This window comes from Leclercia sp. Colony189, assembly GCF_009740165.1.
GTDB lineage: Bacteria > Pseudomonadota > Gammaproteobacteria > Enterobacterales > Enterobacteriaceae > Enterobacter.
This window is the reverse complement of record NZ_CP046557.1, coordinates 3955347-4850895: the sequence shown is the minus strand read 5'-3', so window position 1 is coordinate 4850895 and position 895549 is coordinate 3955347. Positions and strand designations below refer to the sequence as shown.

Genomic DNA, 895549 nt, shown 5'->3' with positions numbered 1-895549 from the left:
GAAGCGACCCCGCGATTTAGGCCGCATATTGGAAAAATTAATGAGTAGCGACAAATTTTTGCTTAAATGATCTAACGAAGATCCTGGACGATCCTTGCGATTTGCCCGGGAGCCCGTATAATTCCCCACCCGGCGCGTGGGACTCGATTTCCTGCGTCTGACGCTGCTCAATTTGCACGCTAAAAACGTGCGGAAAGACGCGGGAAATAAGGAAAGAGAATTGACTCCGGAGTGTACAATTATTACAATCCGGCCTCTTTAATCACCCATGGCTTCGGCGTCCATCGTTCGTTATTCGTTCGGACTCCACAAAAAGTCATTGAATTTATTCAAGTTTAGGTAGAAATCGCCATGAAACGCACTTTTCAACCGTCTGTACTGAAGCGCAACCGTTCTCACGGCTTCCGTGCTCGTATGGCTACTAAAAATGGTCGTCAGGTTCTGGCACGTCGTCGTGCTAAAGGCCGTTCACGTCTGACCGTTTCCAAGTAATTAAGCTAACCCCTGAGTGGTTAAGCTAGCATTTCCCAGGGAGTTACGTTTGTTAACTCCCACTCATTTCACTTTCGTCTTCCAGCAGCCACAACGGGCTGGCACGCCGCAAATCACCATTCTCGGCCGCCAAAATTCGCTGGGGCATCCCCGTATCGGTCTCACTGTCGCCAAGAAAAACGTTAAGCGTGCGCATGAACGCAATCGGATTAAACGTCTGACGCGTGAAAGCTTCCGTTTACGTCAACATGAACTGCCTTCTATGGATTTCGTGGTGGTGGCTAAAAAAGGGGTTGCCGACCTCGATAACCGTGCTCTCTCGGAAGCGTTGGAAAAATTATGGCGCCGCCACTGTCGCCTGGCTCACGGGTCCTGATCGGCCTTATCCGGGTCTATCAACGCCTGATTAGTCCGCTACTCGGGCCACACTGCCGTTTCAGACCGACCTGTTCGCAATACGGAATTGAGGCATTGCGCAGGTTTGGAGTGATAAAAGGCAGTTGGTTGACGGTGAAACGCGTATTAAAATGCCACCCTTTACACCCAGGTGGAGACGACCCCGTCCCTCCAGGACCTTTTGATACCAGAGAACACTAACGATGGATTCGCAACGCAATCTTCTTATCATCGCTTTGTTGTTCGTGTCTTTCATGATCTTCCAGGCTTGGGAGCAGGACAAAAATCCTCAACCTCAGCAGCAGGTCACGCAGACAACGACCACCGCAGCGGGTAGCGCCGCCGACCAGGGCGTACCGGCCAGTGGCCAGGGGAAACAGATTACGGTTAAGACCGATGTGCTTGAGCTGACTATCAACACCCGTGGTGGTGATATTGAGCAGGCGCTGCTGTTGACCTACCCGAAAGAGCTGAAGTCTTCCGAACCTTTCCAGCTGCTGGAAACCACGCCTGAGTTTATCTATCAGGCACAGAGCGGCCTGACCGGTCGTGATGGCCCGGATAACCCGGCTAACGGTGCGCGTCCGCTGTATAACGTAGACAGCGATACCTTTGTGCTGGCCGATGGTCAGAACGAAATCACCATTCCGCTGACCTACACCGACGCCGCGGGTAACACCTTCACCAAAACCTTCACCCTGAAACGCGGTGAGTTTGCGGTAAACGTGGGCTATAACGTACAGAACGCCGGAGCGAAGCCGCTGGAAGTGTCGACCTTTGGTCAGCTGAAGCAGTCCATCAATCTGCCGTCGCACCGCGACACCGGAAGCAGCAACTTCGCGCTGCACACCTTCCGCGGCGCAGCGTACTCTACGCCAGACGCGAAATACGAGAAATACAAGTTCGACACCATCGCCGATAACGAAAACCTGAACGTCAGCTCCAAAGGCGGCTGGGTTGCGATGCTGCAGCAGTATTTCGCTACCGCGTGGATCCCGAATAACGACGGTACCAACAACTTCTATACCGCGAACCTGGGTAACGGTGTTGCCGCTATCGGCTATAAGTCTCAGCCGGTTCTGGTTCAGCCGGGTCAAACCGGTACGCTGGCCAGCACCCTGTGGGTCGGCCCGGAAATCCAGGACAAAATGGCTGCCGTGGCGCCGCACCTGGACCTGACCGTAGACTACGGTTGGTTGTGGTTCATCTCTCAGCCGCTGTTCAAGCTGCTGAAGTGGATCCACAGCTTCCTGGGTAACTGGGGCTTCTCCATCATCGTTATCACCTTTATCGTTCGTGGCATCATGTACCCGCTGACCAAAGCGCAGTACACCTCCATGGCGAAGATGCGTATGCTACAGCCGAAGATTCAGGCGATGCGTGAGCGTCTGGGCGATGACAAGCAGCGTCAGAGCCAGGAGATGATGGCCCTGTACAAAGCCGAGAAAGTGAACCCGCTGGGTGGCTGCTTCCCGCTGCTGATCCAGATGCCTATCTTCCTTGCGCTCTACTACATGCTGATGGGCTCCGTTGAGCTGCGCCACGCGCCGTTCGCGCTGTGGATCCATGACCTCTCCGCACAGGACCCGTACTACATCCTGCCGATCCTGATGGGCGTGACGATGTTCTTCATCCAGAAGATGTCGCCGACCACCGTGACCGACCCGATGCAGCAGAAGATCATGACCTTTATGCCGGTCATCTTCACCGTGTTCTTCCTGTGGTTCCCGTCAGGTCTGGTGCTGTACTATATCGTCAGCAACCTGGTAACCATCCTTCAGCAACAGCTGATCTACCGTGGTCTGGAAAAACGTGGCCTGCATAGCCGCGAAAAGAAAAGCTCCTGATCCCAAGTAGGCTGTAGCTAAAATAAAGGCGGTCATCAGACCGCCTTTTTTATTGCGTTAAGAAGAGACAAACCATGAGCCATAACGACACTATCGTCGCCCAGGCAACCCCACCGGGACGCGGTGGTGTGGGCATTCTGCGTATCTCCGGCCTGAAGGCGCGCGAGGTAGCAGAAGCGGTGCTGGGTAAACTGCCAAAGCCACGCTATGCCGATTATCTGCCCTTTAAAGATAGCGACGGAACGGCGCTGGATCAGGGCATCGCACTCTGGTTCCCGGGCCCGAACTCCTTTACCGGCGAAGATGTGCTCGAGCTGCAGGGCCACGGCGGGCCGGTGATCCTCGACCTGCTGCTGAAACGCATTCTGACCCTGCCGGGCGTACGCATCGCTAAACCGGGCGAGTTCTCCGAGCGGGCGTTTCTGAACGACAAGCTGGATCTGGCCCAGGCAGAAGCGATTGCCGACCTGATCGACGCCAGCTCCGAGCAGGCCGCGCGCTCGGCGCTGAACTCGCTGCAGGGCGCCTTTTCCGCGCGCGTTAACCATCTGGTGGAAGCACTTACTCACCTGCGCATCTACGTGGAAGCAGCCATTGATTTCCCGGATGAGGAGATCGACTTCCTCTCCGATGGCAAAATCGAAGCCCAGCTTAACGCGGTGATGAACGATCTCGACGCGGTACGTGCCGAGGCGCGTCAGGGCAGCCTGCTGCGCGAAGGGATGAAGGTGGTGATTGCTGGTCGCCCTAATGCCGGGAAATCGAGCCTGCTGAATGCCCTGGCGGGGCGCGAAGCGGCAATTGTTACCGACATTGCTGGTACCACCCGCGACGTGCTGCGGGAACATATTCATATCGATGGTATGCCGCTGCATATCATCGACACCGCGGGCTTACGCGATGCCAGTGACGAAGTGGAGCGTATCGGTATCGAGCGCGCCTGGCAGGAGATCGAGCAGGCCGACCGGGTGCTGTTTATGGTCGACGGGACTACCACCGCCGCCGTTGACCCGGCCGAGATCTGGCCAGACTTTATCGCCCGCCTGCCGGCAAAACTGCCGATCACCGTGGTGCGTAACAAAGCGGACGTCACCGGCGAAACGCTGGGTATCAGCGATGTGAATGGTCACTCACTTATCCGTCTGTCGGCGCGCACCGGCGAGGGTGTGGATGAGCTGCGCAACCATCTGAAGCAGAGCATGGGCTTTGATACCAGCATGGAGGGCGGCTTCCTCGCCCGTCGTCGCCATTTGCAGGCACTGGAAGAGGCGGCACAGCATCTGGATCAGGGTAAAGCGCAGCTGCTCGGCGCCTGGGCCGGAGAGTTGCTGGCAGAAGAGCTGCGTCTGGCGCAGCAGGCGTTAAGCGAGATCACCGGGGAGTTTACCTCGGACGATCTGCTGGGTCGCATCTTCTCCAGCTTCTGCATCGGGAAATAAACCCGTTGCAGTTAACTGCAAAAAAGCCGCAATAGCATCGCTGTTATTGCGGCTTTTTCTTTTCTCATATTACCTGAATAAATACCAAATACGCCTGTTATATTCTCTGTGATTACAATCACAATTAATATCACCGCGCATAGACAAATATTCTCATTCGAATAGTGTAGTAGCGTGTCTAATGAGGATAAATCAATGATGATTATCTTAAATACATATATCACTTCTAAGTGGTTCAATATTGACAATAAAATTGTCAATCACCATCCTTAATCTCCCTTCGCTTCTCATTCTCTATGCAACCTGAATAGATTAACACTCTATTTATCCGGTATGCCTGAAATCATTGCGCCCATAAGGCTGCAATTGTGCCTCTGCACGTCTCTGTCGGTGAAATATATTCTCCCGGTTGCGTAGCGGTATGGCAGGCCCAGGCATGCCTGTATTAATGGTTATTAAAATAGCCACCAGCACCGCTGCAATAAAAACAGGAATGATATAATGGAAAACTTCAAACATTTACCAGAGCCATTTCGCATCAGAGTTATTGAGCCAGTTAAACGCACCACAAGGGAGCATCGCGAAAACGCTATTATTAAATCCGGGATGAACCCTTTCCTGCTGGATAGCGAAGACGTGTTTATTGATTTACTGACCGACAGCGGCACTGGCGCTGTCACACAAAATATGCAGGCCGCCATGCTGCGCGGTGACGAAGCCTATAGCGGAAGCCGGAGTTACTATGCGCTGTCCGACGCGGTGAAAGAAATTTTCGGCTATCAATATACTATCCCGACCCATCAGGGGCGCGGCGCCGAGCAGATTTATATTCCTGTGTTAATCAAAAAACGCGAGCAGGAGAAGGGATTAGATCGCTCGAAAATGGTCGCCTTCTCGAACTACTTCTTTGATACCACACAGGGTCATAGCCAGATAAATGGCTGCACCGTCCGCAACGTCTATATTAAGGAAGCATTCGATACCGGCGTCCGTTACGATTTTAAAGGCAATTTTGACCTGCAGGGCCTGGAAAACGGCATCGAAGAGGTGGGGCCGAGTAACGTGCCTTATATTGTCGCAACCATCACCAGCAACTCCGCCGGTGGGCAACCAGTGTCGCTGGCGAACCTGAAGGCGATGTATGCGATTGCCAGAAAATACGATATCCCGGTCGTCATGGATTCGGCGCGCTTCGCAGAAAACGCCTGGTTTATTCAGAAACGCGAAGCGGAATATAAAGACTGGACTATCGCGGAAATAACCCGGGAAACCTATAAGTACGCGGATATGCTGGCGATGTCCGCCAAGAAAGATGCCATGGTGCCCATGGGCGGGTTGCTGTGCATCAAGAACGATGACTACTTCGACGTCTACACCGAGTGCAGAACGTTGTGCGTCGTTCAGGAAGGGTTCCCGACTTACGGTGGCCTTGAAGGTGGCGCGATGGAGCGTCTGGCTGTCGGCCTGCATGATGGCATGGGCCAGGACTGGCTGGCCTACCGGATTAATCAGGTGCAGTACCTGGTTGACGGCCTGGAAGCCATCGGGGTGGTTTGCCAGCAGGCGGGGGGCCATGCTGCCTTCGTGGATGCGGGTAAGTTATTGCCGCACATTCCAGCAGAACAGTTCCCGGCGCAGGCGCTGGCCTGTGAGCTCTATAAAGTAGCAGGTATCCGCGCAGTTGAGATCGGTTCGTTCTTATTAGGCCGCGATCCGAAAACAGGTAAACAATTACCTTGCCCGGCAGAGCTGCTGCGTTTAACGATTCCGCGGGCCACGTATACGCAATCGCATATGGATTTCATCGTCGAAGCCTTTAAACACGTTAAAGAAAATGCGAAGAATATAAAAGGGTTAACCTTCACCTACGAACCTAAAGTATTACGCCACTTCACTGCAAAACTCAAAGAAGTTTAACCTTCTGTCCCCGGGTGGCTAAATAATGTTAGCCACCCACAAAGTAAATATATCAATAACATCAGGCTTACCATAATTGATGGGGGCACCATGGATAACGCTTTAGAATTAGAGACTAAACACTCTTCGGTTTGGGGTGTCATGGTTATAGCAGGTACCGTTATTGGCGGGGGAATGTTTGCTTTACCCGTGGATTTGGCAGGGGCATGGTTTTTTTGGGGTGCCTTTATTTTAATTATTGCCTGGTTTTCAATGCTTCACTCCGGGTTATTATTGCTGGAAGCAAATTTGAACTATCCTGTCGGCTCAAGTTTTAATACGGTCACCAAAGATCTGCTTGGCAATAAATGGAATATCGTAAGTGGTTTCACGGTCGCCTTTGTGCTTTATATCCTGACCTATGCCTATATCTCGGCCAATGGCGCAATCATAAGTGAAACCATCGCCATGAATCAGGGCACGCATGTGAACCCGCGCATTGTGGGTGTCAGTACGGCGCTCTTTGTCGCGGCGGTGTTGTGGTTCAGCTCATTAGCCGCCAGCAGGATTACCTCGCTGTTTTTAGGCATTAAGATCATCGCCTTTATCGTTGTTTTTGGGTCATTTTTCTTTCAGGTTGATTACTCGATATTAAGAGACAGCAACGTTATCTCTGCCAGCAATACCAGCTACTTCCCCTATATCTTTATGGCCCTGCCCGTCTGCCTGGCGTCGTTTGGTTTTCATGGCAATATTCCCAGCCTGATCATCTGCTATGGGAAGCGGAAAGATAAACTGATAAAAAGCCTTGTGTTTGGCTCGCTGCTGGCGCTTTTTATCTATCTGTTCTGGTTGTATTGCACGATGGGGAATATCACCCGCGACAGCTTCAACGAGATCATCTCATCCGGGGGCAACGTCGATTCGCTGGTGAAATCTTTCCTTGGCACCCGCCAGCACGGGGTCATCGAATTTTGCTTACTGGTGTTCTCCAATTTAGCCGTCGCCAGCTCCTTCTTTGGCGTCACGCTAGGCTTGTTCGATTACCTTGCCGACCTCTTTAAACTGGATAATTCCCCCTCCGGTCGTCTGAAGACAATCATGCTGACCTTCCTGCCGCCCACTTTGCTCTACCTTATCTTCCCGAACGGCTTTATCTACGGAATTGGCGGTGCCGGGCTGTGTGCAACCCTATGGGCGGTCATTGTCCCGGCCCTGCTGGCGTTGAAAGCGAGACAGAAATTCCCGGATAAGATCTTCACCGTCTGGGGAGGGATGGCGATCCCTTCTCTGGTGATCCTCTTCGGTATCGTGGTCATTTTTTGCTGGTTCGGTAATACCTTTAATTTCCTGCCGCGCTTCGGTTGATCCTGCCTGCGTTCCTGTAAGCCACCTCACGCTGAGGTGGCTTTCCTGCCAGGAAATCACCTTTGTCCAAATGGCAACTCGCTAAACCTTCCTTCTCCCCCTATGCTTCATGCCTGCATTTATGGGGGATTTATGGCTCGTTTTCTGTTTTGTAGTTTTGCGCTGGTGCTGCTTTATCCATCGGGCATTGATATGTATCTGGTGGGGCTGCCGCACATCGCCCGCGATCTGGGCGCCAGCGAAGCGCAGCTGCATATCGCGTTTTCAGCCTACCTCGCGGGGATGGCGTCATCGATGGTGTTTGCCGGAAAGATTGCCGATAAAGCCGGACGGCAGCCCGTCGCCATTACCGGGGCGGTAATTTTTGCCCTGGCATCGGTGCTCTGCTCTCTGGCGCAGGAGAGTACGCTGTTTCTGGCCGGGCGCTTTATCCAGGGCATCGGCGCGGGCGGCTGCTACGTGGTGGCGTTTGCGATTTTGCGTGACACCTTAAGCACCCAGCGACGCGCCAAGGTGCTCTCCATGATAAACGGTATCACCTGTATTATTCCGGTGCTGGCACCGGTGGTGGGCTACCTGATCATGCTGCAATTCCCGTGGCAGAGCCTCTTCTGGGCCATGGCGGCGATGGGAATGCTGGTTTTTATCCTCTCTATCGCGGTGCTGAAAGAGACCCATCCGGGAGCGCAAAACCCTGGTCACACGGCGTCGGTTCCGCCGAAGGAGACGCTGCTTAACCGCTTCTTCATTAGCCGGCTGCTGATCACCACCCTGAGCGTGGCGGTGATCCTGACCTATGTAAACGCTTCCCCGGTGTTATTAATGGAAATCATGGGTTTCGATCGCGGCGAGTATTCCACAGTGATGGCGTTAACCGCGCTGGTCAGCATGGTCGTCTCCTTTTCGGCGCCGTTTGCGCTGAATATCTTCAGTCAGCGCACGCTGATACTGACCTCGCAGGTACTGTTCCTGGCGGCGGGCGTGGTGCTGGCGACAGCCAGCTCTCCTGCCCTGATGCTGGCCGGTATTACCCTGGTTTGCGCCGGGTTCTCGATGGGGTTTGGCGTGGCGATGAGCCAGGCATTAGGGCCGTTTGCGCTGCGAGCGGGAGTGGCAAGCTCGGTGCTGGGTATTACTCAGGTCTGCGGCTCGTCGCTGTGGATTTGGCTGGCGGCGATAATCGGGCTGAATGCACTGAATATGCTGATCGGGGTTCTGATTGGCTGTAGCATGCTCAGCATCACCCTACTTATGGTCATCCGGCCCGCAGCACATCATGAAGAAGCCCCTCAGCAGTCTCGATCTTAACCTGTTGTTGTGCCTGCAGCTTTTGCTGCAGGAACGCAGCGTCACCAAAGCCGCGAAACGGATGAACGTTACCCCGTCCGCGGTGAGTAAATCACTGGCGAAGCTGCGCGACTGGTTCGACGATCCGCTGTTTGTAAAGACCCCTCTGGGGCTGCTGCCTACTCCGCTGACGATGAGCCTGGAACAGGATCTGGCCGACTGGATGCAGATTGGCAACCAGATCCTCGATAAATTCCACCATGACTCTCCCGGCGGCCTGACCTTTGAGCTGGCGGCGGAAACGCCGCTGATGCTGATCCGCTTTAACGCGCTACTGGAACAGGTGAATCAACGTTACCCACAGGCGACCGTGAAGATGCGCCACTGGGATTACGATTCGCTGGACGCCATTACCCGCGGGGAGGTCGATCTCGGTTTTACCGGACGTGAAACGCACCCGCGCTCACGGGAGTTACTGAAGCTGATGCCGTGGTTTATCGACTACGAAATTCTCTTCAGCGACCGCCCTTGCGTCTATCTGCGCGAGGACCATCCCGCTCTCCAGGAGACGTGGGATCTGGAGACCTTCCTGCGCTATCCGCATATCAGCATCTTCTGGGAGCGGAGCGACACCTGGGCGCTGGATGAGGTGCTGAGAGAGATGGGACGTACGCGTAATATCGCCATGAGCCTGCCTGGATTCGAGCAGTCGATGTTTATGGCGGCGCAGCCGGGCCATAATTATATTGCCACCGCGCCGCACTACTGCCATCACTATAATCAGCTCCACCAGCGGAAGCTGGTTACCCTGCCAATCCCCATCGATGAAGCGCAGGCGCAAAAGCTCACCGTTCCCTTCACCCTGATCTGGCATAAGCGTAACAGCCACAACCCTAAAATCCTCTGGCTGAGAGAAACCATTAAGGCGCTGTATGGTTCTCCATTGCGCTAATGGTCCGGTTTTTGGCTAAGAAAGTGTAAAGTTCCGCTGCAAAACTTCCCTTACCCCCATTTAGCCATTAAAACAGTAGATCAGTTAAGCGATAATGATGTAAACGTTTAACCCGTCTATTGACCATTATCATGGAGCGAAAAATGGCAACGCATTTTGCAAGAGGGACGCTGACCGAGGGGCGGCTGGTTTCGACCAGACTCTCTCCATCCTGTCATATCGAAGCGCGGAAGCTTCCGGAACATCGTCGGGCGCGATTTTTGGCTTCCCGATCGCTGCTTGCTGAACTGATGTTTATGCTTTACGGCACCAGCGAGCTGCCGGACGTAATTACCGAACCTGAGGGTCGCCCGGTTTTTGCCGATCCTGCGCTTCCCCGTTTTTCTATTGCCTACGCCGGCAATATCGTGGGTCTGGCGCTGACCACGGAAGGCGACTGCGGCCTGGATATGGAGCTGCAGCGGACCATTCGCAGCATGGATGGTACCCACGCTCACGACACCTACCCCTTGTCCAGCAACGAGAACTTATGGGTGCGTAATCAGAACGACCCCAACGAAGCCAGAGCACAGCTCATTACCCTGCGCCAGAGCATTCGTAAACTGTCAGGCGACGCCAGCGACTGCGCCAGCCTGCTACAACTGTTACCGGGCTCAGGTCGTCTACGGGCATCCAGAGCCGCGCAGGTGGAAGCCTTAAGCGATGCCGAAGATGTGCTGATCTGGTCTGTTGCCGTCACCCCGGTTATTGAACGGTTAAAAATCTGGGCATTCGATAGCCGCCTTGGATGGAACGGTCTGCCGGATGTTCCTGCCCGCGCCAACGAGCCGGCAGCACGCCTGATGCGACTCACCAGTTTACCGGCGGAGAAAGCGATTACCCTTACCTGACCCTTCAGCAGGGCCATCATGATGAAGAAGGAGTAGTGATGTCTGATACGTTGAATGTTGTTACGTTACTGGGAAGCCTGCGCAAAGGTTCATTTAACGGCATGGTTGCCCGCACTCTGCCGAAGCTGGCGCCTGAGGGGATGGCAATTAGCGCCCTGCCGTCGATCGGCGATATCCCGCTGTACGACGCCGATATACAGCAGGAAGAGGGATTCCCTGCTGCCGTAGAAGCGCTGGCAGAACAGATCCGCCAGGCAGACGGCGTGGTGATCGTGACTCCGGAATATAACTACTCCGTGCCGGGTGGCTTAAAGAACGCTATCGACTGGCTTTCTCGTCTGCCGGAGCAGCCGCTGGCAGGCAAGCCGGTGCTGATCCAGACCAGCTCAATGGGGGCGATTGGCGGTGCGCGCTGCCAGTATCATCTGCGCCAGATCCTGGTCTTCCTCGACGCGATGGTAATGAACAAACCGGAATTTATGGGTGGCGTGATTCAGAACAAGGTCGATCCGCAGACGGGTGAAGTGATTGACCAGAGCACGCTGGATCACCTGAGCGGACAGCTGAGCGCGTTCGGGAAGTATATCCAGCGGGTAAAAGCGTAAAAGAAGGGACAAAAATTAAAGCCCTTTTCTGAGAAAAGGGCTTTTTTTATTACGCGTCGATAAACGCAATCTTCAGAATGAACAGCAGCGCAACAACCATCACGCACGGGCTGATTTCACGCCAGCGCCCGGTTCCCGCCTTCATAACACAGTAAGAGATAAAGCCCAGCGCAATGCCTTCGGTGATGGAGAAACTGAACGGCATCATCACCGCAGTGATAAACGCCGGCACCGCTTCGGTCAGGTCATCCCACTTCACGCGCGCCAGGCTGGAGGTCATCAGCACACCCACGTAAATCAGCGCGCCTGCGGCAGCGTAGGGCGGCACCATACCGGCCAGCGGAGAGAGGAAGATCACCAGCAGGAACAGCAGGCCGACGACGACAGCGGTCAGGCCGGTACGGCCACCCACGGAGACCCCGGAAGAGGATTCGATGTAGGCGGTCACAGAGGAGGTACCGATAAAGGAGCCGGTGACGGAGGAGATGCTGTCCACAAACAGCGCCTGCTTCATGCGCGGGAATTTGCCCTTCTCATCCGCCAGACCGGCCTTGTCGGTCACGCCAATCAGCGTCCCGGAGGAGTCAAACAGGTTCACCAGCATGAAGGAGAAGATCACCCCGGCCAGACCCAGGTTCAGCGAGCCCGCCAGATCGACGTGGCCAATCACCGTGGAGACGCTCGGCGGCGCGGAGACGATACCGTTGTAATGTACGTCGCCCAGCATCCAGCCCAGCAGGGTAGTGACAATAATCGACACCAGCACCGCCGCATGGATATTGCGTGAGGCCAGAATCGCGATGATGAAGAAGCCCAGCACACCCAGCAGCACGCTGTGGGAGGTGAGTTTACCGATACTGACCAGGGTCTCCGGGTTCGCCACGATCACGCCGGCGTTTTTCAGCCCCATCATGCCAATAAACAGGCCGATACCGCTGGTGATACCTACGCGCAGACTGACCGGGATATTAGCAATCATCCAGTAACGCACGCGGAAAATGGTCAGCAGCAGCAGACCGACCGCGCCCCAGAAGATGGCGCCCATGCCCACCTGCCACGGCAGGCCCATCGCCTGAACCACGACGAAGGCGAAGAAAGCGTTGAGGCCCATCGCCGGTGCCAGGGCAACCGGCAGGTTAGCGAACAGCCCCATCAGGATGCTGCCGAAGGCGGCGATAAGACAGGTCGTAACGAAGACGGCGCTGGTGTCCATGCCAGCAACGCCCAGAATTTGTGGGTTCACGAAAACGATATAGACCATCGTCAGGAAGGTGGTGAAACCGGCGATCACTTCGGTGCGTGCCGTCGTGCCGTGCTCGCGCAGTTTAAACACGCGCTCAAGCAAACCCGCGCCAGAAGACTGGGTAGTGTGTTGTTGACTCATTATCTATTTCCGAACAGGGAGGGAAAATCCGTCGCTATCCTATACCAAAATGCGACAATAAGGGCGGTTGTGAGGTACTTTTTTTCATTGCATCTGCTTATACGGCAACGATTGCGTCACACCGTTATGCATTACGTAAACGTTAAACTTGTTAAGAAAGGGAAAGGCATGTCTCAGATTGATGCGGTATTTTTCGACTGCGACGGTACGCTGGTCGACAGTGAGGTCATCTGTTCCCGGGCGTATGTCACCATGTTCCAGGAATTTGGTATCACGCTCGATCTCGAAGAGACCTTCAAACGCTTTAAGGGCGTAAAGCTCTACGAGATCATCGACATCATTAATGCCGAACACGGCGTCAGCCTCGCGAAAGCGGATCTGGAGCCTGTTTACCGCGCCGAGGTCGCACGCCTTTTCGACTCGGAACTGGAAGCGATCGCCGGGGCCAGCGCCCTGCTGGATGCCATGGCGGTGCCGATGTGCGTAGTCTCTAACGGCCCGGTGAGCAAAATGCAGCACTCCCTTGGCAAGTTGCAGATGCTGCACCATTTCCCGGAAAAACTGTTCAGCGGCTACGATATTCAGCGCTGGAAGCCCGATCCGGCCATGATGTTCCATGCGGCGAAAGCGATGAACGTCAACGTGGAGAACTGCATCCTGGTGGATGACTCCAGCGCAGGCGCGCAGGCGGGGATCGCCGCGGGCATGGAGGTGTTCTACTTCTGCGCCGATCCGCATAACCCGCCGCTCGACCATCCGAAAGTCACGACCTTTACCGATCTGGCGCAGCTGCCGGCACTCTGGAAGGCACGCGGCTGGAATATTACCCGCTAAGCAAATGCCCTCCCCGAACGGGGAGGGCTGATATTTTTACTTAAAGAGTTTTTGTACAAATTCCGCATAGGCCGGACGCCAGACGTCCATTTCGTGATTCAGTCCGGGATACAGCTTGTAGTCAAATTTGATGCCCTGCTTTTCCAGCTCCGCTTTCAGCCCGGCGATATCTTTTCCGGTAACCGAATCATGCTCTCCTACCACTACCGTAAAATTATGCAGCTGTCCGTTGATAACATCGGGCTGCTTAAATCTTGCGGCTACGCCCGCGTCAGGTACGGTAGTTGTGGTAACGCCGCTGAAGGTTCCCAGCCAGCCAAAGCTGTCCAGGTGATTCATTCCGGACACCAGCGCCTGATATCCCCCCTGCGACAGACCCGCCAGCGCGCGGCCCTCCGCCTCTTTACGCACGTTGAAGCGGGTATCAATCAGCGGAACTATCTCGCTCATCAGCTCTTGATCTGCCGCTTTAGCGTTGAGGTGATAAAAGGTTTTGCGTCTTTCGGCAGGCGGGAAGTTTTCAGGAATCGCCTCCGGAATGTCGGTCTCCGTGTCGGGCACGACCACCAGCATAGGTTTGATTTTACCCTCGGCCATCAGGTTATCCATGATTTGCGGCAGGCGGCCCTGATCGATGGCTGAAAGGCCGGTATCCCCAAACCCATGATAGAAATAGAGAACCGGTAACGGTTCGCCTTTACCGTTATATCCCGGCGGGGTCCAGACATAGACGCGGCGTTCAGCGTTGAGCGCCCGTGAATGCCAGGTCAGGGTGGTCAGATCGCCATGGGGAACCGGACGATCGTCCAGAATGCTGCCGGGGACCAGAATCAGGCTGGTATTGACCTGGCGCTGGGGTTTTGGATAGCGGCTGCCCGTGTCGCTGGAGCGAAAACCGTCAATATCGTAGAAATATTCATACAGGTTCGGTGCCATAGGCTCGCTTTTCCATGACCAGACGCCATTTTTATCTTTCGTCATATCATGGGAAACCCAGGTTTCCGGCATCGATCCCGTCACCACGGAGACCCGCTTCGCAGCAGGCGCAAACAGGCGAAAGGTAATACTTTTATCCGTATTAACCTGCGTGACATAGTGGCTAACCGGCATCGCCGGATCGGGTGTGGCAGGAAAGGGGGCGGCGTTAACCGGCATTCCAGTACTTATTCCAATACTGATTGCCATAGCCAGGCATGCTAATGATTTTTTCATGTTCCATCCTTTGCTGTTTTTCGTCCCACGTTAGCGCGTTTCGGTCGTCAGGCAACGGATGAAGGCAAATAATGTGATTGCACCAGAAATAATCACGCCAGTAAGTACTGGCGTGATGAAAGGAGGTTATTACTCTTTCGGATCTTTACCCGCCAGCATCTTGTCCAGCTCGTCTCCACCCACATGGCGGAAATCCTGGCCCTTCACGAAGTAGAAGATGTATTCGCAAATGTTCTGGCAACGGTCACCGATACGCTCGATAGAACGGGCGCAGAACAGCGCGGTCAGTACGCTTGGAATGGTTCGCGTATCTTCCATCATGTAGGTCATCAGCTGGCGCACGATGCCTTCGTACTCCTGGTCGACTTTCTTATCTTCCCGATAAATACGTACCGCTTCATCCAGATCCATACGCGCAAAGGCATCCAGCACATCATGCAGCATCTGCACGGTGTGACGCCCCAGCGACTCCAGGCTCACCAGCAGCGGCTGGTGTTGCTGGGAGAATTTCTCCAGCGCGGTGCGGCAGATTTTGTCCGCCACGTCGCCAATACGTTCCAGCTCGGCGATAGTTTTGATGATCGCCATCACCAGACGCAGGTCGCTCGCTGTCGGCTGACGCTTGGCGATAATGCGCACGCAGGCTTCATCGATCGCCACTTCCATCATGTTGACGTGTTTGTCGCCTTCCACCACGCGCTTCGCCAGCTCGCTGTCCTGGTTATGCATTGCGGTGATCGCGTCAGAAAGCTGCTGCTCTACCATACCGCCCATGGTCATCACCTGGGTGCGGATACTCTCCAGCTCTGCGTTAAACTGGCCGGAAATATGTTTATTAAGATTGAGATTATCCATTGCGCACTCCTGAATCAGCCGTAGCGTCCGGTGATGTAGTCTTCTGTTTGTTTCTTCGCAGGCTTGGTGAACAGGTCGTCCGTTTTACTGAACTCAATCAACTCGCCCAGGTACATAAATGCTGTGTGGTCGGAACAACGGGCAGCCTGCTGCATGTTGTGGGTCACGATCACCACGGTGTAATCCGCCTTCAGCTCGGTGATCAGCTCTTCAATACGCCCGGTGGAGATCGGGTCCAGCGCTGAGCACGGCTCATCCAGCAGCAACACTTCCGGGCGAATGGCGATACCGCGCGCAATGCACAGACGCTGCTGCTGACCACCGGAGAGAGAGTACCCGCTCTGGTGAAGTTTATCTTTGGTTTCGTTCCACAATGCGGCCTTGGTCAAAGCCCACTGCACGCGTTCATCCATATCGGCGCGGGAGAGCTTCTCGAACAGGCGCACGCCAAAGGCGATGTTGTCATAAATCGACATCGGGAATGGCGTAGGCTTCTGGAACACCATACCCACTTTCGCGCGCAGCAGAGCGATATCCTGGGTATTGGTCAGAATGTTGTCGCCATCCAGCAGGATCTCGCCTTCGGCGCGCTGCTCCGGATAAAGCGAATACATTTTGTTAAAGGTACGCAGCAGCGTGGACTTACCGCAGCCAGACGGACCGATGAACGCGGTAACCTGGTTTTTAGCAATATCCAGGTTGATGTTCTTCAGGGCATGGAACTTACCGTAGTAGAAGTTCAGGTCACGAACCGAAAGTTTACCCGGAGCAGTATTCACCATACTCATTGACTCATTTCCTCATCCGGCGCCGCAGCGTGCCACGCCGTCAATAATTAACCGTGTTTCTTCTTCGCGAAAATAACGCGCGCCAGAATGTTCAGTAACAGTACGCACAGGGTAATAATCAGTACCCCGGCCCAGGCCAGTGACTGCCATTCGGCAAACGGGCTCATCGCAAATTTAAAGATCGTCACCGGCAGGTTGGCGATCGGCTGCATCATGTCCGTGCTCCAGAACTGGTTTGAGAGCGCGGTAAAGAGCAGCGGTGCCGTTTCACCGGCGATACGGGCAACGGCCAGCAGCACACCTGTCAGGATCCCGGAGATGGAGGCTTTCAGGGTGATGGCAGAAATCATCTTCCACTTTGGCGTACCCAGTGCGTAGGCCGCTTCACGCAGGCTGTCCGGCACCAGTTTCAGCATGTTCTCGGTGGTACGAATAACGATAGGCACCTGCAGCAGCGCCAGCGCAATCACACCCGCCCAGCCGGAGAAGTGTTCCATCTGCGCCACCACGATGGTGTAGACGAACAGGCCGACCACAATCGATGGGGCAGAGAGCAGGATGTCGTTAATGAAGCGAATCACTTCAGCAATCCAGGATTTACGGCCATACTCCGCCAGGTAAATGCCCGCCATGATGCCAAGTGGCGTGCCGAAGACGGTCGCCCAGAGGATCAGCAGGCCGCTGCCCGCCAGGGCGTTCGCCAGACCACCACCTGCCGTATTTGGCGGCGGTGTCATTTCGGTAAACAACGCCCACGACATGCCGTCGATACCACGCGCCACCGTGGAGAACAGGATCCAGATCAGCCAGAACAGACCAAACGCCATGGTCGCCATGGAGAGCGTCAGGGCGAGGCGGTTTTTCATGCGGCGTTTCGCCTGCATTTTGCGGCGGGATTCCGCCAGCTCCGCGGTATTTTGCATTTCGAGCGTAGCCATTAGCGTGCCCCCTCATTTTTCGCCAGGCGCATGATCATCAGTTTGGAGATCGCCAGAACAATGAAGGTGATAACAAACAGAATTAAGCCCAGTTCCATCAGCGCGGCTACGTGCAGGCCCGACTCCGCTTCAGCGAATTCGTTTGCCAGCGCCGAGGTAATGCTGTTACCCGGCATATAGAGCGAGGCGCTGTCGAGCTGGTAGGTGTTACCGATGATAAAGGTCACTGCCATGGTTTCACCCAGCGCACGACCCAGACCCAGCATAATGCCGCCGATTACCCCATTTTTGGTGAACGGCAGGACGATACGCCAGATAACTTCCCAGGTGGTGCAGCCGATACCGTAGGCCGACTCTTTCATCATCACCGGGGTCTGTTCGAAGACATCGCGCATGACCGCCGCAATGTACGGAATAATCATGATGGCGAGGATCACGCCTGCCGCCAGGATGCCGATACCGAAAGCCGGACCGGAGAATAGCGCGCCCACAAACGGGATGGCGGAAAGGACGTTACCTACCGGCTCCTGAAAATAGGTCGCGAACAGCGGAGCGAAGATAAACAGACCCCACATGCCGTAAACGATACTTGGAATGGCCGCCAGTAGTTCAATGGCAATACCCAGCGGGCGTCGCAGCCAGTTTGGCGCCAGTTCGGTCAGGAACAGGGCGATACCGAAGCTCACCGGCACCGCAATCAGCAGCGCGATAAACGAGGTCACCAGCGTGCCGTAGATAGGCACCAGCGCACCGTAGATATCGTTCGGCGCATCCCACTCTTTGGTCCACAGGAAGGAGAAACCAAATTTCTGGATGCTCGGCCAGGAGGAGAAAATCAGGGACACGATAATGCCGCCCAGCAGCAATAGCACAATCAGCGCAGCCAGTTTTACCAGCGCGCTGAAAATCATGTCACCTTTTTTACCCGGAGGGTTAAATGCAGGCTTGGTTGCAGCCATAAATTACTCTTCTGTTTGAGACGTCTTACGAATATGCCCGGTGACGCTTACGCTTGCCGGGCCTACAGTCGGAACCGTAGAGCGGGTTAGCGCTAGCGCCACCCGCCATCTTCGTCAAAAATATCCTGTTAGTACAGCGCTTTACCGCTGCTGTCTTTCACGTTGGTTTTCCATGCAGCACGAATCTGCTCAACCACGCTGTCCGGCAGGCTGGCGTAATCCAGGTCGTTAGCCTGTTTGCCGCCATTTTTGTATGCCCAGTCGAAGAACTTCAGCACTTCAGCACCCTGCTCTGGCTTCTTCTGATCCTTGTGGACCAGGATGAAGGTGGTAGAGGTGATTGGCCATGCATTGTCGCCTTTCTGGTTGGTCAGATCCTGAGCGAAGGATTTGCTCCAGTCAGCGCCTTTAGCCGCGTTAGCAAAGTTCTCTTCAGTTGGGCTGACCGGTTTGCCGTCGGCAGAAACCAGTTTGGTGTACGCCAGGTTGTTCTGCTTGGCGTAAGCGTATTCTACGTAGCCGATTGAGCCTGGCAGACGCTGTACGAACGCGGCGATACCGTCGTTACCTTTACCGCCCAGGCCGGTAGGCCAGTTAACGGTAGAGCCGGAACCGACTTTGGATTTCCACTCTTCGTTCACTTTCGCCAGGTAGCTGGTGAAGACGAAGGAGGTACCGGAGCCGTCAGCACGACGAACCACAGCGATGTTCTGCGAAGGCAGTTTCACGCCCGGGTTCAGTTTAGTGATGGCTTCGTCATCCCATTTTTTGATTTTGCCGAGGTAGATATCACCCAGGGTTTTACCATCCAGCACCAGCTCGCCGGACTTCAGGCCAGGGATATTTACCGCCAGCACAACACCACCGATAACGGTCGGGAACTGGAACAGGCCTTCCTGCGTCAGTTTTTCATCAGACAGCGGAGCGTCGGATGCGCCGAAATCAACGGTATTTGCGGTAATTTGTTTAACGCCACCGGAGGAGCCGATACCCTGGTAGTTCACCTTGTTACCAGTCTCTTTCTGGTAAGTATCAGCCCATTTGGCATACACCGGCGCAGGGAAGGTTGCACCAGCGCCAGTCAGGCTTGCCTCTGCAAATACAGAGAACGCGCTCATCGATAAGGTCGCGGCGACAACAGTTGCGACAGTGGTACGCATAACTTTCATAATGTCTCCTGCAAGATTTTCGTAAATCGTTGTTTAGTGGCTACGATGAGCAAAATAGGACAAAGAGGTGACAGATAAATGTACGAATTATGACAGTTTTATGACAACGAAAATTGCGCAGAAAATTAAGCAAATTAAAGCATCTTTATCAATAAGTTAAAGTGAAATATGACGCATTGATTTCAGAAAAATTTTCTTTCTGTGACACTAAAAAAAATAGCCGAAGATGACAGATTGTCATAGAACGCAGGGCAAAAAAGCAGGCGAAAAAACGGGCAGGAAGGATAAAAAAAGCTCCACCCGAAGGTGGAGCCTGAGAGGATTACTCTACGGTAACGGACTTCGCCAGGTTACGCGGCTGGTCGACGTCGGTGCCTTTGATCAGGGCGACGTGGTAAGCCAGCAGCTGCAGCGGAACGGTATAGAAGATAGGAGCAATGACCTCTTCCACATGCGGCATCTCGATGATGTGCATGTTGTCGCTGCTGGTAAAGCCGGCATCCTGATCCGCGAAGACATAGAGCACGCCGCCACGGGCGCGGACTTCTTCGATGTTGGACTTCAGTTTTTCCAGCAGTTCGTTGTTCGGTGCCACCACGATAACCGGCATATCCGCATCGATCAGCGCCAGTGGGCCGTGTTTCAGCTCACCTGCCGCGTAGGCTTCAGCGTGGATATAGGAGATCTCTTTGAGCTTCAGGGCGCCTTCCAGAGCAATCGGATACTGATCGCCACGACCCAGGAACAGGGCGTGATGCTTGTCGGAGAAATCTTCCGCCAGCGCTTCAATGCGCTTGTCCTGGGAGAGCATCTGCTCAATACGGCTCGGCAGCGCCTGCAGACCGTGCACAATATCGTGCTCAATCGCCGCATCCTGACCTTTCAGACGGGCCAGTTTCGCCACCAGCATCAGCAGGACCGTCAGCTGAGTGGTGAACGCTTTGGTGGAGGCCACGCCGATTTCGGTACCGGCTTTGGTCATCAGCGCCAGGTCAGACTCACGCACCAGCGAGGAGCCCGGTACGTTGCAGATGGCCAGCGAGCCCAGATAGCCCAGCTCTTTGGAGAGACGCAGCGCCGCCAGGGTATCAGCGGTTTCGCCGGACTGAGACAGGGTGATCATCAGGCTGTTACGACGCACGGCTGATTTGCGATAGCGGAACTCGGAGGCGATCTCCACGTCGCACGGCACGCCTGCCAGCGCTTCAAACCAGTAGCGGGAAACCATACCGGAGTTGTAAGAGGTGCCGCAGGCCACGATCTGAATGTGCTCAACTTTTGCCAGCATTTCGTTGGCGTTAGCCCCCAGTTCGCTCAAATCCACTTCGCCGTGGCTGATACGCCCGGTCAGGGTGTTTTTGATGGCATTCGGCTGCTCGTAGATCTCTTTCTGCATGTAGTGACGGTAAGCGCCTTTATCACCCGCGTCGTACTGCAGGTTGGATTCGATATCCTGACGTTTTACCGGCTCGCCAGATTTATCAAAGATTTTGACGTCACGGCGGGTCACTTCTGCAATATCGCCCTCTTCCATGAAGATAAAGCGACGGGTCACCGGCAGCAGCGCCAGCTGATCGGAGGCGATAAAGTTCTCCCCCATCCCCAGGCCAATCACCATCGGGCTGCCAGAGCGGGCTGCCAGCAGGGTAGACGGGTCGCGGCTGTCCATGATCACGGTGCCGTAGGCGCCGCGCAGCTGTGGGATCGCACGCAGTACGGCCTCACGCAGCGTACCGCCCTGCTCCAGCTCCCAGTGAACCAGGTGGGCAATCACTTCGGTGTCGGTTTCAGAGACGAAGGTGTAACCACGCGCGATAAGCTCTTCACGCAGCGGTTCATGGTTTTCGATGATGCCGTTATGCACCACCACAATGTGTTCAGAGACGTGCGGGTGCGCGTTGCCTTCCGAAGGTTCACCGTGGGTCGCCCAGCGGGTATGGGCAATACCTGTGCCACCGTGCAGCGGGTTCTCTTCCGCGGCCTGTGCCAGCATGTTTACTTTACCGAGGCGACGCAGACGGGTCATATTCCCTTCTGCATCCACCACTGCCAGACCGGCAGAGTCATAACCACGGTATTCCAGACGACGTAAACCTTCGAGAAGGATTTCAGCAATATCACGCTGCGCGACTGCGCCAACAATTCCACACATAGTTTTAGATTCCGAATAGAGGCTTTCGCCTGCGTTGTCGCTGACCTGTTTTGCCCTTTCCGGGCGCCCCGAGCCTTGTAGAGAGTGGGGTTATATTTATGGGTACTGCTGATGGGCGGGGGATTATGTTATCCCCTCATCCCGAACCCTCTCCCGGAGGGGGAGAGGAAATAATCCACTTACTTTTTCTTCACCGGGCGTTTCCAGCCCTGCTTATGCACCTGCGGCACACGGCTTAACACCAGCTCGTTCTCCGCCACATTGCGGGTAACGGTCGTGCCCGCCGCAATGGTTACGCCTTTACCAATCGTCACTGGCGCCACCAGCTGTGAATCCGATCCCACAAACACGTCGTCACCAATAATGGTTTTAAACTTGTTCGCACCGTCATAGTTACAGGTGATAGTCCCGGCGCCGATATTCACGTTATCGCCAATCTCCGCATCGCCCAGATAGGTCAGATGGCCAGCTTTCGAGCCTTTGCCCAGACGCGCCTTTTTCATTTCGACGAAGTTGCCGACATGTGCGCCTTCCAGCAGCTCAGCGCCCGGACGCAGACGGGCGAACGGCCCGATAGTGCAGGCGGCGGAGAGATGAGCATCTTCAACCACGCTATAAGGGCTGATTTCGCAGTCGTCGCCAATGACGCTGTTTTTAATCACACAACCGGCGCCAATTTTGACGCGGTTACCCAGCGTTACGTTGCCTTCCAGAATAACGTTAGTATCGATTTCGACGTCGCGCCCGTGGCTCAGCACCCCACGCAGATCGAAACGCGCTGGATCGCGCAGCATCACGCCCGCCAGCAGCAGCTTTTCAGCCTGCTCGGACTGATATACGCGCTCCAGACGGGACAGCTGAAGACGGTTGTTCACCCCTTCCACTTCGCTTAAGCGATCCGGATGAACGGCAGCGATCTCGCGGCCTTCCTGATACGCCATCGCGATGATATCCGTAATGTAGAATTCGCCCTGGGCGTTATTGTTGTTCAGCTGTGACAGCCAGCGCTTCATGTCCGCGCCGTTGGCGATCAGAATGCCGGTGTTAATTTCCTGAATTTCACGCTGTGCCTCGGTGGCATCTTTGTGCTCAACGATGCCCGTCACCTTGCCGTTATCACGGGTGATACGGCCATAACCGGTTGGATCGTCCAGCTTAACGGTCAGCAGACCGATCCCGCCCTGCGGTTTTGCAGCACGCAGGCGGGTCAGCGTCTCAACGGAGATCAACGGCACGTCGCCGTAGAGCATCAGGATGTCTTCGTCGTCAGAGAAGAACGGGGAGGCCTGCTGCATGGCGTGGCCGGTGCCCAGCTGTTCTGCCTGCAGAACCCAGTTGAGTTTGTCATCGCGTAGCGTCTGCTTCAGCAGATCGCCGCCGTGACCGTAGACCAGATGCACCTGGCTGGCGCCAAGATCGTTAGCGGCGTCAATGACATGCTGCACCATCGCTTTCCCTGCAAGGGTGTGCAGCACTTTAGGAAGATCGGAATACATGCGGGTGCCTTTGCCTGCGGCAAGGATGACCACGCTCATTGCTGTGTTCAACATACACGTCCTGACTGTAATTTGAGTGAAAAGTAAAACCCTTTGGCGTTGAAAATTCTACATATTTTGCGCCAAAAAATGGAGTGGCGGTAAAACGCACAACGTTGCCTGTTTCGGGCAAATTAAAGGTCCTTTTTACCGCAGATTAAAGGGCTTTGCCTGTGAAATATAGCGCCCTTTAGCGAACTCTCCAGCCCTCCCAACATGTTAGCTATTTTTTCGCTCTATTAATAAAGCCTGTTATAAGCAAAACACTGTTTTAATTATCTGAATGTGTGACACACAAAAAAGAAACACTGTTTTATTCTGATGATAATAGCGCTCAATTATTACTCAGGAGAATAAGATGAAGTCTAAAATACCTCTGGCCCTGATGATGTTTAGCGCCTTTTCCGCTATGGCAACAGAACAACCTCATGTCTGGAAAGCCATTGCCTTTGGGCAATCAACGGATCTGAATTTTTCCTCCAACGTGCTGCCCGAGAAAATCGGCGTCAATGATGTGACCATCGACGGGAAAAAGCTCTCGCCCCAGGAGAGCGCTGACCTGGCAAAAGCCATCACCCTGGAAAGCCGGGGCGGCAAAATCGCCAACTCTCACGACGGCTTAACGTTTTTCTATACCGAGCTGCCAACGGGAGAAAATTTCGTTTTGCAGGCCACTGTCCGGGTCGATCAGTTTGGGCCGGAGAATGGCGCGAAACCTGCCGCGCAGGAGGGCGCCGGACTGCTGGTGCGTGATGTCCTCGGCAACCCGCGCCAGCAACCGCTAAAAATGGGTTATGAAGAGTTTCCGGCGGCATCGAATCAGGTGATGAACGCCATCATGACCCAGGATAAAAAAGACCATCAGCGGGTAAAAATGCAGGCTATCACCCGGGAGGGGATCAGCCATCCGTGGGGTGATGCCGGAGCCGCCATTAAAAAACAGAGTTACAAGGAAGAGGTGGATCTGAGCCAGACGCCGGAATTTCGCCTGAAACTCCAGCGCACCGACGACGGCTTTATTACCGCCTGGGCCCCGCTGGACAGCGACACCTGGGTGAGCAAGCGCGTGCCGCGCGCTGACCTGATTTCGGTACAGAACAAGGACCACTATTACGTCGGCTTTTTTGCCTCCCGCAATGCCAAAATTACGGTCACTAACGCCTCGCTCATCACCACCAGCGCCCATACCGTGCCTTCGGAGCCCTGGCAGGCAGAGCCACTGCCGGTCGTGGTGCAGCTGGCGTCCGGTACGGTCAGCGCTTCGCCAGATTACCTGCTGCAGGCGCGCGCTAATGAGGACGGGGTATTTAGCGTAAGACAAAACGAAGTGGTGATCGGTAATGAGAAAGCGGTGAAAGCAGGCGAGATGTACACCCTGCCAGCCCGCCTGGAGCAGACCAGCACCTTCACGGTGACCTTTACGCCTGCTCATGGCACGCCAGTGAACCAGCAGCTCACCGTCGAACGCATTGCAGACAGAGATACGACGCACCTGTATGCCGCTCCGGACGGAAAAGCGGATGCACAAGGCACTGCCGATGCGCCACTGGATCTCGCCACCGCCATCGCCCTGCTGGCGCCCGGCGGCAAGCTGGTGCTGAAAAGCGGCGATTACCCGCAGAGTGAGATCCCCGTCGCTGCCAGCGGCAGCAGCGATAAACTCAAAACCCTGCAGGCAGACGGGAAAGTGGTGATCCACGGCCTGTTGCTTGATGCCAGCTACTGGCATATCAACGGTATCGACGTGACCGGCAAAAGTCTGCGCGTTCAGGGTAGCCATAACCTGATCGAGCGCGTCACGGCCTACCGCAATGACGATACCGGGATCCAGATCTCCTCCCCGGATAAGATTGGCCGGCCATTATGGGCAAGCTATAACCGGGTTGTGGATTCTGAATCTTACGCCAATGAAGATCCCGGCAAGATTAACGCCGATGGCTTCGCGGTGAAAATGCGGGTAGGGGAAGGTAACCGGCTGGAGCGTTGCTATTCCCACGACAATATCGACGACGGTTTTGACCTGTTCAACAAGATTGAAGATGGCGCAAACGGCGTGGTCGTGATCGAGAACTCGGTTGCCAGCAACAATACCAGTAACGGCTTTAAGCTCGGCGGAGAAGGGCAGCCTGTGGCGCATCAGATCCGCAACAGCAAAGCCACGGGCAATCACCTGGACGGCTTCACCGATAACTTTAACCCCGGCAGGCTGGTGGTGGAGAACAATATCGCGGTGGATAACCAGCGCTTTAACTACATCTTCCGTCCAAGCCCATACGGCGATGTGACAACCCAGGGAACCTTTACCGGCAACGTATCGATCCGTAATCAGCCAGGCGAGTACGACGATGCGGTGACAGGAAACGTTGATAACACGAACTACTTTATCGCGAAGGGTAAAAGCGTGAACAGTGAAGGGAAGGAACTGGATAAAACGCAGGTAAAAATGTAGGTACCAGAGAGGCGCTTCGCTTATCACACTACGGTAAGCGTGGCGCCACCCGGCATATCAGCACTTAGTGGTTGAACGTACCGAAAGAGACGTTCATGTTGCTGAAAAGGGCGATGATTTTGTTGATCGTTTTCATGATGGCATCCTGATATTTTTGGAGTTCAGTTATGTGACATTCATCACAAAACGAAGTCTACTCCTGACAATTCTGCCGATCAATCTTTTTGTGAGCTAAATCACAAAATAATAAAACATCGTTTTAGTTTCAGATTTAATGAAACAGATCCATAAAAAAAGCCAGTCTGGAGACCAGACTGGCTTTCGTGCTTTCAAGCCGGTGTTACATCGCTTTTTTGGTCAACTCGATAACGCGCAGTTTCGCGATCGCTTTGGCCAGCTCTGCAGACGCCTGAGCGTAATCCACGTCGCCATGAGAGCTCTTAATGTGCTCTTCTGCTTTACGCTTCGATTCCAGAGCTCGCGCTTCGTCGAGATCCTGGCCACGAATTGCGGTATCAGCCAGTACGGTCACGCTACCAGGCTGCACTTCAATAATGCCGCCAGACAGATAGATAAACTCTTCATGACCGAACTGTTTAACGATGCGGATCATACCAGGCTTAATGGCGGTGAGCAGCGGGGCGTGACCCGGGAAAATACCCAGTTCACCTTCGCTACCCGTTACCTGGATTTTCTCGACCAGACCAGAGAACATTTGTTGCTCTGCGCTGACGACGTCCAGGTGGTAAGTCATTGCCATATCACCCTCCGATTAAGGCGTTAAAGTTTTTTGGCTTTTTCTACGGCTTCGTCGATGGAACCCACCATATAGAACGCCTGCTCCGGCAGGTGATCGTATTCGCCTTCCATGATGCCTTTAAAGCCACGGATGGTGTCTTTCAGCGCAACGTATTTGCCCGGAGAACCGGTAAATACTTCTGCTACGAAGAACGGCTGGGACAGGAAGCGCTGGATCTTACGCGCACGTGCTACCACCAGTTTGTCTTCTTCAGACAGTTCATCCATACCCAGGATGGCGATGATGTCTTTCAGTTCCTGATAACGCTGCAGCAGGGACTGTACGCCACGCGCGGTGTCGTAGTGTTCCTGACCTACTACCAGTGGATCCAGCTGACGGCTGGTGGAGTCCAGCGGGTCAACGGCCGGGTAGATACCCAGAGACGCGATCTGACGGCTCAGTACCACGGTTGCGTCTAAGTGCGCAAAGGTGGTTGCTGGGGATGGGTCAGTCAAGTCATCCGCAGGTACGTATACCGCCTGAACGGAGGTAATAGAACCGGTTTTGGTTGAGGTGATACGTTCCTGCAGAACACCCATCTCTTCCGCCAGGGTCGGCTGGTAGCCTACCGCTGATGGCATACGACCCAGCAGTGCGGATACTTCCGTACCGGCCAGGGTGTAACGGTAGATGTTGTCGACGAACAGCAGTACGTCACGACCTTCGTCACGGAATTTCTCAGCCATGGTCAGACCGGTCAGCGCAACGCGCAGACGGTTTCCAGGTGGCTCGTTCATCTGACCGTAAACCAGGGATACTTTATCCAGAACGTTAGAGTCGGTCATTTCGTGGTAGAAGTCGTTACCCTCACGAGTACGCTCACCTACGCCCGCAAACACGGAGTAACCGGAGTGCTCGATCGCGATGTTACGGATCAGCTCCATCATGTTTACGGTTTTACCTACACCCGCACCACCGAACAGACCAACTTTACCGCCCTTCGCAAACGGACACATCAGGTCGATAACTTTGATGCCGGTTTCCAGCAGTTCCTGAGAGCTGGACAGCTCTTCATAGGAAGGTGCTGAACGGTGGATAGCCCAACGCTCTTCTTCGCCGATATCGCCTTTCATGTCGATCGGCTGACCCAGGACGTTCATGATACGACCCAGGGTTGCTTTACCTACTGGTACTTCAATTGGGTGCTCAAGGTCTTTTACTTCCAGACCACGACGCAGACCGTCGGAAGAACCCATGGCGATGGTACGCACGATACCGCCACCGAGCTGCTGCTGAACTTCCAGCACCAGATTTTCGTTACCATTCTGAACCTCAAGAGCATCGTACACGCGCGGTACGGCATCCTGAGGGAATTCGACGTCAACTACGGCGCCGATTACCTGGACAATCTTTCCAGTAGCCATCTTGAATCCTCTACGTAATTCGTAAACCTGGTTAAACCGCGGCGGCCCCCGAGACGATCTCGGTGAGTTCCTGAGTAATGCTGGCCTGACGAGCTTTGTTGTATACCAACTGCAGCTCTTTGATCAGGCTGCCACCATTATCGGTAGCGGCTTTCATCGCCACCATACGTGCGGCCTGCTCGCTAGCCAGGTTTTCTACCACGCCCTGATAAACCTGAGATTCAACATAACGACGCAGCAAGGTATCCAGCAGCGGTTTTGGATCCGGTTCATACAGGTAATCCCAGGCTTTATGCTGTAACTCTTCATCTTCTGATGCCGGTAACGGCAGCAGCTGAGTGAGGGTCGGAACCTGTGACATGGTGTTAATAAATTTGTTGTTTACAACGTACAGCCTGTCCAGACGGCCTTCATCATAGGCCTGCAACATCACTTTAACCGGACCGATCAGTTCGGACAGGGACGGGTTATCACCCATACCGGTCACCTGGGCGACGATATTGCCGCCTACGGAATTAAAGAAAGAGACGCCCTTAGAGCCGATCATCGCGATATCGCTTTGAACGCCTTTATCGGACCATGCTTTCATATCCGCCAGCAGTTTTTTGAACAGGTTAATGTTCAAGCCGCCGCACAAACCACGGTCGGTAGACACCACCAGGTAGCCCACGCGCTTAACGTCGCGTTCTTCCAGGTAAGGGTGCTTATATTCCAGATTACCGCTCGCAAGGTGACCAATCACTTTGCGCATGGTATCTGCATAAGGACGGCTGGCCGCCATACGTTCCTGCGATTTACGCATTTTGGAAGCGGCGACCATCTCCATCGCTTTAGTGATCTTTTGCGTGTTCTGGACGCTTGCGATCTTACTACGTATCTCTTTTGCGCCGGCCATGAGCTTCTCCTCAATGCCTTGCGGTCTGTCCTAAGACAGACCGCCAGACGTTACCAGGACTGGGTTGCTTTGAAGGAATCGAGCAGGCTCTTCAGCTTGCCTTCGATTTCGTCGTTATAGCCACCGGACTGGTTGATCTCTTGCATCAGTGGAGCATGGTCACGGTCAGCGTAAGCCAGCAGTGCGGCTTCAAAGCTACCGATTTTCGCCAGTTCTACATCCCCCAGATAACCACGTTCTGCTGCGAACAGTACCAGGCCCTGCTGTGCGACTGACATAGGGGCATACTGTTTCTGTTTCAGCAGCTCGGTCACTTTCTGACCGTGGTCAAGCTGTTTACGGGTTGCATCGTCAAGATCGGATGCAAACTGGGAGAACGCTGCCAGTTCACGATACTGTGCCAGTGCGGTACGGATACCACCGGACAGTTTCTTGATGATCTTGGTCTGCGCTGCACCACCCACACGGGATACGGAGATACCCGGGTTAACCGCCGGACGAATACCGGAGTTAAACAGGTTGGTTTCCAGGAAGATCTGACCATCGGTAATGGAGATTACGTTGGTCGGAACGAACGCAGAAACGTCACCCGCCTGGGTTTCAATGATCGGCAGAGCGGTCAGAGAGCCCGTTTTACCCTTCACTTCACCTTTGGTGAAGTTCTCAACGTATTCCGCGTTAACGCGGGATGCACGCTCCAGCAGACGGGAGTGCAGATAGAATACGTCGCCCGGGAATGCTTCACGTCCAGGTGGACGACGGAGCAGCAGGGAAACCTGACGGTAAGCAACAGCCTGTTTAGACAGGTCATCGTATACGATCAGTGCATCTTCACCGCGGTCACGGAAGTATTCGCCCATTGCACAACCGGCATACGGTGCCAGGTATTGCAGTGCAGCAGATTCAGAAGCGGTCGCCACAACAACGATGGTATTGGACAGCGCGCCGTGCTCTTCCAGTTTACGCACCACGTTAGAGATGGTGGACGCTTTCTGGCCGATAGCTACGTACACACATTTGATGCCGGAATCGCGCTGGTTGATGATCGCATCGATTGCCATCGCGGTTTTACCGGTCTGACGGTCACCGATGATCAGCTCACGCTGGCCACGGCCGATTGGGATCATGGCGTCAACGGATTTATAACCGGTCTGCACCGGCTGGTCGACGGACTGACGATCGATTACGCCCGGTGCGATAACTTCGATTGGGGAGAAGCCATCGTGCTCAACCGGACCTTTACCGTCGATTGGCGCACCCAGGGTGTTCACCACGCGACCCAGCAGGCCGCGGCCAACTGGAACTTCAAGAATACGGCCAGTACACTTAACCTTCATGCCTTCGGCGAGGTCAGCGTAAGGACCCATCACAACTGCACCTACGGAGTCGCGCTCCAGGTTCAGTGCGATAGCGTAACGGTTACCCGGCAGGGAGATCATTTCACCCTGCATACAATCGGCCAGGCCGTGGATGCGGATAACACCGTCGCTTACAGAAACAATAGTACCTTCGTTGTGAGCTTCACTCACAACACTGAACTGAGCAATGCGCTGCTTGATCAGTTCGCTGATTTCGGTGGAATTCAGTTGCATGCTCCAGTCCCCTTAAGACTGCAAGACGTCTGCAAGGCGCTCAAGACGGCCGCGTACGCTGCCATCAATGACCATATCACCCGCACGGATGATTACGCCTGCCATTACAGACTTATCGATATTGCAATTCAGCTTCACTTTGCGTGACAGACGTTTTTCCATCGCGGCGGTGATTTTCGCAAGCTGTTCGTTACTCAGTTCAGTCGCAGAAGTTACGTGAACTTCAACAGTGGCTTCACTGAGGGCACGCAAGTGCTCAAACTGCTCGAGAACATCCGGGAGCGCTTTCAGACGACCATTTTCTGCCATTACCCGAATCAGGTTCTGGCCGTTGGCGTCCAGCTGCTCACCGCAAATGGCGATGAACGAATCGGCGAGGGTTTCAGGCGCCAGGGCGCCAGAAAGCATCTCAGCCATATGTTCGTTTTTCGTTACCTCAGCGGCAAACGCCAGCATGTTCTGCCAGCGATCGACATTTTGGTGTTCGATAGCAAAGTCAAAAGCTGCTTTGGCGTAGGGGCGAGCTACCGTAACAAATTCAGACATCAGCCCCTCCCTCCTTACAGTTCAGCGACAAGTTTGTCCACGATGTCGCTGTTAGCAGCTTCATCCACGGAACGTTCGATGATCTTCTCGGCGCCAGCAACAGCCAGAATCGCGACCTGCTTACGCAGCTCTTCGCGAGCACGTTTACGCTCGGCATCAATTTCTGCCTGCGCTTGTGTCACGATTTTAGTACGTTCCTGTTCTGCTTCAGCTTTCGCTTCGTCCAGGATCTGAGAACGACGTTTGTTCGCCTGCTCGATGATTACCTGGGCTTCCGCTTTCGCTTTTTTCAGCTGGTCGGTCGCGTTGGCCTGTGCAAGGTCCAAATCTTTCTTAGCGCGTTCTGCAGAAGCCAGGCCGTCAGAAATTTCTTTCTGACGTTTTTCGATGGCAGCCATTAAAGGCGGCCATACATACTTCATGCAGAACCAGACAAAGATAACAAACGCGATGGCCTGGCCGAGGATTGTTGCGTTCATGTTCACAGCACAATACCTCTTTAAATTTACAACTGTGGCTTAGGGTTTAAACGACTTACTACGCGACAGCAAACATCACGTACAGACCCAGACCTACAGCGATCATCGGGATAGCATCCACCAGACCCATAACGATAAAGAACTGAGTACGCAGCAGAGGAATCAGATCTGGCTGACGCGCTGCGCCTTCCAGGAATTTACCCCCGAGGATGCCGATACCGATCGCAGCACCGATAGCCGCCAGACCCATCATCACAGCGGCAGCCATGTACAGCAGATCCATATTCAGGTTTTCCATGACAGTCTCCAGTTTGTTTCAGTTAAAACGTAGTAGTGTTGGTAAAGAATCAGTGCTCTTCAGACGCCATCGACAGATAGACGATCGTCAGAACCATGAAGATAAAGGCTTGCAGCGTAATGATCAGGATGTGGAAAATGGCCCACGGCACATTCAGAACCCACTGTGACCACCACGGCAGAAGACCCGCGATCAGAATGAAAATCAGCTCACCCGCATACATGTTGCCGAACAGTCGCAGACCGAGGGAAATCGGTTTGGACAGCAGGCTAACGCCTTCCAGAATCAGGTTGATCGGAATAAACGCCCAGTGGTTGAACGGCTGCAGGGTAAGCTCTTTCACGAAGCCGCCTACACCTTTCATTTTGATGCTGTAGAAAAGAATCAGGATGAATACGCCCAGCGCCATAGACAGGGTGATGTTCACGTCAGCAGACGGCACCACACGCAGCGCAGGCAGACCGAAGATATGCTCGCCGATAAACGGCAGCAGGTCGATCGGCAGCAGGTCCATCAGGTTCATCAGGAAGACCCAGACAAAGACGGTCAGCGCCAGCGGTGCAATTACCTTGCTCTTACCGTGGTACATGTCTTTGACGCTACCGTGGACAAAGCCAATGATCATTTCGATAAACGTCTGGAATTTCCCTGGAACGCCGCTGGTCGCACGTTTCGCAACGCCGCGGAAAATGGCCAGGAACAACAGACCCAGTACCACCGAGAAGAACATGGAGTCGATATTAATCGTCCAGAAGGTGGCTGGGGGGTTATGCGGATCCACCAGCGAGAATGTACGTAAGTCCAACTGAAGGTTGTTCAGATGGTGACCTATGTAATCCTGCGGCGTCATATTTTCTGAAGCCATGATGCCTTTTACCCTTTGTTATTGATTACAGCTGGCGCCAGAATTTGTACCACCAGCACCAAAACCCACGTCACTATCAGCGGCAAAAATACCACTTTAAAAACCGCCAGCGCCACCACCAGGAGGGCAAAGGTCAGCAACACCTTACACACTTCGCCGAGGGCGAAGGACCAGGCCATGCGGCCTTTGGCAGGTGTATGCGCCTGATGACGCCAGGCAAAAATCATAAACAACATGTTTGGCACAACCACTGCCAAACCTCCGCTTACCGCAGAGATGCCCCAGAAGGGGTCCTTGAGGCAGAACAGCAATCCACTTGCCATCACCGCCAGAAACTGAATGAACAGAAGCTTACGAGCAACGTTTCGACTCAAGAGCGACACTGATATCACGTTTTTACTCCTGCTCACTTCGAGGTATGTCGCGTGTCGTATAAAACGTTCTTTAAGGCTCAGAGTCAAGCAGCAAAAAGCGGACAAATTATACGGTGCGTCCCCGTGATTTCAAACAATAAGTAGCGAAAAGGTGAATAAATGTTTAAATATTTTTCCCCGGCGCTATTTCTTAACTTTTCGTCAAACTATGAATGGCGCGTCAAAACTGCAAACAACGCGGAAACGTTGACGATAAAGCGTGCACGAGATCACAAAATACACATTTACGATAAGGTCGAATAAATTAAAGCGGTAAAACGTTATATTTCATCTTTATGATATTAAAGATTAATTTCAGCAACTATTCTCAAAACAGCCCTGTATACAACAAAAACCTTTTATTGACATTTTTAATAAATATTTAACATTACAATCTGATTACTCTTCCCTACTTTTAGCAAGCTGATATTTTCGGTGTTTATTATCTTTTGGGTTAACTACATGTCCAGGTTAACCCAAAGAAAATCCCCAGTAAAAAAGTGGTTAAATTAACCTTGTCTATTTCTTAGCCTGTCGCGTAATTTTTAACATCCTAAGAACAGCACAAATTCCACATTTTTTATTATATTTTTAAAAATATTTTGGCTTAACGATCACCAGATGACGCTCGCCTTCCAGCTGGGGAACATGCAATTTAATCGCCTCTTCCACCTCAAAACCTTCAGGCATCTGCGCGATTTCGTCTTCCGGCAGCACCCCTTTCAGGGCATAGAAGCGGCCATTTTCCGCAGGCAGATGCTTACACCAGTCGATCATGTCATTGAGCGAGGCAAAGGCCCGGCTGATCACACCATCAAATGGCGGCTCGGCGGGGAACGCCTCTACCCTACTCTGCACCGGATAAATGTTTTCCAGCTTCAGTTCATGCTGAACCTGACGCAGGAAGCGTACGCGCTTGCCCAGGCTGTCCAGCAGCGTGAAATGGCTCTCGGGACGAACGATAGAGAGTGGAATACCTGGCAGACCCGGCCCCGTTCCCACGTCGATAAAACGCTCTCCTTTGAGATGCGGCGCCACCACGATGCTGTCGAGGATGTGACGAATCAGCATCTCGTTCGGATCGCGAACCGAGGTGAGATTATAGGCCTTGTTCCATTTGTTCAGCATGTCGACATACCCCACCAGCTGATTTTTCTGGTGATCGGTGAGCGAAATACCGGCTTGTTCCAGCAGACGAGTGAGTTTGTTGAGCACGGCGAATACCTGTTGAGATAGGTGTGGGCGGGTGGCGCTACGCGAGCCCGCCCTACGGAATTCTGTAGGCCCGGTAAGCGCAGCGCCACCGGGCAGTTCTTACAATTAAGCGCTGCGGCGCAGCATACCCTGTTTTTTCAGCCACACCAGCAGAATGGAGATGGCCGCAGGCGTGACGCCTGAAATACGCGATGCCTGGCCGATAGACGACGGTTTATGGTCATTCAGCTTGGCGATCACCTCGTTGGAGAGGCCGTTAACCAGACGGTAATCCAGCGTGGCAGGCAGGATCGTACTCTCGTTACGCTGCTGTTTCTCGATCTCATCCTGCTGACGGGCGATATAGCCTTCGTATTTCACCTGGATTTCGACCTGTTCAGCAGCCTGGACATCCTCCAGACCCGGCGCAAACGGCGTCATCTGGATTAGCTGGTCGTAGGTCATCTCCGGACGACGGAGCAGATCTTCCCCGCTGGCTTCACGGGAGAGCGGCGCAGACAGGTGAGCATTCACTTCGTCTACAGACTCGGCTGTTGGGTTGACCCAGGTCGATTTGAGGCGCTGACGTTCACGCTCGATGTTCTCCAGCTTCTCGTTGAAGCGCGCCCAGCGTGCATCATCCACCAGCCCCAGCTCACGACCGATTTCGGTCAGGCGCAGGTCGGCGTTGTCTTCACGCAGCATCAGACGGTATTCCGCGCGGGAGGTAAACATGCGGTACGGCTCTTTGGTGCCGAGGGTGCAGAGGTCGTCCACCAGTACGCCCAGATAAGCCTGAGAACGACCCGGCGCCCAGCCCTCTTTTTCGGCCGAGAAGCGCGCGGCGTTCAGACCAGCCAGCAGCCCCTGAGCGGCAGCCTCTTCGTAACCGGTTGTGCCGTTGATCTGACCGGCGAAGAAGAGCCCCTGGATAAATTTGCTCTCCAGGGTTGGCTTCAGGTCACGTGGATCGAAGAAGTCATACTCAATGGCATAGCCCGGACGGACGATCTTCGCATTCTCCATCCCCTGCATGGAACGGACGATCTGCATCTGCACGTCGAAAGGCAGGCTGGTGGAGATACCGTTCGGGTAGATCTCGTTGGAGGTCAGCCCTTCAGGCTCCAAGAAGATCTGGTGCTGGTTACGATCGGCGAAGCGCATTACCTTGTCTTCGATCGACGGGCAGTAGCGTGGGCCGATCCCTTCGATCACACCGGCATACATCGGGCTGCGATCGAGGTTACTGCGGATCACGTCATGTGTTTTCTCGTTAGTGTGCGTGACATAGCACGGCACTTGGCGCGGATGTTGATCCACGCTACCCATGAACGAGAAGACCGGCATCGGGTTATCGCCGTGCTGTTGGGCCAGCACGCTGAAATCAATGGTGCGGGCGTCGATACGCGGTGGCGTACCGGTTTTCAGGCGGCTGACGCGCAGCGGCAGCTCGCGCAGACGGCGTGAAAGGGGAATGGACGGCGGATCGCCAGCACGGCCACCGCTGTAGTTGTCCAGTCCGATATGAATTTTGCCGTCAAGGAAGGTCCCGACGGTCAGCACGACGGCTTTGGCACGGAACTTCAGACCCATCTGGGTCACGGCGCCAACGACACGATCGTTTTCCACAATCAGATCCTCAACCGCCTGCTGGAAGATCATCAGGTTCGGCTGATTCTCCAGCGCGGTACGCACGGCCTGGCGGTAGAGCACGCGGTCCGCTTGAGCACGGGTCGCTCGAACGGCGGGACCTTTGCTCGCGTTTAGTATCCTAAACTGGATACCCGCATGATCGATCGCGGTTGCCATCAGGCCGCCAAGTGCATCCACTTCTTTTACCAGGTGTCCTTTCCCAATGCCGCCAATCGCCGGATTACAGGACATCTGTCCTAGCGTGTCGATATTGTGTGTCAAAAGCAGGGTCTGCTGACCCATTCGCGCCGCGGCCATTGCGGCCTCGGTGCCTGCATGACCCCCGCCAATGATAATGACGTCAAAAGGATCCTGATAAAACATGGTGGTCTGCCTCGCGTAAAGCGGTAAGAAAATGGATTGAAGCCCGGGCCGTGGATTCTACTCAACTTTAGTCGTTCGAGAAAGCACTGGGATCCTGGCTATTAAAAAGAAGATCTTTTTATTTAGAGATCTGTTTTATTGTGATCTCTTATTAGGATCGCGGGTTTCTGTGGATAAGCCGGATCTCCCAAAGAAGATCATGTGCTTAGAGAGGATCGTTTGCTGTGAATGATCGGTGATCCTGCGACGTATAAGCTGGGATCAGATCGTGATGTTATACACAGCACAAAAAGTCATCACGGGTTGTTCTTGGGATAACTACCGGTTGATCCAAGCTTTTAACCAGAGTTATCCACATCTGATCGCACGATCTTTAATCTGTTTTGAGTAAATTTTTCCATTCCGCCAGCCAAAGTTCAGCTGGATCTTCCGGAATATCATGATCGAGGATGTTGATCTTCAGCGTTTCACCGATCTGTTGTGCCCCGCAGGACTTCAGTTCGGTCTCGACCTTCTCAACGGCGCCGCAGAAGGTGTCGTACTCCCGGCTGCCAATACCAATGGCACCAAACCGGACGTTCGTCAGGTCGGGCTGCTGCTCTTTTAACTCTTCATATAAAGGAAGAAGGTTATCCGGAAGATCCCCCGCACCGTGGGTGGAGGTGATCAACAGCCAGATCCCGTCGAGCTGGAGATCCTCTAATAACGGTCCATGCAGCGTTTCAGTAGAAAAGCCCGCGTCTTCCAGCTTTTCGGCCAGGTGTTCCGCGACATATTCAGCGCCGCCAAGGGTGCTGCCGCTAATAAGAGTAATGTCCGCCATTGATCGCTCGCTCAGATAAACAGGAGGACATTGTACGCTGTGAACGAGCTGGGATCTACCTGTGGAAAATGTGGTAATTATTTTGCCCGGCTACGGGCGGATGGTACGCATGATCGGGTTCTGCAGGGAGATCAACGTCTCGGTGGACTGAATTTCATCGATTGTTTGGATCTTGTTGATAAGTACCTGTTGCAAAGCGTCGATCGATCGGCACATCACCTTAATAAAGATGCTGTAGTGGCCGGTGGTGTAGTAGGCCTCGGTCACTTCATCCAGCGCATTCAGTTTTGCCAGCGCTGAAGGGTAGTCTTTAGCGCTCTTAAGGATGATGCCGATAAAACAGCAGACGTCATACCCCAGCTGTTTCGGACTGACGTCAATATGGGCGCCGGTAATGATCCCCGCCTGTTTCATCTTCTCTACGCGCACGTGAATGGTCCCCGGGCTGACGCCAAACTGTTTTGCCAGTTCTGCGTAGGCGGTACGTGCGTTAGCCATCAGCGCCTCGAGAATGCCGCGGTCCAGATTGTCGATCTGATAATTTTCCATAGCTTTTTCTTATGAAGATTAATGAATCACTCTATTTTAGCGGGTAATTTTAGCGATTTAAAAGTGAGTCGGGAGTTTTATTGTTGGATTATTGAAAGAGGCTCTTTTTTGTTGCTTAATCAATGCCAACAGGACGCAGGAGTATAAATAATGAAAACCGCTTACATCGCACAACAACGCCAGATCAGTTTCGTTAAATCCCACTTTTCCCGCCAGCTGGAAGAGAAGCTGGGCCTGGTTGAAGTCCAGGCACCTATCTTAAGCCGCGTGGGCGACGGGACGCAGGACAACCTGTCTGGTTGCGAAAAAGCGGTTCAGGTGAAAGTGAAAACACTGCCAGACGCCCAGTTCGAGGTGGTCCATTCCCTTGCGAAGTGGAAGCGTCAAACCCTGGGACAACACGACTTCAGCGCGGGCGAAGGGCTTTACACGCACATGAAAGCCCTTCGCCCCGATGAAGACCGTCTTACCGCGATTCACTCTGTTTACGTTGACCAGTGGGACTGGGAACGCGTTATGGGTGATGGCGAACGTCATACCGGTACGCTGAAAGCGACGGTAGAAGCCATTTATGCCGGGATCAAAGCCACCGAGGCGGCGGTCAGCAAAGAGTTTGGCCTGACCCCCTTCCTGCCGGAGACGATCCACTTTGTCCACAGCCAGGAGCTGCTGAGCCGCTTCCCGGATCTGGATGCCAAAGGGCGTGAGCGTGCGATCGCCAAAGAGTTAGGGGCCGTATTCCTGATCGGGATCGGCGGCAAGCTGTCTCATGGTCAGCGTCACGATGTACGTGCGCCGGATTATGATGACTGGAGCAGCGAAGGCGAGAGCGGCCTGGCGGGCCTGAACGGCGATATTCTGGTCTGGAACCCGGTGCTGGAAGATGCGTTTGAACTCTCTTCCATGGGGATCCGCGTGGATGCCGAGGCGCTGAAGCGCCAGCTGGCTATTACCGGTGATGAAGATCGCCTTAAGCTGGAGTGGCACCAGGCGCTGCTGCGTGGCGAGATGCCGCAGACCATCGGCGGCGGTATCGGCCAGTCTCGTCTGACCATGTTACTGCTGCAACTCTCCCATATCGGCCAGGTTCAGTGTGGCGTATGGCCGCAGCAGGTTCGTGACAGCGTCGACGCCCTGCTGTAATTAGCGTTTCCAGCGCCGCAGCAGGCGGCTACGCAACCCGGTATCAAAGCGCCAGATATGATCGAAGATGCGCATGATGCCGGGTTTTCCATGTGTGGACATCGCCACGGCATGAAAACGATGCTGGTGGACCTGCTGCAGTACCTTCACCTTACTCACCACCTCTTCCGGCAGCCGCTGGGCAATAAAGTCTGAAATCACCACCGCGTCGGCGTCATACCACTCGCCGCCCTGCATCCGCTCAATAATGGCGCGAAAACAGCTGGCGAGATCGGTACCGCCGCGAAAGCGCTGGCTTAAGAAACGGATCGCCTGCTCCAGACCGTGCTGGCCCGAGAGTTCGTAGCCCACCACCTCGCTGGAAAACAGCATGATAAAGCAACGTCGTCTGTCGGCGAGCGCCACGCGCATCAGAGCCAGACAGAAGGCTTTGGCGCACTGCTCGTTGAATCCTCCCATCGAACCGGACGTATCCACGCAGACGATAAACGGCCCGCGGGGTTGTTCGTCGAAATCCTGATGCACTGCCGGGCGCTGGCTCACCTTCTCCCGCCAGGCATCGCCTTGCAGACGGTAAGTGAGGAGCTGCTTCTCCACCAGCCGACGGTAAAATTCGTACTCAAGTTCTGTGATGCCGAGGGTCGCCAGCTCTGGCGGCAGCAGGCGCAGAATGTCATCGCTCTGCTGCAGTCCGTCCACCTGCTCCGGCACCGTCGCCGGTTCGCGCACCAGGGTGCGGAAGGTTTCCAGCGGGGCATCCTTTTTTGGCACCGACTTCGCCTCCCGCGAACGGCCCAGCTGTTCCGCCAGTTGCATCAGCTCCGGCTGCTGTGCCAGAAAATCGCCGTAGCGAACGATAAGCTGATGATCCCCCCGCTTGAGCTGACCGGCGCTCATATCCCAGAGGCGACCGGCGGAATTTTCATTCTCCACCAGTACCGGCTCCAGCGCCCCGGCCAGGGTCATCCGCTCCTGTACTTCGCTGAGCAGCTGTTCGCGCTCCTCTTCCAGTAACTGCTGATTCAGGGAGGTGGCCTGCACCACCAGGCTCAGCCGCCAGCGCTGTAAAAAGAGGGTATGCAGGGCGGGGGTAAAGGTGGCGTTATCCACCACCAGCTGCCGCGCCTGGCCGGCAAAGGGGGAGTGAACCTTGTCCAGCAGGGTTAAAATCTGCGGCAGCTGGACGATAAGCTGGGGGGGAGAGAGTAACTGGCTCTGCTGATAACACATCACCTCTTCGGTGAGTTCCGGCGGGACGCGGGTATCTTTCAGCCTTTTACGGAGATTTTCCCGCCAACGAGGAAGATCGTCGGTAATGGCGGTTTTAAGGCGCGGGAATTTTTCGAAAAAGATCGCCAGCTGCGGCGAGGCCAGCAGAGTGAGGATGATCTCTTCGATCATGCCCTCCTCGCCGACGGCAAGCATGACGTTGAGGGTATCCAGCGTCAGCATTGACGCGCCTGTTTGATCTGCGCGCTCACATCCTGCAGGCTGGCTTCAATCCGCCCCAGCCAGTCGCTGTGGATGAACAGACATTTTTGCTGCTCGCTGAAGCGCGTGTGCTGGAGGTGCCACTGATTATCCAGCGCTTCCAGCTGCTGTTTGATCTCTTCCGGCACGCTTTCCGACGCGGTTCCGGGCAGCGCAAGACGCGATCCCTGCAAACTGACGTCGCGGATCACCAGATGCAGGCTGCCGTCCACTTCCATGTTGAGCGGCTGGGCGAAACCAATGCCGTTGAGTTTGCCGCGGATCTCGCCGCCTTTGGTCAGCCACTGCGCCAGCGTTTCCCGCTCGAGGGTGATGTGAATTACCTGCATATCGTGGAGCTTGAGCGGCTGCTGGAGGAGCAGCGTCAGGGTGGTATCACTCAGTTCTGCCGGTAATTCATAGTGTGGGCGACGGGCGAACATGCCGCTCTGACGGATAACGCGCAGGGCGGTTTTGTCGCTCTGCTGCTGCTGAAGCTGAAGGCGGCGCTGGGTAATGGCCCCGAGCTGGTTCAACATCTCCTGCTGTCCCCACGCGTGTCCGGTCATCAATATTTCCAGCTGCTGCTGCATCAGATTCATGCCGCTGGCGTCGTGCCAGAGGCAATCCTTCAGCAGGATCAGATCGATTGGCGCCACCGCATCGCGACCGCTGAACAGCGCGCTGGCCTGCAGCAGGCGGATGGCTTTCTTCCAGCGGCGATCGGAGACGTAAGGCGCCCCCGGCAGGGCATCAAGCTGCTGGCGCAGCATAAAGACCAAGTCGAACACCGCATCAGGCAGGGTGATTTTGCCAATGTCCTGCTGCCACTGCTGATACTCCTCGTCCGTCACCTGCAATGCGGCAGGCACCGGGTTATCGTTTTCATCCTGCTGGCTGGTCAGCAGCGAGCGGAAGTTCGCTTTGTCCTGCACCTTATCGAGCCACAGGCGGATCAGCATACGGTCATACAGGGCTTCGAGGCTGCTGTCGGCTTCGGGCAGTTCGTTGGATGCTGCCACCAGCAGGCGCATCGGAATTTTCTCCTCATGCGCGCCGTTGCGAAACCGGCGTTCGTTAATGGCGGTAAGCAGGGTATTCAGGATCGCCGGGCCGGCTTTCCAGATCTCATCGAGAAAGACAATTTCCGCTTCCGGCAGATAGCCGGTGGTTAACCGTTCGTACCGCCCTTCATCTTTTAACGCCTGAATGGAGAGCGGACCAAAGACCTCTTCCGGCGTGGAAAAGCGGGTCATCAGGTATTCAAACGCCCTGGCGTGCTGAAAAGCGAACTTCAGCCTGCGGGCAATCAGGCTTTTTGCGATGCCGGGCGGCCCCAGCAGAAATACGCTTTCGCCGCTCAACGCCGCCAGTAAACAGAGGCGAATGGCGTGGCTACGTTCATAGAGCCCTTTCTCCAGTGCACCGCTGAGACGGGAAATTCTTTCTGCTAATAAATGAGTGTGAGCCATAATTGTTTTTGCATCCTTTCGCCGTACCCCCGGCTAATTGAAGCGAGTATAGACGTTTCGTTCCGGGCTGGTAATAGACTGAACCACGGTGCTATTTTCTTTGCGCTACGTTAATGAGGTGGCATTTAGGGGTACGATTCTAAGATTAATCGTGCATACTGTGCGCTTTTTGTGGGCCAAGGGACTAAGCACACATTTGTTATTTAAACGAAAAGACTAGTCTATGAGCACTGATAATAAGCAATCATTACCCGCAATTACGCTCGCGGCGATCGGCGTTGTCTACGGTGATATCGGCACCAGCCCGCTTTATACGCTGCGCGAATGTTTGTCCGGTCAGTTTGGATTTGGCGTTGAACGCGACGCTGTGTTTGGTTTTCTGTCCCTGATCTTCTGGCTGCTGATCCTGGTGGTTTCTGTTAAATATCTCTCCTTCGTGATGCGTGCAGATAACGCCGGTGAAGGTGGGATCCTGACCCTGATGTCGCTTGCCGGACGCAATACGTCCGCCAGAATGACCTCGTTCCTGGTCATCATTGGCCTGGTGGGTGGCAGCTTCTTCTATGGTGAAGTGGTGATCACCCCTGCTATCTCGGTGCTGTCGGCGATAGAGGGGCTTGAGATTATCGCGCCGCATCTTGATGAGTGGGTTGTCCCGCTGGCCATACTTGTTTTGACCCTGCTGTTTGTTATTCAGAAACACGGTACCGGGCTGGTGGGCAAACTCTTCGCGCCGATTATGCTCTCCTGGTTCCTGATCCTGGCGGCGCTGGGGTTACGCAGCATCATTGCTAACCCGGAAGTGCTGCATGCCCTGAATCCGATGTGGGCAGTGCATTTCTTCCTCGAATACAAAACCGTGTCGTTTATCGCGCTGGGCGCGGTGGTGCTCTCTATTACCGGTGTTGAAGCGCTCTATGCCGATATGGGCCACTTCGGTAAGCTGCCTATTCGCGTGGCCTGGTTTTTAGTGGTGCTGCCGTCGCTGGTGCTGAACTACTTCGGCCAGGGGGCGCTGCTGCTCAAACATCCGGAAGCGATTAAAAACCCGTTCTTCCTGCTGGCACCTGACTGGGCGCTGGTGCCGATGCTGATCCTGGCGACGCTGGCGACGGTGATTGCTTCTCAGGCGGTGATTTCCGGCGTCTTCTCCCTGACCCGCCAGGCGGTACGTCTGGGCTATCTTTCGCCAATGCGTATCATCCATACCTCCGAGATGGAGTCGGGCCAGATCTACATTCCTTTCGTTAACTGGCTGCTTTATGTCGCGGTGGTAATTGTTATCGTCAGCTTCGAGCACTCCAGTAACCTGGCGGCGGCCTACGGTATTGCCGTTACCGGTACGATGGTGCTGACCTCGATCCTCTCTACCACGGTGGCGTACCGGAACTGGCACTGGAATAAATTCCTTGTGGGGATGATTCTGGTCGGCTTCCTCTGTATTGACGTGCCGCTGTTCTCCGCGAACCTCGACAAGATTGTCTCCGGCGGCTGGCTGCCGCTGACGCTGGGTCTGGTGATGTTCATTGTGATGACCACCTGGAAGAGCGAGCGTTTCCGCCTGCTGCGCCGGATGCATGAACACGGTAATTCTCTGGAGGCGATGATTGCCTCGCTGGAGAAATCTCCGCCGGTGCGCGTACCCGGCACTGCGGTCTATATGTCGCGCGCGCTGAACGTGATCCCGTTTGCCCTGATGCACAACCTCAAGCACAACAAAGTGCTGCACGAGCGGGTGATCCTGTTGACCCTGCGTACCGAGGATGCGCCCTATGTGCATAACGTCCGCCGGGTGCAGATAGAGCAGCTGTCGCCCACCTTCTGGCGGGTGGTGGCCAGCTACGGCTGGCGTGAAACCCCGAACGTGGAAGAGGTGTTCCACCGCTGCGGTCTGGAGGGTTTAAGCTGCCGGATGATGGAGACCTCGTTCTTTATGTCCCACGAGTCGCTGATCATCGGCAAACGCCCGTGGTATCTGCGCCTGCGTGGGAAGCTCTATCTTATTCTCCAGCGTAACGCCCTGCGCGCGCCTGACCAGTTCGAGATCCCGCCTAACCGCGTGATTGAGCTGGGGACGCAAGTCGAGATTTAATCCCTCCTGAAAATGCCGGGTGGCGCTTCGCTTACCCGGCCTACAAAACCCCTGCCTGACCGCCATATTTATCTCCCCATTTCACTTAGCGAAACGTTTCGACAACGATCACAAATCTGTTACGTCATGGTGGTTTTCTGCGCATCGGTAAGATAAAACTGATGTCAGCGAAACGTTTCGCTAGTGGAGCAAGAAAATGAAGAAAGGCACGGTACTCAACTCTGAAGTCTCATCGGTCATCTCCCGTCTCGGGCATACCGATACGCTGGTAGTTTGTGATGCGGGTTTACCCATTCCCCACAGCACAACGCGTATTGATCTGGCATTAACGCAGGGCGTGCCCACGTTTATGCAGGTGCTGGATGTGGTGACAACCGAGATGCAGGTTGAGGAAGCCATTCTCGCAACGGAAATCAAACAACATAATCCGCAGCTCCACGAAACGTTGCTTGGCCATATCAAGCAACTGCAACAACACCAGGGAAACACCATAAAAATAAGTTACATAACGCACGAGCAGTTCAAGAAAAATACCGCTGACAGCCAGGCGGTGATTCGCAGCGGGGAGTGTTCCCCGTATGCGAATATCATTCTCTGTGCTGGCGTCACCTTCTGAGGCCATCATGGACGCACTACTGCAACTGAAAGGGATCGATAAATCGTTCCCGGGCGTCAAAGCCCTCTCCGGGGCCGCGCTGAATGTTTACGCCGGGCGCGTGATGGCGCTGGTGGGCGAAAACGGCGCTGGCAAATCCACCATGATGAAAGTGCTGACCGGGATCTATCAACGCGATGCCGGTTCGCTGCTGTGGCTGGGAAAAGAGACCACCTTCAACGGCCCGAAATCCTCCCAGGAAGCCGGGATAGGCATCATCCACCAGGAGCTGAACCTCATCCCGCAGCTCTCCATCGCGGAGAACATCTTCCTGGGGCGTGAGTTTGTTAACCGCTTTGGCAAAATCGACTGGAAACAGATGTATGCCGAAGCCGACAAACTGCTGGCGAAGCTGAATCTGCGCTTTAAGAGCGATCGTCTGGTGGGCGAACTCTCTATCGGCGATCAGCAGATGGTCGAAATCGCCAAGGTCCTGAGTTTCGAATCCCGGGTTATCGTGATGGATGAACCGACCGACGCCCTCACCGATACCGAAACCGACTCCCTGTTCCGCGTGATCCGCGAGCTGAAAGCGCAGGGGCGCGGCATTGTCTATATCTCCCACCGTATGAAAGAGATCTTCGAGATTTGCGATGACGTCACCGTCTTCCGCGACGGGCAGTTTATTGCCGAGCGTGAAGTGGTGACCCTCACCGAAGATACGCTGATTGAGATGATGGTGGGACGTAAGCTGGAAGACCAGTATCCACGTATCGATAAAGCGCCGGGCGAGATCCGCCTGAAGGTCGACAATTTGTCTGGCCCTGGGGTGCATGATGTCAGCTTTACCCTGCGTCAGGGGGAGATCCTCGGCGTGGCCGGGCTGATGGGCGCCGGGCGTACCGAGCTGATGAAGGTGCTGTATGGCGCCAACCCGCGCACCAGCGGCTATGTCACCCTTGATGGTCATGAAGTTGTCACCCGTTCTCCGCAGGATGGCCTGGCGAACGGTATCGTCTATATCTCCGAAGACCGTAAGCGCGATGGCCTGGTACTGGGCATGTCGGTGAAAGAGAACATGTCCTTAACCGCGCTACGCTACTTCAGCCGCAGCGGCGGTGGTCTGAAGCATAAAGACGAGCAGCAGGCAGTCAGCGATTTTATCCGCCTCTTTAATGTTAAAACCCCGTCGATGGAACAGGCTATCGGGCTGCTCTCCGGCGGGAATCAGCAGAAAGTGGCGATTGCCCGCGGTCTGATGACCCGTCCGAAGGTGCTGATTCTTGATGAACCGACGCGCGGCGTGGACGTTGGCGCCAAAAAAGAGATTTACCAGCTCATTAACCAGTTTAAGGCTGACGGGCTAAGCATCATTCTGGTCTCTTCCGAGATGCCAGAGGTATTAGGCATGAGCGATCGCATTATCGTCATGCATGAAGGGCATCTCGGCGGTGAATTCAGTCGCGAGCAGGCCACCCAGGAAATTCTGATGGCTGCCGCTGTGGGCAAGCTTAATCGCGTGGATCAGGAGTAAGAAGATGACTACCCAGGCTGTTTCTGGACGCCGTTATTTCACGAAGGCATGGTTGATGGAACAAAAATCGCTGATTGCCCTGCTGGTGCTGATCGCGATTGTCTCTACCATGAGCCCGAACTTTTTTACCGTTAATAACCTGTTCAACATTCTCCAGCAGACGTCCGTGAACGCCATTATGGCGGTGGGCATGACGCTGGTGATTCTGACCTCGGGTATCGATCTGTCCGTCGGTTCCCTACTGGCGCTCACCGGCGCGGTTGCTGCTTCAATTGTAGGGATTGAAGTCAACGCGCTGGTGGCCGTTGCAGCGGCGCTGGCGCTGGGTGCGGCTATTGGGGCTGTTACCGGTGTTATTGTGGCGAAAGGTCGTGTTCAGGCGTTTATTGCTACCCTGGTGATGATGCTGTTGCTGCGCGGTGTGACCATGGTTTACACCAACGGCAGCCCGGTTAACACCGGCTTTACCGACAACGCCGATCTGTTTGGCTGGTTCGGTATTGGCCGCCCGCTGGGTATCCCGACGCCGGTCTGGATCATGGGGTTAGTCTTCCTCGCGGCGTGGTACATGTTGCATCACACCCGCCTGGGCCGCTATATCTATGCCCTGGGGGGGAACGAAGCGGCGACGCGTCTGTCCGGTATCAGCGTCAATAAAGTCAAAGTTATCGTCTACTCCCTGAGCGGCCTGCTGGCTTCGCTGGCGGGGATTATCGAAGTGGCGCGTCTCTCGTCTGCGCAACCGACCGCCGGTACGGGCTATGAGCTGGATGCCATCGCCGCGGTCGTGCTGGGCGGCACCAGCCTGGCCGGGGGGAAAGGCCGCATCGTCGGTACGCTGATCGGTGCGCTGATCCTCGGCTTCCTGAATAATGGATTGAATTTGTTAGGTGTTTCTTCCTATTACCAGATGATCGTCAAAGCGGTAGTGATTTTGCTGGCGGTACTGGTAGACAACAAAAAACAGTAACTGACGACACTACAGGACATCTTTGATATGAACATGAAAAAACTGGCTACCCTGGTTTCTGCTGTCGCGCTGAGCGCAACCGTGAGTGCAAACGCCATGGCGAAAGATACCATCGCGCTGGTGGTTTCTACCCTGAACAACCCGTTCTTCGTCTCCCTGAAGGATGGCGCGCAGAAAGAGGCCGACAAACTGGGCTACAACCTGGTGATCCTCGACTCCCAGAACAACCCGGCAAAAGAGCTGGCTAACGTGCAGGACTTAACCGTTCGCGGCACCAAAATTCTGCTGATCAACCCGACCGATTCCGATGCGGTAGGTAACGCCGTGAAGATGGCAAACCAGGCTAACATCCCGGTGATCACCCTGGACCGTCAGGCATCTAAAGGCGAAGTGGTCAGCCACATTGCCTCTGATAACGTGCTGGGCGGCAAAATCGCCGGTGACTACATCGCCAAAAAAGCAGGCGAGGGCGCCAAGGTTATCGAACTGCAGGGTATCGCCGGGACTTCCGCAGCGCGTGAGCGTGGCGAAGGCTTCCAGCAGGCGGTTGCTGCCCACAAATTCAACGTACTGGCCAGCCAGCCGGCAGACTTCGACCGTACTAAGGGCCTGAACGTCATGCAGAACCTGCTGACCGCGCACCCGGACGTTAAAGCGGTATTCGCACAGAACGATGAAATGGCGCTGGGCGCGCTGCGTGCGCTGCAGACTGCGGGTAAATCTGATGTGATGGTGGTTGGATTTGACGGCACGCCTGATGGTGAAAAAGCGGTAAACGATGGCAAACTGGCTGCGACCATCGCTCAGCTGCCAGAGCAGATCGGCGCCACTGGCGTGCAGACTGCTGACAAAGTGCTGAAGGGCGAGAAAGTTCAGGCCAAATACCCTGTTGACCTGAAACTGGTCATCAAGCAGTAATATGCGATTCAGGCAGTCGCAGGCTGCCTGAGGGACAACATATAAAGAAAAGAGTGGCATACGCCACCGGGGCATCCCGGTGGCACTCTCTGATGGACACTTCAACTATGAAAACCGCAGGTAAGCTCGTCGTCCTTGGCAGTATTAATGCCGATCACATTCTTAACCTTGACGCTTTCCCGACACCGGGCGAAACCGTAACGGGTCATCGCTACCAGGTCGCCTTTGGCGGCAAGGGCGCGAACCAGGCGGTCGCTGCCGGACGTAGCGGGGCGAACATCGCCTTTATCGCCTGTACCGGCGATGACGATACCGGGGATCGCGTTCGCCAGCAGCTGGAAAGCGACAACATCGATATTGCGCCAGTGAGCGTGGTGGACGGTGAATCAACCGGCGTGGCGCTGATTTTTGTCAACGGAGAAGGTGAGAATGTCATCGGTATTCATGCGGGGGCAAACGCGGCGCTGATACCTGAGCGAGTGGCGGCGCAACATGCGCTTATCGCCTGTGCCGACGCCCTGCTGATGCAGCTGGAATCCCCGGTAGAAAGCGTGCTGGCGGCAGCGAAAATTGCTCATGAAAATCATACCACTGTCGTACTAAATCCCGCGCCAGCCCGTGTATTATCAGACGAGCTTCTGGCGCTGGTGGACATTATTACCCCGAATGAAACCGAGGCCGAAAAGCTGACGGGCATTCGCGTTGAAAACGATGAGGATGCGGCGCGCGCGGCGAAAGCCCTGCACGACAAAGGCATCCACACGGTCATCATTACTCTTGGCAGCCGCGGCGTATGGGCCAGCGTTGAGGGAGAAGGGCGTCGCATTCCTGGCTTTAAGGTGAAAGCTGTCGATACCATCGCTGCGGGCGACACCTTTAATGGTGCGCTGGTGACGGCGCTGCTGGAAGGCGAACACCTGGATGACGCAATCCGCTTTGCCCATGCGGCGGCGGCCATTGCGGTGACCCGTCCAGGTGCACAGCCTTCTGTACCATGGCGTAATGAGATCGATGAATTTTTAAGTCAGCAGAGGTAACGCTTGGCCACAATGAAAGATGTCGCCCGCATGGCGGGCGTCTCTACTTCGACGGTCTCCCACGTCATCAATAACGATCGCTTCGTCAGCGACGCGATTCGGGAGAAGGTCGAGGCTGCCGTTAAATCCCTCAATTATGCGCCTTCCGCCCTGGCGCGCAGTCTGAAACTCAACCAGACGCGTACCATTGGCATGCTCATTACGGCCAGTACCAACCCCTTTTATTCTGAACTGGTGCGCGGCGTTGAGCGCAGCTGTTTTGAGCGTGGCTACAGCCTGGTGTTATGCAATACCGAAGGCGACGAACAGCGGATGAACCGCAATCTGGAGACGCTGATGCAAAAGCGCGTCGACGGATTGCTATTGCTGTGCACCGAAACGCACCAACCCTCCCCCGAGATTATGCAGCGCTACCCCTCCGTTCCCACGGTGATGATGGACTGGGCGCCGTTCGACGGTACCAGCGATCTCATCCAGGATAACTCGTTGCTGGGCGGGGACATGGCGACACAGCATCTGATTGATAAAGGCCACACCCGCATCGCCTGTATTACCGGTCCGCTGGATAAAACCCCTGCCCGCCTGCGGCTGGAAGGGTTCCTGGTGGCGATGGCGCGTGCCGGTTTGCCGGTGCCTGAGAGCTATCAAATCACCGGTGACTTTGAATTTAGCGGCGGGTTTGAGGCGATGCAGGCTCTACTGGCCCAGAAGGAGCGCCCGCAGGCGGTCTTTATTGGTAATGATGCGATGGCGGTAGGGGCTTACAAGGCGCTTTATCAGGCGGGACTGCGTATCCCGGACGATATCGCCGTGGTGGGGTATGACGATATCGAACTGGCGCAGTATATGACGCCGCCGCTCACCACCATTCATCAGCCAAAAGATGAACTGGGCGAGCTGGCGGTTGATGTCCTGATCCACCGTATCGCCCAGCCCGCTCTGCAACAACAGCGGCTGCAGCTTACTCCTGTTCTGATGGAACGGGGGTCTGTTTAGGTTTGTGCCGATCTTTAATAAGATTACGACCATCCTTCGGTTTTAGCAGCATAAAGACCAGCGCCGAGATCACCGTCAGCACGCCCATGGTGATAAAGGTGAAGTGAAACTGTTCGACAGTATTTGTGCTGTCGAATCCTTCATAAAAACGCAGTACTGCCGCACTTACCGCCACCCCCAGACTGATCGACAGCTGTTGCGTCACCGCCAGCACGCTGTTACCGCCGCTGGCATTCTCGTCGTTGAGATCGGCAAGGGTAATGGTGTTCATCGACGTGAACTGGATGGACATCGCCATCCCCAGCACAAACAGCGGCAGGATCAGCAGCCATACCGGCAACGCCGCCGACTGCAGTGAGAACTGTGCAATCATCACACCGATAAATATCGTCACGCCAACCAGCGTCCTGCGGTAGCCCAGCCGGCGCAGCAATTGCGTCACGCCGGATTTGGCGAGGATCGAGCCCACCGCCGTAGGCGCCATCATGCAGCCCGCAATCAGTGCCGGGTAACCAAACCCGACCTGTAGCATCAGCGGCATAAGGAAAGGAACACAACCGGTACCCAACCGTAAGGCAATGTTGCCGGCAATACCCACCGAGAAAGTTCGAGTATTAAACAGCGACAGCGAAATAAGCGGCGTCGGATGACGGCGCGCGTGACGGATATAAAGAAGGAAGAGAACGATGCCGCTGAAAATGATGGAGATAGCCAGCCAGGTCGCCACCACTTTCTCACCGAACAGCTCCATACCGCTTGAAAACAGCACCAGGCTCAGGCCAAACAGGAAAAACCCGCCCATATCAAATTTACGCCGTGGGGTGGTGAAGTTCGGCATAAATTTGCGGGCATAGAAAAGCCCGGCGATCCCAATCGGAATATTAATGAGGAATATCCAGTGCCAGCTGGCCCAGGTGACCAGCACGCCACCCAGTACCGGTCCGAGGATCGGCCCGACCAGGCCCGGCATGGTGACAAAGTTAAGCACCGGCAACAGCTCGCTGCGCGGGTAGGCCCGTAACAGGGCCAGGCGCGCAACCGGCATCATCATCGCGCCGCCTATCCCCTGGATTACCCGGAAGACAACCAGCTCTCCCAGAGAACTGGAGAGTGCGCAAGCCAGCGAGCCCAGCGTAAACAACGTTACCGCCAGCATAAAGACACGGCGGGTGCCGAAGCGATCGGCCAGCCAGCCGCTCACCGGGATCAGCATCGCAACGGTCAGGGTATAACTGATGATGGCCGACTGCATGGCCAGCGGAGAACGGTTCAGGCTTTGGGCTATTGCGGGAAGGGCAGTATTAAGGATGGTCGCATCCAGGGCCTGCATAAAGAAGGCCATTGCCGCTATCCACGGCAGGCCCGCCATACTGCGTGCTTTTTTTACTGTCATTCGAGTTCCTGTTGTTATGGCTACCGTGCTGGTGGGGCAAGCAGCGCCTGGCTGGCTGCCATGGCGCGTGGCCCGTCACTGTCCTGAATGGCATCGACAATGGCCTGATGTAAATCCAGCTTAACCACTTCATCCTGGGTAATAGAGGTAAAGTAGGTGTGATAGACAGAGTGAAAGAGCGAGGCAAAAGAGGTCAGGAACGGATTACCGCTCATCTCATAGATATGCTCGTGCCAGGCCATATCCACATCTATCCAGCGTTCCCGGTTAAAGTTTTTCTTCAGATGAACCATCTCATCCATCAGGGTGTTTAGCCGGGCCTTTTGCTCTGCCGTTCCGATCGTTGCGGCCAGCAGGCAGGCCTGCGGCTCCAGGCTACTGCGCATAACAAGGAAGTGATCAATAACCTGCTGGAAGTTATCTTCCGTCATCCACCAGGAGAGCAGCTCCTGATCGAGGAAGTTCCAGTTGCCCTGAGGCATCACGCGCGTACCGATGCGCGGACGGGGCAGCACCATCCCTTTCGCGGTTAACGTTTTCACAGCTTCACGAACGGCCGTTCGGCTCACGCCAAACTGTTCCCCCAGTTCCAGTTCGCCCGGCAGGATGCTGCCAGGCATGTAAACACCTGCCAGGATCCGCTGTGCCAGTTTTTCTGCCAGCACATAGGAAAGGTTTTTTTGTGCCGCCAGCTGTTGCGCGCTTAAAGGCATAAAGCATATTCCTTAAATCTTGATGCCAGTAAGTATGCCACCTGCAGGCGGGTTGTGGTGACGAAAACAGCAATTAGCACCGTTTCTGGCTAAAAGATGAGGCTTTTGGCGAAAAAAAACACGGTTGGTAGTTTTTTTTAATTTTACGCTTGTCAGCGCCGGAGAACTCCCTATAATGCGCCTCCACTGACACGGAACAACGGCACGCAAGCCGCCGGGTCAGCGGGGTTCAGCGATGAATGCCCGGCAGAGAAAAACGCGAAATAATCGCTTGACTCTGAATGAGGAAAACGTAATATACGGGACCTCGCAACGGTGAGCGAAAGCCGCGTTGCACTGCTCTTTAACAATTTATCAGACAATCTGTGTGGGCACTCAAAGTGACATGGATTCTTAATGTCTTCGGACAATAAATGAATACCAAGTCTCTGAGTGAACACGTAATTCATTACGAAGTTTAATTCACGAGCATCAAACTTAAATTGAAGAGTTTGATCATGGCTCAGATTGAACGCTGGCGGCAGGCCTAACACATGCAAGTCGAACGGTAGCACAGAGAGCTTGCTCTCGGGTGACGAGTGGCGGACGGGTGAGTAATGTCTGGGAAACTGCCTGATGGAGGGGGATAACTACTGGAAACGGTAGCTAATACCGCATAATGTCGCAAGACCAAAGAGGGGGACCTTCGGGCCTCTTGCCATCGGATGTGCCCAGATGGGATTAGCTAGTAGGTGGGGTAATGGCTCACCTAGGCGACGATCCCTAGCTGGTCTGAGAGGATGACCAGCCACACTGGAACTGAGACACGGTCCAGACTCCTACGGGAGGCAGCAGTGGGGAATATTGCACAATGGGCGCAAGCCTGATGCAGCCATGCCGCGTGTATGAAGAAGGCCTTCGGGTTGTAAAGTACTTTCAGCGAGGAGGAAGGCATTGTGGTTAATAACCGCAGTGATTGACGTTACTCGCAGAAGAAGCACCGGCTAACTCCGTGCCAGCAGCCGCGGTAATACGGAGGGTGCAAGCGTTAATCGGAATTACTGGGCGTAAAGCGCACGCAGGCGGTCTGTTAAGTCAGATGTGAAATCCCCGGCTCAACCTGGGAACTGCATTTGAAACTGGCAGGCTTGAGTCTTGTAGAGGGGGTGAATTCCAGGTGTAGCGGTGAAATGCGTAGAGATCTGGAGGAATACGTGGCGAAGGCGGCCCCCTGGACAAAGACTGACGCTCAGGTGCGAAAGCGTGGGAGCAAACAGGATTAGATACCCTGGTAGTCCACGCCGTAAACGATGTCGACTTGGAGGTTGTGCCCTTGAGGCGTGGCTTCCGGAGCTAACGCGTTAAGTCGACCGCCTGGGAGTACGGCCGCAAGGTTAAAACTCAAATGAATTGACGGGGGCCCGCACAAGCGGTGGAGCATGTGGTTTAATTCGATGCAACGCGAAGAACCTTACCTACTCTTGACATCCAGAGAACTTGCCAGAGATGGCTTAGTGCCTTCGGGAACTCTGAGACAGGTGCTGCATGGCTGTCGTCAGCTCGTGTTGTGAAATGTTGGGTTAAGTCCCGCAACGAGCGCAACCCTTATCCTTTGTTGCCAGCGGTTAGGCCGGGAACTCAAAGGAGACTGCCAGTGATAAACTGGAGGAAGGTGGGGATGACGTCAATCATCATGGCCCTTACGAGTAGGGCTACACACGTGCTACAATGGCGCATACAAAGAGAAGCGACCTCGCGAGAGCAAGCGGACCTCATAAAGTGCGTCGTAGTCCGGATTGGAGTCTGCAACTCGACTCCATGAAGTCGGAATCGCTAGTAATCGTAGATCAGAATGCTACGGTGAATACGTTCCCGGGCCTTGTACACACCGCCCGTCACACCATGGGAGTGGGTTGCAAAAGAAGTAGGTAGCTTAACCTTCGGGAGGGCGCTTACCACTTTGTGATTCATGACTGGGGTGAAGTCGTAACAAGGTAACCGTAGGGGAACCTGCGGTTGGATCACCTCCTTACCTTAAAGAACCTGCCTTTGCAGTGCTCACACAGATTGTCTGATGAAAATTAGCAGTAAAAAATCTCTGCAGGCTTGTAGCTCAGGTGGTTAGAGCGCACCCCTGATAAGGGTGAGGTCGGTGGTTCAAGTCCACTCAGGCCTACCAAATTTTTACTGATGCTGCGTTGCGGCGACACTCACATACTTCAGTATGCTTCGTGTCACCACGCCTTGCCTCAGAAAAAATTGGCGGTACAGAGATACCACGATGGGGCTATAGCTCAGCTGGGAGAGCGCCTGCCTTGCACGCAGGAGGTCTGCGGTTCGATCCCGCATAGCTCCACCATCTTTACTGCGAAAACCTGAAAACTTCAGAGTGTACCTGCGAAGGTGCGCTGCGAAGTTTTGCTCTTTAAAAATCTGGATCAAGCTGAAAATTGAAACGACACACTGTGTCTGTTCTCCGTAATAACAGATGAAGGTGTGTTCGAGTCTCTCAAATTTTCACAACACGAAGTGAAACAGCTTCGGGTTGTGAGGTTAAGCGACTAAGCGTACACGGTGGATGCCCTGGCAGTCAGAGGCGATGAAGGACGTGCTAATCTGCGAAAAGCGCCGGCGAGGTGATATGAACCCTTGACCCGGCGATGTCCGAATGGGGAAACCCAGTGTGATTCGTCACACTATCGTTAGCTGAATACATAGGTTAACGAGGCGAACCGGGGGAACTGAAACATCTAAGTACCCCGAGGAAAAGAAATCAACCGAGATTCCCCCAGTAGCGGCGAGCGAACGGGGAGCAGCCCGGAGTCTGAATCAGCTTGTGTGTTAGTGGAAGCGTCTGGAAAGTCGCAGGGTACAGGGTGATACTCCCGTACACGAAAGCACACATGCTGTGAACTCGAAGAGTAGGGCGGGACACGTGGTATCCTGTCTGAATATGGGGGGACCATCCTCCAAGGCTAAATACTCCTGACTGACCGATAGTGAACCAGTACCGTGAGGGAAAGGCGAAAAGAACCCCGGCGAGGGGAGTGAAAAAGAACCTGAAACCGTGTACGTACAAGCAGTGGGAGCACCTTCGGGTGTGACTGCGTACCTTTTGTATAATGGGTCAGCGACTTATATTCTGTAGCAAGGTTAACCGTATAGGGGAGCCGAAGGGAAACCGAGTCTTAACTGGGCGTTAAGTTGCAGGGTATAGACCCGAAACCCGGTGATCTAGCCATGGGCAGGTTGAAGGTTGGGTAACACTAACTGGAGGACCGAACCGACTAATGTTGAAAAATTAGCGGATGACCTGTGGCTGGGGGTGAAAGGCCAATCAAACCGGGAGATAGCTGGTTCTCCCCGAAAGCTATTTAGGTAGCGCCTCGTGAACTCATCCTCGGGGGTAGAGCACTGTTTCGGCTAGGGGGCCATCCCGGCTTACCAACCCGATGCAAACTGCGAATACCGGGGAATGTTATCACGGGAGACACACGGCGGGTGCTAACGTCCGTCGTGAAGAGGGAAACAACCCAGACCGCCAGCTAAGGTCCCAAAGTCATGGTTAAGTGGGAAACGATGTGGGAAGGCACAGACAGCCAGGATGTTGGCTTAGAAGCAGCCATCATTTAAAGAAAGCGTAATAGCTCACTGGTCGAGTCGGCCTGCGCGGAAGATGTAACGGGGCTAAACCATGCACCGAAGCTGCGGCAGCGACACTATGTGTTGTTGGGTAGGGGAGCGTTCTGTAAGCCTGCGAAGGTGTGCTGTGAGGCATGCTGGAGGTATCAGAAGTGCGAATGCTGACATAAGTAACGATAAAGCGGGTGAAAAGCCCGCTCGCCGGAAGACCAAGGGTTCCTGTCCAACGTTAATCGGGGCAGGGTGAGTCGACCCCTAAGGCGAGGCCGAAAGGCGTAGTCGATGGGAAACAGGTTAATATTCCTGTACTTGGTGTTACTGCGAAGGGGGGACGGAGAAGGCTATGTTGGCCGGGCGACGGTTGTCCCGGTTTAAGCATGTAGGCGGAGGTTCCAGGTAAATCCGGTACCTTGTTAACGCTGAGGTGTGATGACGAGGCACTACGGTGCTGAAGCAACAAATGCCCTGCTTCCAGGAAAAGCCTCTAAGCATCAGGTAACATCAAATCGTACCCCAAACCGACACAGGTGGTCAGGTAGAGAATACCAAGGCGCTTGAGAGAACTCGGGTGAAGGAACTAGGCAAAATGGTGCCGTAACTTCGGGAGAAGGCACGCTGATATGTAGGTGAAGCCCCTGCGGGTGGAGCTGAAATCAGTCGAAGATACCAGCTGGCTGCAACTGTTTATTAAAAACACAGCACTGTGCAAACACGAAAGTGGACGTATACGGTGTGACGCCTGCCCGGTGCCGGAAGGTTAATTGATGGGGTTAGCGGCAACGCGAAGCTCTTGATCGAAGCCCCGGTAAACGGCGGCCGTAACTATAACGGTCCTAAGGTAGCGAAATTCCTTGTCGGGTAAGTTCCGACCTGCACGAATGGCGTAATGATGGCCAGGCTGTCTCCACCCGAGACTCAGTGAAATTGAAATCGCTGTGAAGATGCAGTGTACCCGCGGCAAGACGGAAAGACCCCGTGAACCTTTACTATAGCTTGACACTGAACACTGGTCCTTGATGTGTAGGATAGGTGGGAGGCTTTGAAGCGTGGACGCCAGTCTGCGTGGAGCCGTCCTTGAAATACCACCCTTTAATGGCTGGTGTTCTAACGTAGACCCGTAATCCGGGTTGCGGACAGTGTCTGGTGGGTAGTTTGACTGGGGCGGTCTCCTCCTAAAGAGTAACGGAGGAGCACGAAGGTCAGCTAATCCTGGTCGGACATCAGGAGGTTAGTGCAATGGCATAAGCTGGCTTGACTGCGAGAGTGACGGCTCGAGCAGGTGCGAAAGCAGGTCATAGTGATCCGGTGGTTCTGTATGGAAGGGCCATCGCTCAACGGATAAAAGGTACTCCGGGGATAACAGGCTGATACCGCCCAAGAGTTCATATCGACGGCGGTGTTTGGCACCTCGATGTCGGCTCATCACATCCTGGGGCTGAAGTAGGTCCCAAGGGTATGGCTGTTCGCCATTTAAAGTGGTACGCGAGCTGGGTTTAGAACGTCGTGAGACAGTTCGGTCCCTATCTGCCGTGGGCGCTGGAGAATTGAGGGGGGCTGCTCCTAGTACGAGAGGACCGGAGTGGACGCATCACTGGTGTTCGGGTTGTCATGCCAATGGCACTGCCCGGTAGCTAAATGCGGAAGAGATAAGTGCTGAAAGCATCTAAGCACGAAACTTGCCCCAAGATGAGTTCTCCCTGACCCTTTGAGGGTCCTGAAGGAACGTTGAAGACGACGACGTTGATAGGCCGGGTGTGTAAGCGCAGCGATGCGTTGAGCTAACCGGTACTAATGAACCGTGAGGCTTAACCTTACAACGCCGAAGCTGTTTCGGTGGGTTTGAGAGATTTTCAGCATTGATTCAGAGTTAAGTACACAATAGTTTGCGCAGCAGCAAGGCGGCAAGCGAAGGAAAGGAAGGAGCATACTGAAGTATGTGACTGACTTTACGAGCGCGGCCAACGCGGCTGATGCGATAAAGTATTGCGTACAGAGCACCAAGAATTTGCCTGGCGGCTGTAGCGCGGTGGTCCCACCTGACCCCATGCCGAACTCAGAAGTGAAACGCCGTAGCGCCGATGGTAGTGTGGGGTCTCCCCATGCGAGAGTAGGGAACTGCCAGGCATCAATTAAAGCCGAAAGCCCATCCTCACGGATGGGCTTTTTGCGTTGGGCGTTAAAAAAGCCGGGTGGCGGCTTCGCCTTACCCGGCCTACTTTGACCTCATCCATTGTTGAATGAACCCGACGATCTCCTCCGCATTATTGATATCCAGGACCGGTACCTGAAGCGACAGTGAAATATCACTAGCCACCGCGATAACATGCTCATCAAGCGTTAACTCATTAACCTCATGTCCGGTATCGCTGCGAAACAGCAGGATCTTTGCCACCGGTTCATGCTTAAAACCCTCTACCAGGACCAGATCCAGCGTCGAATGATCCATCCGGCTGATAAGGTAAGGCAGATCAAGGTCGTTTGCGTCCGGTGTCTCGGTCATTAAGGCCCAACGTTTACTGCTGGCAACAATGGTTTGTGCCGCGCCAGCTCTGCGCAGTTCATAGCTGTCCTTACCAGGAATATCGACATCCATATTGTGATGAGTGTGTTTGATAAGCCCGGGGCGTACACCTCTGGCGCAGAGCGCCGGGATAATGGCTTTTAACAGGGTGGTTTTCCCCGTACCGCTCCAGGCGGCGATCGCTAAAACAGGTATCATTTGTGCCTCTGCATAGTGTCTATCTGTTCGAGAGTATTGATGTTAATAAACGCCTGTTTCATATCGCTAAAATCGACAGAATGTCCGCCAGCTTGTCGCATAAAGACCATCACCCGACGCTCTCCCGCCGCCAGGTAGTTCTTTAATTCCGGCATCAGCTGACGGTGCATTAGCGCAATGGTTGGATGATCGCGTTCGCCGTCATGCGCCCAGACAACCGCTGACGTTTCCCTGTGTTTAACAAAGCGCTCAGCCAGACAATAGGGGATAAACGGTGTATCGCAGGGGCAAAACAGAAACCACTCGGCATCGCACTGCTGCATAACAGAAAGCATCCCCGCCAGCGGCCCCGGGTAATCAGCCAGCGAGTCGGGATAGACGGGGTGTCCACTTTCCCGATAAACGGCGAGGTTTTTGTTAGCACTGATGGCTAGCGTACTCACTTGTTTACTCAGCGTGTGTGCCACGTGCTGCCATAACGGTGTGCCGTTCAACGTCTGCAGGCCCTTATCGACTCCCCCCATGCGGGATGCCTTGCCGCCGGCTAACACCACACCCGTGATCGTGCTTATCTGGCTCAACAATATCGCCTCTTTTATTGTGGGATTGACCCTGCTAACGTGTCACTCTCAATGAAAGGAGTATTACCATGAAATGTAAACGTCTGAATGAAGTTATTGAACTTCTCCAGCCAGCCTGGCAAAAAGAGCCAGAGCTTAACCTCGTGCAATTCTTACAGAAACTGGCGCAGGAGTCAGGTTATGAAGGCGAACTGGCCGACCTTTCCGATGACATCCTGATCTATCACCTGAAAATGCGCGATTCTGGTAAAGATGCTGTCATTCCCGGTATTCAGAAAGATTACGAAGAGGATTTCAAAACAGCCCTGCTGCGCGCACGTGGCGTAATTAAAGAGTAAAAGCTTGTAAGAGGCGCCACCGTAATCGCCGTTAAATGATATCCTCAATCATTCGTATAATTTCCGGATAATCGGATGAACGACCAGGCCTTTACTTTCCAGACCTTACACCCGGATACCATTATGGATGCTCTGTTTGAGCAGGGCATCCGGGTGGACTCAGGTCTGACCCCATTAAACAGCTATGAAAACCGCGTCTACCAGTTTCAGGATGAGGATCGTCAGCGCTTCGTCGTGAAATTTTATCGCCCGCAGCGCTGGTCAGTCGATCAGATCCAGGAAGAGCATCAGTTCGCCCTAGACCTGGTAGCCGATGACGTTCCCGTTGCCGCACCTCTTCAGTTCAATGGTCAGACGCTACTGTCGCACCAGGGTTTTTATTTTGCCGTTTTCCCAAGCCTCGGTGGCCGGCAATTTGAAGCCGATAATATCGATCAGATGGAATGGGTTGCCCGTTATTTAGGGCGCATACATCAGACGGGTAAGAAAAGCGCCTTTACTTCGCGTCCCACAATCGGCATTGCGGAATATCTGCTCGAACCGCGTCAGGTATTTGAAACCTCCACGCTCATCCCCTCAGGGCTGAAAGCTGAATTTCTGGCCGCAACGGATAATTTAATTAACGCCGTCACAGCGCGCTGGGATAACAACGTCAAAACGCTGCGCCTGCACGGTGATTGCCATGCCGGAAATATCCTCTGGCGTGACGGACCATTATTTGTCGACCTCGATGATGCGAGAATGGGACCGGCGATTCAGGATCTCTGGATGCTGCTGAATGGCGATAAGGCTGAGCAGCGGATGCAGCTTGAGACGATTATCGAAGCCTATGAGGAGTTCACCCCTTTTAATTCAGACGAAATTGCATTAATCGAACCTTTACGCGCCATGCGTTTTGTTTATTATCTTGCATGGTTAATCAGGCGTTGGGACGACCCCGCGTTTCCCAGAAACTTCCCGTGGCTTACCGGAGAAGATTACTGGCGTAACCAGATATCCACATTTATTGAACAGGTAAAGGTTCTGCAGGAACCCCCTTTGCAATTAACGCCAATGTATTAATCGAACACATCCAGGAGAGAGTTGATCATGAAAAAAATATGGCTGGCGCTGGCAGGTATGATTCTGGCATTTAGCGCTTCGGCTGCACAGTTCACCGATGGTAAACAGTATATTACCCTCGACAAACCTGTAGCTGGAGAACCTCAGGTACTGGAGTTCTTCTCATTCTATTGCCCGCACTGCTATGAGTTCGAGCAGGTTCTGCATGTTTCCGAGAACGTGAAGAAGAAGCTGCCTGAAGGCACCAAAATGACCAAGTATCACGTTGAGTTCCTTGGCCCGCTGGGCAAAGACTTAACGCAGGCGTGGGCAGTCGCTATGGCCCTGGGCGTGGAAGACAAAATCACTGCACCGATGTTTGAAGCCGTGCAGAAAACCCAGTCTGTACAGACCACTGCTGATATCCGTAAGGTATTCGTTGATGCAGGCGTTAAGGGTGAAGAATACGATGCAGCCTGGAACAGCTTTGTCGTGAAATCTCTCGTGGCACAGCAGGAAAAAGCGGCCGCCGATCTGCAACTGCGTGGTGTTCCAGCCATGTATGTTAACGGTAAGTACCAGCTGAATATGCAGGGGATGGATACCAGCAGCATGGACATCTTCGTGCAGCAGTATGCCGACACCGTGAAGTATCTGGTTGAGAAGAAGTAATAAAGAAAACGCCGGTCAATGACCGGCGTTGTTGTATTGGGCTTTAATCCTGTCGATTAGCGCGTCTTTTTCCGTCCACAACGTATTCAGCCAGAGTTGGAAACGTCGCTTAAAGTTCTTATCGTTAACATAGTCCCCATGTAGCTCTTCTGCCACAGGCACCAGATCAATACGCACCACAATCCGGGTTAACTTGCCGCTGAGCATATCGTAAAACGGCGTCCTGTCGTTCTCCGGATAACAGAGCGTCACGTCCAGTAATTTGTCGAACTGTTGGCCCAGTACGTTAAGCGCCATGGCGATCCCCGCCGCTTTTGGCGGCAGCAGGTTGCTGTACGGTGAGCGGGTTTGCTGCTTTTTCTCTTCGGTAAAGCGAGAGCCTTCCACAAAATTGACGATGGTGGTGGGGTGCGCGCGAAACTTCTCGCAGGAGCGGCGTGTCGTTTCAACATCTTTGCCGCGGCGTTCAGGATGGCGGATCAGATAGCTACGGGAATAGCGCTTCATAAACGGCATATCCAGCGCCCAACAGGCCAGCCCAATAAAGGGTACCCAGGCGAGCTGCTGTTTAAGGAAGTACTTATTCATGGGAATGTGTTTGCGGAACAGTACGCATAACACCACGATATCGGCCCAGCTATGGTGGTTGCAGATAAGCAAATACCAGTTTTTCTTGTTAAGTCCTTCCAGACCCTGAACATCCCATTTCAGATGTGGATTAAGACGCAGAAGCACCGCCAGGCCTTCACACCAGCAGTACATCATAACGTTACAGAATGCAGATACGGCACGCCAGACAACGGGGATCGGTAATAGCAGTTTAATTATTCCGGCGATGATGATCGGCACAGAACAGGCGATGGTGACCAGAATAGTTAATGCGATACTTAAGAAGAGGGTGATCGCAGCCAGGAGTCTAGACATGATGAATGTTTTCAGGTAGTTAGCTATGGATGGCGCCTGATAAACAGGCACCGGGCGCTGATTTTACCAGAAAACGGTTAAAGGATGGCGCTTTAACTTGGCGGGCAAGCTGATTTGTATGCGCTGTGGAGAAAAATCCTGTTATGCCGATCCTGCGTGGCTTATATCCACATGGAGTAAATTGTCATCAACCGAAAATATGAGATCGTGATCAAATCACAAGTTATTGATTAGTAAGTTTAATAATTATCTCATCGATCCTCATTAAGCACATTTAATCCAGGTTACAGAAAATATTCACAAACTTATCCACAGTTTTAATTTGCGAGCGATCCTCAGGATCACAAAATCTTTGGCTGTATTGGCCGTGAAAAACTGATGTTTTCATCCTTCTGTGGCATCCTTTATTCATAAATTACTTAAAGGCACGGACATTATGGTTCAGATCCCCGAAAATCCGCTTATTCTCGTCGACGGCTCGTCTTACCTCTATCGGGCATATCACGCATTTCCTCCGCTGACCAACAGCGCAGGAGAGCCTACGGGCGCAATGTATGGTGTGCTGAACATGCTGCGTAGCCTGATCATGCAGTATCAGCCAAGCCATGCCGCCGTGGTCTTCGATGCGAAAGGCAAAACTTTCCGGGATGAGCTGTTCGAGCATTACAAATCTCATCGTCCGCCGATGCCGGACGATCTGCGCGCGCAAATTGAGCCTCTGCATAAGATGGTAAAAGCGATGGGGCTGCCTTTGATGGCCGTCTCGGGCGTTGAAGCGGACGATGTTATCGGTACGCTGGCGCGTGAAGCAGAGAAAATGGGCCGCCCGGTCCTGATCAGCACCGGCGATAAAGACATGGCTCAGCTGGTCACGCCGGGGATCACCCTGATTAACACCATGACCAATACCATTCTTGGGCCGGAAGAGGTCGTCGCTAAGTATGGCGTGCCGCCGGAACTGATCATCGACTTCCTCGCGCTGATGGGTGACTCCTCCGATAACATTCCTGGCGTACCGGGCGTGGGCGAAAAGACGGCCCAGGCGCTGCTGCAAGGTCTGGGCGGGCTGGATACGCTGTATAGCGAGCAGGATAAAATCGCCGGGCTGACCTTCCGCGGTGCCAAAACCATGGCCGCTAAGCTTGAGCAGAACAAAGAGGTGGCCTACCTCTCTTATCAGCTGGCAACCATCAAAACAGACGTCGAGCTGGATCTGACCTGTGAACAGCTTGAAGTGGAGCAACCTGCCGTTGAAGAGCTGCTAGGCCTGTTTAAGCAGTACGAGTTCAAACGCTGGATAACCGATGTCGAAGCGGGGAAATGGCTGCAGGCGAAAGGGGCTAAACCAGCAGCTAAGCCAAAAGAGACCCTGGTGATCGATGCAGAAGAGGAGCCGGAAGAAGAAGCCAGCGTGCTCTCTTCTGAGCATTACGAAACCATTCTGGATGAAGCGCAGCTGCAACGCTGGATTGAAAAGTTACACCAGGCACCGGTATTCGCTTTCGATACCGAAACCGACAGCCTCGATAATGTCTCCGCCAATATGGTGGGGCTGTCATTTGCCACAGAGCCGGGCGTTGCCGCCTATGTGCCGGTTGCCCACGACTATCTGGACGCGCCAGAGCAGCTTACCCGTGAGCGCGTGCTCGAACTCCTTAAGCCGATCCTTGAAGATGAAAAAGCGCTGAAGGTAGGGCAAAACCTGAAGTTCGATCGCGGTATCCTGCAAAACTACGGTATCGAACTGCGCGGCATTGCGTTCGATACCATGCTGGAGTCCTATATCCTCGACAGCGTCGCCGGTCGTCACGATATGGATTCGCTCTCCGACCGCTGGCTGAAGCATAAAACCGTCACCTTTGAGCAGATCGCCGGTAAGGGCAAGAATCAGCTGACCTTTAACCAGATCGCCCTGGAAGAGGCGGGGCACTATGCGGCAGAAGACGCTGACGTCACGCTGCAACTGCATTTAAAGATGTGGCCGAAGCTGCAAAAACACGCCGGGCCACTGAACGTGTTCCAGAATATCGAGATGCCGCTGGTGCCGGTTCTGTCCCGCATCGAGCGCAATGGCGTGAAAATCGATCCGGCTGTGTTGCACAAGCACTCAGAAGAGATCGCCCTGCGTCTGCACGAGCTGGAACAAAAAGCGCATGAGATCGCCGGCGAGCCGTTTAATCTGTCGTCCACTAAACAGCTGCAGACCATCCTGTTTGAAAAGCAGGGTATCAAGCCGCTGAAGAAAACGCCGGGCGGGGCGCCGTCCACCTCTGAAGAGGTGCTTGAGGAGCTGGCGCTGGACTATCCTCTGCCAAAAGTGATCCTTCAGTATCGTGGGCTGGCAAAGCTAAAATCGACCTACACCGATAAGCTGCCGTTGATGATCAACCCAAAAACGGGCCGTGTACACACCTCTTACCATCAGGCGGTAGCGGCTACCGGGCGACTCTCCTCAACCGATCCTAACCTGCAAAACATTCCGGTGCGTAATGAAGAAGGGCGCCGTATCCGTCAGGCGTTTATTGCGCCAGAGGATTACGTCATCGTCTCTGCTGACTATTCACAGATTGAGCTGCGCATCATGGCGCACCTCTCCCGGGATAAAGGGCTGTTGACCGCCTTTGCTGAAGGGCAGGATATTCACCGGGCCACGGCAGCCGAAGTGTTTGGTATGCCACTGGAGAGCGTCACCGGGGAACAGCGCCGCAGCGCGAAGGCGATCAACTTTGGCCTTATCTACGGCATGAGCGCCTTTGGCCTCTCCCGCCAGCTCAATATTCCGCGCAAAGAGTCGCAGAAGTATATGGATCTCTATTTCGAGCGCTACCCGGGCGTGCTGCAATATATGGAGAACACGCGCGCCCAGGCAAAAGAAAAAGGCTATGTCGAAACCCTGGAAGGGCGTCGCCTCTATCTGCCGGACATCAAATCCAGTAATGCGGCCCGCCGTGCCGGTGCCGAACGTGCGGCAATCAACGCCCCGATGCAGGGGACGGCGGCAGATATCATCAAACGTGCAATGATCGCCGTTGACGCCTGGCTGGAGAAAGAGCAGCCGCGAGTGCGGATGATCATGCAGGTACACGATGAACTGGTGTTTGAGGTGCATAAAGACGATCTGGAACCGGTCTCGAAAAAGATCCATGAACTGATGGAGAACAGCGTCAAACTGGATGTGCCGTTGCTGGTGGAAGTCGGCCGGGGAGAAAACTGGGATCAGGCTCACTAACGCTTTCTGGGATATGAACACTTTCTGTAAGTAAGCAACATATCCATGAACGTTTTGTGACGATCATTAGAATTCCCTATGTAAAGAATGAAAAAAAACTACAAAAAGTGCTTTGTCTGTAGTTCAAAAAAGGGTAGAGTTATCCACGTAGGGTACAGAGGTAAGATGTTCTATCTTTCAGACCTTTTACTTCACGTAATCGGATTTGGCTGAATATTTTAGCCGCCCCAGTCAGTAATGACTGGGGCGTTTTTTATTGCGGCAAAGATAAGGTCAGCGCAAAAAAAAGCGCGGACATCGCCGCGCTCATCTTTACTCATCCGCTTCTGACGCGGGTTCCAGCTCGCTGTACCAGATATCCAGTTTCTCACGCAGTTTGTCCACGCCTTGCTTCTTCAGCGAAGAAAACGCCTCTACCTGGATATCGCCGTTAAACGCCAGCACGGCTTCACGCACCATATTCACCTGCGCTTTACGCGCGCCGCTGGCCAGCTTGTCGGCTTTAGTGAGCAGTACCAGCACCTGGATCCCGCTCTCTACGGCCCAGTGGATCATCTGCTGATCGAGATCTTTAAGCGGATGACGAATATCCATCAGGACGACCAGGCCCTTCAGACACAGACGTTTTTCAAGATATTCCCCCAGCGCGCGCTGCCACTTGAGTTTCATCTCTTCCGGAACTTCTGCATAGCCGTAGCCTGGTAAATCCACCAGGCGCTTGCCCGGTGCGACTTCAAACAGGTTAATCAGCTGGGTGCGGCCAGGCGTTTTAGAGGTACGCGCCAGGCTTTTCTGATTGGTCAGGGTATTCAGAGCGCTGGATTTCCCCGCGTTGGACCGGCCAGCAAATGCCACTTCAAGACCCGTATCGGCGGGTAAATGGCGAATATCAGGCGCACTGAGGAGAAAATGCGTCTGGTGATAATTCAGGTTGGTCACGTGGTTGTCTCCAGAAATTCGTAACGTTGGGGGGATTATACCTGAACAGAGAGAAAAGGCTTTTCCCATCGGCAACCCGGCTGTAAGTAAAAACCCTGAGCTTTGTGAGAGATCTGCCATTTTTACTATGGGATATTTAAGAAAAATCGCAGCGCATTAAAAAATCAAAACGATTAAAATCAACCTATTAACTTTTAGTCTTAGTCTGAAATACTCGGTAAAAGTGCGTTTGTGGCTTGTGCGTTTAGCCGGAAACGGTAAAGTAGCGTTCAACGGCGAGGATGCCGACAGGAGCCAGACTTAAGGATTAGGGTCAGGAGCGCCAGGAGGCGAAGACACAGGAAAGTCAGGAAGACGTACGCCTTGGAGGCGTTACAAAGGGAAATGGAACCTATCACGGACGGTACCTGCTAATGGATAGACAGGGTGAGTCGTAAGCAAACAGGGATTGTCAGACCCGTAATGGGTTGTGAGTCAGGAAAAAAGGCGACAGATTGCTCTGTCGCCTTTTTTCTTTGCTTGCTTTCTGCTAGATTTCGCCGCAATTCTATACTCAAGAAAACGACTTTAAGACAAAACACATGAAAAAACCGACCTCCGCTGCAGGCGCTAAACGTCCTGCTAAAGCACGCCGCAAAACGCGCGAAGAACTGAATCAGGAAGCGCGCGATCGCAAACGCGAGAAAAAACATCGTGGTCATGCTGCGGGTAGCCGCGCGAGTGGCGGTACTTCGGGCGCGTCTGCGAATAACAAGCAGCAGAAAGACCCGCGTATCGGCAGTAAAAAACCGGTTCCATTAGGCGTGACCGATGCCCCGGTCACCAGGCAGCACAAACCGAAGAGCGAGAAACCTATGCTTTCACCGCAGGCTGAGCTGGATTTGCTGGAGAATGATGAGCGCCTGGACGCGCTGCTGGAACGTCTTGAAGAGGGCGAAACCCTGAATGCCGAAGAGCAGTCATGGGTAGATGCCAAACTGGATCGCATCGATGAACTGATGCAGAAGCTTGGCCTCTCTTACGACGATGAAGACGAAGAGGAAGAAGAAGAGAAACAGGAAGACATGATGCGCCTGTTGAAAGGTGGAAACTAACATTTGCACCCGGCAGGTTCTATTGTCCTGCTAATAACCCTTCCGGTTATATGTTATCTGGTGTGGTTATTCGTTAAACTACGGCGGTTGTCGCGGCGACAGAAGTGGCTGCGCACCCGATTCATGGCCCGCACAGGGGGCAGAACGGGCCGCCGTATACGAACGCGACACCAACGGAAGGAGTGAGCATGTCTGTAGCAACCATCGACTGGGATCTGGCCCTGATCCAGAAATATAACTATTCCGGGCCGCGTTATACCTCGTATCCCACTGCGCTGGAGTTTTCCGACGCGTTCGGTCAAACCCAGTTTCAGCAGGCGGTAGCGCGTTATCCTGACCGCCCGCTCTCTCTGTATGTTCATATCCCGTTCTGCCACAAGCTCTGCTATTTCTGTGGCTGCAACAAAATTGTGACCCGCCAGCAGCACAAGGCGGATCACTATCTGGATGCGCTTGAGCAGGAGATCCTGCACCGCGCGCCGCAGTTCGCCGGTCGTCACGTCAGCCAGCTCCACTGGGGCGGCGGTACGCCGACCTACCTGAATAAAGCGCAGATCAGCCGTCTGATGACCCTGCTGCGGAATAACTTCCGCTTCAATGGCGATGCTGAAATCTCTATCGAAGTAGACCCGCGGGAAATCGAGCTGGATGTGCTCGATCATCTGCGTGCCGAAGGGTTTAACCGCCTGAGTATGGGCGTGCAGGACTTTAATAAAGAGGTCCAGCGGCTGGTCAACCGTGAGCAGGATGAAGAGTTCATCTTTGCTCTGTTAAATCATGCCCGGGAGATTGGCTTCACCTCCACCAATATCGATCTGATTTATGGCCTGCCGAAGCAGACGCCAGAAAGTTTCGCCTACACGTTGAAGCGCGTGGCGGAACTCAACCCGGACCGCCTGAGCGTCTTCAACTATGCGCATCTGCCGACGCTGTTTGCTGCCCAACGCAAAATCAAAGATGCCGATCTGCCATCCGCGCAGCAAAAACTGGATATCCTGCAGGAAACCATCACATCGTTAACCCAGACCGGCTACCAGTTCATCGGCATGGATCACTTTGCCCGACCGGATGACGAGCTGGCGATTGCCCAGCGAGAAGGCGTTCTGCATCGTAACTTCCAGGGTTACACCACCCAGGGCGATACGGACCTGCTGGGGATGGGCGTGTCGGCCATCAGCATGATTGGCGACTGTTATGCGCAAAACCAGAAAGAGCTGAAGCTCTACTATCAGCAGGTGGATGAGACCGGCAACGCACTGTGGCGCGGCATCGCGTTAACCCGCGACGACTGTATTCGCCGGGACGTGATCAAGGCGCTAATCTGTAACTTCCGTCTCGACTTCCGCACGGTGGAAGCGCAGTGGGATCTCGTTTTTAAAGATTACTTTGCGGAAGATATAAAGCTGCTGGCGCCGCTGGCGAAAGATGGGCTGGTGGAGGTGACGGAGAGTGCGATTGAAGTTACGCCGAAAGGGCGTTTGTTGATTCGTAATATCTGTATGTGCTTCGATGCCTATCTGCGGCAGAAAGCCCGTATGCAGCAGTTCTCGCGGGTGATTTAAGCCGCATTACCGGGTGGCGGCTTCGCCTTACCCGGCCTACATTTCGCGCTTTCGTAGGCCGGGTAAGCGAAGTGCTAGCTAAACAACCCCACCAGCGCCGCACACAGCACAGCTGCAATGGCCGTTTGTGGTGTATGTCCCGCTGCTGCGCTGGCTTCAAGGCCGCCAGACAACAAATTCACGATCGATTCCAGCATGATGACCCCCCCATTTTCCGGGCAAGATCATACTCAACTCATCAGTACAGTAAAGCGCAAAATAGCATCACTTTGCGCTTAATTAACTCTCTTTACACAGGGGGGAGGCGATCACTCCATCCCCAGTTCTTTTAACTTACGCGTCAGGGTATTGCGCCCCCAGCCGAGCAGGCGTGCCGCCTCCTGCTTGTGGCCCTGGGTATGGCGCAGCGCGGTGGTCAGCAGCGTGCGCTCCATTTCGGGCTGCGCCTCGGAGAGCAGGTCCTGATGACCGGAGCGCAACGCGCGATCGGCCCATTGCGCCAGCAGTGTCGCCCAGCTGTCGGGCAGGCTCTGGCCGGTGCTGCTTTCCGGAACGTGGGTTTCGAAAAGCTCGGGCGGCAGATCCTGAATCAACACCTCCTGGCCGGCAGCCATCACCGTCAGCCAGCGGCAGGTATTTTCCAGCTGACGCACGTTACCCGGCCAGGCCAGACGCGTCAGCGCCGCTTCGGTTTCCGGGTGCAGCAGCTTGGCTTCCACGCCCAGTTCCCGGGCGGCATCCTGCAGGAAATGACGCGCCAGGCGCGGGATATCTTCCCGGCGCTCACGCAGCGGCGGCAGGTGTACGCGAATGACGTTCAGGCGGTGGAACAGGTCTTCACGGAATTTGCCCTCCTGGACGCGCAGCTCCAGGTTCTGGTGGGTGGCGGCGATAATACGCACATCCACTTTGACCGGGGCGTAGCCGCCCACGCGGTAAAACTGGCCGTCCGCCAGCACGCGCAGCAGACGTGTCTGAACGTCGAGAGGCATATCACCGATCTCATCCAGGAACAGCGTCCCGCCGTCGGCCTGCTCAAAGCGACCCTGACGGATGGTGTTAGCGCCGGTAAAGGCCCCTTTTTCATGGCCGAACAGCTCGGACTCAATCAAATCCTTGGGGATCGCCGCCATATTCAGGGCGATAAACGGGGCTTTGACGCGCGGGCTGTGGCGATGCAGGGCATGCGCGACCAGCTCTTTCCCTGTGCCTGACTCGCCGTTAATCAGCACGCTGATGGAGGAGCGTGACAGGCGACCAATGATGCGAAACACATCCTGCATCGCCGGCGCTTCACCAATGATATCGGTGGTAGGCCCGAAAACCGGGGCATTACGCGGCTGCTGCTGTTCCTGATAGTGGCTAATGGCGCGTTCAACCAGCGCCACCGCTTCGTCAATATCGAACGGTTTTGGCAGATAATCGAACGCCCCCTGCTGGTAGGCGCTGACGGCAGCATCCAGATCGGAGTGGGCGGTCATTATGATGACCGGAAGCATCGGATGACGCTGCTTGATCTGTTTTAACAGCGCGAGCCCATCCATTCCCGGCATACGGATATCGGACAGCAGCACATCCGGGGTTTTGGTGGTGAGTGCATCAAGCACATCGGCACCGCTCTCAAAAGCGGTGCAGCTTAAACCTGCTCCGGTAAGCGCCCGTTCAAGCACCCAGCGGATGGAGCTATCGTCATCAACTACCCAGACTATCCCTCGTTGCATAACCTAACCCTCTATTTCCTGATTGGCAGGTAAACCGAAAACTCGGTATGACCCGGCCAACTGGTAAATTCAATTTTGCCGGAATGCTGATCTATCAAATTACGGGCAATCGATAAGCCAAGCCCGGTCCCGCCTTCACGGCCGCTGACCATCGGGTAAAACAGCGTGTCCTGTAAATGGGAAGGAATGCCCGGACCGTTATCTTCCACATCAATGCGGGCCGCCAGACGGTAGCGTGTGCCGTGCAGGGTGAGCTGAAAGGCGGTGCGGGTACGCAGAATAATCTCTCCGCCTTCCGCCCCCAGCGCCTGCAGGGCGTTGCGCACGATATTCAGTAAAACCTGTTCAATCTGGTCGGGATCGTGCGGCAGTTCCGGCAGGCTGGGATCGTAATCCCGAATTAACCTGACGTTATCTGGCAGTTCCATCGACACCAGCTTGACGACGCGCTCCGCCACTTTGTGAATGCTTTCGGTAACATGCATCCCGGGTTGCTGCGGTCCCAGCAGGCGATCCACCAGGTTCCGCAGGCGGTCGGCCTGTTCAATGATGACGTTGGTGTATTCCGCCAGCGCCGGGTCGGGCAGGGCTTTGGTGAGCAGCTGCGCTGCGCCGCGCAGGCCGCCGAGCGGATTTTTGATCTCATGGGCGAGGCCGCGCACCAGATCGCGGGCGGCAATCTGCTGAGCATGCTGGAGCTGCTCCTGACTCAGGCGACGCTGGTTATCCATCGGCGCCATCTCCAGCAGAATGAGCCCTTCCGGCAGCCGCTGCGCGGTCAGCGACAGAATATGCGAGCGTCCGTCGATCACCAGCGTCACTTCGTTATCGGTAAAACCTTGCCCCGCCTGCAGACTCTCCTGCATCAGGCCGATATTCAGGGAAAAATAACTCAACAGCTCGGGCAGCGGCGCGCCAAACAGTTTGCGTGAACTTTGCGCCAGTAACTGCTGGGCCGCGGGATTGGCGTAATGCACCGCCAGATCGTCATCGACCAGTAAAATGCTGTTGATAAGAGAATTGAGGATCTGCCCAGCATCGGGCAGCGTGCCAGTTGCCATTCAGCAGTCTCCTGGAGTTGTTTGCACTATTTTAGTGCAGTATAGCGTTTTTACGGCGAAAAACGCGTCAGATCAGCTTGTTGGCGGTGAAAAAAGCCCATCCGAAGATGGGCTGAAAAGTTTCCACGGCAACAAAAAAAACGGCTATCAATCTCGCGCGGAAAAGGCCGCGCGACAGGGATTGAAGATTAGACGCTGTAGTACAGTTCGAACTCAACCGGGTGCGGCGTCATGCGAACGCGGTCGTTCTCTTCCATACGCAGTGCGATGTAAGCATCGATCGCTTCGTCAGTGAACACGCCGCCCGCAGTCAGGAACTCGCGGTCTGCGTCCAGCGCCAACAGGGCTTCTTCCAGAGAACCGGCAACCTGTGGGATCTCTTTCGCTTCTTCTGGCGGCAGGTCGTACAGGTTTTTGTCCATCGCTTCGCCCGGGTGGATCTTGTTCTTGATACCGTCCAGACCCGCCATCAGCAGTGCTGCGAAGCACAGGTATGGGTTAGCAGCTGGGTCCGGGAAGCGCACTTCGATACGACGTGCTTTCGGAGAAGCTACCACCGGAATACGGATAGAAGCAGAACGGTTACGGGCAGAGTAGGCCAGCATTACTGGCGCTTCGTAGCCTGGGACCAGACGCTTGTAGGAGTTAGTAGTTGGGTTCGCCAGGGCGTTGATCGCTTTAGCGTGTTTGATAACACCACCGATGTAGTGCAGTGCCTGCTCGGACAGACCCGCATACTTGTCGCCAGCGAACAGGTTAGTCCCGTTCTTGGACAGGGACATGTGGCAGTGCATACCGGAACCGTTGTCGCCAAACATTGGTTTTGGCATGAAGGTCGCGGTTTTACCGAAGCGGTGCGCAACGTTGTGAACAACGTATTTGTAGATCTGAATTTCGTCCGCTTTCTTGGTCATGGTGTTGAAACGGGTGGCGATTTCGTTCTGGCCAGCAGTTGCAACTTCATGGTGATGGGCTTCAACAACCAGACCCATCTCTTCCATAATCAGACACATGGTAGAACGGATGTCCTGGGAAGAGTCAACCGGTGGAACCGGGAAGTAACCGCCTTTAACGGCTGGACGGTGACCTTTGTTACCGCCTTCGTATTTGGTGGAGGAGTTCCATGCGCCTTCGATATCATCGATAGCAACGTGGGAACCGGAAGTGGTCGCACCAAAACGGATGTCGTCGAACAGGAAGAACTCTGGCTCTGGCCCGAACAGAACGGTGTCTGCGATGCCGGTGGAGCGCAGATACTCTTCAGCGCGTTTAGCGATAGAGCGTGGGTCGCGGTCGTAACCCTGCAGGGTGCCTGGCTCAAGAATATCGCAACGGATGATCAGGGTAGACTCTTCGAAGAACGGGTCAATGAGGGCAGTAGATGCGTCAGGCATCAGAACCATGTCGGATTCGTTGATACCTTTCCAGCCACCAATGGAGGAGCCGTCAAACATTTTGCCTTCTTCAAAGAATTCGGCATTCACCTGATGAGCAGGAATAGTGACGTGCTGTTCTTTACCTTTGGTATCGGTGAAGCGCAGATCAACAAACTTCACTTCATGTTCGTTCAGCATCGTCAAAACGTGTTCAGCGGACATACTTAACTCTCCAGATTGGTCATTGTCGTCGTGGTAACGAGGTCTTCAAATTCTGTATAAGGCAGGCGGTGGTGCCTTTTGTTGCCGTATTTTTTATAAAGCGAAATCTGTGCCAACTTTTAAAACACCCCAAAAAGGCGCTATCATGCGCACCGTAGTGCAAAAGGGCTGCACCACGGTGGTTTTGTTGCACCATTATAGTGCTTCAATGTGAACATTGAGCACCATATTGGTGCAATTTACGTTAAAGTGCCCTTTTACCGCTCCGTGAAAGCGATCACAAAGCATCTCTGCGATACTTGTTTGCGGGGGATGTTTGTGATCCTGTTTTGTAGTGCGATTAATCCGTGTACAATAACGCGCTATTTCTAATGCCTGAGGCAAAGTTGTGATCGAAAATCTGCGTAATATCGCCATCATCGCGCACGTTGACCATGGTAAAACTACCCTGGTTGATAAGCTGCTGCAGCAATCCGGTACGTTCGATGCGCGTGCCGAAACTCAAGAACGCGTGATGGACTCCAACGATTTGGAGAAAGAGCGTGGGATTACCATCCTCGCTAAAAACACCGCGATCAAATGGAATGACTACCGTATCAACATCGTTGATACCCCAGGGCACGCCGACTTCGGTGGTGAAGTTGAGCGCGTGATGTCCATGGTGGATTCCGTGCTGCTGGTGGTTGACGCATTTGACGGCCCAATGCCGCAGACGCGCTTCGTAACCAAAAAAGCATTCGCCCATGGCCTGAAGCCAATCGTGGTAATCAACAAAGTTGACCGTCCTGGCGCGCGTCCTGACTGGGTTGTTGATCAGGTCTTCGACCTGTTCGTTAACCTGGATGCGACCGACGAACAGCTGGACTTCCCGATCGTTTATGCGTCTGCGCTGAACGGTATCGCTGGTCTGGACCACGAAGACATGGCTGAAGACATGACCCCGCTGTACCAGGCGATTGTTGACCATGTTCCGGCACCAAACGTCGATCTCGACGGTACCCTGCAGATGCAGATCTCTCAGCTGGACTACAACAACTACGTTGGTGTAATCGGCATTGGTCGTATCAAGCGCGGTAAAGTGAAGCCAAACCAGCAGGTCACTATCATCGATAGCGAAGGTAAAACCCGTAACGGTAAAGTCGGTAAAGTGCTGACTCACCTGGGCCTTGAGCGTATCGAGAGCGACATTGCGGAAGCTGGCGACATCATCGCTATCACCGGTCTGGGCGAGCTGAACATCTCTGACACCATCTGCGACCCGCAGAATGTGGAAGCGCTGCCAGCGCTGTCTGTTGATGAGCCGACCGTAACCATGTTCTTCAACGTCAACACCTCTCCGTTCTGTGGTAAAGAAGGTAAGTTCGTTACCTCTCGTCAGATCCTTGACCGCCTGAACAAAGAGCTGGTGCACAACGTTGCGCTGCGCGTTGAAGAAACCGAAGACGCTGATGCATTCCGCGTTTCTGGTCGTGGTGAGCTGCACCTGTCTGTTCTGATCGAAAACATGCGTCGTGAAGGTTTCGAAATGGCGGTTTCCCGTCCGAAAGTTATCTTCCGTGAAATCGATGGCCGTAAACAAGAGCCATTCGAGAACGTGACGCTGGACGTTGAAGAGCAGCATCAGGGTTCTGTAATGCAGGCTCTGGGTGAGCGTAAAGGCGACCTGAAAAACATGAATCCAGATGGCAAAGGCCGCGTACGTCTCGACTACGTGATCCCAAGCCGTGGCCTGATCGGCTTCCGTTCTGAGTTCATGACCATGACTTCCGGTACCGGTCTGCTGTACTCCACCTTCAGCCACTACGACGACGTCCGTCCGGGCGAAGTGGGCCAGCGTAACAACGGCGTTCTGATCTCCAACGGTCAGGGTAAAGCGGTTGCGTTCGCCCTGTTCAGCCTGCAGGATCGCGGTAAGCTGTTCCTGGGTCACGGTGCAGAAGTTTACGAAGGCCAGATCATCGGTATTCACAGCCGTTCTAACGACCTGACGGTAAACTGCCTGACCGGTAAGAAACTGACCAACATGCGTGCGTCCGGTACTGACGAAGCAACGGTTCTGGTTCCACCGGTTAAGATGACGCTGGAGCAGGCTCTGGAATTCATCGATGACGACGAACTGGTAGAAGTAACACCACAGTCTATCCGTATCCGTAAACGTCACCTGACTGAAAACGATCGTAAACGTGCAATGCGCGGTTCAAAAGAAGATTAATACAGTCAGTCTGTAGGCCGGGTAAGCGCATGCGCCTCCCGGCAGGTAAAAAGCCGCTGAGCGATCAGCGGCTTTTTTATTAGAACGCGTACCGCACGCCCAGACGGATTCGGTACTGCTCGCGGTTGTAATCATTCCATCTGTCCAGCCACTGGAGTTCGAGGTACGGCAGCCAGTTTCTGTCGATTTTATAGCTGAACTTGTTCGTTATTTCCCAGTGGTGATCTTTGCCATTCTTACTGTGGTAATCATTTACCCGCTGGAAAAAGTGCGGCTCAAAGGTGTAGAAAAACGCATCCGCCACTTTAAAATTCCAGTAGTTAGCAAACTCGTGCGTGTCGTTCTTATCCATCTGCCCGTTATAGTCCGGCGTATCGTAATTGTTGTGGTTATAGCGATAGCGGAACGTCAGATTGAACCCATCCGTAAATTTGTAGTTGGTATCTAAATAAACAGCGCCGCCCGACCCTGCGCTGCTGTCGTTAATTAAACCGCCCGGCTGGAAAGTGAGTTTGTCGGTGGGTTTAAAGAGCGGATACCACCCCTCTATTTCGTTATAGCTGTGCTTAAGCTCATCCCATTTCCCCACGTTATAAGCGTTGGTGAACATCAGCCCCGCGCCCATATCGAAGTTATAGCCGGCTCGCAGGATCACCTCATGTAGCTCGGAGGCCGTATTGTATGCTTCTCGTGTTTCGACATACGCCCCGGCAAATACCGGGCAGGAGACAGACGACACGATCAGTACAGTAATGATTTTTTTCATAACTTATCCATGTAACAGATAAAGAAAGGCCACCCCTCCCATAGAGAGGGAAGGGATTAATGGCCGGATTTATTGTTATAAAGTGACTGCTGACGCTTTATCGTTGGTGGTTATCTCAGGGGTATTCGCTGATGGTTTTTTTCGGTTTGCAATCTCCTCAATAATAAAGGCGAAGCGCGCTTCGTTGAGTTTATAAAAGAGTCCCATCGTGATGGCGGCGATAATCGCCAGGCCGCAGGGCCAGAGAAAAATAAGCTGGCGCAGCCCCAGCAGCGTGCCTGCGCTCTGCACCGCATGGGGCACGTAACCGATCTGGGTCAGCATAATGCCAGGCAAGAAACCGGCGAGGGCCGCGGAGATTTTGCGCGAGAAGGTATAGCCGGTATAAACCGACCCTTCGGCGCGAATGCCGGTTTTCCACTCGCCATAATCAACGGTATCCGGCACCAGGGCCCAGTTCAGACTGTTGACGAAAGCGGTGCCGAAAAAGGCCATACAGGAAAAGAGCACAAACAGCAGGGAGTTGCTCCCCCAGAAGAAGTTCAGCACGTCGCCCACCGCCCATAGCGTCAGCCCGCCCAGGTAAACCGGTTTTTTGCCGAAACGCTTAACCGCGCCGGGCACCAGAAACACGCCGACCAGAATACAGCCCATGCTGAAAAAGCCCATCCACGACAGCAGGTGCAGATCGTTCAGCACGTACTGGGTGTAATAGACCTGAATCGCCAGCTTGATGTTAAAGGCGGCAAGGGTACAGAGGTTGGCGATGCATAAGACCAGCAGCGGCGGGTTGCGGAAAATCGCGCAGAACGATTTCAGAATGCCGGGTTTATGGTGATCGGGTGTGATCTCCACATAGCGCTCTTTCACGCCGCTATAGCACCACCACATGCAGAACAGCCCGCCTGTGACAAACACCAGAGCGGCAACCAGATAGCCGAGGGAGGGCTGGCTGACGAACAGCGCCTGAATGGGCATAAAGCCGACGGTGCAGAGCAACAACCCCACCGTTGCGCCGCCCTGACGCCACGCCGCCAGCTGCGCGCGCTCGTTCGGGTTTTTGGTGATGGCCGGGACCATCGCACCGTAGGCGCAGTTCATCAGGCTATAGCAGAGGCCGAACATCATAAAGAGCACGGTGGCGATAGCCGTTTTCACCGTCAGGCTAAAGTCGTTAGCCATAAACTGCGCCGCGGCAACCAGCGCAACGGGTACCGAAGCATAGAGAATAAAGGGCCGGAATTTTCCCCGTGCGCCGATATTTCGCCGGGAGTCCACCAGCACGCCGGTCAGCATGTCGGTAAAGGCGGTAAAGAACTTCGCCACCAAAAAAATAATGCCACCATAGAACGCGGGCATGCCCAGTTCGTCGGTGTAAAACTTCAGCAGATAGAGCGTGCCGATACAGAGCATCAGATTCGAGCCAAAATCGCCCATCCCGTAGGCGCACTTCTCTCGCAGGCTCAATTTCAGGGTTAACGGATCAGTGTTATGTGTCATGGTCGATCCTCAGAGCGCCCATAGGGCGCTCCATCTCGTCATTTATGCGGTACGTTTACGCAGTTCGATCTCTTCCACGATGCGCACATACATCTTTTCGTTGAGGTTGTAGAAACAGCCCATCGCCACGATGGTGATGACTGCCAGCAGGCTGGGGTAGATAAATATCAGCTGCCGCAGCCCTTCAACGGTCCCGGCGGATTGCACCACGTTGGGCACATAGCCGATCTGCGTAAGCATCATCCCCGGGAAGAAGCCCGCCAGTGCCTGGGATACCTTCCTGAAGAAGGTAAAGCCGGTGTAAACCGTCCCCTCAGAGCGCACGCCGGTGCGCCACTCGCCATATTCCACGGTATCGGACACCAGCGCCCAGTTCAGGCTGTTCACAAATGCGGAGCCAAAGAAGGCCAGACAGGAGAACGCCACAAAGCTCACCGAGCCACTGCCGAAGAAGTAGTTGAGCAGATCGCCCGCCACCCAAATCATCAGCCCGCTGATATAGACCTTTTTCTTGCCGAAGCGCCGCACCGCGCCGGGCATCATAAAGACGCCGATAAAAATACAGCCCATGCTGAAGAAGCCCATGTATGACAGCAGGATCGGGTCGTTCAGCACGTACTGCGTGTAGTAAACCTGAATGGCGAGCTTGACGTTAAAGGCACCCAGCGTGCAGAGGTTGGCGATGCAGAGAATAAACAGCGGACGGTTCCCGGCGATGGCGCGAAACGACTGCAACAGTCCCGGTTTTTGCGCCGGATTAGCAGGCTGCGTTTCGACGTAACGCTCGGTCACGCCCTTATAGCACCACCACATAAAGAACAGCCCGAACAGCGAGAAAAGGGTGGCGGCAAAGATATAGCCAAGCTGGTCATTGCCCTCAATCAGGTTCATTACCGGGACAAAACCGACGGTACAGAGCAGCAGGCCAAGCGTGGCACCGCCCTGACGCCAGGCGGCCAGCGAGGCGCGCTCGTCCGGGTTTTTGGTAATGGCGGGCACCATCGCGCCGTAAGAGCAGTTCATCATGCTGAAGAACAGGCCGTACAGCATGAAGAGCACCGTCGCCATCACCGTTTTACCGGTGATTTCAAACGGCGTGCCGACGAAGTTGGCAATCGCCAGCAGCGTCACCGGGAAGGCGGCATACAGTACGAACGGGCGGAATTTTCCTTTCGGGCCGATCTTGCGCCGGGCGTCGAGCATGATCCCGGTGCCCATATCGGTGAAGGCGGTAAAGAACTTGGCAATCAGGAAGATGATCCCGCCGTAGGTCCCCGGCAGGCCCAGCACATCGGTGTAGAACTTCAGCAGATAGAGCGTGCCGATATCCAGCAGGATGTTAGAGCCGAGATCGCCCATCCCGTAGGCGAGTTTTTCTTTAAACGGCAGGCGTAGGGTTGCCGGATCAGAAGTATGTTGACTCATTATTGTTCTCCGTCTGCCCGCAGGTCTCCCCGCGGGCGAGCCTTATCAGATATGACGTAAGGTGCTAAACAGATCTGCCCATTCGCTTTGCTGGCGATAGAAGACCGGCGGTTTGCCGAGTGGGGCCTCAACGGTTATGTCACCGCCCTGGCAGGTTTCACCCGTCCACGCATTCACCCAGCTGTCCTGCGGCAGATAGAGCGACCAGTCATGGCGGCCCTCTTCATACACGGGCGCCACCAGCAGATCGCGGCCAAACAGATACTGGTATTTCAGCGTGTAGGCGCGCGCGTCCTCTTCATAGTGCAGGAACAGCGGGCGCATCACCGGCAGGCCGCTTTTCGCGTTCTGCGCGACGGCAGCTTTGATATACGGTTTCAGGGTGGTGAAGACGGTGGTCATACGCGCAAAGTGAGCGATGGTTTCGGCGTCGCCATCGAACTGCCAGTTGTCGCCAGGACGGTTGCCTTCGTGGGTACGCATCATCGGCGTAAAGGCGCTGAAATCGCACCAGCGCAGCAGCAGCTCTTTGGTGCGTTTCATCTCGAACAGGGTGGTATAGCCGCCGATGTCGCTGTGGTGCAGCCCGTGACCGGTCATCGCCAGAGACAGCGCAGCAGGTACGACGGACGCCAGACCGTCGTCCAGGCTCCAGTCGACGTTCTGATCTCCCGCCCACATCATCACCGAGTGCTTCTGGCTGCCGGTATAACCCGCGCGCATGAAGAACAGGATCTCGCCGAGCTTGCCGGTCTCTTCCAGCGCCTCGTAGTTACATTTCGCCCACAGGGCAGGCCAGGCGTTATGCATGATCTCCGCGCTGACGCCGTTGTGCAGGAAGGTATCGGTTGGCAGATATTCGCCAAAATCGGCCATCCAGCCGCCGCAGCCCAGCTCGATCAGGTTCTTTTTGATCACCTCTTTGTACCAACCGTAGGCTTCCGGGTTGGTCAGGTCGATTACGCCCGCGTAGAACTCGCCGAACTCGACGTGGTACTCCTTGCCGTCGGCATTTTTGGTCAGATAGCCGCGTTTTGCCGCCTCTTCGCAGAGATCTTTGTCGCTGGCGACGTAGGGGTTGATATAGGAGAGGAACTGTACCCCTTCCTGTTTCCACTGCGCAATACGCTCATCAAGCTGCGGATAGAGCTCGCTGTTCCACTTCCAGTTCCACATCACGCGTTTGCCGAAGGAGGTCATGCGGATGCCGGACCAGTCCTGCGCCCAGATGGCGTTCACCTTCACGCCGCCTTCGCGCATGAGGTCGAGCTTCTGCTGGCACACGTCGGTGCCGCCCTGAATACCCAGCGTCACCCCGTCGTAAACCCAGTCCGGCAGCTCCGGCTGACGCCCCAGCAGGCCGGTGAGTTTTTCCAGCAGATCGACATAGGTTTCTGCGCAGTCGAAGCGCAGCGTGGCGTTATCTTCCCAGAACGCCAGCTCGTGGAAGTCTGGCGCACTGAAGTCGAAGTTCATGTAGCAGCTGTTATCCACGTGGCAGTAGTACTTCTGGGTGCTCACAAAGGTGGGTTGCGGGAAGAAGGTCCAGTAGTAATCCCCGCCCGCGTTCTCTTTGCAGTCGGCCTGCCAGGTCACGTAAGTCTGCTTATTGCGGCCCACCCCCTGTTCGCTGGTCCACAGCGGGAACGGCTTGCCGCGCAGGTCGAAGTAGGAGAACTGCTCCCCGCAGCCGTAGATATGATCTTCAGGCTGGGCCGCCAGCCGCAGCCAGATGCGGTTATGGCGGGTGGCATCGTTTTTGAGCTTTAACGTCAGGCGGCCTTCCGTATCAAGATCTACCAGCAGCGTGGCGCTTACCGCATCGCCACGGGTGAAGCGGATCGCCCAGCCTGCGCTTTGCTGTGTAACGGTCGCGTCCGTCAGGGCGATTTTTTCGTTGAGCTTGTCTTTGATGCTGAAGTTGCCGCGAAACATTTCGATATCGGCAACGCCCGCGCCGATCCACAGGCAAGGTTCATCGGTGGAGTGGGATAAAATCAGACGGTCCTGCCAGCGCAGGGTGAAGCCATGTTCGTTATTTTTCAGATCAATATTGTGTAGGGTACGCATAGAAAACTCCGTCTTTATTATTTGGCCTGGCTATCCAGTAATCCGGCGGCTACGGCAGGGGCTAAGCCCGGGGCCAGCGGCAGGCGGGGGATCACCAGGCAGTGCAGCAGGTGGTAAATATCCTGCTTGCCGTCCCAGACTTTGGTGGTCACTTCGTTGTTGGTGTCCAGCTCCTGCCACCAGGAGCCGTTCTCGTAATCCATCAGGTATTTGATGCAGTAATCCCACCATTTCTGATACCAGGCTTCGTACTGCGCCTCGCCGGTCACGGTATAGAGGGCATAGGCCGTGCCCATCGCTTCGACGATCGGCCAGCGCACGCGTTCGCGCACAATAGGCTTACCATCCCAGCCGACGGAGTAGACGAAGCCGTCGGCCCCGTCCGGCGCCCAGGCATCGCGGATGGTGGCGTGGAACAGTCCTTTTGCGTCTTCCAGCAGCCACGCTGGCGGGGTTTCAAAGCGGGCTTCCAGTGCGGCGCGCAGATGCAACATCAGACGGCCCCACTCAATCCAGTGTCCCGGCGTACCGCCGTAGGCGCGGAAACGGTGGGCAGGGTTATCGATGTTGTAGTCGCGGATCGGGTTCCAGTTGGTGTCAAAATGCTCGTTAACGCGATACTCACCCTTGCGCGCCACGTCGTGAATAATCACCGAGGCGATGCGCAGGGCGCGGTCGAGCCATTTGCGATCGTGGGTGACGTCATAGACGATGAGGAAGGCTTCCACAGCGTGCATATTGGCATTGCCGCCACGGTAATCTTCCGTTTTGCTGAAGGCTTCGTCCCAGGATTCCAGGCACATTTGCTCCTGTTCGCTCCAGAAGTAGCGCTCAATCACCTCGATGGCGTCGTCCAGCAGCTTGCGCGCCTGCGGATGTCCGGTGGTAACGGCGCTCGCCGCGCCGAGCAGCACGAAGAAGTGCTGATAGCCCTGCTTGGAGGCATCCATCACCCCTTCATCGTTAACGCAGGCGTACCAGCCGCCATGCTGTTTGTCGCGCAGCGGGCCGTTCAGGGCATTGATGCCGTGCTCAACCAGGGCGTATGCACCCGGGCGCCCCATATTGGCGGCCACCGCGTAGACGTGCAGCATACGGGCGGTGATCCACAGATGCGTGCCCATATCGCTGCGAACCTGGCCGTTATTGCCCAGCCAGCCAAAGCCGGTGGGAACGGCGGCGTTTTTGCCGAAGTCGAGAATGCGGTCGGTCTCTTGTTCGAGCCAGCGGTTATGGCTCAGGGTGTTAAACCATTTCATATTCGGGTCCTCTCTTAACGGCGGGCCATCATTTCGTCGACGATCTCGCCCAGACGCTGTAGTTTTGGTACAGAAATATCGCGGAGCATCAGCCCGGTGTCCGGCAGGCCAATCACTGATGACCAGACGGCGCGACCAGCTAAAAAGCCTGACGCGCCCGCCTGCATCGCCACGCTTACGGCGCGCGGGAAGAGCTTGTCGTCCACGCCGGAGGAGAGGATGACCCAGGGCATGTTGATCTGTTCGTTGAGCTTCTGCGAGGCCGCCAGCAGCGCCTGCTGCGTGCCTTTGCCAAACAGCGGCATCTCCACTTTGTAGAGATCGGCACCGCTGTCTCCCAGCTCTTTGGCCGCGTCGATAATCGCCTGCTCGCGGTTAAACGCGGCACCGCGGCGCGGCGGACGCACCACCGGCTCGATAATGCTCAACAGACCGTTGTCGTGACACAGCGTGTTGAACGCCTTCACCATCTCCAGACGCTGCTGCGGATCTTCGTCGCTGCGCCACAGCACCAGCAGCTTCAGCGCCTTGCCGCCATCGCGTTTGACCGCCTGCGCGTCGACATTCTTGTCGATCACCACGCTGTCGACAGGAATACCGTTCCCCGGAATAAACTCGTCAGCGGCCACAATCATCGCGCAGCTTTTCGCAACCGCGTGCTGCTCCACGATCTGGCGATAGCAGAACTGCTGGTCGACGAGGATCGCGGAGGCGTATGGCGACAGAATTTTCGCCGCGTTGACCTTAAAATCCGTCAGATGCTGGTCCGTGACCGGCACCGGCGCGCCTGCCGCAGCAAACATCAGGCGCATCGCTTCGCGCTGATCGACGGCCAGCATGGCAAAACCGCCGGAAGGTCGGGTGATATCTTTCAGGGTGTACATCGTCATTCCTCAGTCCTTTCGTATCAGTGTGATTTTTTCAGCCCGGCGGATGCGCGAACCTGTTCGAGAATGGCTGTCCAGTCTTCGCGCCCACGCCCGGCGGCGCGGGCCTGGTTGTAAACTTCGCGGGAGGCGGCGCCCAGCGGCATCGGAACGTGGAGCTGGTTGGCCACGTCCAGAGCGATCCCCAGATCTTTATGTGCAAGGTCGATCATAAAGGCGGGAGAAAGATCCCCTTTCAGCACCTTGTTCGGCCAGGAGGTGGTGAAGTGGCCTTTGCCCGCAGGGGTGCCGCTCATCACCTTCAGCGCCACCTCGAAAGAGAGGCCGAGGGCTTCACACAGCACGGCCGCCTCGGCAGAGAGGGCGTTCAGGGCGATACTCATGTAGTTATTGATGAGCTTCACGCGGATGCCCATGCCCGGCCCGCCGGAGTTAATCAGCTCATTGCCCATCGCCATTAAGACGGGGGTAGCGCGCTCAACCTGCTGCGCCGTACCGCCTGCCAGCAGGAGCAGCGTGCCGGCGATGGCGTGGTCAGAGGTGCGCCCGACGGGCACATCCATCAGGCTGAAGCCGCGTTCAGCCATGTCGCGGATCAGGGCGTCGGTTTGCAGGGGATGAATGGTGGACATATCGATCACCAGCGCATTGCGGGATAACCCTTCGCACACGCCGTGCTCGCCGAACAGTACGCTGCGCACCAGATCACCGTTGGGCAGCATGGTGATAACGAATTCGGCGTCCATTGCAGCCTGCGCGGGCGTAGTTGCTGCCTGGGCACCGCTTGCAACCAGCGTCTGAACCGCCTGGGGGTTCACATCAAAGACATGAAGCTGGTGGCCTTGCTTCAACAGATTCTTCGCCATTGGCGCGCCCATCTGCCCTAAACCGATAAATGCGATTGCTGACATGCCTCTCTCCTGTCATATCGTGTCAATTTTTGCGCGTTTATGTTGTCTGTTTTTGATCGTATTTGTAATTTATAGTCAAAAAATAGACATGGGTCACTTTTTAAACATTTGGTGAAATTAAAATGAGCGCAACAGAAAACGCAGAAGGAATCACCATGACTCGCATCGTTTGTGTTGGCATCACCGTGCTGGATCGCATCTGGTATCTCGATGATTTACCAAAGGAAGGTGGGAAATATGTCGCAAAAAATTATACGGAAGTGGGCGGCGGCCCGGCAGCAACCGCGGCGGTGGCGGCGGCAAAGCTGGGCGCGAAGGTGGATTTTATTGGCCGGGTGGGGGACGACGATACCGGGACAAGATTGCTCACGGAGCTGGAATCCCTGGGGGTGAATACCCGCTATACGCGCGTCGTGAAAGGTGCCCGCTCGTCCCAGTCCGCCGTGCTGGTGGATGCAGGCGGGGAACGCATTATTGCCAACTATCCCAGCCCGGATCTCCCTGCTTCGGCAGACTGGCTGCATGAAATCGACTTCTCTCAGTGGGACGTCGTATTAGCAGACGTGCGCTGGCATGAAGGGGCCAGAGAGGCGTTTACCCTTGCCCGCCAGCAGGGCGTGCCGACCCTGCTTGATGCGGATGTCACCCCGCAGGATATCGCGGAGCTGATTACCTTAAGCGATCACGCAGCCTTCTCTGCGCCGGGACTGCGGCGTTTAACGCAACGGGAGGAAGTCGAAGAGGCGCTGAAAAAAGCACAAACGCTCACAAATGGACATGTGTATGTCACCCAGGGGCGAGACGGTTGCTTCTGGCTGGAGAACGGCGCGCTATGTCATCAGCCGGGCTTTGAGGTAGAGGTGGTTGATACCACCGGGGCGGGGGATGTTTTCCACGGTGCGCTGGCGGTTGGCCTGGGGCAAAAGCAATCTCCGTTGGAAGCGGTACGCTTCGCCAGCGCTGTTGCAGCACTGAAATGCACGAAGCCTGGCGGACGGGCTGGTATACCTGACTGTGATCAAACCCGCTCTTTTTTGTCACTTTTTGTATAAAATGCGGGGCGTGATGGTTTTCAGAGGACAGCCCATGAGCCTTACCGAACTGACCGGCAACCCGCGTCACGATCAGCTGCTAACGCTGATTGCCGACCGTGGCTATATGAACATTGATGAACTGGCGCAACTGCTGGATGTCTCCACGCAAACGGTGCGCCGGGATATTCGCAAGCTGAGTCAGCAGGGGCTGATTACGCGTCATCATGGCGGCGCGGGCAGGGCATCCAGCGTAGTTAACACCGCCTTCGAGCAGCGCGAAGTCTCCATGACCGAAGAGAAGCGGGCGATAGCCGAAGCCATTGCCGACTACATTCCCGATGGCTCGACCATTTTTATTACCATTGGCACGACGGTAGAGCATGTTGCCCGGGCGCTGCTTAACCATAATCATCTGCGCATCATCACCAACAGCCTGCGGGTGGCGCACATTCTTTATAAGAATCCACGTTTTGAGGTGATGGTCCCCGGCGGCACGCTGCGCCCGCACAATGGAGGCATTATCGGGCCTGCCGCCACGGCGTTCATCTCTGGCTTTCGCGCAGATTATCTGGTGACCAGCGTCGGCGCGATCGAGCAAGACGGCGCGATGATGGAGTTCGATGTCAATGAAGCCAGCGTGGTGAAAACCATGATGGCCCACGCCCGGCATATCTTACTGGCGGCCGATCATACGAAATATCACGCCTCTGCTGCGGTTGAAATTGGTAACGTGGCGCAGGCGACGGCGCTCTTTACTGACGAGCTACCCGGCTCCGCGCTGCAAACGCACCTTAAATCGAGCAAAGTTGAAGTCATTGAAGTCAATTCAAACGACGAACAGCAGGCGGGTTAACCCTCTTCCGGTCCGACGGTGAGCGTCGGGCCGTTCCTTTCTTTAAGCTGAAGCTGGCGCATAGCCAAACATCTCCTTTCCCGCTACAGTTACTTTTCACGGCAAACAAGGAGAGAGAAATGCTCTATATCTTTGATTTAGGAAACGTAATTGTCGATATCGACTTCAATCGCGTGCTGGGCGCCTGGAGTAATTTCAGTCGCGTGCCGCTGGCGACGCTTAAACAAAGTTTTACGATGGGCGAGGCTTTTCATCAGCATGAGCGCGGTGAGATTTCGGATGAAGTTTTTGCCGAAAAGCTCTGCCATGAGATGGCCCTCCCCCTCAGTTACGAGCAATTTTCCCATGGATGGCAGGCGGTCTTTGTCGGTATCCGCCCTGAAGTGATTGCCATCATGCACAAACTGCGCGAGCAGGGGCATCGGGTGGTGATACTTTCCAACACCAATCGTCTGCACACCACCTTCTGGCCAGAAGAGTATCCCGAAGTGAAAGCGGCTGCGGACAAGATCTATCTCTCTCAGGAGATGGGAATGCGTAAGCCGGAGGCGCGTATCTATCAGGCCGTCCTGCAGGCGGAAGGATTCTCTGCCGCCGATGCCGTCTTTTTTGACGATAACGTCGATAATATAGAGGGAGCTAACCAGGCAGGTATCACGTCAATTCTGGTGACCGGAAAAGAGACGATACCGAACTACTTTGCGAAGCAGTTATGCTAAAAAACGTTCATCAAAAAGCCAGCCACCACACCAGGCCGCTGCGTGCGTGGCTAAAACTCCTCTGGCACCGCATTGATGAGGACAACATGACCACGCTGGCAGGCAACCTTGCCTACGTGTCGTTGCTCTCTCTGGTGCCGCTGGTGGCGGTCATCTTTGCGCTTTTCGCCGCCTTTCCGATGTTTTCGGACGTTAGCCTGCAGCTGCGGCATTTTGTCTTTGCCAACTTTATGCCGGCAACCGGGGATGTCATCCAGAACTACATTGAGCAGTTTGTTGCTAACTCCAGCAAGATGACGGCGGTCGGGGCGGTGGGCCTTATTGTCACCGCGCTGTTGCTGATGTACGCCATTGATAGTGCCCTGAACACTATCTGGCGCAGCACCCGCGCACGGCCTAAAGTTTACTCGTTTGCGGTCTACTGGATGATCCTGACCCTGGGGCCATTACTGGCTGGAGCCAGTCTGGCGATCAGTTCCTATCTGCTCTCTTTGCGTTGGGCCAGCGATCTCAACAGCGTGATTGACGATGTGCTGCGGATCTTTCCGCTGTTCCTCTCCTGGCTCGCTTTCTGGCTGCTATACAGTATTGTGCCTACGACGCGCGTGCCTAACCGGGATGCGATGGTGGGCGCGCTGGTTGCCGCTCTGCTGTTTGAACTGGGCAAGAAAGGATTCGCGCTTTACATCACCATGTTCCCCTCCTATCAACTGATTTATGGCGTGCTAGCAGTGATCCCCATTTTGTTCCTCTGGGTTTACTGGACGTGGTGTATCGTCTTGCTTGGCGCGGAAATTACTGTCACTCTCGGGGTATACCGCGAGCTAAAAAAAGCAGCAGAAGCCGAAAAACAACGAGAAGCAGACCAACCATGATTGCATTGATTCAGCGCGTAACCCGTGCCAGCGTCACCGTGGAGGGGGAAGTGACGGGTGAAATTGGCCCGGGACTTTTAGTCCTGTTAGGTGTCGAAAGGGATGACGACGAGCAAAAAGCCAACCGCTTATGCGAACGCGTGTTGGGTTACCGCATCTTCAGCGATGCGGATGGCAAGATGAACCTTAACGTCCAGCAGGCGGGTGGCAGCGTGCTGGTGGTTTCACAGTTTACGCTGGCGGCTGATACCGAGCGCGGCATGCGCCCCAGCTTTTCTAAAGGGGCGGCGCCGGATCGGGCAGAAGCGCTCTATGAATACTTTGTTGAGCGTTGCCGCCAGCAAGAGATGCATACACAGACCGGACGATTCGCTGCGGATATGCAGGTTTCGCTGGTAAATGATGGCCCTGTCACTTTCTGGCTCCAGATATGAGTGAGCTGACGGTATGGCCGCGGGTAACCAGAGAGAGTACAGCTATGTATCACCTTCGAGTACCGCAAACGGAAGAAGAGTTAGCGCTTTACTACCAGTTCCGCTGGGAGATGTTACGTAAGCCATTACATCAGCCGAAAGGGTCGGAACGCGACGCCTGGGACGCGATGGCGCATCACCAGATGGTGATGGATGAAGAGGGCAATCTTGTCGCGGTTGGGCGGCTCTATATCAATGCTGATAATGAAGCCTCTATCCGCTTTATGGCGGTGCACCCTTCCGTACAGGATAAAGGTCTGGGCACATTAATGGCGATGACGCTGGAGTCCGTAGCCCGCCAGGAGGGTGTTAAGCGCGTCACCTGTAGCGCGCGCGAAGACGCGGTAGAGTTTTTTGCCAAGCTGGGTTTCATAAACCAGGGCGAAATCACCACCCCGCAAACCACCCCGATTCGTCATTTTTTGATGATCAAACCCATCGCCTCGCTGGATGATATTCTGCACCGCGCCGACTGGTGTGGACAGCTACAGCAGGCCTGGTATCAGCACATCCCCCTGAGCGAAAAGATGGGGGTGCGCATTCAGCAGTACACCGGGCAAAAATTTATCACCACCATGCCGGAGATCGGCAACCAGAACCCGCACCACACCCTGTTTGCCGGCAGCCTCTTCTCGCTGGCGACGCTCACCGGTTGGGGGCTTATCTGGCTCATGCTGCGCGAGCGCCATCTTGGTGGCACCATCATTCTGGCCGACGCCCATATTCGCTACAGCGCGCCAATCAGCGGCAAGCCGAGCGCAGTCGCCGACCTGGGTGCCCTGGGTGGCGATCTCGACCGCCTGGCGCGAGGCCGCAAGGCACGTGTGCAGATGCAGGTCGAACTGTTCGGCGATGAAACACCGGGCGCGGTGTTTGAAGGGACCTATATCGTTCTTCCTGCGAAGCCGTATGGCGCGTATGAAGAGGGCGGGAACGAGGAGGAGTAGTGTCCGGGTTCGAGAGTTACCGGTGGTAAAAGAGGTAACTCTCATTTTCATATCGTCAGGCTAATGACTTAAAAACGATAGCCCATGCCCACGTTAAAACCATTAATTGAATAGTCGCGATCCATACTGGCTTTTGTGCCTTCATAGCCGAGATTAATGGAGAGATTATCGACCGGGTTCATCACCATTCCCACTCCCCAGGCGAAAGACGCTGATCGCTCGGAAATACCGTCATGGTGCACTTCATTATGACCATAATTCACCCAGCGGGTATTCCCGGACGCTTTTACCCATGCGGTACCGCCGAGGGCATAGAGTGAAACATAGTCATTAATGCGGTACGCCGGTCCTGCCAGCAAAGAGTAGTAATTTACGTCTATATCATTGTGAACAATGTCGCGGGTTGCTAAATAATCCTGCTTTGTGTTGGCTTTCATCCAAGAGAAAGATCCCAGAAGGCTGACAGGTGAATTGAATTCATACCGATACTGGACGTTAACGCCGTTCAGATTGTCAAAATCGGTTGCCTCGCTGTGCGCAAAGCCAACAGAAAATGTGTGATTATTTGCAACGGCCAGACTGCTGGTCAGAGAGGCTGTCAGTAAAACCGCCAGAGAAAATTTATTCATTGATATAATCCATTAATCAAAGAAATGTAATATTTAATAATGATGGTACGAAGTGAATGTGATAATTATTTATTCTTTATCACATTGTTTTGGCGATTAATTTTGGTGTTCAGATTTTGAGGCTGCAAACCATAATTGCTTTATTGTTAGTATCGGTTTTCTTAATTCGTTTTCTTTGTCTGCTCACCATGCAGAGATCCTGCTGCGGTACTCGCTCGGCAGGCTATATCCTGAATAACATCCCGGGCAGCCTGGCTAATCCCACCCAGTTGAAAGAAGCCGTGAATCACGCCAGACCAGCGTTGACAGGTAGAGTTCACCCCTTGATCGATCAGGTGATGATGCAAGGCTTCGCCTTCGTCGCACAATGGGTCATATTCGGCGGTAATGATATGAGTTTTCGGCAGGCCATAAAAATCGTCCCGCCACAATGGGCTGGCTTCGGGGTGCTTGCGCTCGGTATGAAGAAGATACATGTCGTAACCGCTGAGTAGCGTGTCGCGGGTAATCACGTAGTCCGAACCATTGCGGGTGTAGCTTTCAAAACAGGCCGTTGCGTCGAGCATAGGATAGATAAGAATCAGCTGTGCAGGCTGCCACAAACCCGTGGTTTTGAGCCGCAGCGCAGTGACCAGGGCCAGGTGTCCGCCCGCGCTGTCTCCGCAAAGGGTGATACGGTTTTTATCCACCCCCAACCGTTCGGCGTTTTGCCAGAGCACGTTTGCCCCTTTCTCAGCGTCATCGTGAGCAGCCGGAAAGGTGTGCTCTGGTGCGAGCCGGTATTGCACCGCAATGACCCGGCAGTTGCCGTAATAAGCCAGCTGACGCAGCTGGTTATCATGCGTATCGAAGCCGCCACTAACAAAACAACCCCCATGATAATAGATAACGGCAGGCAGCGTTGCGGGTGCATTGAGCGGTGAGAATATGCGAAAAATAATTCCGTCGAGTTCAAGCTTTGTCACCTGTACACGGGTTTCTTTCTCTCCGGCAAGCACTGTACTGGCAACGTAACCCGCTCTCCGGTCATCAATATTCTGGCGACGAGAAGAAGGTCGCCCTGCGGTGATAAATTCCTGAACCAGTTTATTAATACCCTTTTCCAGTGCCATAGATGCCTCCCTTTTCCTGTATGGATACACAGCGTTATAGCCTGGTTTTATGCAGATGAAAACAGAGGATGGTGATGAGGATTAGAATCTGGAAAGCGGCTCGCAAATGCGAATACAACGGTTTGAATGCGCTTCAATGTATGAGGCGTAAGCGGCGTCTTTTTCATACTGTCTGCTAGCCCGGAGGGTGGTCGATAACTTCCGCCTCGTCGAGCCTGCGCTGCTCGCGCACCCAATCGCGGTCACAACGGTTTCACAGGATACAGGTGGGTTCCCACTGCACGCTTCCCTGATTTGCTCCTGCTGCTCTTTTGTCCATGAATCAACGGTTCCCGGCTTGTTGGCCTCTATAGCCGCCAGGACATGCGCCAGCGAATTATTCTCAACCACCGTCTTCCCGCTCTGCGCCCCGGCCACTGCCGCAGCCGTACCGTCACCCGCCAGGCCGCCCGCAATACCCGCCGCGATGGTTGCCAGGCTGCTGATGGTCTGCTTCTGGCTTTCACTCAGCTCAGCCACCTCCTTCCCGTACATCTCCTTCGCAATCGAGCCTGCCAGCTCCCCGGCCACGGCACCTGCTGCGCCCGCCAGGGCGCTCTGCCCCTGCATGGCGGCGAGGGCGGCATTCGCCACCGCGTGGGCCGCGGCTTTTTCCATGCCGTCCTCCAGCCCGGAACGGTGCCCGATGACCTCCGCCACGTACGCGTATCCTTACTTTTCTTCATTAAGTTATTCTCAACAACAAAGTCATTAAGTTAGATATAGTTATCGACAAAAAACCATATTAATTCTTTTGGAAAAAATAAAATAAGGCATCCATATAACCACACCAAGTATTCCACTTACTAATAATCTTATGTCATCTGAATTCAGCTGCACGTTAAAAAGAATAGCAGGTAATACAGTAAAGTAGAGAGCAATAATTAATCCTGTTGCATAATAAGTGATCATTATTTTTCGAGTTCCTTTTTTGTGTCTAAAAAACAACCATGCTGCATAAAGAGAAATAATGAATCCATATATCAGAAACGAAAATGCTCCCATAGCGTAATAAGATAAAAAACCAATTTCATTAAAATGATTGAATGCAGTCATGGTGAAGCTGTAAAGTCCAATAGCACTACCAATAACACCCAAGATGAGCCCCAAAGCAGGAAGATACAGTAGTCCATTAATTTTGCTTAATTCCTCTTTCTCACAAGCATCACACAATCCAGACGTTTTGTTTGCTTCTATGATTTTACATTTTATACATTCCATTTTTATTCCCTCGTTCATTCATGGTGTGGCGATAATGTTTGGTTTTGTACCCCCATCACATGGATGGGGATTGCTATGTCATCTTTTTTTACTTTTCCTGTAGCGTTGGTAATAAATCCACCAACAGCCAGACCCTGAAAGAACCCCACAAAATACGCCAGTTTTTATTGCTTTTATAAAGTTAATATTTAGAAAGCTAAAATTAACTGAGTAATACAATGAATAAAAGAACTCTGTCCCAATCTGGACGAGCATAAACCATAGGGAAAAAACTAGCACAAGAGCTAAGTTGAGATACAAGAAAGTAAATAACCAATTAATTTTTTTACTTTTCATTTCTGCGCCTCCGAATGAACATTAATCCATTTTCCGGCCTGATCATTTGAAAATTCAGTTGTCCCGGAACCGAATATATTTCCTGCAACTCCTGGCAACGGATCTAACGGCAAAGGTTTGGATATACCCATGCCAACATCAACCCATCCCCAGTTTTTCCAGTTTGGGTTAATAAACTTATCGAGTTGCCCCTGAAGCACCTTACCGGCACCATAACCCAGCCCGGAAGCCATACCGCTCATTGCTCCACCAATTAACGGATCATCTTCTTTCAGGTAACTGGACGTCGCTCCGCTGCCTGCATTTACTGCCATAGTGCCCCACAAGCCTGTTCCGGCTGTCAATGCACCAGTCCAGTAACCCAGAATGACGTCATTCGGATTTATTTCATGATTAATCAGCATGCCCACTCCTGCATTGGCACCGGCCCCAATCAGGCTGGTCGTAGCTGCGGCTCCCGGCAATAGCGGCCACGCCATTGCACTTCCCATTGCAGCTACCGCTGTTTCACACGACACCGGTGTTCCACCACTGCACGCTTCCCTGATTTGCTCCTGCTGCTCTTTTGTCCATGAATCAACGGTTCCCGGCTTGTTGGCCTCTATAGCCGCCAGGACATGCGCCAGCGAATTATTCTCAACCACCGTCTTCCCGCCCTGCCCCCCGGCCACCGCCGCAGCCGTACCGTCACCCGCCAGGCCGCCCGCAATACCCGCCGCGATGGTTGCCAGGCTGCTGATGGTCTGCTTCTGGCTTTCACTCAGCTCAGCCACCTCCTTCCCGTACATCTCCTTCGCAATCGAGCCTGCCAGCTCCCCGGCCACGGCACCTGCTGCTCCCGCCAGGGCGCTCTGCCCCTGCATGGCGGCGAGGGCAGCATTCGCCACCGCATGGGCCGCGGCTTTTTCCATGCCGTCCTCCAGCCCGGAACGGTGCCCGATAACCTCCGCCACGTACGGCGCAGCTGCCCCGGCCAGCGCGGCGCTGAGGTCGCCTCCGGCCGCACCCTTCACGGCGGCGGTGGCGGCCTGGATGGCCCGCTGGATATCGCTGCCGGTGCCGTACTCCGCCATCGCCGTCCGGCCCGCCTGTTCCGCAATCTCCTGCGGCGTCGGGCTGGCGTTGCCTCCGGCCCTGAGCTGCTCTTCGGCGGCACGCAGGGCGGCGGGGTCCTTCATGGCTTTTTGCTGCGCAATCTGGCCTTCGGTGCGGGCAATGTCCGACATCTGACCGCCGATATCGCTGATAAGCTGCGCTTCGTCGAGCCTGCGCTGCTCGCGCGCTTTGTCGAAGATAACGCCGACGGTATCGTTGGCATTCGCCGTGTCGCGGGAGAGGCGGGCGGTATCCTGCGTCTGGCTGGCCGGGTCGCGGATGATGATATCGCCCTGCGCGACGGCGGAGCGGGTGGTGCTTTCGGCGCTGTCATGGTTGTTAATGCCGGCCAGCAGGTTGCTGGCCATATTGCCGGTGAACTGGCCGTCGATGCTGGCCCCGCCCGAACTGAAGCCCGCGCTCTGATGCTCAACCGAATACTCCGCGTGGTTGCGGATATCCCGCCAGCCCAGGGTCCCGGTGTCGAGGCGGTTGTTTTCAGCTGCCGCGGTGGAGGCAATAACGGCGCCATCCAGCTGGGTGTGGCCGCCCGTGCGGATATCAAAGCCGCCGTCACCCGCGAAGAGCCCGGTCTGCTCCTGCACTGATTTGTAATCGCTGTCCATTTTATCGCGACTGGCGCTGATGCCACCCGAGCCGGTCATCGTCCCGAGGCTGAAGTTGCCGCCTGCGTTGATGCCCTTCTGAGTGCTGTTATAGCTGTCGGTGTCCTGCTGGCTTTGCAGGGTAAGATTGCGGCCAACGTCCGCCACTATGTGTTCCCCGCTGGCTTGTGCGCCTCTCAGGGTGGTGTCGCGCCCGCTCACAATCACGAGATTATTCCCGGTGTTCAGCGTGGTTTCGGTGTAAGTGGTGGAATTGCCTTTCTCCTTACCTTTACCGGCATTGAGGCCAGCAGAGAAATTAATGCCCGCACCGCCGGAGCCATAGCCAATACCGACCCCCGCGCTGCCGCCGTGGCTCTCATTTTTACCGTCGAGCCGGGAGGTATTTTGTGCGGAGATAAGGTTTACGTCGCGGCTAGCCTGAATCAGCATATCGTTCTCTGCCGCAAGGCTGCTGCCCTGTACCAGCACATCGCCATCAGTGGCTACCACGGTGAGGTTGTTCCCGGCGGTCAGGCTGCTTCCGCTGGCGTGTGTCTGCTCACGGGTCTGAGTCGTTTTTGACGACTGAGAGCCGTAAGAAAGGCTGATGCCCACAGTGTTATCGTTGCCTTTCTGGTCGCCGGTGGCCTGGTCCAGGCGTAACGCCTGTGACGTCTGCACGCCATAAAGCCCCGCTTTCACCGCCTGAAGGGCCGCCAGACGACCGCTGTCGGCTTCACTGGCGCGTGTCGTTGTACGTACGGCGCTGTCGAGCGCGCTGCCCGCACTGCCAGACAGGGCCAGCGTCAGGCCTGAGGATTTCTGCTCGACCGTATGGGTCTGGCTGCTGCTCTCCGTGGCAGCGACGATGCGCACGTCTTTACCTGCCAGCGTCATGTCGTGACCGGCCACCAGATCGGAGCCGTTCACCTGAAGCGCATTACCGGCAGTCAGCGTGACGTCGCCATTAACCGAGCCGATTGTGCTGCCCCGGTGAGATACATTCTGCGCATCATCCGTCACCTTCAGAGTGTTGCTGCCGTAGCTAAAGCCGATGCCGCCCGTGCCGGAGAAGCCGGACCTTTTCTCCTGCCGCTTATGGCTTTCCTGGCTGCGCTCTTCCGCCGTGGTGATGGTCAGGTTGTTCTGCGCCGAGAGGCGGAGATCGTTATCACCGACAACATCGCTGCCCTGAACGAGCAGGTCACGTCCTGCCTGCATGGTTACGCTGTCGCCGCTGAAGAGGGAGCCCTGCGCTGTCTCGCTGTTCACCACATCGTGGGTAGTAATGGTTTTTTTAGAGAATGCGCTGCTACTGCGGGTGGATTTATGGTGCGACTCGAATTCGCTGCGATCGGTGGCGGCCACGATAGAAATGTCGCGACCTGCGCTGACGCCGAGGCTTTTGCCCGCCTCGACGGAGGCTGCTTCGGCGTTAACGTCGCGTCCGGCCATCATCAGGAGCGAGCTTTCGCCCGCCACCTCGCTGCCCGCCTGCTGCAGGGTGGCCTGCTTCAGCCAGTTATCTTTATCCCACGTCAGGTTATCGCTGGCTGAGGTGGTCACGGTAGCAAGGTTCAGATCGCGTCCGGCGTTAAGTATCGTCTGGCCGTCGCTGCCGCTGTTAACGACCTGCGCGGCGGTCAGGTTGAGATCCTGCCCCGCGTTTAGCACCAGCTTGCCGTCATCCCCCTGCACGTAGATACCCGCCACGCGCTCAATAGTGGTGCGCTCAAAGCTGTTTTTACCGGTCGTGCTTTCTGCGCTGCGGGTGGTGGTAGTGAGGTTGATATCACGTCCGGCAGTCGCCAGCACTGAATTGTGGCCGGAAATCGTACCGCCGATATTGTTGATATCCGTGCGGGCCAGCAGGCTGACGTCCGCTCCCTGAATCGTGCCGGCGCGGTTGGTAAGCATGTCTGCGCTAAGCTGTACCACCTCCCGGCCATGAAGCGTACCGCTGTTCACCAGATCGCGGTTCAGGTTCATCACTACGTTCTGGCCGCCCATCAGCGCGCCAGAACCGTTAACGTCGCCCGGCTGTACGCGAACATACACCTGCGGCACCATTACCGTCTGCCAGCTTCCATCTGCAAGCTGCACGCGGGTATTGACCAGCCACACCATATCTTCTGTCAGCAGGCTCATCTGTTCGGCAGTGAGCGCCACGCCAGGTATGAGCTGATGCGCCTTGCCGAAGGCAATGCCTGCATCCATCAGCGCTCTGAATTGTGTTTCGTCGTCACGGTGATCGCCCAGGTAACGGCCGCCTGTCAGGGCAATGATCTGCTCACGAACCAGCCGCTGTTCGTAGTAACCGTCACCCAGACGTTTGTGCATGTTGTCATGGTTCAGCGCGAATGCGTCCTGCATGTAGTCGCTACCCAGCCACATTTTATTGTTTGTAAATCGCGGATCGGTTTCAATCAGATAATGGGCCTCCGGCGCCGGTAGGGTGTTGAACAGGCTGGTATCCGGCAGACGTGTATCGGGAGCGATCGCGCGGATCACGCCATTCTCCGCGCCGCTGGCAGGCGTTTCGATCCATTTTCCTGACGTATCGCTGGCAGGTGATTCCGGCGAGGCCACATCCACACCGACGGACAGGTCACCGGTTCCATTGAGCACGGCATCTGTCCCGCGTGCGGTGGCGGGGGAGAGGGTCATGCCGCTACCTTCGGCCTGGCTGTTGCCGTCCATCCTGCCGGGTGAGAGGGTAATCGACTGGATCACCGTGGGTGGCACATAGTCTGAGGTGCTTTTGCCCTGCGAGTCGCCGCCTTTTTTGGACTTACGGCTGTAGTGGGTCACGGAACCTTCATCGCTGATCCACCGGCTGCCTTCTGGCATCACGTTATCTACCGTATCGGCGAAGATACCGAGCGTTCCTCCCGCCACAATCTGGCTTTTGTCGTTCAGAACGTGGTTCGCGCTGATGACCATCTGGCCGCCCGAGAGGATCTTGCCCGGGTCGCTCTCTACAATCACCTCCTCTTCAATGGTGCGGGTATAGTTGTACTCGTAAAAGTTGTCATTATTGGCCCCGGTATCATCCGGCGTGTTGAGGTTCAACAGCTTGTCAGCAGAGTTGCGGTCGACAAACACGCCTTCAGTGCTGGCGTCCCAGCGGTCAGGCGATCCCTTATGCTGGTACTCGTGCATCTGCTCGGTGGAGATCCACTGCATTTCGGTGCTGAAATGATCGTTGATGTTATTGAGCTGGCTGACAGAAAGGATCATATCGCCAGCAGATTCAATGGTCGCGCTGTGGTTGTTCAACGTGCGTGCCTGGCCGGTGGCAAAGCCGTTTTCGTTCACCTGACCGCCGATAGCCAGCGCGCCATTGCTGTAGATAAGCGCGTGGTCGCGGTTGTTGATTGTGTCCGCACCGATGTCTACGCGTTGACGACCGGCGATGGTTGCCGCTTTTTCACCTTGCGCGAGGTTGTTTAGCGTGGCCGCCTGGAGTGAAAGATGATCGCCATAGATGCGACCCGTTCCGGCGTTGGTCAGCGTGCCTGCTTTAAGCCACGTCTGGCTACCGTCGATAAGGCCGTAATTGTTGAGATCAGCGGTGACCGTAAGCCACGTCGCGCCAGCGGCAATCTCACCAGTCGTGGTATTCAGCAGGCTGGCGGCGCTGAAGTTAAGCTTCTCACCTGCCAGTAGGTTGCCGCTGTTGGTCACGCTGCCCAGCGTGGTAAAGGTGAGATTATCATTGGCGATGACATCCCCCTGGTTGTCAAAGGCCTGACGCGTGTTGATGGTCATCTCCCCGAGCGAAAGCAATCGCCCATCTCCCGTCAGCTCCTCCGCGTCAATAGTGGCCTTCTCACCGGCTAACGTCACGCCGCCAGTGTTGACAAGGCGCAGAGCCGCACCGCTCAGCGACAGTTCCCCTGCGGCAGACAGTTCGCCCTGGGTATTATCAAGGGTTCCGGCGTTAGCAATATCCAGCGTATCGCCGGAAAGCACCGTTCCTTGGGTGTTATCGAGCTGCTGGCTGACGATTTTTATCTCCAGCCCCTCTATACCTTTCTCCGCCGCCTGGGTGTTGCGGTTAACCAGGGAAGCGGCGTGAAGCGTCACCGTAGCGCCGCTGCGCATCAGCCCCAGGGTGTTGTCGATAAGCCCGGATACGGCGTTAACCATCAGGTTGCCGAGAGACTGTATCTCACCCTGCTGGTTATCCACACGCTCAAGATCCAACGTGATCGCCTGTTCGCTTACCACGCGCCCACCGGTACGGTTGTCCAGCGAAGTTGCCTTCAGCGTAACGTCGCCCTTCGCCCCGAGTGTGCCGTTCTGGTTGTTCAGCTCACCCGTTGCCAGCTGCATCGCCGCCAGGCTATAGAGCGTGCCCTGCTGGTTATTCAGCAGATGGCCGTGCGTATCAAGGGAGATGCCTGCGCCCTGAATAATCCCCTCGCGGTTATCCGTATCGCTTTGTGTTGCGAGCTTCAGCGCCTCCAGTGCGACCAGCTTGCCAGCGATATTGCTGAAGCGGGCGGCGTTCACCGTCGCCCCTTTTCCTGCCAGCACGACCCCGGTATTGTTTTGCAGGTCGTTTGTGGTGATCGACATATTTCCCTGACTGACGATCCCGCCCGCGTCCCCGCTGTCGCGGTTGCTGATATGTTCACTGTTTAGCGTGAGATCGCCACCGCTCTGCACCAGCCCGCCGCTGTCGTTATCCAGCCGTTGCGCCGTAAGGCTGAGATCGCGTTGAGCAACCAGAGTCCCTTGCTGATTGACGATCCCGGCCGTTTCCAGACGCGCGTTATCGCCAGAGACCAGCACTCCCTGCGTGTTGTCCAGCGTTTCGGTACTGGCGTTCAGTGCTCCCCCTGCGTGGATGGCGCCGAGCTGGTTATCGATGGCGCTGGCGTGAATATTCAGCTCACCAACACTGACGATGCCCCCCGTGGCGAGGGTATATTTGTTTGAAAGGCGGCTACCGTGAGTATTGATGGCCATTCCTGCGCCGGACTGGATAAGCCCTTCGTCGTTATTCAGTGCGCCGCTGTCGAGGGCCAGGGTGCTGCGGGCAGCGATTTGCCCGCCGACGTTCGTTACCTGGTTTTTACTGGTGAGTGCGATGTGGCCGTTTTCAGCACTGATAAGCCCGTCGTCATTGCGCAATGTGTCTGTCGTCACGCTGACGTTTTGCGCGGCAGCCAGCACGCCCTCGTGGTTATCCACTCCGCCGGTTGTCTGCAATGAAAGACTGCCCGTCTCAGCCGCCAGAATGTGGCCTTTACGGTTATCCAGCGAGGCGGTATTCACAGTTATCGCGGCATTGGCGGCAATCATGCCGTCGCGGTTATCGATTCCGCCCTGTTGGTTGAGTGCCAGCGCCTCTGTCCCGCTCTGGCTGATCTGACCTTTCTGGTTCAGTAACGCTTTCGCCGTAAGCGTGAGTTTCCCGGCAGCCAGCAGGCCGCTGCGGTTATCGTGGGTGCCGGACGTTATGGCGCTAAGCGTGTCATCCGCCACAATCTGTGCGCTGGCGGTACTTAGATCGCCTTGTCCGGCGTTGAGGGTAATGTTTTTCGCCTGCGTCAGGCTGCCGGAAGCGTCCAGCCCCCGGCCGGAGGCGTTCAGGTTACCACCGGCCAGATTCCGTCCGTGCAGTTCTAGCTTACCGCTGGCGCTGAGCATCAGATCTCCACCGCTGCCCATTGTGCCGTCTGGCTGAACGCCTGCGGCCAGGGTACCGGTGTTGGTAATCGTTTTGCCTGTGAGGCTGACATTATGCTGAGCGGCGATAGATCCGCTGTTCTGCACCTCGGCGGTGCCAGAGATGGCAATATCTTCTGAAGACCAGACGGCGCCGCTGTTCTGGATTTGTCCATCGGCGGAGAGGGTGACCATTCCGGCTTCTGCGCCGATGTTGCCCGCATTACGTACGCCGACGCCTTTTTCCGTCCCGCGAAGGCGAATTTTCCCCGCGTACATGCCGCCCACTTGCGAGACATCCAGCGCCAGGCTGGGTTTTGCCGTGCCGTTATCCGCGAGCGCGTCGATCTGTTCATGAGCAGCATCGACGCGGTTACGCCCGGTTGTCACACGTAAATCCTGAGCATGAATGGCGGCGTTTACCTTCACCGCACGACCAATAATATCGGTGTGGTTCTGGCCGGTTGAATCCAGCCCGTTGCCGTTAATGTGAATTTCACCTTTCTCAACCTGATAGCCGGTTATCTTTCCGTTCTGCATCTGCGCGGTACCGGTGGTGAGCGTGGCGCGTCCGGCATTGATAAATCCACAGCCATTACAGGTAATGCCCGACGGGCTGGCGATGACCACGTCCGCTTTTTGGCCTGCCACTTCGATAAAGCCGTTAAGCTGGCTTGGATTGCGAGCGTTAACCTCGTTGAGGATAATTTTCGCCTCGCCTTTGGCCAGCCATGGGTTGGCAGCGACCATTCCGCCAAGCTGAGTAGCGGTATTTTTATGAGAGTTGTTAAGGATGACCCCGTTCTGGCCAACGTCGAACTGGCTATAAGTATTCCTGGAGACGCCTCCTGGAGATGGCGTCTGGATATTCACCTGCGGTGTACCATTGGCGGTGCTGATGATGGTCGCCTGCTGTTTATTCGGCGCTGATTGATCCGCCACAATCCCGGCCGCCTGTACCGCTATCGCACCGCTTGCCAGCCACAGACCGAGGCTAATCGCACCTATACGGCAGATAAGGCGCTGGTGGTTATGCGAAATCCCGGAAGAGGGCGCGCTGCCGGAACAGCCACGGGCAAGCTCCGATACCACCATCAGCATGCCGCGCGCTTTGTTGAAGACGATACGGTAAAGAAGTTTGTTCATGTGAAAATCCTTTTATTTTTTATCCGTGCAGCGGATGCGTCTTTTTCCAGTCCAGCAGCGTGTCGCGCGTCACCCGTTTGCCATAAAAGGTTCTGATACGACGCCCCTTTTCACCGCCGCGATGCCATAGCGAGCGGCCAATCTGATGCGGGAAAATCTCCTCGCGCAACAGGCGGAACAGGGCTTCCGTATGGCCAAAGGGGGCGATAAAGTCGCGAAACCACAACCGATCCCCGTTGCACCAGTCGGCTTCCGGCAGGACAACCGTCGCGTCGTTGAGATAGCGATGTTCAGCCTCTTCGTTCATCCATGCCCAGCTCAGAAAAAAGATCGGGCGGCCTTCCTTTTCCACCAGCACGTACTGCTGACGTTTGATAACCGGTAGAAGGACAACGGGCAGCACGTGCAGCGGAGCATCCCGGTGGTTGAAAGAGTGCATCCAAAGCCAGACCGATGCGCCAAAGGCTTCCGCTTCATTAAGGGTATTGCCCAGCACCAGCGGGCAGTGGACCGTAAAATCGCCATAGCGCATCGTCATAGCGCCATATTCAGGTTAAAGCCGAAGGTGGCGGGGCTGGTTTTAAAGCCTTCTGGACGAGAGAACGGCACGCCAGCAAACATGTCAAAGCCCACTTTCCACAGTGTGCCGCGCAGCCCGGCGGCTCCCCCTGCGAGGTGGTTTCCGGTCAGGTATTCCGTTCCTTTGCCTGCCACTTCGCCGTAATCGGCAGCCAGATAGAATTCGGTGTCCGGAAGAGGGAGCTGCCATGAGAGATCGTTACGCACCAGCCAGCCGCGATCGGCATTTAGCGTGCGTTCCCCATCGAAACCGCGGACTGTCCAGCGACCGCCGATAGAGAACTGATCCTGCGTGGTGAGCGGCGTATTACTGGTCTGACGCTGCCATGCAATGTCGTAACGGAAACGCTGGTTGACCAGCGCAAACGGCAGACTCAGACGTGCATCGGTACGTAGAATGCGGCTTAGCGCCGTGGCTTCATCGAACATCTCTTCTGGCGCTGGCTGAGCGCCAAACCAGCGAGTACCGCGTTGATAGCTTATTCCGGCATCCAGCGTTGCCGGGCCAAGGTAGTGACGATGCTGGAGCCCGGCTTTCCACGAGGAGACGTGTCGGCGCTGAACTTCAATTTCTGTGTCACTGATGTAGTTACGCGTCGTACGACTCTCGACGTCCCAGGTGAATGAGGTTTTTTGCGCGCTGCTGCGGTGCAGAACCCGGCTGAGTTGCGCCACCAGACTCTGGCTCTTACCGCTATAACGGTAATCGTCGCTCAGCCCGGCCACCGTCTGGTGATAGTGATAATCGCTGCCGGTAAGAGAAAAGGCCCACCAGCCCACCGGAACAGACCAGTGGGCGCTAAGGTTCTGGTTGCCTTTTTCCGGCCCGGTTTGCAGATCGTGGTTAACGGAAAACCAGAACAGATCGCTCAACGCCAGCGGGTTATCCAGTGAGAGGGTGAGTCCCCCCTGATAGCGCCCGGTTGACGTCGAACCTGCGTCATCCAACGACAGACCAAGCCGCCAGAATTTGCTCTGCTGGCGGGAGATAATGATATCGCTCTCGCCAGGTTGCTCGGCGGGAACAATCTCCATCTCCACCTGCACGGTGGGCAGGCGCTGCAGATTTTCCAGCCCTTGCTCAATGTCCCGCAGATCCAGCAAATTTCCGTCATGTGCCGGGAAGGCGCTATAGAGCCAAAGCCAGCGGCTGCTGTCATCGGTAAAGGTGACGTGCCGAATGGTTCCCGGAATGACGGCCAGCTTCAAATGACCACTTTTAATATCCTGTCCGGGGGCCAGCACACGTGCGGTCGTCCAGCCGTGAGATATCAGCCGGTTCTGAAGCGAACTCATCAGCTGATTAATGCCTTGTGCGCCCAGGCATCTGCCGACCGCACGATCGGCGAGGCGCTGCAATGGCAACCAGGGCGGTAGGGCTTCCTGACCGGTAAGCGTGATATCATGGATAACGAAACAGGGAGATTCGTCAGGAAACGCTGCGCTTGCGCCGTCTTCCACGGTAGTGGCAAGCCGGACATCCGGCACAGGTGGGTTCAGTTGCGCTTCCAGAGCCTGCTGGCGTTGCTGCTGAAGGATAAACTGCCCATCCCCTGGCGCAGCGTTAGTAGCCGTCGTAAGGCAGAATAAAGCGCTGTTGAGGAAAATCGGTATGCACGTCGCCAGGCGTCGAAGTTCCATTTCGATACCATCCCTTACAAAATGTAATATTTTAGGGGGCAATAGTGAAGAAGGAGAGGCGGATTATCTATACAGAGAAGGTAAACAGAATCCTAAAATGCAGCGTGCACGTACTGTAGGCCGGGCAAGCTTGCGCCGCCCGGCACTCTCACAGGAGATTACTCCCCTTCACCCGGGAACAGGAACGGGTTAATAGAGCTGCGGGCAAAGCCCTCCTGCTCCATTTTTGCGTCCAGGATCAGCGTTGCGAGATCGTCAGCGACGGCTTCCACTTTCGGGTCTTTTTCCTGATACAAAATCTTCAGGTAGGTGCCGCAATCGCCGCAGCTCTCGGCTTTCACCGCGGACTGTTCATTTTCCAGCGACCAGTAGTGCAGATCGCGGGTCTGTTCACAGTTGCTGCACTTCACGCGCACCACGTGCCACTCGGTTTCACACAGGTTGCAGTGCAGGTAGCGCAACCCCTGAGTGGTTCCAATTTGCACCATGCTGGAGACCGGCATTGAACCGCACACCGGGCAGAACTGGCGGGCTTCACCATATTCAGCGCGGGCTTTACCCGGGATGAGGCTCGCCATTTGCGCCCAGTAGAGCGACAGGGCAGCCCAGATGAACGGGGCTTTATCACTGCTGACCGAGGCAAAATCAGAGGCAAACAGCGCGCTCGCCATCTGCTCCAGCTCCTGCTCGGAGGCTTTCTCAAGATTCTCGATCACCGCCAGCGCCGGGCCGCTCATCTCAGGCTTCAGCTCGGCAATCAGGGAGTGCAGCAGCTTATGCCAGTGCTTGTCGCGCGGCAGAACGTGGATATCCAGCGGCGGTTTGCCCTGCTCGTTCGCCTCTTTAATGCGCGCGGTCAGATCCATCTGCAGCGGATGGTCGTACAGCACCACTTCCTGGGCGTGGGCGATCAGCGCCGCAAAGCGCAGATAGTCGCCAAGCGGGTTGCTCTCAGCCAGCTCACGCAGGCGTTCCGCGCGGCGGTTGTAGAGGTTTTTTAGTCTGGGGAACAGTAACGGCGGAATCACTTCCGCCGTGCGTTTCTCGCTCGAACCCAGCTCATCTTGCGGGATTATGCGAATACTCATTCAGTTTTCTTTTCCGTTGTCTTTCGGACTTCGCGGTACCAGCGCGGGTGATGTTTCTTCGCCCACGTTTTGGTAACCCAGCCCTCCACCATCGCGGTAATGGTGCCTTTCACCCAGAGGGCGGCGTAGATATGCACCATGATAACCACAATTAACGCCACTGCGGCAAATGAATGCAGCATTAACGCAAATCGGATTACCGGGATTGAGAAAGCAGGCGCAAAGTACGGACGCCAGATGATCACGCCGCTCACCAGCAACAGGACCAGGAAGATAATCGCCGCCCAGAATACGCACTTCTGGCCGAAGTTATAACGCCCGGTGTCACCCACTTCCTCGTTGACGACGATCTTACGAATATTCTTCGCCCAAAAGATATCATCCCGATTGATTAGGTTATGGTGCCAGTAACGGAAAAACATGATGATGAACGAGGCAAACATCACCACACCCACGAACGGGTGCAGGATGCGCGCCAGCTGCGGCGTACCCAGGATCTGCATCAGCCAGTTGAAGGAGGGGAAGAAGAACCCCAGCCCGCTTATCGCCGCCAGCATGAAGCAGAAGGCGGTGACCCAGTGGTTGATACGTTCCGGTGCCGTGTAGCGCACGATGGTGTCACGTCTTTTCATTTGCGCACCTCGTCTTTCTCTTCATCCAGGTTGTCCTCTTCCTCTTCCGCACGGTTCGGACCGACACCCACGTAGTGGAAGATGCTCGCGGCGAAGGTGGCAGCAAAGCCCACCGCTGCCAGCGGCTTCCAGATACCTTTCCAGAACTTCACGGTGGCGCTGATCTCCGGGTTCTCCGGCAGGCCATGGTACAGATTCGGCTTGTCGGCGTGGTGCAGCACGTACATGACGTGCGTGCCGCCAACACCGGCCGGATCGTACAGGCCCGCGTTGTCGTAGCCGCGGGTTTTCAGCTCGGCTACGCGCTCACCCGCCAGGGTTTTCATATCCTCTTTGGAGCCAAAGTGGATAGCGCCGGTCGGGCAGGTCTTCACGCACGCCGGCTCCTGGCCGACGTTCACGCGGTCAACGCACAGCGTGCATTTGTAGACGCGGTTGTCTTCCGGGTTCATGCGCGGCACGTCGAACGGGCAGCCGGCGATGCAGTAGCCGCAGCCGATGCACTGCTCGGACTGGAAGTCGACGATGCCGTTGGCATACTGAATGATCGCTCCTTCCGACGGACACGCCTTAAGGCAGCCCGGATCCGCACAGTGCATACAGCCATCTTTGCGGATCAGCCACTCCAGTTTGTCGTTCTGCTCCACTTCCGAGAAGCGCATTACCGTCCAGGACTTGGCGGTCAGGTCGGCGGGGTTATCATAAACCCCGACGTTGTGACCCACTTCGTCACGGATGTCGTTCCACTCTGAACAGGCCACCTGACAGGCTTTACAGCCGATACAGGTGGTTACGTCGATAAGCTTCGCCACTTCCTGCTGGTGGTCCCGCGCCTGGGGCGCGGGGGTGAACCCGTTAGTCGCGGAACGACGAATGATGTCTTGCGATTGATAAGCCATAAGTCGTCTCCGTTACACCTTTTCCACGTTCACGAGGAAGGCCTTAAACTCCGGCGTCTGCGTGTTCGCATCGCCGACGAACGGCGTCAGGGTGTTGGCAATAAACCCTTTCTTCGCCACGCCCTCATAACCCCAGTGAATCGGAATACCGATGGTATCCACATCCTGACCGTGAACGTTCAGCGTGCGAATACGCTTGGTCACCACTGCCTTGGCCTTGATGTAGCCGCGGTTAGAGGAGACCTTCACGGTGTCGCCATGGGCGATGCCGAGCTTGTTCGCCAGCTTCTCGCCGATCTCCACAAACTGCTCCGGCTGCGCGATGGCGTTCAGCAGCGCGTGCTTGGTCCAGTAGTGGAAGTGCTCGGTCAGACGGTAAGTGGTGCCCACATACGGGAACTTGTCTTTTTTGCCCAACGCCTCGAAATCGCTCTTAAAGATACGGGCGGCCGGGTTAGAGACCACGTTCGGGTGCAGCGGGTTAGTGCCCAGCGGCGTCTCAAACGGCTCGTAGTGTTCCGGGAATGGCCCTTCCGCCATCTTATCGATAGCAAACAGGCGTCCCATCCCTTCAGGCTGCATGATAAACGGCCCGACATCGCTGCCCGGAGGCGCGGTGCTGTAGTCCGGAATATCCACGCCGCCCCACTTCGCGCCGTCCCACTTCAGCAGCTGACGCTTCGGATCCCACGGGTTGCCCTGCGGGTCAGCAGAGGCACGGTTATAGAGAATGCGGCGGTTCAGCGGCCACGACCATGCCCAGCCCAGCGTATTGCCGAGGCCCGACGGGTCGGCGTTATCGCGGTTAGCCATCTGGTTGCCTTTCGGCGTCCAGCTACCGGCAAAGATCCAGCAGCCGCTGGAGGTGGTGCCGTCGTCGCGCAGATGGGCAAAGGTACTCAGCTGATCGCCTTTCTTCGCCAGCACCGCCCCGGTGGCCGGGTCGATAACGTCTGCCAGCGCCTTACCGTTGCTCTCCATCGCCACCTCTTCCGGGGATGGATTCTCCGGCGTCGAGTAGTTCCAGGTCATGTTCAGCACCGGTTCCGGGTTCGCGCCGCCTTCAGCCGCGTACATCTTACGCAGACGTAAGAAGATACCGGCCAGGATCTCGCCGTCGTTCATGGCGATGCCCGGGGCGTCTGCACCCTTCCAGTGCCACTGCAGCCAGCGACCGGAGTTAACGATAGAGCCGTTCTCTTCCGCGAAGCAGGTGGATGGCAGACGGAACACTTCGGTCTGAATCGTCGACGGATCGACGTCGTTCGATTCGCCGTGGTTCTGCCAGAAGGTCGAGGTCTCGGTATTGAGCGGGTCAATGGTGACCAGGAACTTCAGTTTCGACAGGGATGCCACAACCTTGTTCTTGTTCGGGAACGAGGCCACCGGGTTAAAGCCCTGGCAGATATAGCCGTTGACCTGACCCTGGTGCATCATCTCGAAGTACTGCAGAACGTCGTAGCCTTTGTCCCACTTCGGCAGCCAGTCAAAGCCCCAGCTGTTTTCCGCCGTCGCCTTGTCACCGAAGAAGGCTTTCATCATCGAGACGAAGAACTTCGGATAGTTGCTCCAGTAGTTCACCTGACCTTCAAGCAGCGGTTTCGGGGTGCTGGCCGTCAGGTAGGTTTGCAGGTCGGTCTGTTTCTCACTTGGCAGGCTCATGTAACCGGTCAGGCTCTGCGACAGCAGACCGAGGTCGGTCAGACCCTGAATGTTGGAGTGGCCGCGCAGGGCGTTCACGCCGCCGCCTGCCATCCCCATGTTGCCGAGCAGCAGCTGAACCATCGCCATGGTACGGATGTTCTGCGCGCCGATGGAGTGTTGCGTCCAGCCGAGGGCATACAGGAACGAGGCGGTTTTATCGTGAACGCTGGTTTCAGCGATCATCTCGCACACCTTCAGGAAGTCCGCTTTCGGCGTCCCGCAGATGTTTTCCACCACTTCCGGCGTATAGCGGGAAACGTGCTCTTTCAGCAGGTTCCACACGCAGCGCGGGTGTTGCAGCGTGGTGTCGCGCTTCGCAAAGCCATTCTCGTCCAGCTCGTAGTTCCAGCTGGTCTTGTCGTACTTGCGTTTTTCGGCGTCATAACCGCTGAACAGGCCATCTTCGAAGTGGTAATCCTCACGCACGATCAGGCTGGCGTTGGTGTAGGCTTCGGTGTATTCGCGGTTATATTTTTCGTTAGTCATCAGGTACAGCAGTACGCCTGACAGGAAAGTGATGTCAGTACCTGAACGAATAGGGGTGTAGAAATCCGCCACCGACGCTGTACGCGTAAAGCGGGGATCGATCACAATCAGTTTCGCACCGTTGTGGATTTTTGCTTCCATCGCCCAGCGGAACCCAACAGGGTGCGCTTCAGCGGCGTTACCGCCCATCACCACAATAAGGTTGGCATTTTTGATGTCGACCCAGTGGTTGGTCATCGCACCGCGACCAAATGTTGGAGCAAGACTTGCTACCGTTGGTCCGTGTCAGACACGCGCCTGGTTGTCGACCGCGAGCATACCGAGTGCGCGCGTAAATTTCTGGGTTAAATAGCCGGTTTCGTTGCTGGAGGCCGAGGCGCACAGCATGCCGGTGGAGAGCCAGCGGTTTACCGTTACGCCATCTGCATTCTGGGCAATAAAGTTGGCATCGCGATCTTTTTTAATCAGTGTGGCGATGCGGTCAAATGCCTCTTCCCAGCTGATTTGCTGCCATTTATCTGAACCTGGCGCACGATACTCAGGATATTTCAGGCGGCTTTCGGAGTGAATAAAGTCCACCAGACCGGCCCCTTTCGGGCAGAGCGCGCCGCGGTTAACCGGATGATCCGGGTCCCCTTCAATATGGAAAATAGATGCTTTGGCGTTTTTCGCGCCGTCGCCGAGGCTATACATTAACAGCCCACAGCCGACGGAGCAGTATGTACAGGTATTACGGGTTTCGCGGGTGCGTAGCAGTTTATACTGCCGCGTTTCCGCCAGCGCGACGCCGGGCGCAAAGCCCAGTGCTGCTGCCGTGGTGCCTGCCATACCGCCAGCGCAGATCTTAAAGAACTGCCTTCTGCTGACCTGCATGGTCACTCCTTGTTTCGACATTGCTACCCTTCACTCTTCACGCCTGCGCGAATTATTTGGGGTCATTATTGTTTTACTTTACGGTTGATTTTTTGACCGCAAAGTTGAAAATTTGCGTTAAACCCTCATTTCCACGAGGGGTATGCCAGAATACCACAATGTCGGTACGCTTGTTCCAACGGCGTTAAAACAAAGTGAACGTATTATCACGGTGATGATTATAAAATGTGATATTGATCACATGATGCCCCCGAACTGTTACAAACCTGTTCATGCGTCGGGTTTGTCCCTCAGGTAAAGTTGCGCGGACAGAGCGGTAAAAATTGATCCATACTATGCGCCAGGCCGGAAAAGTATGGTGCAATAGCAGGCCTCCCCACGTGGTTGCTCAGGAAATGCGTTGTGTTGAAACAAAATGGTGATACCCACCTTACGTCACTGCCTGCCGGTGTGGCAGAACGCCGGGTACACAGACCCCCTCAGATTAGCCTCCCGACTCCCGATTTTCTGGCGGAAGAGGTGCCCGTCGCGCTGGTTTATAATGGTATCTCCCATGTGGTAATGATGGCCTCCCCCAAAGATTTGGCGCTGTTTGCCATCGGCTTTTCGCTGTCTGAAGGCATCATTGAGCACCCGCGTGAGATCTACGGCATGGAGGTGATATCCGTTTGCAATGGTCTCGAAGTGCAGATTGAACTCTCCAGCCGTCGTTTTATGGCCCTCAAAGAGCGCCGCCGCGCGCTGGCCGGACGCACCGGCTGCGGCGTCTGTGGCGTGGAGCAGCTTAACGATATTGGCAAGCCCGTGGTGCCGCTGCCGTTCACCCAGCGCTTTAACCTGGCCCACCTCGATCGGGCGCTGGCGCATCTCAACGACGTGCAGCCCATCGGGCAGCTAAGCGGATGTACCCATGCCGCCGCCTGGGTATTACCGAACGGCGAGATTGCGGGCGGGCATGAGGACGTCGGGCGACATGTGGCGCTGGATAAACTGTTGGGCCGTCGGGCCGGGGAAAGCGACGTCTGGCAGCAGGGCGCTGCGCTTGTCTCCAGCCGCGCCAGCTATGAGATGGTGCAGAAGGCCGCTATGTGCGGCGTTGAGATCCTGTTTGCCGTCTCGGCCGCCACCACCCTGGCGGTGGAGGTGGCAGAGCGCTGTAACCTGACGCTGGTGGGCTTCTGCAAGCCGGGAAGGGCCACGGTGTATACCCATCCGGGGCGTCTGATAATTGATCAATAATTTTGAATGTTGAGAGCAAATCCTTCCGCTATCAGTTGTCGGTGATGAGGCCTATTATTTATCACATCAAGGCACGGCGCCTTACACCAACAACTTATTGAAAGGGTCACTATCATGAAAAGCATCAAAACTTTTGTCGCTATTATCGCTCTGGCTACTTCTTTCGGTTCTTTCGCTGCCCAGTCCGTCACCGCATCCGCCAGCACCATTGATGGCGCGGAAGCGAAAATTGCCGCTCAGGCTGAGCAGGCAGGCGCTTCCTCTTACACCATTACCCAGGCCTTCTCCGGTAACCGTGTACACATGACCGCTGAACTGAACAAATAAGCACACAGCATCTGTCGAAAGAGCGCCCCCGGGGCGCTTTTTTAGTTTATGCCCGCCAGACGTAATAGCGCCGTAACCACCGCCGCCGCGACAATCACGAAAATCAACGGCACCTTGCGCCAGGCGAGGAACACCGCAAAGGCCACACCCAACACCCGCGCCATCCCGGCGAAATGTTCTCCTTCATAGAAGGTGGTCGCCAGCGCCACCGAAAAGAGCAACACCGTTGCCGCATCCGAGAGCAGCGCCTGGGAGCGTTCAGACAGCGCTAACCGGCTGCCCAGTTTCGCCCCGCCGAGACGCATCAGGTAGGTGCCTGCGGAAAGCAGGGCGATGCCGAGAATAAAGACGGTTATATTTTCCATTATTTCTTCCTCGCCGCGAGGCCAAGCAGGGAGAGCAGCACCGGCAGCCCCACCGGCGCAAACGGCACCGCGGCCAGGGACAACGCCGCCCCGCTACAGGCGCGAATCAGCGTGGTGCGGTTTTTAAAGGCGGGCACGACTAAGGCCAGCAAAATGGCCGGGAAGACCGCATCCAGCCCGATGGTCTCCGGCTCCGGCAGCAGTTTGCCGACCATCGCTCCCAGCAGGGTGCCCAGCGGCCAGATGATGGCCACCCCCAGGCCGCAGAGCCAGTAGGCGGCTTTACGCTGTTCCGGCGTTTTTTGCGACAGGCCAAAGACCACGCTTTCGTCATTCATAATGTGACAGCCCAGCAAGCTGGCGCCGCGTTTGCCCACCAGCTCACGCACCGTTACGCCAAATGGTACGTGGCGGGCATTGACCAGCAGCCCGGCGGCGGCCGCGGCAAGGGGATTACCGCCGCTGGCGACAATGCCGATAAACATAAATTCCGAGGCGCCCGCCAGCACCGAAATGGAGAGAACAAACGGCACCCACAGCGGAAAACCGTACGCCATCGCCAGCGAGCCGTAGGACATCCCCACGACGCCCACCGCCAGACAGACCAGGATGATGGCTTTGACCGTGTCGCCATTGAGACAAGAGAATGTGTGCTTCATACAAATTTAGCCATATCGAACGAGTATCCATTATAATGAACGCAATAAGATCGTTTATCAAGATGAACGATTCGTTCGTTTTAACAGTGTGTGAGATCGTTTTATGACGCAGCCAATTAGCGTGATCGCCAAAAGTCTGGTGCGAGAGCGCACGCGGACCGGGCTTTCACTGGCGGAGATCGCCCGCCGTGCCGGGATCGCCAAATCCACGCTCTCCCAGCTGGAGTCCGGTAACGGCAACCCCAGCCTCGAAACGTTATGGTCGCTCTGTGTGGCGCTGGATATTCCGTTTGCCCGCCTGCTTGAACCGCAGCAGCCTGCCACCCAGGTGATCCGCCTGGGTGAAGGCACAAAAGTGGTGGCGGAACAGGCAAACTATGAGGCCATTTTACTGGCGGCATGCCCGCCGGGCGCCCGACGCGATATCTATATTTTGATGGCCCAGCCCGGCGCGGATCGTATCTCCCATCCGCACCCGCCGGGTTCGGTTGAGCATATTATTGTGATGAAGGGGCGGGCGCTGATTGGCCTGACCGAATCGCCCGAGGAGCTGGGGCCAGGGGACTATATTTGCTATCCTGCCGACCAGCCGCATCTCTTCAAAGCCCTTGAGCCCGATACGTATGCGCTCATGGTGGCGGAACAAAACTAACCCAAAGACACGGATAATCATGTCGCTTAAAGCCATTGCTAAAGAACTGGGACTGTCGGTAACGACGGTAAGCCGCGCCCTCAACGGCTATTATGACGTTTCCAGCGAGACGCGGGCCCGCGTGGAGGCTGAAGCGCAGCGGCGCGGCTATCGCCCGAATACCTTTGCCCGGCGTCTGAAGATGGGCAAGATCGACGCCGTGGGGCTGGTCTTTCCGGTTCATCCTGTTCCGCTCAATAACAGCGTCTTTATGGACATGGTCGGCGAAATTAGCCACCAATTAGCGCGTCATGAGATCGACTTACTGCTCATTGCCGACGACGATCTGGCTGATAAACACAGCTATATGCGGATGGTGCAGAGCCGTCGTGTGGATGCGCTGATTGTGGCTCATACGCTGGATAACGATCCGCGTCTGGAGCAGTTGCAGGCCGCCGGGTTCCCCTTCCTGGCGCTCGGGCGCAGCCATCTGCCAAAGCCCTATGCCTGGTTCGACTTTGATAACTATGCGGGCACGCATACTGCCACCCAGCACCTGATTGCGCGCGGGCATCAACGCATCGCGTACCTGGGCGAAAGCCACAATCAGGCTTTTATCACTCAGCGCCGTCAGGGCTATCTCGATGCCCTGAAAGAGGCCAAACTCTCCAGCGAATGGCTGCGCACCATGCCGCCTTCACGCCGCGCAGGCTATACCACTACCCAACAACTGCTGGCGCTGTATGCGCCCCCGACAGCGATCGTCACCGATTGCAACACTCACGGTGACGGTGCGGCGATGGCGCTGGCGCAGATGGGACGCTTAACCGGCGAGCATGCCGTGTCGCTGGTGGTGTATGACGGCCTGCCGCAGGACAGCATTGTCGATATCGACGTGGCGGCGGTGATCCAGTCCACCCGTCAGGGCGTGGGTAAGCAGATCGCCGATATGGTGCTGCAACTGATTAATGGCAGCGAAATAAGCCAGCTTCAGGTGTTATGGCAACCGGCATTCTCTCCGGGCCAGACGGCATAATTCTCCCTAATTTCTAAACCCGATCACAAATCCGAAACGTTTTGGTTTGTATCCGAAACGTTTCGGATCAACACTCAGGATATCCCGATGACAGGAGATGTCCGATGCAAGAGGCTATTTTACGACTCGCGAGCGAAACGGTGGATGTGGTGATCAAAACTCATCCGTTCGCCGAAATTCTTTACTGGGGGCCACACCTTCGCCACTTTTCGCCGCAAGATGCGGCCACGCTTTCCCGCCCGATTGCTAACGGTCGGCTTGACGTTGACTCGCCGGTGACGCTGATGGCGGAGCTTGCCCACGGCCTGTTTGGCGCGCCGGGCATTGAAGGCCACCGTCAGGGTCTGGATGGTTCGCCACGGTTTCGGACCGTGGCCGTCGCGCAGCAGGGGCAAAGTCTGACTCTCACCGCCGAAGATGAGATCGCTGGCCTGCGTCTGACCAGCGAGATAGCCCTTGATGACAGCGGCGTGCTGGCGGTTCGTCACGGCCTGACAAACCTCAAAAGCCAGCCGTGGCAGGTGGAGCGTCTGGCCGTCACCCTGCCGCTGGCGGAGCGTGCCCGCGAAGTGATGGCCTTTCATGGCCGCTGGATCCGCGAATTTCAGCCGCATCGCCTGCTGCTGGAGCACGACAGCTTTGTGATTGAGAACCGCCGGGGCCGCAGCTCCCACGAGCACTTCCCGGCGCTGATCGGCGGCACGCCGGGCTTTAGCGAAATGCAGGGTGATGTCTGGGGCGTGCATCTGGGCTGGAGCGGCAACCACCGCCTGCGCGTGGAGGCCAAAACCGATGGCCGCCGTTATCTGCAGGCCGAAGCGCTCTACCTGCCGGGGGAAATGGCGGTGGAGGAGGGGGAAACCCTGTGGACGCCACGCCTTTATGCCAGCTACTCCGCGCACGGGCTGAACGGCATGAGCCAGCAGTTCCACCGCTATCTGCGCGCCAACATCATCCGCTTTCCGGAGAACAAACCGCGCCCGGTGCATCTCAACACCTGGGAGGGGATCTACTTTAACCACGACCCGGAATACATCATGCGGATGGCGGATGAAGCGGCCTCGCTGGGGGTGGAGCGCTTTATCATCGACGACGGCTGGTTCAAAGGCCGCAACGACGACCATGCCGCGCTGGGGGACTGGTATCTCGACGAGCAGAAATACCCCAACGGCCTGACGCCGGTGATCAACCACGTCAAAGATCTCGGGATGGAGTTTGGCATCTGGGTTGAGCCGGAGATGATTAACCCGAACTCCGATCTCTGTCGCGCCCACCCGGACTGGGTGCTGGCCCTGCCGGGGTATGAACAGGCCACCGGCCGCCACCAGTGGGTGCTGAACCTCAACATTCCTGCCGCTTTCGACTACCTGCTGGAGCGCATGAGCTGGCTGCTGGGTGAGCATCAGGTTGACTATGTGAAGTGGGACATGAACCGCGAGCTGGTGCAGCCGGGCCATAACGGTAAGGCCGCGGCCGATGCCCAGACCCGCCGGTTCTACCGCCTGCTGGATATCCTGGGCGAGCGCTTCCCGCACGTGGAGTTTGAATCCTGCTCCTCCGGCGGCGGGCGTATTGACTATGAAGTGCTGACCCGCTGCCATCGCTTCTGGGCCTCGGATAACAACGACGCGCTGGAACGTAATACTATCCAGCGTGGCATGAGCTACTTCTTCCCGCCGGAGGTGATGGGCGCGCACATCGGTCATCATAAATGTCACGCCACTTTCCGCCAGCACAGCATCGCCTTCCGGGGCCTGACGGCGCTGTTCGGCCATATGGGGCTGGAGCTGGATCCCCTCGCCGTGGATGAGCAGGAGCGCGAAGGCTACCGGCACTACGCGGCCCTGCATAAGCAGTGGCGCGAGGTGATCCACCACGGCACCCAGTGGCGGGTGGATATGCCGGACAGCACCACCCTGGCGCAGGGAATTGTGAGCGCGGATCAGCGTCAGGGGCTGTTTGTTGTCAGCCAGATGGCGATGCCGGACTACACCCTGATGATGCCGCTGCGTATGCCGGGGCTGGCGGCCAACGCCCGGTACCGCATCACGCTGCTCGATCATCCCAATATCCGCCTGACCGGGGAGGGAGGGCACACCATGCGCAAGCTGCCGGCCTGGATGGAGGCGCCGCAAACGGTGAGCGGCGAATGGTTGATGCAGGCGGGGCTGGCCCTGCCGGTTCTGGATCCGGAAACCGCCATTCTGATTGGCGTTGAACGCGTATAAGGGTAACGGGCCGGGCAACCGGCCCTGAGTTGAGGATAAAAATAATGAACACGACTGCCTGTACCCATAAAGACAATCCGAACTTCTGGATCTTCGGGTCGTTCTTCTTTCTCTACTTCTTCATCATGGCCACCTGCTTTCCGTTCCTGCCGATCTGGCTGTCGGATATCATTGGTCTGAATAAAACCCATACCGGGATCGTCTTCTCCTGCATCTCGCTGTTTGCCATCTCATTCCAGCCGGTGCTGGGGGTGGTGTCGGACAAGCTGGGGCTGAAAAAACATCTGCTGTGGATCATCGCGGTCCTGCTGTTTCTCTTCGCGCCCTTTTTCCTCTACGTCTTCGCCCCGCTGCTGAAGACCAACATCTGGCTCGGGGCGCTGAGCGGTGGGGTCTATATCGGCTTTGTCTTCTCGGCGGGATCGGGCGCCATTGAGGCCTATATTGAGCGCGTAAGCCGCAACAGCTTCTTTGAGTACGGCAAGGCGCGCATGTTTGGCTGCCTCGGCTGGGGGCTGTGCGCCTCGACGGGCGGCATCCTGTTTGGCATCGATCCGTCGTATGTCTTCTGGATGGGCTCCGCCGCGGCGCTGGTCCTGATGCTGCTGCTGGTGGTGGCTAAACCGAAGCCGAACCAGACCGCGCAGGTGATGAATGCCCTTGGCGCGAACCAGCCGCAGATCACCGTCAAAACCGTCATCAACCTGTTCCGCCAGCGCAAAATGTGGATGTTTATTCTGTACGTGATTGGCGTGGCCTGCGTCTATGACGTCTTCGATCAGCAGTTCGCCACCTTCTTTAAAACCTTCTTCGCCACGCCGGAGGAGGGCACGCGGGCGTTCGGTTTTGCGACCACTGCCGGAGAGATTTGCAACGCCATCATCATGTTCTGCTCGCCGTGGATCATAAACCGCATTGGCGCGAAAAATACGCTGCTGATTGCCGGGGTGATCATGGCGACGCGTATTATCGGTTCGTCATTTGCCACCACCGCCGTCGAAGTGGTGGCCCTGAAGATGCTCCACGCGCTGGAAGTCCCGTTCCTGCTGGTGGGGGCGTTCAAGTACATCACGGGGGTGTTCGATACCCGGCTGTCCGCAACCATCTACCTGATTGGCTTCAACTTCGCCAAACAGCTGGCGGCGATTTTTCTCTCCGCCTTTGCCGGGAATATGTATGACCGGATCGGCTTCCAGGATACCTACCTGATGCTGGGCTGTTTTGTGCTGGCGGTGACGGTATTGTCGGCGTTTACGTTGAGCAGTAAGCGGGAGATCGCTGCCGCGAACGCGGCAGCGTTAACACATCAGGCCAGGTAAAACACCTCTTTCAGCCCGGTGCTCACCGGGCTGTTGTCCGGGTTAGCGGGCATCACCTCCCCCATATATTTCCACCAGCGCTGGCAGACATCGGTGTTCGCCACCGCATTCCAGCGCTCTTCCGATTCGATCTCCACCGTGGCAAACAGCAGGTGACGTTCTTTATCGAGATAAATGGCGTAGTGGTGGGCGCCATGGTCTTTCAGCACCGCTTCCAGCTCGGGCCAGATGGGGTTGTGGCGACGTTCATACTCCTCGTGTGCGTCAGGGTTCACCTGCATCACAAAGGCTTTGCGGATCATAATGCCTCCAGATAGAGTTCGCGCACCTCGTCGCGGCTGGCGCTGCGTGGGTTGCAGGGGGCGCAGGGGTCGGCGAGGGCTTTGTCGAGCCAGCCTTCGATGTCGGCTTTGGTGACGCCCAGCTTGCTGAAGCCGGATGGAATACCGACGCGACTGCTCAGGGTGCGGATGGCGTTGATCGCCGCCATGCTGGCCGCTTCGTCGCTCATCTCGCGGGTATCCACGCCCATCGCCTGGGCCACGCGGGCAAAGCGTTCCACGGCGTTCGGGCGGTTAAAGTTTTCGATGATCGGCAGCAGGATGGCGTTGCACACGCCGTGCGGCAGGTTGTGCGTGGCGCCCGGCTGGTGGGCCAGGGCATGCACCAGCCCCAGCCCGGCGCTGTTAAAGGCCATACCTGCCAGATACTGGCCGTAGGCCATCTGCTCGCGCGCCTCCAGGTTATGTCCGTTGTCGACCGCCTCCGGTAGCCAGTGGGCGATCAGGCGAATCGCCTCCAGCGCGTTGGCATCGGTGAGGGGGTGAGCGCCGACGGAGACATAGGCTTCGATGGCGTGGGTCAGGGCGTCCATCCCGGTGGCGGCGGTGACGGAGGCCGGAATATCGAGCATCACGCTGGCGTCATCCACGGCGATATCCGGGATGATGTTCGGGTCGATAATCACCTCTTTGACCTGACGCGCCGAGTCGATGATCACCGCATTGCTGGTCATCTCTGCCGCCGTACCTGCGGTGGTGTTGATGGCCACCAGCGGCACGCCGGGGTTGAGCACTTTGCCGACGCCGGAATAAGCGGTAGACGGGCCAGGATTGGCGGTGAGAATTTTAATCGCTTTGGCGGTGTCGATCGGGCTGCCGCCCCCGAAGGCAATGATGTAATCGCACTGCGCATCCTGGAAAGCGGCAAAGCCCTGCTGCACCAGTTCTTCCGTCGGATTCGGGAAGACCGCGTCAAACAGATGATACGACATCTGCTCTGCGTCGAGGGCGGTAAACAGGCTGTCGAGCAGGCCCATTTTTACCAGCTGACCGTCGGTGACAATCAGCGCGGTGCCCCACTGTTTGTTTGCCACCAGCTTAACCATATCGCCGATTGCGCCTGCGCCGTGCAGGCTGATTTTCGGCAGCGCCAACATAAAGCTCATGATAATTCTCCTTAATTACGGTGATTTTTATGCCCGGCGGCGCTGCGCTTGTACACAGCGCCACCCGGCACTAGATCCGTCTTCGCTGCATTACGCGGCGGGTGATGATCGGCAGGGAGATCACCACAATCAGCATTGCACCGATAATTACCGACATCACGATGCCCGGCACGTTGAGCAGGCTCAGGCCGAAGGTGACCAGCCCCATCAGGAAGGCGGCGATAATCACGCCTACCATGCTGCCGGAACCGCCGAGAATATTGACCCCGCCAAGCACCGCCATGGTCACCACCGCCAGCTCCCAGCCCATCGCAATCGTCGGGCGGGTACTGCCCAGACGCGAGGTGAGCAGCACCGAGGCCAGCCCGGCCATCAGCCCCACCAGGGCGAAGAGGATCAGATTGTGACGCTTGACGTTGATGCCGGAATACCATGCCCCGGTGGGGTTATTGCCGATGGCGTAGGTACGACGCCCGAAGTTGGTTTTGTGCAGCACGAAGGCAAACACCACCGCCAGCACCATAAACAGCGCGAACTCAAACGACAGCGCGCCCCAGACGTATCCCTGGCCGAACCAGGCGAAGCTCTCCGGCCAGGTATTAAGCGCCTGATCACCCAGCAGAATGTAGGTGATGCCGCGGTAGAGGCTCATGGTGCCGATGGTGATCACAATCGACGACAGGTTAAAGCGGGTCACCAGCAGGCCGTTGAACAGCCCGCACAGCAGGCCAACCCCTAACCCCACGCAGACCAGCCACGGTGTATCCAGCCCCGCCGCCGCGCAGAAGCCCATCACCGTGGAGCTCAGGGCGATAGTGGAGGCCACCGACAGGTCAATCTCCCGGGCGATAATCAGCATCGCCATCGGCAGCACGATGATCGCCTTTTCGGTGAAGTTGAAGGTCGCATCCGACAGGTTCCAGATATTCAGGAAGTACGGGGAGGCCAGGGCATTGCCCACGAACACCGCCAGGGTGACCGCCAGCAGAAAACCCTCCCAGCACAGCAGGCGCTGGAAAATGCCCGCCGGAGCCGGGGTATTTTTCATCTCTTCAGAGGTCATCACTTTACTCATGATCTTACCGCCTGTTTCTGACGTGCCAGCGCCGCATCGCGCAGGATCAGCCGTCCTTTGCGCTTGTTGCCGCGTTCATTGAGCAGCACCGCAATCACAATCACCGTCCCGGAAATCGCCATCTGCCAGAACGGCGATACGCCGATCACCGGCAGGGCATTGTTGATGACGCCGAGGAAGAGCGCCCCGCACAGGCAACCTAACACCCGGCCAGTGCCGCCCATGGTGCTGATGCCGCCGATCACGCAGGCCGCCACCACCTGAAGCTCAAAGCCGTTCGCCACGTCGACATAGGCCACCGCGAAGCGCGAGATCCACAGATAGCCGCAGAACCCGGCCAGCGCCCCGGAGAGGCAGAAGCTGACAAACTGCATTTTGCCGGCGTTGATCCCGGTGTAGTACGCCGCCGTGGCGTTACCGCCTGCGGTGTAGAGCGCCCGCCCGGTGCGGCTGTAGCGCAGGAAATAGCCCACCAGCAGCAGGGCGGCGATGGCGCACCAGCTCAGCACCGGTAAACCCAGCACCGACGCACGCGGCAGGCCGAGGAAATCCGCCCCCATCTGGTTAGAGTTGACCCAGCCGCCGCCGGAGAGCAGAAAGATAATCCCGCGGTAGATGCTCATGGTGCCAAGCGTCACCACAATCGCCGGGATGCCCATCTTCCACACCAGCAAACCGTTGATAACGCCCATCAGCAGGCCCAGGGCCGTCGCCAGGATCAGCAGCACCCAGACCGGCACCTCGGGATAATTAAAGTTAATCAGGGCGACAATCATCCCGGTCAGCGCCAGGTTCGCCGCCATCGACAGGTCGATGCCTTTGGTGAGCAGCACCATCATCTGGCCGAGGGCGAGGATGATCAGAATCGAGGTGTCGTTAAACATCTCCACCAGGTTACCCGGCGCGATAAACGACGGGACGCGGGTGCCGATGGCGATCACCATCAGCACGATCACCGCCGCCAGCAGCGCCTCGCGGTGTTTAAGCAGTTGTTGCACCATTATGCGGCCTCCTGTCTGGCACCGCTGGCGGCGCTGACGATGGTTTCCGCCGTCGCGCCCCCCGCCTGATACTCCGCCACCATTAACCCTTCATGCATGACGATGATCCTGTCGGCCATGCCCATCACTTCCGGTAGTTCAGAGGAGACCATGATCACCGCCAGCCCCTGACCGACCAGCTCGGACATAAACTGATGCACCGCCGCTTTGGAGCCGATATCGATCCCTTTGGTCGGTTCATCCAGAATGATGACGTCAGGATGGGTCGCCAGCCATTTGCCAATCACCACTTTCTGCTGGTTGCCGCCAGAGAGGGTTTCCACCGCCTGTTTCCAGCTAAAGGCTTTCACCTGGAGCCGCTTTGCATATTCATCCGCCAGCTGCCACTCGCGCGCGTCGTTCAGCACGCCGCTGGCGTTGAGTTTGCCAAGCTGCGGCAGGCTGATGTTCTGGGCAATCGACAGCTCGATAATCGCCCCCTGCTTCTGGCGCTCTTCCGGCACGCAGACGATCCCGGCTCTGATGGCGTCCGCCGGCTGGCGGAAATGCTGCGCTTTGCCGTTCAGCACAATGCTGCCGGAGGAGGGGCGCGAGACGCCGGAGAGCGCCTGCATCAGCTCGGTACGCCCGGCGCCTACCAGGCCATAGAAGCCGAGGATTTCGCCTTTGCGCAGGGTAAAGGAAATATTGGCGAACTCGGTGGGGTGGCAGAGATCCTGCACCTCCAGGACGATGTCGCCTTTTTCGCATTCCACCTTCGGGAAGGTCTGGGTAATGGCGCGCCCCACCATCATCGCCACCATCCGCTCTTCGGTGATGTCGTTGATGGCCCCGGCGCCGACAAATACGCCGTCGCGCAGGATGGTGTAGTGATCCGCCAGCTCAAAAATCTCGTCGAACTTGTGGGAGATAAAGAGGATGGCTTTTCCCTCCTGCTTTAAGCGTTCGACAATCTGATAGAACTCGAGAATTTCATGCTGCGACAGGGCAGCGGTGGGTTCATCGAGGATCACCACCTGGGCATCAAACGACAGCGCACGGGCAATCGCCACCATATGCCGCTGGGCGATGCTCAGGGTTTTCAGCGTCGCACGCGGGTCAATCTGCACCTCCAGACGGGTGAGGATCGCCTGCGCCCGGCGGTGCATCTCCGGCCAGTCGAGCTTTTTGAAAAAGCCTTTATAGAGATACTGACCGACAAAAATATTTTCGGTGACCGACAGCTCATCGAACAGCACGGTCTCCTGGTGGATGGCGGTAATACCCACCTTGTGCGCCGCGTCAGGGGTCGGCAGCTGGATGGGGATCGCTTTATAGAGGATTTCGCCCTCGTCGGGCTGGTAGATGCCGGTCATCACTTTCACCAGCGTCGATTTGCCCGCGCCGTTTTCACCGATCAGGGCGGTGACTTTGCCGGGCCAGAGTTCAAGCTGCACGTTTTCAAGGGCACGCACGCCAGGGAAAACTTTGGTGATGCCGTTGAGTGCCAGTAATGGGGTCATGATAGTTCTCCACCATAGGGGATTTTGTAGGCCGGATGGCGCTACGCTTATCCGGCCTACAAAACGCATCAGAAGATTTTTGAGAACTTATCAATGTTGCTGGCATCGTAAACGAACGGCTCCGCCATCGCGCCGTTGCCGTCGGCATCCAGCTTCACTTTGCCCAGTTTGCCCATGCTGGCTTCGTCTTTGGTCGCCGTGCCTTTCACCAGATCATCCGCTAAGTAAGTCGCGGCATAACCGAGGTCAATCGGGTTCCAGATGGCGAAGCTCTTGCTGGCGCCGGATTTCACCGCGCCCGCCATTTCAGACGGCAACCCTAAGCCGGTGACGTACACTTTGCCGATCTTGCCCTGATCTTTCACCGCCTGCGCCGCCGCCACGATACCGACTGACGACGGGGAGACGATCACTTTCAGATCCGGGTAGGTTTTAAGCAGGCCAACCGCTTCGCGGTAGCTCTTGTCAGAGAGATCGTCGCCATAGGCCACGGTCACCAGATTGACGGACGGGTACTGCGGCAGCACCTTTTTCATCTCGGCAATCCAGGTGTTCTGGTTAGTAGAGGTAGGGGTAGCGCTCAGCACCGCCACGTCGCCTTTCTCCACATTCAGCGCTTTCAGCGCGTCGGCCGCCAGCTTGACGTTGGTCTCGCCAATCAGCGCGTTATTAGAAGGGTTGAGGTGGATCTGGCGCCCGGCTTTCGCCACGCCGGAATCCCAGGAGACCACTTTGATCCCGCGCTGCATCGCTTTTTTCAGCACCGGCACCACGGCGTCAGGATCGTTGGCGGAGATAGCGATCGCATCGACACCCTGAGCGATCAACCCGTTGAGGACTTCGATCTGGGCTTCGGCGGTGGTGGTGGTCGGCCCGGTATAGATGACTTTGACATCCCCCAACTCTTTAGCTGCCTCCTGGGCACCCATGTTTGCCGCTTCAAAGAAGCCGTTACCTAAGGATTTCGCCACCAGGGCGATTTTCACTTCAGCTAAAGCAGAACCGGACAACGCCAGGGCGGCAACGGTGAGGATCAAGCTTGTCTTTATTTTCATTGCTTTTACTCCACTTAATTGAGTTTTGTAGGGTTTGCAGGTGTAGATTCGCCCCGTCTCAATGAGCGGGGCGCGATGTTCTTATTTGTAGAGATCTAACGCTGACTGCACAGGATTAACGCCAAAGCGTTTACCCAGCGCAATCAGTTCTTCCCGGGTGATGGTCTGCTTCATGCCACCCATTGAATAAACTTTTACCAGCACTTCCGCCGATTTCTCGGCGGTATCGATCAGGCCAAAGGTTTCGTCCAGCGTCGGGCCGCTGCCGAACACGCCGTGGAACGGCCACAGCACCAGCGAATGTTTTTGCATCTCCACCGCCGTGGCGCTGCCGATTTCGTCGGTACCCGGCACCATCCACGGCAGAATGCCCACGCCATCCGGGAACACCACCAGACACTCGGTGCTGCCTTCCCACAGCTGGCGGGTGATGACGTCTGAGTTGTTCTCCAGCACAAAAGTCAGGGCGATCAGGTTGGTGGCGTGGCAGTGCATGATCACGCGGTCTTTTCCCCCCGTGGCTTTGATGCGCTCGCAGTGGGAGAGGAAGTGGGCCGGCAGTTCAGATGTTGGCACCGCTTCGTCAGTCAGCCCCCAAAGAATGTGGTAGCCCGCGCCGTCGCTGTCCACTTTTACCACCCCTAAATTGGCGGTGGGATCGAGCTGTACGTTGCGGAAGAATTTGCCGGAACCGGTGACGATAAACGGCGTGTTGGCGAGCAGCGGCATCGGCTGGCTCAGGGCGATATAGCGCGGTTTGGCGTGGAAATCCGCTTCAAACGGGGCGATATCCGCGTCATCCAGGCGCAGCGTCAGGTTGCCGCCGTTGCGCTCGTCCCAGCCTTTCAGCTAGGCGTCGGAGGTGGCTTTGATCATGCCCTGGACGAACCAGGATTGGGTGATGGTCTGCATTTTTTGATTCCTTTGAAAACGCCCGGCGGCGCTTCGCTTGCCGGGCCTACAGCTAAACGTAGGCCGGGTAAGCGAAGCGCCACCCGGCAATGTTATTTACGTGCGACTGGCTAATACGTCCTGCTCATACGCCCGGACGTTATCCAGCCACTGGCTGCCCGCCGGGGCGTCGTTGCGCTGGCAGTACATCTCCCATACCGCCTGCCACGGCAGTGATTTTTGCTCTTCCAGCAGGGCCAGACGCGCGGTGTAATCCCCCGCGGCTTCCAGCGCGCGCAGCTCGGCGGTGGGCTCCAGCAGAGCGCGCAGCAGGGCTTTCTTCATGTTGCGGGTGCCGATCACCCACGCCGCGATGCGGTTGATGGAGGCATCAAAGAAGTCGAGGCCGATATGTACCCGGTCAAACAGGTCATGGCGGATAATTTCGCTGGCGATGGCCTGGGTTTCGTCATCCAGCAGCACCACGTGGTCGCTGTCCCAGCGCACCGGACGGCTGACGTGCAGCAGCAGGTGCGGCACATAGAGCATCGCGGCGGAGATCTTGTCGGAGATGACTTCAGTCGGATGGAAGTGACCCGCGTCCAGACACAGCGCGGTCTGGCGGCTGGTGGCGTAACCCATGTAGAACTCGTTGGAGCCCACGGTGTAGCTCTCGGCGCCAATGCCGAACAGCTTGCTTTCCACGGCATCGATGTGGTGCGCCGGGTTCAGCTTTTCACTGATGGCTTCATCCAGCGCCGCCAGCAGGCGCTGACGTGGGGCGAGGCGGTCAACGGTGATGTCTTTCATCCCGTCCGGGATCCAGATATTCATCACCGATGGGGTGCCAAGCTGCTCGCCAAAGTACGCCGACACGCGGCGGCTGGCCTTCACGTGGTCGATCCAGAACTGGCGGATCTCGTCGTTGGCGTGGGCGAGGGTAAAGCCGTCGGCGCTCAGCGGATGCGAGAAGCAGGAGGGGTTAAAATCCAGCCCCAGCTTGTTAGCTTTCGCCCACTCGACCCAGTTTTTAAAATGTTCTGGTTTAATAGCGTTACGCTCGACGGGCTCGTCGGATTCCAGATAGATGGCGTGCAGGTTCAGGCGCTTAGGACCCGGGATCAGGCTCAGGGCCAGCTCCAGATCCGCCCGCAGTTCGGCGGCGTTACGCGCCTTGCCCGGATAGTTACCGGTGGCCTGAATACCGCCGGTCAGCGCCCCGCCCGGGTTCTCAAAACCGGCGACGTCATCACCCTGCCAGCAGTGCATAGAGACCGGCAGACGGTCGAGCTGACGCAGAGCCTCCTCGACATCCACGCCCACGGCGGCGAAACGCTGTTTAGCCAGTTCCCAGGCTTGTTCAAGTTGAGTGGTCATGCGCAAAGCTCCTTTGTCGGTCGTTGTTGCTGAAACTGCGCCCGGTAGCGGGCAATCTCATGATCGGGATGAGGGGTAAAGGTGGTCAGGCCATAGTTGCCGGTCACCACCTGGCGGAACTGGTCGACGTTGTTCAGTTCGTCGAGGGTCATCAGCTGAATGCCAATATTGCCGAGGGTGGAGGCCTCGACCGGCCCGGCTAACACCGTGATGCCGCAGGCGTTGGCGCACAGCTGGTTGAGCAGCTGGTTCTGGCAGCCGCCGCCCACGATGTGCAGCTGGCTGAACGGCATCCCGCGCAGGGTGGCCAGCTCGTGCAGCACCTCGGCATAGAGCAGGGCGAGGCTGTCGAAGATGCAGCGCGCCAGCTCGGCGGCGCTCTCCGGCACCGGCTGCGCGCTTTCGCGGCAGGCGGCCTGGATCTCGGCGCTCATATTGGCCGGATTGATAAAGCGGTCGTCATTGGGGTTGATCAGGAAGCGGCACGACGGCAGGATTTCCGTCTCAGCGATCAGGGCAGCCAGGTCGCTGATACCTTTTTCCTTCAGCACCCGCTGTAGCAGCCACAGCCCCATAATGTTTTTCAGCACCCGGTAGCGGCCCTCTGCGCCGCCCTCGTTGGTGATGTTGGCCGCCAGCGCGCTATCGCTGGTGTAGGGGGTTTTGCTCTCAAAGCCCATCAGCGACCAGGTGCCGGAGGAGAGATACGCTGCATCCTTTGAGGCCAGCGGGGCGGCGATCACCGCGCTGGCGGTGTCATGGCTGGCGACGGCCACCACCGGGATGGCATTCTCCCGGGGGCAAATCCAGTGACCGATTACATTGCCCGGATGGGTCGGCGTGCCAAACCAGTCGCGCGGCGCGCCGGTCCAGTTGAGCAGGTTCTCGTCCCAGGTATCGGAATTGATGTTCACCAGCTGGGTGGTGGTGGCGTTGGTATATTCCCAGTTCATCTGGCCGGTAAGGCGGTAGCTGAAGTAGTCCGGGATCAGCAGGGCGTGGGCGACCTTCGCCACCAGCTCCGGCTGCTGTTCAACCAGGGCACGCAGCTGATAGAGGGTATTAAACGGCAGGAACTGGATGCCGCTGCGGCCATAGATCTCCGCTTTGCCCAGCTGCGCCAGCGCGTGCGCCATTACCCCGTCGGTGCGGCTGTCGCGGTAGGAGACCGGCAGGCCCACACGCTGGCCGTTGCTGTCCAGCAGCACATAATCCACGCCCCAGGTATCAATCCCGATGCTGTCGATGCGAATGCCTTCTTCACAAACCTTATTCAGCCCGGTGCGGATCTCCGCTTCCAGGGTGTCGATATCCCAGCAGTCAAAGCCGTCCCGCTTTTGCAGACAGTTAACGAAACGGTGGATTTCGCGAAGCTGAAGCGTGCGCGCCTCGCGGTGGTAGCTTGCCAGCATCACCCGGCCGCTGGATGCGCCTAAATCGACAGCCACACAATGGCGAAAAGTCATGGTCCGGTCCTTCCTGAAGTCATTGCCGGACAGTGTAAAAAAGGGAAGGGAAGGCGACCTTCTTGCTACTGACAGCGCATTTCAGGCGCTGGCAAGAAAGCAAAGATGAACGTGAGAGAGTTCACATTTTCCGTTTTTAACGGCACTTGCAGGCGATGTGACGGTGACCGCATTTCCAGATCTTTCCCGCCGCTTCTTGAAAAAGCGACAGGGTTTGCGCCATTTGCTGTCGAAAATTTAAGGTGAGGCGGGGAACCCTAAATTACTATTTTGAGAACTCTTATCATCTGGTGACCCGTTATGACCGTACTGCACAGCGTGGATTTTTTTCCTTCAGGCCACTCGCCTGTGGCGATTGAGCCGCGGCTGCCCCAGGCTGCCTTTCCGGAACATCATCATGATTTTCATGAGATTGTGATCGTGGAGCACGGTACGGGTATCCACGTCTTCAACGGCCAGCCGTACACCATCAGCGGCGGAACGGTCTGCTTCGTGCGCGATCATGACCGGCACATGTATGAACATACCGATAACCTGTGCCTGACCAACGTGCTCTATCGCTCCCCGGAGGCGTTCCAGTTTTTGTCGGGGTTGAACCAGCTCCTGCCCCAGGAGCTGGACGGGCACTATCCGTCGCACTGGCGGGTGAACCAGGCCACGCTGCAACAGGTGCGCCAGCTGGTGAGCCAGATGGAGCAGGCTGAAGAGGGGCAGGAGACCCACGCCCTCGCCAGCCGTGAAATCCTCTTTATGCAACTGCTGGTGCTGCTGCGCCGCGGCAGCCTGGTCGAAGGGGCGGCGGATAATGACGCCCGCCTCAACCAGCTGATGGCCTGGCTGGAAGATCACTACGCGGAGGATGTCTGCTGGGAGACGCTGGCGGATAACTTTTCTCTCTCGCTGCGCACCCTGCATCGCCAGCTCAAACAGCACACCGGGCAGACGCCGCAGCGCTACCTGAACCGTCTGCGGCTGATTAAAGCGCGGCATCTGCTGCGCCATACCGATGATAGCGTCACGGATATCGCCTATCGCTGCGGTTTCGGCGACAGTAACCACTTTTCGACCCTGTTTCGCCGGGAATTTAGCTGGTCGCCGCGCGATATTCGCCAGGGCCGGGATGCTTCACTTCAGTAACGCGAGGAAAATCACCGTTTTATTGCCGCAAAGCGGGTAATAATGTCAGGTTATTCCCCGGTGAGGTTGTGACGTGGCAGGACAGTTGATTCTTCGCAGAGCCGATTTTTTTGCATCCGCTGCTCAGGCCGTCGCGGTGGCGGACCGCTATCCGCAGAATGTCTTTGCCGAACATACCCACGACTTCTGCGAGCTGGTGCTGGTGTGGCGCGGCAACGGCCTGCATATCCTCAACGATCGCCCCTACCGTATTACCCGCGGTGACCTGTTTTACATCCGCGCGGAAGACAAACACGCCTACGCCTCGGTGAACGATCTGGTGCTGCAGAACATCATCTACTGCCCCGACCGGCTGAAGCTCAACGTGGACTGGGGAGCCAATATCCCCGGCTTTATGAACGCCCGCGGAGCACCACACTGGCGGCTTGGCAGCAACGGTATGACTCAGGTGCGCCAGATCATTGCCCAACTGGAGCAGGAGAGCCTGAAGGACGATCCCCACGGCTATGACCTGGCGGAGCTGCTGTTTGCCCAGCTAGTGATCATGCTCAAACGCTACCGCTACGCCCCGGACAACCCGACCGCCAGCGAGCCGGAAGCGCTGCTGGATAAGCTCATCACCGCGCTGTCTGGCAGCCTGAACCGCAGCTTTGTGCTGGAGAAGTTTTGCGAGCAGGAGCAGTGCAGCGAGCGCGCCCTGCGCCAGCAGTTCCGAACCCAGACCGGCATGACGGTGAACCACTATCTGCGTCAGCTGCGGATCTGCCATGCGCAGTATCTGCTGCAGCATACCGAGCTGATGGTCAGCGAAGTGGCGATGCAGTGCGGCTTTGAGGACAGCAACTACTTCTCGGTGGTGTTTAACCGCGAAGTGGGGATGACCCCGGTTCAGTGGCGCCACCGCAGCCATAACGCCGCGTAATAGAATCCCGGCTCTACCCCTGACTTCTCCGCAGCCCCCGCCAGATCAGTGACATAACGAAAAGTTATAACCTTATTAAAACTACGGCATTGATAAACATTTTCAATATCATTTAATTAACTATAATGAACCAACTGCTTACGCGGCATTAACACGTTTGCCGCCCGACAATAATGGAGATGATTATGAGCTATACCCTGCCATCCCTGCCGTACGCTTACGACGCCCTGGAGCCGCATTTCGACAAGCAGACGATGGAAATCCATCACACCAAACACCACCAGACTTACGTTAACAACGCCAACGCGGCGCTGGAAAGCCTGCCAGAATTCGCGAGCCTGCCGGTTGAAGAGCTGATCACCAAACTGGATCAACTGCCAGCCGACAAGAAAACCGTACTGCGCAACAACGCGGGCGGCCATGCTAACCACAGCCTGTTCTGGAAAGGCCTGAAAACCGGTACTACTCTGCAGGGCGACCTGAAATCCGCTATTGAGCGCGACTTCGGCTCCGTTGAGAACTTCAAAGCTGAGTTTGAAAAAGCGGCTGCTACCCGTTTCGGCTCCGGCTGGGCGTGGCTGGTTCTGAAAGGCGACAAACTGGCGGTAGTCTCTACGGCTAACCAGGACTCCCCGCTGATGGGCGAAGCGATCTCTGGCGCATCCGGTTTCCCAATCCTGGGTCTGGACGTGTGGGAACACGCTTACTACCTGAAATTCCAGAACCGTCGTCCGGACTACATCAAAGCCTTCTGGGACGTCGTCAACTGGGACGAAGCTGCGGCACGTTTCGCTGCTAAAAAATAAGGTTGCAAAGCCTTCTGTGAGAAGCGAGTCTGATGACTCGCTTTTTTTGTATCTGAAGGAGTAGAGATGCATTACCCGGTGAATGTGTTTACAGGCAAGGTAAGGGACTACGACGGCAGCCGCCCGAGCGCAATTGCTAAAGTGCAGGTCGACGGTGAGCTGACCTTAACCGACCCTGGACTGGCAGGTGACGAGCAGGCGGAAAAGAAGATCCACGGCGGGCCCGACCGCGCGCTGTGCCACTATCCGCGGGAGCACTATCAGCACTGGGCAAGGGAATTTCCCGCTCAGGCCGATCTGTTTGTCGCCCCGGCGTTTGGCGAAAACCTCTCAACCGAGGGGCTGACGGAGGAGAACGTCTTTATCGGCGACATCTTTCGCTGGGGGGATGCCCTGATCCAGGTGACCCAGCCGCGCTCGCCGTGCTTCAAACTCAACTTCCATTTCGGCATCAGCGATATGGCTACGCAGATGCAGAACGCGGCGAAAACCGGCTGGCTCTATCGGGTGGTGCTGGCAGGGCAGGTATCGGCGGATGCGCCCCTGAAGCTGGTGTCACGCCTGAGCGACGTATCGGTACATGACGCCTGCGCTATCGCCTGGCATATGCCGTTTGACGACGAACAGTATCAGCGTCTGCTGGCGGCGGCGGGCCTGTCAACAAGCTGGACCAGAACCATGCAGAAACGGCGTTTAAGCGGGAAGATCGAGAATAATTCCCGCAGATTGTGGGGAAACCAGGCCGGGTAAGGCGAAGCCGCCACCCGGCATAACAGGCGACAACTACGAACGTTTATACAACGGCAGCCAGAGGGTTAAACGCAATCCACCCAGCGGGCTGTCGTCCGCTTTCACCCAGCCGCGATGCTGCTGAATGGCGGTTTCGACAATCGCCAGACCCAGTCCGGTGCCGCCAGATTCACGGTCGCGGGCTTCGTCAGTACGGTAGAACGGACGGAAAATCTGCTCGCGATCTTCCGGGCTGACGCCAGGACCATCGTCATCCACGTTAATAGTGATGCCGTCTTTATCCACCGAGAACGCCACCTCGATTTTGGTATGCGAGTAGCGCAGGGCGTTACGGACGATATTCTCCAGCGCGCTTTCCAGCGCATTCGGGTTACCGTACAGCGGCCACGGGCCCGGCGGGAAATTAACGGTGAACGATTTACCCATCTGCTCCGCTTCGAAGGCGGCGTTATCTAGCACTTCGCCCCAGAGGTGGTTAGCCTTCATCGTTTCGCTGACCAGCGCGTTTTTCTGCTGATTGCGTGACATCACCAGCAGGTCGTTGATCATGCTGTCCAGACGGTGGGCTTCTGTTTCGATACGCTCCAGCTCCTTGCTCTCACCACTGCGGCGGCGCAGCAGGGCGGTGCCCAGCTGCAGGCGCGTCAGCGGGGTACGCAGCTCGTGCGAGATATCAGAGAGCAGACGCTGCTGGGTCGTCATCATCCGCTCCAGCGCCGTCACCATCTGGTTGAAGCTGGCCCCTGCCGCCAGGAACTCCTGCGGCCCGGCTTCCAGTTCCGGGTGCTGTCGCAGGTTGCCCTGCGCCACTTCATCCGCGGCGTTTTTCAGTTTGCGCGCCGGCTTCGCCAGGCTCCATGCGAGCCACAACAACAGCGGTGAACTCACCAGCATGGTGACAATCAGCAGTAGCAGCGGGCGGTCAAACAGCAGGTTGATAAAGTCGGACTGGGAGCTGCTCGCCGGGCGGATCAGGTAGAGCTGGTAATTATCCTCCCCGTCATTGACGGAGAACGGCCCCACCATCTCCACCCGACCATATTTTTTCTTTTGCGGGTGATCGGCGTTATCCGCCTGGCCAATGAAGTTACGGATGATCTGCATTTCATTGCGGTCCGCACCAATCACGCGACCTTCGCTGGTCACCAGCAGCAGGCGTTGTCCGGGAGGCGCCCATTTTTCGATAGCGCGAAACAGCCTGCGCCACCACATCAAATCATTGGGCGGATCGGTGGCCAGCTCTGCTTCTACGTGTTGCTCGATCATCACACCCTGACGTTGCTCGCTGTCGAGGAGCTCCGTCATCTGGCGTGAGTCGAGTTTTGGCAACATCAATACCAGCATTAAAACCAGTGCCAGCGTCAGCCAGAAAATGGCGAAGATGCGGGCGGTTAAGCTACCTATCATGAAGCGGAAACCATCAGATAGCCGCGTCCACGCAGGGTTTTAAACCACGGGTGACCATCTTTGCGCTCCGGCAGCTTACGGCGCAGGTTCGAGATGTGCATATCGATGGCGCGGTCGAACGGCGTCAGGCGTTTACCCAACACTTCCTGGCTCAGATGTTCACGCGACACCACCTGGCCCAGATGCTGCGCCAGCAGATAAAGCAGGGTGAATTCGGTGCCGGTCAGCTCCAGCGCCTGGCCGTCAAAGCTCGCTTCCTGGCGGCCTGGATTGAGGCTCAGGGAGTCGACTTCCAGCGTCGGTGAACCGTTGTCGGTGTTTTGCTGCTGCTCGCTCCAGTGGGAACGGCGCAGGATCGCCCGAATACGCGCCACCAGCTCGCGGTCGTTAAACGGTTTTGGCAGATAGTCATCAGCGCCCAGCTCAAGGCCGAGTACGCGGTCAAGTTCGCTGCCGCGCGCGGTCAGCATAATAACGGGGGTCTGGTGTGTCTGGCGCAGCTCTTTAAGGGTGTCGATACCGTTTTTCTTCGGCATCATGACGTCGAGCAAAAGCAAGTCGATGCTATCGTCGAGTAGACTCAGCGCCTGCTCCCCATCATGGGCAACCGACACGTCAAAGCCTTCCATGTCGAGCAACTCCTTTAAAAGGGATGTCAGCTCTCGGTCATCATCAACTAACAGGATTTTATTCATTGTTTAAATACCTCCGAGGCAGAAATTACGTCATCAAGGCTATCTAATCCATGACTTTACGTTGTTTTACACCCCCTGACGCATGTTTGCAGCCTGAATCGTAGACTGTCTCTCGTTGAATCGCGACACGAAAGATTTTGGGAGTAAGTGATGCGCATAGTTACCGCTGCCGTCATGGCCTCAACGCTGGCGTTTAGTGCATTTAGCCAGGCTGCTGGAGCTATCACCGGCGATAACCGTTCCTCAGCAGAGGGCATTGCGCAGCAAAACGGCCAGGGCCACATGTTTGACGGCATAAGTTTAACCGAACATCAGCGTCAACAGATGCGAGATCTGATGCAGCGGGCTCGTCATGACCAGCCCCCTGTTAATGTTAGCGAAATGGAGACAATGCACCGCCTTGTCACCGCAGAAAATTTTGACGAAAGCGCTGTGCGCGCTCAGGCAAACAAAATGGCGCAGGAACAGGTTGCCCGCCAGGTCGAAATGGCCCGGGTCCGCAACCAGATGTTTCACCTGCTAACGCCAGAGCAGCAAGCGGTTTTGAACCAGAAACACCAGCAACGTATGGACCAGTTGCGCGAGGTTGCCCGGATGCAGAAGAACGCTGAATCGACGCTTTTTAGTAGCAACACCCGTAGTAACCAGTAAACCCTGTTTTCCTTGCCATAGACACCATCCCTGTCTTCCCCCACATGATGTGGGGGTTTTTTTTGCCCATCATTAAAATGCGTTAACCGTTTATTCATCTTATTGACTCCTCCGCATCCATTATACTAGCGGCATAGCGTAACAGGAGTGTTTATGAATCAATCCTATGGACGGCTGGTGAGCCGGGCGGCAATCGCCGCGACGGTCATGGCGTCGTGCCTGTTAGTCATTAAAATCTTCGCGTGGTGGTATACCGGTTCGGTCAGTATTCTGGCGGCGCTGGTGGACTCCCTTGTGGATATTGCCGCCTCGGTGACGAACCTGTGGGTGGTGCGTTACTCGTTACAGCCGGCGGACGAAGAGCATACCTTTGGTCATGGCAAAGCGGAGTCGCTGGCGGCGCTGGCGCAAAGCATGTTTATTTCCGGTTCGGCGCTGTTCCTCTTTTTGACTGGCATTCAGCACCTGTATACCCCGTCGCCGATGAAAGATCCCGGCGTCGGCGTGGTCGTTACCGTTATTGCACTTATAAGCACATTAATTCTGGTAACGTTCCAGCGCTGGGTGGTGCGTAAAACGCAGAGCCAGGCGGTACGGGCGGATATGCTTCATTATCAGTCTGATGTTATGATGAACGGTGCGATTCTTATTGCGCTCGGTCTGGCCTGGTATGGCTGGCACCGGGCCGATGCGTTATTTGCGTTAGGGATTGGATTCTATATTTTATACAGTGCGTTGCGTATGGGGTACGATGCAGTGCAATCCCTGCTCGACCGCGCACTGCCAGACGCAGAACGGCATGAAATCTTTGAAATTGTGACCTCCTGGCCCGGTGTCAGCGGCGCTCACGATCTTCGCACGCGGCAGTCAGGGCCGACCCGCTTTATTCAGATTCATTTAGAAATGGAAGATAACCTGCCGCTCGTTCAGGCCCATCTGGTGGCGGAACAGGTTGAGCAGGCGATTTTGCAGCGTTTCCCGGGGTCAGATGTCATTATTCACCAGGATCCCTGCTCAGTCGTACCTAAGCCAGGTAATGGACATTTTGAGCTTTCGTAATTCGTTGTAAAAAAGTGAACCGGGGCAGCATTTTGTGGAAAAATAACCGCCATTTGGTCTGACCTGAATCAATTCAGCGGGAAGTGATTGATATACTATTTGCACTATTCGTTGGTCGATAGGACGTCTTCCGGCAACAGATTTCATTTTTGCATTCCTAAGTTCAGAGGTAGTCATGATTAAGAAAATCGGTGTGTTGACAAGCGGCGGTGATGCGCCCGGCATGAACGCAGCAATTCGTGGTGTAGTGCGCGCAGCGTTGACGGAAGGTCTGGAAGTTTTTGGTATCTATGACGGTTATCTGGGCCTGTATGAAGATCGCATGGTGCAGCTCGACCGCTACAGCGTGTCCGACATGATTAACCGTGGCGGTACCTTCCTGGGCTCCGCGCGTTTCCCGGAATTCCGCGATGAGCGCATCCGTGAAGTGGCTATCGAGAACATGAAAAAACGCGGCCTGGACGCGCTGGTTGTTATCGGCGGTGACGGTTCCTACATGGGGGCAAAACGCCTGACCGAAATGGGCTTCCCATGCATCGGTCTGCCAGGCACCATCGACAACGACATCAAAGGTACCGACTACACCATCGGTTACTTCACTGCGCTGGGCACCGTGGTAGAGGCGATTGACCGTCTGCGCGACACCTCTTCTTCTCACCAGCGTATCTCCATCGTCGAAGTGATGGGCCGCTACTGTGGCGACCTGACCCTGGCGGCGGCGATTGCCGGCGGCTGTGAGTTTATCGTGGTGCCGGAAGTGGAATTCAGCCGTGAAGATCTGGTGGCAGAAATCAAAGCCGGTATCGCTAAAGGTAAAAAACACGCCATCGTAGCCATCACCGAGCACATCTGTGACGTTGACGAGCTGGCGAAGTACATTGAAGCCGAAACCAAACGCGAAACCCGCGCGACCGTTCTCGGTCACATCCAGCGTGGCGGCTCTCCGGGTCCTTACGACCGTATCCTGGCATCCCGTATGGGCGCTTACGCGATTGAACTGCTGCAGCAGGGCTTTGGCGGTCGTTGCGTCGGTATTCAGAACGAAAAACTGGTTCACCATGACATCATCGACGCTATTGAAAATATGAAGCGTCCGTTCAAAGGTGACTGGCTGGAGTGCGCGAAAAAGCTGTACTGATCGGCGGCTGTTGCCCGGTGGCGCTGTGCTGACCGGGCCTACAAAAGCATGGTTAGTGGGCCGGGTAAGGCGTAGCTGCCACCCGGCTTTTTTGTGCGCTCACACCCTCTTTTTATTCCCCTGTGTTATAGCCAATCTTTTTTTATTCTTTAATCATTGGTTCGCTTTCTGGCACCCTGCACTCATCAAACACAACATTAAGAGAGTTGGGCGATGAATAAATGGGGCGTGGGTTTAACGTTATTGCTGGCATCGACCAGCGTTCTGGCAAAGGATATTCAGCTACTGAACGTGTCTTACGATCCGACGCGTGAACTGTACGAGCAGTACAACAAAGCGTTCGCCGCACACTGGAAACAGGAAACCGGCGATAACGTCGTGATCCGCCAGTCCCACGGTGGCTCCGGCAAGCAGGCGACCTCGGTGATTAACGGCATTGAAGCCGACGTCGTGACCCTGGCGCTGGCGTATGACGTGGACGCTATCGCGGAACGCGGCCGTATCGAGAAAAACTGGATCAAACGCCTGCCGGATAACTCCGCGCCGTATACCTCCACCATCGTTTTCCTGGTTCGCAAAGGTAACCCGAAACAGATCCATGACTGGAACGATTTGGTTAAGCCGGGCGTATCGGTCATCACTCCAAACCCAAAAAGCTCTGGCGGCGCACGCTGGAACTACCTGGCAGCCTGGGGTTACGCCCTGCACCAGAACAATGGCGATCAGGCTAAAGCGCAGGATTTCGTGAAAGCGCTGTTTAAAAACGTCGAAGTGCTGGATTCCGGCGCACGCGGCGCAACCAACACCTTCGTTGAACGCGGCATTGGTGACGTGCTGATTGCCTGGGAAAACGAAGCGCTGCTGGCGGCGAACGAGCTGGGTAAAGATAAATTTGAAATTGTCACCCCAAGCGAATCCATTCTGGCTGAGCCAACCGTCTCTGTGGTCGATAAAGTGGCGGATAAGAAAGGTACCCAGGCCGTGGCGGAAGCCTACCTGAAATACCTTTACTCCCCGGAAGGCCAGGAGATTGCCGCGAAGAATTTCTACCGGCCACGTGATGAGGCGGTGGCGAAAAAATATGAGAACACATTCCCGAAACTGAAGCTCTTCACTATCGATGAGGTCTTCGGCGGCTGGACGAAAGCGCAGAAAGATCACTTCTCGAATGGCGGCACCTTCGATCAGATCAGCAAGCGTTAAGCATTTTTTGAAGAACGACACGGGACCCGGTGTGAGAAATCCACCGGGTTTTTTATTTGGTCACTTTTATGCGTTACTCTTTGGCGTCAGGTGGATACAGGGAATGCGCTGTGAAAAAAATAATCGTGCTGATACTGGTTGTGATTGCGCTCGCGGCAGGCGGCGGGTTCTGGCTGAAAGCGGGTAACCCAAACGCGCTGCGGCATATCGTTCTCGACCAGTGTGTGCCTGGTCAGATGCAGAACCGTAACCCGGCGCCCTGTGCGCTGGTAAAAACGGATGCGGGATATGTGGTGTTTAAAGATCGCAACGGGCCGCTGCAATATCTGCTGATGCCCACGTACCGCATCAACGGTACCGAAAGCCCGCTCCTGACCGAGGCTCATACGCCCAATTTCTTCTGGCTGGCGTGGCAGTCGCGCCACTTTATGAGCATGAAGCGGGGGAGCAACGTGCCCGACAGTGCAGTTTCACTGACCATAAACTCCCCGACCGGCCGCACGCAAAACCATTTTCATATCCATATCTCCTGCCTGCGCCCGGACGTGCGCGAGAAGCTCAATGTTAGTCAGGGGCAAATCAGCACCCAGTGGCTGCCGTTCCCCGGTGGGCTGGAGGGGCATGAATACCTGGCGCGTCGGGTGACGGAAGCGGAGCTGGTGAAACGCAGCCCGTTTATGATGCTGGCAGAAGAGCTGCCGGAAGCGCGCGACCATATGGGGCGTTTTGCGCTGGCGATGGCGCAGCAGGCGGACGGATCGTTTGTATTACTGGCAACGGCGCGCAATTTGCTGGCGCTTAACCGCGCTTCTGCTGAGGAATTGCAGGATCATCAATGCACTATCCTGAATGAACCCCACCATAAATAGCGTTTACTCGCCCTGCCTGTCGCCGTAGACTTGCTGAAAAATTCTACAGGAGACAGGCATGTCGCTCTGGTTCACTCACCCGCTGTTTCTGCCCTCGCTGATTATCGTCGTCACCATCATCCTGTGGGCCACCTCGCTGTTGCCGGAATTCCTCACTGCGCTGCTGTTCTTTACCGCGGCGATGATCGCGCGTATCGCCCCGCCGGAGGTGATTTTTGGCGGTTTTGCCTCGTCAGCGTTCTGGCTGGTGTTCAGCGGATTTGTGCTGGGGGTGGCGATCCGCAAAACCGGGCTGGCGGACAGGGCGGCGCGGGCGCTGTCGGCCAGGCTGACCGACTCCTGGCCGCTGATGGTGGCAAGCGTAGTGCTGCTCACCTATGCGCTGGCGTTTGTGATGCCCTCCAATATGGGGCGTATTGCGCTGCTGATGCCCATCGTGGCGGCGATGGCGAAGCGGGCGGGCATTGCCGACGGCTCCCGGGCGTGGTTCGGCCTGGCGCTGGCGGTGGGGTTTGGCACCTTCCAGCTTTCGGCCACCATCCTTCCGGCCAACGTTCCTAACCTGGTGATGAGCGGGGCGGCGGAAGGCTCTTACGGCATCCATCTTAACTATGTTCCGTACCTGCTGCTGCATACTCCGGTGCTGGGTATTCTCAAGGGTCTGGTCCTGATCGGCCTGATCTGCTGGCTGTTCCCCGGCGCGCCAAAACCGGTGAAGGATTTGACCCCGCCAGAGCCGATGGGCCGCGACGAAAAGCGCCTCGCCTGGCTGCTGGCGGTGGTGCTGGTGATGTGGGTGACGGAGAGCTGGCACGGCATTGGACCGGCATGGACCGGGCTTACGGCGTCGATTGTGGTGATGCTGCCGCGGGTTGGCTTTATCACCGGGGATGAATTCTCGGCGGGGGTGAATATGCGCACCTGTATTTATGTGGCGGGTATTCTCGGGCTGGCGATCACCGTGACGCAAACCGGTATTGGCAGTGCCGTGGGCGAGGCACTGATGCGGGTAATGCCCCTGGATGCCGATGCGCCGTTCACCAGTTTCCTGGCCCTGACCGGCATCACCACCGCCCTGAATTTCATTATGACCGCCAACGGCGTACCGGCGCTGTATACCACCCTGGCGCAAAGCTTCTCGGACGCCACCGGCTTTCCGCTGCTGTCGGTGATTATGATTCAGGTGCTGGGGTATTCCACGCCGCTGCTGCCGTATCAGGCGTCGCCGATTGTGGTGGCGATGGGGCTGGGAAGAGTGCCTGCGCGGGCGGGGATGCTGCTCTGTCTGGCGCTGGCGGTGGCAACCTATCTGGTGCTATTGCCGCTGGATTATCTGTGGTTTAGCCTGCTGGGACGGCTGTAAAAAAGCCCGGTAGCGCTGGCGCTTACCGGGCCTGGAGTATCGTAGGGCGGGTCAGCGAAGCGCCACCCGCCGCAGATGCTCTTACGCCTGTTTCGCTGCTTCTGCTGCTTTAACGATCACCGCGAAAGCGTCTGCTTTCAGGGATGCGCCGCCAACCAGCGCGCCGTCGATGTCCGGCTGGGTGAACAGCTCTGCTGCGTTAGATGCGTTTACGGAACCGCCGTACTGGATGATCACTTGCTCAGCAACTTTCGCGTCTGCTTTCGCAATGTGGTCACGGATGAATTTGTGAACGGCCTGAGCCTGTGCTGGGGTGGCAGATTTGCCGGTACCGATCGCCCATACTGGCTCGTAAGCAATGACCGCACCTTCGAACGCGCTCGCGCCCTGAGTGGTCAGGACTGCGTCGATCTGACGTGCACAGACTTCTTCAGTTTTGCCCGCTTCGTTTTCTGCTTCGGTTTCACCGATGCACAGAACCGGGATCAGACCCTGCTCTTTCAGCACAGCGAATTTCTTCGCGATGAATTCGTCGGACTCTTTGTGGTAGGTACGACGCTCAGAGTGGCCGATGATGATGTATTTTGCGCCGATATCTTTCAGCATTTCAGCGGAGGTTTCACCGGTGAACGCGCCAGACAGGTTAACGTCAACGTTCTGGGCACCCAGAACGATGTGGCTGCCGTCAGCCGCTTTCTTAGCCATATCCAGGTACATATCCGGCGGAGCGATAGCAACAGCACAGCCAGTCACACCAGCCAGCTCTTTACGCAGGTTAGCTACCAGCTCGTTTACCATGTGGCGGCTGCCGTTCAGTTTCCAGTTACCCATCACTAAAGGATGTCGCATTTCAATTCTCCACGCTCAAGAGCGAATTAAGGAATATGGCCGCCCGACAGGGCAGCATGGTCTGTGAATCAGTATAGAGATTTTCCCTCGAAAGGCTTTGCTTTTTGTCATTAATTCGACCCGCCGAGTGCCTCAGATAGCGCCAGCTTAATCGGTTCAACAGCGAAGGTCAGCCCCTTTTCGCCGTTATCTGCCACGACATAGCGAACCGCGCCTTCCGTTTCGGCGTAATAGCGCTTGTTTTTACCAGCTGTGAGGAGCTTTTGCAGCTTTTGCTGGCTTTGCGCTTTGGTCAGGGCAGGGGTAAAGGCGCGTAAAATGGCGCTCATATACTCCAGCGCTTTAGCTTTGGCGGCTTTCTGCTCCGGCCCCTGAATCGGCAGCCAGGTAATCTGCATACTCTTGATTTTGAGGGTTCCACGCTCAAGCGCCGTCGAGGCGTACAAATTCTCATTAATTTTGCTGGCAGCCCGGGTCAGGTTCGGGGTGTCGCGGGTGCCATCAATGGAGCGGAACTCATTGAGCGGCAGCTTTGGATTATCCTGATTGAAGGCTTCACGGAACAGGCTGATAGACTGATCAAAGGTCGGCGCGCCCGGCATCACATAGGGTGCGGTAGCCGATACGGAAGTCTCAGCAGCATGCAGAGGTGCGCTTGCACCCAACAGTGTTAAACCCAGCCAAATAAGGTGAAACCACATCTTCATCAATAAAGTCTCTGAATGTTACTGCCCACGATTAAAACGGGATCCGGCTGGCTTGTCAAAAGGAGGCGACTCCAGGGTAAACTACGCGCCGCGATGACTTTTAGGAACCTGACATGACCATACAGCAGTGGTTGTTTTCATTCAAAGGGCGTATTGGACGCCGTGATTTCTGGATCTGGATTGGCGTATGGATTGTCGCCATGCTGGCTCTGTTTATTTCTGCCAATAACGCCTGGCTGAGCACCCAGACGGCGGCCTTCGCGCTGGTGTCGCTGCTGTGGCCGACCGCGGCGGTGTTAGTGAAACGGCTGCACGATCGTGGGCGTTCGGGGTTGTGGGCGCTGCTGGTGATACTGGCGTGGATGCTGCTGGCCGGCAACTGGTCGATGCTGCCCTCCATGCTGCCGTGGGTGGTGGGCAGACTGATCCCTACCATTATTTTTGTGATGATCATTGTCGACCTGGGCGCGTTTGTGGGCACCCAGGGCGAGAATAAATATGGTAAAGATACGATCGACGTAAAGTACCGCTAATTACCAGTAATGTTCTGCGGTCATATGGCCCGGCCGACGGCGTAAATGCTTGGTCATTTGCCGGGTCTCTTTCAGGAGCTGTTGGGTATCACGCACCATTTGCGGGTTGCCACACAGCATCACGTGGCTGGTGTCGGCCTCCATCTTCAGACCCACGGCGGCTTCCAGCTCGCCATTTTCAATCAGGGCCGGTACGCGCCCGTGGAGTGACCCCGGCACCGTTTCACGGCTCACCACCGTCTGGATTTTCACTTTCCCTTCATAACGCTTCTGCAGTTCCTGCATCAGCGGCAGGTAGCTCAGGTCTGCGGCGTAGCGCGCGGCATGCACGAGAACGATATTTTTAAAGCGATCCAGGTCCTGCCCATATTGCAGGATCGACAGGTAAGGGCCGATGGCGGTACCGGTTGCCAGCATCCACAGCGTCTCGCAGTCTGGCACTTCATCCAGCACGAAGAAGCCTGCGGCTTCGCTGACAATCTGGATCTCATCGTCGGGTTTCAGTGCCGCCAGGCGCGGGCTGAGTTTGCCATCGGGAACGGTGACAAGGTAGAACTCGAGATCCGGGTTATCCGGCGCGTTGACATAGGAGTAGGCGCGCTGCACGCGTTCGCCGTCGATCTCCAGCCCCAGCTTGGCAAATTGCCCGGCCGTGAAAGGCTGGATGGGCGCATGTACGGTGAGGCTAAATAGCGCATCGGTCCAGAACTCTACCTTTTTGACTTTACCTGTTACCCAGTCTGCCATGATGTTCTCCTGTACTGATCTCGGGTTCTATCTTCCTTACCTGAGAGGGAGATTTCCAGCCCAGGCGGGCCGGAAAGCTCTATTGATCAAACGGTTTTACAGAATGTGGGTCTGCACGTCCGGATCTTTACGGTCGAGATAGTGAATCGACTGGATGCGGCGAATGGTGCGTGATTTACCGCGGATCAGCAGCGTTTCGGTGGTCGCCATATTGCCTTTGCGGCTGATGCCGTCCAGCAGATCGCCTTTGGTGATGCCGGTCGCCGAGAAGATGACGTTATCGCTGCGCGCCATATCATCCAGACGCAGCACGGTATTGGCCTGAATGCCCATTGCGGCACAGCGGGCCAGCTCCTGCTCACCGATGCGGCGGTTCTCTTCGCTGTCGCCTTTTACGTCATGACGGGCCAGCAAACGGCCATGCATATCGCCGTCGAGGGCACGGATCACCGCGGCAGAAACCACCCCCTCCGGTGCGCCGCCGATACCGTACAGCACGTCGACTTCGCTATCCGGCATGCAGGTGAGGATGGAGGCCGCCACGTCGCCATCGGGGATAGCAAAGACGCGCACGCCTAACTGCTGCATCTGGGCGATGACCGCATCGTGACGCGGTTTCGCCAGAATGGTGACCGTCAGTTCGCCAAGGGGCTTATTAAGCGCGGCGGCGATATTACGCAGGTTTTCCGCCAGCGGCAGATTGAGGTCGATGACCCCTTTTGCGCCAGGGCCGACAATCAGCTTCTCCATATACATATCGGGCGCGTTGAGGAAGGTGCCTTTATCGCCCACCGCCAGTACCGCCAGGGCGTTAGCCTGGCCCATAGCCGTCATGCGGGTGCCTTCAATGGGGTCTACCGCGATATCCACCGCATCGCCGTTACCGGTACCGACTTTTTCACCGATGAACAGCATGGGGGCTTCGTCGATCTCACCTTCACCAATCACGATGGTGCCATCGATGTTGACCTGGTTAAGCATGATGCGCATGGCATGGACGGCTGCGCCGTCAGCAGTATTTTTATCACCACGGCCAAGCCACTTGTAGCCTGCCAGAGCGGCGGCCTCGGTTACGCGGGAAAACTCGATAGCAAGTTCACGTTTCATCAGATACCTGTGCAATCAAAAGGAATTGCACGAAGTTTATCACAGAGTGGGAGAGGCGGTTTGGACCCCTCACCCCGACGGGGTGAGGGGGAGGTATTATGACTCGTCGTGCTCTTCCCAGGCCAGCGCGCGTTTCACGGCTTTTTTCCAGCCGCTATAGCGGTAGTTACGCTCGGTGGTTTCGATACCCGGACGGAATTCGCGCTCGATGACCGCTTTCTCCTGCAGTTCGTCCAGGTTCTGCCAGAAGCCAACCGCCAGGCCGGCAAGATAGGCCGCACCCAGCGCCGTCACTTCACGCACTTCCGGGCGTTCCACGCGGGTACCCAGAATGTCGGACTGGAACTGCATCAGGAAGTTGTTTGCCACTGCGCCGCCATCCACGCGCAGGGCGTGCAGACGAATGCCGGAGTCAGCCTGCATCGCTTCCAGCACGTCACGGGTCTGATAGGCAATCGACTCCAGCGTGGCGCGGATGATGTGGTTAGAGTTTACCCCACGCGTCAGGCCGAAAATCGCCCCGCGGGCATAGGGATCCCAGTAGGGCGCGCCCAGCCCGGTAAAGGCCGGCACGACGTACACGCCGTTGGTGTCTTTCACCTTGGTGGCGAAATACTCCGAGTCGAAGGCGTCGCTGATAAGCTTCATCTCATCGCGCAGCCACTGGATAGAGGCTCCGGCCATAAACACTGCGCCTTCCAGGGCGTAATTCACCTCGCCGCGCGGGCCGCAGGCGATAGTCGTCAGCAGGCCATGCTCCGATTTCACTGCCTTCTCGCCGGTGTTCATCAGCATAAAGCAGCCGGTGCCGTAGGTATTTTTCGCCATCCCTTCTTTCACGCACAGCTGGCCAAACAGCGCCGCCTGCTGGTCACCGGCGATCCCGGCGATTGGAATACGGGTGCCGCCTTTACCGCCGATGTTGGTCTGACCGTACACTTCAGACGACTTACGTACCTGCGGCAGCATGGCGCGCGGGATGTCCAGCGCGTCCAGCATTTTGTCATCCCAGTCCAGATCGTGGATGTTGAACAGCATGGTGCGCGAGGCGTTGGTGTAGTCGGTGACGTGGACGCGCCCCTGGGTCATCTTCCAGATAAGCCAGGTGTCCACGGTGCCGAACAGCAGTTCACCGCGTTTGGCACGCTCACGAGAGCCTTCGACGTGGTCGAGGATCCATTTTACCTTGGTGCCGGAGAAGTAGGGGTCCACCACCAGGCCAGTGGCGCTACGCACGTACTCTTCCATGCCGTCGCGCTTGAGCTTCTCGCAGATGTCCGCTGTGCGGCGGCACTGCCAGACGATGGCGTTGTAAATCGGTTTACCGGTTTCGCGTTCCCAGACGATGGCCGTTTCACGCTGGTTGGTGATGCCAATTGCCGCAATCTGATCGGAACTGATATCGGCTTTCGCCAGCACTTCAACCAGCGTCGAGCTTTGCGACGCCCAGATCTCCATCGGGTCGTGTTCAACCCAGCCTGGACGAGGATAGATTTGCTCGAATTCGCGCTGCGACACGCTGACGATGTTCGCGTCATGATCCATAACGACAGCGCGGGAGCTGGTCGTGCCCTGGTCGAGCGCAACGATATATTTTTTGTCGGTCATAGTTGTGGTCCCGTAGTCAGATTACAGCGAAGCGTTTTGGTGTGCGCCAGAGGTGGTTTCCTTCTCTTCGGCCTCTTCGACGACACAGGTGTCACACGGCAGGTGGCGGCCAATCAGCTTACGATAGCCAAATGCTCCCAGCGCAGCACCTACAATAGGGCCGAACAGCGGCACCAGGAAGTAAGGAATATCCTTGCCGCCGGTGAAGGCAACGTCGCCCCAGCCGGCAATAAAGGCGAAAGCTTTCGGTCCGATGTCGCGGGCCGGGTTCATGGCGAAGCCCGTCAGCGGTCCCATCGATGCGCCGATCACCGCAATCAGCAGGCCAATCAACAGCGGCGCCAGCGGACCGCGCGGAATGCCGTTGCCGTCATCGGTCAGCGCCAGGATGGTACCCATCAGGATGGCGGTGATCACCATCTCCACCGCGAAGGCCTGCACAAAGTTAATGTGCGGGTTAGGATAGGTGGAGAAGATCCCCGCCAGCTCAAGGCTTTCGGTACTGCCACGCACCATATGGTGCGTCTGCTCGAAGTCGATAAACAGATTGTAATAGAGCCCGTAAACTAACGCCGCTGCACAAAACGCACCAGCAAACTGCGCCACAATAAAAGGCACAACCTTGCGTTTGTCGAAGCAGGCAAACAGACACAGCGCGATGGTGACCGCAGGGTTGAGGTGCGCACCCGAAACACCCGCCGTCAGGTAGATAGCCATCGCCACGCCCAGACCCCAGATCACACTGATTTCCCACTGACCGAAACTGGCACCCGCCACTTTCAGTGCAGCCACACATCCTACGCCAAAGAAAATCAACAACCCAGTACCCAGGAACTCTGCGATGCATTGGCCTTTTAAGGTTGATGTTTCACTCATAATCGGATCCTGAAAAATGATTAATGGTTATTGTTGGCGCGACGGTCGCCATGACCGGCACGATGTCCTGTAGACATAGTGTTAATTTATCGTTAACGAACAAAAACGAGAAATATCGAACTTAAAATGTGTGTGCCGCGTCAACAAAATGAGCGATAACGCGCCATGAAGCGGGCGAGAACTGCTGTAAGCGAAAGGGGGAGTAAGCTTTCTATTAACTAAAGTGTTAACAATTTAGGGGTATATGGCGCGAATGCACCAGGAGGAGACTGAAAAGTGTTGCAAACCGCAATCTGCGCGGTCTGCCGCTGGACAGGGAGGGCGGGGCTCCATACAATCGACACCAGGTGTTGTGCGCGTTTACGTCAAGCGTCGCCTTGCAAATTCAGGAGAGGTAGCATTATGTCGTTAGAAGTGTTTGAGAAACTGGAATCGAAAGTACAGCAGGCGATTGATACCATCACCCTGCTGCAGATGGAAATCGAAGAGCTGAAAGAAAAAAACAACGCGCTGTCGCAGGAAATTCAGACTGCTCAGCATGGTCGTGAAGAGCTGGAGCGTGAAAACCACCAGCTGCGCGAACAGCAGAACGGCTGGCAGGATCGTCTGCATGCTCTGCTCGGGCGCATGGAAGAGGTCTGATTCCGAATTCCTGAAAAAGGCATCCACAATGGATGCCTTTTTTATTTTGCAGGAATAAGATCGCTCAACATGTTACTCATAAGGAATGCGAGATGACAAAGCGAAGCGATATTATTGATAATTCTGACCGATATATTACCCGTAATACTCCCTCTGGCCTCATTTATACAGAAAATCTGGGATGGATAGACTTAGGGCACGCAAATCCCTTCGGTGCTGAACGATTATGGCAACAAATGATAATGCCTGGCGCAGGAGGCGCTGACTGGTTTGAAATCCATTATCATCAAAGCATGTCCAGGAACATCGCAGGATTAAATACGACAACCGGGATATACAGACGTTTTTTAGTGCGGAGAGGCTTAAGCGAAGAGGTCTTAAGAGGAGTCGCCTTATCCATTTTTATGAGTACTTCTCACAGCTTTGAATCCTTGCAGGGTTTTTGGCCCTATATTCTGATTACGGATAGCGGTTACAGCGCAGAAGATTTAGTTTCTAATCTTTTTGGTTTCTGCCAGGCCGTTAACTATGCAGATTACACACCTTTCCTGGACATTTGTTCCAAAGAGAAAGCTTATCGCATCTGGGACTACTATGGCCCCGTTGGGCAATTTAAAAATAAAAGTGTCCTTCCCTTACTGTTTCCAGACCCTAAGGATAAGCGCCTAAAACACCAACCATTCCCGGGCCATTTGCCTGCATTTATGGATTCTATTGTGCCAGTATCTGATCCTTCCGTCGTCAGGGAGGTTCGTATATGAAATGTAGGCATGTCATCATTTTTCTATTCGTTCTGGTGGCCGTGCTCTATTGCGTAATAATGACCAGAATCTTTTCTGATGAATATTATAAACAAGGCAATCTAATTCAATATTACTTATTAACGCCCAAACCACTCAAGGATGCACCAAGGATCACAGAAAACTGGTATTTCACGAAGCAAACCGTTGAAGGGAGTGGTTTGCAGATCAGTACACTCACTTTCACCGGTATCCAAAAGAGTGATCTTCAGAGGATGCACGAAAAGCTTGAAACCTGGATTGATAACTATCCGGATCGTCATGCAACAATGAGCATAGCGGTAGAGGAAAAGAAGGGGGTGTTTGAACTCCGCATTACTCATTACGATACGAATAAAGATAATTAAAAAAAGGCCATCTACATAACAGATGGCCTTTTTTTCTACTCAATATCCAGCGGATCTTCAGAGAGGATAATGCCGGTGTTATCGGCATAGAGATGGTCGCCGGAGAAGAAGGTCACCCCGCCGAAATTGACGCGCACGTCGCTTTCGCCAATGCCATCACCTGCTGCGCCAACCGGAATGGCCGCAATCGCCTGAATGCCGATATCCAGCTCTTCGAGGTCATCCACCTGACGCACCGCGCCATAGACCACAATGCCTTCCCACTCGTTCTGGGTGGCGAGACGGGCAAGTTCTGCATCGATTAACGCGCGACGCACGGAGCCGCCGCCATCAACCAGCAGAATGCGTCCACGGCCGTTCTGTTCGAGCAGATCGTACAGCAACCCGTTGTCCTCAAAACATTTCACCGTAATGATTTGTCCGCCAAACGACGACCGTCCTCCAAAGTTGGAAAACAGCGGTTCTACGACGTTGACATCTTCCTGGTAGATGTCACAAAGCTCGGAGGTATCGTATTTCATAGGCTTAAGTTCAGTTGCTGCGAGTGTTTTCAGTATATCGCGCGAATTGCATTGTTGGCAAAATCATCAATTGTTAATTGATATTTGTCAGCTAATTTAGCGTCTGACTAAGAATAATCCCTATCACGAACAACAGGTTAGTCAGCAGTGCGCCTTTTACCGTGCGTTCCAGCATTGGCGGCATGGCCGAGGCGCTCTGCTCGCGCATCACGTAGCGCGCCTGTTTAACCAGCAGCGGCGTGGCGAGTACAAACAGCCAGCCCCACAGGCTGTGCAGGGAAAGCAGGTTAAACAGTGCCAGACAGAGCAGGGCACCCATCAGCAGGCAGGCATGGTAACGGCGCGCATTCACCGCGCCTAACCGCACCGCCAGGGTGTTTTTACCGTTCTGACGATCGCTGTCGATATCGCGCAGGTTGTTGATATTCAGCACCGCTGTCGCCAGCATGCCGCAGGCGGTGGCTGGCAGGAACAGGGCAGGAATTAACGAGTGCGCCTGCAGATACCAGCTGCCCATCACGCTCAGCCAGCCGAAGAAGACCAGCACGGAGATATCCCCCAGCCCGATGTAACCGTAAGGGCGGGTGCCGACGGTATAGGTGATGGCCGCGACAATCGCCAGCAGACCGAGCACGAGGAAGCCGACCGCATCCGCCGGGGTTTTACAGGCCACCAGCACCAGCGCAATCCCGGAAAGACAGATCAGCGCGACGGTGATAATCAGCGCCCGTTTCATCTCCTCCTGGGTGATCACCCCTTTCTGCATTCCACGCAATGGCCCGATGCGGTCGGGCTTATCGCTGCCCTTGACGGCATCCCCGTAATCGTTAGCGAGGTTAGAGAGGATTTGCAGAAGCCCGGCGGTCAGCAGCGCCAGGGCAGCCACCAGCGGGTCGAAATGCCCCTGCCACCACGCGAGGGTAGTGCCAACAATAATGGCGGCGAAAGCGAGAGGGAGCGTTTTAGGACGCAGGCTTTCCAGCCAGGCCTGCGTACGGCTGATTTCAGTCATAGTAATTATGTGCCAATAAAAATGGGGCCTTTCAGCCCCATCATTTGTGATGAAAATGCAATTGCCGCGATTATAGGATAAAACGGCTCAGATCTTCATCTGCTACTAAAGCATCAAGGTGCTTACTCACATAGTCGGCATCAATTTTAATGCTTTGACCATTCAGGTCGCTCGCATCATAAGAGATATCTTCCATCAGGCGTTCCAGCACGGTATGCAGACGACGCGCACCGATGTTTTCGGTGGTCTCGTTAACCTGCCATGCGGCCTGGGCGATACGCTTGATCCCATCTTCGGTGAACTCAATGTTCACCCCTTCGGTCGCCATCAGCGCTTTGTACTGCACGGTGATGGAGGCGTTTGGTTCGGTCAGGATGCGCTCGAAGTCTTCGGTGGTCAGCGCCTGCAGCTCAACGCGGATCGGCAGACGGCCCTGCAGTTCCGGGATCAGATCCGACGGCTTGGCAACCTGGAACGCGCCAGAGGCGATAAACAGAATGTGATCGGTTTTCACCATGCCGTGCTTGGTGGAGACGGTGCAGCCTTCAACCAGCGGCAGCAGGTCGCGCTGTACGCCTTCACGGGAAACGTCCGGGCCGGAGGATTCGCCGCGCTTACAGATTTTATCGATCTCATCGATAAACACGATACCGTGCTGTTCAACCGCGTCGATAGCGTCCTGCTTCAGCTCTTCCGGGTTCACCAGCTTCGCCGCTTCTTCTTCAATCAGCAGCTTCATCGCGTCTTTGATTTTCAGCTTACGCGGCTTTTGCTTCTGCCCGCCCAGGTTCTGGAACATAGACTGCAGCTGGCTGGTCATCTCTTCCATACCTGGCGGAGACATAATTTCCACGCCCATTGGCGCGGCGGCGAGCTCGATCTCAATCTCTTTGTCATCCAGCTGGCCTTCACGCAGTTTTTTGCGGAACGCCTGGCGCGCAGCGGATGGCTCAGCAGGCTGTTCTGCCTGGCCCCAGTTGTTTTTCGCCGGTGGGATCAGCACATCCAGCACACGCTCTTCCGCCATCTCTTCAGCGCGATAGCGGTTTTTTTCGATGGACTGGACGCGGACCATCTTAATGGCAGAGTCGGTCAGATCGCGGATGATAGAGTCCACTTCTTTACCGACATAGCCCACTTCGGTGAACTTGGTCGCTTCGACTTTGATGAATGGTGCGTTGGCCAGTTTAGCCAGACGACGGGCGATTTCGGTTTTACCAACACCGGTTGGGCCAATCATCAGAATGTTTTTTGGCGTCACTTCATGGCGCAGCACTTCATCCAACTGCATACGACGCCAGCGGTTACGCAGGGCAATTGCCACAGAACGCTTGGCGTTATCCTGGCCGATGATGTGTTTGTTCAGTTCGCTGACAATTTCGCGTGGGGTCATTTCAGACATGAGAAATCCTTACGCCTTAGACGGCAATTCTTCGATGGTGTGGAAGTGGTTGGTATAGATGCAGATATCACCTGCAATATCCAACGCCTTCACAGCGATATCGCGTGCGCCCAGATCGGAGTTTTCCAACAGCGCGCGGGCGGCGGCCTGGGCGTACGGGCCACCGGAACCGATAGCAATCAGGTCATTTTCTGGCTGCACCACGTCACCGTTACCGGTGATGATCAGCGAGGCATTTTCATCGGCCACCGCCAGCAGTGCTTCCAGCTTGCGCAGCATACGGTCGGTACGCCAGTCTTTCGCCAGCTCAACGGCAGCTTTCACCAGATGGCCCTGATGCATTTCCAGTTTACGTTCAAACAGCTCAAACAGCGTGAAGGCGTCCGCAGTACCGCCCGCAAAACCGGCGATCACTTTGTCGTTATACAGACGACGCACTTTTTTCACGTTGCCTTTCATGACGGTATTACCCAGCGTGGCCTGGCCATCACCGGCAATCACCACCTGGCCGTTACGGCGTACACTTACTATTGTTGTCACGAGCAGACCCCCTGGTTACACATTCGGAAAATAGAGGCCCTGAGCCAGTGCTCAGGGCTGAATAGAATGATAGATGGGGGGGATTTTGGGGGTTTCAACCCCCGGAAGCGAGTCGAATGCAGTTTGTGTGACCTGCCATCTTCAGACGGCTGATGGTGCCATCGGCATTGTCTTTGCCTTTAACCGGGCCGATCACTACGCGATTCCAGCCGTTATTGGTGGTAATGCGTGAGTCAAAGCCTTCAAAGGCCAGTTGAGCACGTACGGTTTCCGCCTGCTCTGCGCCTTTAAAGGAACCGCACTGCACCATCCAGCGACGTTCATCTTTCTTCTCAGCCGTTTGCTTCGGCGCCTCGGTCTCTTTGGTGACCGGCGCGGCTTTCGGCTGCTGCGCGGTGGTATGCGCAGGGGTTTGCAGCAGATCCTGATACGGCTGCGTGTTGCTATTTTGCTTCGCAGGCTGCGTCTTCGGCTGTTGCGCCGGTTGCGCCGGTTGCGTCTGTGCCACCTTAGGCTGCTGGTACGGTTGTTCCGTCACCCGCTGCTGCGCTTTCGGCTGCTGTACCGTCTGGGACTGCGCCCACTGCTGCTGCTGTTGCTGCTGAATTTGTTGCTGCGCCTGGCGCTGGCGCTGCAGCGTTTGCTGACGCTGTGCTGGCGTCTGCTCATTCCACGGCACTTCGTTGAGCTGGGTAGGCTGCTGGCGCATATCGGCCTGCATCTGTGCCAGCAGCTGACGTTGTTCGTTGGTTAACTGGTTAGGATCCACCACTTCGCCACCCGCAGAGGGTTCGGTAGGCGCACGCACGCCCGGCTGGCGGCTCTCAAGCTCTTTAATATAGCGCCAGCGCTCTTCCGGTTTAGGGGGCAAGCCATTGCCGACCACTTTATTGCCCTGCAGCGCTTCTGCTTCTTCTTTTTTATGGTGCGTAATGAACCAGAGGCCGCCGATAAATGCCACCAGGACCGCCGCCGCGATCGCCACCATAGCCGGTGAGACTGCGGGCAGGCTGCTGCGTTGCGGTTTCCGTGAGCTACTCTTTTTGCGTCGCGAAGGTGCCGGCTGGCCGCGACGTACATAATCTCGTTGTGCCACTATCGTTTCGCTGTATTTTTTCGTTTGTCAGCCCGTCATGTTACTTAAGCGACGGGCCTTTGACCAGATGAGGACGTCTGAAAGGCGTTTACTTTAAGTCAGGGCCTGGGTTGAACCTCTGACGATCAATTCACAGTCCAGTAAACGGGAGCCGCTGCTAACTGTTTGTCCGTTCAGCTGATCCAGTAACAGCAGCATCGCTTCCCGGCCAATATCATAGCGGGGTTGCGCCACCGTCGAGAGCGGAGGATCGCAAAATTCAGACAGAGAAATATTATCGAAGCCGATGATTGAGAGGTCTTTCGGCACTTTCAGACCGCGCCGTTTGGCATAGGAGAGCGCGCCCAGCGCCATCACGTCGCTGTGACAGAACACCGCGGTCGGCGGCTGCGGCAACGACAGCAGTTTTTCCAGCGCCAGGCCGCCTGCGGCATAGGTAAAATCGCCCCGGGCGATATAGTGCGGATCCACCGTCGCGCCGGTGCGGCGCAGCGCCTGAACATAGCCCTGCAGGCGATAGTGGCACAGCGGCATCTCTTCCGGTCCGGCGATACAGCCGATACGTTTGTGGCCCAGCTCCTGGAGATAATTCACGGCGTTAAAGGCGGCGGTGAGGTTATCAATATGGACGGTAGGCAGTTCCAGCTCAGGGGCAAACTCGTTGGCCATCACCATCGGCGGCAGATTGCGTTGCTCTTCAATGCTGGCATCAAAGGGCAGGCGCGAACCGAGCAGCAGCATACCGTCGATCTGCTTGGTGATAATCAGGTCAATGAAGGTCTTTTCCTGCTGATTCTGATGCGCGCAGTCGCCAATCAGCACCAGGTAGCCCTGCGCGGCGGCGGTCACTTCGATACCGCGGATAATTTCGCTGAAAAAGGGATCGCAGATGTCGGGCACAATGACCAGAATGGTGCGGGATTCGTTCCGTTTGACGTTACGGCCCATAGCCTGGGGCAGATAACCCACCTCCAGCGCAGCCTGCTCAACACGGTTACGCGTGCTCTGAGAGACTTTGTCGGGATTCATTAATGCTCGGGATACCGTTGCCGTTGAGACTTTTGCTTTCAGGGCAACATCTTTCATGGTCGCCGAGGCAACCTCTTTCCTGGACTTCAACTTCTTCTCCTCGCAGGCGTATCACCGCACTTCTGACTGTGTCAGTTTTATCAGATTGCGAATGGAAGCGGTTACAGAATTTTCATAAAAAGTGTGAGTCGTGTTTAATTTTTCGATCCGCCTCCCACCCTTTTTTAGCTTTCGATAGGATCAACGTCCAGGACCCACTTCACTTTACGCGCTTCCGGCAGGGTATTAATCAACGCCAGCGTGCCGCTGACGATATGCTGTAGCCGCACCCGGGAAGGGTGTTGCAGCAGGATTTGCCAGCGATAGCGTCCGCCGCGCTTGGGGGCCAGGGCCGGAACCGGACCTAAAATCCACAGCTGATTATCCACCAGCGGGCTGGCCTGCAGCAGGTTGCGCAGCTGCTGGAGGAACAGTGGCGCCTGCTGGTTGTTGTGATCCTCGGCGCGGATAATCACATGGCTTGTCCACGGTGGGAGTTGCAGGGTCTGACGCTCCGCCAGCGCCTGTTCGGCGAAGGCGTCGTAGCCTTTATGCAGCAGGGTTTGCAGCAGCGGATGCTCGGGGTGGTGGGTTTGTAGCACCACCTCGCCCTGTTTACCGGCGCGCCCGGCACGGCCTGCCACCTGGGTATAGAGCTGGGCAAAGCGCTCCGCGGAGCGGAAATCAGCCGAGAAGAGCGCCCCGTCGACATCCAGCAGCGCCACCAGGGTCACGTCCGGGAAGTGGTGTCCTTTGGCCAGCATCTGGGTACCGATCAGAATACGCGCCCCGCCGCGATGCACTTCCGCCAGCTGTTGCTCAAGGGCACCTTTGCGGCTGGTGGTGTCGCGATCGATACGTGAGATAGCCACGCCCGGGAAGAAGGGGGCCAGCGCCTGCTCCAGCTGCTCGGTGCCCAGACCGACCGGCACCATATGGGTCGAGCCGCAGGAAGGACACTGGCGCGGCACCGGTCGCTGGCTGTCGCAGTGGTGACAGCGCAAATGGTGCTGGGCCTGATGCAGGGTATAGTAGTGATCGCAGCGCGGGCATTCAGCGATCCAGCCGCAGTCGTGGCACAGCAGCGCCGGGGCAAAGCCGCGACGGTTGAGAAACAGAATCACCTGGTTGTCGGCCTGCAAATGCTGGCGCATGCGGGCGATCAGCGCCGGGGCTAGCCCGGCCTGCACCGGCTGACCTTTCAGATCCAGTACGTGCTGCATGGCAGGACGGGCATTACCCGCCCGCCGCGTCAGGCGTAATAGATTGTATTTTCGCTGGCGCACATTGTGCAGCGTCTCCAGCGCAGGGGTCGCGGAGCCGAGAATGATTGGGATCTGTTCGCTGTGGGCGCGATAGACCGCCAGGTCGCGGGCGTGATAGCGCCAGCCTTCCTGCTGTTTATAAGAGCTGTCGTGCTCTTCGTCGATGACGATCACCCCGAGATTTTTAAAGGGTGTAAACAGGGATGAGCGGGTGCCAATCACGATTGCTGCTTCGCCATTTTTCGCTTTCAGCCAGGCGCTCAGGCGCTCGCTGTCATTTAAGCCGGAGTGCAGCACCTCGACCGGGGCGTTGAAGCGCTCGCGAAAACGGGCGATGGTCTGCGGGGTCAGACCGATTTCCGGCACCATCACCAGCGCCTGCTTGCCCTGAGCCAGCACATTTTCCAGTACGCTCAGATAGACTTCAGTTTTACCGGAACCGGTCACGCCCGCCAGCAGCCAGGCTGAAAAGCGATCGGACGCGCTGTGGATCGCCCCAACGGCGGTCGCCTGTTCGGTATTGAGCCGCAGACGGTCGCCCGCGACGCTAAAGCCGTCGCGCCAGTCGATAAGCGCTGGGGCTTCGCAGGCCAGTTCGCTCAGCCCTTTTTTACGTAAGCTCTGCAACGCCGCGTCGTTAAAGTCGAGGCTCTCAACCTGATGCCGCCAGATCCTGCCCTGGCGTAACGCCGCCAGCGCCTGCTGCTGTTTCGGGGAACGTTTCAGGCTATTAATATCTACCGCCTGGCCCTGCTCGGTGGCAAACCAGTACCACATCGGCGCATGGCTGGCGCTTTTGCCCTGTCGCAGCAGAATGGGTAAGGCGTGAAACAGCACATCGCCAATGGGATGATGATAATAGTCGGCCGCCCACAGCAGCAGTCGCCAGACGCTGGCGGAAAAGACCGGCTCGCTGTCCAGCACCTCGACCACGCTTTTGAGTTCACTGAGAGGCAACTCGCTGTGCTGGCTTACGGAGACGACAATACCCACCCGCTGCTGTTTGCCAAACGGCACATTCACGCGACAGCCCGCCTCAGCCTGCATGTTGTCTGGCAGCAGGTAGTCAAAGGTACGGGGAAGCGGAACGGGCAGGGCAACGTGAGCAACGGGCATCGAATCTTCCTGACTTGAAAAGTGGCGCGTTAGTATACACATTAGTGAAAGGCGGCGTGCGGATCAGTTTGCATACCCTGGTTAAATTCTGTATGATTCGCCGCCTTTGGTGCACTTTGCATCAAAGAACTTACATTCAACATCGCGTGGTGTCTGGCGTTAGGGCTGGAAGAGCGACGCGGCCTTAACTGAGGTTCTCCCATGAAAAAAGATATCCATCCTAAATACGAAATGATTACTGCAAACTGCTCTTGCGGTAACTCTATCCAGATCCGCTCCACCGTGGGTCACGATCTGAACCTGGACGTGTGCGGCCAGTGCCACCCGTTCTACACTGGTAAGCAGCGTGACGTTGCAACCGGTGGCCGTGTTGACCGCTTCAACAAGCGTTTCAGCATCCCGGGTTCCAAGTAAGTTTCCCGAAAAAAAAGCGCCGCAAGGCGCTTTTTTTGTATCTGTAAATCAGTATTCCCACGTCTCCGGGTCGATACCCAGCTCACGCATGATCACCTTTGCCTCTTCCGGAATTTCATCGCTACGCTCTTTGCGCAGGTCTTCATCGTTCGGCAACGGTTGACCGGTAAACGCGTGCAGGAACGCTTCGCACAGCAGTTCGCTGTTGGTAGCGTGACGCAGGTTATTCACCTGACGACGCGTGCGTTCATCGGTGAGGATCTTTAACACCTTCAGAGGAATGGAAACCGTAATTTTTTTTACTTGTTCACTCTTCTTACCGTGCTCAGCGTATGGGCTGATATATTCGCCGCTCCATTCAGCCATGAGATACCTTTAATCCTCTCTGTCATTAATATGAGGCTGACACCGCAGCGATACGCCGGGGTTCTAGCCATAATCGCGCGTAGTTTACCGTAGAGATGCCGTTGTGACACGGATATTGCCTCTGCGGTATGCGCTAAAGCATATAATTTTAACGGCTATTTGCGCATTGCTCAATCTATACGCAAAGAAGTTTAGATGTCCAGATGTATTGACGTCCATATAATCAATGTTTACTCTGGTGCCTGACTTTTCATCCATTAAGCCAGGAAGCCTTCACCATGACGCGTAAACAGGCCACCATCGCAGTGCGTAGCGGATTGAATGATGACGAACAGTACGGCTGCGTTGTCCCGCCGATTCACCTCTCCAGTACCTATAACTTCACCGGATTTAATGAACCACGCGCCCATGACTACTCGCGCCGTGGTAACCCTACGCGTGATGTCACCCAGCGCGCGCTGGCGGAGCTGGAAGGTGGCGCAGGTGCGGTGATGACCAATACCGGCATGTCGGCTATTCACCTGGTGACCACGGTGTTCCTGAAACCTGGCGATCTGCTGGTGGCCCCACACGACTGTTACGGCGGCAGCTACCGCCTGTTTGACAGCCTGGCGAAGCGTGGCTGCTATCGCGTGCTGTTTGTCGATCAGGGTGATGAGCAGGCGCTGAAACAGGCGCTGGCAGAAAAACCGAAGCTGGTATTAATCGAAAGTCCGAGCAATCCATTGCTGCGCGTCGTGGACATTGCAAAAATTTGTCAGCTTGCAAGGGATGCGGGAGCGATAAGTGTAGTGGATAATACGTTCCTCAGTCCGGCGCTACAGAACCCGCTGGCACTGGGAGCAGACCTGGTATTGCATTCATGCACCAAATATTTGAACGGCCACTCGGACGTGGTTGCCGGGGTGGTGATTGCGAAAGATCCAGAGGTTGTCACTGAACTGGCATGGTGGGCGAATAACATCGGCGTCACCGGCAGCGCGTTCGACAGCTATCTGCTGCTGCGTGGTCTGCGTACCCTGTCGCCGCGTATGGATGTGGCGCAGCGTAATGCCCAGGCGATTGTCGATTTCCTGAAGACCCAGCCGCTGGTGAAAAAGCTCTATCACCCGTCGCTGCCGGAGAATCAGGGACACGAGATTGCTGCGCGTCAACAAAAGGGTTTTGGCGCGATGTTAAGTTTTGAGCTGGATGGCGATGAGCAGACGCTACGTCGCTTCCTGAGCGGGCTGTCACTGTTTACGCTGGCGGAATCTTTAGGTGGGGTTGAAAGTTTGATCTCCCACGCCGCCACCATGACGCACGCGGGCATGGCGCCAGAAGCGCGTGCCGCCGCCGGGATCTCCGAGACGCTGTTGCGTATCTCAACCGGTATTGAAGATTGTGAAGATTTAATTGCCGATCTGGAAAATGGCTTCCGGATCGCAGCCAAGGGGTAATCATGAGTGTGATAGCGCAGGCAGGGGCGAAGGGTCGCCAGCTGCACAAGTTTGGTGGTAGTAGTCTTGCTGATGTGAAATGTTACCTGCGGGTCGCGGGGATCATGGCAGAGTATTCGATGCCGGGGGACATGATGGTTGTCTCTGCGGCGGGCAGCACCACCAACCAGTTGATTAGCTGGCTGAAGTTAAGCCAGACCGATCGTCTCTCTGCGCATCAGGTTCAACAAGCGTTACGCCGTTATCAGAGTGAATTGATCGCCGGGTTACTGCCTGCCGACGTGGCCGATGGCCTGATCAGCCACTTTATCCAGGATCTGGAGCGGCTGGCCGCGTTACTCGACAGCGGCGTGACCGATGCCGTTTACGCCGAGGTGGTGGGCCACGGTGAAGTGTGGTCTGCCCGTCTGATGGCGGCGGTTCTGCAACAGCAGGGGCTGGAGGCCGCATGGCTGGACGCGCGGGACTTCCTGCGTGCCGAACGTGGCGCTCAGCCACAGGTTGATGAAGGCCTCTCTTATCCGCTGCTCCAGCAGCTGCTGGTGCAGCATCCGAATAAACGTATTGTCGTGACCGGCTTTATCAGCCGCAGCAATGCGGGTGAAACCGTGCTGCTGGGGCGTAACGGCTCCGACTACTCCGCAACGCAGATTGGTGCGCTGGCGGGCGTGTCGCGCGTCACGATCTGGAGCGACGTGGCGGGCGTCTATAGCGCCGATCCGCGTAAGGTTAAAGATGCCTGCCTGCTGCCGCTGCTGCGTCTCGATGAAGCCAGCGAGCTGGCCCGTCTGGCGGCCCCGGTTCTCCACGCCCGTACCCTGCAGCCGGTTTCCGGCAGCGATATCGATCTGCAGCTGCGCTGTAGCTATACGCCGGATCAGGGTTCCACCCGCATTGAGCGCGTGCTGGCTTCCGGCACGGGGGCGCGTATTGTCACCAGCCATGACGATATCTGCCTGATTGAGTTCCTCGTTCCCGCCGGCCACGATTTCAAACTGGCGCATAAAGAGATCGACCTGATCCTCAAGCGTGCCCAGGTGCGCCCGCTGGCCGTGGGTGTGCATACCGATCGTCACCTGCTGCAGTTCTGCTACACCGCCGAAGTGGCCGACAGCGCGCTGAAGATTCTGGATGAAGCGGGCCTGCCGGGCGAGCTTCGCCTGCGTCAGGGGCTGGCGCTGATTGCGATGGTGGGCGCGGGCGTCACCCGTAACCCACTGCACTGCCACCGTTTCTGGCAGCAGCTGAAGGGGCAGCCGGTTGAATTTACCTGGCAGTCCGAGGAGGGCATCAGCCTGGTGGCGGTCATGCGCACCGGGCCAACGGAGAGTCTGATCCAGGGCCTGCACCAGTCGCTGTTCCGCGCCGAAAAACGCATCGGTTTGATGCTGTTTGGGAAAGGGAATATCGGTTCCCGCTGGCTGGAGCTGTTTGCCCGCGAGCAAACCACGCTGTCAGCGCGTACCGGTTTTGAATTTGTACTGGCGGGCGTGGTGGACAGCCGCCGCAGCCTGCTCAGTTATGAAGGGCTGGACGCCAGCCGTGCGCTGGCCTTCTTCAACGATGAAGCCATCGAACAGGATGAAGAGTCGCTCTTCCTGTGGATGCGCGCCCACCCCTATGATGATCTGGTGGTGCTGGATGTCACCGCCAGCGAGCAGCTGGCCGATCAATATCTTGATTTCGCCAGCCACGGCTTCCACGTCATCAGCGCTAACAAGCTGGCGGGCGCCAGCAATACCCGTAACTATCGTCAAATCCATGACGCCTTTGAAAAAACGGGCCGTCACTGGCTCTACAATGCCACCGTTGGTGCCGGTCTGCCGGTGAATCACACCGTGCGCGATCTGATCGATAGCGGCGACAGCATTCTGGCGATCAGCGGTATCTTCTCCGGGACGCTCTCCTGGCTGTTCCTGCAGTTTGATGGCACCGTGCCGTTCACCGACCTGGTGGATCAGGCGTGGCAGCAGGGGCTGACCGAGCCTGACCCCCGCGTTGACCTCTCAGGGAAAGATGTGATGCGTAAGCTGGTAATCCTGGCGCGTGAAGCGGGCTACGACATCGAGCCGGGTCAGGTTCGCGTGGAGTCGCTGGTGCCGGCGGGTTGCGAAGAGGGGTCTGTGGATCACTTCTTCGAGAACGGTGAAGCGTTGAACGAGCAGATGCTACAGCGGCTGGAAGCGGCGCGCGAAATGGGTCTGGTGCTGCGCTACGTGGCGCGTTTTGATGCCAACGGCAAGGCGCGCGTTGGGGTTGAGGCTGTCCGCCCGGAACATCCGCTGGCGGCGCTGCTGCCGTGCGATAATGTCTTCGCCATTGAAAGCCGCTGGTATCGCGATAACCCGCTGGTGATCCGTGGTCCAGGTGCGGGCCGCGACGTGACCGCCGGGGCGATCCAGTCCGATATCAACCGTCTGGCGCAGCTGCTGTAAAGCCCTATGCCCGGTGGCGCAACGCTTACCGGGCCTTCTTTTTTCCCATCCTGAACTTTTTTCAACTTCCCTGAGCATTCCTCACCGTCAATGGTGATATTTTCAGTTGACGCCAGTCCGCTTTTCCGTCATTTTTACATCTGGACGTCTAAACGTATAGAAGTTCGAAGCATAACAAACAACGACACGCGATTGATGAGGTAAGGTATGAGCTTTTTTCACGCCAACCAGCGGGAAGCCCTGAATCAGAGCCTGGCTGAAGTAAACGGCCAGATTAACGTCTCTTTTGAATTTTTCCCGCCGCGCACCAGTGAAATGGAGCAGACCCTGTGGGCCTCTATCGATCGCCTGAGCAGCCTGAAACCCAAATTTGTCTCCGTGACCTACGGCGCCAACTCCGGCGAGCGCGACCGCACGCACAGTATCATCAAGGGCATTAAGGATCGTACCGGTCTGGAGGCTGCCCCGCATCTGACCTGTATCGATGCCACCCGCGACGAGCTGCGCACCATCGCCCAGGATTACTGGAATAACGGTATCCGCCACATCGTGGCCCTGCGTGGCGACCTGCCGCCGGGCAGCGGTAAGCCGGATATGTACGCGACCGATCTGGTAGCGCTGCTGAAAGAGGTGGGCGATTTCGACATCTCCGTTGCGGCTTACCCGGAAGTACACCCGGAAGCGAAAAGCGCCCAGGCGGACCTGCTCAACCTGAAACGCAAAGTGGATGCGGGTGCCAATCGCGCCATCACCCAGTTTTTCTTTGATGTTGAAAGCTATCTGCGTTTCCGTGACCGCTGCGTCTCTGCCGGCATCGACGTGGAAATTATCCCTGGCATCCTGCCGGTTTCTAACTTTAAGCAGGCCAAGAAATTTGCCGACATGACCAACGTGCGCATTCCGCACTGGATGGCGAAGATGTATGAAGGCCTGGACGATGACGCCGAAACCCGCAAGCTGGTGGGTGCCAGTATCGCCATGGATATGGTGAAGATTTTAAGCCGCGAAGGGGTGAAGGATTTCCATTTCTATACCCTCAACCGCGCCGAAATGAGCTACGCGATCTGCCACACGTTAGGGGTTCGCCCGGGTCTGTAAAAACCAGGCCCTCAGTAAGATGAGGGCTTTTTTATTTCAGCCGGATAACAACGGTATTAACTATCAAATCTGTGGATTGTTTCAATTATCTCTTATTCCCGGTGGTGTATATCCTAACGATAAAACCATAGAGGGAGCAGAGCGATGAGTACGTCCGACGAGAACCAGAATTCAGGTAAGTGCCCTTTCCATCAGGGCAGTTATGACAAGAGTGCAGGTGCCGGCACCAACAGCCGGGACTGGTGGCCTAAACAACTTCGTATTGATCTTCTCAACCAGCATTCCGAACGTTCCAACCCGCTAGGCAAAGATTTCAATTACCGCAAAGAATTCAGCAAGCTGGATTACTCCGCTCTGAAAGGCGATCTGAAAGCGCTCCTGACCGATTCCCAACCGTGGTGGCCTGCAGACTGGGGAAGCTATGCCGGTCTGTTCATTCGCATGGCGTGGCACGGTGCGGGCACCTATCGCTCTGTCGACGGGCGCGGCGGCGCAGGCCGCGGTCAACAGCGTTTCTCTCCGCTTAACTCCTGGCCGGACAACGTCAGCCTCGATAAGGCGCGTCGTCTGCTGTGGCCGATCAAACAAAAATATGGCCAGAAAATCTCCTGGGCCGATCTGTTTATTCTTGCGGGCAACGTGGCGCTGGAGAACTCCGGCTTCAGAACCTTCGGCTTTGGTGCCGGACGCGAAGATGTCTGGGAACCAGATCTGGACGTTAACTGGGGCGATGAGAAAGCCTGGCTGGAGCATCGCCATCCGGAAAGCCTGGCGAAAAGCGCCATTGGCGCCACCGAGATGGGGCTTATTTACGTTAACCCTGAAGGGCCCAACGCCAGCGGTGAACCGCTGTCGGCGGCAGCGGCTATCCGCGCCACCTTTGGCAACATGGGGATGAACGATGAAGAGACCGTCGCGCTGATCGCAGGCGGCCATACGCTGGGTAAAACCCACGGGGCAGGGGAAGCCAGCCATGTGGGTGTCGATCCGGAAGGCGGCCCGCTTGAGGCTCAGGGCCTGGGCTGGGCCAGCACCCACGGTACCGGTATCGGGGCGGACGCCATTACCTCCGGCCTGGAGGTGATCTGGTCCCAGACGCCGACCCAGTGGAGCAACTACTTCTTCGAAAATCTCTACAAATACGACTGGGTGCAAACCCGCAGTCCGGCTGGTGCTATCCAGTTCGAAGCGTCAAATGCGCCGGAAATTATGCCGGATCCCTTCGACCCGTCGAAAAAACGTAAACCGACCATGCTGGTGACCGACCTGACGCTGCGTTTCGATCCGGAATTCGACAAAATTTCCCGTCGTTTCCTCAACGATCCGCAGGCCTTTAACGAAGCCTTCGCCCGGGCATGGTTCAAACTGACCCACCGTGATATGGGGCCGATTTCCCGTTATATCGGGCCGGAAGTACCGAAAGAAGAGCTGATTTGGCAGGATCCGCTGCCGCAGCCGTTCTTCCACCCGACCGCTGAAGATATCGAAAGCCTGAAGGCGGACATTGCGGCTTCTGGCCTGTCGGTCAGCGAGCTGGTGTCGGTGGCATGGGCGTCGGCTTCCACCTTCCGCGGTGGCGATAAGCGTGGCGGGGCCAACGGCGCACGTCTGGCGCTGGCACCGCAGCGTAGCTGGGATGTCAACGCCGTGGCTGCGCGCGTACTGCCGGTGCTGGAAGGGATCTATAAATCGGCGCATAAAGCATCGCTGGCGGACATCATCGTGCTGGCCGGTGTGGTGGGCGTTGAGCAGGCGGCGAAAGCGGCGGGCTTCAACATCACCGTACCGTTTACGCCAGGCCGCGTTGATGCGCGTCAGGATCAGACCGATATCGGCATGTTTACGCTGCTGCAGCCGGTTGCCGATGGTTTCCGTAACTACCGGGCGGCGATTGACGTCTCCACCACCGAATCGCTGCTGATTGATAAAGCGCAGCAATTGACGCTGACCGCGCCAGAGATGACGGTGTTGCTGGGTGGGCTGCGCGTGTTGGGCGCTAACTTTGATGGCGGTAAGAGCGGCGTCTTTACCGATCGCGTGGGCGTACTCAGCACCGACTTCTTCGTCAATCTGCTGGATATGGGCACACAGTGGAAAGCCACCGATGAATCCAGCGAGCTGTTCGAAGGGCGTGATCGTGTGAGCGGGGAAGTCAAATATCTGGCGAGTCGTGCCGACCTGGTGTTCGGTTCTAACTCCGTGCTGCGTGCCCTGGCGGAGGTTTACGCCAGCAGCGATGCCCACGAGAAGTTCGTGAACGACTTTGTCGCGGCATGGGTGAAAGTGATGAACCTCGACCGGTTCGATCTGCTGTAAACAGGAAAATCCCCGCTCCGGCGGGGATTTTTTTGCCCGGCGGCGCTACGCTTGCACGGGCCTACGGGTTTTGTAGGCCGGGTAAGGCGCAGCCGCCACCCGGCAATAAGGGCTACTCCCACTCCTGCATAAAACGCTGACCGTACTGGTCGGCCACCAGCAAGGCGGCATACACCTGATCCGCCGTTGCCCCGCCCGGCATGTTATGGATGGTTTCATCTTTCGCACAGGCTGCTGTCGCCACCAGGCGCATTTTAGCGGGGATATCTTCGGTAATATCCAGCTGCGCCAGCGTGATGGGCAACCCTACGCTGTGGCAGAGTGCCGCGACGGTTTCAATCTCTTCAACCGGGGCATTCTCCAGCACCAGCTGGGTCAGCGTGCCAAACGCCACTTTCTCGCCGTGATAGTAATGATGGGCGTCCGGAATGGCGGTCAGGCCGTTATGAATGGCGTGGGCCGCTGCCAGGCCACCGCTTTCAAAACCGACGCCGCTCAGATAGGTGTTGGCTTCAATGACCCGCTCAAGGGCAGGAGTCACCACATGCTGCTCTGCCGCCAGCATCGCTTTTTCACCCTCTTCAATCAGGGTGTTGTAGCACAGTTCGGCCAGCGCCAGCGCGGCCTGGGTGCATTTGCCTCCCGCCATGGTAGTAGCGCCGCTGCGTGAGCAGGCCCGGGCTTCAAACCAGGTTGCCAGCGCGTCGCCGATGCCGGCTGCCAGCAGACGTGCAGGCGCCCCTGCCACCACTTTGGTATCCACAATCACGATGTTCGGGTTATGCGGCAGCATCAGGTAGCGATCAAACTCCCCGCTGTCGGTGTAGATAACAGAAAGCGCGCTGCAGGGTGCATCGGTAGAGGCAATGGTCGGGGCGATGGCGACCGGGACATCCATGAAATGCGCCAGTGCTTTAGCGGTATCCAGTGTTTTACCGCCGCCGATGCCGAGGATTGCCTGGCAATCTGCACTTTTCGCCAGCTTGCGCAGCCGGTCGATCTCGTTCTGTGAACATTCGCCGCCAAATGGCGCGATTTCTACGTACAGTTCCGCCTGTTTAAAGCTCTGGCGCAGCGTCTCTTCCGCAAAGCCCAGCACAAATTTATCGCCCACCACCAGCCAGCGCGCCGCCAGCGGTTTCAGGTAGTCGCCGAGGCGTGAGAGCACATCTGCACCCTGAATGTATTTGCCAGGTGATTGAATAATACGATCCATCCTATGTCTCCTTTACAGGTTGAGGCTACCAAACGCGTTTTTCCAGTCCTGCTCAAACTTGTCTATGGCTGACTCTACCGCTGGCGTATTGAGCATTTGTTGCGCTACATCAGTCGGCAGGGTGATCGCTTCACAACCGGCGAGCAGGCAGTCCAGCGCCTGACGTGGCGTTTTGAAGCTGGCGGCCAGCACGCTGCTCTCTGGTGCATGCATTTCCAGCAGGCTTTGCAGCTCCTGTACCGTGCGGATCCCGTCGCCCCCCTGGGCATCCACGCGATTGACGTAGGGCGCGATGTATTTCGCCCCGGCTAACGCCGCCAGCAAACCTTGTGAGGCGCTGTAAACTGCGGTGCCGAGCGTAGTAATCTCCTCTTTTTTAAGGGCTTTAATTGCAACCAGCCCTTCAGCGGTAACCGGAATTTTGACCACGATAGTAGGGATCGCTTTACGCAGGCGTCTGGCTTCGGCAACCATCCCTTCGGCGTCGCGGCTCATTGTCTGGGCAAACAGGATGCCCTGCGGGCCGATGACGTTCTGCAGGCGCGGCAGGACTTCCCAGAGCGGCTCACCGCTGGCGGCAATAATGCTCGGATTGGTGGTGACGCCAGCAATGGGGAAGATGCGGGCGAGGCGTTCAACGTCCGCCACGTTGGCGGTATCCAGATACAGTTCCATGACTCTTCCTCGTTTTACAGTTCTAATTCATGTTGCAGCAGGGTGGCAATAGCCTCTTCGGAGCTGGCATTGACCAGCGCGTTGCGGAAATCGGCATGCATAATCCGGCGCGCCAGGCGCGAGAAGATGCGCATGTGCTGGTCACCAGCGGCATGTTTATTGAGCGTGAGCATAATAATGAACTGGGCCTCCTCCTCGCCCCATGGCACCGGGGTTTTTAATCGGGCGACGCTAATGGTCGACTGTTCAATATGTTCAGATTTGCTATGTGGGATGGCGAAGCTAAAGCCGAGGCCCGTAGAGAACACGGCTTCACGCGCCCAGAGATCGGCCTCCAGCTTGCGCGGATAGCGGCAGCGCCCGGCGAGGAGCAGATTATCCGTCATGCCTTTCAGCACCTCTTCTTTGCTGCGCCAGTCGTTATCCAGCGAAATGCAGACCGGGGTCACCAGCGGCGTGTCCTGTTGATTCATACGGAACTGCGCCAGCAGATGTTCAACTTCCAGCGAGGTGCGGCAATTCATTGCCTGATTAAGCAACTGACGGCAGGCGCGGCTGTCCAACTGCGCAAGGCGCGCTTTGGTTGCCGGGATCGCGGGTGAACCCATGCTGATTTCATCCAGCCCCAGGCCGACCAGCAGCGGCAAGACTGAGCCTTTGGCGCCCAACTCGCCGCACAGGCCAATCCATTTTCCCTGGCGGTGGACTGCCTGCACGGCATAATCCAGCGCGCGCAGAAACGCCGGGTTCAGGCTGTTGTAGTGACGGGTGACTTTGGCGTTATCGCGGTCCACCGCCAGCAGATATTGCGTCAGGTCGTTGCTGCCGATACTAAAGAAATCAATCTCTTCGCAGCACTGATCGATGATGAACATCACGGACGGCACCTCCAGCATGATGCCGAGCGGGATTTTTTCATCAAAGGGGATCTGTTCGCTGCGCAGCTGCTGTTTTGCTTCAGCGAGCTTCTCTTTGACCCACAGGATCTCTTCCATTGAGGAGATCATCGGGATCATGATCTTCAGCCTGCCGTGGGCTGATGCGCGGAGGATCGCCCGCAGTTGAGTCGTGAAGAGCGCGGCGTACTCTTCGTAAATACGTACCGCGCGATAGCCCAGGAATGGGTTGTTCTCCGCCGGGATGTTCAGGTACTCCACTGGTTTATCGCCACCGATATCCATCGTGCGCACGATGATGCTGCGCCCACCTGCGCTCTCCAGCGACTGGCAAAAAATGTTGTAAAGCTCGTTTTCACTCGGCGCGCTGGCGCGGTCCATATAGAGCATTTCAGTGCGGAACAGACCGACCGCTTCTGCGCCGTTGCCAAAGGCTGTCTGGGCTTCCAGCGCATGCGCGATGTTGGCAGCCACCTCAATACGCAGGCCATCCGCGCTTCGCGCCTCCTGGTTCAGCCAGACGCTCTGCTGCTGACGCAGGGCTTGCTGAACATACGCTTCCTGCTGGTAATAACGCGCCACAGCTTCGCTGGCGTTCACCACCACCGCGCCGGCATTGCCGTCAATAAATACCGGCTGTTTGCGCCACTGGAGCAGGCTTTCGCTATCAACCCCCACCAGCGTCGGAATATTAAAGGAACGTGCAAGAATAACGGTGTGCGACGTGGTGCCGCCGCTTTTTAACAGCAACCCTTTCAGCAGCGTTTTATCAAGCTCGAGAAACTGGCCGGGAGTAAGATCGTCAGCCAGGCAAATACTCGGTTGCGTCAGCTGGCCCGGCACCGGGAAGCGCTGCTCGCCGTAGATGTGCTGCAACAGCTGATAGCAAACATCGCGTACATCCAGCACGCGCTCCTGAAGATAACTGCTGCTGGAGCGGGCAAACTCTGCGCAAAAATGGCTGGCGGTCTTAACCACGGCCTGCGCGCAGCTTAACCCTTCATTAATGCCTGCCAGAAGCTGCTGGCGCAGCGAGGCGTCCGTGGCCAGCGAGCGATGCGCCTCCAGAATGGCGCTGGCCGTACTGTCGTTATCCAGCATGCGCAGCTCAATGTTTTTAACCAGCAGCTTCAGGCCATTATCCAGCGCCGACTGTTCCTCTTCCTGGGTTCCGGCAGTGGGTAAATCGGTTAACGCATTGAGATCAAGGGAGGTCAGGAGCGTTAAGACCCCCTGGGCGCTACCGCTGCAAACCGCCAGCGCGCGAAACAACGTGGGATTAAGGCGTGTTAAGGATTCAGGCAGCGGGGAAAGTTCGGTATTGATGGCTGCAGCCAGCGGAGCATCGCAGTGAGGAAACTCTTCTTTAAACCACCTTTCAAGTTGCTGATGCGCATCCTGTTCATCCGCGCCAGTAATAAGCAGACGGCAAGCATCCCCTGCCAGCGTGTCGGTGCCAATCAGCGCCAGCGCGCTTTTCGCACTGCCTTTCCGGCCGCTACGCAGATTGTGCCACACAATCTGTGACGTAAATGAATTACACAGCGTTTCAACATGACTTGCCGGCCGCGCATGAACGCCATTAGGCAAATCACAGGTAAATTCCACCACCAGAGCCATAACCACTCCTGAAATCACGAGTCATACATGGCAATCAGCATACGAGTGTGGCGAGGATGCGCGCTATGTGACATTTCTGCCAAAAACTGGACAAATGTAATGTCTCGCTGGAAGTGAGACTTTGTTCACAACACGCCTTTTATCTGGCGCGAGTCAGAAGGAGAAGAAATTAAGAGGCGGATCGCATTTTTCTTTCTATATTACAAAAATCCAGTAAATGGCGTTTTTATCCACTGTCTGTACCCCGCCGGATTGCCTATTGTTTGCCACAACATCGTTATGGATTTGGGCCAAACATAGCCCGGGAGCGACCTATGAAAGAACTGGTGCAGATTCTTAAAAACACGCGACAGCATCTGATGACAGGGGTATCGCATATGATCCCCTTTGTCGTGGCGGGCGGTATCTTGCTGGCGATATCCGTAATGCTCTACGGCAAGGGCGCGGTGCCGGATGCCGCGACCGATCCCAATCTGAAAAAACTGTTTGATATTGGTGTTGCCGGACTCACGCTGATGGTGCCATTCCTGGCCGCCTACATCGGTTATTCCATTGCTGAGCGCGCGGCGTTGGCGCCCTGCGCCATTGCGGCCTGGGTTGGCAACAGCTTCGGCGCCGGGTTCTTCGGGGCGATTATTGCCGGGGTACTGGGCGGTATCGTCGTCTATTACCTGAAAAAGCTGCCCGTAGCGAAAGTTCTGCGCTCCGTCATGCCCATCTTCATCATCCCCATCATCGGCACCTTTATTACTGCAGGCATCATGATGTGGGGGTTGGGTGAACCTGTTGGCGCGCTCACAACTGGCTTAACCCAGTGGCTGCAAGGTATGCAGCAGGGAAGCATCGTCGTACTGGCCGTGATCATGGGGCTGATGCTGGCCTTCGATATGGGTGGGCCCATCAACAAAGTTGCCTATGCCTTTATGCTGATTTGTGTGGCTCAGGGGGTTTATACCGTCGTGGCGATTGCCGCGGTTGGCATCTGTGTGCCGCCGCTGGGGCTGGGCCTGGCAACGCTGATTAACCGTAAAAATTTCAGCGGCGAAGAGCGTGAAGCCGGGAAAGCGGCTCTGGTGATGGGCTGTGTTGGCGTCACCGAAGGGGCGATTCCTTTTGCCGCCGCCGATCCCCTGCGGGTTATCCCCTCGATCATGCTGGGCTCCGTCTGTGGCGCCGTGACCGCGGCAATGCTTGGAGCGCAGTGTTACGCCGGATGGGGCGGCCTGATTGTGCTGCCCGTCGTGGAAGGCAAGCTGGGCTATATCGCTGCGATTGTGGTCGGTGCGGTGGTAACGGCAGTGAGCGTCAATGTGCTGAAGAGTCTGGCGCGTAAGAACACGACTCAGGTTGCGCAAAAAGATGACGACCTGGATCTGGATTTTGAAATTAACTGAGTGAGGAAGAGAGCATGACCCGAATTGTTGCAGTAACCGCATGTCCATCTGGCGTAGCGCATACCTACATGGCTGCGGAAGCGCTTGAAAGCGCGGCGAAAGCGAAAGGCTGGGAAGTCAAAGTCGAAACGCAGGGCTCGATTGGTCTGGAGAATGAGCTTACAGCCGAAGAGATCGCCGCGGCGGATATGGTCATTCTGACCAAAGACATCGGCATCAAATTTGAAGAGCGCTTCACTGGAAAAACCATCGTGCGCGTCAACATCAGCGACGCGGTAAAACGCGCCGAAGCGATCATGAACAAAATTGATGCGCATCTGGCGCAAACTGCCTGATCTCCACCCGCCCTGAGGGGCGGGAGTGTTTTCCTCTACCGGAGTGTCCTCATGACGAACCGTATCCAACGCCTGAAAGACGCGCTATTTGCTCACCCACGAGAGATTTCGCTCGAACGCGCAGTGCTTTACACCGCCAGTCATCAACAAACGGAAGGTGAACCGGTAATGATACGCCGGGCGAAAGCGACGGCGTATATTCTTGACCACGTAGAAATTGCGATTCGTGATGAGGAGTTGATTGCCGGTAACCGCACGGTGAAACCGCGCGCCGGGATTATGTCTCCGGAAATGGATCCCTACTGGCTGCTGAAAGAGCTGGATCAATTCCCCACCCGCCCTCAGGACCGTTTTGAAATCAGCGAGCAGGATAAGCAAACCTATCGCGAACAACTTTATCCCTACTGGGAAAAACGTTCGATGAAAGACTTCATCAACAGCCAGATGACGGATGAGGTAAAAGCCGCCGTTGGCACCCAAATATTCAGTATTAACCAGACGGATAAAGGCCAGGGCCACATTATCATCGACTATCCGCGCTTGTTGAATAACGGGTTGGGCGCCTTAGTGGCCCAGATGCGCGCGCACTGCGCGCAAGATCCACAAAACATCTTCTACCAGGCCGCTCTGCTGCTGCTTGAAGCCTCCCAACGCCACATTTTGCGTTATGCGTTGCTGGCGGATAAGATGGCGGCAAACTGCCCGGATGCCGCGCGTCGTCAGGAGCTACTGACCATCGCTGAGATCTCGCGGCATAACGCGCAGCATAAGCCGCAGACCTTCTGGCAGGCGTGTCAGCTGTTCTGGTATATGAACATTATTTTGCAGTATGAATCGAACGCCAGTTCGCTCTCCATTGGTCGCTTCGACCAATATATGCTGCCGTTCTACCAGGCTTCGCTCACCCAGGGCGAAGACGCCGCGTTCCTCAAAGAGCTGCTGGAATCGCTCTGGGTAAAATGTAATGACGTGGTGCTGCTACGCTCCACCAGTAGCGCCCGCTATTTCGCCGGGTTTCCGACCGGTTATACCGCGCTGTTAGGCGGCCTGACCGAAAATGGCCGCAGCGCGGTGAACGTATTGTCATTCCTCTGTCTGGACGCCTACCAGAGCGTTCAGCTACCGCAACCCAATCTTGGCGTACGTGTCAACGAGCTGATCGACAGGCCCTTCCTGCTGAAAACGGCAGAGACTATCCGCCTCGGTACCGGCATCCCACAGATTTTTAACGATGAAGTGGTGGTGCCCGCATTCCTTAATCGTGGCGTGTCGCTGGAAGATGCCAGGGATTACGCCGTTGTTGGCTGCGTTGAGCTTTCTATACCGGGCAAAACTTACGGTTTACACGATATCGCCATGTTTAACCTGCTGAAAGTCATGGAAATCGCCATGCAGGAGAACGAAGGTAATGCCGGGTTGACCTATGAAGAATTGCTCGACGATATTCGCCACAAAATAAACCATTACATTGCCCTGATGGTTGAAGGGAGCAATATATGCGATATCGGGCATCGGGACTGGGCGCCAGTGCCGCTGCTCTCCTCCTTTATCAGCGATTGCCTGGACAACGGAAAAGAGATCACCGACGGCGGCGCCCGCTATAACTTCTCCGGTGTGCAGGGCATTGGGATCGCCAACCTGAGCGACTCGCTACATGCATTAAAAGGGATGGTGTTTGAGCAGCAGCGCTTAAGTTTTGATGAGCTACTGGCACTATTGAAAGCCAATTTTGCCACTCCGGAAGGAGAAAAAATCCGGGCGCGTCTGATCAACCGCTTCGATAAATATGGCAATGATATCGACGAAGTTGACAATATTAGTGCGGAACTGCTGCGCCATTATTGCAAAGAGGTCGAAAAATATCGCAATCCAAGAGGTGGGCAATTCACGCCGGGCTCTTATACGGTGTCGGCGCACGTCCCGCTAGGTGCCGTAGTGGGAGCTACGCCAGATGGTCGGCTGGCAGGGGAGCAGCTCGCGGATGGCGGTCTCTCACCGATGCTCGGTCAGGATATGCAGGGGCCTACGGCGGTGCTGAAATCCGTCAGTAAACTGGATAATTATCTGCTCTCCAATGGCACTTTGCTCAACGTGAAATTTACTCCGGCGACGCTTGAGGGCGATGCCGGGCTGCAAAAGCTGGCCGATTTCCTGCGCGCGTTTACCCAGCTCAAACTACAGCACGTTCAGTTCAACGTGGTGAATGGAGATACGCTGCGTGAAGCCCAGCTGCGCCCGCAGGATTTTGCCGGGTTGGTGGTCAGGGTTGCCGGATACAGCGCCTTCTTTGTCGAGTTGTCGAAGGAGATCCAGGATGACATTATCCGCCGCACCGCGCATCAGCTGTGAGGTCATTGAGACACGCGCGCCTGTGGCGCGCATCTTCAATATCCAGCGTTACTCCCTGAATGACGGGCGCGGCATACGTACCGTGGTCTTCTTTAAAGGGTGCCCGCATACCTGTCCGTGGTGCGCCAACCCTGAATCGATGTCGCCAAAAATCGAAACCGTACGCCGGGAGAGCAAATGCCTGCATTGCGCGCCCTGTTTACGCGATGCCGATGAGTGCCCTTCGGGGGCGTTTGAGCGGATCGGCCGGGATGTGACGCTCGACGAGCTGGAACAGGAGGTGATGAAAGACGATGTTTTCTTTCGCGCTTCTGGCGGCGGCGTCACGCTGTCAGGCGGAGAAGTACTGATGCAGGCGCCTTTCGCCACACAATTTTTGCAACGTTTGCGCCGTTATGGCGTGCATACCGCAATCGAGACGGCGGGTGATGCGCCGTTGTCGCGTTTGCTGCCGCTGGCGCAGCAGTGCGATGAAGTGCTGTTCGACCTGAAGATCATGGAACCAGAGCAGGCGCGGGCTATCGTGAATATGAATTTGCCCCGCGTGTTACAGAACTTGCGCAGCCTGGCGGCAGAGGGGGTTAACGTCATCCCCCGGATTCCGCTTATCCCGGGCTACACACTGGACTCGGCCAACATCACGCGCGTGCTGGAATTTCTGATACCCTCAGGGATACGGCAGCTGCATTTACTGCCTTTTCATCAATATGGCGAACCAAAATACCGTCTGCTAGGGCAAACATGGTTAATGCGTGATGTGGCCGCGCCGGATGCGAATGAGATTGCCGCCATACGCCTGCTGGCAGAACGTGCAGGTTTTCAGGTAACCGTGGGAGGTTAACAATGTCAGTCATGACGGGAAGACAACTGGTGGCGGTAACAGCCTGCGTGAGCGGCGTGGCGCACACCTACATGGCCGCCGAGCGTCTGGAAAAACTTTGTCAGCAAGAGAACTGGGCTGTCCGTATCGAAACCCAGGGGGCGTTAGGGATTGAAAACGAGCTGACAGAAGAGGATATCCATCGTGCCGATCTGGCACTGTTAATCACCGATATTGAACTGGCGGGTAGCGAACGCTTTGAATATTGTCGTTATGTGAAATGTGGTATCAACGCCTTTCTGCGCGAGCCGCACAAGGTAATGAGCGCCGTGCGGAAGTTGTTAACCGCCCCTCAGCACACGCAGGTTAATCTGACTTAACGGCCTTACCGGTCAACTGGCTATGATACTGGCGACGATACTCTGACGGGGAACGTTCCGTGTTCTTACGAAACAGCCGACAAAAATAGTTGCTGTCGACAAATCCGCAGGCGTGCGCCACCTCTTTCACTTTCAGATCATAGCCCTTAAGTAACTGACGCGCGTGTTCAAGACGGATATGCGTCAGGTATTCATTAAAGCCCACCGCACCGGTTTTTTGAAAAAGATGCGACAGGTAGTTGGGTGAGATATAAAACGCCTGGGCTACAGATTCCCGGGTAAGCGGCGAAGCGTAATTATCATCGATGTGGCTGCGAATAGCGTCGAACAGCGCCTGGCTGCGCGATGCCGTCTGGATCTGGCTGCCAAGCAGGTCGTTGCAATGACTCAGCAGACTGGCGACGACCAGGCGCGCGGTCTGCTGCTCCTGCGGCTGCATCTGCATTTCGTGCAGCGTTTGTAGCAGAAAAGAACCAATGCGCGGCCCGCGCCGGGCAACATGTTGTTTAGCCAGATTGCGGTGCATGACGCCATCCCATTGCAGGACGCTAAAACCGAGCTGCTGTTTGCCGAAGAGGATACTCAAGGTTGTCGCAGGCTGTCGCCAGTGAGGGAAATTCCATCCGCCCGCGGGTATATACAGGATGTCGTACTGCTGTAACGCCGGTGCGGCGCTCTCCTCAACGACGCCCTCCAGGATAATTTCAAGGCGTGGGAAATCAACCTGTAATGCAAGGGCAGGGGCCGGAGAAGGTGAGCTGGCAAAATGAACATGACCCAGCCGCACAGGGCTACCAATTAATTCTGCCAGTATGTGACTGATATCTGGCTGCATAATTTACCTTCTCCCGTTGCAACAAAGCCAAAACCTTACCTGTAAGCATAAAAAAAGGCCACACATAGTGTGGCCTGATTACATCAGGTTTACGCTTAGCCGGTGTTACGCATCCCCGCCGCAACGCCCGCGATGGTGACCATCAGCGCTTGTTCCACGCGCGGATCTGGCTCCTGGCCCTCTTCTTCCGCTTTACGTGAACGGTACAGCAGCTCTGCCTGCAGAACGTTCAGCGGGTCGGTGTAGATGTTACGCAGCTGGATAGACTCCGCAATCCACGGCAGATCGGCCATCAGGTGGGAATCGTTGGCGATAGCCAGCACCACTTTGATGTCGCCTTCCAGTAGCTCGCGCAGCTCTTTACCCAGCTTCCACAGCTCGGGTTTCACCAGGCGCTGGTCGTAGTATTCCGCCAGCCACAGGTCGACTTTGGAGAAGACCATCTCCAGCATGCCCAGACGGGTAGAGAAGAACGGCCAGTCGCGGCACATGGTTTCCAGTTCGCTCTGCTTGCCATCGTCCACCACCTTTTGCAGCGCGGCACCGGCACCCAGCCAGGCCGGGAGCATCAGGCGGTTTTGCGTCCACGCGAAGATCCAGGGAATGGCACGCAGGGACTCTACGCCACCGGTCGGGCGACGCTTGGCCGGACGGGAGCCGAGCGGCAGTTTTCCCAGCTCCTGCTCCGGTGTAGCCGAGCGGAAGTAAGGGACGAAATCTTTGTTTTCACGCACGTAGCCGCGGTACAGATCGCAGGAGATATCTGACAGCTCGTCCATAATATGGCACCAGGCTTCTTTCGGCTCCGGCGGCGGCAGCAGGTTGGCTTCCAGAATGGCGCTGGTGTAGAGCGACAGGCTGCTGATGGTCACTTCCGGCAGGCCGTACTTGAAGCGGATCATCTCGCCCTGTTCGGTCACACGCAGACCGCCTTTCAGGCTGCCCGGCGGCTGGGAAAGCAGCGCCGCATGCGCTGGCGCACCGCCACGACCGATAGAGCCGCCGCGACCGTGGAACAGGGTCAGTTCAATACCGGCTTTCTCGCAGGTCTTGATCAGTGCGTCCTGCGCCTGATACTGCGCCCAGGATGCTGCCATTACGCCCGCGTCTTTTGCGGAGTCGGAATAGCCAATCATCACCATCTGTTTGCCCTGAATAAAGCCGCGATACCAGTCGATATTCAGCAGCTGGGTCATCACGTCGTTAGCGTTGTTCAGGTCATCAAGGGTTTCGAACAGCGGTGCCACCGGCAGCGCATAGTCGATGCCCGCCTCTTTCAGCAGCAGATGAACACCCAGCACGTCGGATGGGGTCTTCGCCATGGAGATCACATAGGCGGCCACCGATCCTTTCGGCGCATCAACGATCGCTTTGCAGGTGTTGAGCACTTCGCGGGTTTCGTTGCTTGGCTCCCAGTTGCGCGGCAGCAGCGGACGCTTGGAGTTCAGCTCGCGGATCAGGAAGGCCTGTTTGTCAGCTTCTGACCAGCTTTCATAGTCGCCAATGCCAAGATAGCGGGTCAGCTCGCCCAGCGCTTCGGTGTGACGGGTGCTCTCCTGACGCACGTCGATACGTACCAGCGGCACGCCAAAACACTTCACGCGGCGCAGGGTGTCGAGCAGTTCGCCGTTGGCGATGATGCCCATACCGCAGGCCTGCAGCGATTTATAGCAGGCATACAGCGGATCCCAGAGCTGCTCGTTCTGGCTCAGCAGTCCTTCCGGCTTCGGCAGACGCTGGCCTTTCAGGCGGGCTTCCAGCCAGGCCTGCGTCGCCAGCAACTGGCCGCGCAGTTTTTTCATCAGATAACGATACGGCTCGCTGGCACCCTCTTCGCCGGCCAGCTCGCGCAGTTCCGGCGTGGCTTCAACCATCGACAGCTCAGAGATGAGCACCTGAATATCTTTCAGGAACAGGTCGGTGGCTTTCCAGCGGCTCAGCAGCAGTACGTGGCGGGTGATGTCGGCAGTCACATTCGGGTTGCCGTCGCGGTCGCCGCCCATCCAGGAGGTGAAGCGTACCGGCACAAAATCCACCGGCAGGCGGTAGCCGAGGTTCTCTTCCAGTTGCTCGTTCAGCTCGCGCAGGTAGTTTGGCACCCCTTCCCACAGGCTGTTTTCCACCACCGCAAAGCCCCATTTGGCTTCGTCAACCGGGCTTGGACGGTGCTTACGAATTTCATCGGTATGCCAGGACTGGGCAATCAGCTGGCGCAGACGGCGCATCAGCTGGTTACGTTCGTAATCAGCGATCTCTTTGTTATCCAGCTGCTTCAGGCAGTTATTCACTTCCACCATTTTGTGGATCAGGGTACGACGGGTGATCTCGGTCGGGTGGGCGGTGAGCACCAGCTCCAGCGACAGGGACTCGACGGCCTTTTTGATGGTGGCTTCGTTAAGATCGGGTTGGTCCTTGAGTTTTCTGAGCGTGCGGGCAATCACTTCCGGGTTGCTGGCCCCTTCGCCATTCGGCGAAATGCTGTGGTACTGCTCGGCGGTGTTTGCCAGGTTCAGGAACTGGCTGAAGGCTCGGGCAACAGGGAGCAGTTCGTCGTTGGAGAGGTTCTGCAGCGTGGTGAGCAGCTCCTGACGATTGGCTTCGTTACCCGCGCGGGAAGATTTGGACAGCTTACGGATTGTTTCAACGCGATCGAGAATGTTCTCGCCCAACGCATCCTTGATGGTATCTCCCAGCACCTTGCCGAGCATACTGACATTACTACGCAACGCGGAATATTGTTCGTTCATAAAAACCCAGTCACCCCATCATTTTTGTTTATGCCCGTAAAGCCATCTCGCGGACATTATTTTGTCATCTCCCTTTATAAAGCCACGTAAAACCCCCGTCGTCAATTGCTGCGAAAACGGTTCAGCAAACGAATAAATAGGGGCAATTTACGAAATTTAATTCGCTTTGCGTCAGATAAGAGATGCTTATGAGAATGTGACGAAGATCATGAGATTTTTCCCCTCTCGCGAAAGAGGGGAACAGTCATTAATGCCAGCAGAAGTGATGCACAACCTGAGCGATCAGTTCGCGGGTTGGCTTGATAAAGCGGGTTTCCAGGTACTCATCCGGCTGGTGGGCCTGGTTAATAGAGCCTGGGCCAAGCACCAGGGTCGGGCAGAGGGTCTGAATAAACGGCGCTTCGGTGCAGTAGTTCACCACGTCGGTTTTCTCGCCGAGCAGTTTTTCCACCACTTCCACCAGCTGATGGTCCGGCGGGCACTCGTAACCCGGGATTGGCGGATGCAGCTCAGAGACCGTCAGGCGACCCGGCCAGCGCTCGCTCACCGGGGCCAACGCTTCGTTCAGCAAGCCGTCGAGGTCGCTCAGGGTCATGCCCGGCAGCGGGCGAATATCCATATGCAGTTCACAGCAGGCGCAGATACGGTTAGAGGCATCACCACCGTGCAGGCTGCCGAGGTTCAGCGTCGGGTAAGGGACCGTGAAGGCATCGTAGTGATACCGCTCCTTCAGGTCGTCGCGCAGCGTCATGATGCGGCCAATGGCGTCGTGCATCAGTTCAATAGCGTTAACGCCGCGCGCCGGATCGCTGGAGTGGCCGGACTGGCCCAGCACGCGCACTGCCGTAGAGATATGGCCTTTATGCGCGCGAATCGGTTGCAGGGATGTCGGCTCGCCGATGATGGCGCAATCCGGGCGAATCGCCGTGGTTTCCGAGAAGTAGCGTGCCCCGGCCATGCTGGTCTCTTCGTCGGCGGTAGCCAGAATATAGAGCGGCTTTTTCAGTTTTGTCACGTCGACGTCACGCAGCGCGTCGAGGATAAAGGCGAAGAAGCCTTTCATGTCAGCAGTGCCCAGCCCGTAGAGCTTGTTGTCGTGCTCGGTCAGGGTGAAGGGATCGCGCGTCCAGCGTCCGTCATCAAACGGCACGGTGTCGGTATGCCCTGCCAGCAGCAGGCCGCCCGCACCCTGGCCAGTACTGGCGAGCAGGTTAAATTTGTTACGGGTTCCCGGCACCGGCTGAACCTCCACCTTAAACCCGAGATCGCTGAACCAGCCTGCCAGCAGATTGATTAAAGTCTCATTACTCTGATCCAGCGCTTCTTCCGTTGCGCTGATGGACGGCGTGGCAATCAGGGCGCGGTAGATCTCGATAAATGGCGGTAAATTCATTTTCATTGTTGACACACCTTAGGTCGTGATAGTATCAATATTCATGCAATAAATGTGAATAAAAATACATTAACGTTGAGCATAAAGGAACCCGATGTTGAATACGCTGATTGTAGGCGCTAGCGGTTATGCGGGCGCAGAGCTTGTAAGCTACGTGAATCGCCATCCTCATATGACCATAACCGCTTTGACTGTCTCAGCGCAAAGCAATGATGCAGGAAAGTTAATTTCCGATTTACATCCGCAGCTTAAAGGGATTGTCGATCTGCCATTGCAGCCAATGTCGGATATCAGCGAATTTACCGACGGCGTGGATGTGGTGTTTTTAGCCACCGCTCACGAAGTCAGCCACGATCTGGCGCCGCAGTTCCTGGCGGCCGGTTGCGTGGTGTTCGATCTCTCCGGTGCGTTCCGCGTGAACGACGCCGCGTTCTATGAAAAATACTACGGTTTCACCCATCAGCACCCGGACCTGCTTGAACAGGCAGTCTACGGTCTGGCGGAGTGGAGCGCAGATAAACTGAAAGAAGCGAATCTGATTGCCGTACCGGGTTGCTACCCGACGGCGGCGCAGCTCTCCCTGAAGCCGTTGATCGACGCGGGTCTGCTGGATCTGAACCAGTGGCCAGTGATCAACGCCACCAGCGGCGTGAGCGGGGCAGGACGCAAAGCGGCTATCTCCAACAGCTTCTGTGAAGTGAGCCTGCAACCATATGGTGTGTTTAACCACCGCCACCACCCGGAAATTACTACCCATCTGGGCGCGGAGGTGATTTTCACGCCGCACCTGGGCAGTTTCCCGCGTGGGATCCTCGAAACTATCACCTGCCGCCTGAAGCCTGGCGTGACCAAAGAGCAGGTGAGCGAGGCTTTTACCCAGGCGTATGCGGATAAACCGCTGGTGCGTCTCTATGACAAAGGCGTGCCCGCGCTGAAAAATGTGGTCGGCCTGCCGTTCTGCGACATCGGTTTTGCCGTGCAGGGCGAGCACCTGATTGTGGTGGCCGCAGAAGATAACTTACTGAAAGGCGCTGCCGCCCAGGCAATGCAGTGCGCAAATATTCGTTTTGGCTATGCTGAAACGCAGTCTCTTATTTAAGGTGTGATGATGAACCCATTAATTATCAAGCTTGGTGGTGTACTGCTGGACAGCGAAGAGGCGCTGGAGCGTCTGTTTACCGCGCTGGTCAACTATCGCGAATCACATCAACGCCCGCTGGTGATTGTTCACGGCGGCGGCTGTGTGGTCGATGAGTTAATGAAAGGCCTGAACCTGCCGGTGAAAAAGAAAAACGGCCTGCGCGTGACGCCTGCCGATCAGATCGACATCATTACCGGTGCGCTGGCGGGTACGGCAAACAAAACCCTGCTGGCTTGGGCGAAGAAACACCATATCGCCTCTGTCGGGCTCTACCTGGGCGATGGCGACAGCGTTAAGGTGACCCAGCTCGATGAAGAGCTTGGCCACGTTGGCCTGGCCCAGCCGGGTTCGCCAAAACTGATCAATACGCTGCTGGAAGGCGGTTTCCTGCCGGTGGTGAGCTCTATCGGGGTGACCGAAGAGGGGCAACTGATGAACGTCAACGCTGACCAGGCGGCAACCGCCCTGGCGGCAACGCTGGGCGCAGACCTGATCCTGCTCTCCGACGTGAGCGGCATTCTGGACGGCAAAGGCCAGCGCATTGCGGAGATGACCGCGGCAAAAGCCGAGCAGCTGATTGATCAGGGCATTATTACTGACGGCATGATTGTCAAAGTGAACGCCGCGCTGGATGCGGCGCGCACGTTGGGCCGTCCGGTGGATATCGCCTCCTGGCGTCACGCGGAGCAGCTTCCGGCGCTGTTTAACGGCACGCCGATTGGCACGCGTATTCTAGCGTAAGTTTTTAATGAATGACCGTAGGCCGGGTAAGCGCAGCGCCACCCGGCAGAACTAACGAATAAAGGAACGATGTTATGGCACTTTGGGGTGGGCGTTTTACACAGGCAGCGGATCAACGGTTCAAACAGTTCAACGACTCTTTGCGCTTCGACTACCGCCTGGCCGAACAGGATATCGTCGGCTCTGTGGCCTGGTCCAAAGCGCTGGTCACCGTTGGCGTGCTGACCGCAGACGAACAGTTGCAGCTGGAAGAGGCGCTGAACAATCTGCTGGAAGAGGTGCGTCTTAACCCGCAGCAAATCCTTGAAAGCGATGCCGAAGATATTCACAGCTGGGTGGAAGGCAAACTGATCGACAAAGTCGGCCAACTGGGTAAAAAGCTGCACACTGGCCGTAGCCGTAACGACCAGGTCGCAACCGATCTGAAGCTGTGGTGTAAAGAGACCGTGGCGGAACTGCTGGCGGCTAACCGTCAGTTGCAGAGCGCGCTGGTGGAGACCGCGCAGAATAACCAGGATGCGGTGATGCCGGGGTATACCCACCTGCAGCGTGCGCAGCCTGTCACCTTTGCTCATTGGTCGTTGGCCTATGTCGAGATGCTGGCGCGCGATGAAAGCCGTCTGCAGGACACCTTAAAGCGTCTGGACGTGAGCCCGCTGGGCAGCGGCGCGCTGGCCGGCACCGCCTATGAAATCGACCGCGAACAGCTGGCGGGCTGGCTGGGCTTTGCCTCTGCGACCCGTAACAGCCTGGACAGTGTATCCGACCGTGACCACGTGCTGGAGCTGCTCTCCAACGCCTCTATCGGCATGGTCCATCTGTCGCGCTTCGCCGAAGATCTGATCTTCTTCAACTCCGGTGAAGCCGGATTTGTTGAGCTGTCTGATCGCGTGACCTCCGGCTCTTCCCTCATGCCGCAGAAGAAAAACCCGGATGCGCTGGAGCTGATCCGCGGTAAGTGTGGCCGTGTGCAGGGTGCACTGACCGGGATGATGATGACCCTGAAAGGTCTGCCGCTGGCCTACAACAAAGATATGCAGGAAGACAAAGAAGGGCTGTTCGACGCGCTCGACACCTGGCTGGACTGTCTGCATATGGCGGCCCTGGTGCTGGACGGCATTCAGGTGAAACGCCCGCGCTGCCAGGAAGCGGCCCAGCAGGGCTATGCCAACTCCACCGAGCTGGCGGACTATCTTGTGGCGAAAGGCGTTCCGTTCCGTGAAGCGCACCATATTGTCGGTGAAGCGGTCGTGGAAGCGATTCGTCAGGGCAAAGCGCTGGAAGATCTCCCGCTTGCCGATCTGCAAAAATTCAGTAACGTGATTGGCGACGATGTCTACCCGATCCTGGCGTTGCAGTCTTGTCTGGATAAGCGTGCCGCAAAAGGCGGCGTGTCGCCGAAGCAGGTGGCACAGGCCATTGCGGATGCGAAAACCCGTCTGGTGTAATGCCTGATATGTCGGATGGCGGCTTCGCCTTATCCGACCTACAAACCAAAGCCCAACCCTGTGTTGGGCTTTTTTACGCAAAAAAAAAGCGGACCACGGGGTCCGCAAAAGTTCACGTTGGCTTTAGTTGTGCGAGTTTTGAGAGAAACTCGTAAGACGGGACAGGACTTCAAGGGTAATCGGTGCCGCCTCGTCTCTGTGATGCATTATTCAACAGAATGCTTGATAGGGATAATCGTTCGTTGCTATGCTATCTATCGCCATGAACTATCGTGGCGACGGAGGATGAATAATGAATATTCGTGATCTTGAATACCTGGTGGCGTTAGCCGAACACCGCCATTTTCGCCGCGCGGCAGACTCCTGCCACGTCAGCCAGCCTACCCTTAGCGGTCAGATTCGTAAGCTGGAAGACGAGCTTGGCGTGATGCTGCTGGAGCGCACCAGTCGTAAAGTGCTGTTCACCCAGGCAGGCCTTCTGCTGGTGGATCAGGCGCGCACCGTGTTGCGCGAGGTCAAAGTGCTCAAGGAAATGGCAAGCCAGCAGGGGGAGACAATGTCCGGCCCGCTGCATATTGGCCTGATCCCAACCGTTGGCCCATACCTGCTGCCGCATATTATTCCTATGCTGCATCAGACGTTCCCTAAACTCGAAATGTACCTGCATGAAGCGCAAACCCATCAGCTGCTGGCGCAGTTAGATAGCGGTAAGCTCGACTGCGCCATTCTGGCGCTGGTCAAAGAGAGCGAAGCCTTTATCGAAGTGCCGCTGTTTGATGAGCCGATGATGCTGGCGATCTATGAAGATCATCCATGGGCGAGCCGCGATCGCGTGCCGATGGCCGATCTGGCCGGTGAAAAGCTGCTGATGCTGGAAGATGGTCACTGTCTGCGCGATCAGGCGATGGGCTTCTGTTTTGAAGCCGGTGCCGATGAAGATACCCACTTCCGCGCAACCAGCCTGGAAACGCTGCGTAACATGGTGGCGGCAGGAAGCGGTATTACGCTGCTGCCTGCGCTGGCCGTGCCGCGCGAACATAAGCGTGATGGCGTGGTCTATCTGCCATGTATCAAGCCGGAGCCGCGGCGTACCATTGGCCTGGTTTATCGTCCGGGTTCACCGCTGCGCAGCCGCTATGAGCAGCTGGCGGAGGCCATCCGTGGTGCAATGGATGGCCATTTCGACAGCACCTTAAAACAGGCGGTTTAAGCCGTTCAGCGCCGCTACCCGATAGGCTTCCGCCATGGTCGGGTAGTTAAAGGTGGTATTAACAAAGTATTCGATGGTGTTACCGCCACCTTTTTGCTCCATGATCGCCTGGCCGATATGGATGATTTCCGCCGCACGTTCACCGAAGCAGTGAATGCCGAGGATCTCTTTCGTCTCGCGATGGAACAAAATCTTCAGCGTACCGACGCTCATTCCCACGATTTGCGCCCGCGCCAGATGTTTAAACTGGGCACGACCCACTTCGTAAGGCACCTTCATGGCCGTCAGCTGCTGCTCGGTTTTCCCTACAGAACTGATCTCCGGAATGGTGTAAATGCCCGTCGGGATATCTTCGATCAGGTGTGCTGTCGCTTCGCCTTTCACCAGCGCCTGAGCCGCAATGCGCCCCTGGTCATACGCCGCTGACGCCAGGCTTGGATAACCAATCACATCCCCGACGGCATAGATATGTGGCAGGGCGGTCTGGTACATGCTGTTCACCTTGATCTGCCCGCGGCTGTCGGTGGTCAGACCGATGTTTTCCAGCGCCAGCGAATCGGTGTTACCTGTACGGCCATTGGCATACAGCAGGCAGTCGGCTTTCAGCTTTTTACCCGATTTCAGGTGCATGATGACGCCATCATCACAGCCTTCAATCTTCTCGTACTCTTCGTTGTGACGAATCACCACGCCGCTGTTCCAGAAGTGATACGAGAGCGAGTCAGACATCTCCTGATCGAGGAAGGCCAGCAGACGATCGCGGGTGTTAATCAGGTCGACCTTCACGTTCATACCGCGGAAGATAGAGGCATATTCACAGCCGATCACCCCGGCGCCGTAGATGAGTACGTGGCGCGGCTCATGGTGCAGGCTCAGAATGGAGTCGCTGTCGTACACGCGCGGGTGAGAGAAATCGACATCAGCCGGGCGATACGGGCGTGAGCCGCAGGCGATCACAAATTTCTCTGCGGTGATGGTTTCAACAGAACCGTCATGGCACTCCAGCGCCAGCGTATGTTCATCCACAAAATGCGCGCTGCCCTGCAGAATTTCGCAGTGGTTGCGCTCATAAAAACCCTGGCGCATGCGCGTCTGCTGATTAATCACGTTATCCGCGTGATTCAGAATATCGGCAAAGGAGGAACGAAGAAGACGGGAGTGATCGCTGTAAAGAGGGTTCTGGTTAAATTCAATAATGCGGCTGACGGCGTGGCGGAGGGCTTTGGAAGGGATAGTGCCCCAGTGGGTACAGCCGCCGCCAACGTTATGGTAGCGCTCAATAACCGCTACTCTGGCTCCCTGTTTAACCAGTCCCATAGCAGCGCCTTCGCCGCCGGGGCCGGAACCAATAACAATTGCGTCGTAATCGTAGGAATGTGACATGGTAAGGCTTACCTGTTCTTATACATAAAAGCAACAGAATAGTAACATCATTGACAGGATAACCCAATTATCGTTGTGCTCTTTTCGCGCGGTGGAGCACAAACAACATGTAAACCTTCATTCTGTAAGCCAGGTAATCCGATTAATTTTATTCTCTGGTATAGTGCCTGCGGGCCTTTGGAAGGATTCAACTATCGTGATGGGCGTAAGAGCACAACAAAAAGAGAAAACCCGGCGTTCGCTGGTAGAGGCTGCATTCAGTCAACTGAGTGCTGAGCGAAGTTTTGCCAGTCTGAGCCTGCGCGAGGTCGCACGCGAAGCCGGGATTGCGCCTACCTCTTTCTATCGTCATTTCCGTGACGTGGATGAACTGGGTCTGACCATGGTGGATGAGAGCGGGCTGATGCTGCGCCAGCTAATGCGCCAGGCGCGTCAGCGTATCGCCAAAGGGGGGAGCGTGATCCGCACCTCTGTTTCCACTTTTATGGAGTTTATCGGCAATAATCCCAACGCGTTTCGTTTATTGTTACGGGAACGCTCAGGCACCTCGGCCGCGTTTCGTGCCGCCGTGGCCCGCGAGATTCAGCATTTTATTGCGGAACTTGCCGACTATCTTGAACTCGAAAACCATATGCCGCGCGCCTTCACTGAGGCGCAGGCCGAGGCGATGGTAACAATAGTCTTCAGTGCGGGCGCCGAAGCACTGGATGTGAGCGTTGAACAACGCAAGCAACTCGAAGAGCGACTGGTATTGCAACTGCGGATGATCTCTAAAGGGGCTTATTACTGGTATCGCCGTGAACAAGAAAAACTGGCGCATCAATCCGATGAGTGAAAGGTGAGTAATGAAACAGACAGGACAGGATAAAGGAACATTATTGCTGGCATTGATCGCTGGCTTATCCATTAACGGTACGTTCGCAGCGCTTTTTAGCTCTATTGTACCGTTCTCGGTTTTCCCGATGATCTCTCTGGTGCTGACGGTGTACTGTCTGCATCAGCGTTATCAGAATCGCACCATGCCGGTGGGGTTACCGGCATTGTCGGCGGCGTTCTTTGTGCTGGGCGTCCTGCTGTATAGCACCGTGGTGCGCGCAGAGTATCCGGACATTGGCTCTAACTTCCTGCCGGCTGTGCTGTCAGTGGCGCTGGTGTTCTGGATTGGCATTAAAATGCGTAACCGTAAGCAGCAGCTGCCAGAGTAATCATCTTGCTGTTCTGTAGGGCAGGTAAGCGCAGCGCCACCTGCCAAAAAGCGCCGGATGGCGCTTCGTTTATCCGGCCTATGCGTTTTTAGCCGTCAGTAGCACCCCGCACTCCATATGGTGCGTGTACGGGAACTGATCGAACAGAGCCAGACGTTCAACCTTGTGCGTCTGGCTTAATGTTTCCAGGTTCTGGCACAAGGTCTCCGGATTACAGGAGATATACAAAATACGCGGGTACGCCTGCACCATCTTCTCCGTTTCGCTGTCCAGCCCACTACGTGGCGGGTCGACGAAAATGGTCTCACACTGGTAGCTCTTCAGATCGATCCCCTGCAGACGATTAAAGTCCCTTACGCCCTTCATCGCCTGAGTAAACTCTTCCGCCGACATGCGAATGATCTGCACATTATCAATATGGTTCGCTGCAATGTTGTATTGCGCGGCGGCGACCGACGGCTTGGCGATTTCGGTGGCCAGTACGCGGTCGAAGTTACGCGCCAGCGCCAGCGAGAAGTTGCCGTTACCGCAGTACAGCTCCAGCAGATCCCCGGTTGCGCCCTCGGTGGCGTTCAGCGCCCACTCCAGCATCTGCACGTTCATGGCAGCGTTCGGCTGCGTAAAGCTGTTCTCCACCTGGCGGTAGATCATCTCTTTCCCCGCCACCTGCAGGCGCTCGTCTATATAGTCCTGATCCAGCGCGATTTTGGTTTTGGTCGCGCGGCCAATCAGATGCACATTGATGTTCTGCGCGCGCAGCGCATCACGCAGGGCTTCTGCGGCCTGGCGCCACTCGTCGTTCAACGCCTTATGGTACAGCAGCGAGACGATGGCCTGATTGCTTTGGGTGGTCAGGTAGTCAATCTGGAAGAGCTTATGGCGCAGCAGCGGATTATTGCGCACGCCATCCATCATCAGCGTCATCAACTGGTTAATCAGCTCGCTGGCCGCCGGGAAACTGTCCACGCGGATCCGGCTTTTGGTCTGCTGATCGAAAATGATGTGGTACAGGTCGTCGCCGTCGTGCCAGATGCGGAATTCGGCACGCATACGATAGTGGCTAACCGGGGAGCGGAACACCTCAGGCGCAGGCGCAGCAAAAGGCGTCATCATACTTTGCAGACGGACGACTTTCTCTGCCAGTTGCGCGTCGTACTGTTCTGTCGGGAGGTGTTCTGGAGTCATGATGCTTCCTGTTGATGATGAATTACGCGGGGATTGTAGGGATTGTACAGGGGATGTCCAGCCTTAATGGTCAACGGCAGTCTGGACATCTATACGTGTCTAAATGTAGCATTATGTTTCCGGTCTCTTATGAGTGAAAAGGGAATCCAGTGCAAATCTGGAGCTGACGCGCAGCGGTAAAGACTGGCGGGATGAGTTAACAGACACTGTGAAAATGGGAAGTCTACATCCACTAAACGCCACCTAGCCCGAAGACCTGCCGGGATCACGTCGCATTTGGTTTCATCATCGCGTGCTATCGATGAGGCCTGCGGCATCCTTCTTATATTGTGGATGCTTTTACAATGATTAAAAAAGTATCGCTGTTGACGGCGCTTTCCGTCACGGCATTTTCGGGCTGGGCGCAGGATGGCGCAGACTCGTTGGTGGTGACGGCAAACCGTGTTGCACAACCTGCAAATACCGTTCTGGCTCCGAGTTCTGTCGTTACCCGGGAAGATATCGAGCGTTGGCAGGCTAAAAGCGTCGTTGAAGTGATGTCGCGCTTACCGGGCGTTGATATCGCCCAAAGCGGTGGAATAGGTGCCACCTCTTCTACCTTTATTCGCGGCACGGAATCCCGCCATGTGCTGGTGCTGATTGATGGCATTCCACTGAATAACGCCGGGATCAGTAATTCACCGGATCTCAGCCAAATCCCCGTTTCGCTTATTCAGCGTGTTGAATACATCCGTGGCCCGCGTTCGGCCCTGTATGGTTCAGATGCGATTGGCGGCGTGATTAACATCATTACGGGTCGGGACACGCCAGGGGCGGAAATCACCGCCAGCGTCGGCTCGAAAGGCTATCAATCCTATGATGGTTCCTTCCAGCAGGTGCTGGATAAAACCAAAATTACCCTGGGCGGTAACTATACCTATACCCGCGGCTTTGATATTGATGCGGCGGATGCGCCACGCCAGCCCGACCGTGACGGTTTTATGAGTAAGTCGCTGTTTGGCTCGGTTGAGCAGCAATTCACTGACAGCCTGAGCGGTTTCGTGCGTGGCCTCGGCTACGACAACCGCACCGCGTATGACGGCTATGAGCATTATGACAACAACTTTATGGTCGATGGCCTGCCTGATACCCGTCAGCTTTACAGCCAGAACTGGGACACCGGCCTGCGCTATAACCAGGGGATCTACCAGACACAACTGGTGACCGGTTACGGTCGCAGTAAAGACCAGAACTACGATCCGAGCAAAGGCCGCTATGCTTCCTCTGCTACCATGGATGACGTTAAGCAGTACACGGCCCAGTGGATGAACACCGTCACGGTGGGCCACGGCAATATCGGCGCCGGTCTGGACTGGCAGAAGCAAAAAACCCAGGCGGGAACGGGTTATCTGGATAAAGGCTATGAGCAGCGCAACACTGGGGTATTCCTGTCCGCCCTGCAGCAGTTCGATAGCGTGACCCTGGAAGCGGCCGCGCGTAATGATGACAACTCTAACTTTGGTAACCATAACACCTGGCAGACCAGCGCCGGATGGGAGTTCATTGACGGTTATCGCATCATCGCGTCCTACGGCACCGCCTATAAAGCACCGACCATGAGCCAAATCCACAGTGCGAGCTACGGCAACCCGGATCTGAAACCGGAAGAGAGCAAGCAGTGGGAAGGCGGTTTCGAGGGGCTGACCGGCCCGGTGACCTGGCGTGTATCGGGTTATCGTAACGATATCGACAACCTGATCAGCAGCGACCCGCGTACGTTCCGCTACTACAACGTTGATAAAGCACGTATCAAAGGTATTGAAGCCACGGCGCAGTTTGATACTGGCCCGGTAGGCCATCAGATTTCTTATGACTACGTGGATCCGCGCAATGCCAAAACGAACGAAGTGCTTGCCCGCCGTTCGAAGCAGCAGGTGAAGTATCAGCTGGATACGCAGGTGTGGGATCTCGACTGGAATCTGGCCTACCGCTACCTGGGTACCCGTTATGATGTAGCGTACGATCCTGATACGTTCACCTCAGAGCGAGTGAAAATGGGTGGGGTAAGTTTGTGGGATCTCGCTGTTTCATATCCTGTCACCTCTCACCTTACAGTTCGTGGTAAAATAGCCAACCTGTTCGATAAAGACTACGAGACAGTTTATGGCTACGAAACTGCAGGACGGGAATACACCTTGTCTGGCAGCTACACCTTCTGACCCACGTCCCACCGTACTGGTGTTTGACTCCGGTGTCGGTGGGCTTTCAGTCTATGATGAGATTCGGCAACTTCTGCCGGATCTTCATTACATCTATGCCTTCGATAACGTGGCTTTCCCCTACGGGGAAAAGAGCGAAGCGTTTATTGTTGAACGCGTCGTTGAGATCGTTACCGCTGTGCAACAGCAGTATCCCCTCGCACTGGCGGTGATTGCCTGCAACACCGCCAGTACGGTCTCCCTCCCGGCACTACGCGAAAAGTTCCCGTTCCCGGTTGTGGGCGTGGTGCCGGCGATCAAACCTGCTGCGCGCCTGACGGCAAATGGCGTGGTGGGGCTTCTGGCAACGCGCGGTACGGTTAAGCGGCCTTATACCCGCGAACTGATCGAACGCTTCGCAAATGAATGCCAGATTGCGATGTTAGGTTCTGCCGAGCTGGTTGAGATGGCGGAAGCTAAACTGCACGGCAAAGCGGTCTCGCTGGAAGAGCTGCGCCGTATTCTGCGTCCATGGCTGCGGATGGCGGAGCCGCCGGATACGGTGGTGCTGGGTTGCACGCATTTCCCTTTGCTACAGGAAGAGCTGCTGGCCGTACTTCCGGAAGGCACCCGGCTGGTGGATTCAGGGGCAGCGATTGCCCGTCGCACAGCGTGGCTACTTGAACATGAAGCGCCAGACGCAAAATCTGCCGACGCAAATATCGCTTATTGCATGGCATTGACCGCTGAGACTGAGCAGCTTTTACCCGTTTTACATCGTTATGGCTTCGAAACGCTCGAAAAACTAGCGGTGTAGCACGTTTTTGCGCAAAAAAAAGACAGTTGAAAAGTTTTTTTAAATTAGCTCTTGTCAGCGCCGGAGAACTCCCTATAATGCGCCTCCACTGACACGGAACAACGGCACGCAAGCCGCCGGGTCAGCGGGGTTCAGCGATGAATACCCGGCAGAGAAAAGCGCGAAATAATCGCTTGACTCTGAATGAGGAAAACGTAATATACGGGACCTCGCAACGGTGAGCGAAAGCCGCGTTGCACTGCTCTTTAACAATTTATCAGACAATCTGTGTGGGCACTCAAAGTGACATGGATTCTTAACGTCCTCGGACGAAAAATGAATACCAAGTCTCTGAGTGAACACGTAATTCATTACGAAGTTTAATTCACGAGCATCAAACTTAAATTGAAGAGTTTGATCATGGCTCAGATTGAACGCTGGCGGCAGGCCTAACACATGCAAGTCGAACGGTAGCACAGAGAGCTTGCTCTCGGGTGACGAGTGGCGGACGGGTGAGTAATGTCTGGGAAACTGCCTGATGGAGGGGGATAACTACTGGAAACGGTAGCTAATACCGCATAATGTCGCAAGACCAAAGAGGGGGACCTTCGGGCCTCTTGCCATCGGATGTGCCCAGATGGGATTAGCTAGTAGGTGGGGTAATGGCTCACCTAGGCGACGATCCCTAGCTGGTCTGAGAGGATGACCAGCCACACTGGAACTGAGACACGGTCCAGACTCCTACGGGAGGCAGCAGTGGGGAATATTGCACAATGGGCGCAAGCCTGATGCAGCCATGCCGCGTGTATGAAGAAGGCCTTCGGGTTGTAAAGTACTTTCAGCGAGGAGGAAGGCATTGTGGTTAATAACCACAGTGATTGACGTTACTCGCAGAAGAAGCACCGGCTAACTCCGTGCCAGCAGCCGCGGTAATACGGAGGGTGCAAGCGTTAATCGGAATTACTGGGCGTAAAGCGCACGCAGGCGGTCTGTTAAGTCAGATGTGAAATCCCCGGGCTCAACCTGGGAACTGCATTTGAAACTGGCAGGCTTGAGTCTTGTAGAGGGGGGTAGAATTCCAGGTGTAGCGGTGAAATGCGTAGAGATCTGGAGGAATACCGGTGGCGAAGGCGGCCCCCTGGACAAAGACTGACGCTCAGGTGCGAAAGCGTGGGGAGCAAACAGGATTAGATACCCTGGTAGTCCACGCCGTAAACGATGTCGACTTGGAGGTTGTGCCCTTGAGGCGTGGCTTCCGGAGCTAACGCGTTAAGTCGACCGCCTGGGGAGTACGGCCGCAAGGTTAAAACTCAAATGAATTGACGGGGGCCCGCACAAGCGGTGGAGCATGTGGTTTAATTCGATGCAACGCGAAGAACCTTACCTACTCTTGACATCCAGAGAACTTGCCAGAGATGGCTTGGTGCCTTCGGGAACTCTGAGACAGGTGCTGCATGGCTGTCGTCAGCTCGTGTTGTGAAATGTTGGGTTAAGTCCCGCAACGAGCGCAACCCTTATCCTTTGTTGCCAGCGGTCCGGCCGGGAACTCAAAGGAGACTGCCAGTGATAAACTGGAGGAAGGTGGGGATGACGTCAAGTCATCATGGCCCTTACGAGTAGGGCTACACACGTGCTACAATGGCGCATACAAAGAGAAGCGACCTCGCGAGAGCAAGCGGACCTCATAAAGTGCGTCGTAGTCCGGATTGGAGTCTGCAACTCGACTCCATGAAGTCGGAATCGCTAGTAATCGTAGATCAGAATGCTACGGTGAATACGTTCCCGGGCCTTGTACACACCGCCCGTCACACCATGGGAGTGGGTTGCAAAAGAAGTAGGTAGCTTAACCTTCGGGAGGGCGCTTACCACTTTGTGATTCATGACTGGGGTGAAGTCGTAACAAGGTAACCGTAGGGGAACCTGCGGTTGGATCACCTCCTTACCTTAAAGAACCTGCCTTTGCAGTGCTCACACAGATTGTCTGATAGAAAGTAGAAAGCAAGACGGCTGCGAAGTCGTGACACCTCGTGTCCCCTTCGTCTAGCGGTTAGGACTCCGCCCTTTCACGGCGGCAACAGGGGTTCGAATCCCCTAGGGGACGCCACTTGCTGGGTGTGAGTGAAAGGCACAACCAATCAGTATCTCAAAACATGACTTCAGAGTCATGTTTGAGATATTTGCTCTTTAAAAATCTGGATCAAGCTGAAAATTGAAACGACACACTGTGTCTGTTCTCCGTAATAAGAACAGAAATGCGGTGTGTTCGAGTCTCTCAAATTTTCACAACACGAAGTGAAACAGCTTCGGGTTGTGAGGTTAAGCGACTAAGCGTACACGGTGGATGCCCTGGCAGTCAGAGGCGATGAAGGACGTGCTAATCTGCGAAAAGCGCCGGCGAGGTGATATGAACCCTTGACCCGGCGATGTCCGAATGGGGAAACCCAGTGCAATTCGTTGCACTATCGTTAGCTGAATACATAGGTTAACGAGGCGAACCGGGGGAACTGAAACATCTAAGTACCCCGAGGAAAAGAAATCAACCGAGATTCCCCCAGTAGCGGCGAGCGAACGGGGAGCAGCCCGGAGTCTGAATCAGCTTGTGTGTTAGTGGAAGCGTCTGGAAAGTCGCAGGGTACAGGGTGATACTCCCGTACACGAAAGCACACAGGCTGTGAACTCGAAGAGTAGGGCGGGACACGTGGTATCCTGTCTGAATATGGGGGGACCATCCTCCAAGGCTAAATACTCCTGACTGACCGATAGTGAACCAGTACCGTGAGGGAAAGGCGAAAAGAACCCCGGCGAGGGGAGTGAAAAAGAACCTGAAACCGTGTACGTACAAGCAGTGGGAGCACCTTCGGGTGTGACTGCGTACCTTTTGTATAATGGGTCAGCGACTTATATTCTGTAGCAAGGTTAACCGTATAGGGGAGCCGAAGGGAAACCGAGTCTTAACTGGGCGTTAAGTTGCAGGGTATAGACCCGAAACCCGGTGATCTAGCCATGGGCAGGTTGAAGGTTGGGTAACACTAACTGGAGGACCGAACCGACTAATGTTGAAAAATTAGCGGATGACCTGTGGCTGGGGGTGAAAGGCCAATCAAACCGGGAGATAGCTGGTTCTCCCCGAAAGCTATTTAGGTAGCGCCTCGTGAATTCATCTCCGGGGGTAGAGCACTGTTTCGGCTAGGGGGCCATCCCGGCTTACCAACCCGATGCAAACTGCGAATACCGGAGAATGTTATCACGGGAGACACACGGCGGGTGCTAACGTCCGTCGTGAAGAGGGAAACAACCCAGACCGCCAGCTAAGGTCCCAAAGTCATGGTTAAGTGGGAAACGATGTGGGAAGGCACAGACAGCCAGGATGTTGGCTTAGAAGCAGCCATCATTTAAAGAAAGCGTAATAGCTCACTGGTCGAGTCGGCCTGCGCGGAAGATGTAACGGGGCTAAACCATGCACCGAAGCTGCGGCAGCGACACTTATGTGTTGTTGGGTAGGGGAGCGTTCTGTAAGCCTGCGAAGGTGTGCTGTGAGGCATGCTGGAGGTATCAGAAGTGCGAATGCTGACATAAGTAACGATAAAGCGGGTGAAAAGCCCGCTCGCCGGAAGACCAAGGGTTCCTGTCCAACGTTAATCGGGGCAGGGTGAGTCGACCCCTAAGGCGAGGCCGAAAGGCGTAGTCGATGGGAAACAGGTTAATATTCCTGTACTCGGTGTTACTGCGAAGGGGGGACGGAGAAGGCTATGTTGGCCGGGCGACGGTTGTCCCGGTTTAAGCATGTAGGCGGAGGTTCCAGGTAAATCCGGTACCTTGTTAACGCTGAGGTGTGATGACGAGGCACTACGGTGCTGAAGTAACAAATGCCCTGCTTCCAGGAAAAGCCTCTAAGCATCAGGTAACATCAAATCGTACCCCAAACCGACACAGGTGGTCAGGTAGAGAATACCAAGGCGCTTGAGAGAACTCGGGTGAAGGAACTAGGCAAAATGGTGCCGTAACTTCGGGAGAAGGCACGCTGATATGTAGGTGAAGCCCCTGCGGGTGGAGCTGAAATCAGTCGAAGATACCAGCTGGCTGCAACTGTTTATTAAAAACACAGCACTGTGCAAACACGAAAGTGGACGTATACGGTGTGACGCCTGCCCGGTGCCGGAAGGTTAATTGATGGGGTCAGCGGCAACGCGAAGCTCTTGATCGAAGCCCCGGTAAACGGCGGCCGTAACTATAACGGTCCTAAGGTAGCGAAATTCCTTGTCGGGTAAGTTCCGACCTGCACGAATGGCGTAATGATGGCCAGGCTGTCTCCACCCGAGACTCAGTGAAATTGAAATCGCTGTGAAGATGCAGTGTACCCGCGGCAAGACGGAAAGACCCCGTGAACCTTTACTATAGCTTGACACTGAACACTGGTCCTTGATGTGTAGGATAGGTGGGAGGCTTTGAAGCGTGGACGCCAGTCTGCGTGGAGCCGTCCTTGAAATACCACCCTTTAATGGCTGGTGTTCTAACGTAGACCCGTTACCCGGGTTGCGGACAGTGTCTGGTGGGTAGTTTGACTGGGGCGGTCTCCTCCTAAAGAGTAACGGAGGAGCACGAAGGTCAGCTAATCCTGGTCGGACATCAGGAGGTTAGTGCAATGGCATAAGCTGGCTTGACTGCGAGAGTGACGGCTCGAGCAGGTGCGAAAGCAGGTCATAGTGATCCGGTGGTTCTGTATGGAAGGGCCATCGCTCAACGGATAAAAGGTACTCCGGGGATAACAGGCTGATACCGCCCAAGAGTTCATATCGACGGCGGTGTTTGGCACCTCGATGTCGGCTCATCACATCCTGGGGCTGAAGTAGGTCCCAAGGGTATGGCTGTTCGCCATTTAAAGTGGTACGCGAGCTGGGTTTAGAACGTCGTGAGACAGTTCGGTCCCTATCTGCCGTGGGCGCTGGAGAATTGAGGGGGGCTGCTCCTAGTACGAGAGGACCGGAGTGGACGCATCACTGGTGTTCGGGTTGTCATGCCAATGGCACTGCCCGGTAGCTAAATGCGGAAGAGATAAGTGCTGAAAGCATCTAAGCACGAAACTTGCCCCGAGATGAGTTCTCCCTGACCCTTTGAGGGTCCTGAAGGAACGTTGAAGACGACGACGTTGATAGGCCGGGTGTGTAAGCGCAGCGATGCGTTGAGCTAACCGGTACTAATGAACCGTGAGGCTTAACCTTACAACGCCGAAGCTGTTTCGGTGGATTTGAGAAGATTTTCAGCTGATACAGATTACAGAATTTGCCTGGCGGCTGTAGCGCGGTGGTCCCACCTGACCCCATGCCGAACTCAGAAGTGAAACGCCGTAGCGCCGATGGTAGTGTGGGGTCTCCCCATGCGAGAGTAGGGAACTGCCAGGCATCAAATTACGTAGTAAACCGGGGCAATAAACCGGTAGTTGTAGAAGTATTCGGTGGAGCGGTAGTTCAGTCGGTTAGAATACCTGCCTGTCACGCAGGGGGTCGCGGGTTCGAGTCCCGTCCGTTCCGCCACTTATTTAAACTAAGTCTGCTACATTAGCAGGCTTAGTAGTAAGAAATTTAGGGGCGTAGCTCAGTTGGTAGAGCACCGGTCTCCAAAACCGGGTGTCGCGAGTTCGAGTCTCTCCGCCCCTGCCATATAAAGAATCCTTTGCTTCGGCGAAGGATTTTTTTTTGCCTGTAATATTTCAACTTTCCCCTCTTTAAGCCTTTAATTGCGTCCCTGCAACAGGCTGATTCACTCCATCACGCTGATTTTAAGTAGATCTTTGATCTGCCCCTGTTTGTCACTGTTCTGAAGCCAGATAGCGTATAGCGGCCTCTGGAGCAGGGCTGAATCGGTGACCGCATACAGGCCTGGTTTATTACTGGCCCAGCGTTGTGGCAGCCAGGTACAACCTTTAAGCGCTGCGAGTTGTTGGCAGGCTATTTCAGCAGAACTGGTTGTCAGGACTGGAACATCGTCCGCTGCAATCAACCCCGCCTCATGCGGCTGGAAATCGGGGCCCCATTCAAGGCGCAGATAATTCAGGTCGCTTTTCAGAGCGGAAGGTTCCGCCGCATAGAGTCCCAGACTGAACTGGCCGAGAACCTGGCTGCTAAATTCATCCATTTTTGGTGCTTCGGTAGTGATCAGAAGATCCAGTTGTCTTTCATGCAGTTGCTTAACCAGCGACTGCCGTTGCGCAATACGCGCCTCAAACTGCAGATGCCCGTGAGAGCGATATAGCCGACTCAGCCACGGGCTAAGCATGCACTCCCATAGCGAGGCGCTGGCACCGATAGAGAACTCATTATGCTTTGAGGTATGAGCAACCTCTTTACGTGCCGCCTGCCAGGTGTTCATGAGCGTTTCGGCATACGGCAGAAGTTTCTCTCCCGCTGGCGTTAAGCGGATGTTGTTGCGATGGCGGGTGAAAAGGTTTACACCGAGCTGATTTTCAAGCTGTCGAATACGAAAGCTCACTGCCGACTGCGTCAGATAAAGCGCTTCTGCGGCGCGCCCAAAGTGGCGAGTTCTGCTCACTTCGAGAAAAGTTTTTAGCAATTCCGTATCCACGGTATTCTCCGCAAAATTATTTGTCGTTATGATTTAAATGTTTTGTTTGACGCTCTGTCAAGCGTAACTAATACTCCGCGCCATAAATAGCTCGGCCAAAGATATAGGAGCGTGTAGGATGGCGGAAAGCTTTACGACGACTAATCGTTTTTTCGACAACAAAAATTATCCACGCGGATTTTCTCGCCATGGTGATTTCACCATCAAAGAGGCACAACTGCTTGAGCGCCATGGTTATGCCTTCAATGAACTGGATTTGGGAAAACGTGAACCCTCCACTGAAGACGAAAAATCATTTGTTGCCGTCTGCCGTGGCGAGCGCGAGCCAGTAACGGAAGCGGAGCGCGTATGGATCAAATATATGGCGCGTATCAAGCGTCCAAAGCGTTTCCATACTCTGTCTGGTGGTAAACCACAGATGGAAGGTGCGGAAGACTACACCGATTCAGACGATTAATAAAAAGGGGCTAAGGCCCCTTTTTTTATGCCAGCATCTTTTGCAGGTGTAGCAGCAGGCGGTCAATAGCGCGATAGCTCAGCGCTTCCTGTAGATGCCTGCGTTCAATATTTTCACACTCCTCCAGATCGGCAATAGTACGGGCAACTTTTAACAACCGCTGCCACGCACGTACTGACAGACCAAAATGGGTAAGTGTCTCCTCCAGCCACAGCGCGTCATCTGCCGCTAGCCGGCAAAAAGTGCGGATCTCAGCGTTATCCAGATGCGCGTTACGTTTCTTCTGCCTTGCCAGCTGCCTCTCCTGTGCGGCAATCACTCGGTTTCGCACGGTGAGGCTTGATTCCCCCGTTTTATGCGCCTGGCTTAGTAAGCCTGGCGGCGGGAGTGGGATCTCGAGCGATAGATCGAAGCGGTCGAGGAATGGCCCGGACAAGCGACCCAGATAGCGGAGCGTCTGCTCGGGCGAGCAGCGATTATGATTGCCTTGATAGTGCCCCGTTGGGCTGGGGTTCATGGCGGCGATAAGCTGGAAGCGTGCCGGATAACTGATCTTTGCGCGCGTGCGGTAGATATTAATTTGCCCGGATTCAATGGGCTCGCGTAAGGCGTCCAGCACGCGACGCTCAAACTCGGGCAATTCGTCCAGAAACAGAATGCCATTATGTGCCAGTGAGATCTCTCCCGGCGCGGGGATTGCACCTCCACCCACCATGGCTACCAGCGAGGCACTATGATGCGGGGCCCGGAAAGGGCGCTGACGCCATTGTTTATACATTGATGTGGCGCTGACCAGGCTTACGATAGCCGCGCTTTCCAGCGCCTCATGGTTACTGAGTGGCGGCAGCAGAGTGTTGAGCCGGCTCGCGAGCATGGTTTTGCCGGTGCCGGGTGGGCCAATGAGCAGCAGGTTATGCGCACCAGCTGCGGTGATCTCCAGCGCCCTCTTACCCTGTTCCTGGCCGATGATATCGCTGATGTCACACTCGTTATGTTCGGCAACAAACGGCTCCCCAACGGGCGCGGCCAGCTCATGACATCCCTCAAGAAAAGCGCATACTTCCTGGAGGTGTTCAGCAACCAGGCAGCCTTTTTCTTCAATAAGGCTGACTTCAGCAGCATTATCTCTGGCGACGATAATCTCTCTCCCGGCGCGTATAGCCGCCAGAGCGCCAGATATCGCGCCAGGAACCCCTCTTAACGCGCCTGTAAGCGCCAGCTCACCCACAAACTCATATGCGCTTATCCTGGAGGAGGAGAGCTGCTCAGAGGCGACGAGAAGCGCGATGGCGATAGGTAAATCGTATCGTCCCCCTTCCTTAGGGAGATCGGCTGGGGCCAGATTGATGGTGATCTTTTTGGCCGGGAAGGTATAACCACTATTGATGATCGCGCTGCGTACCCGGTCTCTGGCCTCCTTAACGGTAGTTTCGGGCAAGCCGACCAGCGTCAGGCCAGGCAGGCCATTACTGAGATGAACTTCTACGCAAATAAGCGGTGCTTCAACGCCTAATGCAGCGCGGGTATAGACAACCGACAATGACATAAATGGCCTCCTTGTCGTGCCACTATGTCATCTGTCCGACGCGATTTTTACCGTCAGTTCGCGTTTTTACGTGGCCTGTTCATGAATATTTTCCCTTAATTGTAATGTTTTCATCACCATGGAGGCCTGCTCGCAAAAGGGTAATAAGCTTGTCTTCTCACCCTCATTGCCCAGGAAAAAATGAAAATAATTCATTTTCTATTTTTGTCATAAAAAACAATGATTTTTATCTAAACTATTAGCGTAATAAGCAAATGAATTATAAAAAAATGTTGTGTTTGATTCGATATCTGTGATAACTCTTTAGGTATTCCTTCGAACAAGATGCAAAAAGAACAGCAAATGACAGCCCTTCTACGAGTGATTAGCCTGGTCGTGATTAGCGTGGTGGTGATTATTATCCCACCGTGCGGGGCTGCACTTGGACGAGGAAAGGCTTAATAATCAAGCCTTAACGAACTAAGACCCCCGCACCGAAAGGTCCGGGGGTTTTTTTATGACCTTAAAACATAAGCGAGGAGCAGAGGATGAGTAACAGCATAAAATTCTGTTTCTCCCGATTTACGACGGGGAAGTAACTATGAATGGCGCACAATGGGTAGTACATGCGTTGCGAGCGCAGGGAGTCGAGACAGTATTCGGTTACCCGGGTGGTGCAATTATGCCGATTTACGATGCTCTGTATGACGGCGGCGTGGAACATCTGTTGTGCCGACACGAGCAGGGCGCAGCAATGGCGGCCATCGGTTATGCGCGTGCTACGGGGAAAACTGGCGTCTGTATGGCGACCTCTGGCCCGGGCGCGACCAACCTCATCACCGGTCTGGCTGACGCACTGCTCGATTCCGTTCCCGTTGTGGCCATCACCGGTCAGGTTGCCTCTCCCTTCATCGGCACCGATGCTTTCCAGGAAGTGGACGTTCTCGGTTTGTCACTGGCGTGTACGAAACACAGCTTCCTCGTCCAGTCACTCGAAGAGCTGCCTCGCGTCATGGCGGAGGCATTTGAGGTGGCAAACTCAGGCCGTCCTGGTCCGGTTCTGGTTGATATTCCTAAAGATATCCAGGTTGCGCTGGGCGAGCTGGAGCCTCACTTCTCTACCGTTGAGAACGCCGATGATTTCCCGCATACCGAAGCAGATGAAGCGAGCCAGATGCTGACCCACGCGCAAAAACCGATCCTCTACGTAGGCGGCGGCGTTGGGATGGCGCAGGCCGTTCCAGCCCTGCGTGAATTTATCGCGGTTACCCAAATGCCCGCGACCTGCACACTGAAAGGGCTGGGCGCGGTGGATGCCGACTACCCGTACTATCTGGGTATGTTGGGGATGCACGGCACGAAAGCGGCCAACCTTGCGGTGCAGGAGTGCGACCTGTTGATCGCTGTGGGCGCGCGCTTTGACGATCGTGTCACCGGCAAGCTGAATACCTTCGCGCCGAATGCAAAAGTTATTCATATGGATATCGATCCGGCAGAGATGAATAAGCTCCGTCAGGCGCATGTGGCTTTGCAAGGGGATCTCAACGCGCTGTTGCCTGCGTTGCAACAGCCATTAGCGATTGACGCCTGGCGTCAGCATGCGGCAGCGATGCGCCGCGAACATGCCTGGCGCTATGACCATCCGGGTGACGCTATCTATGCGCCGCTGCTGCTGAAACAGCTGTCGGATCGTAAGCCAGCCGACAGCGTAGTCACCACCGACGTGGGCCAGCACCAGATGTGGTCAGCCCAGCACATGACCTACACGCGCCCGGAAAATTTCATCACGTCCAGCGGCTTAGGCACGATGGGCTTTGGTCTGCCTGCCGCCGTTGGGGCGCAGGTAGCGCGCCCGGACGATACGGTCATCTGCATCTCCGGTGACGGCTCCTTCATGATGAACGTACAGGAGCTCGGCACCATCAAGCGTAAGCAGTTGCCGGTGAAGATCGTGCTGCTGGATAACCAACGTTTGGGCATGGTTCGCCAGTGGCAGCAGCTCTTTTTCCAGGAGCGTTACAGCGAAACCACCCTGACCGATAACCCCGATTTCCTCGTTCTGGCCAGCGCCTTCGGCATCCCTGGCCAGCACATCACCCGTAAAGACCAGGTTGAAGCGGCACTTGATGAAATGTTGTCCAGCAAGGGGCCTTACCTGCTTCATGTCTCAATCGACGAGCTTGAGAATGTCTGGCCGTTGGTGCCGCCCGGCGCCAGTAACTCACAAATGCTGGAGAAATTATCATGATGCAACATCAGGTCGCCGTTCAGGCTCGCTTCAACCCGGAAACGTTAGAACGTGTATTGCGCGTGGTGCGCCATCGTGGGTTCCAGATCTGTTCGATGAACATGGAAACCGCCACCGACGCGCAGAACATAAATATTGAATTGACCGTTGCCAGTCAGCGCCCCGTCGAATTACTGTTTAGCCAGTTGAGCAAACTTGTCGACGTCGCCCGGGTTGATATCCAGCAGCGTGCCGCTTCATCACAAACACAACAAATTCGCGCCTGAGCGCAAAGGAAGAAAAATGACGACGAAAAAAGCTGATTTCATTTGGTCCAATGGTGAGATGGTTCGCTGGGAGGACGCTAAAGTCCACGTGATGTCCCATGCGCTTCACTACGGTACTTCTGTATTTGAAGGTATCCGTTGCTACGACTCACACAAAGGCCCGGTGGTGTTCCGTCATCGTGAACACATGCAACGTCTGCGTGATTCAGCCAAAATTTATCGCTTCCCTGTTTCTCAGAGCGTCGACGAGCTGATGGAAGCTTGCCGCGCGGTGCTGCGTAAAAACAACCTGACCAGCGCCTATATTCGTCCGCTGGTTTTCGTGGGTGATGTGGGTATGGGCGTCAACCCGCCAGCCGGTTACACCACCGATGTGATCATCGCCGCGTTCCCGTGGGGAGCATACCTGGGCGCCGAAGCGCTGGAACAGGGGATCGATGCGATGGTCTCCTCCTGGAACCGTGTGGCGCCAAACACTATCCCGACCGCAGCCAAAGCGGGCGGTAACTATCTCTCCTCCCTGCTGGTAGGCAGCGAAGCGCGCCGTCACGGTTATCAGGAAGGTATCGCCCTGGATGTGAACGGCTATATCTCTGAAGGTGCGGGTGAGAACCTGTTTGAAGTGAAAGATGGCGTCCTCTTCACCCCGCCATTCACCTCTTCCGCCCTGCCGGGGATCACCCGCGACGCCATTATCAAACTGGCGCAGGATCTGGGCATTGAAGTGCGCGAGCAGGTGCTGTCCCGTGAATCACTGTATCTGGCCGATGAAGTGTTCATGTCCGGTACCGCAGCAGAGATCACCCCGGTACGCAGCGTCGACGGCATCCAGGTCGGTGAAGGCCGCCGTGGTCCGGTCACTAAACGTATCCAGGAAGCCTTCTTCGGCCTCTTCACCGGCGAAACCGAAGATAAATGGGGTTGGTTGGACCAGGTTAATCCATAAGCATAAATATGGGACGGCACGCACCGTCCCATTTACCAGATAGACGGGAGTAAACAACGCATGCCTAAGTACCGTTCCGCCACCACCACTCACGGCCGCAATATGGCGGGTGCCCGCGCGCTGTGGCGCGCTACCGGAATGACCGATGCCGACTTCGGGAAACCGATTATCGCCGTGGTCAACTCTTTTACTCAGTTTGTGCCGGGCCACGTGCACCTGCGCGACCTCGGGAAGCTGGTTGCCGAGCAGATTGAAGCCTCCGGCGGCGTGGCAAAAGAGTTCAACACCATCGCCGTGGATGACGGGATCGCAATGGGGCACGGGGGCATGCTCTATTCACTGCCGTCGCGCGAGCTGATTGCCGACTCGGTGGAGTACATGGTGAACGCCCACTGTGCCGATGCCATGGTCTGTATCTCTAACTGCGACAAAATCACCCCGGGGATGCTGATGGCCTCCCTGCGCCTGAACATTCCGGTGATCTTCGTCTCCGGCGGCCCAATGGAAGCGGGTAAAACCAAGCTCTCCGATAAGATCATCAAGCTCGACCTGGTTGACGCGATGATTCAGGGCGCGGACCCGAAAGTCTCCGACGAGCAGAGCGAACAGGTTGAACGTTCAGCATGCCCGACCTGCGGCTCCTGCTCCGGGATGTTCACCGCCAACTCGATGAACTGTCTGACCGAAGCGCTGGGCTTATCTCAGCCGGGTAACGGCTCGCTGCTGGCGACCCACGCCGATCGTAAGGAGCTGTTTATCAATGCCGGTAAACGCATCGTTGAGCTGACCAAACGCTACTACGAGCAGGACGATGCCAGCGCGCTGCCCCGCAATATCGCCAGCAAAGCGGCATTTGAAAACGCCATGACGCTGGATATCGCTATGGGCGGTTCCACTAACACCGTTCTGCACCTGCTGGCCGCCGCGCAGGAAGCGGAGATCGATTTCACCATGAGTGATATCGACAAGCTCTCCCGCAAAGTGCCGCAGCTGTGTAAGGTTGCGCCAAGCACGCAGAAATATCACATGGAAGATGTTCACCGTGCCGGTGGCGTGCTGGGGATCCTCGGTGAGCTGGATCGCGCCGGGTTGATGAACCGCGATGTGAAAAACGTGCTGGGCCTGACGCTGCCGCAGGCGCTGGATCAGTATGACGTGATGCTGACCAAAGATGAGTCAGTGAAAAAAATGTTCCGCGCCGGTCCGGCCGGTATCCGTACCACCCAGGCGTTCTCGCAGGATTGTCGCTGGGACAGCCTGGATGACGATCGCGCAGAGGGTTGTATCCGCTCGCTGGAACATGCCTACAGCAAAGATGGTGGCCTGGCGGTTCTGTACGGCAACTTTGCGGAAAACGGCTGTATCGTTAAAACCGCAGGCGTTGATGACAGCATTCTGAAATTTACCGGTCCGGCAAAAGTCTACGAGAGCCAGGATGAGGCGGTAGAAGCGATCCTCGGCGGCAAAGTGGTTGAAGGCGATGTCGTGGTGATCCGCTACGAAGGGCCGAAAGGCGGGCCTGGAATGCAGGAGATGCTCTACCCGACCACCTTCCTGAAATCGATGGGCCTCGGTAAAGCCTGTGCGCTGATCACCGACGGTCGCTTCTCCGGCGGCACCTCCGGTCTCTCTATTGGCCATGTTTCGCCGGAAGCGGCCAGCGGCGGCAACATCGCGATCATCGAAGATGGCGACCTGATTGAAATCGATATTCCGAATCGCGGTATTCAGCTGAAACTGAGCGACCAGGAAATTGCAGCCCGCCGCGAAGCACAGGAAGCGCGTGGGGATAAAGCCTGGACGCCGAAAGATCGCCAGCGTGAAGTCTCCTTCGCCCTGCGCGCATATGCGACCCTCGCGACCAGTGCAGATAAAGGCGCAGTGCGCGATAAATCTAAACTTGGGGGCTAATGATGGCCGAATCCCAACCCTTATCCGCCGCCCCCGAGGGGGCGGAATATCTCAGGGCGGTACTACGCGCGCCGGTTTATGAAGCGGTGCAGGTCACGCCGCTGCAAAAAATGGACAAGCTCTCGGCGCGCCTCGATAACGTCATTCTGGTAAAACGTGAAGACCGTCAGCCGGTACACAGCTTTAAGCTGCGCGGCGCTTACGCGATGATGGCCGGGCTGAACGATGAGCAAAAAGCGCGTGGGGTGATCACGGCGTCTGCGGGCAACCATGCCCAGGGCGTGGCGTTCTCGTCTGCGCGTCTGGGGTTAAAAGCGCTGATCGTAATGCCGGTTGCCACGGCGGATATCAAAGTCGATGCGGTGCGGGGATTTGGCGGTGAAGTGCTGCTCCACGGCGCCAATTTTGACGAAGCGAAAGCCAAAGCCATTGAGCTGGCGCAGCAGCAGGGCTTCACCTGGGTGCCGCCGTTCGATCACCCGATGGTGATTGCCGGGCAGGGTACCCTGGCGCTGGAACTGCTGCAGCAGGATGCCCATCTTGACCGGGTGTTTGTTCCGGTCGGCGGCGGTGGCCTGGCGGCGGGCGTGGCGGTACTCATCAAACAGCTGATGCCGCAGATCAAAGTGATTGCCGTGGAAGCGGAAGATTCTGCCTGCCTGAAGGCGGCGCTGGATGCCGGGCATCCGGTCGATCTCCCGCGCGTTGGGTTGTTTGCCGAGGGTGTGGCGGTGAAACGCATCGGGGATGAGACCTTCCGCGTCTGCCGGGAGTATCTCGACGACATCATCACTGTCGACAGCGATGCGATTTGCGCAGCGATGAAAGATCTCTTCGAGGATGTGCGCGCGGTGGCAGAGCCGTCCGGCGCGCTGGCGCTGGCGGGGATGAAAAAATATATCGCCCAGCACAATATTCGCGGCGAGCGTCTGGCCCATGTCCTTTCCGGCGCTAACGTCAACTTCCACGGCCTGCGCTACGTTTCCGAGCGCTGCGAGCTGGGTGAACAGCGTGAAGCGCTGCTGGCAGTGACCATCCCGGAAGAGAAGGGCAGCTTCCTCAAGTTCTGCCAGCTGCTGGGCGGCCGTTCGGTAACCGAGTTCAACTACCGTTTTGCCGATGCTAAAGATGCCTGCATTTTTGTTGGGGTGCGTTTAAGCCGCGGTCTGGAAGAGCGCAAAGAGATCCTCAGCCTGCTGCATGACGGTGGCTACAGCGTGGTGGATCTCTCTGATGATGAAATGGCGAAGCTGCACGTGCGCTACATGGTGGGCGGGCGTCCGTCTAAACCGTTACGGGAGCGTCTGTTCAGCTTTGAGTTTCCGGAGTCGCCGGGTGCGCTGCTGAAGTTCCTGCATACCCTGGGCACGCACTGGAACATCTCCCTGTTCCACTACCGCAGCCACGGCACCGACTACGGTAGGGTACTGGCGGCGTTTGAACTGGGCGAGCACGAGCCGGATTTCGAAACGCGGCTGAACGAACTGGGCTACGAGTGTCATGACGAAACCGACAACCCGGCGTTCCGTTTCTTCCTGGCGGGCTAGTGGTTGGGCAATATCTTCCAGAACGCATCAATAAGCGGCTCATGCAGCCGCTTTTTTTGTGCGCAGACGCCAAGCTCAAACGGCGTTTTCTCGTCGCTGCGCTCCAGAATCATCACGCGATTGCGCACCGGCTCCGGACTGTTCTCCAGCACCACTTCCGGCAGCAGCGCCACGCCGCAGCCGAGCGCCACCATTGAGACCATCGCCTCATGGCCGCCCACTGTCGCATAGATGGAAGGGTTGCTGATTTTCTGACGACGGAACCACAGCTCAATGCGACGACGCACCGGCCCCTGATCGGCCATGATAAAGGGCACCGTTGACCAGTCGGGCTTCTCCACCGACACCTGGTTGCGCACCGGGCAGGGCAGCGCCGGAGCGATCAGCACTACGGCCAGATTTTCCAGCATTGAGAAGGCCACCGCCCCCGGCAGGGTTTCCGGTTTGCCGGCAATGGCCAGATCCGCTTCACCCGTCACCACCTTTTCCATCGCATCGGCGGCATCGCCGGTGGTGAGTTTAATTTCAACCGAGGGATGCTCCGCGCGGAAGCGGTCAAGAATGGGGGGAAGATGGCTATAGGCGGCCGTGACGGAACAGAAAATATGCAGTTCACCGGAGAGCGACGGCCCCTGCTGGTCGATGGTGTGGCGCAGCTGCTGATACTGCAATAACGTCTGTTGGGCAAACGTACGCAACTCTTCCCCCGCTTCGGTGAGCGTCACCGTGCGGTTATCACGCACAAACAGCGGCTGGCCGAGATCCTCTTCCAGACGCTGGATCTGGCGGGAAAGCGTGGAGGGGCTGACATGCATCGCCCGCGCGCTGCGGCCAAAATGGCGGCTTTCCGCCAGATGCAAAAACATTTTTAGATCGCGTAAATCCACCGATTCCACTCCCCCTTTTTACATTGCAAATATTGCAACGTGACGTTGTGAATATATCAATTTCCGCAATAAATTTCCTGTTGTAATGTGGGTACATTCTCGCTGAACAGCGAACCTAACAATAAGACACACAACATCACGAGGTATCACCATGGCTAACTACTTCAACACACTGAACCTGCGCCAGCAGCTGGCGCAGCTGGGCAAATGCCGCTTTATGGCGCGCGATGAATTTGCCGATGGCGCAAGCTACCTTCAGGGTAAGAAAGTGGTCATCGTCGGCTGTGGCGCACAGGGTCTGAACCAGGGCCTGAACATGCGCGACTCCGGCCTGGATATCTCTTACGCCCTGCGTAAAGAAGCGATTGCTGAGAAGCGTGCTTCCTGGCGCAAAGCGACCGAAAACGGCTTCAAAGTGGGTACCTACGAAGAGCTGATCCCACAGGCAGATCTGGTTGTTAACCTGACGCCAGACAAACAGCACTCTGACGTTGTGCGTTCCGTACAGCCTATGATGAAAGATGGCGCGGCGCTGGGTTATTCCCACGGCTTCAACATCGTTGAAGTGGGCGAGCAGATCCGTAAAGACATCACCGTCGTGATGGTGGCGCCAAAATGCCCGGGTACCGAAGTGCGTGAAGAGTACAAGCGTGGTTTCGGTGTGCCGACCCTGATCGCGGTTCACCCGGAAAACGATCCGAAAGGCGAAGGGATGGCGATCGCCAAAGCATGGGCAGCAGCTACCGGCGGCCACCGTGCGGGCGTGCTGGAATCCTCCTTCGTGGCCGAAGTGAAGTCTGACCTGATGGGCGAGCAGACTATCCTGTGCGGCATGCTGCAGGCCGGTTCTCTGCTCTGCTTCGATAAGCTGGTGGAAGAGGGTACTGACCCGGCATACGCGGAAAAACTGATTCAGTTCGGCTGGGAAACCATCACCGAAGCGCTGAAGCAGGGCGGCATCACCCTGATGATGGATCGCCTGTCTAACCCGGCGAAACTGCGTGCCTTCGCCCTGTCCGAGCAGCTGAAAACCATCATGGCACCGCTGTTCCAGAAACATATGGACGACATCATCTCCGGCGAGTTCTCTTCCGGCATGATGGCTGACTGGGCCAACGACGATAAGAAACTGCTGACCTGGCGCGAAGAGACCGGTAAGACCGCGTTTGAGACCGCTGAGCAGTATGAAGGCAAAATCGGCGAGCAGGAGTACTTCGATAAAGGCGTTCTGATGATTGCGATGGTGAAAGCGGGCGTTGAGCTGGCGTTCGAAACCATGGTGGATTCCGGCATCATCGAAGAGTCTGCTTACTATGAATCCCTGCACGAGCTGCCGCTGATTGCGAACACCATCGCCCGTAAGCGTCTGTATGAGATGAACGTGGTTATCTCCGATACCGCTGAATACGGTAACTACCTGTTCTCTTATGCCTGCGTACCGCTGCTGAAAGAGTTCATGACCACCCTGCAGCCAGGCGATCTGGGCAAAGCGATTGCCGAAGGTGCGGTAGATAATGCCCAACTGCGTGACGTGAACGAAGCGATTCGCAGCCACGAGATCGAGAAAGTAGGTCACAAACTGCGTGGCTATATGACCGATATGAAACGTATCGCAGTAGCAGGCTAAAACCTCATGTCGGGTGGCGCTGTGCTTACCCGACCTACAAAGCTGTATCAAGTAGGCCGGGTAAGGCGAAGCCGCCACCCGGCTTTTTATCTGCGGTACAGCACTTTAATAACGTGGTAACCGAACTGAGTGTGCAGCGGGCCGGTTGGCTCCAGCACCGGGCAGGAGAAGACCACTTTATCGAACGCCGGAACCATCTGACCCTGGCGGAATTCACCCAGATCGCCGCCGCGTTTGCCTGACGGGCAAATAGAGTGCTTCTTCGCCAGCTTGCCGAAGTCGGCGCCGTTTTTAATCTGCTCCAGAAGATCCAGAGCCAGTTTCTCTTCTTTAACAAGAATATGCAGTGCTGCTGCTGTTTTTGCCATGATCGTGCCTTGAAGGGTTGAGTTAAATCGGGGCGCAATATACCACGCGTTAGCGGCGATACAGCACCTTAATGATATGGTAGCCATACTTCGTTTTGACCGGGCCGCAGGGTTTTAGCAGCGGGCAGCTAAAAACCGCCTCATCGAAAGGGCCCACCATCACACCCTGCTTAAATTCCCCTAAATCGCCGCCGTTGCGCCCGGAGGGACATTTAGAGTAGCGCTTCGCCAGATGATCGAAGCTGATGCCGCGTTCCAGTTTGGCAAGGATCTCCTGCGCCAGCTTCTCTTCTTTTACCAGAATGTGCAGGGCCGCTGCGCTCTTTTTCATGGTTCTGCTCTCGGGGTTAATCGCGTTTTGTTCACTTTATCATTAGCCGGTAAATCTGCGCCCGGCTTTCTGCTACAATCCCCACCCCGTTCGAAGATTGAGCAATATTCCCATGCGTTTAAACCCTGGACAACAACAAGCGGTCGAATTCGTTACTGGACCATGCCTGGTGCTGGCAGGGGCGGGTTCCGGTAAAACCCGCGTCATCACCAACAAAATCGCCCACCTGATCCGCGGCTGCGGCTATCAGGCACGCCACATCGCCGCGGTGACCTTTACCAACAAAGCGGCGCGCGAGATGAAAGAGCGTGTCGGGCAGACGTTAGGGCGCAAAGAGGCCCGCGGCCTGATGATCTCCACCTTCCATACCCTGGGGCTGGATATCATAAAGCGCGAATATGCGGCGTTGGGGATGAAAGCCAACTTCTCGCTGTTTGACGATACCGATCAGGTGGCATTGCTCAAGGAGCTGACCGAAGGGCTGATCGAAGATGACAAAGTGGTGCTGCAGCAGTTGATCTCCACGATCTCAAACTGGAAAAACGATCTGATGAGCCCTGCCCAGGCCGCCGCAAGCGCCAAAGGGGAGCGGGATCGGATCTTCGCCCACTGCTACAGCCTGTATAACGATCATCTCAAAGCCTGCAACGTGCTCGACTTTGACGACCTGATCCTGCTGCCCACGCTGCTGCTGCAAAGCAATGAAGAGGTGCGTGAGCGCTGGCAGAACAAGATCCGCTACCTGCTGGTGGATGAATATCAGGACACCAACACCAGCCAGTACGAGCTGGTGAAACTGCTGGTGGGTCAGCGGGCGCGTTTCACCGTGGTGGGTGACGATGACCAGTCGATCTACTCCTGGCGCGGCGCTCGTCCACAGAACCTGGTCCTGCTCAGTAAGGACTTCCCGGCGCTGCAGGTGATCAAGCTGGAGCAGAACTACCGCTCATCCGGGCGTATTCTGAAGGCGGCCAACATCCTGATCGCCAATAACCCACATGTGTTTGAAAAACGCCTCTTTTCCGAACTGGGATACGGCACGGAGCTGAAGGTGCTCAGCGCCAACAATGAAGATCACGAAGCCGAGCGCGTGGCGGGCGAACTGATTGCCCATCACTTCGTGAACAAAACCAACTACAAAGATTACGCCATTCTCTATCGCGGAAATCACCAGTCGCGCGTCTTTGAAAAGATGCTGATGCAGAACCGCATCCCGTACAAAATTTCCGGCGGAACCTCGTTCTTCTCGCGCCCGGAAATCAAGGATCTGCTCGCCTACCTGCGGGTACTGACCAACCCGGACGATGACAGTGCTTTCCTGCGGATCGTCAATACGCCGAAGCGCGAGATTGGCCCGGCGACACTGCAAAAACTGGGCGAGTGGGCGATGACCCGCAACAAGAGCCTGTTAACGGCCAGTTTCGATATGGGTCTGAGCCAGACCTTAACCGGGCGTGGCTATGAATCGCTGACCCGCTTTACCCACTGGCTGCGCGAGATCCAGCAGCTCAGCGAGCGGGAGCCGATTAATGCGGTGCGGGATCTGATCCGCGGCATCGACTATGAATCCTGGCTGTATGAAACTTCCGCCAGCCCGAAAGCGGCCGAGATGCGGATGAAGAACGTCAACCAGCTTTTCACCTGGATGACTGAGATGCTGGAAGGGACGGAGATCGATGAACCGATGACCCTGACCCAGGTGGTTACCCGCTTTACCCTGCGCGATATGATGGAGCGTGGTGAAAGCGAAGAGGAGGCGGATCAGGTGCAGCTGATGACCCTGCATGCCTCGAAAGGGCTGGAGTTCCCGTATGTCTATCTGGTGGGTATGGAAGAGGGCTTACTGCCGCACCAGAGCAGCATTGATGAAGACAACGTCGATGAAGAGCGTCGTCTGGCCTATGTGGGCATCACGCGGGCGCAAAAAGAGCTGACATTTACGCTGTGTAAGGAGCGGCGCCAGTATGGAGAGCTGGTACGCCCGGAGCCGAGCCGTTTCCTGCTGGAGTTACCTCAGGATGATGTGCGCTGGGAGCAGGAACGTAAGGTCATCACCGCCGAAGAGCGGATGCACAAAGGGCAGGCCAGCATCGCCAATATTCGCGCCATGATGGAAAAAGCGAAAAACCGCTAGGCTGAAGGCCCGGTATGCGTAGCGCTACCGGGCATATCGTCGTAATTAATGAACCTCAAGCGCCCAGTGCACGTAGCTCTGCCACTGGGACTCCTGTACCAGCATTTCGGCGCCCAGCGGATGCGTATCGAGCCAGTTTTCCGGTAAGGCTAGCGTCAGTTTCTCTCCTTCCGCCTTCAGCGTGATGGCCGGCAACAGATCGTCCCGGCGACGGCTGGCAAAGAGGATCGCCAGACGCAGCAGGCGGCACAGATGTTCCGCCACGCGCGGCGGAACCGCGTTTTGCTGGTGGAGCGAAGAGAGATCGACAGGGTTGGTCTGGTTTAACAGCAGCGTCGCCAGGAGTTTCTTTTGCGCCGGGGTAAAGCCGGGCAAATCGAGATTGCGTACCAGATACGCCGCGTGCAGCGGCGCTTGTTTGAAATCGACGCTCAGGCCAATTTCATGTAGCTGACAGGCGCTCAGGAGTAGTTCGCGACAGATAGGCTCAATATGCCACTCATTTTCGACGTGATCGAGGAATTTTGTCGCAAGCCTGGCGACCCGGTGCGCCTGCTCAATATCGACCATAAACCGGCGCTGGATGTTGCGCAGGGTGTGGTCGCGAATATCCTGATCGACCGCCAGATGTAGCATGCCGTAGACCAGCCCTTCCCGCAGCGCGCCACCCGCAAGGGTCATGCACTGAATATTCAGTTCGGTGAAAATGGCAATCAGGATCGCCAGCCCGCTCGGGAAGACCAGCGCGCGTTCAAGGGTGAGTCCTTCAATTTCCAGCTCTTCCAGGCGGCCACAGAGGATCGCGCGCTGTTTTAACTGCTGAAGTTTCGCCAGCGTGATGCGCTCATCCATCCCCTGCGCCATCATGATTTCCTGCAGCGCCTGGACGGTGCCGGACGCGCCAACGCAGACTTTCCAGCCGTGATAACGCAGTTCATCGGCCACCGGACGCAGCACTTCGCGCGCGGCTTTTTCCGCGTCATCAAAGTTTTCTTGCGCCAGATTTCGATCGGTGAAGTAGCGTTCAAGCCAGGTGACACAGCCCATCGATAAGCTGTTGAGGGATGTCGCCTGAGCGCCATTACCGGTGACCAGCTCAGTGCTTGCACCACCGATATCCACCACCAGACGACGCTCGTCACCGCCCGTGGTATGCGCTACCCCCTGATAAATCAGGCGGGCTTCTTCTTCACCGCTGATCACCTGTATCGGGCAGCCCAGGATCTGCTGGGCAGTGGCAATAAATTCACCGGCATTCACCGCCAGACGCAGGGTGGCGGTAGCAACAACACGGATTTGCTGGGTAGGGATATCCTGCAGACGCTCGGCAAAAAGACGCAGACATTGCCAGCCGCGCTCCATGGCTTCTGGAGAGAGCTGATTATCAGCACTCAGGCCCGCCGCGAGGCGGACCTTACGCTTAATACGCGCCAGCGTTTGAACACTGCCCGCCACCTCGCGCACAACCAGCATATGAAAACTATTCGAACCTAAATCAATAGCTGCATAGAGCGAGGTAGACCGGAGCATATTTTTAGCCTGAACGACGACGATTACGCGGTGCGCTGTTACGGCGCGGACCATTGCCAGAACGCGCGCGGGTCAGGCGCTTCGGCGGCGGAAGCTCGCTTAACAGCGCTTCCGGGTTATATTTACTGACCGGAATTGAGTGGCCGATATAGGTCTCAATGGCGGGCAGATTCAGCGCGTACTCTTCACAGGCCAGGCTGATGGAGTGCCCGCTGGCGCCCGCACGACCGGTACGCCCGATACGGTGAACGTAATCTTCGCAGTCATCCGGCAGGTCATAGTTGAAGACGTGCGTGACCGCCGGGATGTGCAGGCCGCGCGCGGCGACATCCGTTGCAACCAGAATATCCAGATCGCCACGGGTAAACTCTTCAAGAATGCGCAGACGTTTTTTCTGTGCGACATCGCCCGTTAACAGACCAACACGGTGTCCATCCGCAGCCAGGTGGCCCCAGATATCTTCACAGCGGTGTTTAGTGTTGGCGAAAACGATCGCGCGATCCGGCCACTCTTCTTCAATGAGCGACTGCAGCAGACGCATTTTCTCTTCGTTAGAAGGGTAGAAGAGCTCTTCTTTAATACGGTGGCCGGTTTTCTGTTCCGGTTCCACTTCGACGTATTCGGCGTTGTTCATCTGTTCGAACGCCAGTTCACGGACGCGATAAGAGAGCGTGGCCGAGAACAGCATATTCAGACGCTGGTTAGCGGCAGGCATGCGACGGAACAGCCAACGGATATCTTTAATAAAGCCGAGATCGTACATGCGATCGGCTTCGTCCAGCACCACAACCTGGATAGCGCCGAGGTTAATGTGGTTCTGCTTCGCGTAATCGATAAGACGGCCGGTGGTGCCGATCAGAATATCGACGCCGCTTTCCAGCACTTTCAGCTGTTTGTCATAACCGTCACCGCCGTAGGCCAGGCCGAGTTTCAGGCCGGTAGCTTGCGCCAGGGGTTCTGCATCAGCGTGGATCTGGACCGCCAGTTCTCGCGTCGGTGCCATAATCAGCGCGCGCGGTTGGTTAACTTTACGGTCAGCAATTGCCGGATGAGAGAGTAAATAATGAAACGTTGACGTTAAAAACGCCATCGTTTTGCCGGTACCGGTTTGCGCCTGCCCTGCAACGTCGCGACCCGCCAGCGTCAGCGGAAGGGCGAGAGCCTGAATGGGCGTGCAGTTATGAAACCCTTTTGTTTCAAGGGCTTCGATCACTTTTGGGTGCAGGGCGAAGTCGGAAAACTTCTGTTCTGTTAAATGTGTTTTGCTCATAGTGTGGTAGAATATCAGCTTACTATTGCTTTACGAAAGCGTATCCGGTGAAATAAAGTCAACCTTTAGTTGGTTAATGCGACATCAACAGGTCGTTGATGGATGCAAGATCAACGCGCCAGGCTTATTCCTGTGGAGTTATATATGAGCGATAAAATTATTCACCTGACTGACGACAGTTTTGACACGGACGTACTTAAAGCTGACGGGCTGATCCTCGTCGATTTCTGGGCTGAATGGTGTGGTCCTTGCAAAATGATCGCCCCGATTCTGGATGAGATCGCCGACGAATATCAGGGCAAACTGACCGTGGCTAAACTGAACATCGACCAGAACCCGGGCACCGCGCCAAAATATGGCATCCGCGGCATCCCGACTCTGCTGCTGTTTAAAAACGGTGAAGTAGCAGCGACCAAAGTGGGCGCCCTGTCCAAAGGTCAGCTGAAAGAGTTCCTGGACGCCAATCTGGCGTAAGGCTTCTCGTCTGTGCGTCCAGGGTTTCTAAATTGTTTGGATCTCTGGACGCCCGGCTTGAGTCGTGCTAAGTTACCTATGACTTCGTTTTAAACATACCTTGTTGTTTGAATCTTGTTTTACCCGATACTTCCCGTTGTTGACATAAACAGTGCGAGAAGTGGATAGATTCCGGGCTTGTCACTCAATCCGTCTTGTCGTTTCAGTTCTGTGCTTTCCCTGTGAGCAGACAGCGAACAGACATGAGTTGATAGCCGTTAACAGGCATGGATGACCCTGCCATACCATTCACAAATTAAGTTCGAGTATTACCCCGAGTTTAAGAACCCACACCATTATGAATCTTACCGAATTAAAGAATACGCCGGTTTCTGAGCTGATCACTCTCGGCGAAAATATGGGGCTGGAAAACCAGGCTCGTATGCGCAAGCAGGACATCATTTTTGCCATCCTGAAGCAGCACGCAAAGAGTGGCGAAGATATCTTTGGCGACGGTGTGCTGGAGATATTGCAGGACGGATTTGGTTTCCTCCGCTCTGCAGACAGCTCCTACCTCGCCGGTCCTGATGATATCTACGTTTCTCCCAGCCAAATCCGCCGTTTCAACCTCCGCACTGGTGACACCATTTCAGGTAAGATTCGTCCTCCTAAAGAGGGTGAACGCTACTTTGCGCTGCTGAAAGTTAACGAAGTTAACTACGATAAGCCGGAAAACTCGCGCAATAAGATCCTGTTCGAAAACTTAACGCCGCTGCACGCGAACTCACGCCTGCGCATGGAGCGTGGTAACGGTTCTACTGAAGACTTAACCGCTCGCGTTCTGGATCTGGCTTCGCCGATTGGTCGCGGTCAGCGTGGTCTGATTGTCGCGCCGCCAAAAGCGGGTAAAACCATGCTGCTGCAGAATATCGCGCAGAGCATCGCTTACAACCACCCAGACTGCGTACTGATGGTACTGCTGATTGACGAACGTCCGGAAGAAGTGACCGAGATGCAGCGTCTGGTGAAAGGTGAAGTTGTGGCGTCGACCTTTGACGAACCTGCCTCCCGCCACGTTCAGGTTGCTGAAATGGTTATCGAGAAGGCGAAGCGTCTGGTTGAGCATAAGAAAGACGTTATCATCCTGCTTGACTCCATCACCCGTCTGGCGCGTGCCTACAACACCGTGGTGCCAGCGTCCGGTAAAGTCTTGACCGGTGGTGTGGATGCCAACGCCCTGCATCGTCCGAAGCGTTTCTTCGGTGCTGCGCGTAACGTGGAAGAGGGCGGTAGCCTGACCATCATCGCAACCGCGCTGATCGATACCGGTTCGAAGATGGATGAAGTAATTTACGAAGAGTTTAAAGGTACAGGCAACATGGAACTGCACCTGTCGCGTAAAATCGCTGAAAAACGCGTCTTCCCGGCTATCGATTACAACCGTTCCGGTACCCGTAAAGAAGAGCTGCTCACCACTCAGGAAGAGCTGCAGAAAATGTGGATCCTGCGCAAAATTATCCATCCAATGGGTGAAATCGACGCGATGGAGTTCCTCATTAACAAGCTGGCGATGACGAAAACTAACGATGATTTCTTCGATATGATGAAACGCTCGTAATATAAATAAAGCGCCGAAACGCCACGTTTTTACGTGGCGTTTTTCTTTTATGGCTTATACGCTGTAACAGTAAGCTGTCAAATTATACTGCCGGGGACGAAAATCGGAATGTTCGTCAAAGCAGAAAAGTAATTGTCTGAAAAATAAACAAAGGGACTTGGGCGAGGCCTGCTTTTTCCTTCTTGAGCCGAGCCTTCAAGGTTATACTTTCGGGATTAACATTTGTTGAGAGCATCCATTGTGAATCTACTCACTGCGGTGACTGAGCTAATCAGTATTTTTCTTTTTACCACCTGTTTTTTATTCCTCGCCCGTAAGGTCGCGAAGAGAGTCGGACTGGTGGATAAGCCCAATTATCGTAAACGCCATCAAGGCTTGATTCCGCTGGTTGGTGGGATCTCGGTTTACGCGGGTATCTGCTTCACCTTCGCCATTGCGGATTATTATATCCCTCATGCGGCACTCTATCTGGCCTGTGCCGGCGTGCTGGTGCTGGTTGGCGCGCTGGATGACCGATACGATATCAGCGTCAAATTCCGCGCCGCGGTTCAGGCGGCTATCGGCGTCATCATGATGGTGGTAGGGAAACTCTATCTCAGCAGCCTGGGCTACATCTTTGGCACCTGGGAGATGGTACTGGGGCCATTCGGCTACTTCCTGACGTTGTTTGCCGTATGGGCGGCGATTAACGCCTTTAACATGGTAGACGGCATTGACGGTCTGCTTGGTGGGCTCTCCAGCGTCTCCTTCGCGGCTATCGGCATCATCCTCTGGTTTGATGGCCAGTACAGCCTGTCGATGTGGTGCTTCGCGATGATCGCCGCCATTCTGCCTTATATCTGCCTTAACCTCGGTGTCCTGGGACGTCGCTACAAGGTCTTTATGGGGGATGCCGGCAGTACGCTGATTGGCTTTACCATCATCTGGATCCTGCTGGAAACTACTCAGGGTAACACCCATCCAATCAGTCCGGTGACGGCACTGTGGATCATCGCCATTCCATTGATGGATATGGTGGCAATAATGTACCGCCGTCTGCGTAAAGGCATGAGTCCCTTCTCCCCAGACCGCCAGCATATTCATCATCTTATTATGCGTGCCGGCTTCACCTCACGACAGGCATTTGTCTTGATTACGCTGGCCGCTGCGCTGTTAGCCGGGATTGGCGTTGCCGCAGAATATGCACATTTCATTCCTGAATGGGTAATGTTGGTATTATTCTTGCTTGCATTTTTCCTGTACGGCTACTGTATTAAACGCGCATGGAAAGTAGCGCGCTTTATTAAACGCGTAAAACGCCGTATGCGTAGAAATAATGGCAATAACCCAACTTTAACTAAGTAAATCGGGACTGTAATGACTCAACCGTTGGCGGGAGCAAAATCAGTGGTAACTGAGAATGAGCTGGATGTTCGTGGCTTGTTCCGCGTGTTATGGGCGGGCAAGTTTTGGATTGCAGGTATTGCGCTGGGCTTTGCACTTATCGCTCTGGCCTATACCTTTTTCGCCAGACAAGAGTGGAGTGCGACGGCGATTACCGACCGTCCTACGGTGAATATGCTTGGAGGTTTCTACTCTCAGCAACAGTTTCTGCAGAATCTGGATGTAAAAGCGAATCCTGCGACCGCCGACCAGACTTCGGTAATGGACGAGTCCTACAAAGAGTTTGTTATGCAGCTCGCCTCCTGGGATACGCGCCGTGATTTCTGGAACCAGACCGACTATTTCAAACAGAGAATGGTCGGCAACAGCAAAGCCGATGCAGCCCTGCTGGATGAGCTGATCAACAACATTCAGTTTATGGCGGGCGATCCGCTGCGCAACATCAACGACAGCGTCAAGCTGATCGCTGAAACCGCGCCGGACGCGAATAACCTGCTGCGTCAGTATGTCGCTTTCGCCAGCCAGCGCGCAGCAAGCCACCTTAATGATGAGCTGAAAGGCGCCTGGGCGGCGCGTACCGTGCAGATGAAAGCGCAGGTCAAACGTCAGGAAGAGGTCGCCAAAGCCATCTTTAACCGCCGGGTACATAACCTCGATCAGGCGCTGAAGATTGCTGAAAAGAGCAATATCTCGCGCAGTGAAACCGATGTGCCTGCCGATGAACTGCCCGATTCTGAAATGTTCCTGCTGGGGCGTCCTATGCTCCAGGCGCGCCTGGAAAATCTGCAGGCCGTTGGGCCAGATTTTGACCTCGATTACGACCAGAACCGCGCCATGCTCAACACCCTCAACGTCGGTCCGACACTGGACCCGCGTTTTCAGACCTATCGTTATTTGCGAACACCTGAAGAACCTGTAAAACGCGATAGTCCACGTCGCGCATTCCTGATGATTATGTGGGGGATTGTGGGTGCTTTAATTGGCGCAGGCGTGGCATTAACCCGTCGTCGCAAAATTTAAGAACGCCGTCTACGATGAAGGCTGCTGGCCTTCATCGCTTAATCGAAGAGAATCGATGTGAAAGTACTCACTGTCTTTGGTACAAGGCCGGAAGCCATCAAGATGGCGCCTCTGGTCCATGCGCTGGCAAGCGACCCTTATTTTGAGGCGAAAGTTTGCGTTACCGCGCAGCATCGGGAGATGCTGGATCAGGTCCTAAAACTCTTTTCCATTGTTCCCGACTACGACCTCAATATTATGAAGCCGGGGCAAGGGCTAACCGAAATTACCTGCCGTATTCTGGAAGGTTTAAAACCTATTCTGGAGTCGTTCAGGCCGGATGTCGTGCTGGTGCACGGCGATACCACCACCACCATCGCCACCAGTCTGGCGGCATTCTATCAACGTATTCCGGTTGGACATGTCGAAGCCGGTTTACGCACGGGCGATCTCTCCTCCCCGTGGCCAGAAGAGGCGAACCGGACCCTGACCGGGCATCTGGCAATGTATCACTTTGCGCCAACCGAGAACTCCCGTCAGAACCTGCTGCGCGAAAACGTTAACGACCAGCACATTTTTGTCACCGGCAACACGGTGATCGACGCGCTGATCTGGGTGCGCGACCGGGTGCTGGCGAACGACAGCCTGCGTGGGCAACTGGCCGAACAGTATCCGTTCCTCGCTAACGGTAAAAAGATGATTCTGGTCACCGGACACCGGCGGGAAAGTTTTGGCCAGGGCTTCGAGCAAATTTGCCATGCGCTGGCTGAAATCGCCGCGCGTAACGAAGATGTCCAGATCGTCTATCCGGTGCATCTGAACCCTAATGTCAGCGAGCCGGTCAACCGCATCCTGGGGCATGTCAAAAACGTCATACTTATTGAGCCGCAGGACTATCTGCCATTCGTCTGGCTGATGAACCATGCCTGGCTGATCCTGACGGACTCAGGCGGAATTCAGGAAGAAGCGCCTTCACTGGGGAAACCGGTGCTGGTGATGCGTGAAACCACCGAGCGTCCTGAAGCGGTTAAAGCGGGGACGGTAAGGCTGGTGGGGACCGATTCACGAGCCATCGTGGAAGAGGTGACGCGCCTGCTACATAACAACGAAGAGTATCAGGCCATGAGCCGGGCCCATAACCCGTATGGTGATGGCCAGGCCTGTGACCGCATTTTGTACGCACTTAAACACAATCGGGTATCGCTATGAGTTTTACTACCATTTCTGTCATTGGTCTTGGCTACATTGGGCTGCCCACGGCGGCGGCATTTGCCTCCCGTCAAAAACAGGTAGTGGGTGTTGATATCAACCAGCATGCGGTTGAGACGATCAACAAGGGTGAAATTCATATCGTTGAGCCAGATCTCGACAAGGTGGTAAAAACCGCCGTTGAAGGGGGATACCTCAGGGCCAGTACCACACCAGTGGTTGCCGATGCCTACCTGATTGCTGTGCCGACGCCATTCAAAGGCGAGCATGAGCCGGATATGGCCTATGTCGAAGCGGCAGCGAAATCCATCGCCCCGGTACTGAAAAAAGGCGCGCTGGTGATCCTCGAATCCACCTCACCGGTGGGTGCCACTGAGCAAATGGCCCAGTGGCTGGCTGAGGCGCGCCCGGATCTGACTTTCCCGCAGCAGGCGGGCGAGCAGGCCGATATCAACGTCGCCTACTGCCCGGAGCGCGTGCTGCCGGGGCAGGTGATGGTCGAACTGATTAAAAACGATCGGGTTATTGGCGGCATGACTCCGGTCTGTTCCGCCCGCGCCAGCGAGCTGTATAACATCTTCCTCGAAGGCGAGTGCGTGGTGACCAACTCCCGTACCGCTGAGATGTGCAAACTCACCGAAAACAGCTTCCGCGACGTGAACATTGCGTTTGCTAATGAGCTGTCGCTGATTTGCGCCGATCAGGGGATTAACGTCTGGGAACTGATTCGTCTGGCGAACCGCCATCCGCGCGTGAATATCCTGCAACCCGGGCCGGGCGTAGGCGGGCACTGCATCGCGGTCGACCCGTGGTTTATCGTGTCGCAGAACCCCCAGCAGGCGCGTCTTATCCGTACCGCCCGCGAAGTTAACGACAGCAAGCCGCACTGGGTACTGAACCAGGTGAAAGCCACCCTGGCAGATTACCTGACCCAAAGCGGCAAGCGCGCGAACGAGGTGACCATCGCCTGTTTTGGTCTCGCCTTTAAGCCGAACATTGACGATCTGCGTGAAAGCCCGGCGATGGAAATTGCTGAGATGATTGCCGACTGGCACAGCGGTGAAACGCAGGTGGTGGAGCCCAATATTCATGAACTGCCGAAAAAACTGGCTGGACACTGCGCCCTGACCAGCGTTGAAGAGGCGCTGGCAACCGCCGATGTGCTGGTGCTGCTGGTGGACCATAACGAGTTTAAAGCGATCCAGGGCGAGGCCGTCCGTCAGGAATTTATCGTTGATACCAAAGGGGTCTGGCGTTGAGTCAGCTCCACGGTGCGTTACAGCCGCTGGAGTGGGAAAGCGAGTTTTTTGCCCTTCCCACGGCGCTTGTGCGCCTCTCTGATGATGCTCCGCTGCTGACGGCTTCCGGGCTGGACGCCTGGCAGCGGGTGCAGGCTAAAATTCCGGCCACCCGCGCCGACTGGCTGGACGCGTTACAGGCGCAGGGCTTCAGGCTGGTGGAAGGCGAAGTCGATCTCGCCATTACCGTGACGCACCACGCTTGCCCTGGCGCGGAACCTGCGATGGAGCAGGATATCCCGGCGCTGCGCCAGCTGGCTGCTCAGGCCTTTGCGCAGAGCCGCTTTCGCGCCCCCTGGTACGCACCTGACGACAGCGGTCGCTTCTATGCCCAGTGGATCGAGAATGCGGTAAAAGGCACCTTCGACCATCTTTGCCTGGTGTTCCGCGCGCCGAATGGCGCCATCCAGGGCTTTGTCTCCCTGCGCAAGCTCAGCGACAACGAGGCGCGTATCGGTCTGCTGGCCGGGCGCGGTATGGGCGAGAAGTTAATGCAGGCGGCGCTGCACTGGGCGCAGCAACAGCAGATTTCTACTTTGCGGGTGGCGACCCAGATGGGCAACACCGCCGCGCTTAAACGTTATATCGCAAGCGGCGGCAACATCGAAACGACCGCTTACTGGCTATACAGGTGACAAGATGATCCCATTTAATGCGCCTCCTGTGGTGGGCACCGAACTCGATTACATGCAGTCTGCGATGGGCAGCGGCAAACTTTGCGGCGATGGCGGCTATACGCGCCGTTGCCAGCAGTGGATGGAGCAGCGCTTTCAGAGCGCGAAAGTCCTCCTGACCCCCTCCTGCACCGCCTCGCTGGAGATGGCGGCCCTGTTGCTGGACATCGGTCCTGGCGATGAAGTGATCATGCCGAGCTACACCTTTGTCTCCACCGCCAACGCTTTCGTGCTGCGCGGGGCGAAAATCGTCTTTGTCGATATCCGTCCGGATACCATGAACATTGACGAGACGCTGATTGAAGCGGCGATCACCGACAAGACCCGCGCCATCGTGCCGGTACACTATGCCGGGGTGGCGTGCGAGATGGACACCATCATGGCGATTGCCAAAAAGCATAACCTGTACGTGGTGGAAGATGCCGCACAGGGAGTTATGTCCACCTACAAGGGCCGCGCGTTGGGCACCATCGGGCACATCGGCTGCTTCAGCTTCCACGAAACCAAAAACTACACCGCAGGCGGAGAAGGCGGCGCGACGTTGATTAACGATCGCGCCCTGGTGGAGCGTGCGGAGATCATCCGCGAGAAAGGGACCAACCGCAGCCAGTTCTTCCGTGGGCAGGTGGATAAGTACACCTGGCGCGATATCGGCTCCAGCTATCTGATGGCGGATCTGCAGGCGGCGTACCTGTGGGCACAGCTGGAGGCGGCAGACCGTATCAACCAGCAGCGTCTGGCGCTGTGGCAGACCTATCACGATGCGCTGGCTCCCCTGGCGCGCAAGGGCCGTATCGAACTGCCGACCATTCCGGCGGATTGCGTCCATAACGCCCATATGTTCTATATCAAGCTGCGGGATAACGACGATCGCAGCGCGCTTATTGCATATCTGAAAGAGGCCGAAATTCTGGCGGTGTTCCACTATATTCCGCTGCACTCCAGCCCGGCGGGGGAAGCCTTTGGTCAGTTCGTGGGTGAAGATCGCTTTACCACCAAAGAAAGTGAGCGGTTACTCCGCTTACCGCTGTTCTACAACCTCGCGGCGGTCAACCAGCGCACGGTGATCAATACCCTTCTGAGTTATTTCGGCTGATATGTCTCTGGCGAAAGCATCGGTGTGGACCGCCGCGTCCACACTCGTCAAGATCGGCGCGGGATTGCTGGTGGTAAAACTGCTGGCCGTCTCCTTTGGCCCGGCGGGTGTCGGGCAGGCGGGGAACTTTCGCCAGCTGGTCACCGTCCTCGGTGTACTGGCCGGGGCGGGGATCTTTAACGGCGTGACCAAGTACGTGGCGCAATATCATGACGATAAGGCGCAATTACGCACGGTGGTGGGTACCTCATCAGCGATGGTGCTGGGCTTTTCCACCCTGCTGGCGGTCATCTTTTTACTGGCGGCAGCACCCATCAGCCAGGGGCTGTTCGGTCACACGGGCTATCAGGGTCTGGTAAGGCTGGTGGCGCTGGTGCAGATGGGCATCGCCTGGGCGAACCTGCTGCTGGCGCTGATGAAAGGCTTTCGCGATGCTGCCGGCAATGCGCTGGCGCTCATCGTCGGTAGCGTCATCGGGGTGGTTGCCTATTACGTCTGCTACCGGCTGGGCGGCTATGAAGGCGCACTGCTGGGGCTGGCGCTGGTGCCCGCGCTGGTGGTCGTTCCGGCGGCGTTTATGCTGATGCGCAGGGGCACAATTCCGCTACACTATCTGAAGCCCGGATGGGATCGGCTTCTGGCGGGGCAGCTGGGCAAATTTACCCTGATGGCGCTTATCACCTCCGTCACCTTGCCGGTGGCCTACGTGATGATGCGAAACCTGCTGGCGGCGCACTACAGCTGGGATGAGGTGGGGATCTGGCAGGGGGTCAGCAGCATCTCCGATGCCTATCTGCAGTTTATTACCGCCTCCTTTAGCGTCTACCTGCTGCCCACGCTCTCACGGCTCACCGCCCGGCAGGAGATCACCCGCGAGATCCTCCGTTCGCTGCGCTTCGTCTTACCGGCGGTGGCGGTTGCCAGCTTTACCCTCTGGCTGCTGCGCGATGTCGCCATCTGGCTGCTGTTTTCCGCCAAATTTACCGCGATGCGCGACCTGTTCGCCTGGCAGTTGGTGGGGGACGTACTGAAAGTAGGCGCTTACGTCTTTGGCTATCTGGTGATTGCTAAAGCGTCGCTGCGGCTCTACATTCTGGCGGAAATCAGCCAGTTTGCGTTGCTGACGGCATTCTCTCACTGGTTGATCCCCGCGCATGGCGCGCTGGGAGCGGCTCAGGCCTATATGGCCACCTATATTGTCTATTTTGCTGCCTGTTGCGGCGTCTTTTTACTTTGGCATAAACGCGCATGACTGCACTGATTCACGTCCTGGGATCGGATATCCCACACCATAACCAGACCGTACTGCGGTTCTTTAATGATGAACTGGCTCCCGGCAGCGCGCTGGCGCGCGAATTTATGGTGGTGGGTAAGGACACCGGCCTTAGCGCCGCCTTCCCGGCACTGCAGCTGACCTTCTGGCCGGACAAAGCTACGCTTGCGAAAGCGGTGATCGCCAAAGCCAAAGCCAACCGCCAGCAGCGGTTCTTTTTTCACGGGCAGTTTAATACCGGCCTGTGGCTGGCCTTGTTGAGTGGTGGGATCAGGCCCGCGCAGTTTAACTGGCATATCTGGGGCGCCGACCTGTATGAAGTCTCCCGGGGCTGGAAGTTCCGTCTCTTCTACCCGCTGCGGCGTATGGCGCAGGGGCGGGTGGGCTGCATCTTTGCCACCCGCGGCGATTTAAACTATTTCGCAAAACAGCACCCGAACGTGCGCGGTGAGCTGCTCTATTTCCCGACCCGCATGGACCCGTCGCTGAACGGGTTAGCCCGGGAGGTGAAACGGGAGGGTAAACTGACGATTCTGGTGGGTAATTCCGGGGATCGCAGTAACGAACATATTGCGGCCCTGAAGGCGGTTCATCAGCAGTTTGGCGATACGGTCAACGTGATCGTGCCGATGGGCTATCCTGCTAATAACGCGGCATACATCGATGAAGTCCGTCAGAGTGGACAGGCATTATTCAGCCCGGACAATTTGCAGATCCTCAGCGATAAGCTGGCCTTTGATGACTACCTGGCATTGCTGCGTCAGTGCGATCTGGGCTATTTCATTTTCGCGCGCCAGCAGGGGATCGGCACGCTCTGTCTGCTGATCCAGGCGGGCATTCCCTGTGTGCTTAATCGCGACAACCCGTTCTGGCAGGACATGACCGAACAGCACATTCCGGTGCTGTTTACCACCGATGACCTGAACGAAGAGGTGGTGCGTGAAGCCCAGCGACAGCTTGCGCAGGTGGATAAAAACGCCATCGACTTCTTCAGCCCGAACTACCTTACGCCATGGCACCAGGCGCTGCGGATCGCCTCAGGAGAGAATGCATGAGCCAGTTGCAATTTAGCGGCCTGCTGGTCATCTGGCTTCTGAGCGCCTTGTTTATCGCCACGCTGACGTGGTTTGAATTCCGCCGGGTGCGCTTTAACTTCAACGTCTTCTTCTCGCTGCTGTTTCTGCTGACCTTTTACTTCGGCTTCCCGCTGACCAGCGTGCTGGTGTTCCGCTTCGATGTGGCCGTCGTACCGCCGGAGATCCTGATGCAGGCGCTGCTGTCGGCGACCTGCTTCTATGGGGTCTATTACGTCGCCTATAAGACGCGGCTGAAACCGGCCAGCAGCGACGCATCGCGACGGCCTTTGTTCACCATGAACCGGGTTGAGACGCATCTGACCTGGATGATGCTGATGGGCATTGCCCTTGTCACTGTCGGTATCTTCTTCATGCACAACGGCTTTTTGCTGTTCAAGCTTCACTCCTACAGCCAGATCTTCTCCAGCGAAGTCTCCGGGGTGGCGCTTAAGCGCTTCTTCTATTTCTTCATTCCGGCGATGCTGGTGATCTATTTCCTGCGTCAGGATGCCCGGGCGTGGCTCTTCTTCCTGGTCAGTACCGTGGCGTTTGGCCTGCTGACCTATATGATTGTCGGCGGCACGCGCGCAAACATCATTATCGCCTTCGCGATCTTCCTGTTTATTGGCATTATTCGCGGCTGGATCTCGCTGTGGATGCTGGCTGCGGCGGGCGTGCTGGGGATTGTAGGGATGTTCTGGCTGGCGCTGAAGCGCTACGGCATGGATGTCAGCGGCGACGAAGCGTTTTACACCTTCCTGTACCTCACCCGCGACACCTTCTCGCCGTGGGAAAACTTAGCCCTGCTGCTGCAGAACTACGACAAAATCGATTTTCAGGGGCTGGCGCCCATTGTTCGCGATTTTTATGTCTTTATCCCCACCTGGCTGTGGCCGGACAGACCGGGCGTGGTGCTGAATACGGCAAACTACTTTACCTGGGAAGTGCTGAACAACCACTCCGGGCTGGCAATCTCACCGACGCTGATCGGTTCGTTGGTGGTGATGGGCGGCGGCTGGTTTATCCTGCCTGGGGCGATTGCCGTTGGGCTGATTATAAAATGGTTCGACTGGCTCTATACGCTGGGCAATCAGGAGACCAACCGCTATAAGGCAGCGATTTTGCATAGTTTCTGTTTCGGTGCCATTTTCAATATGATCGTACTGGCGCGAGAAGGGCTGGATTCGTTCGTCTCCCGCGTGGTCTTTTTCATGGTGGTTTTTGGCGCCTGTCTGCTGATGGCGAAGCTGCTGTACTGGCTGTTCGACAGCGCCGGGTTAGTGCATAAGCGCGAACCGGTAAACGGCAGGGCGCTTTCGCGAGTCTGAGTAAGGATAATAATGACTGATAATACCTCAGCACCGCAGTATGACTTGCGGGGCCTGAAGCTGATTGGCTGGCGTGATATGCAGCATGCGCTGGACTTTCTCTGTGCCGGGGACGGGATCAAAACCGGCACGCTGGTGGCCATCAATGCAGAAAAAATGCTTACCCTTGAGGATAACGCCCAGGTGCGCGACCTCATCGAGGCGGCCGAATTTAAATATGCGGACGGGATAAGCGTGGTGCGCTCCGTGCGTAAGAAGTACCCGGGGGCGAACATCTCTCGCGTCGCGGGGGCCGATCTCTGGGAAGCGCTGATGGCGCGGGCGGGGGCAGACGGTACGCCAGTCTTCCTCGTCGGCGGCAAACCTGGGGTGCTGGCGCAAACCGAGCAGAAATTGCGTGACCAGTGGCAGGTGAATATCGTCGGCAGCCAGGACGGCTATTTCAGCCCTGACGAGCAGCAGGCGCTATTTGCCCGTATTCGAGACAGCGGGGCGAAGATCATCTCCGTCGCGATGGGTTCACCGCGCCAGGAGATCCTGATGCGCGACTGCCGTCAGGTCTATCCGGATGCGCTCTATATGGGCGTGGGCGGCACTTACGATGTCTTTACCGGCCACGTAAAGCGCGCGCCAAAAGTGTGGCAGAACCTGGGGCTGGAGTGGCTCTATCGCCTGTTATCCCAGCCGAGCCGGATCACCCGCCAGCTCCGTCTGCTGCGTTATCTCGGCTGGCACTACTCCGGACGCCTGTAATATCTGAATCGCAGCGCGATATACTGCTCGCGCTGCAATACGCCCGTAAATCTGCTGCTTTTCTCAACAATACATTCATTTTTTTAACGCATCGTTTGCCATTTCACAAAATTTAAGAAACCATTCCCCTCCGTCACTACCGTACCAGGCTGTTTTTGCATCACCCGTAAACATAAACGGTCCATTACGCACAGCCTGTGATAGCGCATCTGTACCTATAACAATAACCGGCGCAGGCCGGGAGAGCCGCAAGCACAACCGAGGATTTATGTCAGAGAAAAAACCGGAGCTTCAGCGTGGGCTGGAAGCTCGTCATATCGAACTTATCGCCCTTGGCGGGACGATTGGCGTGGGCCTGTTTATGGGCTCCGCCAGCACCCTGAAATGGGCCGGGCCGTCGGTCCTGCTGGCGTATATCATCGCCGGGCTGTTCGTCTTCTTTATCATGCGTTCCATGGGGGAGATGCTGTTCCTCGAGCCGGTCGCCGGTTCGTTCGCCGTTTATGCGCATCGCTACATAAGCCCGTTTTTTGGCTATCTCACGGCGTGGTCGTACTGGTTTATGTGGATGGCGGTGGGCATATCGGAGATCACCGCCATTGGGGTCTACGTGCAGTTCTGGTTCCCGGAGATGGCACAGTGGATACCTGCGCTTATCGCCGTGGGGCTGGTGGCGCTGGCGAACCTCGCCGCCGTGCGTCTGTACGGTGAGATCGAATTCTGGTTTGCGATGATTAAAGTAACCACCATTATCGTGATGATTGTCATCGGCGTGGGGGTGATCTTCTTCGGCCTGGGTAACGGGGGCCAGGCGATTGGCTTTGGCAACCTGACGGAACACGGCGGCTTCTTTGCTGGCGGCTGGAAGGGCTTCCTGACGGCGCTCTGCATTGTGGTGGCGTCCTATCAGGGGGTTGAGCTTATCGGGATCACTGCCGGGGAGGCGAAAAACCCGCAGGTGACCCTGCGCAGCGCGGTCGGCAAGGTGCTGTGGCGTATCCTCATCTTCTATGTCGGCGCGATTTTTGTCATCGTCACTATCTTCCCGTGGAATGAGATTGGCAGTAACGGCAGCCCGTTCGTGCTCACCTTTGCCAAAATCGGCATTACCGCAGCGGCGGCGATTATCAACTTTGTGGTGCTGACGGCGGCGCTCTCCGGCTGTAACAGCGGCATGTACAGTTGCGGGCGTATGCTCTACGCGCTGGCGAAAAACCGTCAGCTGCCGGCGGCGGTGGGAAAAGTCTCCGGCGCCGGAGTGCCGGTGGTGGGCGTTGCCATCTCGATTATTATTCTGCTGGTGGGGTCATGCCTGAACTACATCATCCCGAACCCGCAGCGTGTCTTCGTTTATGTCTACAGCGCCAGCGTTCTGCCAGGTATGGTGCCGTGGTTTGTGATCCTGATTAGCCAGCTGCGTTTTCGTCAGGCGCATAAAAACGCGATTGCCAGCCATCCGTTCCGCTCCATTCTCTTCCCATGGGCTAACTATTTAACGATGGCGTTCCTGATCTGCGTGCTGATCGGCATGTACTTCAACGAAGACACCCGCATGTCGCTGTATGTCGGGGCGATATTCCTGGCGGCCGTTAGCGCGGGATACAGGCTTTTTGGCCTGGGGCGACACGTGGAAAGGGTCAAAACGCAGTAATATGCGGCAAAGTGCGCAAAGTCTAAGCAAACGCGCATTTATTTTAAAAAAGCACTAGACAGCAGACCGAGACCTCCGTAATATCCAGCCCCGCAACGGCGCTAAGCGCCCGTAGCTCAGCTGGATAGAGCGCTGCCCTCCGGAGGCAGAGGTCTCAGGTTCGAATCCTGTCGGGCGCACCATTCACCCGGTGCTGGAGCTGCGGTGGTCTGTTAAGTAGGCAGAACCGCGTGAAAGAGTAAAGAATCAAGTAGTGGTGGCTATAGCTCAGTTGGTAGAGCCCTGGATTGTGATTCCAGTTGTCGTGGGTTCGAATCCCATTAGCCACCCCATTATTTAAAGAGTTGTGAATTGCGAAGGTGGCGGAATTGGTAGACGCGCTAGCTTCAGGTGTTAGTGTCCTTAGGATGTGGGGGTTCGAGTCCCCCCCCTCGCACCACGACTTTTAATGAATTGAACTAAAAATTCAAAAAAGCAGTATATCGGCGAGTAGCGCAGCTTGGTAGCGCAACTGGTTTGGGACCAGTGGGTCGGAGGTTCGAATCCTCTCTCGCCGACCAATTTTGAACCCCGCTTCGGCGGGGTTTTTTGTTTTCTGCTTTTCCTGCCCCTGTTGTTTATTGCCGACAGCGATATCCTGGCCTGTCGTGAATAAGTGACATATAACCTATTGAAATGAATAAATATATCGCTTTACCCGTCAGCCTGTCTCTTCCTGGAGACACTTTGGGCTGATTATTGGCCCATTCTGCCGCCCGTTTCCTGACTGACAGGGATAATTTCCTTTTATCTTAAAAAGTTGAGATACATACAACTTCGTAATGCAACATTGGCACATTGCATGCAATAATATGCGTGTAGATGCTCATTCCACCTCTTATGTTCGCCTTAGTGCCTCATAAACTCCGGAATGACGCAGAGCCATTTACGGTGCTTATCGTCCACTGACAGATGTCGCTTCGGCCTCATCAAACACCCTGGACACAACGTTGAGTGAAGCACCACAAGTTGTCAAACAGACCTGTTTAACGCCTGCTTTTTAGCAGGCGTTTTTTTATGCCTTATCTGCAGTAGCGCGTCAGGATCCCCACCACCATGAGCAGGGCACAGCCCGAAACGCCATACAGCGCCTGTAGCGGCCCCAGCACGTCAGCAACCAGTGCCGTGAGGCCGGTAAAGAGCGATGCGCTGGCGGTTTGCCATCGCCAGGCCCTGCCGCTGGCCGAGGAGATCAGGTCAGCCTGAAAGCTGCTTAACAGGCTAAAAGTGCTCACCGCAAAAACGACGTTCGAAGCGAGATGGGCGACAAAAACGACCCCCAGCGTTTGCATCCCCGATAGCAGCGGGATCGTCCCGTAGGCGAGTAAAAAGAGGCCGAGGCAGGTCAGCAGGAGGCGGTTTTGCCCGGCGTAGCGGGGCAGGCTCTCTCTTTTCAATAGCAGCGGGCCGCACAGCTGTCCCATGCTGCGGGCAAAAAGCAGAGGCAGGGCCAGCCCGGCAGCATCATTCGGCTCGATCTGCTGCGCCAGTGCAGGCAGCAGCGCCATAGCGGGTGAACCCACGGCGGCGAGGGCAGGAAGCAGCAACAGGCTGCGTTTTTGCTGCGCTCCCAGTGCCTGCCAGCGCATCGCCACCGGTCTTTCGGTTTCTGCTGCCTGCTCAGGCGCCAGAGAAGGCAACGCGCTGCCAGTGAGGCGCAGCATCAGCAAGGAGCCAGCAAAGGTGAGCGCGTCAATCCCCAGCAGTGCCAGCGCGGGCAGATGATGAAACAGCACCATACCCAGCCCGGTGCCCAGTAGCACCTGCGAAGCAAAAATCATCGTCTCCAGGCAGGTCGCCGCAGGCAGCTCGGCTTCGGACAATCCTCGCCGGAACAGCAGGGCCAGCGCGGGCCAGCTCATGCCCGTCAGAAAGGCCTCGGTGGACTGCACCGCCAGCAGCGCTACCATGCTGTGAAACTGAATGCCCAGCAGGGGAAACAGCAGGGCGAGCAGACCCAGCCACTCTGTCAGGAGCAGCAGGCCGATGGGTGAAAAACGCATACAGAACTTCTCCCCGACGAGGCTGCCCAGAAATCCCGGTAGCAGGGCAAACAGATATGCCAGGGTCAGTAAAGAGGCGGGAGCCTGCCACTCCAGCAGCAGACCAAAGACCATCACCTGGGTTAAGCCATTTCCCACAGAGGTAAACAGAAAAGCGCAGGCCAGCAGGCGCAGCCAGCGATGACAGCGCAGCGCGTGAAAAAGCGCATACAAAAGCGTGTTCATGAAACGATCCTTTCAAAAACAATTTAATCCACGCCGTAAAAGGCGTGTACAGAAAAAATGTTCAATGAAAGGAGATCGTTACATTGGCGGAGTGGGTCTCTGAAGAAGATGCTAAGAATGTAGCAAATAAAAAAGGAGGCCGTCAGGCCTCCTGTGCAATTATTGCTGCGGGGGATTGTTCTGTAATGTCAGCAGCAGACCGTCGCGGCGCATTTCGGCAGCCTCTTCCGGCAGATGCAGTTTATCCAGCGTATCCGCCAGCCAGGCATAATCGAACGCATCCGGGCGCTGTTTTAACGCGGCGCGGAAGGCGAGGCTGGCCTCTTTCCATTCGCCATGTCTGGCCAGTGACTGACCCAGAGTGCTCCACAGCAGAGGGCGATCGCCCACGGTTTTGATCTGCTGGCGCAGCATTTTCTCGATCTGCTCCGGATTATTGGTTTTCAGGCGTGGGATCACCATCACCAGACGATCGTCGTACTGGCGTTTCAGGCCATCAAGGATGATGCTCTGGGCGGTATCGTGATCGTCACACTCAATCAGGTGTTCCGCCATCGCCACCTGCAGGGTCACCTGCTGGCGCGTTTTGCGGCTCTGATTTTTCCACCAGGCCTTCAGGCCATCGCTACCCTGATCGGCTCGCGCCTGGTCCATCAGCCCGATCCATGCCTGACGTTGCAGGCTGTCGCGCTGCTCTTCATCGCCGACGTCGGCTTTCGCCATCGACGGGATGATGTCCAGCAGCGAGCCCCACGCGCCGGTGCGGATATAGGCCTGCTCAGCCAGACGCAGCACCTCCGGATGACGCGGCGCGATCTCCAGCAGGCGATCGACGCCGTGACGGGCGGCATGGTTTTCGTTACGCGCCAGCTGCAGGCGCACACGGGTGATCTCAACCGGGATCGGATCGTTTTCAGCCAGCTCGGCGGCACGCTCCAGATGCTGATTGGCGCGTGCTTCGTCGCCGCGCTGCTGTGCGGCTTCCGCCGCCAGCAGATAGTTGACCACCGGCTGTTCAGCATGATCGGCATTCTTCGACATCAGCTTCTCAACCTGCTGATAGTCCCCTTCAGCCAGTTTCAGCAGGGCCTGTTCGGTCTGCTTACGGGCACGGCGGCGCTTGCGGCCGACAAACCAGCTGCGGGTATGGGCCCCGGTACGGAAGATGCGGCGCAGGATCCACTCGATCGCCAGAAACGCCACCATCACCAGGATCAAAATGATCACCAGCCCGGTGACGCTGGTTTCGATATTGTAGTTATCGGTCTGGATCAGCACGTAGCCCTGATGACCCGCCAGCATAGGACCCAGCACGATCCCGGCGAGCAGCAGTGCGAAGAGTAATAAAACTTTTAACATAATTACTCTCCTTGCGGTGCGCTGTCAGGGGCGGGAGCTGGAGCTGGGGCAGGAGACTGCTCCGCCGCTTCGCCCGGCTGTGCCAGCAGGTTACGCACGCGCGTCTGCATCAGCTTCTCCAGAATCGGCTGGCTCTCCAGCTTATCCGGAACGTTCATGGTGATGTTCTGTTGGCTCAGCTTGTCCACCTCTTCGAGGAAAGCGGTAGTGGTGGCATCGTCGGTATCGTAGTAAGCGCGTACCCAGGTGGAGACATTATCCAGCGCCTGCTTGTAGGTCTCTTCCTGATGGCGAGGCACAGCCTGCGCGGCCACCAGCAGACGTGAACGCAGGTTCTCGCGCAGGTAGACGTCCTGATTCGGCGCGAGCAGCGGCACGGCGGTCTCATCGCGGCGGCGAACGGTGATAAAGCTGTCCATAAAGTTCTGCCAGCTTTTTTGCAGGTTGATGCGCCACTCGCTCAATGAGCTGGAGAGTTCGCTGCTGTCGGAATCCATCGGGGAGTCGTCGTCGTTATTATCTGCCAGACGCAGGTTATCGATCTGGTTCGACAGCTGATTCACTTTCAGGATGATGCCGTCATAATCCACCTGCGATACGGTCGACAGGCTGGCGATATCCGCAGTGAGTGCCCGGCGGGCAGTGATCAGGCTTGGGTCGTTCATGTCGCCCAGGCTGGCATCGGCGCTTTTCAGCAGCGCGGCAGCGGTGGTGACATCCTGATCGCTCCACAGCTTGCGCCCGGCCAGTTTGACCAGGAAATCAGCCTGCGCCAGCAGCCAGGTTTTGGCATCGGTACCGGAAATAGCCGCCACTTTTTGCTGCATTTCATCCAGCTGTTTGGTCAGCTCGTCCTGCTTACGGGTGGCAGCGGCCAGCTGATCGGCCTGCTGTTTGATCACCCCATCCAGCTCGGCTTTTTGCGACTGCTGCGCCTGTTGCAGGGCGGTGATTTGCGTCACCAGTTCGTCGTTCGTGGCAACCTGATTGGTCGCTTGTTTTTTCACCAGTCCATACAGACCGACGCCAGCGGCCAGCGCAATGGCGATGGCAATCGCGCTTAACGCCAGACTGGTTTTATTGCTGCCATGCTTTTTCTCTGTCGTTTCTGGCTGTGGCGTGGTGTCCACAGTCTCCCTGGTCTCTTCAACCACGGCGGAGGATTTTTCTTGTTCCGTCATTATGGCTTCCCATTATGAGAGTTATTGTAATGCGCGCAGCAGCGCATCGTTGTCGGCGTTATCAGCGATCCGAATATCTTGCCAGCCCAGTTCCCGGGCGAGGTTCGCCAGACGCTCACTGACGACCAGAAGCCGACAGCGGAGTAACCAGTTTTCACGATACCATTGTGGGATCAGCGACCAGAGGTGTTGCAACATTTCGCCGCTGGTCACCACAAGGGTAGTGACGCCGCGCGACTGCCAGCGCATCGCCTCTTCTGCACCGTCATAGTATTTATTACAACGTTGATAACATTCGCAAAATGTCACTTCTGCTCCGCGCTCGCGCAGCGTGTCGCCCAGCAGTTCCCGCCCACCGTTGCCGCGTAAAATCAGAATGCGCTTTCCCACAACGGTTTGTAATTCAGGTAATTGTAGCAACACTTCGCTGGTTTCCCGATCCAGCGGATAGCGAATCTCTTTGCCACTTTCGGTATGCAGCGCCAGGGCGGTGGTTCTGCCGATAGCGAAATAGCGTGGCGCATCCGGCCAGCGCTGGCCCTCCTGCTGCAGCCGGGCGTGGGCAAATGCCACGGCATGTTGCGACAGGGCAAACAGCATGTCATCGGCCCGCAGCGCGGCAAGATGGCCCGCGAGCAGGGGAAGTTCCCGGCCCGGGGAAAACTCAATCAGCGGAAAGCTCCACGCCACCTGCCCCAGTGCGCGCAGACGGCTCACTAACTGATCTCCTGCGGGAGAAGGGCGGGTGACGAGAATACTCATGCCGGGGGTTCTCCATTATAGACATCCGCGAGAATTTCACGGGCGCCGTTATCCAGTAGCTCTTCCGCCAGCGAAATACCCAGCTGTTCGGCGTCCTGCGGTTTGCCGCGACGTTCGCCGCGTACCATCTGCGAACCGTCCGGCGCGCCAACCAGCGCGCGCAGCCACAGTTCGCCATCTGTTAATTCAGCATAGCTGCCAATCGGCACCTGACATCCCCCTTCCAGGCGGGTATTCATGGCGCGCTCCGCCTGCACGCGGATTGCGGTCTCGTCGTGATTGAGCGGTGCCAGCAGCGCATGGGTACGGGTATCGTCGAGCCGGCACTCAATGCCCACCGCGCCCTGGCCCACGGCCGGCAGCGACTGTTCCGGGGAGAGCGCCGCCTTGATACGCGACTCCAAGCCCAGGCGTTTCAGGCCAGCTACCGCCAGAATAATGGCGTCATATTCACCATTATCCAGCTTGCTCAGGCGGGTGCCGACGTTACCGCGCAGGGAGCGGATGATGAGATCCGGGCGATACTCGGCCAGCTGGCACTGGCGGCGTAAACTTGACGTGCCAACGATGCTCCCTTGTGGCAGAGCATCCAGGGAGTCGTAGTGATTCGAGACAAAGGCATCGCGTGGATCTTCCCGCTCGCAAATGGTGACCAGACCCAGCCCCTCAGGGAAATCAACCGGGACGTCCTTCATGGAGTGAACCGCGATATCGGCGCGACCTTCAAGCAGTGCCAGTTCAAGCTCTTTTACGAACAGACCCTTCCCGCCCACTTTCGCCAGCGGTGTATCAAGGATGACATCGCCGCGCGTCACCATCGGCACCAGTTCTACACGCAAACCTGCATGGCAGGCCTCAAGGCGCTGCTTAACATAATGTGCCTGCCAGAGCGCAAGGGGGCTTTGGCGTGTGGCAATTCTTAAAACATTGTCTAACATGCTTGTTACCGTCTTAATCGTCTGCTGACCATCCTAACATTGTTGTCTCAGGACTGTCAGGTTTACGGACGTAGAAGGGGTTCAGGACAGGGCAGCGATTCAGGTTGCCTGCTGCCGTATTCAGGAATTTACACGTTCAGAACGGTGCTACACTTGTATGTAGCGCATCTTTCTTTACGGTCAAACGGCAAGGTGTTAAATTGATCACGTTTTAGACCATTTTTTCGTCTCCATGACCATAAAGATAAGGGCGAAAAAGGGTGACGGCTACTTTCGAAATACTGTGAACGCGTAATCCTCGGTCTTGCTGAAGGTGAGCGCTTTCTGAACATCAGGCGATACGTCTTGTACCTCTATATTGAGACTCTGAAACAGCGACTGGATGCCATCAATCAACTGCGCGTCGATCGCGCGCTTGCTGCAATGGGACCTGCTTTCCAGCAGGTTTACAGTCTGCTGCCGACATTGTTGCATTATCACCATCCGCTGATGCCAGGTTACCTCGATGGTAACGTTCCCAAAGGCATCTGCCTTTTCACGCCTGATGAAACCCAACAGCACTATCTGAAAGAGCTGGAACTCTATCGCGGTATGCCGGCGCAGGAGTCGCCAAAAGGCGAACTGCCTATCACCGGCGTCTACACCATGGGCAGCACCTCTTCGGTGGGGCAAAGCTGCTCGTCGGATCTCGATATCTGGGTCTGCCATCAATCCTGGCTTGATAATGAAGAACGTCAACTGCTGCAGCGTAAATGCAGCCTGCTGGAGAGCTGGGCGGCATCGCTCGGCGTGGAAGTCAGCTTCTTCCTGATTGATGAAAACCGTTTCCGCCATAATGAAAGCGGCAGTCTGGGGGGCGAAGACTGCGGCTCGACCCAGCACATCCTGTTGCTGGATGAATTTTACCGTACCGCCGTGCGCCTGGCCGGGAAGCGTATCCTGTGGAGTATGGTGCCGTGCGACGAAGAGGAGCATTACGACGATTACGTCATGAAGCTCTATGCCCAGGGTGTCCTGACGCCAAACGAGTGGCTGGACCTGGGGGGCTTAAGCTCGCTCTCTGCGGAAGAGTACTTTGGCGCCAGCCTGTGGCAGCTCTATAAAAGTATCGATTCCCCGTACAAAGCGGTGCTGAAAACGCTGCTGCTCGAAGCCTATTCCTGGGAATATCCGACCCCGCGCCTGCTGGCAAAAGACATTAAACAGCGTCTGCATGATGGCGAGATCGTCTCTTTCGGTCTTGATGCCTACTGCATGATGCTTGAGCGCGTCACCGAATACCTGAAAGCCATCGACGATCCGACCCGTCTCGATCTGGTCCGTCGATGTTTCTATCTTAAAGTTTGTGAGAAGCTCAGCCGCGAACGCGCCTGCGTCGGCTGGCGTCGTGAAGTGGTCAGTCAGTTAGTTAAAGAGTGGGGATGGGACGAAGAGCGCCTGTCGATGCTGGATAACCGCGCCAACTGGAAGATCGATCAGGTGCGTGAAGCGCACAACGAACTGCTCGATGCGATGATGCAGAGCTACCGTAACCTGATCCGCTTTGCCCGTCGTAACAACCTCAGCGTTTCCGCCAGCCCGCAGGACATCGGGGTGCTGACCCGTAAGCTGTACGCGGCGTTTGAAGCGCTGCCGGGTAAAGTGACGCTGGTGAACCCACAGATTTCGCCGGACCTGTCTGAACCGAACCTGACCTTTATCTATGTTCCACCGGGTCGTGCGAACCGTACCGGCTGGTATCTGTATAACCGCGCGCCGAGCATGGATTCGATCATCAGCCATCAGCCGCTGGAATATAACCGTTACCTGAACAAGCTGGTGGCGTGGGCCTGGTTCAACGGCCTGTTGACCTCCCGCACGCGTCTGTTTATTAAAGGTAACGAGATTGTCGATTTAGCCAAGCTGCAGGAAATGGTCGCCGATGTGTCGCACCACTTCCCGCTGCGTCTGCCTGCGCCTACGCCGAAAGCGCTCTACAGTCCGTGCGAAATTCGCCATCTGGCGATTATCGTCAACCTGGAATATGACCCGACGGCGGCGTTCCGCAATCAGGTGGTCCATTTTGATTTCCGCAAGCTGGACGTCTTCAGCTTTGGCGAGCAGCAAAACTGCCTGGTGGGCAGCGTCGATCTGCTCTACCGCAACTCGTGGAACGAAGTGCGTACCCTGCACTTCAACGGCGAGCAGGCGATGATCGAAGCGCTGAAAACGATTCTCGGTAAAATGCACCAGGATGCCGCGCCGCCGGACAGCGTCGAGGTCTTCTGTTACAGCCAGCATCTGCGCGGCCTGATCCGTACCCGCGTACAGCAGCTGGTCTCTGAATGTATCGATCTGCGCCTCTCCAGTACCCGTCAGGAAACCGGGCGCTTTAAAGCGCTGCGCGTCTCCGGCCAGACCTGGGGCCTCTTCTTTGAACGTCTGAACGTCTCGGTGCAGAAGCTGGAAAACGCCATTGAGTTTTACGGCGCCATTTCGCACAACAAACTGCACGGTCTGTCGGTACAGGTTGAGACCAACCACGTTAAACTGCCGCAGGTGGTGGACGGCTTCGCCAGTGAAGGGATTATTCAGTTCTTCTTTGAGGAGACGGGGGAGGATGCCGGGTTCAATATCTACATCCTCGACGAAACCAACCGCGCCGAAGTGTATCACCACTGTGAAGGCAGCAAAGAGGAGCTGGTGCGCGACGTCAGCCGCTTCTACTCCTCTTCCCATGACCGCTTCACCTACGGCTCAAGTTTTATCAACTTCAACCTGCCGCAGTTCTATCAGATTGTGAAGGTGGATGGCCGTGCGCAGGTGATCCCGTTCCGCACCCAGGCGATTACCCCGGTCGTCCCTGACAGACAGGACGCCAGTACCCCGCTGTTGCAGCAGTATTTCTCCTGACGGCCATTGCCCGGTGGCGCTACGCTTACCGGGCCTACAAAGGCACGAACCCGTAGGCCGGATAAGCGAAGCGCCATCCGGCAAAACAGCCTTAGCGGAAGCTCACCTCTTCACCCGACTGCTGCGTCGCAGCCTGCTCAAGCAGATCCCAGAAGGTCTCACCGCTGCGATCGCAAATCCACTCGTCGCCTTTCAGGTCGAAGTGGTAGCCGCCCTGTTTGGTGGCGAGCCAGACCTGGTGAAGCGGCTCCTGGCGGTTAATAATGATTTTGCTGCCGTTTTCAAAGCTGATGGTCAGCACGCCGCCGTTGATTTCACAATCGATGTCGCTGTCGCCATCCCAGTCATCCAGGCGTTCTTCGATGGTTTGCCACAGGTTATCGGCGAGGCGATGGAATTCACTGTCATTCATGGTTCTGTTCCTGTTTTTCGTGATGGCGGCAGTATAACGCTAAATAATTCCGGTTGCAGGTTAGCGGCAAACTCTTGCTTTTGTGCCTTCTCCTGCGATGATAGAAAACAGATTTGAACTTACAGGCAACATGATAATGAAAAACGTTTTTCGAACGCTTGCCGTTCTCCTTACGCTGTTTAGCCTGACCGGATGTGGTCTGAAAGGGCCGCTCTATTTCCCGCCAGCAGATGAAACCGCACCACCGCCGACCAAAAAAGTGGAAAGCCCAGTGCAAACCACGATGCCGGATCGTAACGATCGTGGCGACAACAACGGTCCAAGCCAGGTCAATTACTGACAAGCGCTCCTGTCCGCGCAATGGAGTAAATAATGCAGTTTTCTAAGATGCATGGCCTTGGCAATGACTTTATGGTCGTCGACGCGGTAACGCAGAATGTCTTCTTTTCCCCGGAGCTGATCCGCCGTCTGGCCGATCGGCACCTGGGGGTGGGGTTTGATCAGCTGCTGGTGGTTGAGCCGCCCTACGATCCGGATCTCGATTTTCACTATCGCATCTTTAATGCCGACGGCAGCGAAGTCTCCCAGTGCGGCAACGGCGCGCGCTGTTTTGCCCGTTTTGTCCGTCTGAAGGGGCTCACCAACAAGCGCGATATTCGCGTCAGCACCGCCAACGGACGGATGGTACTGAGCGTGACCGACGACGAGCTGGTGCGGGTGAATATGGGCGAGCCGAACTTCGAACCCTCGCAGGTGCCGTTCCGCGCCAACAAAGCGGAAAAGACCTATATCATGCGCGCGGCGGAACAGACAGTCTTGTGCGGCGTGGTCTCCATGGGGAACCCGCACTGCGTGATTCAGGTTGATGACGTGGCGACGGCGCCCGTCGAAACCCTCGGCCCGGTGCTGGAGAGCCATGAGCGTTTTCCGGAACGCGCCAACATTGGATTTATGCAGGTTCTCACCCGCGAACACATCCGTCTGCGCGTTTTTGAACGTGGCGCAGGCGAGACGCAGGCGTGCGGCAGCGGTGCCTGTGCGGCCGTTGCGGTGGGGATTACGCAGGGTTTACTGGCACCAGAGATTCGCGTGGATTTACCAGGCGGGCGTCTTGATATCGCCTGGAAAGGCCCGGGCCAGCCGCTCTATATGACCGGCCCGGCGACACAAGTTTATGACGGGTTTATCCATCTATGAAACAACCAGGAGAAGAACTGCAGGAGACGCTGACGGCAATGGACGACCGGGCGGTTGTTGATTACCTGTTGCGCCATCCTGATTTCTTTATTCGCAATGCGCGTGTCGTTGAAGAGATGCGCGTCCCGCACCCGATCCGCGGCACGGTCTCGCTGGTTGAGTGGCATATGGCGCGCGCGCGCAACCATATAAACCATCTTGAAGAGAACATCTCCCTGCTGATGGAGCAGGCGAGCAGTAATGAAGGGCTGTTCTATCGCCTCCTGCACCTGCAATCCCGGCTGGCGTCGGCCAGCAGCCTGGACGAATTTCTTCTCCGTTTGCATCGCTGGGCGCGGGATCTGGGGCTGGCGGGTGCCACGATACGCCTCTTCCCGGACCGCTGGCGCATTGGCGCACCCTCACGTTTTACCCATCTGGCCCTGTCGCGTCAGGCGTTTGAGCCGCTGCGCATTCAGCGTATGGGACAAGCGGACCACTATCTTGGACAGCTGAATGGTCCTGAACTCCTGGTGGTGCTGCCAGAGGCCAAAGCCATCGGGTCGGTAGCCATGTCGCTGATGGGGCGCGACGGCGAGCTTGGTGTAATGCTGTTTACCAGCCGCGATCCGCATCATTACCAGCAGGGACAAGGCACACAGCTGCTGCAGGAGATTGCGCAGATGCTGCCCGAGCTGCTGGAGCGCTGGATTGAACGCGTATGACGGACGCTCAGCTGGCACCTGCCGTTACCCGTTTTCTGCGCTATCTGGGCGTTGAGCGCCAGCTCAGCCCGATCACCCTGTTGAACTATCAGCGTCAGCTTGATGCCATCATGCAGTTAGCCGATGAAATCGGCCTGACGAGCTGGCAACAATGTGATGCCGCCACGGTACGCACGTTTGCCGTGCGCAGCCGCCGTAAAGGGCTAGGCCCGGCCAGCCTTGCGCTTCGGCTCTCGGCACTGCGCAGCTTCTTTGACTGGCTGGTCAGCCAGGGCGAACTCAGCGCCAATCCGGCCAAAGGGATCGCCGCCCCGAAAGCGCCGCGCCATCTGCCCAAAAATATCGACGTGGATGACGTTAATCGCCTGCTGGATATCGATCTCAACGATCCGCTGGCGGTGCGTGACCGCGCCATGCTGGAGGTGATGTACGGCGCCGGCCTGCGTCTTTCCGAGCTGGTTAACCTGGATATCAAACATCTCGATCTGGATACCGGGGAAGTGTGGGTGATGGGCAAAGGCAGCAAAGAGCGGCGCTTGCCCATTGGCCGCAATGCCGTGGTGTGGATTGAGCACTGGCTCGATCTGCGCGGCTTGTTTGGTACCGAAGAGGAGGCGCTCTTCCTCTCGAAGCTCGGCAAGCGCATCTCGGCGCGTAACGTGCAAAAACGGTTTGCCGAGTGGGGGATTAAGCAGGGGCTGAACAGCCATGTCCATCCCCATAAACTGCGCCATTCGTTCGCCACCCACATGCTGGAGTCCAGCGGTGACCTGCGTGGCGTCCAGGAGCTGCTGGGCCACGCCAACTTGTCCACCACCCAAATCTATACCCATCTCGATTTTCAACACCTTGCCTCGGTGTACGACGCGGCGCATCCACGCGCCAAACGGGGGAAATAATGCGTTTTTATCGTCCATTAGGCCAAATCTCTGCCCTGACGTTTGACCTTGATGACACCCTTTACGACAACCGTCAGGTGATCCTGCGAACCGAGCAGGAAGCACTGGCCTTTGTACAAAACTATCATCCGGCGTTAAAAGCGCTGGAAAACAAAGAGTTTCACCGTCTTCGCCAGGCGTTACGGCAGACCGAGCCGGAAATCTATCACGATGTGACGGAATGGCGCCGTCGGGCCGTTGAGCTGGCTATGCTCAACGCGGGTCTGACCGCTGCCGAGGCCGCGCTTGGCGCAGAAGCCTCGATGGCGCACTTCGCGACATGGCGCAGCCGTATCGACGTCCCGCAGGAGACGCACGACACGCTGGCTGCGCTTGCCGAAAAGTGGCCGCTGGTGGCTATCACCAACGGCAATGCCCAGCCGGAACTGTTCGGCCTTGGCGACTACTTCCAGTTTGTGCTGCGCGCAGGCCCGCATGGGCGCTCGAAGCCCTTTAACGATATGTACCATCTGGCGGCGGAGAAGCTCGACCTGCCGCTGGGGAATATTCTTCACGTGGGCGATGACCTGACCACCGATGTTGCTGGGGCGATCCGCTGCGGCATGCAGGCCTGCTGGATCAAGCCTGAAAATGCCGATCTGATGACTACGCTGGACAGCCGTCTGCTGCCGCACCTGGAAATTTCACGGTTGGCATCCCTCACCACGCTGATATAATCACCAGTAATATTGTATAAATTACCAGGGTTTTGCGGTCGAAGGCCCGGTAAGCGAAGCGCCAGCGGGCGTTTTGCAGTGTTCCTGATTACTACGTGACGGTGCCAATGGACGTTTCTTACCTGCTCGACAGCCTCAATGACAAACAGCGTGACGCGGTTGCCGCGACGCGCACCAACATGCTGGTACTGGCTGGGGCGGGCAGTGGTAAGACACGCGTGCTGGTGCACCGTATTGCCTGGCTGCAGAGCGTGGAGAACTGTTCGCCATACTCCATTATGGCGGTGACCTTCACCAACAAAGCGGCGGCGGAGATGCGCCACCGTATCGCCCAGCTGATGGGCACCAGCCAGGGCAGCATGTGGGTGGGTACCTTCCACGGGCTGGCGCACCGCCTGCTGCGTGCGCACCACCTGGACGCTAACCTGCCGCAGGACTTTCAGATCCTCGACAGCGAAGACCAACTGCGTCTCCTGAAGCGCCTGATCAAGGCGATGAACCTCGACGAGAAGCAGTGGCCGCCGCGTCAGGCAATGTGGTACATCAACAGCCAGAAAGACGAAGGGCTGCGTCCGCACCATATCCAGAGCTTTGGTAATCCGATAGAGCAGACCTGGCAGAAGGTCTACCAGGCCTACCAGGAAGCCTGCGATCGCGCAGGACTGGTGGATTTTGCCGAGCTGCTGTTGCGCGCTCATGAACTGTGGCTCAACAAACCGCATATTCTGCAGCACTATCGCGAACGCTTTACCAACATCCTGGTCGATGAATTCCAGGATACCAACAACATTCAGTATGCCTGGATCCGCCTGCTGGCGGGCGACTCCAGCAAAGTGATGATCGTCGGCGACGACGACCAGTCGATCTACGGCTGGCGCGGCGCGCAGGTTGAGAACATCCAGCGCTTCCTGAAGGATTTCCCGGGCGCAGAGACCATTCGCCTGGAACAGAACTACCGCTCCACCAACAACATTCTGAGCGCCGCCAACGCCCTGATTGAAAATAACAACGGGCGCCTGGGCAAAAAGCTCTGGACCGAGGGCATCGACGGCGAGCCGATCTCCCTCTACTGCGCCTTTAACGAGCTGGATGAAGCCCGCTTTGTGGTCAACCGGATCAAAACCTGGCAGGACAACGGCGGGGCGCTGGAGCAATGCGCCATCCTCTATCGCAGTAACGCCCAGTCGCGTGTGCTGGAAGAGGCGCTGCTACAGGCCAGCATGCCCTACCGCATCTACGGCGGCATGCGCTTCTTCGAACGTCAGGAGATCAAAGACGCGCTCTCCTATCTGCGTCTGATCGCCAATCGCAACGACGACGCAGCCTTCGAGCGCGTGGTCAACACGCCAACCCGCGGCATCGGCGATCGCACCCTGGATGTGGTGCGTCAGACCTCCCGGGATCGCCAGCTGACGCTGTGGCAGGCGTGTCGCGAGCTGCTGCAGGAGCGGGCGCTTGCCGGACGCGCAGCCAGCGCGCTGCAGCGCTTCCTGGAGCTTATCGAAGCTCTGGCCCAGGAAACCGCCGACATGCCGTTGCACGTTCAGACCGACCGGGTGATCAAAGACTCCGGCCTGCGCATGATGTATGAGCAGGAGAAAGGCGAGAAGGGCCAGACCCGTATCGAGAACTTAGAGGAGCTGGTGACCGCCACGCGTCAGTTCAGCTACAACGAAGAAGATGAAGACCTGATGCCGCTACAGGCGTTCCTGTCCCATGCCGCGCTGGAGGCGGGCGAAGGGCAGGCCGACACCTGGCAGGACGCGGTGCAGCTGATGACCCTCCACTCGGCCAAAGGTCTGGAGTTCCCGCAGGTATTTATCGTCGGCATGGAAGAGGGGATGTTCCCGAGCCAGATGTCGCTGGATGAGGGCGGACGTCTGGAGGAGGAGCGTCGTCTGGCCTATGTGGGCGTGACCCGCGCGATGCAAAAGCTGACCCTGACCTATGCCGAAACCCGCCGTCTGTACGGCAAAGAGGTCTATCACCGCCCGTCACGCTTTGTCGGCGAGCTGCCGGAGGAGTGTGTGGAAGAGGTACGCCTGCGCGCAAGCATCAGCCGCCCGGTGAGCCATCAGCGTCTGGGGACGCCGGTCTCGGAAAGCGACAGCGGCTTTAAGCTGGGCCAGCGCGTTCGCCATGCCAAATTTGGCGAAGGCACCATCGTCAATCTGGAAGGCAGTGGCGAGCACAGCCGTCTGCAGGTGGCGTTCCAGGGGCAGGGCATCAAATGGCTTGTGGCCGCTTACGCCAGGCTGGAAATCGTGTAACTTTCAGAAAAATATCACTATTTTGTAACTATCTGCTAGCCTTATATGTATAAGGCTATTTATTACCCTTCAGCGTTCCGTTGCGAGTTGACGCCGCCGTGACTGCTGGCGTAACATGCGCGCACGATTACGCTAAGAGGACATTCGCCTTGGACACACCCAGTAGATACTGGCTCAATTCCCTGTCATCCAGGAACAACTCCTAAGGCTATCTCCTCACGCTGATGGCCTTAGTGGTTGTCAGCGACACTTCTTCCCGTCGCGCTGAGTCAGGCTGTTTAATGGTCTGAAACCCAAATTGTTTCTGTGTGCCCACCGAACTGTCCGATATTTTTTGCATTGGGAGTCCCGGTCATGCTGAGCGCATTTCAACTGGAAAAAAACCGACTGATTCGGCTTGAAGCTGAAGAGTCACAACCCCTCATTGATGCCGTTTGGGTGGATCTGGTCGAACCGGATGACGACGAACGCCTGCGCGTACAATCTGAGCTCGGACAAAGCCTGGCCACCCGCCCGGAACTGGAAGACATCGAAGCATCGGCCCGTTTCTTTGAAGACGAAGATGGCCTGCATATTCACTCCTTTTTCTTCTTTGAAGATGCCGAAGATCACGCCGGTAACTCCACCGTCGCATTTACCATCCGCGATGGCCGCCTGTTTACCCTGCGCGAGCGTGAACTGCCTGCGTTCCGCCTCTACCGTATGCGTGCCCGTAACCAGGCGATGGTGGACGGCAACGCCTATGAGCTGCTGCTTGACCTGTTTGAAACCAAAATCGAACAGCTGGCGGATGAGATTGAGAACATCTACAGCGATCTGGAAGAGCTGAGCCGGGTGATCATGGAAGGGCATCAGGGCGATGAGTACGATGAAGCGCTGTCAACGCTGGCAGAGCTGGAAGATATCGGCTGGAAAGTCCGTCTGTGTCTGATGGATACCCAGCGCGCGCTGAACTTCCTGGTGCGCAAGGCACGTCTGCCGGGTGGGCAGCTGGAGCAGGCGCGTGAGATCCTCCGCGATATCGAATCCCTGCTGCCGCACAACGAATCCCTGTTCCAGAAGGTGAACTTCCTGATGCAGGCGGCGATGGGCTTTATCAACATCGAGCAGAACCGCATCATCAAGATCTTCTCGGTGGTGTCGGTGGTCTTCCTGCCGCCTACCTTAGTGGCGTCCAGCTACGGGATGAACTTCGAGTTTATGCCGGAGCTGAAGTGGAGCTTTGGCTACCCGGGGGCGATTGTCTTTATGGTGCTTGCCGGGCTGGCGCCGTATCTCTACTTCAAGCGCCGTAACTGGTTGTGAGTGTTGCGCCCGGTGGCGCTACGCTTACCGGGCCTGGAAAAGCACGAACCCGTAGGCCGGATAAGCGAAGCGCCATCCGGCAAAAAAGCACTACAGCCCTCTGCGCGTCCTGCGCTGGGTATAAATCGCATCCGCCACAAACACCGCCAGCGCCACCCAGATAAACGCGAAAGTCACCATCTTATCCGCACCCGGCACTTCGCCGTAGAACAGCACCGCCAGCAGGAACATCAGCGTCGGGCCGATATACTGGAAGAAGCCCAGCGTTGACAGGCGCAAGCGCGTTGCCGCACCGGTAAAGCAGAGCAGCGGGATGGTCGTGACCACACCGGCGGCCATCAGCATCACGTTCAGCGTCCACGGGTTGCTGCCCATATGGCTGGTGCTGCTGTCGGCGATAGCAAACAGATAAATGGCGGCCACTGGCAGCAGCCACAGGGTTTCAAACAGCATCCCGGTTTGCGCTTCGACGGCGATTTTTTTACGTACCAGACCATAAAAGGCGAAGCTGAACGCCAGCCCCAGAGCGATGATCGGCAGCGAGCCAAAGGTCCACAGCTGAACCAGCACGCCACAAAAGGCGAGAAGCACCGCCAGCCACTGCATCCGACGGAAGCGCTCGCCGAGGAACAACATCCCCAGCACGATATTCACCAGCGGGTTAATGAAATAGCCGAGGCTCGCCTCCAGCATATGCTGGTTGTTCACCGCCCAGATGAACAGCAACCAGTTGCCGCCAATCAATACGGCGGAGAGCGCCAGCAGGAAAATTTTCTTAGGCGTTTGCAGAAGCGTTTTCACCCCTGACCACTGACGGCTTACGCTCATCAGGGCCACCATAAAGAAAAACGACCAGATCACGCGGTGAGTGAGAATTTCATCGGCAGGAACGTAGTGAATCAGCTTGAAGTAGGCGGGCGCGATACCCCAGATAAAATAAGCGGCAAGCGCGAGTAAAACGCCCTGCCGCGTCTGTTTAGCATCCATCAGGAAAATCCGTTACAAATATGTCACGCAATTTTACCTGATTTTACCGTCTCAACCCACCATATAAGTGGCAGTTGCGCTGGCGATATAGAGCTGCTCTTCGTTATGCAGTTCCACGCGGGCGACGGCGACTTTATTGCCTGCACGCAGCAGGCTGCTGCTGGCGGTGAAGCGATTGCCGCGACCCGGACGCAGATAATCGACGCGTAGGTCGATGGTTCCCATTCGCGACAGGCGCTGGCGCAGCTCATCTTCGTTAATGGTGTCGTGGCGGGTCAGGGTGCTGCCAACGCAGACCAGACCTGCTGCAACGTCGAGGGCGGAGGCAATAACGCCGCCATGCAGAATGCTTTGAGCCCAGTTACCGACCATCATTGGCTGATTGTTAAAGCTCAGTTGGGCGAAATCTTTTTCGTAGCGCTCAAGCTCCAGCCCCAGAGCACGGTTGAACGGCATGTGGTAGACGAAAATCTCGCCGACAAGCTTCAGCGCTTCTTCGGCAGTAAGCGTGGCAGACATAACACGTCACATCCTTATTGTTAAAAGAATGTTGATTTTATGCCCCATCAAATTGAATTGCCAGATTCGGAGCACAGGTGAAGCCACTCATCATTAAATATGCTAAAAGGGATCAAAATATTTCTCATTAAAACGCTTTGCAGGAGAGCAACACCGATGCGGACATATCAGGCCGTACTCATGGCGGCGGCTGCGCTGCCTCTTTCGGCATTTGCGCAGGACGCGACAACTCAGGAGGTGCCTGCCGTGCGGGGCAGCATCATCGCTAACCTGTTGGAGGAGCACGATAATCCTTTTACGCTCTATCCTTACGACAGCAATTACCTGATCTATACCGTGACCAGCGACCTCAATAAAGAGGCGATCAAAACCTATGACTGGGCCGACGATTCGCAGAAAGATGAGGTGAAATTCCAGCTGAGTCTCGCCTTCCCGCTGTGGCGCGGGATTCTGGGGCAGAATTCCATTCTGGGCGCCTCCTATACGCAGAAGTCATGGTGGCAGTTATCTAACAGCGATGAATCGTCGCCGTTCCGTGAGACCAACTACGAGCCGCAGCTGTTCCTTGGCTTCGCCACCGACTACTCGCTGGCGGGCTGGACGCTGCGGGACGTGGAATTTGGCTACAACCATCAATCCAACGGTCGCTCCGATCCCACCTCGCGCAGCTGGAACCGTATCTATAGCCGCCTGATGGCGCAGAACGGCAACTGGCTGGTGGAGGTGAAGCCCTGGTATGTAGTGGGTAACATCGACGATAACCCGGATATCACCAAATACATGGGCTACTACCAGCTGCGGGTGGGCTATCAGCTGGGCGAAGCGGTGCTGAGTGTGAAAGGGCAGTACAACTGGAACACCGGCTATGGCGGCGCAGAGATGGGCGTCAGCTACCCGCTGACCAAACATGTTCGTCTGTATACCCAGGTCTACAGCGGCTATGGCGAATCCCTCATCGACTACAACTTCAACCAGACCCGCGTGGGTGTGGGCGTGATGCTGAACGATCTTTTCTAGCCTCCTCGAATGTTTTTCTCTTAAACGTTGAAGTTTCTCTCGCAGGCGCTGAAAATAGCGCCTGTTTTAATTTCGGGCAAATGGGGTTGATGTGGTGCAGGCGGAAGTCGTTAATCAGGAGTCGCTGGCTAAACAGGTTTTGCATGAAACCTTTGGCTATCACCAGTTCCGCCCGGGCCAGGAAACCATCATCAACACGGCCCTTGAGGGGCGTGACTGTCTGGTGGTCATGCCGACAGGCGGCGGTAAATCGCTGTGCTATCAGGTTCCCGCGCTGGTACTGAATGGCCTGACGGTGGTGGTTTCACCGCTGATCTCGCTGATGAAAGACCAGGTCGACCAGCTGCTGGCGAACGGCGTGGCGGCGGCCTGCCTCAACTCTACCCAGACCCGCGAGCAGCAGCAGGAGGTGATGGCCGGGTGCCGCACCGGGCAGGTTCGTCTGCTCTATATCGCTCCGGAGCGTCTGATGCTGGATAACTTCCTTGAGCATCTGGCGCACTGGAACCCGGTACTGCTGGCGGTAGACGAAGCGCACTGTATCTCCCAGTGGGGGCATGATTTCCGCCCGGAGTATGCCGCCCTCGGTCAGCTGCGTCAGCGCTTCCCGTCGGTGCCGTTTATGGCCCTTACCGCTACCGCCGACGACACCACCCGGCAGGATATTGTCCGTCTGCTGGGGCTCAACGATCCGCTGATCCAGGTCAGCAGCTTCGACCGCCCGAATATCCGCTATATGCTGATGGAGAAATTTAAGCCCCTCGATCAGCTCCTGCGCTACGTCCAGGAGCAGCGCGGTAAATCCGGCATTATCTATTGCAACAGCCGGGCGAAGGTTGAAGACACCGCCGCCCGTCTGCAAAGCCGCGGCTTCAGCGCCGCGGCCTATCATGCGGGGCTGGAAAACCACATCCGTGCCGACGTGCAGGAGAAATTCCAGCGCGACGATCTGCAAATTGTGGTGGCGACCGTCGCCTTCGGTATGGGTATCAACAAGCCGAACGTGCGCTTTGTGGTGCATTTCGACATTCCGCGCAATATCGAATCCTACTACCAGGAGACAGGCCGTGCCGGGCGTGACGGCCTGCCCGCCGAGGCGATGCTCTTCTACGATCCGGCGGATATGGCCTGGCTACGTCGCTGTCTGGAAGAGAAACCGCAGGGGCAGTTGCAGGATATCGAGCGTCACAAGCTCAACGCGATGGGCGCCTTTGCCGAAGCGCAAACCTGTCGCCGTCTGGTGCTGCTGAACTATTTTGGCGAGGGGCGCCAGGAGTCGTGCGGCAACTGCGATATCTGCCTCGACCCGCCGAAGCAGTACGACGGGCTGATGGACGCCCGCAAGGCGCTCTCCACCATTGGCCGCGTCAATCAGCGCTTCGGGATGGGCTACGTGGTGGAAGTGCTGCGCGGCGCCAACAATCAGCGCATCCGCGAGATGGGGCATGACAAGCTGCCGGTGTATGGCATTGGCCGCGATCAGAGCCATGAGCACTGGGTCAGCGTGATCCGCCAGCTTATCCACCTGGGCTTTGCCACCCAGAACATTGCCCAGCACTCCGCGCTGCAGCTCACCGAAGCCGCCCGTCCGGTGCTGCGCGGCGAAGTCGAATTGCAGCTAGCCGTGCCGCGCGTGGTGGCGCTGAAACCGCGTGTGATGCAGAAATCCTACGGCGGCAACTATGATCGTAAGCTGTTTGCCAAGCTGCGTAAGCTGCGCAAAGCCATCGCCGACGAAGAGAATATCCCACCTTATGTGGTGTTCAACGATGCCACGCTGATTGAGATGGCCGAGCAGATGCCGCTCAGCGCCAGCGAAATGCTCAGCGTCAACGGCGTGGGCACCCGCAAACTGGAGCGCTTCGGCAAAGAGTTTATGGCGCTTATTCGTTCTCATACCGATGGTGATGATGAGGAGTAGTCAGCCCGGCAAAAAAGTGCCAGGATGATTGCTCCCTGAACTATTTCCCCGCGAGTTAATTATGTTAACCCTGTTTCTGACCGTGGCGCTGGTGCATATTGTGGCGCTGATGAGCCCTGGCCCCGACTTTTTCTTCGTGTCCCAAACGGCGGTGAGCCGTTCGCGCAAAGAGGCGATGATGGGCGTGCTGGGCATTACCCTTGGCGTTATGGTCTGGGCTGCCCTGGCCCTGCTGGGCCTGAACCTGATCCTCGCTAAGATGGCCTGGCTGCATAACATCATTATGGTCGGCGGCGGTCTCTATCTGTGCTGGATGGGCTATCAGATGCTGCGCGGGGCGTTCAAAAAAGAGGATAACGAAGCGTCTGAGCCTAAAATGGAGCTGGCGGCCAGCGGACGCAGCTTTGTGAAAGGGCTGCTGACGAACCTCGCTAATCCAAAAGCCATTATCTATTTCGGCTCGGTATTTTCACTGTTCGTGGGTGAGGATGTCGGTGCTGGAGCGCGCTGGGGAATCTTCCTGCTGATCGTCCTGGAGACGTTTGCCTGGTTCACCGTGGTGGCGAGCCTGTTTGCGTTACCCTCCATGCGACGCGGCTACCAACGTCTGGCGAAGTGGATTGACGGCGTTGCCGGCGCGTTATTCGCCGGCTTCGGTATTCACCTGATCCTGTCGCGTTAAGCGTGCCTTGCTGATGCCAGCAGCGCACCCACCAGCATAAACAGCGAACCGAACACTTTATTCAGGGCCTTCATCTGACGAGGCCCTTTAATCCATGCCGCAATCCGCGTAGCCAGCGTCGCATAGCCAATCATCACAATGATATCGACCACAACAGTGGTCAAGCCGAGCACCACGTACTGCATGATCTGGGGCTGATGCGGCACGATGAACTGCGGAAACAGGGCGGCAAGAAAGACGATGCTCTTCGGGTTGGTCAGGTTCACAAATACCGCCCGCTTAAACAGTTTTCCCCTGCTTTGCGTCTGGGCGAGCGTGTTGAGGTCAAGGGACCCTGCGGCGCGCCACTGCTGAATACCCAGCCAGATCAGATAGGCTGCCCCGGCCCATTTCAGCACTTCGAAGGCCAGCACCGAACGGGAGAAGAGCGTGCCGAGCCCCACGCCGACCAGCACAATGTGAATAGCCAGCCCGGTTTGCAAGCCGGCAATGGACGCCGCTGCGCCGCGATAGCCGTGGTTCATGGCGGTGGTCATGGTATTGATCGCCCCTGAGCCCGGTGAAAGGCTGAGGATAATGGATGTCAGCAGGTAGGCGAACCACCACTCAAAGGTCATTTGAAACTCCCGAATCGTCTATTTTTATGCCACAATACGCTAATGTTGCGTCATTTTACGGCCTGTCACAAAAAAACGATATTCCTTGGCTTACAGGGGCGTAAACCCGATGTTTCAGCTGAATAAGGACTGGGAAACGCGAGAAAAGGCATTTGCTGCTTTCTCCATGGGACCGTTGACCGATTTCTGGCGCCAGCGCGAGGAAGATGAGTTTACGGGCGTTGGGGATATCCCGGTACGCTTCGTTCGTTTCCGTGATGAAAAAAATGACCGGGTGATTGTCGTCTGCCCCGGACGTATCGAAAGCTACATCAAATATGCCGAGCTGGCGTACGATCTGTTCCATCTGGGTTTTGATGTGTTAATTATCGACCATCGCGGGCAGGGACTTTCCGGTCGGATGTTGCCGGATACCCATCGTGGCCACGTGGAAAACTTCAGCGATTACGTCGACGATCTGGCCGCATTCTGGCAGCAGGAAGTGCAGCCCGGCCCGTGGCGCAAGCGCTATATTCTTGCGCACTCCATGGGCGGCGCCATCTCTACGCTCTTTTTGCAGCGCTACGATCACCAGTGCGATGCCATTGCGCTTACCGCGCCGATGTATGGCATTGTGATACGTTTTCCGGACTGGATGGTGCGCCATCTTCTCGACTGGGCTGAGGGCCATCAGCGCATTCGTGAAGGCTACGCCATCGGAACAGGACGCTGGCGGGCTTTGCCGTTTGCCATCAACGTCTTAACCCACAGCCAGCAGCGTTATCGCCGCAACCTGCGTTTCTATGCCGATGAGCCGCGCTTGCGCGTTGGCGGCCCCACCTGGCATTGGGTACGCGAAGGTATTCTGGCGGGTGAAGAGGTGTTGGCGGGTGCCGGTCAGGACGATACGCCCACGCTCATCCTTCAGGCTGAAGAGGAGCGGGTGGTGGATAACCGCATGCACGACCGCTTCTGTGAACGCCGGGCCGCAGCCGGTCACCCTTGCGAAGGGGGTAAACCGCTGGTCATAAACGGCGCGTACCATGAGATCCTTTTCGAAAAGGACGCCATGCGATCGGTCGCACTCCACGCCATCGTCGACTTTTTCGACAGGCATAACTGATATTCACCAGAGGTTAAATTTTTCTATGTACCAGGTTGTCGCGTCTGATTTAGATGGCACGCTGCTCTCCCCCGATCACACTTTATCGCCCTACGCGAAAGAGACCCTGAAACTCCTGACCGCCCGAGGCGTGAATTTTGTCTTCGCCACAGGTCGCCACCACGTTGATGTGGGGCAGATCCGCGATAATCTGGAGATCAAATCCTATATGATCACCTCCAACGGCGCCCGCGTGCACGATCTGGACGGTAATCTGATCTTCACCCATAACCTCGATCGCGACATCGCCACCGATCTGTTCGGGATCATGCACAACAACCCCGACATCATCACCAACGTCTATCGCGACGACGAGTGGTTTATGAACCGTCACCGCCCGGACGAGATGCGTTTCTTTAAAGAGGCGGTATTCAACTATTCGCTGTATGAGCCGGGTCTGCTGGAGCCGGAAGGCATTAGCAAGGTGTTCTTCACCACCGACAGCCACGAAGCGCTGCTGCCGCTGGAGCAGGCGATTAACGCCCGCTGGGGCGATCGGGTTAACGTTAGCTTCTCCACGCTGACCTGCCTGGAAGTGATGGCGGGCGGCGTCTCCAAGGGGCATGCCCTTGAAGCGGTAGCCAAACGCCTGGGCTTTGATCTTAAGGACTGCATCGCCTTTGGCGACGGCATGAACGACGCCGAAATGCTCTCCATGGCGGGCAAGGGCTGCATCATGGAAAACGCCCACCAGCGCCTGAAAGATCTGCACCCGGAGCTGGAAGTGATCGGCACTAACGGCGATAACGCGGTGCCAAAATATCTGCGTAAGCTGTTTATTGAATAATCTTCATTTGGTTGTTTAACGTTCAGTTGTCAACCGCGGAGTTCGCTACAATGCCTGTCCATCTTTTCAAGAGACAAGCATTGTGGCGCTACTCATTATCACCACTATTCTGTGGGCCTTCTCCTTTAGCCTTATCGGTGAATATCTCGCCGGATATGTCGACAGCTATTTCTCGGTGCTGATGCGCGTAGGGCTGGCGGCGCTGGTGTTCCTGCCGTTCCTGCGTACGCGCGGACAAACGCTGAAAACCCTTCTGCTGTACATGCTGGTAGGCGCGATGCAGCTCGGCATCATGTACCTGTTCAGCTTCCGCGCTTACGTCTACCTGTCGGTATCGGAATTCCTGCTGTTTACCGTGCTCACGCCGCTCTATATCACGCTGATTTACGATCTGCTGAGCAAACGCCGTTTGCGCTGGGGCTACCTGCTGAGCGCGGCGCTGGCGGTGGTGGGTGCGGCGATCATTCGCTACGACAAAGTGAGCGACCACTTCTGGACCGGGCTGATGTTTGTCCAGCTCGCCAACATCAGCTTTGCCATCGGCATGGTGGGGTATAAGCGTTTGATGGAAACCCGTCCGATGCCGCAGCACAACGCCTTTGCCTGGTTTTATATGGGGGCGGCGATTGTGGCGGTCGCGGCGTGGTTTATGCTGGGGAACCCACAAAAACTGCCGACCACGACGGTGCAGTGGAGCGTGCTGGTCTGGCTGGGGGTGGTGGCATCCGGGCTGGGTTACTTCATGTGGAACTATGGCGCCACGCAGGTTGACGCCGGAACGCTTGGGATCATGAACAACGTTCACGTCCCGGCAGGCCTGCTGGTGAACCTCGCCATCTGGCAGGAACAACCGCACTGGCCGAGCTTCATTATTGGGGGGACGGTGATCCTGGCTTCACTGTGGGTGCATCGCCGTTGGGTCGCTCCGCGCTCCGGACAAACGGCAGATGATCGCAAGCGTGATTCCGCGCTGAGCGAATAAAGGCCTCGGTAACCGGTTGACGCTGCTCGCCATCGCGCACGGCGGCGTACAACCGGCTCCATAATCCCTCGCCCAGGGTTCTGGTCACCACCAGGCCCTGGCGTTCAAAGCTCTCCACCACCCAGTGTGGTAACGCGGCAATACCCATGCGGGCCGCCACCATCTGAATTAACAGCAGAGTATTGTCCACGCTTTTCAGCTGCGGGCTGATACCCGCCGGCTGCAGGAAGTGACGCCAGATATCCAGACGACTGCGCTGGACCGGGTAGATCAGCAGCGTTTCGGTCGCCAGATCTTCCGGCGTAATGCGCGTTCTGGCAGCCAGCGGATGATCCGGGGCCAGCACCAGGCGAACTTCAAAATCAAACATCGGAGAATAGTGCAGGCCACTGCGCGGCAGAATATCCGAGGTCATGACCAGATCCAGCTCGCCCTGCTGGAGTGACGGTTGCGGGTCAAAGGTCACGCCGGATTTAAAGTCCATCTCCACCTGCGGCCATCTCTGGCGGAAGTTCTCAAGCGCGGGTGTCAGCCACTGGATACAGCTGTGGCACTCAATGGCGATGCGCAGCCGGGTTTGCTGGGGCTCATGGCAGGCCTGCAACGCGCTGGCGATCTGCGGCAACACCTGATTCGCCAGCTGCAGCAGGATCTCACCCTGCGGCGTGAAGCGTAGCGGCTGACTCTTACGCACAAACAGACGAAAGCCAAGGCGCTGTTCCAGATCGCTGAACTGGTGGGAAAGGGCGGATTGCGTCTGGTGCAGCGCCGCCGCCGCCGCCGCAAGAGAGCCGCAGTTCCGCAACGCCTGGAGCGTTTTCAGGTGTTTTATCTCGATCATGAATGTCCTTCACTTCGCCATGAACAATTTGCGCTTGAGGAATATACAGTACCTACACATTATGGAAGTGTAAACATCTGGACGGCTAAATACTGAAAATTCCATAAGGAGCACATCATGACAATTCGCAACCATACCCTCGGTTTCCCGCGCGTCGGCCTGCGCCGCGAGCTGAAAAAAGCGCTCGAAAGCTACTGGGCGGGTAACGCCACCCGTGATGAACTGCTGGCGGTGGGACGCGAACTCCGTGCCCGCCACTGGGATCAGCAGAAGCAGGCGGGCATTGACCTGCTGCCGGTGGGCGATTTCGCCTGGTACGACCATGTTCTGACGACCAGCCTGCTGCTGGGCAACGTGCCGGCTCGTCATCAGAACAACGATGGCTCGGTAGATATCGACACCCTGTTCCGCATTGGCCGTGGCCGTGCGCCAACGGGTGAACCCGCGGCGGCGGCAGAGATGACCAAATGGTTCAACACCAACTACCACTACATGGTGCCGGAGTTCGTGAAGGGCCAGCAGTTCAGACTGACCTGGACCCAGTTGCTGGATGAGGTGGACGAAGCCCTGGCCCTCGGCCATCAGGTGAAACCTGTTCTGCTGGGGCCGGTAACGTACCTGTGGCTCGGTAAAGTGAAGGGCGAACAGTTTGATCGCCTGAGCCTGTTGCATGAGATCCTGCCGGTGTACCAGCAGGTGCTGGGCGAACTGGCGAAACGCGGCGTTGAGTGGGTACAGATCGACGAACCGGCGCTGGTGCTGGAGCTGCCGCAGGCATGGCTGGATGCCTTCAAACCGGCATACGACGCCCTCGCGGGCCAGGTGAAGCTGCTGCTCACCACCTATTTCGAAGGCGTGACGCCAAATCTCGATACCATCACTGCGCTGCCGGTGCAGGGACTGCATGTTGATCTGGTGCACGGTAAAGATGACGTGGCAGAACTCCATTCCCGTCTGCCGTCCGACTGGCTGCTCTCTGCCGGGCTGGTGAACGGTCGCAACGTCTGGCGCGCCGATCTGACAGAAAAATATGGTCAGATTAAAGAGATCGTTGGCAAACGCGATCTGTGGATCGCCTCATCCTGCTCCCTGCTGCACAGCCCGATCGACCTCAGCGTCGAAACCCGTCTGGATGCCGAAGTGAAGAGCTGGTTTGCCTTTGCCCTGCAAAAATGCGAAGAGCTGGCCCTGCTGCGCGATGCGCTGAACAGCGGCGATACGGCGGCGATTACCGCATGGAGCGCGCCAATTCAGGCCCGCCGCCACTCTACCCGCGTGCACAACCCGGCGGTTGAGAAACGTCTGGCCGCCATCACCACGAAGGAGAGCCAGCGTCAGAGTCCTTATGAGGTGCGTGCTGAAGCCCAGCGTGCCCGCTTTAAACTCCCGGCCTGGCCAACCACCACTATCGGCTCCTTCCCGCAGACCACCGAGATCCGTGGCCTGCGTCTGGACTTCAAAAAGGGCAATCTGGATGCAGGCAACTACCGCACCGGCATCGCCGAACATATCAAGCAGGCGATTGTGGAGCAGGAGCGCCTGGGGCTGGATGTGCTGGTCCACGGCGAAGCCGAGCGTAACGACATGGTGGAGTACTTCGGTGAGCATCTGGACGGTTTCGTCTTTACCCAGAATGGCTGGGTGCAGAGCTACGGCTCCCGCTGCGTGAAGCCGCCGGTGGTGATCGGGGACGTCAGCCGCCCGGAAGCGATCACCGTCGAGTGGGCGAAGTATGCCCAGTCCCTGACCGACAAACCGGTAAAAGGCATGTTGACCGGGCCGGTGACTATTCTCTGCTGGTCCTTCCCGCGTGAGGATGTGACGCGTGAGACCATCGCGAAGCAGATCGCGCTGGCGCTGCGTGACGAAGTGGCGGATCTGGAAGCCGCCGGTATCGGCATCATTCAGATTGACGAACCGGCACTGCGCGAAGGGCTGCCGCTGCGTCGCAGCGACTGGGATGCCTATCTGAAGTGGGGGGTGGAAGCCTTCCGCATCAACGCTGCGGTGGCGAAGGATGAGACCCAGATCCACACCCACATGTGTTACTGCGAGTTCAACGACATCATGGACTCCATCGCCGCGCTGGATGCCGACGTGATCACCATCGAAACCTCACGCTCGGATATGGAGCTGCTGGAGTCGTTTGAAGAGTTCGACTACCCGAACGAGATCGGCCCGGGCGTCTATGACATTCACTCCCCGAACGTCCCGAGCGTAGAGTGGATTGAAGCCCTGCTGCAAAAAGCGGCTCAGCGCATTCCGGCAGAGCGCCTGTGGGTGAACCCGGACTGCGGCCTGAAAACCCGCGGCTGGCCTGAAACGCGCGCCGCACTGGCGAATATGGTGAAAGCGGCGCAGAATTTGCGGCAGGGTTAACCCTGGCACACGTTTGCCGGGCGGCGTGTGGCTGCCCGGCCTACGTACGACCTTCCTGAATAATTAAAACTCTCTTGCTATTACCATATAACCATTAAACCTGACTGAGCATTCATCGTCATTTATAAGGCCAGAAGCAATGAATATATCTTCCTTTTGTTTCTTGTTGATATAAGTGTATTTTACAGTGAGGGATTGAGTGTTGTTTTCATAATAACTGTCCAGGTAAGCACCCTCGGGTATTGTCGCTTTTCCCTGTGCCACAGCCATTTCATAATCGATTTTTGCTAATGATTGCGCGTACAGTTTTGATACAGGAGAAAGGTCAATAATTTTAATGGTTGTTTTGTTTCGCTGAATAGTCGACGTATCAATTTGTAAGTCTCGCGAAATGGCATTGAATAAAGCGGTCTCCATTGACGCACCGACAATAGCACATCCATTATTATTTGCGTGCGTAAGAAAAGGATAAATAATTAATAGGTAGAGAGATTTTTTATTAAGCATTAATCCTCCACAACGAGTATTTTATCACTGCTTGCAGCAATGATTTTACGACTGGATAAAGTTAGGATGATACATCCGTCGGATGCCTCTCCCGGATGCAATGAACTTTCCCCATGTATCATGAAGCCATCCCGACCGCACATATCGTTCCCGGCGTAGGGAGTTAATCTCATTGTCCATGCTTTGGTTTTAGAATGATAAAAAGCGGGTCCTATTGTATACGTTCCTCTTGGTAGCGGGCCTTTGTTTTTTACACATTCATTTGCTGAGTCGTTTTTAAACCCAGGCCTACCTGCATACTGACCATCAAACTGATAAGTGCCATCCAGATAAAATGAGTGCGAACTTACTTTATAAACCCACGTCATACCGTAGCCTCCTCCTCAGCATCCCATCTGTCTGTATGAATAATATTTCCATCCAGATAGTGCCATGTGATTATTTCATAAGCTAAATAAAAGGCTTCAAGGTGATTGTGCCTTTCAAAGGTGGTATTTTTAATGTCGAACATTAACGGTTCTATTCCATTAACCCTGACATTTTCCATCATTATACGGAAATATTCCTCTTCCTGACCATTATAATTGATACGGAAAAACTTAAGCTCTGCTTGCTTAAATTTTTGACCAGTAGATACGCCTTTATAAAGGTAAGGCGATGAGCTATCAATTTCTTTGATTAAAGCAAAGTCACCATGGATACGTTTGCCAGTAATTTTACCTGTAAGGTTGTCCGTGGGAAGATCGACAGAATGCATAAACTCTATAATCTCAATGCTTCCTTCTCTTCCTTGTATATCAACTGAACCTTTAACCTGATTTCCTGTATGGTCTGTTAACCAAAGATATACCGGTATAGCCATCCTGTAACCTCCTGTTTGGCAAGTAATATGAATGCCAGCGTACGCCCCACATACAGGAGAGAAAAGCATAACTGTATGGTTAATTTCCTAAAGCGTTTGTAATTTATGATGGCTCACAAAATCAGGGAGGCGATTGTTATTTAAATAGTGATCCTCTCTGTAGAATATATAAATAGATGTTTATATTGCTGGAATTAATAACCATGGATTGTACGCCCGGCAGACGTGCCGGGCGTAAGGGTATTATTTTTTAATGCCATACTGCGCAAACCACGCCAGCATCCGCTGCCAGCCATCCTTCGCTGACTCTTCGTGATAGCTCGGACGGTAATCGGCATTAAACGCGTGACCCGCTCCCGGATAGACCACAATCTCCGCCGTTGCGTTCGCCGCGCGCAGGGCATGACGCATCGTCTCGACGGTATCCAGTGGAATGCCGGTGTCTTCGGCGCCATAGAGCCCCAGCACGGGGGCGTTTAAATCGGTAGCCACATCCACCGGATGCTTTGGTGAGTTCAGGGTTTTCTCGCCGACCAGTTTGCCATACCACGCCACGGCTGCTTTCAGCTGCGGGTTATGGGCGGCATAGAGCCAGCTGATCCGTCCGCCCCAGCAGAAACCGGTCGCCAGCAGACGATGAGGATCGCCACCGTTGCGCGCTGCCCAGTTGGCGACATGATCGAGATCCGCCAGCACCTGCGCGTCCGGCACTTTACTGACCAGATTGCTGAACAGGGTAGGGATGTCGCTGTACTCGTTCGGATCGCCCTGACGGAAGTAGAGCTCCGGCGCGACCGCCAGATAGCCTTCCAGCGCCAGGCGGCGACAGATATCGCGAATATGCTCATGTACGCCGAAAATTTCCTGAATCACGATGACGATCGGCAATGCCCCTTGCGCATTTTTGGGCCGGGCATGGTAAGCAGGCATATTATCGCCCTGGGTCGGAATCGAGGTCTCCCCGGCGGTAATCGCCTCGTCGGGGGTAGTGACAACGGTTGAGGCTTGCAGATCAGCAGCAGGGGCAAATCCAGATGTTCCAGTCATGGCATTCTCCGTACCAATTAGCGCAAAAGTAAATATAGTCCGCAGGTTAACAATCCACAGTGCCCGAAACAGGCTATCTTTTGTGCAACAGATAACGATATAAGTCGTTAATGTGATGTTAATCACTATTTCATGGTAATTAAATGCAATCAATTTCATTCGCGGTGATATCTGTCACGAAATTAAGCTATATGCTCCGGTAAAGTACCGCTTTGCTTCTGCTGACAAACTGACCCACAGAGGAGTTTTCTATGTCTAAGTCTGATGTTTTTCATCTCGGCCTCACTAAAAATGATTTACAAGGGGCTACGCTCGCTATCGTCCCTGGCGATCCTGAGCGTGTGGAAAAGATCGCCGCGCTGATGGATAAGCCGGTTAAGCTGGCAGCCCATCGCGAATTCACGACCTGGCGGGCAGAGCTGGATGGCAAAGCGGTGATCGTCTGCTCAACCGGTATCGGTGGCCCGTCTACCTCTATTGCCGTTGAAGAGCTGGCACAGCTGGGCATCCGTACTTTCCTGCGTATCGGTACGACCGGTGCGATCCAGCCGCACATCAACGTTGGCGACGTACTGGTCACCACCGCGTCCGTGCGTCTGGACGGCGCGAGCCTGCACTTTGCCCCGATGGAGTTCCCGGCAGTGGCCGATTTCGAGTGCACCACCGCGCTGGTGGAAGCCGCGAAATCCGTCGGCGCAACCACTCACGTTGGCGTGACCGCCTCCTCAGACACCTTCTACCCGGGCCAGGAGCGCTACGATACCTTCTCCGGTCGCGTGGTCAGCCGTTTCAAAGGCTCGATGGAAGAGTGGCAGTCTATGGGCGTTATGAACTATGAAATGGAATCCGCTACGCTGCTGACCATGTGTGCAAGCCAGGGTCTGCGTGCCGGTATGGTTGCGGGTGTCATTGTGAACCGTACCCAGCAAGAGATCCCGAACGCCGAGACCATGAAGCAGACCGAAAGCCACGCGGTGAAAATCGTGGTGGAAGCGGCCCGCCGCCTGCTGTAATTACTCCTTTTCTTTGCCAAAGGCCGACCCGTTCGGCCTTTTTCTTTGCGTAGCCCCTCGCAGAAAACCCTTTTCAAACTGGACGTTTATACAGCACAATTCTATTTTGTGCGGGTCATACCTTGATGCAGGGGGCGTCGTGGATATTTCCATCCTTTTTTATGTCGTTATCGCGCTGGTCAGCGTCGGCGTGGGCTGGTTGTTCGCCAGCTATCAGCATGCTCAGCAAAAAGCCGATCAGCTGGCCGAACGTGAGGAGATGGTGGCTGCCTTAAGCGCGCTGAAACAACAGGCGGCGCAAAGCGGACACTGGCGCGACGAGTGCGAGCTACTCAATAACGAACTGCGTAATCTGCGGGATATCAACACCTCGCTGGAAGCCGACCTGCGCGAAGTCACCACCCGCCTGGAATCCACCCAACTGCATGCGGAAGATAAAATCCGCCAGATGATCAACAGCGAACAGCGCCTGAGCGAGCAGTTCGAAAACCTGGCGAACCGCATCTTTGAGCAGAGCAACCGCCGTGTTGACGAGCAAAACCGTCAGAGCCTGAACGGTCTGCTGACTCCCCTGCGCGAACAGCTGGACGGTTTTCGTCGCCAGGTGCAGGACAGCTTTGGCCAGGAGGCGCGGGAGCGACACACGCTGGCCCATGAAATTCGCAATCTCCAGCAGCTAAATGCCCAGATGGCCCAGGAAGCGATCAACCTGACCCGGGCGCTGAAAGGCGACAATAAAACCCAGGGCAACTGGGGCGAAGTGGTGTTGACCCGCGTACTGGAAGCTTCCGGCCTGCGTGAAGGGCATGAATATCAGACCCAGGTCAGTATCGAAACAGAATCTCGCGCGCGGATGCAGCCGGATGTCATTGTCCGCCTGCCGCAGGAGAAGGATGTGGTCATCGATGCCAAAATGACGTTGGTGGCCTATGAGCGTTACTTTAATGCCGAGGACGACTACACCCGCGAGACGGCGTTGCAGGAGCATATCGCCTCGGTGCGGAACCACATTCGCCTGCTGGGGCGTAAAGATTATCAGCAGTTACCCGGCCTGCGTTCGCTTGACTATGTGCTTATGTTTATCCCGGTTGAACCCGCCTTCTTACTGGCGCTGGACCGCCAGCCGGAGCTGATCTCCGAAGCGTTAAAAAACAATATTATGCTGGTCAGCCCGACCACGCTGCTGGTGGCGCTGCGTACCATTGCTAATCTTTGGCGCTACGAGCATCAGAGCCGCAATGCCCAGCAGATTGCCGATCGCGCCAGCCGGTTGTACGACAAAATGCGCCTGTTCGTCGATGACATGTCGTCCGTTGGGCAGAGTCTGGATCGCGCCCAGGATAACTATCGTCAGGCGATGAAAAAGCTGGCCTCCGGTCGCGGCAACCTGCTGGCTCAGGCCGAATCGTTCCGCAGCCTTGGCGTGGAGGTTAAACGCGAGATTAATCCGGATTTAGTCGAGCAGGCCACCGCGCAGGATGAAGAGTACCGGTTGCGTGGCGAGGGCGATGTTCAAAAGACAAACAATACGTTAGCAGAGGCACACGCGTCGGCAGACCTGTAGGGCGTTATTCCTGGGGTGGTTGAATCGTAGGGCAAATTCGCCCAATCTGTTACACTTCTCGTACATTTGATTGATAAGCAGGCTCTGAGATGGTTGAAGATTCACAAGACACAACGCACTTTGGCTTTCAGACTGTCGCTAAAGCGCAGAAAGCTGACATGGTGGCCCACGTATTCCATTCCGTGGCGGCGAAGTACGATGTAATGAATGACCTGATGTCATTCGGCATTCATCGCTTGTGGAAGCGCTTCACTATTGATTGTAGCGGCGTGCGTCGTGGGCAAACCGTGCTTGATCTGGCGGGCGGGACCGGCGACCTTACCGCGAAATTCTCGCGTCTGGTAGGGGAAACAGGCCGCGTTGTGCTGGCTGATATCAACGACTCCATGCTGAAAATGGGGCGTGAGAAACTGCGCAATCTCGGTGTGGTCGGCAACGTTGAGTACGTCCAGGCGAACGCCGAGGCGCTGCCTTTCCCGGATAACACTTTTGACTGCATCACCATCTCGTTCGGTCTGCGTAACGTCACCGATAAAGAGAAAGCGCTGCGTTCCATGTACCGCGTGCTGAAACCGGGTGGACGCCTGCTGGTGCTGGAGTTCTCTAAACCGATTATTGAGCCCCTGAGCAAAGCGTACGACGCTTACTCTTTCCACATTCTGCCGCGCATTGGTGAAGTGGTTGCTAACGATGCCGACAGCTATCGCTACCTGGCCGAGTCCATCCGTATGCACCCTAACCAGGACACGTTAAAGGCTATGATGCAGGATGCGGGCTTTGACAATGTTGATTACTTCAACATGACCGCGGGCGTTGTCGCCCTGCATCGCGGGTACAAGTTCTGAGTGGAGGTGGCAGATGCCGTTTAAACCCTTGATCACAGCCGGTGTTGAAAACGTACTCAATACCTTTCTGTATCGCTCGCCCGCGCTCAAAACGGCACGCCAGCGACTGAACGGTAAAGTGCTGCGCGTGGTGGTAAAAGAGTTTTCGACCCCGCTGGTGCTGGTATTTAGCGAGCGTCAGCTCGACGTGCTGGGCGAGTGGGAGGGCGAGGCTGACTGCTCTGTTATCACCCATATGAGTACGCTGCCTAAACTGCGCGATCGCCAGCAGCTCACCGCCCTCATCCGTAGCGGTGAGCTGGAAGTCGACGGCGATATCCAGGTGGTACAAAACTTCGTTTCGCTGGCTGACCTGGCGGAATTTGATCCGGCTGAACTGCTGGCTCCCTGGACGGGCGATATTGCCGCAGAGGGGATCAGTAAAGTGCTGCGCGGCGGTGCCTCATTGCTGAAAAAAGGTTTTCAGCGTCAGCAGCGCTATGCTGCGGAGGTGCTTACCGAAGAGTGGCGCATGGCTCCCGGGCCGCTGGAAGCAGCATGGTTTGCAGAAGAAACCGCAGCGGTTGAACGTTCGGTTGATGCACTGACTAAAAGGCTTGAAAAGCTGGAGGGCAAATGACGCCAGGTGAAATTCGGCGCCTCTATTTTATCATCCGCACCTTTTTGAGCTACGGGCTCGATGAGTTGATCCCTCGAATGCGTATTACCTTGCCGCTGCGCCTCTGGCGGCAAACGCTATTCTGGATGCCAAATCGCCATAAAGACAAGCTGCTCGGTGAGCGGCTGCGGCTGGCGTTGCAGGAGCTGGGTCCGGTATGGATCAAGTTCGGCCAGATGCTCTCGACCCGCCGCGATCTCTTCCCTCCCCAGATTGCCGATCAGCTGGCTCTGCTGCAGGATAAAGTCGCCCCGTTCGATGGCCGGCTGGCAAAGCGGCAGATCGAAAAGGCGATGGGTGATATCCCGGTAGAAAGCTGGTTCGATGACTTCGACATCCAACCGCTGGCTTCGGCCTCTATCGCCCAGGTTCACACCGCGCGGCTGAAAGAGAACGGCAAAGAGGTGGTCATCAAGGTGATCCGCCCGGATATTCTGCCGATCATCAGAGCCGACATGAGACTCATCTACCGTCTGGCTCGCTGGGTGCCGCGTCTGTTGCCTGATGGCCGTCGCCTGCGTCCGATGGAAGTGGTGCGTGAATATGAAAAGACGCTGATTGATGAGCTGAATCTGCTGCGTGAATCGGCGAACGCGATTCAGCTGCGCCGCAACTTTGAAAACAGCCCGATGCTGTATGTGCCGGAGGTCTACTCCGACTATTGCAGCCAGGACATGATGGTGATGGAGCGCATCTACGGCATCCCGGTATCGGACGTCGCGACCCTCGAAAAGCAGGGCACCAACATGAAGCTGCTGGCCGAGCGTGGCGTACAGGTCTTCTTTACCCAGGTGTTCCGCGACAGCTTCTTCCATGCCGACATGCACCCCGGCAATATCTTCGTGAGTTACGAGCACCCGGAAGATCCGCAATACATCGGCATTGACTGCGGTATCGTCGGCTCGCTGAACAAAGAAGATAAGCGCTATCTGGCCGAGAACTTTATCGCCTTCTTCAATCGCGATTACCGTAAAGTGGCTGAACTGCACGTCGACTCCGGTTGGGTTCCTCCGGACACCAACGTCGAAGAGTTTGAGTTCGCTATTCGGACGGTTTGTGAGCCTATTTTCGAGAAACCGCTGGCGGAGATCTCGTTTGGCCATGTGCTGCTGAACCTGTTCAATACCGCCCGACGCTTCAATATGGAAGTGCAGCCGCAATTAGTTTTACTTCAGAAAACATTACTTTACGTTGAAGGGGTGGGGCGGCAACTCTATCCTCAGTTAGACTTATGGAAAACGGCAAAACCGTTCCTTGAGTCCTGGATCAAAGACCAGGTTGGGCTGCCTGCCCTGGTCCGCTCCCTGAAAGAGAAAGCACCTTTCTGGATCGAAAAAATGCCCGAACTGCCGGAACTGGTGTACGACAGTTTGCGTCAGAGCAAAAACTTGCAACATAGCGTAGATAAAATCGCTCGTGAGCTGCAAACCAATCATGTGCGTCAGGGCCAGTCACGGTATCTGTTTGGCATAGGCGCCACGCTGTTGTTAAGCGGCACGCTATTGCTAATCAACCGTCCTGACTGGGAGTTGATGCCCGCCTGGCTGATGGCCGGTGGAGTGGTGGTCTGGCTGGCAGGATGGCGTAAAACACGCTGAATTGCATCGCTATCGCAGGGCCGCATAACGTATAATGCGGCCTGATTAATTTATCATCTACAACTGAGGAAGAAGTATGGGTGGTATCAGTATCTGGCAATTGGTGATTATTGCCGTCATCGTCGTGCTGCTTTTCGGTACCAAAAAACTGGGTTCTATCGGTTCCGATCTTGGCGCCTCCATCAAAGGCTTCAAGAAAGCGATCAAAGATGATGACGAGAAGCAGGACAAATCCAGCCAGGACGCGGATTTCACTGCTAAATCTATCGCCGATAAACCAGACGACGTCAAAAAGGAAAATGCTAAACGCCACGATAACGAGCAGGTGTAATCCGTGTTTGATATTGGTTTTAGCGAACTGCTGCTGGTATTCGTGATTGGCCTCATTGTACTGGGGCCACAGCGTTTGCCGGTGGCAGTAAAAACAATTGCAGGCTGGGTGCGGGCGCTACGTTCGCTTGCGACAACGGTTCAAAACGAGCTGGCGCAGGAGCTTAAGCTGCAGGAGTTTCAGGACAGCCTGAAAAAAGTGGAGAAGGCGAGCATGGATAACCTGACGCCGGAACTCAAAGCCTCCATGGATGAACTGCGCGAAGCGGCGGAATCCATGAAGCGCTCCTACAGCGTTAACGACCCGGAAAAAGCGAGTGATGAAGCCAACACCATTCGCAATCCGCTGGTCAAAGATAACGAAGCGCAGCACGAAGGCGTGACGCCTGCTACCGCAGAACACCAGGCCAGTGCGCCCGAACAGACGCCTTCAGAGCCGGTGATCAAAAATTCAGAACCGACGCCAGCGTCCGCAGAGAAGAAGCCTGCCCCCGTCGCTGATGCGTCCCCCTCGTCGAGTGATAAAGCGTAAATATGGCAGTAGATGAAACTCAACCGCTGATTACGCACCTGATCGAGCTGCGTAAGCGCCTGCTGAACTGCATTATTGCGGTCTTCCTCATTTTTATAGGCCTGGTCTATTTCGCCAACGACATCTATCAGGTGGTCTCTGCGCCGCTGATTAAACAGATGCCGCTGGGTGCAACCATGATTGCGACCGATGTCGCGTCGCCCTTCTTCACGCCGATTAAGCTGACCTTCTGGGTGTCGCTGATTGCTTCTGCCCCGGTGATCCTTTACCAGGTCTGGGCCTTTATTGCCCCTGCGCTGTATAAGCATGAACGCCGTCTGGTGATCCCGCTGCTGGTCTCCAGCTCGCTGCTATTTTATATCGGCATGGCCTTCGCCTACTTCGTGGTTTTCCCCCTGGCCTTTGGCTTCCTGGCAAACACCGCGCCGGTAGGGGTCCAGGTCTCGACGGATATTGCCAGTTATCTGAGCTTCGTTATGGCGCTGTTTATGGCCTTCGGCGTGGCGTTTGAGGTGCCGGTTGCCATCGTGCTGCTCTGCTGGGTGGGGATCACCACGCCGGAAGACTTGCGTAAAAAGCGTCCGTACATTCTGGTGGGTGCCTTCGTCATTGGCATGATGCTAACGCCGCCGGATGTCTTCTCGCAAACCCTGCTGGCAATCCCGATGTATTGCCTGTTTGAGGTCGGCGTCTTCTTCTCGCGCTTCTATATTGGAAAGCGACGTGAAGATCACGAGGAAGAGTCAGAAGAATAAAACCAACCGCCCGCCAGGGCGGTTGTCATATGGGAGCGAGTATGTTTGATATCGGTCTGAACCTGACCAGTCCCCAGTTTGCCCAGGATCGCGATGAGGTCGTTGCCAGGGCCTTCGCTGCCGGGGTAAAGGGCTTACTGCTGACGGGCACCAACCTGCATGAAAGTGAGCAGGCGCAGCAGCTGGCTCAACGTTACGATCGCTGCTGGTCAACGGCAGGCGTTCATCCTCACGACAGCAGCCAGTGGACGACAGAGAGCGCAGATACGCTGCGGGCGTTAGCCGCCTCGCCTGAGGTCGTGGCAATCGGAGAGTGTGGCCTCGACTTTAATCGCAACTTCTCCACCCCCACCGAGCAGGAGCATGCCTTTAGCGCCCAGCTTGCACTGGCCGCGGAGCTGGGTATGCCAGTATTTATGCACTGCCGTGACGCTCACGAACGCTTTCTGGCGTTGCTGGAACCCTGGCTGGATAAACTGCCCGGCGCGGTGCTGCACTGTTTTACCGGCACGCGTGAGGAGGCGATAGCTTGTCTGGATCGTGGCTTATATCTGGGGATCACCGGCTGGGTCTGCGATGAACGGCGCGGGCTGGCGCTGCGTGAACTGTTACCGGTTATTCCTGCCGAACGCCTGCTGATTGAGACCGATGCGCCGTACCTGCTGCCGCGCGATCTCAGCCCTAAACCGGCCTCACGGCGTAATGAGCCAGCCTGGCTGGGCCATATACTTGAGCGGGTGGCCCACTGGCGCGGCGAAGAGACGCAGTGGCTGGCTGCGCAGACGGATGACAACGTGCGTCGTCTGTTTGGCGTCGACTTTTAAACTTTGCGGAAACTGGTGTTTTTCACGCTCTGCTTCACTTCTTTATTCAGCAAGTTCAGCAGCAGCATGGAGCGGGCTTCCCCATCCGGCTCAGCGAAAATCGCTACCAGCCCTTCGAACGCCCCTTCGGTGATCACCACATCATCGCCGGAGAAGGGCGTATCAGGATCGGTCATGCCTTCTGGCTGTTTATAAACCGAGAGCTGGTGGATGACGGAAGAGGGCACCGTGGCCGGATGAACGCCAAAGCGCACGAAGTGGCTGACGCCGCGCGTCGCATTGATGGTGGTGGTGTGGATCACTTCAGGGTCGAATTCAACAAACAGATAGTTAGGAAACAGCGGCTCGCTGACGGTTGTACGTTTACCGCGAACCATTTTTTCCAGCGTGATCACAGGCGTCAGACAGTTCACTGCCTGGCGTTCCAGATGTTCCTGAGCACGCTGAAGTTGCCCACGCTTGCAATACAGTAAATACCAGGCCCGCATAATGACTCTTTTCCGCTTGTTATGCCGGCAAGCATATCAAAACCCTGGCGGGATCGCTAAGCTGATTATAATGGCAGTACGCAGAAGAAGCCGTGAATCTTCACGCTAATTTAACAAAAATACAGCATCACGCAGTCTTACGCCGTATAATGAACCGCATACAGAGAGAGCTTGACTAACTGCATGAAATACAACGATCTACGCGACTTCCTGGAACTGCTGGAAAAGCAGGGCGAACTCAAACGTATTACCCTGCCTGTCGATCCTTATCTGGAGATGACAGAGATTGCCGACCGCACCCTGCGTGCCGGTGGGCCCGCGCTGCTGTTTGAAAATCCGAAAGGCTACACCATGCCGGTGCTCTGTAACCTGTTTGGCACACCCAGGCGTGTGGCGATGGGGATGGGGCAGGAGGATGTCAGCGCGTTGCGTGAAGTAGGTAAGCTGCTGGCTTTTCTGAAAGAGCCTGAGCCACCAAAAGGTTTTCGCGATCTCTTTGATAAGCTGCCGCAGTTTAAGCAGGTGTTGAACATGCCGACCAAACGGCTGCGTGGTGCCCCCTGCCAGCAGAAAATCGTGGAAGGCGATGCGGTCGATCTGACCCGAATTCCCATCATGCAGTGCTGGCCAGAAGACGCCGCCCCGCTGATCACCTGGGGCCTGACCGTAACGCGCGGGCCGCACAAAGAGCGCCAGAATCTTGGGATCTACCGTCAGCAGCTGATCGGTAAAAACAAACTCATTATGCGCTGGCTGTCGCACCGCGGCGGCGCGCTTGATTTCCAGGAGTGGTGTGCTGCGCATCCGGGCGAACGCTTCCCGGTCTCCGTGGCGCTGGGTGCCGATCCGGCCACTATACTCGGCGCAGTGACGCCGGTGCCCGACACGCTGTCGGAATATGCCTTTGCCGGGTTACTGCGTGGCACCAAAACCGAAGTGGTGAAGTGCGTTTCTAACGATCTGGAAGTGCCCGCCAGCGCTGAAATCGTCCTCGAAGGCTACATCGAAGCTGGAGAGATGGCCCCGGAAGGGCCGTATGGCGACCACACCGGCTATTACAATGAAATAGACAACTTCCCGGTATTTACCGTAACGCACATTACCCAGCGGGAAGATGCGATTTACCACTCCACCTATACCGGCCGTCCACCAGATGAACCTGCCGTACTGGGCGTGGCGCTCAACGAAGTGTTTGTGCCTATTCTGCAAAAACAGTTCCCGGAGATCGTTGATTTCTATCTGCCGCCGGAAGGGTGCTCTTATCGCCTGGCGGTAGTAACCATTAAGAAGCAGTATGCGGGTCACGCTAAACGGGTGATGATGGGCGTATGGTCTTTCCTGCGCCAGTTTATGTATACCAAGTTTGTGATCGTTTGCGATGATGACGTCAACGCCCGAGACTGGAATGACGTAATCTGGGCCATTACCACCCGTATGGATCCGGCACGCGATACCGTGTTAGTCGAAAACACGCCAATTGATTACCTGGATTTTGCCTCGCCGGTTTCCGGTCTTGGCTCAAAAATGGGACTGGATGCCACCAATAAATGGCCCGGCGAAACCCAACGTGAATGGGGTCGACCGATCAAAAAGGATCCTGAGGTGACTGCGCGAATTGACGCGATCTGGGATGAACTGGCCATAATGAATAACGGTAAAGACGCCTGAATGCGCCCGTTATGCCCTATAGACTTCCCGACAGAGAGAGCGAATGACAACCTTAAGCTGTAAAGTGACCTCGGTAGACGCTATCACCGACACTGTATATCGCGTCCGTTTAGTACCTGAATCGGCGTTCTCCTTCCGCGCTGGCCAGTATTTGATGGTGGTGATGGATGAACGGGATAAGCGCCCTTTCTCAATGGCCTCCACGCCGGATGAGCAAGAGTTTATCGAGCTACACATTGGGGCGTCGGAGCTCAACCTGTATGCGATGGCGGTGATGGATCGCATTCTGAAAGAGAACGTGATTGAAGTTGATATGCCTCACGGGGAAGCCTGGCTGCGCGATGACGAAGAGCGTCCGCTCATCCTGATTGCCGGCGGCACCGGTTTCTCCTACGCGCGCTCTATCCTGCTGACGGCGCTGGCGCGTAATCCGGACCGGGATATCACCATCTACTGGGGTGGCCGCGAGTCGAAGCACCTTTACGATCTGTCCGAGCTGGAAGCGCTGAGCGTGACCCATCCAAACCTGCGCGTTGAGCCGGTGGTGGAGCAGCCGGAAGAGGGATGGCGCGGCCGCAGCGGCACCGTGTTAACGGCGGTACTGCAGGATCATGGCACCCTGGTAAATCACGATATCTATATTGCCGGTCGTTTCGAAATGGCGAAAATTGCCCGTGACCTGTTCTGCAACGAGCGTGGCGCGCGTGAAGATCGTCTGTTTGGCGACGCATTTGCCTTTATTTGAGACGAAAAAAACCCGCCCCTGACAGGCGGGAAAACGGCAACTAAAACTTTCCCCGTCATCATTCACGCTGCCTCTTTGTTGGCTGCCTTTGCTCACCCCGGTCACATAGTTAACTATGCTCCCGGGGATTCGCGCAGTTGCCGCCGCGATGCAACGCGAATGATTTAGGGGAATATTCTTCGATTACACCCTCTCAAACACCGTCGCGATCCCCTGACCCAGGCCGATACACATAGTCGCCAGACCAAACTGAGCATCTTTACGTTCCATCAGGTTAATCAGCGTGGTGCTGATACGCGCCCCGGAACAGCCCAGCGGGTGACCCAGCGCAATGGCGCCGCCGTTGAGGTTAATCTTCTCGTCGATCTGATCCATCAGGCCCAGATCCTTAATGCACGGCAGGATCTGCGCGGCGAAGGCTTCGTTCATCTCGAACACGTCGATATCGCTGGTGGAAAGCCCGGCTTTTTTCAGCGCCAGCTTTGAGGCCGGTACCGGGCCGTAACCCATAATCGATGGATCGCAGCCCACGACCGCCATCGAGCGGATACGGGCGCGCGGCGTCAGACCCAGCTCGCGGGCGCGGCTTTCGCTCATGACCAGCATGGCGGCAGCACCATCGGAGAGGGCGGAAGAGCTGCCCGCCGTCACGGTGCCGGTCACCGGATCAAAGGCCGGTTTCAGCGCGGAGAGCGCTTCAACGGTGGTTTCCGGACGGATCACTTCGTCGAAGTAGAACTGTTTCAGCACGCCATCGGCATCGTGGCCGCCCGTCGGCAGGATCTCATTTTTGAAGGCGCCGGACTGCGTCGCGGCCCAGGCACGGGCGTGCGAGCGGGCGGCAAAGCTGTCCTGCATTTCACGGCTGATGCCGTGCAGACGGGAGAGCATCTCTGCCGTTAGCCCCATCATGCCCGCGGCTTTCGCCACGGTACGGCTCATGCCGGGATGAAAATCGACGCCGTGGCTCATCGGCACGTGGCCCATGTGTTCCACACCGCCAATCATGCACACCTGCGCGTCGCCGGTCATGATCATGCGTGCCGCATCGTGCAGGGCCTGCATCGACGAACCGCACAGGCGGTTGACGGTGACAGCCGGTACTGAGTGCGGGATTTCCGCCAGCAGCGCGGCGTTACGGGCAATGTTAAAACCCTGCTCCAGGGTCTGCTGTACGCAGCCCCAGTAGATATCGTCCAGCGCGGTGGCTTCCAGCGCCGGGTTGCGCGCCAGCAGGCTACGCATTAAATGTGCGGAGAGATCTTCCGCGCGCACGTTACGAAATGCGCCGCCCTTCGAACGGCCCATCGGGGTGCGAATTGCATCGACAATGACAACCTGTTCCATTGTGACTCCTTAAGCCGTTTTGATTGCGCCAACCGGACGGGCAGGCTCAACCGGAGGATAGTACGCTTCGTTGTGACGCGCTTTGGCACGCAGACCTTCCGGGGCGTGATACAGCGGGCCGAGATGCTCGTACTGTTGCGTCATATCCAGATAGCGGGCGCTGCCGAGCGTATCCAGCCAGCGGAACGCGCCGCCGTGGAACGGAGGGAAGCCCAGGCCGTACACCAGCGCCATATCGGCTTCCGCCGGGCTGGCGATAATGCCCTCTTCGAGACAGCGCACCACTTCATTGACCATCGGGATCATCATGCGGGCAATGATCTCTTCGTCGCTGAAATCACGCTTCGCCTGGCTGACCTCTGCCAGCAGGCTGTCCACGGTGGCATCTTCCTCTTTCTTCGGTTTGCCCTTGCTGTCTTCTTTATAACGCCAGAAGCCGAGGCCGTTTTTCTGACCGTAGCGATTCGATTCAAAGAGTGCGTCGATGGCATCGCGGTAATCTTTCTGCATCCGCGCCGGGAAACCAGCCGCCATTACTGCCTGGGCGTGATGGGCGGTATCAATGCCGACAACATCCAGCAGATAGGCCGGGCCCATTGGCCAGCCAAACTGTTTTTCCATCACTTTGTCGATCTTGCGGAAATCCGCCCCGTCGCGCAGCAGCTGGCTGAAACCGGCAAAGTAGGGGAACAGCACGCGGTTGACGAAGAAGCCCGGGCAGTCATTCACCACAATCGGGGTTTTGCCCATCTTGCTGGCCCACGCCACCACTTTGGCGATCGTTTCATCGGAGGTTTTTTCTCCGCGAATCACTTCAACCAGCGGCATACGGTGCACCGGGTTAAAGAAGTGCATACCGCAGAAGTTTTCCGGGCGCTTCAGCACGCTGGCCAGTTCGCTGATTGGTATGGTAGAGGTGTTGGATGCCAGCACAGTCTCCGGGCGAACCTTCTCTTCTGTTTCCGCCAGCACCGCTTTTTTCACTTTCGGGTTTTCAACTACCGCTTCGACGACCACATCCACGCGATCGAAACCGCTGTATTCCAGCGTCGGATGAATAGTAGAGATCACCCCGGAGAGCTTCAGACCGTCGATCTTGCCGCGCTCCAGCTGTTTGTTCAGCAGCTTGGCCGCTTCCGTCATGCCCAGCGTCAGGGATTTGTCGTTGATATCTTTCATGACAACCGGCACGCCTTTCCATGCCGACTGATACGCAATACCGCCGCCCATAATGCCCGCACCCAGCACCGCAGCCTGTTTTGGCGTCTCGACATGTTTGGTCAGCTGCTTCGCTTTGCCCTTCACGAACTGATCGTTGAGGAAAATACCCACCAGGGCACGCGCTTCGTTGGTGTGAGCCAGCGGAACGAAACTTTGGTTTTCTAATTTCAGTGCTTCGTCACGGCCCAGACGTGCGGCGGCTTCGATGGTTTTCACCGCGGTGATGGGCGCCGGATAGTGTTTACCCGCCGTCTGCATCACCATGCCTTTAGCGATGGTGAAGCTCATGGTGGCTTCAATTTTACTTAAGTGCAGCGGCTCCAGTTTCGGCTGGCGTTTTGCTTTCCAGTCGAGATCGCCGTTAATCGCCTGGCGCAGTATCGCCAGTGCCCCTTCATGAAGTTTTTCCGGCTTAACGACGCCATCCACCAGACCGAGTTTTAATGCCTGATCGGCACTGACATCTTTACCCGCGGCAATAATTTCCAGGGCGCTATCGGCACCCAGCAGGCGCGGCAGACGTACCGAGCCGCCAAAGCCCGGCATGATGCCCAGCTTCGTTTCAGGCAGACCAATGCGCAGATCCGGCGTCGCCAGACGATAATCGGTCGCCAGCACGCATTCACAGCCGCCACCCAGCGCATAGCCATTAACCGCAGAAAGGGTCGGGACCGGCAGATCTTCCAGACGGTTAAAGACGCTGTTGGCGAAATGGAGCCACTGGCTCAGCTGCTCCTGTGGTACCAGGAACAGCGAGAGGAATTCGGTGATGTCTGCGCCGACAATAAATGCCGCTTTTTCGGAACGCAGCAGCAGACCTTTTAAATCGGTTTGTTTTTCAAGAACGTCCAGCGCCTGGCCAAGGCTGGCCACGGTTGCGGTATCAAGCTTGTTCACTGAGCCGGGGGCGTCGAACACCAGTTCGGCAATGCCACCTTCCAGCCAGTCTACGTACAGGGTGTCGCCTTTGTAGAGCATGTCAGTCTCCTGAATCCAGCAATTGGATCTGGTCATACCAGATGAAACGGAGTGTGGGTTTTGTGTTAATGAAATGCAAATTAGTCATTAAATAATTGTAGGTCTGATCACGCTCGGCGAAGATCACGCAGCTTTTCTGAGGTGTGCTAAGATGCGGGGACTTGAGGTCAAAACGAAAGGAATAATGATGGACTCACTGGCCGCGCTCTACAAAAATCATATTGTTACGTTACAGGAACGTACACGCGACGTACTGGCTCGCTTTAAGCTGGATGCGTTGCTCATCCACTCCGGCGAACTGTTTAATGTCTTCCTTGACGATCATGCTTATCCCTTCAAGGTGAATCCGCAATTTAAAGCCTGGGTGCCGGTAACGCAGGTTCCCAATTGCTGGTTGCTGGTGGATGGTGTGAACAAGCCGAAACTCTGGTTCTATCTGCCAGTGGATTACTGGCACAACGTGGAGCCGCTGCCGACCTCATTCTGGACGGACGAGATAGAGGTGATTGCCCTGCCGAAAGCGGACGGTATTAGCAGCCAGTTACCCGCGGCTCGCGGTAACATTGCCTATATTGGCCCGGTGCCTGAACGGGCACTTGCCATGGAGATCACAGCGGAAAACGTCAACCCGAAAGGGGTGATCGACTATCTGCACTATTACCGCTCATATAAGACCGACTATGAACTGGCGTGTATGCGTGAAGCGCAAAAAACCGCGGTTAACGGCCATCGTGCGGCACATGAAGCGTTCCTGTCCGGCATGAGCGAGTTCGATATTAACCAGGCTTACCTGACGGCGACCGGCCATCGTGATACCGATGTGCCTTACAGCAACATCGTGGCGCTGAACGAACATGCGGCGGTGCTGCATTACACCAAACTCGATCACCGCGCGCCGTCCGAAATGCGCAGCTTCCTGCTGGATGCCGGGGCGGAATATAACGGTTATGCCGCTGACCTGACCCGTACCTGGGCCGGAAACAGCGACACCGAGTTCGCTGCGCTTATCAAAGACGTGAATGATGAACAGCTTGCCCTGATCGCCACCATGAAGGCGGGCGTGAGCTACGTGGAGTACCACATCCAGTTCCATCAGCGCATTGCGAAACTGCTGCGTAAGTACCAGATCGTCAGCGATATGAGCGAAGAGGCGATGGTGGAAAACGACCTGACCGGGCCCTTTATGCCGCACGGTATCGGCCATCCGCTGGGTCTGCAGGTCCACGATACGGCGGGCTTTATGCAGGATGATACCGGTACGCACCTGGCGGCGCCGTCTAAATATCCCTACCTGCGCTGCACCCGTATTCTGCAACCGCGCATGGTGCTGACCATCGAGCCGGGCATCTACTTTATAGAGTCGCTGCTGGCGCCGTGGCGTGAAGGGCAGTTCAGCAAACACTTCAACTGGCAGAAAATCGAAGCGCTGAAGCCGTTTGGTGGGATCCGTATCGAAGATAACGTGGTGATCCACGAGAACGGTACTGAAAACATGACGCGAGATCTGAAGCTGGCGTAATGGAAAGCTGGCTCATACCGGCAGCGCCGGTCACCTTTACGGAAGAGATCAAGAAAAGCCGTTTCATCACGCTGTTGGCGCATACCGACGGCGTGGAGGCGGCGAAGGCGTTTGTAGAGTCAGTAAGAGCGGAGCATCCCGACGCCCGCCACCACTGCGTGGCGTGGGTGGCCGGGCCGCCTGACGACTCGCAAAAGCTCGGGTTCTCGGATGATGGTGAACCGGCGGGCACGGCGGGCAAACCCATGCTCTCGCAGCTCATGGGCAGCGGCGTTGGCGAAATCACCGCCGTCGTGGTGCGATACTACGGCGGCGTATTACTGGGAACGGGCGGGCTGGTCAAGGCCTATGGCGGCGGCGTCCAGCAGGCGCTTAATCAGCTGACGACTATCCGCAAAACGCCACTTACCGAATATACTTTATTGTGCGATTACGCCCAGTTATCCGGCATCGAGGCCTTGCTGAAGCAGTATCAGGGCCTGATCGTACTCAGTGACTACCAGGCGATGGTGCACTTGCGGGTGGCATTACCCCAGGCGGCGCTTCCGGCATTCTCAGCAAAACTGGCTGATTTTAGTCGTGGTTCGTTGCAATTGCGGCCGATTGAAGAATAATCCCCACCCTACTTATTGAATACCAAAGGAAGCGGCAGAGATGCATTTTCGTGCCATAACCCGAATTGTTGGATTGCTGGTCATACTTTTCTCCGGGACGATGATCCTCCCGGGACTGGTAGCGCTTATTTATCGGGATGGTGCGGGCCGCGCCTTTACGCAGACCTTTTTCGTCGCGCTGATGATTGGCTCCCTGCTGTGGTGGCCTAACCGCCGTCAGAAAGGGGAACTGAAATCCCGGGAAGGCTTCCTGATCGTGGTGCTGTTCTGGACCGTGCTGGGCAGCGTGGGGGCATTACCCTTCATCTTCTCGGAACAACCCAACCTGACGATCACCGATGCCTTCTTCGAATCCTTTTCCGGGCTGACCACCACCGGAGCCACCACGTTGGTGGGGCTGGACTCATTACCTCATGCCATCCTTTTTTACCGGCAGATGCTGCAATGGTTCGGCGGTATGGGGATCATCGTATTAGCCGTAGCTATCCTGCCAATATTGGGCGTCGGGGGGATGCAGCTCTACCGTGCCGAAATGCCGGGGCCGCTGAAAGATAATAAAATGCGCCCGCGTATTGCCGAGACGGCCAAAACGTTATGGCTGATCTATGTTCTGCTGACGGTCGCCTGTGCGCTGGCGCTGTGGTTCGCCGGGATGCCAGCCTTTGATGCCATTGGCCATAGTTTTGCGACCATCGCCATTGGTGGGTTCTCAACCCATGATGCCAGCGTCGGCTATTTTGACAGCCCTACAATCAATACCATCATTGCTATCTTCCTGCTTATCTCCGGCTGTAACTACGGCCTGCACTTCTCGCTGTTAAGCGGCCGTAACCTGAAGGTGTACTGGCGCGACCCGGAGTTCCGCATGTTCATTGGCGTGCAGCTGACGCTGGTGGCTATCTGTACCCTGGTGCTGTGGCTACACGATGTCTATGACTCGGCGGTCACCACCCTTAATCAGGCTTTCTTCCAGGTGGTATCGATGGCGACCACCGCAGGGTTCACCACCGACAGTATCGCGCGCTGGCCGCTCTTCCTGCCTGTGCTGCTGCTCTGTTCGGCCTTTATCGGCGGCTGTGCCGGTTCGACGGGCGGTGGCCTGAAGGTGATCCGCATTCTGCTGCTCTTTAAACAGGGGAACCGCGAGCTTAAGCGTCTGGTACACCCGAATGCGGTTTACAGCATCAAACTGGGCAACCGCGCACTGCCGGAGCGTATTCTGGAGGCGGTGTGGGGCTTCTTCTCTGCCTACGCGCTGGTCTTTATCGTCAGCATGCTGGCGATCATCGCGACGGGCGTGGATGACTTTTCGGCGTTTGCCTCCGTGGTCGCCACACTGAACAACCTGGGGCCGGGCCTTGGCGTGGTCGCAGACAACTTTGCCAGTATGAACCCAACCGCGAAGTGGATCCTGATTGCCAATATGCTGTTCGGGCGTCTTGAGGTCTTTACGCTGTTGGTTCTCCTGACACCAACATTCTGGCGCGAATAAGGGAGCCGTTTGTGAAAACATTAATTCTATTTTCAACGCGCGACGGGCAGACGCGGGAGATTGCCGCTTTTCTGGCTTCTGAGTTAAAAGAGCAGGGTATCTATGCGGATGTCGTCAATCTGAACCGCACAGAAGAGATTGCGTGGCAGGAGTATGACCGCGTGGTGATTGGCGCCTCGATTCGTTACGGTCATTTCCATCCTGCGGTGGATCGCTTCGTGAAAAAGCATACGGCAATGCTGAATAGCCTGCCTGGCGCTTTCTACTCTGTGAATCTGGTGGCGCGTAAAGCGGAAAAGCGCACGCCGCAAACCAACAGCTACACGCGCAAGTTTTTACTGAACTCACCCTGGAAGCCAACTGCCTGTGCCGTCTTTGCGGGTGCGCTGCGTTATCCGCGCTACCGCTGGTACGATCGCTTTATGATCCGCCTTATTATGAAGATGACAGGCGGCGAAACGGATACCCGTAAAGAGGTGGTCTATACCGACTGGTCCCAGGTCTCCAGTTTCGCCCGGGAAATTGCGCAATTAACCCGCAATTCGCGGCATTAATAGTCGCAAAGGTCGAAAAGTAAGCGAACGGAAAACTTTTTAAGATTTCTGCTTGTCACCGTCAGATAACTCCCTATAATGCGCCACCACTGACACGGAACAACGGCAAACACGCCGCCGGGTCAGCGGGGTTCGGTAAGAACCTCACGGAGAAAAGCGAAAATAATCGCTTGACTCTGAGGCGGGGAAGCGTAATATGCACACCCCGCGTCGCAGCGAAAAAGCGAAGCGGCACTGCTCTTTAACAATTTATCAGACAATCTGTGTGGGCACTCAAAGTGACATGGATTCTTAACGTCCTCGGACGAAAAATGAATACCAAGTCTCTGAGTGAACACGTAATTCATTACGAAGTTTAATTCACGAGCATCAAACTTAAATTGAAGAGTTTGATCATGGCTCAGATTGAACGCTGGCGGCAGGCCTAACACATGCAAGTCGAACGGTAGCACAGAGAGCTTGCTCTCGGGTGACGAGTGGCGGACGGGTGAGTAATGTCTGGGAAACTGCCTGATGGAGGGGGATAACTACTGGAAACGGTAGCTAATACCGCATAACGTCGCAAGACCAAAGAGGGGGACCTTCGGGCCTCTTGCCATCGGATGTGCCCAGATGGGATTAGCTAGTAGGTGGGGTAATGGCTCACCTAGGCGACGATCCCTAGCTGGTCTGAGAGGATGACCAGCCACACTGGAACTGAGACACGGTCCAGACTCCTACGGGAGGCAGCAGTGGGGAATATTGCACAATGGGCGCAAGCCTGATGCAGCCATGCCGCGTGTATGAAGAAGGCCTTCGGGTTGTAAAGTACTTTCAGCGAGGAGGAAGGCATTGTGGTTAATAACCACAGTGATTGACGTTACTCGCAGAAGAAGCACCGGCTAACTCCGTGCCAGCAGCCGCGGTAATACGGAGGGTGCAAGCGTTAATCGGAATTACTGGGCGTAAAGCGCACGCAGGCGGTCTGTTAAGTCAGATGTGAAATCCCCGGGCTCAACCTGGGAACTGCATTTGAAACTGGCAGGCTTGAGTCTTGTAGAGGGGGGTAGAATTCCAGGTGTAGCGGTGAAATGCGTAGAGATCTGGAGGAATACCGGTGGCGAAGGCGGCCCCCTGGACAAAGACTGACGCTCAGGTGCGAAAGCGTGGGGAGCAAACAGGATTAGATACCCTGGTAGTCCACGCCGTAAACGATGTCGACTTGGAGGTTGTGCCCTTGAGGCGTGGCTTCCGGAGCTAACGCGTTAAGTCGACCGCCTGGGGAGTACGGCCGCAAGGTTAAAACTCAAATGAATTGACGGGGGCCCGCACAAGCGGTGGAGCATGTGGTTTAATTCGATGCAACGCGAAGAACCTTACCTACTCTTGACATCCAGAGAACTTGCCAGAGATGGCTTGGTGCCTTCGGGAACTCTGAGACAGGTGCTGCATGGCTGTCGTCAGCTCGTGTTGTGAAATGTTGGGTTAAGTCCCGCAACGAGCGCAACCCTTATCCTTTGTTGCCAGCGGTTAGGCCGGGAACTCAAAGGAGACTGCCAGTGATAAACTGGAGGAAGGTGGGGATGACGTCAAGTCATCATGGCCCTTACGAGTAGGGCTACACACGTGCTACAATGGCGCATACAAAGAGAAGCGACCTCGCGAGAGCAAGCGGACCTCATAAAGTGCGTCGTAGTCCGGATTGGAGTCTGCAACTCGACTCCATGAAGTCGGAATCGCTAGTAATCGTAGATCAGAATGCTACGGTGAATACGTTCCCGGGCCTTGTACACACCGCCCGTCACACCATGGGAGTGGGTTGCAAAAGAAGTAGGTAGCTTAACCTTCGGGAGGGCGCTTACCACTTTGTGATTCATGACTGGGGTGAAGTCGTAACAAGGTAACCGTAGGGGAACCTGCGGTTGGATCACCTCCTTACCTTAAAGAACCTGCCTTTGCAGTGCTCACACAGATTGTCTGATAGAAAGTGAATAGCAAGGCGTCTTGCGATTGAGACTTCAGTGTCCCCTTCGTCTAGAGGCCCAGGACACCGCCCTTTCACGGCGGTAACAGGGGTTCGAATCCCCTAGGGGACGCCACTTGCTGGTTTGTGAGTGAAAGTCACCTGCCTTTATATCTCAAAACTAACTCATCGAGTTACGTTTGAGATATTTGCTCTTTAAAAATCTGGATCAAGCTGAAAATTGAAACGACACACGTTAAGTGTGTTCGAGTCTCTCAAATTTTCACAACACGAAGTGAAACAGCTTCGGGTTGTGAGGTTAAGCGACTAAGCGTACACGGTGGATGCCCTGGCAGTCAGAGGCGATGAAGGACGTGCTAATCTGCGAAAAGCGCCGGCGAGGTGATATGAACCCTTGACCCGGCGATGTCCGAATGGGGAAACCCAGTGCAATTCGTTGCACTATCGTTAGCTGAATACATAGGTTAACGAGGCGAACCGGGGGAACTGAAACATCTAAGTACCCCGAGGAAAAGAAATCAACCGAGATTCCCCCAGTAGCGGCGAGCGAACGGGGAGCAGCCCGGAGTCTGAATCAGCTTGTGTGTTAGTGGAAGCGTCTGGAAAGTCGCAGGGTACAGGGTGATACTCCCGTACACGAAAGCACACATGCTGTGAACTCGAAGAGTAGGGCGGGACACGTGGTATCCTGTCTGAATATGGGGGGACCATCCTCCAAGGCTAAATACTCCTGACTGACCGATAGTGAACCAGTACCGTGAGGGAAAGGCGAAAAGAACCCCGGCGAGGGGAGTGAAAAAGAACCTGAAACCGTGTACGTACAAGCAGTGGGAGCATCCTTCGGGGTGTGACTGCGTACCTTTTGTATAATGGGTCAGCGACTTATATTCTGTAGCAAGGTTAACCGTATAGGGGAGCCGAAGGGAAACCGAGTCTTAACTGGGCGTTAAGTTGCAGGGTATAGACCCGAAACCCGGTGATCTAGCCATGGGCAGGTTGAAGGTTGGGTAACACTAACTGGAGGACCGAACCGACTAATGTTGAAAAATTAGCGGATGACCTGTGGCTGGGGGTGAAAGGCCAATCAAACCGGGAGATAGCTGGTTCTCCCCGAAAGCTATTTAGGTAGCGCCTCGTGAACTCATCCTCGGGGGTAGAGCACTGTTTCGGCTAGGGGGCCATCCCGGCTTACCAACCCGATGCAAACTGCGAATACCGGGAATGTTATCACGGGAGACACACGGCGGGTGCTAACGTCCGTCGTGAAGAGGGAAACAACCCAGACCGCCAGCTAAGGTCCCAAAGTCATGGTTAAGTGGGAAACGATGTGGGAAGGCACAGACAGCCAGGATGTTGGCTTAGAAGCAGCCATCATTTAAAGAAAGCGTAATAGCTCACTGGTCGAGTCGGCCTGCGCGGAAGATGTAACGGGGCTAAACCATGCACCGAAGCTGCGGCAGCGACACTTATGTGTTGTTGGGTAGGGGAGCGTTCTGTAAGCCTGCGAAGGTGTGCTGTGAGGCATGCTGGAGGTATCAGAAGTGCGAATGCTGACATAAGTAACGATAAAGCGGGTGAAAAGCCCGCTCGCCGGAAGACCAAGGGTTCCTGTCCAACGTTAATCGGGGCAGGGTGAGTCGACCCCTAAGGCGAGGCCGAAAGGCGTAGTCGATGGGAAACAGGTTAATATTCCTGTACTCGGTGTTACTGCGAAGGGGGGACGGAGAAGGCTATGTTGGCCGGGCGACGGTTGTCCCGGTTTAAGCATGTAGGCGGAGGTTCCAGGTAAATCCGGTACCTTGTTAACGCTGAGGTGTGATGACGAGGCACTACGGTGCTGAAGTAACAAATGCCCTGCTTCCAGGAAAAGCCTCTAAGCATCAGGTAACACCAAATCGTACCCCAAACCGACACAGGTGGTCAGGTAGAGAATACCAAGGCGCTTGAGAGAACTCGGGTGAAGGAACTAGGCAAAATGGTGCCGTAACTTCGGGAGAAGGCACGCTGATATGTAGGTGAAGCCCCTGCGGGTGGAGCTGAAATCAGTCGAAGATACCAGCTGGCTGCAACTGTTTATTAAAAACACAGCACTGTGCAAACACGAAAGTGGACGTATACGGTGTGACGCCTGCCCGGTGCCGGAAGGTTAATTGATGGGGTCAGCGGCAACGCGAAGCTCTTGATCGAAGCCCCGGTAAACGGCGGCCGTAACTATAACGGTCCTAAGGTAGCGAAATTCCTTGTCGGGTAAGTTCCGACCTGCACGAATGGCGTAATGATGGCCAGGCTGTCTCCACCCGAGACTCAGTGAAATTGAAATCGCTGTGAAGATGCAGTGTACCCGCGGCAAGACGGAAAGACCCCGTGAACCTTTACTATAGCTTGACACTGAACACTGGTCCTTGATGTGTAGGATAGGTGGGAGGCTTTGAAGCGTGGACGCCAGTCTGCGTGGAGCCGTCCTTGAAATACCACCCTTTAATGGCTGGTGTTCTAACGTAGACCCGTTACCCGGGTTGCGGACAGTGTCTGGTGGGTAGTTTGACTGGGGCGGTCTCCTCCTAAAGAGTAACGGAGGAGCACGAAGGTCAGCTAATCCTGGTCGGACATCAGGAGGTTAGTGCAATGGCATAAGCTGGCTTGACTGCGAGAGTGACGGCTCGAGCAGGTGCGAAAGCAGGTCATAGTGATCCGGTGGTTCTGATGGAAGGGCCATCGCTCAACGGATAAAAGGTACTCCGGGGATAACAGGCTGATACCGCCCAAGAGTTCATATCGACGGCGGTGTTTGGCACCTCGATGTCGGCTCATCACATCCTGGGGCTGAAGTAGGTCCCAAGGGTATGGCTGTTCGCCATTTAAAGTGGTACGCGAGCTGGGTTTAGAACGTCGTGAGACAGTTCGGTCCCTATCTGCCGTGGGCGCTGGAGAATTGAGGGGGGCTGCTCCTAGTACGAGAGGACCGGAGTGGACGCATCACTGGTGTTCGGGTTGTCATGCCAATGGCACTGCCCGGTAGCTAAATGCGGAAGAGATAAGTGCTGAAAGCATCTAAGCACGAAACTTGCCCCGAGATGAGTTCTCCCTGACCCTTTGAGGGTCCTGAAGGAACGTTGAAGACGACGACGTTGATAGGCCGGGTGTGTAAGCGCAGCGATGCGTTGAGCTAACCGGTACTAATGAACCGTGAGGCTTAACCTTACAACGCCGAAGCTGTTTCGGTGGATTTGAGAGATTTTCAGCATTGATTCAGAGTTAAGTACACAATAGTTTGCGCAGCAGCAAGGCGGCAAGCGAAGGAAAGGAAGGAGCATACTGAAGTATGTGACTGACTTTACGAGCGCGGCCAACGCGGCTGATGCGATAAAGTATTGCGTACAGAGCACCAAGAATTTGCCTGGCGGCTGTAGCGCGGTGGTCCCACCTGACCCCATGCCGAACTCAGAAGTGAAACGCCGTAGCGCCGATGGTAGTGTGGGGTCTCCCCATGCGAGAGTAGGGAACTGCCAGGCATCAATTAAAGCCGAAAGCCCATCCTCACGGATGGGCTTTTTGCGTTTCTGCGTATTCTATCCCGTCTTTAAAGTTATCCCCCTAACCGATTCCATATACGGTAAACTATCCCGGTTTTTGCATCTGGATAGCGTCTATGAATCACTCCCTTAAGCCCTGGAACACCTTCGGTATTGACCGAAATGCCCGACAGATCGTGCGGGCCGACGATGCGCAGCAACTGCTGGCCGCATGGAATCACGCCACGCAACACCACCTCCCTGTTCTTATTCTGGGCGAAGGCAGTAACGTTCTCTTTCTGGAAGACTTTTCTGGTACGGTGATCGTTAACCGCATCAGCGGGATTAAAGTTGAAGAGGCGCAGGATTGCTGGCGTTTGCACGTGGGAGCCGGGGAGAACTGGCATCGCCTGGTGCAGTTTACCCTTGAAAATAATATGCCGGGTCTGGAAAACCTGGCGCTAATCCCTGGCTGTGCGGGTTCATCTCCTATTCAGAATATCGGTGCCTATGGCATCGAACTCAAACATGTTTGTGATTATGTCGACTGTATCGAGCTGGCAACGGGTAATCCGCTGCGTTTAAGTGCGGAACAGTGCCGCTTTGGCTATCGCGACAGCATTTTCAAACATGAGTATCAGGATAAATATGTCATCGTTGCGGTTGGTCTGCGCCTGACCAAAAACTGGCAGCCTGTCCTGACCTACGGCGATCTCACTCGTCTGGATCCTGCCACGGTCACTGCAAAAGAGATTTTCGACGCGGTTTGCCATATGCGAATGAGTAAATTGCCCGATCCGAAAGTGAACGGTAACGCCGGAAGCTTCTTCAAAAATCCGGTTATCTCCGGTGAAAAAGCCGAAACCTTACTCGCCCAGTGGCCGCAGGCGCCACACTATCCGCAGGCAGATGGCAGCGTTAAGCTGGCTGCGGGCTGGCTGATCGATCAGTGTCAGCTTAAAGGCACAACCTGTGGCGGCGCAGCGGTACATCGTCAGCAGGCCCTGGTGCTTATCAACGAAAACAATGCGACCAGCCGTGATGTCGTGCAGCTGGCCCATCAGGTGCGCCAGCATGTGGGTGAGAAATTTGATGTCTGGCTGGAGCCGGAGGTGCGCTTTATCGGCCATCACGGTGAAGTTAATGCGGTGGAGGCCATTGCATGAAGGATCATACCGTTCCCCTGAAGCTTATCTCTGTTCTGGCTGATGGCGATTTCCATTCCGGTGAACAGCTGGGCGAACAGCTGGGAATGAGCCGCGCCGCCATCAATAAACATATTCAGACCCTGCGTGACTGGGGAGTGGATGTCTTTACCGTGCCGGGCAAAGGCTACAGTCTGCCGGAGCCGGTTCAGCTCCTGGACGAAGCCTTTATCAGCGGTCAGATCACCGACAGCAGCGTTGCCGTTCTGCCGGTAATTGACTCTACTAACCAGTATCTGCTCGACCGGCTTGACACGCTACAGTCCGGCGACTGCTGCGTGGCAGAATACCAACAGGCGGGTCGTGGCCGCCGGGGACGTAAATGGTTTTCGCCTTTTGGCGCCAATCTTTATCTCTCCATGTACTGGCGTCTGGAACAAGGTCCCGCCGCCGCCATCGGCCTCAGTCTGGTGATTGGCATTGTGCTGGCAGAAGTGTTGCAGTCGCTGGGCGCCGACAAAGTGCGCGTGAAGTGGCCAAACGATCTCTATCTGAACGATCGCAAACTGGCTGGTATTCTGGTAGAACTGACCGGGAAAACCGGTGATGCCGCGCAGATCGTAATGGGTGCGGGGATAAATCTGGTGATGCGCAATGTACAGGCCGAAGATATTAATCAGGGCTGGATCAACCTGCAGGAAGCAGGGATCGCCATCGATCGCAATGTCCTTGCCGTGCAGGTGATTAACGAGCTACGCCATTCGCTGAAAATCTTCGAACAGGAAGGTTTAGCCCCGTTCCTGCCCCGCTGGGAAAAGCTGGATAACTTTGCTCACCGTGCGGTGAAGCTGATCATCGGCGACAAAGAGGTCTACGGCACGTCGCGCGGTATCAACGAGCAGGGCGCGCTGTTGCTGGAGCAGGATGGCGTGATTAAACCATGGGTCGGCGGCGAGATTTCACTGCGCAGCGCCGAATAAATTGCGGGGAGCCGCGGGCTCCCCGGTTCTTCAGCTATACCGCCGCCATCCCCCGTGCGAAGCGGCAACCAGAATAATCCCTAAACGCCTGGTTACACTCTCTTAAACAGTTCCCGATAAGGTATACTCTGAAAGCAGCAGGGTAACAGTTGATTAACCTGCCTTTCGCGTTTCTGGAGATCCATTTTGCGTGTCAGCCGCTCTTTAACTATCAAACAAATGGCGATGGTCACTGCCGTCACTATGGTGTTTGTTTTCGTCTTTTGCGTTATTTTGCTGTTTCATGCCATTCAGCAAAATCGCTACAACACGGCTACGCAACTCGAGAGCATCGCCCGCTCAATCCGTGAGCCTCTCTCTGCCGCTATTCTGAAGGGTGATATTCCTCAGGCGGAGTCCATTATCAAAAGCATCAAGCCGGCAGGGGTCGTCAGCCAGGCGGATGTTGTGCTGCCGAATCAGTTTCAGGCGCTACGCATGAACTTTATCCCGGAGCATCCGGTACCGGTGATGATGAAGCGGCTGTTTGAAATGCCGGTGCAGATCTCCCTTCCGGTCTATTCGTTGCAGCGTCCGGCGAACCCGCAGCCGCTGGCCTATCTGGTGCTACAGTCTGACTCCTGGCGGATGTACAAATTTGTCATCAGTTGGATCTCGACGTTGGTAACCACTTACTTATTGTTGACGCTGATGCTTACCGTGGCGCTGACCTGGTGCATAAACCGTCTCATCGTCCATCCGCTGCGTCGCATTGCCCGGGAGCTGGATACCCTCTCGCCGCAGCAACAGATGGGGCACCAGCTTGCCCTGCCGCGCCTGCATCACGACGACGAAATTGGCATGCTGGTCCGCAGCTACAACCTCAACCAGCAGCGTATGCTGCGCCAGCATGATGAGCTCAACCACAATGCCACCCGTTTCCCGGTGTCGGAACTGCCCAACAAGGCGTTTCTGATGGTGATGCTGGAGCAGGCGGTGAAGCGGCAGCAGACCATGGCGCTGATAGTGGTGGCCTGTGAAACATTGCAGGATACCGCCGGCGTGCTGAAAGAGAGCCAGCGAGAGATGGTCTTGCTGACGCTGGTTGAAAAGCTGAAATCCGTGCTTGCGCCGCGGATGGTACTGACGCAGGTAAGCGGCTACGACTTCGTGATTATCGCTAATGGCGTCAAGGAGCCGTGGCATGCCATCACATTAGGTCAGCAAGTGCTTACTGTTATCAATGAGCGGTTGCCGGTTCAGGGGATCCAGCTGCGCCCGAGCGCCAGTATTGGTATCGCCATGTTTTACGGCAACCTGACCGCAGAGCAACTTTACCGCCGGGCCTTTTCCGCCGCGTTTACCGCCCGGCAGAAGGGTAAGAATCAGATTCAGTTCTTTGAGCCCGAGCAGATGGAGAAAGCGCAGCAGCGGCTCTCAGAAGAGAACGATATTCTGACCGCGCTGGACAGCAACAATTTTGCCATCTGGCTACAGCCGCAGGTCGATCTGCGTACCGGTGAGGTCCATAGCGCCGAAGCGCTGTTGCGGATGCGTCAGCCCGATGGCAGTTGGGCGCTTCCGGAAGGGCTGATCGACCGTATTGAAAATTGCGGCCTGATTGTGACGGTGGGTCACTGGGTACTGGAAGAGTCCTGTCGTCTGCTGTCAGCCTGGCAGTCGCGTGGGGTGATGATGCCGCTATCGGTTAACCTGTCGGCGCTCCAGCTAATGCACCCCAACATGGTTCCGGACCTGCTGGCGATGATTCTCCGCTATCGGATTAAGCCGGATACCCTCATTCTGGAAGTGACCGAGAGCCGCCGAATTGACGATCCTAACGAAGCGGTAGCGATACTCCGCCCGCTGCGGAATGCCGGGGTGCGCATCGCGCTGGACGATTTTGGCATGGGATACGCTGGTCTGCGCCAGCTGCAACATATGAAAACCCTGCCGGTAGATGTACTGAAGATTGATAAGGCGTTTGTGGAGGGGCTGCCGGAAGACAGCAGCATGGTCGAGGCGATTATCCAGCTGGCGCGTAGCCTGAAGCTGAGCATTATTGCCGAAGGGATCGAAACCGAAGCCCAGCGTCATTGGCTGGCCGATGCCGGGGTAGAGTGCGGGCAAGGATATCTGTTCGATAAAGCCGTTCCTGGCGATATTTTTGAGAGTCGCTATCTTAAACACAATGCCAATAGCGCTGATGACTGAAATGTTGCTGGATTGTGCGAGTCAGCTCAAATTTCTTAACATTTGCGTTTCAATTTCAGCCTGAACTTCTATCTGTCCTGATTTATGGGTGGTATTTTAAGGCCGCAGGTAACGGGTAACCCTACATTTCCTGCGGCTTTTCTTCCCAAGGACATCTTATGAAAACCTCTCTCTTCAAAAGTCTTTACTTTCAGGTATTAACCGCCATTGCCATTGGTATTCTGCTTGGTCATTACTACCCTGAATTAGGCGCCCAGATGAAACCGCTTGGCGATGCTTTCGTTAAGCTGATTAAGATGGTGATCGCGCCGGTTATTTTCTGCACCGTCGTGACCGGTATCGCAGGCATGGAAAGCATGAAAGCCGTTGGCCGTACGGGTGCAGTGGCGCTGCTCTATTTCGAAGTCGTCAGTACCCTCGCGCTGATCATTGGTCTGGTGATTGTTAACGTCGTGCAGCCCGGCGCGGGCATGAACGTTGACCCCTCGACGCTGGATGCAAAAGCGGTGGCGGTCTATGCCGAGCAGGCGAAAGATCAGGGTGTGGTCGCCTTCCTGCTGGATGTGATCCCCGGCAGCGTGATTGGCGCCTTCGCCAGCGGGAATATCCTGCAGGTGCTGCTGTTCGCCGTGATGTTTGGTTTTGCCCTGCATCGCCTCGGCAGCAAAGGTCAGCTGATTTTTAACGTTATTGAAAGCTTCTCGCAGGTGATTTTCGGCATCATCAACATGATTATGCGTCTGGCACCCATTGGCGCCTTCGGGGCAATGGCCTTCACCATCGGTAAATATGGTGTCGGTACCCTCGTGCAGCTGGGCCAGCTGATCGTCTGCTTCTATATCACCTGTATTCTGTTTGTGGTGGTGGTGCTGGGCAGCATCGCCCGCGCGACCGGCTTCAGCATCTTCAAGTTCATTCGCTACATCCGTGAAGAGCTGCTGATTGTGCTGGGCACCTCCTCATCCGAATCGGCGCTGCCGCGCATGCTCGATAAGATGGAGAAGCTGGGCTGCCGTAAATCGGTCGTCGGGCTGGTGATCCCCACCGGCTACTCCTTTAACCTGGATGGGACATCGATCTACCTGACGATGGCGGCGGTGTTTATCGCCCAGGCCACTAACAGCCATATGGATATCTTCCATCAAATTACGCTGCTGGTTGTGCTGCTGCTCTCCTCAAAAGGGGCGGCTGGGGTCACGGGGAGCGGATTTATCGTCCTGGCGGCAACCATTTCCGCGGTGGGACATCTGCCGGTGGCCGGCCTGGCGTTGATCCTCGGTATCGACCGCTTTATGTCTGAAGCCCGTGCGCTGACCAACCTGGTCGGTAACGGCGTGGCAACAGTAGTCGTGGCGAAGTGGGTAAAAGAGCTGGACCACAAAAAGCTCGACGATACGCTGAATAATCGTGCGCCAGACGGCAAAACACACGGTTTGTCCTCCTAAAATCTTCCCTCAGGCCCGCATTCCCTTGTCGGGGTGCGGGCTCCTGCGCATAATGGCCCAGCATACTTGTCATAATTCGATAAGATTTATTTCGGGTAAATTTCACTTCATGCCGTGACGTTTCGTTTCATGCGCGGTCTAATCGGAGTGTTTTGTACATCATATTTAGAGTGCGACAGGGCGTGTGGCACTCTTTGTTACCAGGAATGTTGATCAGGGGTTCACATGCAGGGCACAAAAATTCGACTCTTAACCGGCGGTTTGCTCATGATGGCAGCAGCCAGTTACGTGCAGGCTGACGCGCTCCAGCCGGACCCGGCCTGGCAACAGGGAACGCTGTCTAACGGTTTTCAGTGGCAAGTTTTAGCCACCCCACAGCGCCCCAGCGACCGCATTGAAATCCGCCTTTCCGTCAATACCGGCTCCCTGACCGAGAGTACGCAACAGAGCGGTTTCAGTCATTTCCTGCCCCGACTGGCTCTGACCCAAAGCGGTAGCCTTCAGGCTGTACAGGCCCGTTCACTGTGGCAACAGGGTATCGATCCGAAACGCCCGCTGCCGCCTGCTGTCGTCTCCTACGACTACACCATGTTTAACCTCAGCCTGCCAAACAACCGCAACGATCTGCTTAAAGAGGCGCTGACCTGGCTGTCAGATACCGCCGGTAACGTGTCCATTACCCCTGAGACGGTGAATTACGCCCTGAGCAACAGCGACATGGTGGCGACCTGGCCTGCGGATACCAAAGAGGGCTGGTGGCGCTATCGTCTGAAAGGTTCGGCGCTGCTGGGCCACGATCCGGCAGAGCCGCTAAAGCAACCGGTTGATATTGAACAGGTGAAGTCGTTCTACCAGACCTGGTATACCCCGGATGCCATGACCCTGATTGTGGTCGGTAACATTGATAGCCGCGCGGTGATTGAGCAGATTGGCAAAACCTTCGGCGAGCTGAAAGGCAAACGTAACACGCCAGCGCCGGTGCCAACGCTTTCACCTCTGCGCGCAGAGCCGGTGAGCATCATGACCGATGCCGTGCGCCAGGATCGTCTCTCCATCATGTGGGACAGCCCGTGGCAGCCGATTCGTGAGTCTGCCGCGCTGCTGCGCTACTGGCGCGCCGATTTAGCCCGTGAAGCGCTGTTCTGGCATGTTCAGCAAACCCTGAGTAAGAACAACGCCAAAGATATTGGTCTGGGCTTTGATTGCCGGGTGCTGTTCCAGCGCGCCCAGTGCGCCATTAATGTTGAGTCGCCGGGCGACAAGCTGAACGCCAATATGGCGATAGTGGCAAAAGAGTTGGCGAAAGTACATGATAATGGCCTGAGCGAAGAGGAGTTCAACGCGCTGGTGGCGCAGAAAAATATTGAGCTGCAAAAACTGTTCGCCACCTATGCCCGTACCGATACCGATATCCTGATCAGCCAGCGTATTCGCTCCCTGCAAAATCAGGTGGTGGATATCGCGCCGGAACAGTATCAGAAGCTGCGCCAGGATTTCCTTAACAGCCTGACCGCGGATATGTTGAGCCAGGATCTGCGTCAGCAGCTTTCTCAGGATATGTCGCTAATTTTAATGCAGCCGAAAGGTGAACCTGAATATGATATGAAGGAGCTGCAGGCGACGTGGAACGACATTATGGCACGCGCGCAGTAAAAGGAAAAAGGCAACGTAAGTTGCCTTTTTTAATGGATACAGCCCTTAAGCAGGCATCGCTTCGCGTGGAATGATGGCGCCGCGATACTGGATCACCGTGCTGGCGGTCAGGTGGCCGCGCTGCGCTGCCGCTTCCGGCGTACCGCCCGTCAGACGCACCGCCAGATAGCCGGCGCTGAAGGAGTCACCCGCCGCGGTCGTATCAATCACTTTCTCTTTCGCCAGCTTCACCGCAGGTACTTCGATAACCGCTTCTCCGGCGATCGCCACCAGGCAGGAATCTGCCCCGCGCTTAATTACCACTTCGCTGACACCGGCGGCCTGCGTACGCGCAATCACCTTATCAACCGGCTTCTCGCCCCACAGCGCATCTTCGTCGTCGAGGGTTAAGAAAGCGATATCGGTGCATTCCAGCATCTGGCTATAGACCTGCTGCGTCTCTTCGCGGCTGGCCCACAGGCGTGGACGGTAGTTGTTGTCGAAAATCACCTTCCCGCCGTTGGCGCGGCATTCGCGCAGCAAGGAGAGCAGTTTTTCACGGCTGCTCTGGCTGAGGATCGCAAGGCTGATGCCGCTCAGATAGAGGTAGTCGAAATGGGCCAGCGTTTCGCAGATCTGCGCCGCGCTGTCGCTCTCCAGCCAGAATTTGGCGGCAGCTTCGTTACGCCAGTAATAGAAGGTGCGCTCGCCGGTGCTGTCGGTCTCGATGTAATAGAGGCCCGGCAGGCGGTTTTCCATCCGCTGGGTCAGGGAAGTATCGACATTTTCACTCTGCCATGCGTCCAGCATCTGCTGGCTGAAATTGTCGGTGCCCAGCGCCGTAACATAGTTTACCGCCAGCGCGTCAGCATCGACCTGACGAGCAATATATACGGAGGTATTTAAGGTGTCGCCACCAAAGCCGCGGCTGACTTCCGCGCCTTTCTGGGAGAGTTCGATCATACATTCGCCGATCACGGCAATTTTTTTGGACATAGTCGTGAACCTGGATAATTAAACTGCGGTTAGTTTGCGCTGGAGGCCGGAAGCGGTCAACTGTATTAAAACGACGTTCCATTATTTTTTTGAACTCGGACAAGTTCCTGACGGGTTTGATATCTCAGATTTTCATTTTCGTCCGCAACCGGACATAAAGTTCTCTTACCAGGAGCCGATAATCCTTTGACCAGTCCCGACAGGCTCTTTCCCATTCAACAGGACATCTGAAATGAAGTTAAGGCAGGACATCCAGCTGCTGAGCATCCCTGAAGCGAGTATTGAGAACTTACAGGAACACCGCTACTGGCTGCAATGTGAGCGCGCTTATACTTATCAGCCGATCTACCGTACCGACGGTAAGCTGATGGCGATTGAGATCCTGACCGTCGTGACCCATCCTTCAAACCCGGCACAGCGGATTGCACCGGATCGCTACTTCGCGGAAGTCCCCGTGCGTCATCGTCTGGATATCCTGGAGGAGCAGCTCGCCATGCTGGCGGTGAGACAAAACTTTTTCGCCGACAACAACATTCTGGCTTCGGTTAACGTCGATGGCCCAACTCTGCTGGCGGTGCGGCAGGATGAGAGCCTGCAGAAGCTGATCCAGCGGCTGCCGTGGCTGCGCTTTGAGCTGGTGGAGCACGTTCGTCTGCCGCAGGACTCCTCGTTTGCCACCATGTGTGAGTTTGGCCCGCTGTGGCTGGACGACTTTGGCACCGGTATGGCGAACTTCTCCGCCCTGAGCGAAGTGCGTTACGATTACATCAAAGTGGCGCGCGATCTGTTCATTATGCTGCGCCAGACGCCGGAAGGGCGCAATCTGTTCACGCTTCTGCTGCAACTGATGAACCGCTACTGCCAGGGGGTTATCGTCGAAGGCGTCGAGACGCTGGAAGAGTGGCGCGATGTACAGAACTCACCCGCCGCTGCCGCCCAGGGCTATTTCCTCTCCCGCCCGGTGTCGATGGAGACGCTCGACAACGTAATCATCACCCTGTAAAACCCAGCAGCTTCCCGTAATAGCGCGTGGTTAACGCGTTATTACGGGACGCTGCCGCCCCCTTTCCGCATGCCTGGACTATATTCATGAAAGGCAAGTGATTACTGAAAGGGAGTATGGGATGACAAAAACAGCGAAGATTATCACCTGGACAGGGGGAGTCTTCTTGTTGCTGATTGTGGTGCTGATTGTCGTGATCGCGACATTTGACTGGAACCGCCTCAAACCGACCATCAACCAGAAAGTCTCGACCGAACTTAACCGTCCTTTCGCTATTCGCGGGGACTTGGGCGTGGTATGGGAGCGGCAGAAGGGCGAAACGGGCTGGCGCAGCTGGATACCCTGGCCGCACGTTCACGCTAACGACGTTATTCTCGGCAACCCGCCGGACATTCCTGAAATCACCATGGTGCATCTCCCGCGCGTGGAGGCCACCCTTGCGCCGCTGGCACTGCTTACCAAAACGGTCTATCTGCCGTGGATCAAACTGCAACAGCCAGATGCCCGGCTGATCCGCCTGTCGGAGAAGACCAATAACTGGACCTTCGATCTGGCAGGCGATGATAAAGAAAAAGATCCTGATGCCCAGCCTTCGTCCTGGTCTTTCCGCCTCGATAATATTCTGTTCGATCGTGGGCGGATCGACGTGAACGACGCGGTCAGCAAAGCACAGATGGAGATCTTCGTCGATCCGCTGGGCAAGCCGGTACCCTTCAGCGAAGTGACTGGCGATAAAGGCAAAAAGGATAAGGTCGGCGATTACGTCTTTGGCCTGAAGGCGGAAGGGCGCTACAACGATCAGCCGCTGCGCGGCACCGGTAAAATTGGCGGTATGCTGGCGTTGCGCAGCGAAGGCACCCCCTTCCCGGTGCAGGCTGACTTCCGCTCCGGCAATACCCGGGTGGCTTTTGTCGGTACGGTGAACGACCCAATGAAGATGGGCGGCGTCGATCTGAAGCTGAAATTTGCCGGGGATTCGCTGGGCGAACTTTATGAGCTGACCGGCGTACTGCTGCCTGATACGCCGCCGTTTGAAACCGATGGTCGGCTGGTGGCGAAGATCAATTCGGAAGAGGCCTCGGTCTACGATTACCGCAACTTTAATGGCCGGATCGGTGACAGCGATATCCACGGTTCGCTGACCTACACCACCGGCAAACCGCGGCCGAAGCTGGAAGGGGATGTGGAGTCGCGTCAGCTGCGGCTGGCGGACCTCGGGCCGCTGATTGGCGTCGACTCCGGTAAAGGCACCAAAGCGGAGGAGGTACGCAAGCAGGCACCGCCGTCCGGCAAAGTGCTGCCGAACGACCGCTTCGAAACCGATAAGTGGGACGTAATGGATGCGGACGTGCGCTTCAAAGGGCGGCGGATCGAGCATGGCAGCAGCCTGCCTATCAGTAATCTTTCTACCCATATCCTCCTGAAAAACGCCGACCTGCGTCTGGAGCCGCTGAAGTTTGGTCTGGCTGGCGGCACCATCTCCTCAAATATCCATCTTGAAGGCGATAAAAATCCGATGCGGGGCCAGGCCGATATTCAGGCGCGACGGCTGAAGCTGAAGGAGCTGATGCCGGATGTGGAGCTGATGCAGAAAACCCTGGGGGAGATGAATGGCGATGCCAAAATTCGCGGTACCGGCAACTCTGTTGCGGCCCTGCTGGGGAACGGTAACGGCAATCTGAAGCTGCTGATGAACGACGGGCTGGTGAGCCGTAACCTGATGGAAATTCTGGGTCTGAACGTCGGGAACTTCATCGTCGGCCAGATCTTTGGCGACGACGAGGTGCGGGTAAACTGCGCAGCGGCCAATATTGACCTGGTCAACGGCGTCGCACGGCCGCAGATTTTCGCCTTCGATACTGAAAACGCGGTGATCAACGTCACCGGCACCGCCAGTATGGCCTCGGAACAGCTGGATCTCACCATCAACCCGGAAAGTAAAGGCATTCGCATCGTGACGCTGCGCTCGCCGCTGTACGTGCGTGGTAGCTTTAAAGATCCGGATGCGGGGGTGAAGGCGGGGCCGTTAATTGCTCGTGGTGCGGTGGCCGCTGCGCTGGCGACCCTGGTTACCCCTGCTGCAGCGCTGCTGGCGCTCATCTCGCCGTCTGAGGGGCAGGCCAATCAGTGTCAAACCATTCTGTCGCAGATGAAGAAATAGTGGGAGGCTTTGCCCGGCCTACAGGAGAATGTAGGCCGGGTAAGCGCAGCGCCACCCGGCATTAAGGATCACAATGACTGATGGCGAGTCTCGTGAGTCAGCAGCAGCGCAATCAGCGTCAGTGCCGCCATCGCCGCCAGGTAGATCCCTACGTATTGCAGACCGTAATTCGCCTGTAACCAGGTAGCGATATACGGCGCCACGGACGCACCCAGAATCGAAGAGACGTTATAGGAGAAGGAGGCGCCCGTGTAACGCACTTCGGTCGGGAACAGCTCTGGCAGCAGCGCGCCCATCGGACCGAATGTCAGCCCCATCAGGCTCAGGCCAATCAGCAGATACGCCATCACCAGCGCCGGATTACCGGAACCGAGCAGCGGCGGGAAGACGAACAGCGCAAACAGAATAATCAGCGAAGTGATCACAATCATGCTCGGGCGACGGCCAAAACGGTCGGCCAGCAGGCCCGCAATCGGCACCATCACGCCAAAACCGATAACCGCCATCATCAGCATCCACAGCACTTCGTTACGCGGCAGGCCCAGGCCCACCGGCGCAGGCGTGGTGCTGAAGGTCATGGAATAGACGGTCATGATATAGAACAGCGTGTAGGTCGCCAGCATGATGAAGGTGCCGAGCACGGTCACGCGAACGTGTTTGGTCAGCAGCGTGCCCAGCGGGATTTTTACCTGTTTTTTCGCGGCGGCCACTTTGGCAAACACCGGGGTCTCGTGCAGGGAGACGCGCACATAGAGGCCAATCAGCACCAGCACCGCCGAGAAGATAAACGGAATACGCCAGCCCCAGGTCATGAACTGCTCGTCAGTCAGCAGCCAGGAGAGCAGCAGGAAGGTGCCGTTGGCAAAGAAGAAGCCAATCGGCGCGCCCAACTGTGGGAAGGATCCATACAGCGCACGTTTGCGTGGCGGGGCATTTTCGGTGGCCAGCAGCGCCGCGCCGCCCCATTCCCCGCCCAGTCCCAGACCCTGGCCAAAACGGGCCAGCGCCAGAAGCAGCGGGGCCAGAATCCCGATGGTTTCATAGGTCGGCAGCAGGCCGATGGCAACGGTAGAGATACCCATGGTCAGCAGCGAAGCAACCAGGGTTACCTTACGCCCGACGCGATCGCCGAAGTGACCGAACAGGGCTGAGCCGATAGGGCGCGCAACAAAGGCGATGGCGAAGGTTGCCAGCGACTGTAGCGTGGCCGCCGTCGGGTCGCCCTGCGGGAAGAAGATATGCGGGAAAACGATAACCGCAGCGGTGGCGTAAATATAGAAGTCGAAGAATTCAATGGCGGTGCCAATCAGTGACGCGACGACGACTTTATTGCGCGAGTTAACCGGGGCGTTTTCCTGCTCTGAATTAAGTGTTGTGGCTGTGGCTTGCATAAACTTTTCTTATTTTTGGCGAACGAAAGGCCATATTACGCACAGCAAAAGCGATATTTCAATCTGTAACAAACGCAGCGGCCGGTGAAAAAGCGAGCAAAAAGCGGATAATTTTCGGACCAGAAGAATCACATCTATGAAATGCTTCACAGAAATAAAAAGTTGGAATATATAACTGGTTTTCGGTTAAATAAAAGTTACAGGCTGGATTTATATGCTGAAATGATGAATCGGGCTGATATATTTCATTCTTATTCAGCCCGATAGGGGAATTAACGGTGGCTTTTACCGGGCATTCGCCGGTCATCCGGGTACTCGGCGGTGGCGATCCATGCCGCGCAGAAGAGGGTCAGTCTGGCGAAGAAATAGAAGAAGGCCAGCAACCCCAGCACGGAGCCGAATGCCGCCCCGGACGGGGAGGTCACCAGTGACGGCAGGGTGTAGGTCATCACGATTTTAATGACCTCAAAGCCGATAGCGGCAATGAACGTGCCGCGGATCAGCGCCTTACGGCGAGGGCGATGGCGCGGCAGGCGCCAGAAAATCCAGAAGAAGAGCAGGTAGTTCGCCAGCATCGAGATCCCTAACCCCACCAGATGCCAGACTGGCTTCAGCCACTCGATGGTGTCGAGATAGAGCGCGGAGATGATCATCTGCTGCGCCGAGCCTGCCGCGGAAGTGATGGAGAGGGTGATAACCAGCGCCACCAGCAGCCCGATCAGCGAGACGAAGTCGCGGAAATACTTAATCCAGATTTTCTCCTGGTCCTGCGGCTTACGCTCCCAGACGTCGCGCGACTGGGCGCGGATCGCTTCACGCAGGTTGCCCATCCAGTTGATGCCGGAGTAGAGCGCCACAAACAAACCGACAATCCCGACAGTAGTACGTTGCTGGACGGCGGTGTTGATGGTGCTTTTCAGGGTCGAGGCCAGCGTCGGATCGCTGACGTTTTGCAGGATTTTGCTGAAGATGTCCTGCAACAGCGTCGGGTGCGACACCAGCACAAACCCAGCTGCCGCAAAGGAGAGCATCAGGATGGGGATCATCGACAGGAAGGAGAAGTAGGTGATTGCGGCGCCAAACTGGTTGCCCAACCGATCGTTAAAACGCTCGGCGGCGCGCAGCAGGTGAGCAATCATCGGCCGCTGTTGGATCAGCTGGATGAGATCTTTCGCCTTGTCGAGCAGGCTGCCCCTTTTACGCACGGCGGTAATTTTGGGTTCATCTGGCGCCGGGGGCGGGCTATTTTCCAGTTTCTTAATCGGCTCGTAGTCCAGATCCTGGGTGGGACGTTGCTGGCTGCTATCCGGCATCAGTCACGTTTTCCTTATCGTTAGCGAGAGTTCATTGCAATTATAGCCTGCGCTCAGTCAACGTAGGTTTTCATGATTTCCGTGAGCCAGGCCATAAACAGATGCACCCGGCGGGAGAGGTTGCGGCGGTGGGGATAAATGAGCGACACCGGCATGGGCCTGGCGCGGTACTGCGGGAGGATCTCCAGCAGCTTTTTGGCCCGCAGGGCGTCACGCACGCCTACCCGCGGCACCTGAATAATTCCCAGCCCGGCGAGGGCGGAGGCATGGTAAGTCTCGGTGCTGTTGACCGTCAGGACACCGCCGGTCTTAACCCAGTGGGTCGCTTCACCATCGTAATATTCGAACCCCTGGGGCCGGGTGCCGAGATGCGTTGCGTAATGCACCACCGCATGGGAGGTTAAATCATCCAGCCCGTCGGGATAGCCAAAACGCGACAGATAATCGGGGCTGGCGCAGTTGATCACCGACAGCCTGCCGAGCGGGCGGGCAATTAAGCCGGAATCTTTCAGGGTGCCGACGCGCACCACGCAATCAAATCCTTCCCGAATCACATCCACCAGCCGGTCGCTGCTGCTCAGCTCCAGTTCAATGCCGGGGTACTGTTGCAGGAAGAGCGGCAGTTTGGGGATGACTAAATTTCGCGCAACGTTGGCCGGCATATCGACGCGTATTCTTCCACTGACGCTGGCAGGATCGTGCAAAAAAAGACCATCCAGTTCTTCCATATTGGTCAGCAGATCTTTGGCCCGCTCGTAGTAGACCATACCGTCCTGCGTCAGGCTGACCCGACGCGTGGTGCGGTGCAGCAGCTGGGTGCCAAGCCCGTGCTCCAGCGCCTGAATCTGGCGCGATACGCTACCTTTAGGCAGGCCCATTGAATCTGCGGCGCGGGAAAAACTCTCCAGTTCAGCGACGCGAATAAATAACTGCATTGCGTGAATTTTATCCATAGGGAGCGCTCATTGTTGTTTATTTTGAAACAGTGAAGCGTTGCGTAGCGTATTTATTGATTTTCTATCACCTAATAAGCTCTTTCTCAATCATCACAACAGCCGAAACGAGGTTTCTTATGACTGAACGTATAGCAATAGTGACCGGCGGCAGCCGCGGGCTCGGTAAAAACGCGGCGCTGAAGCTGGCAGCAAAGGGTGTCGGGATCCTGCTGACCTACAACCGGAGCGAGCAGGAAGCGCTCGAAGTTGTACGTGAAATTGAACAAAAAGGGGTAAAAGCAGCAGCATTGCAGCTGAACGTCGGGGATATTGCCAGCTTTGAACAGTTCGCCACTAAGGTGAGTGAAAAACTGCATTCAGTCTGGAAGCGCAACACCTTCGATTATTTGTTGAACAACGCAGGTGTGGGTTTATATGCCCCCTATATGGAAACCACTGAAGCGCAGTTTGATGAAGTGATGAACATCCATTTCAAAGGCCCGTTCTTTCTGACCCAGGGGCTATTGCCGCTGATGGAAAACGGCGGGCGGATCCTCAACGTCTCATCTGGCCTGGCTCGTTTTGCGCTACCGGGCTCCAGCACCTATGCGGCGATGAAAGGGGCTATGGAAGTGCTCACCCGCTACCAGGCTAAGGAGCTGGGGGCGCGCGGGATCACCGCCAACATTATCGCCCCGGGGGCTATCGAAACCGATTTTGGCGGCGGTCGCGTACGCGATAACAAAGCAATCAATCAGCAGATCGCCTCCCAGACAGCGTTGGGCCGCGTTGGGTTACCGGACGATATCGGCGATGCGATTGCGGCGCTGCTCAGCGACGAACTCGGCTGGATGAATGCGCAGCGCGTTGAGGTCTCCGGAGGGATGTTCCTGTAATCAGGTGCCGGGGAGGGAGCCCCGCGGCACGCTTAGCAGTACTCTTTTCTTAACAGCCCAAACAGCCAGTCGTTTTGCCACTCACCTGCCAGCCAGTAGCTTTCGCGCAGTTCACCTTCCAGCACAAAGCCCACTTTTTCCAGCAGACGTTTAGAGGCGACATTGCCCGCCGTCACCGTAGCGGTCAAACGGCGGATATCTCCCTGCATAAAGGCGTAATCGCACACCGCCTGTAAGGATTCAAAGCCGTAACCTTTGCCCTGCGCCTGCGGGGCGAAAAGGAACCCCACTTCGGCACAATCATCATCGCGATGAATATAGCCCGTGACCCCAAGCGGGGTCTGATTGTGATCGCGCACCACCAGGCACAGCCAGTGATCACTGCCTGGAGACCACGCGGGCAGGCGAGAGGTAAACGTTTCGCGAATGGCCTCTTCCGGACGGGCTTCGGCCACGTAGCGCATCACATCGGGGTGTTGCTGTAGGGAGAGAAAAAAGGGCCAGTCCTCTTCCTGCAGTGGGGAACAGGTTAAACGCGGGGTGTGCAGCACAGGCATGCCAGATCTCCGGGAGCTTTTGTAAATGATATTAACATTATCACTGAAATAGTGCCGGTTATCGGGTATGTTTAATCTGGTATAACCACTTAAAAAAACAACCGCTCTCCGTTCGCTGCGCCTGAATCTTTGCGCGGCAGTTAAGGATAATGATGACCCTCAGTAAATCGCACGTGATCCGCGAGCAGTTTGAACGCTGTCTGGGAATTATTCGTCAGGCCTCTGTGGAGATCCTGCTCCTGTTAAAGGTGCATGTTGCCGAAGGCAAAGATCCCCGTTGGTTCCTTGAGCAGCTGGATTCCGCCAGGCTGGCGCTGGGGGGCTGGGCGAGCGTGGCAAAACGCCTGAACCTCAACGATGCGGAGCTCTCACAATTCACCCTGCAATTGCGGCTTTTGCAGCAGCGGGTGCCGCAGTATGAGAGCGGGCAGGATGTGAGCGACAACCAGCTGATTGCCGCGACGCGCTTTGTGACGGCCCTGGAACACCTGCGTTTGCAGCAGCCGCTGCTGACCTACAGTACCGAAATGAGCCCGGGCGATGAGCTTCAGCAACAGCAAGCCCGGAAACAGGTACGTGCGCTGGAATTGATGATTAAAGGGCTGATTATGCAGGCCTGGCCAGATCCAACGCGCCTGAACAATCACCTCAAAACGCTCTTCGGTGCCGATCGGGTTCGCCGCTGGCTGCAGCAGGGCGAGCGCAACGATGCCCTCGGCGGCATGATGTTTAGCGAGCTGGCGCTGATGCTGGTGGACAAGAAAGAGTACTCCCGCTCTTATTCGGCGCTGTTCAGCGATCCCGCTCTGCTGACGCTGATGGTGGAACCGCGTAAGACGCTCCACTCCTTTCTTGATGATATCCGCCTGATCCGCAACAACATCATTGCCCGGCAGCCGCTGACCTCTGCGCAAATCCTGCTGCTGGACAACTACTACGCCCAGATTGCCGGCCCCGTTCAGCGTGCCTTTAACGAAGGCCGTACCGCCGTAAACCCGACGGGGTTGATGGCAGAGAATAACCACGAGCTGGAGCTCTTCTGGGAAAATGCGCGAGAAAAAAGCCGGGCCACCGGCGATGACATTTTTGAGGTGCGCGACGCTATCGATAAACCGAACCGTCGGCCCGCGCGCACCCCGGAGCAACGCGATCATCTGATCTCGGTGGGACTGTGGGGGGCGGTGGGGGTGATGGTGATGGGAATGCTGGCGGCGGGTACCTGGCTATTAATGGAAAGCAGCACGCCGACCCAGGCGGCCAGTACCACCTCGCCTCCTGTGCAAACGGCGGCGGAAGAGATGCGTGAGTCGCCCTCCTCCCGCGAAACGCTGACGCGCATGGGCGTCACCTGGGATGAGAATAACTTCCGCGCAGCGATTGACAGGAACGATACCCGCGTGGCGCTGCTGTTTCTGAAGGCGGGAATGGAGTGGAAGCTCTCCTGGACAGAGCACGCCCTGTCGGTGGGACATCGGGAGGTGCTGGATATCCTGATGCGCTATCGTCTGCAGATGGGGCAGGCGAAGCCCTGCCGACAGTTTATCAACACCCTCGCACACGCGATGTCAGCGGGCGAACCGCTGACGGATCTGCGTAAAGAGTATCTGCAGGCATTTTGTACCGTTCCGGCGGTGGTAGAACGCCAGCGACGCGAGATGGATCAGGCGAAGCGGCGGGCACAGGCCCAGCCGGACGCCAGTACCAAAAAATGGCAGACGATTCATACAGCCATTTATGAGGTGATCCGCTGACAACGCGGGGAGCTACGGCTCCCCGTACAGGCCAATGAGTCTGCGCACCACGCCGTTAGTCCAGCCAAAACCGTCCTGCAGGGGATACTCACCCCCGCCCCCTTCCCGGGGCTGGCTGCTGGCGATGTGGTACTTCTCGATGAGCTTGTGATTCATTTTGTAGAAATGGTTTACCGTGTGCAGCCAGCTCCACGCGATCTCATCCCCCAGAGAATCATTGCCGTATTGTTTGAATCCCTGGATCGCCATCCACTGTAATGGCGCCCAGCCGTTAGGTTTATCCCACTGCTCCCCGGTTTCATACTCGGTGGCAAGGATACCGCCCGGCGTCAGGAGACGCGCTTTTACCGCGTCGGATAACCGTTCGGCCTGCTCATGGGTACACATACCGACATACAGCGGCACGATGCTGGCCGCGGAAAAGAGCGCCAGCTGCTCCCGGCGCCAGTCATAATCGCGATAGCAGCCGTTCTCCTCATCCCACAGATAGCGGTTAACCGCCGCGCGGCGATCGCTCGCTTTCTGGCTGAAGCGATCCGCAGTCTCTTTATCCCCTTTTGAGGCTGAAATATTGGCGATGGCGCTCTCCAGCTTGAACAGGAACGCGTTGAGATCGATAGGGATAAACTGCGTGGTGCGGATACTCGCCAGCCGGCTCGGATCCCGCAGCCAGCGGGAGGAGTAGTCCCAACCGGAGGCAGCCCCGGCGCGCAGATCGCGATAGACCTCGTTAGGTGGACGCCCGGAGTGACGGGCGGTTTCAACGTCCTCTATCCAGGATTCATCCCTTGGAGTGTCACGGTCATCCCAGTAACGGTTGAGCAGAGAGCCGTCCGGCATACGTACCGCACTGCGGTAAGCCTGGTTGAGCAGCAGCGACTCTGCGCCGTCCATCCAGAAGGCGTACTCCATCTTCAGATGGTCCAGATAGCGTTTGGCACCGCGCACGCCATCCTCTTCAAACAGCTCCACCATCAGGGCAAACACCGGCGGTTGCGAGCGGCTCAGATAGTAGGTGCGGTTGCCGTTAGGAATATGACCGTACTTTTCAATCATCCACGCAAAGTTATCCGCCATGCACTTGAGCATGTCGTGGCGACCGCTTTCGGCCAGCCCCAGCATGGTAAAATAGGAGTCCCAGTAGTAGGTCTCGCTGAATCGCCCGCCGGGGACGATGTAGGCCTGCGGCAGCGCCAGCAGTGACGACCACGGGATATGATCTTGCGGCTCCCGGGTCAGTACCGGCCACAGGTTGTCGATATGGTCTTTGAGCGAGAAAGAGGGATCCGATACATATTCGCTCGACAGCACTTCTGGCAGCCAGAAGTGGTTTTCCACAAACTGGCGCAGGTCAAAGTCGCGGTGTCGTCTCACCTTGCGATAGCGGATAAGGATATCCAGCGGATCCATTTTCGGCGCACAGTCGGGAAAGGTTTTGCTGTCTTCAAACAGTCGCGACGACTGAACATGCTCGAAGAGTTCAAGGTAGCGATCGGCAGGGGTGAGCGCATCGGATGCGGGCAGCCCTTCAATCATTTCAGGTTCCGGTTCCGCCTCGAGCATTTCATCCAGTTTTAACTCGCAGGGATCGATTTCGTAGAGAAGTTCTTGTTCTATGTCGAACTCTACGGTCTCTACAGTGCGTATTTTCTGGTTGAACATGGTGGTCAGGACCTCCGGTTTGCGTAGTCTCAGGTCTGGTTTTATCCGGTTGCTTACTAATCTTAGACATTCGCTTCGGTCTGTGAAGAGGTATATGTGCGGTAGATCACATTTTACTGGCGGGGCAAAACGGGCACTACTGGAGGCATGTTGATGTTATTGCAGGCAATAAACGGGCAATCCAGCAGTGCGCAGGCGATCTAAAATTCGGATCATTCGCTTTGCAACAGAGTATGAATCAGAGGGCTTCTTCTGTCTCCTCGTTGAAGCGCCAGGCTTTCGCGCGGTCAAAAATCTCTTCAGAGGAGAGACGGGCGCGGAAACCCCGGCCTTCAGGCTGAATTACGATCTGTAGGGATGCTGATAGCGCGACAGGTTGCTCATTACTGTCGGTCCCGATGTTGGCATTTGGGGCGAAGTGGGCAATAGCCTCAGCAAACGCCTCCTGCATCTCTTCATGCGTTTTATAATGCGCATCTTCGATATTAAGGGCGCTATGGAGAAGAGCGCAGTCAAGCATCGTGCCCTGCAACCAGTAGCATGAAGAGGAATAGGCGGCGCACCAGGTCAGTTTGCTACCTTCCAGAAACGCCTCCAGTAAATGGGGGTCGCTGCCCGCAAAACATGAGCCCAGCATCAAACCTTTGATGTTGAACTTCCGGGATTTATCATTAATGGCGTCAAGGATGTCGGTGAGAGAAACATCGCCGATACGGGTTTTACTGCCATGCGCCGCAATATAGACGAGGGTATTATCAAATTTCTGACGGCACAGGCAATCCAGCGCAATCTCGAAGCTCTTTTTATTATAAAAATTCAGAGAGTAGACCTCAGTGTCGCCATGCATTTTGGCAATTCCGTGCACGAACGGCAGCACGGATGAGCGGTTGGCATCATAATCATCGAGTTTCCACGGTGATTCAAACACCAGAATAGCGTTCTTACTTTTGCTGATTGGCATTAAATATCCCCTTAAGGTAAATTATTTTTGTAGTTGTTTAATAACGCTGTGTATTCGACTTTTCTTTTATTGGCCAACTCTGCAAATAAGTGTCCAAAATCGCCATTGTTTCGCTACGCGCAAATAAGTAATTAAGGCCTTTCACCTCGTCGTCATCGTCTCTGATGACGCGCTCAAACAGGAAATCCTTATGAACCTTAACGCGAAGCGTCAGGGCGCTATGCCTTTTTCTTTTGCAAAGCCGAGCGGCTATCAATCCACTATAACAGAACTGCAGGGGCTGCTGGAAAGCCACCATTTAGCATGCTGGATATTTTTGAAGGAGAGAACAACGCCATTATTTTCCGCTGTAATCTGAAGCAGAGTGTGTTCCGCAATATACAGTTCAGCAGTTTATTAATTAACCGCTGTTATATCGACGAGCTCTGTTTTGAAAATTGCGATATGCGCAATGTCTTTTTATCAAATAGCGTGGTTACGCAGCCGATCCGCTTACGCTATTGCCAGGTGGCGGGAATGCGCCTGTTAAATATGCCACGCAGAATGTTTATTTTTGAGGAGTGTACCGGCGTCGGGCAGATCCTGTTTGCCTGACACCGGTGAGGCACGATCAGTGCGCCTGACGTGGATCGCCTGCTATTTCATCAGTCTTTTGCCGGGTCTCTTCGCTTTGATTCAGGGCATTGCTGGCCGCTTTTTCCGCATGGGCCGCGCTATAGGCCGCCAGATGCGAAACCACAATGGCGTAAATACTCATCAGAGAGACCCAAAGAATACTGTTTTTCCACCACAGAAGGGTGGGTATGGTTAACATCGCCCATACCAGGGCAAGAATCAGATGGAATTTAGCCAGCCTTTTTGCGTTGATCTTCACTTGCATACTCTTTTCTCTAATCTTAATTAATCGATCCAGGTAGGCGCTTAATACTTTTTAAGCGTAGCCAGGCCTGCCGTCATTACCGGTGAATTTTGTTACCGTATGTACATCTGCGCCAGCAGCGGCGTGGCGGTGGGGGAGGGTGCATAAAAAAACCGGCCACTGAGGGCCGGTCTTTAAACGTGCATACTCGCTGACAAGGCGAACTAACGCATGGTCACGAACTCTTCTGCCGCCGTTGGGTGAATAGCTACGGTATTATCGAAGTCTTTCTTGGTCGCACCCATTTTCAGCGCGACCGCAAAGCCCTGCAGGATCTCATCCATACCAAAGCCGATACCGTGAATGCCGACAATCTTCTCATCCGGGCCGACGCACACTAACTTCATGCGGCACGGCTGACGGTGAGACGTGACCGCGGTATACATGGCGGTGAAGGCGGATTTATACACTTTCACCTGGTCGTCGCCATAGTGCGCTCGCGCCTGAGGCTCGGTTAAACCGACGGTACCGATTGGCGGGTGGCTGAAGACCACGGTCGGGATGTTGTTGTAATCCAGGTGCTCTTCCGGTTTGTTGTTAAACAGACGCTCGGAAAGACGACGACCCGCGGCGACAGCAACAGGGGTCAGTTCAACGGCGCCGGTATTATCGCCCACGGCGTAGATGCCCGGTACGCTGGTGTTCTGGAACTTATCGACAACGATATAGCCTTTCTCATTGGTTTTGACACCCGTGACGGCCAGGTTGAAGTTGTCGTTTGCGGGTTCACGGCCAATGGCCCAGATCAGGCAATCAACGGTCTGGCTGCGGCCATCTTCCAGCTCAAGGGTCAGGCTGCCGTCAGCGTTTTTCACAACCGCTTTCGGAATGGCTTCGGTATGCAGATGTGGGCCTTCGGCATTCATCACCTCCACCAGGGTATCGACGATCAGCGGATCGAAGTTGCGCAGCGGGGCGTGTTTACGCACAAACAGGTGCGCTTCGGCGCCGAGGCCGTTAATCACGCCCGCCAGCTCCACGGCGATGTAACCCGCGCCAACGATGGCAACGCGTTTCGGCAGGGCAGGCAGCTCAAAGAAACCGTCGGAGTCGATACCGTATTCCGCACCCGGAATAGCTGGATGACTCGGGCGGCCACCGGTAGCGATCAGGATATGATCGGCGGTGATCGTTTCACCGTTGACTTCGATCGTCTTCGCATCGACAAAGCGGGCAAAACCGCGGATCACATCGACATTATTCTTGCCCAGCACGTTATCGTAGGAGGTGTGAATACGATCGATGTAGGCGGTACGGCTGGCGATCAGGCGATCCCAGTCGAAGTTATTAATGGTGGTATCAAAACCATAATCCGGGCCATAGAGATGGATGGCCTCGCGGATCTGCGCCGCATGCCACATCACCTTTTTCGGTACACAACCGACGTTAACGCAGGTGCCGCCGAGATCTTTTGCTTCAATCAGCGCGCACTTCTGGCCGTACATGGCCGCACGGTTAATCGAGGCGATACCGCCGCTGCCGCCGCCGATAGCGATGTAATCGTAATGCTTGGTCATGGTCTTATCCTTAATCGTTAATTGCCGCGATTGTATACCTGAAATCAATAGTTTCCATCGATGACTGCGATTACTCTGGCACGATCCAGCTAACGGTAGTATGGCCGGTACCGGCCGGGACCAGCTTTTTGTGCAGCCACGGCAGGACGTTATTCATCTGCGCTTCGAGCTTCCAGGGCGGGTTAATCACAATCATGCCGGACGCGGTCATGCCGCGCTGATCGCTGTCCGGGCGAACGGCCAGCTCAATTTGCAGGATCTTACGGATGCCGGTCGCTTCCAGATCCTTGATCATGCGTTTGATCTGTGAACGCAGCACCACCGGATACCACAGCGCATAGGTGCCGGTGGCAAAGCGTTTGTAGCCCTCGTTGATACCCGCAACCACCGCCTGGTAGTCGCTTTTGATTTCGTATGGCGGGTCGATCAGCACCAGACCGCGACGGGAAACCGGCGGCAACTTCGCTTTCAGCTGCTGGTAGCCGTCCGATTTCTCCACGCGCGCGCGGCTGTCTTTCTGGAATTCAGAGCGCAGCAGCGGGTAGTCGCTTGGATGCAGTTCAGTCAGCTGAATGCTGTCCTGCTCGCGCAGCAGCTGGCGCGCGATAAGCGGCGAACCCGGGTAGTAGCGTAACTGGCCGCTGCGGTTAAAATGGTTGATCACGCCGATATAGGGTTCCAGCTCCGCCGGCAGGTCATCCTGCTGCCAGATGCGGGCGATGCCTTCGAGGTACTCTCCGGTGCGCTCGGCATGCTCGCCGCTCAGCTGATAGCGGCCCGCGCCGGCATGGGTGTCCAGATAGAGAAAAGGCTTATCTTTCTCTTTCAGCGCCTCGATGATCAGACTCTGTACGGTGTGTTTAAGAACGTCGGCGTGGTTGCCCGCGTGAAAGCTGTGGCGATAACTGAGCATGGGTAGATATGTTCCGATAATGTCGATTGAGCACAGTTTACAGCAGAACGGCACAGATTACCCGCAGGCCCGGCACGCACCGTCGCGGCGGCTGTTTTTCTGTCACCTCAGCCATTGAAATTCACTACACTTAACCCCATCCTGGAAACAATATGCTCGCGCAGGATGCGCGCTTCATTCACTCATTTAACAGGACAGTGCTTATGACCAATCCATTACTGACGCCTTTTTCGTTGCCACCGTTTTCCTCCATTTTGCCTGAACATGTTGTTCCCGCTGTCACCAAAGCACTGGACGATTGCCGTGCCGCCGTTGAGAGCGTGGTAGCGCATGGCGCCCCTTATACCTGGGAAAACCTGTGTCAGCCGCTGGCGGAAGTGGATGATGTGCTCGGCCGCATCTTCTCCCCGGTCAGCCACCTGAACTCGGTGAAAAACAGCCCGGAACTGCGTGAGGCCTACGAACAAACCCTGCCCCTGCTGTCGGAGTACAGCACCTGGGTCGGGCAGCACGAAGGGCTCTACAAAGCGTACCGCGACCTGCGCGAGGGCGATCACTATGCGACGCTGAATATCGCGCAGAAAAAGGCTGTCGATAACGCGCTGCGCGATTTTGAACTGTCGGGCATTGGTCTGGCAAAAGAGAAGCAGCAGCGCTACGGCGAAATCGCGACGCGCCTGTCTGAGCTGGGCAACCAGTACAGCAATAACGTGCTGGATGCCACCATGGGCTGGACGAAGCTGATTACCGACGAAGCGGAGCTGGCTGGCATGCCGGAAAGCGCCCTGGCGGCAGCAAAAGCGCAAGCCGAAGCGAAAGAGCAGGACGGTTATCTGTTGACGCTGGATATCCCGAGCTATCTGCCGGTAATGACCTACTGCGATAACCAGGCCCTGCGTGAAGAGATGTATCGCGCCTACAGCACCCGCGCGTCCGATCAAGGCCCGAACGCCGGGAAGTGGGATAACACCCCGGTGATGGCGGAAATTCTTGCCTTGCGTCACGAGCTGGCGCAGCTGCTGGGCTTTGACAGCTACGCAGATAAATCTCTTGCTACCAAAATGGCCGAAAACCCGCAGCAGGTACTCGATTTCTTAACCGATCTGGCCAAACGCGCTCGTCCTCAGGGCGAGAAAGAGCTGGCCCAGCTGCGCGCCTTTGCCAAAGCGGAATTCGGCGTCGATGAGCTGCAGCCGTGGGATATCGCGTATTACAGCGAGAAACAGAAGCAGCATCTCTACAGCATCAGCGATGAGCAGCTGCGTCCGTACTTCCCGGAAAACAAAGCCGTTAACGGCCTGTTCGAAGTGGTGAAACGCATTTACGGCATCACCGCCAAAGAGCGCAACGATGTGGAAGTGTGGCACGACGACGTGCGTTTCTTCGAACTGTACGACGACCAGAACGAACTGCGCGGCAGCTTCTATCTCGACCTCTACGCCCGCGAAAATAAACGCGGCGGCGCCTGGATGGATGACTGCGTAGGGCAGATGCGTAAAGCGGATGGCTCGCTGCAAAAGCCGGTTGCTTATCTGACCTGTAACTTCAACCGTCCGGTTAACGGCAAACCTGCGCTGTTCACCCATGACGAAGTGATCACTCTGTTCCACGAATTCGGCCACGGTCTGCACCACATGCTGACCCGCATTGAAGCGGCAGGCGTTGCCGGTATCAGCGGTGTACCGTGGGATGCCGTGGAGCTGCCGAGCCAGTTTATGGAAAACTGGTGCTGGGAGCCGGACGCGCTGGCGTTTATCTCCGGCCACTATGAGACCGGCGAGCCGCTGCCAAAAGCGCTGCTGGATAAGATGCTGGAAGCGAAAAACTACCAGGCGGCAATGTTTATCCTGCGCCAACTGGAGTTCGGCCTGTTCGATTTCCGTCTGCATGCGGAGTTCAGCCCGGAGCAGGGGGCGAAGGTCCTCGAAACCCTGGCGGAGATCAAAAAGCAGGTCGCCCTTATTCCAGGCCCGGCCTGGGGACGCTTCCCGCACGCGTTCAGCCATATCTTTGCGGGCGGCTATGCGGCGGGCTACTACAGCTACCTGTGGGCAGACGTGCTGGCGGCAGACGCCTACTCCCGCTTCGAGGAAGAGGGGATTTTCAACCGCGAAACCGGTCAGTCATTCCTGGATAACATCCTGACCCGCGGCGGTTCTGAAGAGCCAATGGAGCTGTTCAAACGCTTCCGTGGCCGCGAACCGCAGCTGGATGCGATGCTGGAGCATTACGGGATCAAGGGTTAGTTGATTCGTGAAGATTCACTTAGTTGATGAAACAGGCGCCGGAGACGGCGCCTTATCTGTTCTTGCCGCCCGCTGGGGGCTGGAGCACGATGAAGAAAACCTGATGGCGCTAGTGATGACCCCGGACCATCTGGAGCTGCGCAAGCGCGACGAGCCCAAACTCGGCGGCATTTTCGTCGATTTTGTTGGTGGGGCGATGGCGCACCGGCGCAAGTTTGGCGGCGGACGCGGCGAAGCGGTGGCCAAAGCGGTCGGGATTAAGGGCAGCTACCTGCCGGACGTGGTGGATGCCACGGCGGGACTCGGGCGCGACGCTTTTGTGCTGGCCTCGGTAGGCTGTCGTGTGCGGATGCTGGAGCGCAATCCGGTGGTGGCCGCGCTGCTGGATGACGGCCTGACCCGTGGCTATGCCGATCCGGAAATCGGCGGCTGGTTGCAGGAGAGGTTACAGCTGATCCACGCCTCAAGCCTGACGGCGCTGACCGATATCACCCCACGCCCGCAGGTGGTCTATCTCGACCCGATGTTCCCGCATAAGCAGAAAAGCGCGCTGGTGAAGAAAGAGATGCGGGTGTTTCAGTCGCTGGTGGGGCCGGATCTCGATGCGGATGGCCTGCTGGCGCCTGCGCGTCTGCTGGCTACGAAGCGCGTGGTGGTGAAGCGCCCGGATTACGCGCCGCCACTGGCGGAGGTTGCGACGACCAATGCGGTGGTGACCAAAGGGCACCGGTTTGATATCTATTCCGGTACCCCGGAATAAAAAAAGCCGGGTGGCGGCTTCGCCTTACCCGGCCTACATTCAGGCAATCCCGCCTTACTCGTCGTCTTCGTCGCGCAGCGGCACAATCAGCATATCAACGTGTACGGTGTTAATCAGCTGACGGGCGGATGACATCAGCTTGCTCCAGAAGTCCTGGTGATGGCCGCAGACCACCAGATCCATATCGTATTTCTTAATCGCATCGACCAGCACCTGGCCCAGGTCGCCGCTGCCGCTCAGGGTTTCGGTGATCGGATAGCCCGCATTGGTGGAAAGCTCGGTCAGTGCATGGTGGGTCTCTTCGGAGATACGCTTCTGCATATCCCCCAGATTCACATCGATCAGGCCGGTATAGAGATCGGAGTAGTTTACGTCCACATGAATTAAGGAAACTTTCGCATTGTACGGACGCGCCATGGATACCGCTTTATCAACCAGCACTTTGCTCTCCGGGGAGAGGTCAACAGCGATCAGAATATGTTTATAAGCCATAGTGTTACTCCTTCCTTAAGTTATCGATGACCAATGCCTGTAGCAGTCGTCTACCTGCTTTCATTACGGCCCAGTTAAACAAAATTTTCAAGCATTGGTGTTGATAACGATTAACCTTGTGGCAAAAAAATTAACGGATCTCCTACACTATTGAATAAGCCGTTCGGATAATAAAATGTGAAGCCGATCGGTTTTTACGTCTCTCTATCACTGAACCGTCTGTCAGGGCATTGGGGTGCGGTAGTCCCGAAGCGTTGCTTCGAGGGCGGACGCCGGGGAGGAAGTATGATTAGCACCGTCGCATTGTTTTGGGCGTTATGTGTGGTTTGCATTGTAAATATGGCGCGTTATTTCTCATCCTTGCGCGCGCTATTGGTGGTACTTCGTGGCTGCGATCCGTTGCTTTATCAATATGTGGATGGCGGGGGCTTCTTTACCTCGCACGGGCAGCCCAGCAAACAGATGCGCCTGGTGTGGTATATCTACGCCCAGCGTTATCGCGATCATCATGATGATGAGTTTATCCGTCGCTGTGAGCGCCTGCGTCGTCAGTTCATCCTGACCAGCGCACTGTGCGGCCTGGTGGTGGTGAGCATGATTGCTCTCCTCATCTGGCATTGAGCGCAAAAAAAAGCGGGCCAGTTACCTGACCCGCTCTTCGCGTAACCTGCCTGCGATTACAGGAATTGCAGGGAGATCCAGTACAGACAGCCGGACAGCAGAATCGATGCCGGCAGGGTAAATACCCAGGCCATCAGAATGCTGGTCACGGTTTTGCGTTGCAGACCGCCGCCATCAACCAGCATGGTACCCGCCACGGACGAAGAGAGAACGTGGGTAGTGGATACCGGCATACCGGTGTAGCTGGCCAGACCGATAGAGACTGCCGCCGTCATCTGAGCGGACATCCCCTGGGCATAGGTCATGCCTTTCTTACCGATCTTCTCGCCGATGGTTGTCGCCACGCGACGCCAGCCGATCATCGTACCGAGACCCAGCGCCAGCGCGACCGCCATGATGATCCAGATCGGTGCGTACTCAATGGTGTTCAGCATGTCGACTTTCAGCTTCTTCAGCAGACGTTTGTCGTCGGCAGAGACTTCAGGCAGCTTAGAAACTTTGTCGGTGACGTCGGAGATGCACAGCATGATGCGGCGCATCTGGCCACGCTGCTCTACGGAGAGCTTGTCGTAGCTTTCAACGTCCGTCAGCATGCCTTTTGCGCGCTCCAGGGCGCTGATCGCATTAGCCGGATGGCAATGGAACTCCGCCGGTTGGGTCGCGCCCGCTTCCGGAGAAGGGATCAGCTGGTCAACGCCGGTCGCTTTTTTCAGCAGGTCAGGACGCTGCTGGAAATAGGTCTCGACGTTGTTGATGGCGTCACGGGTACGGGTAATTTCGTAACCGGACGCATTCATATTCACCACGAAGCCCGCCGGGGCCACGCCGATCAGCACCAGCATCACCAGACCAATGCCTTTCTGACCATCGTTAGCGCCGTGCGAGAAAGCCACGCCGATAGCAGAGATGATCAGGGCGATACGCGTCCAGAATGGCGGCTTCTTCTTACCGTCTTTCTTTTCACGCTCGGCCGGCGTCAGGTGGATACGGGCACGTTTTTTCGTACCGCTCCAGTAACGACGCAGCAGGAAGATCAAGCCACCCGCCACAACCAGACCGACAATCGGGGAGATAATCAGTGAACCGAAAATACCCAGAACTTTAGGGATGTTCAGGGCGTCCACCACAGACGTACCGGTCATCAGCGCATTGGTTAAACCAATACCGATGATAGCGCCGATCAGCGTGTGGGAACTGGATGCTGGCAGGCCGAAATACCAGGTACCGAGGTTCCAGATAATTGCAGCAAACAGCAGGGAGAAGACCATGGCGAGACCATGACCAGAGCTGACATTCAACAGCAGATCCGTTGGCAGCATATGCACAATGGCGTAGGCTACGCTCAGACCTCCAAGAAGAACGCCAAAGAAGTTAAACACTGCAGCCATCACCACCGCAACTTGCGATCGTAATGCCCGGGTGTAGATAACCGTTGCCACTGCGTTTGCAGTATCGTGGAAGCCGTTAATCGCTTCGTAGAACAATACAAAGGCCAGAGCAAGCAAAAGTAAAAGCCCGGTATGGAAATCCAGGCCAGCAAACAAATGTAGCATAGGACGTTACGCCATTTTGAGGACATGAACGCGGCGCATTATCCAGGACAAATGCGCAACGGGCAAAGTGAAATATAGCCTTTTTTTGATTTGCTTACTGACATAAGCGTAGCAGCAAAAGAATTACTTTTTAAATTTCAAAGAAATGCATGAAATTACAGATTTTTACGCTGGTGCGTTTCTTGAGGAAACTTTACAATTCGCGCCCTGAAAACCAGGAGGATCGAGACGTGGAAAAGTACGATGCCATCATTATTGGCGCAGGTGCGGCGGGTTTATTCTGTGCGGCGATGGCCGGACAGGCAGGACGCCGGGTTCTGCTGCTCGATAACGGCAAAAAGCCAGGTCGTAAAATCCTGATGTCTGGTGGGGGCCGCTGCAACTTTACTAATCTTTATATCGAACCTACGGCCTATCTGAGCCAGAACCGTCATTTTTGCAAATCTGCGTTAGCGCGCTACACCCAGTGGGACTTCATCGACCTCGTCGGTAAACATGGGATCGCCTGGCATGAGAAAACGCTGGGGCAATTATTTTGCGACGATTCCGCGCAACAAATCGTCGATATGCTGGTGGCGGAGTGTGAAAAAGGTCAGGTTACCCTGCGACTTCGCAGCGAAGTGCTGGATGTGGCGCGTGATGAGGCAGGTTACACGCTGCAGCTTAATGGCGAAACCGTGTGCGCAGATAAGCTGGTGATCGCCAGCGGCGGGCTCTCCATGCCGGGGCTGGGTGCCACGCCGTTTGGCTATAAAATTGCCGAGCAGTTTGGGCTGAAGGTACTCCCGACCCGTGCCGGACTAGTGCCATTCACCCTGCATAAGCCGCTGCTGGAACAGCTGCAGACCCTCTCCGGCGTGTCGGTGCCGTCGGTGATTACCGCCGAAGACGGTACGGTGTTTCGGGAGAATCTGCTGTTCACCCATCGTGGCCTCTCCGGCCCGGCGGTGCTGCAAATCTCCAGCTACTGGCAGCCGGGTGAGTTTGTCACCATCAATTTAGTGCCGGATTGCGATCTGGAGAGCTTCCTCAATGAGCAGCGTGCGGCGCACCCTAACCAGAGCCTGAAAAACACCCTGGCGATACAGCTGCCGAAACGGCTGGTGGAGTGCCTGCAGCAGCTGGGGCAAATTCCTGATGTGTCACTCAAGCAGCTCAACAGCCGCGATCAGCAGGCGCTGGTCGAAACCTTAAGCGCCTGGCGCGTACAACCCAACGGCACCGAAGGTTATCGCACCGCGGAAGTGACGCTGGGGGGTGTGGACACTAACGAACTCTCTTCGCGCACCATGGAGGCCCGCAACGTGCCTGGACTCTATTTTATCGGCGAAGTCATGGACGTTACCGGCTGGCTGGGTGGCTATAACTTCCAGTGGGCGTGGGCCAGCGCCTGGGCCTGTGCAGAGGCGCTGGCCGAAAGGTAGTATTCCGGCGCAACTATTGCACCCTGTACTTCGCCCCCATCCGCTACACTGCATCTCAAACGTTCCGCTATTTTACGCCCTGTTCAGCTGAGCAGGGCGTATTGCGTTACTTTTCAGAGAGTGTGATATGCAGCTTGTGAGCATTATTATTTTGATCAACCTGACGGTGATCATTCATTCCACATGGATGTTTTTTATCCTGAAATTCATCAACCTGAATGTGGAATCGGTGATGCGCGTGGTGTTCCGCAATATCGTTATCATCATGACTGCCCTGTTTGCCCATCTGCTTGAAGCCAGCCTGTTTGCCGTTTTTTATCGCTATGTCGGCGCGTTTAATGACTGGAACACCAGCTTCTATTTCTCGCTGGTCAGCTACGCTACAGTGGGATATGGCGACGTCACGTTGCCGGAACACTGGCGACTGACTGGCGGAGTGGAAGGGCTGGTTGGCGCGCTGATGGTTGGCTGGTCGGTGGCGGTGCTGGTGGCCGTCCTGCAGCGGCTGCGCGGCATGAGCCAGTAAAGCGCCGATGGCAGAACCTCCGCATTGTGAGGTAAAGTACACTCCCTCACGCAGGGTTATGCGTTTTAAGGGGAGAAGCCGGTAAACGGTCCCTCTTTTTTCTTTACTGGCCTCGCCAGTCTGCATGGTGTGTATTTTGTTTTCAAAAAGGGTTGTCTATGTCCTCTGCTCATCTCGGTTTCCCGACGGAAACCGTTGTTGTTTTTGTGGTTATGGCTGTCGGGGCGATGTTTATCGACCTCTTCATGCATCGCCATGACAAACCGATCTCACTAAAAAGCGCCTCACTCTGGTCTCTCTTCTGGGTGATGATGGCGATGGCGTTCGCCGGGTTCCTTTACGTGCATCACGGCGCCGAAGTGGCGAGCCTGTTCCTCACCGGTTACGCCCTGGAAGAGGTGCTCTCCGTTGATAACCTCTTCGTGATGATGGCGATCTTCGCCTGGTTTGGCGTGCCGGATCAGTATCGTCACCGGGTGCTCTACTGGGGGGTGATTGGCGCGATTGTCTTCCGCGGGATCTTCGTCGCCATCGGCACCAGCCTGCTGAGCCTGGGGCCATACGTTGAAGTGGTCTTTGCCCTGATTGTGGCCTGGACGGCGGTGATGATGCTTAAACGCGGCGAAGAGCAGGACGAGATTGAGGATTACTCCCAGCATCTGGCCTACCGCGCGGTAAAACGCTTCTATCCGATCTGGCCAAAAATCACCGGTAACGCGTTTCTTCTCAGCCAGAAAGAGGTGGATGCCGAGCTGGCCAAGCCTGAAAACCAGGATGTGATGGTGGGACGGGTGAAGAAGGCGAAGCGCTATGCCACGCCGCTGCTGCTCTGTGTGGCGGTGGTGGAGCTGTCAGACGTGATGTTCGCCTTTGACTCGGTGCCGGCGATCATCGCCGTCAGCCGCGAGCCGCTGATTATCTACAGCGCCATGATGTTCGCCATCCTCGGCCTGCGTACCCTCTACTTCGTGCTGGAGGCGCTGAAGCAGTATCTGGTGCATCTGGAGAAAGCGGTGATCGCGCTGCTCTTCTTCGTCGCCTTTAAGCTCGGTCTGAACGCGACGGATCACTTCTGGCACCACGGCTACGGTATCGGCGCTACGGCGAGTCTGTTGGTGGTGTTGGGCGTACTGGCAGCGGGGATTCTGGCGAGCCTGCTCTTCCCGGGGAAACGGGAAGCCTGACGGATTTTGCCCGGCGGCGCTACGCTTGCCGGGCCTACAACACCCGGCATCTTTTACGGCTTGATCGGTGAATTGCGGCGCGCGCGCGGCGGATGGAAATGGCGCCAGTGCGGATCCTGCGCCGCCGCCAGCAGCTCGTGGTCGCCCCGGGTGTCGCCCCAGGCGCGCACGTGGTAATTGGTCAGGCTGCCGTACACGCTCTCCAGCCGGGCCACCTTCTGCGCACAGCGGCAGTTATGGCCGGTGATCCGCCCGGTCAGCTTGCCCTCTTTCACCTCCAGTTGGGTACCGATAAGCTTAATGCCGAGCTTGTCGGCCCATGGCTGCAACACCAGCGCCGGCGAGGCAGAGCAGATGGTCACTTCCGCGCCGGAGTTGACTTCCGCCGCCACCGCCAGCACCCCCTGGGGGCGCATCAGTTTATCCCAGTACTTTTCGCAGAACCGCTCTGCCTGCTCACGCAGCCAGTGCTCATCCACGCCGGTCAGGAAGGTTTTGATCAGCACCTCTTTCAGTTCATCACGGGTCAGCTTGCGGCGTACGCAGTGAATGGTGGGCAAGGCCATCCGCACCAGGCGACCGGCAAAGTAGCGCTTACCGAACGCAAAGCGTAAGAAGGGGATAAAGCTGTCGTGATGGGTCAGCGTGCCATCAAAGTCGAACACGGAGAGGACGCTGGATTTTGCCATCGCCTCATCGGCAATCATATTGGTCATAACAGAGTCTTAGCGTAAATTCACATTCTGTCCTCAGTTTACCTGCTTTAGCGTCAGATGCCACCCGCCAGCGGACGGGTAGCCATCGGCAGCGCTAGATAATATCGTCCACCACGCCGCCATCCACGCGCAGCGCCGCGCCGGAGGTGGCGGATGCCTGCTGGGAACAGACGTAAACCACCATGTTCGCCACTTCGTCTACCGTGGCGGCTCGCTGGATCACCGAGCTTGGGCGATTGGCCATCACGAACTCTTTTGCCAGCGTCTCCAGGGACTTGCCGGTTTTCTCTATTTCGTCTTTCATCATCTCAGCAAAGCCGTCCGACATCGTCGGGCCAGGCAGGACGCTGTTCACGGTGACGCCACTCCCGGCGACAAACTTTGCCAGACCGCGCGCCAGAGAGAGCTGGGCGGTTTTGGTGACCCCATAGTGGATCATGTCCGCCGGAATATTGCAGGCCGACTCGGAGGAGATAAAGACCACCCGGCCCCAGCCTTTTTGCACCATGCCGGGCAGCAGGGCGCGCGATAGCCGTACACCGGACATCACGTTGGTTTGCCAGTAGTGATTCCAGGTCTCGTCGTCGGTAGCGTAAAAATCCTGAGGGCCGTAGATCCCGGCATTGTTGACGAGGATATCGACGCCCGAAGCGACCCGGAGCAGAGCATCCACCCCTTCCTGCGAACTGAGGTCGGCAATGGCAGCCCGCACCTGAACGCCCGGTATCTGCTGCTGCAGCTGCTGGATGCCCCGGTTGACCGAGTCGACGCTGCGTCCGTTGACAATCACCTCTGCACCGCTCTCCGCCAGCCCTCTGGCAATGGCGAAGCCAATGCCGCCTGTGGAGGCGGTCACTAACGCCACTTTTCCCGTAAGATCGATTTTCACGGTCTGCTCCTTGTCATATTTGAAGTTCAGACCATTAAGCGTAGCAGTTCACCTTTGCGACGGCTGGCTGAAGAGGTGCAGTAAGGTTTCCACCTGTTCGTCGAGCGGGGCGAGCGTGCGTTTTACAATCAGATGCAGCGGTGTAGCACGGCGCGTGCCGTGGCTCAGGGGCACCGTTTTTAGCACACCGGTTTCCAGCTGTTGCTGAATTCGCTCTTCCGGCAGCCAGCCATACCCCACCTGATACATCACCGCATCGATAGCGGCGTCGATGGTGGAGAAGGTCCAGGCTTCGCCGCCGGGAGGCGCGGCGTAGTTCTGCCCGGCGATCTGGATGAGTGGCCAGGAGCGTAGCATTTCATCAGTGAGCGGCGTGTCGTGTTCAAACAGCGGATGTTCCCGATGCGCCACGGCGACAAAGTCGATATTCATCAACCACTCGCCGCGCCCGGTCACATCCTGGCGGCGGGTTAGCACCATCACGTCGGCTTCGCTCTGGGCCAGCGCCTCGCCGGTGTTCTCAAGTATTTCGGTCAGATGCACCTCGGTTTGCGGATAGCGCTGTTGAAACTGGCGCAGAATGGCAAACAGATGACGGCGAGGGAAAATGCTGTCCACCACCACATCCAGTCGGGTACGCATCCCGTTGCGTAGCGTCGTGGCGCGCGTCTCCAGCAGGGTAAAGGCGTTTAGCAGCGGTTTGACCTGATTTAACAGCAGCTCTCCTTCCGGGGTCAGCACCGCCTTACGCCCCACCTGGACCAGAAGCGCCACGCCCAGCCGCTCCTGCAACAATGCCAGGTTATAACTGACGGAAGATTGGCTGCGATGCGTCTCCTCTGCGGCGCGGGCAAAGCTGCCCAACTCAACGACGCGTTCCAGCAGCGACCACTGCTCAAGGGTAGTTTTGTGCATAACTAATCTAATTTTTGGATGAATTTGATTAAATCATAGCGTTATTCATCCAATTTTTGCAGGCGTAAGATGGGCTCATTGAAACAGAGGAGAAAGATTATGAGCCAGTTTGATAAACATGATTTGAGCGGTTTCGTCGGCAAACATTTGGTATATACCTACGATAACGGCTGGAACTACGAAATTTATGTCAAAAACGAGCAGACGCTCGACTACCGTATTCATAGCGGGATCGTGGCAAACCGTTGGGTAAAAGATCAGCAGGCTTATATCGTTCGTGTGGGCGAGAGTATTTATAAAATTTCGTGGACTGAACCGACCGGTACCGATGTGAGCCTGATTGTGAACCTCGGCGACAAGCTGTTCCACGGCACGATCTTCTTCCCGCGTTGGGTGATGAATAACCCGGAAAAAACCGTCTGCTTCCAGAACGATCATATTCCGCTGATGGTCTCTTATCGCGAGGCGGGCCCGGCCTACCCAACCGAGGTCATTGATGAGTTCGCCACCATTACCTTTGTGCGCGACTGCGGTGCCAATAACGATGCTGTCATTGACTGTGCTGCCAGCGAGCTGCCGGCAGACTTTCCGAATAATTTGAAATAAGCGGGTTACAGAAGCTGAAGTGCGCCGTTATGGAGGGTGAAGGGCGTTGGCGTACAGACCGCAAGGCTGAGTTCGCCGCGCTGAAAGTGGCTGACGCAGAGCGCCGATCTTAAGGTGCTGTCGATACTGACAATCTGCCAGGCGCTGCCGCCGCGCTGTTTGACGATCGCCTCTTTACGCGTCCAGATGCGCCAGAAGGCCGACAGTTTTGCCTCAGGTGCCTCCCGCTCCAGCTCATCATGTTCGGCGAGGCTAAAGACGGCGTTAGCCAGCGCCTGCCAGTTATCCCGCGGACGGATCACTTCGATATCGCAGCCCACTTCGCCTTCGTCGCTTAACAGCAGGGCGATATCGTCCCCGCTGTGGCTCAGGTTAAACCAATAGGGTCTGGCATCGACGAAGGCCGGTTTGCCCTGTTCACCGAAGACAATTTCCGGTACCGGGGCGGGCGATAAGGCCCGGGCGAGCAGCGCCCGGCCAGCCAGCCAGGGGAGTCGGCGCGCGCCCTGCGGCGCCTGCTCAGAAAGCGCTGACGCCAGAGAGTCAGCGCTGAGGGTAGAAATCTTTCCCAGAAGAAACTGGTACATAGTCACGCCCAGCGTTTAATGATTATGGAAGTATTAATGCCGCCGAACGCGAAGTTATTACTTTGAATATATTCGCAGTCAATGTGACGGGCTTCACCCATAATATAATCTAACGTGCCGCATTGCTCGTCCGGTTCTCTTAAATTGATGGTCGGGGCGAACCAGCCCTCACGCATCATCTGCAGGCTCATCCACGCCTCCAGCGCGCCACAGGCCCCCAGGGTATGGCCGAAATAGCTCTTTAACGATGAAATTGGCACACTGTCGCCGAACACCGCGGCGGTGGCCAGACTTTCGGCGATATCGCCCCGGTCGGTGGCGGTGCCGTGCGCCGAAATATAGCCCATATCCTGCGGGCTCAGCCCGGCAATCTTCAGCGACTTCTCCATGCAGATCTGCATAGTTTCCCGCTGCGGCTGGGTGATATGCGACGCGTCGCAGTTGGTGGCGAAACCGACAATTTCGCCGTAGATGGTGGCGCCGCGCGCCTTCGCATGCTCCAGCTCTTCCAGAATCAGGGTACCTGCCCCTTCACCAATCACCAGCCCGTCGCGTTGCACATCAAAGGGTGAGGGGGTGGCATCCGGCGCGTCGTTGCGCTGGCTGGTGGCGAAAAGGGTATCGAACACCGCCGCTTCCGACGGGCAAAGCTCTTCGGCACCGCCTGCCACCATCACCGTCTGATAACCGTGGCGGATGGCTTCCCAGGCATAGCCAATCGCCTGGCTGCCGGAGGTACAGGCGCTGGAGGTGGGGATCACCCGCCCGCGCAGGCCGAAGAACAGGCCGGTGTTCACCGCCGTGGTGTGGGGCATCATCTGCACGTAGGTGGTGCCGGTGATGTTGTTGGTGTGCTTCTCGGTGAGCATGGTGGCGAATTCGCTGACCGGGCCGGTGCTGCCGGTGGACGAGCCATAGGCAATGCCGGTTTCACCCTGGGTAAGAATCGGATCGTCAAGCAGCCCCGCCTGCGCCAGGGCCAGTTCGGTGGCGCGGGTCGACAGCAGCGACACGCGACCCATGGCGCGGATGCGCTTGCGGGTGTAGTGATCCGGCAGGGTAAAATCATCGATCGGCGCGGCCAGCAGGGTGTGCAGGCCGTCATAGACCGTCCACTCCGGCATCCTGCGCACCGCGTTTTTGTATTCACGTAAGCGGGCAGCAACCGATGCCCACGTTTCCCCAAAGGCGGTGACGCCGCCCATGCCTGTGATCACCACCCGACGCGTCATAACATTCCCCCGTTAATGGAGATAACCTGGCGGGTCACATAGCCCGCGATATCCGACATCAGGTAGCTGGCAAGCCCGGCCACCTCGTCCGCCTGACCCATCCGTTTCATCGGGATCGCGGCCATCGCCTCTTTCAGCGCGGCCTCTTCCATCTCGATCATTCCGGTATCAATCAGCCCAGGCGCGATGCAGTTGACGGTGATTTTGCGCTTCGCCAGCTCCACCGCCAGGGCTTTGGTGGCGCCGATGATGCCGGCTTTGGCCGCGCTGTAGTTCACCTGGCCGCGGTTGCCCATCACCCCGGAAACCGACGACAGCGTAATAATCCGTCCACCCTGACGGGCAGCGATCATGGGCATCATGCAGGGATGAATGACGTTGTAAAAGCTGTCGAGGTTAGTGTGGATCACGCTGTCCCAGTCCTCGTCGCTGAGCGCCGGAAACGCGCCATCCCGGGCGATGCCGGCGTTACTTACCAGGCCATACCAGGGGCCATGCGTCGCCATATCCTCCTCCAGCACCTCACGGCACTGCGCCCGGTCGCCCACGTCAAACGCCAGCAGACGCCCGTTTCCGCCGGCCTGTTCGATCGCCTCCAGGGTGGCCCCGGCACCTGCGGCGTCGCGGTGGTAATGCACGCCGACGGTAAACCCGTCCGCGGCCAGTTTAAGGGCGATAGCCCGGCCAATGCCTTTGCTGGCGCCGGTGACCAGAACAGAACGACTCATGGATTCACTCCTGGTTTAAACAGTGATGCCAGCTCCTGCTGGCTGGGCTGGAAGGTATTGACGCGCCCGGTCGCCAGCGTGTCGCCATGGGCGGTGATGAGGCACTCGAAGCTGCTGAAGCGCTCATCTTCCATCAGCAGCGTGGCGGTGATGGTTAACACGCTACGGGCCGGAAAGCGCCCCGCGGCACAGACCAGCTCCCGCGCGCCCAGTATCATGCCGAGCGAACTGCTCTCCTGGCCCTTCTGTTCACGGTGCCAGCCAGACCAGATGCCAACGGTCTGGGCCATCAGCTCAAGGGCGTACCAGCCCGGTAGATCGCCTTCGGTATTCAAAAATGGCGCCAGCACCCCCTCGGGCGTGACGCTGACCCGACAGACGGCGGTGTCGGCGCTGACGCTCTCGACCGATTCCAGCAGCAGCATGGGGGCATCGTGGGGCAGGTAGTCTGCCGGTAATAAATAGCTCATGACACTCTCCCGAGCAGAATACTGGCGTTATTGCCGCCAAAGGCGAACGAATTAGACAAAATCACCGGTTTTTGCAGCGTCCCTGGCTGATGCAGCACGCCGCAGGGTGCAAGGGTCAGGTCCGGCGCATAGCGGCTGAAATCCTGGGCGGGCAGGGGCAGGCCGCGGGTTAAAATCAGCCAGCTCAGCGCCGCCTCGGTGATCCCCGCCGCGCCCAGCGTATGCCCGGTCAGGTGCTTGGTTGAACTGCAGGGCACCGCCTCGCCAAACAGGTCGTGGATCACCCGGGATTCGATCTGGTCATTGAGCGGCGTCGCCGTGCCGTGCAGATTGATGTAGCCCACGTCATCCGGCGTCATTCCGGCGTCGTGTAGCGCCTGGTTAATGGCGTTAATGGCCCCTTCGCCCTGCGGATGGGGGGCAGAAATATGGTACGCATCGCTCGACTCGCCGCTGCCCAGCAGCGCCACCGGCTGCGGCTCCCGGGTGAGCAGCATCAGCGCCGCCGCTTCGCCAATGGTGATCCCCCGGCGGTCGCGGCCAAAGGGCTCGCACAAGGTGGTGGAAAGGGATTCGAGGCTGTTAAAACCGTTTACCGGCATCCGGCTCAGCGTATCGGCGCCGCCGACAAGCGCGACATCCACCAGCCCGGAATCAATCAGCCGACGTCCGCTTATCATCGCCCGCGCGCTGGAGGAGCAGGCGGTCGAGAGCGTCCAGGCCGGGCCGTCAAGATCCAGCCAGTTCGCCAGAAAGCGCGACGGATCGCCCAGCTCCTGCTGCGCGTAGCGCCAGTGGGGACTCGCTTCGCCGGCCATCGACAGGCGCACATGCGTGTCGCCCTCATCGAGCCCGGAGGTGCTGGTGCCGAGCACCACCGCCACCCGGTCGCGACCGTAGCGGGCAATGGCCTCGTCCACCGCAGGCTGGATCTGCGCCAGCGCCGCCAGCAGAAGCTGATTATTACGCGAGCGGTGGCGGGCAAAGCGGTCCGGGATCGCGGGCAGTTCGGCATCGACACCCCCCAGCACCGCCTCCTGACCCGGTAACCAGCCGCTGCGCAGCCGCATGCCGGGCGCCACGCCGCGCGTCAGGTTGGCGGCAATCTCATCAGGTGCGTTGCCCAGGGCGTTGAGCAGGCCAACGGCAGAAATGTAGATCATCTCAGTCATCCAGATATTGAATGGTGATGTGGTAGTGGAACACGTGCTGTTCGATGCTAATCGGCATGCGCTTGCCTTTGCGCTGCAGGTAGATAATCTCCGTCACCAGCTTGCCGTCACCATTGCGCAGCTCACGCCGGTCGCCTTTATCCTTCAACGTCCAGCCTTTAGGCAACTGCGGCAGCCAGGCGTCGAGTGGCCAGTGGCTAAGCATTACGTCCGCCAGCACCTGGCTGGCCGGAGGAAGCGCTGGCGCAACAATCGACTGTTCAGTATGGATGCCCGTTTCATTATAGGTGGCGAGGAACAAACGGATCCCCACCGACGAGAGTCCCGCGAGGGTCACTTTCTGCCCATCGGCGTTCAGCATCACCAGCAGCGACTGGGTATTGCCGTTCACGCTGGCGGTCAACAGCTGCTGGGAACTGAGCGCCGGGGTAATGCCCGGCGGCGGCAGCGTCACCCGGGTACCCGGCTGGAGCCACGCCTGTGGGCGGGTATCGTCACGCTTCTGGGCTGTATGGCTGCAACCGGCCAGCAGCAGCGCGCCGATCAGAAGGGCGGCGCGATAAAAAGGGGTCATCATCATGGTCTCTCATTTTTGTCCGGCATCGCCAGCGGAGCCAGCAGAAAGGCGGTGAAAATGCCGCTGACCAGCACAATCCCGAAGCTGCCGATGGCCTGGGTGGTGCTGAAGACCAGCATGCCGAGGGTCAGCAGGGTGGTCATCATCGCCAGGGTGATGGCGAGCAGGGAGGTTAACGGCGTGCCGCGCGGGTTGTTGAAGAATAGCGTGTAGTTGATCCCGATGCCGAGGACCAGCACCAGCGCCAGGAGTGAAAACAGGTTAACCGGATGGCCCGTAGCCGCCAGCGCGGCCAGGCCACAGCCCAGCGACAGCAGGGAGGGCACCAGGGTGATCAATCCCTTGCGCCAGCCGAGGCGTAGCATCGCGCCACAGGCGATTGTTGCCAGCGCCACCGCCAGCAGGCCGGTCAGCAGGGTGCGGTAGAGGGCAAACAGGCTGTCAAAACGGGCCTTGCGATCGACCCATACCACGCCGGGATATTGCTCCGCCAGTTTGCCCAGCGCCGGGCTGTTTTTCACCCCATCCACCGGCACCAGCACGCCGCTCTCGCCGCCGGGCAGCGTGAGCCACAGCAGACGCCACCCTTCACTGGCCGGACTGGCAAGCCAGGCATCAACCCCCACCGGCATTGGACGCAGATCCGGCGACATGGTGGTCAGCCCTGCGCTTTGCAGCACCCCGGTCACCGCCGGCGCCGCCTTGTGCAGCAGGGCCAGATCGCGCGCCTGTTGCGCCAGCGAGTTCAGCGGCAGGCTACGCCAGGCGGTCAGCTCGCCCGCCTGCTGCGCCTGACCCAGCGCCGGGGTAAACGCCTCCAGCCGCTCCAGGGTCTGCTGGGCCGAGTCGCCATGGACCACGAACCATTTTTGATCGACCCGCTGGCCGGTCAGGGCGGTAATGGCTTTCTCCTGGGCGAGAATCGCCTGCGGCAGGGCCTGAAGCTGGGCGATATCATCGTCCACCCGCAGCGTCGCGATCCCCGCAAGGGCGATAACCGCCAGCGCCACCGGCAGGCCCACCGACAGGCGTTTATCGCGCCAGGCCGCCAGCCAGCGCAGCATCAGGGTTTTCATCGGCACCGGGCGCACCGGTAAGCCGCGACACAGCCACGGATGCCAGAAGATCACCGTCAGACAGGCACCGCTCAGGCCCGCGGCGGCAAAGACCGCCATCTGGCGGATACCCGGGAAGGGTGCCAGCATCATGATGAAATAGGCCGCCACGGTGGTGAACAACGCCAGCAGCAGGGCATTGCGCACTTTTGCCAGGCTTTGCCACGGCGACTGTTCCCTGCCGTGCACCATTCGCTCGGTCAGGTAATAAAGCGTGTAATCCGCCGAGATGCCGATGATGCCCATACTCATCACCAGGGTCATCAGATGCAGTTCGCCAAACAGCAGCAGGGTCGCCACCGTGCCCGCCAGTGCGCCGATAGCGATAGAGAGCAGGCACAGCAGGAGCGGGCGCAGGGAGCGGAACACCGCCACAATCAGCCCTATCACGCCCAGGAGGGTAGCAACGCCCAGCGTGGAGACGTCCCGTTTCGCCTGCTGGCTGGCGTAGTCACTGTAAAACACCGTCCCGCGCGACAGCAGCTGCGCCCGGGGATAACGCGTTTTCAACTGGCCTTCGAGATCGTGAAGCGTGGTCACCAGCCGGTGGGTCTGCTGCATATCGAACGACGAACCGGCCAGCTCGCCGTGCAGCAGATACCAGTAATTGCCCGCCTCATCTTTCGTTACCAGCCAGCCGTCCATCAGCCGCAGTTTCTGGCTGTTTTGGGCAAGGGAAAGCTGCGAGCCGCGCATCAGCATCAGCGGGTCGTTTTGCAGCTCTTTGCCGCTGACGCCAGAGAAAGCGGAGTAAAGCTGGGACAAAATCCACTGGGCCTGCGCCTCGCCGCCGTTTTGCAGCCGCGCACGGGTGGCAGGGTCGATCAGGCCGTTACGATTCTGCCAGAAGAAGTCGCCCCAGGCTTTTTGCCCGGCGGCGTCCATCGGCCCTTTTACCGCGTGCAGGGAACCGGATGTCTGCAACAGGCTCAGCCACTGCTGCGCCACCTGCGGATCGGGCGCGTTACCGGGGCTGACCAGCCACACCAGCTGGCGGTCAAGTCGCTGGATAAAACCGTCGTTCAGGGCGGGGGGAATGGCGCCCAGGCTCTGTTTGGGCAGCATCGCCAGCACGCTGCTGTTCAGCCGCGCCCCGGGTAACAGCGTCAGCAGTACCGCCAGCAGTGCCAGGCAGATTATTCCCCATATCAGCGCCGGGCGGCGGCCATTACGGGGCGGCAAAGCGTTGGCGTTCGTCATCGGTCAGGCTGGCGGGCGTGAGCTGGTGGCGGGAAAGGGTAATATCGGTGCGGTCGCCCTGCCTGTCGTTCAGCACAATGGACTCCAGATAGGTCTCACCGCCCAGATCGAGTGAGGTGAAAATCTTGTCCAGCGGCGTAGTGATCGGGGTCAACACCAGCGACCAGCGGCCATTGCCGAGATCCTTAAAGTCGATACGGAAGTTCTCCTCCAGCACCTTGCGATCCGCCTGGAACAGGGCGCGCAGCAGGTGGTTGAACTGGAACATCTGCGGGTTATTATCGGCGGTGATGATCTGCGGCGGCTGGCCGTTAATGGTCTGTACCATCCGGTTGTCGTCCAGCAGCAGGGTCATCGGGAAGGGCGCTTTTTGCTCCCACAGCAGGCCGTTATCCCGGGCGATCAGCATTTCGCCGTTCGAACGCAGGGGCTGGGACAGATCTTTAATGGTGCGGAGCTGCTCAAAGTGGGCACGCACCACCGGCTGTTCGGTAAAGCGCTGCTGTAATTCATCCAGCGTCACGGCGCTGACCCAGGGGCTGACCAGCAGGGCAAGCAGGGGTAACCACTTCATGGCGTCACTCCCATGCGCTCAAACAGCACTGGCGGGCTAACAAAACAGAGCTCGCGGCTCTGCTCCTCCACCGCCACCTGAATGGTGTAGCCGGTGGTGGTCCGCTTGCCGCTGGTGGCGTCAAAAATCTGGTAGGCGATGCGCAGGCGGTTCTCGAACTCTTCGATATGGGCCCGGACGCGGATGCGCTGCTCAAAGGTGAGGACATCGCGGTACTTCACCCGGGTATCCACCACCGGCCAGAGATAGCCAGAGGCTTTCATCTGGCGATAGCCATAATCGAACTGGTTGAGCAGCGCCTCGCGGGCTATCTCAAAGTAGCGAAAATAGTTGCCGTGCCAGACCACGCCCATCATATCGACGTCGTGAAACGGTACGGTCAGCTCTACTTCAGTGGTAAAGCGCGGATCGGTCAGCACCCTTTACTCCTTCTCGTGGGCATCCGGCAGACGCCAGAAATCGAAAAAATTAAACCAGTCGAGCGGAGCCTGCAGCGCAAAGTGCTCCAGCCGTTGGGCATAACGGTCGACGGTCTGCTGTAACGCCTGCTGGCGCTCGCTGCGCGGTAACAGCAGCGGATCGGCAAAGTCTTCGCAGTGGATATGCAGCTTCTGCTGCTGGCGCAGGGCGAAGATCAGCACCACCGGGCAGCGCATCAGCGAGGCGAGGACAAAGGGCCCCTCGGGGAACGGCGCGGGCTGGCCCATAAAATCGCTCCATACCACGCGCCAGTTTCCGCCGCGCTGCGGATCGACGGCGATCCGATCTCCAACGATCGCCACCCATTCCCCGCGATCAATCTTCTCTTTCAGCAGGATGGCCGTTTCCGGGCCAATATCGGTCACCGGTATCAGGTTCAGCCCGGCCTGGGGCGCCATCTCCTGCATAATCTGTTTGAAACGCTGGGCGTTATCGCTGAACACCAGCGCGTTGATGGTTTTGCCCCCTTTAAGCTGGGCCAGGGCGCGGCACGCTTCAACGTCACCCAGATGGGAGGCCAGTAGCAGTTTGCCCTGCGGCGACGTCAGATCGAGTTTTTCCCGTGCGCCGGGCGCAAATAGCACGTCCCGGTCCAGTTTGAGTTCGCCCTGCCAGCTGGCGACCTTATCCAGCATGGCGTTGCCGAAGCGCAGGAAGTGGAAAACGCTGTTCAGGCGTGCAGGTTTTGGCTGCTGGCGTCTCGCCAGCGTCTCGCTGACCCGGGCGATCCACTGCCGGGAGGCCTGCCGCGCCGGACGGGCGGTCAGCCAGTAGACGCTAATCACCGGCCAGAGCAGGAGGGTAAACGCCCGGCGGCCAAGCAGCTGCCAGACCCGCAGCATCAGGCGCATGCCGTAGAGACCTTTGACCTCCTGCTGCTGCGCCCAGTGCTGGCGGCGAGGGCGTAACAGCAGGGAAGGGATACGCGGTAGCATGCCGAGGAACAGCCGGGTATGCATCCAGGAGATGCGCAGGTTATCGTTCAGGGCATCGAAATGGGAGAGGCCATTCTCAGGGTAGGTCACCCGGGTGGGCAGAAAATAGCTGGTATTGCCCTGCCAGTAGAGGCGCACCATCACTTCGGTGTCAAAATCCATTCGCTTACCGAGGGAGACGCGGTTTGCCAGCTGGAGCGTGGCCTCCACCGGGTAGACCCGAAAGCCGCACATGCTGTCTTTGAGCTGCAATGAGAGCGTTTCGATCCAGACCCAGACGTGAGTGACCCAGCGGCCATACAGCCGCGAGCGGGGGATCGAATCATCAAAGAGCGGCTGGCCGGAGATAAGCGCTGTCGGGTGGCGTTCGGCCAGCGCCAGCAGCCGGGGAATGTCCTCCAGCGCGTGCTGGCCGTCGGCGTCCACCTGTACCGCATGGCTAAAACCGGCTCCGGCGCAGACCTTCAGCCCGCGGATCACCGCCGCGCCCTTGCCGCTGTTGTGGGTCAGCCGCACCAGCGTTACCTGCGCATTGTCGGCGGCCAGGCGATCCAGTGCCTGACGGGTGCTGGCGTCGCTGCCGTCGTCCACCACAATCACCGGCAGCTGAAACGGCGCCAGGCGGGCCAGCACGCTTGCCATCATCGCCCCGTGGTTATAGCAGGGGATGAGGATGCAGGGGCGGAAGGTTAACGGCATAAGCGAATCTTCCCGCTGCTGGCGGTGTGGCGCAGCTCGCCGTCATGCCGCAGATAGCTAAAGGTGAGCATCTGGCGCGCCGCGTTCCAGTCGAGAACCAGCGTCACGGTGGCCTCCGGCAGCAGCGGCGCCTGAAACTTCACGTGCTGAATAGTGTGAAAACGGTATTCCGGCGCCAGCAGCGTGGTGGCGTAGTGCATCACCCAGTCCACCTGGGCAACTCCCGGCAGCAGCGGCTGCACGGCAAAATGGCCCTGGAACCAGAACAGCGCCGGATCGAGATGCAGGACGATCTCAAGGTGCTGAGGCTGTGCCTGGTGGCGCCCGATCTCAGGGATGTTCATCAAATAACTCCTGTAGCTGCGCATAGACACGCTTGTTCATACTGTTCACCGGCATTTCATCAAGAATGCGCCAGTAGCGGGGTACCGCGACCGGTTCGAGCCAGGGGCGCAGGGCGCGTCGCCAGGCGAGGATCTGCGCTTTACTGCCGCGCTGGTGCAGCTGCTGACGCGCGGTGTCGCTCAAAACCAGCAGGACGCCAATCCCCTGCCGCCCACCGCGGGTGACAGGCAGCGCCGCCGCTTCGCAGATGCCCTCCAGCGCCAGCAGACGCTGTTCGATCTCATTGAGCGAAATGCGCTTCTCTTCGATTTTCACCACCCGGCCCCGGCGGCCGACGAGGCTGAACTGACCGTTATCCGCGAAGTGCAGAATATCGTCGAGCAGCACGCCGTCCGCATCCGTAAGCGGCGAGGTGACGCGCAGGGCCTCATTATCGCGGTGAAAGGTGACGCCAGGGAAGGGCTGCCAGAGGTTTGCCTCTGCCTGACGATAGCGCCAGGCGAGAACCCCGGTTTCGCTGCTGCCGTAAATTTCATCCGGCCAGCATCCCAGCCAGCGGTGGGTATCGCAGACCGACGGCCACGCCAGTACACCCCCGGCCGAAACTAACACCGCGACGGGCGGCGGGGTGAGGGCAGGATCGAGCCGCTTCAGAAATGCCGGGCTGCTAATAAACAGGTAGCGCTGTGTGGGATCGAGCGCCGCCAGCTGCTCGGCATGAGTGAGCATCGCCGTGTGCAGCGCCAGCCCCAGCGCCATCGGCAGCACGATGCGAAACGTCAGGCCGTAGAGATGCTGCGGCACCACCGAGGAGACGACAGCGCAACCGTGCAGCCGCGCACCAAACCGGGCTGCCAGCAGGCGGGCTTCGCCATCGAGCTGGGCGATGGTCTTGATAATACGCTCAGGCTTTCCGGTCGAGCCGGAGGTGAACAGCTCGATAGCTCGGGTATTCCCGATGTCCGGCAGCGGCGTAAAGGCGGCGGCACGGCGGCGGGCAGAGCCGATCACCTGCAGCGGGCCGCGGACGTTCAGCGTCCTGTCGCTCAGCACGCCGCTGAACAGCGCCTGTTGCTCTTCCAGCAGCGATTCCCGGCTGTGTCCGGGCAGCACCGGCGTTTTGCCCGCATGCAGCGTTGCCAGCAGGGCGACGATAAACAGATAGCAGTCCTCGAAGCAGAGCGCCCAGCGCTCACCTTCCTGCTGTTGTAAAGAGGCCGTCAGGGTGATGACGTCGTGGCGTAACTCCCCGAGCGTCCAGCGATAATCGCCGGACCAGGCGACAGGGGTGTCGTCCGGACGGGGAGCGTTCAGCCACTGGCTCAGCGGCAGGGGGTTATGCATCTTTCATCATCCGCTGACGTACCAGCCACTCGCTTGCCATTAACGTTCCCATCAGGATGTAGGCGATCATGCCGTTCCACAGCGTCCAGAGCCGCATATCCCCATGCAACACGGTGAACAGCGCCACGCTGCCGTTAAAAATGAAAAAGCCGCACCATACCCGCGTCACGACGCGGGTGTAGCGCACACCAGCAGGGGGAAGATGGGGGTCGCGCAGGCGCGCCAGCCGCTCCACTATTGGCATCGTCGTCCAGAGCGAGCCGCCAAACACCGCCAGCATGGCCAGGTTCACCACCACCGGATAGAGCAGCAGCCAGTGGTGCGCGTTCAGCAGATAGCTTGCCGCACAGAGGAGGATGCCCACCAGGGCCACGCTCTGGATCACATAGCGCAGCGGCCCGGCGTTGCGCCGCGCCTGGTTAAAACGGCACAGCAGCAGGACGGCCATCAGCGGCAGCAGCCAGTGCAGCCTGTTGTGCGCCAGCCCAAAGCCCACCAGGAAGGGCCAGCCGAGCAGCATTAATCCCGTCAGCAGCGGGATGACCGGAAATGACTTTCCGCCACGCATGATGCGTTACGCTTCGCCCAGCAGTTTTTCTACCGCATCCACCACGTCCTGCACGGTACGCACCGACTTGAAGGTGTCCGGCTTGATACGGGCGCCGGTTCGCTTCTGCAGGTGAACCACCATGTCGACGGCGTCGATGCTGTCCAGCTCCAGATCCTCATACAGTCGCGCCTGCGGCGTTATATCCTCGGGGGCGACTTCAAACAGGGTGATCAGAAGGGAAGTCACTTCCTGGTAAACGGATTTGTGTTCAGTCGTCATTTCAGTTCAGTCTCAGGCGCGTTGGGCAGTGATGAAAGAGGCCAGCGTGGCAACGGAGTAGAAGTGCTGGCGCATCTCTTCGCTTTCCGCAGACAGCACCACGCCGTACTGGTTTTTTACCGCCAGGCCCAGCTCAAGGGCATCGATTGAGTCAAGGCCCAACCCATCGCCAAACAGCGCGGCATCCGTATCGATATCCTCTGCGGTCAATTCGTCCAGATTGAGGGTGGTAATAATTAGATTTTTAATTTCAAGGTAGAGCGCTTGCATCATTCATTCCTGACAAAGATTTGAGACCGGATGTTAAGCGATGCTGCAGGTGCCGGTTGAGCTGTCGGGCCGCCAGCGCGGGCTCGTGGACTGCCGCATCGTAAAAATCATCAATATTCACCCGCTCACGGACATCAACCGTAAAAAAGGGCTTGTCTGGCGGTATGTCATACCACTGGCTCTGTTTATCGAGCAGATGCTCACTGCAGTGGATAAGTACCACCCGCAGATCGCTGGCGCACCGCACGGCAATATTCGCCGCCCCGCGCTGCAACGTCATGGCTTTTCCCACCTGCGTACGCGTCCCTTCCGGGAAAATCAGCAGGGTGTCGCCCTGGCCCAGCCGCTGCTGACAGGCGCTTAAGAGCGTATCGGCTTCGCTGTTGATCAGGTAATCCGCAGCCCGGATCGCACCGCTGAGAAAGGGGTTCCGCAGCAGAGCGCCTTTCACCAGACAGTCGGTTTCCGGCATCACCGAGGCGATAAGCACGTAGTCGATAAGCGTCGGATGATTCGCCACCACCAGGCAGCCGCGCTCCTGGCGCAGGACCTCAAGGTTATCGAAACGGTAATCGAGCACGCCCAGGGCGCGCGCCACGGTTAAAAAGGTGCGGAAGCTGGCGGCGATGCTGCGGCGGGCGAGGCGACGGCGACGGGCGCGATCGCGCTGCACCAGGTTCAACAGATTGAACCACACCAGCGACAGCAGCAGTCCGCCCACGCCAAACAGCACGAAGCACAGGCCGGTCATCACCAATCGCCAGCCGCGGCCACACGCCGCCTTAATCGCTCTCATGCCCGCGTCCACTGCCACAGCAGGCGCTCGCCGGGCACGTCAAACTGCGCATCGTCGCGCAGGTAGTGGCGCAGGAACAGCAGGCTCTGCGGCAGCGGGAGTTCGTCCGGATAACGGGCGGCGCGGGTTTCACAGCGCAGGCTGTTGCCGGCTTCAATGACCAGCGCCAGAGCATAGGGCCAGCCTGGCATCTGTTCCGGCAGCGCGGGGCGGTAAAAATCGGGCAGGGTGCCGTCGAAATCGACCATTAACAGCCGCTTATACCCGGCATGCAGCAGGCTCAGCACCTCAATGAGACCCTGCTGGAAGGTATCCATTCCGGCGGAGAGGGACGACGAAACGATCGGCAGACGCGCGGCGATGGTGAGATTCCCCACCGCGGAGTTATGCACCGACATGGCGAAATCGGTGGGGGAGAGATCCTGTCCGGTCGCCAGCGCATGCAGAAGGCGGTAGTTTCGCTCCAGCTCACCGTGACGGCTGGTGTAGACCACGGCGTCAATGGCGTGCTTGCGCACCATCGCCATTCCGCACTCCACCGCCAGCTTGCTGCCAGAGCTGAGGCGGCGGGCGGTCATCATCGGCAGTTCGGACAGTTTTGCCTGCGGCGCGGCAGGATCGATGGCGTGCGAGCCCTGTGACCATGCCTGCCACTGACTGGCATCGCAAAGGCCTGGCGCTCTGGCTTGCCAGTCGAGAATGTTAAGTGCAAATTTCATCTGCGCGCGTCCGCGATAAACCCGTCATCCGGTCACGCCCCTGTCATTCAGGCGGCGTTACTGTTCATATTTCTGGCAAATCAATAAGGTGTGGCCCACCCCGAGATTGTCATGCCGCTCTTCTACCCGGAATCCTGCTTTTTCCAGATAGTGATAAAATTTTTCTGCGCTGTAAAAACGGCTGTTGCCGTTCGCCATACAGGTGAAATAGAGCGAGGTGGCGTTCAGGCTGAAGGCGGCCGCTTCGAATCGTTGCGCATCCCAGAACAGTTCCAGAATGCACAGGCGGGCACCCGGCTTCATCACCTTCGCCACGTTGCTTAGCAGGGTCACAATCTGATCGGGAGAGAAGCAGTCCAGAAACTGGCTCATCCACCAGACATCCGCGTCATCCGGCAGTTCAGCGTCGCTAAGCATATCGACAGGATGGAACCCAATACGATGAGATAATCCTGCTTTTGCGATATTTTCCTGGGCCAGTGCAATTTGCTGCGGCAAATCGAGCAGCGTAACGGCGACATTTTCATCGTATCTACAGCAGCGTAGCGCCCATTTACCCGTATTGCCGCCGACATCGTACAATTTTGTCGGCCTGCTTGCGAATATAAGGGGCAGGGCGGCGTCGAATGCGCCGTCGGAATAGAAGTGATCGAAAGCAAACCAGCTCCGCTGTGCCTGCTCGGGCAGGGCAGAGAGGGCCGGATAGATGGTTGGCCAGTCGCCAAAGACCGTCAGTCCCGCCGGCTTTTCCCCTTGCAGAGAATCGGCAAGGTGAAACAGTCCCTGGTAGCATACGTCCTGGGTGAAATCCATGTTGACCCGGGTCATGCTGTCATGCAGCAGGTAGTGGCCGATTTTAGCCAGATAATAACGTCCGTCGCTGCGGGTCACGATCCGTCCGCTTAATCCCATATCCAGCAGCACGCCCGCGCCATACTCACTGAGCGTGCAGTTAGCGACGATCTCGTCAAGCGTCGCGCCGTGCTGGCCCTGTTTGTCCAGCAAGGCGAGCACCCCGAAATGACGCAGACAGCGCGCGGTCTGAAACAGCATGGGGGCAAACGCGATGCGTTGCGCTTCGGTGATGGCCTCAAGCGCGCTGAGCGTGTCCTTCTCGTACATGAATTACGTCACCTTTCGCCGGTTAGAACAGAGAACGTCGGGCCATTGCTGACCCGACGTATAAGTTTACCGCACCGCGCGCGCTAAAAGGGGAGACGCTATCCCGGCAGCCTGCTTTTTGGTCTGCCTGGCCCAAGCAGGATCGCCAGTTTGCTGCCGCCCCGGGTGGTCTCCATCCAGATCTTACAGACGCTGGTGAGCGGCACGGAAAGTAACATCCCCACCGGGCCGAGCAACCAGCCCCAGATCAATAACGACAGGAAGACCACCAGAGTGGACATTCCCAGCCGGTGGCCCATCATTCGCGGCTCAACGATATTGCCCAGCACCATGTGGACGATAAGGAATAGCGCCCCCACCATCATGCATTCGTAAAAACCGTTGAACAGGAACGCCTGGATCATCGGCGGTACGGCGGAGATCACCGCGCCGATATTAGGCACATAGTTCAGCAGGAAGGCCAGCACGCCCCACATCAGGGCAAACTGCACCCCCAGCAGCGTCAGCCCCAGCCAGACAATGGCCCCGGTCCACAAACTCAGCAGCGTTTTCAGCGCCAGGTAGTGCGACACGCCCTTCAGGGCGCGGTGTAAACCGGCGATATGGATCTGCGGATTATTGAGGGCAAAACGCATCTTGTACGGCACGTGGCGCACTTCAAACAGCATAAAGACCACGGTCATCACCAGCAGCAAAATGCTGGCCATCGCCCCGGAAAGCTGGGTCATCAGCGCGGTGGCAAAGGTCATCACCTTTTCCGAGTCCATCCGTCTCAGCATCCGCTCCGGGGAGATGTGCAGGTTGAGGAACGGGAACATTTGCTGCAGATCGACAATCTTGCGCGTCAGCTCTTTGTTGTATTTCGGCAGCATGGCGGCAAATTCATTGAGCGAGGCCGCCAGCACCCCAAACAGCGCCGTCAGTCCAATCAGCATTACCACCACGACAATGGTGATGGCAACAGGGCGGCTTACCCCCCGGCGCAAAAACCAGGTGACGAGGGGGTTAAGGACGATGGCGAAAAAGAGCGCCAGCAATAGCTGAACGAGAATATCTGCTGCGGCGTGAATGCCTGCCAGGATCACCACCAGACAGGCCAGCTTCATTAAAATATGGAGACCCGCTTTATCAGCGGGTGGAAGACCCGTTTTATCGGGCGGCGTGATTATCATGATTATTCCTCTTATAAGATGCTCCTAAGTGTAGTGCGCCCGCAGCGCTTCGGCTGACGCCGTTAATCTTAAAGTCGCTGCTGCATTTCTCTCCCTGGCGTGGTAATAGTGAAACACTGTTGTAAAAATTCTGGTGAACCTGATGCCCGAACCTGCCGCCGAACCGGCACTGAGTGGATTGCGCCTCAACCTGCGTATTGTTTCCGTCGTGATTTTCAACTTTGCCAGCTATCTGACCATCGGCCTGCCGCTGGCCGTCCTGCCGGGCTATGTGCATGACATCATGGGATTTAGCGCCTTCTGGGCGGGTCTGGTCATCAGCCTGCAATACTTCGCCACCCTGTTAAGCCGCCCCTATGCCGGGCGCTATGCCGATCTGTTCGGGCCCAAGAGCATTGTGGTGCTGGGGCTGTGCGGCTGCTTCCTGAGCGGGGTGAGCTATTTCCTGGCCGGGTTGACCAGCGCCTGGCCGGTGGTCAGCCTGGCGTTACTCTGTTTTGGCCGGGTGATCTTAGGCATCGGACAAAGCCTTGCCGGAACGGGCTCAACGCTGTGGGGCGTGGGGGTAGTGGGAGCTTCGCACATCGGGCGGGTGATCTCCTGGAACGGCATCGTCACCTATGGCGCAATGGCGATGGGCGCGCCCCTTGGCGTGCTCTGCTATCGCTACACCGGCCTGAGCGGGCTGGCGTTGACCATTATGGGGGTGGCGCTGCTGGCGATCCTCTTCGCCCTGCCACGTCCGAAAGTGAAGGCCAGCAAAGGCAAGCCGATGCCGTTTCGCACGGTGCTGGGGCGCGTCTGGCCCTACGGCATGGCGCTGGCGCTCGGTTCGGCAGGTTTTGGGGTTATCGCCACTTTCATTACGCTGTTTTACGCCGATAAAGGCTGGGACGGCGCGGCCTTCGCGCTGACGCTCTTTAGCTGCGCCTTCGTCGGCACCCGCCTGCTGTTCCCCAACGGCATCAACCGGCTGGGCGGACTGAACGTGGCGATGATCTGCTTTAGCGTTGAGATCCTCGGCCTGCTGCTGACCGGCATCGCTGAGGCGCCGTGGATGGCGCGGATCGGGGTGTTCCTTGCGGGGGCAGGCTTCTCGCTGGTCTTCCCGGCGCTGGGGGTGGTGGCGGTCAAAGCGGTACCGCAGCAGAACCAGGGGGCGGCGCTGGCGACCTATACGGTGTTTATGGATATGTCGCTGGGGGTGACCGGGCCGCTGGCCGGGCTGGTGATGGCGTGGGCCGGGGTACCGGTTATCTATCTGGCGGCGGCGGGGCTGGTGGCGGTGGCGTTACTGCTGACGTGGCGGCTAAAAAAATGGCCTCCGAAGGAGGCCATTTCATCGTGATGACTTACTGAATCACCAGGGTATTGATGATGTTCTCTGCGGCAGTTTGCGCTTTCTGCTGGTCGTCAGCAGGCAGCGTGATCTGCAGGGTCAGCAGCTTGTTGTCCACTTTGCCCAGCACCACGGAGGAGTAAGCGGTCTGGCCTTTGGCAGAGATGATGCTGTCCAGCTGTTGCAGGGTGTGGCCTTTCAGATCGATGGCTTTGTTGGTGACCACCTGCAGCTGCGGGTCGCGGCTGCGCTGCTGATCTTCCAGACGTTTCGCCAGCACGCCCAGGTCTTCACTGGTGTCGTCGCCGACGATCACAATCACTGCTTTCTGCCCGGTGGCATCGGAATAGACGTGCATATTGTTCGCCTGCGTACCCAGCTTGCCGCTCTGATCGGTCATATCCGCGGGCAGTGAGAAACTGAGTTTGCCATCCATCAGGCTGACCGGCTGACCCGTGGCGTTGCTTTCCGCAGACGCAGCCTGAGCAGGTGCTTTCGTGTCGCTGTTATCACAAGCGGCAAGCCCCATCACCAGCAGGCCAATCCCGACATATTTAACCAGATTGCGCATTACATTCTTCCTTTCGATAAACGGCCATAACGGCGCATCAATCCATCTTATCACAACTGTTCAGGGGAACCTTTAACCTGCCCGTAATGCTGAAATTTCAGATTTATCCTCGAATCTTTTCAGCAACATATTCAGCAGTACGCCGTACATCGGCAGGAAGAAGACCAGGCTGATAAGCACCTTGAAGGCGTAATCCACGAGGGCAATTTCCATCCAGTGTTCGGCCATAAACGCATCCGGGCTGCGCCAGAAGGCGATAAAGAAAAAGGCCAGCGTATCGCTGACGTTGCCAAACAGCGTGGAGGCGGTCGGCGCCATCCACCAGAGATGGTTCTGGCGCAGGCGGTTAAAGACATGCACGTCGAGGATCTGCCCCAGCGCATAGGCCATAAAGCTGGCGGCGGCGATACGGGCGACAAAAAGGTTAAAGTGCGTCAGCGCCTCAAAGCCCTGCCAGCTTCCCATATAGAACAGCGAGGAGATCCCGTATGACACAAATAGCGCCGGAAGCATGACGGCAAAAATAATGCGTCGGGCGAGCGGTGCGCCAAAGATACGGACGGTAAGATCGGTCGCAAGGAAGATAAACGGGAAACTGAACGCGCCCCAGGTGGTATGAAAACCAAAAATGGAGATCGGCAGCTGTACCAGGTAGTTACTGGAGGTAATCACCAGCAGATGGAAAAGCGAAAGCCAGAACAACGCTTTTACGCGCTGCGATTGAGAGAACTGCGTCATATTGTGACCTTTTTAAGAGTTGGGGTGAGGGAACCCAATAAACCGGCCGCATCATACTGCTTTCATTGTGCTTTGCAACGGCTAATTTTTACGCAATCGTTAACCTGGTTTGCTTTGCCCGGCCTGGGGCGTAAACTACTGCCGTTTTTTATCTGAACGAGACGACGATGACCGATCTGTTTTCCAGCCCAGACCATACTCTTGACGCCCAGGGCCTGCGCTGCCCGGAACCGGTGATGATGGTGCGCAAAACCGTGCGCACGATGCAAACCGGCGAGACGCTGTTAATTATTGCCGACGATCCGGCCACCACCCGCGATATTCCCGGCTTTTGTACCTTTATGGAACATGAGCTGCTGGCACAGGAAACCGCCTCGCTGCCCTATCGCTATCTGATCCGCAAAGGCTAATGCCATTTTGCCCGGCGGCGCTGCGCTTGCACGGGCCTACGCGTAGGCCGGGTAAGGCGTAGCCGCCCTCCGGCACGCCCTCCTGCACGGGCCTGAAAGGCCATTCGTTTGAACTCCATCACCAATTTGAACCATTGTTTCAAATTTTAGCGCTTTTTGTGAGGCGCTTCACCCTCGTTTTCCAGGCCTTAGGCTAGTTTTGAAGCTGAAAACTAAAACGCCGTTCCAACGCTTACCTCATACCCTGGAGTTGACTCAATGAAAACGACCATCAAGCCGTTGCTGGCCGCTCTGTGTCTGTCTGCTTTTGCTGCCTCTGTCTCTGCTCAAACCATTAAAGCTGCTGATGTGCATCCTGAAGGCTACCCGAACGTGGTGGCGGTGGAGCATATGGGTGAAAAACTTAAACAACAAACCGACGGCAAGCTGGAGATCAAAGTCTTCCCTGGCGGCGTACTGGGTGATGAAAAGCAGATGATTGAGCAGGCGCAGATGGGCGCCATCGATATGATCCGCGTCTCCATGGCGCCGGTTGCGGCCATCCTGCCGGATATCGAAGTCTTTACCCTGCCGTATGTATTCCGCGATGAAGACCATATGCACAAAGTGATCGACGGCGACATCGGTAAGCAGATCGGCGAAAAACTGACGGCGAACCCGAAATCGAAGCTGGTCTTCCTCGGCTGGATGGACTCCGGCACCCGTAACCTGATCACCAAAGATCCGATTGTTAAACCGGAAGATTTGAAAGGTAAGAAAATCCGCGTTCAGGGCAGCCCGGTGGCGCTGGCGACGTTGAAAGATATGGGCGCCAACTCGGTGGCGATGGGGGTAAGTGAAGTCTACAGCGGCATGCAGACCGGCGTTATCGACGGCGCTGAGAATAACCCACCGACCTATATCGCCCACAACTACATGCCGGTGGCCAAAAACTACACCCTGAGCGGCCACTTTATCACTCCGGAAATGCTGCTCTACTCCAAAGTGAAGTGGGACAAGCTGAGCGCCGACGAGCAGGAAAAAATTAAGACCCTGGCCCGTGAAGCGCAGATGGAGCAGCGTAAGCTGTGGCAGGCCTACAACGACGAAGCGCTGGCGAAGATGAAGGCGGGCGGCGTGCAGTTCCACGACATCGACAAGGCGGTGTTCGTTAAAGCGACCGAGCCGGTGCGCGCCCAGTATGGTGAAAAACATCAGGATCTGATGAAAGCCATCGCTGACGTTAAGTAAGCCGGAGTATTTATGTCCGAACTCTATCTGAAATGGATGGACCGTCTCTACCTGCTGGCGATGGCCATTGCCGGGCTGTCGCTGCTGGTGATGACCATCGTTATCCCGATTGGCATCTTTTCGCGCTACGTACTCAACCGCGGTGAGTCGTGGCCGGAGCCGATTGCCATTATCTGCATGGTGACGTTCACCTTTATCGGCGCGGCGGTGAGCTACCGCGCCGGCTCACATATTGCGGTGAACATGCTCACAGACAGATTGCCAGACTCACTGAAAACGGTCTGCGCACGGGTGGTGGATCTGCTGATGCTGGTCATCTCCGGCATCATGTTCTGGTACAGCTACCTGCTGTGCATTGAACTCTGGGACCAGCCGGTCGCGGAGTTTCCGATCCTGACCTCCGGCGAAAGTTATCTGCCGCTGCCGGTGGGGTCGGCGATTTTGATCCTGTTTGTGCTTGAGCGCCTGCTGTTTGGCTCTCAGGAAAGTCGCCCGGTCGTGCTGATCGGCAACCACAGTTAAGGGGTGAACAATGGATGCCTTTGTTTTGTTATTCACCCTCGCCATTCTGCTGGCGCTGGGGATGCCGGTGGCCTTTGCCGTCGGCTTAAGCGCCGTGGCTGGCGCGCTGTGGATTGATCTGCCGCTTGAAGCATTAATGATCCAAATCACCAGCGGGGTGAACAAATTTACCCTGCTGGCGATCCCGTTCTTTATCCTCGCGGGGGCGATCATGGCGGAAGGGGGCATTGCCCGGCGGCTGGTTAACTTCGCCTATATCTTTGTCGGCTTTATTCGCGGCGGGCTGTCGCTGGTGAATATCGTCGCTTCGACCTTTTTCGGCGCTATTTCCGGCTCCTCGGTGGCGGATACCGCCTCCATCGGGACCGTGATGATCCCGGAGATGGAGAAGAAGGGCTATCCGCGCGAATATGCGGCGGCGGTCACCGCCAGCGGCTCTGTGCAGGCGATTCTGATCCCGCCGAGCCACAACTCGGTGATCTACTCCCTGGCGGCAGGCGGCACGGTCTCTATCGCCACGCTGTTTATCGCGGGCGTACTGCCGGGTCTGCTGCTGGGCATGGGGCTGATGGCGCTCTGTTTATGCTTCGCGCGCAAGCGCGGCTACCCGAAAGGGGAGCGCATTCCGTTCAAGCAGGCGTTAAAAACCATGCTGGATGCGCTGTGGGGCCTGATGACGGTGGTGATTATTCTCGGCGGGATCCTGTCGGGTATCTTTACCGCAACGGAGTCTGCGGCGGTCGCCTGCCTGTGGGCCTTCTTCGTCACCATGTTTATCTATCGCGACTATAAGTGGAACGAGCTGCCGAAGCTGATGTGCCGCACGGTCAAAACGGTCACCATCGTGATGATCCTGATTGGCTTTGCCGCGGCCTTTGGCGCGGTGATGACCTACATGCAGCTGCCGATGCGCATCACCGCATTCTTTACGTCGCTGTCGGATAACAAGTACGTCATTCTGATGTACCTCAACATCATGCTGCTGCTGATTGGCACCCTGATGGACATGGCGCCGATCATCCTGATCCTGACGCCGGTCCTGCTGCCGGTGACCAACGCCCTGGGTATCGATCCGGTGCACTTCGGCATGATCATGATGGTTAACCTCGGGATCGGCCTGATTACCCCGCCGGTAGGCTCGGTGCTGTTTGTCGCCAGCGCGGTGAGCAAGCAGAAGATCGAAGCCGTAGTGAAGGAGATGCTGCCGTTCTATGCCATGCTGCTGATAGTGTTAGGGATGGTGACCTACATTCCGGCAATATCGCTGTGGTTGCCGCACACGTTGGGAATGCAGTAACGATGGGGCCGGGCGGCGCTGCGCTTGCCCGGCCTGGAAAATCGTAGGCCCGGTAAGGCGCAGCCGCCACCGGGCTTTTTCTTACCTCTGGCGCAATAACCGCAGCGCGTTGGCCGTCACCAGCACCGTCGCCCCGGTATCCGCCAGCACCGCCAGCCATAATCCCGTCATGCCCAGCAGGGTGGTCAGCAGGAAAATTCCCTTCAACCCCAGCGCGATAGTAATATTCTGCCGGATATTGGCGCGGGTGGCGCGCGCGAGGCTGATCATCTGCGCCAGCCCGCTCAGGCGGTTGTGGGTGAGGGCCGCGTCGGCGGTCTCCAGCGCCACATCGGTGCCACTGCCCATTGCAATGCCAAGGGTTGCCGCCTTCATTGCCGGGGCGTCGTTAATACCGTCTCCTACCATCGCCAGCGGCGCGGTGTCATTCAGCGCCGTCACCGCCTGCACTTTATCGGCGGGCAGCAGCCCCGCCCGGAAATCCAGCCCCAGTTCGCCGGCAATGGCCGCGGCGGCGCGCGGGTTATCCCCGGTGAGAATCACACCTTTGATCCCCAGCTGATGCAGGGCCTGCACGGCCTCTTTCGCATCATCCCGTAGGGTGTCGCGCAGCGTAATAAGTCCCTTGGCCACGCCCTCCTGAACCACCATCACCACCGTCTGTCCGGCCTGCTCCAGGGTAGTGGTTTGCACCGCCAGGTGCGGGGCAGGGAATTTATCCGCGGCGCAAATCAGCACTTTACTGCCCGCGACCTCGGCTTCAATCCCGGAGCCCATTAGCGCCCGCTGCGCGGTCGCCGCCGCAATCGTCAGCCCGCGGGCTTTTGCTTCACGCACAATCGCCTGCGCCAGCGGGTGGGTGGAACCCTGCTCTACCGCCGCCGCCAGCGCCAGCAGGGCGTTTTCGCCGCTGTCGAGCGGATAAATGCCCGTCACCTGAGGTTTGCCGACCGTCAGGGTACCGGTTTTATCGAAGGCCACCCGCTGCACCTGCGCCAGCTGCTCCAGCGCCGCGCCGCCCTTAATCAACGCGCCACGTCGCGCTGCGGCTGCCAGCCCGGAGGTGATCGCCGCTGGCGTCGAGATCACCAGCGCACATGGACAGCCAATCAGCAGCAGGGTCAGCCCCTTGTAGATCCAGCCCTCCCAGGGCGCGCTGAACAGCAGCGGTGGCACTACAGCAACCAGCAGGGCGATGAGCATAATCACCGGGGTATAGAGGCGGCTGAAGCGGTCGATAAAGCGCTCCACCGGGGCGCGGCGCGCTTCCGCCTCTTCAATCAGCTTCAGGATGCGGTCGATGGCGCTCTCGCCCGGCTCCGACAAGACCGTCAGCTCGACCAGACGATCGACGCTGGTGGCTCCCGCTAGCACCTTTTCGCCCGCGGTGCGATCGACCGGGATGGACTCGCCGGTGAGGGCGCTTTCATCAAAGCTGGCGGCGGCGGTAAGCAGCGTCCCGTCGGCGGGCAGGCGTCCACCAGCGGCGACTTCGATCACATCCCCCGGGCGCAGCCCGGCAATGGGCACCGTTTTGCGCTCGCCGTTGATTATCTGCGTGGCGGTTTCCGGTTTCAGCGCCATCAGCGCGCTCACCCCTTTGCGCGCCCGGCTCGCCGCCCAGCCCTCCAGCCGTTCGCCGGTTAAAAACAGCAGCAGCACCATCGCCGCTTCCGCCGTGGCACCGATAAACAGCGCCCCGATGGCGGCGACGCTCATCAGCGTCTCAATGGCGAACCAACTGCCGCTCTTCATCAGACGCAGCGCCTGACGGGCCACCGGCCAGAGCCCGACCAGCGTGGTGGCGATAAAGGCGATATTGCCGAGGGGAGGGTTAACCTGCGCCAGACCCCAGCTCAGGGCCATCAACACTATCAGCGTGAGGAGCGGGAGGTTATCGCGCAGCATGGAGGATTTTTCGACCGGCGCGTTTTCATTGCGCAGCGTGTAGCCTGCCTTCACTACCGCGGCCTCGACCTGGCCGCTGACGTTGCTTGCGGCATCAACCAGCAGCTTTTGCGTGGCAAACAGCACCTGGACATGGTTCACCCCCGCCACCTGGCGAACGGCGTTTTCCACTTTGCGCGCGCAGGCGGCGCAGTCCATGCCATTGACCACCCAGCTGTAACGCTCGCCCTCGGCAGGCAGCACGGTTTCGGCCTGCGGTGGAGTGTGATCCACGCTACAACAGGCCTCTTTAGCAGGAAGGGGGGCGAGTTTAAGCGCCGCGAACTGCGGCACTTTTTTCGGTGTTTCTGGAATCGACATGGCACTCTCCGGCAATGATAATTTTCTCATTAACCGCAGCATACACTCTGGAGTCGACTCCAGAGTCAAGCGTTAAATATAGAGCGAACGCACGATCAGGAAGTGCCCGGCAAAATAGCAGGCGGCGGCAATGGCATTATCGGCGCGGAAACGGCGACGGTAATGACTGCCCAGCCAGACAATATTGCTCAGCAGCAGGAGCGTGGCCCCCACGAAAGCCGACAGCGCCGGGGCCGTCGGACGGAAGAACCACAGCTCACCTGCCAGCCACACCATCACCAGCGTCATGGCGATAAACGTACAGATTGGCCAGCGCATCTCCTCCAGACGCGTCCAGACCACCGCTATCAGCACCGCGCCAACGACCAGCAGCGCCAGCGGCAGCGGCCAGAAGAAGGAGAGCGTCATCTGGCTGGCGAAATAGATGGTGTAGAGCAGATGCGATAAGAAAAACGCCCCCACGGCATAGAGCAGGCGCTGGCGCGGCAGCAGGGTCAGGGCATCGCCCACCAGCGATGCGCAGAGCCCTGCGAGCACCAGGTAGCTGATGGCGTTGAACATCGGCGCCTGCCAGGCCAGCAGCAGTAGCAGCAGGAGGGTGACGGGTTTAAACAGCCAGCGCTGCCAGGCAGGGCCGCGGTAGGACGCATCGACATACAGCCATGCGGAGAAACAGACAGCGATAAATGACCAAAGCATATTAAGTCCCTGTATCTGTTATTGTTGAATAAACAGTTTCACTTCAGTGTAGTGGTGCAGACGGGCCAATAGCAATGCACAGCGTGGCACGCTATCCTGATTTCAGCCTGGTCTTAAGGATTGTCTAATGAGCAAGATGCCGCTCTTTTTTATTATCGTTCTGGCAATTATCGTCGTTGCCGCGTCATTTCGCTTTGTGCAGCAGCGTCGGGAAAAGGCCGATAACGACGCCGCGCCGCTGCTGCAAAAGCGGGTGGTGGTGAGCAATAAACGGGAAAAAGCGCTAAACGATCGTCGATCGCGTCAGCAGCAGGTTACGCCTGCCGGCACCAGCATGCGCTATGAAGCGAGCTTTAAGCCGGAAAGCGGCGGTCTGGAGATGACCTTTCGCCTCGACGAGAAGCAGTACCATCAGCTGACGGTGGGGGATAAAGGAACGTTGCGTTACAAGGGGTCACGGTTTGAGGGGTTTGATCCGGCGCCGTAGTCAGCCAGCCCGCACGAAACGTAGGCCCGGTAAGCGCAGCGCCACCGGGCAGAAGGCCGCAGGTTACTTCTTCGCCTGCGCTTTAAATTTCTTCATCCACACCAGCAGCTCAAACACGCCGAAGATAAAGACGCGGGCCTGCTGCCAGCCGGTCATCTGCGGACCGTCTTTCGGTATGCCGTTTTTTAGCATCACCATCTGCAGGGCATGCATAAACGAGGTAAAAATCAGCGCCACGTTAACAAAAATGTTCATCGGGCGTGGGAACGGGTGGACGAGGTTGAGGAGCAAAAATGCCCAGACCCCCAGCATCAGCAAACGACCCAGATTAATCAGTACCGGCATCAGTCTCTCCTTGTGATTGACGGTGATAAAGACGATAGGCGACCTGTCCGGCTACTTTCTCCCGGTGCAGATCCCAGTGGGCGGGCACCGGCGGTAAACCGTTTTCTACCTCGCTCTCGACGTAGATTAGCGCATCATCCGCCAGCCAGCCGTTGTTTTCCAGCAGCGACAGCGTCTCTTCCAGCAGCCCTTTGCGAAACGGCGGATCGACAAATACTACATCGTGCGGGGTGCCTGCCTGGGCCAGAAACGCGAGGGTGTTGGTGTTAACGACGCGGGCGTGCGCCGCTTTCAGCGTCACCAGGTTTTGCTGCAACTGCTGGGCGACGCTGCGATCCATCTCCAGCAGCGTGGCGCTGGCGGCGTAGCGTGAAAGGGCTTCAAGGCCGAGCGCGCCGCTTCCGGCGAAGCAGTCCAGGCAACGGGCATCTACCATTGAAGGTGCCAGCCAGTTAAACAGCGTCTCACGGACGCGGTCGGTGGTCGGGCGCAGGCCGGGGCTGTCCGGGACGGGAAGTTTACGGCCACGCCACTGACCACCGATAATGCGAATTTGGCCCGCGGCAGCACGGTTGGGTTTCTTCATATTGTTGCTCAGGTCACTCGTACGGCCTGCGTTTGCAGGCGGTGATGTGCGTTAAGTTAAGTGATAAACTATTTCATCATTTTTTTAGCTTCCATGTATATAGCGCCAGTAATTAACCGCGAGGGGTGTAGTCGCAGATGGCAAAAGAGAAAAAACGTGGCTTCTTTTCCTGGCTGGGATTTGGTCAAAAAGAGCAGGAAACCGAGCAGCAGAACGAAGAACAACAGAGCGCAGAACAGCCCGCAGCGGTTGAACAGCCGCAGCCTGAAACCCCTGTTGAAACCGTCGCTGACGTAGAAGCAGAAGCGCGCACCCACAGCCCGCAAGAGACTGAAGCCTTTGCTGAAGAGGTGGTTGAGGTCACAGAGCAGGTTCAGGAGCGTGAAAAACCGCAGCCGGTTGAACCGGAGCCTGTCGCCGTTGAGCCAGAACCTGTCGCGGTCGAGGAGATTGTCGAGCCGGTCGCGGAGGCGGTCCCGCCGCAGGCTGTCGAGCATGAAGAATTACCGCTGCCGGAAGAGATCGCTGAAGAGAGTAAAGAGGCGATCCCGGAAGAGTATTTGCCAGAAACCGAAGAAGAGACGATCAGCGACGAAGAGCTCGAAGCGCAGGCGCTGGCGGCTGAGGCGGCAGAAGAGGCGGTGATGGTTGTCCCGGTCGCCGACGAGAACGAGCCGGTTGAAGAGATTGTTCAGGAGCAGGAAAAGCCGACCAAAGAAGGTTTCTTTGCGCGCCTGAAACGCAGCCTGATCAAAACCAAAGAGAACCTCGGTTCCGGATTTATCAGTCTGTTCCGCGGCAAGAAAATCGATGATGATCTCTTTGAAGAGCTGGAAGAACAGCTCCTGATTGCCGATGTTGGCGTGGAAACCACCCGCAAAATCATCAGCAGCCTGACGGAGAGCGCCAGCCGTAAACAGCTGCGCGATGCCGAAGCGCTCTACGGCCTGCTGAAAGAAGAGATGGGTGAAATCCTCGCAAAAGTTGACGAACCGCTTAATATTGAAGGCAAAATGCCTTTTGTTATTCTGATGGTGGGCGTTAACGGCGTGGGTAAAACCACCACTATCGGCAAGCTGGCGCGTCAGTTTGAACAGCAAGGTAAATCGGTGATGCTGGCCGCGGGGGATACCTTCCGTGCCGCCGCCGTTGAGCAGCTGCAGGTGTGGGGCCAGCGCAACAATATTCCGGTGATTGCCCAGCACACCGGCGCAGACTCCGCATCGGTAATTTTCGATGCGATTCAGGCGGCGAAAGCGCGCAATGTTGATGTCCTGATTGCCGATACCGCAGGGCGTCTGCAGAATAAATCGCACCTGATGGAAGAGCTGAAGAAGATCGTCCGCGTGATGAAAAAGCTGGACGAAGATGCACCGCATGAAATTATGCTGACTATTGATGCCAGCACCGGACAGAACGCCATCAGCCAGGCGAAGCTGTTCCATGAAGCGGTAGGGCTGACCGGGATCACGCTGACCAAGCTGGATGGCACCGCGAAAGGCGGGGTGATCTTCTCGGTAGCGGATCAGTTTGGTATTCCTATCCGCTACATCGGTGTTGGCGAACGTATCGAAGATTTACGTCCGTTTAAATCGGGCGACTTTATTGAGGCACTTTTTGCCCGAGAGGATTAACAATGATTCGCTTTGAACACGTCAGCAAGGCCTATCTTGGTGGGAGACAAGCGCTGCAGGGAGTGACATTCCACCTGCAGCCGGGCGAGATGGCATTTCTGACCGGCCACTCCGGCGCGGGGAAAAGTACCCTGCTCAAGCTTATCTGTGGGATCGAACGGCCAAGCGCCGGGAAAATCTGGTTCAGCGGCCACGACATCAGCCGCCTGAAAAACCGCGAAGTGCCGTTTCTGCGTCGGCAGATCGGCATGATTTTCCAGGATCACCATCTGCTGATGGACCGCACGGTCTTCGACAACGTGGCGATCCCGCTGATTATCGCGGGCGCCAGCGGGGATGATATTCGTCGTCGCGTATCGGCGGCGCTGGATAAGGTCGGGCTGCTGGACAAAGCGAAGAACTTCCCTATCCAGCTTTCCGGCGGTGAACAGCAGCGCGTGGGCATTGCCCGCGCGGTGGTGAATAAACCGGCGGTGCTGCTGGCGGATGAACCGACCGGTAACCTGGACGACGCCCTTTCCGAAGGGATCCTGCGTCTGTTTGAGGAGTTTAACCGCGTGGGGGTGACAGTACTGATGGCGACGCACGACATGGGGCTGATTGCTCGTCGTTCGTACCGCATGCTGACGCTCAGCGACGGTCATTTGCACGGAGGCCTCGGTGAATAAGCGTGACGCAATGAACCAGATGCGGCAGTTTGGCAGCAAACTTGACCGTTTTCGTAAATCGGCAGGCGGCCCGGGAGAGGGCAACCGCAATGCGCCGAAGCGCAGCAAATCCGCGCCAAGACCCAACTCGCGCAAAACCAACGTGTTTAACGAGCAGGTGCGTTACGCCTTCCAGGGCGCACTGCAGGATCTGAAAAGCAAACCGTTCGCCACCTTCCTGACGGTCATGGTGATCGCCATCTCCCTGACCCTGCCCAGCGTCTGCTACATGGTCTATAAAAACGTTAATCAGGCGGCGTCGCAGTACTATCCTTCTCCGCAGATCACCGTTTATCTCGATAAATCCCTCGACGATAACGCCGCTGCCCAGGTTGTGGGTCAGCTACAGGCCGAGCAGGGGGTTGAGAAGGTGAACTACCTGTCGCGGGAAGACGCGCTGGGCGAGTTCCGTAACTGGTCCGGGTTTGGCGGCGCGCTGGATATGCTGGAAGAGAACCCTCTGCCTGCGGTGGCGGTGGTGATCCCAAAACTCGATTTCCAGGGCACCGAGTCGCTAAACACCCTGCGCGATCGCGTCTCCCGTATTCACGGCATTGATGAGGTGCGGATGGACGACAGCTGGTTCGCCCGTCTGACGGCGCTGACGGGCCTTGTGGGGCGCGTTGCGGCGATGATCGGCGTGCTGATGGTAGCGGCGGTGTTCCTCGTTATCGGCAACAGCGTGCGCCTGAGCATCTTTGCCCGTCGCGACACCATTAACGTACAGAAGCTGATCGGCGCCACCGATGGCTTCATCCTGCGTCCGTTCCTGTATGGCGGCGCGCTGCTCGGTTTTGCCGGTGCATTTCTTTCACTGATTTTGTCAGAAATTTTGGTGATGCGACTTTCCGCCGCGGTAACCGAAGTGGCGCAGGTTTTTGGAACTAAGTTTAATATCAGCGGTTTATCCTTTGACGAGTGCCTCTTATTGCTGCTGGTTTGCTCGATGATCGGCTGGATAGCGGCCTGGTTAGCAACCGTGCAACATTTACGTCACTTTACCCCTGACTAAAAAATCTCTGGTATAATCTTTCCCTGCATTGAGAATCACCGTGCAGGGAAAGAGCCTTTCGTTGACTCTGACCCGCATCATCATCTTCACGTCACATTTTGTGCGTAATTTATTCACAGTTTCACTCGGAACTTGTGGATAAAATCACTGTCTGATAAAAGAGTGAGTGATATTCTCGTTGCTCATTAATTCTGGCATGTTCGTTGCCTGATGGGGACTAACCGCCGCCAGAAAAATTGATTGAGAGGAATGAATGACCAAAGAAATGCAAACTTTAGCTTTAGCCCCTGTTGGTAACCTGGAATCTTACATCCGGGCCGCTAACACCTGGCCGATGTTGACGGCCGAGGAAGAAAAGGAGCTTGCTGAAAAGCTGCATTACCAGGGCGATCTGGAAGCAGCTAAGACGCTGATCCTGTCTCACCTGCGCTTTGTTGTTCACGTTGCTCGTAATTACGCGGGCTACGGCCTGCCGCAGGCAGACCTGATCCAGGAAGGTAACATTGGCCTGATGAAGGCGGTGCGTCGCTTCAACCCGGAAGTGGGTGTGCGTCTGGTTTCCTTTGCTGTGCACTGGATCAAAGCGGAAATCCACGAATACGTGCTGCGTAACTGGCGTATCGTGAAGGTCGCCACCACCAAAGCACAGCGTAAACTGTTCTTTAACCTGCGTAAAACCAAGCAGCGTCTGGGCTGGTTCAACCAGGACGAAGTGGAAATGGTTGCCCGCGAGCTGGGCGTCTCCAGCAAAGACGTGCGTGAGATGGAATCGCGGATGGCCGCGCAGGACATGACCTTTGATATGTCCTCTGACGACGATGCCTCCGACAGCCAGCCGATGGCCCCGGTCCTCTATCTGCAGGATAAGTCATCTAACTTTGCCGACGGCATTGAAGATGATAACTGGGAGGAGCAGGCCGCCAACAAGCTGACCTATGCAATGGAAGGCCTTGACGAGCGTAGCCAGGATATCATCCGTGCCCGCTGGCTGGACGAAGACAACAAGTCCACCCTGCAGGAACTGGCCGACCGCTATGGTGTCTCCGCTGAACGTGTGCGTCAGCTGGAAAAGAACGCCATGAAAAAACTTCGCGCCGCTATCGAAGCGTAATCCTCGCGAAGTTCCCCGATAACCCTCGAATGCAAATTCGGGGGTTTTGTTTTTTTAGCGCCCGTACTGGCAAATACTCCCCTCCTGGCAAACAGTTACCTGATGCCGTGTGCTGACTCGTTAAAGCCTCGCTTACCTTATATACATTACAAAATAGCTATTCCAATTCGATAAAAATGGGGTATGTTTTAGCAGAGTATGCTGAAAAGGCGCGCACGGCAGACGCATAATTGAAATAAAGCGCCAAAAAACAACATCACAACAAACACAATAACCATCACAATGGGGATTCTCAGGATGAATATGAAGGGTAAAGCCTTACTGGCAGGATGTATCGCGTTGGCTTTCGGCACCGCTCAGGCTGATATCAAAGTGGCCGTTGTCGGCGCAATGTCCGGTCCGGTAGCCCAGTACGGCGACCAGGAATTCACTGGTGCAGAGCAGGCAGTTGCCGACATTAATGCCAAGGGCGGCATCAAAGGCGAAAAACTGCAGATCGTAAAATATGATGATGCCTGCGACCCGAAACAAGCGGTTGCGGTTGCCAACAAAGTGGTGAATGACGGCATCAAATACGTTATCGGCCACCTCTGCTCCTCTTCCACGCAGCCCGCGTCTGACATCTACGAAGACGAAGGCATTCTGATGATCACCCCAGCGGCTACCGCGCCGGAGCTGACCTCCCGTGGCTATAAGATGGTCATGCGTACCACCGGGCTGGACTCTGACCAGGGCCCAACCGCAGCGAAATATATCGTTGAGAAAGTGAAGCCGAAGCGTATCGCCATTGTCCATGACAAGCAGCAGTACGGTGAAGGCCTGGCGCGTTCCGTGCAGGACAACCTGAAAAAAGCGAACGCTAACGTGGTCTTCTTCGACGGTATCACTGCCGGTGAGAAAGATTTCTCTACTCTGGTGGCGCGCCTGAAGAAAGAGAACATCGATTTCGTTTACTACGGGGGTTATCACCCGGAGATGGGCCAGATCCTGCGTCAGTCTCGCGCTGCCGGTCTGAAAACGCAGTTCATGGGTCCGGAAGGGGTGGCGAACGTCTCCCTGTCTAACATCGCCGGTGAATCTGCTGAAGGCCTGCTGGTGACCAAGCCGAAGAACTACGACCAGGTTCCTGCCAACAAACCGATCGTAGACGCCATCAAGGCGAAGAAACAGGATCCAAGCGGTGCCTTCGTCTGGACCACCTACGCTGCGCTGCAAACCCTGCAGGCGGGCCTGAATCAGTCCGCTGAACCGGCTGACATCGCTACCTGGCTGAAAGCGAACTCCGTTGAAACCGTAATGGGGCCGCTCTCCTGGGATGAGAAAGGCGACCTGAAAGGCTTTGAATTCGGCGTGTTTGACTGGCATGCCAACGGTACGGCGACCGACGCCAAATAATCCTCAGGGCGAGCGATGAAACGCTCGCCCTTTTCTTATCTTCTCGAATTCTCTCCTCTGGCATCATCCCCGCCGCTTAGCGCTCGCTGCTATTCCCTCTTTCTAATCTCATAAAATGTGATCATATACCTTATTTTTTAAAACTATATAGTTTTAATATGTCGCTATTGCAGGCTGATGGATAACGTTTTATATATGGATAACTTTAAAAATTTATTTTGATATATACAGCTCGTTAATACAATGGGATGTATATAACTTGCAGCGCGACGGCAATGATTCCGACGACCGCTACGGCGTGCAACTGCGCTTTAAATATTTTTCTGTTAAAGCCTTATATTTGCCGCTTATTACGACAATAAATAATTGCTGAGGATAATAGACAATATCGCTTTGCCGATAGCGTTTGGCCCGCCTGCGCCCAAATGGCATTTATCCGCGAATAACTTATTGCCGCTCTGCACAAAAACAGGGGTTTTGCATAAAGGGAGAATACCTATGCCAGAAAATTACGAAGGAATGATTACGGGGCTGATTACCCATGCCGGCAGCTGCAACAGCCTGGCTTTCGCTGCGCTTCAGGGGGCGAAACGACAGGATCATGATCAGGTGCAGCGTCTGTTAGCCGGGGCGAAAAAGGTCCACCAGAACAGAGCGGAAGGCAGATCATGACGGTTTTAGATACGATAGCCGGTTTTTCGCAAAAACTGGCTGGCCAGGTGCATCTGCGCAGCCTGCGCGACAGCTTTATTATCGCTATCCCGTTTTTAGTGTTGGCCGGGCTTTTTATTATGGTCAACTACGTCTTTCTCGATACCAACGGCTTTATGCGCCACGTGCTCTCTGCCGACACCATGGTGCAGTGGCGGGGGATCGGCGAGCGGGCGCTGAACGGCACCATGAACATTTTGTCCATTATGCTGGCGGTGCTGGTGGCCTATTCGCTGGCCAGCAAGCGTAAGTTCGAAAGCCCGATCATTGCCGCGATGGTTTCGCTGGCCTGCTTTTTTGTGCTGATGCCGGTCACCGCCTCCGTTACCGCTGCCACCGGCGAGACGGTGAGTGTGACGGGCGTGGTGCCCTACGCGCAGACCAACGCGGGTGGAGTATTTCTGGCGATTCTGTGCGCCTTTCTCTCTACCAGCATTTTTCTGAAGATCTCCGGCTCTCCGGCGCTGCGGATCTCGCTGGGAGAGGAGGTGCCTCCTATGGTGCAGCAGTCGTTTAACGCCCTGTCTGCCATCATGATCACCGTGGCTTTCTTCTCCGTCGCCACCTTTGCCATTACCAGCCTGACGCATACCGAGCTGTTTGCGCTGATCCAGACCCTGGTGCAAAAGCCGCTGGTCCATCTGACCACCAGCCTGCCGGGCTTTATTACCTTAACCACCCTGACGAACTTGCTGTTTTCGCTGGGTATTCATCCCTCAGGTATTATCAACCCGGTACTGGAGCCGCCGCTGCTGGTCGCCATGCAGGAGAACATGGCCGCCTTCGCCGCTGGCCTGCCGCCGCCGCACATTATTGTGCTGCCGTTTCGCGACCTGTATGGTCACATGGGCGGAACGGGTTCAACGCTGGCGCTGTTGCTGGCGATCCTGCTGCGCAGCCGCATGAGCAGCCATAAAAAGTTCGCCAGAACGGTGATTGCTCCTGGGGTGTTTAATATCAACGAGCCGGTGATTTTTGGCCTGCCGGTGATCCTCAACCCGCTGATGATGATCCCGTTTATTTTCTACCCGCAGATAAACTTTATCATCGCCTATTACGCCACCGCCTGGGGCTGGGTATCGCATATTGTCGCCTACGTGCCCTGGTCGGTACCGCCTTTGCTCTCCGGCTGGCTGGGATCGGGGGGCGATCTGCGCAACGTGGTGCTGCAAATTATCCTGATTGGGGTTGGGGTCGTGATTTACCTTCCCTTCCTGCTGGCCTATGAGCGCTCAATCAGCGCGAAAAAAGCGCAGCAGGTCATCGAGACCATCGCCACGACGCCGCCAACAGATCCTCAGACAGAACCGGCAATCGCGCAGCCGCTGCGCGAGGGCGAGGCCCACCCGCTGGACAATAAAACCATCGTGCTGGTGTGTAACGAGGGCATGTCCACTTCGCTGGTGGCAAAAAAGATGCGGCAATATGCAGAGAGCATCCACTGTACCGCGTCGATTAGCGCCACCCATATCGGCAACCTCGAAGAAACCGTGCAAAAAGCTGACCTGATACTCCTCTCGCCGCAGCTTACCTATATGGAAAGCAACGTTCGGGAAACGGCAGGAGATCGCTGCCGCGTGGCGCGGGTTAACCCGCAGCATTTTTCAAATATGAATGGTCAGGCGCTCATTGAGCATGCCGTCACGTTGTTAAAATAAGGAAGTTATATGATTAATTGCGCATTTATTGGCTTTGGTAAAAGTGCTACCCGCTACCATTTGCCCTACGTCCTGATCCGCAACGATAAATATCGTGTGAAAACGATTTACGATATTGTCGCTAAGCCGGAGATTGAGTCCCGGCCGCAATACTGCGGAATTACTTTTACCCGTGACGTTAACGAGATCCTTACGGATGACACCATCCGCCTGGTGGTTATCTGCACCCACCCGGACAGCCACTATTCCTGGGCAAAGGCCTGTATCGAGCACGGCAAAAACGTCATGGTCGAGAAGCCGTTCACCACCACGCTGGACGAGGCGAAGACGCTGCTGGCGCTGGCGAAGCAGCACGGCGTCACCGTCACGCCGTTTCAGAACCGCCGCTTCGACTCCTGTTTCCTGACCGTGCAGCAGGTAATTAAGAGCGGCCTGCTCGGGGATATCGTGGAAATTGAGAGCCACTTCGACTATTTCCGCCCCGAGGCGCAGCCGCAGGTTAACCACCCCTTCAACGGCGCATTTTATGGCCTTGGGATCCACACCCTTGACCAGATGCTGGCGCTGTTTGGCGGCCGCGCCAGGTAGCCTATGACATCCCTAGCCTGCGGCTGAAGCAAAATCCCGACGATACCTTTGAAGCCCAGCTCTATTACGACGACCTGAAGGCGATCATTAAAACCAGCCATCTGGTGATGACGCCCTATCCGCGATTTATCGTTCACGGCACCCGCGGCTCCTTTATTCAGATGCAGATCGACCAGCAGGAGAGTTACCTGAAAGAGAATATCATGCCGGACCACCCGACATTTTGTGCCAATAACCAGCCGGGCATTATTGAATATCTGAATGAGGAGCAGCAGACGGTTAAGCGCGAGGTGCCTGCGGTGCGCGGCGATTATGGCCGGGTGTATGACGCGCTTTACGACACCATAATGAACGGTGCCGCCAATTACGTCAGCGAGCAGGATATGTTGACCAACCTGGAAATGCTTGAGGGCGGTTTTAGCCGCGCCACGCCTTTCGTTATCGATTTGGATTAATACTATGAAACGGATATTAAATTGTCGGGCATCCGATTTTCAGCGTCAGTCTGAAGCAGAAGAGTTAGTGGCGGCTATTCGCGCCTCTGAGGGGCGGGTCGTGCTCGCCGAAGTGGCGGCGGAAACCCCGCCACTCTACCCGGACGTCACCAATGCCGAGCTGGTGGCGGCGTTTGGTGCCGATATGGTTCTGCTCAAGGGATACAATACCGCCACCCATGTGGTCGCCGGAGCGCCCGTGGCGGGGGGAATTGAGCAGGTCAAAGCCCTTACCGGCAGGCTGGTGGGCGTCAGCCTTGAGGTGACGCCCGAAAACGACGCCGATAACCCGCGCAGCCTGTCGCGGCACGCGCTTGAACAGGTGCAGGGTGCGGATTTCCTCTGCCTGACCGGCTACGACAAGCCGGGGGTGGATCGGCACAGCATGCTTCAGGCGATAAGCCTTGCGAAGGCGCACTTCCCTGGCTTTATCATGGTGGCAAAGTTCAGCGCCCGGGGGCTGATGGCGGCGGCGGAATATGCGGAGTACGCGGCGGCGGGCGCCCACGCGGTAGTGATCCCCGCACCAGGAACCTGTCAGGGGAGCCGTGAGGGGGAGGTGAGCGCGATCGTTGATGCCGTACACCTGGCGGGTGCGCTGGCTATCACCACCATCAGTACCAGTCAGGAGGGGGCAGACGGCGCAACGGTGAGCCAGATTGGTCTTGCCAGCAAGCGCTGCGGCAGCGACATCCATAGCTTTGGGGATGCTGGCTGCGCGGGAATAGCCGACCCGGAAGCGATTTACCGCCTGTCGATTGCCGTAAGAGGAAAGAGGCACACCTGGGTTCGAATGGCCTCATCTATAAGGCGTTGAGATTTCTATCTACCTGTATTTATAGTATAACAGGCCTATGTTTATAGGTCTGTATTGTGGTCAGAATGCCGAAGTATCTTGCAATATATAAAGAGATTAAAAAAAGAATACTTTCTGGCTATTACGCACAGAATAGCCAGCTGCCGGAAGGAAAGAAATTCGCACTGCTTTTTGATTGCAGCGAACTGACTATTACCAAGGCGCTGGATATTCTGGTTAAAGAGGGGCTGGTCGTCAGAAAAAGAGGTCTCGGCTCTTTTGTTAAATTACCGTTTAATACCTCGTCAATTAATAGCCATCTGAAGGGCACGAAAGCGCGCTGTGATGAATCAGGCGAGACAATAACAACGCGAGTAATTGCTTTTTCCGTCATTCCCGCCCCGGCCGACGTGCAGGAAAAGCTCCAGCTTGGCGGCGATGAGATGGTCTATTCGATCCTTCGCGTCAGGGTTATTAACGACGTGCCGGCCATTATCGAAAAAACCTTTATGCCGGTAAACGTTATTCCAGGCCTCAACTATGCCAACGTGGCGGACTCCATATATAGCTATATTACCGACGCGCTGGGCTATCAGATCCACAGCAGCCATATGATGATCACCGCCTCCATAGCTGATGAGCAGCAAAGCCAGCTATTGCAGCTGGCAGAGCCGGAGGTGGTTATTCACGTTGAGCAGACCGCCTATTTAGATAACGGTAAGCTGTTTGAATACTCGGTCGCCACTCACCGCTATAACCGGTTTAAATTCGCCACCGAGTTTATTAAATACAATTAAGGCCGGGTTTATTCCTGCCCGTGATGGACCCATCCATCCTGCTGCGCCACGAACCCCAGAGCCTGCATAAAGGCCGCCATCACGCCGCGGTCTTCGACGCCCACGTCCGCCATCCACCACGAGGCTACGCTCGGGTTATCGCGCACCACCTCTTCAACCAGATATTGCCCTACGCCGCGACGACGCGTGACTTCACGCACGCGCAGGGAGTCCAGCGCGCCTTCCGTCCCGCTCAGCGTGACGCGCACCGCGCCTAACAGCCGCTCGTTAAAGCGCGCAGCATAAATTCGATGGGTATCATCAACGGTGAGGGAGGCGGGGGAGTATTCCGGCCAGATTTTGCCAAGATCGATAAGATCCTGGTCGCTAAAGGTCACCAGACGAACGATAGTCAGTTTCATTAGCAGCTTATCCACGTAAAAAAAGTACAGGCAGTGTACTCAATTTATCCTGCTGGCGGCTTCTCCTTTTTCAATCCATTCTCCAGGTGATTACTTTTTTAGCAGCCAAATGTGCAGCCAGAAAACGCAGGGATCGAAAAATAAGCAGAATATTAACCTAAAAGGCAGCGTTTTATTCCGCTCTTTGTACCGTTATTTTATGCTGCAATTTGTACTTTTAGTTGTTTATCTCTGCCTGATTTCAGAATATTATCTTTGCTTAATCACCTGAAATATAGAGATTTTACTCTGATTTTTGTGAAAAAACTGTGCTAAACCATTAAAGGCAATAGCAAAAGTTGCGTTGTTTAATAAAAGTACAGAATGCTTTTTAACCATAATAAAACAAAATATATACATCACGTCACGAATGGGGATTCACCAATGAAAAGGAACGCGAAGACATTGATCGCGGGAATGGTTGCACTGGCAGTTTCGCAGGCGGCCATGGCGGAGGATATTAAAGTTGCTGTGGTAGGTGCGTTGTCCGGTCCGGTTGCCCAGTGGGGTGATATGGAGTTCAACGGCGCGCGCCAGGCAATTAAAGACATCAACGCCAAAGGCGGCATAAAAGGCGACAAACTGGTCGGTGTGGAATATGACGATGCCTGCGACCCGAAACAGGCCGTGGCCGTTGCCAACAAAATTGTGAACGATGGCATTCAGTATGTGATTGGCCATCTCTGCTCTTCCTCCACCCAGCCTGCCTCCGATATCTACGAGGATGAAGGCATTCTGATGATCACGCCGGGCGCCACTAACCCTGAGCTGACCCAGCGCGGCTATCAGTACATCATGCGTACCGCAGGGCTCGACTCTTCACAGGGGCCGACTGCGGCGAAGTACATTCTCGAGAGCGTGAAGCCGCAGCGTATTGCCATCATTCATGATAAGCAGCAGTACGGCGAAGGGCTGGCCCGCTCTGTACAGGATGGCCTGAAAAAAGGCGGCGCCAATGTGGTCTTCTTCGACGGCATCACTGCAGGCGAAAAAGACTTCTCCGCACTGCTGGCGCGTCTGCAAAAAGAGAACATCGATTTCGTCTACTACGGCGGCTACTACCCGGAAATGGGGCAGATGCTGCGCCAGGCGCGCGCTATCGGCCTGAAAACCCAGTTTATGGGGCCGGAAGGGGTAGGTAACGCCTCCCTGTCGAACATTGCAGGCGATGCGGGCGAAGGCATGCTGGTGACGATGCCAAAACGCTATGACCAGGATCCGGCGAACAGCGCTATCGTTAACGCCCTGAAAGCCGAGAAGAAAGATGCGAGTGGTCCGTACGTCTGGATCACCTATGCCGCCGTACAGTCTCTGGCTATCGCCATGGATCGTACCGGCAGCAAAGCGCCGCAGGATCTGATTAAAGATTTAAAAGCACACGGGGCTAACACCGTGATTGGGCCGCTGAACTGGGATGAGAAAGGCGATCTGAAGGGATTTGAGTTTGGTGTCTTTAAGTGGCACGCCGACGGTTCATCCTCGGCCGCCAAATAATTATCCCACCGCCCGGCAGGACCGGGCGGGAATAGAAAGGTTACCTTATGTCCGAGCAGTTTCTCTATTTTCTGCAGCAGATGTTTAACGGCGTCACGCTGGGAAGCACCTATGCACTGATCGCCATCGGTTACACGATGGTGTACGGCATTATCGGCATGATCAACTTCGCCCACGGCGAGGTCTATATGATCGGCAGCTATGTCTCCTTTATGATTATCGCCGCGCTGATGATGATGGGCATCGACAGTAGCTGGCTGCTGGTGGCCGCCGGATTTGTCGGGGCGATTGTCATTGCCAGCGCCTACGGCTGGAGTATCGAACGGGTGGCCTACCGCCCGGTGCGTAGCTCCAAGCGTCTGATTGCGCTGATCTCCGCGATTGGTATGTCCATCTTCCTGCAAAACTACGTCAGCCTCACCGAAGGGTCGCGCGACGTGGCGCTGCCAAGCCTGTTTAACGGCCAGTGGATTGTCGGTGCCAGCGAGAACTTCTCCGCCTCCATCACCACCATGCAGCTGGTGATTTGGGTTGTGACCTTTATTGCGATGCTGGCCCTGACGCTGTTTATCCGCTACTCCCGCATGGGTCGCGCCTGCCGCGCCTGTGCAGAAGATCTGAAAATGGCGAGCCTGCTCGGTATCAACACCGACCGCGTGATTGCCCTGACCTTCGTGATTGGTGCGGCGATGGCGGCGGTTGCCGGTGTTCTGCTCGGTCAGTTCTACGGCGTGATTAACCCGTACATCGGCTTTATGGCCGGGATGAAAGCCTTCACCGCGGCGGTACTGGGCGGTATCGGCAGTATTCCGGGCGCGATGATCGGCGGCCTGATTCTGGGCGTGGCCGAAGCGCTCTCCTCGGCCTATCTGAGTACCGAATATAAAGATGTGGTGTCGTTTGCCCTGCTGATTCTGGTTCTGCTGGTCATGCCTACCGGTATTCTGGGTCGTCCGGAGGTAGAGAAAGTATGAAACCGATGCATTTTGCTATGGCACTGCTCTCTGCGGCGATGTTCTTCGTGCTGGCGGCGGTCTTTATGGGCGTTCAGCTGGAGCTGAGCGGCACTAAGCTGGTGGTGGATTCCGCGTCGGATATCCGCTGGCAGTGGGTCTTTGTTGGCACCGCAGTGGTCTTCTTCTTCCAGCTGCTGCGTCCGGTTTTCCAGAAGACGTTGAAAAGCGTCTCCGGGCCGAAGTTCGTTCTGCCGGCTATCGACGGCTCAACCGTTAAACAGAAGCTGTTCCTCGTGGCGCTGCTGGTGGCGGCCGTGGCGTGGCCCTTCGTGGTTTCGCGTGGGACGGTGGATATCGCCACCCTGACCATGATTTACGTGATCCTCGGCCTCGGCCTGAACGTAGTGGTGGGGCTCTCTGGCCTGCTGGTATTGGGCTACGGCGGTTTCTATGCCATCGGCGCCTACACCTTCGCCCTGCTGAACCACTATTACGGTCTTGGCTTCTGGACCTGTCTGCCGCTGGCGGGGCTGGTCTCTGCTGCCGCCGGTTTCCTGCTCGGCTTCCCGGTGCTACGCCTGCGCGGTGACTATCTGGCGATTGTGACCTTAGGCTTCGGCGAAATCGTCCGTATCCTGCTGCTCAACAATACCGAAGTGACCGGCGGCCCGAACGGCATTAGCCAGATCCCGAAACCGACCTTCTTCGGCCTGGAGTTCAGCCGTTCCGCCCGTGAAGGCGGCTGGGACACCTTCAGCAACTTCTTCGGCGTGAAGTACGACCCGTCCGACCGCGTGATCTGGCTCTATCTGGTGGCGCTGCTGCTGGTGGTTCTCACCCTGTTCGTGATTAACCGCCTGCTGCGTATGCCGCTGGGGCGTGCATGGGAAGCGCTGCGTGAAGATGAGATCGCCTGCCGCTCCCTGGGCCTGAACCCGACCCGCATCAAGCTGACTGCCTTTACCATCAGCGCCGCGTTTGCCGGTTTTGCCGGAACGCTGTTTGCCGCGCGTCAGGGCTTCGTCAGCCCGGAGTCGTTCACCTTTGCGGAATCCGCCTTCGTGCTGGCGATTGTGGTGCTGGGCGGGATGGGCTCGCAGTTCGCGGTTATTCTCGCGGCGATCCTGCTGGTGGTCTCCCGTGAATTGATGCGCGACTTTAACGAATACAGCATGCTGATGCTGGGTGGTTTGATGGTGCTGATGATGATCTGGCGTCCGCAGGGTCTGCTGCCGATGACCCGTCCGCAGCTGAAGCTGAAGAACGGGCAGACAAAAGGAGAGCAGGCATGAGTCAGCCATTATTATCCGTTAACGGCCTGATGATGCGTTTTGGCGGCCTGCTGGCGGTCAACAATGTCTCTTTGGATCTGCATCAAAAAGAGATTGTGTCGCTGATCGGCCCGAACGGTGCCGGTAAGACCACGGTCTTTAACTGCCTGACCGGTTTCTACAAGCCGACGGGCGGCACCATCATGCTGCGCGACCAGCACCTGGAAGGGCTGCCGGGCCAGCAGATTGCCCGCATGGGCGTGGTGCGTACCTTCCAGCACGTGCGTCTGTTCCGCGAGATGACGGTGATTGAAAACCTGCTGGTAGCCCAGCATCAGCAGTTAAAAACCGGGCTCTTCTCCGGCCTGCTGAAAACCCCGGCGTTTCGCCGTGCCCAGGACGAAGCATTAGATCGCGCCGCTACCTGGCTCGATCGTATCGGCCTGCTCCAGCATGCCAACCGCCAGGCGAGCAACCTCGCTTACGGCGATCAGCGTCGTCTGGAGATTATCCGCTGCATGGTGACCCAGCCGGAGATCCTGATGCTCGACGAACCGGCGGCAGGGCTTAACCCGAAAGAGACCAAAGAGCTGGACGAACTGATTGTCGAGCTGCGTAACCATCACGACACCACCATCCTGCTGATTGAGCACGATATGAAGCTGGTGATGGGCATTTCGGATCGTATTTACGTGGTGAACCAGGGGACGCCGCTGGCGAACGGCACGCCGGAAGAGATCCGCAACAACCCGGACGTGATCCGTGCTTACCTGGGTGAGGCATAAGATGGAAAAAGCGATGTTATCTTTTGACAAGGTTAATGCCCACTACGGCAAGATCCAGGCCCTGCACGACGTCAGTCTGCACATCAATCAGGGCGAAATCGTCACCCTGATTGGCGCCAACGGCGCGGGGAAAACCACCCTGCTCGGCACCCTGTGCGGCGACCCGCGCGCCACCAGCGGGCGTATCGTCTTTGACGGTAAAGACATCACCGACTGGCAGACCGCAAAAATCATGCGTGAAGCGGTGGCGATTGTCCCGGAAGGACGGCGCGTCTTCTCCCGCATGACGGTAGAAGAGAACCTGGCGATGGGCGGCTTCTTTGCCGAGCGCGAACAGTTCCAGACCCGCATCAAGCGCGTGTATGACCTCTTCCCGCGCCTGTTTGAACGCCGTATTCAGCGGGCGGGCACCATGTCCGGCGGGGAACAGCAGATGCTGGCGATTGGCCGTGCGCTGATGAGCCAGCCGCGCCTGCTGCTGCTCGACGAACCCTCGCTCGGGCTGGCACCGATCATCATTCAGCAGATCTTCGACACCATCGAGCAGTTGCGCAGCGAGGGGATGACCATCTTCCTCGTGGAGCAGAACGCCAACCAGGCGCTGAAGCTCGCGGATCGCGGCTACGTGCTGGAGAATGGTCGGGTGGTGCTGGAAGACACCGGCGACGCGCTGCTGGCGAACGAGGCGGTGCGGAGCGCGTATTTAGGCGGCTGAGCCGTCTCTATTGCCCGGTGGCGCTTACGCTTACCGGGCCTACGGGATCGCCCAGGCCGGGTAAGGCGAAGCCGCCACCCGGCTTTTTCACATAAACCCCTTCACACAACCATCATCCCCCTGACGCCCTGTTGTCATATCTCTGTAAACAAACGGTTATTTTTCTGTCATTCGAGCATGTCATGTTACCTCGCGAGCACAAAACGCGTGATATCGCGCATCCGGCACAATAAGAGAGATGACAATGACATCGTTACGACACACAGCTTTGGGTCTGGCAATGGGTCTGGCTTTTGCGGCTAACGCAATGGCCGTCACCACTATTCCGTTCTGGCATTCCATGGAAGGGGAGTTGGGTAAAGAGGTTGACTCCCTGGCGCAGCGTTTCAACGACAGCCACCCGGATTATAAAATTGTGCCGGTGTACAAAGGCAACTACGAGCAGAGCCTGAGCGCGGGCATTGCCGCGTTCCGTACCGGTAACGCCCCGGCGCTGTTGCAGGTCTATGAAGTGGGTACGGCCACCATGATGGCCTCCAAAGCCATCAAGCCGGTCTATGAGGTGTTTAACGAGGCGGGCATTAACTTCGACGAATCGCAGTTCGTGCCAACCGTCGCAGGCTATTACACCGATTCCAAATCCGGCCATCTGCTCTCCCAGCCGTTTAACAGCTCCACCCCGGTGCTGTACTACAACAAAGACGCCTTTAAGAAAGCCGGTTTAGATCCGGAGCAGCCGCCGAAAACCTGGCAGGATCTGGCGGAGTACACCGCCAAACTAAAAGCGGCCGGCATGAAGTGCGGCTACGCCAGCGGCTGGCAGGGCTGGATCCAGATCGAAAACTTCAGCGCCTGGCACGGCCAGCCGGTAGCCACCGAGAACAACGGTTTCAACGGCACCAACGCGGTCCTGGAGTTCAACAAGCCGGAGCAGGTGAAGCACATTGCCCTGCTGGCCGATCTGAACAAGAAGGGCGATTTCAGCTACTTCGGACGTAAAGACGAATCCACCGAGAAGTTCTACAGCGGCGACTGCGCCATCACCACCGCCTCGTCCGGCTCGCTGGCGGATATCCGTCACTACGCCAAATTTAACTACGGCGTGGGGATGATGCCATACGACGCCGACTCAAAAGGCGCGCCGCAGAACGCCATCATCGGCGGGGCCAGCCTGTGGGTAATGCAGGGTAAAGACAAGGACACTTACAAGGGCGTGGCGGAGTTCCTCGACTTCCTGGCGAAGCCGGAAAACGCCGCCGAATGGCACCAGAAGACTGGCTACCTGCCGATCACCAAAGCCGCTTATGACCTGACCCGCGAACAGGGCTTCTATGACAAGAACCCGGGGGCAGACATCGCCACGCGTCAGATGCTGAACAAACCACCGTTGCCGTACACCAAAGGGCTGCGTCTGGGCAACATGCCGCAGATCCGTACCGTCGTGGATGAAGAGCTGGAAAGCGTCTGGACCGGCAAGAAAACCCCTCAGCAGGCGCTGGATGCGGCAGTCGAGCGCGGAAACCAGCTGCTGCGCCGCTTTGAGCAGTCGACCAAATCGTAATGTGAAATGCCCGGTGACGCGTAGCGATCCGGGCCTGGAAGACCGTAGGCCGGGTAAGGCGTAGCCGCCACCCGGCGCTGTTCAGGAATACAACCCTCATGTCCTCATCCCGTCCGGTGTTTCGCTCCCGTTGGCTGCCGTACCTGCTGGTCGCGCCGCAACTGGTCATCACCGTTATCTTCTTTATCTGGCCTGCGGGCGAAGCGCTGTGGTACTCGGTGCAAAGCGTCGATCCGTTCGGGCTCTCCAGCCAGTTTGTTGGCCTGGATAACTTCGCTGCCCTGTGGCACGACAGCTACTACATCGACGCCTTCTGGACGACGATCAAATTCAGCACCCTGGTGACGGTGAGCGGTCTTCTCGCCTCGCTCTTCTTTGCCGCGCTGGTGGATTACGTGGTGCGCGGCAGCCGTCTTTACCAGACGCTGATGCTGCTGCCTTATGCCGTGGCCCCCGCCGTCGCCGCGGTGCTGTGGATCTTCCTCTTTAACCCCGGGCGCGGGTTGATTACCCACTTCCTGGCCGAGCTGGGCTATGACTGGAACCACGCCCAGCACAGCGGCCAGGCGATGTTCCTGGTGGTTTTCGCCTCGGTGTGGAAGCAGATCAGCTACAACTTCCTCTTCTTCTTTGCCGCGCTACAGTCCATTCCGCGTTCGCTGGTAGAAGCTGCGGCGATTGACGGCGCAGGCCCGATCCGCCGCTTCTTCCGGCTGTCGCTGCCGCTGATCGCCCCGGTGAGTTTTTTCCTGCTGGTGGTCAACCTGGTCTACGCCTTCTTCGACACCTTCCCGGTGATCGACGCCGCCACCGCAGGCGGCCCGGTGCAGGCCACCACCACGCTGATCTATAAGATCTACCGCGAAGGCTTTGCCGGTCTGGATCTCTCGGCCTCTGCCGCCCAGTCGGTGGTGCTGATGTTCCTCGTCATCATCCTCACGGTGGTGCAGTTCCGCTATGTTGAAAGTAAGGTGCGCTACCAATGATTGAGAACCGTCGCGGGCTGACGATTTTCAGCCATACCATGCTGATCCTGGGGATCGTCGTTATCCTGTTCCCGCTGTACGTCGCCTTTGTCGCCGCCACGCTGGACAGAAACGCCATCTTTGAAACCCCAATGACCCTGGTGCCGGGTTCGCATCTCTTCGAAAACATGGCGACCATCTGGACCCAGGGTGTGGGGGTTAACAGCGCCCCGTTCTGGCTGATGATGCTCAACAGCTTCATCATGGCGTTCGGTATTACAGTGGGCAAAATTACGGTGTCGATGCTCTCGGCCTTCGCCATCGTCTGGTTCCGCTTTCCGCTGCGTAACCTCTTCTTCTGGATGATCTTCATCACCCTGATGCTGCCGGTGGAAGTGCGTATCTTCCCGACGGTGGAGGTGATCGCCAATCTCGGCATGCTCGACAGCTATGCGGGCTTAACCCTGCCGCTGATGGCCTCGGCCACCGCCACCTTCCTGTTCCGCCAGTTCTTTATGACCCTGCCGGACGAGCTGATTGAGGCCGCGCGGATCGACGGCGCCTCGCCGATGCGCTTTTTCCGCGACATCGTGCTGCCGCTGTCGAGAACCAACCTCGCGGCGCTCTTTGTCATCACCTTTATCTACGGCTGGAACCAGTACCTGTGGCCGCTGCTGATTATCCAGGACGTCAACCTCGGCACCGCCGTGGCGGGCATCAAGGGCATGATTTCAACCGGCGAAGGCACCACCCTCTGGAACCAGGTGATGGCGGCGATGCTGCTCACCCTTATCCCACCCGTAGTCATTGTTTTAGCCATGCAGCGTGCCTTTGTCCGCGGCCTGGTCGATAGCGAGAAATAAGATGGCAGGACTTAAATTACAGGCAGTAACCAAAAGCTGGGATGGCAAGACCCAGGTGATTCAGCCGCTGACCCTCGACGTGGCGGACGGCGAATTTATTGTGATGGTTGGCCCGTCGGGCTGCGGCAAATCCACCCTGCTGCGCATGGTGGCGGGGCTCGAGCGCGTCACCTCGGGCGATATCTGGATTGACCGCCAGCGCGTGACCGAGATGGAACCCAAAGATCGCGGCATCGCGATGGTGTTTCAGAACTATGCCCTCTATCCGCACATGAGCGTGGAAGAGAACATGGCCTGGGGGCTGAAAATTCGTGGGATGGGTAAAAGCCACATCGACGAGCGCGTCAAAGAGGCGGCGCGCATTCTGGAGCTGGATGGCCTGCTGAAGCGCCGCCCGCGCGAGCTCTCCGGCGGCCAGCGCCAGCGCGTGGCGATGGGCCGCGCTATCGTGCGTGACCCGGCGGTATTCCTGTTCGATGAACCGCTCTCCAACCTCGATGCCAAGCTGCGCGTGCAGATGCGCCTTGAGTTACAGCAGCTGCACCGACGACTGAACACCACCTCTCTGTACGTTACCCACGATCAGGTGGAGGCGATGACCCTCGCCCAGCGGGTGATGGTGATGAACAAAGGGGTGGCCGAGCAGATTGGCACCCCGGTGGAGGTGTATGAAAAGCCCGCCAGCCGCTTTGTGGCGAGCTTTATCGGCAGCCCGGCGATGAACCTGCTGGAAGGGCGCATCAGCACTGCGGGCACCCATTTCGAACTGGAGAGCGGCATGGCGCTGCCGATCAACTGGTACTATCGCGGCTACGCCGGGCGTAAGATGACCCTGGGTATCCGCCCGGAACATATTGCGCTAAGCTCGCAGGCGGAAGGCGGCGTACCGCTGGTGATGGACACCCTGGAGATGCTGGGGGCCGATAACCTGGCGCACGGACGCTGGGGCGAGCAGAAGCTGGTGGTGCGTATGTCGCACGAGGAGCGCCCGAAAGCGGGCAGCACGCTATGGCTGCATCTGCCGGAAAATCATCTGCACTTATTTGATGGTGAAACAGGACAACGCATATGAGTAACTGGCCTTATCCCCGCATCGTCGCCCACCGGGGCGGCGGTAAACTGGCACCGGAAAATACCCTGGCGGCCATCGACGTTGGCGCGCGTTACGGTCATACCATGATTGAGTTCGATGCCAAGCTGTCGAAAGACGGGGAGATTTTCCTCCTGCATGACGACAATCTTGAGCGCACCAGCAACGGCTGGGGCGTGGCGGGTCACCTGCCGTGGCGCGATCTGCTGAAGGTGGACGCCGGAAGCTGGTTTAGCGGCGAGTTTAAAGGCGAGCCGCTGCCGCTGCTGACTGAGGTGGCCGACCGCTGTCGTCAACACGGGATGATGGCCAACATCGAAATTAAACCGACCACCGGTACGGGGCCGTTAACCGGCAAGGTGATTGCGCTGGCGGCGCGTGAGCTATGGGCAGGAATGACTCCACCGCTGCTGTCGTCGTTTGAGATTGACGCGCTGGAAGCCGCGCAGGCTGCTGCGCCTGAATTGCCGCGTGGGTTACTGCTGGATGCCTGGCGTGATGACTGGCGCGAGCTGACCACTCGACTGGCGTGCGTATCCATTCACCTGAACCATCGCCTGCTGGATGAAGCGCGGGTAAGCACACTGAAAAACGCCGGATTACGTATCCTGGTTTACACCGTCAATCAGCCCCAGCGAGCAGCGGAACTGCTGCGCTGGGGCGTCGATTGTATCTGTACCGATGCGATTGCCCTTATCGGCCCGGACTTTCAGCCCTAAGGGTTATTGAGCATGTCGCCATTCTGCCGCTGCGGCAGCATATGTTGCTGCTGCACGCCGCCAGAGTCGACACTGCCGCCGCTGAGCATCCCGCCGCTGGTATTAGGCAGTACCTGCCCCCCCGGCTGGCTCTGCTGAATCCGCTGGGTGTTGTTATCCATCTGCGTTTGCAGGTGCTGCTGCTGAACGCGGGTTTGCGTTTGCAGCTGCTGGTTTAGCATCCCTGTTTGCTGTTGCTGCTGCATCATCATCTGATTTTGCATTCGCTGCTGGCTGGGGTTCTGATAGCCCGGCTGATTGGGGTTATTCAGGGTGTTGATAGGCTGCGCGAATACGGCAAACGGCAGTAATGTCGCCACAAGAATGAGACGTTTCATGGTCATTCCCTCCATCTGAAGCCTTCTGTAAGTTTATCTCGAATCCGCCATTACGATGATTTTTTAAGAGTTATGAACCAGGCTTAAGCGGGAGCATGAGTCCCTGTACCTGGAGAATAACAATGATGAAACCAACGTTTTTACGCTGGGTGGCGATTGCTGCCCTGACGGCAGGCGGTACGTTTTGCGTGGCAGCGAATCCGCCGGCGGCACCGCCGGTCTCCTATGGTGTGGAAGAGGATGTGTTCCATCCCGTGCGGGCGCAGAAGGGGATGGTCTCCTCAGTAGACGCCCTCGCTACTCAGGTGGGGGTGGATATCCTCAAACAGGGCGGTAATGCGGTGGATGCGGCGGTGGCGGTGGGCTATGCGCTGGCGGTGACCCACCCGCAGGCGGGCAACCTCGGCGGTGGCGGCTTTATGATGCTGCGTACCAAAGATGGCACCACCACGGCGATCGACTTCCGCGAAATGGCGCCGAACCAGGCCACGCGGGACATGTTCCTCGATGACCAGGGCAATGCCGACAGTAAAAAATCGCTTACCTCCCATCTGGCGACCGGTACGCCGGGCACCGTAGCGGGCTTCTCGCTGGCGCTGGATAAATATGGCACCCTGCCGCTGAACAAGGTGGTGCAGCCCGCCATCAAACTGGCGCGGGACGGCTTTGAGGTCAACGACGCGCTGGCCGACGACCTGAAAACCTACGGCAGCGAAGTGATCCCCAACCATGAGAACAGCAAAGCGATCTTCTGGAAGGAGGGCGAGCCGCTGAAGAAGGGCGATAAGCTGGTGCAGAAGAACCTCGCCAAAAGCCTGGAGATGATCGCGGAGAACGGCCCGGACGCCTTCTATAAAGGGGCGATTGCCGACCAGATTGCCGAAGAGATGAGTAAGAACGGCGGGCTGATCACCAAAGCGGATCTGGCGGAGTACAAGGCGGTGGAGCGCACGCCGATTAGCGGCGACTACCGCGGGTACCAGGTTTATTCCATGCCGCCTCCGTCGTCCGGCGGGATCCACATCGTGCAGATCCTCAACATCCTCGAAAATTTCGATCTGCATAAGTTTGGCTTCGGCAGTGCCGACACATTGCAGGTGATGGCCGAGGCGGAGAAATATGCCTATGCCGACCGCTCGGAGTATCTGGGCGACCCGGACTTCGTTAAGGTGCCGTGGCAGGCGTTGACCAATAAAGCCTACGCCAAAACCCTGGCCGATCAGATTGATATCAACAAGGCCAGACCGTCGAGCGAGATCCGCCCCGGCAAGCTGGCGCCGTATGAGAGCAACCAGACCACCCACTTCTCGGTGGTGGATAAAGATGGTAACGCGGTGGCGGTGACCTATACCCTCAATACCACCTTTGGGACCGGGATCGTGGCGGGCAACAGCGGCATTCTGCTCAACAACGAGATGGATGACTTCTCTGCCAAGCCGGGCGTGCCGAACGTCTACGGGCTGGTGGGCGGGGATGCCAACGCCGTGGGGCCGAAGAAGCGTCCGCTGTCGTCAATGTCGCCGACGATTGTGGTGAAAGATGGCAAAACCTGGCTGGTGACCGGCAGCCCGGGCGGCAGCCGGATTATCACCACCGTACTGCAGATGGTAGTAAACAGCATCGATTTCGGGATGAACGTGGCCGAGGCGACCAACGCCCCGCGCTTCCATCACCAGTGGCTGCCGGATGAATTGCGGGTGGAGAAGGGCTTTAGCCCGGATACGCTGAAGCTGCTGGAGCAGCGCGGACAAAAAGTGGCGGTGAAAGAGGCGATGGGCAGCACCCAAAGCATTATGGTCGGGCCCGATGGCGCGCTGTATGGGGCATCGGATCCGCGCTCGCCAGGGGATTTGACGGCGGGGTATTAAACGGTTTGCCGGGTGGCGGCTCCGCCTTACCCGGCCTACAAGGTTTCGTAGGCCCGGATCGCTACGCGTCACCGGGCAATACTCACTTAACCCGCGCCATATAGAGCGCATCCACAAATTCGCCGTCACGCAGGGCGAATCTCTTCCCGGTGCCTTCCACCTCAAATCCATACTTGCGGTACAAGGCAATGGCAGGCGCGTTGTCGGCAAACACCGTCAATTCAATGCGCTCGATGCGCAGCCAGTTATCGCACAGGTTGATCATCTCCCGCATCAATGCGCTGCCCGCCCCGCGCCCCTGCACCTCGGCAGAGACACTGATGCCAAAGGTCGCCACGTGGCTGCGTCGGGGGTTTTCCATCACGTCCAGCGCCAGATGACCGACAACCTTATCGTCCAGGCAGGCCACCAGATGGCGTCTGCCCGACTTTTTCATTACCCGTTCCTGCCACATCTCCATCGATGGATGAGGAAGCTGTAGTGTCTGGTGATACACCCCCGGATGGGTATTAAGCAGGCGTAAAGCTTCGGCATCGGCGGCTTCAACGTGGCGTATCACTATCTCACTCATTCCTTCTTCCTCAGTCAGTTAGGTTCCTTTCCAACATCCATGAGTTTGAAATGTGCGTCAACCGCCATTTTTTGCAAAAAAGTATTGGACAAGTGCGAATGAGAATGATTATTATTGTCTTGCGTTCAGGGAGTCCACGACGGAAACCTGAAAGCACGACATTGCTCACATTGCTTCCAGTATTATTTTAGCCAGCGTCTCGCTGGCTTTTTTTTGTTTAAAGCTTTTGTGAATGCAGGCGATCCGGCATATCAGACAGGTTCTCTTTTATCATACCCACCACGTTGTTCTTCTCCGTCACAGTCGGTAAGACCTCCGCCTGCCCGGAAAAGACGCCGCCTTTTTTGATCGCCAGGGTCCGGTAGAGCAGGGTGCCGGTAATCTGACCATTTTCGCAGATTTCAATAGTATCGCTGCTGCACTGACCGATGACCTTACCGTCCACGATCAGCTCCCGGCAGGTGATGTTTCCCTCCACCTGGCCGCCACGCATAATTTTTATCAGGCTCTCTTTAGAGTCGATATTGCCGTTCAGTGTGCCGTGAACATAGACGTGCCCGCCGGAAACGATATTGCCTTCAAATTGCACATCGCTGGCTATGACGGTGGTGCCGTACTTCTCCACCGCAGTAGGTTCTTTTTCAATGACCGGTGCCTGAGGGAGGATTTCTTGCTTGTCAGTTTCGATCTTTTTTTGTTTTTTAAACATGAGGTTAACCTGATTAGATAGGAGAGGGAGACTAAAAGCCATTAGGGTTAATGCCGCGAACAGCCACGTCAGGGAGCGGGCGTTGAAGCCCCAGGCGACCAGGGCGAGCAGCCAGAAGAGAAGTGCGCTATTTAACGCGAGGTATTTTCTGTCCATAGAAAATGAGCGCGACTCCTTTCGCGAGCATGTTAATTTGACTGCCTTCTTATCCTGGGATTCAGCAGCAGGGTCAAGGTTATGCCCCTTATTTTCGGATTCGATATAGCAATATATTCACCGCGCGGTTTTCCCCCCGGAATAAGCCTAAAAGATTGATGGGGTTAAATTCGCCAGCAGGTTGCGCTATGGTTGAAGGCAGAGACCTTAGCCAGGAACAACATCATGACACTACACTGCGCATTTATTGGATTTGGCAAAAGCACCACCCGCTATCACCTTCCCTATGTACTTACCCGTAAAGCCAGCTGGCATGTGGCGCATATCTTCCGCCGCCACCCGAAACCGGAAGAGCAGTCTCCGCAGTACTCCCATATTCACTTCACCAGCGATCTCGACGAGGTATTGAACGATCCCGAGGTGAAGCTGGTGATCGTCTGTACCCATGCCGACAGCCATTTTGAGTATGCGAAACGCGCGCTGGAATCGGGTAAAAACGTGCTGGTGGAGAAGCCATTTACCCCGACGATGGCCGAGGCGAAAACGCTGTTCGAGCTGGCGCGCAGCAAAGGGCTGACCGTCACGCCCTATCAGAACCGTCGCTTTGACACCTGCTTCCTTACCGCGAAGCAGGCGATTGAGAGCGGCAAGCTGGGCGAGATTGTCGAAATCGAAAGCCACTTCGATTACTACCGCCCGGTGGCGGAGACCAAACCCGGCCTGCCGCAGGATGGCTCTTTCTATGGCCTTGGCGTCCATACCATGGACCAGATAATCAGCCTGTTTGGCCGCCCGGATCACGTGGCCTATGACATCCGCAGCCTGCGTAATAAAGCCAACCCGGACGATACCTTTGAAGCACAGCTCTTCTACGGCGACCTGAAAGCGATTGTCAAAACCAGCCATCTGGTAAAGACCGATTACCCGAAATTTATCGTTCACGGCACCAAAGGCTCGTTTATCAAATACGGTATCGACCAGCAGGAGACCAGCCTGAAGGCTAATATCATGCCGGGTGAACCAGGGTTTGCGGCGGACGATTCCGTGGGCGTGCTGGAGTACGTTAACGACGCGGGTGTGACGGTGAAAGAGGAGATCAAACCGGGCACCGGCGACTATGGCCAGGTCTACGATGCGCTGTACCAGACCCTCACCTGCGGCGCGCCAAATTACGTCAAGGAAATTGAAGTGATGACCAACCTGGAAATCCTTGAACGCGCCTTCGAACAGGCATCACCTGCCACGATAACCCTTGCCCGATAAGCCTGAATGACTCCTCTGTGCTTGTTCAGATATTTTGAACAGAGGAGTCAATTTTCACCCTCTATGATCCCAGGTCGATTGCGTCCACACTTACTCCATCGAAACGAACTGAGGGTAAAAACAATGATCTTCTTACGCAAAGCAAACGACCGTGGACACGCAAATCATGGCTGGCTGGACTCATGGCACAGCTTCTCGTTCGCCGATTATTACGACCCGAATTTTATGGGCTTCTCGGCACTGCGCGTGATCAACGATGACGTGATTGACGCAGGCCAGGGCTTCGGTACCCACCCGCACAAAGATATGGAAATCCTGACTTACGTGCTGGAAGGGGCGGTGGAGCACCAGGACAGCATGGGTAATAAAGAGCAGGTGCCAGCGGGTGAGTTCCAGATTATGAGTGCGGGTACCGGAGTGCGTCACTCTGAATACAACCCGAGCAAAACGGAAAAACTGCACCTCTATCAAATCTGGATCATTCCAGAAGCGAAAGGCATCACCCCGCGCTACGAGCAACGCCGCTTTGACGCGCAGCAGGGTAAACAGCTGGTACTGTCACCGGATGCGCGTGAAGGTTCGCTGAAAGTGCATCAGGATATGGAGTTGTACCGCTGGGCGCTGGCGAAAAATGAGCAGTCTGTGCACCAGATTGCCGCCAACCGTAAAGTGTGGATCCAGGTGGTGAAAGGCGACGTGACCATCAACGGCACTAAAGCGACCACCAGCGACGGTCTGGCCATCTGGGATGAGCAGGCGATCTCTGTCCATGCTGACAGCGCCGCTGAAATCCTGCTGTTCGACCTGCCGCCGGTCTAAATAATTACGCAACCTTCCCTTTAAACGGGGAAGGTTGCGCTTTGTCCGTGATAAACTGAGAAAATCTCTCACTCATGATTTCTCAGGACGATGAAAAAGAAACGCCCCGTACTTCAGGATGTCGCCGATCGCGTCGGTGTGACCAAAATGACGGTCAGCCGTTTTTTACGTAACCCGGAACAGGTTTCCGTGGCCTTACGTGGCAAGATTGCGGCTGCTCTCGATGAACTGGGTTATATCCCCAACCGTGCACCCGACATTCTCTCGAATGCGACCAGCCGTGCGGTGGGCGTCCTGCTTCCCTCCTTAACCAACCAGGTTTTCGCCGAGGTGCTTCGCGGCATCGAAAGCGTCACCGACGCCTTTGGCTATCAGACCATGCTCGCCCACTACGGCTACAAGCCGGAGCTGGAAGAGGAGCGTCTCGAATCTATGCTTTCCTGGAACATTGACGGCCTGATCCTGACCGAACGCACCCACACCCCACGCACGCTGAAGATGATCGAAGTGGCGGGTATTCCGGTGGTGGAGCTGATGGACAGCCAGTCGCCGTGCCTGGATATCGCGGTCGGGTTCGATAACTTTGAAGCGGCCCGGCAGATGACGGCGGCGATCATCGCCCGCGGCCATCGTCATGTCGCCTATCTTGGCGCACGTCTGGACGAACGTACTATCATCAAACAGAAGGGGTACGAGCAGGCGATGCTCGACGCGAACTTAACGCCCTACAGTGTGATGGTAGAGCAGTCCTCTTCCTACACCTCCGGCATTGAGCTGATGCGTCAGGCGCGTCGTGAATATCCGCAGCTTGATGGCATCTTCTGTACTAACGATGACCTCGCGGTGGGCGCCGCTTTTGAATGCCAGCGTCTGGGCCTGAAAATCCCGCAGGATATGGCGATTGCCGGTTTCCACGGTCACGACATCGGCCAGGTCATGGAGCCGCGTCTGGCGAGCGTCCTGACGCCGCGTGAACGCATGGGCCGTATCGGTGCAGAACGCCTGCTGGCGCGCATTCGTGGTGAAGCGGTGTCGCCTAAAATGTTAGATTTAGGTTTCACCCTGTCACCAGGCGGATCTATTTAGCGTGACAAGTTTGAACTAGCTCACACTTATTCACTTCGCGCACGTTTGGATATTGCTTCTCTTCAGCCCCGGCAGGACAATGTTACCGATAACTGTTACCCGTAACAATCGACTGAGGGACATACTTTGAGCACCACAAATCCAGATCACCACGTTTATGTCCTGATGGGCGTTTCCGGTAGCGGTAAGTCCGCCGTTGCCAGCGAAGTGGCACATCAAATCCATGCTGCGTTTCTTGATGGTGATTTTCTCCATCCGCGCAGCAACATCAACAAAATGGCCTCAGGTGAGCCGCTGAACGACGACGATCGTAAACCATGGCTGCAGGCCCTGAACGATGCGGCGTTTGCCATGCAGCGCACCAACAAAGTCTCGCTGATCGTCTGCTCTGCGTTGAAAAAAGCCTACCGCGACCAGCTGCGCGAAGGTAACGCCAACCTCTCTTTCATCTACCTGAAGGGCGACTTTGAGGTGATCGAAAGCCGTCTGAAAGCGCGCAAAGGGCACTTCTTTAAGACCCAGATGCTGGTGACGCAGTTTGAAACCCTGCAAGAGCCGGGCGCAGATGAAAGCGATGTGCTGGTGGTCGATATCGATCAACCGTTAGACGGTGTTGTGGCAAGCACCATTGAGGTCATCAACAAAAGGCAGTAAGTTTTGAGTACGTTAACGCTTGTTTTAACAGCAGTAGGCTCCGTGCTGCTACTGCTGTTTTTGGTCATGAAGGCCCGTATGCACGCCTTCGTGGCTTTGATGGTGGTCTCTATTGGTGCAGGTCTCTTTTCCGGCATGCCGCTCGACAAAATCGCTGCGACCATGGAAAAAGGGATGGGAGGCACGCTGGGCTTCCTGGCGATTGTGGTCGCGCTTGGCGCGATGTTTGGCAAAATCCTGCATGAAACCGGCGCGGTCGATCAGATCGCCGTCAAGATGCTGAAATCTTTCGGTCACAGCCGGGCGCATTACGCCATCGGTCTGGCCGGTCTGATTTGCGCCCTGCCGCTGTTTTTTGAAGTGGCGGTAGTGCTGCTGATTAGCGTGGCGTTTTCGATGGCGCGCCACACCGGCACCAACCTTGTGAAGCTTGTTATTCCGCTGTTTGCCGGTGTCGCCGCCGCCGCCGCGTTCCTGCTGCCTGGCCCCGCGCCGATGCTGCTGGCCTCGCAGATGCACGCTGATTTTGGCTGGATGATCCTCATCGGCCTGTGCGCGGCAATCCCGGGCATGCTCATTGCCGGTCCGCTGTGGGGTAACTTTATCAGCCGTTACGTTGAGTTGCACATTCCTGACGAGATCACCGAGCCGCATCTGGGCGAAAACAAAATGCCCTCCTTCGGCTTTAGCCTCGCCCTGATCCTGCTGCCGCTGGTGCTGGTCGGGCTCAAAACCATCGCCGCGCGCTTTGTGCCGGAAGGCTCTACCGCCTACGAATGGTTTGAGTTTATCGGTCACCCGTTCACGGCGATCCTGGTGGCCTGTCTGGTGGCGATTTATGGTCTGGCAATGCGCCAGGGCATGGCGAAAGACCGCGTGATGGAGATCTGCGGTGCAGCGCTGCAACCGGCGGGTATTATTCTGCTGGTGATCGGTGCGGGTGGGGTGTTCAAGCAGGTGCTGGTGGATTCCGGCGTTGGCCCGGCGTTAGGTGGGGCGCTTACCGGTATGGGTCTGCCGATTGCGGTGACCTGCTTCGTGCTGGCTGCGGCGGTGCGTATCATTCAGGGCTCCGCTACCGTGGCCTGTTTGACCGCCGTCGGGCTGGTGATGCCGGTGATTGAACAGCTGAACTACTCCGGCGCGCAGATGGCGGCGCTCTCTATCTGTATCGCGGGGGGATCTATTGTGGTCTCTCATGTGAACGACGCGGGATTCTGGTTGTTCGGTAAATTTACCGGGGCGACGGAAGCGCAGACGCTGAAGACCTGGACGATGATGGAAACTATCCTCGGGACGACCGGGGCGATTGTCGGGATGATTGCGTTTACGTTGTTGAGCTAGCGGCTACCGTAAACCGTAGGCCGGGTAAGGCGTAGCCGCCACCCGGCTTTTTTGTGCGTGCAGGAAACGTAGGCCGGGTAAGGCATAGCCGCCACCCGGCGGTGAACATGTGGCAATGGTGGTGGTTCCGTTCACTTTACGTTCAAAGCTTCTCTGGGGCGCCAGAACCCGTGAACGTGTCAGGGGGGCTCGCCGCCGCCCCCCTGACCACCCCGGCTCCCGGCCAGGAAAATCGCCGCTTCGCGGTGCCCTCAGCTTATTCCTTCCGGCTATCGGGTCGGGGGCGATCCTACATCCCTGTAGGTCGCCCCCTCTCGGCGCGTCCCTGCGCCTCGCCCCGGCCTCCCGTCAACGCTTCGGCGATTTTCAGCCGGACCAGGGAGCCGCTGCGGGTGTTGTGCTTATCTGAATACTTTCGCCGCTGGAGATTTAATTTCGGGTTATGCGGAGGGACGTAGGCCGGGTAAGGCGTAGCCGCCACCCGGCTTTTTTGTGCGTGCAGGAGAACATGCGGCTCCGTTGGCGGTTCCGTTCACTTTACGTTCAATGCTTCTCTGGGGCGCCAGAACCCGTGAACGTGTCAGGGGGGCTCGCCGCCGCCCCCCTGACCACCCCGGCTCCCGGCCAGGAAAATCGCCGCTTCGCGGTGCCCTCAGCTTATTCCTTCCGGCTATCGGGTCGGGGGCGATCCTACATCCCTGTAGGTCGCCCCCTCTCGGCGCATCCCTGCGCCTCGCCCCGGCCTCCCGTCAACGCTTCGGCGATTTTCAGCCGGAACAGGGAGCCGCTGCGGGTGTTGTGCTTATCTGACTACTTTTGCCGCTGGAGATTTAATTTCGGGTTATGCGAGCAGCCTTCCAGAGCCTCGCTTGATACACCCTCAGCAAAGCGGTATCTTCTCGCCACGCCTGCAAAATCGGGCGTCAGGGTTGGTCCCCTGTTATTCTCATCCGTGATAAAGCTCGTTTTTATCGCGCAGCCCGTTACACCTCAATGGTGGGCTGGACGGTGGCACCGCAAGGTGCGCCGGTAGCTGATGAGGCCGGTAGGACCAACTCCGTTCAGTCCATCACCAGTAAGGTTGGTCCCTTCTGTGGTGGTCAAATTAACTCATCAGAGGCTGTCTTATGACTACTACCCTTAGCTTTTCTCACTCTTTATTCACCACACCCTTCGATCACAACACGGATTTCACTGCGCTGGCGGATAACTGTGCGCGCTTTGTTGATGTACTGGCCGAGTGCGACGATCCGGCGCAAAAGATGGCGCTGTGCGGGCGGCTTTCAGCTTGTCTTGCTCTGCTTCAGCCAACCCTGCTTGAACCTGTACCCGAGCATTTAAAAGCGAGCCTGACGGTGGATGACTTGCCGCTGGACGTGCCGATCTTTGAGCCGGAAGCAGATCAGCTTGGGCGTTACTGCCAGCTATTAACACAGCTACTTCTCAGTCAATCCCTGTCAAAAAGTGATGAAAGAGTGGCAGGAGATTTACTCCAGGAACTGGTCAGTTTTTATAGCGATACGCTAAAAGCACCGCGCTGGCTGCGCACAGATGAAGGTGTCGTGCTGCTGTAAAACGCCGGGTGGCGCTTGTGCTTACCCGGCCTACATTTCTTAACGCGATGGCCAAATTACAGGAAAGTAAAAAAGCTACAGCGGCACCCAGGTCCGGCTGAAAATCGCTGAGTCGTTTCCCCCAGGCCGGGGCGAGGCGCATGGACGCGCCGAGAGGGCATAGCCTGCATGGATGCAGGCTGGTGCCCGACCCGATAGCCGGAGGGAAAAAGACGAAGACAAAATTGCCGGGAGCAATTTTGGACAGCGCTTGCGCTGGCCCCGAAGGGGTGAGCCCCAGAGATGGGGCGAACAATCCGCGAAGCGGCGATTTTCTTGCCGGTAGCCCGGGTTGCCAGGGTGGTGGCGACTGAGCCACCCTGGCACGTTCACCGGCGCGGGTGTAACAGAGAAGTACTGGCAGTAAAGTGAACGGAACTACCACCCCCGCCGCATATTCTCACCCCATCACCCCATAAACCCTCACCCCTTCATCCACGCCCGAATCCCATCCAGGAACATCTGTGTCGCCATCATCACCAGAATCAGCCCCATCAGCCGCTCCAGCGCATTTACCCCTTTCTCCCCCAGCAGGCGCAAAAACAGCGACGACTGCAGCAGAATGATGAACGTTCCGCCCCAGGCAATCAGCAGGGCAATCACCAGATGGCTCATCTGGTTCGGATACTGATGCGACAGCAGCATCAGCGTCGCCAGGATGGTCGGCCCGGCGACCAGCGGGATCGCCAGCGGCACAATAAACGGCTCTTCACCCGCAGGCAGGCCGCTGCTGTTGCCTTCGGTGCTCGGGAAAATCATTTTGATGGCAATCAGGAACAGAATGATCCCGCCGGAAATGGAGACCGTTTCAGCGCGTAAGTTCAGGAATGCGAGAATTTTCTCGCCGGCAAACAGGAAGATAAACATCACCAGCAGAGCGATGAGCAGCTCGCGGATCATGATGGCCCGACGGCGCTTCGGCTCGGTGTGCTTCAACACCGACATGAAAATAGGCAAGTTTCCGAGTGGATCCATAATTAGGATCAATAAAACAGCTGCGGAAATGATTTCACTCATCGTAAATTATCCCTGATACTTGTATGGTTTCCCCGATGATTAGCTCTTTTTCTGATAGCCGGGCAATCATCGATTAATTTCGCTTGCGACTTTGGCAGCATTTTGTAATGTGAAGCATATCCCAGTTCAATACTGGCTTGCACAAACAGCACACACCCTCTGCAGGAAAAAAATGCTATGAAAAACGTTGGTTTTATCGGCTGGCGCGGTATGGTCGGCTCTGTACTCATGCAACGCATGGTTGAAGAGCGCGATTTCGACGCTATCCGTCCGGTCTTCTTCTCCACTTCCCAGCTCGGCCAGGCTGCACCGTCCTTTGGGGGTACCACAGGCACATTGCAGGATGCTTACGATCTGGAAGCGTTGAAGGCGCTGGATATTATTGTCACCTGCCAGGGCGGCGATTATACCAACGAAATTTATCCAAAGCTTCGTGAAAGCGGCTGGCAGGGCTACTGGATTGACGCGGCCTCTTCGCTGCGCATGAAAGACGACGCCATCATTATTCTTGACCCGGTTAACCAGGATGTCATTACCGACGGCCTGAACAAGGGCGTGAAGACCTTCGTGGGCGGCAACTGCACCGTCAGCCTGATGCTGATGTCGCTGGGTGGCCTGTTTGCTCAGGATCTGGTGGAGTGGGTCTCTGTGGCGACCTACCAGGCGGCCTCCGGCGGCGGCGCGCGCCATATGCGCGAACTGCTGACCCAGATGGGCCAACTGCACCACAGTGTTGCTGATGAGCTGGCAAACCCGGCGTCCGCTATCCTCGATATCGAACGCAGAGTGACTCAGCTGACCCGCAGCGGCGAGCTGCCGGTGGATAACTTCGGCGTACCGCTGGCCGGTGGCCTGATCCCGTGGATCGACAAACAGTTGGATAATGGCCAGACCCGCGAAGAGTGGAAAGGCCAGGCTGAGACCAACAAAATCCTGCGTACCGCTTCCGCGATCCCAGTTGATGGCCTGTGCGTGCGCATCGGTGCACTGCGCTGCCACAGCCAGGCATTCACCATTAAACTGAAAAAAGATGTGTCTATCCCAACCGTGGAAGAACTGCTCGCATCACACAATGCGTGGGCGAAAGTGGTGCCAAACGACCGCGACATCACCATGCGCGAACTGACCCCTGCGGCCGTCACCGGCACATTATCTACCCCGGTAGGCCGTCTGCGTAAACTAAATATGGGGCCGGAGTACCTCTCCGCCTTTACCGTCGGCGACCAGCTGTTGTGGGGTGCTGCCGAACCGCTGCGCAGAATGCTGCGCCAGCTCGCGTAATAAATACTTAATACTAAGGGGTGATTTATCACCCCTTTTTTTGCGTACTACATGGAGTAAACGCCAAATGGTCCATAATTTTTCAGGAGTCATATAAAGCGTTGGCTATGCTTTATGCGGGATGTCACATATTCCGCCTGGAGGTTGAACGGAACAGAGAGGATGCACAATGTGCGGTTCCGTTCAGGTCACATCAAGGTCGTACCCGGCGCGCGAAAGGGGCGGCAACTAAAAAAACAGGATGAATACCATGTCCGTTCGTATTGATAGAGACGTGATTAATGCGCTTATTACGGGTCACTTTGCGGATCCGTTTTCTGTACTTGGCATGCACCGCACTGATGCCGGCCTGGAAGTCCGGGCACTGTTACCTGACGCAACGGAAGTGTGGGTGATTGAACCTAAAACCGGCCGCAAGGTCGGGAAACTCGAATGTCTCGATTCACGCGGCTTTTTCGCTGGCGTGATGGCCCGCCGTAAAAATTTCTTCCGCTACCAGCTCGCTGTGATCTGGCATGGACAACAGAATCTGATCGACGATCCCTATCGCTTTGGTCCACTGTTGCAGGAGATGGATGCCTGGCTACTGTCTGAAGGTACGCACCTGCGTCCTTATGAAACGCTTGGCGCCCATGCCGACACCATGGATGGCGTCACCGGCACCCGTTTTACCGTCTGGGCGCCGAATGCCCAGCGCGTCTCCGTAGTGGGGCAGTTCAACTACTGGGATGGCCGTCGCCATCCGATGCGTCTGCGGCGTGAAACCGGCATCTGGGAGCTATTTATCCCCGGAGCCCTGAACGGCCAGCTCTACAAATATGAGCTGATCGATGCGCAGGGCAAGCTGCGCATCAAGGCTGATCCGTATGCCTTCGAAGCGCAGATGCGCCCGGAAACGGCGTCACTCATTTGCGGCCTGCCGGAGAAAGTCGTCCAGAGCGAAGAGCGTATCCGGGCGAACCAGTTCGATATGCCGATCTCTATTTACGAAGTCCATCTTGGCTCCTGGCGTCGTCATACCGACAACAATTTCTGGCTTAGCTACCGGGAGCTGGCCGACCAGCTGATCCCCTATGTGAAGTGGATGGGCTTTACCCATCTGGAGCTGCTGCCCATTAACGAGCATCCGTTTGATGGCAGCTGGGGCTACCAGCCAACCGGGATGTATGCCCCGACCCGCCGTTTCGGCACCCGCGACGACTTCCGCTATTTTATCAACGCCGCGCACGCCGCCGGGCTGAACGTGATCCTCGACTGGGTGCCAGGCCACTTCCCGTCCGATGATTTTGGCCTCGCGCAATTTGACGGCACCAGCCTGTATGAGCACAGCGACCCGCGGGAAGGCTATCACCAGGACTGGAATACCCTGATCTATAACTATGGCCGTCGGGAAGTGACCAACTACCTGGTGGGCAACGCCCTCTACTGGATCGAGCGTTTCGGCATTGATGCCCTGCGCGTGGACGCCGTCGCCTCGATGATCTACCGCGACTACAGCCGCAAAGAGGGCGAGTGGATCCCGAACGAGTTCGGGGGCCGTGAAAACCTGGAAGCGATTGAGTTTCTGCGCAGCACCAACCGCATTCTTGGCGAACAGGCGCCAGGGGCGGTCACGATGGCTGAAGAGTCCACCGACTTCCCGGGCGTCTCCCGTCCGCCGTCAATGGGCGGGCTGGGCTTCTGGTACAAGTGGAACCTGGGCTGGATGCATGACACCCTGGATTACATGAAGCTGGATCCGGTGCATCGTCAGTATCATCACGACAAACTGACCTTCGGCATGCTCTATAACGGCACCGAGAACTTTGTCCTGCCGCTCTCCCACGATGAAGTGGTGCACGGCAAAAAATCGATTCTCGACCGTATGCCAGGAGACGCGTGGCAGAAATTTGCCAATCTGCGCGCTTACTACGGCTGGATGTTCGCCTTCCCGGGGAAAAAGCTGCTGTTTATGGGCAACGAGTTCGCCCAGGGCCGCGAGTGGAACCACGATGCGAGCCTCGACTGGCATCTGCTGGAAGGGGGCGACAACTGGCACCACGGCGTTCAGCGCCTGGTGCGCGACCTCAACCATACCTACCGTCACCACAAAGCCCTGCACGAACTCGACTTTGATGATTACGGCTTTGAGTGGCTGGTGGTGGATGACCACGAGCGCTCGGTGCTGATCTTTGTCCGTCGCGACAAGGCGGGTAACGAAATTATCGTCGCCAGTAACTTCACCCCGGTGACGCGCCATCACTACCGTTTCGGCATCAATCAGCCAGGCAAATGGCGTGAAGTGCTGAATACCGACTCCATGCACTATCACGGCAGCAACGCGGGTAACGGGGGGCTGGTACAGAGCGATGAGCAGGAGAGCCACGGTCGTCCACAATCCCTGAGCATTACGTTGCCGCCGTTAGCCACTATCTGGCTGGTCCGGGAGGGGGAATGACGCAACTCGCCGCAGGTAAACCCGCTCCGCTTGGCGCATGCTATGACGGAAAAGGAGTGAATTTCACTCTCTTTTCCGCCCACGCTGATCGGGTTGAACTCTGCGTGTTTGACGGCAAAGGCATTGAACATCGGTACGATATGGTGGCGCGCAGCGGCGATATCTGGCATGGCTATCTGGAACATGCCCGCCCCGGCATGCGCTATGGCTTTCGGGTTTATGGCCCGTGGGATCCGGCAAAGGGGCTGCGCTTTAACCCGGCAAAACTGCTGCTTGACCCGCGCGCGTATCAGGTCGAAGGCACGCTGAATGATGATCCCCTGCTGCACAGCGGCAAAGATACCCCGGATCACCGTGACAGTGCGGCCGTTGCGCCAAAAAGCGTCGTGGTCAGCGATCACTACGACTGGGAAGAGGACGCCCCGCCCAACATACCGTGGGGCAAAACGGTTATCTATGAAGCCCATGTCAAAGGGCTGACCTGGCTGCACCCTGACCTCCCCGAAGATATCCGCGGCACCTACAAAGCGCTCAGCCACCCGGTGATGATTGCTTATTTTAAGCACCTCGGCATCACTGCGCTGGAATTATTGCCGGTGGCCCATTTCGCCAGCGAGCCGCGCCTGCAACGCCTCGGTCTCAGTAACTACTGGGGCTATAACCCAATGGCGATGTTCGCCCTTGAACCGCGCTATGCCTCGCATCCCGACCGGGCAAGAGATGAGTTTCGTGACGCGGTGAAGGCGCTGCACGAAGCGGGTATCGAGGTCATTCTGGATATCGTCCTCAATCACAGCGCCGAGCTGGATCTTGAGGGGCCGACGTTCTCCCTGCGCGGAATTGATAACCCTAGCTATTATTGGTTAAGAGAGGATGGTGATTATCACAACTGGACCGGTTGCGGTAACACTCTCAATCTCAGCCATCCGGCAGTGACAGACTATGCGTATGCCTGCCTGAAGTACTGGGTTGAAACCTTCCATGTCGACGGTTTTCGTTTTGATCTTGCGTCGGTGATGGGACGCACGCCGGAATTCAGCCAGCAGTCGCCGCTGTTTGAGGCGATAAAAAACTGCCCGCTGCTCTCAGGTGTGAAGCTGATTGCAGAACCCTGGGATATCGGCCCGGGCGGCTACCAGGTGGGAAATTTCCCGCCGCCGTTTGCGGAGTGGAACGATCACTATCGTGATGCGGCGCGCCGCTTCTGGTTGGCGCGCGATCTCTCTTTGGGAACATTTGCCGGACGTTTCGCCGCTTCCAGCGATCTGTTTAAACGCAACGGGCGCTTGCCTTCCGCGTCGATCAACCTGTTGTCGGCGCACGACGGTTTCACCTTGCGCGACTGCGTTTGTTTCAATCAGAAACACAATGAAGCAAACGGTGAAGAGAACCGTGACGGCACCTCCAGTAACCACAGTTTTAACCATGGCGTTGAAGGGTTAAGTGGCAATCTGGATGTGATCGAGCGGCGCCGCGCCAGCGTGCATGCGCTGCTGACGACGCTTTTACTGTCACAGGGTACGCCGATGCTGCTGGCGGGCGATGAACATGGCCACAGTCAGCACGGCAACAACAATGCTTATTGCCAGGATAACGCGTTAACCTGGCTTGACTGGCAGCAGGCAAACGAGGGACTCGTCGCCTTTACTGCCGCGTTGGTCCATCTGCGTAAGCAGATCCCGGCGCTCACCGAGGATCGGTGGTGGGAAGAGGGCGACGGCAACGTTCGCTGGTTAAATAAAATGGCGCAACCGTTAGGTGCGCACGAGTGGCAGAACGGTGTGCCGCGCCTGCAAATCCTGCTTTCGGATTGCTGGCTCATCACCCTCAATGCCACAGATGAGGTCGCAGAAATTATTTTACCTGAAGGGGAGTGGCGGGCTATCCCCCCATTTGCCGGAGAGGATAATCCGGTCGTTATGACTGTCTGGCATGGGCCTGCGCACGGTGTATGTGTATTCCAGAGATGATAATAAAAGGAGTTGATCATGGTTAGGTTAGATAAGAACGACCCTCTAATGTTGGCGCGTCAGCTGCCATTGAAGTCTGTTGCCCTGATTCTTGCTGGCGGCCGCGGTACCCGATTAAAAGATTTAACGATCAAGCGCGCCAAACCCGCCGTCCACTTCGGCGGTAAATTCCGTATTATCGATTTTGCTCTGTCCAATTGCCTCAACTCAGGCATTCGCCGTATTGGCGTCATTACCCAGTATCAGTCACACACTCTGGTGCAGCACATTCAGCGCGGCTGGTCGTTCTTCAGTGAGGAGATGAACGAGTTTGTCGATCTGTTGCCTGCCCAACAGCGCGTACATGGCGAAAACTGGTACCGCGGCACCGCCGATGCGGTCACGCAGAACCTCGATATCATCCGCCGTTATAACGCCGAGTATGTGGTGATCCTTGCCGGGGACCATATCTACAAGCAGGACTACTCGCGCATGCTTATCGACCATGTCGAAAAAGGGGCGCGCTGCACCGTAGCCTGTTTGCCGGTGCCCGTTGCCGAGGCGACGGCGTTTGGCGTCATGGCGGTGGACGAAAACGACAAGGTGATCGATTTCGTAGAAAAACCGGCAAACCCACCTTCAATGCCGGGCGATGACACTAAAGCGCTTGCCAGCATGGGTATCTATGTCTTTGATGCAGATTACCTTTACCAGCTGCTGGAAGAGGACGACAAGGATGAAAAATCCAGCCACGACTTCGGCAAAGACATCATCCCGAAAATCACCAAATCTGGCATGGCCTATGCACATCCTTTCCCGCTCTCCTGCGTGCAGTCCGATCCGAATTCAGAACCGTACTGGCGCGATGTAGGAACCCTGGAGGCGTACTGGAAGGCTAACCTCGATCTGGCCTCTGTCACGCCGGAACTGGATATGTACGACCATAACTGGCCGATTCGTACTCATATGGAGTCTCTGCCGCCGGCAAAATTTGTCCAGGACCGTTCGGGCAGCCACGGCATGACCCTGAACTCGCTGGTTTCCGGCGGGTGCATTATCTCCGGCTCGGTGGTGGTGCAGTCGGTGTTGTTCCCGCGCGTGCGGGTGAACTCCTTCTGCAATATTGATTCATCAGTGCTGTTACCCGACGTCTGGGTGGGCCGCTCGTGCCGCCTGCGTCGTTGCGTTATCGACCGTGCCTGCGTGATTCCGGAAGGCATGGTAATTGGAGAAAATGCGGAAGAGGACGCGCGCCGTTTCTACCGCTCAGAAGAAGGTATCGTGCTGGTTACGCGTGAAATGCTGCGTAAACTGCAGATCAAACAGGAGCGATGATGCAGGTTTTACACGTTTGTTCTGAAATGTTCCCGTTGCTCAAAACCGGCGGGTTGGCGGATGTGATAGGGGCGTTACCGGCGGCGCAAATTGCAGGTGGGGTTGATACCCGCGTGCTGTTACCCGCTTTTCCAGATATTCGTCGCGGCGTGCCTGACGCGCAGATCGTCAGCCGCCGCGAGACCTTTGCCGGGCGCATCACATTACTGTTTGGCCATTACAACGGCGTGGGCATCTACCTGATTGACGCGCCGCATCTTTATGACCGCCCAGGGAGCCCGTACCACGACACTAACCTGTTTGCCTATACCGATAACGTGCTGCGTTTCGCGCTGCTCGGCTGGGTAGGGGCGGAGATGGCCTGTGGGCTGGATCCGTTCTGGCGTCCGGACGTGGTGCATGCCCACGACTGGCACGCCGGGTTAGCGCCAGCCTATCTGGCGGCACGCGGCCATCCGGCGAAGTCGGTCTTTACCGTGCATAACCTGGCATACCAGGGCATGTATTTCGCCAAACATATGGATGACATCGATTTGCCATGGTCATTCTTTAATATGCACGGGCTGGAGTTTAAGGGGCAGATCTCCTTCCTCAAGGCCGGGCTTTACTACGCCGATCACATTACCGCCGTCAGTCCAACCTACGCGCGGGAGATCACCGAAGCGCAGTTTGGCTATGGGATGGAGGGGCTGCTCAGTCAGCGTCATCGCGAAGGCCGACTGTCGGGCATTCTCAACGGCGTGGATGAAAAAATCTGGAGTCCGGAAACCGATCTGCTGCTGGGCGCGCGCTATAACCGCGACTCCGTGGAAGATAAGGCCGAGAACAAACGTCAGCTGCAGGTTGCCATGGGACTGAAGGTCAACGACAAGGTGCCGCTGTTTGCGGTGGTAAGCCGTCTGACCAGCCAGAAAGGACTCGATCTGGTGCTCGAGGCGCTGCCGGGTCTGCTGGAGCAGGGCGGGCAACTGGCGCTGCTGGGGGCGGGCGATCCGGTACTGCAGGAGGGCTTCCTCGCCGCCGCCGCCGAACATCCGGGACAGGTGGGTGTGCAGATTGGCTATCACGAAGCGTTTTCGCACCGCATCATGGCGGGCGCAGACGTTATTCTGGTGCCGAGCCGTTTTGAGCCCTGCGGCTTAACCCAGCTGTATGGTCTGAAGTACGGCACACTGCCACTGGTGCGGCGTACTGGCGGGCTGGCGGATACCGTATCCGACACCTCGCTGGAGAATCTGGCGGATGGGATCGCCACCGGATTTGTCTTTGAAGACAGTAATGCCTGGTCGCTGTTACGCGCGATTCGTCGTGCTTTCGTGTTGTGGTCACGTCCTTCTTTATGGCGTTTTGTTCAACGTCAGGCGATGGCCATGGATTTTAGCTGGCAAGTTGCGGCGCAGTCCTACCGCGATCTTTATCAACGCTTGATGTAACAATGCTGGAATCAGAGATATGAATGCACCCTTTTCCTATGCGTCTCCCACGGTAAGCATTGAGGCGTTAAAGCACTCCATTGCTTACAAGCTGATGTTCACCATTGGCAAAGACCCGGTCATCGCCAACAAACATGAATGGCTCAACGCCACCCTGTTTGCGGTGCGTGACCGGCTGGTTGAGCGCTGGCTGCGCTCCAACCGCGCTCAGCTCTCACAGGAGACTCGCCAGGTTTACTATCTGTCGATGGAGTTTTTGATTGGCCGCACCCTTTCCAACGCGCTGCTGTCGCTGGGTATCTATGACGACGTCAAAACCGCGCTGGAAGAGATGGGGTTAGATTTAGAAGAGCTGATTGACGAAGAGAACGACCCTGGCCTCGGCAACGGTGGTCTGGGTCGTCTGGCAGCCTGCTTCCTCGATTCGCTGGCGACCCTCGCCCTGCCAGGGCGTGGCTACGGTATCCGCTACGATTACGGCATGTTCAAACAGAACATTGTCGATGGCCGACAGAAAGAGTCTCCGGACTACTGGCTGGAGTACGGCAACCCGTGGGAGTTCAAGCGCCACAATACCCGTTATAAAGTCCGCTTCGGTGGCCGTATTCAGCAGGAAGGCAAGAAGAGCCGCTGGGTCGAGACCGAAGAGATCCTGGCCGTGGCTTACGATCAGATCATTCCCGGCTACGACACTGACGCCACCAACACGCTGCGCCTGTGGAACGCCCAGGCCAGTAGCGAGATTAACCTCGGTAAGTTCAACCAGGGCGACTACTTCGCGGCGGTGGAAGATAAAAACCACTCCGAGAACGTCTCCCGGGTGCTCTATCCGGATGATTCCACCTACTCCGGGCGCGAGCTGCGCCTGCGTCAGGAGTACTTCCTGGTCTCCGCGACCATTCAGGATATCCTGAGCCGTCACTACCAGCTGCACAAAACCTACGCCAATCTGGCGGATAAGATCGCGATTCACCTGAATGATACCCACCCGGTGTTGTCGATCCCTGAGCTGATGCGCCTGCTGATTGACGAGCATAAGTTCAGCTGGGACGAGGCGTTTGAGGTGACCTGCCAGGTCTTCTCCTACACCAACCACACGTTGATGAGCGAAGCGCTGGAAACCTGGCCGGTGGATATGCTGGGCAAAATCCTGCCGCGCCACCTGCAGATTATCTTTGAGATTAACGACTTCTTCCTGAGAACGTTGCAGGAGCAGTATCCGCACGACACCGGCCTGCTGAGCCGCACCTCGATCATTGATGAATCCAATGGCCGCCGGGTGCGCATGGCGTGGCTGGCGGTGGTGATCAGCCACAAGGTCAATGGCGTGTCTGAGCTGCACTCGAACCTGATGGTGCAGTCGCTGTTCGCAGACTTTGCGAAAATCTTCCCGATGCGTTTCTGCAACGTCACCAACGGGGTAACGCCGCGCCGCTGGCTGGCGCTGGCGAACCAGCCGCTCTCCGATGTGCTCGACGAGAACATCGGTCGCACCTGGCGGACCGATTTAAGCCAGCTGAGCGAGCTTGAGCAGCATGCTGACTTCCCGACGGTGAATAAAGCGGTGCGTGATGCCAAGCTGCTCAATAAAAAGCGGCTGGCGGTGTGGATGGCGCTGCATCTGAACGTAGTCGCTAACCCGAAAGCGCTGTTCGACGTCCAGATCAAACGTATCCACGAGTACAAGCGTCAGCTGATGAACGTGCTGCACGTGATCACCCGCTACAACCGCATCAAGGCCGACCCTGATGCGGACTGGGTGCCACGCGTGAACATTTTCGCCGGGAAAGCGGCGTCGGCCTACTACATGGCGAAGCACATTATTCATCTGATCAACGATGTGGCGAAGGTGATCAATAACGATCCGCAGATTGGCGACAAGCTGAAGGTCGTCTTCATCCCGAACTACAGCGTGAGTCTGGCCCAACTGATCATTCCGGCCGCCGATCTCTCGGAGCAGATCTCCACCGCAGGCACCGAGGCGTCGGGCACCAGTAACATGAAGTTTGCCCTCAACGGCGCGCTGACCATCGGCACGCTGGATGGCGCCAATGTTGAGATGCTGGAGCACGTGGGTGAAGAGAACATCTTTATCTTCGGTAACACCACAGAAGAGGTGGAGGCGCTGCGTGCTAAGGGCTACTCACCGCGTGATTATTACGAGCAGGATGAAGAGCTGCGTCAGGTGCTGACCCAGATCGGCACCGGGGTATTTAACCCGGATGAGCCTGGCCGCTATCGCGACCTGGTGGATTCGCTGATTAACTTCGGTGACCACTACCAGGTGCTGGCGGACTACCGCAGCTATGTGGATTGTCAGGACCGGGTGGACGAGCTGTACCGTAAGCCGGAAGAGTGGGCCACCAAAGCGATGCACAACATCGCCAATATGGGCTACTTCTCGTCGGATCGCACCATTCAGGAGTATGCCGAGAACATCTGGCATATCAAACCGGTGCGGTTGTAAAAAAAACGCCGGGTGGCGGCTGCGCCTTACCCGGCCTACGTTCATTTGTCTTTTGTAGGCCCGGTAAGCGCCAGCGCCACCGGGCACGAAGCCCGCATGAAACCTGTAGGCCCGGTAAGCGTTAGCGCCACCGGGCATTTTTTATGATGCTAACGACAGCTCACGCTTTCCCATACGCTGCGCCAGCCACAGCGCCACGCGCGACTGTTGTTCCGCATTAAGCCACATCCCCTCTTTGGTGCGACGCCAGAGCGCATCGTCCGCGCGGCGTACCCACTCGTGGTCGGCTAAGTAGCGCAGTTCCGCCTCGTAAAACTCATGGCCAAAATGTTCGCCCAGATCGGTCAGATCCTTCGCCCCGTTCAGGATCAGCTCGCTATTGCTGCCGTAGGTGCGGGCAAAGTGGCGGGCCATGGATTCGCTGATAAACGGATAGCGACGGCGCAGTTTTGCCGCATAGTCATCGCGGTTGCCGCCGATATCACCGCCGGGCAGCACCGCGCCTTTGGTCCATGCCGGGCCGATACCCTGGTAGAAGGGGGCCAGTTTTTCCATCGCATGTTCCGCCAGCTTACGGTAGGTGGTGAGCTTGCCGCCAAACACCGACAGCAGCGGCGCTTTGCCGTGATCGTCGTGAATATCGAGCGTGTAGTCGCGAGTAATAGCCTGCGGTGAATCGGATTCGTCGTCGCACAGCGGACGTACGCCAGAGTAACTCCAGACCACATCCTCGCGCGCCAGCGTCTTTTTAAAGTGCGCGTTATAGACCTCCAGCAGATAGCTGACTTCGCTCTCGTCGATCTCAACGTTCTTCGGATCGCCTTTGTACTCCACGTCGGTGGTACCGATGATGGAGAACTCATCCATCCACGGGATGACAAACACGATGCGCTTGTCTTCGTTTTGCAGAATATAGGCCTGCTTCTGGGTATGGACGCGCGGCACTACAATGTGACTGCCTTTGATCAGGCGGATGCCATACGGCGACGGCAGCTGCATCCCCTGGTCAAAGAACTGCTTCACCCAGGGGCCGGTTGCGTTCACCAGCCCGCGTGCCTGCCAGCTGAAGCGCTCGCCGGTATCGATATCTTCCGCTTCGACGATCCACAGCCCTTTTTCCCGGCGCGCCGAGACCGCGCGGGTGCGGGTTTTCACCTCGCCGCCTTTACGTTCAACCATTTGCGCGTTGGCCAGTACCAGGCGGGCATCGTCCACCCAGCAGTCGGAATATTCGAATCCGCGCACAATCTCAGGCTTCAGCACCGAGTCTGCGCCAAAACGCACACCGGCAGAGGCGGGCAGGCTGGTGCGTTTGCCCAGGTGATCGTACATAAACAGACCAATGCGGATCATCCATGCCGGGCGCAGATGCGGGCGGTGCGGCAGACGAAAACGCATCGGCGTGGCGATATGGGGAGCCATTTTCAGCAGCACTTCACGTTCCGCCAGGGCTTCACTCACCAGGCGGAACTCGTAGTGTTCCAGGTAACGCAGGCCACCGTGGATCAGTTTGGAGCTGGCGGAGGAGGTGGCACAGGCGAGATCCTGCGCTTCCAGCATCAGGACAGATAACCCGCGCCCGGCCGCATCAGCCGCAATGCCTGCACCGTTGATACCGCCACCTATTACAATCAGATCTTTAGTTTCCATTGTACCCTCAGCACTTTCGTTAAAGCTCAAAAATGTTCGATATCGCTCATATTAGCAAAGGAAATGGATTTTAGTAACATCAAAAAAACATTTTTGAGTGATAGAGCTAACATAATGGCGTTTACCCGCCGCCACGACGTACACTAACCGTTAAAATAGTGCGGTCCCAGGCCGCACGGCACGTGAACAGACAACAGAGAGCACCATGGAACAATTTGAATGTATTAACGTAGAAGAAGCCCATCAGAAGATGCACCAGGGCACCGCAGTGCTGGTGGATATTCGCGATCCGCAAAGTTTTGCGATGGGCCACACCCCGGGCGCATTCCATCTGACCAATGCCTCGCTCGCCGAGTTTATGCGTGACAACGATTTCGACACCCCGGTGATGGTGATGTGCTATCACGGCAACAGCAGTAAGGGGGCGGCGCAATATCTGCTGCAACAGGGCTATGACTCGGTTTACAGCGTGGACGGCGGCTTCGATGCCTGGCACCGTCATTTCCCGGCAGAAGTCGAGCACGCGGGCATTTAGGGTATATACTGTCCCCTTTTGTGTGGAATAAGCGACTGCCGCCGATGCTACTGATCACCTCTTTTAACAACCCGCGCGTCGCCCAGGCGTTTGTCGACTACATGGCGACGCAGGGTGTCATTCTTACCATTCAACAACATACGCAAACCGACGTCTGGCTGGCGGATGAGAGCCAGGCTGCCCGGGTTGAGGCAGAGCTGGCGCGTTTTCTGGAAAATCCCGGCGATGCGCGCTATCTGGCGGCGAGCTGGCAGTCCGGCCATACCGGTAGCGGCCTGCGTTATCAGCGCTTTCCTTTCCTTGCGACCGTGCGCGAACGCGCGGGGCCGTTTACCCTGGGGTTAATGGCGGCCTGCATTCTGGTCTTCATTATGATGAGCGTGGTGGGCGATCAGCAGATCATGCTGCTGCTGGCCTGGCCCTATGACGCCTCGTTAGAGTTCGAATTCTGGCGCTACTTCACCCACGCGCTGATGCACTTCTCGTTCCTGCATATTCTCTTTAACCTGCTGTGGTGGTGGTATCTCGGCGGGGCGGTGGAGAAACGGCTCGGCAGCGGCAAGCTCATCGTGCTCACCCTCATCAGCGCGCTGCTTAGCGGCTTTATTCAGCATAAATTCAGCGGCCCGTGGTTTGGCGGGCTTTCCGGCGTGGTCTACGCGCTGATGGGCTATGTCTGGCTGCGCGGCGAGCGCGATCCAGAGAGCGGTATCTACCTGCAGCGCGGGTTAATGACTTTCGCGTTAATCTGGATTATTGCCGGATGGTTTGATCTGTTTGGTATGGCGATTGCCAACGGTGCTCACGTTGCCGGGCTGGCGGTCGGGCTGGCGATGGCGTTTGCCGATACGCTCAATGCGCGAAAACGAACATAAATCTGGCAGGGAACTCCGATGAAACAAACACAACGTCATGATGCCATTATTGACCTGGTGAAAAAGCAGGGATACGTCAGTACCGAAGAGCTGGTGGAGCAGTTTGCCGTCAGCCCGCAGACCATCCGCCGCGACCTCAACGACCTGGCCGATCAGAACCGTATCCTGCGCCACCACGGCGGCGCGGCGCTGCCCTCCAGTTCGGTCAACACCCCCTGGCATGACCGCAAGGCGACGCAGACCTCGGAAAAGGAGCGTATCGCCCGTAAGGTCGCCAGTCAGATCCCCAACGGCGCGACGCTGTTTATCGACATCGGCACCACGCCGGAGGCGGTGGCGCATGCCCTGCTCGGCCATGAAAACCTGCGTATCGTGACCAACAACCTCAACGTCGCCACCACCCTGATGCAGAAAGAGGACTTTCGCATCATTCTGGCGGGCGGCGAGCTGCGCAGCCGTGACGGCGGCATTATTGGCGAGGCGACCCTCGACTTCATCTCCCAGTTCCGCCTCGACTTTGGCATTCTCGGCATCAGCGGTATCGATACGGACGGCTCGCTGCTGGAGTTTGACTACCACGAAGTGCGCACCAAACGGGCGATCATTGAGAACTCGCGCCATGTCATGCTGGTGGTGGATCACTCCAAGTTTGGCCGTAACGCGATGGTGAATATGGGCAGCATAAGTATGGTGAATGCGGTCTATACGGATGTGATGCCGCCGGAAGGGGTGTTAAAAGTGATTCGCGATCATAAGTTGCAGTTAGAACTGTGCTGAGTTTGTGCCGGGTGGCGGCTTCGCCTTACCCGGCCTACAAAACCGTAGGCCCGTGCAAGCGTAGCGTCGCCGGGCAATAAATGGCAACAAAACCGTAGACCCGCGCAAGCGCAGCGCCGCCGGGCAATGCCCTACACGCCGTACCCCATCATCTTCAACAGCTGCTGCGCATGCTGCACCGCATCCTGACGGTGGGCGACGCCCAGCTTCTGATACAGGTTACGGATATGCGTTTTAATGGTGGTGGCCGCCACCGCCAGCTCACCGGCAATCTGCTCGTTGCTGTAGCCTGAGTAAATCAGCCCCAGAACCTGCCACTCGCGCTGGGTCAGCGGACTGGTGCGGATCAGCTCCGGCACTTCCGGGTGATTCAGCAGACGCTCCACAAAGGTCTCGTCGAAGTGGGCAAACTTGTGGCGATGATGCTGGTTAATCTCACGCAGAATGCGCTGGGCACGGTGCTGATCCAGCTCCGGCAGCGTGTTGAGCTGAATCAACTGGCGCAGCTGCTGCGCCATAGTCTCGCCTTCAATCACAAAGTGGCTGATAAAGCCGGTGCGGTTCGCCAGCTGCAACGCTTCCAGCAGCACGCGTTGGGCGTCATTCTTACGGCCTGACTGCCAGTAAAGCTGGTTTTGCAGCAGCAGGTTGCGGTTGAGATCGCTCATCAGACGCAGGCTGCGGGCATTTTCGTTCAGCTCTTCCAGCACCATCTCGGCCGGTTCAAATTCGCCTAACAGGATCTGCGCCCGGGCAATGTTGCGCCACTGGCTCTGCAGGAAGTGGTTATTGGCGAACGCCGGCTTCGGCGTCTGGCGCAGCCAGTTGGCCGCCGATTTCTTGTCGCCGGTCATCTGCCAGTAGATCACCCGCACCTTATCGGCGTTCGATACCCAGTCGCTGTGGTACTGACCGTTGCCGAGCAGGTTTTCCAGGCGGTTGAGATGGTTCCGGGCGTTGTCGAGATCGCCGCGCGCCAGGGAGCACTGCACCAGCAGGCCCAGACACTGCAACTGCTGCTGCGGCTGATAGGTGGAGAGCACATTGACCCCAAGACGGGCGGTGCTTTCGGCTTCGTCCAGACGTGCCCACGCCCACAGAAGCTGGGCGCGAATGCGCAGCAGGAACTCGTGCATTGGCAGCTGTTCCAGATGCTGATCGCGGATCAGGTTGAATGCTTTTTCCTGCGTCTCCCAGGCGGCCTGCAGGAAGCCCTGGGCAAACAAAATTTCGCTCTGCTGGATCAGGCTCCACAGCGCGTAGTGCCAGACATCGTGACGGCGCGCCATCTGTTCGGTCTGCTGCATCAGCGACAGGGAGCGGGTGAGATCGCCTTTACAGTGCAGCACTTCCCCATGCACCGAGGTGGCAACGATACGGCTGTAGAAGTTCGCCAGGGGCAGCTCTTCCAGCGCGACCATCGACAGGCGCTGGGCCTCTTCCTGGTCGCCGTCATTGATCGCCACCTGCGCGCGCAGGGCGTTAAACTCGCCGTGCAGGGCGGCATCCATCTCGCCCTTCATCTCCTGCTCGGCGCGGGCCAGCAGGGTGTTTACTTCGCTGTAGCGATGCTGGCTTTGCATCAGCCAGGCCTGGAGCAGCACCAGGCGTGGATTTTCCAGCAGGCTCTCCCACGGCAGGGCGCGCAGCGACTCTTCCAGCAGGGCCAGCTCGCTGTGATTAAACAGGCTCCAGGCGTGGTTGAGCAGGATATCGCGCAGCATATGGGCATCGCCCGCTGCCAGCGCGTGATGAATCGCCTCGCTCGGGAACCCCTGCGCCATCCAGCTTTCTGCCGCGGCGCGGTGGATTTCCGGCAGTTCGGTCGCCAGCTCCCACTGACAGCGCTGGCGCAGGAAGCTGCCAAACAGCGGATGGTAGCTGAACCATTCGCCGGAGTCGTCCATACGCTGCAGGAACAACCCCTGACGCTCAATCTCTTCCAGGCGCATCTGGCCGTTGTCTTCGCCGGTGACGCGCACAATCAGGGCATCGTTCATCGAGCGCAGCAGGGAGCTTTTCAGCAGGAACTGACGGGTGGTTTGATCGACGCTGTTGAGCACTTCATCCACCAGGTAATCGGAGAGGTGGCTGGCATTGATCCCCGACAGACGACGGGCGGACTGCTGCGTCGGGCTATTGTTATGCCGCGCCGACAGCGCAATAAGCTGCAGGGCGGTCGCCCAGCCTGCTACGTCGTCGCACAGGCGGCTGCTTTCCGCCACCTCGATAGGGGATTTCAGGCGGCAGTCAAAGAACTGCTTCGCCTCCTGATGGGTAAAGGAGAGCTGCTGGCTGCCGATTTCCAGCAGCTGATCGCGCACGCGCAGGTTAGCAATGCCCAGCTGCGGCAGGTTGCGCGACAGTACCACCAGGGTCAGGTTTTCCGGCTGATGGCGCAGGAAGAAGCGCATCGACTCATGGATCACCGGGTTGGTGATCAGATGATAATCGTCAATGACCAGATAGAGCGGGCGATGCCATTCGGCCAGCTCGATAAACAGTTGGGAAAACAGTGAGGAGAGGCTGGCGTACTGCCGCTTTTGCACCATGCTTTCGCTGGTTACGCAGTGTCCGTTGGTCGCCTGCTGAATGGCGGCGATCAGATAACTGGCGAAGCGCTCCTGCTGGTTATCGCCCTCATCAAGGGAGTACCAGCCAAGATCGGTCTTGCCGGATGCCCACTGCGAAATGAGCGTGGTTTTGCCGTACCCGGCAGGGCTCGTTACCAGCGCCAGTCGAAAATTGTTCGCGCCGGAAAGTTTCGCCAGCAAGCGTTCGCGGACCACAGTATGGTCAAGACGAACCGGGCGACTTAATTTGGACGGAATCAACATAGTTTTCACTTCACTGTGTGGAAATCGAGATTTTTGATTTTTTTTGCGCTTCGTAATTAATGCATATAAGGTCGGTCAGAAACCTCTTTATTGCAAGTTATGTCCGGGTTTTATATCCCTTAATTTGCACTCGGTCACAAAAATATATGCTGGGGTGCGGGAACTTTTCCGATGGGCCTCGAAAGCGCATGGATACTGGTTTGGCGAGCATGCGGAAGGTTAAGCATAAAAAGGAATATAGAATCGTAAAGGCTGTGAAAAGTTAATAAAGTCTCGGGATGGTTACCCTGGTAAAATAACCCTCTGCGATACAGTAAAATCCTACAGTTATTATTTCAGGTAAGTAATTATTACTGCGCTCATATATTTCTTCTGAAAACCTGTTTCATTTTTTGACACTCTTCCCGGTAATCTCGTCTGCAATGCCCCACACTCTGGCTGTGGAAAGTGGCCGCGATCACACTTTATCGCTCATCCCCGCTACTCCTCCCCGCCTAATCCCCGGCAGGAGGAGGAAGAGCCATAAGTAGCCAGGCACACTAGCGCCAACGTTTTATTTTCTCTCTACAGGATGCAGATTCCCTATGTCACAGCCTACTTTCAACAAAGCTCAATTCCAGGCTGCCCTGACGCGTCAGTGGCAGCGTTTTGGTTTACATGCCGCTGAAGAGATGACCTCCCGCCAGTGGTGGCAGGCCGTCAGTGGAGCGCTCGCCGAGTTACTGAGCGCCCAACCCGCAGTAGAACCGGCGAAAGATCAGCGCCACGTTAACTACATCTCAATGGAATTCCTGATTGGCCGTCTGACCGGCAACAATCTGCTTAACCTGGGCTGGTATCAGGAGGTGAGCGATGTGCTGAACGCGCACAACGTTAACATGACCGACCTGCTGGAAGAGGAGATCGACCCGGCGCTCGGCAACGGCGGCCTGGGGCGTCTGGCGGCCTGCTTCCTGGACTCCATGGCGACGGTAGGCCAGTCGGCGATCGGCTATGGTTTGAACTATCAGTACGGCCTGTTCCGTCAGTCCTTTGCCGACGGCCAGCAGATGGAAGCCCCGGATGACTGGCATCGTGGCAGCTACCCGTGGTTCCGCCACAACGAAGCGCTGGATGTACAGGTGGGTATTGGCGGTAAAGTGACCAAAGCGGGCCAGTGGGAGCCGGGCTTCACCATCACCGGCCAGGCCTGGGATCTGCCGGTGCTGGGTTACCGTAACGGCGTGGCGCAGCCGCTGCGTCTGTGGCAGGCGACCCATGCCCATCCGTTCAACCTGACCAAATTCAACGACGGCGATTTCCTGCGTGCCGAGCAGCAGGGGATCGACGCCGACAAGCTGACCAAGGTTCTCTACCCGAACGACAACCATCTGGCGGGCAAAAAGCTGCGCCTGATGCAGCAGTACTTCCAGTGCGCCTGCTCCGTGGCCGACATTCTCCGTCGCCACCACCAGGCGGGCCGCAAACTGGCGGAGCTGGCGGATTACGAAGTGATCCAGCTGAACGACACCCACCCAACCATCGCCATTCCGGAACTGCTGCGTGTGCTGATCGACGAGCATCAGCTGAGCTGGGACGACGCCTGGGCGATCACCAGCAAGACCTTCGCCTACACCAACCACACCCTGATGCCAGAGGCGCTGGAGTGCTGGGACGAGAAGCTGATTAAAACCCTGCTGCCTCGCCATATGCAGATCATCACCGAGATCAACAACCGCTTCAAAAAGCGGGTCGAGAAAACCTGGCCGGGCGATAAAGCGGTATGGGCGAAGCTGGCAGTGGTGTTCGACAAACAGGTGCGCATGGCTAACCTCTGCGTGGTGAGCGGTTTTGCGGTAAACGGCGTGGCTGCGCTGCACTCCGACCTGGTGGTGAAAGATCTGTTCCCGGAATATCACCAGCTGTGGCCGAACAAGTTCCACAACGTGACCAACGGCATCACCCCGCGTCGCTGGATCAAGCAGTGCAACCCGGCACTCTCCGCGCTGCTGGATTCTTCGCTGGATAAAGAGTGGGCCAACGATCTCGATCAGCTGATCAACCTGGAGAAATATGCCGACGATGCGGCATTCCGCGAGTCTTACCGCACCATCAAGCAGGACAACAAAGTGCGCCTGGCGGCGTACGTCAAAGCCCGTACCGGGATTGAGATCAACCCGAACGCGCTGTTTGATATTCAGATTAAACGTCTGCACGAGTACAAGCGTCAGCACCTGAACCTGCTGCACATTCTGGCGCTGTACAAAGAGATCCGCGAGAACCCGCAGGCCGATCGCGTGCCGCGCGTGTTCCTGTTTGGCGCGAAAGCGGCGCCGGGCTACTACCTGGCAAAAAACATCATCTTCGCTATCAATAAAGTGGCCGACGCGGTGAACAACGATCCGAAAGTGGGCGACAAGCTGAAAGTGGTCTTCCTGCCGGATTACTGCGTCTCGGCGGCCGAGCTGTTAATCCCGGCAGCGGACGTTTCTGAGCAGATTTCTACTGCCGGTAAAGAGGCCTCCGGCACCGGCAACATGAAGCTGGCCCTGAACGGCGCGCTGACGGTGGGTACTCTGGACGGGGCGAACGTTGAGATTGCCGAGCAGGTGGGCGACGAGAACATCTTTATCTTCGGCCATACTGTGGAAGAGGTGAAAGCCATTAAAGCCAAAGGTTACGACCCGGTGAAATGGCGTAAAAAAGACAAACTGCTGGATGCGGTACTGAAAGAGCTGGAGAGCGGCAAATACAGCGATGGCGACAAGCATGCGTTCGACCAGATGCTGCACAGCATCGGCAAAGAGGGCGGCGACCCGTACCTGCTGATGGCGGACTTTGCCGGCTACGTTGAGGCGCAGAAACAGGTCGATGTTCTGTACCGCGACCAGGAAGCCTGGACCCGGGCGTGCATTCTGAACACCGCGCGCTGTGGCATGTTCAGCTCTGACCGTTCAATCCGCGACTACCAGGCCCGCATCTGGCAGGCAAAACGCTAAGGAAGCGCGATGGAAAGTAAACGTCTCGATAATGCCGCACTGGCGGCGGGCATCAGCCCCAGCTACATCAATGCTCATGGTAAACCGCAGTCTATTGGTGCTGAAACCAAGAGGCGTTTGCTGGATGCCATGCATAAAGCCAAACCCGTCGCGAAAGCGGCGGTCACCCCCGTCCCGAACGTGATGGTCTACACCGCCGGGAAAAAGATGCCGCTGACGATCGAAGGCAGCGGCGACTTTAGCTGGCTGCTGACCACCGAAGAGGGACATCAGCACAAGGGCCACGCCACGGGCGGCAAAAACCTCAACCTTCCGGCAAAACTGCCGGAGGGCTACCACACGCTGACGCTCACCCAGGACGGCCAGCGCTGGCACTGCCGGGTGATTGTTGCGCCAAAACGCTGCTACGAGCCGCAGGCGCTGAAAGAGGGCAAAAAGCTGTGGGGCGCCTGTGTGCAGCTCTACACGCTGCGCTCGGAGGCTAACTGGGGGATCGGCGATTTTGGCGATCTGAAAAAGATGCTGGCGGATGTCGGCAAGCGCGGCGGGGCCTTTATCGGCCTTAACCCGATCCATGCGCTCTATCCGGCCAACCCGGAGAGCGCCAGCCCGTACAGCCCGTCGTCCCGTCGCTGGCTGAACGTGATTTATATCGACGTGAACGCCGTGGAGGATTTTCGCAACAGCGACGAGGCGCAGGCGTGGTGGAAGATGGAGACTACCCGGCAGACGCTGCAACGCGCCCGCGATGCCGAGTGGGTCGATTATGCCTCCGTCACCGCGCTGAAGATGGCCGCGCTGCGTATGGCGTGGAAAGGCTTTGCGCAGCGTGACGACGACCAGATGGCGGCCTTCCGGGCGTTTGTTGCCCGCGAAGGGGAGAGCCTCTACTGGCAGGCGGCGTTCGACGCCCTGCATGCGCATCAGGTGCAAGAGGATGAAATGCGCTGGGGCTGGCCGGTCTGGCCTGAGCAGTATCAGTCCGTCGAGTCCCCGGCGGTGAAAGCGTTTTGCGACGAACATGCCGACGAGGTCGATTTTTACCTCTGGCTGCAGTGGCTCGCCTACAGCCAGTTCGCAGCCTGCTGGCAGGAGAGCCAGGGTTACGACATGCCGATTGGTCTCTACCGTGACCTGGCGGTTGGCGTGGCTGAAGGCGGGGCGGAAACCTGGTGCGATCGCGAGCTCTACTGCCTGAAAGCCTCGGTCGGCGCGCCACCGGATATTCTGGGCCCGCTCGGTCAGAACTGGGGTCTGCCGCCGATGGACCCGCACGTGATTGCGGCTCGCGCCTATGAGCCCTTTATCGAACTATTGCGCGCCAACATGCAGAACTGCGGTGCGCTGCGTATCGACCATGTGATGTCGGTGTTGCGTCTGTGGTGGATCCCCTACGGCGAAACCGCCGACCACGGCGCCTACGTTCACTATCCGGTGGACGATCTGCTCTCTATCCTTGCGCTGGAGAGTAAGCGCCATAACTGTATGGTGATCGGCGAAGATCTCGGTACCGTACCGGTAGAAATTGTCAGCAAGCTGCGTGACAGCGGCGTGTACTCCTACAAGGTGCTCTATTTTGAAAACGACCTTGAAAAGAACTTCCGCGCGCCGGAGGCGTATCCAGAACAATCAATGGCAGTCGCGACGACGCATGACCTTCCTACGCTTCGTGGCTGGTGGGACAGCGGCGACCTTACCCTGGGCAAGACGCTGGGTCTCTACCCTGACGAAGTGATGCTCCACGGGCTCTATCAGGATCGTGAGCTGTCGAAGCAGGGGCTGCTGGATGCGTTGCATGAGCACGGCTGCCTGCCAAAACGCACCGGGCATAAGGCGTCGTTGATGTCGATGACCGCCACGCTCAACCGCGGTTTGCAGCGCTACATTGCCGACAGCAACAGTGCGCTGCTGGGATTGCAGCCGGAAGACTGGCTGGGTATGGCGGAGCCGGTTAACATCCCGGGCACCAGCTACCAGTACAAGAACTGGCGTCGCAAGCTCTCCACCTCCCTTGAGGCGATGTTTGCCGATGACGGCGTAAACAAGCTGATTAAGGATTTGGATAAGCGGCGAAAAGCGGCTGCGAAGAAGTGATAAAAAAACCCGCCGGATGGCGGGTTTTTTATTGCCCGGTGACGCGTAGCGATCCGGGCCTACGGAATGTGCATGTTCTGTTTATGTAGGCCGGGAAAGGCGCAGCCGCCACCCGGCACTATCACATCACACCACCATACCCAGCAGCAGACACCCAATCAGGCCGCAGACGGAGATGATGGTCTCCAGCATCGACCAGGACTTGATGGTCTCACCGATGGTCAGGTTGAAGTACTCCTTGAACAGCCAGAAGCCCGGATCGTTGACGTGAGAGAAGATCACGCTACCGGAACCCACCGCGATAACCATCAGCTCAGGGCTGACACCCGTCGTCGCAATCAGTGGCGCCACGATACCGCCCGCAGTGATAGCGGCCACGGTGGCAGAACCCAGCGCGATACGCAGAACCGCCGCGATAGACCAGGCCATCAGGATAGGAGAGATGTTGGTTTCATGCATCATGGAGGCGATGTACTTGTCCACGCCGCTATCCACCAGAACCTGTTTGAACGCACCGCCACCACCGATGATCAGCAGCATCATGGCGATGATTTTGATCGAGGAGCCCAGGGTGTCGTTAATCTGATCCATGGAGCGGCCACGGTTCAGACCAAAGGTGAAGAGCGCAATCAGAACCGCGATCAGCGTCGCCATTACCGGGTCGCCCAGGAACTCCGCCACGCCCAGAACCGGATGGCCTTTCGGCAGCACCATTTCACAGACGGCGCGCAGGGCCATCAGCACAACCGGTACCAGAGAGGTCCAGACGCTGACGGCAAAGCTTGGCATTTCGGCTTCAGTAAAGGTTTTGGCGTTATACAACCCTTCCGGGATCGGCTTGTCGATTCCTTTCAGGCAGCGGGCAAATACCGGGCCTGCCAGGATAACGGTCGGGATCGCAAGGATAGTACCGAACAGCAGGGTTTTACCCATGTCCGCATGGAAGATGGTGGCGATAGCGGTCGGGCCCGGGTGCGGCGGCAAGAAGCCGTGGGTCACTGACAGTGCAGCAGCCATCGGCACACCGACATAGAGCAGCGGGATGCTGGCAGAAGCGGCGATGGTGAACACCAGCGGCAGCATCAGCACGAAGCCCACTTCGTAGAACAGCGCGAAACCAACGGTGAAGCCGGTTAAAACCACCGCCCACTGAATGTTGTTTTTGCCGAATTTAGCAATCAGCGTGGTTGCGATGCGCTGTGCGCCACCGCAGTCAGCCAGCATTTTACCGAGCATGGCACCGAAGCCCATGATCAGCGCGAGGCTACCGAGCGTACCGCCCACGCCAGCTTTAATGGAGCTGATAACTTTTACCAGCGGCATACCCTGCATCAGGCCGACAGCAAGTGCCACCAGAACAAGGGCGATAAAACCGTTCATTTTGAAACGGATCATCAAGAGCAGTAACAGGATTACACCGATAGCGACAATGACTAATGGCATGATTATCTGGCCTTAAAAATTGTTATGGGTAACGTCATTATTTCAACGACATACTAATGTTGCCCCAACTGGGAACGGCTAACTGATGGCACACAGAGAGGCTGCCTTCTAAATCTTTAGTTTAGTCGGTCGGCGTAAAGCTGTTTTAGTGCCCGTGAGAATGATACGGGTAACATGTGCGGCTTGAGAATGACCCCCGCGGTCAAAATGTGAATTCTGAGACGCAGGTCATGTTATGAGGCAAGGGAAGAGGGGATGTGCGTTTGTAGGCCCGGTAAGCGTAGCGCCACCGGGCAAGCAAACGGGCAATCAGTAGTAAGAGTGTTCGCCGCGCTGGTGTTCGGTAAGATCGCGTACGCCTTTCAGCTCCGGGAACTCGTTCAGCAGCTGCTTCTCGATCCCCTCTTTCAGGGTGACGTCGACCATTGAACAGCCGTTACAGCCGCCGCCAAACTGCAGAATGGCGAAGCCTTCGTCGGTGATCTCCATCAGGGAAACACGACCGCCGTGGCCCGCCAGCTGCGGGTTGATCTGGGACTGCAGCAGATACTCCACGCGCTCCATCAGCGGAGCGTCATCGCCTACTTTACGCATTTTGGCGTTTGGCGCTTTCAGCGTTAACTGCGAGCCCAGCTGGTCGGTGACAAAATCGATTTCCGCATCTTCCAGATACGGGGCGCTCAGCTCATCGACATAGGCAGTGAGCTGCTCAAATTTCAGGGCGGTGTCAGTTGCTTCCACAGCATCCGGTGGGCAATAAGAGACGCCGCATTCTGCATTCGGGGTGCCAGGGTTGATCACGAAAACGCGGATCTGGGTCCCTTCTTCCTGATTTGCCAGCAGTTTGGCAAAGTGCGCTTGTGCAGCATCGGAAATACGGATCATAGAATTGGCCTAATAGTTGACTAAATTACCTGGGTATAATACGCCCAACCTGAGGGCGCTACAAGGTTCGACACAGACACCATACCTGAACCGACGCCGCGCCGCTTCGCAAAAGCAGGCGGGAGAGCTCCGCAACGGTAGCACCTGTTGTCACGACATCATCCACCAGAGCGATATGGCGCCCTGCCACCGGAAATTCAAGCGCAAAGGCGTGCCGCAGGTTGCGTTTACGCAGTCGCGCGCTGAGCCGATGCTGGGCCGGGGTCGCGCGGATGCGGCGAAGCGCGTCGGGAACATAGCGGCAGTTTAGCCAGCGGGCCAGCGGGCGACAGAGCAGGTCACTCTGGTTAAAACCGCGCCGCCAGTGCCGCCGGGACCAGAGCGGCACGCTGACCATCATATCGACACGCGGTAAACCGTGGCTGCGCCTGGCCCGCAACAGCGCCAACAGTAACAGCCTCGCCAGCGGCTGGGCCAGCTGGCTGCGGCGGGAAAATTTTAGCTGATGGACAAGCAGGCTCACCGGCGGCCTGTAACCGCACACCGCCACCAGTGCCTGCCACGGCGGCGGTTTACAGAGGCAGCGCCCACAGGGCAGGTGAGGGTGAATGGCCGGCAAGCCGCACCGGGGGCAACGGCTCCCCCGCGGGGCTATTCCCCTTTCACATACGGAACAGACTCCCCAATGGCCGAGGGTCAGCGGCATCCGGCATAGCCAGCACAAGCCGGGCACTGTTAGCATAGACAACCTCCTTGTGAAAAAAGAGAACAGTAATCGATGAACAACCTTTGGTGGCAGACCGTCGGGACAGGAAATTGTCATCTTGTGCTGCTGCACGGATGGGGGCTGAATGCCGAAGTATGGCGTTGCGTCAGTGAGGAACTGGCCTCGCATTTTACGCTGCACCTGGTGGATCTGCCGGGCTTTGGCCGCAGCCGGGATTTTGGCGCAATGACGCTTGAGGAGATGGCGGAGCAGGTGCTGGCTCAGGCTCCGGATCGGGCGATCTGGCTGGGCTGGAGCCTGGGCGGGCTGGTGGCGAGCCAGATTGCCCTGACGCACCCTGAGCGGGTGCATGCTCTGGTGACCGTCGCCTCTTCCCCCTGTTTTAGCGCCCAGGAGGAGTGGCCGGGGATCAAACCTGAGGTGCTGGCCGGCTTCCAGCAGCAGCTGAGCAATGACTTCCAGCGCACGGTGGAGCGCTTCCTCGCCCTGCAAACCATGGGCACAGAAACGGCGCGCCAGGATGCCCGCACGCTGAAAACCACGGTGCTGTCATTGCCGATGCCGGAGGTGGCGGTGCTGAATGGCGGGCTGGAGATCCTGAAAACGGTCGATCTCCGCGCGCCGCTGGCGACGCTTTCGCTGCCGCATCTGCGAATTTATGGCTATCTCGACGGGCTGGTGCCGCGCAAAATCGTGCCGCTGCTGGATGAGCAATGGCCGCAGAGTGAAGCCCTGATCATCGCTAAAGCGGCGCATGCGCCCTTTATCTCTCACTCCGACGAATTTTGCGCGGCGTTGATCGCCTTAAGTCGTCGTTTAAACTGATTATTTTTCATTTCAGCTGGAAAAAGTGACGTACCGCAACAATACTCAATATATCGTTGCGGTTATCCCGCGTTCGATAATCAAAATTACAATCATCTTTGGGAGTCATGACTATGAAACTTGTCACAGGTATTGTTGCTTCTCTGGTTATTGGATCACTCTCTTTCGGTGTTATGGCGGCGGAAGAGATCCAGAAAGACAAAGTGAAAGAGATGAATTTGACGAAAGTTGGCCATATCTCTACGTCTGACACCACCGCGCCAATGGATGCGCGAAAAGAGCTTTCACAGAAAGCTGATGAGATGGGCGGTAAGTACTTTGTCGTCACCAGCGCCAACAAAGATTCGAAAGACATCCGCGCGACCGCAGAAGTCTACAAATAATTGCACAAAGCCGGGCAGAGTTGCCCGGCTTTATTCACACTTAACGCAGCGCCCACCACTCCCTGAGGCAGGCTTTTCCTTCGGGGCAGCTTTTACAGCTGCCGGTTAAGCAGCCGTCGGCATCTTCCTGAATCCGCTTCGCTTTGCCCATCGCCTCAAGACGTTGCAGCATGGCCTCGATCATCGCCTGCGGGGTATGCAGCATCTGGCTAAGCTGGGTGGCCTCCATTCTTCCCTGTAGCGCCAGTAAATCACGTACTTCAATTAACGATGCCATGCCGCCTCCTAATGACAGTCGCTTACCGGACTTTCACAGCAGGCCGCCGCGGTTCTGCCTTTCGCCAGCAGATTAACGTCCACACGGCTGCGGGCCCGGCGTAACAGCCCGATCACCACCACGTTAAACAGTACCACTGCCAGGATGCAGACCAGGCTGTACTGCGGATGCTGAGTAAAATTGACCGTCTGGTAGTAGACCGTCGCCAGCGAGTAGGCGATGTTCAGCCCCCACAGCACCGAAAAGCCCATCCAGCCGCGGCTCGATTCGCGGGCGATGGCTCCCATGACCGAGATGCAGGGAATGTAGAGCAGAACGAAGATCAGGTAGCTGTAGGCCGCTGAGGCGCTGCCAAACTTCTCGCTCATCACGCCCATTGCGCCCGTCGCCATCTCGCCGTCGCCTTTGCTGGCTTCAATCGGGTTTGCAAGAACGCTCAGGCTGAAGGTCGCTTTCAGGCTCTGCCAGGTTTCATCCACGGCGCTGACCAGCTCGTCGCCGAGGTGGAAATCGGCCGGGTTAAACGCGGCTTCCTGAATATTCTCGGCGGTATAGAGGGTGTTAAGCGTACCCACCACCACCTCTTTCGCCATTGCGCCGGTGAACAGCCCGACGGTAGCCTGCCAGTTGTCTTCATGCACGCCAATGGGTTTGAACAGCGGGGTGATAACGCGGCTGACGGAGGCCAGGGCGGAGTCGTCAATGTTGTCTACCGCCTTGCCGTTCAGGGAGAAGCTGTTGAGCGCGCTGAGGAAGATGCTGACCACCACAATCACTTTGCCCGCCCGCAGCACAAAGCCTTTAAGCCGCTGCCAGGTCTGGATCAGCAGGCTTTTCAGGTGTGGAACGTGGTAGACCGGCAGCTCCATCACAAACGGGGTCGCCTCACCACGCATGATGGTGTGCTTGAGCATCAGACCGGTAAGGATCGCCATCACGATCCCCAGCACGTAGAGCGAGAAGACCGCCAGGGCCCCCTCCTGGCCAAAGAAGGCGGCGGCAAACACCGCGAAGATCGCCAGCCGTGCGCCGCAGGACATAAACGGCGCCATCATGATGGTCATCAGGCGCTCGCGGGGCGCATCCAGCGTGCGCGCCCCCATCACCGACGGCACGTTGCAGCCGAAGCCGACAATCAGCGGCACGAACGATTTGCCCGGCAGGCCAAGGGCCTGCATCAGACGATCCATCACGAAGGCGGCGCGGGCCATGTAGCCGGAGTCCTCCAGGAAAGAGAGGAACAGATACATCATGCCGATCTGCGGCACCAGCGGCAGGACGGTGTTGATCCCGCCGCCCAGCCCCTGAGCGAGGAAGATAGTCAGCCATTCCGGCAGATGCAGCGTATAACCCAGCCACTGAATGCCGTGAATAAAGAGGGCGACGGAGCCGACGTCAAACAGCGGCTGCAGCGCGCCGCCAATGTTGATGGCCAGCAGGAACATCACGTACATCACCAGCAGAAAGACCGGCAGACCGAGGAAACGGTTGAGGATGACCGTGTCCATCGCCTGGGTAAAACGGCTCGGCTCGGCGGTAAGGGCATTGCTGACCACGTCGCAAATGGCAGCGATGCTTTGATAGCGGGCATCGGCAATGTGCAGGGCAGGGTCGTCCAGCTCGTCATTCAGTCGCGCAAGGGAGGCATCCAGCTGGTGGGCGGCATCACCGGCATAGGCACGACTGTAGATATCGCCTTCCAGCATTTGCAGGCCGAGCCAGTGGCGCTGTCTGAACGGCATGCTGTGCGCCATTGCCTTTGCGAGGATCCCGGCTTCACGCAGCAGGGGCTGGGCATAGTGCACCAGCTCCACCTCAGCATTGCGGCTGTGGCGGTCAATGGCAAGCTTCAGGGCGTCGATACCGCGGGCGCGGGTTGAGACCAGCGGCACCACCGGGCAACCGAGACGGGCGGAAAGCGCGTCGACATCGATGCGGATCTGCTGTTTTTCCGCAATATCGAGCATGTTCAGCGCCACCACGCAGGGGATACCCAGCTCCAGAAGCTGCAACGTGAGGTAGAGGTTTCGCTCAAGGTTTGAGGCGTCCACCACATTGATCAGCAGGTCGGCGTCGCCGCTCAGAATATAGTGGCAGGCGATCTGCTCATCGAGCGAGGTCTGGGAGGAGATGGTGGTTAACGAGTAGGTGCCGGGCAGATCGACGAGGGTGACCTGATTGTCGGTGGTCGTAAACTGGCCCTCTTTACGCTCGACCGTGACGCCCGCCCAGTTACCGACGCGCTGACGGGCGCCGGTAAGCTGGTTAAATAACGTTGTCTTGCCGGAATTGGGGTTGCCAATTAAGCCAATGGTTAATTTTTTCATTTTTTCAGACTCGCTACGAGAGCTGGCGTTTTATTGTGACAGAGCTTCAACTTCTATTAAGGCGAGATCTTTCTTACGCAGAACCAGATTCACACGTCGGGTTTCGATATGGACCGGATCGCCCAGCGGGGCCACACGTACAACGTGGAATGAGGAGCCGGGAAGCATTCCTAAAGAGAGCAGCTTCTGGCGATAGGCCGGGCTGATTTCGCGGGTGAAGCCGGTGATCTTCCACGCGCTGTCTGGAGTAAATTGCATAGTGCCTACTTAACGGAAGGTTAAATAATCAACAGACACAATGGTAATGAGAATGGTTTCTATCATCAATATTAAATATGTGACGGAATGTGCATGGCGCTATTAATTTGCAGCCTGGTTGACCTTGCTCAATATTTACGGCGCTGAAGGGAAGAGATAAAAAGATTTATTGTTAACGGAGTGATAATTATCGGTTTAAATATGGATGTGCAATAGGTTACATATTGATAAAGAAATGAGTGAGTACATTTTAATGTAATTCGTGCGTTGGGCGACAAAACCGTAGGCCCGGTAAGCGAAGCGCCACCGGGCATTACGTAAGCTAGCGTTTCTTACCCATCGCCGCCGCCAGCGCATCCATCATCGCGCTGTTGCCGGCGGGTTGTGCTTCACGCCCGCGCGGTTTCGCCGCCGGACGCTGCTGACGTGCCTCGCTGTTACCGCCGCCACGACGGGCGTTGGTCTCGCCAGGCTGCTCGTCCAGACGCATGGTGAGGGCGATACGCTTGCGCTGCAGATCCACCTCCAGCACTTTCACTTTTACGATGTCGCCAGCTTTCACCACGGTATGTGGATCTTCCACGAACTTGTCGGCCAGGGAGGAGATATGCACCAGGCCATCCTGATGCACGCCGATATCCACAAACGCGCCAAAGTTGGTGACGTTAGTGACCGCGCCTTCCAGCACCATACCCGGCAGCAGGTCGTTCATCGTCTCGACGCCTTCCGCAAACTGCGCGGTTTTGAACTCCGGACGCGGGTCGCGGCCAGGTTTTTCCAGCTCTTTGATGATGTCGGTCACGGTCGGCACACCGAATTTCTCGTCGGTGAAGTCAACGGCTTTCAGGTTACGCAGCTCGCTGCTGTTGCCCATCAGCGTCTTCAGCGCCTGCTGGGTAGCGGCCAGAATGCGCTCGACCACCGGGTAGGCTTCCGGGTGAACGGTGGAGGCGTCCAGCGGGTTATCGCCGTGGTTGATGCGCAGGAAGCCCGCGCACTGCTCAAACGCTTTCGGCCCGAGACGGCTTACCTTCAGCAGCTGCTGGCGGTTCTGGAACTGACCGTTCTCATCACGCCAGGCGACGATGTTCTGCGCCATCATGCGGGTTAAGCCCGCCACGCGGGTCAGCAGGGGAACGGAGGCGGTATTCAGGTCAACGCCCACGGCGTTCACGCAGTCTTCCACCACCGCGTCCAGCTTACGCGCCAGCTGGGTCTGGCTGACGTCATGCTGGTACTGGCCCACGCCGATGGATTTCGGGTCGATCTTCACCAGCTCCGCCAGCGGATCCTGCAGGCGGCGGGCGATAGAGACCGCGCCGCGCAGGGAAACATCGAGATCCGGGAACTCCTGCGCAGCCAGTTCGGATGCCGAGTAGACCGAGGCCCCCGCTTCGCTGACAATCACCTTCTGGGCGGTCACTTTCGGGAACTGCTTTTGCAGATCGAGGAAGAAACGCTCGGTTTCGCGGGAGGCGGTGCCGTTACCGATCGCCACCAGCTCGACGTTGTGCTTTTCGCACAGCGCCGCAACCGCGACCGCAGCTTTTGCCGCCTGGCCGGTATGCGGATAAATGGTATCGGTGGCCACCAACTTGCCGGTGCCATCCACCACGGCGACCTTCACGCCGGTACGCAGACCCGGATCGAGGCCCATGGTGGCGCGCAGGCCGGCAGGGGCCGCCATCAGCAGGTCGTGCAGGTTACGGGCAAAGACGTTGATCGCTTCGTCCTCGGCGCGCTCGCGCACGGTGCCCATCAGTTCGGTTTCGAGATGCATCAGCACCTTGATACGCCAGGTCCAGCTCACCACCCCTTTGCGCCAGCTGTCTGCCGGGGCGTTGTTCAGGCGCAGACCGAGATGATCGGTGATGATCTGCTCGCCGTGGCTCTCTTTCGGCGGCTCGTCGAACTGCGGGTCGGCGTTCAGGGAGAGCTGCAAAATGCCCTCGTTGCGACCGCGGAACATCGCCAGCGCACGGTGAGAGGGCACGGTTGAAATCGGTTCATGGTGATCGAAGTAGTCGCGGAACTTCGCCCCTTCTTCCTCTTTGCCGCTGACCATGGTGGAGACGATATGGGCATTCTTCCACAGATAATCACGCACTTTTGCCAGCAGGGCTGCATCTTCGGCGAAGCGCTCCATCAGGATGTAGCGAGCGCCATCAAGGGCGGCTTTGGTGTCGGCCACGCCTTTATCGGCATCGATAAATTTCGCGGCTTCGGTTTCCGGGTCGTGTGCGGGTTCGTTCCACAGCAGATCGGCCAGCGGCTCCAGGCCGGCTTCGATGGCAATCTGCCCGCGGGTACGGCGCTTGGGTTTATAGGGAAGATAGAGGTCTTCCAGCTCGGTTTTGCTCAGGGTGCCATTAATGGCTTTTTCCAGATCGCTGGTCAGCTTGCCCTGTTCGCCGATGGATTTCAGAATCGCCTGGCGCCTCTCTTCCAGCTCACGGAGATAGCCAAGGCGGGTCTCCAGGTTACGCAGCTGCGTATCATCCAGACCGCCGGTGACTTCCTTACGATAACGTGCAATAAACGGCACGGTGTTCCCTTCATCAAGCAGGCGAACGGCAGCTTCTACCTGTTCAGCCCTTGCCTGAAGTTCACCCGCAATAATGCGGCAGAGCGAATCTTTCATCATGGCTATTTCATCTTGTGGGTCAAAAAATCAGGGGATAGTTATACGGACTGGCACAGCAAAATGCCAGTCGCGGGGGGCGCTCCAGGACTATTTTACGTACTCAATTTCATTTACATACCAGCTGGCTTCTCCCGCCGGGGTCTGGACGATAGCCAGATCGCCCACCTCTTTTTTCAGCAGCGCGCGGGCCATTGGCGAATCGATGGAGATGTAATCCTTACGACCAAAAATTTCATCGTAACCGACGATACGAAAGCGCTTGAGATCGCCATCGTCGTTTTCAATTTCGACCCATGCGCCGAAGAAGACTTTGCCCTCCTGCTGCGGGGAATAGTCGACGATTTTCAGGTTCTCAAGGCATTTGGTCAGATAACGCACCCGGCGGTCGATTTCGCGCAGCCGCTTTTTGTTGTACTGGTAGTCGGCATTCTCACTGCGATCGCCGAGACTTGCTGCCCAGGTCACTTTTTTCGTCACTTCCGGGCGCTCTTCCCGCCACAGGGTGTCCAGCTCTTTCTTCAGGTTTTCATACCCTTCGCGGGTGATCAGGGGCGTTTTCATTCTTTTGCCTTACGACGAGGTTGCTTACCTTGCGCACATTACGTATCACTTATCTTAACAGACAGGATTAATAATGAGTTATGTGATGGAATGTATATATAAGCTGCTGTTAAATATGCTTTGTAACAATTTCGACTAGAATTTATACCAGAATTAGCTGGTCGTAGACGCGCACTTTTTTAGAATACGCATCTGCAAGATTATCCGAACCTTTGGGAGTACTGACAATGCAAGAGAATTATAAGATTCTGGTGGTGGATGACGACATGCGCCTGCGTGCGCTCCTTGAGCGTTATCTGACCGAGCAGGGCTTCCAGGTTCGTAGCGTGGCTAACGCCGAACAGATGGATCGCCTGCTGACCCGCGAATCCTTCCACCTGATGGTGCTGGATCTGATGCTGCCGGGCGAAGATGGCCTCTCTATCTGCCGCCGTCTGCGCAGCCAAAGCAACCCAATGCCGATCATTATGGTGACGGCGAAAGGGGAAGAGGTTGACCGTATCGTGGGGCTGGAAATTGGCGCCGACGACTACATTCCAAAACCGTTTAACCCGCGTGAGCTGCTGGCGCGTATCCGTGCCGTACTGCGCCGTCAGGCGAACGAACTGCCTGGCGCACCGTCGCAGGAAGAGGCGGTAATCGCCTTCGGTAAGTTCAAGCTGAATCTCGGCACCCGCGAGATGTTCCGCGAAGATGAGCCGATGCCGCTCACCAGCGGTGAGTTCGCGGTGCTGAAAGCGCTGGTCAGCCACCCGCGCGAGCCGCTGTCGCGCGATAAGCTGATGAATCTGGCCCGTGGCCGTGAGTACTCCGCGATGGAGCGTTCCATCGACGTACAGATCTCCCGCCTGCGCCGCATGGTGGAAGAGGATCCGGCGCATCCGCGCTATATCCAGACCGTCTGGGGTCTGGGCTACGTGTTTGTCCCGGACGGCTCTAAAGCATGAGGCGAATGCGTTTTTCGCCGCGAAGCTCGTTTGCCCGCACCCTGTTACTGATCGTCACCCTGCTGTTTGTCAGCCTGGTGACGACCTATCTGGTGGTGCTGAACTTTGCGATCCTACCGAGCCTTCAGCAGTTTAATAAGGTCCTGGCCTACGAAGTGCGTATGCTGATGACCGATAAACTGCAGCTGGAAGATGGCACGCAGCTGGTGGTTCCCCCTGCGTTTCGCCGTGAAATCTACCGTGAGCTGGGGATATCGCTCTACTCTAACGAAGCGGCGGAAGACGCAGGTCTGCGCTGGGCGCAACATTATGAATTTTTAAGCCAGCAGATGGCGCAGCAGCTGGGCGGCCCAACGGAAGTACGCGTTGAGGTCAACAAAAGCTCGCCGGTGGTCTGGCTAAAAACCTGGCTCTCACCCAACATCTGGGTACGCGTGCCCCTCACCGAAATCCATCAGGGCGACTTCTCGCCGCTGTTCCGCTACACCCTGGCGATCATGCTGCTGGCGATAGGCGGCGCGTGGCTGTTTATCCGCATCCAGAACCGACCTCTGGTCGACCTGGAGCATGCGGCGCTCCAGGTCGGTAAAGGGATTATTCCTCCTCCGCTGCGCGAATATGGTGCGTCGGAAGTGCGTTCCGTTACCCGCGCGTTCAACCATATGGCGGCGGGGGTGAAACAACTGGCCGATGACCGTACCCTGCTGATGGCTGGCGTCAGCCATGACCTGCGCACCCCGTTAACGCGTATCCGTCTGGCGACCGAAATGATGGGCGAGGAAGATGGCTACCTGGCGGAGTCCATCAACAAGGACATCGAAGAGTGCAACGCCATTATCGAGCAGTTCATCGACTACCTGCGCACCGGGCAGGAGATGCCGATGGAGATGGCGGATCTGAACGCGGTGCTGGGTGAAGTGGTGGCGGCCGAAAGCGGCTACGAGCGTGAGATCGAAACCGATCTGCAGCCGGGCGATATCACCGTGCGGATGCACCCGCTCTCCATTAAGCGCGCCGTGGCGAATATGGTGGTCAATGCCGCCCGGTACGGCAACGGCTGGATCAAGGTCAGCAGCGGCTCCGAGCTGAGCCGCGCCTGGTTCCAGGTGGAAGATGACGGCCCGGGGATCAAACCGGAGCAGCGTAAACACCTGTTCCAGCCGTTTGTGCGCGGCGACAGCGCGCGCAGCACCAGCGGCACCGGTTTAGGTCTGGCGATTGTGCAGCGTATTGTGGATAACCATAACGGTCTGCTGGAGATTGGCACCAGCGAACGGGGTGGGTTGAGTATCCGCGCCTGGCTGCCGGTTCCATTTCCGCGCGGGGCAGGCGAAAGAGAGTTAACAGCAAAACGGTAACCCGCAGGTTACCGTTTTTATGGGCATGCCGGGTAAGCGCAGCGCTACCCGGCACAATTTTTACAGCTTCGGACCCGCACTCACCAACGCCGCACCCGCTGGCGTATCGGTGTACTTCTCAAAGTTTTGCACAAACAGCTTCGCAAGCGTGGTGGCTTTTTCCTGCCACTGCTCCGGCGACGCGTAGGTGTTGCGTGGGTCGAGGATATGGCTGTCCACGCCCGGCAGTTCGGTCGGGATTGCCAGATCGAACATCGGCAGGGTGAAGGTTTCCGCATCATCCAGCGAACCATTCAGAATGGCGTCGATAATAGCGCGGGTATCTTTGATGGAGATACGTTTGCCAGTGCCGTTCCAGCCGGTGTTGACCAGATACGCCTGGGCACCCGAGGCCTGCATGCGTTTTACCAGCACTTCGGCGTACTGCGTCGGGTGCAGCGACAGGAAGGCTGCGCCAAAGCAGGCGGAGAAGGTAGGCGTCGGCTCAGTCACACCCCGTTCGGTACCGGCCAGCTTGGCGGTAAACCCGGAGAGGAAGTGATACTGCGTCTGGCTGGCGGTAAGGCGTGAAACCGGCGGCAGCACACCAAACGCGTCGGCGGTGAGAAAGATCACCTTGGTCGCGTGGCCCGCTTTTGAAACAGGCTTAACGATATTGTCGATGTGGTAGATAGGGTAGCTGACGCGGGTGTTTTCCGTTTTTGACGCATCGTCAAAATCGACCGTGCCGTCAGCACGTACCGTCACGTTCTCCAGCAGCGCATCACGGCGGATCGCCTGGAAGATATCCGGCTCCGCTTCAGCCGACAGACGAATGGTCTTGGCGTAACAGCCGCCTTCGAAGTTAAACACGCCGTCGTCATCCCAGCCGTGCTCGTCATCGCCAATCAGGCGGCGTTTCGGATCGGTGGAGAGAGTAGTTTTACCGGTGCCGGAGAGGCCAAAGAAGACCGCCACGTCGCCTTTCTCGCCCACGTTCGCCGAGCAGTGCATGGAGGCAATACCTTTTAACGGCAGCAGGTAGTTCATCACCGAGAACATCCCTTTCTTCATTTCGCCGCCGTACCAGGTGCCGCCGATAAGCTGGATACGCTCCGTCAGGTTAAAGGCGACAAAGTTTTCCGAGTTCAGCCCCTGCTCTTTCCACTGCGGGTTGGTGCATTTCGCACCGTTCATCACCACAAAGTCAGGCTCGAAGCTCTGTAACTCTTCCTCGGTCGGGCGAATGAACATGTTCTTCACGAAATGGGCCTGCCAGGCGACTTCAGTGATAAAACGAACGGAAAGACGGGTATCGGCGTTGGCACCGCAGTAAGCGTCGATAATGAACAGACGTTTACCGGAAAGTTGTTGGGTGACGAGGGATTTCAGATGCTGCCAGATTTCAGGGGAGATCGCTTTGTTGTCGTTCTTCCCTTTGCCGTGATCGGCCCACCACAGGGTGTCGCGGGTGGTGTCGTCACGAACAATGTACTTATCTTTCGGCGAACGGCCGGTAAAAATACCGGTGTCGACAGCGATAGCGCCGGTCGTCGTCAATATACCGCGCTCGTATCCTTCGAGTGCTGGATTGAGCTCTTCCTGATAAAGCGTATCGTAATCAGGGTTATAGACGATATCGCGAGCGTCGTTGATACCATAAGCCTTGAGATCTTGCGGGGTTAAACCATTAACACGCATATCACTGCTCCTTAGCCAATTTATACTGCCTGAAATTGTAGGGGTTTTCTTCGAATGTTAACCGCGACCGGGCTCATAGATTTGCGTATCTGGACAAAAACCCTTTATGACGGAAAACGCTGTGACTCCTGTCACTTTGCGGTGCAGATTATGGCAGGAATCACTTTTCGGTTGGGGAAAATGTTCCGAAAAGGTTAATGAGCGATAAATTAAACTACGAGAATGTGAATGTAAGCGCATACATGAAAGAAAATTACGAAAGTCTTACATCACTGATAACGATTCAGCAGATTGGGGTAAATAGTGAATGAAATTAATGAGTAGAGGAGGGGGAAAGGTTAACTGCCCCCTCAAGAGGGCAGTTAACGGCAGGACTTAGTGCAGCTGCGGATCGGCCGGGGAGGCGTTGTTGCGGATCTCGGCAATGTCCATTGCGTTAAAGACGTAATGAGAGCCGCAGTAATCGCAGTTCATGTCGATTTCGCCATCTTCTGCCAGGATGCTGTCAATCTCTTCATCCGGCAATGTTTTCAGCGCACCCGCGCAGCGTTCACGGGAACAGGTGCACTTGAACTCGACATCCTGCGGATCGTAGAGCGTCACCTCTTCTTCGTGATACAGGCGCCACAGTACTTCGTTCGCCGGTAAGGTGAACAGCTCTTCGGCTTTGATGGTTTCGGTCAGGGTGGCCAGGTGATCGAAATCATCTGCCTGCGCGTTCTGGGCTGGCAGTACCTGGAGCAGCATCCCGCCGGCACACGGCTGGCCGTCGACTTCGCCGGTACGGATAAACAGGCGCGTCGGCAGCTGTTCGGAGCGCAGGAAGTAGTCTTCCAGGCAGGCTGCCAGCGTATCGCCTTCCAGACCGACGACCCCCTGATAGCGCTCGCCCTCTTCCGGGGAGATGGTGATCACCAGGTAGCCATTGCCCACCAGCGTTTTCAGGTCTGCGTTTTCAGGGATATCGCCCTGTACGCGCGCCACGCCGCGCATCTGCTGCTGGTTGTTGCCGTTGATCACCGCCAGGCTCATCGGGCCATCACCCTGCAGCTGCACGGTGATGTCACCGGCAAATTTCAGGGTCGCAGTCAGCAGGCTGGTCGCGACCAGCAGCTCGCCCAGCACGGTTTTCACCGGCAGCGGGTAGTTGTGGTTTTCCAGGATCTGTTTCCAGGTTTCGGATACGGTAACCAGCTCGCCGCGAACGGCAAATTGTTCAAACAGATAGCGGTGTAATTGGTCGTGTTGGGCCATAGTCATCTCTCGTTCAGCAAGAATCACTCATTCTCGCCATTTTTAAATTTAATCAGATCGCGACGTTCTTTCTTGTCAGGGCGTCTGTCGGGATGCGGCATGGTCAGGGCATTCAGCTTTCGCGCCTGCGCCATCTTTTCGCGCTTCTCCACGCTTTCTGCCGTCTCTTCGTACAGGGTGCTGGCTTCCACTGCCGGGCGACGTTGTTCGGTTACGTTCTTCACGATCACCGTCCGCTCGTCGTTGCCCTGACGCAGGGTCAGGGTGGCGTTCAGCTCCACGAGCTTGCTCGGCTTGCTGCGCTGCCCGTTGTAATGCACCTTGCCGCCTTCAATCATTTCGCGGGCGAGAGCGCGCGTTTTGTAAAAGCGGGCAGCCCATAACCATTTATCCAGTCTTACCCCTTCAGAGGGTTTCTCTTTCATGGCGTCTCCTTCACGGTGAGTGAGGGGATCATCCGGCGATAGTCGTTCATCCCCGGATGTCGCAGATAGCTTTTTTCAGCCAGGCCAGAATCAGGATTGGTCACGCCAAGGCAATAACGAATGCCAAATTTTGCCGCCGCATCCAGAATGGGTTCGCTGTCATCAATGAACAACGTTCTTTCTGGCTGCAGGCCGGTCTCTTCTGCCACCGCCTGCCACAATCGCTGATCCTCTTTCGGATAACCAAATGTGTGGGTGGAAAGTAATAAATCAAGGTGTGAACCCAGCCCGGTATGTTCCAGCTTCACCGCCAGATTATGCGGGTGCGCGTTGGTCAGCAAAATGCGCCGCTTGCCGCTGGCTTTGAGTGCCTCCAGAAAGGGGACGGTATCTTCACGCAAAACGGCGCGCGGGCCCTGAGCAGTGGTCATGGCACAAATATCCAGACCAAGGCGTTCGCTCCAGTAGTCCAGACAGTACCAGTTTAGCGTATGTTGTACGGCGGTATATTGCTGGCGTATGAATTCCTGCGCCTCCAGCGGGGTGATCCCTTGCTGCTCGCCGTAGGTTTCCGGCACCAGTTTTTGCCAGAAGTAGTTATCAAACGCGAGGTCCAGCAGCGTGCCGTCCATATCCAGCAGAACGGTATCAACGTCCTGCCAGGCGATATCAAGATGCATAGGGAATACTCCAGCCAGAAGAATCGTGCGCGACAGGGTAGCATATCTGCTCGCGCACAGAGGTTATCCGATCAGGCTCTCAGGGGTAGGAACAAGCTTCGGATAGAGGCAATTTTCGTAGTACTGCTGGATCTCCGCCAGGCGGGTGCGCGAGCGCTGGTAGCGGCGTAACGCCATCACGCCGTTCCAGATAATGCAGACCACCATCGCCAGCATCAGCAGCGAAGTGGCAATGTAGCGCCATAAAACGGCGCTATCCGGTATCCGGTGCAGCTCGATATGACGGGTGCCATTGGCATCGGTAAAGATGCCGGTGACAATCCCTTCGGCGCTGAACGGCGTACGCATCAGCATCTGCGCCAGTCGTTGAAACTCTTCCCACTGCTCCTGCGCAGGGTAGTCATACAGCGCTACCGGCGGGTAGGGCTGATCGACCAGATCGCTGCCTTCATCGCTGACAATCACAAAGCCGCCGGGTGCCGGGCTGTTAAGCGCCTGCGCGGCACGTGAAGTTTCGCGCATAACGAATGGCGCGGTAGAGGTGGCGACCAGGTTTTCCAGCGACTCGGCGCTCACCGGACGCAGCAGGACGTTAACACCATCAAGACGGCCATTCGTGGCACGTTTCACCAGCGCTTCCCAGTCTTTGCTGTTGCCGAGGTTTACCAGCGCGTTCTTCAGCCGGATGCACTCATCCGCCTCTGCGCACAGATCCTGGGTCTTCAGTACGATATCGCCAAAATCATCCAGCAGGATCATGCCCGATTTCTGAATGGCGGAGCGCAACGCCGGGCTGACTCGCGTTATATCTTCCGGTTTTGGATGGAGCTGTCGGCTCAGGGCCTGGGTCAGCGCCGTGGCTTTGTTAACCGTGTCCGATTCCGGCAGCGGCAGCGGGGCCGCGTCATTCCAGATCAGCTGCGAGCAGTCAAAAGGCGCAAAAGGCGAACTCTGGCGGGCGTTCCAGTTGCCCGGCGCGTGGATATTACACATTCCCGTTCCCTTCAGATTCAGCGTATCGCCGACACGCACGCCGGCGTTTTCAAGCTGCTCGACGCTGGTGGCCTCGATGGTCTGGGCGCCTTTGATCCACGACAGGGTAAATTTAATCGGCATATCCAGCGGCACGAGGAAAATCAGCATCGCCAGCACCAGCGCTGCGCCACAGGCAATCACCGTGCTGCGCAACCAGTGCTGCAGCGGGAAGTTTTTCACTTCGTCATGCAGGGATAAGTAACGTCCCTGGCGCACCACATGCCTGTCCAGATAGATATCAACGTCGGTCTTTTGCCCTAAATCCTGGGCCAGCCACGGCTGCCAGTGGCGCGGGTAGATCAGGTCAATAATGCCCATCGAGATGTTGTTGACGTGATCCTGATCGTTTTCGCCAAACAGACCCCAGCGCTTTGGCGTTCCGCGCAGGCAGTGGATCTCACGCAGCGCGTTTTTCGCTGGCGGGGCAAATAATCCCCATAAGCCCGCCGCCAGCAGCAGCACGCCGCCACCGGCAAGCCACGGAGCAAACACATCCGGGCTCAGCAGGCAGAAGAAGAACAGCAGGAAGGCGGCGACAATCAGCAGCGCTTCACGAATGCCATCCGGGCGGCTGAGGGCATACTCTTCGTGAGTCTCCTGACGAATGTTCAGCAGCTCGATCTGCTCTGTCTCTTCGCCACGAATCGACGCCTGGGTTGAGCTGACATGTTCCAGCGCCAGATGCGGCGCTTCCTGGACATACTCGGCGATGGAGTGGCCGTTCAGGACAATCACCAGCGGGATAGTGTCGGTGTGGATCAGCTCAACGCTGTTTTCATCATTGATGTACTGCTCCCAGAACGGCGGCAGGTGCACTTCGATGGAGTCGAGGTAGTAGCGCCATTTATTGGGATCGTCTGTGGTAATGCCATAGCGGGTAATGGAGCGCGTCAGGCAGAGCACGGTATTGCTCTCAGCGTTCAGGCTTAACGAGACCGGGGCCGCGCTGGCACCTGTCGCAGGCATCTGCTGAATGCGGTTAAACGACTCGAGATATTGCTCAATCGCGCTGCGCTCTTCGGCGGCGAGTTTACGTGTGCTCGCCCCGGTAAAGGCGTTGAGATAAGGCAGGCGATATCGACGCTGCGAACGACGTCTGAACAACCACCCTGCAATCAATGCGCAGGCCAGCATAGCAGCGATAATTATTAAAATGGTGCTCATGCTTTCCCCATCTTACTTTTCTTACAGGTGTAGTCAGTAGCACCTTATAACAGTGAATGCGTGTCTGTGGTTGGCTATCGGCATGTAAGGCGTTGAACTTGAGCAATTTGAAGCGCATCCCAGTGTTCGCTGATGATAGCAAAGGCAACCGTGGCGGAATATCAGCAAATTCCTGGAATAATTTCAACCTATTGACTTTTGTGTTGAAATGCGTAATGAATCTGATTAGGTTGCACAAATGTAAATAAAGCGCGAATGACATTGCCGAAACCGTGCGGCGTATCGCACAATGAGGCCAGTTCACCCAGCAAAGACCCGTCAAAATGAGCAAACCCTTACAAAAGCCCACTATCCTGAATGTGGAGACCGTCGCCAAATCGCGGCTGTTTAACGTTGAGAGCGTGGACCTGGAGTTCAGTAACGGCGTGCGCCGCGTCTACGAGCGTATGCGTCCCTCCACGCGCGAAGCCGTCATGATTGTGCCTATTGTCGACGAGCATCTGATCCTGATCCGCGAATACGCGGTGGGAACGGAATCTTATGAGCTGGGCTTCTCCAAAGGACTTATCGATCCCGGCGAGTCGGTTTATGAAGCTGCGAACCGTGAACTGAAAGAAGAGGTAGGTTTTGGCGCAAAGGAGCTTACCTTCCTGAAAAAACTCAGCATGGCGCCCTCCTATTTCTCCAGCAAGATGAATATCGTGCTGGCGGAAGATCTCTATCCTGAATCGCTGGAAGGCGATGAACCTGAACCGCTGCCGCAGGTACGCTGGCCGCTGGCGCATCTGATGGATCTGCTTGAAGAGCCCGATTTTAACGAAGCCCGAAACGTGAGCGCACTGTTTCTGGTGCGGGAGTGGCTGAAAGGGCAGGGAAGGCTGTAGCGGAAAGTCCCCCCTCCACAGGGAAGGGGGAGATAGATCAGAATAGTTCTTGCGTTTCGCCGTTATCTATCAACGTTGTACCCACCTCATGCACCACCTGATGCGTTGGCTGCGTACCTTCGATGAAATACTCCTCACGACTGTTACCCCCGTTAGCCAGCTGACCGCTGCTGCGATCGATATTGACCGTTACGATGCCCGGCGGTGGCGTGAGCGGCTCTTCCGGTACGCCATCAAGAACGATCTTCATAAAGGCATCCCACGCGGGCTGCGCGCTTTTGGCTCCGCCCTCGTAACCGGAGATCTGATCTTTAATCGCCCCGGAAGCCGTGGTACGACCTAAATCGCGACGGTGATCGTCAAAGCCGATCCACACCGAAGTGACCGCGCCCGGGCCATAACCTGAGAACCAGGCATCTTTGGAGCTGTTGGTGGTGCCGGTTTTGCCGCCGATATCCTTGCGCTGCAAATCACGACCGGCACGCCAGCCTGTACCCTGCCAGCCCGGTTCACCAAAGATGTTGCTGTTCAGCGCGCTCTTGATCAGGAACGCCAGCGGAGTGTTAATCACGTGCGGGGCGTACTCCTGAGCACCGGTCTGGGCGACCAGCGCCTGGTTCGCCTGCTGGAGCTGCGGCATCGGCACCGCCGCATTTTGCCGCTCCTGTGAAATCGCCACATCCTCCATGTCCTGGTTGTTCAGCGCGTCTGACTTAGGCGTATCGCCATAGATGACGGGAATGTCACACTCGGCGCAGGCGATCTTCGGCTTGGCCTCGAACAGCACGCCGCCCTGGTCGTTCTCGATTTTGCTGATGAAGAACGGATCGACCAGGAAGCCGCCGTTGGCCATCACCGCATAACCGCGGGCGACCTGTAGCGGGGTAAACGACGCGGAGCCCAGCGCCAGCGACTCGGTATGCACGATATTCTGCGCCGGGAAGCCGAAGCGCTGCAGGTACTCCGCCGCATAATCGACGCCCATGGCACGCATGGCGCGCACCATCACTACGTTTTTCGACTGCCCCAGTCCCTGACGCAGGCGAATCGGACCCGCGTACTCTGCCGGTGAGTTTTTTGGCCGCCAGTCGGAACCGGCCCCGGCATCCCAGCGGGAGATCGGCACGTCATTGAGAATACTGGCGAGGGTTAGACCCTTGTCCATTGCCGCGGTGTAGAGGAACGGCTTGATATTGGAACCGACCTGACGCAGCGCCTGAGTGGCACGGTTAAACTTGCTCTGATTGAAGTCGAAGCCGCCCACCAGCGCCAGGACCGCGCCGTTATGCGGGTCGATAGAGACCAGCGCCGAGTTAACGTCCGGGATCTGTCCCAGCCACCAGGCGTCGTTAACCTGGCGGACCCAGATTTGCTGGCCCACCTGTACTACGTCGGTCACTTTGCGTGGCGTCGCGCCCTGCTGTGTATCAGAGCGATACGGACGTGCCCAGCGTACCCCTTCCATCCGCAGCGACACGGAGGTGCCATCGGCGAGCATCGCCGTGGCTTCCTGCGGATTGGCCTGGGTCACCACCGCCGCCACGAAGGGCCCATAGCCCGGCAGCGGCTTCAGGGTGTCGGTAATTTTTTTACTGCTCCAGGCAGATTCACCCACCTTCCACAGCACGTTTGACGGGCCGCGGTAGCCGTGGCGCATATCGTAATCAATGACGTTGTTACGCACCGCCTGCTGCGCGCCCTGCTGGATGTTGCGGCTGATGGTGGTGTAGACGCGGTAGCCATCCTCGTAGGCTTGTTCGCCGTAGCGGGAGACCATCTCCTGACGAACCATTTCACTCAGATAGGGGGCGGAGAAGGCAATTTCCGGCGCGTGATAGTTGGCATCAATCACCTCACTGCGCGCCTGATCGTACTGCGTCTGGCTGATATAGCCCTCGCTCAGCATACGCGACAGCACCACATTGCGACGTGCTGTCGCGCGATCCAGCGAGTAGAGCGGGTTGAAGGTGGAAGGTGCCTTCGGCAAACCGGCGATGGTCGCCATTTCACTCAGGGTCAGCTGCTCGATGGATTTACCGAAATAGACCTGCGCCGCCGCGCCCACGCCATAGGCACGGTAGCCGAGATAGATCTTGTTGAGGTAAAGCTCAAGGATCTCATCTTTATTCAGCAGCTGCTCAATGCGGATCGCCAGGAAGACTTCCTTAATCTTACGCATCAGCGTTTTTTCAGGGCTCAGGAAGAAGTTACGCGCCAGCTGCTGGGTGATGGTACTCGCCCCCTGCGAAGCATGGCCGGAGAAGAGCGCCACGCTTGCGGCACGGAAAATCCCCACCGGGTCGACGCCGTGGTGCTCATAAAAGCGGCTATCTTCTGTGGCAATAAAGGCTTTCACCATTTCTGGCGGAATTTGATTCAGCGTCAGCGGGATACGCCGCTTTTCGCCGTACTGGGCAATCAGCTCGCCATCGGCGCTATAAACCTGCATCGGGATCTGAAGGCGTACGTCACGAAGCGTAGCGACATCAGGCAGTTGCGGCTCAATATATTTGTACAAACCAAAAATCGAGCCTGCTCCAAGCAGAATGCAACAGACTGCAAGGATCAATAAATACTTTACGAACTTCACTGGAGATTTCCCATTTAGTTTGAACTGGGCAGTTTCTAAACAATCGCGCGGTAGTATAAAGGCAAGCCTGTAGCATTGATATAGCCGTTATCCCCCCGGACGATAAGGAGATCGTGAAACATGGTATTTAAAACATGGCGAACAGGCGTTCATATTCAACAGGATAAGGTGCTGGCCGTCGCGCTGGTACGCAGAAAGTCGGGCTGGGGGCTGCGCCGCTGGTGGCAGCTCCCCCTCGCGGAGGGTGTTATCCGCGACGGGCAAATTCTTCAGCCCGAACAACTGGCTGCAGCGCTGCGCGAGTGGCGACAGTGGCTGCCTTACCAGCATCAGGTACTTCTCGCCTTTCCGGCCGCCCGCACCCTGCAACGCACCTTTCCGCGCCCGGCGATAACCCTGCGCGACAGCGAAGAGACGGCCTGGATTGGCGCGGCCTTGAGCCGCGAGCTGGAGATGGCACCCGATGCCCTGCGTTTTGATTATGCGGAAGATACGTTCAGCCAGGGGTATCAGGTTACCGCGGCACAAAATAAAGAGATCGCCACGCTGCTGGAGCTGGCCCGGGTGTTGCGTCTGCGGCTGGCCGCGATCACACCCGATGCCGGGGCGCTGGCCCATTTTCTGCCTTTTGTAGACGCGCCTGCCCAGTGCGTTGCCTGGCGCGATCGGGATCAATGGCTATGGGCGATGCGTCACCAGTGGGGCAGGCGTGGGCTGGCGGAGGCGCCCGATGTTGAAAGCCTTGCAGCCCTGCTGGCGCTAAGGGTTGAGGAGATCGCCTGCTGCGATATGCGCAGTTTCGACCCCTGGAACGTGTTGTCCCACCGGCAACCGCCGCTGCCTGAAAATGGCGCGGATTTTAGCGTCGCACTGGCGTTAGCGCTGGCGACGGGAGGCTATGCGCGATGAGCGCGGCCAATCTGCTGCCGTGGCGTCAGCAACAAAAACGCCACTGCCTGCGCTTCTGGGGCTTGCTGTTCACCGGCTCGCTGCTGGTAACGCTGGGGCTCTGGACCGCCCGGCGGGCCGACGCCCCGCTGCAAGCGCAGGTTTTCGCGCAACGACAGGCCAGCGATGTGGCGCTGAGGCAGGCGCTGGCGCAGCGGCAAACGCAGTGGACGGCGCGTATTGTTCAGCGCCAGCAACAGCAGCGCTGGGCGCAAAAAAAAGCGCAGACGGAGGCATGGCAGACGATCCTCATCGCCCTGGCCCGCGCCCTGCCGGAGCAGGCATGGCTGGCGCAGCTCCGTTTCCAGCACTCTACCCTCTCCCTGAGTGGCTACGCCGCCACGTTACCGGCGCTTGCGGCGCTGGAGAGAGCGCTACGCCAGCTGCCGGGGTTTACCCCCACCGCGCCCGGCGAGATGCGCCAGGACGCGCAGGGGCGCTGGCAATTTAGCTGGGCGCTGACCCGCAAGGAGCAGGCTGATGCGGATCCCTCCTGACATCTGGTACGCGTTGTCCCCGCGCTGGCGCTGGCTGTGCTGGGGTCTCAGCTCAGGGTTGATGCTGCTCTGCGTGATCGGGGGGCAGCTAGGCATGCAGCAGCAACAGCTTGCCACGCATCAGGCTCAGCACGCGCGTGACGCGGCGATCAACGGCCGCTTATGGACCGCGGTGCGTAAGCTCTCGCCCGTTGAGGAGGCGCCATCGTCCGTGGCGTCACGGCCCTTTTCGCCGCTGGAGTTCGATACCGGTGAGCTACGCATGGTGCGCTGGCAACCCGTCAGTGCTGGAGGCGAACTGGTGGTCGAGGCGGTCTGGGGGCAGATCCCCGGGCTGTTTGCCACTCTCGCCCAACGCGACGTGGCGGTGGCGCGTTTTACGCTCCAGCCAGAACAGCAAAAGCTGCGCCTCACCCTGCACCTGGAGCGCCAGAATGCGGGTTAGCGGTGGCGTACTGCTTCTGCTGCCGCTTCTTCTCGGCATGCGCGATCCGTTTCAGGCTCCGGTGTCACGCTGCCCCGATGCAGCCCTGAGCCAGTGGCATTATGCCGGGCTGGTATCCGGCGCGGTGCCGGTGGGCATCGTCAGGGATGAAAAGTCCCGCTGGTTGCGGGTGCGTCGCGGCGACACGTTGCCTCAGGGCTGGCGGGTAAGGGTGCTGGATGAAAAGGAGTTGGTCATCGACACGTCTGAGGCGTGTGAACCGCCGTTATGGCGATGGCAACGACAAGGAACGAAACAGGATGAAAAGAGGGATGGTGGCATTGCTGCTGATCGGCGGCCAGACGCTGGCAGCGGAACCGTTGGCCGTGAATCTGGTCGTGGATGATGTGCCGGTCGCCCAGCTTCTGCAGGCCCTGGCGGAGCAGGAGAACCGCAATATGATTATTGCACCGGACGTGAGCGGCAATGTCTCTCTGCGTCTGCAAAAGGTTCCCTGGTTACAGGCGATACAGACGGTGGTGACCAGCGCCGGGCTGGTGATGCGCCAGCAGGAGGGCATCTTTTATATCCACAGCGCCGCCTGGCAACAACAGCAGCAGGCCAGAAAAGAGGCGGAGCGCGCTAAGCGTCAGCTCAGTGTGCCGCTGGAGGCGCGCAGTTTTTCTCTCTCCTATGCGGATGCGGGCGATCTCAGGCAGGCTGCCGAAAAGCTCCTCAGCCCAAAAGGCAGCCTTGCGGTGGACAAACGCACCAACCGTCTGCTGGTGCGCGACAGCCGGGCTGCGCTGGATGCGTTACAGCACTGGGTGGGGCAGATGGATCTGCCGGTAGCCCAGGTCGAGTTGGCGGCACACATTGTCAGCATGAGTGAAAAAAGCCTGCGGGAGCTGGGCGTAAAGTGGAGTCTGGCGCAGGCGCAGCAGCCCGGTAAGCCCGGAGAGCTGACGATACTCAACAGCGATCTTGCGGTGACCAACGCCACGACGCAGGTGGGTTTCACTATCGGCCGGATTAATGGCCGGTTGCTGGACATTGAGCTCTCCGCCCTGGAACAAAAACAGCAGGTGGATATTATCGCCAGCCCGCGTCTGCTGGCGTCGCACATGCAGCCTGCCAGCATTAAACAGGGGAGTGAAATTCCCTATCAGGTCTCCAGCGGAGAGAGCGGCGCGACGTCGGTGGAATTTAAAGAGGCGGTACTGGGCATGGAGGTGACCCCGGTGGTGCTGGCCAATGGACGTGTACGCCTGAAGCTGCGCATCAGCGAGAACAGCCCGGGCCAGGTGCTGAAGCAGGCCGACAGTGAAACCATGACGATAGACAAGCAGGAGATCGAAACCCAGGTAGAGGTCAAAAGTGGTGAAACGCTGGCCTTAGGTGGAATTTTTTCTCAGAGACATAAAAGCGGGAGTGAAAATGTGCCAGGCTTGAGCCGTATCCCCATCCTGGGGCAGTTTTTTCGCCATCAGGGTAAAGACAACGAGCGCCGGGAATTAGTGGTTTTTATTACCCCTCGTCTGGTTGCGACACCCTGATAAGCGGTAACGCCCCACCTGATTTTGCATTCTGTTTGTTGCAGATGTTTGACGTGGGGCATTAATTAGCATACAAGGAGTACCGATTTGAGAATCAGCCTACTCAATCTCACACCTTAACAACTTAAGCGGCAGGCAGGGTGATTTATTCTGTTGCCAAACAAGCTGGAGTATTGAGATAATTTTTAGTCTGACTCTCGCTCTATCGCATATGAGGTTTCAGTTCATGTCCTGTTACGCCAGGTATCGGCGAAGCGGGTTTACCATTAACGAATAGTCTTAGTAGTACCGAAAAAATGGCAGAGAAACGCAATATCTTTCTGGTTGGGCCTATGGGTGCCGGCAAAAGCACTATTGGGCGCCAGTTAGCTCAACAACTCAATATGGAATTTTACGATTCTGATCAAGAGATTGAGAAACGAACCGGAGCTGATGTGGGCTGGGTCTTCGATGTAGAAGGCGAAGAGGGTTTCCGTGACCGAGAAGAAAAAGTCATCAATGAACTTACGGAAAAACAGGGCATTGTGCTGGCTACTGGCGGCGGCTCTGTAAAATCTCGCGAAACTCGCAACCGTCTCTCCGCCCGCGGTGTCGTGGTCTATCTCGAAACGACCATCGAAAAACAACTGGCGCGTACGCAGCGTGATAAAAAACGCCCGTTGCTGCAGGTTGAGACGCCTCCACGTGAAGTTCTGGAAGCGCTGGCAGATGAACGCAATCCCCTGTACGAAGAGATTGCTGACGTCACCATTCGCACAGACGATCAGAGCGCTAAAGTGGTCGCAAACCAGATTATTCATATGCTGGAAAGCAACTGATTCTGGCTTTATATATACTCGCCTGCGGGTAAAAAGTATTTAAGGTGGATGTCGCGCTATGGAGAGGATTACAGTCACTCTCGGTGAACGGAGTTACCCTATCACTATCGCGGCTGGTTTGTTTAACGACCCAGCTTCCTTCTTACCACTGAAAGCGGGTGATCAGGCAATGCTGGTCACCAATGAGACGCTGGCTCCGCTTTATCTCGACCGCGTACGTCAGCTGCTTGAACAGGCTGGCGTGAAGGTCGACAGTGTGATTCTGCCTGATGGCGAACAGTATAAAAGCCTGACGGTACTTGATACCGTCTTCACCGCATTACTGCAAAAACCGCACGGTCGCGACACAACACTGCTGGCATTAGGCGGCGGTGTTGTTGGCGATCTGACCGGGTTTGCGGCAGCAAGCTATCAGCGTGGCGTTCGTTTTATTCAGATCCCGACCACGCTGTTGTCGCAGGTTGACTCTTCTGTTGGCGGCAAAACCGCCGTAAACCATCCGCTTGGCAAAAACATGATTGGCGCGTTCTATCAGCCCGCGTCGGTGGTGGTGGATCTCGACTGCCTGCAAACGCTGCCGAAGCGCGAGCTGGCATCTGGCCTGGCGGAAGTGATCAAGTACGGCATTATTCTGGATGGCGAGTTCTTTAGCTGGCTTGAAGAGAATATGGACGCCTTATTGCGCCTGGATGGTCAGGCGATGGCGTACTGTATTCGCCGTTGTTGTGAGCTGAAAGCAGAAGTGGTTGCCGCAGACGAGCGCGAAACAGGCTTACGTGCTTTACTGAATCTGGGGCACACCTATGGCCATGCTATCGAAGCCGAAATGGGCTACGGTAACTGGCTGCATGGCGAGGCCGTGGCGGCAGGGATGGTGATGGCCGCTCGCACCTCGGAGCGCCTGGGTCAGTTCAGCAAGGCGGATACACAACGCATTATCACGTTGCTTGAGCGTGCCGGGTTACCGGTGACGGGACCGCGCGAAATGTCAGCGCAGGCCTACTTGCCGCACATGATGCGTGATAAAAAAGTATTAGCAGGCGAGATGCGTCTGGTACTCCCGCTTGCAATCGGAAAGAGTGAAGTTCGTGGCGGTGTGCCGCACGATGTCGTTCTTGGCGCTATTGCTGATTGCCAGCAAGCGTAACTATTAGAAAGGTCCGGCTGCGGTAATACGTAGCCATTTTGCTTCAGGTGATGTGCAAAGTCGTAGGCATAAGCCTTTTAGTGGGGTGTTAAATGGATGAATTCAAACCAGAAGACGAGCTGAAACCCGATCCCAGCGATCGTCGTACTGGTCGTACTCGCCAATCTTCAGAACGCGATAACGAGCCGCAAATCAACTTTGATGAGGTCGATCTGGACAATGACGATCCTCGTCCTTCGCGTGGCCGCGCCGCCCGCGAGGAGCGTGAAGAAGAGGATTATGAGTCCGAAGATGATTCAATGGACGAAGCGCCCGTACAGCGTCGCCCGCGCAAGCGTAAGGCCGCTGCGGCGAAACCCGCTTCCCGCCAGTATATTATGATGGGCCTGGGGGTGCTGGTCCTGCTGCTGCTGATTATCGGCGTCGGCTCCGCACTGAAAGCCCCGTCCACCTCGCCTGCTGAACAAACTGCTTCCGGCGAGAAGAGTATCGATCTTTCTGGCAGCGCTGCCGACCAGGCAAATGGCTCGCAGCCAGCGCCAGGCGCTACCTCCGCAGAGAATACGCAGCAGGAGATCTCTCTGCCGCCTGTTGCCTCCACGCCGACTCAGGGCCAGTCTCCGGCTACTCCTGAAGGCCAGCAGCGCGTTGAGGTTCAGGGCAATCTGAATAACGCCCTGACGCAGCCGCAGAGCGAGCAGCAGGTTAACAATGTAGTGGTGAACTCCACCCTGCCGACCGAGCCTGCGACCGTAGCGCCAATCCGTGGTGCTACCGGGCAACAGCAGACGGCGGCGGCAGAATCTGCGCCACGTCAGACTAAACCTGCGCAGCATCAGGAGCGTAAGCAGGCGGTAATTGAGCCGAAGCGTGAAGCGAAGCCGCAGCCTGTTGCGAAAGCAGAAGCGCCTAAAGCAGCCGCGCAGCCGAAGCACACTGAGACGGCAACCAGCGCCCCGGCGAAAGCGCCTGCGACAACCGCGACGGCACCGAAAGCAACGCCAGCGCCGACCGCAACAGCATCGACGCCAGCGGCGAGCGCCCCGGCGGCTTCTGCCAGCACCGGTAAATCGACAGGGAACGTGAGTTCACTGAAGTCTGCGCCGTCCACCAACTACACGTTGCAGCTGAGCAGCTCTTCCAGCTATGACAACCTCAACGGCTGGGCGAAAAAATCGAACCTGAAAAACTTTGTTGTCTATGAGACCACCCGTAACGGTCAGCCATGGTATGTGCTGGTAAGCGGTGTGTACTCATCGAAAGACGAAGCAAAACGCGCGGTTGCCACACTGCCAGCCGACGTTCAGGCGAAAAATCCGTGGGCGAAGCCGATCCGTCAGGTTCAGTCCGATTTGAAGTAATCTGTGAAGCGCAGGATGCTGTCGGAGCTTTCTCCACAGCCGGAGAAGGTGTAATCAGTTAGTCAGCATGAAAAAAAATCGCGCTTTTTTGAAATGGGCAGGGGGGAAATACCCCCTGCTCGATGATATTCAAAAACACCTGCCAGACGGCGAGTGTCTTGTCGAACCCTTTGTTGGTGCGGGCTCGGTATTTCTCAATACCAACTACTCCCGCTATATCCTTGCGGATATCAACAGCGACCTGATCAGTCTTTACAACATCGTAAAAGAGCGTACCGATGAGTACGTCGATGAGGCGCGCAAGCTGTTTACGCCAGAGAACAACACCCCGGACGTTTACTATCAGCATCGCGCTGAGTTTAATCAGTGCCAGGATAAGTTCCGCCGTGCGCTGCTGTTCCTCTATCTTAATCGCCACGGTTACAACGGCCTGTGCCGGTATAATCTGCGTGGTGAATTCAACGTGCCGTTTGGCCGCTACAAGCGTCCCTATTTCCCTCAGGCCGAGCTGTATCACTTTGCTGAAAAAGCGCAGAATGCAGAGTTTTATTGCCTCTCGTATGAAGAGTGTATGAACCTTGCTGACGTCAATTCGGTGGTTTACTGTGACCCCCCGTACGCACCGCTGTCTGCTACGGCGAACTTTACCGCTTATCACACCAACAGCTTTAGCCCTGCCGAGCAGGCGCATCTGGCGGGGATGGCGGAAAAGCTGGTCAGCAAAAGTATCCCGGTGTTAATTTCGAATCACGATACGCCCGATACGCGCGAATGGTACAAGGCCGCGGAGCATTTTCAGGTCAAAGTCCGGCGCAGCATCAGCAGCAACGGCGGCACACGTAAAAAGGTGGACGAACTGCTGGCACTCTATCTGCCCTGAGCCGTTTCGCCCGCCGTTAAACAAAGTTCAAGGAGATGCGGATGAAACAGTATTTGATTGCACCCTCAATTCTTTCGGCTGATTTTGCCCGGCTGGGCGAAGATACCGCGAAAGCACTGGCTGCCGGTGCGGATGTCGTTCATTTCGACGTTATGGATAACCACTACGTGCCTAACCTGACCATCGGCCCGATGGTCCTGAAGGCGCTGCGCAATTATGGCGTGACCGCACCGATTGACGTGCACCTGATGGTAAAACCGGTCGATCGCATCGTGCCAGATTTTGCCGCCGCGGGTGCCAGCATCATCACCTTCCATCCTGAAGCCTCCGAACACGTTGACCGTACGCTACAGCTGATCAAAGAGCACGGCTGTAAGGCGGGCCTGGTCTTCAATCCGGCCACGCCGCTGAGCTACCTGGATTACGTCATGGACAAGCTGGACGTGATCCTGCTGATGTCCGTTAACCCGGGCTTTGGCGGGCAGTCTTTCATTCCGCATACGCTGGATAAACTGCGGGAAGTACGTCGCCGTATCGACGAGTCTGGCTTTGATATCCGCCTCGAAGTGGATGGCGGCGTGAAGGTCAGCAACATCGGCGAAATCGCGGCGGCGGGGGCAGATATGTTTGTCGCGGGTTCGGCTATTTTCGATCAGCCGGACTACAAAAAAGTCATTGATGAAATGCGCAGTGAACTGGCGAAGGTAAGTCATGGATAATTTGCAGGCAATTCGGGGTGTTGCATTTGACCTCGACGGTACGCTGGTGGACAGCGCACCGGGTTTAACCGCGGCGGTCGATCAGGCGCTGTACGCGCTGGAGCTGCCGGTGGCGGGCGAAGAACGTGTGGTGACGTGGATCGGTAACGGGGCTGACGTGCTGATGGAGCGCGCGCTGACCTGGGCGCGCCAGGAGCGTGCTGTTCAACGTGCGGCGCAGGGCAAGCCGGGTGTCGATCATGCAGACATCCCTCAGGAAGAGCAGGTGCGTATCCTGCGTAAGCTGTTTAACCGTTTTTATGAAGAGACGGTGGAAGAGGGTAGCTTCCTGTTCCCGGATGTGGCCGCTACGCTGAGCGCGCTGCATGCTCAGGGTCTGCCGCTAGGGCTGGTGACCAACAAGCCGACGGCGTTCGTCGCCCCGCTGCTGGAAGCGCTCGATATCGCTCACTATTTCTCGGTTATTGTCGGCGGCGACGATGTGCAGAACAAGAAGCCGCATCCGGAACCGCTACTGCTGGTGGCAGGAAAATTATCCTTACCGCCTGAAGCGCTGCTCTTTGTGGGTGATTCGCGCAATGATATTCTGGCTGCCAGGGCCGCAGGCTGCCCGTCCGTTGGCCTGACTTATGGCTATAACTACGGTGAATCCATTACGCTGAGTGAGCCGGATTTTGTCTTCGACCACTTCAAAGATTTGTTGCCCGTTCTCGGGCTTTCGCACAGTGAAAATCAGGAATTGAAAAATGACTAAGCCCATCGTATTTAGTGGCGCACAGCCCTCAGGTGAACTGACCATTGGCAACTATATGGGTGCGCTGCGTCAGTGGGTTGGCATGCAGGATGATTACCATTGCATTTATTGCATCGTGGATTTGCACGCTATCACCGCGCGTCAGGATCCTGAGAAACTGCGTAAGGCCACGCTGGATACGCTTGCGCTCTATCTGGCCTGTGGTATCGACCCGGAGAAAAGCACCATTTTCGTTCAGTCTCACGTGCCGGAGCATGCGCAGCTGGGCTGGGCGCTGAACTGCTACACCTACTTTGGCGAACTGAGCCGCATGACGCAGTTCAAGGACAAATCGGCCCGCTATTCGGAAAACATCAACGCCGGTCTGTTTGATTACCCGGTGCTGATGGCCGCTGACATTCTGCTCTACCAGACCAACCAGGTGCCGGTGGGTGAAGATCAGAAGCAGCATCTGGAGCTGAGCCGCGATATCGCCCAGCGCTTTAACGCGCTGTATGGTGATGTCTTCAAAGTGCCGGAGCCGTTTATTCCGAAGTCCGGTGCCCGCGTGATGTCCCTGCTGGAACCGACCAAAAAGATGTCCAAGTCGGACGATAACCGTAATAACGTTATCGGCCTGCTGGAAGATCCGAAAGCGGTAGTGAAGAAGCTCAAGCGTGCGGTTACTGACTCAGATGAGCCGCCTGTAGTGCGTTACGACGTGCAGAACAAAGCGGGCGTCTCTAACCTGCTGGATATTCTCTCTGGCGTGACGGGCCGTACCATTCCGGAGCTGGAGCAGCACTTCGAAGGTAAGATGTATGGCCATCTGAAAGGTGAAGTGGCTGAAGCGGTTTCCGGCATGCTCACCGAGCTGCAGGCGCGCTATCACCAGTTCCGCAATGACGAAGCTTACCTGCAGAAGGTGATGAAAGAGGGCGCCGAGAAGGCCAGCGCACGCGCCTCAGAAACCCTGAAAGCGGTCTACGAAGCGATTGGGTTTGTGGCGAAGCCTTAAGCTTGTTTGCCGGGTGGCGGCTTCGCCTTACCCGGCCTACGGGATATAAAAAAACCGGGAATTTCCCGGTTTTTTTATTGCCTGCGAAACGATTACTGATTTGCTGCCGGGCCGCAGCCACCGATGATCTTAGAGATGGAGATCGCCGGGTGGAGCAGGTAATCGTAGCTGCAGTTATTTTTGGTGTTTTGCACATGGCCAGTGCACGCCGTCAGGGTTGTTAAGATGCCTGCAACCAGGGCAATCTTTGCCAGTTTGAACATAACGCTTCCTTGTCTGTAACGTGAGGGAATATATAGAAAATGTGCTTTCGCGGAAGGTATGTTATCGACGGCGTCAGGAGAGGAGTAGTCCATTACAGGACTACTCATTTGGCGGGGAATATGTTCAGCCGGGCTTAGTGGTTCGAAAACCAGTTGAGTTTGTCACGCAGCGCCACCACGCGACCCACCACGATCAGCGCCGGGCTTTCAACCTGCTGCGCCAGCTCGCCCAACTGGGTTAACACGCCGCTGACCACGCGCTGTTTAATCGATGTGCCGTTCTCTACCAGCGCAACCGGCATTTCTGCATCCATGCCATGTTCAAGCAGTTTCGCCTGTATCGTCGCCGCCTGGTTCAGCCCCATATAGAAGACCAGAGTCTGTTTTTCTGCGGCCAGGTTATGCCAGTCCAGCTCGCTGCCGGTTTTCAGATGGCCGGTAACCAGACGTACGCTCTGGGCGTAATCGCGATGGGTCAGCGGAATGCCGGAATAGGCGGAGCAACCGGAGGCTGCGGTAATGCCCGGCACCACCGAGAAGGGAATGCCCGCTTCGCATAGCGTCTCCAGCTCCTCGCCGCCGCGCCCGAAGATAAACGGATCGCCGCCTTTCAGCCGCACCACGCGTTTACCCTTCTGGGCTTCACGCAGCAGGATCTGGTTAATCTCTTCCTGCGGAACGCAGTGGTAACCTGCGCGCTTGCCGACAAACACCCGGTCGGCATCCCGGCGCACCAGGTTCATAATGTCGTCAGAGACCAGGCGGTCATAGACCACGATATCCGCCTGCTGGATCTGCTGTAGCCCTTTCAGGGTTAACAGGCCGGCATCACCCGGACCGGCACCCACCAGCACCACTTCGCCCCGGTGATCGAGCGGGGCATTGATCAGTTGCTCGGTGGTTTCATCCACGGCCTTTTGATCCTGATTCGCCAGCGACTGCGCCAGCCGGTCGTTCACAAAGAATTTTTCCCAGAAACGACGGCGTTCGCCCACGGTGGCAAACTGCTTTTTCACACGGCTTCGCAGCTGCCCCGCATACTGGGCCACCTGGCCTAAATGCTGCGGCAGAATGGCTTCCAGCTTTTCACGCAGCAGGCGCGCCAGTACCGGCGAGGTGCCACCGGAGGAGACAGCGACCATCAACGGCGAGCGGTCGATAATCGACGGCATGATAAAGCTCGCCTCTTTCGGCGCATCCACCACGTTGCAGAAGATCCGCCGCGCTTCACAGGCATCGCTAACGCGCTGGTTAACCGCATCGTCGTCGGTGGCGGCGATGGTCAGCCAGCAGGTATCGAGCAGCGTTTCGTTGAACTCACCCTCAACGAGGGTGAGCATCCCTTCCTGCGCCCACACGGTGAATTGCGGGGCGAAGTCGAGGGCATTGACGGTAAGTCGGGCACCTGCGTCTAACAGCAGGCGGGCTTTGCGTTCAGCCACATCGCCACCACCTACAAGCAGGCAGTCACGATTGCGTAATTGACAGAATATTGGCAGGTGATCCACGACATTACCTCTTACTGGTTGGCTTTCGCCTGAACGGTTGCGATGGTTGCAGGAGTCGGACGCTCCGCTTTAGGGGTAGCATACCAGTAACCCCAACCCATAAATACAACCCCGGAAAGGGTATTGCCAAGCGTTGCCCACAACAGGTTATGGCCGATACCTGACAGGGTATACGCTTCGCTGTGGTGACCGAACCAGGAGAGGGCAAACAGCGTCATGTTGGCGATGGAGTGTTCGTAGCCAGAGGCGATAAAGGCCAGCAGACACCACCAGATAGCGATGAACTTCGCGGCGCCGTCAGTACGGATTGCCATCCAGATAGCCAGGCAAACCAGCCAGTTACAGAGCGCGCCTTTAAAGAAGAGCACCATCGCCGGGGCGGTAGTTTTTGCCAGCGCGACGGTGTGCACGAGGCTGGTATCGACCGGCAACAGGCTTCCGCCGCCCCAGCTATACAGCAGCGCGACAAACACCGAGCCCACCAGGTTACCGAGCCAGGTCTGCGGCAGAATGCCCCACATCTGGCCCTGAGTGATGGTGCCCGCTTTGACACCCAGCGTCAGGAACATGGTGTGACCGGTGAACAGTTCAGAACCGGCGATGATGACCAGGGTTAAAGCGATCCCGAAGGTGGCGCCCATCACCAGCGGACGCACAGACGGGTCGACGAGGTTACCAAGAGTGAAAATTAAAATGATCCCCAGGCCGACATAGGCGCCCGCCATGGCGGAGCTGATCCAGAAGCCGAGAGGACTGTTTTTACTGAGGCGTGCAATCCGGGCAGCGTTAGCCGCACACTTATTGATGGTGTCTGTAAACATTTGATTATCCAGAATAGTAATGAAAGAAAGAATAAATACGTTGTAGGCCGGATAAGGAGCCTGCTCCGCCACCCGGCAACTGCCCGGCGGCGCAGCGCTTGCCGGGCCTACAACATCAAAATCAAAACAAATAGCGGGGGCATTGCGCCCCCGTTTCAATCAGCCTCTCAGCTGCACCTTGCCGTCCTTCACGCGAACGTCATAGTGTTTAACGGAGCGGGTTTCGTCTTCCATACAGTGGCCGTCGCTCAGGCGGAAGCGCTGCTTTTTCAGCGGGCTGGCAACCCACAGCTCCCCCTGATGCTCAGCGATAATCCCACGGGAAAGCACGCTGGCCTCAAAGAACGGGTCGATATTGCTGATGGCAAAAACCTGTTCGTCGTGGCGCGGACGGAAAATGGCAACCTGCTCATGACCTAACAGCGCGCATACGCCGGTGGCAGGCAGGATCTCGTCGATGTTGCAGATGTTTACCCACTGGCTCATACGTTTTCCTCCACCAGCATCACCGGAATACGTTCATACGGCGTTGCCGGGCGATGCTGCTCGCGCTCAGGCACGACCTGCACGCTCGGATCGCGCTGGTTGCTGTTGATAAAGTGTTTGAAGCGAACCTGCGCCGACGGGGTGTTGACGGTTTCTGTCCATTCGCAAATCACGGCGTCGCGAAGGCGAGCCATCTCTTCTTCCAGCGTCGCGTTCAGGCCGAGCTTGTCGTCGATGATGACGGACTTCAGGTAGTCGATGCCGCCTTCCAGGTTATCCAGCCACGGCGCGGTACGGGTCAGTTTGTCCGCGGTACGGATGTAGAACATCATGAAGCGGTCGAGGTATTTGATCAGCGTTTCACGGTCGATATCCGCCGCCAGCAGATCTGCATGGCGTGGTTTCATCCCGCCGTTACCGCAGACGTACAGGTTCCAGCCTTTCTCAGTGGCGATGATACCCACATCTTTACCCTGCGCTTCGGCACATTCACGGGTACAGCCGGAGACGCCGAACTTCATTTTGTGCGGGGTACGAATACCTTTGTAGCGGTTTTCCAGCTCGACGCCGAAGCCGACGCTGTCGCCCACGCCGTAACGGCACCAGGTGCTGCCGACGCAGGTTTTCGCCATACGCAGCGCTTTGGCATAGGCGTGACCGGTTTCGAAGCCCGCTTCAATCAGCTGACGCCAGATTTCCGGCAGGTCATCTTTCTGCGCACCGAACAGGCCGATACGCTGGGAGCCGGTGATTTTGGTGTAGAGGTTAAATTCGCGGGCGATGCGGCCGACCGCCACCAGCCCTTCCGGGGTGATTTCGCCGCCGGCAGAGCGTGGGATCACCGAGTAGGTGCCATCTTTCTGGATGTTCGCCAGGAAGTTGTCGTTGGTGTCCTGCAGCGGCGTGTGCTGTGGTTTGAGCACATACTCATTCCAGCAGGAGGCCAGCAGAGAACCGACGGTCGGTTTACACACTTCACAGCCATAACCCTGGCCATGTTTTTGCAGCAGCTCGTCGAAGGATTTGATGCCTTCCACGCGGATCAGGTGGTACAGCTCCTGGCGAGAGTAAGCGAAGTGCTCGCACAGGTTGTTGTTCACTTCGATACCCTGTTTCGCCAGCTCGGCGTTGAGCACCTGGGTCACCAGTGGGATACAGCCGCCGCAGCCGGTACCGGCTTTGGTTTCCGCTTTCAGCGCCGCCACGGTGTGGCAGCCTTTGTTGATGGCAGAAATCAGCATGCCTTTGGTGACATCGAAGCAGGAGCAAATTTGCGCGCTGTCCGGCAGCTTATCGACACCGATAGAGGGTTTACCGCTGGCCGCATGAGCAGGCAGGATCAGCGCATCCGGGTTCTCCGGCAGTTCGATAGCGTTCAGCACCAGCTGCAGCAGGTTGCCGAAATCGCTGGTGTCGCCCACCAGCACCGCGCCGAGCAGGGTTTTGTTATCTTCGCTGACGATAAGACGTTTATAGACCTCTTTGCTTTCGTCGAGATAGACGTAGCTGCGGGAGTTTGGCGTACGGCCATGCGCATCGCCGATACCGCCTACGTCCACGCCCAGCAGTTTCAGCTTGGCGCTCATGTCCGCGCCTTCGAAGGCGTTTTCATTGCCGAGGATATGGTCAACGGCGACCTGCGCCATTTTGTAGCCAGGGGCGACCAGACCGTAGACGTGGTTTTCCCAGCTGGCGCACTCGCCGATGGCGTAGATATCCGGATCGGAGGTCTGGCAGGTAGAGTTGATCATGATCCCGCCGCGCTGGGCAACCGCCAGGCCGCACTGGGTGGCCAGCTTGTCGCGCGGGCGAATACCGGTGGAGAAGACGATAAAGTCGACTTCCAGCTCGCTGCCGTCGGCAAAGCGCATGGTTTTACGCGCCTCGGTGCCTTCCTGCACGATCTCTTTGGTATTTTTGCTGGTGTGAACTTTCACACCCATGCTCTCAATTTTGCGTTTGAGCTGCTCGCCACCCATGTGGTCAAGCTGCTCTGCCATCAGCATCGGGGCAAATTCGATGACGTGGGTTTCAACGCCTAAGTTCTTCAGTGCGCCAGCGGCTTCGAGGCCGAGCAGGCCGCCGCCGACCACCGCGCCGCGTTTACTGCGACGGGCGCAGGATTCGATGGCGTTGAGATCTTCAATGGTGCGATAGACGAAGCAGTCCTGGGTTTCCGAGCCTTTGATCGGCGGGATCCACGGATAGGAGCCAGTCGCCATGATCAGCTTGTCGTAAAAAACCGTGCGTCCCGCACTGGAATGAATCACTTTTTCCTGACGGTTGATGGTGATAGCGCGCTCGCCCACCAGCACCTTCACGCCATGTTTCTCGTAAAAACCTTCGCGCACCAGAGAGAGCTCCTCGGCGGTGTGGTGAGAGAAATAGGAGGAGAGGTGCACGCGGTCGTACGCCTTACGGGGTTCTTCACAGAACACGGTAATGTCGAACTGGGCGGCATCGGCTTTATCGAGTAGATCCTCAATAAAGCGGTGACCGACCATGCCGTTACCGATAATAGCGAGTCTGACTTTGCTCATTTTTGCCTCGATTTCTTTTCTATTACTGCCTACCTTAACGATTCAGCAACGGCGCTTATTGATGCAAATCAAATACGCCTTCAACTACTCCTTAGTGGGTAGATGACTGATTTGTCAGGTTTTTTATAAGTCGTGGAAATCGCAGGCTTTTCATAATCGATGATTATGTGTACAAATCAGGAGGCTAATTTTTAATTTCAGCTACTCCTGAATTTCAGCCCCCATCTTAGGGAGAATATGATGTCTACAGCACCGCTTTGGCTTATTCAGAACGTCCGTTTACCGGGCCGTGAAGGCTTTTGGCAACTGGCTATTGAGAACGGTCGTTTTGGCGAAATCACCCCGACGGGCGAAAAGCAGGGTGAGAGCTATGAAGTGTTGAATGCCCGCGGAGGGTTAGCCATCCCGCCTTTTATCGAACCGCATATCCACCTGGATACCACCCAGACCGCAGGTGAGCCGAACTGGAACCAGTCCGGGACGCTGTTTGAAGGCATAGAGCGTTGGGCAGAGCGCAAAGCGCTGCTCAGCCATGAGGATGTTAAAGCCCGGGCCTGGAAAACCCTGAAGTGGCAGATCGCCAACGGCATCCAGTTTGTGCGCACCCATGTGGATGTCTCCGACCCGACGCTGACCGCCCTGAAAGCGATGCTGGAGGTGAAGCAGGAGGTCGCCCCGTGGGTGACGCTGCAGATTGTGGCCTTCCCGCAGGAAGGGATTCTCTCTTACCCGAATGGCGCGGCGCTGCTGGAAGAGGCCTTAAAGCTCGGGGCGGATGTGGTGGGCGCCATCCCGCACTTCGAATTTACCCGGGAGTATGGCGTCCAGTCCCTGCATATCGCCTTTGAACTGGCGAAGAAGTACGACCGGCCGCTGGATATTCACTGCGATGAGATCGACGATGAACAGTCACGGTTTGTCGAAACGGTGGCGACGCTGGCGTATGAGGCCGGGATCGGCCCGCGCGTCACTGCCAGCCATACCACCGCCATGCACTCTTATAACGGGGCTTACACTTCGCGGCTGTTTCGTCTGCTGAAGCTCTCCGGGATTAACTTTGTGGCCAATCCGCTGGTGAATATCCATCTGCAGGGGCGCTTTGATGATTATCCGAAGCGGCGCGGCATTACCCGCGTGAAGGAGCTGTTTGAGGCGGGCGTCAACGTCTGCTTCGGCCATGACGACGTGTTTGATCCGTGGTATCCGCTGGGCACCGGCAATATGTTGCAGGTGCTGCATATGGGGCTGCATGTCTGTCAGATGATGGGGTATCAGCAAATTGATAGCGGACTTAACTTGATCACCTATAACAGCGCCAGAACGTTTGGGCTGAGCGATTACGGTATTGAGACGGGGAATCCGGCGAATCTGGTGATTCTGCCCGCGGAAAGTGGCTTTGAGGCGGTGCGTTGTCAGGTGCCTGTGCGCTGGTCGATTCGTCAGGGCAGGGTCATTGCCGCCACGCAGTTAGCCCAGACATGGGTTCAGATGGACAGCGGTGGGGAAGAGGTATGCTTTACCAAAAACAGCCCCTTTACTGAGCGCAAAGGGGCATAAGGATTAGTGCGTCGCTGCCGCCGCGTTATGCTGGCGGTGGCGGGTGACGAAGCCCAGCACCAGGCACATTACAAATACCACGGCATAAAGACCATTGGCGGTGTGTAACGCTGCCAGCGGGCCGCTGTGCGCCACAATCGGGCCGGTTACCACGAAGGTCAGCATGGTGCCGATGGTGCCGCAGGTCAGCACGAAGTTAACCAGCTTCGGCGAAGCCACTTTGGTCTGCAGGGAGCCCAGGGTGATGATTGAGGTGTAAATGGCGCTGGAGAAGAAGCCGAGCGTCAGAATAAACCACGGCATCTGCTCCGGGGAACCGTTGATAAACAGGTACATCAGCACGGTGGCGGCGCCCGCCAGCACGGTGAGGATCCGCTGCAGATCGAAGAAGCGCAGGATAAAGCTGAACGCCCACATGCCGAACATGTACGACATCCAGAAGTCACTCACCAGCTTACCGGCATCGTTCAGGCTCATCCCCAGACCTTTGGCATACTCCGGCACCCAGGAGATAAAGCCCAGTTGACCCAGGATGTAGCAGAGGGCGGCGATGGAGAGGAACAGGACACCAATCCCCCATTTTTCTTTCACCACCGGCTCGCTGGTGGTCTGCGCTTTTTTGCCCAGGACCGGGAAGTCACAGCCGAAGGTCAGAATAAAGATCGCCACGTAGACCAGACCAATGCAGGCGTAAACCCAGTACCACTCAATGCTGCGGGCCAGCAGCGCGGCGGCCACAATCGGGAAGATCATCCCTGCCATGCTGAAGAAGGAGTCGGTGAAGAGCAGTCGCGCGCCGCGCTGACGGCCTTCATACATGTGGGTAATGAGGAAGGTACCAATCGACATGGTGATGCCGCTGACCAGACCCAGCACAAACATGGCGGCGGAGAACAATGCGATGCTATGGCTGAGCATCAGACCCGCCACGGCAAGCACCATCAGCACAAAGCCAAAACGCAGCTGGGTTTTCAGTGGGACGATTTCCATCAGCCAGGCATTGAGAAAAATGGAGATCAGGATCCCGGCGTTAAGAAAGGTGAAGGTGTTACTCATGCTGGAAACGGGCAGGTTGAAATAGTCTGCGATATTTCCCATCACCATCCCGGTGACAATTACCAACGCACCGGTGAGGGCGTAGGAGAAGAAGCTGATCCATGTGAGCTTGATACGATTGCTGTTAGTCATGACTGGCCTGTGAAGAGAAGTGTAAAGCGCATTGGCTGCGCTGCGAGCGGCCAGATTTTAATCGTGAATGTGATCTAATTAAATCTTTTAGGTCAAATTAATCATTCATTGCATGATAAATAGTGATATTAATCACGTTAATGGTGCTGGCACGACTTTGCCGGGCGGTTACATCTGTTTCAAATAGGTAAAATTAGGTAAAGGGCTGGCCTGGATTCATACTGCTCTTTAGAATCAAGCCATTCGCTTTCTTTACTGCGCTTTGTTAAGGAATTCTCATGCTCAAATCAACTCTGGCGGCTGTCGCGGCTGTATTCGCTCTTTCAGCCCTCTCTCCTGCTGCGCTGGCAGCGAAAGGAGACCCGCACGTTCTGTTGACCACCTCTGCCGGCAACATTGAGCTGGAACTGAACAGTCAGAAAGCTCCCGTTTCTGTGAAAAACTTCCTCGATTATGTCAACAGCGGTTTTTATAACGGCACTACGTTCCACCGTGTGATCCCGGGCTTTATGGTGCAGGGCGGCGGCTTCAACGATCAGATGCAGCAGAAGCAGCCAAACCCGCCAATCAAGAACGAAGCGGATAACGGCCTGCGTAACACCCGCGGCACCATCTCTATGGCGCGTACCGCCGATAAAGACAGCGCAACCAGCCAGTTCTTCCTCAACGTGGCGGACAACGCCTTCCTTGACCACGGCCAGCGTGACTTTGGCTATGCGGTATTTGGTAAAGTTGTGAAAGGCATGGACGTGGCCGATAAAATCTCTCAGGTACAGACGCACGACGTCGGCCCTTACCAGAATGTGCCGTCAAAACCGATAGTTATCCTCTCTGCGAAAGTCCTGCCTTAATCCGTAATGGCGCGGGCAGGTTTTGCCCGCGTTGCCTTTACCTCCCTGCGAAACCGCAGTTTGCTGCTTATACTTGTGGCAACACGGGCACAAGCAGGGAGGAAAAGGGTGAAAAAACTCACTGATAAGCAAAAATCCCGTCTTTGGGAACAACAGCGAAACGCGAATTTTCAGGCCAGTCGCCGTCTTGAAGGCGTCGATAGTCCCTTAGTCACGCTCAATGCCGACGAGGCAGAACTGCGTCTTGAGGAGCTCAGGAGGCAGTATGAGCGATAAATACGGCAACGATCGCGATCCCTATCTCTATCCCGGCCTGAATGTCATGCGTAACCGGCTGGGCATCCGCCAGGCGGAGCGTCTGGCGCAGGCGGCGTATGAATTTACCGCACTGCGAGCGGCAACCCTGGGGCTGGGGCCGCTGCTGCGCGGCCTCCCACATCTGTGCGCCATTCATCAGCATATCTATCAGGATATCTTTGACTGGGCGGGTGATATTCGTGAGATGGATATTTACCAGGGCGATACCCGCTTCTGCCACTTCGCCTACATCGAAAAAGAGGGCAACGCCCTGATGCAGGATCTGGAGGAGGAGGGCTATCTCGTTGGGCTGAAGAGAGAGGAGTTCATTAACCGCCTCAGCCACTACTATTGCGAGATCAACGTTCTGCATCCGTTCCGCATCGGCAACGGTATTGTTCAGCGCATCTTCTTTGAGCAGCTGGCGATCCATGCGGGCTACCAGCTTGACTGGCGCGATATCGATCCGGAAGAGTGGGCGCAGGCCAACCAGAGCGGTGCGATGGGGGATCTGAGCGCGTTGAACGCAATCTTCAGTAAAGTGGTAAGCGAAGCCGGGGAAACTGAGTAGAATAGGGCGGCCATTTTTTCAGGAGCCGCCATGATTCTGCTGATTGATAACTACGATTCCTTCACCTGGAACCTGTACCAGTATTTTTGCGAGCTGGGGGCGGAGGTGGTGGTCCGGCGCAACGACGCACTCTCGCTGGAGGATGTCGCCACGCTCAATCCGCAAAAAATCGTTATCTCCCCCGGCCCCTGCACGCCGGATGAGTCTGGCATCTCGCTGGCGGTGATCCAGCGCTATGCCGGTGAAGTGCCGATTCTGGGCGTCTGCCTCGGGCATCAGGCCATCGCCCAGGTCTTTGGCGCCACCATTGTGCGGGCAGCGAAAGTGATGCATGGCAAAACCTCCCCGGTGACGCACAACGGCGTCGGAGTTTTCTGCGGTCTGAACAACCCCCTTACCGTCACCCGCTATCACTCACTGATTATCGATCCGCCCACCTTACCCGACTGCTTTGAGGTCACCGCCTGGAGCGAAACGCAGGAGATCATGGGTATCCGTCACCGTGAATGGGATCTGGAAGGGGTGCAGTTCCACCCCGAAAGCATTCTCAGCGAACAGGGCCACCAGCTGCTGGCTAATTTCCTCAATCGTTGATTTTTAGTTGCCATAAAGTGATTTTTTAAGCATATTTCGTGATTATATTTTCACTTCTGCTTTGTACTTAAAAAAGGGTGGGGTTACATGGCAACTGAACAATCTGCAATTACGCGCGCAACATTCGATGAAGTGATACTGCCAGTTTATGCACCGGCTGAGTTTATCCCGGTGAAGGGGAAAGGCAGCCGCGTCTGGGATCAGCAGGGCAAAGAGTACATTGATTTTGCGGGCGGCATTGCGGTGACGGCGTTAGGTCACTGCCACCCGGCGCTGGTCGAGGCGCTGAAAACCCAGGGCGAAACCCTGTGGCACACCAGCAACGTCTTTACCAACGAACCTGCGCTACGTCTCGGGCGCAAAATCATCGAGGCTACCTTTGCCGAGCGTGTGCTGTTTATGAACTCCGGCACCGAAGCCAACGAAACCGCTTTCAAGCTGGCCCGTTATTACGCCTCCACCCGCCACAGCCCGTTTAAAACCAAAATCATCGCCTTCCACAATGCGTTTCATGGCCGTTCGCTGTTTACCGTGACCGTGGGCGGTCAGCCAAAATATTCCGATGGTTTTGGCCCGAAACCGGCCGACATCATCCACGTGCCGTTTAACGATCTGCATGCGGTAAAAGCGGTGATGGACGATCACACCTGCGCGGTGGTGGTTGAGCCGATCCAGGGTGAAGGCGGCGTGATGGCGGCAACGCCAGAATTCCTGCAGGGGCTACGCGATCTGTGCGATCAGCACCAGGCCCTGCTGGTCTTTGACGAAGTGCAGAGCGGCATGGGCCGTACCGGGGATCTCTTTGCTTATATGCACTACGGCGTGACGCCGGACATCCTGACCAGCGCCAAAGCGCTCGGGGGTGGCTTCCCGGTGAGCGCCGTGCTCACCACGCAGGATATCGCATCGGCATTCCACGTGGGCTCTCACGGCTCGACCTATGGCGGCAACCCGCTGGCGTGCGCGGTTGCCGGAGCGGCGTTCGATATCATCAATACCCCGGAAGTGCTGAGCGGCGTCAATACAAAGCGCGAGCAGTTTGTGAAGCATCTTCAGCAGATCGATGCGCAGTACGATGTCTTCAGTGATATCCGCGGCATGGGACTGTTGATTGGTGCCGAACTGAAGCCGCAGTACAAAGGCCGGGCGCGCGATTTTCTCTACGCCGCCGCCAGCGAAGGGGCGATGGTGCTCAACGCCGGGCCGGACGTGATGCGCTTTGCGCCGTCGCTGCTGGTGGAAAGCCAGGATATCGAAGAGGGGATGACCCGCTTTGCGCAGGCGGTGAAGCGGGTGGTTCAGCAGTAGCTGTGTAGCCCGGCGGCGCTACGCTTGCACGGGCCTACAAGACCGTAGGCCGGGTAAGCGCAGCGCCACCCGGCGTTTAATACGGTGTGCGTTTCAAACGCCGGATCAACCAGATGCCATGATGTGGACGCTGGCGCCAGGCCACCGACGAAATGGTGTGCATAGTATTCAGATGCCCCAGAATGCGCTGCAGATGTTGTTCCAGCGTACTCATGGGGCCTTGCGTCAGGGTCTCTGGCGCTTCCAGAATATTGCTGTCTCCGCTCTCACCCGGCGCGTCATACTCCAGGCGCTGCTGGCAGCGCTGAAGGCCGATTTCACACGACTGCAAATAACGCTGCGCCAGGTCTGGCGTCAGCATCGTATGCTCCCGCGCCAGGGTTGTCATCGCGTTGATATGCTCGACGATAAACTGGCTGTGCGTCACCCACAGTTTCATATCCGCCAGATAGGCCGAATTGAAGCCCGGCTCCTGCATCGCCTGGTTGAGGGAGTTGAACAGGGCATTGTGCGCCTGGTTGACCTTCATGCGCTGCCAGGCCAGCGGCGTGGGTTGCGGATCGTCGCTGAGGATCAGGCGGATGGCCTCCTGGTCGGCCTCCAGCGCGTCGTGGGCGTTCTGTCGCAGCAATCCGCTCTGCCACTGCGGCCACAGCCACACCATGCCGCCAAAGGCAATCAGGCAGCCAATCAGCGTATCTGCCAGCCGGGCGATAATAAACTGCTCACCATTGAGCGTAATCAGTTGCAGGGTGTAGACCGCGGTCAGCGTAAAGCCCACCGTCGCCCAGCCGTAGTTCTTACGGATGATGAGGTAACTCACCAGCGTTACCAGCAGCATACCCGTCAGGGTATAGCCTTCCGGGACGTGAAGGTGCAGGGTGATCCCCGCAATAATCAGCCCCGCCATCGTGCCGCCTGCCCGGTGGAGGATGCGCACCCGCGTGGCGCTGTAGCCGTTTTGCGTCACCAGCAGAACGGTCATTAAGATCCAGTAAGGCTTAGGCAGGTGCAGCGCCATACCCATCAGGCTGGCGATACTCAGCATGACGCTGATACGTGCCGCATTACGCAGGGCGGCAGACTTTAGCGACAGATAGCTTCTCAGGGCGGGGATCAGCGGCAGGCGCTTCTGCTTATCCGCCATCAGGTCACGCGGGTAGAGCGGGCGTTGGGTGCGAAGCACGCGGGCAATACGGCTGAAGTGCCAGGCGGCGAACTGGCCGACCGGGTTATCCGCATGCTGGCGGGCAATTTTCTCCAGCGCGCCGAGCTGTTTGTCCATGTTAAAGCGGGTGGGATAGCGGTGATAGAGAATATCGTCGGCCAGTACCCGCAGCCGGGCGGCGACGGTCTGCGCGTTCCAGCGGATCACCGCTTCAGCGTGGCTGCGCTCGACCAGCTTTTGCACCTCTTGCGGATGATGCAGGCTAACGGAGATATGCTCCTGCAGATCCAGCCCCACCTGGAAGATACGCAGCAGCCGCTTGTATTCATGATTCCTGTTCGCCGCCAGCATATGCAGTTGCTGGTAACACTGACTAATCAGGTCCACCACCTTCTGCTGGCGCGCCAGCAGCGGCGGCAGCGATTTTTCCGGGTCGGTGTGCTGGGTCAGCAGGGTGTATTTGGCTTCACAGTAATCAGCCAGCTGGCGGTAGAGTACGCTCAGGGATTCACGCAGCGGCTGCTCCCGCCACAGCCAGAACCAGAACCAGTTAAACAGCCCGTACCAGAGTGTCCCCAGGGCGTAGATCAGCAGCGGCGCCCAGATCGGTAAATTCCCCGCCAGGCTCAGGGTAAAGATGGCCGCAATCAGCGAGGCGGGCAGCAGGCGGGCGTGGAGGGCGCTGATCTCCGCCGTGACCCCTAACGTCATCGCCAGTGCGGTCAGAATGAGGGGCAGCGGAATATCACGCGCCAGCAGCAATTGTACCGCCAGACTACAGCCAGCAAACAGGCAGCCGCCAATTATCAGGCGTTTAAAAAAGCGTTTATGGGGCGTGTCGAGACCCGCAATGTTGCAGCAGGCGGGAACGAGAGAAAACAGAAGGCCGTATTGCAGATAACCGAGAACTAACCCCACAGCCACAGGGAGACACAACACCAGGGTTTGCCGTAGTGCGTAGTTAACTTCCGGGTGATAAATGAGCCTGCGCCACATGGGTGAGAGAGACAAAAACGGCGTGTCATCATGCGATGCCACGCCGTCTGAGCGGAATTAACGTGTTCCGTAAACCACGATGGTTTTACCGTGGGCGGAAATCAGGTTCTGATCTTCCAGCATTTTCAGAATACGACCCACTGTCTCACGGGAACAACCGACGATCTGACCGATCTCCTGACGGGTAATTTTAATTTGCATACCGTCCGGGTGGGTCATGGCGTCTGGCTGTTTCGCCAGGTTCAGCAGCGTCTGAGCGATACGGCCCGTCACGTCCAGGAAGGCGAGGTTACCCACTTTCTCAGAGGTGACCTGCAGACGGCGAGCCATCTGCGAAGAGAGGCGCATCAGGATATCCGGGTTAACCTGGATCAGCTGGCGGAATTTCTTATAAGAGATCTCAGCCACTTCACACGCAGTTTTTGCCCGGACCCAGGCGCTACGCTCCTGACCTTCTTCAAACAGGCCCAGTTCACCGATAAAGTCTCCCTGATTCAGGTAAGAGAGGATCATCTCTTTGCCTTCTTCATCTTTGATCAGCACTGCCACTGAGCCTTTGACGATGTAATACAACGTTTCCGCTTTTTCACCCTGGTGAATCAGCGTGCTCTTCGATGGGTACTTATGAATGTGGCAATGAGACAAGAACCATTCGAGAGTCGGGTCTGTTTGCGGTTTGCCAAGCACCATGCGCTGTTATCCTCTGTTATAAGCTGTCTCCAGAGTCAGGCTTTCTACCTTCGCTCTGGGGTTGCAATCGAATTCTTCCCCTTACCTGGGGATCTGGCTGTCACAATAATTAGCAGCCTGTAATGTGTGATGTCCTCTGCATACATGTGCAACGTCAATGTATTACTGTAGCATCACGACTGTTTTAGCATAGGTTTTGCCGCGTGTCTCCTGGTGTCTCGCTTCAGCTTGATGCAGGTCGACTTCCTTTGCCAGAATTGTTACTGGCGCGTAATCTGACAGAAAAAATGCAAGCCTGGAGTGAGTTAAAATGCAAGCACGTGTGAAATGGGTTGAAGGGTTAACGTTCCTCGGTGAGTCCGCCTCGGGGCACCAGATTCTGATGGATGGCAACTCCGGTGATAAAGCACCCAGCCCGATGGAAGTGGTTCTGATGGCGGCAGGGGGATGCAGCGCTATCGACGTGGTCTCGATTCTGCAAAAAGGGCGTCACGATGTGACCGATTGCGAAGTGAAACTGACCTCAGAGCGCCGGGATGAAGCGCCGCGTCTCTTTACCCATATCAACCTTCATTTCGTGGTAACCGGCAAAGCGCTAAAAGAGGCTGCGGTCTCCCGCGCGGTGGATCTCTCTGCGGAGAAGTACTGCTCCGTGGCGCTGATGCTGGAAAAAGCGGTCAATATTACCCATTCGTATGAAGTGATCGAGGCGTAAGTCCTGGATCAAACGCCGGGCGGCACTTCGTTTGCCCGGCCTACAAGCCTCAATCGATCTTCTTCCCTTCCATTAACCGCTGCACCAGCGGCGTCATGATCAACTCCATCGCCAGTCCCATCTTCCCGCCCGGGACCACCAGCGTATTCATGTGCGAGATAAACGAGCCCTGCAGCATCGCCAGCAGCCAGGGGTAATCGATATTGTCCAGATTGCGGAAATGGATCACCACAAAGCTCTCATCCAGCGACGGGATCGCTTTTGCGGCAAAGGGGTTAGAGGTGTCCACGGTCGGGACGCGCTGGAAGTTAATATGGGTGCGGGAAAACTGCGGCGTGAGGAAGTTAATGTAATCTTCCATGGAGCGAACCACCGAATCCATCACCGCTTCTCGGGAATGGCCGCGTTCGCTGGTATCCCGCGTCAGCTTCTGGATCCACTCCAGGTTTACAATGGGTACGACGCCCACCAGCAGATCGACATGGCGCGCCACGTCATGGTGCGGCGTGACGACCCCGCCGTGCAGACCTTCATAAAACAGCACGTCGGTGGGTTCTGGCAGCGGCTGCCAGGGCGTAAAGGTGCCCGGAACCTGGTTCCACGGTACCGCTTCGTCATAGGTATGCAGGTATTTGCGCGACTGGCCCGTGCCGCTTCGCCCGTACTCTGCGAAGGTCTGCTCCAGCAGGCCAAAGTCGTTAGCATCGGGGCCAAAGTAGCTGATATGTTTGCCTAAATCACGGGCCTTGCGGATGGCCATATCCATCTCAGGGCGGGTGTAGCGGTGAAAGCTGTCGCCTTCGACCTCCGCGGCACGCAGATGCAGTTGCGAGAAGATCTTACGAAAGGCGAGGCTGGTGGTGGTGGTACCTGCACCACTCGACCCTGTGACGGCGATAACCGGATGTCTGGCGGACATAGCAACTCCCTGAGTGGAAAGATGTCGCGGTTAACCGCGAAATTGATTGCGAGGCATGATGTTGACAGTTTCGTGCAACTCGGACCATACGACCAGCACCTCACCGCTTTGCAGCTGGCGCCTGATATCAGCGACCTTCTGCTCAAGCGAACGTTCCTCTTCACCATAATCGGTGCCTTCGCGTAACACAAAGCTTTCAATCAGATTATCCAGCGTTTCGGGAGCCAGATCCTGCCAGGGAATGATCATGTCTATTTTTCCAGATAGGGGGTTAGCCAGTCCGGGATACGTGTCTCCAGCCACATCTGCGGTCGACGCAGCGTTCCGCTGATAAAGCCCACGTGCCCACCATGTTCGGTCAGTTGATACTCTACGTTTGCCGGTAAATGTTCCGGCGCCGGAATCGAGTGATGATCCATAAACGGATCGTCTTTCGCGTGAATAATCAGCGTAGGCCGGGTGATTTGATTCAGCAACGGCATGGCGCTGCACTGGCGATAGTAGTCAATCGCATCGGCAAAGCCATGGATTTTCGCGGTGATCAGATCGTCAAATTCACGAATGCGTCGCATGCGCTTGAGCTGCTCCAGGTTGACCGGCAGCGAGCCCGGATAGGCTTTCAGTTTACGTGAGGCGTTGCCTTTCAGCAGGTTAAGCAGGTAGTGCTGATAGACGCGCGAAAAGCCTTTATCCATATGATAGCTGCACTGTTCCAGCATAAACGGAGCAGAAACGATAACGGCGGCGTCCAGCGGAATAGCGTCCCCCTCTTTTGCCAGCAGGCAGGCCAGCATGTTTCCCCCCAGCGAATAGCCTACCGCAGCGGTGGGGGCAGGGCCGTGAGTCTCTGCCAGCCAGCGCAGGAACCAGGTGCCATCTTCTGTTTCGCCAGAGTGATAGATGCGTTTCTGGCGATTGGGTTCGCCGCTACAGCCTCTGAAATGCATTACCACGCCCAGCCAACCGCGCGCTTTCGCCGCCTCAATCAGACCATGAGCATAGGGGCTGTGCAGGCTGCCCTCCAGACCGTGAAAGACCACCAGCCGGGGTTTGTGCTGTGCCTGAAGCGGATCTTCGCTCCAGGCTAAGTCAACGAAGTCATCATCCGGCAGGTCAAGGCGCTGCCAGAAAGGGGTAAAACGCACTTTATGACGGATAAGACGCGGCAGCATGGTCTGCAGGTGTCGATTCGACAGGCCCCGCATGGGGACAAACGTCGCACTCTCGTCAGGCGTAAAGTTAAACTCAGATGGGATTGTTTGTGTCATAGGGTTGTGAAGTATTTGTGTGGTCTGCTTTTACTATACAGCCTGATACTTTTTACATTTGTTTAATCGCGGCTTATCAGGCGGTTGAGTTGCCGCCTGCTAAGCCAGGAAGGATTAGTCCGCCTGCAGCATCTCTTCGAGCTGCTCCTGCGCCTCCAGCCAGGCCATTTCGCACTCCTCAAGGCTGGATTTGGTTTTAGCCTGCACCTGCAGGCACTCGGTTAGCTCGGTTTTACGAGTCTGGTCATACAGGCCGCTGTCGCCCAGCTTCTCTTCCACGGTGGCCAGCGTGGCGTTGAGCTTCTCCATCTCATTTTCCAGACGGGTGATCTCTTTACGCAGCGGCTGGGTTTGAGTACGCAGTTCAGCTTCGCGACGCTTCTGATCCTTACGGGCCTGGGCGCTGTTGGCGTTCTCTTTCGCAGCTTCTTCCGGCTGGTTTTCCTGCTTCTGTACGTCCGTCAGCCATTGCTGATAATCTTCCAGATCGCCGTCGAAAGGCTCTACTTTACTGTCGTGCACCAGGTAGAGATCGTCGGTGGTGGAGCGGATCAGGTGACGATCGTGCGAAACGACCACCAGCGCGCCTTCGAACTCAATCAGCGCCTCGGTCAGCGCCTGGCGCATGTCCAGATCCAGGTGGTTAGTCGGTTCATCGAGCAGCAGCAGGTTAGGGCGCTGCCAGACGATGAGGGCCAGCACCAGACGCGCTTTTTCGCCGCCGGAGAAGCGCTCAGTATTCTCGGTCACTTTATCGCCCTGGAAGCCGAAGCCGCCCAGATAATCCCGCAGCTTCTGCTCCATCTCCTGCGGGGCCAGACGCGCCAGGTGCTGTAGTGGCGATTCGTCCGCGCGCAAAAATTCCAGCTGATGCTGGGCGAAATAGCCAAGCTTGATGCCCTTCGCCAGACCAATATCGCCACGTACCGGCGCAAGCTCGCCCGCCAGAAGCTTAATCAGCGTCGATTTACCGGCGCCATTGCGCCCGAGCAGACCGATGCGGGAACCCGGCACCAGGTTGAGTTTGATGGAGTCCAGAATGATGCGCTCGCCATAGCCCGCGCTGACCTTTTCCATTTTCAGCAGTGGGTTGGGCAGGCTTTCCGGCGCGCGGAAGCTAAAGTGGAACGGGTTGTCGACGTGCGCCGGGGCGATCATCTCCATGCGTTCCAGCATCTTAATGCGGCTCTGGGCCTGTTTGGCTTTTGATGCTTTCGCCTTGAAGCGATCGACAAAGCTCTGCAGGTGCGCCACGCGCTGCTGCTGGCTTTCGTACATCGCCTGCTGCTGGGAGAGGCGTACCGCGCGCTGGCGCTCAAACGAACTGTAGTTGCCGGTGTACTCGAACATCGTTTCCTTTTCGATATGAATAATTTTATCCACCACCGGGTCAAGGAAGTCACGGTCGTGGGAGATCAGGATCAGCGTGCCCTGATAGCTCTTCAGCCACTTCTCCAGCCAGATCACCGCATCCAGATCGAGGTGGTTAGTCGGTTCATCGAGCAGTAGCAGGTCAGAGCGGCAGATCAGCGCCTGGGCCAGGTTAAGTCGCATGCGCCAGCCACCGGAGAAATCGCTGACCGGGCGTTCCAGCTGCTCGTTACTGAATCCCAGGCCGTGCAACAGGCTGGCGGCGCGGGAGCGAATAGTCCAGGCATCAATAGCGTCGAGTTTGCCATGCACGGTGGCAATCGCATGGCCGTCGTTGCGTTCGTTGGCGGCATGCAGCTCCGCTTCCAGCTTGCGGTATTCCCGATCGCCGTCGATAACATAATCCATCGCCGGTACGCTCAGGGCTGGCGTCTCCTGGTTTACCCAGGCCAGCTGCCAGTTGCCGGGGTAGGTAAAATTACCGCCGTCGGCACTGATTTCGTTTTTCAGCAATGACAGTAACGTGGATTTACCGCAGCCGTTTTTGCCCACCAGGCCGACTTTCTGGCCCGGGTTAATGGTGGCTGTAGCGTTGTCCAGCAGGACACGTACGCCGCGACGAATTTGTAATGAGGAGAAAACAATCATAGAGCGCCGTATGTTCCGACTATGTTAAGTTGTCATTATAATCAGGTTAAATGTGCCGCCACGCGCCGCGTGGGTGTGCCATGGTAGCCCAAAACAACAGTGATGACGACCCGGGAGAGGAATGATGTCCCAGACAGCCAAAGTGCTGCTGCTGTATGCCCATCCGGAGTCTCAGGACTCGGTCGCCAACCGGGTTTTGCTACAACCGGCATTACAGCTAAGTAATGTGACAGTGCACGATCTTTACGCGCACTACCCCGATTTTTTTATCGATATTCCCTATGAGCAGGAGCTGCTGCGTCAGCACGACGTCATCGTATTTCAGCATCCTCTCTACACCTACAGCTGCCCCGCGCTGCTGAAAGAGTGGCTGGATCGCGTCCTGAGCCGTGGATTTGCCAGTGGGGTGGGAGGAAACCAGCTGGCGGGAAAGTCCTGGCGGAGCGTCATTACCACTGGCGAGCCGGAGAGTGCGTATCGCCACGATGGGCTTAACCGCTACTCGATGAACGAGATCTTACGCCCGTTCGAGCTGACTGCGGCCATGTGCCGCATGCACTGGCTGAGTCCGATCATTATCTACTGGGCTCGTCGGCAGCATCAGGATGAGCTGGCCAGCCATGCCCGCGCGTACGGTGAGTGGCTGGCGGGGCCAAATCTGACGGGAGGTCACTGATGGAAGGCTCAGATCTTTTACTGGCAGGCGTGTTGTTCCTGTTTGCCGCCGTGGTGGCGGTGCCGTTGGCATCGCGTCTGGGGATTGGCGCGGTGCTCGGCTATCTGCTGGCGGGCATCGCCATCGGTCCGTGGGGGCTGGGGTTCATCAGCGATGTGGACGAAATCCTGCACTTCTCGGAGCTGGGCGTCGTCTTTCTGATGTTTATTATCGGCCTTGAGCTGAACCCGACGAAGCTCTGGCAACTACGGCGCTCGATCTTTGGCGTGGGTGCCGCGCAGGTGCTGTGCAGCGCGGTGATCCTTGGTGGACTCCTGATGCTGACCCAGTTCTCATGGCAGGCCGCGGTGGTTGGCGGGATTGGTCTGGCGATGTCCTCTACGGCAATGGCGTTACAGCTGATGCGCGATAAGGGCATGAACCGCAACGAAGCGGGGCAGCTGGGCTTCTCGATCCTGCTGTTTCAGGATCTGGCGGTGATCCCCGCGCTGGCCCTGGTTCCACTGCTGGCAGGATCGGGAGAGGAGCATTTCGACTGGATGAAGATCGGCATGAAGGTGTTGGCCTTTGCCGGCATGCTGGTGGGAGGGCGCTATCTGCTCCGCCCGGTGTTCCGGTTTATTGCCGCCTCCGGCGTACGCGAGGTATTTACCGCCGCGACGCTGCTGCTGGTGCTGGGATCGGCCCTGTTTATGGATGCGCTGGGCCTGTCGATGGCGCTCGGTACTTTTATCGCGGGTGTGCTGCTGGCGGAGAGTGAGTACCGGCATGAACTGGAAATTGCCATCGATCCCTTTAAAGGGCTGCTGTTAGGGCTGTTCTTTATCTCTGTCGGTATGGCGCTCAATCTCGGCGTGCTCTACACCCATATCCTGTGGGTGGTGATGAGCGTTGCCGTGCTGGTCACGGTTAAAATGGCGGTGCTGTATGGGCTGGCGCGGGTTTACGGCCTGCGGCAGGCGGAAAAGGCGCAGCTTGCCGGGGTGCTGAGCCAGGGGGGCGAATTCGCTTTTGTGCTCTTCTCCACAGCATCGTCCCAGAGATTGTTTCAGGATGACCAGATGGCGCTGCTGTTAGTGACCGTGACGCTGTCGATGATGACCACGCCGCTGCTCATGAAGCTTATCGATAAGCAGCTGTCTCGCCGGATGAATGCCCCGGAAGATGAGCATGAAGCGCCCTTTGTGGAGGACGATAAACCGCAGGTGATCGTGGTGGGCTTCGGGCGGTTTGGGCAGGTAATCGGGCGTCTGCTGATGGCGAATAAAATGCGCGTGACGGTGCTTGAGCGCGACATCAGCGCGGTAAACCTGATGCGCAAGTACGGTTATAAGGTCTATTACGGCGATGCTACACAGGTCGAACTGCTGCGCTCCGCAGGCGCAGAGGCGGCGGAGTCGATTGTTATCACCTGTAATGATCCGGAAGACACCCTGAAGCTGGTGGAGATCTGCCAGCAGCACTTTCCCCATCTGCACATCCTGGCCCGGGCGCGAGGGCGTGTTGAGGCACATGAGCTGCTTCAGGCAGGGGTAAAGTATTTTACCCGCGAGACCTTCTCCAGTGCGCTGGAGCTGGGGCGTAAAGCATTAGTGACGTTGGGTATGCATCCTCATCAGGCCCAGCGCGCGCAGTTACATTTCCGTCGTCTTGATATGCGCATGCTGCGCGAGTTGATGCCGGTCCACACCGATACGGTGCAGATTTCCCGCGTACGGGAGGCGCGTCGCGAGCTGGAAGAGATTTTCCAGCGTGAGATGCAGCAGGAGCGTCGGCAGCCGGACGGCTGGGATGAATATGAATAACGAGGTAAAGAATGGCGGTACGTAAACGTTTTATCGCCGGCGCGAAATGCCCGGCCTGCCAGGCTCAGGATTCACTGGCCATGTGGCGAGAGAACAATATCGATATTGTTGAGTGTGTTAAGTGCGGTCACCAGATGCGTGAAGCCGATAAAGAAGTGCGCGATCACGTTCGCAAAGAAGAACAAGTGATCGGCATTTTTCATCCGGACTAGCGATATGCCCCGAGTTTTTTTAAGCTAAAGGGTACACGGGTGCAGAATTCGGCTACAATCTGCGCCAGCAATTTTCCCACGCTCAGGAGATATCATGAAAGTAGCAAAAGACCTGGTGGTCAGCCTGGCCTATCAGGTACGTACAGAAGACGGTGTGTTGGTTGATGAGTCTCCGGTGAGTGCGCCGCTGGACTACCTGCACGGTCACGGTTCCCTGATCTCCGGCCTGGAAAACGCGCTGGACGGTCATGAAGTTGGTGACAAATTTGACGTTGCTGTAGGCGCAAACGACGCTTACGGTCAGTACGATGAAAACCTGGTTCAGCGTGTTCCTAAAGACGTCTTCATGGGCGTTGATGAGCTGCAGGTTGGCATGCGTTTCCTGGCTGAAACTGACCAGGGTCCGGTTCCAGTAGAAATTACCGAAGTTGAAGACGACCACGTTGTGGTTGACGGCAACCACATGCTGGCTGGCCAGAACCTGAAGTTCAACGTTGAAGTGGTTGCGATCCGCGAAGCCACTGAAGAAGAGCTGGCTCACGGCCACGTTCATGGTGCGCACGGTCATGACCACGATCACGGTCACGATGGCTGCTGCGGTGGTCACGGCCACGATCACGACCATGGCCACGAGCACGGTAAAGGCGGCTGCGGCGGTAACGGCGGCTGCGGTTGCCACTAAGCGTTGCGCCTTAAGGCACAAAAAAGCGGGATATTCCCGCTTTTTTTACGTCTCAATAATGGGGTGGCGGCGTCTCTTCCGACTGCGACGCGATGTGCGATGCCTGGGAGGCTTTTACTTTTTCCGTTAACAGACGCATCAGATCCCGCAGCTTTGCCATCTCCAGCTCGTGGGCGGTGACGGTCTGATTCAGCTCATCGATGGTGATCTCCTGAAAAGCCAGGCGGCTTTCAAGCTCAGCCAGACGTGCTTCCATCTCTCTATTCTGCATGATTCACCTCGTTTGTTTCGTTAAACCCGTCCGGGGCTGGCGGCGGCGAATTTTACCTGAGATTATCCTTGCGCGCAGTAAACATCCCCTTGCTGCGAAACTAATTTAAACAAAAATAGTCTGAAATGTGGTGCTAATCAGGGGTGTCTACCTGTAGATTTGTTCCTCAACGTTTTATAGTACGCTACTCATTTACGCTTAACACGGGGTGAGAGTCCCCGGCCCTGGAGAAATGGATGAAATCACTGTTTAAAGTAACGCTGCTGGCGACCACGATGGCTGTCGCTTTGCATGCGCCGCTGACTTTCGCTGCCGATACCGCGGCGAAACCTGCTGCGACTGCTGACAGCAATGCGGCGTTCAAAAATGACGACCAGAAATCAGCCTACGCACTGGGCGCATCTCTGGGCCGTTACATGGAAAACTCTCTGAAAGAGCAAGAAAAACTGGGCATCAAGCTGGATCAGGCGCAGCTGATCGCGGGCGTACAGGATGCTTTTGCAGACAAGAGCAAACTGTCTGACCAGGAAATCGAGCAAACTCTGCAGGCTTTCGAAGCGCGCGTGAAAGGCGCAGCGCAGGAGAAGATGGAGAAAGACGCGGCTGAGAACGAAGCGAAAGGCAAAACCTTCCGTGACGCTTTCGCTAAAGAGAAAGGCGCAAAAACTTCTCCTACTGGCCTGGTCTACAAAGTAGAGAAAGAAGGGACTGGCGAGGCACCGAAAGACAGCGATACCGTCGTTGTGAACTACAAAGGTACCCTGACCGACGGTAAAGAGTTCGATAACTCTTACACCCGCGGTGAGCCACTCTCATTCCGTCTTGATGGTGTTATCCCTGGCTGGACTGAAGGCCTGAAGAACATCAAGAAAGGCGGTAAAATCAAGCTGGTCATCCCACCGGATCTGGCTTATGGCAAAACGGGCGTCCCGGGTATCCCGGCTAACTCCACCCTGGTATTCGACGTAGAGTTGCTGGACATCAAGCCAGCGCCGAAAGCGGATGCTAAGCCTGACGCGAAGCCAGAAGCGCCGGCAGAAGCCACCAAGAAGTAAACCGGTTAAAACCGCCGCCTCAGAAGCGGCGGTTTTTTTATTGGGGTATAGATATAATTAACACTGGAAGCGCTATCTACGCTGTATTAACTTAATTGCCCGTGTAAATAATGAGCCTGCCCTGAAAACCTACCGACAGGCTCCTGAAAAGGAGTGTTTTTTTCATGACCAGGTCGCTTTTAACCAACGAAACCAGCGAACTTGATTTGCTGGATCAACGTCCTTTCGATCAGACCGATTTCGATATTCTGAAATCCTACGAAGCGGTAGTGGACGGGTTAGCGATGCTCATTGGGTCCCACTGCGAAATCGTTTTGCACTCCCTGCAAGATCTGAAATGTTCTGCCATCCGCATCGCCAATGGTGAGCATACTGGCCGTAAAATCGGCTCGCCAATCACTGACCTTGCACTGCGTATGCTGCACGACATGACCGGCGCGGACAGCAGCGTCTCCAAATGTTATTTCACCCGCGCGAAGAGCGGTGTTCTCATGAAGTCCGTGACCATCGCGATCCGCAACCGCGATCATCGCGTGATTGGTTTGCTGTGCATCAACATGAACCTTGATGTGCCGTTCTCCCAGATCATGAACACCTTCATTCCGCCAGAAACGCCGGATGTTGGATCCACAGTAAACTTTGCCTCTTCCGTTGAAGATCTCGTGACCCAGACGCTGGAATTCACCATTGAAGAAGTTAATGCCGATCGTAACGTCTCCAACAATGCCAAGAATCGTCAGATCGTGCTTAACCTCTACGAAAAAGGCATTTTTGATATTAAAGACGCCATTAACCAGGTGGCCGATCGCCTCAACATCTCCAAGCACACGGTCTATCTCTACATCCGTCAGTTCAAAAGCGGCGATTTCCTGGGGCAAGAGAAGTAATGCGTTTTGCATTAATGGTGACAGGCCCGGCATACGGTACACAGCAGGCCAGCAGCGCGTTGCAGTTTGCCCGCGCACTGCTGGCGGCCGGACATGAGCTGGTCAGCGTCTTTTTTTATCGGGAAGGGGTGTATAACGCAAACCAGCTGACCTCTCCCGCATCAGACGAGTTCGATCTGGTCCGGGCCTGGCAGTCGCTGAACCAGGAGCATGGCGTTGCCCTGCATATCTGCGTGGCGGCGGCTCTGCGTCGGGGCGTAAGCGATGCGAATGAAGCGCAACGTCTCGGTTTGCCTGCCGCGAATCTTAACGAGGGCTTCTCCCTTAGCGGTCTTGGGGCGCTGGCACAGGCTGCCTTAACCTGCGATCGTATGGTGCAATTCTGATGAACCGCGTTGCGTTTGTATTTCATTCTGCCCCACATGGCAGTGCCGCTGGAAGGGAAGGGCTGGATGCGTTACTGGCCACTTCTGCACTGACGGAAGAGATCGGTGTGTTCTTTATCGGAGACGGCGTATTTCAGCTGCTTGCCGGTCAGCAGCCGCAGGCGGTGCTGGCGCGGGATTACATCTCGACATTTAAAGTCCTGCCGTTGTATGACATCGAGACGTTCTATGTCTGTGCAGCTTCACTGCAGGCCCGCGGCCTGAAAGAGAATACCCCCTTCATTCTGGACGCGACTGTACTTGCACCGGCATTACTGCGGGAACAGCTTTCCCACTACGACACAATCCTGACATTCTGAGGCGCGCATGCTCCATACCCTGAGCCGTTCCCCCTGGCACTGCGACATCGAAAGCCTGTTAAGCATGCTGCGTGAGGGTGATACTGTGCTGCTGATCCAGGATGGCGTTCTGGCGGCAGTAGAAGGTAGCCGCTTTGTTGATATTCTCTGTAATGCCCCCATCTCTGTCTCAGCGCTTAAAGATGATATCGAGGCCCGCGGCCTCATTGGTCAAATTTCAACCAAAATTGACGTGGTTAGCTATACTGATTTCGTCAATCTGGCCATCCAGCACACCGGCCAAATGAACTGGTGATCTGAGATCGCTGTATAATTCTTGACACCTTTTCGACGTAGCCCTAAAATTTCGCGTCCTCATATTGTATGAGGGCGTTTTATTACGTGTTTACGAAGCAAAAGCTAAAACCAGGAGCTATTTAATGGCAACAGTTAACCAGCTGGTACGCAAACCACGTGCACGCAAAGTTGCAAAAAGCAACGTGCCTGCGCTGGAAGCCTGCCCGCAGAAACGTGGCGTATGTACTCGTGTATATACTACCACTCCTAAAAAACCAAACTCCGCACTGCGTAAAGTATGCCGTGTGCGTTTGACTAACGGTTTTGAAGTGACTTCCTACATCGGTGGTGAAGGTCACAACCTGCAGGAACACTCCGTGATCCTGATCCGTGGCGGTCGTGTAAAAGACCTTCCGGGTGTTCGTTACCACACCGTTCGTGGTGCGCTTGACTGCTCCGGCGTTAAAGACCGTAAGCAATCTCGCTCCAAATACGGCGTGAAACGTCCTAAGGCTTAATGGTTCTCCGTTAAGTAAGGCCAAACTGATTTATCTTAATGTCACACTAAACTCTTAGAGTTTTGGACAATCCTGAATTAACAACGGAGTATTCCCATGCCACGTCGTCGCGTCATTGGTCAGCGTAAAATTCTTCCAGATCCGAAATTCGGATCAGAACTGCTGGCAAAATTTGTAAATATCCTGATGGTAGATGGTAAAAAATCTACTGCAGAAGCAATCGTATACAGCGCGCTGGAGACCCTGGCTCAGCGTTCTGGTAAAAATGAACTGGAAGCTTTCGAAGTAGCTCTCGACAACGTGCGTCCGACTGTAGAAGTTAAGTCTCGCCGCGTTGGTGGTTCTACTTATCAGGTACCAGTTGAAGTCCGTCCGGTCCGTCGTAATGCTCTGGCAATGCGTTGGATCGTTGAAGCTGCTCGTAAACGCGGTGATAAATCCATGGCTCTGCGTCTGGCGAACGAACTTTCTGACGCTGCAGACAACAAAGGTACTGCAGTTAAGAAACGTGAAGACGTTCACCGTATGGCAGAAGCCAACAAGGCGTTCGCACACTACCGTTGGTAATCCCTTCGGAGTATTAGTCACCAGGCGGGCGCTTCAGCGAAGCAGCCCGCTTTGGGTTACTTAACTGAACGCCTAAAAAGATAAACGAGGAATCAAATGGCTCGTACAACACCCATCGCACGCTACCGTAACATCGGTATCAGTGCGCACATCGACGCCGGTAAAACCACTACCACCGAACGTATTCTGTTCTACACCGGTGTAAACCATAAAATCGGTGAAGTTCATGACGGCGCCGCAACCATGGACTGGATGGAGCAGGAGCAGGAGCGTGGTATTACCATCACCTCCGCAGCGACTACTGCATTCTGGTCTGGTATGGCTAAGCAGTATGAACCACACCGCGTAAACATCATCGACACCCCGGGCCACGTTGACTTCACCATCGAAGTAGAACGTTCCATGCGTGTTCTTGATGGTGCGGTAATGGTTTACTGCGCAGTTGGTGGTGTTCAGCCACAGTCTGAAACCGTATGGCGTCAGGCAAACAAATATAAAGTTCCACGCATTGCGTTCGTTAACAAAATGGACCGTATGGGTGCGAACTTCCTGAAAGTTGTTGGTCAGATCAAAACCCGTCTGGGCGCGAACCCTGTTCCGCTGCAGCTGGCGATTGGTGCTGAAGAAGGTTTCACCGGTGTTGTTGACCTGGTGAAAATGAAAGCCATCAACTGGAATGAAGAAGACGCAGGCGTAACCTTCACTTATGAAGATATCCCGGCTGACATGCAGGACCTGGCTGACGAATGGCACCAGAACCTGATCGAGTCCGCTGCAGAAGCTTCAGAAGATCTGATGGAGAAATACCTGGGTGGTGAAGAACTGTCTGAAGAAGAGATCAAAAAAGCTCTGCGTCAGCGTGTACTGAACAACGAAATCATCCTGGTAACCTGTGGTTCTGCGTTCAAGAACAAAGGTGTTCAGGCGATGCTGGATGCGGTAATTGATTACCTGCCATCCCCGGTAGACGTTCCTGCGATCAACGGTATCCTGGACGACGGTAAAGACACGCCGGCTGAGCGTCACGCAAGTGATGACGAGCCGTTTGCTGCTCTGGCGTTCAAAATCGCTACCGACCCGTTCGTTGGTAACCTGACGTTCTTCCGCGTGTACTCTGGTGTGGTTAACTCCGGTGACACCATCCTGAACTCCGTGAAAGCTGCACGTGAGCGTTTCGGTCGTATCGTACAGATGCACGCGAACAAACGTGAAGAGATCAAAGAAGTTCGCGCGGGTGACATCGCTGCTGCTATCGGTCTGAAAGACGTGACTACTGGTGATACCCTGTGTAACCCAGATCACCCGATCATTCTGGAGCGCATGGAGTTCCCAGAGCCAGTAATCTCTATCGCCGTTGAACCAAAAACCAAAGCTGACCAGGAAAAAATGGGTCTGGCTCTGGGCCGTCTGGCTAAAGAAGACCCATCATTCCGCGTATGGACTGATGAAGAATCTAACCAGACCATCATCGCTGGTATGGGTGAACTGCACCTGGACATCATCGTTGACCGTATGAAGCGTGAATTCAACGTTGAAGCTAACGTGGGTAAACCTCAGGTTGCTTACCGCGAAGCAATTCGCCAGAAAGTTACCGATGTTGAAGGTAAACACGCTAAGCAGTCTGGTGGTCGTGGTCAGTACGGTCACGTTGTGATCGACATGTACCCACTGGAGCCGGGCTCTAACCCTAAAGGTTACGAGTTCATCAACGACATCAAAGGTGGTGTAATTCCTGGCGAATACATCCCTGCCGTTGATAAAGGCATCCAGGAGCAGCTGAAGTCTGGTCCGCTGGCTGGTTACCCGGTAGTAGACATGGGTATTCGTCTGCACTTCGGTTCTTACCATGACGTTGACTCCTCTGAACTGGCGTTTAAACTGGCTGCTTCTATCGCCTTTAAAGAAGGCTTTAAGAAAGCGAAACCAGTTCTGCTTGAGCCAATCATGAAGGTTGAAGTAGAAACGCCTGAAGAGAACACCGGTGACGTCATCGGTGACTTGAGCCGTCGTCGTGGTATGCTGCGTGGTCAGGAAACTAACGTTACTGGCGTTGTGATCCACGCTGAAGTTCCGCTGTCTGAAATGTTCGGATATGCAACTCAGCTGCGTTCTCTGACCAAAGGTCGTGCTTCTTACTCCATGGAGTTCCTGAAGTATGATGATGCGCCGAACAACGTTGCTCAGGCCGTAATTGAAGCCCGTGGTAAATAAGCCGTAGGGTTAAAATCTAAGTCCCGTGCCCCCTCGGTGAGGGGGCACTATAGTAAGGAATATAGCCGTGTCTAAAGAAAAATTTGAACGTACAAAACCGCACGTCAACGTTGGTACTATCGGCCACGTTGACCACGGTAAAACTACCCTGACCGCTGCAATCACTACCGTTCTGGCTAAAACCTACGGTGGTTCTGCTCGTGCATTCGACCAGATCGATAACGCACCAGAAGAAAAAGCTCGTGGTATCACCATCAACACTTCTCACGTTGAATATGACACCCCGACTCGCCACTACGCACACGTAGACTGCCCAGGCCACGCCGACTATGTTAAAAACATGATCACCGGTGCTGCGCAGATGGACGGCGCGATCCTGGTTGTTGCTGCGACTGACGGCCCAATGCCTCAGACCCGTGAGCACATCCTGCTGGGTCGTCAGGTAGGCGTTCCTTTCATCATCGTGTTCCTGAACAAATGCGACATGGTTGATGACGAAGAGCTGCTGGAACTGGTAGAGATGGAAGTTCGTGAACTGCTGTCTCAGTACGATTTCCCAGGCGACGATACCCCAATCGTTCGTGGTTCCGCGCTGAAAGCGCTGGAAGGCGAAGCTGAGTGGGAAGAGAAAATCATCGAACTGGCTGGCTACCTGGATTCTTACATCCCAGAACCAGAGCGTGCTATCGACAAGCCATTCCTGCTGCCAATCGAAGACGTATTCTCCATCTCCGGTCGTGGTACCGTTGTTACCGGTCGTGTAGAGCGCGGTATCATCAAAGTTGGTGAAGAAGTTGAAATCGTTGGTATCAAAGATACTGCGAAATCTACCTGTACTGGCGTTGAAATGTTCCGCAAACTGCTGGACGAAGGCCGTGCTGGTGAGAACGTTGGTGTTCTGCTGCGTGGTATCAAGCGTGAAGAAATCGAACGTGGTCAGGTTCTGGCGAAGCCAGGCTCAATCAAGCCACACACCAAGTTCGAATCTGAAGTGTACATCCTGTCCAAAGACGAAGGCGGCCGTCATACTCCGTTCTTCAAAGGCTACCGTCCACAGTTCTACTTCCGTACTACTGACGTGACCGGTACCATCGAACTGCCAGAAGGCGTTGAGATGGTAATGCCAGGCGACAACATCAAAATGGTTGTTACCCTGATCCACCCAATCGCAATGGACGATGGTCTGCGTTTCGCAATCCGCGAAGGCGGCCGTACCGTTGGCGCGGGTGTTGTTGCTAAAGTTCTGGGCTAATTAATTATCCCTGAATTAAAAAGGACGCTTCGGCGTCCTTTTTTGTTTTCAGCGTTTATGGCTGTCACAAATTTTCGTATTTTTTGTTCGCTCCCGTCCCGCATCTTCGTGCTTGTGCTATTGTAATCATAATTATTCTCACTTACACTTTGCCCATATTTTGAACGGGAGTGGTTATGTACGTTTGTTTATGTAACGGTGTGAGTGATAAAAAAATTCGTCAGGCCGTTCGCCAGTTTCATCCTCAATCTTTTCAGCAGTTGCGTAAGTTTGTTCCGGTTGGAAATCAATGCGGTAAGTGCGTTCGCGCTGCCCGCGAGATTATGCAGGACGAATTGATGCAGATCCCGGAATACAAAGAGATTGCCTGAGGCTCATACTTTTCTTTTGACATCCCTGTAGCCCCATCTACGCTTCAATGAGTGGAAGCGGAGGGACTATAATGAAAGGTGATATCAAAATCATAAGTTATCTCAATAAATTATTGGGAAATGAGCTTGTCGCAATCAACCAATACTTTCTCCATGCGAGAATGTTCAAAAACTGGGGTCTGACTCGCCTCAACGATATTGAATACCATGAGTCCATCGATGAGATGAAGCACGCTGATAAGTACATCGAGCGTATTCTGTTCCTCGAGGGTATTCCCAACCTGCAGGATCTCGGCAAGCTGGGTATCGGCGAAGATGTCGAAGAGATATTGCGTTCGGATCTGACGCTGGAGCTCGAAGGGGCGAAAGATCTGCGTGAAGCTATCGCTTATGCAGACAGCGTTCATGACTACGTCAGCCGCGATATGATGATTGAGATTCTGGCCGATGAAGAAGGGCACATCGACTGGCTGGAAACAGAACTGGATCTTATCAGTAAAATTGGGCTGCAAAATTACCTCCAGTCGCAAATTAAAGTGGAAAGCTGATCAGGCTTTGCCCACTCATCATTAAACCCGCTGCCGCCATGAAAGGTCCAAATGGCAGTGGGTTTTTTAATATCTGTTCCCCGGGTTTACACATCGCCAGGATGAGAAGATAAAGCGTAGCCAGCAAAGCTGCTGATAATGCCAGCACAGGAAGTACGCACCATCCATGCCATGCGCCCAGCGCACCCAGATACTTTACGTCACCGTAACCCAGCCCTTCACGCTTACGCAGCAGCCTGTAACCCCAATAAATAATCGCGAATCCTGTGTATCCCGCTATCGCCCCTGCGACGGCAGTAGGCAGCCGCTCGGGTTGAAGACAGAGGTGATAAAGCAGACCAACCCATAGTAGCGGGCAGAGATATCGGTCCGGAAGCAGATGTGACCGGAGATCCTCGCGAACTAACAGTGCTGTTAATCCAAGGTAGGCAAACAAGAAGGGGAGGAGAGTAAGCATTGGCGTAAACCTCAATGGAATGTTTGCGCCCATATTCCATGTAACCCCAAGGGTGAAACAAACGGCAAACTAAAACGATGCGAGAGGTCTTCCTGGCCGTTTTCACGACAATGTACGATTGCACCGCATTTACGAGGGGACACGCAAAATTGAGCTCTGCCGTCTATTTTCTAAACTGGGCTTGCGTCCTGCCCAGATTTACGTATAATGCGCGGGCTTGTCGTAATTGACAGCTGGTTCAATCTGAACCCCGGGCAGCAATCTTTTTCAGTTGCCTAACAATGCTCCCAATCGGGGAGCTACGTAAGAACGGTTACACTCTCCCATCAATCGTAATGGGTCTGAGTAGTGATCATTTTCGTTTATAAAATAATTGGAGCTCTGGTCTCATGCAGAACCAAAGAATCCGTATCCGCCTTAAAGCGTTTGATCATCGTCTGATCGATCAATCAACCGCGGAAATCGTCGAGACTGCTAAGCGCACTGGTGCGCAAGTCCGTGGTCCGATCCCGCTGCCGACCCGCAAAGAGCGCTTTACCGTTCTGATCTCCCCGCACGTTAACAAAGACGCGCGTGATCAGTACGAGATCCGCACTCACAAGCGTCTGGTTGACATCGTTGAGCCAACTGAGAAAACCGTTGATGCTCTGATGCGTCTGGATCTGGCTGCCGGTGTAGACGTGCAGATCAGCCTGGGTTAATCAGGTCATCGAGCGATTGAGAGGTTGATACAATGATTGGTTTAGTCGGTAAAAAAGTGGGTATGACCCGCATCTTCACTGAAGATGGCGTTTCTATCCCAGTAACCGTAATCGAAGTTGAAGCAAACCGCGTTACTCAGGTTAAAGATCTGGCTAACGATGGCTACCGCGCTATTCAGGTTACCACTGGTGCTAAAAAAGCTAACCGTGTAACCAAACCAGAAGCGGGTCACTTCGCTAAAGCTGGCGTAGAAGCTGGCCGTGGTCTGTGGGAATTCCGCCTGGCTGAAGGCGAAGAGTTCACCGTAGGTCAGGACATTAGCGTTGAACTGTTTGCTGAAGTTAAAAAAGTTGACGTAACCGGTACCTCTAAAGGTAAAGGTTTTGCTGGTACCGTTAAGCGCTGGAACTTCCGTACCCAGGACGCTACTCACGGTAACTCCTTGTCTCACCGCGTTCCGGGTTCTATCGGTCAGAACCAGACTCCGGGCAAAGTGTTCAAAGGCAAGAAAATGGCAGGTCAGCTGGGTAACGAACGTGTAACCGTTCAGAGCCTGGACGTAGTACGTGTTGACGCTGAGCGCAACCTGCTGCTGGTTAAAGGTGCGGTCCCGGGTGCAACCGGTAGCGACCTGATCGTTAAACCAGCTGTGAAGGCGTAAGGGGATAGCAATGGAATTAGTATTGAAAGACGCGCAGAGCGCGCTGACTGTTTCCGAAACTACCTTCGGTCGTGATTTCAACGAAGCGCTGGTTCACCAGGTTGTTGTTGCTTATGCAGCTGGTGCTCGTCAGGGTACTCGTGCTCAGAAGACTCGTGCTGAAGTAACTGGTTCCGGCAAAAAGCCGTGGCGCCAGAAAGGTACTGGCCGTGCGCGTTCAGGTTCTATCAAGAGCCCGATCTGGCGTTCCGGTGGCGTGACCTTCGCTGCTCGCCCGCAGGACCACAGTCAAAAAGTTAATAAAAAGATGTACCGCGGCGCGCTGAAAAGCATCCTGTCCGAGCTGGTACGTCAGGATCGTCTGATCGTTGTCGAATCTTTCTCTGTAGAAGCGCCTAAAACTAAGCTGCTGGCACAGAAACTGAAAGACATGGCTCTGGAAGATGTGCTGATCATCACCGGTGAGCTGGACGAGAACCTGTTCCTGGCCGCACGTAACCTGCACAAGGTTGACGTACGCGATGCGACTGGTATCGACCCGGTTAGCCTGATCGCCTTCGACAAAGTCGTAATGACTGCTGATGCTGTTAAGCAAGTTGAGGAGATGCTGGCATGATTCGTGAAGAACGTCTGCTGAAGGTGCTGCGCGCACCGCACGTTTCTGAAAAAGCGTCTACTGCGATGGAAAAAACTAACACCATCGTTCTCAAAGTTGCTAAAGACGCGACCAAAGCAGAAATCAAAGCTGCTGTGCAGAAACTGTTTGAAGTCGAAGTCGAAGTCGTTAACACCCTGGTAGTTAAAGGGAAAGTTAAACGTCACGGACAGCGTATCGGTCGTCGTAGCGACTGGAAAAAAGCTTACGTCACCCTGAAAGAAGGCCAGAATCTGGACTTCGTTGGCGGCGCTGAGTAAGTCGGAGGAGTAATACAATGGCAGTTGTTAAATGTAAACCGACATCTCCGGGTCGTCGCCACGTTGTTAAAGTGGTTAACCCTGAGCTGCACAAGGGCAAGCCTTTTGCTCCGTTGCTGGAAAAGAACAGCAAATCCGGTGGTCGTAACAACAATGGCCGTATCACCACTCGTCACATCGGTGGTGGCCACAAGCAGGCTTATCGTATTGTTGACTTTAAACGCAACAAAGACGGTATCCCAGCAGTTGTTGAGCGTCTTGAGTACGATCCGAACCGTTCCGCGAACATCGCGCTGGTTCTGTACAAAGATGGCGAACGCCGTTACATCCTGGCCCCTAAAGGCCTGAAAGCTGGCGACCAGATTCAGTCTGGCGTTGATGCTGCAATCAAAGCAGGTAACACCCTGCCGATGCGCAATATCCCGGTTGGTTCTACCGTTCATAACGTAGAAATGAAACCAGGTAAAGGCGGTCAGCTGGCACGTTCCGCTGGTACTTACGTTCAGATCGTTGCGCGTGATGGTGCTTATGTCACCCTGCGTCTGCGTTCTGGTGAAATGCGTAAAGTCGAAGCAGACTGCCGCGCTACCCTGGGCGAAGTTGGCAATGCTGAGCATATGCTGCGCGTTCTGGGTAAAGCAGGTGCTGCACGCTGGCGTGGTGTTCGTCCTACCGTTCGCGGTACTGCGATGAACCCAGTCGACCACCCACATGGTGGTGGTGAAGGTCGTAACTTTGGTAAGCACCCGGTAACTCCGTGGGGCGTTCAGACCAAAGGTAAGAAGACCCGCAGCAACAAGCGTACTGATAAATTTATCGTACGTCGCCGTAGCAAATAATATTAGAGGATAAGCCATGCCACGTTCTCTCAAGAAAGGTCCTTTTATTGACCTGCACTTGCTGAAGAAGGTAGAGAAAGCGGTGGAAAGCGGAGACAAGAAGCCCCTGCGCACTTGGTCCCGTCGTTCAACGATCTTTCCTAACATGATCGGTTTGACCATCGCTGTCCATAATGGTCGTCAGCACGTTCCAGTATTCGTTTCCGATGAAATGGTCGGTCACAAACTGGGTGAATTCGCACCGACTCGTACTTATCGCGGCCACGCTGCTGATAAAAAAGCGAAGAAGAAATAAGGTAGGAGGAAGAGATGGAAACTTTAGCTCAACATCGCCATGCTCGTTCTTCTGCTCAGAAGGTTCGCCTTGTTGCTGACCTGATTCGCGGTAAGAAAGTGTCGCAGGCCCTGGATATTCTGACCTACACCAATAAGAAAGCGGCTGTACTGGTCAAGAAAGTTCTGGAATCTGCCATTGCTAACGCTGAACACAACGATGGCGCTGACATTGACGATCTGAAAGTTGCGAAAATTTTCGTAGACGAAGGCCCGAGCATGAAGCGCATTATGCCGCGTGCGAAAGGTCGTGCAGATCGCATCCTGAAGCGCACCAGCCACATTACTGTGGTTGTGTCCGATCGCTGAGACTCTGGAGACTAGCAATGGGTCAGAAAGTACATCCTAATGGTATTCGCCTGGGTATTGTAAAACCATGGAACTCAACCTGGTTTGCGAACACCAAAGAATTCGCTGACAACCTGGACAGCGATTTTAAAGTACGTCAGTACCTGACTAAGGAACTGGCTAAAGCGTCCGTATCTCGTATCGTAATCGAGCGTCCGGCTAAGAGCATCCGTGTGACCATTCACACTGCTCGTCCTGGCATCGTTATCGGTAAGAAAGGCGAAGACGTAGAAAAACTGCGCAAGGTCGTAGCGGATATCGCTGGCGTTCCTGCACAGATCAATATCGCTGAAGTTCGTAAGCCTGAACTGGACGCAAAACTGGTTGCTGACAGCATCACTTCTCAGCTGGAACGTCGTGTTATGTTCCGTCGTGCTATGAAGCGTGCTGTACAGAACGCAATGCGTCTGGGCGCTAAAGGTATCAAAGTTGAAGTTAGCGGCCGTCTGGGCGGCGCGGAAATCGCACGTACCGAATGGTACCGTGAAGGTCGCGTACCGCTGCACACTCTGCGTGCTGACATCGACTACAACACCTCTGAAGCGCACACCACTTACGGTGTAATCGGCGTTAAGGTATGGATCTTCAAAGGTGAGATCCTGGGTGGTATGGCTGCTGTTGAACAACCGGAAAAACCGGCTGCTCAACCTAAAAAGCAGCAGCGTAAAGGCCGTAAATAAGGAGCGTCGCTGATGTTACAACCAAAGCGTACAAAATTCCGTAAAGTGCACAAAGGCCGCAACCGTGGTCTGGCGCAGGGTACGGATGTTAGCTTCGGCACTTTCGGTCTGAAAGCTGTTGGCCGTGGTCGTCTGACTGCACGTCAGATCGAAGCAGCACGTCGTGCTATGACCCGTGCAGTTAAGCGTCAAGGTAAAATTTGGATCCGTGTATTCCCGGACAAACCAATTACCGAGAAGCCGCTGGAAGTTCGTATGGGTAAAGGTAAAGGTAACGTGGAGTACTGGGTTGCCTTGATTCAGCCGGGTAAAGTCCTGTATGAAATGGACGGCGTACCGGAAGAGCTGGCCCGTGAAGCATTCGGCCTGGCAGCAGCGAAACTGCCGATTAAAACCACCTTTGTAACTAAGACGGTGATGTAATGAAAGCAAATGAGCTGCGTGAAAAAAGCGTTGAAGAGCTGAACGCTGAGCTGCTGAACCTGCTGCGTGAGCAGTTCAACCTGCGCATGCAGGCTGCAAGTGGCCAGCTGCAACAGACTCACCTGCTGAAGCAAGTGCGTCGTGATGTTGCACGCGTTAAGACTTTACTGACTCAGAAGGCGGGTGCGTAATGACCGATAAAATCCGTACTCTGCAAGGTCGTGTTGTTAGCGACAAAATGGAGAAATCCATCGTTGTTGCTATCGAGCGCGTTGTGAAACACCCGATCTACGGTAAATTCATCAAGCGTACGACCAAACTGCACGTACATGACGAGAACAACGAATGTGGTATCGGTGACGTGGTAGAAATCCGCGAATGCCGTCCACTGTCCAAGACTAAGTCCTGGACGCTGGTTCGCGTTGTAGAGAAAGCGGTTCTGTAATAGAGTAGCCTTCTCGATACGAATAAACGGCTCAGCGATGAGCCGTTTATTTTTTCTACCCATATTGCAGAAGCGGTGTTATAATGCCGCGCCCTCGATATGGGGCTTTTTAACGGCTCTGATTTTAGAGTCTCAGGTAGTAGTTGACATTAGCGGAGCACTAAAATGATCCAAGAACAGACTATGCTGAACGTCGCCGACAACTCCGGTGCACGTCGCGTAATGTGTATCAAGGTTCTGGGTGGCTCGCACCGTCGCTACGCAGGCGTAGGCGACATCATCAAGATCACCATCAAAGAAGCAATTCCACGTGGTAAGGTCAAGAAAGGTGATGTGCTGAAAGCGGTAGTGGTGCGCACCAAGAAGGGTGTTCGTCGCCCTGACGGTTCTGTCATTCGCTTCGATGGTAATGCATGCGTTATTTTAAACAATAACAGCGAGCAGCCTATCGGCACGCGTATCTTTGGGCCGGTAACTCGTGAACTTCGTACTGAGAAGTTCATGAAAATTATCTCTCTGGCACCAGAAGTACTCTAAGGAGCGAATCATGGCAGCGAAAATCCGTCGTGATGACGAAGTTATCGTGTTAACCGGTAAAGATAAAGGTAAACGCGGTAAAGTAAAAAATGTCCTGTCTTCCGGCAAGGTCATTGTTGAAGGTATCAACCTGGTTAAGAAACATCAGAAGCCGGTTCCGGCCCTGAACCAGCCAGGTGGCATCGTTGAAAAAGAAGCTGCTATTCAGGTTTCTAACGTTGCAATCTTCAATGCGGCAACCGGCAAGGCTGACCGTGTAGGCTTTAGATTCGAAGACGGCAAAAAAGTCCGTTTCTTCAAGTCTAACAGCGAAACTATCAAGTAATTTGGAGTAGTACGATGGCGAAACTGCATGATTACTACAAAGACGAAGTAGTTAATAAGCTCATGACTGAGTTTAACTACAATTCTGTCATGCAAGTCCCTCGGGTCGAGAAGATCACCCTGAACATGGGTGTTGGTGAAGCGATCGCTGACAAGAAACTGCTGGATAACGCAGCAGCTGACCTGGCAGCTATCTCCGGTCAAAAACCGTTGATCACCAAAGCACGCAAATCTGTTGCAGGCTTCAAAATCCGTCAGGGCTATCCGATCGGCTGTAAAGTAACTCTGCGTGGCGAACGCATGTGGGAGTTCTTTGAGCGCCTGATCACTATTGCTGTACCTCGTATCCGTGACTTCCGTGGCTTGTCCGCTAAGTCTTTCGACGGTCGTGGTAACTACAGCATGGGTGTCCGTGAGCAGATCATCTTCCCAGAAATCGACTACGATAAAGTCGACCGCGTGCGTGGTTTGGATATTACCATTACCACTACTGCGAAATCTGACGAAGAAGGCCGTGCTCTGCTGGCTGCCTTTGACTTCCCGTTCCGCAAGTAAGGTAGGGTTACTGAATGGCTAAGCAATCAATGAAAGCACGCGAAGTAAAGCGCGTAGCTTTAGCTGATAAATTCTTCGCTAAACGCGCTGAACTGAAAGCGATCATTTCTGATGTGAACGCTTCCGACGAAGATCGTTGGAATGCAGTTCTCAAGCTGCAGACTCTGCCGCGTGATTCCAGCCCGTCTCGTCAGCGTAACCGCTGCCGTCAAACTGGTCGTCCGCACGCTTTCCTGCGGAAGTTCGGGTTGAGCCGTATCAAGGTCCGTGAAGCCGCAATGCGCGGTGAAATCCCGGGTCTGAAAAAGGCTAGCTGGTAATTGTCACCAATTGAATCACGGGAGTAAAGACAGATGAGCATGCAAGATCCGATCGCGGATATGCTGACCCGTATCCGTAACGGTCAGGCCGCGAACAAAGCTGCGGTCACCATGCCTTCCTCCAAGCTGAAAGTGGCAATCGCCAACGTGCTGAAGGAAGAAGGTTTTATCGAAGATTTTAAAGTTGAAGGCGACACCAAGCCTGAACTGGAACTTACTCTTAAGTATTTCCAGGGCAAGGCTGTTGTAGAAAGCATTCAGCGTGTCAGCCGCCCAGGTCTGCGCATCTACAAACGTAAAGATGAGCTGCCAAAAGTTATGGCCGGCATGGGTATCGCAGTTGTTTCTACCTCTAAAGGTGTTATGACTGATCGTGCAGCGCGCCAGGCTGGTCTTGGTGGCGAAATTATCTGCTACGTAGCCTAATCGGAGGAAAAAATGTCTCGTGTTGCTAAAGCACCGGTCGTTGTTCCTGCCGGCGTTGATGTAAAAATCAACGGTCAGGTTATTACGATCAAAGGTAAAAACGGCGAGCTGACTCGTACTCTCAACGATGCTGTTGAAGTTACTCATGCAGATAACGCTCTGACTTTCGGCCCACGTACTGGTTACGTTGATGGCTGGGCTCAGGCTGGTACCGCGCGTGCCCTGCTGAACTCAATGGTTATCGGTGTTACCGAAGGCTTCACTAAGAAGCTGCAGCTGGTTGGTGTAGGTTATCGTGCAGCGATCAAAGGGAACGCAGTAAGCCTGGCTCTGGGCTTCTCTCACCCTGTTGAACACGCGCTGCCAGCAGGTATTACTGCAGAATGTCCGTCTCAGACTGAAATCGTGCTGAAAGGCGCTGATAAACAGCTGATCGGTCAGGTTGCAGCAGATCTGCGCGCCTACCGTCGTCCTGAGCCTTACAAAGGCAAGGGTGTTCGTTACGCCGACGAAGTCGTGCGTACCAAAGAGGCTAAGAAGAAGTAAGGTAACACTATGGATAAGAAATCTGCTCGTATCCGTCGTGCGACCCGCGCACGCCGCAAGCTCAAAGAGCTGGGTGCAACTCGCCTGGTGGTACATCGTACCCCGCGTCATATTTACGCACAGGTAATTGCACCGAACGGTTCTGAAGTTCTGGTAGCTGCTTCTACTGTAGAAAAAGCTATCTCTGAACAATTGAAGTACACCGGTAACAAAGACGCCGCTGCAGCTGTAGGTAAAGCTGTTGCTGAACGCGCTCTGGAAAAAGGCATCAAAGATGTTTCCTTTGACCGTTCCGGGTTCCAATATCATGGTCGTGTCCAGGCACTGGCAGATGCTGCCCGTGAAGCTGGCCTTCAGTTCTAAGGTAGAGGTGTAAGATGGCTCACATCGAAAAACAAGCTGGCGAACTGCAGGAAAAGCTGATCGCGGTTAACCGCGTATCTAAAACCGTTAAAGGTGGTCGTATTTTCTCCTTCACAGCTCTGACTGTAGTTGGCGATGGTAACGGTCGCGTTGGTTTTGGTTACGGTAAAGCGCGTGAAGTTCCAGCAGCGATCCAGAAAGCGATGGAAAAAGCCCGTCGCAATATGATTAACGTCGCGCTGAACCACGGCACCCTGCAGCACCCAGTTAAGGGTACTCACACGGGTTCTCGTGTCTTCATGCAGCCGGCTTCCGAAGGTACCGGTATCATCGCCGGTGGTGCAATGCGCGCCGTTCTGGAAGTCGCTGGGGTTCATAACGTTCTGGCTAAAGCATACGGTTCCACCAACCCGATCAACGTGGTTCGTGCAACTATTGATGGCCTGGAAAATATGAAATCTCCAGAAATGGTCGCTGCCAAGCGTGGTAAATCCGTTGAAGAAATTCTGGGGTAATTGACCATGGCAAAGACTATTAAAATTACACAAACCCGCAGTGCAATCGGACGTCTGCCGAAACACAAGGCAACGCTGCTTGGCCTGGGTCTGCGTCGTATTGGTCATACCGTTGAGCGCGAGGATACTCCTGCTGTACGTGGTATGGTCAACGCGGTTTACTTCATGGTTAAAGTTGAGGAGTAAGAGATGCGTTTAAATACTCTGTCTCCGGCCGAAGGCTCTAAAAAGGCGGGTAAACGCCTGGGTCGTGGTATCGGTTCTGGCCTCGGCAAAACCGGTGGTCGTGGTCACAAAGGTCAGAACTCTCGTTCTGGCGGTGGCGTACGTCGCGGTTTCGAGGGTGGCCAGATGCCACTGTACCGTCGTCTGCCGAAGTTCGGCTTCACCTCTCGCAAATCAGCGATCACAGCCGAAGTTCGTCTGTCTGACCTGGCGAAAGTTGAAGGCGGCGTTGTAGACCTGAACACGCTGAAAGCAGCAAACATTATCGGTATTCAGATCGAGTTCGCGAAAGTGATCCTGTCTGGTGAAGTTTCTACCCCGGTAACTGTTCGTGGCCTGCGTGTTACTAAAGGTGCTCGTGCTGCTATCGAAGCTGCTGGCGGTAAAATTGAGGAATAAGTAGCAGATGGCTAAACAACCGGGATTAGATTTTCAAAGTGCCAAAGGTGGGCTTGGCGAACTGAAACGCAGACTTTTGTTTGTGATCGGTGCGCTGATTGTTTTCCGTATTGGCTCTTTTATTCCGATCCCTGGTATTGATGCCGCTGTACTTGCCAAACTGCTTGAGCAACAGCGTGGCACCATCATTGAAATGTTTAACATGTTCTCTGGTGGTGCTCTCAGCCGTGCTTCTATCTTTGCTCTGGGTATCATGCCGTATATTTCGGCATCGATTATTATCCAGCTGCTGACGGTCGTTCATCCGGCCCTGGCAGAACTGAAGAAAGAAGGGGAGTCTGGTCGTCGTAAGATCAGCCAGTACACCCGCTACGGTACTCTGGTGCTGGCAATATTCCAGTCGATCGGTATTGCTACCGGTCTACCGAATATGCCTGGTATGCAGGGCCTGGTTATTAACCCAGGCTTTGCATTCTATTTCACCGCTGTTGTAAGTCTGGTTTCAGGAACAATGTTCCTCATGTGGCTCGGCGAACAAATTACTGAACGGGGTATTGGTAACGGTATTTCGATCATTATTTTCGCCGGTATTGTTGCGGGACTCCCGCCAGCCATTGCCCATACTATCGAGCAAGCGCGTCAAGGCGACCTGCACTTCCTCCTGTTGCTGTTGGTTGCAGTATTAGTATTTGCAGTGACGTTCTTTGTTATCTTCGTTGAACGTGGTCAACGCCGCATTGTGGTAAACTACGCGAAACGTCAACAAGGCCGTCGTGTCTATGCTGCACAGAGCACACATTTACCGCTGAAAGTGAATATGGCAGGGGTAATCCCGGCAATCTTCGCTTCCAGTATTATTCTGTTCCCGGCGACCATCGCGTCATGGTTCGGGGGCGGTACTGGTTGGAACTGGCTGACAACAATTTCGCTGTATTTGCAGCCTGGGCAACCGCTTTATGTGTTACTCTATGCGTCTGCGATCATCTTCTTCTGTTTCTTCTACACGGCGTTGGTCTTCAACCCGCGTGAAACAGCAGATAACCTGAAGAAGTCCGGTGCATTTGTACCAGGAATTCGTCCGGGAGAGCAAACGGCGAAGTATATCGATAAAGTAATGACCCGCCTGACTCTGGTTGGTGCGCTTTATATTACCTTTATCTGCCTGATCCCGGAGTTCATGCGTGATGCAATGAAAGTACCGTTCTACTTCGGTGGAACCTCACTGCTTATCGTTGTTGTCGTGATTATGGACTTTATGGCTCAAGTGCAAACTCTAATGATGTCAAGTCAGTACGAGTCTGCATTGAAGAAGGCGAACCTGAAAGGCTACGGCCGCTAATAGGTCGCCCGAGAAGTTACGGAGAGTAAAAATGAAAGTTCGTGCTTCCGTCAAGAAATTATGCCGTAACTGCAAAATCGTTAAGCGTGATGGTGTCATCCGTGTGATTTGCAGTGCCGAGCCGAAGCATAAACAGCGCCAAGGCTGATTATTTCGCATATTTTTCTTGCAAAGTTGGGTTGAGCTGGCTAGATTAGCCAGCCAATCTTTTGTATGTCTGTACGTTTCCATTTGAGTATCCTGAAAACGGGCTTTTCAGCATGGTGCGTACATATTAAATAGTAGGAGTGCATAGTGGCCCGTATAGCAGGCATTAACATTCCTGATCAGAAACATGCTGTGATCGCATTAACTTCGATCTATGGCGTCGGCAAGACCCGTTCTAAAGCCATTCTGGCTGCAGCGGGTATCGCTGAAGATGTTAAGATCAGTGAGCTGTCTGAAGAACAAATCGACACGCTGCGTGACGAAGTTGCCAAATTTGTCGTTGAAGGTGATCTGCGCCGTGAAGTTAGCATGAGCATCAAGCGCCTGATGGATCTTGGTTGCTATCGCGGTTTGCGTCATCGTCGTGGTCTGCCAGTGCGCGGTCAGCGTACTAAGACCAACGCACGTACCCGTAAGGGTCCGCGCAAACCGATCAAGAAATAATCGGGGTGATTGAATAATGGCAAAGGCACCAGTTCGTGCACGTAAGCGTGTAAGAAAACAAGTCTCTGACGGCGTGGCTCATATCCATGCTTCTTTCAACAACACCATCGTTACTATTACTGATCGTCAGGGTAACGCGCTGGGTTGGGCAACAGCCGGTGGTTCCGGTTTCCGTGGTTCTCGCAAATCCACTCCGTTCGCAGCTCAGGTTGCAGCAGAGCGTTGCGCTGAAGCCGTAAAAGAATACGGCATCAAGAATCTGGAAGTTATGGTAAAAGGTCCGGGTCCGGGTCGCGAATCTACCGTTCGTGCTCTGAACGCCGCTGGTTTCCGCATCACTAATATTACTGATGTGACTCCGATCCCTCATAACGGTTGTCGTCCGCCGAAAAAACGTCGCGTATAACGCGTTCGTTTTCCAGGTTTGTTGGAGATAGAAAATGGCAAGATATTTGGGTCCTAAGCTCAAGCTGAGCCGTCGTGAGGGCACCGACTTATTCCTTAAGTCTGGCGTTCGCGCGATCGATACCAAGTGTAAAATTGAACAAGCTCCTGGCCAGCACGGTGCGCGTAAACCGCGTCTGTCTGACTATGGTGTGCAGTTGCGTGAAAAGCAAAAAGTTCGCCGTATGTACGGTGTGCTGGAGCGTCAGTTCCGTAACTACTATAAAGAAGCAGCACGTCTGAAAGGCAACACCGGTGAAAACCTGTTGGCTCTGCTGGAAGGTCGTCTGGACAACGTTGTATACCGTATGGGCTTTGGCGCCACTCGTGCTGAAGCACGTCAGATGGTTAGCCATAAAGCAATCATGGTAAACGGTCGTGTTGTTAACATCGCTTCTTATCAGGTTAAAGCGAATGACGTTGTTAGCATTCGTGAGAAAGCGAAAAAGCAATCTCGCGTGAAAGCCGCTCTGGAGCTGGCTGAGCAGCGTGAAAAGCCAACCTGGCTGGAAGTTGATGCTGGCAAGATGGAAGGTACGTTCAAGCGTCAGCCAGAACGTTCTGATCTGTCTGCGGACATTAACGAACACCTGATCGTCGAGCTTTACTCCAAGTAAAGCTTAGTACCAAAGAGAGGACACAATGCAGGGTTCTGTGACAGAGTTTCTAAAACCGCGCCTGGTAGATATCGAGCAAGTGAGTTCGACGCACGCCAAGGTGACCCTTGAGCCTTTAGAGCGTGGCTTTGGCCATACTCTGGGTAACGCACTGCGCCGTATTCTGCTCTCATCGATGCCGGGTTGCGCGGTGACCGAGGTTGAGATTGATGGTGTACTTCATGAGTACAGCACCAAAGAAGGCGTTCAGGAAGATATCCTTGAAATCCTGCTCAACCTGAAAGGGCTGGCGGTGAGAGTTCAGGGTAAAGATGAAGTTATTCTTACTCTGAATAAATCTGGCATTGGCCCTGTGACTGCAGCCGACATCACCCACGACGGTGATGTTGAAATCGTCAAGCCGCAGCACGTGATCTGCCACCTGACCGATGAGAACGCAGCTATCAGCATGCGTATCAAAGTTCAGCGCGGTCGTGGTTATGTGCCGGCTTCTGCCCGAATTCATTCGGAAGAAGATGAGCGCCCAATCGGCCGTCTGCTGGTCGACGCATGCTACAGCCCTGTAGAGCGTATTGCCTACAATGTTGAAGCAGCGCGTGTAGAACAGCGTACCGACCTGGACAAGCTGGTCATCGAAATGGAAACCAACGGCACAATCGATCCTGAAGAGGCGATTCGTCGTGCGGCAACCATCCTGGCAGAACAACTGGAAGCTTTCGTTGACTTACGTGATGTACGTCAGCCGGAAGTGAAAGAAGAGAAACCAGAATTCGATCCGATCCTGCTGCGCCCTGTTGACGATCTGGAATTGACTGTCCGCTCTGCTAACTGCCTCAAGGCAGAAGCTATCCACTATATCGGTGATCTGGTACAGCGTACCGAGGTTGAGTTGCTGAAAACGCCGAACCTGGGTAAAAAATCTCTTACTGAGATTAAAGACGTGCTGGCTTCACGTGGTCTGTCTCTGGGCATGCGCCTGGAAAACTGGCCACCAGCAAGCATTGCTGACGAGTAACCGGATCACAGGTTAAGGTTTTACTGAGAAGGATAAGGTCATGCGCCATCGTAAGAGTGGTCGTCAACTGAACCGCAACAGCAGCCATCGCCAGGCTATGTTCCGCAACATGGCAGGTTCACTGGTTCGTCATGAAATCATCAAGACGACCCTGCCTAAAGCGAAAGAGCTGCGTCGCGTAGTTGAGCCGCTGATTACTCTTGCCAAGACTGACAGCGTTGCTAATCGTCGTCTGGCATTCGCCCGCACTCGTGATAACGAGATCGTGGCAAAACTGTTTAACGAACTGGGCCCGCGTTTCGCGAGCCGTGCCGGTGGTTACACTCGTATTCTGAAGTGTGGCTTCCGTGCAGGCGACAACGCTCCGATGGCTTACATCGAGCTGGTTGATCGTTCAGAGAAAGCAGAAGCTGCTGCAGAGTAATCTGCAGTAACGTAAAAAAACCCGCTCCGGCGGGTTTTTTTATATCCGCTGAATCCCCATTTTCTACACTACTCTTATTCTTTTCCTACTCTCTGGAGTTTTGCTATGTGGTTATTGGACCAATGGGCAGAACGACATATCCTGGATGCCCAGCGCCAGGGTGAATTCGATGACCTGCCCGGCAGTGGCCAGCCGCTGAAACTGAATGATGATTCACATGTTCCCCCAGAGCTGCGAGCGGCCTACCGCATGTTGAAAAACGCGGGTTGCCTCCCTCCTGAACTTGAACAGCGTAAAGAGGCGATCGAACTGTCTCACTTGCTCACCACAGTCAAAGAGGGAACTGCAGCGCATGCGGATTACGCCCGCCGTCTCGCCCTTCTGGAACTAAAGCTGCGCCAGGCGGGAGCGAGTACGGAGTTTCTGCGCGGGGATTATGCTGAACGTCTAATGCAAAAAATGAAGGAGGAGTAGCGATGTATCGTATTGGTGAGCTTGCTAAGCTGGCTGAGGTTACCCCTGATACTATTCGTTATTACGAAAAGCAGCAGATGATGGAACATGAGATACGCACTGAAGGGGGCTTCCGGCTTTATACCGACCGGGATCTTCAGCGCCTTAAGTTTATTCGTCATGCGCGACAGCTGGGGTTTACCCTGGAATCGATCCGCGAGCTACTGTCGATCCGTATCGATCCCGAGCATCACACCTGCCAGGAATCAAAAAGTATTGTGCAGGCGAGATTGAGTGAAGTCGAGGCGCGCATCGAAGAGCTTCAAACCATGCGGCTCTCTTTACAGCGGTTGAACGATGCCTGTTGCGGTACTGCACATAGCAGCGTTTACTGTTCTATTCTGGAAACCCTTGAACAAGGGGCGAATGGCGAGTCTCGCGGATGTTGATTTTATTGTCAGCACCTTCTAAACTCGCGTCGATATTTTGAACACTGGAGAAAGTATGAGCCATTATCAACACAAGAAAGGTCAGATCAACGACAATGCCATTGAGGCGTTACTGCATGATCCTTTATTCAGACAGCGAATCGAGAAGAACAAGAAAGGGAAAGGAAGTTATCTGCGCAAAACTAAACATGCAAAACGGGGTAACTGGGAGGCCAGTGGCAAGCAAGCGAATCGCTTTCTTACCACTGGCCTTCTTGCTTTGAGTGGCTTACAAAGTGCGGTTGTTCTGCGCTTTCAGTAAGTCACGAATTTCAGTAAGCAGCACTTCTTCTTTCGATGGGGCTGGCGGCGCAGCCGGTTCTTCTTTTTTCTTACGGTTTAATTTGTTGATGAGCTTAATGGCCATAAAGATGGCGAAAGCAACAATCATGAAATCAAATACGTTTTGAATAAACACGCCATAGTGCATTACCACCGCAGGGACATCACCTTGAGCTTCCCGCAGCGTTATGGCGAATTGCTTGAAATCTATTCCGCCAATTAAAAGGCCCAGTGGTGGCATGATGATATCCGCAACCAGTGATGAAACGATCTTGCCAAACGCCGCACCAATAATCACACCCACAGCCAAATCCACTACGTTTCCGCGCATCGCAAATTCGCGAAATTCTTTAATAAAACTCATTTTGTTCTCCTTGTGCCAGCTGACAAATACAAGTCTAACAAATCATTAGCGGATTGCCATTGAAGAGAGACATACGTCACAGAAATATAACCCTTACATATTATTGGGTTAAAAAGAAAAGGTGCTGAAAACAGCACCTTTGCAAGCGTCAGAGGAAGAAAGGACTTGGCTGGAATAAGCGCTCGACGTCGGTAATAAACTTTTTGTCTGTCAGGAACATAATAACGTGATCGCCCTGCTCAATGCGTAGATTGTCATTAGCGATCATGACATCGTTACCCCGCACTACTGCACCAATGATAGTGCCCGGCGGGAGTTTAATCTCATCGATGGTACGCCCAACCACACGGGACGTGCTTTCGTCGCCATGCGCCACGGCTTCGATAGCTTCTGCCACTCCACGACGGAGGGAAGAAACGCCAACGATATCCGCTTTTCGCACGTGACTCAGCAGGGCAGAGATAGTGGCCTGTTGCGGCGAAATCGCAATATCGATAACGCTTCCCTGCACCAGATCGACATAGGCTTTGCGCTGGATAAGCACCATGACCTTCTTCGCACCCATCCGTTTTGCCAGCATCGCTGACATGATGTTGGCTTCGTCGTCGTTGGTAACAGCAATGAAAAGATCAACCTGATCGATATGCTCTTCGGCAAGCAGCTCCTGATCCGACGCATCGCCATAGAAAACGATCGTATTTTGCAGTTTTTCTGCCAGTTCAGCGGCGCGCTGTTGATCCCGTTCGATCAATTTTACGCTGTAGTCTTTTTCCAGCTGCCGGGCCAGGCCAGCGCCGATATTACCGCCCCCGACCAGCATGATGCGCTTATAGGGTTTTTCCAGTCGCTGAAGCTCGCTCATTACCGCACGGATGTGCTGTGACGCGGCGATAAAGAAGACCTCGTCACCAGCTTCGACAATGGTAGAGCCTTGGGGACGAATAGGGCGGTCATGACGGAAAATCGCGGCGACGCGCGTATCGATGTGCGGCATATGTTCGCGCATCGTAGAGAGTGCGTTACCGATCAGCGGGCCGCCATAGTAGGCTTTTACTACCGCAAGACTGACCTTGCCCTCTGCGAAGTTGACTACCTGCAGTGCGCCCGGGTATTCAATCAGGCGGTAAATACTGTCGATAACCAGCTGTTCCGGCGCGATTAAGTGGTCGATTGGCACCGCATCGGACTGAAACAACTTATCGGCATCACGAACGTAATCCGGCGAACGTATACGCGCGATTCGGTTTGGGGTATTAAATAACGAATAGGCCACCTGACAGGCCACCATATTCGTTTCATCAGAACTGGTGACAGCAACCAGCATATCTGCGTCATCCGCTCCGGCTTCACGCAACACTCGTGGGTGAGAGCCATGCCCCTGAACCACGCGCAGATCGAATTTATCCTGCAGGCCGCGCAGACGATCGCCATTGGTATCAACGATAGTGATGTCGTTATTCTCACCGACCAGGTTTTCTGCCAGCGTACCGCCTACCTGCCCCGCGCCCAGAATGATTATCTTCATATCTTGTGACCCGTTATCAACATCACTCTTTGATTAGCTTAGCGTAAAAGAAACCGTCGCCTTCTTCTGCCCCTGGCAGGTTTTGCTTGCCGGGCAGTTCTGGTGTGCCGGTCAGATGCAGGCGGGCATCAGGTGTGCGCTTCAGGAACGCGGCGATCTGCTGGCTATTCTCTTCCGGCAGAACAGAACAGGTGGCATAAACCAGCGTCCCGCCTGTTTTCAGATGCGGCCAGATAGCGTCGAGGATCTCTGACTGCAACTGTGCCAGTTCGTTGATATCCCGATCGCGGCGCAACCATTTGATATCCGGATGGCGGCGGATAACGCCGGTCGCTGAGCAAGGGGCATCCAGTAAAATGCGATCGAACTGCTCATCCCCGCACCACTGCCCAGGGGTACGCCCGTCACCCTGCTTAACTTCCGCCTTCATACCCAGACGTTTGAGATTATCGTAGACACGAGAAAGACGCTGTTCGTCAACGTCGACAGCCATCACGTTAGCCTGCGGAGCGACCTCCAGAATATGTGTCGTTTTACCGCCTGGCGCGGCGCAAAGATCGAGGATCCGCTCGCCATTCTGCGGCTCAAGCCAGGTCATGCAACCCTGGGCTGAAGCGTCCTGAACGGTAACCCAGCCCTGTTCAAAGCCAGGCAGAGCATGTACCGGTGCAGGGGCCGCCAGACGCACTGCATCGCTGTATTCAGGATGAGGGAACCCGGTCATTCCGGCCTCTTCCAGTAGCGCCAGCCAGGCGTCCCGGGTGTGGTGATTGCGGTTAACGCGTAGCCACATAGGTGGACGCTGGTTATTGGCATTAATTAGCGCTTCCCACTGCTCAGGATAGGCTTTTTGCAATCGCTTTAATAACCAGTCAGGATGCAGGAAACGTTTTTCCGTGCGGGCGAACTCAGCCAGCAATTCATCTTGCTGGCGCTGGAACTGTCGCAACACGCCGTTGATCAATCCTTTCAGCTGCGGGCGTTTTACCGCAACTGCGCCTTCTACGGTCTCTGCCAGTGCGGCATGAGGTGGAATACGGGTATGCAGCAGCTGATAGAAGCCGACCATGATCAGGTAGTGAATGACGCGTTGCTTGCCCGCCATCGGGCGCGCCATAAGTTTTCCGATCAGCCACTCCATCTGGGGTAACGTGCGCAGAACACCAAAGCACAACTCCTGAAGCAGCGACTTATCTTTATCGGAAACCTTTTGCTGTAACGGTGGCAGGACATTGCTCAGGGACTGACCCTGCTCGACCACTTGCTCAATCGCCTGTGCTGCCAGGCTGCGTAAATTTTGTTTTTTCATAACCGCAAAAATAAAAATGCCCGGAAACACCGGGCCTTAATTTGAAATGATCTCAGGCGAGACTGTTGCCAGGGGTAAACCATTCACGGCGGGAGTTAAGAAGGTCCTGCGCGCTCATGGCTTTTTTACCTGCTGGTTGTAAGGATTCCAGATTAAGGATCCCTTCAACTGTCGCGACCTGAATACCCTGTTTACTGGCTGCAATGATTGTTCCAGGGGCAGCGTGAGTTTGGCCATCAATCACAGAGGCCTTCCATACCTTCACCGGCTGTCCGTCTATCTCAAGCCAACTCATTGGCCATGGATTGAAAGCCCGAATACAGCGTTCAAGCTGAGCAGCAGGGAGAGTCCAGTCGAGGCGGGCCTCTTCTTTGCTGAGCTTTTCAGCATGGGTCACTAATGCTTCGTCCTGAACTTCTGGTTGAGCCCGATTCTCTGCAAGCTGTTGCAGTGTATCAATCAGCCCTTTTGGCCCAAGCTCTGCCAGTTTGTCATACAGGGTGGCACTGGTATCTTCGGCGGTAATAGGACAAGAGAGCTTATACAGCATGTCGCCAGTATCCAGCCCTACGTCCATTTGCATAATCGTCACGCCAGTATCGGCATCGCCAGCCCACAATGAACGCTGGATCGGCGCTGCGCCACGCCAACGTGGGAGAAGTGAACCGTGAACATTAATGCAGCCCAGACGCGGCATATCAAGCACCGCTTTCGGCAGGATGAGGCCATACGCCACAACCACCATGACATCTGCATTTAACTGAGCAACCAGCTGCTGATTTTCCTGCGGCCGTAACGAAGCAGGCTGAAAGACCGGTAAACCGTGCTCTTCAGCCAGGACTTTTACCGGGCTCGGCATCAATTTTTTACCCCGGCCTGCCGGACGATCGGGCTGAGTAAACACGCCCACAACCTTATGGCCAGACGACAACAGCGCGTCGAGATGACGCGCTGCAAAGTCAGGTGTTCCTGCAAAGATGATACGTAGTGATGTAGACACGTTATTCCTTGTATCCGGGGTCACATTAAGCGCGAGCGCGCATGCGATCCAGTTTCTCTACTTTCTGACGAATACGCTGCTGCTTCAGTGGAGAGAGATAATCGATAAACAGTTTACCGACCAGATGATCCATCTCATGCTGAATGCAGATGGCCAGCAGATCATCCGCTTCCAGTTCGAACGGCTTACCGTCGCGATCAAGCGCGCGGATTTTGACTTTTTCTGCACGCGGTACCAGTGCTCGCTGCTCAGGGATAGAGAGGCAGCCTTCTTCGATACCGGTTTCACCGCTTTTTTCCAGAAGCTCCGGATTGATTAATACCAGGCGCCCGTCGCGGTTCTCAGAAACGTCGATCACAATGATGCGCTGGTGAATATCCACCTGAGTCGCCGCGAGACCGATGCCTTCTTCGGCGTACATCGTATCGAACATATCATCAATGATACGTTGAGTTTCTGCATTCACTTCTTTAACCGGCTCGGCGACTTTGCGAAGGCGCTCGTCCGGAATATGTAACACTTGCAAAACTGCCATATATTTCCAGAGTCGTATTCAGGAGTTGATAAGAATATAACCTCTATTCTAGACAAAACCCCCTCTGATTGACAGCATCAGTGACCAATCGCAAAGATTGCTATAGCGGCTTCTGGCAGGGGAAAGGATGACATCCACAGAGATTTGGCTACGCCTGATAAGCACCGGAGAGTTGTACGGCGACAAGATGGTGGCGATAGCGCAGCAGCTGCAGCGCGAATCCCATATTGATGGTGCTCTGCTGGTGGAAAGGGGGCTCACCCACAGGCAAAAGGAGAAGTTTTTATCGTTTTCACCGCGGGAACTCGACCGCAGTATGGCCTGGCTGGCCGGACAGGACCATTATCTGATATGTGCGGATAATGCCCTCTATCCAGGGCAGCTTCGCGCTATTGCCGATTACCCTGGGGCTTTGTTTGTTAAGGGGGAGCCCTCCGTGCTGTCGAGTCTGCAACTTGCCGTGGTCGGCAGCCGTTCTCACTCCTGGTATGGAGAGCGTTGGGGAAAAGTGCTTTGTGAGCAGCTAGCCCAGGCGGGACTGACGATTACCAGCGGACTGGCCTGCGGCATCGATGGTATAGCGCATCGCGCTGCGCTCAACGTTAAAGGCAAAAGCGTCGCGGTGCTGGGTAACGGTCTGGCGGATGTCTATCCCCGCCGCCATTCGTCGCTGGCCATGCGTCTTGTTGAAAGCGGCGGTGCAGTGATCTCTGAGTTTTCACTCGCGACGCCTCCCTGGCAGGGTAATTTCCCGCGACGTAACCGCATCATTAGCGGCCTCAGCCTGGGGGTGTTCGTAATCGAAGCGATGATAAGAAGCGGTTCTCTCGTTACCGCCAAATGCGCCCTTGAGCAGGGGCGTGAGGTCTTTGCATTACCGGGAGCCATTGGCAACCCGGGGAGTGAAGGTCCTCACTGGTTAATAAAGCAAGGGGCGACTCCCGTGACAACGGCAGAAGATATTCTGGAAACGTTGCAAAACGGACTGAACTGGCTGCCAGAGGATCCCAAAAATTGGCTTTATTCTTCAGATCAGGACCAGGTAGCATTGCCATTTCCTGAGCTCCTGGCTAACGTAGGAGATGAGGTAACACCTGTTGACGTTGTCGCTGAACGTGCCGGCCAACCTGTGCCAGTAACCGTAGCACAGCTACTCGAACTGGAGTTAGCAGGATGGATCGCAGCTGTACCCGGCGGCTATGTCCGATTAAGGAGGGCAAGCCATGTTCGACGTACTCATGTATTTGTTTGAGACTTACATCCATAACGAAGCTGAAGCACGCGTGGATCAGGACAAACTCACACGCGATCTCACCGATGCAGGTTTCGAACGGGAAGATATCTACAACGCGTTAATATGGCTGGAAAAACTGGCTGATTATCAGGAAGGCCTTGCCGAACCGATGCAGTTAGTTTCCGATCCACTGTCTGTACGCATCTATACGGCTGAAGAGTGTGAAAGGCTGGATGCCAGTTGCCGGGGATTTATCTTATTCCTTGAGCAGATTCAGGTGCTGAACCTCGAAACACGAGAAATGGTGATAGAGCGCGTCATGGCGCTGGATACCGCAGAATTTGAGCTGGAGGACCTGAAGTGGGTCATCCTGATGGTTCTGTTCAATATTCCAGGGTGTGAAAATGCCTATCAGCAAATGGAAGAATTACTCTTTGAAGTGAATGAAGGTATGCTGCATTAATTCATTTTGCAGCACCAAGAGTTGTTATGGCCAAATCAGCACTATTTACGGTGCGTAAACATGAGTCCTGCCCGCAGTGTGGGGCAGAACTTGTTATCCGGTCCGGTAAACACGGGCCGTTTCTCGGTTGTTCACACTATCCAGAATGTGATTATGTCCGTCCCCTGAAAAATCAGGCGGACGGGCATATTGTTAAGATTCTGGAGGGACAAGCCTGCCCGCAATGCGGCGGCGATCTGGCGCTGCGCCAGGGGCGTTTTGGCATGTTTATCGGCTGTAGTCGCTATCCCGAATGTCATCACACCGAACAAATCGATAAACCTGATGAAACAGCCGTAGCCTGCCCGCAATGCGGCAGCGGGCATCTCGTGCAACGCCGTTCACGCTATGGTAAGACATTCCACTCCTGCGATCGCTATCCTGAATGTCAGTTTGTTACCAATTTCAAACCGGTGGCGGGCAGCTGCCCTGAGTGCCATTACCCGCTACTTATCGAGAAAAAAACGGCGCAAGGTATGAAGCGCTTCTGCGCCAGTAAACAATGTGGAAAGCCGGTTTCGGCGGAATAAAAAAGTGAAGAATAACCTGCAGTCAGGCTCCGTTGCGCATGCAGTGGATGTGCTGAAAAATGAAGAAGTCATCGCCTATCCAACAGAAGCGGTTTTTGGGGTGGGATGCGATCCCGACAGCGAAGTAGCCGTAACACGTCTCTTAACGCTTAAACAGCGCCCGGTAGAAAAAGGGCTGATTCTTATCGCCGCCAGTTTTGAACAGCTTAAACCTTATATAGATGATTCCATGTTGACGTCAGCGCAGCGTGAAACCATTTTCTCCTCCTGGCCTGGGCCGGTAACGTTTGTGTTTCCGGCGCTGCCGACAACGCCTCGATGGCTGACGGGGCGTTTTGACTCCCTTGCTGTTCGCGTGACGGAGCATCCATTAGTCATCGAGCTATGTAATCGCTTTGGTAAACCGCTGGTCTCTACCAGCGCCAATCTGACGGGATTGCCTCCTTGCCGCACTGCAGAAGAGGTGTCAGCGCAGTTTGGTAGTGAGTTCCCGGTGGTCATCGGTGAAACCGGTGGTCGCCTGAACCCGTCAGAAATTCGTGATGCTTTGACCGGCGAACTTTTTCGCCAGGGGTAATCAGATGGAAGCGTACGCCGTTTTTGGTAATCCAGTTGCGCATAGCAAATCGCCGTTTATTCACCAACAGTTCGCCCAGCAGTTGCATATCGATCACCCTTATGGCCGAGTGCTTGCACCCATTGATGCCTTTGTGACGACGCTGGAGGCTTTTTTTGCTGGTGGCGGAAAAGGGGCGAATGTCACAGTACCTTTTAAAGAAGAGGCATTCGGGCGTGCCGATGAGTTAACAGAGCGCGCCTCTCTTGCGGGAGCTGTGAATACGCTCAAGCGGCTTGAAGATGGCCGAATTCTGGGAGACAACACTGATGGCATTGGCCTGCTGAGCGATCTGGAACGTCTGTCATTTATCAAACCTGGCGCGCGTATCCTTTTGATTGGCGCGGGCGGCGCGGCGCGAGGTGTGATTTTACCTCTGCTCTCCCTGGATTGCGCAGTAACCATTACGAATCGTACTTACTCCCGGGCAGAAGAGTTGGCCGCTCTGTTTGCCCACACTGGCAGTATTCATGCGGTCGCCCTGGACGCGTTACACGGCCATGAGTTTGATCTGATCGTTAATGCGACCTCAAGCGGCATTGGTGGCGACGTTCCCGCCATTCCGGCGTCATTGATCAATGGACAGGTTAATTGCTATGACATGTTCTATCAGAAAGGCAAAACGCCTTTTCTGAGCTGGTGTGAACGGCAAGGCGCAAAACGTGTGGCTGATGGATTGGGGATGCTGGTGGGGCAGGCCGCGCATGCGGTGATGCTCTGGCACGGCGTGCTGCCGGAAGTGGAGCCGGTCATTGAAAAACTCAAACTGGAGCTATCGGCATGAACCAGGCGATCCAGTTCCCGGATCGAGAAAGCTGGGATGAAGACAAACAGGCAGTCTGTTTTCCCGCGCTGGTAAATGGCATGCAAATGATGTGTGCCATTGAAGGAAGAACGCTGGCGCGTCGTTTTGGCGATGGCCTGCCAATTGAGATGTTTCGTGAACATCGCTGGGATCTGGAAGAAGAAGCCAGCGATGCGATCCGCAAGGGGGACGAGGACGATCAAGGGTGGTTCTGGCTTTCCTGATCCAGATAATCATTCTTCCATTTAACGTAGTTATTGGCTGAGTACTTTAACCCTTCTATTTCCGCTTCCGTCAGGGGGCGGATCTGTTTTACCGGACTTCCTAAATAGAGAAAGCCGCTCTCGAGCCGCTTATTTTGCGGAACCAGGCTGCCAGCACCAATCATTACGTCATCTTCTACTACCACACCATCCAGCAAAATCGATCCCATGCCGACCAGAACGCGATTGCCGATCGTGCAGCCGTGCAACATCACTTTATGACCGACAGTGACCTCTTCACCAACGATCAGGGGATTACCTTCAGGGTTATAAGAAGATTTATGGGTCACATGCAGCACGCTGCCATCCTGAATATTAGTACGGGCGCCAATGGCGACGTAATTCACATCTCCACGAATAGCAACCAGCGGCCAGATACTGACATCATCACCCAGCCGGACATCGCCAATGACCACGCTACTGCTGTCGATCATGACGCGATCGCCTTGTTTTGGGAAAAGATCTTTATAGGGACGGAGTACTGCAGACATATCAACCTCGAGTGATGTGCATTCTTTTGATGACTTTGATCCTAATACGTAGCTTGATCAAGGGCCAGTTACGTCATTATTTGAGCATATCGGATGGGATTTCAGCGGAAAGAACGAAAAAAGAACAGTCAGAAGAAAAGATCGAAAAAATGCTTGTGCTAAAAACTGGGATCCCTATAATGCGCCTCCATCGACACGGCGGATGTGAATCACTTCACACAGACAGCCGGGCCGGTTGAGGAGAAAAGCGAAAATAATCGCTTGACTCTGAAAGAGGAAAGCGTAATATACGCCACCTCGCAACGGTGAGCGAAAGCCGCGTTGCACTGCTCTTTAACAATTTATCAGACAATCTGTGTGGGCACTCAAAGTGACATGGATTCTTAACGTCCTCGGACGAAAAATGAATACCAAGTCTCTGAGTGAACACGTAATTCATTACGAAGTTTAATTCACGAGCATCAAACTTAAATTGAAGAGTTTGATCATGGCTCAGATTGAACGCTGGCGGCAGGCCTAACACATGCAAGTCGAACGGTAGCACAGAGAGCTTGCTCTCGGGTGACGAGTGGCGGACGGGTGAGTAATGTCTGGGAAACTGCCTGATGGAGGGGGATAACTACTGGAAACGGTAGCTAATACCGCATAATGTCGCAAGACCAAAGAGGGGGACCTTCGGGCCTCTTGCCATCGGATGTGCCCAGATGGGATTAGCTAGTAGGTGGGGTAATGGCTCACCTAGGCGACGATCCCTAGCTGGTCTGAGAGGATGACCAGCCACACTGGAACTGAGACACGGTCCAGACTCCTACGGGAGGCAGCAGTGGGGAATATTGCACAATGGGCGCAAGCCTGATGCAGCCATGCCGCGTGTATGAAGAAGGCCTTCGGGTTGTAAAGTACTTTCAGCGAGGAGGAAGGCATTGTGGTTAATAACCGCAGTGATTGACGTTACTCGCAGAAGAAGCACCGGCTAACTCCGTGCCAGCAGCCGCGGTAATACGGAGGGTGCAAGCGTTAATCGGAATTACTGGGCGTAAAGCGCACGCAGGCGGTCTGTTAAGTCAGATGTGAAATCCCCGGGCTCAACCTGGGAACTGCATTTGAAACTGGCAGGCTTGAGTCTTGTAGAGGGGGGTAGAATTCCAGGTGTAGCGGTGAAATGCGTAGAGATCTGGAGGAATACCGGTGGCGAAGGCGGCCCCCTGGGCAAAGACTGACGCTCAGGTGCGAAAGCGTGGGGAGCAAACAGGATTAGATACCCTGGTAGTCCACGCCGTAAACGATGTCGACTTGGAGGTTGTGCCCTTGAGGCGTGGCTTCCGGAGCTAACGCGTTAAGTCGACCGCCTGGGGAGTACGGCCGCAAGGTTAAAACTCAAATGAATTGACGGGGGCCCGCACAAGCGGTGGAGCATGTGGTTTAATTCGATGCAACGCGAAGAACCTTACCTACTCTTGACATCCAGAGAACTTGCCAGAGATGGCTTGGTGCCTTCGGGAACTCTGAGACAGGTGCTGCATGGCTGTCGTCAGCTCGTGTTGTGAAATGTTGGGTTAAGTCCCGCAACGAGCGCAACCCTTATCCTTTGTTGCCAGCGGTTAGGCCGGGAACTCAAAGGAGACTGCCAGTGATAAACTGGAGGAAGGTGGGGATGACGTCAAGTCATCATGGCCCTTACGAGTAGGGCTACACACGTGCTACAATGGCGCATACAAAGAGAAGCGACCTCGCGAGAGCAAGCGGACCTCATAAAGTGCGTCGTAGTCCGGATTGGAGTCTGCAACTCGACTCCATGAAGTCGGAATCGCTAGTAATCGTAGATCAGAATGCTACGGTGAATACGTTCCCGGGCCTTGTACACACCGCCCGTCACACCATGGGAGTGGGTTGCAAAAGAAGTAGGTAGCTTAACCTTCGGGAGGGCGCTTACCACTTTGTGATTCATGACTGGGGTGAAGTCGTAACAAGGTAACCGTAGGGGAACCTGCGGTTGGATCACCTCCTTACCTTAAAGAACCTGCCTTTGCAGTGCTCACACAGATTGTCTGATGAAAATTAGCAGTAAAAAATCTCTGCAGGCTTGTAGCTCAGGTGGTTAGAGCGCACCCCTGATAAGGGTGAGGTCGGTGGTTCAAGTCCACTCAGGCCTACCAAATTTTTACTGATGCTGCGTTGCGGCGACACTCACATACTTCAGTATGCTTCGTGTCACCACGCCTTGCCTCAGAAAAAATTGGCGGTACAGAGATACCACGATGGGGCTATAGCTCAGCTGGGAGAGCGCCTGCCTTGCACGCAGGAGGTCTGCGGTTCGATCCCGCATAGCTCCACCATCTTTACTGCGAAAACCTGAAAACTTCAGAGTGTACCTGCGAAGGTGCGCTGCGAAGTTTTGCTCTTTAAAAATCTGGATCAAGCTGAAAATTGAAACGACACACTGTGTCTGTTCTCCGTAATAAGAACAGATGAAGGTGTGTTCGAGTCTCTCAAATTTTCACAACGCGAAGTGAAACAGCTTCGGGTTGTGAGGTTAAGCGACTAAGCGTACACGGTGGATGCCCTGGCAGTCAGAGGCGATGAAGGACGTGCTAATCTGCGAAAAGCGCCGGCGAGGTGATATGAACCCTTGACCCGGCGATGTCCGAATGGGGAAACCCAGTGTGATTCGTCACACTATCGTTAGCTGAATACATAGGCTAACGAGGCGAACCGGGGGAACTGAAACATCTAAGTACCCCGAGGAAAAGAAATCAACCGAGATTCCCCCAGTAGCGGCGAGCGAACGGGGAGCAGCCCGGAGTCTGAATCAGCTTGTGTGTTAGTGGAAGCGTCTGGAAAGTCGCAGGGTACAGGGTGATACTCCCGTACACGAAAGCACACAGGCTGTGAACTCGAAGAGTAGGGCGGGACACGTGGTATCCTGTCTGAATATGGGGGGACCATCCTCCAAGGCTAAATACTCCTGACTGACCGATAGTGAACCAGTACCGTGAGGGAAAGGCGAAAAGAACCCCGGCGAGGGGAGTGAAAAAGAACCTGAAACCGTGTACGTACAAGCAGTGGGAGCATCCTTCGGGGTGTGACTGCGTACCTTTTGTATAATGGGTCAGCGACTTATATTCTGTAGCAAGGTTAACCGTATAGGGGAGCCGAAGGGAAACCGAGTCTTAACTGGGCGTTAAGTTGCAGGGTATAGACCCGAAACCCGGTGATCTAGCCATGGGCAGGTTGAAGGTTGGGTAACACTAACTGGAGGACCGAACCGACTAATGTTGAAAAATTAGCGGATGACCTGTGGCTGGGGGTGAAAGGCCAATCAAACCGGGAGATAGCTGGTTCTCCCCGAAAGCTATTTAGGTAGCGCCTCGTGAATTCATCTCCGGGGGTAGAGCACTGTTTCGGCTAGGGGGCCATCCCGGCTTACCAACCCGATGCAAACTGCGAATACCGGAGAATGTTATCACGGGAGACACACGGCGGGTGCTAACGTCCGTCGTGAAGAGGGAAACAACCCAGACCGCCAGCTAAGGTCCCAAAGTCATGGTTAAGTGGGAAACGATGTGGGAAGGCACAGACAGCCAGGATGTTGGCTTAGAAGCAGCCATCATTTAAAGAAAGCGTAATAGCTCACTGGTCGAGTCGGCCTGCGCGGAAGATGTAACGGGGCTAAACCATGCACCGAAGCTGCGGCAGCGACACTATGTGTTGTTGGGTAGGGGAGCGTTCTGTAAGCCTGCGAAGGTGTGCTGTGAGGCATGCTGGAGGTATCAGAAGTGCGAATGCTGACATAAGTAACGATAAAGCGGGTGAAAAGCCCGCTCGCCGGAAGACCAAGGGTTCCTGTCCAACGTTAATCGGGGCAGGGTGAGTCGACCCCTAAGGCGAGGCCGAAAGGCGTAGTCGATGGGAAACAGGTTAATATTCCTGTACTCGGTGTTACTGCGAAGGGGGGACGGAGAAGGCTATGTTGGCCGGGCGACGGTTGTCCCGGTTTAAGCATGTAGGCGGAGGTTCCAGGTAAATCCGGTACCTTATTAACGCTGAGGTGTGATGACGAGGCACTACGGTGCTGAAGCAACAAATGCCCTGCTTCCAGGAAAAGCCTCTAAGCATCAGGTAACACCAAATCGTACCCCAAACCGACACAGGTGGTCAGGTAGAGAATACCAAGGCGCTTGAGAGAACTCGGGTGAAGGAACTAGGCAAAATGGTGCCGTAACTTCGGGAGAAGGCACGCTGATATGTAGGTGAAGCCCCTGCGGGTGGAGCTGAAATCAGTCGAAGATACCAGCTGGCTGCAACTGTTTATTAAAAACACAGCACTGTGCAAACACGAAAGTGGACGTATACGGTGTGACGCCTGCCCGGTGCCGGAAGGTTAATTGATGGGGTTAGCGGCAACGCGAAGCTCTTGATCGAAGCCCCGGTAAACGGCGGCCGTAACTATAACGGTCCTAAGGTAGCGAAATTCCTTGTCGGGTAAGTTCCGACCTGCACGAATGGCGTAATGATGGCCAGGCTGTCTCCACCCGAGACTCAGTGAAATTGAAATCGCTGTGAAGATGCAGTGTACCCGCGGCAAGACGGAAAGACCCCGTGAACCTTTACTATAGCTTGACACTGAACACTGGTCCTTGATGTGTAGGATAGGTGGGAGGCTTTGAAGCGTGGACGCCAGTCTGCGTGGAGCCGTCCTTGAAATACCACCCTTTAATGGCTGGTGTTCTAACGTAGACCCGTTACCCGGGTTGCGGACAGTGTCTGGTGGGTAGTTTGACTGGGGCGGTCTCCTCCTAAAGAGTAACGGAGGAGCACGAAGGTCAGCTAATCCTGGTCGGACATCAGGAGGTTAGTGCAATGGCATAAGCTGGCTTGACTGCGAGAGTGACGGCTCGAGCAGGTGCGAAAGCAGGTCATAGTGATCCGGTGGTTCTGTATGGAAGGGCCATCGCTCAACGGATAAAAGGTACTCCGGGGATAACAGGCTGATACCGCCCAAGAGTTCATATCGACGGCGGTGTTTGGCACCTCGATGTCGGCTCATCACATCCTGGGGCTGAAGTAGGTCCCAAGGGTATGGCTGTTCGCCATTTAAAGTGGTACGCGAGCTGGGTTTAGAACGTCGTGAGACAGTTCGGTCCCTATCTGCCGTGGGCGCTGGAGAATTGAGGGGGGCTGCTCCTAGTACGAGAGGACCGGAGTGGACGCATCACTGGTGTTCGGGTTGTCATGCCAATGGCACTGCCCGGTAGCTAAATGCGGAAGAGATAAGTGCTGAAAGCATCTAAGCACGAAACTTGCCCCGAGATGAGTTCTCCCTGAGCCTTTAAGGCTCCTGAAGGAACGTTGAAGACGACGACGTTGATAGGCCGGGTGTGTAAGCGCAGCGATGCGTTGAGCTAACCGGTACTAATGAACCGTGAGGCTTAACCTTACAACGCCGAAGCTGTTTCGGTGGATTTGAGAAAATTTTCAGCATTGATTCAGAGTTAAGTACACAATAGTTTGCGCAGCAGCAAGGCGGCAAGCGAAGGAAAGGAAGGAGCATACTGAAGTATGTGACTGACTTTACGAGCGCGGCCAACGCGGCTGATGCGATAAAGTATTGCGTACAGAGCACCAAGAATTTGCCTGGCGGCTGTAGCGCGGTGGTCCCACCTGACCCCATGCCGAACTCAGAAGTGAAACGCCGTAGCGCCGATGGTAGTGTGGGGTCTCCCCATGCGAGAGTAGGGAACTGCCAGGCATCAAATTTAGCGTGCTGATATGGCTCAGTTGGTAGAGCGCACCCTTGGTAAGGGTGAGGTCCCCAGTTCGACTCTGGGTATCAGCACCACTTTATACTTAGGTTAAAGTTCGGCAAGAAGTAAAAGAATTTGTCTGGCGGCTGTAGCGCGGTGGTCCCACCTGACCCCATGCCGAACTCAGAAGTGAAACGCCGTAGCGCCGATGGTAGTGTGGGGTCTCCCCATGCGAGAGTAGGGAACTGCCAGACATCAATTAAGTGAAAAGGCCATCCGAAAGGATGGCCTTTTTGCATTTCTGCACCATAAAAAAACAGGGCCCGACGCGTACAGCGCCGCCGGGCCAATCAACATTAGTGGATAACCTGCGACAAAAACGCGCGCGTACGTTCTGATTTCGGGTGAGAGAAGAACTCTTCCGGCGGCGCCTGCTCAACAATTTCTCCGCGATCCATAAAGATCACCCGGTCCGCAACGGTTCTGGCGAAGCCCATCTCGTGCGTGACGCAGAGCATGGTCATTCCCGATTCCGCCAGGCCTATCATCGTATCCAGAACCTCTTTCACCATCTCGGGATCGAGTGCTGAAGTCGGCTCATCAAACAGCATAATTTTAGGTTTCATGCACAGAGAGCGGGCAATGGCCACGCGCTGCTGCTGCCCGCCCGAGATCTGCCCGGGAAACTTATGGGCGTGTTCAGCAATGCGTACCCGCTCCAGATAGTGCATGGCAAGTGCCTCAGCTTCTTTTTTCGGCATCTTACGGACCCAGACAGGCGCCAGGGTGCAGTTTTGCAGAACGGTCAGATGAGGGAACAGATTGAAATGCTGGAAGACCATGCCTACCTCCTGACGGACACGCTCAACGTTGCGGATGTCGTCATTCAGCTCGATACCATCCACCACAATCCGGCCTTGCTGATGCTCTTCCAGATGGTTGATACAGCGGATCGTTGTTGATTTACCCGAGCCTGAAGGCCCGCAAAGGACGATGCGCTCGCCTTGCTTTACCTTCAGGTTAATGTCTTTCAAAACGTGAAATTGCCCGTACCACTTATTCACATTATCCAGGGTAATCATCGCGTCAGCGGGGGTCATAGTTATCTGGCTCATAGGTTCCTCAGTGCGGTGTACGCCCGGTGTTAAAGCGCTTTTCCAGATGCTGGCTGTAGCGCGACATGCTAAAACAGAAAATCCAGTAGATAAGTGCTGCAAAAACGTAGCCTTCTGTCGACATGCCCAGCCACGCCGGGTCGACGGTAGCCTGCTGCACGCTACTGAACAGATCAAATAATCCAATAATGATCACCAGACTGGTGTCCTTAAACAGCGCAATGATGGTGTTCACCAGACCCGGGATCACCAGCTTCAGCGCCTGGGGAAGGATCACCAGTCCCTGCGTTTTCCAGTAACCCAGCGCCAGCGATTCGGCTGCTTCATACTGGCCCTTGGGGAGCGCCTGCAATCCGCCGCGCACGACCTCAGCGACATAAGCAGACTGGAACAGAATGACGCCGACCAGGGCGCGGATCAGCTTGTCGATGGTAGTGCCTTCCGCCATAAACAGCGGCAGCATCACGGAAGACATAAAGAGCACGGTGATAAGCGGAACGCCGCGCCAGAACTCAATAAAAATTACCGAGAGGACGCGCACGACCGGCATGGTTGAGCGGCGACCCAGCGCCAGTAAAATCCCTAATGGCAATGCGCCGGCAATCCCTACCGAGGCGATAATGAGCGTCAGCGTCAGACCGCCCCACTGGCGGGTTTCAACGCGATCCAGCCCCAGCACGCCGCCATACAACAGCCCCCAGACGAGCAGGGGATAAATCACCGCCCAACAGGCGATGTATCGTCCCCGTTGGGGTAACTTCTTCCAGAACATGGGAACGACAGAGAGCAGCCCAATAATCAGCGCAAGGTTGATGCGCCAGCGCTGATCGTGGGGATAGAGCCCATACATAAACTGGCCGAAGCGCTGATGAATAAAGACCCAGCAGGCTCCCTCTTTTGTGCAATCGGCGCGGGTGGTACCGATCCAGTTAGCCTGCAAAAATGCCCAGTTAATGAGCGGCGGGATAAGTTCCCACATCAGCCAGAAGCAGAACAGGGTGAGCAAACTGTTGCTCCAGCTGGAGAACAGGTTTTTACGAGCCCAGTTAATGATGCGTCCGTTGCCGGTTGTGGCCGGACGCGCAGGGTGAGACAAGACCGCTTTTGTCATCATGGTTCCTTAGCGTTCAACCAGCGCGATACGACGGTTGTAGATGTTCATCAACAGTGAAATGGTCAGGCTGATAATCAGGTAGACCGACATCGTAATGGCAATGGTTTCTATTGCCTGGCCGGTCTGGTTAAGAACGGTGCCGGCAAAGAGCGAGACCATATCGGGATAGCCGATCGCCGCCGCGAGAGAGGAGTTTTTCACGATGTTGAGATACTGGCTGGTCAGCGGAGGGATGATCACCCGTAGGGACTGGGGGATGATGACCTGGCGCAGGGTGACGGGATTCGGGAGCCCAAGGGAGCGAGCAGCTTCATGCTGACCATGGGGAACGGCCTGAATACCGGCGCGAATAATTTCTGCGATAAAGGCCGAGGTATAGATGGAGAGCGCCAGCGTCAGGGCGGCCAGCTCCGGGATCAATACCATGCCACCCCGGAAGTTAAACCCCTTTAGCTGCGGAACATCCCAGTGCATTGCCGGGCCAGCTATTGTATGCGCCAGCCACGGCAGGATCACTGCTAAAGCCAGGGTGACGGGCCAGGTGCGCCGTAGCTGCCCGGTTTTAATCTGATGCGTGCGATTGTAGCGAAACAGCGCAATGGAAACCAAGATGGCGCACGCCAGCGCGGCCAGCAATGCCAGCATCCCTTCGGCAATCTGCGGCGCGGGGATATAGAGACCGCGGTTGCTTAAAAAGGCCAGATCGAACGCATCCACCGCCTGACGGGGGCCAGGCAGATTGCGCAGGACGGCGAAATACCAGAAGAAGATCTGCAGCAGCGGGGGAATGTTACGGAAGGTCTCGATATAAAACGTGGAGAGCTTACGCAGCAGCCAGTTATCCGAGAGACGCGCGAGTCCGAGGAAAAAGCCCAGCAGAGAAGCAAACAGAATGCATAACGCTGAAACCAGCAGGGTATTCATCAGGCCGACAAGGAATACGCGGCCATAGGTATCGCCTTCACCGTAATCAATTAAGTGCTGAACAATGCCAAACCCTGCACTACGGTCAAGGAAGGCAAAGCCCGACGTAATGCCGCGTGTGCTGAGGTTGGTAACAGTGTTGTGGAACAGGTAGATCGCGACGGCCAGGACAGCGAGAACAGCGAGAATCTGAAACAGCCAGGCGCGAACCGCAGGATTAGAAAAGGAGAAAGCTCCTTTCAGGGCTAAGCGGCGATGGAACATATAAAACCTCGGGTAACCATGACTCTGGACTGGGCACTGCACTGGCAGTGCCCGTTACAGCAAGATGCTTAGCGTACTGGCGGCGCGTACTGAATGCCGCCATTGTTCCAGAGGTTGTTCTGCCCACGGCTGATCTTCAGCGCGCTCTCAGATCCAACGTTACGCTCGAAGATCTCAGCGTAGTTACCCACCTTTTTAATGATGTTGTACGCCCATTTATTATCCAGCTTCAGATCCTTGCCGTAATCACCTTCCTTGCCCAGCAGATGGGCCATATCAGGCGTGGCCGGATTAGCCGCCTTCTCATCGACGTTCTTTGAGTTGACCCCCATCTCTTCCGCGTTGAGCATGGCGAACAGCGTCCAGCGAACAACAGCGTTCCATTCATCATCCCCGCGACGGACGACCGGCCCCAGCGGCTCTTTGGAGATCACTTCTGGCAGGACGATCCATTCCGCCGGATTGCTCAGCTTGATCCGCAGCGCATAGAGCTGAGACTGATCCGAGGCCAGGGTATCGCAGCGGCCGGACTCCAGCGCTTTGGCGGATTCGTCAGAGCGGTCAAAGGTCACTGGCGTATATTTCATGTTGTTGGCTTTGAAATAGTCGGCGACATTCAGTTCAGTATCCGTACCCGCCTGAATACAGACGGTGGCACCATCCAGCTCCTTCGCACTTTTGAGACCCGCTTTATTGTGCGTCAGGAAACCAATGCCGTCGTAATAGGTGACACCGGTAAAGGTCATTCCCATCCCGGCATCACGGGATGAGGTCCAGGTGGTATTACGCGAAAGCATATCCACTTCGCCGGATTGCAGGGCAGTAAAGCGCTCTTTCGCCGTCAGCGGGGTATATTTCACTTTGGTGTCGTCGCCAAATACCGCAGCGGCAACGCCACGGCACACGTCGACATCAATACCGGAGAACTTACCGTTGGCGTCGGCGTAAGAGAAACCCGGCAGACCGTCACTGATCCCGCATTGCACAAACCCTTTTTGTTTAACTGCATCCAGAGTGGCACCCGCCTGAGCCTGGCCGGTCATTGCAATGAGCACACCTGCAGCGGCGAGGCTGGCCATCATCATCTTTTTCATAATGCATCCTGTGTAGCGAAAAATTATCGTTATAGTGAGGCGTTTATAAACGCTTTAACCTGTCTGTGGCTGTGGCCGACGTTAATAAAGCAAACGTAATGCCAGCTTTTGCTTTTAACGTCATAAGGGATTACACAACGCGTGAAGCAGGATGCAGGCAGTGATAATTAAATCGAGCGCCCTGAAATGGTGCGAAATTACAATCTGCGCCACAAATCAGAGCAAAATATGGATGGGTAAAGGGAGAAATAAAACGGAGGGTTAATAGCGGGAAAATAGAAAGAAAATAAGATGTGAGCCCATTCAGGCTTATTTGTTCATCTGCAATGAAAAAGCAAAAGCGCGGACGGATCCGCGCTTTCTGGATTACCTGGACACGGCAATGATACCCAGTGTCAGGCCAGCTAAAGCCGCTGCGCCACCTGCGATTGCCCCCGCGGTTTCCCAGTTATCCTGCGTGGTGCCTTTCATACAGGTATTGGTGTGAACCAGTCTGCCCTGATCGTCGTATACCGGTACGCACGGTGAGTCATGTGCACAGCCCGCAAGCAACGTGGCAAGGAGTGCAACCGAAATGAATCTTTTCATGGTGTTACCTCAAAATGAAATCTAACTTTGCGATATAACCAGTAACGACTTCTGCAAAGCTGGAGGCTATTTTACCACCGCTTCAAATTCGCCATGAAACGTCAATAATCTCAAATTATTTGGATTGTAAAAAATATGGAGAAACGGTCATTCTTGCCGGGCAATAATGGAGAGATTGAGGAGAGCGACAGAATAAACAGTCAGGTGCTGAAATCGTGAGCAAACAATTTATTGGACCGCTAATCAATAAGGTAAATAAATAGTAAGGCTAACTCTCTGTTTATTATCATAAGAAAAGGCGCCGAAGCGCCTTTACCCATTACTATTCACGATGACGCGTGAAGCGTCGCCGTACTACCACAAAGAAGACCGGCACAAAGAAGATTGCCAGCAGGGTAGCTGAAAGCATACCGCCCATCACGCCGGTACCCACGGCGTTTTGCGCGCCGCTGCCCGCTCCGTGACTGATGACCAGCGGCAGCACGCCAAGGATAAATGCCAGTGAGGTCATAAGGATAGGACGAAGACGCATGCGTGATGCCTCCAGCGTGGCTTCAATAATCCCTTTCCCCTCTTTCTCCATCAGATCCTTAGCAAATTCGACAATCAGGATGGCGTTCTTGGCCGACAGACCAATGGTGGTAAGCAGCCCCACCTGGAAGTAAACATCATTATTCAGCCCACGCAGGGAAGCGGCCAGCAGGGCGCCAACCACCCCTAATGGCACCACCAGCATCACCGAGAAAGGAATCGACCAGCTCTCATACAGCGCCGCCAGGCAGAGGAACACCACCACCAGCGAGATGGCATACAGGGCAGGCGCCTGGTTGCCGGAGAGCCGTTCCTGATAAGACATGCCTGTCCAGTCGTAACCGATGCCGGTTGGCAGTTTCGCCGCCAGTTTTTCCATTAGCACCATGGCTTCACCGGTACTCTTGCCGGGAGCGGCTTCCCCGAGGATCTCCATGGAAGGGCTGCCGTTATAGCGCTCCAGGCGCGGTGAGCCGTAGATCCAGTGCGACTGGCTGAACGCGGAGAGCGGCACCATTTCACCGTTGGCGCTGCGGACATAGAGACGGTTAATATCCTCCGGCAGCATCCTGAAGTGGGCATCCGCCTGGACATAGACTTTCTTCACCCGGCCACGGTCGATGTAGTCATTGACATAGGTTCCCCCCAGCGCGGTGGAGATGGTCTGGTTGATATCCGATACGCTCACGCCCAGCGCCTGCGCTTTTTCCTGATCGATATCCAGCTTGAACTGCGGGGTATCTTCCAGCCCATTGGGTCGCACACGCACCAGCATATCGGCGTGCTCTTTAATCATGCCCAGCAGCTGGTTTCGCGCCTGCGTCAGCTGGTTATGTCCCAGGTTGGCCTGGTCAATCAGTTCAAAATCGAAGCCCGTTGCGGTGCCGAGTTCGATAATGGCGGGCAGGTTGAACGGGAAGACCAGCCCGTCTTTGATCTGACTAAAGGCCCGTGTTGCCCGGCTGACGATGGCCCCAACGCTGTTTTCCGCACCCGGGCGCTCCTCCCAGGGCTTCAGGCTGATAAACGCTACCCCGGCGTTTTGCCCCTGGCCGCTGAAGCTGAAGCCGTTAACGGTAAATACCGATTCTACGTTGGCCTTCTCATTGTTGAGGTAGTAGTGCTCAACCTGATCCAGCACCTTCTGGGTGCGGCTTTGCGTCGCGCCCGCCGGGAGCTGCACCATCGTCATAAACACGCCCTGATCCTCTTCCGGCAGGAACGACGTAGGCAGACGCAGGAACAGTACCGCCATTCCGCCCACTATAAGGATGTAGACCACCAGGTAGCGGCCCGTCTTACGCAGGATATGGCTGACGCTGTTGCTGTAATGGGTCACGCTTCTGTCGAACAGGGCATTAAACCAGCCGAAGAAGCCGCCTTTGTTCGCATGATGCTCGCTGGGGGCCTTTAGCAGGGTGGCACACAGAGCAGGGGTCAGGATCAGCGCCACCAGCACCGAGAGCGCCATCGCCGAAACAATGGTCAGAGAGAACTGGCGATAAATCGCCCCGGTGGAGCCGCCGAAAAAGGCCATCGGGATAAATACCGCTGAGAGCACCATGGCGATGCCGACCAGCGCCCCCTGAATTTGCGACATCGATTTTTGTGTCGCCTCTTTTGGCGGAAGCTTCTCCTCCACCATCACGCGCTCGACGTTCTCCACCACTACGATGGCATCATCCACCAGCAAGCCTATTGCCAGCACCATACCAAACATGGTCAGGGTGTTTATCGAGAAGCCAAACGCCGCCAGCACCGCGAAGGTGCCTAGCAGAACCACCGGTACGGCAATGGTCGGGATGAGCGTGGCCCGCAGGTTTTGCAGGAACAGGTACATCACGAGGAAGACGAGAATGATGGCTTCGAACAGCGTCTTGACCACTTCATGAATGGAGATCTTAACGAACGGCGTGGTGTCATAGGGGTAGACCACCTTCAGCCCCTGCGGGAAGAAGGCTTGCAGCTGCGCCAGTTTGCTTTTGATCGCCGCGGCGGTATCCAGCGCGTTGGCACCGGTAGCGAGCTTAATACCGAGCCCGGTCGCCGCCTGACCATTGATTTTGGTCACCATGTTGTAGTTTTCACCGCCTGGCGCAATGCGGGCGACATCTTTCAGATGCACCATCGACCCGTCCTGATTGACCTTCAGGGTGATGTTGCCGAACTCCTCTGCGGTTTTCAGGCGCGTCTGGGCGATAATGGAGGCGTTGAGCTGCTGGCCCGGCACCGACGGCGTTCCGCCGAGCTGACCGGCGGCAATCTGGTTATTCTGCGTTTTTAACTGGTTAATCACGTCCAGCGGCGTCAACTGATAGGCGTTCAGCTTATTCGCATCCAGCCAGATACGCATCGCATACTGGGCGCCAAACAGTTGCACATCGCCCACCCCGGAGGTGCGGCTGATAGCATCCTTGACGTTAGAGGCGACATAGTCCGAGATATCGTCCTGGCTCAGGTTCTTATTGTCCGAGACAAAACCGGCCACCAGCAGGAAGCTGCTGCTCGACTTCTCCACGCTTATCCCTTGCTGCTGCACTTCCTGCGGCAGTAACGGCATGGCCAGCTGCAGCTTGTTCTGCACCTGTACCTGAGCAATATCCGGGTCGGTGCCCGACTGGAAGGTCAGGGTAAGGGTGACGCTGCCCGCTGAATCGCTGGTGGAGGACATGTACATAAGGTTATCGATACCATTCATGTTCTGCTCGATAACCTGGGTCACCGTATCCTGCACCGTCTGGGCATCCGCGCCGGGATAGGTCGCCGAGATAGCCACGGCAGGTGGCGCAATGGTGGGATACTGCGCCACCGGCAGCTTGAGGATCGCAAGCCCGCCCGCCAGCATCAGGATAATGGCCAGCACCCACGCGAAGATTGGGCGCTGAATAAAGAAGTTAGCCATGCTCTGTTCCTTATCCCACTTTCTGCGCAGCGGTATCCGGCGTCGCCACCACCGCGACGCCAGGACGTACTTTCTGCAGCCCGCTGATAATCACCCGGTCGCCTTCCTGTAAGCCGTCTGTAATCAGCCATTGATCGCCAATCGCCTGAGGGGCGACAACGTTACGGGCTTCAACCTGGTTTTTACTGTTGACCACCATCACGCTGGCATCACCGCGCGGGGTTCGCGTAACGCCCTGTTGCGGAACCAGAATGGCGTGCGGCTGGGTGCCTTCGTTAATACGCGCGTGGACAAACATGCCGGGCAGCAGGATATGTTGCGGGTTGGGGAAGATAGCCCGCAGGGTGATGGAGCCGGTGCTCTCATCCACGGTGACATCCGAGAATTGCAGCGATCCTTTTAGTGGATAGGGCTGACCATTCTCCATCAGCAGCTGTACGCTGCGGGTGCCTTCGCCGGTCTGCAGGCTGGACTGCTTGAGACGCATAAAATCATTGCTGGACTGGGTGACATCGACATAAATCGGATCAAGCTGCTGAACCGTTGCCAGTGCCGTGGCCTGTCCGTTCGCAACCAGGGCCCCTTCGGTGACGCTGGATTTACCGATCCGCCCGCTGATAGGTGACGTCACTTTGGTGTACGCAAGATTGATGCGCGCGGTTTCGACAGCGGCTTTGGCCGCAATCACCGAGGCATCAGCCTGACGGGCGTTCGCCACTGACTGATCGTACTCCTGTTTGCTGACGTACTGTGTGCCGACCAGAGGTAAATAGCGTTTTACCGTCAGGTGAGCAATGCTGGCGGCTGCCTGGGCTTTGGCCAGCTCGCCCGACGCACTATCAAATGCGGCCTGATAGGAGGCGGGATCGATCTGATACAGCGACTCGCCAGCTTTTACGTCGCTGCCTTCAGTAAAGTTGCGCTTCAGCACAATGCCGCTGACCTGCGGGCGAACCTCGGCGACGCGGTAAGCATCGGTCCGGCCAGGCAGTTCGGTGGTCACCTCCAGCGGCGCACTTTTCACGACATGCACCACGACCTGTGGAGTCGGCGGCTGCTGCGCCTGGCCTGCATGATCATCACAACCCACAAGCAATGCGGCACCGATGATAAAACCGGATAAGGGTAAAAACCTGAAATTAGGCGTCATGACTATTCCTTCAAGATCATCAATCCGCATTCACCGACAAGGGTTATGCGTTAAGGAGAGGTAAAACGGAAAACGGCGGGCGCAATAATAAAGAATGACCGTGCGGGTTTTTGATTTATAAGTGCGGAGAATGAACTGAGGATAAAAAAAAGAGCAGCAAGTGAGCGTAAAGAATGATATAGCACGTCCGGCTATGTATTGCTGGCCGTTTTGCTTTAGATGCATTCATGTTTTTTGTGAATTAAATGCATGACAAGTATCATCGCGGTTTATAAGTTAGGCAGGTTAACTTTTTTTGTTCATATTTATTTTTCTGACTGATGGATAATTCCTGCTCCGACGATTGTCGTCATTGTTTTATAAAAGTAACCAATCCGTTAAATGAGTGATTTTCTATGGCGCGCAAAACCAAAGCTGAGGCGCAGAAGACACGCCAGTTATTGATTGAGGCGGCAATAGAGCAGTTTGCCATGCGGGGTGTCGCCAACACGACGCTGACGGATATCGCCGATGCCGCCTGCCTGACACGGGGGGCCGTTTACTGGCATTTCGCCAGTAAAGCCGAGATATTTAACGCTATCTGGCAGGAGCAACGCCCGCTGCGCGAGATTATTCGCGGTCAACTGTCGCAGGCGGAAGAGAGCGATCCATTATTAATTTTGCGTGAGCAGTTTGTTACTGCTTTGCAATATATTGCCCGGGACAGCCGCCAGCGGACCTTATTGCAGATCCTGTATCACAAATGTGAATTTGATGAGGATATGATCTCAGAAAATCAAATTCGTGAAAGGATCGGGTTCAATTATGAAAACGTCCGTGAAATATTGCAGAGAGGCATTATGCTTGGCAGCATCTCCGCGCAGATCAATATCGACACGACGTTAATTGTTTTCCATGGCTTTTTTTGCGGGCTGATTAAAAACTGGTTAATGAGCCCGGAACACCTGGATCTCTACCGGCAGGCCCCGGAACTGGTCGATAATATCCTCTCAACGTTGCCGCTAGCCCACAGAGAATACGACACCGCCTCATAGCAGCATCGCGTCAGATTTGCTGGGTCAGCATGGCCTGCGGATCGTGGCTCAGCGCGTTGACAGCTTGCGCCGTGACGGGTTTACCCAGCAGATAGCCCTGTAGCGTATTACATCCCAGACTGGTCAAAAAGGTCTGCTGCTCCTCGGTTTCGACCCCTTCGGCAACCACCTTCAGGTTGAGCGTTTTTGCCAGCGCAACAATGGCGGATACGATGGTCGCATCATCACCCGTGCTGTTGAGATCTTTCACAAACGCCCGATCAATTTTTAGCTCACAGGCGGGCAACTTTTTCAGGTAGAGCAGGCTGGAATAGCCGGTGCCAAAATCATCGATCGAGGCTTTTACTCCGGCCTGAGTTAACTCAGTCAGCACCCGGACGCTCTCATCGGGATTATTCATGGCCGTGGTTTCGGTCACTTCCAGAATCAGGGTATGCGGCGGAATACGGTGTCGTGCCAGGCTGCCCATCACCGTCTCCACCAGCTGGGGCTGTTCAAACTGCAGCGTAGAGAGGTTCACCGCCATCGACCATTCAGTATGGCCATTAAGATGCCATTCGCGTAGCTGGCGGCACGCTTCATCAATTACCCAGTTGCCGATAGGAATAATCAGCCCGCTTTTCTCCGCCAGCGGCAGAAACTGGTCGGGGGATAACAAGCCCTGGACAGGATGTTGCCAGCGCAGCAGGGCTTCAAAGCCGACAATGGGGCCCACCGGCGCCTGGAACTTAGGCTGATAAACCAGATGCAACTCCTTGCGCTCCAGCGCCAGCCACAGATCGTTCATTAGCTGTAGCTGATTTTGCGCCAGGGTATTCATCGACGGCTGGAAGAAGTGGTAGCCGTTACGCCCCATGTGCTTGGTGTGATACATTGCCGCATCGGCGTTGAACATCAGTTCGCGCTGGTTTTTGCCATCATGGGGATAAATAGCGATGCCCACGCTGAGGGTCACTACCACATCATACAGCTCAAGGCTGAAGGGTTGGTCGACGACATGCACCAGCGCGCTGGCGAGCGATGCGGCGTCGTTCGGGGAGTCGATCTCGGCCAGCAGCACAAACTCGTCGCCACCAATACGGGCGAGAGTGTACTGGCCCTTCAGGGGCTGTTCCAGACGCTCCGTCACGGCAACCAATAGCTTATCGCCCGTATCATGGCCGTAGGCATCGTTAACAGCTTTGAAGCCATCCAGATCCATAAACAGCAGGGCAAACAGTTTGCCTTCGCGATCGGCTTTGTTAATTGCCTGCTCGAGGCGATCTTCCAGCAGCACGCGGTTCGGCAAGCGGGTCAGCGTATCGTGCAGCGCCAGCTGGGCCAGTTCGCGGTTGGCTTCCGCCAGCGATGAAGCGAGAAGGGAGGTGCGGGCCTGCAGCCGGGCATCAAACATAGAAACCAGCAGCGTTATACCCAAGATAGAGAGCGCCACAACGCTCACCAGCACCGCCAGCCAGCTGCCGTTCACCCCCTGATGATGCATGTGCACCTGAAGCGGAAACTGGGCCGCTTTCATGCCGGTATAGTGCATGCCGGCAATCGCGATGCCCATCAGCACCGCAGCGCCCGCACGCATCAGCGCGACCTGGGCGGCATCCCGCCGTAAACGGAACGTCAGCCACAGGGCGGCCAGCGAGGCGAGGAGAGCGATAACCACCGACAGCGCAACCCAGCGCATATCCCAGACGATAGCGGGCGCTACCTGCAGGGCTTTCATGCCGGTGTAGTGCATCGCCACGATGCCCGCTCCCAGAATCACCGCGCCGGTAAACAAGCGACGTCTGCGTAAGTGGTCGCGGCTCACCAGCCAGAGGGCAAACAGTGAGGCGCCAATAGCGATCAGCATGGAAAGGGCGGTTTTTGGCAGGTCGTAGTTCATCTGCATGGAGATATCCATCGCCAGCATGCCGATAAAATGCATAGCCCATATCCCGATACCCATGGCGATCCCCCCGCCCGTCAGCCAGATATGTGCCGCGACGCCGGTACTGCCGGCAACCCGTCCCGCCATATTCAGCGCGGTATAGGATGCAAGAATGGCGACAACAAAGGAGATAACCACAAGAAGTTGGTCGTATTGGCTAACCAGCATGATCTCATCAACTCATACGCAGTGGGGTATTACGTGATACCGGGTGAGACGGGCTGAGACATTATCATCCAATAAAGATGCCTCAAAGGTTTTTAAAACCGCAAATTTTTCGAGGAAAAGCAGGGGCTTAATCTAGATCCGAGCAATTAACCAGCTTAAGCGGATTAACCGAATTCATGTTGCGGCATTGGTCCGTTTCCGTAGACATCAACTCAATCCACTGCATTAACAGCGCATCGAAAAGGAAAACGCTAATCGCGAAGACGACTAACCACCAATACTTACGGATCATTCGGAATTTCCGGGGACAATTGACAAGAGTGCAGGAAATATACACGAAAAATAGCGGCTGAGAAGTGGGCTGAGAGATGTTTACGTTTCGGGAGATAACGAGGGGGTGGAGAACAAAAAACAGGGGAACAACAGGCATAAAAAAAGGCGCTTCCCCATGCCGGTTCGCGCCTTTTTAAACAAGCATTTAGCTAATCGAAATTAGTTCATGCCGTATTTTTTCAGTTTCTTACGCAGCGTACCACGGTTGATGCCCATCATCAGAGCAGCACGGGTCTGGTTACCGCGGGTGTATTGCATCACCATGTCCAACAGGGGCTGTTCAACTTCAGCCAGTACCAGCTCATACAGGTCGTTAACGTCCTGACCATTCAGTTGAGCAAAATAGTTCTTCAGTGCCTGTTTAACCGAGTCACGCAGGGGCTTTTGAGTTACCTGGTCCTGAGAGTTAACGGTGGAAACGGTCAGTACGTCAGAATTTACGCGTTGTTCGAACATAGTTCTGTCAGCTCTTTATTTCATTACGCAAGATTTTCGAAGTATGCCTCCAACGCCTCCAGCTGTTCGCTGGCATCCTCTATGGCGTTGAATGTGCGCCGAAACTGGTCATCCGGAGCGTGTTCCTGGAGATACCAGGATACGTGTTTACGCGCGATTCGGTACCCTTTAGCCTGACCATAAAAGTCATGCAGTTCCCGAATATGCGCGCATAGCAAGTGCTTAACCTCTGCCAGCGGCAGCGGGGCAAGCAGCTCCCCAGTGTCCAGATAATGCTGGATTTCCCGAAAGATCCAGGGTCTTCCCTGAGCCGCACGTCCTATCATCAGAGCATCAGCCCCTGTATAGTCGAGCACAGCTCTGGCTTTAAGCGGGTCAGTAATGTCGCCATTCGCGATAACCGGAATGGAAACTTTCTGCTTAACTGCCCGAATGCTGTCGTATTCAGCTTCACCGTTGAACAAACAGGCGCGGGTGCGTCCATGTATGGTCAGGGCCTGAATGCCACAGTCTTCGGCCAGTTGGGCAATCTCTACACAGTTACGGTGATCCGGCGACCAACCCGTGCGAATCTTTAACGTAACAGGAACGTCCACTGCGCTGACAACCGCGGTCAGGATCGACTTCACCTGATCGGGGTATTGCAGAAGGGCTGAACCTGCAAGCTTGCGATTCACCTTTTTGGCCGGGCATCCCATATTGATATCAATAATCTGGGCGCCACTTTCCACGTTGATACGCGCGGCATCTGCCATCTCTTCAGGCACGCTCCCGGCGATTTGCACGGTGCGGATACCTGGTTCGTCAATATGCACCATCCGAAGACGGGATTTATCGCTTTCCCAAACCTGCGGGTTAGACGACATCATCTCTGAAACGGTTAATCCTGCTCCCATCTCATAACACAGCGTCCTGAATGGTCGGTCGGTAATACCTGCCATAGGTGCTGCGATCAGGCGATTTCTGAGCTGGTGGTTTCCGATACGCATGAGTTAAGAAATGACCATACTGTGACTGCAAGGCGGCGTATCTTACGCATTTTTTGCACGAGATGAAAGGCCAAACTTTGAACAATCCACTGCGGTAGATCAATGAATCGCCGCTCTATTACTCCCATTGAATTTATTCATCATTTAAATCATTGGGTTAGCGCGGGCGTGTTGTTTCGTTGGGTGTAATATTTTCCCGTAACTTCTTATCGTTTCTGATAAATGAATTGGTTATTCGGGATAATCTGCTGTTTTTAACAGCAGATTATCCCGCTTCTTTGCGATCCAGGTCGCATTTTAGAACATGATATCAGGATGAAAAGCGAGCGTTATTCCACGACAGTACGGCCATGTAATGGTTGTACCGGGCGATTATTATCGTGGTGCATAGTTCGTGTAAATTTTTCCAGCTGGGCTACAGACAATGTGAGCGGATGTTGCATGACAATCCAGATCACCCCCTCTGAGCAGGGTGGCGTGGTTAAGGAACCGCTATAACGCCAGTACGTTTTCTCGTGTGGCAAGAGTTTGTTCAGGTCCAGATGCGTAGTAAGGGAGGTACTTTGCTCCACCTTCTGCGGCATGACGCTCCACAATTTGTCCAGTTCGGCGTTCGCCTTGCCTGTGTTGAACATGACGGCCACAACCGCTATCTCACCTGCTGCGTTTTTATGAACCAGATGCATCTCCAGCGCGAACTTTTTACCGTGGATCATGTTTTCAGCGGGGGCATGGAAGTGGAATTGTTGCAGTGTCCAGGCCTGATTATCCAGGGTAATAGTGTCTTTTGTACCGTCTTTCTCGCCAGCCTGAATAGTGTGCCCATTATTCGTTAACGTTACCGGACCGTCGGAATAGTGGGTTGCAAGGGGAAGAATATGTGCTTTGAGGGTTTTTTCGACGTTGATCGGCGACTGGTACATACCGGTCTGGCAGGTTTTGAAGTTACTGTCTATCTCTCCCCAATGCTCGGGGGCTCCTTCGCCTTCATAACTCCAATGGGACGCCCATGCTGAGACTGACATTAAGCTGAGGACAAGTACCGCCGCCTTACTAACGTAAGCTTTCATTATATTCTCCTTATAAATGGTAATGAGTAAAATAATAAATAAAAACAATTAGTTATTACTATTTTACAGGAGAATTAATTCGGGAAAGAGTGTTATTGCGGGTAAAAAAATAGCGTGGCCAGGGATGACCACGCTGGAGTGATTACTTCTTACAACCTGTTATGCGACACCACTCCTCTTTCTCCACGACCGGATCAAGAGTGAACAGCTCGGCGTAGGCATCGCATACGCTTTCAGCCTGGCTGGCAAGGATACCGGAAAGGCCCAGCAGACCCCCCTCAACGGGCAGCACACTGATTAGCGGCGCCAGTTCCCGTAACGGGCCAGCCAGAATGTTAGCGACCACGACATCGGCTTTCATGGCTTGCGGCTGGTCATCCGGCAGATAGAGCTCAAGGCGATCGGAGACACCGTTGCGTTCAGCGTTGTCGCGACTGGCCTGAATCGCCTGCGGATCGATATCGATCCCAATCGCTTTTGCCGCACCCAGCTTCAGGGCCGCGATGGCGAGGATCCCGGAGCCGCAACCAAAGTCGATCACCGTCTTGCCGTCCAGATCCAGACCATCAAGCCACTGCAGGCACAAAGAGGTGGTCGGGTGGGTACCGGTACCAAATGCCAGGCCCGGATCGAGCATCACATTTACCGCATTTTCATCCGGCACGTCGCGCCAGCTCGGGCAGATCCACAGACGCTTGCCGAACTGCATCGGGTGGAAGTTATCCATCCATTCGCGCTCCCAGTCTTTATCCTCCAGCTGCTCGATCTTATGCGCGAAGCCTGCACCCAGCAGCGGATGATTTTCCAGAATGGCCACAACCTCGGCCATGTCGGTTTCGGCATCAAACAGACCGATGACATCGGTATCGCCCCACAGACGCGTTTCACCCGGCAGCGGTTCAAACACCGGCGTGTCATGCGTGTCCTGGAAGGTGATGGAGACCGCTCCGGCCTCCATCAACGCATCGCTCATCTCTTCGGCATTGGCGCCGGTCGTATTCAGTTTTAGTTGGATCCACGGCATGGCAAAACTCTTTATTTATCAGTAGAAATGACGGCGGTCTGCGGAGCGGGTTGACCGAAACGGTTCCCCACCACAAACGCCAGCAAACTTAGCAGTAACGAAGGCACAATCGGATGGAAGCCCAGATACTGAATTTTAAAGGTGGCGAGCACGGCATAGAGCACGCCGCCGACAATCATTGCGCTCAGCGCACCGGCTGCATTGGCGCGCTCCCAGTAGAGGCCAAGCACCAGCGGCCAGAGGAACACCGCTTCCAGCCCGCCGAACGCCAGCAGGTTGAGCCAGATGATCATCTCCGGCGGTCGCCACGCGGCCAACAGCAGCAACGCGCCCAGAACCAGGGTGATCGCGGCTGACATCCGCTTCAGGCGGCGCTCGTTGTTCATCTGCTCAGGATGAATATTCAGATAGAGATCTTTAATGATCGTAGCGGAACTTTGCAGCAGTTGAGCATTAATTGTCGACATGATCGCCGCCATTGGCGCAGCAAGGAAGATCCCGGCAGCAAACGGCGGCAGCACTTTCACCATCAGGGTAGGGATCACCAGATCCGGCACGGTTAAGTCAGGTATTACCGCCCGGCCCAGCGCACCTGCAAGGTGCATACCGAACATCAGGATCGCCACCACGACAGTGCCGATGACAATCCCACGGTGTACCGCCTTGCTGTCTTTATAAGAGATGCAGCGCACGGCGGTATGGGGTAGACCAATCACCCCGAAGCAGACCAGCACCCAGAAGGAGGTCATAAAGGTTGGCGACAGAATGTCGTCCGCACCCTGCGGCGAAACCAGTTTCGGATCGATGGCTTGCAGTGTCTCCACCGCGTGACTTAACCCGCCCGCGGCATGCACCACGCCCACCAGCAGCACAAGGGTGCCGACCAGCATCACCATGCCCTGCAGCGTGTCATTGAGCACGCTGGCGCGGAAGCCGCCAAAGGCGGTATATAGCGCAATACTGACCCCAAAAATCAGCAGGCCCGTTTCATAGGGAATACCGGCTGCGGTTTCAAGGAGACGCGCGCCGCCGATAAACTGCACGGTCATGGCACCCACGAAGGCCACCAGCAGGCTCAGGCTGGCCAGCCAGACCAGCAGGCGGCTCTGGTAGCGGGCAAAGAGCATGTCATTGAGAGTGACGGCGTTATAGCGACGCGCCAGGATAGCGAATTTTTTCCCCAGAATGCCCAGCGAGAGCCAGATGGCGGGCAGTTGGATCATCGCCAGCAATACCCAGCCCAGCCCATATTTATAGGCCGCGCCCGGGCCGCCAATGAAAGAGCTGGCGCTGATATAGGTGGCGGTCAGGGTCATCGCCAGCACAATACCACCCATCGAGCGGCTGCCAAGAAAATACTCGTTCAGGAACGTGCCCGTTGTCCGTTTGCGCATGGCGTAAACAGAGAGGCCAAAAACAATAAAAAGATACGCGACGAGGGGCAGGATCACTTCAAGCTGCATTATCGTCATCCTCCAGCGGAATATCGCGATAGATGAATTTCACCATCGCCCAGCAGAGCAGAATAAACACCAGCGGGATGAGCAGGCAGGCCATCTCAAACCAGTGAGGCAGACCGGTGATCCCGATTGCAGAGCCAGGTAAGTAAGCGGCCACTAACCATGCCGCGAGATAGAGAAGGGTTAACCACAGCGCCCAGCGCGCTTCTTTATGGGCCTGAACAAAACGTTTGTCCATTTTTTGTCCCTTGTGGAAAAAGAAAGCGGGGATTGTACCTTATGGGGCCTGGCGATCCCCAGAAATAAAAAAAGGCCGGATTAACCGACCTTTTTACGCTTATGCAGGCTTATTTTTCATTAAGACCGAGTTTTTTCTCCAGATAGTGGATGTTGGTTCCACCATGCTGGAAGTTCTCGTCGCTCATGATACGCATCTGCAGATCAACGTTAGTTTTGATGCCGTCGATGATCAGCTCCTGCAGGGCGTTCTTCATGCGGGCAATCGCCACATCACGGGATTCGCCGTAGCAGATCAGCTTGCCGATCATTGAGTCATAGTACGGCGGTACGGTGTAACCGGCGTAGATATGAGACTCCCAACGCACACCAAAACCACCCGGCGCGTGGAAACGCGTGATTTTACCCGGGCTTGGCAGGAAGGTGTTTGGGTCTTCGGCGTTAATACGGCATTCCACCGCATGGCCTTTGACAATCACTTCTTCCTGCTTGATGGAGAGCGGCTGGCCCGCAGCGATACGCAGCTGCTCTTTGATCAGGTCAACGCCGGTGATCATTTCGGTAACCGGGTGTTCAACCTGAATACGGGTGTTCATCTCGATGAAGTAGAACTCGCCGTTTTCGAACAGGAACTCGAAAGTACCCGCCCCGCGATAGCCGATATCCACACAGGCTTTGGCGCAACGCTCGCCGATGTAGCGACGCAGCTCCGGCGTGATGCCTGGTGCTGGTGCCTCTTCGACCACTTTCTGGTGACGACGCTGCATGGAGCAGTCGCGTTCTGCCAGATAGATAGCGTTACCCTGACCGTCAGCCAGCACCTGAATTTCGATGTGGCGTGGGTTTTCCAGGTACTTCTCCATGTAGACCATGTCGTTGTTAAACGCGGCTTTCGCTTCCGCTTTGGTCATGGAGATAGACTGGGCCAGTTCGGCATCGCTGCGCACAACGCGCATACCGCGACCGCCGCCGCCGCCGGACGCTTTGATGATAACCGGGTAGCCAATGCGTTTTGCATGGGCGCGGTTAGCATCCATATCGTCGCCCAGTGGGCCGTCGGAACCCGGTACGGTCGGTACGCCCGCTTTCTTCATTGCGGTGATCGCAGACACTTTGTCGCCCATCAGACGAATGGTGTCAGCTTTCGGGCCGATGAAGATAAAGCCAGAGCGTTCAACCTGCTCAGCAAAGTTGGCGTTCTCAGAGAGGAAGCCGTAACCCGGGTGAATAGCCACCGCGCCGGTGATTTCAGCGGCGCTGATGATGGCCGGGATGTTGAGATAGCTTTTGACGGACGGAGCCGGGCCAATACAGACCGTCTCATCCGCCAGTAATACGTGTTTCAGATCGCGGTCCGCGCTTGAGTGCACAGCGACGGTCTTGATGCCCAGCTCTTTACAGGCACGAAGGATTCGCAGGGCAATCTCGCCACGGTTAGCGATAACAATTTTATCCAGCATGTTCGCCTCGTTACTCGATGACGACCAGCGGCTCGTCAAATTCAACCGGCTGACCACTTTCGACCAGAATCGCTTTCACAGTACCTGATTTGTCTGCTTCGATCTGGTTCATCATTTTCATGGCTTCAACGATGCACAGGGTATCGCCCACGTTAACTTTCTGGCCCACTTCGATGAACGCTTTCGCGTCCGGGCTCGGGGTGCGGTAGAAAGTACCAACCATTGGGGAACGTACGATGTGGCCACTGATTTCCGCTGCTGCTGGCGCTTCCATTGCTGGAGCCGCTGTTGGCGCGACAGCGTTAGACAGCGCTGGCTGCTGCATCATTGGTGCAGCATAAGCTTGTTGCATAACCGGGAAGCCTGCGTTTGGCGCTGCACGACTGATGCGTACAGACTCTTCGCCTTCAGAAATTTCCAGTTCGGAGATGCCTGATTCTTCAACCAGCTCGATCAGTTTTTTAATCTTACGAATATCCATGAGTGGGTTCCGTACTCTTTGTTTAGTGTGATTGTGACAGGCGTTTTACCGCTGTCTGTAAAGCGAATGAATAACCGTCAGCCCCCAGTCCACAGATGACGCCAGTGGCGATATCCGACAGGTAGGAGTGGTGGCGGAACGGCTCCCGCGCATGCACGTTGCTGAGGTGAATCTCGATGAACGGGATGCTCACTGCCAGCAGCGCGTCGCGAATAGCAACACTGGTGTGCGTAAACGCGGCCGGATTGATCAGGATATAGTCTGTGGTCTCTTTAGCCTGATGAATTCGGTCGATGAGTGCGTACTCCGCGTTCGACTGAAAATGGTCAAGTTCCACATTCAGCGCCGCTGCTTCGCTAACCAGACGTGTAACAATATCGGTGAGCGTCAGCGTGCCGTACTTCTCGGGTTCACGGGTGCCGAGCATATTCAGGTTCGGTCCGTTTAAAACTAATATGTGAAACTTGTCAGCCATTGTGCCGCTATCTCCTGCGATTCTCCGGTAAAAAACAAAATATACCTTCGATGCACGATTGTCACCCTCTCAGGCTACGAAAAACCCGTCGGGGAGACCAAAGTGGCACATTATAACGATTTCGTAGCATTTGGCAGCTAAATACTGGTCTTATCAGGGAAGATTATCAACAGCATTCGGATAAATGCCCAGGAAGGTTAAACGATCTGCGGGGATACGCACGTTTTCGTTCACTATCGCCACCACTGGCGAAACTTCTTATAACGCCATGCCAGAAGCCCTAAAGCCAGTAACCCGTAGATGATCGGCTGTGGCGAGAGAATTTTCACTGACCAAAGGTAGTGGATGGGGGCCAGGATCGCGACAAGATAAACGAAATTATGCAGAAGTTGCCAGCGCCTCCCCAGTTTTCGCTGGGCATATTGGGTAGAGGTGAGGGTTAAAGCCAGCAAAATTATCCAGCTGACGATCCCGAGCGTCAGGTATGGACGGGTCACCAGTTCGCTTCCCAGCAGGGCCAGATTGTTGATGCCCAGCTCCAGTAACGCATAGCTGGTGAGGTGTAACGTCGCCCAGGCGAAGCACCATAGCCCCAGAAGGCGACGGGTGCGGATCAGCAGCGGCTGTTTTGCATAGCGCGCCAGCGGTGAAACCAGCAGAGTCGCCAGTAAAAATTTCAGCGCCGTCCGGCCAGTAAAGTGCTGGATATCTTTAGCCGGGTCGGCGCTAAAGCCGCCATGACTGGCGGCCCAGAAGAGCCATATAAAAGGAAGTAACCCTGCAAGATGCAGGGCGACCTTCAGCCAGGTAATCTGTTTTGCCGTCAGACGCACTTAGAAAAACTCCTTCAAATCGAGGCCGCGGTAGAGCGAGGCCACCTGGTCGGCATAGCCGTTAAACAGCAGCGTGGGCTGGCGCTTCACATCCAGCGCGCCGCCTGAGCCGATAAAACGCTCGGTAGCCTGCGACCAGCGCGGATGATCGACGTGCGGGTTCACGTTGGCGTAAAAACCGTACTCGTCAGGTGCGGCCAGGTTCCAGGTGGTGGGCGGACGCTCGCGGGTTAGCTTGATGCTGACAATCGATTTGATCCCCTTGAAGCCATACTTCCACGGTACGGTCAGGCGGATGGGTGCGCCGTTTTGCGGTGGCAGGGCTTTGCCATACACACCTACGGTGAGCAGCGTAAGCGGGTGCATAGCCTCGTCAATGCGCAGCCCTTCCACGTAAGGGTAATCGAGTCCGCCGCCGATAAACCGATCTTTCTGGCCAGGCATGATATCCGGGGCGTAAAGGGTCTGGAAGGCGACATACTTCGCATTGCTGGTGGGCTCTACCAGCGCCAGCAGTTTATGCAGCGGAAAACCTATCCACGGCACCACCATTGACCAGGCCTCAACGCAGCGCATACGGTAAATTCGCTCTTCCAGCGGAAAACGGTTAGTCAGGTCGTCGTAATCAAGGGTCAGCGGTTTTGCCACTTCGCCGTCGATTTTCAGCGTCCAGGGATTGGTCTTCAGGCTGCCGGCGTTGGCGGCAGGATCGGCTTTATCGAGGCCAAACTCATAGAAGTTGTTATAGCCCGTCACTTTCTCTTCAGGCGTCTTCGCAAGCTGGCTTTGCCACTGGGCAGGTTGGGTAAAGGTGAGCGGTTTTCCGGGTGGCGCTTTTGGGCGATCGTTGCCCTTGAACCAGTCCAGCAGGTCGGCCTGGGCGAGAGGCGAAAGGGTCAGCGCACCAGCGCCGATCCCCAGCATCTTCAGGATCTGGCGGCGCTTGAGCATAAAAACGGATTCCGCGGTGATATCGGCTTCCGTCAGGGGTTTCACTTTCATGGCATCCTCCGTCATGCATTTTTCTAAGCATGACGGAGGAGCGGGTTTAAAGCGAATATGTCACGAAAATTTGAAGATTACGCCAGCTTCACCAGCGTACGGCCCTGGATCTGGTTATTGATGATCTTCGCGGCATACTCCGGTGCCTGCTCAAGGCTAATCTGAGTGGCGCTTTGGTCGTAGAAGGCGGCCGGCAGATCGCGAACCAGTCGCTCCCAGGCCTGGGCACGGCGCTCTGGCGGGGTCATCACCGAATCGACACCCTGCAGACGGACGTTGCGTAGAATAAACGGCATCACCGTAGTCGGCAGGGCAAAACCGCCCGCCAGGCCGCACGCCGCGACGCAGCCGCCGTAGTTCATCTGCGCCAGCACTTTCGCCAGCACTTTGTCGCCCACGGTATCAATGGCACCGGCCCAGATCTGTTTCTCCAGCGGGCGGGTCTCAGCGAATTCGTCGCGGCCCAGAATGCGGCTCGCGCCCAGGGAACGCAGATAGTTATGGGTGCTTTCACGGCCAGAGACCGCCGCGACCTGATAGCCCAGCTTATGCAGCAGGGCAACCGCCGTGCTACCGACGCCACCGCTGGCGCCCGTCACCACCACTTCACCCGATTCAGGACGTACTCCGGCCTCTTCCAGCGCCATTACGCAGAGCATGGCGGTAAAACCGGCGGTGCCGATGATCATCGCTTTCCGGCCATCCAGCCCTTTTGGCATGGGTACCAGCCAGTCGCCGTTGACGCGCGCCTGCGCCGCCAGCCCGCCCCAGTGGTTTTCCCCCACGCCCCAGCCGGTCAGCAGCACCTGCTGGCCGGCATGAAAACGTGGGTCTTCGCTGGCATGTACGCGTCCCGCAAAATCGATACCTGGAACCATTGGGAAATTGCGGATAATTTTTCCGGTGCCCGTAATGGCCAGGGCGTCTTTATAGTTAAGGCTGGACCAGTCGATATCTACAGTCACGGCGCCTTCAGGCAGGCGGCTCTCTTCGATAGATTGTACTGACGCAAGAGTTTTGCCTTCCTGCTGTTCTAAGATCAAAGCCTGCATACGATTCCTTACTCAGCATGATGATTGGAAAAAAATTTTTGGAGACTATACTCGCTCAATGACATGCAATGCCGATTTAACGCAATAAATTGCCAGATACACCTGATTTGGTAGTATGCCAGTGCCGTATTGCGAGTTAGTACTTACTTGCTATCCTCACCAACTCACGGAGTAATCTCAAGGATGCGATTATCGACGAAGTTCTCCGCTTTTATCTCCTTGCTTACCGGGTTGACCATATTCGTCACCTTTATCGGCTGTTCGCTCAGTTTTTATAATGCGATCCAGGGAAAGCTGGCGAACCGCGTCCACTCCGTGGCGTCAGTGATTGATTCCCGCCTTGTCAGCACACCCTTTCCAGAACTTTCCCGTCAACTGGATGAGCTGATGGCCCCGGTGGATATCATGCGGGTGGAGATTAAGCAGGGCGGCAACCTCCTTTTAAGCCACACCGGGCATACGCATTACCGGCAGGTGGGTTCACCTCCGCAGATGCTCCAGCTCACCGTCCCCTCCCTGAAAAACCCCGGTATGACGATAAGCCTGGTCTATCTGGACCCAATGACCAGTTATTTTCGTTCATTGATGACTACCGCACCGCTCACGGTGGCGGTGATTTTCATCGTGGTGCTGATCTTCCTGGCGGTGCGCTGGCTGCGGCGTCAGCTCGCCGGACAGGAGCTACTGGAGTCGCGTTCTACGCGGATCCTTAACGGTGAACGCGGCGCGCAGGTGCGCGGCTCGGTCTATGAGTGGCCCTCACGCACCAGCAGCGCGTTGGACGTTTTGCTGTCCGAAATTCAGTTCGCCAGCGACCAGCGCAGCCGGATAGATACCCTGATCCGATCCTATGCCGCCCAGGACAATAAAACCGGCCTCAATAACCGCCTGTTCTTTGATAATCAGCTGGGCACTTTGCTGGAAGATCAGGAGAACGTGGGCACACATGGGGTGGTGATGATTATCCGTCTGCCGGACTTCGATCTGCTGAAAGATAACTGGGGGCGGGCAGTGGCGGAGGAGCAGCAGTTTACGCTCATTAATATGCTCTCCACCTTTATCATGCGTTACCCCGGCGCACTGCTGGCACGCTATCACCGCAGTGATTACGCCGTATTGTTGCCGCACCGCACGCTGAAGGAGTCTGAAAGCATTGCCGGGCTGCTGTTGAAATCGGTGGATGCGCTCCCACCCAGCAAAATGCTCGATCGTGATGACATGGTGCATATCGGCATCTGCGCCTGGCGCGGCGGCCAGTCTACCGAGCAGGTGATGGAACATGCCGAGGCTGCCACCCGTAATGCGGTGTTGCAAGGGGCGAACGGCTGGGCGGTTTATGATGACTCCCTGCCCGAAAAAGGACGCGGCAACGTGCGCTGGCGAACCTTAATCGAGCAGATGCTGACCCGAGGCGGACCGCGGATTTACCAAAAACCGGCGGTGCTGACCAGCGGCAAGGTCCATCATCGGGAACTGCTCTGTCGAATCTTCGACGGCAACGAAGAGGTGGTATCGGCCGAGTATCTGCCGATGATCCTGCAGTTTGGCCTGTCTGAAGAGTACGACCGCCAGCAGATATCGCGCTTGATGCCATTTTTATCCTACTGGCCCGAAGAGAACCTGGCGCTGCAGGTGACGGTGGAGTCGTTGATCCGCCCGCGTTTCCAGCGCTGGCTGCGGGATCTGCTGATGCAATGTGAAAAATCGCAGCGGAAACGGATTATTTTTGAACTTGCAGAGGCGGATGTTTGTCAACACATCAGTCGGTTACAGCCGGTTGTTCGGCTGATTAACGCGTTGGGCGCGCGCGTCGCGGTGACGCAGGCGGGTTTAACGCTGGTCAGCACCAGCTGGATCAAGGCGCTGGAGGTTGAGCTCCTGAAGCTGCATCCGGGGCTGGTAAGAAATATTGAAAAGCGCACGGAAAACCAGCTGCTGGTACAGAGCCTGGTGGAAGCGTGCAAAGGAACGCAAACGCGTGTATTTGCTACGGGTGTGCGGTCGCGAACGGAATGGCAGACATTGACAGAGCGCGGCGTGACAGGGGGTCAGGGCGATTTTTTTGCGGCCTCTCAGCCTCTTGACAGCAATGTGAAAAAATATTCGCAAAGATACTCTGTTTAACCTGCCGTTTGGTGAGTTTTCACGTAGAATATCGCGCCTGTAGCGTGATGTATGACGAGCAAAATGACAGTGAACGACCTTTAACGGGTTACAAATGTACGTGAGGAACGCTGCTGTTTTCTCAGCCCTGAGGGAGTCAGGCGACGATTTGTAACAAAGGAAACGTGCTGCACTAATTTTCACCGTAGCAGGCGATTTTTGCGCCTTGTCGCTGCTGCGTGTGGTTGGTAAAGTAAGCGGATTTTGTTTTCCGCCCCAGCTTTCAGGATTATCCCTTAGTATGTTGAAAAAATTTCGTGGCATGTTTTCCAATGACCTGTCCATTGACCTGGGTACCGCGAATACCCTCATTTATGTAAAAGGACAAGGCATCGTACTGAATGAGCCTTCAGTTGTGGCCATTCGTCAGGATCGTGCTGGTTCACCGAAAAGCGTAGCGGCTGTAGGCCATGACGCTAAGCAGATGCTTGGCCGTACGCCGGGTAATATCGCTGCCATTCGTCCGATGAAAGACGGCGTTATCGCTGACTTCTTCGTGACCGAGAAAATGCTTCAGCACTTTATCAAGCAAGTGCACAGCAACAGCTTTATGCGTCCGAGCCCACGTGTTCTGGTGTGCGTGCCGGTTGGCGCTACCCAGGTTGAACGTCGTGCTATTCGTGAATCCGCTCAGGGCGCTGGTGCGCGTGAAGTTTTCCTGATTGAAGAGCCAATGGCGGCGGCAATCGGCGCGGGTCTGCCGGTTTCCGAAGCAACCGGTTCCATGGTGGTGGATATCGGTGGCGGTACCACTGAAGTGGCCGTTATCTCCCTGAATGGTGTGGTTTACTCCTCCTCGGTACGTATCGGTGGCGACCGCTTTGACGAAGCCATCATTAACTACGTTCGCCGTAACTACGGCTCTCTGATCGGTGAAGCCACCGCAGAGCGTATCAAGCACGAAATCGGTTCTGCTTATCCGGGTGATGAAGTTCGCGAGATCGAAGTTCGCGGCCGTAACCTTGCAGAAGGGGTTCCGCGTGGCTTTACCCTGAATTCCAATGAGATCCTCGAAGCGCTGCAGGAGCCGTTAACCGGTATCGTCAGCGCCGTCATGGTTGCCCTCGAGCAGTGCCCGCCGGAACTGGCTTCCGATATCTCCGAGCGCGGTATGGTTCTGACCGGTGGTGGTGCGCTGCTGCGTAACCTCGACCGCCTGTTGATGGAAGAGACAGGAATTCCTGTCGTAGTTGCAGAAGATCCACTGACTTGCGTAGCCCGTGGCGGCGGCAAGGCGCTGGAGATGATCGACATGCACGGCGGCGACTTGTTCAGCGAAGAGTAGTCAGGTGTGAAAGGGTAGCGGATGGCTACCCTTTCTCTCTGACGCGAGAGTACGCATAGCCTATGAAGCCAATTTTTAGCCGTGGCCCGTCGCTACAGTTTCGCCTCATCCTTGGGGTGTTGGTAGCGCTTGGTGTCATTATTGCCGATAGCCGCCTCGGTACGTTCAGCCAGATCAGAACGTACATGGATACCGCCGTCAGTCCTTTCTATTTTGTATCAAATGGTCCCCGTGAATTACTCGACAGCGTTTCGCAAACTCTGTCCTCACGCGATCAACTCGAACTTGAAAACCGCGCGTTACGTCAGGAACTGCTGCTGAAAAACAGCGAACTGCTGATGCTGGGCCAGTACAAGCAGGAGAATGCCCGTCTGCGCGAGCTGCTGGGCTCCCCGCTGCGTCAGGATGAGCAGAAGATGGTGACCCAGGTGATCTCCACCGTTAACGATCCGTACAGCGATCAGGTGGTCATCGACAAAGGCAGCGTTAATGGCGTCTACGAAGGCCAGCCTGTCATCAGCGATAAAGGCGTCGTCGGCCAGGTGGTAGCCGTTGCTAAGCTCACCAGCCGCGTATTGCTGATTTGCGATGCGACCCATGCGCTGCCGATCCAGGTTCTGCGTAACGACATCCGCGTGATCGCCGCCGGTAACGGTTGTACGGACGATCTACAGCTGGAACATCTGCCGGCGAATACCGATATTCGCGTGGGTGACGTACTGGTGACCTCCGGTCTCGGCGGGCGTTTCCCGGAAGGGTACCCGGTTGGGGTGGTCTCCTCCGTGAAGCTGGATACTCAGCGCGCGTATACGGTGATTCAGGCACGTCCTACCGCGGGCTTACAGCGTCTGCGCTATCTGCTGCTGTTGTGGGGCGCCGATCGTAACGGTAGCAATCCCATGACGCCGGAAGAGGTGCACCGCGTGGCGAATGAACGTCTGATGCAGATGATGCCGCAGGTTCTGCCTGCGCCAAACTCCATGGGGCCGCCTGCGCCAGTTCCTGCGCCAGCGACAGGGCTGACCCAGCCACCGCCTGATGCGCCGCCGCCACCGCAACTCTCTCCGGGAGGGCAATAGTGGCAAGCTACCGTAGCCAGGGACGCTGGGTTATCTGGCTCTCGTTTTTGATCGCGCTGTTGCTGCAAGTCATGCCCTGGCCGGACGACATTCTCGTTTTCCGGCCAAACTGGGTGCTGCTGATTTTGCTCTACTGGATCCTCGCTCTGCCGCACCGCGTAAATGTGGGCACAGGTTTTGTGATGGGTGCCATACTGGATCTGATCAGTGGCTCGACGCTTGGCGTACGCGCGCTGTCCATGAGTATCATCGCATACCTGGTCGCACTGAAATATCAGCTCTTTCGTAATCTGGCGCTCTGGCAACAGGCGCTGGTGGTGATGTTGTTATCCATGGCCGCGGATATCATTGTTTTCTGGGCAGAGTTTTTAGTGATCAACGTCTCTTTCCGTCCGGAAGTGTTCTGGAGTAGTGTAGTAAACGGTGTGCTCTGGCCATGGCTGTTCCTGTTGATGCGTAAGGTCCGCCAGCAATTTGCCGTGCAATAAAAGGTTTCTATGACGTCTTTATATCTCGCTTCCGGCTCCCCGCGCCGTCAGGAGTTGCTCACGCAGTTGGGTCTCTCTTTTGAACGTATCGTTACCGGCATTGAGGAAAAACGGGCTGAGGGCGAAAGCGCTCAGCAGTATGTCTCTCGCCTGGCGCGGGAGAAAGCGCAGGCTGGCGTGGCGCAGGTGCCGCGCGATTTACCGGTGCTGGGTGCAGATACCATCGTGATCCTTAACGGTGAAGTCCTCGAGAAACCTCACGACGGCGAGCATGCCTTCAGGATGCTGCGCAAATTGTCCGGACAAACGCATCAGGTGATGACCGCCGTCGCGCTGGCTGACCGTCAGCACGTGCTCGACTGTCTGGTTGTCACCGATGTCACGTTCAGAGTACTCACAGATGAGGATATCGCCGGTTATATCACCAGCGGTGAACCTATGGATAAAGCAGGTGCATACGGTATTCAAGGGTTGGGTGGCTGTTTTGTCAGGAAGATCAATGGCAGCTATCACGCCGTAGTCGGCTTACCGCTGGTGGAAACGTATGAGTTGCTGAGCAATTTTAACTCACTGCGTGAGGGAAGGGATAATTATGACGGCTGAATTGTTGGTAAACGTAACGCCATCGGAAACCCGTGTGGCCTATATTGATGGCGGCATTCTTCAGGAAATCCATATTGAGCGCGAAGCGCGACGCGGAATAGTAGGCAATATCTACAAAGGTCGTGTCAGTCGTGTACTACCGGGTATGCAGGCGGCATTTGTAGATATTGGACTCGATAAAGCGGCATTTTTACACGCCTCGGATATCATGCCGCACACCGAATGCGTGGCGGGAGAAGAGCAGAAGCAGTTTACCGTCCGTGATATCTCCGAGCTGGTGCGTCAGGGCCAGGATCTGATGGTGCAGGTGGTGAAAGATCCGCTGGGCACCAAAGGGGCGCGCCTGACCACCGACATTACCTTACCCTCCCGTTATCTGGTCTTTATGCCTGGCGCGTCACACGTTGGCGTCTCCCAGCGTATCGAAAGTGAAAGCGAGCGCGAACGGCTGAAAAAAGTCGTCAGTGCTTACTGCGATGAGCAGGGCGGCTTTATCATTCGCACCGCCGCAGAGGGGATTAGCGAAGAGGATCTGGCCTCGGATGCCGCCTACCTGAAACGCGTCTGGACCAAAGTGATGGAGCGTAAAAAACGCAACCAGACCCGCTGTCAGCTGTACGGTGAACTGGCGCTGGCCCAGCGCGTCCTGCGTGACTTCGCCGATGCCCAGCTCGATCGCATCCGCGTCGACTCCCGTCTGACCTATGATGCGCTGCTCGAATTCACTGCGGAGTACATTCCTGAAATGCCGGGCCTGCTGGAGCACTACACCGGCAAACAGCCCATCTTCGATCTCTACGACGTTGAGAACGAAATTCAGCGCGCGCTGGAGCGTAAGGTCGAGCTGAAGTCCGGCGGCTATCTGATTATCGACCAGACCGAAGCGATGACCACCGTGGATATCAACACCGGGGCGTTTGTCGGGCATCGCAATCTGGACGACACCATTTTCAACACCAATATTGAAGCGACGCAGGCCATTGCGCGTCAGCTTCGTCTGCGCAATCTGGGTGGCATCATCATCATCGACTTTATCGATATGAGTAACGAAGACCACCGCCGTCGCGTGCTGCATTCGCTGGAGCAGGCGCTGAGTAAAGATCGCGTGAAAACCAGCATTAACGGCTTTTCCCAGCTTGGGCTGGTAGAAATGACCCGCAAGCGCACCCGTGAAAGCGTGGAGCATGTGCTGTGTAACGAGTGCCCAACCTGCCATGGTCGCGGCACGGTGAAGACGGTAGAGACGGTTTGCTACGAGATCATGCGTGAGATCGTTCGCGTGCATCACGCCTACGACTCCGACCGTTTCCTGGTCTATGCTTCTCCTTCGGTGGCGGAAGCCCTGAAAGGGGAAGAGTCACACGCTCTGGCGGAAGTGGAAATCTTTGTCGGCAAACAGGTAAAAGTACAAATCGAGCCGCTCTATAACCCGGAGCAGTTTGACGTGGTAATGATGTAAAACGCAGCGTGCTGCGAGAAAACGGCTGACAAGGAGAGACGCGTGAGGCGATTGCCGGGGATTTTACTGCTTACAGGGGCAACGCTGATAGTGATTGTCGCGCTGCTGGTAAGCGGGCTGCGTCTCGTATTGCCGCATCTGGACAACTGGCGCCCGCAGCTGCTGGCGAAGATCGAATCCGCGACCGGTGTGCCCGTCGCGGCCAGCCAGCTCAACGCGAGCTGGCAAAACTTTGGCCCGACCCTGGAAGTGCGCGACATCAACGCGCAGCTGAAGGATGGCGGCCACGTTAAGATTAAGCGTGTGACCCTGGCGCTGGATGTCTGGCAAAGCCTGCTGCACCTGCGCTGGCAGTTTCGCGATCTCACCTTCTATCAGCTGCAATTTCTGACCAACACCCCGCTGCGCAGCGACGATCGGGGCGAAGGCTTCGAAGCCAACCGCATCAGCGATCTCTTTCTGCGCCAGTTCGATCATTTCGATCTGCGCGACAGCGAGATAAGCTTTATCACCCTTTCCGGGCAGCGTGCCGAGCTGGCGATCCCCCAGTTAACCTGGCTCAACGGCAAAGAGCGCCATCGCGCCGAAGGCCAGGTCAGCCTCTCCAGCCTGAACGGACAGCACGGCGTGATGCAGGTGCGTATGGATCTGCGTGACGACAATGGCCTGCTGAATAACGGTAAAGTGTGGATGCAGGCCGACGACGTGGACGTCAAACCCTGGCTGGGAGAGTGGCTGCAGCAGGACATGCAGCTCGAAACCGCGCGCTTTAGCATTGAAGGCTGGATGACCCTCACCAACGGCCAGTTCGCCAGCGGCGATCTCTGGCTAAAGCAGGGCGGCGCCACCTGGCCGGGGGAAACGCATCAGCATCAGCTCTCTGTGGATAATCTCACCGCCCATGTGACCCGTGCCAATGAGGGCTGGCAGTTCGCCATTCCGGATACCCGTATCACCCTGGATGACAAAGCCTGGCCACGCGGGGCCTTGTCGCTGGCCTGGATCCCGGCGCAGGATGTGGGCGGCGTTGACAGTAAACGCAGCGATGAACTGCGCATTCGCGCCAGCAATCTGGAGCTGTCTGGCCTTGAGGGGCTACGGACCCTTGCGGCGAAACTCTCTCCGGCGCTGGGCGAAGTCTGGCAGGCCACCCAGCCGGTGGGGGCGATCAACGCCCTGGCACTGGATATTCCGCTGCAGGCAACAGAAAAAACCCGCTTCAACATTGCCTGGACCGATCTCGCCTGGAAGCAGTGGGAGATGTTGCCGGGCGCCGAGCATTTTAGCGGCACGCTGGAAGGCAGCATGGAAGATGGCCGTCTGGTGGCCCATATGCGTGACGCGAAAATGCCGTATGAAACGGTCTTCCGCGCGCCGCTGGAAATTGAAAAAGGGACCGCCACCCTCCACTGGCTGAAGAACGAGAAAGGTTTCCAGCTCGACGGGCGCGACATCGACGTGAAAGCCAAAGCGGTGCATGCCCGGGGTGATTTCCGCTATCTGCAACCGGCGGGCGATGAGCCCTGGCTGGGGATCCTGGCGGGCATCAGCACCGACGACGGCTCACAGGCCTGGCGCTATTTTCCTGAAAACCTGATGGGTAAAGCGCTGGTGGACTATTTGAGCGGCGCCATTCAGGGCGGGCAGGCGGACAACGCCACCCTGGCGTATGGCGGCAATCCGCATCTCTTCCCCTACAAGCACAACGAAGGGCAGTTCCAGGTGTTGGTGCCGCTACGCAACGCCACCTATGCCTTCCAGCCTGACTGGCCGGCGCTGAAAAACCTCGATATTGAGCTCAACTTCATCAATGACGGCTTGTGGATGAAAACCGACGGCGTGGCGCTGGGCGGCGTGAAGGCCAGCAACCTGACGGCGGTGATCCCCGATTATTCAAAAGAAAAACTGCTGATCGACGCCGATATCAACGGGCCTGGAAAAGCCGTTGGACCCTATTTTGACGAGACGCCGTTAGACGATTCGCTGGGCGCCACGCTCCAGCAGCTCCAGCTGGATGGCGATGTGAATGCTCGCTTACATCTGGATATCCCGCTGGACGGCACCATGACCACCGCAGAAGGCGACGTCAGGTTGAAAAATAACAGCCTGTTCATCAAGCCGCTGAACAGCACGTTGAAAAACCTGACCGGCCAGTTCAGCTTCGTGAATGGCGATCTGAAAAGCGGGCCGCTGACCGCAAACTGGTTCAGCCAGCCGGTGAAGATCGATTTCTCCACCACCGAGGGCGAGAAAGCCTACCAGGTGGCGGTCAATATGGATGCCAGCTGGCAACCTTCGCGGATGGATGTGCTGCCCAAAGTGGTCAGCCAGTCCCTTGAAGGCCGTGTACCGTGGAACGGCAAGGTGGCGATCGATCTGCCTTATCGTGGCACCCCGCATTACAAAGTGGACATCAGCGGCGACCTGAAAAGCGTCAGCAGCGATCTGCCTTCTCCCCTGAACAAGCGCGCAGGCGAGCCGCTGCCGGTGAAGCTAAATGTCGACGGGGATCTCAACAGCTTTACCCTGACCGGCAACGCCAGCGGGACAAATCACTTTAACAGCCGCTGGCTGCTGAACCGTAAGCTGACGCTGGATCGCGCCATCTGGACCACCGACAGCCGCACCCTGCCGCCGCTGCCGGAGCAGGCGGGTATAGAGCTCAACCTGCCGCCGATGGACGGGGCAGAATGGCTGGCGCTTTTCCAGCGCGGGGTGGGGCAAAATGTGGATGAAGCGGCGCAGTTCCCGCAACACATCACGGTGCGCACGCCAGCGCTGACGCTGGGCGGGCAGCAGTGGAATAACCTGAGCATTGTCTCGCAGCCCACCCTCAACGGTTCGAAAATCGATGCCCAGGGACGGGAGATCAACGCCAGCCTGCTGATGCGTGACACCGCGCCGTGGCAGGCGCAGATCCGCTATCTCTATTACAATCCGGCCTCCGTCACCGCCGGGACAAGCAATAACGTCTCGCCGTTATCCAGTACCTCACGAATCGATTTTAGCGGCTGGCCTGACCTACAGCTGCGCTGCGCCGAGTGCTGGCTCTGGGGACAGAAGTATGGCCGAGTTAATGGCGATTTCACCATCAAGGGCGATACCCTGACCCTGGCGGGAGGGTTGATTGATACCGGCTTCGGGCGCCTGACCGCCAACGGCGAATGGGTGAACGGCGTCCGCGAGAAGCGCACCTCTCTGAAGGGGCAAATTAAGGGCAACAAGCTGGATGCCGCCGCTAACTATTTTGGCGTCACGACCCCGATTCGCGGTTCATCGTTTGATGTCGATTACGATCTGCACTGGCGCGACATGCCCTGGAAGCCTGACGAAGCCTCGCTTAACGGCATTCTGAAAACGCGGCTGGGGAGAGGTGAAATCGCCGATCTCAGCACCGGCCATGCAGGGCAACTGTTGCGGTTACTCAGTTTCGACGCCCTGCTGCGCAAGCTGCGCTTTGACTTCAACGATACCTTTAATGAAGGCTTCTACTTCGACTCGATCCGCAGCACCGCGTGGATCAAAGATGGCGTATTGCACACCGACGATACGCTGGTGGACGGGCTGGAAGCAGATATCGCCATGAAAGGCTCCGTCAATCTGGTGCGTCGTGAGCTGGATATGGAAGCGGTGGTGGCGCCGGAAATTTCCGCCACCGTCGGCGTGGCGGCGGCCTTTGCCGTTAACCCGATTGTGGGCGCGGCGGTGTTTGCCGCCAGTAAAGTGCTGGGGCCGCTGTGGAGCAAAGTCTCCATTCTGCGCTATCACATTACCGGCCCGGTGGATAAACCGCAGATTAATGAAGTGCTGCGTCAGCCTCGCAAAGATGCACAGCAATGATTTGACGCGGGCAATTAATTGCCTCACTCTCAATAGATAAGATCTTAGATACGTCCTGTGGACGGCAACGAACGAGTAGCAAAACGATGAGTCTGAACCTGGTAAGTGAACATCTGCTGGCAGCGAACGGCCTGAGCCATCAGGACCTCTTTTCCATTCTTGGTCAACTGACCGAACGCCGTCTCGACTACGGCGATCTCTACTTTCAGTCGAGCTATCACGAATCCTGGGTTTTAGAAGACAGCATCATCAAAGATGGCTCGTATAACATCGACCAGGGCGTCGGCGTACGTGCCGTTAGCGGTGAGAAAACCGGTTTTGCCTATGCGGACCAGGTTAGCCTGACCGCGCTGGAACAGAGCGCGCAGGCGGCCCGCACCATCGTGCGCGAAAGTGGCGATGGCCGGGTGAAAACCCTGGGTGAAGTGCAGCACTCTGCGCTCTATACCAGCGTCGATCCGCTGCAAAGCATGAGTCGTGAAGAGAAGCTGGATATCCTGCGCCGGGTGGACAAAGTCGCCCGCGCGGAAGACAAGCGCGTACAGGAAGTCTCGGCCAGCCTGAGCGGCGTATATGAGCTGATTCTGGTGGCGGCAACCGACGGCACCCTGGCCGCCGACGTGCGTCCGCTGGTGCGTCTCTCCGTCAGCGTGCTGGTGGAAGAGGATGGCAAACGCGAGCGCGGCTCCAGCGGCGGCGGCGGTCGTTTCGGTTATGAATGGTTCCTCAATCCGGTGGATGGCGAAGTGCGTGCCGACGCCTGGGCGAAAGAGGCGGTGCGCATGGCGCTGGTTAACCTCTCTGCCGTGGCGGCGCCTGCGGGTACGCTGCCGGTAGTGCTGGGTGCAGGCTGGCCTGGTGTACTGCTGCACGAAGCGGTAGGCCACGGTCTGGAAGGCGACTTCAACCGCCGCGGCACCTCTGTGTTCAGCGGTCAGGTAGGGGAGCTGGTAGCCTCGGAACTCTGTACCGTAGTGGATGATGGCACCATGACCGATCGTCGTGGCTCGATCTCCATCGACGATGAAGGCACGCCGGGCCAGTACAACGTGCTGATCGAAAACGGCATCCTGAAAGGCTATATGCAGGACAAGCTGAATGCGCGCCTGATGGGCGTCGCGCCAACCGGCAATGGCCGTCGCGAATCCTACGCGCACCTGCCGATGCCGCGTATGACCAATACCTATATGCTGGCGGGTAAATCCACGCCGCAGGAAATTATCGAATCCGTTGATTACGGGATCTACGCGCCGAACTTCGGCGGTGGCCAGGTGGATATCACCTCCGGTAAATTTGTCTTCTCAACCTCAGAAGCCTATCTGATTGAGAAGGGCAAAGTGACCAAAGCGGTGAAAGGCGCCACCCTGATTGGCTCCGGCATCGAAGCGATGCAGCAGATCTCAATGGTGGGTAACGATCTGAAGCTGGATAACGGCGTCGGTGTCTGCGGTAAAGAGGGGCAGAGCCTGCCGGTAGGCGTCGGTCAGCCAACCCTGAAAGTGGATAACCTGACCGTCGGTGGTACTGCGTAATCTTTTCATCCTGACCCTCTCCCGCGGGAGAGGGTTACTCCTTCCTTCCCCGCATCTCCTGAAACAGCGTCGCCACCTGCACAAAATAGTCCGTCAGATAGTTAATGCACACCTGCACCTTCAGCGGCAGCTTATCCTTTTCGGTATAGACCGCGTAAACCGGGCGTGGATCCGACTGATAGCGCGGGAAGAGGATCTCCAGCTCGCCGCTGTTGATCTCGTTGATCACCCACATCAGCGGCACATAGGCGATCCCGGCTCCAGCCACCAGCCAGCGGGAGATGGTCATCGGATCGTTAGTGACAAAACGCCCCTGCGGCAGCAGCTTTGTTGACAGACCCTCTGGCGCAGTCAGCTCAAATTCATTATCCGGCCGCACGCTGTACTCCAGCCAGGCGTGATTGCTGAGGTCCGCCGGTTTTTCCGGGATACCCGCTCTGGCGAGGTATTTTTTCGCCGCGCACACCACCATCGGCATGCTCCCCAGACGACGCGAAAAGAGGCTCGAATCCTGCAAAGCCCCGACGCGGATCACCACATCCAGGCCATCGGCGATCAGATCCGGAGCGGGAATACCGGTGACCAGATTAACCGTCAGCCCCGGATACTCCTGCAACATCTCAGCGGTCATTTCAGCCAGGACATTTTGTGCCATAGTTGAAGAGCAGCCGATGCGCAGCGTGCCGATGGGGGTGTTATTGAAGGCGTAGAGTTGCTCATGTACCGACTGGGCTTCATACAACATTCGCCGGCAGCCCTGATAATAGATTTTCCCTGCCTCCGTCAGGCCGAGGCTGCGCGTGCTGCGGTTGAGAAGCTTCACCTGGAGGTCATCTTCCAGTTTGGCAACGGTCTGGCTGATAGAAGAGACGCTCATCTGTAGTTGCCTGGCCGCGGCGGTAAAGGAGCCCAGCTCAACGACTTTGGCAAAAACTGACATCCGTTTTAGACGTTCCATTATTCACTCTGGCTTAAAAGTGATTTAGATCACATATGATAGATAACAGCATAACAGTTACGCTAATATATTATTAATACATTATAGCTACGCCACTCTCGCCCGGCTTTTCTGGCCACTTCTGCGGTGGTGTACGCTGAATAATTCTTTCGCCTGCTCGCTCTAATCAAGGTCAACATGAGTCTGTTTCCCGTTATCGTGGTGTTCGGTTTGTCGTTCCCACCGATATTCTTCGAACTGCTTTTATCACTGGCGATTTTTTGGCTGGTGCGAAAGGTGCTGGCTCCAACCGGGATCTATGATTTCGTCTGGCACCCTGCATTGTTTAATTCCGCGCTCTATTGCTGCCTGTTCTATCTGGTATCGCGCCTGTTTGTTTGAGGTTGATGTGAAAACACTAACAAGAAAAATCTCCCGTACCGCCATTACCGTGGCACTGGTCATCCTCGCGTTCATCGCTATTTTTCGCGCGTGGGTCTATTACACTGAGTCACCGTGGACGCGTGATGCGCGTTTTAGCGCTGACATCGTCGCCATCGCCCCCGATGTGGCGGGGCTGATCACCGCCGTCAATGTGCATGACAACCAGCTGGTCAAAAAGGATCAGGTGCTGTTTACCATCGACCAGCCTCGTTACCGGAAAGCGCTGGAACAAGCCGAAGCGGATGTCTCATACTACGAGGCGTTGGCGGCGGAAAAACGTCGTGAGGCTGGGCGCCGTAATAAGCTGGGGGTGCAGGCGATGTCCCGCGAGGAGATTGACCAGTCCAACAACGTGCTGCAAACCGTACTGCATCAGCTGGCGAAGTCCGAGGCCACCCGCGATCTGGCGAAGCTCGATCTCGAGCGCACCGTCATCCGCGCGCCGTCCGATGGCTGGGTGACCAACCTCAACGTCTATACCGGTGAATTTATTACCCGCGGCTCCACCGCCGTGGCACTGGTGAAACAGCACTCCTTCTATGTACTCGCCTATATGGAAGAGACCAAACTGGAAAATGTCCGTCCGGGTTACCGGGCGGAGATCACTCCCCTTGGCAGCAACCAGGTGCTGAAAGGTACTGTCGACAGCATAGCGGCAGGGGTGACTAACGCCAGCGCCACCCGCGACGGCAAAGGGATGGCGACGGTAGATTCCAATCTGGAGTGGGTGCGTCTGGCGCAGCGTGTGCCGGTGCGTATTCGTCTGGATGCACAGCAGGGCGACCTGTGGCCAGCAGGAACGACGGCGACGGTGGTGATCACCGGTGAGAAAGATCGGGATGCACGCCACGATTCGCTGTTCCGCAAAATTGCCCACCGTCTGCGCGAGTTTGGTTAATCGCCATGGGTATCTTTTCCATCGCCAACCAGCACCTGCGCTTCGCGATTAAGCTGGCTTTCGCCATCGTGCTGGCGCTGTTTGTCGGGTTTCATTTTCAGCTGGAAACGCCCCGCTGGGCGGTGCTGACGGCCGCGATTGTCGCCGCCGGCCCGGCGTTTGCCGCAGGCGGTGAGCCTTACTCCGGCGCCATCCGCTATCGCGGGATGCTGCGTATCGTCGGCACCTTTATCGGCTGTATCGCGGCGCTCACCATCGTGATCCTGATGATCCGCACCCCGCTATTGATGCTGATGGTGTGCTGTATCTGGGCCGGTTTTTGTACCTGGATCTCCTCCCTGGTGCGGGTGGAGAACTCCTACGCCTGGGGCCTTTCAGGCTATACGGCGCTGATTATTATCATCACCATTCAGGCCAATCCCCTGCTGGCCCCACAGTTTGCCGTAGAGCGCTGCAGTGAGATCGTGATGGGGATCGTCTGCGCGATCGTGGCGGATCTGCTCTTCTCTCCCCGCTCGATCAAACAGGAGGTGGATCGCGAGCTGGATGCGCTGATCGTTGCCCAGTATCAACTCATGCAGCTGTGCATCGAGCACGGCGACAGTGAAGAGGTCGATAACGCCTGGAGCGCGCTGGTGCGTCGTACCACCGCGCTGGAGGGGATGCGCAGCAACCTCAATATGGAGTCGTCGCGCTGGTCGCGGGCAAACCGCCGCCTGAAGGCACTTAATACCGTCTCCTTAACCCTCATCACCCAGGCCTGTGAAACCTATCTGATCCAGAACACGCGCCCCGAGGCGATCACCGGGACCTTCCGCGAGCTGTTTGCCACCCCCGTTGCCACTGCTCAGGACGTGCATAAGCAGCTCAAACGCATGCGCCGGGTCATCGCCTGGACCGGTGAACGCGATACCCCGGTCACCATCTATACCTGGGTCGGCGCGGCGACGCGCTACCTGCTGCTCAAACGCGGCGTTATCGGCAACACTAAAATAAGCGCCACCGAAGAGGAGGTGTTGCAGGGGGAAGTGGTGGTAAAAGCCGAGTCGGCGGAGCGCCACCATGCGATGGTTAACTTCTGGCGTACCACGATCGCCTGTATGCTGGGGACGCTTTTCTGGCTCTGGACCGGCTGGACCTCCGGCAGCGGCGCGATGGTGATGATCGCGGTGGTCACCTCGCTGGCGATGCGACTGCCTAATCCCCGGATGGTGGCGCTCGATTTTCTGTACGGCACCCTGGCGGCGTTGCCGATTGGCGCTTTCTATTTCCTGGTGGTCCTCCCGTCAACCCAGCAAAGCATGCTGTTGCTCTGTCTGAGTCTCGCGGTTATGGCCTTCTTTATTGGTATCGAGGTACAGAAGCGACGCCTGGGATCGCTGGGGGCCCTGGCCAGTACCATCAATATTCTGGTCCTGGATAACCCGATGACGTTCCACTTCAGCCAGTTTCTCGACAGCGCGCTGGGACAGATTGTCGGCTGCTTCCTGGCGATGATGGTGATCCTGCTGGTGCGCGATAACTCTCAGGCCCGAACCGGACGCGTGCTGCTGAACCAGTTCGTTTCTGCCGCCGTCTCGGCGATGACCACTAATACCGCCCGACGTAAAGAGAACCATCTGCCTGCGCTCTATCAGCAGCTCTTTTTACTGCTGAACAAGTTCCCGGGCGATCTGGCGAAATTCCGCCTGGCCCTGACGCTGATCATCGCCCATCAGCGTCTGCGCAACGCGCCGATTCCGGTGAATGACGATCTCTCTGCGTTCCACCGCCAGCTGCGCCGTACTGCCGATCATGTGATTTCAGCCTCCAGCGACGATAAGCGCCGGCGCTATTTCACGCAGCTGCTGGCGGAGCTGGAAATCTATCAGGAAAAACTGCGTATCTGGGAGGCGCCGCGACAGGTGACCGAACCGGTGCAGCGGCTGGTGGGCATGCTGCATCGATACCAGAATGCCCTGACCGACAGCTAATCCTTCCGAAAACCGACGCCATAAGCGTCGGTTTTTTTGTGACTATACTTATCCTGGCGAGGACATAAACTCAAAATGGGAGGATACATGACTACCCAGTCTCTTCAGGATAGTGCGCTATTTCAGACCGGATATTTAGTCGATGGCGTATGGAAAACGCTCGATACCACATTCGATGTACTTAACCCGTCGACCGGGGCTGTGGTAGCCCAGGTGGCAAAAGCAGGCAAGAAAGAGACCGAAGAGGCCATCGCCGCCGCGAGCCGGGCTTTCCCGGCCTGGCGTGCAAAAACCGCTAAAGAGCGTTCGGCCATCCTCTATCGCTGGTATGAATTAATCATTGAAAACAAGCAGTGGCTTGGCCAGCTGATGACCACCGAGCAGGGCAAACCGCTGAAAGAGGCGGAAGGGGAAGTGGAGTACGCGGCCAGTTTCATCCAGTGGTTTGCCGAGCAGGCCAAACGCGCCAACGGCGAAATCATCCCTCCTGTTAAACCCGGCTCCCGCATTCTTGCCACCCGCGAACCCATTGGCGTGGTGGCGGCTATCACGCCGTGGAACTTCCCGATGGCGATGCTGACCCGCAAGCTGGGCCCGGCGCTGGCGGCAGGCTGTACCGGCGTGATCAAACCGGCTAATAACACGCCGCTGAGCGCCTTTGCGCTGCTCACTCTGGCTAAAAAAGCGGGGGTCCCGGATGGCGTACTCAACGCGGTGGCGGGAAATACCGCTGAGATAAGCGACGCGATCATGTATAGCCCTGAGGTGCGCAAAATCTCCTTTACCGGCTCGACGGCGGTGGGCAAAACCCTGATGCGCAATGCCGCCGAGACCATGAAAAAAGTGTCGATGGAGCTGGGCGGGAATGCGCCTTATATCGTCTTTGACGATGCCGATATCGATGCGGCGGTGAAAGGGGCAATAGCCAATAAATTCCGTAACGCGGGGCAGGTCTGCGTCAGCGTTAACCGCTTCTATATTCAGGAGTCGGTGTATGAGGCGTTTGTCAGCAAACTCGTCGCTGCCGTAAACGACTTAAAAGTGGGTGACGGTCTGGAAGAGGGGACCGTTGTCGGGCCGTTGATTGAACCTGCCGCAGTGAAAAAAGTGCGTGAGCATGTGGAGGATGCCGTCGCCAAAGGGGCGACGGTGCTGGCGGGCGGCAAAGCCCATGCTCTCGGCGGCAACTTCTGGCAACCGACGGTGCTGGCAGACTGCCATGAAGGGATGACGCTTGCCAGCGAAGAGACCTTCGGACCCGTGGCGGCCTGCTTCCGTTTCACCTCTGAAGAGGAGGTGATCCAGCGCGCCAACAATACACCGTTTGGCCTGGCTGCCTATTTCTATACTCAGAATTTGCAGCGGGTGTTCCGCGTTTCACAGGCCCTTGAGAGCGGGATGATCGGCATAAACGAGTGCGCGGTATCCACGGAGCTTGGGCCTTTTGGCGGGGTGAAAGAGTCGGGGCTGGGCCGCGAAGGGTCAGTGCTGGGGCTGGAGGAGTTCCTGGAAGTCAAAACCCTGCATATCGGGGGATTATAATTGGCAGAGCGGCAGAAGCCGCTCACCTGGACGGGGTGGCTGGCATGAATATCTATACGTTTGATTTTGATGAAATTGACAGTCAGGAGGCGTTCTACCGTGAGTTTTCACGGACCTTCGGTATAGGGCAAGAGAGGGTGACGGATCTGGACTCCCTGTGGGAAATAGTGACCAGCAGCCAGTTGCCGCTACCGCTTGAAATCGAATTCATCCATTTACCGGAAAAGCTGCGCAGACGCTTTGGGGCGCTGATCCTGCTGTTTGATGAGGCGGAAGAGGAGCTGGAGGGGCAGATTCGCTTTAACGTACATTAGTGCAGGATATAAAAAAGCCCCTGCGAAGCAGGGGCAAGTCGTATATCAATACGACGAGGGTTTATTTGTACAACTCAGCGGTCGCGTGCCAGTGGTCACCGGTGTTGAGCTCAGTAACGCGATAGCTGCTGGCGCCCGCTTTTTCAGCTTTTGCGGCCAGAGCCTGACGGACATCCATCGGCGAGCCGGCCACTTCACTTACGGAGATGCTCCCCATAGATTGCAGGCCTTGCGCCTGGTCGGCGTTTACCTGATGTACAGCAGCGCTGGCACCAAATGAGAGAACGGAAGCGAAACCAGCGGCGATAATTAATTTAGTGTTCATAGTCTTTACTCCTGGAGTGCAGGCTCAACGGCAAGAAGGGTTGTGCTGCTATTTTTATGCCTGGTGCCGTTGAACAGAGATATCGGGTAGTACGGGTAATACTCGGTACGACTTATTTGTACAGCTCAGCAGTTGCATGCCAGTGGTCACCTGTACGCGCTTCGATAACGCGATAGGAAGAGGCACCCTGTTCCTGCGCTTTTTTGTTCAGCATCTGGTTCATGTCCATCGGAGAGGTTCCGATCGCACCGATAGAAACGGTACCGATAGATTCACGAGACTGAGCCTGCTCGGCGTTGATCGCATCAGCAGCAAAGGCGCCGAAAGACAGGACAGAGAGAATGCTTAGTGTGGCTACGGTAGTTTTGATTTTCATGATTCTTTTCCTCGTCATATTCTTTTACTGGGGTCGTCGTTTCGTGACCCTCATCACAAAATCAAGTATACACTAATAACGACATAAATTAATACCATGCTAATTGTTTCTTGGGTGATCAAGAATTAAACAAGGGATTTTATATAACTAAGAGAAATAAAAAGCAGGGAGATAAGCGGGGCTTGAGCAGTTATTTCTATTGAAATTAATAAGATACGTAACTTTGATTATTTGTGCGATCTTGTGGTTTATCATTCGCTGTGTAAAAGCAATGAGGCAGAAAAACGCACTATTTGTTAAATTACAGATAACAGATTGTAGGGTGAAACGGGGCGGGAGCAGAAGGTTCCCCGCCGCGAGCGGCGGCAGGGAAGAGGATCAGAGTTCCTGTTCGAACAGTACCAGAATGGCTTCGTAGAGATCTTTCACGGAGAAACCATTGGCCGGGGTCGTGAAGATGGTGTCGTCACCGGCAATAGTGCCGAGGATACCTTCCGCTTTACCCAGCGAGTCGAGCAGGCGCGCAATCAGTTGTGCCGCACCCGGGCTGGTGTGGATCACCACCACAGCTTCGTTATAGTCGATATCCAGTACCAGATTCTTCAGCGGGCTCGAGGTGGTCGGGACGCCCAGTTCGGCTGGCAGACAGTAGACCATCTCCATTTTGGCGTTGCGGGTACGCACCGCGCCGAACTTGGTTAACATGCGGGAGACTTTCGACTGGTTGATGTTTTCAAAACCCTCATCCTGTAGAGCCTGGACAATCTCCCCCTGGGAACTAAATTTTTCTTCTTTAAGCAGCGCTTTAAACGCTTTAACCAATTCTTCTTGTTTAGAAGAGATTCGCATAAATCACCCGAAATATAGCGGTAGAAACAACATTATTATGCACATGGATGAATTTTTATGCAAATTATCTGCCCAATCTTAGGCTGAAATAATGTTATGAAAGGGAGTAATTTTATCAAAATTCGTTATCAAGGAACATGCCTGCGTCACGCCTCGCAAATAAGCTTAAAAGTAAATTAAATGTTATCAAATTGATGTTGTTTTGGTGGCTGGCGAGGGTGTATTGTAACCACCTCTTGATTCGTTGCTTAGTTATCGCATAACGCCCGATAGCTTTCCGGCAGAAGCGAAAAGCGCGTGACCGCTAATTCCTGATACATCACGATTGTATTTATTGATCTGCTGAATTAAGGTCGCCGCGACGGAGTAACAGAAAGTTAGCTCACCATAATAAGGAGTTTAGGATGAAAGTCGCAGTCCTCGGCGCTGCTGGCGGTATCGGCCAGGCGCTTGCCCTACTACTGAAAACTCAGCTGCCTGCAGGCTCAGAACTCTCTCTCTATGATATCGCCCCGGTAACACCTGGTGTGGCGGTAGACCTCAGCCACATCCCGACGGCTGTTAAAATCAAAGGCTTCTCCGGTGAAGATGCTCGCCCGGCGCTCGAAGGCGCAGACGTGGTGCTGATCTCCGCAGGCGTGGCGCGTAAGCCAGGTATGGATCGTTCCGACCTGTTCAACGTGAACGCGGGTATCGTTAAGAACCTGATTCAGCAGGTTGCTACTACCTGCCCGAAAGCCTGCATCGGTATCATCACTAACCCGGTTAACACCACTGTGGCTATCGCGGCAGAAGTGCTGAAAAAAGCGGGCGTGTATGACAAGAACAAACTGTTCGGCGTGACCACGCTGGACATCATCCGCTCCAACACCTTTGTTGCGGAACTGAAAGGCAAACAGCCAACCGAGCTCGAAGTCCCGGTTATCGGCGGTCACTCTGGCGTGACCATTCTGCCACTGCTGTCCCAGATCCCAGGCGTAAGCTTCACCGAGCAGGAAGTGGCTGACCTGACCAAACGTATCCAGAACGCCGGCACCGAAGTGGTGGAAGCGAAGGCGGGTGGCGGTTCAGCAACCCTCTCTATGGGCCAGGCTGCGGCACGTTTCGGCCTCTCTCTGGTCCGCGCCCTGCAAGGTGAGCAAGGCGTGGTGGAATGCGCTTACGTTGAAGGTGACGGCGAGCACGCGCGCTTCTTCTCTCAGCCGCTGCTGCTGGGTAAAAACGGTATCGAAGAGCGTAAGTCTATCGGCACCCTGAGCGCGTTTGAACAGCAGGCGATGGCTGGCATGCTGGAAACCCTGAAGAACGATATCGTTCTGGGCGAAGAGTTCGTTAATAAATAAGCGACGCGCTTCCCGTCAGGGCAATAAAAAACCGGAGCATGAACTCCGGTTTTTTTATGCCTGCCAACTCAGTTGGTGGCCGGATATTCCTGAATGGTCACCTGCAGGGTCAGTTTCTTATCATCACGCATCACTTCCACCGGGATGATAGAGCCTGGCCTGATCTCTGCCACCTGATCCATGGTTTCCAGCGCCGATACGGCCGGTTTGCCGTTCACCGAGACAATCACGTCGTTGACCCTGATACCCGCTTCTGCCGCTGGGCCGCCAGGGGTCACTTCGTTCACTACAATCCCCTGGATCTGATCGATTCCGCCACCCTGAGAATGCAGCGGAGCAATCTCACGCCCGCCAATACCAATGTAGCCGCGGATCACGCGTCCGTCGCGAATCAGCTTATCCATAATCTTGTTGGCGAGCTGGAACGGGATGGCGAAGCCGATCCCTTCGGGCGTTTCCCCGTCGTTGCTTTTATCAAACGAGAGGGTGTTGATGCCCATCAGTTCGCCCAGCGAGTTCACCAGCGCGCCGCCGGAGTTGCCATGGTTGATGGAGGCGTCCGTCTGCAGGAAATTCTGCCGTCCGGATGGGTTCAGGCCGATACGCCCGGTTGCGCTGATGATCCCCTGGGTAATGGTCTGTCCGAGGTTATAGGGGTTGCCAATGGCCAGCACCACGTCGCCGATATGCGGCGTCCGCTTACGGTTGATGGGGATAACGGGCAGGCCGCCCGTGGCGTTGATCTTGAGGACTGCCAGATCCGTCAGACTGTCGGAGCCCACGAGCAATGCCTCAAAGACGCGGCCATCCTGCAGCGCCACGATGATTTGATCGGCATCGTTGATCACATGTTTGTTGGTAATAATGTAGCCGCGTTCGTCCATGATCACCCCGGAGCCAAGGGTGCGGATCTCCAGCTGATTATGGCTGGTGCTGTTCAGCCCACGGTTATAGACGTTAACCACCGCAGGCGCGGCGCGGCGTACTGCCTGGTTATAACTGGCAGGCGTTTCATCTGCGCTGTCGAACTGCGGCGCAGCCAGCTGATTGAACTGACGTAAAGAGGGCATCGCGGCCAGTAACAGGCCACCTACTACCAGGCCGATGGCGACCGAACGAATGAGCTTAAAAACCATGATACGGGCGTCGTTAAAGGGAGAACGCAAGCAGCATAACATGACTTATCCGGACATCACACGGGGTGATGTCCGGACAGGTACAGGCTTAGCGCAGCAGAATATAGAGCGTATCGTTACCACGCACGATCTGCAGGGCGATAACGGTAGGTTTGCTCTCCAGCACCTTGCGCATTTCGGCGATAGACTGCACGCGAACGCGGTTCACCCCGATAATCACATCGTCCTGATGAAGCCCAGCCTGCGCGGCAGGACTGCTCTTCTCGACGCTTTCGAGGGTGATGCCTTTGGTGCCGTCTTTTAACTGTCCGTCGCTTAAGGTCGCCCCCTGTAGCGCGGGAGCAATCATCTCTGCGCTGGCCGAAGAAGAGGTGCTTTTATCGAGCGTGACCTGCAGATCCAGCGGCTTCCCGTCACGCAAAATGCCGAGCTTAACCGTCGCACCCGGCTCCGTAGTGGCGATGCGCGAACGCAGTTCGGCAAAGCTACTTAACGGTTTATCATTCAGGCTGACAATCACGTCCCCGGATTTCACGCCCGCTTTTGCGGAACCGGAATTCGGCAACACTTCGCTGACGAAGGCGCCGCGCTGCACGTTCAGGTTAAACGCTTTGGCGATATCCGCACTCATCTCGGTGCCTTTAATACCCAGCAGGCCACGTTTCACTTCGCCAAATTCAATCAGCTGCTGGGCCAGCGTGCGGGCCATGTTGCTGGGAATGGCAAAGCCAATCCCGACGCTGCCGCCGCCAGGGGCAAGAATGGCGGTGTTAATGCCAATCAGCTCGCCGTTCAGGTTCAGCAGCGCGCCGCCGGAGTTACCCCGGTTAATGGAGGCGTCGGTCTGGATAAAGTTTTCCAGCCCTTCAAGATTCAGCCCACTGCGGCCCAGCGCGGAGATAATGCCGGAGGTGGCGGTCTGGCCGAGGCCGAAGGGGTTACCCACCGCCACCGCGAAATCGCCGACGCGTAGTTTATCGGAGTCAGCAATGGCGATTTGCGTCAGGCCGGTTGGGTTTTGCAACTGCAGCAGGGCGATATCGCTCTGATCGTCACCGCCAATCAGTTTGGCATCAAACTCCCGGCCATCATTCATCTGCACGCTGATTTTATCGGCATGGCTGATGACGTGGTTATTGGTCAGGACATAGCCCTTCGCGGCGTCGATGATGACCCCGGAGCCCAGACCTTCAAAGGGCTGTCCCTGCTGGTCAGGAGCTTCATCGCCAAAATACTTCTTCAACTCTTCCGGAATACGCTGGCTTTGCACCGCGGTGCCTTCGACCTGCACGCTTACGACGGCGGGCAGGACTTTCTCCAGCATTGGCGCCAGGCTCGGCAGGGCGGCCTCGCCGGGAACCTGCGAAGGGAGTGCGGCAGCCAGCGGATACGAGGCCGACAGGGATAAACCGATACTCAATGCTAACGCGCTCAACAGCTGATTTTTTTTGTTCATTTTTGCTGGCTCTCGCAACCTGGAATGAAGGGATAACGGCCCTGAAACAGACTGATGTTATTGAATTTTAAAACGCTGAACAATGAGGTGTTTGACTAAATAATAGCTGGGGTCAGGAAGAAAGGACGGGCGCAAAGGCTGCGCCCGTAAAATTTATTTTCGATCTGCGATTAGTCGCGCTTTGCGCCACCGCGCAGCAGGCCGGAAGCCCCTTCGGAGTAGTCACGTGGCATCTGTACAGGCGCTTGATCGTTACTGGCTTCGGACTCGGCCAGACGGTTACGGAACGGATTGTTTTCCGCGCTCATCTCCGGCAGCAGGCTGCTGGAGCTTTTCGCCATGTGCTGATAAAGCTGACGGTAGTCATGCGCCATGTTGTCCAGCAGCTCGGCGCTCTGAGCAAAGTGGCTGACCAGCTCTTCACGATACTCGTCCAGTTCAGCTTTGTTCTTTTCCAGTTCGTACTGCAACGCCTGTTGCTGACGCAATTTGCGATTACCAAAACGCATGGCCACGGCGCCGATAGCGATGCCGACGACTAAACCAATTAGCGCATATTCCCAGGTCATGAACTTCTCCCGTTGTCTTGTGGTTCCGTAGGGTGTTGGCTCGGCTCCATGCCAGGGCCTGATTATGCCACTATAACCGCTATTTCCTTAGAAGTGGAATCCCGCCGCATCATCGCGTACTGTAGAACGGCCTTTTTTTCGTCAACTGAGCAGTATGACGGGTATTAATTGAAGGAATAACAATAACATTATGCAAAGTCTCTCCCCTACATCGCGTTATCAACAGGCCCTGAGCGAGGGCTCCCACCAGCCAGATGAGGTACAGCGTGAAGCGGTAAGCCGTCTGGACGGCATCTGGCATGAGCTGACGGCCCGGCCAGCCGAAGCTGCGCCTTCCGGTGGGTTAAAAGCCGCATTTGGACGGTTGTTGGGCAAGAAAGCGCCGCAGAGCGTCACGCCAGTGCGCGGCTTATATATGTGGGGGGGCGTCGGGCGCGGCAAAACCTGGCTGATGGATCTTTTTTACCAGAGCCTGCCGGGGACGCGTAAGCAGCGTCTGCACTTTCACCGCTTTATGCTGCGGGTGCATGAAGAGCTGACGGCCCTGCAGGGGCAGAGCGATCCGCTGGATATCATCGCTGAGCGTTTTAAAGCTGAAACCGATGTGCTCTGCTTCGATGAGTTTTTTGTCTCGGATATTACCGACGCCATGCTGCTGGGCGGATTAATGAAAGCGCTCTTTGACCGGGGTATCACCCTGGTGGCGACATCAAACATTCCGCCAGATGAGCTCTACCGTAACGGCCTGCAACGTGCCCGCTTCCTGCCGGCTACCGCGGCGATTAAAGAGCATTGTCACATCATGAATGTGGATGCCGGCATCGACTACCGTCTGCGTACGCTGACCCAGGCCCATCTGTGGATTTCGCCGTTGAATGACGACACGCAACAGCAGATGGACAAGCTGTGGCTGGCGCTTGCCGGCGCGGAGCGGGGTAACGCCCCGGTGCTGGAGGTAAACCATCGTCCCCTGCAAACGCTGGGCGTCGTCAACCAGACCCTCGCCGTGTCGTTTGCCACCCTCTGTGTCGATGCCCGCAGCCAGCATGACTATATTGCGCTCTCGCGCCTGTTCCATACCGTGATGCTGTTTGAGGTGCCGGTGATGACTACGTTGATGGAGAGCGAAGCCCGACGTTTTATCGCGCTGGTGGATGAGTTCTACGAACGCCACGTTAAGCTGGTGGTGAGCGCAGCCGTGCCTTTATATGAGATCTATCAGGGGGAGCGACTGAAGTTTGAGTTCCAGCGCTGCCTGTCACGCCTGCAGGAGATGCAAAGCGAAGAATATCTGAAGCGCCAGCATATGCCGTAAATCTCCTCCGTTAAGCGCGCAAGGCCGGATAAGGCACCACCGCCGCCCGGCTTTTCGGCTCCCCGTAAAAACCCGCTTCAAATCACAATTAAGGGTCGATCTTTACCCCTGACTTCTCTATAATCTTGCGACCCCACGTTACAAGAAGGTTTTTTTCCCAAAACTTTCTCTGCGCCGGCATAGGCTATTCGAAGGGGTAGGTTTGCTGGACAATGTCGTGTGAACCTCAACTACTAAACGTTTGGGTGTTCACCAACGTGTAACTTATTTATTTGGGTAAGCTTTTAATGAAAACTTTTACAGCTAAACCAGAAACCGTAAAACGCGACTGGTATGTTGTTGACGCGACCGGTAAAACTCTGGGCCGTCTGGCTACCGAACTGGCTCGTCGCCTGCGCGGTAAGCACAAAGCGGAATACACTCCGCACGTCGATACCGGTGATTACATCATCGTTCTGAACGCTGACAAAGTTGCTGTAACCGGCAACAAGCGTACTGACAAAGTGTACTATCACCACACCGGCCACATCGGCGGTATCAAACAAGCGACCTTTGAAGAGATGATTGCCCGCCGTCCTGAGCGTGTGATTGAAATCGCGGTTAAAGGCATGCTGCCAAAAGGCCCGCTGGGTCGTGCTATGTACCGTAAACTGAAAGTTTACGCAGGTAACGAGCACAACCACGCGGCACAGCAACCGCAAGTTCTTGACATCTAATCGGGATTATAGGCAATGGCTGAAAATCAATACTACGGCACTGGTCGCCGCAAAAGCTCCGCCGCTCGCGTGTTCATCAAACCGGGCAGTGGTAAAATCGTAATCAACCAGCGTTCTCTGGAACAATACTTCGGTCGTGAAACTGCCCGTATGGTAGTTCGCCAGCCGCTGGAACTGGTTGATATGGTAGAAAAACTGGATCTGTACATCACCGTTAAAGGTGGTGGTATCTCCGGTCAGGCAGGTGCGATCCGTCACGGTATCACCCGCGCTCTGATGGAGTACGACGAATCCCTGCGTTCTGAACTGCGTAAAGCTGGCTTCGTTACTCGTGACGCTCGTCAGGTTGAACGTAAGAAAGTGGGTCTGCGTAAAGCACGTCGTCGTCCACAGTTCTCCAAGCGTTAATTGCTTTCTGCTTCGGCAGACAACAATTTGCGAAAAACCCGCTTCGGCGGGTTTTTTTATGGTTCATGCTCAACGCATCCACATCCAGACGCCCTTTCTGACCTCTTTTTCCGCATTTCCAGAATACCCTCACCACAAAGGTCGCAAAATCTGGTAAACTATCATCCACTTTTCTGCCCAAATAATGGTGAATGCTCGATTTTTGTTCTCTTTTTGAACAAGAGTAGGAATTCCCTGGGATGGGCAACAAAACATCTGGCTGGCCTGTATGGCCGGTAGCAGTAAAAATTCTGAATATACCTGGAGGTTTTCATGGCTGTCGCTGCCAACAAACGTTCGGTAATGACGCTGTTTTCTGGTCCTACTGACATTTATAGCCATCAGGTTCGTATCGTGCTGGCCGAGAAGGGTGTCAGTTTTGAGATCGAGCATGTGGAAAAGGATAACCCGCCTCAGGATCTTATTGATCTCAACCCAAGCCAGAGCGTACCAACGCTGGTGGATCGTGAGCTGACCCTGTGGGAATCCCGTATCATTATGGAATATCTGGATGAGCGTTTCCCGCATCCGCCGCTGATGCCGGTCTATCCGGTTGCGCGTGGGGAAAGCCGTCTGTACATGCAGCGTATCGAGAAAGACTGGTATACGCTGATGAACGTCATTGCGAACGGTTCCTCTTCGGAAGCCGATGCAGCGCGTAAACAGCTGCGTGAAGAGCTGCTGGCGATCGCACCGGTGTTCGGTCAGCGTCCGTTCTTCCTGAGCGATGAGTTCAGCCTGGTGGATTGCTACCTGGCTCCGCTGCTGTGGCGTTTGCCAACCCTGGGTGTTGAATTCAGCGGTCCTGGTGCGAAAGAGCTCAAAGGTTATATGACGCGCGTATTTGAACGCGACTCCTTCCTTGCTTCTCTGACTGAAGCTGAACGTGAAATGCGTCTCGGCCGGGGTTAATCATTGTGGAAATGTCACAGCTTTCTCCGCGCCGTCCGTATCTGCTGCGTGCCTTCTATGAATGGCTGCTGGATAACCAGCTCACGCCGCACCTGGTAGTGGATGTGACGTTACCGGGCGTGCAGGTTCCTATGGAATATGCACGTGACGGGCAAATTGTGTTGAACATTGCGCCGCGCGCGGTGGGTGGTCTTGAGCTGGCGAACGACGAAGTTCGCTTTAACGCCCGCTTTGGCGGCGTTCCGCGTCAGGTTTCTGTGCCGCTGGCTGCTGTACTGGCTATTTACGCACGGGAAAACGGCGCGGGCACCATGTTTGAGCCGGAAGCGGCTTACGATGAAGACGTTTCCAGCCTCAATGATGAGCATGGCGCGACCGAGAGTGAAAGCGAACCGGTCATGTCGATTATCGATGGCGATAAGCCCGATCACGACGATGATCCAGACGACACCCCGCCGCCACGCGGTGGGCGTCCGGCGTTACGTGTAGTGAAATAAAAAAAGGGCCCCATGGGCCCTTTTTTTGTCTGATATTTAGAATCATCAATATATTGTTATTTTATTATTTTTGGCAATGATGTTTATCACACTATATATCCTAAAGCATATTTTTTTATTTCCTTAAAGCATTCGTAACTATGATGAATTGCTTTTGGTTATTGGGTGGGTTTATTTTTATGAAAAGAATTAGCCGTTGATAGAAGCTTCAATATAAAATTCCTTCTCGTGTTCGACGCGCTAACTTTATGAAAATAAATATCTTTAGAAGTTATGAAAGGTTGATGTAGCGAACTTAAATGATGGCCGTCATTTTATCCTGTAGTCTTGTCGACACTGTTTCTTACAAATAGTCTATGAATGATATATTTCATAGTAAAGCGTATCTGGTTGTTAAAACATGGCCAACCGGGAAAGTTGCTGGTTAATAACATTAAGGAAAGAATAAAATGACTCTGTTTAAAAAGAACGTAGCCACTCTGGCTGTGGGCGCTGCACTGCTGGTCTCTGCTCAGGTGAATGCTGCTGACGATGTCACCATGAAAGTCTCTGGCACCATTCTTCCCGCTGCGTGCACCCCGGCATTAAGCAATAGCGGTGAAGTCGCTTTTGGTTCCATTGCTGCCTCGTCAATTCGTAAAGCTCCCGCTGGCAATGCCCTGGTGCAGCTGGGTTCTAAAGATATTACCTTAACCGTAACCTGTGATGCCGCAACAGCCATTGGCTTCACCATGGCTGATAACCGCGCCAGTTCAGCAGCCAATCTCTCTTCCAGTGCGTATATTAATTCTGCATTCACAGGTGGCATGAAGGTCACAGAACCCTATTTCGCCTTTGGTCTGGGTGTAGCGACTAATGATGCGAAAATCGGTGCCTATAGTGTCGCCGTAGACGGCGCAAAACTCACCGCAGATAGCGTAGCGGCAAACATGCTTGTTTCTGATGATCAAGGGGCAACCTGGCGTACCGCGTCTTACGGGCAACAGAGTAATGACAACTCGCGTATTGTCACTGCAGGAGAGGTGGGTTCCCTGGAACCGAAGATGTTCAAAGAAATGACTGTACCTTTGAAAATTGCAGCAGGCGTGCAGCCAAGTTCTGTACTGGGTAGTGATGAAATCGTTCTGAATGGTAGTGCCACTCTGAGCCTTGTTTATCTGTAAGCCGTAAAATAATGAGTGCGGCGATTTAATAATAAAAACACGCCGCACTGCATTTAAATATAGGACACCTGTTTCCTGTCAAATAATTACATTTCAGGATTCATAATACCCTCTCTGGGAGTTAATAAACTTTTTCATTATCGCAGCGGAAGGGAATGTTATGAAGCGTAGCGTTATTTTCTCTCTTTTATTTATTTCTGTGCAGAGTTACGCCTCCGGTATGGTACCCGAAACATCGGTCTTATTAATTGATGCCGAAAAAGGGGAAGCCAGTATGAACGTGAGGAATACGGATTCCAGACCTGCTTTGCTTTATACCAATATTGTGGATTTGCCGGAAAGCGATAAAGGTGTTCGCGTTATTGTTTCTCAACCCGTTGTCAGGGTTGAGACGGGGGCCGTACAGCGGATGCGTTTTATGCTGCAGTTACAAAAGCCGCTGATGCAGGAAGAGCTCAAAAGAGTCACCTTCGAAGGTATACCGCCCAGGGAAAAGGGCAAAGAGCGGGTTGCGGTCACCATTCGTCAGGATTTACCGGTGATTATTCACCCGGCGGGGCTTGCCCAGGATCTCACTCCCTGGAAGCATCTTGAATGGCATAAGCAGGGCAATTCTCTGGTCGTGACCAATCCCTCGAATTACGTGGTTCGTATGGCGGCCGGGTTTACAACATTACCCTCCGGTCAACAGGGTACGTTGAAAAATACTTATTTACTGCCGCACACCAGCACGACCGTAGCCTTACCCAATAAAGCGGATACAAAAGTGCAATTTTATCCCGCCAGCCGTTACGGATACAAAGGTGAAAACTATATAGCACCATTGCAGTAAGTCGTTCAGGGAAAACAAGGATGTTTAAAAGAACGCTGCTTATGTGTGCAGTCAGCCTGATCTGCGCGCGACAGGGGAAAGCTGCAGAAATCGATGCAGGCTCTCTCGAATTTGATAGTGAAACCTTAAGGTCGCTGGGCATCGATCCCACGGTTTCGTCATATTTTGCTGAGGAAGCACGTTTTATGCCCGGGCAGACGACGGTTACGCTGAAAGTTAACGGGCAGAATAAAGGTCGCACGCTGGCGCATTTCCAGCGGCAGGGCGAGCTTTGCTTCGACAAGTCATTAATGGAGCATGCCCATATTCGTATCCCCAGCGACTATCAGGAAGGGTGTTACGATTATCTGAAACTCCATCCTCAGACCGTGGTAAAGGCCGATCCCGGCCAGGAGATGATCGAGCTGGTGATCCCCCCTGAAGAGATCGCCCAACCGGGTAAAACTGTTACGGATTTTGCCATGGAGGGAACCGCCGCCGTTCTTAACTATTCCGCCATGTCTTCGCGCAACGAATATAGCGGCGGCAGCTCTACCTGGTCTCAGGCGCAGCTTGAAGGCGGGGTGAACGTCGCCGGGTGGCTACTGCGCACCAACCAGTTATTAAGCCAGTCGGAAGGCAAGTTTAACAGCGAAAACAGCCAGACCTATTTGCAGCGCACCTTTGTTAATTTGCGCACAACCGCACAACTGGGTGAAGTCGGCATGAATAACGGGCTGCTGCAGGGGACCAGCCTGTACGGCGTCTCCCTGTCGCCGGAAAGCGGTCTGGATGCGCAGCAGAGCATGGTCAGGGTGAGCGGGATCGCTAATACCTCGCAGGCGCGCGTAGAGATTCGCCAGCAGGGTACGCTCGTCTATTCCACCCTCGTTCCGGTGGGGCCTTTTACGCTTACTGATGTTGCTCTGCGCAACTACACCAGCGATCTCAGCGTAACGGTTGTCGAGACCGACGGCACCCAGCATAGCTATACGATCCCCGCCTCACTCTATCTGCAGAGGCTGGGTAATCCGGCGGGTCTGTTTCTGGCGTTTGGCCAGGTGAGTGATGATTACAACAAAAAACCGCTGGTGCTGAGCGCGTCGGGCGGCTGGCGGCTGCTGCCCGGGAGTAATATCAACCTGGGGGCAATCCTGGCCCGGGACTTCCAGGCCGCCGGCGTTGGCCTGAATACGGCGCCTTCTTCTTCGACCCTGCTGAGCCTTAAGGTCAATCAGTCCTATGACCATGAAAACGCGCGCCAGGGACAAAGCTATCGTCTCGAAGCCAGCCTGACGTCAGCGATAGGCATCAGCGTGACCGCGTCGGCGGGCTATTACTCGCCGGGCTATCGGGAGTTCTCGGAGTTTATTGACCGCGGTTTTACGGCGATCAAAAAGCATGATTATTCCGTTGGATTGCAGTGGCAAACCAGCAAGGCAGGGACGTTCAGCGCCAGCCTTTACGAAACGAAGAACCGTAACCAGTCCGGCAAAACGCGGTATATCAACGCGGGATGGGGGAGCAATCTGTTTTCAGCCTATGTTTCGACCAACTGGCAGCATCAGCTGAGCGATACCAACGGTAAAAAAGACGATCTGTTCTACTTCAATGTCAGCTTCCCGCTCGGCAAAAGCAACGTAAACACTTACGTCCGCCGGGAGGGCAGCTCCACCCGCTATGGCTCAACGGTGATGGGAAATATCTCGAATGAAAATGGTTATTCATTGGGGACCGAGTTTGACCAGAAAGAGAAGAATCAAAGCGTCAGCGCGGGGCTAAGCAGTAACCTGCACTACTCCCAGCTGATGCTTAACGCCAGCCTGGCCAACGATAGCCAACGCAGCTATTCGGGCTCTCTGCAGGGCGGGATCGTGGCGCACGGAGAAGGCGTTACCTTTTCGCCGTTGCCGGTGCGTGACACCTTTGGGGTTGTCTCGCTGGATCAGCCGATTGCCGGTATTAAAATCGACACGCCGCAGGGGCCGGTGTGGACGGATGCCCGCGGCTACGCGGTGCTGCCTGCGCTGAACGCGTGGCAAAACTCGCGTGTGGAGTTAAATACCGAAACGTTGCCGAAGAATATGGATGTTGGCAACGGGACTCGATTCCTGAGTCTGGGCAGGGGATCGGTAAGTAAGGTTCAGTTTGCTGCCGTAACCCAGCGCCGCGTCTTGCTTGAAGTGACCATGCAGGATGGCAAAAAGCTGCCGAAAAACAGAGCCATTATGGATACGCAAGGCAACTACCTTACCACCTCGGTTGATGATGGCGTGGTATTCCTGAACAACGCCAGCGCGCGACAGGTACTGGTGGCGCAGGATGAATCCGGGAGTTGCCGCATTCAGCTAACCCTGCCAGACCAGGCGCAGACGGACGTATTTTATGAAACGGCAAAAGGAGTGTGCCAATGAAATGTTATCTGCTGCTGGCGGCGATAGGGTTAATACCCTGCCAGAGCCTGGCGGAGTGCCAGCTTATCGCCAGCCAGCAAAAGATCGCCTACACCCGGCTAAGCCCGGCCGAGCGACAGCAGGCTACCGGGCCGTGGATAACGCTTCCGGAAAAACAGATTAAGGTGCAGGTGAACTGTAGCGAACCGCAGCGAATACGGCTGTTTTTCGGCAGCGACCTGCCGCATAACGGCACCTTCTCATTCGGTAGCGAAGGGGAGATGCTCATTACGGCAGCACATGCGTACGTTGACGATCGTCCGGTGCGTCTTGCGTCGGTAAACAGAGCGGATACCGTGCTCCGCTCCGGGAGCAGTGAAACGTTACAGGTGTCGCTGAACGAGGGGCTGGCATTCAGCAACGGCGATGAGGTGTTTGGCAAAAATGCCTCCATCTCCCTGCTGGTGGCGACGCGCGTTAAACCCGGTCCGGTAACGGAACAGACCACCTGGCGCGGAAACCTGAATATAAACCTGGAGGAGCAATGATGCGTGGTTTTTGCCTGCTAATTGCGGCCTTCATGGCGGTGCCTGTCATGGCGAGTGACACCGTCAGTATTGATTTTGAGCTTACCGCCGATGCCGCTGCCTGCACGCCCGTCCTGAGCAATAATGGCGTTGTGGACTTCAATTCGCGCAGCGCCGGGAGCTTAACCCGCAACGCTTTTACACAGCTGGGAACGCGGGATCTGGTTTTGAGCATCACCTGTGAATCGTCCACGGCGGTAGCCATCACCGCGCGGGATACGCGGGCCACTTCGGTCGTCTGGGGCAGGGATAATCAAGGCCAGGAAGGGCCACGTTTTCAGATTAACGGCGGTCAGTATGTCAGTGATCCATCACGGCTGTTTGGCCTGGGCATGACGGCGGAAAACAAGCCCATCGGCAGTTATGCCGTGCAGATTGATGCCATGAATGTCATCGCATCAGATGGCGATCGCAGCGTGGCGGTGGAGGTTGCCGGTGCGGTAAATCCGAAAGGAACCTGGGAAAAAAGTGACCTGCTGCCGTTGCCAACAAAGCAGGATTATTTTTATACCCTGGTGCAAAAAGGCACGCTGGCTCCGCAACCCATCAGCACAGCCACGATACCGTTGCAGGTTAGCGCCACGGTGGCGAACGCGTTAGGAAGTAGCCAGACGATTAAGCTGGATGGTGAAGCCGTTATCAGCCTTGTTTACTTGTAATCGGATCGGCGAGCAGGCCCGCCGATCCGTCAGGATCACACTTCGAGGTAGTTCATGATGCCGTCAGCTGCTTTACGGCCTTCGGCAATGGCGGTCACCACCAGGTCTGAACCGCGAACGATATCGCCACCGGCGAAGATTTTCGGGTTGCTGGTCTGGAACGCGTTGTCGCTGCCTTCCGGGGCGATGATGCGGCCCTGTGAATCCAGCTCGACGCTGTGCTTCGCCAGCCACTCCATGCTGTGAGGGCGGAAACCGAACGCCATGACGACCGCGTCAGCCGGGATCACAAACTCCGAACCAGCCACAATCTCGGCGCGGCGACGGCCTTTGGCATCCGGGGCTCCCATCTCGGTACGCGCCATCTTCACGCCGCTCACTCTGCCGTTGGCATTCACTTCAATACCCAGAGGCTGGATGTTGAACTGGAATTCCACGCCCTCTTCACGCGCGTTTTTCACTTCGCGTTTTGAGCCCGGCATGTTCTCTTCGTCACGACGGTATGCGCAGATTACGTGTGCCGCATTCTGACGAATGGAGGTCCGCACGCAGTCCATCGCGGTATCGCCCCCGCCCAGCACCACTACGCGTTTGCCTTCCATACTCACAAACGGCTCGTCGGCGGTTTCGCCATAGCCCATCAGCTGCTTGGTGTTGGCAATCAGGAACGGCAGCGCGTCGTATACGCCCGGCGCCTCTTCGTTCTCCAGCCCGCCACGCATCGACTGATAGGTACCCACGCCCAGGAATACGGCGTCGTAATCTTTCAGCAGATCGTCGAGCATCACGTCGCGGCCCACTTCGGTGTTGAGTTTGAACTCAATGCCCATGCCGGTGAAGATTTCACGGCGGCGGGTCATCACCTCTTTTTCCAGCTTGAAGGCCGGGATGCCGAAGGTCAGCAGACCGCCGATCTCCGGATGACGGTCAAACACCACCGCCTTCACGCCGTTGCGGGTCAGCACGTCGGCACAGGCCAGGCCTGCCGGACCGGCACCGATGATCGCCACGCGTTTGTCAGTCTGACGCACGCCGGTCATGTCCGGGCGCCAGCCCATCTCAAACGCTTTATCGTTGATATAGCGTTCAATATTGCCGATGGTCACCGCGCCGAACTCGTCGTTCAGGGTGCAGGAGCCTTCACACAGACGGTCCTGCGGACACACGCGGCCGCACACTTCCGGCAGGGTGTTGGTCTGGTGAGAGAGCTCGGCGGCCTCAAAAATACGTCCTTCGTTAGCCAGCTTCAGCCAGTTCGGGATGTAGTTATGCACCGGACATTTCCATTCGCAGTACGGGTTGCCGCAGGAGAGGCAACGGTCTGCCTGTGCTTTGGCCTGGCCTTCGGAAAACGGCTCATAAATTTCAACAAATTCAATTTTACGGATCTTCAGCGGCTTCTTCGGCGGATCCACACGCTGCAGGTCGATAAACTGGTAAACATTCTGGCTCATCTGAATTCCTTACTGCGCCTGCACACGCAGCTCTGCTGCGCTACGACTACGGTGACCCAACAGGGCTTTAACATCGCTGGACTTCGGTTTAACCAGCGCGAATTTCGCAGAGAACGCCGGCCAGTTGGCCAGGATCTCTTCGCCGCGCACGGAACCGGTATGATGCACGTGCTCGGTAATCAGACCACGCAGGTGCTCCTCGTGGATCGCCAGGCTATCAACCTCCAGCACTTCCACCAGTTCCGGGTTCACGCGTTTGCGGAACTCACCGTCTTCATCCAGTACGTAGGCGAAACCACCGGTCATACCTGCACCGAAGTTAACGCCCGTTTTGCCCAGTACGCAGACAATCCCGCCGGTCATGTATTCACAGCCGTTATCGCCGATACCTTCCACCACGGTGATGGCACCGGAGTTACGCACCGCAAAACGCTCACCTGCACGGCCTGCGGCGAACAGACGACCACCGGTGGCACCGTACAGACAGGTGTTGCCGATGATGCTCGCATCACAGCTGCGGAAGGCAGAACCCACCGGAGGACGTACCGCCAGCAGACCGCCCGCCATGCCTTTACCAACGTAGTCGTTGGCATCGCCAGTCAGGTACAGCTCAACGCCGCCGGCGTTCCAGACGCCGAAGCTCTGGCCCGCGGTACCGCTGAAGTGCGCGATAATCGGATCGGCAGCCAGGCCCTGGTCGCCGTGCGTCTGCGCGATGTAGCCAGAGAGCGACGCGCCTACGGAACGGTCGGTGTTGCGAATATCAAACCAGAAGGTTTTGCTCTGCTTCTCATCCACAAACGGCTTCGCCTGCTGCAACAGCTGCGCATTCAGCACGCCATTGTCGAACGGCGGGTTGTTCTCGGTGCAGTAGACCGCTTTGCCCGCCTTAGGCTCAGCCGTTTCCAGCAGGCGGGAAAGCTTCAGGTTCTGCTGTTTAGCCGTGAACCCGTCCAGCTCTTTCAGCAGGTCGGTACGGCCAATCAGATCCACCAGACGCGTTACGCCCAGCTGCGCCATCAGCTCGCGGGTTTCGCGGGCGATGAAGTCAAAGTAGTTGGTCACTTTGAACGGCAGACCGTGATAGTGGTTCTTACGCAGCTTCTCGTCCTGGGTAGCAACACCGGTTGCGCAGTTGTTCAGGTGACAAATACGCAGGTATTTACAGCCCAGCGCCACCATCGGGCCGGTACCGAAACCAAAGCTCTCTGCACCCAGAATCGCCGCTTTAATGATGTCGAGACCGGTTTTCAGGCCGCCATCCACCTGCAGACGGATCTTGTGACGCAGGCCGTTAGCCACCAGCGCCTGCTGGGTTTCCACCAGGCCCAGCTCCCACGGACAGCCCGCATACTTCACGGAGGAGAGCGGGCTTGCGCCGGTGCCGCCGTCGTAACCGGCGATGGTGATGAGATCCGCATAGGCTTTTGCCACGCCGGTGGCGATGGTGCCGACACCCGGTTCGGAAACCAGCTTCACGGAGATCATCGCTTTCGGGTTGACCTGTTTCAGATCGAAAATCAGCTGCGCTAAGTCCTCGATAGAGTAGATATCGTGGTGCGGCGGCGGGGAGATGAGCGTCACGCCCGGTACCGAGTAGCGCAGTTTGGCGATGTATGGGGTCACTTTGTCACCCGGTAACTGGCCGCCTTCGCCCGGTTTTGCACCCTGAGCGACTTTAATCTGAATCACGTCGGCGTTGACCAGGTACGCTGGGGTCACACCGAAGCGACCGGATGCCACCTGCTTGATACGCGACACTTTATTGGTGCCGTAGCGCGCCGGATCTTCACCGCCTTCGCCGGAGTTAGAGTTGCCGCCGATGCTGTTCATCGCTTCGGCCAGCGCCTCGTGGGCTTCAGGGCTCAGCGCACCGATGGACATCGCAGCGGTATCGAAGCGTTTGAACAGTTCAGACGCAGGCTCTACGTCGTCAATGCTCACAGCCTCGTCACCCGGGTTCAGCGCCAGCAGGTCACGCAGTGTGGCCGCCGGGCGGTTGTTAACCAGCTCAGCATACTGCTGATAATCGCTGTACTCGCCGCTCTGGACAGCCTGTTGCAGGGTGCGAACCACGTCCGGGTTATAGGCGTGGTATTCGCCGCCGTGCACGTACTTCAGCTGTCCGCCCTGATCCAGCGGCTTACGTGCCAGCCAGGCGCGTTTGGAGAGATTCAGCAGATCCTGCTGGAAGTCGCTGAAGCCCGCTCCGCCGATACGGCTGATCACGCCCTGGAAGCAGAGATCGGCGACATCATCATGCAGACCAACGGCTTCGAACAGCTTCGAGCAGCGGTAAGAGGCGATGGTCGAGATGCCCATTTTGGACATGATCTTGTACAGACCTTTGTTGATGCCGTTACGGTAGTTCAGCATCACGGTACGGTAATCTTTTTCGATGGCGTTGGTGTCGACCAGTTTTGCCAGCGTTTCGTAGGCCAGGTACGGGTAGATCGCCGTCGCACCAAAGCCCAGCAGCACGGCAAAGTGGTGCGGGTCGCGCGCACTTGCGGTCTCAACAATGATGTTGGCGTCGCAGCGCAGGCTCTTCTCCACCAGGCGGGTCTGGATTGCACCCACCGCCATAGGCGCCGGAACCGGCAGACGGTTCTTCGCGATATTACGGTCGGACAGCACCAGCAGAACGGTACCGTTACGCACCATCTGTTCGGCCTTATCGCACAGCGCTTTCACCGTCTCTTCGAGGTTCGCTTCGGTCACGTCGAAGGTGATATCGAGCGTGTCGGCGCGGTAGTGCTCCTCTTGCATGGTGGTCAGCTGGGTAAAATCGGAGTAGAGCAGGATCGGCGATTTAAAGGTCAGACGGTGGGCCTGGCCTTCGGCTTCGCAGAAGACGTTCATCTCGCGACCAATGCTGGTCGCCAGCGACATTACGTGGGCTTCACGCAGCGGGTCGATCGGCGGGTTGGTGACCTGCGCGAACTGCTGACGGAAATAGTCATAAATAATGCGCGGCTGGCTGGAGAGCACGGCAAACGGGGTATCGTCACCCATAGAGCCGACCGCTTCCTGGCCGTTTTCACCCAGTACGCGGATAACAGAGTCCAGCTCTTCTGCACTGTAATTAAACTGTTTCTGGTAGCTGGCGAGGGTATCGTCATCCAGCTCGCGGCTGCCCACGTCGTTATCCGGCAGATCTTCGAACGGCACCAGACGGCGGACGTTTTTCTCCATCCACTCTTTATACGGGTGACGGCTCTTCAGATCGTTGTCGGTTTCCGCGGAGTGCAGGATGCGACCGCCACGGGTGTCGATGACCATCAGCTCGCCAGGGCCAACGCGGCCTTTTTCTACCACTTCGTCAGGCTGGTAATCCCAGATGCCTACTTCGGAGGCACAGGTGATCAGCTTGTCTTTGGTGATGACATAGCGCGCCGGACGCAGACCGTTACGGTCGAGGTTACAGGCGGCAAAGCGACCGTCGGACATGACGATACCCGCCGGGCCATCCCACGGCTCCATGTGCATGGAGTTAAAGTCGAAGAAGGCACGCAGCTCCGGATCCATATCCGGGTTGTTCTGCCATGCTGGTGGAACGAGCAGGCGCATGGCGCGGACGATATCCATCCCGCCGGCGAGCAGCAGCTCCAGCATGTTATCCATAGAGCTGGAGTCCGAGCCGGTTTCGTTAACGAACGGCGCGGCATCGTGCAGATCCGGGATCAGCGGGGTCTGGAATTTATAGGTACGGGCGCGGGCCCACTGGCGGTTACCGGTGATGGTGTTGATCTCGCCGTTGTGCGCCAGATAGCGGAACGGCTGAGCCAGCGGCCAGCGAGGTACGGTGTTGGTGGAGAAGCGCTGGTGGAACAGGCAAATGGCCGATTCCAGACGCAGGTCCGCCAGGTCCAGGTAGAAGCGCGGCAGGTCAGCCGGCATACAGAGACCTTTATAGATGTTCACCAGGTTCGAGAGGCTACAAACGTAGAACTCTTTATCGTCCTGGAGACGTTTTTCAATGCGGCGGCGGGCGATAAACAGGCGGCGTTCCATATCACGCGGACGCCAGCCCGCAGGCGCGTTGACAAAGATTTGCTCGATACGAGGCAGCGAGGAGAGGGCGATTTCACCGAGCACCCCTTCGTTGGTTGGCACATCGCGCCAGCCGACAATAGAGAGGGTTTCACGTTGAAGTTCTTCTTCGACGATGCGGCGTGATACGGCGGCTTTTTCAGCGTCCTGATTCAGGAACAGCATGCCGACAGCGTAGTTTTTGGCTAAACGCCAGCCGCGCTCTTCCGCCACGATACGGAAGAAACGATCCGGTTTTTGCAGCAGCAGACCGCAACCGTCGCCGGTTTTACCATCCGCAAGGATAGCGCCACGGTGCTGCATACGGGCCAGTGCGTGTATAGCGGTACGCACTACCTTGTGGCTAGGTTCGCCTTCTATGTGGGCGATCAGGCCGAAACCACAGTTATCCTTCTCAAGGGATTTATCGTACAACATATCAGTGAACCTCCCCAGGCTCGTCGGGCTTCCCACTGAACCGTGGCGCACAGGCACAGAAAGAGCATGGCGACGGGGTTTGCGCTTCATACGCGTACCTCGCATTCGCCCTCTTAATATCCTTTTCGCGCAGGTAAACAAGTTTGAGGACTTGCTTCAGAGGGAATCTCAATTACTGCATAAATATGATGAGCAGGCTGCTCATCCAGAAAGCTTCCAGCGGATTTCCAACTTATCGGGAATCTGTACACAGGTCAAATGGCAATCTTATTTATCCAGATATGTGCTACCAATAGGTTATGTTATTGATTTAAATATATATTTAGCTGCTTTCACATCACTGTAACCTTGCTGTGGGCTTTTGGGGAGTGTGATCTGACTCACTATATGAAAGCGGTATTATCGCTGTAGCATGCTAAATAGTGCGATTTAAGCAGGATTAAATGCTGTCACGCTACTAAAACCCGCATGATGTCACTGTTTTTCAGCAAAGACGATATAAATGAAAAAAACCATCAGAACATAAGGAAAAGTAATTAAGCAGGCGGTGAATGAAATTGCAATTATCCTGGTTAATTATTCAAAAGATAAAAGCGCGCCGGGGCGATTGATCCAGGTCATCGCCGACGGCGGTTAAAAATGGCAGGCTTGTCCCCTTTCAACGGGGCGGTCTAACAGATTATGCAGTTACAGAAATTAGTCAATATGTTTGGTGGGGATCTTTCGCGCCGGTACGGGCAAAAGGTTCATAAGCTGTCGCTCCACGGGGGATTTAGCTGCCCGAACCGCGACGGCACTATCGGACGCGGCGGCTGTACCTTCTGTAATGTGGCCTCTTTTGCTGACGAAGCGCAGCAGTACCAGTCTATCGCTGCCCAGCTCGCCCATCAGTCCACGCGGGTTAACCGGGCGAAGCAGTATCTGGCCTATTTCCAGGCTTATACCAGTACCTGGGCTGAAGTACAGGTGCTGCGGTCGATGTATCAACAGGCGGTGAGCCAGGCGAATATCGTCGGGCTCTGCGTCGGCACCCGCCCCGACTGCGTACCGGAAGCGGTACTGGATCTGCTCAGCGAATATAAAGCGCAGGGGTACGAGATCTGGCTGGAGCTGGGATTGCAGACCGCCCACGATAAAACTTTGCACCGCATCAACCGTGGTCACGATTTTGCCTGCTATCAGCGCACCACCCGGCTGGCGCGCGAGCGCGGGCTGAAGGTCTGTACCCACCTTATTGTTGGCCTGCCGGGAGAAGGGCGGCATCACGCACTGGAAACCCTGCACAGTGTGGTAGAGACCGGCGTGGATGGCATCAAGCTGCACCCGCTGCATATCGTCAGAGGCAGCATTATGGCGAAAGCGTGGGAAGCCGGGCGGCTGAACGGGATTGAGCTGGACGAGTATGTTCTCACCGCCGGGGAGATGATTCGCCACACACCACCGGAAGTGGTCTATCACCGCATCTCCGCCAGCGCCCGTCGCCCAACGCTACTGGCACCGCTGTGGTGTGAGAATCGCTGGACGGGGATGGTAGAGCTGGACCGCTATCTGAACGAGCAGGGCGTGCAGGGCTCGGCGCTGGGCACACCCTGGGTACCCACGCTATCTCCGGCGTCCGCCCAGTAAACTGCCCAGCACACCGCGGACAATCTGATTCGTCACCTGACGCGCCGCGCTTTTCGCCATGGTTTGCACCACCCCGTCGCGTTTACCGCCGCGCGGCCCGGTGCTGCCAAACAGAATCTCTTTTAACCCGCCGAGAATGCCCTCATCGACCGCCACGGACTGGCCTTTAGCGGCTGGCGCCTGCTGCTGCTCTGTGGTGGCCTGCACCCCTTTTTGCAGCATCTCAAACGCGGACTCCCGGTCCACCTGGTCTTCATATTTTCCGTAGAGCAGGGAATGGTTGATCAGCGCGTTACGCTCGTCGTCGCTAATCGGCCCCATTCTGGAGTAGGGCGCAATGACCATCGCGCGCTCCACCATAGATGGGCTGCCTTTGGCATCCAGGAAAGAGATCAGCGCTTCGCCGGTGCCGAGCGCCTGAATAGCGGACTCGGTATCAAAGGCCGGATTGGCGCGCATGGTCTGCGCCGCGGCTTTGACCGCTTTCTGATCTTTCGGCGTAAAGGCGCGCAGGGCATGCTGGACGCGGTTACCCAGCTGGCCCAGGACGTTATCAGGAATATCGGCCGGGTTTTGCGAAACGAACCAGACGCCCACTCCTTTAGAGCGGATCAGGCGGATCACCTGTTCGATCTTATCCAGCAGCACCTGCGGCGCATCGCTGAACAGCAGATGGGCTTCGTCGAAGAAGAAGACCAGCTTCGGTTTGTTCAGATCGCCCGCTTCCGGTAGCTGTTCATAGAGCTCTGAGAGCATCCAGAGCAGGCTGGCCGCGTAGAGCTTCGGCATCTGGTAGAGCTTTTCCGCGCTCAGGATGTTGATAATACCTTTGCCGTTGCTGTCGGTTCGCATCCAGTCCCGGATGTCGAGCATCGGCTCGCCAAAGAAGTGTTCAGCTCCCTGCTGCTCCAGGGAGAGTAAGCCACGCTGGATGGCGCCGATGGAGGCGGGACTGATATTGCCGTACTGCGTCTGGAAGGCTTTGGCGTTATCCCCGATATAGTGCGTAATGGCCCGCAGATCTTTGAAATCGAGCAGCAACAGCCCCTGGTCATCGGCAATGCGGAAGATAATGTTCAGCACGCCGGTCTGCACCTCGTTCAGATCGAGCAGACGTGCCAGCAGCAGCGGGCCGAGATCGGAAACGGTCGCCCGTACTGGGTGCCCATGCTCGCCAAAAATATCCCACGCCACCACCGGGTTGCCCTGCGGCTGCCAGTCGGTCACGCCAATATTCTTCAGCCGTTCGAGTAACTTATCCGATGCGGCCCCCTCCCGGGCAACGCCGCTGAGATCGCCTTTCACGTCAGCCATAAACACCGGCACGCCAATAGTGGAAAATGACTCGGCCAGCTTTTGCAACGTTACCGTTTTCCCCGTGCCCGTTGCGCCGGTGATCAGACCATGACGGTTTGCCATCGCGGGCAGCAAAAACAGTTCTGTGTCCGGCGTCCGGGCAATCAGCAGGGGTGTACTCATGATGCGCATCCTCGTGGAATCCTGGGTGGAGTATAGGCAACCTGCCGGCAAAATGAATGTGTCAATTTCTTAGTTTGCAGCGCATTACGCAGCGCGGACTATGCTTTTGCATACGGTTAACAACATATTGGAAAGCTATGTCCAGATTCTTCTTTAACGACCGCAAACAGCTGGTGAATGATGCCATTGAAGGGATGCTGATCTCCGCCCCGCACGGCAATCTCGCCAGGCTGGATATCGATCCGGCTATCCGCGTAGTGGTGCGTGCCGACTGGGATAAAAGTCGCGTGGCGGTGATATCCGGCGGGGGCTCCGGCCATGAACCGGCGCACGCGGGCTTTGTTGGTAAAGGGATGCTGACCGCGGCCGTCTGCGGCGATCTGTTTGCGTCCCCCAGCGTCGAGGCGGTGCTCAGCGCCATTGTGGCCGTCACGGGCGATCGGGGCTGTCTGCTGATCGTCAAAAACTACACCGGGGATCGTCTCAACTTTGGCCTCGCGGCAGAAAAGGCCAAACGCTACGGGCTCAAAGTGGAGATGGTGATCGTGGCCGATGACATTGCCCTGCCGGATAACAAGCAGCCGCGCGGCATCGCCGGAACCGCGCTGGTGCATAAGGTAGCCGGGTATGCTGCCGAACAGGGCAAGTCGCTAAACGAGGTGCGCGATATGGCCCGCCAGGCCTGCGATAATCTCTGGAGCCTGGGTGTGGCTATGCAGACCTGCAATCTGCCGGGCAGCGACGATGAAGAGGGGCGCATCAAAAAAGGCCATGTCGAGCTGGGGCTGGGGATCCACGGCGAGCCCGGGGCCTCGGTGGTAGAGACACAAAACAGCCAAGCCATTATCGATACGCTGGTGCAACCCCTGCTGGCGTAGGCGGGGCAGGGGCGACTGGCGATCCTGATCAATAACCTCGGCGGCGTGTCGGCCCTGGAGATGGCGCTGCTGACCAAAGAGCTGGCCCATTCCGCCCTGAAGGATCAGATTGCGTATTTGATTGGCCCGGCGCCGCTGGTGAGCTCGCTGGACATGAAAGGCTTTTCGTTATCGCTGCTGAAGCTGAACGCGGCATTTGAGCAGGCGCTGAACGCCCCGGTGGAGACGCTGGGCTGGCAAAAGCCCGTCGTCTTTGCGCCGCTGCGTACGCTGACCCATACCCCGCTGCACGACAGCGTAGAATTTACCCCGTCGGCAAATGCGCAGGTGGCGCAGCACGTCGCTGCGGTGGCGGAGCGGTTAATTGCCCTGGAAAACCGCCTTAACGCCCTGGACGCGAAAGTGGGCGATGGCGATACCGGTTCGACCTTTGCGCAAGGTGCGCGGGACATTGCGCAATGGCTGGAGGAGGATCGCCTGCCGCTGAACGATCTGCCGCAGCTGCTGCTGGTGGTGGGGGAGCGGCTGGCAACGGTGATGGGCGGGTCGAGCGGGGTGTTGATGTCGATCTTCTTTACCGCCGCCGGGCAGGCGCTGCGTAGCGGCAAGCCTCTGCCGGATGCTTTGCTGACCGGGCTTGCGCAAATGAAGCACTATGGCGGCGCCGATCTGGGCGATCGCACCTTGATCGATGCGCTGCAGCCCGCGCTGGAAGCGTGGCAGAAAGAGGGGCTTCAGGCTGCCGTCAGGGCGGCAAAAGAGGGGGCAGATGCCACGACGAGCATGGGCAAAGCCGGAGCGGGGCGCTCATCCTATGTGAATAAGGAGAATCTGCAGGGCGTTGCCGATCCTGGCGCGGTTGCGGTGGCGGAGGTGTTTGCGGCTCTGGTGCGGTTGTAGAGAAACGCCCGGTGGCGCTACGTTTACCGGGCCTACAAAGCACATGTAGGCCGGGTAAGGCGTGGCCGCCACCCAACACATTGACGTCAAAAATCCGCTTTCAATACCACACGGTAACGGGCTTTTCCGTCACGAACATGCTGGATCGCTTCGTTGATTTTCGACATCGGATACATCTCGATAGTCGGCGCGACACCGGTGCGGCCAGCAAACTTCATCAGTTTGCGCAGCTCGTACGGCGTGCCCGTTGCGGAACCGGAGATGCTGCGGTCGCCACCGATCAGCGTAAAGGCGGGAACCGGGAGCGGCTTCAGCACGGCACCGACGGTATGGAAGTTTCCGCCATAGGCCAGCGCTTCAAAGTAGGGCTGCCAGTCGAGATCGACATTTACGGTGTTGATGATCAGATCGAACTGCCCCGCCAGAGCGGTCAGCGCCTCGGGATCGCGGCTGTTGACCACTTTGTCAGCCCCCATCGCCAGCACTTCCTGCTCTTTGGCCGGGTTTGAGCTGAAGGCGGTCACTTCACAGCCCATCGCATGCAGCAGCTTAATGGCAATGTGGCCCAGACCACCGATGCCAATCACCCCCACGCGGCTGGTGGCGGTGACGTGGTGCATCAGCAGCGGTTTAAAGACCGTGATCCCGCCGCACAGCAGCGGACCGGCAGATTCAATATCCATCTGCTCAGGGAGAGGAATGACCCACTGCCAGTCGGCACGCAGTTTGTCGGCGAAGCCGCCGTTGTTCAGGATGGTGGGTGTGGCCCCTTGCAGACAGTTGATCTGGTTGCCGCTGATACAGGCATCACAATGACCACAGCTACGGGCGGTCCAGCCAATGCCCACGCGCTGACCAATTTTCAGCCCCTTATCCTGTGCGGCATCGCCCAGGGCAACAACGCGACCGATCACTTCATGACCGGCAATCAGCGGGTATTGTGAGAAGCCCCACTCGTTATCGATCATCGACAGGTCGGAATGGCAAATGCCGCAGTAATCCACCTGCACTTCGACGTCTTCTGCTTTCAGCTCGCCTGCATCGTATTCGTACAGCTCAAGCTCTGCACCCGCCTGCGGTGCGGCGTAGCTTTTTATCTTTGACATCAGTTTTCCCCTTCGTGGTGTTGAACTGAGAGTGTAGAGCATTCAGTTTACAACCGCTTAACAGAAGGGGGCAGGAGAGAGGTTACAGCGTTTTCAGCATCCGCACTTCGCAATCAACATGGCCGGTACAGCCCAGCGGCTGGTCAATATGCTCAAAGCCGAGATGCTCGTACAGCCTGATGGCTTCGGTCAGAAAGGCGGTGGTTTCAAGGTAGCAGCGCTTAAACCCTTGCGCGCGGGCATGATCGAGCGCCTGTAACGCCAGTTTTTTCGCCAGGCCTTGTCCACGGACGACGGGCAGGAAATACATTTTTTGCAGCTCGCAGATATCGGGTTCGCTGCAGGCGAGCGGTGCAATACCACCGCCGCCCACAACCTGCCCGTTCTGCTCGACAACCCAATAGGCATGTCCCGGCTGGCTGTACAGGGCGTACAGTTCGTCGAGATTGGGGTCCGCAACGGTATAACCTTTATCGGCCGTCAGGCCGTATTCGGCAGATACCCGGCGGATAACGCCGGCAATGGCCGGGTTATCCGTGGCGGTGATACGGCGCAGGTGCGCCGTTACTGGAGCATTTACACGCATTGCTTCACTCATTACAACGCACTAATGATCGCCTGCTGTTCAATCAGCTTCGCTTTTGCTTGTGCATAACCGTTCAGCTTTTCACGCTCTTTGGCGATCACCGCTTCCGGGGCACGGGCAACGAAGCCTTCATTGGACAGTTTGCTTTCGATACGGCCAATTTCATCGTCGACTTTAGCCACTTCTTTCGCCAGACGTGCCAGCTCAGCATCTTTGTCAATCAGGCCTGCCATCGGGATCAGCAGCTCGGCGCCGTCGATGATTTTGGTCACGGAAACCGGACCTTTATCATCGGCTGGCAGCACGGTGATGCTCTCCAGACGTGCCATGGTCTGCAGGAAGGTACTGTTCTCGGTCACGCGACGCTGTGCCGCTTCGCTGCAACCGCGCAGCAACAGCGCCAGTGGTTTGCCCGGGGCGATGTTCATTTCGGCACGGATATTACGCACCGCAATGATTGCCTGCTTCAGCCATTCGGTATCGGATGCGGCGGCTTCATCAATCTGCGTGGCATCGAAGGACGGGAACGGCTGCAGCATGATGGTATCAGCATTGATGCCCGCAATGACCTTCACACGCTGCCAGATGGTTTCGGTGATGAACGGGATGATCGGGTGCGCCAGGCGCAGCAGACCTTCCAGAACGGTAATCAGCGTATGGCGCGTGCCGCGCAGTTCCGCTTCAGTGCCGCCGTTCATGACCGGCTTGGTCAGCTCCAGGTACCAGTCGCAGAACTGGTTCCAGGTGAATTCGTACAGAATGCCTGCCGCGATATCGAAGCGATAGTTATCCAGCGCTTCGCGGAACGCTTTGATGGTCTGGTTGAATTCAGCCAGGATCCAGCGGTCTGCCAGGGACAGGGTCATTTCGCCGCCGTTAAAGCCGCAATCCTGATCCTCGGTGTTCATCAGCACAAAGCGGCTGGCGTTCCACAGCTTGTTACAGAAGTTACGGTAACCTTCCAGGCGCTTCATGTCCCAGTTGATATCACGGCCGGTAGAGGCCAGCGCCGCCAGAGTGAAACGCAGGGCGTCAGTACCGTGCGGCTCAATGCCGTTCGGGAACTGTTTCTCGGTGCGCTTGCGGATCTTCTCAGCCAGCTGCGGCTGCATCATGTTGCCGGTACGTTTCTCCAGCAGCTCTTCCAGAGAGATACCGTCAACCATATCCAGAGGGTCAATAACGTTACCCTTCGACTTGGACATCTTCTGGCCTTCGTCGTCACGAATCAGACCGGTCATATAGACGGTATGGAACGGAACCTGCGGCTTGCCGTTTTCATCTTTGATGAAGTGCATGGTCATCATGATCATGCGGGCGATCCAGAAGAAGATGATATCGAAGCCGGAGACCATCACGCTGGTTGGGTGGAACTGACGCAGCGCATCGGTGTTTTCTGGCCAGCCGAGGGTGGAGAAGGTCCACAGCGCGGAGGAGAACCAGGTGTCCAGTACGTCTTCGTCCTGACGCAGGGCAACGTCAGCGCTCAGGTTGTTTTCCTGACGCACTTCGTCTTCAGTACGGCCAACGTAGACATTGCCTTCGTTGTCATACCATGCCGGGATACGGTGACCCCACCACAACTGACGGGAGATACACCAGTCCTGAATATCGCGCATCCAGGAGAAGTACATGTTTTCGTACTGTTTTGGCACGAACTGGATGTCGCCGTTTTCGACCGCTTCAACCGCCGGTTTCGCCAGTACGTCAGCACGGACGTACCACTGGTCGGTCAGCATCGGCTCGATCACCACGCCGCCACGGTCGCCATAAGGGACGGTCAGGTCGTGTGGCTTGATTTCGTCCAGCAGGCCCAGGGCGTCGACAGCGGCAACGATCGCTTTACGCGCGGCGAAGCGCTCCAGCTTCTGGAACTCAGCCGGAATGTCGCTTGAGTAAACGTCGGATTCGTTACCTTTGGTGTCATACACCTCTGCGCTTTCACGGATATCGCCGTCAAAGGTCAGGATGTTGATCATTGGCAGGGCGTGACGACGACCCACTTCGTAGTCGTTAAAGTCGTGTGCCGGGGTGATCTTCACGCAGCCGGTACCTTTTTCCATGTCGGCGTGTTCGTCGCCCACAATCGGAATACGGCGGTTCACCAGCGGCAGCACCACAAATTTACCAATCAGATCTTTGTAACGCGGATCTTCCGGGTTAACGGCCACGCCGGTATCGCCCAACAGCGTTTCCGGTCGGGTGGTCGCGACAATCAGGTAATCTTTACCGTCTGCCGTTTTTGCGCCATCGGCCAGCGGATAGCGGATGTGCCACATGGAGCCTTTCGACTCGCGGTTTTCCACTTCCAGGTCAGAGATGGCGGTGCGCAGTTTCGGGTCCCAGTTTACCAGGCGCTTGCCGCGGTAAATCAGGTCTTCTTTATACAGACGGACAAACACTTCTTTCACGGCATTGGAGAGGCCTTCATCCATGGTGAAGCGCTCGCGCTCCCAGTCCACGGAGTTGCCGAGACGGCGCATCTGACGGGTAATGGTGCCGCCGGATTCTGCTTTCCACTGCCAGATTTTGTCGATAAAGGCGTCGCGACCGTAGTCGTGGCGGGTTTTCCCTTCTTCAGCGGCAATCTTACGCTCAACCACCATCTGGGTAGCGATACCCGCGTGGTCAGTACCGGCCTGCCACAGGGTGTTTTTGCCCTGCATGCGCTGGTAACGGATCATGGTATCCATGATGGTCTGCTGGAAGGCATGCCCCATATGCAAACTGCCGGTGACGTTCGGCGGCGGGATCATGATGCAGAAGGACTCTTTGCTTTCATCGCCGTTAGGCTTGAAATAGCCCTGCTGTTCCCAGTGCTCGTAAAGCGGCTGTTCGATATCGCGTGGGTTATATGTCTTTTCCATTATTTCCAGGTTGCCGTATTCAGGTTAAAACCAGCCAGGCGGTACGCTTTATAGCGTTCGCGCGCCAGTTGTTTCAGGGAATCTTCGTGAGGGACAAAGTCTATCACTTCTGTGAAAGCGGTGGCAAAATCTGCAAAGCCGCTGCGCAGGCTAATCAGAATATCGCGTGGACTGCTGTTACGCTTTTGCGGCCAGGCGATCTCCACCGGCGCACCGCCGCGCGGTCCTTCTCCCGCCAGATTATGCGGAACAAAACTTTCCGGCGGTCGTGCCCACAGCGCTTCATCCAGACGGATGGCCTGCTGCTCATCTTCGCAGGCAATCAGCACGCGAAGACCCGCGCGCCAACGTTCTGCGGCAATGTCACACACCAGTTGTTCAACGGCGCTTAAGCCATCCTGTTGGGTGTCATTGTCCAGAAGATAGAACGTTGCGTTTTTCATATATGGGGTTTCTTGTGGTGACTTTAAATGCTTAAGCCCGGTGGCGCTACGCTTACCGGGCCTACGGTTTACTGCCGTTTGTAGGCCGGGTAAGGCGAAGCCGCCACCCGGCATTTACCTTTACTCGTCGCCGTTAAAACCGGCGCGATTGAGCAGGAACTGCGACAGCAGAGCCACTGGACGGCCGGTTGCGCCTTTGGCTTTACCGGAGCGCCATGCGGTGCCCGCGATATCCAGGTGTGCCCAGTTATACTTGCGGGTAAAGCGCGACAGGAAGCAGCCCGCGGTAATTGCACCGCCAGGACGACCGCCGATATTTGCCATATCCGCAAAGTTAGACTCAAGCTGCTCCTGATACTCGTCACCCAGCGGCAGACGCCATGCGCGATCGCCCGCCTGCTCAGAGGCACCAATCAGCTCATGCGCCAGCGGGTTGTGGTTCGACATCAGGCCGGTAATGTGGTGACCCAGGGCAATCACGCAGGCGCCAGTCAGGGTGGCAACATCGATAACCGCTTCCGGATCGAAGCGCTCAACGTAGGTCAGCACGTCGCACAGCACCAGACGGCCTTCGGCGTCAGTGTTCAGGACTTCAACGGTCTGCCCGGACATGGTGGTGAGGACGTCGCCTGGACGATAGGCGCGCCCGCCCGGCATGTTTTCGCAGCCCGCCAGCACGCCAGTGACGTTAATTGGCAGCTGCAGCTCGGCCACCATGCGCATTACGCCGTAAACCGCCGCCGCGCCGCACATGTCGTACTTCATCTCGTCCATGCCTTCGGCAGGCTTGATGGAGATACCGCCGGAGTCGAAGGTCAGGCCTTTACCCACCAGCACAATCGGGCGTGCATCTTCCGCCGGGTTGCCTTTGTACTCAATGACCGACATCAGGGATTCATTTTGTGAACCGTTGCCGACGGCGAGGTAGGAGTGCATCCCCAGCTCTTTCATCTGTTGTTCGCCAATTACGCGGGTGACGACATTTTTGCTGTAGGAGTCAGCCAGCTGACGCGCCTGCGACGCAAGGTAGCCCGCGTTACAGATGTTTGGCGGCATATTGCCCAGATCTTTCGCGGCCTTGATACCGGCTGCGATAGCCAGGCCATGCTGAATGGCGCGTTCACCGCTGGTCAGCTCGCGACGGGTCGGGACGTTAAAGACCATCTTACGCAGCGGACGACGCGGTTCGCTTTTGGTGGTTTTCAGCTGATCGAAGCTATAAAGGGTCTCTTTGGCCGTTTCAACCGCCTGGCGTACTTTCCAGTAGGTGTTGCGGCCTTTAACGTGCAGTTCGGTCAGGAAGCAGACGGCCTCCATTGAGCCAGTATCATTCAACGTATTGATCGTTTTCTGAATGACCTGTTTGTACTGGCGCTCGTCCAGCTCACGCTCCTTGCCGCAGCCAATCAGCAGGATACGCTCGGAGAGGACGTTTGGCACATGATGCAGCAGCAATGTTTGGCCCGGTTTGCCTTCCAGCTCGCCGCGGCGCAGCAGGGCGCTGATGTAGCCGTCACTGATTTTATCGAGTTGTTCGGCGATTGGAGAGAGTCTGCGGGGTTCAAACACGCCGACAACGATGCAGGCACTCCGCTGTTTCTCCGGGCTACCGCTTTTTACACTGAACTCCATGAACTACGCTCCTGAATCTTAAAGACAACAGCGACAGCTACGGATAGAATTGAAACCTTTCGTAACTCGTACCCGCTGTTGCGGTGACTTCGTGTTAATCTTACGTTATTACGGTTTCGGCACGTCATAATAACTCCTGAAGCGCGAATCCGTCGGGTGTTCTAATCTTAGCGATGATTTCGACGACTCAAGAGAATAAATGACGTTTAAGCCATGAAACAAGCGATTTTCCTGCAAAGAGACGGGTTTTTACGGGCGTATTTAATGTGATAATCATAAGATATCTGGTGCGGGAGACGCTCAAAAGCCAGCTGGCGATACTCTTCATCCTGCTTCTGATCTTTTTCTGTCAGAAACTGGTAAGGATCCTCGGCGCGGCTGTTGATGGCGAAATTCCCACAAATCTGGTGCTTTCCCTGCTTGGGCTGGGCGTGCCGGAAATGGCGCAGCTTATCCTGCCACTTAGCCTTTTCCTCGGACTGCTGATGACGCTCGGTAAACTCTATACCGAAAGTGAAATCACCGTCATGCATGCGTGCGGTCTGAGCAAAGCGGTTCTGGTTAAAGCCGCTATGCTCCTGGCGTTATTCACCGGCATCGTGGCCGCCGTGAACGTTATGTGGGCCGGTCCTGTCTCTTCTCGTCATCAGGATGAAGTGCTGGCTGAGGCGAAAGCCAACCCTGGTATGGCCGCGCTGGCCCAGGGGCAGTTCCAGCAGGCAACGGATGGTAACTCCGTGCTGTTTATCGAAAGCGTGGATGGCAACCGCTTTAACGATGTATTCCTTGCGCAAATCCGTCCCAAGGGCAATGCCCGTCCCTCTGTCGTGGTGGCCGATTCCGGTCAGCTGGCGCAGGGGAAAGACGGTTCGCAGATTGTGACGCTGAACAAAGGCACCCGCTTTGAAGGTACGGCGCTGCTGCGTGATTTCCGTATCACTGACTTCCAGAACTATCAGGCAATTATTGGTCATCAGGCGGTTGCGCTGGATCCCAGCGATACCGAGCAGATGGATATGCGCACGCTGATCAACACCGATACCAATCGCGCCCGCGCGGAGCTGCACTGGCGAATCACGCTGGTGTTTACCGTCTTTATGATGGCGTTGATGGTGGTGCCGCTTAGCGTGGTAAACCCACGTCAGGGGCGGGTGCTCTCCATGTTGCCCGCCATGCTGCTTTATCTGGTCTTCTTCCTGCTGCAGACATCGATCAAATCGAACGGTGGCAAAGGAAAAATTGACCCGGTTATCTGGACATGGGTGATTAACGGACTCTATCTGCTGTTGGCCGTTGCCCTCAACCTGTGGGACACCGTGCCGATGCGCCGCGTGCGGGCCCGGTTTATGCGTAAAGGAGCGGTGTAATGCAGGCGTTTGGCGTTCTTGACCGCTATATCGGTAAAACCATTTTCACCACCATCATGATGACCTTATTCATGCTGGTGTCGCTCTCCGGCATCATCAAGTTTGTGGACCAGCTGAAAAAGGCCGGGCAGGGGAGCTACGATGCCATGGGGGCGGGCATGTATACCCTGCTCAGCATTCCAAAAGATGTGCAAATCTTCTTCCCGATGGCGGCGCTGTTAGGGGCGCTGCTGGGGCTGGGGATGCTGGCGCAGCGCAGTGAGCTGGTGGTCATGCAGGCCTCCGGCTTTACCCGTATGCAGGTGGCGCTCTCCGTCATGAAAACGGCCATCCCGCTGGTATTGCTGACCATGGCGATGGGCGAGTGGGTTGCGCCACAGGGCGAACAGATGGCGCGTAACTACCGCGCGCAAATGATGTATGGCGGTTCGTTGCTCTCTACCCAGCAGGGACTGTGGGCGAAAGATGGCAATAACTTTGTCTACATCGAACGCGTCACGGGCGATAACTCCCTCGGCGGTGTGAGCATTTACAGCTTTAACGACCAGCGTCGTCTGCAGGCGGTGCGTTACGCCGCGTCGGCCACGTTTGATACTGATAACAAGGTCTGGCGTCTGTCGCAGGTAGATGAATCAAACCTGCAGGATCCAAAACAGATCACCGGGTCGCAAACGGTCTCTGGCACCTGGAAAACCAACCTGACGCCGGATAAGCTCGGTGTGGTTGCGCTGGATCCGGATGCACTCTCCATCAGCGGCCTGTACAACTACGTGAAGTACCTGAAATCGAGTGGCCAGGATTCCGGACGTTATCAGCTCAACATGTGGAGCAAGGTCTTCCAGCCGCTCTCGGTGGCGGTGATGATGCTGATGGCGCTGTCGTTTATCTTTGGCCCGCTGCGTAGCGTCCCGATGGGGGTGCGTGTCGTGACAGGTATCAGCTTCGGCTTTGTCTTCTACGTTCTGGACCAAATCTTCGGCCCGCTGACGCTGGTGTACGGTATACCGCCAGTGATTGGCGCGCTGTTGCCGAGTGCCTCCTTCTTCGTGATCAGCCTCTGGCTGCTGCTGAAGCGCTCCTGACCCCCTCCCGCCTCGCTTCCCTGCCCGGGAAGTGAGGCGCATCCCCTGTTTTACCCCTCACTTTTTTGCACAACCTTCAACGTCTTGCCTGGAATTTGAGTATTATTGTGCGATGACGTCGTGAAGAGATCCCTTATGAAGCAAATTCGGTTACTGGCGCAATACTATGTCGATCTGATGATGAAGCTTGGCCTGGTGCGCTTCTCCCTGTTGCTGGCGCTGGCGCTGGTAGTGCTGGCGATTGTGGTGCAGATGGCCATTACCATGGTGCTCCATGGCCAGGTTGAGAGTATCGATCTTATACGTTCCATTTTCTTTGGCCTGTTGATTACGCCCTGGGCGGTCTATTTCCTCTCGGTAGTAGTTGAGCAACTGGAGGAGTCCCGCCAGCGGCTGACCCGGCTGGTGGAAAAGCTGGAAGAGATGCGCGAGCGCGATCTGAAGCTCAACGTGCAGCTAAAAGACAACATCGCTCAGCTGAACCAGGAGATCTCAGATCGAGAAAAAGCGGAGGCTGAGCGCCAGACTACGCTGGAACAGCTGAAAATCGAGATGAAAGAGCGTGAGCAGACGCAGATCCAGCTTGAGCAGCAGTCTTCGTTCCTGCGCTCTTTCCTTGATGCCTCCCCGGACCTGGTTTTCTACCGCAATGAAGATAAAGAGTTTTCCGGCTGTAACCGGGCGATGGAGTTACTGACCGGAAAGAGCGAAAAACAGCTTATCAATCTGCGTCCGCAGGATGTCTACTCTCCGGAGGCGGCAGCCAAAGTTATCGAAACCGATGAGAAGGTGTTCCGTCACAACGTCTCCCTGACCTACGAGCAGTGGCTCGACTACCCGGACGGGCGCAAAGCCTGCTTCGAAATCCGTAAAGTGCCCTATTACGACCGCGTCGGGAAACGCCACGGGCTGATGGGCTTCGGGCGTGATATTACCGAGCGTAAGCGTTACCAGGATGCGCTGGAGCGCGCCAGCCGGGATAAAACGACCTTTATCTCCACTATCAGCCATGAACTGCGTACTCCGCTTAACGGTATCGTCGGGTTAAGCCGCATTCTGCTCGACACCGAACTGACGGCCGAGCAGGAGAAATATCTTAAAACCATCCATGTCTCGGCGGTTACGCTCGGCAATATCTTCAACGATATTATTGATATGGATAAGATGGAGCGGCGCAAAGTCCAGCTGGATAACCAGCCGGTGGATTTCACCAGCTTCCTGGCCGATCTGGAAAACCTCTCCGGTCTGCAGGCGCAGCAGAAAGGGCTACGCTTTGTGCTGGAGCCGACCTTGCCGCTGCCGCATAAGGTGGTGACCGACGGTACGCGCCTGCGCCAGATCCTGTGGAACCTGATCAGCAACGCGGTCAAATTTACCCAGAGTGGCCAGGTGGCAGTTCGCGTGCGCTACGGCGAGGGGGAGATGCTGCACTTCGAGGTGGAAGATTCCGGGATTGGTATTCCACAGGAGGAGCAGGACAAAATCTTTGCCATGTATTACCAGGTTAAAGACAGCCACGGGGGCAAACCCGCTACCGGGACCGGCATCGGTCTGGCGGTATCGCGCCGCCTGGCGAAGAGCATGGGCGGTGATATCACGGTGACCAGCAACCCTGGGCACGGCTCTGTATTTAAACTCAGCGTTCGGGCCCCGGCAGTGGCGGAAGAGGTCGAGGACACCTTTGCCCATGATGATATGCCGCTGCCTGCCCTGCATGTGCTGCTGGTGGAAGATATCGAGCTGAACGTGATTGTCGCGCGATCGGTGCTGGAGAAACTGGGCAGCAGCGTGGATGTTGCTATGACCGGTAAAGCCGCGCTGGAGATGTTCACGCCGGGCGAATATGACCTGGTGCTGCTGGATATTCAGTTGCCGGACATGACCGGGCTGGATATCTCGCGCGAACTGACGAGCCGTTACGCCAGCGACGAACTGCCGCCGCTGGTGGCGCTGACCGCCAACGTGCTGAAAGACAAAAAAGAGTACCTGGATGCCGGTATGGACGATGTACTGAGCAAACCGCTGGCGGTACCCGCCTTAACCGCCATGATCAAGAAGTTCTGGGACACCTGTGACGAAGAGGAGAGCACCATGACGAAGGTAGATACAGAGAAAGCACAGTCTTTGCTGGATATCGACATGCTCGAGCAGTACATCGATCTGGTTGGTCCGAAGTTGATCACCGATGGACTGGCCATCTTCGAGAAGATGATGCCGGGCTATTTAAACTTGCTCGAGTCAAACCTGACGGCGCGGGACAAGAAAGGCATCGTTGAAGAGGGACACAAGATCAAAGGTGCGGCCGGATCGGTGGGTTTGCGCCATCTGCAGCAGCTTGGACAGCAGATTCAGTCTCCGGATTTACCCGCTTGGGAAGATAACGTGGGTGAATGGGTTGAGGAGATGAAGCAGGAGTGGCAGAACGATGTCGCCGTGCTAAAAGCCTGGGTGGAAAGCAGAAAAAAATGACCCCGGTAGACCGGGGTGCGCGAATACTGCGCCAACACCAGGGAAATCTTGGCTGCGCCTGAATAGGAATAGTTTTTTCGTAAATGGCGTAGCCGGAAACTTTAGGCCGCACGCAGTTAAGATAGCAAATCTTAAATACGTTGTTACATGAATCAGTTAAATGTGTGAAGCATACCGTTTTAATCAGAATCTTTAATGTGCATTTAACATTTTTCGAGAGGGATCGCAGGATGAAAAAGGTTGGCGTGGTACTCAGCGGGTGTGGTGTTTACGATGGTTCTGAAATTCATGAAGCTGTTTTGACGCTACTGGCTCTGGCGCGTAACGGCGCCGAAGCGGTCTGCTTCGCACCGGATAAAACCCAGGTAGACGTGATCAACCACCTGACCGGCGAAACGATGGCCGAGAGCCGTAATGTCCTGATTGAGGCTGCGCGGATCGCCCGTGGACAGGTTCGTCCGCTCAGCGAGGCGCGGGCTACCGAGCTGGACGCGCTGATTGTGCCAGGCGGTTTTGGCGCGGCAAAAAACCTGAGTGATTTTGCCGCCCAGGGGAGTGGTTGCCGGGTAGACGGTGATTTAAAATCGCTGGCGCTGCAAATGCATGAAGCCGGCAAACCGTTGGGCTTTATCTGTATCGCCCCTGCGATGTTGCCGGCCATTTTTGATATGCCGCTGCGCCTGACCATCGGAACGGATATTGATACTGCTGAGGCTATCGAGGATATGGGCGGTGAGCATATCCCCTGTCCGGTGGATGATATCGTGGTCGACGAAGAGAACAGGATCGTCACCACACCCGCTTACATGCTGGCACAAACTATTGCGGAAGCGGCGACGGGCATTGAGAAGCTGGTTACGCGCGTACTGGTGCTCGCTGCATGAAGTTAAGACGTCCGAAAGCGGGTTGGTTAAGACGGATCGTCATTCGCATTCTGTTGGTTATGGCGGTCTTCTGGGGTGGGGGCATCGCCCTGTTCAGCTTTCTTCCGGTGCCGTTTTCAGCGGTAATGGTTGAACGTCAGGTGAGTAACTGGCTGAGCGGTAATTTCAGCTACGTTGCGCACTCTGACTGGGTGAGTATGGATGAGATCTCCCCCTGGATGGGGCTGGCCGTGATTGCCGCCGAAGATCAAAAATTCCCTCAGCACTGGGGGTTTGACGTCGGGGCGATCGAGAAGGCGCTAGCGCATAACGATCGTAACGAGAGCCGTATCCGCGGAGCATCCACGCTTTCTCAGCAGACGGCGAAAAACCTGTTTTTATGGGACGGTCGCAGCTGGGTGAGAAAGGGCTTTGAAGCCGGGCTGACGCTGGGGATCGAAACGGTGTGGAGTAAGAAACGGATCCTGACCGTATATCTCAATATCGCGGAATTTGGCGAAGGGATATTTGGTGTCGAAGCTGCGGCGCAGCGCTATTTCAACAAACCTGCCAGCCGTCTGACGGCGTCGGAGGCCGCGCTGCTGGCGGCTGTGTTACCGAACCCGATTCGCTTTAAGGCCAGTGCGCCATCAGGCTATGTACGTAGCCGTCAGGCATGGATCCTGCGCCAGATGCGCCAGCTCGGTAGGGAAGGATTTATGCAGGCCAATAAGCTGCATTAATCCTCATCAAACCCGGCGTTGAACAGCGCAATAACCGCTGCCAGCGCCTCCACTTCCTGCGGGCCGGTGGCTTCAATTTCAATCTGACGGCCCTTTGCCGAATCCAGCATCAGCAGAGCGATTACGCTGTTGGCTTCGGCTTCGGTGCCTTCGTCGTTACGCAGCAGCACTTCCGCGTCAAATCCCTGCATCAGTTCAAATAACTTCATCGCCGGGCGGGCATGCATGCCCAGCTTATTGGTGATTTCAACGGTCTGCTTTACGGTCATGTTTTACGTTTTTCCAGCGTACGATGACGGGACTGCACGTTTTTACCGCGCGAGCGGAAATAGTCAGCCAGTTGCTCAGCAATATAGACCGAACGGTGTTTGCCCCCGGTACAGCCAATCGCCACCGTCAGGTAGCTGCGATTGTTTGTCTCCAGCATCGGCAACCAGAGTTCAAGATAGCTGCGCGTCTGATAGATAAAGTTATGCACTTCCGTATGTCTGTCAAGGAAGGCAGCAACCGGCTTATCCAGGCCGGTCATCGGGCGCAGCTTCGGATCCCAGTGCGGGTTCGGTAAGAAGCGCACGTCAAACACGTAGTCTGCATCGATAGGGATACCGTGCTTAAAGCCGAACGATTCAAAGACCATCGTCAGCTCGCGTTCGCGTTTACCCAGTAATCGGGTACGCAGCATCTCCGCCAGCTCATGGACCGACATCTCTGAGGTATCGACGATCAGATCGGCGCGCGAGCGCAGCGGCTCCAGCAGATCGCTCTCCTGGTCAATGGCACTTTCCAGCGACAGGTTTTTACTGGAGAGCGGATGCAGCCGGCGGGTGTCACTGTAGCGACGAATCAGCGTGTTGCGATCGGCATCAAGGAACAGCAGCTGAGGTGAAAAGGCCTCCGGCAGGTTGCTCATCGCCTGCTCAAAGATCTCCGGCGATTCAGGCATGTTACGCACGTCGATGCTGACTGCCGCAGAGATCTGCCGATCCGCCAGCGAACGGGCCAGCTCGGGCAGAAGCACCACCGGCAGGTTATCCACGCAGTAAAAGCCCATATCTTCCAGCGCGCGCAGGGCGACCGATTTCCCGGAGCCCGAACGCCCGCTGACGATCATCAGCACCATGTACCGTTTCTCCTCAGGACCACAGATGTTAAAGCCATCACCCGATTACGCCTCATCCTGATTGCCTTCCGTTTCTGTAATAATTTGATAAAGCTCTTCGTCGCTCTGCGCCGCGCGTAAACGACGACAGATGGTTTTATCCGCCAGACGTTTAGCCACCAGCGAGAGCGTGTGCAGATGCGTTTTGGTCTGATCGGCTGGCACCAGCAGGGCAAACAGCAGATCGACCGGCTGGTTATCAATGGCATCGAAGGCGATAGGTGTTTCCAGTTGAACAAACACCCCTACAGCGCGCAGAGTATCCTCTTCCAGTTTGCCATGTGGAATGGCGATGCCGTTACCGATGCCGGTACTGCCCATTTTTTCGCGGGTGAGGATCGCTTCAAAGACCACTTGTGGCGCCAGACTCAGCTGTTTTGCGGCCAGTTCACTGATGATCTCCAGCGCACGTTTTTTGCTCTGGCAGTGAACGGCACTGCGGGTACATTCCTGATTAAGGACACTGCTCAGTTGTAGAGTGGAATCGTTATTCATCATAATTTCACCTAAGCGCTAACTGTACAAAGGGCCCGTTGTGTTTCACAACAGGCCGTCCTGCACCCGTTAACTGCCCGGACAATTAGTGTTGTTTCAGTTTGTCTTTATGTTTGTTTAGCTGTCGTGCCAGCTTGTCAATCAAGCCGTCGATAGCCGCGTACATGTCCTGCCCTTCCGCACTGGCATGGATTTCGCCCCCGTTGACGTGCAAGGTAGCATCCGAGATATGAGTCACTTTTTCCACTTTTAACACAACATAGACCTGGTTGATCCTCTCGAAATACTGCTCGAGCTTAGCGAATTTGGTATTCACAAATTCACGCAGGGATTCAGTGATTTCGACATTGTGTCCTGTGATGTTGAGCTGCATAGTGTCTTCCTTATCGGTTGTGTCAGACCAGTTGTTTACGCTGGTTTGACGGCGGAATGGATAAAGACTCTCGATACTTCGCAACAGTGCGGCGTGCCACCATGATACCTTGTTCGGACAGCATGGTGGTCAACTTACTGTCACTCAGCGGTTTCGCGGGGTTTTCCGCGGCGATCAATTTTTTCACCAGCGCCCGAATGGCCGTCGACGAGGCTTCGCCGCCGCCTTCGGTGTTGACATGGCTGGAGAAAAAATACTTAAGCTCAAAAATGCCACGCGGACTGTGCAGATACTTCTGCGTCGTCACGCGAGAAATGGTCGACTCATGCATCTCGACGGCCTGGGCGATATCCGCCAGCACCATCGGTTTCATAAACTCTTCACCTTGCTCAAAAAACGCCTGTTGCTGCTCCACGATGCAGCGGCTGACGCGCAGTAGTGTATCATTGCGGCTCTCAAGGCTTTTGATCAGCCAGCGGGCTTCCTGCAGATTACTGCGGATAAACTGGTTATCCGAGTCGTTGCGCGAGCTGGTGCACATTGAGGCGTATTGCTGATTGATTTGCAGGCGGGGAATGCTGTCGGAATTCAGCTCTACGGTCCACAGACCGTTATGTTTGCGCACCAGCACATCGGGAATAACATACTCCGGCTCGCTGGTCTGGATAGATTGCCCCGGGCGCGGATCCAGCGACTGGATCAGGTTGACCGCCTCTTTCAGGATCTCCTCTTTCAGCCGCGTGACGCGCATCAGTGAGCGGAAATCGTGGTTGGCAAGCAGATCCAGATGTTCGCTGATGATAAGCCGGGCCTCTTCCAGCCACGGGGTCTCTTTAACAAACTGCGAAAGCTGAATGAGCAGGCAGTCACGGAGATCTCTCGCGGCAACGCCAATCGGGTCAAAGCGCTGAACGCGTTTCAGGACCGCTTCGACCTCTTCAAGCTCAATCTCGTCATCGCCTATGCTCTCCAGAATATCGTCCAGCGACACGGTCAGATAGCCGGTCTCATCCACGGCATCCACAATGGAGGTGGCGATGGCGCGATCGGTATCGGAGAACGGCGTCAGCTCCACCTGCCACATCAGGTAATCCTGCAGTGACTGGGTGGTCTCGCCCTGATAGACCGGCAGCTCGTCATCCTGGTAGTCTGCGCGCGTACCGGATGGCGTGCCGGCGGTGTAGATCTCATCCCAGCTGGCATCGAGAGGGAGCTCGTCAGGCATCTCTTTTTGCTCAAGAGCATCCACCGTGTCGAGGGTCTCGTTATCCTGGCTTTGTTGCGTTTCTACCTCATCGTGAAGATCGGTTTGCTCGAGCAGAGGGTTACTTTCCAGCGCTTGCTGGAGCTCCTGCTGCAGTTCCAGCGTCGACAGTTGCAACAGACGAATAGCCTGTTGTAACTGCGGCGTCATTGCCAGCTGTTGGCTGAGCCTTAATTGCAAACCTTGCTTCATGTTCAGAGCATTTTTCTCCGTTTACGCGAGTCTTAACTTCTACCCTATCAGAGTCTGAAGTCTTCCCCAAGATACACGCGCTTAACATGATCGTCTTCGAGGATCTGCTGCGGGGTACCGTGGGCGATGAGGTGGCCCTGGCTGACGATATAGGCACGCTCACACACCGCCAGCGTCTCACGTACGTTGTGGTCGGTGATGAGAACCCCGAGGCCACTGTCGCGCAGATGCTCAATAATACGTTTGATATCGATAACCGAAATGGGGTCAACCCCGGCAAACGGTTCATCGAGCAGAATAAATTTCGGATTAGCCGCCAGCGCACGGGCAATTTCCACACGGCGGCGTTCACCGCCGGAGAGCGCCTGGCCCATGCTGTCGCGCAGGTGTTCGATATGGAACTCTTCCATCAGCTCGTTGGCGCGATCCTGACGCTGTTCGGCGGTCAGATCATCGCGGATCTGCAGCACCGCCATCAGGTTATCGAAAACGCTCAGACGACGGAAAATTGAGGCTTCCTGCGGCAGATAACCGATCCCGCGGCGCGCACGGGCGTGCAGGGGCAGCAGGCTGATATCTTCTTCATCAATAATGATGTTACCCGCGTCGCGCGGAACAATGCCCACCACCATATAAAAGGTGGTGGTTTTACCTGCGCCGTTAGGACCCAACAGGCCGACAATCTCGCCGGAGTTGACGGTCAAACTGACATCTTCCACGACGCGGCGGCCCTTATAGGCTTTGGCGAGATTCTTTGCAGTTAATGTTGCCATAACGAATTAGTTACTCTTTTTCTGTGCCGGGGCCTGATTGCTATTTTTGTCCTGCAGCTGCGATGGAACCAGTACGGTGGTCACGCGTTTGCCTTTCTCGCTGAAGGCCTGCATTTTCTGCTCTTTGACCAGGTAGGTGATCTTGTCGCCCTTGATGTTGCTGTCGAGCTGCTCCAGATACGCATTACCGGTAAGGACAACGAAATCTTTCGCCAGCTCGTAGTGCATCTGGGAGGCGTGGCCTTTCACCGGCTTGCCGTTATCCTGCATCTGATAGAAGGTGGCCGGGTTGCCGTAGCCATCGATAATCTCTTTCCCGTCCTCACCGCCAGGACGCGTCACCACCACTTTGTCGGCATTAATTTTGATGGTGCCCTGAGTCACAACCACGTTGCCGGTAAAGGTCACCACGTTGCCTTGCATATCGAGTGATTGCGTATCGGATTCGATATGAATCGGCTGCTCGGTATCACCCGTCACAGCAAGCGCAGGCAGGCTAAGGGCCAGCAGGGCGCTGGCTATAACACAATTAAGGCTGAGTTTGTTTGTTTTGAATTTCATAAGAGGTTCTAACCTTTTCAATCAGCTCTGCGTTCTTGCTGCGTAAGTTCCCGCGCATTCTCAGACCGCTGGAATTAAATGTTGTGCCGTATAACGTGACCAGATCCTGCGATGTTACATCCTGCGTCACAAGGTTTATCTGTGCGTTATCGGTCGTGATTTTGCGCAACTGCGCATCTGCGGTCAGCGCATTCACTTCAACATGGCCATACAGATAAAGCATACGGTCATTCGTCAGTTTTGCCCGATCTGCTTTAATCGACCATGTCGGAATTTTATCGGTATCAAACGTGGTCATCACGGGTTGAGTAAACCATGAGACGCCCTGTTCGGAAAAATACTCAACGTGCTGAGCGATAAGGCGATAATTCAGCGCCCCTTCCGGGCTGTAAACGACGGTATCGCTGTGATCGCTTTTATACGTTGGATCGTTGGTGTTGACCGTAGGCGCTTGTTCGTCGTCCCGGTCAGCGAGATTCACACCAATCAGTACCAGTGCGACAAGCGTTAGCAGAATAATAACCCAACGTCTGGTTTTACTCATATCGATTGCCCTTTGGCCTCATCAAGCTTACCTTGCGCCAGCAGTAACAGGTCGCAGACTTCTCGTACTGCGCCACGGCCACCGTTAATCCGGGTGACATAGTCAGCGCGTGGGATCAAAAGCGGATGGGCATCGGCCACGGCGATGCTAAGCCCAACTTCTGCCATCACTGGCCAGTCAATAAGATCGTCTCCGACATAGGCAACGTTTTCCGGGGCGATGGCAAGTTTACCAAGTAAGTCCCTGAAAGCGACCATCTTATCGGATTGCCCCTGATAGAGATGGGTAATGCCCAGCGTTTCGCACCGATCTTCTACCAGTTTAGCCTTACGTCCGGTGATGATGGCAACTTCTATGCCAGACGTCAGGGCACAGCGAATCCCATAGCCATCACGCACGTTGAACGCTTTCAGCTCTTCACCATTATTGCCCATGTAAATCAGGCCGTCTGACAGCACGCCATCCACATCCAGGATCAGCAGGCGAATTTTCTCGGCCTGCGACATCATCTGCGCGCTTACCGGGCCATAACAGGTTGCAAGGGATGCACCCGTATTAATCATTGTCTTATCCTTCATTACACTACGCCTGCGCGCAAAAGATCATGCATATGTACCACACCCAGTAACAGGTCGCCATCGGCAACCATAACGGAGGTGATATGGCGGGACTGCATCAGGTTCAGTACCTCAACGGCCAGCGTGCCGGGACGCACCCGAATGCCGCCTGAGGTCATCACATCGGCGATACCCAGCTTACGGACATCCACACCCATATCGAACACGCGACGGAGATCCCCATCGGTAAAGATACCCTCAATCTTCATCTGATCGTTGCAGATGACGGTCATCCCCAGGTTTTTACGGGTAATTTCCAGCAGCGCATCGCGCAGGGAGGCCTCTTTACTGACGTGCGGAATTTCATCCCCCGTATGCATAATATCATTCACGCGCAGCAGCAGTTTACGTCCCAGCGCACCGCCCGGATGGGAGAGGGCGAAATCTTCGGCGGTAAAGCCGCGCGCTTCCAGCAGGGCGACGGCCAGCGCATCACCCATAACCAGCGCGGCAGTGGTGCTGGAGGTCGGCGCCAGCCCCAGGGGACAGGCTTCTTTTGGCACTTTAACGCACAGGTGGATATCTGCGGCGCGCGCCATGCTGCTCTCCGGACGGCTCGTAATACAGATCAGGGGAACGTGCAGGCGTTTCAGGACCGGGATCAGCGCCAGGATCTCATTCGATTCGCCCGAGTTGGATAACGCAATGACGATATCCTGTGACGAAACCATACCCAAATCGCCATGCGCCGCTTCGCCGGGATGGACGAAAAACGCTTTCGTGCCGGTACTGGCGAAGGTCGCTGCCATTTTACGGCCAATATGGCCAGATTTACCCATCCCCATCACCACGACTTTGCCAGGACAGTGGAAAAGTTTTTCGCACGCCAGGCTAAAGTCCTGATTAATGTATTGATCTAACTGCGCCAGACCTTCACGTTCAATCTCCAGAACCTCTTTTCCTGCTTTCTGAAAGTCAAAACCCGGCTGCAATTCTATTTGCGACATAATGCGTTTCCGTTTACCCAGAGAGAAGCGGCGAGAGCCAGTACAGCATCGCCATCCATACGACAAATCCCACCGTCAGCAGCGCACCAGCGCCCTGACCAATCTGCCTTTTTCGCCGCCAGCAGAGCAGGGCGAAAATTACGCTGACTAAGACCATCACCCCATAATCGCGGCTGAACGCGAGCGGATTAAACGCGCCAGGGGCAATCAGGGCAGGCAGGCCAAGCACGATAGCAATATTAAAAATATTCGAGCCGATGATATTGCCAATCGCCATGTCGTCTTCACCCTTACGCGCCCCGGCGATAGCCGTTGCGAGCTCAGGCAAACTGGTACCAATGGCAATCACCGTCAGGCCGATGGTTAACTCGCTCATGGCGAAATAGTTGGCCAGAACCGTAGCGTTATCTACAATCATCTGCGTCGCCATGGGCATGATGATTAACGCCACGCCCAGCCAGAGCAGCGCGACGGGTAAGTTCCCCTCACGCGGCAGCTCTGCCACCTGTTCGCGGGTTAACGTGTCACTGCCTTGCTTTTCTGCCGCCCGGGCAAGCTTCACGATATAAAACAGCCAGATGACCGCCAGCGCCAGCAGAAAAATGCCATCGCTGAGGGTTAACTGCCCGTCATATAACACATAACCCGCCAGCAGGCTGACAATTAACATTAGCGGTAATTCACGCCGCAGAACATCAGAATGCACGCGAAAAGGATGCAGTAGCGCAGCCAGGCCCAGGATGAGCAAGATATTGACGATATTGGAGCCAATAGCCGTTCCCACCGCAAGATCAACCTGATCGTGCATCGAGGCGGCCGCAGAGACGATGATCTCCGGCAGGGAAGTGCCTACGCTGACCACCGTCATCCCAATAATCAGGGGGGGAACACCCAACAAACGGCAGAGGATAGAAGCGGAGAACACCAGACGGTCGGCACTGTAGACCACCAAAAGTAAACCAATTATTAACAGTGCCGTTGCAAGAAGCATCAAAAGTCCTTTCTTCAGGTATACTCGCCGGTCCACTGAGAAAAAATCTCTGCCGCTGCATACTGTCTGTAGATGTAACGAATCCTAATTTTGACTTTATGCGCTGTAAAAGTAAAACAAATGCCAGCTTTCGCTTACCTGCAGAGGTAATATTCTGTAAAAATGTTGGGTTTGCGGCGAAATCAGGCATCAAGCTGATCCTGAACCGGCAACAGAAAGGAAATGTACATGAGCCTGAATGAGGCGAATATAGTCGATGTCCGTGGCGTCAGCTTCACGCGCAGCAGCCGGGTCATTTTTGACAACATCTCTCTCACCGTGCCCCGCGGTAAAATTACCGCCATCATGGGCCCTTCCGGCATTGGTAAAACAACGCTGTTACGCCTGATTGGGGGGCAAATTCCGCCAGGCGAGGGCGAGATCCTTTTTGATGGCGAAAATATTCCGGCGATGTCACGTTCGCGCCTCTATACCGTGCGTAAACGCATGAGCATGCTGTTCCAGTCCGGGGCGCTATTTACTGACATGAATGTCTTCGATAATGTCGCCTACCCGCTGCGCGAGCATACGCGCCTGCCGCCGGCGCTGCTGAAAAGCACCGTGATGATGAAGCTCGAGGCTGTGGGACTGCGTGGGGCGGCGAAGCTGATGCCTTCTGAACTCTCTGGTGGTATGGCCCGCCGGGCGGCGCTGGCGCGCGCGATTGCGCTGGAACCCGATTTGATCATGTTCGATGAGCCGTTTGTCGGGCAGGACCCTATCACCATGGGCGTGCTGGTCAAACTTATCTCTGAGCTGAACAGCGCGCTGGGTGTAACCTGTATTGTGGTATCTCACGACGTACCGGAAGTGCTGAGCATTGCCGACTACGCCTATATCGTAGCGGATAAAAAAATTGTGGCGCATGGCAGTGCCCAATCATTGCAGACCAACAGCGATGCGCGAGTTCGTCAGTTCCTCGACGGCATTGCAGATGGCCCCGTGCCGTTCCGTTATCCTGCGGGTGATTATCATAAAGATCTATTGGGAATAGGGAGTTAAGCCACTCATGCTGTTAAATGCGTTGGCCGCTCTCGGACACCGTGGCATAAAAACCATCAGGACGTTCGGGCGTGCCGGGTTGATGTTATTCAATGCGCTGGTCGGGAAACCGGAATTCCGCAAACATGCCCCTCTGCTGGTACGCCAGCTGTATAATGTCGGCGTGCTGTCGATGCTCATTATCATCGTTTCCGGGGTCTTTATCGGGATGGTGCTGGGGCTGCAGGGGTATCTGGTTCTCACCACCTACAGCGCAGAAACCAGCCTCGGAATGCTGGTGGCGCTCTCCCTGCTGCGTGAGCTGGGGCCGGTGGTCGCCGCGCTGTTATTCGCAGGGCGTGCCGGTTCAGCGCTGACCGCTGAAATCGGCCTGATGCGCGCCACGGAGCAGCTCTCCAGTATGGAAATGATGGCCGTGGATCCGCTGCGTCGGGTCATCTCGCCGCGCTTCTGGGCCGGTATGATTTCGCTGCCGCTGTTAACGATCCTCTTTGTCGCGGTCGGCATCTGGGGCGGTTCGATGGTTGGCGTGCAGTGGAAAGGGATCGATGCCGGCTTCTTCTGGTCAGCGATGCAAAGCGCCGTTGACTGGCGTCTGGATCTGGTTAACTGCCTGATTAAAAGCGCGGTATTTGCCGTGACGATCACCTGGATTGCGCTGTTCAATGGCTACGATGCGATCCCGACCTCTGCCGGTATCAGCCGGGCAACCACCCGTACCGTTGTTCATTCGTCGCTGGCCATACTGGCTCTGGATTTTGTGCTCACCGCACTGATGTTTGGGAAATGAGTTCATGCAAACGAAAAAAGTAGAAATTTGGGTTGGCGTATTTGTCCTGCTGGCGCTGCTGGCAGCACTCTTTTTAAGCTTTAAAGTGGCGGACGTAACGACCATCCGCACCGAGCCGACATACCGTATTTATGCCACCTTCGATAACATCGGTGGCCTGAAGAGCCGTTCTCCGGTGCGTATTGGCGGGGTGGTAGTAGGGCGTGTTGCCGATATCACCCTCGATGAGAAAACCTATCTGCCACGCGTGGCGCTGGATATCGAAGAGCGCTACAACCATATCCCGGACACCAGCTCCCTCTCTATCCGTACATCCGGTCTGTTAGGGGAACAATATCTGGCGCTGAACGTCGGTTTTGAGGATCCCGAGCTGGGAACGACTATCCTGAAAGACGGTGGCGTGATTCAGGATACGAAATCAGCCATGGTGCTGGAAGATATGATTGGTCAGTTCCTTTACAACAGCAACAGTAAAGGGGGTGACGAGAATCAAGCTGCGCAGACCCCTGCGCAGAGTGACATTACGCCGCCTGTTGGCACGACGAATTCATCTCAGGAGAAGTAATTCATGATTAAACGACTGTTAATGGTTGCCATGCTGATGATTGCCCCTCTGACTGCAGCTAACGCAGCCGATCAGAGCAATCCTTATCAACAGATGAATGAGGCAGCAAAGAAAACCTTCGATCGCCTTAAAAATGAGCAGCCGAAGATCCGCTCCAATCCTGATTACCTGCGTGATGTGGTTGACCAGGAACTGCTGCCCTATGTCCAGGTGAAATATGCCGGCGCGCTGGTGCTGGGCCGTTACTACAAAGACGCAACGCCTGCGCAGCGCGAAGCCTATTTCGCTGCGTTCCGTGAATATCTGAAGCAGGCCTACGGTCAGGCTCTCGCCATGTACCACGGTCAGACGTATCAGATCGCACCGGAACAGCCGCTGGGTTCTGCGACCATCGTGCCTATTCGCGTGACCATCGTCGATCCGAACGGTCGTCCGCCAGTGCGTCTGGATTTCCAGTGGCGTAAGAACACCCAGAGCGGTAACTGGCAGGCTTACGACATGATTGCGGAAGGCGTCAGCATGATCACCACCAAGCAGAACGAATGGAGCGATCTGCTGCGTACCAAGGGCATTGATGGTCTGACCGCGCAGCTGAACAGCATCGCACGTCAGAAAATTACCCTGGAAGGAAACAAGTAATTATGTCGCAGTTGAGCTGGACCCGTGAGGGTGAGACGTTATTACTCTCAGGCGAGCTGGATCAGGATTATCTGAATCCTCTGTGGGATGCGCGGGACGATGCCATGAAGGGGGTTTCCCGTATCGACCTGAGCGGTATCTCTCGCGTGGATACGGCGGGTGTAGCGTTGCTGGTTCATCTGGTCTCAGCGGGCAAGCAGCAGGGCATCCCGGTGACGCTTTCGGGCGTCAGCGACAATGTCGTCACCCTGGCCCAGCTCTATAATCTGCCGGAAGACGTATTGCCCCGCTAATTTTTTCAGTACGTTACTATCAAAAGCCCTGACAGTTTCATCGTCGGGGCTTTTTGCTTATTTAAGACCGCGCCACTTTGCTCTAAGATGTTGGGCTTGTTTTCACTACCAGATGATATAGAACCCATGGAAAATCATGAAATCCAGACAGTGCTGATGAACGCACTTGCCCTTCAGGAAGTCCACGTCTCCGGCGACGGCAGCCACTTTCAGGTTATTGCTGTGGGTGAGATTTTTGACGGCATGAGCCGCGTGAAGAAGCAGCAGGCTGTCTATGCGCCGCTGATGGAATATATCGCGGATAATCGTATCCATGCCCTGTCGATCAAGGCGTTTACCCCTACAGAGTGGGCACGCGATCGCAAACTAAACGGTTTTTGAGCTGAGGGTGATTTGCCCGCAGCACGGTTGAATTCATACAGAGAGTAATTACATGGACAAATTTCGTGTTCAGGGGCCGACGCGTCTCCAGGGCGAAGTCACAATTTCCGGCGCTAAAAATGCCGCGCTGCCGATCCTCTTCGCCGCACTGCTTGCGGAAGAGCCGGTAGAGATCCAGAACGTACCGAAGCTGAAAGACATTGATACCACCATGAAACTGCTCGGCCAGTTGGGTACCAAGGTTGAGCGTAACGGATCCGTATGGATCGATGCCAGCAACGTAAATAACTTCTCAGCCCCTTACGATCTGGTGAAGACCATGCGCGCATCCATCTGGGCGCTGGGTCCGCTGGTGGCCCGTTTTGGGCAGGGCCAGGTCTCTCTGCCGGGCGGGTGCGCCATTGGTGCGCGTCCGGTGGATCTGCACATTTTTGGCCTTGAGAAGCTGGGCGCAGAAATTAAGCTGGAAGAGGGCTACGTGAAGGCCTCCGTGAATGGCCGTCTGAAAGGCGCCCACATCGTGATGGACAAGGTAAGCGTTGGCGCTACCGTCACCATCATGTCCGCAGCGACGCTGGCCGAAGGGACCACCATCATCGAGAACGCCGCGCGCGAGCCGGAGATCGTGGATACCGCGAACTTCCTGAATACGCTGGGCGCGAAGATCACCGGTCAGGGCACCGATCGTATTACCATTGAAGGCGTTGCACGTCTGGGTGGTGGTGTATATCGCGTCCTGCCTGACCGTATCGAAACCGGGACCTTCCTGGTCGCTGCAGCCATCTCCGGCGGTAAGATCGTCTGCCGCAACGCCCAGCCTGATACGCTGGACGCGGTACTGGCAAAACTGCGCGAAGCGGGTGCCGATGTTGAAACTGGCGAAGACTGGATCAGCCTGGATATGCACGGTAAGCGTCCGAAAGCCGTTAACGTGCGTACCTCTCCGCATCCGGCATTCCCGACCGATATGCAGGCCCAGTTCACTCTGCTGAACCTGGTGGCGGAAGGGACGGGTGTGATCACTGAAACGATCTTTGAAAACCGTTTTATGCACGTACCGGAACTGATCCGTATGGGCGCCCACGCTGAGATCGAAAGTAATACCGTGATCTGTCATGGCGTAGAGAAACTGTCTGGTGCTCAGGTGATGGCAACCGATCTGCGTGCTTCTGCGAGCCTGGTGCTGGCAGGTTGTATTGCGGAAGGTACGACGCTCGTGGATCGTATTTATCACATCGATCGCGGCTATGAACGCATTGAAGATAAACTGCGCGCCCTGGGTGCAAATATTGAGCGTGTAAAAGGCGAGTAATCGTCCCGGCAGCCCCCTGCCACATTGACCGGGGGGTTGCTAGTCCCGTTTAGATGAGCGTCATTCCTGGCGCTCTTTTTCTTGTTTTTTCTGGCGCATCATGCGCGTTCTGTCGACAAATTCGTGCGTGATCGGGTCGTGGTAGCGCGATGGCCAGATAATCCAGGGGTCAGTGCCGAGTGCCGTAGCAATGATCAGTTCTCCCTTTGGCCAGGGGCGGGTCAGCGCATTTGCCAGGGTGGATGAACTCAGGCCATTACGGCGGGATTCTGCAGCAAGCGATGTTCCCTTTTTACGCAGCGCGGCGATGATATCGGCCGAGTGCCAGTCGGTAAATTTCTTATCCATTCAGCTATCCCTCTGTTCGGGTACATGTACGTCATTTCCTCTTAAATGACAGTGTTACTATACCTTCTTCGAACATCGGTTCTAAAAAGTTCGCATTACAGGAGGCAATATTCGGATTTTGCCAGGGCTTTAATCATACGGCCTGTAAGCGGATTATTTAACAATTTGATGGATAAAAACTGGAGCTTATTGGAACTCTCTTTTCACGTAAAAGAGAGTTCATTGAGGATTATCGATCGCGCTGAACGGCAATATGCGCGAGCCCGATCAGGGCATCTCGCCATGGGCTGTCAGGGATGACCTGAAGTGCGGCGATCGCTTTATCGGCCTCTTCCTCTGCACGCTGGCGCGTCCATTCCAGGGAACCACAGGTTGCCATTGCTTCCAGTACTGGTTCCAGAAGGTGTCGGCCGTTTCCTTGCTCAATGGCTTCGCGGATAAGCTTAGCCTGCTCAGGGGTGCCGTTACGCATAGCATGCAGCAGCGGCAGCGTCGGTTTACCTTCGTTCAGGTCATCACCGACGTTCTTGCCGAGCGTTTCGCCGTCGGCGCTATAGTCGAGCAGATCGTCAATCAGCTGGAAGGCGGTGCCAAGGTAGCGCCCGTAATCCTGCAGCCCACGCTCCTGCTCGTCAGTACAGCCGGCCAGAATACCGGAGCACTGGGCAGCGGCCTCAAACAGACGGGCGGTTTTGCTGTAGATCACCCGCATGTAGCTCTCTTCGGTGATGTCCGGGTCGTTGACGTTCATCAGCTGCAGAACTTCACCTTCCGCGATGACGTTCACCGCTTTGGACATCACTTCCAGGATCTTCAACGATCCCAGGCTGGTCATCATCTGGAAAGCGCGCGTATAGATAAAATCGCCTACCAGTACGCTGGCTGCATTGCCGAACGCGGCGTTGGCAGTGGCTTTGCCACGACGCATATCGGACTCATCGACAACGTCATCATGCAGCAGCGTGGCGGTATGGATAAATTCGATCAGCGCTGCGATCGTTACGTGCGCGTTCTCCTGATAGCCGACCGCGCGGGCGGCCAGCACAGCGATCATCGGACGGATGCGTTTACCCCCGCCGCTGACGATGTAATAACCCAACTGATTGATTAGTTGAACGTCAGAATCGAGCTGTTCCAGGATCGCTGCATTCACACCCGCCATATCTTGCGCGGTTAACTCATTGATTTTTTCTAAATTCATCGCAAAAGCCGGGCTTTAAGTCCTGTTTACCACATGTCAAATGGGCTAACGAAGGGTTCGGTTTATCAATAGTAGCGCTGATTGTACTGAAAAAACGCGGCAGATAAACGTTACCGTACGTGTTGTGTTTTTTTTCTTCATGTATTGACTGTAGCACTTGTCAAAGGCTCGCGTTTTGCGTAATATTCGCGCCCTATTGTGAATATTTATAGCGCACTCTGAATCACACGAGGATGTGCGCGGAAGCGGAGTTTATATGTACGCGGTTTTCCAAAGTGGTGGTAAACAACACCGAGTAAGCGAAGGTCAGACCGTTCGCCTGGAAAAGCTGGACATCGCAACTGGCGAATCTATTGAATTCGCTGAAGTTCTGATGATCGCAAACGGTGAAGAAGTCAAAATCGGCGTTCCTTTCGTTGATGGCGGCGTTATCAAAGCTGAAGTTGTTGCTCATGGTCGTGGCGAGAAAGTTAAAATCGTTAAGTTTCGTCGTCGTAAACACTACCGTAAGCAGCAGGGCCACCGTCAGTGGTTCACTGATGTGAAAATTACTGGCATCAGCGCCTAAGACCTGAGGAGAGATTTAAATGGCACATAAAAAGGCTGGCGGCTCCACACGTAACGGTCGCGATTCAGAAGCTAAACGCCTCGGCGTTAAGCGTTTCGGTGGCGAAACCGTTCTGGCGGGTAGCATCATCGTTCGTCAGCGTGGCACTAAGTTCCACGCGGGTAACAACGTAGGTTGCGGTCGTGACCACACTCTGTTTGCTAAAGCAGACGGTAAAGTGAAATTTGAAGTTAAAGGCCCGAACAACCGTAAATACATCAGCATTGTTGCTGAGTAAGGTTTTCTCGGTCCGGTAACGGATTAAAGCCCCGCAACGTGTTGCGGGGCTTTTTACATTGGAAACCCGGTAATTTTTTCGGTAGGGAAAACGGGCATGAAGCAGCAGGCCGGCATTGGTATTCTTTTGGCGCTCACTACCGCAATGTGCTGGGGTGCGCTGCCAATTGCAATGAAGCAGGTACTGGAAGTGATGGAGCCGCCAACGGTGGTCTTCTACCGCTTCCTGATGGCCGGTATTGGATTGGGCATTATCCTTGCGCTAAAGGGTAAGCTCCCTCCGCTGCGCATCTTTCGCAAACCGCGCTGGCTGGTGCTGCTGGCGATTGCGACAGGCGGCCTGTTCGGGAACTTCATTCTGTTCAGTTCTTCCCTGCAATACCTCAGTCCCACGGCCTCGCAGGTAATTGGCCAGCTCTCGCCGGTAGGCATGATGGTTGCCAGCGTCTTTATCCTGAAGGAGAAGATGCGCGGCACGCAGATTATCGGGGCACTGATGCTGCTTTGCGGTCTGGTGTTGTTCTTCAATACCAGTCTGATAGAGATTTTTACCCGCCTGACGGATTACACCTGGGGTGTGATTTTTGGGGTGGGCGCGGCGGCGGTATGGGTAAGTTATGGCGTCGCGCAAAAGGTGTTATTACGCCGTCTGGCGTCACAGCAGATTCTGTTTTTGCTGTACACTTTATGTACTATTGCCCTGTTGCCACTGGCGAAGCCGGGAGTCATTTCCCAGTTAAGCGACTGGCAGCTGGCGTGTCTGATCTTTTGTGGTCTGAACACGTTAGTGGGTTATGGCGCGCTGGCAGAAGCGATGGCGCGCTGGCAGGCAGCGCAGGTAAGTGCGCTGATTACGCTAACGCCACTATTTACACTGTTATTTTCAGATTTATTATCAATGGCCTGGCCCGATTTCTTCGTCAAACCGATGTTAAACCTGTTGGCTTATCTCGGTGCGTTTGTCGTGGTTGCGGGCGCGATGTATTCCGCCATTGGTCATCGTCTTTGGGGACGTTGGCGCAAAAATGAAGCGGCCCCCGCTCAGGCGAATGATTTACGGAGAGTAAAATGAAGTTTGTTGATGAAGCAACGATCCTGGTCGTGGCAGGTGATGGCGGTAATGGTTGCGTAAGCTTCCGCCGCGAAAAATACATTCCCCGTGGCGGCCCTGACGGCGGCGACGGCGGCGACGGCGGTGACGTGTGGTTAGAGGCGGACGAAAACCTCAACACCCTGATCGATTACCGTTTCGAAAAATCATTCCGTGCTGAGCGCGGTCAGAATGGCCAGAGCCGTGACTGTACCGGTAAACGCGGAAAAGACGTCACGGTTAAAGTCCCTGTCGGAACGCGCGTTATCGATCAGGGTACTGGCGAAACCATGGGTGATATGACCAAGCATGGTCAGCGCCTGATGGTCGCTAAAGGCGGCTGGCATGGTCTGGGTAACACCCGTTTCAAATCCTCCGTTAACCGTACCCCGCGTCAGAAGACGATGGGTACGCCGGGTGATAAGCGCGATCTGCAGCTGGAACTGATGCTGCTGGCGGACGTGGGTATGCTGGGGATGCCAAACGCAGGTAAATCCACCTTTATCCGTGCTGTCTCTGCGGCCAAACCAAAAGTGGCCGACTATCCGTTTACCACCCTGGTACCCAGCCTCGGCGTGGTGCGTATGGACAACGAGAAGAGCTTCGTCGTGGCCGATATCCCGGGCCTGATCGAAGGCGCTGCCGAAGGGGCGGGCTTGGGTATTCGCTTCCTGAAGCACCTTGAGCGTTGCCGCGTTCTGCTGCACCTCATCGATATCGATCCTATCGACGGTTCCGATCCGGTGGAAAACGCCCGTATCATTATCGGCGAGCTGGAAAAATACAGCGACAAACTGGCTGCCAAGCCGCGCTGGCTGGTCTTCAACAAGATCGACCTGATGGATAAAGCGGAAGCCGAAGCGAAGGCGAAAGCCATTGCCGAAGCGATGGGCTGGGAAGACAAGTACTATCTCATCTCCGCCGCAAGCCAGATGGGCGTGAAAGAGCTGTGCTGGGATGTGATGACCTTCATCATCGAGAACCCGGTAACGCAGGCAGAAGAAGCGAAACAGCCTGAGAAAGTCGAATTCATGTGGGATGACTACCACCGTCAGCAGCTTGAAGAGCAGGTGGAAGAAGACGACGAAGAGTGGGATGACGACTGGGATGAAGATGACGAAGAAGGCGTCGAATTCATCTATAAGCGTTAAGACCGTCAAGAGCCCCCTTATCAAGGGGGCTTTTTAATTCAGTGTTTCTGGCAGCCAGCAGGTGACTATCAAGCCGCCTTCGGGGCGATTCTCCAGCGTCAGCTTGCCGCGATGCAGCTGTACAATACGCTGAACGATGCTCAGCCCTAGCCCGCTTCCGCCATAGCGTTGATCGATGCGGCGAAACGGCTCGGTAATCGACTGGCGATGGGCTTCATCTATGCCAGGCCCCTGATCGCTGACGCTCACCTGCGTACCGCCGTCGACCTCCTGCATGGCGACTTCAATAGTGGTTCCCGCCGGGCTGTAACGCACTGCGTTTTCCAGCAAATTGCGCAACATTAGCCGTAACAGGATTGCATCGCCCTGTACGTTCTGTGGGCTCGCCTGCGGCCAGATGAGGGTATGGCTTTTTACCTCATTCTCCAGCGCCAGCGGCGCAATAATGGCTTCGCTCCAGTTAACCGTGTCGTAGTGGCCGCTGGCCATAGCTTGACCCGCCCGGGCCAGCATTAGCAGCTGCTCTACGGTATGCATCAGTTGATCGATTCGGGTAATCAGCGTCGTCGCCTGAGGCGAGCCTGACTGCGCCATCAGCTCCAGATGCAGGCGAATACCCGCCAGCGGCGTACGCAGCTCATGTGCGGCATCAGCGGTGAACAGGCGCTCCTGCTGAATGGTTTGATCCAGCCGGGCGAGCAGTTGATTCAGCGAGGTGGTGACGGCGCCTATTTCCTCCATATCGGAGTACATCGGCAGCGGCGTAAGATTATCGGCAGAACGGTTCGCAAGGCTGGTGCGTAGCTGATTCAGCGGACGGGTGATCCAGCTGACGGCCCAGAAAGAGAAGAGCAGGGTAAATCCGACCATCACCAGCGAAGGGACCAGCAACGAGGCGATCGCCTCCCGGATCTCTTTCTCGACATGCTGGTTGCGGGATTTTGCCGACAGCGTCTCGCTCACCAGAAAGCTAATTTGCTCCCGGCTCTCATGCCAGAGCCAGATGACGCTGATCAGTTGAAAGAAAAGCAGAATGACTGCCAACAGCACCATCAGACGACGGCGCATGCTGTTCATTTTTGACTCTCAAGGCGATATCCCACGCCGCGTACCGTTTTGATCCGGTCTTTGCCCAGCTTGCGTCGCAGATTATGAATATGCACCTCCAGCGTATTAGAGCCGGGATCGTCCTGCCAGGAGTAAATATCCTGCTGTAAGGTTTCCCGGTGGACGGTCTGACCGGTGCGCATAATCAGCCGGGTTAGCAGAGCAAACTCTTTAGGGGTCACTTCGACCGGCTGGGATTGCTGTAAAACCTGCTGGGTTTGCAGATTTAACGTCAGATCGCCATCGCTGAGCAGGTTATCGCTGTGCCCCTGATAGCGCCGGATCAACGCTCTGGCGCGCGCCTGAAGTTCTGCCAGCGCAAAGGGCTTCACCAGATAGTCATCGGCACCGGAGTCCAGGCCGTTAATCCGGTCTTCCAGCGCGTCGCGGGCGGTCAGGATCAGCACAGGATTATCGATACCCCGTCGGCGCCACTGGCTTAGCAGGGTGGCGCCATCTTTATCGGGCAGGCCAAGATCGAGGATCACCAGGCTGTATTCGCCGCTCTGGATAAGGCCATCAGCTTCGGCGGCGGTACCCGCGCAATCAAGCGTGTAACCTTCAGCCGAGAGCGCCAGCGCCAGTCCTTCCTGTAACAGCAGATCGTCTTCAACAATGAGTAATTTCATCGCTAGTTGTTCTGATAAATGTCCTTGTAAAGCCGGCTTTCAAAGCGCACCAGCGGGATACGGCGGTTACGCTGGTCGGCAGGTTCCACCGCGTAGCCAGAAAGATACTGCACGAATGCCATCCGCTGTCCGCTGGCGGTGGTGATAAACCCGGCAAGGTTATACACCCCCTGCAGGGAGCCCGTTTTGGCGGAGACTTTGCCATCGACGCCCGCGGCGTGCAGGCCCGCACGGTACTGCAGGGAGCCGTCATAACCGGCGAGCGGCAGCATTGAGATAAAGTTTAGTTCAGTGTCGTGCTGAGCAATGTACTGAAGGACCTGCATCATGGTGGCAGGAGAGATCAGGTTATGGCGCGACAGACCCGAACCATCGACTGCGATGGTGTTGCCAAGATCGATGCCAGCCTGCTGGCGGAGGATCTGACGAACCGCATCTGAACCGGCACGCCAGGTGCCAGGTACGCCAAAGCGGGCATGCCCAATCATGCGAAATACGGTATCGGCGATCATGTTGTCCGATTTTTTCAGCATGATCTTCAGCAGATCGTGCAGCGGCGCCGACTGCTTACTGGCAATCACGGTGCCGGGCTCGTTGCTCTGCGTCTGACGCAGCAGGGTACCGCTGTAAGTGATGTTGGCCTGCTTCAGTTCATTCTTAAGGATCGCCCCGGCATAGCTTGCGCCATCCTGAATGGCGAAGGCCAGCGGCAGTGGATCGGCCCGCTGCGTCAGGCAGCCGGTCAGGGTAAAGCGGTTCAAATCGCCCGGGACGACATCCAGTTCGCAGTACTGCGCTTCCGGGGAACCTTTCGCCAGGGTACGCACCTGGCTGAACATGTTGACCGGATAGTAAGAGGCCACCCGAATGAAGGCTAAATCGTTCGGTTTGGGCGCGCTGTATAACGAAATGGAGAAGCAGTTGCGATCGACGATCGCGGCCGCGGGCGGGGCGCTAAAGCACTGAGTCATATCATTCCACGGCCAGCCGGGGGCTTTATCGTGGCTGGCAAAAATGGACGTATCGATAAGCACATTGCCTTCAATGCGCTGTACGCCAGACTTCTTTAGCACGGCGACCATGTTGCGGATATCCTGACGCTTAAATGTCGGATCGCCGCCAAAACGGGCAATAAGATCGCCTTTCAGCACACCGTTCTCAATGTTGCCTTTGCTTTCAAGCGTGGTCGTAAAACGAAAGTCGGGCCCAAGCTGCAGCAGGGCAGCCAGCGCCGTGATCACCTTTTGGGTACTGGCAGGCAGCGCCATCTGCTGGCTGTGATAATCAATCTCAGGCGCCTGAGCTCCTACCTTTTGCACGACCAGGGCAAGATTGGCGCCATCGGGCAGCTGATTAATATACTCATCAACGTTCGCTGCCTGGACAGTGAACGCAATAGTGGTGGTCAATCCGATGATAAATCTGGAAAATCGCATAATCTCGCGCTAACAACCCGGAAACAAACCGTCATACTACGGCCCAACGCCCTGTAAAGTAAACGATGACCCATACTGAACTTCGCGTTAAAATACGTATCAAACTGAAAAATTGCTGCTGACCTGGAACATTGTTTCCGGGTCAGTTTTCTTTTGCTTCTGACCTGTGCCAGGCTGTGATGCCTGCGGGGCCAGTAGTCGGGTCGGTTAACCGTACCTAACAGGAATGTCAAAGAGGTATAACAAATGCAAGCTATTCCGATGACCTTACGTGGTGCTGAAAAACTGCGTGAAGAGCTGGATTTTTTGAAATCTGTTCGCCGCCCTGAAATCATCGCCGCCATTGCGGAAGCACGTGAGCATGGCGATCTGAAAGAGAATGCTGAGTATCACGCCGCGCGTGAGCAGCAGGGGTTCTGCGAAGGGCGTATCAAAGATATCGAAGCCAAGCTGTCAAATGCGCAGGTGATTGATATCACAAAAATGCCAAATAACGGACGCGTGATTTTTGGCTCTACCGTCACCGTGATCAATCTGGATACGGACGAAGAGGTCTCCTACCGCATCGTGGGTGATGACGAGGCTGATTTTAAGCAGAATCTGATCTCAGTAAACTCGCCAATCGCACGCGGTCTGGTGGGGAAAGAGCAGGACGATGTCGTCACCATCCGTACGCCAGGCGGCGAAGTGGAATTCGAAATTACCAAGGTTGATTACCTGTAATTCGCATCCCCGGACAGATGTTGATAGATTGTAAAGATAGGAAAAAGGCCGCATAGCGGCCTTTTATCAACTCAAGGAGCATGGCATTTTGCTCACCTGCTAAAGAAAAACCCCTCGTTTTACACAGTAAATGTGTTCAATTCAGGATAATCTTAGCGTGGCAGCGAGATTTTACGCTCTTTAGATGGGCGGTAGAGCACCAGCGTTTTACCGATGACCTGTACATTACAGGCGCCGGTCTCGCGCACGATTGCTTCCACGATCAAGGTCTTGGTGTCTCTGTCTTCAGAGGCGATTTTCACCTTGATTAATTCGTGGTGCTCCAGCGCTTGTTCAATCTCGGCCAGTACCCCTTCGGTCAAACCATTGTTGCCAAGCATAACTACAGGCTTGAGCGGATGTGCCAGACCTTTAAGGTGCTGTTTTTGTTTAGTACTTAGATTCATCGTATATTTTTGCTTACGTTGGGATTGAAAACGGTTCATTCTACCGCCATCTCCCTAATATCGCCAAATTGCTGAGTGGAAATTTACACCACAGGCTACGATGAACCAGGACGGAAAGTTAAATGACAGGTAAAAAGCGTTCTGCTAGCTCGAGCCGCTGGCTCCAGGAACACTTTAGCGATAAATATGTTCAACAGGCACAGAAAAAGGGGTTACGTTCCCGTGCCTGGTTTAAACTTGATGAAATACAGCAAAGTGACAAACTCTTTAAACCGGGGATGACAGTTGTTGACCTCGGTGCAGCGCCCGGTGGATGGTCGCAATATGCGGTAACGCAAATCGGCGGAACGGGCCGAATTATCGCCTGCGATCTTTTACCTATGGATCCTATCGTTGGTGTGGACTTCCTTCAGGGCGATTTTCGTGATGAATTAGTACTGAAAGCGTTACTTGAACGGGTAGGTGACAGTAAAGTTCAGGTTGTCATGTCCGATATGGCGCCAAATATGTGCGGAACACCGGCGGTGGATATCCCCCGCTCCATGTATCTGGTAGAACTGGCGTTAGAAATGTGTCGTGATGTATTAGCGCCGGGTGGTAGTTTTTTAGTAAAGGTGTTCCAGGGCGAAGGTTTCGAGGAGTATCTGAAGGAAATTCGCTCCCTGTTTACGAAGGTCAAAGTTCGTAAACCGGACTCTTCGCGTGCGCGTTCACGTGAAGTGTATATTGTAGCGACCGGGCGAAAATGATAACCGGTGAATTTCAGGCGAAAGTTTGAAATAAATCGGATACAGAGTATCCTGACGCTGTTTTTAACACAGTTGTAATAAGAGGTTAATCCCTTGAGTGACATGGCGAAAAACCTAATACTCTGGCTGGTCATTGCCGTTGTGCTGATGTCAGTATTCCAGAGCTTTGGGCCCAGCGAGTCTAATGGCCGTAAGGTGGACTACTCTACCTTCCTGCAAGAGGTCAACCAGGATCAGGTTCGCGAAGCGCGTATCAACGGACGTGAGATCAACGTTACCAAGAAAGATAGTAACCGTTACACGACTTACATTCCGGTGAACGATCCTAAGCTGCTTGATAACCTGCTGACTAAAAACGTTAAGGTTGTCGGCGAGCCGCCGGAAGAGCCAAGCCTGCTGGCTTCTATCTTCATTTCCTGGTTCCCGATGCTGCTGCTTATCGGCGTCTGGATCTTCTTTATGCGTCAGATGCAGGGCGGCGGTGGCAAAGGCGCCATGTCGTTCGGCAAGAGCAAGGCGCGTATGCTGACGGAAGACCAGATCAAAACCACTTTTGCTGACGTTGCAGGTTGCGACGAAGCGAAAGAAGAGGTGGGTGAACTGGTTGAATACCTGCGTGAGCCGAGCCGTTTCCAGAAACTAGGCGGTAAGATCCCGAAAGGCGTTCTGATGGTAGGTCCTCCTGGTACCGGTAAAACCCTGCTGGCGAAAGCCATCGCAGGTGAAGCGAAGGTGCCGTTCTTTACCATTTCCGGTTCTGACTTCGTTGAAATGTTCGTGGGTGTGGGTGCATCTCGTGTGCGTGACATGTTCGAACAGGCCAAGAAAGCCGCACCGTGCATCATCTTCATCGATGAAATCGACGCCGTAGGCCGCCAGCGTGGCGCGGGCCTGGGCGGTGGTCACGATGAACGTGAGCAGACGCTGAACCAGATGCTGGTTGAGATGGATGGCTTTGAAGGTAACGAAGGCATTATCGTTATCGCCGCAACTAACCGTCCGGACGTTCTTGACCCTGCGCTGCTGCGTCCAGGTCGTTTTGACCGTCAGGTTGTGGTTGGTCTGCCAGACGTTCGTGGCCGTGAGCAGATCCTGAAAGTGCATATGCGTCGCGTACCGCTCTCTCCGGACATCGATGCGGCAATTATTGCACGTGGTACGCCGGGCTTCTCCGGTGCCGATCTGGCTAACCTGGTGAACGAAGCTGCACTGTTTGCTGCCCGTGGCAACAAGCGTGTGGTCTCCATGGTGGAGTTCGAGAAAGCGAAAGACAAAATCATGATGGGTGCGGAACGTCGCTCCATGGTGATGACGGAAGCGCAGAAAGAGTCCACGGCTTACCACGAAGCGGGTCACGCGATTATCGGTCGCCTGGTGCCGGAACACGATCCGGTGCATAAAGTGACGATTATTCCACGTGGCCGTGCGCTTGGCGTAACGTTCTTCCTGCCGGAAGGCGATGCTATCAGTGCCAGCCGCCAGAAACTGGAAAGCCAGATTTCAACCCTCTATGGTGGTCGTCTGGCAGAAGAGATTATCTACGGTGTGGAACATGTTTCGACCGGTGCGTCTAACGACATTAAAGTCGCGACCAACCTGGCGCGTAACATGGTGACCCAGTGGGGCTTCTCCGACAAACTTGGTCCGCTGCTCTATGCGGAAGAAGAAGGCGAAGTGTTCCTTGGCCGCAGCGTGGCGAAAGCGAAACATATGTCCGATGAGACAGCTCGTATCATCGACCAGGAAGTGAAAGCGCTGATTGAACGTAACTACGGTCGCGCCCGTCAGATCCTGAATGACAATATGGATATCCTGCACGCCATGAAAGATGCGCTCATGAAATATGAGACCATCGATGCGCCGCAGATTGATGACCTGATGGCTCGCCGTGATGTTCGTCCGCCTGCGGGCTGGGAAGATCCAGGTGCCTCTAACAACTCTGACAACAACGGTACGCCACGTGCGCCGCGTCCGGTCGATGAACCGCGTACGCCAAACCCGGGTAACACCATGTCAGAACAGTTGGGCGATAAATAAGCCACCGCTGTCAATGATCTTCTCTTAACCTGAAACCCTGGGGCTTGCCCCGGGGTTTTTCTTGTCTGCTTAACCAAAAATCAGGGATTTGCTATGAAACTCTTCGCCCAGGATTCTTATCTCGATCTTTCTCATCCCCATGTGATGGGGATCCTGAACGTCACGCCAGACTCTTTTTCCGATGGCGGCACGCATAACTCGCTTATTGATGCGGTCAGGCATGCGAATCTGATGATCAACGCTGGCGCGACGATCATCGACGTAGGTGGAGAGTCAACGCGACCTGGGGCTGCGGATGTCAGTGTTGATGAAGAGTTATCGCGCGTTATCCCGGTCGTTGAGGCGATAGCCCAGCGTTTCGAAGTCTGGATCTCTGTCGATACCTCCAAACCTGAGGTGATTCGCGAATCGGCAAGAGTGGGCGCTCACATTATCAATGACGTTCGCTCCCTCACCGAGCCCGGTGCGCTTGAGGCGGCTGCTGAGACCGGTTTACCGGTATGCCTGATGCATATGCAGGGCCAGCCGAAAACCATGCAGGATGCGCCGAAATACAGCGACGTGTTTGCGGACGTGAACCGCTACTTTGAAGAGCATATTGCGCGCTGTGAACGTGCCGGTATCGCAAAAGCGAAATTGCTGCTCGACCCGGGCTTCGGTTTCGGTAAAAATCTCTCTCACAACTACGAACTTCTTGCGCGCTTATCGGAGTTTCACCATTTTGGCCTGCCGCTGCTGGTCGGAATGTCGAGAAAATCCATGATAGGCCAACTGCTTAACGTTGGGCCATCAGAACGTCTAAGTGGCAGCCTGGCCTGTGCGGTGATTGCAGCGATGCAGGGAGCACATATAATTCGCGTCCATGACGTAAAAGAAACAGCAGAAGCCATGCGAGTGGTGGAAGCCACACTGGCAGCTAAGGAAAACTCCCGCTATGAGTAATCGTAAATTTTTTGGTACCGACGGCATTCGTGGACGCGTGGGCGATGCGCCAATCACTCCTGAGTTTGTACTGAAGTTAGGCTGGGCGGCTGGCAAGGTGCTGGCAAGCCACGGGTCGCGCAAAATCATTATCGGTAAAGATACGCGTATTTCCGGTTACATGCTCGAATCCGCACTGGAAGCGGGTCTGTCTGCCGCTGGGCTCTCCGCCTCTTTCACGGGCCCTATGCCGACCCCCGCAGTGGCCTATCTGACCCGCGCGTTCCGTGCCGAAGCGGGCATCGTGATCTCTGCCTCGCATAACCCGTTCTACGATAACGGCATCAAATTCTTCTCCATTGACGGCACCAAACTGCCGGATGACGTTGAAGAAGCGATTGAAGCGGAAATGGAAAAAGAGCTGACCTGCGTTGACTCCGCTGAGCTGGGTAAAGCCAGCCGTATCGTCGATGCTGCGGGTCGCTACATTGAATTTTGCAAAGGCACCTTCCCGAACGAACTCAGCCTGGGTCATCTGAAAATCGTGGTGGACTGCGCTAACGGTGCAACCTACCACATCGCCCCTAACGTATTCCGCGAACTGGGCGCGCAGGTTGTTGCCATCGGTTGCGAGCCAAACGGTCTGAATATCAATGCCGAGGTAGGTGCAACGGATGTTCGCGCTCTGCAGGCGCGCGTACTGGCGGAGAAGGCCGATCTCGGGATTGCTTACGATGGCGATGGTGACCGCGTCATCATGGTTGACCATGAAGGCAATAAAGTCGATGGCGACCAGATCCTCTATATCATCGCCCGCGAAGGGCTGCGTCAGGGACAGCTGCGCGGTGGCGCCGTTGGAACGCTGATGAGCAACATGGGCCTGGAGCTGGCGCTCAAGCAGTTGGGTATCCCGTTTGCGCGCGCGAAGGTTGGCGACCGTTACGTACTGGAAAAACTGCAGGAGAAAGGCTGGCGCATCGGTGCGGAGAACTCCGGTCACGTGATCCTGCTCGATAAAACCACTACCGGTGACGGGATCGTGGCGAGCCTGCAGGTTGTGGCAGCGATGGTGCGTAACCATATGTCCCTGCACGATTTGTGCAGTGGGATGAAAATGTTCCCGCAGATCCTGGTCAATGTTCGCTTTACGGCAGGTAAGGGCGATCCACTGGAAAACGAGAACGTGAAAGCGGTGATGGCTGAAGTGGAAGCGGCGTTGGGCTCCCGTGGCCGCGTTCTGCTGCGTAAGTCGGGTACCGAACCGCTGATCCGTGTGATGGTGGAAGGGGAAGACGAAGCACAGGTCACCGAGTTTGCCCATCGCATCGCTGATGCGGTAAAAGCTGCATAACCTCTGGTAAGTGTTTAAAAAGGCGGCTTATGCCGCCTTTGTTTTGTACAGTTGTGGCGGTTTTGCTGTTTTTTTCCGCACTTGATACAATGAGCTGAAATTGCCCTTGCGAAGGTCATTCGCTTTGGTTAGTATTCACACCCGCTTCAGTGGGAAAGCAAAATTCCTGCTTATTGGTTGAAGCATTGGTATGCGGCAAATCCGCAAGGAACAGGTTGATTATGTACGAAGCTCTTTTGGTTGTTTTCCTTATTGTAGCCATCGCTCTGGTAGCGCTGATCATGCTGCAGCAAGGTAAAGGCGCTGATATGGGGGCCTCTTTTGGAGCAGGCGCTTCTGGTACGCTGTTCGGTTCAAGTGGTTCTGGTAACTTCATGACCCGCGCAACGGCGATTCTGGCAACGCTGTTTTTCATCATCAGTCTGGCGCTTGGCAATATCAATAGCAACAAGATCAACAAAGGAAGCGAGTGGGATAACCTGAGCGCGCCAGCGAAATCTGAGCAGACTCAGCCAGCTGCACCGGCTAAGCCGACCAGCGATATCCCGCAGTAAGAGTAGTATCTGTGCTGAGGTGGTGGAATTGGTAGACACGCTACCTTGAGGTGGTAGTGCCCTAACGGGCTTGTGGGTTCGAGTCCCATCCTCAGTACCAATATTCCGAAAGAAAGACGTCGAAAGACGTCTTTTTTTTCGTCTGTGCGTTGTCTTTTCGTAGGCCCGGCAAGCGTTGCACCGCCGCGCTTGCCCGCCCTACATGTCACGAAATTCGGCAATAAAAAAGGCGCCCTCAGGCGCCTTTTGCATCTTAATTCGCGATTACTGCTTATCGCTGTTTTCCAGATTCTCAACCTGCGGCAGGCCGTTACCGGTGGAGACGGAGAGCAGACCGTTCTCGGTATAGGTGAACAGCTTGGCGCGGGTATCGGTGATATCCAGATTACGCATCGTCAGCTGACCAATACGGTCGTCCGGCGAGAAGACAGAATCACCTTTTTCCATGGTCAGACGCTCTGGCTGGTAGGTCAGGTTGTCAGAGACCGTATTCAGAATCGAGTAGTCATTGCCGCGACGCAGTTCTAAGGTCACTTCACCGGTGATGGCGCTCGCCACCCAACGCTGCAGGGCATCACGCAGCATCAGCGCCTGCGGATCGAACCAGCGGCCCTGGTACAGCAGTTTACCTAACTGGCGACCGTGGGAGTGATACTGCTCGATGGTATCTTCGTTATGAATGCCGGTCAGCAGACGCTCGTAAGCGATGTGCAGCAGCGCCATCCCCGGGGCTTCATAGATGCCACGGCTCTTCGCTTCGATGATACGGTTTTCAATCTGATCGCTCATACCCAGACCGTGACGGCCACCAATGCGGTTAGCTTCCAGCATCAGTTCCACGTCGTCAGAGAAGGTCTGACCGTTCAGGGCAACCGGGTGGCCGCGTTCAAAACGCACGGTCACTTCTTCTGCCTGGATTTTGACGTTTTCGTCCCAGAACTTCACGCCCATGATCGGGTTGACGATCTTCACGCTGGAGTTCAGGTATTCCAGGTCTTTTGCTTCGTGGGTAGCACCCAGCATGTTGGAGTCGGTTGAATAGGCTTTCTCGACCGACATTTTGTAATCGAAACCGCAGGCGATCATAAATTCAGACATTTCATGACGGCCGCCCAGCTCATCGATGAAATCGGTATCGAGCCACGGCTTGTAGATCTGCAGCTCGGCGTTAGTCAGCAGGCCGTAACGATAGAAGCGCTCGATATCGTTGCCTTTATAGGTACTGCCGTCGCCCCAGATGTTGACGCCATCTTCTTTCATGGCAGCAACCAGCATCGTACCGGTAACAGCACGGCCCAGCGGCGTGGTGTTGAAATAGGTCAGCCCGCCGGTAGTGTTGTGGAAAGCGCCGCACTGAATAGCAGCGATACCTTCGGCAACCAGCTGCTTACGGCAGTCAATCAGGCGTGCGTTCTCTGCACCGTACTCCATGGCGCGACGCGGGATGGCTTCGTAATCGTCCTCATCCGGCTGACCCAGGTTCGCAGTATATGCATACGGAACCGCTCCCTTCTGGCGCATCCACAGCAGTGCAGCGCTGGTGTCCAGACCGCCGGAAAAAGCGATGCCAATACGTTGTCCTTGCGGAAGATGCTTGAGAATCGTCGTCATAAAATAAAACCCTGCTTGATTGACTGATGAGTGATCGCTTCACTCTAAAATGCATGTTTATGCAGAATAAGTGAGTTTTCATTTAATCATCTTTTGGCAAGTACCGAAAGAGATTCATGTATTTTTTGTAAAAATTTCCCGCCTGAATCGCTGCTGTTCACAGGGTTGACAGCGGGGGTACGCTATCAATATACTGTATGCCGATTTTACGTCCCGTCCTCGGTACCAAATCCCAGCATTATTTGCATTTTTTACCCACAGCGAGTAGAATTTGCCACGTTTCAGGCGCGGGGTGGAGCAGCCTGGTAGCTCGTCGGGCTCATAACCCGAAGGTCGTCGGTTCAAATCCGGCCCCCGCAACCACTTTCCTATAAAGTCCTTTTTCAAATATACTGTGAAGACTTAGCGCCTTCGTAGCTGGATTTGAAAAAATTCTTTTTGAAAGTGCTCCAGGCCACAGTTGTGGCTATAGGGTTCAGTTATCTAAAGCCCCGATTTATCGGGGTTTTTTGTTATCTGACTACAGAATAACTGGGCTTTATGCCCTTTTTTTACGTCTTGGGGGTGGGCTTGTCCACATTAGAGCAAAAATTAACAGAGATGATTACAGCACCGGTCGAAGCACTGGGCTACGAACTGGTCGGCATCGAATTCGTTCGGGGTCGTACATCCACGCTGCGCATCTATATTGATAGTGAAGATGGCATCAATGTTGATGATTGTGCTGATGTCAGCCACCAGGTGAGTGCGGTTCTTGACGTTGAAGATCCCATTACTGTTGCCTACAACCTGGAAGTTTCCTCGCCTGGTCTCGACAGACCAATGTTCACGGCTGAACACTACACGCGCTTTACTGGTGAAGAAGTGGCTCTCGTTCTGCGCATGGCCGTACAGAACCGCCGTAAATGGCAAGGGGTTATTAAAGCCGTTGATGGTGAGATGATCACGGTTACAGTCGAAGGCAAAGATGAAGTGTTCGCGCTGAGTAATATCCAGAAGGCGAACCTGGTTCCCCACTTTTAACAGTCTGGATTGAGGTGAAAAGCCCGCGATGAACAAAGAAATTTTGGCTGTTGTTGAAGCCGTTTCCAACGAGAAAGCCCTGCCGCGTGAGAAAATTTTCGAAGCGCTGGAAAGTGCACTGGCTACGGCAACCAAGAAAAAATATGAACAAGAGATCGATGTCCGCGTTGAAATCGATCGCAAAAGCGGTGACTTCGATACTTTCCGTCGTTGGCTTATCGTTGAAGAAGTGACCCAACCCACGAAGGAAATCACCCTCGAAGCGGCGCGTTTCGAAGATGAAAGCCTGAACATTGATGATTACGTTGAAGATCAGATCGAATCTGTGACCTTCGACCGTATCACCACGCAGACCGCGAAACAGGTTATCGTACAGAAAGTACGTGAAGCTGAGCGTGCGATGGTTGTTGACCAGTTCCGCGAGCACGAAGGTGAGATCATCACCGGCGTGGTGAAAAAAGTTAACCGCGACAACATCTCCCTGGATCTGGGTAACAACGCGGAAGCGGTTATCCTGCGTGAAGATATGCTGCCACGCGAAAACTTCCGTCCGGGCGACCGTATTCGCGGCGTACTCTATTCCGTGCGTCCAGAAGCCCGCGGTGCTCAGCTGTTCGTGACCCGTTCTAAGCCTGAGATGCTGATCGAACTGTTCCGCATCGAAGTGCCGGAAATCGGCGAAGAAGTTATCGAGATTAAAGCAGCTGCCCGCGATCCGGGTTCCCGTGCGAAAATCGCGGTGAAAACCAACGACAAACGTATCGATCCGGTCGGTGCTTGCGTCGGTATGCGTGGCGCGCGCGTTCAGGCCGTTTCGACTGAACTCGGCGGCGAGCGTATTGATATCGTTCTGTGGGACGACAACCCGGCGCAGTTCGTGATTAACGCGATGGCTCCGGCGGATGTTGCCTCTATCGTCGTCGACGAAGATAAGCACACCATGGATATCGCCGTTGAAGCCGGTAACCTGGCACAGGCGATTGGCCGTAACGGTCAGAACGTCCGTCTGGCGTCGCAGCTGAGCGGCTGGGAACTCAACGTGATGACCGTTGACGACCTGCAGGCGAAGCACCAGGCTGAAGCCCATGCAGCGATTGATACCTTCACTAAGCATCTGGACATTGACGAAGAGTTCGCCACCGTTCTGGTTGAAGAAGGCTTCTCTACGCTGGAAGAACTGGCCTATGTGCCAATGAAAGAACTGCTGGAAATTGACGGTCTGGATGAAGCCACCGTTGAAGCCCTGCGTGAACGCGCTAAAAACGCACTGACCACCCTGGCACTGGCTCAGGAAGAAAGCCTTGGTGATAACAAGCCGGCTGATGACCTGCTGAATCTGGAAGGTCTTGATCGTGCGATCGCGTTCAAGCTGGCTGCCCGTGGTGTTTGTACGCTGGAAGATCTCGCTGAGCAAGGCGTTGATGACCTGGCCGATATCGAAGGTTTAACCGACGAGAAAGCCGGCGAACTCATCATGGCCGCACGTAATATCTGCTGGTTCGGCGATGAAGCGTAATAAACTGTAGCAGGAAGGAACAGCATGACTGATGTAACTGTAAAAACGCTGGCTGCTGAGATTCAGACCTCCGTGGATCGCCTGGTACAGCAATTTGCTGATGCAGGGATCCCGAAGTCCGCTGATGACTCGGTGACCGCGCAAGAAAAACAAACCTTGTTAACGCATCTGAACCGTGAACATGGTTCAACGCCTGACAAGTTAACGCTGCAGCGCAAAACGCGTAGCACGTTAAACATTCCAGGTACCGGTGGAAAAAGCAAATCGGTACAAATCGAAGTCCGCAAGACGCGCACCTTTGTAAAACGTGATCCGCAAGAGGCAGAGCGCCTCGCTGCGGAAGAGCAGGCACAGCGTGAAGCGGAAGAGCAAGCCCAGCGTGAGGCGGAAGAAAACGCCAAACGTGAGGCAGTATTAAAAGCTGAACGTGAGGCCGCAGAAAAAGCGAAACGTGACGCCGCTGAAAAAGCGAAGCGCGACGCTGCGGAAAAAGACAAAGTGAGCAATCAACAGACTGACGATATGACCAAAACCGCCCAGGCTGAAAAAGCCCGCCGTGAAAATGAAGCAGCTGAGCTGAAGCGTAAAGCGGAAGAAGAAGCCCGCCGCAAGCTCGAAGAAGAAGCCCGTCGCGTTGCTGAAGAAGCGCGCCGTATGGCAGAAGAGAACGAGAAAAACGGGGTGAATACCGCTGAACCGTCCGAAGACACCAGCGACTATCACGTCACTACCTCCCAGCACGCGCGTCAGGCAGAAGATGACAACGACCGTGAAGTTGAAGGTGGTCGTGGCCGCACGCGTAGTGCAAAAGCCGCGCGTCCAGCCAAAAAAGGCAACAAGCACGCCGAATCAAAAGCTGACCGTGAAGAAGCACGTGCTGCCGTTCGCGGTGGTAAAGGCGGCAAGCGTAAAGGTTCCGCTCTGCAGCAGGGCTTCCAGAAGCCAGCGCAGGCCGTTAACCGTGACGTTGTGATCGGCGAAACCATCACCGTTGGCGATCTGGCTAACAAGATGGCGGTTAAAGGCTCTCAGGTCATCAAAGCGATGATGAAGCTGGGCGCAATGGCGACCATCAACCAGGTTATCGACCAGGAAACCGCACAGCTGGTTGCCGAAGAGATGGGCCACAAAGTTATCCTGCGTCGTGAAAACGAGCTGGAAGAAGCGGTAATGAGCGACCGTGACACTGGCGCAGCAGCTGAGCCGCGTGCACCGGTTGTGACCATCATGGGTCACGTTGACCACGGTAAAACCTCTCTGCTGGACTACATTCGTTCTACGAAGGTTGCCTCCGGCGAAGCAGGCGGCATTACCCAGCACATCGGTGCATACCATGTAGAAACCGATAACGGGATGATCACCTTCCTGGATACCCCGGGGCACGCCGCGTTTACCTCCATGCGTGCACGTGGTGCTCAGGCAACGGATATCGTTGTTCTGGTTGTCGCAGCAGACGATGGCGTCATGCCACAGACCATCGAAGCTATCCAGCACGCGAAAGCGGCGCAGGTGCCTCTGGTTGTTGCAGTGAACAAAATCGATAAGCCAGAAGCGGACATGGATCGCGTTAAAAACGAACTGTCCCAGTACGGTGTTATGCCGGAAGAGTGGGGCGGTGAGTCTCAGTTCATCCCGGTTTCTGCAAAAGTGGGTACCGGTATCGATGACCTGCTGAACGCTATCCTGCTGCAGGCTGAAGTTCTGGAGCTGAAAGCGGTTCGCAATGGTATGGCGAGCGGTGCGGTAATCGAATCCTTCCTGGATAAAGGCCGTGGCCCGGTTGCGACCGTTCTGGTACGTGAAGGTACCCTGAACAAAGGCGACATCGTGCTGTGTGGCTTCGAATATGGCCGTGTTCGTGCAATGCGTGACGAACTGGGTCGCGAAGTGCTGGAAGCGGGTCCATCCATTCCTGTGGAAATCCTGGGTCTCTCCGGTGTTCCGGCGGCCGGTGATGAAGTGACCGTTGTTCGTGACGAGAAGAAAGCGCGTGAAGTTGCGCTGTACCGTCAGGGCAAATTCCGTGAAGTTAAACTGGCTCGTCAGCAGAAATCTAAACTCGAGAACATGTTCGCCAACATGACCGAAGGCGAAGTTCACGAAGTGAACGTGGTTCTGAAGGCTGACGTTCAGGGTTCTGTGGAAGCGATCTCCGACTCTTTACTGAAACTCTCTACCGACGAAGTGAAAGTGAAGATCATCGGTTCCGGCGTAGGTGGTATCACCGAAACCGACGCAACCCTGGCTGCAGCGTCCAACGCGATTCTGGTTGGCTTCAACGTGCGTGCTGATGCCTCTGCGCGTCGCGTGATCGAAGCGGAAAGCCTGGATCTGCGTTACTACTCCGTCATCTATAACCTGATCGACGAAGTGAAAGCGGCGATGAGCGGTATGCTGTCTCCGGAACTGAAACAGCAGATCATCGGTCTGGCTGAAGTGCGTGACGTGTTCAAATCACCGAAATTCGGTGCGATCGCGGGCTGTATGGTTACCGAGGGTAACATCAAACGTCACAACCCAATCCGCGTACTGCGTGACAACGTGGTTATCTACGAAGGTGAGCTGGAATCCCTGCGCCGCTTCAAAGATGACGTTAACGAAGTCCGTAACGGCATGGAATGTGGTATCGGCGTTAAGAACTACAACGACGTTCGCGTTGGCGATATGATCGAAGTGTTCGAGATCATCGAGATCCAACGCACTATCGCGTAATCTTCGCTAAGATTGCCGATTGTAGGCCGGGATCGCCTCGCGCCACCCGGCATTAAATTTCAAAAGGGGCTTTGGCCCCTTTTTTGTCTGGAGAATTTATTATGGCGAAAGAATTTGGTCGCCCGCAGCGCGTGGCTCAGGAGATGCAAAAAGAGATCGCAATCATCCTTCAGCGCGAAATCAAAGACCCGCGCCTGGGGATGATGACCACCGTGTCTGGCGTGGAGATGTCCCGCGACCTGGCGTATGCCAAAGTGTTTGTGACCTTCCTGAATGACCAGGATGAAGACGCGGTTAAGAACGGTATTAAAGCGCTGCAGGAAGCCTCTGGTTTCATCCGCTCTCTGCTTGGCAAAGCGATGCGCCTGCGTATCGTGCCAGAGCTGACCTTCTTCTACGACAACTCGCTGGTCGAAGGGATGCGCATGTCCAACCTGGTCACCAGCGTGGTGAAGCAGGATGATGAGCGTCGTGTGAACCCGGACGATAAAAAGGAGGACTGATGAGTCGTCCTCGTCGTCGCGGTCGCGACGTGCACGGCGTGCTGCTGCTGGATAAACCGCAGGGTGCATCCAGCAACGACGTGCTGCAAAAAGTTAAGCGTATATATAACGCCAACCGCGCGGGGCACACCGGGGCGCTGGATCCGCTGGCGACCGGTATGCTGCCGATTTGTCTGGGTGAAGCGACCAAGTTTTCCCAGTATCTGCTGGATTCGGACAAACGCTACCGCGTGATTGCAAAGCTTGGCCAGCGCACGGACACCTCCGATGCCGATGGTCAGGTTGTCGAAGAGCGTCCGGTGACGTTCAGCAGCGAACAGCTTGATGCCGCGCTCGAGAGCTTCCGTGGCGACACCCAACAGGTGCCGTCCATGTACTCGGCGCTGAAGTATCAGGGCAAAAAGCTCTATGAGTATGCGCGTCAGGGGATTGAGGTGCCACGCGAGGCCCGTCCGATTACGGTCTATGAGCTGCTATTCATTCGTCACGAAGGCGATGAGCTGGAGCTGGAAGTGCATTGCTCAAAAGGCACCTATATCCGCACCATCATCGACGATCTGGGTGAGAAGCTGGGCTGTGGCGCGCACGTTATTTATCTGCGTCGTCTGGCAGTCAGCAAGTACCCGGCTGAACGTATGGTGACGCTGGAGCAGCTGCAGGCGCTGGTGGACCAGGCGCAGGAGCAGGGCACAGAGGCTGCGGACCTGCTTGACCCATTACTGATGCCAATGGACAGTCCTGCTTCGGACTATCCGGTTGTCAATCTGCCGCTGACCTCCTCCGTTTACTTTAAAAACGGCAACCCGGTGCGCACGACGAATGTCCCGGCGCAAGGGCTGGTGCGCGTTACGGAAGGGGATGACAACACCTTTATCGGGATGGGTGAAATCGACGACGAAGGTCGTGTTGCCCCACGCCGTCTGGTGGTTGAATATCCGGCATAAGCTGACGCCTTGCCTTGCGATAAGCAGGGGAGGCGGGTAGAATATTGCGGCTTAACGTCTGGTAAATTGTTTAACAATTGGCATACGTTATACATGGGAAAGCTGAATTAGAGATCGGCCTCCTTTCATTCTTTAAATTTTGGAGTTTTAAAATGTCTCTAAGCGTTGAAGCTAAAGCTAAAATCGTTTCTGAGTTTGGTCGTGATGCTAACGACAGCGGTTCTACCGAAGTTCAGGTTGCACTGCTGACTGCACAGATTAACCACCTGCAGGGTCACTTTGCAGAGCACAAAAAAGATCACCACAGCCGTCGTGGTCTGCTGCGCATGGTTTCTCAGCGTCGTAAACTGCTCGACTACCTGAAACGTAAAGATGTTGCACGCTACACCGCGCTGATCGAGCGTCTGGGCCTGCGTCGCTAAGTCTTGCGAGTTTCAGAAAAGGGGGCCTTATGGCCCCTTTTTTCAACCAGACCGCAGCAATTCACTGGAAACTAATGTATTGTTGCTATAAATGATCTTCATTGCAGAGGTTCGCGCGGCTAATGAGAGGCTTCACCCATGGGGGTGTCGGTTGTCATTAGTCGCGAGGATGCGAAGAAGGTCCGGTAAAAGTCAGCACGCCTTTGGTGTGCTGTCATTCATTTAAGAAAGGACAGAATCTTGCTGAATCCGATCGTTCGTAAATTCCAGTACGGTCAACATACCGTTACGCTGGAAACCGGCATGATGGCACGTCAGGCTACTGCTGCTGTTATGGTAAGCATGGATGACACCGCGGTATTCGTGACCGTTGTTGGCCAGAAAAAAGCTAAACCAGGTCAGGACTTCTTCCCACTGACCGTAAACTACCAGGAGCGTACTTACGCTGCCGGTAAAATCCCGGGTGGTTTCTTCCGTCGTGAAGGCCGTCCAAGCGAAGGCGAAACCCTGATCGCGCGTCTGATTGACCGCCCGGTTCGTCCGCTCTTCCCGGAAGGCTTCGTTAACGAAGTTCAGGTTATCGCGACCGTTGTTTCCGTTAACCCACAGGTTAACCCGGACATCGTTGCGATGATCGGCGCATCCGCAGCCCTCTCCCTGTCTGGTATTCCATTCAACGGTCCTATCGGTGCTGCGCGCGTGGGTTACATCAATGACCAGTACGTTCTGAACCCAACTCAGGACGAACTGAAGTCAAGCAAGCTGGACCTGGTTGTTGCCGGTACAGAAGCGGCGGTACTGATGGTTGAATCCGAAGCAGAACTGCTGAGCGAAGACCAGATGCTGGGCGCGGTGGTCTTTGGCCACGACCAACAGCAGATCGTTATCCAGAACATTAACGACCTGGTGAAAGAAGCCGGTAAACCACGTTGGGACTGGCAGCCAGAAGCGGCAAACGACGCGCTGAATGCGCGCGTTGCAGCCCTGGCCGAAGCGCGTCTGAGCGATGCTTACCGCATCACCGACAAGCAAGAGCGTTATACCCAGGTTGACGCGATCAAATCTGAAACCATCGCTACGCTGGTGGCAGAAGATGAGTCCCTGGACGCTAACGAGCTCGGCGAAATCCTGCACGCTATCGAGAAAAACGTTGTTCGTAGCCGCGTTCTGGCAGGCGAGCCGCGTATCGATGGCCGTGAAAAAGATATGATCCGTGGTCTGGATGTGCGTACTGGCGTGCTGCCACGTACTCACGGTTCCGCGCTGTTCACCCGTGGTGAAACGCAGGCGCTGGTTACCGCGACCCTGGGTACTGCCCGTGACGCACAGAACATCGACGAACTGATGGGCGAGCGCACTGACAGCTTCCTGTTCCACTACAACTTCCCTCCGTACTCCGTAGGTGAAACCGGTATGGTTGGCTCGCCGAAGCGTCGTGAAATTGGTCACGGTCGTCTGGCGAAGCGCGGCGTGCTGGCTGTGATGCCAGATGCTGATAAATTCCCGTACACCGTTCGTGTGGTTTCTGAAATCACCGAATCTAACGGTTCCTCTTCTATGGCTTCCGTGTGCGGTGCTTCTCTGGCACTGATGGATGCGGGCGTACCGGTGAAAGCGGCCGTTGCGGGTATCGCAATGGGTCTGGTGAAAGAAGGCGACAACTTCGTTGTTCTGTCTGACATCCTGGGCGACGAAGATCACCTGGGTGACATGGACTTCAAAGTCGCGGGTTCCCGCGAAGGTATCTCTGCCCTGCAGATGGATATCAAAATTGAAGGCATCACCAAAGAGATCATGCAGGTTGCGCTGAACCAGGCTAAAGGTGCACGTCTGCACATCCTGGGCGTGATGGAACAGGCGATCAACGCGCCGCGTGGCGATATTTCTCAGTTCGCTCCACGTATCCACACCATTAAGATCAGCCCGGACAAGATCAAAGACGTTATCGGTAAAGGCGGTTCTGTTATCCGTGCTCTGACCGAAGAGACTGGCACCACCATCGAAATCGAAGATGACGGTACTGTGAAGATCGCAGCGACCGACGGCGAGAAAGCGAAATACGCTATCCGTCGTATCGAAGAGATCACTGCCGAGATCGAAGTGGGCCGTGTCTACAATGGTAAAGTGACCCGTATCGTTGACTTTGGCGCATTCGTTGCCATCGGTGGCGGTAAAGAAGGTCTGGTTCACATCTCTCAGATCGCTGACAAGCGCGTTGAGAAAGTGACCGATTACCTGCAGATGGGTCAGGAAGTGCCGGTTAAAGTTCTCGAAGTTGACCGTCAGGGCCGTATTCGTCTGAGCATCAAAGAAGCGACCGAGCAGTCTCAGCCTGCCGCTGCGCCGGAAGCTCCGGCTGGCGAACAGGGCGAGTAAGGTTGCCGTTTGCCCCCCGTGCAAGCGGGGGGCTTGTTATCAGGCAGGACGCCTTGTTAAGCCGCCGGGGGACAGGACGTTCATCCAATAGTTGTCTTCGGGAGTGGGAAATGAAGCCTTTTCTGCGCTGGTGTTTCGTTGCGACAGCTTTGACGCTGGCAGGATGCAGCAACTCTGCCTGGCGTAAAAGTGAAGTCCTCGCAGTGCCACTGCAACCGACTTTGCAGCAGGAAGTGATTCTGGCACGCATGGAACAAATTCTTGCCAGTCGGGCTTTAACCGATGACGAACGCGCACAGCTTTTATATGAGCGCGGAGTGTTGTATGATAGTCTTGGTCTGAGGGCACTGGCGCGAAATGATTTTTCACAAGCGTTGGCGATCCGACCGGATATGCCTGAAGTATTCAATTACTTAGGCATTTATTTAACGCAGGCAGGCAATTTTGATGCTGCCTATGAAGCGTTTGATTCTGTACTTGAGCTTGATCCAACTTACAACTACGCGCACTTGAATCGCGGTATCGCATTGTATTACGGCGGTCGTGACAAGTTAGCGCAAGATGATCTGCTGGCGTTTTATCAAGACGATCCTAACGATCCTTTCCGTAGCCTGTGGCTTTTCATTGTTGAGCAGAAGCTCGACGAAAAGCAGGCTAAAGACGCGTTAAAGCAACGCTTCGACAAATCGGACAAGGAGCAGTGGGGATGGAATATTGTCGAGTTCTACCTGGGCGACATTAGCGAAGCAACGCTAATGGAACGCTTGAAGGCGGACGCAACGGATAACACCTCGCTCGCTGAGCATCTCAGTGAAACCAACTTCTATTTAGGTAAGTACTACCTAAGTCTGGGGGATACGGACAGCGCTACGGCACTGTTCAAGTTAGCGGTTGCTAACAACGTACACAACTACGTTGAGCACCGTTATGCATTGTTGGAATTATCGCTCTTGGGCCAGGAGCATGACGACCTGGCAGAATCGGACCAGCAATAGCTGACGACATAAACATCAGCCCGTAATCTTTTGATTGCCATCACCTTTACTGGTGAGGGCGTTGTTGTTCGTCAATACACCTACTTTGAGCCGGTTCACACTTTCAATGAAAATTACTGAAAATTTTCACGATAAGTTATGTAGACTGGCCGCCATTGACATTGAGGCACTCGTACTACATGGCTGAATTCGAAACCACTTTTGCAGATCTGGGCCTGAAGGCTCCTATCCTTGAAGCCCTTAACGATCTGGGTTACGAAAAACCATCTCCGATCCAGGCAGAATGTATCCCACATCTGCTCTCTGGTCGTGACGTGCTGGGCATGGCCCAGACTGGTAGCGGTAAAACCGCAGCGTTCTCGCTGCCGCTGCTGAATAACATTGACCCGGACCTGCGTGCACCGCAGATCCTCGTACTGGCTCCGACCCGTGAACTGGCTGTTCAGGTGGCGGAAGCTATGACTGAATTCTCTAAACACATGCGCGGCGTAAACGTGGTTGCCCTTTACGGCGGCCAGCGTTATGACGTGCAGTTACGCGCCCTGCGTCAGGGTCCACAGATCGTCGTCGGTACGCCGGGTCGTCTGCTGGATCACCTGAAACGCGGTACGCTGGATCTCTCTAAACTGAGCGGTCTGGTACTGGATGAAGCTGACGAAATGCTCCGCATGGGCTTCATCGAAGACGTAGAAACCATCATGGCGCAGATCCCGGAAGGTCATCAGACCGCCCTGTTCTCTGCCACCATGCCGGAAGCGATCCGTCGCATTACCCGCCGCTTCATGAAAGAGCCGCAGGAAGTGCGCATCCAGTCCAGCGTGACCACTCGCCCGGACATCAGCCAGAGCTACTGGTCTGTGTACGGTATGCGTAAAAACGAAGCGCTGGTGCGTTTCCTGGAAGCAGAAGATTTTGATGCGGCGATCATCTTCGTTCGTACCAAAAATGCGACCCTGGAAGTGGCAGAAGCCCTGGAGCGTAGCGGCTACAACAGCGCAGCGCTGAACGGCGACATGAACCAGGCGCTGCGTGAGCAGACGCTGGAGCGTCTGAAAGACGGTCGTCTGGATATCCTGATTGCAACCGACGTGGCAGCACGTGGTCTGGACGTTGAACGTATCAGCCTGGTTGTTAACTACGACATCCCGATGGACTCCGAGTCTTACGTTCACCGTATCGGCCGTACCGGTCGTGCAGGTCGTGCGGGCCGTGCGCTGCTGTTCGTTGAGAACCGCGAGCGTCGTCTGCTGCGTAACATCGAACGCACCATGAAGCTGACCATTCCAGAAGCAGACCTGCCAAACGCAGAGCTGCTGGGCAAACGCCGTCTGGAAAAATTCGCCGCGAAAGTCCAGCAGCAGCTGGAGAGCAGCGATCTGGATCAGTACCGTGCGCTGCTGACGCAGATCCAGCCGACCGCCGAAGGCGAAGAGCTGGATATCGAAACGCTGGCCGCTGCACTGCTGAAGATGGCGCAGGGCGAACGTTCTCTGATCGTGCCGCCAGATGCACCGATGCGTCCTAAGCGTGAGTTCCGTGACCGTGACGATCGTTTCGAACGTCGTGGCGACCGCAACGATCGTGGCCCGCGTGGCGACCGTCCAGAGCGTGGTGGTGAAGACCGTCCACGTCGCGAACGTCGTGATGCTGGCGAAATGGAACTGTACCGCATTGAAGTGGGTCGTGATGATGGTGTTGAAGTTCGTCATATCGTTGGCGCGATCGCTAACGAAGGCGACATCAGCAGCCGTTACATCGGTAACATCAAGCTGTTCGGTACCCACTCCACCATCGAACTGCCAAAAGGTATGCCGGGCGAGGTTCTGCAGCACTTTACCCGTACCCGCATCCTGAACAAGCCGATGAACATGCAGCTGCTGGGCGATGCTCAGTCGCGTCCGGACCGTGGCGGCGAACGTCGTGGCGGTGGCCGCAGCTTCGGTGGCGAGCGTCGTGAAGGCGGTCGTGGTCCTCGTCGTGAAGGGGCTGCACCAGGTGCAGGCCGTTTCAGCGGTGAGCGTCGTGAAAGCCGTGGCCCACGTCGCGAAGATGGCCCGGTTCGTCGTCGTGACGCGTAAGCTTCACGCCCTGTAGCGTAAAGTAAAATATACAGCCCCGATATTTTTATCGGGGCTTTTTTTATTCCTTTTGTACTATTGTACTGGTACAGTGCAGCACATTAAGATGCAGGTCCCAAATTATTGACTGGAGAAAAGGCTGTATGGCGACACTAACCACCACCCAAACGTCACCTTCACTGCTCGGCGGTGTGGTGATCATCGGCGGCACCATCATAGGTGCGGGGATGTTCTCCCTGCCGGTGGTCATGTCCGGGGCGTGGTTCTTCTGGTCGCTGGCGGCGCTGGTCTTTACCTGGTTCTGTATGCTGCACTCGGGGCTGATGATCCTCGAAGCTAATCTCAACTACCGCATTGGGTCGAGCTTTGACACCATCACCCGCGACCTGCTGGGCAAGCGCTGGAATATCGTCAACGGTATCTCCATTGCCTTTGTGCTCTATATCCTGACCTACGCCTATATCTCGGCGAGCGGTTCGATTCTGCATCACACCTTCGCAGAGATGTCGCTGAACGTACCGGCGCGGCTGGCGGGGCTCTGCTTCGCCCTGGGTGTGGCGTTTATCGTCTGGATGAGTACCAAAGCGGTGAGCCGGATGACGGCCATTGTGCTGGGCGCCAAAGTCATCACCTTTTTCCTGACCTTCGGCAGCCTGCTGGGGCATGTTACGCCCGCCACGCTGTTTAACGTGGCGCAGAGCAACACGTCGTATTCACCCTATCTGCTGATGACCCTGCCGTTCTGTCTGGCGTCGTTTGGCTATCACGGTAATGTGCCGAGCCTGATGAAATATTACGGCAAAGATCCGCGCACCATCACCCGCTGCCTGGTCTACGGCACGCTGCTGGCGCTGGGGCTGTATGTCATCTGGCTGCTGGGGACGATGGGTAACATTCCGCGTCCGGAGTTCATCGGCATTGCGCAGAAGGGCGGGAATATTGATGTGCTGGTGCAGGCGCTGAGTGGCGTGCTCAACAGCCGCAGTCTGGACCTGCTGCTGGTGATCTTCTCCAACTTCGCCGTGGCGAGCTCGTTCCTTGGCGTGACCCTGGGGCTGTTTGACTATCTGGCCGATCTCTGTGGCTTTGATGACTCTGCGCTGGGGCGTCTGAAAACCGCGCTGCTGACCTTCCTGCCGCCGGTCATTGGTGGCCTGCTGTGGCCGAACGGTTTCCTGTATGCCATTGGCTATGCGGGGCTGGCGGCAACGATCTGGGCGGCGATTGTTCCGGCGCTGCTGGCGCGTAAATCACGCAAGCGCTTCGGTAGCCCAAAATTCCGCGTCTGGGGCGGCAAGCCGATGATTGCGCTGATCCTGATCTTCGGTATCGGCAACGCAGTGGTCCACGTGCTGTCGAGCTTTAATCTGCTGCCTGTATATCAGTGAACATAATGCCCGGTGGCGCTTCGCTTACCGGGCCTACAGGGATGGAGTAGGCCGGGCAAGCGCAGCGCCGCCCGGCAAAAAACTACCCCACCAGCTCCTCTTTCACCTGCATCGCCAGATCGAACGAATGCAGACGCGCCTGGTGATCGAAGATCTGGCCGTTGACCATGATCTCATCAGCCTGCGTCTCACGCAGCACCGCTTCCAGCCCGTGACGCACCTTCGCTTTATCCCCTACCAGCGACATGCTTAACGCCTGCTGCACGCCATACTGTTCTGATGCCGACCATAGCTGGTGCATATTCTCCACCGGCGGTGGCAGTTGCCCCGTCTCGCCGCGGCGCAGCTTCATAAAGGCCTGCTGCATGGAGGTAAACAGGAATTCCGCATCGCGGTTGCTGTCAGCGGCAATGATGTTGATGCACACCATCGCATACGGTTTTTCCAGCCGCGCCGAAGGCTTAAAGTTAGTGCGATAGAGATGCAGTGCCTGGTGCAGCATATCCGGCGCAAAGTGCGACGCAAACGCAAACGGCAGGCCCAGCTGCGCGGCCAGCTGCGCGCTGTAGAGGCTGGAGCCTAACAGCCACACCGGGATCTGCTCGCCGTAGCCCGGCACCGGACGCACCTGCGGATTTGGGTCACGGGCATCAAACCACTCCACCAGTTCAAGCACGTCGCGGGGGAAGTTATCGATGTCACCGCTCATATGGCGACGCAGGGCGCGCATGGTAGGCTGATCGCTGCCCGGTGCGCGACCCAGTCCCAGGTCGATACGGCCCGGATAGAGGGTATTGAGGGTGCCAAACTGCTCGGCAATAACCAGCGGCGAATGGTTAGGCAGCATCACGCCGCCCGAGCCTAAATGGAGCGTCGTGGTATTCGCCGCCAGATAGCCGAGCAGCACTGAGGTGGCGGCGCTGGCGATCCCGACCATATTGTGGTGTTCCGCCAGCCAGTAGCGATGATAGCCGCGCTGTTCAGCCAGGCGGGCGAGATCCAGTGAGTGGGTAAAGGCTTCCCTTGCCGAGGAGCCTTCAGGGATCGGCGCCAGGTCCAGCACCGAAAACGGAATGGATTTATCAGTCATAGCAGCTCACTTTGTCGACGGTGAATCTTTAATAGTGCATTAAAATTTTACAGTCGTTGTTAACAAAGTGAGCCTTTTTTAGTCCTGCAGCTCCAGCCCGGCGAGACGTCGCCAGTAGCCGTTGCACTCGCTGTTCGCCGTCAGCGGCAGTGGGGCTGCGCCATTTTCATTGGCGCGGAAGGCGTCGATCATGGCGAAGGTATCGGTGCCCAGCGGCGACAGACGCACCATATCCACCAGCCCTTTCATTGAGGCCAGTTCGTTGCCGAGGTTGTAAACGTAGCCGCTCATGGTCTGAATGCCGTTGAGGACAAACACCTGCTGTTTCTCCTGCGACAGCATACTGCGTCCGTTGGGGTATTTGATGCAGCAGGTTTCGCACTCATCTTTCGGCAGGTTCTCTGAACGCGCGGTAAAGCAGCGGGCGGAGTAAGCCAGCGGCAGATGCCCGTAGCTGAGCACTTCCACTTCAAACTGATTGCGGATCCCCAGCTCGTCGCACTGCGCCAGGATGTTCACCAGCCAGTCTCGGGAGAGTTCCACCGGCATACACCAGCGTGTCATCCCCTGTCTGAGCAGCAGGCGCAGCGCCACGGCGTTGTAGCAGTTCAGCGCATGCCCGGCGACAAACGGCAGCTTGCGCTCGGCGCACAGGTTCACTACGCCGAGATCGCTGGCCTCCAGCAGAAATTCACCGTTCTCCACGTAGCGCTTGAGCTCATTCAGTTCTGACGAGGCCTGAACCAGCGCCAGTGTAGAGAGCACGACCTGCTTGCCACTGTCGGCCAGGGTTTTCGCCATCTCCAGCCAGTCACCCACCTTTGTAGCGCGACGCTTACTACAGACCGCCTCGCCGAGGTAGATCACATCCGCCTGGCTGGTTGCCGCCTGCTGATAAAAGTCTTCCAGCGTCTCTTTCGACCAGTAATAGAGCACCGGTCCTAATGAATATTTCATGCTTTATCTCACTGCCATTTACGGTGATACGCACCCAGCGTGGTCTGCGTGCCTTCGGACATCGAGCCGAGCGTCTCCATCCACGCCGGTTCTGGCGTATAGCTCTGCGGATTTGCCATGCAGCGATCGATCGCCTGGCGCCACACTTTTGCCACCTGGCTGACATAGGCCGGGCTGCGCTGGCGTCCTTCGATTTTCACCGAGGCGATATTGGCGGCCAGCAGTTCCGGCAGCAGTTCAAGGGTGTTCAGGCTGGTGGGCTCCTCCAGTGCATGGTAGCGCTCGCCATCCACCAGATAGCGACCTTTGCACAGCGTCGGATAGCCGGCGTTTTCATCATCCTGATAGCGGTCGATCAGCACCTCGTTCAGACGCGACTCCAGCCCCTGCGGGGTTTGCTGCCAGCGCACGTAGCGGGCAGGGGAGCAGGCGCCCACGGTGTTGGGCGATTCCCCGGTGAGATAAGAAGAGAGGTAGCAACGCCCTTCAGCCATGATGCACAGGCTGCCAAAGGCAAAAACTTCCAGCGGAACTGGCGTGACCCGCGCCAGTTGCTTAACCTGATGAATAGAGAGCACGCGCGGCAGCACCACGCGCGACACCTCAAAATGTCGATGATAAAAGCGTATGGCCTCTTCGTTGGTAGCAGACGCCTGTACGGAGACATGGCGCTCAATGTGGGGATAGCGTTCTGCGGCATACTCCAGCATGGCGAGATCGGCCAGAATCAGGGCGTCGGCACCCAGCTGTGCCGCCATATCCACCGCGCGCTGCCAGCGTTGATAGCCGTCGGGGTGGGCAAAGGTATTGATAGCGATATGCAGTTTACGGCGATGAAGATGTACGAAGCTCACCGCTTCCTGCAGTTTTTTCTCGGTAAAATTGAGACCAGCGAAGTGACGGGCATTGGTATCGTCCTTCAGCCCGATATAAACCGCATCGGCGCCGTTTTCGATGGCCGCCTTTAGCGCCGGTAAGTTCCCGGCAGGGCAGAGCAGCTCCATAATTTATCCTGACGTTCGCAGCCCCAGAGGGATGCAAAATTGTTATCGAACAGGGATTTTAATTAACCATCCGGCGACAATTTTTGATTTAAGGCAGCTAATGGCGTATTGATGACACCAATAATGGGTTACGCCGGATGTCAGTTTGTTGATTTACCCCGCTATACCGACGACTGGATATGGCAAAATATCAGGACCATAGATATCAGGAGTATTGCTCGTGCTGGATAAACTGCGTTCACGTCTCGTACAATTTGGCCCGTCGCTGCTGAGCGTGCCGGTTAAGCTCGCGCCCTTTGCCCTGAAGCGCCAGGTACTGGAGCAGGTGCTCAGCTGGCAATTCCGCCAGGCGCTGGCGGATGGCGAGCTGGAATTTCTTGAAGGGCGCTGGTTACGTATCGAGGTGCGGGATATTGGTCTGCGCTGGTACACCTCCGTTGAAAATGAACAGCTGGTGGTGCGCGAATCCGCCGAGGCGGACGTCAGCTTTAGCGCTGACGCCAGCGATCTGCTGATGATCGCGGCACGCAAGCAGGATCCCGACACGCTCTTCTTCCAGCGTCGTCTGGTGATTGAAGGCGATACCGAGTTAGGTCTGTATGTCAAAAACCTGATGGATGCGATTGAACTGGAACAGATGCCGAAGCCGCTGCGCGTGGCCCTGTTGCAACTGGCCGATTTTGTCGAGGCGGGTCTGAAAACTCCGCCGGAAAGTAAACACACTTCTGTAGGTGAGCCATGTTGATTCGAGTAGAAATTGGCATCGATGCCCCGGGTATTGACGCCTTATTACGCCGGTCGTTTGAAGGGGAAGGTGAAGCGCAACTGGTTCGCGATCTTCGTGAAGACGGCCTGATTACGCTGGGTCTGGTCGCCACCGATGATGAAGGTCAGGTCGTTGGCTACGTGGCCTTTAGCCCGGTCATCGTGCAGGGCGAAGAGCTGCAGTGGGTTGCCATGGCGCCGCTGGCGGTGGATGAAAACTATCGCGGACAGGGCCTGGCGCGCCAGCTGGTCTACGAAGGGCTGGATTCACTCAATGAGTTTGGCTACGCCGCGGTCGTGACGCTGGGCGATCCGGATTTCTACAGCCGTTTAGGCTTCGAGAAAGCGGCACATTACGATCTGCGTTGCCGCTGGCCGGGCACCGAGTCGGCTTTCCAGGTCCACCGTCTGGCCGACGATGCGCTTAACGGCGTGAGCGGCCTGGTGGAATACCACGATCGCTTCAATAGCTTTTAACCGGCGGCCTTTGCAGGCTCTCGCGTAGCGCCTCAAACGTCCCGTCTCCGCTGACGAGGCGCTCTTTCTGGCGCTTCGTGAGCTGTTTAATGCGGTACTCCAGCCGGAGCGCCAGCGAGCGATCGCCTGCGACCGCGGAAAACGCCAGCGTCAGCTCTCCTTTACCCCTCAACGCCTTCGCCCCTTTTCCCGTCTGATGTTGCAGGAAGCGGCGCGGCACATCGGTTGTGATGCCCGTATAGAGCGCATTATCAGCGGTTCGAACAAGATAGAGAAACCAGCACACGGCGACAGATTCAGTATGTTAAGGTGAGTGCACCTTAGCATGAGAGAGAAGCGAAATGGAAACTCTGGCCGCCATCAACCACTGGCTGGCGAAGCAGCACGTGGTCACCTGGTGCGTACACCAAGACGATGAGCTGTGGTGTGCCAATGCCTTTTACTATTATGACCCGCAGCGCGTCGCGTTCTACGTCTTAAGCGAAGACAAAACCCGTCATGCGCAGATGAGCGGCAAACAGGCGAAAGTTGCAGGCACCGTCAACGGGCAGCCCAAAACCGTGGCGTTAATCCGCGGGGTGCAGTTCAAAGGGGAGATTCGTCGTCTGGAAGGAGAGGAAAGCGACGTGATGCGCAAGTACTATCTTCGTCGCTTTCCGGTTGCCGCTGCCATGCCAGCTCCGGTATGGGAGATCCGTCTGGATGAACTGAAGTTCACTGACAACACGTTAGGCTTTGGCAAAAAACATCACTGGCTACGCGCCGAGTAAGCGCAACGCCTCACGGTTAAAGGCGATAAGATCTTCTGGCGTCCGGCTGGTAACCAGCTGATCGTTATCGATGACTACCTCCTGATCGTGAAAATCGGCCCCGGCGTTTTTCAGATCGATGGCGATCGATTTCACGCCCGTCAGTTTACGTCCGCGCACAACCTCAGCGCTGATGAGCAGCTGTGGGCCGTGGCAGATAGCAAAGACCGGTTTCCCGCTGGAGACAAAATCCCGGGTAAAGGTCACGAAACGCGTATCGCTGCGTAGCGAGTCCGGGGAGTGCCCACCCGGCAGTAACAGGGCGTCAAAGTCAGACGGGCTCACCTCATCGATGGTTTTATCGATGGTCACGCTGGCCTCGCCCTTATGGCCTTTTACCGTTTTGCCTGCCTCTTTTTCAATGGTGATCACCTCATGGCCCGCCTTACGAAACGCCTCGGCAGGTGAGGTAAATTCTGAATCTTCAAACTCGTCGGTAATCAAGACCGCAATTTTCTTGCTCATGCTTCCTCCGTTGTTTTGGCTTCAGACAGCTTTTTTCCAGCTTGTGGTAAATACTTAACGTTCAGACCACTAAGTGTGGTTGAGCGGCATGAAATCGCATACGGACTAATCTGCAAAGGAGGAGTAATGAGTCAGGTTTTAATTACCGGCGCGACCGGCCTTGTGGGTGGGCACCTGCTGCGTATGCTAATCCAGGAGCAGAAGATCAACTATATCGCCGCCCCGACGCGTCGCCCGCTGGGCGATATCGAAGGGGTGTTTAATCCCCACGATCCGCAACTGACCGATGCGCTGGCACAGGTTCAGGATCCGGTAGATACCGTCTTTTGCTGTCTGGGCACCACCCGGCGTGAGGCGGGCAGCAAAGAGGCCTTTATCCATGCCGATTACACGCTGGTGGTGGATACTGCGCTGACCGGAAAACGACTCGGGGCGAAGCATTTCCTGGTGGTGAGCGCCATGGGGGCTAACGCGCATTCGCCGTTCTTCTACAACAAGGTGAAAGGCAAAATGGAAGAGGCCCTGATCGCCCAGAAGTGGGAGCGGTTGACCATTGTGCGTCCGTCAATGCTGCTGGGGGAGCGGGAGAAGCATCGCTTCAGCGAGTCGCTGTTTTCCCCGCTGTTCAGTCTGCTGCCCGGCAACTGGAAGTCTGTCGAGGCGCGGGATGTGGCGCAGGTTATGCTGCAGGAGGCGCTGGGTGCAGCACCGGCAGGAGTCAATGTTATTCCGTCGGCGAAAATCAGGGAGCAGGCGCAGGGAGAGGAATGAGCGCCCTCTGCCAGCGGCAGAGGGCGGGGGAGATTACTTGATGTAGGTGAAGGCGGTAGTCACGTGTTTCACGCCGCTCACCCGGCTGGTGATATCCGCCGCCGCTTTACCTTCACGCTCGGTCACCAGGCCGAGCAGGAAGACTTCGCTGTTCTCGGTGGTCACTTTCACGTTAGAGGATTTCACCTGATCGCTACCCAGCAGCTGGGAGCGCACTTTGGTGGTGATCCAGGTGTCATTTGAGGCGGCACCCAGGCCAATCGGCTGGCCCTGACGTATTTCGTTAAATACCTCGGTCGTCCCTTCTACACCCATCGCAATTTGCTTCGCGCGGGAGGCAAGTTCGGTATTCGGCGCCTGGCCGGCCAGTAAAACCTTGCCCTGATAAGCCGTTACGTTAATACGCGCTTCTTTCTTAATCTGTTGGTCTTTGGAGAGTGCGCTGTTCACGCGCAGTTCAAGGGTGCCGTCATCCACCTGCGTGCCCACGGTTCGCGGGTCGGTCGCGGCTTTGGTACTCACTGCGGCGGTACCCACTACCGCTGCAGCCACACATCCCTGAAGCAGCAGCGCAGAAATAAGGACTGCGAGGGGCGAAAGTGCCTTCATGTTTACTCCTTAATCATCCTGGTGAGGGAAAAGCGTGTTATCGATCAGATCGCATAAACAGTTCACCGTCAGCATATGCATCTCCTGAATGCGCGCGCTGCGGTGGGAAGGAATACGGATCTCAACATCATGCGGACCTAACAGCCCTGCCAGCTCACCGCCGTCGTAACCGGTCAGCGCAACGATGGTCATATCGCGCGTGACGGCCGCTTCCACGGCTTTCACGATGTCGCGGCTGTTGCCGCGCGTGGAGATGGCCAGCAGGACATCACCGGCATGCCCTAACGCGCGCACCTGCTTGGCGTAGATCTCATCATGAAGACGATCGTTGGCAATCGCCGTTAAGACCACGTTATCGGTATTAAGTGCAATGGCAGGTAAACTGGGGCGCTCTGTCTCAAAACGATTGATCATACTGGCAGCAAAATGCTGTGCGTTGGCGGCCGAGGTGCCATTACCACAACAGAGAATTTTGTTGCCGTTAAGCAGGGACTGAACCAGCGTCATCGCCGCGCGGGAGATGGCGTCCGGCAGCGCTTCTGCTGCTGCAATCTGAGTCTGAATGCTTTCCGTGAAGCAAACCTTAATTCTTTCGAGCACGGTATCCCTTAACGATCTGATTTACGCGTCTTCGCCGAAGGCGTTTTTGAACCATTCGATGGCGTTTCCGGTGAAGGCTACCACATCGAACCGGCAATCCACAGTGTCAAAGCTGCCATTATGCCGGGCAAGCCACAACTGGGCGGTGTGTAACAATTTTTGTTGCTTGGCCCGGGTCACGCTGGCGGCGGCCCCGCCGTAACGGGATGACTGGCGGTAGCGCACCTCAATGAACACGATGGACGGGCCGTCCTGCATGATAAGGTCAATTTCACCGCCGCGTCCGCGAACGTTGGCGGCGATAAAGCGCAGTCCTTTGCGCTCAAGCCAGCGACGCGCCTGTAATTCGCGCGCGTCGCCGGTCTGTTTGCGGGTTAACTGGCCGGAACGATCTGTCCCTGCTGGTATTTGAGCCATGATAACTTCCTGTTAATCACGCAGTCCTGAGTGGCGGTGAGATCGCCGGTATTGCCGTTAAGGGTAAAGCCCGGCACCTGGCGCATCTGGGTGAAGTGGTTCGCCAGCGCCCAGGCATCCACGCCCATGGCATACAGGCGCGCCAGCGAGTAGTCGTTACGCACGCTGCTGAGCGCCTGCTGCATCAGCTCTGGGTTTGCCCCTGCGAGCATCGGTATTTCGCTGTACTGTAGCCCTTCCATCTCAAGACGGAAGTCCGGGCCTGCGGTGCCCTGTGCGCTGCGTGAGCTGGCGTACAGCGACACGCCCGCCTGGCTGCCGTTACGCATGGCGATCATCGGTTTGATAAAGGCGATCTCTTCCGGGGTGGCGACAATGTAGGCCGCATCCACGTTACCGCCGCCGCTGATCTGCGCATCCGTTGGCGGAGCCGGGATAGTCAGACCACCAATCGTCACGCTCTGCTGCTGTGGCAGGCTGGCAGTCACCGGGCTACCGCTGAGGGCAATACCCGCTCCGCCGTTCACGCCTGCGCGCAGTTCTGAGGCTGAGCCAAATTTCTGCTGCAGGACGATGCCGCCACCCAGCTGTTGCCACTCCTGGGCAAAGGCAGTCGCGACGCGATCGCCCAGTTGGCTGCGCGGGATAAGCAGCAGAGGAGCCTGCTTACCTTGCTCATGGATATGGCGGGCCGCATCGCGGGCTTCGTCTTCTGGCGACAGGGCAAAGTAGCAGACGTTAGGGCGATTCTGCACCTGCTCCGGCTGGTTCAGCGCCAGCACGTTCAGCGGGGTGTTGCTTCTCACCAGCTCGTCCACGTTGTTTTTCAGCAGCGGGCCGACCACGATGCTGGCGCCATCCTGCTGCACCTGACTCAGCACCTGATCGAGCGGCTGGTTGCTGGTGTCATACACTTTTATCTCCGCAGATGGGTTACCCATGACCTGTGGTTGGGCAACGGTCTGCGTCTCTTGTGTCGTGACCGGAGTCTGCACCGGCTCCTGCACGTTACTTTCCTGTACGTTGCCTTCCGGCGCGGCGACAGGCTGAGGGGTGGCAGGGGCCTGCACCGGATTCTGGAGCGTGCCTGGCTGGGCAGCGACAGGTTGGGTCGCGGTCAGATCGTTGGTTTCGGCACTGGATGGGCTCACCACATCACCGGCATTAGCGGCCTGGGCGACCTGGGCGGGAACTGCGCTGCCCGCGACGGCGGCAGTACCGTTTCTCGCCGCTTCAAAACCCTGCTGGATCGTGCGGCCAAAGACGGCGGCCTGGCCACCTAATGGCAGCAGCAGGGCGATTTTGCTGGTGGAGGCTGGCTTGAAGTTCTGTACATTAACCAGTTGCGTTGGCAGCATGCTTGCGCCCGGGTTATTCGGATAGCGGGTTTGCCAGTCTTTAATTCCGGCCTTCAGCATATCCGGATCGTTGCGGTTATCGAACCAGACGCGCTGCAGATCCAGCCAGCCCTGCAGGATATTCTCGTCGGCGTTAATCACCAGCGCATTGGCCTGATCGGGGTTCATGGCGGAGAGCGTCTGCCAGGTGGCATCGATATTTTTCTGTTTTTCGGCAGCGGAGAGCAGCGGCTCCTGGGCGATCAACGCCCGCAGCAGCGTCAGGGAAGGACGCCCCTGCTCAGCGGCGATACCGGCCTGCCAGAAACGCGCCTGCTGATTTTTATCCAGCGCGCTGATGTCGATATTGCCGAGGAGCTTCTTAGCGCCGGCAGCATCGTTCTGCGCAATTTTCAGCTCGGCGGCCAGCAGGGACTGTTCGCGACGCTGGGTATCGGTCAGATCCTGCGGCAACTGGTTAAACAGATCGGTGGCATGCTGGGTTTTACCCTCTTTCAGCAGTGCACGAATGGCGAGTAATTGCCAGTTGATCCTGGTATCATTCGAGCTCTGCTCCATCTGGTGCAGATAGAAGCCGGAGTCAGCCTGGGCTGTACCCTCCATGTGGGCAGCACTTTGATCGGGCGCCTGTGTGCCACAGCCTGCAAAGAACAGGGCTGCCAGCACCAGCGGAAGGCTGCGCGTGGCTTTATTATGAAAAAACGTTAAGGGTACCATACTGTATCCAGTGATATTTTTTACGCAATGCTCAATATTAAATCGGCAATACGGATGAAACAATGAAACAACACGAAACGGCAGATAATTCTCAGGGTCAGCTATATATTGTACCTACTCCTATCGGGAATTTATCTGATATTACCCAACGTGCGCTCACCGTATTGCAAAGCGTTGATCTTATTGCGGCTGAAGATACCCGCCACACTGGCCTGCTGCTGCAACACTTCGCCATTAACGCCCGCCTGTTTGCCCTGCACGATCATAACGAGCAGCAAAAGGCCGAGACGCTGGTGGCAAAGCTGAAAGAGGGGCAGAACATCGCCCTGGTCTCCGATGCCGGCACGCCGCTGATTAACGATCCAGGCTACCATCTGGTCCGCACCTGCCGCGAGGCGGGCATTCGGGTTGTCCCGTTACCGGGGCCGTGTGCCGCCATTGCCGCCCTGAGCGCGGCGGGTCTGCCGTCTGACCGCTTCTGCTACGAAGGCTTCCTGCCCGCCAAATCCAAAGGTCGTCGCGACGTGCTGAAGGCGCTGGAAGCCGAACCGCGCACGCTGATCTTCTACGAATCGACCCACCGTCTGCTGGAGAGCCTGGAAGATATGGTCGCCGTCTGGGGAGAGGCGCGTTACGTGGTGCTGGCCCGCGAACTGACCAAAACCTGGGAGACCATCCACGGCCTGCCGGTTGGCGAGCTGCTGGCATGGGTGAAAGAGGATGAAAACCGCCGCAAGGGCGAGATGGTGCTGATTGTCGAAGGGCACAAGGCCGAAGAGGACGCCCTGCCTGCGGATGCCCTGCGCACCCTCGCGCTGCTGCAGGCTGAACTGCCGCTGAAGAAAGCGGCCGCGCTGGCAGCAGAGATCCACGGCGTGAAAAAGAACGCGCTGTATAAATATGCGCTGGAGCAGCAGGGGGAGTAAGCTCGTGAGCCGTTATCAACCGCCTTTTACGATTACGTCTGCAATCCTTAATCTGGTGGTTGAAACGGGAGAACTGCTGGGACACTGGGCTGCTTATACGGGGCGAGCTTCACCTCTGCTGCGTAAAGAGAATCGTATTCGTACTATCCAGGCGTCGTTAGCCATTGAACATAATTCGCTGACCACCGGGCAGGTGACCGCAATTATGGATGGAAAGCGGGTGCTGGCCCCGGCAAAAGATATTCAGGAAGTCAGAAACGCCATCCAGGCCTATGAGCACCTGAATATCTGGCAAGCCAGTCGTCTGAAAGATTTGCTGAGTGCCCATCGGCTCCTGATGAAGGGGCTCGTAGATAATCCCGGGCAACTGCGCCAGGGGGATGTCGGGATCTATCGTGGTAACCAACTGGTGCATATGGCACCTCCTGCATCTCAGGTACCTCGTCTGGTGGATGAGCTGCTTGGCTGGCTTAATGCCACAGACTTGCACCCGCTAATTGCCAGCTCTGTATTCCACTATGAATTTGAATTTATCCATCCCTTTGCCGACGGTAATGGCCGTATGGGGCGTCTCTGGCAGACTCTTATCCTCAGCCACTGGCGTGCCGAGCTGGCCTGGTTGCCGGTGGAAACGCTGATCCACTTTCAGCAAGAGCGGTACTACGCCATCCTTGGGCAGTGTGATAAAGCCAGCGATTGCACGGCTTTTGTAGAATTTATGCTACACAATCTTGCCGATGCGCTGCGTGAAAGTATCGCAACCCCGCATGCATTGTCGGAACAAATGTCGGAACAAATGTCGGAAAAAGAGGATGCCATCCTGCAACTTCTGATTACCCAGCCAAAAATGACAGCTTCTACCCTGGCCTCAATGCTCGGTGTAACCTCCCGTACGGTAGAACGCTACCTTAGCGCATTACAAAGCAAGGGTAAGGTACAACGGGTCGGTGCCAGAAAAGGTGGGTACTGGCAGGTCTTAAGATAGGCAGCGCTTGTCCCGTCAGACGATAATTACTTCAGATCGGCAAAAATTCGGAATGGCGAGCATCAGCCAGAACGAAAGGCAAAAAAAAGCATGGCCGAAGCCATGCTAAAGGAGGTTTACTGCAAACTCAGGTCACCGGGGCCGGGTTAAATACCGCCAGCTGGTTATGTAATCCCCATTGATCGGAGAAAGTCTTCTTACGTCCACTCGCCACGTCGAGGATGAAGTGGAACAGCTTCCAGCCCACATCCTCAATGCTCTCTTCGCCGGTAGCGATAGTGCCCGCGTTGATATCCATCAGGTCAAACCAGCGGTTCGCCAGCTCGGTACGGGTCGCCATTTTAATGACCGGCACCGCCATCAGGCCGTACGGGGTGCCGCGACCGGTGGTGAAGACCTGAACGGTGATCCCGGAGGCCACCTGCTGGGTACCGCAGACGAAATCACTGGCTGGCGTGGCGGCGTAGATCAGGCCACGTTTAGTCGGGCGCTGACCCGGAGAAAGCACTTCAACGATGGCGCTCTTGCCCGATTTGGCGATGGAGCCCAGCGCTTTTTCTACCACGTTCGCCAGGCCGCCTTTCTTGTTGCCCGGTGACGGGTTGGCGCTGCGGTCGGTCTTGCCCATGTCGAGATAGTTATCGTACCAGGCCATCTCCTCCAGCAGGCGTTTGCCCACCTCTTCGTTGATGGCGCGCGGCGTCAGGAGATGGATCGCGTCGCGCACTTCGGTCACTTCGGAGAACATTACCGTGGCGCCACAGCGCACCAGCAGATCCGAGGCATAGCCCACTGCCGGGTTGGCGGTCACGCCCGAAAAGGCATCGCTGCCGCCGCACTGCATTCCCACCACCAGCTCAGAGGCCGGGCAGGTTTCACGCTGGCGCTGATTCAGTTTTGCCAGATGGCGCTCAGCGACCTGCAGAATGTCATCCACCATCGACCGGAAGCCGACATGCTGCTCATCCTGCAGACGCACGATGCTGGCGTCATCCACCGGGATCGCCTGCACGTCTTCAGTACCCTGGAGCAGCTTTTCGGGTTGCAGCTTCTCGCAGCCGAGGCCGATAACCATCACTTCGCCGCCGAAGTTCGGGTTCAGGGCGATATTGTGGATGGTGCGGATAGGGACAATTGCCGCCGGAGCGTTGATCGCCACGCCGCAGCCGTAAAGGTGGTTCAGACCCACCACGCCGTCGACGTTGGGGTATTTTGGCAGCAGATCGCGTTCGATGATCTTCACTACATAATCGACCACGCCCGCCACGCAGTGCACGCTGGTGCTGATGCCGAGCAGGTTTTTGGTGCCTACGCTGCCGTCCGCATTGCGATAACCTTCAAAGGTATAGCCTTCAAGCGCAGGTAGCGGCTCCGGTACGCGGGTTGCCAGCGGCAGGGTGTGCAGCGGCGGGGCTTCCGGCAGGGCAACCAGCGACTCATCAATCCAGCTGCCCTGGGGGATGGCGCGCACGGCGTAGCCGATGACTTCGCCATAACGCACGATTTCGCCCTGCGCCGGGATATCCACCAGCGCCACTTTATGGCCCTGTGGAATATGCTCGATGAGTTCAAGTCCGTCCGGGAAACGCGTTCCGGCTTTTAACCCCTGATCGTTAACAATAATCGCCACGTTATCGGTCTCATGTACCTTAATATAAAACGCGGTCGGCGACGTTTGACGAATTTCGATGTCGGCCATTGTCCAGTATTCTCCAGCGCGTGGGGGATAATTAATTGATCAAAGAGTAACTATATTTTCTCGTTATAAAAAATAAAGACTCTGCTCAGTGGAATAAAGAATGTCAGGCATGGGGAATTAATAATGTGATCGCGATCACTCATTTATGACGGTGGCCTGCCCATAAGGGGAGCAATGGCGAAATCTGTGCATCAGCGCCCAGGGGTTTGTGCATATGCTCAAAATAATATTCACAATAAAGTTGATAATTGAGCAATGCGACAATGCGTGGTGGTGGGCGCTTGATTATACTCATTAACGCTTTCATGGATTTGGTTAATTAACCGTAATTACCTCTCTCTAATGAGCAAAATAATCAGGACTGCCTCTTTCTTAAAACAATAAAAATAATTTCATTGATGTACCAGAGGAAATAAATATGTTGCTGGATACTACCGTTGAAACTAAAAAGGGTTTCCCCACCCGTTATTTAATATTACTCATCATTTTTATTGTTACCGCTGTCAATTACGCTGACCGCGCCACGCTCTCTATTGCCGGAACGGAAGTCGCCAAAGAGCTGCAATTAAGTGCCGTGTCGATGGGCTACATCTTCTCCGCCTTCGGCTGGGCCTATCTGCTGATGCAGATCCCCGGCGGCTGGCTGCTGGACAAATTCGGCTCGAAAAAGGTCTATACCTACAGCCTCTTCTTCTGGTCGCTGTTCACCTTCCTGCAGGGGTTTGTCGATCTTTTCCCGCTGGCGTGGGCGGGCATTTCAATGTTCTTTATGCGCTTTATGCTCGGCTTCTCCGAGGCGCCATCCTTCCCGGCTAACGCCCGTATCGTGGCGGCCTGGTTCCCGACCAAAGAGCGCGGTACGGCATCAGCTATTTTTAACGCCGCGCAATATTTCTCGCTGGCGCTCTTCTCCCCGCTGCTCGGCTGGCTGACCTTCGCCTGGGGCTGGGAACATGTCTTTACCGTAATGGGTGTGATTGGCTTTGTGCTGACCGGCATGTGGGCGAAGTTTATTCATAACCCGACCGACCATCCAGGCATAAGCGCCGATGAACTGAAGTTCATTAAGGAGGGCGGCGCGGTGGTCGATATGGACCACAAAAAGCCAGGCGACAAAGCGGCCAGCGGTCCGAAGCTGCATTACATCAAACAGTTATTGTCTAACCGGATGATGCTGGGCGTCTTTTTCGGGCAATACTTTATCAACACCATCACCTGGTTCTTCCTCACCTGGTTCCCGATTTATCTGGTGCAGGAGAAGGGGATGTCGATTCTGAAAGTGGGCCTGGTGGCATCCATTCCGGCGCTGTGCGGCTTTGCCGGCGGCGTACTGGGCGGCGTATTCTCGGATCACCTGATTAAGCAAGGCAAGTCGATTACCCTGGCGCGTAAGCTGCCGATCGTGCTGGGTATGCTGCTGGCCTCCTCAATCATTCTGTGCAACTACACCAACAACACCACGCTGGTGGTCGCGCTGATGGCGCTGGCCTTCTTCGGTAAAGGGTTTGGTGCCCTGGGCTGGCCGGTCATATCCGATACCGCACCGAAAGAGATTGTTGGCCTGTGCGGGGGTGTGTTTAACGTCTTTGGCAACGTAGCGTCAATCGTCACTCCGCTGGTGATTGGCTATCTGGTCAGTGAGCTGCATTCGTTCAACGCGGCACTGCTGTTCGTAGGGTGTTCGGCGCTGATGGCGATGTTCTGCTACCTGTTCGTAGTGGGCGACATCAAACGTATGGAATTGCAGAAATAAGCAAAGGTATAAGCGATGAGTAACGATATTTTCCCAAACAAATTTAAAGCGGCCCTCGCGGCACATCAGATTCAGATTGGCTGCTGGTCCGCGCTGGCAAGCCCAATCAGCACCGAAGTGCTGGGACTGGCAGGTTTTGACTGGCTGGTGCTGGACGGTGAACATGCGCCGAACGACGTCACCACCTTTATCCCGCAGCTGATGGCGCTGAAAGGCAGCCACAGCGCGCCGGTGGTGCGCGTGCCGACCAATGAGCCGGTGATCATCAAGCGCCTGCTGGATATTGGTTTCTATAACTTCCTGATCCCGTTTGTGGAAAACGTCGAAGAGGCGGTGCAGGCGGTGGCCTCCACCCGTTATCCGCCAGAAGGCATTCGCGGCGTGTCGGTCTCCCATCGTGCCAATATGTTTGGCACCGTGCCGGACTACCTCGCCCAGTCGAACAAAAACATCACCATCCTGGTGCAGATTGAGAGCCAGCAGGGCGTGGACAACGTCGATGCCATCGCCGCCACTGACGGCGTAGATGGCATCTTTGTCGGCCCAAGCGATCTGGCGGCCGCCTTTGGCCACCTGGGTAATGCGAATCACCCGGAAGTGCAGCGCGCCATCCAGCATATCTTTGCCCGTGCCAAAGCGCACGGTAAGCCGTGCGGCATTCTGGCACCGGTCGAGGCTGATGCCCGACGCTATCTGGAATGGGGCGCAACCTTTGTCGCCGTCGGCAGCGATCTCGGCGTGTTCCGCTCCGCCACCCAGAAGTTAGCGGATTCCTTCAAGAAATAACCACCACCACTGAATAAAGAGAGACGCAATTATGACACTGAAAGTTGGTTTTATTGGCCTGGGTATCATGGGTAAACCAATGAGTAAAAACCTCATCAAAGCAGGTTACTCACTGGTGGTTGCAGACCGTAACCCGGAAGCCATTGCCGAAGTGATCGCCGCAGGCGCAGAAACGGCCACCACGGCAAAAGCCATTGCTGAGCAGTGCGATGTGATCATCACCATGCTGCCAAACTCCCCGCACGTTAAAGAGGTGGCGCTGGGCGAAGGCGGCATCATCGAAGGGGCAAAACCTGGCACCGTGCTGATCGACATGAGCTCCATCGCACCGCTGGCCAGCCGTGAAATCAGCGAGGCGTTAAAAGCAAAAGGCATCGACATGCTGGATGCGCCGGTGAGCGGCGGCGAGCCGAAAGCTATCGACGGCACCCTCTCTGTGATGGTGGGCGGCGACAAAGCCATCTTCGACAAATACTACGACCTGCTGAAAGCGATGGCCGGCTCCGTGGTGCATACCGGTGAGATTGGTGCCGGTAACGTCACCAAGCTGGCAAACCAGGTGATTGTGGCCCTGAACATCGCCGCGATGTCTGAAGCCCTGACCCTGGCGACCAAAGCGGGCGTTAACCCGGATCTGGTGTATCAGGCCATCCGTGGCGGCCTGGCGGGCAGCACCGTACTGGATGCCAAAGCGCCAATGGTCATGGATCGTAACTTCAAGCCGGGTTTCCGTATCGATCTGCACATCAAGGATCTGGCGAACGCGCTGGATACCTCTCACGGCGTGGGGGCACAGCTACCCCTGACCGCGGCGGTAATGGAGATGATGCAGGCCCTGCGCGCAGATGGGCTGGGAACGGCAGACCACAGCGCCCTCGCGTGCTATTACGAAAAACTGGCGAAAGTGGAAGTTTCTCGCTAACAAAGACGGGCGCGGGAACGCGCCCGCTATTTTTGCCTTAAGCGGTAACAGGCTATAACTATGAAAATCGTAATCGCCCCTGACTCTTACAAAGAAAGCCTGTCTGCCACCGAGGTAGCGCAGGCGATAGAAAAAGGCTTTCGGGAGATCTTTCCCGATGCAGAGTATGTTTCGGTTCCCGTTGCGGATGGCGGGGAAGGCACGGTTGAAGCGATGGTTGCCGCCACCAATGGCACGATGCAGCATGCAGTAGTGACGGGGCCACTGGGCGAAAGTGTCAATGCCTGCTGGGGGATCTCCGGCGATGGCGTGACGGCGTTTATTGAGATGGCGGCGGCGAGCGGACTGGCACTGGTTCCTCCGGCACAGCGCAACCCGCTGATTACCACCTCCCGCGGGACGGGCGAGCTGATCCTTGCCGCACTCGATAAAGGTGCGCGCAATATCATTATCGGGATTGGCGGCAGCGCCACCAACGACGGCGGCGCAGGGATGGTTCAGGCGCTGGGGGCAAAACTGACGGATGCCAACGGCACCGAGATTGGCTACGGCGGTGGCAGCCTGATGGCGTTAAACAATATTGATATTTCGTTGCTCGATCCGCGTCTCAAAACCTGCGCGATCCGGGTGGCCTGCGACGTGAGCAATCCGCTGATCGGCGAGCAGGGTGCCTCCCGCATCTTCGGCCCGCAGAAAGGGGCAACAGAAGCCAATATCACCGAGCTCGACAACAATCTTTCTCACTACGCTGATGTGATTAATACCGCGCTGCGTATTGAGGTTAAAAATGTCCCCGGTGCGGGTGCGGCAGGCGGCATGGGCGCCGCGCTGATGGCGTTCCTCGGCGCGGAGCTGAAGAGCGGCATTGAAATCGTCACCCAGGCGCTGAATCTCGAAGAGCATATTCACGACTGCACCTGGGTGGTGACCGGCGAAGGACGCCTGGACAGTCAAAGTATTCACGGCAAAGTGCCGGTGGGCGTGGCGCGCGTCGCCAGTAAATATCGCAAGCCGGTCATCGGCATCGCCGGCAGCCTGACCAGCGATGTCGCGGTGGTTCATCAATATGGCATCGACGCGGTGTTCAGCGTCCTGACCAGCATCAGCACCCTGGAAGAGGCGTTCCGCGGCGCGTTTGACAATATTTATCGCGCCTCGCGCAATATTGCCGCCACCCTGCGGGTAGGGATGCTCACCGAAGGGTGACAGCGGGGCGCAAACCCTCTATACTGCGCGCCGAAGCTGACCAGACAGTCGCCGCTTCGTCGTCGTCCCTTTCGGGGGAGACGGGCGGAGGGGAGGAAAGTCCGGGCTCCATAGGGCAGGGTGCCAGGTAACGCCTGGGGGGGAAACCCACGACCAGTGCAACAGAGAGCAAACCGCCGATGGCCCACGCAAGTGGGATCAGGTAAGGGTGAAAGGGTGCGGTAAGAGCGCACCGCGCGGCTGGTAACAGTCCGTGGCACGGTAAACTCCACCCGGAGCAAGGCCAAATAGGGGTTCACATGGTACGGCCCGTACTGAACCCGGGTAGGCTGCTTGAGCCAGTGAGCGATTGCTGGCCTAGATGAATGACTGTCCAACGACAGAACCCGGCTTATCGGTCAGCTTCAACTCTTCAGAAAACCCCGCTTCGGCGGGGTTTTTGCTTCTTGGCGGTAAGATGAATGACTGTCCAACGACGCTATACCCAAAAGAACGCGGCTTATCGGTCAGCTTCAACTCTTCAGAAAACCCCGCTTCGGCGGGGTTTTTGCTTCTTGGCGGTAAGATGAATGACTGTCCAACGACGCTATACCAAAAAGAACGCGGCTTATCGGTCAGCTTCAACTCTTCAGAAAACCCCGCTTCGGCGGGGTTTTTGCTTCTTGGCGGTAAGATGAATGACTGTCCAACGACGCTATACCAAAAAGAACGCGGCTTATCGGTCAGCTTCAACTCTTTAGAAACCCCGCTTCGGCGGGGTTTTTGCTTTCTGCCCTCATCCCGGCATTTACATTTAAAATTGTTTATATACTTCCTCACAGATCAACATCCGTAATTGAAAAATACTCCGGTTCTTCCCTGACAGATAATTGAGGATTGTGAGATGAAAAAGATTTTCCGGATCGCGCTGCTGACGGCAACGATGACAGGCTTTGCGGGTGTGGCGCAGGCGGCAGAAGTGACAACCGCACCGCAGCCTGCCCAGGATCCTATCGTTCAGCAATTAAAACTCAGCAGCGAACAGACCGCGAAAATTAAGGCTCTGCACCAGCAGCTGGAAGAGAACGTGCAGAAAATCCCGACCAGCGATGTGAAAAATGGCACGTTGATTGACGTGATCCAGTCCGGCAAATGGGATGAGAAGGCAGTGAAAGATCAGCTGGCTGCGTTCAGCCGCATTGAGGAGCAGGCGCGTTACTATCGCGTGAAATATTACTTCGATGTGAGCCAGGTCCTGACGGCAGAGCAGCGGGCAGAAGTCAGATCGCAAATCGCCCAGACTCTGAGCGAATAAGTTGTCATTAACGTACCAGTGCTCAACAACCCGCGCGTGTCGCGGGTTTTTTATTCCTTGAAGTGCGTCACAATGAGAAAAGTAGCCCCACTTCTTTTTTAAAAAGAGTAATTTTTTCTTTTTTTAGCCAAAAACCCCACTAACGTTGTGATTTTTTTCTCTTCCTCTCCGGATATGATATTTCCACACGAATAACAAACGCCTGCACCTCTCTGGTCATTATCGCTGATGAGCAGATATCCATAAAAATAACTGTTTACCCTACAAAATAAGCGAGAGCCTAATGGATACGGCGACAAATAATAGCGTAATTGTGAGCGACTCACCGGCAGCAAGACGGGCTGGAATGAGTGAGAGTGAATGGCAAGAAGCGATTAAATTCGACAGTAATGATACCGGTTGGATAATTATGAGTATCGGCATGGCAATCGGTGCCGGTATTGTTTTTCTCCCGGTTCAGGTGGGATTAATGGGCCTGTGGGTTTTTCTGCTCTCTTCCATCATTGGTTATCCGGCGATGTATCTCTTTCAGCGCCTGTTTATTAATACGCTGGCGGAATCGCCGGAGTGCAAAGATTATCCGAGCGTGATCAGCGGTTATCTGGGTAAAAACTGGGGCATTCTGTTAGGGGCGCTCTATTTTGTCATGCTGGTTATCTGGATGTTTGTATATTCCACGGCGATTACCAACGACAGCGCCTCTTATCTGCATACCTTCGGCGTGACGGACGGTTTGCTGTCAGAAAACCCTTTCTATGGCTTATTACTGATCTGTATCCTGGTGGCGATCTCTTCCCGGGGTGAAAAACTGCTGTTTAAAGTCTCCAGCCTGATGGTGCTCACCAAACTGCTGGTGGTAGCGGCTCTGGGCATCTCAATGATTGGTATGTGGCACCTCTATAACGTTGGCGCGCTGCCGCCGATGGGGCTGCTGATCAAGAATGCCATCATTACGCTGCCGTTTACCCTCACCTCCATTCTGTTTATCCAGACGCTCAGCCCAATGGTGATCTCCTACCGCTCCCGCGCAAAATCGATCGAAGTGGCACGGTACAAAGCCCTGCGGGCGATGAATATCGCGTTTGGCATTCTGTTTGTGACGGTCTTTTTCTACGCGGTCTCTTTTACCCTCGCGATGGGGCATGAGGAAGCGGTCAAAGCCTATGAACAGAATATTTCCGCCCTGGCAATTGCCGCGCAGTTTATTAGTGGTGATGGTGCGGGTTGGGTAAAAATCGTCAGCGTTATTCTGAATATCTTCGCTGTGATGACCGCTTTCTTTGGCGTCTATCTCGGCTTTCGTGAAGCGACGCAAGGCATTGTGATGAATATCCTGCGCCGCAAATTGCCGGCGGATAAAATCAATGAATCCACCGTACAGCGCGGCATTATGGTGTTTGCCATACTGCTTGCCTGGAGCGCCATTGTATTAAATGCTCCTGTGCTGAGTTTCACCTCTATCTGCAGCCCTATTTTTGGCATGGTGGGCTGTTTAATTCCGGCGTGGCTGGTCTACAAGGTCCCTGCGCTGCATAAATACAAAGGCGTGTCGCTGGTGATTATTATTATCACCGGGCTACTGCTTTGTGTTTCTCCTTTCCTCGCTTTTTCCTGATGTGCAATAAAGGTCGTAACGATGTCTGAACAAATAAACCCTTTATGGAACCTGTTTATTCACGCGGTGCAGGAAGAGGTTAAACCTGCCCTGGGATGTACAGAACCTGTCTCGCTGTCGCTGGCTTGTGCCATCGCGGCTGAACAGCTAAGCGGAGAAATCACGCAAATTGAGGCGTGGGTTTCACCGAATTTAATGAAGAATGGACTGGGTGTAACAGTACCAGGTACTGGCATGGTTGGCCTGCCTGTTGCGGCTGCGCTGGGGGCGATTGGTGGCAATCCCCGGGGCGGGCTGGAGGTTTTAAAAGATGCTTCGCCCGAGGCGATTGCCCGCGCTAAAGTGCTGCTGGCGGCAGGAAAAGTGCAGGTAAAACTGCAGCAACCCTGCGACGAAATCCTCTATTCCCGCGCCATTGTCTATGCCGGGGCGGAGTCGGCAAGCGTCACCATCGCGGGAGGACACACGCGGGTCGTGCAGATCAGCTATCAGGGCGAAACACGCTTTATGCTGGATGAGCAGCCGCAGAGCTCTGGCGGCGATCCCCTGAGAGTGCTGTCGAGCACGTCGCTGTCGCAGATCCTGGAGTTTATCGAGCATGTTCCGTTTTCCGCCATTCGTTTTATCCTGGAAGCCGGGCATCTAAACGACGCCCTCTCCAGGGAGGGATTAACCGGCAAATGGGGACTCCATATTGGCGCGACGTTGCATAGACAGCAGGCGCGCGGCTTTATCGACCAGGGGTTAGGATCGGAGATAATCATCCGCACCAGCGCCGCGTCAGATGCCCGAATGGGCGGAGCGACACTGCCTGCGATGAGCAATTCCGGTTCGGGTAATCAGGGGATTACGGCAACGATGCCGGTTCTGGTCGTGGCGGAATATCTCCAGGCTGATGAGGAAAAACTGGCGCGGGCCCTGATGCTTTCGCACCTCTCGGCCATTTATATCCATTACCAGCTTCCTCGCCTGTCGGCATTGTGCGCGGCGACGACCGCGGCCATGGGCGCGGCAGCAGGTTTGGCATGGCTGCTGGACGGGGGCTATAAGGCGATTGAGATGGCGATCAGCAGTATGATTGGCGACGTCAGCGGAATGATCTGCGATGGAGCATCGAACAGCTGCGCGATGAAAGTCTCAACCAGCGTCAGCAGTGCCTGGAAATCGGTAATGATGGCGCTTGATGATTGCGCCGTGACCGGCAACGAAGGGATTGTGGCGCACGATGTGGAACAGTCCATCGCCAATCTGTGCTCACTTGCATGCCGTTCAATGCAGGCAACGGATAAACAGATCATTGAGATCATGGCGGAGAAAGTCGCCTGAAATAACGGCCTCTCCTTGTACGGGGAGAGGCCGGCGGTTCAGACCGGCAAATCAATCAACAGCGCACGCAGCGGCGTATCGGCCACCAGGGTGATATTCGCCTCGTCGCGAATAAACGCACCATCTCCGCAGGTTAACGCTTCACGCTCCTCAGCGGGCGTCTGCGCATGTACCGTGCCGTGGATAGATTGCAGGTAGGCGCGCGGGCCGTGCAGCTGAAAACTCAGACGCTCCCCTTTATCCAGCTCGATATGATGCAGCCATACCTGCTGGCGGAGCTGCAGGCTGCCTGCGCTGCCATCTGGCGAGGCCAGCAGCTGCTGTTTGGCATCCAGCAGATCGATCTTCTGGAGCAGCGGATTTTCCCGCTCCGGGCAGGCATCTAACCACAGCTGCAGGCGCGTCAGCGTCTTATCTTTGCTGAGGTTATGCTCGCTGTAGCTGATACCGGGCTGAGTGGCTATCAGCAATGCTTCACCGGCTTTCGCCTGGACATGGTTGCCCTCGCTGTCGCGATACTCTGCTTCGCCTTCAAGAATCAGATTCAGGATATCCACTTTTGGATAAGTACGCGGCTGGAATGAGGCGCCGGGTGCGAGCACCTCCTGGTTCAGCACGCGCAAAGAGGCATAGCCCAGCAGTTTCGGGTCAAAGTAGTGTCCAAAGGAAAAGGTGTAGCGGGCCTGCAGCCAACCGAAATCGGCTTGTCCGCACTGTTTAGCTGTTCTTGTCGTAATCATAAAACTTGACCTCTCTTTACACTAAAACAATGGTAAAGGTATGGACGCTGCATTGTTAGCCAGATATTCTGCCCGGTATGTTCAAATTTCCTGAATGAGAACGCCATGGCTAAAGAGAGAGCATTGACCCTTGAAGCGCTGCGCGTGATGGACGCCATCGATCGTCGCGGCAGCTTTGCGGCGGCAGCGGATGAACTGGGGCGCGTACCCTCTGCCCTGAGTTACACCATGCAGAAACTGGAAGAAGAGCTGGATGTGGTGCTGTTTGACCGCTCTGGTCACCGAACAAAATTCACCAATGTTGGCCGCATGCTGCTGGAGCGCGGGCGCGTGTTGCTGGAGGCGGCGGATAAACTGACCACCGACGCCGAAGCGCTGGCCCGCGGCTGGGAAACGCATCTGACGCTGGTTACCGAAGCGTTGGTACCCACCACTGCGCTCTACCCGCTGGTGGATCGCCTGGCGGAAAAAGCCAATACCCAGCTTTCAATTATTACCGAAGTGCTCGCCGGGGCGTGGGAGCGCCTGGAGCAGGGCCGGGCGGATATTGTGATCGCGCCGGATATGCACTTCCGCTCCTCGTCCGAAATCAACTCCCGCAAGCTCTATACCGTGATGAATGTCTATGTCGCCGCACCGGATCATCCGATTCATCAGGAACCCGAGCCGCTGTCGGAAGTGACCCGCGTAAAATACCGCGGCGTGGCGGTGGCCGATACCGCCCGCGAGCGCCCGGTACTAACCGTTCAGCTGCTTGATAAACAGCCGCGCCTCACCGTCAGCACCCTTGAAGATAAGCGTCAGGCGCTGCTGGCTGGGCTGGGCGTGGCGACCATGCCGTATCCGTTCGTTGAGAAAGATATTGCCGAAGGGCGGCTGCGGGTGGTGAGCCCGGAATATACCAGTGAAGTGGATATTATTATGGCGTGGCGTCGTGACAGCATGGGCGAGGCCAAATCCTGGTGTCTGCGTGAGATCCAGAAGTTGTTCACCCAGAAGTAAATTGCAGGCCCGGCAGGCGCAGCGCCGCCGGGCAAACTATCAGTTGTTTAGCAACGGATCCGGCCCAAAACGGTTTTCACCTGGCGTACCGCGCTGGCAGTTGAAGATCAGAATAATGATCCAGCCCAGCACCGGGATAAGCACCAGCAGCAGCCACCACGCTGAACGGTCAGTATCATGCAGCCGGCGAAACAGCACGGCCCAAGATGGCAGAAGTACCAGCAAGCCATACACGGTGGTGAGAATGCCTTCGCCGCCAGCCCGCTCCCAGCCCAGCATCTTGTCGATCAGCCCCAGCACGCAGATCAGAATGAAGTTCACCAGGGTGAACATCCAGAACTCTTTGCGGCGGGCGCGCCCTTTGAACCCAATATAATTTCGAAGTACTTTCAGATACCAGTCCATTTCTTGTGGCCTCCGCAGCAATTAGTTATTTGTTTTTTAAGCGATCCACTAAAGCATAGACGGGAATAAAAAGGGGTAAAGGGCGCCAGAAAAGCGCCCCTGAGGCTTAGCCAAAGCGGACGTCGCGCCCGTGCGGTTCGTTCAGATCCTGCCACGGGCCAATGGAGATAATGCCCGTCGGATTAATGGTTTTATGGCTGCGATAGTAATGGTTACGGATATGGCCAAAATCGACCGTCTCCGCAATCCCCGGCATCTGATAGATGTCGCGCAGGAATCCGTGCAGGTTGAGGTAATCGCTGATCCGGTGTTTGTCGCACTTGAAGTGGGTCACGTAAACCGGGTCAAAGCGCACCAGCGTGGTCCAGAGGCGGATATCGGCTTCGGTCAGCTGGTCACCGGTGAGATAGCGGTGCTGGCCGAGGATCTGCTCCAGCCGCTCCAGCGAGGCAAAGACATTGGTCACCGCTTCGTCGTAAGCTTCCTGGCTGGTGGCAAACCCGGCCTTATAGACGCCGTTGTTCACGTTGTCGTAGATCCAGCTATTCAGGTCATCGATCTTATCGCGCAGCGCGGGCGGATAAAAATCGCCTGCCCGGGCGCCGTGAGCATCAAACGCGGTGTTAAACATGCGGATGATCTCGGCCGACTCATTGCTGACGATGGTCTGATTTTTCTTATCCCACAGTACCGGAACGGTAACGCGGCCGGTGTAGTGGGGATCGGCGTGCAGGTAGAGCTGGTAGAGAAAATCATGGTGATAGAGCGAGTCGCCGGTCGCCGCCGGGAAATCATCGCCGAAAGTCCAGCCGTTCTCCAGCATTAGCGGATGCACCACCGAGACGGGGATCAGCGCTTCCAGCCCCTTCAGGGCACGGACGATCAGGGTGCGATGCGCCCACGGACAGGCCAGAGAAACATAGAGGTGGTAACGATCTTTCTCAGCCGCAAAGCCGCCTTCGCCGCTCGGGCCAGGCGCACCGTCGGCAGTGAGCCAGTTACGGAAGGCCGAAACAGAACGTTTGAAACGCCCCCCGGTTGATTTGGTGTCATACCAGGTATCCTGCCAGACGCCGTCTACGAGTTGTCCCATCTATTCCTCCTTAGATAGCAAAAGCGAGGAGAGATCCCCTCGCTTTTTGATTCAGTATAGCGTGCTTACCACTTCTTATTCAGGACGCGGTCAATACTGAACGCGCCAGGACCGGTGATAGCCAGCAGCAGATAACCGCCTGCGATAGTCAGGTTTTTCATGAACATCAGAGAGTTCACCCCTTCCGCAAAGTTGCTGTGGAACAGGAACGCGGTCAGCAGTGTGAAGCCTGCGGTGAACAGTGCGGTAGTCCGGGTCAGGAAACCGAACAGAATGGCCAGGCCACCCCCCAGTTCAAGCAGAATGGTCAGCGGCAGCAGGAACCCCGGAACGCCCATCGCTTCCATATACTGTTGCGTACCGGCGTAACCCCCGATTTTGCTCCAGCCAGCGGTAATAAACAGGATTGGCATCAGAACGCGCGCTACCAGTACACCAACATCTTCTAATTTTTTCATCTTACTCTCCAGGGAACCACTTGGGCTGTAAATACTATTTATTGTGCAAAATCGGGCGTATGCCGCGGTCTCGCTGTCGATGGAGAGAATCATAAACGGGGCGAATGGGGATTGTTAGCAAGGAAAACTGTCAATCTTTATCAAAGATATTGAGTAATAAGAAGGGAAGGATAAAAGTAAAGCGCCAGGAGGCGCTTTACAGGGTGAGGCAGGGTAAACGTCAGCGGGTTTCTTGTTTACGGAGCTGCTGCTGGGTAAGGGTGGTTTTAATCATCTTCCACGCGCTCCAGATGCCCAGACCGCGGCGCGCCCAGCGGATCAGCATATTCGGATGGCGCACGGCCCTCACCGCCAGAATGCTGCTCCCTATCAGCGCCCATGCCCGTAGGTTCAGAAACATATTCCACCCGCGGTCATAGCTGTGCGTGGCTTCCAGCCAGTCACGGCTGCCAGCCGACAGATCCAGCCGTTGCTGCTGGATCTGGCTCAGCAAAAATGCCTTTTCTCGCTCACGTTCCGCTCGGCTTCTGCTCACTTTTTGTCATCCTCCAGCAGTGACCGGTCGTTGGCGAGCTCCTTACGGGTATGATGTAGCAGGGTCGACTGGCGCACTTTGCGCATCGTCCATATTCCCCCTATCAGAGCAGCAAGCAGCAGCACCACGGTGGTGCCAATCATCACATTAAGACGATACTGCGGATCGACTGCCCAGATAATCAATACCATCAGGCTCATCAGGCCAAAGGCGGCGAAGAGCATAGTCAACCCCAGCATCAGTAGCAGCTGGAAGAGGTTCGCTTTCTCTTCTTCCAGTTCAACTACTGCCAGCCGGATACGCGTCTCTGCGATGCCGACGAGAGTAGTCAAGATCCGCTGTCCGATACCGAGAACGTTTTTTGCGGGCCCTTGTGGTTGACGTGAATCTTCCATAATTAACGTCGCGTAAGCAGCATGCCGATGACAACGCCAACCGCAGCACCGATACCTACGCCGGCCCACGGATTCTCACGCACATACTCATCAGCGCGCGCGGCAGCCTCACGGGTCTGTTTAGCCAGCGCATCGCTGGTTTCGCCCAGACGATAGCGGCTTTCGTGCAGGGCCTGCTCCGCTTTATTACGCAGTTTGCTCAGCTCTTCTTTCGACTTATTGCCAGAGGAGCTCAGTACCTCTTCCAGGGTATCCGCCAGGGACTTCAGTTCAGCGCGTAAATGGTCTGACGTGGTATCTTTTGACATGATTCTCTCCTGTTACGATGTCCGTTAAATCAGTAATCGCGAGACTCCAGCGCTTTCAGTTCGTTCTGCGCTTCTTGCAGTTTCTGCTCACGTTTGGCAACTTTGTCTGCATCGCCTTTCTCCTTTGCCTCCGCCAGATCCCGGCGGCGTTCAGCAATTTCTTCTTTCTGTTCGGCAATTTTGTGCTGATGATCGGCACGCAGTTTGCTATCAGAACAGTTAGCTTTAACTTCGCTCAGCGCTTTATTCAATCCATTGATTCTGCTCTGATTGTTATGCTTTTCAGCGTAACTGATCTCGCGTTGAATATCCTGTTCCTTCTCCTGACAAAGAGACGAAGCGAACGAAGCTGTGCTCAAAGAAAAAAGGGCGAGGCCCAGGGCGATGCGGTAATTCATTGTTGAAACCTTCCATTGTTTTCGACGTAACCTGCGGAAATGTCGAATTCCAGAGTCGTGCGGAGTACGTGTGAGAGGTGCTCCGCGTACTTAAGCATAGTAAGTAAACGGGGATATCACCAAAGTAAGTGAAAAGATTCAGAATAGTGGAAATTTAGCCTAACAGACGCGATGTATCACGCAGACGGGTCAGCCAGACCACCGCCTGATTGTCATTATCCTGTTGAGCAATGATATAGCCATGCGGCAGGCTGCGATCGAGCACCTTTTTCGCGGCAGCGCTTTGTACGCTGGAGTCGAAGGTGATCAGCAGCACATCTTTCTGCGGGGTAATACTTTTGAACTGAATACCGTTGGCATCCAGGTGATGCCAGATGGAGAAACCATCCGGCATGCTGACGCCCTGATTGACCGCGCGGATCGCCAGCGTCGATTCCTGTTTTTGCAGCGCCGCCCAGGCCAGCAGCAGGGCGCTGAACATCACCAGCGCGACCATGGCGTAAGAGAGACGGCGCATTGACGCGTTAGGATTGGCCATGTCGTTAGCCCTGACTTCCATGTTTTTTCTTCCAGAGAACCACCAGCGAACCAATCAGCCCGAACACCAGCAGCACGACCGGCAGCAGCATCAGGCAGGACATCAGCTGATCTTCATATTTCAGGAATACCGGCGTTTTGCCAAGCAGATAGCCCAGTGTGGTAAGGATCAGCACCCACAGCAGGCCGCTCATCCAGTTAAAGAACTGAAAACGCGTGCTGCTAAGGCCGGAAAGACCGGCAATGGTTGGCAGCAGGGTGCGGACAAAGGCGATAAAGCGGCCCACCAGCAGCGCGGAAAGCCCGTGCTTGTGGAACAGGTGATGCGCCCGTTGATGATAGTGTGCCGGCAGGTGCGATAGCCAGTTCTGCACGATACGCGTATTGCCAAGCCATCGCCCCTGGATATAGCTCAACCAGCAGCCGAGGCTGGCGGCAATGGTCAGCAGCAGGACGGTTTGCGGAAATTGCATTGCCCCTTTTGCGCACAGCACGCCAACCAGCACCAGCAGGCTATCGCCAGGCAGGAAAGCGGCAGGAAGCAGACCGTTTTCAAGAAACAGAATCATAAACAGGACAAAATAGAGCATGCCAATCATGGACGGATTGGCCAGCGTTTCGAAATCCTGGGCCCATAAGGCATTAAGTAGTTGGGTCAAAAGTTCCATTCAGTGTTCCTGGAAAGCGGTTAACGACGCACCTGTCAACCGGGTCAAACAGCACGGCGACATTTTTTATAATTTCATTATGGTCGCTCGCGGACACAGTGTGTGGCCAAACTGTTCCCTGTTAAATGGCTAAGTAAGCAAGCACTAACTAACAAGCTAAACGGCAAATTGCATCTAATTGTAACAAACGCCAATAGGATCCGTCACAGTATTTGCATGTACCGCAGATAGATTTTGTCTTAACCCAGGGAGGAGACGCGAGGCTATTTACAAAGGCTGACACTATATATGTTTACTTACCCACCGTGGCCGGAAGGCGCAGCGAAGCGCCTGCCGATGCGTGAAGAAAACTATTTTGCGTGACTGACGGCGCTATCGAGGTGAACCACCGGATTCTCAGCAAAAAGATAGCGGTCGGCGTTAAATTCGAAGTCGTCGCTGGTTTCATTGAACAGCATCTGTTTGGTGTTTTCGAGATGCTGCCACATCGCCACTTTTGCCGCATGCGGGTCTTTACGAATCAGTGCCTTAAGGATTTGATCGTGATCGTCACACCAGTTATCCACGGTGCGGGAATCGATATGATCGTGCAGTTTTTTCCAGTACGGGTTATGAACGCGCTGAGTCCACATTTTTTCGACGATTGCCGCAAGCGCACTGTTTTGCGTCGCCAGCGCCACCTGGACATGAAACTGCAGGTCCCATTCGGAGTCGCGGAAGCATTTCTCTTTACGCGCGTTGTCCTGGATCTCCATCAACTTCATGATGTCCTGCTTGGTCACCTGCGTCGCCGCGAACTCGGCGATATTACTCTCAATAAGCTGACGAGCCTGGAGCAGCTCAAAGGGGCCGTAATTGGCAAATTCCAGATTTTCGTCCGGGGCCGGGGAGTGTTTTGGCTGGCTGGAGATAACATGAATGCCGGAACCTTTACGCACTTCAACATAGCCTTCCACTTCCAGCATGATGATGGCTTCACGAACCACGGTGCGGCTTACGCTCTTCTCATCAGCGATAAAACGCTCGGCAGGTAACTTGTCGCCTACCAGATAAACGCCTTGCTCGATGCGCGATTTCAGCTCGGCAGCAAGTTGCTGATAAAGACGACGGGGTTCGTTGATTTCCATATGCGCTCCAGGCAAGGTATGGCTAATGATTTGTTATACCACTTTTACCCCTTTGTCTCCAGATTTGACCCGCAAAAAAGCCGCTCGGGAGCGGCTTTTATATACCAGACTGCGCTTCGCTTGCGCGCCCTGGCGGTTTAGTAGGCCGGGTAAGCGAAGCGCCACCCGGCAATAAATCTAGCTCTGAGTCGCGGGTCTTCCAACAGACTCTTGCAACAGCTCCTCTGCGGACTTGCTTTTCAGCACCGTCCAGATAAGCACTGCACCCAGCAGGTCGAAGATAGCCAGTACCGCGAACAGCGGGCTAAAGCCGATGGTGTCAGCCAGCGCACCGACCACCAGGGCGAACAGGGTGCTGGCGGTCCAGGCTGCCATCCCGGTCAGGCCGTTAGCGGTCGCCACTTCATTACGACCGAAGACATCAGAAGAGAGGGTGATCAGCGCACCGGAGAGAGACTGGTGAGCAAAGCCCCCGACGCACAGCAGCGCAATCGCGACATACGGGCTGGTGAACAGACCAATCATCCCCGGGCCAATCATCAGTACGGCACCCATGGTGACAACCATTTTACGGGAGACGATCAGGTTCACGCCGAACCAGCGCTGGAACAGCGGTGGCAGGTAACCCCCGACGATACAGCCCAGGTCTGCGAACAGCATTGGCATCCAGGCGAACATGGCGATCTCTTTCAGGTTAAAGCCGTAAACTTTAAACATGAACAGCGGGATCCAGGCGTTGAACGTACCCCATGCAGGCTCAGCCAGGAAACGCGGCAGGGCGATACCCCAGAACTGACGGGTACCCAGAATCTGCAGAACAGACATCTTCTTGCCGTTATTGGTCTGGTGCTGGGACTCCTGGCCGCCGATGATGTAGTCACGTTCTTCATCAGAGAGTTTCTTCTGATCGCGCGGGTGTTTGTAGAAGATCAGCCAGCACATCGCCCAGGCGAAGCTCAGTACGCCGGAGAGAATAAACGCCAGCTGCCAGCTGTGCATCACGATAGCCCACACCACCAGCGGCGGAGCAATCATCGCGCCGATAGAGGAACCCACGTTGAAGTAGCCCACCGCGATGGAGCGCTCTTTCGCCGGGAACCACTCTGACGCCGCTTTCAGACCCGCAGGGATCATCGCCGCTTCCGCAGCACCTACCGCGCCACGGGCCAGCGCCAGGCCACCCCAGCTGCCTGCCAGCGCGGTTGCGCCGCAGAAGATGGCCCAGGTGACGGCGAATACGGCGTAGCCAACTTTCGTACCCAGAATATCCAGCACGTAGCCTGCTACCGGCTGCATGATGGTGTAAGCCGCGGAATAGGCCGCGATAATATAGGAGTATTGTTGCGTGGAGATGTGCAACTCTTCCATCAGCGTTGGCGCAGCCGCCGCTATGGTATTACGCGTCAGGTAGCCCAGCACGGTGCCGAGCGTCACCAGTGCGATCATGTACCAACGTAACCCTTTAATTTTACGCATGTAAAACCTCATCGTTATGTTATTGCCGCACCGGAGTACGGGCATCTCTATGCATTGCGTGAGATGTTTTCAACGGGAGGGCGTAACCGGGAATGCTCCCGGTACGGCCCGAACCTTGCCATAAGTAACGTGCATAATTCGGTATCCTTACCGCTGAGTCCGACGCCTGTGGCACCGGTAATGCATTCCGTCGGCTTATAATTTGCGACGGCAGAACGATAACTTGTCATACAACTTTAAAAGGTGAGTGACATCACAAATGTGTCAATAATTGTAAGGTTAATGTCGAGCCTGTGTCAGGCCAGAGCTGGCGCGGCGTTAAGCGCTGTTTAACACTTTAGATGTAGATTATTTGTCGACGTTTATTGATCTAACTCACGAAAAAATCATCGGCCTCTGGAAATTGGTGTGATAACTTTGCAGCATCTGAACATTGCTGTTTTCTGACGTGCCCGTTAAGAGGATGACGACATGACGCCGTTTATGACTGAAGATTTTCTGTTAGATACCGAATTTGCCCGCCGCCTGTACCATGATTACGCGAAAGACCAGCCGATTTTCGACTACCACTGCCACCTTCCGCCGCAGCAGGTCGCCGAAAATTACCGTTTTAAAAACCTGTATGACATCTGGCTGAAAGGCGACCATTACAAGTGGCGCGCCATGCGCACCAACGGGGTGGCGGAACGCCTCTGTACCGGCGACGCGTCTGACCGTGAAAAATTCGATGCCTGGGCAGCGACCGTGCCGCACACCATTGGTAACCCGCTCTACCACTGGACCCATCTGGAGCTGCGCCGTCCATTCGGGATCACCGGCAAGCTGCTCTCTCCGACTACCGCGGATGAGATCTGGAACGAATGCAATGAGCTGCTGGCCCAGGATAAATTCTCTGCCCGCGGCATCATGAAGCAGATGAACGTGAAGATGGTCGGCACCACCGACGATCCGATTGACTCTCTGGAGCATCACGCCGTTGTCGCGAAGGACAGCTCGTTTGACGTGAAAGTGCTGCCAAGCTGGCGCCCGGATAAAGCGTTCAACATTGAGCAGGCGACCTTTGCCGACTACATGGCGAAGCTGAGTGAAGTCTCTGATACCGAGATCCGCCGTTTCGGCGATCTGCAGACCGCGCTGACGAAGCGTCTGGATCACTTCGCGGCTCACGGCTGTAAAGTTTCTGACCATGCGCTGGACGTGGTGCTGTTTGCTGAGGCGAACGAAGCCGAGCTGGACAGTATCCTGGCGCGCCGCCTGGCGGGTGAAACCCTGAGCGAGCATGAAGTGGCGCAGTTCAAAACTGCGGTGCTGGTCTGGCTGGCGGCAGAATATGCCCGTCGCGGCTGGGTGCAGCAGTACCACATTGGCGCGCTGCGCAACAACAACCTGCGTCAGTTCAAGCTGCTGGGCGCCGACGTCGGTTTCGACTCCATCAATGACCGTCCGCTGGCGGAAGAGCTCTCCAGACTGCTGAGCAAACAGAACGAAGAGAACCTGCTGCCAAAAACCATTCTGTACTGCCTGAACCCACGCGATAACGAAGTGCTGGGCACCATGATCGGTAACTTCCAGGGCGAAGGGATGCCGGGCAAAATGCAGTTCGGTTCCGGCTGGTGGTTCAACGACCAGAAAGATGGCATGGAGCGTCAGATGACCCAACTGGCGCAGCTTGGTCTGCTGAGCCGCTTTGTCGGCATGCTGACCGACAGCCGCAGCTTCCTTTCCTATACTCGCCATGAATATTTCCGCCGCATTCTGTGCCAGATGATTGGCCGCTGGGTCACCGCAGGCGAAGCGCCGGCCGATATTCAGCTGCTGGGCGAAATGGTGAAAAACATCTGCTTTAACAATGCGCGCGACTACTTCGCTATTGAACTGAACTAAGGCCGTCTGAGGTTGATATGCAATACATCAAAATCCATTCGCTGGATAACGTTGCGGTCGCGCTGGCCGACCTGAGCGAAGGCCTGGAGGTGACGTTTGACAACCAGACCGTCACCCTGCGCCAGGATCTGGCACGCGGGCACAAGTTTGCCCTGCAGCCGATTGCCAAAGGGGAGAACGTTATCAAATACGGTCTGCCTATCGGCCATGCCCTGGCGGATATCGCGGCGGGTGAATTTATTCACTCCCATAATACGCGCACCAATCTGAGCGATCTGGATGAGTACAGCTATCAACCTGAGTTGCTGGCTGAGAGCCGCCAGGCGGCAGATCGTGACGTTCAGATCTACCGCCGCGCCAGCGGTGAGGTGGGGATCCGCAATGAACTGTGGATCCTGCCCACCGTCGGCTGCGTCAACGGCATCGCCCGTCAGATCCAGAGCCGCTTCCTGAAAGAGACTAACCAGGCGGAAGGCACCGACGGCGTCTTCCTGTTCAGCCACACCTACGGCTGTTCCCAGCTGGGTGACGACCACATCAACACCCGCACCATGCTGCAAAACATGGTCCGCCATCCGAACGCCGGGGCGGTGCTGGTGATTGGCCTCGGTTGTGAAAACAACCAGGTGGATGCCTTCCGTGAGACGCTGGGGGATTTCGACCCTGCCCGCGTTCACTTTATGGTGTGCCAGCATCAGGAAGATGAGGTGGAAGCCGGTCTGGAGCATCTGCATGAGTTGTATGAGGCGATGCGCCATGATAAGCGTGAGCCAGGCAAGCTGAGTGAGCTGAAGTTTGGTCTGGAATGCGGCGGCTCGGATGGGCTGTCCGGCATTACCGCTAACCCGATGCTGGGTCAGTTCTCTGATTATGTCATCAGCAACGGCGGCACCACCGTGCTGACCGAAGTGCCGGAGATGTTCGGCGCGGAGCGCATTTTGATGAGCCACTGCCGCGACGAAGCGACGTTTGAAAAGACCGTCACCATGGTCAACGACTTCAAGCAGTACTTTATCGCCCACAACCAGCCGATTTACGAGAACCCATCCCCGGGCAACAAGGCGGGCGGGATCACCACGCTGGAGGAGAAATCCCTCGGCTGTACCCAGAAAGCGGGTGCCAGCCAGGTGGTGGACGTCCTGCGCTACGGCGAGCGGTTGAGCACGCCGGGTCTGAACCTGCTTAGTGCGCCGGGTAACGATGCCGTTGCAACCAGCGCCCTGGCGGGGGCGGGTTGCCATATGGTGCTGTTCAGCACCGGTCGCGGCACCCCGTACGGCGGTTTTGTGCCAACGGTGAAAATTGCCACCAACAGCGAGCTGGCGGCGAAGAAAAAGCACTGGATCGATTTCGATGCCGGTCAGCTGATCCATGGCAAAGCGATGCCGCAGCTGTTAACGGAATTCGTGGATGTGATTGTGGATATTGCCAATGGCAAACAGGCCTGCAACGAAAAAAACGACTTCCGCGAGCTGGCGATCTTCAAGAGTGGTGTGACGCTGTAGGTGTGGTGTCGGGTGTCGCTAACGCTTACCCGACCTACGAACCAAAATCAGGCCCGGTAAGGCGTAGCCGCCACCGGGCTTTTTTATTAATTACGTAAAGCGTTCTTAGCCAGACGCGCATCTTCAGCCTGACACGCCGCAGCGGTAAACAGCACGTCGGTGGAGGAGTTCAGCGCGGTTTCGCACGAGTCCTGCAGCACGCCAATGATAAAGCCCACAGCCACAACCTGCATCGCCACTTCATTCGGAATACCGAACATGTTGCAGGCCAGCGGGATCAGCAGCAGAGAACCACCCGCCACACCCGATGCACCACAGGCGCACAGCGACGCCACAACGCTCAGCAGCAGCGCGGTTAACAGGTCGACCGGCACGCCCAGGGTATGCACGGCAGCCAGGGTCAGCACGGTGACGGTGATCGCCGCACCTGCCATGTTCACCGTCGCACCCAGTGGGATAGAGACGGAGTAGGTGTCACGATCCAGGTTCAGCTTCTCGGCCAGCGCCATGTTAACCGGAATGTTCGCCGCGGAGCTGCGGGTAAAGAAGGCGTAGACGCCGCTCTCACGCAGGCAGGTCAGCACCAGCGGATAAGGGTTACGGCGGATCTGCCAGAACACCAGCAGCGGGTTGATGACCAGCGCCACCAGCAGCATGCAGCCCACCAGTACAACCAGCAGTTGCGCATAGCCCCACAGGGTTTCAAAACCGGTGGTTGCCAGAGTAGAAGAGACCAGGCCAAAGATACCGATCGGCGCAAAGCGGATCACCACTTTCACTATAAAGGTGACCGCGTTAGAGATATCGGTGATCAGATTTTTGGTGGTGTCGTTGCCGTGGCGCAGGGCGAAGCCCAGCCCGACGGCCCATACCAGAATGCCGATGTAGTTAGCATTCAGCAGCGCGTCAATCGGGTTAGAGACCATGCTTATCAGCAGGCCGCGAAGCACTTCCACGATGCCCGATGGCGGGGTGATATCGCCCACCGCAGAGGTGAGGTGCAGCGTGGAGGGGAACACGAAGCTAAAAATGACCGCCGTCAGCGCGGCAGAGAAGGTGCCCAGCAGATAAAGGAACAAAATCGGGCGAATGTTGGTTTTCTGTCCTTTCTGGTGGTTGGCAATGGAGGCCATAACCAGCATCAGTACCAGGACTGGGGCGACGGCTTTTAACGCGCCAACGAACAGGGTGCCGAGCAGGCCGGTGGCAATTGCCGCCGGTTTGGAAACCAGTGCCAGTAAAATACCCAGCACCAGACCTACCAGTATTTGTTTAACAAGGCTGCCCTGCGCCAGACGCGCGAGCAAACCCGGGGATTGCATGGTCATAAAAATTCCTTCAGTGAGATTGCGTTCCGTCCCGGAGATGCTCTCAGGCACTTATATTCCGGTTAGAGGTGTGTGTTTGTCAGGATGAGTATATTGAATGCGCGAAGTCTGGGAAGAGCAAAATGCTGGAATTTACGTACTGCGTCATGTTTTTTAACTGTCTGGTTACATTTTTGCCGGGTAGCGCGTTTTACTCCGCTGCGTGTTGTCATGCCGGGTGGCGCTGCGCTTACCCGGCCTACAAAACCGTAGGCCCGGCAAGCGTCGCGCCGCCGGGCACCAGACCGCACAATCCCCTTACTGGATCTGCCGCTTCTTATCGTTCTGGTGGTTCACCCAGGCGTTGATAAGCAGGGTCACAACCAGGATGCCAAACACCACGCCCAGCGAGATGGCGATCGGGATGTGATAGAAATCGACAATCAACATCTTAATGCCGATAAAGACCAGGATCACCGACAGACCATACTTCAGCATTGAGAAGCGCTCCGCCACGCCCGCCAGCAGGAAGTACATCGCACGCAGGCCGAGGATCGCAAAGAGGTTTGAGGTCAGCACGATGAACGGGTCAGTGGTCACCGCGAAGATCGCCGGAATACTGTCGACCGCGAAAATCACATCGCTCAGCTCCACCATGATCAGCACCAGCAGCAGCGGCGTGGCATACAGCAGGCCGTTTTTACGCACAAAGAAGTGCTCGCTTTCGATGGTGTCGGTCATACGCATATGACCACGCAGCCAGCGTACCAGCGGCTTCTCGCCAATACCGGTTTCATCTTCCTTCGCCAGCGCCATCTTCACGCCGGTAAAGAGCAGGAAGGCGCCGAAAACATAGAGCAGCCATTCGAACTGGGTAATCAGCCAGCTACCGGCGAAGATCATGATGGTACGCAACACGATCGCGCCCAGCACGCCATACACCAGCACCCGACGCTGCAAGGCTGCAGGCACCGCAAAATAGCTGAACAGCATCAGCCAGACGAAGACGTTATCCACCGCCAGGGCTTTTTCAATCAGATAGCCGGTGAGGAACGCCAGCGCCTGCGGATCGGCCACCGCGCGGCCTTGCGTCACGGAGAGATACCACCAGAAGGCGGCACAGAAGAGCAGGGAGAGGGTGACCCATACCAGCGACCAGGCGGCCGCCTGCTTCATGGTCATGCCATGCGCGCCGCGCCGACCCTGCAAAAAGAGATCGATCGCCAGCATGATGACCACAACGATGGCGAATCCTCCCCACATCAGCGGAGTACCTACAGTATTCATACAATTTTCCTTCCACAAAAAAAACGGCTAACGTCAGAAGACGATAGCCGTTGCGTTTTTTGTGCATAGACCTCGCCTTCCGGCAAGGTCTCACTTACAACAAGAAAGGAATACGCTCACGTATTCCTTTTTCGTTGCCCGGCGACCGGATGCGGTATTACACGCATCGTAATGACGATCCACCGACCAGGAAGTTACTCCCCTTTGCAGGTAACAAAATATGTCAGGCCATTGGTTTCGTCAATGGCCTGCGCTAATTCATTACACAGCTTTACGCGGTAACTTCTGCGTTAAGGCCGTCAGCCGGGAAAACCACCCCCGTCTGGCGACGGATTTCGGTTTGCAGCTTCGCCGTGGTACGGCTCACCGCAAGGCCCGGATGGTTAACTTCCTGGGTTTCGACCAGACGCGCAAACACCTCTGCCTCATACAGCATAGTGTTGATATGCTGAGGCTGCGTCAGTTCCTGAGGCTTGCCGCCGCGCGGCACGTAGCTCAGCTTCTGGCACTCAGAGATCTTCTCGATCACCAGCGCGCCGTTCTCGCCCTGGATCTCGCTTGGCAGCACCGAGTCACTCACCTTGGAGTGCTGCAGCGTCACGCTGAAATCGCCATAATCCAGCACTACCAGGCCGTGGGCATCCACGCCGCTTTCCAGCAGGCTGGCGGTCGCCTGCACCCGGTGCGGCTCGCCCCACAGCGCCACCGCCGAGGCGAGACAGTAGAAACCGATATCCATAATCGAGCCGTTGGAGAACTGCGGATTAAAGGTGTTCGGATTCTCGCCGTCCAGGTAGCGCTGGTAGCGCGACGAATACTGGCAATAGTTGATAAAGGCTTTGCGGATGCGGCCCACTTTCGACAGCGACTGCTGCAGCAGCAGGAAATTCGGCAGGCTGGCGGTTTTGAAGGCCTCGAACAGCACCACCTGGTTTTCCCGCGCAAGGGCAATAGCGGCTTCAACCTCATCGATATTAGAGGCCAGCGGCTTCTCGCAAATCACATGTTTTTTATGGCTGAGGAACAGCTTCGTCTGCGGGAAGTGCAGAGAGTTGGGGCTGGCAATATAAACCGCGTCAATCGCATCGCTTTGCGCCATCTCCTCCAGCGAGGTAAAGAGATGTTCGACGAGGTAGTCGTTCGCAAAGGTCTGGGCCTGTTCAAGGCTGCGGGAATAGACTGCGGTAAGTTTATATTTGCCGGTCTCATGGGCGGCATCGACGAACTGACGGGTGATCCAGTTCGTCCCAATGACTGCGAAACGTATCATAAACGTTTACGTACTCCGTAGCAGGGAACCTTTAGCCACTGTAGCACGTCATCATGACAAATCGCGTGCGCTAATCCGCATTACTCTTTAACGATAGATGCGTCAGCCACAGCCGGGTATCAAACTCCAGCTGATGGTACTGCGGCTCCATGTGGCAGCAGAGGGAATAGAAGGCTTTGTCGTGCTCCTTCTCTTTCAGGTGCGCCAGCTCATGCACCACGATCATGCGCAGGAACGCCTCCGGCGCGTTGCGGAACACCGTCGCCACGCGGATCTCGGCTTTGGCCTTCAGCTTGCCGCCCTGCACGCGGGAGATGGCGGTGTGCAGGCCCAGCGCGTTCTTCAGCACGTGGATCTTATTGTCGTACATCACCTTATTGATCGGCGGGGCGCTCTTCAGGTAACGGCTTTTGAGATCCTGCGTATACTGCCAGAGGGCTTTATCGGTAGCGACATCGTGGGTGCCGGGATAGCGTTTTTCCAGCACCGCGCCCAGCTTCTGCTCGGCAATCAGGCTACGAACCTGAGAAAGTAAATGCTCCGGGTAGCCCTGGAGATAAGGAAGTTGGTTCATCAAAAGCCCACATCAGTGTGAAAACGGGTATACTCACGCACCCTTTTCAGGGATAACGCCGAAATTTTACCACTCAGGAGGGCCGATGAGCCACTTAGACAACGGTTTCCGTTCACTCGACTTAAAACGTTTTCCGGAAACGGACGACGTTAACCCGCTGCAGGCGTGGGAAGCGGCGGATGACTATCTGCTGCAACAGTTGGATGACACCGAAATCAGCGGCCCGGTTCTGATCCTGAATGATGCTTTCGGCGCCCTGGCTTGCGCCCTGGCCGAACACACCCCTTACAGCATCGGTGATTCATACATAAGCGAGCTGGCGACGCGGGAAAACCTGCGTCACAACGACATCGATGAAGGCAGCGTGAAATTCCTCGACAGCACCGCGGATTACCCGCAGGCGCCGGGCGTGGTGCTGATCAAAGTGCCGAAAACAATGGCGCTGCTGGAGCAGCAGCTCCGTGCGCTGCGCAAGGTGGTGACGCCAGAGACGCGCATTATCGCCGGTGCTAAAGCGCGTGATATCCATACCTCTACGCTGGAACTATTCGAGAAAGTGCTGGGGCCAACCACCACTACGCTTGCCTGGAAGAAAGCGCGCCTCATCAACTGTACTTTCACGGCACCAGACCTGGCCGACGCGCCAGAGACCCTGAGCTGGAAGCTGGAAGGCACCGACTGGACCATCCACAACCACGCCAACGTCTTCTCCCGCACCGGGCTGGATATCGGGGCGCGTTTCTTTATCGAGCATCTGCCGGAAAATCTGGAAGGGGAGATCGTCGATCTCGGCTGCGGTAACGGGGTGATCGGCCTGACCCTGCTGGCGAAGAACCCGGAAGCGAGCGTGGTCTTCAGCGACGAATCGCCGATGGCCGTAGCCTCCAGCCGTCTCAACGTGGAGACCAACATGCCGGAGGCGCTGGATCGCTGCGAGTTTATGATCAACAACGCGCTCTCGGGCGTGGAGCCGTTCCGCTTCAACGCCGTGTTCTGCAACCCGCCGTTCCATCAGAAGCACGCCCTGACCGATAACGTCGCCTGGGAGATGTTCCACCACGCGCGCCGCTGCCTGAAAATCAACGGGGAGCTCTACATCGTCGCCAACCGCCACCTGGACTACTTCCACAAGCTGAAGAAGATCTTCGGTAACTGCACCACCATTGCGACGAACAACAAGTTCGTGGTGCTGAAAGCGGTTAAGTTGGGTCGCCGCCGTTAAGATTGTTTTGCCCGGCGGCGCTACGCTTACCGGGCCTACAAAACCGTAGGCCGGTGCAAGCGTAGCGCCGCCCGGCAATGCTTTAGATCGCTAATGCTAACGCCGTCCCCTGGGCAATCGCCCGCCGGGCATCCAGCTCCATCGCCACATCACACCCGCCAATCAGATGCACCGTTCTGCCCGCCTCGCGCAGCGGCTCGGCCAGATCGCGCTTCGGCTCCTGTCCGGCACACAAAATGACATGATCGACGGGCAGCAACTGCGGTTCACCGCCGATCAATAGGTGCAGCCCTTCGTCGTCGATCTTCTGATAACTCACCGCCGGGATCATCTTCACGCCGCGGGCGAGGAGGGTGGCGCGGTGGATCCAGCCGGTGGTTTTCCCCAGCCCTTCGCCAGGTTTGCTGGCCTTGCGTTGCAGCATCACGATCTGGCGCGGGCTTTTTGGCAGCTGGGGCCCTTCCGGACGCAAGCCCCCCACCTGATTCAGGCTGGTGTCGATGCCCCATTCTGCGCAGAATTCCGCGATATTCTGGCTGGTGGCCTCGCCCGTCTGGCTCAGGTACATGGCGGTATCAAAGCCGATCCCGCCGCAGCCGATGATCGCCACCCGATCGCCCACCGGCGCTTTGTCGCGCAGCACGTCGAGGTAGCTCAGCACTTTCGGATGATCGATGCCCTCGATCGCAGGCAGACGCGGGGCGATCCCGCTGGCGAGGATCGTCTCGTCAAAGTCGGCGAGATCGTCCGCGGTCACCCACTGGTTGAGCCGCAGATCCACGCCGGTAACCTCGATCATCCGGCGGTAGTAGCGCAGCGTCTCGTAGAACTCCTCTTTGCCGGGGATCTGTTTGGCAATATTAAACTGCCCGCCAATCTCAGCGGCGGCATCAAACAGCGTCACGCTGTGCCCGCGTGCGGCGGCATTCACCGCAAACGCCAGCCCCGCGGGGCCTGCGCCCACCACCGCCAGCCGCTTTTTGTTGATGGCCGGAACGATGGGCATGCGGGTTTCGTGACAGGCGCGCGGATTCACCAGGCAGGAGGTGACTTTGCCGACGAAGATCTGATCCAGGCAGGCCTGGTTGCAGCCGATACAGGTGTTGATCTCATCCGCACGGCCGCTTTGCGCTTTGGAGAGGATCTCCGCATCGGCGAGGAAGGGCCGTGCCATCGACACCATATCGGCATCGCCATTCGCCAGCAGATCGTCTGCCACCTGGGGATCGTTAATGCGGTTGGTGGTCACCAGCGGGATCGACACTTTGCCTTTCAGCCTGCGGGTTACCCAGCTGAACGCCGCGCGCGGCACCGGGGTGGCGATGGTCGGAATGCGCGCTTCGTGCCAGCCAATCCCCGTGTTGATGATGGTCGCGCCCGCCGCCTCTATGGCCTGCGCCAGCTGGACGGTTTCCTCGAAGGTGCCGCCGCCCTCCACCAGATCCAGCATCGACAGGCGGAAGATAATAATAAAGTCGCTTCCGGCGCGCTCGCGCACGGCGCGCACCACCTCGACGGCAAAGCGCATCCGGCGTGCATAGTCGCCGCCCCATTCGTCGTCGCGCTGGTTGGTGCGTGCAGCGAGGAATTCGTTAATCAGATAGCCTTCGGAGCCCATCACCTCCACGCCGTCGTAGCCCGCCTCCCGCGCCAGCGCCGCACAGCGGGCGAAGTCATCGATCAGGGTCAGGATCTCGTCGTGGGTCAGCGCTTGCGGCTTAAAGCGGTTGATGGGGGCCTGGATCGCCGACGGGGCCACCGGGTTTGGCTGATAGCTGTAGCGCCCGGTATGCAGAATTTGCAGGGCGATTTTACCGCCTTCCTGGTGGACGGCATCGGTCACGATCCGGTGATGGGGCAGCTGTGCCGCATCGTTCAGCACCGCGCCGCCCTCCATCGCCACCCCGGATGGCGCAGGGGCCACACCGCCAGTAACGATGAGCGCCACCCCGTGACGGGCGCGCTCGGCATAGAACGCGGCCAGCCGCTCAGCACCGTCCGGCCGCTCCTCCAGCCCGGTATGCATCGAGCCCATTAACACGCGGTTTTTCAGGGTGGTGAACCCCAGATCGAGGGGGGCGAATAGCGACGGGTAGCGGCTCATAGTCTCTTCCAGTGTAAAATTATTGTTATGTGGTCGGATGAGTTACTAATTTAGCCAGCGGCAGAAGAAAGGTAAAAGCGGGATCGAATGATTGTGATAGATCTCAAAGAACTTCCCCGGTGGCGCTGCGCTTACCGGGGCTACAAAACCGTAGGCCGGATAAGCGCAGCGCCATCCGGCGTTTTTACGGCGCCGTGGCGCGCACCAGCCCCGGTGCCTGCCACATGGATGTGGTCAGCCCGCTGTCCACCAGCCCGAGCTGGTCGGCATAGACCGCCTGCCACTTCTGCATCATGCCGTCGTACAACGCCCGGTGTGCCGGATTGGGGGTAAATTCCCGGCTCCATTTCACCAGCGACTCTCCCGTGGCAGCCATATCATCATACAGCCCGGCGCCGCTCCCGGCGGCGATGGCGCAGCCCAGCGCGGTGGCTTCTTTCACCTCCGGCACCCGCACCGGCAGGCCGGTAACGTCGCTTAAGATCTGGCTCCACAGTGCCCCTTTCGCGCCGCCGCCGGCAAACACCAGGCTGTCAAAGGTGACGCCGGAGAACTTCGAAATCTGCGCCAGGTTGCAGGCGGAGACAATTGCCGCGTTCTCCTCCAGGGCGCGGAACAGGGTAGCCTTATTGCATTTTTCCGGGTCGATGGAGAGGTTAATAAACGACGGCGCAGCGTGATACCACTGCTTAAAGTGCATGGCGTCGGAGAAGATCGGCATCACCCCGTGAGAGCCCGCCGGCACCCGGCTGGCCATCTCCTCCATCAGGGCGTAGGTGTCCATCCCCATGCGTTCGGCAATCAGCTTCTCTTCGGCGCAGAAGGCGTCGCGGAACCAGCGCATGGTCAGCCCGGTGAAGAAGCTGATCGACTCCGCCTGGGCCATACCCGGAATGACGTGCGGGTTCACGCGGATGTTCATCTGCGGATCGGTGCGCACCTGCGGCAGGTTGACCACCTGCTGCCAGAAGGTGCCGCCCAGCACCGCGGTTTGCCCGGCGCGGACCACCCCCAGCCCCAGGCAGCCCAACTGCACATCGCCGCCGCCCATCACCACCGGCGTGCCTTCCCGCAGGCCCGACTGCTGCGCCGCCTCCCGGGTAACGGCTCCCAGCACGCTCCCTGTCTCTTTGACCGGCGAGAGGATATCGGCCCGCAGCCCGGCCATGTCCAGCAGCGCGGGCCGCCAGTCGCGGGAAAAGAGATCTAACATGCCGGTGGTGCCGGCGTTAGAGGGGTCAACGGCCAGCTCGCCGGAGAGCTTCGCCGCCAGCCAGTCGCTGATCATGGTAATGGTCGCCGCGTTGCGGTAGATATCCGGGCGATGGTGCGCCAGCCAGAGCAGGCGCGGCATGGCGCTCAGGGCCAGGGTCTGGCCGGAGACGTCATAGACTTCAGATTCAAAGCGGTAATCGTGGATCTCTTTGAGTTCAGCCACTTCGCGGCTGGCGCGGGCATCGACGTTGGCGCAGGCCCAGATGGCGTCGCCGTTGCGATCATAGAGGACAATCCCCTCGCGCATCGAGCAGCAGGCGACGGACTGGATATCCGCCGCGCTCAGGTGCGCCCGCTCAAGCGCCTGGTGAATACACTGGCAGGCCAGCCGCCAGTTGGTGTCGAGGTCGAACTCCATCGAGCCGGGGACGTTCTCCACGCTCAGGTGTTTCCATTCGGCCTGGCCGACGGCTATCTGGTTGCCCTGGAGATCAAACACCACGGCGCGAACGCTGCCTGTCCCTGCATCTAACGCTAAAAGGTAACTCATGAGCTTGCCTCGTGTCAGGCGCAGGGCGACTCTTATCCGGCCAGAGCCAGCACCGCGCGGGCTGTCGTCTCTTCCGTCACCAGGCCATTGATACGGCGACCCTTCAGTGCGGCATAAATCGCATCGGCTTTCTCTTCTCCTCCGGCGACGCCAACGATGGTGGGCAACTGCGCCAGTTCATCGAGGGTGACGCCCAGTAACTCACGGTGGATCTCCAGATCCGATACCCGCTCTCCCTCGGCATTGAGGAAATAGCCCAGGATGTCCCCCACCGCCCCTTTGCGGGCAAACATCAGCTGTTCCCCTTCGCTGATATAGCCGGAGCGCAAGATGGTGGCATCCCGGCGCTGGTTTACGGCGCCAATGCCGACCACGGCGGCGTCGGCGGCGGTGGCGGCGAGGATCACATCCCGCACGCTGGTTTCCCGCTTCAGGATCCCGGCCACCTCTGCGGAGGAGACCCGCAGCGGGGCGGGGATCATGCTGACGCTGCAGGCGGCATCCAGCTGACCAATGCCGGTCATATAGGGCCCGACGCCGCCGGAGAGGGTCACCAGCCGCACCTGCTGGGAGCTGATAAAGCCGCTTAAGTGCTGAATGCAGCTCATGGTGGTTTCACCAAATCCCACCGCCAGCAGTTGCCCCGGCTCCAGCACGCCCATTAACGACTGCGCGGCGCCAATCCCTAAGCGCACGCTCATCGCCGGGGTATTCAGGGCGGGCAGCACGCGCACCAGCTTCAGGCCGAAACGCTGCTGAAGCGCGGTCTCCAGCGCCAGACACCCTTCGTAGCGGGAGTTGATCTGCACGCGGATCACCCCGGACTGTCGGCCCTTTTCCAGCAGCCGTGAAATCTTGAGCCGCGGTAAACCCAGCCGTTCGCCGATATCGTTCTGCGTCAGGCCGTCGTGGTAGTAGCACCACGCCACGCGCGCCACCAGTTCCTCTTCCGTCAGTGCCAGTCCGGCAAATCGTCCCTCTTCGGCAACGCGTTTCTCAGCCATATTTGAACTCTTATCAAAATTTAGATCATATGTTCGCTTTGCCGCAGCTTGAATCTGTGAGCCACACGGCAAAACGGATATTCCGGAATGTTTCAGCATTATCGGGATCATATCCATAAAACTGTGATCCCTGCACGGTTGTAAATATAGTTCACCGTCTACGCTTTTGAACATTATTAATTTCAAAAATCATTTGTTCAATAGCGGAGCGATAATGAGAGCACTGATTGAGGCGCGCGGGATCCAGAAGCAGTTCTCCGGCGTTCCAGTATTGAAAAACATTGATTTCACTCTGCTTGCCGGCCAGGTGCATGCCCTGATGGGGGGCAACGGCGCCGGGAAATCGACCCTGATGAAGATTGTCGCCGGGGTCGAAACGCCCGACCGCGGTGAACTTTCTATTGAGGGCCAGCCTTTTGCTCGCCTCAAACCGGGCCAGGCCCACCAGCTTGGGATCTACCTGGTTCCCCAGGAGCCGATGCTGTTTCCGAACCTCAGCGTGCGGGAAAACATTCTCTTCCGCCTGCCGCGCGGGCAGGCCACCGCCCAGCGTCTTGGGGATAAGCTGGAGCAGCTCCAGTGCCAGCTCAATTTAGACGCTGCCGCCAGCACCCTGGAGGTGGCGGATCAGCAGATGGTGGAGATCCTGCGCGGGCTGATGCGCGAGGCGAAGATCCTCATCCTTGATGAACCCACCGCCTCGCTGACACCGGGCGAAACGGAGCGCCTGTTCCGCCAGATCCGCGCGCTCCAGGGGACGGGGGTCGGGATTGTCTTTATCTCTCACAAGCTGCCCGAAATTCGTCAGCTCGCCAGCCATGTCTCGGTGATGCGCGACGGGGCGATCGTGTTGAGCGGCGAAACCGCGCAGTTTGACGATAACGCGCTCATTGCCGCCATGACCCCGGTCAGCCGCGACCCGCAGTTGAGCGACACGCAAAAGCTGTGGCTGGCGCTGCCGGGCAATCGCCGCACCCAGGCGCAGGATTTTCCGGTGCTGCGGGTGGAGACGCTCACCGGGGAGGGCTTTATCGATCTTAGCCTTGAGATCTACGCCGGGGAGATCGTCGGCCTGGCGGGATTAGTAGGCTCCGGGCGCACCGAGTTTGCCGAAACGCTCTACGGCCTGCGCCCGTCGCGGGGCGGGAGGATCTGGCTCGAAAACCAGCAGATCGACCGCGATCCGGTCAGCGCCCGGCTGGAGAAAGGGCTGGTCTATCTCCCGGAAGATCGGCAGGTCTCCGGCCTGTTTCTCGATGCGCCGGTACGCTGGAATACCGTGGCGCTGAACGAACCTTCGCTCTGGCAGCAGCGCAAACGCGAGGCGGCGGTGGTGGAGCGCTATCACCGGGCGCTGGGGATCAAACTCAACGGCCCGGATCAGACCGTGCGCACCCTGTCGGGCGGCAATCAGCAGAAGGTGCTGCTGGCCCGCTGCCTGGAGGCCAATCCGCTGCTGCTGATTGTTGATGAGCCGACCCGCGGCGTGGACGTCTCCGCCCGGGCCGATATCTATGGGCTTCTCAAAAGCGTGGCGGCGCAAAACGTGGCGGTGCTGATGATCTCCAGCGACATGGATGAGTTTCCCGGCCTGGCGGATCGGGTACTGGTGATGCACCAGGGGGTGCTCAGCGGGGAACTGCCGCGCCACGCCGTCAGCCTCGATCGCATGATGGCCCTGGCCTTCGGAGGGCAGGCATGAAAACACTCCTGAAAAACCGCGAGCTCAGCGCCCTGCTGGCGATCCTCGCCCTGTTTGTGGTGCTGGTGGCCCTGAATCCGGCCTATCTCAGTTTGCAGACCCTGGGGATGATCTTCGCCAGTTCGCAAATCCTGATCCTGCTGGCTCTCGGCGCCGGGCTGGTGATGCTGACCCGCAATATCGACGTGTCGGTCGGCTCGATTGTCGGGCTGTGCGCCATCGCCGTGGGGGTGGCGCTGAACAACGGCTACGGCCTGCCGGTGGCGATCCTCTTTGCGCTGGCGATCGGGGCGCTGGCGGGGGCCTTCAACGGCCTGCTGGTGGTGGGGCTGCGCATTCCGGCGATTGTCGCCACCCTCGGCACGCTGGGGCTGTGGCGCGGGGCGATGCTGCTCTGGACCGGCGGGAAGTGGATTGAAGGGCTGCCGGTGAGCCTGAAAGCGCTGTCGGAGCCGGTGGCGCTCGGGGTATCGCCCCTGGGGTTTGTGGTGCTGGTCATCGCCGCTCTCGGGGCCTGGATGCTGTCGCGCACCGCCTTTGGCCGCGATTTCTACGCCGTGGGGGATAACCTCGCCGCCGCTCGCCAGCTGGGGGTGGCAGTCAACCGCACCCGGATGGTGGCCTTCACCCTCAACGGTGTGCTGGCCGCCTGCGCCGGGATCGTCTTTGCCGCGCAGATCGGCTTTGTGCCGAACCAGACCGGCAGCGGGCTGGAGATGAAAGCCATCGCTGCCTGCGTGCTTGGGGGCATCTCCCTGCTCGGCGGTACCGGTACCTTAATCGGCGCCCTGCTGGGGGCCTTCTTCCTGACCCAGATCGACACCGTGCTGGTGCTGTTCCGCCTCCCGGCGTGGTGGAATGACTTTATCGCTGGCCTGGTGCTGCTGGGGGTGCTGGTACTCGACGGACGGCTGCGCCAGGCGCTGGCGCGTCATCAGCGGGCCCTGAAGTACAGCCGTTTCCAGCCGGGCAACAAAGGGGGGAAGCACGTCACCCCATTTCCCAAACGCAAAAAAGAGGTGGCGTAGATGAAGCTTAACTGGGAGTGGGCGCTGCTGCTGTTACTGGTGCTGGAGATCCTGCTGTTTGGCACCCTTAACCCGCGGATGCTCGACATCAACATGCTGCTGTTCAGTACCAGCGATTTTATCTGCATCGGCATTGTGGCGCTGCCGCTGACGCTGGTGATCATCAGCGGCGGGATCGACATCTCCCTCGGCTCGACCATTGGCCTGTGCGCCATCGCGCTGGGGGTGATGATGCAGTCCGGCGTGCCGATGGCGGCGGCGATCCCGCTCACCCTGCTGCTCGGGCTGCTGTGTGGTCTGTTCAACGCTTTGCTTATCCACTACACCGGCATCAGCCCGCTGGTGATCACCCTTGGCACACTCTACCTCTACGGCGGCGGGGCGCTGCTGCTCTCGGGCATGGCCGGGGCGACCGGTTACGAAGGCATTGGTGGTTTCCCGGAGAGCTTCACGGCCTTTGCCAATCTCACGGTTATCGGGCTGCCGATCCCGCTGGTGCTGTTCGCGATCATCACCTTTATCTTCTGGCTGATTACCCATCGCGGGCGCTTTGGCCGCCATCTGTTTCTGATTGGGCAGAATCCGCGCGCGGCGCGCTATGCGGCGCTGTCGGTTAACGGCATGTCCTACGCGCTCTATGGCCTGGTGGGGGTGGCTTCGGCGATTGCCGCGCTGGTGATGGTCTCCTATTTCGGCTCGGCGCGCTCTGATTTAGGGCGCGACCTGCTGATGCCCGCGCTCACCGCGGCGGTGCTGGGCGGGGCGAATATCTATGGTGGTTCAGGTTCGGTATTGGGTACTGCGCTGGCGGCATTGCTGGTGGGGTATCTGCAACAGGGGTTACAGATGGTCGGCATCCCCAACCAGGTGTCGAGCGCGCTGTCAGGGGCGCTGTTGGTTGTGGTGGTGATGGGACGTTCACTGAGTCTGCACCGTGAGTGGGTGCGATCTCTCTTTACAAAACTACCCGGAGCGTAAGATGAAAATAAAACTGATGGTGCTGGCCGTAGCATTAAGCGTTGCCTCGGCGCAGGCCGCCGACCGCATTGCGTTTATCCCGAAACTGGTGGGGGTCGGCTTCTTTACCAGCGGCGGCAACGGGGCGAAAGAGGCGGGTAAAGCGCTGGGCACGGACGTCACCTACGATGGCCCCACCGAGCCGAGCGTCTCGGGGCAGGTGCAGCTGATCAATAACTTCGTCAACCAGGGCTATAACGCCATTATCGTCTCCGCCGTGTCGCCGGACGGCCTCTGCCCGGCGCTGAAGCGCGCCATGCAGCGCGGAGTGAAAGTCCTGACCTGGGATTCCGACACCAAACCGGAGTGCCGCAGCATCTACATCAACCAGGGAACCCCGGAACAGCTCGGCGGCCTGCTGGTGGAAATGGCCTCGAAGCAGGTGACCAAACCGGACGCCAAAGTGGCCTTCTTCTACTCCAGTCCCACCGTCACCGACCAGAACCAGTGGGTGAACGCGGCGAAAGCCAAAATCGCCAAAGATCATCCTCAGTGGCAGATCGTCACCACCCAGTTTGGCTATAACGACGCCACCAAATCCTTGCAGACCGCCGAGGGGATCTTAAAAGCCTACCCGGATCTGGATGCGATCATCGCCCCGGATGCCAACGCCCTGCCGGCGGCAGCCCAGGCGGCGGAAAACCTGAAGCGGGAAGGGGTGGCGATAGTCGGCTTCAGCACGCCGAACGTTATGCGTCCGTATGTGGAGCGCGGCACGGTGAAAGCCTTCGGCCTGTGGGATGTGGTGCAGCAGGGCAAAATTGCGGTCAATGTCGCCGATCGTTTGTTGAAAAAAGGCGATCTTAACGTCGGCGACAGCGTGGAGATCAAAGATATCGGCGCCCTGAAGGTCGAGCCGAACAGCGTGCAGGGCTATCAGTATGAAGCGAAAGGCAACGGCATTGTGCTGCTGCCGGAGCGGGTGGTGTTTACCAAAGAGAACATCAACAACTACGACTTCTGACGGGAGAGAACATGGCTGATTTAGACGACATCAAAGAGGGCAAGAACTTTGGCATCGACCGGCCGCAGCAGAATGTGCCTTTTACCCTGAAGGGGTGTGGGGCGCTGGACTGGGGGATGCAGTCCCGCATGGCGCGCATTTTTAACCCCACCAGCAACCGCACGGTGATGCTGGCCTTCGATCATGGTTATTTCCAGGGGCCAACCACCGGGCTGGAGCGCATCGATCTCTCTATTGCGCCGCTGTTCGGCGAAACCGATGTGCTGATGTGTACCCGCGGCATTCTCAGAAGCACCGTGCCGCCCGCCACCAACAAGCCGGTGGTGCTGCGCGCCTCCGGGGGCAACTCGATGCTGGGTGAACTCTCCAATGAGTGTGTGGCGGTGGCGATGGAGGATGCGCTGCGCCTCAACGTCTGTGCGGTGGCGGCGCAGGTCTATATCGGCAGTGAGTATGAGCATCAGTCGATCAACAACATTATCAAGCTGGTGGATGCGGGCAACCGCTACGGTATGCCGACCCTGGCGGTGACCGGTGTGGGTAAGGAGATGGCCCGCGACGCGCGCTATTTCTCGCTGGCCAGCCGTATTGCCGCCGAGATGGGGGCGCAGTTCGTTAAAACCTATTTTGTGGAAGAGGGATTCGAGAAAGTGACCGCCAGTTGCCCGGTGCCGATTGTCATCGCCGGGGGTAAAAAGCTGCCGGAGCACGAGGCGCTGGAGATGTGCTTCCGCGCCATCGATCAGGGGGCGTCGGGTGTCGATATGGGACGCAATATCTTCCAGTCCAGCGCGCCGCTGGCGATGCTGAAGGCGGTGAAGAAGGTGGTGCACGAGAAGATGAGCGCCCGCGAGGCGTACCAGTTCTGGCAGGAGGAAAAACAAGGAGAAACACAATGAACGTGACCTTAGTGGAGATCAACATTAAGCCGGACAAGGTGGACGAGTTCCTGGAGGTATTTCGCGCCAACCATGAAGGGGCGATCCAGGAGCCGGGCAACCTGCGGTTTGACGTTTTGCAGGATCCGCGGGTGAAAACCCGGTTCTTTATCTACGAAGCTTACAAGGATGAGGAGGCAGTAGCGGCGCATAAACAGACCCCGCACTATCTGGCGTGTGTGGAAAAGCTTGAGGATCTCATGTCGGAGCCGCGTAAAAAACGTTGTTTTGTCGGGTTGATGCCGGCGTAAAAATCGCCCGGTGGCGCGTTGCTTACCGGGCCTATGGGCTTGTGCGGTCTGTTGCCCGGTGGCGCTGCGCTTACCGGGCCTACAGGGATGGTGCGGTTTGTTGCCCGGTGGCGCTGCGCTTACCGGGCCTACAATGGTTCAAATGGTGCGGGTTTTGTAGGCCGGGCAAGCGTAGCGCCGCCCGGCGTTTTTCAGACCAGCTCCAGCAGCTGAACCCGCGCTGTTGCCCCCGGCATCAGCCGTTGCAGGTTGCTGACCAGCTCATCCCCGGCCGCTTCCAGCGCCGCTAACGGCATGGCGGGCAGGCTTTCGAGAATAAACCACATGGTCTGCGCCTGGCTGTCCAGCCGGGTACGCACTCCCTGTCGCCAGTTCCAGCGTCGGCAGGTCACTCCCACGTCGTCGCGCCAGATAACCTCGCCCACCTCGGGATATTCCATGCCCGGCTGACCCTCTTTAACGGTATCAAACGGCTCGCTGCCGTCGGCCAGCGTCAGCCGCGGAGCCCCGGTATAGGCGGCAAGATTTTCCCCGCCCACCGGGATGGCGTAGCGGATACTGACCGCATTGTAGATATCCACCACCGGATCGAGCGGCGGCAGAGTGCCCTCTTTCAGCACCCGTTTGCGCAGAGCGCTGGCGGAGCAGGGGGTGCGTTTCGGTTTGGCGCCAAAGGCTTTAAACACCTCATCCCAGGCGGCGAGATGGGCTCCGGCCCAGGAAAAATCATCGTTTAACACCTGCTGGCAGGCCTGAGCTAATGCGGCGGAGGCCACTTCCGGGGCGGTAATGGGCGCGGCTTCAACCACGATGCTCAGCGCGCGGAACCCCGGCGCGATCCCGGCAAGACGCGGATCTATTGACGGCGTAAGGAGGGACATAAATAATCCTGTATCGACTGTTTTATACCATGGTAATGACCAGTGACTGATAAAGTCAATATAATGACCGAGCACGGTGCAGACGTGGCCCAGGTAAGCCTGGCGGTCGCGAACCGTATCCGCAACTGGCGGAAAGAGAAAAAACTGTCGCTGGACGAGCTGTCGCGCCGCGCCAGCGTCAGCAAAGGGATGCTGGTGGAGATCGAAAAAGGGGCCGCCAACCCCAGCATTGCGATCCTCTGCAAGCTGGCGGCGGCGCTGGGCGTCTCGGTGGCGGAGATCGTTAACGTCGCCAGCGAGCCGCAGGTGCATATTATCGAGGAAGCGGCGATCCCGGTGCTCTGGCAGGGGGAGAAGGGCGGTAGCGCCCGGCTGCTGGCGGGGACGGCTGGCCCGGATATGATTGAACTCTGGCGCTGGGAGATGCAGCCGGGGGAGTGCTTTACCTCACCGGGGCATCCGGCGGGCACCTTTGAACTGATCCACGTGGAAGCGGGAGTACTCACGTTGAAGGTGAAGGAGAGCGTGACGCAGGTGGTCGCTGGCGCGTCGGCGGTGGCAAAAACCGAAGCGGCGCACAGCTATGGGAACGAAGGGGCAAACGTGCTGCGGTTCACCATGACGGTGGCGGAGTTTCATCGGTAAAAAAACGCCCGGTGGCGCTGCGCTTACCGGGCCTACAAAAACCAAAGCCGTTGTAGGCCCGGCGGTTTTTACGCTTCAGTTACACTCACCTGCATGGCCGCCAGCGCCTTGCGGGCCGCTTTCAGCACCAGCTCACACTGCTCAATGGTCAGCGTCAGCGGCGGTTCAATGCGAATGGTCTTCGAGTTGTTGAGCGTGCCTGCCACCAGCACCCGCTGGCGGAACATCTCGCTGGCGAAGCTGTAGCCGGTTTCGTTATCGACAAACTCAATCGCCATCAGCATCCCTTTGCCGCGCGCCTCCTGGACCAGGCCCGGGTATTCACGCCCCAACTGACGGAAGCCATCCAGCAGCATGTCGCCTTTCTGCTCCGCCTGGGCGGGCAGGTTCTGCTCCAGCAGCACGTTGATGGTAGCCAGCGCCGCGGCACAGGCCAGCGGATTGCCGCCAAAGGTGGTGGTGTGCAGGAAAGGATTATCGAACAGCACCGAGAAGACCTCTTCGGTGGCGACGGTCGCGCCAATCGGCATCACGCCGCCGCCCAGCGCTTTCGCCAGGCACAGAATGTCCGGCTGCACGTTTTCATGCTCGCAGGCGAACATCTTGCCGGTGCGCCCCATGCCGGTCTGCACTTCATCCAGGATCAGCAGCGCGCCAAACTCATCGCAGAGCTTACGCACCGCGGGCAGGTAGCCCTGCGGAGGCAGGATCACGCCGCCTTCGCCCTGGATAGGCTCGAGGATCACCGCCGCCACCTCATCGCCGGTTTTATGGCATTCCGACAACATGGTGCGCATGGCGTTGATATCGCCGAACGGCACATGGCGGAAGCCCGGCAGCAACGGCATAAACGGCTTACGGAAGGTGGATTTCGCGGTGGCAGAGAGTGCCCCGAGCGACTTGCCGTGGAAGGCGCCGCTGGTGGCGATAAACGTGAATTTCCCGCGCGGCGACTGGTACGCTTTGGCGAGTTTGATCGCCGCTTCGACCGATTCCGTGCCGCTGTTACAGAAGAAGCTGTATTTCAGTTTCCCCGGCGTCAGTGCCGCCAGCGTTTTTGCCAGCATCGCCCGCAAGGGGTCAAGCAATTCCTGGCTATGAAGGGGTTGTTTTGCAAGCTGATTTTGTACGGCGGAAACCACTACTGGATTACGGTGCCCCACGTTGAAAATACCAAATCCACCCAGGCAATCTATAAACTCCTGTCCCTGAGTGTCGACAAGCGTATTCAAACTTCCCGCCTGCCACTCTACGGCTCCGTAATCCCCGCCTGCCGTTACCGATTTCCTGTATTCGAGAAAACCTGGATTGACATGCTCTTTGAAGTAATCAATCACCTCGCGGTTAAGTTGTTTCATCTCCTCATGATCAAGCGTTCGCTTCTCAATGAGATTCAAGGCGTGCGCGGTACAGGCAAGGGCCGACGCGCTGGAAGGTAACCTGTTCAAGATGTGCTCCCGGGGATGGCGTATCACATGATACTGGATTAAGTATTGCAGGCTTTACGCCACATCCAGAGCCTTAACAAAAATCGGGATAAACGCCAGGTTAAAATAATGTTACACAATATTTAATCATGCAAAAGCGCAGCCTGGCCGCTGCGGCAGGGAATTTTCAGAAACAGAGATGCCCGCTAGCAGTGCATTTGCTCTGTTTTAGGGCGGTGAGAGAGCAGATACGGATCCTCCTTCAGGAGTAGTTTCGTATCGAAATCATTAGAAATCAATAGATTAAGAAAGCGTACAAAAAATGCGGTTTAGTGGCGTTTTGCGATCTCAGGCATGTTTAACAACTAAAGATATGTTCGTTACCGCCGTAAAATATTTACGCCACAAAAATAACATTCAAGTAACCTGCAAGGGATGCCTATGTCGCCTCAACCGTTTGTCACGCAGTGTGAATACCCGCTACAAGATGACACCACCCTGATGTCCACCACCGATCTGCACAGCTACATTACGCAGGCCAACGACACGTTTGTGCAGGTAAGCGGGTATACGCTTGCCGAACTGTCAGGACAGCCGCACAACCAGGTCCGCCACCCGGATATGCCAAAAGCGGCCTTTGCCGATATGTGGTACACCCTGCAACAGGGCGAACCCTGGAGCGGAATTGTGAAAAACCGCCGCAAAAATGGCGATCACTACTGGGTGCGCGCGAATGCGGTGCCGATGGTGCGCAACGGTCAGACCACCGGGTATATGTCCATCCGCGTGAAGGCCACGCCGGAAGAGATCGCCGCTGTCGAGCCGCTCTATAAGGCGTTAAACGAAGGGCGCAGCAAAAAGCGCGTGCATAAAGGGCTGGTGGTTGCCAGAGGCTGGACCGGCAAACTCCCGTCGATGCCGCTGCGCTGGCGGGTCCGCGGCGTGATGACCGCGTTATTTGCCGTGCTGGCGGCCACCCTGTTTGCCACCGGTGCGGGATGGGCAGCGCTGGGCGCCAGCGCGCTGGTCATGCTGCTGGGTACGCTCCTGTTTGAGCAGCAGATCGTGCATCCAATCGAGAACGTGGCGCGTCAGGCGCTGAAGGTGGCGACGGGCGAGCGCAACAGCGTTGAGCATCTCAACCGCAGCGACGAGCTGGGGCTGACCCTGCGGGCGGTCGGTCAGCTCGGGCTGATGTGCCGCTGGCTGATCAATGATGTCTCCAGCCAGGTCGTCAACGTGCGTGACGGCAGCGAGCAGCTGGCGAGGGGCAACGACGACCTCAACGATCGCACCCACCAGACCGTCTCGAACGTGAAGCAGACCGTGGAGACCATGAACCAGCTGGCAATGACCGTACAGAACAACACCAGAACCGCCGTTGACGCCGATAAGCTCTCCATCGCCGCCAGCGACGCCGCCACCGAAGGCGGACACGCGATGCAAACCGTGGTCAAAACCATGGACGAGATTGCCGACAGCACCCAGCGTATCGGCTCTATCACTAAGCTGATCAATGACATTGCCTTCCAGACCAATATTCTGGCGCTGAATGCGGCGGTAGAAGCGGCCAGGGCAGGGGAGCAGGGCAAAGGCTTTGCGGTGGTAGCCGGAGAGGTGCGTCATCTTGCCAGCCGCAGCGCCACCGCCGCCAACGACATCCGCAAGCTGATCGACGCCAGCGCCAGTAAAGTGCTGTCGGGCTCGGAGCAGGTCAATGCCGCCGGGCGCACGATGGACGATATTGTTGAGAAAGTGCAGAACGTCACCCGGCTTATCGCGGAGATCAGCCATTCGACCTCCGAGCAGGCGTCCGGGCTGTCGGAGCTGACCCGCGCGGTAGCGGAACTGGATTCGATTACCCAGAAAAACGCCGCGCTGGTGGAAACCAGCGCCCAGGTGTCGGCGATGGTGAAACACCGGGCTAAACGCCTTGAGGATGCGGTCACCGTCCTTCACTGAGTCAGTAATGTTCTATAAAAGCCGTTTACGCTTCACAGCGTAAGCGGTTTTTTTATGGCGAATTGTCATTATTTTTATCATTTATTGTTACTTAAATATTAAATAATTAAAAAAATCGCCGCGGTTAATTCTCTCTGCCTGCGTCTGTTTTCCCTGAGGCGTTGTCAAAAAAACGGTTCCGGTGGTTGTATAACGATCGATGAGTTAAAATTAATAGTCTGCGCCTATCCATTGCGGTGATTATGAAATAAAAAAGCGATCAAAGTCATAAAGTTAGCGGTAGAGTTACCGATAACGCTGATCGTCTGAGAAATAATCACATCGATGGAGTAAATATGTTCTTACACGACGTTAAAATCGGCACGAAATTATTTCTGGCGTTTGGATTCTTTATTGTCCTGATGGGGATAAGTGCGAATTTATCTCTGTTGAGCCTGAACCGGGCAAATAACGGGATGCAATCCATCATCACCAGCGATTATCCCACGACCGTAAAAGCCAACCAGTTAATCGAAAATTTTCAGGAATTTATTAGCACCCAACAGCTGATGCTGCTGGACGATCAGGGCACTTACACGGCGCAGTCAGAGCAGCATCTGAAGGCGATCAGCGAGCGTATCACCCTGATCCTCGGGGATCTGGACAAGGCCCTACAGGATAAACAATCCCAGCAGGTGCTGGCCGATATCCGCGGCGTTCGCCAGCAGTATCTTGACTCCCGCTACCGTATTTTGCAGGCGGTGCAGAACAACGATCGGGCGGGGGCGATTCAGGAGATGATGACCAGCACCCTCAGCCTGCAGCAGGCTTATAAGGCGAAGGTGCAGGCGCTGATTGCGATCCAGAACACCCAGATGCAGCGCGCAGGTGAAGAGGTGGAGGGCGATTTTAAAAGCAACCGCCTGGTGCTGATCCTCATCACGCTCTTCAGCGTGGTGGCGGGCAGCCTGATGGGCTGGTTTATCGTGCGCTCCATTACCCGTCCGCTGGGCGAGGCGGTGGGCTTTGCCCAGTCCATTGCCGAGGGCGATCTCACCCGCAACATTGCCTCGCACGGGAAAGATGAAACCGGCCAGTTGCTCACGGCGCTGATGGAAATGAAAGCCCGTCTGCTGGAGATTGTGCAGCAGGTGCAGACCGGTTCGGAGAGCATCTCCAGCGCCGCGGCGCAGATTGTGGCGGGCAACCAGGATCTGGCGGCGCGTACCGAAGAGCAGGCCAGCTCCGTTGAACAAACGGCGGCGTCGATGGAGCAGATCACCGCGACGGTGAAAAATACCGCCTCACATACCGGCGAGGCGACGAACCTCTCTGCGGACGCTGCCCGGGTGGTGAAACACAACGGCGAGATGATGCAGCAGGTCACCAGCAAAATGCGCCTGATTAACGAGACCTCCAACCGGATGTCCGACATCATCAATCTGATCGACTCCATCGCCTTCCAGACCAATATCCTGGCGCTGAACGCAGCGGTAGAAGCGGCGCGCGCGGGCGAGCATGGCCGCGGCTTTGCGGTGGTGGCCGGTGAAGTTCGCCAGCTGGCGCAGAAAAGCGCCACCTCGGCCAGCGAAATTCGTCAGCTGATTGAAAGCTCAACCAGCCAGACCCAGGACGGGATGGCGCTGGTGGAAAAAGCCAGCGGGCTGATTAATGGCATGGTGGGTAACGTGGAGGAGATGGATGTCATCCTGCGTGAGATCCGCCAGGCAAGCCATGAGCAGACGGAAGGCATCTCGCAGATCAACAGCGCCATTGGCCTGATTGACTCCACCACCCAACAGAACTCCGCCCTGGTGGAGGAGTCCGTTGCGGCGGCATCATCCCTTAACGAGCAGGCGATGAACCTGAAAGCGCTGGTGAAAGTGTTCCGCGTCGCCGCCGCTTAATCGAGCTGGGAGATCTCCAGCGCCGCGAGGTCGATCACGCCGATAATCTGTTTGATCTGCGCGTCGCTGGTCTCTCCCTGATTCACCTTCAGATCCAGCACCGCTTTAAAGTTATCCAGCGCCCGCTTCATCTGCGGGTTTTTGCGCAGCTCAAAGCCCACGCAACGCGCTTTGACGCGCGCCTGAATGTGCTCCAGATGGTCAAGGTTTTCCTCCAGCCACTGCTGCCCGGCAACGGTGATCTCAATCTTTTTACGCCCGTTCTCCTCCTCGGTGAGGGTGATGAACTGCTGATCCTGCAGGAAATCGAGCGTTGGATAGATCACGCCCGGGCTGGGGGTGTAGTTGCCCTGGGTCAGGGTCTCGATCGCCTTAATCAGCTCGTAACCGTGGCTGGCGTTGCGGGTCAGGATATCGAGGATCACCAGCCGTAATTCGCCGTGACCAAAGAAGCGCTGGCGGCGGCCGCCGCCGTGATGATGATCGCCGCCGCGTCCGCGGTGAGGGTGATCGCGGTGGTCATGGTCGTGAGAGTGTCGCATCGTTTTTCTCCGTATTTTTGATATATCTAATTTATATCTAAATCTTAAAAACAAGCAACGTCGTCGCACGTAATTTATTTAAGTTACTAATATTTAAGTTTTTTAATGTGTGTGGTTGGCTTTGGGATTGCGAAATCTTTCTATATCAAAAAAATCTTGCAATTCTGCTTATTAGCAATCATTATCATTTAACTTTCATTTCCGATATATCGATTTCACTTTCACGAAGGCACATTATGACCACTACCCGCTACCCTCAACGTGTTCGCAACGACCTGCGCTTTCGCGAGCTGATTGTGCTCCGCGTGGAGCGCGTCAGTACCGGTTTTCAGCGCATCGTACTGGGCGGCGAAGCGCTGGAGGGCTTCAGCTCCCGCGGCTTCGACGACCACTGCAAACTCTTTTTCCCGGAACAGGGCACGACCTTTGTTCCTCCGGTCGTGACAGACGAGGGCGTGGAGTGGGGTGAGGGCGTCCGTCCGCAGGCGCGGGATTACACCCCGCTGTATGATGCGGCCCGTCACGAGCTGGTGCTCGATTTCTTTATCCACGACGGCGGCGTGGCAAGCCAGTGGGCGGTAGAGGCAACGCCGGGAGATACCCTCTCTATCGGCGGCCCGCGCGGTTCGCTGGTGGTGCCGGAAGATTACGCCTGGCAGCTGTACGTCTGTGATGAGTCGGGCATGCCCGCCCTGCGCCGTCGTCTGGAGACCCTGCGCGCGCTGCCGGTGCGCCCGGAAGTGCACGCCGTGGTGACCGTGAGCGATGCCGCCTGTCAGGACTATCTGGCGCACTTAAGCGAGTTCAACATCACCTGGGTGGTGGGGCATAACGAGCAGGCGGTGGCGGAGCGTCTGGCGGCGCTCAGCGTGCCGGCAGACGATTACTTCATCTGGCTGACGGGGGAAGGGAAGGTGGTGAAAAACCTGAGCCGCCTGTTTGAAACCGAAGCCATCGATCAGAAGCTGGTGCGTGCCAGCGCGTACTGGCACGCCAAATAGTCAGGCCACGTCGTCGAGCTGCGCTTCGCTGACCTGATGTTCCAGCGAGGCGCGTACCTCGTGCAGGGCTTTCTCCTGCTGGGCGAAGTAGGCTTCCATATTGCTCAGCGAGGAGACCAGCAGCCAGGACTCCTCTTTTTCCAGCTCCGCCAGCTCGCTCACCAGGGTGTCGATCTGTTCGCGAACCTGGGCCATTTTTTTGCGGATACGCGTCAGATCGTTCAGCCGGTCGCTGGCCATCAGCGGCTCCAGCCCCTGATGCAGGCGGGCCACCAGGGAGCGGATCGCCTTCACGTCGCCGCGCTGCTTCGCCTGGTTCAGCTGCACCATCATGGCGTTCGCCTCTTCTTTCAGCTCGTCCGCCACCAGATCCGGGTGACAGAGCTTGCTCGCCTGGCGCCAGAGCCGTTTTAACTCGTTCTGATCCTCTTCGGAGAGGTCTTTGCCTTTGCGCAGCCGGATCTCCGCCTCATGCTGCTGCTCGCGGTATTTTTCATACTCATCGTTGGCCTCGTCCCGCGCCTGGCGGGCGGGCTCCTCTTCCCGGGTCAACCCGGTTTCCAGCTCCTGGGCTTCGGCCAGCAGGTTGGCGATCAGGTTGCTTTGCTGCTGCAGTTGCTTGCGCGCCGTGGCGGCCTGCACCGAGTCGGCAGGCTGATCCCGCCAGTGCCGGGTCAGGGTCGTCAGCACCTCCACCGCCTGGGCGACATACTGCTGGCAGCGGCGGTAATCCGCTTCCCGGCGGCGCGCCTCTGCCTGCTGACGACGCAGATTCAGCTCCGCCAGGGTTTTGCGCAGGGCGAGGATCTGGCTCATCAGTGGGCCGAGACGGGTAAGGTAGAGGTCGTTAAATTCGTCCAGCTGCTGGACGCGGGCGTTACGGCGATCGATAAGATCGCGCAGGCGCTCTTCCAGCGCTTTCAGCTCCAGCTTGCTGGCGGCCAGCTGCGGATCCCGCCAAGTGGTAACGGCACGCTGGCTCTGGAGCCATGCGGTAATGGCCGCCATCGCCCCGGTGTAGTTTTTCTGCTCAAGCGCCACGACGATCGCCCGCAGCTCCTCGTCAAAGGCTTCGCTTTTTAACCGTGCCAGCTGACTCTCGATGATGTCGTCATCTTCCAGTTCGATAGCATTTTTAATGATTTCCAGCCGTTTGATCGGTGTGCTCATGATGCTTTTCGCTTTTGCGCTTAAGTATTTGAGTTAAGGGTAGTTGTCAGGAAAACAACAGGGAATAATACACATGTCTGATGAATGGCGCGACGGGGGAATGCGTTAATCTTACCGTATCGGTCACGGTTCCGACCTGAGCGATGAAGCGAAGGTGGTGGCCCATGCCATTCTGGGCGGTGCCGTGGCGGCAATCCAGGGTAACAGTGCAGCGGCAGGTGCCGCGGGTGCGGCCACGGGCGAGCTGGCGGCGAAAGCCATCGCGGGTGTGCTCTATCCTGACGTAAAAGACCCGTCGAAGCTGAGCGAGGAGCAGAAGCAGACGGTCAGCGCCCTGGCGACGATTTCAGCGGGAATGGCCGGAGGGCTGGCGGGGGACAGCACGGCGTCTGCGGCAGCGGGGGCGGGAGCAGGGAAGAATGCGGTTGAGAATAACTAGCTGAGTAAGGATAAGCCCGGTATCTTCGATATAAATCCGATGTTGAAAATTGGAATTGAAGGTGCAGATGGCGATCCGCTGAAAGGTGGTGGTGGTGTAGCAAAAAGCAACAGTAGCACTATGCTGGGTCAGTATGGTGTTCAAACGGCCAGCAAGACTATATGGAAAGGAACGGGCAAAGAACGTATCGATGTCGAAAATCCTAATCCAGGCCAAAGGCCAGGAAAATTGCACTATCAAGATAATAAGGGTAATAAATATATCTATGATCCTAAAACTTATTCTTTCCCGGACGCGCCAAAATCAGTGAATAATTTATTGAAAGACACATCTTTTGAAAAGGCTATAGATAAAGGAATGATTCAATATTTGGGAGAGAAAAAATGATATATAATTCGCTGATGTTAGAGGCATTGCGTAATGCTTGTTGGAGTGACTTAGTATTGCCAAAAGAACTCTGTTTATGGGTTGAGAAAGGTTTTGTAAAGCAAGCAGACTGTTTTTTTCTTGCAGCTCTTTTTACAGTCTATCCAAATGATAACTATTTGATGGATAAGACTGGTGTTGAGTGTTTTGTTAACTCTTTTCATATAGATGATTATGTTTCTGAACGATACTTAGACTATGCTTGTTTGTTTTGTAATACCATTTTGAATAAATGGTCCCTTGAACGAAACGATAAAAAACTGAATATGATAGTGTCGATGGATGAATTTGGTGCGGTGGTTAAATTTCATGTAATACGGCAAGGTGAGACTTGGTTAAGTAATAACCTTGAGAAGTATGAAGAAGCAATTTTTGCAACGACTGATGTCATAAGTTAATAATCTCCTAAGATGCGCAAACGCGGCTCCCGCTACCACGGACGCGGCTGCGGGGAGCTTGCGGCGAAAGCGGTAGCGGGGTGGAGGGTTTTATCCTGACGTGACCGACCTGTCGAAGCTGAGCGAGGAGCAGAAGCAGACGGTCAGCGCCCTGGCGACGATTTCAGCGGGAATGGCCGGAGGGCTTGCCGGGGACAGCACGGCGTCTGCGGCAGCGGGGGCGGGAGCAGGGAAGAATGCTGCTGAGAATAACCTGCTGAGCGGAACGGAAGACGGTCATACTGTATTCGTGCAGGAACGCGCTAAAAATGTCATGTCCTGCACAACGGATCCAGGTTCCGAAAGTTGCAAAAAGGGCCTGGCGATGCAGAATGCGCTGATGGTGGCGTTGCCAGCCGGTCTGGGTGGTGGAGTACTGGCGGCTGCGACACCTGAGATAGTCGCGGCAGCACAGGCCGCTATCCAGGCCTATACCGGAAATGTGGTGCTGTGTCTGAATAATGCCGGTATCTAATTATCGGAAGCTATTGTACCGGGTGGCGTGGGTGCTGCCGGTGCGATAGGGATAGGGAAAACGACTGCAGAAGCCATTGCGGCGAAAGCTGAATCTGTGGCGGCTAATGCAGCCCACAACGCGGCAAACTATGCTGGGTTGAAGATGGATCTGAAAACAACTGAAGCAGCAAACGAACTTGTGGATAGTTTACGTAACACAGGGCAGTTGCCTCAGAACTATGTAAATAAAGCAGAGGCCATGGCTAATGGGTGGAAACCAGGGAAAGCATTAAATAATACAACTCCAAATGGACAGATAGGAGGGGATGTATTTGAGAACTCGACCAATTTACTTCCTTCTGCACCAGGACGTGTATGGCACGAAGCCGATGTCGGCTTGAGCAACACAATGTCACGCAGCAACCAAGCAGGTACAAGGCTTTTATATTCCGATGATGGTCTTCTCTACATCACCACAGATCATTATAGAACGGCGACTTCAATAGGTACGTGGAAATGACTGACAACGAAATTATATTGGATGGACAAAATATACATACGGAATCTGACTTTCACAGTCTTCTCGCTCAACTATTAGATTTTGGCCCATACTACGGGAAAAATCTGGATGCGTTATGGGATAGGTTAAGTACGGATGTGGAAAGACCTGTCAAAATAATATGGCTACATTCGGAACTATCGAGTCAACGTCTTGGTGTATGTTTTGACAAAATCATTCAAATCTTTGAGCGAACTAAGCAGCAGGATATTAAATTTTCTTGGGATGATAAATTTGATTATGTTCTGAAATAACGAAATTTCCGGCCTCAGCGCCGGGATCTTTTTACCTGTCAGCCCTTAACCGGTTCGATCACCAGTCTTCCCTGCTCAACGCTGATTATGACCGGCGTGTCGGTGCTGAATCCCGCTTCTGCCAGCCAGTTACCGTTCAGTCGCAGGCAGGGGCTGAATGAATACCAGATGGACATGCAGATACAGGCTTTTTAACAGCTTTGGTAAAAATGGAACGCGGGGCATAAAACCGCGTATCGGGCGTGGGGGTCAGCATCGGTGGCGGCACCAGCGGCTACGGTATCGGCGTCTTTGCCAATGTGAATGCGGCGAAGGGCCATGAGAAGGGTAACGGTACTGCCTGGACGGAAACTACCCTCGACAGCGGCGGCACGGTCTCGATGACCAGCGGGCGCGATGCCATCCTCGACGGCGCGCACGTGAGCGGTAACACCATCGTGGCCGATATCGGACGCGACCTCCTGATGCGTAGCCAGCAGGACAGCAACGATTATAAATCCAGGCAGAACAGCGCGACGCGGACAGCACAACCTGATGATAGTCAGCACCTATAAAAAAATCGGCACAGCATCTTTATTGTTAAATGAAAAAAAGCAAACCCCAAAATAATCTGAAAATGTTACCAACATAAGGTAATTAAATTGCCACCTGTCATAATAGATGCCCCAATAAAAATATGCGTCAGGAGAATAACAGGAAGTAATCAATTTGGTATTCATGAAAAAACCAGTGACTCATGGTTTGATTTATAGAAAATGATTGTCAGTGAGAGGCGCTAATAATTTTTTTAATTAGCCTGTTTTATTATAAGGAAATTTGAATAGCATGATAACAAAAGGACTAATCAGTTCGCTCTGCCTGAGCGCGTTACTGCTGACAGGATGTGCAACGGAATCCTCCCGTTCCGTCGAAGTCGCGAAAGTCGCCACCTATAACACCGCCTGGCAGGGCCAGCGCAGCCCAATCTCCGTTGGGAAATTTGATAACCGCTCCAGCTATATGAATGGAATATTCTCCGATGGTGTCGACCATCTGGGGAACCAGTCCAGGACCATTTTGATTACTCACCTGCAGCAAACAGGCCGTTTCAACGTGCTGGATCGCGCGAACATGGAAGAGATTAAAACCGAGTCCGGCATCAGTGGTCAGCGCCAGCAGTTGAAAGGGGCAACTTATGTCATTACTGGTGACGTGACGGAGTTTGGCCGTAAGGAGACCGGCGACAGGGCGCTGTTTGGCATTCTGGGGCGCGGGAAATCACAGGTGGCTTATGCAAAAGTGGCCCTGAATGTGATCAATGTCCGCACCTCTGAAGTGATCTACTCCTCGCAGGGAGCAGGTGAATACGCGCTCTCTAATCGTGAAGTGCTCGGCTTTGGCGGCACCGCCAGTTACGACGCTACGCTCAACGGCAAAGTGCTGGATCTCGCCATTCGCGAAGCGGTTAATAATCTGGTTGCCGGGACGGAGAACGGTGGCTGGAACCCGTCAAATACACATTAAAAGGAATTGATGATGGCAACTATAAATAAGCTCGTTACTGGCGCAGCACTACTGCTCCTGGCAGGTTGTGCAACCAATACGCCGCAAAAGATCTATGCGTGGGGGGATTATCAGACCTCGGTCTATGACTACTTCACCGGTAAAACCAGCCCGCAGGAGCAAATTGCTTCCCTGCAGAAGCTGATCGACGCGTCACGGGCAAGCAGCAAGCCTGTTCCACCCGGCGTGCATGCCCAACTGGGAATGCTCTACAGCAATACGGGTAACAGAGAGCTGGCGATGGCCGAATTTAATGCCGAAAAAACGCAGTATCCGGAATCGGCTTCGTATATTCATTTCCTGACCACGAAAAAATAAAGGGACGTAACATGAAAGGAATCTCAGCCCTCCTTACCCTGGCACTGACGCTGATCGTTACGGGTTGCTCCACTAATAAGACGCCGCCCGCTGATTATTCTGCCTTTCGGGAAAGCAAACCACGCAGCATCCTGGTGTTGCCGCCAAAAAATACCTCTCCGGACGTGAACGCCAGTCACGGCTTTCTGAGCAGCGTCACTCTGCCGCTTGCCGAGTCCGGTTACTACGTGTTCCCGGTTGCGGTGGTGGAAGAGACGTTTAAACAAAACGGCGTGACCAATCCGGACGATATCAGCGCGATCCCGCTGAAAAAACTGCACGAGATCTTTGGTGCTGATGCGGTGATGTACATCACCCTCACCGATTACGGCACCTCATACCAGGTGATTAGCAGCGAGACGCGCGTGAGCGCAGCGGCGCGGTTAGTGGATTTACGCACCGGGAAAGAGCTGTGGAAAGGCATTGCCACGGCTTCAAGCAATGAGGGTCAGAGTAATTCTGGCGGTGGCTTGTTGGGTATGTTGATCAGCGCGGCGGTGACCCAGATTGCGCATTCGGCAACCGATAAAGCGTATGATGTCGCTCAGGTGACCAGCGCCCGTCTGTTCAGCGCAGGGCCTGGCGGCTTGTTGTACGGGCCTCGTTCGCCAAAATATGGACAGACTGCCCTGTAATCTCCTTCAGTCCCGGCCCCTGCGCCGGGATTATTTATCTGCAACTTTCCCATTACCCGCCAGGCTGCCGTGCACCCGCCATACTCACCCCTTTATCCTGTTTTTCATAAACCCTGCTTATAGTTTCCTGTCGATATTAAGCTTTGCGTGCTATATTTTTGCTGGATTAATCTTTCGCCTGGGCGACATGGAGCGATATTTTATCTGTATGTTGGGGGTTACTGCTGGCAGAAAGTGGAGAAATTACGCGATCTGTCGATAAGCTTGTACATAGTATTAGCTCTACGTAATATGCATTAGAATATTTACTAAGCAAATATGACTACCCGTAAAGGGAATGCTTTATGGCGGTTGTTAATCACTGATCCCCTTTACACGTTCGTATTCCCACAAAAAGGTTGTCCCTGGCAAAGTCATGCAGGAAACAAATAATACTGACTTGTAAATCACGAGTAATGCCATGAAAAATTATGATGATTTGCAGCGTTTCAAGGATAAAACGCGCACCGGTGACATCAACTTCAAGGACTTGTCTGCGCAAAACAAGCAGGCTTCCAGTAGCGGCTGGGCGATCATCAACCAGCTGGCAGGTGTGAATAATGACGCGGCGCTGGCGAAAGCGGGCAGCGTCGCCGTACCGGTTCCCCAGGCAGTGCAACCCGGTGAGCTGGATGCTGCCTTTGCCAGTCTGACGAAGGCGCCTGCCGTTTCCTCGCCTTCGATCATGCAAAGCATGAATGTTGACCGCGCCGAAAAAGAGGCGCCGATGCAGCCTGCGCCCTCGCTGTTCGAACAGCTTAAACCTGAGGTGGCAAGCCAGCCGCCGGTGAAAGAGGCGCCTGCGCCGCAACCTGAGTTTCGTGCTACGCCTGCGCCGGTAGTGCCCATTGCGCACGCTACCCCTGCGCCTAAACCTGCAGAGCCGGTGCGCTTTGAGCAGCTGTTCGCCACCAAAGCGTCTGAACGTGCCAGCCATCCGGTGAAAGATCTTCCGTTACAACCGCTCCTGGAGAGAATCGCTTCATGCCGTTAGTGTGTATTTGCTCGCCAAAAGGCGGAGTCGGGAAAACTACGGTCACGGCCAACCTCGCTTATGCTCTGGCACGTTCCGGCAGTAAAGTTCTGGCCATTGACTTCGACGTACAGAACGCGCTGCGTCTGCATTTTGGCGTGCCGTTGTCTGACGGACGCGGCTACGTTGCCCGCGCCAATGAATCCGCCGACTGGAGCCAGTCGGTGCTGACGGCGGGCAACAATATGTTTGTCCTGCCCTACGGTGAAGTGACGGAAGAGCAGCGCCTGATCTTTGAACATAACCTCACCAGCGACAGCAATTTCCTGGCGCGCGGGTTAAGTTCTCTGCTGAACTATCCGGGGCTGGTTATTCTGGCCGACTTCCCGCCAGGGCCGAACCCGGCGCTGAAGGCGATCTCCCCGCTGGCCGATATGCACCTGGTGACCCTGCTGGCCGACACCGCATCGCTGTCACTGCTGCCACACATTGAAAACCACCGGCTGACCGGCGGCGAACCGCCGAACAACAAGGCCGGATACTATTTCCTGGTGAACCAGAGTGACAACCGGCGCCATATCAGCCGTGACGTCACCGCCTTCTTACAGCAACGCCTCGGCGATCGCCTGCTTGGTGTGATCAACCGGGATGAAAGCGTGCCTGAGGCCAATGCCTCACAGCAATCGATACTGGATTTCAGCGCCACCTCGGCGGCGGCGTTCGATATCGAGCTGGTGAGTAAGCGTATCGCGGGCATTTTGGGTATCCAGGTGGGGGACGGCGCCGTACACGCCAACCTGAGAACCTCCAGTTTCTGACGACAATTTCCAGGGACGTCCTATGAAAAAGGCGCTGTTTTATCTACTGCTATTGGTCTTAGCACCTATCGCCGTGCTCATTATTATCACCCCAATGGATAGCCAGAAGCAGTATATCTTCGGCTTAATCAGCATTGGGGCGCTGCTGCTGCTCGGCTTTAGCAAACATCACCGCGTATCGGTAATCATGATGATCGTGGCGGTGTTAATGTCCACACGATATATCTGGTTCCGGGCCACGCAGACGCTGCACTTTAATTCCGAAATTGAGGCCATACTGGGGATCGGGTTATTTCTCGCCGAACTCTATATCTGGATAACCATTATTTTGAGTTATCTGCAAAACCTCTTTCCGTTACAGCGCAAGATTGTGCCGCTGCCGGATGATATGTCGCAGTGGCCGACGGTGGATATCTATATTCCGTCCTATAACGAAAGCCTGGACGTGGTGCGCGATACCGTGCTGGCGGCGCAGTGCCTGGATTATCCGGCGGATAAGCTGAAGATCTATCTGCTGGATGACGGCAAGCGCAGCGAGTTCGCGGTGTTTGCCGCCAACGTCGGGGTAGGGTACATCACGCGTAACGACAACTCCCACGCCAAAGCGGGCAACCTCAACCACGCGATGAAGCTCACCAAAGGCGAGCTGATCTGCGTCTTTGACTGTGACCACGTGGCGACGCGTATCTTCCTGCAGGCGACGGTTGGGGCCTTCCTGCAGGATCCGAAGCTGGCGCTGATGCAGACGCCGCACTACTTCTACTCGCCGGATCCGTTCGAGCGTAACCTCTCCGCAGGCCGCGATATTCCTAACGAGGGTCAGCTCTTCTATGGGCAGATCCAGCGCGGTAACGATAACTGGAACGCCACCTTCTTCTGCGGCTCCTGCGCGGTGATCCGTCGCAGCGCGCTGGAAGAGATTGGGGGCTTTGCGGTGGAAACCGTTACCGAAGACGCCCACACCGCGCTGAAGATGCAGCGCCTGGGCTGGAAATCGGCCTATCTGAATATTCCGCTGGCCGCAGGGCTGGCGACGGAGCGCCTGGTGGTGCACGTGATCCAGCGTACCCGCTGGGCGCGCGGCATGACGCAGATTTTGCGGGTCGATAACCCCCTGCTGGGCCGCGGCCTGAAGTGGCAGCAGCGTCTGTGCTATCTCAACGCCATGCTCTCGTTCCAGTTTGCGTTGCCGCGCGTGGCGTTCCTCACCGCGCCGCTGGCCTACCTGCTGTTTAACCTGAACATTATCCACTCCTCGGCGAGCCTGATTTTCGCCTATATGCTGCCGCACCTGTTCCTCTGCATCTATGTGAACTCGCGGGTCAACGGGCGCTTCCGCTACAGCTTCTGGGGGGAGATCTATGACCTCGTGCTGGCCTTCCATCTGGTGCTGCCGACGGTGATTACCCTGATCTTCCCGAAACGCGGGAAGTTCAACGTAACCGATAAAGGCGCGCTGCTGGACGTGGGCTATTTCGACTTCAGCATTGTCCGCCCGCACCTGATCATCGCCGTATTGCTGGCGGCAGGGGTTGTCGCCGGGATCACGCGCGCCGTCGCGCATGACTATTTCAACGTCGATCCGATGGTTATCGCCCTGAACGTCGGCTGGGGTATCTACAGCCTGATCTTCCTGCTGGCGGCCATTGCCGTGGCGCGGGAAACCCGCCAGACGCGTAAGACGATCCGTATCGATGCCAACGTGCCGGTGGTGATCCACTACGCCAGCGGCATCTCCTCGCGCAGCCATACCCTGGATCTCTCCATGGGCGGCTGCCGTATTGCGGTGGTGGACGACCGTCACCTGACCGATGAGATCGAAGAGATTGAGCTACAGCTGCAATCCGGGGCGATCAGTATTCCGGTGAGCGTCATTGCCCACGATGAGCAGTATATACGCCTGATGTTTGCCGAGATCCCGCTGGAGCGCCGCCGCGAGCTGGTGCGCGTGGTGCTGGCCCGCGCCGATGCGTGGATCAACCCGCCTAAGCCGCAGGACAATCCGTTCCGCTCGTTGTTTATCATTATTCGCAGCGTATTTGATCTGTTCTGGCTGACCTGGAAAGACCGTCGTAATAAGCGTCGTCAACGCCATGAGGATGCAGGGCGCAGGAATAACGCCACCGAGGATACCGCTGTATGAAAGGGATGACCCGCAAAGCGCTGCAGATGTTGTTTGTATTTGGCGTCCTGGCGCAGCCGGTGACGGCGGAAGAGCCGACCACCGTGGAATCGCTGCTGCCGGTGGATTTCCCGCCCGCGACGGACACAGCGCAGTCCACTGAGGATGCGGCGCCGGCTTCCCTGCCTGCACCCGATACGCTGCCCGCTTTCCAGACCCCGCCGGCGGCAGAGGCGGCTGCGGAACCGGCTGCCAGCCCGGCACCGGATGCCATGCCGGTGACGCCCGACGCCGTTCCTGCTTCTCCGGTGCCGATGGGGATCACCCCTGGCACCAGCAGCAGTATCACCGTTGCCCAGATGGGGCAGCCCAATGGCGTGGTGTTAAGCGGTGGGCAGCTACAGGGGGGAATCGATTTCACCCTCTCGGCGGACCAGGTGATCACCAATGCCCAGCTGGAGCTGAACCTGAAGGTCTCTCCGGCGATGGCGGCCCGTAATACCACCCTGCAGCTGATGCTCAACGGCCAGCCGCTGGGGACGGTACCGTTGGGCTCTGCCGACAGTAATGTGTCGAGCTATCAGCTGGAGATCCCGGCGGCGATTGTGGTGTCACGCAACAACATCAGCTTCAAAATCAACGACGGCGACGCCCTGCTGTGCCAGCGGGATCTGTCGGACAATTATCAGGTCACCATCATGCCGAACACGCGTCTCGACCTGGAGGCGCAGCAGCTGAACATTGGCGCGGATCTGAGCCATTTCCCGCGTCCGTTCCTTGATGAGATGCAGATGACGCCGACCACGCTGACCTTCGCCTTCCCGGCCAAAACCCTGCCGGAGCAGGTGGGCGCGGCGGCGCTGATCGCCTCGTGGCTGGGGATCGAAGCGGACTACCGCGGTATTTCGTTTGACGCCCTGCATGACCAGCTGCCGGAGAAAAACGGCATCCTGTTCGGCAAACCGGGCGAGTCGATTGGCGGCCTGACGCTGCCTGCCTCTAACGGGGCGATGCTCCAGGTGGTGGATAACCCGGCCAACCCGATCTACAAACTGCTGCTGGTGGTGGGCAATAACGAGCAGCAACTGAAAAGCGCCGCATGGCGTCTGACCCGCGGAGAGTTCAGCGGCCAGACCACCAGCCTGCTGGTGGAGGCCCAGAACATCCCGGTCAGCAAACCTTATGACGCCCCGCGCTGGATCGCCACCGACCGCCCGGTGTTGCTGAGCGAGCTGATGCGTAAAGATCAGAGCCTGACGGTGACCGGCATCTGGCACGAGCCGCTGACCCTTGGGTTCCGTGCCGCACCGGATCTCTTTATGTGGGATGGCGACACCATTCCGCTGAAAATAGCCTATCGCTTCCCGTCCGAAAGCTGGATCGACGAACAGCGTTCGTACCTGTCGATGACCTTTAACGGCACCTTCCTGCGTAACCTGCCGGTAAACAAACAGGGCCTGCTGGAAGGGCTGTGGCACAAGCTCGGCGGCGATGCGCGCCAGGAGAACTTTGTCATGCCGCTGGAGCCCTATCTGATTTACGGCGACAACCAGCTGCAGCTCTATTTCAACATCCAGACCAAAGAGACCGCGCCGTGCAGCGTGCTGCTCAATAACAACATCAAGAGCCGTATCGACGAAGATTCCAGCATCGATCTGAGCAATTCGCGCCACTTCGCGCTGCTGCCAAATCTCTCTTACTTCGTCGGCGCATCGTTCCCGTTTACCCGTCTGGCGGACTTCTCGCAGACGGTATTACTCCTGCCGGAAAACCCGAGCGAAAGCGAGATTGGCACGCTGCTGGATCTCGCCGCCCGCTCCGGTAACGCCACCGGGACCGCGCTGAACAACAACCGCGTGATGTTCGGTCTGCCCTCTGGCGGGGCGAACCTGCTGCGCCTGAGCAACAGCGATGTGCTGGCGGTCTCCACGCTGGACCAAACCGCCTTCAACCGCGCGCTGCTGGCCCAGTCGCCGTTTATCAGCAACGAACACACCTTTGGGGTGCGCGAGCCGAAGATGCTGGAAAAAGCGCAGCGCTTGCTGGAGGGCGACTGGAACGCGTCGGGCGTCGATGCCGACCGCTACTTCTCGTCGAACGAATCCTGGCGCGGCTTTGTCAGCTTCCGCTCCCAGTGGAACCCGCAGCGGCTGGTGGTGATGGCGATTGGCAGCAATGACCAACAGCTTTCGCGTCTGCATAACGATCTTAACTCGGCCCGCATCAACGCCGGGATCCGCGGCGATACGGCGATCATCACCGATGAAAACGGCGTGCGCAGTTTCCGCGTCGGCCCGCAGTTCCCGAGCGGCCAGATGCCCTGGTACATGATGGTGGTGTGGTATGCCACGCAGCACTCCGCCATGCTGGCAATTTTTGGCCTGCTGTTCGCGACGATTATTGGCCTGAGCCTCTACTCGTTACTGAAAAAACGCGCGCATAAACGACTTAACCCACAGGATTCAGATCGTGAGTAAGGGTGGTAACACTATGGAAAATAAAAACAAAACCGCCAGACATCTGCCTGTGCTTTGCCTGTTCAGCGGGCTGGCGCTCGGGGGCCTTCAGGGCGCCCAGGCGGCGGATGCCGCGCAGTCGGCCAATAACCCGGCGCTGAAAGCGCTCTTCGACCAGGCGAACTACTGGCACGAAAAGTCTCACGATAACCTGGCGATGGAATCGCTGAAAAAAGTGCTGATGGTGGACCCCAATAACACCCAGGCGCTCTACCTGATGGCGCTGTGGTCACAGCAGGCTGGGGACATGAAAGGGGCCGCGCAGTGGCGTGAGCGCTTAACGGCGGTCTCGCCGCAGGATGCAAATCTGCAGGCGCTGGATAACGCCAAACAGATGCAGCAGGTGCCGCGCGGGCAGCTGGAGCTGGCCCGCCAGCAGGCGCGCAGCGGCAATATTCCCGCCGCGCTTAGCACCTGGCAGAGCCTGTTTACCGGCAACCAGCCGCCGCCGAGCCTGGCCCCGGAATACTATCTGACCATGGCGGGGGACAAATCCCTTTATCCGCAGGCGGTGAGCGAGCTGCGTCAGCTGCGCGTGCAGTACCCGCAGGATAACAACGTCAAAATTGCGCTGGGCAAAGTGCTCACCTATCAGGAGAGCACCCGCCGCGAGGGGATGGATATTCTCCAGGATCTGGCAAGCGGCAGTCAGGACGCGGATAAATCCCTGCGTCAGGCTCTGCTCTGGCTGGGGCCGCAGGCGGGTGACGAAGCCTATTACCAGACCTACCTCCAGCGCCATCCCACCGATACCGCAGTGCAGGACTACTTCCGTAAAAGCATCGGCGGGGCGGCAAAAGGCGAAGGCTATGTGGCGCTGAACAGCGGCAATACCGACACCGCCCGCAGCCAGTTTGAGCAGGCGCTGAAGACCAACCCGGAAGATGCCGACGCCCTGGCCGGGATGGGCTACGTGGCCCTGCGCAAGGGCGACTACGCCGCAGGCGCGCAATACCTGAACCGTGCAGCAAGCCTGGGCGGAAGCGCCTCTGAGGAGCGCAAGCAGCAGGCGCAGGATGCCGAGTTTTACGGCCAGCTGGCCCAGGCGCAGGCGGCTTACAAACAGGGTAACGTCAGCCAGGCGCTGGCCCTGAGCGCACCGCTCGCCCAGCGCAGTGGCGAACAGGGGGCGGCGGCGAAGCTGTTCCGCGCCGACGTCCAGCGGCATAACAAAGATTACACCTCGGCGGAGCAGACCCTGCGCGGCCTGCTGACCGAGCAGCCGAACAACGGCGCGGCCCGGGAAAACCTCTACTACGTCCTGCGCGAGCAGAACAAAACCGCCGAAGCCCAGGCGATGTTGCAAACCCTGCCGGCCAGCCTGCAGGCGAGGCTCCAGCCGCGCGTCTCCGGCGGCAACCCGACCGATCCGTTGCGTCGTCAGGCGCAGCAGGCGGCGGCCAACGGCGATCCGCAGCGCGCCATTGCGCTGTTGCAGCAGGGGACGGCCCGCTATCCGTCCGATCCCTGGCTGCGTCTCGATCTTGCGCGTCTGTTGCAGAAACAGGGACGCGACGCAGAGGCGGCCAACACCATGGCACCGGCCTTCCGCCCGAACGCCAGCAACAGCGAACTCTACGCTGCCGCGCTGTTCGCCAGTGAAAACAACGCCTGGCAGCAGTCGCAAACCCTGCTGTCGCGTATTCCGGCCTCCAGCCAGAACCGCGATATGCGCGAGCTGTCGCAGCGGGTCAACTACAACCTCCAGATGAACGTCGCCGAGCGCTATCTGGCGCAGGGCGATCGCACCGCGGCGGCCAACACCCTGAAAGCCCTGGCGGCGCGTCCGCCACAAAGCCCGGCGGATGCGGGCAAGCTGGCGCGGATGCTGGCCCAGAGCGGGGATGTCACCACTGCGGTGAGTGTGGTCCACGACAACATGCGCCGCGGCGTGCAGGGTAACGCCGGGGATTATGCCGATCAGGTGGCGGTGCTCAATCAGGCGGGGCTGGGCAGCGAAGCCCAGGCCTGGCTTGCCAGCCCGGAGTTGCAGTCCCGCAGTACGCCAACCCAGCTGGCGAGCATTCGTAACGGCTACGTGATCAACGAGGCCGATCGTCTGCGCACCCAGGGCAACTATGCCGCGGCCTACGACAAGCTGATCCGCGCCATGCAAAACGATCCGCAGAACACCGATCTGATGTTTGCGATGGCCCGCGTCTATCAGTCCGGCAAGATGAATAAAGAGGCAGGGGTGGTCTACGACTACCTGATGACCCGCGATACACCGCAGCAGGATGCGCGGGCCGGGGCGATCGATGTGGCCCTGGCCAGCAAAAATGTCGATAAAGCGAAGCAGCTGAGCGCCGGGCTGACCAACGACGGTTCGCCGGAGCGCCTGCTGCTGCTGGCGCGGGTCTCCGAGGCGGAAGGCAACCATCAGCAGGCGATGAGCTATCTGCGCACCGCGCGCGGCAAGCTGCTCGGCCTGCAGAATAACACCGGTGAAACCGCCCCAATGCTGGGCGGCCTGGCACTGGCCGACAACCCGTTTGTGGGTACCTCCAGCACCGGCGAGGTGGCGGCGTCGCCGTCGCTCTACGGCCAGGCGATGCCGTGGCAGGTGGCCCAGCTGGCGCGTAATCCACAGACCGCGCCGCCGGGTACCGTGCGCACCGATCTGCCGGTGGAAACCGCCCAGGCCGGTACGCTGCGCCAGGTGGATAACATGATGGAGATGCTGGTGGATAAAACCGCCACCTGGGCGCGAGGATCAACCTCCCTGCGCGCGCGTGACGGCGAAGATGGGCTCAGCAAGCTCACCGAGATCAAGGCGCCATTGCAGTGGTCCACCGTGCCGTTCGGTGATTCCCGCCTGGACGTTAACGTCACGCCGATAAGCCTCGATGCGGGTACCTCGTCCGATGAATCCAGTCGCCGGTTTGGTACCGGGGCGCTGATTCAGGGCGGCGTGGCCGAAGAGCTCTATAACGCCTCCACCACCACGCCGCCTGAGCTGCCGAATATCGACAAAATCAAGGTGCCGTCCCAGGGCTCGCAAAGCGCTCAGGGTGTGGAAGTGGCGATGGCGCTCACCGGGGATCAATACAAAATTGACGTTGGCTCCACGCCGCTGGGCCAGGATCTGAATACCGTCGTGGGTGGGATCCAGTGGTCGCCACAGCTGACCGATTACCTCAAGCTGGTGCTTACCGGCGAGCGTCGTGCGGTGGTAGACAGCCTCCTCTCCTATGTTGGCGTTGAGGACAAATACAGCGGCAAGAAGTGGGGCCAGGTCACCAAAAACGGCGGCAGCGCGCAGCTGAGCTATGACAATACCGATGCAGGTTTCTACGCCGGGTTTGGCGTGTACGACTATGTCGGGGAGAACGTGCCGAGCAACACCAGCGTCACCGGCTCTGCGGGGGTCTATTTCCGCCCTTACTACGCCGCCGACCGCGAGCTGAAAGCCGGCATCAACATGAACTACATGAACTTCGACAAAAACCTGAGCTACTTCAGCTACGGGCAGGGGGGCTATTTCAGTCCGCAGGACTATATCAGCGTCTCCTTCCCGGTGGATTACACCCAGAAATATGACAACTGGAACCTGGGGTTAGGCGCGTCGATTGGTTATCAGTCTTACTCCCAGGATGAGAGCCCGTACTTCCCGACGGACGCGGCCATGCAGCGCCAGCTGGAAGATTACGTCTCCCGTGGTTTCGCCAAAGAGGCGTTCTACAAAGGCAACAGCGAAAACGGCCTGGGCTACAACCTGCGCGCGTCCACGGACTACAAACTCAACAAAGATATGACCATCGGCGGGCAGATTGGGTATGACACCTTCGGTGATTACAATGAAAGCACCGCAAGCCTCTACTTCCGCTACCTTCTGGGGAACAAGTAATGAACGATCAACAGCTTTTGCACTATTACCAGCATCAACAGTCCCAGTCGGGCTGGTTTGGACTGATCCACGTGATGGTTGAGACGATGGTGGCGAACGTCGGCGAGGCGCAGAGCCGCGCCTTTCTCGTGCAGATGGGCGACGCCCTGGGCGAGCGCTTCCCGCTGATGCTGGCGCACACGGTGGGCGAACTCGAAGAGCAGATCAACGCCCGGCTGGCGGCCTTTAACTGGGGCTATATTGATATTGATGCCAGCGACACGGCGATCCGCATCGTGCATACGGCATTGCCGGTGCCGCCTGAAGAGGCAAAGCAGATGGCCTGGAACCACGCCTTCAGCGCGGTGCTGGAGGGACTCTATGCCCGCTGGCTGCGCGAGCAGGGCGGAAAATCGCACGTTTCACTGTGGCGGGAGGCATCCCCCTCGGCTACGGTTATCCATTTCAGATATCAAAACAATCAATAAGGATCGGCCATGTGGCAGCGAACTAAAATCGTGGTTCTGGCGCTGGGGCTGTTGTTAAGCCATCAGGTTTTCGCTGGAAGCGCATGGGAGAGTTACAAGGCGCGGTTTTTGATGCCGGATGGTCGCATCATTGATACCGGCAACAACAGCGTGAGCCATACCGAGGGGCAGGGCTTCGCCATGATGATGGCGGTGCGCAACAACGATCGCGCGGGTTTTGACAAAATCTGGAGCTGGACCAAAAAGAATCTGCAAAACCCACAGACGGGCCTGTTCTACTGGCGCTTTAACCCGGTGGCCGCCGATCCGGTTATGGATAAAAACAATGCCACCGACGGCGATACCTTTATCGCCTGGGCGCTGTTAAAGGCGGGCACCCAGTGGAATGACAGCAATTACCTGAACGCGTCGGACGCCATCACCAAAGAGCTGGTGGCCCGCAATGTGATCAGCTTTGCCGGTTACCGCGTGATGCTGCCTGGCGCGAAAGGCTTTAACCTCAACAGCCATGTGAATCTCAACCCCTCCTATTTTATCTTCCCGGCCTGGGAGGATTTCGCGAAGCGCAGCCATCTGACGGTGTGGCGTGATTTGATCAATGACGGGCAGAAGCTGCTGGTGAAAATGCGCTTCGGCAACACGCAGCTCCCGGCGGACTGGGTTTCACTGTACGCCGACGGGCGCGTAACCCCGGCCAAAGAGTGGCCGGCGCGCTTCAGCTACGATGCGATCCGCGTGCCGCTCTACGTGAAGTGGTATCAGCCAACCAGCCCGCTGATGGCGCCCTATACCGCCTACTGGGGACGTTTTTCCCGTACCCAGACGCCAGCCTGGGTGAACATCACCACCAACGATCCGGCGCCCTATATGATGGACGGCGGCCTGCTGGCGGTGCGTGACCTGGCGATGGGGCAACTCCCGGCGGGCGAGCCGCAGATCACGGCTCAGGAGGATTACTATTCTGCGAGTCTGAAGATGCTGGTGTCGCTGGCAAGGTAAGTTTTACCTTCCTAAGGTGAGATTCTGGAAAGCGCCTCGCAAGAATGACTTGCGGTGGTGCTTTTTGTTTTGTGTGGGGGAGAGCAGGGCGTAGAGTCTCCTCGTTGCGGTGAAACCTGCAACCGGGCGTAGGAACCCGCTTTAGTACAAGGTGACCCAGATTCACGATCTGGTGTCCTGCCAGCGCGTATCCCGATATGATTACAGTGGCGCTGGCGGAGCAGCCGAAAGGCTGGCCGATCCCCTTGTACGTCGGCATTCCTACCTCCGTCAGCGTCACCCCCCGAGCGTAGGAACTCTGGTGGTGATCTTATTTCTCGTACAAGGAGGATGCCTTATGGCTACGATCCCAACCCTGACTTACCCCGAATCTGACGAAAGCGTTATCCGCCACTTGCTCACCTCGCCCCTGCCTGCCTCTGCTGACCTGTTTGAGGTCACGGATCGTTGCGCGGCTCTGGTAACAGTTCTGCTTGAAACTAAAGAAATTACCGCGCGTCTGGCGTTATGCGAACGGCTGTCGCACGTGCTCACCCGACTGGCGCAACTGTGTGATGAAGATTTACCCCCACACCTTATTGCCCAGCTCACCGTTGATGAGCTGCCGGATTCCGCCATGCCGGACTGCTGGCAGGATACCTGTTTGATGGTGGGATATCTGCGTTCGCTGAATCAGGCGTTACTGGGGAATATGCTGCCGGGCGCAGTCGCGGAGGATCTGACCGGGCTGCTGCACGATCTGGTGTATATCTTGCGGGATTATGTGAGGGAGCCGTACCGGACGCACTGAGAGCGTGCTAGAAGCTACTTATTAGTGTTAGCGTAAAAAAAAGCCACTCACTGGAGTGGCTTAATTCTTTGATTTTAAAGCCAAAATCTGGTGGCCCCTGCTGGACTTGAACCAGCGACCAAGCGATTATGAGTCGCCTGCTCTAACCACTGAGCTAAGGGGCCGTGGCGGAGGATTATAAAGTAACTGCTCGCTGCAATCCAGCCATACGCACCTGCCTGCTGTTTTTATAAACAACGCATTTTCAATCTTTTATACTTAAAGCCTGAATCAATAAGCAGGAGTAATAATGATCAGCGATATCCTGGCGCCAGGCCTGCGGGTGGTGTTCTGCGGCATCAATCCGGGCAAGTCTTCCGCCCATACTGGTTTTCACTTTGCGCATCCCGGTAATCGCTTCTGGAAAGTGATTTACCAGGCCGGGTTTACCGATAAGTTACTCAAGCCGGAAGAGGAGCAGCAGCTGCTGGATACCCGCTGCGGCATCACCATGCTGGTGGAGCGGCCCACGGTGCAGGCGAGTGAGGTAAACCTGCATGAGCTACGCAGCGGCGGGCGCGAGTTGGTTAAAAAGATGGAGGACTATCAGCCCGCGGCGCTGGCGGTCCTCGGCAAGCAGGCGTATGAGCAGGCTTTTAGCCAGCGTGGGGTGCAGTGGGGAAAGCAGAAGATCACCATCGGCGTAACGCAGGTGTGGGTGCTGCCCAATCCGAGCGGCCTGAACCGGGCAACGCTGGAGAAGCTGGTGGAGGCGTACCGGGAGCTGGACGAGGCGCTGGTCGTGCGGGGGCTTTAAGCTCTGAAGCGTCAGCCATAAAAAAAGCTCCCCGTAGGGAGCTTTTTTACATCAGGACGAATTAGTCGTCCAGGAAGCTACGCAGCACTTCAGAGCGGCTCGGGTGGCGCAGTTTACGCAGCGCCTTCGCTTCGATCTGACGGATACGTTCGCGGGTAACGTCGAACTGTTTACCCACCTCTTCCAGCGTGTGGTCGGTGTTCATATCGATACCGAAACGCATACGCAGGACTTTCGCTTCACGGGCGGTCAGGCCAGCCAGTACGTCGTGGGTGGCGGCACGCAGGCTCTCGGTGGTGGCAGAGTCTAGCGGCAGCTCGAGGGTGGTATCCTCGATGAAATCACCCAGATGCGAATCTTCATCATCACCGATTGGTGTTTCCATGGAGATTGGCTCTTTAGCGATTTTCAGCACCTTACGGATCTTGTCTTCCGGCATCAGCATGCGCTCGGCCAGCTCTTCCGGCGTGGGCTCGCGGCCCATCTCCTGCAGCATCTGGCGGGAGATACGGTTGAGCTTGTTGATGGTCTCAATCATATGCACCGGAATACGGATGGTGCGCGCCTGATCCGCGATAGAGCGGGTGATCGCCTGACGGATCCACCAGGTTGCGTAGGTGGAGAACTTATAACCACGACGGTATTCGAACTTATCAACCGCTTTCATCAGACCGATGTTGCCTTCCTGAATCAGATCCAGGAACTGCAGACCGCGGTTGGTGTACTTCTTGGCGATAGAGATAACCAGACGCAAGTTCGCCTCAACCATCTCTTTCTTCGCACGGCGGGCTTTCGCTTCACCGATGGACATACGACGGTTGATGTCTTTTACCTGCTCGATGGTCAGGCCGGTCTCTTCTTCAATCTGCTGCAGTTTCTGCAGGCCACGATGTACCTCTTCAGTCACGTCGCGCAGTTTTTCAGACCACGGCTTGTTCATCGCGATAGCGGCGTTGAACCAGGTCTCGCTGGTTTCGTTGCCGGTGAAGAGGGTGATGAAGTTCTTCTTCGGCATTTTGCACTGTTCAACGCACACCTTCATGATGATGCGTTCCTGGGTACGTACGCGATCCATCATCACGCGCATGCTGTTTACCAGGTAATCGAACTGTTTTGGCACCAGACGGAACTGTTTGAACACTTCAGAGAGCTTCAGGATCTCTTCCTGAGCGGCTGCGTGGCTGCGGCCTTTCGCTTTGATCGTGTCGCGGGTAACGACATACTGCGCGCGCAGTTCAGCGAACTTCTCGCGAGCCAGTTCAGGGTCGATGCTGTTGTCATCATCGCTGCTGTCGTCATCGCCATCTTCGTCGTCTTCGTCTTCGTCATCATCCATCTCTTCCTGAGAGAGTTCAGAACCGACGTGCGTCGCCGTTGGGGCCATGTCTTCTTCCGCGTTCGGATCGACAAAACCGGTGATCAGATCGGAGAGGCGGGCTTCTTCTGCCTCAACGCGATCGTACTGCTCTAGCAGATAGGTGATCGCTTCCGGGTATTCGGCAACGGAACACTGCACCTGGTTGATCCCGTCTTCGATACGTTTAGCGATGTCAATTTCGCCTTCGCGGGTCAACAGTTCAACGGTACCCATTTCGCGCATGTACATGCGAACCGGGTCGGTGGTGCGGCCGATTTCAGATTCAACGCTCGACAGAACCTGTGCAGCAGCTTCCTCTGCATCTTCGTCAGTGTTGTTTGAGTTTTCAGCAAGTAACAGATCATCGGCATCAGGGGCTTCTTCCATCACCTGAATACCCATGTCGTTGATCATTTGGATGATGTCTTCGATCTGATCGGAGTCGACGATATCTTCCGGCAGATGGTCATTGACCTCGGCATAGGTCAGATAGCCTTGCTCCTTACCACGTTGGACAAGAAGTTTCAGCTGTGACTGCGGGTTTTGCTCCATAAGACGGTATCCACACTTATTCGTTTGATTGGTGTCGGCGATACGGCTGCCAACCTTTAAAGCGAGGGCGTACTTGTATTTTTGCCGCTGCCTCTCAGTGCGGCTGTCGGGATCTACCCGATCGATATTCGGCACTTAAGCCGTTAAATACTTTTGTCTTTCTGTTATTTCTTTGCCAGCTCCTGGCTAATCATCCAGAGCTCCCGGCGTTCTTCGCTGCTTAAACCGTGTGTGCGCTCGCGAGCAATCAACTCTTCCTGGCGCAGTTCAAGCATCGAATCAAACATATGGTTGAGCGAGTCGGTGAAGGTCTCTTCAGCAATCTCTTTATCTGCTATATCGTCCCACATCGACAGTTTTTCAAGGGTTGCGGAGGCTTTTGTTCCGCGATAGTGCTCTAAAAGTTGCCCGGTGGTCAGACCTGGCTGTGACAAACAAGTGTTGACCAGTTCTGCAAATAAGCCAAGTCCGGGCAGCTTTTCGTGGTCTAAACCCGCCAGAGAAGGCACGCGTGGGGCCAGCTCCGGGTTTTGCACCAACAGTCCTATCAGTATACGCATGGTTGTGCGTTTTAGCTGAGGCGCGGGGCGAACCGCTCCGCTTTCAGCCAGTTTTGGCATTAAGCGTTCAAGCTGGCTGTCATCCAGGATGCCAAGTTTCTTGCCCAGCTCCTGGCGCAGATAGATGCGCAACGTTTCGCCCGGCACCTGAGTAATCAGCGGTAACGCCAGCGTGCTCAGCTGGGCGCGGCCATCCGGGGTGCTCAAATCTACCTGCGGCATCAGGCTGTTAAACAGAAACGTGGAGAGCGGCTGAGCCTGCTCCATCCGCGCTTCAAATGCCGCTTTGCCCTCTTTACGCACCAGCGTATCCGGGTCTTCGCCGTCGGGCAGGAACATAAAGCGCAACTGGCGCCCGTCGGTCATATAAGGCAGCGCCGTTTCCAGCGCGCGCCAGGCGGCTTCGCGTCCGGCCCGGTCACCGTCGTAACAGCAGACGACCGTGTTGGTCACCCGGAACAGCAGCTGGATATGGTCGGCAGTGGTAGAGGTACCCAACGACGCCACGGCATAGTTAATGTCGAACTGCGCCAGCGCCACCACATCCATATAGCCTTCGACCACCAGCAGCCGCTGCGGTTCAGCGTTATTCTGCTGGGCTTCATACAGGCCATACAGCTGGCGGCCTTTATGGAAAATATCGGTTTCCGGGGAGTTGAGGTATTTCGGCAGGGCATCGCCCAGCACGCGGCCACCAAAACCAATTACCCGGCCACGCTTGTCGCGAATAGGGAACATCACCCGTTCGCGGAAGCGGTCATAGCTACGTCCCTGGTCGTTAGTGACCAGCATGCCCGCGTCGATGAGTGATTTACGATCTTCGCTATTGCCGCCAAAACGCTTCAACACGTTATCCCAGCCGGGCGGGGCGTAACCAATAGCGAAACGCGCAATAACATCGTCGCTCAGTCCGCGCTTGTTCAGATACTGACGCGCAGGCTCAGCAGCAGGTTGCTTGAGAGACTGTTGGTAAAACGAATTCAGGCCATCCATCAGCTGATACAGCGTTTGTCGTTGATGACGCTCTATCTGGCTGGGGCCACTGCCTGCTTCATAAGGCACTTCAAGATTGTGCATGGCAGCCAGCTCTTCGACGGTTTCAACGAACTCGAGCTTGTCGTAGTTCATCAAAAAGTCGACGGCGTTGCCGTGCGCGCCACAGCCGAAGCAGTGGTAGAACTGCTTTTCACCGTTTACGGTGAAAGAGGGGGTTTTTTCGTTATGGAATGGACAGCACGCGTGATAGTTCTTGCCCTGCTTCTTCAGCTTTACCCGCGCGTCGATGAGATCGACAATGTCGGTTCTTGCCAGCAGATCGTTGATAAATACGCGTGGAATTCGTCCAGCCATAGGCCCCAGAAATTTTTAGGAACGTATAAACGAAAACAAGCCGCGCATTCCTTCCGGAAGCACGGCCTTACGACTACTACTCTGTCTGACGACTGAGGACGTGCGTCCTCAATAGATTAGTACAGACGAGTACGGCGTGCGTTTTCGCGAGCCAGTTTCTTCGCGTGACGTTTCACAGCAGAAGCTTTAGCGCGCTTACGTTCGGTCGTTGGTTTTTCATAGAACTCACGACGACGAACTTCAGCCAGAACACCTGCTTTCTCGCATGAACGCTTGAAGCGACGCAGTGCTACGTCGAACGGCTCGTTTTCACGTACTTTAATTACCGGCATGTAACTCTCACCTTTATAAATTCGGTTTGCCGCTGGCATCAACGCCAGCTTATTTCAAAATGGTGCGGAATTTTACTGCAATTGCTGCTGCTTTGTAAAGCACCGCGGCCGTTTTTGAAAGGGGACTTTTATAAGGGTGAGGAGTATACACGAAGTGAACTCCAGGGGTGAGGAAAGTTTTACATCAACCCGCCCAGGCTCTACACTGCGCGGTATCTGAGTGAGGTAAAACAAGTCATGCGTGTACTGGGTATTGAAACATCCTGCGATGAAACCGGCATCGCGATCTACGACGATGAAAAAGGGCTGGTCGCCAACCAATTGTATAGTCAGGTAAAATTGCATGCCGACTACGGTGGCGTCGTGCCAGAACTGGCCTCCCGCGACCATGTGCGTAAAACCGTGCCCCTGATCCAGGCGGCGCTGAAAGAGGCTGGCTTTACGGCAAAAGATATTGACGCTGTGGCCTACACGGCGGGTCCGGGTCTGGTGGGGGCGCTGCTGGTGGGCGCCACTATCGGACGTTCGCTGGCGTTCGCGTGGGATGTTCCGGCTATCGCGGTTCACCATATGGAAGGGCATCTGCTGGCGCCGATGCTGGAAGAGAATCCCCCTGAATTTCCGTTTGTGGCGCTGCTGGTTTCCGGCGGTCATACGCAATTGATCAGCGTCACCGGTATTGGCCAGTACGAACTGCTGGGCGAGTCCATTGACGATGCGGCGGGTGAAGCGTTCGACAAAACCGCCAAGCTGCTGGGGCTCGATTACCCTGGCGGCCCGATGCTGTCGAAAATGGCCTCGCAGGGCACCGAAGGGCGCTTTGTCTTCCCGCGGCCAATGACCGACCGTCCGGGTCTGGATTTCAGCTTCTCCGGCCTGAAGACCTTTGCCGCCAATACCATCCGGAATAATGACGACGACGAGCAGACACGCGCCGACATCGCCCGCGCCTTTGAAGATGCGGTGGTGGATACCTTAATGATCAAGTGCAAACGCGCGCTGGATCAGACCGGCTTTAAGCGCCTGGTGATGGCGGGGGGCGTTAGCGCCAACCGCACGCTGCGCGCGAAGCTCGCTGAGATGATGCAAAAACGCCGCGGTGAAGTCTTCTATGCCCGCCCGGAATTTTGTACCGATAACGGGGCGATGATCGCCTATGCCGGTATGGTGCGTCTGAAATCGAACGCCACGGCGGATCTCAGCGTCTCCGTGCGCCCGCGCTGGCCACTGTCCGAACTGCCTGCGGCCTGATCTTTCACCCGGCCCGGATGTTAAAAGGTAATATCAAACATCCGGGTGCGGGCCAGCAGGCAGTAAAGCTGGCAGTCATTTTTCACCCGCAGCTTCTCCATCGCCCGAATTTTATGCGCGCTCACGGTCTTAATGCTCAGGTGCATGCGACGCGAGATATCCGTCAGGCTCCCTCCTTTACAAAGTAAACGCAGCACGTCCACTTCTCTGGCGGAGAGTGTCTCCGCGGCCGGCTTTTCACCGGGGAAGAGCAGCTCCAGCAGCGCCGGTTCGACGTAGACGTCGTCATTCATTAAGCAGGTGAGCGCGTCGCGAAGGGTTTTCGCGTTTATATTGTGGCTAACGTACCCCTTTGCTCCTGTCTCAATGGCCAGGCGGAGAAGCTGCGGATTCTTGTAGCGGGCCAGCAGAAGTATTTTGAGCCCCGGAAAACGCTGGCGCAGGCCTTTTACCAGCGCCAGCCCCTCCATACGGCTTAGCGGATCGGCGCTGTGGGCGCCGTTAAGCGTGTAGCCCAGCAGCAGGATATCGGGAAGCTCTCGGGTCAGCGTTTTCAGCAGATCGGATGTCGACTCCGTTTCATCGTTGATTGCAATCGCTGCGCCAGCGCTATTCATGTCGTCGATCATCGCCCGGACGCCCCGGCGAATCAGCGGGTGCTCATCGGCAATGGTTAAATTTAATCGCATCGTAATTCTCCAGCATTGAACGCTGAGACGATAACGGCCAGCGTATTTATAAAACCAATTTTAACCCCCGCGAGAGCGTATTAATTATCCTTTGGAAGATATTTTTAATATTAGAAATGTCTTGCGCTATGGCGGCTGGTATTATTCGCCTGAGTGCCTGTCGTTTTCGCGTTATGCATATTATTTTGGTTATTTTTACTCTGCGTTGCGGTTGACATTTTCGCGTTCAAAAAAGATCGGGAAACTAATACACGTAGAGACAGTTCTTATTTATTCGAAGAAGGCTCTTATTGGCTGGACGATGATTTTCTTTCATTGTGAAAAAAGGGATTTCACATAAATAAATGTCATTAAGGAACGTTGGCAAAAATGAAAAAAAGAATTTTATCGTTACTGATCTGTGCGATCGTCTCCAGCACCGCCTGGGCCGATACCGTACCTCAGGCCACCCTGGCGGAGGAGGGCGTTGCCTACGATGCGATCATTGTTAAGCTGAAACCATCGACAGACACGGGCGTCCAGCCTTCGCTGACCCTGAGCGACCCTTCACTGGCAGCCACCGCCATGTATCCCGCCGATAAAAATACCACCGAAATGGCGGCGATAAATAAGCGCTACGGCTTCGATCGCTATTTGCGTATTAATCTGCCGGGCGATAAGAACCAGGATAAGAACTACATCAACAGCATTATTAGCGAGCTGGAACATAATCAAAATATTGAAGCGGTCTATCCGGAATCACTTCCCGTTTCGCTGGAAGAGGAGCAGGGAGAGAACAGCGCCGTCAGACCTGGCTTAAGAGCATCCAGCGGCAGCCTCGGTGCGGTTTCAGTGCCAGATTTTCGCCATCTCCAGGATTATTTAAAAGCGCCGGATGAAAAGCGCGCGGGCTATTTTATGGGCGGGGTTAACCGCGACAGTGTCAACCTTTATAAAGGCAATGAGGGTGAAGATATTACCCTTGTCTCTTCAGAAAACTGCGCCTGGAACCCGCAACATGTCAATTTACCGCCCATCGCGTTCAGCCAGGGCAGCGCCACCAGCACCAGTGCCACCTGCTCTGAGCGGGAACATGGTACAGCCTCCATGGGTATTCTGGCCGGGCGGGATATCGGGGCCGGGGTGCGCGGGCTGAGCTGGAAGAGCAAGGTGGGCTATGCCGGTTGGCCTTCAAGCAATCTGTATAAGCTGATCCCTCAGCTCAAAGCCGGGGACGTGGTGTCGCTGAACATGCAGACCTACGGCGGTGAAGTGGCCGGTACCTGTCAAAAAAACTGCTACATACCGATTGAAAACGATCAGAGCTACTTCAATGTTATCAAAGCCCTGACTGACAAAGGGGTGTTTGTCGTCACCGCCGCAGGCAACGGCAATATCAACCTGGATGCGCCGGGCTTTAACGGCAAGTGGGATACCAACGTTCGCGATTCCGGGGCGATTATCGTCGGCGCGCTTTGTGCCAAAGATGGTAAACGCGCCCACTTCAGTACTTACGGCAAGCGCGTCACCAGCTCCTCCTGGGGCTGCAACGATGTCACCACCACCGGTTACGGCCCGCTTTATAACGCCCCTAACGCCAACTATACCAGCAGCTTCAACGGCACCTCATCCGCAACGCCCATCGTGGCGGGCGTGGTGGCCAGCCTGTCAGGGATCGCCAAAGCGCATGGGATCACCGTGACGCCGCTACAGATGCGTCAAATCCTCCAGGAGACCGGAACACCGGCCGCCAGCGGCACCGGGCAGACCATCGGCACCCAGCCGGATATGGCGCGGGCGGCGGCCAAAATATTGGCCCTGAAGGATGGGGGCGATACCCTGCCGGCGCCGACGGCAGCAGCGGGCGCGGATTACAGCATGGAGTCACCCACGTCGGGGGTGAAAACCTGGCCGCTGGACGGCAGCCAAAGCCTCAATGCAAAATCGTATAACTGGAGCGTGACCAAAGGCGCTGGCACCTTCTTTGTGCAGCAGAACCTGAACGGTACCCTGAGCAGCAGCGTGAACAGCGCCCATGCCTACGCGGTGATCCCGGCGAATACCGAGGGCGATGCGGTCTTTACCCTGACCACCACCGGCGCGGACGGTCGCACAGCGCAGGACAGCATGACTATTAAGGTCAGCAAGCCGGCCATCCCGGCGCAGGAAGAGACCCCGGCCCAGGACGAGACTCCGGCCCAGGACGAGACCCCGGCCCAGGACGAGACCCCGGCCCAGGATGAAACTCCGGCCCAGGATGAAACCCCGGCCCAGGACGAAACCCCGGCCCAGGATGAAACCCCGGCCAAAGAGATCGTTCCGGCCTATAACCCAAAAATTGCCTATCCGGTGAAATGCACCAAAGTGTCCCACAACGGTAAAATCTGGTTTAACCAGTGGTACGTCAACCCGGGCCAGGAAGAGCCGGGCAAAGGCTTCAGCAGTTGGGGCGTATGGCGTGAAGAGGGGGCGTCGAACAACACCTGTAAATGATCGGCAAGCCTGGCGTCACGCCAGGCTTTTTTTAGACCTTCAGCATGCCTTTCTCTTCCAGAAACGCGATGATGTTTGCCAGCCCGTCACCCGCTTTCAGGTTAGTAAAGGTCCACGGACGCTCGCCGCGCATGCGGTTGGTGTCGCGCTCCATCACCTCCAGCGAGGCCCCCACGTAAGGGGCGAGATCGGTTTTATTGATCACCAGAAAATCGGATTTGGTGATCCCCGGCCCGCCCTTGCGCGGGATCTTCTCCCCTTCCGCCACGTCGATCACGTAGATCGTCAGATCCGCCAGCTCCGGGCTGAAGGTGGCGCTCAGGTTGTCGCCGCCGCTCTCGACAAAGATCAGATCCAGGTTGCCGAACTTCTCGCTCAGGGCTTCTACCGCCGCCAGGTTCATCGAGGCATCTTCACGAATGGCGGTGTGCGGACAGCCGCCGGTCTCCACCCCAACAATGCGCTCCGGCTCCAGCGCGCCCGCCTCGGTGAGGATGCGCTGATCCTCTTTGGTGTAGATATCGTTGGTGACGACGGCCAGGTGATAGGTGTCGCGCATCGCTTTACACAGCGCTTCCAGCAGGGCGGTTTTACCCGACCCCACCGGGCCGCCCACGCCCACGCGCAGGGGGTGTTTGTACTCAGACATAGAGACTCCTCAGGAACGGAATAATCGTGAATATTGGGTTTCGTGGCGCGCCGAGGCGATGGCCGACAGCGGCGTGGCGGCGCCCAGTTCGTCATCGCAAAGCAACAGCGCCTGCGCCAGCCCGTCGGTAAAGCGATCGCAGAGTTCGATGATCAACAGCTGGGCCGCCTGCTGCCCAAAGGGCACCAGCTTGACGCCCGCCATTACCGCGCTCTCGATCCAGCTGTAGCCAAGACTCAGCGCCATCTCGCGCAGGCCGATGCCCCAGTGCACACCGAGCCACGCCATACCGCATAGCTGGCTTTGCGGGAACAGCGCCAGCCAGTCAGGTGGGCAATCCGCCTCCCAGCTTTTGATCAGCCGGGTAAACGCCGCCCCGCGGTTGCGCTCCTCTTCCCGCAACTCGCGGGACTCCCGGCAGGCCAGCAGGTACGCCGTCCAGTGCGCGGCGCTCGCCAGATCCTGCTGTTCACAGGCGTGGTAGAGGCGGGAAAAGAGCGGCAGATCGACGCGGAAAAAGCTTTGCTCCATCTGCTGACACTGCCAGGCTTTGAATGCCGCCGGGGTAGTGACCCAGCCCGCTTCCACCGCCCACTCCAGCCCCTGCGACCAGGTAAAAGAGCCCACCGGCAGACTGCTGCTGGCGAGTTGCATCAGGCGCAACCACTGGCGGGACGGCTCCATCAGCTCATCAGCGCCAGCAGGGCAGAGGCGATCAGCCCGCCGCCGAGGGTTTTACGCAGCCCGTCGTGACGGCGCAGCAGCAGGCCTGCCGCAAAGCTTGCGCACAGCACCGCGGCGCTGGCGAGCATAAAGCCGCTGGTAAACAGCCAGAAGCTGTGGCCTGCCATCTCCACCCCGTGCGCCCAGCCGTGGAACATCGCCAGCGCGGGCACCGCCAGCAGCAGGCGGTTTTCGGTTTTGAACATCATGGCACCACACACCGCCAGCGAGGCGATAATCAGCATCTCCATGCCGCTAAAGCCCCCCAGCAGGCTGCCTGCAATCGCCCCGGTGAGCATCATGCCGAGAGTGGCAAAGGGCATCAGCAGCCTGCGGCCGCTCAGGGCGGCGAGCACGCCTGCGCCGGTCAACATCAGCAGATGATCAAGCCCGGTCAGGGGATGGAAAAAGCCCGCCTGAAAACTGTCGCTGCCGTGTCCCGGATGGGCCAGCGCGGGCAGGGAGAAGGCCAGCAGAAGCAGGGGTAACAACTTACGCATAATTAATCCTTAATGTGAATGAGCGTGAGAGTGGGAGTGCCCTTCGCTGGCATAAGCGCCCGCTTCCGGTTCAAAGGGCAGGGTGGCGAAAGTGACGTCCAGGCCCAACAGGTGCAGCATTTCATCCAGCACGTGATCGTGGTGATAGCGCAATTCGCCGGGCATGACCTGCAGCGGAACGTGGCGGTTGCCCAGGTGATAACAGGCGCGGGCCAGCAGGAACGGGTCCGCGCAGTGCACCACCGACAGCGGCTCGGGGGCGGCAATGACCTCCACCACTTCATGACCATCGTCACTGGCAAGCAGGTCGCCGCCCCGCAGCAACAGACCGCGGGGCAACATCAGCCCGGCGTCACGGCCATCGTTAAGCACTACGCGGGCGCGGCTCTTTACCCGCACATCAATGGGCAGCGTGACGTGTGCGGTAACGGGATGGGGATGATCAAGGCGTTGGGTTAAGGTGATCATGAGTCCTCCTCAGAACAGGAAATAGCGTTGCGCCATCGGCAGAACCTCTCCCGGTGCGCTGGTAATCAGCTCCCCGTCAATGCGCACCTCATAGGTTTGCGCATCGACGGTAATGTTCGGCTGCAGGCCGTTGTGGATCATGTCGGCCTTCTTCACCGTCCGGCAGCCTTTGACTACCGCAGTGGCGCTCTGCAGGTTCAGCTGCTGCGAAATGTTGTTATCGGCGGCAGCCTGCGAGAGAAAGGTCAGACGGGTGGCGTGGCGGGCGGCGCCCAGCACGCCAAACATGGGCCGGTAATGCACCGGCTGCGGCGTGGGGATCGAGGCGTTGATGTCCCCCATCGGCGCGCAGGCGATCATCCCGCCTTTGACGATGGTGGCTGGCTTGACGCCAAAGAAGGCGGGGGACCAGACCACCAGGTCCGCCAGTTTCCCTGCCTCAACCGACCCGACCTCATGGGCGATGCCGTGGGTCAGCGCCGGGTTGATGGTGTACTTGGCGATATAGCGCTTCACCCGCAGGTTATCGTTATCGCCCGACTCCTCCGCCAGCGGGCCGCGCTGCACCTTCATGCGGTGCGCCACCTGCCAGGTGCGGATGATCACTTCTCCCACCCGGCCCATCGCCTGTGAATCGGACGAGGTGAGCGAGAAGGCGCCAATATCGTGCAGCACATCTTCTGCCGCAATGGTCTCCCGGCGAATACGCGATTCGGCAAAGGCCACATCCTCGGCGATATCCGGGTCGAGGTGGTGGCAGACCATCAGCATGTCCAGGTGTTCGTCGATGGTATTCACCGTGTAGGGCAGCGTGGGGTTGGTAGAGGAGGGCAGAATGTTGGGATGCGCGCAGGCGGTGATGATATCCGGCGCATGGCCGCCGCCCGCCCCTTCGGTGTGGAAGGTGTGGATGGTGCGCCCGGCGATGGCCGCCAGGGTGTCCTCGACAAACCCGCCCTCGTTAAGGGTGTCGCTGTGCAGCGCCACCTGGATATCCATCTCATCCGCCACCGTCAGGGCGCAGTCGATCGCCGCAGGGGTGGAACCCCAGTCCTCATGAATTTTCAGGCCAATCGCACCCGCGGCAACCTGCTCGCGCAGGGCATCCGGGTTGGAGCCGTTGCCTTTACCCAGCAGGCCGACATTCACCGGCAGCGTGTCGACCGCCTGCAACATGCGGGCGATATACCACGGCCCCGGCGTGCAGGTGGTGGCGTTGGTGCCTGCGGCAGGGCCGGTACCGCCGCCAATCATGGTGGTGACCCCGGAGACCAGCGCCTCTTCCGCCTGCTGCGGGCAGATCCAGTGAATATGGGTATCGACCCCGCCTGCGGTGACGATCTTCCCTTCGGCGGCGATCACCTCTGTGGCGGCGCCAATGGGGATCGTCACGCCGGGCTGAATGTCCGGGTTACCCGCTTTGCCGATGGCGAAGATCCTGCCATCCTTCACGCCGATATCCGCTTTGACGATCCCCCAGTGATCGACGATCAGCGCGTTGGTCAGCACCAGATCCACGCAGTCCTGCGCCAGCATCTGCCCCTGGCCCATGCCGTCGCGGATCACTTTTCCGCCGCCAAATTTGACCTCTTCGCCGTAGATTGTCAGATCGTTTTCCACCTCGATCCAGAGCTCGGTATCGGCGAGACGGACTTTATCCCCGGTGGTGGGGCCGAACATGTCGGCATATGCCTGACGTGAAATCTCAGCCATGGTTGACCTCACCCATCACCTCGCCACGAAAGCCCACAATACGCTGCGCGCCTGCCACAGCCACCAGCGTCACGGCGCGCTTCTGCCCCGGTTCAAAGCGCACGGCGGTACCGGCGGCAATGTTCAGCCGGTAGCCTCGGGTCGCCTCACGATCGAACTTAAGCGCCGGGTTTACCTCAAAAAAGTGGTAGTGGGATCCGACCTGGATCGGGCGGTCGCCGTGGTTCTCGACGATCACCGTCCGGGTATCGCGATCCGCGTTAATGACGATCTGGCCGGGTTGTATCTGATATTCCCCTGGGATCATGTTGCCCCCTTACAGGATCGGATTGTGAACGGTGACGAGCTTGGAGCCGTCCGGGAAGGTGGCCTCCACCTGGATGTCCGGGATCATCTCCGGTACGCCCTCCATCACCTGGGCGCGGGTCAGGACATGGCGGCCCGCTTCCATTAATTCCGCAACCGTCTGCCCATCGCGCGCCCCTTCCATAATGAAGGCGCTGATCAGGGCCACCGATTCCGGGTAATTGAGTTTTACGCCACGGGCGAGACGACGCTCGGCGACCAGCGCGGCGGTAAACAGCAACAGCTTGTCTTTTTCTCTGGGGGTCAGTTCCATCGTGCTTCTCTCAGGTGTGCCAGATTCGGGGCGAACAGGGGGCTTTGGCGGTAAGTTGCGGACGCAGGCGCTGCCAGATCTCACGCATCGCCTGCTGGCAAATCAGGTTGTCGTGCGCGAGGAAGCGCACCGACAGCAGGCCGTCGGTGAGGGTCGCGCCAGCGAAATGCTCCAGCGGTGCCAGGGCTTCGCGGGCCTCCTCCAGCTGTGTTTCGCTCGCCGGGTAAAACAGCAGGGTGCCGATCCACGGATGTTCCGCCACGGGGGTCAGATCGCCGTCGGCCAGGTGCTGGCGCTCGATTAACAGCGGCTCACCCTCAAGCCAGACTTCGAGACGGCTCTCAATACGACCGTGGCTGAAGGGCTCATTAATCACCGGGCGGCCCAGGCAAAACAGCTCCCAGGCCAGCAGCGTACTGCTGCGCTGCAGATGGAACACCGAGCGCAGGGCGGCCTGTGCCCCGGGAAAGAAAAGGGTGTCCTGCGGCAGCCACTCCAGCGTTGCGTTCTCCTCCAGCGTGAAGTGCTGATCCAGCCGCGCCAGGACGCCGTTGCTGCGATAGAACTTGCTGGCGCCGGGCATGGTGATCAGCGCGTGGCTATGGGCCGCAAGATGAACGGTAATCGCCAGCTCATCCCCGCCGACAATCCCGCCTGGGGGATGCAGCAGATAGAGGTGGCAGGTTTCACCTTCGGGATAAAAGGGGCGCTGCACGGTGAGTGGCCCGACGTGGCGGGCAGAGTGGAGGAGGGTTTTCTCAGGCGAGTAGGAAAAGTGCAGGGCAAGGGATGCCTGCCAGCCTTTTACTGTTTTTTCATGCGCCTGAGTTGCTGACATGCTTTATCCATCTGCTCGCCGTCGGGTTTTTTTAGTATGCCCTGGCGGAAATGAAGGCTGTCATATGAGTCGCTTATGGATGGGGGCGGTTATCAGCGGGGATGAAGTATTTTGGGGCAGCGGTGGAAGGGTTCCGTTCACTATGGCTTTTCTGCTTTATGGGTATCCCGCTGCGGTGAACGTGCAAAGGGGGCTTGCCGCCGCCCCCTTTGCAATCCCCGCGGCCCCGCGACGAAATCGGTGCTTCGCACTACGCTCACCTTACGACCTGCTGCCTGCGGTCGGCTCAACTCGACATCCTGTCTCGATTCGCCTCTGGCCGCCATCCCTGGCGTCCAGCCCTTGTCATCCGGTCTCCGGTTCGCCGATTTCAGCGGGGACTCAACACCCGTGCCACATTCAGGCGGCTGAGGAGGTTGAGGAGTTGCCTGGTCCGGCTGAAAATCGCCGAAGCGTTGACCGCAGGCCGGGGCGAGGCGCAGGGATGCGCCGAGAGGGCGTGACCTACATGGATGTAGGATCACGCCCGACCCGAAAGCCGAAGGGAATAAGCTGAGGGGACCGCGAAGCGGCGATTTTCTTTGCCGGGAGCCGGGATTGTTAAGGGGGCGGCGGCAGCCCCCTTAACACGTTCACCGCAGAGAGGCAGTCAGAAAGCAGAGGACCAGGAGTGAACGGAACGATTCCACTCAAGCTATATAAAACCCTACCAGGCGAGAATAACCCTACCGCGTCTCTTTCTTCTTCCGCTTCAACCGCGCCCAGATCTTCGTCTCCTGACGCCGCCACAACCGCTGAATATTGTCATGGTGACGCAACAGGATCAGACAAGAGAGCATCGACACCGGAAAGGTAAACTGCGGCTTAAACCACCAGACATAAAATGGCGCAATCAGCGCGCTCACAATGGCGCCAAGCGAAGAGTAGCCGCTCAGCAACACGCTGAGCAGCCAGGTGCCGGCCATCACGCCGGTCAGATCCCAGCCAATGGGGGCAATGGCGCCAAACGCGGTGGCGACGCCTTTTCCACCTTTAAAACCAAAGAAAACCGGCCAGATATGGCCCAGACAGGCGGCAATGGCAATCAGCCCCAGCCAGAACGGCGTGACGCCCAGTGCATACGCGCCCCAGACGGGAAGCATTCCTTTCAGAACGTCAAAAATCAGAACCGCTACGGCTGCTCCTTTGCCGCCAATTCGTAGTACATTGGTCGCTCCCGGATTCCCGGAGCCGCTCTCGCGTGGGTCAGGCAACCCGGCGATACGGCAGACCAGAATGGCGCTGGAAATTGAGCCGCAAAGGTAGGCGAGGAGGATCATTCCAGGCGCGATTGCACTCATAACGCTGTTCCGTTTTGAAAATGTCGTTTTGTACTTAGCATCTGTGGATAATACGCATAATTCGCCGGGAGTGGTATCCGGTTTAGCCAAAAACCAGGCAGGTCGTGATGGATATAGTATTTATAGAGCAACTTTCGGTAATCACCACTATCGGGGTGTATGACTGGGAGCAGACCATCGAGCAGAAACTCGTGTTCGATATCGAAATGGGCTGGGATAACCTCGCCGCGGCAAAAAGCGACGATGTGAACGACTGTCTGAGCTATGCCGACGTGAGTGACGCGGTCATCAGTCACGTGGAAGGCCAGCGTTTTGCGCTGGTGGAGCGTGTGGCGGAAGAAGTCGCGGAGCTGCTGCTCAGCCGCTTCAACTCCCCATGGGTGCGTATCAAAGTCAGCAAGCCGGGGGCGGTTGCGCGGGCGGCCAATGTCGGGGTCATTATCGAACGTAGCCAAAATCTGAAAGGAAACATTTAAAGGTATAATAGTTAAACCAATTCCTGTTAAATCAGTCTTAGAGCTGTTCCTTTTACGGTTACCCCCTGGGTAGCCCTTTTTTCTGTCTTTTAGGGGTTAATTGATGAGCGATATGCACTCCCTGCTGGTGGCAGCAATACTGGGTGTGGTCGAAGGATTGACAGAGTTTTTGCCGGTTTCCAGTACAGGCCATATGATCATTGTCGGCCATCTGCTGGGGTTCGAAGGCGAAACGGCGAAAACCTTTGAGGTAGTGATCCAGTTAGGATCCATTCTGGCGGTGGTGGTGATGTTCTGGCGTCGCCTGTTCGGCCTGATTGGCATCCACTTTGGTCATCCGCCGCATGAAGGCACAGGTAAAGGGCGTTTAACGCTGCTGCACATTCTGCTCGGGATGATTCCGGCGGTAGTGCTGGGTCTGTTACTCCACGACACCATCAAGTCGCTGTTTAACCCGATTAACGTCATGTATGCCCTGGTGGTCGGCGGTATCCTGCTAATTGCCGCCGAGCTGCTGAAGCCGAAAGAGCCCCGCGCGCCGGGTCTGGACGACATGACCTACCGTCAGGCGTTTATGATTGGCTGCTTCCAGTGTCTGGCACTGTGGCCGGGCTTCTCTCGCTCCGGGGCGACGATTTCAGGCGGGATGCTGATGGGCGTGAGCCGCTATGCGGCCTCTGAGTTCTCATTCCTGCTGGCGGTGCCGATGATGATGGGCGCCACCGCGCTCGATCTCTACAAGAGCTATCACTTCCTGACCGCGGGCGACATCCCGATGTTTGCCGTGGGCTTTGTCACCGCCTTTATCGTGGCGCTGATCGCCATCAAAACCTTCCTGCAACTGATCAAGCACATCTCGTTTATCCCGTTCGCCATCTATCGCTTTATCGTGGCGGCCGCGGTATACGTGGTCTTCTTCTGATTGCCCGCCCTCAGTCTTTCGGCTGAGGGCAATGCTGTTCCTTCCAGGCTGCGACGGCCCGGATCCGCCGTTTCGTTAACTCTTCCCGGATTTCTGCTCCTTTAAATCCAGCTTCGACGACCGCTTTTGTCGGCACCGCTTTCGCCACCTCCCAGGCTTCACGCAGCAACCGCCCCTGCGGATAATCGTTGGCTTCAAACCCGGTACGCCCGCGCACGTCGGCTTCGCTGGTTAAGGCGATCTGCTCCACGCGCTGCGGTTTGCGCCAGGCGTCAATACTGTCGAACAGCTTGATGATGGTGGCCGGTTTAAGGATCGGGAAGGTGTGGATCAGGTCGTGGAACTCGGCAACCAGCTTCGCCAGATCGCGGATCTCGTTAGGGACCCGCATCCGCTGGCAGACCCGTTCAACCAGCCGCACACCCGCCGGACCGTGGCCGTGGTGGCGCGGCCAGAGTTCGGGCGGCGTTAACCCCTTCCCGAGGTCGTGACAGAGCGTGGCAAAGCGGACGTCTACCTCCGGGCTCAGCATCGCCGCCATGCTCAGGGTCATCAGGGTATGGATGCCGGTATCGATTTCCGGGTGCCACTTCGCCGGGGCCGGCACGCCAAACAGGGCGTCCACTTCCGGGAACAGTACCTTCAGCGCCCCGCATTCGCGCAGCACCTGGAAGTAAACCTGTGGATTACGTGTGGTGAGCGCATTCTCGGTCTCTTTCCACACGCGTTCGGGGGTAAGGTGTTCCAGCTCGCCCGCTCTGGTCATGGCGGCCATCAGCGCCATCGTTTCATCGGCGATGCGAAAACTCAGGTGGGCATAGCGGGCAGCAAAACGCGCCACGCGCAGCACGCGGAGCGGATCTTCAGAGAAGGCGGGGGAAACATGGCGCAGAATGCGGTTTCGCAGATCCGACTGGCCGCCATAGGCATCAATGATATGGCCGTTTTCATCCTGGGCGAGGGCGTTAATGGTCAGATCGCGGCGCTGCAAATCCTCTTCAAGGGTGACGTCCGGGGCGGCATGACAGGTGAAGCCAGTATAACCGACGCCGGATTTGCGCTCGGTACGCGCCAGCGCGTACTCCTGGCGGCTTTGCGGATGCAGGAAGACAGGAAAATCGCGGCCTACCTGCTGGTAGCCCGCATCAAGCATCTCCTGAGGTGTGGCGCCTACCACCACCCAGTCTTTATCTTTGACCGGCAGACCTAACAACGCATCACGAACCGCACCACCGACCAGATAAATCTTCACGCCACACTCTCCCGTATTAAAAATGGCAATAATACGTAAGTGTGGCAGAGATAGCGATTTAGTTCATCCAGCGGTCTTTACGCTTACGGCTCGGTACCAGATGCGGCAGCACCAGACCCAGCAGCAGACCCATACCCAGCACGCCGCCGCCATACATAAACCACTGCATAATAATGGTGCGCTGTTTGTCATCCAGCTGCAGGTTGGCTGCGCTCACCTTTTTCTGGGCGACGATCAGCTCGTTCTTCAGCTTCTGGTTTTCGTCTTTGAGACCGTTGATCACCCCGTCGCTCTGCGCCACTTTCTGCTGCATTTCAGCCGTGCGCTGGTTCCAGGTGGCGTCGATATTGGTCAGTTTGTCGGTCAGGGTTTTGACCTGGTTTTCCAGATCCGGCACGCGGGTGCGCAGGCTTGGGCTGGTGCTAAGCTCTTTCAACGGGATCCAGGCGGTACGGCCGCTGCTGTCGCGCACCTGGCCATAGTTAGAGTCGGCATTGCTCTGTAACAGCACCACTTCCTCGCCGGCATTAATCGTACCCACGAGGCGATAATTGTCACCCGGACCACTACGTACCCAGGTATTCAGTTCGTCAGAAACGTAGCGTTTCTCTTCAGCGTGAACCGCTGTTGCGGCGCTAAAAGCAAGTAATGTCAGTCCGATTAGGCGTAATTTAAGCATCAGGCAGTCGTTATTTTCGTAAAAAGTGGAACGATAGTAGTGGTAACGGCTTCTCCACGCAAAGGATTCGTCAGCATTCGGAATCCTCCGTGTAGGGTTTGCCACTTTAACAAACTTTACGCCCGTCAAATTGCTCATTGCGTGGCAATCTGGCGCAAAATACTATCTACTGACAAAAAAGTGGCGAGTAAGTTCGCCTAAATTTACCCCGCAGTGCTGCAATCAAAAGAACAAGGCCATGGCTCAGGAAATCGAATTAAAGTTTATCGTTGAAAATGAGAGCGTCGACGCGCTGAAAAACCATCTGCACCAGCTGACAGCTGAACATCACGAGCCGGTGCAACTGCTCAACATCTATTACGAAACTCAGGACCTGTGGCTGCGTCGCCATGACAGGGGGCTGCGCATCCGCGGCGTTGATGGCCGCTACGAGATGACCATGAAAATTGGTGGTCGCGTGGTGGGCGGTCTGCATCAGCGCCCGGAATACAACATTGATATTGACCAGCCTGCGCTGGATCTGGCGCGCTTCCCGGCGGAAGTGTGGCCGGAAGGCCAACTCCCCGAGGGCCTGGAAGAGAGCGCCAGCCCGCTGTTCAGCACCGATTTCTGGCGCGAAAAGTGGCTGGTGAACGAAGGTAAAAGCCGCATTGAAATCGCCCTCGACCGGGGTGAGGTAAAAGCGGGCGAGTTCCAGGAGCCGATCTGCGAGCTGGAGCTTGAGCTGCTGGAAGGCCACGCCGATGACGTGCTGAAGCTGGCGCGTAAGCTGGTGACCCAGAGCGGTCTGCGTCAGGGAAGCCTGAGCAAGGCGGCCCGCGGCTATCATCTGGCCCAGGGCAATGCCCCGCGCACCCTGAAACCGCTGGAGATTATGCGCGTCGCGCCGAAATCCTCCATCGAGCAGGGATTTGAAGCCTCGCTGGAGCTGGCCCTGAGCCAGTGGCAGTATCACGAGGAGCTGTGGGTCCGCGGCGTGAAAGGGGCGAAAGCCGAGGTGCTGGCGGCAATGGCGCTGGTACGTCACAGCCTGACGCTGTTCGGCGGCATTGTGCCACGTAAAGCGAGTGCTCACTTACGCGATCTGCTGACCCAGACCGAAACCCTGATGGCGTCGGATGTCTCTGCCGAGACGGCGGTCTACAGCCCGCAAACCGCCACCGCGAAACTGGCGCTGACCGAGTTTCTGGTGACGCGCGGCTGGCGCACCTTCCTCGACGCGAAGGCGCAGAGCAAAATGGCGGATAACTTTAAGCGCTTCGCCGATATTCACCTCTCCCGTCACGCCGCTGAACTGAAAACCACCTTCGCCCATCCGCTGGGGGATCAGTATGGCGATCAGCTGATTCGTCTGGCGCGCAACATCGACAGTATGCTGCTGCTGGCAGGGGCCTATGACGGCCCGGTGGCCCGCGCCTGGCTGGAAAACTGGCAAGGTCTGCTGCATGCCATTAAGACGCGCCAGCACATTGAAATTGAGCATTTCCGCAACGAAGCCATTTCGCAGGAGCCATTCTGGCTGCACAGCGGAAAACGTTAACGCAGGCAAGGAACCCCCATGATGCCGCTTTCTTCACCCTTACAGCAGCAGTGGCAGACGGTATGTGAGCGTCTGCCGGAAACATTACCCGCCTCGTCATTAAGCGAGCAGGCCAGGCAGGTGCTGGCGTTCAGCGACTTTGTGCAGGAGAGCGTTACGGCACATCCTGACTGGCTGACCGGGCTTGAGGCCGCGCCGCCGCAGGCGGACGAGTGGCAGCACTACGCGCAGTGGTTATGCGACGCGCTGGCAGATGTCGGCGATGAAGCCGCGCTGATGCGCGAGCTGCGCCATTTCCGCCGCCGGGTAATGGTGCGCATCGCCTGGGCGCAGGCGCTGATGCTGGTGAGTGAAGAGAGCACGTTGCAGCAGTTGAGTCACCTTGCGGAGACGCTGATCGTCACCGCCCGCGACTGGCTGTACGACGCCTGCTGTCGTGAATGGGGAACGCCATGCAGTGAGGATGGCACCCCGCAGCCGCTGCTGATTTTAGGGATGGGCAAGCTCGGCGGCGGCGAGCTCAACTTTTCCTCAGACATCGATCTGATCTTCGCCTGGCCGGAGAAGGGTGCCACCCGCGGCGGACGCCGTGAGCTGGACAACGCCCAGTTCTTTACCCGCCTGGGGCAGCGGCTGATTAAGGCCCTGGATCAACCCACCCAGGATGGCTTTGTCTATCGCGTGGATATGCGCCTGCGTCCGTTCGGCGACAGCGGCCCGCTGGTGCTGAGCTTTGCCGCGCTGGAGGACTACTACCAGGAGCAGGGGCGCGACTGGGAGCGCTACGCGATGGTCAAGGCGCGGATCATGGGCGATAACGACGGTGCCTACGCCAGCGAGCTGCGCGCCATGCTGCGCCCGTTCGTGTTCCGTCGCTATATCGATTTCAGCGTCATCCAGTCGCTGCGCAACATGAAAGGGATGATTGCCCGGGAAGTGCGGCGTCGCGGCCTGAAAGACAACATCAAGCTGGGGGCGGGCGGCATCCGCGAGATCGAGTTTATCGTCCAGGTGTTCCAGCTGATCCGCGGCGGGCGCGAGCCGTCGCTGCAATCCCGCTCCCTGCTGCCAACGCTTGCGGCAATTGCACAGCTGAACCTTTTGGCGGAAGGGGATGCGCAGATCCTGCGTGAGGCCTACCTCTTCTTGCGTCGGCTGGAGAACCTGCTGCAGAGCATTAACGACGAACAAACCCAGACCCTGCCGGGGGATGAGCTTAATCGCGCCCGCCTCGCCTGGGGAATGCGCCTGGACGACTGGCAGGCGCTGACCGAGGCGCTGGATGCGCACATGGCCGCGGTGCGGCGGATTTTTAACGACCTGATTGGCGACGATGAGAGCGAATCACAGGATGATGAGCTGTCGGAGCACTGGCGCGAGCTGTGGCAGGATGCGCTGCAGGAGGACGACACTACCCCGGTGCTGGCCCACCTCAGTAATGATGACCGTCACCGGGTGGTGGCGCTGATTGCCGATTTCCGCCTGGAGCTGAACAAGCGCGCCATTGGCCCGCGCGGACGTCAGGTGCTCGATCACCTGATGCCGCACCTGCTCAGCGATGTCTGTTCCCGCGCCGATGCGCCGGTGCCGCTGTCGCGCCTGACCCCGCTGCTCAGCGGGATCATCACCCGCACCACCTATCTGGAGCTGTTAAGCGAGTTCCCTGGCGCGCTAAAGCACCTGATTTCCCTTTGCGCCGCCTCGCCAATGATCGCCAGCAAGCTGGCGCGCTATCCGCTGCTGCTGGACGAGCTGCTCGATCCCAATACCCTTTACCAGCCGACGGCGACCGACGCCTACCGGGACGAGCTGCGCCAGTATCTGCTGCGCGTGCCGGAGGAGGATGAGGAGCAGCAGCTGGAGGCGCTGCGTCAGTTTAAACAGGCGCAGCTGCTGCGTGTGGCTGCCGCCGATATCGCCGGAACGTTGCCGGTGATGAAAGTGAGCGATCACTTAACCTGGCTGGCGGAGGCGATTATTGATGCCGTTGTCCATCAGGCGTGGGTACAGATGGTGGCGCGTTATGGCCAGCCGAAACACCTGGCCGATCGGGAAGGGCGCGGCTTTGCGGTGGTGGGATATGGCAAGCTGGGCGGCTGGGAGCTGGGCTACAGCTCCGATCTGGATCTCATTTTCCTTCACGACTGCCCGGTAGATGTGATGACCGACGGCGAGCGTGAGATCGACGGGCGTCAGTTCTACCTGCGCCTCGCCCAGCGCATCATGCACCTGTTCAGCACCCGCACGTCGTCGGGCATTCTGTATGAAGTGGATGCCCGCCTGCGTCCGTCCGGGGCGGCGGGCATGCTGGTCACCTCCACCGAGTCGTTCGCCGAGTATCAGAAGAACGAAGCCTGGACCTGGGAGCATCAGGCTCTGGTGCGCGCCCGGGTGGTCTATGGCGATCCGCAGCTGAAGGCGCAGTTCGATGCTATCCGGCGCGACGTGCTGACCGCCACGCGTGAAGGCCAGACGCTGCAGACCGAGGTGCGCGAGATGCGTGAAAAAATGCGCGCCCATCTGGGAAATAAACATCGTGATCGCTTTGATATTAAAGCCGACGAAGGCGGTATTACCGACATCGAATTTATCACCCAGTATCTGGTGCTGCGTGACGCCCACGCCAAACCGAAGCTGACCCGCTGGTCGGATAACGTGCGCATTCTGGAACTGCTGGCGCAGAACGACATTATGGATGAGCAGGAGGCGCTGGCGCTCACCCGCGCTTACACCACGCTGCGCGATGAACTGCATCATCTGGCGTTGCAGGAGCAGCCCGGTCATCTGCCGCTCGACTGCTTTAACGCCGAGCGGGAGCTGGTGCGCGCCTGCTGGCAGAAGTGGCTGGTGGAACCGTGCGTAACAAAACAAGTGTGATATTATCGCGCGCAAATTGTGAATCTTTCTGGAGTCAGGAATGAAAGTAACACTGCCAGAGTTTGAACGTGCTGGAGTTATGGTAGTTGGCGATGTGATGCTGGATCGCTACTGGTATGGGCCAACCAGCCGCATTTCCCCGGAAGCCCCGGTCCCGGTGGTGAAGGTGGATACCATTGAAGAGCGTCCTGGCGGCGCGGCAAACGTGGCGATGAACATTGCTTCTCTCGGCGCGCATTCGCGTCTGGTCGGTCTGACCGGCATCGACGATGCGGCGCGGGCGCTGAGCAAGACGCTGGCGGATGTGAACGTTAAATGTGATTTCGTTTCTGTTCCAACGCACCCGACCATTACCAAGCTGCGGGTGCTGTCGCGCAATCAGCAGCTGATCCGCCTCGACTTTGAAGAGGGCTTTGAAGGGGTAGATCCGGAGCCGCTGCACGAGCGCATCAACCAGGCGCTGGGCAACATCGGCGCGCTGGTGCTCTCCGACTACGCCAAAGGGGCGCTGGCGAGCGTCCAGCAGATGATTAAGCTGGCCCGCGCTTCCGGTGTGCCGGTGCTGATCGACCCGAAAGGCACCGATTTCGAACGCTATCGCGGTGCGACGCTGCTGACGCCGAACCTCTCCGAGTTTGAAGCGGTGGCGGGCAAATGCAAAACCGAGGATGAGATCGTTGAGCGCGGCATGAAGATCATCGCCGACTTCGATCTCTCCGCGCTGCTGGTGACCCGTTCCGAGCAGGGGATGACCCTGCTGCAACCGGGCAAAGCGCCGCTGCATATGCCAACCCAGGCGCAGGAAGTGTATGACGTCACCGGTGCGGGCGATACGGTGATTGGCGTGCTGGCGGCGACGCTGGCGGCCGGTAATACCCTTGAAGAGGCCTGCTACTTTGCCAACGCTGCCGCAGGCGTGGTGGTCGGCAAGCTGGGGACCTCAACCGTCTCCCCTATCGAGCTGGAAAACGCGGTGCGTGGCCGTGCTGATACCGGTTTTGGCGTGATGAGTGAAGAAGAGCTGAAAGTGGCCGTTGCCGCCGCGCGTAAGCGTGGTGAGAAAGTGGTAATGACCAACGGCGTGTTCGACATTCTGCACGCGGGCCACGTCTCCTATCTTGCCAACGCGCGCAAGCTGGGCGACCGTCTGATCGTGGCGGTGAACAGCGATGCCTCCACCAAACGTCTGAAAGGTGAAACCCGTCCGGTGAATCCGCTTGAGCAGCGTATGATTGTGCTAGGCGCGCTGGAAGCGGTGGACTGGGTCGTCTCCTTCGAAGAGGATACCCCGCAGCGCCTGATTGCCGGGATCCTGCCGGACCTGCTGGTGAAAGGCGGTGACTACAAGCCTGAGCAAATCGCGGGCAGCGAAGAGGTCTGGGCCAACGGCGGGGAAGTGATGGTGCTCAATTTTGAGGACGGATGTTCAACCACCAACATCATCAAAAAGATCCAGAAAGATAGCGAGAAATAAAAAACGGGCCGAAAGGCCCGTTTTTTTGCCGGGTGGCGGCTTCGCCTTACCCGGCCTACGGTAACCCGTGTGAATTATTCCACGTTGTCTACCGGTGGGATCGCCGGGGCCGGTTTCACTTCATCAACAACAACACCGCGGTTTTCCAGCTCGGTGAGGCGCTGCTCCAGCAGGGCAATCTTTTCGCGGGTGCGCAGCAGAACCTGCGTCTGCACGTCAAATTCTTCACGGCTGACCAGATCCAGACGCATCAGCTGCGCCTGCAGCACCTGGCGGATCTTCTTCTCAACATCATCACCAAACTCACGTACGCCTTTTGGCATGGATTCATGAACCTGGCGGGCAAGTTGTTCAATTTTTTTTGGGTCGATCATCATAGTTCCCTTGAAGTAAAGATGTTTAGAACCATTGTAGCGCGTTACGGGGATCCTTAAACCAGAATTGTGTGAAGCTTATGCGTTGCCGAACATAATCATTAGCGTTATAGTTATCCCGCTTATTCTCAGGGCGGGGCGAAATTCCCCACCGGCGGTAAATCAACACCATGTTGAAAGCCCGCGAGCGCTTTGGGTGCATACTCAAAGGTCAGCAGATCCGGTGTAATTCCGGGGCCGACGGTTAAAGTCCGGATGGGAGAGAGTAACGAACCAGTCGGGCGAGGCCCGCTCACGTTATTTTTTTGCCGTACTCCGGCGCTCCTAAGACTGCCCTGATTCTGGTAACCATAATTTTAATGAGGTTTTTTTACCATGAATCAGACGCTCCTTTCCTCTTTCGGTACCTCTACTGACCGTGTTGAGCAGGCGCTTGCTGCGCTTCGCGAAGGCCGCGGCGTGATGGTGCTTGACGATGAAGACCGCGAAAACGAAGGCGATATGATTTTCGCCGCCGAAACCATGACCGTTGAGCAGATGGCGCTGACCATCCGTCACGGCAGCGGCATTGTTTGCCTGTGTATCACCGAAGATCGCCGTAAACAGCTGGAACTGCCTATGATGGTAGAGAACAACACCAGCGCCTTCGGCACCGGTTTTACCGTCACCATCGAAGCCGCCAGCGGCGTGACCACCGGTGTCTCTGCCGCTGACCGCGTCACCACCGTGCGTGCCGCCATTGCCGACGGTGCAAAACCTTCTGACCTGAACCGTCCGGGCCATGTCTTCCCGCTGCGCGCGCAGCCGGGCGGCGTGTTGACTCGCGGCGGCCACACCGAAGCCACTATCGATCTGGTAACGCTGGCCGGTTTCAAACCCGCCGGTGTCCTGTGTGAACTGACCAATGATGATGGCTCTATGGCCCGCGCGCCGGAGTGCATTGACTTCGCGGTGAAACACAACATGGCGGTGGTTACCATTGAAGATCTGGTGGCGTATCGCCAGGCGCACGAGCGCAAAGCCAGCTGATAACGCAGCATAAAAAACGCCGGGTTAACCCGGCGTTTTTTTTACCCTATTCCTGCCGTCTGGAGCAGCACCAGACTGAGCCCCATTACCGACATCCCGCACAGCACGCCGTAGCTGGGATTGTTATTGGGATCGATCTCTTTGGCGAGCGGCATCAGCTCATCCACCGACAGCGCCACCATAATGCCCGCCACTGCCGCCATAATCGCCGCCATCACCACCGGCGATATCAGGCTGCCGAGGATCAGCCACGCCAGTACGCCGCCTGCAATCTCCGCCATGCCGGAAATACCCGCCCAGAAGACCGCTTTACGTTTTGAACCGGTGGCCGCATAGACCGGGCCTGCGACCGCGAGCCCCTCCGGGATATTGTGCAACGCCACCGCCAGCGCAATACCGAATCCTAACTCCAGGTTGTTACTGGCGGTCACATAGGTCGCAACGCCTTCCGGGAAGTTGTGCAGGCTGATGCCCAGGGTCAGCAGCAGCGCAGTACGTCGCAGGTTGCGGGGCAGCGGCTGACTCCCTTTCTGCATCAGATCCTGCGGGTGCGCGTGGGGCAGCATTCTGTCCAGCGCAAAGTAGCCCAGCAGGCCAAAAACAAACATCCCGTAGCCGAGCACCGGCGACATCCCTTCGGTGCCGAGTGCCGCGGGCAGCATCTCCATCAGGGAGATGAGCAACATGATCCCGGCGGCAAAGCCGAGCGAAAATGCCAGCACGCGGTTCGAGGGCTTCTGGCCCAGCACGCCGAGCAGGGCGCCGATAAAGGTGGCGCCGCCTGCGAGAATCGTCAGAATCAGAGGAACTGACATTCACCTCTCCTTATGATAATGATTATCATTCATATTAAAGGCTAAACGCGCGTAAAGCGAGCGGGTATAATCGCCTTTACAGATCCCTTACATTCAAATTTCCTGATGATCTTCATCATGGTTATCAGAGTTCATCTTATCCTGTTAACGGGTAAGGTAAAGCTATCAAATCGACAGCTTGTGTAAGGATATCATCATGACATCTTCTCGTATGCCAGCACTGTTTTTGGGCCACGGTAGCCCCATGAACGCGCTGGAGGATAACGTCTATACCCGCGCCTGGCGTCATCTGGGAGAAACGTTGCCGCGTCCGAAAGCGATCGTGGTGATTTCTGCACACTGGTTTACCCGTGGCACCGGTGTTACCGCGATGGAAACGCCGAAAACGATCCATGATTTTGGCGGCTTCCCGCAGGCGCTGTACGACACGCACTATCCGGCACCGGGATCACCGGCCCTGGCGCAGCGGCTGGTAGAGCTGCTGTCGCCTCTCCCGGTCATCCTTGATAAAGAGGCGTGGGGCTTTGACCACGGCTCCTGGGGCGTGCTGATCAAGATGTACCCGGATGCCGACATCCCGATGGTGCAGCTGAGCATCGACAGTACCAAACCGGCGGCGTGGCACCTTGAGATGGGCCGTAAGCTCGCCGCGCTCCGTGACGAGGGCATCATGCTGGTAGCCAGCGGTAACGTGGTGCATAACCTGCGCACAGCCCGCTGGCATAGAGAAAACACGCCCTATCCGTGGGCAACGTCGTTTAACGATTACGTGAAAGCAAACCTGACCTGGCAGGGGCCGGCTGAAGAACATCCCCTGGTGAACTATCTGGCGCATGAAGGCGGCTCGCTCTCAAACCCGACGGCGGAACATTTCCTGCCGCTGCTCTATGTCCTGGGCGCGTGGGATGGTCAGGAGCCCGTTTCCACACCGGTGGACGGCATTGAGATGGGCAGCTTGAGTATGTTGTCGGTGCAGGTGGGGTAAAGCGCCCGGTGGCGCTGCGCTTACCGGGCCTGCGGAGTGATGTAGGCCGGATAAGGCGAAGCCGCCACCCGGCACCACAGGCTACTCCACGAAGATATGCGGATAGAACCGCGACAGATCCTGGGTGATCAACGCCCGATCTTCACGAATACCAATCCCGGCTGGCTGATCGTTGATCAGCCAGCTGCCGATCAGCATGTAGCTGTCGCCATACTTCGGTAACTGACAGAACTGCTGGACGATCATCCCTTCTTCGCCATACGGACCTTCTACCGCTTCCACGGTGTTACCGTTTTCGATAATCGATACGTTGGCGCCTTCGCGGGAGAAAATCGGCTTTTTGACATACTTCTCCATCTGCGGATAGTCATCTTCCGCGAAGTAAGCGGGCAGCAGGTTTGGATGGTGCGGGAACATCTCCCACAGCAGCGGTAACAGCGCTTTGTTGGAGATAATGCTCTTCCAGGCCGGCTCCAGCCAGCGCACGCCAGCATCTTCCAGCTTGGTAGAGAAGACTTCGCGCAGCATGTATTCCCACGGATAGAGCTTGAACAGGTTACTGATTACCTGGTCCTGCAGATCGGTGAACTGGCCTTTTTCACCCAGCCCGATATCTTCCATGTAGAGAAATTCGTTGGCAACATCCGCTTCTGCGGCGCAGTCCTGCAGGTACTGTACCGTGCCGCGATCTTCGACCGTGTCACGACAGCAGGCAAAGTGCAGCAGGTTGAAGCCGTGCTGTTCGCGCAGTTCAGCGAAACGCGCGATCAGCTTTTCCTGCAAGCTGTTGAACTGGTCACTGCCTTCCGGCAGATGGCCTGCGTTCTGCTGATCTTCCAGCCAGATCCACTGGAAGAAGGCCGCTTCATACAGGGAGGTTGGTGTATCGGCGTTGTTCTCAAGCAGCTTCGGCTCGCCGGTGCCATCCCACGCCAGATCGAGGCGGGAGTAGAGCGACGGCTGATGGGTCAGCCATGACTGACGCACAAAGCCCCAGGTGTGCTTCGGAATGCGGAATTTAGTCAGCAGCTCATCGCTGGCGATCACCTTCTCCACCACCTTCAGGCACATCTGATGCAGCTCCGCCGTCACCTCTTCCAGTTTTTCAACCTGGGCGAGGGTCAGCTTGTAGTAGGCATCTTCACACCAGTACGGCTCGCCGTACATGGTGTGGAAGTTGAAACCATATTCGGTGGCTTTTTCGCGCCAGTCCGGGCGCTCAACAATACTGACTCGTTCCATTATCAGCCGCCCATTGAGCGCGTTGAGGTGCCGGTCGCGCTGCGTTGCATGGTGTTCTGTTTGGCAACAGATTCACCAAAGCCGCCGCGGGTAACGGTGCTGGTGGTCGCCGGTTTAGGCGCCATAGCGGTTTTCGGAACGGTCATGGTGCGGCCTGGCTGGGCAGCACCGTAACCTTTGCCGTTGGCATCGGTATACTGGCCGTAAGCCGGGCTGGCCGGGTTTTTAGAGCTGAACAGCGGTTGCTGCTGATAACCCGCGCCGCCGCTCATCAGTCGGCCCATCATGTAACCGGCCATCAACGGCATCCAGAAACTGCCGCTGGATTGCGCCTGCGCCTGGTTTTCTGGCGCCGTGCCCGCCTGAGCCGGAGCAGGCGCCTGCTGACACTGACCTTCGCCAAATTCCGCCACGCAGTCTTCACGGCTGGCATATTTCGGCGCGGTACGTTCGGCCTCTTTCAGGGCATTGTTGTAGGCGGTAGTACACTCTGCCTTGTTGCCGGTGGCGGAGGCACAGTCATCGGCATTCTGGTAGAGCGAAACCGTTTCGTCGCTTTGCTCACAGCCTGCCAGCATAAACACGGCGCCCAGCGCCAGGGCGACAGGAGTGAGGTGACGCGCGTTCCAGCTTTTGCGGAACGTGGCGTGATTAATGGATTTTGTCCGTTTCATGATCGTCTTCCAGGACCCAGTGATAAAACACAGAAAATAACGCTCAGAATAGAGGATGAGTGGTGGAAATTGAAGCGATGGGGGCGAAACTGGGGGATCTTTACGTTGGCTTACGTTTTTTTGTCGGGCAGCGCGATAATACCCGGCCAGGATAGCCCTGGCCGGATGACATCATTAGTTGCTGGTGGTACGCGCAGCGGCGGCGGTTAAGCCATCAGCAGAGGCAGCCTGCTGTGGATTTTCCGGGGCCACAACCTCTGGGGTAGTGGAGATAGGTTTACCCAGAGCGCCGTTCAGCGCCAGCAGATCCTGCTCGTTCAACGTACCCAGCGCTTGCTTGATGTTCAGCTGGTTAATCAGGTAGTTATAACGGGCATTGGAGAGCTGTTGTTTGGCGTTATAGAGCGTGGTGGTCGCGTCCAGCACGTCAACAATGGTACGGGTACCGACCGCGTAACCCGCTTCTGACGCATCCAGCGAGCTCTGAGCAGACACTACGGCCTGTTTATAGGCATTGATGCTGCTGACAGAGGCATTCACGTTGTTGAAGGAGGAACGCACGGTCTGCACAACGCTGCGGTGCGCACTTTCAAGCTGCTCGCTGGCACCGACAAAGTTGTACTGCGCCTGTTTGACCTGCGAATTGACCTGGCCGCCCTGATAGATTGGCAGAGAGAAGTTCAGGCCGATTTTATTCTGGCCAACGTCGCTGTCGTTGTACTGGGCTCCGCTGGTTCGTGAACCACTGTAGCTGGTGTTTGACACCCCGGTAGAGGCGCTCAGGCTCAGGGTTGGCAGATGGCCATCCTGTGCCAGGCGGATCTGCTCGCGGGCCAGATCCTGGTTCAGGCGGGCCTGCAGCAGGCTCAGGTTACGGTTTTCAGCTTCTTTCAGCAGGGCATTCACCGCCTGCGGCTTTTCGGCTTTGAAGCGATCAACGTTCAGGGAAGCCAGCTGTGGGTAATAGTTACCGGTGACCTGACGCAGCTGTTCAACGGCGTTATCCAGGTCGTTACGCGCGGTCACTTCGTTCGCCAGTACGCTGTCGTATTGTGAACGGGCGTTCTGCACGTCGGTGATGGCGACCAGGCCCACGTTAAAACGCTGGGTGGTCTGATCGAGCTGACGGTAGATAGCTTGTTTTTGCGCTTCAATATAGGAGAGCGTATCGATAGCGCTCAGCACTCTGAAGTAGGCGGTGGCCGTGTTCAGGATCAGGGTCTGCTGGTCGGTCTGATAGGTCACATCCTGAATACCGGCAGATTTCTCCTGCAGGCTCAGGGTACGCCATTTAGACATATCAAACAGCGTCTGGGTCAACTGGAGTGAACCGCTGGTGACGTTGGAGTCGATGCCGTTAGCATCACGGTAACCGTTGTTATAGGTATAGTCTGCACCTAAACCCAGCTGTGGTAATAATGGGCTGCGTGCTTCATTAATTTTTTCAAATGCAGCATCACGATCGGCGGCGGATTTACGCAGTTCCGGATTACTCAGACGTGCCTGCTTATAAACCTGTATCAGGTCCTCTGCCTGACTCACCGCGCTGAAACCCGTCAGGCTCAGGCCGATGAGGATGGGGAGCAATTTCTTCATTTGCTTTCCTTGTTGTGAAGCTTAGTTAGCGCTGATCTAATTTAAAAAATATCTACCGATTCTAGCAGACTTCGCCACTGCAAAAGGTTGGCGTTCCGTGCCATGCGGCAGTAACTTGCACCAATTTACCATACTGTTGTAGAAACCGCATTTTAGCAGAATTGAATTTCACCTTAACGCCACCATTTATACCAGGATGCAAACATGGATAAACCAGAGAAGTTGCCAGTGACTTTTACAAAAAACGATGTAGAAATTATTGCACGAGAAACGCTCTACAGCGGATTTTTTTCACTGGAATTATACCGTTTTCGGCATCGTCTGTTTAACGGCGAAATGAGTGGCGAAGTGCGGCGCGAAATTTTTGAGCGCGGGCATGCTGCAGTCTTGCTACCCTTTGACCCAGTGCGTGATGAAGTGGTACTGGTAGAGCAGATTCGCATTGCCGCGCTGGATACCAGCGAAAGCCCGTGGCTGCTGGAGATGGTGGCCGGGATGGTTGAAGCAGGCGAGACCCCGGATGAGGTTGCCCGTCGCGAGGCGATGGAAGAGGCCGGGCTGATGGTTGGGCGTACAAAACCGATTTCGAATTATCTGGCAAGCCCTGGCGGCACCAGCGAGCGTTTATCGGTTCTGGTAGGCGAAGTGGACGCCACGACCGCGCAAGGGATTCACGGTCTGGTTGATGAAAACGAAGATATTCGTGTTCATGTGGTAAGTCGGGAGCAGGCTTATCAATGGGTAGAAGAGGGGAAAATCGACAACGCGGCGTCTGTCATCGCTTTGCAATGGCTACAGCTGCACTATCAGGAATTAATAAACGAGTGGAAAAAATGAAGCGTTATACACCTGACTTCCCTGAAATGATGCGCCTGTGCGAAACCAACTTCGCCCAGTTGCGCCGTTTGCTGCCGCGTAATGACGCGCCCGGCGAAACAGTGAGCTATCAGGTGAGCAACGCGCAGTATCGGTTAACGATTACGGAATCAACCCGTTACACTACGCTGGTGGAGATTGAACAAACGGCACCTTCCATCAGCTACTGGAGCCTGCCGTCGATGACGGTGCGGCTGTACCATGACGCGATGGTCGCTGAAGTGTGTTCAAGTCAGCAGATCTTCCGCTTCAAAGCGCGTTATGATTACCCAAATAAAAAGTTGCATCAACGTGACGAAAAGCATCAAATTAATCAGTTTCTGGCTGATTGGCTAAGATACTGTTTAGCACATGGAGCGATGGCGATTCCGGTTTGTTAGCGTCGTGAAACCTACCTAAGGACACCATTTGGAAAGCCTGTTGAACCTGACTGTTGCTGGTGGGGCGCCAGTCAGGGTATTACAAATTACCGATACTCACCTGTTTGCCAATAAGCATGAAACCCTGTTAGGTGTGAATACCTGGGAGAGTTATCAGGCTGTTCTGGAAGCCATTCATGGCCAGAAGCGCGAATGCGATTTGATAGTCGCAACGGGCGATTTGGCGCAGGACCAAACCGCCGCGGCTTATCAGCATTTCGCTGAAGGTACCGCGAGCTTTCACGCGCCCTGCGTCTGGTTACCGGGAAACCACGATTTTCAACCTGCGATGTACAGCGCACTTCAGGATTCAGGCATTTCGCCCGCTAAACGGGTCTACGCCGGCGACCACTGGCAGATTCTGCTGCTCGACAGTCAGGTCTTCGGCGTGCCGCACGGTGAGCTGAGCGATTTTCAGCTGGAGTGGCTGGAAGCGAAACTGGCGGCTGAGCCGGAGCGCAACACCCTGCTTTTACTGCATCATCATCCGCTGCCGGCAGGATGTAGCTGGCTCGATCAGCACAGTCTGCGCAACTCCGCCGCCCTGGATCAGGTGCTGGAAAAATTCCCGCGGGTGAAGCACTTGCTCTGCGGGCATATCCATCAGGAGCAGGATCTCGACTGGAACGGTCGTCGCCTGCTGGCTACGCCTTCTACCTGCGTGCAGTTCAAACCGCATTGCGCGAACTTCACGTTAGATACCATTGCGCCAGGCTGGCGCTGGCTGGAACTGCATGCCGACGGCTCGTTGACCACCGAAGTCTGCCGCCTGGAAGGCACCCGGTTCCGCCCGGATACCGCTTCAGAAGGCTACTGATGTCTGCGCTCCTTTATCTGCACGGGTTCAACAGCTCCCCGCGCTCGGCAAAAGCGACGCTGTTTCGCCAATGGCTGGAGGTTCATCATCCCGACGTCGAGATGATCGTCCCGCAATTGCCGCCGTACCCGGCTGACGCTGCCGAGATGCTGGAGACCATCGTCATGGCGCACGGCGGCGAGCCTTTCGGTGTGGTGGGCTCTTCCCTTGGTGGCTACTACGCCACCTGGCTCTCTCAGTGCTTTATGCTGCCCGCCGTGGTGGTGAACCCAGCGGTGCGGCCTTTTGAGCTGCTGGTGGGCTATCTTGGGCACAACGAGAACCCCTACACCGGACAGCAATATGTGCTAGAGTCTCGCCATATTTACGACCTCAAAGTGATGCAGATTGATCCGCTGGAAGCGCCAGATCTTATCTGGCTGCTGCAACAGACGGGTGATGAAGTGCTGGATTACCGCCAGGCAGTGGCGTATTACGCCTCCTGCCGCCAGACTGTAGAAGAGGGTGGCAACCACGCTTTCACGGGCTTTGAGGATCATTTCACCCAGATTGTCGATTTTCTCGGTCTGCACAGCCTCTGACAATCGCTGCGAATTGCTAGTTTAAATCATGACGCAAACCTATAACGCTGATGCCATTGAGGTACTCACCGGGCTTGAGCCGGTTCGCCGCCGTCCGGGGATGTATACCGATACCACGCGCCCAAACCATCTGGGCCAGGAAGTAATTGATAACAGCGTCGACGAAGCGCTGGCGGGTCATGCCAGACGCGTTGACGTTATTCTGCATGCCGACCAGTCGCTGGAAGTGATCGACGACGGGCGCGGCATGCCTGTCGATATCCACCCGGAAGAGGGTGTGCCGGCGGTTGAACTGATCCTCTGCCGCCTGCACGCGGGCGGTAAGTTCTCCAATAAAAATTACCAGTTCTCAGGCGGTCTGCACGGAGTAGGTATCTCCGTGGTGAACGCCCTGTCCAAACGCGTTGAAGTGACCGTTAAGCGCGACGGCCAGGTCTACAACATCGCCTTTGAGAACGGCGATAAAGTGCAGGATTTGCAGGTGATCGGTACCTGCGCGAAACGCAATACCGGTACCAGCGTCCACTTCTGGCCGGACGAGAGCTTCTTCGACAGCCCGCGTTTCTCGGTCTCACGCTTAACGCACATCCTGAAAGCGAAAGCGGTGCTCTGCCCTGGGGTAGAAATTACCTTCAAGGATGAGGTCAACAACAGCGAGCAGCGCTGGTGCTACCAGGATGGTCTGAATGATTACCTGGGCGAAGCGGTTAACGGCCTGCCAACCCTGCCGGAAAAACCGTTTATCGGTAATTTTGCCGGTGATACGGAAGCGGTGGACTGGGCGCTGCTGTGGCTGCCGGAAGGCGGCGAGCTGCTGACTGAAAGCTACGTTAACCTGATCCCGACCATGCAGGGCGGCACGCACGTGAACGGCCTGCGCCAGGGGCTGCTGGACGCGATGCGTGAGTTCTGCGAATACCGCAACATCCTGCCGCGCGGCGTGAAGCTGTCGGCGGAAGATATCTGGGAGCGCTGCGCCTACGTCCTCTCCGTGAAGATGCAGGATCCGCAGTTTGCCGGTCAGACTAAAGAGCGGCTCTCTTCACGCCAGTGCGCGGCGTTTGTCTCCGGCGTGGTGAAAGATGCCTTCAGCCTGTGGCTGAACCAGAACGTGCAGGCCGCAGAAATGCTGGCCGAAATGGCGATCTCCAGCGCCCAGCGCCGTCTGCGCGCGGCGAAGAAAGTGGTGCGTAAAAAGCTCACCAGCGGCCCTGCGCTGCCGGGCAAGCTGGCGGACTGTACCGCACAGGATCTGAACCGCACCGAGCTGTTCCTCGTGGAAGGGGACTCTGCGGGTGGGTCGGCCAAGCAGGCGCGCGACCGTGAATATCAGGCGATCATGCCGCTGAAGGGTAAGATCCTTAACACCTGGGAAGTCTCTTCCGATGAGGTGCTGGCGTCGCAGGAGGTGCATGACATCTCGGTGGCGATCGGTATTGATCCGGACAGCGAAGATCTCAGCCAGCTGCGTTACGGCAAGATCTGTATCCTTGCGGATGCGGACTCCGATGGTCTGCACATCGCCACCCTGCTGTGCGCGCTCTTTGTGAAGCATTTCCGCACGCTGGTGAAAAACGGCCATGTCTATGTGGCACTCCCGCCGTTGTACCGTATCGATCTCGGTAAAGAGGTCTATTACGCCCTGACGGAAGAAGAGAAAGCGGGCGTGCTGGAGCAGCTTAAACGCAAGAAGGGCAAACCTAACGTGCAGCGCTTTAAAGGGCTGGGCGAGATGAACCCGTTGCAGCTGCGTGAAACCACGCTCGATCCGAATACCCGCCGTCTGGTGCAGCTCACCATCAGCGATGAAGATGAGCAGCAGACCACTGCGGTGATGGATATGCTGCTGGCCAAGAAGCGCTCGGAAGACCGCCGCAACTGGCTGCAGGAGAAGGGCGACCTGGCAGATATCGAGGGTTGATGGCATTACCGTACTGACCTCACTGCGGATGCAGATCGCTGCTCAGAGCCTCTCCCGTAGCGATCGCTGACCAGCGAGGCCTCTTTTCATAAGGCCTTTATCCGCCGCGTTAGCTGCTGAATAACGCAAACGGGTAAAGGCCCAGGAAAAGTCTTTCTAAACGCGGGCGCGACGGTGCCTGTGCAGCCACATCAATTTATAGGCCGCCGGAATAATAAACAGCGACAGCAGTGGTGCCGTGATCATGCCACCAATCATCGGGGCAGCAATCCGGCTCATCACTTCCGAGCCTGCGCCAGCGCCCCATAAAATGGGCAGCAAACCGGCAAGGATCACCGCGACCGTCATCGCTTTAGGCCGCACACGCAGAACCGCCCCCTGATACAGCGCAGCGTCCAGTTTTACAGTACTGAAGGTGCGTGGATCGTCCAGAGATGGATCGGCCTCGATGGCATGGCGCAGATACATCAACATTACTACCCCAAATTCCGCGGCTACCCCGGCCAGCGCAATAAAGCCAGTACCGGTGGCTACCGACATGTGAAACCCCATCCATAACAGGAACCAGAACCCGCCCACCAGGGCAAAGGGGACGCTGGTAATGATCAGTAACGCTTCACCAACGCGACGAAATGCCAGATACAGCAGCACAAAGATGATGAGTAATGTCATCGGCACCATCAATTTCAGCTTCTGGCTGGCGCGCTCAAGATATTCAAACTGCCCGGAGAAGGTTACGCTGATGCCGGGTTTTAACTGCACATTTTCAGCAATCGCCTGCTTCAGGTCGTTAACTACTGATAACAGGTCACGATCGCGGGCATCAATATAAATCCAGCCTGTGGGACGCGCGTTTTCTGTTTTGAGCATCGACGCGCCTGTTGAGACCGTTACGTCTGCGACATCCCCAAGGGTGATTTGCTGTTTCATCGGGGTCAGGATGGGCAACTGACGCAGCTGTTCCGGGCTATTGCGATAGCGTTGGGGATAGCGAAGGTTAACAGGATAGCGTTCAATGCCCTCCACCGTTTCGCCAATCATGGCCCCACCGACGGCGGAGGTAATAAACAGCTGCACGTCGGCTGGGGTCATACCGTAGCGCGCCGCTCTGTCGCGCTGGATCTCCACGTTGATATAGCGCCCGCCAGCCAGACGCTCTGCCAGAGCCGAGGTGACCCCCGGCACGGTTCTGGCCACCCCTTCAATCTGCTCTGCTGTGGCGTCGATATCGGCCAGAACCCTACCGGAGACTTTGATGCCAATAGGGCTTTTTATCCCGGTCGAGAGCATATCAATGCGGTTACGGATGGGCGGTACCCAGAGGTTTGCCAGCCCCGGCAGGCGCACCGTTTTATCCAGCTCGGCCACGATCGTGTCCATCGTCATACCCGGTCGCCACTGATCTTCAGGTTTCAGCTGAATGGTTGTTTCCACCATCTCCAGCGGTGCCGGGTCGGTTGCCGTTTCCGCTTTTCCGGTTTTGCCAAAAACGCGCGCAACTTCCGGCACGGTCATGATCAGTTTATCGGTAGTTTGCAACATCGCCGCCGCTTGCGCAGCGGAAATGCCCGGCAGAGTAGAGGGCATATACAACAGATCGCCTTCATTAATTTGCGGCAGAAACTCCCCCCCGATCTTATTGAGCGGCCAGATGACGGTCAAAACCGACAGCACCGCCACCAGTAAGGTCGTTTTCGGCCAGCGCAGCACTTTGAGCAACAGGGGGTGATACAGGCGGATCAACAGGCGGTTCAATGGATTACTGGTTTCCGCCGGGATCTTACCTCTGATCCACAATCCCATCAGGATCGGGATCACCATGATCGCTAATAGGGCAGCCCCCGCCATCGACCAGGTTTTGGTAAAAGCCAGCGGTCCGAACAGGCGTCCCTCCTGGCCTTCCAGGGTAAAGATCGGAATGAAGGACAAAGTGATAATCAACAGGCTGATAAACAGCGCCGGTCCAACCTCAACGGACGCCTGGGTGATCACCTGCCAGCGTGTGTCGTTGCGTAGCTTCTGGCCCGGATGCTGGTGTTGCCACTCTTCCAGGCGCTTATGGGCATTTTCGATCATCACGATAGCGGCATCCACCATCGCGCCAACGGCAATGGCAATGCCGCCAAGGGACATGATATTGGCGTTAATTCCCTGAAAACGCATGATGATAAAGGCGAAGCACAGGCCAAGCGGCAGTGAAATAATCGCCACCAGCGCGGAGCGCAAATGCCAGAGAAACAGGGCGCAGACCAGGGCAACCACAATGAACTCTTCCAGCAGTTTATGGCTCAGGTTACCGACGGCCCGGTCAATGAGCTGGCTGCGGTCGTAAGTGGTGACAATCTCCACCCCTTCCGGCAGGCTTTGCTTTAACGTCTCCAGCTTATTTTTGACCGCGGAGATCACCTCCCGGGCATTTTTACCGGAACGCAGGATCACCACGCCCCCGGCCACTTCTCCTTCGCCATTAAGCTCAGCGATACCCCGGCGCATCTCCGGTCCAGTCTGCACCCGCGCCACGTCACGCAGATAAATCGGTACACCGTTGACGCCAGCTTTTAGTACGATGGCATTGAAATCATCCAGCGTTTGCAGGTAGCCGCTGGCCCGGATCATATACTCGGCTTCAGAGAGCTCGACAGAGGCACCCCCCGCCTCCTGATTGGAGGCATTCACTGCGGCTTTCACCTCCGCCAGACTGATGCCGAACTGGGTTAGTTTCTGAGGATCGACCACGATCTGGTACGCTTTAACCACGCCTCCCACCGACGCCACTTCAGCAACATCCGGGAGAGTTTTCAGCTCATATTTCAGGAACCAGTCCTGTAAAGAGCGCAGTTCAGCCAGATCGTGTTTGCCGCTGCGATCCACCAGCGCATACTCAAAGATCCAGCCTACGCCGGTGGCATCCGGACCCATTTCTGCCGTTACGCCCGCGGGCAGTTTGCCCTGGACCTGGTTGAGGTATTCCAGCACCCGGGAGCGCGCCCAGTACCGATCCGTACCCTCTTCAAAAATGACATACACATACGAATCACCAAACTGCGAAAAGCCGCGCACCGTTTTTGCGCCTGGCACAGAGAGCATGGTGGTGGTGATTGGGTAGGTGACCTGATTTTCTACCAGTTGCGGAGCCTGGCCCGGATACTGGGTTTTTACGATCACCTGTACGTCAGAGAGATCCGGCAAGGCATCAACCGGGGTGTGGAGGATTGTCCAGGTACCCCAGATGCTGAGAAACGCTACGCCCATTAACATCAGAAAACGGTTAGCCACCGAACGGCGAATAATCCATTCAATCATTTGCTTTCCCTTCGTGCGGATGGCCGGTTGTACGCATTCTCTCCAGCGCGCCTGTGATGTTTGCCTCTGAATCGATCAGGAACAGGCCGCTCGACACGACCTTTTCACCCTCTGTAAGTCCGGTACGAATGGCGGTGATACCCTGGGATTCATGGAACACTTCAACCAATTTCGGGACAAAGCGCCCCTCGCTATTAACGGTAATAACCCGTTGCTCATCACCGCTGTCGATTAACGCGGTGGAAGGAATTAACAGCATGGGCTGACTTTGGCTGTTGAGTTTTAACCAGGCATTCATACCCGGTTTCAGGGTCTCGTCCGGGTTATCCACCTCCAGGCGCAGCTGGAGCGTGCGGGTTGCCGCATCCACACTCGGCAGCAGCGACCATTTCTTCACGGAGAGCGTTTTATCCGGCCATGCCGGCACAGAAAACGTGAACTGTGATGTATCGTTAATCAGCCAGGCGATGGATTCTGGCACTGAGGCTGTGATCCACACCGGGTCCATACCCTGGATTTTGGCGACTACGTTGTCTTTAGCGATGTTCATCCCGCTGCGCAGATCAAATGCGGTAATCACCCCGTCAATAGGCGCTTTCAACGTGAAGCGGGTCTGAATTTTGCGGCTGGAGATGAGACGCCGTACAGCCTCGTCCGGCATACCCGCCAGCCGCAGGCGCTCAAGGATCCCTTCAGTTTGAGTACCTGTCCCGCCAGTCTCCTGCAGGAGTAAATATTCACTCTGTGCTTCAACCCAGTCCGGGATAGTCATGTCCACCAGCGGCATCCCTTTGCGCACTTTGTCCCCCACGGTCAGGGGATAGACTTTCTCAATAAAGCCCGCTGAGCGTGCCTGCAGGATAGCAAACTGATATTCGTTGTAGCTGACATTGGCCGGGAAGGTCCGCTGATACTGCAGCGGCCCCTGGCGAACCGACTCCACCTTTACGCCGAGGTTTTGTGTCTGGGTCGGGTCGATGCGAATGCCAGGGGCAGGGGTTTCCCCTCCCTCTTCATCGGCATACTTCGCCACCAGATCCATATCCATAAAGGGTGACTTGCCTGGTTTATCAAAGCGGGTGTTGGGGTACATCGGGTCATACCAGAACAGCACTTGCCGGTGCTGCTCTGTGGCGGGAGCTTCCGTGGTCGAATGCGCAGCTGAAATAGAGAAAGCAATGCCCGCGGTAATGCTCCCGCCCAGGATCGCGCCGCCGACAATAAGTGCTGTGTTTTTAATGTTGAAAGGCATCATAGTTATTCCATTCACGCTCAGTGCACCGTATCTGGCGAAATTAATCCTGGGTGTGGATATCCTGTAATAACGAGATGTTGCCCTGCTGCACAAAGGTAAATTCAACCTTGTCGCCCGGTTTAATATCCTGCAGGTGCGTCGTGGGGGTCAGGGTGAAACGCATCGTCATTGCTGGCCAGTTCAATGCCGCGACAGGTCCGTGGGCGATGGTTATCTTTTTTTCTTGCATATCAATATGTTTTACTTCTCCTGTGGCGTTGACCACCGGATGTTGCTCTGCCGTTGCCGCGGTGGGCTGCATGTTTGCCATGTCATGCCTGTCGCTGGCGTGCGCGCTGAACAGGGTCGCGGAACAGAGGCCGAATAAGAGTGCGGTAGAGAGCGTTTTCATCGTGATAATTCCTGAGTGAAGTAAGGGAGTTATTCAATCCAGCCGCCGCCGAGAGCGGTGAATAACGTAATTTCGTTTACCTGACGGGCGTAGTTAAGGTCGAGTAAGGTCTGCCGGGTGGTAAACAGGGCGCGTTCGGCATCCAGCACTTCGATATAGCTGACCGCGCCATGCTGATAGAGGCCTCTGGCGCGCTGTTGGGTTATCTGCAGCGAGGTGAGATAGCGCTGCTGCGCCGCAATCTGATCGCTAATGTGCTGGCGTAATGCCAGCGCATCCGCAACCTGTTTAAAGGCGGTCTGGATCTTATTTTCATAATTCACTACCGACTGTTGCTGACGAATTTCAGCCAGGCTGAGGTTCGACTGATTACGTCCGGCATTAAACAGAGGCAGCTCGATTTTGGGGATAAAATTCCACATCCCACTGCCCGCAGAAAACAGGCTGGATAACTCGGTACTGCTGCTGGATAACGCGCTGGTGAGAGTGATGGACGGGAAAAAAGCGGCGCGGGCGGCACCGATATTGGCATTGGCCGCCAGCAGCTCGTGTTCAGCCTGCATGATATCCGGGCGCTGCAATAAAATGTTTGAGGAGAGATTTGGCGGTAATACTACGCCATTATTTGCAATATCCTCGCGATAGCCATTCTTCGGCAGCGGGTTCCAGGTACCCAGCAGCAGATGCAGGGCGTTATCGGCCTGCACCAGCTCCCCTTGCCGCCTGGCGATATCGCTGCGGGTGCTCTCTATGACGCCACGCGCCTGCTCCAGTGCCAGCACACTGGTGCTGCCTGTCAGCAGTTGCTTCTCAACAAAGGTATAAACACGCTCATAGTTGGCTAACGTCTCCTGGGCCACCTGGAGCTGGGCCCAGGCCCGCTGCTGATTGAAATAGGCCTGCGATACATTCGAGATAAGTAAAATATGTACCGCCCGATGAGCTTCGGCGCTGGCAAGATACGCCTGACGCTCAGCTTCACTCAGATTTTTTAAGCGGCCAAAGAAATCCAGATCGAAGCTAAGGTTGAGGCCTGCTTCATAGTCCCCCGTGGTCGATGCATTCCCGTCCACTCTCCCGCTCACTGTTTTACGGCCATCCATCGTCAGTTGCGCAAAACGGTCGGCATCCGTTACGCCGTATTGCGCCTGGGCTTCCTCTACTTTCAACGCCGCCATTCGCAAATCGCGGTTATTTACCAGCGCTTCGTCTATCAGGGCCTTGACGTGCGGATCGACAAAAAAGGCCCCCCAGCCGCTATCCCGGTAACCCGGCGTGGTAGCCACTAATGCATTCTGGCTGAGCGAGAATTGCGACGGCACCGGGGCGGACGGGCGCTGATATTCCGGTGCCAGCGAAAGACAGCCGGTCAGAATAAAACTTACGCTGAGCGTCATTAATTGAAATTTACGCATAGGTTTTCTCGCCCGGGCGGATCCTTAAAGGGGTAGTTCAACGACGGGTACTTTACGTTCCGGACTCTGTTTGACGGGTGACAGGAAAATGACAAAGCTGTCATTAAGCGGAATATGCCTTTGCTATCGAATCCGGGATGCCTAAAATCTCAGGCTCGCAGCGCAGGGCAGGGAGAGAACGTCATGAAAATTCTGATCGTCGAAGACGAGAAAAAAACCGGCGAGTATTTGACTAAGGGGCTGAAAGAGGCCGGGTTTATTGTCGATCTGGCAGACAACGGCCTGAACGGTTTTCATCTGGCAATGACCGCAGATTACGATCTGTTGATCCTAGACATTATGCTGCCGGATGTGAACGGCTGGGATATTGTCAGGATGCTGCGCACGGCCAACAAAGGGATGCCCATTCTCCTGCTCACCGCGCTGGGCACCATTGAACATCGGGTCAAAGGGCTTGAGCTGGGCGCTGATGATTATCTGATTAAGCCTTTTGCCTTTGCCGAACTGCTGGCCCGGGTAAAGACGTTACTCCGTCGTGGCGCGGCGGTGATGGTCGAAAGCCAGTTTCAGGTAGCCGATCTGACCCTCGATCTGGTCAGCCGTAAGGTAACGCGCAACGGAACGCGCATCACGCTGACCAGCAAGGAGTTTACCTTGCTGGAGTTCTTCATTCGTCATCAGGGCGAAGTATTGCCCCGGTCGCTGATTGCATCTCAGGTCTGGGACATGAATTTTGACAGCGATACCAACGCCATCGACGTGGCGGTGAAAAGGTTGCGGGGCAAGATTGATAACGATTTTGAACCACGGCTCATCCAGACCGTGCGCGGTGTAGGCTATATGCTTGAGGTGCCAGATGATCTTTAGGCGCTCCCCCCGGCCTTTTTCGTTGGCCACGCGGCTCACGTTCTTTATCAGCCTCGCCACCATTGCCTCTTTTTTTGTCTTCACCTGGGTAATGATCCACTCCGTAAAGGCACATTTCGAAGAGCGCGATATTCATGATTTGAAGCAGATAGGCTTCACCCTCGAAACGGTACTGAGCCATCAGGAGGAGCCGGAAAAAGAGCGGCTGGAAATCCTGCAAAATGTCGTGGCAGGCTTCGCCAATATCTCTGTTTTGCTGCTGGATAGGGATAATCGTCCGGTTTTTCAGTCCTCAACCGGACCCGATTTGAACACCCTTCTCAACGATCCCGCCCCTGGCAGAGATTTGCGTGCCGGACATGTGCTCTTATGGCGTGATCCCGCCCCGCACCAGGGAATGGCTGATAGTGCGCAGGCGCAGCACAGCGCCTGGCGTATAATTATGCTACCCATCGGCAAAAAAGCAGATGGCACGCCCGCCTATAATTTACTGATGGCGCTATCGATCAATTTTCATCTGCATTATATCAATGACCTCAAAAACAAGCTGATGATAATGGCGTCGATAATCAGCATTATCGTGATCTTTATTGTGCTGTTTGCCGTCTATCAGGGGCATAAACCTATCCGCAGTTTAAGTCAGCAGATCAAAAATATTAGCTCGGCCGATCTCGGTGTCCGCTTAAATAAACAAAATGTGCCCATTGAGCTGGAAAGGCTGGTGATCTCTTTTAACCATATGATTGAGCGTATAGAAGATGTCTTTAACCGGCAGTCCAATTTTTCTGCCGATATTGCTCATGAAATGCGTACCCCGATCACTAATCTTGTCACGCAAACCGAAATAGCTCTCAGCCAGCCACGTAACGTGAAAGAGCTGGAGGAAGTGCTCTACTCCAGCCTGGAGGAGTTTTCACGCATGTCGAAAATGGTCAGCGATATGCTATTTCTCGCCCAGGCAGATAATAACCAGCTGATCCCGGAAAAAGAGAAGCTGGATCTGGCGACGGAGATCGCCACGGTTTTCGACTTCTTTGAAGCTCTGGCCGAGGAACGCGAAGTAGCGCTAAGCCTGGAGGGGCAGGCCACCCCGGTGGAGGGCGATCCGCTGATGCTGCGTCGGGCAATAAGCAACTTACTGTCAAACGCCATCCGTTATACCCCACGCGGGAGCACCATTACCGTTCACCTGCGCTCAGGGGAAGGGGAAGTGCATATTAGTGTGGAAAACCCGGGCACGCCTATAGCGCCTGTGCATTTATCCCGGCTGTTCGATCGCTTTTATCGGGTCGATCCCTCTCGTCAGCGAAAAGATGAAAACAGCAGCGGCATCGGTCTGGCGATCGTTAAATCCATTATTACTGCCCATAATGGACGGGTATCCGTTGAGTCAGATAAAACCTCGACGCGCTTTATTCTGATGCTGCCTGCTCAGTCAGGGGCCATTAATCCGCCGTTATGATGAACAGGAAAAGTATCACTATGCTGTCATTTTTTCAGAGATGAATGAACATGAGCGCGCAGCCGTGTGTCTCAGGGCTGCAGATGATTCTTCCGGTACTGTAAGGGCGTCTCTCCGATCCCCTTTTTAAACGCGCTGATAAAGTAGGTCACGTCTGAAAACCCCACCCGCGCGGCAATCTCCCGCACGCTGGCGTCTGAATGCAGCAGGCTCTCACAGGCTTTGCGTAATCGTAACGTATTCAGGTAATCGTGAATTTTCTCTCCCGTCTCCGCATGGAATTTCCGTGATACGTAGCTGCGGGATTTACCCAGCTCGTCTGCCAGCGCATCAAGACTGAACTTATGCTGGTAGTGCTCATCCAGCCAGAACATTACCTGGCTGGCGATACCGTGGCTGTTGCCGGGCTGGCCTTCGTCATCGTGCGGCAGCATGGCGAACAGGCTAATCAGCAGGCTGGCGATGCGTTCGCTGTTCAACGGCGGCGGGTAGCAGCTGAAAAGATGATCGATATGGCTGTGGCAGTGGGCCATGTCCGCTACCCAGGCTTCTCCTCCACGTTGGGACAGCTTCTGGAGTCGCTGTTGGGTCTGGGGAAAATCACGCAGGGCTTTCATTACCGCATGCTGATCGAGATGAATAATGGTCCGGCGGTAGTTCGCTTCGGCCTGGGGGTCGACCATCACCTTGTGCAGGGTAAAGGGGGGAAAGAAAAACAGCCTCCCCGGGCGCATGGTGTAGTGGCGGTTATCGACAATCGCCACGCCAAAGCCCTCTTCGACATAGAGGATCTCCAGACACTGGTGCCAGTGGTGATAGCGCACGGTGTTGGCGAACAGGCGACTGAACGACACGAGGGTATCGTTCAGGGTGATGAGCTCAAGGTGTTCCGGCGTAGGTGTCTCGCGCATAGTGCAATAAAACTCAACTTTTCCCTTTTCTTTCCTCTTTATAAACCACCATTTTAAATTTCCTCAACTGCGGGTTTATTCATCTCTCACTCCTGTGACCCGGCTAACATTTCTGCACCTTGTTGATTAACTATGCTTTGCCGCAGTTGATTGCGAGGACAAGCGTATGTGCGCGGCAAATAAAGAAAAATCAAATCCGTTGTCATCCCGCCAGGATCTGGTGGCGGCCCTGAACATGTGGCTTGCGGCGGTAGATAATCAGTTTCCGGCGGGGAGTTCGCGGTTTTCACTGGGCGATACCTGCGCGCACTACGCCCGGGATGTGGCGCAGATGGAGGGGCTCTCCCGGGTCTTATGGGGGCTGTTTCCGCTGATGGCCGCAGGCGACAGTACGCCGTTCAGCGATAAATATTTTGCCGCCATTAAGCAGGGTACCGATCCGCAAAGCGCAGGCTACTGGGGCGAAGCCGGGCCTTATGACCAGCGTCTGGTGGAGATGGCGGCCTATGGCCTCGGGCTGGCGCTCCTACAGGACAAACTTACTGAACTGTTTAGCGAACGGGAGCTGATGAATCTGCACGCCTGGCTGAACCAGATCACCGACGCGACGATGCCGGACAGCAACTGGAACTACTTCGCCATCATGGTCCAGCTTGGCTTTAAGCGCGCCGGATTGCCCTACGACCAGCAGGCTATCGATCGCCGCTTCGCCATGATGGAGACCTACTATCTGGGGGACGGCTGGTACTCCGACGGTCCGGGACGGCCAAAGGACTACTACATCTCAATGGCGTTTCACTTTTACGGTTTGCTCTACGCCACCCTGAGCGGTGATGAGGCGAGGGCAGAGGTGCTGCGCCAGCGTTCGCGCCTGTTCGCGGAAGATTTTATCTATATGTCCGCTGCCGACGGCGCCTCGGTGCCCTTTGGCCGCAGCCTGACCTACCGCTTCGCGATGGTCGCCTTCTGGAGTGCGGTGGCTTTTTCCGGGCTGGAGGTGTTCACGCCGGGGATTGTGAAAGGGCTCATCCTCCGTCATCTGCGCTGGTGGCAGCAACAGCCGATGACCGATCGCGACGGGATCCTGACGCTGGGTTTCGCCTACCCGAACCTGGCGATGTGCGAGGACTATAACTCTCCCGGCTCGCCTTACTGGGCGCTGAAAACCTACCTGATTCTGGCCCTGCCGGAGAGCCATCCGTTCTGGCAGGCAGAAGAGCAGCCATTACCTGCGCTTGCCGAAAAGCGCCTCATTCCCCATGCCCAGCAGATCCTGATGCAGGCGGATCACGTCACCATGCTCACCGCCGGACAGCTGGAGCTGAACAACTATGTGAACACCGAGGCGAAATACACCAAATTTGCCTACTCCAGCCGCTTTGGGTTCACCATCGAGCGCGGACGCTTCGGCATCAAGCATGCTGCCTGCGACTCCATGCTGCTGCTGGCCGATGGTGATAACTACTTCCGCGGACGCCGCGAATGCGAGGCGGTCCGCGTCGACGAGAACTTCATCTTTTCGCGCTGGTCGCCGTGGCACGACGTCCACATTGAGAGCTGGCTGGTGCCGTTTGGCGAGTGGCATCTGCGCCTGCACCGCATCAACAGCGCCCGCACGTTGCAGACGGTGGAGGGCGGTTTTGCGGTAATGAAAACCGACCATCAGCTTATCGGGCGCGGCAGTTATCTGAATGCCGCGAACGGCAGCAGCGTCATTGTCGATCTGTCGCCTGTCATCAGCCGTCAGCCTGACAGCGTGGTGACGCCACCCAACAGCAGCATCATGTTTGCCGAATGCGCCGCCATTCCGGTGCTGACCACCACTCTCCCGCAGGGGGAGAGCTGGCTATGCAGTGCGGTATACGCCTCCGGGAAAGCGCGTGCAGAGGCAAACACACCACAACTGAAAATAGAAGATAACCGGGTCGTTATTTGCGCGCCCGGAAGCGAACGTAAGCTGTCGTTCATTTTATAAGAGCCTTACCCTGGATATCGGCGAGGATGGTATGAGCAACAAAACTGAATATTACAAAATCAGCAGTTTTATCTTTCTCTATTTCTTTACCTGGTCGGCCAGTATTGGTTTGCTGGCGATCTGGCTCGGGCAAAAAGCCAACCTGAGCGGCTCGGTGATCGGCACCGTATTTGCGGTAAATGGTGTCTTCTCCGTTATTCTGAAACCGATCTATGGCTATATTCTGGATAAGATCGGCATGAGCAAATACCTGCTCTATTTTGTGGTGGCGATGTCCGCCCTGATGGCGCCGTTCTTTATTTATGTCTATCAGCCGCTGTTAATGTCCAACACCATGCTGGGGATTATTATCGGCGCGCTCTATTTAAGTTTCGCCTGGTATGCGGGCGTCGCGGCGTGCGAATCCTATTCCGACCGTTTCAGCCGTCTTAACGGCATGGAATTTGGTCAGATCCGTATGTGGGGATCGCTCGGCTGGGCGGTGGCATCGTCGTTCTCCGGCCTGCTGTTTAACCTCTCTCCTGCGTACAACTTCATTATGGGCAGCGTGGCGTCGGTCATTATGCTGATTGTCCTCCTGAGCCTGAAGGTGAACACCAACTCGGCCCATGCCGGTGAGGTGCTGACCAAAGAGAAAATCGTTCCGGCGGATGTTTACGCCCTGCTGCGCAGCCGCAAATTCTGGGCCTTCTGCCTGTACGTGGCGGGCGTGGCGTGGATGATGTTTATCGCCGAGCAGCAGTTCTCGCGCTATTTCGTCACCTTCTTTGATGACGTGCATCAGGGCAACGCGGTCTTTGGCTATCTGGGCACCGTGCAGTCGGGGATGGAATTTGTCATGTATATGGTCATCCCGCTGTTCGTGAATTTTATTGGCGCCAAGCGTGGGTTATTGATTGTCGGTCTGATTGTCGGGGCGCGCCTGATTATTTCCGGGATCTGCGATTCGCACCTGCTTATTTCGGTTCTCAAGCCGCTGTACGGTCTGGAGATCTGCCTCCTGCTGGTGTCGGTCTTTAAATATATCGCCGAGCATTTCGATAAACGCGTGAACGCCACCATGTATCTGCTGGGCTATCAGGCAATGCTCTACGTCGGTAATGTCGTGGTCTCTTCCCCTGCGGGTTATATGTATGACCGCATCGGCTTTGAGCAGACCTATATCATCATGGGCGCTACGGCGCTGACCTTTACCCTTATTTCCGCCTTCACGTTATCCGCCTGCCAGAGCAAATGGCGCGGCGCAAAAACGCTGAACGTTGCTGAACATCACTAATTTACGTCGTCAAAGAAGGAATCGAATTATGTTAAGTCGTATCACCGAGGAACGTCTGGCCGATATTCCCGTGCCCGTGGATGAACGCGCCTTTAGCGATGAATTAATCTCGGCACGCAGCCATATCCTCGACCTGATTAGCCGTCATTTAACGGAATTCGGTGACAAATTCCCGGCAGAAACCTGCAAAGAGGGGTTTTATCCCCTGACCGATAACGTCGAGTGGACCACCAGCTTCTGGACCGGGCAGCTGTGGCTGGCGTGGGAGATGAGCGGGGAGGAGAAATTCCGTGAGATGGCCCAAAAACACACGCGCTCGTTTGGCCTGCGCATTGCCGGGCGCAGCGACACCAACACCCACGATCTCGGCTTCCTCTACACGCTCTCCTGCGTGGCGGACTGGCGGCTGACCGGCAGTCGCGAGGCGCGCGGCTTCTCGCTGCTGGCGGCAGAAGCTTTGCTGGAGCGCTTCCACGAGAAGGCGAAGATCATCCAGGCGTGGGGCGATCTGGCCGACCCGGAACAGGCTGGCCGGATGATCATCGACTGCAACATGAACCTGCCGCTGCTCTACTGGGCGACGGAGCAGACCGGCGATCCGCGCTTTGCCGAGGCCGCTAAAGCCCATGTGATGCAGGCCGCAACGTACCTTATCCGTGACGATGCCTCCACCTTCCACACCTACTATATGGATGTGGTCACCGGCGCGCCGCGCTACGGCAATACCCAGCAGGGCTATGCGGACGACTCCTGCTGGTCGCGGGGCCAGGCGTGGGGGATTTACGGCTTTCTGCTGAGCTATATCTATACCGGCGACGAGACGATGATCGCCCTGTCAAAACGGCTGGCAAACTACTTCCTCAACCGCCTGCCGGAGGATTACGTCTGCCACTGGGATCTGGCGCTGGTGGGCACCGACGCGCTGCGTGATTCATCGTCAGCGGCGATTGCGGTATGCGGCCTGCTGGAGCTGGTGAAGCACCTGCCGGTGACTGACCCGGATCGCGAGCGCTATCTGGCGTGGGCGAAAGGGATCATGTCCTCGCTGACCAGGCACTACCTGATGGGAAAAGAGGAGAAGGGCAACGGCGTGCTGAAACACTCTGTGTATCACCTCGCCAGCAATAAAGGCGTGGACGAGTGCGCCAGTTGGGGGGATTACTTCTACGTCGAAGCGCTGGTGCGCTTTACCCAGAGCTGGAAACTGTACTGGTAAGAAAACGCTGGGGTGGCGTTGTTACCACCCCAGCACTTCAGTGATTACCCGCCGGTAGGGGGTGTCGATTTGGGCTGGCACCTGGTCAAAATAGTCCCGCGCGTGCTGGCGGGCCTCGCCGCTCAGGCTATCCAGATAGACAATCGCTTCGTCCACGGTAGGCACCCGCCCCTCCAGTGAGGCGCTTCTCGGTGGCAGCCCGGTCCAGATCACCGCCTCGATGCCTCTCTCGGCCGCCCATTTAGCAAGCAGGCCGGTGTGGCGCTCTCCAGTCAGCAACGAACCGATACCGTCACAACGTTCCTCAGGGATCCCTTCGCGCTCGCGCAGGGCCTGACAGGCAACGTTCAGGGTTTCCGCGTTGAGCCACGCCCAGAGCACGGGAACGGCAGGTGCGTTCATGCAGAGGGCGGTGGCGAGCTCGCCGCCATCGCTGATCCGACAAAATTCAACGGGGAGCGATGGCCCGTCAGTTTTCCACTCCCCGGCGACGGGGAGTGGGCCGCTTTTCCATATCAACGAGCCCCAGCCCAGACAGGCTATCTTCATCATCTTCCCTCGGTGCGGTGCTATCAGGCTTCTGGAATACGCAGCGTCTGGCCGGGATAAATTTTATCGGGGCTAGAGAGCATAGGGCGGTTGGCTTCGAAGATTTTGTTGTACTGCGACGCATCGCCATACACCGTTCTGGAGATAGCGCTCAGCGTATCACCCGATTTGACCGTATAGTAGGTGGCTTCTTGTTGGGTGTCGGTGGCGGTGATGCTGTTTTCCACCTCGCTGACGCCCGCGATGTTCCCTACCGCGACCTGGATTTTTTCCTTCTGCTCCTGGGTGAGTCCGTCACCCGTCACCACGGCCTTACCATCGTTGACGTTGACCTGCACTTTGTCGGCGCCCGGTATGTTGAGTTTTTTAAGGTGTTCAGTCACCTTATCGCTCTGACCTTTGTGATCGGTCAGGTTATCCCACAGCTTTTCACCTGCCTCTTTAACGAAGTTAAAAATTCCCATTCCTTCCTCCAGATAACAATGAAATCAGAAGTAAGCATAGCAGGTGCGTTTTGAGGTGATAAAAAAAGCCCGGAAACGCTATGCGTACCGGGCCTGAGATTCGGTGCTGTTGGTATTGCCGGGCGGCACTTCGTTTGCCCGGCCTACGGTTTTGTAGGCCCGGTAAGCGTAGCGCCACCGGGCAAAACAGGGGTTAAACCCCGTTCTCCAGAATACGGATATGCGTTTCCAGAACGTCACCCTTCACCGCCTCGCTCCACGCTTTCATGTGCGGAGTCTGCAGATGCGCTTCAAGGTGCGCGACGGTTTCCCACTGCTCAACCATCACGATGGAGTCGGGGGCGGTGGTCTGGAAGCTGACGCCTGCGGCGGTGTCCACCATCGGCGCGTAGCCGTGGCAGCCGGCTTCATCTAAAACGGTCGGGATAATTTTAGCGAACTGCTCCAGCACCGCCTGACGGTGATGTTGGCCAGGACGGGTACGAATTTCAGCAATAACGGTAAGCATGGTCATTTCTCCTGATAACATGCAACCAGTTAAGCAAAAATTTCAGCCAGATGCTTGCGATATTCTGCGATATAGCGTGGCACGTCCGGCATTTTGATCACGTCGTTGGTGATAAAGGTCGGCAGCGCCTCCATTCCCAGGAACTGGTTGGCTTTGTGGAACGGCAGATAAACACCGTCCACGCCCACGCCGTGGAAGAACTGATCTTCTTCGGTGAAGGCTTCTATCGGGGCGTTCCAGGTGAGGGAAAGCATGTACTTTTTCCCCTGAATCAGACCGCCGGAGCCATATTTTTTCGAGGCATCTGAACGGGTGCGGCCATCGCTGGCATACAGCGCGCCGTGGCCTTCGGTAAAGACATCGTCCATGTACTTTTTCACGGTCCACGGTGCGCCCATCCACCAGCCAGGCATCTGCCAGATCACCACGTCAGCCCAGAGGAAGTTCTGCACTTCGGCCTGGATATCGTATTCACCGTCGGTGCGCACGACTTTAACATCATGCCCGGCGTCGCGCAGGAAGCCGTCCGCGACCTCGGTCAGGGTGTCATTCAGTTGGCCATTGGAGTGGGCGAATTTTTTTGCACCGTTGATAATTAAGATATTGCTCATTAAGTTGTCCTCAGAGTAGCGAGTCTGAGGGCTATTCTACGCGCGACAGCGGTGCGGTGAAATTAGCAAAATGTGCAAAGTCTTTTGCTATAGCAGCAATAATTCCCTACCAGCCGACGGTGACGGCAAAGCCGCCCTCCGGCGCATTCCCGAGAGTTACCCTCATTCGATGCAGGGCGGCAATCCGTTTGACGATAGACAACCCCAGCCCGCTGCCGGTTTGCTCCTGCCCTGGCGGGCGATAGAAGCGCTCGCCGATCCGCGCCAGCGCCTCGGGGGCAATGCCCGCTCCGTTGTCACGGACGGTAAAACTGCGGCTATCGAGCGTAACCTCCACCACACTGCCGCGCGGGCTGTAGCGTACGGCGTTATCCAGCAGATTGCGTACCAGCAGGCTCAGCAGCAGCTGCTGGCCGGGGCGGGTGACCTGCGGGGCGTTGATGTTCAGGCGCATCTCGATCCCGGCCTGCTGCGCCGGAGAGTAGATCGCCATCACCGCCGACTGAAGAACATCGGCCAGCACCAGGGATTCCACGTCATCGAGGCTCTCCAGTGAATCCAGGCGCGACAGGGTCAGGAGCTGCTCAACCAGCCGCGATGCCCGGTCGATACCGGCGTGTAGCTGGTTCAGCGCTTTGCCCTGCGCCTCAGGATCGTCCAGCGACAGCTGCGCCACGTCGGTCTGCACTTTCAGGGCGGTGAGGGGGCTGCGCAGTTCGTGGGCGGCATCGGAGGTAAAGCGGCGCTCGCGGGCCATCATCTCCTGGGTGCGGGCGAACAGATGATTCAGCGCATCGAGCAGCGGACGAACCTCAACGGGCACGCCGTGGGTCGGCAGGCGGTCAGTGGCATCCGGTGAGCGGAGGCGCAGGGTTTGCGCCAGCTTTTTCAGCGGGTGCAGTTCCCGGCTCAGCAAGACGATAAGCAACAGCAGCATCACCGGCAGCGCCACCAGCCAAGGCGTGAGCTGCGATCGCACCACGTCCAGCGCCATCTCCTGACGGTACTCCCGCTCCTGGCCGACCACCACCCGGTACTTGCCGTCCGGGGCGGTAAGCCAGAGGAAGCGCCATTCGTCGTTATCGTCGTCCAGCCGCCCGTTGTCGAAGCCCTCCCGGCGATAGTGGTACGGAATGTCGCGTCCGTTTTCGCCGTCGTTAAGCACCATTTTGCCCTCGGGGGTGTAGATGGCGAAGGCCAGCGCATCGTCATCCAGATGGCCGTGACGGGCTTTTTTCGGCACCTCGCGCATGCGTTCCGGGGCTTTGAGCTCGTCGAGATCCATGGTCAGCAGCCTTTTGGCAAACAGCATCTGCTGGGTGTCAAACAGCTTATCGAGCTTATCGGTGGTCTGGTGCCAGGCGACGATGCTCGCGGCAAACCATGCCGTCAGCGACAGGGCTAAGAACAGCAGCGTCAGGCGCAGCTTGAGGCTGAGGCGTTGGGTCAGTTTCATGCGTCACCCAGGGTATAACCGATGCCGTGCACGGTGCGGATAACATCGCTGCCGAGCTTGCGGCGCAGATGGTGTATGTGGACTTCTATGGCGTTGCTGGAGACGTCGTCATCCCAGGTATAGAGCTTCTCTTCAATCAGCTTCCGCGGCAGGACGCGGCCTGCGTTGCGCATCAGGAGTTCCAGCAGGGCAAACTCTTTCGGCTTCAGCACCAGAGTTTCGCCGTTCAGGGTGGCGACGAGGCTGGTGGGATTGAGCGTGATCTTACCGTGGCGCAGTTCGCTGTGCGCCTGCCCGTGGCTGCGGCGCACCAGCGCCTCCAGACGGGCAGCCACCTCAATCAGGGCGAAGGGTTTACAGAGATAATCGTCAGCCCCCAGGCGCAGCCCCTCGACGCGCTGATCGAGCGCATCCCGCGCGGTTAATATCAGCACCGGTTCGTCGCGCCCCTGTGCCCGCCATTCGCGCAGGATTTGTAGCCCGTCGAGGCCGGGCAGCGTCAGGTCGAGTACCACGGCGTCGTAGGGGGCGCTATAGAGCGCCGCACGGCCCGTTTCGCCGTCGGTGAACCAGTCCACGCAAAAGCCCATTTTCGTCAGCCCGGCTTTAATGCCATCGCCAATCAGCCTGTCATCTTCTACCAGTAAAATGCGCATGTTTCCCTCCCTGATGCCGTCAGTAAACCCTCTGTTACGCACAGCTGTACAGTAAAAAAATTTAAATTTTCCGCTTAAGAAGTTGTTAAGGTTTACCCTGTTTAATGGATTGCGAAACGACATTAAAGGGAGAGTTAAGATGAAAAAAATCGCTGCTATTGCTGCCATCATGATGATCACCTCCGCGCCGGTGTTTGCGGCACAGGGGGGATTTAATGGCCCATCCGCGACGGCAACCCAGACGCAAACCCAGCAGGGCGGGTTTGTCGATAATGACGCTAACCTCACCACGGCGCAGAAGGTCAAGGATATGAAGGATGACAGCTGGGTGAAACTGCGCGGGACGATTACCGAGCGCCTCTCTGACGACCGTTATACCTTCCGTGATGAGAGCGGCACGGTAACGGTGGAGATCGACAATAAACACTGGAACGGCCAGACCATTACGCCGCAGGATAAGGTTGAGCTGCAGGGCAAGGTCGATAAAGAGTGGAACGATTTCGAAATCGACGTGAAACAGGTTATCAAGCTGAATAAATAACCCATCAAGGGGCCGCTATTCCGGCCCCTTTTTCTTTGTGACTCGACTCGCCAGATAAGGTAGTATCTGCGGCAATATTGCCTGAAACCAACTGGTTTCTGAGTTGAGGAATCCCATTTAATGAGCGATATGGCAGAGCGCCTCGCGCTACATGAATTCACGGAAAACGCCTACCTGAACTACTCCATGTACGTCATCATGGACAGGGCGTTGCCGTTTATCGGAGATGGCCTGAAACCCGTTCAGCGCCGCATCGTTTATGCGATGTCTGAGCTGGGACTGAATGCCAGCGCCAAGTTTAAAAAATCCGCCCGTACCGTGGGTGACGTGCTGGGTAAATACCATCCGCACGGCGACAGCGCCTGTTATGAAGCGATGGTGTTGATGGCCCAGCCGTTCTCCTACCGCTATCCGCTGGTCGACGGCCAGGGGAACTGGGGTGCGCCGGACGATCCGAAGTCGTTCGCGGCGATGCGTTATACCGAATCCCGTCTCTCAAAATATGCCGAACTGCTGCTCAGCGAGCTGGGCCAGGGCACCGTGGAGTGGGTACCCAACTTCGACGGTACGCTGCAGGAGCCGAAAATGCTGCCTGCGCGTCTGCCGAACATTCTGCTGAACGGCACCACCGGTATTGCCGTCGGGATGGCGACGGATATCCCGCCGCACAACCTGCGTGAAGTGGCGAAAGCGGCCATTACCCTGATTGAACAGCCGAAGACCACGCTGGACGATCTGCTGGATATCGTGCAGGGGCCGGACTTCCCGACCGAAGCGGAGATCATCACCTCCCGCGCGGAAATCCGCAAAATCTACCAGAACGGTCGCGGCTCGGTGCGTATGCGCGCGGTGTGGACCAAAGAGGATGGCGCGGTGGTGATTACCGCGCTGCCGCACCAGGTCTCGGGCGCGAAGGTGCTGGAGCAGATCGCCGCCCAGATGCGCAATAAAAAGCTGCCGATGGTGGACGATCTGCGCGATGAATCCGACCACGAAAACCCGACCCGTCTGGTGATCGTGCCGCGTTCCAACCGTGTGGATATGGAGCCGGTGATGAATCACCTGTTCGCCACCACCGATCTGGAAAAAAGCTACCGTATCAACCTGAACATGATCGGGCTGGATGGCCGTCCGGCGGTGAAAAACCTGCTGGAGATCCTCACCGAATGGCTGACGTTCCGCCGCGATACGGTGCGCCGTCGTCTGAATCACCGTCTGGAGAAAGTGCTTAAGCGCCTGCATATCCTCGAAGGTTTGCTGGTGGCGTTCCTCAACATCGACGAAGTGATTGAGATCATCCGTACCGAGGATGAGCCGAAGCCAGCCCTGATGTCGCGCTTTGGCATCAGCGAAACCCAGGCGGAAGCGATCCTCGAGCTGAAACTGCGCCATCTCGCGAAGCTGGAAGAGATGAAAATTCGCGGTGAGCAGAATGAGCTGGAAAAAGAGCGCGATCAGCTGCAGGCGATCCTCGCCTCCGAACGCAAGATGAACAACCTGCTGAAGAAAGAGCTGCAGGCTGACGCCGATGCCTTCGGCGATGAGCGTCGCTCTCCGCTGCACGAGCGTGAAGAAGCGAAAGCGATGAGCGAGCATGACATGCAGCCGTCCGAGCCGGTGACCATTGTGCTGTCACAAAGCGGCTGGGTGCGTAGCGCCAAAGGTCATGATATCGACGCGCCGGGTCTGAGTTACAAAGCGGGCGACAGCTTCAAAGCCGCCGTGAAGGGCAAGAGCAACCAGCCGGTGGCCTTTATCGACACCACCGGGCGTAGCTACGCCATCGACCCGATTACGCTGCCGTCAGCGCGCGGGCAGGGCGAGCCGCTCACCGGCAAGCTGACGCTGCCGCCAGGGGCGACCGTCGAGCATATGCTGATGGAAGGTGATGAGCAGAAACTGCTGATGGCCTCCGATGCGGGTTACGGCTTCATCTGTACCTTTAACGATCTGATCTCGCGCAACCGTGCGGGCAAAGCGTTGATTAGCCTGCCGGATAACGCCCGGGTCATGGCCCCGCTGGTGATTGAAGACGAGAACGACATGCTGCTGGCGATCTCCGCCGCGGGCCGCATGCTGATGTTCCCGCTCAGCGATCTGCCGCAGCTGTCGAAAGGCAAAGGCAACAAGATCATCAACATCGCTGCGGCGGATGCGGCAAAAGGGGAAGACAGCCTGGCGCACCTCTTTATTCTGCCGCCGCAGAGCACGTTGACCATCCATGTGGGTAAACGCAAAATCAAGCTGCGCCCGGAAGAGCTGCAGAAAGTGGTGGGCGAACGTGGACGCAAAGGATCGCTGATGCGTGGCTTGCAGCGCATTGACCGTGTAGAGATCGACTCTCCACACCGCGCGACATCGGGCGACAACGAAGCGTAACAGAGCACCTCCCCCTCCGCTCAGGAGGGGGACTCGTGAAAAACATCCGTTATAGAAACAAAGGAGTTACCCGCTCACAGTTGCAGTATAATCGCCAACTGTCAGGGGTTTTTGAGGTCGCTATGCTATTAATTGTTCGAACCATTCTTGCCGTTATCTACTGCATTCTGGTCTGTATCTTCGGCTCTGTTTACTGCCTGTTCAGCCCGCGTAATCCAAAACACGTTGCCACCTTTGGCCACATGTTTGCCCGTCTGGCGCCGCTGTTTGGCCTGAAGGTGGAAACGCGTCTGCCGGAAGGGGCAGAGAAATTTGGTAACGCTATCTATATCGGTAACCACCAGAATAACTACGATATGGTGACCGCAGCGAAAATCGTGCAGCCGCCAACCGTCACCGTGGGCAAGAAAAGCCTGCTGTGGATCCCGTTCTTCGGCCAGCTCTACTGGCTCACCGGCAACCTGCTGATTGACCGCAACAACCGGGCCAAAGCGCACGGCACGATTGCCGAGGTGGTGAACCACTTCAAAAAGCGCAAGATCTCTATCTGGATGTTCCCGGAAGGGACCCGCAGCCGGGGTCGTGGCCTGCTGCCGTTCAAAACTGGCGCATTTCATGCCGCAATTGCGGCAGGCGTACCGATTATTCCAGTGTGTGTTTCCAACACATCGAATAAGATAAACCTGAATCGTCTGCGTAACGGTCTGGTCATCGTAGAGATGCTGCCGCCGGTCGATGTCAGTAAATATGGCAAAGACCAGGTACGCGAGCTGGCGGCACATTGCCGCGAATTAATGCTGAATAAAATCGCTGAGCTCGATAAAGAAGTCGCAGAGCGAGAAGCTGCTGGCAAGGTTTAAGCCGGCTTAAAGGGAAAACGAATTCCCGTGTGTTAGTGCGTTTATAGATGGAGCCATTATGTCACTCAGTCGCCGTCAGTTTATTCAGGCATCGGGGATCGCCCTTTGTGCAGGCGCGGTTCCGCTGAGGGCAAACGCCGCCGGGCAGCAGCAGCCGCTGCCCATTCCGCCGTTACTGGAATCCCGCCGCGGGCAGCCGCTGTTTCTGACGCTACAGCGCGCCCACTGGTCGTTCACTCAGGGTACCCGGGCTTCGGTCTGGGGCATCAACGGACGCTACCTCGGCCCGACGGTGCGCGTCTGGAGCGGCGATGACGTCAAACTGATCTACAGCAACCGCCTGGCGGAGAACGTCGCCATGACCATCAGCGGGATGCAGGTGCCGGGCCCGCTGCTGGGCGGTGCGCCGCGCATGATGTCCGCAAGCGCCGACTGGGCACCGGTTCTGCCGGTCCGCCAGCGCGCCGCGACCCTCTGGTATCACGCCAACACCCCAAACCGCACCGCGCAGCAGGTCTACAACGGTCTGGCCGGGATGTGGCTGATAGAGGATGAGGTCAGTAAATCCCTGCCGATCCCGAACCACTACGGGGTGGATGACTTCCCGCTCATCATTCAGGACAAGCGGCTGGATAATTTCGGTACGCCGGAGTACAGCGAGCCGGGCAGCGGCGGTTTTGTGGGTGATACGCTGCTGGTCAACGGCGCGCAAAGCCCCTATGTCGAGGTGTCACGCGGCTGGGTACGCCTGCGTCTGCTGAATGCCTCCAACTCGCGTCGCTATCAACTGCAGATGAGCGATGGCCGCGCGCTGCACGTCATTGCCGGGGATCAGGGCTTTTTACCGGCTCCGGTGTCGGTTAAACAGCTGGCGCTGGCGCCGGGCGAGCGACGCGAAATCCTGGTGGATATGACCAACGGCGAAGAGGTGTCGATCACCTGTGGCGAGGCGGCGGGCATTGTTGATCGTCTGCGCGGTTTCTTTGAGCCGTCGAGCATTCTGGTTTCGACGCTGGTGTTAACCCTGCGTCCAACCGGCCTGCTGCCGCTGGTGACCGATACCCTGCCGATGCGCCTGCTGTCGGAGGAGATCCTGAGCGGTACGCCGGTGCGCAGCCGGGATATCAGCCTTGGCGACGATCCGGGCATTAACGGCCAGCTGTGGGATGTGAACCGCATCGATATCACCGCCCAGCAGGGCTCCTGGGAGCGCTGGACGGTGCGCGCCGACAGGCCGCAGTCGTTCCATATCGAAGGGGTGAGTTTCCTTATCCGCAACGTCAACGGCGCCATGCCGTTCCCGGAAGACAGAGGCTGGAAGGATACCGTCTGGGTCGACGGGCAGGTGGAACTGCTGGTCTATTACGGGCAGCCTTCCTGGCCGCACTTCCCGTTCCTGTTCCACAGCCAGACACTGGAGATGGCGGATCGCGGCTCGGTGGGGCAGCTGCTGGTGAATCCGGCCCCGTAATTCTCTCCCGCCCGGCATCCTCTGCCGGGCGTGTTGTTTCTAGGCCCGCCAGAAGAAGCGCGAGCAGAGGATCAGTATCGGATAGATCTCCAGACGCCCCAGAATCATCGCCACGCACATCAGGTATTTTGCCCCTTCCGTCAGCGTACCGAACGTTGACGCAGTTTCACCGAATCCTAGCCCCATATTGTTGATGCAGGCGGCGACCGTGGCGAAGGAGGTGAACAGATCGTACCCCATCAGATTCAGCGCCCAGATAAAAAAGGCGGTAAACAGGACGTAGAGAAAGAAGAAGCTCCAGACCGAACGCAGTACGCGCTCGTTGACCACGCTTTTACCGATGCGCACCGGCAAAAGGGCGCGTGGATGGCCAAGCTGGTGCAGCTCCTGGCGGCACTGTTTGAACATGATCAGAAAACGCAGCGCCTTGATCCCGCCGCAGGTGGAGCCGATACAGCCGCCGAAGAAGCTGGCCAGTAACAGTAAAAAGATGGTGTGCGCGGGCCACTGGGCATAGTCCCCGGTCGACAGGCCATTATCGGTCATCATCGAGCTGGCAAGAAAAAAGGCATGCACCAGACTGTCAGGGATGTTGTACATCCCTGCATGCCATACCTGCCAGGCGGTGATCAAAATGATGATGGCCGCGGCAATCAGAAAGAACTTTAGCTCCTGGTTACGGCGAAACGGCTTCAGCGTGCGGCGGGTAATGGCCACATACCAGAGGGTAAAGTTGAAAGCGGAGAGCAGGGAGAACAGCCCGGCGACCAGCTCCACGGCATGGCTGTCGTAAAAACCGATACTCTCCGAACGGGTGGAGAAGCCGCCGAGGGAGACGGTTGAGAGCCCGTGGCACAGCGCGTCGAAGAACGACATCCCCGCAAGCCAGTAGGCCAGCGTGCAGGTTAGCCCCAGCAGCAGATAGGTGAGCCAGAGAGTGCGTGAGGTATCCGCCAGCCGGGGAGTGAGGCGCTCCTCTTTAAACGGTCCTGGCATTTCAGACTGATAAAGCTTCATGCCGCCAATGCCGAGAAACGGCAGCACCGCCACCGCCAGCACGATGACCCCAAGGCCGCCGATAAAATTGAGCTGCGCGCGATAGTAGAGATACGATTTTGGCAGGGCGCTGACGTCGCCAATCACCGTAGCCCCGGTGGTGGTGATCCCCGATACCCCTTCAAAAAGCGCATCCGCCAGCGAGAGTTTCTGCGCGTCATCCATCCACAGCGGCATGGCGCTAATCAGCGAAAAGAGGAACCAGAACAGTACGATAATCACAAACCCGTCGCGGGTGCGCAGCTGGATCCCGGCATGTTTGGTCATCAGCCAGGTGCCGCCACCGAGGGTAAAAAAGGTCACGAAGGTGCTCAAAAAGGCGATATAGCTGCGCTCTTTATTTGCCAGCGCGATGGCCATCGGCGGCAGCATCGAGAAGCTATAAAGCAACACCAAAAACCCGCACAGATGCATCACAACCTGTAGCTGGGAAACCTGAGAAGAGTGGCTGCCTCGCAAAGTGTCATTCCCCGTCATGGCCGTTTTTGCTGAGCAAAAACGGGCTAAAAATCCTGCGTAGTAAAGCGGTTATTCGTCAGCGCGCGGCATTCTAGCAGGTTGTTTACAGCGCTTGTGGAAGTTTCGTTAACCTGGCGCCATTTTGGCGCGTTCCCCACTTCATTTATTGCAGAAGAACAGCGTATAATCGCCGCCCTTTGATTATTTTTTCTTCGGAAGCATTATGAGCGCAATTTCCCTGATCCAGCCGGATCGTGACCTCTTCTCCTGGCCGCAGTACTGGGCGGCCTGCTTTGGACCGGCGCCTTTCCTGCCGATGTCTCGTGAAGAGATGGACCAACTTGGCTGGGACAGCTGCGACATTATCCTGGTGACGGGTGACGCTTACGTCGATCATCCGAGCTTTGGTATGGCGATCTGCGGTCGCATGCTCGAAGCCCAGGGCTTCCGCGTCGGGATCATTGCCCAGCCTGACTGGAACAGCAAAGATGATTTTATGCGCCTCGGTAAGCCTAACCTCTTCTTCGGCGTTACCGCGGGCAACATGGACTCGATGATCAACCGCTACACCGCCGACCGCAAGCTGCGTCACGACGACGCCTACACCGCGGATAACGTGGCGGGCAAGCGTCCGGATCGCGCAACCCTCGTCTACACCCAGCGCTGCAAAGAGGCCTGGAAAGATGTACCGGTTATCCTGGGGGGTATCGAAGCGAGCCTGCGCCGTACCGCGCACTACGACTACTGGTCTGATACCGTGCGCCGTTCGGTGCTGGTGGACTCCAAAGCCGACATGCTGATCTTCGGCAACGGCGAGCGTCCGCTGGTGGAAGTGGCGCATCGTCTGGCGCAGGGCGAACCAGTGGGCGACATCCGCGACGTGCGTAACACCGCCATCATGGTGAAAGAGGCGCTGCCGGGCTGGAAAGGGGTGGATTCCCGTATCATCGATATGCCGGGCAAAATCGATCCGATCCCGCATCCATACGGCGAAGATCTGCCGTGTGCGGATAATAAGCCGGTTGCGCCGAAGAAAGCCGAAGCAAAAGCCATCGTGGTGCAGCCGCCGCGTCCGAAGCCGTGGGAAAAGACCTACGTGCTGCTGCCATCCTTTGAGAAGGTAAAAAGCGACAAGGTGCTCTACGCGCATGCGTCCCGTATTCTGCACCACGAAACCAACCCGGGCTGTGCCCGTGCGCTGATGCAAAAGCACGGTGAGCGCTACATCTGGGTAAACCCGCCGGCGATCCCGCTCTCTACCGAAGAGATGGACAGCGTATTTGCGCTGCCGTACAAGCGCGTGCCGCACCCGTCATACGGCAACAGCCGTATCCCGGCGTATGAGATGATCCGCTTCTCGATCAACATCATGCGTGGCTGCTTCGGGGGCTGCTCTTTTACTCTTGTTTTTATGTATTTAGAGTTAAACTCTACTTTTCTATTTTTAGAATTCAAGCTATTCATCGTAATTGAGAGATATCCTTTTAATGTTCAGCAAGCCTGTTAAAAGCACTTTATCTGAACCGCGTTTTGCCTAAATCCTGCTCAATATATACTCTCCCTGAGTTCTGAAATCCTCAAATTCCCCAATCTTAAAGCATTGATACATAGATGATGTCAGATAATGCGCAATCATCTCACCGCCAATATGGATCCGTTCCGGGTGTGAGTATGTCGCCTGTATAGCCCTTTGTTCATTCATCATTACAGGAATTGTCTGCAACAAATCCCCATCCAGGATTTGGCACTCAGGTTTTACTCCTGTTCCGTATTGTAATTGCTCTGATTCGAAATCATGGACTGAGCGATAGGCGAACGAAACGATATTTCCTGTTTCCTCGCAAATTGCGAACTGATAAACACTGGTTGTCACCGTTGAAGAAGAGGGAATTGCATGGTCATGCTTGTATTGTTTCCACAGCCTCCTTAGACAGGCCGATGTATGATAATTGAGATTTTGTATACCTGATACGACCATTCTGGTTGATGCTTCAAGCAACCAGGTGTTAGAAAATCCACCTGCCCCCGTACCTGCTATGATGGTTCTTAGCTGGGGGATGTAACCTGCTTTGGAAACAAAAGATAACGGCTCCCCATTATCGGTGACGGCAAGGGTATCTGTTACAATCAGTGCTTGTGCTTCGTCTGTATAAAATATCAGTGATGACATATTTTCCTCATCCAGAAAAGACATTACATGAATCACAGAACAGGTCACTACAACCACGTGAAAGGGAGTCAGACCATTTTCCAGAGGTAAATATATTCTTGTGTTTGGACGCGTTGCGGTTCTCTGTAAAAAATATATAGCACAAACAAAAGTCCCCGCAGGGATAAATATAGTTATATGCGCTTTTTCTGCTGGCTTTTACAATTGAAAGTGACAGGTAAACGAAATGTGTTACAGGTTTCTTTTGCTTTTCGTTGGGTTCTGTATATGCGAATTTACCCTGTGTGTTATTTTTGCAATGGACTCAGGCTGTATTCAATCAATTAAGGTTTACTTCTGGCATTAAGATGTATCCGTTGCCTGTTTTTTAAGGGCACGGTTTGTGCCGGGAAATGAAAATCACATCTTAAGTTCTTCACTCAAAGGATTTGTGATGTTTATCACGTATGGTCCGGGTAACGTGTTGAGGTCAATGTATTGCATCGTGATGGTGTCGTTACATCTTTTACTTTCCTCCTGATTTGCATATTCACTCCCGGCAACCTGGTTGTTTGTTTTTTCTTCTTCCGGATTTATAGTGTAGGCATGAGGTGGCGTTTCAGGGCGACAGACTGTGAGGATAATCACTAACATTCATGCGCGTTATGGGCGTGTCAGCAAACTGGATGCAACAGAGCCGAAACTGAAATTTGAACCCGGATTTCTGTATGCTGAAATACCTTATATTAGCGGCATCCAGAATCGAAAACTGAGCCGATATGTACACTTTTATCTTATGGATAAAGCTATCCTGCAGGCCAGGGATTTAAAGCCTTTAGCCCGGGCATTTTTACGCTGGATAAGGTGGCTGGAGGATAACGGACTTGACCCTTTCACCCCGGGAACGTTGAAATACCAAAGCCCTACATATGGCTTCAGGGAGTATCTTCTGGGGGCCGTAAGGCAGGGGCGCATCGCCTCATCCACCGCGGCGGTGTACATCAGCGTTATCCGACGGTTTTACGTATTTCTGGGCAAGTGTGGTGAGCTGGCTGCCAGCTCATTTTTTACGTTGGTCGAAAAAGTCGTTGACGGGCGACGCAAGGTGATAAGTTCGGATCTTGCCATCAGGATAACCAGCACAACAAAAAGGACAATCAACCCACTGAATGATGCAGAGGTTCATATCCTGGATGAGGCACTGAAATCTGAGTCCGGGTTGTTCAGTTTAATGATTGTGCTGATGAAAAATTGTGGGTTACGGCTGGATGAAATGCTGACCCTGCCGTCGTCACTCTTTACTGAAGAGTACCTTGCCAGTGTCCCTGTATCTGAGTTGACCATCAGGGGGCTTCATATTGGTCCGAGATGCGGAGTTCATACGAAGTTTGGGATGACGCGAGAACTCTTCATCACCAGACGATTGTACGAGCAGGTTCTGGATTATCTGGCGGATGAGGAGTATGAAAAGAAGATCCAAAAATGGCGTGCACGACAGGGTGGGGAAGGGCGGCACGAGCCTTTATTTTTAATGGCAAACGGGAAACGGATGTCTGAAAAAGCCTTTTACTCCCGCTGGTACAGTTTTCGCCATCGCCTGGCCCGGTCTGCTCCGGGAAATGTGTTCAGACATAAACCCCATGATTTGCGGGCAACGTTTGCGACCCATTTTTTACGCTCGGCACTGAGTTGCTATCCCGATCAGGCCGCAAATGCGCTGGGTACAGTAAAATACTGGATGGGCCATAAAAGCGAAAATACGACGATGAAATACATCGTCTTTCTTCAGCAAAACCAGATTTCTGATGCAGTCGCCGGGGTCATGGACGCATTGATTGACGGTGCTGCAGGTCGCGATGGAGCCATATATGAGCCGGAGTGAAACGCAGATAACGTGGATGGCCGAAAATGTGCTGTCATGGGAGACGGTCAGCGGACACATCACTCAGCGGGATCTGAACCGATATTATTTACTTGACGTTTATCTTCAGGCTCATTTTTCAGATTATGTGTTGCTCCCCGGATGGTTTAGTGAACATTCGCATCTTGCCCGCCCTGAAAAACGCGATTTTATTGCCTCTCTGAAACGATTTCTTCTGTCTTACCGTCCCGCCGGAAGGTTAACCATTTTCCGTTATCTCAATATGTTTTTTATATGGCAGTCAGTCAATCAGTATGACTATGGCACGGCTGAAGGCGTTGAAATGTATATTAAACATCTCATGAACGATATTCGTCGGCGAAAAATTTCAGTCAGGATGGCAAGACACTACTTGTCCGTGGTCAACCGGTTTTTGCTTACGGGCGGGCAGATTCAGAGGCGGTATGAATATGAATTCTTACCGAAAGGAACGTATCAGCAGCAGGGAAGGGATAGCTATACCAGGAATGAACTTTCCGAGATCCTGAGGCAGTTGTCATCCATGAATGAGTTCCTTGCGGGATGTATCCGGGAGCATATCGCTAAATCGGAAAAAGGGGTGCGGCATTTCTCACCGTCTTTGCTGGCACCTGTTTATGAAGCGTATTTCCGGTATCCGGGAGAGAACGGGGTCAGCAGGGCAGAGATCATCATCAGGGACGTTCTGGAAAATTACTTTCTTACTTCTTTTTTTCTGTTCTGTTACCACACATGGGGAAACACCTCTCAGGTTCTGGGTCTGACGCGGGATGATATACATCTGGATGAAAAGGGTATCAGCACTGATTATGTTTATAAGGGGAGAGCGAATAAGTATATACGTCTGACGATAGGTAAATCGGAGTATGTGACCAAACGTGCGGGCTATTACTGGTTTCTGTCTTTTATCAGGCTCAGGGACGACATCGTTAACTATCTGGTTTCCGCAGATAACTTCCCTCCGGTACAGGCGCTGTTTCTGAGTGAGCCGCAGGTGAAATTCCGTAAGCTTTATTCTCTTAATCCCAGTCATCTGACTAAATTTTCTAACTCTGAGGGGGCGTGGGCCACGATGCGGCAGCTTAATCCCTCGCTTCCATCAATTACCGTTTCTGGCTTGCGCAAAACGTCTGAGCAGTATACGGACAGAACATTAAAGAATGGTCTGATTACGGCGGAAAAAGCACAGCATAACTGGGGCACTTACAGGCGGAATTATGCTGCAGGTAACCCACAGGGGGCGAAGGAAAACTTCAGTGCTGCACTTGATACGCTTATGAATCAGGGGATTGCGACACGTGCGTTATCCGAGCGGGTAAAAGTTGCTGATGAGCTGGGGATCGATCTGCGTGGAAGCGATGAGGGTGTGGATCTTTTATTGAATGGCCTGGGATGTCGATCGCAGGAGCCGCCTACAGATATTGAATTGCGCTTTATAAAAAAGCAAAAACGATTTGGCCGGACACCAAAGGCTTGTGCGGATTTTTCTCATTGTGTCGAATGTTCAAAAAGTTGCGTTGTGGAAACGCTGGAGTCTGTATGGCTCCTGCTGTCATTCAGGCATGCTATCGAGTATGGAAAACCGTTGTACATCGGTTCGGTCAATGCTGTGGAGCGTTATGAAACGTTACTCCTGAAGATTGATTTACGGCTTGGGCTGGTAGATGAGGCGACCCTGAAAAAAGCGCGCGTTAAACTTCAGCGAGAAGGTGTGGCTCCGGTATGGCAGATTTGAAGAAAAAAGAGGTAAGCCGTAGTCGAATGGCGGAGTTTCCTGCCGGAACGCCGCTTCGTTCAGGGGATGAGTTTCCGACTGAGGATATCATCTGTGAGGCACTAGAAAACAAAAGCTTTGAACGTCTGAATAACTGCCTGGTTATCGCCAGCTCAGATGAACATGATATGCGTTTTATCAATGAGGAGACGCTGAATATTTATTTCAGGGATGATGTCTGGACCAATCGCTATGTCAGAACCCATATTGGTGAAACGTTAAGAACCGTTAATTTTTCAGGCATACGGGATCCTGAACTGCGTCTTGAAGCCAAAATCATCTCAGCCAGCCTGCTCTGGATTGTCGGCAGGACCGCGAAGACGCAGTCCCTGATCCGGAAATGTGCAAACATTGTGGCGGGAGCCCGTATTATTGAGTCTATGGGGTATCGCAGTCTGTTTCAGCTTCGTTTTCCGCTTGTCCGGAATGCTTTCATTGTAAAGATGAAGGAGGAGGATGAGCACGGCAGGAAGCGTTCTGAAAGAACATTACGTAATTACTTTATGGACCTGGCGGATATCTCGCTGACAGGTCATACCCGTCTTCGAAAATACGGTTACTTTCCTGATATTAGCTTCGACAGTTACAACAGTGTGGATGATTCAAACCAGACATATTGTATGCCTTTCAGTCTTATGATGTCTGTCTGGGAAGGGCTGATTACTGAACTGGATGCTGAAATCAGTGATTTCGATTTTGACGGGTTTTCCCGGCTGTGCGCTATCATAAACGGTTTTTATGATTCGCCTTACTATACGTCGATGCTGGAAGCCCGTAAAAGAGGGACAGCAAAAAGCATACCGGATTACCGGGCCGCGTATTACTACAATATTGTTGCCGGGGAAATTCGGGCGCTTTTCGCGACACTTGGCCCCGGGATGCAGGGCTGGTTCTCGGTACATAAAAATAAGCGCTGGAGATCTGATTTTATTGGCGTTGATCACATAAAGCTGAACACCTGGCATTTTGAGCTGACGTTAAAAGTCATGAATGTGATACAGGCCATGTCGGGGATGAGACACAGCGAAGTGCTTGGCGTGATGCACGGTTCACTGATTTATGATGGTGATATCCTGGGACTTCGTTCGGTGTTGCATAAGTTCGCCCCGGAAGGTGGAAGTCACGAAGACTGGGTTGTTTGTCGCTATGTGGAAAAGCCTTTTCAGCATTTACGCAGAATTAATCAAATCATGACAGGCCTGGACGGGAAGACGCTGGACAATGTTCCATTGTCTTTAAATATCAGGTCGTGGTTCTCGGAGCAAAAACTCTCTTTTATGGGGACGCAGCGCCAGACTGAGTGGGCAAAGAAATTTGTGAAAAGACACCATCTGTTCATCCGACGTGACCATATTGATGAGTTCAGGCTTTTAAATCCAAACATACGTGATGATGAACGCGTTGCGATGGAGATTCGGGAGGGGGCTTTCTGGCCATTGCGAACCCATCAGTTTCGCCGTTCACTTGCTGTACACCTCAGGCGTCTTGATCTGATTTCTACTAATGATCTTATCCGGCAGTTTAAGCACTTAATCAGAGGCATGACGGAGTGGTATATGTCCGGTGCACTCAACGCTTCGCATTTTAGCCGGGCGATCCCTCAGGCATTCGCTGCCGAGATTGAGAGGGTTGATACCGAACTCTCAGCTTCCAGGGCTGTTTCTTATCAGCATGAAGGCCTGCTTTATGGCGAAGGCGGGAAGTTACTGATGTCCCAGAGAGGTGGGCACTTACATCAGATGACGTTTCCTACACTGAAAAAAGCGATGAGCATGGCTAAACGAGGCGGGCAAAAACTGGTATCTCTTGGAAACGGTTTTTATTGCATGAATGGCCATGACTGCGAGTTTAAGGCGGTTGTTCAGTCAGCGTCCTGCAATCCGGGATGTGAGAACATGCTGGCCGGAGCTGATTCTGTTCCCGTGTGGAAACGCAGGATGGCTCATTATGACAACCTTCTGGAGATTGCCGTGCGAAATAATGCTCCTCAGGCTGACAGGGATTTTCTGATGCTTGAGAGAGATTTTTATGCAGATGCTGTCCGTTTTTTTGAAAAGGATGAATAGAGCATGACGAACGAACAGTCGGGGGTTAAAAAAACACAGGCAAGAGCAGAGCAGGCCCTGAGGGAACTGATGTTATCAGGGGAGCGTATCAGCCAGTATGCTGTGGAAAAACGAGCGGGGCTGGCAAACGGCACCCTGAATTATAACTGTCCTGAGTACAGGCAGGTCAGGGAGGCTATCCGCAGTCTGAAAAAAACGTGCCAGGGCACCGCGCCGGTTGATGAGCAGGGCATTGAGCAGCAGATCAAGCTGAAAGAAAAGTATCGCCGTCAGAGAAATGAGCTGAGGGAAGAAATCAAAAAGATGATGGCTGAAAATGTAGAGCTGTTACATAACCTTATACTTTTACAGCAGTATGTCAGGGAGCTTGAACGCAACACCGGGAGGGAGAAAGGGGACGTCATTCCGTTCTCGGGTGGTGTCAGGGACTGAGGCTATACTGAACGGAAGGACGCGAGGTGAATCGCCACAGGTTTAACAGACACCTCAGAGTCATTTAAGATGACTTAAAGAGAGGTGCCCATGAGCGGTAAGCGTTATCCTGAAGAGTTTAAAATTGAAGCAGTCAAACAGGTTGTTGATCGCGGTTATTCTGTTGCCAGCGTTGCAACGCGTCTCGATATCACCACCCACAGCCTTTACGCCTGGATAAAGAACTACGGTCCGGATTCTTCCACTAATAAAGAACAGTCAGATGCTCAGGCCGAGATCCGCCGTCTTCAGAAAGAGCTGAAGCGGGTTACCGACGAACGGGACATATTAAAAAAAGCCGCGGCGTACTTCGCAAAGCTGTCCGACTGAGGTACGCCTTTATTCGTGACAACACCTATTGCTGGCCTGTTCGCCTGCTCTGTCGGGTGCTGGATGAACATCCCAGTGGTTTTTACGCCTGGCTTCAGCAGCCGCATTCACAACGCCATCAGGCAGACCTGAGACTGACAGGACAGATTAAACAGTTCTGGCTGGAATCGGGATGCGTCTATGGTTATCGCAAAATCCATCTGGATCTGCGGGACAGCGGGCAACAGTGCGGAGTGAACAGAGTCTGGCGACTGATGAAACGTGTCGGGATAAAGGCTCAGGTCGGATACCGGAGCCCGAGGGCATGTAAAGGCGAGGCCAGTATCGTGTCGCCCAACAAGCTCCAGCGACAGTTCAATCCGGATGCTCCGGATGAGCGTTGGGTAATCACAGCGTGGTTTCCTCAAACCCTCGCTGTGAATTAACTGAAATACTTCATTGAAGCTGTAACCAAACAGTTAACTGAAAGAATGAGCCCGCAGAGCATTGCACAGCGATGACACCATTTGTTGAGCTTCACCGTTTTCGCATACAACCGTCCGGAATTTGGAAAAGCACTGTCTTTTTGTACTGACCGATCATGATTAAGTGACACCTCTTCGAAAAAGAGAGCGCGATGAGCGATTAATATATGGCTCGAAAGACAATTATGTTGGGCTTTTATGACCGCTGTCAGAGGTATTATCTTACCCGGACGGCAACAGGGTCGGAATGTCATCAGCGGCACTGTAACAAGCTATCCGCCATCTTAAATATCTGCAGGTCCTTGCACCGAGTATGCACACCAACCGACAGAGTGATTTGACCCAAACTGGTGGATATTTTGCAAAACTATTAGCCTCTTATGACCGGTCTGCAGCCTGATATTGAGGAATTAGTGCGCTTTCATGGAATGCCTGCCGGGATCGCAAGTACGAACCCCCGGTACTGTTACACTGAATGTGCTCAGTCCTGTATCAGATTGTATTTTTCAGCAACTCAAGAACAACCCTTATTTTATCATTGTCACGTTTGTAGTACGTCCAGGGACCGATGCGCTGAGAAGTAACAAGTTGTGCCCGTTGAAGAGCTGAGAGGTAAAGAGAAACGGTAGACTGTGAGAGCCCGACCTTTTCCTGAATGATACTGACACACACACCGAACTCGTCCGCATCAGCATAAGGCTGATGGAAGTGTATTTTCGGTTCCTTGAGCATATGCAGAATTTTTCTTCTAACAGGGTTTCCCAGCGCCTTAATCACGTCATTCAAATCAATATCAGGCATAAACTCTGTCACTTGTCGCATTGAGGAATTGCAATGTTACGATACTTCTCTACGTTAAGCATCAGCTTTTGAAAAGCTGATGCTCATAAGAATGGTTAGCCAAAGGCGGGATAATCTGTGTAGCCTTTTGCCGTTCCACCATACATGGTTGTTGGATCGACCGGATTCAGTGGCCATTCATGATAAAGGCGCTGCGGTAAATCCGGATTAGCTATGAACGGGCGGCCAAATCCGATAATGTCTCCCCAGCCAGCACCGATAATCCGTTCGGCTTTTTCTTGCGTATATCGCCCGGCATACATAATTACACCGCTGAATAACTTACGGACTTCAGCTCTGAATGCTTCAGGCAATTCGGGAGCATCATCCCAGTCGGCTTCAGCAAGAGAAATATAGGCTATTCCGATTTCTTCAAGAATTTTAACGGCTTCGGTATAGGTTTCATGGGGATCATCTTCCACCAGGCCAAGATAGACCCTTACTTCATCCGTGGTCTGAAAGAGCGGAGCAAAACGGACTCCCACACGGTCTTTACCGACCACATCAGCGACAGCCTGCGTCACTTCGCGCAGAAACCGCAGCCGGTTATGTAATGAGCCACCATATTCATCCTCTCTTTTGTTGCTATGGGATGACATGAACTGGTTAACCAGGTATCCATTTGCACAGTGACTTTCCACACCGTCAAAACCGGCATCAAGGGCGTTCTGAGCTGCCCCGGCGTACATCCTGACAATCTCACTAATTTCCTCTTTTTCCAGTGCGCGGGGGCAGGAAGCGGTAGCCAGCGCACCCTCTCCCGGCCCGGTTTCGATGAATACCTTAACGTTTTCCCCTGCCGGTATCGCCGACGGAGCGACAGGCGAGGCGTTACATGGCTGCAGGGAGTTATGGGATACTCTTCCGACATGCCAGAGCTGGGCAAAAATGATGCCTTCTTTTTCATGCACTGCCCGCGTCACTTTCTTCCAGCCTTCCACTTGCCGTGAGCTGTAGATCCCCGGGGTCCACGCATAACCCTGCCCACGAGGTTCGATTTGTGTTCCTTCGGTCACCATAAACCCGGCACTGCTGCGCTGTGCGTAATATTCAGCCATCAGTTCGTTCGGAATATCACCCGGTTGTGAGCTCCGTGAGCGGGTTAAAGGCGGAAGTACAACACGATTCTTCAGGGTGTAGGGACCTAGTCTGGTGGGAGAGAACAGGTTTTTCGTCTTCATTACATATCCTGATATAGCGAATTTTCAATATCACTGAAACGCCATGTCTCAGCATTTACGACCTGGCATGTCGTCGTTCGGCCGATGTAGCCGCAGAACCACGACACTTTATTCCACATATTGAGATTTACCAATATCTAGATTTATAAAAATTATGATCGGATGAGCGGAACGGGGGGGTTGCCTGATGGCTCACAGAATCGGCATCATGAACCTAAATGGTTCTGATAATGTTATCGGAGATCCTGAACGGGAACGGTATGCGTCACGATTTTAATGACTATGTTGCATTCATGGCAGTAGCACAGGAGTGCAGTTTTTCACGGGCTGCTGTCCGCCTCGGGATCTCGGCATCCACGCTTTCACACACGATACGTCGTCTCGAGGAGCGCGTTGGCATGCCGTTACTTATGCGTACAACCAGGCGGGTGGCTGTCACCGAAGCCGGTAAACAATTATTACTGACGCTTGAACCCGGTCTTGCGCGCATTGAAGCGGGCGTGACAGCTCTTCAGAGACTGCGCCATACACCGGCTGGGCTGGTCAGACTTACGGTATCAGATCACATGATTCATGAATGTCTCTGGCCACGATTGTCACCGTTACTAAAAAAATATTCGGATATCAAGGTGGAAATGTCGCAGCAGAACGGTTTTGTCGACATTGTTGAGGGCAATTTTGATGCCGGAGTCCGAATTGGTGATGACATATTAAAGGATATGGTGGCCGTCCGAATCGCACCGGACATACGGTTTGTCGTCATTGGATCGTCCACCTATCTTGCAGAAAGAGGTCTGCCGCTACATCCCTCTCAGCTGGAAAAACATGACTGCATCAATATACGTCTGTCACCCACAGGCCCGCTGTATGGCTGGGAATTTGTCAGGCAGGGGGAGATTGTGAAAAAAGTGGACGGGCAGCTTACTTTTTCAAGCATTTATCCAATGCTTCAGGCAGTAAAAGATGGCTACGGCCTGGCCTACCTGCCGGAGTCTTCTGCCCTGGCGGGGATTGAGGCGGGACACTATTGTCGGGTGCTTGAGGACTGGTCAGAGGCTTTTCCCGCCGACATGATAATTCCAATAATGTCCATTACAGGCTCCGGTAAAGATAATACCGACACCTTACATGAGAAAGGCAAAAGCAATATAACCTGCTGTGCTCCGGATTTTAAGAATGAGCGGTTTACGTAGCAGGATGAGCAGTTCGAACCAGAAATTTCGTTACTATTGCTAAAGTAAAACCTGATGACCTCTAATCGTAACGGAGACCAATATGACTTCACAACTGAACTGGCAGGCCCCGGCTATCAATCGCAAAAAAGTAGGTGACATGACTGTGACCATGCTGAGTGATGGCTATCTGGACGTATCTTTTGAGCTGCTGTCTGGTATTGACGGCTCACGTGCCGAGGATTTACTGCAGAAGCGCGGTGTGCCAGCAGTACCCCGTATTAATATCAACGTCTACGTTATCCAGACGCCTGAGCGAACCATCCTGATTGACAGTGGTGCCGGAGGTATCAATGGCTGGGGCGGTCGGCTTCAGGTAGCCCTGGCCGCGGCAGGCATTGACCCGCTTCAGATTGATACCCTTCTCCTGACTCACGCGCATCCTGACCATATCGGCGGGCTTGCAGGCCCCCTGCAGACTCCCGTTTTCCGCAATGTTCAGCAGTTGTTTGTGCATGAGAAAGAACTCGCTTTCTGGCGTGATGAAACCATTTCCGCTGGCGCGCCTGACGCATTCAAGCCGTTCTTTGAAGTAGCAAGGAACGCCTTCAGCGCTTATGACGACAAACTGGTGCCATTCCGCGAGGAAGCGATTTTACCAGGTATTCAGACTGTACCGCTGTTCGGCCATACACCAGGACATACCGGTTATCTGCTGGGTGATGAAAAAGAGTCGCTGCTCATCTGGGGTGATATTGTTCACTTCCCGCACATTCAGGTTGCTCAGCCTGACGTTACTATCGCGTTCGACAGCGATCCTGCGGCGGCGGCGGCCATCCGTAGCAAAGTGCTTGACCGCGCAGCGAGCGATAACCTGGCTGTCAGTGGTATGCACTTCAACCTGCCTACTACCGGTAAGGTTATCCGTGAAGGTAACAGCTTCGCACTGAATTACGACCTGTGGTCACCCGCAGTCTGATCACCTTCCTTCCCGGTGCACACAATAGTGACCGGGAAGATCCCCTTTCATATCGCCCGACAAGAACCCACCTGCAATACTATGAATATCACTGCCTCACAAAAAAATGGCTCATTACTCTTGCGCCCTGGCTTTTTGTATTCCTCTGGAGTCAGGGTTTGTCGCAGCCAAATTTACCGTGCAGTACAGCGCGCCGTTTCATCTTTTATTCCTGCGTGGCGCATTTTCCTGTCTGGTCCTTCTGCTGCTTACACTGGGGTTCAGGGCCCGTTTTCCGTCCGGCAGAGGAATGGTTCGCAACCTGATTGTCGGACTTTTCCTGCAGAGCTTCTTTCTGGGCGGATGCTTTTATGCCATCCATCGTGGCATGCCGTCAGGCATTGTGGCGCTCATCACCGGCCTGCAGCCGGTACTGACTGCAATACTGGTTTCACTCATGCACCGTCAGTCCCTGCATCCCCGGAAATGGCTGGGTATTGCGATTGGCTTTGCGGGCGTTTTCCTGGTGCTCTCGCCAGGCCAGCATAGTTTTGCACTGGATCCTGTGGCTTTTGGGTCGGTCATGCTGGGGTTATTTGGCGTAACGATCGGAGCGCTTTATCAGCGCCGTGCTCAGGGAGATGGACATATCTTTGCGAACACGTTTTTACAGTACGTCACTTTGACAATATCGATGGGTGCAATTAGCCTGATGTTCGAATCTGCTCCGACGCAGTGGAGCTTATCATTTGCGCTGGGTCTGGGCTGGCTGGTTATTGGCGTATCGGTTCTGGCGATTATGTTGCTGATTTTTATGATACGAAGCGGTGAAGCAACCAAAGTCGCTACTTACTTTTACCTGGTTCCCATTCTCACGGCAGCTGAAGCGTGGTTGCTGTTTGGAGAGGCCATTACATTGCCCATGCTTGTGGGTATGGCAATAACTATAATCGGCCTGATTTTTGTCATCCGGGAATAGACAACCGCACGCGTCGCTGTATGCTTTTGTATATGGCGACGTATAATAGCGGTCAAAGTCAAATTCCGGATGAATATGCAAACAGTCAGCTTTTCCGATTCTCCCGTTGATGATCTCCTCGCTGAGCTTCTTACCCTGGCACGCTCCCGTTTTCCACTTCCCTGCGATTGCCTTCGCGCAGAACAGACGCATCAGGTAAAGAAGTTCGAGGTGGAAGGTGCGACCCTTTCCTTCCCGCTGGAAGGAGAATTCCGGTATCGTGAAAATGAGAAATGGCACCGGGTGATCCCGGGCGAGATTATGGTCGTCCCGAATGCCCGTAGCATCGATATAGAATATGCCCCTTCAGAACAAAGTGGTGAGTTTGTTGCCCTGAGCGTGGTGCTCGCGGAGGAACAGCTTGAAGCAGCCAGGCTGTTACTTGCCGCACCACCACCACAGGACACCGGCAGCATCGCAGCCATTTCCGTATCAGCTCTTCTTTCACCCCTTAACCGCTGGACAGCCGCAATGCGGGAAGGGAAGCGTCCGCTTTCCCTGCACGCCATGGTTGAAGTGGTGCTCTGGCTTTATGGCATGGGATACCATGCTTTGCTGCGAGCCCGGCAGCCAAGTCTGGCCATGAAAATCCGTCAGATGGTAGCGGACAAACCGGCTCATCCCTGGAGTGCTGCTGAAATTGAAGATCTGACGGGACTCAGTGGCCCCACGCTTCGGCGCCACCTGGCCAGTGAGTCAACCAGCTTACGCTCAGTTATCGCCGATGCACGTATCGCGGAGGCTCTCCGCCTGCTGATGACATCGACGCTGCCGGTAAAAACGGTCGCGGGGCGGGTGGGTTACAATTCACTATCGAGCTTCAGCAAGCAGTTTTCTGAACGCTATGGAATCGAACCTTCAGGGTTCCGCTGACTTCAGTTCGTTCAAGGTACACATTGCGTCCCTCGCACTTCAGTAACTTGCGTGGATCTTTCGAATATAACGGAAGATATTGGCCGGCATTGCGTGTAACCGGTTCAGGAGTTCTCATCGTGACGGGAGAGCTAAATCGGTACGGCTGTTGTTCTCAGCTATAAGAACAACTGAGTATCTGACCAGCTGTCTGGTGCTGGCAGCAGCATGCAGTGCAATCGGTCAGGCTCAAAGGAACTGACCTGATGTCAGGTTATAATTTCGGACACATCATAACCCCAGAAGGAGACAACTGTGGTTCATGTTTTCATTATCGGTGGTGCAGGCAAAATCGGCCAGCGTCTGTGCAGGATCCTTTCAGGTAGGGGGCATGCTGTTCGTGCCCTCTACCGTAAGCCAGAGCAGCAGGCATTGCTAGGCGAGCTGGGTGCTGAGCCCGTCAGTGGGAGCCTGACAGAGCTGGATGCAGCTGCGCTGGCGATGCACTTTGCAGGTAGTGATACAGTGGTGTTTACTGCCGGTGCCGGCGGTAAGGGGGGACAGGAGATGACCAATGCGGTCGACGGCGAAGGGCTGAAAAAGTCGGTAGCTGCCGCCCTCAGTGCCGGTGTGTCTCGCTTTCTGCTCGTTTCTGCATTCCCGGAGTCCGCACGGGGAGAAACCACTTCTGAATCATTCGAAAATTATATGCGTGTTAAAAAAATGGCCGATGTGGAACTAGCACAAAGCGAGCTTGACTGGGTGATCCTGCGCCCCGGCGCGCTGCAGGATAAGACTGGTACGGGTTATGTACGTGCCGGCCTGGCCATCCCGTATGGTAACGTGCCCCGTGATGACGTGGCGGCTACGCTGGCTGAACTCATTGAGCAACCTGCCGTCAGCCGCGTCATCATTGAGCTGACGTCTGGCGATGCTCCTGTCCGTGAAGCCATACAGAAGCTGGCGGGCCGATAAAAGGCAGCGCACGTACCAGCAGGCTGCAGGCCCCCAGGCGTTTACAATAAACTTTCCAGCCAGTCGGTAAACGCCCGTACTTTTCGGGAGAGATGGCGGTGCGGATACAGAAGTTACAGTTTGCGATTCGGGGACGTATTATCTGGCAGAACCTCTACCAACAGCCCGCGATCGAGATAAGGCTGCAAAAAAATATTCATGCCCTGTAGTATTCCCAGCCCCGCCAGGCCTGCTGCAATGTAGGCTTCTGAGTTATCCACGACAAGCCTGCCTGGAAGTTCAATTTCGGTGGAGCCCTCTGACGTCCCGAATGTCCAGGGCATAACTTGTCTGTTGCTGCTGTTAATCCAGTTGACGGCCTGATGCTGCTGCAACTCGTCCATTGTTTCCGGGGTGCCGTGTTGATCAAGATACGCAGGACTGGCGCAGGTCGTCATTTTAACGGTTCCCACCTCCTTTGCGATATAGTCGCCATCGTCCAGCTCCCCCACCCTCAGTATGCAGTCCAGGCCATCATGCAGCATATTCCGTCGGCGGTCTGAGCTGCTCAGGATAATTTCAATTCCGGGATGCTGGCGATAAAAATCAGGCAGGTTGGGTATAACAAGTAAAGCCGCAAACGCGACAGGCATATCTATGAGCGAATAGCGGGCGTCAAAATGATAGCGACAGGAAAGTTCTGCCATATTAAACATAACAACCCTTGGGCGCACCGCCGCAGGCGCCCTCAGCACGTTTCTGCGGCCTCCCGCCTGTTTCCGGCACCTTTCAAACGCCCCTGATGATTTCTGCGCGTCTGCATGGCTATGCAGTGAGATCTGCTCTCCACCGATTAGTGCATGCAGATTTTGGAAACGTCCAATTCTGGCACGAAGCGGTCACCCCGGCGGGGTGCAGTCCGCTGTCAGCGAAAACGGACATTGAGCCAATCAAATAATCTGTGCCAGAATTTGTCATTGAGGCTAGTACTTTCGAGTAGATCTATTTCCCGCCCGTACTCTTAAACTCATCTATCTCATCCTTCTACGACTTATTACCGGGAATATAAAACCCCGCCGAAGCGGGTTTGGTAATTTGAGTTTTTCTCAGGCGGCCATCTTTCTGCATTGTTCGGCGCAGTGATGACAAGCGCTTGAGCAATCCTGACAATGGTCATGTTCATGCTTTCCACACTCGTCACCGCACTTCTGACAAACATCAGCGCAAAGACGGCAAAGATCCTGGGCAGACCCGCTATTTAGTGTCATGAATTGAGCTGCAAGACGGCAGATATTTGCACACTGCATATCCAGTTTTATGCACTCGCGCATCATCTCCAGATTCTCTTCGTCGAGACACGAAGCCGCACAGTTATCACATGCCGTTGCACATAGATAACAGGCTTCGATGCATTTTTTGTATTCGTCTAACATAATTTCTCCTTAGCTAAGGTTACGTATTAAGCATGGAAGAGATAACTGATTATTCAAATTTTGAATTAGTTAATTACCTTTTCAGCATTTCATATCATTGATTCAAAGTGCATCTCTAGGGTTACCTAATTCACCTATGTCTACTTCTGGCACAATGCAGAAATGAGATAGATTTACTTTATCCGCTTCTCGCTCAAAGCTGTCCGTAATCCCTTGCCTGCTTAAAAAAACCGGATTAACGTGTGATGTTTTTACGTTTTCCAGGCAGCCTTCATCGGTAAGTACCTGTCTTACAGACTTCAATGCACTTAGTTAAGAAACATCCTAATCGTCCTTTCGCCGATCGCGAGATCTGTTATGGCAGCTAAACTCGATTGATACCCCAATCCGCGGGGCAGCATTTCCTTTCCGCACGCAAGAAGGAGAAGATCATGAAAGCAGTAATTTACAACGGTCCTTATGATGTAAAAGTAAAAGACGTACCGGATGCGAAAATTGTCCGCCCCACGGATGTACTCGTCCGCATCACCACCACCAACATTTGTGGGTCGGACTTGCACATGTATGAGGGCCGGACCAGCTTTGAACAGGGACGGATTCTGGGTCACGAAAACCTGGGTGAAGTGGTCGAAATTGGCTCAGGCGTTGAACGTATTAAGGTGGGCGACTATGTTTGTCTGCCGTTTAACGTGGGATGTGGTTTTTGCGAAAACTGTGAAAAAGGTCTGACCGGCTTTTGTCTCACTACCAATCCGGGTACGGCAGGCGCAGCTTATGGTTTTGCTGAAATGGGTCCCTGGGAGGGAGGTCAGGCGGAACTGCTTCGGGTGCCATTTGCCGACTTTAACTGCCTTGTTCTTCCCCCTGATGCGGCAGAAAAAGAAGATGATTATGTGATGCTCTCTGACATTTTTCCTACCGGCTGGCATGCAACAGAACTTGCCGGATTGAAGCCTGGTGAAAGCGTGGCCATTTATGGCGCGGGGCCGGTCGGTTTGATGGCAGCTCATTCGGCGATCATTAAAGGTGCTTCACAGGTGTTTGTGGTTGATACGCACACAGACCGGTTGGCTCTGGCTGAAAAAATGGGGGCGACGGGCATCAATGCTACTGGCGATGAAGCTGTACAAAAAATTCTCGACCTGACGGATGGACGCGGTACGGATTGTGGCTGCGAATGTGTTGGCTATCAGTGCTGTAACAAACATGGCCATGAAGATAACTCTGTTACCATGAACAGTCTTGTTGCGTCGACGAAAGCAACCGGGGGAATTGGTGTGGTTGGCGTCTTTATTCCTCAGGATCCGGGGGCTGAATCGGAGCTTGCCAGAGAGGGTAAGATGCCATTTGATTTTGGGAGTTTCTGGTTTAAAGGACAGGCAATCCGTACCGGCCAGGCGAACGTTAAGGCCTATAACCGTCAGCTGTCTCGCCTCATCCATCACGATAAAGCCAGTCCGGGCAAAATAATTTCTCATCGTCTTTCGCTTGAAGAGGCTCCTGCCGGATATAAGCACTTCGATGAGCGGGATGAAGGATGGACGAAGGTTATCCTTAAGCCTTAAATAGAGTTATCCGGTATGAGAAAGCAAAAACCGGGAAAGAATGTATGACTTTTGACAGGGTGCAATAAAATATCCTGTCAGGGCGTTATTATTCATACTTTCAGCTGCCAGGCGCTTCCATATCCAGACTTGTTCCCTGATTTTGCCGACGAGATAGCAAAATTAATACATTCAGGAGGAGGCATCTGCGGTTGATCTGTTCCGTATTTATTAACGCCCTGTGCTGTAAGTATTGTCTGCCTCTACCACATAGCAGACATGTGCGCAGGAACGGTCCGCTATGAGCGAAAAGCGGACTTCCGGTCCTTGCGCAAACTCCCGTTCCGAGAAGTTGCAGTTCACAAATCACCTGTTAAAGAAGGTATGGTAGCCCACAGCATTAATTTTGCTTCCATCTTCAGTCAGACTGGCCGGTACCGGCTTCCGATAAGTTTCGTCGGCTGAGGCCCGCTAAAGTAGAGAGGTCAAAAAATAACCTTGACGTACAATAATTTTCGATATCCAAACTGACCCCTAATTAGGTGGACACCTGATGACTGACTTAAAATTTCTATCACGCCAGCGTTACACATCCGCAGTCGCATCTTGCGGGGTTCAGCGGGGTGTTGCAGGCGGACGTGCACGTGCGGACGCCCTCTGACACCACGACCGAAGCGCTGTGCCGTATCGGCGAGCTGTATGGCATCGAGGCGGGCATCCGGGGCAAAAGCGCGGCGGAACGGCTGGCCATTCGGCAGGAAAAAGCGGTACCGCTGCTGACCGCGCTGGAGGGCTGGCTGCGTGAAAAGCAGAAAACGCTGTCACGGCACTCGGAGCTGTCGAAGGCGTTCGCGTACGCGCTGAACCAGTGGGATGCGCTGAAATTATACCTGCGGGAGATTACTGATACAGAACACGCCGGGAATGTGCCGCCATTGACGCAATGACGACACAGCCCTTTTTAACCGTTCCGTGAGAGTTCCCTGGCAATATACTGTGCGGTACGGCTTTCTTTGACCTGCGATACCTGTTCGGGAGTTCCTGCGGCAACCAGGCGTCCTCCCTCATGTCCCGCTCCAGGACCGATGTCGATAACCTGGTCTGCCTGAGTAACCGCCCGCATATCGTGTTCAATCATTATCACCGTATTTTCTGCATCAACAAGCCGCTGCAGCTGCACAAGGAGGCGGTCGGCGTCTGAAGCATGCAGGCCGGTTGTCGGTTCATCTAGGATATACAACGTGTGGCCACGTTGGCTACGTTGTAGTTCGGTTGCCAGCTTGATCCTTTGCGCCTCCCCTCCGGATAACTCGGTTGCTGGTTGTCCCAGACGCAGGTAGCCCAGACCAATTTCACTCAGCAGACGGAGGGGACGAGCCACTGGTTCTTCAGTCGCAAAGAACTGACTGGCTTCATCCACCGTCATATGCAGGACCTCCGCGATATTTTTGTCCTGCCAGCAGATCCTGAGAGTATCCCGGTTATACCGCGCGCCATGGCAGGTCGGGCACGGTGCATACACGCTCGGCATAAACAACAGCTCCACGCTGACGAATCCTTCACCTTCACAGGTTGCACAGCGGCCTTTTGCCACATTGAAAGAGAATTGACCCGCATCGTAATGATGGAGTTTGGCGTCAGTCGTTCCGGCAAAGAGCTTACGAACAGGATCAAACAACCCGGTATATGTCGCCAGGTTTGAACGGGGGGTCCTGCCTATCGGTTTCTGGTCAACCTGAACCAGACGCTTTACCAGTCCGGTATCACCGGTCAGGGTACCGTACGTTTTCTCCGTTACGGATGGCCCCTCAGCGTCGCTGGCTTCGGAAAGCACGTCTTCTGGCTCACCGCCAAGTGAAGAAAGCACCAGTTCCGGTAAGGCCTGGGCAATCAGACTGGATTTACCGGAGCCAGAGACTCCCGTCACGGCTGTCAGCACACCCAGAGGAATATCAACATCGATCCACTTAAGATTGTGGCGATGGATCCCCTGCAGTTTCAGCCACCCGGATGGGATACGGGCAAAAGATTGTGGTGGCCGGACTTCATCAAATAAATAACGCGCGGTACGAGATTGGGTGACGGCTTTCAGATCTTCAGGAATACCACTGTAGAGAACATGTCCTCCCTGTTCACCAGCCGACGGTCCCACATCAACAAGCCATTGCGCCCGTCGCATCAGGTTAAGATCATGTTCAACGACAAACACCGAGTTGCCGGCATCACGAAGGTTCTCAAGCGCATCGTAAAGCGCTTTACTGTCTGAGGGGTGCAGACCCGCAGACGGTTCATCAAGAACATAGACCACACCAAACAGCATCGAACTGAGTTGCGTGGCAAGACGCAGTCGCTGAAGCTCTCCTGCAGATAGAGTTGGGGTTGCTCTGTCCAGCGTAAGATAACCCAGCCCCAGCTTCTGCAACTGATACAACCGGGCCATGACACCACCGGTCAGCCGTTGTGCCGCCAGTCGTTTCTCTTCCGATAACGCCGATGTCCGGCAGACATCGGCGTTATCGGAATGGACCGCTTTTCCGGATGCAGCACGCTCTGTCAGATCCCGACGGGTGATATCCCTGTCGGCATCTGCGCCGGCGTGGTGGGCACTGAAATCCCCCCGGGAGATTGGAAGGAGCAATTCCGCCAGCTGGTCTAAGGGCATCTGCATAAATTCACCAATGTCCACACCGGCAAAGGTGACGGACAATGATTCTGACTTCAGTCTTTTCCCGTGACAGACCGGACACAGCTTGCCTTCCATAAAACGGGAGACTCGTTTTCTCATCAACGCGCTTTGCGTGCTGGCGAAGGTATGTAGCACATAACGACGTGCCCCGGTGAAGGTCCCCATATAACCCGGCGTCATTTTTTTCCTGACGGCTTCGCGCGTATCTTCCGGACTCAGTCCCGGGAAAACCGGTACAGTGGGGGTGTCTTCGGTAAAAAGGATCCACTGACGGTCTTCCGCTGGCAGATTTTTCCAGGGAGTGTCGATGTCATACCCCAGCGTCACCAGAATATCCCGCAGATTCTGTCCGTGCCAGGCCGGGGGCCAGGAAGCAATAGCCTTTTCACGGATACTAAGTGAGGGATCGGGCACCATCAGTGTTTCAGTTACCTCATAGATATGGCCCAGACCATGGCAAGAAGGGCATGCCCCCTGCGGCGTGTTGGGAGAAAAATCCTCGGCATACAGCATCGGTTGTCCGGCAGGATAAGCGCCCGCCCGTGAGTACATCATTCGCACCAGACTGGATAAGGTGGTCACGCTGCCGACAGAGGAGCGCGCGTTACTGGCACCGCGTTGTTGCTGAAGCGCAACGGCTGGCGGCAGTCCGTCAATGGCATCCACATCCGGAACCCCGACCTGATCAATGAGGCGACGAGCGTAGGGGGCAACCGATTCAAAGTAGCGCCGTTGCGCCTCAGCATAAATGGTGCCAAAGGCCAGTGAAGACTTACCCGAGCCTGACACACCCGAAAAAACAACCAATGCGTTGCGCGGAATGGAAACATCCACCTCTTTAAGGTTGTTCTCGCGAGCACCGCGAATCACAACTGAATTGTTGTCGTCAGTCAGGATGGGATGATAACCGAAAAGTTTCTTTGCCATAGAATTTCCTGTGCTAGGTGTGTCCGCTCTTAATAAGGCCACCTCTTGTGACGGTATCTGGTGTGCCGGACCGCTCGATCAGAAAGCCCGTCGAAAAAAGCGTTTGTGTGACTGGAAACAGATTGCTGAAGCTGGGCCCGGTGGTACCATGTGGGACACCGCTGAAGTTTCAGCGGTACCCTGCGGATCCGCCTTCTGTATGAGAACTGGCTGGCGGCGTACCCGGGACCGGAGATTTGGCTCCCGTGATAATGCGGGCTCCCCGGTACGCGACGCTGTGGTTCCAGACCCAGCTGATGGCGACACTCAGGCGGTTTCGGGTACCAATTAAAAAATACAGATGAATAATGCACGTGATTTCATATGTCATTTCCTTTCATTACAGTTTTAGACCCCATCAGACATCTGCCTGGCAGAGTTAACGGAGATAGGAGCGGACTATCGAAATGGTGTCGTCGATTGACCTCTTCTGCGACTCATTTCGTTTGCCCGTATCGGGGAATTCCTCCCGAAGATAGCTTTCCAGAACAACCGCCATCAGGTCGTTAACGGCTCCCTGGACTGACCCCGCCCCGGTAGACGATCCTGCCCTATAGTTTGAGTATAGGAGGAGCGTATGGGCACACCACGATTTACACCTGAATTTAAGGAAGAAGCCGTCCGTCAGATAACGGAACGCGGTTATTCCGTCGCCTAAGTATCTGAGCGTCTGGGCGTCTCTGCACACCGCCTCTACAAGTGGCTACGGGCTATCAAACCTGATAACAGCGAGCAGCATGCCCGGGATTTACTGGAAGCTAAAAGCGAGATCCTGAAACTCCGGGCGCAGCTAAAACGCACCGAAGAAGAACGGGATATCCTGAAAAAGGCCGCGCGGTACTTTGCAAAGGAGCCCGACTGAAGTACCGCTTTATCAATGAGCACCGAACTGTATGGGGTGTGATGACGATGTGTCGGGTACTGAATGTCGCCCGGGCCGGGTTCTATGCGTGGCTGCATAACCCTGTCTCGGCGCGTGATAAAGATAACCAGCGCCTGCTGATGCTTATCCGCGACTCATATTCCCTGAGCGGAGGCGTATACGGTTACCGGCGGGTTCATGGCGATCTGAACGAAATCGGGGAAACCTGTGGTAGAAACCGGGTGGGTCGGATCATGCAACTGGACCGGATTAAAGCTGTGCGCGGCTATAAAGCGCCACGTCGTATCGCTGGCAGGCCTTCAGTCGTTGCTCCTAATCTCGTGCAGCGGCAGTTCACCGTTGTCCGGGCCACCCAGGTCTGGGTCACCGATATTACTTATATCCGCACCTGGCAGGGCTGGCTGTATCTGGCGGTGGTTATCGATCTCTTCGCCCGTAATGTGGTCGGCTGGTCGATGAAACCCACTCTCTCACGCGAACTGGCGCTCGACGCGCTGATGATGGCGGTCTGGCGCCGAAAACCAGACAGCGAGGTTATCGTACATAGCGATCAGGGCAGCCAGTACGGCAGTGACGACTGGCAGCGCTTCTACCGGGCCAATAACCTGGCGCCGAGCATGAGCCGGCGTGGCAACTGCTGGGATAATGCGGTGGCCGAATCGTTCTTCAGTTCGCTGAAAAAAGAACGGATCAGAAAACGCATATATAAAACCAGGGATCTGGCCCGGGCGGATCTTCGATTACATTGAAGTCTTCTATAACCGGTCCCGGCGCCACAGCCACCTCGGCGACGTCAGTCCGGAGGCCTTCGAACAGGCCTCGTCGTGAGGACAGGATTTGTCTACAGGCGTGGGGTCAGTCCAAACTATAGGGCAGGATCGTCTACCGGGGCGGGGTCAGTCCATCAACGGCTCGGAAGTGTCTAGATTATCCGTGGCGATTCAGTTACAGTACATCTCAGGTCTGCAGGGTTCAGGCCCTGTTCAGGCCTGAAAATTAAGCACATTTTCTGAGGCTGGAAATCAACTCATGCTGACAGCCTGAGCCTGTTGGCATGGTAAGCAATGTGCTCACCAATAAAGCTGGAAATGAAATAATAGCTGTGGTCGTATCCAGTATGATATCGGAACGACGCATTGAGGTTCATCTCATTGCATACTCTCTCAAGGATTTTGGTGCGCAGTTGCTCTTCATAAAAGGCGTCACTCAGCCCCTGATCAATGAAGATTTCTGGTAATTTTTCACCCTGTAAAATGAGGCTGACTGGATCGTAGGCTTCCCACGTTTTTCTGTTTTCACCCAGGTAAGCGCTAAATGCCTGTTGCCCCCATGGCACCTGAGAAGGCGATACTATCGGGGAAAATGCTGATACGCTCACATATTCACCAGGATTTCGCAGAGCCAGCACCAGAGCACCCAGCCCTCCCATAGAATGACCGGATATAGATTTTCTTGCCGTTGCAGGAAAATGATTCATGACGACATCCGGAAGCTCTCTGAGAATATAGTCATACATCCTGTAATGAACATTCCACGGCTGTTCCGTCGCGTTCAGATAAAAACCGGCCCCCTGGCCAAGATCGTAACTGTCGGCATCCGGGACATTATTACCCCGGGGACTGGTATCCGGGACAACAACGATGACGTTATGCCGGGCTGCATAATGCTGCATACCTGATTTGGTGATGAAATTCTGCTCAGTACAGGTCAGGCCCGACAACCAGTATAGTACCGGCAGTTTTTCTGTTACTGCTTTGGGAGGAAGATACACACCGAAATTCATTTCACAATTAAGGGATTGTGAATAATGCCGGTACACGTTTTGCCAGCCGCCAGAGCTGGCATGCTGCTCAATGAGTTCCATCAGCCGTTATCTCATGGTTATTTCCCCTGACCGAAGCCAGGGGAAGTATCTTTAAATCCGGACGTCAGATAAACGTATACGCCGTGATTTTGTTACCCGCCGGATCCCGCAGGTAGGCAGCATAGGCCCCGGGAAGGTGACCACGCGGGCCAGGTTGACCTTCATCAGCTCCACCGGCGGCAAGGCCGGCAGCATGGAAAGCATCAACCTCTTCCGGGGTGGCAGCAGCGAAGCCGACAGTCACCCCGTTAGCGGAAGGTGCTTCACCGTTGCCCGGACGGGCAATGATAAATGCCGGCTTTTCGCGGCCATAGAGTACCCAGCCGTTGCCAAACGGGCCGAGGTTATTGATACCAAGCGTGCCCAGGACGACATCGTAAAATGCGGAGGATTTCTCGACATCGGCTGCGCCAATGAACACATGAGAAAAGATGCCGTCACCAGAAATTACCGGAGTTGTCATTTTCCACTTCCTTCAGTTTGAGTTGATTAAAATTCTGATGGGATCAGTAATGAATCACTGTCCGGATAGATTTGCCTTCATGCATAAGCTCGAAGGCGTCATTGATTTCATCCAGTGTCATCGTATGGGTTACAAATGGCTCAAGGTCAATATCCCCCTTCATGGCATCCTCGACCATACCGGGGAGCTGAGTGCGGCCTTTTACTCCGCCAAACGCGGAACCTTTCCATACGCGCCCGGTGACCAGCTGGAAAGGACGGGTGGAAATCTCCTGTCCGGCCCCTGCGACACCAATGACAACGGACTGCCCCCACCCACGGTGAGCACTTTCCAGCGCTGCACGCATGACGTTAACGTTACCGATACATTCAAAGGTATGGTCAATACCCCACTTGTTGATATCCAGCAGAACATCTTTAATCGGTTTGTCATAATCATTCGGGTTAATGCAGTCAGTGGCCCCGAACTGACGGGCCAGGTCAAATTTTGTCGGATTAGTATCGATAGCGATAATACGTCCCGCTTTTGCCTGACGGGCCCCCTGTACCGCAGCCAGACCAATTGCCCCCAGACCAAAAATGGCAACTGAATCGCCCGGCTGCACTTTAGCCGTGTTATGGACGGCGCCAATACCGGTAGTCACGCCACAACCCAACAGGCAGACGTGTTCATGGTTCGCCTCCGGGTTAATTTTTGCCAGAGAAACCTCGGCCACAACGGTGTATTCACTGAATGTGGAACATCCCATGTAGTGGTAAAGAGGCTGACCGTTGTATGAAAAGCGAGTGGTCCCGTCAGGCATCAGTCCTTTGCCCTGAGTCTCGCGAACCGATACACAGAGGTTCGTTTTACCGGACTGGCAGAATTCACACTCCCCGCATTCAGCGGTGTAGAGCGGAATAACATGGTCACCCGGCTTCACACTGGTGACGCCTTCACCAACTTCAACGACGATACCGGCTCCCTCGTGGCCGAGAACCACCGGGAAAACGCCCTCAGGGTCATTCCCTGAGAGGGTAAAGGCATCGGTATGGCAGACACCTGTGTGGGTGTTTTTAATCAGCACCTCGCCTTTTTTAGGCGGAGCAACATCAATTTCAACAATCTCCAGGGGCTTCCCTGGTGCAAATGCAACAGCGGCACGTGATTTCATACGTAATATATCCTCAATGTAATAATGGCCTCACCTATTTAAGATAGGCACGAACCAGCTCAATCGTATCGTCAACTGATTTACTGACTTCATGACTGTAGCTGTCATTCTGGTCAAAGGTTTCCCGTATGTGGCTCTCCAGCACCTCTGCCATCAGTCCGTTAGCGGCGCCCCGGACGGCGGCGATTTGCTGGAGAACGGAACGGCATTCAGCGCCACTTTCAAGTGCTCTTTCCAGAGCATCAATCTGACCCCGGATACGGCGAACCCGGGTTAGGACCTTTTTTTTCTCTTCAGGAGTACTGGGCATTGCTTACCTCACTGCTCTGTATTTCTTATACTATAGGGGAGTATTACATTAAGATCAACACATACCCCACTATAGTATAATAAATATATCAGAGCACCGGTAATGACTCCAACTTACTGATAGTGTTTTATGTTCAGATAATGCCCGATGACTTTGTCATGCAGCTCCACCGATTTTGAGAACGACAGTGACTTCCTGCCCAGCCTTGCCAGATGCTGCCTCAGATTCAGGTTATGCCGCTCAATGCGCTGCGTATATCGCTTGCTGATAACGTGCAGTTCTCCCTTCAGGCGTGATTCATAAAGCGGCCAGCCATCCGTCATCCATACCACGACCTCAAAGGCCGACAGCAGGCCCAGAAGACGCTCCAGCGTGACCAACGTGCGTTCACCGAATACGTGCGCCACAACCGTCCTCCGTATCCTGTCATACGCGTAAAACAACCAGCGCTGGCGTGATTTAGCGCCGACGTAACCCCACTGTTCGTCCATTTCCGCGCAAACAATGACGTCACTGCCCGGTTGTATGCGTGAGTTTACCGACTGCGGCCTGAGTTTTTTAAGTGTCGTAAAATCGTGTTGAGGCCAACGCCCATAATGCGTGCACTGGCGCGACATCCGACGCCATTCATGGCCATATCAATAATTTTCTGGTGTGTACCGGGCTGAGAGACGGTGTAAGTGAACTGTAGCTGCCATGTTTTACGGCAGTGAGAGCAGAGATAGCGCTGATGTCCGGCAGTACTTTTACCGTTACGCACCACGCCTTCAGTAGCTGAACAGGAGGGACAGCTGATAGAAACAGAAGCCACTGGAGCACCTCAAAAACACCATCATACACTAAATCAGTAAGTTGGCACCATTACCCGAATTACCAGCGTCTGCTCTTGGCACGGAGCGGACCTATTTACTGAGCCGAAGGTCCGCTCAGACTAACTCATTAAAGCCTGGTTGTTTTATCGCATCATCAGCCGTGTTCTGAAGCATTAGCTATGTATCTTCAGGGATGCTGATTTTCCCTCTGCACCAGATAAACCAGAATACAGTTTGATGTCGGTCAAAAAAGACAGCTTTAAGTGCATGAAATGAATAATGTTTCTTGAATGCTGGCAAAGCACTGGGATCGTAGTGTTGATTATTAGACGATCGGTCAATATTATTTATTGACGACTTAATGACTGAACGGTAAACGCCCGGACAAACGAGGTGAACGTGTTTAAATCTTTATTAATCAACAAAACAGATGGACGCTATAGTGCGCAACTTGCTGAAATCGCTGAAAGTGAACTACCGCAGGGGGATGTGGAGGTCAATGTTGACTATTCATCCATCAACTACAAAGACGCACTGGCCATTACGGGCCGGGGCCCAATCGTCCGACGCTTTCCCATGGTGCCCGGCATTGATTTTACCGGTACAGTGTCCGCCAGTTCACATCCCGAATATCAGGCCGGAGATAAGGTTCTCCTGACCGGCTGGGGTGTTGGGGAAAAACACTGGGGCGGACTATCCGAAAAAGCACGGGTAAATGGAGACTGGCTGACGCCGCTCCCGGCTGGCGCTAACGGCAAACACGTAATGGCAATCGGAACAGCTGGGTTTACCGCGATGCTGTGCGTAGACGCACTTCTGAATCATGGTATTAAGCCTGAAGATGGTCCGGTACTTGTTACCGGTGCCAGCGGCGGCGTCGGGAGCATTGCGGCCATGATCCTTGCATCAATGGGGTACCGCGTTACGGCGTCTACTGGACGCCCGGAAGAGGCTGCCTGGCTCTATAAAACGGTCGGTGTGGACGAGATTATTAACCGTTCCGAGCTCTCCTGTCCCGGAAAACCGTTACAGAAAGAACGCTGGGCTGCCGCCATTGATACAGTCGGTAGCCATACGCTCTGCAATGTATGCGCCGGGGTGCGTTATGGCAGTATTGTTGCAGCCTGCGGCATGGCACAGGGGATGGAACTAATGGGGAATGTGGCTCCGTTTATCCTGCGTGGCGTCACGCTGAAAGGGATTGACAGTGTCATGTTCGCGAAGGAAAAAAGAGCGGCGATCTGGCAGCAGGCGGTACAGTATTTACCGGAGTCCAGACTGGATAGCCTGACCACCGTTTATCCGCTGAGTGATGCCATCAATGTGGCCGAAAAACTTCTGAGTGGCGGAATTCGTGGCCGGGCAGTAATTCAGTGTAGCTAATGAAGTGGAAGCCAGGCTCAGCCTGGGTTTGATAATTATTATCAGGGGCTGCGGCCCCTTTTTTACTTTTCAACAGCCGTGTCCTTAGAGGGCTGATAGCGTACTGACTTTTTGAAATAGCTCCAGAAGTCGTACACAGGCTGGGTTGAGCAATAAAGTTTGGCACGCATTACGGCACCCTCCCAACTGCTCCAGAAAATGGCCGCCAGTTGCGTATTATTCATATCGGAACGGATTTCGCCCGAAGATAACGCGTCGGACAGACAGCACGCCACAAGCGCCTGCCAGCGCTCAAGTATTTCGTGGAGCTGTTTGATAAAGGACAGTGGAAGACCCGGACTCTCCTGCATCATATTGCCAACCAGACAGCCCCGGGTGAAATTGTACTTTTTAATGCCGTCGCAGGCATCGTCGATGAAATTTTCCAGACGCATCATTGGTGTGAAGGATGATTCATACAGATGTTTTTGGAGTTTATGCACAAAGAAACTGTCATAGGCGCTCAGAACAGTCTGGGCATACTCTTCTTTGCTCTTGAAATAGTAATAAAATGAGCCTTTAGGAACACTGGCATTTTTGACAATGGCATCGACTCCCGTTGAAAGAAAACCATTCTGCGTGAGCAGTTCAAGCCCGCTTCGGATCAGGTCATTACGGGTATCTGTATAGGTACTCTCTGTTTTTCGTGGCCTGCCTCGCCCACGAATTTCGCCAGTCATGACTTTGCTCCTGCATTTTATTAACGGAAAAGAATAAGTGATTTTGCGCGGAGGCTTCAATCAGTTTATCCCCGGCGGTGACGAGGTGGCCACCTATGCCGACTGGACAGGGGACTGACTATTGCCATAACGCCATCGCAGGTTGCTTCAGTAAACCTGCTAATCCCGTACAATGGCGAATTCGCTATATCCGCTTCTCGCACTTAGCTGCCATAAATCGGCCAGGCAATCACAGGTCATTTCTGTCTCGCAAAGAAGGTGCCGTTTCTGCTTTGCGTTGACACCCCTAAATATTAGAATTAAAAGGAGAGAGTTACTGGAAAAAGGCAGCGGAGGCAGTGACAATCGTGGCTTGAAGCCACTACTCGATGGATGCGGACATGTAGTTGGCGTCATTCGACAAAACTAGCAAACTTCTAATAGTCACCATTTCTCCCGTCTGGCGGGAGTGCTGTCAAATGCCCCCCTCATCTCTGTGTGGGAAATGAAGGGTGAAGGGGAAATAGATGACAGCGTTATTTCTACGCCCAGAATACTGAATACCTTGTACAGACGATCAATACTGGCGCTAGCAGGGTTTGCTTCCAGGCGGGCATAGGTTTGCTGCGTTACGGCAAGCCTCTCAGACACATCTTTTTGCGTGAAGCCCTTGATTTTGCGAAACCCGATTAGCACAGGTCTGAGCTGGTTCAGCGTTTTTATCGGGAACTGATTATTCATAAGTGACCTGCCTCGCAGACTGAGTAGGGAGTACCGCCCTGTAATACAGCAGGTAAGGTGTATTTTGTGTTATACAGACTATAGGCTGTAAAACCTTTATTGAAAAGATGCTGATGTTCCAGGGGCATGCCGAGCATGGACGATTTTCTGCGGGGCGGTATTTCGCTACGGGGGAGATTGCGTTCGGGCAATGTACCGGTGTAAAAAACGTCAATTTTTCAAAACCGCTGTTATCGGGATAAGCTGAAAACTCCGAAGGCAGACACAGCCACGAATAATGTCAGACTTAAACTCTGTAGCTGTCTTCTTTTGCCTGTAAATAACGTCTAGTTTGACTCTGATGAAGGCTGTACCAGGCAGAGAACATGTCACTCTCGGGGCCGGATGATAAAATGTGTTCAACTGGCTGGGCAGGGTAATAGCGAAGAACGTTCTCTGAAATTCGATTCAGCTCAGCGTAACGTGCGCTGTAGGTATGTATAATCCATTGCATCAATTTTGCATCCGTATTATTCGCAGATTACACACAAGAAGCTTAACAATGGCTGAAAGAGTGAGCAGGGATATGTAACAAAAACAAGGGCTTCAAGATGAACTGGATAAAACCGGAGCAGAGCAAGCCCTGTTCCGGTTTGTCAGGCTTTGGAATTTCTTCCAGGCCCCTGCAGCTAGTCACAACAAACACATTAATGTTTTCATTGCTTCAATTCAATATTATTGTGTGAAAGGGATTCCATCGAAATCGGCTTATGCATGCTTAAAACTAAACTGCCCCGGCTGCAGTCATTTGGTTGCTGTGGGCTCTGTACTGTGTCTAATAGTGAAAGAATCTTACGTTATAACGAAGGAAATTGCTGAATGACTCTACGATTGCAGACGGAATCACCCGCTGACCAGGATATGTTTAGAGGCAGCAGTCATGAAAAAGTTGCAGAGAATGTGGCTCAGATCATCAGGACACCTGATGTCAATATTATTGGTCTGGAAGGTGAGCTGGGTTCAGGTAAGTCAACAATATTGAAGTTCCTGCAGAAAAAGCTTAAAGATGATTTTACGTTCATTAACTTTGATGCAGAACGTTACCATCATGGCTCAACTAAAAAAGCGCTTATCGATGTCATCCACCACGGGGTCAGCCTACAATGTCCGGGCTCCCGGGATGTGTTGGATAAGTATAAAAATCTGGCTCTGGGTAACATCGTTGAATACGACAAGAGGGTCAGCAGCAGGCTAAGCTGGTTGACCGTCGTTTTTATTTTACTGTCATTGCTTTCCGTGCAGATGCTTCGTTATGTGCTAACAGACCTTAATCAATATTTTACTAACAAGGAGTCATTATTAGGGTGGCTTTTTTATGTTGAGGTGGCCGCGTTTCTTTCTCCTGCCATTATGGTCGCAGGACTGGCATGCCTGCAGAACATGGAATGGTACAGAAAGAAAGGGTATTCGAGTATTGGTGATTTGTTCAAACGCAACAGTACTGACAGGATTGAAGAGACTTGGCTAGTTAATAAGGAGGTCGGAGCTATTGAGCTGGCTGAAGCTCTGCAGGGATTTACCTCCAAAGAGGTCATTTCCCATGGAGATCGCTTCATCCTTATCATTGATAATCTGGACCGAATCAGTGCAGACAAAGTGAAAGAGCTCTGGAGTGATATGGAGCTTATTGCCGGAGCCACTCATGAACACTTCAGGATAGTGGTGCCCTATTCGGCAAGACAGGTTTCAGCCTCACTTTCTGTGGCGGGTTTCAGCGGGCGTGAGTTTATTGCAAAGCGGATTCCTGTAAGTTTTCAGGTTCCTCCTCTTATTTCGGCAGGATGGCAGGAAGCGTTAAGGCAGTACTGGAAAGAAACAGTAAATGAGGATGCAGGGATAGCGTGCCGGGAAGCAACGGTGTTGCTTGAGCGCTGGAAACCCTCTGAGTATCCTCGTATCACACCGCGATTAATGAAGAAGTTTGTTAATGATATTCATATTCTGAACCTTACCGTTCCTGCAACAGAAGATCATCGCCATATTCTTATTGCTCTCTACTTACTGGTGGTCAGATACGGGGAGCGAGATATTAAAGTATTACTTCGCGATCCCAAAGCTAGTCAGACCGAACCCGGTATTGCTCCGGATGATTTTGACGAGATGCTCTCGCTAACTTATCAACAAATATCCCGAATTTTTAATAACGATACAGAAAGATGGAGCGAATTTCTGATGAGCATCCACTATCAGTCCACGGTGGAGCTTGCCAGGAGCGAGTTGCTTGATACGCCTCTTAAAGACGCGATTGGTGCTATAAATATCCCACGGCTTGAAGAACTGACGGCCTTGTGGGGTTTCGCTGAAGCATGGCAGCGAGTGGCACCACATATTCAGATGCGAGACTGGCTGGTTTCTTATAGCCGGATGGATGAGAAGTGTCAGGCTCTCGCCGAACCGCAACTCAAAGTCGCAGTGCAAATGCTGAATCAGAGTTATGCTGTTTCACTCAGAGAAAAGAATGATGAAGGTTTCGTATTGAGTCTGCAGAAACTGATGGCTGACGGGCGGATAAGCCTAGAGCCTTTCGTCGAAAGGCAAATATCGTTTATTGTGAGTAAACTTGATGAAATTCAGGATTCAGAAAAATTGGAGGCTGAATCCACGCAGACGTTGCTGCAGGAAGCTGATTCATACTCTGTTCTGGCCGGTGAATCACTACTGAATAAAATGGAGAATTTTGTAGATGGCGTATTTTATGTGGAATACCTTGTCAATAATGAAGAGACCTTGTCAAACCTGAAAATTGGCACACTAGATATCGGAAATCACGGTCGGGAGGAGATGTTACGCTATGGAGCTGAGCAACCTCAGATAGACCTTTTTAATCCGGGAATTATCCGGCATATCAATATTGCATCGAAGGCGGTACAGAACGTAATTGGAAAGAATGATGGTACAGGTGGGGCTCAGGTTAGCTCTGCAATAATGACGCTTAAAAATCGTCAGGTTGTTGAGGACGTTATCCATTTCAGAAAAATTGTTCTGAGCCCGGACTGGAATAATAATGTTTTAAATCAATATTATCTTAATAATACGGCGACGAGGAATCTCTTCCCTGCGGAATTTGCTGCACAGGCTGTTGCTCACATGGTGCTCCATGGTAACTATGCCGGTATCGAGTCGTACAGTGAACATATTGGTGAGGAACGGTTTGACCTGGCTTTGGCTGCATATCTTCGTTATCTACGTACTGCCGAGAGTATCTTTATAGCACTTAAGGATAAAAATGTTCTGCCGTACATCAAAAATGCTGTTGGCAGGATTGTTGATTTAGGTCTTCTGGTGAATATACCTGTCCTGAGCTTTGTTAAAGGTCAGTATGACGTCATCAAAGAAGCTACAAATGCAACCTCTCTTTTAATATTTGTGCGAGAGCGTCAAAAAGCACTGTCAGAGAAAATAATTGAGTCTGATGTGAATGCTATGGGTCCAGTATTTCTCCATGACGTATATCAGTCAGGTGAGCAGTTTGATATTTTGAAGAAAAAGCTGAACGCCCTGGCATGTGGAGTATTTAGTTCTTCTGAAAGGCTTATTGAGTGTTTTACGGTTCTTCCTGTGAACATGCGCTTTATCCTTGAACAAATGCAACTTCAGGGGCAGCATATCCGGATGGAAGGTAGTGTGGGTATCTTTGCATCATGGTTCCGTGATGCAGAGCCAGACGTTGTCACAAATGCCGAGAACATTCATTTCCTGTGGTCTTGCCTCGACGATACCCAGAGAGAGACTGTACTTGATGAGTTGCACGATGTCTTACTTGAAAGACATATTCGTATTGACAGCCGTATTGCGATTATTACCCGTTTTCATAATGAGTTGTCGTTTATTGAACCTGAGAAGGCCGTTGAACGCAGGGCTATTGCGGCGCTGTTTAGCGCTTCTGTTGATAATGTATTATTGTCTCAATGGCTTGACCGTCAGACGTTTTCATTTTCATCATGGTCTCCGGAGGACGCCCGTACGGCAACGAGTTGTATAATGAATAACTCGGAGATTTTTCCTCTCATCTGCAGGAATTCACAGTATATTAAAAACAGAATGTTACCAGAGAAAGCGGACGTTACAGAAGATAGTGATACGTTTCCGGACTGAGTTCGTTCTTTAAATCCTATACCTGAAGACCACAGCGGTGGTCTTTGGGAGTTTTTTTATTGCCTGATATACATTAAGCATGTTATATCTTGCTAAGAAATAATCATTCAGGGATTAATCATAACTACTGAAGTTATGTTGTGTTCTTTTCTTTTAAAAATAAATTATTCAGATTTATTTTCTATTGATTTAATGAGGTAGGGAATGACAGAAAGTGCTTTGCTTTTGCGAGAGGCATTTAATGAATCGGTTAACTATATGACATGGTCTTTTTATTCACTGATAACTGCTTACGTTTCGATGGCTTTTTATGATAGAGTTGAGGTTAAGACCCGAATAAATAATTATCTGAATAAGTTACTTTTCGTGATTGCTATGTCCGTTTTTATCCCAAATATGTACTTTGTTTCAATGGTGTTCAGTCAGAAGTTAGGCACCGCAGCTGGCGTTGCGTCATTCATTATTGGGCTACTTTTCATGATGTTAAACTCGGCGCCTGTAATTACTGGTATCGTACAGCAGCGCAAAGATTGAGTTTTATGAGTATAGTCAGTTGGGTTTTCATCTGTTTTATCAGACTTAGAAAAATGAAATCTTTCAATTCATTGATTTTAAACGCAAAAAAATTTCTAAATGATCAGAATTATAGGGTGCTCGCTCTGTTCGATCACCGAGCATGAAGGGCGCATTATTCAGAGCCGCTCTGAAGACTCTATCGTTAACGAGATCGAAGCCATTCGCGACACGGTGCCGGGCTTTACCGGCGTCATCTCCGATCTGGGTGGCCCAACCGCCAACATGTACATGCTGCGCTGTAAGTCGCCGCGCGCGGAGCAGACCTGCCGTCGTCTCTCCTGTGTCTATCCGAGCATTTGCGAACATATGGACACCAACCATGAGCCGACGATCAACCTGTACCGTCGTGCCCGCGATCTGAAGGGCATCAAGAAGATCCTCATCGCTTCCGGGGTGCGTTATGACATCGCCGTGGAAGATCCGCGCTACATCAAAGAGCTGGCGACCCACCATGTGGGCGGCTACCTGAAGATCGCCCCGGAGCATACCGAAGAGGGGCCATTATCGAAGATGATGAAGCCGGGGATGGGGAGCTACGATCGCTTTAAAGAGCTGTTCGATACCTATTCGAAGCAGGCCGGGAAAGAGCAGTACCTGATCCCGTACTTTATCTCCGCGCACCCGGGCACGCGTGACGAAGACATGGTGAACCTGGCCCTGTGGCTGAAGCAGCGTCGCTTCCGTCTGGATCAGGTGCAGAACTTCTATCCGTCGCCGCTGGCGAACTCAACCACCATGTATTACACCGGCAAGAACCCGCTGAGTAAGATTGGCTATAAGAGTGAGGATGTGGTGGTGCCGAAGGGGGACAAACAGCGTCGCCTGCATAAAGCCCTGCTGCGTTATCACGATCCGAAAAACTGGCCGCTGATCCGCCAGGCGCTGGAAGAGATGGGCAAAAAGCACCTGATTGGCTCACGCCGCGACTGTCTGGTACCTGCGCCAACGGTTGAAGAGATGCGCGAAGCGCGCCGCCAGAACCGCAATACACGTCCGGCCCTGACCAAGCACACGCCAATTGTGCATCAGCGTTCGAACGGTGGGGCGAGCACGAAGAAGAGTGTAAAACGTAAGGCCGGTTAAGCCTGTAAAAAAGCCCGGTGGCGCTGCGCTTACCGGGCCTACAAGTCTGAACGTAGGCCGGGTAAGGCGAAGCCGCCACCCGGCTTTTTACTAACCGCCAAACTGGTCCGGATCCGGGCCTAAACGCTTGCCTTTATCCAGCTTCGCAATTTCACCCAGTTCATCTTTATCCAGGCGGAAATCCCACACGTTGAAGTTCTCAGCGATGCGCGACGGGGTGACCGATTTCGGGATCACCACCAGACCGCAGTCCAGATGCCAGCGAATAACAATCTGTGCCGGGGTTTTGCCATACTTATCGGCCAGATCGCGGATAATTTTCTGATCGAAGACCCCTTCGCCGCCCTGAGCCAGCGGGCTCCAGGATTCGGTCTGAATTTTGTGGGTCGCATTCCATGAATGAAGCTGGCGCTGCTGCATCAGCGGGTGCAGCTCAATCTGGTTGATCACCGGGGCGACGCCCGTCTCATCGATCAGCCGTTGCAGATGGTGGACCTGGAAATTACAGACCCCGATGCTTTTTATCAGCCCGGCTTTTTGCAGCTCAATCATCCCTTTCCAGGCCTCGACGTAATGGTCGATAGCCGGAACCGGCCAGTGCATCAGATAGAGATCGACAAAATCGAGCTGCAGCTTGTCCAGGCTCTCCTGGAGGGCTTCTGCCGGACGCTTCTGGTCGTCGTTCCACAGCTTGGTCGTAATGAACAGCTCATCGCGGGGTACGCCAGCGCTGGCAAGGGCCTTGCCGACGCCCTCCTCATTTTTGTAGGCGGCAGCGGTATCAATGGAGCGATAGCCGACTTCCAGTGCTTTATGAATGGCGGAGACGACCTCGTCGTTACCGGCTTTCCATACGCCGAGCCCCAACTGGGGCATTACGTTGCCATCCTGAAGCTTGATTACGGTTTGGTTTGCCATTTTTCCTCCTTCATTGGACATCCACCAGGAGTGATCCCCTGGTGGCGTATGTGCATTAAGCCTGGCCTAAATGCCGAAAAACGGAAGGCAATCGCGTAAAATCAGTTAGCGAGCGGCCTCGTAAATACGGCGGCTTACATCGAGAGTAATGTCATGATGTTCCCCGATTTGCGTCATGCCGTGCTCCTCGAGTTTTGCCAGCAGGGCAGGGATGGAACTGCCGTCCAGACCGTAGCCGGAGAGACGCGTCGGAACACCCAGCTGCTCGAAGAAGTTGCGGGTGGCAGCGATAGCCGCATCGATACGCTCATCTTCAGAACCGGCAGTAATACCCCAGACGCGCTCAGCGTACTGCAGCAGCTTGCCACGCTTGGTGTCGCGTTTTTCATTCCACAGCGCAGGCAGAACCACGGCCAGGGTCTGGGCATGATCGAGGCCGTGCATCGCCGTCAGCTCGTGGCCCAGCATGTGGGTTGCCCAGTCTTGCGGCACGCCGGCACCAATCAGGCCGTTCAGCGCCTGAGTCGCAGCCCACATCACGTTGGCACGCACTTCGTAGTTTTCTGGCTCTTTCAGCGCCAGCGGGCCATCTTCGATCAGGGTCAGCAGAATGCCCTCGGCGAAACGATCCTGAATTTTGGCGTTTACCGGGTAAGTAACGTACTGCTCAACGGTGTGGACAAAGGCATCCACCACGCCGTTCGCCACCTGACGCGGCGGCAGGGTGTAGGTGTAAACCGGATCCAGCACCGCAAACACCGGCTGCACGTGCTCGTTCATAAAGGCCTGCTTGTCGCCGGTGGTTTTACGTGAGATCACCGCGCCTTTATTGGATTCGGAGCCGGTCGCCGGCAGGGTCAGTACAGAGCCCATTGGAATGGCGCTCTTGATGTCGCTGCCGCCGGTTTGCAGGATGTGCCACGGGTCGATGGTTTCATCATAATGGGCCGCCGCGGCAATGAACTTGGTGCCGTCCAGCACCGAGCCGCCACCCACCGCCAGCAGGAAGGTGATCTGCTCGTCACGGGCGATTTTCACCGCCTTCATCAGCGTTTCGTAAGAGGGGTTTGGCTCAATGCCGCTGAACTCGCGCACGTCCATGCCTTCCAGCGCGGAGTAAACCTGATCCAGGACGCCATTCTTCTTCACGCTACCGCCGCCATAGGTAATCAGGACGCGGGCGTTGGCCGGGATCTGCTCGCGCAGATCGGCGATGGCGCCTTTACCAAACAGGATGCGGGTTGGGGTATGCAGATTAAAATTGTTCATTGTTCGTTCCCTTTGGTGGGTGAAAAAACGGGGCGGCACAGAGGGCTGCCTGATGGTGCTCATTGTGGCGAGCGCACGCGCTCCTCTCAATGCACATTCCTGCCGTTGTCTTGCCCATTTCTACACAGTGCTGGAGAAAACAGGAAAAAATGCGCACACTGCAGGTGTCGGAAAACGTACCCGGAGTGAGAGAAGATGAAACGTGAAGCCGTCTGCCAGCAGCTAACGGAACAAATTAAGAAGCTGAAAGATAATGAAAATTATCTTGATACGCTGCTGCCGGATGTTCGTCTGCTGTATGGGACTCAGCCCTACGCCCGCACGCCGGTGATGTATCAGCCGGGTATCATTTTTCTCTTTTCTGGCCACAAAATTGGCTACATCAACGAGCGGGTATTTCGTTACGACCCCAACGAATATCTGCTCCTGACAGTACCTTTACCCTTTGAATGTGAAACTTTCGCGACAGAGGCGGTACCGCTGGCAGGTATTCGCTTAAATATCGATATTCTGCAACTGCAGGAACTGCTGATGGACATTGGCGAGGACGAACTGTTTCGCCCGTCGATGGCGGCGAGCGGCATCAACTCCGCCACGCTGACGGATGAGATCCTCTGCGCCATTGAACGTCTGCTGGACGTGATGGAGCGGCCGCTGGACGCGCGGATTCTGGGTAAGCAGATCGTGCGTGAAATCCTCTACCACATCCTGCTGGGGCCAGGCGGCGGGGCGCTGCTGGCGTTGGTCAGCCGTCAGACCCATTTCAGCCTGATTGGCCGGGTGTTGAAACGCATCGAGAGCCAGTACACCGAAAACCTGAGCGTGGATCAGCTGGCGGCTGAGGCCAACATGAGCGTCTCGGCGTTCCACCATAACTTTAAGTCGGTAACCAGCACCTCGCCGCTGCAGTATCTCAAGAGCTACCGCCTGCATAAGGCGCGGATGATGATGATCCACGATGGTATGAAAGCCAGCGCCGCCGCGCTGCGGGTAGGCTATGAAAGCGCCTCGCAGTTCAGCCGGGAGTTCAAGCGCTACTTTGGCGTGACGCCGGGGGAAGATGCGGCGCGGATGCGGATGATGCAGGGGATGTGATTGACATGTAGGCCGGGCAAACGCAGTGCCGCCCGGCGCTTTTCCCCGGAGGCGCTACGCTTACCGGGGCTACAACGACAGCAGCGCCTCAGGCGTTGCAGTACTTCTTACGGATCACCACCACGATGGTTCCTACCAGCCCTGCGACCAGCAGGAAAATAGGCAGGATCATCAGGAAGGTCATGACCTGATCTTCATGGCGTTTAACGAACGGGATCATACTCAGCGCATAGCCAAAAGTGGTCACGACCCCGACCCACAGCAGCGCGCTCAGCCAGTTAAAGAACTGGAAGCGGCGGTTAGAGAGCCCGGAGATGCCAGCCATGGTTGGCAGCAGCGTACGCACAAAGGCCAGAAAACGCCCGACCAGCAGCGCCAGCAGGCCATGCCTGTCAAACATGCAGTTCGCCCGCTGATGGTATTTATGCGGCAGCTGCGCCAGCCAGCTTTTGACCACCCGCGTATTGCCGAGCCAGCGGCCCTGCAAATAGCTGAGCCAGCAGCCCAGGCTGGCGGCTGAGGTGAGGATCACCATCGTGGGGGTAAAGTCCATCACCCCTTTACCGATTAACGCCCCTGCCAGCAGCAGCAGACTGTCCCCCGGTAAAAAGGAGGCGGGCAGTAACCCGTTTTCCAGAAACAATGTGGCGAACATAACGAAATAGACAATCCCAACCACGTGCGGGTCCGCCAGCGCTGCAAAGTCGTGTTGCCAGAGTGCAGCGATAATATCTTGAATAACAGCCATGGGCTTTCCTGTGGAACAGCATATATAAGGCTATTGTACTCCCTATTTCGTCGGCGGGCTTTGATCGCAGACGCAACAAATCAGACTTTTCTGCAGCTAATGGAGAGAAAAGTGTCCGCGGAGTGTGTTTGTGGCCCTGCGCTATTCAATGCGCGCAAACCCGGCTTGCAGATCGGCAATCAAATCGTCGACGTTTTCCAGGCCGATATGCAGGCGGATCAGGGTGCCGGTAAAGTCCACTTTGCCGCCGGGACGCAGGGCCGCAATCTGCTCTGGCTGGTTCGGCAGGATCAGCGATTCAAAGCCGCCCCAGGAGTAGGCCATGCTGAACAGCGAGAAGTTATCCAGGTAAGCGGCGAGCTCGTCATTGCTCAGGCGTTTATTAAGCACAAAGGAGAACAGACCGCTGCTGCCCGTAAAGTCACGTTGCCAGAATTCATGTCCGACGCTGCCCGGCAGTGCCGGATGGTTAACCTGCGCCACCTGGGGATGCTGCGCCAGCCACTGTGCAATCTGCACGCTGCTTTCATGATGTTGACGCAGACGCACGCCGAGGGTACGCAAGCCGCGGCTGGTCATATAGGCGGTGTCGGCATCCACCATCTGGCCCATCAGATAGGCGTTCTCGCGCAGCTGCTCCCAGCAGCGGGCGTTGGAAACCGCGGTACCAATCATCCCGTCAGAGTGGCCAATCAGGTACTTCGTCGCCGCCTGAATCGAGATGTCGATACCAAAATCGAGCGCCTTAAACAGCACCCCTGCCGCCCAGGTGTTATCAATCATGATGATAGCGTCCGGCGCTTTGCTGCGTACCGCCTGCACAATGGCTGGCACATCATGCACTTCCATGGTGATAGAGCCGGGTGATTCCAGGAACACAATCCGGGTGTTGGGCTGGATCAGCTCGGCGATGTTCGCGCCAATCTGCGGATCGAACCAGTCGGTAGTGACCCCCAGCTTGCTGAGGATTTTGGTGCAGAAGTCCTGGCTTGGCTCGTAGGCGGTGTTGGTCATCAGGATATGGTCGCCCTGCTCAACGAACGCCAGAATGGTATTGGCCACCGCCGCGGCACCGCAGGGGAAGAGCGCACAGCCCGCGCCGCCCTCCAGCTCGCACATCGCTTCCTGTAACGAGAAGTGGGTCAGCGTGCCGCGACGCCCGTAAAACAGTTCACCGTTGGCCCGGTTACGGGTGGCGTGCTTTTTCGCCTCCACGGTATCAAACACCAGCGACGAGGCGCGCTGGATGACGCTGTTCACGGAACCAAGGGTATATTTTTTACTGCGTCCCGCCTGGACAAGGGTGGTATCAAGATGCTTCTCTTTCATGTCTGCGCAACCTGTTTTTATACGTCTGGACGTCCAGACTATCACGAAAGTAAAAATGGTCACCTTAACGGTAGTGGGTTCAGCGGAAAATTTTTTAAAATTTGTTTCCGGGAAATTTTTCCTGCGTAAGCGCAAGGAAAATGAAACGAATTTACGGCACTATGTAAATACTAATGAGAACTACTATCAATTCGACGTTGTTTTGATATTATTATGCTCAGATTTTGTGATTTGCGTCCTGGAGATACCGAGTGGGTAATAATTTGATGCAGACGGACCTCTCCGTCTGGGGTATGTATCATCATGCCGACATCGTGGTGAAGATTGTCATGATCGGCCTGATTCTGGCGTCTGTCGTCACCTGGGCTATTTTCTTTAGCAAGAGCGTAGAGCTTCTTTCCCATAAACGCCGCCTTAAGCGCGAGCAGCAGCAGCTGGCCGAAGCCCGTACCCTGAATCAGGCGAGCGACATGGCCGCCTCCTTCCAGGCGAAGAGCCTGACCACCCTGTTAATCAACGAAGCGCAGAACGAGCTCGAACTTTCTGCAGGCAGTGAAGACAACGAAGGGATTAAAGAGCGTACCGGCTTCCGCCTTGAGCGTCGCGTTGCGGCCGTTGGCCGTCATATGGGACGGGGTAACGGTTACCTGGCGACCATCGGCGCGATTTCGCCGTTCGTCGGTCTGTTCGGTACCGTCTGGGGCATCATGAACAGCTTTATCGGCATCGCCCAGACGCAAACCACCAACCTCGCGGTTGTGGCGCCCGGCATCGCCGAAGCGCTGCTGGCAACAGCCATTGGTCTGGTGGCGGCAATCCCGGCAGTCGTGATCTATAACGTCTTCGCCCGTATGATTGGCAGCTACAAAGCGACCCTCGGCGACGTTGCCGCTCAGGTCCTGCTGCTGCAAAGCCGCGATCTGGATCTCAGCGCCAGCTCGGCTAAGCCGATTCGTTCTGCTCAGAAATTTCACGTAGGTTGATTCGTCATGGCAATGCGTCTTAATGAAAATCTGGACGATAACGGCGAAATGCACGAAATCAACGTGACGCCGTTTATCGACGTTATGCTGGTTCTGCTGATTATCTTCATGGTGGCGGCGCCGCTGGCGACCGTAGACGTGAAGGTGAATCTGCCTGCGTCATCCAGTCAGCCGCAGCCGCGCCCGGAAAAACCGATTTATCTCTCTGTAAAAGCCGATAAATCTATGTTCCTCGGCAACGATCCGGTGACCGATGAGTCGGTGATCCCGGCGCTGAACGCCCTGACCGAAGGCAAGAAAGAGACTACCGTCTTCTTCCGCGCCGATAAGACGGTCGATTACGAAACCATGATGAAGGTAATGGACACGCTGCACCAGGCGGGTTACCTGAAAATTGGTCTCGTCGGCGAAGAGAAAGCGGCGGCGAAATAAAGAGAAACGGCAACCCACGGGTTGCCGTTTTTGTATTTGCCGGATGGCGCCTGCATGCGAAACGTAGGCCGGGTAAGGCGAAGCCGCCACCCGGCACTGCACCATCAGCCTAAATGTTCCCCACCGCACACGCCGTGCACTTCTGCGGTCACGTAGCTGGACTCCTGACTTGCCAGATAGACATAGACCGGCGCCAGCTCCGCAGGCTGCCCTGCGCGCTTCATCGGCGTCTGCTGACCAAACTGCGGGAGCTTCTCCTGAGGCTGACCGCCGGAGACTTGCAGCGCCGTCCAGATAGGACCAGGGGCTACCACGTTGACGCGCACGCCGGTCTCAGCCACCTGTTTCGCCAGCCCGCGGCTGAAGTTGAGAATAGCCGCTTTAGTGGAGGCATAGTCCAGCAGGTGCGGGCTCGGCTGATAGGCCTGAATCGAGGAGGTGGTGATAATGCTCGACCCGGCGGGCAGTAGCGGCAGTGCCTCCTGGGTAATCCAGAACAGAGCCAGCACGTTCACGGCATAGGTCTGCTTAAACTGCTCGGTGGTGATATCGGCAATCTTCTCCACCGCCACCTGCTTACCGGCTACCAGCGCCAGCACGTCCAGCCCACCCAGCTCCTGATGGGCTTTATGTACCAGCGAGCGGGCAAATTGTTCATCGCTCAGGTCGCCAGGGATGAGCACCGCTTTGCGCCCGGCCTCTTCAATAAGCTGCTTAACCTGCTGGGCATCCTCTTCTTCGGCGGGCAGATAGTTAATGGCGACGTCTGCTCCTTCACGCGCGTAAGCGATGGCGGCAGCGCGTCCAATCCCGGAATCGCCCCCTGTCACCAGTGCCTTACGATCCTGTAGTCTGCCGCTGCCTTTATAGCTCTTTTCGCCGCAGTCCGGCACCGGGTCCATCTTGCTCTGCAGCCCCGGTACAGGCTGTTTCTGCTTGGGATATTCGCCGGTGTAGTACTGGGTTGTCGGATCCTGAATTTTGCTCTGAGAGTTTGCCATAGGTGTTCTCCTTGAGGGGTTAATCAGACTTTAAGCTTAGGAGAATCAACTGGGCTGTGAGGATTATTCAGGATAATCCTTAAAAGAAATGGGCTGAGCAGAAACAGGCGAGACGGCAGGGTTCGGCGAGAGGTTACGGCTTTTGCGGTGGGATGTCCGCTTTCGCGGCCAGTACCTCTTCATTCAGCGCAACGGTGGTCACGCTGGTGGTGCGATAGCCTTCATCAGCCAGCTTACGGGTGACGCGCAGGGTCGCGGTTTCACGTGCCAGAATATATTGATAATTGGTTTCCAGGCGCGCCAGTATTTTTTCTTTTAAATCCGGACGCTGTTGCATAATGGCGTTTATTGTCGCGCCATAGATCTCTTCTTTTACCTGCAATGGATAAATTTCACGGCGATTCTGCCATTTCAGACGCACCAGGCCCGCCGGAATGGAGAGCAGATCTTTAGCAATTCTTTGTATTTCAGCATTTTTAATCTCTTTAAGTGCGGCAAGGTTTTGCTCTAAGATAAATTCATCGCTTTTTTTGTCATCTAAAGCTAAATAAACGTTGTTATTATCAACATCCTTCACGTTATTCATCCTCTAGCGTATAAAACACAGGCGTGTTTTTTTCGCAGGTAATAAGATTCAACCAGATTTCATTACCGGCTTCGTTAATCTCATCGGTTTTTTCCGCCAATATTTGACTTAGTGCCTGGGCATCTATTTCCCCCTCCGCCTGCAAATCATTCAGCAGCCGGGCGAACACCTCGATTTTAACTACCCGAAATAACCGGTCTTTAATATGCCGATCGTGCTCTTCAAGCAACATATTGCGGGAGTTACCGGTACGGGTAACGCCAATTAATATATCTGGCGCGTAATCAGCGAGTGTTCTTTTCCCCTTAGTGAAATTGGCATTGCTTTCTGCTTCTGGCGGTTTTGGTTCCACGGAAGAAATGTGAAACTTGGCCGGAACCAGATTGTCGGGCAACATTTTATATTTCCTTTAATTTCAACGGGGTAGGGTTGTCTGGAGTGTGAGATTCGTTGACAATAACATGAGGCAAATTTAAAATCAAAAAAAATGGAGCCTGCCTATATGAACAGCATTTTTTATACTGTCATTACTTTGTTATTGCTTACCGCCGTAGTTCTTTTATTGATGCGCGAGTTCAATAAAAGTAGCGATGTGGGGAGCGCGCACGTCCCGCCTCAGCCGGAGCGGATGTCAAAAGAAGAGGGCGAAGACCATTTTTCTGTGTTAATGAATGCGATTACCCCGGTTTGGTACTGGCGCGTTAACCATGAATATATTGATTTCCTCCATGCCACAATTAAACGAATGAATATGGTGGAAATAAATAGCATTCCTGACCTGTTTGAGGCGCAGCGTCGTTGCAGCGATCTTAACTCGGCGGTCTACAAATATTACGACAATATCAAGAAGCGCTGCCTGAACGGCGAAAAAGTGTCGCACACCGATCTGGAGGTGATGAACCTGCGCCAGTGTTTTCGCGAGTTCAGCCTCGAGGCGTATCCCTCGCTGGTGGTGCTGGTGTGGCCTGAGTATCAGCGCCCGGTGGTAAAGCCTGAGCAAGTGTAGGGGATCTGTTGTTTAGTTGTTGCAAACAATTTGGGCCATTGCGATATACTGCACACTGGTTTCGTTTGCAGACAGGACTCTATGGAACGCTTTTTTGAAAACGCAATGTATGCCTCCCGCTGGTTGTTAGCCCCGGTCTATTTTGGCCTCTCGCTGGCGCTGGTGGCGCTCTGTATTAAATTCTTTCAGGAAATTTTTCACGTTCTGCCGCATATATTCAGCATCGCTGAATCTGACCTGATCCTGCTTTTGCTGTCGCTGGTGGATATGACGCTGGTGGGCGGCCTGCTGGTGATGGTGATGTTTTCGGGCTACGAAAATTTCGTCTCGCAGCTGGATATCTCCGCGGATAAAGAGAAGCTGAGCTGGCTTGGCAAAATGGATGCGTCGTCGCTGAAAAACAAAGTGGCGGCGTCGATTGTGGCGATCTCCTCCATTCACCTGCTGCGGGTGTTCATGGATGCCAAAAATATCCCTGACAACAAGATGATGTGGTACGTGATTATCCACCTCACGTTTGTGCTGTCGGCATTTGTGATGGGATATCTGGACAAGCTGAGCCGCAAATAAGACAAAACGCCTGATGGCGCTGCGCTTATCAGGCCTACGGGGAGCCTGTAGGTCGGGTAAGCGCAGCGCCACCCGACACTATCCGCTGAAATTATTTATCCGAAGAGGCTTGCCACAGATTCAGCTGCCCGTCGGCCACATGCTGGTCAATCCGCTGCAGCTCCTCTTCGCTAAAGTGCAGGTTATTCAGCGCCTGCACATTCTCCTCCAGCTGCTCCGTCCGGCTGGCGCCAATCAGTACCGAGGTGACACGCTCATCTTTCAGCAGCCAGCTCAGCGCCATCTGCGCCATCGTCTGTCCGCGCGCCTGGGCCATCTCATTGAGCAAACGCAGGCTGTTCAGGTTGGCTTCGGTCAGCATATTTTCCGTCAGGCCGCGCGCCTTTTTGCCCTCACGCTGCATGCGGGAGCCGTCAGGAATACCGTTCAGGTATTTTCCGGTCAACAGCCCCTGGGCCAGCGGCGTAAAGGCGATGCAGCCGGTGCCGTTAGCGGCCAGGGTATCCAGTAAGCCGCTCTTGTCCACCCAGCGGTTAAGCAGGTTGTATGAGGGCTGGTGGATAAGCAGCGGGATTTTCCACTCGCGCAGCAGCTCCGCCATTTTCTGGGTCCGCTCCGGCGACCAGGAGGAAATGCCCACGTACAGCGCTTTCCCGCTCTGCACCGCCTGCGCCAGCGCAGAAGCGGTCTCCTCCATTGGCGTGTTTTCATCGACCCGGTGTGAATAGAAGATATCCACGTAGTCCAGCCCCATCCGCTTGAGGCTTTGATCGAGGCTGGCGAGCAGATACTTGCGCGAACCGCCCGCACCGTAAGGCCCCGGCCACATGTCATAGCCCGCTTTGGTGGAGATAATCAGTTCGTCGCGATAAGCCGCGAAATCATCGCGCAGCAGGCGGCCAAAATTTTCCTCCGCGCTGCCCGGCGGTGGGCCATAGTTATTGGCGAGATCGAAATGGGTGATGCCGCAATCGAAGGCTTTTCGCAGCAGGGCGCGCTGTGAGTCGAGGGCGTGGACGTGGCCGAAGCTGTGCCACAGGCCGAGTGACAGGGCGGGTAAGCGCAGGCCGCTTTTACCGCAGTAACGGTACTGCATCGTCTCGTAGCGGTCAGGGGAGGCGTTCCAGGGCATGATGTCTCCTTTCTTAGTGATTGATTTTCGAAACAGCGTTTCTATTCTAACCTTAGTTCGTTCACAATTCATGGAGATATGCGATGACGCGTATGACCGCCAAAGACTTTCCTCAGGAATTGCTCGACTACTACGACTATTACGCTCACGGCAAAATCAACAAACGTGAGTTCCTCAATCTGGCTGCCCGTTATGCGGTTGGCGGCGTCACGGCGCTGGCGCTGTTTAATATGCTTAAGCCCAATTACGCCCTCGCGGAGCAGGTGAAATTCACCGATCCCGATATCCTGCCCGAATACATCACCTATCCCTCCCCGGACGGCCATGGCCAGGTGCGCGGCTATCTGGTGAAACCGGCCAAAGCCACCGGCAAAGTGCCGGCGGTGGTGGTGGTTCACGAAAACCGCGGGCTCAATCCCTACATTGAGGACGTGGCCCGCCGGGTAGCGAAAGCGGGCTACATCGCCCTGGCGCCGGATGGCTTAAGTTCGGTGGGCGGTTACCCCGGCAATGATGAGGAGGGCAAGATCCTGCAGCAGAAGGTCGATCCGACGAAGCTGATGAACGACTTCTTTGCCGCCATCGGGTTTATGCAAAAACACCCGGACGCTACCGGTAAAGTGGGGATCACCGGCTTTTGCTACGGCGGCGGTGTCTCTAATGCCGCCGCGGTCGCCTGGCCAGAGCTGGCCTGCGCGGTCCCTTTTTATGGCCGCCAGCCACCGGCGGCGGATGTCGCCAAAATTAAGGCGCCGCTGCTGCTGCATTACGCCGAGCACGACAAGAATGTTAACGAGGGGTGGCCTGCCTATGAGGCCGCGCTTAAAGCTAACGGTAAGGTGTACGAAGCCTGGATCTATCCGGGGGTCAACCACGGGTTCCATAATGACTCTACCCCGCGTTACGACGAACCTGCTGCCGAATTAGCGTGGAAAAGAACCCTGAGATGGTTTGAGAAATATTTGAGTTAAGAAAATACCCGGCAGCCTCAGGCTGCCGGGTAGGCGTGGTCATCAGAAGCTGTAGCTCATACCTGCCTGAACACTGGCGTCGTTATCGACATCGCCCGTGCCATAGTAAATGCCGGTATTTACCGAGAAGTTGTGCGCGATAGTGGCATTCACGCCCGCACCAAACATTCCCATGCTGTTGTTATGACCTGCGGTGTTGTGATAATCCGCTGCCTGGATATCGGTATCATCGCTGAACTCTTTCTGCACGCGGGCATCCAGCCATGGCATGATCTGCACGTTTTTGTTCAGATCGGTCAGGGTGGTGGTCAGACGCAGACCCGCGCCGCCGTTCCAGGAGGAGACCTGGCTGTCAGCAAAGGTCACTTCTCTGTCGGAGAAGCCGTTAGCTTTGGTCTGATCCCAGCCGAGGATGGCGTATGGTTGCAGCACGGTTTCGCCTGGCAGCAGCACGTTCACCCCGGTACGAGCCTGAGCCATATACAGGCTACCGTCTGTGGAGCCGTGCAGCGCTTCGGTCATGCCGCTGGTGTCGCCAGTGACGTTATGCGCGGAGAGGGAGTAGCGCATATCGCCATAGCTGAAGCTGGCGTCGGCGAACATGCCCCACTGACGACCGTTCAGCGCCTGCTGCCAGCCGCCATACAGGCTGTAGTAGTTACCATAGACGGTGTCCTTGAAGCTGTCCGGGCCGTTGGCGGTATCTTCAACGCGGCTACGGGTCCAGGCCAGTGCCACGCCGCCGGTTACGCTGTCCCCGTTAGCGAGGTACGCCGTCCAGTCAACGCCTCCCTGTGCGCCCTGAGTGATGCTCTTGTAATCCACATCGTTGCTGAAGTTACCGTTCTGATAGAGGAAATCTCCCCACAGCTGGGCCCCTTCCTGCTGTTCACCTGTCAGGCCAGCAAAGTGCAGGCGATCCAAATGGCTGGCGATGTCATCAGTGACCTGATGGCCCGCCTGTTCGGCTGCATCCAGCCCGGCGACTAATCCCTGGACATCGCTGGCCAGTGCGCCACGTGAGCTGTTAAAGACAATATTCCAGTCCTGGCTGTTATCGCCAGGCACAATGCTCAGAGCATTGTTGTAGTTATAAGCCGCGCTGCGGTTTTCAACCTGCTGCTGACCGTTGCTGAAGGTCGCATTGGCGGCCGTTTCCGGCGTGGTGGTTGCCGTAGTCGTGGTAAAGGACCCCAGCACGATGTTCTGCTGATTGAGCGCCGAAGAGGTAATGTTATTGACTACCACAGCGTTACGGGAGCCGGTGATCTGGCCGAAGTTAACCCGGCTATCGGTGCTCATGTTCACTACGGCATTACTACCCGTGGTGTCGGCGGTCAGGGTGGAGCCGTTTTGCAGACTCCATGTAGTTGAATCGTTAATGGTGTCGAGGCTGATGCTGTTATCGCTGGTGGTATTCACAGTTTCAAACTGATTAATTTGCCCGGAAATAGAGCTACCCGCATCCATCGACAGGGTATCGTTGCCGTCTCCGCCGCTGACATTACCGGTGACGTGGGAATCATTCACCAGGACCACCGTATCATCGCCTGCGCCGGTCGTAATATTGCCGTCAACGTTAGCACCGTTTTGCAGAGTAATGGTGGTATCGCCACTGTTCTGGCTGGCATTCAGGTCGCCATTAATGGTGCTGTTATCCACCAGAACGGTATTGGTGGAGTTACCGTCCAGCGTCACATTGCCGTTCACGACGCTGTTATTGGTGAATGACAGGTTGGTCTGGCCTTTTTCGTTAATAACCCCGATGTCGCCGGTCACGGTGCTGTTGTTCAGTGCCAGCGTATCCTGAGTGGTACCGTACAGTGCCACTGCCAGATCGCTAAAGGCATCAACGTTGATATTCTGGAAGGGCTGGTACTGGCTCAGTGTTTCTACGATGGTATCGAGATTTTGCGCCACCTGGCTGTTAGTTGCATCCACGCTGGCGTTCGTCAGGGTAAGGGAGGTATCGGATTTATCGCTGCCGACGTAGATACCGCCATTATCCATGATGCTGTCGCTCATGGCGATGGTTTGGGTGCCCTGACCGGCGCTGATAATACTGCCATGCAGTGCGCTGTCGTTGCTGATATTCACGTCGTGGTACCCTGCATCGAGCGGGTCGAGATAGATGGCGGCGCCCATCATATAATCTTTGTCTCGCTGATAGGCCCCGTCGCTGTTCTGGCCGTTCAGCGTGGAGTCATTGACGTTGATCGTTGTATTGGTGGTCTTGAATGCGGAACCGACTTCAATCATATCCACTTTGGCATTGTCAGTGACGTTAATATTCACGGTACCGCCATTGCTTCCTTGAATATAATAACCGGACATGTCCGTACCTGTCACAGTTAAGGTCTGCGTATCGCCTGTTTTACGGTCACCATCCATATAAATATTGGTTGCTGTTTCATTTGCCATAACGGCATCAGTGACCCCTGGATCCTGATAGAAACTGCCGTCCGGATATTCTTTCAGGCCGCAGGTCTGGGTGGTGTCACCATTCTGGCAAGGCGTGGCAGGGGTCTCGCCTGCCTGGGCAGCAAACGAGGCAAGTGACAGTAATACACACTGTGACAACAAGGTCCTTTTCATTGAAATACGCATTTCTTCATCTCTTATAACCGGATCAAAGTGAATTCTTTTTAAACCAGATATGCGTAATTAAGAACTTTCTCAGACGAAAAGGGTGTAATGAAATTTGAAATTATATCAAGCCATTAAATGACCATTTTTATAAAAACAAATGATTGGTTTTTCTAAATATATCTGTTTTGTGAATGTTACAGTTTTATTAACGTACAAAAAGTAAGACTTTTTCCGCTTGAACAGGAAAATTCTCTGTCAAGAGAGATCGGAGGACTAACCCTTTAGAGTTATGTGGATTATGAATGGAGAGTCTGATTTACATTTGTAAATTTTATGAAATCTAATATCACGTTATTTAGAGGGGTATTTGTCCTGGCGTGATTATCCTTTTCCGGCCCGGTAAACAGAAATGAAAAGTTTTATAAAAATAACCAGGAAAAGGTATTGCTTCGCCTTTTCTTGCCGATAACGAGGGTAATACTCGCCTCCGGGCGACATCTCCCTCAGGCAAGGAAAGAGTTATGCGTATATTTCGTAATCTTACAATCCGGTTCGTGATGCTGACGATTCTGGGTATCTTCTGTTTAATGTGGGCGGGCGTGGGATTGTATGGCTCATGGGCGCTCTCCCGCGTGGCGGATGGCAATGAGGTCGATCGCCAGCTGGTCAGACAGATGACGGTGCTCAGCCAGGGCAACGATCAATACTTCCGTTTTGTTACCCGGCTGAGCCGCGCGATGGAGACGCAGGCGGCAGGCGGCAAGGCCGATTTTGCCGCTGTGCAGCAGGCGCTGGATACCATGAGCATCAGGCTCGACGAGCTGAAAGCCATGTCGCCGGGGCCAATGGATGCCGACGTCTCCGCCCGGGTGATCGCCAGCTGGCAGGCGTTGCTGGATAACGGCGTTAAGCCCCAGATGCAGCTGGCTCAGCAGGGCAACCTTGAGGGCTATCGCCAGCAGGCGAACAATGTCACCCCACCGCTAAGCCGCGCCTTTGGCGAGAGCGCCGGACAGTTCAATAAGGCCGCCGACACGATCCTCGACACCACCCGGGTGACGGTGGATGGCTTCACCAGCACTACCCGCACGGTAATGATTACCGCAACGATTATCGGCCTGCTGATCCTGCTGTTCGCTGACCGTTATCTGGTTGCCATGCTGGTGAAACCTCTTGAGCAGCTCCGCCACCATTTCCGCCTGATTGCGCAGGGGGATCTTAGCCAGCCGATCGCGCCTTTTGGCCGTAACTGTGTGGGGCAGCTGGTACCGCTGCTGACGGCGATGCAGGAGAGCCTGCGCGAGGCGGTGAGCACCATCCGCAACGGCAGCGAGAACATCTGGCGCGGGGCGACGGAGATCTCCAGCGGCAATAACGATCTCTCGTCCCGTACCGAAGAGCAGGCAGCGGCGCTGGAAGAGACCGCCGCCAGCATGGAGCAGCTCACCGCCACGGTGAAGCTAAACGCGGATAATGCCCGGCAGGCCAGCGAGTTGGCGGACGTCGCCTCTGTCAGCGCCAGTCGCGGCGGCGCGCTGGTGGAAAATGTGGTCAGTACCATGACCGGGATCTCCATCAGTTCGAAGAAGATTGCGGAGATCACCAGCGTCATCAACAGCATCGCCTTCCAGACCAATATTCTGGCCCTCAACGCGGCGGTGGAAGCGGCGCGGGCGGGCGAGCAGGGGCGTGGCTTTGCGGTAGTAGCCGGTGAGGTACGGAATCTCGCCAGCCGCAGTGCGAACGCGGCAAAAGAGATCGAGGGGTTAATCTCTGACTCCGTCTCCCGCGTGGAGGAGGGGGCCAAACTGGTGACCGAGACTGGCACCACCATGGAGGCGGTGCTGCGCGACATTACTGGCGTCACCACCATCATGAAGCAGATTGCCAGCGCCTCGGAAGAGCAAAGCAAAGGCATTTCGCAGGTTGGGGTGGCGATCACCCAGATGGACGGCGTGACCCAGCAGAATGCCTCGCTGGTGGAGCAGGTGTCGGCGGCGGCTTCCGCACTGGAGCGCCAGACCGAAGAGCTGCAACGTTCGGTGCAGAAGTTCCGTCTGGCAGACTAACGCCGGGCAAGCTGCGCGTCGCTGATCAATTGCGTCACCTGCGACAGGTGACCAATTTTCACTTCGCTGGAGCGCTGAAACTTGCTTTTGTCGATCAGCAGCAGCGACTGGCTGGCGCGGCCCAGCAGCTGCGATTTAAACCCGGCGCTGTGCGGGGTGGGATCCCACATCACACCCTGCTCATCCACCCCTTCACACGAGAAGATAAACAGGTCAATTTCCAGCGATTTCAGCAGCGTCACCAGGGCCGGATTCACATAGCAGCGGTATTTGCGCTCCAGCGTCCCGCCCGAGCAGATCAGGGTGATGCGCTCGCGCTTCGCCATCTCATGACAGATGGGCAGGCTGTTGGTAAAGACCGTCAGAGCGATATCCGGCAGCTGCCGCGCCAGGTGAAAGCAGGTTGAGCTGGCATCCAGGGCCAGCGTCATGCCTTCGCTGACCCAGTCCAGCGCATGACGGGCGATATCGGCTTTATCCGCGTAGTGACTTTTCAACCGCGCGCCAAAGGGCTCTCCGCCGTCGCGGTGATCCGGGTGGATCGCCCGCGCCCGCCCGTGATGGCGCACGATCTTGCCCTGCTGCTGCAGCAGTTTCAGATCGCGCCGAATCGTCTCTTTACTCACGCCAAGCGCGGCGGCCAGCGCCTCTGTTGTCAGCCAGTCGGAGGCCGCCAGCAGGCGGATAAGATCCTGATGACGGGAGCTTTTCATGGTTCTGTTCCGGTACGGGTGAAGGCGAGCGGCGTCTGGCCAATCGCCACGCCGTTTTTGCCGGTGTGCTTAATCTGGTACATCGATCGGTCGGCACGGCGCAGGGCATTGACGAAATCATCCTGCTCCATTACTTCGTCAATACCTACCGAGGCGCCGACCTGCGCCTGGCCATTATCCAGCTCGAACGGCGTCAGCGCCGCCTGCAGACAACGGTGGGCGGTGCTGTTCACCAGTACACTGGAAAGCGGGAAAGGCAGCAGTAGCACAAACTCATCGCCACCCAGACGGCCAACAACGGCCTCCGGCGGGCAGGCATCGCGCAGGCGTTGGCTGATCTGGATCAGCAACTCATCGCCGCTGCGATGACCAAAAGTGTCGTTCACCGTTTTAAAATCATCGAGATCGATAAAGGCGATGCTGAGCGGCCCCAGGGCCTTAAGCTGGGCGAAGTGCTTAAGCAATGCGTGACGGTTGGCAAGGCCAGTGAGCGGATCGTGATTAGCCAGCTGGGCCAGTTGCTCTTCGTACTGCTTCTCTTTGGTCATGTCGATATGGGTGCCGGTCACCTTCAGGGGGTTGCCGTTTTCATCCCAGTCCGTCACCCGTCCGCGGTCCAGCACCCAGGTGACGGTGCCGTTTTTGTGCTGCATGCGGTGCAGCGCTTCATAGAAGGGGGTTTTGCCGTGCAGGTGATCGTAGAAGGCATCCAGCACGTTCTGTTTGTCATCCGGATGCAGATGCTCACGCCAGATCTCAAACTGCGCGTTCAGCTCCTTGGGCTGATAGCCCAGCATCGCACCCCAGCGGCGGTTATAGATAATCAGCTTGCCGGTAGGAACGTCGAGCTGCCATAAACAGAGACCGGTTCCGTCGAGCGCAGCACTGAGCTTGTTTCGGGCGTCACGCGCCAGCCTGGCAAGCCGGGCATTGTGCTTTTTGAGATTCTGAATCTGTTGTTTCAGCGCCTTTTCTGACATGCGAATAATCTGAAGAAAGAAATTATTGATGCCAGTTTACTGGATGGAAGTAAATATGGTGTTGAAAAAAGAGAGGGATTTGCGTTAAGGCTTATATTGAAGGTCTTATAAACAGCCAGGAAATAAGAAATGAGGGGCCTGAAAAAGCCAGGTGGAATAATCACCTGGCATTTTTATTAGTGGGTCGCTTCGCCGACCAGGCCGCCCGCCCCTGCGCCAAGGGCGGCGCCTTTGAGAACGCTATTGCCGGTTACGGCGGCTGCACCAGCCCCTACAGCGGCACCAATGGCTCCCCCCTTACGCGCGGCTTTGCCTTTCTCACCGTTTTTAAACATTGCCCCGGTACCCGCGCCAACCACCGCGCCACCGACGGTGGATTTTACGCTTTTCCCGGCTACTGCGCCGATGGTGGCACCCACCAGCGCCCCGGTAGCGGTTTTATCTGCCGCCAGGCTGGTAGCAGAGAAGATCAGCGCGCCGATCATCAAAGTGATTTTCATGGTTTTCATGGCTGTTCCCTTATAAATATGCAGTGAGACGTTGGGGATACTGCCAGCTGCGCGGTTTGCCAGGTAGGCCAATAATGCCGTAGTGGGGAAACTCAACGTAATCTGACCGTCGCCGGGCGGTGGCCCGCCCGGCACAGGGGTTAGCCCTGACGTTTATCTTCAGTGTTGGTATCAAAATCGCTTGCCGCATGGCGCTCATGCAGCTGTTCGCTCAGCTCGCCATTGGTGCGGTTGACGATACGCCCGCGCTTCACCGCCGGACGGCTGGCGACATCCTTCGCCCAGCGCTGAACGTTCTTGTAGCTTTCGGCATCGAGGAACTCTGCCGCGCCGTAAACCTGGCCCAGCGCCACGCTGCCAAACCACGGCCAGATGGCAATGTCGGCGATGGTGTACTCTTCACCCGCCACGTAGCGACCCCGCGCCAGCTGTTTATCCAGCACGTCGAACAGACGTTTGGCTTCCATGGTGAAGCGATCAATGGCGTACTCGATTTTTACCGGGGCATAGTGATAGAAGTGGCCGAAACCGCCGCCAAGGAACGGGGCAGCGCCCTGCAGCCAGAATAGCCAGTTCAGGGTTTCCACTCGTCCAGCCGGATCTTTTGGCAGGAAGTGGCCGAACTTTTCCGCCAGATAGAGCAGGATATTGCCGGACTCAAACACCCGGGTTGGCGGCGTGGTGGAGTGGTCGCGCAGGGCCGGAATTTTAGAGTTCGGGTTGACCTCAACAAACCCGCTTGAGAACTGATCGCCTTCGCCGATGCGGATCAGCCATGCATCATATTCCGCACCGGTGACGCCGAGCGCCAGCAGCTCTTCCAGCAGAATAGTGACCTTCTGGCCGTTTGGCGTACCCAGTGAATAAAGCTGCAACGGATGTGAACCGACCGGCAGGGTTTTCTCGTGAGTAGCGCCTGAGATTGGGCGGTTGATGCTGGCGAACGCGCCGCCGCTGTTGTTCTGCTTCCATTCCCAGACTTTCGCTGGCTGGTAGTTATTCTCGGACATGTTGATCTGCCTTTTTGTGGAGGTGTTGAGGCAGTGTAGCAGCTGTGCCGTGAACGGTTTAACGAACTGAGCGCATCAGATTATGCGCTCAACGGGATGCCTGCAGGTGTGCTAAAAACATAATGTTTTACCCGGGTAAAAAGACGGGGCCCCTGAGGGCCCCGTTGAAGGGACATAACAATCAGAACGACTTGCGTAAACGCAGGCTGAAAGTGTGTGCCTGGTAACGGTCGCCGGCCTGCAGGTTGTAACGCGCGTCAAAGCTCAGATCGTTGGCGTCGTAGAGCGTGGTGCCGATAGCTACGCCGGCCATATCTTTCACCGGTGAGGCTCCTTTGGTGATAAAGCTGGTTTCTCCCACGGCATCGGCGGCATAGGTCGCATGGCTGCTGACCTGGCGGTTATCGTACTGGTGGATCCAGGAGAGCTGGGCAAACGGCGTCAGATTACCCAGACCGGTGGAGAAGCTCTTCTCCAGGCGGGCGCCGATATCGCTGACTACCGACTGCGTATGGGTGCTGCTGACATCCAGCGCCATCCCATTGCCGCCAGTTTCGCTGTAGCCCTCCACATGCTGATAACCGTAGGTCAGGCCCGCGAGCGGGGTCAGTACCACGTCGGCTGGCAGCGTGATCGGGTAACCCAGCTCGCTTTGCAGAGTGACCGACTGGCCGTTGAACTTGCCGTGCGCCGCGCCGGAGAAACCGGTGAAATCGGCGCGGCGAACGGAGCTGTAGTTCTGACGGTTCAGGCCCGCGGAGAGGTTCAGATACCACGGATTGCCGGTGTAGGCCGCATAACCAATCACCCCATAGTTATCGGCGGTGGAGTTGTTGCCGCTCAGGTTGTCTTTACCATGTACGGAGGTGTTGCTGTAGTTCAGCGCCGCGCCCAGACGCCAGGCGTCACCCAGGGCACGGTCGGCACCGATGATCAGGCCGCCAAATTTCGCTGAGTAACCGCTCACGTCGTCACTGCTCTGCTGGCGGGCATAACCGCCGAACGGCTGACCCCAGACAATCCAGTTTTCTGCGTAGTCATCACCGGTTGCCACCCCGCTCACGCCGGAGGCCTGTGGATTACGCACGGCATCGATGTGAGCACCCACTACGGCCTGAGCGGTAGAGATGGCAACGGTTGCCGCTGAGCTGGTGTTGAGATTCTGGCTGGTAGAGAGACGCTCGCCAACGCGGTTCGCCTCCTGTTTATCTTCAATTGCCAGCGAGGCGTTATACAAATTCAGCAGTTGCGGTGAGGCGATACCGGAGTAGCTCGCCAGCCCGCCCAGTGACGCGGTAGCGCTTGGGATAGTGGCATAGCCCCGTTTGGTCGGCTGAGCAGGTGTGGGTTCCGCTGGCACAGGCTGGGTCGGCTGTGCCGGGGTCGTAACGACCGGCGGGGCGATCTCAGGCTCGGTCACCACAGGCGGGGTCACTTCTGGCGTCGGCTCAGGCTGCGGCTGCGGCTGGGGCTGTGGCTCTACCGGATCGGGAGTGACCGGCTCTGCGCCCAGGGTTAACACCAGCGCCTTGCTCGTCGCATCTTCATACACGGTGCCGTTGACCGCACCACGGTAGCCGAGCGCTTTATAGTTCAGCTGATCGGCATGGTAGTCGGTCTGGGCGCCACTGGCGTTGATGACCACATAGCGCTGCCCTTCAGCGAACTTATAGGTGCTGCCGGTGCGCAGCAGATTGATGCTTGAGCCCGCGTCGATAGTGGCATTACCGCTGACGTTCAGACGACCATATCCGGCGTCGGCAAGCACATCGCCGTTAGCCTCGGCCAGATCGGAGATGCCGGAGATGAGCGTTGCGGCCGCTTTCTGATGATAATCACCCAGAATGTTGATGCTGTTATTGACCTGAAGGGACGCGGCTTCGTTCAGTACGGTGCCGGTCGTCACTTCAATGTCGTCGCTCATCTGCATTGCCATCAGGCCATACTCAGGGATAACGCTAAACGTGCTGACATTATCGTTGAGCAGCAGCGAGCCGCTGCCAAATGTGACATTAGAGCCAGTAATGGTGCCCGTCGCGCCGTCGATGCCGGTCAGCGTGCCCATGGTGGTGCCACCGTTAAGAGTTAATGGTGCCGTGCTGGTGGAGTAAATATCACCGGTAATGGTGCCGGTATTGGTGAGGGTTACCTTGTCGCTATTATTACCGTTAACAAACAGGGCATAGCCCCCGCCGCTTAACAGGCCGTTATTGACGATCTCCGTGTTGCCCTGGTTGTTGTAGTTCCAGATGTAAATCCCGCTCCAGTTACCCGAGATTTCACCGTTGTTCACAATGGAGCCAATAACGCTGTTGTTATTGCTGTTGTTATAGACAGCGGTGTCGTTGGCGGTGATGTTACCGTTATTAACAAGGGTATTAAGGGTGCCGGAGTTGATAATGCCGAAGGAGCTGCCGTTAATCTTCTCATCATTAACGATAGCGTTAATGATGCCCTGGTTGATGATCCCGGAGCTGCCGTAATAATCGGTCGTGCCGCCTTCAATTGTTCCGGTGTTATGCAGGGAGCCAATCGTACCGCTGTTAAAAATGGCCCCTTTTTGCCCCATGAATATGCCGTTATCGTTATTCACAGAAGAGATAAGGCCGGCATTATTCAGGTTGTCGATGGTGCCCTGATTGTTGATGCCGCGATAGCCCACAATCTTGCCATCCACGGCATTAACCAGGGTGCCGATAGTCCCGGCATTGCTCAAGGTACCGTTGTTGTTATACCCGAAAAGGTTGTAAGAGCCCGAAACCCTCTCGAGCGTGCCGCTGTTAGTGAAGGTGTTAATCACCCCCGTCGCACCCACCGCCACGACGCTGCCGTTTTGATACAGGCTCTGGCTGGAGATGGTGCCGTTATTGTTTAGCGTATCTATTGTTCCATCAATCTGAACAATATTGTTGTTTAACAATAATGGGTTATCAACGGTGTCGCTAATCATCCCATCATTAGTAAGTGTCGTTACAGTGACGCCCGCGTTCACGGTTAAGGCATTGGTAGGGGTGCCGGTGATACTTCCCGCATGGGTAATATGCACCAGCTCTTTTCCGTCAGCGATCTGAATATTACTCGTTGGCGTGTCGATAATTAACTCGGGAGACGTTGCGAAGGCGTGCGCAGCCGTCGATGCAACCAGCAGGGAGATCAGCTGGCTAAGGCGTTTCTTTTCCATGGTATTCCGTCATAAGTAGCGATGATTGTGCAAAGGTTGTGGCGATCTCTTCGGATTAATCCGATATCTTCGGGCGCAGAATATACAATTCGTTGCTGAAAACAATAAGTCCTGCTTAATTATTTCAGGGCGAATTTATTGCATATTTTTTGTAATGTTTATAATTTGACTTAAGGCTGGTGGCGGAATGAGGATATATCCTCACTTATTGCAGGGAACGGTATTGATTAATTTATCTTTATTATTGGCGGGATGTATTTCAGCCAATCCGCAGGGTGCCGTACAAAAAATCGCCAGGGAGAGTGGTCTGATCAGTGAGAAGTTTGATACAGATCCCTTCCCGATTACCAGCTGGCATCGAATCACGCCTCCGGTTGTTTCGTTGCGGGTCTATATCGAGGGGGATGGCTTTGCCTGGAAAAACCGCTTCACACCCTCGGATAATCCGACACCTCGTAATCCAGTTGGCCTGATGCTGGCGGCGGCGGATAGCCATGCCAATGTGCTTTATCTGGCCCGGCCCTGCCAGTTTATCGGGCCGCCTTTGCCGGCGCACTGCCGTGTAAATATCTGGACGCAGGATCGTTTTTCACCTGCGGTCATTGATGCGATGAATGAGGCGCTCAGCCAGATGGTGAAGCGTTATCCCGGCGTGAAGCTCGATTTGGTTGGCTACTCCGGGGGCGGTAATATCGCCGCGCTGTTAGCCGAACGACGGAATGATGTGCGCTCTCTGCGCACGGTGGCGGGCAATCTCGACGTGGCGTATGTCAATGCCCTGCACCGTGTCAGTCCGATGCCCGAGGCGGAAAGCGCTATTGATCGTGCGCCTACGCTTCGCGTCCTGCCACAGATCCACTACAGTGGAGAAGCCGATACCACCGTGCCGCCCGCCGTCGCCAGACGTTTTCAACAGGCGGTGGGGGGGAACTGTGTGCAAACGGAGGTGGTCAGCGGGTTGGGGCATGGCTCCGACTGGGCGGCAGTCTGGCCGCGCTTGCTGGCACAAGATTTGCCGGAGTGTTGAGGTGCGATCAACGTTGAGTGACTTCAGGATGGAACAATGAAAAAGAAAGAGTTTGTGACCCAGGATCTGTTGAGCAAAATCTATCAGGACACCACGGCAGGGCCACGTAAACTTCCTCCTGAAAGACAGCTGGCCGAAGAGTATGGCGTCTCGCGTTTCACCATCCGCCAGGCGCTGGAAAAACTGGTCAGTATTGGCGTGGTGCGGATCGTGCAGGGCTCGGGGATCTGGATCAACGAGCATGCGCGCAATAATCCGCTGATTTATAATTCGATCACGGAAAAGCGATTCGATCAGATGCGTTACCGGATGATTAGCCTGCATAAGAGGAGGCCCGATCGCGCGGCGCAGCAGATCTTCGGCATCGATGAAGAGAGTTTTATCTGGCACTTTTGCCGCCTGCGCTATGTCGATGACCAGCCCGTACAGCTGGAAGTGTCCAGCATGCCGGCCGCCGATTTCCCCGATCTTAATCAGCAGGCGATTGAGCGTTCCATTCAGCAGTACGTCTTAAATAAAGGAATGATCATTTCCCATATGCTGACCACCTACCGGGCGGTCAGCGTCAGCCGGGAGCAGGCGGTAATACTGGGCTGCAAAAAAGGCAGCCCAGCAATGCATATTAATAATCGTGGAATACTGGAGGGGGGTCGGGTCTTTGAGGTGAGCGATATTATTGATATCAACTACACCTGCACCTGGGTCAGCCCGTATAACCGCGATAATTTAGCCTGGCGACAACATCAGGGCGTGTGAATCGAGCCGTCCGGCAGGCGGCTTTGCGTCCATTCATGCGGGCGATAAACCAACGGATAGGCCAGAGCTCGCTCTTCATTGAAGGCGGTGCCGATGCCGGGCGCTGTCGGCGGATAAACAAACCCGTCTTTCACCTCAGGCGCGCCAGGGAATACGCTGTCGGTGGCGGCAGAACGCGGAATAAATTCCTGAATGGCGGCATTATGCAAATGAATGTTCAGGTGCGTATTTACCGCCACGCCGATAGGGGTCATATCGCCGGGGCCATGCCAGGCGAGACGCACGCCGAAGGCCTGACAGAGATGCGCAAGCTTCAGCGCCGGTGTAATGCCGCCAATCTGCGAGATGTGGCAGCGAATAAAGTCGATGCGGCGGTTCACAATCAGCTCGTGCCATTCAGCGGGATTATTGAAGAGCTCGCCCATCGCCAGCGGCACGCAGCTCTGCTGGCGAACCTGTTCCAGCCAGGCACTCTGCTGCGGCGGTAAAATATCTTCAATAAAGTAGGGTTGGTAAGGCTCAAGTTGTTTTGCCAGTTGCACCGCCTGCTGCGGGAATAATCGCTCATGAACGTCGTGTAAGAAATGGAGTTTCCAGCCATATTTTTCGCGCAGGGTGCGGAACATCTCCACGGTATTCGCGATGTATTCATGCTGATCGAACCAGGCCCCTGACGTCGGATTTTCCGGGGCATGTAACGCCGATGGCGTTCCGCCATAAAAACCAAGCTGGCAGCGGATATGCCGATAGCCTTGCGCCACCAGTTTATCAACGGAGGCAAAGAGTTCCTCCAGCGTTTCGCCGCTGGCGTGGCTGTAAGCCGGGATCGCATCACGGGCTTTTCCACCCAGCAGCTGATAAAGCGGCATTCCGGCCAGTTGCCCTTTAATATCCCACAGAGCCATATCCACGCCTGAAATCGCGTTGTTCATTGCCGGACCGTTACGCCAGTAAGCGTTAACGTTCATCATTTGCCACAGATCTTCGATGTTATTGGCATCCCGGCCGATGAGCAGCGGCTTAAGGTACTCATCCACCAGGGTTTTCACCGCCAGCGGGCGTTGCTGGAAGGTGGCGCAACCGTGTCCAATGGGCCCGTTTTCGGTGGTGACGCGCACGGTCACCAGGTTATGTCGGTCCGGGCGCGTAATAAAACACTCGATATTTTTGATAATCACAGGCGTCACGAAAAACTCCTTTGCTGCGCTGTGGAAATACGGAATGGGAATATCATCGCCCCAAAAATGTTTACAGGTAAACCATTTTTTTATTATTTATTTTGGTCAGTTATTTTATTCTATTTTAATTAAAAACCGTACCAATTGTGCATTGCATATTGTTTTACCGTCTTTTAGATGGTTAAGTGTGAGCGGTGTCAAATTTTATTGGTTTGTTTTGTATGGGGGGGTTAATTATTCTCGGAGCATCAATAAAACAACAACCATACCGGCAGGAGTCTTTATGGGGATGCAAGAAGCCATCAACAATATTATTTATCTGGTCGGCGGCCAGGGGAATATTAATAAAGTCTGGCACTGTATGACGCGGCTACGGTTTGATCTTATCGACGATAACAAAGTTGATCAGACCGCGATAAAAAATCTGCCGGGCGTGCTGGGCGCGCAACTGCAGAGCGATCAGTTTCAGGTGATTATTGGGCCGAAGGTGAACAGCTGGTACGTGCAAATGGTTAAGGTACTCGGTCAAGGGGGCGATCAGGCGCCGACGGCGACGAAGGGGCGTAAAAGTCTGGTCTCCCTCTTTATGGATACCGTCTCGGGCGTGTTTGGCCCGATTGTTCCGGCCATTGCCGGGGCCGGGATGATAAAAGGGCTGCTGGCCGGGCTGATTGCACTGAAGTTGGTATCAGCGAAAAGCGATACTGTTATGGTTATCGACCTGATTGCCAGCGGCGTGTTCTATTTTCTGCCTTTCTTTCTTGCCGTGTCGGCGGCAAAGATCTTCAAAACGAATGAGTATCTTGCCGCGGCGGTTGCCGCCTGTCTGATGTATCCCTCCTTAATAGAAGCAGCGAAAGCCCTGGCGACACATCAGGAAGGGGCGGTCAGCGCGCTCTGGTTAATGAATGCCATACCGGTCTCCGTCTTTAACTATGCCTCGAGCGTCATTCCGGTGATCTTCTCGGTGCTGGCATTAAGCTATATCCATCGCTGGGTAGACAGCATTATGCCGGATGTATTGAAAACCGTGTTCACACCAACGCTTTCCCTCTTTATAGGCGCCCTGGCGGCACTGGTGGTGATCGGCCCCGTGGGCATTTGGCTGGGTAAAGGACTCGCCTTCTTTATAGAAGGACTGTTTGGCGTGTCGGCCAGCTTTGCCGGGCTTATCGTCGGGGCTATCCGTCCGGTGGCGATCCTGACCGGTATGCATCACGCAATGACGCCGATTGCCCTGCAAAACTTCAGCGACCGTGGTTACGACATGCTGATGCCGATGATGTTTATGGCCAATATGGCGATTGCGGGGGCGACATTTGCTATCTGGCGGCTGAGCCGAGACCGTCAGGAGAAGACCGTTACGCTGTCGGCAGCCATCTCTGCGCTGCTGGGGATTACCGAACCGGCACTCTTTGGCGTCCTGACGCGCTACAAGAAAGCTTTTATCGCCGCCACGGTGGCCAGCTCGCTGGCATCAGCCTTTATCGCCTTCTTCGGGGTGCGCCTCTATGGCTATATCCTGTCAAGCATCTTCAGTTTGCCTGCTTATATAGGGCCGTACTTTATCTTTGCTCTGGCGGGTGTGGCGATCTCGCTGGTGCTCTCCTTTATACTTACCACCCTTCTGGTACGCAAAGAACAGACCGCAGCGTGATTCTGAACCCGCCTTAGCCTCTATATAGCAGAGAATATCAGCATGTTTGTGGATAACTCTGTGGGTAATCAGGTATAAGGCGGGCTTTTGCTGGGGAATGCAGCAGTCAGTCATTTTTATGACATTTAAGGGTTGCGGGCGCCGGAGAACTCCCTATAATGCGCCTCCATCGACACGGCGGATGTGAATCACTTCACACTAACAGCCGGGCCGGTTGAGGAGAAAAGCGAAAATAATCGCTTGACTCTGAAAGAGGAAAGCGTAATATACGCCACCTCGCAACGGTGAGCGAAAGCCACGTTGCACTGCTCTTTAACAATTTATCAGACAATCTGTGTGGGCACTCAAAGTGACATGGATTCTTAACGTCCTCGGACGAAAAATAAATACCAAGTCTCTGAGTGAACACGTAATTCATTACGAAGTTTAATTCACGAGCATCAAACTTAAATTGAAGAGTTTGATCATGGCTCAGATTGAACGCTGGCGGCAGGCCTAACACATGCAAGTCGAACGGTAGCACAGAGAGCTTGCTCTCGGGTGACGAGTGGCGGACGGGTGAGTAATGTCTGGGAAACTGCCTGATGGAGGGGGATAACTACTGGAAACGGTAGCTAATACCGCATAATGTCGCAAGACCAAAGAGGGGGACCTTCGGGCCTCTTGCCATCGGATGTGCCCAGATGGGATTAGCTAGTAGGTGGGGTAATGGCTCACCTAGGCGACGATCCCTAGCTGGTCTGAGAGGATGACCAGCCACACTGGAACTGAGACACGGTCCAGACTCCTACGGGAGGCAGCAGTGGGGAATATTGCACAATGGGCGCAAGCCTGATGCAGCCATGCCGCGTGTATGAAGAAGGCCTTCGGGTTGTAAAGTACTTTCAGCGAGGAGGAAGGCATTGTGGTTAATAACCACAGTGATTGACGTTACTCGCAGAAGAAGCACCGGCTAACTCCGTGCCAGCAGCCGCGGTAATACGGAGGGTGCAAGCGTTAATCGGAATTACTGGGCGTAAAGCGCACGCAGGCGGTCTGTTAAGTCAGATGTGAAATCCCCGGGCTCAACCTGGGAACTGCATTTGAAACTGGCAGGCTTGAGTCTTGTAGAGGGGGGTAGAATTCCAGGTGTAGCGGTGAAATGCGTAGAGATCTGGAGGAATACCGGTGGCGAAGGCGGCCCCCTGGACAAAGACTGACGCTCAGGTGCGAAAGCGTGGGGAGCAAACAGGATTAGATACCCTGGTAGTCCACGCCGTAAACGATGTCGACTTGGAGGTTGTGCCCTTGAGGCGTGGCTTCCGGAGCTAACGCGTTAAGTCGACCGCCTGGGGAGTACGGCCGCAAGGTTAAAACTCAAATGAATTGACGGGGGCCCGCACAAGCGGTGGAGCATGTGGTTTAATTCGATGCAACGCGAAGAACCTTACCTACTCTTGACATCCAGAGAACTTGCCAGAGATGGCTTGGTGCCTTCGGGAACTCTGAGACAGGTGCTGCATGGCTGTCGTCAGCTCGTGTTGTGAAATGTTGGGTTAAGTCCCGCAACGAGCGCAACCCTTATCCTTTGTTGCCAGCGGTTAGGCCGGGAACTCAAAGGAGACTGCCAGTGATAAACTGGAGGAAGGTGGGGATGACGTCAAGTCATCATGGCCCTTACGAGTAGGGCTACACACGTGCTACAATGGCGCATACAAAGAGAAGCGACCTCGCGAGAGCAAGCGGACCTCATAAAGTGCGTCGTAGTCCGGATTGGAGTCTGCAACTCGACTCCATGAAGTCGGAATCGCTAGTAATCGTAGATCAGAATGCTACGGTGAATACGTTCCCGGGCCTTGTACACACCGCCCGTCACACCATGGGAGTGGGTTGCAAAAGAAGTAGGTAGCTTAACCTTCGGGAGGGCGCTTACCACTTTGTGATTCATGACTGGGGTGAAGTCGTAACAAGGTAACCGTAGGGGAACCTGCGGTTGGATCACCTCCTTACCTTAAAGAACCTGCCTTTGCAGTGCTCACACAGATTGTCTGATAGAAAGTAGAAAGCAAGACGGCTGCGAAGTCGTGACACCTCGTGTCCCCTTCGTCTAGCGGTTAGGACTCCGCCCTTTCACGGCGGCAACAGGGGTTCGAATCCCCTAGGGGACGCCACTTGCTGGGTGTGAGTGAAAGGCACAACCAATCAGTATCTCAAAACTGACTTCAGAGTCATGTTTGCGATATTTGCTCTTTAAAAATCTGGATCAAGCTGAAAATTGAAACGACACACTGTGTCTGTTCTCCGTAATAAGAACAGATGAAGGTGTGTTCGAGTCTCTCAAATTTTCACAACGCGAAGTGAAACAGCTTCGGGTTGTGAGGTTAAGCGACTAAGCGTACACGGTGGATGCCCTGGCAGTCAGAGGCGATGAAGGACGTGCTAATCTGCGAAAAGCGCCGGCGAGGTGATATGAACCCTTGACCCGGCGATGTCCGAATGGGGAAACCCAGTGTGATTCGTCACACTATCGTTAGCTGAATACATAGGCTAACGAGGCGAACCGGGGGAACTGAAACATCTAAGTACCCCGAGGAAAAGAAATCAACCGAGATTCCCCCAGTAGCGGCGAGCGAACGGGGAGCAGCCCGGAGTCTGAATCAGCTTGTGTGTTAGTGGAAGCGTCTGGAAAGTCGCAGGGTACAGGGTGATACTCCCGTACACGAAAGCACACAGGCTGTGAACTCGAAGAGTAGGGCGGGACACGTGGTATCCTGTCTGAATATGGGGGGACCATCCTCCAAGGCTAAATACTCCTGACTGACCGATAGTGAACCAGTACCGTGAGGGAAAGGCGAAAAGAACCCCGGCGAGGGGAGTGAAAAAGAACCTGAAACCGTGTACGTACAAGCAGTGGGAGCATCCTTCGGGGTGTGACTGCGTACCTTTTGTATAATGGGTCAGCGACTTATATTCTGTAGCAAGGTTAACCGTATAGGGGAGCCGAAGGGAAACCGAGTCTTAACTGGGCGTTAAGTTGCAGGGTATAGACCCGAAACCCGGTGATCTAGCCATGGGCAGGTTGAAGGTTGGGTAACACTAACTGGAGGACCGAACCGACTAATGTTGAAAAATTAGCGGATGACCTGTGGCTGGGGGTGAAAGGCCAATCAAACCGGGAGATAGCTGGTTCTCCCCGAAAGCTATTTAGGTAGCGCCTCGTGAATTCATCTCCGGGGGTAGAGCACTGTTTCGGCTAGGGGGCCATCCCGGCTTACCAACCCGATGCAAACTGCGAATACCGGAGAATGTTATCACGGGAGACACACGGCGGGTGCTAACGTCCGTCGTGAAGAGGGAAACAACCCAGACCGCCAGCTAAGGTCCCAAAGTCATGGTTAAGTGGGAAACGATGTGGGAAGGCACAGACAGCCAGGATGTTGGCTTAGAAGCAGCCATCATTTAAAGAAAGCGTAATAGCTCACTGGTCGAGTCGGCCTGCGCGGAAGATGTAACGGGGCTAAACCATGCACCGAAGCTGCGGCAGCGACACTATGTGTTGTTGGGTAGGGGAGCGTTCTGTAAGCCTGCGAAGGTGTGCTGTGAGGCATGCTGGAGGTATCAGAAGTGCGAATGCTGACATAAGTAACGATAAAGCGGGTGAAAAGCCCGCTCGCCGGAAGACCAAGGGTTCCTGTCCAACGTTAATCGGGGCAGGGTGAGTCGACCCCTAAGGCGAGGCCGAAAGGCGTAGTCGATGGGAAACAGGTTAATATTCCTGTACTCGGTGTTACTGCGAAGGGGGGACGGAGAAGGCTATGTTGGCCGGGCGACGGTTGTCCCGGTTTAAGCATGTAGGCGGAGGTTCCAGGTAAATCCGGTACCTTATTAACGCTGAGGTGTGATGACGAGGCACTACGGTGCTGAAGCAACAAATGCCCTGCTTCCAGGAAAAGCCTCTAAGCATCAGGTAACACCAAATCGTACCCCAAACCGACACAGGTGGTCAGGTAGAGAATACCAAGGCGCTTGAGAGAACTCGGGTGAAGGAACTAGGCAAAATGGTGCCGTAACTTCGGGAGAAGGCACGCTGATATGTAGGTGAAGCCCCTGCGGGTGGAGCTGAAATCAGTCGAAGATACCAGCTGGCTGCAACTGTTTATTAAAAACACAGCACTGTGCAAACACGAAAGTGGACGTATACGGTGTGACGCCTGCCCGGTGCCGGAAGGTTAATTGATGGGGTTAGCGGCAACGCGAAGCTCTTGATCGAAGCCCCGGTAAACGGCGGCCGTAACTATAACGGTCCTAAGGTAGCGAAATTCCTTGTCGGGTAAGTTCCGACCTGCACGAATGGCGTAATGATGGCCAGGCTGTCTCCACCCGAGACTCAGTGAAATTGAAATCGCTGTGAAGATGCAGTGTACCCGCGGCAAGACGGAAAGACCCCGTGAACCTTTACTATAGCTTGACACTGAACACTGGTCCTTGATGTGTAGGATAGGTGGGAGGCTTTGAAGCGTGGACGCCAGTCTGCGTGGAGCCGTCCTTGAAATACCACCCTTTAATGGCTGGTGTTCTAACGTAGACCCGTTACCCGGGTTGCGGACAGTGTCTGGTGGGTAGTTTGACTGGGGCGGTCTCCTCCTAAAGAGTAACGGAGGAGCACGAAGGTCAGCTAATCCTGGTCGGACATCAGGAGGTTAGTGCAATGGCATAAGCTGGCTTGACTGCGAGAGTGACGGCTCGAGCAGGTGCGAAAGCAGGTCATAGTGATCCGGTGGTTCTGTATGGAAGGGCCATCGCTCAACGGATAAAAGGTACTCCGGGGATAACAGGCTGATACCGCCCAAGAGTTCATATCGACGGCGGTGTTTGGCACCTCGATGTCGGCTCATCACATCCTGGGGCTGAAGTAGGTCCCAAGGGTATGGCTGTTCGCCATTTAAAGTGGTACGCGAGCTGGGTTTAGAACGTCGTGAGACAGTTCGGTCCCTATCTGCCGTGGGCGCTGGAGAATTGAGGGGGGCTGCTCCTAGTACGAGAGGACCGGAGTGGACGCATCACTGGTGTTCGGGTTGTCATGCCAATGGCACTGCCCGGTAGCTAAATGCGGAAGAGATAAGTGCTGAAAGCATCTAAGCACGAAACTTGCCCCGAGATGAGTTCTCCCTGAGCCTTTAAGGCTCCTGAAGGAACGTTGAAGACGACGACGTTGATAGGCCGGGTGTGTAAGCGCAGCGATGCGTTGAGCTAACCGGTACTAATGAACCGTGAGGCTTAACCTTACAACGCCGAAGCTGTTTCGGTGGATTTGAGAGATTTTCAGCATTGATTCAGAGTTAAGTACACAATAGTTTGCGCAGCAGCAAGGCGGCAAGCGAAGGAAAGGAAGGAGCATACTGAAGTATGTGACTGACTTTACGAGCGCGGCCAACGCGGCTGATGCGATAAAGTATTGCGTACAGAGCACCAAGAATTTGCCTGGCGGCTGTAGCGCGGTGGTCCCACCTGACCCCATGCCGAACTCAGAAGTGAAACGCCGTAGCGCCGATGGTAGTGTGGGGTCTCCCCATGCGAGAGTAGGGAACTGCCAGGCATCAATTAAAGCCGAAAGCCCATCCTCACGGATGGGCTTTTTGCGTTGGGCGTTAAAAAAGCCGGGTGGCGGCTTCGCCTTACCCGGCCTACGGGTCACCCTGTCGATTGTTCAGCAATATCGTGCACTGCCATGTGCATTTCCCGATGACTTAACAGCCATCTAGCGATCGTGTGGTCTATATCGATCGTTACGCAGAGTGCGGTTTTAACGACGGTAAGACGCGAGAAAGGCCAGGGGAGGGGGAACTGCTTTGAAGAGGTTAAGCCTTCCACAACGCCTGTGTGCCACAAATAAGACGTCAGAATGGTTCAACGCTGCTGACGTACTGATAGATGCCCGGAAGCGTTGACAGTAAAGCTGGAAGAGAAAGGGCCGTTGTTAAATTCTGTTTTGCCAAAAGCAAAAACCCGCCTTTTGGGCGGGTTCTTTAAATAGTGGTGCCCGGACCCGGACTAACGCCGGAGGCGTTGAACAGCGTGCTTGCCGCGCTGGCCCCGAAGGGGTGAGCCGCTTGCGGCGAATAATCGAACATCGTTCGATGAAGATGTCCGGCTCTCAGAAAGCAAAAACCCGCCTTTTGGGCGGGTTCTTTAAATAGTGGTGCCCGGACTCGGAATCGAACCAAGGACACGGGGATTTTCAATCCCCTGCTCTACCGACTGAGCTATCCGGGCAACGGGGCGCATTAAACCCGATCTACCCTCTGTCGTCAACGAAATTTGTTGGTTTCGCTACTGACCGCACACTCTGTCGCCACTTTGCTGCATTATCAGGCAAAAAACACTGTCCACAGGGCAGAGAGCGGCATGGCGATTGCCAGCGCAGGCAGCATATTCACCACTGCAAACATCTTGATACCGCAGATCCGCAGCCCCGTCGCCAGCAGCAGCAGGCCGCCCACGGCGGTAAAGTCAGCCATCATCGCCGGAGTGGTTAGCGGTAGCAGCAGCGTGGCGCAGGTTGCAAGCACGAGCTGGATAAGCAGCATGGGCACAGAGATCGCGGCGACGGCAATCCCCAGCGTGGTTGCAAAGATTGTGGCGGTAAAGAAATCGAGAAAGGCTTTGGCGATGAGGATACTGGGATCGCCGGTCATCCCTTCCTGCATTGAGCCAAATATCCCCGTGCCGCTGGCGCAGAAGAGAATAATGATGGCGACGTAGTTCTGGATAAATGCGTCGTGGCCACCGCCTTTCTGTTTACCCCGTGAGAGTAAATTTTTCGCTTTGCCGACGGCGCTATTAATACCCTTTTCCAGATAACAAAACTCGCCAATCAGCGCCCCAAGCAGGGTCGCCAGCACCATTACCGGCAGGTTGGCGCATTTGATGACCAGCAAAATGCCAATGCCTAACGACGCCAGACCGAAGATTGAGGGCATGGAGGAGCGGATACGCTCCGGTAATCGCTGGCTGAGCATGGCACCCAGTACACCACCGAGCAGCACGGCTCCGGCATTAATAAATGGTCCAATAACCACTATGAACTCCTGTTATTTACTCATTGATATTGCATTATTATTACTCTTTTCAGTGAGTAACCGCCAAAAGTAATGCTATTTTTTGCATAATGATTCCTCCTTGCGCCTCCTGGCGAAAGGTGACATTATTGCGCGAATTTTCTCCTCTCAGATACGGGGCCGCCCATGAACAGACTTTCTCTCGCTGTACGAATGGCTGGCCGTATCCACACCGCTTATTCTAAGCTCACCATGCGGTGAGGGTAACGCAGGCTCACTGCAGGACAGCAGTAAAACCAGACGCGCTCTGTTTTTACTGATGTCTGGCGGTCGGAGCTGAACTCCGGTCAGACACATTCGTTGGGCAGGGGGACTCCCTGTCCGGGGCTTTTTCTCGCCTTGCACGGGTATTTGCGCTTATGAAATCAATGAAAATTGCCGTCAGCCGTGAGCTGGCCTCCGCCTTATCCACGCACCGGGAAGTGGTGACGCTGGATAACACCGATTTTACGGATGTGGCGGCAGTCGTCATTACCGTCGCTGAAAGCCACAGCGGCATCCTCGCATTACTGAAACGCACCGGTTTTCATTTACCTGTTTATCTGTTCTCACCAGAGCCGGTAGACGCGCCTGCGGGTGTCGATGCGGTAATCGACGGTAAGGCACAGGAGTGGCTTGAGCTGGAAGCGGCGGCCTGTCGCTATGAAGAGAATCTGTTGCCGCCGTTTTTCGACACCCTTAGTCAGTATGTAGCAATGGATAACAGCACCTTTGCCTGTCCGGGGCACCAGCACGGCGCATTCTTTAAGAAGCATCCCGCCGGCCGCCAGTTTTTCGATTTCTTTGGCGAGAACCTCTTTCGTGCCGATATGTGCAACGCCGACGTCAAGCTCGGCGATCTGCTGATCCATGAAGGGTCTGCCAAACATGCGCAAAAGTTTGCGGCGAAAGTATTCAATGCCGACAAAACCTATTTCGTTCTTAATGGCACCTCAGCCGCCAACAAGGTGGTGACTAACGCGCTGCTGACCCGTGGCGATCTGGTGCTGTTTGACCGCAATAACCATAAGTCCAACCATCATGGGGCGCTGATCCAGGCGGGTGCCACGCCGGTTTACCTCGAAGCGGCGCGCAACCCCTTTGGCTTTATTGGCGGCATCGACGATCGCTGTTTTGACGAGGCGTACCTGCGGGAGTTGATCCGTGATGTTGCTCCGGAAAAAGCTCTGGAAGCCCGTCCGTTCCGCCTGGCGGTGATCCAGCTCGGCACCTATGACGGCACCATCTATAACGCCCGTCAGGTGATCGATAAAATCGGCCAGCTGTGCGACTACATCCTCTTCGACTCGGCGTGGGTAGGCTACGAGCAGTTTATCCCGATGATGGCCGACAGCTCGCCGCTGCTGCTGGAGCTAAACGAGAACGATCCGGGGATCTTTGTCACTCAGTCGGTGCACAAACAGCAGGCCGGGTTCTCCCAGACCTCGCAGATCCACAAAAAGGATAACCATATCCGCGGTCAGGCGCGTTTCTGCCCGCATAAGCGCCTGAATAATGCCTTTATGCTGCATGCGTCCACCAGCCCGTTCTATCCGCTGTTTGCGGCCCTTGACGTGAACGCCAAAATCCACGAAGGGGAGAGCGGGCGTCGGCTGTGGGCCGAATGCGTTGAGATGGGCATCGAAGCGCGCAAGGCGATTATCGCCAACTGTAAAATGATTAAGCCGTTTATCCCGCCGGTGGTGGCCGGGCGTCCGTGGCAGGATCATCCTACCCATGCGATTGCCAGCGAGCTGCGTTTCTTCAGCTTTGAACCGGGGGCGAAATGGCACGGCTTTGAGGGGTATGCCGAAGAGCAGTACTTTGTCGACCCGTGCAAGCTGCTGCTGACCACGCCGGGCATCGATGCTGAAAGCGGGGAGTACACCGACTTTGGCATCCCGGCGACCATTCTGGCGCACTACTTGCGCGAGAAAGGCATTGTCCCGGAGAAGTGCGATCTCAACTCCATTCTCTTCCTGCTGACCCCGGCGGAGAGCGCCGAGAAGATGGCGCAACTGGTGGCGATGCTGGGCCAGTTTGAGCAGCACATTGAAGATGACACCCCGCTGGCGGATGTCCTGCCGACCATCTGGAACAAATATCCGGTCCGCTACCGCGACTACACGCTGCGTCAGCTTTGCCAGGAGATGCACGATCTGTATGTCAGCTTTGACGTGAAGGATCTGCAAAAGGCGATGTTCCGCAAAGAGAGCCTGCCCACCGTGGCGATGAATCCGCAGGATGCTAACCAGGCCTTTATTCGCGGTGACGTCGAGCTGGTGCGCATCAGCGAAGCCGAAGGGCGTATCGCGGCGGAAGGGGCGTTGCCATACCCGCCAGGGGTGCTGTGTGTGGTGCCGGGCGAACTGTGGGGTGGAGCGGTGCAGCGTTACTTCCTGGCGCTGGAAGAGGGCGTCAACCTGTTACCCGGTTTTTCTCCGGAACTGCAGGGCGTTTACAGCGAAAAGGATGCGGACGGGATCAAGCGTTTGTACGGGTATGTTCTGAAGTAAAAAAAATCCCCCTCCGCAGGGAGGGGGATTTCACAGATTAATGTGCGACGGTCTGCACACCTGTTGGGGTACGAACATGTTTGTACTTGAACAGCACCATGAACGCGAAGGCCAGTACCAGCGAGTAGCCTGCAAAGATCAGCCATACCGGCTGCCAGTCGGTAATACCGTTGGTGGTATACATCTCCACAACCTTACCGCTCACCACGCCGCCGAGAATACAGCCGAAGCCGTTGGTCATCATCAGGAACATGCCCTGGGCGCTGGCGCGAATTTCCGGACGTACCTCTTTCTCCACAAAGACGGAACCGGAGATGTTGAAGAAGTCGAAGGCGCAGCCGTAGACAATCATCGACAGCACCAGCAGCACGGTACCGAAGGCTGACGGGTCGCCGTAGGCGAACAGGCCGAAGCGCAGCATCCACGCGAAAATACTGATCATCATGACGTTCTTGATACCGTAGCGGCTCAGGAAGAACGGGATGGTCAGAATGAACAGCGTTTCGGAGATCTGCGAAATGGACATCATCACCGAGGCATGTTCAACGATAAAGCTCCCGGAGAACAGCGGGTCGTTATCAAAGCTGTGCAGGAAGGTGTTGCCGAACATGTTAGTGATCTGCAGCTCTGCGCCCAGCAGCATGGAGAAGATGAAGAAGATCGCCATGCGTTTGTTTTTAAACAGCGCGAACGCGTCCAGGCCAAGCATGGAGCTCCAGCTCTGGTTTGTCTGCTGGTTAGAGACCGGAATGTGGGGCAGGGTCAGGGTGAACAGCACCAGCACGATGGAGAGCGCCGCGCCGATATAGAGTTGCATATGGCTCAGCTCAAAGCCGGAGAAGCTCACCGCCCACATCGCCATGATAAAGCCGATGGTGCCCCAGATACGGATCGGCGGGAAGTCGGTCACGATGTCCAGACCTGCCGTTTTCAGGCGATAGTAGGAGATGGTGTTCACAAGCCCAAGCGTTGGCATATAGGCCAGCGAGTTAAGCAGGATCACCACAAACATCGCCCCCGGCGTGGTTACGCCCGCGGCCATAAACAGCGTGGCCGCCCCCACCAGGTGGCAGAAGGCGTAAAGCCATTTCGCGCTGATCCATTTGTCCGCCACGATCCCGAGCAGGGTCGGCATAAATACCGCGGCAATGCCCAGCGAGCTATAGACCGCGCCGATGGAAGCACCATCGAATTTCAGGGTGACAAACATGTAGGAGCCGAGCGTGGTTAGCCAGCTCCCCCACAGACAGAACTGCAGAAACGACAAGATTTTAAGCTGCAGCTTAAGGTTCATGTTACTTTCCTCACAAAGAGAGCGGGCTGTATGTTGGTGTAGAAACATTTGGGTTTTGGATTTGATGCAATTCTATCAGCGAGTGGCGTGATGTTTTGTTACCTCCCGCAAAAAAATGCAATCAACATTAATTTGCAGTTTGGATTGTGATGCAAATAACAATTTCCTATGGGTAAGGCGGGCGGGGATCGATGGACTCTTTACCCTCCCCGCGCAGGAGAGGGTAAAAAAGTCACACTACTTTCTACGATAGCTCTTCTGAGCCGTATTGACCTTGTAGAGGTAGCGGCGGGATTCTGCGGAAGGGTGACGGCTGGTGAGGGTCTGGTATACATCCCCCGGTGACATACTGTTGATAATGTTTGCCGCCTGGATTTTATCGCTGGAGAAGACGCGCAGCACGCTGCCTGCGCCGCCGTTGTAGGCGGTGATCACCGCGTAGCGGCGAGAGGTCGGGTTATCGATGCCGCTCAGGTAGACGTTGTTCAGCATCGCCAGGTAGGCGGTACCGGTGTCGATATTGCTGGCAGGATCAAACAGGTAACTGCGGCTTGGCATACCCGATCTTCCCTGCGAGCGGAACACATCTTTCCCGGCGCTGTGCTGCACAACCTGCATCAGGCCCAGCGCGTCGGAACGGCTCACCGCGTAGGGGTTGAACGAGGATTCGGTCTGCATAATCGCCAGGATCAGCGACTCATCGACACCATATTTACGCGACGCCTGGCGCACCATTCCGACATATTTATGAGCACGTTTATCGAGGTGGTTTGGCACCAGGTTAATGGTCACGCTGTAGATAACGCGCAGGCCATTGCTGCGGCTTTTCAGACGCGTCTGCAACAGGTAGTTAGCAAAATTATTAGCACGGCCTTCCCAGCGAATGGACTGGCCGGTTTGATCCACCACCTGGCCATAGAGGAACGGCTCTTTGGAGATGGTGATGTCGTCAGCATCGGAGTAGAGGTCGATAGAGCCCGGATCGTCACCCATCAGCAAGGTTTTCACGATCGCCTCGCGCAAACGCGCCGCAGGATCGGTTCCGGCGATGGTCTCGACGGTAATAGTACCTTCGTCAAAGTTGATGTGGCTGCGGGTCTGGTAAGCGTCGGTATACTTAACGTAGTCCTTTGGTCCTGCGATCAGAACCTCGTTAAATCCCCAGATATTTTCGATGTTATGGGCGAATTGCCCCATCAGAATGTCAAAACCGTTGGTGTCCTTTACCCAGGCTTCGTTATAGCTATCGCCTTTCTTACTGGAGGAACACGAAACAAGTAACGGTGCAACAAGAGCAAGCGCTAAAAATTTTTTCATCATTCCAGGAGTGCGTGTTGTGTTGGTTCTGGGGCTCTTTTCGCCGGGGGCGCTACGCTTACCCGGCCTACAAACCGTAGACCAGGCAAGGCGGCACGATATTATTTTTCTGGTGGCGTATAGCCTTCGATGTGAACGTCTTTGCCTTCAAACAGGAAATTGACCATCTCCTCTTCAAGCTGTTTGCGGTGTTCAACGTTCATCATGTTGAGCTTGCGCTCGTTAATCAGCATGGTTTGCTTGTGTTGCCACTGCGCCCACGCCTCTTTCGAAATTTCGTTATAGATGCGCTTACCCAGATCGCCCGGATAGAGCTGGAAGTCCTGGCCTTCTGCTTCACGCTGCAGGAAGGTGCAAAAAATTGTTCTGGCCATACTGATTCCTCTTTGTCGCCCGGAGCTAAACCGTTGCTCCGACACGTAATTGCTGTAACAGGCGCTCTACGGGAGCCGCGAGCCCCACTGACGGCGGTTGCGCTAAGTTATACCAGAGAGCGGTGCCTTCATCCATGCACGCCGTGAATGAGGACACGGGAAGCCACATTGGAACAATATCCAGATGGAAGTGGCTGAAGGTATGGCGAAACGCGGTGAGCTGCACAAGAGTATCGGCAGGGATGCCGCGTTGCGCCAGCCAGTCGCGAAGATGCTCTTCATCCTCAAACTGCGGGAAGCAGAAGAGACCGCCCCATAAACCGCTTGGCGGACGCTGGGCGAGCCAGACGGTCTCCTCGTGCTGCATCAGCAGAAAATAGCCGGTACGTTCTGGTAAGGTCTGCTTCGGCTTTTTACCGGGATAGTGCGCCCACGACTGGTTAGCATAGGCCACGCAGAGATTATTCAGCGGGCACAGTTCGCATTTCGGTTTCGAGCGGGTGCAGACCATTGCCCCTAAATCCATCATCGCCTGGTTAAAGCGTTCAACACCCTGAGCGGGAGTGACCGCTTCACTGATCTCCCAGAGGCGTTTCTCCACCTCTTTCTTGCCCGGCCAGCCACCGACGGCGTAGCAGCGCGCCAGCACGCGTTTAACGTTGCCGTCGAGAATCGGGAAATGTTTGCCCAGCGAGAGGGAAAGGATGGCCCCGGCGGTGGAGCGCCCCACGCCCGGCAGGGCGGCCACTTCATCGAAGGTTTCCGGGAAGGTGCCACCGTGCAGCGAAACCACCTGCTGGGCGGCTTTATGCAGGTTGCGGGCGCGGGCGTAATAGCCGAGCCCGGTCCACAGATGCAGCACTTCATCCAGCGGGGCGTTAGCCAGATCGGTCACCGTTGGAAAACGCGCCATAAAGCGCTCAAAGTAAGGGATAACCGTCGCGACCTGCGTTTGTTGCAACATCACCTCTGAGAGCCATACTTTGTACGGTGTTTTTTCAATTTGCCAGGGCAGGGTTTTACGCCCGTATTTGTCGTACCAGTCCAGCACCTGGGCTGAAAATTGAGAGGCTTGCATGGTCTTCGCTTTGCGGTATCAGGGAGGCAGATTGCAGCACAGAGGCATGCGGCTGTAAACCGGATCTTTCCCATGCTTGCATCCGGTCATTAACTTTGGATAATGCCCGTTTCCCGAACATTCTCACAAGCAGACTACTCTTTTATGAAAAACGACGTCATATCACCGGAATTTGATGAAAACGGTCGCCCGCTGCGCCGTATTCGCAGCTTTGTCCGCCGTCAGGGGCGCCTGACCAAAGGGCAGCAGCACGCGCTGGATAACTACTGGCCGGTGATGGGCGTTGAGTTCACCGAACAGCCGCTCGACTTTGTGGCGCTGTTTGGCCGCGACGCGCCAATTACACTTGAGATCGGTTTTGGCATGGGCGCTTCGCTGGTGACCATGGCAAAAGCGCGCCCGGAGCAGAACTTCCTCGGCATTGAAGTGCACTCCCCGGGCGTCGGTGCGTGTCTGGCGACCGCCCACGAAGAGGGCGTCGAGAACCTGCGCGTGATGTGTCACGACGCGGTAGAAGTGCTGCACAAGATGATCCCTGACAATTCTCTGAGCATGGTTCAGCTTTTTTTCCCTGACCCGTGGCACAAAGCACGTCATAATAAACGCCGTATCGTTCAGGCGCCGTTTGCTGAGCTTCTCAGAAGCAAACTGAAGCTGGGTGGTGTTTTCCATATGGCAACCGACTGGGAACAGTATGCGGAACATATGCTGGAGGTGATGTCGGCGCTGGACGGGTATAAAAACCAGTCTGCGAGCAATGACTATGTACCGCGTCCTGAATCGCGTCCGGTAACCAAATTTGAACAGCGTGGCCATCGTCTTGGTCACGGCGTATGGGACTTAATGTTCGAGAGGGTAAAATAATGGCAAAGAACCGTAGCCGTCGTCTGCGTAAGAAAATGCACATCGAGGAGTTCCAGGAGGTGGGTTTTTCGGTTGCATGGCGTTTCCCGGAAGGCACCAGCGTAGAAAAAATTGATGAAGATGTCGACGCTTTCATCAATGAAGTCATCGAGCCGAACAAGCTGGCGTTTGACGGCAGCGGCTACCTGGCGTGGGAAGGTTTGATCTGCAAACAAGAGATCGGCAAGTGTAGCGAAGAAGATCAGGCCATTGTGCGTAAGTGGCTGGAAGACCACAAATTCGAAGAGGTGCGCATCAGCGAACTTTTCGACATTTGGTGGGACTAATAGAGCATCAGGGGCCAGCAATTGCTGGCCCATTTTGTATGAGGGAGAATATATGATGCGCAAAACGCTGCTCGCCGCGGCCTTAATGACCACGGCACTCACCGCTCACGCAGAGTACAAATGTGAAGTCACGCCGCGTGACGATGTGATCCTGAGTCCCCAAACCGTGCAGGTAAAAGGTGAGAACGGCAATCTGGTGATCACCCCGGATGGCAACGTCATGTTTAACGGCAAGCAGTACACGCTGAGCGCAGCCCAACGTGAACAGGCAAAAGATTACCAGGCCGATCTGCGCAGCGCGCTGCCGTGGATCGACGAAGGCGCACAGACCCGCGTGGAAAAAGGCCGTGTCGCGCTGGATAAGATCATCGCGAAAGAGGTAGGTGAGAGCAGCAACATGCGCTCGCGGCTCACCAAACTGGACGCGCAGTTAAAAGAGCAGATGAACCGCATTATTGAGCATCGCACCGATGGCCTGACGTTCCACTATAAAGCGATCGATCAGGTACGTGCCGACGGTCAGCAGCTGGTGAACCAGGCGATGGGCGGCATTCTGCAGGACAGCATTAACGAAATGGGCGCCAAAGCGGTACTGAAAGGCGGCGGCAACCCGCTGCAGGGCGTACTGGGTAGCCTGGGCGGCCTGCAAACCGCCATTCAGAACGAGTGGAAAAACCAGGAAGCGGATTTCCAGAGCTTTGGCAAAGATGTGTGTAAGCGTGTTGTCTCGCTGGAAGAGAGCCGAAAGGCGCTGGTGGGGACGTTGAAGTAGTTTAGTGCGTTCTGGGCCCCTCACCTTAACCCTCTCCCTTTCAGGATGAGGGTCGGGGCGAGGGGAGACGTCTCTATGGTCCGCTCATGGCGAAGCTGTTTCGCATAAGAACCAGTAAGTTCCCTCCCCGCACTCTGCCCGCTTTTCCCTTAACCAGCAGAGGGGGAGGCAAAACCCTGAAGCCTGCTTCAGGACGCTTCGGCGAGGAATAGCTCAAGAAGGGAGTTTAAGAACAGTTTGCCATGCTCGGTTATCTGCCAGTAATCAGCGCATTCGATCAGATACCCCTGCGCCAGCGCTTCGTCAATCTGCGGACGAATGACCGACTCCGGCAACCCGGTATACAACGTAAACTCCTTGCGCGGTGCGGGTTCCAGCAGGCGGAAGCGGTTCATAAAGAACTCAAACGGCTTATCGTCGGCTTCAACATCATGGCTGCGCTCAAGATAGCGTCCTTCCATATAGCCACGCGGATGGCGCGTTTTAGCCGTGCGCAGAATCCGTCCGTCCGGGAAGGTCACTTTGCCGTGGGCGCCACAGCCAATGCCCAGGTAGTCGCCAAAACGCCAGTAATTCAGGTTGTGCTGACACTGGTAGCCAGGCTTCGCGTAGGCCGAGGTTTCGTACTGCTGATACCCGGCGGCGGTCAAAAGCTTGTGGCCCTGCTCGAAAATATCCCACAGCGCGTCATCATCAGGCAGTACCGGCGGGCGTGAACCAAACAGCGTGTTTGGCTCAATGGTCAGCTGATACCAGGAGAGGTGCGGCGGGTTCAGCTCAATGGCCTGACGCAGATCGTCCAGCGCTTCCTCCAGGGACTGATCCGGCAGGCCGTGCATCAGGTCGAGGTTAAAGCTGCGCAATCCCAGCCCGGTCGCCAGGTGAGCGGCACGTTTCGCCTCATCCGGGCCATGAATGCGCCCCAGACGCGTTAACTTCGGCGCGCTAAAGCTCTGCACGCCAATAGAGATACGGTTCACCCCGGCGCGCTGATACTCCACAAAACGGTCGGCCTCAACGGTACCTGGGTTGGCCTCCATGGTAATCTCTGCATCCGCTGCCAGATTAAGGCGCGCTCGCACGCCATCCAGCAGCGTTTGCATCGCCGGCCCTGAGAGCAGGCTCGGCGTACCGCCACCGATAAAAATGGTCTTTACTTCACGGCCCTGCGCGTAAGGTACGTCGGCGTCCAGATCGGCAAGCAGATGCTGAACGTAATCGTCATGGGGCACTTCGCCTTTTAGCGCATGCGAGTTGAAATCGCAGTACGGGCATTTCTGCACGCACCACGGGATGTGAATATAAAGACTCAATGGTGGCAAATTAGCCATTACGTAATGCTTCCAGTAACAGTTTCAGGGCGCGTCCACGATGGGAAATCGCGCTTTTTTCTTCGCGGGTCAGTTCCGCAGCGGTTTTGCCCTCGCTCGGGACAAAGAAGATCGGATCGTAGCCAAAGCCGCCATTGCCTGCCGCCTCGCGGGCTATCACGCCCGGCCAGCTGCCGTGGCAGACCAGCGGCGTTGGGTCTTCAGCGTGTCGCATATAGACCAGCACGCAGTGGAACTGCGCCTTGCGCTGCTCATCCGGCACATCCTTGAGCGTTTCCAGCAGCTTTTCGAGATTCTGCTGATCGCTGGCATCGACGCCAGAATAGCGGGCGGAGTAAATTCCTGGCGCGCCGCCAAGGGCATCTACCGCCAGGCCAGAGTCATCGGCAATGGCCGGTAAGCCGGTGACCTGTGCAGCATGGCGCGCCTTCAGAATGGCGTTTTCAATAAAGGTCAGGCCGGTCTCTTCTGCAGAGTCCACCCCCAGTTCGGTCTGGGCAACCACATCCAGACCAAAATCATTTAACAGCGAGGCCAGCTCGCGCACTTTACCGGCGTTACCGGTAGCGAGAACAACTTTTTGCATCTGTTAATCCTGTTGTATCAGTGCCGCGACTTCCGTCGGGATTTGTTGCGGATGAAGAATTTTGACCTGCTTGTGACGGCCCAGTTCACCTTTCTCGATCAGCACCTGGCTTTTCGCAACGCGAAACTGCTTCGCCAGATACTTCACCAGATGGGCATTGGCCTGGCCGTCCACAGGAGGGGCAGTGATGGCGACTTTTACTTCGTCGCCATGCAGCCCGATAATCGTGTCGCGGCTGGCTTTCGGCTGAATATACAGCCATAAAACCAGCCCATCGGCGCAGGTGCTGACAGCACTCATAACGCCATCCACAGCCCCGGCAGTAGCATATTGCCTGTGGACTGCAGCAGTTCAGCGATACCCATATTGATCACGTACAGCAGCAGTACGAGGATCATTGGAGAGAAGTCGATCCCGCCCATGGCCGGCAGCAGATTACGAATCGGGCGCAGCAGCGGGTCTGCAAGCTGAATCAGGACATACTCCACCGGGCTACGGCCCTGGCTTACCCAGCTCATGATCGCCATCAGCAGCAGAACCCAGAAAATCAGCAGGCCGATCGTTTTTATCAGGATCAACACCGCCGCGATCCAGATGATCGGCTGGAAGGTGATGACCATAAACAGCACGATCGCTTTCACCACGCACAGGATCAGCGCAACCAGCAGGGAGGCGCTGTCAATCGGGCCCATTGGCGGGATCACCCGGCGCAGCGGTCCGACAATCGGTTGGGTCACTTTCACGACAAACTGTGAGAAGGGGTTGTAAAAATCACAACGGGCCCACTGCATCCAGACGCGTAACAAAAGCACCATCGTATACAGTTCAATGACCGTTGAGAGCAGGAAGGTCAACGTCTTCATGGCGTTCCTCAGGTTTCCTTATTATTGGGTGTAATCGCGCGCGCCGAAAATTGCTGTCCCGATGCGCACCATGGTGCTGCCAGCCGCAATCGCGGCGGCCATATCGTCCGTCATGCCCAGTGAAAGCGTGTCGACCGTTGGGTAGCGCGTTTTAAGCGCCTCAAATGCTACAGCCATTTGCCGGGCTACGGCAAACTGCCTGTCGTAATCTGTTTCAGGGGCCGGGATCGCCATTAACCCGCGCAGGCGAAGGCCGGGCAGAGCGGCAACCTGTTTCGCCAGCAGATCCAGGGCATCCAGCGCAATGCCGGATTTACTGTTCTCATCGCTAATGTTGATTTGGATCAGCACGTTAAGCGGCGGCATCTCTGCCGGGCGCTGCTCGCTCAGACGGGTGGCGATGCGCAGACGATCGACGGTATGACACCAGTCGAAATGCTCCGCCACCAGCCGGCTTTTGTTCGACTGTAGTGGTCCGATAAAGTGCCACTGCAGATCCGCGGTGCCCTTTTCCCGGAAATGGCGGATTTTTTCCACCCCTTCCTGCACGTAGTTTTCACCGAACATGCGCTGGCCTGCATCAATGGCTTCTGCGATGGCGCTCGCAGGCTTGGTTTTACTGACTGCAAGCAACGTAACTTCTTCTGAAGCACGGCCGCAACCTGTTGCCGCGGCTGAGATTTTGTCCCTGACCTGTGCCAGGTTATGCGCAATGTCGTTCATTTTCCGGGGATCATTGAATGGATATGGAAGAAATTGTGGCCCTTAGTGTAAAGCATAATGTGTCGGATCTACACCTGTGCAGTAACGCACCACCTCGCTGGCGGCGGCGAGGGAAAATGGAATTTGCTCCCTTTCCGGGGCCGGAGGTCGCGATGCTGCTGAAAAGCTGGCTTAGCGACGAGCAGCAGGGTGCATGGTGTGCCCAAGGGCAGGTGGATTTTGCCGTTACGCTTGCGAGCAGGCAGCGGCTGCGGGCCAGCGCCTTTGCGCATATGCAGGGGTGTTCTCTGGTGCTCCGCCTGCTTCCAGACGCGTGCCCGCAGTTGCGCACCCTGGGAGCGCCGCGGGCGATACCCGAACTGCTGGCGCACGATAACGGTCTGATACTGGTGACCGGGGCGACAGGCAGCGGTAAATCCACCACCCTTGCGGCAATGGTCGATTTTCTCAATCACCATAGCGACGGGCATATCCTGACGCTCGAAGATCCGGTGGAATTTATCCATCAAAGCAAGCGTTGCCTGGTTCAGCAGCGGGAGATTGGCCTGCATTGCCTCTCCTTTGCCGACGCGCTGCGGGCTGCATTACGTGAAGATCCCGATGTAATCCTGCTGGGCGAACTGCGTGACAGCGAGACGATACGTCTTGCGCTTACCGCCGCAGAGACCGGGCATCTGGTGCTGGCGACGCTCCACACCCGGGGCGCCGCCCAGGCAGTGGAGAGGCTGGTGGATGCCTTCCCCGCGCAGGAAAAAGAGCCGGTACGGAGACAGCTGGCAGGCAGCCTGCGCGCCGTGCTGGCGCAAAAACTCGAAAGGGATAACCAGCAGGGGCGCGTCGCGCTGTTCGAATTACTGGTTAATACCCCTGCGGCAGCCAATTTAATCCGCGAAGGAAAAACCTGGCAACTGCCCGGCATGATCCAGACCGGGCAGCAGGCTGGCATGCAAAACTTCGAGCAGAGCCTGGCTGAGCGCAGGGCGCAGGGGCGATTGTCATGAGCCTGTGCCAGCAGAGAATGCCTCTCATGGCCTTGTTTCCTGCAGTACGGGCGTTAAAATCTAGTTCTGATTGCACTGATTGAAAGCGGCTATGTCATCACAACCGAACCAAAGTCTTATCGACGGCATTCGCTGTCTGCAATATCTGGTTTCCAGCGACCGTGCTATCGGTTGCCGTGAACTCGCACGACTGATGGGGATCAACACCACTCGGGTGAACCGTTTGCTGATGACCATGGCCTCTATTGGCCTGACCATGCAGGACGAGCATCGTCGCTACCTGCCTGGTCCCGGCATTCATGCCCTGGCGGCGCAGTCCATCCGTGGCTCGGAGCTTTTCTCCCGCGCCTTGCCCCGGCTGGAGCGCCATGCGCCACGCGATATCGTGGTGGCCCTGGGCGTGCTGTGGGAGGATCAGGTCATCTATATCTGGCACGCCGTTCCCGGCAGCCAGGCCAGCCAGGCGCTGGCCGGATTCCATATGCTCCCTGCCTGGCAATCGGTGATTGGCATGTCGCTACTGGCGAGTGAACCGGATGACGCGCTAATCCCACGCTTTACGCCAGAGCAGTGGCAAAACCTCGCCCCGCATGTGGCCCAGCAGCGCGAGCAGGGACGTGTGATCTGGCATCATGACGACGGTGAAGTGTCGATGGCGGTGCCCGTAGGGGCGCACCATGCCGCGCTGGCCTTTGCCGGCATGTGGAATATTGACGATGAGAGCGTCCGCTCCCGTCTTGATGAGCTGACTGCGCTCAACGCTACGCTGCTGGCGGACCGGGAATGAATTGCCCGGATTGCCGGGCAAAGGGAGGGGGATCAGTAACCCTGCTCGAAGAAACTTTCGAGAATAATCACCGCAGAAGCGGAATCGACGCTGCCTTTGTTTAGCGCGCGAAAACCGCCATGCTCGAACAGACCGGCGCGGGCTTCAACCGTGCTTAACCGTTCGTCATGCAGCTTTATCGCCACGCCAAAACGGCCATGAATTTTATTGGCAAAATTGCGCGCCCGGGCAGTTAGTGGCTGTTCTGTGCCATCCATATTCAACGGTAAACCGACGATGACCTCGTCCGGCTGCCACTCTTTCAACAGTCGTTCGATCAGGTTCCAGTCCGGGATGCCATTTTGCGCTTTCAGCGCCGTCAGCGGGCGGGCGGTGCCGGTGATGCGCTGGCCGATCGCCACGCCGATACTTTTAGTGCCGAAATCAAAGGCGAGAAGCGTGCCGCTCATCAGGCATGCCCCGCGACGCCAGGCATGGTCTGGATATCAATGCCAATCAGTTTTGCCGCATCCCGCCAGCGATCGGCGATGGGGGTTTTAAACAGAATGTTCAGATCTGCCGGGGCAGTGAGCCAGGCATTATCCAGGATCTCCTGCTCAAGCTGGCCTTTTTCCCATGAGGCGTAACCGAGCGCCACAAGCACATCCGCCGGCTGGCTGGTGGTGCCCAGCGTCTCCAGCACGTCACGGGAGGTGGTCACAACGGTATTGTCAGAGATGCGGATGCTGGAGGAGAAACCGGGCGGCGTATGCAAAATAAAGCCGCGATCTTCTGCCAGCGGGCCACCCAGCATCACCGGTTTGTCGAGACGAATTTCAGGAACACGTTCGTCCTGGGAAATTTTCAATTTTTCCAGAATGCCTTCAACAGTCAGATTTTCCAGCGGTTTATTGATGATAATCCCCATCGCACCCTCTTCGCTGTACTCGCAGATATACACGACGGAACGGCGGAAAATCGGATCCTGGAGAGCAGGCATGGCAATCAGAAAGTGATGCTGTAAATTCATTGTCAGAGGTTCAGTTTCCTGGTTTAAAAAGCGACAGTACCCAGTATGCGGACAAAACCCGACACTGTCACTATACCCTTCACCCTTCACGCTGCCGGGGCAACGACTGCGCCTTGATGCAGCATGAAGGGTTGTGTGTATAAATATTGGGACTGTTACTGCTTCAGCCGTTTTTCGATCGCATCCATCAGCATGCCGGTGATAGACACCGGGAACTCAGCTTCGATTTCACGAATACAGGTCGGGCTGGTCACGTTCACTTCTGTCAGGCGATCGCCAATGATGTCGAGGCCAACGAAGATCAGCCCTTTGGCTTTTAACAGCGGGCCCACGCGGCGGGCAATTTCCCAGTCGCTTTCGGTCAGCGGACGCGGCTCGCCACGGCCACCGGCCGCCAGGTTACCACGGGTTTCGCCACCCTGCGGAATACGCGCCAGGCAGTAAGGCACCGGCTCGCCGTCCACCACCAGCACGCGCTTGTCGCCGTCGACAATCGCCGGAATATAGTTCTGCGCCATGCAGTAGCGGGTACCGTGCTCGGTCAGCGTTTCGGCGATCACCCCCAGGTTTGGGTCACCCTCTTTAACGCGGAAGATTGAGGCACCGCCCATGCCGTCCAGCGGTTTCAGGATGATATCGCCATGTTTCTGCCAGAAGGCTTTCAGCTGCGCTTTATTGCGCGTTACCAGCGTCTCTGGCGTCAGGTCGGAGAACCAGGCGGTGTAGAGCTTCTCGTTACAGTCGCGCAGGCTCTGCGGTTTGTTGACGATCAGGGTGCCTTTCTCTTCTGCGCGCTCCAGGATATAGGTGCAGTAGATGTATTCCGTGTCGAACGGCGGGTCTTTACGCATCAGGATCACGTCAAGTTCGGCAAGCGGCAGATCCTGCTCGGAACCAAACTCGTACCATTTATCGTAATTCTGCTCGACGTTGACGATGCGGGTGCGCGCACGCGCCTCGCCGTTAATCAGGTAGAGGTCGCTCATCTCCATATAGTGGAGCTGATAGCCGCGACGTTGCGCTTCCAGCAGCATAGCGAAGCTGGAATCTTTCTTGATATTAATGCTTGCGATGGGGTCCATCACGATGCCGAGCTTGATCATTGTCTTCTCCGTTAATGCTTCAACCTAAATCACCAAAACGCACCTGCAGGGCAGTGATGGCGGTTAGCGCGGTGGTCTCAGTACGCAGAACGCGGGGTCCCAACAGAATATCAGTAAACTGGTAGCGTGCGGTCATGGCGATCTCATCCGCCGACAGGCCGCCTTCCGGACCGATCAACAAACGCACGCGCTCAACCGGCAGCGGCAGGGTGTTGATGCTGGCGCTGGCGCGGGGATGAAGGTTGAGCTTCAGACCCTGCTCCTCTTCCGCGCACCAGGCTTCAAGATCCATGGCCGGACGGATCTCCGGGACGCGGTTGCGGCCACACTGCTCACAGGCGGCAATGGCGATTTTTTGCCACTGCTGGAGCTTCTTATTCAGACGTTCAGCATCCAGTTTAACCCCGCAGCGCTCAGAAAAAAGTGGCGTAATGAGGCTTACACCCAGTTCGATCGATTTCTGGATGGTGAATTCCATTTTTTCGCCGCGCGACATCACCTGGCCTAAATGGATATGCAGCGGTGATTCACGATCGTCGATGTCGCTATGCAGGACGCTGACCTGCACGCTTTTTTTATCGGCGCGGATGATTTCGGCGTCAAAAACCTGATTTGATCCATCAAACAGTTGAATCGCCTGGCCTGCACCCATGCGCAGCACGCGGCCAACATGGTTGGCGGCCTCTTCCGAGAGGGCGATTTCACTGCCAGCGGCGATCGGTTCAGGGTGATAAATACGAGGAACACGCATAGTTAAGAAATCCATCAAGAGCTGAGTCCCCCTCACCCCGCAGGGGAGAGGGGGAGGGGGACGCTAAGAAACAGTTGCCGCTAGTGTAGGTTAGCTCTTTTGCGCCTGGCAAGCGCGCTGGACGTAAGGGTTGTGATTCCCCTGCACTTTGGCGATGCGCTCGTCTCGTATGCACTCCCAGGCCGTGACCGGATAGAGTTTATCCCAGGCGTTGAAGAGCTGGGTCTGCTGGCGGGAGAGGTTGAGGTGATACCTGTCGCGCATGTAGAAATAGATGCGGGCGATGCTGCCGCGGGCGCGGGCAGGCGGCTCGGCAAGTTTCTCCTTGAAATCGACCTTCATGGCGCACTGGCCATACTGGCCTTCGCCGCCGTTCCACTGGCTGTACATAAAGTTGCCGCGATCGCCATTTACCTCGCCCACGGCGGGTTGCAGGTTATGCATATCGCTCTCTATCTGGCGATAGATCGGGTCTTTGGCGCAGTTTTTACGTCCGCCATCCTGCCAGCACTGACGCTGGTGGCCGAACTGCCAGGCCGGGACCACATGTTCCCATTCGATACGGCTGGCACGGTTCTCATTTTTACGCACTTTGTAGCCGCAGGACTGCAGATCCACGACCCCTTTTTTGCCCTGCCAGTTAATTTTACAGCCGCAGTAAAAATCGCCCGGCACGTCGGCATTAACCTTTACGGCTGCGGCTTTTGCCTGGGAGAAACTGTGGATACCTTCGGCCAGCGCATGGCCTGAGAACGCCGTCGTCAGAAACGCGACCGCGAGAGAGAAATTACGGGACATCGTGAACTCCGTGTCAAAACGAGCCCGCAACGTAACGAAAGTTGTTCCTGTATGCAATCAGGTAGATCAGGAATGTTCCTGATTGTTCTGCCGGTTACTCAGCGATAAGGGGTTCACCGCACTTGACGCAGCGGTAGGTGGCTTCACCGCGCACCACCCGATTATGACGACGCACCGTAAGCTGGTGCTGCTGACAGGGGCAGCGATAGGGGAACGTATTGCGCCGAACGGAATCAAGCTCGAACTGGTGGGTTCGGCGAGCCGGTACGCCCAGCACCGCTTCCATCATCCATTTCCACTCTTTGCCGTGCGGTGCCACGCGGCCAAAGTACTTCCAAACCAGCAGATGCGCCAGTTCATGCGGCACCACCTCGTCAATAAACGCCTGCTGGTTTTCCAGCATTAAAACAGGGTTAAGGCGGATCTCGTACGCATCCAGCCAGGCGGTGCCTGCTGCGGTGCCGCGCTGCTGCCACACCAGTTTAGGTTCAGGGTAGTTCCGGTCGAGTTTCAGATTGGCCTGGGCCAGTTTATCGCGCAGGCTGCGCATAGCGGCTTGCTGAAGCGCAATAGGGAGACGGGGTGTTTTCATAGGAGCAGAGCATAGAGCCTGCGGCGAGGCGGTGCAAGCGGCTTCCTCCGCAGGGGAGGAAGCCGGACGGATTAGTCGTGGGAGCCAATTTCGCGCAGTGGGCGACCTTTCATCAGGTTGCGTTCAATATGTTCCAGCGAAACATGTTTCGTTTCAGGAACCAGCCACAGCGTCAGCACGATAAACAGCAGGTTCAGACCGCCGTACACCCAGAAGGTGTTGGCATTACCCAGCGTATCGAGCATGGTCAGGAAGGTTGCGCCGACAATCATGTTGGCGATCCAGTTGGTGGCGGTGGAGCAGGTAATACCGAAGTCGCGGCCTTTCAGCGGCTGGATCTCAGAACAGAGTACCCAGATCAGCGGGCCCGCGCTCATCGCAAAACCAACAATAAACATCAGCAGCATCCCGACGGCTACGTACTGCATCGCGGTGGAATCAATACCCACATGCAGCATTGTACCCAGCACACCCATACCGGCGGCCATCACCAGGAAGCCCAGCGTCAGCGTCGGTTTACGACCCCAGCGATCCACCAGACCGATGGCGATAAAGGTCGCCAGCACGTTGGTCAGGCCGACAATCACGGTGCCCCACATCTGCTGAGTGGTGTTGCTGTAACCCGCCAGCTCAAAGATTTTCGGCGCGTAATACATAATGACGTTCATCCCGGTGAACTGCTGCATGATCTGCAGCAGCACGCCAAGGAACACCGCCCGACGGAAATTGCTGTTCTCTTTAAACAGCGCCCAGCCGCTCTGTTTGACCTGCAGGCTTTCGCGGATCTCTTCCAGCTCACGCTTCGCTTCCGCGCTGGTATCGCGCAGGCGCAGCAGGACGCGCTCCGCATCGTTAAAGCGCCGTTTAGCCGCAAACCAGCGCGGACTGTCAGGCAGGAAGAAGACGCCAATCAGCAGCAGTACCGCCGGGATAATGATCACGCCCAGCATCCAGCGCCATGCGCCGCTGTAGCTGAAGGCGGTGTCAGAAAGATAGGCCCCGAGAATACCGATAGTGATCATCAGCTGATACATGGAGATCATGCTGCCGCGGATTTTCTCCGGTGCAATCTCAGACAGATACAGCGGCGCGGTATAAGAGGCCACACCCACCGCCAGACCCAGCAGCACACGCGAAGCAATCAGCACTTCCACGTTAGGCGCCGCGGCAGAGAAGAGCGAACCGGCGACAAACAGAATCGCGCCAATCATCAGGCTCTTTTTACGCCCGAGTTTGAAGGAGAGCCAGCCGCTGCCAACTGCCCCAACCGCAGCCCCGAACATCATCGAGCTGACCACCCACTCCTGGGTATGGGAATCGATCTGGAATTCGTCAGTAATGAACGGCAGGGCGCCGGCAATCACGCCGATATCGAGGCCGAAAAGTAATCCTGCCAGTGCTGCGAGGAAGCAGACGAAGAATGTCATCGTCTTGTTGGACGTCCGCCCCTGTTTTTTATTATCAGGCATGAAGCCCTCCAGTTGGTTTTTTGTTTTATGAATGTAAAGTTTTGAATGGGATGCTGTAAAAGTATGTGAGAGGGGCGGGACAGACAAAGAGAGTATTCCGAAAGGGCTGCGTTTTTATCGCGATGTAAGCGATTTCAGGCGGGGCATTCAGGGGGATAAAAAACAAAAAGCCAGCACGAGGCTGGCTTTTTCAGTAAGCGGTCAGTCGATTATTTCAGACCGGCAGCTTCACGCAGCAGAGCGGCTTTGTCGGTTTTTTCCCATGGGAAATGTTCGCGACCAAAGTGACCGTATGCAGCGGTTTCTTTGTAGATTGGGTGCAGCAGATCCAGCATCTGAATCAGACCATATGGACGCAGGTCGAAGAACTCGCGTACCAGCAGGGTCAGCTGTTCTGAAGGCACTTTTTCAGTACCGAAGGTTTCAACCATGATGGAGGTCGGTTCCGCCACGCCGATAGCGTAGGAGACCTGGATCTCACAGCGGTCTGCCAGGCCAGCAGCCACGATGTTCTTGGCAACATAACGTGCTGCGTAGGCTGCGGAACGGTCAACTTTAGACGGATCCTTACCGGAGAATGCGCCGCCACCGTGACGCGCCATGCCACCGTAAGTATCAACGATGATCTTACGTCCGGTCAGGCCGCAATCGCCCATTGGTCCACCGATAACAAAGCGGCCCGTTGGGTTAATGAAGTATTTGGTGGAACTATTCAGCCATTCGGTTGGCAGAACCGGCTTGATGATCTCTTCCATCACCGCTTCCTGCAGGGATTTCTGCTCGATATCTTCAGCGTGCTGAGTAGAGAGAACCACCGCGTCAATGCCGACAATTTTGCCGTCGTCGTACTGGAAGGTGACCTGGCTTTTCGCATCCGGACGCAGCCACGGCAGGGTGCCGTTTTTACGCACTTCAGCCTGACGCTGCACCAGACGGTGCGCATAGGTGATTGGCGCTGGCATCAGCACGTCGGTTTCGTTGGTAGCGTAGCCAAACATCAGGCCCTGGTCGCCTGCACCCTGTTCCAGCGGATCGGCACGGTCAACGCCCTGGTTGATGTCAGGGGACTGTTTGCCAATGGCGCTCAGGACGGCGCAAGAGTTGGCATCAAAGCCCATATCAGAATGCACATAGCCGATTTCACGTACGGTGTTACGGGTGATCTCTTCGATATCAACCCATGCACTGGTCGTGATTTCACCGCCTACCATCACCATGCCGGTTTTGACATAGGTTTCACACGCTACGCGCGCCTTTGGATCCTGCTCGAGGATCGCATCCAGCACGGCATCGGAAATTTGGTCAGCAATTTTATCAGGATGTCCTTCTGATACAGACTCGGACGTAAACAGGTGTTTTGCCATGTTTTAATTTACCTAAGGAGAATTTATTTAGCTCAAACTGTCGTGTGGGATAGCCGTGGCAGGTTTTTCCACCAGGACTTGCAGATGGTGACACTGGCAGTCTGAGTGTTAATCGGTATGGATGGATTAACATCTGGATGGCTATTTTAGGTCACTTCTTCGCCCGATTTCCAGCTTTTTTTAAATGTATCCACACGCCCCTGAAAACCCTGCTGGAAATTTTTGCTGACGGTGCGTCAATGCCCGCATTTATATTTTGCATTTTCCGCGTCTTGTCGGTATAAAACGCGGCGCGCGGCTCATACAAAAAAGCACACGACGTTTCTTCGTGTCGCCACTTCCAGCCGGGTAAAGCAGTGAACTTTTAGCTTTAACTTGTCGCGAGCTTCATCGGGCTTGCGTGGAGGTGATACGAGATAATGAACCGTCGTTTTCCGCTAATTCAGTTCTGCCTTTCAGGCAGGAACATGTACCCCGCCATTCGCATTTCTAATCTGCAAACCTGCCGATGTTATACCCATCTCGGCGCTTCTCAGGATTCCCGGGCAGGCACTACGCTTTGTGAAGACTGAACAAGGGCGCTCTTGTTAATACAAGAGTTTTCTCGTGGTTTCGCCGGACCTTGTCATACAGAGTTCGGATACGTGTTTTACAATGATATGAATAAGAAACCGGTCGCACGGCCCGGCTTTCAGCATTCTGTGCTGGAAAACCGGTCGGATAATGGGTTGTTATCGCAGATTGACGCTGCGATAGTAGTCAACTGTTTTACACTTAATAGTAAGAGTTGAGGTTCGCTATGTCTGACGACATGTCTTCGTTTTCGCCTTCGTCAGCGGGCGAACAGGGTGTACTACGTTCTATGCAGGAGGTTGCGATGAGCTCCCAGGAAGCCAGCAAGATGCTGCGCACATACAATATTGCGTGGTGGGGTAACAACTACTACGACGTCAACGAGCTGGGCCACATCAGCGTTTGCCCGGATCCTGACGTACCGGAAGCGCGCGTCGATCTCGCCAAACTGGTAAAAGCACGCGAAGCGCAGGGCCAGCGTCTGCCCGCTCTGTTCTGCTTCCCGCAGATCCTGCAACACCGTCTGCGCTCCATTAACGCCGCCTTTAAGCGCGCGCGTGAATCCTACGGCTATAACGGCGACTACTTCCTGGTTTATCCGATCAAGGTAAACCAGCATCGTCGCGTTATTGAATCCCTGATCCACTCCGGCGAACCGCTGGGTCTGGAAGCCGGTTCCAAAGCGGAACTGATGGCGGTGCTGGCCCATGCCGGCATGACCCGCTCGGTGATCGTCTGTAACGGTTATAAAGACCGTGAATACATTCGTCTGGCGCTGATCGGTGAGAAGATGGGCCACAAGGTCTATCTGGTCATCGAGAAGATGTCTGAGATTAACATTGTGCTGGAAGAGGCCGAGCGTCTGAACGTGGTGCCGCGCCTGGGTGTACGTGCACGTCTGGCCTCCCAGGGCTCCGGCAAGTGGCAGTCCTCCGGCGGTGAAAAATCCAAATTCGGCCTCGCGGCGAACCAGGTTCTGCAGCTGGTGGAGATCATGCGCGAGCGTGGTCGTCTGGACAGCATCCAACTGCTGCACTTCCACCTCGGTTCCCAGATGGCCAACATCCGCGATATCGCCACCGGCGTGCGCGAGTCGGCCCGTTTCTACGTCGAGCTGCACAAGCTGGGCGTGAATATCCAGTGCTTCGACGTGGGCGGCGGCCTGGGCGTGGACTACGAGGGTACTCGCTCCAAGTCTGACTGCTCCGTGAACTACGGCCTGAACGAATATGCGAACAACATCATCTGGGCAATCGGCGATGCCTGCGAAGAGCACGGCCTGCCGCACCCGACGGTGATCACCGAGTCCGGGCGCGCGGTGACCGCGCACCATACGGTGCTGGTCTCCAACATTATTGGCGTTGAGCGCAACGAATACACCGAAGCCACACCGCCTGCTGACGACGCGCCACGCGCCCTGCAGAGTATGTGGGAAACCTGGCAGGAGATGCACGAGCCGGGCACCCGCCGTTCCCTGCGCGAGTGGCTGCACGACAGCCAGATGGACCTGCATGATATTCATATCGGCTATTCATCCGGTACGTTCAGTCTGCAGGAGCGCGCCTGGGCAGAGCAGCTCTATCTGAACATGTGTCACGAAGTGCAGAAACAGCTCGATCCGAGCAACCGTGCGCACCGTCCGATCATCGACGAGTTGCAGGAGCGTATGGCGGACAAAATGTACGTCAACTTCTCGCTGTTCCAGTCGATGCCGGATGCGTGGGGTATCGATCAGCTGTTCCCGGTCCTGCCGCTGGAAGGGCTGAACCAGGTGCCTGAGCGCCGCGCGGTGCTGCTGGATATCACCTGTGACTCCGACGGCGCGATCGATCACTACATTGACGGTGACGGTATCGCTACCACCATGCCAATGCCGGAGTACGATCCGGAGAACCCACCTATGCTGGGCTTCTTTATGGTCGGGGCCTATCAGGAGATCCTGGGCAATATGCACAACCTGTTCGGGGACACCGAAGCGGTTGACGTGTTTGTCTTCCCTGACGGCAATGTGGAAGTGGAGCTCTCTGACGAGGGCGACACCGTGGCGGACATGTTGCAGTACGTGCAGCTCGATCCGAACAAACTGCTGACCCAGTTCCGCGATCAGGTGAAAAAGACCGACCTGGACGATACGTTGCAGAAACAGTTCCTGGAAGAGTTTGAAGCCGGTCTGTACGGTTACACGTATCTGGAAGACGAGTAATGACGGTGCCCGGCGACGTTTGCGTCGCCGGGCTTTTCCTGCCCCAGCCAGTAGATGGCGATCACAATATCCTGCCTCTCAAATGTGAGTTAGATCACCTGAAATTTCCCCAGGTCGTGATCGGCCTCGCTTTTTCTACCGCTCATTGCGCTAACCGCTCTTTTCCTTTTGCCTGACGTATTTACTTCCCGCCCCTGTGCCACCATGCTTTCACTATCGCTTAGTCGTGAGCCAGGCTTGCTATCAACGCCGCGATGCGTGGCGGATTGAGCAGTGTGGCGAAGGAGGAGGGATGTTGTGAGCCGTGCTGAAGCAGCCACGTTTCAAGCTCGCGATTCTGATGAGTAAAGTGCGCCAGCGCCGCGGTGAATTCCGCCCTGACATCCGCTTGCTCGCCATATTTGCGCAGCCACAGTTTTAGCGTCAGCGCCCGGGTGAACGCGCTGTAGATATGGCTATATTTCACCGCCCGGGTTACCCCGGAAAGGAGGATATGCCGGGCTTCGTCGGTGAGCATGCTATCAGGCAGGAGATTAGATGCCCGGCTGTACATATAGTCGGCCAGGAAGCGGCTACGCTGGTCCTCAAGCTCGATAAGCTGACGCTGCTGGTGGCCCAGCTCCGGATCGTCGCTCGGCATCAGCGGTTGAAAAGACTGGGTCCAGCTGGCGCCGCGGGTATCAAGATGAAGCAGATGCAGGGTCTGGTCTAAATCTTCCGGGGGGCGGCTGTGGGATTGCAGCACGCGCCCCAGTAGGGTAGGCGTTTTACAGCTCCATTCGTGGCTGGCGACGAGAATTTCGCTGATGGCGTTAAGGTTCGGCAAGGAGAGAGGGGCGCGGGCGCGTTGCTGTAGCCAGGGAGCGATCAGTTGACGGGGGGCGATCTCTGGCTCGTGGATCAGCCGGGAGAGGCCGGACAAATTAAGCTCGTTAACGGAATCTTCCAGCGTCAGGTCGGGCAGCCACTCCCAGTCGACGCGGACGGTGATGGCCTCTGGCGTACTGTCGAGCTGATTAAGCCAGCTAAGGCGCTGCTGGATTTCGTCAAGCAGATAACAGGGCAGCAGCGTCCAGCCATATTCCAGCCCCCAGAGATCCAGCTCCAGCCATTTCTGGTTATGGCGAATGTTGAGCAGATTGGGATTACCGGCAAAGCCGGGACGGTAATCGAGTTCGGTTGCTTTAACCGAGGCGCGAACGTCGCCGGGCAGGGCCTCCAGCGCTTCCCGCAGCATATGCCGGGGCCAGGTTTTGTCCTGGTAATCGCGTAAAATAAGCTGGCGTCCCAGTTGCCGGATGCCCTTATATAACGCCTTTAGTGCGCTAATCCAGTTTTCGGTGCTGACGTCGGGCGTGGATAACGACAGGCGCAGACCGCGAACGGTGGGCAACGCGGCGAGAATGTGCGGAATGACGTTCTGAAAAAAAGCGTGAATAAAGTGGGATTCGTTATTTTCAGAAAGAAAAAACTCCGGGAATTTCGCTTTTAATTCCTGGCTATTAGGGGTGGCTTCTCCCTGTAACCAAAGCTGCAAATTATGACGTTGAACATAGTCGCCCACTTTGCGTAAATAAATAATGGCATTTTCCTGGGCGATGGTGAGATTAATTAAATCGGCGCCTTTACAATGCGGTGAAGGCGGAGCCAGACGCGCTAATAATGACTGCTGGTGAATAATAATGCCCTGAAAACCATAGCCTGTGGCCAGTCGTACCGCTTTTTCAATAAAAGCCCAGCGCCATATTTCAGGTGAATTAAATTCCATTAACAGGTAAGGCGTCGTTGTATTCATTAAACGCATTCCGCAGCGATAAAAAACGCATGCTAGATGCGATCCCCGCAAAGATCAAACGCCGCTTCTGGCGTAAGAAAAAAAGTGTGAGCCTGCTCGAATGCGCTAAAAACGTGTGTCATCTGCAGGCCAGATTGTTATGCCCTGACAGGAGGAGTTCCCATGGCGAAAGGTATGAAGGTGCAATTACATTTTGAACACTATATCGATGAGGATACCGGCGCTAAAGTTACCCGCTTCACGCCTGTTGATGTTATTTGTCATCGTAATTACTTTTACCAGAAATGTTTTATTGATGGCGGCAGGAAATTAATTTTTACCGGTGAGTTCGATGTTAACCGCAACTATTATTTGCTGGATCTGGCGACGGGTATAGCAATGCAATTAACGGAAGGCGCGGGCGATAATACCTTTGGCGGCTTTTTATCACCGGATGAAACTTCGCTCTATTATGTTAAAAGCGAACGCAATTTAATGCGGATAAATCTGTCGACGCTGCAGGAAGAGATCGTTTATCAGGTGCCGGAAGAGTGGGTGGGATATGGCACCTGGGTGGCGAACAGCGCCTGCAATAAGCTTGTCGGCGTGGAGATCCATCGCGACAGCTGGCGGCCAATTAGCGACTGGACCGTCTTCCAGACCTTCTGGGCCGAGCAGCCGCGCTGTCGGGTTATCCGCATCGATCTACATACAGGGGAGAGAACCACGCTGCTGGAGGAGAATCAGTGGCTGGGGCATCCGATTTATCGACCCTTTGATGACAACACCGTGGCCTTCTGCCACGAGGGTCCTTTGGACCGGGTCGATGCCCGTATGTGGCTGATGGATGAAGATGGCAGCAATATTCGTAAAGCCAGACAGCCCGCTCCCGGGGAGAGCTATACCCATGAATTCTGGGTGCCGGATGGCTCGGCGCTGATGTACGTCACCTATGTGAAAAACAGCCCTGTGCGCTATTTATGCCGTATTGATGGTCAGAGCGGTCAGGACGAACGTCTGATGGCGATGCCCCCCTGTTCGCACGTCATGAGTAACGAAGATGGCTCCCTCGCCGTAGGCGACGGTTCCGGCGTGCCCATTGATATCGCCGATAACGCCGGCTATGGCGATACCAGCGATCCCTACCTGTGGTTATTTGATTTGCGGAAAAAGCAAGCCTACAAAATCGCCCGTCACAGCTCATCCTGGCAGGTGCTGGACGGCGATCGCCAGGTGACGCATCCGCACCCCTCGTTTACGCCGGACGAAAAAGCGGTGCTGTTCAGCACGGATAAAGACGGTAAACCGGCGCTCTATCTGGCCGAGATCCCGCCTGAGGTTTTGCAAAACATTAAGGCTTAATAAGGAGCAAACGATGAAGAAACGTAACGCTTGCCTGAGCGCCTCATTATTGCTTGCCTGCTCCTGCCTCGCGGCGGCGCAGGCGGCGGAAATCCGTATCTCCTGGTGGGGAGGAAACAGCCGCCACCAGGCGACCTTGAACGCCATCAAGCTGTTTGAGCAGAAATACCCTGATATCAAGGTGAAGGCCGAATACGCCGGGTGGGAGGGATACCTCTCGCGCCTGACCGTACAGATTGCGGGCGGCAACGAGCCGGATGTCATTCAGACCAACTGGAACTGGCTGCCTATTTTTTCCCGGGACGGCAACGGCTTTTATGATCTCTACAGCCAGAAAGCGGTGCTCGACCTCGGGCAATATGACCCGCAGTCTCTGAGTACCACCACGGTCAACGGCAAGCTGAACGGCATTCCGGTGGCGGTGACGGCGCGCAGCTTCTACTACAACAAGAAATTATGGCAGGAGATGGGCGTCAGCTATCCGCAGAGCTGGCCGGAGCTGATGGCGGCCGGGAAAGCGTTTCAGGCAAAAGACAAAGAGAAATATCCGCTGGTTCTCGACTATATGGAGTCGTTGACGCTGGTACAGTCCTGGATGGTGCAGAAGTACGCGATTCCGGCGATTAATGAGAAAACGGGCAAGTTCAACTATACCCCGCAGCAGTGGGTGGAATTCTTCCAGCTGTATAAAGATCTTGTCGACAGCCACGTCTTCCCTTCCATGCGGGTACTCTCCTCTTACGGCAAAAGTAATACCTGGGAGATGAAGCCCTGGATCCAGGGAAAATGGGGCGGCATCTATATGTGGAATACGAATGCCGTGATGTATGAAAACAACCTGACCGCGCCCTATAACAAGCTGGAGCTGGGGCCATTCTTTATGCTGCCGGGGGCGAAAGATGCCGGATTATTCTTCAAGCCGACAATGATGTTCAGCGTGGGGAAATCGACGAAGCACCCACAGGAGGCGGCGAAGCTGATCGATTTTTTAATGAACGATCCGCAGGGCGTCAAAGCGATGGGGCTGGAGCGCGGCACGCCGCTGAGTAAAAAGGCCGCGCAGCAGCTGGAAGCAGAGGGAGTGATTCAAAAGGACAATATTACCGTAGCCGGGATCAACGCCTCCCTGGCACTGCCCCATAACATCCCCACCTCGCCCTATTTCGATAACCCGCAGTTTGTCGAGCTTTGGCACAACACCATTGAAAATATCGACCAGGGCACCCTTACGGTAGAGCAGGCGGCGAAAAGCTTCTCCCGTAATGCCGAACGCATCCTGGGCAGAGCAATGCGCTAACCCGACGATACCGGTTCACAGATGATGGGGAAGGATATGATTACCTTTAGCGCAACGCTAACCTGCCGTTATGAAACGCTTTTTTCGCCTTTTACCCCGCAGGACTTTGAGCAGGGGCTGGCGTGGCTGGCGCAAAGCGGCTTCGACGCCGCCGAACTGTGCATCAATGATTATGAAGGCATGGAGGTCTCATGGCTGAAAAAGCGGCTGGATGATTACCGGCTGGGGTGTACGACTATTGCCACGGGCCAGGCCCGCAAGCGCGATGGCCTCTCTTTACTTTCCAGCGACAGGGCGGTGGTTTTGCGTACTCAACAGCGCCTGGCGGAACATATTGACGCCGCCGCGCAGCTGTCGAGCCATGTCACCATAGGCTCATTGCGCGCAACGGACAGGATGCTGAGTCAAACCGAGTATATGCATGCGCTGGCGGAGGCGATGGCGCCGTGCGTGGAGCAGGCGAAGCGGTGCGGCGTAACGCTGGTCCTTGAAGCCCTCAATCGCTATGAAATCGCGCATCTGCACAGCGCGGCGGATATGATGGCGTTTATGAGCTTCTGCGACGCACCGGAAAATGTCGGCGTGTTATGGGATATTTTCCATGCCAATATTGAGGATCGCGATTTCACCGACGCGATAGCCTTGCTGGGCTCCCGGCTGCGGCATGTGCATTTTGCCGACTCTAACCGGGCGTTTCCGGGGTATGGCCATTTGCCGATTGACGACATCTATCTGGCGCTAAAAGCGGCCAACTATCAGGGGGCGGTTTCGCTGGAGTGTTTGTGCCAGCCGTCAACGGCAACGCTGATTAAGGAGGCCGGTCCGCTGATCGACCGGTTGCGTCGCTTATAAGGGGTGAGGTGGGGGATCGTTTTTCCTGACTTGAACCTGCGCAGATTAACGGCGATAATTCTTTTTATTGCCTTTTTCCAATCTAACCCTTCCTCGTCGGGCTAACGACGCGGGAGGGTTTTTTTATAGCGACGAATATGAGGTTTTTGCCATGAGCACCTTAGGTCACCAGTACGACAACTCGTTAGTTTCCAATGCCTTTGGTTTTCTACGCCTTCCGATGAACTTCCAGCCTTACGACAGCGATGCGGACTGGGTGATCACCGGCGTACCATTTGATATGGCGACATCCGGTCGTGCCGGTGGCCGTCATGGCCCGGCGGCCATTCGTCAGGTTTCCACCAACCTCGCCTGGGAGCATAACCGCTTCCCGTGGAACTTCGACATGCGCGAGCGCCTGAACGTCGTGGACTGCGGTGACCTGGTGTATGCCTTCGGCGACGCGCGTGAAATGAGTGAAAAACTGCAGGCGCACGCAGAAAAACTGCTGGCTGCCGGCAAGCGCATGCTCTCCTTCGGTGGTGACCACTTCGTGACGCTGCCCCTGCTGCGCGCCCACGCGAAACACTTCGGTAAGATGGCGCTGGTGCATTTCGATGCGCATACCGACACCTACGCGAACGGCTGTGAATTTGACCACGGCACCATGTTCTTCACCGCGCCGAAGGAAGGTCTGATCGATCCGAACCACTCCGTACAGATCGGCATCCGTACCGAATTCGACAAAGATAACGGCTTCACCGTGCTGGACGCCTGCCAGGTGAACGATCGCGGCGTGGATGACATCATCGCCCAGGTTAAGCAGATCGTCGGTGATATGCCGGTCTACCTGACCTTCGACATCGACTGCCTGGATCCAGCCTTTGCCCCAGGTACCGGCACCCCGGTAATTGGCGGCCTGACCTCAGACCGCGCCATCAAACTGGTGCGCGGCCTGAAGGATCTGAACATCGTCGGTATGGACGTCGTTGAAGTGGCCCCTGCCTATGACCAGTCCGAGATCACTGCGCTGGCCGCAGCGACCCTGGCGCTGGAGATGCTCTACATCCAGGCAGCGAAAAAAGGCGAGTAAGCCTTACGCGCTGAGTGCTGCTGCGCGACGCATGCGCAGCAGCAACATTCCTCCGGCCAGCAGAGTGATAACCTGCGACGCCACCAGCACCGAAAAACCGGAACTGACCGACCCGGCCGATTTCATCACCATCCCCATCAGCAGCGGAATAAACGCCGCGCAGATATTGCCAATCCCATTAATGATCCCGTAGGCGCTGCCCACCGCTTCTCGTGCGGCGTGATGCTGGATCACGGCAGGAATGGCGGCCCCCTGAAGCCCCCAAAAGATATTGGCGGAAAGCATAAACAGCGCCAGCCATACCGGCTGATGGCTGAGCATCAGGGCGACCACTGACAACGCGGTCAACGCGCCGCCCACAACAAAGAGTACCGGAGCCTGGTCCGGGCGCATTTTATCGAGCAGTACACCACCCAGGAACTTTGAACCCAGGCTCAGCAGGAAAGGGATCGCCGCAAGCCAGCCCGTCGCGTGAAGGGAGAAATGGTGTTCATCCCGCAGCCACGCGGGCAGCCAGGCACTGCTTCCCCAGAGATAGCTCAGGGTGGCGATTTCAACCAGTAAAATCCAGCCCAGCAGCGGCGTTTGCCAGGCGAGGGTAAAGGTTTCGACAAATCCTGGTTTTTTCATCTTCACCGCACCACGCGGTGCGGGCAGGAAGCGCCAGATTAACCCGCCACCCAGCAGCAGATTGATTGCCGCCAGCGCATAGAACGAACCCGCCCAGCCCAGATGTGCCATCAGCCAGGTGACGAGCGGAAAGCCCACCGCCAGCCCGAGCGAGACGCCCAGCGCGGTGACGGCGTTGGGTTTGCCTGTCTCTTCCGCGCTGAAGTTATCGCTTATAAAGCGCGTTTTCAGGGAAAAGAGCGGACCTTCGGCAATGCCCAATACCAGGCGGGCGATAAGCATCCCCATTAGCGAGCCCAGCAATGGCGAAACAGCGCAGACCAGGGCCCAGATCGCAATGCTGCTTAACAACCCCTGCCGATAATGCAGTTTGCTTTCGATAACCGGTGTTAATAATAAAGCCGAGAATCCATAACCCAGCAGAAAGCAGGTCATTAACATTCCTTGTAACATTCTGTTTTCATTTAACTGAAAATGTTCGGCAAATTCCGGATTTAAAATCATCACCGAAATATTTACCCGGTCAACGTAGGAAATAATAATGAGAAATAACAGTGCAATTGTGCCTTGCCATCTTGCCGTCATATTGCCCGCCTTATGCGTTCGAGAATTTATATTTTTATCAATGTGATTGTCACGGAGCTAAAATGGTTCACCTGTGAAACTCGTTGTTTTTAAAAGGTTGTTTTAAAATGTGTTTCACGGGTGAAACCTGTCGATTTTTCTTTGCTTTATTTTTAAGGAAGAAAAAGAAAAGAAGTCAATATTTTTCATTTACTCTTTTAGCTCATCGCTAAAACGTATTCTTTCACGCCTCAATAATGAAAATTTCATATCGCTGCATTTTTTCGTGATCCCTTGCACACTTAGCTTATTAATTGCCGATCAATTAACAAATTCGTCACATTGACGCTTGACGAAACATTCATCGCTTTTATATTGACCGTATTAAATAAGAAACAGAGTTTCATATATGAAACAAAAGCCTGGAGGATCGTGATGAGCTGGATAGGCGTATGTGACGCAGAACAAGTACAGGAAGATTTCCCTTTTAGCGGCAACGTAGAAGGTAAAGAGATCGGCGTTTATTTAATCGACGGCGAATATTACGCGCTGGAAGACGTGTGCCCGCACGCTTATGCCTTGCTGAGCCAGGGCTTCGTGGAAGATGGCAAAGTGGAGTGCCCGCTGCATGAGGCGGTGTTTGACGTCAAAACCGGCCAGTGTCTGCATGGCCCCGGTGGTCGCAACCTCAACCGCTACCCGGTTCGGGTCTTTGAAAATCAAATCCAGATTACCTTCGTCGAGGAGACCGTGGCATGAGCGACATCCTGAATTTCAACCCGGCACTACCCGAATGCCGCCAGTTTACCCCGCCTGCAGAGGGCGGTAACGGCGCCATTCATAAGCCGGGCGAATATCAGAATCTGATCTGGCAGACCCGCAGCCGCGAGCCGGAAAGCTGGGAAGTGAAACTGATTGCGACGCTGGAAGATCTCTTCGAACAGGGCATTGAAACCTTACCGGAGCTGGTGAAGGGGCTGAACGCGGTGCGGATGCACGATCAGCAGGGCGAGCCGTGGAGCGACGCCAGCTTCCAGGCATTCTTACAGGTTAACGGCTACTGAGGACAACGCGATGACGACTACCGTACAAAACTATCTCGATAAAGGTCTGCGCGGCCTCTGGTATCCGGTGCTGGCGAGCTGGGAAGTGCAGTCTGCACCGGTGGGCATTACCCGCCTTGGGGAGCAGATTGTGGTCTGGCGCAACAAAGACGGCCAGGTCCAGGCGCTGGAGGACCGCTGTCCGCACCGCGGCGCGCGCCTGTCGATGGGCTGGAATCTCGGGGACCGCATCGCCTGCTGGTATCACGGCGTGGAAGTGGCAGGCAATGGCGAAGTGAAAGATGTGCCTGCGGTGGACAAATGTCCGCTGGTCGGCCAGCAGTGCGTACGCAGCTATAACGTGCAGGAGGCGCACGGCGCCATCTTCCTGTGGTTCGGCGTCACCGCCGATCAGCAGCCGGACGAACTGACCTTCCCGGATGAACTCGCCGACATGGAAAATTTCAGCAACTTCCTCTGCACCGCCGGGTGGAAATGCAATTACCAGTACGCGCTGGAAAACGTGATGGACCCGATGCACGGCACCTATCTGCACTCCTCCTCGCACTCAATGGCGGAAGGGGACCGCAAGGCCGACATGGTGCTCCAGCCGACCAAAACCGGCTTCATCTTTGAGAAAAAAGGGCAGAGCGGCGTCAACTTCGACTGGGTGGAGCTGGGCAACAGCGGCACCTGCTGGATGCGCCTCTCCATTCCTTACAGGAAGCGTTTCGGGCCGGGCGGCCACTTCTTTATCGTCGGTATGGTGGTACCGGAAGATAACGACAACTGCCGCGTCTTCTTCTGGCGCATCCGCCGCGTGCAGGGCTGGCAGCGCGATATGTGGCGCTTTATGTACCGTAACCGCCTGGAAAAACTGCACTGGGAAGTGCTGGAGCAGGATCGTGTGGTGCTGGAAAGCATGGCGCCAAACGCCCGCGACCATGAATACCTCTACCAGCATGACGTTGGTCTCTCCCGCCTGCGCCGCATGATGCAAAAAGCTGCGAAAGAGCAGCTGGCGATGCGCGACGCGCAGCAGGGAGCCGCCTGATGAACGGGCTGTTGAGCGGAAAACGCATCGTTGTAACCGGTGCCGCGCGCGGGCTGGGCTACCACTTCGCCAGAGCCTGCGCGGAGCAGGGGGCGGCGGTGGTGATGTGCGACATCCTGAAAGGCGAGCTGGCTGAAAGCGCCCACGGGCTGAGCGAACAGGGTTATGCGATCGAATCGCACGTTATCGATCTGGCCGATCCGCATTCCATCGAACAGGTGTTCAGTGCCATTGGCGAGCTGGGGCAGATTGACGGCCTGGTGAATAACGCGGCGATGGCGACCGGCGTCGGCGGCAAAAACATGCTCGATTACGATCCGGATCTCTGGGATCGGGTAATGAGCGTCAACGTCAAAGGCACCTGGCTGGTCACCCGCGCCGCCGTGCCGCTGCTGCGGGAAGGGGCAGGGATTGTGAACGTAGCCTCCGATACCGCCCTGTGGGGCGCGCCGCGCCTGATGGCCTACGTCGCCAGTAAGGGGGCCGTGATTGCCATGACCCGCTCAATGGCGCGGGAGCTAGGTGAAAAGCGTATTCGTATTAACGCCATCGCGCCGGGATTAACCCGCGTTGAGGCGACGGAATATGTGCCCGCCGAACGGCATCAGCTCTATGAAAATGGCCGGGCGTTAACGGGGGCGCAGCAGCCGGAAGATGTCACCGGCAGCGTGGTCTGGCTGTTAAGCGATCTGTCGCGGTTCATCACCGGGCAGCTTATTCCGGTCAACGGCGGTTTTGTCTTTAACTAAGGTAGGGCGATTATGGCAAACGATCAGGAAGTGAAGTATCTGGTGCCGGGGCTGGAGCGCGGTTTACAGCTGCTGTTGGCCTTCGGCGAGCAGCATCGCGATCTGACCTTTGCCGAGCTGCACCGGCTGGTGGATATGCCGAAGGCCACCGCCTACCGCGTGGTGCAGACCCTGGAGTATATGGGCTTTCTGGAGCGCAACACCCGTACCAATACCTTCTCGCTCGGCATGAACGTGCTGCGTCTGGGCTTTGAGTACATCGCCTCGCTGGATGTGGCGCAGGTGGGTCAGCCGGTGATTGAACAACTGCGTGACGTCAGCCAGTGCAGTAGCCATCTGGCGATCCGCGACGGGCGCGACATCATCTACATCGCCCGCGTCAGCGCCGCCGGGTCGCGCATCAATCAGGTCAGCATTGGCACCCGTCTGCCGGTGCACTGCACCTCGCTCGGCCGCATGCTGTTGACCGATATTTCCCGCGCCGATTTCGAACAGCTGTTCCCGCAGGAGCGCCTGCCGGGCAACACGCCGGGTCAGCTTCACGACCGTGAAGCCCTGTGGCAAATGGTGCAGCAGGATAAAGCCCGCGGATACGTGATCGGTGAATCCTTCTTCCGCCACGGTATCTCCTCCATCGTTTATCCGGTGTTTGACCGAAGCCATCGCGTGGCGGCGGTAGTGAGCATTCTGGTGCCGTCGGAAGAGATCCCACAAGCCGACCGCGAGCGACTGCAAAACGAGGTTCGTCTGGCGGCGGACAAAATTTCTGGCTTCTTAGGGTATTTATCACAGGCCAGTTAAATCAGTGAGTTAACGTCAGGCGCTTCACTGCGTCGGGCATGTTTTACGCCCAATTTGGGCCAGATGAGGCAACGAACGATGAGTGTAACCGGAATTGAAAAGCTGGAATTTGGCGTTGAGAACCTGACGCACTGCGCCAAATTTATGCGTGATTTTGGCCTGACGGGCGATGCCAGCGGCCAGCGTTTTACCACCCTGAGCGGCGCGCGCGTGGAGCTTAACCCGATCGACAGCCCCGATCTGCCCCCGGCGTTTGAAGCGGGTAACACCCTGCGCCGCATGACCTGGGGAGTGGCGACCCAGAACGATCTGGACGCACTGCGCTCGAAGCTTGCGCAGCAGCCCGGCTTTCGCGAAGTGGGCGACGCGCTGGAATGCCTTGACCCGAACGGCATGACCCTGCGCGTGCAGGTCAGCCAGCAGACCGACGTGGAGCTGAACGTCGAGCCGATCAACCAGTGGGGCGATGCCCGCCGGATTGACACCCCCAGCCCGGTTTACGATCGCGCCCAGCCCATCAACGTCGGCCACGTGGTGTTTTTCGTGGAGGAGCTGGCGGCGGTGGAGAAATTCTACCGCGAGGTGCTCGGTTTCCAGGTCTCTGACCGCTACATCAACCGCGCCGTATTCCTGCGCTGCGGCGTACGTGGGGGGCATCACAACCTGTTCCTGCTGCAATTGCCGAACCGTAAGCGCGGCCTGAACCACGTGGCCTTTACCGTGCGCGATATCCACGAGGTGATCGGCGGTGGTATCGCGATGAATAAAAATGAATGGAGCACCTTTATCGGGCCGGGCCGCCATCCGGTCTCGTCGGCCTACTTCTGGTACGTCAATAGCCCGACCGGCGGCGCGTTTGAGTACTACACCAACGACGACTACCTGACCGAAAACTGGCAGCCGCGCGAGCTGGAGCACTCGCTGGTCTCCTTTACCGAATGGGCGGTGGAAGGCGGGATCGATCACGACACGCGCCGTCAGCAGAAAAAAACGGAGGCGGTATGACGTCGCGCATTGTCATTATCGGTGGCGGCCAGGCGGGGGGCTGGGCGGCTAAAACCCTGCGTGACGAGGGTTTCGACGGCGAGATTTGCGTGGTGGCGGAAGAGGAATGGGATTTCTACGAACGGCCACCGCTGTCGAAAGCGGCTCTTTTGCAACCAGAGGCGGCGCTTCCGCGACTCTTTTCCGAAGAGGCGCAGCAGGCGCTGAACCTGACCTGGTATCGTCCGTTGCGGGCTGAATCCATTGATCGTGAAGCGAAAGCGGTTGTTTTAAGCAACGGCGAACGCCTTAGTTACAACATGCTTTTACTGGCCACCGGAGGGCGGGCGCGCCTGCCGGGTGAGGCCTGGGCGGCGCACCCGCAGGTCTACCCCCTGCGCCACTGGCAGGACGCGCAGCGTCTGAAAAGCCGTCTGGCGGAGAGCCGCACCCTGGCTATCGTTGGCGGCGGCTGGATCGGTCTTGAGATTGCCGCTTCCGCGCGCAGCAGCGGCGTGGCGGTCACGCTGTTCGAGCAGCAGCCCGCACTCTGCATGCGCTCGGTGAGTGGCGAGGTTTCGCAGCGCTTAGAGGCCATTCACCGCGAGCAGGGTGTGGCGATCCGCACCGGCTGCGGCGCGCTGGAGCTGGAAGACGATAACGGTCTGCCGGTCATCCACTGCGACGGCCAGCGTAAAACCTTTGATGCGGTGGTGGTGGGGATCGGTGTCGATCTCAACCTGGAACTGGCGCGTAACGCCGGGCTTAAAACCGAACGCGGGATCGTGGTGGATGCCCAGGGACGCACCGCAGATCCGTTCATCTTTGCCGCCGGGGATGTGGCCCAGCATCATCACTACGGCCTGTGCATCCAGTCCTGGGCCTTTGCCCAGAATCAGGCGGTGGCGACGGCGAAAGCAATGCTCAACCCCGATGCGTCAGGTTACGACGACGCGCCGTGGCTCTGGTCAGATCAATATCAGCACAACATTCAGATCCTCGGTATTCCGCAGCCGGGCAGCAGCACGATAGTGCGGGACGATTCGCTGTTCTTCTCGCTCGACGCGAACGGGCGGCTGACGCAGCTGGTGGCGTTCAACGATGCGCGCACCGTCAAGCTGGCGAAGCGCTGGATGGCGGCGGGAAGGGATCTGTCAGACGTACCGCTCAGCGACCCGACCTTTTCACTGATGTCATTGCGATAGCTAACCCGCACCCGTAGGGGGAGATATGACCACATTAGAGACCAACACCGCGCCCGTTGAGGCGAGCGGTGAGGGAACCCGCACGCCTGAAAAAGCGGTGCGCTGGGCCATCCCGCTGGCGCTGCTGGCCTGCGTGCTGCTGGCGTTTTTCGACAAAATCAGCATTGCGGCGCTGTTTTCTGACGGCCATTTCCAGCAGGCGATGGGCATCGATTTCGACACCACGCGCCTCGGCATTCTGATGAGCGCCTTCCTGCTGAGCTACGGCTTTTCATCGGTCTTTTTAAGCGGGCTGGGGGACAAAATCGCCCCGCTGCGCCTGCTCACCGGGATGATGGTGATCTGGTGCGTGCTGATGGTGGCGATGGGCTTTACCCATAACTACACGCTGATGATTGTCCTGCGCATCCTGCTGGGGGTGGCAGAAGGGCCGCTCTTCCCGCTGGCCTTCGCCATTGTGCGCCACAACTTCCCGCAGCATCTGCAGGCGCGCGCCACCATGCTGTGGCTGCTGGGCACCCCGGTGGGGGCGGCGATTGGCTTCCCGCTCTCCCTCTGGTTGCTGAATACCTTCGGCTGGCAGAGCACCTTCTTCGTGATGGCGATGCTGACCGTGCCGGTGCTTATTTTTGTGCGCATCGGTCTGCGGGGGATCCGTCTGGATGCGAAACCGGCCACTACTCAGGCGTCGCAGGATGAGCGTCGCGCGGCCCGGCGCGAGCTGTTCGTCAGTCCGCACTTCTGGATCATCTGCATCTTTAACATCGCCTTCCTGACCTACCTGTGGGGTATCAACGGCTGGCTGCCGGGCTACCTGATCAAGGGGAAGGGCATTCATCTGGAGCATGCGGGCTGGCTGTCGTCGATGCCGTTTATCGCCATGCTGGCAGGCGAGGTGATTGGCGCATGGCTCTCGGACCGGGTCGATAAGCGCGCCGCGGCCTGCTTTATCTCCATGGCGGGGGCGGCGGTGGGGCTGGCAGCGGTCATGCACCTCGACACCCCGCTGACCATCATCGCGGCGATGAGCTTCAGTACCTTTATGTGGGGCACCGGGGCGCCCAACATTTTCGCCCTGCTGGCAAAGGCCACCCATCCACGGGTGAGTGCTACGGCGGGCGGCATCTTCAACGGGCTGGGAAACTTTGCGGGCGCGCTGTCGCCGGCGGTGATGGGCGCGCTTATCGCCTTCACCCACAGCATGGATTCCGGGCTGATTTTTCTGGCGGTGATGGCGGCGGTGGGCTGCGTCCTGTTACTGCCGCTGCTGAGACGTTACTGAGGAGAGTGTCATGACTGATTCAACCATAACCAACAAATCTGGCATCAAACCTGACCACCTGACGATGGAAGAGTGGGTCGAGTCGCGCATCGCGCGCTTCGAAGGGCGTAAATATGACTGGAACGCCCTGAAGTTCCAGGCCGATTTTGATCCGAAATACCGCCGGGCGCAGATGCGCTACATCGGCACCGGTGCCACCGGCGTGGCGAACGACACCAACACCGTGCAGGCGGATCACTTTACCTTCTCCACCATGGTACTGCCGTCGAAGTGCGAAGGGCCGCTGCACCTGCATGACGATGTGGAAGAGGTCTTCTTCATGCTGAAAGGCCAGATCACGCTGATGATCCAGGATGGCGACAACTACACCGAAACCGTGCTGCGCGAGCGTGACCTCATCTCCGTCCCGCCGGGTATCTATCGTGGGCTGTTCAACCACGGCGAAGAAGAGGCGCTGATGTGCGTCATGCTGGGCACTAACAAGCCGGAAATCCCGACCTACCCGGCCGATCATCCGCTCTCAAAAGTGAAGCGGAACTAAGGGGTGCACGATGACGGAATTTCGTGAACAGGGATGCGGCATTCCGCTGATGTTGCTGCACGGCATCAGCTCCGGCGCCGCCTCCTGGCATAAGCAGATGGCGCTGGACGGTTTTCGGGTGCTGGCGTGGGACATGCCCGGCTATGGCGAAAGCCCGATGCTGGCAGCTGAACGGGCAAACGCCGGAGATTACGCCGACGCGCTGGCGGCGATGCTCGATCGGGCGGGCGTCTGGCAGGCGGTGCTGGTAGGGCACTCTCTGGGGGCGCTGGTCGCCAGTGCTTTTGCGGCGAAGTTCCCGGAACGCGTTATCCATCTGGTGCTGGCGGATGCCGCGCAGGGCTACGGCCAGGCCGCGCCGGAGCAGCGCGAGCAGGTCTGGCGCAACCGCGAGCAACAGATGGCACTGGGCGGCGAAATCCTCGCCCAGACCCGCGCCGCGAAGCTGCTGCGCCCTGGCGCGCGCGCGGAGGATATTGCCACCGTGGCGTCAGGGATGCGCAAGCTGCGCCCGGAGGGCTACCTGGCCGCCGCGTGGATGCTGGCATATGACGACATCCATGCCTGGCTTAAGCGCTACCCGGGCGATTTTGAAGTCTGGTGCGGCGAGCAGGATGCGATTACGCAGCCGGAGTTGGTGCAGGGGCTGGCGCTGCGATACGGGTTGCCGTTTATCGCCATTCCCCAGGCCGGTCACGCCAGCTATCTCGATAACGACGCGTTTTTTAACCAACAGCTTTTACGCATTAACGAAGAGGTGCGCGATGAATGCACAAATTGATGGGCGCATAGCGGTCGTCACCGGCGGTTCTTCTGGCATTGGCTTTGAAACGCTGCGCCTGCTGCTGGGCGAGGGGGCTAAAGTGGCCTTCTGTGGCCGCGATCCGGATCGCCTCGCCAGCGCCCATGCCGCGCTGCATAACGAATACCCCGACGGGGAGGTTTTCTCTTATCGATGCGACGTGCTGAACGCTGACGAGATGCAGGCCTTTGCGGATGCCGTTCAGGCGCGCTTTGGTGCGGCGGATATGCTGATCAACAACGCCGGGCAGGGCTACGTGGCGCACTTCCAGGATACGCCGCGCGAGGCGTGGCTGCACGAGGCCGAGCTGAAGCTGTTCGGAGTGATCAATCCGGTGCAGGCGTTTCAGCCGCTGCTGGAGCAGTCCGACATCGCCTCCATCACCTGCGTCAACTCGCTACTGGCGCTGCAGCCGGAGGAGCACATGATTGCCACCTCTGCCGCCCGTGCCGCGCTGCTGAATATGACGCTGACACTCTCTAAAGAGTTGGTGGGGAAAGGCATTCGGGTGAATTCCATCTTGCTCGGCATGGTGGAGTCCGGCCAGTGGCAGCGCCGCTTTGAAAACCGTACAGACAAAAGCCAGAGCTGGCCGGAGTGGACGGCAGAGATCGCGCGCAAACGCGGCATCCCGATGGCGCGCCTCGGCAAGCCGCAGGAGCCCGCGCAGGCGCTGCTGTTCCTCGCCTCGCCGCTGGCCTCGTTTACCACCGGCGCCGCGCTGGACGTTTCCGGCGGCTTCTGCCGCCATCTGTAAGGACGCATCATGAAAAAGATCATGTTAATTGGGTTCGGCGCCATGGCGCAGGCGGTGATCGAGCGCCTGCCTGCCGGTGTCGCTATCGGCTGGATCGTGGCGCGCGCGTCTCATCACGCGGCGATTCGCCAGCAGTTTGGTGATGCGGTGGTGGCGCTGACCTCGCCGCTGGAGTGCGCTGAAGCGCCCGATCTGGTGCTGGAGTGCGCCAGCCAGCAGGCGGTGGCGCAGTACGGCGAGGATATTTTGCATCGCGGCTGGCATCTGGCGGTGATCTCCACCGGCGCACTGGCAGATAGCGCGCTGGAGCAGCGCCTGCTCAACGCGGGCGGCAAACTGACGCTGCTCTCCGGCGCGGTGGCCGGCATCGACGGGCTGGCGGCGGCGAAAGAGGGCGGGCTTGAGCGCGTGACCTATCAGTCGCGTAAAAGCCCGGCCAGTTGGCGCGGCAGCTACGCCGAACAGCTTATCGATCTTAATTCGGTGTCAGTGGCGCAGGTCTTTTTCGAAGGCAGCGCCCGGGAGGCGGCACGACTGTTCCCGGCCAACGCCAACGTGGCGGCGACCGTGGCGCTCGGCGGCGTGGGGATGGATGAGACCCGCGTACAGCTGATGGTCGACCCGGCCACGAAACGCAATACCCACACGCTGCACGTCGAAGGCGTGTTTGGCGAGTTCCATCTTGAGCTGAGCGGGCTGCCGCTTGCCTCTAACCCGAAAACCTCCACCCTGGCGGCACTGAGCGCGGTCCGCGCCTGCCGCGAGCTGGCCCTGAGCTGAGGAGTGACGATGAGCGAACTGAAGATTTTTATCGGGGGGCAGTGGCGACACGGCGGCGGCAACCCGATGCAGAGCCACTTCCCGGCTGATGGAACGATCAACGCGGTTTTAAACGCGGCAAGCCTCGACGATCTGCATGACGCAATCGAGGCTGGCGAGCTGGCGTGGCGCGATCCCTTGTGGCGCAACAGCCTGCCGCATATGCGCGCGAAGATCCTGCACAGAGTGGCGGATCAGATTGAATCCCGCGTCGACGAGCTGGCGCAGATGCAGAGCCGCGATAACGGCAAACCGCTGGCGGAAGCACGCGGGCTGGTGATGAGCGCGGCGGGAACGGCGCGCTACTTTGCCGCCGCCTGCGAACTGCTGGAAGGGGAGCTTCCGACGCCGCGCCAGCCGGATTTACTAACCCTGAGTCGCTATGAGCCGCTTGGCGTGGTGGCAGCCATTACGCCGTGGAACTCGCCGATTGCCAGTGAAATGCAGAAAGTCGCTCCGGCCATTGCCGCCGGTAACGCGGTGATCCTCAAGCCCGCCGAAGCGACGCCGCTGATGGCGCTGGAGCTGGCCCGCATCTTTGAACAGGCGGGGCTGCCCGCCGGGCTGCTGAGCGTGCTGCCGGGCAAAGGCTCGGTCATTGGCGATGCGCTGGCACGCCATCCTAAAGTGCGCAAAATCTCTTTTACCGGCGGCACCACCACTGGCCGTCATCTGGCGCACGTGGCGGCGGAAAAGCTGATCCCGGCCTCTCTTGAGCTGGGCGGTAAATCCCCGACCATCGTGCTCGACGATGCGGATATCGAGCAGGCCGCGCGCGGGATCTGCTTCGGCATCTTCAGCTCGGCGGGACAGGCCTGTATCGCCGGGTCGCGGCTGTTTATCCACGAAAGCCTTTACGCTCCGCTGATGGCGCGGTTGCTGGAGTTAACCCGTGGCCTGCGCGTCGGGCATCCGTTTACCGACGGCATCCACGTCGGGCCGTTGATCAACGATAAGCATCGCCAGAGCGTGCAGGCCTACGTCGAGCTGGCGAAGCGCGAAGGGGGCCGCGTGCTGTGCGGCGGGGAGATCCCAGCCGATCCCAATCTTGCAAACGGCAGCTTCTTCCAGCCAACGATTATCGAAGGGCTGAGCAACAGCGCCCGCGCCTGTCAGGAGGAGATCTTCGGCCCGGTGCTGGTGGCGATGCCATTTAACGATGAAGCGGCGTTGATCCAGCAGGCGAACGACTCGGTATATGGTCTGGCTGCCGGGATCTGGACGCGGGATACCGGACGTGCGCTGCGCTTAAGCGAGCAGCTTGAGGCGGGCACGGTGTGGATCAACACCTACAAGGTCTTTGCGATTTCGACCCCGTTCGGGGGCTTTAAAGAGAGCGGTCTGGGCCGCGAAAAGGGCATTCAGGGGCTGAAAGCCTGGATGCAACAAAAGAGCATTTATCTGGCGACGGGTAACAGCGTCAACCACTGGTGCGACTGAAAAAGGGTGAGCAATGAGCGAAATGATAACCGTCGGCGACGCCATCGCCAGAACGCTGGAGCAGTATCAGGTTGAGGCCATCTACGGCGTCATCTCCATTCACAACCTGCCCATCGCCGATGCAGTAGGGCAGCGCGGCAATATCCGCTTTGTGCCCGCGCGCGGCGAAGCGGGATCCGTCACCATGGCCGATGCCCACGGGCGTTTTTCCGGCCTCGGCGTGGCGCTGACCAGTACCGGGGCAGGGGCAGGTAACGCGGTAGGCGCGCTGGTGGAAGCGATGAATGCCTGCACGCCGCTGCTGCATTTAACCGGACAGGTGGAAAAAGCCTGGCTGGATGCCGACACCGGGTTTATTCACGAAACCCGCGACCAGTTGACCTTCCTGAAGGCCAGTTCAAAACGGGCATATCGCATCAGCAATGCCAACCAGGCGATAGCGATTCTCCATAAAGCGATTCAGGAGGCACAGACGCCGCCGTGCGGGCCGGTCTCTGTGGAGATCCCGATTGATATTCAGGGGGCGAAAATTCCGCTGTCGCTGGTGACGGCGCCGGTAAAACCGGTGTCAGTTTCAGCGCCAGACGCCGGAATGGTTGATGCGCTTTGGGCGCAGCTGAAGCAGGCGAAACAGCCGCTGCTGTGGCTGGGTGGCGGGGCGCTGGGCAGCGCTGACGCTGTGAAAAAGCTGGCGGATGCGGGCATCACCGTGATCTCCAGCACCCACGCGCGCGGCGTGCTGCCGGACAGCCATCGCGCCAGCCTGCGGGCTTTCCACAACTCGTCGTCAGTGGAGGCGCTGATCGCCCGGTGTGATTTTACGCTGGTGGCGGGCTCACGCCTGCGCAGCAATGAGACCCGTTCATGGACGCTCGAACTGCCCTCTCCGCGGGTGCAGATCGATATCGATCCGGCGGCGGCAAGCCGTAACTATTTGATGGATAAGACGCTGGTAGCCGATTGTTCAGCGCTGCTTAACGCGCTGGCTGCAAAAGCGCAGGGGCGTGAATGGGGTAACGCGCAGTGGGACACGCAGGTACAGCAGGCGGTGGAGCAAGCTGAGCAGGGTCTGCGCGAGCAGTGTGGTGCCTATGCGAAGCTCAACGACGCCATCGAGAAAGCGCTGCCGCAGGATGGCCTGCTCGTGCGTGATATCACCGTTTCCGGCAGCCTGTGGGGCAGCCGTCTGTTCCGCGCCAACGGTCCGCTGATGAACATTCACTCTCTGGCCGGGGCAATTGGCATGGGGCTGCCTATGGCAATTGGTACTGCGATTGCCAATCCGCAGCGCAAGGTGGTGGGGCTGGTGGGCGACGGCGGCCTGAGCCTGAATTTAGGCGAGCTGGCGACGCTGGCGCAGGAGAAAGCCAACGTGACGCTGCTGATCATGAATGACGGCGGTTACGGCGTGATGCGTGGCATTCAGGATAAATATTTTGGCGGGCGGCAGTATTATAACGAGCTGCATACGCCGGACTTTACCCTGCTGGCCCAGGCGATTGGCCTGCAGGCGTGGAGCGTTGAGCGGGCAGAGGATTTTGATGCGGTGATGACAGAGGCGCTGGCCATGCCGGGGCCGTCGGTGGTGGAGGTGCGGATGGGGCAGATTGGCGCCCTGAAGTTTGCCGGGCCGCCGCAGAAAACGCTGTACTAGCTGTGTGCCCGGTAGCGCTGCGCTTACCGGGCCTACGTTTACGCACAAAGCAGGCCGGGTAAGGCGAAGCCGCCACCCGGCTTTTCAAAGGAGACGCGGGCGCCTCCCCGGTACATTATTTAATCCCGTCTGCCGCCATGCGATCGCGGATGTGCTGCGCACGCGCTGCGGAGGCAGGGTGGTCGTCAAACATGGAGCTTTGGCGGCCCGCTTCCTGTTGAGCCAGTTTTTCGAAGCTGGTGGCTAAACCTGATGGGTTAATCCCATGTTTGCGCAACAGATCGTAAGAGTAGTCATCGGCCTCAGATTCCTGACGCTGAGAGAACTGGGAGTTAACCAGTTTTTCACCGAGATCGCCGAGCTGCGACTGGGAAAGGCTACCTACAATACCACCCGCAGAGGCCGCCGCCACGCGAACGGCGTTCGTGCCGAGGGCAACCTGCATCCCTTTCTTCACATGGCCGAGGGCAACGTGGCCCATTTCATGGCCGATAACCGCTTCGACTTCATTGTCGTTCATCATATCCATTAATCCGCTGTAGACGCGGATGCAGCCGTTAGCCATCGCAAAGGCGTTAACGTCTTTCGCCATGTAAACCTTGTAGTTCACCGGCTGGCCGTTAATGTTGTCGCCAAGTGCTGAAGCAATCTTATTCAGACGCTGAGCGTAAGTGCTGTCTGCCGGTGCGATGGTCGCTTTACCGTCCATCTCTTTACAGGCCTCATCGCTTAATGTTTTCACCTGGGCATCGGTGAGGGAGTAGGCCTGAAACGCCTCTGCTCCGGAGCTCAGCAGGCCACCAGAATTCATATTCTGACACCCGCTAAGAAGAAGGGTCGTTCCCAGAGCCAGCACTACTGCACGCATTTTCATTATGTTGCTTCCGTACTCGTTAAACTTGATAAATTCTGAAAGTTTTGCCGCCCCGGAGGAGGGTGCAGCTCCAATTATAAAGAATATAAACGAAGGCGAGCGAGAAGATTGCGCAACGTGCGAGCCTGTTCCAGAGATTTCTTAAGCGGCAAAAGAATGGTCCATGTACATGCTTTGTCGCTTGGGTTACATTGTTGGCACTTTTTTCTGGCGTAGCCCAAAACGCGCTGTCGTCAAGCCGAAACGGGCATGGCCTTCAACATCCGATCTGGAGTCAAAATGTCCTCACGTAAAGAGCTTGCCAATGCTATTCGTGCGCTGAGCATGGATGCTGTACAAAAAGCTAAGTCCGGTCACCCGGGTGCCCCTATGGGTATGGCTGACATTGCCGAAGTCCTGTGGCGTGATTTCCTGAACCACAACCCGCAGAACCCTGCCTGGGCTGACCGCGACCGTTTCGTTCTCTCTAACGGCCACGGCTCGATGCTGATCTACAGCCTGCTGCACCTCACCGGCTATGATCTGCCAATCGAAGAGCTGAAAAACTTCCGTCAGCTGCACTCCAAAACCCCGGGTCACCCGGAAGTGGGTTACACCGCAGGTGTTGAAACCACTACCGGTCCGCTGGGTCAGGGTATTGCTAACGCCGTGGGTATGGCGATTGCCGAGAAGACGCTGGCGGCGCAGTTCAACCGTCCGGGTCATGACATCGTCGACCACTTCACCTATGCATTCCTGGGTGATGGCTGCATGATGGAAGGCATTTCTCACGAAGTGTGCTCCCTGGCAGGCACCCTGAAACTGGGCAAACTGGTTGCGTTCTATGACGACAACGGCATCTCCATCGACGGCCACATTGAAGGCTGGTTCACTGACGACACCGCAGCACGTTTCGAAGCCTACGGCTGGCACGTGGTGCGTGGCGTTGACGGTCACGATGCTGAAGCGATTAAACGTGCAGTAGAAGAAGCGCGCGCAGTGACTGACAAACCGTCCCTGCTGATGTGCAAAACCATCATCGGTTTCGGTTCTCCGAACAAAGCCGGTACGCACGACTCCCACGGCGCACCGCTGGGTGACGCAGAGATCGCCCTGACCCGTGAAGCGCTGGGCTGGAAACACGCTGCGTTTGAAATCCCGTCTGAAATTTATGCGCAGTGGGATGCCAAAGAAGCGGGCCAGGCGAAAGAAGCGGCATGGAACGAGAAATTCGCCGCCTACGCTAAAGCCTTCCCACAGGAAGCGGCAGAGTTCACCCGTCGTATGAAAGGTGACATGCCAGCAGACTTCGACGCCAAAGCGAACGAGTTCATCGCTAAGCTGCAGGCTAACCCGGCTAAAATCGCCAGCCGTAAAGCCTCCCAGAATGCGATCGAAGCCTTCGGCCCGCTGCTGCCAGAGTTCCTCGGCGGCTCCGCTGACCTGGCACCATCAAACCTGACTATCTGGTCTGGCTCTAAAGCCATCAACGAAGATACTGCCGGTAACTACATCCATTACGGTGTTCGTGAGTTCGGTATGACCGCGATTGCCAACGGTATCTCCCTGCACGGTGGTTTCCTGCCGTACACCTCCACCTTCCTGATGTTCGTGGAATATGCCCGTAACGCGGTGCGTATGGCTGCGCTGATGAAACAGCGTCAGGTGATGGTCTACACCCACGACTCTATCGGTCTGGGCGAAGATGGCCCGACCCACCAGCCGGTTGAGCAGGTTGCTTCCCTGCGCGTGACCCCGAACATGTCCACATGGCGTCCATGTGACCAGGTTGAATCGGCGGTAGCGTGGAAATATGGCGTTGAGCGTCAGGACGGCCCAACCGCGCTGATCCTCTCCCGTCAGAACCTGGCTCAGCAGGATCGTACCGAAGAGCAGCTGGCGAACATCGCCCGCGGTGGTTACGTGCTGAAAGACTGCGACGGTCAGCCGCAGGTGATCTTCATCGCAACCGGTTCTGAAGTTGAACTGGCTGTTGCCGCCTGGGATCAGCTGGCAGGCGAAGGCGTGAAAGCGCGCGTGGTCTCCATGCCGTCTACCGATGCCTTCGACAAGCAGGACGCGGCTTACCGTGAATCTGTACTGCCGAAAGCCGTTTCTGCCCGAGTGGCAATCGAAGCGGGTATCGCTGACTACTGGTTCAAATACGTGGGCCTGAACGGCGCTATCGTTGGCATGACCACCTTCGGTGAGTCTGCGCCAGCTGAGCAGCTGTTCGAAGAGTTCGGCTTCACCGTTGAGAACGTGGTCGCGAAAGCGAAAGAACTGCTGTAATCATGGTTGTGCCCGGCGGCGCGTAGCTTGCCGGGCCTACAAATATTCAGGCCGGGCAGGCGTAAGCGTCACCCGGCTTTTTTGTGCATGTTATTCCTCAAAGATGTAATACCTCTGTAAATTATTCCACTTAAAATGTGATGTGTGTCATATAGCTGGCTTATTGGTCTGGACAGTCATTCCCTTTATTCCGTGTTTCGCTTATTCTGGCTGAAGCGTTTCAGTCGATTAAATGTTCGACAAATGACCAATCAGTTGGAGTTTGTGACAGGCAAGGATTCCCCTCAGCGCGTTGCTGCATTACTCTGTCAGCCACCTCGTGTCAGGGAAAGCTTTGCAGGAGACTTATGACCGTACGCGTAGCGATTAATGGTTTCGGTCGCATCGGACGTAACGTGGTTCGTGCTTTATATGAATCCGGACGCCGGGCGGAAATTACCGTGGTGGCCATCAATGAACTGGCGGATGCCGCAGGCATGGCGCATTTATTGAAATATGACACCAGCCATGGACGCTTTGCCTGGGACGTTCGTCAGGAGAGAGAGCAGCTGCTTGTCGGTGATGACGTGATCCGTGTGCTTCATGAGCGGACGATCGAAGCATTACCCTGGCGTGAACTGGGTGTCGATGTGGTACTCGATTGTACCGGCGTCTACGGCAACCGCGAACACGGCGAAGCCCATCTGGCGGCTGGCGCAAAGAAAGTGCTCTTTTCACATCCTGGCAGTAACGATCTCGATGCCACGGTGGTTTACGGCGTCAACCATCACGAGTTGCACGCAGAACACCGAATTGTCTCCAATGCCTCCTGTACTACCAACTGTATTATTCCGGTCATCAAGCTGCTGGACGATGCCTACGGCATTGAGTCGGGTACGGTTACCACGATCCACTCAGCCATGCACGATCAGCAGGTCATTGACGCTTACCACCCGGACCTGCGACGCACTCGCGCGGCGAGTCAGTCGATTATCCCGGTGGACACCAAACTGGCGGCCGGTATAACCCGAATTTTTCCGCAGTTTGAAGATCGTTTTGAAGCTATCGCGGTCCGCGTACCTACCATCAACGTGACGGCGATCGACCTCAGCGTTACCGTTAAAAAACCGGTAAAAGCCTTTGAGGTCAACCTGTTGCTGCAAAAGGCGGCACAGCAAGCATTTCATGGTATAGTTGACTATACGGAATTACCGTTGGTCTCAGTAGATTTTAACCACGATCCGCACAGCGCCATTGTAGATGGCACCCAAACGCGCGTGAGTGGAGCGCACCTGATCAAGACGCTGGTCTGGTGTGATAACGAATGGGGCTTTGCTAACAGGATGCTCGACACCACGTTAGCCATGGCCGCACAAGGTTTCAGGTAAGACGCGTATTGCGTCTGCAAAACTTTAAGAATCAACGAGAGGATTCACCATGTCTGTAATTAAGATGACCGATCTGGATCTGGCAGGTAAACGCGTTTTCATCCGTGCGGATCTGAACGTACCGGTTAAAGAGGGTAAAGTGACCAGCGACGCGCGTATCCGTGCCTCTCTGCCAACCATCGAACTGGCACTGAAGCAGGGCGCAAAAGTGATGGTAACCTCCCACCTGGGTCGTCCGACCGAAGGCGAGTACAACGAAGAATTCTCTCTGCTGCCGGTTGTTAATTACCTGAAAGACAAACTGTCCAGCCCGGTACGTCTGGTTAAAGACTACCTGGACGGCGTGGAAGTTGCTGAAGGTGAACTGGTTGTTCTGGAAAACGTTCGCTTCAACAAAGGCGAGAAGAAAGACGACGAAACCCTGTCCAAAAAATATGCTGCACTGTGCGACGTATTCGTGATGGACGCCTTCGGTACCGCTCACCGTGCCCAGGCTTCTACCCACGGTATCGGTAAATTCGCCGACGTCGCTTGTGCAGGTCCTCTGCTGGCCGCTGAGCTGGATGCGCTGGGTAAAGCGCTGAAAGAACCTGCTCGTCCGATGGTTGCTATCGTTGGTGGTTCTAAAGTTTCCACCAAACTGACCGTTCTGGACTCCCTGTCCAAAATCGCTGACCAGCTGATCGTTGGCGGTGGTATCGCTAACACCTTCGTTGCTGCCCAGGGCCACAACGTGGGTAAATCCCTGTACGAAGCAGACCTGGTTGACGAAGCGAAACGCCTGCTGAGCACCTGCGATATCCCGGTTCCAACTGACGTTCGCGTCGCGACCGAGTTCTCTGAAACCGCAACCGCAGAGTTGAAATCTGTTTCTGACATCAAAAATGAAGAGCAGATTCTGGACCTGGGCGACGCCTCTGCAGAGAAACTGGCTGAAATCCTGAAGAATGCAAAAACCATTCTGTGGAACGGTCCGGTTGGCGTGTTCGAATTCCCGAACTTCCGTAAAGGTACTGAAATCGTGGCTAACGCGATTGCAGACAGCGATGCATTCTCCATTGCTGGCGGCGGTGACACCCTGGCAGCCATCGATCTGTTCGGTATTTCCGACAAGATCTCCTACATCTCCACTGGCGGCGGCGCATTCCTCGAATTCGTGGAAGGCAAAGTTCTGCCAGCAGTAGCCATGCTCGAAGAGCGCGCTAAGAAGTAAGCCATTTTAGGGCAGGGAAACCTGCCCAATTTTCAGCGCGCTTTTAAGAGCTCGCCCCTTTCCAAGGCCGAAGATACAGGACTCGCAACATGTCTAAAATTTTTGATTTCGTAAAACCTGGCGTGATCACTGGTGATGACGTTCAGAAAGTGTTCCAGGTAGCTAAAGAAAACAACTTTGCGCTGCCAGCGGTTAACTGCGTCGGTACCGACTCTATTAACGCCGTACTGGAAGCTGCAGCAAAAGTTAAAGCGCCGGTAATCGTTCAGTTCTCTAACGGCGGTGCTGCGTTTATCGCAGGTAAAGGCGTGAAAACTGACGTTCCTCAGGGCGCGGCAATCCTGGGCGCAATCTCTGGCGCACATCACGTTCACCAGATGGCTGAACACTACGGCGTTCCAGTAATCCTGCACACTGACCACTGCGCGAAGAAACTGCTGCCGTGGATCGACGGTCTGCTGGACGCGGGCGAAAAACACTTCGCTGCAACCGGTAAGCCACTGTTCTCTTCTCACATGATCGACCTGTCTGAAGAGTCTCTGGAAGAGAACATTGAGATCTGCTCCAAATACCTGGCTCGCATGGCCAAAATGGACATGACCCTGGAAATCGAACTGGGTTGCACCGGTGGCGAAGAAGATGGCGTGGACAACAGCCATATGGACGCTTCTGCTCTGTACACTCAGCCAGAAGACGTTGATTACGCTTACACCGAGCTGAGCAAAATCAGCCCACGTTTCACCATCGCGGCTTCCTTCGGTAACGTACACGGTGTGTACAAGCCAGGTAACGTGGTTCTGACGCCAACTATCCTGCGTGATTCTCAGGAGTACGTTTCCAAGAAACACAACCTGCCGCACAACAGCCTGAACTTCGTCTTCCACGGCGGTTCCGGTTCTTCTGCTCAGGAAATCAAAGATTCCGTTAGCTACGGTGTTATCAAAATGAACATCGATACCGACACCCAATGGGCAACCTGGGACGGTATTCTGCAGTACTACAAAACTAACGAAGCTTACCTGCAGGGCCAGCTGGGCAACCCGAAAGGCGAAGACCAGCCGAACAAGAAATACTACGATCCACGCGTATGGCTGCGTGCAGCCCAGACCTCTATGGTGACGCGTCTGGAGCAGGCGTTCAAAGAGCTGAACGCGGTTGACGTTCTGTAATTTAAGCTGCTGACAGCAAGCATCAAAAGCCCGCGTTAATCGCGGGCTTTTTTATGTCTTTTCAACTGGCTATAGTGGCTGTTTTATGTGATCTGTTTGGCATATTGCGGGCTTTTTGTTTACCCTTTACACACTTGCTCCTCTCCGCATGGGGCGGATTTGTGTTTTATGTGCATAAGGAAAGATAAATGGAAGATCTCGGTGTTGTAGATAGCATCAATAACGCGGGCTCCTGGCTGGTGCGTAATCAGGCGTTGCTTATCAGCTATGCCGTAAATATCGCTGCGGCGATTGCCATCGTAGTGGTGGGGATGATCGTTGCCCGGACGGTTGCCAGAGGCGTTAACCGCGTTATGCTCGCCCGGCACATTGACGCTACCGTCGCCGATTTCCTCTCGGCAATGGTGCGCTACGCGATTATTGCTTTTACCCTGATAGCAGCAATGGGGCGTGTGGGGGTTCAGACCGCCTCGGTGATTGCGGTACTGGGTGCCGCTGGTCTGGCCGTGGGCCTGGCGCTACAGGGCTCGCTGGCAAACCTGGCGGCCGGCGTGCTGCTGGTCACCTTCCGTCCATTCCGTTCCGGGGAGTATGTCGATCTCGGTGGCACCGCAGGTACGGTGCTGAACGTGCAGATTTTTTCCACTACGCTGCGTTCCGCGGACGGCAAAATCGTTATCGTGCCGAACAAAAAGGTTATCGACGGCAATATCACCAACTTCTCCCGGGAGCCGGTTCGCCGCAACGAGCTTATGATCGGCGTGGGCTATGATTCCGATATCGAGCAGGTGAAGAAACTTATCACCGACATCATTGAATCTGACGAGCGTATCCTGAAAGACCGCGAAATGACGGTTCGCCTTCACGAGCTGGGCGCCTCCTCTATCAACTTCGTTGTCCGTATCTGGAGCAAAAGTAGCGATCTGCAAAGCGTTTACTGGGACGTACTGGAGCGCATCAAGCGCGACTTTGATGCTAACGGCATCAGCTTCCCATATCCGCAGATGGACGTGAACTTCAAGCGGGTGAAAGAACCGGCGGAATAACGTTTCATCGTAACCTGGTGCGCGCAATGCGTACCGGGTTACATTAGCTTCACTAATTGCCAATTAATATTATCCATTTTCTCTTATTATTCTCCCGCAGTATAGTCAGCCCTTAAGTCACATTTTTGAGATTAGTGTTCATGTTCTCTTTTTATTTTCAGGGGCTTATGATTGGCGCGGCGATGATCCTGCCTCTCGGCCCGCAAAACGCCTTCGTCATGAATCAGGGTATTCGACGCCAATATCACATCATGATCGCGCTGCTGTGTGCACTAAGCGATATGCTACTGATTTGTGCCGGGATTTTTGGCGGTAGCGCGCTACTGATGCAGTCTCCCTGGCTGCTGGCGTTGGTCACCTGGGGCGGCGTCGCGTTTCTGCTCTGGTATGGTTTTGGCGCCCTTAAAACGGCGCTGGGCAGCAATATTGAGCTGGCCAGCGCTGAAGTCATGAAGCAGGGGCGCTGGAAAATTATCGTCACCATGCTGGCGGTAACCTGGCTTAATCCGCACGTTTATCTGGATACGTTTGTGGTGCTGGGCAGTCTGGGCGGGCAGCTGGATGTCGAGCCGAGACGCTGGTTCGCGCTGGGTACCGTCAGCGCTTCCTTCCTCTGGTTCTTTGGTCTGGCGCTGCTCGCTGCATGGCTGGCACCCCGTCTGCGCACCGCCAAAGCTCAGCGCATTATTAACGGCCTGGTCGGCGTGGTGATGTGGTTTATTGCTTTTCAGCTGGCGAAAGAGGGAATTCATCACATTCGTGAACTATTCAACTAAGCGTTGTCTTATGGACATTCGACCAGCAGTCGCTAAGCTTGCTGGCATGCGCCCTGTTACCTGGGCACTCTTCGCAACATGGAGGAATTAAAGTGAAGTTGAATGCAATTGCCCTGGCGGCATTAATGGGTTTTGGCGCAGCATCCGTTCAGGCCAGTGAACTGCCTGACAGCCCGCACATTGTGACCTCCGGCACCGCAAGCGTGGATGCGGCACCGGATATTGCGACCTTAGCCATTGAAGTGAACGTGGCGGCCAAAGATGCTGCCACCGCCAAGAAACAGGCAGACGACCGCGTTGCGCAATATCTCTCTTTCCTGGAGCAGAACGGCGTGGGTAAAAAAGATATCAACTCTGCCAACCTGCGTACCCAGCCGGATTATGACTATAAGGATGGCAAAAGCATCCTGAAAGGTTACCGCGCGGTGCGCTCCGTGGAAGTGACGGTGCGTCAGCTCGATAAACTTAACGCCCTGCTGGATGGCGCGCTGAAAGCGGGTCTGAATGAGATCCGTTCGGTCTCACTGGGTGTTGCGCAACCTGAGAAATATAAAGACGAAGCGCGTAAAGCGGCGATTGATGATGCCGTGCGTCAGGCGCAGCAGCTGGCGTCTGGCTTCAACAGCAAACTGGGTCCGGTTTACAGCGTGCGTTACCACGTCTCTAACTACCAGCCGAGCCCGATGGTGCGCATGATGAAAGCGGAAGCGGCGCCGGTCTCCGCGCAGGATACCTACGAACAGCCAACGATTCAGTTCGACGATCAGGTTGATGTGGTGTTCCAGCTGGAGCCAGCACAGGGTCAGCAGCAGAGCCAGCAGACTCCGCAGGTGCAGCAGCAAGCGCAGCAGCCGGATACGGCGACAAAAGCCCCGTAATGGTTGTGCTTTAGCAGCAATAAAAAGCCGGGTGAGCGTTAACGCGACCCGGCTTTTTTATTAGTCCTGGCGCAGGACCTTATGGCCGTGGGCCAGCAGTGCATCGGTGACGTTGCGCATCATCCGGCTTTCCGGGGCGAAGCGGTGCCAGTAGAGCATGCGGCGCTGGTGCAGGCCTGGCGTCAGGTCGATCAGCTCACCGCTCTGCAGCTCTTTCTCGATCTGCAGATGCGGGATCATGCAGCAGGTTGTGCCCTGACGCGCCAGCTGCACGAAGGCCTCTGATGAGTTAACGATATGGCAGGGTACGCTGCCGGGCGGCAGATCGAAGTTCTGCTGTAAAAACGCCTGATGCATATCATCGAGATGGTCAAACGCCACGGCAGGCGCTTTAAGCAGCGCCGCGCGGGTGACGCCATTCGGGAAGTAACGTTCAGCAAACGCTTTGGAGCCGACGAAGAGATAATCCAGTGCCCCCAGTTGATCCACCAGGCAGCTTGGCAGCGCCTGAGGCTGGATACTGACCGCGCCCACCACTTCACCGCGACGCAGACGCTCCTGGGTACGGGTTTCGTCTTCCACCTGCAAATTCAGCCGGATAGGCGAATCGGCCAGCACCGGCGCCAGCGCGGGCAGCAGCCAGGTTGCCAGACTGTCGGCGTTGACCGCCAGGGAGAGAAGCAGCGGCGTGGAGCCGGTCTGTTCGTCACCCAGCCACTCATCTTCCAGCAGCTCCACCTGACGCAGCAGCGCCAGCAGTTTTTGCCCCTGTTCGGTGGGACGTGGCGGCACGGTACGGACCAGCAGCGGCTGCCCGAACATATTCTCAAGCTGTTTGATCCGTTGCGAAACGGCGGACTGGGTAATGCACAGCTTCTGTGCTGCGCGTTCGAATCCGCGTTCACGTATAACGGCATCAAGGGCCTGTAATGTTCTGTAGTCCGGACGTTTCATTGCTCTGGCTGACTCCCAAATAATTCAATACTTCGCACTATGACATAAATTTATGTTTGATACAGACGAAATTGGTGACCTTGCAGATCACATGGCGCAGGTGAATGCTCTATAATGCGCGTCACGCAAAATCACCACGGGCAAGAGATCATGACGCAGGATGAACTGAAAAAAGCAGTAGGATGGGCCGCTCTCCAGTATGTACAGCCGGGTACCATTGTCGGCGTGGGCACAGGGTCAACGGCAGCACACTTTATTGATGCGCTCGGCACGATGAAAGGGCAGATCGAGGGCGCGGTTTCCAGCTCCGATGCATCCACGGAAAAGCTGAAAAGCCTGGGCATTACCGTTTTCGATCTGAATGAAGTCGACCGCCTGGGAATCTACGTTGATGGCGCGGATGAAATCAACGGCCATATGCAGATGATCAAGGGCGGCGGCGCGGCGCTGACGCGTGAAAAAATCATCGCCTCTGTTGCGGACAAGTTCATCTGTATCGCCGATGCCTCGAAGCAGGTGGATATCCTTGGCAAATTCCCGCTGCCGGTTGAAGTGATCCCCATGGCGCGTAGCGCGGTCGCCCGTGAGCTGGTCAAGCTGGGCGGACGCCCGGAATACCGTCAGGGGGTGGTGACGGACAATGGTAACGTGATTCTGGATGTGCACGGTCTGGAGATCCTCGACGCCGTGGCGCTGGAAAACGCCATTAATGGCCTGCCAGGCGTAGTAACCGTAGGGTTATTCGCCAACCGTGGCGCGGATGTCGCGCTGATTGGCACCGCCGAGGGCGTTAAAACCATCGTGAAATGATCTGACGGGGGGAGCGTCCCCCCGCTAATTATTTTTGCAAAAGCGATATTTGGTGACTTGTGTCACATTTATAATCCTCTCCTGACGATCCTGCCGCTTTCCTCCTGCTCCACAGAATAATTCACTGCCAATTGCGGCTGTATGACATTTCTTCAGAGTGCCGACGCAAACGTTCATATTGCTGCAATAGTTTTTTTTGATATGTTGGCGGGAGTGGATTTCAATCCAGCACAACAACAGTTCAGACAATCAGACAGGGTCGGGGAAATGGCAAAGGTATCACTGGAGAAAGACAAGATTAAATTTCTGCTGGTCGAAGGGGTGCATCAGAAAGCACTGGATAGCCTTCGTGCGGCGGGTTACACCAACATCGAATTTCACAAAGGTGCACTGGATACCGAACAGCTGAAAGAGTCGATCCGTGATGCCCACTTCATTGGCCTGCGATCCCGTACCCACCTGACCGAAGAGGTTATTGCCGCGGCAGAAAAACTGGTGGCGATTGGCTGCTTCTGTATCGGCACCAACCAGGTCGATCTTGATGCTGCCGCGAAGCGCGGGATTCCGGTATTCAACGCGCCATTCTCCAACACCCGTTCCGTGGCGGAGCTGGTTATCGGCGAACTCCTGCTGCTGCTGCGCGGCATCCCTGAAGCCAACGCCAAAGCGCACCGCGGGATCTGGAATAAGCTGGCCTCAGGCTCTTTTGAAGCGCGTGGTAAGAAGCTGGGGATTATCGGTTACGGCCACATCGGTACACAGCTGGGCATTCTCGCTGAATCGCTCGGGATGCACGTCTTCTTCTACGACATTGAAAGCAAACTGCCGCTGGGTAACGCTACTCAGGTTCAGCATCTCTCCGATCTGCTCAACATGAGCGACGTGGTGAGCCTGCACGTGCCGGAAAACGCTTCTACCAAAAACATGATGGGTGCGGAAGAGCTGGCGCTGATGAAGCCGGGCTCGCTGCTGATCAACGCCGCGCGTGGTACGGTGGTGGATATTCCTGCCCTGTGCGACGCCCTGAAAAGCAAACATCTGGCGGGGGCGGCCATTGACGTCTTCCCGACCGAGCCGGCGACCAACAGCGATCCGTTTACCTCTCCGCTGTGCGAGTTCGACAACGTGATCCTGACCCCGCACATTGGCGGCTCCACGCAGGAAGCGCAGGAAAATATCGGTCTTGAAGTGGCCGGTAAGCTGAGCAAATACTCCGACAACGGTTCCACCCTCTCTGCGGTTAACTTCCCGGAAGTCTCTCTGCCGCTGCACGGCGGTCGCCGTCTGCTGCATATCCATGAAAACCGTCCGGGCGTGCTGACGGCCATTAACCAGATCTTCGCCGAGCAGGGGGTCAACATTGCCGCACAGTATCTGCAAACTAACGCGCAGATGGGTTATGTGGTTATCGATATCGAAGCGGATGAAGACGTTGCAGAGAAAGCGCTGCAGGGGATGAAGGCCATTCCGGGCACGATTCGCGCGCGTCTGCTTTACTGATTTAGTGCGGTCTGCTGCCCGGCGGCGCTTTGCTTGCCGGGCCTACGGATTGTGTAGGCCGGGTAAGGCGACGCCGCCACCCGGCTTTTTTCACCACTGCCAAATTCTGGACGGCGTCACCACCGCAGGCAGCGGGATATCCCACTTCTCCACCGGTAACGCTTCAACGCCCTGACAATCATGCGCATAGCCCACGGGATGTAAACCGTACTGCTGCCAGTTTTGCAGGGTGCGATCGTAAAAACCCCCGCCCATGCCTAAGCGCTGGCCGCTCTCATCAAACGCCACCAGCGGCGTCACCAGCACATCCAGCTGATCCAGCGGCAATACGTCGCGCACGTCCAGTTTCGGCTCGGTGATTTTCAGACGATTCACCACCAGTTCGCTGTGAGGGTGATAGTGCAGAAACAGGAGATGACCCGGGCTAAAAGGGTGGAGTACCGGCAGATAGACTTTCTTCCCGCTGCGCCAGAGTTCATCGATAAGCGGCTGGGTATCCAGTTCACCGTCAAAGGAGAGGAACAGGGCCACCGTGTGCGCCATGACCATAGGCGGATACGCCATCATGCGGGCCGCGGCTTGCTGCGCGAAATGGGCTTGCTGTTCAGGCGTTAGGGCTCTGCGTTGCTGGCGAATAAACTGACGAATTTGTTGACGTGTGGCAGGAGCTTCAGGAAGTTGCGTCATGGTAGTCGCTGGGTAGAAAGGTGAGGGAATCTCCGAGATGCCGCCGCAGGCTGTAACCCTTGAACCCTTGGTTCAAGGTGAATGTGTCGTCATGATTTTAAGGCTTCTCGGACGAACCGAGCATGCTCACCAACCATGGAGCGCCACATTCTTGTGGTATGAAATATCGGCTCAGGGGACTGGCCCGCATGCGAACATCTCAGAGAAATTTTTCCTTCAGGGTCACTCTACCATAGTAGACCATGAAGTGTTATTCAAAGTTTTGCCCCGGTCTGTCAGTAATGCGACCCTGATCAAGCAATGCCTGTTCGATGGTCTGCTGGAGCATTTTAATGCGTTGTTCCATGCTCGCCGCGTATTCGCGGGTCTTCGCTTTTTCCTGAGTCAATTCATAACTGATGTTCAACGCGGCGATGAAAACCAGCTGCTCAGTATTTGTGACTCTAGTGCGTTCTTTTAAATCTTGCAACCGCTGATTCAAATCATCCGCAGCCTGATTCAAAGCATCCCTTTGTTCAGGCGGACAATTCACTCGCAGCGAACGGCCAAAAATTTGGATATCGACGGGTTGTGCAGACATGCCACCTTCCTGCTGTTTGACTGCGCTGCCTTCACACCCGATTCCGGGGGCTGCGAAGGGGCGACACTATAGCTACCCTGGTGCGCAGATACAAGCCCTATTCTGGTTCACCAGGGTCCAAAGTGGTAGCATACCATGAATATTCCTCCCAATGATGACGAATGCGCATGTCTATACAGAACGAAATGCCTGGCTACAACGACGTTAGCCAGTTACTGAACCAGCAGGGCGTGGGTTTAACACCTGCTGAAATGCACGGTCTGATCAGCGGGATGCTGTGTGGTGGAAACAACGACAGCTCATGGCTGCCGCTGGTTCACGACCTGACGAACGAAGGTCTGGCGTTTGGCCACGATCTGGCCCAGGCGTTGCGCAGTATGCATGGCGCAATCAGCGATGCGCTGGAAGATGACGGCTTCCTTTTTCAGCTTTATCTGCCTGATGGCGACGACGTCAGCGTGTTCGATCGCGCCGATGCGCTGGCCGGGTGGGTTAACCATTACCTGTTGGGGTTGGGCGTAACGCAGCCTAAACTTGAAAAGGTGACGGGCGAAGCCGGAGAAGCGATCGACGATCTGCGCAACATTGCACAGCTGGGCTACGACGAGGAAGAGGACCAGGAAGAGCTGGAAATGTCCCTCGAAGAGATCATTGAGTATGTGCGCGTCGCGTCGTTGCTCTGCCACGATACCTTTACGCGGACTCAGCCCACTGCGCCGGAAGTGCGCAAACCAACCTTACACTAATAACAACTACTGGAGGGTGTCATGACTCAGCAAGAGTACCTTCGTCGCCGTCAGGCGCTGCTGGCTACGATGCAGCCGGGAAGCGCCGCGCTGATATTTGCCGCACCGGAGGCCACGCGCAGTAACGATAGCGAGTATCCGTATCGCCAGAGCAGTGATTTCTGGTACTTCACCGGCTTCAACGAGCCGGAGTCGGTACTGGTGCTGATTAAAAGTGATGACACCCACAACCACAGCGTGCTGTTTAACCGCGTTCGGGATCTCACCGCCGAAATTTGGTTTGGCCGTCGGCTGGGACAGCAGGCCGCGCCGGAAAAGCTGGGCGTGGATCGCGCCCTGGCGTTCAGCGAAATCAACGATCAGCTCTACCAGCTGCTCAATGGCCTGGATGTGGTTTACCACGCCCAGGGCGAATACGCGTATGCCGACGAGATTCTCTTTGCCGCGCTGGATAAGCTGCGCAAAGGCGCCCGGCAAAATCTGAAAGCGCCCGCAACGATCACCGACTGGCGTCCCGTTGTGCATGAACTGCGCCTGTTTAAATCGGCTGAAGAGCTGGAGGTAATGCGTCGCGCGGGTGAAATCAGCGCGCTGGCTCATACCCGGGCGATGGAAAAGTGTCGTCCGGGAATGTTCGAATATCAGCTTGAAGGGGAAATTCATCATGAATTTTCCCGCCACGGCGCGCGCTATCCGGCCTACAACACCATTGTGGGCGGCGGTGAAAATGGCTGCATTCTTCACTACACCGAAAACGAGTCCGAACTGCGGGATGGCGATCTGGTGCTGATTGATGCCGGATGTGAATTTAAAGGCTATGCCGGGGATATCACCCGCACCTTCCCGGTGAACGGTAAATTTACCCCAGCCCAGCGCGCGATTTACGACATTGTTCTGCACTCGCTGGATACGGCGCTGATGCTGTTCCGCCCTGGCACCTCCATTCAGGAAGTGACCGGTGAAGTGGTGCGCATCATGGTCAGCGGGCTTGTGGATCTGGGTATCCTGCAGGGCGATGTCGATCAGCTGGTTGCTGAGAGTGCGCACCGTCCCTTCTTTATGCATGGCCTGAGCCACTGGCTGGGGCTGGATGTGCATGATGTGGGAGCGTATGGCCCGGAGCGTTCGCGCGTGCTGGAGCCTGGCATGGTGCTGACCGTTGAGCCGGGGCTCTATATCGCACCGGATGCCGATGTGCCTGCGGAGTATCGCGGTATCGGCATTCGCATCGAAGACGACATCGTTATCACCGAAACCGGCAACGAAAACCTCACCGCGTCGGTGGTGAAAAATGCCGATGAGATCGAGGCGCTGATGGCGGCGGCGCGCGCATGAGCATCATCATCGTTGGCGGAGGCATGACGGGGGCAACGCTGGCGCTGACCCTCTCTTCCCTGACCCAGGGTAAGCTGCCGATCCATCTGATCGAAGCCGTTGCCCCGCAGTCAACGGGCCATCCGGGTTTTGACGGACGCGCTATCGCCCTGGCGCAGGGCACCTGCCAGCAGCTCGCGCGTAGCGGCATCTGGCAGGCGATTGCCGATTGTGCCACGGACATCGAAACCGTTCATGTCAGCGACCGGGGCCACGCCGGGTTTGTCACCCTTGAGGCGCAGGATTACCGCATTGATGCGCTGGGGCAGGTGGTTGAACTGCACGACGTGGGTCTGCGCCTGTTCCGTCTGCTAAAGGAGGCCCCTGGCGTGACGCTGCATTGCCCGGCGCGCGTGGAGCATTTTACCCGCAGCGAAGCGGCGGTGAGCGTCACCCTCGATGACGGCACCACCCTTGACGGACAACTGCTGGTGGCTGCCGACGGCTCCCGTTCGGCGCTCGGCCAGCAGTGCGGGATCCAGTGGCAACAGCAGCCCTATCATCAGCTGGCGGTGATTGCCAACGTCGCCACCGCCGAGCCACATCGTGGTCGCGCTTTTGAACGTTTTACCCAACATGGCCCGCTGGCCATGTTGCCGATGTCGCAGGGGCGCAGCTCGCTGGTCTGGTGCCATCCGCTGGAGAGTGCGGACGATGTGCAGAGCTGGTCTGATGAACGCTTCTGCACCGAACTGCAAAAAGCCTTTGGCTGGCGGCTGGGGCGGATCACCCATGCGGGCAAGCGTTCGTTCTATCCCCTGGCCTTAACTACGGCGTCGCAATCTGTCTCCCATCGCGTCGCGCTGGTGGGCAATGCAGCACAGACATTACATCCCATCGCCGGACAGGGCTTTAACCTCGGGCTGCGCGATGTCATGACCCTTGCCGAAACCCTGGCCGAGGCATTTGCGCAACAGCAGGATTGCGGGGCATATCCGGTGTTATGCCACTACCAGAAGCGTCGCCAGGCAGATAAAGCGGCGACGATCGGCGTAACCGACGGGCTGGTGCATCTGTTTGCCAATCGCTGGGCGCCGCTGGTCGTGGGGCGTAACGCCGGGTTAATGGCGATGGAACTATTCATTCCGGCACGCGATGTGCTGGCACAGAGGACGCTTGGTTGGGTCGCTCGCTAAGGAGTAAACAAAGTGCAGAATGTTGATGTCGCCATTGTCGGTGGCGGAATGGTAGGACTGGCGCTGGCCTGCGGTCTGCAGGGGAGCGGTCTGCGCGTGGCGGTGCTGGAACAGAAACAGCCGCAGCCTGTCGCTCCCGATGCGCCGCCTGAGCTACGCGTTTCGGCGATCAACGCCGCCAGTGAAAAGCTGCTGACCCGCGTTGGCGTCTGGTCAGAGATTATCGCCCAGCGCGCCAGCTGCTATCACGGCATGGAAGTGTGGGATAAAGACAGCTTCGGGCATATCGCCTTTGATGATGAGAGCATGGGCTACAGCCATCTCGGCCATATCATCGAAAACGCGGTGATCCATCATGCCTTGTGGCAGAAAGCGCAGCAGTGCAGCGACGTTACGCTGATTGCCCCGGCACAACTGCAGCAGGTGGCCTGGGGTGAAAACGATGCCTTTATTACCCTGCAAAGCGGCGACATGCTGACTGCGCGTCTGGTGGTCGGGGCCGATGGTGCCAACTCCTGGTTGCGCAACAAAGCCGACATTCCCCTGACGTACTGGGACTACCGCCATCATGCCCTGGTCGCCACTATTCGCACCGCGGAACCGCACCAGGCGGTGGCCCGGCAGATCTTCCATAACGACGGCATTCTGGCCTTTTT

At 56.0% G+C, this 895549-nt stretch carries 810 protein-coding genes, 18 tRNA genes, 16 rRNA genes, 2 other RNA genes, 15 pseudogenes and 2 riboswitches (1 of these 863 running past the window's edge); of the genes and pseudogenes, 494 read left to right on the top strand and 367 right to left on the bottom strand.

The genetic code is table 11. The features are described from left to right. Positions 1-351 precede the first annotated feature (351 nt). The 12 genes from rpmH to GNG29_RS23070 all read left to right on the top strand — a co-directional run bounded on the left by rpmH (position 352) and on the right by GNG29_RS23070 (position 11172). Complete coding sequence (rpmH, locus tag GNG29_RS23125; RefSeq protein WP_003849659.1) at positions 352-492, top strand: 50S ribosomal protein L34; 141 nt, start codon at positions 352-354, stop codon at positions 490-492. Between the two features lie 16 nt (positions 493-508). Continuing rightward, positions 509-868: a ribonuclease P protein component gene (rnpA, locus tag GNG29_RS23120; protein ID WP_014072458.1), complete on the top strand. Its 360-nt coding sequence runs from the start codon at positions 509-511 to the stop codon at positions 866-868. After that, complete coding sequence (gene yidD, locus GNG29_RS23115; RefSeq protein WP_072036746.1) at positions 832-1089, top strand: membrane protein insertion efficiency factor YidD; 258 nt, start codon at positions 832-834, stop codon at positions 1087-1089. The genes rnpA and yidD overlap by 37 nt, the downstream gene beginning before the upstream one ends. 2 nt (positions 1090-1091) lie before the next feature. Continuing rightward, positions 1092-2735 (top strand): membrane protein insertase YidC, encoded by a 1644-nt coding sequence (gene yidC / locus GNG29_RS23110; RefSeq protein WP_103177628.1) that lies wholly within the window; start codon positions 1092-1094, stop codon positions 2733-2735. Positions 2736-2809: 74 nt separating this feature from the next. Then, positions 2810-4174 (top strand): tRNA uridine-5-carboxymethylaminomethyl(34) synthesis GTPase MnmE, encoded by a 1365-nt coding sequence (mnmE, locus tag GNG29_RS23105; RefSeq protein ID WP_103177627.1) that lies wholly within the window; start codon positions 2810-2812, stop codon positions 4172-4174. Between the two features lie 195 nt (positions 4175-4369). Next, positions 4370-4447, top strand: coding sequence for a tryptophanase leader peptide (gene tnaC / locus GNG29_RS23560; RefSeq protein WP_350028380.1), 78 nt, complete (start codon positions 4370-4372; stop codon positions 4445-4447). A gap of 228 nt (positions 4448-4675) precedes the next feature. After that, entirely contained in the window at positions 4676-6091 is a 1416-nt protein-coding gene (gene tnaA, locus GNG29_RS23095; RefSeq protein WP_103177626.1) for a tryptophanase, read from the top strand. Between the two features lie 90 nt (positions 6092-6181). After that, a complete protein-coding gene (gene tnaB / locus GNG29_RS23090; protein WP_156655423.1) occupies positions 6182-7438 on the top strand; it encodes a low affinity tryptophan permease TnaB in 1257 nt (418 codons plus the stop codon). A gap of 132 nt (positions 7439-7570) precedes the next feature. Continuing rightward, the gene (locus GNG29_RS23085) at positions 7571-8746 is read left to right on the top strand and encodes an MFS transporter (protein WP_156655422.1); all 1176 of its coding nucleotides are present in this window, start codon (positions 7571-7573) and stop codon (positions 8744-8746) included. Continuing rightward, positions 8715-9677 carry an HTH-type transcriptional regulator YidZ gene (gene yidZ, locus GNG29_RS23080; protein WP_156655421.1) on the top strand — a complete coding sequence of 321 codons (963 nt, stop codon included), beginning with the start codon at positions 8715-8717 and terminating at the stop codon, positions 9675-9677. The genes GNG29_RS23085 and yidZ overlap by 32 nt, the downstream gene beginning before the upstream one ends. A 143-nt stretch (positions 9678-9820) precedes the next feature. Then, positions 9821-10567, top strand: coding sequence for a 4'-phosphopantetheinyl transferase superfamily protein (locus tag GNG29_RS23075; protein WP_103177622.1), 747 nt, complete (start codon positions 9821-9823; stop codon positions 10565-10567). A gap of 38 nt (positions 10568-10605) precedes the next feature. After that, positions 10606-11172 (top strand): NADPH-dependent FMN reductase, encoded by a 567-nt coding sequence (locus GNG29_RS23070; RefSeq protein ID WP_103177621.1) that lies wholly within the window; start codon positions 10606-10608, stop codon positions 11170-11172. A gap of 49 nt (positions 11173-11221) precedes the next feature. Here GNG29_RS23070 and adeP read toward each other — a convergent pair whose 3' ends face one another. Further along, positions 11222-12556 carry an adenine permease AdeP gene (adeP, locus tag GNG29_RS23065; protein ID WP_139156311.1) on the bottom strand — a complete coding sequence of 445 codons (1335 nt, stop codon included), beginning with the start codon at positions 12554-12556 and terminating at the stop codon, positions 11222-11224. Between the two features lie 168 nt (positions 12557-12724). Here adeP and yieH point away from each other — a divergent pair, with 168 nt between their 5' ends. Next, positions 12725-13390 carry a 6-phosphogluconate phosphatase gene (gene yieH / locus GNG29_RS23060; protein WP_103177619.1) on the top strand — a complete coding sequence of 222 codons (666 nt, stop codon included), beginning with the start codon at positions 12725-12727 and terminating at the stop codon, positions 13388-13390. A gap of 36 nt (positions 13391-13426) precedes the next feature. On the opposite strand, the gene GNG29_RS23055 is transcribed toward yieH, so the two are convergent. From GNG29_RS23055 to glmU, 8 genes are all read right to left on the bottom strand, one after another. Further along, a complete protein-coding gene (locus tag GNG29_RS23055) occupies positions 13427-14575 on the bottom strand; it encodes an esterase (RefSeq protein ID WP_409201142.1) in 1149 nt (382 codons plus the stop codon). Between the two features lie 156 nt (positions 14576-14731). After that, positions 14732-15457: a phosphate signaling complex protein PhoU gene (gene phoU / locus GNG29_RS23050; protein WP_103177617.1), complete on the bottom strand. Its 726-nt coding sequence runs from the start codon at positions 15455-15457 to the stop codon at positions 14732-14734. Positions 15458-15471: 14 nt separating this feature from the next. Further along, positions 15472-16245, bottom strand: coding sequence for a phosphate ABC transporter ATP-binding protein PstB (gene pstB / locus GNG29_RS23045; protein WP_103177616.1), 774 nt, complete (start codon positions 16243-16245; stop codon positions 15472-15474). Positions 16246-16292: 47 nt separating this feature from the next. Beyond that, the gene (pstA, locus tag GNG29_RS23040) at positions 16293-17183 is read right to left on the bottom strand and encodes a phosphate ABC transporter permease PstA (RefSeq protein ID WP_103177615.1); all 891 of its coding nucleotides are present in this window, start codon (positions 17181-17183) and stop codon (positions 16293-16295) included. Next, positions 17183-18142, bottom strand: a complete 960-nt coding sequence (pstC, locus tag GNG29_RS23035) for a phosphate ABC transporter permease PstC (protein WP_103177614.1) — start codon at positions 18140-18142, stop codon at positions 17183-17185. The genes pstA and pstC overlap by 1 nt, the downstream gene beginning before the upstream one ends. Before the next feature lie 128 nt (positions 18143-18270). Beyond that, the gene (pstS, locus tag GNG29_RS23030; protein ID WP_103177613.1) at positions 18271-19311 is read right to left on the bottom strand and encodes a phosphate ABC transporter substrate-binding protein PstS; all 1041 of its coding nucleotides are present in this window, start codon (positions 19309-19311) and stop codon (positions 18271-18273) included. A gap of 322 nt (positions 19312-19633) precedes the next feature. After that, positions 19634-21463 (bottom strand): glutamine--fructose-6-phosphate transaminase (isomerizing), encoded by a 1830-nt coding sequence (gene glmS, locus GNG29_RS23025; protein ID WP_103177612.1) that lies wholly within the window; start codon positions 21461-21463, stop codon positions 19634-19636. A 179-nt stretch (positions 21464-21642) separates the two neighbouring features. Beyond that, positions 21643-23013: a bifunctional UDP-N-acetylglucosamine diphosphorylase/glucosamine-1-phosphate N-acetyltransferase GlmU gene (gene glmU, locus GNG29_RS23020; protein WP_103177611.1), complete on the bottom strand. Its 1371-nt coding sequence runs from the start codon at positions 23011-23013 to the stop codon at positions 21643-21645. A 343-nt stretch (positions 23014-23356) separates the two neighbouring features. Here glmU and GNG29_RS23015 point away from each other — a divergent pair, with 343 nt between their 5' ends. Continuing rightward, positions 23357-25447, top strand: coding sequence for a right-handed parallel beta-helix repeat-containing protein (locus tag GNG29_RS23015; RefSeq protein ID WP_156655419.1), 2091 nt, complete (start codon positions 23357-23359; stop codon positions 25445-25447). A 340-nt stretch (positions 25448-25787) separates the two neighbouring features. Here the strand turns inward: GNG29_RS23015 and GNG29_RS23010 are convergent, their stop codons facing one another. The 13 genes from GNG29_RS23010 to asnC form a co-directional block, all read right to left on the bottom strand. Next, positions 25788-26207: a F0F1 ATP synthase subunit epsilon gene (locus tag GNG29_RS23010; RefSeq protein ID WP_039032217.1), complete on the bottom strand. Its 420-nt coding sequence runs from the start codon at positions 26205-26207 to the stop codon at positions 25788-25790. Between the two features lie 20 nt (positions 26208-26227). Continuing rightward, positions 26228-27610 carry a F0F1 ATP synthase subunit beta gene (atpD, locus tag GNG29_RS23005; RefSeq protein WP_103177609.1) on the bottom strand — a complete coding sequence of 461 codons (1383 nt, stop codon included), beginning with the start codon at positions 27608-27610 and terminating at the stop codon, positions 26228-26230. A 31-nt stretch (positions 27611-27641) separates the two neighbouring features. Then, entirely contained in the window at positions 27642-28505 is an 864-nt protein-coding gene (gene atpG / locus GNG29_RS23000) for a F0F1 ATP synthase subunit gamma (RefSeq protein ID WP_103177608.1), read from the bottom strand. Positions 28506-28555: 50 nt separating this feature from the next. Then, on the bottom strand, positions 28556-30097 hold the full coding sequence (atpA, locus tag GNG29_RS22995) for a F0F1 ATP synthase subunit alpha (RefSeq protein ID WP_103177607.1): 1542 nt from the start codon (positions 30095-30097) through the stop codon (positions 28556-28558). A 12-nt stretch (positions 30098-30109) separates the two neighbouring features. Continuing rightward, positions 30110-30643 carry a F0F1 ATP synthase subunit delta gene (gene atpH / locus GNG29_RS22990; RefSeq protein WP_103177606.1) on the bottom strand — a complete coding sequence of 178 codons (534 nt, stop codon included), beginning with the start codon at positions 30641-30643 and terminating at the stop codon, positions 30110-30112. 14 nt (positions 30644-30657) lie between these two features. Then, positions 30658-31128: a F0F1 ATP synthase subunit B gene (atpF, locus tag GNG29_RS22985; protein ID WP_032615498.1), complete on the bottom strand. Its 471-nt coding sequence runs from the start codon at positions 31126-31128 to the stop codon at positions 30658-30660. Positions 31129-31180: 52 nt separating this feature from the next. Next, complete coding sequence (gene atpE, locus GNG29_RS22980; protein ID WP_000429386.1) at positions 31181-31420, bottom strand: F0F1 ATP synthase subunit C; 240 nt, start codon at positions 31418-31420, stop codon at positions 31181-31183. Positions 31421-31469: 49 nt separating this feature from the next. Next, a complete protein-coding gene (gene atpB / locus GNG29_RS22975) occupies positions 31470-32285 on the bottom strand; it encodes a F0F1 ATP synthase subunit A (protein WP_103177605.1) in 816 nt (271 codons plus the stop codon). Between the two features lie 8 nt (positions 32286-32293). After that, a complete protein-coding gene (gene atpI, locus GNG29_RS22970; RefSeq protein ID WP_103181004.1) occupies positions 32294-32674 on the bottom strand; it encodes a F0F1 ATP synthase subunit I in 381 nt (126 codons plus the stop codon). A gap of 615 nt (positions 32675-33289) precedes the next feature. Continuing rightward, on the bottom strand, positions 33290-33913 hold the full coding sequence (gene rsmG, locus GNG29_RS22965) for a 16S rRNA (guanine(527)-N(7))-methyltransferase RsmG (RefSeq protein ID WP_103177604.1): 624 nt from the start codon (positions 33911-33913) through the stop codon (positions 33290-33292). 105 nt (positions 33914-34018) lie between these two features. Further along, complete coding sequence (gene mnmG, locus GNG29_RS22960) at positions 34019-35908, bottom strand: tRNA uridine-5-carboxymethylaminomethyl(34) synthesis enzyme MnmG (RefSeq protein WP_103177603.1); 1890 nt, start codon at positions 35906-35908, stop codon at positions 34019-34021. Positions 35909-36281: 373 nt separating this feature from the next. Then, complete coding sequence (gene mioC, locus GNG29_RS22955; protein ID WP_103177602.1) at positions 36282-36731, bottom strand: FMN-binding protein MioC; 450 nt, start codon at positions 36729-36731, stop codon at positions 36282-36284. 90 nt (positions 36732-36821) lie between these two features. Further along, positions 36822-37280, bottom strand: a complete 459-nt coding sequence (asnC, locus tag GNG29_RS22950) for a transcriptional regulator AsnC (protein ID WP_032615488.1) — start codon at positions 37278-37280, stop codon at positions 36822-36824. Between the two features lie 150 nt (positions 37281-37430). Here asnC and asnA point away from each other — a divergent pair, with 150 nt between their 5' ends. Next, a complete protein-coding gene (gene asnA, locus GNG29_RS22945) occupies positions 37431-38423 on the top strand; it encodes an aspartate--ammonia ligase (protein WP_103177601.1) in 993 nt (330 codons plus the stop codon). On the opposite strand, the gene viaA is transcribed toward asnA, so the two are convergent. Beyond that, the gene (gene viaA / locus GNG29_RS22940) at positions 38424-39875 is read right to left on the bottom strand and encodes an ATPase RavA stimulator ViaA (protein WP_156655418.1); all 1452 of its coding nucleotides are present in this window, start codon (positions 39873-39875) and stop codon (positions 38424-38426) included. It lies immediately after the preceding gene. Beyond that, complete coding sequence (ravA, locus tag GNG29_RS22935; protein ID WP_103177599.1) at positions 39869-41365, bottom strand: ATPase RavA; 1497 nt, start codon at positions 41363-41365, stop codon at positions 39869-39871. Before ravA ends, viaA begins: the two co-directional genes overlap by 7 nt. Before the next feature lie 223 nt (positions 41366-41588). Between ravA and kup the strand changes: the two genes are divergently transcribed. From kup to rbsR, 7 genes are all read left to right on the top strand, one after another. After that, positions 41589-43457 (top strand): low affinity potassium transporter Kup, encoded by a 1869-nt coding sequence (kup, locus tag GNG29_RS22930; protein WP_103177598.1) that lies wholly within the window; start codon positions 41589-41591, stop codon positions 43455-43457. A 196-nt stretch (positions 43458-43653) separates the two neighbouring features. After that, on the top strand, positions 43654-44073 hold the full coding sequence (rbsD, locus tag GNG29_RS22925) for a D-ribose pyranase (RefSeq protein ID WP_103177597.1): 420 nt from the start codon (positions 43654-43656) through the stop codon (positions 44071-44073). A 7-nt stretch (positions 44074-44080) separates the two neighbouring features. After that, on the top strand, positions 44081-45586 hold the full coding sequence (gene rbsA, locus GNG29_RS22920) for a ribose ABC transporter ATP-binding protein RbsA (RefSeq protein ID WP_103177596.1): 1506 nt from the start codon (positions 44081-44083) through the stop codon (positions 45584-45586). A 4-nt stretch (positions 45587-45590) separates the two neighbouring features. Beyond that, positions 45591-46556 (top strand): ribose ABC transporter permease, encoded by a 966-nt coding sequence (rbsC, locus tag GNG29_RS22915; RefSeq protein WP_103177595.1) that lies wholly within the window; start codon positions 45591-45593, stop codon positions 46554-46556. Between the two features lie 27 nt (positions 46557-46583). Then, complete coding sequence (gene rbsB, locus GNG29_RS22910) at positions 46584-47474, top strand: ribose ABC transporter substrate-binding protein RbsB (protein ID WP_032615470.1); 891 nt, start codon at positions 46584-46586, stop codon at positions 47472-47474. Between the two features lie 107 nt (positions 47475-47581). Further along, a complete protein-coding gene (gene rbsK / locus GNG29_RS22905) occupies positions 47582-48511 on the top strand; it encodes a ribokinase (RefSeq protein WP_156655522.1) in 930 nt (309 codons plus the stop codon). A 3-nt stretch (positions 48512-48514) separates the two neighbouring features. Continuing rightward, positions 48515-49507 (top strand): ribose operon transcriptional repressor RbsR, encoded by a 993-nt coding sequence (gene rbsR / locus GNG29_RS22900; RefSeq protein WP_156655417.1) that lies wholly within the window; start codon positions 48515-48517, stop codon positions 49505-49507. Here the strand turns inward: rbsR and mdtD are convergent. Together mdtD and GNG29_RS22890 are read right to left on the bottom strand one after the other, a co-directional pair. After that, a complete protein-coding gene (gene mdtD / locus GNG29_RS22895) occupies positions 49473-50900 on the bottom strand; it encodes a multidrug transporter subunit MdtD (RefSeq protein WP_156655416.1) in 1428 nt (475 codons plus the stop codon). The genes rbsR and mdtD overlap by 35 nt on opposite strands. A gap of 20 nt (positions 50901-50920) precedes the next feature. Further along, positions 50921-51613 carry a FadR/GntR family transcriptional regulator gene (locus GNG29_RS22890; RefSeq protein WP_103791332.1) on the bottom strand — a complete coding sequence of 231 codons (693 nt, stop codon included), beginning with the start codon at positions 51611-51613 and terminating at the stop codon, positions 50921-50923. Positions 51614-52092: 479 nt separating this feature from the next. On the opposite strand from GNG29_RS22890, the gene GNG29_RS22885 reads away from it, so the two are divergent. From GNG29_RS22885 to rrf (GNG29_RS22865), 5 genes are all read left to right on the top strand, one after another. Then, positions 52093-53624: ribosomal RNA gene (locus tag GNG29_RS22885) — 16S ribosomal RNA — on the top strand. A 70-nt stretch (positions 53625-53694) separates the two neighbouring features. Continuing rightward, positions 53695-53771, top strand: a tRNA-Ile gene (locus tag GNG29_RS22880). Positions 53772-53875: 104 nt separating this feature from the next. Further along, positions 53876-53951: transfer RNA gene (locus GNG29_RS22875), tRNA-Ala, on the top strand. Between the two features lie 192 nt (positions 53952-54143). Further along, positions 54144-57047: ribosomal RNA gene (locus GNG29_RS22870) — 23S ribosomal RNA — on the top strand. Positions 57048-57242: 195 nt separating this feature from the next. After that, a 5S ribosomal RNA gene (gene rrf, locus GNG29_RS22865) occupies positions 57243-57358 on the top strand. Together the 16S, 23S and 5S rRNA genes with 2 tRNA genes alongside form the textbook arrangement of a ribosomal RNA operon. Before the next feature lie 88 nt (positions 57359-57446). On the opposite strand, the gene mobB is transcribed toward rrf (GNG29_RS22865), so the two are convergent. Further along, complete coding sequence (mobB, locus tag GNG29_RS22860; RefSeq protein WP_103177589.1) at positions 57447-57953, bottom strand: molybdopterin-guanine dinucleotide biosynthesis protein MobB; 507 nt, start codon at positions 57951-57953, stop codon at positions 57447-57449. Then, positions 57950-58534 (bottom strand): molybdenum cofactor guanylyltransferase MobA, encoded by a 585-nt coding sequence (gene mobA / locus GNG29_RS22855; RefSeq protein WP_103177588.1) that lies wholly within the window; start codon positions 58532-58534, stop codon positions 57950-57952. The genes mobB and mobA overlap by 4 nt, the downstream gene beginning before the upstream one ends. A 68-nt stretch (positions 58535-58602) precedes the next feature. On the opposite strand from mobA, the gene GNG29_RS22850 reads away from it, so the two are divergent. The 3 genes from GNG29_RS22850 to dsbA all read left to right on the top strand — a co-directional run bounded on the left by GNG29_RS22850 (position 58603) and on the right by dsbA (position 60585). Continuing rightward, positions 58603-58872, top strand: a complete 270-nt coding sequence (locus GNG29_RS22850; RefSeq protein ID WP_039032193.1) for a YihD family protein — start codon at positions 58603-58605, stop codon at positions 58870-58872. A gap of 75 nt (positions 58873-58947) precedes the next feature. Then, positions 58948-59934, top strand: coding sequence for a serine/threonine protein kinase (locus tag GNG29_RS22845; protein ID WP_103177587.1), 987 nt, complete (start codon positions 58948-58950; stop codon positions 59932-59934). Positions 59935-59961: 27 nt separating this feature from the next. Beyond that, a complete protein-coding gene (gene dsbA / locus GNG29_RS22840; RefSeq protein ID WP_103177586.1) occupies positions 59962-60585 on the top strand; it encodes a thiol:disulfide interchange protein DsbA in 624 nt (207 codons plus the stop codon). Positions 60586-60600: 15 nt separating this feature from the next. Here the strand turns inward: dsbA and GNG29_RS22835 are convergent, their stop codons facing one another. After that, the gene (locus GNG29_RS22835) at positions 60601-61509 is read right to left on the bottom strand and encodes an acyltransferase (protein ID WP_156655415.1); all 909 of its coding nucleotides are present in this window, start codon (positions 61507-61509) and stop codon (positions 60601-60603) included. A gap of 436 nt (positions 61510-61945) precedes the next feature. On the opposite strand from GNG29_RS22835, the gene polA reads away from it, so the two are divergent. Continuing rightward, positions 61946-64738 (top strand): DNA polymerase I, encoded by a 2793-nt coding sequence (gene polA, locus GNG29_RS22830; RefSeq protein ID WP_156655414.1) that lies wholly within the window; start codon positions 61946-61948, stop codon positions 64736-64738. Between the two features lie 312 nt (positions 64739-65050). Here polA and yihA read toward each other — a convergent pair whose 3' ends face one another. Continuing rightward, positions 65051-65677: a ribosome biogenesis GTP-binding protein YihA/YsxC gene (yihA, locus tag GNG29_RS22825; RefSeq protein WP_103177583.1), complete on the bottom strand. Its 627-nt coding sequence runs from the start codon at positions 65675-65677 to the stop codon at positions 65051-65053. Between the two features lie 581 nt (positions 65678-66258). Between yihA and yihI the strand changes: the two genes are divergently transcribed. Beyond that, complete coding sequence (gene yihI, locus GNG29_RS22820) at positions 66259-66771, top strand: Der GTPase-activating protein YihI (protein ID WP_103177582.1); 513 nt, start codon at positions 66259-66261, stop codon at positions 66769-66771. Between the two features lie 188 nt (positions 66772-66959). Then, complete coding sequence (gene hemN / locus GNG29_RS22815; RefSeq protein WP_156655412.1) at positions 66960-68333, top strand: oxygen-independent coproporphyrinogen III oxidase; 1374 nt, start codon at positions 66960-66962, stop codon at positions 68331-68333. A 74-nt stretch (positions 68334-68407) separates the two neighbouring features. On the opposite strand, the gene GNG29_RS22810 is transcribed toward hemN, so the two are convergent. The 4 genes from GNG29_RS22810 to glnA all read right to left on the bottom strand — a co-directional run bounded on the left by GNG29_RS22810 (position 68408) and on the right by glnA (position 72713). After that, the gene (locus tag GNG29_RS22810; protein ID WP_139156310.1) at positions 68408-68530 is read right to left on the bottom strand and encodes a YshB family small membrane protein; all 123 of its coding nucleotides are present in this window, start codon (positions 68528-68530) and stop codon (positions 68408-68410) included. A 111-nt stretch (positions 68531-68641) separates the two neighbouring features. Next, a complete protein-coding gene (gene glnG / locus GNG29_RS22805; RefSeq protein WP_103177579.1) occupies positions 68642-70054 on the bottom strand; it encodes a nitrogen regulation protein NR(I) in 1413 nt (470 codons plus the stop codon). Positions 70055-70065: 11 nt separating this feature from the next. Further along, positions 70066-71115 (bottom strand): nitrogen regulation protein NR(II), encoded by a 1050-nt coding sequence (gene glnL, locus GNG29_RS22800; protein ID WP_103177578.1) that lies wholly within the window; start codon positions 71113-71115, stop codon positions 70066-70068. A 188-nt stretch (positions 71116-71303) separates the two neighbouring features. Further along, the gene (gene glnA, locus GNG29_RS22795; RefSeq protein ID WP_103177577.1) at positions 71304-72713 is read right to left on the bottom strand and encodes a glutamate--ammonia ligase; all 1410 of its coding nucleotides are present in this window, start codon (positions 72711-72713) and stop codon (positions 71304-71306) included. 388 nt (positions 72714-73101) lie between these two features. Between glnA and typA the strand changes: the two genes are divergently transcribed. After that, on the top strand, positions 73102-74925 hold the full coding sequence (gene typA, locus GNG29_RS22790; protein WP_103177576.1) for a ribosome-dependent GTPase TypA: 1824 nt from the start codon (positions 73102-73104) through the stop codon (positions 74923-74925). Positions 74926-75004: 79 nt separating this feature from the next. On the opposite strand, the gene ompL is transcribed toward typA, so the two are convergent. From ompL to yihU, 7 genes are all read right to left on the bottom strand, one after another. Continuing rightward, the gene (ompL, locus tag GNG29_RS22785; protein WP_156655411.1) at positions 75005-75691 is read right to left on the bottom strand and encodes a porin OmpL; all 687 of its coding nucleotides are present in this window, start codon (positions 75689-75691) and stop codon (positions 75005-75007) included. A gap of 75 nt (positions 75692-75766) precedes the next feature. Beyond that, positions 75767-77191, bottom strand: a complete 1425-nt coding sequence (locus GNG29_RS22780) for an MFS transporter (protein ID WP_156655409.1) — start codon at positions 77189-77191, stop codon at positions 75767-75769. Positions 77192-77233: 42 nt separating this feature from the next. Next, a complete protein-coding gene (locus GNG29_RS22775; RefSeq protein ID WP_156655408.1) occupies positions 77234-78616 on the bottom strand; it encodes an MFS transporter in 1383 nt (460 codons plus the stop codon). Between the two features lie 45 nt (positions 78617-78661). Further along, positions 78662-80686, bottom strand: a complete 2025-nt coding sequence (locus tag GNG29_RS22770) for an alpha-glucosidase (protein ID WP_156655406.1) — start codon at positions 80684-80686, stop codon at positions 78662-78664. Positions 80687-80703: 17 nt separating this feature from the next. After that, positions 80704-81945 carry a sulfoquinovose isomerase gene (gene yihS / locus GNG29_RS22765; protein WP_156655404.1) on the bottom strand — a complete coding sequence of 414 codons (1242 nt, stop codon included), beginning with the start codon at positions 81943-81945 and terminating at the stop codon, positions 80704-80706. A 14-nt stretch (positions 81946-81959) separates the two neighbouring features. Further along, positions 81960-82835 carry a sulfofructosephosphate aldolase gene (gene yihT / locus GNG29_RS22760; RefSeq protein WP_103177570.1) on the bottom strand — a complete coding sequence of 292 codons (876 nt, stop codon included), beginning with the start codon at positions 82833-82835 and terminating at the stop codon, positions 81960-81962. A gap of 17 nt (positions 82836-82852) precedes the next feature. Further along, positions 82853-83743 carry a sulfolactaldehyde 3-reductase gene (yihU, locus tag GNG29_RS22755; RefSeq protein WP_156655402.1) on the bottom strand — a complete coding sequence of 297 codons (891 nt, stop codon included), beginning with the start codon at positions 83741-83743 and terminating at the stop codon, positions 82853-82855. Positions 83744-83898: 155 nt separating this feature from the next. Here yihU and GNG29_RS22750 point away from each other — a divergent pair, with 155 nt between their 5' ends. The 6 genes from GNG29_RS22750 to fabY all read left to right on the top strand — a co-directional run bounded on the left by GNG29_RS22750 (position 83899) and on the right by fabY (position 88644). Continuing rightward, positions 83899-84795, top strand: a complete 897-nt coding sequence (locus GNG29_RS22750; RefSeq protein WP_156655400.1) for a sugar kinase — start codon at positions 83899-83901, stop codon at positions 84793-84795. A 34-nt stretch (positions 84796-84829) separates the two neighbouring features. Then, positions 84830-85630, top strand: coding sequence for a DeoR/GlpR family DNA-binding transcription regulator (locus GNG29_RS22745; protein ID WP_156655399.1), 801 nt, complete (start codon positions 84830-84832; stop codon positions 85628-85630). A 119-nt stretch (positions 85631-85749) separates the two neighbouring features. Beyond that, the gene (yihX, locus tag GNG29_RS22740) at positions 85750-86349 is read left to right on the top strand and encodes a glucose-1-phosphatase (protein WP_103177566.1); all 600 of its coding nucleotides are present in this window, start codon (positions 85750-85752) and stop codon (positions 86347-86349) included. Further along, positions 86343-87224 (top strand): virulence factor BrkB family protein, encoded by an 882-nt coding sequence (locus GNG29_RS22735; RefSeq protein ID WP_114316354.1) that lies wholly within the window; start codon positions 86343-86345, stop codon positions 87222-87224. Before yihX ends, GNG29_RS22735 begins: the two co-directional genes overlap by 7 nt. Next, a complete protein-coding gene (dtd, locus tag GNG29_RS22730) occupies positions 87221-87658 on the top strand; it encodes a D-aminoacyl-tRNA deacylase (protein ID WP_103177564.1) in 438 nt (145 codons plus the stop codon). Before GNG29_RS22735 ends, dtd begins: the two co-directional genes overlap by 4 nt. A gap of 44 nt (positions 87659-87702) precedes the next feature. Continuing rightward, entirely contained in the window at positions 87703-88644 is a 942-nt protein-coding gene (gene fabY / locus GNG29_RS22725) for a fatty acid biosynthesis protein FabY (RefSeq protein ID WP_032615389.1), read from the top strand. A gap of 68 nt (positions 88645-88712) precedes the next feature. Here the strand turns inward: fabY and GNG29_RS22720 are convergent, their stop codons facing one another. The 11 genes and pseudogenes from GNG29_RS22720 to fdnG form a co-directional block, all read right to left on the bottom strand. Continuing rightward, entirely contained in the window at positions 88713-89273 is a 561-nt protein-coding gene (locus GNG29_RS22720; RefSeq protein ID WP_156655397.1) for an Ail/Lom family outer membrane beta-barrel protein, read from the bottom strand. 161 nt (positions 89274-89434) lie between these two features. After that, entirely contained in the window at positions 89435-90385 is a 951-nt protein-coding gene (locus GNG29_RS22715; RefSeq protein WP_156655395.1) for an alpha/beta hydrolase, read from the bottom strand. A gap of 366 nt (positions 90386-90751) precedes the next feature. Next, positions 90752-91087 (bottom strand): annotated as a pseudogene (locus tag GNG29_RS23555) (VENN motif pre-toxin domain-containing protein); the annotation flags it as partial. Positions 91088-91150: 63 nt separating this feature from the next. Then, positions 91151-91645, bottom strand: a complete 495-nt coding sequence (locus tag GNG29_RS22705) for a DUF2569 domain-containing protein (RefSeq protein WP_156655394.1) — start codon at positions 91643-91645, stop codon at positions 91151-91153. 332 nt (positions 91646-91977) lie between these two features. Beyond that, positions 91978-100509, bottom strand: a complete 8532-nt coding sequence (locus GNG29_RS22700; protein ID WP_156655392.1) for a hemagglutinin repeat-containing protein — start codon at positions 100507-100509, stop codon at positions 91978-91980. A 19-nt stretch (positions 100510-100528) separates the two neighbouring features. After that, on the bottom strand, positions 100529-101041 hold the full coding sequence (locus GNG29_RS22695) for a toxin-activating lysine-acyltransferase (RefSeq protein WP_156655521.1): 513 nt from the start codon (positions 101039-101041) through the stop codon (positions 100529-100531). A gap of 2 nt (positions 101042-101043) precedes the next feature. Then, complete coding sequence (locus tag GNG29_RS22690) at positions 101044-102729, bottom strand: ShlB/FhaC/HecB family hemolysin secretion/activation protein (RefSeq protein ID WP_156655391.1); 1686 nt, start codon at positions 102727-102729, stop codon at positions 101044-101046. Positions 102730-102887: 158 nt separating this feature from the next. Next, positions 102888-103817: a formate dehydrogenase accessory protein FdhE gene (gene fdhE, locus GNG29_RS22685; protein WP_156655390.1), complete on the bottom strand. Its 930-nt coding sequence runs from the start codon at positions 103815-103817 to the stop codon at positions 102888-102890. After that, complete coding sequence (fdoI, locus tag GNG29_RS22680) at positions 103814-104449, bottom strand: formate dehydrogenase cytochrome b556 subunit (RefSeq protein ID WP_103177557.1); 636 nt, start codon at positions 104447-104449, stop codon at positions 103814-103816. The genes fdhE and fdoI overlap by 4 nt, the downstream gene beginning before the upstream one ends. Further along, on the bottom strand, positions 104446-105348 hold the full coding sequence (gene fdxH / locus GNG29_RS22675) for a formate dehydrogenase subunit beta (RefSeq protein ID WP_103177556.1): 903 nt from the start codon (positions 105346-105348) through the stop codon (positions 104446-104448). Before fdxH ends, fdoI begins: the two co-directional genes overlap by 4 nt. A gap of 12 nt (positions 105349-105360) precedes the next feature. Beyond that, positions 105361-108411 (bottom strand): formate dehydrogenase-N subunit alpha, encoded by a 3051-nt coding sequence (gene fdnG / locus GNG29_RS22670; protein WP_156655520.1) that lies wholly within the window; start codon positions 108409-108411, stop codon positions 105361-105363. Positions 108412-108813: 402 nt separating this feature from the next. On the opposite strand from fdnG, the gene fdhD reads away from it, so the two are divergent. Both fdhD and GNG29_RS22660 read left to right on the top strand, forming a co-directional pair. Next, a complete protein-coding gene (fdhD, locus tag GNG29_RS22665; RefSeq protein WP_156655389.1) occupies positions 108814-109650 on the top strand; it encodes a formate dehydrogenase accessory sulfurtransferase FdhD in 837 nt (278 codons plus the stop codon). Between the two features lie 114 nt (positions 109651-109764). After that, a complete protein-coding gene (locus GNG29_RS22660) occupies positions 109765-109977 on the top strand; it encodes a DUF1471 domain-containing protein (RefSeq protein WP_156655388.1) in 213 nt (70 codons plus the stop codon). Positions 109978-110018: 41 nt separating this feature from the next. Here the strand turns inward: GNG29_RS22660 and GNG29_RS22655 are convergent, their stop codons facing one another. Next, on the bottom strand, positions 110019-110342 hold the full coding sequence (locus GNG29_RS22655) for an AzlD domain-containing protein (protein WP_103177542.1): 324 nt from the start codon (positions 110340-110342) through the stop codon (positions 110019-110021). Next, the gene (locus GNG29_RS22650) at positions 110342-111001 is read right to left on the bottom strand and encodes an AzlC family ABC transporter permease (RefSeq protein WP_103177541.1); all 660 of its coding nucleotides are present in this window, start codon (positions 110999-111001) and stop codon (positions 110342-110344) included. The genes GNG29_RS22655 and GNG29_RS22650 overlap by 1 nt, the downstream gene beginning before the upstream one ends. A 103-nt stretch (positions 111002-111104) precedes the next feature. Here GNG29_RS22650 and GNG29_RS22645 point away from each other — a divergent pair, with 103 nt between their 5' ends. The 4 genes from GNG29_RS22645 (at position 111105) to GNG29_RS22630 (ending at position 116215) form a co-directional block, all read left to right on the top strand. Continuing rightward, positions 111105-111653, top strand: coding sequence for a helix-turn-helix domain-containing protein (locus tag GNG29_RS22645; RefSeq protein ID WP_103177540.1), 549 nt, complete (start codon positions 111105-111107; stop codon positions 111651-111653). Between the two features lie 19 nt (positions 111654-111672). Continuing rightward, positions 111673-112668: a LacI family DNA-binding transcriptional regulator gene (locus GNG29_RS22640; protein ID WP_156655387.1), complete on the top strand. Its 996-nt coding sequence runs from the start codon at positions 111673-111675 to the stop codon at positions 112666-112668. Positions 112669-112772: 104 nt separating this feature from the next. Next, positions 112773-114896: an alpha-galactosidase gene (locus GNG29_RS22635; protein WP_156655386.1), complete on the top strand. Its 2124-nt coding sequence runs from the start codon at positions 112773-112775 to the stop codon at positions 114894-114896. A 44-nt stretch (positions 114897-114940) separates the two neighbouring features. Beyond that, positions 114941-116215 (top strand): MFS transporter, encoded by a 1275-nt coding sequence (locus GNG29_RS22630; RefSeq protein WP_114388311.1) that lies wholly within the window; start codon positions 114941-114943, stop codon positions 116213-116215. On the opposite strand, the gene rhaM is transcribed toward GNG29_RS22630, so the two are convergent. The 9 genes and pseudogenes from rhaM to rhaB all read right to left on the bottom strand — a co-directional run bounded on the left by rhaM (position 116203) and on the right by rhaB (position 126029). Continuing rightward, positions 116203-116517 carry an L-rhamnose mutarotase gene (gene rhaM, locus GNG29_RS22625; protein WP_103177536.1) on the bottom strand — a complete coding sequence of 105 codons (315 nt, stop codon included), beginning with the start codon at positions 116515-116517 and terminating at the stop codon, positions 116203-116205. The genes GNG29_RS22630 and rhaM overlap by 13 nt on opposite strands. Next, positions 116514-117662, bottom strand: a complete 1149-nt coding sequence (gene fucO, locus GNG29_RS22620; protein ID WP_103177535.1) for a lactaldehyde reductase — start codon at positions 117660-117662, stop codon at positions 116514-116516. The genes rhaM and fucO overlap by 4 nt, the downstream gene beginning before the upstream one ends. 70 nt (positions 117663-117732) lie before the next feature. Continuing rightward, positions 117733-118737, bottom strand: a complete 1005-nt coding sequence (locus tag GNG29_RS22615) for an ABC transporter permease (protein ID WP_103177534.1) — start codon at positions 118735-118737, stop codon at positions 117733-117735. Further along, a complete protein-coding gene (locus GNG29_RS22610) occupies positions 118734-119738 on the bottom strand; it encodes an ABC transporter permease (protein WP_156655385.1) in 1005 nt (334 codons plus the stop codon). Before GNG29_RS22610 ends, GNG29_RS22615 begins: the two co-directional genes overlap by 4 nt. Further along, positions 119738-121240 (bottom strand): sugar ABC transporter ATP-binding protein, encoded by a 1503-nt coding sequence (locus GNG29_RS22605; RefSeq protein WP_156655384.1) that lies wholly within the window; start codon positions 121238-121240, stop codon positions 119738-119740. Before GNG29_RS22605 ends, GNG29_RS22610 begins: the two co-directional genes overlap by 1 nt. 68 nt (positions 121241-121308) lie before the next feature. Beyond that, the gene (gene rhaS, locus GNG29_RS22600) at positions 121309-122295 is read right to left on the bottom strand and encodes a rhamnose ABC transporter substrate-binding protein (RefSeq protein ID WP_156655383.1); all 987 of its coding nucleotides are present in this window, start codon (positions 122293-122295) and stop codon (positions 121309-121311) included. 81 nt (positions 122296-122376) lie between these two features. Next, positions 122377-123207, bottom strand: a pseudogene (rhaD, locus tag GNG29_RS22595) (rhamnulose-1-phosphate aldolase). 96 nt (positions 123208-123303) lie between these two features. Continuing rightward, entirely contained in the window at positions 123304-124563 is a 1260-nt protein-coding gene (rhaA, locus tag GNG29_RS22590; RefSeq protein ID WP_156655382.1) for an L-rhamnose isomerase, read from the bottom strand. After that, the gene (rhaB, locus tag GNG29_RS22585; RefSeq protein ID WP_156655381.1) at positions 124560-126029 is read right to left on the bottom strand and encodes a rhamnulokinase; all 1470 of its coding nucleotides are present in this window, start codon (positions 126027-126029) and stop codon (positions 124560-124562) included. Before rhaB ends, rhaA begins: the two co-directional genes overlap by 4 nt. A gap of 300 nt (positions 126030-126329) precedes the next feature. On the opposite strand from rhaB, the gene rhaS (GNG29_RS22580) reads away from it, so the two are divergent. From rhaS (GNG29_RS22580) to yiiM, 4 genes are all read left to right on the top strand, one after another. Then, complete coding sequence (rhaS, locus tag GNG29_RS22580; RefSeq protein WP_103177527.1) at positions 126330-127166, top strand: HTH-type transcriptional activator RhaS; 837 nt, start codon at positions 126330-126332, stop codon at positions 127164-127166. Between the two features lie 73 nt (positions 127167-127239). Continuing rightward, positions 127240-128088, top strand: a complete 849-nt coding sequence (gene rhaR, locus GNG29_RS22575; protein ID WP_103177526.1) for an HTH-type transcriptional activator RhaR — start codon at positions 127240-127242, stop codon at positions 128086-128088. A gap of 185 nt (positions 128089-128273) precedes the next feature. Continuing rightward, positions 128274-128894, top strand: a complete 621-nt coding sequence (sodA, locus tag GNG29_RS22570) for a superoxide dismutase [Mn] (RefSeq protein ID WP_103177525.1) — start codon at positions 128274-128276, stop codon at positions 128892-128894. Positions 128895-128960: 66 nt separating this feature from the next. Next, positions 128961-129644 (top strand): 6-hydroxyaminopurine reductase, encoded by a 684-nt coding sequence (yiiM, locus tag GNG29_RS22565; RefSeq protein WP_156655380.1) that lies wholly within the window; start codon positions 128961-128963, stop codon positions 129642-129644. Positions 129645-129677: 33 nt separating this feature from the next. Here yiiM and cpxA read toward each other — a convergent pair whose 3' ends face one another. Then, positions 129678-131051 (bottom strand): envelope stress sensor histidine kinase CpxA, encoded by a 1374-nt coding sequence (gene cpxA / locus GNG29_RS22560; protein ID WP_103177523.1) that lies wholly within the window; start codon positions 131049-131051, stop codon positions 129678-129680. Beyond that, the gene (gene cpxR, locus GNG29_RS22555) at positions 131048-131746 is read right to left on the bottom strand and encodes an envelope stress response regulator transcription factor CpxR (RefSeq protein ID WP_039032144.1); all 699 of its coding nucleotides are present in this window, start codon (positions 131744-131746) and stop codon (positions 131048-131050) included. Before cpxR ends, cpxA begins: the two co-directional genes overlap by 4 nt. Positions 131747-131896: 150 nt before the next feature. Here cpxR and cpxP point away from each other — a divergent pair, with 150 nt between their 5' ends. The 6 genes from cpxP (at position 131897) to GNG29_RS22525 (ending at position 138029) form a co-directional block, all read left to right on the top strand. Beyond that, on the top strand, positions 131897-132397 hold the full coding sequence (cpxP, locus tag GNG29_RS22550; protein WP_156655379.1) for a cell-envelope stress modulator CpxP: 501 nt from the start codon (positions 131897-131899) through the stop codon (positions 132395-132397). Between the two features lie 153 nt (positions 132398-132550). After that, on the top strand, positions 132551-133456 hold the full coding sequence (gene fieF / locus GNG29_RS22545) for a CDF family cation-efflux transporter FieF (RefSeq protein WP_103177521.1): 906 nt from the start codon (positions 132551-132553) through the stop codon (positions 133454-133456). A gap of 175 nt (positions 133457-133631) precedes the next feature. Further along, entirely contained in the window at positions 133632-134594 is a 963-nt protein-coding gene (gene pfkA / locus GNG29_RS22540; protein ID WP_103825256.1) for a 6-phosphofructokinase, read from the top strand. A gap of 213 nt (positions 134595-134807) precedes the next feature. Next, a complete protein-coding gene (locus GNG29_RS22535; protein ID WP_156655378.1) occupies positions 134808-135797 on the top strand; it encodes a sulfate ABC transporter substrate-binding protein in 990 nt (329 codons plus the stop codon). A 110-nt stretch (positions 135798-135907) separates the two neighbouring features. Continuing rightward, positions 135908-136666, top strand: coding sequence for a CDP-diacylglycerol diphosphatase (locus GNG29_RS22530; protein WP_156655377.1), 759 nt, complete (start codon positions 135908-135910; stop codon positions 136664-136666). A 58-nt stretch (positions 136667-136724) separates the two neighbouring features. Continuing rightward, positions 136725-138029: an SLC13 family permease gene (locus tag GNG29_RS22525; RefSeq protein WP_156655376.1), complete on the top strand. Its 1305-nt coding sequence runs from the start codon at positions 136725-136727 to the stop codon at positions 138027-138029. An 81-nt stretch (positions 138030-138110) separates the two neighbouring features. On the opposite strand, the gene tpiA is transcribed toward GNG29_RS22525, so the two are convergent. Continuing rightward, on the bottom strand, positions 138111-138878 hold the full coding sequence (tpiA, locus tag GNG29_RS22520; protein WP_103177516.1) for a triose-phosphate isomerase: 768 nt from the start codon (positions 138876-138878) through the stop codon (positions 138111-138113). 110 nt (positions 138879-138988) lie between these two features. Beyond that, positions 138989-139585, bottom strand: a complete 597-nt coding sequence (locus GNG29_RS22515; protein WP_103177515.1) for a DUF1454 family protein — start codon at positions 139583-139585, stop codon at positions 138989-138991. A 113-nt stretch (positions 139586-139698) separates the two neighbouring features. On the opposite strand from GNG29_RS22515, the gene GNG29_RS22510 reads away from it, so the two are divergent. Next, positions 139699-140118 carry a DUF805 domain-containing protein gene (locus GNG29_RS22510; protein WP_103177514.1) on the top strand — a complete coding sequence of 140 codons (420 nt, stop codon included), beginning with the start codon at positions 139699-139701 and terminating at the stop codon, positions 140116-140118. Here GNG29_RS22510 and fpr read toward each other — a convergent pair whose 3' ends face one another. The 4 genes from fpr to GNG29_RS22490 all read right to left on the bottom strand — a co-directional run bounded on the left by fpr (position 140119) and on the right by GNG29_RS22490 (position 144456). Then, positions 140119-140865, bottom strand: coding sequence for a ferredoxin--NADP(+) reductase (gene fpr, locus GNG29_RS22505; RefSeq protein WP_103177513.1), 747 nt, complete (start codon positions 140863-140865; stop codon positions 140119-140121). A 96-nt stretch (positions 140866-140961) separates the two neighbouring features. Continuing rightward, positions 140962-141972 carry a class II fructose-bisphosphatase gene (glpX, locus tag GNG29_RS22500; RefSeq protein ID WP_156655375.1) on the bottom strand — a complete coding sequence of 337 codons (1011 nt, stop codon included), beginning with the start codon at positions 141970-141972 and terminating at the stop codon, positions 140962-140964. Positions 141973-142068: 96 nt separating this feature from the next. Continuing rightward, entirely contained in the window at positions 142069-143580 is a 1512-nt protein-coding gene (gene glpK / locus GNG29_RS22495; RefSeq protein ID WP_103177511.1) for a glycerol kinase GlpK, read from the bottom strand. Positions 143581-143601: 21 nt separating this feature from the next. Continuing rightward, positions 143602-144456: an MIP/aquaporin family protein gene (locus GNG29_RS22490; RefSeq protein WP_103825246.1), complete on the bottom strand. Its 855-nt coding sequence runs from the start codon at positions 144454-144456 to the stop codon at positions 143602-143604. Positions 144457-144858: 402 nt separating this feature from the next. Between GNG29_RS22490 and zapB the strand changes: the two genes are divergently transcribed. From zapB to GNG29_RS22475, 3 genes are all read left to right on the top strand, one after another. Beyond that, entirely contained in the window at positions 144859-145098 is a 240-nt protein-coding gene (gene zapB, locus GNG29_RS22485; RefSeq protein WP_103177509.1) for a septal ring assembly protein ZapB, read from the top strand. Positions 145099-145190: 92 nt separating this feature from the next. Continuing rightward, positions 145191-145859, top strand: a complete 669-nt coding sequence (locus GNG29_RS22480; RefSeq protein WP_103177508.1) for a hypothetical protein — start codon at positions 145191-145193, stop codon at positions 145857-145859. Between the two features lie 59 nt (positions 145860-145918). Further along, the gene (locus GNG29_RS22475) at positions 145919-146245 is read left to right on the top strand and encodes a hypothetical protein (RefSeq protein ID WP_139156421.1); all 327 of its coding nucleotides are present in this window, start codon (positions 145919-145921) and stop codon (positions 146243-146245) included. 35 nt (positions 146246-146280) lie between these two features. On the opposite strand, the gene rraA is transcribed toward GNG29_RS22475, so the two are convergent. The 7 genes from rraA to priA all read right to left on the bottom strand — a co-directional run bounded on the left by rraA (position 146281) and on the right by priA (position 154265). Continuing rightward, the gene (gene rraA, locus GNG29_RS22470; protein ID WP_103177506.1) at positions 146281-146766 is read right to left on the bottom strand and encodes a ribonuclease E activity regulator RraA; all 486 of its coding nucleotides are present in this window, start codon (positions 146764-146766) and stop codon (positions 146281-146283) included. A 91-nt stretch (positions 146767-146857) separates the two neighbouring features. Then, positions 146858-147784 (bottom strand): 1,4-dihydroxy-2-naphthoate polyprenyltransferase, encoded by a 927-nt coding sequence (gene menA, locus GNG29_RS22465; RefSeq protein ID WP_103177505.1) that lies wholly within the window; start codon positions 147782-147784, stop codon positions 146858-146860. Positions 147785-147848: 64 nt separating this feature from the next. Further along, complete coding sequence (gene hslU, locus GNG29_RS22460) at positions 147849-149180, bottom strand: HslU--HslV peptidase ATPase subunit (RefSeq protein ID WP_103177504.1); 1332 nt, start codon at positions 149178-149180, stop codon at positions 147849-147851. Positions 149181-149189: 9 nt separating this feature from the next. Then, positions 149190-149720, bottom strand: coding sequence for an ATP-dependent protease subunit HslV (gene hslV / locus GNG29_RS22455; protein WP_032615282.1), 531 nt, complete (start codon positions 149718-149720; stop codon positions 149190-149192). A 94-nt stretch (positions 149721-149814) separates the two neighbouring features. Next, a complete protein-coding gene (gene ftsN, locus GNG29_RS22450) occupies positions 149815-150816 on the bottom strand; it encodes a cell division protein FtsN (RefSeq protein WP_156655374.1) in 1002 nt (333 codons plus the stop codon). A 93-nt stretch (positions 150817-150909) separates the two neighbouring features. Then, entirely contained in the window at positions 150910-151935 is a 1026-nt protein-coding gene (cytR, locus tag GNG29_RS22445) for a DNA-binding transcriptional regulator CytR (protein WP_103177502.1), read from the bottom strand. Between the two features lie 134 nt (positions 151936-152069). Next, positions 152070-154265 carry a primosomal protein N' gene (gene priA / locus GNG29_RS22440; RefSeq protein ID WP_156655373.1) on the bottom strand — a complete coding sequence of 732 codons (2196 nt, stop codon included), beginning with the start codon at positions 154263-154265 and terminating at the stop codon, positions 152070-152072. A 201-nt stretch (positions 154266-154466) separates the two neighbouring features. Between priA and rpmE the strand changes: the two genes are divergently transcribed. Next, positions 154467-154679, top strand: a complete 213-nt coding sequence (gene rpmE / locus GNG29_RS22435) for a 50S ribosomal protein L31 (RefSeq protein ID WP_103177500.1) — start codon at positions 154467-154469, stop codon at positions 154677-154679. 48 nt (positions 154680-154727) lie between these two features. Here rpmE and metJ read toward each other — a convergent pair whose 3' ends face one another. Next, positions 154728-155045, bottom strand: coding sequence for a met regulon transcriptional regulator MetJ (metJ, locus tag GNG29_RS22430; protein WP_015966498.1), 318 nt, complete (start codon positions 155043-155045; stop codon positions 154728-154730). A gap of 278 nt (positions 155046-155323) precedes the next feature. Between metJ and metB the strand changes: the two genes are divergently transcribed. The 4 genes from metB (at position 155324) to katG (ending at position 162333) form a co-directional block, all read left to right on the top strand. Next, positions 155324-156484 carry a cystathionine gamma-synthase gene (gene metB, locus GNG29_RS22425; protein ID WP_103177499.1) on the top strand — a complete coding sequence of 387 codons (1161 nt, stop codon included), beginning with the start codon at positions 155324-155326 and terminating at the stop codon, positions 156482-156484. 2 nt (positions 156485-156486) lie between these two features. Beyond that, a complete protein-coding gene (locus tag GNG29_RS22420) occupies positions 156487-158919 on the top strand; it encodes a bifunctional aspartate kinase/homoserine dehydrogenase II (RefSeq protein WP_156655372.1) in 2433 nt (810 codons plus the stop codon). 207 nt (positions 158920-159126) lie between these two features. Beyond that, positions 159127-160017 (top strand): methylenetetrahydrofolate reductase, encoded by an 891-nt coding sequence (gene metF, locus GNG29_RS22415; protein WP_032615268.1) that lies wholly within the window; start codon positions 159127-159129, stop codon positions 160015-160017. A 144-nt stretch (positions 160018-160161) separates the two neighbouring features. Then, entirely contained in the window at positions 160162-162333 is a 2172-nt protein-coding gene (gene katG / locus GNG29_RS22410) for a catalase/peroxidase HPI (protein WP_103177497.1), read from the top strand. Positions 162334-162445: 112 nt separating this feature from the next. Here the strand turns inward: katG and GNG29_RS22405 are convergent, their stop codons facing one another. The 3 genes from GNG29_RS22405 to ptsP are packed head-to-tail and all read right to left on the bottom strand — an operon-like array spanning position 162446 to position 166740. Continuing rightward, the gene (locus GNG29_RS22405) at positions 162446-163549 is read right to left on the bottom strand and encodes a glycerol dehydrogenase (protein WP_103177496.1); all 1104 of its coding nucleotides are present in this window, start codon (positions 163547-163549) and stop codon (positions 162446-162448) included. 12 nt (positions 163550-163561) lie between these two features. Continuing rightward, positions 163562-164224 carry a fructose-6-phosphate aldolase gene (gene fsa, locus GNG29_RS22400; protein WP_156655371.1) on the bottom strand — a complete coding sequence of 221 codons (663 nt, stop codon included), beginning with the start codon at positions 164222-164224 and terminating at the stop codon, positions 163562-163564. Between the two features lie 14 nt (positions 164225-164238). Then, positions 164239-166740, bottom strand: a complete 2502-nt coding sequence (ptsP, locus tag GNG29_RS22395; RefSeq protein WP_156655370.1) for a phosphoenolpyruvate--protein phosphotransferase — start codon at positions 166738-166740, stop codon at positions 164239-164241. A 314-nt stretch (positions 166741-167054) separates the two neighbouring features. On the opposite strand from ptsP, the gene GNG29_RS22390 reads away from it, so the two are divergent. The 5 genes from GNG29_RS22390 to GNG29_RS22370 are packed head-to-tail and all read left to right on the top strand — an operon-like array spanning position 167055 to position 172018. Then, a complete protein-coding gene (locus GNG29_RS22390) occupies positions 167055-168134 on the top strand; it encodes a PTS fructose transporter subunit EIIC (RefSeq protein ID WP_103177493.1) in 1080 nt (359 codons plus the stop codon). 14 nt (positions 168135-168148) lie between these two features. After that, entirely contained in the window at positions 168149-168469 is a 321-nt protein-coding gene (locus GNG29_RS22385) for a PTS fructose-like transporter subunit IIB (protein ID WP_103177492.1), read from the top strand. Between the two features lie 51 nt (positions 168470-168520). Beyond that, entirely contained in the window at positions 168521-170818 is a 2298-nt protein-coding gene (locus tag GNG29_RS22380; RefSeq protein WP_156655369.1) for a formate C-acetyltransferase, read from the top strand. Further along, positions 170784-171659 (top strand): [formate-C-acetyltransferase]-activating enzyme, encoded by an 876-nt coding sequence (locus GNG29_RS22375; protein WP_156655368.1) that lies wholly within the window; start codon positions 170784-170786, stop codon positions 171657-171659. The genes GNG29_RS22380 and GNG29_RS22375 overlap by 35 nt, the downstream gene beginning before the upstream one ends. 11 nt (positions 171660-171670) lie before the next feature. After that, positions 171671-172018 (top strand): PTS fructose-like transporter subunit IIB, encoded by a 348-nt coding sequence (locus GNG29_RS22370; protein WP_371816563.1) that lies wholly within the window; start codon positions 171671-171673, stop codon positions 172016-172018. Here the strand turns inward: GNG29_RS22370 and GNG29_RS22365 are convergent. The 3 genes from GNG29_RS22365 to argE all read right to left on the bottom strand — a co-directional run bounded on the left by GNG29_RS22365 (position 172005) and on the right by argE (position 176999). After that, positions 172005-172853, bottom strand: coding sequence for a helix-turn-helix transcriptional regulator (locus tag GNG29_RS22365; protein WP_103177488.1), 849 nt, complete (start codon positions 172851-172853; stop codon positions 172005-172007). The two genes, GNG29_RS22370 and GNG29_RS22365, sit on opposite strands and share 14 nt — an antisense overlap. Before the next feature lie 95 nt (positions 172854-172948). Continuing rightward, positions 172949-175600 (bottom strand): phosphoenolpyruvate carboxylase, encoded by a 2652-nt coding sequence (gene ppc, locus GNG29_RS22360; RefSeq protein ID WP_103177487.1) that lies wholly within the window; start codon positions 175598-175600, stop codon positions 172949-172951. Between the two features lie 247 nt (positions 175601-175847). Continuing rightward, positions 175848-176999, bottom strand: coding sequence for an acetylornithine deacetylase (argE, locus tag GNG29_RS22355; protein WP_156655367.1), 1152 nt, complete (start codon positions 176997-176999; stop codon positions 175848-175850). Between the two features lie 88 nt (positions 177000-177087). Here argE and argC point away from each other — a divergent pair, with 88 nt between their 5' ends. From argC to oxyR, 4 genes are all read left to right on the top strand, one after another. After that, positions 177088-178092, top strand: coding sequence for an N-acetyl-gamma-glutamyl-phosphate reductase (gene argC / locus GNG29_RS22350; RefSeq protein WP_103177485.1), 1005 nt, complete (start codon positions 177088-177090; stop codon positions 178090-178092). 6 nt (positions 178093-178098) lie between these two features. Further along, entirely contained in the window at positions 178099-178875 is a 777-nt protein-coding gene (argB, locus tag GNG29_RS22345) for an acetylglutamate kinase (RefSeq protein ID WP_103177484.1), read from the top strand. Between the two features lie 74 nt (positions 178876-178949). Beyond that, positions 178950-180323, top strand: a complete 1374-nt coding sequence (gene argH / locus GNG29_RS22340; protein ID WP_103177483.1) for an argininosuccinate lyase — start codon at positions 178950-178952, stop codon at positions 180321-180323. Positions 180324-180615: 292 nt separating this feature from the next. Beyond that, complete coding sequence (oxyR, locus tag GNG29_RS22335; RefSeq protein ID WP_103177482.1) at positions 180616-181533, top strand: DNA-binding transcriptional regulator OxyR; 918 nt, start codon at positions 180616-180618, stop codon at positions 181531-181533. Here the strand turns inward: oxyR and sthA are convergent. Further along, positions 181516-182916 (bottom strand): Si-specific NAD(P)(+) transhydrogenase, encoded by a 1401-nt coding sequence (sthA, locus tag GNG29_RS22330; protein ID WP_103177481.1) that lies wholly within the window; start codon positions 182914-182916, stop codon positions 181516-181518. The two genes, oxyR and sthA, sit on opposite strands and share 18 nt — an antisense overlap. A gap of 196 nt (positions 182917-183112) precedes the next feature. On the opposite strand from sthA, the gene fabR reads away from it, so the two are divergent. Beyond that, entirely contained in the window at positions 183113-183751 is a 639-nt protein-coding gene (fabR, locus tag GNG29_RS22325) for an HTH-type transcriptional repressor FabR (protein WP_032615233.1), read from the top strand. A 10-nt stretch (positions 183752-183761) separates the two neighbouring features. Continuing rightward, positions 183762-184121 carry a YijD family membrane protein gene (locus tag GNG29_RS22320; protein WP_103177480.1) on the top strand — a complete coding sequence of 120 codons (360 nt, stop codon included), beginning with the start codon at positions 183762-183764 and terminating at the stop codon, positions 184119-184121. Between the two features lie 78 nt (positions 184122-184199). On the opposite strand, the gene trmA is transcribed toward GNG29_RS22320, so the two are convergent. Continuing rightward, entirely contained in the window at positions 184200-185306 is a 1107-nt protein-coding gene (gene trmA / locus GNG29_RS22315; protein WP_156655366.1) for a tRNA (uridine(54)-C5)-methyltransferase TrmA, read from the bottom strand. 103 nt (positions 185307-185409) lie between these two features. After that, a riboswitch (cobalamin riboswitch) is annotated at positions 185410-185585 on the top strand. Between the two features lie 65 nt (positions 185586-185650). Here trmA and btuB point away from each other — a divergent pair. The 8 genes from btuB (at position 185651) to GNG29_RS22275 (ending at position 193936) form a co-directional block, all read left to right on the top strand. Beyond that, positions 185651-187504, top strand: a complete 1854-nt coding sequence (gene btuB, locus GNG29_RS22310) for a TonB-dependent vitamin B12 receptor BtuB (protein ID WP_103177478.1) — start codon at positions 185651-185653, stop codon at positions 187502-187504. Further along, entirely contained in the window at positions 187449-188300 is an 852-nt protein-coding gene (gene murI, locus GNG29_RS22305) for a glutamate racemase (protein ID WP_103177477.1), read from the top strand. Before btuB ends, murI begins: the two co-directional genes overlap by 56 nt. Before the next feature lie 381 nt (positions 188301-188681). After that, positions 188682-190221 (top strand): 16S ribosomal RNA (locus GNG29_RS22300). Positions 190222-190308: 87 nt separating this feature from the next. Beyond that, a tRNA-Glu gene (locus GNG29_RS22295) sits at positions 190309-190383 on the top strand. A gap of 210 nt (positions 190384-190593) precedes the next feature. Then, positions 190594-193498: ribosomal RNA gene (locus GNG29_RS22290) — 23S ribosomal RNA — on the top strand. 64 nt (positions 193499-193562) lie between these two features. Then, positions 193563-193678 (top strand): 5S ribosomal RNA (gene rrf, locus GNG29_RS22285). A gap of 55 nt (positions 193679-193733) precedes the next feature. Then, positions 193734-193810, top strand: a tRNA-Asp gene (locus GNG29_RS22280). 50 nt (positions 193811-193860) lie between these two features. Further along, a tRNA-Trp gene (locus GNG29_RS22275) sits at positions 193861-193936 on the top strand. 100 nt (positions 193937-194036) lie between these two features. Here GNG29_RS22275 and hdfR read toward each other — a convergent pair. Next, the gene (hdfR, locus tag GNG29_RS22270; protein WP_156655365.1) at positions 194037-194858 is read right to left on the bottom strand and encodes an HTH-type transcriptional regulator HdfR; all 822 of its coding nucleotides are present in this window, start codon (positions 194856-194858) and stop codon (positions 194037-194039) included. Between the two features lie 118 nt (positions 194859-194976). On the opposite strand from hdfR, the gene GNG29_RS22265 reads away from it, so the two are divergent. Beyond that, the gene (locus GNG29_RS22265) at positions 194977-195315 is read left to right on the top strand and encodes a DUF413 domain-containing protein (protein WP_039031246.1); all 339 of its coding nucleotides are present in this window, start codon (positions 194977-194979) and stop codon (positions 195313-195315) included. A gap of 25 nt (positions 195316-195340) precedes the next feature. Here GNG29_RS22265 and GNG29_RS22260 read toward each other — a convergent pair whose 3' ends face one another. Then, a complete protein-coding gene (locus tag GNG29_RS22260) occupies positions 195341-196861 on the bottom strand; it encodes a YifB family Mg chelatase-like AAA ATPase (protein WP_156655364.1) in 1521 nt (506 codons plus the stop codon). Between the two features lie 342 nt (positions 196862-197203). Between GNG29_RS22260 and ilvL the strand changes: the two genes are divergently transcribed. The 7 genes from ilvL to ilvA all read left to right on the top strand — a co-directional run bounded on the left by ilvL (position 197204) and on the right by ilvA (position 203758). Further along, complete coding sequence (gene ilvL, locus GNG29_RS22255; protein ID WP_001311244.1) at positions 197204-197302, top strand: ilv operon leader peptide; 99 nt, start codon at positions 197204-197206, stop codon at positions 197300-197302. An 86-nt stretch (positions 197303-197388) separates the two neighbouring features. Continuing rightward, complete coding sequence (ilvX, locus tag GNG29_RS23235; protein WP_197090613.1) at positions 197389-197439, top strand: peptide IlvX; 51 nt, start codon at positions 197389-197391, stop codon at positions 197437-197439. A gap of 2 nt (positions 197440-197441) precedes the next feature. Beyond that, complete coding sequence (ilvG, locus tag GNG29_RS22250; protein ID WP_156655363.1) at positions 197442-199088, top strand: acetolactate synthase 2 catalytic subunit; 1647 nt, start codon at positions 197442-197444, stop codon at positions 199086-199088. Beyond that, the gene (gene ilvM / locus GNG29_RS22245) at positions 199085-199354 is read left to right on the top strand and encodes an acetolactate synthase 2 small subunit (protein ID WP_103177473.1); all 270 of its coding nucleotides are present in this window, start codon (positions 199085-199087) and stop codon (positions 199352-199354) included. Before ilvG ends, ilvM begins: the two co-directional genes overlap by 4 nt. A 16-nt stretch (positions 199355-199370) precedes the next feature. Then, entirely contained in the window at positions 199371-200300 is a 930-nt protein-coding gene (gene ilvE, locus GNG29_RS22240) for a branched-chain-amino-acid transaminase (RefSeq protein ID WP_103177472.1), read from the top strand. Between the two features lie 60 nt (positions 200301-200360). Next, positions 200361-202211: a dihydroxy-acid dehydratase gene (ilvD, locus tag GNG29_RS22235; protein WP_103177471.1), complete on the top strand. Its 1851-nt coding sequence runs from the start codon at positions 200361-200363 to the stop codon at positions 202209-202211. 2 nt (positions 202212-202213) lie between these two features. Further along, a complete protein-coding gene (ilvA, locus tag GNG29_RS22230) occupies positions 202214-203758 on the top strand; it encodes a threonine ammonia-lyase, biosynthetic (protein WP_156655519.1) in 1545 nt (514 codons plus the stop codon). On the opposite strand, the gene ilvY is transcribed toward ilvA, so the two are convergent. Further along, positions 203755-204645 (bottom strand): HTH-type transcriptional activator IlvY, encoded by an 891-nt coding sequence (gene ilvY, locus GNG29_RS22225; protein WP_103181002.1) that lies wholly within the window; start codon positions 204643-204645, stop codon positions 203755-203757. The two genes, ilvA and ilvY, sit on opposite strands and share 4 nt — an antisense overlap. Before the next feature lie 151 nt (positions 204646-204796). Here ilvY and ilvC point away from each other — a divergent pair, with 151 nt between their 5' ends. After that, positions 204797-206272: a ketol-acid reductoisomerase gene (ilvC, locus tag GNG29_RS22220; RefSeq protein ID WP_156655362.1), complete on the top strand. Its 1476-nt coding sequence runs from the start codon at positions 204797-204799 to the stop codon at positions 206270-206272. An 86-nt stretch (positions 206273-206358) separates the two neighbouring features. Here the strand turns inward: ilvC and ppiC (GNG29_RS22215) are convergent, their stop codons facing one another. Both ppiC (GNG29_RS22215) and ppiC (GNG29_RS22210) read right to left on the bottom strand, forming a co-directional pair. Further along, complete coding sequence (gene ppiC / locus GNG29_RS22215) at positions 206359-206640, bottom strand: peptidylprolyl isomerase PpiC (protein WP_156655361.1); 282 nt, start codon at positions 206638-206640, stop codon at positions 206359-206361. 49 nt (positions 206641-206689) lie between these two features. Continuing rightward, positions 206690-206971, bottom strand: coding sequence for a peptidylprolyl isomerase PpiC (ppiC, locus tag GNG29_RS22210; RefSeq protein ID WP_103177469.1), 282 nt, complete (start codon positions 206969-206971; stop codon positions 206690-206692). 112 nt (positions 206972-207083) lie between these two features. Between ppiC (GNG29_RS22210) and rep the strand changes: the two genes are divergently transcribed. Beyond that, positions 207084-209105, top strand: coding sequence for a DNA helicase Rep (rep, locus tag GNG29_RS22205; protein WP_103177468.1), 2022 nt, complete (start codon positions 207084-207086; stop codon positions 209103-209105). 45 nt (positions 209106-209150) lie between these two features. Here the strand turns inward: rep and gppA are convergent, their stop codons facing one another. Beyond that, the gene (gene gppA / locus GNG29_RS22200; protein WP_103177467.1) at positions 209151-210635 is read right to left on the bottom strand and encodes a guanosine-5'-triphosphate,3'-diphosphate diphosphatase; all 1485 of its coding nucleotides are present in this window, start codon (positions 210633-210635) and stop codon (positions 209151-209153) included. A gap of 4 nt (positions 210636-210639) precedes the next feature. Beyond that, complete coding sequence (rhlB, locus tag GNG29_RS22195; protein ID WP_103177466.1) at positions 210640-211905, bottom strand: ATP-dependent RNA helicase RhlB; 1266 nt, start codon at positions 211903-211905, stop codon at positions 210640-210642. 144 nt (positions 211906-212049) lie between these two features. Here rhlB and trxA point away from each other — a divergent pair, with 144 nt between their 5' ends. The 17 genes from trxA to GNG29_RS22110 all read left to right on the top strand — a co-directional run bounded on the left by trxA (position 212050) and on the right by GNG29_RS22110 (position 227276). After that, on the top strand, positions 212050-212379 hold the full coding sequence (gene trxA / locus GNG29_RS22190; protein WP_006179218.1) for a thioredoxin TrxA: 330 nt from the start codon (positions 212050-212052) through the stop codon (positions 212377-212379). A 337-nt stretch (positions 212380-212716) separates the two neighbouring features. Next, on the top strand, positions 212717-213976 hold the full coding sequence (gene rho, locus GNG29_RS22185; RefSeq protein ID WP_001054528.1) for a transcription termination factor Rho: 1260 nt from the start codon (positions 212717-212719) through the stop codon (positions 213974-213976). 240 nt (positions 213977-214216) lie between these two features. Continuing rightward, positions 214217-215320 carry a UDP-N-acetylglucosamine--undecaprenyl-phosphate N-acetylglucosaminephosphotransferase gene (gene wecA, locus GNG29_RS22180; protein ID WP_103177465.1) on the top strand — a complete coding sequence of 368 codons (1104 nt, stop codon included), beginning with the start codon at positions 214217-214219 and terminating at the stop codon, positions 215318-215320. A gap of 12 nt (positions 215321-215332) precedes the next feature. Further along, positions 215333-216379 carry an ECA polysaccharide chain length modulation protein gene (gene wzzE, locus GNG29_RS22175; RefSeq protein ID WP_103177464.1) on the top strand — a complete coding sequence of 349 codons (1047 nt, stop codon included), beginning with the start codon at positions 215333-215335 and terminating at the stop codon, positions 216377-216379. 57 nt (positions 216380-216436) lie between these two features. Continuing rightward, positions 216437-217567, top strand: a complete 1131-nt coding sequence (wecB, locus tag GNG29_RS22170; RefSeq protein ID WP_103177463.1) for a non-hydrolyzing UDP-N-acetylglucosamine 2-epimerase — start codon at positions 216437-216439, stop codon at positions 217565-217567. Beyond that, on the top strand, positions 217564-218826 hold the full coding sequence (gene wecC / locus GNG29_RS22165; protein WP_103177462.1) for a UDP-N-acetyl-D-mannosamine dehydrogenase: 1263 nt from the start codon (positions 217564-217566) through the stop codon (positions 218824-218826). The genes wecB and wecC overlap by 4 nt, the downstream gene beginning before the upstream one ends. Further along, positions 218823-219500, top strand: coding sequence for a dTDP-4-amino-4,6-dideoxy-D-galactose acyltransferase (rffC, locus tag GNG29_RS22160; protein ID WP_156655360.1), 678 nt, complete (start codon positions 218823-218825; stop codon positions 219498-219500). The genes wecC and rffC overlap by 4 nt, the downstream gene beginning before the upstream one ends. Positions 219501-219504: 4 nt before the next feature. Next, positions 219505-220635 carry a dTDP-4-amino-4,6-dideoxygalactose transaminase gene (rffA, locus tag GNG29_RS22155; protein WP_103177460.1) on the top strand — a complete coding sequence of 377 codons (1131 nt, stop codon included), beginning with the start codon at positions 219505-219507 and terminating at the stop codon, positions 220633-220635. Between the two features lies 1 nt (position 220636). Beyond that, complete coding sequence (gene wzxE, locus GNG29_RS22150; RefSeq protein ID WP_156655359.1) at positions 220637-221887, top strand: lipid III flippase WzxE; 1251 nt, start codon at positions 220637-220639, stop codon at positions 221885-221887. Next, positions 221884-222963: a TDP-N-acetylfucosamine:lipid II N-acetylfucosaminyltransferase gene (locus tag GNG29_RS22145; protein WP_156655358.1), complete on the top strand. Its 1080-nt coding sequence runs from the start codon at positions 221884-221886 to the stop codon at positions 222961-222963. Before wzxE ends, GNG29_RS22145 begins: the two co-directional genes overlap by 4 nt. Beyond that, the gene (wzyE, locus tag GNG29_RS22140; RefSeq protein WP_103177457.1) at positions 222960-224312 is read left to right on the top strand and encodes an ECA oligosaccharide polymerase; all 1353 of its coding nucleotides are present in this window, start codon (positions 222960-222962) and stop codon (positions 224310-224312) included. Before GNG29_RS22145 ends, wzyE begins: the two co-directional genes overlap by 4 nt. A gap of 12 nt (positions 224313-224324) precedes the next feature. Next, positions 224325-225065, top strand: coding sequence for a lipopolysaccharide N-acetylmannosaminouronosyltransferase (gene wecG, locus GNG29_RS22135; RefSeq protein ID WP_156655357.1), 741 nt, complete (start codon positions 224325-224327; stop codon positions 225063-225065). Between the two features lie 268 nt (positions 225066-225333). Then, positions 225334-226716 carry a bifunctional threonine/serine APC transporter ThrP gene (gene thrP, locus GNG29_RS22130; protein WP_156655356.1) on the top strand — a complete coding sequence of 461 codons (1383 nt, stop codon included), beginning with the start codon at positions 225334-225336 and terminating at the stop codon, positions 226714-226716. Between the two features lie 105 nt (positions 226717-226821). After that, a tRNA-Arg gene (locus GNG29_RS22125) sits at positions 226822-226898 on the top strand. Between the two features lie 74 nt (positions 226899-226972). Next, positions 226973-227048: transfer RNA gene (locus tag GNG29_RS22120), tRNA-His, on the top strand. A gap of 21 nt (positions 227049-227069) precedes the next feature. Continuing rightward, positions 227070-227155: transfer RNA gene (locus tag GNG29_RS22115), tRNA-Leu, on the top strand. 44 nt (positions 227156-227199) lie between these two features. Beyond that, a tRNA-Pro gene (locus tag GNG29_RS22110) sits at positions 227200-227276 on the top strand. Between the two features lie 501 nt (positions 227277-227777). On the opposite strand, the gene GNG29_RS22105 is transcribed toward GNG29_RS22110, so the two are convergent. From GNG29_RS22105 to hemC, 5 genes are all read right to left on the bottom strand, one after another. Beyond that, positions 227778-228983, bottom strand: coding sequence for an MFS transporter (locus GNG29_RS22105; protein WP_156655355.1), 1206 nt, complete (start codon positions 228981-228983; stop codon positions 227778-227780). 159 nt (positions 228984-229142) lie between these two features. Then, positions 229143-230342 carry a protoheme IX biogenesis protein HemY gene (gene hemY / locus GNG29_RS22100; RefSeq protein ID WP_103177453.1) on the bottom strand — a complete coding sequence of 400 codons (1200 nt, stop codon included), beginning with the start codon at positions 230340-230342 and terminating at the stop codon, positions 229143-229145. Between the two features lie 2 nt (positions 230343-230344). Continuing rightward, a complete protein-coding gene (gene hemX, locus GNG29_RS22095; RefSeq protein WP_114388261.1) occupies positions 230345-231523 on the bottom strand; it encodes a uroporphyrinogen-III C-methyltransferase in 1179 nt (392 codons plus the stop codon). A gap of 21 nt (positions 231524-231544) precedes the next feature. Next, positions 231545-232285 carry a uroporphyrinogen-III synthase gene (gene hemD / locus GNG29_RS22090; RefSeq protein ID WP_103177451.1) on the bottom strand — a complete coding sequence of 247 codons (741 nt, stop codon included), beginning with the start codon at positions 232283-232285 and terminating at the stop codon, positions 231545-231547. Then, positions 232282-233223 carry a hydroxymethylbilane synthase gene (gene hemC / locus GNG29_RS22085; protein WP_103177450.1) on the bottom strand — a complete coding sequence of 314 codons (942 nt, stop codon included), beginning with the start codon at positions 233221-233223 and terminating at the stop codon, positions 232282-232284. Before hemC ends, hemD begins: the two co-directional genes overlap by 4 nt. A 345-nt stretch (positions 233224-233568) precedes the next feature. On the opposite strand from hemC, the gene cyaA reads away from it, so the two are divergent. Then, on the top strand, positions 233569-236115 hold the full coding sequence (gene cyaA / locus GNG29_RS22080; RefSeq protein ID WP_103177448.1) for a class I adenylate cyclase: 2547 nt from the start codon (positions 233569-233571) through the stop codon (positions 236113-236115). A 91-nt stretch (positions 236116-236206) separates the two neighbouring features. On the opposite strand, the gene cyaY is transcribed toward cyaA, so the two are convergent. Continuing rightward, positions 236207-236527 (bottom strand): iron donor protein CyaY, encoded by a 321-nt coding sequence (gene cyaY, locus GNG29_RS22075; RefSeq protein ID WP_103177447.1) that lies wholly within the window; start codon positions 236525-236527, stop codon positions 236207-236209. A 136-nt stretch (positions 236528-236663) separates the two neighbouring features. Between cyaY and lptM the strand changes: the two genes are divergently transcribed. From lptM to corA, 8 genes are all read left to right on the top strand, one after another. After that, positions 236664-236867, top strand: a complete 204-nt coding sequence (gene lptM, locus GNG29_RS22070; RefSeq protein ID WP_103177446.1) for an LPS translocon maturation chaperone LptM — start codon at positions 236664-236666, stop codon at positions 236865-236867. A gap of 32 nt (positions 236868-236899) precedes the next feature. Continuing rightward, positions 236900-237724, top strand: a complete 825-nt coding sequence (gene dapF, locus GNG29_RS22065) for a diaminopimelate epimerase (RefSeq protein WP_156655354.1) — start codon at positions 236900-236902, stop codon at positions 237722-237724. Continuing rightward, a complete protein-coding gene (locus tag GNG29_RS22060) occupies positions 237721-238428 on the top strand; it encodes a DUF484 domain-containing protein (protein ID WP_103177444.1) in 708 nt (235 codons plus the stop codon). The genes dapF and GNG29_RS22060 overlap by 4 nt, the downstream gene beginning before the upstream one ends. Continuing rightward, complete coding sequence (gene xerC / locus GNG29_RS22055; RefSeq protein ID WP_156655353.1) at positions 238425-239327, top strand: tyrosine recombinase XerC; 903 nt, start codon at positions 238425-238427, stop codon at positions 239325-239327. The genes GNG29_RS22060 and xerC overlap by 4 nt, the downstream gene beginning before the upstream one ends. Beyond that, positions 239327-240043: a 5-amino-6-(5-phospho-D-ribitylamino)uracil phosphatase YigB gene (yigB, locus tag GNG29_RS22050; protein WP_103177442.1), complete on the top strand. Its 717-nt coding sequence runs from the start codon at positions 239327-239329 to the stop codon at positions 240041-240043. Before xerC ends, yigB begins: the two co-directional genes overlap by 1 nt. 107 nt (positions 240044-240150) lie before the next feature. After that, positions 240151-242313: a DNA helicase II gene (gene uvrD, locus GNG29_RS22045; protein WP_156655352.1), complete on the top strand. Its 2163-nt coding sequence runs from the start codon at positions 240151-240153 to the stop codon at positions 242311-242313. A 149-nt stretch (positions 242314-242462) separates the two neighbouring features. Next, the gene (gene ysgD / locus GNG29_RS23430) at positions 242463-242519 is read left to right on the top strand and encodes a YsgD/CorL family protein (RefSeq protein WP_212743980.1); all 57 of its coding nucleotides are present in this window, start codon (positions 242463-242465) and stop codon (positions 242517-242519) included. A 148-nt stretch (positions 242520-242667) separates the two neighbouring features. Next, positions 242668-243618, top strand: coding sequence for a magnesium/cobalt transporter CorA (gene corA / locus GNG29_RS22040; protein ID WP_039031208.1), 951 nt, complete (start codon positions 242668-242670; stop codon positions 243616-243618). 90 nt (positions 243619-243708) lie between these two features. Here the strand turns inward: corA and rarD are convergent, their stop codons facing one another. Both rarD and yigI read right to left on the bottom strand, forming a co-directional pair. Further along, entirely contained in the window at positions 243709-244605 is an 897-nt protein-coding gene (rarD, locus tag GNG29_RS22035; RefSeq protein ID WP_114316424.1) for an EamA family transporter RarD, read from the bottom strand. Between the two features lie 51 nt (positions 244606-244656). Further along, entirely contained in the window at positions 244657-245124 is a 468-nt protein-coding gene (yigI, locus tag GNG29_RS22030) for an acyl-CoA thioesterase YigI (RefSeq protein WP_103177439.1), read from the bottom strand. Between the two features lie 156 nt (positions 245125-245280). Here yigI and pldA point away from each other — a divergent pair, with 156 nt between their 5' ends. The 3 genes from pldA (at position 245281) to rhtC (ending at position 248744) form a co-directional block, all read left to right on the top strand. Beyond that, the gene (gene pldA, locus GNG29_RS22025) at positions 245281-246141 is read left to right on the top strand and encodes a phospholipase A (RefSeq protein ID WP_103177438.1); all 861 of its coding nucleotides are present in this window, start codon (positions 245281-245283) and stop codon (positions 246139-246141) included. A gap of 91 nt (positions 246142-246232) precedes the next feature. Further along, entirely contained in the window at positions 246233-248062 is a 1830-nt protein-coding gene (gene recQ / locus GNG29_RS22020) for an ATP-dependent DNA helicase RecQ (protein ID WP_103825341.1), read from the top strand. A 61-nt stretch (positions 248063-248123) separates the two neighbouring features. Next, positions 248124-248744: a threonine export protein RhtC gene (gene rhtC, locus GNG29_RS22015; protein ID WP_103177436.1), complete on the top strand. Its 621-nt coding sequence runs from the start codon at positions 248124-248126 to the stop codon at positions 248742-248744. On the opposite strand, the gene rhtB is transcribed toward rhtC, so the two are convergent. Next, complete coding sequence (rhtB, locus tag GNG29_RS22010; RefSeq protein WP_103177435.1) at positions 248741-249361, bottom strand: homoserine/homoserine lactone efflux protein; 621 nt, start codon at positions 249359-249361, stop codon at positions 248741-248743. The two genes, rhtC and rhtB, sit on opposite strands and share 4 nt — an antisense overlap. 109 nt (positions 249362-249470) lie before the next feature. Between rhtB and pldB the strand changes: the two genes are divergently transcribed. The 3 genes from pldB (at position 249471) to GNG29_RS21995 (ending at position 252271) form a co-directional block, all read left to right on the top strand. After that, positions 249471-250463 (top strand): lysophospholipase L2, encoded by a 993-nt coding sequence (pldB, locus tag GNG29_RS22005; RefSeq protein ID WP_103177434.1) that lies wholly within the window; start codon positions 249471-249473, stop codon positions 250461-250463. 25 nt (positions 250464-250488) lie between these two features. Beyond that, positions 250489-251289, top strand: a complete 801-nt coding sequence (yigL, locus tag GNG29_RS22000; protein ID WP_156655351.1) for a sugar/pyridoxal phosphate phosphatase YigL — start codon at positions 250489-250491, stop codon at positions 251287-251289. 82 nt (positions 251290-251371) lie between these two features. After that, the gene (locus GNG29_RS21995) at positions 251372-252271 is read left to right on the top strand and encodes a carboxylate/amino acid/amine transporter (RefSeq protein ID WP_103177432.1); all 900 of its coding nucleotides are present in this window, start codon (positions 251372-251374) and stop codon (positions 252269-252271) included. On the opposite strand, the gene metR is transcribed toward GNG29_RS21995, so the two are convergent. Further along, positions 252159-253112: an HTH-type transcriptional regulator MetR gene (gene metR, locus GNG29_RS21990; RefSeq protein ID WP_156240006.1), complete on the bottom strand. Its 954-nt coding sequence runs from the start codon at positions 253110-253112 to the stop codon at positions 252159-252161. The genes GNG29_RS21995 and metR overlap by 113 nt on opposite strands. Before the next feature lie 117 nt (positions 253113-253229). Between metR and metE the strand changes: the two genes are divergently transcribed. Further along, positions 253230-255491, top strand: a complete 2262-nt coding sequence (gene metE, locus GNG29_RS21985) for a 5-methyltetrahydropteroyltriglutamate--homocysteine S-methyltransferase (RefSeq protein ID WP_103177430.1) — start codon at positions 253230-253232, stop codon at positions 255489-255491. A gap of 63 nt (positions 255492-255554) precedes the next feature. Here metE and GNG29_RS21980 read toward each other — a convergent pair whose 3' ends face one another. The 4 genes from GNG29_RS21980 to GNG29_RS21965 form a co-directional block, all read right to left on the bottom strand. After that, positions 255555-255998: a Shiga toxin A subunit gene (locus GNG29_RS21980; RefSeq protein WP_156655350.1), complete on the bottom strand. Its 444-nt coding sequence runs from the start codon at positions 255996-255998 to the stop codon at positions 255555-255557. Further along, positions 255998-256366 carry a tlde1 domain-containing protein gene (locus GNG29_RS21975; protein WP_103177428.1) on the bottom strand — a complete coding sequence of 123 codons (369 nt, stop codon included), beginning with the start codon at positions 256364-256366 and terminating at the stop codon, positions 255998-256000. Before GNG29_RS21975 ends, GNG29_RS21980 begins: the two co-directional genes overlap by 1 nt. Beyond that, positions 256363-256860, bottom strand: a complete 498-nt coding sequence (locus GNG29_RS21970; protein WP_103177427.1) for a type VI secretion system tube protein TssD — start codon at positions 256858-256860, stop codon at positions 256363-256365. Before GNG29_RS21970 ends, GNG29_RS21975 begins: the two co-directional genes overlap by 4 nt. Positions 256861-257103: 243 nt before the next feature. Beyond that, the gene (locus GNG29_RS21965) at positions 257104-257907 is read right to left on the bottom strand and encodes a dienelactone hydrolase family protein (RefSeq protein ID WP_103177426.1); all 804 of its coding nucleotides are present in this window, start codon (positions 257905-257907) and stop codon (positions 257104-257106) included. Between the two features lie 251 nt (positions 257908-258158). Between GNG29_RS21965 and udp the strand changes: the two genes are divergently transcribed. The 9 genes from udp (at position 258159) to tatD (ending at position 266026) form a co-directional block, all read left to right on the top strand. Continuing rightward, on the top strand, positions 258159-258920 hold the full coding sequence (gene udp, locus GNG29_RS21960; protein WP_045417628.1) for a uridine phosphorylase: 762 nt from the start codon (positions 258159-258161) through the stop codon (positions 258918-258920). 139 nt (positions 258921-259059) lie between these two features. Then, positions 259060-260484 carry a DNA recombination protein RmuC gene (gene rmuC / locus GNG29_RS21955; RefSeq protein WP_103177425.1) on the top strand — a complete coding sequence of 475 codons (1425 nt, stop codon included), beginning with the start codon at positions 259060-259062 and terminating at the stop codon, positions 260482-260484. A gap of 89 nt (positions 260485-260573) precedes the next feature. Beyond that, the gene (ubiE, locus tag GNG29_RS21950) at positions 260574-261329 is read left to right on the top strand and encodes a bifunctional demethylmenaquinone methyltransferase/2-methoxy-6-polyprenyl-1,4-benzoquinol methylase UbiE (protein WP_103177424.1); all 756 of its coding nucleotides are present in this window, start codon (positions 260574-260576) and stop codon (positions 261327-261329) included. 13 nt (positions 261330-261342) lie between these two features. Next, on the top strand, positions 261343-261948 hold the full coding sequence (ubiJ, locus tag GNG29_RS21945) for a ubiquinone biosynthesis protein UbiJ (protein WP_103177423.1): 606 nt from the start codon (positions 261343-261345) through the stop codon (positions 261946-261948). Continuing rightward, positions 261945-263585 (top strand): ubiquinone biosynthesis regulatory protein kinase UbiB, encoded by a 1641-nt coding sequence (ubiB, locus tag GNG29_RS21940; RefSeq protein WP_103177422.1) that lies wholly within the window; start codon positions 261945-261947, stop codon positions 263583-263585. The genes ubiJ and ubiB overlap by 4 nt, the downstream gene beginning before the upstream one ends. 76 nt (positions 263586-263661) lie before the next feature. Continuing rightward, a complete protein-coding gene (gene tatA / locus GNG29_RS21935; RefSeq protein WP_103177421.1) occupies positions 263662-263916 on the top strand; it encodes a Sec-independent protein translocase subunit TatA in 255 nt (84 codons plus the stop codon). Positions 263917-263919: 3 nt separating this feature from the next. Continuing rightward, complete coding sequence (gene tatB, locus GNG29_RS21930) at positions 263920-264447, top strand: Sec-independent protein translocase protein TatB (RefSeq protein ID WP_103177420.1); 528 nt, start codon at positions 263920-263922, stop codon at positions 264445-264447. A 2-nt stretch (positions 264448-264449) separates the two neighbouring features. Next, a complete protein-coding gene (gene tatC, locus GNG29_RS21925; RefSeq protein WP_103177419.1) occupies positions 264450-265202 on the top strand; it encodes a Sec-independent protein translocase subunit TatC in 753 nt (250 codons plus the stop codon). 41 nt (positions 265203-265243) lie between these two features. Continuing rightward, positions 265244-266026 (top strand): 3'-5' ssDNA/RNA exonuclease TatD, encoded by a 783-nt coding sequence (gene tatD / locus GNG29_RS21920; RefSeq protein WP_103177418.1) that lies wholly within the window; start codon positions 265244-265246, stop codon positions 266024-266026. Here the strand turns inward: tatD and rfaH are convergent. Then, positions 266023-266514 (bottom strand): transcription/translation regulatory transformer protein RfaH, encoded by a 492-nt coding sequence (gene rfaH / locus GNG29_RS21915; RefSeq protein WP_103177417.1) that lies wholly within the window; start codon positions 266512-266514, stop codon positions 266023-266025. The two genes, tatD and rfaH, sit on opposite strands and share 4 nt — an antisense overlap. A gap of 183 nt (positions 266515-266697) precedes the next feature. Here rfaH and ubiD point away from each other — a divergent pair, with 183 nt between their 5' ends. Continuing rightward, positions 266698-268182, top strand: coding sequence for a 4-hydroxy-3-polyprenylbenzoate decarboxylase (gene ubiD / locus GNG29_RS21910; RefSeq protein WP_103177416.1), 1485 nt, complete (start codon positions 266698-266700; stop codon positions 268180-268182). 43 nt (positions 268183-268225) lie between these two features. After that, positions 268226-268927 carry an NAD(P)H-flavin reductase gene (gene fre / locus GNG29_RS21905; RefSeq protein ID WP_103825360.1) on the top strand — a complete coding sequence of 234 codons (702 nt, stop codon included), beginning with the start codon at positions 268226-268228 and terminating at the stop codon, positions 268925-268927. Between the two features lie 183 nt (positions 268928-269110). On the opposite strand, the gene fadA is transcribed toward fre, so the two are convergent. Further along, positions 269111-270274, bottom strand: coding sequence for an acetyl-CoA C-acyltransferase FadA (gene fadA / locus GNG29_RS21900; RefSeq protein WP_103177414.1), 1164 nt, complete (start codon positions 270272-270274; stop codon positions 269111-269113). Positions 270275-270283: 9 nt separating this feature from the next. Further along, on the bottom strand, positions 270284-272473 hold the full coding sequence (gene fadB, locus GNG29_RS21895; protein WP_156655349.1) for a fatty acid oxidation complex subunit alpha FadB: 2190 nt from the start codon (positions 272471-272473) through the stop codon (positions 270284-270286). A 187-nt stretch (positions 272474-272660) separates the two neighbouring features. On the opposite strand from fadB, the gene pepQ reads away from it, so the two are divergent. The 13 genes and pseudogenes from pepQ to GNG29_RS21830 all read left to right on the top strand — a co-directional run. Further along, positions 272661-273992 carry a Xaa-Pro dipeptidase gene (gene pepQ, locus GNG29_RS21890; protein WP_103177411.1) on the top strand — a complete coding sequence of 444 codons (1332 nt, stop codon included), beginning with the start codon at positions 272661-272663 and terminating at the stop codon, positions 273990-273992. Beyond that, positions 273992-274606 carry an IMPACT family protein gene (locus GNG29_RS21885; RefSeq protein WP_156655348.1) on the top strand — a complete coding sequence of 205 codons (615 nt, stop codon included), beginning with the start codon at positions 273992-273994 and terminating at the stop codon, positions 274604-274606. The genes pepQ and GNG29_RS21885 overlap by 1 nt, the downstream gene beginning before the upstream one ends. A gap of 40 nt (positions 274607-274646) precedes the next feature. Next, positions 274647-276098, top strand: a complete 1452-nt coding sequence (trkH, locus tag GNG29_RS21880; protein ID WP_103177409.1) for a Trk system potassium transporter TrkH — start codon at positions 274647-274649, stop codon at positions 276096-276098. Positions 276099-276109: 11 nt separating this feature from the next. Continuing rightward, on the top strand, positions 276110-276652 hold the full coding sequence (gene hemG, locus GNG29_RS21875; RefSeq protein WP_103177408.1) for a menaquinone-dependent protoporphyrinogen IX dehydrogenase: 543 nt from the start codon (positions 276110-276112) through the stop codon (positions 276650-276652). 377 nt (positions 276653-277029) lie between these two features. Then, positions 277030-278569, top strand: a 16S ribosomal RNA gene (locus tag GNG29_RS21870). An 85-nt stretch (positions 278570-278654) separates the two neighbouring features. Next, positions 278655-278730 (top strand) — tRNA-Glu (locus GNG29_RS21865). A gap of 181 nt (positions 278731-278911) precedes the next feature. Then, positions 278912-281816, top strand: a 23S ribosomal RNA gene (locus tag GNG29_RS21860). A 195-nt stretch (positions 281817-282011) separates the two neighbouring features. Further along, a 5S ribosomal RNA gene (rrf, locus tag GNG29_RS21855) occupies positions 282012-282127 on the top strand. Positions 282128-282264: 137 nt separating this feature from the next. Continuing rightward, on the top strand, positions 282265-283293 hold the full coding sequence (gene murB, locus GNG29_RS21850) for a UDP-N-acetylmuramate dehydrogenase (protein WP_103177407.1): 1029 nt from the start codon (positions 282265-282267) through the stop codon (positions 283291-283293). After that, complete coding sequence (birA, locus tag GNG29_RS21845; RefSeq protein WP_156655347.1) at positions 283290-284252, top strand: bifunctional biotin--[acetyl-CoA-carboxylase] ligase/biotin operon repressor BirA; 963 nt, start codon at positions 283290-283292, stop codon at positions 284250-284252. Before murB ends, birA begins: the two co-directional genes overlap by 4 nt. A 186-nt stretch (positions 284253-284438) precedes the next feature. Then, a complete protein-coding gene (gene hmsP, locus GNG29_RS21840; protein ID WP_210406389.1) occupies positions 284439-286445 on the top strand; it encodes a biofilm formation regulator HmsP in 2007 nt (668 codons plus the stop codon). Between the two features lie 158 nt (positions 286446-286603). Then, positions 286604-287890, top strand: coding sequence for a C4-dicarboxylate transporter DctC (gene dctA, locus GNG29_RS21835; RefSeq protein ID WP_114316450.1), 1287 nt, complete (start codon positions 286604-286606; stop codon positions 287888-287890). A 225-nt stretch (positions 287891-288115) separates the two neighbouring features. After that, a pseudogene (locus GNG29_RS21830) lies at positions 288116-289528 on the top strand (M16 family metallopeptidase); the annotation flags it as partial. A gap of 60 nt (positions 289529-289588) precedes the next feature. Here GNG29_RS21830 and GNG29_RS21825 read toward each other — a convergent pair. Continuing rightward, positions 289589-290518, bottom strand: a complete 930-nt coding sequence (locus GNG29_RS21825; RefSeq protein WP_156655345.1) for a sugar kinase — start codon at positions 290516-290518, stop codon at positions 289589-289591. 232 nt (positions 290519-290750) lie between these two features. On the opposite strand from GNG29_RS21825, the gene pdeH reads away from it, so the two are divergent. Continuing rightward, positions 290751-291521 carry a cyclic-guanylate-specific phosphodiesterase gene (gene pdeH / locus GNG29_RS21820; protein ID WP_103177401.1) on the top strand — a complete coding sequence of 257 codons (771 nt, stop codon included), beginning with the start codon at positions 290751-290753 and terminating at the stop codon, positions 291519-291521. A 121-nt stretch (positions 291522-291642) separates the two neighbouring features. Then, a complete protein-coding gene (locus GNG29_RS21815; RefSeq protein ID WP_156655344.1) occupies positions 291643-293682 on the top strand; it encodes an AsmA family protein in 2040 nt (679 codons plus the stop codon). A gap of 68 nt (positions 293683-293750) precedes the next feature. On the opposite strand, the gene GNG29_RS21810 is transcribed toward GNG29_RS21815, so the two are convergent. From GNG29_RS21810 to GNG29_RS21800, 3 genes are all read right to left on the bottom strand, one after another. Further along, positions 293751-295073 (bottom strand): MFS transporter, encoded by a 1323-nt coding sequence (locus tag GNG29_RS21810; protein ID WP_103177399.1) that lies wholly within the window; start codon positions 295071-295073, stop codon positions 293751-293753. Between the two features lie 272 nt (positions 295074-295345). Next, the gene (gene yhjD, locus GNG29_RS21805; RefSeq protein WP_371816542.1) at positions 295346-296386 is read right to left on the bottom strand and encodes an inner membrane protein YhjD; all 1041 of its coding nucleotides are present in this window, start codon (positions 296384-296386) and stop codon (positions 295346-295348) included. A gap of 53 nt (positions 296387-296439) precedes the next feature. Beyond that, positions 296440-297339 (bottom strand): LysR family transcriptional regulator, encoded by a 900-nt coding sequence (locus tag GNG29_RS21800; protein WP_156655343.1) that lies wholly within the window; start codon positions 297337-297339, stop codon positions 296440-296442. 119 nt (positions 297340-297458) lie between these two features. On the opposite strand from GNG29_RS21800, the gene GNG29_RS21795 reads away from it, so the two are divergent. Beyond that, positions 297459-298217: an SDR family NAD(P)-dependent oxidoreductase gene (locus GNG29_RS21795; protein WP_156655342.1), complete on the top strand. Its 759-nt coding sequence runs from the start codon at positions 297459-297461 to the stop codon at positions 298215-298217. A 32-nt stretch (positions 298218-298249) separates the two neighbouring features. Here the strand turns inward: GNG29_RS21795 and GNG29_RS21790 are convergent, their stop codons facing one another. Beyond that, the gene (locus GNG29_RS21790) at positions 298250-298774 is read right to left on the bottom strand and encodes a GNAT family N-acetyltransferase (protein WP_103177395.1); all 525 of its coding nucleotides are present in this window, start codon (positions 298772-298774) and stop codon (positions 298250-298252) included. Between the two features lie 152 nt (positions 298775-298926). On the opposite strand from GNG29_RS21790, the gene GNG29_RS21785 reads away from it, so the two are divergent. Continuing rightward, positions 298927-300525 (top strand): STY4199 family HEPN domain-containing protein, encoded by a 1599-nt coding sequence (locus GNG29_RS21785; protein ID WP_103177394.1) that lies wholly within the window; start codon positions 298927-298929, stop codon positions 300523-300525. 12 nt (positions 300526-300537) lie between these two features. Here the strand turns inward: GNG29_RS21785 and GNG29_RS21780 are convergent, their stop codons facing one another. Then, the gene (locus GNG29_RS21780) at positions 300538-302187 is read right to left on the bottom strand and encodes an alpha,alpha-trehalase (RefSeq protein WP_156655341.1); all 1650 of its coding nucleotides are present in this window, start codon (positions 302185-302187) and stop codon (positions 300538-300540) included. A gap of 238 nt (positions 302188-302425) precedes the next feature. Then, positions 302426-303148, bottom strand: coding sequence for a hypothetical protein (locus GNG29_RS21775; RefSeq protein WP_103177392.1), 723 nt, complete (start codon positions 303146-303148; stop codon positions 302426-302428). 303 nt (positions 303149-303451) lie between these two features. On the opposite strand from GNG29_RS21775, the gene GNG29_RS21770 reads away from it, so the two are divergent. Then, positions 303452-303742: a hypothetical protein gene (locus tag GNG29_RS21770; protein WP_156655340.1), complete on the top strand. Its 291-nt coding sequence runs from the start codon at positions 303452-303454 to the stop codon at positions 303740-303742. 16 nt (positions 303743-303758) lie between these two features. Here GNG29_RS21770 and GNG29_RS21765 read toward each other — a convergent pair whose 3' ends face one another. The 3 genes from GNG29_RS21765 to GNG29_RS21755 form a co-directional block, all read right to left on the bottom strand. Beyond that, complete coding sequence (locus GNG29_RS21765) at positions 303759-304028, bottom strand: monooxygenase (protein WP_103177390.1); 270 nt, start codon at positions 304026-304028, stop codon at positions 303759-303761. A gap of 203 nt (positions 304029-304231) precedes the next feature. After that, a complete protein-coding gene (gorA, locus tag GNG29_RS21760) occupies positions 304232-305584 on the bottom strand; it encodes a glutathione-disulfide reductase (protein ID WP_103177389.1) in 1353 nt (450 codons plus the stop codon). Positions 305585-305654: 70 nt separating this feature from the next. Next, positions 305655-306497 (bottom strand): 23S rRNA (adenine(2030)-N(6))-methyltransferase RlmJ, encoded by an 843-nt coding sequence (locus tag GNG29_RS21755; protein ID WP_103177388.1) that lies wholly within the window; start codon positions 306495-306497, stop codon positions 305655-305657. 203 nt (positions 306498-306700) lie between these two features. Between GNG29_RS21755 and prlC the strand changes: the two genes are divergently transcribed. Both prlC and rsmJ read left to right on the top strand, forming a co-directional pair. Further along, positions 306701-308743, top strand: a complete 2043-nt coding sequence (gene prlC, locus GNG29_RS21750) for an oligopeptidase A (protein WP_103181001.1) — start codon at positions 306701-306703, stop codon at positions 308741-308743. A gap of 7 nt (positions 308744-308750) precedes the next feature. After that, positions 308751-309503, top strand: a complete 753-nt coding sequence (gene rsmJ, locus GNG29_RS21745; protein ID WP_103177387.1) for a 16S rRNA (guanine(1516)-N(2))-methyltransferase RsmJ — start codon at positions 308751-308753, stop codon at positions 309501-309503. Between the two features lie 54 nt (positions 309504-309557). Here rsmJ and uspA read toward each other — a convergent pair whose 3' ends face one another. Continuing rightward, entirely contained in the window at positions 309558-309995 is a 438-nt protein-coding gene (gene uspA, locus GNG29_RS21740; RefSeq protein ID WP_103177386.1) for a universal stress protein UspA, read from the bottom strand. A 285-nt stretch (positions 309996-310280) separates the two neighbouring features. Here uspA and uspB point away from each other — a divergent pair, with 285 nt between their 5' ends. After that, on the top strand, positions 310281-310616 hold the full coding sequence (uspB, locus tag GNG29_RS21735) for a universal stress protein UspB (protein ID WP_032615027.1): 336 nt from the start codon (positions 310281-310283) through the stop codon (positions 310614-310616). Positions 310617-310672: 56 nt separating this feature from the next. Here uspB and pitA read toward each other — a convergent pair whose 3' ends face one another. Beyond that, a complete protein-coding gene (gene pitA / locus GNG29_RS21730) occupies positions 310673-312169 on the bottom strand; it encodes an inorganic phosphate transporter PitA (RefSeq protein ID WP_103177385.1) in 1497 nt (498 codons plus the stop codon). 230 nt (positions 312170-312399) lie between these two features. Here pitA and GNG29_RS21725 point away from each other — a divergent pair, with 230 nt between their 5' ends. From GNG29_RS21725 to GNG29_RS21715, 3 genes are all read left to right on the top strand, one after another. Continuing rightward, entirely contained in the window at positions 312400-313593 is a 1194-nt protein-coding gene (locus GNG29_RS21725; RefSeq protein ID WP_103181000.1) for an NAD(P)/FAD-dependent oxidoreductase, read from the top strand. 127 nt (positions 313594-313720) lie between these two features. After that, positions 313721-314119: an ion channel gene (locus tag GNG29_RS21720; protein ID WP_103177384.1), complete on the top strand. Its 399-nt coding sequence runs from the start codon at positions 313721-313723 to the stop codon at positions 314117-314119. Between the two features lie 158 nt (positions 314120-314277). Further along, positions 314278-315303: a TerC/Alx family metal homeostasis membrane protein gene (locus tag GNG29_RS21715; RefSeq protein ID WP_103177383.1), complete on the top strand. Its 1026-nt coding sequence runs from the start codon at positions 314278-314280 to the stop codon at positions 315301-315303. A gap of 53 nt (positions 315304-315356) precedes the next feature. Here the strand turns inward: GNG29_RS21715 and GNG29_RS21710 are convergent, their stop codons facing one another. From GNG29_RS21710 to GNG29_RS21700, 3 genes are all read right to left on the bottom strand, one after another. After that, the gene (locus GNG29_RS21710; RefSeq protein WP_103177382.1) at positions 315357-316019 is read right to left on the bottom strand and encodes an HAD family hydrolase; all 663 of its coding nucleotides are present in this window, start codon (positions 316017-316019) and stop codon (positions 315357-315359) included. Between the two features lie 94 nt (positions 316020-316113). Next, a complete protein-coding gene (locus GNG29_RS21705; RefSeq protein WP_103177381.1) occupies positions 316114-316908 on the bottom strand; it encodes an SDR family NAD(P)-dependent oxidoreductase in 795 nt (264 codons plus the stop codon). 48 nt (positions 316909-316956) lie between these two features. Continuing rightward, entirely contained in the window at positions 316957-317823 is an 867-nt protein-coding gene (locus tag GNG29_RS21700; protein WP_103177380.1) for a LysR family transcriptional regulator, read from the bottom strand. A gap of 99 nt (positions 317824-317922) precedes the next feature. On the opposite strand from GNG29_RS21700, the gene GNG29_RS21695 reads away from it, so the two are divergent. Beyond that, the gene (locus GNG29_RS21695; RefSeq protein WP_103177379.1) at positions 317923-318429 is read left to right on the top strand and encodes a phenolic acid decarboxylase; all 507 of its coding nucleotides are present in this window, start codon (positions 317923-317925) and stop codon (positions 318427-318429) included. Positions 318430-318434: 5 nt separating this feature from the next. Here the strand turns inward: GNG29_RS21695 and acpT are convergent, their stop codons facing one another. The 19 genes from acpT to GNG29_RS21600 all read right to left on the bottom strand — a co-directional run bounded on the left by acpT (position 318435) and on the right by GNG29_RS21600 (position 334795). Next, positions 318435-319016, bottom strand: a complete 582-nt coding sequence (gene acpT, locus GNG29_RS21690) for a 4'-phosphopantetheinyl transferase AcpT (RefSeq protein ID WP_103177378.1) — start codon at positions 319014-319016, stop codon at positions 318435-318437. A gap of 2 nt (positions 319017-319018) precedes the next feature. Further along, complete coding sequence (locus GNG29_RS21685; protein WP_156655339.1) at positions 319019-320248, bottom strand: beta-ketoacyl-ACP synthase; 1230 nt, start codon at positions 320246-320248, stop codon at positions 319019-319021. Beyond that, entirely contained in the window at positions 320245-320976 is a 732-nt protein-coding gene (locus GNG29_RS21680) for a 3-ketoacyl-ACP reductase FabG2 (RefSeq protein ID WP_156655338.1), read from the bottom strand. The genes GNG29_RS21685 and GNG29_RS21680 overlap by 4 nt, the downstream gene beginning before the upstream one ends. After that, a complete protein-coding gene (locus tag GNG29_RS21675; protein WP_156655337.1) occupies positions 320973-321446 on the bottom strand; it encodes a 3-hydroxy-fatty acyl-ACP dehydratase in 474 nt (157 codons plus the stop codon). The genes GNG29_RS21680 and GNG29_RS21675 overlap by 4 nt, the downstream gene beginning before the upstream one ends. Then, positions 321443-322609 (bottom strand): beta-ketoacyl-[acyl-carrier-protein] synthase family protein, encoded by a 1167-nt coding sequence (locus GNG29_RS21670; RefSeq protein WP_156655336.1) that lies wholly within the window; start codon positions 322607-322609, stop codon positions 321443-321445. Before GNG29_RS21670 ends, GNG29_RS21675 begins: the two co-directional genes overlap by 4 nt. Position 322610: 1 nt before the next feature. Then, positions 322611-323192, bottom strand: coding sequence for a DUF3261 domain-containing protein (locus GNG29_RS21665; protein ID WP_156655518.1), 582 nt, complete (start codon positions 323190-323192; stop codon positions 322611-322613). Between the two features lie 2 nt (positions 323193-323194). Further along, the gene (locus GNG29_RS21660) at positions 323195-325510 is read right to left on the bottom strand and encodes an MMPL family transporter (protein ID WP_156655335.1); all 2316 of its coding nucleotides are present in this window, start codon (positions 325508-325510) and stop codon (positions 323195-323197) included. Continuing rightward, complete coding sequence (locus GNG29_RS21655; RefSeq protein ID WP_156655334.1) at positions 325479-326084, bottom strand: outer membrane lipoprotein carrier protein LolA; 606 nt, start codon at positions 326082-326084, stop codon at positions 325479-325481. Before GNG29_RS21655 ends, GNG29_RS21660 begins: the two co-directional genes overlap by 32 nt. After that, on the bottom strand, positions 326081-326503 hold the full coding sequence (locus GNG29_RS21650) for a thioesterase family protein (RefSeq protein WP_156655333.1): 423 nt from the start codon (positions 326501-326503) through the stop codon (positions 326081-326083). Before GNG29_RS21650 ends, GNG29_RS21655 begins: the two co-directional genes overlap by 4 nt. A 3-nt stretch (positions 326504-326506) precedes the next feature. Next, positions 326507-328198 carry a glycosyltransferase gene (locus GNG29_RS21645; protein WP_156655332.1) on the bottom strand — a complete coding sequence of 564 codons (1692 nt, stop codon included), beginning with the start codon at positions 328196-328198 and terminating at the stop codon, positions 326507-326509. Next, the gene (locus GNG29_RS21640; protein ID WP_156655331.1) at positions 328189-328542 is read right to left on the bottom strand and encodes a hydroxymyristoyl-ACP dehydratase; all 354 of its coding nucleotides are present in this window, start codon (positions 328540-328542) and stop codon (positions 328189-328191) included. The genes GNG29_RS21645 and GNG29_RS21640 overlap by 10 nt, the downstream gene beginning before the upstream one ends. Next, positions 328529-329887, bottom strand: a complete 1359-nt coding sequence (locus GNG29_RS21635; protein ID WP_156655330.1) for an AMP-binding protein — start codon at positions 329885-329887, stop codon at positions 328529-328531. The genes GNG29_RS21640 and GNG29_RS21635 overlap by 14 nt, the downstream gene beginning before the upstream one ends. Then, the gene (locus GNG29_RS21630; protein ID WP_156655329.1) at positions 329880-330455 is read right to left on the bottom strand and encodes a hypothetical protein; all 576 of its coding nucleotides are present in this window, start codon (positions 330453-330455) and stop codon (positions 329880-329882) included. The genes GNG29_RS21635 and GNG29_RS21630 overlap by 8 nt, the downstream gene beginning before the upstream one ends. Positions 330456-330461: 6 nt before the next feature. Further along, positions 330462-330716 carry an acyl carrier protein gene (locus tag GNG29_RS21625; protein WP_156655328.1) on the bottom strand — a complete coding sequence of 85 codons (255 nt, stop codon included), beginning with the start codon at positions 330714-330716 and terminating at the stop codon, positions 330462-330464. A 12-nt stretch (positions 330717-330728) separates the two neighbouring features. Further along, positions 330729-330986: a phosphopantetheine-binding protein gene (locus GNG29_RS21620; protein ID WP_106995276.1), complete on the bottom strand. Its 258-nt coding sequence runs from the start codon at positions 330984-330986 to the stop codon at positions 330729-330731. Then, entirely contained in the window at positions 330967-331782 is an 816-nt protein-coding gene (locus GNG29_RS21615; RefSeq protein WP_231736567.1) for a 1-acyl-sn-glycerol-3-phosphate acyltransferase, read from the bottom strand. The genes GNG29_RS21620 and GNG29_RS21615 overlap by 20 nt, the downstream gene beginning before the upstream one ends. After that, a complete protein-coding gene (locus GNG29_RS21610; protein WP_156655327.1) occupies positions 331779-332501 on the bottom strand; it encodes a beta-ketoacyl synthase chain length factor in 723 nt (240 codons plus the stop codon). Before GNG29_RS21610 ends, GNG29_RS21615 begins: the two co-directional genes overlap by 4 nt. A 57-nt stretch (positions 332502-332558) precedes the next feature. Beyond that, the gene (locus tag GNG29_RS21605) at positions 332559-333623 is read right to left on the bottom strand and encodes a methyltransferase (RefSeq protein ID WP_156655326.1); all 1065 of its coding nucleotides are present in this window, start codon (positions 333621-333623) and stop codon (positions 332559-332561) included. 98 nt (positions 333624-333721) lie between these two features. Continuing rightward, positions 333722-334795 (bottom strand): AI-2E family transporter, encoded by a 1074-nt coding sequence (locus tag GNG29_RS21600; RefSeq protein ID WP_103177377.1) that lies wholly within the window; start codon positions 334793-334795, stop codon positions 333722-333724. Between the two features lie 108 nt (positions 334796-334903). Between GNG29_RS21600 and GNG29_RS21595 the strand changes: the two are divergent. Then, a pseudogene (locus tag GNG29_RS21595) lies at positions 334904-336143 on the top strand (MFS transporter). A 4-nt stretch (positions 336144-336147) separates the two neighbouring features. Here GNG29_RS21595 and GNG29_RS21590 read toward each other — a convergent pair. Together GNG29_RS21590 and GNG29_RS21585 are read right to left on the bottom strand one after the other, a co-directional pair. Then, a complete protein-coding gene (locus GNG29_RS21590) occupies positions 336148-336705 on the bottom strand; it encodes a DcrB family lipoprotein (RefSeq protein WP_103177375.1) in 558 nt (185 codons plus the stop codon). 72 nt (positions 336706-336777) lie between these two features. Further along, the gene (locus GNG29_RS21585) at positions 336778-337443 is read right to left on the bottom strand and encodes a 7-cyano-7-deazaguanine/7-aminomethyl-7-deazaguanine transporter (protein ID WP_103177374.1); all 666 of its coding nucleotides are present in this window, start codon (positions 337441-337443) and stop codon (positions 336778-336780) included. A gap of 167 nt (positions 337444-337610) precedes the next feature. Here GNG29_RS21585 and tusA point away from each other — a divergent pair, with 167 nt between their 5' ends. The 4 genes from tusA to GNG29_RS21565 all read left to right on the top strand — a co-directional run bounded on the left by tusA (position 337611) and on the right by GNG29_RS21565 (position 340902). After that, the gene (gene tusA, locus GNG29_RS21580; protein WP_103177373.1) at positions 337611-337853 is read left to right on the top strand and encodes a sulfurtransferase TusA; all 243 of its coding nucleotides are present in this window, start codon (positions 337611-337613) and stop codon (positions 337851-337853) included. Between the two features lie 258 nt (positions 337854-338111). Next, positions 338112-339083: a TRAP transporter substrate-binding protein gene (locus GNG29_RS21575; RefSeq protein WP_103177372.1), complete on the top strand. Its 972-nt coding sequence runs from the start codon at positions 338112-338114 to the stop codon at positions 339081-339083. A gap of 12 nt (positions 339084-339095) precedes the next feature. Further along, positions 339096-339605 (top strand): TRAP transporter small permease, encoded by a 510-nt coding sequence (locus GNG29_RS21570; protein WP_103177371.1) that lies wholly within the window; start codon positions 339096-339098, stop codon positions 339603-339605. A gap of 10 nt (positions 339606-339615) precedes the next feature. Next, entirely contained in the window at positions 339616-340902 is a 1287-nt protein-coding gene (locus tag GNG29_RS21565; RefSeq protein ID WP_103177370.1) for a TRAP transporter large permease, read from the top strand. A gap of 81 nt (positions 340903-340983) precedes the next feature. Here the strand turns inward: GNG29_RS21565 and zntA are convergent, their stop codons facing one another. After that, on the bottom strand, positions 340984-343170 hold the full coding sequence (zntA, locus tag GNG29_RS21560) for a Zn(II)/Cd(II)/Pb(II) translocating P-type ATPase ZntA (RefSeq protein WP_156655324.1): 2187 nt from the start codon (positions 343168-343170) through the stop codon (positions 340984-340986). Between the two features lie 72 nt (positions 343171-343242). Beyond that, on the bottom strand, positions 343243-343869 hold the full coding sequence (locus GNG29_RS21555; RefSeq protein WP_103177368.1) for a lysoplasmalogenase: 627 nt from the start codon (positions 343867-343869) through the stop codon (positions 343243-343245). Positions 343870-343996: 127 nt separating this feature from the next. On the opposite strand from GNG29_RS21555, the gene GNG29_RS21550 reads away from it, so the two are divergent. Then, positions 343997-344356: a DUF2500 domain-containing protein gene (locus GNG29_RS21550; RefSeq protein WP_103177367.1), complete on the top strand. Its 360-nt coding sequence runs from the start codon at positions 343997-343999 to the stop codon at positions 344354-344356. A 63-nt stretch (positions 344357-344419) separates the two neighbouring features. On the opposite strand, the gene GNG29_RS21545 is transcribed toward GNG29_RS21550, so the two are convergent. Both GNG29_RS21545 and rsmD read right to left on the bottom strand, forming a co-directional pair. Beyond that, positions 344420-344701, bottom strand: a complete 282-nt coding sequence (locus GNG29_RS21545; protein ID WP_156655323.1) for a DUF1145 family protein — start codon at positions 344699-344701, stop codon at positions 344420-344422. Next, the gene (rsmD, locus tag GNG29_RS21540; protein ID WP_103177365.1) at positions 344685-345287 is read right to left on the bottom strand and encodes a 16S rRNA (guanine(966)-N(2))-methyltransferase; all 603 of its coding nucleotides are present in this window, start codon (positions 345285-345287) and stop codon (positions 344685-344687) included. Before rsmD ends, GNG29_RS21545 begins: the two co-directional genes overlap by 17 nt. Before the next feature lie 137 nt (positions 345288-345424). Here rsmD and ftsY point away from each other — a divergent pair, with 137 nt between their 5' ends. The 10 genes and pseudogenes from ftsY (at position 345425) to GNG29_RS21490 (ending at position 356190) form a co-directional block, all read left to right on the top strand. Then, positions 345425-346921 carry a signal recognition particle-docking protein FtsY gene (gene ftsY, locus GNG29_RS21535; RefSeq protein ID WP_156655322.1) on the top strand — a complete coding sequence of 499 codons (1497 nt, stop codon included), beginning with the start codon at positions 345425-345427 and terminating at the stop codon, positions 346919-346921. 2 nt (positions 346922-346923) lie between these two features. Continuing rightward, positions 346924-347589, top strand: coding sequence for a cell division ATP-binding protein FtsE (gene ftsE / locus GNG29_RS21530; RefSeq protein WP_103177363.1), 666 nt, complete (start codon positions 346924-346926; stop codon positions 347587-347589). After that, positions 347582-348640, top strand: coding sequence for a permease-like cell division protein FtsX (gene ftsX, locus GNG29_RS21525; protein WP_103177362.1), 1059 nt, complete (start codon positions 347582-347584; stop codon positions 348638-348640). Before ftsE ends, ftsX begins: the two co-directional genes overlap by 8 nt. A gap of 253 nt (positions 348641-348893) precedes the next feature. Continuing rightward, positions 348894-349751: an RNA polymerase sigma factor RpoH gene (gene rpoH, locus GNG29_RS21520; protein ID WP_032614938.1), complete on the top strand. Its 858-nt coding sequence runs from the start codon at positions 348894-348896 to the stop codon at positions 349749-349751. Positions 349752-350048: 297 nt separating this feature from the next. Continuing rightward, a complete protein-coding gene (locus GNG29_RS21515; protein ID WP_103791337.1) occupies positions 350049-351146 on the top strand; it encodes a branched-chain amino acid ABC transporter substrate-binding protein in 1098 nt (365 codons plus the stop codon). 498 nt (positions 351147-351644) lie between these two features. Beyond that, entirely contained in the window at positions 351645-351818 is a 174-nt protein-coding gene (locus GNG29_RS21510; protein WP_139156308.1) for a PTS lactose/cellobiose transporter subunit IIA, read from the top strand. Then, positions 351815-353515, top strand: coding sequence for a PTS transporter subunit EIIC (locus GNG29_RS21505; RefSeq protein ID WP_156655321.1), 1701 nt, complete (start codon positions 351815-351817; stop codon positions 353513-353515). Before GNG29_RS21510 ends, GNG29_RS21505 begins: the two co-directional genes overlap by 4 nt. A 9-nt stretch (positions 353516-353524) precedes the next feature. Further along, positions 353525-354558 (top strand): annotated as a pseudogene (locus tag GNG29_RS21500) (oxidoreductase). A 4-nt stretch (positions 354559-354562) separates the two neighbouring features. Further along, complete coding sequence (locus GNG29_RS21495) at positions 354563-355414, top strand: hypothetical protein (protein WP_103177358.1); 852 nt, start codon at positions 354563-354565, stop codon at positions 355412-355414. A 65-nt stretch (positions 355415-355479) separates the two neighbouring features. Continuing rightward, entirely contained in the window at positions 355480-356190 is a 711-nt protein-coding gene (locus GNG29_RS21490) for a GntR family transcriptional regulator (RefSeq protein ID WP_156655320.1), read from the top strand. Between the two features lie 8 nt (positions 356191-356198). Here GNG29_RS21490 and panM read toward each other — a convergent pair whose 3' ends face one another. Beyond that, on the bottom strand, positions 356199-356591 hold the full coding sequence (gene panM / locus GNG29_RS21485; protein ID WP_103177356.1) for an aspartate 1-decarboxylase autocleavage activator PanM: 393 nt from the start codon (positions 356589-356591) through the stop codon (positions 356199-356201). A 423-nt stretch (positions 356592-357014) separates the two neighbouring features. Here panM and livK point away from each other — a divergent pair, with 423 nt between their 5' ends. The 10 genes from livK to ugpQ all read left to right on the top strand — a co-directional run bounded on the left by livK (position 357015) and on the right by ugpQ (position 367049). Next, positions 357015-358124, top strand: coding sequence for a high-affinity branched-chain amino acid ABC transporter substrate-binding protein LivK (gene livK, locus GNG29_RS21475; RefSeq protein ID WP_156655319.1), 1110 nt, complete (start codon positions 357015-357017; stop codon positions 358122-358124). A gap of 47 nt (positions 358125-358171) precedes the next feature. Continuing rightward, on the top strand, positions 358172-359098 hold the full coding sequence (gene livH, locus GNG29_RS21470) for a high-affinity branched-chain amino acid ABC transporter permease LivH (RefSeq protein ID WP_013099131.1): 927 nt from the start codon (positions 358172-358174) through the stop codon (positions 359096-359098). Continuing rightward, positions 359095-360372 carry a branched chain amino acid ABC transporter permease LivM gene (gene livM, locus GNG29_RS21465; protein WP_103177354.1) on the top strand — a complete coding sequence of 426 codons (1278 nt, stop codon included), beginning with the start codon at positions 359095-359097 and terminating at the stop codon, positions 360370-360372. The genes livH and livM overlap by 4 nt, the downstream gene beginning before the upstream one ends. Continuing rightward, on the top strand, positions 360369-361136 hold the full coding sequence (gene livG / locus GNG29_RS21460; RefSeq protein WP_039032512.1) for a high-affinity branched-chain amino acid ABC transporter ATP-binding protein LivG: 768 nt from the start codon (positions 360369-360371) through the stop codon (positions 361134-361136). The genes livM and livG overlap by 4 nt, the downstream gene beginning before the upstream one ends. 1 nt (position 361137) lies before the next feature. After that, positions 361138-361851 carry a high-affinity branched-chain amino acid ABC transporter ATP-binding protein LivF gene (livF, locus tag GNG29_RS21455; protein WP_103177352.1) on the top strand — a complete coding sequence of 238 codons (714 nt, stop codon included), beginning with the start codon at positions 361138-361140 and terminating at the stop codon, positions 361849-361851. A 244-nt stretch (positions 361852-362095) separates the two neighbouring features. Then, the gene (gene ugpB / locus GNG29_RS21450; RefSeq protein ID WP_103177351.1) at positions 362096-363412 is read left to right on the top strand and encodes a sn-glycerol-3-phosphate ABC transporter substrate-binding protein UgpB; all 1317 of its coding nucleotides are present in this window, start codon (positions 362096-362098) and stop codon (positions 363410-363412) included. Positions 363413-363510: 98 nt separating this feature from the next. Then, the gene (gene ugpA, locus GNG29_RS21445; protein ID WP_103177350.1) at positions 363511-364398 is read left to right on the top strand and encodes a sn-glycerol-3-phosphate ABC transporter permease UgpA; all 888 of its coding nucleotides are present in this window, start codon (positions 363511-363513) and stop codon (positions 364396-364398) included. Next, a complete protein-coding gene (gene ugpE, locus GNG29_RS21440; RefSeq protein WP_156655318.1) occupies positions 364395-365240 on the top strand; it encodes a sn-glycerol-3-phosphate ABC transporter permease UgpE in 846 nt (281 codons plus the stop codon). The genes ugpA and ugpE overlap by 4 nt, the downstream gene beginning before the upstream one ends. Before the next feature lies 1 nt (position 365241). Next, a complete protein-coding gene (locus tag GNG29_RS21435; RefSeq protein WP_103177348.1) occupies positions 365242-366312 on the top strand; it encodes a sn-glycerol-3-phosphate import ATP-binding protein UgpC in 1071 nt (356 codons plus the stop codon). Continuing rightward, positions 366309-367049: a glycerophosphodiester phosphodiesterase gene (gene ugpQ / locus GNG29_RS21430; protein WP_156655317.1), complete on the top strand. Its 741-nt coding sequence runs from the start codon at positions 366309-366311 to the stop codon at positions 367047-367049. Before GNG29_RS21435 ends, ugpQ begins: the two co-directional genes overlap by 4 nt. On the opposite strand, the gene GNG29_RS21425 is transcribed toward ugpQ, so the two are convergent. Continuing rightward, complete coding sequence (locus GNG29_RS21425; RefSeq protein ID WP_156655316.1) at positions 367046-367426, bottom strand: DUF2756 family protein; 381 nt, start codon at positions 367424-367426, stop codon at positions 367046-367048. The two genes, ugpQ and GNG29_RS21425, sit on opposite strands and share 4 nt — an antisense overlap. Positions 367427-367548: 122 nt before the next feature. Here GNG29_RS21425 and ggt point away from each other — a divergent pair, with 122 nt between their 5' ends. Next, positions 367549-369294, top strand: coding sequence for a gamma-glutamyltransferase (ggt, locus tag GNG29_RS21420; RefSeq protein ID WP_197431827.1), 1746 nt, complete (start codon positions 367549-367551; stop codon positions 369292-369294). 82 nt (positions 369295-369376) lie between these two features. On the opposite strand, the gene yhhY is transcribed toward ggt, so the two are convergent. Further along, on the bottom strand, positions 369377-369865 hold the full coding sequence (yhhY, locus tag GNG29_RS21415) for an N-acetyltransferase (protein WP_156655315.1): 489 nt from the start codon (positions 369863-369865) through the stop codon (positions 369377-369379). Positions 369866-370082: 217 nt separating this feature from the next. Continuing rightward, complete coding sequence (locus GNG29_RS21410) at positions 370083-370730, bottom strand: polymer-forming cytoskeletal protein (RefSeq protein ID WP_103177345.1); 648 nt, start codon at positions 370728-370730, stop codon at positions 370083-370085. Between the two features lie 225 nt (positions 370731-370955). Between GNG29_RS21410 and GNG29_RS21405 the strand changes: the two genes are divergently transcribed. The 6 genes from GNG29_RS21405 to GNG29_RS21380 all read left to right on the top strand — a co-directional run bounded on the left by GNG29_RS21405 (position 370956) and on the right by GNG29_RS21380 (position 377470). Beyond that, positions 370956-371993: an oxidoreductase gene (locus GNG29_RS21405; protein ID WP_156655314.1), complete on the top strand. Its 1038-nt coding sequence runs from the start codon at positions 370956-370958 to the stop codon at positions 371991-371993. 123 nt (positions 371994-372116) lie between these two features. After that, positions 372117-372812, top strand: a complete 696-nt coding sequence (locus GNG29_RS21400; RefSeq protein WP_156655313.1) for a pirin family protein — start codon at positions 372117-372119, stop codon at positions 372810-372812. A 90-nt stretch (positions 372813-372902) separates the two neighbouring features. Further along, positions 372903-373898 carry a gluconate operon transcriptional repressor GntR gene (gene gntR / locus GNG29_RS21395; RefSeq protein ID WP_103177342.1) on the top strand — a complete coding sequence of 332 codons (996 nt, stop codon included), beginning with the start codon at positions 372903-372905 and terminating at the stop codon, positions 373896-373898. Between the two features lie 126 nt (positions 373899-374024). Continuing rightward, the gene (gene gntK, locus GNG29_RS21390) at positions 374025-374552 is read left to right on the top strand and encodes a gluconokinase (RefSeq protein ID WP_103177341.1); all 528 of its coding nucleotides are present in this window, start codon (positions 374025-374027) and stop codon (positions 374550-374552) included. Between the two features lie 3 nt (positions 374553-374555). Continuing rightward, positions 374556-375896: a gluconate transporter gene (gene gntU / locus GNG29_RS21385; protein WP_103177340.1), complete on the top strand. Its 1341-nt coding sequence runs from the start codon at positions 374556-374558 to the stop codon at positions 375894-375896. 1127 nt (positions 375897-377023) lie between these two features. Beyond that, the gene (locus GNG29_RS21380) at positions 377024-377470 is read left to right on the top strand and encodes a hypothetical protein (protein ID WP_156655312.1); all 447 of its coding nucleotides are present in this window, start codon (positions 377024-377026) and stop codon (positions 377468-377470) included. A 462-nt stretch (positions 377471-377932) separates the two neighbouring features. Here GNG29_RS21380 and yhgN read toward each other — a convergent pair whose 3' ends face one another. Beyond that, the gene (gene yhgN, locus GNG29_RS21375; protein WP_103177338.1) at positions 377933-378526 is read right to left on the bottom strand and encodes an NAAT family transporter YhgN; all 594 of its coding nucleotides are present in this window, start codon (positions 378524-378526) and stop codon (positions 377933-377935) included. 177 nt (positions 378527-378703) lie between these two features. Here yhgN and asd point away from each other — a divergent pair, with 177 nt between their 5' ends. From asd to glgP, 6 genes are all read left to right on the top strand, one after another. Then, positions 378704-379807: an aspartate-semialdehyde dehydrogenase gene (gene asd, locus GNG29_RS21370; RefSeq protein WP_103177337.1), complete on the top strand. Its 1104-nt coding sequence runs from the start codon at positions 378704-378706 to the stop codon at positions 379805-379807. Between the two features lie 250 nt (positions 379808-380057). Continuing rightward, positions 380058-382244: a 1,4-alpha-glucan branching enzyme gene (gene glgB, locus GNG29_RS21365; protein ID WP_156655311.1), complete on the top strand. Its 2187-nt coding sequence runs from the start codon at positions 380058-380060 to the stop codon at positions 382242-382244. Then, positions 382241-384214, top strand: a complete 1974-nt coding sequence (gene glgX / locus GNG29_RS21360; protein WP_156655310.1) for a glycogen debranching protein GlgX — start codon at positions 382241-382243, stop codon at positions 384212-384214. Before glgB ends, glgX begins: the two co-directional genes overlap by 4 nt. Positions 384215-384232: 18 nt before the next feature. Then, the gene (gene glgC, locus GNG29_RS21355) at positions 384233-385528 is read left to right on the top strand and encodes a glucose-1-phosphate adenylyltransferase (RefSeq protein ID WP_103177334.1); all 1296 of its coding nucleotides are present in this window, start codon (positions 384233-384235) and stop codon (positions 385526-385528) included. Beyond that, positions 385528-386961: a glycogen synthase GlgA gene (gene glgA, locus GNG29_RS21350; RefSeq protein WP_103177333.1), complete on the top strand. Its 1434-nt coding sequence runs from the start codon at positions 385528-385530 to the stop codon at positions 386959-386961. Before glgC ends, glgA begins: the two co-directional genes overlap by 1 nt. A 19-nt stretch (positions 386962-386980) precedes the next feature. After that, the gene (gene glgP, locus GNG29_RS21345; protein ID WP_103177332.1) at positions 386981-389428 is read left to right on the top strand and encodes a glycogen phosphorylase; all 2448 of its coding nucleotides are present in this window, start codon (positions 386981-386983) and stop codon (positions 389426-389428) included. 141 nt (positions 389429-389569) lie between these two features. Here the strand turns inward: glgP and glpD are convergent, their stop codons facing one another. Then, a complete protein-coding gene (gene glpD, locus GNG29_RS21340; RefSeq protein ID WP_103177331.1) occupies positions 389570-391078 on the bottom strand; it encodes a glycerol-3-phosphate dehydrogenase in 1509 nt (502 codons plus the stop codon). A 205-nt stretch (positions 391079-391283) separates the two neighbouring features. On the opposite strand from glpD, the gene glpE reads away from it, so the two are divergent. The 3 genes from glpE to GNG29_RS21325 are packed head-to-tail and all read left to right on the top strand — an operon-like array spanning position 391284 to position 393265. Further along, positions 391284-391613, top strand: a complete 330-nt coding sequence (glpE, locus tag GNG29_RS21335) for a thiosulfate sulfurtransferase GlpE (protein WP_103177330.1) — start codon at positions 391284-391286, stop codon at positions 391611-391613. A gap of 44 nt (positions 391614-391657) precedes the next feature. Next, on the top strand, positions 391658-392488 hold the full coding sequence (gene glpG / locus GNG29_RS21330; protein WP_103177329.1) for a rhomboid family intramembrane serine protease GlpG: 831 nt from the start codon (positions 391658-391660) through the stop codon (positions 392486-392488). An 18-nt stretch (positions 392489-392506) separates the two neighbouring features. Beyond that, entirely contained in the window at positions 392507-393265 is a 759-nt protein-coding gene (locus GNG29_RS21325; protein WP_103177328.1) for a DeoR/GlpR family transcriptional regulator, read from the top strand. Positions 393266-393396: 131 nt separating this feature from the next. Here GNG29_RS21325 and malT read toward each other — a convergent pair whose 3' ends face one another. After that, complete coding sequence (gene malT, locus GNG29_RS21320) at positions 393397-396102, bottom strand: HTH-type transcriptional regulator MalT (RefSeq protein ID WP_103177327.1); 2706 nt, start codon at positions 396100-396102, stop codon at positions 393397-393399. Positions 396103-396686: 584 nt separating this feature from the next. On the opposite strand from malT, the gene malP reads away from it, so the two are divergent. After that, positions 396687-399080 (top strand): maltodextrin phosphorylase, encoded by a 2394-nt coding sequence (gene malP, locus GNG29_RS21315; protein WP_156655309.1) that lies wholly within the window; start codon positions 396687-396689, stop codon positions 399078-399080. 9 nt (positions 399081-399089) lie between these two features. Further along, complete coding sequence (gene malQ, locus GNG29_RS21310) at positions 399090-401174, top strand: 4-alpha-glucanotransferase (protein WP_103177325.1); 2085 nt, start codon at positions 399090-399092, stop codon at positions 401172-401174. A gap of 126 nt (positions 401175-401300) precedes the next feature. Here malQ and gntT read toward each other — a convergent pair whose 3' ends face one another. The 3 genes from gntT to gntX form a co-directional block, all read right to left on the bottom strand. Further along, complete coding sequence (gene gntT / locus GNG29_RS21305; RefSeq protein WP_103177324.1) at positions 401301-402617, bottom strand: gluconate transporter; 1317 nt, start codon at positions 402615-402617, stop codon at positions 401301-401303. Between the two features lie 309 nt (positions 402618-402926). Next, entirely contained in the window at positions 402927-403502 is a 576-nt protein-coding gene (gene nfuA / locus GNG29_RS21300) for a Fe-S biogenesis protein NfuA (protein WP_103177323.1), read from the bottom strand. A gap of 58 nt (positions 403503-403560) precedes the next feature. After that, entirely contained in the window at positions 403561-404244 is a 684-nt protein-coding gene (gntX, locus tag GNG29_RS21295) for a DNA utilization protein GntX (RefSeq protein WP_156655308.1), read from the bottom strand. A 36-nt stretch (positions 404245-404280) separates the two neighbouring features. Between gntX and bioH the strand changes: the two genes are divergently transcribed. Both bioH and GNG29_RS21285 read left to right on the top strand, forming a co-directional pair. Beyond that, positions 404281-405054 carry a pimeloyl-ACP methyl ester esterase BioH gene (bioH, locus tag GNG29_RS21290; protein WP_156655307.1) on the top strand — a complete coding sequence of 258 codons (774 nt, stop codon included), beginning with the start codon at positions 404281-404283 and terminating at the stop codon, positions 405052-405054. 113 nt (positions 405055-405167) lie between these two features. After that, positions 405168-405437, top strand: a complete 270-nt coding sequence (locus GNG29_RS21285) for a YdgH/BhsA/McbA-like domain containing protein (protein WP_103177320.1) — start codon at positions 405168-405170, stop codon at positions 405435-405437. Between the two features lie 40 nt (positions 405438-405477). On the opposite strand, the gene feoC is transcribed toward GNG29_RS21285, so the two are convergent. The 5 genes from feoC to greB all read right to left on the bottom strand — a co-directional run bounded on the left by feoC (position 405478) and on the right by greB (position 411504). After that, positions 405478-405714 (bottom strand): [Fe-S]-dependent transcriptional repressor FeoC, encoded by a 237-nt coding sequence (gene feoC / locus GNG29_RS21280; RefSeq protein WP_103177319.1) that lies wholly within the window; start codon positions 405712-405714, stop codon positions 405478-405480. Positions 405715-405722: 8 nt separating this feature from the next. Beyond that, on the bottom strand, positions 405723-408041 hold the full coding sequence (gene feoB, locus GNG29_RS21275) for a Fe(2+) transporter permease subunit FeoB (protein ID WP_156655306.1): 2319 nt from the start codon (positions 408039-408041) through the stop codon (positions 405723-405725). 30 nt (positions 408042-408071) lie between these two features. After that, complete coding sequence (gene feoA / locus GNG29_RS21270; protein WP_103177317.1) at positions 408072-408299, bottom strand: ferrous iron transporter A; 228 nt, start codon at positions 408297-408299, stop codon at positions 408072-408074. A 322-nt stretch (positions 408300-408621) separates the two neighbouring features. After that, entirely contained in the window at positions 408622-410943 is a 2322-nt protein-coding gene (locus GNG29_RS21265; protein WP_156655305.1) for a Tex family protein, read from the bottom strand. A gap of 87 nt (positions 410944-411030) precedes the next feature. Next, positions 411031-411504 carry a transcription elongation factor GreB gene (gene greB, locus GNG29_RS21260; protein ID WP_103177315.1) on the bottom strand — a complete coding sequence of 158 codons (474 nt, stop codon included), beginning with the start codon at positions 411502-411504 and terminating at the stop codon, positions 411031-411033. 227 nt (positions 411505-411731) lie between these two features. On the opposite strand from greB, the gene ompR reads away from it, so the two are divergent. Continuing rightward, positions 411732-412451 carry a two-component system response regulator OmpR gene (gene ompR / locus GNG29_RS21255; protein WP_001157751.1) on the top strand — a complete coding sequence of 240 codons (720 nt, stop codon included), beginning with the start codon at positions 411732-411734 and terminating at the stop codon, positions 412449-412451. After that, on the top strand, positions 412448-413809 hold the full coding sequence (envZ, locus tag GNG29_RS21250; RefSeq protein WP_103177314.1) for a two-component system sensor histidine kinase EnvZ: 1362 nt from the start codon (positions 412448-412450) through the stop codon (positions 413807-413809). Before ompR ends, envZ begins: the two co-directional genes overlap by 4 nt. Positions 413810-413869: 60 nt before the next feature. Here the strand turns inward: envZ and pckA are convergent, their stop codons facing one another. From pckA to GNG29_RS21225, 5 genes are all read right to left on the bottom strand, one after another. Continuing rightward, positions 413870-415489, bottom strand: a complete 1620-nt coding sequence (gene pckA, locus GNG29_RS21245; protein WP_103177313.1) for a phosphoenolpyruvate carboxykinase (ATP) — start codon at positions 415487-415489, stop codon at positions 413870-413872. A 375-nt stretch (positions 415490-415864) separates the two neighbouring features. Next, on the bottom strand, positions 415865-416743 hold the full coding sequence (hslO, locus tag GNG29_RS21240; RefSeq protein ID WP_103177312.1) for an Hsp33 family molecular chaperone HslO: 879 nt from the start codon (positions 416741-416743) through the stop codon (positions 415865-415867). A gap of 23 nt (positions 416744-416766) precedes the next feature. After that, positions 416767-417168 carry a ribosome-associated heat shock protein Hsp15 gene (gene hslR, locus GNG29_RS21235; RefSeq protein WP_103177311.1) on the bottom strand — a complete coding sequence of 134 codons (402 nt, stop codon included), beginning with the start codon at positions 417166-417168 and terminating at the stop codon, positions 416767-416769. Beyond that, on the bottom strand, positions 417165-417848 hold the full coding sequence (yrfG, locus tag GNG29_RS21230) for a GMP/IMP nucleotidase (protein WP_103177310.1): 684 nt from the start codon (positions 417846-417848) through the stop codon (positions 417165-417167). The genes hslR and yrfG overlap by 4 nt, the downstream gene beginning before the upstream one ends. A gap of 63 nt (positions 417849-417911) precedes the next feature. Further along, positions 417912-420047: an intracellular growth attenuator family protein gene (locus tag GNG29_RS21225; RefSeq protein WP_156655304.1), complete on the bottom strand. Its 2136-nt coding sequence runs from the start codon at positions 420045-420047 to the stop codon at positions 417912-417914. Between the two features lie 323 nt (positions 420048-420370). Between GNG29_RS21225 and nudE the strand changes: the two genes are divergently transcribed. Next, the gene (gene nudE, locus GNG29_RS21220; protein WP_039031517.1) at positions 420371-420931 is read left to right on the top strand and encodes an ADP compounds hydrolase NudE; all 561 of its coding nucleotides are present in this window, start codon (positions 420371-420373) and stop codon (positions 420929-420931) included. Positions 420932-420968: 37 nt separating this feature from the next. On the opposite strand, the gene mrcA is transcribed toward nudE, so the two are convergent. Then, positions 420969-423521 carry a peptidoglycan glycosyltransferase/peptidoglycan DD-transpeptidase MrcA gene (gene mrcA, locus GNG29_RS21215; RefSeq protein WP_103177308.1) on the bottom strand — a complete coding sequence of 851 codons (2553 nt, stop codon included), beginning with the start codon at positions 423519-423521 and terminating at the stop codon, positions 420969-420971. A gap of 120 nt (positions 423522-423641) precedes the next feature. Here mrcA and GNG29_RS21210 point away from each other — a divergent pair, with 120 nt between their 5' ends. The 12 genes from GNG29_RS21210 to trpS all read left to right on the top strand — a co-directional run bounded on the left by GNG29_RS21210 (position 423642) and on the right by trpS (position 433622). Beyond that, the gene (locus GNG29_RS21210; RefSeq protein WP_103177307.1) at positions 423642-424430 is read left to right on the top strand and encodes a DNA utilization protein HofM; all 789 of its coding nucleotides are present in this window, start codon (positions 423642-423644) and stop codon (positions 424428-424430) included. After that, entirely contained in the window at positions 424427-424966 is a 540-nt protein-coding gene (locus tag GNG29_RS21205; RefSeq protein ID WP_156655303.1) for a PilN domain-containing protein, read from the top strand. The genes GNG29_RS21210 and GNG29_RS21205 overlap by 4 nt, the downstream gene beginning before the upstream one ends. Continuing rightward, entirely contained in the window at positions 424950-425411 is a 462-nt protein-coding gene (locus tag GNG29_RS21200) for a HofO (RefSeq protein WP_103177305.1), read from the top strand. The genes GNG29_RS21205 and GNG29_RS21200 overlap by 17 nt, the downstream gene beginning before the upstream one ends. Further along, complete coding sequence (locus tag GNG29_RS21195) at positions 425401-425796, top strand: HofP DNA utilization family protein (RefSeq protein WP_103177304.1); 396 nt, start codon at positions 425401-425403, stop codon at positions 425794-425796. The genes GNG29_RS21200 and GNG29_RS21195 overlap by 11 nt, the downstream gene beginning before the upstream one ends. After that, the gene (gene hofQ / locus GNG29_RS21190; protein WP_103177303.1) at positions 425711-426946 is read left to right on the top strand and encodes a DNA uptake porin HofQ; all 1236 of its coding nucleotides are present in this window, start codon (positions 425711-425713) and stop codon (positions 426944-426946) included. The genes GNG29_RS21195 and hofQ overlap by 86 nt, the downstream gene beginning before the upstream one ends. A 296-nt stretch (positions 426947-427242) precedes the next feature. Then, positions 427243-427764 (top strand): shikimate kinase AroK, encoded by a 522-nt coding sequence (aroK, locus tag GNG29_RS21185; RefSeq protein WP_003861630.1) that lies wholly within the window; start codon positions 427243-427245, stop codon positions 427762-427764. Between the two features lie 58 nt (positions 427765-427822). Beyond that, complete coding sequence (gene aroB / locus GNG29_RS21180) at positions 427823-428911, top strand: 3-dehydroquinate synthase (RefSeq protein WP_103177302.1); 1089 nt, start codon at positions 427823-427825, stop codon at positions 428909-428911. Positions 428912-429003: 92 nt separating this feature from the next. Next, positions 429004-430272: a cell division protein DamX gene (damX, locus tag GNG29_RS21175; protein WP_103177301.1), complete on the top strand. Its 1269-nt coding sequence runs from the start codon at positions 429004-429006 to the stop codon at positions 430270-430272. 67 nt (positions 430273-430339) lie between these two features. Continuing rightward, positions 430340-431152 carry an adenine-specific DNA-methyltransferase gene (gene dam, locus GNG29_RS21170; RefSeq protein WP_103177300.1) on the top strand — a complete coding sequence of 271 codons (813 nt, stop codon included), beginning with the start codon at positions 430340-430342 and terminating at the stop codon, positions 431150-431152. A 41-nt stretch (positions 431153-431193) separates the two neighbouring features. Next, positions 431194-431871, top strand: a complete 678-nt coding sequence (gene rpe / locus GNG29_RS21165; protein ID WP_103824819.1) for a ribulose-phosphate 3-epimerase — start codon at positions 431194-431196, stop codon at positions 431869-431871. Further along, complete coding sequence (gene gph, locus GNG29_RS21160; RefSeq protein ID WP_103177298.1) at positions 431864-432625, top strand: phosphoglycolate phosphatase; 762 nt, start codon at positions 431864-431866, stop codon at positions 432623-432625. Before rpe ends, gph begins: the two co-directional genes overlap by 8 nt. After that, positions 432618-433622 carry a tryptophan--tRNA ligase gene (gene trpS / locus GNG29_RS21155; RefSeq protein WP_103177297.1) on the top strand — a complete coding sequence of 335 codons (1005 nt, stop codon included), beginning with the start codon at positions 432618-432620 and terminating at the stop codon, positions 433620-433622. The genes gph and trpS overlap by 8 nt, the downstream gene beginning before the upstream one ends. A gap of 92 nt (positions 433623-433714) precedes the next feature. Here the strand turns inward: trpS and GNG29_RS21150 are convergent, their stop codons facing one another. The 5 genes from GNG29_RS21150 to nirB all read right to left on the bottom strand — a co-directional run bounded on the left by GNG29_RS21150 (position 433715) and on the right by nirB (position 439240). Then, positions 433715-433885, bottom strand: coding sequence for a YhfL family protein (locus GNG29_RS21150; protein ID WP_032614785.1), 171 nt, complete (start codon positions 433883-433885; stop codon positions 433715-433717). A gap of 134 nt (positions 433886-434019) precedes the next feature. Further along, the gene (cysG, locus tag GNG29_RS21145; RefSeq protein WP_103177296.1) at positions 434020-435393 is read right to left on the bottom strand and encodes a siroheme synthase CysG; all 1374 of its coding nucleotides are present in this window, start codon (positions 435391-435393) and stop codon (positions 434020-434022) included. Positions 435394-435404: 11 nt separating this feature from the next. Beyond that, entirely contained in the window at positions 435405-436214 is an 810-nt protein-coding gene (gene nirC / locus GNG29_RS21140) for a nitrite transporter NirC (protein ID WP_156655302.1), read from the bottom strand. A 159-nt stretch (positions 436215-436373) separates the two neighbouring features. Next, positions 436374-436700 (bottom strand): nitrite reductase small subunit NirD, encoded by a 327-nt coding sequence (gene nirD / locus GNG29_RS21135; protein WP_103177294.1) that lies wholly within the window; start codon positions 436698-436700, stop codon positions 436374-436376. Continuing rightward, on the bottom strand, positions 436697-439240 hold the full coding sequence (gene nirB, locus GNG29_RS21130) for a nitrite reductase large subunit NirB (protein ID WP_103177293.1): 2544 nt from the start codon (positions 439238-439240) through the stop codon (positions 436697-436699). The genes nirD and nirB overlap by 4 nt, the downstream gene beginning before the upstream one ends. Positions 439241-439480: 240 nt before the next feature. On the opposite strand from nirB, the gene GNG29_RS21125 reads away from it, so the two are divergent. Next, on the top strand, positions 439481-440797 hold the full coding sequence (locus tag GNG29_RS21125; protein WP_156655301.1) for a cytosine deaminase: 1317 nt from the start codon (positions 439481-439483) through the stop codon (positions 440795-440797). Between the two features lie 3 nt (positions 440798-440800). Here the strand turns inward: GNG29_RS21125 and tsgA are convergent, their stop codons facing one another. Then, entirely contained in the window at positions 440801-441985 is a 1185-nt protein-coding gene (gene tsgA, locus GNG29_RS21120) for an MFS transporter TsgA (protein ID WP_103177291.1), read from the bottom strand. 278 nt (positions 441986-442263) lie between these two features. Here tsgA and ppiA point away from each other — a divergent pair, with 278 nt between their 5' ends. The 5 genes from ppiA to GNG29_RS21095 all read left to right on the top strand — a co-directional run bounded on the left by ppiA (position 442264) and on the right by GNG29_RS21095 (position 445606). Next, entirely contained in the window at positions 442264-442836 is a 573-nt protein-coding gene (ppiA, locus tag GNG29_RS21115) for a peptidylprolyl isomerase A (RefSeq protein WP_103177290.1), read from the top strand. Positions 442837-442944: 108 nt separating this feature from the next. After that, the gene (locus GNG29_RS21110) at positions 442945-443112 is read left to right on the top strand and encodes a YhfG family protein (protein ID WP_103177289.1); all 168 of its coding nucleotides are present in this window, start codon (positions 442945-442947) and stop codon (positions 443110-443112) included. Then, the gene (locus GNG29_RS21105; protein ID WP_156655300.1) at positions 443102-443704 is read left to right on the top strand and encodes a putative adenosine monophosphate-protein transferase Fic; all 603 of its coding nucleotides are present in this window, start codon (positions 443102-443104) and stop codon (positions 443702-443704) included. The genes GNG29_RS21110 and GNG29_RS21105 overlap by 11 nt, the downstream gene beginning before the upstream one ends. 30 nt (positions 443705-443734) lie before the next feature. Continuing rightward, a complete protein-coding gene (gene pabA, locus GNG29_RS21100) occupies positions 443735-444298 on the top strand; it encodes an aminodeoxychorismate synthase component 2 (protein WP_156655299.1) in 564 nt (187 codons plus the stop codon). A gap of 87 nt (positions 444299-444385) precedes the next feature. Beyond that, a complete protein-coding gene (locus tag GNG29_RS21095) occupies positions 444386-445606 on the top strand; it encodes an aspartate aminotransferase family protein (RefSeq protein WP_103177286.1) in 1221 nt (406 codons plus the stop codon). Positions 445607-445682: 76 nt separating this feature from the next. On the opposite strand, the gene GNG29_RS21090 is transcribed toward GNG29_RS21095, so the two are convergent. Both GNG29_RS21090 and crp read right to left on the bottom strand, forming a co-directional pair. Further along, positions 445683-447770, bottom strand: coding sequence for a YccS/YhfK family putative transporter (locus GNG29_RS21090; RefSeq protein ID WP_103177285.1), 2088 nt, complete (start codon positions 447768-447770; stop codon positions 445683-445685). A 57-nt stretch (positions 447771-447827) separates the two neighbouring features. Further along, positions 447828-448460, bottom strand: coding sequence for a cAMP-activated global transcriptional regulator CRP (crp, locus tag GNG29_RS21085; RefSeq protein ID WP_000242758.1), 633 nt, complete (start codon positions 448458-448460; stop codon positions 447828-447830). A 310-nt stretch (positions 448461-448770) separates the two neighbouring features. On the opposite strand from crp, the gene GNG29_RS21080 reads away from it, so the two are divergent. Continuing rightward, a complete protein-coding gene (locus tag GNG29_RS21080) occupies positions 448771-449175 on the top strand; it encodes an OsmC family protein (RefSeq protein WP_103177284.1) in 405 nt (134 codons plus the stop codon). Positions 449176-449224: 49 nt separating this feature from the next. Here GNG29_RS21080 and GNG29_RS21075 read toward each other — a convergent pair whose 3' ends face one another. The 4 genes from GNG29_RS21075 to GNG29_RS21060 all read right to left on the bottom strand — a co-directional run bounded on the left by GNG29_RS21075 (position 449225) and on the right by GNG29_RS21060 (position 453381). Beyond that, positions 449225-450094: a phosphoribulokinase gene (locus GNG29_RS21075; protein ID WP_103177283.1), complete on the bottom strand. Its 870-nt coding sequence runs from the start codon at positions 450092-450094 to the stop codon at positions 449225-449227. A 30-nt stretch (positions 450095-450124) separates the two neighbouring features. Next, positions 450125-450343 (bottom strand): YheU family protein, encoded by a 219-nt coding sequence (locus GNG29_RS21070; protein WP_103177282.1) that lies wholly within the window; start codon positions 450341-450343, stop codon positions 450125-450127. A 2-nt stretch (positions 450344-450345) separates the two neighbouring features. Next, complete coding sequence (locus GNG29_RS21065) at positions 450346-451362, bottom strand: hydrolase (protein ID WP_156655298.1); 1017 nt, start codon at positions 451360-451362, stop codon at positions 450346-450348. A gap of 114 nt (positions 451363-451476) precedes the next feature. Further along, entirely contained in the window at positions 451477-453381 is a 1905-nt protein-coding gene (locus tag GNG29_RS21060; RefSeq protein ID WP_156655297.1) for an ABC transporter ATP-binding protein, read from the bottom strand. 121 nt (positions 453382-453502) lie between these two features. Between GNG29_RS21060 and kefG the strand changes: the two genes are divergently transcribed. The 4 genes from kefG to slyD all read left to right on the top strand — a co-directional run bounded on the left by kefG (position 453503) and on the right by slyD (position 456756). Next, positions 453503-454057 (top strand): glutathione-regulated potassium-efflux system ancillary protein KefG, encoded by a 555-nt coding sequence (gene kefG, locus GNG29_RS21055; RefSeq protein ID WP_103177279.1) that lies wholly within the window; start codon positions 453503-453505, stop codon positions 454055-454057. Continuing rightward, a complete protein-coding gene (gene kefB / locus GNG29_RS21050) occupies positions 454057-455862 on the top strand; it encodes a glutathione-regulated potassium-efflux system protein KefB (RefSeq protein ID WP_103177278.1) in 1806 nt (601 codons plus the stop codon). Before kefG ends, kefB begins: the two co-directional genes overlap by 1 nt. Positions 455863-455873: 11 nt before the next feature. Then, positions 455874-456074 (top strand): YheV family putative zinc ribbon protein, encoded by a 201-nt coding sequence (locus tag GNG29_RS21045; protein WP_103177277.1) that lies wholly within the window; start codon positions 455874-455876, stop codon positions 456072-456074. A gap of 94 nt (positions 456075-456168) precedes the next feature. Further along, positions 456169-456756, top strand: coding sequence for a peptidylprolyl isomerase (gene slyD / locus GNG29_RS21040; protein ID WP_103177276.1), 588 nt, complete (start codon positions 456169-456171; stop codon positions 456754-456756). A 52-nt stretch (positions 456757-456808) separates the two neighbouring features. Here slyD and GNG29_RS21035 read toward each other — a convergent pair whose 3' ends face one another. Further along, a complete protein-coding gene (locus GNG29_RS21035; protein WP_103177275.1) occupies positions 456809-457027 on the bottom strand; it encodes a protein SlyX in 219 nt (72 codons plus the stop codon). Between the two features lie 236 nt (positions 457028-457263). Between GNG29_RS21035 and fkpA the strand changes: the two genes are divergently transcribed. From fkpA to bfr, 11 genes are all read left to right on the top strand, one after another. After that, complete coding sequence (gene fkpA, locus GNG29_RS21030; RefSeq protein WP_103177274.1) at positions 457264-458082, top strand: FKBP-type peptidyl-prolyl cis-trans isomerase; 819 nt, start codon at positions 457264-457266, stop codon at positions 458080-458082. 164 nt (positions 458083-458246) lie between these two features. After that, positions 458247-458969, top strand: coding sequence for a transcriptional regulator (locus GNG29_RS21025; protein WP_103177273.1), 723 nt, complete (start codon positions 458247-458249; stop codon positions 458967-458969). Then, positions 458969-459355 (top strand): sulfurtransferase complex subunit TusD, encoded by a 387-nt coding sequence (gene tusD / locus GNG29_RS21020; RefSeq protein ID WP_103177272.1) that lies wholly within the window; start codon positions 458969-458971, stop codon positions 459353-459355. Before GNG29_RS21025 ends, tusD begins: the two co-directional genes overlap by 1 nt. Continuing rightward, on the top strand, positions 459355-459714 hold the full coding sequence (tusC, locus tag GNG29_RS21015; RefSeq protein WP_103177271.1) for a sulfurtransferase complex subunit TusC: 360 nt from the start codon (positions 459355-459357) through the stop codon (positions 459712-459714). Before tusD ends, tusC begins: the two co-directional genes overlap by 1 nt. Positions 459715-459721: 7 nt before the next feature. After that, complete coding sequence (gene tusB / locus GNG29_RS21010; RefSeq protein WP_103177270.1) at positions 459722-460009, top strand: sulfurtransferase complex subunit TusB; 288 nt, start codon at positions 459722-459724, stop codon at positions 460007-460009. Between the two features lie 124 nt (positions 460010-460133). Further along, complete coding sequence (rpsL, locus tag GNG29_RS21005) at positions 460134-460508, top strand: 30S ribosomal protein S12 (protein WP_003023654.1); 375 nt, start codon at positions 460134-460136, stop codon at positions 460506-460508. A 96-nt stretch (positions 460509-460604) separates the two neighbouring features. Next, complete coding sequence (rpsG, locus tag GNG29_RS21000) at positions 460605-461075, top strand: 30S ribosomal protein S7 (RefSeq protein ID WP_004106370.1); 471 nt, start codon at positions 460605-460607, stop codon at positions 461073-461075. A 96-nt stretch (positions 461076-461171) separates the two neighbouring features. Further along, positions 461172-463286, top strand: a complete 2115-nt coding sequence (fusA, locus tag GNG29_RS20995) for an elongation factor G (RefSeq protein WP_103177269.1) — start codon at positions 461172-461174, stop codon at positions 463284-463286. A gap of 67 nt (positions 463287-463353) precedes the next feature. After that, entirely contained in the window at positions 463354-464538 is a 1185-nt protein-coding gene (tuf, locus tag GNG29_RS20990; protein ID WP_059307073.1) for an elongation factor Tu, read from the top strand. 176 nt (positions 464539-464714) lie between these two features. After that, positions 464715-464909: a bacterioferritin-associated ferredoxin gene (gene bfd, locus GNG29_RS20985; RefSeq protein ID WP_059180778.1), complete on the top strand. Its 195-nt coding sequence runs from the start codon at positions 464715-464717 to the stop codon at positions 464907-464909. A 71-nt stretch (positions 464910-464980) separates the two neighbouring features. Then, positions 464981-465457 (top strand): bacterioferritin, encoded by a 477-nt coding sequence (gene bfr / locus GNG29_RS20980; protein WP_103177268.1) that lies wholly within the window; start codon positions 464981-464983, stop codon positions 465455-465457. On the opposite strand, the gene GNG29_RS20975 is transcribed toward bfr, so the two are convergent. After that, a complete protein-coding gene (locus tag GNG29_RS20975) occupies positions 465441-465914 on the bottom strand; it encodes an A24 family peptidase (protein WP_156655296.1) in 474 nt (157 codons plus the stop codon). The two genes, bfr and GNG29_RS20975, sit on opposite strands and share 17 nt — an antisense overlap. A 389-nt stretch (positions 465915-466303) precedes the next feature. Between GNG29_RS20975 and rpsJ the strand changes: the two genes are divergently transcribed. From rpsJ to GNG29_RS20820, 31 genes are all read left to right on the top strand, one after another. Continuing rightward, entirely contained in the window at positions 466304-466615 is a 312-nt protein-coding gene (rpsJ, locus tag GNG29_RS20970; protein ID WP_001181005.1) for a 30S ribosomal protein S10, read from the top strand. 32 nt (positions 466616-466647) lie between these two features. Further along, a complete protein-coding gene (rplC, locus tag GNG29_RS20965) occupies positions 466648-467277 on the top strand; it encodes a 50S ribosomal protein L3 (protein ID WP_006817279.1) in 630 nt (209 codons plus the stop codon). A 10-nt stretch (positions 467278-467287) separates the two neighbouring features. Continuing rightward, positions 467288-467893 (top strand): 50S ribosomal protein L4, encoded by a 606-nt coding sequence (gene rplD, locus GNG29_RS20960; protein ID WP_003031119.1) that lies wholly within the window; start codon positions 467288-467290, stop codon positions 467891-467893. Beyond that, the gene (gene rplW, locus GNG29_RS20955) at positions 467890-468192 is read left to right on the top strand and encodes a 50S ribosomal protein L23 (RefSeq protein ID WP_000617546.1); all 303 of its coding nucleotides are present in this window, start codon (positions 467890-467892) and stop codon (positions 468190-468192) included. The genes rplD and rplW overlap by 4 nt, the downstream gene beginning before the upstream one ends. Positions 468193-468209: 17 nt before the next feature. Then, entirely contained in the window at positions 468210-469031 is an 822-nt protein-coding gene (gene rplB / locus GNG29_RS20950) for a 50S ribosomal protein L2 (RefSeq protein ID WP_000301859.1), read from the top strand. A gap of 16 nt (positions 469032-469047) precedes the next feature. Continuing rightward, entirely contained in the window at positions 469048-469326 is a 279-nt protein-coding gene (gene rpsS, locus GNG29_RS20945; protein WP_001138115.1) for a 30S ribosomal protein S19, read from the top strand. A 14-nt stretch (positions 469327-469340) separates the two neighbouring features. After that, positions 469341-469673, top strand: a complete 333-nt coding sequence (gene rplV / locus GNG29_RS20940) for a 50S ribosomal protein L22 (protein WP_002919773.1) — start codon at positions 469341-469343, stop codon at positions 469671-469673. A 17-nt stretch (positions 469674-469690) separates the two neighbouring features. Continuing rightward, positions 469691-470392: a 30S ribosomal protein S3 gene (rpsC, locus tag GNG29_RS20935; protein WP_000529945.1), complete on the top strand. Its 702-nt coding sequence runs from the start codon at positions 469691-469693 to the stop codon at positions 470390-470392. Between the two features lie 12 nt (positions 470393-470404). Then, positions 470405-470815: a 50S ribosomal protein L16 gene (gene rplP, locus GNG29_RS20930; RefSeq protein ID WP_002919759.1), complete on the top strand. Its 411-nt coding sequence runs from the start codon at positions 470405-470407 to the stop codon at positions 470813-470815. Next, positions 470815-471006: a 50S ribosomal protein L29 gene (gene rpmC, locus GNG29_RS20925; protein WP_032614707.1), complete on the top strand. Its 192-nt coding sequence runs from the start codon at positions 470815-470817 to the stop codon at positions 471004-471006. The genes rplP and rpmC overlap by 1 nt, the downstream gene beginning before the upstream one ends. Then, entirely contained in the window at positions 471006-471260 is a 255-nt protein-coding gene (gene rpsQ, locus GNG29_RS20920) for a 30S ribosomal protein S17 (RefSeq protein ID WP_008457160.1), read from the top strand. Before rpmC ends, rpsQ begins: the two co-directional genes overlap by 1 nt. Before the next feature lie 165 nt (positions 471261-471425). Next, positions 471426-471797 carry a 50S ribosomal protein L14 gene (gene rplN, locus GNG29_RS20915; RefSeq protein ID WP_002919748.1) on the top strand — a complete coding sequence of 124 codons (372 nt, stop codon included), beginning with the start codon at positions 471426-471428 and terminating at the stop codon, positions 471795-471797. A 10-nt stretch (positions 471798-471807) separates the two neighbouring features. Then, positions 471808-472122, top strand: coding sequence for a 50S ribosomal protein L24 (rplX, locus tag GNG29_RS20910; RefSeq protein WP_000729185.1), 315 nt, complete (start codon positions 471808-471810; stop codon positions 472120-472122). 14 nt (positions 472123-472136) lie between these two features. After that, positions 472137-472676, top strand: coding sequence for a 50S ribosomal protein L5 (rplE, locus tag GNG29_RS20905; RefSeq protein ID WP_007702494.1), 540 nt, complete (start codon positions 472137-472139; stop codon positions 472674-472676). Positions 472677-472690: 14 nt separating this feature from the next. Next, a complete protein-coding gene (gene rpsN / locus GNG29_RS20900; RefSeq protein ID WP_042396030.1) occupies positions 472691-472996 on the top strand; it encodes a 30S ribosomal protein S14 in 306 nt (101 codons plus the stop codon). 33 nt (positions 472997-473029) lie between these two features. Beyond that, positions 473030-473422, top strand: coding sequence for a 30S ribosomal protein S8 (gene rpsH, locus GNG29_RS20895; RefSeq protein WP_003031127.1), 393 nt, complete (start codon positions 473030-473032; stop codon positions 473420-473422). Positions 473423-473434: 12 nt separating this feature from the next. Beyond that, positions 473435-473968 (top strand): 50S ribosomal protein L6, encoded by a 534-nt coding sequence (rplF, locus tag GNG29_RS20890; protein ID WP_103177266.1) that lies wholly within the window; start codon positions 473435-473437, stop codon positions 473966-473968. A 9-nt stretch (positions 473969-473977) separates the two neighbouring features. Next, a complete protein-coding gene (gene rplR, locus GNG29_RS20885) occupies positions 473978-474331 on the top strand; it encodes a 50S ribosomal protein L18 (RefSeq protein ID WP_039076817.1) in 354 nt (117 codons plus the stop codon). 14 nt (positions 474332-474345) lie between these two features. Next, positions 474346-474846: a 30S ribosomal protein S5 gene (gene rpsE, locus GNG29_RS20880; protein WP_007369821.1), complete on the top strand. Its 501-nt coding sequence runs from the start codon at positions 474346-474348 to the stop codon at positions 474844-474846. Between the two features lie 6 nt (positions 474847-474852). Then, positions 474853-475032: a 50S ribosomal protein L30 gene (gene rpmD / locus GNG29_RS20875; protein ID WP_003863301.1), complete on the top strand. Its 180-nt coding sequence runs from the start codon at positions 474853-474855 to the stop codon at positions 475030-475032. A gap of 3 nt (positions 475033-475035) precedes the next feature. After that, positions 475036-475470: a 50S ribosomal protein L15 gene (rplO, locus tag GNG29_RS20870; protein WP_039032065.1), complete on the top strand. Its 435-nt coding sequence runs from the start codon at positions 475036-475038 to the stop codon at positions 475468-475470. Between the two features lie 7 nt (positions 475471-475477). Next, positions 475478-476809, top strand: coding sequence for a preprotein translocase subunit SecY (secY, locus tag GNG29_RS20865; RefSeq protein ID WP_103177265.1), 1332 nt, complete (start codon positions 475478-475480; stop codon positions 476807-476809). 31 nt (positions 476810-476840) lie between these two features. After that, complete coding sequence (gene rpmJ, locus GNG29_RS20860) at positions 476841-476957, top strand: 50S ribosomal protein L36 (RefSeq protein ID WP_000868187.1); 117 nt, start codon at positions 476841-476843, stop codon at positions 476955-476957. Between the two features lie 146 nt (positions 476958-477103). Next, positions 477104-477460, top strand: a complete 357-nt coding sequence (gene rpsM / locus GNG29_RS20855) for a 30S ribosomal protein S13 (protein ID WP_003031135.1) — start codon at positions 477104-477106, stop codon at positions 477458-477460. Between the two features lie 16 nt (positions 477461-477476). Then, entirely contained in the window at positions 477477-477866 is a 390-nt protein-coding gene (gene rpsK, locus GNG29_RS20850) for a 30S ribosomal protein S11 (RefSeq protein WP_003863312.1), read from the top strand. A gap of 34 nt (positions 477867-477900) precedes the next feature. Continuing rightward, positions 477901-478521 carry a 30S ribosomal protein S4 gene (rpsD, locus tag GNG29_RS20845; RefSeq protein ID WP_032614687.1) on the top strand — a complete coding sequence of 207 codons (621 nt, stop codon included), beginning with the start codon at positions 477901-477903 and terminating at the stop codon, positions 478519-478521. A gap of 25 nt (positions 478522-478546) precedes the next feature. Then, positions 478547-479536 carry a DNA-directed RNA polymerase subunit alpha gene (locus tag GNG29_RS20840; protein WP_002919219.1) on the top strand — a complete coding sequence of 330 codons (990 nt, stop codon included), beginning with the start codon at positions 478547-478549 and terminating at the stop codon, positions 479534-479536. 40 nt (positions 479537-479576) lie between these two features. Further along, positions 479577-479960 carry a 50S ribosomal protein L17 gene (gene rplQ, locus GNG29_RS20835; RefSeq protein WP_001216368.1) on the top strand — a complete coding sequence of 128 codons (384 nt, stop codon included), beginning with the start codon at positions 479577-479579 and terminating at the stop codon, positions 479958-479960. A 105-nt stretch (positions 479961-480065) separates the two neighbouring features. Next, positions 480066-480434: a DUF1992 domain-containing protein gene (locus tag GNG29_RS20830; RefSeq protein ID WP_156655295.1), complete on the top strand. Its 369-nt coding sequence runs from the start codon at positions 480066-480068 to the stop codon at positions 480432-480434. 2 nt (positions 480435-480436) lie between these two features. Then, the gene (gene zntR, locus GNG29_RS20825) at positions 480437-480862 is read left to right on the top strand and encodes a Zn(2+)-responsive transcriptional regulator (protein WP_103825482.1); all 426 of its coding nucleotides are present in this window, start codon (positions 480437-480439) and stop codon (positions 480860-480862) included. Between the two features lie 55 nt (positions 480863-480917). Beyond that, positions 480918-481163, top strand: a complete 246-nt coding sequence (locus GNG29_RS20820; RefSeq protein WP_114388362.1) for an alternative ribosome-rescue factor A — start codon at positions 480918-480920, stop codon at positions 481161-481163. Here GNG29_RS20820 and mscL read toward each other — a convergent pair. From mscL to def, 5 genes are all read right to left on the bottom strand, one after another. Next, positions 481131-481547 (bottom strand): large-conductance mechanosensitive channel protein MscL, encoded by a 417-nt coding sequence (gene mscL / locus GNG29_RS20815; protein ID WP_103177261.1) that lies wholly within the window; start codon positions 481545-481547, stop codon positions 481131-481133. The two genes, GNG29_RS20820 and mscL, sit on opposite strands and share 33 nt — an antisense overlap. A gap of 148 nt (positions 481548-481695) precedes the next feature. Next, entirely contained in the window at positions 481696-483072 is a 1377-nt protein-coding gene (trkA, locus tag GNG29_RS20810) for a Trk system potassium transporter TrkA (RefSeq protein WP_103177260.1), read from the bottom strand. Between the two features lie 22 nt (positions 483073-483094). Further along, positions 483095-484381, bottom strand: a complete 1287-nt coding sequence (rsmB, locus tag GNG29_RS20805; RefSeq protein ID WP_103180997.1) for a 16S rRNA (cytosine(967)-C(5))-methyltransferase RsmB — start codon at positions 484379-484381, stop codon at positions 483095-483097. A gap of 52 nt (positions 484382-484433) precedes the next feature. Further along, the gene (gene fmt, locus GNG29_RS20800; protein ID WP_103177259.1) at positions 484434-485381 is read right to left on the bottom strand and encodes a methionyl-tRNA formyltransferase; all 948 of its coding nucleotides are present in this window, start codon (positions 485379-485381) and stop codon (positions 484434-484436) included. 25 nt (positions 485382-485406) lie between these two features. Further along, on the bottom strand, positions 485407-485916 hold the full coding sequence (gene def, locus GNG29_RS20795) for a peptide deformylase (RefSeq protein WP_039032057.1): 510 nt from the start codon (positions 485914-485916) through the stop codon (positions 485407-485409). Between the two features lie 127 nt (positions 485917-486043). Here def and dprA point away from each other — a divergent pair, with 127 nt between their 5' ends. From dprA to GNG29_RS20765, 6 genes are read left to right on the top strand one after another with little or no spacing between them, the layout of a single operon-like run. Continuing rightward, positions 486044-487168 (top strand): DNA-protecting protein DprA, encoded by a 1125-nt coding sequence (gene dprA / locus GNG29_RS20790; RefSeq protein ID WP_103177258.1) that lies wholly within the window; start codon positions 486044-486046, stop codon positions 487166-487168. Further along, complete coding sequence (gene smg, locus GNG29_RS20785; protein WP_039032055.1) at positions 487140-487613, top strand: DUF494 family protein Smg; 474 nt, start codon at positions 487140-487142, stop codon at positions 487611-487613. The genes dprA and smg overlap by 29 nt, the downstream gene beginning before the upstream one ends. A 26-nt stretch (positions 487614-487639) precedes the next feature. Then, entirely contained in the window at positions 487640-488182 is a 543-nt protein-coding gene (locus tag GNG29_RS20780; protein ID WP_103177257.1) for a type I DNA topoisomerase, read from the top strand. 4 nt (positions 488183-488186) lie between these two features. Then, positions 488187-488759, top strand: a complete 573-nt coding sequence (gene tsaC / locus GNG29_RS20775; protein WP_156655294.1) for an L-threonylcarbamoyladenylate synthase type 1 TsaC — start codon at positions 488187-488189, stop codon at positions 488757-488759. Positions 488760-488763: 4 nt separating this feature from the next. Then, positions 488764-489582 carry a shikimate dehydrogenase gene (gene aroE, locus GNG29_RS20770; RefSeq protein WP_156655293.1) on the top strand — a complete coding sequence of 273 codons (819 nt, stop codon included), beginning with the start codon at positions 488764-488766 and terminating at the stop codon, positions 489580-489582. After that, positions 489579-489827, top strand: a complete 249-nt coding sequence (locus GNG29_RS20765) for a DUF1488 domain-containing protein (protein ID WP_103177254.1) — start codon at positions 489579-489581, stop codon at positions 489825-489827. The genes aroE and GNG29_RS20765 overlap by 4 nt, the downstream gene beginning before the upstream one ends. On the opposite strand, the gene GNG29_RS20760 is transcribed toward GNG29_RS20765, so the two are convergent. Beyond that, positions 489803-490357 (bottom strand): gamma carbonic anhydrase family protein, encoded by a 555-nt coding sequence (locus GNG29_RS20760; RefSeq protein WP_103177253.1) that lies wholly within the window; start codon positions 490355-490357, stop codon positions 489803-489805. The two genes, GNG29_RS20765 and GNG29_RS20760, sit on opposite strands and share 25 nt — an antisense overlap. Before the next feature lie 469 nt (positions 490358-490826). Between GNG29_RS20760 and GNG29_RS20755 the strand changes: the two genes are divergently transcribed. The 7 genes from GNG29_RS20755 to rrf (GNG29_RS20725) all read left to right on the top strand — a co-directional run bounded on the left by GNG29_RS20755 (position 490827) and on the right by rrf (GNG29_RS20725) (position 496355). After that, positions 490827-492366: ribosomal RNA gene (locus GNG29_RS20755) — 16S ribosomal RNA — on the top strand. 70 nt (positions 492367-492436) lie between these two features. Continuing rightward, positions 492437-492513: transfer RNA gene (locus GNG29_RS20750), tRNA-Ile, on the top strand. 104 nt (positions 492514-492617) lie between these two features. Next, positions 492618-492693 (top strand) — tRNA-Ala (locus GNG29_RS20745). A 195-nt stretch (positions 492694-492888) separates the two neighbouring features. Continuing rightward, positions 492889-495794, top strand: a 23S ribosomal RNA gene (locus GNG29_RS20740). Between the two features lie 196 nt (positions 495795-495990). Further along, positions 495991-496106: ribosomal RNA gene (gene rrf, locus GNG29_RS20735) — 5S ribosomal RNA — on the top strand. Positions 496107-496120: 14 nt separating this feature from the next. After that, positions 496121-496196: transfer RNA gene (locus GNG29_RS20730), tRNA-Thr, on the top strand. A gap of 43 nt (positions 496197-496239) precedes the next feature. Next, a 5S ribosomal RNA gene (gene rrf, locus GNG29_RS20725) occupies positions 496240-496355 on the top strand. Positions 496356-496457: 102 nt separating this feature from the next. Here the strand turns inward: rrf (GNG29_RS20725) and GNG29_RS20720 are convergent. The 7 genes from GNG29_RS20720 to GNG29_RS20690 form a co-directional block, all read right to left on the bottom strand. Continuing rightward, entirely contained in the window at positions 496458-497216 is a 759-nt protein-coding gene (locus GNG29_RS20720; RefSeq protein ID WP_103177252.1) for an amino acid ABC transporter ATP-binding protein, read from the bottom strand. Positions 497217-497223: 7 nt separating this feature from the next. After that, positions 497224-498327: an amino acid ABC transporter permease gene (locus tag GNG29_RS20715; RefSeq protein WP_156655515.1), complete on the bottom strand. Its 1104-nt coding sequence runs from the start codon at positions 498325-498327 to the stop codon at positions 497224-497226. Between the two features lie 9 nt (positions 498328-498336). After that, positions 498337-499518, bottom strand: coding sequence for an amino acid ABC transporter permease (locus GNG29_RS20710; RefSeq protein WP_103177250.1), 1182 nt, complete (start codon positions 499516-499518; stop codon positions 498337-498339). Positions 499519-499586: 68 nt separating this feature from the next. Then, positions 499587-500612, bottom strand: a complete 1026-nt coding sequence (locus GNG29_RS20705; protein ID WP_103177249.1) for an amino acid ABC transporter substrate-binding protein — start codon at positions 500610-500612, stop codon at positions 499587-499589. 366 nt (positions 500613-500978) lie between these two features. Next, entirely contained in the window at positions 500979-501200 is a 222-nt protein-coding gene (locus GNG29_RS20700; protein WP_103177248.1) for a lipoprotein, read from the bottom strand. Positions 501201-501522: 322 nt separating this feature from the next. Next, positions 501523-504633, bottom strand: a complete 3111-nt coding sequence (locus tag GNG29_RS20695; protein WP_156655292.1) for an efflux RND transporter permease subunit — start codon at positions 504631-504633, stop codon at positions 501523-501525. A 10-nt stretch (positions 504634-504643) separates the two neighbouring features. After that, positions 504644-505783 (bottom strand): efflux RND transporter periplasmic adaptor subunit, encoded by a 1140-nt coding sequence (locus tag GNG29_RS20690; protein WP_156655291.1) that lies wholly within the window; start codon positions 505781-505783, stop codon positions 504644-504646. A gap of 395 nt (positions 505784-506178) precedes the next feature. Between GNG29_RS20690 and envR the strand changes: the two genes are divergently transcribed. Further along, positions 506179-506817 (top strand): acrEF/envCD operon transcriptional regulator, encoded by a 639-nt coding sequence (gene envR / locus GNG29_RS20685; RefSeq protein WP_103177245.1) that lies wholly within the window; start codon positions 506179-506181, stop codon positions 506815-506817. A 10-nt stretch (positions 506818-506827) separates the two neighbouring features. On the opposite strand, the gene GNG29_RS20680 is transcribed toward envR, so the two are convergent. The 14 genes from GNG29_RS20680 to GNG29_RS20615 form a co-directional block, all read right to left on the bottom strand. Next, the gene (locus GNG29_RS20680; protein WP_156655290.1) at positions 506828-508909 is read right to left on the bottom strand and encodes a bifunctional diguanylate cyclase/phosphodiesterase; all 2082 of its coding nucleotides are present in this window, start codon (positions 508907-508909) and stop codon (positions 506828-506830) included. A 127-nt stretch (positions 508910-509036) separates the two neighbouring features. Continuing rightward, entirely contained in the window at positions 509037-509201 is a 165-nt protein-coding gene (locus GNG29_RS20675; protein WP_039030652.1) for a DUF2556 family protein, read from the bottom strand. Positions 509202-509401: 200 nt separating this feature from the next. Next, the gene (gene fis / locus GNG29_RS20670; protein ID WP_000462905.1) at positions 509402-509698 is read right to left on the bottom strand and encodes a DNA-binding transcriptional regulator Fis; all 297 of its coding nucleotides are present in this window, start codon (positions 509696-509698) and stop codon (positions 509402-509404) included. Positions 509699-509721: 23 nt separating this feature from the next. Beyond that, a complete protein-coding gene (dusB, locus tag GNG29_RS20665; protein ID WP_103177243.1) occupies positions 509722-510687 on the bottom strand; it encodes a tRNA dihydrouridine synthase DusB in 966 nt (321 codons plus the stop codon). Positions 510688-511016: 329 nt separating this feature from the next. Next, positions 511017-511757: a carbonic anhydrase gene (locus tag GNG29_RS20660; RefSeq protein WP_103177242.1), complete on the bottom strand. Its 741-nt coding sequence runs from the start codon at positions 511755-511757 to the stop codon at positions 511017-511019. Between the two features lie 142 nt (positions 511758-511899). After that, a complete protein-coding gene (prmA, locus tag GNG29_RS20655; protein WP_103177241.1) occupies positions 511900-512781 on the bottom strand; it encodes a 50S ribosomal protein L11 methyltransferase in 882 nt (293 codons plus the stop codon). A gap of 11 nt (positions 512782-512792) precedes the next feature. Further along, positions 512793-514244: a sodium/pantothenate symporter gene (gene panF, locus GNG29_RS20650; protein ID WP_156655289.1), complete on the bottom strand. Its 1452-nt coding sequence runs from the start codon at positions 514242-514244 to the stop codon at positions 512793-512795. Continuing rightward, on the bottom strand, positions 514234-514479 hold the full coding sequence (locus GNG29_RS20645; protein ID WP_103177239.1) for a YhdT family protein: 246 nt from the start codon (positions 514477-514479) through the stop codon (positions 514234-514236). The genes panF and GNG29_RS20645 overlap by 11 nt, the downstream gene beginning before the upstream one ends. 109 nt (positions 514480-514588) lie before the next feature. Continuing rightward, positions 514589-515938 (bottom strand): acetyl-CoA carboxylase biotin carboxylase subunit, encoded by a 1350-nt coding sequence (gene accC / locus GNG29_RS20640; RefSeq protein WP_103177238.1) that lies wholly within the window; start codon positions 515936-515938, stop codon positions 514589-514591. Between the two features lie 10 nt (positions 515939-515948). Beyond that, positions 515949-516419, bottom strand: a complete 471-nt coding sequence (gene accB / locus GNG29_RS20635) for an acetyl-CoA carboxylase biotin carboxyl carrier protein (RefSeq protein WP_103177237.1) — start codon at positions 516417-516419, stop codon at positions 515949-515951. A 22-nt stretch (positions 516420-516441) separates the two neighbouring features. Next, positions 516442-516894: a type II 3-dehydroquinate dehydratase gene (aroQ, locus tag GNG29_RS20630; RefSeq protein WP_103177236.1), complete on the bottom strand. Its 453-nt coding sequence runs from the start codon at positions 516892-516894 to the stop codon at positions 516442-516444. 233 nt (positions 516895-517127) lie between these two features. Then, positions 517128-517727, bottom strand: a complete 600-nt coding sequence (gene msrQ / locus GNG29_RS20625) for a protein-methionine-sulfoxide reductase heme-binding subunit MsrQ (protein WP_103177235.1) — start codon at positions 517725-517727, stop codon at positions 517128-517130. After that, a complete protein-coding gene (msrP, locus tag GNG29_RS20620; RefSeq protein WP_103177234.1) occupies positions 517728-518729 on the bottom strand; it encodes a protein-methionine-sulfoxide reductase catalytic subunit MsrP in 1002 nt (333 codons plus the stop codon). A 77-nt stretch (positions 518730-518806) separates the two neighbouring features. After that, complete coding sequence (locus GNG29_RS20615) at positions 518807-519781, bottom strand: MDR family oxidoreductase (protein WP_103177233.1); 975 nt, start codon at positions 519779-519781, stop codon at positions 518807-518809. A gap of 183 nt (positions 519782-519964) precedes the next feature. Between GNG29_RS20615 and csrD the strand changes: the two genes are divergently transcribed. From csrD to tldD, 8 genes are all read left to right on the top strand, one after another. Next, entirely contained in the window at positions 519965-521905 is a 1941-nt protein-coding gene (csrD, locus tag GNG29_RS20610) for an RNase E specificity factor CsrD (protein WP_156655288.1), read from the top strand. Between the two features lie 280 nt (positions 521906-522185). Then, positions 522186-523229, top strand: a complete 1044-nt coding sequence (gene mreB / locus GNG29_RS20605) for a rod shape-determining protein MreB (protein WP_000913396.1) — start codon at positions 522186-522188, stop codon at positions 523227-523229. Positions 523230-523291: 62 nt separating this feature from the next. Further along, positions 523292-524308: a rod shape-determining protein MreC gene (gene mreC, locus GNG29_RS20600; RefSeq protein ID WP_103177231.1), complete on the top strand. Its 1017-nt coding sequence runs from the start codon at positions 523292-523294 to the stop codon at positions 524306-524308. Then, positions 524308-524796 (top strand): rod shape-determining protein MreD, encoded by a 489-nt coding sequence (gene mreD, locus GNG29_RS20595; protein ID WP_103177230.1) that lies wholly within the window; start codon positions 524308-524310, stop codon positions 524794-524796. Before mreC ends, mreD begins: the two co-directional genes overlap by 1 nt. A 9-nt stretch (positions 524797-524805) precedes the next feature. Next, positions 524806-525399, top strand: coding sequence for a nucleoside triphosphate pyrophosphatase (locus GNG29_RS20590; RefSeq protein WP_103177229.1), 594 nt, complete (start codon positions 524806-524808; stop codon positions 525397-525399). After that, positions 525389-526858 (top strand): ribonuclease G, encoded by a 1470-nt coding sequence (gene rng, locus GNG29_RS20585; RefSeq protein WP_103177228.1) that lies wholly within the window; start codon positions 525389-525391, stop codon positions 526856-526858. Before GNG29_RS20590 ends, rng begins: the two co-directional genes overlap by 11 nt. Before the next feature lie 42 nt (positions 526859-526900). Continuing rightward, entirely contained in the window at positions 526901-530698 is a 3798-nt protein-coding gene (gene yhdP, locus GNG29_RS20580; RefSeq protein ID WP_156655287.1) for an AsmA2 domain-containing protein YhdP, read from the top strand. 86 nt (positions 530699-530784) lie between these two features. Continuing rightward, the gene (gene tldD / locus GNG29_RS20575) at positions 530785-532230 is read left to right on the top strand and encodes a metalloprotease TldD (RefSeq protein ID WP_156655286.1); all 1446 of its coding nucleotides are present in this window, start codon (positions 530785-530787) and stop codon (positions 532228-532230) included. A 34-nt stretch (positions 532231-532264) separates the two neighbouring features. Here the strand turns inward: tldD and aaeR are convergent, their stop codons facing one another. Next, complete coding sequence (gene aaeR / locus GNG29_RS20570; protein ID WP_103177225.1) at positions 532265-533188, bottom strand: HTH-type transcriptional activator AaeR; 924 nt, start codon at positions 533186-533188, stop codon at positions 532265-532267. A gap of 177 nt (positions 533189-533365) precedes the next feature. On the opposite strand from aaeR, the gene aaeX reads away from it, so the two are divergent. The 5 genes from aaeX (at position 533366) to GNG29_RS20545 (ending at position 538338) form a co-directional block, all read left to right on the top strand. Further along, complete coding sequence (gene aaeX, locus GNG29_RS20565) at positions 533366-533569, top strand: p-hydroxybenzoic acid efflux pump operon protein AaeX (RefSeq protein WP_032614553.1); 204 nt, start codon at positions 533366-533368, stop codon at positions 533567-533569. A 7-nt stretch (positions 533570-533576) separates the two neighbouring features. Beyond that, complete coding sequence (gene aaeA / locus GNG29_RS20560) at positions 533577-534509, top strand: p-hydroxybenzoic acid efflux pump subunit AaeA (RefSeq protein ID WP_103180995.1); 933 nt, start codon at positions 533577-533579, stop codon at positions 534507-534509. A 5-nt stretch (positions 534510-534514) separates the two neighbouring features. After that, the gene (aaeB, locus tag GNG29_RS20555) at positions 534515-536482 is read left to right on the top strand and encodes a p-hydroxybenzoic acid efflux pump subunit AaeB (RefSeq protein WP_103177224.1); all 1968 of its coding nucleotides are present in this window, start codon (positions 534515-534517) and stop codon (positions 536480-536482) included. Positions 536483-536569: 87 nt separating this feature from the next. After that, entirely contained in the window at positions 536570-538024 is a 1455-nt protein-coding gene (locus GNG29_RS20550; protein WP_156655285.1) for an NAD-dependent succinate-semialdehyde dehydrogenase, read from the top strand. A gap of 44 nt (positions 538025-538068) precedes the next feature. Continuing rightward, the gene (locus tag GNG29_RS20545; protein ID WP_103177222.1) at positions 538069-538338 is read left to right on the top strand and encodes a hypothetical protein; all 270 of its coding nucleotides are present in this window, start codon (positions 538069-538071) and stop codon (positions 538336-538338) included. Positions 538339-538399: 61 nt separating this feature from the next. Here the strand turns inward: GNG29_RS20545 and yhcN (GNG29_RS20540) are convergent, their stop codons facing one another. The 3 genes from yhcN (GNG29_RS20540) to argR all read right to left on the bottom strand — a co-directional run bounded on the left by yhcN (GNG29_RS20540) (position 538400) and on the right by argR (position 539888). Continuing rightward, positions 538400-538663, bottom strand: coding sequence for a peroxide/acid stress response protein YhcN (gene yhcN / locus GNG29_RS20540; RefSeq protein WP_103177221.1), 264 nt, complete (start codon positions 538661-538663; stop codon positions 538400-538402). A gap of 112 nt (positions 538664-538775) precedes the next feature. Continuing rightward, on the bottom strand, positions 538776-539039 hold the full coding sequence (yhcN, locus tag GNG29_RS20535) for a peroxide/acid stress response protein YhcN (protein WP_103177220.1): 264 nt from the start codon (positions 539037-539039) through the stop codon (positions 538776-538778). Positions 539040-539417: 378 nt separating this feature from the next. Continuing rightward, entirely contained in the window at positions 539418-539888 is a 471-nt protein-coding gene (argR, locus tag GNG29_RS20530) for a transcriptional regulator ArgR (RefSeq protein ID WP_103177219.1), read from the bottom strand. Positions 539889-540292: 404 nt separating this feature from the next. Here argR and mdh point away from each other — a divergent pair, with 404 nt between their 5' ends. Next, on the top strand, positions 540293-541231 hold the full coding sequence (gene mdh / locus GNG29_RS20525; RefSeq protein ID WP_103177218.1) for a malate dehydrogenase: 939 nt from the start codon (positions 540293-540295) through the stop codon (positions 541229-541231). A gap of 68 nt (positions 541232-541299) precedes the next feature. Here mdh and degS read toward each other — a convergent pair whose 3' ends face one another. The 3 genes from degS to zapG form a co-directional block, all read right to left on the bottom strand. Further along, a complete protein-coding gene (degS, locus tag GNG29_RS20520; RefSeq protein ID WP_103180994.1) occupies positions 541300-542367 on the bottom strand; it encodes an outer membrane-stress sensor serine endopeptidase DegS in 1068 nt (355 codons plus the stop codon). Between the two features lie 88 nt (positions 542368-542455). Further along, complete coding sequence (degQ, locus tag GNG29_RS20515) at positions 542456-543823, bottom strand: serine endoprotease DegQ (protein ID WP_103177217.1); 1368 nt, start codon at positions 543821-543823, stop codon at positions 542456-542458. A 170-nt stretch (positions 543824-543993) separates the two neighbouring features. Further along, entirely contained in the window at positions 543994-544392 is a 399-nt protein-coding gene (gene zapG, locus GNG29_RS20510; protein ID WP_103177216.1) for a Z-ring associated protein ZapG, read from the bottom strand. A 190-nt stretch (positions 544393-544582) separates the two neighbouring features. Here zapG and zapE point away from each other — a divergent pair, with 190 nt between their 5' ends. The 10 genes from zapE (at position 544583) to GNG29_RS20460 (ending at position 553892) form a co-directional block, all read left to right on the top strand. Then, positions 544583-545707, top strand: coding sequence for a cell division protein ZapE (gene zapE, locus GNG29_RS20505; protein WP_156655284.1), 1125 nt, complete (start codon positions 544583-544585; stop codon positions 545705-545707). A 287-nt stretch (positions 545708-545994) separates the two neighbouring features. After that, positions 545995-546423: a 50S ribosomal protein L13 gene (gene rplM / locus GNG29_RS20500; RefSeq protein WP_024551131.1), complete on the top strand. Its 429-nt coding sequence runs from the start codon at positions 545995-545997 to the stop codon at positions 546421-546423. Between the two features lie 15 nt (positions 546424-546438). Next, a complete protein-coding gene (gene rpsI / locus GNG29_RS20495; protein WP_003860436.1) occupies positions 546439-546831 on the top strand; it encodes a 30S ribosomal protein S9 in 393 nt (130 codons plus the stop codon). Between the two features lie 312 nt (positions 546832-547143). Beyond that, a complete protein-coding gene (gene sspA / locus GNG29_RS20490; protein ID WP_103177214.1) occupies positions 547144-547782 on the top strand; it encodes a stringent starvation protein SspA in 639 nt (212 codons plus the stop codon). Between the two features lie 5 nt (positions 547783-547787). After that, on the top strand, positions 547788-548279 hold the full coding sequence (sspB, locus tag GNG29_RS20485; protein ID WP_103177213.1) for a ClpXP protease specificity-enhancing factor: 492 nt from the start codon (positions 547788-547790) through the stop codon (positions 548277-548279). Between the two features lie 449 nt (positions 548280-548728). After that, positions 548729-549442 carry a DUF1120 domain-containing protein gene (locus GNG29_RS20480; RefSeq protein ID WP_103177212.1) on the top strand — a complete coding sequence of 238 codons (714 nt, stop codon included), beginning with the start codon at positions 548729-548731 and terminating at the stop codon, positions 549440-549442. Between the two features lie 160 nt (positions 549443-549602). After that, positions 549603-550274: a fimbria/pilus chaperone family protein gene (locus tag GNG29_RS20475; protein ID WP_103177211.1), complete on the top strand. Its 672-nt coding sequence runs from the start codon at positions 549603-549605 to the stop codon at positions 550272-550274. 20 nt (positions 550275-550294) lie between these two features. After that, positions 550295-552667 carry a fimbrial biogenesis usher protein gene (locus GNG29_RS20470; protein WP_103177210.1) on the top strand — a complete coding sequence of 791 codons (2373 nt, stop codon included), beginning with the start codon at positions 550295-550297 and terminating at the stop codon, positions 552665-552667. Continuing rightward, positions 552664-553194, top strand: a complete 531-nt coding sequence (locus GNG29_RS20465) for a hypothetical protein (protein WP_156655283.1) — start codon at positions 552664-552666, stop codon at positions 553192-553194. The genes GNG29_RS20470 and GNG29_RS20465 overlap by 4 nt, the downstream gene beginning before the upstream one ends. Beyond that, positions 553191-553892, top strand: coding sequence for a DUF1120 domain-containing protein (locus GNG29_RS20460; RefSeq protein ID WP_231736565.1), 702 nt, complete (start codon positions 553191-553193; stop codon positions 553890-553892). The genes GNG29_RS20465 and GNG29_RS20460 overlap by 4 nt, the downstream gene beginning before the upstream one ends. 35 nt (positions 553893-553927) lie before the next feature. Here the strand turns inward: GNG29_RS20460 and gltD are convergent, their stop codons facing one another. Continuing rightward, a complete protein-coding gene (gltD, locus tag GNG29_RS20455; protein WP_103177208.1) occupies positions 553928-555346 on the bottom strand; it encodes a glutamate synthase subunit GltD in 1419 nt (472 codons plus the stop codon). Positions 555347-555355: 9 nt separating this feature from the next. Next, entirely contained in the window at positions 555356-559816 is a 4461-nt protein-coding gene (gene gltB, locus GNG29_RS20450; RefSeq protein WP_156655282.1) for a glutamate synthase large subunit, read from the bottom strand. A 681-nt stretch (positions 559817-560497) separates the two neighbouring features. On the opposite strand from gltB, the gene GNG29_RS20445 reads away from it, so the two are divergent. Then, positions 560498-561442 (top strand): TIGR01212 family radical SAM protein, encoded by a 945-nt coding sequence (locus GNG29_RS20445; RefSeq protein ID WP_103177206.1) that lies wholly within the window; start codon positions 560498-560500, stop codon positions 561440-561442. Here the strand turns inward: GNG29_RS20445 and GNG29_RS20440 are convergent. Beyond that, the gene (locus GNG29_RS20440) at positions 561419-562921 is read right to left on the bottom strand and encodes a helicase HerA-like C-terminal domain-containing protein (protein ID WP_156655281.1); all 1503 of its coding nucleotides are present in this window, start codon (positions 562919-562921) and stop codon (positions 561419-561421) included. The two genes, GNG29_RS20445 and GNG29_RS20440, sit on opposite strands and share 24 nt — an antisense overlap. A gap of 137 nt (positions 562922-563058) precedes the next feature. Here GNG29_RS20440 and GNG29_RS20435 point away from each other — a divergent pair. After that, positions 563059-564699: pseudogene (locus tag GNG29_RS20435) on the top strand (dihydroxyacetone kinase subunit DhaK). Between the two features lie 86 nt (positions 564700-564785). Here GNG29_RS20435 and GNG29_RS20430 read toward each other — a convergent pair. From GNG29_RS20430 to pepA, 5 genes are all read right to left on the bottom strand, one after another. Then, complete coding sequence (locus tag GNG29_RS20430) at positions 564786-565805, bottom strand: NAD(P)-dependent alcohol dehydrogenase (protein ID WP_103177204.1); 1020 nt, start codon at positions 565803-565805, stop codon at positions 564786-564788. An 82-nt stretch (positions 565806-565887) separates the two neighbouring features. Further along, positions 565888-566391, bottom strand: a complete 504-nt coding sequence (locus GNG29_RS20425; RefSeq protein WP_103177203.1) for a GNAT family N-acetyltransferase — start codon at positions 566389-566391, stop codon at positions 565888-565890. An 11-nt stretch (positions 566392-566402) separates the two neighbouring features. Next, complete coding sequence (locus GNG29_RS20420) at positions 566403-569258, bottom strand: valine--tRNA ligase (RefSeq protein ID WP_156655280.1); 2856 nt, start codon at positions 569256-569258, stop codon at positions 566403-566405. Continuing rightward, complete coding sequence (gene holC / locus GNG29_RS20415) at positions 569258-569701, bottom strand: DNA polymerase III subunit chi (protein ID WP_103177201.1); 444 nt, start codon at positions 569699-569701, stop codon at positions 569258-569260. Before holC ends, GNG29_RS20420 begins: the two co-directional genes overlap by 1 nt. 120 nt (positions 569702-569821) lie before the next feature. After that, entirely contained in the window at positions 569822-571333 is a 1512-nt protein-coding gene (gene pepA / locus GNG29_RS20410; RefSeq protein WP_103177200.1) for a leucyl aminopeptidase, read from the bottom strand. A gap of 266 nt (positions 571334-571599) precedes the next feature. Here pepA and lptF point away from each other — a divergent pair, with 266 nt between their 5' ends. The 5 genes from lptF to mtgA all read left to right on the top strand — a co-directional run bounded on the left by lptF (position 571600) and on the right by mtgA (position 577857). Continuing rightward, on the top strand, positions 571600-572700 hold the full coding sequence (lptF, locus tag GNG29_RS20405) for an LPS export ABC transporter permease LptF (RefSeq protein WP_103177199.1): 1101 nt from the start codon (positions 571600-571602) through the stop codon (positions 572698-572700). Beyond that, the gene (gene lptG / locus GNG29_RS20400; protein ID WP_103177198.1) at positions 572700-573782 is read left to right on the top strand and encodes an LPS export ABC transporter permease LptG; all 1083 of its coding nucleotides are present in this window, start codon (positions 572700-572702) and stop codon (positions 573780-573782) included. Before lptF ends, lptG begins: the two co-directional genes overlap by 1 nt. A gap of 135 nt (positions 573783-573917) precedes the next feature. Next, positions 573918-576251 carry an aerobic respiration two-component sensor histidine kinase ArcB gene (arcB, locus tag GNG29_RS20395; protein ID WP_156655279.1) on the top strand — a complete coding sequence of 778 codons (2334 nt, stop codon included), beginning with the start codon at positions 573918-573920 and terminating at the stop codon, positions 576249-576251. A 230-nt stretch (positions 576252-576481) separates the two neighbouring features. Next, positions 576482-577135, top strand: a complete 654-nt coding sequence (elbB, locus tag GNG29_RS20390) for an isoprenoid biosynthesis glyoxalase ElbB (RefSeq protein ID WP_156655278.1) — start codon at positions 576482-576484, stop codon at positions 577133-577135. Next, a complete protein-coding gene (gene mtgA, locus GNG29_RS20385; RefSeq protein WP_156655277.1) occupies positions 577132-577857 on the top strand; it encodes a monofunctional biosynthetic peptidoglycan transglycosylase in 726 nt (241 codons plus the stop codon). Before elbB ends, mtgA begins: the two co-directional genes overlap by 4 nt. Here the strand turns inward: mtgA and npr are convergent. The 11 genes from npr to GNG29_RS20330 all read right to left on the bottom strand — a co-directional run bounded on the left by npr (position 577854) and on the right by GNG29_RS20330 (position 585773). Continuing rightward, positions 577854-578126 (bottom strand): PTS phosphocarrier protein NPr, encoded by a 273-nt coding sequence (gene npr, locus GNG29_RS20380; RefSeq protein WP_032614489.1) that lies wholly within the window; start codon positions 578124-578126, stop codon positions 577854-577856. The genes mtgA and npr overlap by 4 nt on opposite strands. Further along, entirely contained in the window at positions 578123-578977 is an 855-nt protein-coding gene (gene rapZ, locus GNG29_RS20375; protein ID WP_032614487.1) for an RNase adapter RapZ, read from the bottom strand. Before rapZ ends, npr begins: the two co-directional genes overlap by 4 nt. Before the next feature lie 45 nt (positions 578978-579022). Continuing rightward, complete coding sequence (ptsN, locus tag GNG29_RS20370) at positions 579023-579514, bottom strand: PTS IIA-like nitrogen regulatory protein PtsN (protein ID WP_103177194.1); 492 nt, start codon at positions 579512-579514, stop codon at positions 579023-579025. Positions 579515-579596: 82 nt separating this feature from the next. Beyond that, the gene (gene hpf, locus GNG29_RS20365) at positions 579597-579884 is read right to left on the bottom strand and encodes a ribosome hibernation promoting factor (RefSeq protein WP_103177193.1); all 288 of its coding nucleotides are present in this window, start codon (positions 579882-579884) and stop codon (positions 579597-579599) included. Positions 579885-579906: 22 nt separating this feature from the next. After that, entirely contained in the window at positions 579907-581340 is a 1434-nt protein-coding gene (gene rpoN, locus GNG29_RS20360; RefSeq protein ID WP_103177192.1) for an RNA polymerase factor sigma-54, read from the bottom strand. Positions 581341-581387: 47 nt separating this feature from the next. Further along, a complete protein-coding gene (gene lptB, locus GNG29_RS20355; RefSeq protein WP_103177191.1) occupies positions 581388-582113 on the bottom strand; it encodes an LPS export ABC transporter ATP-binding protein in 726 nt (241 codons plus the stop codon). Positions 582114-582119: 6 nt separating this feature from the next. Then, positions 582120-582674, bottom strand: coding sequence for a lipopolysaccharide ABC transporter substrate-binding protein LptA (gene lptA / locus GNG29_RS20350; RefSeq protein ID WP_103177190.1), 555 nt, complete (start codon positions 582672-582674; stop codon positions 582120-582122). Next, a complete protein-coding gene (gene lptC / locus GNG29_RS20345) occupies positions 582643-583218 on the bottom strand; it encodes an LPS export ABC transporter periplasmic protein LptC (RefSeq protein ID WP_103177189.1) in 576 nt (191 codons plus the stop codon). Before lptC ends, lptA begins: the two co-directional genes overlap by 32 nt. Continuing rightward, positions 583215-583781 (bottom strand): 3-deoxy-manno-octulosonate-8-phosphatase KdsC, encoded by a 567-nt coding sequence (kdsC, locus tag GNG29_RS20340; protein WP_103824984.1) that lies wholly within the window; start codon positions 583779-583781, stop codon positions 583215-583217. Before kdsC ends, lptC begins: the two co-directional genes overlap by 4 nt. 14 nt (positions 583782-583795) lie before the next feature. Continuing rightward, entirely contained in the window at positions 583796-584782 is a 987-nt protein-coding gene (gene kdsD / locus GNG29_RS20335) for an arabinose-5-phosphate isomerase KdsD (RefSeq protein ID WP_156655276.1), read from the bottom strand. A 13-nt stretch (positions 584783-584795) separates the two neighbouring features. Next, positions 584796-585773 (bottom strand): calcium/sodium antiporter, encoded by a 978-nt coding sequence (locus GNG29_RS20330; RefSeq protein ID WP_103177187.1) that lies wholly within the window; start codon positions 585771-585773, stop codon positions 584796-584798. Positions 585774-586001: 228 nt separating this feature from the next. Here GNG29_RS20330 and mlaF point away from each other — a divergent pair, with 228 nt between their 5' ends. The 7 genes from mlaF (at position 586002) to murA (ending at position 590794) form a co-directional block, all read left to right on the top strand. Beyond that, on the top strand, positions 586002-586814 hold the full coding sequence (gene mlaF / locus GNG29_RS20325) for a phospholipid ABC transporter ATP-binding protein MlaF (protein ID WP_103177186.1): 813 nt from the start codon (positions 586002-586004) through the stop codon (positions 586812-586814). 7 nt (positions 586815-586821) lie between these two features. Further along, entirely contained in the window at positions 586822-587604 is a 783-nt protein-coding gene (gene mlaE, locus GNG29_RS20320; RefSeq protein ID WP_032614466.1) for a lipid asymmetry maintenance ABC transporter permease subunit MlaE, read from the top strand. A gap of 4 nt (positions 587605-587608) precedes the next feature. Then, the gene (gene mlaD / locus GNG29_RS20315; protein WP_103177185.1) at positions 587609-588169 is read left to right on the top strand and encodes an outer membrane lipid asymmetry maintenance protein MlaD; all 561 of its coding nucleotides are present in this window, start codon (positions 587609-587611) and stop codon (positions 588167-588169) included. Between the two features lie 3 nt (positions 588170-588172). Next, positions 588173-588808 carry a phospholipid-binding protein MlaC gene (gene mlaC / locus GNG29_RS20310; protein ID WP_103177184.1) on the top strand — a complete coding sequence of 212 codons (636 nt, stop codon included), beginning with the start codon at positions 588173-588175 and terminating at the stop codon, positions 588806-588808. Next, positions 588808-589101, top strand: a complete 294-nt coding sequence (mlaB, locus tag GNG29_RS20305) for a lipid asymmetry maintenance protein MlaB (protein ID WP_156655275.1) — start codon at positions 588808-588810, stop codon at positions 589099-589101. The genes mlaC and mlaB overlap by 1 nt, the downstream gene beginning before the upstream one ends. A 126-nt stretch (positions 589102-589227) precedes the next feature. Beyond that, positions 589228-589482 (top strand): BolA family iron metabolism protein IbaG, encoded by a 255-nt coding sequence (gene ibaG / locus GNG29_RS20300; RefSeq protein ID WP_103177182.1) that lies wholly within the window; start codon positions 589228-589230, stop codon positions 589480-589482. A 52-nt stretch (positions 589483-589534) separates the two neighbouring features. Then, positions 589535-590794 (top strand): UDP-N-acetylglucosamine 1-carboxyvinyltransferase, encoded by a 1260-nt coding sequence (murA, locus tag GNG29_RS20295; protein ID WP_039031637.1) that lies wholly within the window; start codon positions 589535-589537, stop codon positions 590792-590794. A gap of 60 nt (positions 590795-590854) precedes the next feature. On the opposite strand, the gene sfsB is transcribed toward murA, so the two are convergent. Both sfsB and ispB read right to left on the bottom strand, forming a co-directional pair. Next, positions 590855-591142 carry a DNA-binding transcriptional regulator SfsB gene (sfsB, locus tag GNG29_RS20290; protein WP_156655274.1) on the bottom strand — a complete coding sequence of 96 codons (288 nt, stop codon included), beginning with the start codon at positions 591140-591142 and terminating at the stop codon, positions 590855-590857. Positions 591143-591371: 229 nt separating this feature from the next. After that, positions 591372-592343: an octaprenyl diphosphate synthase gene (gene ispB / locus GNG29_RS20285; protein ID WP_103177180.1), complete on the bottom strand. Its 972-nt coding sequence runs from the start codon at positions 592341-592343 to the stop codon at positions 591372-591374. Between the two features lie 256 nt (positions 592344-592599). Here ispB and rplU point away from each other — a divergent pair, with 256 nt between their 5' ends. The 4 genes from rplU (at position 592600) to cgtA (ending at position 595428) form a co-directional block, all read left to right on the top strand. Next, positions 592600-592911, top strand: a complete 312-nt coding sequence (gene rplU / locus GNG29_RS20280) for a 50S ribosomal protein L21 (RefSeq protein WP_042325074.1) — start codon at positions 592600-592602, stop codon at positions 592909-592911. A 19-nt stretch (positions 592912-592930) separates the two neighbouring features. Next, the gene (gene rpmA / locus GNG29_RS20275; protein WP_007673187.1) at positions 592931-593188 is read left to right on the top strand and encodes a 50S ribosomal protein L27; all 258 of its coding nucleotides are present in this window, start codon (positions 592931-592933) and stop codon (positions 593186-593188) included. 96 nt (positions 593189-593284) lie between these two features. Further along, on the top strand, positions 593285-594259 hold the full coding sequence (locus GNG29_RS20270) for a DMT family transporter (protein ID WP_103177179.1): 975 nt from the start codon (positions 593285-593287) through the stop codon (positions 594257-594259). Beyond that, a complete protein-coding gene (gene cgtA, locus GNG29_RS20265) occupies positions 594256-595428 on the top strand; it encodes an Obg family GTPase CgtA (protein ID WP_103177178.1) in 1173 nt (390 codons plus the stop codon). Before GNG29_RS20270 ends, cgtA begins: the two co-directional genes overlap by 4 nt. A 33-nt stretch (positions 595429-595461) precedes the next feature. Here cgtA and pmrB read toward each other — a convergent pair whose 3' ends face one another. Genes pmrB through dacB form a run of 3 tightly spaced genes read right to left on the bottom strand, consistent with a single transcriptional unit; the run spans position 595462 to position 598600 of the window. Next, positions 595462-596505 carry a two-component system sensor histidine kinase PmrB gene (gene pmrB, locus GNG29_RS20260; RefSeq protein WP_103177177.1) on the bottom strand — a complete coding sequence of 348 codons (1044 nt, stop codon included), beginning with the start codon at positions 596503-596505 and terminating at the stop codon, positions 595462-595464. Beyond that, positions 596502-597164 carry a two-component system response regulator PmrA gene (gene pmrA / locus GNG29_RS20255; RefSeq protein ID WP_103177176.1) on the bottom strand — a complete coding sequence of 221 codons (663 nt, stop codon included), beginning with the start codon at positions 597162-597164 and terminating at the stop codon, positions 596502-596504. Before pmrA ends, pmrB begins: the two co-directional genes overlap by 4 nt. A gap of 2 nt (positions 597165-597166) precedes the next feature. Then, positions 597167-598600 (bottom strand): serine-type D-Ala-D-Ala carboxypeptidase, encoded by a 1434-nt coding sequence (gene dacB, locus GNG29_RS20250; protein WP_156655273.1) that lies wholly within the window; start codon positions 598598-598600, stop codon positions 597167-597169. Between the two features lie 246 nt (positions 598601-598846). On the opposite strand from dacB, the gene greA reads away from it, so the two are divergent. Next, complete coding sequence (gene greA / locus GNG29_RS20245) at positions 598847-599323, top strand: transcription elongation factor GreA (RefSeq protein ID WP_103177174.1); 477 nt, start codon at positions 598847-598849, stop codon at positions 599321-599323. A gap of 152 nt (positions 599324-599475) precedes the next feature. Here the strand turns inward: greA and yhbY are convergent, their stop codons facing one another. Next, positions 599476-599769 carry a ribosome assembly RNA-binding protein YhbY gene (yhbY, locus tag GNG29_RS20240; RefSeq protein WP_032614629.1) on the bottom strand — a complete coding sequence of 98 codons (294 nt, stop codon included), beginning with the start codon at positions 599767-599769 and terminating at the stop codon, positions 599476-599478. Positions 599770-599891: 122 nt separating this feature from the next. Here yhbY and rlmE point away from each other — a divergent pair, with 122 nt between their 5' ends. The 6 genes from rlmE to GNG29_RS20210 all read left to right on the top strand — a co-directional run bounded on the left by rlmE (position 599892) and on the right by GNG29_RS20210 (position 605481). Continuing rightward, entirely contained in the window at positions 599892-600518 is a 627-nt protein-coding gene (gene rlmE / locus GNG29_RS20235; RefSeq protein ID WP_103177173.1) for a 23S rRNA (uridine(2552)-2'-O)-methyltransferase RlmE, read from the top strand. A 102-nt stretch (positions 600519-600620) separates the two neighbouring features. Further along, positions 600621-602555 (top strand): ATP-dependent zinc metalloprotease FtsH, encoded by a 1935-nt coding sequence (ftsH, locus tag GNG29_RS20230; RefSeq protein WP_039031647.1) that lies wholly within the window; start codon positions 600621-600623, stop codon positions 602553-602555. Between the two features lie 93 nt (positions 602556-602648). After that, positions 602649-603497 (top strand): dihydropteroate synthase, encoded by an 849-nt coding sequence (folP, locus tag GNG29_RS20225; RefSeq protein WP_103177172.1) that lies wholly within the window; start codon positions 602649-602651, stop codon positions 603495-603497. Beyond that, positions 603490-604827, top strand: coding sequence for a phosphoglucosamine mutase (gene glmM, locus GNG29_RS20220; protein ID WP_103177171.1), 1338 nt, complete (start codon positions 603490-603492; stop codon positions 604825-604827). Before folP ends, glmM begins: the two co-directional genes overlap by 8 nt. A 221-nt stretch (positions 604828-605048) precedes the next feature. Then, complete coding sequence (gene secG, locus GNG29_RS20215) at positions 605049-605381, top strand: preprotein translocase subunit SecG (protein ID WP_039031650.1); 333 nt, start codon at positions 605049-605051, stop codon at positions 605379-605381. Positions 605382-605394: 13 nt separating this feature from the next. After that, positions 605395-605481: transfer RNA gene (locus tag GNG29_RS20210), tRNA-Leu, on the top strand. Positions 605482-605645: 164 nt separating this feature from the next. Here GNG29_RS20210 and argG read toward each other — a convergent pair. After that, positions 605646-606992 (bottom strand): argininosuccinate synthase, encoded by a 1347-nt coding sequence (argG, locus tag GNG29_RS20205; RefSeq protein WP_114316586.1) that lies wholly within the window; start codon positions 606990-606992, stop codon positions 605646-605648. Positions 606993-607278: 286 nt separating this feature from the next. Here argG and GNG29_RS20200 point away from each other — a divergent pair. From GNG29_RS20200 to mtr, 12 genes are all read left to right on the top strand, one after another. Then, positions 607279-607355, top strand: a tRNA-Met gene (locus GNG29_RS20200). 207 nt (positions 607356-607562) lie between these two features. Beyond that, positions 607563-608015, top strand: a complete 453-nt coding sequence (rimP, locus tag GNG29_RS20195; protein ID WP_139156304.1) for a ribosome maturation factor RimP — start codon at positions 607563-607565, stop codon at positions 608013-608015. A gap of 28 nt (positions 608016-608043) precedes the next feature. Beyond that, positions 608044-609531 carry a transcription termination factor NusA gene (gene nusA / locus GNG29_RS20190; protein ID WP_103177167.1) on the top strand — a complete coding sequence of 496 codons (1488 nt, stop codon included), beginning with the start codon at positions 608044-608046 and terminating at the stop codon, positions 609529-609531. A 24-nt stretch (positions 609532-609555) separates the two neighbouring features. Further along, on the top strand, positions 609556-612243 hold the full coding sequence (infB, locus tag GNG29_RS20185) for a translation initiation factor IF-2 (protein ID WP_103177166.1): 2688 nt from the start codon (positions 609556-609558) through the stop codon (positions 612241-612243). A 101-nt stretch (positions 612244-612344) separates the two neighbouring features. Continuing rightward, positions 612345-612746: a 30S ribosome-binding factor RbfA gene (gene rbfA / locus GNG29_RS20180; protein ID WP_103177165.1), complete on the top strand. Its 402-nt coding sequence runs from the start codon at positions 612345-612347 to the stop codon at positions 612744-612746. Continuing rightward, a complete protein-coding gene (gene truB / locus GNG29_RS20175) occupies positions 612746-613690 on the top strand; it encodes a tRNA pseudouridine(55) synthase TruB (RefSeq protein ID WP_103177164.1) in 945 nt (314 codons plus the stop codon). The genes rbfA and truB overlap by 1 nt, the downstream gene beginning before the upstream one ends. Positions 613691-613842: 152 nt before the next feature. Continuing rightward, positions 613843-614112, top strand: coding sequence for a 30S ribosomal protein S15 (gene rpsO, locus GNG29_RS20170; protein ID WP_032614416.1), 270 nt, complete (start codon positions 613843-613845; stop codon positions 614110-614112). Between the two features lie 240 nt (positions 614113-614352). Beyond that, a complete protein-coding gene (gene pnp / locus GNG29_RS20165; protein WP_103177163.1) occupies positions 614353-616488 on the top strand; it encodes a polyribonucleotide nucleotidyltransferase in 2136 nt (711 codons plus the stop codon). Positions 616489-616598: 110 nt separating this feature from the next. Then, positions 616599-617483, top strand: coding sequence for a lipoprotein NlpI (gene nlpI, locus GNG29_RS20160; protein WP_103177162.1), 885 nt, complete (start codon positions 616599-616601; stop codon positions 617481-617483). A gap of 106 nt (positions 617484-617589) precedes the next feature. Continuing rightward, positions 617590-617670, top strand: a complete 81-nt coding sequence (gene yrbN, locus GNG29_RS23550; RefSeq protein ID WP_103177161.1) for a protein YrbN — start codon at positions 617590-617592, stop codon at positions 617668-617670. Continuing rightward, positions 617663-619561, top strand: a complete 1899-nt coding sequence (locus tag GNG29_RS20150; RefSeq protein ID WP_156655272.1) for a DEAD/DEAH family ATP-dependent RNA helicase — start codon at positions 617663-617665, stop codon at positions 619559-619561. Before yrbN ends, GNG29_RS20150 begins: the two co-directional genes overlap by 8 nt. Positions 619562-619704: 143 nt before the next feature. Further along, on the top strand, positions 619705-620949 hold the full coding sequence (mtr, locus tag GNG29_RS20145) for a tryptophan permease (protein ID WP_156655271.1): 1245 nt from the start codon (positions 619705-619707) through the stop codon (positions 620947-620949). 82 nt (positions 620950-621031) lie between these two features. On the opposite strand, the gene GNG29_RS20140 is transcribed toward mtr, so the two are convergent. From GNG29_RS20140 to GNG29_RS20130, 3 genes are all read right to left on the bottom strand, one after another. Further along, the gene (locus GNG29_RS20140) at positions 621032-622039 is read right to left on the bottom strand and encodes a luciferase-like monooxygenase (protein ID WP_103824913.1); all 1008 of its coding nucleotides are present in this window, start codon (positions 622037-622039) and stop codon (positions 621032-621034) included. Positions 622040-622117: 78 nt separating this feature from the next. Further along, a complete protein-coding gene (locus GNG29_RS20135; protein WP_156655270.1) occupies positions 622118-622996 on the bottom strand; it encodes a U32 family peptidase in 879 nt (292 codons plus the stop codon). Between the two features lie 8 nt (positions 622997-623004). Further along, positions 623005-624000, bottom strand: a complete 996-nt coding sequence (locus tag GNG29_RS20130; protein WP_103177156.1) for a peptidase U32 family protein — start codon at positions 623998-624000, stop codon at positions 623005-623007. Between the two features lie 220 nt (positions 624001-624220). On the opposite strand from GNG29_RS20130, the gene GNG29_RS20125 reads away from it, so the two are divergent. Beyond that, entirely contained in the window at positions 624221-624745 is a 525-nt protein-coding gene (locus GNG29_RS20125) for an SCP2 domain-containing protein (RefSeq protein ID WP_103824910.1), read from the top strand. Then, entirely contained in the window at positions 624739-625242 is a 504-nt protein-coding gene (locus GNG29_RS20120; RefSeq protein ID WP_103177154.1) for a GNAT family N-acetyltransferase, read from the top strand. The genes GNG29_RS20125 and GNG29_RS20120 overlap by 7 nt, the downstream gene beginning before the upstream one ends. Here GNG29_RS20120 and GNG29_RS20115 read toward each other — a convergent pair. Next, positions 625229-625528: a GIY-YIG nuclease family protein gene (locus tag GNG29_RS20115; RefSeq protein ID WP_103177153.1), complete on the bottom strand. Its 300-nt coding sequence runs from the start codon at positions 625526-625528 to the stop codon at positions 625229-625231. The genes GNG29_RS20120 and GNG29_RS20115 overlap by 14 nt on opposite strands. A gap of 55 nt (positions 625529-625583) precedes the next feature. Between GNG29_RS20115 and GNG29_RS20110 the strand changes: the two genes are divergently transcribed. Next, on the top strand, positions 625584-626012 hold the full coding sequence (locus tag GNG29_RS20110) for a YhbP family protein (RefSeq protein WP_156655269.1): 429 nt from the start codon (positions 625584-625586) through the stop codon (positions 626010-626012). Here GNG29_RS20110 and GNG29_RS20105 read toward each other — a convergent pair. Then, positions 625998-626516 carry a type 1 glutamine amidotransferase domain-containing protein gene (locus GNG29_RS20105; RefSeq protein WP_103824906.1) on the bottom strand — a complete coding sequence of 173 codons (519 nt, stop codon included), beginning with the start codon at positions 626514-626516 and terminating at the stop codon, positions 625998-626000. The two genes, GNG29_RS20110 and GNG29_RS20105, sit on opposite strands and share 15 nt — an antisense overlap. A 126-nt stretch (positions 626517-626642) precedes the next feature. On the opposite strand from GNG29_RS20105, the gene GNG29_RS20100 reads away from it, so the two are divergent. Next, positions 626643-627287 (top strand): NAD(P)H-binding protein, encoded by a 645-nt coding sequence (locus GNG29_RS20100; protein ID WP_103177150.1) that lies wholly within the window; start codon positions 626643-626645, stop codon positions 627285-627287. A 33-nt stretch (positions 627288-627320) separates the two neighbouring features. Here GNG29_RS20100 and dolP read toward each other — a convergent pair whose 3' ends face one another. Genes dolP through GNG29_RS20080 form a run of 4 tightly spaced genes read right to left on the bottom strand, consistent with a single transcriptional unit; the run spans position 627321 to position 630988 of the window. Next, positions 627321-627896 (bottom strand): division/outer membrane stress-associated lipid-binding lipoprotein, encoded by a 576-nt coding sequence (dolP, locus tag GNG29_RS20095; protein ID WP_156655268.1) that lies wholly within the window; start codon positions 627894-627896, stop codon positions 627321-627323. 9 nt (positions 627897-627905) lie between these two features. Beyond that, positions 627906-628496: a DnaA initiator-associating protein DiaA gene (gene diaA / locus GNG29_RS20090; protein WP_032614385.1), complete on the bottom strand. Its 591-nt coding sequence runs from the start codon at positions 628494-628496 to the stop codon at positions 627906-627908. A 21-nt stretch (positions 628497-628517) separates the two neighbouring features. After that, positions 628518-628913 (bottom strand): YraN family protein, encoded by a 396-nt coding sequence (locus GNG29_RS20085; RefSeq protein WP_103177148.1) that lies wholly within the window; start codon positions 628911-628913, stop codon positions 628518-628520. Beyond that, positions 628871-630988 carry a penicillin-binding protein activator gene (locus GNG29_RS20080; protein ID WP_156655267.1) on the bottom strand — a complete coding sequence of 706 codons (2118 nt, stop codon included), beginning with the start codon at positions 630986-630988 and terminating at the stop codon, positions 628871-628873. Before GNG29_RS20080 ends, GNG29_RS20085 begins: the two co-directional genes overlap by 43 nt. A 62-nt stretch (positions 630989-631050) precedes the next feature. Between GNG29_RS20080 and rsmI the strand changes: the two genes are divergently transcribed. Continuing rightward, positions 631051-631914: a 16S rRNA (cytidine(1402)-2'-O)-methyltransferase gene (gene rsmI / locus GNG29_RS20075; protein WP_103177146.1), complete on the top strand. Its 864-nt coding sequence runs from the start codon at positions 631051-631053 to the stop codon at positions 631912-631914. A 4-nt stretch (positions 631915-631918) separates the two neighbouring features. Beyond that, positions 631919-632899 carry a Fic family protein gene (locus GNG29_RS20070; protein ID WP_103177145.1) on the top strand — a complete coding sequence of 327 codons (981 nt, stop codon included), beginning with the start codon at positions 631919-631921 and terminating at the stop codon, positions 632897-632899. A gap of 127 nt (positions 632900-633026) precedes the next feature. On the opposite strand, the gene garD is transcribed toward GNG29_RS20070, so the two are convergent. Continuing rightward, positions 633027-634598: a galactarate dehydratase gene (gene garD, locus GNG29_RS20065; RefSeq protein WP_103824902.1), complete on the bottom strand. Its 1572-nt coding sequence runs from the start codon at positions 634596-634598 to the stop codon at positions 633027-633029. A gap of 418 nt (positions 634599-635016) precedes the next feature. On the opposite strand from garD, the gene GNG29_RS20060 reads away from it, so the two are divergent. The 9 genes from GNG29_RS20060 to GNG29_RS20020 all read left to right on the top strand — a co-directional run bounded on the left by GNG29_RS20060 (position 635017) and on the right by GNG29_RS20020 (position 643500). After that, positions 635017-636351 carry an MFS transporter gene (locus tag GNG29_RS20060; protein WP_103177143.1) on the top strand — a complete coding sequence of 445 codons (1335 nt, stop codon included), beginning with the start codon at positions 635017-635019 and terminating at the stop codon, positions 636349-636351. 15 nt (positions 636352-636366) lie between these two features. Beyond that, positions 636367-637137, top strand: a complete 771-nt coding sequence (gene garL, locus GNG29_RS20055; RefSeq protein WP_103177142.1) for a 2-dehydro-3-deoxyglucarate aldolase — start codon at positions 636367-636369, stop codon at positions 637135-637137. A 31-nt stretch (positions 637138-637168) separates the two neighbouring features. Next, positions 637169-638059: a 2-hydroxy-3-oxopropionate reductase gene (gene garR / locus GNG29_RS20050; protein ID WP_103177141.1), complete on the top strand. Its 891-nt coding sequence runs from the start codon at positions 637169-637171 to the stop codon at positions 638057-638059. Positions 638060-638119: 60 nt separating this feature from the next. Continuing rightward, positions 638120-639265, top strand: a complete 1146-nt coding sequence (gene garK / locus GNG29_RS20045) for a glycerate 2-kinase (RefSeq protein WP_156655266.1) — start codon at positions 638120-638122, stop codon at positions 639263-639265. 32 nt (positions 639266-639297) lie between these two features. Beyond that, positions 639298-639675, top strand: an RNA gene (rnpB, locus tag GNG29_RS20040) — RNase P RNA component class A. 47 nt (positions 639676-639722) lie between these two features. Next, on the top strand, positions 639723-640100 hold the full coding sequence (locus tag GNG29_RS20035; protein WP_156655265.1) for a hypothetical protein: 378 nt from the start codon (positions 639723-639725) through the stop codon (positions 640098-640100). Between the two features lie 48 nt (positions 640101-640148). Beyond that, a complete protein-coding gene (locus GNG29_RS20030) occupies positions 640149-640559 on the top strand; it encodes a Spy/CpxP family protein refolding chaperone (protein ID WP_103177139.1) in 411 nt (136 codons plus the stop codon). Positions 640560-640842: 283 nt separating this feature from the next. After that, positions 640843-642174 carry an amino acid permease gene (locus GNG29_RS20025; protein ID WP_156655264.1) on the top strand — a complete coding sequence of 444 codons (1332 nt, stop codon included), beginning with the start codon at positions 640843-640845 and terminating at the stop codon, positions 642172-642174. A 21-nt stretch (positions 642175-642195) separates the two neighbouring features. After that, positions 642196-643500 (top strand): serine dehydratase subunit alpha family protein, encoded by a 1305-nt coding sequence (locus GNG29_RS20020; RefSeq protein WP_156655263.1) that lies wholly within the window; start codon positions 642196-642198, stop codon positions 643498-643500. Positions 643501-643538: 38 nt separating this feature from the next. Here the strand turns inward: GNG29_RS20020 and GNG29_RS20015 are convergent, their stop codons facing one another. Continuing rightward, positions 643539-644240 (bottom strand): pirin family protein, encoded by a 702-nt coding sequence (locus tag GNG29_RS20015; RefSeq protein ID WP_103177136.1) that lies wholly within the window; start codon positions 644238-644240, stop codon positions 643539-643541. 105 nt (positions 644241-644345) lie between these two features. Between GNG29_RS20015 and yhaJ the strand changes: the two genes are divergently transcribed. Next, the gene (yhaJ, locus tag GNG29_RS20010; RefSeq protein ID WP_103177135.1) at positions 644346-645242 is read left to right on the top strand and encodes a DNA-binding transcriptional regulator YhaJ; all 897 of its coding nucleotides are present in this window, start codon (positions 644346-644348) and stop codon (positions 645240-645242) included. A 39-nt stretch (positions 645243-645281) separates the two neighbouring features. On the opposite strand, the gene GNG29_RS20005 is transcribed toward yhaJ, so the two are convergent. From GNG29_RS20005 to GNG29_RS19955, 11 genes are all read right to left on the bottom strand, one after another. Beyond that, the gene (locus GNG29_RS20005; protein ID WP_103177134.1) at positions 645282-645647 is read right to left on the bottom strand and encodes a DUF805 domain-containing protein; all 366 of its coding nucleotides are present in this window, start codon (positions 645645-645647) and stop codon (positions 645282-645284) included. A 106-nt stretch (positions 645648-645753) separates the two neighbouring features. Further along, positions 645754-646740 (bottom strand): glutathione S-transferase family protein, encoded by a 987-nt coding sequence (locus GNG29_RS20000; protein WP_103177133.1) that lies wholly within the window; start codon positions 646738-646740, stop codon positions 645754-645756. Positions 646741-646805: 65 nt separating this feature from the next. Next, entirely contained in the window at positions 646806-647198 is a 393-nt protein-coding gene (locus GNG29_RS19995) for a DoxX family protein (RefSeq protein WP_168191992.1), read from the bottom strand. A 220-nt stretch (positions 647199-647418) separates the two neighbouring features. Beyond that, the gene (locus tag GNG29_RS19990; RefSeq protein ID WP_103177131.1) at positions 647419-647733 is read right to left on the bottom strand and encodes a YqjK-like family protein; all 315 of its coding nucleotides are present in this window, start codon (positions 647731-647733) and stop codon (positions 647419-647421) included. Then, positions 647730-648128, bottom strand: coding sequence for a phage holin family protein (locus GNG29_RS19985; protein ID WP_103177130.1), 399 nt, complete (start codon positions 648126-648128; stop codon positions 647730-647732). Before GNG29_RS19985 ends, GNG29_RS19990 begins: the two co-directional genes overlap by 4 nt. Positions 648129-648130: 2 nt before the next feature. Beyond that, on the bottom strand, positions 648131-648436 hold the full coding sequence (locus GNG29_RS19980; RefSeq protein ID WP_103177129.1) for a YqjD family protein: 306 nt from the start codon (positions 648434-648436) through the stop codon (positions 648131-648133). 29 nt (positions 648437-648465) lie between these two features. Further along, the gene (locus GNG29_RS19975; RefSeq protein WP_103177128.1) at positions 648466-648834 is read right to left on the bottom strand and encodes a DUF1090 domain-containing protein; all 369 of its coding nucleotides are present in this window, start codon (positions 648832-648834) and stop codon (positions 648466-648468) included. A 154-nt stretch (positions 648835-648988) separates the two neighbouring features. After that, complete coding sequence (gene mzrA / locus GNG29_RS19970; protein ID WP_103180990.1) at positions 648989-649372, bottom strand: EnvZ/OmpR regulon moderator MzrA; 384 nt, start codon at positions 649370-649372, stop codon at positions 648989-648991. Between the two features lie 4 nt (positions 649373-649376). Continuing rightward, complete coding sequence (gene yqjA / locus GNG29_RS19965) at positions 649377-650039, bottom strand: DedA family general envelope maintenance protein YqjA (RefSeq protein WP_059307126.1); 663 nt, start codon at positions 650037-650039, stop codon at positions 649377-649379. Positions 650040-650389: 350 nt separating this feature from the next. Beyond that, complete coding sequence (exuR, locus tag GNG29_RS19960; RefSeq protein ID WP_103177126.1) at positions 650390-651166, bottom strand: transcriptional regulator ExuR; 777 nt, start codon at positions 651164-651166, stop codon at positions 650390-650392. Positions 651167-651343: 177 nt separating this feature from the next. After that, a complete protein-coding gene (locus tag GNG29_RS19955; RefSeq protein WP_103177125.1) occupies positions 651344-652642 on the bottom strand; it encodes an MFS transporter in 1299 nt (432 codons plus the stop codon). 471 nt (positions 652643-653113) lie between these two features. On the opposite strand from GNG29_RS19955, the gene uxaC reads away from it, so the two are divergent. Next, positions 653114-654526, top strand: coding sequence for a glucuronate isomerase (gene uxaC / locus GNG29_RS19950; protein ID WP_156655262.1), 1413 nt, complete (start codon positions 653114-653116; stop codon positions 654524-654526). 17 nt (positions 654527-654543) lie between these two features. Further along, complete coding sequence (locus tag GNG29_RS19945) at positions 654544-656031, top strand: UxaA family hydrolase (RefSeq protein WP_103824887.1); 1488 nt, start codon at positions 654544-654546, stop codon at positions 656029-656031. An 86-nt stretch (positions 656032-656117) separates the two neighbouring features. Here the strand turns inward: GNG29_RS19945 and sstT are convergent, their stop codons facing one another. The 4 genes from sstT to GNG29_RS19925 all read right to left on the bottom strand — a co-directional run bounded on the left by sstT (position 656118) and on the right by GNG29_RS19925 (position 660469). Then, entirely contained in the window at positions 656118-657359 is a 1242-nt protein-coding gene (gene sstT, locus GNG29_RS19940; protein ID WP_156655261.1) for a serine/threonine transporter SstT, read from the bottom strand. 297 nt (positions 657360-657656) lie between these two features. Continuing rightward, on the bottom strand, positions 657657-658625 hold the full coding sequence (locus tag GNG29_RS19935; RefSeq protein WP_103177120.1) for a TerC family protein: 969 nt from the start codon (positions 658623-658625) through the stop codon (positions 657657-657659). Positions 658626-658896: 271 nt separating this feature from the next. Beyond that, positions 658897-659895: a Gfo/Idh/MocA family protein gene (locus GNG29_RS19930; protein WP_103177119.1), complete on the bottom strand. Its 999-nt coding sequence runs from the start codon at positions 659893-659895 to the stop codon at positions 658897-658899. 70 nt (positions 659896-659965) lie between these two features. Then, on the bottom strand, positions 659966-660469 hold the full coding sequence (locus tag GNG29_RS19925; RefSeq protein WP_103177118.1) for a YgjP-like metallopeptidase domain-containing protein: 504 nt from the start codon (positions 660467-660469) through the stop codon (positions 659966-659968). An 85-nt stretch (positions 660470-660554) separates the two neighbouring features. On the opposite strand from GNG29_RS19925, the gene rlmG reads away from it, so the two are divergent. Then, positions 660555-661691, top strand: a complete 1137-nt coding sequence (gene rlmG, locus GNG29_RS19920) for a 23S rRNA (guanine(1835)-N(2))-methyltransferase RlmG (protein WP_103177117.1) — start codon at positions 660555-660557, stop codon at positions 661689-661691. A gap of 82 nt (positions 661692-661773) precedes the next feature. Here rlmG and GNG29_RS19915 read toward each other — a convergent pair whose 3' ends face one another. The 3 genes from GNG29_RS19915 to lsrR form a co-directional block, all read right to left on the bottom strand. Continuing rightward, positions 661774-663795 carry an NADPH-dependent 2,4-dienoyl-CoA reductase gene (locus tag GNG29_RS19915; RefSeq protein ID WP_156655260.1) on the bottom strand — a complete coding sequence of 674 codons (2022 nt, stop codon included), beginning with the start codon at positions 663793-663795 and terminating at the stop codon, positions 661774-661776. A 184-nt stretch (positions 663796-663979) separates the two neighbouring features. Further along, entirely contained in the window at positions 663980-665560 is a 1581-nt protein-coding gene (lsrK, locus tag GNG29_RS19910; protein ID WP_156655259.1) for an autoinducer-2 kinase, read from the bottom strand. 32 nt (positions 665561-665592) lie between these two features. Continuing rightward, the gene (gene lsrR, locus GNG29_RS19905; RefSeq protein WP_103177114.1) at positions 665593-666564 is read right to left on the bottom strand and encodes a transcriptional regulator LsrR; all 972 of its coding nucleotides are present in this window, start codon (positions 666562-666564) and stop codon (positions 665593-665595) included. Positions 666565-666778: 214 nt separating this feature from the next. On the opposite strand from lsrR, the gene lsrA reads away from it, so the two are divergent. The 6 genes from lsrA to lsrG are packed head-to-tail and all read left to right on the top strand — an operon-like array spanning position 666779 to position 672464. Then, the gene (gene lsrA, locus GNG29_RS19900; protein ID WP_103177113.1) at positions 666779-668266 is read left to right on the top strand and encodes an autoinducer 2 ABC transporter ATP-binding protein LsrA; all 1488 of its coding nucleotides are present in this window, start codon (positions 666779-666781) and stop codon (positions 668264-668266) included. After that, positions 668263-669294 carry an autoinducer 2 ABC transporter permease LsrC gene (lsrC, locus tag GNG29_RS19895; protein ID WP_103177112.1) on the top strand — a complete coding sequence of 344 codons (1032 nt, stop codon included), beginning with the start codon at positions 668263-668265 and terminating at the stop codon, positions 669292-669294. Before lsrA ends, lsrC begins: the two co-directional genes overlap by 4 nt. Further along, positions 669295-670272, top strand: a complete 978-nt coding sequence (gene lsrD / locus GNG29_RS19890) for an autoinducer 2 ABC transporter permease LsrD (protein ID WP_103177111.1) — start codon at positions 669295-669297, stop codon at positions 670270-670272. A gap of 1 nt (position 670273) precedes the next feature. Then, positions 670274-671275 carry an autoinducer 2 ABC transporter substrate-binding protein LsrB gene (lsrB, locus tag GNG29_RS19885; RefSeq protein ID WP_103177110.1) on the top strand — a complete coding sequence of 334 codons (1002 nt, stop codon included), beginning with the start codon at positions 670274-670276 and terminating at the stop codon, positions 671273-671275. Between the two features lie 11 nt (positions 671276-671286). Continuing rightward, entirely contained in the window at positions 671287-672174 is an 888-nt protein-coding gene (lsrF, locus tag GNG29_RS19880; protein WP_103177109.1) for a 3-hydroxy-5-phosphonooxypentane-2,4-dione thiolase, read from the top strand. Further along, positions 672171-672464 (top strand): (4S)-4-hydroxy-5-phosphonooxypentane-2,3-dione isomerase, encoded by a 294-nt coding sequence (gene lsrG, locus GNG29_RS19875; RefSeq protein WP_103177108.1) that lies wholly within the window; start codon positions 672171-672173, stop codon positions 672462-672464. Before lsrF ends, lsrG begins: the two co-directional genes overlap by 4 nt. A 191-nt stretch (positions 672465-672655) precedes the next feature. Here lsrG and GNG29_RS19870 read toward each other — a convergent pair whose 3' ends face one another. Continuing rightward, complete coding sequence (locus tag GNG29_RS19870; protein WP_103177107.1) at positions 672656-673345, bottom strand: B3/4 domain-containing protein; 690 nt, start codon at positions 673343-673345, stop codon at positions 672656-672658. 63 nt (positions 673346-673408) lie between these two features. Between GNG29_RS19870 and GNG29_RS19865 the strand changes: the two genes are divergently transcribed. Next, on the top strand, positions 673409-673990 hold the full coding sequence (locus GNG29_RS19865) for a helix-turn-helix domain-containing protein (RefSeq protein WP_409201141.1): 582 nt from the start codon (positions 673409-673411) through the stop codon (positions 673988-673990). A gap of 68 nt (positions 673991-674058) precedes the next feature. On the opposite strand, the gene ygjG is transcribed toward GNG29_RS19865, so the two are convergent. Continuing rightward, positions 674059-675438 (bottom strand): putrescine aminotransferase, encoded by a 1380-nt coding sequence (gene ygjG, locus GNG29_RS19860; protein ID WP_197431826.1) that lies wholly within the window; start codon positions 675436-675438, stop codon positions 674059-674061. Between the two features lie 420 nt (positions 675439-675858). On the opposite strand from ygjG, the gene GNG29_RS19855 reads away from it, so the two are divergent. Further along, on the top strand, positions 675859-677379 hold the full coding sequence (locus tag GNG29_RS19855) for a PAS domain-containing methyl-accepting chemotaxis protein (RefSeq protein ID WP_103177105.1): 1521 nt from the start codon (positions 675859-675861) through the stop codon (positions 677377-677379). 335 nt (positions 677380-677714) lie between these two features. Beyond that, a complete protein-coding gene (locus GNG29_RS19850; RefSeq protein WP_156655256.1) occupies positions 677715-679265 on the top strand; it encodes a methyl-accepting chemotaxis protein in 1551 nt (516 codons plus the stop codon). Here GNG29_RS19850 and GNG29_RS19845 read toward each other — a convergent pair. Then, complete coding sequence (locus GNG29_RS19845; protein WP_156655255.1) at positions 679262-679807, bottom strand: PadR family transcriptional regulator; 546 nt, start codon at positions 679805-679807, stop codon at positions 679262-679264. The two genes, GNG29_RS19850 and GNG29_RS19845, sit on opposite strands and share 4 nt — an antisense overlap. A 236-nt stretch (positions 679808-680043) precedes the next feature. Between GNG29_RS19845 and GNG29_RS19840 the strand changes: the two genes are divergently transcribed. Then, entirely contained in the window at positions 680044-680808 is a 765-nt protein-coding gene (locus GNG29_RS19840) for a siderophore-interacting protein (protein WP_156655254.1), read from the top strand. On the opposite strand, the gene GNG29_RS19835 is transcribed toward GNG29_RS19840, so the two are convergent. Further along, positions 680809-681978: a DNA repair protein gene (locus GNG29_RS19835; RefSeq protein WP_156655253.1), complete on the bottom strand. Its 1170-nt coding sequence runs from the start codon at positions 681976-681978 to the stop codon at positions 680809-680811. Positions 681979-682135: 157 nt separating this feature from the next. On the opposite strand from GNG29_RS19835, the pseudogene GNG29_RS19830 reads away from it, so the two are divergent. From GNG29_RS19830 to GNG29_RS19805, 6 genes and pseudogenes are all read left to right on the top strand, one after another. Next, positions 682136-682414, top strand: a pseudogene (locus GNG29_RS19830) (VENN motif pre-toxin domain-containing protein); the annotation flags it as partial. Positions 682415-682456: 42 nt separating this feature from the next. Continuing rightward, positions 682457-682804, top strand: coding sequence for a hypothetical protein (locus tag GNG29_RS19825; RefSeq protein ID WP_103177100.1), 348 nt, complete (start codon positions 682457-682459; stop codon positions 682802-682804). Beyond that, positions 682801-683241 (top strand): hypothetical protein, encoded by a 441-nt coding sequence (locus tag GNG29_RS19820; protein ID WP_156655252.1) that lies wholly within the window; start codon positions 682801-682803, stop codon positions 683239-683241. The genes GNG29_RS19825 and GNG29_RS19820 overlap by 4 nt, the downstream gene beginning before the upstream one ends. Before the next feature lie 39 nt (positions 683242-683280). Continuing rightward, positions 683281-683503, top strand: a pseudogene (locus GNG29_RS23545) (VENN motif pre-toxin domain-containing protein); the annotation flags it as partial. A gap of 279 nt (positions 683504-683782) precedes the next feature. Beyond that, positions 683783-684256: a ribonuclease domain-containing protein gene (locus GNG29_RS19810; RefSeq protein WP_197431825.1), complete on the top strand. Its 474-nt coding sequence runs from the start codon at positions 683783-683785 to the stop codon at positions 684254-684256. Then, positions 684253-684549 carry a barstar family protein gene (locus GNG29_RS19805; protein ID WP_103177098.1) on the top strand — a complete coding sequence of 99 codons (297 nt, stop codon included), beginning with the start codon at positions 684253-684255 and terminating at the stop codon, positions 684547-684549. The genes GNG29_RS19810 and GNG29_RS19805 overlap by 4 nt, the downstream gene beginning before the upstream one ends. Before the next feature lie 38 nt (positions 684550-684587). Here the strand turns inward: GNG29_RS19805 and GNG29_RS19800 are convergent, their stop codons facing one another. Beyond that, complete coding sequence (locus GNG29_RS19800; protein WP_156655251.1) at positions 684588-684725, bottom strand: SymE family type I addiction module toxin; 138 nt, start codon at positions 684723-684725, stop codon at positions 684588-684590. A gap of 63 nt (positions 684726-684788) precedes the next feature. Here GNG29_RS19800 and GNG29_RS19795 point away from each other — a divergent pair. From GNG29_RS19795 to GNG29_RS19735, 12 genes and pseudogenes are all read left to right on the top strand, one after another. Beyond that, positions 684789-685061, top strand: a pseudogene (locus GNG29_RS19795) (hemagglutinin repeat-containing protein); the annotation flags it as partial. 313 nt (positions 685062-685374) lie between these two features. Continuing rightward, complete coding sequence (locus GNG29_RS19790) at positions 685375-686052, top strand: CsgG/HfaB family protein (protein ID WP_156655249.1); 678 nt, start codon at positions 685375-685377, stop codon at positions 686050-686052. 9 nt (positions 686053-686061) lie between these two features. Beyond that, the gene (locus GNG29_RS19785; protein ID WP_409201129.1) at positions 686062-686409 is read left to right on the top strand and encodes a DUF4810 domain-containing protein; all 348 of its coding nucleotides are present in this window, start codon (positions 686062-686064) and stop codon (positions 686407-686409) included. A gap of 11 nt (positions 686410-686420) precedes the next feature. Continuing rightward, on the top strand, positions 686421-687083 hold the full coding sequence (locus GNG29_RS19780; protein WP_103177093.1) for a DUF799 domain-containing protein: 663 nt from the start codon (positions 686421-686423) through the stop codon (positions 687081-687083). A 460-nt stretch (positions 687084-687543) separates the two neighbouring features. After that, positions 687544-688116, top strand: coding sequence for a cellulose biosynthesis protein BcsO (bcsO, locus tag GNG29_RS19775; protein ID WP_156655248.1), 573 nt, complete (start codon positions 687544-687546; stop codon positions 688114-688116). Continuing rightward, positions 688107-688913 carry a cellulose biosynthesis protein BcsQ gene (bcsQ, locus tag GNG29_RS19770; RefSeq protein WP_156655247.1) on the top strand — a complete coding sequence of 269 codons (807 nt, stop codon included), beginning with the start codon at positions 688107-688109 and terminating at the stop codon, positions 688911-688913. The genes bcsO and bcsQ overlap by 10 nt, the downstream gene beginning before the upstream one ends. Before the next feature lie 22 nt (positions 688914-688935). Continuing rightward, positions 688936-691056, top strand: coding sequence for a UDP-forming cellulose synthase catalytic subunit (gene bcsA / locus GNG29_RS19765; protein WP_114316629.1), 2121 nt, complete (start codon positions 688936-688938; stop codon positions 691054-691056). After that, positions 691053-693512 carry a cellulose biosynthesis cyclic di-GMP-binding regulatory protein BcsB gene (bcsB, locus tag GNG29_RS19760; protein ID WP_156655246.1) on the top strand — a complete coding sequence of 820 codons (2460 nt, stop codon included), beginning with the start codon at positions 691053-691055 and terminating at the stop codon, positions 693510-693512. The genes bcsA and bcsB overlap by 4 nt, the downstream gene beginning before the upstream one ends. Positions 693513-693525: 13 nt before the next feature. After that, a complete protein-coding gene (locus tag GNG29_RS19755; protein WP_156655245.1) occupies positions 693526-697398 on the top strand; it encodes a cellulose biosynthesis protein BcsC in 3873 nt (1290 codons plus the stop codon). After that, positions 697398-697865 (top strand): cellulose biosynthesis protein BcsD, encoded by a 468-nt coding sequence (bcsD, locus tag GNG29_RS19750; RefSeq protein WP_103177088.1) that lies wholly within the window; start codon positions 697398-697400, stop codon positions 697863-697865. The genes GNG29_RS19755 and bcsD overlap by 1 nt, the downstream gene beginning before the upstream one ends. Before the next feature lie 9 nt (positions 697866-697874). Beyond that, a complete protein-coding gene (locus tag GNG29_RS19745; protein WP_103177087.1) occupies positions 697875-698864 on the top strand; it encodes a glycosyl hydrolase family 8 in 990 nt (329 codons plus the stop codon). Between the two features lie 337 nt (positions 698865-699201). Then, entirely contained in the window at positions 699202-699654 is a 453-nt protein-coding gene (locus tag GNG29_RS19735) for a hypothetical protein (RefSeq protein WP_156655244.1), read from the top strand. An 88-nt stretch (positions 699655-699742) separates the two neighbouring features. Here the strand turns inward: GNG29_RS19735 and GNG29_RS19730 are convergent. Next, positions 699743-699818, bottom strand: a tRNA-Ile gene (locus tag GNG29_RS19730). Between the two features lie 125 nt (positions 699819-699943). Here GNG29_RS19730 and mug point away from each other — a divergent pair. After that, positions 699944-700450, top strand: a complete 507-nt coding sequence (gene mug, locus GNG29_RS19725; RefSeq protein WP_103177016.1) for a G/U mismatch-specific DNA glycosylase — start codon at positions 699944-699946, stop codon at positions 700448-700450. Between the two features lie 61 nt (positions 700451-700511). Here mug and rpoD read toward each other — a convergent pair whose 3' ends face one another. The 3 genes from rpoD to rpsU all read right to left on the bottom strand — a co-directional run bounded on the left by rpoD (position 700512) and on the right by rpsU (position 704601). Continuing rightward, positions 700512-702401: an RNA polymerase sigma factor RpoD gene (rpoD, locus tag GNG29_RS19720; RefSeq protein ID WP_255410825.1), complete on the bottom strand. Its 1890-nt coding sequence runs from the start codon at positions 702399-702401 to the stop codon at positions 700512-700514. Between the two features lie 122 nt (positions 702402-702523). Beyond that, positions 702524-704269, bottom strand: coding sequence for a DNA primase (gene dnaG, locus GNG29_RS19715; protein ID WP_103177014.1), 1746 nt, complete (start codon positions 704267-704269; stop codon positions 702524-702526). Positions 704270-704385: 116 nt separating this feature from the next. Next, a complete protein-coding gene (rpsU, locus tag GNG29_RS19710; RefSeq protein ID WP_001144069.1) occupies positions 704386-704601 on the bottom strand; it encodes a 30S ribosomal protein S21 in 216 nt (71 codons plus the stop codon). Between the two features lie 237 nt (positions 704602-704838). Here rpsU and tsaD point away from each other — a divergent pair, with 237 nt between their 5' ends. Beyond that, positions 704839-705852, top strand: coding sequence for a tRNA (adenosine(37)-N6)-threonylcarbamoyltransferase complex transferase subunit TsaD (gene tsaD / locus GNG29_RS19705; protein ID WP_103177013.1), 1014 nt, complete (start codon positions 704839-704841; stop codon positions 705850-705852). Between the two features lie 20 nt (positions 705853-705872). Here tsaD and GNG29_RS19700 read toward each other — a convergent pair whose 3' ends face one another. After that, on the bottom strand, positions 705873-706541 hold the full coding sequence (locus tag GNG29_RS19700; protein ID WP_103177012.1) for a response regulator transcription factor: 669 nt from the start codon (positions 706539-706541) through the stop codon (positions 705873-705875). Positions 706542-706910: 369 nt separating this feature from the next. Here GNG29_RS19700 and GNG29_RS19695 point away from each other — a divergent pair, with 369 nt between their 5' ends. Continuing rightward, a complete protein-coding gene (locus GNG29_RS19695; protein WP_156655243.1) occupies positions 706911-709013 on the top strand; it encodes a S8 family serine peptidase in 2103 nt (700 codons plus the stop codon). Between the two features lie 31 nt (positions 709014-709044). Here GNG29_RS19695 and ureG read toward each other — a convergent pair whose 3' ends face one another. From ureG to plsY, 9 genes are all read right to left on the bottom strand, one after another. Continuing rightward, positions 709045-709662, bottom strand: a complete 618-nt coding sequence (ureG, locus tag GNG29_RS19690) for an urease accessory protein UreG (protein WP_103177010.1) — start codon at positions 709660-709662, stop codon at positions 709045-709047. 9 nt (positions 709663-709671) lie between these two features. Further along, positions 709672-710346: an urease accessory protein UreF gene (locus tag GNG29_RS19685; RefSeq protein WP_156655242.1), complete on the bottom strand. Its 675-nt coding sequence runs from the start codon at positions 710344-710346 to the stop codon at positions 709672-709674. After that, positions 710346-710885, bottom strand: coding sequence for a HupE/UreJ family protein (locus GNG29_RS19680; protein ID WP_103177008.1), 540 nt, complete (start codon positions 710883-710885; stop codon positions 710346-710348). The genes GNG29_RS19685 and GNG29_RS19680 overlap by 1 nt, the downstream gene beginning before the upstream one ends. Positions 710886-710894: 9 nt before the next feature. Continuing rightward, positions 710895-711353: an urease accessory protein UreE gene (ureE, locus tag GNG29_RS19675; RefSeq protein ID WP_103177007.1), complete on the bottom strand. Its 459-nt coding sequence runs from the start codon at positions 711351-711353 to the stop codon at positions 710895-710897. Between the two features lie 9 nt (positions 711354-711362). Then, positions 711363-713066 carry an urease subunit alpha gene (gene ureC / locus GNG29_RS19670; protein ID WP_156655241.1) on the bottom strand — a complete coding sequence of 568 codons (1704 nt, stop codon included), beginning with the start codon at positions 713064-713066 and terminating at the stop codon, positions 711363-711365. Further along, positions 713059-713373 (bottom strand): urease subunit beta, encoded by a 315-nt coding sequence (locus GNG29_RS19665; protein ID WP_103177005.1) that lies wholly within the window; start codon positions 713371-713373, stop codon positions 713059-713061. The genes ureC and GNG29_RS19665 overlap by 8 nt, the downstream gene beginning before the upstream one ends. Before the next feature lie 9 nt (positions 713374-713382). Continuing rightward, the gene (locus GNG29_RS19660; RefSeq protein WP_039031754.1) at positions 713383-713685 is read right to left on the bottom strand and encodes an urease subunit gamma; all 303 of its coding nucleotides are present in this window, start codon (positions 713683-713685) and stop codon (positions 713383-713385) included. Between the two features lie 10 nt (positions 713686-713695). Beyond that, positions 713696-714523 (bottom strand): urease accessory protein UreD, encoded by an 828-nt coding sequence (locus GNG29_RS19655; RefSeq protein ID WP_103177004.1) that lies wholly within the window; start codon positions 714521-714523, stop codon positions 713696-713698. A gap of 725 nt (positions 714524-715248) precedes the next feature. Further along, positions 715249-715863 carry a glycerol-3-phosphate 1-O-acyltransferase PlsY gene (gene plsY, locus GNG29_RS19650; protein ID WP_103177003.1) on the bottom strand — a complete coding sequence of 205 codons (615 nt, stop codon included), beginning with the start codon at positions 715861-715863 and terminating at the stop codon, positions 715249-715251. Positions 715864-715970: 107 nt separating this feature from the next. On the opposite strand from plsY, the gene folB reads away from it, so the two are divergent. After that, positions 715971-716339 (top strand): bifunctional dihydroneopterin aldolase/7,8-dihydroneopterin epimerase, encoded by a 369-nt coding sequence (folB, locus tag GNG29_RS19645; protein WP_103177002.1) that lies wholly within the window; start codon positions 715971-715973, stop codon positions 716337-716339. 103 nt (positions 716340-716442) lie between these two features. Further along, entirely contained in the window at positions 716443-717261 is an 819-nt protein-coding gene (bacA, locus tag GNG29_RS19640; RefSeq protein WP_103177001.1) for an undecaprenyl-diphosphate phosphatase, read from the top strand. A 10-nt stretch (positions 717262-717271) separates the two neighbouring features. Here bacA and GNG29_RS19635 read toward each other — a convergent pair whose 3' ends face one another. After that, positions 717272-718513, bottom strand: coding sequence for a multifunctional CCA addition/repair protein (locus tag GNG29_RS19635; RefSeq protein ID WP_103177000.1), 1242 nt, complete (start codon positions 718511-718513; stop codon positions 717272-717274). Positions 718514-718571: 58 nt separating this feature from the next. Beyond that, positions 718572-719192: a TIGR04211 family SH3 domain-containing protein gene (locus GNG29_RS19630; protein WP_103176999.1), complete on the bottom strand. Its 621-nt coding sequence runs from the start codon at positions 719190-719192 to the stop codon at positions 718572-718574. A 238-nt stretch (positions 719193-719430) separates the two neighbouring features. On the opposite strand from GNG29_RS19630, the gene GNG29_RS19625 reads away from it, so the two are divergent. Genes GNG29_RS19625 through hldE form a run of 3 tightly spaced genes read left to right on the top strand, consistent with a single transcriptional unit; the run spans position 719431 to position 725083 of the window. Further along, positions 719431-720732 carry an inorganic triphosphatase gene (locus GNG29_RS19625; RefSeq protein WP_156655240.1) on the top strand — a complete coding sequence of 434 codons (1302 nt, stop codon included), beginning with the start codon at positions 719431-719433 and terminating at the stop codon, positions 720730-720732. Between the two features lie 18 nt (positions 720733-720750). Beyond that, positions 720751-723609, top strand: a complete 2859-nt coding sequence (gene glnE, locus GNG29_RS19620; protein WP_156655239.1) for a bifunctional [glutamate--ammonia ligase]-adenylyl-L-tyrosine phosphorylase/[glutamate--ammonia-ligase] adenylyltransferase — start codon at positions 720751-720753, stop codon at positions 723607-723609. Between the two features lie 40 nt (positions 723610-723649). Then, positions 723650-725083, top strand: a complete 1434-nt coding sequence (gene hldE / locus GNG29_RS19615) for a bifunctional D-glycero-beta-D-manno-heptose-7-phosphate kinase/D-glycero-beta-D-manno-heptose 1-phosphate adenylyltransferase HldE (protein WP_103176996.1) — start codon at positions 723650-723652, stop codon at positions 725081-725083. 74 nt (positions 725084-725157) lie between these two features. On the opposite strand, the gene ubiK is transcribed toward hldE, so the two are convergent. Further along, a complete protein-coding gene (gene ubiK, locus GNG29_RS19610; RefSeq protein WP_103176995.1) occupies positions 725158-725457 on the bottom strand; it encodes a ubiquinone biosynthesis accessory factor UbiK in 300 nt (99 codons plus the stop codon). Positions 725458-725577: 120 nt separating this feature from the next. Beyond that, positions 725578-725728: riboswitch (FMN riboswitch) on the top strand. A gap of 104 nt (positions 725729-725832) precedes the next feature. On the opposite strand from ubiK, the gene ribB reads away from it, so the two are divergent. Beyond that, entirely contained in the window at positions 725833-726486 is a 654-nt protein-coding gene (gene ribB, locus GNG29_RS19605; protein WP_103176994.1) for a 3,4-dihydroxy-2-butanone-4-phosphate synthase, read from the top strand. A 41-nt stretch (positions 726487-726527) separates the two neighbouring features. Here ribB and zupT read toward each other — a convergent pair whose 3' ends face one another. After that, positions 726528-727301: a zinc transporter ZupT gene (gene zupT, locus GNG29_RS19600; RefSeq protein ID WP_156655238.1), complete on the bottom strand. Its 774-nt coding sequence runs from the start codon at positions 727299-727301 to the stop codon at positions 726528-726530. A gap of 196 nt (positions 727302-727497) precedes the next feature. Here zupT and ygiD point away from each other — a divergent pair, with 196 nt between their 5' ends. After that, entirely contained in the window at positions 727498-728286 is a 789-nt protein-coding gene (gene ygiD / locus GNG29_RS19595; protein WP_156655237.1) for a 4,5-DOPA dioxygenase extradiol, read from the top strand. 81 nt (positions 728287-728367) lie between these two features. Here ygiD and GNG29_RS19590 read toward each other — a convergent pair whose 3' ends face one another. From GNG29_RS19590 to tolC, 3 genes are all read right to left on the bottom strand, one after another. Further along, positions 728368-729528 (bottom strand): glutathionylspermidine synthase family protein, encoded by a 1161-nt coding sequence (locus tag GNG29_RS19590; protein WP_156655236.1) that lies wholly within the window; start codon positions 729526-729528, stop codon positions 728368-728370. A 2-nt stretch (positions 729529-729530) separates the two neighbouring features. Then, positions 729531-730202, bottom strand: a complete 672-nt coding sequence (locus GNG29_RS19585; protein WP_156655235.1) for a DUF1190 family protein — start codon at positions 730200-730202, stop codon at positions 729531-729533. 174 nt (positions 730203-730376) lie between these two features. Further along, complete coding sequence (tolC, locus tag GNG29_RS19580) at positions 730377-731798, bottom strand: outer membrane channel protein TolC (protein ID WP_156655234.1); 1422 nt, start codon at positions 731796-731798, stop codon at positions 730377-730379. A gap of 204 nt (positions 731799-732002) precedes the next feature. Between tolC and nudF the strand changes: the two genes are divergently transcribed. Genes nudF through parE form a run of 5 tightly spaced genes read left to right on the top strand, consistent with a single transcriptional unit; the run spans position 732003 to position 736412 of the window. After that, positions 732003-732635: an ADP-ribose diphosphatase gene (nudF, locus tag GNG29_RS19575; protein ID WP_103176988.1), complete on the top strand. Its 633-nt coding sequence runs from the start codon at positions 732003-732005 to the stop codon at positions 732633-732635. Beyond that, the gene (locus GNG29_RS19570; protein ID WP_003862516.1) at positions 732632-733054 is read left to right on the top strand and encodes a DUF1249 family protein; all 423 of its coding nucleotides are present in this window, start codon (positions 732632-732634) and stop codon (positions 733052-733054) included. The genes nudF and GNG29_RS19570 overlap by 4 nt, the downstream gene beginning before the upstream one ends. 28 nt (positions 733055-733082) lie before the next feature. Continuing rightward, positions 733083-733910: a 3',5'-cyclic-AMP phosphodiesterase gene (gene cpdA / locus GNG29_RS19565; RefSeq protein WP_103176987.1), complete on the top strand. Its 828-nt coding sequence runs from the start codon at positions 733083-733085 to the stop codon at positions 733908-733910. Continuing rightward, entirely contained in the window at positions 733910-734491 is a 582-nt protein-coding gene (yqiA, locus tag GNG29_RS19560) for an esterase YqiA (protein WP_103176986.1), read from the top strand. Before cpdA ends, yqiA begins: the two co-directional genes overlap by 1 nt. A gap of 28 nt (positions 734492-734519) precedes the next feature. Continuing rightward, a complete protein-coding gene (parE, locus tag GNG29_RS19555) occupies positions 734520-736412 on the top strand; it encodes a DNA topoisomerase IV subunit B (protein WP_103176985.1) in 1893 nt (630 codons plus the stop codon). A 156-nt stretch (positions 736413-736568) separates the two neighbouring features. Here the strand turns inward: parE and GNG29_RS19550 are convergent, their stop codons facing one another. The 4 genes from GNG29_RS19550 to GNG29_RS19535 are packed head-to-tail and all read right to left on the bottom strand — an operon-like array spanning position 736569 to position 742776. Beyond that, positions 736569-739715: a CusA/CzcA family heavy metal efflux RND transporter gene (locus GNG29_RS19550; protein ID WP_156655233.1), complete on the bottom strand. Its 3147-nt coding sequence runs from the start codon at positions 739713-739715 to the stop codon at positions 736569-736571. Continuing rightward, a complete protein-coding gene (locus tag GNG29_RS19545) occupies positions 739708-740970 on the bottom strand; it encodes an efflux RND transporter periplasmic adaptor subunit (RefSeq protein WP_156655232.1) in 1263 nt (420 codons plus the stop codon). Before GNG29_RS19545 ends, GNG29_RS19550 begins: the two co-directional genes overlap by 8 nt. A 40-nt stretch (positions 740971-741010) precedes the next feature. Further along, positions 741011-741361 carry a cation efflux system protein CusF gene (gene cusF / locus GNG29_RS19540; protein ID WP_103176982.1) on the bottom strand — a complete coding sequence of 117 codons (351 nt, stop codon included), beginning with the start codon at positions 741359-741361 and terminating at the stop codon, positions 741011-741013. A 29-nt stretch (positions 741362-741390) separates the two neighbouring features. Further along, the gene (locus tag GNG29_RS19535; RefSeq protein WP_156655231.1) at positions 741391-742776 is read right to left on the bottom strand and encodes a Cu(I)/Ag(I) efflux RND transporter outer membrane protein; all 1386 of its coding nucleotides are present in this window, start codon (positions 742774-742776) and stop codon (positions 741391-741393) included. Between the two features lie 183 nt (positions 742777-742959). On the opposite strand from GNG29_RS19535, the gene GNG29_RS19530 reads away from it, so the two are divergent. Then, on the top strand, positions 742960-743643 hold the full coding sequence (locus GNG29_RS19530) for a copper/silver response regulator transcription factor (RefSeq protein ID WP_103176980.1): 684 nt from the start codon (positions 742960-742962) through the stop codon (positions 743641-743643). Continuing rightward, complete coding sequence (locus GNG29_RS19525) at positions 743633-745105, top strand: Cu(+)/Ag(+) sensor histidine kinase (RefSeq protein ID WP_156655230.1); 1473 nt, start codon at positions 743633-743635, stop codon at positions 745103-745105. Before GNG29_RS19530 ends, GNG29_RS19525 begins: the two co-directional genes overlap by 11 nt. Before the next feature lie 71 nt (positions 745106-745176). Here the strand turns inward: GNG29_RS19525 and GNG29_RS19520 are convergent, their stop codons facing one another. After that, on the bottom strand, positions 745177-746016 hold the full coding sequence (locus GNG29_RS19520; RefSeq protein ID WP_156655229.1) for an AraC family transcriptional regulator: 840 nt from the start codon (positions 746014-746016) through the stop codon (positions 745177-745179). A gap of 166 nt (positions 746017-746182) precedes the next feature. Here GNG29_RS19520 and GNG29_RS19515 point away from each other — a divergent pair, with 166 nt between their 5' ends. The 3 genes from GNG29_RS19515 to GNG29_RS19505 are packed head-to-tail and all read left to right on the top strand — an operon-like array spanning position 746183 to position 750483. Continuing rightward, the gene (locus tag GNG29_RS19515) at positions 746183-747991 is read left to right on the top strand and encodes a DUF2264 domain-containing protein (protein WP_156655228.1); all 1809 of its coding nucleotides are present in this window, start codon (positions 746183-746185) and stop codon (positions 747989-747991) included. A gap of 31 nt (positions 747992-748022) precedes the next feature. Beyond that, positions 748023-749267 (top strand): oligosaccharide MFS transporter, encoded by a 1245-nt coding sequence (locus GNG29_RS19510; RefSeq protein ID WP_197431824.1) that lies wholly within the window; start codon positions 748023-748025, stop codon positions 749265-749267. 28 nt (positions 749268-749295) lie between these two features. Beyond that, positions 749296-750483, top strand: coding sequence for a glycoside hydrolase family 88 protein (locus tag GNG29_RS19505; protein WP_103822868.1), 1188 nt, complete (start codon positions 749296-749298; stop codon positions 750481-750483). Between the two features lie 21 nt (positions 750484-750504). On the opposite strand, the gene GNG29_RS19500 is transcribed toward GNG29_RS19505, so the two are convergent. The 6 genes from GNG29_RS19500 to qseB all read right to left on the bottom strand — a co-directional run bounded on the left by GNG29_RS19500 (position 750505) and on the right by qseB (position 754727). Beyond that, positions 750505-751035: a hypothetical protein gene (locus tag GNG29_RS19500; RefSeq protein ID WP_371816533.1), complete on the bottom strand. Its 531-nt coding sequence runs from the start codon at positions 751033-751035 to the stop codon at positions 750505-750507. Between the two features lie 20 nt (positions 751036-751055). Continuing rightward, a complete protein-coding gene (gene lysM, locus GNG29_RS19495) occupies positions 751056-751496 on the bottom strand; it encodes a peptidoglycan-binding protein LysM (RefSeq protein ID WP_156655227.1) in 441 nt (146 codons plus the stop codon). 193 nt (positions 751497-751689) lie between these two features. Continuing rightward, positions 751690-752004, bottom strand: coding sequence for a putative quinol monooxygenase (locus GNG29_RS19490; RefSeq protein WP_103180983.1), 315 nt, complete (start codon positions 752002-752004; stop codon positions 751690-751692). Between the two features lie 29 nt (positions 752005-752033). Beyond that, entirely contained in the window at positions 752034-752615 is a 582-nt protein-coding gene (locus tag GNG29_RS19485; protein ID WP_103176972.1) for an NAD(P)H-dependent oxidoreductase, read from the bottom strand. 106 nt (positions 752616-752721) lie between these two features. Further along, entirely contained in the window at positions 752722-754071 is a 1350-nt protein-coding gene (qseC, locus tag GNG29_RS19480; RefSeq protein ID WP_156655226.1) for a quorum sensing histidine kinase QseC, read from the bottom strand. Further along, complete coding sequence (qseB, locus tag GNG29_RS19475) at positions 754068-754727, bottom strand: quorum sensing response regulator transcription factor QseB (RefSeq protein WP_103176970.1); 660 nt, start codon at positions 754725-754727, stop codon at positions 754068-754070. The genes qseC and qseB overlap by 4 nt, the downstream gene beginning before the upstream one ends. 139 nt (positions 754728-754866) lie before the next feature. Here qseB and GNG29_RS19470 point away from each other — a divergent pair, with 139 nt between their 5' ends. The 4 genes from GNG29_RS19470 to ftsP all read left to right on the top strand — a co-directional run bounded on the left by GNG29_RS19470 (position 754867) and on the right by ftsP (position 759978). Further along, positions 754867-755268 (top strand): YgiW/YdeI family stress tolerance OB fold protein, encoded by a 402-nt coding sequence (locus GNG29_RS19470; protein WP_103176969.1) that lies wholly within the window; start codon positions 754867-754869, stop codon positions 755266-755268. Between the two features lie 120 nt (positions 755269-755388). Continuing rightward, positions 755389-757647 (top strand): DNA topoisomerase IV subunit A, encoded by a 2259-nt coding sequence (parC, locus tag GNG29_RS19465; RefSeq protein WP_103176968.1) that lies wholly within the window; start codon positions 755389-755391, stop codon positions 757645-757647. Between the two features lie 122 nt (positions 757648-757769). Continuing rightward, a complete protein-coding gene (gene plsC / locus GNG29_RS19460) occupies positions 757770-758507 on the top strand; it encodes a 1-acylglycerol-3-phosphate O-acyltransferase (RefSeq protein ID WP_103180982.1) in 738 nt (245 codons plus the stop codon). A 58-nt stretch (positions 758508-758565) separates the two neighbouring features. Continuing rightward, a complete protein-coding gene (gene ftsP, locus GNG29_RS19455; protein ID WP_103176967.1) occupies positions 758566-759978 on the top strand; it encodes a cell division protein FtsP in 1413 nt (470 codons plus the stop codon). Positions 759979-760017: 39 nt separating this feature from the next. On the opposite strand, the gene GNG29_RS19450 is transcribed toward ftsP, so the two are convergent. Beyond that, entirely contained in the window at positions 760018-761511 is a 1494-nt protein-coding gene (locus GNG29_RS19450) for a TrkH family potassium uptake protein (protein ID WP_197431823.1), read from the bottom strand. A gap of 205 nt (positions 761512-761716) precedes the next feature. Between GNG29_RS19450 and GNG29_RS19445 the strand changes: the two are divergent. Continuing rightward, positions 761717-762892: pseudogene (locus GNG29_RS19445) on the top strand (YgiQ family radical SAM protein); the annotation flags it as partial. A 135-nt stretch (positions 762893-763027) separates the two neighbouring features. Here GNG29_RS19445 and GNG29_RS19440 read toward each other — a convergent pair. Beyond that, a complete protein-coding gene (locus GNG29_RS19440; RefSeq protein ID WP_023279901.1) occupies positions 763028-763663 on the bottom strand; it encodes a hypothetical protein in 636 nt (211 codons plus the stop codon). 613 nt (positions 763664-764276) lie between these two features. Here GNG29_RS19440 and GNG29_RS19435 point away from each other — a divergent pair. The 5 genes and pseudogenes from GNG29_RS19435 to GNG29_RS19415 form a co-directional block, all read left to right on the top strand. Further along, positions 764277-765524: a site-specific integrase gene (locus GNG29_RS19435; RefSeq protein ID WP_007897923.1), complete on the top strand. Its 1248-nt coding sequence runs from the start codon at positions 764277-764279 to the stop codon at positions 765522-765524. Next, a complete protein-coding gene (locus tag GNG29_RS19430; RefSeq protein ID WP_007897920.1) occupies positions 765511-767277 on the top strand; it encodes a hypothetical protein in 1767 nt (588 codons plus the stop codon). Before GNG29_RS19435 ends, GNG29_RS19430 begins: the two co-directional genes overlap by 14 nt. Further along, positions 767265-769382 carry a hypothetical protein gene (locus GNG29_RS19425; RefSeq protein WP_017384059.1) on the top strand — a complete coding sequence of 706 codons (2118 nt, stop codon included), beginning with the start codon at positions 767265-767267 and terminating at the stop codon, positions 769380-769382. The genes GNG29_RS19430 and GNG29_RS19425 overlap by 13 nt, the downstream gene beginning before the upstream one ends. Positions 769383-769385: 3 nt before the next feature. Further along, a complete protein-coding gene (locus GNG29_RS19420) occupies positions 769386-769814 on the top strand; it encodes a hypothetical protein (RefSeq protein WP_017384060.1) in 429 nt (142 codons plus the stop codon). Positions 769815-769904: 90 nt separating this feature from the next. Next, positions 769905-770593 (top strand): annotated as a pseudogene (locus GNG29_RS19415) (IS3 family transposase); the annotation flags it as partial. 546 nt (positions 770594-771139) lie between these two features. On the opposite strand, the gene GNG29_RS19410 reads toward GNG29_RS19415, so the two are convergent. Both GNG29_RS19410 and GNG29_RS19405 read right to left on the bottom strand, forming a co-directional pair. Continuing rightward, positions 771140-771448: a helix-turn-helix transcriptional regulator gene (locus GNG29_RS19410; RefSeq protein ID WP_032415288.1), complete on the bottom strand. Its 309-nt coding sequence runs from the start codon at positions 771446-771448 to the stop codon at positions 771140-771142. A gap of 95 nt (positions 771449-771543) precedes the next feature. Further along, complete coding sequence (locus GNG29_RS19405; protein ID WP_156655225.1) at positions 771544-772668, bottom strand: alkene reductase; 1125 nt, start codon at positions 772666-772668, stop codon at positions 771544-771546. 260 nt (positions 772669-772928) lie between these two features. Here GNG29_RS19405 and GNG29_RS19400 point away from each other — a divergent pair, with 260 nt between their 5' ends. The 5 genes from GNG29_RS19400 to GNG29_RS19380 all read left to right on the top strand — a co-directional run bounded on the left by GNG29_RS19400 (position 772929) and on the right by GNG29_RS19380 (position 777643). Then, a complete protein-coding gene (locus GNG29_RS19400; RefSeq protein ID WP_158002126.1) occupies positions 772929-773861 on the top strand; it encodes a LysR family transcriptional regulator in 933 nt (310 codons plus the stop codon). 82 nt (positions 773862-773943) lie between these two features. Continuing rightward, positions 773944-774819, top strand: coding sequence for an MBL fold metallo-hydrolase (locus tag GNG29_RS19395; protein ID WP_017384065.1), 876 nt, complete (start codon positions 773944-773946; stop codon positions 774817-774819). A 106-nt stretch (positions 774820-774925) separates the two neighbouring features. Beyond that, entirely contained in the window at positions 774926-775777 is an 852-nt protein-coding gene (locus GNG29_RS19390; RefSeq protein ID WP_023279882.1) for a DMT family transporter, read from the top strand. A gap of 75 nt (positions 775778-775852) precedes the next feature. Further along, the gene (locus GNG29_RS19385) at positions 775853-776689 is read left to right on the top strand and encodes a helix-turn-helix transcriptional regulator (RefSeq protein WP_023279881.1); all 837 of its coding nucleotides are present in this window, start codon (positions 775853-775855) and stop codon (positions 776687-776689) included. A gap of 294 nt (positions 776690-776983) precedes the next feature. Then, positions 776984-777643 (top strand): SDR family oxidoreductase, encoded by a 660-nt coding sequence (locus tag GNG29_RS19380; protein ID WP_007897903.1) that lies wholly within the window; start codon positions 776984-776986, stop codon positions 777641-777643. 41 nt (positions 777644-777684) lie between these two features. On the opposite strand, the pseudogene GNG29_RS19375 reads toward GNG29_RS19380, so the two are convergent. Both GNG29_RS19375 and GNG29_RS19370 read right to left on the bottom strand, forming a co-directional pair. Further along, positions 777685-778281, bottom strand: a pseudogene (locus tag GNG29_RS19375) (LysR substrate-binding domain-containing protein); the annotation flags it as partial. A gap of 447 nt (positions 778282-778728) precedes the next feature. Then, on the bottom strand, positions 778729-779055 hold the full coding sequence (locus tag GNG29_RS19370; RefSeq protein WP_022649401.1) for a four-helix bundle copper-binding protein: 327 nt from the start codon (positions 779053-779055) through the stop codon (positions 778729-778731). Positions 779056-779486: 431 nt separating this feature from the next. Here GNG29_RS19370 and GNG29_RS19365 point away from each other — a divergent pair, with 431 nt between their 5' ends. Together GNG29_RS19365 and GNG29_RS19360 are read left to right on the top strand one after the other, a co-directional pair. Beyond that, complete coding sequence (locus GNG29_RS19365) at positions 779487-780620, top strand: glutathione-independent formaldehyde dehydrogenase (RefSeq protein WP_022651297.1); 1134 nt, start codon at positions 779487-779489, stop codon at positions 780618-780620. A 569-nt stretch (positions 780621-781189) separates the two neighbouring features. Then, positions 781190-781489: pseudogene (locus GNG29_RS19360) on the top strand (transposase); the annotation flags it as partial. A gap of 71 nt (positions 781490-781560) precedes the next feature. Here GNG29_RS19360 and GNG29_RS19355 read toward each other — a convergent pair. After that, positions 781561-784212 (bottom strand): excinuclease ABC subunit UvrA, encoded by a 2652-nt coding sequence (locus GNG29_RS19355; protein ID WP_012561117.1) that lies wholly within the window; start codon positions 784210-784212, stop codon positions 781561-781563. 616 nt (positions 784213-784828) lie between these two features. On the opposite strand from GNG29_RS19355, the pseudogene GNG29_RS19345 reads away from it, so the two are divergent. Then, positions 784829-785962: pseudogene (locus tag GNG29_RS19345) on the top strand (IS3 family transposase). A 199-nt stretch (positions 785963-786161) separates the two neighbouring features. Here GNG29_RS19345 and fghA read toward each other — a convergent pair. The 5 genes from fghA to GNG29_RS19320 form a co-directional block, all read right to left on the bottom strand. After that, positions 786162-786998: an S-formylglutathione hydrolase gene (fghA, locus tag GNG29_RS19340; RefSeq protein ID WP_012561110.1), complete on the bottom strand. Its 837-nt coding sequence runs from the start codon at positions 786996-786998 to the stop codon at positions 786162-786164. Between the two features lie 64 nt (positions 786999-787062). Beyond that, entirely contained in the window at positions 787063-787461 is a 399-nt protein-coding gene (locus tag GNG29_RS19335) for a VOC family protein (RefSeq protein ID WP_012561111.1), read from the bottom strand. Between the two features lie 43 nt (positions 787462-787504). Continuing rightward, positions 787505-788614, bottom strand: coding sequence for an S-(hydroxymethyl)glutathione dehydrogenase (gene frmA, locus GNG29_RS19330; RefSeq protein WP_017384070.1), 1110 nt, complete (start codon positions 788612-788614; stop codon positions 787505-787507). 34 nt (positions 788615-788648) lie between these two features. Next, on the bottom strand, positions 788649-788924 hold the full coding sequence (gene frmR / locus GNG29_RS19325) for a formaldehyde-responsive transcriptional repressor FrmR (RefSeq protein WP_017384071.1): 276 nt from the start codon (positions 788922-788924) through the stop codon (positions 788649-788651). Positions 788925-789037: 113 nt separating this feature from the next. Next, positions 789038-789735 (bottom strand): IS1 family transposase gene (locus GNG29_RS19320; RefSeq protein WP_223195083.1). Its coding sequence is split into 2 segments (ribosomal slippage): positions 789038-789486 and positions 789486-789735, totalling 699 coding nucleotides; the frame shifts between segments, so codons are not numbered across the junction. A 400-nt stretch (positions 789736-790135) separates the two neighbouring features. Here GNG29_RS19320 and GNG29_RS19315 point away from each other — a divergent pair. After that, positions 790136-791119 (top strand): MDR family oxidoreductase, encoded by a 984-nt coding sequence (locus GNG29_RS19315; RefSeq protein WP_023280857.1) that lies wholly within the window; start codon positions 790136-790138, stop codon positions 791117-791119. Positions 791120-791181: 62 nt separating this feature from the next. Here the strand turns inward: GNG29_RS19315 and GNG29_RS19310 are convergent, their stop codons facing one another. Both GNG29_RS19310 and GNG29_RS19305 read right to left on the bottom strand, forming a co-directional pair. Further along, positions 791182-791838, bottom strand: a complete 657-nt coding sequence (locus GNG29_RS19310) for a TetR/AcrR family transcriptional regulator (protein ID WP_023280966.1) — start codon at positions 791836-791838, stop codon at positions 791182-791184. A 423-nt stretch (positions 791839-792261) separates the two neighbouring features. After that, positions 792262-792558: a helix-turn-helix transcriptional regulator gene (locus GNG29_RS19305; RefSeq protein ID WP_023314851.1), complete on the bottom strand. Its 297-nt coding sequence runs from the start codon at positions 792556-792558 to the stop codon at positions 792262-792264. An 858-nt stretch (positions 792559-793416) separates the two neighbouring features. On the opposite strand from GNG29_RS19305, the gene GNG29_RS19300 reads away from it, so the two are divergent. The 3 genes and pseudogenes from GNG29_RS19300 to GNG29_RS19290 form a co-directional block, all read left to right on the top strand. Then, positions 793417-796692 (top strand): P-loop NTPase fold protein, encoded by a 3276-nt coding sequence (locus tag GNG29_RS19300; RefSeq protein ID WP_023314849.1) that lies wholly within the window; start codon positions 793417-793419, stop codon positions 796690-796692. Between the two features lie 204 nt (positions 796693-796896). Next, positions 796897-797226, top strand: coding sequence for a hypothetical protein (locus GNG29_RS19295; protein WP_000140246.1), 330 nt, complete (start codon positions 796897-796899; stop codon positions 797224-797226). A gap of 114 nt (positions 797227-797340) precedes the next feature. Then, positions 797341-798351, top strand: a pseudogene (locus tag GNG29_RS19290) (DUF3362 domain-containing protein); the annotation flags it as partial. Positions 798352-798441: 90 nt separating this feature from the next. Here GNG29_RS19290 and dkgA read toward each other — a convergent pair. Continuing rightward, positions 798442-799269: a 2,5-didehydrogluconate reductase DkgA gene (gene dkgA / locus GNG29_RS19285; protein ID WP_103176965.1), complete on the bottom strand. Its 828-nt coding sequence runs from the start codon at positions 799267-799269 to the stop codon at positions 798442-798444. A gap of 105 nt (positions 799270-799374) precedes the next feature. Then, positions 799375-800538 (bottom strand): alcohol dehydrogenase, encoded by a 1164-nt coding sequence (gene yqhD / locus GNG29_RS19280; protein WP_103176964.1) that lies wholly within the window; start codon positions 800536-800538, stop codon positions 799375-799377. 195 nt (positions 800539-800733) lie between these two features. On the opposite strand from yqhD, the gene GNG29_RS19275 reads away from it, so the two are divergent. Continuing rightward, positions 800734-801633 carry an AraC family transcriptional regulator gene (locus GNG29_RS19275; RefSeq protein WP_103176963.1) on the top strand — a complete coding sequence of 300 codons (900 nt, stop codon included), beginning with the start codon at positions 800734-800736 and terminating at the stop codon, positions 801631-801633. A gap of 88 nt (positions 801634-801721) precedes the next feature. On the opposite strand, the gene yghB is transcribed toward GNG29_RS19275, so the two are convergent. Beyond that, entirely contained in the window at positions 801722-802381 is a 660-nt protein-coding gene (yghB, locus tag GNG29_RS19270; RefSeq protein ID WP_103176962.1) for a DedA family general envelope maintenance protein YghB, read from the bottom strand. 141 nt (positions 802382-802522) lie between these two features. Continuing rightward, positions 802523-803710, bottom strand: coding sequence for a cystathionine beta-lyase (gene metC, locus GNG29_RS19265; protein WP_103176961.1), 1188 nt, complete (start codon positions 803708-803710; stop codon positions 802523-802525). A gap of 251 nt (positions 803711-803961) precedes the next feature. Here metC and exbB point away from each other — a divergent pair, with 251 nt between their 5' ends. Then, a complete protein-coding gene (gene exbB / locus GNG29_RS19260; RefSeq protein ID WP_103176960.1) occupies positions 803962-804693 on the top strand; it encodes a tol-pal system-associated acyl-CoA thioesterase in 732 nt (243 codons plus the stop codon). A gap of 6 nt (positions 804694-804699) precedes the next feature. Then, positions 804700-805125 carry a TonB system transport protein ExbD gene (exbD, locus tag GNG29_RS19255; protein ID WP_103176959.1) on the top strand — a complete coding sequence of 142 codons (426 nt, stop codon included), beginning with the start codon at positions 804700-804702 and terminating at the stop codon, positions 805123-805125. A 104-nt stretch (positions 805126-805229) separates the two neighbouring features. Here the strand turns inward: exbD and GNG29_RS19250 are convergent, their stop codons facing one another. From GNG29_RS19250 to GNG29_RS19240, 3 genes are all read right to left on the bottom strand, one after another. Beyond that, positions 805230-806126 carry an SDR family oxidoreductase gene (locus GNG29_RS19250; protein ID WP_156655224.1) on the bottom strand — a complete coding sequence of 299 codons (897 nt, stop codon included), beginning with the start codon at positions 806124-806126 and terminating at the stop codon, positions 805230-805232. Positions 806127-806259: 133 nt separating this feature from the next. Further along, positions 806260-806712 carry a cytoplasmic protein gene (locus GNG29_RS19245; protein WP_103176957.1) on the bottom strand — a complete coding sequence of 151 codons (453 nt, stop codon included), beginning with the start codon at positions 806710-806712 and terminating at the stop codon, positions 806260-806262. After that, entirely contained in the window at positions 806705-807109 is a 405-nt protein-coding gene (locus GNG29_RS19240) for a hypothetical protein (RefSeq protein WP_103176956.1), read from the bottom strand. The genes GNG29_RS19245 and GNG29_RS19240 overlap by 8 nt, the downstream gene beginning before the upstream one ends. A gap of 105 nt (positions 807110-807214) precedes the next feature. Here GNG29_RS19240 and GNG29_RS19235 point away from each other — a divergent pair, with 105 nt between their 5' ends. Continuing rightward, positions 807215-807718: an ESA_00282 family adhesion-associated protein gene (locus GNG29_RS19235; RefSeq protein WP_103176955.1), complete on the top strand. Its 504-nt coding sequence runs from the start codon at positions 807215-807217 to the stop codon at positions 807716-807718. An 81-nt stretch (positions 807719-807799) separates the two neighbouring features. Further along, positions 807800-808288, top strand: a complete 489-nt coding sequence (locus GNG29_RS19230; RefSeq protein ID WP_103176954.1) for a TIGR00645 family protein — start codon at positions 807800-807802, stop codon at positions 808286-808288. 91 nt (positions 808289-808379) lie between these two features. Here GNG29_RS19230 and GNG29_RS19225 read toward each other — a convergent pair whose 3' ends face one another. After that, positions 808380-809420: an aldo/keto reductase gene (locus GNG29_RS19225; protein WP_103176953.1), complete on the bottom strand. Its 1041-nt coding sequence runs from the start codon at positions 809418-809420 to the stop codon at positions 808380-808382. Positions 809421-809503: 83 nt separating this feature from the next. Between GNG29_RS19225 and yghX the strand changes: the two genes are divergently transcribed. Beyond that, complete coding sequence (gene yghX / locus GNG29_RS19220) at positions 809504-810391, top strand: YghX family hydrolase (protein WP_156655223.1); 888 nt, start codon at positions 809504-809506, stop codon at positions 810389-810391. A gap of 42 nt (positions 810392-810433) precedes the next feature. Here yghX and GNG29_RS19215 read toward each other — a convergent pair whose 3' ends face one another. Then, entirely contained in the window at positions 810434-812971 is a 2538-nt protein-coding gene (locus GNG29_RS19215) for an autotransporter domain-containing protein (RefSeq protein WP_231736559.1), read from the bottom strand. A gap of 530 nt (positions 812972-813501) precedes the next feature. On the opposite strand from GNG29_RS19215, the gene GNG29_RS19210 reads away from it, so the two are divergent. Then, positions 813502-815049 (top strand): methyl-accepting chemotaxis protein, encoded by a 1548-nt coding sequence (locus GNG29_RS19210; RefSeq protein WP_103176950.1) that lies wholly within the window; start codon positions 813502-813504, stop codon positions 815047-815049. On the opposite strand, the gene fucR is transcribed toward GNG29_RS19210, so the two are convergent. The 5 genes from fucR to GNG29_RS19185 form a co-directional block, all read right to left on the bottom strand. Beyond that, a complete protein-coding gene (gene fucR / locus GNG29_RS19205; protein ID WP_156655221.1) occupies positions 815046-815762 on the bottom strand; it encodes an L-fucose operon activator in 717 nt (238 codons plus the stop codon). The genes GNG29_RS19210 and fucR overlap by 4 nt on opposite strands. After that, entirely contained in the window at positions 815759-816742 is a 984-nt protein-coding gene (locus GNG29_RS19200) for a sensor domain-containing diguanylate cyclase (protein ID WP_156655220.1), read from the bottom strand. The genes fucR and GNG29_RS19200 overlap by 4 nt, the downstream gene beginning before the upstream one ends. A gap of 176 nt (positions 816743-816918) precedes the next feature. Further along, entirely contained in the window at positions 816919-817251 is a 333-nt protein-coding gene (locus GNG29_RS19195; protein WP_103176947.1) for a glycine zipper family protein, read from the bottom strand. Between the two features lie 140 nt (positions 817252-817391). Further along, positions 817392-818261 carry a glutathione-dependent disulfide-bond oxidoreductase gene (gene yghU / locus GNG29_RS19190; protein ID WP_103176946.1) on the bottom strand — a complete coding sequence of 290 codons (870 nt, stop codon included), beginning with the start codon at positions 818259-818261 and terminating at the stop codon, positions 817392-817394. Positions 818262-818442: 181 nt separating this feature from the next. After that, positions 818443-821442, bottom strand: coding sequence for an autotransporter outer membrane beta-barrel domain-containing protein (locus tag GNG29_RS19185; RefSeq protein ID WP_156655219.1), 3000 nt, complete (start codon positions 821440-821442; stop codon positions 818443-818445). A gap of 187 nt (positions 821443-821629) precedes the next feature. Between GNG29_RS19185 and GNG29_RS19180 the strand changes: the two genes are divergently transcribed. Both GNG29_RS19180 and GNG29_RS19175 read left to right on the top strand, forming a co-directional pair. Further along, positions 821630-822469, top strand: coding sequence for an alpha/beta hydrolase (locus tag GNG29_RS19180; protein ID WP_156655218.1), 840 nt, complete (start codon positions 821630-821632; stop codon positions 822467-822469). 36 nt (positions 822470-822505) lie between these two features. Beyond that, on the top strand, positions 822506-823225 hold the full coding sequence (locus GNG29_RS19175; protein WP_156655217.1) for a GntR family transcriptional regulator: 720 nt from the start codon (positions 822506-822508) through the stop codon (positions 823223-823225). On the opposite strand, the gene GNG29_RS19170 is transcribed toward GNG29_RS19175, so the two are convergent. Beyond that, positions 823213-824412 (bottom strand): enolase C-terminal domain-like protein, encoded by a 1200-nt coding sequence (locus GNG29_RS19170; protein WP_103176942.1) that lies wholly within the window; start codon positions 824410-824412, stop codon positions 823213-823215. The two genes, GNG29_RS19175 and GNG29_RS19170, sit on opposite strands and share 13 nt — an antisense overlap. A gap of 274 nt (positions 824413-824686) precedes the next feature. Here GNG29_RS19170 and GNG29_RS19165 point away from each other — a divergent pair, with 274 nt between their 5' ends. From GNG29_RS19165 to rrf (GNG29_RS19145), 5 genes are all read left to right on the top strand, one after another. Beyond that, on the top strand, positions 824687-826060 hold the full coding sequence (locus GNG29_RS19165) for a PTS transporter subunit EIIC (RefSeq protein WP_103176941.1): 1374 nt from the start codon (positions 824687-824689) through the stop codon (positions 826058-826060). Between the two features lie 448 nt (positions 826061-826508). Beyond that, a 16S ribosomal RNA gene (locus GNG29_RS19160) occupies positions 826509-828048 on the top strand. An 87-nt stretch (positions 828049-828135) separates the two neighbouring features. Beyond that, positions 828136-828210: transfer RNA gene (locus tag GNG29_RS19155), tRNA-Glu, on the top strand. A gap of 208 nt (positions 828211-828418) precedes the next feature. Then, positions 828419-831324 (top strand): 23S ribosomal RNA (locus GNG29_RS19150). A 195-nt stretch (positions 831325-831519) separates the two neighbouring features. Further along, positions 831520-831635: ribosomal RNA gene (gene rrf / locus GNG29_RS19145) — 5S ribosomal RNA — on the top strand. Between the two features lie 601 nt (positions 831636-832236). On the opposite strand, the gene GNG29_RS19135 is transcribed toward rrf (GNG29_RS19145), so the two are convergent. Together GNG29_RS19135 and GNG29_RS19130 are read right to left on the bottom strand one after the other, a co-directional pair. Then, positions 832237-832312: transfer RNA gene (locus tag GNG29_RS19135), tRNA-Phe, on the bottom strand. A gap of 95 nt (positions 832313-832407) precedes the next feature. Next, entirely contained in the window at positions 832408-833118 is a 711-nt protein-coding gene (locus GNG29_RS19130) for a DUF554 domain-containing protein (RefSeq protein ID WP_156655216.1), read from the bottom strand. A gap of 398 nt (positions 833119-833516) precedes the next feature. On the opposite strand from GNG29_RS19130, the gene GNG29_RS19125 reads away from it, so the two are divergent. Next, positions 833517-835652, top strand: coding sequence for an ornithine decarboxylase (locus GNG29_RS19125; RefSeq protein ID WP_156655215.1), 2136 nt, complete (start codon positions 833517-833519; stop codon positions 835650-835652). A 37-nt stretch (positions 835653-835689) separates the two neighbouring features. Here GNG29_RS19125 and GNG29_RS19120 read toward each other — a convergent pair whose 3' ends face one another. The 4 genes from GNG29_RS19120 to mutY form a co-directional block, all read right to left on the bottom strand. Continuing rightward, the gene (locus GNG29_RS19120; RefSeq protein WP_156655214.1) at positions 835690-836946 is read right to left on the bottom strand and encodes a nucleoside permease; all 1257 of its coding nucleotides are present in this window, start codon (positions 836944-836946) and stop codon (positions 835690-835692) included. 237 nt (positions 836947-837183) lie between these two features. Continuing rightward, entirely contained in the window at positions 837184-838263 is a 1080-nt protein-coding gene (mltC, locus tag GNG29_RS19115; protein ID WP_103176937.1) for a membrane-bound lytic murein transglycosylase MltC, read from the bottom strand. A gap of 101 nt (positions 838264-838364) precedes the next feature. Further along, positions 838365-838637: an oxidative damage protection protein gene (locus GNG29_RS19110; RefSeq protein WP_103176936.1), complete on the bottom strand. Its 273-nt coding sequence runs from the start codon at positions 838635-838637 to the stop codon at positions 838365-838367. A gap of 25 nt (positions 838638-838662) precedes the next feature. Continuing rightward, positions 838663-839715: an A/G-specific adenine glycosylase gene (gene mutY / locus GNG29_RS19105; protein ID WP_103176935.1), complete on the bottom strand. Its 1053-nt coding sequence runs from the start codon at positions 839713-839715 to the stop codon at positions 838663-838665. Between the two features lie 144 nt (positions 839716-839859). Here mutY and trmB point away from each other — a divergent pair, with 144 nt between their 5' ends. From trmB to GNG29_RS19090, 3 genes are read left to right on the top strand one after another with little or no spacing between them, the layout of a single operon-like run. Beyond that, positions 839860-840579, top strand: a complete 720-nt coding sequence (gene trmB, locus GNG29_RS19100) for a tRNA (guanosine(46)-N7)-methyltransferase TrmB (protein ID WP_103176934.1) — start codon at positions 839860-839862, stop codon at positions 840577-840579. Next, entirely contained in the window at positions 840579-840905 is a 327-nt protein-coding gene (locus GNG29_RS19095; protein ID WP_103176933.1) for a YggL family protein, read from the top strand. The genes trmB and GNG29_RS19095 overlap by 1 nt, the downstream gene beginning before the upstream one ends. Before the next feature lie 52 nt (positions 840906-840957). Next, on the top strand, positions 840958-841677 hold the full coding sequence (locus GNG29_RS19090; protein WP_103176932.1) for a DUF2884 domain-containing protein: 720 nt from the start codon (positions 840958-840960) through the stop codon (positions 841675-841677). Between the two features lie 188 nt (positions 841678-841865). Here the strand turns inward: GNG29_RS19090 and hemW are convergent, their stop codons facing one another. The 5 genes from hemW to GNG29_RS19065 are packed head-to-tail and all read right to left on the bottom strand — an operon-like array spanning position 841866 to position 845180. Further along, positions 841866-843008 (bottom strand): radical SAM family heme chaperone HemW, encoded by a 1143-nt coding sequence (gene hemW / locus GNG29_RS19085; protein WP_103176931.1) that lies wholly within the window; start codon positions 843006-843008, stop codon positions 841866-841868. Beyond that, on the bottom strand, positions 843001-843594 hold the full coding sequence (locus tag GNG29_RS19080) for an XTP/dITP diphosphatase (protein WP_103176930.1): 594 nt from the start codon (positions 843592-843594) through the stop codon (positions 843001-843003). Before GNG29_RS19080 ends, hemW begins: the two co-directional genes overlap by 8 nt. A 3-nt stretch (positions 843595-843597) precedes the next feature. Further along, positions 843598-843894 carry a DUF167 family protein YggU gene (gene yggU, locus GNG29_RS19075; protein ID WP_103176929.1) on the bottom strand — a complete coding sequence of 99 codons (297 nt, stop codon included), beginning with the start codon at positions 843892-843894 and terminating at the stop codon, positions 843598-843600. After that, entirely contained in the window at positions 843891-844457 is a 567-nt protein-coding gene (locus tag GNG29_RS19070) for a YggT family protein (protein ID WP_103176928.1), read from the bottom strand. Before GNG29_RS19070 ends, yggU begins: the two co-directional genes overlap by 4 nt. 21 nt (positions 844458-844478) lie before the next feature. Continuing rightward, entirely contained in the window at positions 844479-845180 is a 702-nt protein-coding gene (locus GNG29_RS19065; RefSeq protein WP_103176927.1) for a YggS family pyridoxal phosphate-dependent enzyme, read from the bottom strand. A 17-nt stretch (positions 845181-845197) separates the two neighbouring features. Here GNG29_RS19065 and GNG29_RS19060 point away from each other — a divergent pair, with 17 nt between their 5' ends. After that, positions 845198-846181 (top strand): type IV pilus twitching motility protein PilT, encoded by a 984-nt coding sequence (locus tag GNG29_RS19060; protein ID WP_156655213.1) that lies wholly within the window; start codon positions 845198-845200, stop codon positions 846179-846181. A gap of 91 nt (positions 846182-846272) precedes the next feature. Beyond that, positions 846273-846968 carry a transcriptional regulator gene (locus GNG29_RS19055; protein ID WP_103176925.1) on the top strand — a complete coding sequence of 232 codons (696 nt, stop codon included), beginning with the start codon at positions 846273-846275 and terminating at the stop codon, positions 846966-846968. A gap of 32 nt (positions 846969-847000) precedes the next feature. On the opposite strand, the gene ruvX is transcribed toward GNG29_RS19055, so the two are convergent. The 8 genes from ruvX to metK all read right to left on the bottom strand — a co-directional run bounded on the left by ruvX (position 847001) and on the right by metK (position 854054). Further along, on the bottom strand, positions 847001-847417 hold the full coding sequence (gene ruvX / locus GNG29_RS19050) for a Holliday junction resolvase RuvX (protein WP_103176924.1): 417 nt from the start codon (positions 847415-847417) through the stop codon (positions 847001-847003). Continuing rightward, complete coding sequence (locus GNG29_RS19045; protein WP_103176923.1) at positions 847417-847977, bottom strand: YqgE/AlgH family protein; 561 nt, start codon at positions 847975-847977, stop codon at positions 847417-847419. Before GNG29_RS19045 ends, ruvX begins: the two co-directional genes overlap by 1 nt. Before the next feature lie 155 nt (positions 847978-848132). Further along, positions 848133-849080 carry a glutathione synthase gene (gene gshB / locus GNG29_RS19040; RefSeq protein WP_114316823.1) on the bottom strand — a complete coding sequence of 316 codons (948 nt, stop codon included), beginning with the start codon at positions 849078-849080 and terminating at the stop codon, positions 848133-848135. Positions 849081-849099: 19 nt separating this feature from the next. Continuing rightward, positions 849100-849831 carry a 16S rRNA (uracil(1498)-N(3))-methyltransferase gene (gene rsmE, locus GNG29_RS19035; protein ID WP_156655212.1) on the bottom strand — a complete coding sequence of 244 codons (732 nt, stop codon included), beginning with the start codon at positions 849829-849831 and terminating at the stop codon, positions 849100-849102. A gap of 90 nt (positions 849832-849921) precedes the next feature. Beyond that, positions 849922-850629, bottom strand: coding sequence for a deoxyribonuclease I (gene endA, locus GNG29_RS19030; RefSeq protein WP_156655211.1), 708 nt, complete (start codon positions 850627-850629; stop codon positions 849922-849924). A 94-nt stretch (positions 850630-850723) separates the two neighbouring features. Continuing rightward, complete coding sequence (locus tag GNG29_RS19025; protein WP_103176919.1) at positions 850724-851221, bottom strand: SprT family zinc-dependent metalloprotease; 498 nt, start codon at positions 851219-851221, stop codon at positions 850724-850726. Positions 851222-851292: 71 nt separating this feature from the next. After that, entirely contained in the window at positions 851293-852690 is a 1398-nt protein-coding gene (locus GNG29_RS19020) for a sugar porter family MFS transporter (RefSeq protein WP_103176918.1), read from the bottom strand. Between the two features lie 209 nt (positions 852691-852899). Then, a complete protein-coding gene (gene metK, locus GNG29_RS19015) occupies positions 852900-854054 on the bottom strand; it encodes a methionine adenosyltransferase (protein ID WP_103176917.1) in 1155 nt (384 codons plus the stop codon). 659 nt (positions 854055-854713) lie between these two features. Here metK and yqgB point away from each other — a divergent pair. Both yqgB and speA read left to right on the top strand, forming a co-directional pair. Then, a complete protein-coding gene (gene yqgB / locus GNG29_RS19010; protein ID WP_139156299.1) occupies positions 854714-854845 on the top strand; it encodes an acid stress response protein YqgB in 132 nt (43 codons plus the stop codon). 8 nt (positions 854846-854853) lie between these two features. After that, positions 854854-856830 carry a biosynthetic arginine decarboxylase gene (speA, locus tag GNG29_RS19005; protein ID WP_103830403.1) on the top strand — a complete coding sequence of 659 codons (1977 nt, stop codon included), beginning with the start codon at positions 854854-854856 and terminating at the stop codon, positions 856828-856830. Between the two features lie 220 nt (positions 856831-857050). Here the strand turns inward: speA and GNG29_RS19000 are convergent, their stop codons facing one another. Beyond that, positions 857051-858625, bottom strand: coding sequence for a hypothetical protein (locus GNG29_RS19000; RefSeq protein ID WP_103791339.1), 1575 nt, complete (start codon positions 858623-858625; stop codon positions 857051-857053). A gap of 162 nt (positions 858626-858787) precedes the next feature. Here GNG29_RS19000 and GNG29_RS18995 point away from each other — a divergent pair, with 162 nt between their 5' ends. The 4 genes from GNG29_RS18995 to speB all read left to right on the top strand — a co-directional run bounded on the left by GNG29_RS18995 (position 858788) and on the right by speB (position 863187). Next, complete coding sequence (locus GNG29_RS18995) at positions 858788-859966, top strand: oligogalacturonate lyase family protein (RefSeq protein WP_156655210.1); 1179 nt, start codon at positions 858788-858790, stop codon at positions 859964-859966. A gap of 13 nt (positions 859967-859979) precedes the next feature. Further along, complete coding sequence (locus GNG29_RS18990; protein ID WP_103176912.1) at positions 859980-861263, top strand: ABC transporter substrate-binding protein; 1284 nt, start codon at positions 859980-859982, stop codon at positions 861261-861263. A 36-nt stretch (positions 861264-861299) separates the two neighbouring features. Beyond that, positions 861300-862115 (top strand): sugar phosphate isomerase/epimerase, encoded by an 816-nt coding sequence (locus GNG29_RS18985; protein WP_197431822.1) that lies wholly within the window; start codon positions 861300-861302, stop codon positions 862113-862115. Positions 862116-862266: 151 nt separating this feature from the next. Beyond that, positions 862267-863187 (top strand): agmatinase, encoded by a 921-nt coding sequence (gene speB, locus GNG29_RS18980; RefSeq protein WP_058608614.1) that lies wholly within the window; start codon positions 862267-862269, stop codon positions 863185-863187. Positions 863188-863190: 3 nt separating this feature from the next. Here the strand turns inward: speB and GNG29_RS18975 are convergent, their stop codons facing one another. After that, positions 863191-864402, bottom strand: coding sequence for an MFS transporter (locus tag GNG29_RS18975; RefSeq protein WP_156655208.1), 1212 nt, complete (start codon positions 864400-864402; stop codon positions 863191-863193). A gap of 414 nt (positions 864403-864816) precedes the next feature. Between GNG29_RS18975 and GNG29_RS18970 the strand changes: the two genes are divergently transcribed. From GNG29_RS18970 to GNG29_RS18905, 14 genes are all read left to right on the top strand, one after another. Beyond that, positions 864817-865140 carry a non-heme iron oxygenase ferredoxin subunit gene (locus GNG29_RS18970; RefSeq protein ID WP_013098654.1) on the top strand — a complete coding sequence of 108 codons (324 nt, stop codon included), beginning with the start codon at positions 864817-864819 and terminating at the stop codon, positions 865138-865140. Further along, positions 865137-865445: a recombinase-like helix-turn-helix domain-containing protein gene (locus GNG29_RS18965; protein WP_156655207.1), complete on the top strand. Its 309-nt coding sequence runs from the start codon at positions 865137-865139 to the stop codon at positions 865443-865445. The genes GNG29_RS18970 and GNG29_RS18965 overlap by 4 nt, the downstream gene beginning before the upstream one ends. A 10-nt stretch (positions 865446-865455) precedes the next feature. Continuing rightward, positions 865456-866478 carry an aromatic ring-hydroxylating dioxygenase subunit alpha gene (locus tag GNG29_RS18960; RefSeq protein WP_103176908.1) on the top strand — a complete coding sequence of 341 codons (1023 nt, stop codon included), beginning with the start codon at positions 865456-865458 and terminating at the stop codon, positions 866476-866478. Then, complete coding sequence (locus tag GNG29_RS18955) at positions 866478-867227, top strand: SDR family oxidoreductase (protein WP_156655206.1); 750 nt, start codon at positions 866478-866480, stop codon at positions 867225-867227. The genes GNG29_RS18960 and GNG29_RS18955 overlap by 1 nt, the downstream gene beginning before the upstream one ends. Positions 867228-867239: 12 nt before the next feature. Next, positions 867240-868028 (top strand): IclR family transcriptional regulator, encoded by a 789-nt coding sequence (locus tag GNG29_RS18950; protein WP_156655205.1) that lies wholly within the window; start codon positions 867240-867242, stop codon positions 868026-868028. 78 nt (positions 868029-868106) lie between these two features. After that, positions 868107-869033 (top strand): VOC family protein, encoded by a 927-nt coding sequence (locus GNG29_RS18945; RefSeq protein ID WP_156655204.1) that lies wholly within the window; start codon positions 868107-868109, stop codon positions 869031-869033. Continuing rightward, positions 869030-870217: an NAD(P)/FAD-dependent oxidoreductase gene (locus GNG29_RS18940; RefSeq protein WP_156655203.1), complete on the top strand. Its 1188-nt coding sequence runs from the start codon at positions 869030-869032 to the stop codon at positions 870215-870217. Before GNG29_RS18945 ends, GNG29_RS18940 begins: the two co-directional genes overlap by 4 nt. Positions 870218-870242: 25 nt before the next feature. Beyond that, entirely contained in the window at positions 870243-871499 is a 1257-nt protein-coding gene (locus GNG29_RS18935) for an MFS transporter (protein WP_114316837.1), read from the top strand. A 10-nt stretch (positions 871500-871509) separates the two neighbouring features. Then, positions 871510-872040 carry a cupin domain-containing protein gene (locus GNG29_RS18930; RefSeq protein WP_103176904.1) on the top strand — a complete coding sequence of 177 codons (531 nt, stop codon included), beginning with the start codon at positions 871510-871512 and terminating at the stop codon, positions 872038-872040. A 10-nt stretch (positions 872041-872050) separates the two neighbouring features. After that, positions 872051-872821, top strand: coding sequence for an alpha/beta fold hydrolase (locus GNG29_RS18925; RefSeq protein ID WP_156655202.1), 771 nt, complete (start codon positions 872051-872053; stop codon positions 872819-872821). Continuing rightward, positions 872805-873599, top strand: a complete 795-nt coding sequence (locus GNG29_RS18920) for an SDR family oxidoreductase (RefSeq protein WP_103176902.1) — start codon at positions 872805-872807, stop codon at positions 873597-873599. The genes GNG29_RS18925 and GNG29_RS18920 overlap by 17 nt, the downstream gene beginning before the upstream one ends. A 9-nt stretch (positions 873600-873608) precedes the next feature. Continuing rightward, positions 873609-874379 carry an aspartate dehydrogenase gene (locus tag GNG29_RS18915; RefSeq protein WP_156655201.1) on the top strand — a complete coding sequence of 257 codons (771 nt, stop codon included), beginning with the start codon at positions 873609-873611 and terminating at the stop codon, positions 874377-874379. A gap of 9 nt (positions 874380-874388) precedes the next feature. Further along, a complete protein-coding gene (locus GNG29_RS18910; RefSeq protein ID WP_156655200.1) occupies positions 874389-875858 on the top strand; it encodes an aldehyde dehydrogenase in 1470 nt (489 codons plus the stop codon). A 13-nt stretch (positions 875859-875871) separates the two neighbouring features. After that, a complete protein-coding gene (locus GNG29_RS18905) occupies positions 875872-877512 on the top strand; it encodes a thiamine pyrophosphate-binding protein (protein WP_103176899.1) in 1641 nt (546 codons plus the stop codon). Between the two features lie 115 nt (positions 877513-877627). Here GNG29_RS18905 and GNG29_RS18900 read toward each other — a convergent pair whose 3' ends face one another. Continuing rightward, on the bottom strand, positions 877628-878386 hold the full coding sequence (locus GNG29_RS18900; protein WP_156655199.1) for a M48 family metallopeptidase: 759 nt from the start codon (positions 878384-878386) through the stop codon (positions 877628-877630). A gap of 279 nt (positions 878387-878665) precedes the next feature. On the opposite strand from GNG29_RS18900, the gene tkt reads away from it, so the two are divergent. From tkt to GNG29_RS18865, 7 genes are all read left to right on the top strand, one after another. Next, a complete protein-coding gene (gene tkt, locus GNG29_RS18895; RefSeq protein WP_103176897.1) occupies positions 878666-880657 on the top strand; it encodes a transketolase in 1992 nt (663 codons plus the stop codon). Positions 880658-881004: 347 nt separating this feature from the next. Next, positions 881005-882024 (top strand): erythrose-4-phosphate dehydrogenase, encoded by a 1020-nt coding sequence (gene epd / locus GNG29_RS18890; RefSeq protein WP_103176896.1) that lies wholly within the window; start codon positions 881005-881007, stop codon positions 882022-882024. A gap of 49 nt (positions 882025-882073) precedes the next feature. After that, positions 882074-883237 carry a phosphoglycerate kinase gene (gene pgk / locus GNG29_RS18885; RefSeq protein ID WP_103176895.1) on the top strand — a complete coding sequence of 388 codons (1164 nt, stop codon included), beginning with the start codon at positions 882074-882076 and terminating at the stop codon, positions 883235-883237. Between the two features lie 89 nt (positions 883238-883326). Next, a complete protein-coding gene (gene fbaA / locus GNG29_RS18880; RefSeq protein ID WP_039029814.1) occupies positions 883327-884406 on the top strand; it encodes a class II fructose-bisphosphate aldolase in 1080 nt (359 codons plus the stop codon). Positions 884407-884594: 188 nt separating this feature from the next. Next, positions 884595-885452: a small-conductance mechanosensitive channel MscS gene (gene mscS / locus GNG29_RS18875; protein WP_156655198.1), complete on the top strand. Its 858-nt coding sequence runs from the start codon at positions 884595-884597 to the stop codon at positions 885450-885452. Positions 885453-885592: 140 nt separating this feature from the next. After that, on the top strand, positions 885593-886228 hold the full coding sequence (gene argO / locus GNG29_RS18870) for an arginine exporter ArgO (RefSeq protein ID WP_103176893.1): 636 nt from the start codon (positions 885593-885595) through the stop codon (positions 886226-886228). A 125-nt stretch (positions 886229-886353) separates the two neighbouring features. Beyond that, positions 886354-887106: an oxidative stress defense protein gene (locus tag GNG29_RS18865; RefSeq protein ID WP_371816561.1), complete on the top strand. Its 753-nt coding sequence runs from the start codon at positions 886354-886356 to the stop codon at positions 887104-887106. Positions 887107-887166: 60 nt separating this feature from the next. Here the strand turns inward: GNG29_RS18865 and argP are convergent, their stop codons facing one another. Beyond that, positions 887167-888060, bottom strand: coding sequence for a DNA-binding transcriptional regulator ArgP (gene argP / locus GNG29_RS18860; RefSeq protein WP_103176891.1), 894 nt, complete (start codon positions 888058-888060; stop codon positions 887167-887169). 150 nt (positions 888061-888210) lie between these two features. Here argP and rpiA point away from each other — a divergent pair, with 150 nt between their 5' ends. Both rpiA and serA read left to right on the top strand, forming a co-directional pair. Beyond that, positions 888211-888870, top strand: a complete 660-nt coding sequence (gene rpiA, locus GNG29_RS18855; protein ID WP_103180978.1) for a ribose-5-phosphate isomerase RpiA — start codon at positions 888211-888213, stop codon at positions 888868-888870. 267 nt (positions 888871-889137) lie between these two features. Next, positions 889138-890370: a phosphoglycerate dehydrogenase gene (serA, locus tag GNG29_RS18850; protein ID WP_103176889.1), complete on the top strand. Its 1233-nt coding sequence runs from the start codon at positions 889138-889140 to the stop codon at positions 890368-890370. Between the two features lie 90 nt (positions 890371-890460). On the opposite strand, the gene GNG29_RS18845 is transcribed toward serA, so the two are convergent. From GNG29_RS18845 to zapA, 3 genes are all read right to left on the bottom strand, one after another. Further along, a complete protein-coding gene (locus GNG29_RS18845; protein ID WP_103176888.1) occupies positions 890461-891057 on the bottom strand; it encodes a 5-formyltetrahydrofolate cyclo-ligase in 597 nt (198 codons plus the stop codon). Between the two features lie 25 nt (positions 891058-891082). Further along, positions 891083-891266, bottom strand: a non-coding RNA gene (gene ssrS / locus GNG29_RS18840) — 6S RNA. A gap of 41 nt (positions 891267-891307) precedes the next feature. Continuing rightward, positions 891308-891637, bottom strand: coding sequence for a cell division protein ZapA (gene zapA / locus GNG29_RS18835; protein WP_039029820.1), 330 nt, complete (start codon positions 891635-891637; stop codon positions 891308-891310). 167 nt (positions 891638-891804) lie between these two features. Here zapA and GNG29_RS18830 point away from each other — a divergent pair, with 167 nt between their 5' ends. The 4 genes in view from GNG29_RS18830 to ubiI are tightly spaced (at most 21 nt apart) and all read left to right on the top strand, a layout consistent with a single transcriptional unit that may run on beyond the window. Then, positions 891805-892383: a YecA family protein gene (locus GNG29_RS18830; RefSeq protein ID WP_139156297.1), complete on the top strand. Its 579-nt coding sequence runs from the start codon at positions 891805-891807 to the stop codon at positions 892381-892383. A 21-nt stretch (positions 892384-892404) separates the two neighbouring features. Further along, positions 892405-893718 carry a Xaa-Pro aminopeptidase gene (pepP, locus tag GNG29_RS18825; RefSeq protein ID WP_103176886.1) on the top strand — a complete coding sequence of 438 codons (1314 nt, stop codon included), beginning with the start codon at positions 892405-892407 and terminating at the stop codon, positions 893716-893718. Then, positions 893715-894893 carry a 2-octaprenyl-6-methoxyphenyl hydroxylase gene (gene ubiH / locus GNG29_RS18820; RefSeq protein WP_156655197.1) on the top strand — a complete coding sequence of 393 codons (1179 nt, stop codon included), beginning with the start codon at positions 893715-893717 and terminating at the stop codon, positions 894891-894893. Before pepP ends, ubiH begins: the two co-directional genes overlap by 4 nt. Before the next feature lie 12 nt (positions 894894-894905). Continuing rightward, positions 894906-895549, top strand: the 5' portion of a protein-coding gene (gene ubiI / locus GNG29_RS18815) for an FAD-dependent 2-octaprenylphenol hydroxylase (protein ID WP_103176884.1). Its footprint extends 559 nt past the window's final position; the window shows 644 of its 1203 coding nt (coding positions 1-644); its start codon is at positions 894906-894908; the stop codon falls past the right edge of the window.

Coding starts and splice junctions, on each gene's coding strand:
- rpmH (WP_003849659.1), top strand. CDS start 352: ATGAAACGCACTTTTCAACCGTCTGTACTGAAGCGCAACCGTTCTCAC.
- yidD (WP_072036746.1), top strand. CDS start 832: ATGGCGCCGCCACTGTCGCCTGGCTCACGGGTCCTGATCGGCCTTATC.
- yidC (WP_103177628.1), top strand. CDS start 1,092: ATGGATTCGCAACGCAATCTTCTTATCATCGCTTTGTTGTTCGTGTCT.
- mnmE (WP_103177627.1), top strand. CDS start 2,810: ATGAGCCATAACGACACTATCGTCGCCCAGGCAACCCCACCGGGACGC.
- tnaC (WP_350028380.1), top strand. CDS start 4,370: ATGATGATTATCTTAAATACATATATCACTTCTAAGTGGTTCAATATT.
- tnaA (WP_103177626.1), top strand. CDS start 4,676: ATGGAAAACTTCAAACATTTACCAGAGCCATTTCGCATCAGAGTTATT.
- tnaB (WP_156655423.1), top strand. CDS start 6,182: ATGGATAACGCTTTAGAATTAGAGACTAAACACTCTTCGGTTTGGGGT.
- GNG29_RS23085 (WP_156655422.1), top strand. CDS start 7,571: ATGGCTCGTTTTCTGTTTTGTAGTTTTGCGCTGGTGCTGCTTTATCCA.
- yidZ (WP_156655421.1), top strand. CDS start 8,715: ATGAAGAAGCCCCTCAGCAGTCTCGATCTTAACCTGTTGTTGTGCCTG.
- GNG29_RS23075 (WP_103177622.1), top strand. CDS start 9,821: ATGGCAACGCATTTTGCAAGAGGGACGCTGACCGAGGGGCGGCTGGTT.
- GNG29_RS23070 (WP_103177621.1), top strand. CDS start 10,606: ATGTCTGATACGTTGAATGTTGTTACGTTACTGGGAAGCCTGCGCAAA.
- adeP (WP_139156311.1), bottom strand. CDS start 12,556: ATGAGTCAACAACACACTACCCAGTCTTCTGGCGCGGGTTTGCTTGAG.
- yieH (WP_103177619.1), top strand. CDS start 12,725: ATGTCTCAGATTGATGCGGTATTTTTCGACTGCGACGGTACGCTGGTC.
- GNG29_RS23055 (WP_409201142.1), bottom strand. CDS start 14,575: ATGGCAATCAGTATTGGAATAAGTACTGGAATGCCGGTTAACGCCGCC.
- phoU (WP_103177617.1), bottom strand. CDS start 15,457: ATGGATAATCTCAATCTTAATAAACATATTTCCGGCCAGTTTAACGCA.
- pstB (WP_103177616.1), bottom strand. CDS start 16,245: ATGAGTATGGTGAATACTGCTCCGGGTAAACTTTCGGTTCGTGACCTG.
- pstA (WP_103177615.1), bottom strand. CDS start 17,183: ATGGCTACGCTCGAAATGCAAAATACCGCGGAGCTGGCGGAATCCCGC.
- pstC (WP_103177614.1), bottom strand. CDS start 18,142: ATGGCTGCAACCAAGCCTGCATTTAACCCTCCGGGTAAAAAAGGTGAC.
- pstS (WP_103177613.1), bottom strand. CDS start 19,311: ATGAAAGTTATGCGTACCACTGTCGCAACTGTTGTCGCCGCGACCTTA.
- glmS (WP_103177612.1), bottom strand. CDS start 21,463: ATGTGTGGAATTGTTGGCGCAGTCGCGCAGCGTGATATTGCTGAAATC.
- glmU (WP_103177611.1), bottom strand. CDS start 23,013: ATGTTGAACACAGCAATGAGCGTGGTCATCCTTGCCGCAGGCAAAGGC.
- GNG29_RS23015 (WP_156655419.1), top strand. CDS start 23,357: ATGAAGTCTAAAATACCTCTGGCCCTGATGATGTTTAGCGCCTTTTCC.
- GNG29_RS23010 (WP_039032217.1), bottom strand. CDS start 26,207: ATGGCAATGACTTACCACCTGGACGTCGTCAGCGCAGAGCAACAAATG.
- atpD (WP_103177609.1), bottom strand. CDS start 27,610: ATGGCTACTGGAAAGATTGTCCAGGTAATCGGCGCCGTAGTTGACGTC.
- atpG (WP_103177608.1), bottom strand. CDS start 28,505: ATGGCCGGCGCAAAAGAGATACGTAGTAAGATCGCAAGCGTCCAGAAC.
- atpA (WP_103177607.1), bottom strand. CDS start 30,097: ATGCAACTGAATTCCACCGAAATCAGCGAACTGATCAAGCAGCGCATT.
- atpH (WP_103177606.1), bottom strand. CDS start 30,643: ATGTCTGAATTTGTTACGGTAGCTCGCCCCTACGCCAAAGCAGCTTTT.
- atpE (WP_000429386.1), bottom strand. CDS start 31,420: ATGGAAAACCTGAATATGGATCTGCTGTACATGGCTGCCGCTGTGATG.
- atpB (WP_103177605.1), bottom strand. CDS start 32,285: ATGGCTTCAGAAAATATGACGCCGCAGGATTACATAGGTCACCATCTG.
- mnmG (WP_103177603.1), bottom strand. CDS start 35,908: ATGTTTTATCAGGATCCTTTTGACGTCATTATCATTGGCGGGGGTCAT.
- mioC (WP_103177602.1), bottom strand. CDS start 36,731: ATGGCGGACATTACTCTTATTAGCGGCAGCACCCTTGGCGGCGCTGAA.
- asnC (WP_032615488.1), bottom strand. CDS start 37,280: ATGGAAAATTATCAGATCGACAATCTGGACCGCGGCATTCTCGAGGCG.
- asnA (WP_103177601.1), top strand. CDS start 37,431: ATGAAAACCGCTTACATCGCACAACAACGCCAGATCAGTTTCGTTAAA.
- viaA (WP_156655418.1), bottom strand. CDS start 39,875: ATGCTGACGCTGGATACCCTCAACGTCATGCTTGCCGTCGGCGAGGAG.
- ravA (WP_103177599.1), bottom strand. CDS start 41,365: ATGGCTCACACTCATTTATTAGCAGAAAGAATTTCCCGTCTCAGCGGT.
- kup (WP_103177598.1), top strand. CDS start 41,589: ATGAGCACTGATAATAAGCAATCATTACCCGCAATTACGCTCGCGGCG.
- rbsD (WP_103177597.1), top strand. CDS start 43,654: ATGAAGAAAGGCACGGTACTCAACTCTGAAGTCTCATCGGTCATCTCC.
- rbsA (WP_103177596.1), top strand. CDS start 44,081: ATGGACGCACTACTGCAACTGAAAGGGATCGATAAATCGTTCCCGGGC.
- rbsC (WP_103177595.1), top strand. CDS start 45,591: ATGACTACCCAGGCTGTTTCTGGACGCCGTTATTTCACGAAGGCATGG.
- rbsB (WP_032615470.1), top strand. CDS start 46,584: ATGAACATGAAAAAACTGGCTACCCTGGTTTCTGCTGTCGCGCTGAGC.
- rbsK (WP_156655522.1), top strand. CDS start 47,582: ATGAAAACCGCAGGTAAGCTCGTCGTCCTTGGCAGTATTAATGCCGAT.
- mdtD (WP_156655416.1), bottom strand. CDS start 50,900: ATGACAGTAAAAAAAGCACGCAGTATGGCGGGCCTGCCGTGGATAGCG.
- GNG29_RS22890 (WP_103791332.1), bottom strand. CDS start 51,613: ATGCCTTTAAGCGCGCAACAGCTGGCGGCACAAAAAAACCTTTCCTAT.
- mobB (WP_103177589.1), bottom strand. CDS start 57,953: ATGATACCTGTTTTAGCGATCGCCGCCTGGAGCGGTACGGGGAAAACC.
- GNG29_RS22850 (WP_039032193.1), top strand. CDS start 58,603: ATGAAATGTAAACGTCTGAATGAAGTTATTGAACTTCTCCAGCCAGCC.
- GNG29_RS22845 (WP_103177587.1), top strand. CDS start 58,948: ATGAACGACCAGGCCTTTACTTTCCAGACCTTACACCCGGATACCATT.
- dsbA (WP_103177586.1), top strand. CDS start 59,962: ATGAAAAAAATATGGCTGGCGCTGGCAGGTATGATTCTGGCATTTAGC.
- GNG29_RS22835 (WP_156655415.1), bottom strand. CDS start 61,509: ATGTCTAGACTCCTGGCTGCGATCACCCTCTTCTTAAGTATCGCATTA.
- polA (WP_156655414.1), top strand. CDS start 61,946: ATGGTTCAGATCCCCGAAAATCCGCTTATTCTCGTCGACGGCTCGTCT.
- yihI (WP_103177582.1), top strand. CDS start 66,259: ATGAAAAAACCGACCTCCGCTGCAGGCGCTAAACGTCCTGCTAAAGCA.
- hemN (WP_156655412.1), top strand. CDS start 66,960: ATGTCTGTAGCAACCATCGACTGGGATCTGGCCCTGATCCAGAAATAT.
- GNG29_RS22810 (WP_139156310.1), bottom strand. CDS start 68,530: ATGCTGGAATCGATCGTGAATTTGTTGTCTGGCGGCCTTGAAGCCAGC.
- glnG (WP_103177579.1), bottom strand. CDS start 70,054: ATGCAACGAGGGATAGTCTGGGTAGTTGATGACGATAGCTCCATCCGC.
- glnL (WP_103177578.1), bottom strand. CDS start 71,115: ATGGCAACTGGCACGCTGCCCGATGCTGGGCAGATCCTCAATTCTCTT.
- glnA (WP_103177577.1), bottom strand. CDS start 72,713: ATGTCCGCTGAACACGTTTTGACGATGCTGAACGAACATGAAGTGAAG.
- ompL (WP_156655411.1), bottom strand. CDS start 75,691: ATGAAAAAAATCATTACTGTACTGATCGTGTCGTCTGTCTCCTGCCCG.
- GNG29_RS22780 (WP_156655409.1), bottom strand. CDS start 77,191: ATGACACATAACACTGATCCGTTAACCCTGAAATTGAGCCTGCGAGAG.
- GNG29_RS22775 (WP_156655408.1), bottom strand. CDS start 78,616: ATGAGTCAACATACTTCTGATCCGGCAACCCTACGCCTGCCGTTTAAA.
- GNG29_RS22770 (WP_156655406.1), bottom strand. CDS start 80,686: ATGCGTACCCTACACAATATTGATCTGAAAAATAACGAACATGGCTTC.
- yihS (WP_156655404.1), bottom strand. CDS start 81,945: ATGAAATGGTTTAACACCCTGAGCCATAACCGCTGGCTCGAACAAGAG.
- yihT (WP_103177570.1), bottom strand. CDS start 82,835: ATGACGATGTACACCCTGAAAGATATCACCCGACCTTCCGGCGGTTTT.
- yihU (WP_156655402.1), bottom strand. CDS start 83,743: ATGTCAGCAATCGCATTTATCGGTTTAGGGCAGATGGGCGCGCCAATG.
- GNG29_RS22750 (WP_156655400.1), top strand. CDS start 83,899: ATGACTCGCATCGTTTGTGTTGGCATCACCGTGCTGGATCGCATCTGG.
- GNG29_RS22745 (WP_156655399.1), top strand. CDS start 84,830: ATGAGCCTTACCGAACTGACCGGCAACCCGCGTCACGATCAGCTGCTA.
- yihX (WP_103177566.1), top strand. CDS start 85,750: ATGCTCTATATCTTTGATTTAGGAAACGTAATTGTCGATATCGACTTC.
- GNG29_RS22735 (WP_114316354.1), top strand. CDS start 86,343: ATGCTAAAAAACGTTCATCAAAAAGCCAGCCACCACACCAGGCCGCTG.
- dtd (WP_103177564.1), top strand. CDS start 87,221: ATGATTGCATTGATTCAGCGCGTAACCCGTGCCAGCGTCACCGTGGAG.
- fabY (WP_032615389.1), top strand. CDS start 87,703: ATGTATCACCTTCGAGTACCGCAAACGGAAGAAGAGTTAGCGCTTTAC.
- GNG29_RS22720 (WP_156655397.1), bottom strand. CDS start 89,273: ATGAATAAATTTTCTCTGGCGGTTTTACTGACAGCCTCTCTGACCAGC.
- GNG29_RS22715 (WP_156655395.1), bottom strand. CDS start 90,385: ATGGCACTGGAAAAGGGTATTAATAAACTGGTTCAGGAATTTATCACC.
- GNG29_RS22705 (WP_156655394.1), bottom strand. CDS start 91,645: ATGGAATGTATAAAATGTAAAATCATAGAAGCAAACAAAACGTCTGGA.
- GNG29_RS22700 (WP_156655392.1), bottom strand. CDS start 100,509: ATGAACAAACTTCTTTACCGTATCGTCTTCAACAAAGCGCGCGGCATG.
- GNG29_RS22695 (WP_156655521.1), bottom strand. CDS start 101,041: ATGCGCTATGGCGATTTTACGGTCCACTGCCCGCTGGTGCTGGGCAAT.
- GNG29_RS22690 (WP_156655391.1), bottom strand. CDS start 102,729: ATGGAACTTCGACGCCTGGCGACGTGCATACCGATTTTCCTCAACAGC.
- fdhE (WP_156655390.1), bottom strand. CDS start 103,817: ATGAGTATTCGCATAATCCCGCAAGATGAGCTGGGTTCGAGCGAGAAA.
- fdoI (WP_103177557.1), bottom strand. CDS start 104,449: ATGAAAAGACGTGACACCATCGTGCGCTACACGGCACCGGAACGTATC.
- fdxH (WP_103177556.1), bottom strand. CDS start 105,348: ATGGCTTATCAATCGCAAGACATCATTCGTCGTTCCGCGACTAACGGG.
- GNG29_RS22660 (WP_156655388.1), top strand. CDS start 109,765: ATGAAAAGCATCAAAACTTTTGTCGCTATTATCGCTCTGGCTACTTCT.
- GNG29_RS22655 (WP_103177542.1), bottom strand. CDS start 110,342: ATGGAAAATATAACCGTCTTTATTCTCGGCATCGCCCTGCTTTCCGCA.
- GNG29_RS22650 (WP_103177541.1), bottom strand. CDS start 111,001: ATGAAGCACACATTCTCTTGTCTCAATGGCGACACGGTCAAAGCCATC.
- GNG29_RS22645 (WP_103177540.1), top strand. CDS start 111,105: ATGACGCAGCCAATTAGCGTGATCGCCAAAAGTCTGGTGCGAGAGCGC.
- GNG29_RS22640 (WP_156655387.1), top strand. CDS start 111,673: ATGTCGCTTAAAGCCATTGCTAAAGAACTGGGACTGTCGGTAACGACG.
- GNG29_RS22635 (WP_156655386.1), top strand. CDS start 112,773: ATGCAAGAGGCTATTTTACGACTCGCGAGCGAAACGGTGGATGTGGTG.
- GNG29_RS22630 (WP_114388311.1), top strand. CDS start 114,941: ATGAACACGACTGCCTGTACCCATAAAGACAATCCGAACTTCTGGATC.
- rhaM (WP_103177536.1), bottom strand. CDS start 116,517: ATGATCCGCAAAGCCTTTGTGATGCAGGTGAACCCTGACGCACACGAG.
- fucO (WP_103177535.1), bottom strand. CDS start 117,662: ATGAGCTTTATGTTGGCGCTGCCGAAAATCAGCCTGCACGGCGCAGGC.
- GNG29_RS22615 (WP_103177534.1), bottom strand. CDS start 118,737: ATGAGTAAAGTGATGACCTCTGAAGAGATGAAAAATACCCCGGCTCCG.
- GNG29_RS22610 (WP_156655385.1), bottom strand. CDS start 119,738: ATGGTGCAACAACTGCTTAAACACCGCGAGGCGCTGCTGGCGGCGGTG.
- GNG29_RS22605 (WP_156655384.1), bottom strand. CDS start 121,240: ATGACCCCATTACTGGCACTCAACGGCATCACCAAAGTTTTCCCTGGC.
- rhaS (WP_156655383.1), bottom strand. CDS start 122,295: ATGAAAATAAAGACAAGCTTGATCCTCACCGTTGCCGCCCTGGCGTTG.
- rhaA (WP_156655382.1), bottom strand. CDS start 124,563: ATGACCACTCAACTTGAACAAGCCTGGGAACTGGCTAAACAGCGTTTC.
- rhaB (WP_156655381.1), bottom strand. CDS start 126,029: ATGACTTTTCGCCATTGTGTGGCTGTCGATTTAGGCGCATCCAGCGGC.
- rhaS (WP_103177527.1), top strand. CDS start 126,330: ATGACCGTACTGCACAGCGTGGATTTTTTTCCTTCAGGCCACTCGCCT.
- sodA (WP_103177525.1), top strand. CDS start 128,274: ATGAGCTATACCCTGCCATCCCTGCCGTACGCTTACGACGCCCTGGAG.
- yiiM (WP_156655380.1), top strand. CDS start 128,961: ATGCATTACCCGGTGAATGTGTTTACAGGCAAGGTAAGGGACTACGAC.
- cpxA (WP_103177523.1), bottom strand. CDS start 131,051: ATGATAGGTAGCTTAACCGCCCGCATCTTCGCCATTTTCTGGCTGACG.
- cpxR (WP_039032144.1), bottom strand. CDS start 131,746: ATGAATAAAATCCTGTTAGTTGATGATGACCGAGAGCTGACATCCCTT.
- cpxP (WP_156655379.1), top strand. CDS start 131,897: ATGCGCATAGTTACCGCTGCCGTCATGGCCTCAACGCTGGCGTTTAGT.
- fieF (WP_103177521.1), top strand. CDS start 132,551: ATGAATCAATCCTATGGACGGCTGGTGAGCCGGGCGGCAATCGCCGCG.
- pfkA (WP_103825256.1), top strand. CDS start 133,632: ATGATTAAGAAAATCGGTGTGTTGACAAGCGGCGGTGATGCGCCCGGC.
- GNG29_RS22535 (WP_156655378.1), top strand. CDS start 134,808: ATGAATAAATGGGGCGTGGGTTTAACGTTATTGCTGGCATCGACCAGC.
- GNG29_RS22525 (WP_156655376.1), top strand. CDS start 136,725: ATGTCGCTCTGGTTCACTCACCCGCTGTTTCTGCCCTCGCTGATTATC.
- tpiA (WP_103177516.1), bottom strand. CDS start 138,878: ATGCGACATCCTTTAGTGATGGGTAACTGGAAACTGAACGGCAGCCGC.
- GNG29_RS22515 (WP_103177515.1), bottom strand. CDS start 139,585: ATGAAGATGTGGTTTCACCTTATTTGGCTGGGTTTAACACTGTTGGGT.
- GNG29_RS22510 (WP_103177514.1), top strand. CDS start 139,699: ATGACCATACAGCAGTGGTTGTTTTCATTCAAAGGGCGTATTGGACGC.
- fpr (WP_103177513.1), bottom strand. CDS start 140,865: ATGGCAGACTGGGTAACAGGTAAAGTCAAAAAGGTAGAGTTCTGGACC.
- glpX (WP_156655375.1), bottom strand. CDS start 141,972: ATGAAACGTGAACTTGCTATCGAGTTTTCCCGCGTAACCGAGGCCGCC.
- glpK (WP_103177511.1), bottom strand. CDS start 143,580: ATGACCGACAAAAAATATATCGTTGCGCTCGACCAGGGCACGACCAGC.
- GNG29_RS22490 (WP_103825246.1), bottom strand. CDS start 144,456: ATGAGTGAAACATCAACCTTAAAAGGCCAATGCATCGCAGAGTTCCTG.
- zapB (WP_103177509.1), top strand. CDS start 144,859: ATGTCGTTAGAAGTGTTTGAGAAACTGGAATCGAAAGTACAGCAGGCG.
- GNG29_RS22480 (WP_103177508.1), top strand. CDS start 145,191: ATGACAAAGCGAAGCGATATTATTGATAATTCTGACCGATATATTACC.
- GNG29_RS22475 (WP_139156421.1), top strand. CDS start 145,919: ATGACCAGAATCTTTTCTGATGAATATTATAAACAAGGCAATCTAATT.
- rraA (WP_103177506.1), bottom strand. CDS start 146,766: ATGAAATACGATACCTCCGAGCTTTGTGACATCTACCAGGAAGATGTC.
- hslU (WP_103177504.1), bottom strand. CDS start 149,180: ATGTCTGAAATGACCCCACGCGAAATTGTCAGCGAACTGAACAAACAC.
- priA (WP_156655373.1), bottom strand. CDS start 154,265: ATGCCCGTTGCTCACGTTGCCCTGCCCGTTCCGCTTCCCCGTACCTTT.
- rpmE (WP_103177500.1), top strand. CDS start 154,467: ATGAAAAAAGATATCCATCCTAAATACGAAATGATTACTGCAAACTGC.
- metJ (WP_015966498.1), bottom strand. CDS start 155,045: ATGGCTGAATGGAGCGGCGAATATATCAGCCCATACGCTGAGCACGGT.
- metB (WP_103177499.1), top strand. CDS start 155,324: ATGACGCGTAAACAGGCCACCATCGCAGTGCGTAGCGGATTGAATGAT.
- GNG29_RS22420 (WP_156655372.1), top strand. CDS start 156,487: ATGAGTGTGATAGCGCAGGCAGGGGCGAAGGGTCGCCAGCTGCACAAG.
- metF (WP_032615268.1), top strand. CDS start 159,127: ATGAGCTTTTTTCACGCCAACCAGCGGGAAGCCCTGAATCAGAGCCTG.
- katG (WP_103177497.1), top strand. CDS start 160,162: ATGAGTACGTCCGACGAGAACCAGAATTCAGGTAAGTGCCCTTTCCAT.
- GNG29_RS22405 (WP_103177496.1), bottom strand. CDS start 163,549: ATGGATCGTATTATTCAATCACCTGGCAAATACATTCAGGGTGCAGAT.
- fsa (WP_156655371.1), bottom strand. CDS start 164,224: ATGGAACTGTATCTGGATACCGCCAACGTGGCGGACGTTGAACGCCTC.
- ptsP (WP_156655370.1), bottom strand. CDS start 166,740: ATGGCTCTGGTGGTGGAATTTACCTGTGATTTGCCTAATGGCGTTCAT.
- GNG29_RS22390 (WP_103177493.1), top strand. CDS start 167,055: ATGAAAGAACTGGTGCAGATTCTTAAAAACACGCGACAGCATCTGATG.
- GNG29_RS22385 (WP_103177492.1), top strand. CDS start 168,149: ATGACCCGAATTGTTGCAGTAACCGCATGTCCATCTGGCGTAGCGCAT.
- GNG29_RS22380 (WP_156655369.1), top strand. CDS start 168,521: ATGACGAACCGTATCCAACGCCTGAAAGACGCGCTATTTGCTCACCCA.
- GNG29_RS22375 (WP_156655368.1), top strand. CDS start 170,784: ATGACATTATCCGCCGCACCGCGCATCAGCTGTGAGGTCATTGAGACA.
- GNG29_RS22370 (WP_371816563.1), top strand. CDS start 171,671: ATGACGGGAAGACAACTGGTGGCGGTAACAGCCTGCGTGAGCGGCGTG.
- GNG29_RS22365 (WP_103177488.1), bottom strand. CDS start 172,853: ATGCAGCCAGATATCAGTCACATACTGGCAGAATTAATTGGTAGCCCT.
- ppc (WP_103177487.1), bottom strand. CDS start 175,600: ATGAACGAACAATATTCCGCGTTGCGTAGTAATGTCAGTATGCTCGGC.
- argE (WP_156655367.1), bottom strand. CDS start 176,999: ATGAAAATGAATTTACCGCCATTTATCGAGATCTACCGCGCCCTGATT.
- argC (WP_103177485.1), top strand. CDS start 177,088: ATGTTGAATACGCTGATTGTAGGCGCTAGCGGTTATGCGGGCGCAGAG.
- argB (WP_103177484.1), top strand. CDS start 178,099: ATGATGAACCCATTAATTATCAAGCTTGGTGGTGTACTGCTGGACAGC.
- argH (WP_103177483.1), top strand. CDS start 178,950: ATGGCACTTTGGGGTGGGCGTTTTACACAGGCAGCGGATCAACGGTTC.
- oxyR (WP_103177482.1), top strand. CDS start 180,616: ATGAATATTCGTGATCTTGAATACCTGGTGGCGTTAGCCGAACACCGC.
- sthA (WP_103177481.1), bottom strand. CDS start 182,916: ATGTCACATTCCTACGATTACGACGCAATTGTTATTGGTTCCGGCCCC.
- GNG29_RS22320 (WP_103177480.1), top strand. CDS start 183,762: ATGAAACAGACAGGACAGGATAAAGGAACATTATTGCTGGCATTGATC.
- trmA (WP_156655366.1), bottom strand. CDS start 185,306: ATGACTCCAGAACACCTCCCGACAGAACAGTACGACGCGCAACTGGCA.
- btuB (WP_103177478.1), top strand. CDS start 185,651: ATGATTAAAAAAGTATCGCTGTTGACGGCGCTTTCCGTCACGGCATTT.
- murI (WP_103177477.1), top strand. CDS start 187,449: ATGGCTACGAAACTGCAGGACGGGAATACACCTTGTCTGGCAGCTACA.
- GNG29_RS22265 (WP_039031246.1), top strand. CDS start 194,977: ATGGCGGAAAGCTTTACGACGACTAATCGTTTTTTCGACAACAAAAAT.
- GNG29_RS22260 (WP_156655364.1), bottom strand. CDS start 196,861: ATGTCATTGTCGGTTGTCTATACCCGCGCTGCATTAGGCGTTGAAGCA.
- ilvL (WP_001311244.1), top strand. CDS start 197,204: ATGACAGCCCTTCTACGAGTGATTAGCCTGGTCGTGATTAGCGTGGTG.
- ilvG (WP_156655363.1), top strand. CDS start 197,442: ATGAATGGCGCACAATGGGTAGTACATGCGTTGCGAGCGCAGGGAGTC.
- ilvM (WP_103177473.1), top strand. CDS start 199,085: ATGATGCAACATCAGGTCGCCGTTCAGGCTCGCTTCAACCCGGAAACG.
- ilvE (WP_103177472.1), top strand. CDS start 199,371: ATGACGACGAAAAAAGCTGATTTCATTTGGTCCAATGGTGAGATGGTT.
- ilvD (WP_103177471.1), top strand. CDS start 200,361: ATGCCTAAGTACCGTTCCGCCACCACCACTCACGGCCGCAATATGGCG.
- ilvA (WP_156655519.1), top strand. CDS start 202,214: ATGGCCGAATCCCAACCCTTATCCGCCGCCCCCGAGGGGGCGGAATAT.
- ilvC (WP_156655362.1), top strand. CDS start 204,797: ATGGCTAACTACTTCAACACACTGAACCTGCGCCAGCAGCTGGCGCAG.
- ppiC (WP_156655361.1), bottom strand. CDS start 206,640: ATGGCAAAAACAGCAGCAGCACTGCATATTCTTGTTAAAGAAGAGAAA.
- ppiC (WP_103177469.1), bottom strand. CDS start 206,971: ATGAAAAAGAGCGCAGCGGCCCTGCACATTCTGGTAAAAGAAGAGAAG.
- rep (WP_103177468.1), top strand. CDS start 207,084: ATGCGTTTAAACCCTGGACAACAACAAGCGGTCGAATTCGTTACTGGA.
- gppA (WP_103177467.1), bottom strand. CDS start 210,635: ATGCTCCGGTCTACCTCGCTCTATGCAGCTATTGATTTAGGTTCGAAT.
- rhlB (WP_103177466.1), bottom strand. CDS start 211,905: ATGAGCAAAACACATTTAACAGAACAGAAGTTTTCCGACTTCGCCCTG.
- trxA (WP_006179218.1), top strand. CDS start 212,050: ATGAGCGATAAAATTATTCACCTGACTGACGACAGTTTTGACACGGAC.
- rho (WP_001054528.1), top strand. CDS start 212,717: ATGAATCTTACCGAATTAAAGAATACGCCGGTTTCTGAGCTGATCACT.
- wzzE (WP_103177464.1), top strand. CDS start 215,333: ATGACTCAACCGTTGGCGGGAGCAAAATCAGTGGTAACTGAGAATGAG.
- wecC (WP_103177462.1), top strand. CDS start 217,564: ATGAGTTTTACTACCATTTCTGTCATTGGTCTTGGCTACATTGGGCTG.
- rffA (WP_103177460.1), top strand. CDS start 219,505: ATGATCCCATTTAATGCGCCTCCTGTGGTGGGCACCGAACTCGATTAC.
- wzxE (WP_156655359.1), top strand. CDS start 220,637: ATGTCTCTGGCGAAAGCATCGGTGTGGACCGCCGCGTCCACACTCGTC.
- GNG29_RS22145 (WP_156655358.1), top strand. CDS start 221,884: ATGACTGCACTGATTCACGTCCTGGGATCGGATATCCCACACCATAAC.
- wzyE (WP_103177457.1), top strand. CDS start 222,960: ATGAGCCAGTTGCAATTTAGCGGCCTGCTGGTCATCTGGCTTCTGAGC.
- wecG (WP_156655357.1), top strand. CDS start 224,325: ATGACTGATAATACCTCAGCACCGCAGTATGACTTGCGGGGCCTGAAG.
- thrP (WP_156655356.1), top strand. CDS start 225,334: ATGTCAGAGAAAAAACCGGAGCTTCAGCGTGGGCTGGAAGCTCGTCAT.
- GNG29_RS22105 (WP_156655355.1), bottom strand. CDS start 228,983: ATGAACACGCTTTTGTATGCGCTTTTTCACGCGCTGCGCTGTCATCGC.
- hemY (WP_103177453.1), bottom strand. CDS start 230,342: ATGTTAAAAGTTTTATTACTCTTCGCACTGCTGCTCGCCGGGATCGTG.
- hemX (WP_114388261.1), bottom strand. CDS start 231,523: ATGACGGAACAAGAAAAATCCTCCGCCGTGGTTGAAGAGACCAGGGAG.
- hemD (WP_103177451.1), bottom strand. CDS start 232,285: ATGAGTATTCTCGTCACCCGCCCTTCTCCCGCAGGAGATCAGTTAGTG.
- hemC (WP_103177450.1), bottom strand. CDS start 233,223: ATGTTAGACAATGTTTTAAGAATTGCCACACGCCAAAGCCCCCTTGCG.
- cyaY (WP_103177447.1), bottom strand. CDS start 236,527: ATGAATGACAGTGAATTCCATCGCCTCGCCGATAACCTGTGGCAAACC.
- lptM (WP_103177446.1), top strand. CDS start 236,664: ATGAAAAACGTTTTTCGAACGCTTGCCGTTCTCCTTACGCTGTTTAGC.
- dapF (WP_156655354.1), top strand. CDS start 236,900: ATGCAGTTTTCTAAGATGCATGGCCTTGGCAATGACTTTATGGTCGTC.
- GNG29_RS22060 (WP_103177444.1), top strand. CDS start 237,721: ATGAAACAACCAGGAGAAGAACTGCAGGAGACGCTGACGGCAATGGAC.
- xerC (WP_156655353.1), top strand. CDS start 238,425: ATGACGGACGCTCAGCTGGCACCTGCCGTTACCCGTTTTCTGCGCTAT.
- yigB (WP_103177442.1), top strand. CDS start 239,327: ATGCGTTTTTATCGTCCATTAGGCCAAATCTCTGCCCTGACGTTTGAC.
- uvrD (WP_156655352.1), top strand. CDS start 240,151: ATGGACGTTTCTTACCTGCTCGACAGCCTCAATGACAAACAGCGTGAC.
- corA (WP_039031208.1), top strand. CDS start 242,668: ATGCTGAGCGCATTTCAACTGGAAAAAAACCGACTGATTCGGCTTGAA.
- rarD (WP_114316424.1), bottom strand. CDS start 244,605: ATGGATGCTAAACAGACGCGGCAGGGCGTTTTACTCGCGCTTGCCGCT.
- yigI (WP_103177439.1), bottom strand. CDS start 245,124: ATGTCTGCCACGCTTACTGCCGAAGAAGCGCTGAAGCTTGTCGGCGAG.
- pldA (WP_103177438.1), top strand. CDS start 245,281: ATGCGGACATATCAGGCCGTACTCATGGCGGCGGCTGCGCTGCCTCTT.
- rhtC (WP_103177436.1), top strand. CDS start 248,124: ATGTTAACCCTGTTTCTGACCGTGGCGCTGGTGCATATTGTGGCGCTG.
- rhtB (WP_103177435.1), bottom strand. CDS start 249,361: ATGACCTTTGAGTGGTGGTTCGCCTACCTGCTGACATCCATTATCCTC.
- pldB (WP_103177434.1), top strand. CDS start 249,471: ATGTTTCAGCTGAATAAGGACTGGGAAACGCGAGAAAAGGCATTTGCT.
- yigL (WP_156655351.1), top strand. CDS start 250,489: ATGTACCAGGTTGTCGCGTCTGATTTAGATGGCACGCTGCTCTCCCCC.
- metR (WP_156240006.1), bottom strand. CDS start 253,112: ATGATCGAGATAAAACACCTGAAAACGCTCCAGGCGTTGCGGAACTGC.
- metE (WP_103177430.1), top strand. CDS start 253,230: ATGACAATTCGCAACCATACCCTCGGTTTCCCGCGCGTCGGCCTGCGC.
- GNG29_RS21980 (WP_156655350.1), bottom strand. CDS start 255,998: ATGCTTAATAAAAAATCTCTCTACCTATTAATTATTTATCCTTTTCTT.
- GNG29_RS21975 (WP_103177428.1), bottom strand. CDS start 256,366: ATGACGTGGGTTTATAAAGTAAGTTCGCACTCATTTTATCTGGATGGC.
- GNG29_RS21970 (WP_103177427.1), bottom strand. CDS start 256,860: ATGGCTATACCGGTATATCTTTGGTTAACAGACCATACAGGAAATCAG.
- GNG29_RS21965 (WP_103177426.1), bottom strand. CDS start 257,907: ATGACTGGAACATCTGGATTTGCCCCTGCTGCTGATCTGCAAGCCTCA.
- udp (WP_045417628.1), top strand. CDS start 258,159: ATGTCTAAGTCTGATGTTTTTCATCTCGGCCTCACTAAAAATGATTTA.
- ubiE (WP_103177424.1), top strand. CDS start 260,574: ATGGTTGAAGATTCACAAGACACAACGCACTTTGGCTTTCAGACTGTC.
- ubiJ (WP_103177423.1), top strand. CDS start 261,343: ATGCCGTTTAAACCCTTGATCACAGCCGGTGTTGAAAACGTACTCAAT.
- ubiB (WP_103177422.1), top strand. CDS start 261,945: ATGACGCCAGGTGAAATTCGGCGCCTCTATTTTATCATCCGCACCTTT.
- tatA (WP_103177421.1), top strand. CDS start 263,662: ATGGGTGGTATCAGTATCTGGCAATTGGTGATTATTGCCGTCATCGTC.
- tatC (WP_103177419.1), top strand. CDS start 264,450: ATGGCAGTAGATGAAACTCAACCGCTGATTACGCACCTGATCGAGCTG.
- tatD (WP_103177418.1), top strand. CDS start 265,244: ATGTTTGATATCGGTCTGAACCTGACCAGTCCCCAGTTTGCCCAGGAT.
- rfaH (WP_103177417.1), bottom strand. CDS start 266,514: ATGCGGGCCTGGTATTTACTGTATTGCAAGCGTGGGCAACTTCAGCGT.
- ubiD (WP_103177416.1), top strand. CDS start 266,698: ATGAAATACAACGATCTACGCGACTTCCTGGAACTGCTGGAAAAGCAG.
- fre (WP_103825360.1), top strand. CDS start 268,226: ATGACAACCTTAAGCTGTAAAGTGACCTCGGTAGACGCTATCACCGAC.
- fadA (WP_103177414.1), bottom strand. CDS start 270,274: ATGGAACAGGTTGTCATTGTCGATGCAATTCGCACCCCGATGGGCCGT.
- fadB (WP_156655349.1), bottom strand. CDS start 272,473: ATGCTCTACAAAGGCGACACCCTGTACGTAGACTGGCTGGAAGGTGGC.
- pepQ (WP_103177411.1), top strand. CDS start 272,661: ATGGACTCACTGGCCGCGCTCTACAAAAATCATATTGTTACGTTACAG.
- GNG29_RS21885 (WP_156655348.1), top strand. CDS start 273,992: ATGGAAAGCTGGCTCATACCGGCAGCGCCGGTCACCTTTACGGAAGAG.
- trkH (WP_103177409.1), top strand. CDS start 274,647: ATGCATTTTCGTGCCATAACCCGAATTGTTGGATTGCTGGTCATACTT.
- murB (WP_103177407.1), top strand. CDS start 282,265: ATGAATCACTCCCTTAAGCCCTGGAACACCTTCGGTATTGACCGAAAT.
- birA (WP_156655347.1), top strand. CDS start 283,290: ATGAAGGATCATACCGTTCCCCTGAAGCTTATCTCTGTTCTGGCTGAT.
- dctA (WP_114316450.1), top strand. CDS start 286,604: ATGAAAACCTCTCTCTTCAAAAGTCTTTACTTTCAGGTATTAACCGCC.
- GNG29_RS21825 (WP_156655345.1), bottom strand. CDS start 290,518: ATGTCCAAAAAAATTGCCGTGATCGGCGAATGTATGATCGAACTCTCC.
- pdeH (WP_103177401.1), top strand. CDS start 290,751: ATGAAGTTAAGGCAGGACATCCAGCTGCTGAGCATCCCTGAAGCGAGT.
- GNG29_RS21815 (WP_156655344.1), top strand. CDS start 291,643: ATGACAAAAACAGCGAAGATTATCACCTGGACAGGGGGAGTCTTCTTG.
- GNG29_RS21810 (WP_103177399.1), bottom strand. CDS start 295,073: ATGCAAGCCACAGCCACAACACTTAATTCAGAGCAGGAAAACGCCCCG.
- yhjD (WP_371816542.1), bottom strand. CDS start 296,386: ATGCCGGATAGCAGCCAGCAACGTCCCACCCAGGATCTGGACTACGAG.
- GNG29_RS21800 (WP_156655343.1), bottom strand. CDS start 297,339: ATGGATAAAATTCACGCAATGCAGTTATTTATTCGCGTCGCTGAACTG.
- GNG29_RS21795 (WP_156655342.1), top strand. CDS start 297,459: ATGACTGAACGTATAGCAATAGTGACCGGCGGCAGCCGCGGGCTCGGT.
- GNG29_RS21790 (WP_103177395.1), bottom strand. CDS start 298,774: ATGCCTGTGCTGCACACCCCGCGTTTAACCTGTTCCCCACTGCAGGAA.
- GNG29_RS21785 (WP_103177394.1), top strand. CDS start 298,927: ATGACCCTCAGTAAATCGCACGTGATCCGCGAGCAGTTTGAACGCTGT.
- GNG29_RS21780 (WP_156655341.1), bottom strand. CDS start 302,187: ATGTTCAACCAGAAAATACGCACTGTAGAGACCGTAGAGTTCGACATA.
- GNG29_RS21775 (WP_103177392.1), bottom strand. CDS start 303,148: ATGCCAATCAGCAAAAGTAAGAACGCTATTCTGGTGTTTGAATCACCG.
- GNG29_RS21770 (WP_156655340.1), top strand. CDS start 303,452: ATGCTGGATATTTTTGAAGGAGAGAACAACGCCATTATTTTCCGCTGT.
- GNG29_RS21765 (WP_103177390.1), bottom strand. CDS start 304,028: ATGCAAGTGAAGATCAACGCAAAAAGGCTGGCTAAATTCCATCTGATT.
- gorA (WP_103177389.1), bottom strand. CDS start 305,584: ATGACCAAGCATTACGATTACATCGCTATCGGCGGCGGCAGCGGCGGT.
- GNG29_RS21755 (WP_103177388.1), bottom strand. CDS start 306,497: ATGCTCAGTTATCGCCACAGCTTTCACGCGGGCAACCACGCCGACGTT.
- prlC (WP_103181001.1), top strand. CDS start 306,701: ATGACCAATCCATTACTGACGCCTTTTTCGTTGCCACCGTTTTCCTCC.
- uspA (WP_103177386.1), bottom strand. CDS start 309,995: ATGGCTTATAAACATATTCTGATCGCTGTTGACCTCTCCCCGGAGAGC.
- uspB (WP_032615027.1), top strand. CDS start 310,281: ATGATTAGCACCGTCGCATTGTTTTGGGCGTTATGTGTGGTTTGCATT.
- pitA (WP_103177385.1), bottom strand. CDS start 312,169: ATGCTACATTTGTTTGCTGGCCTGGATTTCCATACCGGGCTTTTACTT.
- GNG29_RS21720 (WP_103177384.1), top strand. CDS start 313,721: ATGCAGCTTGTGAGCATTATTATTTTGATCAACCTGACGGTGATCATT.
- GNG29_RS21715 (WP_103177383.1), top strand. CDS start 314,278: ATGTCCTCTGCTCATCTCGGTTTCCCGACGGAAACCGTTGTTGTTTTT.
- GNG29_RS21710 (WP_103177382.1), bottom strand. CDS start 316,019: ATGACCAATATGATTGCCGATGAGGCGATGGCAAAATCCAGCGTCCTC.
- GNG29_RS21700 (WP_103177380.1), bottom strand. CDS start 317,823: ATGCACAAAACTACCCTTGAGCAGTGGTCGCTGCTGGAACGCGTCGTT.
- GNG29_RS21695 (WP_103177379.1), top strand. CDS start 317,923: ATGAGCCAGTTTGATAAACATGATTTGAGCGGTTTCGTCGGCAAACAT.
- acpT (WP_103177378.1), bottom strand. CDS start 319,016: ATGTACCAGTTTCTTCTGGGAAAGATTTCTACCCTCAGCGCTGACTCT.
- GNG29_RS21685 (WP_156655339.1), bottom strand. CDS start 320,248: ATGACGCGTCGGGTGGTGATCACAGGCATGGGCGGCGTCACCGCCTTT.
- GNG29_RS21680 (WP_156655338.1), bottom strand. CDS start 320,976: ATGAGTCGTTCTGTTCTGGTCACCGGCGCCAGCAAAGGCATTGGCCGG.
- GNG29_RS21675 (WP_156655337.1), bottom strand. CDS start 321,446: ATGAGCTATTTATTACCGGCAGACTACCTGCCCCACGATGCCCCCATG.
- GNG29_RS21670 (WP_156655336.1), bottom strand. CDS start 322,609: ATGATCTACATTTCTGCCGTTGGCCTGCTCAACGCCCTGGGCAACGCA.
- GNG29_RS21665 (WP_156655518.1), bottom strand. CDS start 323,192: ATGACCCCTTTTTATCGCGCCGCCCTTCTGATCGGCGCGCTGCTGCTG.
- GNG29_RS21660 (WP_156655335.1), bottom strand. CDS start 325,510: ATGACGAACGCCAACGCTTTGCCGCCCCGTAATGGCCGCCGCCCGGCG.
- GNG29_RS21655 (WP_156655334.1), bottom strand. CDS start 326,084: ATGAAGTGGTTACCCCTGCTTGCCCTGCTGGTCAGCCCCTGGGTCAGC.
- GNG29_RS21645 (WP_156655332.1), bottom strand. CDS start 328,198: ATGCCGTTAACCTTCCGCCCCTGCATCCTCATCCCCTGCTATAACCAC.
- GNG29_RS21640 (WP_156655331.1), bottom strand. CDS start 328,542: ATGAACATCCCTGAGATCGGGCGCCACCAGGCACAGCCTCAGCACCTT.
- GNG29_RS21635 (WP_156655330.1), bottom strand. CDS start 329,887: ATGCATAACCCCCTGCCGCTGAGCCAGTGGCTGAACGCTCCCCGTCCG.
- GNG29_RS21630 (WP_156655329.1), bottom strand. CDS start 330,455: ATGCGTGGCGGAAAGTCATTTCCGGTCATCCCGCTGCTGACGGGATTA.
- GNG29_RS21625 (WP_156655328.1), bottom strand. CDS start 330,716: ATGACGACTGAACACAAATCCGTTTACCAGGAAGTGACTTCCCTTCTG.
- GNG29_RS21620 (WP_106995276.1), bottom strand. CDS start 330,986: ATGCAAGCGCTCTACCTTGAAATTAAAAATCTAATTATTACCACCCTC.
- GNG29_RS21615 (WP_231736567.1), bottom strand. CDS start 331,782: ATGAGAGCGATTAAGGCGGCGTGTGGCCGCGGCTGGCGATTGGTGATG.
- GNG29_RS21610 (WP_156655327.1), bottom strand. CDS start 332,501: ATGAAATTTGCACTTAACATTCTCGACTGGCAAGCCAGAGCGCCAGGC.
- GNG29_RS21605 (WP_156655326.1), bottom strand. CDS start 333,623: ATGTACGAGAAGGACACGCTCAGCGCGCTTGAGGCCATCACCGAAGCG.
- GNG29_RS21600 (WP_103177377.1), bottom strand. CDS start 334,795: ATGATAATCACGCCGCCCGATAAAACGGGTCTTCCACCCGCTGATAAA.
- GNG29_RS21590 (WP_103177375.1), bottom strand. CDS start 336,705: ATGCGCAATCTGGTTAAATATGTCGGGATTGGCCTGCTGGTGATGGGG.
- GNG29_RS21585 (WP_103177374.1), bottom strand. CDS start 337,443: ATGACGCAGTTCTCTCAATCGCAGCGCGTAAAAGCGTTGTTCTGGCTT.
- tusA (WP_103177373.1), top strand. CDS start 337,611: ATGACCGATCTGTTTTCCAGCCCAGACCATACTCTTGACGCCCAGGGC.
- GNG29_RS21575 (WP_103177372.1), top strand. CDS start 338,112: ATGAAAACGACCATCAAGCCGTTGCTGGCCGCTCTGTGTCTGTCTGCT.
- GNG29_RS21570 (WP_103177371.1), top strand. CDS start 339,096: ATGTCCGAACTCTATCTGAAATGGATGGACCGTCTCTACCTGCTGGCG.
- GNG29_RS21565 (WP_103177370.1), top strand. CDS start 339,616: ATGGATGCCTTTGTTTTGTTATTCACCCTCGCCATTCTGCTGGCGCTG.
- zntA (WP_156655324.1), bottom strand. CDS start 343,170: ATGTCGATTCCAGAAACACCGAAAAAAGTGCCGCAGTTCGCGGCGCTT.
- GNG29_RS21555 (WP_103177368.1), bottom strand. CDS start 343,869: ATGCTTTGGTCATTTATCGCTGTCTGTTTCTCCGCATGGCTGTATGTC.
- GNG29_RS21550 (WP_103177367.1), top strand. CDS start 343,997: ATGAGCAAGATGCCGCTCTTTTTTATTATCGTTCTGGCAATTATCGTC.
- GNG29_RS21545 (WP_156655323.1), bottom strand. CDS start 344,701: ATGCCGGTACTGATTAATCTGGGTCGTTTGCTGATGCTGGGGGTCTGG.
- rsmD (WP_103177365.1), bottom strand. CDS start 345,287: ATGAAGAAACCCAACCGTGCTGCCGCGGGCCAAATTCGCATTATCGGT.
- ftsY (WP_156655322.1), top strand. CDS start 345,425: ATGGCAAAAGAGAAAAAACGTGGCTTCTTTTCCTGGCTGGGATTTGGT.
- ftsE (WP_103177363.1), top strand. CDS start 346,924: ATGATTCGCTTTGAACACGTCAGCAAGGCCTATCTTGGTGGGAGACAA.
- rpoH (WP_032614938.1), top strand. CDS start 348,894: ATGACCAAAGAAATGCAAACTTTAGCTTTAGCCCCTGTTGGTAACCTG.
- GNG29_RS21515 (WP_103791337.1), top strand. CDS start 350,049: ATGAATATGAAGGGTAAAGCCTTACTGGCAGGATGTATCGCGTTGGCT.
- GNG29_RS21510 (WP_139156308.1), top strand. CDS start 351,645: ATGCCAGAAAATTACGAAGGAATGATTACGGGGCTGATTACCCATGCC.
- GNG29_RS21505 (WP_156655321.1), top strand. CDS start 351,815: ATGACGGTTTTAGATACGATAGCCGGTTTTTCGCAAAAACTGGCTGGC.
- GNG29_RS21495 (WP_103177358.1), top strand. CDS start 354,563: ATGAAACGGATATTAAATTGTCGGGCATCCGATTTTCAGCGTCAGTCT.
- GNG29_RS21490 (WP_156655320.1), top strand. CDS start 355,480: ATGCCGAAGTATCTTGCAATATATAAAGAGATTAAAAAAAGAATACTT.
- panM (WP_103177356.1), bottom strand. CDS start 356,591: ATGAAACTGACTATCGTTCGTCTGGTGACCTTTAGCGACCAGGATCTT.
- livK (WP_156655319.1), top strand. CDS start 357,015: ATGAAAAGGAACGCGAAGACATTGATCGCGGGAATGGTTGCACTGGCA.
- livH (WP_013099131.1), top strand. CDS start 358,172: ATGTCCGAGCAGTTTCTCTATTTTCTGCAGCAGATGTTTAACGGCGTC.
- livM (WP_103177354.1), top strand. CDS start 359,095: ATGAAACCGATGCATTTTGCTATGGCACTGCTCTCTGCGGCGATGTTC.
- livG (WP_039032512.1), top strand. CDS start 360,369: ATGAGTCAGCCATTATTATCCGTTAACGGCCTGATGATGCGTTTTGGC.
- livF (WP_103177352.1), top strand. CDS start 361,138: ATGGAAAAAGCGATGTTATCTTTTGACAAGGTTAATGCCCACTACGGC.
- ugpB (WP_103177351.1), top strand. CDS start 362,096: ATGACATCGTTACGACACACAGCTTTGGGTCTGGCAATGGGTCTGGCT.
- ugpA (WP_103177350.1), top strand. CDS start 363,511: ATGTCCTCATCCCGTCCGGTGTTTCGCTCCCGTTGGCTGCCGTACCTG.
- ugpE (WP_156655318.1), top strand. CDS start 364,395: ATGATTGAGAACCGTCGCGGGCTGACGATTTTCAGCCATACCATGCTG.
- GNG29_RS21435 (WP_103177348.1), top strand. CDS start 365,242: ATGGCAGGACTTAAATTACAGGCAGTAACCAAAAGCTGGGATGGCAAG.
- ugpQ (WP_156655317.1), top strand. CDS start 366,309: ATGAGTAACTGGCCTTATCCCCGCATCGTCGCCCACCGGGGCGGCGGT.
- GNG29_RS21425 (WP_156655316.1), bottom strand. CDS start 367,426: ATGAAACGTCTCATTCTTGTGGCGACATTACTGCCGTTTGCCGTATTC.
- ggt (WP_197431827.1), top strand. CDS start 367,549: ATGATGAAACCAACGTTTTTACGCTGGGTGGCGATTGCTGCCCTGACG.
- yhhY (WP_156655315.1), bottom strand. CDS start 369,865: ATGAGTGAGATAGTGATACGCCACGTTGAAGCCGCCGATGCCGAAGCT.
- GNG29_RS21410 (WP_103177345.1), bottom strand. CDS start 370,730: ATGGACAGAAAATACCTCGCGTTAAATAGCGCACTTCTCTTCTGGCTG.
- GNG29_RS21405 (WP_156655314.1), top strand. CDS start 370,956: ATGACACTACACTGCGCATTTATTGGATTTGGCAAAAGCACCACCCGC.
- GNG29_RS21400 (WP_156655313.1), top strand. CDS start 372,117: ATGATCTTCTTACGCAAAGCAAACGACCGTGGACACGCAAATCATGGC.
- gntR (WP_103177342.1), top strand. CDS start 372,903: ATGAAAAAGAAACGCCCCGTACTTCAGGATGTCGCCGATCGCGTCGGT.
- GNG29_RS21380 (WP_156655312.1), top strand. CDS start 377,024: ATGACTACTACCCTTAGCTTTTCTCACTCTTTATTCACCACACCCTTC.
- yhgN (WP_103177338.1), bottom strand. CDS start 378,526: ATGAGTGAAATCATTTCCGCAGCTGTTTTATTGATCCTAATTATGGAT.
- asd (WP_103177337.1), top strand. CDS start 378,704: ATGAAAAACGTTGGTTTTATCGGCTGGCGCGGTATGGTCGGCTCTGTA.
- glgB (WP_156655311.1), top strand. CDS start 380,058: ATGTCCGTTCGTATTGATAGAGACGTGATTAATGCGCTTATTACGGGT.
- glgX (WP_156655310.1), top strand. CDS start 382,241: ATGACGCAACTCGCCGCAGGTAAACCCGCTCCGCTTGGCGCATGCTAT.
- glgC (WP_103177334.1), top strand. CDS start 384,233: ATGGTTAGGTTAGATAAGAACGACCCTCTAATGTTGGCGCGTCAGCTG.
- glgA (WP_103177333.1), top strand. CDS start 385,528: ATGCAGGTTTTACACGTTTGTTCTGAAATGTTCCCGTTGCTCAAAACC.
- glgP (WP_103177332.1), top strand. CDS start 386,981: ATGAATGCACCCTTTTCCTATGCGTCTCCCACGGTAAGCATTGAGGCG.
- glpD (WP_103177331.1), bottom strand. CDS start 391,078: ATGGAAACTAAAGATCTGATTGTAATAGGTGGCGGTATCAACGGTGCA.
- glpE (WP_103177330.1), top strand. CDS start 391,284: ATGGAACAATTTGAATGTATTAACGTAGAAGAAGCCCATCAGAAGATG.
- glpG (WP_103177329.1), top strand. CDS start 391,658: ATGCTACTGATCACCTCTTTTAACAACCCGCGCGTCGCCCAGGCGTTT.
- GNG29_RS21325 (WP_103177328.1), top strand. CDS start 392,507: ATGAAACAAACACAACGTCATGATGCCATTATTGACCTGGTGAAAAAG.
- malT (WP_103177327.1), bottom strand. CDS start 396,102: ATGTTGATTCCGTCCAAATTAAGTCGCCCGGTTCGTCTTGACCATACT.
- malP (WP_156655309.1), top strand. CDS start 396,687: ATGTCACAGCCTACTTTCAACAAAGCTCAATTCCAGGCTGCCCTGACG.
- malQ (WP_103177325.1), top strand. CDS start 399,090: ATGGAAAGTAAACGTCTCGATAATGCCGCACTGGCGGCGGGCATCAGC.
- gntT (WP_103177324.1), bottom strand. CDS start 402,617: ATGCCATTAGTCATTGTCGCTATCGGTGTAATCCTGTTACTGCTCTTG.
- nfuA (WP_103177323.1), bottom strand. CDS start 403,502: ATGATCCGTATTTCCGATGCTGCACAAGCGCACTTTGCCAAACTGCTG.
- gntX (WP_156655308.1), bottom strand. CDS start 404,244: ATGCTAACAGTGCCCGGCTTGTGCTGGCTATGCCGGATGCCGCTGACC.
- bioH (WP_156655307.1), top strand. CDS start 404,281: ATGAACAACCTTTGGTGGCAGACCGTCGGGACAGGAAATTGTCATCTT.
- GNG29_RS21285 (WP_103177320.1), top strand. CDS start 405,168: ATGAAACTTGTCACAGGTATTGTTGCTTCTCTGGTTATTGGATCACTC.
- feoC (WP_103177319.1), bottom strand. CDS start 405,714: ATGGCATCGTTAATTGAAGTACGTGATTTACTGGCGCTACAGGGAAGA.
- feoB (WP_156655306.1), bottom strand. CDS start 408,041: ATGAAAAAATTAACCATTGGCTTAATTGGCAACCCCAATTCCGGCAAG.
- feoA (WP_103177317.1), bottom strand. CDS start 408,299: ATGCAATTTACTCCAGACAGCGCGTGGAAGATCACCGGCTTCACCCGC.
- GNG29_RS21265 (WP_156655305.1), bottom strand. CDS start 410,943: ATGATGAAAGATTCGCTCTGCCGCATTATTGCGGGTGAACTTCAGGCA.
- greB (WP_103177315.1), bottom strand. CDS start 411,504: ATGAAAACGCCCCTGATCACCCGCGAAGGGTATGAAAACCTGAAGAAA.
- ompR (WP_001157751.1), top strand. CDS start 411,732: ATGCAAGAGAATTATAAGATTCTGGTGGTGGATGACGACATGCGCCTG.
- envZ (WP_103177314.1), top strand. CDS start 412,448: ATGAGGCGAATGCGTTTTTCGCCGCGAAGCTCGTTTGCCCGCACCCTG.
- pckA (WP_103177313.1), bottom strand. CDS start 415,489: ATGCGTGTTAATGGTTTAACCCCGCAAGATCTCAAGGCTTATGGTATC.
- hslO (WP_103177312.1), bottom strand. CDS start 416,743: ATGGCCCAACACGACCAATTACACCGCTATCTGTTTGAACAATTTGCC.
- hslR (WP_103177311.1), bottom strand. CDS start 417,168: ATGAAAGAGAAACCCTCTGAAGGGGTAAGACTGGATAAATGGTTATGG.
- yrfG (WP_103177310.1), bottom strand. CDS start 417,848: ATGCATCTTGATATCGCCTGGCAGGACGTTGATACCGTTCTGCTGGAT.
- GNG29_RS21225 (WP_156655304.1), bottom strand. CDS start 420,047: ATGAGCACCATTTTAATAATTATCGCTGCTATGCTGGCCTGCGCATTG.
- nudE (WP_039031517.1), top strand. CDS start 420,371: ATGAGCAAACCCTTACAAAAGCCCACTATCCTGAATGTGGAGACCGTC.
- GNG29_RS21210 (WP_103177307.1), top strand. CDS start 423,642: ATGGTATTTAAAACATGGCGAACAGGCGTTCATATTCAACAGGATAAG.
- GNG29_RS21205 (WP_156655303.1), top strand. CDS start 424,427: ATGAGCGCGGCCAATCTGCTGCCGTGGCGTCAGCAACAAAAACGCCAC.
- GNG29_RS21200 (WP_103177305.1), top strand. CDS start 424,950: ATGCGGATCCCTCCTGACATCTGGTACGCGTTGTCCCCGCGCTGGCGC.
- GNG29_RS21195 (WP_103177304.1), top strand. CDS start 425,401: ATGCGGGTTAGCGGTGGCGTACTGCTTCTGCTGCCGCTTCTTCTCGGC.
- hofQ (WP_103177303.1), top strand. CDS start 425,711: ATGAAAAGAGGGATGGTGGCATTGCTGCTGATCGGCGGCCAGACGCTG.
- aroK (WP_003861630.1), top strand. CDS start 427,243: ATGGCAGAGAAACGCAATATCTTTCTGGTTGGGCCTATGGGTGCCGGC.
- aroB (WP_103177302.1), top strand. CDS start 427,823: ATGGAGAGGATTACAGTCACTCTCGGTGAACGGAGTTACCCTATCACT.
- damX (WP_103177301.1), top strand. CDS start 429,004: ATGGATGAATTCAAACCAGAAGACGAGCTGAAACCCGATCCCAGCGAT.
- dam (WP_103177300.1), top strand. CDS start 430,340: ATGAAAAAAAATCGCGCTTTTTTGAAATGGGCAGGGGGGAAATACCCC.
- rpe (WP_103824819.1), top strand. CDS start 431,194: ATGAAACAGTATTTGATTGCACCCTCAATTCTTTCGGCTGATTTTGCC.
- gph (WP_103177298.1), top strand. CDS start 431,864: ATGGATAATTTGCAGGCAATTCGGGGTGTTGCATTTGACCTCGACGGT.
- trpS (WP_103177297.1), top strand. CDS start 432,618: ATGACTAAGCCCATCGTATTTAGTGGCGCACAGCCCTCAGGTGAACTG.
- GNG29_RS21150 (WP_032614785.1), bottom strand. CDS start 433,885: ATGTTCAAACTGGCAAAGATTGCCCTGGTTGCAGGCATCTTAACAACC.
- nirC (WP_156655302.1), bottom strand. CDS start 436,214: ATGTTTACAGACACCATCAATAAGTGTGCGGCTAACGCTGCCCGGATT.
- nirD (WP_103177294.1), bottom strand. CDS start 436,700: ATGAGCCAGTGGGTAAACATCTGCAACATCGACGAGATCCTGCCTGCC.
- nirB (WP_103177293.1), bottom strand. CDS start 439,240: ATGAGCAAAGTCAGACTCGCTATTATCGGTAACGGCATGGTCGGTCAC.
- GNG29_RS21125 (WP_156655301.1), top strand. CDS start 439,481: ATGTCTACAGCACCGCTTTGGCTTATTCAGAACGTCCGTTTACCGGGC.
- tsgA (WP_103177291.1), bottom strand. CDS start 441,985: ATGACTAACAGCAATCGTATCAAGCTCACATGGATCAGCTTCTTCTCC.
- ppiA (WP_103177290.1), top strand. CDS start 442,264: ATGCTCAAATCAACTCTGGCGGCTGTCGCGGCTGTATTCGCTCTTTCA.
- GNG29_RS21105 (WP_156655300.1), top strand. CDS start 443,102: ATGAGCGATAAATACGGCAACGATCGCGATCCCTATCTCTATCCCGGC.
- pabA (WP_156655299.1), top strand. CDS start 443,735: ATGATTCTGCTGATTGATAACTACGATTCCTTCACCTGGAACCTGTAC.
- GNG29_RS21095 (WP_103177286.1), top strand. CDS start 444,386: ATGGCAACTGAACAATCTGCAATTACGCGCGCAACATTCGATGAAGTG.
- GNG29_RS21090 (WP_103177285.1), bottom strand. CDS start 447,770: ATGTGGCGCAGGCTCATTTATCACCCGGAAGTTAACTACGCACTACGG.
- crp (WP_000242758.1), bottom strand. CDS start 448,460: ATGGTGCTTGGCAAACCGCAAACAGACCCGACTCTCGAATGGTTCTTG.
- GNG29_RS21080 (WP_103177284.1), top strand. CDS start 448,771: ATGCAAGCACGTGTGAAATGGGTTGAAGGGTTAACGTTCCTCGGTGAG.
- GNG29_RS21075 (WP_103177283.1), bottom strand. CDS start 450,094: ATGTCCGCCAGACATCCGGTTATCGCCGTCACAGGGTCGAGTGGTGCA.
- GNG29_RS21070 (WP_103177282.1), bottom strand. CDS start 450,343: ATGATCATTCCCTGGCAGGATCTGGCTCCCGAAACGCTGGATAATCTG.
- GNG29_RS21065 (WP_156655298.1), bottom strand. CDS start 451,362: ATGACACAAACAATCCCATCTGAGTTTAACTTTACGCCTGACGAGAGT.
- GNG29_RS21060 (WP_156655297.1), bottom strand. CDS start 453,381: ATGATTGTTTTCTCCTCATTACAAATTCGTCGCGGCGTACGTGTCCTG.
- kefG (WP_103177279.1), top strand. CDS start 453,503: ATGATGTCCCAGACAGCCAAAGTGCTGCTGCTGTATGCCCATCCGGAG.
- kefB (WP_103177278.1), top strand. CDS start 454,057: ATGGAAGGCTCAGATCTTTTACTGGCAGGCGTGTTGTTCCTGTTTGCC.
- GNG29_RS21045 (WP_103177277.1), top strand. CDS start 455,874: ATGGCGGTACGTAAACGTTTTATCGCCGGCGCGAAATGCCCGGCCTGC.
- slyD (WP_103177276.1), top strand. CDS start 456,169: ATGAAAGTAGCAAAAGACCTGGTGGTCAGCCTGGCCTATCAGGTACGT.
- GNG29_RS21035 (WP_103177275.1), bottom strand. CDS start 457,027: ATGCAGAATAGAGAGATGGAAGCACGTCTGGCTGAGCTTGAAAGCCGC.
- fkpA (WP_103177274.1), top strand. CDS start 457,264: ATGAAATCACTGTTTAAAGTAACGCTGCTGGCGACCACGATGGCTGTC.
- GNG29_RS21025 (WP_103177273.1), top strand. CDS start 458,247: ATGACCAGGTCGCTTTTAACCAACGAAACCAGCGAACTTGATTTGCTG.
- tusD (WP_103177272.1), top strand. CDS start 458,969: ATGCGTTTTGCATTAATGGTGACAGGCCCGGCATACGGTACACAGCAG.
- tusC (WP_103177271.1), top strand. CDS start 459,355: ATGAACCGCGTTGCGTTTGTATTTCATTCTGCCCCACATGGCAGTGCC.
- tusB (WP_103177270.1), top strand. CDS start 459,722: ATGCTCCATACCCTGAGCCGTTCCCCCTGGCACTGCGACATCGAAAGC.
- rpsL (WP_003023654.1), top strand. CDS start 460,134: ATGGCAACAGTTAACCAGCTGGTACGCAAACCACGTGCACGCAAAGTT.
- rpsG (WP_004106370.1), top strand. CDS start 460,605: ATGCCACGTCGTCGCGTCATTGGTCAGCGTAAAATTCTTCCAGATCCG.
- fusA (WP_103177269.1), top strand. CDS start 461,172: ATGGCTCGTACAACACCCATCGCACGCTACCGTAACATCGGTATCAGT.
- bfd (WP_059180778.1), top strand. CDS start 464,715: ATGTACGTTTGTTTATGTAACGGTGTGAGTGATAAAAAAATTCGTCAG.
- bfr (WP_103177268.1), top strand. CDS start 464,981: ATGAAAGGTGATATCAAAATCATAAGTTATCTCAATAAATTATTGGGA.
- GNG29_RS20975 (WP_156655296.1), bottom strand. CDS start 465,914: ATGCTTACTCTCCTCCCCTTCTTGTTTGCCTACCTTGGATTAACAGCA.
- rpsJ (WP_001181005.1), top strand. CDS start 466,304: ATGCAGAACCAAAGAATCCGTATCCGCCTTAAAGCGTTTGATCATCGT.
- rplC (WP_006817279.1), top strand. CDS start 466,648: ATGATTGGTTTAGTCGGTAAAAAAGTGGGTATGACCCGCATCTTCACT.
- rplD (WP_003031119.1), top strand. CDS start 467,288: ATGGAATTAGTATTGAAAGACGCGCAGAGCGCGCTGACTGTTTCCGAA.
- rplW (WP_000617546.1), top strand. CDS start 467,890: ATGATTCGTGAAGAACGTCTGCTGAAGGTGCTGCGCGCACCGCACGTT.
- rplB (WP_000301859.1), top strand. CDS start 468,210: ATGGCAGTTGTTAAATGTAAACCGACATCTCCGGGTCGTCGCCACGTT.
- rpsS (WP_001138115.1), top strand. CDS start 469,048: ATGCCACGTTCTCTCAAGAAAGGTCCTTTTATTGACCTGCACTTGCTG.
- rplV (WP_002919773.1), top strand. CDS start 469,341: ATGGAAACTTTAGCTCAACATCGCCATGCTCGTTCTTCTGCTCAGAAG.
- rpsC (WP_000529945.1), top strand. CDS start 469,691: ATGGGTCAGAAAGTACATCCTAATGGTATTCGCCTGGGTATTGTAAAA.
- rplP (WP_002919759.1), top strand. CDS start 470,405: ATGTTACAACCAAAGCGTACAAAATTCCGTAAAGTGCACAAAGGCCGC.
- rpmC (WP_032614707.1), top strand. CDS start 470,815: ATGAAAGCAAATGAGCTGCGTGAAAAAAGCGTTGAAGAGCTGAACGCT.
- rpsQ (WP_008457160.1), top strand. CDS start 471,006: ATGACCGATAAAATCCGTACTCTGCAAGGTCGTGTTGTTAGCGACAAA.
- rplN (WP_002919748.1), top strand. CDS start 471,426: ATGATCCAAGAACAGACTATGCTGAACGTCGCCGACAACTCCGGTGCA.
- rplX (WP_000729185.1), top strand. CDS start 471,808: ATGGCAGCGAAAATCCGTCGTGATGACGAAGTTATCGTGTTAACCGGT.
- rplE (WP_007702494.1), top strand. CDS start 472,137: ATGGCGAAACTGCATGATTACTACAAAGACGAAGTAGTTAATAAGCTC.
- rpsN (WP_042396030.1), top strand. CDS start 472,691: ATGGCTAAGCAATCAATGAAAGCACGCGAAGTAAAGCGCGTAGCTTTA.
- rpsH (WP_003031127.1), top strand. CDS start 473,030: ATGAGCATGCAAGATCCGATCGCGGATATGCTGACCCGTATCCGTAAC.
- rplF (WP_103177266.1), top strand. CDS start 473,435: ATGTCTCGTGTTGCTAAAGCACCGGTCGTTGTTCCTGCCGGCGTTGAT.
- rplR (WP_039076817.1), top strand. CDS start 473,978: ATGGATAAGAAATCTGCTCGTATCCGTCGTGCGACCCGCGCACGCCGC.
- rpsE (WP_007369821.1), top strand. CDS start 474,346: ATGGCTCACATCGAAAAACAAGCTGGCGAACTGCAGGAAAAGCTGATC.
- rpmD (WP_003863301.1), top strand. CDS start 474,853: ATGGCAAAGACTATTAAAATTACACAAACCCGCAGTGCAATCGGACGT.
- rplO (WP_039032065.1), top strand. CDS start 475,036: ATGCGTTTAAATACTCTGTCTCCGGCCGAAGGCTCTAAAAAGGCGGGT.
- secY (WP_103177265.1), top strand. CDS start 475,478: ATGGCTAAACAACCGGGATTAGATTTTCAAAGTGCCAAAGGTGGGCTT.
- rpmJ (WP_000868187.1), top strand. CDS start 476,841: ATGAAAGTTCGTGCTTCCGTCAAGAAATTATGCCGTAACTGCAAAATC.
- rpsK (WP_003863312.1), top strand. CDS start 477,477: ATGGCAAAGGCACCAGTTCGTGCACGTAAGCGTGTAAGAAAACAAGTC.
- rpsD (WP_032614687.1), top strand. CDS start 477,901: ATGGCAAGATATTTGGGTCCTAAGCTCAAGCTGAGCCGTCGTGAGGGC.
- GNG29_RS20840 (WP_002919219.1), top strand. CDS start 478,547: ATGCAGGGTTCTGTGACAGAGTTTCTAAAACCGCGCCTGGTAGATATC.
- rplQ (WP_001216368.1), top strand. CDS start 479,577: ATGCGCCATCGTAAGAGTGGTCGTCAACTGAACCGCAACAGCAGCCAT.
- GNG29_RS20830 (WP_156655295.1), top strand. CDS start 480,066: ATGTGGTTATTGGACCAATGGGCAGAACGACATATCCTGGATGCCCAG.
- zntR (WP_103825482.1), top strand. CDS start 480,437: ATGTATCGTATTGGTGAGCTTGCTAAGCTGGCTGAGGTTACCCCTGAT.
- GNG29_RS20820 (WP_114388362.1), top strand. CDS start 480,918: ATGAGCCATTATCAACACAAGAAAGGTCAGATCAACGACAATGCCATT.
- mscL (WP_103177261.1), bottom strand. CDS start 481,547: ATGAGTTTTATTAAAGAATTTCGCGAATTTGCGATGCGCGGAAACGTA.
- trkA (WP_103177260.1), bottom strand. CDS start 483,072: ATGAAGATAATCATTCTGGGCGCGGGGCAGGTAGGCGGTACGCTGGCA.
- rsmB (WP_103180997.1), bottom strand. CDS start 484,381: ATGAAAAAACAAAATTTACGCAGCCTGGCAGCACAGGCGATTGAGCAA.
- def (WP_039032057.1), bottom strand. CDS start 485,916: ATGGCAGTTTTGCAAGTGTTACATATTCCGGACGAGCGCCTTCGCAAA.
- dprA (WP_103177258.1), top strand. CDS start 486,044: ATGACATCCACAGAGATTTGGCTACGCCTGATAAGCACCGGAGAGTTG.
- smg (WP_039032055.1), top strand. CDS start 487,140: ATGTTCGACGTACTCATGTATTTGTTTGAGACTTACATCCATAACGAA.
- GNG29_RS20780 (WP_103177257.1), top strand. CDS start 487,640: ATGGCCAAATCAGCACTATTTACGGTGCGTAAACATGAGTCCTGCCCG.
- aroE (WP_156655293.1), top strand. CDS start 488,764: ATGGAAGCGTACGCCGTTTTTGGTAATCCAGTTGCGCATAGCAAATCG.
- GNG29_RS20765 (WP_103177254.1), top strand. CDS start 489,579: ATGAACCAGGCGATCCAGTTCCCGGATCGAGAAAGCTGGGATGAAGAC.
- GNG29_RS20760 (WP_103177253.1), bottom strand. CDS start 490,357: ATGTCTGCAGTACTCCGTCCCTATAAAGATCTTTTCCCAAAACAAGGC.
- GNG29_RS20720 (WP_103177252.1), bottom strand. CDS start 497,216: ATGAGCCAGATAACTATGACCCCCGCTGACGCGATGATTACCCTGGAT.
- GNG29_RS20715 (WP_156655515.1), bottom strand. CDS start 498,327: ATGACAAAAGCGGTCTTGTCTCACCCTGCGCGTCCGGCCACAACCGGC.
- GNG29_RS20710 (WP_103177250.1), bottom strand. CDS start 499,518: ATGTTCCATCGCCGCTTAGCCCTGAAAGGAGCTTTCTCCTTTTCTAAT.
- GNG29_RS20705 (WP_103177249.1), bottom strand. CDS start 500,612: ATGAAAAAGATGATGATGGCCAGCCTCGCCGCTGCAGGTGTGCTCATT.
- GNG29_RS20700 (WP_103177248.1), bottom strand. CDS start 501,200: ATGAAAAGATTCATTTCGGTTGCACTCCTTGCCACGTTGCTTGCGGGC.
- GNG29_RS20695 (WP_156655292.1), bottom strand. CDS start 504,633: ATGGCTAACTTCTTTATTCAGCGCCCAATCTTCGCGTGGGTGCTGGCC.
- GNG29_RS20690 (WP_156655291.1), bottom strand. CDS start 505,783: ATGACGCCTAATTTCAGGTTTTTACCCTTATCCGGTTTTATCATCGGT.
- envR (WP_103177245.1), top strand. CDS start 506,179: ATGGCGCGCAAAACCAAAGCTGAGGCGCAGAAGACACGCCAGTTATTG.
- GNG29_RS20680 (WP_156655290.1), bottom strand. CDS start 508,909: ATGCTGGTTAGCCAATACGACCAACTTCTTGTGGTTATCTCCTTTGTT.
- GNG29_RS20675 (WP_039030652.1), bottom strand. CDS start 509,201: ATGATCCGTAAGTATTGGTGGTTAGTCGTCTTCGCGATTAGCGTTTTC.
- fis (WP_000462905.1), bottom strand. CDS start 509,698: ATGTTCGAACAACGCGTAAATTCTGACGTACTGACCGTTTCCACCGTT.
- dusB (WP_103177243.1), bottom strand. CDS start 510,687: ATGCGTATCGGAAACCACCAGCTCAGAAATCGCCTGATCGCAGCACCT.
- GNG29_RS20660 (WP_103177242.1), bottom strand. CDS start 511,757: ATGAAAGCTTACGTTAGTAAGGCGGCGGTACTTGTCCTCAGCTTAATG.
- prmA (WP_103177241.1), bottom strand. CDS start 512,781: ATGCCGTGGATCCAACTAAAACTGAATACGACCGGCGCCAATGCCGAA.
- panF (WP_156655289.1), bottom strand. CDS start 514,244: ATGCAGCTTGAAGTGATCCTGCCCCTCGTCGCGTATCTTTTTATTGTT.
- GNG29_RS20645 (WP_103177239.1), bottom strand. CDS start 514,479: ATGGACAAACGTTTTGTTCAGGCCCATAAAGAAGCGCGCTGGGCGCTG.
- accC (WP_103177238.1), bottom strand. CDS start 515,938: ATGCTGGATAAAATTGTTATCGCTAACCGTGGCGAGATTGCCCTGCGA.
- accB (WP_103177237.1), bottom strand. CDS start 516,419: ATGGATATTCGTAAGATTAAAAAACTGATCGAGCTGGTTGAAGAATCA.
- aroQ (WP_103177236.1), bottom strand. CDS start 516,894: ATGGCTGACAAGTTTCACATATTAGTTTTAAACGGACCGAACCTGAAT.
- msrP (WP_103177234.1), bottom strand. CDS start 518,729: ATGAAAGTGAAACCCCTGACGGAAGCCGATATCACCGCGGAATCCGTT.
- GNG29_RS20615 (WP_103177233.1), bottom strand. CDS start 519,781: ATGCAGGCTTTGATCTTAGAACAGCAGGAAGGCAAAACTCTTGCGTCA.
- csrD (WP_156655288.1), top strand. CDS start 519,965: ATGCGATTATCGACGAAGTTCTCCGCTTTTATCTCCTTGCTTACCGGG.
- mreB (WP_000913396.1), top strand. CDS start 522,186: ATGTTGAAAAAATTTCGTGGCATGTTTTCCAATGACCTGTCCATTGAC.
- mreC (WP_103177231.1), top strand. CDS start 523,292: ATGAAGCCAATTTTTAGCCGTGGCCCGTCGCTACAGTTTCGCCTCATC.
- GNG29_RS20590 (WP_103177229.1), top strand. CDS start 524,806: ATGACGTCTTTATATCTCGCTTCCGGCTCCCCGCGCCGTCAGGAGTTG.
- rng (WP_103177228.1), top strand. CDS start 525,389: ATGACGGCTGAATTGTTGGTAAACGTAACGCCATCGGAAACCCGTGTG.
- tldD (WP_156655286.1), top strand. CDS start 530,785: ATGAGTCTGAACCTGGTAAGTGAACATCTGCTGGCAGCGAACGGCCTG.
- aaeR (WP_103177225.1), bottom strand. CDS start 533,188: ATGGAACGTCTAAAACGGATGTCAGTTTTTGCCAAAGTCGTTGAGCTG.
- aaeX (WP_032614553.1), top strand. CDS start 533,366: ATGAGTCTGTTTCCCGTTATCGTGGTGTTCGGTTTGTCGTTCCCACCG.
- aaeB (WP_103177224.1), top strand. CDS start 534,515: ATGGGTATCTTTTCCATCGCCAACCAGCACCTGCGCTTCGCGATTAAG.
- GNG29_RS20550 (WP_156655285.1), top strand. CDS start 536,570: ATGACTACCCAGTCTCTTCAGGATAGTGCGCTATTTCAGACCGGATAT.
- GNG29_RS20545 (WP_103177222.1), top strand. CDS start 538,069: ATGAATATCTATACGTTTGATTTTGATGAAATTGACAGTCAGGAGGCG.
- yhcN (WP_103177221.1), bottom strand. CDS start 538,663: ATGAACACTAAATTAATTATCGCCGCTGGTTTCGCTTCCGTTCTCTCA.
- yhcN (WP_103177220.1), bottom strand. CDS start 539,039: ATGAAAATCAAAACTACCGTAGCCACACTAAGCATTCTCTCTGTCCTG.
- argR (WP_103177219.1), bottom strand. CDS start 539,888: ATGCGAATCTCTTCTAAACAAGAAGAATTGGTTAAAGCGTTTAAAGCG.
- mdh (WP_103177218.1), top strand. CDS start 540,293: ATGAAAGTCGCAGTCCTCGGCGCTGCTGGCGGTATCGGCCAGGCGCTT.
- degS (WP_103180994.1), bottom strand. CDS start 542,367: ATGGTTTTTAAGCTCATTCGTTCGGTCGCCATCGGCCTGGTAGTAGGT.
- degQ (WP_103177217.1), bottom strand. CDS start 543,823: ATGAACAAAAAAAATCAGCTGTTGAGCGCGTTAGCATTGAGTATCGGT.
- zapG (WP_103177216.1), bottom strand. CDS start 544,392: ATGACCTGGGAATATGCGCTAATTGGTTTAGTCGTCGGCATCGCTATC.
- zapE (WP_156655284.1), top strand. CDS start 544,583: ATGCAAAGTCTCTCCCCTACATCGCGTTATCAACAGGCCCTGAGCGAG.
- rplM (WP_024551131.1), top strand. CDS start 545,995: ATGAAAACTTTTACAGCTAAACCAGAAACCGTAAAACGCGACTGGTAT.
- rpsI (WP_003860436.1), top strand. CDS start 546,439: ATGGCTGAAAATCAATACTACGGCACTGGTCGCCGCAAAAGCTCCGCC.
- sspA (WP_103177214.1), top strand. CDS start 547,144: ATGGCTGTCGCTGCCAACAAACGTTCGGTAATGACGCTGTTTTCTGGT.
- GNG29_RS20480 (WP_103177212.1), top strand. CDS start 548,729: ATGACTCTGTTTAAAAAGAACGTAGCCACTCTGGCTGTGGGCGCTGCA.
- GNG29_RS20475 (WP_103177211.1), top strand. CDS start 549,603: ATGAAGCGTAGCGTTATTTTCTCTCTTTTATTTATTTCTGTGCAGAGT.
- GNG29_RS20470 (WP_103177210.1), top strand. CDS start 550,295: ATGTTTAAAAGAACGCTGCTTATGTGTGCAGTCAGCCTGATCTGCGCG.
- GNG29_RS20465 (WP_156655283.1), top strand. CDS start 552,664: ATGAAATGTTATCTGCTGCTGGCGGCGATAGGGTTAATACCCTGCCAG.
- GNG29_RS20460 (WP_231736565.1), top strand. CDS start 553,191: ATGATGCGTGGTTTTTGCCTGCTAATTGCGGCCTTCATGGCGGTGCCT.
- gltD (WP_103177208.1), bottom strand. CDS start 555,346: ATGAGCCAGAATGTTTACCAGTTTATCGACCTGCAGCGTGTGGATCCG.
- gltB (WP_156655282.1), bottom strand. CDS start 559,816: ATGTTGTACGATAAATCCCTTGAGAAGGATAACTGTGGTTTCGGCCTG.
- GNG29_RS20445 (WP_103177206.1), top strand. CDS start 560,498: ATGCAGTTACAGAAATTAGTCAATATGTTTGGTGGGGATCTTTCGCGC.
- GNG29_RS20440 (WP_156655281.1), bottom strand. CDS start 562,921: ATGAGTACACCCCTGCTGATTGCCCGGACGCCGGACACAGAACTGTTT.
- GNG29_RS20430 (WP_103177204.1), bottom strand. CDS start 565,805: ATGTCAAAGATAAAAAGCTACGCCGCACCGCAGGCGGGTGCAGAGCTT.
- GNG29_RS20425 (WP_103177203.1), bottom strand. CDS start 566,391: ATGCGTGTAAATGCTCCAGTAACGGCGCACCTGCGCCGTATCACCGCC.
- GNG29_RS20420 (WP_156655280.1), bottom strand. CDS start 569,258: ATGGAAAAGACATATAACCCACGCGATATCGAACAGCCGCTTTACGAG.
- holC (WP_103177201.1), bottom strand. CDS start 569,701: ATGAAAAACGCAACGTTCTATCTTCTGGACAATGACACCCAACAGGAT.
- pepA (WP_103177200.1), bottom strand. CDS start 571,333: ATGGAGTTCAGTGTAAAAAGCGGTAGCCCGGAGAAACAGCGGAGTGCC.
- lptG (WP_103177198.1), top strand. CDS start 572,700: ATGCAGGCGTTTGGCGTTCTTGACCGCTATATCGGTAAAACCATTTTC.
- arcB (WP_156655279.1), top strand. CDS start 573,918: ATGAAGCAAATTCGGTTACTGGCGCAATACTATGTCGATCTGATGATG.
- elbB (WP_156655278.1), top strand. CDS start 576,482: ATGAAAAAGGTTGGCGTGGTACTCAGCGGGTGTGGTGTTTACGATGGT.
- mtgA (WP_156655277.1), top strand. CDS start 577,132: ATGAAGTTAAGACGTCCGAAAGCGGGTTGGTTAAGACGGATCGTCATT.
- npr (WP_032614489.1), bottom strand. CDS start 578,126: ATGACCGTAAAGCAGACCGTTGAAATCACCAATAAGCTGGGCATGCAT.
- rapZ (WP_032614487.1), bottom strand. CDS start 578,977: ATGGTGCTGATGATCGTCAGCGGGCGTTCGGGCTCCGGGAAATCGGTC.
- ptsN (WP_103177194.1), bottom strand. CDS start 579,514: ATGATGAATAACGATTCCACTCTACAACTGAGCAGTGTCCTTAATCAG.
- hpf (WP_103177193.1), bottom strand. CDS start 579,884: ATGCAGCTCAACATCACAGGACACAATGTCGAAATCACTGAATCCCTG.
- rpoN (WP_103177192.1), bottom strand. CDS start 581,340: ATGAAGCAAGGTTTGCAATTAAGGCTCAGCCAACAGCTGGCAATGACG.
- lptB (WP_103177191.1), bottom strand. CDS start 582,113: ATGGCAACATTAACTGCAAAGAATCTCGCCAAAGCCTATAAGGGCCGC.
- lptA (WP_103177190.1), bottom strand. CDS start 582,674: ATGAAATTCAAAACAAACAAACTCAGCCTTAATTGTGTTATAGCCAGC.
- lptC (WP_103177189.1), bottom strand. CDS start 583,218: ATGAGTAAAACCAGACGTTGGGTTATTATTCTGCTAACGCTTGTCGCA.
- kdsC (WP_103824984.1), bottom strand. CDS start 583,781: ATGATTAATACGGGTGCATCCCTTGCAACCTGTTATGGCCCGGTAAGC.
- kdsD (WP_156655276.1), bottom strand. CDS start 584,782: ATGTCGCAAATAGAATTGCAGCCGGGTTTTGACTTTCAGAAAGCAGGA.
- GNG29_RS20330 (WP_103177187.1), bottom strand. CDS start 585,773: ATGCTTCTTGCAACGGCACTGTTAATAATTGGTTTACTTTTGGTGGTC.
- mlaF (WP_103177186.1), top strand. CDS start 586,002: ATGAGCCTGAATGAGGCGAATATAGTCGATGTCCGTGGCGTCAGCTTC.
- mlaE (WP_032614466.1), top strand. CDS start 586,822: ATGCTGTTAAATGCGTTGGCCGCTCTCGGACACCGTGGCATAAAAACC.
- mlaD (WP_103177185.1), top strand. CDS start 587,609: ATGCAAACGAAAAAAGTAGAAATTTGGGTTGGCGTATTTGTCCTGCTG.
- mlaC (WP_103177184.1), top strand. CDS start 588,173: ATGATTAAACGACTGTTAATGGTTGCCATGCTGATGATTGCCCCTCTG.
- ibaG (WP_103177182.1), top strand. CDS start 589,228: ATGGAAAATCATGAAATCCAGACAGTGCTGATGAACGCACTTGCCCTT.
- murA (WP_039031637.1), top strand. CDS start 589,535: ATGGACAAATTTCGTGTTCAGGGGCCGACGCGTCTCCAGGGCGAAGTC.
- sfsB (WP_156655274.1), bottom strand. CDS start 591,142: ATGGATAAGAAATTTACCGACTGGCACTCGGCCGATATCATCGCCGCG.
- ispB (WP_103177180.1), bottom strand. CDS start 592,343: ATGAATTTAGAAAAAATCAATGAGTTAACCGCGCAAGATATGGCGGGT.
- rplU (WP_042325074.1), top strand. CDS start 592,600: ATGTACGCGGTTTTCCAAAGTGGTGGTAAACAACACCGAGTAAGCGAA.
- rpmA (WP_007673187.1), top strand. CDS start 592,931: ATGGCACATAAAAAGGCTGGCGGCTCCACACGTAACGGTCGCGATTCA.
- GNG29_RS20270 (WP_103177179.1), top strand. CDS start 593,285: ATGAAGCAGCAGGCCGGCATTGGTATTCTTTTGGCGCTCACTACCGCA.
- cgtA (WP_103177178.1), top strand. CDS start 594,256: ATGAAGTTTGTTGATGAAGCAACGATCCTGGTCGTGGCAGGTGATGGC.
- pmrB (WP_103177177.1), bottom strand. CDS start 596,505: ATGAACAGCATGCGCCGTCGTCTGATGGTGCTGTTGGCAGTCATTCTG.
- pmrA (WP_103177176.1), bottom strand. CDS start 597,164: ATGAAATTACTCATTGTTGAAGACGATCTGCTGTTACAGGAAGGACTG.
- dacB (WP_156655273.1), bottom strand. CDS start 598,600: ATGCGATTTTCCAGATTTATCATCGGATTGACCACCACTATTGCGTTC.
- greA (WP_103177174.1), top strand. CDS start 598,847: ATGCAAGCTATTCCGATGACCTTACGTGGTGCTGAAAAACTGCGTGAA.
- yhbY (WP_032614629.1), bottom strand. CDS start 599,769: ATGAATCTAAGTACTAAACAAAAACAGCACCTTAAAGGTCTGGCACAT.
- rlmE (WP_103177173.1), top strand. CDS start 599,892: ATGACAGGTAAAAAGCGTTCTGCTAGCTCGAGCCGCTGGCTCCAGGAA.
- ftsH (WP_039031647.1), top strand. CDS start 600,621: ATGGCGAAAAACCTAATACTCTGGCTGGTCATTGCCGTTGTGCTGATG.
- folP (WP_103177172.1), top strand. CDS start 602,649: ATGAAACTCTTCGCCCAGGATTCTTATCTCGATCTTTCTCATCCCCAT.
- glmM (WP_103177171.1), top strand. CDS start 603,490: ATGAGTAATCGTAAATTTTTTGGTACCGACGGCATTCGTGGACGCGTG.
- secG (WP_039031650.1), top strand. CDS start 605,049: ATGTACGAAGCTCTTTTGGTTGTTTTCCTTATTGTAGCCATCGCTCTG.
- argG (WP_114316586.1), bottom strand. CDS start 606,992: ATGACGACGATTCTCAAGCATCTTCCGCAAGGACAACGTATTGGCATC.
- nusA (WP_103177167.1), top strand. CDS start 608,044: ATGAACAAAGAAATTTTGGCTGTTGTTGAAGCCGTTTCCAACGAGAAA.
- infB (WP_103177166.1), top strand. CDS start 609,556: ATGACTGATGTAACTGTAAAAACGCTGGCTGCTGAGATTCAGACCTCC.
- rbfA (WP_103177165.1), top strand. CDS start 612,345: ATGGCGAAAGAATTTGGTCGCCCGCAGCGCGTGGCTCAGGAGATGCAA.
- truB (WP_103177164.1), top strand. CDS start 612,746: ATGAGTCGTCCTCGTCGTCGCGGTCGCGACGTGCACGGCGTGCTGCTG.
- rpsO (WP_032614416.1), top strand. CDS start 613,843: ATGTCTCTAAGCGTTGAAGCTAAAGCTAAAATCGTTTCTGAGTTTGGT.
- nlpI (WP_103177162.1), top strand. CDS start 616,599: ATGAAGCCTTTTCTGCGCTGGTGTTTCGTTGCGACAGCTTTGACGCTG.
- yrbN (WP_103177161.1), top strand. CDS start 617,590: ATGAAAATTACTGAAAATTTTCACGATAAGTTATGTAGACTGGCCGCC.
- GNG29_RS20150 (WP_156655272.1), top strand. CDS start 617,663: ATGGCTGAATTCGAAACCACTTTTGCAGATCTGGGCCTGAAGGCTCCT.
- mtr (WP_156655271.1), top strand. CDS start 619,705: ATGGCGACACTAACCACCACCCAAACGTCACCTTCACTGCTCGGCGGT.
- GNG29_RS20140 (WP_103824913.1), bottom strand. CDS start 622,039: ATGACTGATAAATCCATTCCGTTTTCGGTGCTGGACCTGGCGCCGATC.
- GNG29_RS20135 (WP_156655270.1), bottom strand. CDS start 622,996: ATGAAATATTCATTAGGACCGGTGCTCTATTACTGGTCGAAAGAGACG.
- GNG29_RS20130 (WP_103177156.1), bottom strand. CDS start 624,000: ATGGAGCTGCTCTGCCCTGCCGGGAACTTACCGGCGCTAAAGGCGGCC.
- GNG29_RS20120 (WP_103177154.1), top strand. CDS start 624,739: ATGTTGATTCGAGTAGAAATTGGCATCGATGCCCCGGGTATTGACGCC.
- GNG29_RS20110 (WP_156655269.1), top strand. CDS start 625,584: ATGGAAACTCTGGCCGCCATCAACCACTGGCTGGCGAAGCAGCACGTG.
- GNG29_RS20105 (WP_103824906.1), bottom strand. CDS start 626,516: ATGAGCAAGAAAATTGCGGTCTTGATTACCGACGAGTTTGAAGATTCA.
- GNG29_RS20100 (WP_103177150.1), top strand. CDS start 626,643: ATGAGTCAGGTTTTAATTACCGGCGCGACCGGCCTTGTGGGTGGGCAC.
- dolP (WP_156655268.1), bottom strand. CDS start 627,896: ATGAAGGCACTTTCGCCCCTCGCAGTCCTTATTTCTGCGCTGCTGCTT.
- GNG29_RS20085 (WP_103177148.1), bottom strand. CDS start 628,913: ATGGCTCAAATACCAGCAGGGACAGATCGTTCCGGCCAGTTAACCCGC.
- GNG29_RS20080 (WP_156655267.1), bottom strand. CDS start 630,988: ATGGTACCCTTAACGTTTTTTCATAATAAAGCCACGCGCAGCCTTCCG.
- rsmI (WP_103177146.1), top strand. CDS start 631,051: ATGAAACAACACGAAACGGCAGATAATTCTCAGGGTCAGCTATATATT.
- garD (WP_103824902.1), bottom strand. CDS start 634,598: ATGGCCGACATCGAAATTCGTCAAACGTCGCCGACCGCGTTTTATATT.
- GNG29_RS20060 (WP_103177143.1), top strand. CDS start 635,017: ATGTTGCTGGATACTACCGTTGAAACTAAAAAGGGTTTCCCCACCCGT.
- garL (WP_103177142.1), top strand. CDS start 636,367: ATGAGTAACGATATTTTCCCAAACAAATTTAAAGCGGCCCTCGCGGCA.
- garR (WP_103177141.1), top strand. CDS start 637,169: ATGACACTGAAAGTTGGTTTTATTGGCCTGGGTATCATGGGTAAACCA.
- garK (WP_156655266.1), top strand. CDS start 638,120: ATGAAAATCGTAATCGCCCCTGACTCTTACAAAGAAAGCCTGTCTGCC.
- GNG29_RS20035 (WP_156655265.1), top strand. CDS start 639,723: ATGAATGACTGTCCAACGACGCTATACCCAAAAGAACGCGGCTTATCG.
- GNG29_RS20030 (WP_103177139.1), top strand. CDS start 640,149: ATGAAAAAGATTTTCCGGATCGCGCTGCTGACGGCAACGATGACAGGC.
- GNG29_RS20025 (WP_156655264.1), top strand. CDS start 640,843: ATGGATACGGCGACAAATAATAGCGTAATTGTGAGCGACTCACCGGCA.
- GNG29_RS20020 (WP_156655263.1), top strand. CDS start 642,196: ATGTCTGAACAAATAAACCCTTTATGGAACCTGTTTATTCACGCGGTG.
- GNG29_RS20015 (WP_103177136.1), bottom strand. CDS start 644,240: ATGATTACGACAAGAACAGCTAAACAGTGCGGACAAGCCGATTTCGGT.
- yhaJ (WP_103177135.1), top strand. CDS start 644,346: ATGGCTAAAGAGAGAGCATTGACCCTTGAAGCGCTGCGCGTGATGGAC.
- GNG29_RS20005 (WP_103177134.1), bottom strand. CDS start 645,647: ATGGACTGGTATCTGAAAGTACTTCGAAATTATATTGGGTTCAAAGGG.
- GNG29_RS20000 (WP_103177133.1), bottom strand. CDS start 646,740: ATGGGACAACTCGTAGACGGCGTCTGGCAGGATACCTGGTATGACACC.
- GNG29_RS19995 (WP_168191992.1), bottom strand. CDS start 647,198: ATGAAAAAATTAGAAGATGTTGGTGTACTGGTAGCGCGCGTTCTGATG.
- GNG29_RS19985 (WP_103177130.1), bottom strand. CDS start 648,128: ATGGAAGATTCACGTCAACCACAAGGGCCCGCAAAAAACGTTCTCGGT.
- GNG29_RS19980 (WP_103177129.1), bottom strand. CDS start 648,436: ATGTCAAAAGATACCACGTCAGACCATTTACGCGCTGAACTGAAGTCC.
- GNG29_RS19975 (WP_103177128.1), bottom strand. CDS start 648,834: ATGAATTACCGCATCGCCCTGGGCCTCGCCCTTTTTTCTTTGAGCACA.
- mzrA (WP_103180990.1), bottom strand. CDS start 649,372: ATGGCCAATCCTAACGCGTCAATGCGCCGTCTCTCTTACGCCATGGTC.
- yqjA (WP_059307126.1), bottom strand. CDS start 650,039: ATGGAACTTTTGACCCAACTACTTAATGCCTTATGGGCCCAGGATTTC.
- exuR (WP_103177126.1), bottom strand. CDS start 651,166: ATGGAAATCAACGAACCCCGTCGTCTTTATCAGCAACTTGCTGCCGAG.
- GNG29_RS19955 (WP_103177125.1), bottom strand. CDS start 652,642: ATGCGTAAAATTAAAGGGTTACGTTGGTACATGATCGCACTGGTGACG.
- uxaC (WP_156655262.1), top strand. CDS start 653,114: ATGACGCCGTTTATGACTGAAGATTTTCTGTTAGATACCGAATTTGCC.
- GNG29_RS19945 (WP_103824887.1), top strand. CDS start 654,544: ATGCAATACATCAAAATCCATTCGCTGGATAACGTTGCGGTCGCGCTG.
- sstT (WP_156655261.1), bottom strand. CDS start 657,359: ATGACCATGCAATCCCCGGGTTTGCTCGCGCGTCTGGCGCAGGGCAGC.
- GNG29_RS19935 (WP_103177120.1), bottom strand. CDS start 658,625: ATGAATACTGTAGGTACTCCGCTGATGTGGGGAGGATTCGCCATCGTT.
- GNG29_RS19930 (WP_103177119.1), bottom strand. CDS start 659,895: ATGATACGTTTCGCAGTCATTGGGACGAACTGGATCACCCGTCAGTTC.
- GNG29_RS19925 (WP_103177118.1), bottom strand. CDS start 660,469: ATGAACCAACTTCCTTATCTCCAGGGCTACCCGGAGCATTTACTTTCT.
- rlmG (WP_103177117.1), top strand. CDS start 660,555: ATGAGCCACTTAGACAACGGTTTCCGTTCACTCGACTTAAAACGTTTT.
- GNG29_RS19915 (WP_156655260.1), bottom strand. CDS start 663,795: ATGAGCCGCTACCCGTCGCTATTCGCCCCCCTCGATCTGGGGTTCACC.
- lsrK (WP_156655259.1), bottom strand. CDS start 665,560: ATGAGTTACCTTTTAGCGTTAGATGCAGGGACAGGCAGCGTTCGCGCC.
- lsrR (WP_103177114.1), bottom strand. CDS start 666,564: ATGGCTGAGAAACGCGTTGCCGAAGAGGGACGATTTGCCGGACTGGCA.
- lsrA (WP_103177113.1), top strand. CDS start 666,779: ATGAGAGCACTGATTGAGGCGCGCGGGATCCAGAAGCAGTTCTCCGGC.
- lsrC (WP_103177112.1), top strand. CDS start 668,263: ATGAAAACACTCCTGAAAAACCGCGAGCTCAGCGCCCTGCTGGCGATC.
- lsrD (WP_103177111.1), top strand. CDS start 669,295: ATGAAGCTTAACTGGGAGTGGGCGCTGCTGCTGTTACTGGTGCTGGAG.
- lsrB (WP_103177110.1), top strand. CDS start 670,274: ATGAAAATAAAACTGATGGTGCTGGCCGTAGCATTAAGCGTTGCCTCG.
- lsrF (WP_103177109.1), top strand. CDS start 671,287: ATGGCTGATTTAGACGACATCAAAGAGGGCAAGAACTTTGGCATCGAC.
- lsrG (WP_103177108.1), top strand. CDS start 672,171: ATGAACGTGACCTTAGTGGAGATCAACATTAAGCCGGACAAGGTGGAC.
- GNG29_RS19870 (WP_103177107.1), bottom strand. CDS start 673,345: ATGTCCCTCCTTACGCCGTCAATAGATCCGCGTCTTGCCGGGATCGCG.
- GNG29_RS19865 (WP_409201141.1), top strand. CDS start 673,409: ATGACCGAGCACGGTGCAGACGTGGCCCAGGTAAGCCTGGCGGTCGCG.
- GNG29_RS19855 (WP_103177105.1), top strand. CDS start 675,859: ATGTCGCCTCAACCGTTTGTCACGCAGTGTGAATACCCGCTACAAGAT.
- GNG29_RS19850 (WP_156655256.1), top strand. CDS start 677,715: ATGTTCTTACACGACGTTAAAATCGGCACGAAATTATTTCTGGCGTTT.
- GNG29_RS19845 (WP_156655255.1), bottom strand. CDS start 679,807: ATGCGACACTCTCACGACCATGACCACCGCGATCACCCTCACCGCGGA.
- GNG29_RS19840 (WP_156655254.1), top strand. CDS start 680,044: ATGACCACTACCCGCTACCCTCAACGTGTTCGCAACGACCTGCGCTTT.
- GNG29_RS19835 (WP_156655253.1), bottom strand. CDS start 681,978: ATGAGCACACCGATCAAACGGCTGGAAATCATTAAAAATGCTATCGAA.
- GNG29_RS19825 (WP_103177100.1), top strand. CDS start 682,457: ATGTTGAAAATTGGAATTGAAGGTGCAGATGGCGATCCGCTGAAAGGT.
- GNG29_RS19820 (WP_156655252.1), top strand. CDS start 682,801: ATGATATATAATTCGCTGATGTTAGAGGCATTGCGTAATGCTTGTTGG.
- GNG29_RS19805 (WP_103177098.1), top strand. CDS start 684,253: ATGACTGACAACGAAATTATATTGGATGGACAAAATATACATACGGAA.
- GNG29_RS19800 (WP_156655251.1), bottom strand. CDS start 684,725: ATGTCCATCTGGTATTCATTCAGCCCCTGCCTGCGACTGAACGGTAAC.
- GNG29_RS19790 (WP_156655249.1), top strand. CDS start 685,375: ATGATAACAAAAGGACTAATCAGTTCGCTCTGCCTGAGCGCGTTACTG.
- GNG29_RS19785 (WP_409201129.1), top strand. CDS start 686,062: ATGATGGCAACTATAAATAAGCTCGTTACTGGCGCAGCACTACTGCTC.
- GNG29_RS19780 (WP_103177093.1), top strand. CDS start 686,421: ATGAAAGGAATCTCAGCCCTCCTTACCCTGGCACTGACGCTGATCGTT.
- bcsO (WP_156655248.1), top strand. CDS start 687,544: ATGAAAAATTATGATGATTTGCAGCGTTTCAAGGATAAAACGCGCACC.
- bcsQ (WP_156655247.1), top strand. CDS start 688,107: ATGCCGTTAGTGTGTATTTGCTCGCCAAAAGGCGGAGTCGGGAAAACT.
- bcsA (WP_114316629.1), top strand. CDS start 688,936: ATGAAAAAGGCGCTGTTTTATCTACTGCTATTGGTCTTAGCACCTATC.
- bcsB (WP_156655246.1), top strand. CDS start 691,053: ATGAAAGGGATGACCCGCAAAGCGCTGCAGATGTTGTTTGTATTTGGC.
- GNG29_RS19755 (WP_156655245.1), top strand. CDS start 693,526: ATGGAAAATAAAAACAAAACCGCCAGACATCTGCCTGTGCTTTGCCTG.
- bcsD (WP_103177088.1), top strand. CDS start 697,398: ATGAACGATCAACAGCTTTTGCACTATTACCAGCATCAACAGTCCCAG.
- GNG29_RS19745 (WP_103177087.1), top strand. CDS start 697,875: ATGTGGCAGCGAACTAAAATCGTGGTTCTGGCGCTGGGGCTGTTGTTA.
- GNG29_RS19735 (WP_156655244.1), top strand. CDS start 699,202: ATGGCTACGATCCCAACCCTGACTTACCCCGAATCTGACGAAAGCGTT.
- mug (WP_103177016.1), top strand. CDS start 699,944: ATGATCAGCGATATCCTGGCGCCAGGCCTGCGGGTGGTGTTCTGCGGC.
- dnaG (WP_103177014.1), bottom strand. CDS start 704,269: ATGGCTGGACGAATTCCACGCGTATTTATCAACGATCTGCTGGCAAGA.
- rpsU (WP_001144069.1), bottom strand. CDS start 704,601: ATGCCGGTAATTAAAGTACGTGAAAACGAGCCGTTCGACGTAGCACTG.
- tsaD (WP_103177013.1), top strand. CDS start 704,839: ATGCGTGTACTGGGTATTGAAACATCCTGCGATGAAACCGGCATCGCG.
- GNG29_RS19700 (WP_103177012.1), bottom strand. CDS start 706,541: ATGCGATTAAATTTAACCATTGCCGATGAGCACCCGCTGATTCGCCGG.
- GNG29_RS19695 (WP_156655243.1), top strand. CDS start 706,911: ATGAAAAAAAGAATTTTATCGTTACTGATCTGTGCGATCGTCTCCAGC.
- ureG (WP_103177010.1), bottom strand. CDS start 709,662: ATGTCTGAGTACAAACACCCCCTGCGCGTGGGCGTGGGCGGCCCGGTG.
- GNG29_RS19685 (WP_156655242.1), bottom strand. CDS start 710,346: ATGGAGCCGTCCCGCCAGTGGTTGCGCCTGATGCAACTCGCCAGCAGC.
- GNG29_RS19680 (WP_103177008.1), bottom strand. CDS start 710,885: ATGCGTAAGTTGTTACCCCTGCTTCTGCTGGCCTTCTCCCTGCCCGCG.
- ureE (WP_103177007.1), bottom strand. CDS start 711,353: ATGATCACCTTAACCCAACGCCTTGATCATCCCCATCCCGTTACCGCA.
- ureC (WP_156655241.1), bottom strand. CDS start 713,066: ATGGCTGAGATTTCACGTCAGGCATATGCCGACATGTTCGGCCCCACC.
- GNG29_RS19665 (WP_103177005.1), bottom strand. CDS start 713,373: ATGATCCCAGGGGAATATCAGATACAACCCGGCCAGATCGTCATTAAC.
- GNG29_RS19660 (WP_039031754.1), bottom strand. CDS start 713,685: ATGGAACTGACCCCCAGAGAAAAAGACAAGCTGTTGCTGTTTACCGCC.
- GNG29_RS19655 (WP_103177004.1), bottom strand. CDS start 714,523: ATGTCAGCAACTCAGGCGCATGAAAAAACAGTAAAAGGCTGGCAGGCA.
- plsY (WP_103177003.1), bottom strand. CDS start 715,863: ATGAGTGCAATCGCGCCTGGAATGATCCTCCTCGCCTACCTTTGCGGC.
- folB (WP_103177002.1), top strand. CDS start 715,971: ATGGATATAGTATTTATAGAGCAACTTTCGGTAATCACCACTATCGGG.
- bacA (WP_103177001.1), top strand. CDS start 716,443: ATGAGCGATATGCACTCCCTGCTGGTGGCAGCAATACTGGGTGTGGTC.
- GNG29_RS19630 (WP_103176999.1), bottom strand. CDS start 719,192: ATGCTTAAATTACGCCTAATCGGACTGACATTACTTGCTTTTAGCGCC.
- GNG29_RS19625 (WP_156655240.1), top strand. CDS start 719,431: ATGGCTCAGGAAATCGAATTAAAGTTTATCGTTGAAAATGAGAGCGTC.
- glnE (WP_156655239.1), top strand. CDS start 720,751: ATGATGCCGCTTTCTTCACCCTTACAGCAGCAGTGGCAGACGGTATGT.
- hldE (WP_103176996.1), top strand. CDS start 723,650: ATGAAAGTAACACTGCCAGAGTTTGAACGTGCTGGAGTTATGGTAGTT.
- ubiK (WP_103176995.1), bottom strand. CDS start 725,457: ATGATCGACCCAAAAAAAATTGAACAACTTGCCCGCCAGGTTCATGAA.
- ribB (WP_103176994.1), top strand. CDS start 725,833: ATGAATCAGACGCTCCTTTCCTCTTTCGGTACCTCTACTGACCGTGTT.
- zupT (WP_156655238.1), bottom strand. CDS start 727,301: ATGTCAGTTCCTCTGATTCTGACGATTCTCGCAGGCGGCGCCACCTTT.
- ygiD (WP_156655237.1), top strand. CDS start 727,498: ATGACATCTTCTCGTATGCCAGCACTGTTTTTGGGCCACGGTAGCCCC.
- GNG29_RS19590 (WP_156655236.1), bottom strand. CDS start 729,528: ATGGAACGAGTCAGTATTGTTGAGCGCCCGGACTGGCGCGAAAAAGCC.
- GNG29_RS19585 (WP_156655235.1), bottom strand. CDS start 730,202: ATGAAACGGACAAAATCCATTAATCACGCCACGTTCCGCAAAAGCTGG.
- tolC (WP_156655234.1), bottom strand. CDS start 731,798: ATGAAGAAATTGCTCCCCATCCTCATCGGCCTGAGCCTGACGGGTTTC.
- nudF (WP_103176988.1), top strand. CDS start 732,003: ATGGATAAACCAGAGAAGTTGCCAGTGACTTTTACAAAAAACGATGTA.
- GNG29_RS19570 (WP_003862516.1), top strand. CDS start 732,632: ATGAAGCGTTATACACCTGACTTCCCTGAAATGATGCGCCTGTGCGAA.
- yqiA (WP_103176986.1), top strand. CDS start 733,910: ATGTCTGCGCTCCTTTATCTGCACGGGTTCAACAGCTCCCCGCGCTCG.
- parE (WP_103176985.1), top strand. CDS start 734,520: ATGACGCAAACCTATAACGCTGATGCCATTGAGGTACTCACCGGGCTT.
- GNG29_RS19550 (WP_156655233.1), bottom strand. CDS start 739,715: ATGATTGAATGGATTATTCGCCGTTCGGTGGCTAACCGTTTTCTGATG.
- GNG29_RS19545 (WP_156655232.1), bottom strand. CDS start 740,970: ATGATGCCTTTCAACATTAAAAACACAGCACTTATTGTCGGCGGCGCG.
- cusF (WP_103176982.1), bottom strand. CDS start 741,361: ATGAAAACGCTCTCTACCGCACTCTTATTCGGCCTCTGTTCCGCGACC.
- GNG29_RS19535 (WP_156655231.1), bottom strand. CDS start 742,776: ATGCGTAAATTTCAATTAATGACGCTCAGCGTAAGTTTTATTCTGACC.
- GNG29_RS19530 (WP_103176980.1), top strand. CDS start 742,960: ATGAAAATTCTGATCGTCGAAGACGAGAAAAAAACCGGCGAGTATTTG.
- GNG29_RS19525 (WP_156655230.1), top strand. CDS start 743,633: ATGATCTTTAGGCGCTCCCCCCGGCCTTTTTCGTTGGCCACGCGGCTC.
- GNG29_RS19520 (WP_156655229.1), bottom strand. CDS start 746,016: ATGCGCGAGACACCTACGCCGGAACACCTTGAGCTCATCACCCTGAAC.
- GNG29_RS19515 (WP_156655228.1), top strand. CDS start 746,183: ATGTGCGCGGCAAATAAAGAAAAATCAAATCCGTTGTCATCCCGCCAG.
- GNG29_RS19510 (WP_197431824.1), top strand. CDS start 748,023: ATGAGCAACAAAACTGAATATTACAAAATCAGCAGTTTTATCTTTCTC.
- GNG29_RS19505 (WP_103822868.1), top strand. CDS start 749,296: ATGTTAAGTCGTATCACCGAGGAACGTCTGGCCGATATTCCCGTGCCC.
- GNG29_RS19500 (WP_371816533.1), bottom strand. CDS start 751,035: ATGATGAAGATAGCCTGTCTGGGCTGGGGCTCGTTGATATGGAAAAGC.
- lysM (WP_156655227.1), bottom strand. CDS start 751,496: ATGGGAATTTTTAACTTCGTTAAAGAGGCAGGTGAAAAGCTGTGGGAT.
- GNG29_RS19490 (WP_103180983.1), bottom strand. CDS start 752,004: ATGCTTACCGTTATTGCTGAAATTCGTACCCGTCCTGGCCAACATCAC.
- GNG29_RS19485 (WP_103176972.1), bottom strand. CDS start 752,615: ATGAGCAATATCTTAATTATCAACGGTGCAAAAAAATTCGCCCACTCC.
- qseC (WP_156655226.1), bottom strand. CDS start 754,071: ATGAAACTGACCCAACGCCTCAGCCTCAAGCTGCGCCTGACGCTGCTG.
- qseB (WP_103176970.1), bottom strand. CDS start 754,727: ATGCGCATTTTACTGGTAGAAGATGACAGGCTGATTGGCGATGGCATT.
- GNG29_RS19470 (WP_103176969.1), top strand. CDS start 754,867: ATGAAAAAAATCGCTGCTATTGCTGCCATCATGATGATCACCTCCGCG.
- parC (WP_103176968.1), top strand. CDS start 755,389: ATGAGCGATATGGCAGAGCGCCTCGCGCTACATGAATTCACGGAAAAC.
- plsC (WP_103180982.1), top strand. CDS start 757,770: ATGCTATTAATTGTTCGAACCATTCTTGCCGTTATCTACTGCATTCTG.
- ftsP (WP_103176967.1), top strand. CDS start 758,566: ATGTCACTCAGTCGCCGTCAGTTTATTCAGGCATCGGGGATCGCCCTT.
- GNG29_RS19450 (WP_197431823.1), bottom strand. CDS start 761,511: ATGACGGGGAATGACACTTTGCGAGGCAGCCACTCTTCTCAGGTTTCC.
- GNG29_RS19440 (WP_023279901.1), bottom strand. CDS start 763,663: ATGTCATCACTGATATTTTATACAGACGAAGCACAAGCACTGATTGTA.
- GNG29_RS19430 (WP_007897920.1), top strand. CDS start 765,511: ATGAGCCGGAGTGAAACGCAGATAACGTGGATGGCCGAAAATGTGCTG.
- GNG29_RS19425 (WP_017384059.1), top strand. CDS start 767,265: ATGGCAGATTTGAAGAAAAAAGAGGTAAGCCGTAGTCGAATGGCGGAG.
- GNG29_RS19420 (WP_017384060.1), top strand. CDS start 769,386: ATGACGAACGAACAGTCGGGGGTTAAAAAAACACAGGCAAGAGCAGAG.
- GNG29_RS19410 (WP_032415288.1), bottom strand. CDS start 771,448: ATGCCTGATATTGATTTGAATGACGTGATTAAGGCGCTGGGAAACCCT.
- GNG29_RS19405 (WP_156655225.1), bottom strand. CDS start 772,668: ATGAAGACGAAAAACCTGTTCTCTCCCACCAGACTAGGTCCCTACACC.
- GNG29_RS19400 (WP_158002126.1), top strand. CDS start 772,929: ATGCGTCACGATTTTAATGACTATGTTGCATTCATGGCAGTAGCACAG.
- GNG29_RS19395 (WP_017384065.1), top strand. CDS start 773,944: ATGACTTCACAACTGAACTGGCAGGCCCCGGCTATCAATCGCAAAAAA.
- GNG29_RS19390 (WP_023279882.1), top strand. CDS start 774,926: ATGGCTCATTACTCTTGCGCCCTGGCTTTTTGTATTCCTCTGGAGTCA.
- GNG29_RS19385 (WP_023279881.1), top strand. CDS start 775,853: ATGCAAACAGTCAGCTTTTCCGATTCTCCCGTTGATGATCTCCTCGCT.
- GNG29_RS19370 (WP_022649401.1), bottom strand. CDS start 779,055: ATGTTAGACGAATACAAAAAATGCATCGAAGCCTGTTATCTATGTGCA.
- GNG29_RS19365 (WP_022651297.1), top strand. CDS start 779,487: ATGAAAGCAGTAATTTACAACGGTCCTTATGATGTAAAAGTAAAAGAC.
- GNG29_RS19355 (WP_012561117.1), bottom strand. CDS start 784,212: ATGGCAAAGAAACTTTTCGGTTATCATCCCATCCTGACTGACGACAAC.
- fghA (WP_012561110.1), bottom strand. CDS start 786,998: ATGGAACTCATTGAGCAGCATGCCAGCTCTGGCGGCTGGCAAAACGTG.
- GNG29_RS19335 (WP_012561111.1), bottom strand. CDS start 787,461: ATGACAACTCCGGTAATTTCTGGTGACGGCATCTTTTCTCATGTGTTC.
- frmA (WP_017384070.1), bottom strand. CDS start 788,614: ATGAAATCACGTGCCGCTGTTGCATTTGCACCAGGGAAGCCCCTGGAG.
- frmR (WP_017384071.1), bottom strand. CDS start 788,924: ATGCCCAGTACTCCTGAAGAGAAAAAAAAGGTCCTAACCCGGGTTCGC.
- GNG29_RS19310 (WP_023280966.1), bottom strand. CDS start 791,838: ATGACTGGCGAAATTCGTGGGCGAGGCAGGCCACGAAAAACAGAGAGT.
- GNG29_RS19305 (WP_023314851.1), bottom strand. CDS start 792,558: ATGAATAATCAGTTCCCGATAAAAACGCTGAACCAGCTCAGACCTGTG.
- GNG29_RS19300 (WP_023314849.1), top strand. CDS start 793,417: ATGACTCTACGATTGCAGACGGAATCACCCGCTGACCAGGATATGTTT.
- GNG29_RS19295 (WP_000140246.1), top strand. CDS start 796,897: ATGACAGAAAGTGCTTTGCTTTTGCGAGAGGCATTTAATGAATCGGTT.
- dkgA (WP_103176965.1), bottom strand. CDS start 799,269: ATGGCAAACCAAACCGTAATCAAGCTTCAGGATGGCAACGTAATGCCC.
- yqhD (WP_103176964.1), bottom strand. CDS start 800,538: ATGAACAATTTTAATCTGCATACCCCAACCCGCATCCTGTTTGGTAAA.
- GNG29_RS19275 (WP_103176963.1), top strand. CDS start 800,734: ATGAAACGTGAAGCCGTCTGCCAGCAGCTAACGGAACAAATTAAGAAG.
- yghB (WP_103176962.1), bottom strand. CDS start 802,381: ATGGCTGTTATTCAAGATATTATCGCTGCACTCTGGCAACACGACTTT.
- metC (WP_103176961.1), bottom strand. CDS start 803,710: ATGAAAGAGAAGCATCTTGATACCACCCTTGTCCAGGCGGGACGCAGT.
- exbD (WP_103176959.1), top strand. CDS start 804,700: ATGGCAATGCGTCTTAATGAAAATCTGGACGATAACGGCGAAATGCAC.
- GNG29_RS19250 (WP_156655224.1), bottom strand. CDS start 806,126: ATGGCAAACTCTCAGAGCAAAATTCAGGATCCGACAACCCAGTACTAC.
- GNG29_RS19245 (WP_103176957.1), bottom strand. CDS start 806,712: ATGAATAACGTGAAGGATGTTGATAATAACAACGTTTATTTAGCTTTA.
- GNG29_RS19240 (WP_103176956.1), bottom strand. CDS start 807,109: ATGTTGCCCGACAATCTGGTTCCGGCCAAGTTTCACATTTCTTCCGTG.
- GNG29_RS19235 (WP_103176955.1), top strand. CDS start 807,215: ATGAACAGCATTTTTTATACTGTCATTACTTTGTTATTGCTTACCGCC.
- GNG29_RS19230 (WP_103176954.1), top strand. CDS start 807,800: ATGGAACGCTTTTTTGAAAACGCAATGTATGCCTCCCGCTGGTTGTTA.
- GNG29_RS19225 (WP_103176953.1), bottom strand. CDS start 809,420: ATGCCCTGGAACGCCTCCCCTGACCGCTACGAGACGATGCAGTACCGT.
- yghX (WP_156655223.1), top strand. CDS start 809,504: ATGACGCGTATGACCGCCAAAGACTTTCCTCAGGAATTGCTCGACTAC.
- GNG29_RS19210 (WP_103176950.1), top strand. CDS start 813,502: ATGCGTATATTTCGTAATCTTACAATCCGGTTCGTGATGCTGACGATT.
- fucR (WP_156655221.1), bottom strand. CDS start 815,762: ATGAAAAGCTCCCGTCATCAGGATCTTATCCGCCTGCTGGCGGCCTCC.
- GNG29_RS19200 (WP_156655220.1), bottom strand. CDS start 816,742: ATGTCAGAAAAGGCGCTGAAACAACAGATTCAGAATCTCAAAAAGCAC.
- GNG29_RS19195 (WP_103176947.1), bottom strand. CDS start 817,251: ATGAAAACCATGAAAATCACTTTGATGATCGGCGCGCTGATCTTCTCT.
- yghU (WP_103176946.1), bottom strand. CDS start 818,261: ATGTCCGAGAATAACTACCAGCCAGCGAAAGTCTGGGAATGGAAGCAG.
- GNG29_RS19185 (WP_156655219.1), bottom strand. CDS start 821,442: ATGGAAAAGAAACGCCTTAGCCAGCTGATCTCCCTGCTGGTTGCATCG.
- GNG29_RS19180 (WP_156655218.1), top strand. CDS start 821,630: ATGAGGATATATCCTCACTTATTGCAGGGAACGGTATTGATTAATTTA.
- GNG29_RS19175 (WP_156655217.1), top strand. CDS start 822,506: ATGAAAAAGAAAGAGTTTGTGACCCAGGATCTGTTGAGCAAAATCTAT.
- GNG29_RS19165 (WP_103176941.1), top strand. CDS start 824,687: ATGGGGATGCAAGAAGCCATCAACAATATTATTTATCTGGTCGGCGGC.
- GNG29_RS19125 (WP_156655215.1), top strand. CDS start 833,517: ATGAAATCAATGAAAATTGCCGTCAGCCGTGAGCTGGCCTCCGCCTTA.
- GNG29_RS19120 (WP_156655214.1), bottom strand. CDS start 836,946: ATGAACCTTAAGCTGCAGCTTAAAATCTTGTCGTTTCTGCAGTTCTGT.
- mltC (WP_103176937.1), bottom strand. CDS start 838,263: ATGAAAAAATTTTTAGCGCTTGCTCTTGTTGCACCGTTACTTGTTTCG.
- GNG29_RS19110 (WP_103176936.1), bottom strand. CDS start 838,637: ATGGCCAGAACAATTTTTTGCACCTTCCTGCAGCGTGAAGCAGAAGGC.
- mutY (WP_103176935.1), bottom strand. CDS start 839,715: ATGCAAGCCTCTCAATTTTCAGCCCAGGTGCTGGACTGGTACGACAAA.
- trmB (WP_103176934.1), top strand. CDS start 839,860: ATGAAAAACGACGTCATATCACCGGAATTTGATGAAAACGGTCGCCCG.
- GNG29_RS19095 (WP_103176933.1), top strand. CDS start 840,579: ATGGCAAAGAACCGTAGCCGTCGTCTGCGTAAGAAAATGCACATCGAG.
- GNG29_RS19090 (WP_103176932.1), top strand. CDS start 840,958: ATGATGCGCAAAACGCTGCTCGCCGCGGCCTTAATGACCACGGCACTC.
- hemW (WP_103176931.1), bottom strand. CDS start 843,008: ATGGCTAATTTGCCACCATTGAGTCTTTATATTCACATCCCGTGGTGC.
- GNG29_RS19080 (WP_103176930.1), bottom strand. CDS start 843,594: ATGCAAAAAGTTGTTCTCGCTACCGGTAACGCCGGTAAAGTGCGCGAG.
- yggU (WP_103176929.1), bottom strand. CDS start 843,894: ATGAGTGCTGTCAGCACCTGCGCCGATGGGCTGGTTTTATGGCTGTAT.
- GNG29_RS19070 (WP_103176928.1), bottom strand. CDS start 844,457: ATGAAGACGTTGACCTTCCTGCTCTCAACGGTCATTGAACTGTATACG.
- GNG29_RS19065 (WP_103176927.1), bottom strand. CDS start 845,180: ATGAACGACATTGCGCATAACCTGGCACAGGTCAGGGACAAAATCTCA.
- GNG29_RS19060 (WP_156655213.1), top strand. CDS start 845,198: ATGGATATGGAAGAAATTGTGGCCCTTAGTGTAAAGCATAATGTGTCG.
- GNG29_RS19055 (WP_103176925.1), top strand. CDS start 846,273: ATGTCATCACAACCGAACCAAAGTCTTATCGACGGCATTCGCTGTCTG.
- ruvX (WP_103176924.1), bottom strand. CDS start 847,417: ATGAGCGGCACGCTTCTCGCCTTTGATTTCGGCACTAAAAGTATCGGC.
- GNG29_RS19045 (WP_103176923.1), bottom strand. CDS start 847,977: ATGAATTTACAGCATCACTTTCTGATTGCCATGCCTGCTCTCCAGGAT.
- gshB (WP_114316823.1), bottom strand. CDS start 849,080: ATGATCAAGCTCGGCATCGTGATGGACCCCATCGCAAGCATTAATATC.
- rsmE (WP_156655212.1), bottom strand. CDS start 849,831: ATGCGTGTTCCTCGTATTTATCACCCTGAACCGATCGCCGCTGGCAGT.
- endA (WP_156655211.1), bottom strand. CDS start 850,629: ATGTCCCGTAATTTCTCTCTCGCGGTCGCGTTTCTGACGACGGCGTTC.
- GNG29_RS19025 (WP_103176919.1), bottom strand. CDS start 851,221: ATGAAAACACCCCGTCTCCCTATTGCGCTTCAGCAAGCCGCTATGCGC.
- GNG29_RS19020 (WP_103176918.1), bottom strand. CDS start 852,690: ATGCCTGATAATAAAAAACAGGGGCGGACGTCCAACAAGACGATGACA.
- metK (WP_103176917.1), bottom strand. CDS start 854,054: ATGGCAAAACACCTGTTTACGTCCGAGTCTGTATCAGAAGGACATCCT.
- yqgB (WP_139156299.1), top strand. CDS start 854,714: ATGAATAAGAAACCGGTCGCACGGCCCGGCTTTCAGCATTCTGTGCTG.
- speA (WP_103830403.1), top strand. CDS start 854,854: ATGTCTGACGACATGTCTTCGTTTTCGCCTTCGTCAGCGGGCGAACAG.
- GNG29_RS19000 (WP_103791339.1), bottom strand. CDS start 858,625: ATGAATACAACGACGCCTTACCTGTTAATGGAATTTAATTCACCTGAA.
- GNG29_RS18995 (WP_156655210.1), top strand. CDS start 858,788: ATGGCGAAAGGTATGAAGGTGCAATTACATTTTGAACACTATATCGAT.
- GNG29_RS18990 (WP_103176912.1), top strand. CDS start 859,980: ATGAAGAAACGTAACGCTTGCCTGAGCGCCTCATTATTGCTTGCCTGC.
- GNG29_RS18985 (WP_197431822.1), top strand. CDS start 861,300: ATGATTACCTTTAGCGCAACGCTAACCTGCCGTTATGAAACGCTTTTT.
- speB (WP_058608614.1), top strand. CDS start 862,267: ATGAGCACCTTAGGTCACCAGTACGACAACTCGTTAGTTTCCAATGCC.
- GNG29_RS18975 (WP_156655208.1), bottom strand. CDS start 864,402: ATGACGGCAAGATGGCAAGGCACAATTGCACTGTTATTTCTCATTATT.
- GNG29_RS18970 (WP_013098654.1), top strand. CDS start 864,817: ATGAGCTGGATAGGCGTATGTGACGCAGAACAAGTACAGGAAGATTTC.
- GNG29_RS18965 (WP_156655207.1), top strand. CDS start 865,137: ATGAGCGACATCCTGAATTTCAACCCGGCACTACCCGAATGCCGCCAG.
- GNG29_RS18960 (WP_103176908.1), top strand. CDS start 865,456: ATGACGACTACCGTACAAAACTATCTCGATAAAGGTCTGCGCGGCCTC.
- GNG29_RS18955 (WP_156655206.1), top strand. CDS start 866,478: ATGAACGGGCTGTTGAGCGGAAAACGCATCGTTGTAACCGGTGCCGCG.
- GNG29_RS18950 (WP_156655205.1), top strand. CDS start 867,240: ATGGCAAACGATCAGGAAGTGAAGTATCTGGTGCCGGGGCTGGAGCGC.
- GNG29_RS18945 (WP_156655204.1), top strand. CDS start 868,107: ATGAGTGTAACCGGAATTGAAAAGCTGGAATTTGGCGTTGAGAACCTG.
- GNG29_RS18940 (WP_156655203.1), top strand. CDS start 869,030: ATGACGTCGCGCATTGTCATTATCGGTGGCGGCCAGGCGGGGGGCTGG.
- GNG29_RS18935 (WP_114316837.1), top strand. CDS start 870,243: ATGACCACATTAGAGACCAACACCGCGCCCGTTGAGGCGAGCGGTGAG.
- GNG29_RS18930 (WP_103176904.1), top strand. CDS start 871,510: ATGACTGATTCAACCATAACCAACAAATCTGGCATCAAACCTGACCAC.
- GNG29_RS18925 (WP_156655202.1), top strand. CDS start 872,051: ATGACGGAATTTCGTGAACAGGGATGCGGCATTCCGCTGATGTTGCTG.
- GNG29_RS18920 (WP_103176902.1), top strand. CDS start 872,805: ATGAATGCACAAATTGATGGGCGCATAGCGGTCGTCACCGGCGGTTCT.
- GNG29_RS18915 (WP_156655201.1), top strand. CDS start 873,609: ATGAAAAAGATCATGTTAATTGGGTTCGGCGCCATGGCGCAGGCGGTG.
- GNG29_RS18910 (WP_156655200.1), top strand. CDS start 874,389: ATGAGCGAACTGAAGATTTTTATCGGGGGGCAGTGGCGACACGGCGGC.
- GNG29_RS18905 (WP_103176899.1), top strand. CDS start 875,872: ATGAGCGAAATGATAACCGTCGGCGACGCCATCGCCAGAACGCTGGAG.
- GNG29_RS18900 (WP_156655199.1), bottom strand. CDS start 878,386: ATGAAAATGCGTGCAGTAGTGCTGGCTCTGGGAACGACCCTTCTTCTT.
- tkt (WP_103176897.1), top strand. CDS start 878,666: ATGTCCTCACGTAAAGAGCTTGCCAATGCTATTCGTGCGCTGAGCATG.
- epd (WP_103176896.1), top strand. CDS start 881,005: ATGACCGTACGCGTAGCGATTAATGGTTTCGGTCGCATCGGACGTAAC.
- pgk (WP_103176895.1), top strand. CDS start 882,074: ATGTCTGTAATTAAGATGACCGATCTGGATCTGGCAGGTAAACGCGTT.
- fbaA (WP_039029814.1), top strand. CDS start 883,327: ATGTCTAAAATTTTTGATTTCGTAAAACCTGGCGTGATCACTGGTGAT.
- mscS (WP_156655198.1), top strand. CDS start 884,595: ATGGAAGATCTCGGTGTTGTAGATAGCATCAATAACGCGGGCTCCTGG.
- argO (WP_103176893.1), top strand. CDS start 885,593: ATGTTCTCTTTTTATTTTCAGGGGCTTATGATTGGCGCGGCGATGATC.
- GNG29_RS18865 (WP_371816561.1), top strand. CDS start 886,354: ATGGGTTTTGGCGCAGCATCCGTTCAGGCCAGTGAACTGCCTGACAGC.
- argP (WP_103176891.1), bottom strand. CDS start 888,060: ATGAAACGTCCGGACTACAGAACATTACAGGCCCTTGATGCCGTTATA.
- rpiA (WP_103180978.1), top strand. CDS start 888,211: ATGACGCAGGATGAACTGAAAAAAGCAGTAGGATGGGCCGCTCTCCAG.
- serA (WP_103176889.1), top strand. CDS start 889,138: ATGGCAAAGGTATCACTGGAGAAAGACAAGATTAAATTTCTGCTGGTC.
- GNG29_RS18845 (WP_103176888.1), bottom strand. CDS start 891,057: ATGACGCAACTTCCTGAAGCTCCTGCCACACGTCAACAAATTCGTCAG.
- zapA (WP_039029820.1), bottom strand. CDS start 891,637: ATGTCTGCACAACCCGTCGATATCCAAATTTTTGGCCGTTCGCTGCGA.
- GNG29_RS18830 (WP_139156297.1), top strand. CDS start 891,805: ATGTCTATACAGAACGAAATGCCTGGCTACAACGACGTTAGCCAGTTA.
- pepP (WP_103176886.1), top strand. CDS start 892,405: ATGACTCAGCAAGAGTACCTTCGTCGCCGTCAGGCGCTGCTGGCTACG.
- ubiH (WP_156655197.1), top strand. CDS start 893,715: ATGAGCATCATCATCGTTGGCGGAGGCATGACGGGGGCAACGCTGGCG.